The following is a 670,842-nucleotide window of genomic DNA, read 5'->3' as shown; positions in this document are numbered from 1 at the left end:
GCTCCAACCCAAGAACTTCTCCACGCATCAAAGACCCCGCATAAGACACGTCGCTAACGACGTAGTTAAACACGTATCTTAGATCATTGCCCAAGCGTCAGGCAGGCGGTGCCAATGGCGCGGTTACTCTTGATCCTCATTGAGTTCAACATCGAAGGCTTCGCGTAAAGTGATCTGTGTTCGTAATTGACGAACCTCTGGATCAAGTTGCGTCAAAGCCGCATTGGCTTGCTCATGAATACGCTTAACCCGCTCTTCAGGAAATCGCGTTACGATTCCCCATGGTTCAGGCGCCGCTGGGCTGATTTCGTGGGCATCTACCACATTCGGTGTCGGCTCCGAGGACACAGTACGCCCTGGCGTCAGCCAGTCGATTTCAGGTCGCATGAAGCGACAGAACCATGCGGCGAGTGACCATGCATCCTCGAGCAGGCTATCAGCTTGGCACGTCGAAACTGATCCGTTATGGGCAACTTTGTTCCCAAGCTTTCGGATCGTATGAAATTTCGAAAGGATCTCGGAGTTTAAATATCCATCTTCTTCAAGAACCTTCAAGCGATCAAACTGGCTCTCTTCGGCAATTAACTGCAGGTTGATGTATTTAAAAATATGGACGACCATCGCCTCGGTAAAGCCCCGCAATCGCAATGCGGAAAAATCAGGCATACTATTGACGGCGTTCTCTGCCTCGACTGCCAGAGCGAACAGATCAGGCCATAGGGATTGGAGAAAAGCGAAGCCTCCTCCTTGTTGGTTAGATCCGTTAGATTTCATGCTCAAATTACCCCAGCCTGTTTTTCAAAAACCTGATTGAATCCCCAGGCTTCTTAGCTCGCTCGATCGGTGTCAGTCTTGTCATAAAAACCGGGCAAAGGTTGGATTACAATGAGGAAATCTTCGTCGCGCTGCGGTCTCCCGCCGTTGCGTAGGGTCTCTCGACTGCAGTAACGCATCCTTTGAGGTGTTGCTCACTGTGAACATCTGCTGCTCGCCGACTTCCACTTCCACTTCCACTTCCACTTCCAGATCCGTTTGCAACGCCACGCACCATCAACTTCTCAAGGTTTCGCACAACCACGACAACCCATTGTTTTAACTTGAAATCCATTCCGCATCGCGGCCACCACAGGGCAAAACAGCTCCTGAGGTTCGCCCACCATGCCCGATACCGACGTCAATTTCGCCCCTCTGCCCGAAACGCTAACCACCGATGAGCGGTTGGCAGAACTCGCCCAGATCCTCGCCACAGCCGTGGATCGCACCAACCCACCGAAAATAAACGAGAATTTTCCGCACGACGGAGACAGTTCGCTGGACATCCTCGCCCTTGTTCGCCGTCGTCGTCACCAGTTGCGAGCCCGGGTTGGAGAGGACGAATGACGAGAAGTACAACGAAATCAGTAGGAAAGAGAACAGCACTTGGCACTGCGCAGGGCCACGCTGTCCTGGCGGACCTGGTCGCGCTGAAGACGATGACGGTGCCGGAGCTGCGCGAGAAATGGGCGGCGATCTTTGATGCGCCCGCGCCGAACACCAGCCGACAGAATCTCGAACTGCGGCTGGGGTACCGGATCCAAGAACTGGCCCTTGGCGGCATTGGCCGCGACACTCGGCGGACGCTGGACTCTCTGGCGGCGGAGGTTGCTTCCGGCGAACCCGGTCAGGTGATGACCGACCCACGACGTCCTTTGCCGGGTACCAAGCTGGTCCGTGAGTGGAATGGCGTCGAGCACACAGTCACGGTGCTGACGAAGGGCTTTGAATGGCAGGGGCGCCGGTACAAATCGCTCTCCGGCGCGGCCCGGGCCATCACCGGCGCAAACTGGAACGGCTGGAAGTTCTTCGGCTTCACACCGCGCCCGAGGATTAGCAAATGACGCGCCAACCACAGCCACAACCACCCCGCCGCCTGCGCTGCGCGATCTACACCCGCAAATCGAGCGAGGAAGGGCTCGACATGGAGTTCAACAGCCTCGACGCGCAGCGGGAGGCCTGCGAGGCCTACATCGCCAGCCAGAAGGCCGAGGGTTGGGTCTGCCTGCGCGACCGGTACAATGACGGTGGCTTCTCCGGCGGAACGCTAGAACGCCCCGCGCTGAAGGACCTGATTGCCGACATCGAGGATGGGCTGATCGACATCGTCGTGGTCTACAAGATCGACCGCCTCAGCCGCGCACTGATGGATTTCTCCAAGCTGGTCGAGATCTTCGACAAGCACGGTGTCACCTTCGTTTCTGTCACCCAGTCCTTCAACACCACCACGTCGATGGGGCGACTGACGCTGAACATCCTGCTCAGCTTCGCCCAGTTCGAACGCGAAGTCATTGGCGAGCGGATCCGCGACAAGGTCGCCGCCTCGCGCAAAAAAGGCATCTGGATGGGCGGGCCGGTGCCGCTGGGCTACAACGTGAAGGGCCGCAAGCTGATCGTGGACCCGGCCGAGGCCGAGACGGTCCGGACGATCTTCGCGCTCTATGCTCGGTCCAGTTCCACGGCGGAGGTGATCCGCGAGTTGGACGCGCGCGCGATCCTGACCAAGACCGGCAGACCCTACGACAAGACCTCGCTCCTCAAGACTCTGCACAACAAGGTCTATCGCGGTCTCGCTGTCCACAAGGGCAACGCCTATCCCGGCGAGCACGACGCGATCATCGACGAGACGCTGTGGGACGACGTCCATCATGTAATCGCAAACAATCGCGTCAAACGGGTTGCCGTTGCCAAGGAACCCTCACCGGCGCTGCTGCGCGGGCTGATCTTCACTGAAACCGGCGTGGCGATGACGCCCCATCACACCAAGAAGGGGACGCGACGCTATCGCTACTATGTCTCGATGGACGCGATCAAGAAACGGCCCAAGGCCGAGATCCGAGGCCCGCAGCGGCTCCCCGGTGGCATGGTCGAGGATGCCGTGGTCGGCGAAATTCGCCGCCTGCTGCGCACCCCCGAGGTCGCCGCGCGGGTGTCTCGTACCCTGCGCAAGGATCGGCCAGACCTTCGCGAGGCGGACATCAGCGCATCGCTCACGCAGTTTGACGAGATGTGGAAGGCGCTGATCCCGGCCGAGCAGGCGCGCGTGGTCAGGCTTCTGGTCGCGCGGGTCACCGCCAGCGACGCCGGGCTGGCGGTCGATCTCCGACATGAGGGCTTGGGCGCGATTGCGGCACTCATGGCCCCGGCCAAGTCTGAGGTGGCATAATGGCAGAGCACGAGACCCTCCGCGTCCATATCCCACTCACCCTGCGCAATCGCGGTGGCCGCCCTCGCATCCTGCCACCCAAGGAGATCGAGGTCGCCATGGATCGCGGCCAGGATGCCCGCCTGCTGCGCGCCATCGGCCGGGCGTGGGACTGGCGGCGCAGGCTCGAGCACGGTGACGTCACCACCATCGCCGATCTCGCCAGAACGGAGGGCATCTCCGACCGATACGTCAGCCGCGTGATCCGGCTGGCTTGGCTATCGCCATCGGTGCTGGAGCGGCTGGTCCTGCGACGCGAGCCCACGATACTGTCGATCTTCGACCTTTGCGGCGTGGCGGAGCTGCCATGGGTTGAGCAGCCGGGGCGCGTGTTTGACTGAGGGTCAGTGAAAGCTGGCCTGAAAGCTCGTGGCGGTCAGCGACACGTGGGCGTCGAGCGGCGGGCGCAGTTCGAACGCCTTCGGCTCGCGTGCAAAGTGATAGAGCCGCATGAGGCACCAATCCGCCCGCCGTTCGTCGGCAACAGCCAGCTCGTTGCGAGAGATATGGAATGGTGTGCGTTCCCAGCCGTTGGTCGTCTTCACTTCGATCAGACGGGGCCGACCATCCGGCGCATAACTGGCGATATCATACCCTGCGCCATCGCCATCCTCCTCCGAGACCCATCGCACCTTTGAAGCAAGATCAGAGCGCCCGGAGCCAGCCAGCACCGCTTTCTCATGCGCCAGCGCGCGTTCTTCTCCCGCCCGGCCAAGCGCGCGGTTGCGCTCGTCACGCTCCGCCACATCGAATTTGCGGGCGGTGGCGATGGTTTGCTCAAGTTCAGCCGGAGGCGGCTGGTTGCTGAGCGTCGGGGGCGGTCCAATCCAGAGTTGAGCTGCGTCGCGTAGGCCCATCGCGGGCCGTTCCGCAATACGAGACAGCCAGCCGGGGTTGAGTTCCAGCCAACGCGCCACCGCATCTTCCAGTGTGCCCTGGTAGTTTTGCGCGGGCTTGTAGCCGGGGATCCAGTCCTCTCCGAGGGCCCTGAGAACCGCGCTGATGTTCTGGTGCTTGAACTCAATCGAACTGCGGTTGCGGTCGATCTGGGTCTGAAGATCGCGATTGTGCGCGGCCTTGTTATAGGTCTGGCCAGCGAAGTCCGCAGCCAGCATCGCGAAGTAATCCGCGACGATCAGGTCATTCTCTGTATTTGTCCAAGGCCCGTTCGACATGCGGCCAGGCTAGACACGCGAAAATCATTTGTCATCAGCAGTTTCGTCGGGGAAATGGGATGCGAACCAACCCAAGAAATCCGCCGATTTACGCTGGCATCCCGAGCAACGCGCCTACCGCGTGTTCTGGCTATGTTGCCATTGATGTCGTTCGGAACGCGACTTTGGGTTTTGGCGGGGCTCGACGGCAGACCATTGAAAGATAGAAGAAAAACGGGACCGAACCGGAACGGACGAGGTTCGCCCAAACTGAGACTGGGGGTCATTCTGAGCCCAGCTTCGGCTAGGCGGCGCGTCTATGAGGTTCGGTCGGTTTCCGCAAACCCCTTTGATAACACGGGAAAATCCGTGCCCGTCAAGGCGGTGTCACTGGTTCGCAATTGGGATAATGGCGGAGAGAGAGGGATTCGAACCCTCGAGACGGTTTCCCGCCTACACACTTTCCAGGCGTGCGCCTTCGACCACTCGGCCACCTCTCCGTTGCGCGGTTTCTAGACGCAGGACCGGGGGATTTGCAAGAGGGTGTCTTTCGCCATGCTGCGATGATTGTATCTTTCCCGAAATTTCCTGATACTCAGGGCGAATATCCATCCGAAAAGACAAGATCAGCGACGAGCCGCCCGTGACAGCCCAAAATCCAAAGCCAGGCCGCGACGGCCTGCCCGCACCCGAATTGCAGCGCATTCGCACCGTGGCGCAGATCATCATCGCCTTTGCGGTGGTGCTGTTCCTGCTGGTGCAGGCGCGGTTCCTGCTGATCTCGCTGGCGACCGCAATCATCCTGTTCAGCCTGACCTCGGACGCGATCAATTCCATCGCGCGGATGCGGGTGGGGCCGGTGCGGGTGCCCAATTGGCTGGCGAGCATCGTGGCGCTACTGATGATTTCGGCGGCATTGCTCAGCCTGACGGCAATCATCCTGTCTCAGGCCAACACCGTGCTCTCGACCACGCTGGCCTATACCGACCGCGCGCCGCAGGCGATTTCGGCTATGTTCCGATGGCTCGGCCCCGATGCCGAAGAGGCGGTGTTCAACTCTGTGGCGACGCTCGAGGTGGCAGGTTACCTGCGCACCATCGCGGGACAGGCGGGAAGCCTGATGCAGGGCACGGTGCTGGTCATTCTCTTCGTTGGTTTCCTCTTTGCCGAGCGGATCTGGTTCGGCACCAAGCTCGAGAGCCTGTTCGGCGATGCTGCGCAGGCCGAAAAGGTCAGCCGCATCATCGGCTCGATCATTCACCGGGTGAACTATTACCTGCTGGTCAAGACCCTGGTGAGCGGTGTCACAGGACTGCTGGTCTATGGTATCGCGCGGTTTTTCGAACTGGATCTGGCGGCGGCCCTCGGGATCCTGACCTTCGTGCTCAATTACATCCCTTCGATCGGCTCCATCGTGGCGACGGTCCTGGTCGCGCTGGTGGCCTTCGTGCAACTGGCCGACGGGACGCTGACGCTGTTGATCTTCCTCCTGGTGGGCGCGATCCAGTTTTTCTTTGGCAACATCATCGACCCGATGCTGATGGGCCGCGCGCTGCGGGTGTCGTCATTTGGCATCATCATCAGCCTCGCCTTCTGGGCGGCGGTTTGGGGCATTCCGGGGATGTTCCTGGCGGTACCGATCATGGTTGCGCTGATGATCGTGTGCAGCCATGTGCCGGGGCTGCGCGTGGTGGCGGTGCTCCTGTCGCGGGAAGGGCTGCCGGAAACCGACTCCGACCTCGACATCGCACGCCCAAAAGCCGAAAGACGGCGTTCCTCCTGATCGGGGGCCCCACCATTGATTGCAGGCGTATTGGGCGGCACTGGATGTCTGACTTTTTGCGCTTGTCGCGCACCGCCGTGCCGCCCCTGTCTGTGAGAATCTCAGCGTGATGGGACCGACGGCGATCCGGTGGAGCGGCCTGGGCCATTCCTAGCATCCCTCATCCCCACCGCAAACACGCGACATAAAACCCGTCCATGCCCGCCAGATCAGACCAGTAATCGGGCCGCAGGCGCAGCCCGCCCTCCTCGGTGACCCATTCTGGCGCGATGCCGGGCCGCTCCAATGCGGCACGGTCAGCCGTCAGCCCCGGATGCCGGACCAGTGCCTCCTCGACCTGACACTCCCCCTCGTCGGGCAAAAGCGAACAGGTGCAGAAAACCAGCCGCCCCCCGGTCGCCAATAGACCGAGGGCATGGTCGATCATCGCCGCCTGCAGTTCGATCAGCGCGCCGAAATCGGACCCGTCCTTGGCATGGGGCAGGTCGGGATGACGGCGGATCGTGCCGGTGGCCGAACATGGGGCATCGAGCAACACAGCGTCATAGGCCCCTTTATGCTCCAGCGCGTCGCCCACCACGCACGCAGCCGTCAGCCCTGTGCGCGCAAGATTCTCCGCCACCCGCGCCATGCGCCGCTCGGATATGTCGAGCGCTGTCACCTGCGCGCCGCGCGCCGCCAGTTGCAGCGTCTTGCCACCCGGTGCCGCGCACAGATCGAGCACCCGCTCACCCGGCTTTGGATCGAGCACCTGAACCGGCAGCGCGGCGGCGGCATCCTGTACCCACCACGCGCCGCTCTCATAGCCTGGCAGCGCAGACACCTGCCCCGCCTCGCGCAGCCGGACAGATCCGGTAGGCAGCACGTTCCCCCCCAGCCGCGCGGCCCACGCTTCGGCATCGCTCTTGACCGTCAGATCGAGCGGCGCGCCGACAAAATGCGCACGCTCCATCGCCGCGACGGGGCCCTTGCCCCACGCCTCCACCAGAGGCGCGCGCAGCCAATCGGGCAACCCCGGCTGACGCAGATCATTCCACTTTGCGGGGGCCTCCTCGGCCATCTTGCGCAGCACCGCATTGATCAGACCCTTGAGGCGGTTGTGCCGGGGGTGCCGCCCGATGATCGCCACCGCCTCGTTGACCACGCCATGCGCATCACCGCCCTGCGCCAGTTCCACCGTGCCTGCCCGCAACACGTTGAAGACCGGCAAGGGCGGCGGCTTGCGCAGGTGTTTTGACAACAGCCGATCGGCCCGCCCCAAACCGCGCAGCGTGTCCGCCGCCAGCCGCTGCGCCCGTGCGCGATCCGCCGGGGCCAACGCCTCGAGCGCGCCACCTGCGACAAGTTCGGACATCAGCCGCCCCTCTCCCAGTACCTGATCGAGCAGATAAACGGCGGCGGAACGGGCGGAATGGCTGGTTTTTTTCACGGTCTGATCCTTGGCGAGACGGCAGGCGCGCGATATATCAGCGGGACACGCACAAGGAAAGCCCGACCATGAGTACCGAGGACACCTCCGAGACCCGCGACTTACCCCCCGCCGCGCAGCGCGCGCTGGCCGAGGCCGAGGCCCGCCGCAAGGCCGCGCAGAATGCGGACCTGCCCACCGAACTCGGGGGCCGCCGCGAGGGGCTGGAGCCGGTGCGTTATGGCGATTGGGAAAAAAAGGGACTCGCCATCGATTTCTGAGAAATGGATCGCTCCGGTCGCGTTACTCGAGATAGAGGTCCGCGTATTGCCCGCTGCCCTGATCTGATGTGAAACGTATCTTGTTGCCTTGCAGGCGCACGGCCTGACAATTGGCACCCAGTTCCGTGCTGCCCCAATAAAGATCGCGACAGAAGTAGTCGCCGTCCCACTGCCAGGTACCCGTCACGTCGCGCCCGAAGGCGCGGCCCTTGATCTGGCCCTCGGGGGTGACATTGAGGGAGATCCCGAACCGTGTCAGATCGCGGTCCTTGATCAGTGACACAAAGCGGTCACGTTCGGTGATTGTATTGAAGCCCTCGGCAGCGACCGGGGCCGCAAGGCCCAGACACAGGATGGAAATCAGCAGAGCGCGCATTTCATGAACCCTCACATGACGTGGTTTGTGCAGGGTTACGTGCGGGGCCCCGATCTGGATCAGTCGTCGTTCAGACCAAGCACGTCGATCATGTCATATAGACCCGGCTTGCGCCCCTGCCCCCAGAGCGCGGCCTTGAGCGCGCCACGGGCAAAAACGGCGCGATCGGTGGCGATGTGGCGCAGCACGATGCGCTCTCCGGCGGCGGCGAAGATCACGTCGTGCTCGCCCACGATATCGCCGCCCCGAATGGCCGAGAACCCGATATGACCACGCTCGCGCTTGCCGGTGATGCCGTCGCGGGCGCGGTCGCTGACATGCTCGAGCAGCACGCCGCGCCCGTCGGCCGCCGCCTCGCCCAACATCAGGGCGGTGCCCGAGGGCGCATCGACCTTCTGGTTGTGATGCGCCTCGACGATCTCGATATCGAAATCCTCATCCAGCGCCTGCGCCACCTTTTTCGTCAGCTGCGTCAGCAGGTTGACGCCGAGCGACATGTTGCCCGCCCGCACGATTACCGCATGACGCGCGGCGGCCCCGAGCCTTTTCAGATGGCCCTCATCGAACCCGGTGGTGCCGATCACATGCACCACCCGCGCCTGCGCGGTCAGGGTCGCCATCTCGACGCTCGCTTCGGGCGCGGTAAAGTCGATCACCGCATGCGCGCCCGCCACCAGTTCCAACGGGTCGTCGCTGACCGTCACGCCGAGATCGGCGCCACCCATGGCCGCGCCAACGTCCTGCCCGATCCAGGCATGGCCGGGCCGCTCTACGGCCCCGATCAGGCGCGCTCGCGGGCTGTCGCCGATCGCGCGGATCAGCATCTGCCCCATCCGGCCCGAGGCCCCGGTGATCACGATACCCGGCAATTCGCTCATGGCTGGCCTTCCCCCTCATGTGACGTTTCGGCCTTGCATAGCGTGGGGGCGCATGCCCGGCAAGACGCGCGCGGCATTGATCTTTCGGGCGATTCTCGCGCATATGACGGCAACGCTTTCAAGGAGGGTCACATGGACCTGCGCAAGATCACCGAAGATTTTTCCGTCTCGCCCCAGATCACGCCCGAGGACGTGCCCGCCATCGCCGAGGCCGGGTTTCGTACGATCCTGTGCAACCGGCCCGATGGCGAGGAATTCGGCCAGACCCCCTATGATGCCGTGGCTGATGCGGCACGCGCAGCCGGCCTCGAAGTGCGCTGCGTGCCGTTCTCTTCGGGCCAGTTGACGCAAGACATAGTAGAGGAATTTCAGGCTGCTCTGGCCGAGATGCCGCGCCCGGTGCTCGCCTATTGCCGCACCGGCACCCGCTGCACGATGATCTGGAGCCTCGTGAAATACGACGACCTTGGGGCCGAAGAGGTGCTGCGCGCCACATCGGGCGCGGGTTATGACATGTCGGGCCTCGTGGCCCAGCTTGACCGCCGGGCATGAAGGATTGGGCGATTGTCGGCCATGACGGTCGCTGCGCGCGGTCCTTTGTGCTGCGCGGCGGCAGGGTGGTCGATAGCGCCGATGGTCCGGACCGAGACGCGGCGCTCGCCGCATTGGTGGCGGTGCCGGAGCGGATCTTTCACATTGGCGACGGCATGCCGGACGGCCTGCCCGCCGCCCTTTTGCCCACCGCCCCGGGGCGCGGGTTGCCCGGCCTCAGCCAGGAAAGCCCCGCCGATGTGCTGGATGGCTGGGTGCGCCTGCTGCTACTGGGCTTTGTCGAAGCGAAACCCGACTGGGACGGGGTCGCCCTCGTGCTGACCGGGCAGCTCAGCCATTGGGTGCATCTGAGCGCGCGCGAGGCGGTGAGTTGCCAGAGTTTTCTCACCCCGCGCCTGATGACGGCGCTCGGCGGCACACTGCCCGCCGACATGGACGCGCTTGCCGACAGCCTGAGCCGCCCCGAACGCCTCGCCACGCACCTGCGCAGCGCCGAGGTGACGGGACAAACCGGCGCAATCACCGGACACCTGATCGGAGCGGAACTCGCGGCGGCCCGGCCCTATTGGCTGGGTCAGAGCGTCGCCATCATCGCCCCCGACACCGCCGCCGCAGGCCATGTCGAGGCGCTCGAGGCGCAGGGCGTCCCGGTGACGGTCGAGTCTCCGGAACCACTCCTTGCACCAGCCTTCGCGGCACTCACCACGCAACAGGGCACCCGAGGCTGAGCCGGCGCGCAGGCCCCAATCGCAATCTGTCGAGGGATCCTCGGGTCAAGCCCGACGATGACAAAGGACCCCGTCCAGATCACCCCTGGCCGGAGGAGGACAGCACCGCGTCGCACCATCTTCCCCCGCCCCGCACCGCCTGCTATTGGGCGGCATGCTGAGCTATCAACACCATTACCACGCCGGAAACGCGGCGGATGTCCACAAGCACGCGCTGCTGGCCTGGGTGCTCGACTACCTGACCCGCAAGGACAAGCCGCTCAGCTATATCGAGACCCATTCCGGCCGGGGCCTCTATGATCTGGAGGACGCAGCGGCGCGGCGGACGCAGGAAGCGGCACAGGGCATCGGGCGGCTCGAGGCCTGCTTTGCCCCCGACCACCCCTACCGCCTGCGGCTCGACGCCGTCCGCGCGCGGTATGGTGCGGATGCCTATCCCGGATCTCCGCTCATCGCAGCACTCGGCCTGCGCGCCACAGACCGCCTGCACCTGGCCGAATTGCACCCGGGCGAGCATCAGCTACTTGCGGATTACATGGCCCCCTATCGCGCCCATATCCACCGGCAGGACGGCTTTGCCATGGCGCGCGCGCTCTGCCCGCCCACACCGCGCCGGGGGCTGCTGCTGGTTGACCCCAGCTATGAGATTAAGGCCGAGTATGACAGCATCCCCCAGCAGTTCGCCCGGATCAACCGGGCCTGGAACGTGGGCATCCTGATGCTGTGGTACCCGATCCTGACCAGCGCCGCGCATGCCCCCATGCTGACCCGCCTCACCACACAGTTTCCCGACGCGATGCGCCACGAGGTCGGCTTTGCCCCCGCCCGCGCCGGGCACCGGATGATCGGCTCCGGCATGTTCGTGGTGAACCCGCCCTACGGGTCGCAGGAGGAGACGGCACGGCTCACCGACATTTTCGCGGCATCAAGCTGACAGAGGCACGATCCTGACCCATTCCCTGCCCCGTCATCCCCGCGCAGGTGAGGAACTCTGTCGACTTGAGATCCCCAGGTCACGCCCGAGGCGGAGAATTCGCGAGGTTATCCGGGCAGGTTCGATGAGGCCCACGAGGAAGGGCGCGTCCCGGCAACACCGCCCCGGCATCCTCGCCTCAACCCGCAAGGGGTGCGACAAAATTCTTTGATCTGCATCAATTTCGCGCATTGCCGCGCAGGGCGGGACATTCTAAAACCTGAGAGGATCACGGGCAGGTGAGCCACGCCGGATTCTGCGTGCCCGTCACAATCATCAGCAGGAGGCATCAAATGGCAGACGCAGCCATTCACGGCCACGAACACGAAGATCAGCGCGGGTTTTTCACCCGGTGGTTCATGTCCACGAACCACAAGGATATCGGTATCCTCTACCTGATCACCTCGGCGATCGTCGGTCTCATCTCGGTCATGTTCACCGTCTACATGCGGATGGAACTGATGGAACCGGGCGTTCAATACATGTGCATGGAAGGCGCGCGCTTCATCGCCTCGGATGTCGCCGAATGCACGCCCAACGGCCACCTGTGGAACGTGATGATCACCTATCACGGCGTGCTGATGATGTTCTTCGTGGTCATTCCCGCGCTCTTCGGGGGTTTCGGCAACTATTTGATGCCGCTGCAAATCGGCGCGCCGGACATGGCGTTCCCGCGGATGAATAACCTCTCCTTCTGGCTCTTCATCGCAGGCACTTCGCTTGGCGTCGCCTCGCTTCTGGCACCGGGCGGCAACGGGCAGCTTGGCTCCGGCGTGGGCTGGGTGCTCTATCCGCCGCTCTCGGTCAACGAGGCGGGCATGTCGATGGACCTCGCGATCTTCGCGGTCCACGTCTCGGGCGCCTCCTCGATCCTCGGCGCGATCAACATGATCACCACCTTCCTCAACATGCGTGCACCGGGCATGACGCTCTTCAAGGTGCCGCTCTTTGCGTGGTCGATCTTCGTCACCGCATGGCTGATCCTGCTGGCCCTGCCGGTGCTCGCGGGGGCGATCACCATGCTGCTCACCGACCGCAATTTCGGGACGACCTTTTTCGACCCGGCGGGTGGCGGCGACCCGATCCTCTACCAGCACATCCTGTGGTTCTTCGGTCATCCGGAGGTGTATATCATCATCCTGCCCGGCTTCGGCATCATCTCCCACGTGATCGCCACCTTCAGCCGCAAGCCGATCTTCGGCTACCTGCCGATGGTCTGGGCGCTGATCGCGATCGGGGTTCTGGGCTTCGTCGTCTGGGCGCACCACATGTATACGGTGGGCATGTCGCTGACCCAGCAGAGCTATTTCATGCTGGCGACGATGGTGATCGCGGTGCCAACGGGCGTCAAGGTGTTCAGTTGGATCGCCACCATGTGGGGCGGCTCGCTCGAGTTCAGGACGCCGATGCTCTGGGCGTTCGGCTTCCTCTTCCTCTTCACCGTGGGCGGGGTCACCGGCATTGTGCTCAGCCAGGCATCGGTGGACCGGGCCTATCACGACACCTATTATGTCGTGGCCCACTTCCACTATGTGATGAGCCTTGGCGCGGTCTTCGCCATCTTCGCGGGGATCTATTTCTACTTCCCCAAGATGACCGGGCGGATGCTGCCCGAATGGGCGGGCAAGCTGCACTTCTGGGCGATGTTCATCGGCGCAAATCTGACCTTCTTCCCGCAGCACTTCCTGGGGCGTCAGGGCATGCCGCGCCGTTATATCGACTACCCCGAGGCCTTCGCGGTCTGGAACTGGTGGTCGTCGATCGGGGCCTTCATCTCCTTCGCGTCGTTCGTCTTCTTCTTTGGCATCGTGATCTACACGCTGCTGCGCGGGGCGCGGTCAACCCAGGCCAACCCGTGGAACGAATACGCCGACACGCTGGAATGGACCCTGCCCTCGCCGCCGCCGGAGCACACCTTCGAGCAGCTTCCCAAGCGTGAGGACTGGGACAAGTCACCGGCCCACTGAACCAGATGAAACGACAAAACGCAGGCCCCGGAGAAATCCGGGGCCTCTTTGTTGAACGAGGAAGACCGCACGCCACGGGGACAGAGCACTTATCAGAGCGGCGCGCGGCAGGACCGAGCCCAACCTGACAAAAGCAGCAACGTGCGCAATATGTGGTGCGAAGTTCGTCAACCTGCCATCGGCATCAAACGGCTCTGCCCAAACCGATGGGCGATGCCGTGATCCGCAATCGTGATCATGGTAGCATCATGCCACGGAGCATGAAGAAGAACATGGCTGCAAATATCGCGGCCAGAGGAACGGTGATGACCCAGGCTGCCGCTATGCGAAGGAGCAGCTTGCGCTTGACGAGTTCGACCCGATGCACGCGCCCAAGTCCCTTTCTTTCCTTCTTGTCAAGCAGTCGGTCAGAGGCGCCCTGCGCTTTCATCTCGCGGAGCATCTCGCCCTTAGCGATCACGTCGGCTGCCTCGAAGCGGCTCAGGAATTTCTCCACCGTTTCGGGGTCCTCGTTGGCGTGATGCTCTCGAATGTCGTGCAGCATCCGCGCATAGCTCGACTTGATGTATTCTCGCAGGAAGCCGACACCGAACACGCCGCCGACGGCGATATGGGTCGAGCTGACCGGCAAACCGAGTTGCGACGCGATGATCACCGTGACCGCCGCAGCCAGCGCGATGCAATAGGCACGCATCTTGTCCAGCTCGGTGATTTCACTGCCGACTGTGCGAATGAGTTTCGGCCCGTAGAGCGCAAGACCGAGCGCGATGCCGATTGCCCCGACCGCCATCACCCAAAGCGGAATCGGCGCCGTCGAAGCGACACCTCCAGAGACGATGGCCTCGTTGATGCCCGCCAGCGGAACCACGGCGTTGACCCCGGACGAGGCTTATGCCAGCAAAACAGAACCAATGAGATTAGCAGCCTAAATGAAACCCTGATCCACCTTAACAAGGCTGCAATCCGGTCGAAAAACCAGGACCACCTCTGTGCGGCACAGAGACGGCCGGTGAACGGCAGATTTGGTCCGCCCAGACACCCACTGAAACCGCGGCCGAGGCGATGCTGCGCTGCATCCGAGGTCGACTGAGAGCCCAGAGAAGACCCTTTTACGTGAGGTGAAAAGGGCGACACTCGCCGCCCCTTTTTTGTTCTCAATGAGACGTCTTACCAAGAAAGCGTCTTTACGGTCGGATCGAACAACCAGCTTTCGACAAGCGGAAAGTTCCCCATTTGCACGCCGTCAATGTAGTCGCCCTCGTCCAAACCCGCTGCTGCTGAACAAGCTTGGCACATAATGACCACACCGCCATCCGCCATGAACGCAGACAACATGTCTTGGATAGATGTGCCCTTTTCGGCCATGAGACCATGAATGTGACTCGGGCGTTTCTTGTCGGCGAGATAAACCGCCCGAATGTTCATCCAGATTGCAGTCTTATGACCGTTCTTTAGAGACTTCTCATGGGCGAACATGATAGCTTTACCGGCCGCCCAGGTATCATCAGTTGTCAAGTTTACGAGTAGACCGGGCTTGCTGTCTTGCGCGCTTGCGGCAATCGGCGAAAGCAGCACAGAAACTGCCAGCAACATCTTCAAGATAAATAGTCGCATTTGTGTCCTCCAATGAAACTGGGGGAAACATCTCACAAAATGAATGCGTGGGAATGACATGGATCAACTTATGGCAGTTTTCCAGCCAAGAGCTCATAAACCATTGCGGGCTGGATGCTTCTTCGCCAGGAAACGTGGCCTTTCTGGCATGCACTAAAGGCGGCTTAGTCCCGCAGACCGCTCGCTCGACTGATCCAGCAGGAAGCCGTGGCGCATCGCCCGCCACATTACCCCTACCCCCTTATCTGGCCCGCACCGACGTGATACCGACGCGATGCAGATGCCGCATGTCCTGCAGGGCAAGGCCGTTAACCATCGAATCGCTGCACGTGCCGCCAACCCGCCCCACCCTGTCGCATTCACCCTTTCACCGCGACACGCGGCCATGCTAAGCCCGATGCGAGAAAAGCAGAGGCACCGAAACCGATGACCAACGAAATCCGCCTCGCCTTCGAGCATCCCGCCGCCCGCGCCTCGGCCACGGCCCCCGACGGCCCGCTCGATCGCATTTCCGTGCGCGACCATACCGTCGAGATGGAGATCGGGGCATTCCAGGCCGAGCGCGGTACCACGCAGCGCATCTGCTTCAACGTGGTGGTCGAGGTGCGCCCGATGACCGGCACGCTCGACGACGATGTCGACCGCATCCTGTCCTATGACAAGGTGACGGAGGCGATCACGACCGAGTTGGCCGAGGAACGGCTCAACCTTCTGGAAACGTTGGCCGAACGCATCGCCGAACGAATCCTGTGGGAGCCGCAGGCGGTCCGCACCTTCGTGCGCATCGAGAAACTCGACCGCGGGCCCGGTGCGCTCGGGGTAGAAATCGTCCGCTCGGTCGATGATCTGACCACCAAACCCGCCAGCCCGCATCTAGACACCGCGCCGCACCCGCATGTGGTGTTCCTGACCAACACTGCTGTGCGCTCGCCCAACCTGCCGCGCTGGCTTGACCAGCTTGAGGCGCGGGCCGAGCCGGTGATCCTCTGCGTCGGTCGCCCCGAGGTGGACAGCCCCAAGACCGGCCACCGCATGACGCAGCGCCGGGTCGACCTGCTGGCGATGGAACAGAACGCCTGGGTTCTGGCCGGGCGCGATGACCGCTGCGTCGTGGTCGCCACCCGCACGGAACTCGACTGGGCCATGAAGAACGGCCAGATCAGCGTCTGGGCCCCGTCGAAGATCGTGCTCGACGCGGTGGACGGCCCGACGGTCGGCCCCGACAAGCCGGTCGATCTCGCCGCCTGGTTCGCCGGACATATTGAGGCCTCTGACCTGCTGCTCATCGGTGAGGCCCCGCCATCCTCCTGCGATGTGCCGGTGCTCATTCAGGACATCGCCCGCTCCGGCCTGTGATGCGCTATTACCGTCCCATCCCCCAAACCGACCCCGCCCGCCCCGAAGGTGCCCTGACGCTTGCAGGCGGCTGGTGCTGGTTCGACACAGTTGAGGTGCTGGCGCGTGATGCAGCCCCGCACCTGATGCCCGCCCGCGACCTGCCCGATGACGCGATGACCCGTCTTTCGGCACCCCGCGCGCGCATAGCCGCGCTCGACATGACCGCGCCGCAGATCATGGGCATCCTCAACGTAACCCCCGACAGCTTTTCCGATGGCGGCCAGCATTTCGATCCCGCGCAGGCATTGGCCCACGCCCATGCCATGACGCGCGCAGGGGCTGCGATCCTCGATGTGGGCGGCGAATCCACCCGCCCTGGCGCCGCCCCGGTGCAGATCGACGACGAAATTCGTCGCACCGCGCCGGTGATCGCCGCCATTCGCGCCGAAATCGCGACGCCGATCTCCATCGACACCCGCAAGACCCCTGTGGCGCAAGAGGCCGCGCGTGTCGGGGCCAATCTCATCAACGACGTGGCGGGCTTCACCTTCGATCCCGCCCTTGCCCCCTTCGCCTCGGAACACGCCCTGCCGGTTTGCGTCATGCACGCGCAAGGCAGCCCCGAGACGATGCAGCGCAACCCGCGCTATGACGATGTCCTGCTCGATGTCTATGACTGGCTCGCACAGCGCGTCGAGGCGCTCATCGCCCTCGGCATCCCGCGCGGGCGCATCGTGGTCGATCCCGGCATCGGCTTCGGCAAGACGCAGGCGCACAATCTGCGCTTGCTGCAAAACCTCTCGCTGTTTCACGGGTTCGGCTGCCCGGTGCTTCTGGGGGCCTCGCGCAAACGCTTTATCGGCGATATCAGCAACGCGCCGCAGGCCTCCGATCGCATTCCCGGCTCGCTTGCCGTGGCGCTTGGCGGTGTGGCGCAGGGCGTGCAGATCCTGCGCGTCCATGACGTGGCCGAGACTCGCGCCGCGCTCGACCTGTGGCGCGCGGTGACCTTCGCCGCGCGCGCCTGAAAGTGTCAATCAGGGTCAGGCCGCCGCGAACCCCTTATCAAGCGCCGACAGGATCACATCGACCTCGGCCTCCGAGATCACCAGCGGCGGCGACATCAGCACATTATGCGCGCCAAGGCGCACCATCGCCCCGGCCTCATAGGTCGCCTGATGCACCCGCTTCATGGTCTCGGCATCCATCGGCGTCTTTTTCGACCTGTCGCTGACCAGTTCGATCCCTGTCATGAGGCCGTGACCGCCCCGCACATCGCCGATGATGTCATGTTTCTCGGCCAGCTTGCGCACGCCCTCATAAAGCTGCGTGCCGCGCGCCGCCGCGTTGGTCTTGGTATCAAGCCGCTGCGTCTCCGAGAGGCAGGCCACCGCCGCCGCGGCCCCGACGGGATGTGCCGAATAGGTGTAGCCGGTCCAGATGCTGCCCTCGGGGCCCGCGTTCTCGAACACATCCGCCACCTTGTCGCCCAGCAGGACGCCACCCACCGGGAAATAGCCCGAGGTGATGCCCTTGGCGATGGTCATCATGTCCGGCTGCACACCCCAATGCCGCGCACCGGTCCAGTCGCCGGTGCGCCCGAAGCCGCAAATCACCTCGTCCGAGATCATCAGGATGCCATAGCGGTCGCAAATCTCGCGCATGTGGCGCATGAAGGAGGCATCCGGCACGATCACCCCGCCCGCACCCTGGATCGGCTCCATGATGAAGGCGGCAATGGTGCTTGGATCCTGGAACTCGATCTCGTCCACCATCGCGGCGGCGATCTTTTCGGCCAGCTTGGCCGGGTCGGTCTCGTCATAAGGATTGCGATAGGTATAGGGGCTGGGCAGGTGGAAACAGCCTGGCAATAGCGGCTCGTAGGTGATCCGGAAGCGGTTGTTGCCATTGACTGACGCCCCGCCCCAATGGGTGCCGTGATAGCCCTTCTTGAGGCTGAGGAACTTGGTGCGCGTCGGTTCGCCCCGCAGGCGGTGATATTGCCGCGCCATGCGCAGCGCGGTGTCCACGCTATCGGACCCGCCCGAGGTGAAGAACACGCGCGTCATCCCGTCCTCGGCAAAGAACTCCTGCACCGCGTAAGACGCCTCGATCGCCGCCGGGTTCGTGGTGCCGGCAAAGGCCGAGTAATAAGGCAACTGCCAAAGCTGATCGGAAATCGCCTGTTTCACCACGTCGTTGGAATAGCCAAGGTTGACGCACCACAGACCGCCCACCGCATCCACCGGGTCATGCCCGTCGATATCAGTGATCCGCACGCCCTCCGCCGCCTTGATGATCTTGGGCGGATTGGCCTGCTGCTCTGCGGGATGACCCATCGGGTGCCACAGGTGACGCGCGTTCATTTCACGCAGGAAGTTGTCGTCTCTCATGAAAGCCTCCGAGAAAATGCGGGAATTTGATCAAATTCTGCCACCGCGGCCCAACCCTGTCCAGCGCGATTTCAGCGAGTCTGCCGACTCTCGGAGGCGATCAGCGCGCGCGCCAGACCGGCCAGTGTTTCATCGCTCAGATCGGGCAAATCATGGGTGATACGCGCAGCATTTTGCGCCATGTGGCGATAGCGCGGGTCGTAATGCCGCGCTATCAGGTCCGCGACCAGAGCCGGAAGCGCACCCTCGCCCGCCATGGCCCGCCACTTGGCCACCTGCTCATGCCCGTGATACCGTACCAACCGCCCGAGAATCGCATCGAGCCTGTCCGGGTCCGCCACCAGATCGTCATACTCCGCGATCAGATGCGCAACCCGCGCCGCCATCGGCGCGGTGAGGTGCATCACCTCAGCGGCCTTCATTGCACGGGCCAGCGCGGGCGGCAGGTTGATGCGCCCGATCCGGGTGCTTTCGGCCTCGACATAGACCGGACGCGTGGAATCGAGGTCTTTGATCTGCGCGGCAAGCGCACTCTCGAACGTCTTTTGCGAGGGTTGGCCACCCGCGACCGGCCCGAAGACCGAGCCGCGATGCGCCGCCATCTCCTCCAGATCCAGAACCTGACCGCCCTGCGCCGCAATATGGGCCAGAAGCCGCGTCTTGGCGGTGCCGGTGCCGCCGTCGATCAGCACCACACGGGCCGGAAAGTCGTGGTCATAAAGCATTTCGGATACCAGACGGCGATAGCTCCGATAGCCGCCCGCCACGGTATCCGCCTGCCAGCCGATCTGCTTCAGGATCACGGTGAACGAGCCGGACCGCTGCCCACCGCGCCAGCAATAGACCAGTGGCCGCCAGCCGCCCCCGTGATGCGCAAGCGGTCCCTCGATATGCCCGGCGGCATTACGCGCCACCAGCGCGGCCCCGATCTTGCGCGCAAGGAACTTGTCCTCCTGGACATAGATCGTGCCGACACGGGCGCGCTCGGCATCCGAGAGCACCGGCAGGTTGATCGCGCCGGGGATATGATCCTCGGCGAATTCCGACGGCGCGCGCACGTCGATGATCTCGTCAAACGGCAGCGCGGCCAGCGCTTTGAGGCTGTCGAGCGTGACCGGCATGATCAGGTTGTGGAGGCGGTTGTGGTCATACCCGTTCCATGCGCCGCCCCGCGCCCGAGTGCAAGGGGCTTTCCAGCCCCGCGCGCCCTGCGATATATCTTGCAAGACAGAACGCAGGCGGGGCATAAAGCGGTATGAACGATGATAGCGATACCGGGGTCGCGCCCCCCCGCCTGCGTCTCAGGATCGTGTTTGGCGAGGATGCGATGCTTGGTCCGGGCAAGGCGGATCTGCTCGAGGGCATCCGCGACACCGGCTCTATCGCTGCTGCCGGTCGCCGCATGGGTATGAGCTACAAACGCGCCTGGAGCCTTGTCGAGACCATGAACACGGCGTTTCACGCTCCCCTCGTGACATCCTCGCGCGGCGGGGCCAAGGGAGGCGGGGCAACGCTGACCGAAACCGGCGAAACGGTTTTGATGCATTACCGCAAGCTCCAGGAGATCGCCGCCGAGGCGGGTTCGGCGCGGATCAGCGCGCTATGTGCTCTTTTGGCCGATAGGTCTGATGGAAAATAACGCTTGATCGCACGGCTTACCTCGGCGATATGTTTGGCGGAACGTATCTAAGGGAAATTTTCATGCGTTTCGTCACTTTGCGCTCATGCACCCTGCCACTGGCCCTCGGTTTCGCCGTGTTCGCTCCCTCGGTCGCGCGCGCCGAGGTCGTGACTGTCTTTGCCGCCGCCAGCCTGACCACTGCGATGGCCGAAATCGAAACCGGGTTCGAGGCCCTGACGGGACATGATCTCGCGGTCTCGCTGGCCGGATCCTCGGCACTCGCGCGCCAAATTCAGCAAGGGGCCCCGGCGGATGTGTTCCTCTCCGCCAATCCCGGCTGGATGGACACGCTCGAAATCGACGGGCTGATCGCGCAGGGCACGCGGCGCGACCTCTTGCGCAACACTCTCGTTCTCATCGCTCATGACGCACAGCATCCCCCGGTCGAGATCGTCCCCGACATGGACCTTGCCGCGATGCTGGGCGACGACCGACTCGCCATGGCCTTGGTCGAGGCCGTCCCGGCGGGCATCTACGGCAAGGCCGCGCTGGAAAGCCTCGGGCAGTGGGAGGCGACAGCCCCCCGCGTAGCCCAGAGCAACAATGTGCGCGGGGCGCTTGCTCTCGTGGCGCTTGGCGAGGCACCGTACGGTATCGTCTATGCCACCGACGCGGCAGTCGAGGATGCGGTATCGGTCATCGGCACCTTCCCCGCCGAGACACACCCGCCCATCGTCTATCCCATGGCCGGGATCGCCGGGCACGAGGGGGCCGCGCAATCGGCCTTGCTTGACTACCTGCAAGGGGCCGAGGCGCGCGCGGCCTTCGCCCGGCAGGGCTTTGCCGTGATCGCGGATTAGGCGCATGCAGGACTGGCTCAGCCCCGCAGAATGGGAGGCGGTGCGCCTGTCGCTGCGCGTCGCGCTCTGGGCCACGCTGTTCAGCCTGCCGCTTGGCCTAGCGGTGGCCTATGCACTCGCCCGCTGGCGGTTTCCGGGGCGCGAAGTTCTCAACGTCGTGGTGCATCTGCCCCTGATCATGCCGCCGGTGGTGACCGGCTACCTGCTATTGCTGGCCTTCGGTATAAAGGGGCCCATTGGCGGCTTTCTGGACAGCACGCTGGGGTTTGCCTTCGCCTTTCGATGGACGGGGGCGGCACTGGCGGCGGGGGTCATGGCCTTTCCCTTCATGGTGCGCGCCGTGCGCCTCTCGATCGAGGCGGTAGACCCGAAACTGGAACAGGCGGCGGCCACGCTCGGGGCGTCGGGGGCGTGGGTGTTCCTGACCGTGACGCTGCCGCTGATCCTGCCGGGCATCATCGCCGGAACGGTGCTGACCTTTGCGAAGGGCATGGGCGAATTCGGGGCCACGATCACCTTTGTGTCGAACATCCCCGGCCAGACCCAGACCATCCCGCTGGCGATTGACCTGTTGCTGGAAACCCCGGGCGGCGAGGCGCGGGCGGCGCGGCTGGCCGGGCTTTCAATCCTTATGGCCGCTGCGGCACTGGCCTTTTCCGAATGGATGGCGCGCCGCGTCGCGGCCCGGGTGGGCGGGCGCTGATGCTGGAGGTGCGTCTGTCCCATAGCCTCGGCGCGCTAAGCCTCGACGTTGCGTTCGAGGCCCCAAGGGGGGTCACGGTGCTCTTTGGTCGCTCGGGCTCCGGCAAGACCACCATCGTCAACGCGGTTGCAGGGCTCTTGCGGCCAGAGAGCGGGCGCATCGCCGTCGGTGAGCGGGTACTATGTGACACCGCACAGCGTCTGCATCTGCCGCCGCACCGGCGCAGGCTCGGCTATATCTTTCAGGAGGGGCGACTTTTCCCGCATCTGAGTGTGCGGCAGAACCTGCGCTACGGGCAATGGTTCGCGCCAAAGGGCGCGCGGCCCGAGGATATGGCCCGCGTGGTCGAGATGCTGGGCATCGGCGATCTGCTCGCACGTCGCCCCGGCGCGCTCTCGGGCGGCGAGAAAAGCCGCGTTGCCATCGGCCGCGCGCTCCTGTCGGCCCCGCGTGCAATCCTCGCGGATGAACCTCTGGCCTCGCTCGACGAGGCCCGCAAGGCCGAGATCCTGCCCTATCTGGAGCGGCTACGCGACGAGGTGGATATTCCCATCCTCTATGTCAGCCATTCCGCCTCCGAAGTGGCACGGCTGGCTACGACCGTCGTGGCGCTCGAGGCCGGCCACGTGGTGGCGCAGGGCCGCGCCGAAGAGGTGCTCGGCGATCCGGCGATCACGCCGCTCGGTGCGCGAGAGGCGGGGGCGGTGCTCGCGGCACGGGTCGTGCGGCATCACGCCGACGGGCTAACCGAACTCGATGCCGGCGGTGCCGCCCTGTGGCTGCCGCGCGTGGACCGGCCCGAGGGCGCAGACCTGCGCGTGCGCATCGCCGCGCATGACGTGATCGTGGCCCGCGGACGGCCCGAGGGGCTCTCGGCGCTCAATATCCTGCCCGGCCGCGTGCAGACACTTCGCGAAGGCTCCGGTCCAGGCGCGCTGCTCGCCGTCGATACGCAGGCGGGCCGGGTTCTGGCGCGGATCACCGGGCGCGCAGCGGCGGCGCTCGACCTCGGGCCGGGCGCAGAGGTTCATATGGTGATCAAGGCCGTTGCGGTGGCGCAGGCGGATATCGGGACGGCGCGATAGCAAGCTGCGGCGGTCCTTCGGTGATATGCCCGATAATCGCCGCCACGTGGCCCGCTGCCTGCAACGCCCGCAGCCGATCCTCGGCCAGATCAGGCGGCAGCGCAGCAAGAAATCCCCCCGCCGTCTGCGGATCATGCAGCAGCGCGGCGCGCGCATCTTCGCCGGCCCCTGTCACCGGCGCGGCGCGGCGGTTCGCCGTCCAGATGGTCGAGCGGATACCCTGTGCTGCCAGCGCCTCGGCTCCGGCGAAAAGCGGGATCGCCGCCGGATCGAGCACCGCGCCACAGGTCGAGGCCCGGCAGATCGCCCAGAGATGACCGGCCAACCCGAACCCCGTCACGTCCGTCATCGCATGCGCGTCCGACAGGAGCGCCGCCGCGTCCCCCTGCGGAGTTGCCAGCACCTCCCAGAGCGTGCGGATATCGCCACCGCGCGCCTGTCCGCGCATCTCTGCTGCCAGAAGCGTCCCCGAGCCGATGGGCCGGGTGAGAATGAGCGCATCATTCGGGCGCGCCCCGGCATTGGTGATCGCGTTCCCCTCCAAGAGGCCGGTCAGGGTGAAGCCGATGCTCAGTTCCGCGCCCATCGTGGAATGCCCGCCGACGATTTCGGCCCCTGCCGCGCGCAGGGCATCGTCCGCCTCCGCCGTGATCTCGGCCATGCTACGCGCCTGCAACGCCTCGGACATGCGCGGCAGGGTGATCGATACCAGCGCCGCCTGCGGGCGCGCACCCATGGCCCAGATATCGCCGAGCGCATGCAGCGCCGCGATCCGCGCCATCAGCCCGTGATCCTCGCTGAATCCGCGGAGGTGATCGGTGGTCAGCACCTGCCGCACGCCACCCATATCAAGCACGGCGGCATCATCACCCGGCCCTGCCAGCACATCGGGCCGCGTCGCGCCGTCCTGCGCGGCCAGCATGCCCGACAGGACATCCGGGGCCACCTTGCTGCCGCAGCCGCCGCAGAGCGGTTCTTGCCCCGTCTCTTCATTGAGTGCTGCGACGCGCGGCGCTTCCGGTTCCGGCATCTTCGGCAAAGGGTCGAATTTCGCCATGAACTTTCGATCGATCCGGTCTTTCCAGTGCCACAGCAGCGGCCCGGAAAACGCCATGCCCGCCTTCTCGGCCAGCGCCGATTTGCGCCCCAACGAAATGAGCTTGAGGTAATGCCGCTGCGGGTGGAAGGCGCGCAGATCACCGCCCGAGAGCCCCGCGCGAAGGTTGTCGCGCAACACCGGGGCGGCGCGCACCGCAAAAACCCCGGCCTTGGGGCGCGGGGCATGACTGAGATGGGCGCAATCTCCTGCGGCAAAGAGCGTCTCGCACCCCTCGACCCGAAGGTCCGCGCCGACGCGCAGAAATCCTGCATCGGTCACCGGCAGGCCCGATCCGGCCAGCCATGAATGCGCCCGCGCCCCCGCCGCCCCGGCGACGAAACCCGCCGGAATGGACGTGCCGTCGGCCATCTCGACGCCCGCCTCAGAGATCGCGCGCAGCTCGGCCCCGGTCAGCACCCGCACGCCATAGCCCGACAGCGCCGTGCGCAACCGCGCCCGCGCCACCGGTGCATCTGGTGCAATCACGCTGGCGCGTTCGATCAACGTGATCTCGGGCCGTGCGCCCGTGCCCTGCAACCGGTGCGCCATCGCGAGCGCCAGTTCGACCCCGGCGATGCCACCGCCGATCACCGCTGCCTGCGCCGCCGCCTCCCCCTTGGCCACCCGCGCGACGAACCCGTCCCAGGCCTGCGCGAAGGGGCCAAGCGGCTTGGCCGCCGCGCCGTGTTCGGCAAAGCCCGGCAGCCCGGGCATGCCTGAATGGATGCCCACATCGACCGAGGCCACGTCGTAGCTGATGTCTCCGCGTCCCGCGACCGTGATGCGCCGCGCCTCTGCGTCGATCCGCGTCGCGGCCCCCACCACCAGCCGCGCACCGGCAAAGCGTGCCAGCTTCACAAGGTCGATCTCCAGTTCCTCGCGCCGGTAATGCCCGGCCACCAGCCCCGGCAGCATGCCGGTATAGGGGGCCACCGGGTTGGGGTCGATCACCGTCAGCCGCGCACCGGGAAGCGGGTCCATCCCCCACATGCGCAACACCAGGGCATGCGCATGTCCGCCACCCACAAGGACGAGATCGCGCGACAGCGGACGGGCGGTGGATTGCATCATGGAAGGGGTCTCCGGTTTATGGAAGGGGTCTCCGGTTTACAGAGATTGCATAGGCCATTGCCACCCCGACGAAAAGTGTGACAAAGCGGCCAGGCAGCCTCAGAACGGAAAGAACAGCGGGATGACCAGCACCGCGACCGCAGCGAAGAGCAGGTTGAGCGGCAGCCCTACGACCACGAAATCCTTGAACTTATAGCCGCCGGCACCGTAGACGAAGGTATTGGTCTGATACCCGATCGGGGTGGCAAAACTGGCCGAGGCCGCGAACATCACCGCGATGATGAACGGGCGCGGGTCAAAGCCCAGCTCCAGCGCGATGGCAATGGCAATCGGTCCGACCAGAACCGCGACGGCATTGTTCGACACCATTTCCGTCAGGGCCGAGGTCAGGACATAGATCGCCGCCAGCACCGCCAGCGGTCCAAGCCCACCCACGAGATGAACCGCATATTCCACAAGAACGCGCGCGGCGCCGGTCGCCTCCATGCCCATGCTCATGCCCAGCATGCCGAAGATCAGGAACAGGATGCGCCAGTCAATCGCATCAAACGCTTCGTCCGGATCGAGACAGCGCGTCACCATCACCACCACGGCCCCGATCACGGCAAGACCGGCGATCGGCATTACCCCGGCGGCGGCCAACGCCATCACCGCAGCGATGATCGCGATGGCAATCGGGGCCTTCTCGCGGCGTACCGGGCGTTCGGTGGTGGCGGTGAGATTGACGATGCCGCCATCCTCCATCATCCGCTGCAAGCCCTCGGGTGGCCCTTCGAGGAGCAACGTATCTGCAAATTGCAGCCGCGTGTCCTGGATATCGCGCGAGATGTTCTGCTCGTGGCGATGCACCGCCATCAGGTAGACGCCGTATTTGCGTCGTAGCTTGAGATCTTTGATGGGGCGTCCGCGCAGGTGTGAATTGGGGCCGACGCTGGCCTCCATGGTAATGGTGCGATCCGCCGTAACCGGTTCGAACCCGCTGTCGTCCATGTCACGAAACTCGACCTCGCCATTGTCCTTGAGGCCGAGGATCTCGCCGGTATCGGTCTTGATCACCACACGATCACCGGCCATCAACTCCATCTCCTGAAGGTGGCGGCGCATCGACACCTCGCCGCGCACCACGTCGACGATCCGCGCGGCCGAGGTGTTGAACGGCAATTCCTTGAGCCTCTTGCCGATATATTTCGACTCGTGCGGAATCAGCAGACGCGCGAGAAATTTGCGCTTGCCCTCCTGCCCCAGAACCGAGGCGAGCGAGGCCCGATCGGGCAACAAGAAGCGCCCGGCAAAGACCATGTAGAGCACGCCCACCGTGGACAGCACCAACCCCGGCAGGGTCATCTCGAACATCGACAGCGGTGCCTGCCCGGCATCGACCGCGACGTCGCTCATCAGGATGTTGGTCGAGGTGCCGACCAGCGTCAGCGTTCCACCGAAAATCGCCGAATAGGACAGCGGGATCAACAGACGCGACGGGGCCGCCCCGACCGACCCCGCCAGCGAGATGATCACCGGCGTCAGCAGGATCACGACGGGGGTGTTGTTCATGAAGGCCGAGGCGATCATCGTGCCGAACATCATCAGCATGATGGTGCGCAGGAACGACCCGCGCGCTTGCTTGCGCAGGAAGTCCCCAATCAGTTCCAGCACGCCCGTCCGCTCCAGCGCCGCCGAGATGATGAACATCATCGCGATGGTAATCGGCGCCGAAGAGCTGAAAACCGTCAGGAAATCCGACGTCGGAATGATACCGGTCGCCAGCAGCACCGCCGACGCCCCGAGTGCCGTCACTTCGGGGGGATAGAACTCCTTGAAAAAGCTCACGAAGACCGCGACAAGCAGGAGCAGAACGAATATTTGTTCGAATGTCATCGGTGGTTTGTCCGGTCCTGACCATGCACGCGCATCAAGCGGCACTTAAAGCCAGCGGCGCTTGCGAATTCAACCGGTAAAACGTTTAGCTTCAGGTGATTTCCGTCTTTTTGCCCAAGGCGTAGGCAACGCCAGCGCCGTATCCATCACCTGCGGGAGGACGGCGGGGAGCCGTTCAATAACCCTTGCTGCGGATCACGGTCAGAAAGGTTTTCCACGCCAGTAGCAGGTCGCCACGAAAGCTGACCGTCTCGATGTAGGACAGGTCCATCTTGACCTTCTTGCGCGTGCCTTCGAGGCATTCCGTGTATCCCAGATCAATCTGTGCCAGCCCGCTGACTCCGGGGCGTAGGCTGTGCCGCTCGCGGTAGCCCGGCACCGACTTGAGGTAATGCCGCGCGTGGTGAATGTAATCCGGGCGCGGCCCGATAAAGCTCATGTCGCCGCGCAGGACGTTGAAAATCTGAGGTAGCTCGTCAATCCGGGTCCGTCGCAAAAAGCGCCCCATCAGCGTGATCCGCTCTTGCTCCAACGGCTCCCCGGCGCTGCGAAGCACCTTGTCGGTCGGTGTCATGGTGCGAAACTTGATCGCGTTGAACGCCGTGCAATCGCGCCCCATGCGGGCCTGCACGTAGAACAGCGGCCCACGATTGAAAAACGGGTTGAGAACTGCCAAAACGATGCAGCAGGTGATCAGGATCGGAAGCAGAAGCAGGGCTATAACCAGATCGAAAACAGGTTTGCCGATGGCGAGGTAAAGATTAGTCTTCTGCGCTGCCTGCGGTAGTGTTTCGGAGCTGTGTATCATTTCAACGGCTGCCTTGAAATTAGCCGCATTGAAATCCGAAATGTCGTTCGAATGATGCTTCATAAAATTATCCCCCGCGTCGGTCCACGTTTTCAAAAGCTGTTTTGCTTTTTCTGGCATGCCGATAAGCAGATCGTGTGTAGCACTCTCGAAACCGTGATCCAACGGAAACTTCCCAAAGGTCAGGAAATTCACCGGAAAACTGCGCGTATTGCAGGCGAAAATTTGCTCACTTGTTCTCAATATGTTGATATTATTGCGTTTATGAAATTCCTGCGACTGACCGTTATTTACGCAATTTGGCCCCATGCGCCATCCAGAACAACGAGCCCGACGGTTTGCGCATCACACCACCCTGATCCTGCGTGATGGCGATTCGTCGCACCTTTGGCACGCGTGCCTCGTCGGGCAACCAGCGGCGGCATCCGCACAGGGCCACCCCTCCCGGCACGTTCCTGCCAGAATGGGTCAGTCAAAAGCGCAGATAATCGCCGACGGCGGCAAACCGCATGCTGCAACCGCGTAAAATAGCAACCCGCCGCCGAAATTCCGGCGCGACTTGTCCGGTAGAAGCGGCAGACACAGGTTTGGCCTACGCTTGACGCATGATCTCAGGAAAGGAGACAGCCATGTATACGCCGCATGATGACGCACACCGCCAAGCCAACCGAGACCTCAATCGCTATGGCGCACCAGGCTATGAAAACAGCCCAACCTCGAACGGCGGCCTGGTCGCCTTGTTGGTCGTCGTGACCCTGATCGGCGGTTTGATCGCCCTCAGCATGCTCTCGCCATCCTCGATCGATGAGAACGGCAGCCTGAAAAACAATCCCGAGGCGACGGCACCGGCAAGCATCTCGGGCAGTGCCACCACGGAAACGGCCCCGGTCGACCCGGCGGAATAAGCCCGACCATTGCCCGGTCCGTGCCTGCACGCCACAACTGCCCCTATGGCGCGGGCATGATCGGGCAATCACATTCCGCCCTGATTTACAGCGACGTCACCCACAGGATCGTCGCATCTTCGGCGCTGACAGAGACCACGTTATGTCCCATCGTGGCGTCGTAATAGGCGCTGTCGCCCCGGCGCATCTCGATCGGTTCGTAGAATTCGGTGTAAAGCCGGATCACCCCGGTCAGCACAAAGAGGAATTCCTCGCCGTCATGGCGCACCCAACCGCCGAATTCCTCTATGCGGCGCGCCCTGATGCGTGCCCGGTAAGGCAGCATGCGTTTCTGGCTCAGATGCTCGGCCAACAATTCGTGCTCGTAGGTTGCCGTGGCCTTGGGCGCGCCCTCGCCCGATCTGGTCATCGCCATGCGGCCGTTGATGCGCTCGCGCGCAGCTGGAGTAAAGAGTTGCGGCACGGAAATCTCCAACCCGAGCGCCAGCTTTTTCAGCGCCTCATAGGTGGGCGACATCTGGCCGTTCTCGATCTTCGAGAGCGTCGAGCGGGCCAGCCCAGCCTGCTTTGCCGCCTGCTCCAGCGTCCAGCCTCGCGCCTTGCGCAACTCGCGCACGCGCGCGCCCAGATCAAGCGGCTCGGGCGTGCCGCTCTCGCCGGTATCGCGCACAACGCGGATCAGGGTATGCGAGGCTTGATCGGTCATGGCACAGCCCTATAGGCAGGAGCGAGACCACTTGCAACTCGCGCGGCACCTGCCTAATCCGGGGGCATGCAAGCCGTATTCGACGAGGGGCCCTTCGCCCCCTGCCCCGCGCCCTTCAACCTCGCCGCCCATGTGATGGGCCGGGCCGAGACGCAACCCGACAAGATCGCCCTCGCGATCCTGCGCCTATCGGGCTCCGAGCGCTGGAGCTACGCTCGCCTGCACGCCGCCATTCGCGGTACCGGCACCGGGCTCTTGCGCGCAGGGCTCTCGCCCGGCGACCGGGTACTGATGCGGCTCGGCAACACGGTGGAATTCCCTATTGCCTATCTCGGGGCCATCGCGGTTGGGCTGGTGCCGATCCCCACCTCCAGCCAATTGACCGCACCCGAGGTGGCCGGGATCATCGCCACCACCAAGCCCCGGCTGATCCTGCGTGCGCGTGGTGTCGCCTGCCCTGACACGGATATTCCCATTTTGGATGAACCCGCGCTGGAGGCGATGCGCGACTTGCCCCCCGCCGAGTATGACATGGGCGATCCCGACCGGCTGGCCTATATCATCTACACCTCCGGCACCTCCGGCACAGCGCGCGCGGTTATGCACGCGCACCGCGCGATCTGGGCGCGGCGGATGATGTATGATGGCTGGTACGGGTTACGCGAGAGCGACCGCCTCTGCCATGCCGGGGCCTTCAACTGGACCTTCACGCTCGGCACTGGGCTGATGGATCCCTGGGCCATCGGTGCCACCGCGCTGATCCCCGCGCCTGAGGTGACACCGGACCAGTTGCCGCTTTTGCTCAAGCGCCATGATGCGACGATTTTCGCAGCCGCCCCGGGCGTTTACCGCAAGATGTTCAAGCAAGGAACACAGATCACCCTGCCCCGCCTGCGCCACGGCCTCGCGGCGGGGGAAAAGCTGTCGGAGACGATCCGCCAGCACTGGCAGGACGCTACTGGCACACCGGTTTACGAGGCTTACGGCATGTCGGAATGCTCGACTTTCATCTCGGGCAGTCCGGATCACCCCGCCGCCCCCGGCACGCTCGGTCTACCGCAACAGGGCCGACGCGTGGCGATCATCGGCGCGGCTGGCCCCGTCAGAACCGGCGAGGAAGGCACCATCGCCATTCACAAATCCGACCCCGGCCTGATGCTCGGCTATCTCGGCGCACCCGAGGCGACGGCGGCGAAATTCAACGGCGACTGGTTCGTGACCGGCGATCAGGGCGCGATGGACGAAGACGGCCAGATCACCTATATGGGCCGCGCGGACGACATGATGAACGCAGGCGGCTTTCGCGTCTCACCGCTGGAGGTCGAGGCCGCCCTCACCCCGCATCCCGGCATCACCCAGATCGCGGTCACGGATATCGAAGTGAAAGAGGATGCGCGCGTGATCATGGCCTTCTATACTGGCCCCGAACCGCTCGACCCCGCGACGCTCGACGCCTTCGCGCGTGCGCGTCTCGCGGGATACAAGGCCCCAAGAGGCTATATCCATGTGGCGACCCTGCCGACGGGGGCCAATGGGAAACTCCTGCGCCGCGCCTTGCGGCCGATTTACGAGGACCTCCATGGTCAAGCTTGATATCATTTCCGACCCGATCTGCCCTTGGTGCTACATCGGGAAAACTCTTCTGGATCAGGCGCTTGCTCAGCGTCCCGGGCACTCGTTCCAGATCGAATGGCACCCCTTCCAGCTCAACCCCGACATGCCCGAGGGTGGCATGGACCGGCGCGATTATCTGGAGAGCAAGTTCGGCGGCAAGGAGGGTGCGTTAAAGGCCTATGCCCCGGTGTTGGAGCGCGCAGAGGCCGCCGGGCTCACCATCGACTTCGCTGCAATCAAGCGCACGCCCAACACGCTCGACGCGCATCGCCTGCTGCACTGGGCAGGCATCGAGGAATGCCAGGACCGTATGGCGATGGCACTCTTTCATGCCTATTTCGATGAGGGCCGCGATATCGGCGATCACGAAACCCTCGCAGATATCGCCGACAGCCTGAGCATGGATGGCGCGATGATCCTGCGCCTCTTGCAGACCGATGCCGACCGCGAGGACATCAAGGCGCGCGATGCGCAGTTCCGCGAGATGGGGATCTCCGGCGTGCCCACCTTCATCGTCGCGGGCCAGCACGCGGTGCCTGGTTGCCAACCCGCCGAGATGTGGCTCAAGGTGATCGACGAGATCGGCGAAAGCGTCCAGGGCTAGAGCCGCGATGCACCGTTTGAAGGCCCTCACCCTTCTGGCCATGCTCGCGCTGATGATAGCGGGCGGCACGGTATTCTTTCGCCATGTCGAAGGCTGGTCCTGGCTCGACAGCTATTTCTTCACCGTCGTGACGCTCTCGACGGTGGGGTATGGCAGCCTCGTGCCGGTGACCGTGGTAGGCAAGATCGGCACCACCGTCTTCATCCTGGCCGGCCTCGGCGTCTTTGCCGTCGCGATCCAGCAATTCGGCTCCTTTGCCGTGCGCAAGCGCGAGGAACATACAGAATGGCTGTTTACCCGCCTGATACATCACCGGCATGCACCTACGAGCGCGGAGTCCACGCCCGAAAGCGAGGACGGTGCATCCGCGAACGAGGATGCCCTGCCCCCGTAACTGCGGTCAGAATGCGGGACGCCCTCCGGCCAGATCATTGGACCTGATCGCCCACAGGACTTGATCGCCCTCCAGGTCGAAGACGAAGACATGCCCGCGCTCGGCGGCGACCGTCCGCCGACAGAACTGCGTCTCCGGATCGACACCGGAGGGACAAACGGCGAGATCGGCATGCTCAACCGTCTGCGCGAAATGCGAATAAGTCATGCGCCCATCAACCGTCTCGACCTGTTCGACCTGCACCACCACGGCTCCGGTCGAGATCAACATCGCAAGGCCGAGAGAGTGAAACACAGCAAGTTTCATGTTCCGAGTCCTTCCAGATACCGTTCGCACACGATTTTCTTATTTATTTACTCGGGTATTGACGAAGCGTCATCTGGTCACACCGCGCCCCCCGTGCTAAGCCGCGACAGAAACCGCGATCAAGGATAGTGCATGCCCGGCCCGATTGCCCCTGCCCGCCCGCTCAAGCGGCCGGAATTCATCGCGCTGATGGCGATGATGACCGCCACCGTGGCCTTTTCCATCGACGCCATGCTGCCGGGCCTGCCGCATATCGCCCAAGCACTCACCCCCGAGGCCCCCAATCGCGCGCAGCTCATCATCACAGCGTTTCTACTGGGGCTGGGGCTGGGCACCTTCGTGTCGGGGCCGCTCTCGGACAGTTTCGGGCGCAAGGGGGTGATCCTCGGCGGGGCCGCGATCTACATCGTCGGAGCGGCGCTTGCGATGGTGGCGCCCAGCCTGGAGACCCTGCTCGCGGCCCGCGCGATCCAAGGGCTGGGGGCGGCGGCCTTCCGCATCGTTTCCATCGCGATCATCCGCGACCTATATGCCGGGCGCAACATGGCGCGGCTGATGTCCTTCGTGATGATGGTCTTTGCCCTCACCCCAGCCATGGCCCCGCTTTTGGGCGCGGGCGTGATCTCCGTGGCGGGCTGGCGCGGGGTGTTTGGCGCGTTCATCCTCTTTGCCACGATCCTGTCGCTCTGGATGATGTTGCGCCTGCCCGAACCGCTGCCGCGCGAGGCCCGCCGCCCGTTCCGCGCGGCCCCCCTTCGGGCCGCCCTGCACGAGGTGCTCGCCCATCCCGTCACCCGCACCGCCATCGCGGTGCAAATGTTGTGCATGATCACGCTTTTCACCTCGCTCAGCATGGTGCAACCGATCTTCGACGAGGTGTTCCACCGTGCCGACAGCTTTCCCTACTGGTTCTTCCTTATGGCCTTGATCGCAGGGTCGGGCAGCTTTCTCAACTCGCGCCTCGTCATGCGACTGGGGATGGAACGGATGGTGAGCGCGGCGCTGACCGCGCAGATCGCGCTCTCACTTGCCGCCATCGTGCTGTGGCAGATCGGACTGCCACCCAATGAACAATTCGGCGTGTTCGTAATCTGGCAGACATCGGTGTTCTTTCAGGCGGGTCTCACGCTCGGCAATCTCAACGCGCTCGCCATGGCCCCGATGGGTGCCATCGCAGGCATGGCCGCCAGCGTGACCGGCGCCATCGCCACGGTGGGCAGCGTGGCGATTGCCGTTCCCATCGGTCTGCAATTCAACGGCACGCCAATGCCCGCACATCTGGGCGTGTTGGGCGCGGTGCTGGCGGGCTGTGTGCTGATGCATCGGCACAAGACGCGAATGACTGAGATTGTCTGACGCAGGCTGACGTAGATTTATTTTGTATACCGTCGCATACTATCTTTTACAAAGTCGGTTTTTCCGCTAAGACAGCGGCAATTCCAGCGAGTCGCGCAGCGTGAATACCGCCCGCGTCCCCGCCCACACCCAGATCGGAAAGGACCCACCAGATGGCCAATACCTCGACTCCCGATATCGTCTACACCAAGGTCGACGAGGCCCCGGAACTCGCCTCCGCCTCGCTGTTGCCGATCATCCGCCGCTTTGCCTCCGCCGCCGGTATCTCGGTTGATACCCGCGACATCTCGCTTGCCGGTCGCATCCTCGCCGCTTTCCCAGATCATCTGACCGAGGATCAGCGCGTGGCTGACGATCTGGCCAAACTGGGCGAACTTGTCAAAACGCCCGGCGCGAACGTGATCAAGCTGCCCAATGTCTCCGCTTCAGAGCCGCAGCTGGTGGCCGCGATCAAGGAATTGCAGGGTCAGGGCTACGCCCTGCCCGATTACCCCTATGATGCCAAGACCGAGGACGAGAAAGCCGCCCGCGCGCGCTATAACACGCTCAAGGGCTCTGCCGTGAACCCGGTGCTGCGCGAGGGAAATTCCGACCGCCGCGCCGCTGCCGCCGTCAAGTCATTCGCGCAGAACAACCCGCACCGCATGGGTGACTGGTCGCGCGACAGCAAGACGCGCGTCGCCACGATGGGCGCGGGTGACTTCTTCGCCAACGAGAAATCGGCCACCCTGCCCAAGGATAGCGGCGCCAAGATCGTGCTGGAGACAGCAGGCGGAGAAACCGTGCTCAAGGACGGGCTCAGCTATCCGGCGGGCACCGTTGTGGATGCCACCTATATGAGCGCCAAGGCGCTTGACGCCTTCCTCGCCGAGGAGATCGAAAAAACCAAATCCGAGGGCATCCTTTTCTCGCTGCATATGAAAGCCACGATGATGAAGGTCTCCGACCCGATCATCTTTGGTCACGCGGTACGGCAGTTCCTCGCGCCCGTCTTTGAGCAATACGGCGACGAGATGAAATCGCTCGGTGTGTCGCCCAATGCAGGCCTCGGCGACCTGTTGGAGCGCGTCAAGGACAAGCCCGAGATCCTCAAGGCCATCGACGCCTGCATGGCCGACCGTCCGGCGATGTATATGGTGAATTCCGACCGTGGCATCACCAACCTGCATGTGCCCTCGGACGTGATCATCGACGCCTCGATGCCCGCGCTCATCCGGGGTGGAGGCAAGGGCTGGGGCCCCGACAACAAGGAACATGACGCGGTCTGCGTCATCCCCGACAGCAGCTATGCCACCGTCTATGACGAGGCGATCAGCTTTTTCAAGGCGAATGGCAAACTCGACCCCGCCACCGCAGGCACGGTGCAGAATATCGGCCTTATGGCGCAGAAGGCCGAGGAATACGGCAGCCATCCGACCACCTTCGAGATCCCCGAAGGCGGCACCGTCAGGATGGTCCTCGACGATGGCACCGTCCTGCACGAACACAGTGTTGCGGCAGGGGATATCTGGCGCTCGGCCTCGGCCCGCAAGGCCCCGATCGAGGATTGGGTCAACCTGGCCATCGCGCGTCAAAAGGCGACGGGCTATCGCGCGATCTTCTGGCTGGATGAGAGCCGCGCCCATGACGCGGAGTTGATCTCTTACGTGAAACCAATCCTCGAATCTGCTGGTGTTGCAGACAAATTCGAGATCATGGCCCCGCGCGAAGCGACGCGCGCCTCGCTGGAAACGATCACCAAGGGCGAGAACACCATCGCGATCACCGGCAACGTACTGCGCGACTACCTGACCGACCTTTTCCCGATCCTGGAGCTTGCCACCTCGGCCAAGATGCTCTCCATCGTCAAACTGATGAATGGCGGCGGGCTGTTCGAGACCGGCGCCGGCGGATCGGCCCCCAAGCACGTGCAGCAGTTGCAGGAAGAGAACCACCTGCGGTGGGACAGTCTGGGCGAATTCTGCGCGCTTGGCGAAAGCCTCAAGTTCCTCGCCGAGACCCATGACAACGCCCGCGCGCGCGTGCTGGGCGAGGCGGTCGAGGCCGCGACGCAAGGCATCCTCGATCACGGGCGTTCGCCCAGCCGCAAGGTCGGCGAGCCCGACAACCGCGACAGCCACTACTGGTTCGCCCGCTACTGGGCCGAGGCGCTGGCGGCGCAATCCGACGATGCCGCACTGGCCGAGGAATTCGGCCCTGTCGCCACGGCGCTCGCCGAGAACGAAACCAAGATCATCGGCGAACTGGCCGCTGCCCAAGGCAGCCCGGCGGACATTGGCGGCTATTACAAGCCGGACGCGGAAAAACTCGCGGCGGTGATGCGGCCCTCGGTCACGCTCAACGCGATCATCGGGTAAAACAACCGGGGCCGGATCATCCGGCCCCGTGCCCCGGCGTTACCGCGGCGCGGCGTCCTGCCTCTGCCTTTCCGGCGTGGCACCGGCGTTCTTCCAGGCTACGATTTCGGCCAGGATCGACAGCGCGATCTCATACGGCTCAACCGCACCGATATTCAGCCCGGCAGGCGATTTGAGCACCGCGAGCCGCGCCGCGTCGACGCCCTGCGCGGCCAGCTTTTCGCGCAGCACCTCGGCCTTGCGACAGCTCGCAACCATCGTCACCCGCCCCGCCGGCGTTGCCAGCGCCGAATGCAGCGCCGCCATGTCACCCTTGCCCTGCGAGGCGATGACGACGAAATCGCGCGGCGCGAGCGTGGGGGGGTGCCCCTCTGCGAGCCGCGCAACCTCGGCCTGCCCGGCCTCAGCCCCTGGCTCCATCATCACACGAAACCCCATCAAAGCACCATGTTCCGCCAGTGCCCGTGCGATCGGGGTCGCGCCATAGATCATCAGCCAGGGTGCCGCGCGCCATGGCTCGATCAACAGGTCCACCGTGCCACCTGACGGACACCCGCTCTTGAAAAGCTGTATCTCCGCTTCACGGCCGAGATTCACCACCTTCTCTGACGGGCGCACGGAAATGAGCCGGGGCGCACCCGCGCTGAGCGCCTCGGTCGAGGCCGCGCGCACCGCGCGCTGCACGCAGGCCCCGCCAAGGTGGCCGACGATCTCGCCCGCGCCGGTGACCGCCGCCTTGGCCCCGGCCTTGGCCGAGGTCGCATCGGCGGTGCGGATGACGGTCGCCACGCAGAACGGCGCACCCGCCTGGCGCAGCCGCTCGATTTCCTCGAATATGTCGAATCCTGCCATCGGCCCCTCCTCAGATCCGTGCGAATTCCGCCTCTAGGGCAGCCAGAGCCGCGAGACTTCCGGCAGGAAGATGCGCATCGAGATAGGGCTGCGCCGCCGCCATTGCCCGCGCCACCGGCACGTGTTCGCGCCAGCCACCCAAGGGGTTAAGCCAGACAATGCGCCGCGCCTTGCGCCGCAGCCGCGCCAGCACCGCCGCCAGTGCCTCGGTCGATTGCGTGCAATAGCCATCCGAGAGGATCAGCACCACCGTGCGCCCGCCCAGGGCCCGCGCGCCATACCCATCCAGAAACGCCTCCAGGGTGCCTGAAATATCCGTGCCACCGCCGAATCCCTCGGCCATCAGCGACAAGCGGCTCGCGGCGCGCAAGGAATCATGGTCGCGCAGCGCATCGGTCACCCGCATCAGCCTCGTGTGAAAGAGATAAGCATCGGTGCGCATATCCTGCCCCACCAGCCCGCGCAGAAAAGCCAGGAACACCCGCGCGTGCACGCTCATCGAGCCGCTCACGTCGCACAGCGCCACGATCCGCATCGGGCGCGGCGGGCGGCGGTGGTGAAACAGCTCCATCGGTTCGCCACCGCGCGCAAGGCTCGCGCGCTGCACCCGGCGCAGATCAATCGCGCCGCCGCGCCGCGCGCGCTTGCGCCTGCGCGAGGTCCGGTCGCGGATCGCGCGGGCGAGGTTTGCCGCCACGCGCTCGGCCTCGCGCAGGGTGCTTTCGTCCATCACCTCGCGCAGGTCGCGGCGGCCACGCGCCTCGCTCTTCGTGGCCATCAGCCGCCCGTCGCGGCCCTCGGCCGCGTCCTCGCCCGTGTCCGGCACATCGGCCTCGGCCTGATCCGGCACGCCGCCGCCCTGATCCTCCAGATGGCTGTGCCACAGAATCGGGCGCGCCGATTGCACCCGCATATGGGTATTGTCGGCACGGTCCTGCCGGGTGCGTCCGGCATTGAACCAGAAGGCGTCAAACAGATCGTCGAAACGCCGCCAGCCCTCGGCATCGCGCGCCAGCACGGCGGCGAGGGCCGCGCGCGCCTCCTCCGGTGCGCTTGCCTGCACCTGCGCCAATGCCTCCAGCGCCGCGCCGGTATCGGGTGCGCCCACCGTCATGCCATTTTCCCGCAGATGCGCCACGAAATCCGCCATCCGGTCGGCCATTCCCCCCGCCCGCGCGGCAAAGCGTGTGACGCGCATCACGCCACCCGACCGATCAGCCGGTCCATCACCTCGGGCGGTGCGGCATCGTGATCAGCGGCGGTTTTCAAAAGGCAGACCAGCGTCGCCTGCACCGCCTCGGGCGATTGTGAAAGGTCGTTCACCCCCAGCCCCGACAGCGCCGCCGCCCAGTCGAGCATCTCGGCAACCCCCGGTACCTTCTCCAACTCCTCGCGCCGCAGCGCCTGCACCACGCCCACGATCTGCGCCGCCAGCCGCGCCTCCAGCCCCGGCATGCGCGCGCGCAGGATCGCGAGTTCGGTCTCGCGATCGGGAAAGTCGAGATAGGAATAAAGGCACCGCCGCCGGAGCGCGTCGGACAGGTCGCGCGTGCCATTTGCGGTCAGGATCACCACCGGGCGGGCGCGCGCGGAAATCGTGCCCAGTTCCGGGATGGTGATCTGGAAATCCGACAGCACTTCCAGCAGATAGGCTTCGAATTCCTCGTCGGCGCGGTCGATCTCGTCGATCAGCAGCACCGGGGCCACGTCCTGCGAAATCGCCTCCAGCAAGGGCCGCTTGAGCAGGTAGGTCTCTGAAAAAAGCGCCGCCTCGTCGACGCCGCCGTGCGCATCCGCCGCACGAATGGCCAGCAATTGCCGCTGGTAGTTCCATTCATATATCGTCTGCCCGGCATCGAGCCCCTCATAGCATTGCAGTCGGATGAGCCGCGCCTCGCGCAGGCCAGCCAGCGCCTTTGCCACTTCCGTCTTCCCCACGCCCGCCGGACCCTCCAGCAAGAGCGGACGGCCCATGCGCCGGGCCAGATGCAGCGCCATCGCCAGCCGCTCACTCGCGACATAGCCCTGCCCCGCCATCGCCTCCTGCATCTCGCGCCAATCCTGCATCCCGGCCCCCTCGTTCACCGTTCCCGAAATACTCACATCCCGCGCTCAGCCATGCAGACCCAGCTCATTCGCGATGCGCCAGATCCGCCAATGGTCATGCGGCATATGGCTCTGCGTCAGGCCAAAGGGCCGGAACGCATCATGCACCGCATTGGAAAAGCACGGCACCGATCCGACATTCGGGCTCTCGCCCACGCCCTTGGCGCCAATGGGATGATGCGGCGAAGGGGTGACGGTGTGATCGGTGGTGTAATGCGGCGTCTCCCAGGCGGTCGGCAGGAAGAAATCCATCAGCGTGCCGGTCATCACGTTGCCCATCTCGTCATAGACGATCTCCTGCCCCATGGCGATGGCGTAACCCTCGGTGGCACCGCCATGCACCTGCCCCTCGATGATCATCGGGTTGATCCGGGTGCCGCAATCGTCGAGCGCATAGAACTGCCGCACCTCGTGCTCGCCGGTGTCCACGTCGAACTCCATCACGCAGATATAGGCCCCGAACGGGTAGGTCATGTTGGGCGGATCGTAGTAACTCACCGCCTCCAGCCCCGGCTCCAGCCCCGGGATGGCCTGGTTATAGGCCGCAAAGGCGATTTCTTTCATGCTCTTGAACCGCTCCGGCGCGCCCTTGACCGCGAACCGGTCGACATCGAATTCCACGTCGTCGTCATGCACTTCCAGCAGATAGGCCGCGATCATCTGTGCCTTGGCGCGGATCTTGCGCGCGGCCATCGCCGTCGCCGCCCCCGCCACGGGGGTCGAGCGCGAGCCATAGGTGCCGAGGCCATAAGGTGCCGTGTCGGTGTCGCCCTCCTCCAGCGTGATGTCATCTGCGGGAATACCGATCTCCGAGGCGATGATCTGCGCGAAGGTCGTGGCATGCCCCTGCCCCTGACTGATCGTGCCAAGGCGTGCGATGGCGCTGCCGGTGGGGTGAATGCGGATCTCGCAACTATCGAACATGCCAAGGCCAAGAATATCGCAATTCTTCACCGGCCCCGCGCCGACGATCTCGGTGAAATGCGTGAGGCCGATGCCGATGAGCCGTCGCGTCTTGCCAGCCTTGAAGTCCTCCAGCCGCTGCGCCTGTTCGGCGCGCAGTGCGTCGTAATTGACGGCCGTCAGCGCCTTGTCCCACGCCGTGTGATAATCGCCGCTGTCATATTCCCAGCCAAGGGCTGACTGATAGGGGAACTGATCGGCGCGGATGAAGTTGATCCGCCGCAACTCGGCGGCATCCATCCCCAGCTTGATTGCCAGCACCTCGACCATCCGCTCGATGAAATAGGCGGCCTCGGTCACGCGGAACGAACAGCGATAGGCCACGCCCCCCGGTGCCTTGTTGGTATAGACGCCATCGACTGCCAGGTAAGCCACCGGGATGTCATAGCTGCCGGTGCAGATATTCATGAACCCCGCCGGAAACTTGGTCGGATCGGCGCAGGCATCGAAGCCACCGTGATCGGCGGTGGTGTGGCACCAGAGCCCGGTGATCCGACCCTCTTTCGTCGCTGCGATCTTGCCCTGCATCCAGTAGTCGCGGGCAAAGGCGGTGGTCATCAGGTTGTCCATCCGGTCCTCGACCCACTTGACCGGCTTGCCGGTGACGATCGAGGCCACGACCGAACAGACATAGCCCGGATAGACCCCCACCTTGTTGCCAAAGCCGCCGCCGATATCGGGCGAGATGATGCGGATGTTGTGTTCTGCGATGCCGGAGATCAGCGACACCACCGTGCGGACAGCATGCGGCGCCTGAAAGGTGCCCCAGACGGTCAGCTTGCCGGTGACCTTGTCCATGCTCGCGACACAGCCGCAGGTCTCCAGCGGGCAGGGATGGGTGCGGTGGTAATAGACCATCTCCTCGGCCACGACATCGGCCTCCGAAAGCACCGCCTCGGTGGCGTCCTTGTCGCCCTGCTCCCATGTGAAGATATGATTGTGATGGCGGCGCGGCCCATGCGCGCCCTCGGTCTGGCCTTCCAGATCCTCGCGCAGCACCGGCGCGTCCGGCTCCAGCGCCTTGAACGGATCGACCACGACAGGTAGTTCCTCGTATTCGACCTCCACCAGCTCCACCGCATCGGCAGCGATATAGCGGTCCTCGGCCACGACAAAGGCCACCTCCTGCCCCTGATAAAGCACCTTGCCATCGGCCAGCACCATCTGCTTGTCGCCCGCCAGGGTCGGCATCCAATGCAGACCCAGCGGCTCCAGATCGGCGGCGGTCAGCACGGCGATGACGCCGGGCACGGCCTTGGCCGCCTCTGCGTCGATCCGGGTGATGCGCGCATGGGCATAGGGCGAGCGCACGAAATCACCGAACAGCATGCCGTCCATACGGATATCGTCCACGTAATTGCCCTTGCCCTGGGTAAAGCGGACATCCTCCACGCGCTTGCGCGAAGAGCCCATCCCCTTGAGGCTGGCGCTGCGGTCTTCGGGGGTTGCGACGTCGTCCTTCATTCCGCGGCCTCCTTCTGGGCATTGAGCATCTCGGCGGAGGCCAGGATCGCCTTGACGATGTTCTGATAGCCGGTGCAGCGGCACAGGTTCCCGGCCATGCCAAACCGCACCTCTTCCTCGGTGGGCGTCGGGTTCTCTTGCAACAGGCGATGCGCGCGGGTGATCATCCCCGGCGTGCAGAAGCCGCATTGCAGCCCGTGATGCTCGCGGAACATTTCCTGGATCACGCCCAGGCTGCCATCCTCGTTCACCAGCCCCTCGACGGTGGTGATCTCAGCCCCGTCGGCCTGCGCCACGAAGACGGTGCAGGATTTGACCGACCTGCCGTCCATGTCCACGGTGCAGGCGCCGCAATGGCTGGTTTCGCAGCCGATATGCGGGCCAGTGATGCGCAGGTTTTCCCGCAGAAAATGAATAAGCAGCGTCCGTGGCTCGGCCAGCCCCTCGACCGCGCGACCGTTCACGTTCAGTTTCACATGCATTTTCGTCATCATCCCCTCCCTCAACCGGCGCGCTGTTGCGCCCGCTCGATGGCACGGCGCAGGAGCACACCCGCCACATGTTTCTTGAACGCGGCCGGTCCGCGATTGTCGGCCATCGGCTCGATCGCGCCCAGCATGGCCGCGACCGCACCCTCGACATCGCCACCCGCCAGTGCCGTGCCCGCGTCCTCGGACCAGATCGGCGTATCCGCCAGGTTGGTCATCGCGACCGAGGCTGTGCCATTCCCGATCAGCACCGCCGTCGCCGCCGTGGCATAGTCTCCGATCTTGCGCTTTTGCTTTTCATAGGCATAACCCGTACCCTGCACGGGCAGCGGGATACGGATCTGCGTGAGAATTTCCTCGTCACCCCGCGCGGTGAAATAGGCCGCCTCGTAGAACGCGCGCGCCGCCACCTCGCGTGTGCCCTCCGGCCCCACCAACTCGAACCGTGCATCCACGCATTGCATCAGCCCCGGCATGTCATTGCCCGGATCGCCATTGGCAACATTGCCGCCCACCGTCCCCAGATAGCGCACCTGCGGATCGGCGATCTGCAACGCGGCCTCGCGCAGGATTGGCAGCACCCCGGCCAGCCCCTCATGCGTAATCAACTCGTGCTGCGTGACCATCGCGCCGATACGTGCCTCACCCCCGGCAATCTCAATGTCGCGCAGATCGTCGATGGCCTGCAAATCCACCAGATGCGCCAGATCGGCCATGCGCAGCTTCATCATCGGAATAAGGCTGTGGCCGCCCGCGATCACCCGTGCCTCGTCTCCATGCTGTTGCAAAATTCCGATGGCCGACGCGATATCGGTCGGCCGGTGATACTCGAACCCGGCTGGTATCATGTGATGTCCTCCCTGCGGCCCGTCACTCCAGACCGGCCATGGGTATCAAGCGCCGATGCCCGAACGCACTCAAATCAAGGGGAACAGTTCGCGCGGTTCATTTCACGAAATGCGAAATGGCTGCACGAATCGCGATCAAAGGCCCAATGCCTCGCGGATCGCCGTCAGGCGCGAGCGGCTGATCGGCACCTTGGAGAGCGCGGCCACCGTCTCGAAATAGCAGGTGCCGTTGTCCTTGTGCCGCTCAAAGCGCGAGACATGTACCGGGTTGACCAGGTAGCTTCGATGCACCCGCAGGAATCCCGCAGGGATCATCCTCGCCTCGGCCTCGGTGATCGACCAGGGGCAAAAGAGCTTGTCCTCGCCCTGATAGAGCACCGTGTAATGCCCCTCGGCACGGATCGCGGCGACGGCGGCGGCATCGGCAAAATGGGTCTGCCCATCGCGCTCATAAGGCAGGCGCGCGGAGGGTGTTGGGGGCACCGACACGCGCGGTGCCTCTGCGGGTTTCAGGAAGGTTACCCCGGTCAGCAGGAACGCGCCGCAGATCAGGAACACCGACACCGTGACCCCCATCGCCAGAATGCGATTGTCGAGCACCGGCCCCGCCCCGCCTGCCTGATCCGTCGCGACGAAACCAGTGAGAGCTATGGCCACGAAATGCACCGCGAAGACCGCGCAGCCGAAGCAGACCGTGCCGAGCAGGATGTTGCGATGCGTGCGCGCGTCATAGGCCACCCAGATCGCCAGCGATGAAAGGATCACCGAGGCAAGCGTCGCACTCACCACCTGCACCGGCCCCGACACCGCGCGGCAAATCTGCATCCCCGCCATGCCGATGTAATGCATCACCACAATCCCTAGCCCCACGATCACTCCCGCGCCAAGGATCACGCCTGGCGTGCGCCTGCGGAAATGCAGCAGCAAGAGCGCAAGACCCACCATCAGGATTGCAGCCAGCGCCGAGATCAGTGTGATCAGCGCGTCATAATAAAAAAGGATCGGCAGTTGCAGGCCCAGCATGGCCACGAAATGCATCGACCAGATGCCGCCGCCCAGCACCATGGCGGCCAGCGCCACCACCAGCTTGCGCCGCCCCTCGTCGAGATGCGACGCGCCGCGCGTCAGCGACAGCCCGGTAAACCCGGCCATCAGCGCCACGGCCAGAGACGCAGCAACCAGCCACGGATTATGCGAATAGTCGAGCACTTGCGTGATCCCCCGGCCCTGCCTGCATAGCCTAGCAAGGTGCGCGCAACGGCGCAATTTCCATACCACACCAGCACGCTGACGTGATGGCGTGACGACCTTAGAACACCGCGTGATCGCCCCGCCCCAGCGTGACCTCGCCACACGCCCCGTCTCGGGCGTGGCATCGGCGTCATAGCGTCCGGTCGCGGGGTCAAGGGCCAGCATGGATCGGGTCGCGTAATAACGCCCGATCCGCGACAACTGCACCTTGGCCTCAAGGCGCGGGTTCAACCACCCCCGAAGATCAGCCCTGCCACGATCCCGTCCATCAACCGCAGGGGCACATGGCGGAAATTCGGCGTCATCTCCAGCGCGCGAAACAGCATCCCGCCCTGCTCGAATTGGGTGATCACGGTGCCCGGGCCACCGATGGGCAGGACCCGGTTCCACAGCAACGGATCGCCCGGACAGCCCAGCATGTAGCGCGCAAGATTGTCGTCGCTCACCGGCTCGCACGCGGTCAACCGTCCGTCGCCAGACACGAGGAAGGGTTTGCCCGCGCGCAGCCGGCCCAACTGCCCGCAGAGACTTAAAGAACGCCGTCAGACGAATGATCGAATCCCGTAGCCCCGAGGCAGCCAGCGTCGCCTCCGCCGCCAGCTTGGCGCGCTGAAATTCCAGAGGCGGGCGCTGCACACAGATCGCCGAGAAGACCACGAAATGCGTGGCACCCGCCACCCGCGCCACGTGATCAACGGCCCAGGCATCGGCGGACGCGCCGCGATGCCATGCAGAAGATTACCGCGCCTGCGCCACGGTGCCGAAATGCAGATGCGCGCCCTTGGCCAATCCATGCCCACCATTCGCGTGATGGGATCGCAACACGCAATCCACCTTGTAGCCTGCCGCCAATGCCGAGACCACCACCGCGCGTCCGATGGTGCCCGTCGCGCTAGGTAAGAGCAGCCGCGTCATGGGCCGATGAAACTCGTGAAGGGAATGTAGCGTACCGCGTCGCCAGGCCGAATTTCCGCAGGCCCATCGGGCAGTTCCACCAACCCTTCTGCCCAGCTAAGCCCGCTGATCCGGCCCGAGCCTTCGGATCTGAACACCTCGGCGCGGCCCTCCCGGATGCGCGCGCGCAGGTATTCGCGGCGTCCCGGTTTCTTGCGCTTCTCGAAACCGGCGGGCACATCAAAGCCCTGCGGCGCGTGCCAGCCCGCCCCCGACAGAACCGCCATCGCGGGCCGCGCGAAGATCAGCGTGCAAACGAGCGCTGCGACCGGATTGCCCGGCAGGCCAAAGACAGGCGCGCCGCCCCACATGCCCAATGCCAGAGGTCGCCCCGGCTTGAGCGCAATCCGCCACTCCGCCATCGCCCCCGCCTCGTTCAAAAGCGCCGAGACGTGATCTTCATCCCCCGAGGAGGCACCGCCCGAGGTCAGGATCACATCCGCCTGCCGCGCACCCCGATCAAGCGCGGCGCGCAAGGCCGCCCGGTCATCGGCCACCCGGCCAAGGTCCACGACATCGTATCCCATCTGCCCCACCAGCGCCGTCAGCATCGGACGGTTGGCGTCATAGATCTGCCCCGCGCGCGCCGTCTCTCCCGGCTCAACCAACTCGTCGCCCGTAGAGATGACCGCCACGCGCAACCGTCCGAACACCGGCAAATCAGCCAGCCCGACAGCCGCACAAAGCGCGAGATCGGCAGGCGTCAGCACGCGCCCCGCCTCCAGCACGGTCGCGCCCGCCTCCACATCTTCGCCCGCACGGCGCGTGTTGGCCCCGGTCTTCAGCCCGCCGCGAAAGGCGATACGGCCCTCACCGAGCGTCACATCTTCTTGCAGGATCACCGTATCGACACCCTCCGGCAGCGCCGCACCGGTCAAAACCCGCACTGCATGCCCCGGCGGCACCGCGCCCGGATAGGGCACCCCTGCCGCCGCACGTCCGTCGACCAGCGGCAGAACCTGATCGCCCTCGCCAAGACTGTCATCGGCAAAGCCATAGCCATCCACCGCCGTATTGGCCTCGGGCGGGTTCGCCCGCTGCGCCACGACTGGCCCGGCCAGCACCCGCCCCGCCGCCTGCCCGAGCGGCACAACCTCCTGCCCCACCACCGCGCGCAACCGCGCGCGCAGCAGCGCCAGCGCGTCGCCCACCGGCGTCCAGTCCACGCCCGCAGGCAGCGCAAAACAATCGTCGCGCAGAGGCGGCGGCTTCAACTGATCGTCGCAGGCGCGCATCAGGTCCTCCTCATAGCCGACACCCAGCACCCAGCCTTCCTCTGCCGCCTCAGACGGCAGGTCCATCATCATGTCCCCAAGCCTTGCATCGGGCAAACGCGACAGCGCAAGCGATAGCAGCCTCACCTGTTCCCGGTCCCGGATCGCCCCGGGACCACGTTGCGCCACCGCCTGCCTGACCACGCGCTCAATCGTGCCCGGCCAGATTTCGGCCAGCACAACGCGCGCCGTCCGCCAATGCTCGAACGGCCAGACGGCGACCCCCTCCATCCGTCGCAGCCGTGACAGCATCGGCACTCCCATCAGCATTTGACTGCCAACGGTGGGACTGTAGCAGAGTTGAAAGCAACTGCTAGACGTGCGCGCAATACGGTCGCAGGTCCGCTTCTCCGGAACCTCATCGTAAAGGATACCCGTCTTTCGATAGGGAATGCCCGGCCAGCGGTCCCGATGCGTCTTGCCCCAGAACGGGCCAGGGCCGTCGAAGGCGGCGTTCATCTTCTCGGCCACATCAAAGCGATTATTCGCGCCTTGCCCGGAGTCCTCTATCCGCGCGGCCAGCCAGTCCCACAGCAGCAAAGGATCAACCGATCCGGTGATCGCCCGCGCAAAGCCGCGCGGATAACCGAAAGGAAAATCGAAGGCGGCCAGCACGCACCGCCCGGCTTTCATCTCCTGCTCGAACAACGCGGCGATGCAGGCCTCCGCCTCAATCCGGCTGCGGCAATAGATCGGCTCCTGCGGTTCACCCTCCCTCACAAGACCCAGCCATATGGCATCCTTGGAAGGTGTCTGAGATGCACGTTTGCACGCCGCCGACCAATCCACCACAAGGACTGTGTCGAATCCCGTCACAGCCCCACCTCTGCCAATATGAAATCCGCGATCCCCATCGTATCATTCAGATCGAACACCGGACGGTCCAGATCGAGCGCCACATCGCTCGCCACCGCGCGGATCGTCGGATCGCCGGGCGCGATCAGCGCGTTGCCCGTCTCGGCGCGAAATGCCTCGATCTTGGGGTGGCGGTCGCGCTTGTAGCCTTCGACCAGCACCAGATCGACCGGGCTCAGCTTTTGCAACAGCAGCTCTAGGGATGGCTCCCCCGTCTCGCGCAGCTCGTGCATCAGGGCAAAGCGGTTGCGCGACGCGAGCATCACCTCGCGCGCCCCCGCGACCCGGTGGCGATGGCTGTCCTTGCCCGAATGATCCACGTCGAACGTGTGATGCGCGTGTTTGACAGTCGAGACGGTATACCCCCGCCCGGTAATCTCGGCCACCAGCCGTTCCATCAGCCCGGTCTTGCCGGCATTCTTCCAACCGGTCACGCCGTATAATCTCATGCCCCTGCCCTCTGCTGCGCCTCGGCCAGATCCTCGGGCGTGTTGACGTTGAAGAAAGCATCCCCGTCCTCAAATAGCGCCTCGCGTCCGCCGTGCCTATCCGTCCACAGCACGACCTTGCGCAAGCCGTCCATCAACGCCGCGCGCAGATCGTCGCGCAGCGCCACCGGCCATAACCCGAATGTGGGATGCCGCACCTGACCGCCCCGGCTCATGGATTTGGTCTCTTCCTCCCCGCGCGGCGTGGCGGCGAGGACCAGCGGATGCGCCATGCCTGCCGCCGCCTCTTGCAGCCGCACCACCAGATTACAGGGAAAGAACGGCGTATCGGCGGCCACCGTCACGATTGCCTCGGCCCCCTCGCCCGCCGCCCAGTCGAGCCCGGCGAGCACCCCTGCCAGCGGCCCGGGATAATCGGCAATCGGGTCGGGCAGCACCGGCAGGCCGAACCGCGCGAATCGCTCCGGGGTGCCATTGGCATTGAGCGCCAGCGCGCCCACCTGAGGGCCAAGCCGCGCGAGCACATGATCGAGAATCACTCCCTCTCCCAACGCCAACAGCCCCTTGTCGCCACCGCCCATCCGCGTGGCCTGCCCACCGGCAAGGATCACTCCGAAAGGCGCGGTCATCCGTCGGCACTCTTGCGGCGATGCTTGGGGCTTTCTTCGGCCACGCTTGCGGGGTCCGCATCGCGCAAAACCCGCTCCTCTCCCGCAAGGCAGACGAACCGCCGCCCGCGCATCCGGCCGATCAGCGTTAGCCCCACCTGACGCGCGATCTCCACCCCCCAGGCGGTAAAGCCCGAGCGCGAGGCCAGCACCGGAATGCCCATCATCGCGGTCTTGATCACCATTTCCGAGGTCAGCCGCCCGGTGGTGTACAGGGTCTTGTCATCTGCCGCGGCACCCTCGCTGAGCATCCAGCCCGCGATCTTGTCCACCGCATTGTGACGGCCCACATCCTCCATATAGACCAGCGGCCGCGCGCCCTGACACAGCACCGTACCATGAATCGCCCCGGCCTCGAGGTATAGCGACGGGGTGCGGTTGATCTTGGCGGCCAGCGCATAGAGGTCCGAGGTCTTCACCTCGACCTCAGGCAGGCGCACACCCTCCAGCCCCTCCATCATGTCGCCAAAGACCGTGCCCACGGCACAGCCACTCGTGCGGGTCTTCTTCTTGAGCTTTTCCTCATAGCTGGTCTGCCCATCGGTGCGCACCACGACGGTCTCAAGATCCTCGTCGTAATCGACCCCGCGCACCACCTCGCCAGTCGCCAGCATCCCCTGATTGCGCAGAAACCCCAGCGCCAGATATTCGGGATAATCGCCGATGGTCATCGCCGTCACGATCTCCTGCCCGTTCAGAAAGATCGTCAGCGGGCGCTCCTCAACCACCGAGATGCTCGCGCGTGCGCCCTCATGGTCCACCCCCTCGACCGCGCGCGTCAGGCGCGGCGCGGCGGGGTCCGGCGCGATCACGTAACCGGACAGGTCATCGCTCTGGGCCAATTGCATCTCCTCCTTGCATTGGATAGGCGGTGTCGGGACAGGCGACAACTCGGGGGCGGACGGTGCCAACTCAAACCACCAAATCGACCTATTGGCAAGGCGTGCGCGACGGCGCACCCTTCATCCTCGTGATCGTGCCGTTCTCGCTACTATTTGGCGTGGTCGCGACCGAGGCCGGGCTCAACATGCTGGAAACCATGAGCTTTTCGGTTTTGGTCATCGCAGGCGCCGCACAGTTCACCGCGCTGCAACTGCTGACCGACGGCGCGCCCACGCTGATCGCGCTCGTCTCGGCGCTCGCGGTCAACCTGCGCATGGCGATGTATTCGGCCTCGCTCACCCCGTGGATCGGCGAGGCCACGCTCGGCCAGCGCGCGGTTGCCGCCTATTTCACGGTGGATCAGAGCTATGCCTGCGCCATCACCGCCTTCGAGCGCAACCCGGGCTGGAGCATCACGCAGCGATTGGCCTATTTCTTCGGGGTGGTCACGCCGATCTGCCCGCTCTGGTATCTCTTCACATTCATCGGCGCGCTGGTCGGCACCTCGATCCCGCAGGGTCTTGCGCTCGATTTCGCCCTGCCGATCACGTTTCTCGCGATGATCGGTCCGATGCTGCGCACGCCTGCCCATGTATTGGCGGCTCTGATCTCGGTCGTCACCGCCCTCGTCTTCGCCTTTCTGCCCTATAATCTCGGGCTGCTGGTCGCAGGCGTTGTCGGCATGATGACCGGCGCGCAGGCCGAACTTTGGCTCGAACAGCGCAAGGCGGCCCGCCAATGAATATCGAAACCGCAGACCTCTGGTTCGTGATCATCGGCCTTGGCCTCGGCAGCTTCGGACTGCGCTTCGTCTTCACCGGGCTGGTGGGCAACCGTCCCCTGCCGCCGTGGCTGCTGCGCCACCTGCGCTACACGGCCGTGGCGGTCCTGCCGGGGCTGGTGGCCCCCCTCGTGGTCTGGCCCGCCGCAACCGGCGACAGCCTTGATGCCCCGCGCATGGCTGCCGCCCTCGTCACCCTCGCCGCAGGCTATTTCCTGCGCAACGTGATCGCCGCCATCGTCCTCGGCGGGGTCACGCTCTATGGCGGTCTCGCCCTCCTCGGCTGACGGCTTCATCTTGCCAAAAATATTCCGGGGGAGTCGCGCCCGGCGCGACGGGGGCAGCGCCCCCTACTCTTTCGGGGCCGCCGCGCGCCGCAGCCGGTCGTTGATTGCCCGCCCCAGCCCGGTCTCGGGGATGGGCGAGACGGCGATGCCCTCGGCCCCCATCGCGTCAAGCGCGTGCAGATGATGAAAGAGATGGGCCGCAGCCTCGGTCAGATCGCCCGCCCGCGACAGATTGAGATCGGCCTCGACCGGGCCAAAGCCCAGCATCACCTCGCCCGGGCGCGGAGCATCCGCCCCAAGCCGCACTCGCGCGCCCGGCGCATAATGCGACCGCATCTGCCCCGGCGCGCTCAGCGCCGCGCCCTCGGCGCGCCGGGCAATGGACTGGCCCAATGCCGCCTCCAGCGCCTCGACCGGCACGCCGCCGGGGCGCAAAAGCACCGGCTCGCCCTCCAGCCCCAGAATCGTTGATTCCACGCCTACCGGACAGGCCCCGCCATCGACCACCGCCTCGATCCGCCTTGCAAGGCCCGCCATCACATGCGCCGCCTCCGTGGGGCTGATCCGGCCCGACGGGTTGGCCGAGGGGGCCGCAACCGGCCCGCCAAATTCGGTCAACAGCGCGTGCGCCACCGGATGCGCGGGCACCCGTATGGCCAGCGTCGGCAGATCGGCGGTGACCAGCGGCGACAGCCCCGCCCCCCCACGCAGCGGCAGGACCAGGGTCAGCGGCCCCGGCCAGAACGCGCTCGCCACGATCTCGGCGGTGTCCGACCACGCGACGTAATCCCGCGCCCGCGCCGCGCTCTCGACATGCACGATCAAGGGGTTGAAGCGCGGCCGCCCCTTGGCCTCGAAAATCCGCGCCACCGCCAGATCGTCGCGCGCATCCGCGCCAAGCCCGTAAACCGTCTCAGTCGGAAACGCCACAAGGCCACCGGCACGCCAGATCGCGGCAGCGCGGTCAAATCCCGCAGTATCGGCTTGCAATAATTCGGTTGCATTTGGCATATACGTCCCCTGACCTGACGCGGCGTTTTGGTTGTCGTCCCGGCACCTTGGGGTACTCTAGACCCTGCGCCGGGGATTACAGCCGTTCAGAACGGATGCCAAGCCGCGCCAGAAACAGAAAGGATGATCGACATGCCCTATCGCGCGCCGGTGTCAGAATATCAGTTCCTCTTCGATCACGTCATAGGCCTTCATCAGGTGACGGCGACCGAGCGTTTCGCCGAGGCGACGCCCGACATGACCGCCGCCATCCTCACCGAGGCGGGACGCATGAGCGAGGAAGTACTCTATCCGCTGCAACGCGCCGGTGACCTGCATCCCGCGCGGCTGGAAAACGGCGTGGTGCGCACGCCGCCGGGCTATGCCGAGGGTTACCGCGCCATCGCCGAAGGGGGCTGGGTATCGATCAGCGCGCATCCCGATCATGGCGGCATGGGCCTGCCGATGACGCTGACCACCGCCGTCAACGAGATGATGTCCTCGGCCTGCCTGTCGCTGCAACTGGCCCCGCTGATGACGCAAGGCCAGATCGAGGCCCTGGAGCATCACGCCTCGGACGCGCTCAAGGCGCTCTACCTGCCCAAGCTGGTCAGCGGGACATGGGCCGGCACGATGAACCTGACCGAGCCGCAGGCGGGCTCGGATGTGGGCGCGCTGCGCACCCGCGCCGAGGATAACGGCGACGGCACCTATGCGATCACCGGGCAGAAGATCTATATCTCCTGGGGCGACAACGATTTCACCGAGAATGTCTGTCACCTCGTGCTTGCCCGCCTGCCCGACGGCGTGCCGGGCACCAAGGGGATCAGCCTCTTTCTGGTGCCGAAGCTCCTTCCCGACGCCGAGGGCAATCCGGGACGCGCCAACAGCCTCAAAGTCGTGAGCCTCGAGCACAAAATGGGCCTGCATGGCAGCCCCACGGCGGTGATGCAATATGACGGTGCCACCGGCTGGCTGGTGGGCGAGGCGCATCAGGGCATGCGCGCCATGTTCACGATGATGAACAACGCCCGCCTCGGCGTGGGCGGTCAGGGCATCGGCGTGGCCGAAGGGGCCTTTCAGCACGCGCTCGCCTATGCGCAGGACCGCAAGCAGGGCCGCACCCCGGACACGGACAATCCTGACACGATCATCGGCCACGCCAATGTGCGCCGCATGCTGGCCGGCATGAAATCCGAGATCTTCGCCGCCCGCGCCATCGCCCTCGCCTGCGCGCAGGCCATCGACATGGAGACGGCGACGGGGGCCAAACACTGGGCCGCACGCGCGGCACTCCTGACACCCATTGCCAAAGTCTGCGGCACCGAGACCGGTATCGGCGTGGCCAATACCGGTGTGCAACTGCATGGCGGCATGGGCTACATTGAGGAAACCGGCGCGGCGCAATACCTGCGCGACGTGCGCGTCACCGCGATCTACGAAGGCACCAACGGCATTCAGGCAATGGATCTGGTGGGCCGCAAGCTGATGGACGGGGGCGAGGCCGCCTTTGCCCTGATCGACGAAATGCAGGCAGCGGCAGAGGCCGCGCGCAGCGCTCTGCCCGACCTTGCCGAATCCGTCTGGCAGGCGACCGAGAGCCTCCGCGAGGCGACCGACTGGATGTTGGCGCAGGATGACATGACACAGCGTTTTGCCGGTGCGATCCCATACCTGCGCGGCTTTGCCCGCATCCTCGGCGCGCATTTCCACCTCAAGGCGGCGCAGGCCGAAGGCGGCGATGGCGCGCGCGCAAGGCTGGCCCGCTTCTACATCACCCGGCTCCTGCCCGATCATGCCGGGCATCTGGCGCATGCCACGGCAGGGGCGGCGGACCTCTACGCGCTCACGCCCGAGGATTTCGCAGCCTGATGGATGGCGGCGCGCATATCCGCCACCCGTGGCCCGAACCGCCCGCCCAAGGCACGGCGACCGAGATCGCGCCCGGCCTGCTTTGGCTGCGCCTGCCGCTGCCGATGGTGCTTGATCACGTAAATGTCTACGCGCTCGACGAGGGCGACAGCTGGACGCTGATCGACACCGGCATTCATTCGAAACGCAGCGTCGCACTGTGGGAGGGTATTCTGGCCGGGCCCTTGCAAGGCAAGCCCGTCTCCCGCGTGATCCTGACCCATCACCACCCAGACCATATCGGCATGGCGGGCTGGTTCATGGAACGCTTCGGAGCCGATCTCTGGGCCTCACGCACCAGCTGGCTTCTGGCGCGTCTGCTGATCCTCGACGAGGAGGAGCGCCCCACCCCGCAGGCGCTTGCCTTTTCCCGCGCGGGCGGAATGGACCCGGAGATCTATGAGCACCGCAAGAATGAGCGCCCCTATAATTTCGCCGATATCTGCGCTCCGATCCCGGTTGGCTATACAAGGTTGATAGAGGGCAACGTGATCCGCGCGGGCGGGCGCGACTGGGATGTGCGCATGGGCGGCGGGCACGCGCCCGAACATGTCACGCTCTGGTCACGTGACGACAATCTGGTCATCGCGGGCGATCAGATCCTGCCCGGCATCAGCCCCAATATCGGCGTCTACCCGACCGAGCCATTGGCCGATCCGCTGTCGGACTGGCTGGCCGCCTGCGACCAGCTGGCGGTGCATGCCCGCGACGATCAACTGGTACTGCCGGGCCACAAGCTGCCCTTCACCGGCCTGCCCCTGCGCATGGCACAACTCAGCGGCAATCACCACGCCGCGCTCGACCGGTTGCGCGTGTTTCTCACCGAAGCGCATACCGCCGCCGACTGCTTTGCGCTCCTCTTCAAGCGCCGCATCGACCGGGGCACCTATGGGCTCGCGCTGGTCGAGGCCGTTGCGCATCTCAACCATTTGCTGCACGCTGGCGAAGTCACCCGCTGGCGCCGCGCCGACGAGGCTTGGCTCTGGCAGATCAAGGACGAGTAGCCGGGAGAAAACTTGATGGGGAACGAGATCGACACCAGCGCCGAACATGCCGAAGCCGCGGCGATGCCGCGCGCCCACGAGGTGCATTCCGACCCCGACCAACCCTGTATAGACAGCGCCGCCAAATCGCTTGCGCAACAGCCGGTCGATGGCAAGAGCGTCGCGCAATGGGCCTATGAACGGCTGATCCTCTATATCCAGAACTTCGAGAAGACGCTGGACGAGGAACACGAGGTCGCCATGGGATTCGCCGGTGGCGATGCGGGCGTGATCCGGATCGAGGGGATGGGTTATTTCGATCCCGACATCATCACCTTTTACGGGCAGGATCAGATGGGCATGCGCACGCAACTGGTGCAGCATGTCAGTCAGTTGAATGTGATGCTCCGCGCCCTTCCGAAAAAGGCTCCGGCCGAGGCCCCGATGCGCATCGGCTTTCGCCTCGCGCAGGATCTCGAACAGGGCTGAGAACTGCGACAGCTTGGGGCGTGACAGGCGGCGGCGAATGCAGTAATCACGGGCGGAAACATGGGTTCAGCGAACAAGGGAACACGCGACATGGCCGAGCACAAGCATGGTGAGATGAATACCGACGTACAGGAGAAGACATTCGAGGGCTTCATCAAGTCCGTGACCTGGTCGGCGGGCGTGGTCGTCGTGCTCCTGCTCTTCATTGCAGCGGTCAACGGCTGATCCAGCACCCCGAATACGGGCGAATGTGATGCGGGTACTGGTTTTGGCGCTTGTCGCCACGGGGATTCTGGCAGGCTGTGCCGCCGAGGCGGTCTGGGCCCCGGACGAGGCTGTGACGCGTGCCGCCTACCGGCATGAAGGTCCGCCGCGCCTGACAGTCTTCACCATGATCAACAACGAGTCCGGCGCGGGCATGCATACCTCGCTGATGATCAACGGCGCGCAGCGGGTGATCTTCGACCCGGCCGGCAGCTTCCACCACGAGACGATCCCCGAGCGTCACGACGTGCTCTATGGCATCACGCCGCAGGTCGCCGATGTCTACACGCGCTACCACGCACGCAAGACCTATCACGTGCAGATCCAACGCCTTGATGTGTCACCGGAACTGGCTGCGCGCGCCATGCAACTGGTGCAGGCCAACGGTCCGGTGGCCCCCTCGCAATGCGCGCTTGCGACCTCACGCATCCTCGGCGAGCTTTTTCCTGGACAGGTGCGCAGCTCATGGTTCCCGCGCAAGACCGCCGCAGATTTCGGCAAGATCACCGGCGTGACCGAGGAAAAGCTTTACGAATATGACGGCGACGACAATTCCAATGTCCTCGCCGAATGGAACCCGACCCGCGCCGCAGCGCAGTAACCCGCCGCCGGGCGCGCATCATTGCCGGAACCGGCGGCGATCAGTCCTGCACGTTTTCGTCCTCGGTGGCGCCGCGCACGCCCATGAGTTGATCCATGCTCACCGACGGCTGATCGCAGCCGGCCTCGCCGACGATCCTGGCGGGCACGCCGGCCACGGTCTTGCACGGCGGCACCTCTTCGAGCACGACCGAGCCTGCGGCGATGCGGCTGCAATTGCCCACCTTGATATTGCCCAGCACCTTGGCACCCGCGCCTATGAGCACCCCGTTGCCGATCTTGGGGTGGCGGTCCTCTTCTTCCTTGCCGGTGCCGCCCAATGTCACCGAATGCAGCATAGAAACATTGTCGCCCACGACCGCCGTCTCACCGATGACGATGGAATGCGCGTGGTCGATCATGATGCCCTTGCCGATGCGGGCGGCGGGGTGAATGTCGACGCCGAACACCTCGGAGCAGCGCATCTGGAAAAACCGTGCCAGATCATAGCGCCCGGCATCCCACAGCCAATGCGCGATGCGGTAGGCCTGGATTGCCTGAAACCCCTTGAAGAACAGGAGCGGCAGCAGGAATCGGTCGCAGGCCGGATCACGGTCGTTCACCGCCACGATATCGGCGCGCGCCGCCAGCCCGATCATGTCGTCCGAGGCCAGCGCCTTGTCACATATTTCGCGCAGGATCTGCTCGGGCATCTCGCGCGAGCCGAGCTTGAGAGAGATACGGTAGGCCAGCGCCGATTCGAAATCGCCATGATGCAAAATGCTGGAATGGATGAGCCCGCCCAGAAGCGGCTCGTCACTGATCGCGGTCTCGGACTCGCGGGCGATACGCGCCCAGACGGGATCGAATTCGGCCAGTTTGGTCTTGGTATGTGCCACGGCTCATGCTCCTCTGGATGGGGTTCAGTATAGCAGATAGGCATGGGGCGTAAAATGCAAAGGCGTGACAGGGGGGATCAACAGAATGAATGAAACACGTGTTACGGAATTCCGGGCGTTGATCGAGAGCCTTCTGGCGGATTTGGAGCAGGACGACGCGCGCGGGCGCGACGGGCAGGCGACGGTAGAGCTGGATCAGCAGGCCGTCGGGCGACTGAGCCGCATGGATGCGTTGCAAAATCAGGCCATGGCCAAGGCGGGGCATGCAAGGCGGCAGGCCGAGCAAAGGCGGCTGATGGCAGCGCTCGCGCGGATCGACGAGGGGGAGTTCGGCTATTGCGAGGATTGCGGCGAGGAGATCGCCGAGGGGCGGTTGCGGCTTGACCCCGCCGCGCCGCGTTGCATTTCCTGTGCCAGTGGCTGAGATACCGAGACTTGCAAGGAGACGCCGATGCCCGCCGCCATCATCGTGAGCCACGGACAACCCTCTGACCCCGATCCGGCGCAGGTCGATCTGGAGCGGTTCAACGCGCAGGTTGCGGACGCCCTGCCCGGCTGGCATGTGGGGGCGGCAACATTGGCAAAACCCGGCGCGCTCGATGCCGCGCTGGACGCGGCGGGCCCTGCCCCTCTGGTCTATCCGCTCTTCATGACCGAGGGCTGGTTTACCGGCGACAACCTGCGAAAACGACTGAGCGAGGCACCGCAGGCGCGGGTGCTGCGCCCGCTTGGCGTGTCGTCCGAGTTGCCCGATCTCGCGGCTGACCTCTTGCGCCACGTGCTGGCCGGGCGCGGCTGGCAGGCGGGCGAGACGCAGCTTTTCATCGCCGGGCACGGATCAGGCCGCAGCCCGAATTCGGCGCGCGACACGCGGGCCTTTGCCGACGCCGTAGCGGCGCGAATGCGCTTTGCCGAGATGCGCGTGGGCTTTGTCGAGGAGCCGCCTTATCTGGCGGATCAGGCGGCGGGGCTGGGCGCACGGGCGATCTGCCTGCCGTTCTTTGCCGCGGTCTTGGGCCATGTGATCGACGACATCCCCCAGGCGCTGGACCGGGCCGGGTTTCAGGGCGTTCGGCTTGAACCCATAGGCTGCGCGCCGGGGGTGCCTGCGCTGGTGGCGCGCGCATTGCAGGCCGAGGCCGCTCAGACGCCCAGATAACGGTCGGTCAGCGCGGGCGAGAGCGCGGCAAAAGCACCGGACCAGACCGAGACGCCCTTTTCCAGCACCACGGCGCGGTCGGCGATGCGACCGAGTTCGGCCAGCGACTTGTCGACCACGATCAGCGCCATGCCGGTTTCGGATTTGAGCCGGGCGATGGCGGCCCAGATTTCCTGCCGCACTACGGGTGCCAGCCCCTCTGTCGCCTCGTCGAGGACCAGCAGGCGCGGGTTGGTCATCAGCGCCCGCCCGATGGCGAGCATCTGCTGCTCGCCGCCCGAGAGCGAGCCCGCCGATTGCGCGCGCCGTTCGCGCAGCCGAGGAAAGAGCCCCGCGACGCGGGCAAGGTCCCACTCGCCCGGGCGAGCGGCGGCGATCAGGTTTTCCTCGACCGTGAGGTTGGTGAAGCAGCGCCGCCCCTCTGGCACAAGGCCGATGCCTGCGCGCGCCGCGCGGTAGCTGGGCAGGCGGGCCATATCCTGCCCGTCGAACACGACCATGCCGCCGCGATGGCGAAGCAGGCGGCAGATCACCTTGATCGTGGTGGATTTGCCCATACCGTTGCGCCCCAGAAGGGCGAGCACCTCGCCCCCGTCCAGCGTCAGATCGACATCGAACAGCGCCTGCGAGGGGCCATAGAAGGCCGAGATATGCGAGAGGGTGAGCAGGCTCATGGCTGGGCGTCCTCTTGCCCGAGATAGGCGCGACGCACCTCCTCGTTGGCGCGGATTTCTGCCACCGGACCAGTGGCAATGATGCGTCCACCCACCAGCACGCTAATCCGGTCGGCAAGGGCAAAGACCGCATCCATGTCGTGCTCGACCAGTAGAATGGGCGTGCGGGCGCGCAACTCCGAGAGGAAGGTGATCAGCCGCTTTGAGCCTTCGGCGCCAAGGCCCGCCATCGGCTCGTCCATGACGAAGGCGCGGGGGGTGAGCGTGAGGGCGACGGCCAGTTCCAGCTGCCGCCGCTGACCGTGCGACAGGTCCGCCGTGCGCAACGCGCGGAATTCCGACAGGCCGACCTGATCGAGTGCGGTTTCTGCCGCCTCGCGCAGGGACGCGTCGCGCATCACGGGGCGCAGAAACCGCATCACGTCGCCGCGCCGCCCGAGCGCGCCGATCATTGCGTTCTGCAATACGGTGTAGTCCATCGCCAGCGAGGATATCTGGAAGGTGCGGCCCAAGCCGCGCCGCGCGCGGGCGGGGGTGTCGAGAGCGGTCACGTCCTGACCGTTCAGCCAGATCTGCCCCTGATCGGGGCGCAGCGCGCCCGCGATCTGCGCGATCAGCGTGGACTTACCCGCGCCATTGGGGCCAATGAGGGCGTGAATTTCGCCAGGGCGCAGGTCGAGCGTGATGTCGTCGCTCGCCAGCAGCCCGCCGAACGCCTTGGTGATGCCCCGCACGTCGATCACCGGCTCAGTCATGCGCCACCCCGCGCCCCGCGATCAGGCCATAGATGCCACCGCGCGCGAAGAGCACCACGCCGAGCAGGATCGCACCGAGATAGATGTGCCAGTACTCGCTCAGCCCGCCCAGCCAATGTTCCAATGCGATGAAAAGCGCGGCCCCCGCGACCGGGCCGAAGACGCGCCCGACCCCGCCGAGGATCACGAAAACCATGATCTCGCCCGAGGTCTGCCAGGACAGCATCACAGGGCTGACGAAGCGGTTGAGATCGGCAAAAAGCGCGCCCGCGAGGCCGGTGATCGCGCCCGAGATGACGAAGGCCGTGAGATACAGGCGGTATGGCCCCTGCCCCACCGCCTCGACCCGGGCGGGATTTTGCCGGGCGGCCCCCAGCATCAGTCCGAAGGGCGAGGCGGCAAGGCGCGAGACGATGAAGAGCACCAGCAGCAACAGCGCATAGCAGATCGCGAAGAACGTCAGCGGGTCCATCGTGTTGAGCCCCGCCATGCCGTTGCGGACGTAGATCGACAGCCCGTCCTCGCCGCCATAGGCGGGCCAGGAGATCGCGAAATAATAGAACATCTGACCAAAGGCGAGGGTGATCATGATGAAATAGACCCCGGTGGTGCGCAAGCTGAGCGCGCCGATGGCCAGCGCCGCCAGCGCGCTGACGAGGATTGCCACCAGCCAGATGACGGGCATCGACTTGGTGCCCTCGATCAGGACCGGCATCTCGATCAGCGGGATGTAGGTCTGCGCGTGATAGGCGAGAATGCCCATGGCATAGCCACCAAGGCCGAAGAAGGCCGCATGCCCGAGGCTGACCAGACCGCCCAGCCCAAGCGCCACGTTGAGCCCGACGCCCGCGATGGCGAGGATCACGGCGCGGGTGACGAGGGTGATGGTAAAGGGCTCATCGACCATCCACGCCCAGAGCGGGATCGCCAGCAGACCCAGGAGAAGGGCCGCGTTGAGCATCACCTCGCGCCTCATGCCGTTGCCCCGCCGAAAAGGCCCTTGGGCCGAAAGAGAAGCACACCGGCCATGAGCAGGTAGATCGCCATCGAGGCCAGCGCCGAGCCTGCTGTGGTGGCCGATGAGGCGTCCATGAAGAGGGCAAACGCCTGTGGCAGCAGAACCCGGCCCAAAGTGTCGGTCATGCCGACGAGGATCGCGCCTACCAAAGCCCCCTTGATCGAGCCGATGCCGCCGATCACGATGACCACGAAGGCGAGGATCAGCACCGGTTCGCCCATGCCGACCTGCACCGATTGAATCGCGCCGATGAGCGCGCCCGCCAGCCCCGCCAGTGCCGCGCCGAGAGCAAAGACCAGCGTGTAGAGCGCCGAGATATTGACGCCCAATGCGCCGATCATTTCGCGGTCATTCTCGCCCGCACGGATCTGGATGCCGATGCGGGTGCGTGCGATCATCCAGAACAGCCCCGCCGCCACCGCCAGCCCCGCGCCGATCAGCGCCAGACGATAGGCGGAATATTCGATACCGAGGGGCAGCGTCACCGTCCCCGACAGCCAGTCGGGCCGGTCGAGATAGAGCGGCACCGAGCCGTAGAGCCAGCGCGTGCCTTCCGAGAAGATGAGAATCAGCGCGAAAGTGGCCAGCACCTGATCGAGATGGTCGCGGTCATAGAGCCGCCGGATCACCGTCATCTCGACGATCACCCCGGCCAGTGCGGCCGCCGCGAGGCTGGCCACCAGTGCCAGCAGGAACGAGCCGGTCAGCCCCGCCACCGCCGCCGCCGCGAACGCCCCCACCATGTAGAGCGAGCCATGCGCGAGGTTGATCAGGCCCATGACGCCGAAGATCAGCGTCAAGCCGGCGGCCATCAGAAACAGCATGACCCCCAGTTGCAGCCCGTTGAGCGCCTGTTCGACCAGCAGGATCAGGGACATACGGCCCCCGCCCTGCGCGCCTGTCTCGTGATCGCCATGGCCTTCATTTTCTTTCGTGTCTCCCCTGCGGTCGCGATAATGCCCCGCCGCCGCATGTGGATAGCGGATTGAGCGATATGTGCAACTGCGGTCATGCCGTCAGCGGTGACGCTGGCGGGGCCGGGTGTTAGCGCAACCACCTGTCTCGTGCATAGGTTTGCGATAACGGTTATCGCTAACATGCTGAATAACCAACGAAAACGCACCACTTCCATCTTTCAGCCCGGCCCGCTTGGGTCTATACCGCCGCCAAATCCCGGATCAGGAGTCGCCCATGACCATCACCGTCGGTATCAACGGTTTCGGCCGCATCGGTCGCGCCACGCTGGCGCATATTTCCGAAAGCCTGCGCAACGATATCAAGGTCGTCAAGGTCAACGCCACCGGCCCGATCGACACTGCCGCGCATCTGATGCGCTATGACAGCGTGCATGGCCGCTTTGCTCATCCGATCACCGTCGAGGGCAACACGATAGATCTGGGCCGCGGCCCGATCGAGATGTATTCGACCTATGACATGACCGCGCTCGACTGGGACGGCGTGGATGTGGTGATGGAATGCACCGGAAAGTTCAACGACGGGCTGACCGCCAAGACCCATCTGGAGCGTGGCGCGCGCAAGGTGCTGCTCTCGGCCCCTGGCAAGAACGTGGATCGCACGGTGGTCTACGGCGTCAACCACGACATGTTGCAGGCGAGCGAGCGAATGATCTCGAACGGCTCCTGCACCACCAATTGCCTGGCACCGCTCGCAAAGGTACTGCACGAGGGCATCGGCATCGAAAGCGGCATCATGACCACGATCCACGCCTATACCGGCGATCAGCCCACCCTCGACCGGCGGCACGACGACCTATATCGCGCCCGCGCGGCGGCAATGTCGATGATTCCCACATCCACCGGGGCCGCAAAGGCGCTTGGCGAGGTGCTGCCGGAACTGGCGGGGCGTCTTGACGGATCGGCCATCCGGGTGCCGACGCCCAATGTCTCGGCTGTCGATCTGACCTTCGTGGCGCAGCGCGACGTGACCAAGGCCGACGTGAACGAGGTTGTCGCCGCCGCGGCCGCAGGGCCGATGAAAGGCGTGCTGGCCTATGATCCCGAGCCCAAGGTCAGCGTCGATTTCAACCACACCGAGGAAAGCTCGATCTTCGCACCCGACCAAACCAAGGTGACCGGCAAGCGGCTGGTACGGGTGCTGGCCTGGTACGACAACGAATGGGGCTTTTCGTGCCGCATGGCCGACGTGGCCGTGGCCATGGGCCGACTACAGTAAATTCCCGCGCCCTTGCGCGATTTGGTCCTGTCGGGCATACCCGGCCGGACCTTTTCATTCGAAAGCCACGCCATGACCAACCGGATCGCGATCATTCTCGGGCTGATCATCGTGGCCGGCCTCGGCTTCGACATGATCCGAAACGACAGCGCGGGTCTCGTCTTTCTGGGGCGCAAGTTCATCGAATTTGTTGAGTATCTCGCCTTCTGGCGCTGATTAACGCTGATCGCCTTCCCGCTCAAAACTCGGTGATTTGACAGGTTTCGAATTTCGTTTATGTTCGCGCACAAATGTTAGCGCTAACTTTCGCTATATCCCATCATATCAGGAGGACAGGCCATGACACTCAGGTTGGCAATCAACGGGTTCGGCCGCATCGGGCGCAACGTGTTGCGCGCGCTGGTGGAAACCGGGCGCGATGACATCGAGATCGTGGCGATCAACGATCTCGGCCCGATCGAGACCAACGCACATCTGCTGGAATTCGACAGCGTGCATGGCCGTTTTCCCGGCACCGTCACCACCACCGTGGACGGCATCGACGTCGGGCGCGGACCGATCCGCGTGACGGCGATGCGCGACCCCGCCGAATTGCCCTGGGGCGATATCGACGTGGTGCTGGAATGCACGGGCATCTTCACCGACCGTGACAAGGCCGCCGCGCATTTGGCAAACGGTGCCAGGCGCGTGCTGGTCTCGGCCCCCTCGAAGGGCGCGGATCGCACGGTGGTTTACGGGGTGAACCATGGTGAGCTGACCGCAGAGGACGTGATTGTCTCGAACGCGTCCTGCACCACCAATTGCCTCGCCCCCGCGGCCAAGGTTCTGCACGAGAGCATCGGCATCACTCGTGGGTTCATGACCACGGTTCACAGCTATACCGGCGATCAGCCGACGCTCGACACCATGCACAAGGATCTGTATCGCGCACGGGCGGCGGGGCTGAACATCATCCCCACCACAACCGGGGCGGCGCGCGCCGTGGGGCTGGTGCTGCCTGCGCTTGACGGGCGGCTGGATGGCACCGCCATTCGCGTCCCCACCCCGAATGTCAGCGTCGTGGACCTGACATTCGAGGCCGCGCGCGACACGGATGCGGACGAAATCAACGCCGCAATGCAGGCGGCGGCAAATGGCCCGCTGAACGGCGTGCTCAACGTCACCCGCCGCGAACTCGTGTCATCGGATTTCAACCACAACCCGCATAGCAGCATCTTCGCGGTCGATCAGACCAGGGTGATGGACGCCCGCATGTGCCGGGTTCTGGCCTGGTATGACAACGAATGGGGATTCTCCAACCGCATGCTGGATGTGGCCGCCGAAATGGGCAGGCATCTCGGTTGATCAGGAAAGTTTGGCCAACAGCGCCTGTTTCACGGCGGGGGGGACGAATTTCGTGACGTCCCCGTCAAGCCGGGCGATCTCCTTGACCAGTTTCGATGCGATGGCCTGATGGTTGGCATCGGCCATCAGGAACACCGTCTCGACCGAGTTGTCGAGCGCGCGATTCATGCCGACCATCTGGAATTCATACTCAAAATCCGTCACCGCCCGCAGGCCGCGCACGATGATCTGCGCGCCGACGTCATGGGCCGCGTTGATCAGCAGGTTCTCGAACGGATGCGCGACGATCTCGGTGCCGGTCTCGGCGCTGAGCGCCTCGGCCTCGGCCTCGATCATCGCGACGCGCTCTTCCAATGAAAAAAGCGGGCCCTTGTCGCGGTTGATCGCCACCCCGATCACCAGCCGGTCCACCAGAATCGCCGCCCGGCGGATGATATCGACATGCCCGAGCGTGATCGGATCGAACGTGCCGGGATAGAGGGCTATGCGCATCGGGCCGCTCCTTTGTTACAGTCGAAGCGCACGCAACAATATTGCATGGCTGAATGCAAGCCCTAGTAGCCCATGATCATGCCTTCCAGCGCGTTCTTCTCCATCGACAGCTCTTCGAGCCGTGCCTTGACCACATCACCGATGGTGACGATGCCCACCAGCTTGCCATCCTCTACCACCGGCATGTGGCGAAAGCGGCCGTCGGTCATCCGGGTCAGCACCGCGTCGGAACTGTCGTGGCGCGAGCAGCAGACCGGGTTGCGGGTCATCATCTCGGACGCGGTTTCGGTCATGCAGGAGGTGCCGCGCACCGCAAGGCTGCGCACGATATCGCGCTCCGAGAGGATTCCATCGACGGTTTCGCCGTCGCGCGACACCACGAGGCCGCCGATCCGTCGTTCCGCCAGCGTCTGTGCCGCCTCAGAGACCTTGGTCTCGGGGGTGATCGTGATCACCACGCCGTCGCCTTTGGATTTCAGGATTTGCTGGACCAGCATGACGTATCCTCCGAAACAAAATATCCTCAAATCAGCGTGATACAGAACAAAATTTTTGTCAACCGCGCGCCTCCAGCCGGGCAACCTCCTGCCGTACTCCATCGGCAAGGGCGGCGGCAAAGCGGTTCTGCCGTTCCAGCCGACGATCATCGGCATGGCGCACAAGGTAAAAACTGCGCGTGAGGGTGAATTGATCGGTCAGGATACGGCGCACACCGCGCGCCCAGGGCAGCGAGAAATCGTGCAGCACGCCGATGCCACCGCCCTGCCGCACCCAGTGAAGCTGCACCGAGACCGAGTTCGACCCCAGGCTCACCCGCTCCACCCCGGCCTCGCTGAGATAGTCGAGTTCCTTGTCAAAGATCATGTCCTGAATATAACCCACCATCCGGTGACCGCGCAGGTCGGCAAGCGTCTCGATGGGCGACGCGCGCCGTAAATACCGGGCCGAGGCCGCCAGATGCAGCCGGTAATCGGTCACTTTCTGCACCGTGAGCCGCCCAGCGGTCGGCGGGCTGACGGCGATCACCATATCGGCCTCGCGCCGCGTCAGGTTGAAGACGCGCGGCAGTGCGACGATCTGGATTTCCAGATCGGGATTGTCGGCCCCGATGGCGGCGCAGACCTGCGGCAACAGGAAATTGGCGCAGCCATCGGGCGCGCCGATGCGGATCTGCCCAGACATGCTGCCCGCCTGCCCCGCCATGTCCTCGGCGGCGGTCTGTATCGCCTGTTCGGCGCGTATCGCATGCGCCATCAGTCGCCCGCCCGCCTCGCTCAGCGCATAGCCGGTGGGGGATTTGGCGAAAAGCGGCGCGCCGATCTCTTCCTCAAGCCGCGCCACGCGGCGGCCCACCGTGGCCGGGTCAATGCGCAGCGCGCGGCCCGCCCCCGACAGGCTCTCGGCCCGTGCCACGGCCAGGAATATCCGGATATCGTCCCAATGCGGTTGCATGGTGCTCCCTTTGCAAAAACGCAAATCGCTTTTGGAATATTGCCTCTTTTCCCCTGAGTTTTGCAAGACTACCCTGCGCGCAACCCTGAAGGAGGACCCCAAATGCTAGAACTGACCCATTATATCAACGGCGCACATGTCAAAGGCACGTCCGGCCGGTTTTCCGACGTGTTCAACCCCGCCACTGGCGAGGTGCAGGCCAAATGCCCGCTGGCCAGCGTCGAGGAATTAGAACAGGCGGTCGCGGCCGCACAGGCCGCCCAGCCCAAATGGGGTGCCACCAACCCGCAGCGCCGCGCCCGGGTGATGATGAAATTCGTCGATCTGCTCAACCGCGACATGGACAAGCTGGCCGAGGCACTGAGCCGCGAGCACGGCAAGACCTTCCCCGATGCCAAGGGTGACATTCAGCGTGGTCTGGAAGTGGTCGAATACTGCATCGGCGCGCCGCAGATGCTCAAGGGCGAATTCACCGATAGCGCGGGCCCCGGCATCGACATGTATTCCATGCGTCAGCCGCTTGGCGTGACGGCGGGCATCACGCCCTTCAACTTCCCCGCAATGATCCCGTTGTGGATGTTCGCGCCGGCATTGGCCTGCGGCAACGCCTTCATCCTCAAGCCGTCCGAGCGTGACCCCTCGGTGCCCTTGATGCTGGCCGAACTGATGGAAGAGGCGGGCCTGCCCAAGGGCCTGTTGCAAGTGGTCAACGGCGACAAGGTCGCGGTCGATGCGATCCTCCACAATGACGTGATCCAGTCGATCGGCTTTGTCGGCTCGACCCCCATCGCCGAATATATCTATGGCACCGGCTGCTCGCAGGGCAAGCGCGTGCAGTGTTTCGGTGGGGCCAAGAACCACATGATCGTGATGCCCGATGCCGATATGGATCAGGCCGCCGATGCGCTGATCGGCGCGGGATATGGTGCGGCTGGCGAACGCTGCATGGCGATTTCCGTGGCCGTGCCGGTGGGCGATGAGACCGCCGACCGGCTGATCGAGAAACTGGTGCCGCGTATCGAAAAGCTGAAAGTCGGCCCCTACACGGCGGGCGATGACGTGGATTACGGCCCCGTGGTGACCGCAGCGGCCAAGGAAAAGATCCTCGGGCTGGTGCAATCGGGCATTGATCAGGGTGCGGAACTCGTGGTCGATGGCCGCGATTTCAACTTGCAGGGCTACGAGGACGGCTTCTTTGTCGGCCCGCACCTCTTTGACCGGGTGACGCCGGATATGGACATCTACCAGCAGGAAATCTTCGGCCCCGTGCTCTCGACCGTGCGCGCGGGCAGCTACGAAGAAGCGCTCAAGCTGGCGATGGATCACGAGATGGGCAACGGCACCGCGATCTTTACGCGCGACGGCGACGCGGCGCGCGATTTCGCCAACCGGATCAATATCGGCATGGTCGGCATCAACGTGCCGATCCCGGTGCCGCTCGCGTATCACACCTTTGGCGGTTGGAAGAAATCGGCCTTTGGCGATCTCAACCAGCACGGCCCGGACGCGTTCAAGTTCTACACCCGTACCAAGACCATCACGTCGCGCTGGCCCTCGGGCATCAAGGACGGCGGCGAGTTCAACTTCAAACCGATGGAGTGACCGCTTGCGCCCCGGCCTTCGGGCCGGGGCGGGCGCGCCGTCCCGCTCAGACCGTCCCGATCTTCATCGCACGTTCGATCAGGGTCTTTATGATGGCCTGAACATCGCCATCTTTCCAATAGGCATTATGCGAGAGCGGGTTCCAAGCGGTCAGCGGGTTGCCCGCGCTTATCCAACGCTCATCGAGTTCCCCGGCCTTTTCGAGATCGGCATAGCCCTTTCCCGCACCGGCCAGCGGCATGCCCAGAATATCGTTGCGGCTGTTCAAGTTGACCCACCAGGGGTTGAATCTGTGATCAGGCGGGATGCGCGTGCCGGGACGCGAGATCGCCTTCACCTCGTCATTGGCGCAGGAGAAGGTGAAAATCGGGATATTGCAGCCAAAGGTGACGAAGGCCGCCATCGTTTCGCAGCGCTGAAACGGGGTCGGCGCTGTCGTATGTTTCTTCTGAATATCCCAGATATGATTGGACATGACATGCCCGCCCAGTGAATGCGCCAGCACGATGAGCGGCGCAGCGCCGCCGGTCACATCCTCAAGATGGGCAAGCGCATGCGACACCCGCTCGTGGATGGCCGGATAGACAAAGGAATGATTACCCTTCTCCCAGCGATAGGCCGCCGCATCGGCCAGACGGTGCATGACGAAACCGCGGGTTTCAAGCCAATGCGCCTGACCATCCAGTGATTTGGAAATGTACTCCTGCTGGCGCTCTTGCAGGATGTGAGACCAGAATATCTCACGCCAGCCTACGAAATTGTCAAAGCGGTCCTCGCCGATGCGGCGGCGCACACCCCTGTACAGATCGCGGGAAAAGCTGATTTCGTTATCCTGTTGTGGCTTGTCGCCCTGGCTGCCCATTCCGTGGATCACCGCCACCGCGACCGCATGTTCGTCGGACATTGCGCCTTCCTCCATGAGATCGCGGCAAGCCATCTCCACCGCTCTTCCCTCAAAAGACCACAGACACGCGTGCCGCACAACCTTTCAGAGAGCAGCCAAATCCGACCCCGAAACCCCAGCAAAAAAAACCGCCGCACGTTCCAGCGAACGGCGGCGGCAAGGTGCGGCGGGTCCTCATCCTCTGACGATATTCGGGGGGACTGAGGCAAACCCCGAAAACCGGTTGGGACAGGCAGTGCGTACACCTCCCCGATTTGGGACAGTGGGGCGGCGCACGAAGGGCCAGAGGGCGGACCCGCCAGGCAGAAACCTGGTAAAACGCTGTCAGAACATTCCGGGCAGGTAGAGCGCGCCAATCAGCGTCACCATCAACGCGGCCGCCCCGATGGCATCGCCGACAATCGTATCCTGCGCGCGGATCGCGGCGGTCTTGATCTGGTGCAACATGGGGTGGTTCCTCCTGAACTCCGTTCTGTTGCTCATTTGTTCTCATATTTCCAATGCGCTGTAAAGAACTTTATAAGAACATTTGTGGACCTATCGGAACACACCGCCTAACCGACTGATAACAAACGGATCGCCTGATCCTGTTCCATCAGCCACAAGAGAACACGCGCCGCTTGCCCGCGTTCCCCCTCCAGATCCGGATCGTCATGTAACAGCTTGCGCGCGTCCGATTGCGCCACCGCCATCAGCGCTGCCTGCGCCTCGAGGTCCGCCACGCGAAATTTCGGCAGGCCCGATTGCGCCGTGCCAATCAGGTCACCCGCACCGCGCATCTCCAGATCGACCTCGGCTATGCGAAACCCGTCTTCGGTGTCGCGCATCGTCTCCAGCCGTTTGGCACCGCCCTCGCTCAGCGGGGCCTGATACATCAGAAGACAGGTCGAGGCCGCCTCACCGCGCCCGACGCGGCCCCGCAACTGGTGAAGCTGCGCGAGGCCGAAACTTTCGGCGCGCTCGATCACCATGATCGAGGCATTGGGCACATCAACCCCCACCTCGATCACCGTGGTCGACACCAGCACGCTGGTTTCGCCCCGCTGAAAACCAGCCATGGCGGCATCCTTGTCCTCGGGCGGCATCTGGCCATGCACCAGCCCGACAACCCCCTCGCCGAACCCCGCGCGCAACCTTTGATACCGCTCCTCGGCGCTCGAAAGATCCACCACCTCGCTCTCTTCCACCAGCGGGCAGACCCAATAGGCCTGCCGCCCTTCGGCAATGGCGTGGCGCAGGTGATCGACCACCTCGTCGATCCGCCCCATATTGACCAGCGCGGTCTTGATCGGCTTGCGTCCGGGCGGCTTTTCATCCAGCACGCTGACATCCATATCGCCATATTGCGCCAAGGCGAGGCTCCGCGGAATCGGCGTCGCCGTCATCACCAGCACATCCGCCTGCGCACCCTTGCGGCCCAGTTCCAGACGCTGCCGCACGCCGAAACGGTGCTGCTCATCGACGATGGCCAGCCGCAGATCGGCAAATTCCACATCCTTTTGAAAGACCGCATGTGTGCCCACGAGGATCTGGATATCGCCGCGCCTCAACGCGGCCAGCTTGGCGCGCCGCTCTGCCCCCTTGTCGCGGCCCGTGAGGATCTCCAGCACCACGCCAGCGCTCGCTGCCAGGGGCCGCAACCCCTGCAAATGCTGCCGCGCGAGGATCTCGGTCGGGGCCATCATCACCCCCTGCCCGCCCGCCTCGACGGCGATCAGCAGCGCCTTGAACGCGACCAACGTCTTGCCCGCGCCGACATCGCCCTGAAGCAACCGGTTCATCCGCATCTGCGACGCCATATCGCCCGCAATCTCGGCAATCGCGCGGGTCTGCGCGCCGGTCAGTGCATAGGGCAGCGCGTCGAGCACACGGGCCTGCAAGGTACCGGTGCCCACCGTCGCGCGCCCCTTGGCCCGGCGCAGCTTGGACCGTGCGAGCGCCAGCGTCAGCTGATGCGCCATCAACTCGTCATAGGCCAGCCGCTCGCGCGCCGGATGCGCGGGAGACAGATCATGCGCCCGCGCGGGCGCATGCGCGGCGCGCACCGCCGACGCCCAATCGGGCCAGCCCGCCTGCGCCTTTTGCACCGGGTCGATCCATTCCGCGAGGTCCGGCACCCGGGTCAGCGCCGCCTGCGCCGCCTTGGCCATCGTGCGCTGCGTGATGCCTGCGGTCAGCGGATAGACCGGCTCGAACGCGGGGATCTCGCCCGCATCGTCAAGCGGCAGCACATGATCCGGGTGCACCATCTGTGCGACCCCGTCGAACAGCTCCACCTTGCCCGAGACCACCCGCCGCGCGCCGGTCGGCAGAGCCCGCTTGAGGTAATCGCCCTGACTGCGGAAGAAGACCAGCTGAAAACTCGTGGCGGCATCCTCGACCACGACGCGGTAAGGCCCGCCCTTGCGCGTGTTGGGTCGGTGCTGTCCGACCGTCACCTCAACCGTCACCACGCCAGGGATCTCGGCCCCCTGCACGGTGGCGCGCCGCGTCCGGTCAACGCCCGAATGCGGCAGGGTAAAGATCAGGTCGCGCGGGCGGGTGATGTCCAATGCCGCGAGGGTCTGCGCGGTCTTCGGCCCCACCCCTGCCAGCGTGTCGAGCCCCGCAAAGAGCGGAAACAGGATCTCGGGTCGCCCGCTCATGCGTCCCCGATGAGAGCGAGCCACTCGTCCTCGTCCACCGTTTCGATACCCAACTCAGTGGCCTTCTTGGCCTTCGATCCCGCCCCCGGCCCCGCCACCAGCAGATCGGTGCGCGCGCTGACGCTGCCCGAGACCTTGGCGCCCAGGGCCTCGGCCCGCGCCTTGGCCTCGGCGCGGGTCATCTTCTCGAGGGTGCCGGTAAAGACCACCGTCTTGCCCGCCACCGGGCTGCCTGACGTGTCGGGCGCGGCGGCGGCCTCGACCGTCAGATGCTTGACCAGCCGGTCGATGCTCGTACGCTCGTTGTCTTCGGCAAAGGCCCCGACCAAGCTGCGCGCCAGCACCTCGCCCACGCCGTCGATGCCCAGCAGACGCTCCCAGTCCGGGCCCTCGAAGCCCGCCGCGCCATCCATGGCCGCCGTAAACTCCTCCCAGCGGCCATAATTGCGCGCGATCAGGTTGCTCGCCTGCTCGCCCACATGCCGGATACCGAGCGCAAAGAGCAGCCGCCCGAAGGGGATTTTCCGTTTTTCTTCAATTGCGTCAAAGAGGTTATTCGCGCTCTTTTCGCCCCAGCCCTCGCGGTTCTTCAACTGCTGCAGGCCGCTGCCAAAGCGCTCTTGGAGAGTGAAAATATCGCCGGGTTCCGCAATCCAGCCATCGCGGTAGAACTGCTCGACCTGCTTGGCCCCGAGGCCTTCGATGTCAAAGGCCGCGCGGCTGACGAAATGCTTGAGCTTTTCCACCGCCTGCGCGGGGCAAACCAGCCCCCCCATGCAGCGCCGCACCGCGTCGCCCTCCTCGCGCACCGCTTCGCTGCCACATTCCGGGCAGGTGGTGGGAAAGACGTAAACCTCCGCCCCCTCTGGCCGCTTCGACAGATCCACATCGGCGACTTTCGGGATCACGTCACCCGCGCGGTAAACCTGCACCCAGTCGCCCACGCGGATATCCTTGCCGTCTCGGATCACCCCGCCTTTGCTGTCGCGCCCGGCAATGTAATCTTCGTTGTGCAGGGTAGCGTTGCTGACAACGACGCCCCCCACCGTCACCGGCGTCAGCCGCGCGACGGGGCTCAGCGCGCCGGTGCGCCCGACCTGAATGTCGATCGCCTCCAGCCGCGTCCATGCCAGCTCAGCCGGGAATTTATGCGCGATCGCCCAGCGCGGCGTGGTCGAGCGGAACCCCAGCCGCGCCTGAAGTGCCAGGTCATCGACCTTGTAGACCACCCCGTCGATGTCATAGCCCAGCGTGGCACGGGCCTGCTCGATCTCGGCATAATGGGCGAGCAGCGCGGCGGGGCCATCGCAAAGCCGGGTCAGCGGATTGGTGGAGAAGCCGAGGCTCGCCAGCCGCTCGACCGCGCCCATCTGCGTGTCGGAGAGCGGGGCCGACACCTCGCCCCAGCCATAGGCGAAGAACCGGAGCGGGCGCGCGGCGGTGATGGTGGAATCGAGTTGCCGCAGCGATCCGGCGGCGCCATTGCGCGGATTGGCGAAGGTCTTGGCCCCGCGCGCGGCCTGCCGGGCGTTAAGCGCATCGAAATCCTCGTGGCTCATATAGACCTCGCCACGCACCTCCAGCACTGCAGGGGCATCCTCCAGCCGCTCGGGGATATCCGCGATGGTGCGGGCATTGGCGGTGACGTTCTCGCCCACCTCGCCATCGCCGCGCGTTGCGGCCTGCACCAGTTCGCCACCCTCATAGCGCAGGCTCAGGCTCAGCCCATCGATCTTGGGCTCCGACGTATAGGCAAGGGGCGCATCCTCACCAAGACCCAGATAGCGCCGGATACGGGTGTCGAACTCGGTGATATCGGCGTCCTCGAACGCATTGCCGAGGCTGAGCATACGGATGCTGTGGCGAACCTTGGCAAAGCCCTCCGCCGGGGTAGCACCCACCTGATCCGACGGGCTGTCGGCGCGCTTGAGGTCCGGGAACCGCGCCTCAATACCGGCATTGCGCGCCTTGAGCGCGTCATACTCCGCGTCGCTGATCTCGGGCGCGTCATCGGTGTGATATGCGGTATTGGCCGTGCCCAGAACCTGCGCCAGCCGCGCCAGCTCCGCCCGCGCCTGTGCCTCGGTCAGCTCCTCGACGCCAAGATCCGCGCCCTCTGTCGTGTCGCTCATCGGCCCCTCATCGCGCTGGCGGTTGCGGGGCTGCGCGCCCCGCCCTGTCAGAGTGATAGGGCCAGCGCGATCGGAGGTCCAGAGATCAGGTTGCGCTCAGGCCCCGATGGCCAGCGGCCTACCCTCCATCTCGCTCGGCTCGGGATCGCGCAGCACATAGCCCCGGCCCCAGACCGTCTCGATGTAATTGTCGCCCCCCGTCGCCACGGTCAGCTTCTTGCGCAGTTTGCAGATGAACACGTCGATGATCTTCAACTCCGGCTCGTCCATGCCGCCATAGAGATGGTTCAGGAACATCTCCTTGGTGAGGGTCGTGCCCTTGCGCAGGCTCAGCAATTCCAGCATCTGGTATTCCTTGCCGGTCAGATGCACAGTCTGCCCCGCCACATCCACGGTCTTGGCGTCGAGATTGACGTTGATCTTGCCGGTGCGGATGATCGATTGCGAATGCCCCTTGGATCGACGGATAATCGCATGAATGCGCGCCACCAGTTCCTCGCGATGGAACGGTTTGGTCAGATAGTCATCGGCACCAAAGCCAAAACCGCGTATCTTGTTCTCGGTATCGTCGGCCCCCGACAGGATCAGGATCGGCGTCGCGATCCGCGCCAGACGCAATTGGCGCAGCACCTCATGCCCGTTCATGTCCGGCAGGCCGAGGTCCAGCAGAATCAGATCGTAATCGTAAAGTTTCGCCAGATCGATCCCCTCCTCCCCCAGATCGGTGGTGTAGACATTGAGATTGGCATGGGTCAGCATCATCTCGATGCTCTTCGAGGTAGTGGGATCGTCCTCGACCAGTAATACACGCATTAGGCTTCTCCATTCATCGTGCAGGCTTCCCCGCAAGACTGGCCATAAATGGTTAACCTAGCGTTACCGTCACCGGAACATTTTGCGCACGCACTTCAAGGTTGTCTATATGCCTTGAGTAACGTTACCTTGAGCGCGTCCTGACCGTGATTTTCCACTGCGGTCAACCAACCAAGGAACTCCTCTTCACTCAACCCATAAGTGCGTAGCGCCTCAGACTGAGAAATCAACCCATAGGCGACTCCCCGCACCACAGCGAGCTTGCGTGACGACACCCAGCGCCGCGTGTCCGGCGGCGGCAGGTCGGCGCGGCTGAACACCGTGCCATCCGGCAGCGTCACCGCTCTTGGCCCTCCGACTTTCTTGAGATACATCGCTATCACCCCTTTCTGACCACTGGCCGTTAAAATGCCGCGATCGCCCTTAACGACCGGTGAAACCGGGGCTTGAGAGTAGTTAGGATTTTCCTATATTCTGCGAGACCCGACCGGAGACCCCGAATGGCACTTGACCGCGACACCCCCCTCAATTCCCTGGGCTTTGCCAAAAGCCCGGCCGAGACGCGCGTTGTCGTCGCCATGTCGGGTGGCGTCGACAGTTCCGTCGTGGCAGCACACCTGGCGTCAGAGGGCTATGATGTCGTGGGCGTCACCCTGCAACTCTACGATCACGGCGCGGCACTGGCCAAAAAGGGTGCCTGCTGTGCCGGTGTCGATATCCACGACGCCCGCCGCGTGGCCGAGGATCTGGGTTTTCCGCATTACGTCCTCGATTACGAAAACATCTTTCGCGATGCTGTGATCGACGAATTTGCCGACAGTTATCTAGCAGGGGCCACGCCGGTGCCCTGCATCCGTTGCAACGAGCGGGTGAAATTCAAGGACCTGCTCGAAACCGCCCGCGATCTCGATGCCGATTGCATGGCGACGGGTCATTACATCCAGCGCAAGATGGGCGCGCATGGTCCTGAGTTGCACAGCGCCACCGACGCCGCGCGCGACCAGTCCTATTTCCTGTTCTCCACCACGCCGGAGCAGCTTGACTACCTGCGCTTCCCGCTTGGCCACCTGCCCTCCAAGCAGGCCACGCGGGAGCTGGCGGCGCAATACGGCCTGCAAGTGGCCGACAAGCCCGACAGCCAGGACATCTGCTTTGTGCCGAACGGCAACTATGCCAGCGTGATCGAGAAACTGCGCCCCGGTGCCGCCGAGCCGGGCGAGATCGTGCATACCGACGGGCGGGTTCTGGGCAGGCATGACGGCGTCATCCACTACACGATCGGCCAGCGCCGCGGCCTCGGTATCGGCGGGCTGGAAGAACCGCTCTACGTGGTGCGCCTCGATGTCGACCAGCACCGCGTGATCGTCGGCCCCAAGGACATGCTGGCCACCCGCCGCGTGCCCCTGCGCGAGATCAACTGGCTGGGTGACGAAGCCCTCACATCGCGCGCCGAATGGCCCGTGATGGTCAAGGTCCGCTCCACCCGCCCCCCGCGCGACGCGGTGCTGCGCCCGCTCTCCGAGACCGAGGCAGAGGTCGAGTTGCTCACCCCAGAGGAAGGCGTCTCACCCGGTCAGGCCTGCGTGTTCTACGCCCCCGAAGGAAGCCGCGTTCTGGGTGGTGGCTGGATCTGGCGGGGATACTGACCGGCCCCACCACAGAAGCCATCGCCCGCCGTTATTGCACGGGCGGCGGCGGGGCGGCGCAATGCCCGCCCGTCGCGGCCAATCCTGATCCGAGCGCCAGCATAGGCGGCGCCGTATAGGGGTTGAGCGGCTGCGAATGCGCATGATCGAGCGCCAGAAGCCCCGCCACACCTAGCGCCACCAATAGCGTTACATTCCGGCGGATCATCGCGTCGCCTCCAGCCCCAGCATGGGGCGCAGCCGGATGCCTACCCAGGACCCCGCAAAGGCCGCGATGAACCACACCCAGCCATGCGCAGAGCCGGTGCCGATCCCGCTGAAGAACGCGCCGATATTGCACCCGAAGGCCAACCGCGAGCTATAGCCCAGCACGAGCCCCGCAATGATCACCGCAGCCCACGCCCGCGCCGGAAGCTTGCCGACCGGAGAGGCCAGCCCGGATCTCCACCACGCCACGAGCGCTGCGCCACCGATCAGCCCCAGATCGGTGAGCGAGGTGATATCCGTGAGCAGGCTCGCCTGAACCTGCGCGGCATTGCCCGGGGCCGCCCAAAAGGTCGAGCCCGACAGATCGCCGCCCATGGCCACCACGCCCTTGGCGACCCACAGGCCCAGCCCGTAAACCACGCCCCAGGGCTGGCCCGCCACCATCAGATGCAGGATCGCCAGCCCCGCCAGCACCAGAATCGCACCCCAGTAGCGGCGCGGCAGCCTGTGTGATCCCTTGACCCCAATGAGCAGCGCCAGACCCGCCACTGCCGCCAGCCCCGACAGCGTGATCATCAGGCCCTGCGTCCCCTCAAGCGCGACCACCGGCAGGCTGCCCAGAGAGGTCCACCACGACAGGTGATAGGCCCCGCCGAAACTGCCGATGGCAAAGAATGGCAGCGCGACCGCGCCCACGGCATTGCCGCTTCCGGCATTGACCAGCGTACCAGACCCGCAACCCAGAACCACCTGCATCGCCGCGCCGAAGACAAAGGCCCCGCCGATCATGGCAAGGCCCACAGGCGCATGCGCGCCCTTCAACTCGGCCCCGTTCGCCGCCAGCAGCGGAAACGCCGCAAGCGCCACGATCGCGATGCAGATCAATTGCGCGATCAGCCCCGAGGCGTCGCGCTCCAGGATCATCCGCCGCCACGGCCCGGTAAAGCCGAAGCGGAACCCTTCGAGCGCCAGCCCGAAGCCCAGTCCGATCAGCAGCACCACGCCGAAACGCGGCCCCGCAAAGAGCGCCACGGCCAGCACCAGCGCGAGCACAAACAAAATCATGAGGCCCCGCGACAGCCCGCCCGGTGCGGTGTCTTGGGGCGCGGGGGCGGCGGTCGTGCTGCTCATGGTCCCGCTCTCAGTACTTGCCGGTGATCTTGTTGATCATGTTGCGGAAAAGACCCGGCACATTTGCCATCTCGTAACCCGCGTTCGACCAGCCGACCATGGATTCAGGATACATGCGCACGCCGTCTATGCCCGCCACCTCGCTCAGTGCGAACCAGTTGGTCGCGGCCCAATGGCCGGTATTGCAGAACGACACCAGCCTGTCACCCTGCTCAAAACCATTTTCAGCAGCCAACTGACGGATCAACTCCGGCTTGATGCGCGCAGGCTCGTCTTTTCCGAACCAGCGGTCATGGGTGAAATAGCGCGATTGCGGCAGGGTGCCGGGCATCGCGGCGGCCCCGTGCTTGGTCTCGCCCTTCCAGAAATTCTCGGGGCGGGCGTCGATCAGCTCGGCCTGCTCCTCGCCGTTGACGATGGCCTGCACATCCTCGCGCGTGGCCAGCCACGTGTCCGAGAAACTGACGGTGATCTCGCTCGGGGTCACGCTCGGGGCCTTGCCCTTGGCAACCTGTTCGCCGGTTTCGGCCCAGCCGTTCATGCCGCCGTTGAGGATTGCAAGCGAGCTGACTCCGCTCGATTTCAGCGTCCAGTAGACCCGTGCCGCAGCCCCGAAATCGGTCTGATTGCTGCCCTGATGCACGACCACCACGCGGTCGTCCGCGTCGATACCAAGGCCACGCAGCACCTCGGTCAGATGACCCTCAGAGACCAGTTTGCCGGGATTGTCCGACGGGCCGCGAAACAGGCCATAGGGCGCGTTCAGCGCGCCGGGCACATGGCCCTCCTCATAAGTTCCCTCGCCCCGGATATCGAGCACGACCGGCGCGCCTGCATCAAGTGCTGCGCGCAGCTCGCCGGGCTCCAGCAGCGGGCCGAATTGTGCCTGCGCGCTGACGGGCATAACGGCCATCGCCCCGGCAAGGCAGGCATTGCGGATAAGGCAGAACATGGCAGGCTCCTTTCATGTCGCGGACATGTCGCGTTGCGCTTAATCTATTCCACTCTCCGGGGGGCAACAAGGGCGCATGGTCTCACAGCCGCTTCACCGCGCCCGGCAGATGCCCACGATTCAGAGGTCCCTTGGGAACCCGCCGCGTCGCCCGCGCGATCTGCCCCGCAGCGGTCGCCATGCACCGCACCGGGGCCGTCACGCGACGTGTCGCTCCGGGCCAGGCCCCTCACGAACCTGCACAGGTCCCTTTCCCCGGTTTACCCCGTCACCGACCGGCGCACCATGTCCCAATGGACCGCCTCGACCTGCGTCAGCGACAGACGGCCCGATTCACGATACCAGGTATTCACTCCGGTCAACATGGCGATCAGCGCCATGCTGGCGATGCGCGGCTCGGAGACTGCCATTATGCCGTCCTGGGCACCTGTCCGCAGAATCGCCTCGAGCCGGGTCTCGTAGTCCCGCCGCAGCCCCTCGATCACTTCGAAATTCTCCGGGCCGAGATTACGCAACTCCATGTAGGAGACAAAGACCGCCTCGGCGCGAAGGATGTTGAAGCGGATGTGAAACCGGGTAAACGCCTCGAGTTGCGCCATTGCCCCGCCCCGCTGCGGGGCTTCGGCATCCCAGGCCTCCAGCAAATCCTCCATATGCGTGCGCATCAGATCGAACAGCAGCGTCTGCTTGTCCGGCGTATAATTATAAAGCGCACCGGCCTGCACCCCCACCTCACCCGCGATCTGCCGCATCGAGACGGCAGCATAGCCATGACGCGCAAATAACGAGAGCGCCGCCGCGCGGATGCGCGGACCGGTGATGTCGGAATGCGAGCCTTGGGTGCGTGCCATACCTGCCGACTTAACTGAACATACGTTCAGATCAAAGCCCCTGCTTGCCCTTTCCGGGCAAAGAGTGGCAGTAAAGTAGCGAACCACCTCGCAAAGGACCGCTTCTCATGCGCCCGTGCCCGTCTTCCCTCTCGCTCGCGCTCGTGCTTGTCCTCGTGACGGGCTGCGCGGAGGTGCCACCGCTCTCTGAGGAGTTGCGGGCAGAGCGTGGCACGATTGTCTATCCCAAACTCATTCCCGCAGGCGAGATCACCGGGCAGGTTCCGCCCGCCGCAACCGATGCCCGCAGCGCCCCGGATCTGGAGGAACGCGCCGCACGGCTGCGCGCCCGCGCGGCACGGCTCTCCGGGCCGGCCATCGACGCCGAGACGCGCGCTCGCATGGAAACCGGTATCGAACAGTAAAAACCGGCCCTCTTTGAGCGCGCGCCGCGTTGCAAGGCCCATCCGAACCCGTTACATCGCGCCTGAACCACAGGACAACGAGGATCGGAGAGCCCCATGACCACCCCCCTGCGCCTTGGCATTGCCGGTCTCGGCACCGTCGGCACCGGCGTCGTCCGCATCGTCCGGCAAAAGGCCGAGACACTTGCCGCGCGCGCAGGCCGTCCGATCACGATCAGCGCCGTCTCAGCGCGCACCCGCGACAAGGATCGCGGCGTAAACCTATCGGATTACGCCTGGGAGGATGATCCGGTCGCATTGGCCAAGCGTGACGATGTGGACGTGTTCGTGGAACTGATGGGCGGCTCGGACGGGCCTGCCAAGGCCGCAACCGAGACCGCCATCGCGGCAGGCAAGGATGTGGTCACCGCCAACAAGGCGATGCTTGCCCATCACGGTCACGCCCTCGCACTCGCCGCCGAAGAGGCCGGCCGCGTGATCCGCTTCGAGGCGGCGGTCGCGGGCGGCATCCCGGTGATCAAGGCCCTGACCGAGGGGCTGGCGGGCAATGACATCACCCGCGTCATGGGCGTGATGAACGGCACCTGCAACTATATCCTGACGCGGATGCAGGCCACCGGACAGGGCTATAATGCACTCTTCGAGGAGGCCGACAAGCTAGGCTATCTCGAGGCCGATCCCAATCTCGACGTGGGCGGCATCGACGCGGGCCACAAGCTGGCGCTCTTGTCCTCGATCGCCTTTGGCTGCCAGGTCGATTTCGACGGCGTGGCCCTCGAAGGCATCCAGGACATCACCCTCGACGATATCCGCCACGCCGCCGACATGGGCTACCGGATCAAGCTGCTGGGAGTGGCGCAGATGACCGGGCGCGGGCTGGAACAGCGCATGTCGCCCTGTCTTGTCCCGGCAAAAAGCCCGCTCGGGCAGCTTGAGGGCGGCACCAACATGGTTGTGCTCGAAGGCGATCAGGTCGAACAGATCGTGCTGCGCGGCCCCGGCGCGGGCATGGGCCCGACGGCCAGTGCGGTGATGGGCGACGTGATGGATATCGCGCGCGGCTTGCGCCTGTCGACCTTCGGTCAGCCCGCCGCCACGCTCGAACCCTGCGCGCAAGCCAGCAGCGCCACACCGGCGCGCTATTACCTGCGCATGTCGCTTGACGACAAGCCCGGCGCGCTCGCCAAGGTGGCAACGCTTCTGGGCGAGGCGGGGATATCCATCGACCGGATGCGCCAGTACCGCCATGACGATACCACCGCCCCGGTACTGATCGTCACCCACAAGACCAATCGCGACTCGCTCGATACGGCACTGACCGGTATCCGGCGGCTCGATGTGCTGTCGGGCGATCCGGTGGCGCTGCGCATCGAAACCGTCTGAAACCCGCGCCCGGCCCGCCCTTGTGCGCGGGCGGCGCGGGCGCTAATGCTGCTTTGACCCATATTTGCAAGGACCATCCCATGACCTCTGACACCGCCTTCAATGATCGCACGCTCTCGCTCGGGTTGGCGCGCGTCGCCGAACAGGCAGCACTTGCCTGCGCCGATCTCATCGGACGCGGCGACGAGAAGGCCGCCGATCAGGCCGCCGTCAACGCGATGCGCGATCAGCTCAACATGCTCAGCATCAAGGGCGTGGTGGTGATCGGCGAAGGCGAGCGCGACGAGGCCCCGATGCTCTTCATCGGCGAAGAGGTCGGCACCGGCCAGGGCCCGGGCGTCGATATCGCGCTCGACCCGCTGGAGGGCACGACCCTGACCGCCAAGGCGATGCCCAATGCGCTGACCGTGATCGCGATGGCCCCGCGCGGCACACTGCTGCACGCACCCGACACCTATATGGACAAGCTGGCCATCGGGCCGGGATACCCAGAGAATGTCGTATCATTGGCGATGTCGCCGCGCGAACGGGTCGAGGCGCTGGCCAAGGCGCGTGGCTGCCGCCCCTCCGAGATCACCGTCTGCGTGCTCGAACGCCCGCGCCATCAGGAAATGATCGCGGAGTTGCGCGAAACCGGTGCCGCCGTCTATCTGATCACCGACGGTGATGTGGCGGGCGTGATCCATTGCGCGGAATCCGAGCGCACCGGCATCGACATGTATATGGGCACCGGCGGCGCGCCCGAGGGGGTGCTGGCGGCCTCGGCGCTCAAATGCATGGGCGGGCAGATGTGGGGGCGGTTGGTCTTCCGCAACGACGACGAGCGGGCGCGGGCGCAGAAGGCCGGGATCACCGATTTCGACCGGGTCTATTCCCGCGACGAGATGGTCACCTCGGACGTGATCTTTGCCGCCACCGGCGTCACCGACGGCTCGATCGTCAAGGGCGTGCAGCGCCGCCCCGGTTTCGTCGAGACCGAGACCGTGCTGATGCGCTCGCGCACCGGCTCGGTGCGGCGGATGATCTATCGCAGCAAGCGTGACTGATCGGGAGGCAAGCAGGGGGGCGCTGCCCCCGTCGCCGCAAGCGGCAACTCTCCCGGGATATTTGGCCAAGTATGATGGGGGCGCGCGGGCATGACGGCCTTTCTCGGTGTGGACAGCTCGCTCACCGGGCGGCGCTGGATCGGGCCGGGGGTGGAGGTCGACCGGCAGGCCGAGGCGATGGCACAGGACACCGGATTGCCCCGCCCGCTCTGCCAGACCCTTGCGCGGCTTGGCGTTGAGAGCGGTGCGGCCCAGACCTATCTGGCCCCGGTGCTGCGCGACCTGCTACCCGACCCGCGATCCCTGCGCGATATGAAACCCGCCGCTGCGCGGATGCTGCGGGCGGTGCAGGCGGGCGAGCGGATCGCGATCTTTGCCGATTACGATGTCGATGGCGGCACCTCTGCGGCGTTGCTGATCGACTGGCTGAAGCAGATGCGCGCGCCCTCGCCGACGCTCTATATCCCCGACCGGATCGACGAGGGCTATGGCCCCAATGAGCCCGCGATGCGCGACCTTGCAGCCCGGCATGACCTGATTGTCTGCGTCGATTGCGGCACGCTGAGCCATCAGGCCATCGCCGCCGCAGAGGCCGCAGACGTGATCGTGCTCGATCACCATCTGGGCGGCGAGACGCTGCCGCCTGCGCTGGCCGTCGTGAACCCCAACCGACAGGACGAAAGCGGCGATCTGGCGCATCTTTGTGCCGCCGCCGTAGTGTTCCTCATGCTGGTCGAGGCCGGACGGCAGTTACGCGACACCGGCGGTCAAGGCCCCGACCTGATGGCGATGCTCGATCTGGTGGCACTGGCGACGGTGGCGGATGTGGCCCCGCTCATCGGCGTGAACCGCGCCTTCGTGCGGCAGGGGCTGCGGATCATGGCGCGGCGGGAACGCCCCGGGCTGGTAGCACTGGCGGATGTGGCGCGGATGGAGGCCACGCCCAATGCCTATCATCTGGGATTTCTGTTGGGGCCACGCATCAACGCGGGCGGGCGCATCGGCAAGGCCGATCTCGGCGCGCGGCTGCTGGCCTGCCAGAACGCCACCGAGGCCCGCGCCATGGCCGAGCGGCTCGACCAGCTCAACACCGAGCGGCGCGAGGTCGAGGCGATGGTGCGCGACGCTGCCCTTGAACAGGCCGAGGCGCGCGGCTTTGACGCCCCGCTTGTCTGGGCCGCAGGTGAAGGCTGGCATCCCGGCGTCGTCGGCATCGTCGCAAGTCGGCTCAAAGAGACCGCCAATCGCCCCGCCATCGTGATCGGGCTGGAGGGGGAGGAAGGCAAGGGATCGGGCCGCTCGGTCAGCGGTGTCGATCTGGGGGCCGCCATTCAGCGGCTGGCCTCCGAGGGGCTGCTCCTCAAGGGCGGCGGGCACAAGATGGCGGCGGGCCTGACGGTGGCGCGCGACCAGTTGGAGGCGGCGATGGCACGGCTCTCGGATCTGCTCGCCCGTCAGGGTGCCGGTCAGGCCGGGCCGGCCGACCTGCGCCTCGACGGGTTGCTGATGCCGGGTGCGGCAACGATCGAACTGGTCGAGCAGATCGAGGCCGCAGGCCCGTTCGGGGCCGGTGCACCGGGGCCGCGCTATGTCTTTCCCGATTGCCAGATCGGCTATGCCAAACAACTGGGCGGCAACCACCTCAAGCTGCGCTTTGGTGACGGGCTGGGCGCGAGCCTCGAGGCCATCGCCTTCGGGGCGTTTGACGGGCCGTTGGGGCCCGCGTTGACGGGCCATGGCGGCGCACGGTTTCATCTTGCCGGGCGGCTCGACATCAACACATGGGGCGGGCGCAGGTCGGTGCAGCTGCGCCTCGAGGACGCCGCTGCGGCCCTGTGATCCGCCCTCCGACACGGCAGCAAACAGGCGATCACGATTTCTGCAAAACAGCGCTAAGTTTTTGTAGAATCCCTCTTGCGCGCCGGTCCGGATTTGCCTAGTTACGCCCCACAGCAGCGCTGGCCCGTTCGTCTATCGGTTAGGACGCCAGGTTTTCAACCTGGAAAGAGGGGTTCGATTCCCCTACGGGCTGCCACTATCCCTATTTTCCCTTGTTTTGCTGACACTTAGGCCAGAAACTGGACCACGATTTTCCAGACGTGGTCCACCTTGCGCGCCCGCAAGCCGCCGAGACGCCGCCGCTGCGGCTCCTCGGCGCTGGAACTTCTTCGTGTATACGGAAGCGGTTTTCGCTTCAGTCCAGCCGAATGCTGACATGAGTTCGTATTCCGTCGCGCCGTTCTCGGCCATGATTTCTGCAACGCCTTTCCGGATTCCGTGCTGGCTTCGATTTGCTTTGCCGTCCTTACCGACCAAACCGGCGGCGACGATCCACTTTCTGACTCGGTTGTCGAGACTGCCAGATGACGCAAACGGCTTGCCGTATTCCGTTGCGAGGTATGTCTCGCGCACCTCGTGGTTCGTGAGTTCTTCAGCGAGCATATTGCCAAAGCGGACCTGTCGGATCGCCAGCGTGACGTGCTGACCGGCCTGGTCGTCGAGCGGAAGAAGATGCGCGAGGTTGCCGAAGAGATCGGCGTGAGCCCGGGCATTGTAAGCCGTCATCTGGGGCGCGCAGTTGACCAGGTGGACGCTTCGGGATCGTGACTGCGCGGCCAATGTCCTGAGGACGCACCACAGGAGCCCCATATGACATTCCCAGACAAAATCTCGCCCTGGCCCTCACATCAATGGTGGTTCGAGCAAGTGGAAGGCGATGCATGCTTTGAGGGGCTTCGTCGCGCCGGTCTTTCCGCGCACGAGATCATTAGCATGCAGAACAAGTCGGTGATCGATAGGATGCGCGTTGTCTGGGCAGATCTCCTGGACCTCTCTACTCGCCAGGGCTGGTCTCTTGCGACCCTCCCCGACACCCCTCCCACGCGCCTCCCGACAGGCAAGGGGCATCGTTCCGCACTCCCCCTTGACCCACTGCTCCCAGGGCGAGGAGCGCACGCGCTACCCCTCCCCTCGACCCCTCCCTGGCGCCCTGCCGGGGGAAAAAAGAGTCATGCAAAGTCAACGTGTTGTGAGAAAAGTTTGCTGGCTCGTTTCAGAAAAAATTTCTTTGAAAGCATCTGGTTAAAACCGGCGCCGAGGCGCTCACACACACCAAAGGAGATACACACATGTTCGACTACAATTTCGCTCCCTTCGATAGCGGCTGCCGCTTCAACATCATCTCTGACAGCGGCGAGCGTTACGACGTTGTCGTTCTGCCCGAGCACTGCGTCGTAGCCAGGCCCGGAGAGCCGGCCGAGGTCCTGCTGCTCAGCGCTAAAGCTCAGGAGGAACCGATCCAGTTCCGACTGCTCACGGCCATCCACGCAATGCCGCCTCAGTTCATTTGCGCAGATTGCTTGCAGGAAGCCGTTCACTGGGCGCTCGATCAACTCGATTGATCCGCGTTCCAGAAAGTTCGCCCGGCCGTTTTGGCCGGGCAGATCTGGGGCGTGATTGCTCACTACCCGACACACATGCACTAACCGGAGAAAAACTATGAAACACTCCCCCAATACCCCTGAAACGTCCGGCGTGGCCCTTGCCGCAGCTGAACCGGAAGCGCCGGAAATGGTTTCCGCGCAGATCGACCCGATGGTCGCGACCATCGAGAAAGTCGCGCTCGACCCGAACGCCGATATCGGCAAGCTCGAGAAGATGCTCGACATGAAAGAGCGCATTGATGACCGTGCGCGCCAAGACCGTGAGCGGGAAGCGGAGCGCGAGTTCTATCGGGCTCTTAACGCTGCCCAGACGTCCATTCCGCTCGTTGCCCGGACACGTAAAAATACTTTCTCTGGCTACACTTACGCAGACCTTGCCGACATCGAGACACAAGCGATGCCGATCATCCGCGACCACGGCTTTGCCGTCGCCGCATGGTCCGGTGCAGGGGCACCGGATGGCTATCAGCGCGTCCATCTCCGCGTGTCTCACGTCGGCGGGCATAGTCACGAAATCTGCGATGATTTCCCGCTCGACAGTTCCGGTACCGGCGGTAAGACGAACAAGACGCCAGTGCAGGCTAAAGGCAGCACAACCAGCTACGGCCGTCGCTACCTCTTGTGCGGCTATTTCGGCATCGCCACCGCTGATGATGACGGATCTCGGCGCGAGGCGTCCAGGCCCGAGACGATCAGCGCGAAGGATGCCTGTTCGTTGCGCGACCTGATCACCAAGAGCGGCACAGATGAGTCCAAGTTCCTAAAGGCCGCCAAGGCACAGACGATCGAGGACATCGCCGCCTCGGATGTCACACGGCTGAAGTCGCTCCTGGAGCGCAAGCTGAAGGAGGGCGCGGACAATGTCTGACCGTGAGATTTTCAGCGAACTGGAACAGGGTTCCGCAGAATGGCTCGCCGCACGGGCGGGCCTCATCACCGCATCGAATGCCGGGCTCCTCCTGGTTAATGGCAAGAGGCCAGACGGACTCGGGGCCGGTGCCCTGACATATGGTTACGAGATCGCCGGCGAGATCCTGACGGGCCGTCCCGCACCTTCATTCTCGAACGAGCATACAGAGCGCGGATACGCCCGGGAGGTCGATCTCCGGAATGAATATGAACTGCTGACCGGGAACGAGGTCGAACAAGTTGGGTTCGTTCGCCGTGGCCGCGCTGGATATAGTCCCGACGGCCTCGTCGATGGCGGCCGGCGCGTCATCGAAATCAAAGATCGGCTTCCCAAGATCGCACTGCAAGTGATGACTGGCGGTGACTTGTCGAAAGATGAGGTGGCCCAGGCGCAGTTCGGCATGTGGATGATGGGTGCCGAGTCGTGCGACTTCATCGTCGGGTCTCAGGGCTTGCCCACTATGATCCGGACCTTGGAGCCGGATACCGAGATGCATGCTCTCTTCGAGAAGCGTGTGGCGGCCCTGGTCGAGTTCATCGACGGCATCGTCTCCAAGGTGAAGGAGGCCGCGTGATGACATTCAAGCCGATAACCTTCCACTTCGTCCAGCCCGGCCACGTCGTAGAGCATCGTCCCAGCGGGACGGTGCACCGCGTCGAGCACAGTAATCCATACATCGACCGTTTTGCGGGCCTGATGCTCATCGCCAGGCCGCCGACCAAGGAGGTGCTGCCATGCGTCGAGTGACCTCGATACCGCGACTGACTGAAGACCAGGCGCAAGACCTCGCCGCCGCCGACCAAGCGGCGGAGGAGGCTCACCGGCGGTGGCTGGACGCGCTGGACGCGGCTGAGGTCGCCGAGATCAACCTGGTCGCGGCGATGGCGGCATACGATCTCAAGCGCGTTCAGTATCGGGTTGGCAAGTCCTCGAACCCTGGGAATGCCAGGTGAAGGATCGGGATGGGCTCAAGACTCGCTTGGTCGACTTCCTGACTGAAATAAACCGTTGCAAAACTTGAATCGTCCCGGTTTCACCGGAGACCTATAGCTTCATTTCACGCGACCATATCGAGCACGTCACGCTGTGCATAGAAGTTCTCTTCGGCCTCGACTGGTGGGATATTCCCGATGGGGCCAAGCAGGCGGCGGTTGTTGAACCAATCGACCCAGCCGAGAGTGGCCATTTCCAGCTCCTGCATGTTGCGCCATGGACCCTGGCGATGGACCAGTTCGGTTTTGTAGAGACCGTTTATAATTTCAGCGAGGGCATTGTCGTAGGAATCCCCGACGCTGCCGACCGATGGTTCAATGCCTGCTTCGGCCAAACGCTCGGTATAGCGAATAGATAAATATTGTCCGCCGCGATCCGAGTGATGAACCAATCCGCTTTTCTGGACGGGCCGTCGATCGTGCAAGAGCCTCGACACTTGCGAGGCATCAAAGGATGTCAATGTGCATTCAAAACTGACCCGGTTTGATCATTTGAAAATGACCCGCCCCTGCGGAGGCGCGCCACACGCCCGAACGACCGTCTGCATGAGGATCGAGGGCTACAATGCCGCGAAGGGCACAATCGACGACATGGGGGAAAGATCCTCCTGGTCGATCCGAATGACGCTGTGGCCGCAGGCTGGGATTTTGCCAACCTGCTGAACCACTGGAATCGGAAACACGCGAAGGCAGCGTATGTCCCGTCAGAGTCGACCGGCAAGCCGAAGCAGTATCGGTTCGGAGATCGCGTCAAGCTCGGCACCGGAACGGATTTCTTCAAGTTCATGCGCCTCGCGCATTCAGGGCAGGTCTACCTCGATCCGGCAGTGAAGATCGAAGGCGGAAAGCAGAAGAAGCGCAACCAGTTCCGTGTAAATCACAGCGACCTCCCTAACCTATACGACGACTTCCAGTCTGTTTCTTTGATTTAATTTCCGGGCCTAAGGAGAAATTTCGTCTCCGGACTGGAATTCGTTTTTGGATTCCGGCGTCGTTCCCAATTCCTCGGTATCGGTTGACGCAACAGCCGGTGAACAGGAAAGGGAAAGACAATGAAACAGGCATCTTACGAAGACGAATCCAGCTACGGCGTGTGCCCCGTCCTCGAGGATATCGACCTCGACGCGATGACGGACGAGAAGCTCCAGGAAGAGCTGTCGAACTGGCTGCAGCAGACCGGCGGCGACTGTCCCCTCGAGTATGTGGTCGAGGACAACGTCCGCCTCGTCGAGCGCCACATCGAGCTGCGCGGCATGGCTGACGACGCACTCTCGGAGGGCATCGCGGCTGCGGATGATGCGCTTGAGCGCTGGACTCCGAGGCTGGACGGAGAATACGGCTGGCTCGCGCGGCGCATCATTCGCACCTACGAAGGTGACGCGAAGGATTTCCGTCGGGAGCAGGCGCGGCGCGCGGGACCCGAGGAGCAAGAGGCAGCCGATCAGGCTGAGTGCGACGAACCGGTGCCTGGAGCTGCGATTGATAAAGCCGAAATCGAGCGCGAACTCGAGGCCATCGGTCGCCGCCTTGAGGAGTTTTCCGAGTGGGAAGAGCGCTTCTTCGAACGCTGGCAGAACGAGGATTTCGAGATCCCGGCTGACTGTCCGGCTTTGCCGGAACTCGAGCGCAGGTGCGCCAATGCCAGCCGCCTGACTCGCCGTTGTCACTCCCTGCACGCTCTCGCACAACCAACCCGCCTTCTTCGCCGCGCCGACCCCGTGCGGAGCCTTACGAAGGAGAAGTGACATGAACACAGGCGAATTTATCGACGCCATTTTCGACGACGTTTCGGCGGACTACGAAGACGCTCGCGAGACTGAGGTTCGGGCCCTTCCCGGCGCCAACTTCGCGAGCGTCTACGGCTTCGGTAGGCGCGGCAGGAGATGACCTCGCAGGCGGCGCGCGTTGGCTGGTTCGGTCCATTACAGCCGAGAACTTGAGACATGGTTTTCCCTTGAGCGGTCCTTCAGAACTTGTCTGTTTCGAGAATGAGATCGGCTCCACGGTCTGCCAGCATCATGACCGCCGCCTGCGTGTTGCCTGACACCATATCGGGCATAACCGACGCATCCACAACGCGCAGGCCGCTGACTCCGCGCACCCGCAAATCGGGGCTCACGACGGATTGCCCTTCGGGGCCCATCCGGCAGGTGCCGAGCGTGTGGTAAATCGTCTGGCCGTTATGGCGTGCGAAATCCAGCCAATCGGCATCGCTGCGGCACTCGGAGCCGGGTGCGATCTCATGCGTCCTGTAGCGATCCATCGGCCCTTGTTCGATGATCCGGCGCCCGATCTTCATACCCTCGACCATAGCCCGCTGATCTTCGGAACTATCAAGGAAGTTCGGGCGAATGGCGGGTTGTTTCATGGGGTCGGCCGAAGTGATGTGGATGCTGCCCCGTGATTCAGGGCGCAGCTGTGTCACCCCCAAGGTCATGCCCGGTTCACGGTCCAGTTTTCGTTCTGCGGCATTTGCGTAGCTTGCGTGCATAAAAAAATACTGAACGTCTGGCCCTTCCAATCCGTCACGCGTGCGCACGAAGCCATGTGTCAGACCAGTTCCAAACGTCAGGACGCCGGTACGATTGATGGCGTATTTCAACACTTCACCAACAAGGTGCAAGCCGCGCGTTTGCTCGTTGAGAGTTCCAGGCCGAGAGACCCGCCAGCTCATTCGCGTGCAGAAGTGGTCAATATAGTTCTCGCCCACATTCGGATTGGCCACCCGCACCGGGACTCCCGCCTCGTTGAGGATATCTGGATCGCCTATACCGGCGAGTTCCAGAAGTTGCGGAGATTGTATCGCCCCGGCACAAAGGATGACTTCGCGTCCGGCGGATAGGTTGCGTTCGTGACCCTGTTGCGTGAACGTGACGCCCGTTGCCCTGTGGCCGTCAAAGTCCAGCCCCATCACCATGGCGCCGGTAAAAACTGTCAGGTTGGACCGGCTCCGCGCCGGCTTAAGCCAAGCATCTGCCGCACTGATGCGCCTACCGTTCCGCTGGTTCACCTGATAATATCCGAACCCGTCTTGTGAGGCGCCGTTATAGTCGGGATTGCGCCGGTAACCGGCAGCGACGGCGGCGTCAATAAAGGCTTCGCCGATGCCGGGACGTTCGCGCACCTCGCACAGAGCAAGCGGTCCCTGCTTACCGCGCAGGCCGTCCGGGTCCGGCCCGTCATAGGCTTCAATTCTCCGAAAGGCCGGCGCGACATCGGCCCAGCCCCAACCGGTGGCCCCAAGCTGTGCCCAGCGATCGTAGTCTTGCGGCTGCCCGCGCACATAGATCATTCCGTTGATCAGCGTCGAACCACCAAGCCCCTTGCCGCGAGGCACTGCGATTTCCCGCATATGTGTGGCTTTTTCCGGCTCTGTGTGAAACCCCCAGTTGTAATTCGGGTTGGTCAGGAGCTTGTAGAACCCGGCCGGGATCTTCGTCCATGGACTCTCTGCCTCGCCCCCGGCTTCGAGCAGGGCAACTGTGTACCGCCCGCCCTCGCTCAGACGGTTGGCCAGAATACAACCAGCCGTGCCCCCGCCGACAATGACATAGTCAAATACCTGCGCCTCTTGTTCACTCATGTAGCTTTGTGCTCCTTGATGGGCAGACCCTTGCCGGGGTTCAGGATGCCATGCGGATCAAGGGCCATCTTGATGCGTCTCAGAAGCATCTGTTCCGCCCTTGAGGTCAGACGTTCCCATTCCGCCACCCGATATTGCCCCAGGCCGTGCTCAGCCGAAATTGACCCGCCATGCGCATGAACCAGATCATGGACAAAGCGCATTACCCCCGTACTCCCCGCCTCCTCGGGCAACAGGACATTAACGTGCAGGTTGCCGTCGCCCAGATGGCCGAAGACATTCGAGGACGCTTCGGCCTCGACGTCTGGCAAACGCGTGCGGAAGGTCTCCAGAAAGGCTGGAAAGGCAACGATAGGAAGCGAGACATCATGTTTAACGCTGTGGCCCGATTTAGCCTCGGCCTCAGTGATATGTTCGCGTAGCGTCCAAAGGTGTTCGGCCTGTGCCCCAGAGGATGCCACAACGCCATCGGCCGCCCAGCCCTGCTCAAATACGTCTTCCAGCATGGCCTCGACGGTCTCCGTGAGACCGGCCAAAGTACTACCTGCTTCGATCAGTAAGTACCACGCCCCAGCCTGCACAGGCAGAGTCAGGTCAAAATGAGATTCGACTCGCTCCAATGCCGCAGCTTCCATTAGTTCAAAAGCCGTCAAGGCATCGCCCAGGACTGTCTGCGCACGGCCGAAAACGCTCAGTGCGGTCTGCACATTAGGTACGGAGACCAGGGAAACAGATCTGTGTAAGGGTCGTGACACCAATCGCAATGTTGCTGCGGTTACAATGCCAAGCACCCCTTCGGACCCGATGAAAAGCTGTTTCCAGTAACGCGCGGCGTTGTCTTTTCTAAGGGGGCGCAGGGCGTCGATCACGGTGCCATCCGCCAAAACGACTTCAAGCCCCAGCACCAGATCGCGGGTCATGCCATAACGTAAGACATTCACCCCACCGGCATTGGTGGCGATGATCCCGCCAATGGAGGCGCTTCCTTCGGCGGCAAGGCTGACAGGGAAAAGACGGTCTTCCGCTGCGGCGGCGTCGCGTACGGATTGCAAGATTGCCCCGGCTTCGACCTCGATGCAAAGGCCGACAGGGTCGACCAAGCGTATATTGTTCATGCCGGCGAGGCTCAAAACCACTTGCGGCATATCCCCCTGAGGAGTGGCCCCGCCGGCCAGACCAGTATTGCCCCCTTGCGGCACAATGGCGACATTGGCCTCGGCACAGAGCCGCACCAGCCTCGAGACCTCTTGTGTCGACCCCGGGCGCAAGACGGCAAGCGCTTGTCCGGTGAACATATGCCGCCAGTCTGTCAAGTGGCCGGCCATCATATCAGGGTCGGTGACGACAGCCGCGTCGGAGGTTGCAGCGCGCAAGCGCTCCAGAAAATCGCCTCCAGCTTCCATCACAGCGCCCCCATGTGCTGTGCCATCAAGCGGATCTGGTTTTGCAGCATGGGAAGGCCTGTATGGATACGGCATCCCGCAGCCTTCGCTGCCTTGAGAAGCGGCGTCATTTCGGGGTCCATGATCGCTTCGGCGACGACCTGGCCGGTATGGAGTTGGCTTGTGTCCAGTGGCATCGCGTCGTCCGGCTTCATCCCCAAGGAAGTCGCGTTCATGATCAGATCCTGTTCAGCCAAATCCAGTGGGTCTGTGGAAAGGGTAAGATTGGGATAGGTTTGCGCGATACGGGTACAAAGCGCCTCGGCCTTCGACCGGGTCCGGTTCGTCACAGTAAGGGATTTGACTCCTGCCCCGGCCAGCGCGAACGCTACGGCAGAGGCTGCCCCCCCTGCCCCGGCGACATAGGAGCGCATTCCTTCGGGCGCGATCCCTGCACCACGCAACCCTTCGACAAAACCGATCCCATCCAGCATGGCGCCGACCATCCGACCATCCGCCTCGCGCCGAACGCAATTAACAGCGCCCACCTGGGCCGCCTCCTCAGTGACAGTATCGCAAAGGTTCAACATCGTGGTTTTATGGGGCACCGTGGCGATGAAGCCACCGAAGTTTTCCGCCGCCCGCAAGCCATCCATCAAGCGCGCTACCCCTTCGGGTCGCGCATGAAAGGGCACCAATATGGCATCAATGCCTTCGTCCCGCGCCAGGGCGTGGAACACCTGTGGCGTTTTAACGTGATGAATGGGATCGGCAAGAATACCGTAAACCCGAGTATGTCCGGTGATCGTAGTCATGGTCTTAAACTCAATGCGCTATGTAGCCGGTCTTAACCGTGGTGTAGAATTCGCGCGCGTAAGCGCCCTGTTCTCTGGGTCCGTAGCTGGAACCTTTCCGCCCTCCGAAGGGAACATGGTAATCGACACCTGCCGTAGGCAGGTTGACCATAACCATCCCAGCCTCTGCATTGCGGCGGAAGTCGGCGGCATGTTTCAAGCTTGTCGTCGCGATGCCCGCAGACAGGCCGAAATCGGTATCATTGGTCACCGCCAGCGCCTCGTCGTAATCGCGAACGCGGATCACCGACGCAATGGGGCCGAATATTTCTTCGCGTGCGATCGCCATGTCGTTTTGCACTTCGGTAAACAGCGCTGGAGCAAAGTAATATCCTGGAGTGTTCGCTCTTGGCTGACCGCCTCCAGCCAAAAGATGCGCGCCGTCGGATTGGCCACGCTCCAGATATTCAAGGTCGGTGTCCAGTTGCGACTGATCAACGACAGGGCCAATCTGTGTTGCCTCGTCCAAGGCGTTACCGACCCGCAGCGCAGTCATCCGTTGGCACAAGGTCTCGACAAAACGGTCATGGATTCCTTCTGTTACGATGAGGCGCGATGATGCGGTACAACGCTGACCTGTCGAGTAAAACGCCCCATTCAATGAGGCCTCTACCGCCACGTCAAGATCGGCATCATCGAGAACCACGAATGGGTTTTTTCCACCCATTTCCATCTGGATTTTCTTCATCGGCTGCGAGGCGACGCATCCCGCAGCAATCCGGCGGCCGGTGCCGACCGATCCAGTGAAGGACACCGCGTCGATGCCCGGATGGTTCACCATCCGCTCCCCCACGACCGATCCGCGCCCCATCACAAGGTTCAATACGCCCTCCGGCAGCCCGGCCCGCACAAGGATTTCGGTTAGCATCCAGGCGCTATGCGGCACAAGATCGGCGGGTTTGAAAACAATGCAGTTTCCCCATGCGAGGGCCGGTGCGATTTTCCATGCTGGAATGGCAATAGGAAAGTTCCACGGCGTGATCAGCCCGACCACGCCCAGCCCTTCACGGGTGACCTCGACCCCGACGCCGGGGCGCACTGATTGTACGCTTTCGCCCCCCGTACGGAGGCATTCACCGGCGAAAAAGCCGAGCACCTGACCGGCACGAGTGACTTCACCGATTCCTTCGGCCAGCGTCTTGCCCTCCTCCCGCGACAGGATACGCCCCAGTTCATCGGCCCTTGCGATCACCTCATCGGATGCGCGTTTCAAAATGTCATGCCGTAGTTGCGGCGTGCTTCGCGACCATGAGGCAAACGCTGTGCGGGCCGCCTCGACCGCCCGATCCACATCCTCAGCAGAACCGCGTGCAAACTCTGCAATCACGTCATTGGTATCTGAAGGATTTATATTTGGTGCGACGTCGTTTCCATCGGACCAGCTACCAGCGATAAAATTCTTGTAAACCATGTCCTTGTCTCCAGTTTCGCGCTGTCAGGTCATTGCCAAGCCGCCAGCGACATCAATCGTCTGGCCGGTCACGAACCCGGATTCCGGGGATGTCAGCCATAGCGCCACATCAGCCACTTCATAGGGCTGTCCAAGCCGAGACATTGGGGTTAGGCGCACCTGTTCCTCGTTCACCTCAGGCATAACCCCCCTGACCATCGGCGTTTCGATACGACCCGGCGCCATGGCGTTGACCCGAATACCGTGCGGCCCGAGCTCACCAGCGAGATGTTTGGTAAAGCCAATTATTGCCGATTTGGTCGCCGCATAATGGCACGCGACAATCGGGAAATAGGTTTTTCCCGCCACCGAGGAGGTATTGACGATCCAACCGCGCCCGGCTTCGTACATGGCAGGGGTCAATGCCCGGATGGTGTTGAAAGTGCCAGTCAGATTGACATCGACAACCCGGCCCCATTCAGCCGGGTCCATTTCCCAAACCTTGTGTGCGATTCCGTCATGCTTGGGCGATATTCCTGCATTATTGATGACCGTATCGAACGCCCCCCCCATCGCATCGGCGGCCGTGGCCAGCGCATTTTCAAGCGCGGCGTAGTCGGCAACGTCCACTCTCATCGGGATGGCTTTGCCACGCCCTGTGGCCGTGATGGCATCAACGGTTTCGGCAATCGCCGCATCATCCAGGTCTGCTACGCCCACGGTTGCCCCGCGCAGAGCGAAGCTCTCGGCAATGGCGCGACCAATCCCTTTGGCCGCTCCGGTTACCAGGACCCTGCGCCCTGCATGGCTGTCCCGCCGGATGAATTCGAGTTGGTTTTGCTCACGTACTACCATGGATCATATTCCCAAATAGGCGCGGCGAACGTGGTCGTTCGAAAGCAGAGCCTCCGCCGTGTCCGACAGCGCAATTTCTCCGTTCTCCAGGACATATCCCCGGTCCGCGGATTGGAGTGTGGTGAAGACGTTCTGCTCGACGATCAGAACCGTCGCCCCGCTTGCCGCGACCTTCTTGACCACCTCGAACACCTGTTCGACGATTATCGGCGCAAGCCCGAGCGAAGGTTCATCGAACATTAAGAGCCTCGGTTTAGCCATCATGCCACGCGCGATGGCGACCATCTGTTGTTCCCCCCCGGAAAGTGACGATGCCATCTGATCCATCCGCTCGCTGACCCGTGGAAACAGGTCGAGCACGTAGTCCAGAGTCTCGTTCTGCACACTGCGCGCTCCACTGCGGAATGCCCCCAGCATCAAGTTATCCCGTACAGTCATATCTGGAAAAAGTTGCCTGCCTTCGGGGATCATGGTGATACCAAGATCCACCACGTCATGCGCCGCAAGCTTGGTGATGTCGCGGCCCTCAAAGTATATGTGCCCCGAGGTCGGCCTGATTTGTCCGGCAATGGCACGAAGCGTCGTCGTCTTGCCAGCGCCGTTTGCACCAACAATTGTCACGACCTCACCGGCTTGGACATCCAGCGATACATCGTGAAGGATTGTCGTTGCGCCATAGCCTGCGTGAATATTTTCAAGAGTTAGCATCAGCAAACCCCTTTCCGAGATAAGCTTCAATAACATGTGGATCGCGCACAACCTCTTGCGGGTCGCCTTCGGCGACGATCTCACCTGAGTTGAGAACGATCACGCGATCCGACAGCGACATGACCGCCTGCATGACGTGTTCAATGGCGATGATGCTTACGCCGGTATCGCGGATCGACAACATGAGGTCGATAGCACGGCGCACATCGGTCTGGTTGATCCCTGCCATCACCTCGTCCAGCAGCAGGATACGCGGCTGCATCGCCATAACGCGGGCTACCTCCAAGCGTTTGAGGCCACCGATGGTCAACCCGTTCGCTTCGGCATTAAGCCATGGACCAAGGCCCATACGGTGGGCGGTTTCGCGGGCTGCCTCGCGGGCATCGTTCACATCGGGGTGGCGATGGAAGGCGCCAACCATGATGTTTTCCTCGACGGTCATGGCTGCGAAGGGCTGAACGATCTGGAAGGTACGGCCCACGCCGATCGAAGCAAAATCTGCCGGGCTAATCGGTGCGCTAAAGTTACCGGCACTGTCCGACACTGTCACTTTACCACTATCAGGCTGCAAGAAGCCGGATAGCATATTAAAGAGTGTCGTCTTACCCGCTCCGTTGGGGCCGATCATTCCAAGGATTTCGCCTTCACGCAGACTGAAGCTGACATCCTTGGTCACATGAAGACCGCCGAAATGCTTGTCGAGGTTTTCCGCCCGGAGTATCTCAGGGCCCGCCTCGTGCTCGGCCTCGGCGCGAGGCACGGCAGCCACCGGAGCCGCCTGTGTTTGGCGGGGTTCTTCCTCCTCTTCGCTTTTTTGCAGATAGCGGTGAAGTACGCCCATGATACCATTGGGCATGAACAGGACGGCCAGCACGAGCAACACACCATAGACGAACCCATGCAAACCAAGAGCTTCGGCTCCCAGCCAGCCTCGGGCCAGTTCGGTGAGTGGCACCAGAAGCAAGGCCCCCAGAAGAGGGCCATAGACCGTGCCGATACCCCCAATCAATGCAAACATGGCGATCTGGATCGAGAACGAAAGCGAGAACATCGCTGAGGGTTCGATAAAGGTCAGATACATCGCGTGGAACGTGCCGACCATAGAGGCCAGTGCCGCCGAAATTGCTACTGCGATCAGACGCACCTGCACAGTCCGCACACCTGCGGCTTTGGCAGCGGACTCGCGCTCGCGTGTTGCCACGAGATAATACCCCAGCTTGCCACTACGTATCCATTGCGCCACGGCCAGACAGAACAGCAGCATGCCAAAGGCAATGATCAGCGACGGCAGGCGTTCGCGGAAAACCATCCATTGCCACCCCATTTTAATCGGGATCATTAGGCCGGTGGCACCGCCTGTCAGGTCACGGAAGTGAAGTGCAAGTACGCGGAACACTTCCAGAAACGCGATAGTGGCCAGTGCAAAGAAAGGACCGTGCAAGCGGAAGCAGGGATAGCTGATCACAACCGCCGCCAGCGCCGCGAAGGCCGCCCCAACGAACATGCCCAGCCAAGGGCTGATGCCCAGGTTCATCAGAATTACACCGGCATAGGCACCGATCCCGTAGAAGATTGCATGCCCCAGCGAGAGTTGCCCGGCAAACCCGCCGACGATATTCCACGCAGTAGACAGAGCGGCAAAGATGCAGATCGTGACAAAGACGTGATAGACGAATGCATCTCCGATCACGACAGGGGTGATAAACAGTGCCGCCAGGGTAGCAAGTAACGCGGGCGCCGCCCAAGAGGCTATACGGGACGAGCCAAGGGATAAAATTTGTTTCATGGCCCTCTCCTCAACTAATATGTGAAAGTTTTTGCTTCGTTCCGAAAAGGCCGGATGGCCGCAAGATCAAGATGACGAGAAACACCCCGAAGACGACTGCCTCGCGCAGGTCGGCCCCGATGTAGAAACCGGACAACGAGTCAATTAGCCCGATCACCATTGCACCGACGAAGGCGCCAGGGATCGATCCCCACCCGCCGAGGATGACGACGACAAACGCGATCAGGACGAAATAGGTGCCGATGTTGCTTGAAGTCGGGTAGAGCGGTGCCACCAGAACAGAGGCTATACCGACGCAGGCAGCCCCCAATCCGAAGCTGAGCACGTAGATCCAGTTGACGTTAATACCCATCAATTGGGCGGCGGTCCGGTTTTGTGCTACGGCACGAATAGCAAGGCCGGTGCGACTGCGGCGCAGGAAAAGTTCCATTCCGATAACGAGCAGGATCGCCGCTCCGAGAATGAACAACTGTCCCTCCAAAACCCGTATCGGCCCAAATTCCAACGGTGTACGCAGCCCGTAGGCAGGCGTATTCGCGATGTCGGCTCCGTAGATTAGAAGTGCAAGGTTGATCATGGCGGTTGAAAGCCCGACCGTGGCGAATATCTGGATGTGTTCGTCACGTGCATTCATCAGCGGCTGGATCAGCAATTTCTGCGTCAGCCCGCCTAAAACAAAAAGTACAGGTGCAACAACGACGACTGCCGCATAGGGGTGAAGTCCCAGTTTCGTGGTGAATAACCATGTAAGGAACATACCCGCCATCAGAAATTCGCCATGGGCGAAGTTCACGACCTTGATAATACCGAAGATCGTTGTCAGGCCAATGCTGATGATCGCAAACAGACCACCCAGCATCAGACCGTTGACAACAACCTGAAGAAAAGTTTCCAACACGCGCCCTCCTATTGAGCGTGGCCCATGAAAGTGGCCGGCAAGACTGCCAGCCACTTCTGACAGGGTAGTCAGTTACCGAGTTTCATCTCGGTCACGGCACCCGCATCGGGATAGACCGTGACTAACTGGCCATCTTGCCATTGCATCCCCATCATGGAGGCGCGTTCGTTCTGGTTGTTCACACCGAACTTGATGCCATATCCAGCCGCGGTATCGCCTTCCTGAACATCAATACCCGCCATAGCCTCAACAATGGTATCGGGCTCGAGGTCCTCTGCGCCGTCGAGGGCTTCAAGAATTGCCAATGCACCAACATAGTTGTTCAGGGAGTGCCCCGATCGGGGGGTCTCGCCGTATTTTTCCTTGTAAGTTTCGACGAACGCCTCAAGGCCGGGCGTAAAGTCGGTATTCACGGCGTATTGCGTGAAATCTGCATCCAAAACGCCCTCGATCACGTCGTTCCCTACGGCCTCGGCAGTTGGCAGCATCGAGTAACCGCCACCGCCGCCGATGATCGCGGCGGGCTCGAACCCTGCTTCGTTGGCCTGTTGCAGAAATAGCACCGAATCATTCTGATACGAGGTCTGGAATACGACATCGACTTCACGCTGCTTGAGACTGAGCACGATGGAAGACATGTCGACCGTCGAAGCCGGGTAGCCCTGTGTCGTGACGATGTTTAGGCCCGCTTCTTCACCATAGCGCTCCTGGTGCCCTGCGACCGAGGTCCCATAGGCCGAATCCTCATGGATGATCCCGATTTTCAGATCACCAGGTTCCTTTCCAAGGCTCGGTGCAACCTTTTCGACCACCATTTGCACGATGAGTTCGCCCATGTCCTCGGCAGTCGGGTTGGTCCGAAACAGGTACTGAAGACCCCGCCCCGTCACATCATCAGCAACTGCACCAAGTTCAAAATAGGGAATGCCGGACAATTCGGCCACCTGGCTGGCCGCGATCGAACGCGACGACGAGTAAGTGCCGAAGATCGCTTTGACGCCAGCAAGCGAAATCAACCGGCGGGCTTCCCCGATGGCCTGGTTGTTATCGACAGCATCGCCACGTTCCAGAACGATCTGTTCGCCCTGCACGCCTCCATTGGCATTTACTTCATCAACAGCGATTTCAAGCCCCCGCGCGCTTTCTTCGCCCAATAGGGCGAGCTGCCCACTGAACGGATAGAGCGCCCCGAACTTTATCTCGGCCATAGCCTGCCCGGTCATGAGCGACAGCGCAATCGCAGTGCTGGTCAGGAATCCTTTGCGTGACATAGTATCTCCTCCTCTGGTTCATCGCAAAAAGTTGGTCTTAGTAATCGAGGGCGGCTTTCCCGTGGAACACCGTGACGGGAGGATGTGCCCTCTCATCGGTAACGACATCAATCACGGTCACACCATCGGCCTTCAACGCTTCGGACAGCGCCGGCCCAAACTCCTCGGCCATTTCCACTCGAACCCCCGAACAACCGCAGGCATGGGCAATGGCGGCATGATCTACGGCTTCGAAATGGCAGACATCCGTATGGTCGCCGAACAGGCTCAGCTCGGCGTGCTTCTGGTATCCGAGGATCTGGTTGTTCAGCACAACAACCACTATCGGCAGTTTCATCCGGCGGGCGGTTTCCAGTTCTGACCAGACATGGGCGAAACCGCCATCGCCGGTTACACAAATCACCGGGGCATCGGGCTGTGCGGTTTTCGCGCCAATTGCAAAGGGCAATCCCCAACCCAGTCCAGCCAAGCCACGGGGCGCCAGAAAACGCTGCCCCGACTTGCGGGCTGTCAAGCCATTGGCAATCCAGATCGACGAATAGCTCGCGTCGGCCACGACGATAGTGTCATCGCTAAGCTGCTTGTCAATTTCGGCCATCATGCGCTCGGGGCGCACGGGGGCCTGATCCATATTGATGATTTCCAGAAGTTCCTTCTGTGCTGCCTCATGCCCCTCAGCAATCCGGGTTTCGAGATCCGAACGTCGCGCATCAAGCGCGGTGGTGTCCCGCGTATCAAGCGCATCGGCCAGCGCATCAAGCGATAAGCGCGCATCCCCGACAAGACGCACTGCGGCCTCATAGTTTCTGCCCACTTCGGTACCGTCGACGTCAAGATGGATATATGTGGCGTTCTCGGGGTAGAGTGACCAACTGTCGGTGCCGTTCTGATTGGTCCTATTACCGATCAACAGAACGACATCAGCCTCGGTCACAAGATCGCGCAGATGCGAGGTTCGGCTGCCGGGGGCCATGAAATATCCGACTACACCCACTGAAAGCGGATCGGTTTCCGCCACCGCCCCTTTCCCCATGAGTGTGGTCGCCACCGGAATCCCAAGTGACTGCAATCGCCCAAGCGCATTATAGGCACGCGAGGAATGGATGCCCCCACCGGCAATCACAAGCGGCGCCTTCGCACCGGCCAGTAGGTCCGCCGCCGCCGTGACACGAGCCGGATCAGCACAAGTCCTGTCCAGCGGGTATTCCCCCAGGTTCGCGGCGCGGCGTGGCGCGTCATGGCCAAATTCCGGCGCTTCGTCCAGTACATCGACAGGGACCAGAAGAACCGCGGGCCCGGAACGGCCCGTCGCCGCATTGGTAAACGCCATGTCGACATAATCGTCGATGCGCGATGCATCCGGTACTCGTCGAATCCATTTGGCGACACCGGAAAACAGCGCGACATGATCCAACTCTTGAAAGGCATTTTTGTCGGTAAAATCGCGATGAACTTCCTGCACGATGGCGACCACTGGTATCGACGCTTTATGCGCTTCGGCAAGGCCCGGAACCAGCAACGTCGCCGCCGGACCATTTTGCGCCGTCACCACCGCCACCTTCCCGGAAATGCGGGCATAGGCATCGGCCATTGCCGCGCCGCCGTTCTCGGTACGGTAACCAACCTGCCGAATACCATGGTGCGGCGCTGCGAGGATCAATGCGGACGGGAGCGATTGCCCGAAGATCTCTGTCACACCGTGGCGCGACAGCGCCGCCGCCATGATCTGACCTCCGGACTGATTACCCCTCGCCAAACCTTTGCTGTACACTGTCATGCTCAATTTCCTTATGTTCGTTTAATCGGTCGTCAGGACAATCTTGCCGATGTGCTGACTGCTATCCATCCGCGCATGTGCCTTGGCCACATCTTCCAGTGCAAATGTGCTGTCGATCAGCGGGCGCACTGCTCCCGATGCCAGCAGCGGCCCGACGTGCTTTTCCACCGCCTGCGCCAGCCGTTCCTTCATCTCGATGGGACGCGCTCGCAGGGTTGATCCAGTCATGGTTAACCGCTTGAACAGAAGCGGCCCAAGATCGAGGTCTGTCCGGCTTCCTGTCTGAAAGGCAATTTGCGATATCCGTCCATCTTCAGCCACGACCTCGAGATTGCGTTGAAAGTAATCCGCGCCGACCATGTCGAGTACTACATCAGGCCCCCGGCCCCCGGTCAGGTCACGGGCCGCCGTGACGAAATCGTCCGACTTGTAATTGATCGCGTGATCAGCGCCGAGCTTAAGGCAAGCTTTGCATTTCTCGTCCGATCCCGCGGTCACGATGACATTGGCGCCAATGGTCTTAGCCAGCATTGTCGCAGTCGTCCCGATCCCGGAGGTTCCGCCGTGAATCAAAATTGTCTCGCCGGATTGCAACTTGGCCCGTTCAAAGACGTTGCTCCAGACAGTAAAGAATGTTTCGGGCACAGCGCCTGCTTCGACCATCGACAAATCATCGGGCACGGCGATTGCGGTCTGCTCTGGCAATATGGCCCGGTCCGCATAAGCACCCGACGCGACCAGCCCCATGACTCGGCTCCCAACGGCAAAATGCTGCACTTCTAACCCGACGGCCTCGACCTCCCCCGCCAGCTCCAACCCAAGCACTTCGGAGGCTCCCGGCGGCGGTGGATAATTCCCCTGGCGCTGCATAACATCAGGGCGATTTACCCCAGCCGCCCTAACGCGCACCAAAAGCTCGCGCGGACCGGGTTGCGCCAAAGGCGCTTCGGTCACTTCAAGAACTTCCGGGCCGCCGGCCCCCTTCGCGATAACGGCACGTGTTGTTTGCGTCATTGACTGCCCTCCTTCTCGGCATGGTCCGGCACCAACATGACCTTGACCGCCGCACCTCCATTGGCGATTTCGAACCCTTCTGAGCCGCGACTGAATGGCAACTGATGAGTGATTAACTGCGACAGAACACCCCCGTGGTCCGACAGAAGCATAACTGCCTCCGCGAACGCGGCGCGTGTCGTATCATGCGCACCCCGGATCTGTTTTTTCTCACGAACAAAGCGGGTCAGGTCGATTTCATAGGGCCGCCCATGTATGCCGGCCGCCACAAACACGCCACACGGCCGCAAAAGGCGTAGCCCTTGCGAAACGGAATCGGGATGGCCCGTCGCCTCGATCACAATGTCAGCATCACGCCCAAAAACCTGTCGCGTCTCAGAAGCGAGATTGGCACGTGCTAAATCTACGACATGCTCTAATCCCATATCCTGCGCCGTCTTCAGACGCGCATCATCGTTCAGGCCGGCCAGAAGGACCTGTGCGCCGCGATGCTGTGCAACCCACGCGGCACAAAGGCCGATCGGCCCAGGCCCCAGAACCACAACGGTGTCCCCAGGGCCGGCCTCGGACAAATCAACGCTATTGACAGACACGGCCAGCGGCTCGGCAAGGGCAGCAATATCCGGTGTCAGACTATTCGGCACGATGAGGCAGCTTTCCGCGGGAACATCCACCCATTCGGCGAACCCCCCATCCCGGTGCAGCCCTACGATAGAACGGTCACGACACTGTTCAGGGTAGCCGCGCTCGCAGCCTTCGCATTTCCCGCAGGGTATGACGGGCCAACAAACCACCCGGTGGCCATCGGCGAAGTCATTCACTCCCGAGCCGACTGTATGTACAGTACCGGAAAATTCGTGCCCCAACGTGATTGGCAGACGTTCTTCCATGAACTCGTAACCAGAAGACCACTTATAGGTATGCAAATCGCTTCCGCAGATTCCCGCCGCTTCGACCCGCACCCTAAGCATACCGCGACCCGGCCGACCCTGCGGATCGGGAACGTTGCAAACGTCGATCCCTGGACGCGCACTAAGTTTTCTGACTGCGATCATCTATCCCCTCCGAACGCGGGCAATTCAAGTATGATGCCTCCCAACATCATATCGCCTTGGCGCGTTATAACAAATAACGTAATATGTTATTACAGAAGTGGCAACGGGTTAGTAGAAAAAGGTGCAAGTCGTGGAGATCAGCTCTAAAAATAAAATGAAATCAGAAAGTTGGGCGCAACCGATCGTCAAGGAAAACCTAAGTGACAGGGCATATAGTGCCTTACGGAACGCCTTGATGAGGGGCCACTTGGAACCCGGCAACCAGCTTCCGCTTCGACCGACATCGGCGCGATTCGGCATCAGCCCAACCCCTATGCGCGAAGCTCTAACCCGCCTTGTCGTGGAACGCGCCTTGACCCTCAGCGGCCGTGGAACCGTCACAGTTCCACATTTGACGAAAGATCAATTGTTGGAAATCCGGAACATCCGGGTGGATCTTGAGGGCCGCTGTGCTGCCCAGGCGGCGCAAGTTGCAAGCGCCGACGAAATTAAGTCGCTGGCAGACCTTCATGCACAACTTATGGAGACCCAAAAGAACAGGGACTATAAGGAAGCGGTTGACCTAAACACACAGTTCCACCTCCAGCTTGTCAAACTGGCCAGACTCCCTCTGACCTATGAAATTATCGAGAGCCTTTGGGTAAGGTGCGGACCGATTTTGACCCACCTGTACGACTCTGGCTTGCCTGCAAACTGGGAACCCCATCCACATCAGCGGGTTCTCGACGCATTGCGCAATCAAGATTCCACCGGTGCACGCGATGCTATTGCCCATGACATTGAAAAAGGGGGGCAAGGCCTTCTCGATTACGTATCCCGCTAAAGTGTTCTGGGATCAGTCATCGTCCGGTCAAACCATCAATGTTGGTCTCGAGGATTCGCCCTGAGTCCAGCTCTCCTATGTGCGCTTCAAAGGAAAGCGCAACATGATCCCGTCAATGGACACGCAGTCGACGTCGGTCTTCACGACGATCTTACAATTGGCCGAGGAGAACGAGCTGGACCTCCTGGTTGGCAGGGGCTTTGCACGTGTCGGGCTCTTTCCGACGAAAGGGTATAAAAGCGCCCTGGCGACATACCAAGAGTGCAGGGCAGATCTCGGGGAAGGCTCCTGATCAGCGGTGTCACCCCCGAAAGACAGACAGTTAGTCGGGGATATAGAGGTTGGTGGTGCGGCAGGTCAGCCTTAAATGAAATACTGAACGCCACACTCGATCAGGCTATCCCGATCCGCCGTCGACTTGCCAGCGCTTTGGGAGCAGAAAGCCCCGCAGCTTTTGACATGCGTGTGCGTCGGTGCCTGCGAAAATTCTCCAGCTTTCCCCGGGTATCCGCAAAGCTCATGAACCAGTGCGCGTTGAGCGCATTCAGCCCCGAGCGTTGAATTCCAAGACTCTATGAGCCCAATTTCGGTTGTTTTTCCCGGTCGGGAAAAGTCCAACGTGACGTCGTTGGCATAGGCAAAGAGGTCAAGGTCACTGGCAGCGCCGTTGGGATAATCTACCGTTCTTGAAATGTTGGCCAATCACCAAAGCCAGACACGCGATGAAGTGGCAAAAGACAATCGACCAAGCGTTAAGGCGCGTGATTTTTCGTGGTCCACTTCCATCATAAAACATTGGTTTCTATAGACCGCCTTGGCGGAATTCGTGGTCCACTCATACATTGATTTCATTGTATTTTTCAAGATTATGGTAGCCCCCCTACGGGCTGCCACATTACCTTGTACGTTCTTGATTTTGCTGCGAAATTCTAAAACGCAAAAATCTTACTACAAAACCACTACAGCGAAAAATGGTCCGATTAAGCCTATCAAAGCCATGCCAAGAGATCACCCAATCTTGATCTATTATCATGTGACCGATGCTGCGGGCCTAGACACGCATTAGCTGCAAAGCTGAAGATTTCCTAAATTTCAGGAAATCATTGAATGAAATAAATGACTTATCGTGCTGGCTGCTTCAATCATAATTTCAGGCTGTGTTGGATAGTGTCCCACGGCGTGGTGTAAGAGCGCTGAGTGTCGCCTGTCCGAAATTGCTCGGGTCAGTGGCCTGACAGCTTTGGGTGATTACGCCCTACCCCCACTTCTTCCCCGAAACTCACGAGACCGTCCGTGACACCCGTGCGATCTTTCCCCCTGCCGCTCGGCACCGCAGCACTCTCTCTCCTCGTCTTCGCCCTACCCGAGCCTCCTCGTTCCACAGATCGATCAAGACGCGTCAACCGTTCCCGACCGGGGGAGGCCGCGACCAAGAAGGTCTATCTGGCGATCCGCAACATCGAGAACGCCGACAGGACTGTCGGGGAATGGTTTGCAGCTGTCTACGGGTCGCGCTGAACACCGCGCAAGGCTGTCGTCGAGTTGGAGGTATGCGCAGAAAGCGACGATTCGAGAAATGGCCTCAAAATCGGCCACAATGACCATCTAAAGTGTTGATTATAAGAGAAATATGGTGCGGTCGAGAAGACTCGAACTTCCACGGGTGTTACCCCACAGCGACCTCAACGCTGCGCGTCTACCAATTCCGCCACGACCGCACGTGATCAGGTAGGTCCGGGCCGTATAAGCAACCTGATCGGAATTGTGAAGGGGCAAAACCATTGCCCCTACGAATTTTTTCAATGCTCTTCACGCCCGGTCCCTCGAGTGAGAATGTCGCTAGGAGCGAGGCATGTTGCACCGTCTCACGCCGCGTGCGCGCGGCCGAAGCAAGGCCGAGTTTTGGCCTCTTCGGATAGTCAGCGGCTTTTGAAATCAGACCGATGCGACCGGTTGTTTTCAGAATGCAATGAGGTCGCCAAGCACATGGAGGCAACGGAGCATTTGCCTGCCCGTTCCACTTTGGGCGCGCAATCTCAGTTGATTTTCTGCCCGGCTTCTTGACATACTTGACCCGGGTCATGGCACGCTTGCGTAAGGGCCGTGGAAAATACGCGGCCAAAGGCCGAGAGGGATTGTAATAATGATCAATTTTTTGAGCGAAATCCGCGCGTTAACAGCAGCTCGACTGATGGTTTTCACGGGGCTTCTGGTCTGCATGACGGCCCTGGCTCCCACAGCCCAGGCCCAACAACTGTCTTCTTCTCAGGGTCAGGCAACGCAGATCGACTTTTTGCAAACCGCAGGCGATCTGAGCATGAGGGATATGTACAACCGCTCGCTTTATCTCTTCATTCGCTCGAATCCAACGGTCTTGGATGACCAGGAATTCTATGTGAATTTCCTGATCTTTCTGATGAATCGCTCAGAAAAATTCAACTGTAATAAGGCATTTTCAAACGAGTTTGAGCGGCGGGATTTCTTCACCAAGTCCTTTGCCCTGAAAGATCAACTGCGCCAGATCATCAACTCGGCGAGGATTCCCCAACGGTTCGACATCGCATTTACCATCGACACGGGGCGCTATGACTTCATGACCACCGATCTTCCCTTTGACAGAGTATCCGCCGTGGGGCTCCGGGAGGGGCTGAGCAGAAGCATCTCATCGAGCTACAGCAGGAATTGTGCGTCGTCGATCTTGAATGGCACCAACGTTGATTCAAAAAAATTCGCCTGGGACTTTCAGGTTGTGGATGAAAACGGCGAGCGCTGGACCCCGGGCTTTCCCTTTGGCGGTTCGCTCAAGCTCTCGGATGCAGACGCACGCGTTCTGTTCGAGCGCTTCGGCCGACAGCTCTATGCCGTGGTGAGCTACCAGTTTCTGGCGGCGAACAATGGCAAGCAGCTAATCCAGATCGTGCCCACCGACGGCCAGCTTTTTGGCCTGTCCAGCGACGCGGTGGTGCGGGTCAAGAGCTTTGCGCATCCCGCATTGAGCCAGCCGAGCTATCTTGACGTCACCAATCCCCTGTCGATCGATATTCCCGGATTGGACGTATCGCTCGATGTGAGTTTTGTTCAGGATGGGTTCCGCGCTGTCGGGAAAGGGACGCGTCAGACCGCCGGTACCGGCATCACCTCGGGGGCAAAGACACCGGTTCGCGGATCGTTGGCGGTGGGCAATTCTGTTTTCATCATGCGCTTCGCCATGCCCGAAGTCTTCAAGGCCGGGAGCCATAGCGGATCTGGTGCGGCCGGCGGCGAGGTGTTCATGACGCTGTTTGGAGCGATCGATTTTGAACGGATTTCCGAAAAGCAGGCACCCGTCTCAGGACTGGTGCAGGTGCTGGAACAGCGTCAGGGCGCGCAGAAGCTGAACGTTCGGGACAGCTTTCATTTCAACGGAGCATTCCGCCCGGCCCATGAGGCCGAAAAGGAAGCTGCAGCGCGTTCTGAGCCTAAAGAGCCGGAAACCCAGTTGGATTGAATACCCCGTCAAGGCGACCAATGTCGGTCCAGGACAATCGTGAAAAGACAGGGCGTATTCACCACCCGCCGAAGCGCGTCTTGTAAATCCTCGCACCATGAAATGCGGGCTTCGACATCCTTCCCGATAATGCGGGGAACGTCGAAGCCCCTGGATGCGGAAACCTGCCCGGGGCTCAGTCGGTACCCGAGAAGATGTCCAGTGACTGGCCTGTCTGCGCGAACGCGGGCTGCACCTGGCTGGCGCCCTGTGCGCCCGTCCCCATCGTCGAAACCACAGCGCCCTGCGTCGCAGCCTGTGTGCCCGAAGGCTGAGGTGCCAGAACGAGTTCTCCAGCCGCCTGCGGTTGTTGCTGCGGCGCAGGCTGTTGCTGCGGCGCAGTGCCAAACAGGCTTTCGCTGCCCGTTGCCTGACCCTGGGGGGCCACCTGCTGTGGCGCGGTGCCGAACAGGGGCTGTGCCTGCGCGGCAGGCTGTGTTTGTGGCTGCGCCGAAGACCCGAAGAGGGTGTTCGCAGGTTGTTGCTGGCTGGCCTGCATAGAGCCGAACCCGTTGTTCTGCTGCACTTGCGGGGCAATGCCGAACGCATTGTTGCCCTGCATTGCGGCCTGCTGAGCATTGGCTTCGTCGATCAGGTATTGCGGCACCATCTGCCCTGCGGAAGTGGCGGCCAATACAAGCGCTTGCACATATGTGGTTTGCGCCGGGCTGCGGTTCTGTCTCACCAGGAAGTTGCCGGATGCGACCTGTGTAGCGGGAGAATACACCCCGTCGACCATTCCCTGGAAAAGCCCCATCTGCCAGAGGCTTTGCTGTAGCAGCATGACTTCATTTGCCTGAAGCGGCCGGTTGCTGGTGCCAAAGGCGGCCTGGTTCGTGCCAAAGGCGGCCTGGTTCGTGCCAAAGGCCGCCTGGTTTGTGCCAAAGGCAGCCGGGCTTGTCAGCGTTGCGAATTGCGCTGCGGTCAATTGGCCCGTCTGATGCTCGCCAAGAGACGCCTGGAAGGCACGGATGCCAGCACGGCTGCCTCTGCCGAGGATTCCGTCAACCACGCCGACGTTGTAGCCACGGCTGTTGAGGGCGGTCTGGATCTGACGCCGCTCGGCGCGGCTGTATTGACTGTTAAGGCTTGGTGCTTGCGTGGTCACCGTTCGTCTCGTGGTCGTGGTCCTGGTCGGTGTGCGTTTGCGTTCGCGCGCCTTGGCGCTTTCGTTCACGATGATCCCGCTTACCGCACCGCCAACAATGCCTCCGACCAGGCCGTCGGCAAAATCCGCTGCTGCGCGCCCGGCCGGCAAGGCCACCGTCGCAGCCAGCGCAGCCATCATAATTCGTTTTGAAACCATCTCTCTTCTCCCGTAATCAGTAATAAGACACTATGTCACGACTTTAGCACAACTTTCCCCGTCTCGACGCAGCGAGTCCAGCCTTGACCCCTGAAACCCTCATCGAAATCAATCAAAATGGCGTGGAATGGCATGTCTCCGCCGGTTTGACCCCCTATCCGTTGGCGGTGGAGGCGATGGAGGCGCGTGCCGCGCGAATCGCGTCCGGCGACGCAGCCGAGGCGATCTGGCTGCTCGAACACCCCCCACTCTATACCGCCGGCACCTCTGCCAGGCCCGCCGATCTGACCGATCCCGACCGTTTTCCGGTCTATGCCTCCAAGCGCGGCGGGCAATATACCTACCACGGCCCCGGTCAGCGCGTTGTCTATGTAATGCTCGATGTCGGCCGCCGGGGCCGGGATGTGCGCCGCTTCGTGCAACAGCTTGAAGGGTGGGTGATCGCCACGCTAGATCAATTCAACGTGACCGGCGAGATCCGGGATGGCCGTGTCGGCGTCTGGGTGGCGCGCGGTGACAAGCCGCTGACCGCCAGCGGACAGACGGCCGAGGACAAGATCGCGGCCATCGGCATCCGGCTACGCAAATGGATCAGCTTTCACGGAATTTCCATCAATGTCGAACCGGATCTTCAGCATTTCACCGGAATCGTGCCCTGCGGTATCACCGAACACGGGGTCACGAGCCTTGTCGATCTCGGCCTGCCGGTGACGATGGCCGATCTCGACGTGGCGCTGCGGCGCTGCTTCGACCGGGCCTTCACGGCCCCTGAACGCGCGGGCTGATGCCCGGCCCGGCCCTGCGGCAAAGTTGAGCTTGCAACATGGATCAGCCGATCTATTGTCCTACCAGACTGCAACCAAATCGACAGTGAGGTAGCCCATGAAGACCCTGATCGCCGCAACCGCAACCCTGGTGGCGCTCGCCATGCCCGCCCTGGCGCAGGACGCCGCCAAAGGCGAGAAAGAATTCAACAAGTGCAAGGCGTGTCACATGATCGCCTCGGACTCCGAGACCATCGTCAAGGGCGGCAAGATCGGCCCCAACCTTTATGGCGTGATCGGGCGCACCATGGGCGGCGTCGAGGATTTCAAGTATTCCGACGGGCTTCAAGCCAAGGCCGAGGCGGGTGAAGTCTGGACCGAGGAGAGCCTCGCGGAATACGTTACCGACCCCACCGACTTCCTCGGCAGCCGCTCCAAGATGACCTTCAAGCTGCGCAAGGGTCAGGAAGACGTGGCCGCCTACCTCGCGACGTTTTCCGAATAATCCCGGATCGGACAGCAAGATTTTCCACAGGCCGCGCGGGGATGCCCGGGCGGCCTTTTTCATGGGTGGTGCAGCCCCCAATTAACCTTTCCTAAACGCCTGCCGCGCTACGCATTAACCATGATGTAACCGGAAGGGGCCCCCATGGTCGCACGCGCCTACACCGTAGCCTTTGAGGGGGTCGAGGCGCGCACGGTCGAGGTGCAATGCGCCATCACCCCGGGCGTGCCTGCCTTCTCACTCGTCGGCCTGCCCGACAAGGCGGTGTCAGAGGCCCGCGACCGGGTGCGCACGGCGCTGTCGTCCATGGCCATCGCCCTGCCGTCCAAGCGCATCACCGTCAATCTCTCCCCCGCCGACCTGCCCAAGGAGGGCAGCCATTTCGACCTCCCCATCGCCCTCGCCCTGCTCGCGGCGCTCGAAATCATCCCCTCCGACGCCGCCGAGGGCACCACTGCGCTTGGCGAATTGTCACTCGACGGCACGCTCGTGCCCGTCATCGGCGCGCTGCCCGCCGCCATGGCCGCCGCCGAGGAGAACCGCATCCTGCTCTGCCCCCGCGCCTGCGGTGCCGAGGCCGCCTGGGTCGGCGCGGCGCAGGTGATCGGCGCAGGCAGCCTCGCGGATGTGGTGCGACATTATACCGGCCAATCCCCCCTGCAAGCGGCCGAGGCGGGCGAGGTCGTCGAGGCAGCACAGGGCCGCGACCTGCGCGACGTCAAAGGCCAGGAACGCGCCAAACGCGCATTGGAAGTTGCCGCCGCCGGACGCCACCACCTGATGATGGTGGGTACGCCCGGCTCGGGCAAATCCATGCTCGCAGCCCGCCTGCCCGGCATTTTGCCGCCGCTCTCCGCCCAAGAGGCGCTGGAAACCTCGATGATCCATTCGCTCGCCGGGCTCCTGTCCGAAGGCGGGATCAATCGCAGCCGCCCCTTCCGCGAACCGCATCACACCGCCTCGATGGCGGCCATCGTCGGTGGCGGCAGGCGTGCCGCCCCGGGCGAGATCAGCCTTGCGCATAACGGCGTGCTCTTCATGGATGAATTTCCCGAGTTTCCGCGCACCGTACTGGAAACGCTGCGCCAGCCGATCGAGACCGGCGAGGTGATGATCGCCCGCGCCAATGCGCACGTGAAATATCCCTGCCGCTTCATGCTGGTGGCTGCCGCCAACCCGTGCAAATGCGGCTATCTCAGCGACCCGGCCCGCGCCTGCTCGCGCGCACCTAACTGCGGCGAGGATTACATGGGCCGCATTTCCGGCCCGCTGATGGATCGTTTCGACCTGCGGGTCGAGGTGCCGCCCGTCGCCTTCACCGATCTCGATCTGCCCGCCTCGGGCGACACATCTTCTCAGGTCGCCGCGCGGGTCGCGACGGCGCGGGCGGTGCAACAGACCCGCTTCGCCGACCGGCCCGATATGCGCCTCAATGCCGATGCCGAAGGCGAGGCCCTGGAAGAGATCGCCACGCCCGATGCAGAGGGCCGCGCGCTGCTCACGCGCGTCGCCGACCGCTTCGGATTGACCGCGCGCGGCTATCACCGGGTGCTGCGCGTGGCCCGCACCATCGCCGATCTCGACGGTGAAGATGCGGTGCGCCACCCCCATGTCGCCGAGGCCGTCAGCTTTCGCATCGGCACCCTCAAAGAGAGCTGATCCACCCCGCCAGATCACGCAAGGTCGCCTTGGCCTCGGGCAGGATATTGTGAAACAGCGGCCAGACATGCGGGTAATCGCGTTTGACATGCAGCACGCTTGTCACCCCCTGCGCCTCCAGCACCGCCTGCATCCGCAGCGCGTCATCGCGCAGGATCTCGGTATCGCCGACCGCCATCCAGACCGGTGGCGCACCGGCATAATCGCCTCGCAACGGCGAGGCGCGCGGATCGCCCGGGTCCTGCCCCGGCAGGAACATATCGCGCATCTCGCCGATCCGCCTGGGCGACAGCACCACGTCGCGCGCGGCGTTCTCGGTGATTGACGCGCCCGAAAATGTCATGTCCGCCAGCGGCGACAGGGCGAAAACACCCTTCGGCCGCGCAATCTCCTGCTTTAGGATCTCGTGCAAGAGCGCGAGCGCCAATGCACCGCCCGCGCTGTCCCCGCCGATAATCACCTCATGCTCGGCCCTCAGCGCCCGGTAACAGGCCAGCGCATCCTCAATCTGCGCCGGAAAGGCATGGTCGGGTGCAAGGCGGTAGTCTGGCAGGCAGGCGCGCAGCCCGGTCAGCGCCGAGAGCTTCGCCAGCATCGCGCGATGCGTGTCGGAAGAGCCGAAGACATAGGCACCGCCATGCAGGTAAAGGATCACCGGATCCCCAACCGCACCGCGTGCCTGCGCCCATTGCACCGGGACGCTGGCAAGTGTGTCACGCCGATAGGCGCTTCCAAGCGGCGCGTGAAAGTAAATCTTCGACTTGATCTCGAACGACCGCCGCAATCGCTCCACCGGCAACCGTGCCAGTGCCGGCTTCTCAAACCAGCGCAGATGCCGGTTCAGAAGCGCCAGTTGCCAGCTCACGCCCGCCGCGACTCGATCGCGTCCCAGATCAGCCCGGCGCCATTTGTGCCGTCGAAGCGCTCAAGCTCCTGCAGCCCGGTGGGCGAGGTTACGTTGATCTCGGTCAGGTAGTCGCCGATCACGTCGATGCCGACGAAAATCTGACCCTTGTCGCGCAATAGCGGCCCGATCCGGTCGCAGATCTCGCGGTCGCGCGCAGTCATCTCGACCCTCTCGGCGCGCCCGCCGACATGCATGTTCGACCGCGTCTCGCCCTGCGCGGGCACCCGGTTTATCGCGCCAATCGGTTCCCCGTCGACGAGGATCACCCGCTTGTCACCCTTGCTCACCGCAGGCAGATATTTCTGCACGATCAATGGCTCACGGCTGAACCCGGTGAACATCTCGTGCAGGCTCGCGAGGTTGCGGTCGGATTGCGGCAGATGAAACACCCCTGCTCCACCATTGCCGTAAAGCGGCTTGATGATCACGTCGCCGTGACGCGCGCGGAAATCCTTGATCGTCCCTATATCGCGCGCAATGGTGGTCGGCGGCATCAAGTCCGGAAAATCGAGGATCAGCAGTTTCTCGGGATAATTTCGCACCCAGAACGGATCATTGACCACCAGCGTGCCGGGGCTCAGCCGCTGCAACAGATGCGTGGTGGTGATGTAGAACATGTCAAAAGGCGGATCCTGCCGTAGCCAGACCACGTCGAACTCGCCCAGATCGACAGTCTGCTCCTGCCCCAGGCTGAAATGGTCCCCCGCCACCCGCTGCACCGTCAGCGGCCAGCCCCGCGCGGTGATCCGCCCCTCGTCATAGGCCAGCCGCTCGGGCAGGTAATAGAACAGCTCATGCCCCCGCGCCTGCGCGTCTTCGGCCAGCCGGAACGTACTGTCGGCATTGATGTCAATCGGCCCGATCGGGTCCATCTGAAAGGCGATTTTCATGGGCGACCCCCTGTTGCGATCCGCCACTTACATGCGCCATGCCGCGCAGAGGTGCAATTCAGAAATGTTCGAAGGCGTTTTCCATCAGGCGCAGATCGCCGATGGCGTTGACCAGAACAAGATCAAATCGCACCAATGCCAGCTGCCCTTCGGGCGTGTGCCCCAGATATTCCGACGCCGCCGTGAAAATCCGCTGCACCTGCCCCTGACGGATCCGCTCCAGCGCCCGATCGAAAGTCGCCGCCTTCTTCACCTCGCAAAACACGTAACTGTCGGGTTCACGCAGGATCAGGTCGATCTCCCCGCCCGTCCCCCGCCAGCGCCGTTCCAGAAGCTTTGCGCCCCGCGCCTCATAGGCGCGCAGCGCGGCATCCTCCGCCGCACAGCCCGACAGGTAGGCCCGCAGGCCACGCTCCCGGCGCGGCGCGACCTCAGCGACGACCACCGGGGCCTCGAAATCGAAACTCGTCTGCCTCATCTCTCGCCTCCTTCACGCTCCGCCGCCAGCACCAGTGCCCGCTGATAAACCTTGCGCCGCGGCAGCCGCAGCCGTGCCGCCACCTGATCGGAGGCATCCCGCACCGATCCCGCCTGCAACGCCTCGCGCAACACCGTGTCTAGATCGATTTCACTAATATTCCCTGAATCCCCACGCCCCACCACGACAACGATCTCGCCCTTGGGCGCCGCATCGGCGCAGGCCTCGGCCAGTTCTGCCAATGTCCCGCGCCGCACCTCCTCGAATTTCTTGGTGATCTCCCGGCAGAGTGCCGCCGGCCGGGCCGCGCCCAGCACCTCCGCCGCGTCGCGCAGCATCGCCGCCACGCGCTTGGGGGATTCGTAGAACACCAGCGTCGCGGGCACCTCTGCCACCTCGCCCAGCGCGGTCTTGCGCTTGCCCGATGTGTTGGGCAGGAACCCCGCAAAGAGGAACCGATCTGTAGGCAATCCCGACAAGGTGAGCGCCGTTATCACCGCCGACGGGCCCGGCGCGGAGATCAGATCGAACCCTTCGGCCACCGCCGCGCGCCCCAGATCGAACCCTGGATCGGCCACCATCGGCGTGCCCGCCTCGGACGCGTAAAGCACCGATTTTCCCGCCGCCAGCGCCGCCATGATTCGCGGTCGCATGCGCGCGCCATTGTGATCGTGATAGGGCCAGAGCGGTCGATCCCCGAGGCGCACGCCGTGAATATCCATCAACCGCCGCAGGCTGCGCGTGTCCTCGGCCACCAGCACATCCGCCGCCGCCAGCAGATCGAGCGCGCGCAGCGTGATGTCACGTGCCGCCCCGATCGGCGTGGCAATGAGATACAGCCCCGCGGCCAGTTTCTGCTTGTCGGGATTCACCATTGGACCCGCTCCATATGACGGTTATGATCGTCCACAATCGTGTCTGGCCTCAGGCAAAACGCAACAGGGAGTGAGACCGAAACATGTTCGCCGTTTTAGACGTCATCCGCAAGCCGTTCACCCGCCTTATGGCAGGCCTCGTCATCCTCCTGCTCGCCGCCTGCGGGCCGGTCTCGACCGTGACCACCGGGGGCGGTGGCACACCGACACGCGGGGCCGTGCCGGTGGCGCTGCTGGTGCCGCATGGCTCGGCTGATGCTCAGGAAGGCCAACTGGCCCGCGATCTCGAAAGCGCCGCGCGCCTCGCGGTCTCCGATCTTTCGGGTGTGCAGATCGATCTACGGGTCTACGGCACCGCCGGTCAGGCGGAGCAGGCACGACAGGCCGCACTGAACGCCGTCGAGGACGGCGCGCGCATCATCATCGGGCCGCTGCACGCCGAATCGGCCAATGCCGTGGCCGTTGCCGTGGCCCCGCGCAACATCAACGTGCTGGCCTTCTCCAACAACCCGACCATCGCGGGTGGAAATCTGTTCATCCTCGGCCAGACCTTCGAAACAACCGCCGACCGGCTGGCGGAATATGCCACCCGTCAGGGCAAATCGCGGATCATGGCGGTCTATTCCGACAATCTCGCCGGGCGGCTGGGGCGCGCGGCGATCGAACAGGCAGTTCGCGCCAACGGTGCCACGCTGGCGGGCAGCGTGGGCTATGAATTCTCGCAGGACGGCGTGCTCAATGCCGTGCCCAATATCCGGCAAACCGCCGAGACCAACGCCGCCGACGCGATCTTCCTCACCGCCAATACGGCCGGCGCCCTGCCACTCTTCTCGCAGATGCTGCCCGAGAACGGGCTTGGCCCCGACCGGGTGCAATATATCGGCCTGAGCCGGTGGGACACGCCGCCGCAGACGCTGGCGTTGCCAGGCGTTCAGGGTGGCTGGTTCACCCTGCCCGACCCGAACCGCACGGCACGTTTCAACAGCCGGTTCCAGGCTGCGAACGCGCGCGCGCCGCATCCCATCGCGGGGCTGGCCTATGACGGCCTCGCCGCCATCGGTGCGCTTGCGAAATCCGGCCAGGATCTAGGGCGCGCCAACCTCACGCAACCGGCCGGCTTTCAAGGGGTGAACGGCGTCTTCCGCCTGCGTGCGGATGGCACCAACGAGCGCGGTCTCGCGGTGGCCACGATCATCGACCAGCAGGTCACGATCCTCTCGCCCGCACCGCAAAGCTTTGGCGGGGCCGGATTTTGACGCAGAGGTCCAGACCCTGACATGATCATGACCATGCCCTGCCCGGACGATCTGATCTGTCCGGCGCAGGAGATTTTCGATGAAACCGCCACAGGCGCGGCGCTCGCGCGCGCTGTCGATGAGGCTGCGGACGACATGACAGCCCTGCGGCGCGCCGCCGTCGCCATCCTGTCCGAGCGGATGAAGGCGGGCCGTGCCGCCATCGCCGAGGCCTTCGCCGCCCGGCCCTTTGACGCCCGCCCCGCCACCCGCGCCTATTGCTGGCTTACCGATTGCATCATCCTCAGCACGCTCGATCTGGCGACCCGCGTCATGCACCCGCTGCCCAATCCCACCGAATCCGAGCGCATCGCGGTCTTCGCCGTCGGCGGCTACGGGCGCGGCGAGATGGCCCCGCAATCGGATGTCGACCTGCTGTTCCTGACCCCCTACAAGATTACCCCCTGGGCCGAGAGCGTGATCGAATCGATGCTCTACATCCTGTGGGATCTGCGCCTCAAGGTGGGCCATTCCAGCCGCACCATCCGCGACTGTCTGCGCCTCGGAGCCGAGGATTTCACCATCCGCACGGCGCTCCTGGAAAACCGGTTTCTGGCGGGCGAAGAACGCCTGGCGGCAGAGCTCAACCACCGGCTTCAGAATGATCTCTTCAAGGGGAGCGAGCGCCAGTTCACCGAAGCCAAGCTGGAAGAACGCGACGCGCGCCACGAAAAACAGGGCGAGCGTTACATGGTCGAGCCCAATGTCAAGGAGGGCAAGGGCGGGCTGCGCGACCTGCAATCGCTGTTCTGGATCGCCAAATACCTGCACCGAGTGAAGGATGTGAGCGAGCTTGTAGCGCTCGGCATGTTCACCCGAGACGAGTTCAGCACCTTCCTGCGCGCCGAGAATTTCCTCTGGGCGGTGCGCTGTCACCTGCACCTGATTTCCGGGCGGCCCAACGAACAACTCACCTTCGACATGCAACTCGAAGTGGCCGCGCGGATGGGCTATTCCGACAGCGCCGGGCGGCGCGGCGTCGAGATCTTCATGCAGGATTATTTCCGCCATGCCACCTCGGTGGGCGATCTGACCCGCATCTTCCTGACCAAGCTGGAAGCCTCGCAGGTCAAATCCGAGCCGCTCCTGCAACGCCTGCTCAAACGCCGCAAGAAACTCAAGCCGGGCTATGTGGAGATCCACGGACGTCTCGCCATCGTCGACCAGACCGCATTCCTCTCCGATCCGCTCAACCTCTTGCGGCTTTTCGAAGAGGGGCTGCGCACCGGGATGCTCATCCATCCCGACGCGATGTTGCTGGTCACCGCCAACCTGCACCTGATCGACGGACATATGCGCAACGACCCGCGCGCGGCGAAACTCTTTCTCGACCTGCTACTGAAACACGGCAACCCCGAACGCGCCCTGCGGCGGATGAACGAACTCGGCATTCTCTCGGCCTTCATCCCCGAATTTGAGCCGGTCGTCGCGATGATGCAGTTCAACATGTATCACCACTACACGGTGGACGAACATATCATCCAATGCATCTCGCACCTCGCCCAGATCGAGCGCCGCGAACTGATCGAGGAACTGCCGGTCTCGTCCTCGATCCTGAAAGAAGGCGTAAACCGCCGGGTGCTCTATGTGGCGCTGCTGATGCACGATATCGGCAAGGGCCGGGACGAGGATCACTCGATCCTCGGCGCGCGCATCACCCGCAAGGTGGGGCCACGCCTCGGGCTGAAACCCAAAGAGGTCGATACCGCCGAATGGCTGGTGCGCTATCACCTCCTGATGTCCGACATGGCCCAGAAGCGCGACATCGCCGATCCCCGCACCGTGCGTGATTTCGCCAAGGCGGTGCAGACCCGCGAGCGGCTCGACCTGCTGCTCCTGCTTACCGTCTGCGATATTCGCGGCGTCGGCCCCGGCACCTGGAACAACTGGAAGGCCTCGCTTCTGCGCGCGCTCTACCGCCAGACCCGCCGCGTGCTCGAAGACGGAATGGAGGCGATCACCCGCGAACAGCGCGGCGCCGATGCCAAGCGCAACCTGCGCGAGGCGCTCACCGAATGGGACGCCCGCGATCTCAAGCACGAGACCACCCGCCATTACCCGCCCTACTGGCAGGGTTTGCACGTCACCGCCCATGTCGTCTTTGCCCGCCTCCTGCACGGGCTGCACGAAGACGATATCGGCATTGACCTCGCCATAGACGAGGACCGCGACGCCACCCGTGCCTGTTTCGCGCTGGCCGATCACCCCGGCATCTTTTCGCGCCTCGCAGGCGCGCTTGCGCTCGTGGGGGCCAATGTCGTTGACGCCCGCACCTACACCTCCAAGGACGGCTTCGCCACCGCCGCCTTCTGGATACAGGACGGCGACGGCCACCCGTTCGAGACCGACCGCCTGCCCCGCTTGCGCCAGATGATCCTAAAGACCCTGCGCGGCGAGGTCGTCCCCCGCGAGGCGATCAAATCCCGCGACAAGCTCAAGAAACGCGAACGCGCCTTTCGCGTGCCGACGCATATCACCTTCGACAATGACGGCTCCGAGGTCTACACCATCATCGAGGTCGACACCCGCGACCGCCCTGGCCTGCTCTATGACCTCACGCGCACGCTGGCACGCTCGAACGTCTATATCGCCTCGGCGGTCATCGCCACCTATGGTGAGCAGGTGGTCGATACCTTCTATGTCAAGGACATGTTCGGCCTGAAATTCCACTCCGAAAGCAAACGTGTGTCACTGGAGAAAAAACTCCGCTCCGCCATCGCCGAAGGCGTGGAACGCGCCACCACGTGAAGGCTGAGGGCGCGCGCCGCGACGGGGGGCGCTTTTACGCGAAGTGTTGGGGTGTTGTGGCCTGTTGCGGACCTTGCCGCATCCCGCGCGAAACGCACCGAAGGTGCCGCGCGAGCGTTCTGCCGTCAATGGACACGCGCTTGCCGTTACGCTCCATATCCAGCTGTTGCAGATAGGCCGACAGACGAGAAAGGCGTTGGTCATAGGGCAGCACGGCGCGGGTGTCCTCGTCGAACAGGCTCGGAATGGCACGGTCACGTGTTACCGCACGGTTCTGTTCAAGCTTTGGCCTGATATCGGTCAAAGGATGCATCCCAATTGCGCGGCGTTTCTTGCAAGCGATTCGATCTCGTCCCATCGTTCAGCCTCGACAAGCTCTTGCGGCGCGACCCAACTGCCGCCGACGCAGAGCACGTTGGGCAGGCTCAGGTAACTGGCCGCATTCACCGGATTGACGCCACCGGTCGGACAGAACTTGACCTGTGGCAAGGGCGCGCCGATGGCCTTGAGTGCGCCCACACCGCCCGACGCCTCGGCGGGAAAGAACTTGAGCATGTCATAGCCGCGCGCGAGCAATTGCATCGCCTCGGTAGCGGTGGCGGCACCGGGTAAAAGCGGCAGATCCTCAGCCTCGCAGGCGGTCAGCAATGCGTCCGTCGCGCCAGGCGAGACGCCGAAGGTTGCGCCGGCGGCCTTGGCGGTGCGAACATCCTCGGGGGTGATCAACGTGCCCGCGCCGACATGCCCGCCCGGCACCGTGCTCATGGCGCGGATGACGTCGGGTGCTGCGGGCGTGCGCAGCGTGACCTCGAGTGCGGGCAGCCCGCCCGCAATCAGCGCCTCGGCGAGGGGGCGCGCGTGTCGCGCGTCATGGATCACCAGCACCGGTACGATGGGCGCAAACCCGCAAATCTCGCGGGTAAGGCGGCTAGCATCCTTGGGTGACAGGGTCATTTGATCAGCCTCCGAAAATACTGGCACCGATGGTGGCGGAACCAACTGTATTGCGAAACATGGCGAAAAGTTCACGCCCCGTGCCTGCGGCATTTGCAGAAAGATCGGCGGTGACGGCGGGCCGCTCTGCCACGCCGGGCGTCAGAATCTCAAGCGTGCCTTGCGTCGCGTCGATCCGCAGCAGATCACCGTCATGCAGCTTTGCAATCGGGCCGCCCTCAACCGCTTCGGGGCTGACATGGATCGCGGCGGGCACCTTGCCCGAGGCACCTGACATGCGCCCGTCGGTGACCAGCGCCACCTTCTGGCCGCGCCCTTGCAGGATCGACAGGACGGGCGTCAGGCTGTGCAACTCGGGCATGCCGTTGGCCTTGGGTCCCTGGAAACGGACAACGACGATCAAGTCGCCGGTCAGATCCCCCGCCTTGAACGCGGCCTTCACATCGTCCTGATCATGGAACACGCGCACCGGCGCTTCGATGATCTGGTGCTCGGTTGCGACGGCAGAGACCTTCATAACCGCCGTGCCAAGCGATCCGGCAAGCCGCACAAGCCCGCCCGAGGGCTGGAACGGGTCGGAAACGGGGCGCAGGATCTTGTCGTTCAGGCTTTCACCCGGACCATCGCGCCATGAGAGGTCTCCATCGGTGAATACGGGGGCCTTGGTGTAATGCTCAAGCCCGGTGCCCGCGACGGTCCTGGTGTCAGGGTGAAGCAGCCCCGCCTTGAGCAAATCGCCGATCATGTAACCGAGGCCCCCGGCGGCGTGAAAATGGTTCACGTCGGCCAGACCGTTGGGATAGACCCGGGCCATCAGGGGCGTGACCTCGCTCAGTTCCGAGAAATCCTGCCAGTCGAGCAGGATGCCGCCCGCGCGGGCCATGGCAATCAGATGAATTAGCAGGTTGGTGGACCCCCCTGTAGCGTTCAGCCCGACGATGCCGTTCACGAAGGCGCGCTCGTCGAGAATGTCGCAGACCGGGGTGTAGTCGTTGCCCAAGGCGCTGAGACCAAGCGCGCGCTTGGCACCCTCGCGAGTGAGCGCATCGCGCAGGTCGGTATTGGGGGTTACAAAGCTGGACCCCGGAAGGTGCAGCCCCATAAATTCCATCAGCATCTGGTTGGTATTGGCGGTGCCGTAGAAGGTGCAGGTGCCCGGCCCGTGATAGGAGGCCATCTCGGCCTGCATCAGCGCGTCGCGGCCCACTTCGCCATTGGCGAATTTCTGGCGCACCTTCGCCTTTTCGTCATTGGGCAGCCCGCTCTGCATCGGGCCTGCGGGCAGGAACACCGCCGGAAGATGGCCAAAGGCCTGCGCCGCGATCACCAGCCCTGGCACGATCTTGTCGCAGACCCCAAGGAAAACAGCGGCATCAAACGTGTTGTGACTGAGCGCCACCGAGGCCGCGAGCGCGATCACGTCGCGCGAAAACAGCGACAACTCCATCCCCGCCTCGCCTTGCGTGATGCCGTCGCACATCGCGGGCACACCGCCCGCCACCTGCGCCGTGCCGCCCGCCTCGCGCGCCGCTTGACGGATCAGATCAGGGAACCGTTCGAACGGCTGATGCGCCGACAGCATGTCGTTATAGGCGGTCACGATGCCGAGGTTGCCAGCGCTCGTGCCCGCCAGCCGGTCCTTGTCGGTGCCCGACGCCGCATAGGCATGCGCCTGCCCGCTGCACGACAGATGCCCCCGCGCGGGCCCCTTCGCGCGGGCCGCCGCCATGATGTCCAGATAGGCATTCCGGGTGGGTGCGCTGCGCGCGATGATCCGGTCCGTTACCCGCCGGACCGTGTCGGTCACTTTGGTCATTCTGGGTCTCCTGTCTTGCGGCGCGCGCCCGGCAGGCGCGTCACCGACACTGAATCATCCGACGGGAACGCCGTTCTCGTCATCATACCTGTATTTCGCGCCAGCGGCGTCCGTCACGGTGCAGCAGCATCAGCGCATCTTCGGGGCCGGAACTGCCGACATCATAGGGCGCGGGTGCCTGTCCGTCTTCCTCCCATCGGCGGATGATCGGATCAACCCAGGCCCAGGCGGCCTCGACCTCATCGCCGCGCATGAAGAGGGTCTGATCGCCCCGGATCACATCCATGATCAGCCGCTCATAGGCGTCCTGCGCCTCGGCGTGGGGGCCAAGCGCCTCGGCGAAGGCCATGTCGAGCGCCACTTCGGCCACCCGCATGCCACCGGGGCCAGGTTCCTTGATCGTGGTCCGCAGCGTTATCCCTTCATCGGGTTGCAGGCGAATGATCAGCGCATTGCCACGCCGCCCTTCGATCCTGGGAAAGATCATATGCGGCGGGTCGCGGAACATGATCGCGATCTCCGAGGTCCGCGCGCGCAGCTTCTTGCCCGTGCGCAGGTAAAACGGCGTACCGGCCCAGCGCCAGTTGCCGACATTCACCTTCATGGCGACAAAGCTCTCGGTCAGGCTCTGCGGGTCGCCCGCGTGATCGCGGTATCCCTCTGCATCGCTGCCTGCACGATACTGATGACCCCGGACAATATTGGTCGGCACCACCGGATCAAGCGCCTCGATCACCTTGACCTTTTCGTCGCGCACCGCATCGGGTCGGAACCGCGAGGGCGGCTCCATCGCGGTGAGGCACAAGAGCTGCATCAGGTGGTTCTGCACCATGTCGCGCATGGTGCCGGACCGGTCATAATACTCGCCCCGCCCCTCGACGCCGAGGCTCTCGGCCACGGTGATCTGCACGTGGTCGATATGGGTGGAATTCCACAGCGGCTCCCACAGCGAATTGGCAAAGCGCAGCACCATGAGATTCTGGACGGTTTCCTTGCCGAGATAGTGATCAATTCGGTAGATCTGGCCTTCGTCAAAGACGCCGCGCAGATCCGCGTTCAGGGCTTGGGATGAGGCGAGATCGCGCCCGAATGGCTTTTCAACGACGATACGGCTCTCGGGCGTGGCCAGCTGGTGGGCATCCAGATTGGAGGCGATCGCACCGAAGAGCGCGGGCGAAACGGAAAGGTAGAAGGCGCGCACGGCCTCGGGACGCAGATGCTGGCCCAGGTCTCGCCAACCCGCCTCGCCTGCGGCATCCACGCAGACATAGCGCAGCGTCTCCAGGAACGCAGCGATCTCGGCACCCTGGGACGCCGCTTTCGGCACGAACTCTTCAAGGCTCTCGCGGATCAGTTGGACAAAAGCGTCATGGGTCGTTTCGGTCCGCGCGGCGCCGATGATCCGGGCCCCGGGGGGGATCTGCCCTACAACGAAACGATGGAACAGACCGGGAATGATCTTGCGCCGGGCCAGATCGCCCGTCGCGCCGAAAAGGACGAGATCGAACGGATCGACGGGAATGACACGCGACACCATGACCTCAACATCCCCTCAAAAATGTTCTGTCGTGATGCGGCAATGCACACAGCTCGCCGCGCTCCTCGAAACCGGTGATCGCAAGTTTGAGTGTCATGTCACGACCTCCTGCACAACGCGAGACTAGAGCTGCCGACGCAACTTTTTGTTAGCGCTAACATATCTGGGCACATAAGGGAACGCACCTTTCTCCCAAGGATCATTTCATACCTCTCTCGCCCAGGGAGGGTTTGCCCCCGCGCGCGAAACCGTGACAGCGGCAACCTTCGCGCCATAGGCCATCGCAACTTGCAGGGCGTCCGCGGACAGATGCCCCAGCGCGTCGCCTTGCAACTGCCCCGCCTCGGAGAGTTTCGCAAGCACGCCCGCGTTGAACGTGTCCCCGGCCCCCACGGTATCGACAGGCGTCGCCGTTTCGGCGGGCACATGAACCTCCGTGCCATCCCGCAGAACCCCGGTCGCACCCGCGCCCCCACGGGTCACGATCACCACCGAGGGTCCGTTCTCCTGAAGCACCGCGACCTTGTCGTTCAGCGGTCGCGCGCCGGGTACGATCCAGTCAAGATCCTCGTCGGAGACCTTGACGATATCCGCCTGCGCCAGCATCGCGTTCAGTCGCGCACGGTAGCGGTCGACATGCTCGATAAAACCGGGGCGAATATTGGGGTCGAGCATGACCGCACGGGTTTTGCCCTCGCGCGCAAGCAGATCGGCATATGCCTCTGCCGCCGGTTCACACGCGAGGCTGATACCCCCGAAAAAAAGCGCGGCGATGGCATCCGGCAGGATCGGCATGTCGCCCGGGGTCAACACGCGTCCGGCAGAATTCTCGTCAAAAAAGCTGTAGGTAGCCTGCCCGTCTGCAACCTGCACGAAAGCCAGCGTCGTGGGCCGGTCGGAGCGAATCGCAAGGCTTGCATCCACATGGCTGTCCGTCAGCGCGTCCACGAGTTGCGCGCCGAACATGTCGGTCGAAAGGCCGGTGAGCAGACCGGTGTGCGCCCCAAGCCGACCAAGGGCGATGGCCGTGTTGAATACCGCGCCACCGGGATGCGGGACAAAGCCGCCCTGCCCGTCCGCCATCCTTGCGGGGATCATGTCGATCAGCGCCTCGCCGCAACACAGGATCATCTCAGGCCGCCTTCTTGTTCAGGAACGCCCGCAGCGCGGCGCGCACATCGCCGGACCAGACCGCCTCGATCTGCCGGGCACAGGCGTTTGCGAACCTGTCGTGTTGTCCCAGGATACCGAACACCTCTGTCAGCCCGAGAAACGCCGCCGGGGTCTGCCGCGCCGCGCGCGCCGCCGCGCGCAGCATATCCGCCCGCGGGTCGGTCAGTTCTTGGCTCTCGGCGCAATAGCGACACCACAGAGCCACCTCAAGCGCAAGCCCGTCAAGCGGGCGCCCGGTGGCGAGCGCATCGCGGACCGTGGGCAGGATGAACTTGGGCTGCCGGTTCGATCCGTCCTGACAAAGCCGGGCGATGGTGTCGCGCACTTCCGGGTTGGCGAAACGCTCAAGACAGGTTTTCAGATAGTCCGGATAGTTCACGCCGGGAATCGGCGCAAGCACCGGAATGACCTCTTCGTGCATCAGCCGGGTGATCCAGCCCGAAACATCGGCATCGGCCAGGGCATCATGCACGCAGTCATAGCCCAACAGGGCAGACGGATAGGACAGCGCGGCATGGCTGGCATTGAGGATGCGCAGCTTCATTGTCTCGTGGGCGGCGATGTCCGCCACGAATTCAACTCCCACCTTTTCCAGCGCCGGACGCCCCAATGGAAAATTGTCTTCCATGACCCATTGCGTGAACGGCTCGCAGACCACGGGGGCGGCATCGTCGATGCCGAACGTATCGGCGACCATCACGCGCTTGGCCTCAGAGGTGGCCGGGGTGATGCGATCAACCATCGAATTCGGGCAGGCCACCTGCTCCATGATCCAGCCATGCAACTCGTCAGACATCAGTGCGGCAAGACCCGCAAGCGCCTGACGCGCGACATGCCCGTTTTCGGGGATGTTGTCGCAGGACAGGATGGTGGGCGGCGGCTGTCCCGTCTCTTGGCGCAGTCGCAAACCAGCCAGCAGGATGCCAAAGACCGTCACCGGCGCGTCGGGCATGGCCGCGTCGTGCCGGATGTCCGGATGCGCGGGATCGAACATCCCGGTGGCCGCGTCGATAAAATAGCCGCCCTCGGTGATGGTCAGCGACACGATGCGGATTGCCGGATCTGCGATGCGCCGGATGATGGCCTGTGCGTCTACCGGGCAAAAGTCGATCATCGCGCCGGTCACGCGCGCCTCGTAGGTGTCGGGGCTCAGTTCAACCACGGTGCTGAGCCAATCCTGCGGTTCAAGCGCGGCGCGCCGCGCGGCGTCGAACGGCATGATCCCGGCACCGACGATGGCCCAGTCGTGATCGAGGCCGAGATTGAACAGCCGGTCGAGATAGGCCGCCTGATGGGCGCGATGAAAATTGCCCATGCCGATATGCAGGATGCCAGGCGACAGGTCGGCACGGTCATAGGACGGGACCGAGACGCGACCGGGCAGTTGCGAAAGCGTGGAACGCGCGAGGGGTGTCGTCATATCTGTGTGCCTGATCTGAGTGGAGTACATGGCCCGCGTCATTCGATCCGCAATCCTTGCGCGTCGAACCGGTGAATTTGATCGGTGCGCGGCGACAGGTGGATCGTGTCACCGTGGCGCAGGGTCACCTCGCCCAATGCGCGCACCGTAAGGGTCTCGGTCAGGCCGGTGCCATGGATATGAAAGAACGTGTCCGAGCCGAGATGCTCGGCCACCCCCACCGTACCTTGCCAGGTGCCGCTATCCTCGACGACGTCGATATGCTCGGGGCGGATGCCGATGGTACGGGCCCCGTGTCGGGCGGCCTCCTCGCCTCCGATCAGGTTCATCTTGGGCGAGCCGATGAAGCCCGCGACAAAGGTGTTGCGTGGCGCGCGATATAGATCCAGCGGGCTGCCGACCTGTTCGATCACGCCCGCCCGCAGCACGACGATCTTGTCGGCCATGGTCATGGCTTCGACCTGATCGTGGGTGACATAGATCATCGTCGTTTTCAGCCGTTTATGCAGCTCGCTGATTTCCAGCCGCATCCCCACCCGCAGCGCGGCATCGAGGTTCGACAATGGCTCGTCAAACAGGAACGCCGCAGGCTCGCGCACGATGGCGCGGCCGATGGCGACCCGCTGACGCTGCCCCCCCGAAAGCTGCCCTGGACGGCGGTCCAGATAGTCGGTGAGGTTCAGCGCCTTCGCGGCGGCGTCGATGCGGCGCGCCTGTTCGTCCTCGGAGACCCCGGCCATCTTCATCGGAAAGGCGATGTTCTTGCGCACCGACATATGCGGGTAAAGCGCGTAGGATTGAAACACCATCGCAAGGCCCCGCTTGGCGGGCGGCACATGTGTGGCGTCATTGCCATCAATGCGGATATGGCCGCAGCTGGTGTCCTCAAGCCCCGCGATCAGGCGCAGCAGGGTGGATTTTCCACAGCCCGACGGGCCGACGAACACGGTGAACTCTCCGTCCTCGATGGTCAGATCCAGCGGTGGAATGACCTCGACATCGCCGAAACTCTTGGAGACCTTGTCAAGTGTGATGCGTCCCATGTTCTGGTCTCCTTATTTCACGGCGCCAAAGGTCAGGCCGCTGACAAGTTGTTTCTGGCTGAACCAGCCAAGGATCAGGATCGGCGCGATCGCCATGGTCGAGGCGGCGCTGAGCTTGGCATAAAACAGGCCCTCGGGGCTGGAATAGCTGGCGATGAACGCGGTAAGCGGTGCCGCCTTGGCCGCGGTCAGGTTGAGCGTCCAGAACGCCTCATTCCAGGCCAGGATGAAATTAAGCAGCAGGGTGGATGCGATGCCCGGGATTGCCATCGGCGTTAGCACATAGAGGATCTCTTCCTTCAGCCCCGCGCCATCCATCCGGGCGGCTTCCAGTATCTCAACCGGAATTTCACGAAAATAGGTGTAGAGCATCCAGACGATGATCGGCAGGTTCATCAGCATCAACACGAGGACCAGCCCGGTTCTGGTATCCAGCAGGCCCAGTTTGATGAAAATCAGGTAGATCGGATAGAGCACCCCCACCGCCGGGAGCATCTTGGTGCTGAGCATCCACAGCAGGATGTCCTTGGTCCGCGGGCCGGGCACGAAGGCCATCGACCAGGCCGCGGGAACCGCAATGATTATACCCAGCAGGGTGGAGCCGCCCGCAATGATGACAGAGTTCCACAAAAACCGCATGTAATCGGAGCGTTCCAGAACCGTTGCGTAATTCTCCAGCGTCCAATCGAAGGCCAGAAAGACCGGGGGATCTGCGATCGCTGTGGCCTCGGTTTTGAAGCTGGTCAGGATGGTCCAGAGGATCGGGAAAAAGATCAGCAAACCCACCGTCCACGCGACGGCGGTGTTGATGATCTTGCGTTGTGTCGTCACTGAGCGGGCCATGATGTCCTCCTCACGCGTCAAGGTTCTTGCCGACCATGCGCATCAGGAAAATGGCGATGATATTGGCAAGAATGATGGCATAGACACCGCCCGCAGAGCCGAGCCCGACATTCTGACTCTCCAGCACGCGCTGATAGATCAGGTAGGTCAGCGTGCGGGTGCCAAAGCTGCCTTGGGTGGTCACGAAAATCTCGGCGAAGATGCCCAGCAGGAAAATCGTCTGGATCAGCACCACGACGGTGATTGCACGGCCCAGATGCGGTAGGGTGATATAGGCAAACCGCTTGATCGGCGGGGCGCCGTCCATTTCGGCAGCCTCGAGTTGTTCGCTGTCAAGCGACTGGATCGCGGTCAGCAGAATCAGCGTCGCAAACGGCAGCCACTGCCACGACACGATCATGACGATGGATTGCAGCGACGCCTGGCTCAGCCATTCCACCGGGGCCGCGCCGAACGCTGTCCACAGATGCGCAAACAGCCCGTTCACCGGATCCATGAACATGTTCTTCCACACCAGTGCCGAAACAGTCGGCATCACGAAGAACGGCGCAATCACCAGAATGCGGACGATGCCCCGCCCCCACATCGGCTGATTGAGCAGGATCGCCAGCAGCACGCCGAACACGACGGTGATGATCAGAACCCCGCCGACAATCGCCAGCGTTGCCAGAACCGAAGGCCAGAAGGCGCTTGAGGTGACGAAACGGACGTAATTCTCGAACCCGACCCACCCCAGATCGCCGCCACGCAGCGGCAGGTATTTCTTGAACGAGAACAGAAGCGTCATGATCAACGGCACGAGCATCCAGCCCAGGAGCAGTATGACTGCCGGTGCCATCATCAGGCGTGCCGCCGATCTGGAATGTTGGGTCGCCATGGCTCATCTCTCCTGAAGGCTGCCGCGACGCGCCGCCTCGATCAAAGGTAGTCTTTGTGAAACGGGCCTGTCTCGGAGGGGCGCAATGGGGTGCCCCTCGCTCGGCAAGCGATCGCGCTCAGTATCCGGCGGCTTCCATCTCGTCGAGGGTCAGCGCTTGCGCCTTGTCCAGCGCCTCCTTGACGGATTGCTGCCCGGCCAGTGCCGCCGAGATCTCCTGACCGACCTGCGTGGCGATCCCTGCGAATTCCGGGATCGCAACGAATTGCACGCCGGTATAGGGCACGGGCTTGACCGACGGGTCGGTCGGATCGGCGGCATTGATCGAATTCAGCGTCATGTCCGCCCAAGGTGCCGCCGCCTGATATTCAGGGTTTTCATAGAGCGAGCTGCGGGTGCCCGGCGGAACATTGGCCCAGCCTTCTTTCGCGGCCACAAGGGCGGTGTAATCCTTGGACGTGGCCCACTGAATGAAGGTTTTGGCCTCCTGCGTGGCATCAGAGCCTGCCGGCACGGCCAGCGACCACGCCCAGAGCCAGTTGCCGCGTCGGCCCAGCCCGGTGTCGGGGGCCAGCGCGAAACCGACCGTGTCGGCCACGGTCGAGTCGTCGGGATCGGTCACGAAGGACGCGGCCACCGTGGCGTCGATCCACATGCCGCACTTGCCCTGCTGGAACAGCGACAGGTTTTCGTTGAACCCATTCGTCGACGCGCCCGGAGGACCATGTTGTGTCATAAGATCCATGTAGAAATTGACCGCGGCGGTCCATTCAGGACCATTCAGCTCCGGTTGCCAGTCCTCGTCGAACCAGCGCGCGCCAAAGGAGTTGGCCATCGCCGTCAGAAAGGCCATGTTCTCGCCCCAACCAGCCTTGCCGCGCAGGCAGATGCCATAGGTCCCGTTATCGGTGTCGGTCATCGCCGCCGCAGCCTGCTTGATGAAATCCCAGCTTGGGGCATCGGGTATCTCCAGACCGGCCTTTTCCATCAGGTCGGTGCGGTACATCACCATCGAGCTTTCGCCATAGAACGGTGCCGCGTAAAGCGCGCCATCAATGGTCAGACCGTCGCGGATGGCCGGCAGCAGGTCATCGGCGTCCCACACCTCGGGCATGTCATCAAGCGACACCAGCCAGCCCTGCTGACCCCAGATCGGAACCTCGTAGGTACCGATTGTCATCACGTCGAACTGGCCGCCATTCGCGGCGATGTCCTGGGTCACGCGTTGCCGCAGGACGTTTTCCTCGAGGGTGACCCACTCCAGCCGGATATCGGGGTTCTGCGCTTCGAATTCTGGCGCCAATCGCTGCATGCGGATCATGTCGCCGTTATTCACGGTCGCGATGGTCACGGTGGTGTCTGCAAATGCGCCGCTTGCGACAACAAGGGCCATAGCCGTCGCAGCATGGAATGATTTGATCCTGGTCATCCGTTCCTCCCTAAACGTCCGATGTACCGAGCACGGTAGCGGCATACATTACGCGAAGTCAATTTCATTTTTTACGCGCGTAAATATTATCCATTTTTTCGATTTCTTAAATAGGCTTAAGCGGAGTCGCGCATCACAAGCCTTCCGTCGAAAAGCGTCTCCGCTCGCGTCTCGGGCGACTCGTTCGTCTCGATGATTCGAAAAAGCGTACTCGCCGCGCGGTCGGCGATGGCGGCGTAATCCTGCGCCATGGTGGTCAGCGACGGACAGGTGAACCGGGAAAACGGATGGTCGTCCTGCCCCGCAATCCGCAGGCGGCACCCGCTTCCATGACCAACCCGTATCCCGAGACCGTAGGCGGCCGACAGCATGCCGATAGCCAAACGGTCGTTGCTGCATAGAACGGTGTTGGTCGGAAAAACCCCGCGGCTCAGCATCTCCCCGCCCTGGCTCTGGCCGATCTCCTCAAACCCCCATCCGTGGCCCTCGGCCTGAAAGATATGCGGCGTGAAACCGTGCCGCTCCATGCTTGCCAGATAGGCCTGCCGCCGCTTGTTCGCATTTGGGTTGGAGGGGGTTTTCATCTCGAAGAAACAGGGCGGCTCGCCACTGCGGCACAAGTACTCGACGATCAACCCGACGCTCTGGGCGTTGTCTGTCCCGATAAAGGCCTCGCCCACCTCGGCGATATTGGCATCGAACAGGACCAACGGCACATCCCGGCTGATCTTGTCGATGGTCTTGCGATTGGATTCGCGCCCGAGCGGTGCCAGCAATACCCCGGCCGGCTTGAGCGATCTCAGCGATTCGAGGTTCTCCGCCTCATGATCCGGCTTGCCGTGAGAACTCAGTAGGATCGGGCTGTAGCCCGCCTCGATGCAGGCCACCTCGACGGCGCGGCCAATCTCGTTGAAGAACGGGTCGGCCAGATAGGGCACGATGATCCCGATATTACGGGTCGTCTGCCGGTTTTGGTTTATCGCGTAGACGTTTGGCCGATAATCATGCTGATCCAGCGCGATCTCGATGCGCTGTCGCGTCGACTTTCTGACGCTGTCAGGATTGTTGAAGTATTTTGACAACGTGGGGCGCGAGATGCCGCTGATCGCCGCGAACTCTTCCATGTTGCGAATTTTCTTTTGTGGCATCATGCGCCTCGCCGTCAAATTGATACGCGCGTAAACTTTCTACTTTACATACTTTCGCCCCCCTGCCGAGGTCAAGCGCGCTCCGTCCGCGCGCCTCGGTTCCGAAATGCAGGTCGCAATCGGGGAAGAGCCCGGTCTTGTAGACCAAACCCAATGGCGCGATATGTTTTTTAGGATAATCCGCCGCAGATGTTCCAAGTGAATCCGCGCGGGCAGGCGCGTGGTATCGTCGATTCCGACGGTGATATCGGTGGGCTGGTCCGGCGCGCCTGGGAAATAGCGCAGCGCAGAGCTGCGGGTCTTGTGCGTCGTATCGCGGTGCCCTCGCGGGTCAGGAAGCAGCAGGCAAAAACACCGGCAGGGCCCATGTCTCCCGCGCCATGACGGCACATCCCGAGTTTCGCCATGCCCCGGGGACGCGGCCCTGATTCAAACCAGATCCCCGCCCGAAACTGTCGGTGATGGTGCCTTTATGCGAAAGTGCCGACAGACACCCCGTCACGACCTCGCGGCTATCGCATCAGGACAACAGGCACCTTGCAGCTGCGCACCATCTCGGTTGTGGTGGACCCGATTACCAAGCTGCGGATACGACTGTGGCCATAGGCGCCCATCACGACCATGCCAAAGCCCTCCTCCTCGACAAGCTTGCCGAGTTCGGTTTCCGGCTGGCCTTCGATGACACGTGTGTCCGCCTCAATACCCGCCGCCTTCAAAAGCGCCCTGGCATCCTCCAGCCCCGTCTTGATCGCAGAGGTCTCTGTGCCCACCGTGACGACGGTGACCTTGAGATCCGCAAAGAGCGGGCTGCGTGCGATGTGATCCACCGCCTTCATCGACGAGGTGCCACCGTCATAGGCGACCAGCACCGAGTCAATCGGATGAAACGCGCGCGAGGCGACAAAGACCGGCCGATGCGCCGCGCGCACAATGCGTTCGAGGTTGGAGCCAAGATGCCCCTTGGCGAAATCCGCCGCCTCACCACGCTTGCCGATCAGGATGACGCGGGCGTCTTCTTCGATTTCGGAAATCGCTTCGACGATATCACCATGGCGCAGGCGCGTAGTGATTTCGGTCACGCCGTCCTGATCGACGATCGCGCGCGCATCCTCCAGCACGGCGCGCCCGCGATGGCTGATCAGTTTGGCGCGCTGCGCATCGAGATCCGCGAGCTCCTCAAGAAGTTTGCTGCGCGCGCCGAGGCGGATGGCCCCGGACAAATCCGTATTGGCCGAGCTTTCACGCCGACCGAGCACATGGATCAACTCTACCGGGGCGTCAGTTCTCTTGGCGATCCACGCCGCGTGATGACATACACTTTCCGAATAGATCGAACCGTCCACGAGTGCGATGATTTTCTCTGTCATATTGTTCCCCTCCCTCAGTGATCCATCAACTTGTCCATCGCGCCGGGCTTGTCATGAATAGCCAGCCGGTCGACAAGAGTTTCGGTCGCTTCATTCATTCCGACGACCTCGACCTCGGCACCGTCGCGGCGGAATTTGAGGATCGCCATGTCCAACGCCTGTACCGAACTGATATCCCATATATGCGCGCGGCTCACGTCGATGATGACCTGATCCGTTGCTTGCTTGAAGTCAAAGGCATCCATGAAATCCTCAACCGATCCGTAGAACAGCTGGCCCTCGACATGGTAGGTGCGCACGCGACCGTCGTCGCTGATCTCATCGCGTACACTGAATAGCTGCGCAATCTTGCCGGCGAAGAAAATGCCAGAGAGCAACACCCCGACCAGCACCCCAATGGCCAGATTGTGGGTATAGACAACGGTCACGACCGTTGCGATCATCACGATGGACGAGGAGCGCGGGTGAACCGTGAGCGCCTTGATCGACGACCACGAAAAAGTACCGATCGAGACCATGATCATGATCGCCACCAGCGCCGCCATCGGGATGATGCTGACCAGATCCCCCAGGACCACGACCATGAACAGAAGGCAGACGCCCGCCGTGAAGGACGACAGCCGCCCGCGGCCGCCGGATTTCACGTTGATGATCGACTGCCCGATCATCGCACAGCCCGCCATGCCGCCGATGAACCCGGTTGCGGTATTGGCAATCCCCTGCCCGACCATTTCCTGAGAACGGTTCGATTTGGTGTCGGTCAGGTCATCCACGATGTTCTGTGTCATCAGGCTTTCCAAAAGGCCGACGACGGCCACCCCCACCGAATAAGGCAGGATGATCATCAGGGTCTCGAAGGTAAGCGGGATCTGTGGAATGAGAAAGACCGGCAGCGTGTCGGGTAACTCGCCCATATCGCCGACCGTGCGCACATCAAGGCCGAGCGCAAACGCCAGGGCGGTGAGGACGATGATGGTCACAAGCGGTGACGGGACCGCCGTGGTGAGCAGTGGAAACAGGTAGATAATCGCCAGCCCCGCCGCGACCAGCACATAGGTCAGCCAGGTCACAGCGCGCGGATCGAGTTCCGGCAATTGCGCCATGAAGATCAGAATCGCGAGCGCGTTGACAAACCCCGTCATCACGGATTTCGACACATAGCGCATGACGAAACCCAGCTTGAAAATCCCGGCTGCGATCTGCAACAGACCTGCCAGGACCGTTGCCGCCAGCAAGTATTGCAACCCGTGCTCCTTCACGAGCGTGACCATCAGAACGGCGGTCGCTGCCGTCGCGGCTGAAATCATGCCGGGTCTGCCCCCGGTGATCGCGACGATGACGGCGATGGAAAAGCTGGCGTAGAGTCCGACCTTCGGGTCGACGCCCGCGATGATCGAAAAGGCGATCGCCTCGGGGATGAGCGCCAGCGCCACGACCAGCCCGGCGAGCAGATCGCCGCGAATGTTCCCCAGCCATTGGCCGTGATAAGCGTCGAGTGAAATCATGTCAAAGGTATCCGATACCGGCAAGGCATGAAGGGCAAAGCCGGCGTGCATTCGCACAGTTGTCTGTCGTTATCCGGCGGATCGGCGGCCGGAAGAGCCACCCGGGATCTCTCCCGGGTCCAGGTTCGCTGCGGCGCGGCATAGAGAGTTCCGCCCCGAAGCGCAACTCGATAGCGCCGCGCCAGGGAAAAACCCGGCCCCGCATCCGGGTCGGGGCCGATGGATGCCCGGCGCAGGGCACCGGGCCGCGCAGGCTGCGCCCTCTACCAGATCTGCTCGGGCGAAAGCAGCGCGTCGGTCATGTTCAGTGCGCCGAGGGCGCGCGGCGCGGGCGCCATCTCGTCCTCGACCCAGGCAACGCCCGCCCAGCGGTGCGTGCCGTCCCCATAGATGCGGTTGACATGAAACGGGCCATCCTCGGGCGACCACCAGCCCCTCGCGCGCGCGGGCCGTGATGCCGCGCGGCCGGTGCTGTTCTATCTGGGCCTTGCGGTCCGGCGGGCGCAACGGCACCGGGATTCTGCGCACCGGGCTGATCACCACCTATTCCCTGGGCTTGCCGCCATCGGTCTCGTCGGTATCAATCGGCACCGGGGTCAGCACGCCATCGCCGATCTTCTCGCCCGTGTCCTTGCAGGTCGCGCACCAGATCTCGATCCGCCCGCCGTGTCGTCGGACATGAAGGAGCCCCGGCACAGGTGCGTTGCACCTTATCATGGTCCGCGACAGGGCGCGCGGACAAGCCCTTTCATGCGGCGGCCGCGCCCCGTAAACACAGCCATGCCCCTGATGCAGAGCAGGTTTGCGCCCGCCGCTCTGGAAAAATGCTGCAGCGCAGTATATCTTCTGTGCAGATGCGGCAACGCAAGGAGCGAGACGCCATGACCTATTCCTCCCACACCAGCCACAGCGCCCCCGTCGCCGCGAGCATCGCGCGCGCCGTGCTTGCGCCGCTGCGTGCCGTGAATTTCTTCTTTCAGTCGATCATCGACGCCAATCGCATGATGCGCGACGTTGAGCAGCTGTCACGCCTCAGCGATGCGAAACTGACCGCGATGGGTCTGACGCGCGACGAGATTGTGCCCCACCTCGCGCAACAGTACGGCCTGCGCAGCAGCCTCTGAGCCTCACGCGGCCGCATGCAGGGCCGGTTACGGCCCTGCCCGCCAATGTCAGATCAGGCCGCGCTGCGGCGATTGGCGTCAAGCCGGGCATTGACCGTGTCGACGATACCCGCGAATTCGGCAGTCTCCACACCCTGTTGCTCGGCAATCAGCTTGACCAGCATATCGACCCGCTCGATCCGGTCCGCGCCGCTCTCGATGGCGCGCGCCGCCGAGGACGGCTTGAGCAAACCGTCGGCGGCCTTGGCGTATTTCTCGAACGGCACCGCGTCCGCCGCATCCGCCCCAAGCCGCCGGACCACCTCGTCCACCGTGCTGTAAATGCGCTTTGACAGTGCAGGGTCGCCATGCACCGCCTCTTTGATCGGGCGTGCGCCGTCGGCAAGCACACAGCGATAGTTCCCGGTTAGCAACATGCTCCACTTGGCGAAGGGCACGAAGATCGAGTCGAAGACCCGCAGTTTGACTGGCACGTCCTTGCCGTCCACGGTGACCGCGTCGATGCCGCTTTCGAGGTCGCGCAGAATGCGGTTATGGGCCTCGTCCTCAAACGGCGCGGCCTTGAAATTCGTGGGCAGGCCGACATGCAGGGTGTTGGCCCCGTCCTCGGGCACGCGATAGGCCTGCGGATCGGGGCTGCACAGCGTGACGGTGCCGGGCTTGAACCCGGCCCAGGCCTTGGGACAGGTATAGGCGGCCTTTAGCCGCGACGTATCCAGCCCCTCGACCCGGCGCAGATAGGGCAGCGGCGGCATGTTCATGATCGACAGGCACGGCGTGCCCGCAGCCGCGATTCGGCCCAGCAGATCGACAATGTTGTCGGCGCAATACTGCGGCTCGGACATGGCCAGCGCCACCAGATCGTAATCCTCCGGGTTCACGTCCTCTGGCACAAGCGCATTCAGCGTGCCGGGCAGGTCATTTGAGCGGAACGCGCGGTGCTCGGCCTCGTCGCGCAACTTGATGCGCACATCGGTGCCCTCGGCATTGATCAGGTCGGCGGTCGCCTGACGGCAGACCAGCGTCACATCATGCCCCGCCATCAGCAGCTTGGTGCCAAGAAGCGAGCCGTAAGAGGCCCCGAGGATTACGATGCGATACATCATGTCTGCCCTTTCGGAAAATGCTGGATCGTCTTCTATCAAGACAAGGCGCCACTATACCGGGACGCGACGATTCCGCTACGAAATTAATGTCAATGTGTATATAGTAAATATTACAAATCTTGTTTTTGTAATATTGTAAGGTTCACCGCATGGCAAAGACACTGATCGGCCCGCAACTGCGCCAGTTGCGCCGCGAACGGGGACAGACGCAGGCCGAGATGGCCGACAAGCTGGAGGTCAGCGCGTCCTATATCAACCTGCTGGAAAACAACCAGCGCAGCCTGTCGGTGCAACTGCTCATGCGCATCGCCGAGGTCTATGCCGTCGACTGGCGCGACCTGAGCCGAGATGAGAGCACGCGCCGCGTGGCCGACCTGCGCAACACCCTGCGCGATCCGGTGTTTTCCGGCGATCAGCCCGATCTTCAGGAATTGCGCGGCGCGGTCGATCATGCGCCACGCCTGGTCGAGCGGTTTCTCGATCTGCATGCGGCCTATCGCACGGCGCTCGAAAAAATCCTGAGCCTGGCCGGAGAGAACACCGCGGACGAGCTTTTGCGCACCTCGCCCGAGACCGTGATCCACGACTTCTTTCGTGATCATGGCAATCACTTTCCAGAGCTGGAGCGGGCGGCAGAAGCGGCCTCACCGGTCGATTTCGCCTCGCCCGAGGACCGTTTTTTCGCCTTGCGGCAGCGGCTGGAGCAGCGCCACGGTGTCAAAACGCGGATCCGCAAGATCGGCGATCTGGGCGATGCGCTGCGCTATTACGACGAAAGCGACGGCACCGTGCATCTGTCACAGGCGCTCAACACCGCCAACCGCGTCTTTCAACTCGCGCATGTGCTGTGTCTGGTCGAATATCCCGACCTCCTGTCCGGCATCGTCCGGCGCAGCGGCCTCGCGTCCCACCCTGCCCTCGCGCGGCTGCGGGTGGAACTGGCCAATTACTTCGCCGCAGCCCTCCTGATGCCCTATGACGCCTTTCTGCACGAGGCTGAGGCGACGCGCTACGACATCGACCGCGTCGGGGCGGTCTTCAGCACCTCCTTCGAGCAGGTCTGCCAGCGCCTGACCACTCTGCAACGCGACGGTGCGCGCGGCGTGCCGTTCTTTTTCCTGCGGATTGACAAGGCCGGCAACGTCACCAAACGGTTCAATTCAACCTCGTTCCATCTGGCGGAATATGGCGGCTCTTGCCCGGTCTGGAACATTCATACCGCGTTCTACACCCCCGGCGTGATCATGCCGCAATTCGTCGAGATGCCCGATGGCGCGCGCTATTTCACCATCAGCCGCACCGTGCATCGCCCGGTCTTCAGCGAAGAGACACAGGACCGCCGCTTGACGCTCGCGCTCGGGTGCGAGGCGAAATACGCACCGCGCCTGCGCTATGCATCAAGCTACAATTTCGACGACCCAAAGCTTTACGCGCCAATCGGCCTGAACTGCAATCTTTGCCCGCGCCAGGCCTGTTCGCAGCGCGCGCATCAACCCTTGCTGATGGAATTGCCCATCGACGAAAACCGGCGCGGCAGCACCCGCTACGAAAGCTGAAAGGGGGCCCGCAGGCCCCCTCTCGACTTATCTCCACCATGTCGCGGCGTCTCACTCCGCCGCGCTGGTCCGGCGCGGGCGCAAATATTTGAAGGCCGGCATCAGGATCAGCAGGATCGCAATCACCATGATCGGCATCGAAATCGGCCGGGTGAAGAAGATCGACGGATCGCCCGAGGACAGCAACAGCGACTGGCGCAGGGTCGGTTCTGCTATCGGCCCAAGCACGATGGCCAGAACTGCGGGCGCCAGCGGATAGTCGAACTTGCGCAGGAAGAACGCCCCGAAGCCGAAGGCCAGGATCAGCCAGATGTCGAACATGTCCTGCATGGCGGCATAGCCCCCCACCACCGACAGCACGAAGATCAGCGGTGCCAGCACGGTGAACGGCATCCGCAGCATCCAGATAAAGAGCGGAATGGCACATATGTTCACCAGAAGGGCAAAGATGTTCGACACGTAGAACGACCCGATCAGCCCCCAGACAAAATCCGGCTCATCGACGAACAGGCGCGGCCCGGGTGTCAGCCCCCAGATCACCATGCCGCCCAAGAGGATGGCAGTGGTCGGCGAGCCGGGAATGCCGAGTGTCAGCATCGGCAGCATCGAGCCCGTCGAGGCCGAGTTGTTGCCCGCCTCGGGGGCGGCCACGCCACCGACATGGCCCTTGCCGAATTCATGCTTGTTCTTCGACAGCATCTTGGTGATCGCATAGGACATCAGCGAGGCCGGGGTCGCACCGGCGGCCGGAAGCACACCCACGAAGAAGCCGAGGAACGATCCGGTCGCCGTGCCCTTCCAGCCCTTGCGGGCGGTCTCGCCCATATCCTCGACAATCCCCTTGACCGACATCTTCGCGTCCGTCGTGGTGATCTTGCCGCGCGTGCTCTCTAGCGTCCAGAGCATCTCGCCGATGCCGTAGACGCCGATCGCCAGCACCAGAAAGCTGATCCCGCCTAGAAAGCCACTGAGATCAAAGAGCAGCAACCGCGGCGCGCCCGAGACCTGGTCAAAGCCGACCGTGGCCAGCACCAGACCGAAACAGATCGAAAAGACGGTCTTGGCGATGTCGTCGCCGCCAAGCCCCACGAAGGTCGCGAAGGCGAGCAACATCAGCGCGAAGATCTCGGGCGGCCCGAAACTGAGCGCGACGGTGGCCAGCAGGGGCGCGAAGCCGGTGAAGAGCACGTTCGCCACCGTGCCGCCGACGAAGGACCCGATGGCCGCCGCCACCAGCGCGAGACGCGCCTTGCCCATCATCGCCAGCGGTCGTCCGTCGAAGGTGGTCGCCACCGCCGTCGATGCGCCGGGAATGCCCAGGGTGATCGACGAGATCGCCCCGCCATACATCGCCCCGTAGTAGATCGCCGCGAGAAAGATGATCGCCGAGCCGGGTGGCACCAGAAAGGTGACCGGCAAGAGGATCGCGACCCCGTTGACCGATCCCAGACCGGGCATCGCACCGATGAAGAGACCGAGTGTGACGCCGATCAGGATCAGCATCAGGTTCAGAGGTTGGATGGCGACCAGCATACCGTCGCCCAGTAGAGATAGAATTTCCATGGCTTGCTTGTCGCCCTTATTTCAGCTGGCCCTGAGCGGCTCAGTAAATGATGTCGTAAAGCACGTTGTAGACCGGGTCGGTAAAACTCATCCCCGTGGGCATGCTGATCTGCATCAGCCCCTCGAAGAAGAAGAACAGCCCGAGCGGGAACAACAGCACCATCGGCACGGTCAACCGCCAGCTGTGCTGGCCGAGCAGCTTTATATAATAAAGCATGAAGATCGCGACGGCGCCGTACATCGACACGATGTCGATGAGCGCGACGAAGCCGATGATCCCGCCACCGACGAGCAGAAGCGTCTTGAGGCCAAAACTGTCGAGCACCGGCTCTTGCGAGCGCGATTGCGGCGACACCTGCCGCACCCAGTTGAGCGCGATGAAGCCTGTGGAGATCAGCATCCCGGCCGACAGCCAGAAGGGCCAGAAGCCGCCCTGGGGGCCGCTCCCCCTCGTATAGCCGATCCCGTTCGCGGATGCCTTGTACATCAGATAGATGGAAAGGAGGGCCAGCACGCCCGCCGTCACTATTTCGCCAACACGCATTTGTCAGCCCTCCCTAATTTCATCAGACTTTTCGGTGGATCACTTCATACCGGTCAGCAGGTCGTTGTGGTTGTCGACCTGGATTTTCCAGTAACCACGCTGTTCATCGGCATCCATCCAGAGCGGCGAGAGCGACTCCTTTTCCATGTAGCCCTGCCATTCCTCCGAGTTGTAGACTTCGGCGAACAGGTCCTGATAGTAGGTTGCCGCCTCATCCGACATGCCCGGCGCGCCGACAATGGCCCGCTGGTTGTAGTAGCTGAAGTCGTGGCCCTGTTCCTTGAGCGTCGGCGCATCCGGATAGGACTCCATCCGCTCATCCGAGAACACCAGAAGCGGGCGCACATCGCCCGATTGGTAGAAGCCACGCGCCTCTGCCGGGTTGTTCACAGTGGCCATGATCTGCTGACCCGCAAGGGCTGCGGCAACCGCACCGCCGCCGTCGAACGGGATGTACTTCAGCTTGAGGTCATAGGCCTTGCTCAGATAAGCGAAGACGATGCTGTCTTCCTGGCCCGTGCCGGTGCCGCCGACGACATACTCGCCATCCGCCGCCTTGACCGTCTCGACCCACTGCTCGAACGTCTCGATGCCGCTATCCTTGTGCACCCAGAGCGCGAAGGGATCGACGCCCATCATCGCGACCGGGGTAAAGGTCTGGATGTCGATGCCCAACTCGGGTTGCCGGATCGGGGTGGCGAAGAACGAATTGAGCGTCACCAGAAGGGTGTGATTCGCATCGTTCGCATCGTTGAGCCAGATCAGGGATTCGGCGCCCGAGCCGCCGCCCTTGTTGTTGGGGATCAGCGGACGGCTGGTCATGTCCTTCTTCTCGACCACCGACTGAATGAAGCGGGCGATCTGGTCCGCGCCGCCGCCCGGTCCCGCCATGATGACGAAATCGATAGGCTTGCGCGGCTGCCAGTCCGCCATGGCCGCCGGTGCCGAAAGCCCCAACGCGGCGATGCCGATTGCTAAAGTCTTCAGGATATTCATGTCTTCCTCCCTTTGATGACCGCTACCCGGTCAGGTTCAGTGTAGGATCCGGCGCGCTTTCGGCCCTCCCCGGCCGATTGACACGCGCATCGAAGCCCGTCTTGAGACTGCTCTTTCTCCTCCTGTGCCTGGTTCAGAAAACTCGATTATTCCTGCTCGTCACCTCAATGTACCATGACCACCGGAATCGTGGCTTCTGCCACGATGGTAGCGGAATTTCCGCCAAGCAGCGCCTCACGCTCGTAACTTTCGTGATAGGCCCCTGTGATCAGCATGTTCGCACCTGTCTCCGAGCATTTTTCCAGCAGCGCCCGCCCGACATTACCGCTGCGTTCGAAGGCATGGATTTCCGCCTCGATGCCGCGCTGTGCGAGATAGATCCGAAACTCCTCGGGCGTGGCGGTGTGGTCGACCCGCCCGGCGGTCAGGATCGTGACCCGATCGGCGCGCTCGATCAGCGACATGGCAAGCGCCGCCGCGCGCGATGCCTCCAGCGATCCATTCCAGCCGATCGCCACATGACTGCCGATATCGGGGGCCACCTCCTCGGTGTCGGCGCAAACCATCACGGGCCGCCCCGACGTGAAAAGCGCCGATCTCAGCGTGTTGTAACCAAGGTTTTCGTCCGGGCAGGGTTTGGACACGCAGATGATATCGGCCAGACGTCCGTATTGGCGCACCACTTCGACCTGCTTGCCCTCGTATTCGCGAAACGCCGCCGTCGGCTTGCCGACGGTACGCGGTTCCACGCTGATGCCGTGGCGCTCGGCCAACTCGCGGAACTTGGCCTGCTGGTCCTCCTCCTCGTAATCCGCGCGGGTGCGTGTGGCCTCTGCCAGCTGCTTGCGCAAAAAGGTCGGGATTACCACGCCGTAAGGCATCATGTCCTCTGGTCGCGGGTGGGAATGCACCACCCGAACATGCGCGTTGAAGCGCTTGGCCAGTGCTGCGGCATGGGCGAAGATGATCGGCCCGCGCCCATCGTCGCGCACCGGCATCATGATCGTATGAAGCGATGACTGGCCCATGATCAGAACAACCCGTCTATCAGGCCTTCGTCATTGATGCAGATCGCCTCGGCCGAGGGCACCTTGGGCAGGCCCGGCATGGTCATGATCTCGCCGCAGATCACCACCACGAACCCCGCCCCCGCCGAGAGCCGCACCTCGCGCACCGGCAGGCTGTGCCCGTCAGGCGCGCCGCGTCGCGTGGGATCGGTGGTAAAGCTGTATTGCGTCTTGGCCATGCAGACCGGCAGGTTGCCATAGCCCTGATCTTCCCACTCCTTGAGTTGATTGCGGATCTTGGCGTCCGCCACCACCTCGTCGGCGCGGTAGATTTCCTTGGCGATGGTCTCGATCTTCTTGAAGAGCGGCATGTCGTCGGGATAGAGCGGCGCATATTTGGCCGATCCGCCTTCGACGACCTCAACCACCTTTTTCGCAAGTTCCTCGGTCCCCTTGGAGCCTTGCGCCCAGTGCTTGCAGAGCACCGCCTCGGCACCCTGGCTGGCCACATAGTCCTTGACGGCCTGCACCTCGGCATCGGTGTCGGTGACGAAATGGTTGATCGCCACCACCGCTGGCACGCCGAATTTAGCCAGGTTCTCGATGTGGCGCCCGAGGTTCGGACAGCCCGCCTTGACGGCATCCACGTTCTCGGCGCCCAGATCGCCCTTGGCCACGCCGCCATTCATCTTCATCGCCCGCACGGTCGCCACGATCACCACCGCCTCGGGTGTAAGACCGGCCTTGCGGCACTTGATATTCATGAATTTCTCGGCCCCGAGATCGGCGCCAAAGCCCGCCTCGGTGACCACGTAATCCGCAAGCTTGAGCGCCGTGGTGGTTGCCACGACCGAGTTGCAGCCATGCGCGATATTCGCAAACGGCCCGCCATGCACGAAGGCGGGGTTGTTCTCCAGCGTCTGAACGAGGTTGGGCTGCATCGCCTGCTGCAACAGCACGGTCATCGCGCCGTCGGCCTTGATGTCGCGGCAATAGACCGGCGTCTTGTCGCGGCGATAGGCCACGATGATGTCGCCGAGACGGCGTTCCAGATCGGCCAGATCGGTAGCGAGGCACAGGATCGCCATGACCTCCGAGGCCACTGTGATGTCGAACCCCGCCTCGCGCGGAAAGCCGTTGGCCACGCCGCCGAGGTTGCACACGATCTGCCGCAGGGCGCGGTCATTCATGTCCATCACCCGGCGATAGACCACGCGGCGGATGTCGATTTCCTGCTCATTGCCCCAGTAGATGTGATTGTCCAGCATCGCCGCCAGCAGGTTATGCGCCGAGGTGATGGCGTGAAAATCGCCGGTGAAATGCAGGTTCATGTCCTCCATCGGGACAACCTGCGCATAGCCGCCACCCGCGGCCCCACCCTTCATACCAAAACAGGGTCCGAGGCTCGCCTCGCGGATGCAGACCGCGGCCTTCTTGCCAATGGCGTTGAGCCCGTCGCCCAGCCCCACCGTGGTGGTGGTCTTGCCTTCGCCCGCAGGCGTCGGATTGATCGCCGTCACCAGGACGAGATGGCCGTTCTTGCGCCCCGAAAGCGATTTGATGAAATCTTCCGAAACCTTGGCCTTGTCATGGCCGAAGGGCAGAAGGTGCTCGCTCGGGATATCCAGCTTGGCGCCGATCTCCTGAATGGGCTTCTTGGTCGCGGCGCGTGCAATTTCGATATCAGACATTTGGTATTCCCAACAGATTTGTATGGATTTCAGATTCCAAGGGTGGCCCCGGCTTTGAGCCCCGTGGCGGCGGCCCATTCTGCGGCTGGCATCTTGGCCTCGCCCTTGGGGCGTACCCGCTTGATCAGAATACGGCCGCCGACGCATTGCACGGCGATGCCCTCGTCGGACACCTCGCGCACCCGGCCCGATATGCCGTCGCCAGGCACCAGGGCGCAGTCGAAGATATCGACCTCGGCCCCATTCAGCGTGGTCCAGGCCCCCGGCGCGGGATTGGTGCCGCGAATGAGGTCATAGACCTGTTTTACCGGGCGGTGCCATTCGATGCGCGAATGATTTCGGTTGCAGCGGCGCTCATAGGTCGCGCGGCTTTCGTCGGGCACGATACGTGGCGGGTTGCCGTCGCGATATAGATCGCAGACAGTCAACACGCTCTCGACCGCATGCGGATAGATCTTCTTGAAATAGAGGTCGATCACGGTGTCGTCGGGGCCGATCTCGCACTCCCATTGCAACAGGCTGTCGCCCTCGTCCAGCCCGTCGGAGGGGTAGAACCACGAATAGCCCGATTTGGTCGCCCCCATGATGATCGGCCAGTTGACCGCCGAGGGCCCGCGATGCAGCGGCAAGAGCGACGGGTGAAAGCAGATCGAGCCATGGGTCGGCGTGTCGCGCGCCGCCTCGGGCACGAAGACATTGACGAAGGCCATGATCATCAGATCGGCGTTGTGCCCCGCCAACACCTCGAGCGTGGCCGGATCATCGAAATTGGCCGGTTGATGCACCGGCAGCCCCTTCTCAAGCGCCAGTTCCTTGATCGGATCGACCGGCTTTCCGTCGCGGTCCGGCTCGCAGTAGACCGCGACAACCTCGTCCGTTCCGGTGTCGAGCAGCTTTGCCAGGGCATCCTTGCCGAAGGCTTGCTGCCCCATCACGATTAGTCTCATTCGTTCCTCCCGTCCGTGCGGCGGGCCGGTCTGCGCCGGCCCTTGCCCTCACGCCTTGATTATTCGGCGGCCTTCTTTGCGGTGCCGACCGCGCCCGATTCCATGATGCTGGCCAGTTCCTCACCGTCATAGCCCAGCACATCGCGCAAGATTTCCTCGGTATGTTCACCCAGAAGCGGCGAACGCGTCACCTCTACCGCGCTGTCCGACAGCTTGATCGGGCAGCCGACGGTGGTGTAGCGACCGCGCGTCGGGTGCTCGACATCGACGATCGTTCCGGTCTTGCGCAGGCCCTCGTCCTCGATGATCTCCTTGGTCGACAGGATCGGCCCTACCGGGATGTTGAGCGGGTTGCAGATGTCCATCACCTCGAACTTGGTCTTGGTCATGGTCCATTCCTCGATCCGCGCAAAGATCGCGTCGAGCTTGTCGAGCCGCTCTTGCGGGGTGGCATAGCCCGGTGCGTCCTTCCAATCGGGTTCGCCGATCACGTCGCAGATATGCTCCCACACCGCCGCCTGCGTGATGAAATAGGTATAGGCGTTGTTGTCGGTCTCCCAGCCCTTGCACTTGAGGATACGGCCCGGCTGGCCACCGCCCGAATCGTTGCCCGCGCGCGGCGTGGCGTCGCCAAACGGAATGCCCGCGCCATATTGCGAATATTCGGTCAGCGGCCCGGCCGCGAGACGCTGCTGATCGCGCAGCTTGACCCGGCAGAGGTTGATCACCCCGTCCTGCATCGGCGCCAGCACCTTTTGTCCGCGGCCCGAATGCTCGCGCTGATAGAGCGCCGTCACGATCCCCAGGGCCAGATGCAACCCGGTGCCGCTGTCGCCGATCTGCGCGCCGGTCACCAAGGGCGGACCATCAAGAAAGCCCGTGGTCGAGGCCGCACCGCCCGCGCATTGCGCGACGTTCTCGTAAACCTTGCAATCCTCGTATTTGCCCGGGCCAAAACCCTTGACCGAGGCCATGATGATGCGCGGGTTTATCTCCTGGATCCGTTCCCAGCTAAATCCCATGCGGTCTAGCGCGCCGGGCGCGAAATTCTCGACCAGCACGTCGCAGGTCTCGACCAGACGGGTAAGCACCGCCTTGCCCGCCTCGGTCTTGGGGTTAAGCTCGATGGAGCGCTTGTTGTGGTTCAGCATCGTGAAATACAGCGAATCCGCGTCCGGCACATCGACCAGTTGCTTGCGGGTGGCATCGCCCACGCCCGGGCGCTCCACCTTGATCACGTCGGCACCGAACCATGCCAGAAGCTGCGTGCAGGTCGGGCCCGATTGCACATGTGTAAAATCCAGGATCTTGACGCCGTCCAGGGCTTTCATAGGTCTCTCCATCTCTGAGCCGGTGGGCGTGTTGCCCACGCCCAGTTTCATTACATTTCAGTCTTTGCGCGCTTGTGGATAGAGCTTCTGGGCCACCACCGATTGCGGGTTCAGATTGCCGATATTGCCGCTTTCCTTGCCGGCAGCCGGGTCGATCATCGCGTTGATCAGCGTGGGCTTTCCGCTTTCGAGCGCGGCATAGACCGCCTCGCGCAGCTCGTCCGGCGAGCGCGCGACGACCCCGACCCCGCCAAAGGCCTCGATCATCCGATCATAGCGCGACCCCTTGACGAACACGGTGGTCGCCGGATCGTCGCCATCGCCCCAGTTCTCGCCATCACCGCGATAGATGCCGTCATTGTTAAACACCACCGTGCAGATCGGCAGGTTGTAGCGACAGACCGTCTCGATCTCCATGCCGCAGAAGCCGAAGGCGCTGTCGCCCTCGACCGCCAGCACGCGCTTGCCGGTCTCGATCGCCGCCGCGATGGCCGATCCCATGCCGATCCCCATCACGCCCCAGGTGCCCACGTCGATGCGGTGGCGCGGCTTGTGGACGTTGACGATGGAGCGGCACATATCGAGGGTGTTGGCCCCTTCGTTCACCAGGATCGTGTCGGGATGATCGCTGATCGCATCCTTGATGACGCCAAGCGCACCAAAATAGTCCATCGGGTTGTTATTGTTACGCAACCGCCCGGCCATTTTCTCCATGTTTGCCGTGGCCTTGGCGTTGACCTGATCGAGCCATTCCTTGGGCGGTGCCACCCCGGCCCCGTCCATCGCCGCGATGAGCGCGGCGCAGCACGACCCGACATCGCCCACGATGGGGGCCGCGATCTCGACGTTCGAATCCATCTCTTCGGCCTCGATATCCATCTGGACAAAGCGCTTGCCCCCCGGCTCGCCCCATTGCTTGCCCTTGCCGTGGCTGAGCAGCCAGTTGATCCGCGCACCCATCATGATGACCACATCCGAGTCCTTGAGCACCATCGAGCGCGCCGCCGCCGCGCATTGCGGATGCGTGTCGGGCAACAGGCCCTTGGCCATCGACATCGGCAGGAACGGATAGCCGGATTTTTCCACCAGCTCGCGGATCAGCTCGTCGGACTGGTCATAGGCCGCGCCCTTGCCAATCACGATCAGCGGGCGTTCGGCCCCTTTCATCACCTCGATGGCACGTTCGATGGCCGAGGGGGCGGGCAGTTGCCGCTGCGCGGGCTCGATCACCTTGACCAACGAGCGCGCGCCTTCGGCGGCATCCACCACCTGCCCCAGCATCGCGCCCGGAATGTCGAGATAGACCCCGCCGGGCCGCCCCGACACCGCCGAGCGGATGGCGCGGGCCACCGCGATGCCGATATCTTGCGCATAGGTCAGCCGGTAGGCCGCCTTGCAGAACGGCCGAGCCATCGCAAGCTGATCCATCTCTTCGTAATCACCCTGCGACAGATCCACGATCTCGCGCTCCGACGAGCCCGAGATCAGGATCATCGGCCAGCAATTCGTGGTCGCATTCGCCAGCGCCGTCAGCCCATTCATGAAGCCCGGCGCCGACACGGTCATGCACACACCCGGCATCTTGGTCAGGAACCCCGCCACCGAGGCCGCGTAGCCGGCATGCTGCTCATGGCGGAACGAGATCACCCGCATGTTCTGCGCCTGCGCATAGCGGCCCAGATCGGTGATCGGGATGCCCGGGACGTTGTAGATGGTTTCGATCCCGTTGAGCTTGAGCGCATCGATCAGGAGGTGAAATCCGTCGGTAACGGCATCGGCCTCCGATATCGGCGCTGCGGGTGAGTTGGCTACGGCCATGTGTGTCCTCCGGTTTCATCTGGCCCGTCCCGCCGCTTACCGACGGGGCCGGGCATTTGGTCTATTGGGTTTCCAGGGGCGCATTGCGCGTCAGGTTCAGGCGGCCCCAGGTCTTGCGGATATGCTCATGCAGCTGCATCGTGTGCTCGCGCACCTTGTTGGCGGCGTCCTCCGCGTCGCGGCGCTCCAGCGCCTCGATGATCTCGGCGTGATCGACGACCGACCGCTTGACGCGGTCGCCCTCCCACATCGACCGCAGCCGCACCGCCTTGATGTGCAGGAAAACGCCCTCGGCCATGCTCTTGAGCAGGGCACAATGCGAAATCTCTAGGATGTGCAGGTGAAATTTCAGGTTGTCGTCGGAATATTCCGCGATCCGCGTGGCCGAGGTCGCATCGTTGTATTTCTCGGCGATCTTGCGCAACGTCGCGATCTCGGTGTCGGTGGCACGCTCGGCGGCAAGCCGCGCCGCCATACTCTCCAGCGCCGCCCAGGCGATGATCATTTCAAGAATTTCCTCGAGGCTTTTCCGCTGCAGAAACACGCCTTTGCGTGGCACCACGGTCAACAGCCCGTCCGCCTCCAGCCGGGCGATGGCATCGCGCAGCGGCGTGCGGGAAATCTGTAGCTGCTCGGCGAGCGACCGCTCGTCGAGACGCAGATCGGCATCATCCTCGTAGATGTTCATCTCCAGGATCGCCTCGCGCAGCCTCTCGTAAACATGATCCTTGAGCGTAAAATTTGACGCAATCGGACGTAGCTTCATATTATCATCTCCAATAGCGCCCGTGCCGTCATGCGGCGGTTCTGGCTCTGTGGTATACCATACGCCAGCATAAACGGTCGGGCAATTCGTTTTTTTCACATTCGTCGCCGCACCTGCAGCATACGCGCGTGTCCGACCTCCCGACAGCCTTGTTTAGGAAGCACAATTCCCCCCGGGCCGCGCGACCGGAACAACAAACATGCCGGAACCCGGTAAAGTCCTACAAGACATTGTAATTACGTGGTTTACATTGCGCTCACCCTGACCGGTCGGATCGGCCCAATGCGCCACACAGGGCGCAGTCTTACTGCGCCGCAGCATACAGAACCACCGACCGACACCTCGACCATCCCGGCAATGAGTCGCCCTGTTCTGCTCGCGAGATATCGCAGTTGCTGGGTGTATGAAACTGTGGTATCTGGCATACCACTAATGGAATACCACTTTTCACCACAGCATTCAGGAGGTCAGGTCATGCTCATCCGCGCCGCAGACAGCGTGCTTGTCATCATCGACATGCAAGAGCGTCTCGTCCCCGCGATGCAGGCCCCGGCCCGCACCATCCGCAACACCCGCACGCTCAGGGCCAGCGCCGAGGAGGTCGGCGTGCCGGTCATCATGACCGAGCAGTACCCTGCCGGACTGGGCCACACCGTCTCCGAACTCGCACCGGGACCGGAGACGATCGTGCTCAGCAAGATGCACTTTTCCTGCATGGAGGATGCAGGCTTTGCGGCGCATTTTCGCGGGCTCGGACGCAAACAGGCGGTAATCGCCGGGATGGAGGCGCATATCTGCGTCGTGCAGACCGCCGCCAGCCTGATCGAAGCGGGGTTCGAGGTGTTCGTCGTCTCGGATGCGACCGCCTCGCGCACACTCGAGAGCGAACAGGCCTGCATCGCCCGGCTCAGTGCAGGCGGCGCGGGCATCGTGACGACCGAAATGGTGGTCTTCGAATGGCTCGGCCAGGCAGGGACCCCGGCCTTCAAGAAACTGTTGCCACTGATAAAATAGCGGTCCAGGCCGCTCCATCCGAGGGAGGAAACCAATTGAATATCCATGAGTATCAGGCGAAGGCGTTGCTTCGCAGTTACGGCGCGCCGGTGTCGGAGGGGCGGGCGGTTTTGCGCGCCGAGGAGGCCAAGACGGCTGCGGGAGCGCTTGACGGGCCGCTCTGGGTGGTCAAGGCGCAGATCCACGCGGGCGGGCGCGGCAAGGGCACCTTCAAGGAGACCGGGGCCGGCGACGGCGGCGGCGTGCGGCTCACCAAATCCGTGGAAGAGGCCGCCGACGAGGTGCGGCGCATGCTGGGCCGCACACTGGTGACCAAGCAGACCGGCGCGGCCGGAAAACAGGTCAACCGGATATATATTGAGGACGGCTCGGGGATTGAGACCGAGATGTATCTCGCGCTTCTGGTCGATCGTCAAACCAGCCGGGTGTCGTTTGTCTGTTCGACCGAGGGCGGCATGGATATCGAGGATGTCGCCGAGGCGACGCCGGAAAAGATCCTCAGCTTCAGCGTCGATCCGGCCACCGGCTATCAGGCGTTTCACGGCCGTCGCATCGCCTTTAACCTTGGCCTGAGCGGCGCGCAGGTCAAGCAATGCGTCGCCCTGATGGGCACGCTTTACAAGGCCTTTGTCGAAAAAGACATGGAGATGCTGGAAATCAACCCGCTGATCGTGACCGACAAGGGCGATCTCAAGGTGCTTGATGCCAAGGTAAGCTTTGACGGCAACGCGATCTACCGCCACTCGGATATCGCCGAGCTGCGCGACACCACCGAAGAAGACCCCAAGGAGCTGGAGGCCTCCAAATACGACCTCAACTATATCGCGCTGGATGGCGAAATCGGCTGCATGGTCAATGGCGCCGGTCTGGCGATGGCGACCATGGACATCATCAAGCTTTACGGCGCCGAGCCTGCCAACTTCCTCGATGTGGGCGGTGGCGCGACCAAGGAAAAGGTCACCGAGGCGTTCAAGATCATCACCTCTGACCCGCAGGTCAAAGGCATCCTGGTCAACATCTTCGGCGGCATCATGCGCTGCGACGTGATCGCCGAGGGCGTGGTGGCGGCGGTCAAGGAGGTCGGGCTGAAGGTGCCGCTGGTGGTCCGTCTGGAAGGCACGAACGTCGAGAAGGGCAAGGAGATCATCAACACCTCCGGCCTCGACGTGATCGCCGCCGACGACCTCAAGGACGGGGCCGAGAAGATCGTCAAGGCGGTCAAGGGCTAATCGTAGGGTGGGTGCCAACCCACCTTCCCCACGAATTCAGTAAGGAGAACGCCAAGATGGCAGTCCTCGTAGACGAAAATACAAAAGTGATCTGTCAGGGCCTCACCGGCTCGCAGGGCACGTTCCACTCTGAACAGGCCATCGCCTATGGCACGAAAATGGTCGGCGGCGTGACGCCGGGCAAGGGCGGCACCACACATCTCGACCTGCCGGTCTTCAACTCGGTGCATGAGGCGAAACATGTGACCGAGGCCAACGCGAGCGTCATCTATGTGCCGCCGCCCTTCGCCGCCGACAGCATCCTCGAGGCGATCGACGCCGGGATGGAACTCATCATCTGCATCACCGAAGGCATCCCGGTGCTTGACATGATGCGCGTCAAGCGTGCGCTCGAGGGCTCCACCTCCAAGCTGATCGGCCCGAACTGCCCCGGCATCATCACGCCGGATGCCTGCAAGATCGGCATCATGCCCGGCCATATCCACAAGCGCGGCTCCTGCGGCGTGGTCTCGCGCTCGGGCACGCTGACCTACGAGGCGGTGAAACAGACCTCGGATGTGGGCCTGGGCCAATCGACCTGCGTCGGCATCGGCGGCGACCCGATCAAGGGCACCGAACATATCGACGTTCTGGAATGGTTCCTCGCCGATGACGAGACCGAGAGCATCATCATGATCGGTGAGATCGGCGGTTCCGCCGAAGAAGACGCCGCACAGTTCCTCGCCGACGAGAAAAAGCGCGGCCGCTGGAAGCCCACGGCAGGCTTCATCGCCGGACGCACCGCCCCCCCGGGCCGCCGCATGGGCCACGCGGGCGCCATCGTCGCGGGCGGCAAGGGCGGCGCCGACGACAAGATCGAGGCAATGAAATCCGCCGGCATCACCGTCGCCGACAGCCCCGCGGGCCTTGGCGAGGCCGTGCTGAAAGCGATTGGCTGATGCCCACCGGCCGGGTCGGCCAAAACGCCGCCTGCAAGCGGCGTCCAAGCGGTTTGCAAACCGCTTGGGAAGGCTTTTGCAAAAGCCTTCCCCGCCCGGCCACCCCCCGTCACACGAAGCTGTGCACATGGGCCCCCAATACAGAGCAATAAGCACAGCCGGGACTGCAAGATTGACTCGCTGTGGTTTCTGGTATACCACGAAATGAGAGCCAGAGGAGGAGAGGCCCCATGTTTCTCGCGGAATATCAATCCAAGGAAGTGCTCGCGCAATATGGCATCTCTGTCCCGGACGGGCGTCAGGCCCGCAGCCCCGACGAGGCGCAACGTCTCTGCAAGGAGATCGACGCGCATAAATTCGTGGTCAAGGCGCAGATCGGTGCCGGTGGGCGCGGCCTTGCGGGCGGCATCCGTTTTGCCGCCACCCCCTCTGCCGTGGCACAGGAAGCAGGACGTCTGCTCGGGGACGTGCTTGTCACCGATCAGACCGGACCGGCGGGCGAGACCGTGGAACTGGTGCTTGTCGAGGCGGCCATCGACATTGTGCAAAGCTGCTTTGTCGCCATCGCGCTTGACCCTGCGGACGGGGCCCCGATGCTGCTGGCCTCGGGCGCGGGCGGCGTGGAGTTCGAGCAACGCGCCCGGATGGACGAGGACACGGTGCACACCTGCCCCCTGCCCGAGGACAGCGCCGAGGCGCGCGCCGCACTTGCGGATTTTCTCAGCGGTATCGGCCTGATCGAGGCGCAAGCTGCCGCGATGGATGCGATCTATGCCGCGCGGAAGGCCTTCATCGGCAACGACATGACGCTGGTCGAGATCAACCCCTTCGCCCGCACCGCCGCCGGTGACTGGATCGCGGTTGACGCCAAAGTGGCGATCGACCCCAATGCCGGGTTCCGCCGCCCCGAATTCGCCTCCATGGTGGCCGACCGCCCGGCCCCCGCCGATGAACTGGCGGCGCAGAAGCACAATATCAACCTCGTGCGCCTCGACGGTAATATCGGGGTGGTCACCAATGGCGCCGGGCTGGGGCTTGCAACCAATGACATGATCGTGGACGCCGGCGGCAGGCCTGCGAATTTCATGGATATCCGCACCACCGCCAGCAGCATGGACGTGGCGCGCGGGATCGAGATCCTGCTCGACGATGGCCGCGTGTCGGCGATCCTGCTGACCATTCATGGCGGCGGCATGACCTCGGCCGATACCGTGGCGGAGGGGGTGAACTTCGCCTATGCCAAGGCGACGCGCAAGCTGCCGGTCATCGCCTGCATCTCCGGCAAACATGCCGAGTGGGGGCACCGTATCCTGCGCGACCGCAATGTACCGGTCGAAAGTTGCGACACGATCACCGCCGCCGTCACCCGCGTGGTGGATGTCGCAGGCCAAGGGAGGGCACGCTGATGGCGATCTTTGTCAATTCCGAAACGCGGCTGATCGTGCAGGGCATGACCGGGCGCTCCGGCACCTTCTACACCGATGAGGCGATGCGCTACGGCACGACCTGCGTCGGCGGCGTGCGCCCCGGCAAGGGCGGCGGCAAGCATCTCGGCCTGCCGCTCTTCGACACGGTGCAAGAGGCTGTGGACGCCACACAGGCGAATGCCAGTCTCGTCATCGTGCCCGCCCCGCAAGCGGGGGCCGCGATGATCGAGGCGATCGAGGCCGGGCTCGGCGTGGTGGTCTGCGTCACCGAACGCGTACCGCAGCATGACATGAGCCGCGTCAAACAGGTGCTTCAGGGCACCGATTGCGTGCTGATCGGCCCCAATTCCCAGGGCATACTGACCCCCGGACAGTGCAAGATCGGCGTCATGCCCACAGTCAATGCCCTGCCCGGCCAGATCGGCATCGCCTCGCGCTCGGCCTCGCTGACCTCGGAGATCCTCGCGCAATGCAGCAAGGCCGGGCTTGGCCAATCCACCACGGTGGGCATCGGTGGTGACACGCTGCATGGCGTGGGCTTTGTCGATTGCCTCAAGGCGTTCCGCGACGACCCCGAAACCGAGGCGGTCGTTCTGATCGGCGAGATCGGCGGGCGCGGCGAGGAAGAGGCCGCCGCCTATCTCGACACGGTGGACTATGGCAAGCCGGTGGTGGCGCTCGTGGTCGGGCGGCACGCGCCGCGCGGCCGCCGGATGGGCCATGCCGGCACGCTCTCGGTGCTGGGCGGCGGCACGGCGGCGGACAAGATCGCGCGCCTGCGCGCCGCCGGGGTCGAGATCGCCGCCGATGCCGATGACGTGGTGGCGGCGGTCAGCCGCGCCAGGGCGCAGGCCGCCGGAACTGCGCGATGACGGCACTGCCCGACAGCATGACCGTGGTCGAGATGTCCGCACCCGGCGGCCCCGAGGTGCTCGTGCCCGGCCACCGCCCCCTGCCCGCCTGCCCGGCGGGCGAGGTTCTGATCCGCGTCACCGCAGCGGGCGTGAACGGCCCCGATCTCGTGCAGCGGCGCGGGCATTATCCGGCACCCAAGGGGGCGTCGGATCTACTGGGTCTCGAAGTCTCGGGCGAGATTGTGGCCTGTGGCGAGGACGTGCGCGACTGGCAACCGGGTGACCGCGTCTGCGCGCTGACCAATGGCGGCGGCTATGCCGAATTCGTTGCGGTGGACGCAAGCCATTGCCTGCCCGTCCCGCAGGGCGTGGACGAGGTCGACGCCGCCGGTCTGCCCGAGACCCTCTTTACCGTCTGGAGCAACGTGTTCCTGGATCACAGCCTGCCGGAGGGTGGCATCTTCCTCGTGCATGGCGGCGCGGGCGGGATCGGCACGACGGCGGTGCAACTCGGTCGGGCCATGGGTCTGCGGGTGCTGACCACGGTGGGATCCGAGGAGGCCGCAGCCTTCGTCACCTCGCTCGGTGCCGAACGCGCGATTGACTTTCGCAGCGAGGATTTCGTGGCGATCACCCGCGAGGCGGGCGGCGCGGATATCATCCTGGACATCATCGGCGGCGATTACGTGGCGCGCAACATCAAGGCAGCGCGCCACGACGCGCGGATCATTCAACTGGCGTTCAATCAAGGCTCCAAGGTCGAGATCGACCTCATGCCGGTGATGCTCAAGCGGATCAGCTATACCGGGTCGACCCTGCGCTCCCGGCCCGAGGCGTTCAAGACCCGGGTCGCACAGGCGCTGCGCCGTGACGTCTGGCCGCTATTCGGCAAGACCGCCTTGCGGCCCGTGACGCATCGCATCCTGCCGATGACCCACGCCGCCGAGGCGCACCGGCTGATGGAGGCGGGCAGCCATCACGGCAAGATCCTGCTGCGGCCCTGACGCGGACGGGCCAGCCGCCTCACGGCTCCGGCGCTAGCCCTTTTTCGACATCCGCTTGCGCTCGTGCGGGTCGAGATAGCGCTTGCGCAGGCGGATCGCGTTCGGCGTTACCTCCACCAGTTCGTCATCGTCGATATAGGCAATCGCCTCTTCCAGACTGAGCGTGATCGGCGTCGTCAGGCGCACCGCTTCATCGGTGCCCGAGGCGCGCACGTTGGTCAGCTTTTTACCCTTCAGGGGGTTCACCTCAAGATCGTTCTCGCGGCTGTGCTCGCCGATGATCATGCCGGTGTAGACCTTGGCCTGCGCCCCGATGAACATGCGTCCGCGATCTTCTAGGTTCCATAGGGCAAAGGCCACCGCATCGCCGTTTTCCATCGAGATCAGCACGCCCGCGCGACGGCCGGGAATCGGGCCCTTGTGCGGGGCCCAGCCGTGAAATACGCGGTTGAGCACCCCGGTGCCGCGCGTATCGGTCAGAAACTCGCCATGATAGCCGATCAGGCCGCGCGACGGCACATGCGCGATGATCCGCGTCTTGCCCGCCCCCGCCGGTTTCATCTCGGCCAGCTCGCCCTTGCGCGGGCCGGTGATCTTTTCGATCACCGCGCCGGAATATTCGTCATCGACGTCGATGGTAACCTCTTCGATAGGCTCCAGCCGCTCGCCGTTCTCGCCTTCGCGCATCAAGACTTGCGGGCGCGAAATGCTGAGTTCAAACCCCTCGCGGCGCATGTTCTCGATCAGCACGCCCATCTGCAATTCGCCGCGCCCCGCAACCTCGAACGCCTCGCCGCCCGGCGTATCACTGATCTTGATGGCGACGTTCGATTCGGCCTCTTTCATCAGGCGCTCGCGAATGACCCGGCTCTGCACCTTCTTGCCGTCGCGGCCCGCCAGCGGGCTGTCATTGATGCCAAAGGTGACGGTGATGGTGGGCGGATCGATGGGCTGCGCCTCAATCGGCTCTTCCACGGCGAGCGCGCAGATCGTATCGGCCACCGTGGCCTTGGACATACCCGCAAGGCTGACGATATCGCCTGCGGTCGCCTCCTCGATATCCTGGCTTGCCAGACCCCGGAAGGCCTGGATACGGGTGACACGGAACTGCTCGATCTTCTGGCCGATGCGGCTGAGCGCCTGCACCGTCTGACCCACCTTGAGACGGCCCGATTCGACGCGGCCCGTCAGCAGGCGACCGACAAACGGATCAGCCCCGAGCGTGGTGGCGAGCATGCGGAAATCGTCGTCCACCTGCGCGATCTGGCGCGGTGCCGGGACGTGATTGACGATCAACTCGAACAGCGCCGAGAGATCCTTGCGCGGCCCGTCCAATTCGTGATCGGCCCAACCCGAGCGGCCCGAGGCATACATATGCGGGAAATCGAGCTGATCGTCATTGGCGTCGAGATTGGCGAAAAGGTCGAAACACTCGTTCAGCGCGCGGTCGGGCTCGGCGTCGGGCTTGTCCACCTTGTTGAGCACCACGATGGGCCGCAGCCCGAGGCGCAGTGCCTTGGAGGTGACGAACTTGGTCTGCGGCATCGGCCCTTCGGCGGCATCGACCAGCAGGACGACACCATCGACCATGCTCAGGATGCGCTCCACCTCGCCGCCGAAATCGGCGTGACCGGGGGTGTCGACGATGTTGATGCGGGTCTTCTTCCACATCAGGCTGGTCGGCTTGGCAAAGATCGTGATGCCGCGCTCGCGCTCCAGATCATTGCTGTCCATGGCGCGCTCATCCACCGCCTGATTGGCGCGAAACGCCCCCGACTGTTTCAGCAATTCGTCCACGAGGGTGGTCTTGCCGTGGTCAACGTGGGCGATGATGGCGATGTTGCGCAGATCCATTGGGGTGTCCTGTTCCGTGATGCCCGCGCCCTACATGCCGCAGCGCGGAATGACCAGAGGCAAAGCGCGCGCGAGGGTGCACGCGCGCGCTTGGCTGTGGTGACGCGGTGACAGCAGACGGGCCGCGCTCAAGCGATCAGAACGGAATCTCGTCATCCATATCGCGCGACGGGCGGCTGCCACCGCCGCCGCCGACATCGCCGCCCCCGCCATAATCGCCGCCGCCGTAGCCCTGATCCTGACCGCCGCCATAGCTGCCGCCACCGCCGCCGCCGCCATCGCTGCGACCGTCGAGAAAAGTCATTTCACCGGCATACGGCCGCAATACCACCTCGGTCGAATAGCGATCCTGACCGCTTTGGTCCTGCCATTTGCGGGTTTCCAGCTTGCCCTCGATATAAACCTTGGAGCCCTTCTTCAGATATTGCTCGGCCAGCCGCACAAGCGCCTCGTTGAAAATCGCCACCGTGTGCCATTCGGTACGCTCGCGCCGCTCGCCGGTGTTGCGGTCCTTCCAGGTCTCCGAGGTGGCGATGCGCAGGTTGCAGACCTTTCCGCCATTCTGAAATGTGCGTACTTCCGGGTCGCGGCCCAGATTGCCGATGAGTATTACCTTGTTGACAGAGCCGGCCATCGCGCCCTCCTTGAATCGAGTTATCCGTGCATTCCGACGGTTACACCATCGCAACGAGGTGAAGGAAAGATAAAAATACACCCGTTTTGCGCGGGATATCGCGTAACCGCGGTACGAAAGGCAGAAATGGCTCGAAACTTCGGGCGGTTTCCGTATATTGCGAGCCAGCTGGGACGACGGGACAGGGACAGATGCTCGGACGGATGAGTGCGATGGTGATCGCGGCGCTGATGCTGCCGTCGGACGTGCGGGCTGACGTGCTGTCGACCAAGGGGCGCCTCTCGACATTTGAGTCGCAGACCCGGGTTCTCGATACCCGCGCGCGCGAACAGTACAACAGTTCGGTACGGCTCCAGCCCGAACGCTTTCAGGCCCCGACCATGTGGGACGACCTCGCACCGTCCTTTCGCGGGGCCTATCGCGGGCCTTATCTTGACCTGGCGAAACAGGCGGCGCGGCGCTACCGGGTGCCCGAGGATCTGTTCGTGCGCCTGGTGCAACAGGAATCAGGCTGGCGCGCCGATGTGGTTTCGCACAAGGGGGCGATTGGCCTTGCGCAACTGATGCCGCAGACCGCCCGGCTCCTCGGCGTCAATCCGCATGATCCGCGCCAGAACCTCGAAGGCGGCGCGCGCTATCTCGCAGAGCAATACCGAACCTTCGGCTCGTGGCGTCTGGCGCTGGCGGCCTATAATGCCGGGCCGGGCGCGGTGCAGAAATACGGCGGAGTGCCGCCGTTCAAGGAAACCCGCAATTACGTGCGGGTGATCTTGGGCAGCTAGGGCGGCTGAGTTGCGGCGGGTAATGGCTTGAAGCGGCCATAGCCCCCCGCCAGAAGGTGCCGCGCGGTCGCAGGGCCGGGGACTGGCGATGCAACGGTTGTGGCAGGTACTTTATTCCAGCCAAGTTATTCAAAACTCAACACGTTGCGCGCCCTATCAAATCGCCAGGCCGCGGGACGGCCCGGCGATCGCGCGGCACCTTCGGTGCGTTTCGCGCGGGGTGCTTCAACGGCAACTCCAGGCCACCCGCCCCCCAGGGCGCAATCCGCTCGCGAGGCGCGCAACAGCTGCCTCAACCCCGAAAACCGATCCTGTAGAGATGGATCTCGTTCGAGGGGTGCTTTTCGGCATTCACCAACTGCCCATTGTGGTGATTGTAGAGCGCGCGCCAAAAGGGCTGGATGATCACACCCTCGTCGCGCAGAATGGTTTCAAGCCGCGCCATCACGGCGCGTCGCGCCTCCGGATCCGCCAGACGATTTGCCTCGTCGAGCAGCGCATCGAACTCGGCATTGGAAAACCCGCTCTCGTTCCAGACAGCGCCCGAGCGATAAGCGAGCGACAGCACCTGCACGTCAAGCGGGCGGTGGTTCCATTGGGTGCCGGAAAACGGATAGTCGCGCCAGTTCGACCAGAAAGTCGCGCCAGGCACAATTCGGCGCGCGACCCGCAGCCCGGCATCGCGCAACTGCGCCGCCACGGCATCGCCGGTGTTGCGCTGCCATTCATCATCGAGCGTCACCAGCTCATGCTGAAAGCCCAGCAGCCCTTCGGCTTCGATCTCGGATCGGGCAAGGGCGGGGTCATAGGGCGCGGGGCCGATATCGGCATAGGCGGGGTGGATCGGGCTGACATGGTGATTGGCCGCCACCGTGCCGCGCCCGCCATAGCCCAGTTCGAGGCAGATCGCGTTATCCACTGCGAGAGCGAGCGCGCGCCGCACGGCGGCATTCCGATAGGGGTTGGTCCCCACAAGATCGGCGCTCTGCGAGGCGCGCACCACCATGGTTGCCGCCGTCTCGGTATGGGTGGCGGTCCAGCCGATGGCATTCATCGCGTCGATGAAATCGCCCACCGTTTCATAGAGCAGATCGACAAACCCGTCGTCCGCCGCAGCAAGCCAGGTCGAGGGGTTGGTGCCCAGGTCGATGAATTCGACCCGGTCGAGCCACGGCCCGCCGAACACCTTCGTGCCCCACCAGTCGTGATCGGGGTGGCGTTCGAGAATGCAGCGCTCCCCGACCGTCATGCCAACCGGACGAAACGGGCCGGTGCCAATGCCGTGGGTGAAGGGATCACCGCCGTCATAGCTCTGATGCACGATGGCGGCCGGATAGTCCGACATGTTGGCGATCAGCGCAATATCCGGGCGCGACAGCGTCAGGCTGACGGTCAGCTCGTCCTCGACCCGGATCGCCCCCGCGCGCGCCTGCCCCGTGGCCGGGTCGATCAGCGCCGTACAGCGGCTCGCCATGGAATTCCCGGGCGCGGTGGTGTCGCACCAGCGGGTGATGTTATACGCCACGTCTTGCGCGGTGAACGGATCGCCGTTGTTCCAACGCACGCCCGGCCGCAGGCGCAGTACGTAGCCAGTCGCGTCGGCATTGACCTCCCAGCTGTCCAGAAGCATGCCGTGAAACACGCCGTCGCCCTTGTATTCCACCAGATACTCCAGGAACCCCCGGGTCTGATTGGCCAGTTCGCTCCAATCATAGCTGCGCGGGTCCTTGGGCGGCTTGACGCTTTGCTGAATGCGCAGGGTGCCGCCCCGGGCGATGGCGGGCTGCGCGCGCACCGGTCGGGTCAAGCCGCCCAGGGCATAGGCCGCCGTTGCCCCGAGCCCGAGCGTGGTCACCCGGCTGAGAAATTCGCGTCGCCCCATGCGCCCGGCCCGAAGCTCTGTCACGAGGGGGGCAGTCGCGGGATGGGGGGGCGTTTGCGTCATGGCTGGCTTTCGTCGGTTGGGGGCTTTGAACATTAGATATTGCCGTGCGCCCGAGCGCAACCCGGCACGCAGGCGAAGGAGCACCGGAACGCAACCACCCCCGACCTGACCGGCCCGGAGCGAAGACTGAAGCGCACCGCGCAGGGCGCGTGATCCCGCCCCTACTCCGCCGCCAGCGGCACCGCGTCAGAGCGCCCGATATCCGCGATCTCGCGCACCACGTCGCGCATCACGCGACGAAAGCCCTCGAAATTTCCGTTGGGCCGGATCAGACGCTCGTTCATGTAAAGCGCGCGGTCGATCTCGATCTGCACCGCATGCCGCCCCCGTGCGGGTCGGCCATAAGCCTGCGTGATATAGGCCCCGGCAAATGGCGTGTTGCGCGTCACCACCAGCCCCGCCCGGGTGAACGCCTCCTCGATCCGGTCCACCACCGCGCCATCCGCGGCAGCCCCGAACCGGTCGCCCAGCACGATCTCGGGGCGGCGCACGCCGCGCCGCGCCACCGCATCCACCGCCTCATGCGGCATCGAATGGCAATCCACCAGAATCGCCTCGCCGAACATCATATGCGCCTGATCAAGCTGCCCCTGCAACGCCGTGTGATAGGGCCGCCAATAGGTCTCGATCCGGTGCCGCGCCTCAGCCATGCTCAGCTTGCCGGAATAGATCGCCTGCCCGTTGGCCACCACCCGGGGAATCACCCCCAGCCCCGAGGCCACCCGCGGATTGTGCCCTTGTCTGCTCACACCCTCGATCAGGGCCGGATCAAGCTCATCGGCGCTGCGGTTGAGATCGACATAGGCGCGCGGCGCCCCCGCCTTGATGAACGGCGCGCCCGCGCGCGGCGCACAGTCAAACAACTGATCGACGAACGCATCCTCCGACGAGCGCACAGAATGCTCGTTGAGCGCGGTGCGGCGCAGGAAGGTCCAGGGGTAATCCCGCCCGCTATGCGGCGAGGCGAACACCACCGACGTGGTGCGCCGTTCGGGATGGATCAGGTGATAGGCGGCCTTCGGCATATGCGCTCCTCTTGAAAGTCATAATAGACCGAAAATGCGTATCTAAAAGCCCTTGATCCCCTCTCCGACTCCTTTTATAGACCAGCGAACCGGCGCGGGCTTCCGCGCCCTCTTCGTTAGGGCGCATGGTTCGGCTGGCATTCATGGGCGATTAGCTCAGCGGTAGAGCACTTCGTTGACATCGAAGGGGTCACAAGTTCGAACCTTGTATCGCCCACCATGAATTCACTGTTTCGCATCTGCGAAACACCCGTAACCCAAGGCGCTCGCCCGCGCCACGACAGACAGGAGACGACCATGAAGGTTCGTAATTCGCTGCGTTCGCTCAAGAACCGGCATCGCGATTGCCGTGTCGTGCGCCGCAAAGGCCGCGTCTACGTCATCAACAAGTCGCAGCCCCGGTTCAAGGCCCGTCAGGGCTGAACCCGGCACCCGGCGCCACCGCGCCCGGCAGAAATCAAAACCCCGCCCCTCAACCGGGCGGGGTTTTTCTTTGGCCCCCCCCCCTCACATGCCCTTGCCGCGCGCCGCGCGCTGCGCTTAGGTGGCGACGATCCCGCGACACATCAGCCAGAGGCCGCCCGTGACCACCCCCCAGAACATCATCGTCATCGGTGCCGGCATCTGCGGCCTCAGCGCCGCCATCTGGCTGCGCCGCGCGGGCCACGCGGTCACGCTGGTGGATCGCGACTATCCCGGCGCGGGCGCATCACAGGGCAATGCCGGACTGCTCGCGCAATGGGCCATCGTGCCGGTCAACACCCCCGATCTCATTCCCACCGCGATCAAATACCTCAGCAACCCGCGCTCGCCGCTGTTCCTGCAATGGTCCTACCTGCCGCGCCTGCTGCCGTGGCTCTGGCAGTTCACTCGCAACGCCACCCCCGAGGGCACCCGCCGCATGGTCGAGGGGCTGATCCCCATCATCGGCGACAGCGTCGACCAGCACCGCGCGCTTGTGCGCGGCACACCGGCCGAACACTGGCTCGCCACCAGCGATTTCGCCTATGCCTATCCCAGCCGCGCAGCCTTTGACGCCGACAGCTACGGCTGGGAGATGAAGCGCACCGCCGGGCATATCCCCGAGATGATCGAGGGGGCCGCAGTGCAGGAGGTCGAGCCGATGCTTGGCCCCGCCACCCAATGCCTCGCCCTGCTCAGGGACCACGGCCATATCCGCGACCCGCTCGCCTACATGACCGATCTCGCCAAGGTTCTGCAATCCGAGGGCGGGCAGTACCGCCGCGCCGAGGTGCGCGACATCACCCTCATCGACGGGCGCATCACCGGCGTGGTGACCGATCAAGGCACGCTGTCCTGTGATACGGCTGTTCTGGCGGCGGGCATCTGGTCGAAACCGATGATGCGCAAGCTTGGCCTCAAGGTGCCCTTGGAAGCCGAGCGCGGCTATCACCTGCATTTCCAAAACCCTTCGCAGATGCCGCGCCACCCGCTGATGATCTCCAATGGCAAATTCGCGGTCAACCCGATGGCCCATGGGCTGCGCTGCGCAGGCACCGTGGAACTGGGCGGCATCACAAAGGGGCCGTCGCGCGCGCCGCTCGATCTCATCCGCCGCGTCTCGGCACAGGTTTTCCCGGATTTGAAGTATGACAGCGTCGAGGAATGGATGGGCTTTCGCCCCTCGACCCCGGACAGCCTGCCGCTGATCGGCGAAATAGGCGGCACGGGCGTACACGCGGCCTTCGGGCACCAGCATATCGGCCTGACAGCAGGGCCCAAGACCGGGCGGCTCATCGCCGACATGATCGCCGGACGACGCCCCAATATCGACCTCGCCCCCTATGACGCTAACCGGTTCAACTAAGCGCACCCGCGATCTTCAACAGATCGCGGTCCGAAATATTTTCAAGATTTCGGCACCCCTCACTCGTAGCTGCGCAGATCCTCGATCACCTTGCCGTCATTGGGCAGGCTGCCCGGCGGCACCACCTCGATCCGGCCTTTGAGCTTGAGCACCTCGGTCACCGCCCCGGCATAATGATCGGCCTCTCCGCCGGTGGCCTCGATCCGCACGGTCATCACATCCGCCTCGCCCTCGCGGCTGGCAATCACGCGGGCGCGCGAAATCGTATCGTGCCGCGCCACCAGGGCCGCCACCTGTTCGGGGCGCACGAACATGCCCTTGATCTTGGTGGTCTGATCGGCGCGGCCCATCCAGCCCTTGATGCGCATATTGCTGCGGCCACAGGGGCTCTCCCCCTCCATCACCGCGCTCAGATCGCCGGTAGCGAACCGGATGAGCGGGTAATCGGGGTTGAGCGTGGTTACCACCACCTCGCCCACCTCGCCGGGGGCGACCGGGTTGCCGGTGCCGGGGGTCACGATCTCGACGATCACGCCCTCATCGACGATCATCCCCTCCTGCGCGGCACTCTCATAGGCGATATTGCCCAGATCGGCGGTGGCATAGCATTGCAGGCACGCAATCCCGCGCTCCGCATATTCCGCGCGCAGCGACGGGAAGAGCGCCCCACCCCCCACCGCCGCCTTGGTGATCTTGAGGTCCAGCCCCATCTCCCCGGCCTTGTCGAGAATGACCTTGAGGTAATCGGGCGTGCCCGCATAGGCGGTGACGCCGACGTCATGCGCGGCGCGCGCCTGCAACTCGGTCTGGCCGGTGCCCGCGGGCAGCACCGCCGCCCCCACCGCCCGCGCGCCGTTCTCAAAGATCATGCCCGCAGGCGTCAGGTGATAGCCAAAGCAGTTCTGCACGATATCGCCCCGCCCCACGCCGCAGGCATGCAGGAAACGGCCCATGCGCCACCAGTCGTGGCCCCCCCCGCCCGGCTCGTAGATCGGGCCGGGGGATTGAAACACATGCGCAAACCCCGAGGCAGGCAAACCAGTCAGCCCGCCGAACGGTGCCGCCGCGCCCTGCGCGCGCCCCAGATCGGATTTGCGCAATACCGGCAGCGCCGAGAGCGCCGCCGCATCGGTGATGCGCTGCGCCTCCACCCCGTCCAAGGCCCCATTATAACCCGGCAATCCCTGCGCCCGTGCGATCTGCGCAGGCAGGTCGCGGGCCAGCGCCTCGGCGCGGTCTGCGGCGCTGCGGGTCTCTTGGGCGTCGAAATAGTCGGTCATGCCATCATCCTCTGGCGTGGGTCTGGGGAAACGCGAACCGGATCACGCCAGCCACCGCTTGCGGCGGCGATAGCTGCGCACGTCGCGAAAGCTCTTGCGCCCCTCGTCCGACATGCCAAGGTAGAATTCCTTGACGTCAGGGTTCTCGCGCAGGTCCTTGGCGGGGCCGTCCATCACCACCCGGCCCGATTCCAGAATATAGCCGTAATGCGCAAAGCGCAGCGCGACATTGGTGTTCTGCTCGGCCAGCAAAAAGGTATAGCCCTGCTGCTCGTTGAGCGATTTCACGATGTCGAAAATCTGCTCCACCAACTGCGGGGCCAGCCCCATCGACGGCTCGTCCAGCAGGATCGTCTCGGGGCGGCTCATCAACGCGCGCCCGATCGCCACCATCTGCTGCTCCCCGCCCGAGGTATAGCCCGCCTGTGATTTGCGGCGCTCCTTGAGGCGCGGGAAATAGTCGTAAACCATGTTCAGATCGGCGTCGATATCGCCGCGCGAGGCCCCCCGCGTATAGGCCCCGGTCAGCAGGTTTTCCTCGACGGTCAGATGCTCGAAGCAATGCCGCCCCTCCATTACCTGCACCACGCCCTTTTTCACCAGATCCGAGGTCGGCAGATCCTGCACCCGCTCGCCGCGATAGTGGATCGTGCCCTTGGTCACCTCGCCGCGCTCGGATTTCAGCAGGTTCGAGATCGCCTTGAGTGTCGTGGTCTTGCCAGCCCCATTGCCACCTAGCAGCGCCGTGATCCCGCCCTTGGGCACGCTCAGGCTCACGCCCTTGAGCACGAGGATCACGTGATTGTAGACCACCTCGATATTGTTGACCTCGAGAAGCGCCTCATCGGTCTTTCCTGCATCCGGCATCAAAGCTCTCCGTCCCAGTCAGGCAGGTCGACCCCACCTTCATCGTTCCAAAAATACTCAAATCGTCCGGCCGCCGACCCGTGCGGCGGCCGGACAGTGTCACGACGCCTCAGCAGCCAGGCTCAATCCCGTTCTCCTCGGCGAACTGCGCCGAATCCTCGGCCACCAGCTTGCCGATGATCTCCTGATCCGACTGGTAATAATCGGTGATCAGGGTGAACTCACCGGCCTCGGCATCCCATTGCGACACGGCACCATAGCCGTTGCCACCGTGGTTCGCGCAGGACACCTTGAACTCGGGGCCGAAGTTCGGCAGGCCAAGCGCCACCATCTTCGCCTCGGTCATCTCCAGGTTCTCCATGCCGTCGCGCATCTGGGCTGCATTGACCGCGCTCACGCCGTGGATCTCCTGTGCGGTCTTGATCGCCTCGGCGGCCAGCATCGCGGCATACATGCCCCGGTTATAAAGCACGGTGCCCAGCTGATCACCCGCGCCCGCGGCATTGCCGGTGTCCACGACATGTTTCTGAATATCCGCGTAAACCGGGTAATCCGACCCGAGATTGTGGAAGGTCAGCGCCTTGTAGCCATTGGCCCGGTCGCCCGCCGGTTTCACGTCGTTCTCCGAGCCCGACCACCAGATGCCAATGAACTGATCCATCGGAAAACGGATGTTCACGGCTTCCTGAATGGCAACCTGGTTCATCACGCCCCAGCCATACATGATCACGTTGTCGGGCTTTTCGCGGCGGATCTGCAACCATTGCGATTTCTGCTCCTGACCGGGGTGATCGACCGGCAGCAGCATCAACTCGAACCCATGCTTCGCGCTCAGCTCTTCCAGCGTGCGAATCGGCTCCTTGCCATATGCCGAGTTGTGGTAGACCAGCGCGATTTTGCGGCCCGAGATATCGCCACCGTTCTCGTTCAGGATATGGGTGATCGCGTGGCTCGCCCCGTCCCAGTAGTTGGCGGGATAGTTGAACACCCAGGTGAACACTTCACCATTCTTGGCCGAGGTGCGCCCGTACCCCATCGTATGAAGCGCGATACCGTCGGCGGAGGCCTTGGGAATGAGCTGATAGGTGATGCCCGTCGAAAGCGGCTGATAGACCAGCGCGCCGTTGCCCTCGTCCTTGGTGCCCTCGTAGCACTCAACGCCCTTCTCGGTGTTGTAACCGGTCTCGCATTCGACGAGGTTGATCATCTCGCCGCCGATACCGCCGTCGCGCTCGTTGAGCAGGGTAAAGTAATCCTGATACCCGTCCGAGAACGGAATGCCGTTCGCCGCATAAGGCCCGGTGCGATAGCTCGTGTCGACGACGGTCAGCTCGGCCAGCGCCGGTCCCGCCATCATCGCCGCCGCCAGTGCGGTTGCCATAAGTTTCTGTTTCATCGGTATTATCCTCCCTTGGTTTTTATCCGATGTCTTGTCTTGAACGCGGCCTCCCGCGCCCAATCCCGTTGCCCGCCCTAATACGGGAAGGGCCAAAGTCTCAGCTTTTCCTTGGCCACCCGCCACAGCTGCGCCAGCCCGTGCGGCTCCGCGATCAGGAAGACGATGATCAGTGCGCCCACGATCATGAACTCCAGATGCGCCGCCAGATCGGTGGGCCAGCCCAGCCCCCCCACCAACGTGTTCTTCAAGAGCACCGGCAACAGCACCAGGAACGCCGCCCCGGCAAAGCTGCCGAAGATCGAGCCAAGCCCGCCGATGATTACCATGAAGAGGACAAGAAACGACTTGTTGATGCCGAACGCCTCGCCCACCTCGACCGCCCCCAGATAGACCGCAAAGAACAGCGCCCCCGACAGCCCGACGAAAAAGCCCGACACGGCAAAGGCCGACAGCTTGGCCTTGAGCGGGTTTACCCCGATGATCTCGGCGGCGATGTCCATGTCGCGAATGGCCATCCACTTGCGCCCCGCCATGCCGCGCGTCAGATTGCGCGCGATGATCGCCGAGGCGACAACGAAGACGAGGCAGAATAGATAGGCCGCCCAGGGTGCGGTTTCCGCCCCGGTAACCGGCACGCCGAACACTGTGCGCTCCGGCGCGCTGATCTGCCCCGAGGCCGAATAGTTGTAGAACCACCCCACCCGGTTGAAGATCCACACCAGAAAGAACTGCGCCGCCAGCGTCGCCACGGCCAGATAGAACCCCTTGATCCGCAAGCTTGGCAGACCAAAGAGCACGCAGACCCCCGCCGTGATCCCGCCTGCGATGATAATGTGGAAAAAGATGCTGACCTCGGGAAACGCAACCATCAGCTTGTAGACCGCATAGGCCCCCACCGCCATGAACCCGCCGGTGCCCAGCGACACCTGCCCGCAATACCCCACAAGGATATTGAGACCGATCGCCGCGATCGAATAGATCAGGAACGGCAGAAAGACCGCGTTGACCCAATAGTCATTGAGAACAAAGGGTACGACCGCAAAGGCCATGACCAGTACCACGTAATAGCGATAGCGGTCGAACTTGATCGGAAAGGTCTGGCTGTCGTCGGTATAGGAGGTCTTGAAATCCCCCGCCTCACGGTAAAACATTTCAAGCTGACCTTTCTGCTAGGTATTTTTTCGCTTCAGTCATGTTCGCGAACCGCTTTGGTCCTTCAGCAGTATCAATGACTGCCATACCGTCTTCAAAACGCGGTTCGGAATTGGCATCTGTTGGCAGCTCTTTATTATTGAACTTGGGCTGTTGAGGGCTTGCCGCGTCATTAAGTGCCATCTCAATCCCTGCAAGTTTGTCACAAATGAACCCGACCGAGAAAACGCCAATCGAAGACATGAACAAATAGAGGCTTGCAAGATAAAGTTCGTTCGTGAGCAGCCAAGCCGCGCTAGTTAGGCTCAACACTCCGAAAACATAGCAACTATAGACAATCAGTTCTCTCACCGAAGAACCTCCCCATGAATGTCGTCGTCGTCGCGCTTTTGCGCGCGGTTGGCGGGCTTGGCATAGCCCGTCGCCTCGGTGTGGCGCACCAGCCAGAAATAGGCGAGCATACCCACCCCGCCGCCCAGAGCGGCCAGCACGGCGGCAATCACCATCTGCCCGCTCTGATCTGGTCCGGCGCTGAACGCCAGATACCCGAAGGACCAGAACCCGGCCCAGGCCACCACGTTGGCAATCGCAATCAGCTTTTGCATTTCACCGCCTCCCGCATCGAAGGGTTTGCCGGTTGGGCGGGTGTCGTGGCGCGCAGCGACACGCGGTCGCCCGCACGGTTCGTATCAAACGCGCTCAATGATCTTCTCCCCAAACAGGCCCTGCGGCCGGAACACCAGAAAGACCAGCGCCAGCACATAGGCGAACCAGATTTCCGTGGCCCCGCCCAGATACGGCGCGCCGATCGTGAACTCGAACAGCTTTTCACCGACCCCGATGATCAACCCGCCGACAATCGCTCCGGGGATCGAGGTGAAGCCGCCCAGCATCAGCACCGGTAACGCCTTGAGCGCGATCAGCGAGAGCGAGAACTGCACGCCTGATTTGGTGCCCCACATGATGCCCGCGACCAGCGCCACGAAACCGGCCAGCGACCAGACCATCACCCAGATGAACTTGAGCGAGATACCCACCGACAGCGCCGCCTGATGATCATCCGCCACCGCGCGCATCGCCCGGCCATGTTTGGAATACTGCGCGAAGATCACCAACGCGATCACCAGCAGCGCCGCCACCAGCGTGGCCCACAGATCGAGATTGTCGATGAAGAAGCCATAGCCGAAGATGTTATAGGTCACCTCGTCGATCATGCCGTTGATCCCCTGCGGCAGGCCAACATCCAGCTTCTTGATGTCAGAGCCCCACATCATGTCCCCGAACCCTTCGAGGAAATAGGCCAGACCAATCGTGGCCATGAACAGGATGATCGGTTCCTGCCCGACAAGATGGCGAAAGATGAACTGATTGACCGCCCAGGCCAGCGCCACCATCACCACCATGGTCAGAAGGAGCGCACCCAGCGCGGGCACCGTCCATCCGAAATGGTGCACCTCGGTGCCGAAAACCGCGTTGATCAGGTGACTGAACGGCACCTGTCCCTCCATGATCCCGACCAGCGTCAGGGCGGCGAAGAGCGCGAGCACGCCCTGCGCGAAATTGAAAATGCCGGAGGCCTTGAAGATCAGCACAAAGCCAAGCGCCACGAGCGCATAGAGCACCCCGGCCATGAGCCCGTTCAGGAACACTTCCATTCCCCAGATAAACTGCTCAGGCATGGCGCAAGCCTCCGTTTTTCGTGTTGTCCCGCGGCACCGGCGCGATACAGACGCGATACCGGCATGTTACCGATGTGGAAAAATCAGTCATGCGCCACCCCCAGATAAGCGTCGATCACCGCCTGGTTCTGGCGCACCTCGTCCGGGGTGCCGTCACCGATCTTCTTGCCGTAATCCATCACGACCACCCGGTCGCTCAGGTCCATGACCACGCCCATGTCGTGTTCAATGAGGGCAATCGTGGTTCCGAATTCGTCATTCACATCAAGGATAAAGCGGCTCATATCCTCCTTTTCCTCGACATTCATCCCCGCCATCGGCTCGTCCAGAAGCAGGATCGACGGCTCCGCCGCCAGCGCGCGCGCCAGTTCCACCCGCTTCTTGAGACCGTAAGGCAACCGCCCCACCGGGGTCTTGCGGATATGCTGGATTTCCAGAAAGTCTATGATCTTTTCAACGACTTCACGGTTCTCGACCTCTTCGCGTTCGGCCCTCCCCTTCCAGATCGCCTGTGAAAACAGCCCCGCGCTCATCTGACGGATACGGCCCGTCATCACGTTGTCGAGCACCGTCATCCCCTCAAACAGCGCGATATTCTGAAAGGTGCGCGCGATACCCTGCTGCGCCACCTCATAGGGCTTCATCGTCGGGCGCCTGGCCCCTTTGTACCAGACCTCACCCTCCTGTGGATGATAGAACCCGCTGATCACGTTGAGCATCGAGGATTTGCCCGCCCCGTTGGGGCCGATGATGGCCCGGATCTCGCCCTCGCGAATGTCGAAACTGATATCCTGGATCGCCACCACCCCACCGAAGCGCAGCGTGATATGTCGCATTTCCATCACAACCGCACCGATCTTGCGACCGTCCTCGGTAGTATATCCATCAGGTGTCATATCGTTCATTCCGCCGCCACCTTTGCTGTCTCGACAGGCACCACCGCCGCGTCGCGGATCATTAGCGTCGCGCTGATCGAGCCTTTGCGCCCATCTTCATAGGTCACTTCGGTTTCGGTGTAGATTTCGGCCGATCCATCATAAAGCGCGTCGATCAGATCCTTGAACTTCTCTTCAACGACGCGGCGGCGCACCTTGCGGGTGCGGGTCATTTCGCCGTCATCGGCATCCAGTTCCTTATGCAGGATCAAAAAGCGATTGACCTGACAATGCGACAGCATCGGATCATCCGCCAGAGAGCGGTTGACCTCTTCCACATGCGCCTGAATGGTATCAAGCACCATCGGATGCCCGGCCAGTTCCTGATAAGAGGCATAGCCGATATTGTTGCGTTCGGCCCAGTTGCCCACGGCCGACAGGTCAATGTTGACAAAGGCCGTGCAGGCCTCGCGCTCATTGCCAAAGACCACGGCCTCGAGGATATTGGGATAGAACTTGAGCTTGTTCTCCACGTATTTCGGCGCGAACATCTGCCCGCCGGCCATCTTGCCAACATCCTTGGCGCGGTCGATGATCCGCAGGTGGCCCGTGCCGTCCTCGAAAAAGCCCGCATCGCCAGTGGCAACCCAACCCTCTGGATCCTTGGTCTTTTTGGTGCTCTCGTCGTTCTTGTAATAACGCTCGAACGTCCCCGGCCCGCGGAAGAACACCTCGCCGGTGTCGCTGATGCGGATCTCCACGCCCGGTGCGGGCACACCCACGGTGTCGGACCGCACCTCGCCATCGGGTTGCAGCGTGATGAACACGCTGGCCTCGGTCTGGCCATAAAGCTGTTTGAGGTTGATGCCGAGCGAGCGGTAGAAATCAAAGATTTCCGGCCCGATCGCCTCGCCTGCCGTATAGCCCACCCGCACCCGGCCAAGCCCGAGCGTATCCTTGAGCGGGCCGTAGATGAACAGGTTGCCGAGCGCGTATTTCAACCGATCCATCCCGCCCACGGACTTGCCATCCAGGATCGCCGGCCCCACCCGGCGGGCATGCGCCATGAAGCGGTCGAACAGCCATTTCTTGAGCTTTCCCGCATCCTCCATCCGGATCATCACGTTGGTCAACTGCGTCTCGAACACGCGCGGCGGGGCGAAATAATAGGTCGGCCCGATCTCGCGCAGGTCGGTCTGCATGGTCTCGGGGCTCTCGGGGCAGTTGACGCAGAACCCGCACCAATAGGCCTGTCCGATTGAAAAGATGAAATCGCCGACCCAGGCCATCGGCAGATAGGCCAGCACCTCCTCGTCGCGGGTCAGATGATCGAACTCGGACGAGGATTTCGACGCCTCGATGATGTTGCGATTGCTCAGCACCACGCCCTTGGGCCTGCCGGTAGTGCCCGAGGTGTAGAGCATCACGCAGACGCTGTCATAGGTCAGCTTTTCGCGCCGCGCCTTGAGATCCTCGATCCATTCGTAATAGGACGCGCGGCCCTGTTCCTGAATGTCGGTATAGCGGTGCAGCTTGTGATGGTCGTATTTGCGCAGACCCCGAGGATCGACATAGATCATGTGTTCCAACTGGTGCAGCCCCTCCTGCACCTCGATCAGCTTGTCGACCTGTTCCTGATCGTGCACGATGGCAAAGCGCGCGCCGCAATGATCCATGACATAGGCCATCTCGTCGGCGGCGGCATCCTGATAAAGCGGTACGGGAATGGCGCCAACCGATTGTGCGGCAACCATGGCCCAATAGAAATACGGGCGGTTGCGCCCGATGATGGCAATGAAATCACCCTCATTCACGCCAAGATTGATCAGCCCGAGCGCAAGCGCCTCGATCTCCTTCTCGACCTCGGCCCAGGTCCAGCATTGCCATATGCCGTATTCCTTTTCGCGGTATGCGGGTTTGTTGCCGAACCGTGTGGCGTTACGTTGCAAGAGCGCCGGAACGGAATCCATCCCGTCCGTCGCCTGTGACGGCTGTGCCAATTTTCATCCTCCCAATTGTCCGCTAGCACGGACCTTCGACCACCTTGGGGCGATTCTCCTCTCCTCAAAGGGTGCGGGAAACACGCTCGCCGTCAACTTTTTCGTGAACATTTCGCAAACCTTTCGAATTGTAACAGGCGCATATACAGCCTTTGCGCTCGTCTCCTGCGGTGCTAGCCAATGATCAGGAGGAACGATGAATGAGCCCCAACCGCGCCGATCGCGACGCCATGACCATGGCCGGGCTGAACCTTATTCAGCAGGCGCTCACCATCTATGACAGCGATCTGCACCTCGTCGTCTGCAATCGCCGGTTTCAGGAAATGTTCGCCCTGCCCGATTGGCTGGTGACGCCGGGGGCCGATTTCTCGGACACGATCCGCTATCTCGCGACACGCGGCGATTATGGCTATGTCGGCGATGTCGACGACTTCGTTGCCACCCGCGTCGAGATCGCCCGCGCCTTCGAGCCGCATTACATGGAACGCACGCGCGCCAATGGCCGCACGATCAGTGTCGAAGGGACGCCACTGCCGCAGGGCGGGTGGGTCACAGTCTATACCGACATCACCCGCACCAAGCGGCAAGAGGCGCTGCTGCGCGCCCGCTCCGAGGAACTGTCGGATCAGTTGCTCAGCTATTCCGAGGAACTCTCCGCCGCCAACCGCGAGCTTGAGGCGACGATCACCGCACTTGAAGAGGCCAAGCGCCAGATTTCCGAGGCTGAGGCCCGCACCCGGCTGACCGCCGAGATGATGCCCGCGCATATCGCCCATATCGGCCCCGACTGCTGCTATACCTATTCCAACCGACGCTTGACCTCGGTCATGCCCGGCTCCCGCACCGATCTGATCGGGGTGCACGCGGCCGATGTGCTGGAGCCGCAACCCTGGTCGGTGATCAGCCCCGAGCTTGAAAAGGCCTATGCCGGAGAGCCGTCGGTCTTCGAGTTCACGCACGAGCCAAGCTCGCGCCGTATCCGCGTGGCGCTCACCCCCGATCATTACAGCGGCGGGGTCTATATCCTGTCGATGGACATCACCGAGGAAAGCCAGACCCGCGCCGCGCTGCAACAGACAAGGCGGCGCGAGATGGCGGCGCAGCTGACCAGCGGATTGGCGCATGATTTCTCGAATCTTCTGACGATCATTCTGGGCATGCAGTCGCGGCTTGGCCGGATGGGCCTGCCGAACGAAGCGCGTGAACTGATCGACGCCACGCTCGCCGCCGCCCGGCGCGGGGGCGGGTTGTTGGGCCGCATCGCCGACATGACCGGCCCGCGCGAACACGAGCCGGTGCCGACCGATCTTCAGGCCTTTCTGGGCGATCTGGAGACGCTGGCGCGCTCCGCCCTGCCCTCGGGCGTCACCCTGCGGATCACCCGAGAGACGACCGAGGCCCGCTATCTGCTCGATGCCGGCATGTTGCAGGATTCATTGCTCAATCTCGTCCTCAACGCCCGCGATGCCTGTGGCGACAGCGGTGAAATCACCCTGATCGCACGCGCCATTCAGGACACATGGCTTGAATTCGTGCTCGACGATACCGGCCCCGGCTTCAGCCCCGAGGCAATCGACCACGCGCTCGTTCCGTTCTTCACCACCAAGGGCGGCGAAGGCTCGGGACTGGGCCTGTCGATGGTCTATGACATGACCAAACTGGCGGGCGGGCGCATCATTCTGGGCAATACCGACAAGGGCGCGCGCGTGGCCCTGCGTCTGCCGCTGCGCCCCGCAGGCGATGCACGCCCCCCCGGCCTCGTGCTGCTGGTCGAGGACAGCCCCGACCTGCGCGGCGCCTTGCGCGACATGCTGCGCGCTGCGGGTCACAGCGTGATCGAGGCCGCCAGCGTCGAGGAGGCGAGCACCCTCATCGCCCAATTGCCCGAGATTTCCGCCGTTCTGTCAGATATCGTTCTGGAAGGCGATCGCACCGGGCTCGATCTCGCAGACGTGCCACGCGGACCGGATTGCCCGCTTGTGCTGATGACCTCGCTGCCCCCCGACGACCCGCTGCACCGCGCCGCGACCCTACGCGTACCGGTGTTGCGCAAACCTTTCACCGCAGCCCAGCTTGACGCCGCGCTGAATGCCGGAGATCGCCCATGACCACGCCACTCGTCACCATTCTCGACGACGAACCGGCGATCCGGATGATGCTGGCCGATGCGCTGACCGAGGCCGGGTTCCGCACCATGGCCTTTGGCCGCGCCACCGAATTCGAGGCCGCGCTGCGGCAGGCCAATCCCGATGTCTGCCTTGTCGATCTGTCTCTGCCCGACCGCGACGGGCTGACCCTGGTGCACCGGCTGGCGCTGGAGCAGGGCGCAACGGTGATCATCATTTCCGGCCGCGCGCAGGTGCAGGACCGGGTGACCGGGCTGGAACTGGGCGCAGACGACTATATCATCAAACCGTTCGACCCTTCAGAGGTGGTGGCCCGCATTCGCGCCCGCCTGCGCCGCGGCACGCCCGCCCCCCAGACCGGCGAGGTGGCGCGCTTCAACGGCTGGGTGGCGCATTTCGACCGTTATGTTCTGGAGGATGAGAGCGGCGCGGAAACCCCCTTTTCCCATGCCGAGGGCGAGGTGCTTCGGCTCTTTCTCGAACGCCCCAAGCGGCTGATTTCCCGGCAGGCGATGCAGGAGACGCTCGGCGGGGCGGCGGGCGAAAGCTTTGACCGTGCGATGGACGTGCGTATCTCGCGCCTGCGCACCAAGCTGCGCGAAGACCCCAAGAACCCGCGCCTGATCAAGACGATCTACGGCGCGGGCTATATCTTTCTGGGCGATGTGGCCTGGGGATAAGGGGCTGTCATCCCAGCCATCCGGGTCATGCATCCCCCTGCCATCCCCGGGCTTGATCTCAGGACCGCTCTCCAACAGATCCTCCGGTCAAGCCGGACGATGACGCGGTTCAAACGATCACAGACGCGCCGCCGCCCCCGCCAGCACCTCAAGCCCCGCCACCAGATCGGCCTCGGCGGTGTCCTCGGCAAAGGCGTGGCTGATCCCGTCGATCGAAGGCACGAACAGCATCGCGGCGGGCATCAGCCGCGACACATTGGTCGCATCATGCAGCGCGCCCGATTGCATCTGCCGCCAGCGGCCCGGCACCACGGCCTCGGCGCTGTCGCACAGCGCCGCGCGCAAATGCCCATCCATCGGCACCGGCTCCAGCCCCAGCATGTCGCCGAAACTCAGCCCAAGCCCCATTTCCTCGGCCACCTCGGCGGCGGTTTCGCGAATGATTTCCTCCATTCGGCGCAGACGGTCGCCGTCGCCATCGCGCCATTGCACCGAAAACACCGCCTGCCCCGGCACGATCGAATGCGCGTCGGGATGCAGCCGCACATGGCCGATGGTCCAGACCGTCTGCGGCGTCACCACGTTGCGGAACCGCTCGTTGATCAGGCTGTTGAACCGCGCCAATCCCTGGAACGCGTCGCGCCGCAGGTGCATCGGCGTGGTGCCCGCATGGTTCTGCTGGCCATCGAGCGTGATCCGCATGTCGCGGATGCCGACGATATCGGTCACGACCCCGACCGCCTCATCCGCCTGTTCGAGCCACGGGCCCTGCTCGATATGCATTTCCAGAAAGCCGCTGAACCGTGCGGGATCGACGAAATCCGCCGCCAGATGCGCCATGCCCGCGCGCGCCTCGGCGAAACTCACGCCCTCGCGGTCGGTCTGCCGGTCGGCGTCCTCAAGGCTCAGGTTGCCCGACCAGATCGCGCTGCCGGTGGTGACGCCAAAACGCCCCTCCTCATCCTGAAACGAGACGACCGACACGGGTGGCCCACCCGCCTCGACACTCGCGCGCGCGATCTCCAGCCCCGCGATGACACCAAGCGCCCCGTCGAGCCAGCCGCCCTCGGGCTGGCTGTCGCTGTGACTGCCGATCAAGAGCGATTTGCCCTCGGCCAAACCAAAGAGACTGCCCACCGGATCGAATTGCGGGGTAAGCCCCGCCGCGCGGATCTCCTCGGCCAGCCATTCGCGCGCGGCAATGTCGGGCGCGCTAAAGGCCGGGCGCACCACGCCGCGGCCCACCCCCGCCGCGCCGAATTCGCGCAACCGGTGCAGGTCGGCCAGAAATCTCTCAGGGTTGACAGTGATCATGCGGGGCCTCCTCTGGTGAATTGCGCGCAGGGTACAGGCCTGCCGGGTCAGCGCAACGCGATTCCGGGCGATAAAATTGACCGCCGGGGGCCGCAAAAGAAAAAGAGGGGGCACAGGGCCCCCTCAGGTTCGCGGATCGGGATGTTGATTTACTGCCCGATTATGGTTGTTGCCTGTCTCCGATCCGCGTCCGGGGCGAGCGCACCCGCCCCTGAACCTTACAATCACTCCGCCGCGAGAGGCTTAGCCCTCGACAGCTGAATCTGAATCTCGAGGTGATCTTGCCCACGCACGTGACCATTGAACAGTACCACATCACCGTCGAATTGACCGTCAAGGTCCAGATCAAACACCTGGCCCACAGAGTGGCCAAAAATAGAAGGATACCCTGCCACGTGTTGTTCCACCTTCACTGTGCCCGCAAGTCGAGAACCGACCTCGCGAAAAGAGCCAGTGAAGATGTAGCCCGAGTCACCGCCGGTGAGTTGCAGGTCTTTCAGGGTTATCACTCCAGCCCCCCAATCTTGGGCGCTTTTGAACTGCACCGTGTAGGTGCCATCAGTTTTGTGAGACATCTTAGGTCTCCTTTCAGTTTATCCACAGCCTGCGAGCATTTCTTGGTGGCAAGTCTGTGAGTAAGTCCGCACGCTATTGATCCCATCAGTCTACCGTGTTTCCGCTACATGTATCGGCCCTACAGGGTCGAACTTGGTTATTCCTCAGCCCGTACAGAGTTTCGCTGAGGAAAAGCCGGGGGTCGGTGCGCTAACACCGATCCCCAACCCTCAATTTGCTTAGCTACACCCGCTTGTCGATCCGCAGGTGTTGCACTTCATGCAGGTGCCGTTGCGCACCAGCGTGTAGTTGCCGCATTCGCCGCAGGCCTCGCCCTCGTAACCTTGCATCCGGGCCTTGGTGCGGGCGTCCATCGACATAGTGGTCGACGTGGCCGACACCGACGCCACGTTGGCCTGCACCGTCTCGGGAACGAGGGTTTGCAGTGCCGCCTCGGCATCACTGCCGTGAAAGCCGGTGGTGCCGGTGGCCTGACCGCCCTGAAACACGACAAGTTCCTGTGGCAGGCGCTTGCGCAGGTAGCCGGTGGAGCTGATCTGCTTGAGCACCTCCAGCGAGCGCGAGGCAGCGTCACCCGACATCTCCTTGATGTTGCTCACACCTTCCTCTTCGCCGCGTCCCAGATCGTCGAACGATGCGCCCGAGGGTTTGACATGTGCCAGATCCGTCCGGTCGAGATAGCTGACCGCCAGTTCGCGGAAGATATAGTCGAGGATCGAGGTGGCGTTCTTGATGCTGTCATTGCCCTGCACCATGCCCGAGGGCTCGAACTTGGTGAAGGTGAAGGCATCGACGAATTCTTCAAGCGGTACGCCGTATTGCAGGCCCACCGACACCGCGATGGCGAAGTTGTTCATCATCGCGCGGAACCCGGCACCTTCCTTGTGCATGTCGATGAAGATCTCGCCAAGCTGGCCATCCTCATATTCACCTGTGCGCAAGTACACCTTGTGCCCGCCGACCATGGCCTTTTGCGTGTAGCCCTTGCGGCGCTGCGGCATCTTTTCACGGTTCGAGCGGACAATTTCCTTGATCACCACCTTCTCGACGACCTTCTCGGCCAAAACGGCGGCCTTTTCCTGCGCCGAGCCCGATTCAAGGATCTCGGCGGCCTCGTCATCATCCTCGACCAGCGCCGATGCCAGCGGCTGGCTGAGCTTGGAGCCATCACGGTAGAGCGCGTTGGCCTTGACGCCGAGGGACCACGACAGCTCATAGGCTTTCTGACAATCTTCGATGGTGGCGTCGTTGGGCATGTTGATCGTCTTGGAGATCGCCCCAGAAATGAACGACTGCGCCGCCGCCATCATGGTGATGTGGCTGTCCACACCGAGATAGCGCTTGCCGGTCTTGCCGCAGGGATTGGCGCAATCAAAGATGTGATAATGCTCTTGCCGCAGATGCGGCGCGCCTTCCAGCGTCATCGTCCCGCAGACATGGTCATTCGCGGCGTCGATCTCGCGACGGGAATAGCCCAGATGCGCAAGCAGGTCGAAACTCGGATCGTTCAGCTTTTCGGTCGGGATGCCGAGCACCTGCGTGCAGAACTCCGCGCCGAGCGTCCACTGGTTGAACACGAAGCGGATATCGAAGGCAGAGCCAAGTGCTGCATCGACCTTGGCCAATTCCGCCTCGCCAAAACCGTGACCGACCAGCGAGGTGTGATTGATGCCGGGCGCGTTGCCGATGGTGCCGTGGCCCACGGCATGGCCGATGATTTCCTCGATCTGCGCCGGGCCATAACCCAGCTTTTCAAGGGCGGCGGGCACCGACTGGTTGATGATCTTGAAATAGCCGCCCCCGGCCAGTTTCTTGAACTTTACCAGCGCGAAATCGGGCTCGATGCCCGTCGTGTCGCAATCCATCACCAGTCCGATGGTGCCGGTGGGCGCGATCACGGTGGCCTGCGCGTTGCGATAGCCGTGCTTTTCGCCCAGTTTCAGCGCTTCATCCCAGCTTGCCATCGCCAAATCGACGAGGCCGGCATCGGGGCAGCTCTTGTGGTCGAGCGGCACGGGTTTGACGGCGAGCGCCTCATAGCCCTCGGTCGCGCCATAGGCGGCGTTACGGTGGTTGCGGATCACGCGCAGCATGTGCTTGGCGTTTTTCTTGTAACCCGCGAAGGCACCCAACTCGCCCGCCATCTCGGCGGAGGTCGCATAGGAGACGCCGGTCATGATTGCCGTCAGCGCCCCGCAGAGCGCGCGGCCCTCGTCGCTGTCATAGCCATAGCCCATGTTCATCAGCAGGCCGCCGATATTGGCGTAGCCAAGGCCAAGCGTGCGGAAATCATAGCTGCGCTGCGCGATCTCCCTGGAGGGAAACTGCGCCATGGTCACCGAGATTTCCAGCGTCAGCGTCCAGAGCCGGGTGGCATGCACATAGGCGTCGGCGTCGAACTGTCCGTCCACGTAGAACTTGAGCAGGTTCATCGAGGCGAGGTTGCAGGCGGTGTCGTCGAGGAACATGTATTCCGAGCACGGGTTGGAGCCACGGATCTCGCCGTCCTCGGGACACGTGTGCCAGGCGTTGACCGTGTCGTGATACTGGATGCCCGGATCGGCGCAGGCCCAGGCCGCGTGGCCCACATCCTCCCACAGATCACGCGCCTTGATGGTCTTGGAGACCGAGCCATCGGTGCGGTTGATCAGTGCCCAATCCTCGTCATTCTCGACCGCCTTTAGGAAGGCGTCCGTCACGCGGATGGAATTGTTGGAGTTCTGGCCAGAGACGCTTGCATAGGCCTCGCTATCCCAATCGGTGTCATAGGTCGGGAACTCGATGCTGCCATAGCCCTGCTTGGCATAATCCAGCACGCGCTTGACGTAGGTTTCGGGAATCTGCACCTGTTTCGCGCCGCGAATGGCGGATTTCAACTGCGCGTTCTTCTTGGGATCAACCGCATCCTCGGTGCTGCCATCCCAGGCGCGGATCGCGGCGAAGATCTCATTGAGCTTCAGCTCGTGCATCTTGGAGCCTGCGACGATGCTGGCGACCTTCTGCTCTTCCTTGACCTTCCAGTTGATGAATTCCTGGATATCGGGGTGATCGGCGTCGCAGATCACCATCTTGGCGGCGCGGCGCGTGGTGCCGCCCGACTTGATCGCGCCTGCCGCGCGGTCGCCGATCTTGAGAAAGCCCATCAGGCCCGAGGACTTGCCGCCGCCCGAGAGCGGCTCGTTGGCGGCGCGCAGGCTGCTGAAATTGGTGCCGGTGCCGGAGCCGTATTTGAACAGCCGCGCCTCGCGCACCCAGAGATCCATGATGCCGCCATCGCCGACCAGATCGTCCTTGACCGACTGGATAAAGCACGCATGCGGCTGCGGATGCTCGTAGGCGGAGGCGGATTTGGTCAGCTCGCCGGTCTCGAAATCGACGTAGTAGTGGCCCTGCCCGGGGCCGTCGATGCCGTACGCCCAATGCAGGCCGGTGTTGAACCACTGCGGCGAGTTGGGGGCGGCCATCTGGCGGGCCAGCATGTAGCGCATCTCGTCGAAATAGGCGCGGGCGTCGGATTCGTTGGTGAAGTAGCCGCCCTTCCAGCCCCAGTAGCACCAGGCACCGGCCAGCCGGTCGAAGACCTGCTTGGCCGAGGTTTCGCCGCCGAAGCCGTCATTGTCCTTGGCCGGCTTTGCGCGCCACAGGAACTCCGGCACGCCGTCTTCGGCCACCTTTTCGAGCTTGTTGGGCACACCGGCCTTGCGGAAATATTTCTGCGCAATCACATCGCTCGCCACTTGGCTCCAGCCTGCCGGGACTTCGATCTCGTCGAGTCTGAAGACCGTCGTACCGTCGGGATTGCGGATCTCGGAACTCGCGGTCACGAAGTCCAGCGCAGCATAGGCATCCTGTCCGGCGGTGGTGAATTTACGTTCGATCTTCATCTGGCTGCCCCATAGCAATGTGGTTCGTGGGCCGTGTGGCCCTAGTGTGAGTGGCCGCTGACGCGCATGGGGCACAAAGTGACTGGCGCACCGCCCGAGTGATCTGCGGCGCAAGTCGTGCCCGGTGACGTTCCGGCTATGTCGAGGTTTGGGTCGGTTGTCCCTGCCCGGGCCGATCACTATATCTTGTGGTCTTGCTGCCCGTTTACACAACCTGACGTATGTTGCCCTATCCGGTCAACGGAAAATTTGGCATTTTTCTCACAAAAAGGATTTGACTATCCAAAGGCATCACATCCCGTCTGGCACCCTGGTGATTCATCCACAGAGGGGCACACCAATGCAACGGAACCCCCAGGATCAGAGAAGCCCTGCGATCATCGGGATTTAGCGTGCGAAGCTGGCAGATTGCTTTAAGTCAGGCGAGTGCACAGCGCCCCTGGGGCGGGTGAAACCATGCTGCACACTCAACATGTTGCGACGCCGAGCACGCGGTCTACACCTTGTGCGAAAAGTGGTCGGGGCGGCGAGATTCGAACTCACGACCCCCTGTACCCAAAACAGGTGCGCTACCAGACTGCGCCACGCCCCGGACCACGCGCCCGTATCTAGCGTCGTAACGCGCGCTTGAAAAGCGCAAAACGCCGGATGGCGCGGTGTTATTGACTTTCGCCGCAGGACCAGGCCGCCACGTCCTGATCAATCGCCGGGTGGCGCAACTCCCAGCCTTCCGCGATGCCGATCTTGCGCGCGAGACCGCCGTTGATTTCCAGCACGCTCTGTATCGCGTTTCCGCCGAAGATCGGCGTCTCGTCATGTGGCTTGGCGTCGTGATGCACCTTTTGCACCGTGCCGCTGGCATCGAGAAAGATCATGTCGAGCGGGATCAGCGTGTTCTTCATCCAGAACGCCACGCGCTTGGGTTCGGGGTAGACAAAGAGCATGCCCGCGCTCGGCGACAGCGTTTCGCGATTCATCAGGCCCTGCGCCCGCTCGGCTGCGTCGTCGGCCAGTTCCACCCGGAACCGCACCATGCCCGCATCGCTGCGCAGGATCGCGGCGTCCTCTCGGCAGGGCTCCGCCTGTGCGGCACCCGCCCAGCAAGCAAAGAGCGCGAGCCCTAGTCCCTTGACAATTTTACCGCTGTTTCCCATCCGCAGACCTCTGTTGCCATTCGCCCTCTTTTACCATCTATCACGCGAATGGCCAGCGCTTCTCCGGGCTGCACATCGGCCAGTCCGGAACGCCGCAGCACCTCGATATGCACGAAAACGTCCTCGTCGGACCCGAAGGTGTTGGCAAACCCGAAGCCCTTGCCCTTGTCGAACCACTTTACCCGCGCCGGAAGCAGCGGTGTGGACCGAATCTCTTCAACATCTATGTCCTGCAAATCGCTCAGGCCGGGCTCTTCCAGATCGTCGGGCGGCTCTATCGCATGCACCTCGACGGCCTGTCGGCCGCGCTCGGTCTGCTGCACATCCAACTCGATCCCCGCCCGATCTGCGATCGAACTTTGCCCGAAGTTTCTCAGCACGTTGGCGTGCAACAGAATGTCTGCCTCGTCCTCGTCGGTGACGACAAAGCCAAATCCCTTGACCGGGTCAAACCACTTGACGCGCCCCTTAACTCTTCGGATTTCGTTCTCTTTTCCTGCCACCGTACCCTACCTAAGCGTCTTCACCCCTAAGACCGCGTTAAGACTTGCGCTATATTCGTCCCCGCATGCAAGACAAAAATATAACTTAAATTCAATTATTTGCATTTCACGCAACGTGAAATTCATGGACTGATACGCTCGATTTTCCAGCTTTCACCGGGTGTCGTGCGACGCCAGACGAAGCGATCGTGCAAACGGAACTTGCCATCCGCCCAGAACTCGATCTCCACTGGTGTAATTCTGAACCCTCCCCAAAACGGAGGGCGCGGCGGGTTGGAACCCTTTTGCGCCGTCACCCTGGCCACCTCCGCCATCAGCGCCGCGCGCGAGCCAAGTGGTTGCGACTGCTGCGAGGCCCAGGCCCCCAATCGGCTCTTGAGCGACCGGGACGCGTAATAGGCATCTGCCTGCGGTCCCTCTTCGCGCGTCACATGCCCGCGCAGCCGCACCTGTCGCCTCAGGGATTTCCAGTGCAGCACCATCGCGGCCTGCGGATTGACCTCAAGCTCCCTGCCCTTGGCCGACCCGTAGTTGGTGTAGAAGACGAACCCGTCCGCGTCGATCTCCTTGAGCAGCACCATGCGCACATTCGGCAGACCATCCGCATCCGCCGTGGCAAGCGCGACGGCATTGGGATCGTTGATCTCGCTCTCCTCCGCAGCATCAAGCCAGCGGCGCACGATCTCGAATGGGTCATCGCCCGCGAAGATACCGTTTCGTTCCATTTCAGCCTTGTCCGATCCGCCAAATCACCTGTTCGTGATCACAATAGCGTGTTTTGCTGCGTTGAACAGAGTCGAGGTGATACCGTCTGGCCCTTGATGCAATCCCCCCGATCACCTAAAGGTCAGAAAAATCATCGTGGCGGGGGCTGGGAATGTCGAACACACTCATGACAGGAAAACGCGGGCTGATCATGGGGCTCGCCAATGACAAGTCGATCGCTTGGGGTATCGCGCGCGCCTGCGCCGAGGCAGGGGCGGAACTGGCCTTCAGCTACCAGGGCGACGCCCTCAAGAAACGCGTGGCCCCGCTCGCTGCAGAGCTTGGATCGGACATCGTGCTGCCTTGCGACGTGGCTGACATGAATTCCATCGACCAACTATTCACCAGCCTGGGCGAGCATTGGGACGGGCTCGATTTCGTGGTCCATGCCATCGGCTTTTCCGACAAGAACGAATTGCGCGGCCGCTACGTGGACACCAGCCGCGACAATTTCCTGATGACGATGGACATCTCGGTCTATTCGTTCACCGCCGTGATGCAGCGCGCCGAAAAGATGATGGGACCGGACAGCGCGGCCCTGACGCTCACCTATTACGGGGCCGAACAGGTGATGCCGCATTACAACGTGATGGGCGTGGCCAAGGCGGCGCTGGAGGCGTCGGTGAAATACATGGCCGAGGATCTGGGCCGCGACGGGATTCGCGTCAACGCGATCAGCGCCGGGCCGATCCGGACGCTGGCCGCATCCGGCATCGGCGATTTCCGCTATATCCTGAAATGGAACGAGCTGAACTCGCCGCTGCGTCGTAACGTGACCAACGACGATGTGGGCCGCTCGGCGCTCTACCTGCTCAGCGATCTCGGGTCGGGCGTCACCGGCGAGACGCTGCATGTCGATGCAGGCTATCACGTCGTGGGCATGAAGGCCGTTGACGCCCCCGATATCGACGCGACCTGAGCGCGAGCCGATGACCGCGCTCGATCTTCTGGCTTTCAACGCCGTGCTGGCCGCCGCGATCCTCAGCCCCGGCCCGGCGCTGCTCTTTGCCCTGCGCACGGCGTTGGCGGACGGGCGCGGCGCGGGCATTGCGGCGGGTCTGGGCCTTGGGTTTGTCGCGGCACTCTGGACGCTGGCGGCACTCCTGGGGCTGGAGGCGCTCTTCACCCTCTTTCCTTGGGCCTATACCACGCTCAAGATCGGCGGGGCCGCCTACTTACTCTATGTCGCCTGGGGCACATGGCGCGCGGCCCGTCAGCCAGTGACAGAGGGCACGGCCCGTCCGCGCGGGCGCGCGCTCCTCGACGGGGCGCTGATCAACCTCGGCAATCCCAAATCGGTGCTCTTTGCCGCCTCGGTGCTGGTGGTGGTGTTTCCCAAGGGGCTGACGGCGGGTGAGATCGCGCTGATTACGCTTAACCACATGGTGGTGGAGTGGCTGTTCTACGCGGGCTTTGCCACGTTGCTAAGCGGTGCCCCTGCCCGCCGCGCCTACATGGGCGCGAAGCCATGGATCGACCGGGCGGCGGCGCTGATGCTGGGCGCGCTCGGGCTCAAACTATTGACTGACAGGTAATCGCCATGACCGACCGTCTTCCGCATGAAAAAGGCTTTCACGTGAGCTGGGACCAGTTGCATCGCGATGCGCGGGCCTTGGCCTGGCGGTTGCAGGGCGAGGCCCCCGAGGGCGGCTGGCGCGCGGTGGTGGCGATCACAAGGGGTGGCATGGCGCCCGCGATGATCGTCGCGCGTGAACTCGATATCCGCACCGTCGATACGATCAGCGTCAAATCCTACAACCACCAGACCCAGACCGAACCGGTGGTGATCAAATCGCCGGACATGGAAATCATGGGCGACGGCGCGGGCGTGTTGATTGTCGATGATCTGGTCGACACCGGCCGCACGCTCGAGGTGGTGCGCCAGCACCTGCCCCGCGCACATGTCGCGACCGTCTACGCCAAGCCGATGGGGCGCGCGCAGGTCGAGACCTTCATCACCGAGGTAAGCCAGGACACGTGGATCTTCTTTCCCTGGGACATGGCGCTGCAATATGTGGAGCCCTATCGCGGCGCGTGACAGGCGTGCCGAGGCCGGGGTCTTGCCCCGTCCCGGTGCAACGCTTAGATAACCGCAACGACACGCGGTGCAACACGGGCTGACAGGGGGCCGAGATGGCGGGCAAGAGCATATCCAAGGGTGCGATGTGGGTGCTGATGGGGCTTCTCATCATCGGATTGGGCGGCTTTGGCGTGACCAACCTCTCGGGCCATGTGCGCAGCATCGGCTCGGTCGGAGATGCCGAGATCGACGTCACCACCTATGCGCGTGCATTGCAGAACGAAATCCGCGCGCTTGAGGCGCAGCGCGGCGAAAGCCTCAGCTTTGCCGAAGCGCGGGCGGCGGGCGTCGATCAGCAGGTGCTGGGGCAGCTTGTCTCGCGCGCCGCGCTGGAGCATGAGACCGCGCGCCTCGGGATTTCGGTGGGCGACGAGGTACTGCGCGACGAAATCCTGAGCATGTCCGCCTTTTCCGGCCTCGATGGCAGTTTCGATCGCGAGTCCTATGCCTTTGCCCTGCAACAGGCCGGGCTGAACGAGGCGGAGTTCGAGGCCAACATCCGTGCCGAGACCGCGGCAACACTGCTTCAGGCCGCCGCCGTGGCCGGGATACAGGCACCACCCGCCTACATGGACACGATGATGACCTACCTCGGCGAACGTCGCAGCCTTGCCTTTGCCACGCTCGACCGCAGCGATCTCGAAAGCGGCCTGCCGGTGCCCTCCGAAGAGGATCTGCGCAGCTACCACCAAAGCCACCTTCCCGACTTCACCACCCCCGAGACCAAGTCGATCACCTATGCCTGGGTGACCCCCGAGATGATTGTCGATACCGTCGAGGTGCCCGAAGATGCCCTGCGCCGCGCCTACGAGGACCGCTCCGCAGAATTCAACCAGCCCGAGCGCCGTCTGGTGGAGCGTCTGGTCTATTCCGACCCGGAGCGCGCGGAAAACGCCAAGGCGCGGCTCAACGATGGCGTGCTCTTCGAGATGCTGGTTGCCGAACGCGGGCTTGAGATGGCGGATGTCGATATGGGCGATGTCAGCGCCGACGATCTGGGCGCGGCCGCCGATACGGTCTTTGCCGCTGATTCGGGCGATGTCGTGGGGCCCGTCGAAACCAGCCTCGGCCCGGCGCTTTTTCGGATCAACGGAGTGCTCTCGGCGCAGGTCACCTCCTTCGATGAGGCCGAGCCGCAACTGCGCGAGACCATGGCCCGCGACCGCGCCAGCCGCGTGATCGACACGATCAGCGAGCAGGTCGACGATCTGTTGGCCGGTGGTGCGACGATCGAGGATGTGGCGCGCGAAACGGAACTGGCGCTTGGCACGGTCGATTGGCATCCGGATCTGGCCGAGGGGATAGCGGGCTATGCCACCTTCCGCAATGCCGCAGAGGCGGTGCGGGAGGGCGATTACCCGGCGGTCGAGCGTATGGAGGATGGTGGCATCTTCACACTGCGCCTCGACGGAATCGACGAACCGCGCATCCTGCCGCTGTCCGATGTCCGCGAGGCGGTGCGAGCGGGCTGGCGGGAAGGGGCCACCGCCGAAGCACTTGCCACGCAGATCGCGCCGCAACTCGAAGACCTGCGCAACGGGGCAAGCTTTGCGGATCTGGGCCTTGAGGCCACCGAGATCACCGACATGACGCGCCGCGACTACCGTGCCGACGCGCCGCCCGAATTCATCGAGCGTGTCTTTGCAATGGAGGAAGGCGAGGTGCAGGTGATCGAGGGCGAGGGTCGTATCTTCGTGTTGCGCCTCGACAGTATCGCGCCCCCCGCCGAGGAAGACGAGGAGATGAACCGCCTGCGCAACGCGCTGCGCGATCAGGTTGCATCCGATCTGGGGCAAGATATTTTCCAGATCCTCGCCAATGACATCCGCGCCCGTGCCGGGGTCGAGCTTGATCAATCGGCGCTCAACGCCGTGCATGCCAATTTCAACTGAGGATCGCGCCGCGTGGACCTGACCCCTTCCTTCGACGCCTTCTCCCGCGCCTATGAGGCGGGGGAAAACCAGGTGGTGCATACCCGCCTTGCCGCCGATCTGGATACGCCGGTGTCGCTGATGCTCAAGCTGACGGGCGCGGCGCGCGATGCCTTCATGCTCGAATCGGTCACCGGCGGCGAGGTGCGCGGGCGCTATTCGATCATCGGCATGAAGCCCGACCTGATCTGGCAGTGCCACGGAACCTCAAGCCGCATCAACCGCGCTGCGCGCTTCGATCCCGACGCCTTCGAGGACCAGCAGGGCGACCCGCTGGGCAACCTGCGCGCGCTCATTGCCGAGAGCCGCATCGACCTGCCGGAGGATCTGCCTGGCGCGAGCGCGGGGCTCTTTGGCTATCTTGGTTATGACATGATCCGGCTGGTCGAGCACCTGCCCGATGTACCACCCGACGCACTGAACCTGCCCGATGCCGTGATGCAGCGCCCCTCGGTGGTGGCGGTGCTGGATGGGGTCAAGGGCGAGGTGATCGTGGTCGCCCCCGCCTGGGTCAGCAGCGGCCAATCGGCGCGCGCGGCCTATGCGCAGGCCGCTGAGCGGGTGATGGACGCGGTGCGCGATCTCGAACGCGCCCTGCCGCAGGCGAGCCGCAATCTGGGCGAGGCGCATGAAGACGCAGCACCGGTGTCGAATTTCACCCGCGAGGGCTACAAGGCGGCGGTCGAAAAAGCCAAGGAATATATCCGCGCGGGCGATATCTTTCAGGTGGTGCCCTCGCAACGCTGGTCCCAGTCGTTCCGGCAGCCGCCCTTTTCGCTCTACCGTTCGCTCCGGCGCACCAACCCGTCGCCCTTCATGTTCTACTTCAATTTCGGCGGATTTCAGGTTGTCGGCGCCTCGCCCGAGATCCTGGTGCGGGTGTTCGGCAATCAGGTCACCATCCGCCCCATCGCGGGCACCCGGCCCCGGGGGGCCACGCCCGAGGAGGACCGCGCGCTCGAGGCCGATCTGCTGAGCGATCAAAAGGAGTTGGCCGAGCATCTCATGCTGCTCGATCTGGGCCGCAACGATGCCGGCCGCGTGAGCCGCATCGGCACGGTGCGCCCGACCGAGGAATTCATCATCGAACGCTACAGCCACGTGATGCATATCGTGTCGAACGTGGTGGGGGAACTGGCCGAGGATCAGGATGCGCTGTCGGCGCTATTGGCGGGCCTGCCTGCGGGCACGGTTTCCGGCGCGCCCAAGGTTCGCGCGATGCAGATCATCGACGAGCTGGAGCCCGAGAAACGCGGCGTCTATGGAGGCGGCGTCGGCTATTTCAGCGCCGGTGGCGACATGGATGTCTGCATCGCCCTGCGCACGGCGGTGGTGAAGGACGAGACGCTCTATATTCAGGCGGGGGGCGGCGTCGTGCACGACAGCGACCCCGAGGCGGAATATATGGAAACGGTGCACAAATCCAACGCCATCCGCCGCGCAGCGGCCGATGCGGCACGCTTCGACGGTGGAGGAAACGGGTAAGAGATCCAGGAATTTCATCCTGAAATTCTTGATCTAAATTCTTCGCTCGAGGAATTTTCCCGCGTCCCGCGGCCGGGACACCGCCCTGCGGCGCTTGATCCATGTCAAAGCCAGCCGGGACGCGCCAAGATATATTCTATATAGAGAATATATAGGGAGACATGCCATGACTTTCCTGCCTCGTCTCGCGGCCCCGGCTTTGGTGGCGCTGAGCCTCGCTCTCGCCCCTCACACGGCGTTGGCCGAGACATTCACCCTGCAAGAGCCTGTCGCCGTCGAAGACCTGAGCAAGAGCAAGCAGACCGCGCCCGGCCTCTACATCACCGCCGCCGAGGCGGGGCGTATCTTGGGCGACAAGTCCAATGTCGCGCTCATCGACGTGCGCACCCCGTCCGAGACCATGCTGATCGGCTATCCGGTGCCAGCCGCCGCCAATATCCCGTTGAAACTCATTGACCCCGATCTTGGTTTCGACGCCAAGAAAGGCGTTTACAAGATGATCGACAACCCGACTTTCGTGGCGGAAATAGAGACCTGGCTGGCCAGCGATGCGGCCAAGGGTGTTGAGACGCTGATGATCATGTGTCGCTCGGGTTCGCGCAGTGCGGCGGCAATCGGCAAGCTGGTCGAGGCCGGGGTCGATGTCACGCTCTACAACGTGGTGGACGGGTTCGAGGGTGACAAGAACGACGCCGGTGTGCGCGCTGTGAACGGCTGGCGCAATGCGGGTCTGCCATGGACTTACAAGGTGCGCGAGGGGCTCTGGCCCGGCCATAACTGAGGCTTGCGGCGGGGCCGCTTCTTGGGGCATCAGAGGGCATGGCCCGCCTGATCCTCTTTAACAAACCCTGCGGAGTGCTGTCGCAATTCACCGACAAGGGCAATGGCGACAGCCCCCGCGCGACGCTGTCGGATCATATCGACCTGCCCGGCGTCTACCCCGCCGGACGGCTGGACCGCGACAGCGAGGGGCTCTTGCTGCTGACTGATGATGGCAAGTTGCAGGCGCGCATCGCCTCGCCCCGATTCAAGACCGAAAAGACCTATCTCGTGCAGATCGAGGGCGCGCCCGACGACGACGCGCTCGACGCGCTGCGCCACGGCGTGACGCTAAAGGACGGGCCGACACGGCCCGCGCGGGTGCGCCGCATAGACCCGCCCGCGTTATGGCCGCGCACCCCGCCCGTGCGCTATCGCAAATCGGTGCCGGATCGCTGGCTGGAGATCACCATATCCGAGGGGCGCAACCGGCAGGTGCGGCGCATGACCGCCCATGTCGGGCACCCGACCCTGCGCCTCGTGCGGTGGCGGATCGGCGACTGGTCGCTTGACGGCCTCGATCCCGGCAGGTGGCGCGACGGCTGAGCGGGCTCAGTATTTGCCAATGTCGAAATTCGTGATTTCGTCCAGCACCTTGCCCGTTTTGTCGATTGCCTTGAGGTCGACAGTATAGCGGTTGCCGCGCCCACCCGAACAGGGCGGCAGATATCCCGCGCTTGCATAATCTCCGCTGGACCGCGCTGCCTGGAATACCCGCGCGCCGCCCGGCAATTCGGCACTCATGCCCGGCACAGCCGGCAGATCGGTTGTCGCGCCCCGCACCGGAAATCCGATGGTGCCATGGCCGCCATTGCGCGACAGCGGGCCATAGGATTTGTCGTTGAAATAGGCGACAATCCAGACCGCGCCATCTGGAACACCCGAGACCCGCATCGGCGGGGTACTGCCATTGCCGCCATGCAGGCGGCATTGCTGCCCCGACGGAACCTTGCGCCCATCCCATCCACCGGAAAGTTGTGCCGTCATATCGGCCATGGCCGTTCCGGCCACCATCAAAAGCCCGCAGGTCAGTGCAAAGAATCTCATATGTCGCGCCTTAATCATCACCATCGCAATAGCGGCACTGTGGCCGACACAAGCCCCCGGATCAAGCCCCAAGAGACCGCGTGTCAGGGCCGAAAGCCCCCTACTCAGCCAACAACACCGCCGATACCGGCGCAAGCGCCACACTCGCCGCGCGGTCCTGCAATCCCCAGAGCAACAGCGCGCTGATCGTGTCGGCCCGCAACCGGCCTAGCATGATCACGCCCTCCTCCTGCTGATCGGCCTTCATCGCGGCTTGATCGAGAAACCGCCGGATCGCGGCCGGATTCTGCCCCTGCCCGTCGATATCGCGAAACAGCGTCGCAGAGGGCACGCCCTCGCGCGCAATCAGTTTGCGCTCCATGTCAAGCCCGTTGGGATGCATGACAATGCCGTGCCCGCTTTCCATCAGGATCGGGGCCAGTTGCGCACTGGCCTCGCGACTGGCCTGAACGCCGGTCCCGTCGCCTTCGAGCAGCGCCACCGCCTGCGGCACCCGGTCGAGCCAGGATTGCATCGCCACCTCGGTATCCGACGCCGACGCGGTTCCCGGCAAGTCGACGGTCAACAGCACCTCGAAGCCCGCGTCGCGGTAGCGCGCCGCCGCCTCGGCCGCGCCGGGCCAGTCGGCATCCACCGCAAAGCTGAGCGGATAGGGGAAGCTGCCAATCGCCTCGATCCCGATGGGGCTACTGCCGTCATCCATCAGCACGATGGCCATGAGCGGCTTGCCGTCGGGGTTCTCGAACGCAGCGGCATTGTGCACGATCGCGCGCGCAGCAGCGGCCGGACTGTCCTCGGGCTCCGCCGCCGTCTCGTCGGTCTGCGGTTCGTCACCGATACTGGGCAGGCGATTGGTGCGCACGCCGTCGACCCGGTCGCCAATCGTGCCGGTTGGCGGCAGCGTCTTGGGCGGTTCGGGGGTGTCGTCGACGGTCTGCTCTGCCTCAGGCACCGGCCCCTCGTCAGGGGCCACCGGCGTGACGCTGTCCGCCGGACCGCTCACCTCCGGCGTCACCTCGGGATTGAGGCTCGGGGCCTCATCTTCCTGCGGCAATCCGGGCACGGCGCTGCGGGCACCGGCATCCTCTGTCGATGCGTCAATCCCGGCACCGGTCTCGCCGGGATCAGGGGCCGGGGGCTGCGCCGGATCGGTAGAGATCGCCACCTGCCCCTCGTCCTGCGGCGCTTCGGGCGCAAGCGACTGGGGACTGGGCAGAACCGGGCTCTCGCTCCCGACCGCAACACCGCCGCCCGACGCCTCGGGCGGCGTGCCAAGCGCATCCACATCGCCCCCCGTGGCCGGGGCCCGAACCGGGGCAGTATCCGCCCCACTGAGCGACGACAGATCATCCGGCGCGGGTGGCACGACCTGTGGTGCCCCAGCCGCCTCGGGGCTTTTCTCGACCTCGGGCAAGGCCGCCTGCCGGTCCTCGCGCTTCAGATCGAAGCCCGACCCCGGCGTCACCTCGACCGTCTCCGCCTCCGGCGCGCCCACGCCCGGCACTTCGGTCAGAACCGATACCGTCCCGAGCGCGAGCACCGAAACGACGGTGCCCGTGATCATCCCCGCAAATACTCCGCGTGCCACTGCCTTTGCCCCCGTATCCGCCTGTTTTACCTTATTACCGGCCTAGCGCCCCTTGACGGTGCCGCGCAAGCCTGAACAAGTATACCGCGACCGGGCCCTTGGCCTCCAGCCCCCTTTGCAAAAGGACAGGCGCAAATGCTGCTGTTGATCGATAACTATGACAGTTTCACCTACAATCTCGTCCATTACGTGGGCGAATTGGGGGCCGAAACCCGCGTGGTGCGCAACGATGCGCTCAATGTGCAGGAGGCGATGGCGATGCGCCCCGCCGGTATCCTGCTCTCGCCCGGCCCATGCGACCCGGATCAGGCGGGCATTTGCCTGCCGCTCACCTTAGCCGCCGCCGAGGCCGGGATTCCGCTGCTCGGCGTCTGCCTCGGGCACCAGACCATCGGGCAGGCCTTCGGTGGTCGCGTGATCCGCCATTCCGAAATCGTGCATGGCAAGATGGGCCATATCCGGCACTCCGCAAAAGGCGTCTTCGCCGGTCTGCCCTCGCCCTTCGAGGCAACCCGCTATCACTCGCTTGTGGTGGAACGCGACAGTCTGCCCGACTGTCTGGAAATCACGGCGGAACTGGAAGACGGCACCATCATGGGCCTGCAACACCGCGAGTTGCCCATCCACGGCGTGCAGTTCCACCCCGAATCGATTGCCTCGCAGCATGGCCACAAGCTGTTGCAGAATTTCCTCAACCTGATGCAGGTTCCGGCATGAGCGACCGGCTGAAACCGTTGATCGGGGCCGCCGCCGACCGCGCGCTCAGCCGGGCAGAGGCCGAATCCGCGTTCCAGATCCTTTTTGAGGGCGAGGCGACCCCGGCGCAGACCGGCGGTTTTCTGATGGCGCTGCGCACAAGGGGCGAGACGGTTGACGAATACGCCGCCGCCGCCGCCGTGATGCGCGCCAAGTGCAACAAGGTGCGCGCACCGCAGGGTGCGATGGACATCGTCGGTACGGGGGGCGACGGCAAGGGCACGCTCAACATCTCGACCGCGACCGCCATTGTGGTCGCGGGCGCCGGCGTGCCGGTGGCCAAGCATGGCAACCGCAATCTCAGTTCCAAATCCGGCGCGGCCGATGCGCTCAGCCAACTCGGCCTCAACGTGATGGTCGGCACCGAGGTGGTGGAGCGCGCGCTCTCGCAAGTCGGCATCGCCTTCATGATGGCACCGATGCATCACCCCGCTATGGCCCATGTCGGCCCCGTGCGAGCGGAACTCGGCACCCGTACGATCTTCAACATCCTCGGGCCGCTGACCAACCCGGCGGGCGTCAGGCGGCAACTGACCGGCGCGTTCTCGCGCGAGCTGATCCGGCCCATGGCCGAAACATTGGGGCAATTGGGATCGGAACGCGCCTGGCTGGTGCATGGCTCCGACGGCACCGACGAGATGACGATCACCGGCCTCACATGGGTCGCCGCGCTGGAGGAAGACGGCAGCATCCGCGAGGTCGAACTGCACCCCGAGGATTTCGGCTTGCCCGTGCATCCGTTCGAGACCATCCTCGGCGGCACACCCGAAGAGAACGGTCGCGCGCTGCGGGCCTTGCTCGACGGGGCAAAGGGGGCTTACCGTGACGCAGTGCTGCTCAACGCCTCGGCCGCGCTGACCGTCGCGGGGCGCGTGCCCGATCTGCGCACCGGCGTGGCCATGGCCGCCGAGAGCATTGACAGCGGGGCCGCGCGCGCGAAACTCACCGCCCTGGCGAAACTCACATCGGAGGCCGCATGACCACCCCCACAATCCTCGACAAGATCAAGACCTACAAGCTGGAGGAGATTGCCGCCGCCAAGGCCGCCCGCCCGCAGGACCAGATCGAGGCCGAGGCCGACGACGCGCCCCTGGTGCGCCCCTTTGGCGACGCTCTCCTGCAAGCCAGCAAGACCGGCTATGGCCTGATTGCCGAAATCAAGAAGGCCAGCCCCTCCAAGGGTCTCATCCGCGAAGATTTCGACCCCGCCGCCCTGGCCGAGGCCTACGCGAGCGGCGGGGCCACATGTCTCTCAGTGCTGACCGATACGCCCAGCTTTCAGGGCGCGCCCGAGTATCTCGGGCAGGCGCGCGCCGCCTGTGATCTGCCGGTGCTGCGCAAGGATTTCATGTATGACCCCTACCAGGTCGCCGAGGCGCGCGCCTGGGGTGCCGATTGCATCCTGATCATCATGGCCAGCGTCTCGGACGCGCAGGCGCTTGAGCTGGAAGAGGCCGCCACCCGCTGGGGCATGGACGCGCTCATCGAGGTGCATAACCGCGAGGAACTGGACCGCGCGCACACACTCAACTCCAACATGATCGGCATCAACAACCGCGATCTCAACACCTTCGAGACCTCGCTCGACACCACCCGCAAGCTGGCGAAATTCGTCGCGCCCGATGGGCTGATCGTCAGCGAAAGCGGGCTCTCCACCCCCGACGATCTGGCCGAAATGGCCCGCTACGGCGCGCGCAGCTTCCTCATCGGCGAGACCCTGATGCGCGCCGATGACGTGGCACAGGCCACCCGCGATCTTCTGGCCAACCCGATGAAGTCAGGCGGCGTCTGATGAGCGATCTGACGCATTTCGACGGCCAGGGTCACGCCCATATGGTCGACGTGTCGGACAAGGATGTGACCGCGCGTGTGGCCATCGCGGAAGGGCACATCAAGATGGCCCCGGGCACCTATGATATCATTGCAGGAGGCCGCGCCAAGAAGGGCGATGTCCTGTCGGTCGCGCGGCTTGCTGGAATCATGGGGGCGAAAAAGACGCCCGATCTGATCCCGCTCTGCCATCCGCTGCCCGTCACCAAGGTCGCGGTAGAACTGACGCTTGACCCCGACCTGCCCGGCGTGCGGATCGAAGGCACCGTCAAGACCACCGGGCAGACCGGCGTCGAGATGGAGGCGCTGACGGCGGTCTCGGTGGCCGCGCTCACGGTATATGACATGGCCAAGGCGGTGGACCGCGCGATGGAAATCGGCGGCATCCGCGTGATCCTGAAGGACGGTGGAAAATCAGGGCGGTATCAGGCGCAATGATCACGGTAGACGCCGCCCTCTCGCATCTTTTCGCCCTCGTCGAGCCACTTGAGATCGAAGAGGTGCCACTGGTCGAGGCCGCTGGCCGCATCCTCGCGCGCGACGTCACCGCACAGCGCGATCAGCCGCCCTTTTCCGCCTCGGCGATGGATGGCTACGCCCTGCGCGGCGATGAGGTCACACCCGGTGCGGCTTTCACCGTCATCGGTGAGGCAGCGGCGGGGCATGGCTTTGGCCGCGCTGTCGGCGCGGGCGAGGCGGTGCGCATTTTCACCGGCGCGCCGCTGCCCGAAGGCGCGACCCAGGTCATCATTCAAGAGGATGTGACGCGCGACGGCGACACCATAACCCTCGGCACCGACATCGACACCAAGGATCATATCCGCCCCCTGGGCTGCGATTTCCGCCAAGGCCAGAGCATCACCGCCCCGCGTGCCCTGCGCCCCGCCGATATCGCGCTCATGGCCTCGATGAACATCGCGTCGGTGCCGGTACGGCGCAGGCCGCAGGTGGCGCTGATCTCCACCGGGGACGAGTTGGTCATGCCCGGCGAGACGCCCGGCCCGGATCAGATCATCGCCTCCAACACCTTCGGCCTCAAGGCCCTCCTGGAGGCGCGTGGCGCGCGGGCGCGCATCCTGCCGATTGCCCGCGATACCGTGGCCTCGCTCTCCACGGCCTTCGGGCTGGCAGAGGGCGCGGACCTGATCGTCACCATCGGTGGGGCCTCGGTGGGCGATCACGATCTGGTGGGCCGCGTGGCGGGCGATCTCGGCATGGACCGCGCGTTTTACAAGGTCGCGATGCGTCCGGGCAAGCCGCTGATGGCGGGGCGCATGGGGTCGGCGGCGATGGTCGGGCTGCCGGGCAATCCGGTGTCGGCCATGGTCTGCGGGCATGTGTTTGTCGCGCCGATGATCGACAAGATGCTGGGGCTGGGGGGCGCACCCGCGCCGCGCCGGTCGGTGGGGCTGGCCGCCCCCCTGCCCGCCAACGGCCCGCGCGAGCATTACATGCGTGCCCGACTGACGGATCAGGGCCTTGTCGCCGAGGACAAACAGGACAGCTCGCTGCTCAGCATCCTCGCCCATTCCGACGCGCTGCTGGTGCGCCCGCCGCACGACCCGGCGCGCGAGGCGGGTGAGACGGTAGCGTATCTGCCGATCTGACTGGTCCGCATTGCCGTGCCGTGCGGGCCGGTTCTGGCCTTGAGTGGGTCTTTGCCGTTTCAGGGAGAAGCCGCGCGGTGCCCGACCGCGGGTGGGCTCTGCAACGCGCGTGGAATGCGCTTTATGGCAGCCAAATACGGCAACGATTGCGCGGGTTGGTGACGTTGCAAAAGCGCCCGCCGGGGGGGGGGCGGTCGGGCGCTGCGCGGCGGTGCCTTCGGCACCTTGATTCCGCGCATTGGGGTGGACCTTCAACGGCAGCAACAGACCACCGCCCCCAAATCCCGCTTTACACCTGAACCGAACGGTTTATCTTTCGCCGCAGCCCCCGCGCGAAAGGAGCCTGCCCCATGCAACTCAGTGTCAACGGCGCCGACCACCCGCTGGACGATCTGGAACCCGACATGCCGCTGCTCTGGGCCCTCCGCGATGTGCTGGGAATCAAGGGCCCGAAATACGGCTGCGGCATCGCGCAATGCGGGGCATGCACCGTGCATATCGACGGGCAGGCCGTGCGCTCCTGCCAGGTGGCGGTGGGCGATGTCTGGGGCCCGGTGACCACGATCGAGGGGCTGGGCACGCCCGGTGCCCCGCACCCGATACAGGCCGCATGGATCGAGGCGCAGGTGGCGCAATGCGGCTATTGCCAGTCCGGGCAGATCATGCAGGCCGCGAGCCTGCTGGCAGAGACCCCCGATCCCACCGATGATGACATCGACGACGCCATGTCTGGCAATCTGTGTCGCTGCGGCACCTATCCGCGCATCCGCACCGCGATCAAGGCCGCCGCCAAGTCCATGAATGATCGGGCCTGAGATGGGACGCGCAAAAACCATCGCTCGCCGCACATTCCTGATCGGCTCGGTCGTCATCGCGGGCGGCGTCGCCTTCGGCACCTGGCGCTACAAGACGCCCTATGCCAACCCGCTGCTCGCGGATCTGCCCGAGGGCGCGGCGGCGCTCACGCCCTATGTGCGGATCACCTCAGACGCGATCACCCTGATCACGCCGCGTGCCGACAAGGGCCAAGGGGCGGTTTCGGTGCAGGCGGCGTTGATCGCCGAGGAACTGGACGTCTCGCTCGACCAGATAGACACCGATTTCGGCCCGCCCAGCCCGGCCTATTACAACACGGCGCTCGCAGGCGATGCCGTGCCCTTCCGCGCCACTGATGACAGCTGGCTCGCGGAAACCGTGCGCGATCTGGCCGATGCGCCGATGAAATTCCTTGGCATGCAGATCACAGGCGGCTCAACGACGGTGCCCGATGGCTATGACAAACTGCGCCATGCCGGGGCGGTGGCGCGCGAGACGCTCAAGGCCACGGCGGCGCGGCTGCACGGGCTGGAACGGTCCGCACTCAGCACCGCGAATGGCGCGGTGATCCTGCCCGACGGCACACGGCTCAGCTACCAGAGCCTTGCACCCGAGGCCGCACAGACCGAACCGGTCACCAATGTCACCCTGCGCGACCCGTCCGAGTGGCGCCTGCTCGGCAAACCGATGCAGCGCATTGATATCGTGTCGAAATCCACCGGCACGCAGGGTTATGGCATCGACATCGACCTGCCCGAGATGCTGCATGCCGCGATCCGCCTCAACCCTGCACAGGGCGCGGCGCTCACCGGCTATGACGTCACCGAGGCGCAGGCCATGCGCGGCGTGCAGAAGATCGTCGAGATTCCCGGCGGCGTGGCGGTGATCGCCGACAACACATGGCGTGCCATCCGCGCCGCAGAGGCGATCACCTGCGACTGGGCCGCCGCGCCCTACCCCGCCGGGATGGCCGACCACTGGCAGGCACTGTCAGACAGCTTCACGAGCGACGCACAGGACAGCCAATTCCGCGACGAGGGCAATGTCGAGGCCGCACTGGCGGGTGGGGCGGAAGTCGAGGTCGAGTACCGCGCGCCCTATCTCGCCCATGCCCCGCTGGAACCGCTCAACGCAACCGTGCGCTACACGCCCGAGCGGGTCGACATCTGGACCGGCACGCAGGTGCCGCGCTTCATCGAGACCAATGTCGCGCGGATCACCGGGCTCGATGGCGACCGCATCCATGTCCATGCCCTGATGATCGGTGGCAGTTTCGGGCACCGGCTGGAGGATGACGCGGTCCGCCACGCCACCCATATCGCCATGGCCATGCCAGGTCGCCCGATAAAACTCACCTATTCGCGCGAAGAGGACATGGCGCATGACTTCCCCCGCCAGATCGCGATGGCGCGCGGGCGCGGCCGGGTCGAAAACGGCCACGTCACCGCCTATGATCTGGGCATCGCCATGCCCTCGGTGCTCTCGTCGCAGATGGGCCGCCAGAACATCCCCGCGCCGGGGCCCGACCTGCAAATCGTGGCAGGGGCCTGGGATCAGCCCTTCGCCATCCCCGATTACCGCGTCACCGGCTATCGCGCGCCGGAACTGGCGCCGATTTCAAGCTGGCGCTCGGTCGGGGCGTCAACCAACGGCTTTTTCCACGACTGCCTGCTGGATGAATTGATCCACGCCGCTGGGGCCGACCCGCTGGAAGAACGCCTACGCCTGTGCACCCACGCCCCCTCGCGCGCGGTGCTCGAGGCCGTGGGCGAGATGTCGAACTGGGGCAGCACGATGGCCCCCGGCGCGGGGCGCGGCGTGGCCTATTGCCTGTCTTTCGGTGTGCCCTGCGCGCAGGTGGTAGAGGTAAGCGCCACCGAGGACGGCATTCGCCTCAGCCGCGTCTATGTCGCCGCCGATGTGGGCCGCATCATCGACCCGGTGAATTTCGAGGGACTGGTCAAGGGTGGTGTGATCTTCGGCCTCGGGCACGCGATGAACTGTCACATCACCTATGCAGGCGGCGCGGCGGAGCAGCGCAACTTCGATCAGTATCCCGGCATGCGGCTCTATCAATGCCCCGAAATCGAGCTGCGCGGGCTGGAAACCGCAGACGAGATCCGCGGCATCGGCGAGCCCCCCGTACCCCCGGCCCCCGCCGCACTCGCCAACGCGATCTTTGCCGCCACCGGCACACGCCTGCGCGAAATGCCGTTCGACCGCCACGTGGCCTTCGCCTGAGCCCCTTGCCCCCACCCGCGCGGGATGGTTCAAGACGGATATGCCGCATATCGTGACCACTCTCGCGCTGCTCGCGCTCTCGGGTCTCGCCGGGTTTGCCGCGCAGGCCATCGGCACCCCGTTGCCCTTCATGCTTGGCCCTTTGGCAAGCTCCGCACTGATCGCCACCGTCCTGCCCCGGCACCTGCCGCAGGGTTACCGCTTTCCGACCTGGCTGCGGCTGGTTTTCATCGCGATCATCGGGCTGATGATCGGGGCGCAAGTCACGCCCGCGCTCTTCACCGAGGCGCATCACTACGCGCTGACGCTTGGCACGGTCACGCTCTTCGTCGGGCTGGCGCATGGGCTGGGCTATGCGGTGTTTCGCGCCTTGGGCGGCTATGACAGCACCACCGCCTTTTACGCCAGCACCCCCGGCGGGCTTTATGAAAGCATCGAGATGGGCGAGGCGGCGGGGGCCGACATGACCCGGCTGATGATGCAGCAATTCCTGCGGATCATCGTAGTGGTGACGTTGTTGCCGCTTGGCCTGTCGCTCTGGCTGGGCGCACCAGTGGGCAGTGCGGCGGGCCAAAGCCTTGTGCGCGCCGATGTGCCATGGTCAGACCTGCCATGGGTGGCGTTGGCGGGGCTGGCGGGGTTGGGTCTGGGCCACGCGCTGCGCCTGCCTGCCGGGCAGATGACCGGGCCGATGGCGGTGGCGGCGCTCTTGTCACTCACCGGCTGGCTCAGCTTCGACATTCCGCAATGGCTGGTGAACCTTGCGCAGATGGTGCTGGGCACCGCCCTCGGCATGCGCTTCACGGGGCTGAGCCGGGGACTCTTGCTGCGTGGCGCAGGGTTGGCGCTGGTGTCGGTGGGCGGCATGCTGGCGATTGGCGTGGGGCTCGCCGCGGCTCTGCATGGCATGACCGATGAACCGGTGGATGTGCTGGTGATCAGCCTTGCCCCCGGTGGCGTCACCGAGATGGCACTGGTGGCGCTCAGCCTTCAGGCCAACCCGGCCTTTGTCACCCTGCACCACATCTACCGCATATTGCTGACAGTCGTGGCCCTCGGGGTGATCACGCGGCTGCGTCAACGCACCCGGCCGCGTTGAACGCGTTCGACCGGAAACCGCCGGCATGCGGCAAACCGATAATGATCATGCCGATAATTCAGTCACATCCCGTGCAAATCGCGGCTATAGGTCGGTTGCAGCGCGACCAGCGTCGCAATTCGGAAAGTCGCGATGCGACAAATTGACGAAAGCTGCACCAGACTTAACAAAGATGCGCGCGCGCAGAGCAAGCAAGGATTTCCCCCATGTCTGACGAAGAAGACGACATCATCCTGTCGGAACTGGACGACGAAGAACTTGTCCAGCAGATGTTCGACGACCTTTACGACGGCCTCAAGGAAGAGATCGAGGAAGGCGTAAACATCCTGCTGGAGCGGGACTGGCAGCCCTACCAGGTCCTGACCGAGGCGCTGGTGGGCGGCATGACAATCGTCGGCAAGGATTTCCGTGACGGCATCCTCTTCGTCCCCGAGGTGCTGCTGGCGGCCAACGCGATGAAGGGCGGCATGGCCATCCTCAAGCCGCTTCTGGCCGAAACCGGCGCGCCGCGCGTGGGCAAGATGGTGATCGGCACGGTCAAGGGCGACATCCACGACATTGGCAAGAACCTCGTGTCGATGATGATGGAGGGCGCGGGTTTCGAGGTGGTCGATCTCGGCATCAACAACCCGGTCGAAAACTATATCGAGGCGCTGGAAACCGAGGAACCCGACATCCTGGGCATGTCTGCCCTGCTGACCACGACGATGCCTTATATGAAGGTCGTGATCGACACGCTGATTGAACAGGGCAAGCGCGATGACTACGTAGTGCTGGTGGGCGGCGCGCCCCTGAACGAGGAATTCGGCCGCGCCATCGGCGCCGACGCCTATTGCCGCGATGCCGCCGTCGCGGTGGAAACCGCCAAGGACTTCATGGCGCGCAAGCACAACAAGCTCGCCGCGGGCTGACATCGCAAAAGACACGCGTGACGGCCCGCGCCGCGGTGGTGCGGGCCGTTTGCGTTGAAAGGAGCCGACATGAGCGAGCCTAGCGACGATCTGCTGACCGACCGAGGGCTGCAGCCTTCGGGCGCGGGGCGCATCCTGCTCATCGCCTGCGGCGCGCTCGCCCGTGAGATCCTGGCGCTGAAACGGCTCAACGGCTGGGACCACATGGACCTGCAATGCCTGCCTGCGAAGCTGCACCTCTACCCCGAGCGGATCACCGAAGAGGTGGAAAAGGCGGTGGCTGAAAACCGTGACGCCTATGACCGCCTTTTCGTTGTCTACGCCGATTGCGGCACCGGCGGGCAGCTACAGGCGAAATGCGCAGAGCTCGGCGTCGAGATGGTGGCCGGGCCACATTGCTATTCCTTCTTCGAAGGCAATGACCGCTTCGCCGAGCATGATGACGAGATCACCGCCTTCTACCTCACCGACTTCCTCGTTCGGCAATTCGACGCCTTCGTCTGGAAACCCATGGGCCTCGACAAACACCCGGAACTGCGCGACATGATCTTCGGGCATTATACCAAGCTGGTCTACCAGGCCCAGACCGACGACCCGGCCCTCACCGCCCGCGCCCGCGATTGCGCGGACCGGCTTGGCCTCGACTTCGAATACCGCTGGACCGGCTACGGTGATCTGGAAACCGTGCTTAAGGCGCAAGCGGCGGGGGCGTAGTGCCGGAACGCCCTTGCAAGGGCGTTCAAAGCCATTTGAAAACGGCTTTCCAAGCGCTTTGCAAAGCGCTTGGCCCACTCACGGCAGGCGTGCCACCGCCTCGATCGTGCCGTGGTCGACATATTGCAGAAGAACCGCAAACGCCGCCTCACCCTCGGGGCGACCAAAGCTCAGCTCCAACGGCTCCAGCGTATCCCACTGCGCGAGCGTCTGCATCTCGGTCACGATATTGACATAGGTGATGGTCTTGCCGGCATTCTCGCCACGCTCGATCTCGACCGTCTCTTCCGGCAGATACCGCACCAGATGCACCGCCAGCGGCATCGGGCATGGTTCGGGCGTGCGCGCCGACAGGTGGATCGTGTCCCCCTCCTGCGTCAGGGACACCGCGATATCCACCGCCGACCGGGCGTGATGCTCGTCGATCAGATTGGTCACATCCTTGAGTCGCGTGCCGACCACGTGATCGGCCCCGTTGATGATCATCTGCGGCGTGTAGACCATCTTGCGCTCGTTCGCCTTGGCATAACCACGCTGCCGGGCGGTGTGGTCCGGGCTGCCGAACGTATCCGTCCAGCCGATGTAATCCCAGTAATCCACGTGCAGGGACAGCGCGAGCACGTCATCACGCTCCGCCAATTGTTCGAGAAAGGCATCGGCGGGCGGACAGGACGGGCAGCCCTGCGAGGTGAAAAGCTCGACCACCACCGGGCGCTCGCTGGCCCATCCGGGCATCGCCACAGGCATCATGAGCCCGGCAAGGGCGGTGGTGAGAATCTGTCGCATGGTGTATGTCACTCCGGCGGAACGGCTGTCGATATCGCAGTAAATACCTAGAACGATCCGTCCAGGATAACCAATCAAGGTTTCGAGAGACAGGGGCGAAATCTTGGAATCCGTCTCGATTGTGTGCAATAGTATACAAAAACCGGCTCAGCCCTCTTGATCGATACCGCCAAATCGGTCAGAAGCAGGGCAAGTTATCCAGCCTCGACCATGAAAGGACGGCCCTCATGCCCATCAGTGTCGGACAAGACAGCGCAAAGACCCGCAAGACCCTCACCGTTGGCGACCAAAGCGTTGCCTATTACTCGATCCCCGCCGCCGAGGCCGCCGGTCTCGGCGATTTCTCGCGCCTGCCCGCCGCGCTCAAGGTGGTGCTCGAGAACATGCTGCGTTTCGAGGATGGCAAGACCGTCACCGTGGACGATATCAAGGCATTCTCCGAATGGGCCGAAAACGGCGGGCGCGCCAATCGCGAACTGGCCTATCGCCCGGCCCGCGTGCTGATGCAGGATTTCACCGGCGTGCCGGCCGTGGTCGATCTGGCCGCGATGCGCGACGGGATCGTGGCGCTTGGCGGCGATGCGCAGCAGATCAACCCGTTGAACCCCGTGGATCTGGTCATCGATCACTCAGTGATGATCGACGAGTTCGGCAATCCCCGCGCCTTCCAGATGAATGTGGACCGCGAGTATGAGCGCAACATGGAGCGCTACCAGTTCCTCAAATGGGGTCAGGGCGCGTTCAACAACTTCCGCGTCGTGCCCCCCGGCACCGGCATCTGTCACCAGGTCAATCTCGAATACTTGGCCCAGACCGTCTGGACCGACGAGGACCAGAACGGCGAGACAGTGGCCTACCCTGATACGCTTGTCGGCACCGACAGCCACACCACGATGATCAACGGCGTGGCCGTGCTCGGCTGGGGCGTTGGCGGGATCGAGGCCGAGGCCGCGATGCTCGGCCAGCCGATTTCCATGCTGATCCCCGAGGTCGTCGGCTTCGAGTTGACCGGCGCGATGATGGAAGGCACCACCGGCACCGATCTGGTGCTCAAGGTCGTCGAAATGCTGCGCCAGAAGGGCGTGGTCGGCAAGTTCGTGGAATTCTACGGCGCGGGCCTTGATCACCTGCCGCTCGCAGATCGCGCGACCATCGCCAACATGGCCCCCGAATACGGCGCCACCTGCGGCTTCTTCCCGATCGACGACGAGACCCTGCGCTACCTGCGCAACACGGGCCGCGACGAGGCCCGCGTTCAGCTGGTCGAGGCCTATGCCAAGGAAAACGGCTTTTGGCGCAGCGCCGATTACGCGCCGGTCTATACCGACACGCTCAGCCTCGACATGGGCACCATTGTGCCCGCCATCTCCGGCCCAAAACGCCCGCAGGATTACGTCGCGCTCGATCAGGCCGCATCGAAATTCTTCGAGGTCGTCTCGGAGTATCGCGGCGAGGATGAAGGCGCCGGCGCCACCGACATGGCAGCCGAAGGCCCGGCCCCCGACGCGCTCATCGACCCGCGCAAGTCGGTCAAGGTCGCGGGCGAGGAGTATGAACTCCGCGACGGCTCGGTCGTGATCGCCTCGATCACGTCCTGCACCAACACCTCCAACCCCTATGTGATGATCGGCGCAGGGCTTGTGGCGCGCAAGGCGCGCGAGCTTGGCATCACCCGCAAGCCCTGGGTCAAGACCTCCCTCGCGCCCGGCTCTCAGGTGGTGTCGCACTACCTCGAGGCCGCCGGCCTGCAAGAGGATCTCGACGCCATCGGCTTCAACCTCGTGGGCTATGGCTGCACCACCTGCATCGGCAATTCGGGCCCCCTGCAAAAGGAGATTTCCGAGGCCATCGCCGAGGCGGATCTCATCGCCACTTCCGTGCTCTCCGGCAACCGCAACTTCGAGGGGCGCATCAGCCCGGATGTGCGCGCCAACTACCTCGCTTCGCCGCCGCTCGTCGTGGCCTACGCGCTCGCCGGTGACATGAATATCGACATCAGCAGTGATCCGCTCGCCCATGACAAGGACGGCAACCCGGTCTACCTCAAGGATATCTGGCCCAGCCAGGCCGAGATTGCCGAACTGGTCGAGCGCACGGTGACGCGCGAGGCGTTCCAGTCGAAATATGCCGACGTCTTCAAGGGTGACGAGAAATGGCAGGAGGTCGAAACCTCCGAGGGCGAGACCTATGACTGGCCCGCGCAATCGACCTACGTCCAGAACCCCCCCTATTTCAAGGGCATGTCAAAAGACCCCGGCAGCATCTCCAATATCGAGGGCGCGCGTATTCTCGCCCTCTTGGGCGACATGGTCACCACCGACCACATCTCGCCCGCAGGCTCGTTCAAGGAGAGCACCCCCGCCGGGCAATACCTGCGCGAGCGTCAGGTGCCGGTGCGCGAGTTCAATTCCTACGGCAGCCGCCGTGGCAATCACGAGGTGATGATGCGCGGCACCTTCGCCAATATCCGCATTCGCAACGAGATGCTGGACGGAGTCGAAGGCGGCTATACCAAGGGGCCCGACGGGGCCGAGACCTCGATCTTCGACGCCGCCATGGCCTATCAGGAGCAGGGCACGCCCCTCGTCGTCTTCGGCGGTGAGCAATATGGCGCAGGCTCAAGCCGCGACTGGGCTGCCAAGGGCACCGCCCTTCTGGGCGTCAAGGCGGTGATCGCCGAGAACTTCGAGCGCATCCACCGCTCCAACCTCGTCGGAATGGGCGTCATCCCGTTCGAGTTCACCGGCAATGACACCCGCAAGACGCTGAACCTCACCGGCGATGAAAGCGTCTCGATCCACGGCCTCGATGCTGTGAAACCGCAGCAGGAGGTGCCCTGCACGATCACCTATGCGGACGGCACCGAGAAAGAGATCACGCTGAAGTGCCGGATCGATACCGCCATCGAGAAGGAATATGTCGAACATGGCGGCGTGCTGCATTACGTGCTGCGCGACCTCGCCAAATCCGCCGCCTGAGCGGGCGATCACCTGAACCAAAGGGGCGGCCTCTCGCGGGGCCGCCCCTTTGCATTAAATGGGGGACGCAAGTTGCTCTTGGTGAGAGTCGGGATCAAGGTCGGCCATTTGGCCTGGAGCTGCCGTCGCCGTGAGCCGCGCATCGACGGGCCGCGGTGCGGCGATCCAACCACAGTTTTGTAGCGCTTTATATCAGCCAAATCCGAAAAACATCAGAGCGCAGAGCAGGTTGCAGCCAAATCGCCGTGCCGGGGGGCGGCCCGACGATGCGCGGCGGGCTTCGCCCTTGATTCCGCGCAGGGGCATAACGGCAACGACTGCTCAAGTCCAAGGCAAGCCGAGGTTCGTTTCAAACGCAATCGACAGTCTGAGCTCGAAGCGGTCACGGCGCTCCGAGCATATTGCGGGGTCTCACGTGTATCATGTCCTGCAAGCGGCGGCCTCTCGCGGGGCCGCCCTATTTCACGACATGCGCAAGTCTTGGCCGGTCCGCGCCGCATCTGCACGGATTTCCGCCGATCACGCGAGGATGACGCGATTGCGCGCTGCTTCCCCCTTACTTTCCGCCCCGCCCCGCCCATCTTGGCGAAAAGAGCAGAAAAAAGAGGTGCAGCCATGAGAACCATCGTCATCCTCGCGCAGGCCGCGTTCATCAGCATGGTCGCGGTGATCGGCGCCTACGGCGACAGCGACCACAAGGCCCCCTGCCCGCTCCCGGCCGCCGCCGAGGCCGCGCAGCATTGCGAGGTGGAGCGGTAGGCGGCAGAGGCGGCACCGGGCCACTTACCCTCGCCCTCACACCGGCTCGATATCCCCCTCGGCGCGCAGCGCATGGAAGGCCGCCTCCCACGCGGCGAACTGTCCTGCGGCAATCGCCGCGCGCATGCCCGCCATGATTTCCTGATAATAATGCAGGTTGTGCCAGGTCAGCAGCATGCCCGAGATCATCTCCTGGCTGCGGAACACGTGATGCAGATAGGCGCGGCTGTAATTTCGACAGGCCGGACAGGTGCAATCCTCATCCAGCGGCCTCGGATCATCCTGATGCCGCGCGTTCTTGATGTTGACCTGCCCCCGCCGCGTCCAGGCCTGCCCGGTGCGCCCTGAGCGGCTTGGCAGCACGCAATCCATCATGTCGATGCCGCGCTTGACCGCGCCCACGATATCGTCGGGCTTGCCCACCCCCATCAGGTAGCGCGGCTTGTCCCCGGGCAGGAACCCCGGCGCGTAATCCAGCACGCCGAACATCGCCGCCTGCCCTTCGCCTACGGCCAGACCGCCGACCGCATAGCCGTCGAACCCGATCCCGGTCAGCGCCTCGGCACTCTCCTCGCGCAACTCGGGCGTCACCCCGCCCTGCATGATCCCGAAAAGCGCATGCCCCGGCCGATCCCCGAACGCCTCTTTCGAGCGCGCCGCCCACCGCATGCTGAGCCGCATGCTCTCGGCCACCGCCGCATCGCTCGCGGGCAGCGCCGGACACTCGTCGAAACACATCACGATATCCGACCCGAGCAACCGCTGGATCTCCATCGACCGCTCCGGGGTCAGCTCATGCTTTGATCCGTCGATATGGCTGCGAAACGTCACCCCCTGCTCGGTCAGCTTGCGCAACCCGGCAAGGCTCATCACCTGAAACCCGCCCGAATCCGTCAGAATGGGCTTCTCCCAGTTCATGAACCGGTGCAACCCACCCAGTCGCGCCACCCGCTCCGCCCCAGGGCGCAGCATCAGGTGATAGGTGTTGCCCAGAAGGATATCCGCGCCGGTGGCGGCCACGCTCTCGGGCATCATCGCCTTGACGGTGGCCGCAGTGCCCACCGGCATGAAGGCCGGTGTGCGGATCTCGCCGCGCGGTGTCGATATCACACCCGTGCGCGCCAAACCGTCAGTTCCCTTGAGTTTATAGTTGAATAATGCTGTCATCCTGGCCCCATAGCGCGAGATGGGTCATATCCGACGAATCCGCGCCCATGACAAGGAGCCAATGCCCATGAGCGATACGCCAGACGCGCCCCAGCCTCTCCAATTCGGCTGGGAGGAATGGATTTCGCTCCCCGATCTGGGCGTGCCCGCATTGAAGGCCAAGGTCGATACTGGCGCGCGCACGTCGGCGCTGCATGCCTTCGATATCGAAACCTTTGGGCCGTCCGCGAAACCCAAGGTGCGCTTTACCGTGCACCCGATTCCGGGACGCAACGATCTGATCATCCCCTGCTCCGCCACCATTCTCGACCGGCGCGAGGTGGCCTCATCGAACGGCGAGCGCGAATTGCGCTACGTGATCCAGAGCACACTGTCGGTAAATGGCGACAGCTGGCCGATCGAGATCACCCTCACCAACCGCTCGACCATGGCCTCGCGTATGCTGCTCGGGCGGCAGGCGCTCAAGGATCACATCTCCATCGTCGCCACCGACCGCTTCCTGCAGCCCGAACTCAGCTATGACGTCTATCACACCTCGAAGATGCGCGCCGCACAGCCCAAACGCGCGCTCCGCATTGCCGTGCTCAGCCGCGAGAACAACTATTCCACCCGCCGCCTTGTCGAGGAAGGCGAATCCCGCGGCCACACTGTCGAGGTGATTGACACCACCCGCTGCTACATGACGATCAACGCGCTCGCCCCCGAGGTGCATTACGACGGCAAACGCCTGCCCCGCTATGACGCCGTCGTGCCGCGCATAGGGGCCTCGGTCACCGCCTATGGGGCCGCCGTCATCCGCCAGTTCGAAACCATCGGCACCTATAGCGTCAACACATCGGCGGGCATCATCGCCAGCCGGGACAAGCTCTATGCCCATCAGCTGATGGCGCGCGCGCGGGTCGGCATGCCCAACACCGCCTTTGCCGCCTCGCCCAAGGATACCGGCAACCTGATCGGCCTCGTCGGCACCGCGCCGCTGATCGTCAAGCTGCTCGAATCGACGCAGGGCAAGGGCGTCGTGCTGGCCGAGACCAAGAAGGCCGCCGAATCGGTGATCGACGCCTTTCGCGGCCTCAAGGCCAATTTCCTCGTGCAGGATTTCGTGCGTGAAGCGGCGGGCGAGGATATCCGCTGTCTCGTGATTGGCGGGAAGGTCATCGCCTCGATGAAACGCACCGGGGCGGATGGCGATTTCCGCTCCAACCTGCATCGCGGCGGCTCGGCCAAATCGGTGCGCATCACCAAGACCGAACGCGACACCGCGATTCGCGCCGCCAAGGTCTTCGATCTCAACATGGCGGGCGTTGATCTTCTCCGCTCCGAGACCGGGCCAAAGGTGCTCGAGGTGAATTCCTCGCCGGGCTTCGAGGGCATCGAGGGCTCCACCGGCAAGAACATCACTGGCGCGCTCTACGACATGATCGAGGCACGCGTGCGCCCAGCCCCGGTCCGCCGCCGCCGGACGGGCGGGAAATCCGACGGCTAGGACCGGGGCGCATGCAACCGCCCCCTCTGGACGTGAGGGTTTATAAAACTTATATGATTGCTCAGGATAACCGCAGGACACGATCATGATGAATTCATCCGAGCCGCTCGAAGGGGCCCCGCTCATCGCCCCCTCCAGCACCGACCACCCGCTCTACGATCAGGTGGTTGAGGCGTGCCGTGGCGTCTACGACCCCGAAATCCCGGTCAACATATACGACCTTGGCCTCATTTATACCGTTGATATTGATGGTGAAAACGCGGTCAACGTCACCATGACCCTGACCGCGCCGGGCTGTCCGGTGGCAGGTGAAATGCCCGGCTGGGTCGCTGAGGCGATCGAGCCTCTGGCAGGCGTCAAGCAGGTCGATGTCCACCTTGTCTGGGAGCCGCCCTGGGGCATGGACATGATGAGCGACGAAGCCCGGCTTGAGCTGGGTTTCATGTAACGAAATCAAGCGACTGAAAGGCAAACCTCATGTTTGGCATTCCCGGAAAGCAGGCGGTCTCCATGACCCCCACCGCCGCCACGCAGATCGCGAAACTGATGGGCCGGGACGGCCATCAGGGCTTGCGCATCGGAGTCAAGAAGGGCGGTTGCGCGGGCATGGAATACACGATGGAGTATGTGACCGAGGTCGATCCCCATGACGAGGTGGTCGAACAGGACGGCGCGCGGGTAATGATCGCGCCGATGGCGCAGATGTTCCTCTTCGGCACCGAAATCGACTATCAGACCTCGCTGCTGGAGTCGGGCTTCGTGTTCAACAACCCGAACGTGACCGAGGCCTGCGGTTGCGGCGAGTCGATCAAGTTCGCGAACATGTGAGCTTTGCCTCGCATCCCATTGTTTCAAAAAATATAAACAGGATTATGAGTGCATGAAACGCAAGCTCGCCGCAGGCAATTGGAAGATGAACGGCACCAATGCCACTCTTGGCGAACTTCAAACCCTCACCGCCGCGCATCCTGACCCGCGCATCGACATCCTGATCTGCCCGCCCGCCACCTTGATCGTGCAGGCCGCCGCCCTGACCGCCGACGGCCCCTTGATGATCGGCGGACAGGATTGCCATACCGCCCCCTCCGGTGCGCATACCGGCGACATCTCCGCCCCGATGCTGGCCGATGCGGGGGCCAGCGCGGTCCTGATCGGACATTCCGAGCGGCGCGAAAATCATCATGAGACCAACGCGTTGGTCGCGGACAAGGCAACGTCGGCATGGTCCGCCGGCCTCACCGCCGTCATATGCCTGGGCGAGACGCTGGCGCAGCGCGAAGCTGCCCAGACCCTCGACGTGATCGCCACCCAACTCGACGCCTCGCTACCCGGTGGTGCGACCGGCGCCAACACCGTCATCGCCTATGAGCCGGTCTGGGCCATCGGCACCGGCCTCACCCCCACGACCGCGCAAATCGCCGAAGTGCATGATTTCCTGCGCGCCCGTCTCGCCGATCGCCTGGGAGAGCCCGGAGCCAATGCCATCCGGCTGCTCTATGGCGGCTCGGTCAAGCCCGCCAATGCGGCCAAGATCTTCGCCATCTCGAATGTCGATGGCGCACTCGTCGGCGGCGCGAGCCTCAAATCCAGCGACTTTTCGCCGATCATCTCGGCGCTGGAACAGGCCTGACCCCGCTTCTTTTTGGCACAAATACTCCGGGGGAGGTCGCCAGAGGCGACCGGGGGCAGCGCCCCCTTGCCACGCTCAAATCGGAAGCATCGTCGTTGACTTGATCTCCTCCATCGACAACAGCGCCGTGACGTTATGCACCTTCACCTCTGAAATCAGCGCCTGATAGAACACGTCATAGGCGCGCGCATTGGCCACCCGCACCTTGAGGATATAGTCGATATCCCCTGCCAATCGGTGCGCCTCCATCACCTCGGGCCGGGCGTTCAGCGCGTTCAGAAACTGCCCCTGCCAGCTTGCATCATGCTCTGACGTGCGGATCAGGACAAAGAAACACGCCTCGAATCCAAGCGCCTCGGCATCCAGAAGATAGGTCTGCTGCCGGATCACCCCGCCTTCGCGCATCTTGCGAATCCGGTTCCACACGGGCGTCTTGGAACTGCCCACCGCCTTGGCGATATCGTCCAGCGATTGCCCCCCATCCTCCTGCAGCTGCACGAGGATTTTCCGATCCAGATCATCGAGACGGACAGTCATTCCAAGTTTTCCTTTCCGATGGAATTTTCCGCCAAATCGCCGCATCATCCAGAACGTATGTCCTTATTCAAGCGGCCATATGGCATTCAACCGGGAATATTTCCTATATTACGGGGGAAGTCAAACCGCTTGCAGAAGGCCGCGCCATGTCCCTCACTCCGCTCCGTCCCGGCACCGTCGCCTTTGTCGGCGCAGGCCCCGGCGACCCCGACTTGCTCACCGTCAAGGCTCTGCGCGCCCTGCAACAGGCCGACGTGGTAATCCATGACCGGCTGATCGCCCGCGACATCCTCGATCTCGCCAACCCCGCCGCGCAACTGCTCAACGCAGGTAAAGAAGGCTTCGGCCCCTCCATGTCGCAGGATGACATCAACGGCCTGATTGTCGCACAGGCTCGCACAGGCGCGCGCGTCGTCCGCCTCAAAGGTGGCGATCCCACCGTCTTTGGCCGCCTCGACGAGGAACTCGACGCGGTGAGCGCCGCAGGCATCGACTGGCATGTCGTGCCCGGCATCACCGCCGCCTCCGCCTCGGTCGCCGCCATCGGCCAAAGCCTGACCAAACGCGGGCGCAACGCCGCCGTGCGCTTTCTCACCGGCCACGACATGAAGGGCTTTGCCGATCACGACTGGCGCACGCTGGCCCGCCCCGGCGAGGTTGCGGCGATCTACATGGGCAAGAAATCCGCCCGCTTCATCCAGGGCCGCCTGATCATGCACGGGGCCGACCGTGCCACCCCCGTCTCCGTGGTCGAGAATGCCTCGCGCCCCGATCAGCGCGTACTCGCCACCACGCTGGAACGCTTGCCCGCCGATCTGGCCGAGGCCGACCTGACCGGTCCCGCGCTGACCTTCCTCGGGCTCGCACCTCGTGCCGCCGAGGCGGTGCTTGTTCAATCAAAACAGGAGCTTGCCTGACATGCCCCGCGAATTCACACCCAAGGTCGTGACCGCCAATGCCCTGATCGAGGGCGATGTCGTCTACCTCACCGTCGATGACCGTTGGACAAGGCATCTGTCGGAAGCCGAGGTACTGACCGACGAGGCCGATGCCGACTATCGCCTTTTGCAAGCACAGGCCCGCGCCGGTGAAATCGTGGGGGCCTATCTCGCCGATGTCCGCCCCGGTCCCGACGGCCCCGAACCCACCCATTTCCGCGAGGAGTTTCGGCGCACCGGCCCATCGAACCTCTTCCACGGCAAACAGGCCGTCGACCTGAAACACGCCTGACCCACGCGACACGCGCAGGAGATAATGATGTATCAATACAACGACTTCGACACCGCTTTTATCGCAGAGCGCAACCGCCAGTTCCGCGCCCAGGTCGAGCGCCGGATCGCAGGTCACCTGACCGAAGACGAATTCAAGCCACTGCGCCTGATGAACGGGCTCTACCTGCAACTGCACGCCTACATGCTGCGCGTGGCGATCCCTTACGGCTCGCTCGACCCGGCGAAACTGCGCCAGCTGGCCTACCTGGCCGAGCGGTGGGACAAGGGCTACGGCCATTTCACCACCCGCACCAATATCCAGTATAACTGGCCGCAACTGCGCGACATTCCCGACATGCTCGACGCATTGGCAGAGGTGGACATGCACGCCATCCAGACCAGCGGCAACACCATCCGCAACGTGACCTCCGACCATTTCGCAGGCGCCGCCGCGGATGAGCTGGAAGACCCCCGCCCAGTGGCCGAGCTGATCCGGCAATGGTCCACCGATCATCCCGAATTCCAGTTCCTGCCGCGCAAGTTCAAGATCGCCGTGATCGCCAGCGACGCTGACCGCGCAGTGATGAAGAGCCACGATATCGGCGTGAAGATCGTCGAACGTGACGGCACGCGCGGTTACGAAATCTGGGTCGGCGGCGGCATGGGCCGCACGCCCATGGTCGCCAAGCTACTCAAGGAGTGCGTGCCCCGCGCCGATCTGCTGCCCTATCTCGAATCGATCCTCGCGATCTATAATCGCCTCGGCCGCCGCGACAACAAGTACAAGGCGCGGGTCAAGATCACCGTGCATGAAAACGGGCTCGATGAGATCCGCGATCTGGTCGAGGCCGAATTCCCCCACCGCCGCGCGGCCTTTTCGGGCGTCGATCAGGCATGGCTTGACCGGATCAACGCCGCTTTTGTGACCCCCACCCTACCCGAGCGTGACGCACATGCCTATTACGCCGCGCGCGACACCGATCCGGTGTTCCGGGCGTGGACGGATACGAACATTGTCCCGCACAAGCACGCCGATCACGGCATTGTCACCATCAGCCTCAAGGCACATGGCGCAACACCGGGCGATGCGAGCGCGGACCAGATGCGTGTGGTGGCCGATCTGGCGGAACGCTACGGCCATAACGATATCCGCGCCAGCCACGCGCAGAACCTCGTGCTGCCGCATGTGGCGCTCGCCGATATCCCTGCCGTCCATGCCGCGCTGCGCGAGGCGGGGCTGGCCACCGGCAATATTGGCCTCGCCTCGGATATCATCGCCTGCCCCGGCATGGATTACTGCGCGCTGGCGACGGCCCGTTCGATCCCCGTGGCACAGGGCATCGCCACCCGGCTGGAAGAGCTCAAGATCGAGCATGACGTGGGCCATCTCCAGATCAAGATTTCCGGCTGCATCAATGCCTGCGGGCATCACCACGTAGGCCATATCGGCATTCTCGGGCTCGACCGTGCGGGGGTGGAAAACTACCAGATCACACTCGGCGGCGATGCGTCGGAAACCACGGCGATCGGCACCCGCACCGGACCGGGCTTTGCCTATGACGAGATCGTGCCCGCCATCGAGCGGCTCATCTTCGCCTATCTCGACCTGCGCGAGGGGCCGGAGGAGACGTTCCTGGAAGCGTATAACCGCCTCGGCCTCGCCCCGTTCAAATCCGCGCTCTACGATGCAGAGGCCCGGGCGCATGCCGCAGAATGATTTGCACGACCGGGTGCGCGCGCTCAATGACCGGTATCGCCATCACTCGGCGATCTCGGTGCTGGAGCACGCGCTGCGCGACCCGCAGGCGGGCAAGCTGGCGCTGGTCTCCAGCTTCGGGGCCGAATCGGTCGTGCTGTTGCACATGGTCTCGGTCACGCGCGCGTTGACACCGGTGATCTTCATCGACACCGAGATGCTCTTTGCCGAGACGCTGGTCTATCAGCAGGAGCTGGCAGAGCGTCTCAACCTGCGCGATCTGCGCATCATTCGGCCTGACGTGCAGGAGCTTGCACGCACCGACGCAAACCGGACGTTATACCGACGCGATACCGACGCCTGCTGCGCCCTGCGAAAGACCCGGCCCCTGCGACGCGCGCTTGCCGGTTTCGACGGCTGGATCACCGGGCGCAAACGCTATCAGACCGGCACCCGCGCCGCCCTCGATTTCTTCGAGATCGAGGACGGCACCGACCGGATCAAGGTCAACCCGCTGGCCCATTGGGCCCGCGACGACATCCGAACCTACATGGAGGAAAACCGCCTGCCCCGGCATCCGCTGGTCAGCAAGGGCTATCCTTCCATCGGCTGCATGCCCTGCACAACGCCCGTGCAACCGGGCGAAGATCCAAGGTCGGGCCGCTGGCGCGATCAGGACAAAACAGAATGTGGCATCCATCTTGTGAACGGCAAACTGGTGCGAAAAGGAGTTTCCGCATGACTGTCATCGTCACCGACACGGGCTTTGGCCCCGAGACCTGGACCACCCCTATCGTGCCCCTGGAAGAGGCGCGCCGCGGCGTGGGTATCACCCTGCCCTCCAGCGCCGACCCGCTGGAACTGGCCGGCCGTCTGCCCGATGTGCAGATGATCAAGATCCATTTCCCAAGCTTTGCCGACGGGCGCGGTTTCAGCATTGCCCAGCAATTGCGGCTGATGGGCTATACCGGGCGGCTGCGCGCCTATGGTCACGTGATCGCCGATCAATACGCGATGGCGCGGCGCGCGGGGTTCGATGAAGTGGAGATCTCCGACGATCTGGCGGCCCGGCAGCCCGAGGATCAGTGGCTCTCTCGCGCCAACTGGCAGGCTCACGACTATCAAGAGCGGCTGCGCGGCTGAATAGCGCTTTTACCTGACCTGAATCAAAGATTAGAAGAGGATGTCGGTATAAATGACCGGCAGTTGACACCATGAACGAGATGACCGCCGTGACCCAAGCGACCGTGAAAGCGCCAAAAACCCTCGCGATTCCCGATGCGCAGACCGTAACGCAGGTGACACACTGGACGGATCGGCTGTTTTCCTTCCGGGTGACCCGACCGGCGAGCCTGCGGTTTCGCTCGGGCGAGTTTGTGATGATCGGCCTCATGCAGACCGACGAGAAGACCGGCCGCGAAAAGCCGCTTCTGCGCGCCTATTCCATCGCCTCGCCGTCCTGGGATGACGAGTTGGAATTCTATTCGATCAAGGTGCAAGACGGCCCACTGACCTCGCGATTGCAGCATATCGAGGTGGGCGACGAGATCATCCTGCGCCCCAAGCCGGTGGGCACGCTGGTGCATGACGCGCTGTTGCCCGGCAAACGGCTGTGGCTGTTTGCCACCGGCACCGGCTTTGCCCCCTTCGCCTCGCTGTTGCGCGACCCGCAGACCTATGAGGATTACGACGAGGTGATCGTAACCCATACCTGCCGTGAGGTGAGCGAACTGCAGTACGGGGCCGAGTTGATCGACAGTATCCGCGGGGACGAAATGCTGGCCGAGTTGATCGGCGAAGGCTTTGCCGACAAGCTGCGCTATTACCCGACCACCACCCGCGAGCAGAGCCCCAAGATGGGCCGCATCACAGATTTGATGCGCTCGGGCGAGGTGTTTGCGGACCTGGGCGTTGCCCCCCTCGCCCCAGAAACCGACCGCGCCATGGTCTGCGGCAACCTCGCCTTCAACCTCGAGATCAAGGAGATGCTGGAGGATTACGGGCTACGCGAAGGGGCCAATTCGGACCCCAAAGAATACGTGGTCGAAAAGGCGTTTCTCGACTGAGGGGTGATAGGCCAAGATATCCTCCGGTTAAGCCAAAGGATGACGCCGACCCCAGATGCCCGTCACCCTCGGGCCTGACCCGAGGGTCTCCCGTATCAAGAGACATGCCGAAGCTGTCACAACAAAAAGCCCGCGCAAGCAGCACCTTGCGCGGGCTTTTCAATGCTTGCCTTGGCTGGCTCAGTACCCGAGCGCCTGACGTGCCGCCTGAAGCGCGGATTGCAGCAATTCGGGATTGTCCTGCGCGGCCTTGATCCCCTCGATCAACAAGTTTTCCTGCATAGAGCCCAGATCGGAACCTTCGATCAGGCCGCGCACGCGCTCCATGTCGAACCCCTCGACGGTCAATGCCTCTGGGGCTTCGTCGGCTACACTCGCGGCGCTGTCGCTTGCAGCGCTGTCACCGGTGGCGGTATCGGTGCTCTCCGTGGCCGTCTCTTCAGTGGCCTCGGTCGCGGTGTCCGCAGCCGCTTCTGCCTCGCTAGCCGCCTCAGTCGCGATATCCGCAGCGTCCTCGGTAGCGGCTTCTGTCTCGCTAGCCGCCTCGGTGGCGGTATCCGCAGCGTCCTCGATAGCGGCGTCCGCCTCGTTAGCCGCCTCAGTCGCGGTATCCGCAGCGTCCCCGGTTGCACCCTCTGCCTGATTGGCCACATCCGACGTAGCGTCCGTGGTAGCCTCGGCCGCTTGTTCCGCAATGTCGGCGGTACTCTCGGCGGCATCACTCGCCGCATCCGTTGCCTCATCAGCCGTGCCGGTTGCTGCATCAACGGCCTCTTGTCCGGCCTCCTGAACCGCGTCGGCGGCGTCGCTTGCGGTGTCTTCCGCCGCCTCTACTGCCTCGCTCGCACTCTCCTGCACTGCATCTACGGCATCGCCAGCCGCATCCGCCGCCGCCTCGGCGGTCTCGCCCGCTACATCGGCTGCATCTTCCAGCGCCTCGGGCACCTCGACCTCTTGGCCCGTGCCGCTCACCTCGTTGACCACCTCATCGACCGTTTTGCCAGTAAAGAGCATGTAACCGCCGCCGAGCACAATTACAGCCAGCACGATCCAAATCACGTTTTTCATAACCGTCTCCCAGAATGTCTGCGGGCCCGTGCAATCCGCATTTCGGCCCTTTGTGATCTGTCCTGTCAGATGGCGCGCTCAAAGGAAAGCCGCAAGGGGGAATTGATCGCGGTTAGGCTCATATCAGCCGATTTTGCGGCTTGAAAGCCGCCGCACCGCCGTTTAACTTGCACCGTCAAATTCACCCGACAACGTTCAACAATCGAAGGATTGAAGCCATAGCCCGCAGACCTCATAACGCGCCGCCCACCCGCGATACCGGACCCCGGGTCAACGACCGCATTCGAGCCGATGAAATTCGCCTGATCGGCGCAGACGGCGAAAACGCAGGCGTCGTCACCCCACGCAGGGCGCTCGAGATGGCCGAAGAGGTCGGGCTCGATCTGGTCGAAATCTCGCCGAATGCCAATCCGCCGGTCTGCAAGATCATGGATTACGGCAAGTTCAAGTATGAGCAACAAAAGCGCGAATCCGAGGCCCGTAAGAAGCAGAAGACCATCGAGGTCAAGGAGGTCAAGTTCCGCCCCGGCACCGATACGCATGACTATGACGTCAAGATGCGTAATGTGCTGAAGTTTCTCGAAGGCGGCGACAAGGTGAAGATCACCCTGCGATTCCGCGGTCGCGAGATGGCGCATCAGGATCTGGGGCGCAACCTGCTCGAACGCATCGCCGCGGATGTCAAGGAGGTTGGGCGGATCGAGAACATGCCCAAGATGGAAGGTCGCCAGATGATCATGATCATCGGGCCCGGTGCAAGATAGCGGACGCAGCTCTGCAAGCACGTCAAACCCCCGGCCTCAGGTCCGGGGGTTTATTTCGCCCGCTTGCACTGGACGCATGATGCAATAGGATTGGCACCTGTGAAGCAACCGGAGCGTGCCATGCCGCTTTTCGAATACAAGGTTCTCCCCGCCCCGACGCGCGGCCGCAAAGCACCGGGCGTCAAAACTCCCGAGGGGCGCTTTGCACTCGGGCTCGAGGAGACCCTGAACCAGATGGCCCGCGACGGCTGGACCTATCTGCGTAGCGACATCCTGCCGAGCGAGGAACGCCAGGGCCTGACCTCGAGTCATACGGTCTATCGCTCGGTGCTGGTCTTTCAGCGGGAGATCCGCCTCTCCGCCCCTGCCGACGAGGTCGAGACCACGGAGCCGCTCAGAGCCGAGCCGCTCACCGAGACACTGCCACCTCCCGATCCGACGAGTTGAAACACAGATTGATATTATTTCAATGAATACTGAGCTTTAGATGATTGAAACACAGATTTCCCGCGCGCGGGAAACCGCCGCGATGCCGGAAAAAAAATACCCTGCCCCCTTCAATTCGCTGCGTTTTAGAATACACTCTGCGTCCTGACTCGCAAAGGTGTGCTCAATGTCCAAATCAGATCCTTTCGGTTTCGATATGTCGGTCTCTTCGGCCAAGAAGAAGAACCCGCGCGGGCGGCGCGGCATGTCCGGCGCATCCGAAACCTCGACGCGCATCTGCGATCACGACGGCTGCAACGAGCCCGGGAAATATCGCGCCCCCAAGGCCCCCGACGTTCTCGACGACTATTTCTGGTTCTGCCAGCAGCATGTGCGCGAATATAACCTCAAGTGGAACTTCTTCGACGGCACCACCGAGGCGGAGCTGAACGCGCAGCTGTCCAAGGACAAGGTCTGGGAACGCGAAACCAAGCGGTTCAACGACCCCGAGGCGCGGGCCTGGGCACGGCTGGGCATCGAGGACCCGCATCAGGTGCTGGGTGTCAACGCCACTCAGAATCCTGGCAAGAAGAAGGGCGGCGGTCGCAAGCTGCCCCCGACCGAGCGGCGTGCCATCGAGATCCTCGAGGCCGAGGACACCTGGACCAAGGCCGAGCTGCGCAGAGCCTACAAGTCGCTGATCAAGGTGCTGCACCCCGATATCAACGGCGGCGACCGCAGCCAGGAAGAGCAGCTGCAGCAGGTGGTCTGGGCGTGGGATCAGATCAAGGACAGCCGGAATTTCAAATGAGCACTCGCGGTCTGTGACCAGATCACAGACCGAAGGTGGCTGGCGTGGAACACTGCAAGAGCAATTTCAGGGCCGATTCCGGCCCTTACTCAAAAGGTGCTTCCATGCTCAAGAAAAACGTCGGCTCGATCGATCGCGTCCTGCGCATCATCCTTGGCCTTGCCCTGCTGGCAGGTTTTGTCATCAACCGCGACGAGGCCTATAGCTGGCTCTACCTGATCGGCATCATTCCGCTGGTTACGGGGCTGATGTCGTCCTGCCCGCTCTATTCGATCTTCGGGCTCACGACCTGCCCGCTCAAGAAGTAACGGCGGGCATACGCACGATCCGGGTACCGGGCGTGAGGTGGCGTGGCGGGCGTGCGCGTGTCTGACATCCTAGTCCCGCCAACGCTGCCGCAACAACCGCGAATACTCGACGCTGGTCACTCTGGCCACGTCGCGGGGTGGCACTTGTGCACGCTCTTTGAGGACTGCAAGCGGTACTGTGCCTGCACCCGGTAGAACGCGAAGATCATACAAGTAGCCCGGCAAGCGCCCCGACAGGACGATCCGGGGATCAAACACCAGCCCCTCAGACACCTGCCGCACCAGCCGATAGGGCATCGTCGTGCAATTGGTCCAAATGGTGTGATACCAGCGCGGCTCCTGCGCGAGCGCGTTGGCGTAATCTAGAAACGCGAAAAAGAAAGCCATCCGCTGCGCCTCGCTCATCGCAACAGGATAGAGCGACACCGCCTCCCCCCGAGCATCGGTGCGCAGATGAACGATATCACGCTCATCGGCGGCAATCAAAACCAGCTCATACCGCTTGAAAAAACCGCCTAGGGCCGAGAAATCTTCGCCATTCTCCTTGCGGATTTCTCCGGAAAAGACAATGTGCCGCCCGTCCGCGAACCCGAAGCTGACCAATGTATGGGCGATCTCCGGACTGTTCCAGATCGACATGATCATATCAACCGACCGGATCTGGTGTGGATCGACCTCAAGATCGTACCAGTCCTCGACCGCCACGGACGGGCTGGACCAGCGAAAGTTCCGGATGTTGCGGAGCCGGACCAATCCGTCCGCGGTCGGCTCTGACGTCACGCCGCGCGACACCTCTGCCATCCAGTCACGATCCTGACGCGGTTCGATGCCACTCCACCATAGTGCCCAGCCCGCAAGCGCCAATACGGTCAGACCCAAGACACGACCCCACTGCCCCCCAAGCAGCATGCGCGCCGCGACGAGACACCAAAGCGCAATGGCGAGGTAAAGCAGGTAGACCAGCGGTGACGAAACCTGAAAATGTAGGCTCAGCCCGATCCATACCACGAGGGCCAGCAGCAGCGCGAGCGCCAAGCCACGCACGCAGAACCGCACGAGCTCTCGCATTACACTATTCCGCCGCCACGCGCCGCGCGTTCAACATCTCCTTGAGATAACGCCCTGTATGGCTGCGCGCCTCCTCCGCCACCTGTTCGGGCGTGCCCACGGCGACGATCTCGCCGCCGCCATCGCCGCCCTCGGGGCCGATGTCTATGATGTGGTCGGCGGTCTTGATGACGTCGAGATTGTGCTCGATCACCACCACGGTATTGCCAGCCTCCACCAATTCGTGCAGCACCTCCAAGAGCTTTTTCACGTCCTCGAAATGCAGCCCCGTGGTCGGCTCGTCGAGAATATAGAGCGTGCGGCCCGTAGAGCGTTTGGCGAGTTCCTTTGACAGCTTCACCCGCTGCGCCTCCCCACCCGACAGCGTTGTCGCCTGCTGGCCCACCTTGATATAGCCAAGGCCCACACGCATCAGCGCATCCATCTTCTCGCGGATCGACGGCACCGCCTTGAAAAACTCCTGCGCCTCTTCAACGGTCATATCAAGAACGTCGGCTATGCTCTTGCCCTTGAAACGGATTTCAAGCGTTTCGCGGTTGTAGCGCGCGCCCTTGCAGGTCTCGCATTCCACGTAGACATCGGGCAGGAAATGCATCTCGATCTTGATCACGCCGTCGCCCTGGCACGCCTCGCAGCGCCCGCCCTTGACGTTGAACGAAAACCGCCCCGGCTTGTAGCCGCGCGCCTTGGCCTCCGGCAGCCCGGAAAACCAGTCGCGAATGGGGGTGAAGGCCCCGGTATAGGTCGCGGGATTACTGCGCGGCGTGCGCCCGATGGGCCGCTGGTCGATGTCGATCACCTTGTCGAGGTGTTCCAGCCCCTTGATCGTCTCGCAGGGCGCGGGCACCTGGCGCGCGCCGTTCAAACGCATCGAGGCGGTCTTGAACAGCGTCTCGATGGTCAGCGTCGATTTGCCCCCGCCCGACACGCCCGTCACGCAGACGAACTTGCCAAGCGGGAATTCTGCAGTGACATCTTGCAGGTTGTTGCCACTGGCCTTGACCACGGTGAGTTTCTTTTTGTTGCCCTTGCGGCGCTTCGGCGGAACCGCAATCTCGCGTGTGCCCGTGAGATATTGACCAGTGATCGAGGCCGGGTCTGCCGCGACACGATCCGGCGTGCCATGGCTGACCACCTGACCGCCATGCACCCCCGCGCCGGGGCCGATATCAAAGACGTAATCGGCGGTGCGAATGGCCTCCTCGTCGTGTTCAACCACGATCACCGTATTGCCCTGATCGCGCAGGTTGCGCAGCGTCTGCAAGAGCCGCCCGTTGTCGCGCTGATGCAGCCCGATCGAGGGCTCATCCAACACATAGAGCACGCCCGTGAGGCCCGACCCGATCTGGCTCGCCAGCCTGATCCGCTGGCTCTCGCCCCCCGACAGCGTGCCGGCGTTGCGGCTGAGCGTCAGATAATCGAGGCCCACATTGTTGAGAAAGCCGAGCCGCTCGCGGATCTCCTTGAGGATCGCGCTGGCAATCTCGTTCTTCTGTTTCCCGAGGTGTTCCGGCACCGTCTCGCACCAGTCATAGGCCTCACGGATCGACATCTGCACCACATGCCCGACATGCAGATCGGCAATGCGTACCGCCAACGCCTCTTCCCGCAGCCGGTAACCACCGCAGGTCCCGCAGGGGCGGTTGTTCTGGTAGCGTTCGAATTCCTCGCGGATCCAATTCGAATCCGTCTCGCGATAGCGCCGCTCCATGTTGGGGATCACCCCTTCGAACACGCGACTGACCTGATAGACGCGGCCGCCCTCGTCATAGCGGAACGGAATTTCCTCCTCGCCCGAGCCATGCAGGAACACCTGTTTCACATGGGCGGGCAGGTCGCGCCACGGGGTCGCCTTGTCAAACTCGTAATGCTTTGCGATGGCATTGATGGTCTGCGTGAAATAGGGGCTCTTGCCCTTGCGCCAGGGCGCGATGGCCCCGTCGCTGATGCGCAGCGCCTCGTCCGGCACCACCAGCTTTTCATCGAAAAACAGCTCCATCCCCAGCCCATCACAATCAGGACAGGCCCCGAAGGGCGCGTTGAAGGAAAACAGCCGCGGCTCGATCTCGGGGATGGTAAAGCCGCTGACCGGGCAGGCGAATTTCTCGGAGAAGGTCATCCGCTCCGGCTCGCCCTCGCGCGGGGCGGTCTCCAGCACCGCGATTCCATCGGCCAGATCAAGCGCGGTGCGCAGACTGTCGGCGAGCCGCGTCTCCAGCCCCTCCTTGACGACCAGACGATCAACCACCACGTCGATATCATGGCGGAATTTCTTGTCGAGCGTGGGCGGCTCATCGAGCTCGTAAAACTCCCCATCCACCTTGACCCGCTGAAAACCCGACTTGCGCAGTTCCAGAAATTCCTTGCGATACTCGCCCTTGCGGTCGCGCACGATGGGGGCCAGCAGATAGGCACGCGTGCCCTCCTCCATCGCCATCACGCGATCCACCATATCCTGCACCTGCTGCGCCTCGATGGGCAGGCCGGTGGCCGGGGAATAGGGCGTGCCGACGCGGGCAAAGAGCAGCCGCATGTAATCGTAAATCTCGGTCACCGTGCCAACGGTCGAGCGTGGGTTCTTGCTTGTGGTCTTCTGCTCGATGGAAATCGCCGGGCTGAGCCCGCTGATATGATCCACATCCGGCTTTTCCATCATGTCGAGGAATTGCCGCGCATAGGCGCTGAGCGATTCGACATAACGCCGCTGCCCTTCGGCATAGATCGTGTCGAAGGCGAGCGACGACTTGCCCGAGCCGGAAAGCCCGGTGATCACAACCAGTTGGTCGCGTGGAATGTCCACGTCGATATTCTTGAGGTTATGCTCACGCGCGCCGCGCACCTCGATAAACTTCAGATCGGCCATTCTGAGCCCCCTTGCCACCGTCCATGACATAGAGGAGTGCTGCGAGTCGTCCAAGCCGAAATTGTGAACATATCGTGAACGCTACACCTGTTCATCCTCATCCACGCGACAGTGGGGGCTCAACGCGGCCAGAGATCCTCGAAACAGGCCCTAGGATGACGGGCGCTGAACAGCCAAACCTATTTCTGCGCCAAGGCCCAAGAGCAGATCGGGAACTGCGGATCGTTGGTAAGATCGTCGGTCTCGGAATCATGCGCCGGGGGCCACTCCGGCTCAAGATTGCGCGCGGCGGCGGCGCGATTGCCCCATTGCCGCACGGTGATCCGATCCTCGTCGAATCCGGCTTCGATCAGCAGGTTCTTCAGTCCCCGCGCACTCCACCGTGAACAATCGACCGGGTCGCCGTGATAGGGAATATAGAACGGCACCGCCAGCCAGAACCAGCCATCGGGTCGCAGCATCTCACGCACATGGCGGGTGGCCGCGTAGGGCCGGTCGAGATGTTCCCAGACCTGATTGGCGAGGATGATGTCGAATTGCAGCACCGCCGCATCCTCGCCGGTATAGGGCCCGTTGCAGATGTCGTATTTCGGGTAACGAAATCGAGTGTAGCTGCGAAAGCTGTAGCGACGCCCGTATTTGCCAGAAATCTCGGCGGCATCCATCTCTTCGAGGTTGAGCGCCCGAAGCCACCGGCGCGAGACCTGCTGCATCACGATCCGGTTGAGACTGGCCACACGGCTCCCCCTGCTTGCGTGCCTACACTGCATCGCAAGGACAAGGGGCGCAAGCCTTGGCCCACTCCCCTGCCCGGATGGAACGGCCTGCGCCGCTCAGATATGGATCACCCGGTCATAGGCGTCGAGCACGCTTTCATGCATCATCTCGCTGAGCGTGGGATGCGGGAAGACGGCGTGCATCAATTCCTCTTCGGTGGTCTCCAACTGGCGGCCCACAACATAGCCTTGAATAAGCTCAGTCACCTCGGCCCCGATCATGTGCGCGCCCAACAGCTCGCCGGTCTTGTCGTCGAAGACAGTCTTGATCATGCCCTCGGCTTCACCCATTGCAATCGCCTTGCCATTGCCGATGAAGGGGAAGCGCCCAACCTTGATCTTGTAACCCTTGTCCTTGGCCTGCGCCTCGGTCAGGCCGACGCTGGCGACCTGCGGGTGGCAATAGGTGCAGCCTGCGATGCTGTCGGGCTCGACCGCATGCGGATGCCCTCCCGCGATCAGCTCAGCCACCATCACGCCCTCATGGCTGGCCTTGTGCGCGAGCCACGGTCCGTTGGTGGCATCGCCGATCACGTATAGCCCTTCGACACCGCTGCGGCAGAAGGCATCGGTCACGACAAAGGACTTCTCGATCTTCGCGCCCAGCTTCTCGAGCCCCAGGCCTTCTGTATTGGCGACGATCCCCACGGCAGAAATGACCGAGTCGAACTCGTGCTTCTCGACCTTGCCATCGATCTTTATATGCGCAGTTACCTTGTCCTTGGCGCGGTCCAGCTGCTTGACCATGGCCTTGACCTTGATCTTCATCTTCTGCTTTTCAAAGGACTTTTTGGCGAAGGCGGAGATCTCGGCATCCTCGACGGGCAGGATGCGGTCCATTACCTCGACCACGGTCGTGTCAGCCCCGAGCGTATTGTAGAAGCTGGCAAATTCAATGCCGATGGCGCCCGAGCCGATGACCAGCAGCTTTTTCGGCATATGCGGAGGAACCAGCGCGTGCTTGTAGGTCCAGACGCGCTCGCCATCGGCCTCGAGCCCTGGCAATTCGCGTGCTCGTGCGCCGGTGGCAAGCACGATATTCTTCGCGCTCAGCTCCTCGGTGCCCTTGTCGGTCTTGACGCTGACCTTGCCCTTGGCAGGCAGTGTCGCCTCGCCCATCACCACGGTGATCTTGTTCTTCTTCATCAGGTGCGCGACGCCGCTGCTCAGCTGCTTGGCCACCCCGCGCGAGCGTTTCACCACCGCGTCGAGATCATAGCCGATTCCCTCGGCCTTGAGCCCGAATTCTTTGGCGCGGTGCATCAGGTGGAATACCTCGGACGAACGCAGCATCGCCTTGGTCGGGATACAGCCCCAGTTGAGGCAGATGCCGCCCATATGCTCGCGCTCGACAATGGCCACATTAAGGCCCAGTTGCGCGCCCCGGATCGCGGCGACATAGCCGCCCGGCCCCGCCCCGATCACGATCATGTCATAGCTGTTCGACGCCATCTGGCCCTCCGCTTGCAGATTTAGTTTGATATTAAACTATTTCCTGAACGATCACAACGCAGCAAAGCCTGCCGGTTGCCTAAACGCCCGGCAGGCCCCTGTTTTCCCTTGCTTAAAGATCGTTTCAGGCCGCCGCCATCAACTGCCGCAATGTGGCCCCGTATCCGCCTTCAGCCTCAAAGGCGCGCTCCAGCGCGGTTGAGGGACGCGCCAGTGCCGCATTGCGATAGGGGAAACGTCCGAACTGGCGGATCACCTCGCGATGCGCTCGCGCATGGGTCAGGTTTTCGGGGCCGTGCTCGGGCATCCGCTCGCAGATCAGTCGCACGCAGCGTTCCTGATCGCACAGGTTTTCGGAATGCATCAAGGGCAGATAGAAGAACTGTCTTGCCGGCTCGTCGATCTTGAGATCCCAACCCCGGTTGATCGCCACCTTGGCCGCTGCGAGCCCGGCCTTATCGGTTGCAAAGGCCCGGGGATCATGGCGAAACATATTACGCGGGAACTGATCGGTCAGGATGATATAGGCCAGCGTGCCGGCCGGATATGTGAGCCAGAGACTATAGGCACCGGCGCGCGCGTTCTCCCATCCGGCCAGGAACCTTTCGCGGATCGTGTCATCCAGCGTGTCGGACGCCTTGTACCACCCTTGCGGTCCGACCTCGTCCAACCAGAACCCAAGCACTTCTTCGGGCGAAACCATAGGACTCTCCTCATTCCCCTATGACGGTAATATAAAGTTAACGCTTTTTAACCGACGTTTCACAGTAAAATAATACTTCAACCGGGACATAAATATAGCAAATCACGACGAATTCTCCTCCTGTGCGCTCTCAATGGCGGCTTCTTGCGCAAATCCGACGGCCATTGGCGACGATGACGGCGATACCGGCATGTAGGTCTCGGTCTGAGAGACCGTCGGCGCGGCGCGCTGCGTCATGCGGTAGATTGCATAGGCCACCATCGCGAACATCAGCACGGAGATATAGAGGAAATACCCCCCCGGCCCCATGACGCCCATCATCCAGCCCACCATCAGCGGCCCGGCAATCGCGCCCAGCCCGTTGATGAAGACCATACCGCCTGCGGCTGCCGCCATGTCATCATGCTGCAGAAAATCGTTGGTATAGGCGATGAGCAGCGAATAGAGCGGATTCGACGACCCCCCGACAATAAACGCCGCGAGCAGAAGGAACCAGAAATTGTCGCCCAGCATCATGCCGACCATGCCACCCAGACCGCTCACGAGCGACACGGCGGCAATCAGCTTGCGCCGGTCCATCCGGTCCGACAGCCAGCCAAGCGGATATTGCGCCACCACCGCCGCCACGTAGAAGGACGCAACGAAGGTCGAAATCTCGCCAACACTCAGCCCCGCCTTGCCCCCGTAGACCGCTGCCATGCCAAATTGCGCGGCAAAAACCCCGCCGGTTAGCAGCATGCCGACGCAGCCGAGGGGCGAGATCTTCATGATCTGCCGCAGCGACAGCGGCTTGGTCGTGTCAAAGGCGGGCGTCGGGCTGACCGAGAGCAGGATCGGCGCGAAGGCCAATGAGACCAGAACTGACGGGATCACGAAGAGCACATAGCCGGACGGATCAGCCAGCACCATGATCGCCTGCGCCGAGACGATGCCGACCATCTGCACCATCATGTAGAGCGACAGCGCCTTGCCGCGGGTCGCATTGGACGCCGAATTGTTGAGCCAGCTTTCCGCCGTCACGTAAACGCCGGAAAAGCAGAAGCCGATCACCACCCGGCCCACCGACCAGGCCCAGGGCTCGGTCACCGTGGGATAGAGGATCAACACAGCCGAGATCATCGAGCCGAGCGCCGCAAAGACCCGCACATGCCCGACTCGGCGGATCATCTCGGGGGCCAAACGCGATCCGAAGAGGAAACCGAGGAAATAGGACGACATCACGATTGACATCTCCAGGGTCGAAAACCCCTCGAGTTCCCCCCGGATACCCAGAAGCGTGCCCTGCATGCCATTGCCGACCTGCAGCAGCATCATGCCCAGGAGCAGCGCCCAAGCCCCCGACAATACCTGAAACATCGTATCTCTCCGTCAGCCCACTCCAGCCTCGCAAGGCTCGGACGCGCGCGTCTGTTTCAATCGCGACTCATTCTGTCGCGCCTGTTGACCGCCTGTCAGGGTTTGATGCGGGTATCAACAGGGAAGCGTCCCCGTAGGAGAAGAAACGATAGCGCAGCGCCACGGCATGGGCATAGATGCGCCGAATCCGATCACGGCCCATCAATGCCGAGACAAGCATCATCAGCGTCGATCTGGGCAGGTGGAAATTGGTCATCAGCGCATCGGTCACGCGGAACCGAAAACCCGGATAGATAAAGATATCGGTGTCGCCCTCCCACGGCACGATCTCACCAGTGGCGCGCGCCGCCGTCTCGATCAGTCGCAGGGCGGTGGTGCCTACCGGGATGACCCTCCCGCCGGCCTTCCTCGTTGCAGTGATCTCGGCGGCGGCCTGCGCGCTCACCTCGCCCCATTCGGCATGCATCTTGTGGGTGGTGACATCCTCGACCTTGACCGGCAGAAAGGTACCCGCGCCAACATGCAGCGTTACATGGGTGAAGTTGACGCCGCACGCGCGCAGATTGTCGAGCACGACCTCGTCGAAATGCAGCGAGGCCGTGGGTGCCGCCACTGCACCCGCGTTGCGCGCCCAAAGCGTCTGATAATCCTCGCGATCCCGTGCATCCGCAGGCCGCTTGGCCGCGATATAGGGCGGCAGCGGCATGGCCCCGGCTGCATCGAGTGCTGCGTCGAAGTCATCGCCCGTCAGGTTGAACAGCAGCCGTGCCTGCCCCTCTTCCTTGGCCTCCAGCACTGCCGAGAGCACCTCGGAAAACACGATCTCCTCACCCTCGGCCACCTTCCTGAGCGGCTTGATCAATGCCGACCACGTGCCGTCCGCCCCCGGCTCCAGCAAGGTTACCTCGATCCGCGCCTCGCTTTCGCCTTGCACACCCGCGCGCCGCCGCCGTCCGCTCAGCCGCGCCGGGATCACCTTGGTATCGTTGAGCACCAGACGATCACCGGCCCGCAACCATTGGCCAAGATCGGCCACGGTGGCATCATGGATTGCATCACCCTGCGCCACCAGTAGCCGCGCGGCGCGGCGCGGTCGGACGGGCCGCGTGGCGATCAGCGCCTCGGGCAGGTCGAAATCGAAGTCGCTGAGTTTCATCTATCGTTTCCGACATAGGGTGGCTGTTTTTCCCGTCCCGCGTCAGGCTTGGATTGGCGCGACATCGCGGGAGGCCCGCCGCCCTCTACCTGCGGCGCGGGCCTGCGGAACATCTCGCGCAGGAACCCCGGGGTCAATGCCGAGAGCGGGTTGATGTTGACTGTCGGGCCCGAGACCGGCCCCTTGATCGTGTAGTTGAAGCCAATAAGACCTTCGCCAGGGCGCGTAAAGACTTCGCCAATGGCATTCACCACGTAAACCGGAGAGATCACGCCCTGCATGTCCATCCGCTTTGAAACCACGTCGTAGAACCCGTCCATCGACAGACCGACCGAGGCCCCGACCGCACTGCCCTCGAGCAGCACAAGCCGGGTCGGGCTTAGCCGAAAACGCGCGTCGATCCGGGCAAAGTGCAGCCCTTGCCCGTCAAGCTGTTCAAGCAGCCCGACAATGCTGATGGTGTTCAAGAGTGCCGCAAGCGCCGGGGCCTCCTTGATGCGGATCTCGTCGATTCCCAACACACCGTCATAACTGCCCGGCTCCGGCGCGGGGATGAGAATGAGCTCCATCCGACCATTGCGCGCGCTCTTGAGCAGGCTCGCCGCCCCTAGAACGCCCCCCGCGTCCTCGCTGCGAATCCGGAAAGCGCTGCGACCCTCCTGCGGCACGATATCCCCGCTGATCGCCGTCTTGCCGTTGACCCGACCGGAAAACGCGCCCTGCATGCCGCCTGCCGTCTGTAGATCGGCATCGAAATCGGTCAGGCTGATCGTGTCGGAAAGCTGCAACCGGTCGAGCCGGAGCGCGACCGGCCCGCCGCCGGTCGCGCCCTCCTCGCTCGGCGTCTCGTTCTGCGCTCCGCCAAACACCGTCATGCTGCGCAGATCCAACGTGCCGCCATTGATCTCGATGCGCGGCGCACGCCCCAAACCGCGCCCGATCAGCGTGACGGGCGCATTCAACCAGTCGCCGATCTCTACACTGGAGAATGTGGCCCGCTCAAAGCCACCGTCCTCTGCCGTCGTGACCGATCCGCGCGCGCGCAGCCCGGCGGCGTCGAGGCTCAACCCCTCGATCTCTGGCCGGGGGCCGAGCGTGCCCGTCACGTCGAGCCGCCCGGTGCCCGCCTCGCCGAGCGCCCAGTCGATCTGCGGCAGGCGCAGTCCGAGCCCGGCAAGATCCGAGGTGAGGGCGAATTGCCCCGGAATGTCCTTGCCAAAGCCGATCTCGACCTCGCCTTGCCCGGCCCCCGAGAATGTGCCCGGCGGCAGGCCGATTCCGAATTCCCGGACAAAGCGTTCCGACAGTTCGATCTGCCCGCGCACACGACTTTCCCCGCCCGTGCCGGGACCAAGCGGCATGCTCCAGTTCCCTGACAGCGGAACCGTGCCGATCCGCGCCTCACCGCCGATCCGGATGCCGCGATTGCTGGCCTCCACCGCGAGCGCCGAGGCGGACAGAACGCGCCCCTTTACCAGTGTCTCCGAGCGCAGGTCGCGCAATGCGCCGGTCACCTCGAAGGCCACCTCCTCGGGTGTCAGCCGGTCCTTCATCAGGAAATTCAGATTGCCCTTCAGCCGCGCGCGTCCGTCGGCAAGGCTCACCGGCTGCCCGGCCTTTTCCAGAAAGCGGAAGGGCGGCGAATCGAGCAGCGACAGGGCGGCAGTGATGGTGCTGTCGGTTCTCAACTGCGCCTGCGCCGGGCTTTGCTTGATCCGGATGTCGGGGATCGAAAACGTGGTGCCCGAGATGTCGATACGCCCGCCCTGCGCCGCCGTCACGTGGCCTTGAGCGGCATGCATGACAAAACGGTTGTCGCGGATCGAGGCATGCCCTTTCGCGCCCTCGATGGGCGGAACGTCACGCACGTAGACCGTGCTGAGATCGTCAAAATCGAAGCCGACAAAGAAATCCGGCAGGGTCCCCGCACCGGCGCGCAGCGCGACCTGAATATCGCTCAGTGTGACCTCGCGCACATTCTCGGTGATCCAGTCGCGGGTCTTGGGCTTGACCGAGCGTGGCCAGAGCGCCAGCAACCGCTCGGGCGCGATCCCATCCAGCGCCCCCTCGAGCGCCAGCGCCCAGCCGTCCGGCTGCCCGCGCGCCTCGCCGCTGAGGCGCAGCGTGCGGCCCTGATCGTTCAGCCGCAACGCCCCGAGCGACAGCACGAAAGGATCGAGCTTGAGACGCATATCCATGGCGGCCCCCTCGAAGGCTATCGGCTCAGAGTAGAGCTCCGGCGGATCGGCCACGATCTCGGCAAACGAAATCTGTGCCTGCAACTCGCGCGGCCACCCGGTCTCCATCCCGATCAGACGCGCGGTGCCATCGGCGCGGGCCCGGCCCCACCCGCTATCGACCGACAATTCGGAAAATTGGATCGTCTGCGTCGCCGGGTCATAGGTGAAATAGCTGCGTGCCGCCTCGAAGGGGATCGGCGAGGTGGCCGGATTGGGCTGCAACGCACCCGCACCGATCTGCAACGTGGCATTGAGCGGCCCAAGCCGTCCCGCCTCGTCCACGGCAGCCCGCAACGCCCCCGAAATCGGCGCATCGAGCGCGGCCAGCCAGGCCAGCGCGGGCGACTGTCCGGCGATCTCGCCTGCCGGAATATCCTCAAAGCGCACGCCGAATTCCGCGGCTCTCGCGCCCACTTGCGCGCTGTAATTCACCTCGATGGAGGTTGCGTATTCGCGCGCTCCCAGGACCGTTACATTGCCGCGCAGCGTCACCTGATCGCCCTCGCGCGTCAGGCTCGCCTGCCCGCCATCGGCAGACCAGGCCCGCCCGGAACGCGCATCCTCGTAGCGCAGGCTCAGGTTTTCTGCCGTCACTTCGCGCAGGGAGGCCAATTGCGGCTGCGCCAGCAGCGCGCCAATCTGTTCGGTGACGGTGCCCTGAGCGGGTTGACCGCCGCCCTCGACCTCGATCGACAACTCGCCACTCTCGCTGCGCCGCAGCAAGAGTCGCCCGCCCTCGAGCCGTATCGCCGACGCGCGTACCTCGCCGCGCAGCAGTGCCGCCCGGGAAATCCTGATCTGCAAACCCGCGAGATCGGCGAGGCGGTGCCCGTTCGTGTCGTCGAACGAGACTGCGCGCAGATCTACCCTCGGGGCCATGTCGGGCCCGAGGCTGAGACCCATTCCCTCGAAGCGCAGCACGTGGTTCGGCAGGTCGCGGTTGATGCGTTGGCTCAGGTCGGACCGGACCCATCCGGGCACCTCGATCCCCGCCGCCAGTACCGCGACCAATCCTAGCGTGATCACGAGCGCCAGAATCGAACACCCGAAGCAGAACTGACCGACATGGTGCAAAGCCCGGCGCGCAGGAGATGCCCGGCGGGAACGACGCTCGCGCACCGGATCCGGCGCCGCTTCGGGCGGGCGGTCGTTTGGCCTGTCGGTTTCGCTCATCTTTTCCGGTCGGGCGCTTTCTTTGCGTCCTGCTTCTGCCTCATCACTTTATTCTCGCCTGTCACGGGCTAATATGGAACTCACAATTTTGATCACAAGGAATGCGCATGTCCGACACAGCCCAACCCGCTCCCGATTTCACCCTGCCCCGCGATGGCAGCGACAGCGTGACACTCTCTGCCTTGCGTCCGCGCACGGTGGTTCTGTTCTTCTATCCGCGCGACGACACATCCGGTTGCACCAAGGAAGCCATCGCCTTTTCCGGCCTGCAATCCGAGTTCGAGGCCGCAGGCGCGACGGTTCTCGGCATTTCCAAGGACAGCGTTGTCAGCCACGAGAAATTCCGCGACAAGCACGGGCTCAGTGTGCCGCTCTTGTCGGATGCCGAGAGCGAGGTCTGCGAGGCGTTCGGCGTCTGGAAGGAGAAAAACATGTATGGCAAGACTTTCATGGGGATCGAACGCTCGACCTTCCTGATCGACGGCGAGGGCCGCATCGCGCGCGAATGGCGCAAGGTCAAGGTGCCCGGTCATGCCGAAGAGGTGCTCGAGGCGGTGCGCGGGCTGTGAGCGGCCCGACACTTGCAGAGATGGCCGTCGAGGTTCTGAGCACAGCCGATGGCCGCGACAAGACTGCGTTGTCGCGCGCGCATGCGGCCACGTGGACTGCGGCGCGCACGGCGGGCCGCAACATCCCGCTCGGCCATGCCACGCCGCCGCCGCTCCCGGCGCGCCCCGACCGGCCCGAACTGCTCGACCCGCGCGAGGTGCCGCGCCGCCGTCCCGGCTCGGAAAAGGGCCGCATCGCGATGCTGCACGCGGTGGCGCATATCGAACTGAACGCCGTCGATCTGCATTGGGACATCATCGCGCGATTCACCGACACGCCGATGCCCATGGGATTCTATGACGACTGGGTCAAATCCGCAGATGAGGAATCCAAGCATTTCAACCTGATATGCGATTGCCTCGAAGAGATGGGCAGCCATTACGGTGCCCTGCCCGCGCATGCGGGAATGTGGCGCGCCGCCGAAGATACGGCTCATGACCTGATGGGCCGCCTCGCCGTGGTGCCAATGGTGCTCGAGGCGCGCGGTCTCGACGTGACCCCCGGCATGATCGCGATCTTCGAGCGCGCAGGTGCTACGCGTGCGGTTGACGCCATGCAGGTGATCTATGCCGAAGAGGTGCATCACGTGGCTTATGGGTCTAAGTGGTTCCATTTCCTGTGCGGTCGCCACGATGTCGATCCCAAAGAGGTCTTTCACGACCTCGTGCGGCGCTATTTCCACGGCGCGCTCAAGCCCCCCTTCAACGAGGAAAAGCGTGCCGAAGCCGGGCTGCCGCCGGATTTCTACTGGCCGCTGGCCGACAACGCCACAACGCGCGGTTGAACGGCACTGCCGAATATAGGCGATTTTCCGCCAACTTGGCGGGAATCGGCCCAGATACCCCCTCGATTTGGTCAAATTTCTTGCCCAAACTCTGCCCGGTGGCTAAGCACTAGCCCAAGACGTCGGCCAAGTGCCTCAAAGAACGTCGTTTGGTGGAAGGACAACAAGGAACCAGACCGCGTGAGAACACGACTTGGAATCAAGCTTCATTCATTCCTCGAACGCTACTTTCCCGAAAGACGGGTATTCCTGCGTTCCGATACCGACACACGCTTCATCCGGCTTGGCCCGGCGACGCAGCTGATCGCGTGCAGCGGTGCGGCGGCCATCGTAGCCTGGGCGATCATCGCCACCTCGGTGCTGGTGATGGATTCGATCGGCGCAGGCAATTTCCGCGAACAGGCCAAGCGCGAATTGCAGACCTACGAAATGCGGCTCAACACCCTCGCCGACGAGCGAGACAAGCGCGCGCACGAGGCGCTGGCGGCGCAGGAACGCTTCAGCTTCGCGCTCGAACAGATTTCCGCGATGCAATCCGAACTGCTCGCCTCCGAAACGCGGCGGCAGGAACTGGAAACCGGCATCGAAGTGATTCAGGCCACATTGCGGCGCACCATGACGGAGCGCGAAACGGCCAAGGCCGAGGCCGAACGCCTTGCCGCACGGCTCGACGAGGGGGGCGAGACCGGCGTTGGCGAAAACGGCAGCACTGGCAGCGACAGCACGGTCGATTTCCTGTCCGCCGCGCTTGCCGACACCGCCGAGGCCCGAGATAAGACGATCGCCGATGCGCAGCAGGCGCTCGTGCGGGCCGATGAGATGGCCTATGAGCTGCGCCTCCTGCAGGACCAGAACGACCAGATTTTCAGCCAGATCGAAGACGCCATGGCGGTCTCGGTCGAACCACTCGACAAGATGTTCCGCGCTGCGGGGCTCAATACCGACAGGCTGCTCGATACGGTGCGCCGCGGCTATTCCGGTCAGGGCGGCCCTCTGATGCCGGCCATGCTCTCGACGCGCGGCGAGACGCTTTCGCCGGATGCAGAGCGCGCCAATCGCATTCTCGGCCGCCTCGACGAGCTCAACCTCTACCGGCTCGCCGCCGAAAAGGCCCCCTTTGCCCTGCCCGTCAAGAGCGGGTTCCGTTTCACCTCGGGCTTTGGCAAGAGATGGGGGCGCATGCATGCCGGAACCGATTTCGCGGCCCCACACGGCACCCCGATCCATGCCACCGCCGATGGCGTGGTCAGCCACGCGGGCTGGCTGTCTGGCTACGGCCGCCTCGTGAAGATAGAGCATGCCTTCGGCATCGAGACCCGCTACGCCCATATGTCGCGAATCCGCGTGAAGCCCGGTCAAAGGGTCTCGCGCGGGGATCGAATTGGTGATATGGGCAACACAGGACGGTCCACCGGCACTCATCTGCACTACGAAGTCCGCGTGGACGGCAAGGCCGTCAACCCCATGACCTATATCAAGGCAGCGAGAAATGTTTTCTAAGAGCAAGATCAACGAACCCGCGCAAAAGCCCGCCGAGAGCAAACCGGCTACTCCCGAGAACCGTCTCGACAGCGCCCGCCCAGACAGTAGCGCGGGCGAGTTCAAGGCGCAGGCCGCCAAGGCGAAACCACCCGCCTCGGTGCTCTCGTCTGACCTGCATGTCACCGGCAATCTCAAGACCACTGGCGACATTCAAGTCGAAGGCACGATCGAGGGCGACATCCGGGCGCATCTTTTGACCATTGGCGAAGGGGCCACGGTCAAGGGAGAGGTGATCGCCGATGACGTGGTGATCAACGGCCGCATCGTTGGCCGCGTGCGCGGTCTCAAGGTGCGCCTCACCTCCACCGCGCGGGTCGAGGGCGACATCATCCACAAGACCATCGCCATCGAGAGCGGTGCGCATTTCGAAGGCTCGGTGCAGCGTCAGGACGACCCGCTCTCGGGCAACAAATCCGCCGCCAAGCCGGCCCAGGCGACACAGCAGCAACCCGCTGCAAAACCGGCTGACGCCAAGCAAGGCTGACGCAGTGTCACATGAGACCTAGAAGGCACCCTGCGGGGTGCCTTTTTATTGGCTCATGCCTCCAGTTCGGCATCCCAGTAGAGGAAATCCAGCCAGCTTTCATGCAGATGGTTGGGCGGGAACTTGCGGCCCATGTTGCGCAGCTGCTCGGCCCCCGGTGCGCGCGGCGGCTTGCGCAGGTTCATCCTCGCCTGCCGCAGGCTGCGCGAACCCTTGCGCAGATTGCACGGGCTGCAGGCCGCGACGACATTTTCCCAGCTTGTAATCCCGCCCCGTGCGCGCGGCACGACGTGATCGAAGGTCAGATCGCCCTTGGCACCGCAATACTGGCAGCGAAATTCGTCCCGCAGGAATAAATTAAAGCGCGTGAAGGCCACGCGCTTTTGAGGTCTGACAAAATCCCGAAGGACGATGACCGACGGTATCCGTATCTCGGTACTCGGGCTGCGCACCCAATGGTCGTACTCGGCAACGATGTCCACCCGGTCCGACCAGGCCGCCTTGACCGCCTCCTGCCATGTCCAGAGCGATAGCGGATAATATGACAGCGGCCGGTAATCCGCATTGAGCACCAGAGCCGGAAATTGCCGCAACGCGGCAGGCTCTCTCACAAATTCAGTTCTGAAATCCCCGTCCATCGTCTGAACTGCCCTTCTCGCGGCCCCGGTTCAAAGCGGTGCGGTGAAACTGCCCCACCTGACTGCCACTATATATCGTGTTCGGCCTCTGGCAAGCGTGCTATATCGTAGCATATTTAGACCGCGATATAGGCGGCAAATGTAACTCTGCCATGACAGAAGTCACGCCGCTGTCTCGTCCTGCCCGGACGCCTGCCGTTGCCAGAGCGCGGCATAGCGCCCCTGCCGCGCCAAAAGGTCCGAATGGGTGCCCTCTTCGACGACAACCCCCTGATCCAGAACGACAATCCTGTCGGCACCCGCCACCGTCGACAGCCGGTGCGCAATCATGATCACCGTGCGACCCTCCGCTGCATGTGCGAGCGCCTCCTGAATCTCGCGCTCTGTCTGGGTGTCGAGCGCGCTCGTCGCCTCGTCAAGCAGCAGGATTGGCGGGTTTTTCAGCAGCGTACGTGCGATGCCGACGCGCTGTTTTTCGCCGCCAGACAGCTTGAGTCCACGCTCGCCCACCTGCGTCGCGTAACCCTCGGGCAGGCTCGTGATGAAGTCATGAATCTGCGCCGCACGCGCCGCCTTCTCGATCTCGTCCTTGCTGACGCCATCGCGTCCATAGGCTATATTATATCCGATCGTGTCGTTGAACAAAACGGTATCCTGCGGAACCACGCCGATGGCGGCGTGCAGGCTTTCTTGCGTGACGTCGCGCAAATCCTGCCCGTCGATGCGCACCGCCCCCGCCTGCACGTCGTAGAACCGGAACAGAAGTCGCCCGATGGTCGATTTGCCAGAGCCCGACGGCCCCACCACGGCGAGCGTCTGACCCGGCCCCACGTCAAGCGACACGCCCTTGAGTATCGGGCGCGCAGGGTCATAGCCGAATTCCACCGCATCGAATGTGATGGCAGCGCCTTTCACATTCAGAACATATGCATCCGGTTTTTCCGAAACATCTGGGTTTTTTTCTAACATTTCGAACATTTCACCCATATCGACCAGCGCCTGCCTGATCTCACGATAAACCGTGCCGAGAAAGTTCAGCGGCATGGTGATCTGGATCATGTAGGCATTGACCATGACGAAATCGCCCACCGTCATCGTGCCATCCTGCACCCCCATGGCCGCCATCACCATAACGATGATCAACCCCCCGGTGATCAGCAGGGATTGTCCGAAATTCAGAAACGCAAGCGATTGCGCAGTCTGTAGCGCGGCGCGCTCATAACCTGCCATTGCCGCGTCATAGCGCTGCGCCTCGCGCGCCTCGGCCCCGAAATACTTGACGGTTTCGTAATTCAGCAGGCTATCGATCGCCTTTTGATTGGCGTCGGTATCCTGATCGTTCATCTCGCGCCGCAGCCGCACGCGCCACTCGGTCACTTTGAACGTAAAGGCCGTGTAGGCAGCGATGACTGCCGCCACCACTGCCAGATACCAGATATCGAAAAGCGTCCACAGGATGATGCCGACAAGCATCAATTCCAGCACCAGCGGTGCAATGGAAAATAGCAGGAAGCGCAGGAGGAAATCGACGCCTTTGACCCCGCGCTCGATGATCCGGCTCAACCCGCCGGTTTTGCGCGTGATGTGATAGCTCATCGACATGGCATGGATGTGCCGAAAGGTCTGCAAGGCCAATGCCCTCAGCGCGCGCTGCGCCACCCTGGCAAAGACCGCGTCGCGCAATTGCTGAAAGCCGACGTTCATCAGCCGCGCCATGCCATAGGCCACGGTCAGCCCGATGGCCCCCATGCCCAGCATCCAGGCCGCCTCCTGTCCCTCGCCCGCGAGCGCGTCGACGGCGGCCTTGTAGAAAAACGGCGTGCCAACCGACACCAGCTTGGCCACGACCAGCAGCATCAACGCGAAGACCACCCTCCGCTTGACCCAGGGTTGCCCCTCGGGCCACAGGTACGGCGCGACGCGGCGGATGGTAACCCAGCCGTTGCGCGGTGCCTCGGTCGTCGTCACGCGGGATTTGCGCATCTGGGATCTGGCCTTTCTTCGGATCGAGGGCCACAGATAGCCCCGGTATCCGTCGATGACCAGCCCGCGCTCAATCGGGCAGTTTGAACACCTGCCCGGGATAGATCAGATCGGGGTCGCGGATGCGGTCGCGATTCGCCTGAAAAACGCGCACATAGAGAACCCCCTGGCCATAGCGTTTCCGCGAGATCGCCCAAAGGGTCGAGCCGGGCTGCACCGTCACCACATCGAAACGCGGTGCCTCGGGGCTCTGGTTCCGCGTGGCGAGAACGGCCTCGTCTTCGCGCTTGAAGGGGGTTTCGACGCGCGAAATCACCGCGCCTTCCGCGCTGACCTCATCGACACGCAGGGTATAGACGCCGGTATCCACATCCGGCAGCGCGCTTTTCCACCCGCCATCCTCTTGGATCCGAGATGTCGTGATCGGCTGGTTGTCGAGGTAAATCCTGACAAAGCCCTCGCCCTGACCGCGCCCCGACAACTCCACCTCACCGGTCGGCGAATAGGTGATCGCGTCGAGCGCAACCGACGACATGACCTCCGGTGCGCGCTCCTGCGGTGCCTGCAGCACGCGCACCCCGGCCTCGTTGGAAAGCAGAACCGTGGGCTGTTGCGACTCTGGCGGCAAGACGGCACCGGGCTCGGTCTCCGCCATAACGGCAGGGGTCTGCGGCTCCGGCACCGCCGCAGCCAGCGTCGGGGCGGTCTGTGCCATATCGGGCTCGGACGGGGTTGTGCCATCGCTTGCGGTCGTATCGGGCGCGGGCGCGTCGCCCACGGCCAGGGTTTTGGTCGGCGCGGGGTCGGCCGTCTCCGGCTCAGCCTCGGGCTGCGGCGCGGCTCCGGCGCTCTCAGGGGCGGGTTGCGGTGTCGGGGCGATGAGGATCTCGTCACTCGATCTCACCTCCCGGCCGTCTTCAATGGACCGCATGTTCAGGCTCAGGACGCGCGGCACGGAACTCGCCGCAACGTCGAGAAACTGAACGAATTTGCCAGAGCCGTCGGCGGCCGCGCTGCCCATGACCTTCTCGTCGATCAGGATCGACACATCCCAGCCGGGCGCGGCGCGCCCGGCAATGATCATTTGCCCGTCCGGTTCCAACCGGAAGGTGTCGACCGCCGGCGGGGCGGGCATGTTCGGCGTTGCGGGGGCCTCGGGCTCAGGCTGCGGCACCTGCGCCGTCGTCTCGGGCGCGGCGGGCTCTGGCTCGGGCTCCTGCTCCGGCGCAGGCACGACAACCGTCTCTGTCGCCTCCGGGACGGGCGCGTTCCCGCGATAGAAATACATTCCCGCAGCGACCAGCGCCGCCACGGCAACAGCGACAGCACCCGCAGCAGGCCCAGCCCCTAAACCGATGATTTTGCTCATCTTTATTCAACATCCCCTGCCGTGGCACCGTGCCCGGTTGTCGGAGCATATCAACAAGGCTATCAGGGGTCAAAGCAACGCTTGTTCAGCCCGGAGTGATCCCATGTCAGAACGATCTGTCTGTGTCTTTTGCGGCGCACGTCCGGGCAACCGGCCTACATATATGCAGGCTGCAACCGACACCGGCAAGATGTTGGCCGAAAACGGCTGGCGGCTGGTCTATGGCGCGGGTGATGTCGGGTTGATGGGGGCCACGGCACGCGCGGCGCGGCTTGCAGGGGGCAGGACCTTTGGCGTGATCCCCGCGCATTTGGTGGGTGTGGAAATCGGAAAACGCGATATGACACAATATGTCGTGACCGAAACCATGCATGAACGCAAAAAGGTGATGTTCATGAACTGCGACGCGATCGTTGTCCTGCCCGGCGGCGCGGGATCGCTGGACGAGTTTTTCGAGGTTTTGACATGGCGCCAGCTCGGCCTGCACAACAAGCCAATTTATTTATTGAATACAGAAGATTATTGGAAACCTCTGATGCAGATCATAGAGCATGTGATCACCGAGGGTTTTGCCGGCGACGGCCTTAAATCCTTTGTTCAACCCGTTGATACGGTTCAGGATTTGACGATAGCCCTGCGCGCCGCCCTGTCCTGACGCAGGCTCGCGGTGGTGTAGATCGCGAGCGCGGTCCAGATCATCGCAAAGGCCACGGCGTGCCAGAAGCTGAACGCCTCTTGGAAAATCAGCGTCGCAACAAGGAATTGTAAGGTGGGGTTCAGATACTGCACCAGCCCAACCGTGGCCAAGGTGACGCGCTTGGTGGCATAGCTGAACATGATCAACGGCGCGCCGGTGAGGATGCCGGAAAACATCAGGAGCAGGCTGTCGCGCCAATTGCCAGAGAATGCCCCGTTTCCATCCGAATGGACATACCACAACACCGTCAGAGCAATCGGTAAAAGCAGCAGCACCTCGGCCGTGACCGACACCACAGGACCGACAGAAAGCCCTTTTTTCACAAGGCCATAGAGGCCGAAACTCGACGCCAGTATGAGCGCGATCCAGGGCGGCACACCCAGCCCCCAAGTCAGGGTAACAACCGCGCAGAGCGCGAGCGCCACGGCGAATAGTTGCGCCTTTCCCAGACGCTCACGAAAGGCAATCGCCCCCAGAAAAACCGCCACCAAGGGGAAGATGTAATAGCCCAGTGAGGCCTCCATCGCACGCCCGATTTGAATCGAGGTGATGAAAACGAACCAATTGGTCGAGATCATCACCGCCGCAAAGCCGATCAGAAGAATTGACTTTCGCCCCGCAAGAGCCTGTCTCAACACGGAAATCCGCCCTTGAACCAGCAGAACAAAGGCGAAGAACACGCAAGACCACAGCGTGCGATGCGCGAGGATCTCGATGGGGGGGATGTGATCCAGCAGCTTATAGTAAATGCCCGACAGGCCCCAGATCGTGCAGGTCGCGACCATCGCGATAATCCCCTTGGTCACCTCGCGCATGATACTGCTGCCCCGTGTTTCACCCTGCCTCCGTGCTGCCGCAAGCAGACCGCCGAGGCAAGGCGAAAGCGCCGAACCGATGCAGTTTACACGCGGGTGTCATGCAACGGGACGGCGCGCCAACGGCTCAGAGCTTGGGGTCAAGCTCCGCCTTCAGCATGGTCGCGACCTTGTCGAGCGAGTGATGCGTGAGATCCTTGGGAATTTCGGCCACCACCTTGTCCCGAACCTCCTTGTGCAGGGCCTTGCGCAAGTCGCCCAATGCATGCGGCGCCGCGACCAGCACGATGCGTTCGAACGCGCCGCGATGCGCGTACTTGTAGAGAATCTCAGCCAACTCATGCGCAAACCGCTCCTTGGCCAGTTCGTGCCAATCGGTGTCATCCATGGCCGAAACCTGGCCGACCCCGGTATCGTGCTTGCGCCCCGGACGGTTGGCGGACTGGTCGTAATCTGACGGGTTTTCCTGTTCGTCCTTGCGCACAACATCAAGCGCAGGCGAGATCGCATCAACAGAGTTGCGCAGGAAGAGCGCCTTTTCCCCGTCCGCGATCAACACCCAGGTGCCATTGGTCAGAACCGCCATCACATCTTCTCCTTGTCGCCGCTCTCGTCCTGGTCCTGCGCCGTGGCACGCGTCGTGCCTGCAGATGTCTCGTCATGACGTTTCTTTTCATCGCGGGTGCCGACCTTGCGGGCGATCTCGCCACCGGCGCGGCCCGCAGCAGAGGGGGCTTTCTTCAGGTTTTCCGGCTTCTCGCCGAGGATTTCTTCGGTCTCCCGGCTGCCATCATTCGATTTCACACGGTCGGCCATGGGGGAACCTCCTTTGTCATTGCGTCATCGTTAAAACGTATGAACAGCCTATAGGTTCCGTCAGAAAATCACATTGGATCAAAGCCCTATCGCGTCGCGCCAAAACAAGAAGGCCCGCCGGTTGGCGGGCCTTCTGCGATCGGGTCAGGACCGGATCACATGCGCGACGCGACGTTTTCCCAGTTCACCAGATTGTCGAGGAAGTTCTGCAGGTAGGCCGGCCGTTTATTGCGGAAGTCGATGTAGTAGGAATGCTCCCATACGTCACAGCCCAGAAGTGCTGTCTGACCGAAGCAGAGCGGGTTCACGCCGTTCTCGGTCTTGGTCACTTTCAGCGCGCCATCAGTGTCCTTCACAAGCCACGCCCAGCCCGAGCCGAACTGCCCGGCCCCTGCGGCGGCGAAATCTTCCTTGAACTTGTCGAGCGAACCAAAGCTTTCGTTGATCGCCTTTTCCAGCTCGCTCGGCATGCCGGTACCGCCGGGTGCCATCATCTCCCAGAACTGATTGTGGTTCCAGTATTGCGAGGCGTTGTTGAAGATGCCCGACTGCGCGACGGCCTTGGGATCATAGGTGCCCTTGATGATCTCTTCGACCGATTTGCCCTCCCACTCGGTGCCAGCGACGGCCTTGTTGCCATTGTCGACATAGGCCTTGTGGTGGATGTCGTGGTGGTATTCCAGCGTCTCGCGGCTCATGCCGTGATCAGCGAGCGCATCGTGCGAATACGGAAGGTCGGGAAGTTCGAAAGCCATGGGTATGCCCCCTGTTCGTTGGTGTTGAAATCCGATGTCCTTACATGGTGGGCGGATTGGGCAAAGGTCAACCCTGCGGGCCGGAGTTTTTCTGTCGGGAATGACGGAGGTCAGCCGTAGACGCCCACCTCGCCGCCCGGCAAGGCCGCTGTTTTCAGCAGGTTGAAGGCATAGTCGGCCACCGAGCGGAAGCAGATGAGGTGAAACGTGCCCGCCTCATCCAGCCAGAACGCGGCGGGCACCTGCGCCATGCGGGTGCGCCGGAACATGCCGGGGGTGAAGGCCTCCGGCGAGAGGTCCACCGGGCAAAGCTTGGCCAGGATTTCACGCGCGCCGGTGCCCGAGACGTGCAGGTAGGTGCGCGCGTCCGAGACGTTGACGGCGAGGAAATGCTGGCCCCTGAGCGCCTCTTCCAGCGTGGCAATCGTCTCGGCCACCCCGTCATAGTCGCAGATCAGCAAGAGTTCGTCCGGCGACATCCAGAGTGCGGCAGCCCCCTGCCCGCTCAGCGCCTGACGCTGTGCAGGCACGTCGAGGCCGGTGGCCTTTTGCACGGCGGCCTTGACCTCGGCGGACGACAGATCGCCCCGCAGGGTGATCATGCCGGTCAGGCCCGCATCCGCGATGGTTGCGAGCCCGTTGACGCGGGCCCCGTTCAGGGGGGTGACGGCCTCAGACATTCTGCTTCTCCCCGTCCTTGTCGTAAAACACCTGATCGACGATCTTCGCTTTCACGATACCGCCGTCGACCTTTGGAAACTCCAGCACCTCGCCCATGCGGTCCGGGCCGTTGTGGACCAGCCCCATGGCGATGCCGCGCCCGAGCGTGGGCGAGTGGTAGGTGGAGGTCACGCGCCCTTGGGTGTTGCGCTGACCGTTGGCGTTGGTGCCCGGTGCCGTGGCGTAGGCGCCATCGGGAAGGACGGAGCCGTCGAGCGTCTCCAGCCCCACCAGTTTCCAGCGATTGGGATCAGCCATGTGGCTACGCTCCTGCGCACGCTTGCCGAGATAATCCTCTTTCTTCTTGGAAATCGCCCAGTCCATGTTCAGGTCCTGCGGGATGACCGTGCCATCCGTCTCGTCCCCTATCATGATGAACCCCTTCTCGGCGCGCATCACGTGCATCGCCTCGGTCCCGTAGGGCATGACGCCATATTCCTCACCCGCCTCCAGCAGCGCGTCCCAAAGGGCGCGACCATGGCTTGCAGGCACCGAAAGCTCGAAACTCAGTTCACCGGCGAAGGAAATGCGGAAGACGCGCGCGGGAATGCCTGCGACAGTGATCTCGCTCCAGCCCATAAAGGTCAGCGCATCGGCGCTGATATCGTCCTCGGTCAGCTTTTCGATCACCTTGCGGGAGTTCGGCCCCGCGACGCCCACCTGCGCATATTGCTCGGTGACGTTGGCGGTATAGACCTTCCAGTCCCACCATTCGCATTGCAGCCAGTCTTCCATGTGGCCATGGATCGACTCTGCCCCACCCGTGGTGGTGTGGACAAGGAACGTGTCCTCATCCAGCCGCGCGACCACGCCGTCATCCATCAGAAAGCCGTTCTCGTTGCACATCAGGCCATAGCGGCAGCGTCCAGGCTTCAGCGTCGACATCATGTTGGTGTAGAGCATGTCCATGAAGCGGCCCGCATCCGCACCTTTGACGATGATCTTGCCAAGGGTCGAGGCGTCGAGCAGAGCGAGGCTGGCCCGGGTTTGTTTGATCTCGCGGTTGACGGCCTCGTGGCGGCCCTCCTCGCCCCTGAGGAAGCAATAGGGGCGGCGCCATTGGCCGACCGGCTCGAAATCCGCGCCATGCGCCTCGTGCCAGCCATGCATCGGTGTCTTGCGAATGGGCTGGAAAATCTCGCCCTTGGCCTCGCCCGCGATCGACGACAGCGAAATCGGCGTATATGGCGGGCGGAAAGTGGTGGTGCCGGTCTGCGGAATGGGCTGGTTCAGCGCATCCGACAGGATCGCCAAGCCGTTTATATTGCTCAGCTTGCCCTGATCCGTGGCCATGCCGAGCGTGGTGTAGCGCTTGGCGTGTTCGACGCTTTCGTAGCCCTCGCGCGCGGCGAGTTGCACGTCCGATACCTTCACGTCGTTCTGGTAATCGAGCCAGGATTTCATCCGCAGCTTGATGCCCGCGCCCTGTGGCATAAGCCAGACGGGTTGCATCGGGGCCTCCACCGAAGTGCTGGCCTCAGGGGCCTTGCCCTTGGGTTTACGGCCCATGGCCTTGGCCGCCGCCTGCCCGGCCTCATGCGCGTCAGCGACGACGCTGGCCAGATCACCCGTGCCATTGGCGGCACCGGCGGGGATCACGAACCCCTCGCCCTTGGCCCCTTTCGGCGGATTGGCGCGGTCGGGGCGGAAATGGGCCTGTGCCTCGTCCCAGATCAGCTTGCCGCCGCAATGCGACCACAGATGCACCACCGGCGACCAGCCGCCGGACATCGCAACCGCGTCGCACTTGATCTCTTCCAGCACCGCGCCTTCGCCCGCCTGCGCGCAGATGGCCACGCCTTCGACGCGCTTGCCGCCCTTGACCTTGGCGATGCCCTTGCCGTTCTCGACGCGGATGCCAAGCGCGCGCGCCTCATCGGCCAGGGCACCGCCGCCCGATTGACGGGCGTCGAGGATGACGGGGATTTCGAGGCCAAGCTGCTTGAGCGTGATGGCGGTGCGGTAAGCGTCGTCATTGTTGGTGACGACCACGGTGCGGTCGCCGACGGAGACGCCGAAATCGATCGCGTAATCGCGGATCGCCGACGCGAGCATGACGCCGGGGATGTCGTTGCCCGCGAAACTGAGCGGGCGTTCGATGGCCCCGGTGGCGGTCACGATCTGGCCCGCGCGAATACGCCACAGACGGTGGCGCGGCGCGTCACTGCCGGGGGTGTGATCGGCGACACGCTCGTAGCCGAGCGCATAGCCGTGATCGTAGACCCCTGCACCCATGCAACGATTGCGCAGGGTGACATTGGGCATGTCTTGCAGTTTTGCAAGAGTGGCGGTGATCCAGTCCGCAACGGGCTGGCCCTCGACCTCGCCGCCATCGACAGGCGCGCGGCCACCCCAATGGGCCGTCTGCTCGATCAGCATGACCTTTGATCCGGCCTCGGCCGCCGCAAGTGCCGCTTGCAGACCGGCCACGCCGCCGCCCACCACCAGCACATCGCAGAAGTAATAGAAATGCTCATACCGGTCCGGATCGCCGGGATTGGACGCTTTGCCCAGACCCGCCGATTGACGGATGAACGGCTCATACACATGCTTCCAGAACGGGCGCGGGTGGATGAACATCTTGTAGTAAAAGCCCGCAGGCAGGAAGCGCGACAGGTGGGTGTTGACCGCGCCGATGTCGAAATCGAGGCTCGGCCAGTGGTTCTGACTGATGCAGGTCAGCCCGTCGAACAATTCGGTCGTGGTGACACGCTGGTTGGGCTCGAACCGGGTGCCCTCGCCCAAACCGACAAGCGCGTTGGGCTCTTCCGCGCCAGAGGCCACGATGCCGCGCGGGCGGTGGTATTTGAACGACCGGCCCACCAGCATCTGGTCATTGGCCAGAAGCGCCGAGGCGAGCGTGTCGCCGGGATGGCCCTTCAGGCGCTTGCCGTTGAAGGTGAATTCGATGGCGCGGCTGTGATCGACGAGGCGACCAGTCTTGGCCAGACGTGTGCTCATGTCTTGAACCCTCGGGCCCTTGGGGCGGGCGTTGTGGATTGAGTATTTTTGGAACAGTGAAAGGTCATGCGAATTCCCGCCATGTCCAGCCGGGGCGCTTGGCGGTGATCGCGTCACGGATCTCCTGCGGCGGCTCCAGCGTTTGGGCGGGGTATGTGCCGTAGACCTCCAGCGTCATGGTATCGCGGGCGGCGTGAAACCACTTGCCGCAGCCATTGTTGTGCCGCCACCGCTCGAAATGCACGCCTTTGGGGTTTTCCTTGGCGAACATATAGGTGTGAAACTCATCATCCGACGCGCCGGGGCCGTGGCGCGTCAGATGCGCCTCGCCGCCCTGGTGAAATTCGGTCTCTTCGCCCGTAACGCCGCAGCAGGGGCAGGTGAGGATCAGCATGTCATTGTTTCCCCTGGTTCCAACATCAAATCGCCGAAGCCCCACACAAACGTGGCTAAAACAGCGAAGAACGCTCCAAAAATCGCAAACCGATTTCTAGGAATATAGCTTGCAAAGTGCGGTGCCAAATTGGTTTGGCGAAAACCTGAGAACCAACCAAATGCCGCATCTAACGACTGAGATGCTATGACGAGGCCAACGACAATAGCTCCTGATCTTGCAAACCAGTCGTCTATTCCCAAAGCACACTGCTTCTGGGCTAGGTATCCAAGAAGAAGCAAAAATAGAAAAAAGATCACGAGAGCCATTTGTCGAAATAGCACGCCGTGCAATGTTCCTACTTCTACTTGGTTGATCTTGTTCAATGCGCCACCCCCGCAGCCACTGACTCATCAATAAACCGGCCCTGATAGAACCGGTCGAGGCCGAACTCGTCGCAGAGCGGCGAGTGGCCCTTGGCCATCAGTTCGGCAAAGCCCCAGCCGGAGCCGGGGATGGCCTTGAAGCCGCCGGTGCCCCAGCCGCAATTGATGAAGATGCCATCGACCGGCGTTTTGCTGAGGATCGGCGAGCGGTCGCCGGTCACGTCCACGATCCCGCCCCATTGGCGCAGCATCTTGAGCCGCGCGACCATCGGGAAGGTCTCGACCAGCGCGCGCACGGTTTCCTCGATATGGTGGAAAGAGCCGCGCTGCGTGTAGTTGTTATAGCCGTCGGTGCCGCCGCCGATGACCATCTCGCCCTTGTCGGACTGGCTCATGTAGCCATGCACGGTGTTGGCCATGACGACGCAATCCATGCAGGGCTTGATCGGCTCTGACACCAGCGCCTGAAGGGCGACGGATTCGATCGGCAGGCGGAAGCCGGCCATTTCGGCAAGATGGCCCGAGTGACCGGCCACGACCAGCCCCAGCTTGTCACAGGCGATGTCGCCGCGATTGGTGGTGACACCGGTGACCTTGCTGCCCTCGCGGGAAATGCCGGTCACTTCGCATTTCTGGATGATGTGCATGCCCATGGCCGAGCAGGCCCGGGCATAGCCCCAGGCCACAGCATCGTGGCGCGCCGTGCCGCCGCGGGCCTGCCAAAGGCCGCCCAGCACCGGGTAGCGCGGCCCGTCGAGATTGATGATCGGCACGATTTCCTTGACGCGGGCGGGCGAGATGAACTCGGTCGTGACGCCTTGCAGGGCGTTGGCATGGGCCGTACGCTGATAGCCGCGCACCTCGTGCTCGGTCTGCGCCAGCATGATCACGCCACGGGGCGAATACATGATGTTGTAGTTGAAATCCTGGCTCAGCGTCTCGTAGAGCGAGCGCGATTTCTCGTAGATCGCCGCCGAAGGGTCCTGCAGGTAGTTGGAGCGGATGATCGTGGTGTTGCGCCCCGTGTTACCGCCCCCCAGCCAGCCCTTTTCAAGGATTGCGACATTGGTGATGCCGAAATTCTTGCCGAGGTAATAGGCGGTGGCGAGCCCGTGCCCGCCCGCGCCCACGATGATGACATCGTATTTCTTCTTCGGTTCGGGCGAGGCCCAGGCGCGCTCCCACCCCATGTGGTAACGCAGGGCTTCGCGGGCGACGGCAAAGGCGGAATAGTGTTTCATGCGCGCTCTCGGGCTTGGAGGATTCGCAATAGGCTTGCGGCTGGCATCGTAATGCGACGTAAGGCCGAGCGAAAGGATACTCCGGGCGGCGATTTCCGTATCAATAGCGACATTGCGACATCGCGGCGCGGGCGGCCCACGGCCAAGTGACCACATACCTCTTTTTTCCGCGGCTGCGGGTCGTTACATGGGGGCAGTCACCCGAGGAGAGAGCATGGCATTCTGGATCATCGTGGCGGCCCTTGCGATCGGGGTCGGCACCATATTGGGGCTGACGCTGATGCGGGGCCGGGTGGGCGAGGCTCCGCCCGCGGCCTATGACCTCGACGTTTACCGCGATCAGCTGCGCGAGATCGAGCGCGACCTCAAGCGCGGCGTGCTGGAGTCCGAGGATGCCGAGCGGCTGCGCGCCGAGGTGTCGCGCAAGATCCTGGCCGCCGATGCACAGTTGCGCGCGGGCGGCGAGAGCGGTGGTCAACCGGCGGCACTCGGGATGGCGATGGCCGGGGGGGTGGTGGCCCTGATCGCCGGTGGCGGTGTGTTGCTCTATTCGCAGATCGGCGCGCCGGGTTACGGCGATCTGCCGATGGCCACCCGGATCGCAAATTCCGAGGCGGCGCGAGACGCGCGGCTGGATCAGGCAACCGCCGAAGAGCGATTCGCGCCCGAGCCAGCCGACCTGCCCGATGGCACGAGCGAAGACTACATGGCGCTGGTCGAGCGGCTGCGCGAGACGGTGGCGGAGCGGCCCGAGGACCAGCAAGGCCTGCGCTTTCTGGTGCGCAGCGAGGCGGCGCTTGGCAATATGGCGGCGGCACGCAAGGCGCAGGCGCAGCTCATTGAGGTGAAGGGCGGGTCGGCCACTGCCGACGATTACGCCACGCTGGCGGAGTTGATGATCAATGCCACGAATGGCTACGTATCGAGCGACGCAGAGACCGCGCTGCGCGCTGCCCTCGCGCGCGATCCGCGTGCGCCGACGGCCCGCTTCTACCTCGGCCTCTACATGACGCAGATCGACCGGCCCGACCGCGCCTTCCACCTGTGGCGCGACCTGCTGGAAGAGAGCATGCCTGACGCGCCCTGGATCGCCCCCATTCGCGCGGGTATCGGGGAACTGGCGGCGCGCGCGGGCGAACGCTATGAGCTACCCGCTCCCGAGGCCGCGCCCGGCCCCTCGGCGGGCGATATCGCCGCCGCCGAGGATATGGACCCCGAGGCCCGGCAGGAGATGATCCGGGGCATGGTGGCCGGGCTGGCGGGCCGTCTGGCCGACGAGGGTGGCACCGCCGAGGACTGGGCGCGACTGATCAACGCTTACGGCGTTCTGGGCGAGACCGACCGCGCCCGCCGCATCTGGACCGAGGCGCAGGCGGTCTTTGCCGATTTCCCGCGCCGTCTTGCCACCGTGCGGGCGGCGGCGGAAAACGCGGGCGTGGCAGAGTGATCGTCGAGGATGTCGCCGGGTTCGCCGCCGCCTTGCCGCGTGCGCGCGCCGTGATGGGCCTCGATCTGGGGACCAAGACCATCGGCGTCGCGCTATCGGACCGGCTCTGGTCGGTGGCCAGCCCGCATGAGACGGTGAAGCGCCGGAAATTCACCCTCGACGCGGCGCGCCTGCTGGAGATCGCGGCGGCGCGCGAGGTGGGCGGCGTGATCCTTGGCCTGCCACGCAACATGGATGGCAGCGAGGGGCCAAGGTGCCAGTCGACCCGCGCCTTTGCCCGCAATCTGGCCGCGCTGACCGACCTGCCGATCGGCTTCTGGGACGAGCGTTTGTCGACCGTGGCGGCCGAACGCGCCCTGCTGGAGGCGGATGCGACCCGAAAGCGTCGCGCTCAGGTGATCGACAGCGTTGCCGCCTCCTATATCCTGCAAGGGGTGCTGGACCGGATGAGGCATATGAGGGCAGAACATGACGGATGAAACACCGTGGCAGCGCGACGAGGTCGAAAGCCCCTGCGTGCGGATCTGCGTGGTCCACCCCGAGGCACGGATCTGCACCGGCTGCCTGCGCTCCATCGACGAGATCACCCGCTGGTCGAAGATGAGCGGCACCGAGCGGCGCGAGGTAATGGCCGCCCTGCCCGACCGTGCCGGATTGCTGAAAAAGCGTCGGGGCGGACGCGCGGCGCGGCTGTCGCGCGGCTGACGGGCTTTCACGTTTTCCGGAGCGGCATGGCGTGCCCGCCCGCGCTGTGGCAGGCTCGGCCAACGCCATGAAAGGACGCGCCGATGCTCCGCCTCCCCCTGATCCTGCTCGCCAGCCTTTTTCTATTGCCGGTCACGCTCGCCGCGCAAGAGACCGACCAAGAACCCGAGGCGGCGCCCGAAGCGCCTGCTGACAGCGCCCCCGCCGTGACGCCTGAGGGCCCGATGACGCTCGACCGGCTCGACGCGATCGTGCGCGCGCTCGACCCCGAGGCGCAATCCAACGGCCGCATGTGGCAGTTCACCATCAACGAGGTACAGGTGCTCATCGTGACCGACGAGACCGCCAACCGCATGCGCGCCATCACCCCCGTCGCCAAGGCCGACGAGGTCTCGCCTGAGGACATGCAGCGCATCCTTCAAGCCAATTTCGACACCGCCCTCGATGCCCGCTACGCCTTCGCCAAGGAAATCCTGTGGTCAGCCTATATCCACCCCCTGACACCGCTGGAAAAGGACCAGCTCATTTCCGGGCTCGGCCAGGTGGTGAACCTCGCTCAGAGCTACGGCACGCTCTACTCGGGCGGAGCGCTGCAATACGGTGGCGGCGATAGCGGCGCGCTGCAACGCGCGCTCATCGACGAGTTGTTGAAGAAGGGTGAGGAGATCTAGCGCAAACGGCAACTCCTGCTCACCTCACGCTCCCTTGCGCTCGGGCCGGTCGCGCTCTAAATCAGGAACAGACCGTGACAAGGAGATGCCCATGCCTATGCTCGCCTCCGACCTCGAAGCGTTGATACGCGACGCCCTGCCCAATGCCCAAATCCGGGTCGAGGGTGATGACGGCGTCCACTTCTCCGCCGAGGTCATCGACGAGAGCTTCCGCGGGAAGAACCGCGTGCAGCAACAACGCGTGGTCTATGCCGCGCTCAAGGGCAGGATGGACGGCCCCAACGGGGCCGTGCATGCCCTTGCCCTGACTACGAAGGCACCGGAGTAACCCGTCTTGGATGCCCGCCTCATCGTCGTTTTCCTTCTCTTGCCCTTCGTGGCCATATTCGTCTACGCCACATGGTCGGAATACAGCCGCTTCAAACGCGAGGGGCGCGCCGAATACGGGCTGACCTATGACCCTGAAACAAATACCACCCATATAGGTGCCATCGCCGAGGATGAGGAAAGCTACGACCCTGAGGACTACACCCCCGGCGACGGCGATGGCGAAGACACCGCCCACGTCAAACCCGATCCCGCAGACCCAAACGAACAGGATAGCCGCACATGACCGACGCAAAATCCCGCATCGAAGACACCGTGAAATCTTCTGACGTCGTGCTCTACATGAAGGGCACAAAGGACATGCCGCAATGCGGCTTCTCCAGCCGCGTGGCGGGCGTACTGAACTACATGGGCGTCGAGTTCGCCGATGTGAACGTGCTCGCCGATGAGGAAATCCGGCAGGGCATCAAGGATTACTCAGACTGGCCGACCATCCCGCAGCTTTACGTCAAGGGCGAATTCGTCGGCGGCTGCGACATCATCACCGAAATGACCCTATCGGGCGAGTTGGACCAGCTCTTCGAGCAGAACGGCGTCACCTATGACAAGGCCGCCGCCGAGAAGATCCGCGAAGCCAACGCCTGATCAACGGCAAGACCACCTCGGGCACACCCCGTTATCCTCGGGCTTGGCCTGAGGATCTCCCGACCAACAGATCGCCCGGCCAAGCCGGGCGATGACGCAAGATTGGAATGCCCGGCTCAGCGCCGCGTCCAGCCCCAGAGGCATAGCATCTCCATCGCCACATGCGCGCCGGCGATCGCCGTCGCCCCGGTGGTGTCGAAGGGCGGTGAGACCTCCACCACATCGCCCCCCAGCAGGTTGATCCCCGCCAGATCGCGCAGCATAATTGCCGCCTGCGCCGAGGTAAGCCCGCCCCAAACCGGTGTGCCCGTGCCAGGGGCAAAGGCCGGGTCCAGAGCGTCGATATCGAAGCTCATATATACCTGAGAATTTCCAACGATGTCTCTGATTTTGCTTGCGGTGTTGACCGGGCCCTTCAGATGCACCTCGCGCGCGTCGATGGTTGCGATGCCCATTGTGTCAGGGTTCACCGTGCGAATACCCACCTGCACCGACCGTTCCACGTCGATCAGCCCCAGTTTCACCGCCTTGTAGAACATCGTGCCATGGTCGATCCGCCCCATGTCGTCATCCACCCAGGTATCGGAATGCGCGTCAAACTGGACTAGCGCCACAGGCCCGAACTTCTCCGCGTAAGCCTTTAGAATCGGCAGAGAAATGTAGTGATCCCCACCAAGCGTGATGGTTGCCGCTCCGGCCTCTAGAATGCCCCGGACATGCGCGATCAACGCCTCGGGAAACTCGGAAATCTTGGCGTAATCGAAGGCCAGATCGCCATAATCCACGATGCTGAGGCTTGAGAGCGGGTCGTACCCGTCCCAGCCATAGGGCGGATCGAACACCTGCAACGCACTCGCCTCGCGAATGGCGCGCGGCCCCAACCGCGTGCCAGGGCGGTTCGTCACCGACTGATCAAACGGCACCCCGGTGATCGCCAAATCCACGCCACTCAGATCCTTGGAATAGCGTCTGCGCGCAAAGGACAGCGCCCCGCCAAAGGTGTTCTCATAGCTCAACCCATGCGAGGTTTCGCGCGTAAACGCCTGATCGACTTGTGTCTTCGCATCTTCCAGCGCCATATCACGCCCCTCCGTTCACCGGCTGCGCGCGCTCCACGATCCGGGCAAAGAACGATGCGCCGACCGGGGCCACCGCATCGTTGAAATTGAACCCCGGATGATGCAGCCCCGGCCCGTCGCCTTGGCCCAGGAACAGATAACAGCCCGGACGCTCTTGCAGCATATAGGAAAAATCTTCGGCCCCCATCTCGCGCGTGCGATCCGCGATCACCGCTTCTGCGCCTGCGACCTCGCGCGCCACCTCTGCGGCAAAGCCGGTCTTGTCGGCATCGTTCAGCGTCGCCGGATAGCCCATGTCGATTCGCACGTCGGCGCGTACCCCATGCGCCGCCGCCGTGCCCTCGGCCACCTCGCACAAACGCCGATGCACCATCGCCTGAACCTCTGGGCTGAACGTCCGGATTGTCGCGTTGATATAGGCGCTCTCGGGGATGACGTTGTCGGCGCTGCCGGTATGGATCTGCGTGACCGAAATCACCAGATCATCCAAGGGGCTACGATTCCTAGTGACGATCGTCTGGATGGCCTGCACGATGGCCACGGCGGCGACCACCGGATCGCGCGCCTCATGCGGAAAGGCACCATGCCCGCCTTGCCCGATCACATCCACATGCAGCGTGTCCACCGCCGCCATGATCGGCCCCGGCGTCGTCTCGAACGTGCCTGCTGGCGCGCCCGGCAGGGTGTGAAGCGCATAGACCTGATCCACTTCGTAACGGTTCAGCATACCCTCCTCGACCATCACGCGCCCGCCGCCCGGGCCCTCTTCGGCGGGCTGAAAGATCAACACCACCTTGCCGGCGAAATTCCGTGTCTCGGCAAGGTACTTCGCCGCACCGAGCAGCATGGTGGTATGCCCGTCATGGCCGCAGGCATGCATTTTTCCGGGTCGTCGGCTGGCATACTCGACCCCGGTGATCTCCTCCATTGGTAGCGCGTCCATATCGGCGCGCAAGCCGATGCAGGGGCCCGCGCCCTGCCCCTCGATCACCGCGACGACGCCGCTCTCGGCAATGCCCGTCTCGATCTGGGTGATGCCGAACTCCCGTAATCGCTCGACCACGAAACCCGCAGTCTCGTGACAGTCGAACCCGATTTCCGGATGTGCATGCAGATGCCTGCGCCATACGGTCATCTCATCGGCAAAGCCCGCTATGCGGTTGATCACGGCCATCTCTGGACATCCTTTCCTTCACGCGTCAGGGTCCACTCAACCCCAAAGCAGAGGCCGCTGCAATGCCTGACGACACGCTCATTCACGACCCCTTCGGCGGCATGCCGCGCTTGATCGCCATCATGACGCGACTGCGCGATCCCGAGACGGGCTGCCCCTGGGATATCGAGCAGGACTTTGCGAGCATCGCACCCTATACCATTGAAGAGGCCTACGAAGTTGCCGATGCCATCGCGCAGGAAAACTGGTCTGATCTGCGCGGCGAACTGGGCGACCTGCTGTTGCAGGTGATCTTTCACGCGCAAATCGCGCAGGATCGCGGCCTCTTTGATGTCGAGGACGTGGCCAATGCGATTTCCGACAAGATGGTCGCGCGCCATCCCCATGTCTTTGGTGCCGAAAGCCGCGACAAAAGCGCCGAGCAACAGACCCGCGACTGGGAGGCGATCAAGGCCGCCGAGCGCGCGGCCGAGGCGAAATCCGGCACGCTCGACGGGGTGGCGCTCGGCCTTCCAGCCCTGCTGCGGGCAGTCAAATTGCAGAAACGCGCCGCACGCGTTGGGTTTGACTGGCCGGATGCCTCGCATGTGCTCGACAAGATCCAAGAGGAAGTCGAGGAATTGCACGAGGCTGCAGAGCATCTGACGCAGGACAAGGTCGAAGAGGAATTCGGCGATCTGCTGTTTGTCATGGCAAATCTCGCGCGGCACATGAATCTGTGCCCGGAAGCCGCCCTGCGCCACGCGAATGCCAAATTCACCCGCCGGTTCGAGCGGATCGAGGCGCTGTTATCCGAGGCGGGCAAGACACCCGATCAATCGGATCTCGCGGAAATGGACGCGCTCTGGAACCGCGCCAAGGCCGAAGAACGCGGCGAGGCCTGAGCCCCGCCTGCGCCTTCTTTATGGCCAAATACTTAAATTTCAGACGTTTACGCCTGAGTCTTCATCTCGGACAATGCGGCATCGCAGCGTTTGCAGGTGCCCGTGTGGCCGTGGCTGCCCACATCCGGCAGGATCTTCCAGCAGCGTTGACATTTCTCGCCATCCGCCTTGGCAAAGACCACGCCGACCGTATCCACTTCGGGCATGCGAAACGCCTCATCAGGGCGCGGCGTGTCGGTGAGAGTGATGTCCGAGGTGATGCAGATATCCTCGAAATTGACCGATTTCAGCGCCGTCAGCATCTCGGCGTCGCGCACATGCACGATGGGGGCCGCCTCCAGTGACGCCCCGATCACCTTGTTGCTGCGCTGCACTTCCAAGGCCGCCGTGACCACGCGCCGCGCTTGGCGCACCTGCGCCCATTTCGCCGCCAGGGGTTCGTTCAACCAGTCGGCGGGGGTGTCGGGGATATCGGTCAGATGCACCGAGTTGTCTTTACCGGGGAAGCGTTCCAGCCAGACCTCTTCCATGGTAAAGACCAGCACCGGCGCAAGCCATGTTGTCAGCCGGTGAAACAGCAGATCAAGCACCGTGCGCGCCGCCCGCCTGCGCGCCGTGTCGCCATCGCAATAGAGCGCATCCTTGCGGATATCGAAATAAAAGGCCGACAGTTCGATCGTGGCGAAGTTGAAAATCTGCTGAAAGACACCTTGGAAATCATAGGCTTCATAGCCTGTCTTGACCTTGTGATCGAGCTCGGCCAGCCGGTGCAGCACCCACTGCTCCAACTCCGGCATCTCCGCGGGGTTCACCCGATCCGCCTCAGTGAAATGGCTCAGCCCGCCCAGCATGAAGCGCATCGTGTTGCGCAAGCGGCGATAGCCGTCCGCCACGCCCTTGAGGATCTCCGGTCCGATCCGCAAATCGGCGGTGTAATCCGCCTGCGCCACCCAGAGCCGCAGGATATCGGCGCCGTATTGCTTGGTCACGTCCTCGGGGGCGACGGTGTTGCCGAGCGATTTGGACATCTTGTTGCCCTTCTCGTCCAGCGTGAAACCATGCGTCAGCACACCTCGGTAAGGCGCGTGACCGATGGTGCCGCAGGCCTGCAGCATCGAGGAATGAAACCAGCCGCGATGCTGGTCGGTGCCTTCAAGATAGAGATCGGCCATGCCGTCGGCGCTGCCGTCCTCGCGGTCGCGCAGCACAAAGGCATGGGTGGAACCGGAATCGAACCACACGTCGAGAATGTCGTCGACCTTCTCCCAAACCTCCGGATCGACGATGCCAGAGAGGAACCGCTCCTTCGCGCCGTCCTTGTACCAGGCATCCGCACCCTCGGCCTCGAACGCCTCGAGAATACGCGCGTTCACCTCGGCATTTCGCAAAAGGTATTCCGGATCCGTTGGTTGCGCACCTTTCTTAACAAAGCAGGTCAGCGGCACACCCCATGCCCGCTGACGGCTCAGCACCCAATCGGGCCGCGCCTCGATCATGGAATAAAGCCGGTTGCGCCCGGTCTTGGGCGTCCATGTCACCAGTTCGTCAATGGAGCGCAGCGCGCGCTCGCGAATCGTGGTGCCATAGGCGTCCTGCCCGTCACCAACCGCGCGGTCGATGGCAGCGAACCATTGTGGGGTGTTGCGGTAGATCACCGGTGCCTTGGAGCGCCAGCTATGCGGATAGCTGTGCTTGATCTTGCCGCGTGCCAGCAACCCGCCGACCTCCACCAGCTTGTCGATCACGGCCTTGTTCGCGTTGCCCTCCTTGCCCTTGCGGTCAAGGATGAACGTGCCGCCAAAGAACGGCAGGTCGGGGCGGAAGGAGCCGTCATCGAGCACGTTGTAGGTGATCACCTGATCGAGCATCCCGAGCCCGCGATAAAGCTCGTATTCCTCCATCCCGTGCGAGGGCGCACAATGGACAAAGCCGGTACCCTCCTCATCGGTGACGAAATCGGCGGCGCGGAAGTCGCGCAGGTCGTCCCATTCGCCGTTTGATCCTTCGACATGGGCAAGCGGGTGTTTGACTTGAGAAATGACAGAGGGGTCAACGTCCCTTACACGTTTCCAATGCTCTTTCTCCAGCCGCGCACGTGTCATCACATCCTCGGCGCGATTATCCGCGAGGATGAAGCGGTCTCCAACATCGGCCCAGCATTCTCCCGGCGTGCCCGTTACCTCATAAAGGCCGTAATCGATACCCTCGCCGTAAACCACGGCCTTGTTCGACGGGATCGTCCATGGGGTGGTGGTCCAGATGACAACGTGCGAGCCAACCAAATCGCGATTTTTGAGTTCTGCGCCCTCGCCTGCGACCGGATCGACAACCTCGAACTTCACCCAGACCGTGAAGCTCTCCTTGTCGTGATACTCCACCTCCGCCTCGGCCAGCGCGGTCTTTTCGATGGGTGACCACATCACCGGCTTGGAGCCTCGATAAAGCACCCCGGACATCAGGAATTTCTGGAACTCCTCCGCGATGATCCGCTCGGCGCGGAAATCCATCGTCAGATACGGCTTGTCCCACTTGCCCGTGATCCCCAGCCGCTTGAACTCACCCCGCTGCACGTCGATCCAGCCTTCGGCGAACTTGCGGCATTCCTGCCGGAAATCAACGACATTGACCTTATCCTTGTCGAGACCCTTGGCGCGATACTGTTCCTCGATCTTCCATTCGATGGGCAGCCCGTGGCAATCCCAGCCGGGGATATAGCGCGCGTCGCGCCCCATCATCTGCTGGCTGCGCACCACCATGTCCTTAAGGATCTTGTTCAGCGCGTGGCCGATATGCAGATGGCCGTTGGCGTAAGGAGGACCGTCGTGCAGGGTGAATGGCGCGCGGCCCTCGTTACGCTCGCGCAGCCGGTCATAGATGCCGATCTCTTCCCACCGGGCGAGCCACTCGGGTTCGCGCTTGGGCAGGCCTGCGCGCATCGGAAACTCGGTCTGCGGCAGGTTCAGGGTGTCTTTGTAGTCGGGCATGTCAGAACACATGGGTGACGTCCTTTGTCACGGGGCGTTGGAAATCTGGAGTTTAGGGGCGGCGCGATGACTCAAACGCCTGAAATCCCGGCGGCTCGATGGGGTCAGAGCGCCGGGCATGTAATTCGAATAATGATCGCGATGCGTCTCATCATGTCCGGCCTTATAGGCGCGGACCCGGCACGCGTCCAGAGGGGGAGCCCCCGCTTTCTTGAAAAGAAAGCGTTCCGAAATCTTTTGAAGATTTCGGCTCGACCCAGTCACAAAGGGGGATTGCCTCAGCCCGCATCCCGCGCCACATAAAGAGCATGAGCACCGCCCTGCCCCCGCGTTTCGACATCACCCGCCCCGAGATCGAGCGGGTCGTCGCGGCGTTCTACGAGGCCGTGCGCGGGCATCCCGGTCTCGGCCCGGTCTTTGCCGTGCATGTCGATGACTGGCCCGCGCATGAGGCCAAGGTTGCCGATTTCTGGGCCAATTCCATCCTGCATGAGCGGGTCTATGACGGCTCGCCGATGGCTGCACATGTGAAGGCCAGGAATGTCCGGCCCGGCATGTTCTCCACCTGGCTCGACCTATTTGACAGTGTCCTGCGCGCTGAGTTGCGCCCGGATCAGGCCGCCGCGTGGTCGGCCCTCGCGCATCGCATCGGCCGGTCCTTGCGCGCGGGTGTGGTGGAGCGTGACACCCTGCCCGGCGGGGTGCCGAAGCTGCGCTGAGACCTTCTTTGGACGTTCCGACATCACTATCCAAAGGCCCGCCGCCCGGACACCCCCTGTTAGCGCCATCACGATTGCACGGCGCGCGCCCGTCGCCTAAGACGGCGGAAACTCCATCCTGACCAAAGGGGGCATCGCATGTCACAGGCCGAGCAAAGAAAGAAACTTCGCGAGGGGCAAGGCTTTATCGCAGCGCTCGATCAATCGGGCGGCTCCACCCCCAAGGCGCTGCGCCTCTACGGTGTCGAGGAAAGCGAATACACCTCCGACGCCGAAATGTTCGACCTGATCCACGCCATGCGCGCACGGATCGCGCAGGCCCCGGCCTTCACCGGCGAGAAGGTGCTCGGCGCGATCCTTTTCGAGATGACCATGGACCGCGACATTGGCGGCAAACCCGCGCCGGATTTCCTCTGGCAGGAGCGCGGCGTGGTGCCGTTTCTCAAGGTCGATAAGGGGCTGGCCGACGAGACCGACGGCGTCAAGCTGATGAAACCGATGCCGGAACTCGATGCGCTGCTCGCGCGCGGCGTCGAGGCGGGGATTTTCGGCACCAAGATGCGGTCGGTGATCGACGCGGCCAATAAAGCGGGCATCGAGGCCGTGGTCGCGCAGCAATTCGAGGTCGGACAACAGATCCTCGGCCACGGGCTCGTGCCGATCATCGAACCTGAGGTGACCATCTCCATCGCCGACAAGGCCGAGGCCGAGGAGTTGTTGCGCTCCGCGATCCTGGCACAACTCGAGGCGCTGCCCGACGATCAGGAGGTGATGCTGAAACTGACCCTGCCCGAGGCACCGAACCTGTATGAGATGCTGGTCAATCACCCGCGCGTGCTGCGCGTGGTGGCGCTGTCAGGTGGCTATAGCCGGGAAGAGGCCAATGTGCGTCTGGCACAGAACCGGGGCGTGATCGCGAGCTTCAGCCGCGCACTGACCGAAGGGCTATCGGCGCAGCAATCGGATGCGGAGTTCAACGCCACGATTGCCGCCTCGATCGACGAGATCCACAAGGCCTCTGTCGCGGGCTGAGCGCCCTCGGGGGGGGGGGGCGCGCTTAGACGCGAATGCCGCGCCGCCCCGCCAGATCAGTGAAATACTGCCAGGCCACCCTACCTGAGCGTGCACCGCGCGTGGCCTGCCATTCGATCGCCTCGGCGCGCAGGGTGGCGTCGTCGATCTCGACCCCGTAGGCATCGCAATAGCCCCTGATCATCGACAGGTATTCGTCCTGATCGCAAGGGTGAAAACCCAGCCACAGGCCGAACCGGTCCGAAAGCGAGACCTTCTCCTCCACCGCCTCGGAGGGGTTGATGGCGCTGGAGCGTTCGTTCTCGATCATGTCGCGCGGCATCAGGTGGCGGCGGTTCGAGGTGGCGTAGAACACCACGTTGTCGGGCCGCCCCTCGATCCCACCATCCAGAACCGCCTTCAGCGACTTGTAATGCTGGTCGTCATGGCCAAAGCTCAGATCGTCGCAAAACAGCAGAAACCGTGCATCCGCCCCGCGCAATAGGTTCAAGAGACGCCCCACCGAGGGCAGATCCTCGCGCTGCAATTCCACGATCTTGAGCGGTAGCCCCTCGGCCCGCACGGCGGCATGCACCGCCTTCACGAGGCTCGATTTACCCATGCCACGCGCCCCCCAGAGGAGCGCGTTATTGGCCGACAGACCGCGCGCGAATTGCTGCGTATTTGCCAGCAGGGTATCGCGCGACCGGTCGATGCCTACAAGCAGGTCCATGCCCACGCCGTTGACCGTACCCACCGGCTCCAGCCGATCCGGCGACACGTGCCAGACAAAGGCATCGGCGGTGTCGAAATCGGGCGCAGTCAGCGGGGCGGGGGCCATCCGCTCCAGCGCGGCGGCGATACGGTCCATCGGGTCGGCGGTCATTCAGTCCTTGTCCTTGTCCTTGCCCTTGGCGGCGTCGCGGTCGAATTCGGCCTGCAACTCCTTTTCATCGGGGACGATCTCGTCATCCTCGTCTTCATCAAACCACAGCCCCTGTTCGCGTAGCTCTGCCTCGCGCTTTTTCTCGACCCGCTGCACAAGCTGGATCGACACCTCGTAGAGGCCGTAAACCACGACGAAGAGAATGATCTGGGTGATAACGTCTGGCGGCGTCACCAAGGCGGCCAGAACCAGGATGCCCACCATCGCGTATTTGCGCACCGAGCGCAGGCCCTGCGCGCTGACCAGCCCGGCCTTGCCCATCAGCGTGAGCAGAACCGGAAGCTGAAAACACAGGCCAAAGGCGACGATGAACTTGATGGTGAGGTTGAGATATTCCTGGGCAGACCCCTGAAACACCACCGAAAGGGGGGCTGCGTTCTGCTGACCCTCGATCACCTCGCCCTGACCGCCGAATTGCTGGAAGCCAAGGAAGAAATCATAGGCCAGAGGCGTAACCACGTAAAACGCGAAGCCGGCGCCGAGGAAGAACATGAACGGTGAGGCCACGAGAAACGGCAGGAACGCACCCTTTTCCGATTTGTAGAGCCCCGGTGCCACGAACCGCCACATCTGATTGGCGATATAGGGAAAGGCGAGGATGAAACCACCCAGAAGCGAAACCTTGATCGCCACGAAGAAGCCCTCCTGCGGGGAGATGAAGATCAGGTCGCAATCCTGTCCTCGCTCGGCCAGAACCTGACAGAGCGGCGCTGTAAGAAAGTTGAAGATCGGCGTGGCAACGGTGAAACAGATCACCATGCCGATGACGAAGGCCACCACCGAATGGATAAGCCGCGTGCGCAGTTCCGCCAGATGCTCGATCAGCGGCGCGCTGCTATCCTCGATCTCGTCGGGGGTGCTCATGCCTTGTCCTCGGCCTTGGCGGCCTTGCTGGTCTTGGTCTTGGCCTTAGCCTTGGGTTTATCTTTCGGCTTTGCGGATTCACTCTCGGGCGCGTTTGTCGCTTGCGCCTCGGCGGCGGCTTTGGCCTCGGCCTCGGCGGCGCGGCGGGCGGTAGCCATCTCGGCGGACTTTTCGCGAATCTTGTCGGCCTGCGCCTGCCGCTCGGGGCTCAGCGCGGGCGTATCGATCGTGGTCAGATCGCGCGTCGCGTTCTCGGTCGTCTTCTTGACCTCATCCATCGCCGATTTCATCGGATTGGACGCGGCCTTGAAGGTCTTTTGAATGTCACCCACGCCGGATTGGTCCGCCGCGTCATTCATTGCGCGACTGAATTCACGCGCCATGCCCTTGGCCTTGCCCACGAACTGGCCAACGGACTGAAACATCCCGGGCAGGTCCTTGGGGCCCACGACGATCAGCGCCACGATGCCGATGAGCAGAAGCTCGGTCCAGCCCAGGTCGAACATTTACGGATCAGGCCTTGTCTTTTTTGTCTTCGGGCGTCACGTCGCGGGCGGTCTCGACCTCCCCCTCTGACTGGGAGTCGTCGTCAAGCTCCTTGGTGCCCTCGGCGACGCCTTTCTTGAACGAAGTAATGCCCTTGCCCACTTCGCCCATCAGCGAGGAAATCTTGCCGCGACCGAAAAGCACCAGCACCACCACGGCGATGAGAAGAAGGCCGGGAAGGCCGATATTGTTCAGCATGTCTGTCTCTCCCTTTCACGGGGGTCCATGGATCGCCCCCGGGAATATCATTGGCTTATCTAGTCGTTCAAAGCGTCGGTTGGAAGCACCAATGCAAGCCAGCCCCGCAAATCACGAAAATTATTTGCGCCCACCCTAGGCACGGGCGACAGAGCGGTCAATCGTCCCCCTGTGCCTCGGCGCGGCTCTTGCCGCTGACATTCTGCGCCAATGTGGCGGCCATGAATTGGTCGAGGTCACCGTCGAGCACGCCCTTGGTGTCCGAGGTCTCGACCCCGGTGCGCAGATCCTTGACCATCTGGTAGGGTTGCAGCACGTAAGAGCGGATCTGGTTGCCCCAACCGGCATCGCCCTTGTTGTCATGCGCCTCGTTGATGGCGGCGTTGCGGCGGTCCAATTCCTGCTGGTAGAGCCGCGATTTCAGCGCCTTCATGGCAATATCGCGGTTCTGGTGCTGGGATTTCTGGCTCGAGGTCACCACGATGCCGGTCGGAATATGGGTGATCCGCACTGCCGAGTCGGTCGTATTGACGTGCTGCCCGCCCGCGCCCGACGAGCGATAGGTGTCGATGCGGATATCGGCCGGGTTCACCTCGACGTCGATATTGTCGTCAACCACCGGATAGACCCAGACCGACGAGAAGGAGGTATGCCGCTTGGCCGCCGAATCGAACGGCGAAATACGCACCAGCCGATGCACGCCCGATTCCGATTTCAGCCAGCCATAGGCATTGTGCCCGCTGATCTTGTAGGCGGCGGATTTGATCCCCGCCTCGTCGCCCCCTGATTCCGACTGCAACTCTACAGAATAGCCACGCTTTTCGGCCCAACGGACATACATCCGCGCCAGCATCGACGCCCAGTCACAACTCTCGGTGCCGCCTGCACCGGCGTTGATCTCGAGGAAGGTGTCATTGGCATCCGCCTCACCATCCAGAAGCGCCTCAAGTTCCTTGGCGGCGGCGACCTTGGCCAGCGTGCGCAACGCGGCCTCGGCCTCGGCGACGACCTCGACATCGTCCTCCATCTCGCCCAGCTCGATCAGGCCAAGCTGATCCTCCATCTCCTGCTTGATGTTGTCATGCGTCTCCAGCGCATCGACCAATGCCTGCCGCTCACGCATCAGTTTCTGCGCCTGCCCCGGATCATCCCAGAGCGTGGGATCCTCGACCCGGGCATTGAATTCCTCCAGCCGGTGTTGGGCGGTCTCCCACCCCAATCGCTGGCGCAACAACTCCAGCGATTTTTCGATCTCGGAAACGAGGGTCTGGGTTTCGGCGCGCATTGTCTGATCTGTCCTTGCCTGCTCAGATGCGGGTGATACCGCAGCGCGGCGGGCCGGGCAAGGGCAGCGCGTCGTCACAGGGACGGGCATCACGGGCATATTGAGGCCGACTCTGGCCTGTTGCTGCCGTTGCTGCATCCTGCGGGAAACGCACCGGAGGTGCCGAGCGATCGCCGGGCCATAACGCCCCATCGTAACACCCGGACCCCTGCCCTAGTATAGCCCACCCGAACTCATCGACCCGAAGGTCGCCTTGCCGCCGACCTGCGCCTTCTCGCCGGTCGAGGTGGTGACATCGCGCACCTGCTCGTTTTCACCGGCGCTATAGAGATCGAGATCGTTGCCCATCGCAAAGCCGCCGTCATAGGCCACCCCGAAGATCGGCTCCTCGCCGTCGCGGAAATACTCGGCCACGACGTTCGCGCCTTCGGCATCATCGGGCAGACGCGCGCCGCTGAATCGGTCGATCTTGATGAATTGACCGCCGGGCGGCACCTCGAAGGGACCGCCGCCATATTTGGCCACCGCGTCGGTCATGAATTCCTGAAACACCGGCCCGCAGAGCGACGCCCCATAGGCCCCACGCCCCATGCCGCGCGGCTGGTCGTAGCCGATATAGCACCCGGCCGCGATATTGCTGGTAAAGCCCACGAACCACACATCGCGCGCATCGTTGGTGGTACCGGTCTTGCCAGCCACCGGCACCGGCAGGTCGATCACGCCCGATGCGGTGCCGCGATCCACCACGCCCTTCATCATCGAGGTGAGCTGATAGGCGGTGACCGCGTTCATCACCCGCTCACGATCCGACACGATGCGCGGGCCCCGGCCCTCGGGCAGGGTGGGATCGTCGCAATCCACGCATTGCCGCTGATCCTGTGCATAGGTTGTGCGGCCATAGCGGTCCTGCACCCGGTCTACAAGGCTGGGACGCACCCGCTCACCGCCATTGGCGAACATCGCATAGGCCGCGACCATATTGAACAGCGTCGTCTCCTCAGAGCCAAGCGAATTCGCCAGAAACTTGCCCATGTTGTCATAGACGCCAAAGCGTTCGGCGTAATCCGCGATCACGTCCATCCCCACCTCCTGCGCAAGGCGGATGGTCATCAGGTTACGCGATTGCTCGATGCCGGTGCGCAGCGGCGTCGGGCCGTAATATTTGTTCGACGAATTGCGCGGCCGCCACAGACCCTGCGGCGTGTCGATCTCGATCGGCGCGTCGATGATGATCGTGGCCGGCGAATAGCCACTGTCGAGCGCAGCGGCATACACGAAGGGCTTGAAGGATGAGCCGGGCTGGCGCATCGCTTGGGTGGCGCGGTTGAACACCGAATGCTGGTAGGAAAACCCGCCCTGCATCGCCAGCACGCGACCCGTGTTGACATCCATCGCCATGAACGCGCCTTCGACCTCGGGCACCTGCCGTAGGCTCCAGCGAAGGAAATCGCCGCTCCCGTCCTCTGTCATGCGACGCACATGAACCACGTCGCCTGCGTCAAACGTCTCATGGAAATCGCCGGGCAGCCAGGCGATATCGGTGCGCGGCACCTCCTGCACGCCCTCGACGCCTTCGATGCCGATACGCATCACCTGATCGCCGGTCTCCAGCACCACCGCCGGATACCATTGCCCGTTCAATTCGATATCTCTCGGCACCCGCAAGTCGGCCAGCGCGGCGCGCCATGCGTCCTCCGAGGCCAGAGCCTCCTGCGGAAGGCTCAGCCCGGTGCCGCGCCAGCGCCCCCGCCCTCGGTCATACTGCTCGAGTTGACGGCGCAGCGCGCGGGCGGCATTGCCCTGCATCTCGGGATCGACTGTAGCCCGCACCGACAGCCCGCCCGAAAAAAACTCGCCCTCGCCGAAATCCTCGCTGAGCTGACGGCGGATCTCGTCGGTAAAGTAATCGCGCGGCGGCAGATCGGCGCTGAACGGCGCAAAATCTCCGTTCTGCACCGAGCGCAGCGGGGCCTCGCGCTCCGCGCGATATTCCGCCTCGGTCAGATACCCGTTCTCCCACATCTCGCGCAGCACGAAATTGCGTCGGTCCAGCAGGCGTTCTTTCTCACGAACCGGATGGTAATCGCTCGGAGCCTTTGGCATGGCGGCGATCGCGGCGGCCTCATGCGGGGCGAGTTCGCGCAGCGTCTTGTTGAAATAGGTCTGCGCGGCCGCAGTGACGCCATAGCTGTTCTGGCCAAGAAAAATCTCATTCAGGTAAAGCTCGAGGATCTGCTCCTTACTCAGCGTCTCCTCGATCCGGGTGGCGAGGATGATCTCCTTGATCTTGCGTTCCAGCCGCCGGTCGCCCGAGAGCAGGAAATTCTTCATCACCTGCTGCGTGATGGTTGAGGCGCCGCGCACGTTTCTCCCGCGCGACTTGACAGCATCGACAATGGCCGAGGCGATGCCCACGGCATCATACCCGCCATGCTCATAGAAATTCTTGTCCTCGGCACTGATGAAGGCCTGTTTCACCAGATCGGGAATATCCTCGGCCGGGGTGAAGAGCCGCCGCTCGCGGGCGAATTCGTCGATGATTCTCCCCTCGCTGGAATAGATCCGGCTGATCGTGGGGGGCGTGTAATTGGCAAGGCTCTCATGGCTCGGCAGATCCTTGCCGTAGATGTGCAGAATCGCGCCGATCGACAGCCCGACGATCACCACGATCAGGGTGATCAGGCTGAAGACAGTGCCGAACAGGCTCAGAATCGGTCGAAACACGCGCACCCCCGCTGGATGAATGCGACCCATATAGGCGTCGGCGGGGCACGGGTCAAAAGGATTGGCGCGGCCCCGCTCATTGCCGCACCAGCCCGGCACGGGCCGCATCGGCATCGCGCCACGCGCCCAGCGCATCGCGCAGGGTCTCGGCCACCCGCGCCCGCCATGTCGGATCGCGCAGGTTCTTCAGATCGCGCGGGCTGGAGAGAAACCCCAGTTCGATCAGCACCGACGGGATATCCGGCGCCTTGAGCACCGAGAACCCGGCATGCCGCTGCGGCCGCGATAGAAGCGGAAGATCGGCGGCACGAAACGTGTCGAGCAGCACCCGCGCCAGATGATCAGCGCGCGGCTGCGTCTCCATCCGCGCCAGGTCCATCAGCACATCGGCCACCACGTCATCCTTCCCGCTCAGATCGACTCCGGCCAGGATATCGGCGCGGTTGTGGCGCTCGGCCAGCGCGGCACTCGCGGCATCAGAGGCGCTGTCGGACAAGGTATAGACCGAGGCCCCCCACGCCCGCGCCCCCGAGAGCGCATCGGCATGCAGCGATACAAACACATCTGCCCCGGCGCGATGCGCCAGCGCCACGCGCCGCTCGAGGCTGACGAATTCGTCGGCATCGCGGGTCAGCACCACCTCAAACCCACCCGCGCGCAACAGCACCTCGCTCAACTCGCGCGCGAATCGCAGCATCAGGTCCTTTTCCTGAGTGCCGTCCACCTCTGCACCGGGATCAATGCCGCCATGGCCGGGATCAAGAACCACCCGAAGCGCGCCATCGTCCGCAGGTGGTGCCACGCGCTGCGGCGCGGCGGCGGGCAGGTCCCAGCCCGGCACATCGGGCGCGCCCGCCTGCGCGGCAAAGGTCTGCGGATGCGGTTCCCCGAGACGAAGTTGCAACAGCGCCATGCCGCTCTGCGGATCGACGCGCAGCCCGGCCCCTTCCAGCACATGCGGTCCCGCGAGATCGACCACCATGCGCGACCAGCCAGGCCGGATCTGCCCCAGCCGCAGGCCAAGCGCGCGCTGCCCGTCGATCAGATCGCCCGCGCCCGCGCCCTGCCAGTCCACCTCGCGGAAATCGAGCACCAGCCGCGCCGGATCGTCGAGGGTGAACACCCGCCAGGGCACGCCCTGCGACAGTGCCAGCGTCACCTCGATCCCGCCGCCCGCATCGGTGATCGCGCTGCGCGCCGGATCGAGCCGCGCCAGACCGCTGAAACCTGCCTCCTGCGCCTGCGCGCTAAAGGCACAGACCAGCAGCGCCAGCCGCATCAGCCATATTCGCATGATCCTGCTCATCCGCCGATCCCCGGTCTCGTTGCACGACAGGATAAATCAACCAGGCGGCAAACACACCCCCTGCCCGTCTCCGTTCCACAAGTACTCACATTCCGCCCTCCGCCAAGCGGGCACATTTCATGGGCAGAAGAGATCGTTGAACACCGCGAACAGCATCAGCGACAGGATCAGCGTCAGCCCCACCGACATCAACACCCGCAACGCGCGGTCGCTCGGGGGGCGACCGGCGACGGCCTCATAGGCGTAGAACACCAGATGCCCGCCATCGAGCACCGGCACCGGGAAGAGGTTCAGAAGCCCCACGGCGGTCGAGAGCACCGCGATGAACCAGATGAAGCTCTGCGCGCCCTGGCTGGCCATCGCGCCCGACACTTCGGCGATTCCGATGGGGCCGGACATGTTGCAACTGCTGATCGCCCCAGTGACCATGTGATACAGCCCCGAAAGCGAGCTCTGAATGATCTGGCCGGTCTGCGTCACCGCACCGCCGAGCGCCTCGACCGGGCCGAGCGCCTCGGTCGCGGGCTCGAAGGCCATGGCCCCCGCCACCCCGATCCGCCATTCGGTCCTGAATCCGCCCTCGGGCTGCGGTTCGTCCACCCGGCGCGGGGTCAGCGTTGTCTCATAGGGGCCGCTTTCAGGTCGCCACATGGTCAGCGCGAGCGGGGCACCGTTCGAACCTTCGACGATCTCCTTGAGTTCCGAAAATGCCACGACGGGCCGGTCGTTCACGGCGGTGATCACATCGCCCGCCTTCAGCCCAGCATCGAACGCCGCCGATTGCGGCGACAGGCCTCCCACCAGTGGAGGCAGCAGATGCGGGCCCTGCGCGGTCACGCGGTCATCCGCACGCCGCACCTCGTACTCTAGCAGCGCGCGCATCGGCAGCGTGTCGAGAAACGCGTCATAGACCTCACCATTCTCGATATCCGGCAATGATGTGCCGGCGACCGCCAGGATTTCGTCGCCCGGTTGTAGCGTCACCCCCTCGACCGGCAGCGGCTTCAACTCGCCCACGGTCAGCGGATCGGCGGCCTTGCCTCCGGACATCATCACCGCCGCGAAGATCAGAATCGACAGGATGAAGTTGAAAATCGGACCCGCGGCCACCGTCGCCGTGCGCGCCCAGAGTGGCGCCCCGTGCATGGTCTGGCGTAGCCGCTCGGGCGGCAACTCGGCCATAGCCGCGCCGTCCTTGCCGCTCGCCGCGTCGGAATCCCCGAGAAACTTCACGTAGCCGCCAAACGGCAATGCGGCCATCTGCCAGCGCGTGCCATGCCGGTCCATCCGCGAAAACAACACCGGGCCGAAGCCGAGCGAGAACACCTCCGCCTTGATGCCGGACCAGCGCCCGACGATGTAATGGCCGTATTCATGCACCGCCACGATCACCGAAAGGGCCACGATGAAGGCCAGTATGGTCATGAAAACACTGCCGAATTGCGGCAGGAAAGTCAGTATATCCACGTGCTGTCCCTAAATTTTTCGCTTCATGGCCACCCGGTCGGCCTCATTCCTTGCCAAATGGTCCATATGGGCCACCACATCAAGGGTCGGATCGTCACAACAGGCCTCGGGGCGCGCCGTAAGACCGCTAAGCGTGTCCTCGACAATCGCGTTCATATCGGTAAAGCGCACCCGCCCGGCGATGAAATGATCGAGCGCGCGTTCCTTGGCGGCGTTGAAGATCGCCCCCGAGAGGCCTCCCGCCGCCATCACCTCGCGCGCCAGCCGCAGCGCTGGATAGCGCGTCTCGCAGGGCGCGCGAAACTCCAGCGTCCCCGCCGCCGCCAGATCGAGCGCCGCCACCGGCAGGCTGCGCCGGTCGGGCCAGTTGAGCGCATAACCGATGGCATGGCGCATGTCCGGCGGGCCGACATGGGCCATCAGCCCGCCATCGCAGAAGCCCACCAGCGCATGCACCAGTGATTGCGGGTGTACCAGAACCTCGATCTGACCCGGGGCAAACCCAAAGAATTCGCGGGCCTCGATCATCTCCAGCGCCTTGTTGAACATCGACGCCGAATCGATGGTGATCCGCTGCCCCATGTCCCAGTTGGGATGGCTCGACGCCTCTGATACCGTCGCCGCCGCCAGCCGCTCCAGCGGCCAGTCGCGCAACGCCCCGCCCGAGGCGGTCAGGATCACCCGCGTCACCGCCGCCGGGTCCTCGCCCACAAGCGCCTGAAAGATCGCCGAATGCTCGCTGTCCACCGGCAGGATCTGCGCGCCATGCGCCTTGGCCGTCGCCATCAGCAGCGGCCCCGCCGTGACCAGCGATTCCTTGTTGGCCAGCGCCAGCGTCGCGCCCTGTTCCAGCGCCGCCAGACCGGGGGCCAGCCCCGCCGCGCCCACGATGGCCGACATCACCCAATCGGCGGGGCGCCGTGCCGCCTCGATCAGGGCCGTGCGACCGGCGGCGGCCACAACCCCAGAGCCATCGAGCGCTGCGCGCAGGTCCGGCAATAGATCCTCCTGCGCCACCACCGCCAGATCGGCGCGCAGCGCGCGGGCATCCGCCGCCAGCCGCGCGACATTGCCGCCGCCGGTCAGCGCCACCACGTCATAGGCTGCGGGATCGCGACGAATGAGGTCAATCGTGCTCTGCCCGACCGACCCGGTCGCCCCCAGAATGGACACCCGTTTCATACCACCCCCGGCATCAGGCCAAGCGCCCACAGGATCACCACCACCAGCGCCGCCCCCAGCATCGCATCGAACCGGTCGAGCAGGCCGCCATGACCGGGAATGAGGTTGGAACTGTCCTTGACTTCGCGCAGACGCTTGACCGCGCTCTCGGCGATATCGCCCATCTGCCCGGCAAATCCGACGAGGATAGAAACGGGGATCAGCGCCAGCCCCGCGTCCGTGGACACGGCGAACAGCGCGCCCACGATCCCGGCCCCGATCCAGCCCGCCACGGTACCCGACCATGTCTTCTTTGGGCTGACGCGCGGCCAGAATTTCGGCCCTCCCAGACTGCGCCCCGCGAAATAGCCCGCCACGTCAGAGACGACCACGATCGAGACCAGCCACAGCACCCAGACCGCGCCTGCCTCGGCGCGCAGCAGACCCATCGCGTAGCAGCCCAGAATCGCCCAGAGCGTGAGTGCAAAGAACGGCCCGCGCTCACTGTCAACCGCCCGCACCGTGACCAGCGCCACCGCCAGCAGGAGCGGCAGCACCACAAGGCCCGGCAGCCAGAGCGCCAGCCCCACCGCGACCGCCGCCAGCAGGCCCGAGCGTAGGGCGTCGGGGGCCGCAAACATGCGCGCGCCCTCCCAGACCATCAGCCCGGCCAGCACCGCGATCAGCCCAGCAAAGACCCCGCCACCGATCCAGATCGCCCCTGCGCCCACGGCCACCATCACCAGTCCCGAGATCATTCTCGGGGCCAGATCGTACCATCGGGCGGCAGCACTCATGCGGGAACGGCCCCGAACCGCCTGTCGCGCGCACCGTATTGCGCCAGCAAAGACGCAAATATGTCAGGCGTGAAATCGGGCCAGAGCGTGTCGATGAACTCGTATTCCGCATAGGCAGACTGCCACAGCAGGAAATTGGAAATTCGTGCCTCGCCGCTGGTGCGGATCACCAGATCGGGATCGGGCAGCACACAGGTATCGAGGTAGCGCGGCAGCGTCTCCTCATCGACATCCTCGGGTCTGAGCCGCCCCTCGGCCACATCCCGTGCCAGCCGCTGCGTGGCGCGCGAGACCTCGTCGCGGCCGCCGTAATTGAGCGCGATGGTCAGGTTGGTGCCGGTGCAATGGGCAGTCATCGCCTCGGCCTCATCCATCAGACCGCGCAGCTTGGCATCAAGGCGGGGCCGGTCGCCGATGAAGCGCACGCGCACATTCTCGCGCACAAACTCTTGCATTTCCTTCATGATGTAGCGGCGAAACAGGCTCATCAGCCCGGCCACCTCGGTCTGTGTCCGGCGCCAGTTTTCAGTCGAAAAGGCAAATATAGTCAGATACTTGACACCAAGCCCCGGGCAGGCTTGGACGATTTCGCGCACCCGGCGCGCGCCGGCGTGATGGCCGAACAGGCGCGGTCGGCCACGTTTTTGCGCCCACCTTCCATTGCCGTCCATGATGATCGCCACATGACGCGGCCCCTCGCCTGCGGGCTTGGACTTGGCCATGTGCGCGCCTTCCATCATCAGACCTGCATGATCTCCGCTTGCTTATGCTCCAGCGCCTCGTCGACCAGCTTGATGAAGCGGTCAGTCAGATCCTGCACCTCGGTTTCCCAGAACTTCTGATCGTCCTCGGACATGCCGTCGCCCTTGGCCTTCTTGATCTTGTCCATGCCGTCGCGGCGTACGTTACGGATCGCCACGCGGGCATGTTCGGCGTATTGCGAGGCGACCTTGGTCAACTCCTTGCGGCGCTCCTCGTTCAACTCGGGGATCGGCAGCATGATGATCGTGCCGTTGAGCTGCGGATTGATCCCGAGGCCACTCTCGCGAATGGCCTTCTCGACCTTACCGACCAGGCCCTTGTCCCAGACATTGATGGTGACCATACGCGGCTCGGGCACATTCACAGTGCCCACCTGGTTGATCGGCGTCATCTGGCCATAGGCGTCGACTTGAACCGGCTCCAGCATCGAGGCCGAGGCCCGGCCCGTGCGCAGCGAGGCAAACTCGGTCTTGAGCGAATTCATCGCCCCTTCCATCCGGCGTTCCAGATCACCCGTGTCGATTTCGATATCGTCAGCCATGTCGTTCGGTCCTTCTTGCGGGCTGCCTCTTGCCCCTTGTTTAGCCTCAACCATGCACGGTTGTATAGATCCCCTCGCCGGCGAGAATGCCCTTGAAGCCGCCCGGCTCGTCCAGGGAGAAGACGATGATCGGCAGGTTATTGTCGCGCGCCAGCGCGATTGCCGAGGCGTCCATCACGCCCAGGTGCTGCGCCAGAACCTCGTCATAGGTGACCTGCTCGAACCGCTTGGCATCGGCATGCTTGATCGGATCCTTGTCATAAACGCCATCCACCTTGGTGCCCTTGAGAATTGCCTCGCAGGCCATTTCATTGGCACGCAGCGTCGCCGCCGTATCGGTGGTGAAATAGGGGTTGCCGGTGCCTGCCGCAAAAATGCAGACACGCTTTTTCTCCAGGTGCCGGACAGCGCGGCGGCGGATATAGGGCTCTGCCACCTCGTCCATGCGAATGGCGCTAATCACCCGGCAATAGACGCCAAGCTTCTCCAGCGCCGATTGCATGGCGAGCGCGTTCATCACCGTCGCCAGCATGCCCATGTAGTCGGCTGTGGTGCGCTCCATCCCCTGCGCGGACCCCTGCAAGCCGCGAAAGATGTTGCCGCCGCCGATCACCATGCATATCTCCACGCCGAGATCGTGAACGATCTTCACTTCGCGCGCGATCCGCTCGACGGTGGGCGGATGCAGACCGTAGGTTGTATCCCCCATCAACGCCTCCCCCGAGATCTTGAGCATGACGCGGCTGAATCTCGGCTTTGGGCTGTCGGGGGCTGTCATCGCGATCTCCGCTGAATTTCGGGTTGGTCGCAAAATGTCGCAAATGGACAGCAGGTGCAATCGCTGAAAACCAAGGTGCTGCGGGAAACCGCTCGAAATGTCTCTCGTCAAACACGCCCATCTTGGGTAACGCGGGAGGATGGATGCGGCATCCGACATCGACCAAACCCGCCCCGTTCTCATCGCGGGCCCGACGGCAAGCGGCAAATCGGCGCTCGCCATGGCGATCGCACGGGCGCAGGGCGGGGTGATCGTCAATGCCGACGCGCTGCAAGTCTATGAAAACTGGCGCATTCTGTCGGCACGCCCCGATGCGGCGGATGAGGCGGCCCTGCCGCACAGGCTATATGGGCATGTCGGCGCGCGCGAGGCGTATTCGGCGGGCCACTGGCTGCGCGAGGTGGCGGACCTGCTCGACGGCTCCGACCGCCTGATCATCGTGGGCGGCACCGGGCTCTATTTCACCGCACTCACCGAGGGGCTTGCCGAGATCCCCACCACGCCGCCCGCGATCCGCGCCGAGGCCGACCGCCTGCGCGCGGGCCAGGGCATCGACGCGCTGCTCAAGGGAATCGACGTCGCCACCCGCGCCCGCATCGACACGCAAAACCCGATGCGCGTGCAGCGCGCCTGGGAGGTGCAACAGGCCACCGGCCGGGGCCTTGCCGCCTGGCAAGACACGACCCCGCCACCGGTGCTGCCGATCTCTGCCTGCACAGCCCTTCTGGTCGAGGCCGACAAGGACTGGCTCAACGCCCGCATCGCCCGGCGATTCGACGCAATGCTGGCGGCGGGCGCGCTCGAAGAGGTGCGCGCCAATCTCGTCCAGTGGGACCCGAGGCTGCCGTCGATGAAAGCAATTGGCGCACCGGAACTGGTGGCCCATCTGCGCGGCGAGATCTCCCTCGACACCGCGCGTGATGCCGCCACCACCGCCACCCGGCAATATGCCAAGCGCCAACGCAGCTGGTTTCGGGCCCGGATGCGCGGCTGGCAGCGGATCGCTGCCGAGACGCTTTAGATTTTTCGCAGTTTTTCCCTGACATCGCGGCGAAATCGTGCGAAGACTAGTCCAAACGCGACTATTCTCGGGAAATCCGCCATATGCCACACGCGCAAGTCATGACCGTGGTGCAATGGGCGAAAGGTGTCGACTGGCGCGCCGCGCTGCAACACTCCTGTCCGCATCACGCGCTTGTCTGGATCACCCGCGGGCAGGGCATCGCGGTGATTGAGGGGGTCAGGCGTGGCTTAGGCGTGCATAATGCGCTGGCCATTCCGGCAGGCACGATGTTCTCGCTCGAACTTGGCAAATCCGGCTTTGGTCTGGTCTGCGAGGTGCCCTCGGGCGGGGCCGTGCCAATGCCCGACGGGCCGCAGCATCTGCGCATCCGCGATGTCGCGCGCCAGAACGAGTTGACGGCGATCTTCGAGGCGATGCAGCGCGAACAGAACAGCCACCGCCCCTTTATGGATGAGGCGCTCAATGCCGAGGCCAATCTGGTCAGCGTCTGGCTGCGGCGCGCCATGATCGACCATCAGGAAACCGAACGCGCGACGGCGGGAGAACGGCTGGTGCGCGCCTATGCCGCCCTGATCGAACGCGATTTCCAGAACGGGCGATCGATGGCAGTCTATGCCCGGGCACTCGGCGTGACGCCGACCCATCTAACGCGGGTCTGCAAGCAAGTCTCGGGTCTCACAGCCGCCGACATGCTGACCGAACGCAGCCTGCACGCGGCGCGCGACCTGCTTGAGGCCAATGAGTTGCCGGTGGGCCAGATCGCTGCCAGCCTCGGCTTCGGCAGCGCCGCCTATTTCTCGCGCTTCATCCTGCATCACACCGGTCAGAGCCCCTCGGCACTGCGCGGCAGGACCGCGGCACGCGATTCCATGGCCCGCGCAATTTGAAGAGGCCGGGCGCCACGTCACGTGGGGAGATGGGTCGAATTCTGAGCCGACATTGCAGTTTGAGAGTTGAGCCGCGCTTTGGTGCTGCACCTCAAGGGTTGCACAAGGCCCCCGCCCCGAACCGCCGCAACGCCAGCACCGCATTCAACCCACCAAAGGCAAAGGCATTGCTGAGCGCGACCTCGACCCGCGCTTCGCGCGCCACGTTGGGCACCACGTCAAGCGCGCATTCCGGGTCCGGCTCCTCATAGCCAATGGTGGGTGCGACAATCCCGTCGCGCAGTGCCATGATGCACGCCAGCAATTCCACCGCCCCGGTGCCGCCAATCAGATGCGCATGCATCGACTTGGTCGACGAGATCATCAGCGTGTCGGCATGCACGCCGAACACATCCGCGACCGCAGCACTCTCGGTCTTGTCATTGGCGGCCGTGCCGGTGCCGTGGGCGTTGATATAGCCCACCTCCTCGCGGTTGATCCGGGCATCGCGCAGCGCCCCCTGGATGGCCCGCGCGGCACCCTGCTTCGAGGGCATCACGATGTCCGAGGCATCCGAGGTCATGGCGAACCCCGCCACCTCGGCCAGAATCTCGGCCCCCCGCTTGCGGGCATGTTCCAACTCCTCGAAGACGAAGATCGCCGCCCCCTCGCCCTGCACCATGCCGTTGCGATTGGCTGAGAACGGGCGGCAGGCATCGCGGCTCATCACACGCAGGCCCTCCCACGCCTTGACCCCGCCAAAGCACAGCATCGATTCAGACCCCCCCGTCACCATCACCGGGGTGATCCCGCCATGCACCATCTGAAACGCCTGCGCCATCGCGTGATTTGACGACGCACAGGCGGTGGAGACAGTAAAGGACGGGCCCTTGAGGTTGAACTCCATCGACAGGTGCGAGGCGGCGGCGTTGTTCATCAGCTTGGGCACCACGAAGGGATGCACGCGGTTCTTGCCCTCCTCGTAAACCGAACGGTAATTCTCGTCGAGCGTGGTCATGCCGCCGCCCGAATTGCCCAGGATCACCCCCGCCCGCGCCGCCAACTCGCCGTTGAAATTGAGCCCCGCCTGCGCGATCGCCTGCCGTGCGGCGATCAGCGTGAACTGCGTGAACCGGTCATAAAGCGCTAGTTGCTGCCGGTTGAACTCGGTCTCTGGATCATAATCTCTGACCTGAGCGCCGATGCGGATCGACAGCCGTTCGACGTCGCGAAACTCCAGATCACCGATGCCGCAGCGGCCTTCGCGCATCGCCTCGAGCGTGGCGGGCACGTCATGGCCCAGAGCGTTGATCGTGCCAGCCCCGGTAATGACCACCCGCTTCATGACTGCTCCGCAATCAGCCGTTCGATCCCGGCGACGATGCTGCGCACCGAGGAAATGTCGAAGTCGCTCTGCGACGGCTCGTTGGCGTTGAACGGCACCGAGATGTCGAACGCCTCCTCGATGGCAAAGATGCTCTCGACGAGGCCGAGGCTGTCGATGCCCAGATCCTCCAACGTGCTGTCGAGGGTGACGTCTGAGGGTTCCAGCACCGCCTGTTCGGCGATGATTCGGATGACACGGTCCTGAATGCTGCTCATGGCTAGGGTCTTTCTCACTGCTGGCCTTGCGGCCGATTTCAGGTCTTTTGCGTCGGGTCTGTAACTGTTTTTTTAAGGTCGGCGACATCCTGAAACAATCTTTTCAGACGCCGGACCCCCTTGAAGCTGGCAACCGCCCTGTCGATCGGCATGGCCGGATAGCCCAGCATCATCCGACCCGAGGGTATATTCGACAGAACAATGGTGCCACCGCCGGTGATCACGTTGTCGCCGATGCGCACATTATCTGACACGCCGGTCTTGCCGCCCAGGACCACATGATCGCCGATCCGCACCGACCCGGCAATTCCGACATGGCCACAGATCAGGCAGTCGCGCCCGATAGTCACGTTATGGCCGATCATCACGAGGTTGTCGATCTTGGTGCCATCGCCCACGGCCGTGTCGCGGATAGTGCCCCGGTCGATGGTACAATTGGCCCCAAGCTCCACATCGTCGCCGATGCGGACACCGCCCAGGGAATGGATACGGTCCCAGCTTTGCGCCGTGCCCGCGCCGCCCTGCCCGAGCGTGTCGCGGCCCACCTCGACATGCGACACCTCGGGCGTGGCGTAGGAAAAGCCGTCGCCGCCAACAACCGCGCCGGGTTGCGCGATGAACCGCGCCCCGATGTACACGCGCGCGCCGATCCGCACCCCCTCGCGCAGGAAAGCCGCCGCACCCAGCACCGCATCATTCCCGACAAAGCACTGCGGCCCGATGATCGATCCGTCGCCGATCTGCGCGCCGCTGCTGATCACCGAGAGCGGACCGACCGACACGTCACGACCAAGCTGCGCCTCGGAATGAATCACCGCTGTAGGGTGAACGCCCAGATCCCAGCCCTGCCCGGGATCGAACATCCGGGTCAGCCCGGCAAGCGCATGACGCGGACGCGGGGCGAGGATCGCGGCCTCGAGCCCGAGCGCCTGCCAGTCGGCCCCAAACCAGAGCAGCGCCGCGCGGGCCTGTCCCTGTCGCAGGTCCCCGGCATAATCGAGCCGCATCGCAAGCGCGAGATCGCGTGGTCCCGCACCTGCCGGTTCGGCCACGCCGTCGACCACAAGATCCAGGGCACCAAACGCCTGAGCGCCGAGCGCCGTGGCCACCTGCTCAATGCTGAAGCTCATGCGCCACCTCTTTCGCCGAGGTGGTGTTTAGCTCTGAACCGCCGCCAGAGAAACCCCTGCCTTGCGCAACGCCTCCCAGATCAGCGCATCACGGTCATAGACGTCATCGCGGTATTGCACACGCCCCTGCGCCTGCGTGAAGGCGGTACGATAGATGATATGCACCGGCACATGCTGCTCCAGCTGCACATAGGTTTCGCGTCCGGTGCCGAGCACTGAATGGAAATATCCCTCCGGATCCGCCTCCTGCGGCGACAGCAACTCATAGGCGAAATCAAACGGCTGCTGCAGGCGGATGCAGCCGTGGCTGAAATCCCGCTTTTCGCGGTCGAACAGCGCCTTTTGCGGTGTGTCGTGCAGGTAGATGTTGTACTTGTTGGGGAACATGAACTTCACCAGCCCGAGCGCGTTGCGCTGTGAAGGCGGCTGCTTGATCGCGAAGGGGAAATTGCGCGCGTTATATGCCCCGAAATTGACCGCGCCCCGGCTGACCTCGCGACCGTTGCGATTGTAGAGCTTGAGATGCCCCGCAGCATTCGGATTGCGCTGCATCTGCGGCAGGTATTCCTTGACGGCGATCGAGCGCGGCACATGCCAGGTGGGATTGACCACCATGTGCTCCATTTCATCGGAAAATTCCGGGCTGCGTCGGTCACCTGAATTCTTGCCGATGACGGCGCGGGTCTGGAAGGTCACTGCGTCGTCGTCGAGAATGCGCGCGCTGAAATCGGTGAGGTTGACCAGCACATGCCGCGCACCCCGATCCCGCGCCAGCCAGCGCTCGCGCTCCATCGCGACGATCACCGCTTGCAGCCTCTCGGCGGCGCTGCGATTCAGTGCGCTCAGCGTCGAGGGACCGGCAACACCGTCAGTCTCCAGCCCGTGATCGCGCTGGAAATCCTGCACGGCGGTCTGGATGGTGCCATCGTACTGGCTGCTGGCGCTGCGCCGCAGATAGCCCATCGCCACCAGACGGTTACGCAGCGCGATCACCGCAGCCCCGCCATCGCCGGGCGAAAGTTTTTCGGCCTGAACCGCAGGTCCCCAGCCGCCCTCCTCGATCAGACGCTCGAGGCGCAACTTCTCCTTCATCAGCCGGGCGTATTCATTTGTCCTGGGCGGCAGTGCCCGCATCACCCTGATCGGCGCATCCGATGCGACCTCGGTCAGATACTCTGTCGCCGCACGGTCCGTCACCTCGCGCTTGATATCGCCGATAACGCGTGCGGGCTCAAGCACGCCGGACTGCACATCGCGCGCATAATCCAGATATGCCCGGCTCAACGCCACCTCGATCATCCCAAGGTCACGCAGCGAGCGGGCCGCCACCATCTGCGACATCAATCCGTCGAGATCGTAGCGCGCCTCGGGCAGGCCGTGCAGCCCGGCATTGGCGAGAGTTCGCACCAGCGCCGCGCGCCGCGCGCGATCCGCCTCTCCCTCGCCAGTCCAGAGCGGGCGATAGTCGGTGTCGCGGTAATAGGCAGCCAGATCGCGGTCCTGCGCCGCCGCCTCGGCCACGGCCTGACGAAAGGCCATGCTGCGCGGCTCGGCGGCCTGCCCGCCCGCGCCCGTCATGACAAAACACGCCAGGACAGCAGTAAACAGTCTACGTGACAACGACCCGATCATAATACCCTCACAATTCACGGCTTCCTTCTTCTGATTTAATCAGGAACACGGTCCAACCTCAATTTTTTCCTAACCTTTTGGTGTCACATTCAAGCATATCCGCGTGAGACTGTCGCGCGCGGGGCACGCTATGCGCAAATCGGTCACATCCGGGCACGCATGCGCGAAATCCCGCCGAAATGACTTGATCCTCACGCAATATGTCAATTGGGGGCTTGGTTGATGATTCTCGTTATGTCATACAATCCGGGCATCTGGGGATGAAATCGAAGGTCGCGGGACAGCGGCCATCAGGTAGGCGACGGGACAGGCGCTTGAAAACATGACAGAATTCAGCTCGACTGGCATCTCTCGCCGTGGGATACTCACCGCATTCGCGGCCACGGCGCTCACCGCAGCTCCGACATTCAGCCTGGCTGCAGGCTTCCTGCGCGGCGCCGGCGATATTCGACGATTGCGCATGGTTTCGCCACGCACCGGTGAACGGCTCGATACAATCTACTGGATCGAGGGCGAATATATCCGCGAGGCGCTCAACGAGATCACGCTCTTCATGCGCGACTGGCGCACGAACGACATCAAGGTGATTGACACCCGCACCATCGATATCATGGCCGCCAGCCACAACCTGCTTGACGCGAGCGAGCCCTACACCCTGCTCAGCGGCTATCGCAGCCCCAAGACCAACGCGATGCTGCGCTCGCGCTCGCGCGGAGTGGCCAAGAATTCCCGCCACCTGATCGGCGAGGCCGCCGATCTGCGTCTCGGAAGCCGATCGGTCAGCCAGATCTACCGCGCGGGCGTGGCCTGCGGCGGCGGCGGTGTCGGCAAATATTCCGGCTCCAACTTCGTCCACATGGATTGCGGTCCGGTACGTACCTGGGGCCGCTGAACCCAAACCATACGACAACAAAAAGGGCCGGTCACCACGACCGGCCCTTTCTGCATCCGCTTCATCTTGCCGGAAATATTCCGGGGGAGTCGCCGTCAGGCGACGGGGGCAGCGCCCCCTCCTGCCCTAACCCCGCTTACGCCAGCTTGGCGTTGCGCGCCGCCTGCAGGCGCGCAAAATCATCGCCCGCGTGATAGCTTGACCGCGTCAGCGGCGTGGCCGACACCATCAAAAACCCCTTGCCATAGGCTGCCTTTTCATAGGCCGCGAATTCATCCGGGTGCACGAACCGGTCCAGAACGTGATGCTTGGGCGTCGGTTGCAGATATTGTCCGATAGTCAGGAAATCCACGCCCGCCGCGCGCATGTCATCCATCACCTGATGCACCGACTGCCGATCCTCGCCCAGTCCGACCATGATCCCCGACTTGGTGAACATCGTCGGATCAAGCTCCTTTACCCGCTGCAATAGCCGCAAGCTGTGGAAGTAGCGCGCCCCGGGACGCACCGATGGATAAAGGCCCGGCACGGTCTCGAGGTTGTGGTTGAACACATCCGGTTTCGCCGCCACCACCGTCTCCAGCACGCTGTCGTCGCAATGCAGGAAATCCGGCGTCAGGATCTCGATCGTGGTGCCGGGCGTGCGGTGCCGGATCGCTCGGATGGTCTGGGCGAAATGTTCCGCGCCGCCATCTTCCAGATCGTCACGGTCGACACTGGTGATCACAACGTGATTCAGCCCCAGCTTTTGCACCCCGTCCGCCACGCGCCCCGGCTCGAATACATCTAGCGCCTGCGGCTTGCCGGTGGCGACGTTGCAAAACGTGCAGCCCCGGGTGCAGATTTCGCCCATGATCATCATCGTGGCGTGCCCCTGCGCCCAGCATTCGCCCGCATTGGGGCATCCCGCCTCTTCGCAGACCGTCACCAGCTTGTGCTCGCGCATGATCTTGTGGGTCTCGAAATAGCCCTTGCTGGTCGGCGCCTTGACGCGAATCCAGTCGGGTTTCTTCGGTTGGGCATTGTCGGGCCGATGCGCCTTTTCGGGGTGGCGCCCGGCGGGCAGTTTGAGATCGCGCACGAATTTTTCCCCGCGAATGATTTGGTAAGGTCTCTTTAGTATAAGTCATGGTGATGGTGAGTGCCAGTGATGCAAGGCCGCATTCCGGTGCATGCAATACGGGTAACGAGTGCCATCGCTTGTGAGTGAGTGTTCCAAGTGTCAAAGGCCCGCGTCACCCTTGGTGCGGGCCGCCTCGCTGGCATCGCGCGCCTGTGTGACCAATCCGCCGCCGACCGTTCCCAACAGATCGGACAATTCCCCGAACCAACTGGCGTCCTCCGTGCTCGCCCGCCGCACCAGCGCGACCTCGCGATAGGGCTCCGGCGACGCAAAACGGCGCAATTGCATCCCCGGCGCGGCCCGCGATTCGGTCGCCGCCGCCAGTTCCGGCATCAGCGTCAGGCCGAACCCCGCCGCCACCAGCCGCGACAACGTGCCCAGCGATGACGCGCCCATGTCGATCTGCGCATGGCCGCGGCCCCGCCCGCAGACCTCCAGCACCTGATCGGTCAGGCAATGGCCATCTTCCAGCAGCAACAGCGGGCTATGCGTCAGCGACATCGGGCGCAGCGCCTCCGCCCCCTGTCCAAGAGCCGCCAGTCGCGCCGTGCTGCCCGCCACCAGGAACCGGTCCTTGAACAGCGCCCGCGCCTCCAGCCCGTCGGCAGGCACCGGCAACGCCATGATCGCAGCATCGAGCTGACCGCTCTGCACCTCGGCGATCAGCTGCTCGGTGCGCGCCTCGCGCACCTGCACATCGAGCGAAATGTCACGGCTGCGCAGCACCTCGAGCACGCCGGGCAGGATATAGGGCGCAATCGTCGGAATGATCCCGAGCGACAGCCGCCCCGCCAGCCCGCCTTGCCAGCGCGCGGCCTCGGCCAGACCCTGCATTTCGTCCAGCACGCGGCAGGCGTGATCCAGGATGCGCCGCCCGAATGGCGTCAGCACCACGTCGCGGGCCCGCCGCTCCACCAGTTTCGCGCCAAGCGCCGCCTCCATTTCGCGGATCTGCACAGAGAGCGCGGGTTGCGAGATGTTCACCGCCTCCGCCGCACGCCCGAAATTGCGCTGCTCGCTCAGCGCCTTGAAATAGGTGAGTTGTCGCAAGGTGATATTCATACATCAAAGTTATGCCCCACGCAGGCTTCCGCAAGCAGAAACTATCACTCTTTGTCCTTGCAGGCCAAACCTGCCCGCCTATGCTGGCAAAACCCACGCGCCAGCACGCACAGGCATCCCATGACCAGGCAGGCCCCCGCGCCCACCCATCCGCGCTTCGGGCGCGTTCAGGAATATCTCAAGCAGATCGTCTATGGCGGCACAGACGGGATCGTCACCACCTTCGCCATCGTCGCCGGGTTTGCCGGGGCGCAGGCCGAAGGCGTGGCCGAGGTGGGTGCCATCGCAGTGCTGCTCTTCGGCCTCGCCAACCTTTTCGCCGACGGGGTCAGCATGGGCCTCGGCGAATTCCTGTCGCTGCGCGCCCAGCATGACCTCTACCGTACCCGCCGCTCCGAAGAACGCCGCCGCAGCCTGGAAACCCCGAACCATCAGGGCGCGCGCCTGACCGAGATCCTGCAAACCAAGGGCCTCTCGCCGCAGGATGCGGCGGATGCCAGCGATATATTCACACGCCATCCGCAGGTGCTGGCCGAGATGATCCTCGCCGAGGAGACCGGCTTGCGCGACCCCGACGGCGAAAGCCCGGCGCGCAACGGCTCCTTTACCTTTGTCGCCTTCATCACCTTCGGGGCGGTCCCGCTCATCCCCTACCTGCTGCTTGACGCGACACCGACCACGACCCGGCTGTCGATCCTCGCCACCGGCGTGGCTTTGGTTCTGCTCGGGCTCTTGCGCTGGCATGCCAGTGGCGAACGGCTCTGGCGCAGCGTTGGCGAGACCGTGCTCGTCGGCACGGTCTGTGCCGTGGTGGCCTTTGGCGTGGGCTGGATCGTGGGCGGATAGTCAGCGCGCCGACATCATCCGCGCTTGCCACCTTCGCTGCCGCGCCCCATATTCCGACTATGCTCAAGTTCATGCCGATCCTGCTCGCCATTCTCTACGCGCTCGCCATGTACCGCTTCTCGGTCTGGCGCACCACGCGCGAGCTCGACACCCAGTCGACCGAGTTAGCCGATCCGGTGCTCAAGCGGATGACCGACAGGCTGGCTACCGCACTCGATCTGCCGCGCGTGCGGGTGCATATCTACGAGATCGACCCGGTAAACGGGTTGGCCTCCCCTGACGGGCGCATCTTCATCACACGCGGGTTCTACCGCAAGTTCCAGACCGGTGAGGTCTCGGTCGAAGAAATGGCCTCGGTCATTGCGCATGAGCTGGGGCATGTCGCTTTGGGCCATTCGCGCCGCCGTATGATCGACTTCTCGGGCCAGAACGCGCTGCGCACGGCGCTTGCCATGCTGCTGTCTCGGTTTCTGCCGGGCGTCGGCGTCTGGATCGCCAATGGCCTGACCACGCTTCTGGCCGCGCGCCTGTCGCGCGGTGATGAGTATGAGGCTGACGCCTACGCCGCGGCCCTGCTGACCAAGGCCGGGATCGGCACCGCGCCGCAGAAATCGCTCTTCGAAAAGCTGGAAGCGCTGACATCGGGCGCGGGCGGCGCGATGCCAGCCTGGCTGTTGAGCCACCCCAAGACCGCCGAACGCATCGCCGCCATCGAGAAGCTGGAAACCCGCTGGCAGCACAGCCCGAGTTGACCCGCGCTCTTCGTCATCCTCAGGCTTGACCGGACGATGACGAAGAAGAGAACACATCCCGGAATTTTTTGATCAAATTATCTTGGCAAAGCCCCCTCTGCCGCGATAGTCTACGGCAAATCCCGATCAGGACATTCCGAAATGGACCTCACACAGTTCCAGACCTTCCGCGTGGCTGCCTGCGATCTCAACGGTTGCATGCGTGGCAAGCGCCTTCCGGTAAGCCATGGCGACAAGCTCGGCGGCGGCACCCTGCGCATGCCGCTCAGTTCACTCAACCTCGATGTTTTCGGCGCCGATATCGAAAACTCACCGCTGGTCTTCGAGACCGGCGACGTCGACGGCTGCCTCTTTCCGACCGAGCGCGGCGCGGTCCCCCTGCCTTGGCTCGATGTACCACAAGCGCTGGTGCCGATGGTCATGCATACCGAGGATGGCGCGCCCTTCGCGGGCGACCCGCGCCACGCGCTGGCGGCTGTCCTCGACCGATACGCCGCGCGCGGGTGGGAGGTGTTTGCCGCGACCGAACTGGAATTCACCCTCGTCGATCCTTCCGGCAAGTCTCTGAAAACCGTACGCGATCCGCGTTCTGGCCGACGCATGAAGGCCCCCGGCATCCTCAGCCTCGGGCAAATGGACGCCTTTGACGCCTTCCTGTCCGATCTCTATTCCGCCGGGGCCGAGATGAAAATCCCCGTGGAAACCGCGATCAGTGAGGCGGGGATCGGGCAGTTCGAACTGACCCTGCATCACCAATCCGCAATGCGCGCCGCCGACGATACTTGGCTCTTCAAAACCATGATCAAGGGGCTCGCGCGCCAACATGGCTATGTCGCCACCTTCATGGCCAAACCCTTTGCCAATGATACCGGCAACGGCATGCACATGCACTTCTCGGTGCTGGATGGCGAGGGCCGCAACGTGTTTGACGACGGCACCGAGCGCGGCACCGACATTCTGCGCAGCGCGGTCGCGGGCTGCCTGGCCGCGATGCCGCCCTCGACGCTGATTTTCGCGCCCCACGCCAACAGTTACGCCCGTCTTGTACCCGGCGCGCATGCGCCCACCGGCGCGGGCTGGGGCTATGAGAACCGTACCGCCGCAGTGCGTATCCCCGGCGGGCCCAATGCCGCGCGCCGGATCGAGCATCGCGTCGCGGGCGGCGACATCAACCCCTATCTTAGTTTCGCCGCCATCCTTGGCGCTGCCATCACCGGCATCGAGGACGGCATGACGCCGCCCGCCCCGATCACCGGCAACGCCTACGAGACCGACCTGCCGCAACTTGCTGCCGATTGGGGCGCGGCCATCGACCTTTTCGAGGCCGATCCGCTGATCGCGCGCATCTTTCCGGCCGAACTGATCCGCAATCTGGTGATGACCAAGCGACAGGAACATGCGCATATCTCGAAGATCGATGCAGAGGACCACTGGAAGACCTATCTCGAAACGGTGTAGTCTAGGCGCAGACCCACCGCGTCAAAATTTGATCAAATAGTGAGCCAATGATGAAAATAGGCATTCTCCAGACCGGCCACGCCCCCGATATCGTCCTGCCGGAACTGGGCGATTACGACACGATGATGGCGCGCATGCTGGATGGGCAGGGATTTGACTTCGTGACGTATTCGGTCGTCGACGAAGAGTTTCCCGACGGACCGCAAGACGCCGATGGCTGGCTCATTACCGGCTCCAAGCACGGCGCTTACGAGGATCATGCGTGGATCCCGCCGCTCGAGGACTTGATCCGCGCCATTCACGCGGCAAACTTGCCAATGGTCGGCATCTGCTTTGGCCACCAGATCATCGCGCAGGCGCTTGGCGGCACGGTGGTGAAGCACCCGAATGGCTGGCGCGTCGGGGCGACGGAATACGACATCGAGGGCACCCCCCTCACCCTCAACGCGTGGCATCAGGACCAGGTGATCGAGGCCCCGGAAGAGGCCGAACTGGTGGGCCGCGCCGAGGGGTGCGATATCGCCGCCCTGCGCTACGGAGACCACATCTTTACGGTACAGCCGCATCCCGAATTCAATGCTACCATGATGGACCGGCTGATCGAACACCGCGCCATCGGCGTAGTGCCCGACCCGCTGCGCGACCACGCTCGCGGACGGCTCGCCATGCCCACCGACAATTCCACGATGGCCACGCGCATTGCGGATGTCTTTAGGAAAGGGGCCTGACATGGCCGATCTACGCGAATTCACCAAAACGCTGCCGCAGGCGGCCCAGACCTATCTGGAAAACCGCAGGCTCGACGAGGTGGAGTGCATCATCTCCGACCTGCCCGGAATTGCGCGCGGCAAGGCCGTGCCGGCCTCCAAATTCGCCCGCCAGCAGTACTTCCATCTGCCCGATTCGATCTTTTACCAGACCATCACCGGCGATTGGGGCGAGGCGGCGGACGAGGATGGCTTCATCGAGAAGGATATGATCCTGCGGCCCGACATGTCGACCACCTCCGCCGCGCCGTGGACGGCGGACTGGACGCTTCAGGTTATCCACGACGCCTTTGACCGCGATGGCGCGCCGATCCCGTTTTCGCCCCGCAACGTGCTGCGAAGGGTGGTCGAGATGTATCACAAGCGCGGCATGCAACCGGTGGTCGCGCCGGAAATGGAATTCTTCCTCGTGGCGCGCAACCTTGATCCGGCGCATGAGATCAAGCCGATGATGGGCCGCTCGGGTCGGCCCGCCGCCGCCCGGCAGGCCTATTCGATGACCGCCGTGGACGAATTCGGCCCGGTGATCGACGACATCTACGATTTCGCCGAGGCGCAGGGTTTCGAGATCGACGGCATCACGCAGGAAGGCGGCGCCGGACAACTGGAGATCAACCTGCGCCACGGCGACCCGATCAAGCTGGCAGACGAGGTGTTCTACTTCAAGCGGCTCATTCGCGAGGCGGCGCTGCGCCACGATTGCTTCGCCACCTTCATGGCGAAGCCCATTGAGGACGAGCCGGGTAGCGCCATGCATATCCACCACTCGATCCTCGACATGGAGACCGGGCGCAACCTCTTTTCGGGTCCGCAGGGCGGCGAGACGGATGCGTTTTTCCACTTCATCGGCGGCTTGCAGAAACACCTGCCTTCGGCGATCGCGGTGCTCGCCCCATACGTCAATTCCTACCGCCGCTACGTCAAGGATCACGCCGCGCCAATCAACCTTGCCTGGGGCCGCGACAACCGCACCACCGGCATTCGCGTGCCGCTCTCGGGGCCGGAGTCGCGCCGAATCGAGAACCGCATGGCCGGGATGGACTGCAACCCCTATCTCGGCATCGCCGCAAGCCTCGCCTGCGGCCTTCTGGGCATGATCAAGGAAGACTGGCCCGACAAGCAGTTCAAGGGCGACGCCTATGCCGGAGAGCCGGATATCCCCAACGTGATGGGCGAGGCGCTCAATGTGTTCCAGGATGCGACCGACCTGCACGAGGTCCTCGGCGCGGAATTCTGCCGCGTCTACAACATCGTCAAACGCACCGAGTACGAGGAATTCCTGCAGGTCATCAGCCCGTGGGAGCGCGAGCATCTGCTGCTCAATGTCTGATCCGGGGCAAGCGCTCGGATTTTGAGTATTTTGGCCAAGAAGAAACCATGAACCTGCTCTATGCCAATGACCGGCGCGGCGAATACCCGCCAAGCTGGTACGCCGCGACCACAGCACCGCTGGCCCCGTTCGCGCCCTTGCGCGGCGAGGTGCGGGCGGATGTCTGCGTGGTGGGTGCGGGCTATACCGGGCTGTCGGCGGCGCTGCATCTGGCCGAGGCGGGGCTCGACGTGGTGCTGCTCGAGGCGCAGCGCGTGGGCTTTGGGGCCTCGGGGCGCAATGGCGGTCAACTGGGCAGCGGGCAGCGGATGGAGCAGACGGCGCTGGAGCGTCTGGTGGGGCCGGAAGATGCTACGAAACTCTGGGATCTGGCCGAGGATGCCAAAACGCTGGTCAAGGCGCTGGTGGCGCGGCACGGCATCGACTGCCATCTGAAACCGGGCGTGGCACATGCCTGTTTCTCGGGTCGCGAGACCGCGCATGAGCATGGCTATGCCGATCACCTGGCCGAGCACTATGGCTATGATCAGCTTGAAAAGCTCGATGCCGACGCGATGCAGGCGCTCTGCCCCTCTCCCGCCTATCACGGCGGCACGCTGGATATGGGTGCTGCGCATCTGCACCCGCTGGCCTATGCGCTTGGGCTTGCCCGCGCCGCCGCTGCGGCAGGCGTGCGCATCTTCGAGGAGTCGGCCGTGCATCACCTTGCGCGCGGCATCCCGGCGCGCGTGGCCACCGATGCAGGCGCGGTCAAGGCCGATCACGTGATCCTCGCCTGCAACGGCTATCTCGGCGGGCTCGACCGCAAGGTCGCCGCCCGCGTCATGCCAATCAACAATTTCATCGCTGCAACTGAACCGCTGGGCGATGAGGCCACGCGCGTTCTGGCCCGTGACGTCGCCGTGGCGGATAGCAAATTTGTGGTGAACTACTTTCGCCTCAGTCATGACAAGCGGCTGCTGTTCGGCGGCGGCGAAAGCTATGGCTACCGTTTCCCGCACGACATTGCATCGCTTGTGCGCAAGCCGATGCTGGAGATATTTCCACATCTGCACGATGCGCGCATCGACTACGCTTGGGGCGGCACACTCGCGATCACGATGAAACGCATGCCCTATCTCGCGCGGCTCGCGCCCAACATGCTCTCGGCGTCGGGGTATTCGGGGCATGGCGTGGGCACCGCAACCCATGCCGGAAAGCTCATGGCCGATGCGGTGCACGGCGAAGCAGCAGGGTTCGAGACGCTGTCGCGTGTACCTGCCCCCGCCTTTCCCGGCGGCAGTGCCCTGCGCACGCCGCTTCTGGTGCTGGCGATGACCTGGTTTTCCATGCGCGACAGGCTTGGCATCTGAGTTCTGTACCGCTTCGGCCGAAAATCGCACCCCGCCCGGTTGAGGCGGGGGTTTTCTTTGACAAACTGTCACAGTTCGGGCCTATATGTTCCGGAAAACCGAAGCCTACATTCAGGAAATCCGAACACATGACAGCCACACCCAATGTCTATGACGCGGAACCGATCCCCGAAGCCGCCCGCGCGGAAATCGACCGGATGCTGCAATCGGGCGATCTGTTCCGCTACACCGCACCCGAGAATGCGCCGGTCACGCTTCTGGAACAGGAATTCGCAGACCTTCTGGGGTCGAAATACGCGCTAGCGGTCTCATCCTGCTCGGCGGCGCTGTTTCTCTCGCTCAAGGCGCTTGGCCTGCCGCGCGATGCGCGCGTGCTGGTCCCCGGCTTTACATTCGCCGCCGTGCCCTCTTCGGTGGTGCATGCCGATTGCGTGCCGGTGCTCTGCGAGGTGGGCGAGAATTACCGCATCGACATGGCGGATTTCGAGGCGCGGCTGATGGATGTGCAAGCGGTGATCGTCAGCCATATGCGCGGCCATACCTCCGACATGGACAGGATCATGGCGCTGTGCGACGCGCGCGGCATTCCGGTGATAGAGGATGCGGCGCATTCGCTCGGCACCACCTGGCATGGTCGCAACATCGGCACCATCGGGCGCGTCGGTTGTTTCAGCTTTCAATCCTACAAGCTGGTGAATGCGGGTGAAGGTGGGATCATGGTCAGCGACGATGCCGATCTCATAGCCCGCGCGGTCATCATGTCGGGGGCCTATGAGCACAACTGGGCCAAGCATCTGGCAGCGTCCGGCCCCGAGATAGAGGCTGGATTTGCCCGCTGGCAGAACCGCCTGCCACTCTACAATCTGCGCCTGAACAACCTCTCGGCGGCGATCATCCGCCCGCAACTGCCCGAGGTGGCGCGCCGGGTGCGCGACGGGCGGGCCAATCACGATTACGTGGCCGCCCGGCTCAATACCTCTCCTTGGCTCTCGGTGCCTGAAAAACTCGGGCCGGAAGAGCGCGCGCCGGATTCAATCCAATTTAACCTTGTGGGCCTGAGCGACCAGGAAACCCGCGCCTTTGCCGAGGCGGCGGCGGCGCGCGGGGTCAAGGTACAGATCTTTGGCCTTAGCACTGACAATGCCCGCGCCTTCTGGAACTGGCAATTCCTGCCGGGCGAGACGCCCGATCTGCCGCAAACCCGCGCCATGCTGATGCGCGCCTGCGATGCCCGCCTGCCCGCCCGTCTTACGCAGCCTGAATTGGATATGATCGTCGAGACATTGTTGGGGGTCGCAGACGAGGTCATGGCCCAAAACCGTGCCTACGGCACCTGAACCCGCAAAAAGAAAGGGCCGCTCGCATTCCCGCGAACGGCCCCGACGTTTCCGTGAGTTGAGCAGCGGTGTTATTCCGCCTTGCCAGCCTCGATCGAGATTTTCACCTCGACCTCGTCGCTGACATAGGGGGCGAACTTGTCGACCCCGAAATCCGAGCGCAGCAGCGTCGTGCTGGCATCAAAGCCGAGCCATGGCTTGTTGTTCATCGGATGCGCATCGGCCTTTTGATTGAGCGTGGTGTCGAGCACGACCGATTTGGTGACACCGTTCATCGTCAGATCGCCAGTGATATTGGCGGTGTTGTCGCCCGTCACTTCAATGCCCGTCGAAGTGAAAGTGACCATATCGCCCTCGCTCGCGCCAAAGAAATCATCGGACATGAAATGCTCTTCGCGCTTTTCCCAGCCCGTGAACATCGACATGATCGGCATCGCCACATTGACCGAAGAGGCCGCCGGGTCCTCCGCGTCGAACATGATCTCGCCCTCAAAGCCCGAGAACATGCCGTGCGTGGTCGAAAACCCAAGATGGTTATAGGAGAAAACGACCTGGCTGTGGCTTGGGTCGAGTGTATAGGCCTCAGGCGCGGCGAAGGCGCCGGTAGCGCCCATGGCAAGAGCGGCGGCGATCAAAGTCTGTTTCATTGCGGGAACCTCCAAAAAGTATCGTGTCAAACTGACAGGTAATAAATGACATGGTTCCCGCGAAGAACAAGAGTACAGTTTCAAACAGACTCTGTGGACAGGCGAACAGATGCCGCTCGCGCAGTTCAGGCCGCCAGGCTCAGGGCGTTGCGGAGCATACGCTCGCTGCGCTTGTCATGGAGCTCGAGCGACACGATCTGACGCCCCTGACGGTCCCGTGCTGTTAGCATCCGGTCGCGCAGCGAAAGCTCCGCCAGCTCATCGAAATCATGCACGGTCACCCGCGCGCTGCGTCCGTCGGGCTGCGGGTGAATCACGCGCAGTTTGCGGGCGCGGTTGTCAACCTCCACATCGGGCAGGTCGGTACCGCCGACGAAGACCGAAAGGCAGAGCATGCCTGCCCAGAACAGTGCCAGCGAAAACACCAGCTTGATCAGCATCATCGCCGGATCGCCGCCCCCCGTTGGCACGATCCAGACCCCGAATGCCGAGGCCGCAAGCGCCACGCCGCAAAGCGCGCGCAGTAGCGTCGACGCCTCGATCCGGATCAATCGTTGCTCCGGCAGACCGGCAGGCTCCTGATAGCTGTGCGGGGCCTGCGTGAATTCACGTTCAATATCGGGCAATGCAACCATTGTCTTTTCCTTCTGCTCGAACACACTCAACCTTTCCCCGAAAGACGTCGGAAATGGGGCACCGGTGCGGCATTCCTCAGGCCTGCGCATGGTGCCGGGAATCGGCTTGCGCCACGCGATGCACCCATGTATGGACGGCGAACCTTTCGCATTCGTTATTGACCGCGCAGTCTCTCGTGGGTGGGCCGCGAAAGGGAAAACGTCCATCCTATGAAATGCGCCTTGATAGAAATGGAGCTGACATGCCGCTGTATGAGCATGTGATGATCGCGCGTCAGGATCTGTCCAACGCGCAAGCCGAAGGCCTTGTCGAACATTTTGGCACCGTGCTGACCGACAATGGCGGCACACTCGTGGATAGCGAGTATTGGGGCGTCAAGACGATGGCCTACAAGATCAACAAGAACCGCAAGGGCCATTATGCCTTTCTGCGCACCGATGCCCCCGCCTCGGCCGTGCAGGAGATGGAACGCCTGATGCGCCTGCATGATGACGTGATGCGCGTCCTGACCATCAAGGTCGACGAGCATGCCGAGGGCCCCTCGGTCCAGATGCAGAAGCGCGAAGAGCGTGGCGAGCGCCGCGAGCGCCGCTGAACCATCACCTGAAGAAAGGAATATAAGCCATGGCTACAAAACCGTTTTTCCGTCGCCGCAAGGTCTGCCCCTTCTCGGGTGATAACGCGCCCAAGATCGACTACAAGGACACGCGCCTGCTGCAACGCTACATCTCCGAACGCGGCAAGATCGTGCCCTCGCGCATCACCGCCGTCTCCGCCAAGAAGCAGCGTGAGCTGGCCCGCGCGATCAAGCGCGCCCGCTTCCTCGCCCTGCTGCCCTACGCCGTGAAATAAGGAGAAATCAGATGCAAGTGATCCTTCTTGAACGCGTGGCCAAGTTGGGCCAGATGGGCGAAGTCGTCGACGTGAAGTCGGGCTTCGCGCGCAACTACCTGCTGCCGCAAGGAAAGGCGCTGTCGGCCTCTGCGCAAAATATCGCAGATTTCGAGGCGCGCAAGGCACAGCTTGAGGCGCAGAATCTCGAGACCCGCAAAGAGGCCGAAGCGATGGCCGCGAAACTCGATGCTCAGCAGTTCATCGTGATTCGCCAGGCCTCGGACAGCGGTGCGCTTTATGGCTCGGTCAGCACCCGTGACGCGGCCGATGCGGCCACCGCAAACGGCTTCACTCTCGAGCGCAAGCAGGTCGCCCTGGCTCGTCCGATCAAGGAACTGGGCCTGCATGACGTGATCGTCACGCTGCACCCAGAAGTCGAGACGACGATCCAGCTCAACGTGGCACGCTCCAACGAGGAGGCCGAGTTGCAGGCCTCCGGCAAGAGCATCCAGGACGCCGCCGCCGAAGCCGAGGAGGCCGCCGATTACGAGATCGCCGAACTCTTCGAGGATATCGGTGCCGCCGCCTCTGACGATGACGACCTCGCCCCGGTGGCAGAGGCTGTCGACGGTGATGACAGCGACCGCTGATCGCAGCACAGCGCCGACTTCGAACGCCGCGCGGATAACCGCGCGGCGTTGCCTTTTGGCAAGAGCCTATTTGCCGCGCGAGCAGCTACGCGATACTCTCCCTCTCGCAATCCGGGCCACAAGAGCTTATCTTGTAAATCTTTCGTGACCGCAACTATACTGGACCGTAGGCAACGCAGCGAGGATAAGAGCATGGAGCTCATCGACCTCAGCAAGATCCCGCATAGTGATGACCGTTTTACCCGGTTTATCGATGACGTTTGCCAGTCGCTTGAATTCGACCACGCGTCCTACGCGACCTTTAACCCCATTACCGGTGCCATTCAGGGCTTTGCTAATTATCGCGCCGACTGGATCATGCATTACACCCGCAAGGGGCTTCACCGCATCGATCCGACGATTCATATCGGGCGAAAATCGATTGCCCCCGTTGACTGGACCCGGCTGGAGCGCACGCCGCATTTCCAAAGCGTCTTTAATGATGCGCCTGCCTTTGGCGTGGCCAGCAGGGGCCTTACCGTGCCTGTCCGCGGTCCTTATGGTGATGTCGGCCTGATGAGTGTGACCCGCGATTGCGGTGATCGAGAATGGCGTCTTCTCAAGAAGAAAGTCATTGGCAACCTGCAAGTTGCCGCCGTGCACATGCATGACAACGTGATGAGTTCAGACGTGCCGATGGCCGCCCTGAACCTGCCGGTACTGTCGACGCGTGAACGCGAGATCCTGCAATGGGTCGCCGAAGGAAAGACACAGCAGGATATCGGCGACATCCTTGCTATCTCGCACCGTACCGTCGAGGTGCACCTGCGCTCCGCGCGTACCAAGCTGGGTGCGCTCAGTACGCCGCAAGCCATCGGTCGCGCAGTCGGGCTTGGTATGATAAAGCCTGGCTGAGGGCCGGTTGATTCGGCCCGGATGCCAATCACGCTGCCGTGACCCCATACGGGAAACCCCTAATGGCATCTGCGCGCCTGATGCGCGACACTTTCCTCAGGACAAAATATTGGGGAAAAAAAATGATCATCGTCATAGACGCTCTGAACCGGGATCGCTTCAGTGACCTCGTTAATGAAATGTACCGCCTTCGCGCTCGCGTCTTCTGTGACCGGCTCGGATGGGATGTCACGATCAAAGACGGAATGGAGATAGACCTCTACGACGAGCTTGATGCGGCCTATGTCATGTCGCTTGACCAGGATGGACATGTCGTCGGATGCATGCGCCTGCTGCAGACTACAGGCCCACATATGCTTGCGGATGTTTTCGCGGACATTCTCGAAGGCGAACCACCGCTTCGCAGCCCACAGATCTGGGAGGCGACGAGGTTTTGCGTTGATACCGAACGCCTGTCACGCGGCGGTCGCTCGGTGAACTCGATCTCATACGTAACTTCGGAGGTAATGATTGGCGCCTTCGAATATGGGCAGAGTGCCGGCGTGCTCGACGCTGTTGCAGTGATTGATCCGGTTATGAACCGTGTGATGATTCGCTCTGGCAATGCGCCATATGATTACATCGGCAAGACCGTGGACATGGGCAAGGCGCACGCGCTCGCTGCGCTGCTGGACTGTTCGGATGAGCGCATTGATCGCATCCGGGCCCATGCCGGAATTGAAGGTGACGTGTTTCTGTCGGAGGCGGAGGCCCTTGCGCTGAGCGGACGCGGAAAGGCGCTTCGGGCGGAGCCGGTCAAATCCGATCTTGAAATATATTGCGATGAACAGATCGCGAATTCGACGACCGCCAAGGAAAGGGTGGATGCACTGCGCCTCAAGGCCGCGCTTGTGGAAAAGATTCGTTCGCGCACGGACGTCGGCGCCTGACCCCCCAGAAGGGCCCGTCAGCACGGGTGTGAGCCATGACCCATGGAACCATCCGTGCCCACTCACGCACGAACGACAAGGGCCGCCCTACTTCTCCCCGGGGCGGCCCTTGATTTACTCATGCCGTGACTAGGATCATTCCTCGTCGTTCATCGCCTCGATGGCTTTCTCAAGCTCTTCCTTCGAGACCTCATTGTCGGTGACATCGGCCAGCTCGACCACATAGTCGATCACCTTGTCCTCGAAGATCGGGGCGCGCAGTTGCTGACGCATTTGCGGGTTCTTCTGCACGAACTCGAAGAATTCACGCTCCTGGCCGGGATATTGCCGCGCCTGGTTCATCACCGCCTGCGTCATCTCGGCATCGGTCACCTCAACTTCGGCCTTCTGGCCCAGATCAGCAAGCAGCAACCCGAGGCGCACGCGACGCTCGGCCAGCTTGACATGCTCATCGGTGGGTTCGACCTCGGGATGATCGTGGCCTTCGACATTCGGGTTCTCGTCGTGCCAGATCTGATGCGCGATCTGCTTGGCCTCGGTCTCGACCATGGTGGGCGGCAGATCGAAGCTGACCTTCTCATCGAGCCCGTCGAGCACATGCCGCTTGAGGATCGCGCGTGCCGCACCGGCGAATTCATGCTCCAGCCGCTCGCGGATCTGCTCTTTCAGCGCGTTCAGGTCCTCGGCCCCGTATTTCTGCGCCAGTTCGTCGTTGAGCTCGGCCGCGACCGGCTCCTTGACGGCCTTCACGGTGCAGTCGAAGATCGCTTCCTTGCCCGCCAGATGCTCGGCCTGATACTCTTCGGGGAAGTTGACCGTGACGGCCTTTTCCTCATCGACCTTCACACCGACAAGCTGCTCCTCGAAACCGGGGATGAAGCTGCCGGAGCCGAGTGTCAGCGGGTAATCCTCGGCGGTGCCGCCTTCGAACGCCTCCCCATCAACCTTGCCGACGAAATCAATCACCACCTGATCGCCGTCCTTGGCTTTGCTGCCCTTCTTGCGATCCTTGAAATCCTGCGCGCTCTCGGCGAGATTGTTCAGCGCCTCATCGACCGAGGCGTCATCCGCCTTGGCGACCAGCCGCTCCAGCTTGAGCGACGCCAGATCGACCTCGGGGATCTCGGGCAGCGCCTCGTAGGTCATCTCGACCTCGACGTCGTCGCCCTCTTTCCAGTCCTGATTCGCCATCTTGACGTCAGGCTCGAACGCCGGGCGCTCGCCCTTTTCGGCGAAATGCGCCTTCATCGCATCATCGACGCTTTCCTGCATCGCCTCGCCCAGCACACGCTGGCCGAACTGCTTTTTCAGCAGCGGCAGCGGCACCTTGCCCTTGCGAAAGCCCTTGAGCTCCACGTCCGGCTGGGCCTCTTTCAGCTTTTCATTGACCTTGTCGTCCAGCGCCTGCGCCGACAGGATCATCTTGTATCCCCGCTTCAGACCTTCGTTGAGCGTCTCGGTGACCTGCATGTTCGTCCTTCCATATGCATCAGGCCGCGGAGGCGTCCGCGGCGGTCAAAATCAGGGGTCTTCTATTGAGCCGTATCTGCGCGTGCAAGGAAAAACCGGAGCGCGGCAGCCTCAGCCGACGATGCTGGCCTTGTCGGGCAATTCCAGCCACTCGCCGATCTTCAGATTCCATTCATCGGGCTTGAACACGGTATAGCCGCCGCCGGGATTAAGCGAAAGTTCCCCCAGCAAGAGCCGCCCTTGATGGATGTAGAAATCCACGCGCACCATCGCAAAGCCCTGCGCGAGAATCCGCGCGAGGCGCATCATCTCGTCCAGGGACTCGGGACGCTCCGGCAAGGTGCCGAACTCTCCGAACGCGGGAAAGGTGAACGGCGCGGGCGTCCAGTCCGGCAGCATGAAGATGCGCCGCAGCCCGTTGAACCGGCTGTCGCAATAATGCACGATCCGGGTTTCGCCATTCATCACGTAAAGCTTGTAGTCGGGCATGTCGCCCGCCTCGTTCTCGAGATATCGCTCGGCGATGATGCGCGGTGGCGAGGCGGCGTAATACCATTCGCCCTTGTTGTCGGCCATCTCGGTCTTCATCCAGCGATCCAGCTTGCGCCGGGCGGCGGCCACGTCGATCGGCTCGCCCGGGCGTTTGATCACGTTCCACGAACTGCCATTCGTAACCTTGAGCGCATAGGCATCCGGCAGCGCGTCGAACTCCACCTTGTCGGCGGCATCCCACACCCCGTGAATATCCACCAGCAGATGCCCCAGCCCCAGATCCTCGGCATAGCCGCGCATCCGGTACTTGTCGGTGATCACCGCGTTGATCGGCCGCCGGTCGTTGATCTTTAGCCAGCACAGCTTCTCGCTGATCGTGCGCGGGTTGTCCAGGTCCGGCCATTGGCCGAACAACCGCCGATAGGTGACACGGCTCAGCGCCTCGTGGAACTCCATGCCCGGAAAGCGCAGATGCGCCTCGACGTGGCGGCCTGTGCGCCACCGCGACAGATGCCGCGCCCGCAATGACTTGAGATAAGAGCCGAATTCCGAGCGCATCGGTGGCGGTCCCTAGTCGCTCAGCTTTTCGAGATTGGCATCGGCGCGGCGGGTCGCCGCCTCGAACCGATCCTCGAAATTGGCGAGGTTCTTCTTGGGCTCCTGGTAGAAGGCGGTGAATTTCATCAGCCACAGCATGAAACGGTTGAGCATCCGTCCGCGCCACCCCATCGGGCGGTCGAAATCGAACAGCAGGATCACGCGTTCCTCGTCGGTATCGTTCCAGACCTCGTGCTCGTAAGTATCATCAAGCACGATGACCTTGCCGGTTTCCCAGGCCTTGACCTCGTCATCGACCCGAATGCGACATTTCTCGCGCTCCTGCGGGATGAGCAGCCCCAGATGCGCGCGCAGGATGCCCTTGGTCACCCCGGTATGGGCCGGGATGTGATAGCCGGGGGCGAGGATCGAGAACCAGGCGGTCTGGACATTGGGCACGCGGCTCAAAAGTTCCGTCGTCACCGGGGCCTGCCGGGTGTTCTTGGGCAATTGCTCGCCAAAACCGTAGAGTACGAAGGTCTTCCACTGCCGGTCCTGCGCAATCCGGTATTGGTCGGGCGACAGCTCTTCAAAACCGGGGATGTCGTCGCGATTCTTGAGGATCTCGCGCACCTCGTCGCGGATCACCTCCCATTTCAGTTCGAACTCGTCGAGAAACGGAAAATGGCTCGTGTCGAGAAACGGCGTGTCGGGCACCAGGCTCTGCTTGCTCTGAAAGCGCGACGCCCATCTCATCGCCTTCTTGCCGTTGCGCTTGACGAAGCGGCGAACCGGACGGTTCAGCGTCTTGGGCTTCTCGGGTCGCGAGGGTTTCACATCTTCCATCTGCAATCATCCTTCGGGCATGAGACACTGCCGCGCCCCGTTCGGGCCATCTGACCGGCAGGCGGCGCGACCCTATGCCAGGGCGCGCGGAATCGCAACGCATGGCGGCGAATTGGCACAGGATCGTGTTCGCCGCAAGCCTCACGCGACATGGAAATCCTCGCCAAGATAGACCCGGCGCACGTCTTCGTTGCGCACCACATCCTGTGGCGTGCCGCTCATCAATATGCCGCCATCATGCAGGATATAGGCGCGGTCCACGATTTCGAGCGTGTCGCGTACGTTGTGATCGGTGATCAGCACGCCGATCCCGCGCGCCTTGAGGTCGGAGACAAGCACGCGGATTTCCGCCACCGTGATCGGATCGACCCCGGCAAAGGGCTCGTCGAGCAGCAGGTAGCGGGGATTCGCCGCAAGGCAGCGCGCGATCTCCACCCGCCGCCGCTCGCCGCCCGAGAGCGACAGCGCCGAGGCATCGCGCAGCCCCACAATGTCGAAATCCTCCAGCAATTGTTCCAGCGTCTCGCGGCGCTTGGCGATGTCGGGCTCCAGCAATTCGAGGATGGTCAGGATATTGTCCTCGACGCTCATCCCGCGAAAGATCGAGATATCCTGCGGCAGATACACGATGCCCAGCTTGGCCCGCCGGTCGATAGACAGATGCGTGGCCTCGACGCCGTCGATGATCACCTGCCCGCCATCAGGCTCCAGCAGCCCGGCGATCATGTAGAAACAGGTGGTCTTGCCGCAGCCATTCGGCCCCATCAGCGCGACGATCTCGCCCTGTTCGAGATCGAGGCTCACGTCGCGGATCACCATCCGGCGCTTATAGCTCTTGCGCAATCCCCGCACCCGCAACCCCTGCGCGGTGTCCGGCGCGTCCGTCGCGCCTGCTGTCATTGACCGGTCTCCGCGTCGGTCTCCGCGCTTCCGGGGTCGGGGTCTTCGTCCCCGGTCGCCCCGGGGTCGATGAATGTGCGCACGCGCCCGACCATCACCGCTGTGCCCGCTTCCAGATCGACGATCATGCGCTCACCCGTGACCCGGTTGATCCCTTGGGTCACCACCACATCGCCGGTCACGACGATCTCGCTTGTGGCGATGGTATAGACCGCCCTGTCGCCCTCGGCGGTCTCGTCGGGGCTTTGCATCAGCACGTCGCCCTCGGCGATCACGCGGATGATGCCATTTGCGGCCCCGCCCTCCTCGGCGTTGCCATATTCCACCTGCACGGTGCCTGCCTTGAGCTGCAACTCGCCATGATCGACAACGACACTGCCGGAAAAGATCGCGATATCGACATTCTGATCCATCGAGAGCGTGTCGGACACCACTTCGAGCGGCATGTCGGCCGACACCTTGATGGATCCAAAGGCGAGCCTCGTGCCGCGCGGTTCTTCGGCACCGTCAGCCTCCTGCGCCGTGGCCCGCATCACAAGGCCGTCGCCCCCAAGACACAGGCACGCGGCCAGCAAGAGCCCTGCCACGCGGCGCAAATTGCCACCAGAAAAAACCATTGATCCCGTTCCCCCTTTTGGTGGTCTATAGCAGTTTTCTTGCAGCCCGTGATACCACGGGCCCCGGCAGATCACCAACTGTTGCGCGCCTGACGCATTACGGCTCAAGCAGGCGTGTCGTCAGGTTGTCGTCAGGTCTTGAAATACCCGTCTATGCCCTCGTAATCCTCAACCGTGTCGACCTCGTTCCAGCGGCGGCCCTCGATCGAGAATGTGCCAACCTGCCCGGTGGTGCTCGCGATCGCGTCAATCGCCTTGAGGAACCATTGCGACACGCCATCCTGCGTGCGCATCATCTGCTCCAGTTTGGCACGGTAGATCGCCGGACCCTCGCCAGTAAAGCGCAGCATCCCGATGGATTCCGCATCCGCGCGCTCGGGCGGCAGCGACTTGCCGATGGCGCGCAGGCGGCTTCCGTCGAGTTGTACCTTCATATCGTCGGAATCGTAAGCCGATTTGCGGTCGATGGTGACCTGCACCGGCAATTCGTGCGGGCTGTTGAGCACATCCTCCAGCAACGCCGCCTCAAAGAGCGTATCGCCGTTGATCAACAGGAAATCCCCGTCCATGTGGTCGCGCACCATCCAGCAGCTCGCCAGATTGTCGGCGATCTGGAAGAACGGGTTGAACATGGTGGTCACGGGCATCGGGCCGCTGCGTCGCGCGACCTCGTCCTCGACCAGTGCGGTCATGAAACCGGTGACCACCACCGCCTCGCTCACCCCTGCCGCCTCGAGCGTGTCGAGTTGGCGGCCGAGCACGGTGGTCTCGCCGACGGGCAGCAGGCATTTGGGGCGGGTTTCGGTCAGCGGCAGCAGGCGCGAGCCACGCCCGGCACTCAGGATGATGGTTTTCATGCAGGGGTCTCCAATGTCACGGGTAGGGATTGCGAATGCTCGAAATCGACGATTTCGAGGCCATGGGCCCGCGCCGCGTGGCGCAGACCTGAGGACGGATTGACCGCGATGCCGTGATCCGCCAGCGTCAGCAGGTCGAGATCCGAGAGGTGATCGCTATAGGCATGGATCGGGCGGGCGAAGGGGCGCGCGGCTTGCAACGCCTCCATGCGCCGCAGCTTTTCCGCGCCATAGCAATTGGCCCCGTCGATCGCCGGGCCGCGCGCGCCCGGGGGCCATGTCAGCCCGGTCGCGATCACATCGTCAAAGCCGAGCGCCCGCGCCAGAGGATCCGCCACCACATCGACCGCCGCGGTCACCAGCACCAGCCGGTCGCCGCGTGCCTTGTGCGCCGCGATGGCCGCGCGCGCGCCGGGCCGCAGACCGGTGTTGAGCAACCCCGCAACGAAGCGATCCGCCTTGGCCTGAAGCGTGGCGCGATCCTGACCTGCCAGCGTGCGCACCCCCGCCGCCTTGATCGCGTCGCGCGGCACGAGACGCAGCTTGTAGCCGATCATCCGCCCCACGATCCCGGTCATGCGCAGCCAGAACAACGGGTTCCGCCCGTTCACATGCAGCAGGAACCACGTCCATGTGGGCTGCCGGGTGATGGTCCGGTCAAGATCGAAGATCGCCGTGCCCGCCATGCCGCGTTCAGCCCTCCATCCACGAGGTGATCGGTGTCGGCTGCAGCCAGGCCTGCCCCAGCCGCACACCGTGGAAGATCAGCCACAGCAGCGTCCAGGTGGCCATCGCCACAAAGCCCCAGCCGGGCGCGCCCACGATCACCGCGAGCATGAAGATCAACATGTTGGGATTGCGCCGCGCGGTGATTTCGCGGGCGATGGAATCGATCCGCTCCCAGACATGGATATGAAATCCGAACTTGGCGATGAAGACGCCTTCCTGCACGCGGTTGAGCACATAGCCGATCACCAGAATAGCAAGCGACGCATCGAGCATCTGCGCACTCACGCCTGTGGCCTGCCCGTGTAGCCCGTTCCACATCGCCCAGTACCAGAACGGCGGATGGATCAGGTCGATCAGGTGATCGTAGAGATCGCCCCATTTCGAATAGCTCATCGTGGTGCGCGCCAGCTTGCCATCGACGGTGTCGAGAAAGGTCATCACCCAGGCCGAAACGATGCCGAGCGCCCAGTGCCCCTCCCAGAAACACCAGAGCGCGGCAAAGACCATCACGAGGCTGAGCGTGGTCACCGTGTTGGGCGAGATATGCAGCCGTGCCGCGGCGCGGGTGGCGTGAAAGGCGGGCCAGGGCCAGGCGTATTTCGTGACCAGGTCGGTGACACCCTTGTAGGACCCTTTGAAGAGGCGTTTCTCGACCCGCAGCGCCGTCTCGGTCCGCATCGAGAGCGCATAGGGCGCCTCGCGCTTGCGCAGCACCTCGTCGTAGTCCCCGGCAAACGCGGCCATGCCCCCGGGGGTGAACCCGGCGGCGCGCAGGGCCGAGGCGTCGGGATGCTCGCATCCGATCCAGCCCTCCCAGTCCTGCGGTGCGGCACCCTCGGGCAGGTGCAGCGCGGCCAGGCGCGGCGCAGCCTGCCCCTCGCCCTCGACGATAAGCGCGGCCCCGGGCGTGGCCAAAAGCGCGCGCTGCAACGCGGGCGACAGCACCCAGTCGACACCCACCAGCAGCCGCGCCGAGGCCTCGTTGACCGTGGCCGCACCCGCCTTTTGCCAGGCGCGCCGCTGCCATTCCCGCAACTCGAGGCCCCAGAGCCTTGCGTCGCTTTCCCCAACGAGACGCACGCTTGCCGCTTTTGTCATCCGGTCATTCCACTTATCATCGGTCCAAAGGGGCACCCTGCCCCGCAACAGTTGCAGGAGGGGTTAACAATGGAACGCACGGAAATGCCAGAACGAAACGCCACTTTTCTGCGTTTCGGGGGCAAAGAGACGCTGATTGCCGACTACGAGTGGTGGAGCGTTCAGGCGCGCCCGCAGCAGGCCACGCTCGGCGCGCTGATCCTTCTTGCGCATGGCCCGGCGCAATCCTTCGCCGATCTGCCCCCCGAGGCGCATGCCGAATTGCACCGGATCACCGGCGATATCGAGGCCAGCGTCGCGCGGTTCGGCAACCGCAAGATCAATTACCTGATGCTGATGATGGTCGATCCGCATGTGCATTTCCATGTCCTCCCACGCTATCCCGAGCCTGCGTCCTTTGACGGCATCGAATTTGCCGATCCGGGCTGGCCCGGCCCGCCCGATCTGGGCCATGCGCCCGATGCCCCGAATGCGGCGGCGCGGGTGTGCGCAGCGCTTGCCGGGGACTGGCCGGGCCGACGCGGTTAAGGCGCGCGCGCGGCCAGAATGCCGCGCACCAGCGCCAGATCGCCGGGCTTGTCCACGTCGATCGCCGCTTCGGCAAAGGGCAGGAACACCGGGCGCACCTCTGCCCCAAGGCGACGCGAGAGCATGGCAAAGACCGGCTCCGGCCCCGAGCGCGCGAGCAGTATGCGCAGCGCCGTCCAGAGGCCGAACCGCCGCGCGATGCGCCACGGGTGCTTGCGGTCCTGCTCTACGCTCTGCCAAAAGCGCAGCACTTCAAGCGCGTGCGGGGTGCGAATGTAAAACAGATTGCAGCCTGACAACTCAGCCCCGCCAAGCCGCAGATAGGTGCGGCGCGTTTCGGGATAGCCCGCCTCGATCACCGCGCGTTCGGCCAGACCCACGGTCAGATCGGCACCGCTCGCCTCGGATCCGTCGAGAAACACATCCACCATCTCGGGCGTCAGCAGCGCATGATCGCAGGTCGTGACCAACACCGGCGGCGCGATATCACCCTCAAGCGCGCACAGCAGCGACGACGCCGGGCCGCGCCCCCTGGCGGCAAGCGCATGGCAGGCGATGCCATCCGCCGCCGCCGTCAGCTCTGCGCCCTCTAACCCCATCACCGTGACCGGCCCCGAGGCGCGGCTGGCCCGCAGCGCGCGCAATACCCGCGACAGCATCGGCTGACCCTGAATGTCGATCAACGCCTTGCTCGACACGCCTTCGGCCTCGGTCAGCGCGTCGCCCCCTGCCCGCGTCCCTGCGAGCACGAGCACCTGCACTGCACCGCCGCGACACGCCGCCTGCGTCTCGGGCCGGGTCACAGGGGTTTCTCGTAGACCCGATAGGTCTTGTAGCGGCTCATGTCGTAAAGCGTGATGAGCTTGAGTAGATCGCGATTGACCTCCAGCACCCAGGATGCCTCGACCTCGCGCACACCCTGTTCGTGCTGCGCGCGAAACGCCGCCTCGAAACAGCCCGCCATCGCCAGCAGCCCGCGCCCCGACTTGTGGTATTTGCGCCGCAGCCCGGCCAACGGCAGCCGCGCCCGGCGCGGCCCGCGGATCTTGAGGCGATAGAGAAGCTGCGCCCAGCCAAACGGCAGCAGCCGCCCGTCCAGACCGTCGGCCATCTCGTTGATATCCGGCAAGAACAGCGTGAACGCCGCGGGCTCTCCGCCGACAGAGGCAATCCAGAGCGAGCGCGGATGGATCAACGGCTTGAGTTCACTGGCCATGGCCTCGATCTGCGCGGCACTGAACGGGACAAAGCCCCAGTTCTCGGCCCAGGCATCGTTGAACAAATCCATGATGAGCGCGATATCCGCCTTGAAATTGCGCATGTCGAGCGGGCGGATGCTCAGCGCGGGTTCCGCGTGAAACGCGTCGACCAGGCGCCGGACACGGGGGGGCATCGTATAGGCCTCGCCAAATGCGTAGTGAAAGGCGTGCATGTCCATCGCCTTGACCAACCCCACGCTCTCCAGCGCCGGGGCGTAATCGGGGCGGCCATGCGGCATTAGGATCATCGGCGGCGTCTCGAACCCATCGATCAGCAGGCCGGTTTCCTCGTTGATCGAGAAACTGAACGGCCCCCTGATCCGGGTCATGCCCTGTGCCCGCAGCCAATTCGAGGCCACCGCGATCAGCGCCGAGACCGCCTCGGGATCAGGGGCCAGCGTATCGAGAAATCCGAAATGCCCGGTGCCGTCCTGATGAATTTCGATATGCGCGTGATTGACGATTGCGGCGATCCGTCCCACCACCTCGGTGCCGCGACGCGCCAGAAACAGCGCGTGATCAATATTCGCCAACCCCTTGTTCTGCGCAGGATCAAGCTGTGCGGCACGCTCCATACGCAGGGGCGCGCGCCAGCCGGGCTGACCGCGATAGGCGCGATAGGGCAGGTCGAGAAACGCGGCGCGGTCGGCGGCCGAGGCCACCGGGGTCACGCGCAGGGCGGCTGCGCAGGACGCGGCGGCAGGTTGGGGGGGGGTGGTCATTTCTGCAATCGGATCCGTATCTTCACACCCTGCTTGGGCACCTCGAATGCCGCATCATCGAATACCGGCATGCGAAGCGCCAGCTTTTTGTTACTCGACAGCGCAAAGGGTTCGGCAGGCATCATGTTCCATTTCTGGTCGAGATCGCGGTCGGCGTCCAGATCCTGATAGGCGGCGATTGCGTATCGGCCCGCACTGTCCACGTCGAAACAGACGGTCTGCGGGCCCTGCTCGGCGGGCACGCGGATCCGGTGCAGGCGCGAGGCCTTCTTGAGGAAATCTTTCTCGCTCGGCTGGTAAAGCTCGACCGTCAGAATGCCCTGCGCGGTGACATTTTCGACCACGACCCGGATTTGCGGCGCGCGCGCCCCGCAGGTCGCGGGTGCCTCATGAGGCCGGATATCGAGCTTGTCCGAGGCCGGTGCCGCGCCCGGCGCGGTCAGCATGAACGCGCCCAACAGCAGCGAGACCAGGGAATTGCGGTTGCTAAACATGAAAGCTCCGGTCAGATTACGGGATGGATAGAACACCTTATCTGGTATCAGAAACCATTCTCTGCTACAGGGCGGCAAGGTTCGCAGCTATCACAAGTGGTTACAAGCATGTCACGGTCCTCTGATGCGCGGGAATGCGCCTAGCATGCGGTTTCGGCTCGACCGATATATGCTGCGCAACATCCTCAGCATCCTCGCGGCGCTGATCGCCGTGGCCCTCGGCATGCTGATGCTGGAGCGCCTGATCCGCATCGCCGATCTGATCGCCGGGTCCGAAAACGCGCTCGAGGCCGGAACGCGGATGATCGCCAATCTGATGCCGCATTACCTGGGGATGGCCCTGCCCGGTGCCCTGCTCATTGCCACGATCATCGCGACCGAACGGCTCAGCCGCTCGGGCGAGATGGTGGCGCTGCTCTCGACCGGGGTGTCGCTGCACCGCGTCGCGCGTCCGCTGGTGCTGCTCGGGCTGTTCCTTGCCATCGCCTCCATCGTGAATTCGGGCTTTCTGCAACCGGTGGCGCGGTACAATTACCGCGAGGTGGTGCACGAGTTGCGCCAAAGCTCGATCGTCACCGCCTTCAAGGAACGCAAGTTCATCCAGTTCGAAGACCGCGTTGTGTGGACCTCGCATGTGGATTTCTCCGGCCGTGAACTGGGCGAGACCTTTATCGTCGAGACCGCCGAGGATGGCAGCCGGCGCTTCATTGCCGGGCAGAGCGGGCGGCTTAACGAGGACGATAACCGGACCTGGCAGATCATCATGGCCAACGCCATGCTGGGCAATGTCCCCGCGACGATTACCAATGGCGGCGGCAATCGCCTGAGCACAGAATCGGTGACCTGGACACTGCCCACCCCGCTTGACGGGTATCGCGACCGCGGCGACGATCAGCGCGAGCTTACCCTGCCGGAACTGGTGACCGGCAGCTACCCGTCGCAGGGTCAGAATATCGACCGCGCCGCAGCCGAGGCCAATCTGCACGACCGTCTCAGCCGCGCCATTCTTCTGACGGCGCTGCCCTTCATCGGGGTCGTGCTCGGGCTAACGCTTGGCCGCATGGGCCGGTCGGGCGGGCTGGCGTTCGGGATCGTCCTGCTGCTGGTGGTGCAAAAGCTGCTGGAATACGGCCTCGACCTGGCGCAGCGCGGCACCCTGCCGCCCTGGGCCGGGACATGGCCAATCGTGGCGCTGGTGCTGGTGCTCGCGCTCTATACCTTTCGGCGTACCGCGCAAGGCCGCACGCCGCTGCCCCGGCTCATCTCGGCGCTGCGGCGCGCGCGCACCGACCCCGATACGAACGCGAAGGCGGCGCGATGAAACATCTCTATCGCTATCTCGCAGTCATGTTCCTGCAACGCTTCGTGATCATCAGCTTCGGGCTGGTGGCCCTGCTCGGCACGCTCGACGCGCTCAGCAACGCCGATCTCCTGCCGCCCGATGCAACACTGCTGGACCAGTTCCGCTATATGGCGCTGCGGATGCCGATCCTGTTCGACCGCATTCTCGTCTTCTCGGTGCTTCTGGCGCTCCTGCTCACCTATATGAGCCTGATCCGCCGCTCGGAACTGGTGGCCATCGTGGGCGCGGGCGTGTCGGTGCTGGGCCAGATCCGCGCGCTGATCCCGGCGGTGCTGATCGCCACGGTCGGCTCGGCACTGGTGATAGACTTCGTCACGCCGCGCAGCACCCAGGCGCTTGAAAACTGGCTCGGGCCGCAGGCGGTGCATGACGACGGACAGGCCCCCGAAACGCTGTGGCTCGCCGATAGGCGTCTGCTGGTCGAGATCGGTGGGGTCGAGGGTGATGTGCTCGAGGATATCACTTTGTTCGAGCGCGGCACGGGCGGCAAGATCGAGGCGATCTCGCACGCGCCCACGGCGCGCGTCACGACCGGTGGCTGGCAACTTCTGAACAGCCACCAGATCCGCTATGACGGCCAGCCGCCAGAGCCCCCCGCACTCTGGCAGACCGCGCAATCGCCGCGCACGCTGCGCCTGCTGATGTCGGAACCGCGCAACCTGGCGATGGCCGATCTGCTGCGGCTGTCACGAATGACCGGCTCGGGCAGCCTGCCATCGGATGCGTATCTCGTGTGGTTCCTCAACCGGCTGTCCCTGCCCGTCATCGCGCTCGGGTTCCTGATGATCACCGTGCCGATCATGCAGCATTTCGGACGCCACGATCGCGCCGAAGTCTCGATGGGGCTCGCGATCGGCGGCGGCTTCGTGTTCATGGTGGCCGACGGGGTATTCAAGACGCTTTCGGAAAACGGGGGGCTCGATGCCGAAGTTGCCGTCGGCATCCCGGCGGGCGTGTTGCTGCTCATCGGCCTGTGGCTATCCTTGCATCGGAGGGGCTCGGTATGAGCGCGCGTCTTGGTCTGGTGGTGAACCCGCGCAGCCATGCGGTCGCGCGGCGCGGCTCCATGCTCGAGGCCGCCGGGCTCGACCTGCCGGGCGCGCATTTCCTGCGGCTCGACAGCTTCGACCGGCTCGATCCCTGCATCGCGCAAATGGCGGCCGCAGAGGTGGACACGATCTTTGTCGAGGGGGGCGACGGCACACTGCTCGCGGTACTCTCGGCCTGTCTGGCACCTGGGTCGGGCTTTGGCACGCTGCCCGATATCGCCGTGCTGCCGGGTGGCAGCACCAATCTCGCGGCGCAGCTCTTCGGGTTTCGCGGGCGCACCCCCGGCGAGATCACCCGCCGCATCAAGGCCCTTGCCCATGAGGTGGAAGAACCAAAGCGCGAACACCATCATGCCCTGCGGATCGAAAGCAGCGACCTTGACCGCCCGGCCATCGGCTTTGTCCTCTCGACCGGATCTCTGGCCCGCGCGATGCTTTACACGCAGCGGGAATTTCATGGCCCGGGCCGGCGCGGGGGCCGCGCCGTGGCACTGGCCATCGCGCGTTTCCTGATAGCGCCCGGACGGTATCGCGACAGCGATGGCCACCCGGTGATGCGCCCCTCGCCCCTCACGCTGCGCGGCGAGGGCATCGAGATCGACGGCGACCACGCACTCACCCTCACCAGTTCCCTGCCCCGGCTCAGCCTGGGCCTCGCACCGTTCTGGGGCGATGGCGAGGGCGGCGTGGCGATCACCCATGCCACATGGCCGATCCGTGGCTTTCGCCGGGCGCTCGCGCGGATCGTGCTTGGCCTGACCGGGCCGGGCATGGCCGCGCACGGGCTGACCAGCTATCGCAGTGACTGGCTCGATCTTGAACATACCGGGCCGGTGGTGGTCGATGGCGAGGCGGTTCTGAGCACCGGCGCGGCGAGCCTGCGGATCACCACAACCCCGCCGCTGGCCTTCCTGAGATGAGCGGGGCCGGGGTGACGGAGGCACTGCGCACGGTGATCGAGGCCGATCAGGGTCCGCTGTCGCCGCCCGCCGAGGCGATGGCCCGCGCTATTCGCGCGCGTCACGGTGCGGCGGTGCGCGCACTGGTGTTCTACGGCTCGGCCCTGCGCGAGGGCGACGACGCTGGCAAGATGCTCGATTTCTACGTGATCGTCTCGCACTACCGCGCGGTCTATGGCGCGGGAGCCAAGAGCCTCGGCGCGTGGTTGCTGCCGCCCAATGTGCATTTCCTCGCGATCACCGATGCGGCAGGCCGACCGCTGCGCAGCAAATACGCGATCATATCCGAGGCGGCCTTTATCCGCCGGGCTGGCGGCGGCACGCTCGAGTCCATGTTCTGGGCGCGGTTCACGCAGCCTGCGCGCATCGTCACCGACGACGCGGCCCTGCGCGCCCGGCTGATCGACACGCTGGCACGCGCCTGCCGCCATTTCGTCACCCAGACCCAACCTCTGCTGCACGGTCCGCAGCCCCCCGGCGCCCTCTGGGCGCGTGGTCTCGCGGAAAGCTACCGCACCGAATTGCGGCCCGAAAACCCCGGGCCGCGGGCTGTGCAGATCGTCGCACGTTTCCCTGAACGCTATGCCCGGCTCTCGGCGCTGCTCTTGCCGCAAGGGCCGGATGGCCGCCCCGACCTGCCCGATGCCGGACCTATGCACCGTGGCCTCTGCCGCGCCAAATGGGCGCTCCGGCGGATCATCGGCACCCCTCTGGGCGCGCTGCGGGTGCTCAAGGCAGCAACCACATTCGACGCCGGACTCGACTACATCATCGAAAAGGTGCAGGGCCATTCCGGCGTCAGCGTGACGGTCAGCGAGGCCGAACGTCGGCATCCGATCCTCTACGCGCCCCGCATTGCACTGCGGCTCTACCGGGCTGGCGCGTTCCGCTGAACGGCCCGGCCCCGTGGCCTCATTCCTCCGCGTCGCGCAGCCGCGCCTTGCGGATCCGCTTTTTCAACAGCCTGCGCCCGACGATCAATGTCAGCCCGCGCGAGGTGACGGCAAGCCCGATCGACGCAAAACCGACCGCGTTCAGCCCGATCACCCACAGCCCGCTCAGCATGATGGCGGCATAGACGCAGATCCCCAACCACTGGATCAGCAGCGCGGTGCCACCCTTGTTGGCCGAGAACATCGCATGATGCAGCGAGAACCCGAGCGCATTGATCAGCGCGGCAAAGAGGAACAGGCGGAACAGCCAGATGTGCTCCAGCATCTCGGCCCCGAAAGCAAGCTCAACTATCAGCGGCAGCGCGGCGAAGAGCACCACGCCAAGCCCCAAAACGACGAGCGCGCCCACCTTGAGCTGCTTGGCAATCACCGAGCGCAGCCCGGTCCAGTCGCCCCGCCCCGAAAGGCGCGAGAAATCCGGCAGCAGCAGCGGCCCGAGGAATTTCGTCGGGGCCGAGGCGCCGGCCGAGATCTGCCGCGCCAGTTGCAGGATCGCGGCCTGCGCCGCACCCAATTGCGCGCCCACGAAAAGCGTCGTCAGATGGGTTATAGCAAGCGGCCCGGTGCTGATCAGGTTGGACATCAGCAGGAAATGCCAGATCCCCGGAAATTGCCGTCCGGTCTTGCGCAGCCTCAGCGAAAACACCGGCAACAGATCGCGGCGCACCAGTTCTTGCGCGCAGATCACCATCGGGATCGAGAAACTGATAACGAAGGCCGCGAACCAGGCCGCCGCCAGATGCACCACCCCCCCACCAAGCGCCACCACGAGCAGCACCAGCGCCATGCGGATCACCGCGTTGGCCCCGTGCTGGAACGCAAGCACTCCAACCCGGTCAAACAGGCGCAGCACGCCGTTGGGTGTGGCATTGGTGACAAAGATGATCAGCACCATGAACCACGGCGCAATCCGCGTGATCTGCTCGTTCCAGCCCAGCCATACCGCCGCATAGGGAATGAGCGCCACCGACACCGCGATCGCCAGGGCCATGGTGATAAAGTCGATCATCAGGGTCAGCCCGACGAGGCGGCGTAGCTGATACCACTCGCCGTTTTCTTCGGGCATCACCCCGAACCGCAGCACCGCCTGCCAGGACTCGAACTTCACCACTTCGGCAAAGACCCGCATATAGGCCACAAGAAGCATGATCATGCCTAGATCGCCCGCGCCGAACGCACGCAGGATGATCGCGTTGGTCGCGAGATTCAGCAGGCCGAACCCCACCCGGCTGCCGACGATAAGGCCGGCATTGTGCAGGAAGCGGCGGTGGATGTCCTTGTAACTCACGCTGCGATCATACCGAGTCTGTCTACGCCCGCATCAGTCAAGCGGCGACGCAGAGGTTTCCGTGAACACCGCCTGTTTGCGCCCGAACCGGCCCTTTTCCTCGCAGATCAATGTCCAGCGGATGCCAGGATAGCGCCGCGACGCAAGTGCCATCTGCGTGTGCCACCAATAGGGCGACTGTTGCGTCGTGTGTGCGTTTCGCCCGTCCGGCAAGGTCTTGACCGCCGGATAGCAGGCGGCGACCACAAAGACGAACCCGGTCGCATTGGCAAACATCTCGTCGATGACCCAAGGCACATCGAGCGGCAAAAGATGCTCGACCACATCGGTCGAGATCACCCCGCCATAGGGCCCCTCGCCGATATCCGAGAACGGCGCATGGCCCGGATCGTAGCAACGGACGCGCAGGCCCGGCAGCGCCTCGGACTGCCGCCACGGGCTGTCGGCGGGCTCGCCCTCGATGGTCTGGTAATTGATCGCCTTGCCGGACCCGTAGTCGAGAATTTCGGTGGTTCCGGTCTCGCGCGCGAGCTTGGCCACGATCGCGAAATGCTTTTTCACCTGATAGCCCGCGAAGGTCTCGGGCGTGTCGTGCATCTGCTGATATTGCGCGATCAGGTTGGCGAATTCATTGCTGGGCGCATCCTTCGTGAAAAGCAGGAATCCGGCCGCGTCGGCGGCCTTTTCCAGATCGTACCAGACATGCCCGAGCGGGTTCTGTTCATAGCGCAGCAACTCGGGAAACGGCTTCCACGGCTGGGTGTGCAGCGTGGTGTAATGCAAGCAATCGGTCTGGTCTATCGGCACCTCGCCATCGCGCGAATTCCAGCTGTTGGGCATCTCGCCAAACAGCCCTGCCTCTTCCATGACGGCCTTGAAATGGTCGTGTTTCTTGCCCGCCTTCACGTCGTCCAGCGTCCAGAGCGGCGCCATCCGGTCACAATCGATGAGCATGACCGAGTTTTCCTTGAGCGAGATCGCCAGCACGCCCTTGCCGTCCATCTCCATGTCAAACAGCCTGGCCGGATCGGTAAGGTAGATCTGATCGACATCGTTGTAGATCGCGCGCCCGGCATTGCCCGCCCAATGCGGGATCGCGTAGCGGTAATTGGTGAACCCGGTCTTCCAGCCGACGCGCGGAACGCCTGCCACGTTCGACATCAGGTGGATTTCGTAACACCGCGCCGGGTCGCGCACCTGCATGACCGACCACACGAAAACGCGGGTGGCGCGATATTGGCCAGGCTCGGTGCCGAGAAAAATCCGCACTGGTGGCTGTTCCGAGGGCGTCACGTCCGGCGCGGGATCGAGACGGATAACCTCCATCTCCTTCATGTCGCCGAAATCGCGGCCCGGATCCTTGTCGACCCAGTAGGACATACGTCGGTTGTACCAATGGGTCTTGTACGGATTGTTCTTGATCTTGTACGACTTCTGCATGATGCGTGACCTTCTGTCTGAGATGAACGGGTCGGGCCGTCCGTCCCTTTCCGCGCGCGCGCTCAAAGAGTCAAGCCCGCCCGGGCCGGACAAGCGTAAAGCGGCCTTCTGCGACACTATGCGCCAGATCGGCAAAGGCGGCGCTCAGGGTGACGATCTCGCCCTCGTAGCGCGCCAGATGGGTGCGGATAAAGGCCGCGTCGGTGTCGCGGTCATGAGCCGCCGTATAGGCGTTGACGGTGGCGGGCGCACCCGGATAGGCCCCGGCGGCATCGGAAAAGAGATCCATCCCGGCCACGATCAGCCGCGCGGGCTGTAGGGCTATCGCGGCCGCCATCATCACCGCGCCGGTCGTGGGGCGCGGATGGCCATGCAGCGCGGCAGGGTCGATCTCGGCGATCTCCTCGATCACCACATAGCGCAGCGGCCCGTGCCACGGGGTCAGGACACGGGTGCCCAAAAGCGCCTCTTCCTTGCGCCGCGATGCGACCGCGACCGGAATCCGACCCGCCGCGCGCATCGACTTCTTCACCCCGGCAAAGAGCAGGTCGGGGCAACTCATATAGCCTGCGTCCATCCATTGGTGATTGACCCGGAAAAGCGCGTCATGCGGCATTGAGCGCAGGCGCGGATCGGCCGAGGTCGGCCCGTTGCCGAGACACATGATCGTCGCGGGTCGCCCGAGATGCGCACTCAGGTCAGCACGATTCGGGATGCGGGTCACCATCGGCGCGCATACCCCCGCCAGCGGCCCGCGCACCAGGCGCTGCGCAAGCCGCGCCACCGCCGACAGGGCCGGGCCGTCCCCGCGCTCGAACCCCATGGCCGAGATCAAATGCGCGGTGCTGGCCCCGGTGTCGGCGCGCTCCGGCAAACCATCGGCAGAGACCGGCGACAGCGGCGCAAGGGGCCGTTCGACGATCCCGCGCTCCAGCGCCTGCGCGCGCTCTACCGTCAGCCCGAAGGCCGGGATGCCGCGCCGCCGCGCGCGCGCCAGCAGCCAACCCAGGCTTGCGGGCAGCGCAGCCTGTGATGCCTCGATCCGCAGGATCGCGCGGCTGCGCAGCCGCGCCAGCGACAGGCCCCAGACCGCCACATGCACGAAGGCCACCGGAAACCGCCTAGCCGCCGCTTCGGCCTGATCTCTGCTGGGCACCAGAACAACGACAGAAAGCCGCCGATCGCTCGCGCAGATCGCGTCGATCAGCGACAGCGCGCCGGGCACGATCCCGTCCACGCCGCAAGGCAGCAGGATCACGAGCGCCTCTTCAGGCGGCCTCAACCCGAGCGCGCGCGGTGCCGTCATGTCCAGGTGTCCGCGACGCTGCCGGTTTCGAGATACTCTATGACCGCACGCGCGCCCCGCTCCGAGGCCGGTGCCTCGGCAAAGGGCGCATCGGGCAGGATCGCGTCATCGTCGAGCGCGGCCTGCTGCGCGGGCCGCCATGTCTCGAAATCGTCAAGCGCCGCGTCGGTCGCGGCGTCGAAATCGGCCATATCCTCGACCACCGGCCCGAAGGTCCATGACCGGAAATTCGGGTTGCCGCGCCATTTCGCGTGCATCGGGTTCAGGAACACGCAGGAGCGCGGCGTGGTAATGAACTCGTAGATCTGGCTAGACTGATCCCCGATATATAGATCGGCGGCGTTTAGATAGGTCATGTCGGCCGAGGCCGGGCTGCCCAGGTCGATACGCAATCCGGGGCGCTCGCGAAACTGCTTCGGGAACCGCGCGCCACGCGTCCAGCCACGCTTGAACAGCAGCGCATGCGGCGCGAAGATCACGTTGAGGCCGTCACGCGCGATCAGATGTTCGAGCACCTGCGGTCCGAAGCGGTGCCAGGAGGTCCCGCGCGGGTTCTGCGTCGGGTTGTAGACGGCCACCGGCTTGTCATCCTCGAAGAGGCGCGTGCGTTCCATCGAGACCGCCTCGTATTTCGGGTAGCCGATCACCGCATGGCAGGTCTCGCGCAGCCGCCCCTCGGCGCGCATGGCCCGCGCGATCCTGTGGCCCTGCAAGAGAACCAGATCGAACGTGTCCACCCGGGTGTCGAACATCCCGAACGGATTGTCATAGAGATCACCCGCGCCATGGCCGGTAAAGATCAGCCGGACCCCGTTCATCCGCGCCGAGCGGCGCAGCGCGAGCGAGGTCATCTCGGGCATGAGCAGGGCGTCATACCCGGACAACATGTCAGTGTTGCGCCGCAGGACGGCGACCTTGCGCGCGAAGGTGAATTGCCGCAGCAGCGGATCGAGCGCCCGGAAAAACAGCGGCACCTCAAGCCGCCGCGCGGTGACTCTGTGGCCCGGAAAACGCTCTGCAATCTCCATCGCATAGGCCCGCTCGGCCTCGGTCGAGCACAGGATATCGACCGTCCAGTCCGGCTTCAGCCGCGACAGGGCAAAGGCGTAGGGGGTCGCATGGGGAACCTGATGCAGTTCAAAATGGTTCAGGATCACGCCAATCCGCATCGACGGGCCTCGTTCTGGGCGACCCAAAGGGGCCAAATTCTGGCCAATCCTCTAGCGGGACCGAGGCCGATACGCAATGCCCGGCGGGTCTGCACTCATCCCTGCCCCGCCCGAGGTGACGGGGGCGCACGCGATATTTCGCCGACCGCGCCGCCCGTGCGATGTGTCGCGATCAGGCCAGCACGCGTCTCAAGCGGTCAGCATGCGATAGATCTCGTCCTTCAAAATCGCGCGTTGCTTGCGCATTTCCACCTCGGTCAGATCTTCTACCGGCGTGACGTGGGTCTCGGCCCGGTGAACCCGGCGGTTGATCTCGTGATACTGGTCCGCGAGCCGTGCAAAATGCGCGTCGGACTGTTTCATCTCACTGATCTTGTCGGCCAGATCGGGAAACTCTTCGTGCAGTTCGTGGGGGGTGTGGGTCATCGCGCGTCGCTCCTTCGTTATCATTCGAGTCGGAGCCTAGACACCACAGAGGCGGCAAGCCTTGATCCGGATCAAGAAAACCGCCGGAGATGTCATTCCTTGCAGAAGCGGCGCAACCTGCCCCGGCGTGCTAGCGTTTTGCCCGCCGCCACCCCGCCGCGCGGGCCGTCGCCTCATCACAGAACCAGCGCTCGCCGGTCTCGGGGCGGATCACGGTGCGCGCATAATCCGCCTGCCCTGGCATGTGATAGATGCGCCGCCCCTTGGAATTGACGTTGCCCTTGATCGGACAAGCGGCATTTGGCGCGGCATTGTCCTGCGCGCGCTCCTCGCGCACCGCGCGGCGGTGATCCTCGGGGCGGGCCATCAGATGCCCGTGCAGCCCCCGTCCCGCCACGACCGCCGATTTTTCATCGAGGTCATAGGCCATCGAGTACTTGCGGTAGGCCAGCGCCAGACCGCCACTCACCAGCATCCGCCCGACATCCTGCCCCGCCACCACGCAGGTGGCGACTGTGCGGCCATAGCGATCCGTGTCCACCGTCTCGCAGCGCGCATCGCGTGTGGCGATCCGCGCGCGCAGCTGATCGGCCACCCATGTGCCGCAATCCCAGGTCGCACCGTCGGGATTGGTGCAAATCTGCCCCAGTTCCGGTGCGTCTATACCGTGCAGACGCACCCGCGTGGCACCCACATCGAGCGTGTCGCCGTCCACCACGCGCACGGGTCCGCCAAACCCCTGCGCAAAGGACGACAAAGGGAACAGACTAAGAACGATGAGTAAAGAAATCCTTAACATGCCCCCTTATGGGCGCAGGTCCTGCCGCCGTTCAAGACGAAAGGTGAACAAAAGGTTAACGCACGCTCAGCGCTGCGCGGTTCGCCACTCAGGATGCACCCAAGGCTGCGCGTTGTCGGGCGGCAGGCGGCGGTCCAGCACGGCATCGGCGATCTTCTCGCCCGCCATGATCGAGGGCGCGTTGAGATTGCCATTGGTGATGCGCGGGAAGATGCTCGAATCGGCCACGCGCAACCCCTCGATCCCGATCACCCGGCCTTTTGGGTCGACCACCGCATCCGGATCGTCGGCGCTCCCCATCTTGCAGGTGCCGCAGGGGTGATAGGCGCTCTCGGCATGCTCGCGGATGAAATCGTCGAGTTCGTCATCGCTCTGCACATCCGCGCCGGGCTGGATTTCATGCTTGGCATAGGGCGCAAAGGCCTCCTGCGCGAAGATCTCCCGCGTCAGCCGGATACAGCGCCGGAAATCGACCCAGTCGCTCTCGGCGCTCATGTAGTTGAAGCGAATCACCGGGTCGTCGGCGGGATCATTGCTGCGCAGCGTCACCGCGCCGCGCGACACGCTTCGCATTGGCCCGACATGGGCCTGAAATCCGTGCCCCTCGGCCGCCGCCTTGCCGTCATACCGCACCGCAATGGGCAGGAAGTGGAACTGGATATCGGGGTAATCGACGCCCGGAGCCGAGCGGATGAAGCCGCAGCTTTCAAACTGGTTCGACGCCCCCGGCCCTTGCTTGCCCAACAGCCATTGCAAGCCCACCCAACCCTTGCCGACAAGGTTCCAGTATTTGTAAAGGCTGACCGGCTGGCTCGCGGCCATCTGGATGTAAAGCTCCAGATGGTCCTGCAAATTCGCACCCACGCCGGGGCGGTCAGCCTGCACATCAATGCCGTGCTCAGAGAGATGCGCCGCCGGACCGATGCCGGACAGCATCAAGAGCTTGGGTGAGTTGATCGACGAGGCCGCAAGGATCACCTCTTCGCGGGCATGCACCACTTCGCGCCGCCCGTTGCGCAGAACCTCGACACCAGTGGCGCGGCCCTCATGGATCACCACGCGTTGCACCAGCCCGCGCAACAGGTCGCAATTGTCGCGCTTGAGCGCGGGGCGCAGATAGGCATTGGCCGCCGACCACCGCTGGCCTTTGTAAACGGTCATCTCGAAGGGGCCGAACCCCTCCTGCTTTTCGCCGTTATAGTCGTTGGTCGCGGGATATCCCGCCTGAACCCCCGCCTCGACAAAGGCGCGCACCAGCGGGTTGTCACGCTTGCCACGGCTGACATGGAGGGGGCCGTTCTGGCCGCGCCAATCGGCATCGCCGCCATGACCGCCGGCGTCCCAATTCTCCATGCGTTTGAAATAGGGCAGCACATCGGCATAGCCCCAACCGTGGCAGCCCTCGTCGCGCCAATGGTCGTAATCATGGGCATGGCCGCGCACATAGACCATACCGTTGATGCTGCTCGACCCCCCGATCACCTTGCCGCGCGGACAGGCCAGTCGCCGCCCGCCCAGATGCGGCTCGGGCTCGGTCCGGTAACCCCAGTCATAGCGCTTCATGTTCATCGGATAGCTGAGCGCGCCGGGCATCTGGATGAAGGGGCCCGCATCGGTGCCGCCATGCTCGACCACCAGCACGGATTTTCCCGCCTCGGAAAGGCGATAGGCCATGGCGCAGCCCGCGCTGCCGGCACCGACGATGACGTAATCGGCCTCCATCAGCGGTGCCCTTCGTGGCGAATGGCGGAGAATGAGTATTTTTGGAACAGTGAAACCATCATGCGCCCCTCGTCATTCGCCGCGTGGAAAACGCTGGTTTTCCTCCACGACATTGAGGTCCATGTGGTTGCGCATGTAGCGCTCACTGGCCTGTTGCAGTGGCTGGTAATCCCACGGGTAGTAACCGCCCTGGCGCAGCGCCTCGTAGACCACCCAGCGGCGGGCCTGACTCTCGCGGACCCGCGCATCAAACGCATCAAGATCCCAGCGCGCCTCGGCCTTGGCCTGCAATTGCGCCAGCGTCCCGGCATGGGCGGGATCATCGGCGAGGTTGGTCAACTCATGCGGGTCGGCCTCAAGATCGAACAGCTGATCGGGATCGAGCGCGCAGCGATTGTATTTCCAGCGCCCATAGCGCAGCGAGACGAGCGGCGCGTAGGACGCCTCGGCGGCGTATTCCATCGCCACGGGGGCCTCGCGTTTGCCGCCCTGTCCGAGATGGATGAGCGATTGCCCCTCTGTCCAGGGCATTACCCCGGACATGTCAGCCGCCGCCAGGTCGCACAGCGTCGGGCAGACGTCGATCGTGCTGACCGGATCGGTCACAAGGCCTGGTGCCATGTCCGGTGCGCTGATCATCAGCGGCACGCGTGCCGAGCCTTCGTAGAACGACATCTTGAACCATAGTCCGCGCTCGCCCAGCATGTCGCCGTGATCCGACACAAACAGGATCACCGCCTCCTGCCGCGTGGCCTCCAACGCGTCCATCACCTCGCCGATCTTGTCATCGAGGTAAGAGATATTGGCGAAATAGGCGCGGCGTGAGCGGCGGATATCCTCTTGCGAGATGTCGAACGAGCGCCAGTCATTGGCATCGAAGATGCGTTTCGAGTGGGCGTCGTGATCCTCGTAATTCATCGCAGGGACCTCGGGCAGAAGGTGCTCGCACCCCTCGTAGAGATCCCAGTATTTGCGCCGAGTCACATAAGGATCATGCGGATGGGTGAAGCTGATCGTCAGGCACCAGGGCCGCGCATCGTGTCCGCGCGCGAGATCATAGACCTTTTGCACGCCATGAAAGGCTACCTCGTCATCATATTCCATCTGGTTGGATATTTCGGCCACGCCGCTGCCTGTGACCGAACCGAGATTGTGATACCACCAGTCGATCCGCTCGCCGGGCTTGCGGTAATCCGGCGTCCAGCCGAAATCGGCGGGGTAGATATCGGTGGTCAGCCGCTGCTCGAAGCCATGCAGCTGATCGGGCCCGACGAAATGCATCTTGCCGCTAAGGCAGGTCTGATAGCCTGCGCGGCGCAGGTGGTGGGCATAGGTGGGAATATCCGCCGAAAACTCTGCGGCGTTGTCATAGACGCGGGAGCGCGACGGCAGCAGTCCCGACATGAAACTCGCCCGCCCCGGCGCGCAGAGCGGGCTGGCCGTATAGGCATTGGCAAAGCGGGTGGAGCGCGCCGCCAGACGTTTGAGGTTGGGCGCGTGCAGCCATTCCGCAGGGCCGTCGGGAAACAGCGTGCCATTAAGCTGATCGACCATGAAAATCAGGATGTTCGGCGCGGTCATGTCGGCTCCTTGGATTGCTGGAGAGAGGTGTCGAGATAGCGCAGCAGCACGTCGATGGCGGGTCCCGGCGCGGTTTCGCCCTCGCCAAGCGCCTGCCGGATATAGAGCCCGTCGATCATCGCCGCGAGGCCACGGGTCAGGGTATGCGCCTCGGCCTGCGTGATCTGGCGAAACGCATGGTAAAGATTCGAGCGCAGCCGCCGCTGGTAGATGTGCAAGAGCCGCCGCGCCTCAGTCGAGCGCTGCGCCTGCACGTAGAAATTGAGCCACGCCGAGACCATCTCCGGGCGGAATTGCGCGGGCGTGAAACTTGCGCGGATGATCGCCTCGACCCGCTCGCGAGGGGTCTTGGCCATGATCAGCGCGCCACGCACCTCGGATCCGTAAAGCGTCAGGATATGACGCATCGCGGCCACGAAAATCTGTTCCTTGGAGCCGAAATAGTGATGCGCCAGCGCCGAGGACATGCCCGCCCGCCTGGCGATCTGCGCCACGGTCACGTCAAGCGAGCCGCGCGCGCCAATCTCGTGAATCGTCGCCTCGACCAACGCGCTGCGCCTGATGGGCTCCATTCCGATCCTGGGCATCAGCCCCTCCATCTGCGTGCTTGCCTGACTGGCGTAATCATGTTTAATTGACTCGTCAATCAAGAAAACCGGAGGCTCAAAACCCGGCACCATCCGCCCCTCGGGGGCATCATGGACGTTGTATTTCACTGCAGCGTCATATTAGCCTACTCTTATCGCAACTGACCGCCGCGGCCTCTGGGGCATCCTGCCCGATTGCCCGCAAATCAAGGTCAGGGCCAATAACGCAAAAGGGAGACCACCAACATGACCATATTGAATTCCGGCCGCATGAACCGTCGCGGCTTCATGGCCACGACCGCCGGTGCGGCACTTGTCGCGGGCCTGCCGCTGAGCGCGCGCGCCCAGCCCAAGCGCGGCGGCCACCTGCGCGCCGCCATCGGCCACGGCCAGACCACCGACACGCTGAACCCGGCGACCTATGAAAACAGCTTTACCACCTCGATGTCCTTCGCCATTCATGGCCGACTGACCGAGGTGGCCGCCGACGGCTCGCTCAAGCCCGAACTCGCCGAAAGCTGGGAAGCCTCCGACGATGCCTCGGTCTGGCGCTTCAAGCTCCGCCCCGGTGTGACCTTTCATTCCGGCAAGGAAATGAGCGTCGAGGACGTGGTGCAGTCGATCAATTTCCATCGGGGCGAAGACTCCACCTCGGCCGCCGGTCCCATCGTGGCACCAATCCAGGACGTGCAGACCGAAGGCAGCGACACGGTCGTCTTCACCCTCGACGGAGGCAATGCCGACTTCCCCTTCATCCTCAGCGATTATCATCTGGTGATCTGCAAGGCCGATGGAGACAGCATCGACTGGCGCTCGGGCGACGGCTGCGGCAGCTACAAGCTCAAGGATTTCACGCCCGGCGTGTCTTTCGCCGTGGAACGTCACGCGGGTCACTGGCGCGACGACGTGGCCTGGTTCGACAGCGCCGAGGTTCTAGCCGTGGTCGATCAGAACGCCCGCACCTCCGCGCTCGTCTCGGGCGATGTGGACGTGGCCGACCGGCTCGACCTCAAGACCGTGGGCCTGCTGGCGCGCCGCCCCGACATCCAGATCAACTCGGTCGCGGGCACGCAGCATTACACCTTCGCGATGGACACTCGCGCGGCCCCCTATGATGACGTCAACGTGCGCCTCGCGCTGAAATACGGCATCAACCGGCAGGAACTGGTGGACAAGATCCTGTTCGGCTACGGCTCGGTCGGCAATGACCACCCGATCGGTCAGGGCCAACGTTTCTTCAACACCGAGCTGGAGCAGAAAGCCTACGATCCCGACAAGGCGAAATTCCACCTCAAGCAGGCCGGTCTCGACAGCGTCGATGTGCAGCTTTCCTCCGCCGACGCGGCCTTCGTGGGCGCGGTGGATGCCGCCGTGCTCTATCAAAGCTCGGCCTCCGAGGCGGGCATCAACCTCACGCCGGTGCGCGAGCCGAATGACGGCTACTGGTCCGACGTCTGGATGAAAAAGCCGTTCGCGGCCGTCTATTGGTCGGGCCGCTCGGTCGAGGACCAGATGTTCTCCACCGCCTATAAATGCGGCGCGGCCTGGAATGACAGCTTCTGGTGCAACGACCGCTTCGACGAGCTGATGCTCAAGGCGCGCTCGGAACTCGACGAGGCCAAGCGTCGCGAGATGTATTTCGAAATGCAGGCCCTTGTCAGCAACGAGGGCGGGGTGATCATCCCGATGTTCGCCAATTACGTCTTCGGAAACTCCTCCAAGATCGGGCATTCCGACGTGATGGGCTCCAACTGGGATGTAGACGGTCAGCGCTGGATCGAGCGCTGGTGGATGGCCTGAGCCTGATCGCCTGACCGACATGCCGGGGCCCGGGGGATCATCCTCCGGGCCCTCGGCCAAGCGGGCCGCGTGCCCGGACATTCCATAACGGGAGAGACATGATGACCCTCAAGACCACCCTTTCCGCCCTCGCGCTCGCCACGGCGGCAGGCCCTGGGCTTGCCAATTGCGAAAGCATCACGTTCTCAGATGTGGGCTGGACCGACATCACCGCCACCACCGCAGCCACCACCGTGGTGCTGGAGGCTCTGGGATACGAGACCGATACCAAGGTGCTCTCGGTGCCGGTAACCTATACCTCCATGGCCGCCGGTGATATCGACGTGTTCCTTGGCAACTGGATGCCCACGATGGAAGGCGATATCGCCGCCTATCGCGAGGCCGGCACCGTCGACACCGTGCGCGCCAACCTCGAAGGTGCCAAATACACACTCGCCACCAATGCCGCCGGGGCCGCCCTCGGCATCACCTCCTTCGGCACCATCGCCGAACATGCCGACGCGCTCGACGAGACGATCTACGGCATCGAGCCCGGCAATGACGGCAACCGCCTGATCCTCGACATGATCGACTCGGGAGCCTTTGGCCTCAAGGGGTTCGAGGTCAAGGAAAGTTCCGAACAGGGGATGCTCGCGCAAGTGAGCCGCGCCGACCGCCGCGAGGAGCCGATCGTCTTCCTCGGGTGGGAGCCGCACCCGATGAACGCCAATCACGACATGACCTACCTCACCGGCGGCGACGACTGGTTCGGCCCCGATCTGGGCGGCGCCACGGTCTATACCAACACCCGCGCGGGCTATGTCGAGGAATGCGCCAATGTAGGAAAGCTGCTCACCAATCTCGAATTCACACTGGCCATGGAAAACGAGATCATGGGCGCGATCCTCAATGACGGCACCGACCCTGAAGAGGCGGCAAGCGCCTGGCTCAAGGCCAACCCGGACGCGGTCACGCCGTGGCTCGACGGCGTGACCGCGCAGGACGGTGGCGACGCGATGGCGGCGGTCAAGGCCGGTCTTGGACTGTAAAGCACCTACCCGCGCTGCCCGGCCCTGCCCCGGGCGGCGCGTCATTCGTTCTTTCAAAAAATCAAGAGTCGAGGCTTTTCCATGGAGTGGCTGAGCGATCACAAGATCCCCGTGGGGACATGGGCCGAGGATTTCTTCCTCTGGCTGCAAGACAATGCCGCCGGGTTCTTCGACGCCCTCGCCATCCTGATGGAAACGCTGATCGACGCGTTCCTCTGGGTGCTGCAAACCCCACACCCTCTGATCATCATCGCGGTCTTCGTCGGCCTCACATGGGCCCTTCAGCGCAACTGGAAAACCTGCCTTTTCGTGGCCCTCGGCTTTCTCTTCATCCTCAATCAGGGCTATTGGGAGGAAACCACCGAAAGCCTCACGCTGGTGCTGTCGTCGTGCATCTTCTGCATGGCCATGGGCGTGCCCATCGGCATCGCGGCGGCGCACCGCCCCCGGCTCTATGACGGGATGCGCCCGGTGCTCGACCTGATGCAGACGTTGCCGCCCTTTGTCTACCTCATCCCGGCGATCGTGTTCTTCGGCATCGGCATGGTGCCGGGCCTCATTGCCACGGTGATCTTCGTGGTCCCTGCCCCCATCCGCCTCACGCATCTGGGCATTTCAAACACGCCGCAGCCGCTCCTGGAGGCGGCGCAGGCGTTCGGGGCCACGGGCCGCCAGACCCTGTGGAAGGTCGAATTGCCCTACGCCCTGCCGCAGATCATGGCCGGGCTCAACCAGACCATCATGCTGTCGCTGTCGATGGTGGTAATCGGGGCGCTGGTGGGCGCCGACGGTCTCGGCGTGCCGGTGCTGCGGGCGATCAACACCGTGAATATCGCGCTCGGGTTCGAGTCGGGCCTGATGATCGTCGTCGTCGCCATCGTGCTTGACCGGATGCTGCGCATGGAGGGCCGCAAATGACCGAGGCCAGCGTTCATTTCAATTCCGTCTCCATCGTCTTCGGCGACGCACCCGACACCGCCCTGCCGCTGATGGACGAGGGGCAATCCCGCTCGGATATCCAGCACGCCACGGGGCAGGTTCTGGGGGTGCATGATTGCGACCTCTCGGTCGCCCCGGGCGAGATCCTCGTGCTGATGGGCCTGTCAGGCTCGGGCAAATCCACGCTGCTGCGGGCGGTCAACGGCCTCAACCCGGTGGCGCGCGGCATGGTCGAGGTGCATGACGGCACGCAGATGGTCGACGTGACCCATGCCGACGCCGCCACCCTGCGCCGCCTGCGCCAGCGCCATATCGCCATGGTGTTCCAGCAATTCGGCCTTTTGCCTTGGCGCACGGTGGCCGAAAATGTGGGGCTTGGCCTCGAGCTTGCGGGCGTCCCAAAGGACAAGCGCGCGCAGCGGGTCACCGATCAGCTTGCCCTCGTCAACCTCTCGGACTGGGCCGACCGCAAGGTAGGCGAATTGTCGGGCGGCATGCAGCAGCGCGTGGGCCTCGCCCGCGCCTTCGCCACCGATGCGCCGATCCTCCTGATGGACGAGCCCTTCTCGGCCCTCGACCCGCTGATCCGCAACCACTTGCAGGACGAACTTATCGACCTGCAAAAGACGCTGGGGCGCACCATCATCTTCGTCAGCCACGACCTCGACGAGGCGTTCAAGCTGGGCGACCGAATCGCCATCATGGAAGGCGGGCGCATCGTGCAATGCGGCACCCCGCAGGAGATTTTCACCAATCCGGCGACGGATTACGTGGCCGAATTCGTGGCCCATATGAACCCGCTCGGCGTGCTCTGCGCGCGCGACGTGATGGAGGTGGCCACCGGCACGCCGACCTTAACCGTACCGCCCGACGCGACGATTCAGCAGGTGATGGGACAGGCACAGGGCCATGACACGCCGGTCGGCGTCGAGGAGAACGGCAAAATCATTGGCCAGATCACCCGCAACCGCATCCTCGCCAAGCTACTCGACCCGCGCGCCTGACCCGCTGCGCCGGGGTGTGCATCCTGTCAGAACGCGGGCCAATCCGCGAGGCTCTCAACCTCGCGCCCTATCCGCCAGCCCTCGCCGTCCGGCTCGGCAATCCGGGTCAGGGCGCGGTGCGTCTCCTCAGGCAGATCACCGACAGCACTGACCCGCAGATCGAGCCGCGCTGAGGGCGCACCCAATACCCCCTCCAGCGTGCCCTCACCGCGCAGCACCGGCCCCGAAAGCGACAGCGGCGCGCGCCAGCCCCCGGCCCGGTCGCTGACCAGCACCGCCTCGCCGGTATCAATCTCGACCGGGCCCAGCTGGCCATCGGTCAGCGTGATCGCCCCGCCAAACGCACGGATCTGCCGCCCCGGCCAGCCGATCTCGGCGCGCACCCCCTCAACGCGCAACAGCCCCGATTGCACAACTCCGCCAATCAGCGCGGGCAGATCGGACAGCAGGATATCACCGCTCAAGCCCGTGATCTCGACCCGGTCGCGCGCCCATGGCAGGGCCATCTCGCCGCGCGCCTCAACGCCTGTGCCGGTCACAGCGATGGCCCAGACCGGCCCCGCCGCCTCGACCCGCTCAAAACGCCAGCGCAGATCGACCGGCCCCGGCAGGGCACCGGCCCGCAAGCCGCTCGCCTCGCCCCGCCACAGCGTCGAGGCATCCGTCACGGGGGCCGTCCATACGGGCAGGATCTGCGGGCTCACAAGCCGCAGATGCGCCATCCGCCCCTCGCTCAGCCCGGCCAGAGCAAGGCCCAGAACCAGCCCGAGACAGATCAGCAGAACGCGGCTCATTGGACCGGCACCAGCCGCAGATCGGCGGCCACCACGTCCTCGCGCGCCCCGCGCTCGAAGGTAAAGCCCGCCAGATCGTAGCCCCAGCTATCGGCCCGCGCGCCCAGCCATTCGGCGAGCGCGGTAAAGCGCACCTCGTCAAAGCGCAGGGTGATCCCGCCATCGGCGCTGTTGGCCAACTCGCTTGCCGCCGCGCGCAAATCAGCCTCGCGCAGACTGGCCTCGATGCCGCTGATGCCGATGGGGTCGGTCGCGCGGGCGGTGGCGCGGCCCTCGCCCGCATCGCGCCGGAGCGTGGCATAGATCACCGCCTGATCGGCCACCCAAAGTTCGGTCGCGCGCGCCTCTGCCAGTGCCTCGCGCGCCGCCGCACGCTGTTCGGTCAGTGGCAGGGCGACTCCGTAAATCAGGCCCATGGGCAGCACGACCAACGTGAGCACCGCCAGAAGCCATCGCTCCCGACGGCTCAGCCCCAGAAGAAACCCGACCAGCCGGTCCATCATCGCGCTCATCTTTGCCCCCTTTGCGTGACGGCCATGGCGAGCACCGCCTCGACGCCGCTATCCTCGCGCGTCACCGATTGCGCGACGCGCGCCTCGGTTCCCGCCGCCCGCAGCGCTGTCACGAGCGCGTCGAGCGCCGCGAAATCCGCGATCTGCACATCCATCACCAGCCCTGCCCCGGGCTGATAGCTGACCTGCGTAACGGTCAGGTCATGGTCGCGCAGCACCATGCCCGCCTGCCGCAGCACGCCGAGCGGGCGGGCCTCGGTCTCGGCCTCCGCCTCGGCGCCGCGCGCGCGGTCGATCACCTGCGTGACCTGCGTGCGGATATCGAGAATCGGGCCGGTGGGGATCATCACCTCGCGCAGGATACGCTCAGCATTCTGGCGATAGGCAAGTCCCTGATCGCGCAGCGCCGCCATATCCATCAGGATCGCCCCGATCCAACCTGCGAAGCCCAGAACGGCCAGCACCACCGGAAGCCGCAGCCGCCGCAAGCTGCGATGCATCTCGGCCCGTTCCGCCCCCGGATCACGCGCCAGATCGAGCGCCAGTTCGCCATGGGAAAAGCAGCGGGGAGGATCGACGCCATGTTCGGCGAGCGCAGCCGCGTCATGGCAGACCGGCAGCCCCCGCGCCCCCAACCATGCCGCGATCTCGGGCGGCAGCGCGCCCTGCCAAAGGATTGCGCGCGGCGGCGCGGTTTCAACCGTCTCCTGCAACAACGCCAGGGCCAGATCAGGCTCGGCGGCAAAGCCATCTTCCAGCCCGAGCCGGGCACGGATGCGCGCCGCATCCGCCTCGATCACCCACAGACCGGGGGCTGCGGGCAAGCCGAGGTAATCGGGCAGGACCGCGCGGCAGAGCGCGCCTGCCGGGGCGGCCGCCCTGGCCCAGTCGGCGCGGGTCGCGGCCTCAGTCACCAGCATGCGTTGCCATGCCTCGGGCGTCTCGCCCAGGCGCGCCGGGCGCGCATCAAGCCCTGTCTCACCGCCACCATAGGCATCGCGCAATTGCCGCCGCGCCACCCGTTCGCGCGCCGTGCCCTTGAGCGCGCCCGGCAGGTCAAGCGGAATAAGGGGCACCGACTCACCCGGAACCACCGCCACGAAGGGTTGATCCGGCAAGCCCCCGGCCGTGCTCAGGTCATGGAGCGGCAAGGATGCAGCAGCGGCGCGGGAGGGACGTGTCTTGGCAAGGATCATGGATAGGCCGCCCGGCGATATTCGATTCTCGCGGCCCCGGTCTGGCCCGAACGTTCGACCGTCAGGATGCGGCTTTGCGTGCGCCCGTCAAGCCATAGCTCGAAATGCACTTCGAACCGGTTGCTCGAGACCCTGAACCCGCCATCTGGCACCTGTGCCTGCGCGATCGCGCGCGGGTGGATCAGGCTTTCGGCGCGCAGGATGAAATCGCTGCGCGTCTCGAATGGCAGGCGCGCGCGCTCAGCCAGAAGGCGCGCTATTCCGGCCGGGTTGGCGGTAGGCAGAACCGCGCCCAGAACCTCCGCCGAGGCGGTATTGACGTTGAGCCCCGTGCCCGGTGCAAGAGCCGTGACAAAGGGCAAGAGCCGCGCGTAATACGCCTCGGTCATACCGCGCACGAGACGCAGTTCCTCGATCCTATCCATCGGCGCGCCGCGCGGGCGCACCGGCACCGCGCGCGCTGCGTAATCCCCTGGGCGCACCGGCCCGCGTGCCTGCACGTAACCGGCGATCTCGGGTCCCAGATCGACCGGCAGGCCAAGTGTACGCAACAGCCGCTCAAAGGATTGCGCCGCCGCCAGATCCGACGGCGCGCTCAGGCTGTTGACGTTGAACCGGCCCTGCAGGTCACGGATCTGCCCGCGCAACAGACCCCGATCTATGTCGGCGTCGAACCGTTCGCGCGCCCACGCCTCCTGTAGGTGATCGAGGTTCTGGTCGCGCTCCCAATCGGCGCGCAACACAGGATCAACAAGGAACTCGGCGGCATCGAGATACAGCGCCGCCTGCTGACTGATCTGCAGATCCTCGACCCGGACGCGGCTGGTCTCGGCGCGCAGCATCAGCCCCGCCGCCACCGCCGAAATCGCGGCCACCATGATCAGTGCATTCAACAGCGCGATGCCGCGATCCCGCCTCATAGCCGCGCTCCTCATGGCCAAGCCACCATCACGCGCAGCGGGCCATAGCGTTCCGAGTCGATGCGCACCTCCACCGCTTTGGGCAATGTGGTGCGCGCCAATGGATTGGGCTGCCCCCAACCGTCGATCCATCCCTCCTCCGGTCCGGCATAGGAGCGGACGCGAAAGCCCGCGATCCGGTCGAAAACCTCGGTCTCGGGTGCAAGCGCCTGCGCAGAGGCGGGCCGCAGCACCGGCCAGACCCGTCGGGTCAGCCGCTCATCCTGCCGATCATGCCGCCAGATCACCCGCTCCTGCCCGGCCAACAGCGCCTCGGGCAGCACCACGCGCCCCGCCGTGGTGAAAGCAAGCCAGCCATCCTCGGCGCTCCGGTCAAGCAGCGGCGGCTGTGGATCGGGCGTCTCGGACGGCCAGAACGACGCGCCGGTGGCGGATTTGAGATCGGCACGCAAGAGCGTGAGGCCACGGGCCAGCGCTGCGGCCTCCTCATCCGCCACGCTCAGCCGGTCGCGGGCGCGCATCATGCCGCTGAGCGCCTGCAACCCCATCACCGCGACGAGCGCAAAAATCGCCATCACCGCTACCAGTTCCAGCAGCGTCAGGCCACGATCGGACACGGCGCGGTTCACGGGATCACCTCGGTCCTGGCGATCACCGCGATGCGACTGCCTGGTTGGCCGTCGGTGCGCGCCAGAATCGTGGCCTCGGTGAATCCGGCGCGCGTCGCCTCTTCGGAGATTTCGAGCGTCCAGTCGAACGGGCCGTAGCGCACGCTTCGTGACAGGTTCACCGCCTCGCGCGCGCCCAAAAGGCGATATTCCTCGGCCCGGTTGAGCGCCACTTGCATCGCCATCACCCGCGCCGCCTCACCGCCAAGCGCGCGGCCCGCGTGGTCGGCGCTGCGCAGCGCCGCGATGGTGCCGATGGCAAGCACGAAAACCGCAATCACCAGTTCCAGCAGGGTCACACCCCGTGTGGCGGTGCCGCGCGCGCTCATGTCCCCTCGCAATCGAGACCGGCAAATCCGGTGGAGCGGCAGCGGTTCAGCCGCTCATTGGCGATGAACGTGACCTCGAACGGGGTCACCTGTCCGTCAGGCAAAAACACCAGATCAGGCAGCGGATCGCGCGTTAACTCGCGCGGGAAGATCGGGCCATCCGCACCCTCAAACCGCACCTCTCCGCGAAATTTCTGCACCATACCAACGGCTTGCCACCCCTCAACCTCCGCATCGGGCGGCGCGGGCGCAAGCGTCTGCCAGCCTTCGGGCACGATGGCCATCCCCTGCTGCGACTGCCCAAGAATGGCCCGGTCGCGCAGCCGCGCATAGGCGGCGGCAAAGCGGGTCACATCCGCCTCGGCGCTGTCGCGGGTGCTGATCGCGAAGGTCGCGCTGATAGAGAGCGTGGCGATCACCGCGACCACGATCACCATTTCCAGCAAGGTGAATCCCGCCGCGCCGTCCTGTGCTATTCGTCCCATGATCCGATATCCGCATCCACGCCCTCGCCACCGGATACGCCATCAGCGCCGAGCGTGAAGATGTCGAATTCGCCATGCACCCCGGGTTGCAGATACTGATACTCATTGCCCCAGGGGTCCTTGGGCAGGCGGTCGATATAACCGTTCCGCGCGTAGTTCTGCGGCACCGGTTCGGTACTCGGCGCCTCGACAAGCGAGCGCAGGCCCTGTTCGGTCGTGGGGTAGCGGAAATTGTCCAGTTTATACAGCTTCACCGCCCCCGACAGCACCGACAGATCCGACTGCACCCGCGCCACCCGCGCCTGATCGGGACGGTCGATGATGCGCGGCATCACGACCAGTGCGAGGATCGACATGATCACCACCACGACCATCAATTCCAGCAAGGAAAACCCAGCCTCGCCACGGATGCGGCGGGCCGGCCGGGAACAACTGCGTGACGTATTGATTTGCATGGTAAAATCTGTCCGTAAAAGCGTGTAGACTACGTACAGAATCATAAAGCATGGGCAGGCCCATGACAATCGAAGCCTTGGCCTCCTGTCCATTTTTCACAGCCCGGATCCGCAATGCCCGACACCGCGCCGCTCGCCTTTTTCCTGATCCTGAGCGGGGCTGCCGTCGGCTCGTTTCTGGCTGCATGGGCCGACCGGCTGCCGCGCGGCGAGAGCATCGTCACCACCCCGTCGAGTTGTCGCGGATGCGGGATGCAGATCGCCTGGCGCGATCTGGTGCCGGTGGCCTCATGGCTCGTGCTGTCTGGACGATGTCGCAGATGCGGCGAGGCGATCCCGCGACGCCTGTTTTACGCCGAAATCATCGGTATGGGCCTCGCCATCCTCGCCATCTGGGTCGCGGCGACGCCACTGGAAATGGTGCTCGGCGCGCTCTGGCTGTGGTGCCTCTTCGGTCTCATGCTGTGTGATCTGTCTGATTTTCGCCTGCCGGATTCGCTGACCGGTCTGCTTGTCGTGACCGGCGCGGCGATGTCATGGGCCGATTCGGCGCGCGGCCTGCCGGATGCGCTGATCGGGGCCGGTGCCGGGGCGGGCGCGTTTCTGGCCCTGCGCCTCGCCTATCAATTGGTGCGGCGGCGCGAGGGGTTGGGGCTTGGCGATGTCAAGCTGATGGCCGGCATCGGGGCGGGCCTGGGCTGGGCGGCGCTGCCGATGGTGGCACTCGTCGCGGCGCTTGGTGCTTTGGCAGTGACGGGCGCGCTCTGGTATCGCGGGGCGCGGGCAAGCGGCGGCACCGAAATCCCCTTCGGTGCCTACCTCGCTGCGGCCGCGGCAGTGATCTGGCTCTGGCTCTGAAAAGGCACGGGCGGCAGGTTGCCCTACCGCCCGCTACGTACCACAAGGCCCATTACTCAAAACCTAGGGTACGATCCACTCGCTGACGACGCGATAGCCATCGCGCTTGTCTGGCGCAAGTTCGGCAATGAACGCGCCTTTCGAGGCAAACCGTTGCCCCGGCCCCAAGGCAAGCTCGGGATGGGTGCCGGGATTCAGCTCATTCTCTGCCTCATGCTCGATGATTTCAAGCATGTAATCGCGGTAAAAGTCGTTGATTATATGCATGAGTCCAAACTCTGCCATGGTCAGGGCATAATAGGTCTGCAACTGGGTACGCGGATGCGTGACCTCCAGACGCCGAGAATGCATCCAGCCGCGAATCCGGTACTTGCGCGGGTGGTATGAGTCAGGCTCGTCATAGGGCCAGACCAACCGGGTGCGCGCAATGAGATCGGGCGTGAACGCAGTGACCGCACTGTCCTGCGTGGCCGAGGGCAGGAAAATCCGTTCTGCGCCCGGTGGATCGTCGGCCAGAACGGCGACCGCCTCGGCGGCATCCTGTGGCCAGATCACCAGGGTGTCGGCATCGCCATGCGCGGCAAGCGCAGCGCGCAGCCCTGCCTCATCCTCGTAAGCGATTGACTCAACGCTCGTTTCCTTGAGCATCCTCGCCATCGTCTCTTCAAAGGCGCGGGCCGGGCGGGTGCCTCGCGGGCCGGTGCCGTGGATCTGGACCACGCGCGCCGGGGGCACCTCCTGATCGCCGAGATGCAGGCCGAGCGCCTCGCCCTCCAACACAAGACCGCGATTGAAATAGACCGAGTAGCCATAGCGCCCCTCTCCAGGCGCGGGTAGTTCGGCATTGGGAAAGATGCAGGGCAGGCGGTTATCATCGCAGAAGGTGCCGATCTCGTCCCACGGTCCTTCGACCAGCCCGCTTATCGTGGCAAACACCGGCTGCTCGGCATACTTCGCGTCAAGCTGCGCGCGCCATGTCTCGGGCGGCCCTTCAAGACGCCAGACATGCAACTGCCAGTAACGATAGGCCGAGATGAAATTCGAGCGGTAATTGGGCGAAAAGGTCGGGTTATGGGTATCGCCCTCAGTGTCCTTGTTCATCCATTCGAAGAACAACTCCATCGTGCGCAGCATTGCGTCAGCTTCGGCGGGGTCGGCATCGGGGCCGATGATCGTGGCGAAATGGATATCGCGCCCGGTCACGCCGGGGTCGATCTCGCTCGAGAGTGTCTTGAGATAGGCCGACAGGTTCGCCACATCCGCCTTGCTCAGGTCATAGCGCGGCATGATCGGATCAAACTCGTGCCCGGCCGCGTCCACCCCCTCGCGCAGCGCCCGCGCCAGAAGCGCGTCGTCATAGGCGGGTCGCATGCGCGGCTGCCGGACGCGGGCCCAGAAACCGGGCGGCTGCACCTCCTGGTAGAGATCCTTGAACATCCGGTTGCGATTCGGCGTCTTGGACTCGAACAGGACCGAGCCGATGATCGGCGGCACGTAGTTGCCGCCCTCCGAGGTGCCGAAACCGCTCGGACGGTGACAGTTGACGCAGGAAAACTGCGCGCCCGTCACCTCCACATCGCCTTGGGTCACACCGGTGATCGGCTGGCCATCGGCTCCGATCCCCTTCCAGTAGAGGGTGCGGCCAAGGTCAGCGTCACCGGCCTGCCCTGCCCCGGCCAGAACCGGGGCCACGACCAGCCCAAGCGAGACCGCCGCGGCACGCAGCGCGGCTGTCATCGAAAGGCGCGGCATCAATTCACCTCGGGACGCAGAACAGCGGCATATTCTTCGGCCAGTTCCTCGGATCCGAGCAGACCCTCCAGCCGGACCCATGGGGTGTCTTTGCCCCGCCGCAGAAAGGTCAACGGGCGGTGATACATCTTGTTCTCGCCTTTGTAGACCGCATCAAAGGCGCGCACGACGGAGAAGATATCGTCGAACTGTCCGGTCAGCATGACCCAGTTGTCGCGCGCGGCATGCAGCTCGGCATACTCGCGCAGACGGCGCGGCGTGTCGTATTCGGGGTCGATCGAAATCGAAACCATCATGTAGCTGTCGTCGATCGCCGCCAGATCCTCTTGGGTCTGGCCAAAGGTGGCGCTCATCACCGGGCAGATCGTGGCGCAGCTGGTGAAAATGAAATTCAGCACTATCGGCCCGTCATATGCCATCATTTCCGCAAAGTTCACTTTCTGCGCATTCTGATTGCGCAAGGTGACGTCGGGCATCACGTAGTCGTTCGCGCTGCGCTTGTACTGAAACCCGTCGGGGCGCATCGCCGCCTCGCCGGTGTTGCCCATGTCCATGCCCAGGTGGTCGGGCATGCGATGGTCCATCCCGGCGTGATCCATGCCACCGGCCATATCGTGACCGGCGTGATCGCCGTGGCCTGCATGCGCGTCATGCCCGGCACGGTCATCCTGTTTGGCGTGCCCGGTGCCGTGATCGTGGCCTGTGCTGTCCTGCGCGGCGTGATCATGACCTGCATGGTCATGGCCGGAGTGATCGGCAATCGCGGGCGCGGTAACCGCCAGAAAGGAAACAGCCGCCAGCCCGAAGCGGGCAGAGCGGGAAACGGTTTGAATTGACGTCATGCCAGGTCTCCGAATGAGCGAGTAATGTCGCGAATGACGAAAGGCCCGGCGGCACAAGTGCCGCCGGAACCGGGTTTTTCAGGTCGTCAGTGGACCGACCACACCGCCACATCGTGGTGCAGTGCATCGAACTGATACAGCCGCAGACGGCGCGAGGGCTCGTAGGTGAAGTTCACGATCACGTCGTGCTCGCCGATGCCATCGGTGTTCACGTAGTCGGACATCTCCTGCTGCATCCCGCCCCAGACGAGGCTATGACCAGCAGTCCTGCTGCTCGGCTCCCAGCCCAGCTGGCTGATCGGTGTCGGCGAGGCGCTTTCCGGTCGTTCAGCCGGCGGCACCGGGATCGGGCCAAGACCGGCAATGTGGATCCAGAAGTAATTGCGCCCGAAGGTGAAGAGCGGACCAGCGCCCCCGACCGGCAGCGTATTGTGGAAGGTATTCTCCCACCCGCGCAACCCGCCGAAATCGACCAGGACATAGGCATGCGGGAAGTAGTCGCCGTTCAGAAGCTGAACGTTGACCGTATCGCCCCGCTTGTCCCAGACGCCCGGCTTCATCCGGACCTCTGCATCACCGTCATGGTCCTTGAGCTGGCCATAAATGGTGTTGTTGAGGAACAAGACCGTCATGTCTGCATCTTCGGCCATCTCATAGCCGGTCGGAAGCTTTCTGCGGTTCTGCCAGTCATAGAAAGCCTGGCGGATCAGTTCCATCTGCGCCCGAACCGTCGATCCGTTTAGGCCGAGGAACTCGCGACGACTGGCGAACGGGTCGTTGTTGGTTCCCAACTGGGCCATCTCGCGGAACATCAGCCACATGCGCTTGGCCGGAGCCGTGTCACCGATCATACCGATCGCGTTGAGCTTGGCCTCCTCGCTGGCGAGCGGATTTTCCCCGAAAACAGCGAGTTCTGCAAAGTTGCGCGGACGCGGGTTGCCGTCTTCATCCACACCGAGCGGTGCCAGGACGTTCTCGGTGACCTGCACGCGCGGCGGGTGAACGCGCCAGCCCCAGTGATAGCTGAGGTTCCAGAAGCGTGCCGGCGGCATCTTCATGTTAAGCGTGTATTCCAGCCCTTCCTCCATCGGGAAGAACGTCTGGTCCATGCCTATATGGGGGATGCGCGGGACCACCGTGCCACCCTGCGTTAGGTCGGGCCCGCCGACATCGGTCAGATCGAGTTCATTCGGATCGTCGAAGAACATCGCGTAGGGCGCGAAATCCTCGTGGCCGCGGTTGAGGATTTTGACGACGTACTTGATCGTCCATTCCTCGTCATTGACCACGCTCGGATCGATATAGGCCACGTCCGACTCGATATGGGTGTCATACCAGAGTTGGGTGACTGTGACCGATTTGGTCTCGGGATCGACCGCCTTGGTCTTGAGCCCGCCCAGATAGTGCAGCAGCGGAAAACCCTCGTATTCGCGTTCGCTGAAACGACGTTTCAGCGGGTTGCCCTCGATGATATCCAGCGCGAGCCGTGAATAGCGACGTATCATGCCGGTATCCACCCGGCGCGGATACTCATAGCAGAACCGATAGTCTTGGAACGTCCGGCAGGTGACAAACGGCTCTGCCAAGGCCTCCATCTGGTCCATGATCCAGTCGAGATCATCGGTCGGCGAGGTCTTGTCGATCGGGCGGATCGCCGGATCGTCATGCAGGTTGTAGGGGTTCTCCGGCGTCGACGGCAGGGTGTGCGGGATCTCGTTGCCCCGGCACGTCGTGGCGTTCTCATAGACCGTCGGCAGCAAGTTCGACGGGTTGGGCGTAAAGCTGTCTCCGTTCGGGAAATCCGGATTCTCGGGGAAAACGGATTGACCGCTTGCCGTCGTGAGTTCGGTCACCGTGGCGGCGCCCTGCGGCGTGCCGTCGGGGTTCATCAACAGCTCGAAGGTCACAGGATCCCTTGCCGCGTTGTCCCGGCGGGACTCGAACGGGGTGCGGGGCTGCTGACCCGAGTTGAACCGATCAATACAGAACTGGTTGAGCACCGACAGGTTGCCCGTCGGTTCCGGAACGAGTCCGAGTGACTGCGACCAGGCAGGAACTCCTCCCAGTGTGACTGCGGCGGGCAATGCCATCACCGCGGCCAGTCTCATGGATTTGCGAAACATTTCAGTGTCTCCGTTTCAATTACTGTGCTGGGCACCCGGTTTCCCGGGGCCATGGGTCCGCTCAGACCTCGCGATTGTGGTTGCGCGGGTCGGTCTGGTCGAAGACACGCGGTCCGGCACGGCGGAGCTTTTCGCCCGGCTGATGTGCTGGCTGCGGCATCACCCAGGTGACACGCTCAGCGGCATCGTCGGGACGGATGTCATAGGGGAACGTCCCCCACAAACCCGCCTTGCCGTTGCCATAAAAGACCACATCGATCTTGCGCTTGCCGGGCAGCGTCGCATGGCTCATGCGATACATCCGGAAGGCGAGATCGGCACAGTGTTGCGGCGTCCCGGTCAGGAAATGCCAACCTTCGGGCGCGTTCAACTCGCGCGCATAGGCGGCCATCCGGCTGGGCGTGTCATGCTCGGGATCACGGGTGATCGAATACACGAACACGTCCCGCCCGACCTTGTCGCCCAGTTCATGCACGACCTTCGCCATGTTGCGGGTGATCGGCAGATGTTGCTCGTCCCGCAGGCTCATGAAGTGCATCATTACGACCTTGTTCTCGATAAAGCCCTCGTAAAAGGCCATCCCGAGACCGTCCTGATTGACCATCATCACGTTGGGGAACGAATCCCGCGCGTTCTGGTCGATAACCCCGCCACTATTGATGGGGTTACACAGGATCGGCGTGTCGTTGGGGGTTACCCCTGCCGCTGCGTCTCGCAACCGGGCACGGGCCTCCGAGGCTGCTGCCGCCGCACGTTCCTGCGAGTTGCCGGGCGTGGTGTAGAACCCCGCCGTAGCCCCCGCAGCCGCCGCGACAGGCAGGCTCGCCATGAATTGACGTCTGTTAGTCATGTCTTTTCCTCTCGTCTTTCAGAGAATTCCTGTACGGCGTGCTCAGTCACCCTGACCCGGCTCGACGATGTCCCAGCGGATCATCATGGCATGGTCTTCGTGGACGACGTTGTGACAATGCATCACGTGTTTGCCCATGAAATCGCGCCAGCGGCCGAAGAAGGTCACCTCGTCACCGGGTCCAAGCTCCACCACGTCCTTGCGGGACCGTTCGATCGCGCTTGGCGGGCGTCCGTTGACCTCGAGGATCTGGAACTCTTCAAAGTGCGTGTGAACCGGGTGTGCCCAGGTGACGCCCTCGTTGCGGAAGGTCCAGATCTCAGCAGAGCCCTGCTCGATCTTGGCATCCACGCGGTTGGGATCCATCAGGCGGCCATTCACCGTCCACAGACCGTTGTCGTAATCGAAGACGAACAGACGCTTGCGGCGCACCTGGGACATGTCGATCTCGGGCAGGTCACGCATACGCGCGGGAATGCGCGAGGGATCGCGCGGCCTGCGGCCTTCGGCACGGAACTCCATCACCGGGATCATGTCGTCGCCTTCCAGCGTGTAGCCGGTCGGACCCGCCCCGTCATTGCGGATTTCCATGTCATTCCAGACCTGGATCCGGTCGCCTCTGCGATACCTTGCGAAATCTATGATCACGTCGTGACGGTTGGCGACGTACAGCTTGAGGTTCGACTGGAGCAGCGGGGCCTCGAGCAGGTTACCATCGTTCGACAGCACCACCCAATCGTCGTAATAGGCCGGCCGACGGGGGTTGCCGGGGATGACCTTCAGCCGCAGGTTATAGAGCCGCGACGGGCCACCGTTGAGGAACCGGAACCGGTACTTGCGTCGCTCCACCTCGAGATAGGGGGTGATGATCCGGTTGACCGTGACATGATCGCCCACCATCCCCTGCGTGGTGTATTGCAGGCGATTGGAGTCGTAGGAGTCCGGCGTGCCTTGCGAGTTGCCGACGTCGACCGGCTCGGGGCGCGCCTCGGGATTGGGCTGATCGCCGTCAGGCAGGAAGAAATCCCACCGCGCCTGTCCATCCGCGGTGAACTGCACATCATGCAGGATCAGCGGGATGTCGTAATCGCCCGAGGGCAGACGGAACGCCAGCGGGTTCGGGTCCTCTTCGTTGTTCGAATCCCGCTCGTCGAAGATCAGGTAGAAGCCCGAGAAGCCCGCATAGACGTTGGTCGCCGTGAAATCGAGCCGGTGATCGTGATACCACAGGGTGTTCATGATCTCGGTATTGAACGGGGTCCAGCCGTCCGGCGATCCGGCCGGGAAGTTGGCGTAGTGATAATCCCAGAATTCACCGGGATTGAAGAAGTCCTGCGGGATACCGTCCGATTCAGACGCGGTATGACCGTTGTGCAGGTGGATCGTCGGCGAGGGCAGTGCGAACTGCACATTGCCCGCTCCCACCGGCGGCAGCAGGTTGTTGCGGCGCAGAAAGACCGGCTCGCCGTAATTGGCGTGATAGGTCTCGCCCGGGGTGATCCCGTTGAAACCCCAGTGCCAGGATCCTACATCAGGGTCACCATCGCGACCGACGACACCCTCGGTCCCGTCGCCATAGGGGGGCTGCCAGTGGTATTTCCACCGGAATTCAGACATCACTTCCTGATAATGCTTTTGCGGCGAGAAATCGTCGAACCGCTGATGGCGCGTGGGCTCGATCGGTGGGTCAAAGGTGTTGGGGTCGATCGGCTGCGCGATCGGCATGATGTTCAGCGGGGCCGTGAACGGCTCCACGAACGGGCTCGGTTCCGTCACGATGCTCGGTTGGAACGTATCCGGGAAAACCAGCCCGTCTTGTGCCAAACCTTCTTCAGCACTCTCTGGCCACTGTTCGATGTCGACCGCGCCTGCCTGTGATGCAACGGCGGTTGCACTAGCGGCACCGAAGCCGAGCTTCAATGCGTCTCTTCGTTTCATGCTTTGTCCTCCAGCAGATAAAGCGTATGAACTATGTATTTGATGGCGCCACACATACCGCCACCGCCCTCGTGCCACACATGCCACGAGTCAGAAGGGCCCAAGACCCCGCTAAGGGAAGCAACCCCGAAAGGGCCGAATACCTTATGGTTCGAGCAACACGCTCGAGAGTTTGGAGATCAGGCCGGAAGAATGAGTAATGTGTGGCCCGTGTGGATCGATGATCCACAGATTTTTATAATTGGTTAAGAGCTATTGGCCCCCTGTTTCGCGCTTGAGCGCGTTTTTTCAGTTTTTGTCGTTACAGCTGTGACGAATTCCCTCGAAACCAAGCGAGACCCGACGCAGGCTGTGGCGAAATGACACCATAAAAGGATACAGATAACAACGGTAACATTATCGTGAGGTGTTTGTGATAATGCTTTGCGGGCAGTTCCACCACCGGGTGACACTCGTTAGGTTATTGTCATAAAATACTTTTTTTCGTTAAAATTCGACATAAAACCATCAGAAAAAACTTCAACCCCCTGCTTTCGGATAGGTTTGTTGCAGATCAAGGGGCCGTGACAGCACGTCGCAGCCTACCCGCGCCCCATAATCCGCACCGTGATCGTGCGTCTTTGACCCTCGCGCAGGATTTCCACCGCGAATTCATCCGACTCATCGAGAATGGCCTTGGCATTCTCGAGCGTCTCCGGATCCGATACGGAATAGCCGTTGACCCGCAACACGACATCGCCCCGCTGCAACCCGATGAGATCGTAAAGTTGCCCCTCGCGCACCCACAGGATCTCTGGCACCAGATCACCGCGCCCGCCATTCGGCGAGATCATCCGGATGCTGCCGGCACGCCCCAGCACACGGCGCATGTCGCGCCCCGCGAAGGCGCTGACTGGCAGCACGGTCTCGGTTTCCACCGCGGCACCGCCGACGATGCGGTTGAACATCTCCTCGCGCGTCTCCTCGAAGGCGATCAGCACCGGCTCGCCATCGCGTTCGATCCGCACGCCTTCGCCCTCGATCGCCAACACCGTCTCGCCGCCGATCAGCCGGTCCCCCTTGCGCACAATGCGGTCGCCATCGCTGGCCTGCAGGATCGCCCAGCCCGCCGCGCCATCCGCCACCAGCCCGACCAGGCGATAGCTCTCGACCTTTTTGGGCGGCGTCTGCGCCTTTGGCGGGTCCGGTACATACGGATCAAAGACCGCGGGCCAATCCTCGGGCATCGGATCGCTTGCCGCTTTCTCGACCGCTGCGAGGGCTGCACCGATCTGCACCGGCGCAGGCGGTGGCGCACGCTGACCGACCAGGGTCAGCGCTAGCTGACCACCGCCATATCCAAACCCCAAAGCCGCAGCCAGCAGCACGAGACCCTGACCACGCATCAGCTCAGCCCCGCCTCTCGGGGCGCGGGCCGTATCGGCCCGGCAGTCGCACGGGAAAAGGCATCGGGCATGTGCTCAGGTGTCTCATCTGACGGGTCATTCAAATCAACGTAGATCAACGCCCAGAGCATAGACCAGAGCGCTAGGGCACGGCAACTCTCTAGAACATCTCCGGCAGCGGCGGCACCCGCAGCGGCAGGCGCCATGTCGCAGGATCGGTGCGTTCTTCCTCGGGCCGCGCGAGCAGCACCTGCGCGTGGAAATGCCCGATCGTCTCGACGCCCTCGGTATCGTGCCCCGCAGCCTGCGCATTCTCGATGGCACGCGCCTGCTCTTCGGTGCTCTCGAAGCGGCGATGCACGAACGGCGGCAGCGGCAGCACCTCCTGCACCATGCCATGTGCGTGCAGCACCTCGGCAGCCGCAGCGCGCTCATTGCCGCGAATGGGCGAGGTCATCATCCACGGCTTGACCGGCCCGCAGGCCGCAAGCATCCGGTCGAGCGCGCGCGGCATGAGCTGCGCGACCGAGCCGCATTCCACGATCATGTCCACCTGCGATAACTCCAGCGCGAGCGCCTCTGACGGATCATTTGCCTCCAGATCCTCGGCGAATGCAGCATCAAACAGCCCGACCTGCACGCCGTAAGCCACCGCATTGGGCATCACATCGAGCCCGGCAAAACGAATCGCCACATCCCGCCTGCGCCGCTCCGCGAGCCACGCGCGGTCCCAGTCCATCACCTCCTGCGGCGTGGCCGCCTCAAACTGCGGCGCGCGGTAGCGGCGCAGCACCTCGTCGAGCGTCATCTCATGACCCATCAGCAGGCTGACGATGCCGTAACTGCTTGCGAAATCGAACACCCGGGCCGCGTCCAGACCGCGCAGGCGCATCACCTCATCCAGCCCCGCGCGGAACGCCGCCACCGCGTGATGCTGGTTGCGATAGCCCAGCGCATCCATCATCCGGAAATAGGCGCGGCAATCGGGCTGATCATAGGTTTCATCGAAAATCGTGACGAAATCAGTGGTCGGCGTTTCTTTGGGCGGGGTCATCGGCGTGGCATCTCTCTGGCTCCGGCGCGGACAGCGCCGGGCCCAACCTTGCCCTGCTCCCGGCGTTTTACAAGGGCGTTCACGCGCGCTTTCACATCGGCGCACGCAACCGTGACGGGCAGTCCGGCTTTGGTAACAATATTTCGCGGCGCTTTCCGCAACGTGATCTTTCGTGTAATCCCTTGCCTTGCGCAACGCCGCAATGCGGCGCACCCTATTTTCAGCCCAGCGTTCTACGCAAGGAAATTTTCAGATGAGCCAGAGTTCCGCCCAAACCATGCCCGACAACTCCCGCGTCCTGATGGGGGCAGGCCTCGCCTGGCTGGCGGTGTTCATCTTCGCCGCCGGCAATTCCATCGTGTCGCTGCTCGCCGAGATTGGTATGCAAAACCAGGTGATGGGGCGCAATGTCATCACCTATTGCAACCTGCTCTTCGTCGGCTCGCTGATGTCTCTGGTGCCGATGAGCTTCATGTTCTGGCGCGAATGGACTATGGAGAACCTGCGCAAGCTGACGCGCAAGCACTGGATGATCCTGACGCTCTCGGCCTTTTTGTCCTCGGCGCTGACACCCGGGCTGTTCTTCTATGCCCTGGAAAAGACCACCGTGACCAATGTGGTCTTGATGGGCCGGATCGAGCCGCCACTCTTTTTGCTGGCGACCTGGCTGTTCCTGCGCGAGGAATTCGAGCCCTGGGCCTTCGTCGCCGGTCTGGTCGCGCTTTGCGGCGCAGTCCTGATGCTGTGGCTTAATGGCGGCGGCGCGTTCGAGTTGGGCAAAGGCGAGATCGGCGCATTGCTGGCAACGCTGTCCTATATCGCCTCGACGCTGGTGGCGCGCACCGGGCTGCGCGGCATCCCGCTGGGGATTTACGCGATCTATCGCACCGTGGTCGGCACGTTCTTTTATTTCTTCCTCGCGATCTACCTGTTCGGCCCCAATCATTTCGAGGATGTGTTTCACCCGCTGGTCGGGGAATATGTCTGGATCTATGCGCTGATCGTGGTGATCGGCGGACAGTTCGCCTGGGCGCTCGGGCTGAAATATGCGCGTTCGGGGGATGTGTCGCTGGCCACCTCGTTCTCGCCCCTCGCGGCGATCCTGATCGCCATGGTGCTCTTGGGCGAAGACCCCGGCCCCGGCCTGCTGCCCGGCGGCGCGATCATCCTGCTGGCGATCGGGCTGGGCCAATACGGGCGTCTGCGCTCGCGCCGCGCGCGCGAAGATTGCCCGACGGTGGCCCCGGCCCGCGCACGCGCGATGGAGCACGAGGGCGAGGTGAATTTCAAGGGCGCCTAAGACACACAGCACAATGTCATCCTCGGGTCAGGCCCGAGGTTGACGGCTACTGCGCTACATCTTCCTCCACGCGGAACACCTCGCGCGGGGCAACTTGCGCCGACCTGTCCAGCCGTTCCAATGCCGCGCGCTTGACCGTAGCCCCCTCCGCGATATCGACGGATAGATCACCAAGGCGGGCCCCCTGGCCCGGCATCCGCCACAACGCCACGGGCAAGGCCATGGCATGGCGCGCGGCAAGTGACCGGGCCGCCGTCAGCGCCGCCCCCTCCTCCGCGATCACCGTCAGCCGCGCCGCATGTGCAGTCAGGGCAACACCGGGCAGATCCACCAGCCTCACGATCCGAGCCGTAGGATAAGGCGCGACAGCCTCCGACAGCACGGTAACATCCGCCCCCTTATCCAAGGCAAACGTCACCCGCGCCCCCGACATGAGCTTGCGCGCCGCGTGGCCAAGGGCTGTTCGAATAACCGCCTCGGGCCGCGCGGCCACCACCACCACCTCGCCCAGCAGGTCGAGCGGTTGACGGGACAGGAAGAATGCCATGATCTGCTCGGCCATGCCGTTGTAATGGCTCACATCCCGCGCATCATGGACGATCCGCCCGATATCCACCTCGGCCACCTCTGCCCCCGCCGCATGCACCCGTAGCATCACGTCGAGATCTACGGCATAGTCGCCGACCAGCTCGCGATGCGCGATGCGCGATTTGTCAAAGAGGTAGATGCCTGTATTGGGCGCGCGCAGGTGGCCCAGCCCCGGAAACATCCGCGCCAGCGCCGGGCGCACCAGCAGGCGGGTCATCGGCATGTTGTCCCTGGGGTCGTTCCACGCCCCCTTGATCAGCCCCACGCCGGGCGCGCGGGCCTCGGCCATGCGGGAAAACAGCGCTGTGTCGAACTTGTCGAGATCGGCATCGACCTTCATCACCCAGTCATGCCGCGCGGCCCCAATGCCGGTGCGCACCGCGTGGCCCATGCCGGGGCGCGTCTGTGTCACCACCTGCGCACCCGCGTCCGCAGCCTCTGCGGCGGTGGCATCGGTTGAGCCATTGTCGATCACCACCACCTCGGCGACCCCGGCCATGTCGCGCAGCACCCGGACCACACGCGCGATGGTCTGCGCCTCGTTGCGGGCGGGCACGATCACGGAAATCGGGTCTGGCATGGGCACTCCTGCACGTGGTCTTCCACGACTTTAGGCGCAGCGTCAGGCCTTCACAACGGGGTGCCGGATCAAAAGGCCAGTGTCGCCTCCACCGCGCGTTTCCAGGCATCTGTCTTGGCCTTGCGCTCCGCCGCCGCCATCTTCGGCAGGAATTGCCGTTCCAGCGCCCATGTCTCGGCGAACTCGGCCTGACCGGGATAAAGCCCAATCTGCATCCCCGCCAGCCATGCCGCGCCAAGCGCCGTGGTTTCCAGAACCTCGGGCCGGTCCACCGGCGCGTCGATGATGTCCGACAGGAACTGCATCGCCCAATCGCTGGCACTCATCCCCCCGTCCACGCGCAGAACCGCATCCGCCCCCTGCCCGGCCCAGTCATCGCGCATCGCCTGCAACAGGTCACGGGTCTGAAAGCCCACGCTTTCAAGGGCGGCGCGGGCGAATTCCTCGGGCCGCGAATTGCGCGTCAGGCCAAAGATCGCCCCCCGACACTCCGGTTGCCAATAAGGCGCGCCAAGGCCGGTGAAGGCAGGCACGAGAACCACATTCTGATTGGGATCGGCCTTTTCCGCCAAGGGCTGCGTCTCGCTCGCGTGGCGGATCATCTTGAGCCCGTCGCGCAGCCATTGCACCACCGCGCCCGCCACAAAAATCGAGCCTTCCAGCGCATAGGTCGGCTGGCCATCCAGCTGATAGGCGATCGTGGTCAGCAGGCGGTTCTTCGACACGACCGGCGTCGTCCCGGTATTCAACAGCGCGAAACAGCCCGTGCCATAGGTGGATTTCAGCATGCCCGGCTGAAAGCACGCCTGCCCCACCGTTGCCGCCTGCTGATCACCCGCGACGCCGCGAATGGGAATCTCACGACCGAAAAGATCTGCGCGCGCATGACCGTAATCGTCCGCGCTGTCACGCACCTCCGGCAGCATCTGCATGGGGATGCCGAGCAGATTGCAGATCGTCTCGCTCCACCGCCCCTTGCGGATATCGTAAAGCAGCGTGCGCGCGGCATTGGTGGCGTCGGTGGCATGCACGCGCCCGCCGGTCAGCTTCCAGATCAGAAAGGAATCCACCGTGCCAAAGAGCAGATCCCCCGCCGCCGCCTTCTCGCGCGCGCCCTCGACGTTCTCCAGTATCCAACGCAGTTTCGTGCCCGAGAAATACGGATCGAGCAACAGCCCCGTGCGCTCGGTCACCATCGGCTCGTGCCCGGCCTCGCGCAGGTGCGCGCAATACTCGGCAGTGCGCCGGTCCTGCCAGACGATGGCGCGGTGAATGGCCTGCCCGGTATGGCGATCCCAGACCACCGTCGTCTCGCGCTGATTGGTGATGCCGATGGCGGCGACATCGGCGATATTCAACCCCGCCTTCTCGATCACCGCGCGGCAGGTGCCCGCAGTGGTCGACCACAGATCCGTCGCCTCGTGCTCGACCCAGCCGGATTGCGGGAAATGCTGGTCAAATTCTTCCTGTGCCACGGCGCTGATCCGCATCTCCGCGTCAAACAGAATCGCGCGGCTCGACGTGGTGCCCTGGTCGATGGCGAGGATATGGGTCATGGGATAATCCGTATGTTCAAGCGGTCATCCTCGGTCTTGACCCGAGGATGACGGAAGGTACCGGGGCGCGCGGCACGCGCCCCGGTGCATTTCGCTTACTGCCAGGACTTGATCAACTCATCATAGGCGATGGTGATCGGCTCTTCGTCCTCGTTCTCCAGCGCCGCCTTGGGGGCGCCGGGCTGGCTTAGCCAATATTCAGGATCACGCTCTTCGTTGAGCTTGGGCCCGATATCGCCCTGAATGCCCGCCCGTTCCAGACGCTGAAGCACCCGCTCCTGATCCTGGCACAGACCGTCGAGCGCCTCTTTCGGGGTCTTGGCACCCGACATGGCGTCGCCGATATTCTGCCACCACAGCTGCGCGAGCTTTGGATAGTCCGGCACGTTGGTGCCCGTGGGCGACCACTGCACGCGGGCAGGCGAGCGGTAGAATTCCACCAGACCGCCCAGCTTGTCGGCGCGCTCGGTAAAGCTGTCGTGCTGGATCGTCGACTCGCGGATGAAGGTCAGGCCGGTATGGGCCTTTTTCACATCCACCGTCTTGGAGGTGACGAACTGCGCATAGAGCCATGCAGCCTTGGCGCGATCCACGGGCGTGGATTTCATCAGGGTCCAGCTGCCTGCATCCTGATAGCCCACCTTCATGCCGTCCTGCCAGTAGACACCGTGCGGCGAGGGGGCCATGCGCCACTTGGGCGTGCCGTCCTCGTTCATCACCGGCAGGTCGGGCTTGACCGAGGCTGCGGTAAAGGCCGTGTACCAGAACATCTGCTGCGCGACATTGCCCTGCGCGGGGATCGGGCCCGCCTCGGAGAAAGTCATGCCAGCCGCCGCCGGGGGCGAATACTTCTCAAGCCACTCGATTGCCTTGGTCACGGCATAGACGGCCGCCGGGCTGTTCGTCGCCCCGCCCCGCGCCACGCAGGAGCCCACGGGCTGCGAATTCTCGTTGACGCGAATGCCCCATTCGTCGACCGGCAACCCGTTGGGCTCGCCCACATCTCCCATCCCGGCCATCGACATCCACGCATCCGTGTAGCGCCAGCCAAGGCTCGGGTCTTTCTTGCCGTAATCCATGTTGCCGAAGACCTCGGTCTCGACACCCATATGGCTCAGGTCGCGCCCGGTGAAGAATTCGGCGATATCCTCATAGGCCGCCCAGTTGACCGGCACGCCCAGATCGTAGCCATAGGCCTCCTTGAAATCGGCCTTGTTCTTGTCGTCGTTGAACCAATCATAGCGGAACCAGTAGAGGTTCGCGAATTGCTGGGTCGGCAACTGGTAAATTTTGCCATCGGGGCCGGTGGTGAACGACAACCCAATGAAATCGTCGATATCAAGCGTCGGGCTGGTCACATCCGCGCCCTCGCTCGCCATCCAGTCGGTCAGGTTGCGCACCTGCTGATAGCGCCAATGGGTGCCGATCAGGTCACTGTCATTGACATAGCCGTCATAGATGTTCTCGCCCGACTGCATCTGTGTCTGCAGCTTTTCGACCACATCACCTTCGCCGATCAGGTCATGGGTGACCTGAATGCCGGTGATCGCGGTAAAGGCCGGGGCCAGCACCTTGGATTCGTAGCTATGGGTGTCGATGGTCTCCGACACCACCTTGATCTCCATCCCCGCAAACGGCTCGGCTGCGTCGATGAACCATTGCATCTCGGCTTCCTGCTCGGCGCGGCTGAGCGACGACAGATCACCGATTTCCGCATCGAGAAAGGCGCGTGCGGCCTCCATATCCGCAAAGGCGGGCCCGGCCATCAGGCCCAGCGTCACCAGCGCGGTGGTTGTCTTCATTCGCAAGTTCATTGATTTTCCTCCCTATCAGAACTCTTGAAGTAGATAATCCCGTTCTAGACCCAGCGGAACACCGCCGCAGCATAGATCAGGCAGACGATCAGCGCATAGGGTTGGTTCGCGCCGACAAGTCCGAGCCAGGCCAGATTGATAAAGGCCGAGCCCAGAAGCGTGATGAAGAGACGGTCGCCGCGCGTCGTCTCGATCCGGAGAACGCCGACACGCGGGGTCTCGGGGAATTTGAGGGCGAGGATTGTGAAGGTGATGAGCAACCCCGCGATCGTCAGGAAAAAGATCGCCGTGGGCCATGTCCATGCCATCCATGCCATGTCAAATCTCCCGTGCTTGAGCTGTGTAGTGCGGGTTTGTGCCAACGCTCATACAAAACCGAGAAGAGGTTGCGTCTCGCGAAACTACTAGGAGCGGGCTTTCTTCTTCACCGGGATTCCTTTCTTGAGACGCCGACGCAATTTCCTCATGGCTTAGATGCTTGTATACTAAACGCTTAAGAAAGCTCTCTATGTGCTTCTCTGAAAAGGCACTCAAAGGAAATTCACATTCATAAATCACTTGAGTGCTTTCCCAACCAGTGACAAGCCATTGTCGCTTCGCCATCACACCCTCCCCAGGGCAAAGCCCTTGGCAATGTAATTCCGCACGAAGTAAATCACCAAGGCCCCCGGCACGATGGTCAGCACCCCCGCCGCCGCGAGCACGCCCCAATCGAGACCCGAGGCCGAGACCGTCCGTGTCATCGTCGCGGCAATCGGCTTGGCGTCCACGCTGGTCAGCGTGCGGCTGAGCAGCAGTTCCACCCATGAGAACATGAAGCAGAAGAACGCGGCCACGCCCACGCCCGACGCGATCAGCGGCATGAAGATTTTCACGAAGAAGCGCGGAAAGGAGTAGCCGTCGATATAGGCGGTCTCGTCGATTTCCTTGGGCACCCCGCGCATGAACCCCTCCAGAATCCACACCGCCAGCGGCACGTTGAACAGCGTATGCGCCAGCGCCACCGCGATATGCGTATCAAACAGGCCCACCGACGAATAAAGCTGAAAGAACGGCAGCGCGAAGACCGCGGGCGGGGCCATGCGATTGGTCAGCAGCCAGAAGAACAGATGCTTGTCGCCCAGGAAATTGTACCGGCTGAACGCATAGGCCGCAGGCAACGCCACGGCGACCGACAGGAGCGTGTTCATCGTCACGTAGATGATCGAATTGACATAACCCATGTACCAGCTCGAATCTGTCAGGATCGTCACGTAGTTCTGAAAGGTCAGGTTCTGCGGCCAGAGCGAGAAGGTGCCGAGGATCTCGTCATTGGTCTTGAGGCTCATGTTGATGAGCCAATAGATCGGCAGCATCAGGAACAACAGATACAGCAGCATTACCCAGTTGATTCGGGGCAGGCTGCGGGATGCGGTCATGTCGGCCATCAGTTGCCCTCCCGTTTGTCGAGATTGACCATCACGGTGTAGAACACCCATGAAATCAGCAGGATCACGAGGAAATACATGATCGAGAAGGCGGCGGCGGGGCCAAGGTCAAACTGCCCCAGCGCCATCTTCACCAGATCAATCGACAGGAAGGTCGTCGCATTGCCAGGGCCCCCGCCGGTGACCACGAAGGGCTCGGTGTAGATCATGAAACTGTCCATGAAGCGCAGAAGGATCGCGATCATCAGCACGCCCATCATCTTGGGCAGTTCGATATAGCGGAACACCGCCCAGCGGCTCGCCTGATCAATCTTGGCGGCCTGATAATAGGCGTCAGGGATGGATTGCAGCCCGGCATAGGCCAGCAGCGCCACCAGCGATGTCCAGTGCCAGACATCCATCACGATCAGCGTCACCCAGGCATCGAGCGCATCCTGCGTATAGTTGTAGTCGACCCCGACCGCATCCAGCGTATAACCCAACAGCCCGATATCGACCCGGCCGAAGATCTGCCAGATCGTGCCCACCACGTTCCACGGGATCAGCAGCGGCAGCGACATCAGCACCAGACAGACCGACGCCCAGACGCCCCGCTTGGGCATGTGCAGCGCCACAAAGACACCAAGCGGGATCTCGATGGCGAGGATGGTCGCGGAAAAGATCGCCTGCCGCCGCAGGGCGTTCCACATCCGGTCATCCTCGAGCAGTTCACGGAACCACATCAGCTTGTCATCGAGCGGATAGAACTCTCCGGCAAAGGCATCCTGAATCGAATAATTGACCACCGTCATCAGCGGGATGACAGCAGAGAACGCCACCAGAATGAGGACCGGCAGCACAAGGAACCACGCCTTTTGGTTGACCGTCTTGTCCATCACGCGGCCTCCTCTGTCTTGGATTTGGGGGCGACGCGCCAGTCGTCGGAATAGACATTGACCGCGCCCGGCTCGAACACAACACGGCTCAGGTCGGCGGGCACCTCCGCGCCCTCATGCGCGATGGCGTTCACCGCCTGCCCTTCAAAATCGCAACGGATGATCTTGTGGCGGCCCACATCCTCGACCCGCTTGAGGCGCACGGCCAGACCGGCCTCGCCCGCGCTCATGCCCACGAATTCCGGCCGCACCCCGATCTGCACACGGCCCTCGGGCCGCCCGTAATCGGCACCAAGCGGAATTTCCGTGCCGCCCACGATGGCCGTCTCACCCTCGACCCGCGCATCCAGAAGGTTCATCCCCGGCGAGCCGATGAAATAGCCCACAAAGGTATGCTCGGGCCGCTCGAACAATTCTTCGGGCGTGCCCACCTGCACCACCCGCCCGTCATGCATCACCACCACCTTGTCGGCGAAGGTCAGCGCCTCAGTCTGATCGTGGGTGACATAGATCATCGTATGCCCGAACTCGTGATGCAGCGCCTTCAATTGCGTGCGCAACTCCCATTTCATGTGCGGGTCAATCACCGTGAGCGGCTCGTCGAACAACAGCGCATTGACATCCTCGCGCACCATGCCCCGACCCAGGCTGATCTTCTGCTTGGCATCCGCCGTCAGCCCGCGCGCCTTGCGGCCCAGTTCCGCCTCCATCCCGATCATCCTGGCGATGGTCTGCACCCGCTCGGCCACATAGGCCGGTTTCGCACCCCGATTGCGTAGCGGAAAGGCCAGATTGTCGCGGACGCTCATGGTGTCGTAGACCACCGGAAACTGGAACACCTGCGCGATATTGCGCGCGGCGGTGACCTGACCCGTCACATCCTGATCGTTGAACAGGATCCGCCCCCGCGACGGATGCAACAGCCCCGAGATGATGTTCAAGAGCGTGGACTTTCCACAGCCCGACGCACCTAAAAGCGCATAGGCCTCGCCATCGCCCCAGACGTGATTGAGTTCCTTTAGCGCGTAATCGTCCTCGCCGCCGGGATTGGGCAGGTAGCTATGCGCCAGATTGTCGAGCGTGATCTTTGCCATTCTCTCCCCCTCAGGCGGCCTGTGCATAGGGCGCCGGGGCCACCAGCGCGCCGCTTGCCGCGAACACGTAAGCATGCGCGGGGTCGAGATAGACCCGCAAATCGCTGCCCGGCTTCAGCTCCCGCACCCCGTGGATCAGCCCGACCCAGCGCTCGCCATGATGATCGAGATGCACGAAGGTTTCCGACCCGGTGATCTCGGTCACGCTCAGCGTGGTGTCGAAGGCCATGACCTCGCCCTGCGCCTCCAGCTCCAGATGATTGGGGCGGAATCCGGCGATATACTCGCCATCCGCCAGATCAGCGATGCCACCGATAGCGGCGGCACTCTGCCCGTCGCCAAAACTGATCTGCGCGCCGGATTTGGTGACGGGCAGGAAATTCATCGGCGGGTCGCTGAAGACGCGCGCGGTGGTGACGTCCTGCGGCTGACGATAGACCCGCGGCGTGGGGCCGAACTGCGTGACCCCCCCCTCCCACAGCGTGGCGGTGTTGCCGCCCAGAAGCAGCGCCTCTTCCGGCTCGGTCGTGGCATAGACAAAGATGCTACCCGCCTCCTCGAAGATCCTGGGAATCTCGGCGCGCAATTCCTCGCGCAGCTTGTAGTCGAGATTGGCCAGCGGCTCATCCAGCAGCACAAGCCCCGCATCCTTCACGAGCGCCCGCGCCAGCGCACAACGCTGCTGCTGCCCGCCCGACAGTTCCAGCGGCTTGCGCTCCAGCATCGGCGACAATTGCATCAGGTCGGCGGTCTTGCGCACCGCCGCGTCGATCTCGGCCCTGGATTTGCCCATCAGCTTCATCGGTGAGGCGATGTTGTCATAGACGGTCATCGACGGGTAATTGATGAACTGCTGATAGACCATCGCCACCTTGCGATCCTGCACGCGCATGCCGGTCACGTCCTGCCCCTGCCACAGGATCCGGCCCGTGGTGGGCGCATCCAGCCCCGCCATCAGCCGCATGATCGAGGTCTTGCCCGAGAGCGTCGGCCCGAGCAGCACGTTCATCGTGCCCGCCTCAAGCGTCAGATCGGTCGGATGGATATGCACCCGCCCGTTCACCCGTTTCGACACCCCCTCCAATGTCAGCGTCATTCGCTTTTGTCCCCGCTCATCCCTCTGCGGTACACGTGGCGGCATCGCTCGCGCCCCGCTCCTGCCGCATCCATTCGTCCAGCGCCTCGATCTGCGCTTCGTCCATCTTCAGCCCCAGCCGCGTGCGCCGCCAGACCACATCCGCCGCCGCGCGCGCAAATTCCCGGCGCATCTGCCAGCGTACCTCGGCCCCGGTCAGCGTCGCGCCGAAATCGGGGCCCAGATCGCTTGCGGATTGCGCATCGCCCAGGATTTCCCGCGCCTCGGTGCCATAGGCGCGCACCAGTCGCCGCGCCCAGTCCGGGCCAAGGAACGGATAGGCCGCCTGCAAATCCTTCACCAGCCGGTCGAACCCGTCAACGGCGAAATCCCCGCCGGGCAGGGCCACACCCGCCGTCCAGACCTGTCCTGCATTGGGAAAGTAGGGTGTGATCTTGGCCAGCGCCGCCTCAGCCAGCTTGCGATAGGTGGTGATCTTGCCGCCGAACACGTTGAGCAGCGGCGCGCCCGGCCCCTCGCTTAGCGACAGCACGTAATCGCGCGTCGCCGCCGTCGCCGATTTCGCCCCGTCGTCATAGAGCGGCCGCACGCCCGAATAGCTCCAGACGATGTCATCCCGCGTCACCGGGCGCTTGAAATACTGGCTGGCGAAATTGCACAGATACTCGGCCTCGTCCGGCGTGCATTCGGGGGGTACATCCGCATCCGTATGCTCGGCATCGGTGGTGCCGATCAGGGTGAACTCCCCCTCGTAGGGAATTGCAAAAATGATCCGCCCGTCGCCGCCCTGAAAGAAATAGCACTTGTCGTGATCGTAGAGCTTGCGGGTCACGATATGGCTGCCCCGCACCAGCCGCACCCCCTCGGAGGAATTGAGCCGCAGCGTGTTGGAAATCACGTCCTTGACCCAGGGACCGCCCGCATTGACCAGCGCGCGCGCCTGCACGACCTCGACGGCACCGGTCTCCTGATCCTCCAGCGTGACGGCCCACAGATCACCCTTGCGCTCGGCGCTCCGCACCTTGGTGCGCACCCGGATGCGCGCGCCCCGCGCCTCGGCATCGCGGGCGTTGAGCACGACAAGACGGCTGTCCTCGATCCAGCAGTCGGAATATTCGAATGCCTGCGCAAACCTGTCCTTGAGCGGCACGCCCTCGGGCGCATCACTCAGGTCGAGCGTGCAGGTCGCGGGCAGGATCTTGCGCCCGCCCAGATGGTCATAGAGAAACAGCCCCAGCCGAATGAGCCAGGCCGGCCGCCGCCCCTTCATCCAGGGCATCACAAGGCCCAGGATGCGCGAGGTCGGCGTCTCGGCCTCGAACCGCATGTCGCGGTGATAGGGCAGCACGAACCGCATCGGCCAGCTGATATGCGGCATCGCGCGCAGCAGCGTCTCACGCTCGATCAGCGCCTCGCGCACCAGCCGGATCTCGAAATATTCCAGATAGCGCAACCCACCGTGAAACAACTTGGTGGAGGCCGAGGAGGTCGCCGAGGCCAGATCGTTCATCTCGGCCAGTTCGACCGAAAGACCACGCCCCGCCGCATCGCGCGCGATGCCGCAACCGTTGATGCCGCCGCCAATGACGACCAGATCGACGATGGTGTCTTCGCGACGTTCCACGCTGTCCCCTCCTCCGGTGTGACCAAAAACGAACCACTTTTTACCGCGTATCGTCAAGAATTAATGTTCGTTTATTTTCTTTTTTATTCGCGCGCGCTGTTTTCATTAAGGAAATCTTGCGAGGCACTGCTTTCTGACCGCCCGCCGCGCGCGTGATTTTACGTGACGTTGGGTCAAACGCGCCGCCGGACGCCCGATTCGGGTTGTTATGCCGCACTGCAGCGGAGGCGGCGCTTGCACGTGATACCAAAACGAACATAATCGAACCGAACCACGATCAAGGCCAACCATGTCGCAAACCTTCCGCCAACCCGATATTCTCGAAATCGCCCGCGCCGAAGGCAAGGTCACGGTCGAAGGTCTCGCCGAGCGCTTTGACGTCACCGTCCAAACCATCCGCCGCGACCTCGCGGAACTGGCCAATGCCGGCAAGCTGGAGCGTGTGCACGGCGGCGCGATCCTGCCCTCGGGCGTCAGCAATATCCTCTATGAGGAGCGCCGTCGCCTGAATGAGCCCGCCAAACGGGCCATCGCCCGCGCCTGCGCCGCCGCGATCCCCGATGATGCCTCACTGTTTCTCGATATCGGCACCACGCCCGAGGCGGTGGCGCGCGAATTGATGAATCACCGCAACCTCATGGTGGTCACCAACAACATGAACGTGGCGCAAATCCTGCTGGCCAACACCGATTGCGAGATCGTCGTCGCGGGCGGCGCGCTGCGGCGGTCGGACAATGGCCTTGTCGGCAACCTGACCGCGCGCACCATCGAGAATTTCAAGTTCGACTATGCCATTCTCGGCTGTTCGGCGATGGACGAAGATGGCGACATGCTGGATTTCGACATTCAGGAGGTGGTCGTCGGCCAGACCCTTCTCAACCGCTCGCGCGAGGTGTTTCTGGTCGCCGATCACTCCAAGTTCCAGCGCAGCGCGCCGGTGCGCATCGGCTCGCTCCGCGATGTCGACCAGATGTTCACCGACGCCCCCCTGCCCGCCCGCCTGTCCGAAAATTGCGTGGCCTGGGGCACGCGGGTGCATGTTGCCCTGCCCCGGAACTGACACACCCGTCGTGCCGTTGGCGACGATTGCCATTCCCGGCCCCGTTCTCTAGCAAAGAGGCATCCGCCACACAGCGAAAGTGCCGCGCATGTTCCAGAGTTTTACCGAAACCGCCCGCCCTGAGCAGGGCCCGCCGCGCCTTGCCGCTTTGCGCAACGCGATGGCCGAGGCCGGGCTTGCTGGCTTTCTGATACCGCGCGCAGATGCGCATCAGGGCGAATACGTCGCCCCCTGCGATGCGCGTCTGCAATGGCTCACCGGCTTTACCGGCTCGGCGGGGTTCTGCGTGGCTCTCATTGATGCGGCGGGGCTGTTCGTCGACAGCCGCTACCGCGTGCAGGCCCGCGCGCAGGTCGATACCGCGCATTTCACCGCCGTCGACTGGCCCGAAACACGGCTCGCCGACTGGCTGATCGCACATCTGCCCGACGGCGGCGATGTGGGCTTCGACCCGTGGCTTTACACACCCGAGCAGATCGAGACCGCGCGCGCAGCCCTCGGGCAGAGTGCGGTGCGGCTGGTCCCCTGCGACAACCTCGTTGACGCCATCTGGCCCGACCGCCCTGCCCCGCCGCAAGGTGCGATAACGCCCTGGCCCGACGCATTTGCCGGGCAGAGCCACGCCGAGAAACGCAGCGCACTCGGCCAAAGCCTACAGAACGCAGGCCAGAGCGCAGCGGTGATCACGCTGGCGGATTCGCTCGCTTGGCTCCTGAACATTCGCGGTGCCGACATCCCCCGCAACCCAGTGCCGCAGGGCTTTGCCATTCTGCAGGGTGACGGGCGCGTGACGCTCTTCACCGACCCGGCCAAGCTCGATGACACTGCCCGCGCGCATCTGGGCAACGAGGTCACCCTCGCCCCGCCCGAGCGTTTCGGCGCGGCGCTCGACGCGCTCACCGGCCCCGTCAGGCTCGACCGCGACAGCGTGCCGCTCTGGGTGGTCGGGCGGCTGGAGGCGGCAGGTGTGGCGCTCCACTGGGGGGCCGATCCCTGTATCCTGCCCAAGGCGCGCAAGACCGCCGCCGAAATCACCGCCACCCGCGCCGCCCACCTGCGCGACGGTGCCGCGATGTGTGAATTCCTGTGCTGGTTCGACGATCAGCCCCCCGGCACGCTGACCGAGATCGACGTGGTGCGCCAGCTTGAGACCTGCCGCGCCGCCACCGGCGAATTGCTCGATATCAGCTTTGACACCATCGCGGGCTCCGGCCCCAATGGCGCACTGCCGCATTACCGGGTCAGCGAGGCCAGCAACCGCAAGCTGCTCGACGGTGATCTGATCGTGCTCGACAGCGGCGGGCAATATATCGACGGCACCACCGACATCACCCGCACCCTGCCTGTCGGCACGCCGGGAGAGGCCGAGCGCGCCGCCTTTACTCGCGTGCTTCAAGGCATGATCGCCATCTCCCGGCTGCGCTTTCCGCGCGGCCTCGCGGGGCGCGATCTCGACGCCATCGCGCGCTATCACCTGTGGCTCGCCGATCTCGACTACGGCCACGGCACCGGGCACGGGGTGGGCGTCTATTCCTGCGTCCATGAAGGGCCGCAACGCCTGTCACGCACCGGCACCGTGCCGCTGGAACCGGGCATGATCCTGTCGAACGAGCCGGGCTATTACCGCGAAGGTGCCTTTGGCATCCGCATCGAGAACCTGATCGTGGTCGAGGAACGCGCGCCCCTGCCCCATGGCGACGGGGCCACGCATCTGGGCTTCGAGACGCTGACCTATGCCCCTATCGACTGCCGCCTGATCGATACCTCGCTGCTCAGCACGTCTGAGCGCGACTGGATTAAGTCCTACCACACCGCCTGCCGCGACAAGTTGGGGCCTCTGCTTTCGCCCCCCGCGCGGCTATGGTTGGAGAAAGTAACGCAGACATCCTGACATATTCCTGTTAGGTTCCTGCGCCAGAGCAATGATAAGACGAAACGGGAGGGATGGATGATGCCGAAGATCACGATACGAAAGGCACCGGGAACATGGACCGTGCGCGCCGGGGGCGCCGTTCTGGCCGAGAGCCGCAACGCGCTTGAGTTGACCGAGGGCGACTATCCCTTCGTGATCTACTTCCCGCGCGAGGACATCGCGATGGCCTTTCTTGACGAGAGCGAACAAGTCAGCCATTGCCCGCACAAGGGCGATGCACGGTATTATTCCATCGTGACCAAGAGCAAGACGCTGGAAAACGCCGCCTGGAGCTATGAAAACCCCAAGCCCGAGGTGGCCGAGATCAAGGACCACATTGCGTTCTATCCCAGCGACCGGGTCGCTGTGGAACAGATCTGACGCCGGCCCGCTCAGAAATGCGATTTCGGCTCGTCCGGTTTGCCCGCACTCACCGCGAGCAGACCGGCCAGCGCGCACATGCCGACGGGAAACATCGTGAAGACGTTGAATCCGAAGGCATAATACATCAACCCCGCCGAGAGCAGTAAAAGCAGCCCTCCGCTCAGCGCGCGAATGCGCGCCATCGCCCCGCCCGCGATCGCCAGCAGCGGGGCGACAAAGCTGGCGCTACGGATCAGGGCGGGATCGGTGACCTGCACAAGCAGCCCGTCGACCTCGCCAAAGCGGTTGACCGCCTCGGTGTAGCCGTAGCTGAAAAACCCCACGAGAACCGCAAGGCATCCGCCGATGATGCCCAGAACCATTGCCGCGTTGCGCATGCGTGTCACCTCCTTCAACCGTGTCCGATATGGGGATTGCCCCGGCCTATCCAAGCAGGGCGTCTTGCGTGTCCCTGCCCCAGCCCAGATAGAGCGTACCGCCATCGTCGATCAGCGGGCGCTTCATCAGCGTCGGATGATCGGCCAGCAGATCGAGCGGGTCGCGCGCCCGCTCCGCCTCGGACAGGCCGCGCCAGGTGGCGGATTTGCGATTGAGCAGGGCATCGCCGAACTGCACTAGCGCCGCCTGCGTCACATCTTTGGGCAAACCGTCTTCCCGCACATCCCTGAACTCCGCATTCTCAAGGGATTTCCGCGCCTTGCGGCACGTATCGCAGGATTTCAAACCATACAGGATCATCACGCCACCTTGCCGTTTTGCGCCTGCTTACCCGCCAAATCGTCCCGGGTCACGGAGTTTCGCTTGATTTTTACATTAGCGGTGCAATCATCGGCTCTGTGACGACGGGCATTCAGATCCAGCCTTTGCTTCGCAGTGCGGCCGGTCCCTGAGGGTCCGCTGTGATATGGCCGGGCATTTTCCCGGGAAGCGAAGACAAAGGAGAAGCGGCATGCCGACTGGCACCGTGAAATGGTTCAATACGACGAAGGGTTACGGCTTCATCGCGCCGGACGGCGGCGGCACGGATGTGTTCGTACACATCTCTGCGGTCGAGCGGTCGGGGCTGACGGGGCTCGCGGACAATCAGAAGGTTGAATTCGAGCTTCAGGATGGGCGCGACGGGCGGCAGATGGCCGCCGACCTCAAGCTGCTCTGAGGGACAGGCTGCGCGACGGGCGCGGGATTGCACGGGTGATGCCCGTGCAAATCCCCGCTTATCGCCCCGGCCGCCGACGGCTCAGTTGCAGCCCTTGACCCCGGCCGGGCACGAGAGGTGGGCCCGTGCGCTGCGCACGCGATGCGTCACGCGGGTGACCGGGTGGCGCATGGTCTGCTGATAGGTCTGCTCCTGATTGGGCGTGCCGCAGCAGATCACACCATTGAGACTGACGGGCTGCAGGCCCGCCGGGCAGAAATTGGCGCGGCTTTCATAGGCATATATCCCGACCCCGCCGGCGAGGGCCGGTGAGGTCATCAGGACAAGCGAGACGGTGGCGAAAAATGATCTTGCCGAAATGGGCATGCGGAACCTCTTTAAACCATTGAGACGTATGGCAGCGATGGTACGGAACCGAAGTCGGCTGTCAATTCATTTCAGAGGATCGGGGCAAGGAGCGGTCGGGACCGTGGTCAAGCAGCATCCGTGCCTGCAAGGTGATGCTCGCCGGGGCGGCATCGCCTTCCGCACCCGAACGCATCAGCACCCGCAACCCGATCAGCAAGCCCAGGAGCGCCTCCGCCGTGCGCCCCGGATCGAGTTCGGCGCTGATCGTGCCCGCCGCCTGCGCCGCCGAGATCTGTTCGCAATAGAAGGCCTCTACGCGACCGAAGGACTGCTGCACGATATCGCGTATATCGGGATCATGCGGTGACAGCTCGAGCGCGGTATTGATCATGAAGCAACCGGCAATGCCACAGTCGCTCGTTCGCACGCGGGCAATTTCGAAGGTCGCGAGGATCGCCTCGCGCGGTTCCATCTCGCGCGCCAGCCGCGCCAGCGTTCCCTCGCGCTGACGCTCCTCGTAGCGATGCAGACAGGCCAGGAACAGCCCGCGCTTGTCCTTGAACACCGAATAGAGACTGGCCCGATTGACCCCGGTAACATCGACCAGATCGGAAATCGACGTCGCGCCGAAACCGCGCGCCCAGAAGGCATGCAGCGCCGCATCGATCACCTGATCAACATCATATTCACGGTGTCGTCCCATGCGCGCAAGTTTAGGCTATCGCAGAACCCGCGGTCAATGCTTACGCGACGGCGCGGGGACGGTTGTTGCCAACCGGACAAGCCCCGCGCTAGGGTGCGGTCCTTTAGCGAAGGGATGTAAAAGACATGAAGCGAATCAAGGACATGGTGGCCGAGGCCAACGCACTGGTCGAGAACGGCCCGGCGGCAGAGATGCTGGCCCTGCATGATCAGGCGGGGGTCACCTTCGTCGATCTGCGCGACCCGCGCGAGTTGGAGCGCGAGGGCATGATCCCCGGGGCCTTTCACTGCCCGCGCGGAATGCTGGAATTCTGGATCGACCCGGACAGCCCCTATGCCAAGCCGCAGTTCCAGAGCGGCGGTCGTTTCGTGTTCTATTGCGCGTCGGGCTGGCGCTCGGCCCTTGCGGCGCGCACAGCGCACGAGATGGGGCTCGACGGGGTAAGCCACGTCAATGACGGGTTCTCTGGCTGGAAAAAAGCGGGCGGCCCGACCGCGGAGCGGCCCAAAAAGGGTTGAGTGAGACCCGAGACCGCGCGTCCCTCATATCGCCCCGCGCCAATGCAAAAAGGCCCCGCCAACCGGCAGGGCCTTTTCATAAATATGGCGAAATCTCAGGACGCTTCGGAAATGAACTTCACCGCGTCGCCGACGGTCTGGATCGTGTCGGCGGCGTCGTCCGGGATCTCGATGCCGAATTCCTCTTCGAAGGCCATGACCAGCTCGACCGTGTCAAGGCTGTCCGCGCCCAGGTCGTCGATGAACGAGGCCTTGTCCACGACCTTGTCCTCTTCCACGCCCAGGTGTTCCACAACGATCTTTTTCACGCGGTCTGCGATATCGCTCATGTCTTGCTTCCTCATATTGTCTTGGGCGGCATGCCCGTTGTCTGCCCCCGCCCGGCGCGGGAAGCGGCTTGGATTGTGCCCCTGCGGGCGGCTCTCGACTAGCCTGAACACACAGGCCACCGGGAGAAACCGCATATCCCTCCGGCAAATCTGCGTGGCCTATAGCATATGCGCCGCCAATGGCAAATGCTTTCACTCTCTCCGTTTGGATACGTTTCCGGCGTCTCAGATCATCGCCATGCCGCCATTGACATGCAGCGTGGCCCCGGTGACATAACCCGCCTCGGGGCTCGCGAGGTAGAGCACGGCGGCCGCGATCTCCTCGGGCGCGCCCATCCGGCCTGTCGGTATCTGCCCGTTGATCGCCGCTTTCTGATCGTCGTTCAGCTTGTCGGTCATCGGCGTAGCGATAAAGCCGGGGGCGACCATGTTGGCGGTGATGCCCCGGCTTGCCACCTCATGCGCGATGGATTTGGTCATCCCCACCAGACCGGCCTTGGCGGTGGCGTAATTCACCTGACCGGGATTGCCGGTGGTGCCCACGACCGAGCCGATATTGACGATTCGGCCCCAGCGGGCCTTCATCATCGGGCGCACCGAGGCGCGGCACAGCCGCATCGCCGAGGTCAGGTTGACGTTGAGAACATCCTGCCAGTCGTCATCCGACATCCGCATGAACAGCTGATCGCGGGTGATGCCGGCATTGTTGACCAGGATATCGAGGCTGCCCATCGCGGCAATCGCCTGCTTGGGCAGCGCCTCGACCGCATCCTTGTCGCCCAGGTCGCAGGCCAGGACATGGGCGCGCGCGCCCAACTCACCGGCCAGCGCCTCCAGTGGTTCAACCCGCGTGCCCGACAGGCCCACCGTTGCTCCCGCGCCATGCAGCGCGCGCGCAATCGCGGCGCCGATGCCACCCGACGCGCCGGTGACCAGCGCAGATTTTCCCGTCAGATCGAACATGCTCACTTCCTTTCGTCTCTCGTCTGTCTTGGCTCAGCCATCCGCCAGTGACGCCACAGCCGCCGCCACATCGTCTGCCGTGCCGACCGCGCGGCAGGCGATCTCGCGGTCGACCCTTCGGATCATTCCCGACAGCGCCTTGCCCGCGCCGATCTCCCAGATCTCGTTTACGCCTTCACCGCCCATGTAGAGCACCGACTCGCGCCAGCGTACCGATCCCGTGACCTGCTCTATCAGCAATTGGCGAATCTGAGCAGGCTCGGTCACGGCGGATGCGCGGACATTCGCCACCAGCGGCACGGCGGGGGCGGTGATCTCCACTTGAGACAGCGCCGCCGTCATCGCCTCGGCGGCCGGCTGCATCAACGCGCAGTGAAACGGCGCGCTCACCGGCAAAAGCACGGCGCGCTTTGCGCCCTTTTCCTTGGCCAACCCGACCGCGCGTTCCACCGCCGCCTTGTGCCCCGAGACCACGACCTGCCCCGGATCATTGTCATTCGCAGCCTGACAGACCTCGCCCTGCGCGGCCTCCCCGGCCACCGCGCGCGCGGTGTCGAAATCCAGCCCCAGAAGGGCGGCCATCGCGCCCACACCCACCGGCACCGCCTCCTGCATGGCGCGGCCCCGGATGCGCAGCAGCCGCGCGGTATCGGCAACGCTCAGGCTGCCCGCCGCCGCCAATGCGGAATATTCGCCCAAGGAGTGGCCTGCCACGAACGCTGCCTGACCGATCTCCACACCCTCGGCCTCCAACGCGCGCAGCGCCGCGAGGGACGTGGCCATCAAGGCGGGCTGCGCATTGGCAGTCAGGGTCAGTTGCTCCTGCTCCCCCTCCCAGATCAGCGCCGACAGCTTTTCGCCCAAGGCCTCGTCCACCTCGTCGAAAACCGCCCGGGCCGCCGGATAGGCCGTCACCAGATCGGCCCCCATTCCAATCACCTGCGCGCCCTGTCCCGGGAATACGAATGCTCGGCTCATCTGCCCCTGCCTCCCTTTGAAAAGTGCCCCCCGATACATCGCCATGCCCTCCAAGGCAACGTCAAAGCCCGTTCTCTCAGCAGCGCACGAGCCATGTGCACGCGCGGCGATTGCCTCTTGCGGCGCATCGTCTAGATTAGGCCGTGACCCGCAACAGGAAGAATGCGATGCCGCTGACCAATTCCGCCGATACCTATGGACGCGTGACCAAGACATTTCACTGGCTCACCGCCCTCCTGATCCTGTCCAATATCGCGCTAGGCTGGATCGCCTCCGATGTCGCCCACGCGGTCGAGGGCGGTGCAGACGAGGCCCTGATTGCTCGCGCTTCGCTCTTGTTCTCGATCCACAAGACCCTTGGTGTAACGATCTTCTTCGTGGCGCTTGCCCGCATCCTCTGGGCGCTGAGCCAGACCAAGCCGGGCCTCCTGAATGGCGACAAACCCGCCGAAGCGTGGCTTGCCGAAACCGTGCACTGGCTGCTCTACGGCTCGCTCGTGCTGGTGCCGCTGTCAGGCTGGGTGCATCACGCCGCCACCTCGGGCTTCGCGCCGATCTGGTGGCCGTTCGGGCAGGATCTGCCCTTCGTTCCCAAATCCGAACCGCTGTCGCAGGCAACTGGCACGGCGCATTTCATCCTGCAATGGGTGCTCACCGGGGCCATAACCGCGCATGTGGCAGGCGCGCTCAAGCATCACGTGCTCGATGGCGACGCCACCCTGCGGCGGATGCTGCCGGGGCGCGTCTCTGCCCCTCCCACGGCGCGCCAGCCCGGTCACCTGCTGCCCCTCATCACCGCCCTCGCGGTCTGGGGCGCGGCCATGGGCGGTGCCACGGCACTCGGCTGGTTCGCCACCGAACGATCCGGCGGCCCGGCCCTCGCACAGGTCGAAAGCGACTGGCAGGTCGAAAGCGGCCAGTTGCAGATCGCCATCCGCCAGATGGGATCGGAGGTGACCGGCAGTTTCGCCGACTGGACCGCCGACATCGCCTATTCCGAGACCCCCGACGAGACCGGCCAGCATGGCACGGTCGAGGTGACAGTAAGTATTCCCTCCCTCACCCTGGGCTCGGTCACGCAACAGGCAATGGGCGCGGATTTCTTCAATGTCAGCGAATACCCGACCGCCACATTCATCGCCGATCTCATTGCCGTCGAGACCGGGCACCTGGCGCGCGGCACGCTCACCATCCGCGACCAGTCGGTGCCGGTCGAGATGCCGTTCGATCTGACCATCGAGGAGGGCACCGCCACCGTCTCGGGCGGGCTCACCGTGGACCGGCGCGACTTCAGCATCGGTCAGGGGGTCAGCGACGAGGGATCATTGGGCTATTCGGTCGATATCAAGGTCGATCTCACGGCCACGCGGCGCGACGGCGACAGCGGCAGTTAGCGCGTCGAGGCCCGTTTCAGGATATCTGCGGCATTGGGATGGTCGAGCAGCGCACGGCCCACCTCGAACTGCAGATGCGTTCGCCCGCCATGCGCCGCCTCATCCGCAATCAGCGTCTCTTCCAGCTCCGCCGGAAGCGCGGCACGGGTGCGCGGATCGACAAGCAGCGTCTCTGCGGCGATGCCCTCGGCATAGATGATCTGATGCGCATCGAACAGGATCTGGTAGTAATCGACGAAGCCGCCGGTCTCGATCCGCACGGTGTCGCCATTGACCAGATGCCGCGCACGCACCAGAACTTCGTGCCGCCCGGCGCCCAAAGCATCCGAGCGCTGGTAGATGAACAGCCGGTGATCGGGGCTGACCAGCAGATCGTTCTCGTTGTGCAGCGCGCCCGCACTGATGCGCACCGGCGCGAACTCGCCCACCGCGCGGGCGGTGGAGTGACCGACCCAGCGCACCGGGCACGGGCCGTCGTCGCGGGTCAGCACCATGTCTCCGGGTTGCAGATCCTCGACCGGTTTCTGCTCGCCCCTGGCCATGGTGATATGCGTGCCTCGCGTGAAAGCGACACAGGCCGCTTCCGCGAATTTGCGCATGCTGCCCTCACGCTCGACCCCGACCAGCGCATAGCCGGTGCGCGGCATCAGCCGCGCCAGCGGCATGGCATAGATTTCGGCCACGTTGCCCGCCTCATCCACCTCGACAAAGACCAGCATGTCGGTCGTGCCGCCGGTCGCCGACATCAGCGTCAGCGCACAATCGAGATAGACCTGCGCCCCGGGCCGCCCAAGCTCCGAGTCGATGCCGATGGTGAACGGCCCGCTGCCCTGCATGATCAGCGACAGCCGTGCCGGGCGGGCCTGCGCGGTCAACTCATAGACATCGTCAAGGTCGAGCTCGGTCGCAAAGGACAGTGCATCACCGAGATTGGCCCCGTTCACCACGCGGAAATCCATGGCCGGAAAGACCAGGATGGTTTGAGCGGGTCGAGAGGCGGTCTGGGTCATCACGGGCCGGTTGTTCTGGAATGGTGATCGGGGTGCATGGCACTGCAAGAACACTAGCTTAGGATTGTGGCAGCATATGGTCAATCAGCGCAAGAATTGTTGGCCGCGCCGTTAATCGTGCAAGACCCGCAACGGCCTGCAAGATGCTGGCCATCCTGCACCGTCCGGTGCTAAGCAACGCATAAATACCGCAATACGGACAGGATGGGAGAGCGATATGGATCTGGGCATCAAGGGCAAGACGGCGTTAGTCTGCGCATCCTCCAGGGGCCTCGGGTTGGGCTGTGCGCGGGCTTTGGCCGCAGCGGGGGTCGATCTGGTGATGAACGCGCGCGGCTCCGAGGCGTTGGAGGCGTCGGCCGAGGCGATTCGCACCGACTTCGGCGTCGGGGTCGTCACAGTGGCCGCCGATATCACCACCGAGGAGGGCCGCGCCGCAGTGCTGGCCGAGGCCGGCGCGGTGGATATCCTCGTCAACAATGCGGGCGGCCCACCGCCGGGCAAATGGACCGACTGGGACCGCGAGGATTTCATCGCAGCGCTCGACGCCAACATGCTGGCCCCCATCGCGTTGATCAAGGCGCTGGTGCCGGGAATGATGGAGCGCGGCTGGGGCCGGGTGGTCAACATCACCTCGCAATCGGTGAAGGCCCCCATCGCGGTGCTGGGCCTGTCGAATTCGGCGCGCGCGGGCCTGACCGGCTATGTCGCGGGCACCTCGCGGCAGGTGGCGGGCAGCGGCGTGAACATCAACAACCTGCTGCCGGGCATCCATGCCACCGACCGCGCCACGGCCCTCGACAAGGGCGTGAGCGAGGCGCAGGGCCTCTCTATGGAAGAGGCCAAGGCACAGCGCTGCGCCACCATTCCGGCGGGCCGCTACGGCACGCCCGAGGAGTTTGGCGCGACCTGCGCGTTCCTGTGCAGCCAGCATGCCGGGTTCATCGTCGGCCAGAACATCCTGCTCGATGGCGGCGGGGTGAACGCCACGCTCTGAGCTGGCCCGCGCCTGCGCCGGACGCTCCGACCTCGCGGATGACCCGCTCAGTTCTCGGGATTTCGAGCTGGAAGAGTTTTTCGACGGCCACGTGGTGGGCCACGGCCAGTTTCAGGACCGGTTCGGAACCGTGCGGCGGCGCTTCGAGGTGCAGATCGCGGGCGACTGGGATGGCGAGACGCTGACCCTGACCGAGGATTTCGTTTACGAGGACACCAGCACCGAACGCCGCGTCTGGACCCTGACCAAGACCGGCCCGGAGACATGGGTCGGCAGCGCGCCGGGGGTGATCGGCCCCGCCACCGGCGAAGAGCGCGGCAACGCCTTCAACTGGACCTACACCATCGACCTGCCGGTGCCCGATGGCACCCTGCGGGTCAGTTTTGACGACTGGATGTGGCAGCTGAGCGAGGACCGCGTGCTAAACCGCGCCTATATGGACAAATACGGCGTCGAGATCGGCGAGGTTATCATCTGGTTCGAAAAACAGCGATAACCTCGCCGCAGCACTCAGAAGGCCGGGCGTAGCACATGGCCCGCATAGATCTGCGCCAGCTTCTCGACCGCCGCTTCGGGCGGCAATTCCTCGCTCTCGCCGGTGCGACGGCTGGTCAGTTCAACCACCCCGTTCCTGAGACCACGCGGCCCCACGGTGATCCGCCATGGCAGGCCGATCAGATCCATGGTGGCGAACTTGCCGCCTGCCCGCTCGTCACGGTCATCATACAGCGGCTCCAGCCCCAGCGCTGTGAGTGACGCATAAAGCGCCTCACAGGCGGCATCGGCCTCGGCATCGCCCTGCTTGAGGTTGACGATCCCGGCATGGAAGGGCGTGACCCCCTCGGGCCAGATGATGCCGCGCTCATCATGGCTCGCCTCGATGATCGCACCGACGAGACGGCTGACGCCGATGCCGTGGCTGCCCATATGCACCGGCGTGGATTTGCCATCAGGGCCCTGCACGGTGGCGCCCATTGCGTCGGAATACTTGGTGCCGAAATAGAAAATCTGCCCCACCTCGATACCCCGGCTGGAGCGGCGGCGTTCCTCGGGGATGGCGTTGAATTTCGCCTCGTCATGGGTCTCGTCGGTGCGCGCATAGGGCGTGGTCCATTCCTCGACGATGGCCTCGCACTCGGCGCGGCTGTCGTAATCGACGACGCGCTCGCCCAGCTTCAGATCGGTGATCGCACTGTCATAGAACACCTCCGACTCGCCGGTTTCGGCCAGCACAAGGAATTCATGCGTGTCGTCGCCACCAATGGGGCCACTGTCGGCGCGCATCGGAATGGCCTGCAACCCCATCCGCTCATAGGTGCGCAAATAGCTGACCATGTGGCGGTTATAGGCGTGCAGTGCGTCCTCTTTCGTCAGGTCGAAATTATAGCCATCCTTCATGAAGAATTCGCGGCCCCGCATCACCCCGAAGCGCGGCCGCACCTCGTCGCGAAACTTCCACTGGATATGATAAAGCGTCAGCGGCAGGTCCTTGTAGCTGCCCACATGGGCGCGGAAAATGTCGGTGATCAGCTCTTCGTTGGTGGGGCCATAGAGCATGTCGCGCCCGTGCCGGTCGGTGATGCGTAGCATCTCGGCGCCGTAATCGTCATAGCGCCCGCTCTCGCGCCACAGGTCCGCCGATTGCAGCGTCGGCATCAGCATCGGGATATGGCCCGCGCGCACCTGCTCCTCGTGGACGATGTTTTCCAGCTTGCGCAACACCTTGAAGCCCAGCGGCAGCCAGGAATAAATCCCGGCGGTGGCCTGCTTGATCATCCCCGCCCGCAGCATCAGGCGGTGGCTGGCGATCTGCGCCTCCGAGGGCGTTTCCTTGAGGACGGGCAGAAAATATCGGCTGAGACGCATGTTTGGAGTTCCTCGGTCAAACGGTGTCAAGGCGCGGTCTAAGGCATTAATCCGGAACGGGCAACCGAACGCTTTGCGGGACACGGCACGCCGTGGCGGGACAGCGCGGTAACGGATGGGGTACCCCCCACGCTCCCCTTGCCTGCACACCCCAACCAAGCCAAGGTTGGGTGGTGTATTCCGGGGATGAGGTGGAGATGGACGATAGGAAGCCGACCAGCGATCTGCTCGACTGGATGGGTATAAAGAGCGCGCCCGACTGGCGCGTGGCGCGACCCTTGGGGCCGCTTCTTTCCTTGTTGCTCACGCTACTCTTCATTGGGGCCATCGCGGCTGCCTTCTCGGTGATCTGGCACACCGTCACGAACGCGTTCGGCAACGCCGCAGATGGGCCCAGCCTTGGGGCAGGTGCGATGATCGCCGCGCTGCTGGGTGCGCCTTTCGTGATCTGGGGAACTGTCCTGCGGCATCAAACGCTCCGCTATCAGAAGGAAGGGCACATCACCGACAGGATCACATCAGCGGTGGAACAATTGGGGGCGGAGAAGAACGTAGATCGGATTGGTCGCCCCGTGACTATCTGGACCGGCACCCCCGTGCAGGTTTCATGCGGCGCTGAAAGCAAGGATAAATATCTCCAAGAACCGCGATCAACGGTAATGGGAAGCGAGTGGTCCCAACGATACAATGAATCAACTGACGAAGTATGGGAGGGAAGACTCTACGACATTTATACTTGGCCGACAGAGAAGACCATTATTCAGTGGCAGGGAGAAGAAGTGTCGCTTGAGGGCACCGATCGAGTCGGCAAAGTCGGAGCATGGCAGGTTTTCACCGAGTCCGTTCCCAACATCGAGGTGCGCATCGGCGCGATCTTGTCGCTGGAACGGATCGCGCAAGATTCGACGATGTATGACAAGGGGCGCGACCATGTGCGGGTGATGGAGATTTTGTGTGCCTACGTGAGGGAGAATTCACCTGCCGGTAAAGCGCCCGACTTCGCATTTCCTCAAGGATGCAATCAAGACAGCATTGAGGAAAAACGAAAATCTACGCTGAAATGGCTATCCAACGAGTTCACGCTTCGGGCTGACGTTCAGCTTGCTCTATCGGTAATTGGCCGCCGAACACGTGAGCAAGTGAGAGTTGAGAAAGGTCACCTAAGTCAGGATGGAACAGGTTATCGCGTTGATCTTTCGCGGACAAATTTACGATATGCAGATTTGCAATATCTGAATTTTGAAAATGCGACTTTCTTTCGTAGTCAGATGCAAGTTGCCTTTTGCAAAGGTGCCAATTTCAAAGGTGCTAACTTGGTACACTGTGAGCTAACCGGAGTAAGTGCTGAAAATGCTGACCTCTCAAACTCCAAGATGGAGATAGCAGACTTTTCCTACGCCACACTAACAGGTGCGAATTTATGTGGCTGCAAAGTATCGCACACACATTTTGTCAGAACAAATTTGAGGAGCGCACAACTTCGGTTTCGCGAGAATGTAAGAAATACTGAGGTGAAGCGTGCTTTCTTCATTGATAGCGACCTGAAAGGCGCACTTATAGGGGGCGACCTGCTTGGCGTGGTTTTTTCACCTAGAATTTTGCAAGATGAGAAGATACCTCGTGATGTATACGGCGTTGGCTTCCAAGAGTGCCGCGTCGCAGGACAACGTCGAATATTCGGGAATACCCACCACGAGTCAGCTATCCCGGTTGATTGGCTTCGGAATACATTTGGCGATGCCAGCGTGATCCTAACCGAGGGTATGGACCGCCCCACCCATTGGCCGGATTGGAGGTTGCCGTCGCAAGGCGACCACTCCTTCAGCACCGAATGGTGCAAGTGGCAAGCGAATCCCGAGGGGTATGTGCCGCCGCCCGCGCCTGCGGACTGACCTCCCCCTATGCGCATCATCCCCGCCAAGCCGGGTGTCTCCTTGGTCCAAGAGATCCTCGGGTCGGGGCCCGAGGATGACGGAGGATGGGGTTGCGCGCGCGGGCGTATGGCGAAAGTGGAGAGCACTTGAAACCCACCGGACAAACGGCGATGTAAGTGCTGGAATATGCGAAAGGCGCAGCATGGCATTGCCGGTCCGGGAACAGGCGAAATACTGGGGCATCGCCACGGCGGTGTTCATCCTGCTGCTGTGGTTTCTGGGCAATGTGATTCTGCCCTTCGTGATCGGCGGGGCGCTGGCCTATTTCCTCGATCCCGTCGCCGACCGGCTGGAGCGGCTGGGGCTGAGCCGGATGGCGGCGGTTGTGGTGATCACGCTCGCGGCGGTCCTGCTGTTCACGCTGGCGCTGCTGCTGGTGATCCCGACGCTGGTCAATCAGGCCATTGCCCTTTTCGAGACCGCGCCGCAACTGGCCCGCGATCTTCGGGATTTTCTGAGCACGCATGTCCCCTCGCTATTCGATCCCGGTTCGGCCGCGCATCAGACGCTCACGTCCTTCGGCGAGACGATCCGCGACCGGGGTGGAGAGGTCCTGCAAACCGCGCTCTCCTCCGCCGCCTCGCTGCTCAATATCGTGATACTGCTGGTCGTGGCCCCGGTGGTCGCGGTCTATCTGCTCTACGACTGGGATCGCATGATCGCAAAGATCGACGATCTGCTGCCGCGTGACCACGCCCCGGTGATCCGCCGCCTCGCCGGTCAGATCGACGCCACGCTCGCCAGCTTCATCCGTGGCATGGGCACGGTCTGCCTGATCCTCGGCACCTATTACGCGGTGGCGCTGATGCTGGTGGGGCTGCAATTCGGCCTTGTCGTGGGGGCGCTGGCGGGGCTGGTCACGTTCATTCCTTACGTCGGCGCGATCCTCGGTGGCGCGCTGGCGCTTGGCCTTGCGCTCTTCCAGTTCTGGGGCGATTGGGTCAGCATTGGGCTGGTGGCGGCGATCTTCGTGTCGGGCCAGGTGATCGAGGGCAACCTGCTCACGCCCAAGCTGGTCGGCTCCTCGGTCGGGCTGCACCCGGTGTGGCTGATCTTCGCGCTGTCGGCCTTCGGCACGCTCTTCGGGTTCGTCGGTATGCTGGTGGCGGTGCCGGTGGCGGCGGCACTTGGGGTGATCACCCGGTTCGTGCTGGACCAGTACAAGGTGAGCCGCCTCTATCGCGGCCTCGACAGCCAGGGCGACGAGTGATGGCGCAACAGCTCAGCTTCGATCTGCCCGTGCGCCCCGCACTGGGGCGCGAGGATTTCTTCGTCTCCCCCGCCAATGCCGAGGCCGTGGCGATGATCGAGGGCTGGCAGGGCTGGCCGTCGCGCAAGCTGATCCTCGCCGGACCGGCAGGCGCGGGCAAAACCCATCTCACGCATGTCTGGGCCGCGCTCTCGGGCGCGCAAGTCATCGCCGCGCGGGATCTGCCCGATGCCGACATCCCCGCGCTCGCCCAAGGCCCCGTCGCGGTCGAGGATGCCCGGCAGATCGCGGGCGACCGCGCCGCCGAGAATGCGCTCTTTCACCTGCACAACCTAACCCTCGCGGAAGGTCACGCGCTGCTCATCACCGCACGCGGCGCGCCGCATCTGTGGGGCCTCACCCTGCCCGATCTGGCCAGCCGCATGCAGGGCACGCTGCTGAGCGAATTGCGCGCGCCCGACGACGCGCTGCTCTCGGCGGTGCTGATGAAGCTTTTTGCCGACCGCCAGCTCAGCCCCAGCCCCGACACCATCCCCTACCTTGCCCGCCGCATCGAACGCTCGTTCGAGGCCGCGCGCGACATCGTCGCGGCGCTCGACGCGCGGGCCCTGGCCGAAACCCGGCCCGTCACCCGCAGCCTGGCCGCGCGAGTGCTGGACAAACGCGCTGATTGACGCCACGCTGCGTCACCCAACCGTTACATGCCAACGCCATAAGGCCGCCATGACAAACGCTGATTTTCTCAAATCCCCGCTGCCCGAGCCGGTCGATCTGCCGGATATCGACATTACCGGCCCCGGTCGGTTCTTTAACCGCGAACTCAGCTGGCTGGGCTTCAACTGGCGCGTTCTGGAAGAGGCGCAGAACCCCCGCGTGCCACTGCTGGAACGGCTGCGTTTCCTGTCGATCTCGGCGACCAACCTTGATGAATTCTACAATGTGCGCGTCGCGGGCCTGCGCGAACTGGCCAAGGCAGGCAACACCACCCCCGCCGCCGACGGCCTCACCCCCGCCGAGCAACTGGTGCTGATCAACGACAACGCACGTGGCCTGCTCGAATCGCAGCAGGACACCTACGAGGCGCTGCGCGTCGAGATGGAGGCCGAGAACATTGCGATTCTCGATCACACCTCGCTCAGCGATGCCGACAAGGACGTGCTGGCCGACGTGTTCCTGCACAAGGTCTTTCCGGTGCTCTCGCCGCTGGCCATCGACCCGGCGCACCCGTTCCCGTTCATACCCAACCTGGGCTTCAGCCTCGCGCTGCAACTGGAGCGCAAATCCGACAAGCGCCCGCTGCGCGCGCTGCTGCCGATCCCGCAGCAGATCGACCGTTTCGTGCGCCTGCCCGCCCCCGACGGCATGTTCCGCTTTCTGCCACTCGAGGAATTGCTGCTCTTGCATCTGCGCAGCCTGTTTCCCGGCTACCGCTACAAGGAGCATTGCGCCTTCCGGGTGCTGCGCGACAGCGATCTCGAGGTCGAGGACGAGGCCGAAGACCTCGTGCGCGAATTCGAGGTGGCGCTGAAACGCCGCCGCCGCGGAGAGGTGGTGCGGATGAAGATCTCCGCCGGTGCCCCCGAGGCGCTGCGTGACGTGATCATGGAAGAGCTGCACGTCATCCCTGAAGAGGTGGTCGAGGTCGAGGGCATGATCGGGCTGGCCGATCTCAAGGAACTGGTGCTCGACGCGCGCCCCGACCTGCTGTGGCCGTCCTTCACCTCGCGCGTGCCCGAGCGCGTGCAGGACCACGACGGCGACATGTTCGCCGCGATCCGGCAAAAGGACATGCTGCTGCACCACCCCTACGAGACCTTCGACATGGTGGTGCGGTTCCTGCAACAGGCGGCGCGCGACCCGGACGTGCTGGCGATCAAGCAGACGCTCTACCGCACCTCGCGCAACTCGCCCATCGTCGAGGCACTGTGCGAGGCCGCCGAGGACGGAAAATCCGTCACCGCGCTGGTGGAACTCAAGGCGCGCTTCGACGAGGCGGCGAATATCCGGCAGTCGCGGCGGCTGGAACGCGCGGGCGCGCATGTGGTTTACGGCTTTCTCGACTGGAAGACGCACGCCAAGATTTCCACCGTGGTGCGGCGCGAGGGCGACAGCCTCGTGACCTATACCCATTACGGCACCGGCAATTATCATCCCATCACCGCGCGCATCTATACCGATCTGAGCTTTTTCACCTGTGACGTCGCCCTCGGGCGCGATGCCACCAAGGTGTTCAACTACCTGTCGGGCTATGCCGAGCCCGAAGGGCTTGAAAACCTTGCCATCTCGCCCGCCTCGCTCAAGCCGCGTCTGCTGGAGATGATCGCGCGCGAGGCAGACCACGCCCGCGCCGGCAAGCCGGCAGCGATCTGGGCCAAGATGAATTCGCTGATCGAGCCGGACATCATCGACGCGCTCTATGCCGCCTCCGAGGCCGGGGTGCGGATCGACCTGGTGGTGCGCGGCATCTGCGGACTACGCCCCGGCATCAAGGGGCTGTCCTCGAATATCCGCGTCAAATCCATCGTCGGGCGATTCCTGGAGCATTCGCGCATCGTCTGTTTCGGCAATGGTGCGGGGCTGCCGTCGAAAAAGGCGCGGGTCTTCATCTCGTCGGCAGACTGGATGGGTCGCAACCTCAACCGCCGGGTGGAAACGCTGGTCGAGACCACAAACCCCACCGTCAAGGCGCAGATCGTCAGCCAGATCATGGCCGCCAACATGGCCGACGTGGCGCAGACCTGGGTCATGGCCCCGGACGGCACCTTTTCGCGCAATGTCAGGCCCGAGGGCGAATTCGCCTTCAACTGTCACCGCTTTTTCATGGAAAACCCGTCGCTGTCGGGCCGTGGCTCGGCGGGCGCGTCGGATGTGCCGAAACTCACCCATACAGGCGATTGACCCGCGCGCCCCCCTGTCGCATAGAGGGGACGCACGAGACTGGGGCGGATATGGACGGCACGAGCGATCCTACGGAACCCGATGGCGGCCCCTTCGGCCGCCCCCTTTTCGATAGCGACACAGCCCGCGCGCTCAGCCGGGTCGGCGTGGTCGATGTAGGCTCCAACTCCATCCGCCTCGTGGTGTTTGACGGCGCGGCGCGCAGCCCCGCGTATTTCTACAACGAAAAGATCATGTGTGCGCTCGGCTCTGGCATGCCCGAAACCGGGCGGCTCAACCCCGAGGGGCGCAAACGCGCGGTCGAGGCCCTGCGCCGCTTCCAGATGCTGGCCCGTGGCATGGATACCGGCCCGCTGGTCACCGTGGCCACCGCCGCGGTGCGCGACGCCGAGGACGGCGCGGAATTCTGCGCCGAGGTCGAGCGCGAGACCGGACTCAAGCTCTGGGTCATCGACGGGCGCGAAGAGGCCCGGCTTTCGGCGCAGGGCGTGCTTCTGGGCTGGCCCGGCTCCTACGGTCTGGTCTGCGATATCGGCGGCTCGTCCATGGAACTCGCGGCGATCGACGGCGGCACGGTCGGGGCGCGCATCTCCTCGTCGCTCGGGCCGTTCAAGCTGGCCGACCTCAAGGGCGGCAAGAAAGGGCGCAAGGCCCACATCCGCGACACCCTGGCCGCCATGCAAAAGGAACTGGGTGAACAGCGCAACCGGCTCTTTCTCGTCGGCGGGTCCTGGCGGGCGATTGCCAAGATCGACATGGCGCGGCGCGGGTATCCTCTGCACGTCCTGCATGAATACCGCATGCACCCCGCCGACCTGCGCGCCACGATCAAGCATATCGAGAACTCCGACCCCGAGACATTGCGCAGCACATCCGGTGTTTCCTCCAGCCGCATCGCCCTTGTCCCGCTGGCCGCAGAGGTGCTGCGCGAGGTGCTAAAGACCTTCAAGCCGCGCGATATCGCAATCTCCAGTTACGGCATCCGCGAAGGGCTGCTCTACGAGCAGATGCCGCAACTCCTGCGCGACCGCGACCCGCTGATCGAGGCCTGCCGTTTTGCCGAGCACAAGGATGCCCGCCTGCCGGGGTTCGGCAAGGTGATCTACCATTTCCTGCTGCCGCTCTTCAAATCCGCCAGCCCCGACCGCCGCCGCCTGATCCGCGCCGCCTGCCTGCTGCATGACGTCAGCTGGCGCGCCCACCCCGACTATCGCGCCGAGGTCTGTTTCGACAACGCCACCCGCGCCAATCTCGGTGGGCTCAAGCATTCCGAGCGGGTGTTCCTGGGGCTTGCCCTGCTGCACCGCTATTCCAACAAGCGCGGCAATACCCGGTTTTCCGACCTCGACAGCCTGATCTCCGACGCGGACAAGAAAGATGCCGAAATCGTCGGAAAGGCGATGCGCTTTGCCGCGATGCTCTGGCTGAAAAAGAACGCACGCCTCGGCGAATTGCGCTGGTTCCCCAAGAAAAGGCTGCTCGAACTGCGTCTCTCCGACGAAGCCGCGCCACTCTTCGGCGAAGTGGCACGCGCCCGCTTCGACGCGCTGACCACCGCCCTCGACGCGCAGGGCACGGTGCGGTGAGGCGCGCGACAATAGCCACCGAAAGGGCACGACATGAAACTCGCCGATCTTGACATCATCGTCACATCGCCGCCCGCGCCGGGTTGGGGCGGGCGCTACTGGATACTGGTGAAGCTGACCACCGATGACGGCCTCACCGGCTGGGGCGAATGCTATGCCGCCTCGGTCGGACCGCAGGCGATGCGCACCGTGATCGAGGATGTCTTCGCCCGCCATATGCAGGGCGAGTCGCCTGAGAATATCGAGCTGATGTTCCGCCGCGCCTATTCCTCGGGCTTCACCCAGCGGCCCGACCTCACCGTGATGGGCGCGTTCTCGGGGCTGGAGATTGCCTGCTGGGACATTCTGGGCAAGGCGCGCGACCGGCCGGTCTGGGCGCTTCTGGGCGGGCGCATGAACGAGCGCATCCGCGCCTATACCTATCTCTACCCCCTGCCCCATCACGACCTCACCGCGTTCTGGACCTCGCCCGAGATGGCCGCCGAGAGCGCGCTCGACTGCGTGGCGCGCGGCTATACGGCGGTCAAGTTCGACCCGGCGGGTCCCTACACGTTGCGCGGCGGCCATATGCCCGCGATGCCCGATATCTCGCTGTCGGTGGCGTTCTGCCGCGCCATCCGCGAGGCGGTGGGCGACCGCGCCGATCTGCTCTTCGGCACGCATGGGCAATTCACTACCGCCGGGGCGATCCGTCTGGGACAGGCGCTGGAGCCCTATTCCCCGCTCTGGTACGAGGAACCGGTGCCGCCCGACAATGTCGGCGCGATGGCACAGGTGGCGCGCGCGGTGCGCATCCCCGTGGCCACCGGCGAACGGCTGACCACCAAGGCCGAGTTTGCCCCCGTCCTGCGCGACGGCGCGGCGGCGATCCTGCAACCGGCACTTGGTCGCGCGGGCGGCATCTGGGAGATGAAGAAGGTCGCCGCCATGGCCGAGGTCTACAATGCGCAAATGGCCCCGCATCTCTATGCCGGTCCCGTCGAATGGGCCGCCAATATCCACTTTGCCGCCTCGATCCCGAATCTGCTGATGGCCGAAACCATCGAAACCCCCTTTCACGACGCGCTGATCAAGGGCGGCATCCGGGTGGAGAACGGCTTTGTCATCCCGCCAGAGACGCCGGGCCTTGGCATCGAGGTGGACGAGGCGCTGGCCCGCGCGCACCCCTTCGACGGTGACGGGTTGCATTTGCAGATGCAGGAGGCACCCTGCGATTACGTGAACGGTAACAGCTTTGCCGGGGGGGCACCGCTCAAGACGCAGTAAGGCTCGACCGTTCCCCGCCCGGACGTCTGGTTCAAGATCAGCAAGACCACGCACATCGCCTCGAGATTACTTTCGATTTGGAAACAATCGCGTTATCATGCCGCGAAAGTGCCACACAGAAGGGGCTAGGCGATGCGAGCAGTCATACTGGGGCTTTCGGGCCTGTTTCTTGGAATAAGCCCGTCCTGGGCAACCGGCGCGGTCGAGGAATCGCTGCGCCCGCAATCGCGCCCCGGAGCGGCGTTCACACCGGCGGTTGTACTGAACGATGTGCCGACGCAGGTGCTGCGCCCGCAGATGCGGCCCGCGGGGGTAGAGGTCTTTCACGTCACCGCAAATCCGGAGTTTGACCGCTGGATCGCAGGGTTCCGGGGCCGGGCCTTGTCGCAGGGGATCAGCGGGCAGGTCTTCGACCGGGCCTTTCGCGGCGTGCGCTACGACCCTGATGTTGTGGCCAAGGATCGCAACCAATCCGAATTCAAGCGCGAGATCTGGGATTATCTCGACAACGCCGTGTCGCCTGTGCGGGTCGAGAACGGGCAGCGTGCCCTGCGTCGGCACCGCCGCACCCTGGACCGGATCGAGGCGCATTACGGCGTCGAGAAAGAGGTTGTGGCGGCAGTCTGGGGGATGGAGAGCACCTATGGCGAGCGTCTGGGTGATCTGCCGCTGATCGGCTCGATGGCCACATTGGCCTATGACGGGCGGCGCGGCGCGTTCTTCGAGAAACAGTTGATCGCCGCGCTCAAGATCCTGCAATCGGGCGATGTGACGCCCGACCGGATGAAAGGCTCCTGGGCCGGGGCGATGGGGCACACGCAGTTCATGCCCACATCGTATGAGGCCTATGCGGTGGATTTCACCGGTGATGGCAAACGCGACGTGTGGTCGGATGATCCTACCGACGCGCTCGCTTCGACCGCCGCCTATCTCAAGCGGTTCGGCTGGCGCAAGGGCATGCCCTGGGGCATGGAGGTGCAGGTGCCGCGCGGCGCGTCCTTCGGCAGCACCAGCCGGATGCCCTCGGACTGGGCGGCACGCGGCGTGGTGGGCATCGACGGGCGACCGGTGCGCGATTTCGGCTCGGCGCGCATCCTGCAACCGGCGGGGCCTGCGGGCGCCTCCTTCATGGTCTTTGCCAATTTCGACGTGATCAAGCGTTACAACAACGCCGATGCCTATGCCTTGGGCGTCGGCCACCTGTCGGACCGGATCGCGGGCGGGCCGGAAATTCAGGCCAGCTGGCCGCGCGGCTATGACCCGCTGACATTCGACCAGCGCAAGGAGATGCAGCGCCGCCTCCAGCGCAAGGGCTATGCGGTAGAGAAGATCGACGGCATCGTCGGGCCCAATACCGTGGCCGCGATCCGTGCCTTTCAGCAATCGGTCGGGGCGACGCCGGACGGCCTGCCGTCACAGCAGTTGCTGGCGCTGCTCAAGCGGTCGTGACACCAGAGGGCGGGGCGGTTTTCGTCCCTCTCGCGCTGATAGCGCAAACGTCTGCAAGGGGTTTTGGCAGGGTTCGAGGCATGGGAATCGCAAATTCGTAGGAAAAAGTGATGTTTTTTGAAAGATAAAAAGCGCGCATTCCGTCGCACTTGGGGTAAGATGTTGAAAGTATACGGTATTCTATAGTATACAATCGTTTTCAAGCGGCTTGCCCGACACCGAAGGCTCTGCTACACCCCAGCCGAATTTCGATGTTTCGCAAGTCTCATCGTATGCCAACGCCCCCGGACGTGACGCGCCGTCACAGCTGCTCAACCGGGGCCAGATTATCGGAAGGGTGGACGTGTCCGAACCAGCTTCGATTTCTTCCGGCATTGCCGCGCGCTATGCCACTGCGATCTTCGAGCTTGCGAAAGAGGCCAAATCTCTGGCCAAGCTCGAAGCCAACCTCAATGACCTGTCCGCAGCCCTCGCCGACAGTGCCGAGTTGCGCGCTGTCATCGCCTCTCCGGTGCTGAGCCGGGACGAGCAGGGCAAGGCGATTGCCGCGATTGCCGACAAAATGGGGCTGGTCCCCGAACTGCGCAACGGTCTGGCGCTGATGGCCGCCAAGCGCCGCCTCTTCGTGCTGCCGCATCTGATCGCCCAGCTTGACGAAATGATCGCCGAGGACAAGGGCGAGGTGAAGGCCGAAGTGACCAGCGCCAAGGCGCTGACCAAGGCACAGTCCGACAAGCTGGCAAAAACCCTCAAGGCCCGGATCGGCCGCGATGTGAAACTGAATGCGACCGTTGATGAAAGCCTCATCGGCGGTCTTGTTGTCAAAGTGGGCTCGAAGATGATCGACACCTCGATCCGTTCGCGGCTCGATTCCCTCCAGAATGCAATGAAAGAGGTCGGATAAATGGGTATCCAAGCAGCAGAGATTTCTGCGATCCTGAAGGACCAGATCAAGAATTTCGGCCAGGAGGCCGAAGTTGCCGAGATCGGTCGGGTGTTGTCCGTGGGTGACGGTATCGCGCGGGTTCACGGGCTGGACAATGTCCAGGCGGGTGAACTTGTCGAGTTTCCGGGATCGATCATGGGCATGGCTCTGAACCTCGAGGCCGACAATGTCGGTGTCGTGATCTTCGGCTCCGACCGTGACATCAAGGAAGGCGACACTGTCAAGCGCACCAAGTCCATCGTGGACGTGCCGATCGGCGACGAGCTCTTGGGCCGCGTCGTGGACGGTCTCGGCAACCCGCTCGACGGCAAGGGCCCGATCAAGGCGAAAACCCGTGGTCTGGCCGATGTGAAGGCCCCCGGCATCATCCCGCGTAAATCGGTGCACGAGCCGATGGCGACCGGCCTCAAGTCAGTGGACGCGATGATCCCGATCGGCCGTGGCCAGCGCGAGCTGATCATCGGCGACCGTCAAACGGGCAAGACCGCCGTGGCGCTCGACACGATCCTCAACCAGAAGGTCTATAACGAAGCCGCAGGCGACGACGAGAGCAAGAAGCTTTATTGCGTCTACGTGGCCGTGGGGCAGAAACGCTCGACCGTGGCCCAGCTGGTGAAAAAGCTCGAAGAGAGCGGCGCGATTGAATATTCCATCGTCGTGGCCGCCACTGCATCCGACCCCGCGCCGATGCAGTTCCTCGCCCCCTATTCGGCGACCGCGATGGCCGAGCATTTCCGCGACAATGGCCGTCACGCGCTGATCGTCTACGATGACCTCTCCAAGCAGGCCGTGGCCTATCGCCAGATGTCGCTGCTGCTGCGTCGCCCGCCCGGGCGCGAAGCCTATCCCGGTGACGTGTTCTACCTCCACTCCCGCCTGCTCGAGCGGTCGGCCAAGCTCAACGAGGACAATGGTGCCGGCTCGCTGACGGCGCTGCCGATCATCGAGACACAAGGCGGCGACGTGTCGGCGTTTATTCCGACCAACGTGATCTCGATCACCGACGGTCAGATCTTCCTTGAAACCGAACTGTTCTACCAGGGCATCCGCCCCGCCGTGAACACCGGTCTGTCGGTGTCGCGCGTCGGCTCTTCGGCCCAGACAAACGCGATGAAATCGGTCGCCGGCCCGGTCAAGCTCGAGCTCGCGCAGTACCGCGAAATGGCGGCCTTCGCGCAGTTCGGCTCTGACCTCGATGCGGCGACGCAACAGTTGCTCAACCGGGGCGCGCGTCTGACCGAGTTGATGAAGCAGGCGCAGTATTCGCCGCTGACCAACGCCGAAATTGTCTGCGTGATCTATGCGGGCACGCATGGCTATCTCGACAAGATCAGCGTCGGCGATGTGGGCCGCTACGAGCAGGGTCTGCTCAAGCACCTGCGCGGCAAGCATCAGGCGCTGCTGGATCACATCACGATCGAAGATCCCAAGATCAAGGGTGAGGCCGAGGACAAGATCAAGGCCGCGCTGGACGAATTCGCCGCCGACTTCGCGTAAGGGGGAGATAAGGCAATGCCGAATCTCAAGGACCTGAAAAACCGGATCTCGTCGGTCAAATCGACCCGCAAGATCACCAAGGCCATGCAGATGGTCGCCGCGGCGAAGCTTCGCCGCGCTCAGGAGGCCGCGGAAATGTCGCGGCCTTACACCGAACGCTTCAACGCGGTGATGAAAAAGCTCGCGGCCTCGGTGGGTGACGCCGAGAATGCGCCGCGGCTTCTGGCCGGGACGGGCGAGGACAAGGTGCATCTTCTGGTGGTGATGACCGCCGAACGCGGCCTGTGCGGCGGCTTCAACGCCAATATCGCCAAACTCGCCAAGGCCGACGCCGCCGATCTGCTCGCCAAGGGCAAGACCGTCAAGATCATCACCGTCGGCAAGAAGGGCCGCGACGCGATGAAGCGCGACTATGGCCAGTATTTCGTGGATCACGTCGATCTCACGGAGGTCAAGCGCGTGGGCTATGCCGATGCGCAGGCGGTCGCGGCCAACGTGCTCAACCGGTTCGACGCCGGAGAGTTCGACGTGGCCAAGATCTTCTACTCGCAGTTCGAGAACGTGGTGACGCAAATCCCGACCAAGCAGCAGATCATTCCTGCCGATGTCGGTGATCTGGACGAGGCCGATACCGAGACCTTCTACGAGTACGAACCCGACGAGACGGCGATCCTCGCCGATCTGCTGCCGCGCGGTGTGGCGACGCAGATCTTCAGCGCGCTGTTGGAGAACGGGGCCTCGGAACAGGGGGCGCGGATGTCCGCGATGGACAACGCCACCCGCAACGCGGGCGAGATGATCGACAAGCTGACCATCGAATACAACCGCTCGCGTCAGGCCGTGATCACCAACGAGCTGATTGAAATCATTTCCGGCGCGGAAGCGCTGTAAGACAAACCGGAGACGAAACATGGCAAATGCAAAAGGCAAGGTGACCCAGGTCATTGGCGCCGTTGTGGACGTTCACTTTGACGGCGATCTGCCAGCCATCCTGAACGCGCTGGAAACCGACAATAACGGCAAGAAGCTGGTGCTCGAAGTGGCGCAGCATCTGGGCGAGAACACCGTGCGCACCATCGCGATGGACGCCACCGAAGGCCTCGTGCGCGGTCAGGATGTGAAAGATAGCGGCTCGCCGATCTCGATCCCGGTGGGCAATGCCACGCTGGGCCGCATCCTCAACGTCATCGGCGAGCCGGTGGACGAGGGCGCGCCGATCAAGGCGAGCGAGTATCGCGCCATCCACCAGCCCGCGCCGGAATTCGCCGAGCAGTCGACCGCCTCCGAGATCCTCGAGACCGGCATCAAGGTGGTGGACCTGCTGGCACCCTACGCCAAGGGCGGCAAGATTGGCCTCTTCGGCGGTGCCGGTGTGGGCAAGACGGTTTTGATCATGGAACTGATCAACAACATCGCCAAGGTGCACTCGGGCTATTCGGTCTTCGCCGGTGTCGGCGAGCGGACCCGTGAAGGCAACGACCTTTACCACGAGATGATCGAATCGAACGTGATCAAGCCCGACAATCTGGAAGAGAGCCAGGTGGCACTGGTCTACGGCCAGATGAACGAGCCTCCGGGCGCGCGTGCCCGTGTGGCCCTGACCGGCCTCACGCTGGCCGAGCAGTTCCGCGACCAATCCGGTTCGGACGTGCTGTTCTTCGTCGACAACATCTTCCGCTTCACGCAGGCGGGCTCCGAGGTGTCGGCGCTTCTGGGCCGTATTCCCTCGGCTGTGGGCTATCAGCCGACGCTGGCCACCGACATGGGCGCGATGCAGGAACGCATCACCTCGACCAAGCAGGGCTCGATCACCTCGATTCAGGCCGTCTACGTGCCTGCGGACGACCTGACCGACCCGGCACCGGCCACGACCTTTGCCCACCTCGACGCCACGACCGTTCTCAGCCGTGCGATTTCGGAGCTTGGCATCTACCCCGCCGTGGACCCGCTCGATTCCAACTCGCGCCTGATGGACCCGCAGATCGTCGGCGAAGAGCATTACGCGGTGGCGCGTGACGTGCAGGGCATCCTGCAGCGCTACAAGTCGCTTCAGGACATCATCGCCATTCTCGGCATGGATGAACTCTCGGAAGAGGACAAGCTGACCGTGGCGCGTGCCCGGAAAATCCAGCGCTTCCTCAGCCAACCCTTCGACGTGGCCAAGGTGTTCACCGGCTCCGACGGCATCCAGGTGCCGCTGGAGGAGACGATCAAATCGTTCAAGGCCGTGGTCGCCGGTGAATACGATCACCTGCCCGAGGGTGCGTTCTACATGGTCGGCGGGATCGACGATGTGATCGCCAAGGCCGAAAAGATGGCGGCAGACGCGGCATGAGATCGGGGTGGGGTTCAACCCCGCCCTACATGACGACCTTGGCGTAGGGTGGGGTTGAACCCCACCACATGCCGCAAGAGGAGGCCGATATGGCTGAGACAGTGCAATTCGATCTCGTGAGCCCCGAACGCCTTCTGGCCTCGGTGGCGGCCCGCGAGGTGCAGATCCCCGGAACCGAGGGCAACATGACGGCGATGCCCAATCACTCGCCGCTCATCACCACGCTGCGCCCCGGGATCGTCCGGGTCTCCGGTCCCGAGGGCGACAAGGAATATGTCGTCACCGGCGGCTTTGCCGAGATCAACGGCGAGAGCATCTCGATTTTGGCAGAACGTGCCGTGGCCCGTGAGGACATGACACAGGACGCCTACAAGGCGATGGTCGCCGAGGCGACCGACCGTCTGACCAAGGCACAGGACACCTATGTCAACGAGCCCGGCCCTGTTGACGAGGCGGCCAAGCTCCTGTCCGACATGGTTGCGATCGGCGATCATATCGGGCTTTCCGCAAACTGAGCCGCAGGTGCACACCCCATGGATGAAAGGGCCGCATTGCGGCCCTTTTTTCTTTTTCGGTTCTCAATTCAGTCAGTAATACGTAATAATTCAGGCAAGATAGCAAAGGCGCGATCATGCAGGTATTCATCAATCAGGCCATCGGCGTCGATCAGGGGGACGACGTGCTGTTCTCGGATTACGAGGACGGCGGCACGATGTGGACCGGACGCGGCGCACGCGAGCGGCGCAAGAAGATTACCTTCACGACCGAGTTCAAGGAGGAGCCCGTCGTGCAGGTCTCGATGTCGCTGTGGGACATGGACAGCGGCACCAACGCGCGCGCGGATGTGACCGCCGAAAAGATCACCCGCAAGGGGTTCGAGGTGGTGTTCCGCACCTGGTCCGACACCCGTGTGGCGCGGGTGCGGGTCCGATGGCTCGCCATCGGCGCGGCCTTTCACGAGGATGACTGGCAGGATGTCTACTGAGGCGCGCGCGACGGGAAGCGCCCGCCCTGCCCCGCTCAGCCGCTGAACTGCCCCTCATAGACCGGCTCCAGCGTCGGGGTCTCGAACAGGGACGAGACCGACGTGCCGCTCCAGATATTGAGGATCGCCTGGGCAAAGACCGGGGCGGTCGGGATGATGCGGATATTGGGTGTCGCCTTGACCGCTTCTGTGGGCTGGATCGTGTCGGTGATGACCATGGATTTCAGCACCGAATGGGTGATCCGCTCGACCGCCGGGCCTGACATGACACCATGGGTCGTATAGGCGTGCACCTCGCGTGCACCGTTATCCAACAGGAGCTGCGCCGCCTTGCACATTGTACCGGCGGTATCGCACATGTCGTCGACGATGATGCAGATTTTGTCGCTCACATCGCCGATCACGGTCATCTCGGCCACTTCACCCGCTTTTTCGCGGCGCTTGTCGACGATCGAGAGCGGCGCGTTGATGCGCTTGGCCAACTCGCGCGCACGTGCCACACCGCCCACATCCGGCGAGACGATCATCACATCGTCCATGACGCCCTTGAACTGCGTCATGATGTCGAGCGCAAAGATCGGCGAGGCATAGAGGTTATCGACCGGAATATCGAAGAAGCCCTGAATTTGCGCCGCATGCAGGTCCATGGTCAGCACCCGCTCGATCCCCGCCTCGACGATCATGTTGGCCACCAGCTTGGCCGAAATCGGCGTGCGCGCCTTGGAGCGGCGATCCTGCCGCGCATATCCGAAATAGGGAATCACGGCGGTGATCCGCCGGGCCGAGGACCGGCGCAGCGCGTCGGCCATGATCAAGAGTTCCATCAGGTTGTCATTGGCCGGGTTCGAGGTGGGCTGGATGATGAACATGTCCTCGCCGCGCACGTTCTCGTAGACCTCGACAAAGATTTCCTGATCGTTGAACCGCTCGATCCGCGCATCGCAGAGCCCCACATCGACCCCCCGATGCATCGACATGCGCCGCGCGATGGCCTTGGCGAGCGGCAGGTTCGCATTGCCGGAAATCAGCTTGGGTTGCGGTGTGGAAGGCATGATGAGGTTCCCGGAATGATCCATGTGACAGATTCGTGTTGTTGCACACCGCTTAGCATGCGCCTAGGGTCGCGCAAAGTCATGCGAACGGAGAGAGCTGTGAAATGGCCCATATAGATTATTTTTTCTCGACCTTGTCGCCTTTTGCCTATCTGGCAGGAGCTGGGCTGGAGGAGATCGCGGCCCGGCATGGCGCAAATGTCACCTACAAGCCGCTTGACATCATGGCGCTGTTTGCACGTACCGGCGGCGCGGCCCCCGCCGACCGGCACCCATCGCGCAACGCCTATCGCGCGCAGGAGTTGCCGCGTCAGGCAAGAAAGCGCGGTCTGCCGCTCAATCTCAAGCCCGCGCACTGGCCGACCAACCCAGCACCCTCATCCTATGCGATCATCGCCGCGCAGAACGCGGGCGGCGGGGATGTCGGCGCGCTGGTGCAGTCGGTTCTGCGCGCCTGCTGGGCCGAGGAGCGCGACATCGCCGAGGATGCTGTGGTGCGCGATTGCCTGCAGAAGTCGGGCTTCGATCCGGCGCTCGCCGACAGGGGCCTGCTGAGCGGGGCCGAGACCTATGCCGCCAATCTCGAAGAGGCGGTCAATGCCGGCGTCTTCGGCGCACCGTTCTACGTGGTCGATAGCGGGCAGAGCTTCTGGGGCCAGGACCGGCTCGAAGACCTCGACCTGCATCTGGCGGGCAAACTCTGAGATCATGCCCAAGGCGCGCCGCGCGGGCCACGCGACCCACTGGACGACTTTCGGCACCGGACCGCACCCGGCGCTCGGATTGCATTGCTCGTTGTCGCATTCGCGCAGCTGGGCCGGGATCATGCGCCTGCTCGGGAATGACGTGCACCTGACCGCCTTCGATCTGCCCGGCCATGGGCAGAGCGATCCGTGGCAGGGCACCGGCGAGATACAGGCGGCCAGCACCGCGATCGCGGCGGATTTTCTCGACCGTCCCACCGTGATCATCGGTCATTCCTTCGGCGCGACAGTGGCGCTGCGGCTGGCGGTGGAGCATCCCGATCTGGTGCGCGCGCTGATCCTCTACGAGCCGGTATTCTTCGCCGTGGCGCTGGCCGATCAGCCACAGATCCGCGCAGAACATATGGCCGAGATGGCCGAGTATGACGCGGGCATCGCCTCGGGCGACATGGCGCGCGCGGCGCAAGGCTTTCTGCGGGTCTGGGGCGACGGGCGCAGATGGGACGATCTGCCCGCACCGGTTCAGGCCGGGCTCGCCGCGCAGATGCCGCTCATCGAGGCTGCCGCTCCGGCGCTCTATGACGATGCCGGGGGCATGCTGGCCCGCAACGCGCTCGGGCGCATCGCCGTGCCGGTGTTGCTGATCGAGGGCAGCACCTCTCCGGCAATCATCCCGGCCATCAATGACGGGCTTGCCACGCGCCTGCCCCGCGCCGCGCGCGCGGTGATCGCCGGGGCGGGACACATGGGGCCGATGACCCACCCGCAACAGGTCGCCTCCGAGATGCGCCGGTTCCTCGACCGGCTCGACGCCTGACGCCCTCAGCCGCGCCCGTGCGGCGCGTCGTAATCGGGGCGCGGGTTGATCGGGATGATCCGGTGCGGATTGATGGTGTCATGGCTGTAATGGTAGTGCCGCACGATATGGTCGAAATCCACCGTCTCGCGCACTCCCGGCCATTGGTAAAGCTCGCGCAGATAGCCCCAGAGATTGGGGTAATCGACGATCCGGTGGCGGTTGCATTTGAAATGCAGGTGATAGACCGGATCGAAGCGGATGAGCGTGGTGAAGAGCCGCCAGTCGGCCTCGGTCAGCCGCTCGCCCATCAGGTAGCGGTTCTGCGACAGCCGCTCTTCCAGCCAGTCAAGGGTGTCGAAAAGCGGATAGACAGCGGCCTCGTAGGCCTCTTGTGAGGTGGCGAAACCGGATTTGTAGACACCGTTGTTGACGGTGTCGTAGATGCGCGCGTTGACCGGCTCGATGGCATCGCGCAGGTCCTTGGGCCAGTAATCGTCGGTGTTGCCGGTGATCCCGTCAAAGGCCGAGTTGAACATGCGGATGATCTCGGACGACTCATTTGAGACGATGGTCTCGCGCTCGGTATCCCACAGAATCGGCACGGTCACGCGGCCCGATATCTCGGGATCGACCTTGAGATAGATGTCGCGGGCATAGGGCAACCCGTAGAGCCGGTCACCGGTGGCACCGGCAAAATCGGTGCGGAATTCCCAGCCTTCGGACAGCATGTCGGGATGCACGACCGAGACACCGATATGATCCTCCAGACCCTTGAGGCTGCGAAAGATCAGCGCGCGATGTGCCCAGGGACAGGCATAGGCCACGTAGAGGTGATAACGCCCGCTTTGCGCCTTGAATCCGCCCCCACCCGAGGGGCCGGGGCTGCCGTCGGCGGTGATCCAGTTGCGGAATTTCGCGGTCGAGCGGACGAATTTTCCGCCCGTCGATTTGGTGTCGTACCAAGTGTCTTGCCAGACGCCGTTGACCAGTTGGCCCATGATGATGCCCTCCTTCTTTGATGCGAAGGTAGGGTGGCAGGACGGCAGAGATAAGCCGTAGCACCGCGCAGGGGGCGTGCGGGGGTGCACAAGGAAGCGGGGCGGGCATGCCACAGGCATGCCTTCGGCATGACCGCTGCGCGGCGGTGCCTGCGGCACCTTGATTCTGCGCGTTGGTGTTAGATGCGAAGGTCCGCTTCAGGCCAAGATCCACCACATACCATCCACACATCATAACTTTTCGCGCAGATACTCCATCACTGCGGGGCGCACGCTTTGCGCGCCGGCGCTGCGCTCGGCATGGATCACGTCGCGCAATTCGCCAAGGTCGATGCGCCGCAACACGCTCTTGACCGGGCCAATGGACGCCGGGCGCATCGACAGCGAGCGAAACCCGATGGCGGCAAGGCAGGCGGCCTCGACCGGGCGGCCCGCATCCTCGCCACAGAAACTGAGCGGGGTGTCGAGCGTGGCACAGCGATAGACGATACCTTCGAGGAAGTTGAGAAAGCTCACGTTGAGCGTGTCGTAGCGGCGGCGCACGCGCTCGTTCTCGCGGTCGGCGGCAAAGAAAAACTGCTTGAGATCGTTGCCACCCACCGAGAGGAAATCCACATCCGCGTAAAAGGAATCCGGCGCGAAGGCGAGCGACGGCGTCTCCAGCATCGCGCCCACCTCGATCACTTCGGGGATCGGATGGCCGAGGATGCGCTCGCGGGCCAGGGCCTTGTCCATCTCGGCGCGGGCGGCGGTGAATTCGTCACGCTGCGCCACGAAGGGGAACATGATCGTCAGCGGCCGCCCCTTGGCGGCGCGGATCAGCGCCTGAAGCTGCATCCGCATGACACCTGGTTTATCCAGCCCCACCCGGATCGCGCGCCAGCCCATCGCCGGGTTGGGCTCGTCGGTGGCCTTCATGTAGGGCAACACCTTGTCGGACCCGATATCGAGCGTGCGAAACACCACGCGCTGCTCTTTGGCGGCGTCCATCACGCGGGCATAAAGCTCCGACAGTTCCGCACGCTTGGGCATGTGGTTGCGAATGAGGAATTGCAACTCGGTTCGGAACAGCCCCACCCCTTCGGCCCCCGAGCTTTCGAGGCTCGGCAGATCGGCCATCAGCCCGGCATTCATCTTGAGCTTGACGTGCGCGCCACATAGCGTCTCGGCGGGCTTGTCGCGGATCGAGGCGTAGCGCTCCTGCGCCTGTGCCTGCATCGCCATCTTGTCGCGAAACGCCGAGACGACGGACTCTCCCGGTCGCAGATGCGCGAAACCCTGATCGCCATCCACAAGGATCAGATCGCCGTTGAGCGCCTCGGTGGTGATCCGCGCCGCGTGAATGATCAGCGGGATCGCGAGCGCGCGGGCGACGATGGCGGCATGACTGCCAACCGCGCCTTCCTCCAGCACCACCCCCTTGAGGCTGCGGCCGTAATCCAGCAATTCTGCGGGGCCGATATTGCGCGCCACCAGAATCGGGTCGGCGGGCATTTCCGCGCCGGTCTCGTGGCCCTGCCCGGTCAGGATGCGCAGCAGGCGGTTGCTCAGATCGTCGAGATCATGCAGCCGTTCGCGCAGGTAGGCGTCGCTGACCTGGCTCATCCTCGCGCGGGCGGCGGATTGTTCCTTTTCCACCGCCGCCTCGGCCGAGAGACCGCTGTCGATATTGCCCTCCATCCGGCGCATCCAGCCCTTGGAATTGGCAAACATGCGATAGGCTTCGAGCACGTCGAGATGCTCTTTTTCGCCACCCTTGGCGGAACTGAGCATCCGGTCGACGCCGACGCGCAGCGTCTCGACCGCCTCGTGCAGGCGCTCGAGCTCGCGCGCGGGATCCTCGGCGATCGGGTTGGTGACGACGACGCGCGGCTCGTGCAGCCAGACATGACCCTGCGCCGCACCCTCCTGCCCGCAGGCCCCGCGAAACAGCACCGCCTGGCTATGGCGGGCCGACATCGCGTCGCCCTCGCCCACGAAAGCGCCCAGTTCGGCCATTTCGGCCAGCACCATGGCCACCACCTCGAGCGCGTAGATCTCTTCCTCGGAGAACTGCCGCGCCTGTTTCGATTGCACCACCAGCACGCCCAGTTTTTCACCCAGTCGTTGCACCGGCACCCCGGCAAAGGAGGAATAGGCCTCCTCCCCGGTCTCGGGCATGAAGCGAAAGCCCTTGGCGGCGGGGGCGTTGTCGGTGTTGATCACCTCGCCCGCGCGCGCGACCCGGCCCACCAGACCCTCGCCCAGCCGCATTCGGGTCTGGTGCACGGCCTCCGCCTTGAGCCCTTCAGTGGCGCAGAGCTCCAGCGTATCCTCGTCGCGGAATAGATAGATCGAGCAGACCTCGGTATGCATCTCCTCGGCAATTAGCCGGGTAATCTGGTCGAGCCGCATCTGCCCGCCCGCATCCTCTGCCATGATCGCACGCAGGCGGCCTAGCATCTGGCGGCTGTCGGTCTTGAAGCTGTCTCTCATGGGTGGCGGTCCCCCCGGGGCCGTTTCAGGGCCGGCCTGCCCGGCGCGCCGCGCGCAGACTCAGGCCGATTTGTCCAACTCGAAGGCATCATGCAGGGCCTGAACCGCGAGTTCCATGTATTTCCGGTCGATCAGAACGGAAATTTTGATCTCAGAGGTTGCAATGACCTTGATGTTCACACCTTCGTCACTCAGCGTCTTGAACATCCGCGCCGCGACGCCCGACTGGCTGCGCATACCGATGCCCACAGCCGAGACCTTGGCCACGTCGGTGTCGGCGATAAGGTCGTGATAGTTGATCTGCCCCGCCTCCTTGGCCGCCTGCAACGCCTGTTCGGCGCGTTTGACCTGATCGGTCGGGCAAGAGAAGGTCATGTCGGTGCGGCCTTCCTCGGCGATGTTCTGCACGATCATGTCGACGTTGATCCCCGCCTCGGACAGCGGCCCAAAGATGGCCGCCGCAATGCCGGGCCGGTCCGCCACCGAGACGAGGGTCATCTTTGACTCATCCCGGGAATAGGCGATGCCACTGACAACATTCGATTCCATGATTTCCTCCTCGGCGCAGACAAGCGTGCCGGCCTCATCCGATTGTTCCTCGAAACTGCTGAGCACGCGCAGTTTCACATTGTAGCGCATCGCCAGCTCGACCGAGCGGGTTTGCAGCACCTTGGCCCCGAGCGAGGCCAGTTCCAGCATTTCCTCGAAGGCGATCTTGTCCAGTTTGCGCGCCTTGGAGCTGATCCGCGGATCGGTTGTATAGACGCCGTCGACATCCGTGTAGATGTCGCAGCGCTCGGCATTGAACGCCGCGGCAAAGGCCACGGCGGTGGTGTCGGAACCACCCCGCCCCAGCGTGGTGATGCGGCCCTCGGGGCTGATCCCCTGAAACCCCGCAACCACCGCCACGCGCATGCCCTGCGCGAAACGCGCGTTGATATTGTCGGGCGGGATATCCTCGATCCGGGCGGCGGAATGCGCCGAGTTGGTCTTGAGCGGCACCTGCCAGCCCTGCCAGCTGCGCGCCGGAATATCCATTTCCTGCAAGGTGAGCGCCATCAGCCCGGCGGTCACGTTCTCGCCGGAGCTGACCACTGCATCGTATTCCCGCGCGTCGTAAAGCGGCGAAATTTCGCCCACCCAGTTCACCAGTTCGTTGGTCTTGCCCGACATGGCCGAGACGATGACGATCACGTCATAGCCCTTGGCCACCTCGACGCCCACGCGCTTGGCGGCGCGCCGGATGCGGTCGATATTGGCGACCGAGGTGCCGCCGAATTTCATCACGAGAACGGGCATGTGCGCGATCCTGAGGCTTTTTCACCGGACGGGGTTTACGCATGGTCGCACGCGCGCGCAAGTGCGCAGGTGTCGCGGGGGAATTTGCGTGCGGCGGTTTGGGGGTGGGACAGATTGGCCTGAAGCCGCCGCTGCCGCATCCCGCGCGAAACGCATCGGCTGGCCGCGTGCAACGAGCACTCCAGGCCAATCGCCCAAACACCCCGCCTCAATACGGGTGATCACGCCCGTCCCATGTCTGGAAACAGCCGGTCGCGGCCATGTCGAGCGCGGCAAAACGCGCAAGCAGCCCGTCGGCCGCCTCATCCACCGAGATCTCAGCCGCGTCGCCGCCCATATCGGTGCGCACCCAGCCGGGATGATAGATGCCCACGGCGATCCCCTCGGGCGCCAGATCGGCGGCGAGATTGCGCCCCAGATTGAGCGCTGCCGCCTTGGAGGCACGGTAGATATAGCTGCCGCCCGGTGCGAGGGTGTGACTGGCCATCTGGCTCGAAATGATGGCGATCTTGGCACCCTGCGCGGCGCGCAGATTGGGCAGCAGGCTCTGGATGCACAGGAACACGCCCGTGACATTGGTGGCAAAACTCTCGGCCCACATCGCCGCCGGATAGCCAGTTTCCAGCGGCTGGCCCTTGTCGGGATAGATGCCCGCGTTGCAGACCAGCAGATCGACGGGGTGGTCTTGCAAATGCTCGGCCAGCGCGCCGCAGGACACCGGATCGGTCACGTCGAGCGCAACTAGATCATCAACCGGCTCCCGCGCGGTGCCAGTGACCTGATGCCCGGCGGCACGGGCGCGCTCGGCCATCGCGTGGCCGATACCGCGATTGGCACCGGTGATGACGATATGCATGGGGATTGCCTTTCTTCTCGGGGTCAGTTCGCCTTGCGCCGGGGAAGGAACGGCAAGGGCGCGACCGGCACGCCGTCCTCGATCAGCCTGCGCGCGTCTTCCGGTTTGGCCTCACCATAGATGCTGCGCTCGGGCGTCAGCCCGTCATGCATGTCGCGCGCCTCGCGGGCAAAATCCACGCCGACATAATCTGCCGTGTCCTCGATCTTGCGGCGCAACTTGGCCAGGGCCTCCGCGACGGGGGTGCAATCGGTCTCGCGGGCCTCCTCCGGACCTGTGCCGCCCGACTGCACGCGCGGGGCCATCAACGCCTTGTCTACACGGGTCGACCCGCAGACCGGGCAACTCACCATGCCTGCGGCATGCAGCGTGTCGAAGGCGGTCGCCGACTTGAACCAACTGTCGAAGCGGTGATCCGCCTCGCATTTCAGCGAAAACTGTATCATCATTCGATCCATCTGATCATCCACGCATAATTACGCCCTGCGCGGCCAATATCAAGCGCAGTCGGCGTGGCCTATATCCCCAGCTTGCGCGGATCGAAGCTGCGGATCAGATGCGCCAGTTCGCTTTCTCCTACCCGTTTGGCGGCTTTCTTGGGGCGCAACCATTTATGCCGACGCTGACCCACCTCGGGAAACCTGGCCGCCATGGATTTGACCTGAACCGGATAGACCATCACCAGGCACGGCACGCCGCGCTCGGGCCCGACCACCTTGGTGTAGGAATAGAGCCCAAGCGCCACGCCATGTGCCACGCCGCGCACACCGGCCTCCTCCCAGGCCTCGCGCAGGACCATCTCGGCGGGCGTGCGACCCGGCATCGGCCAGCCCTTGGGAATGATCCAGCGGCCCGATCCCCGGCTGGTCACCAACAGGATTTCGGGTTTGCCGTCGCACATTCGATAGCACAGCGCGCCGAATTGCGTGCGCACCTCCGTCTTGGAGGCCGCAGGCAGGCTGAGCGGCATCTGCTTGATCGCCTGAAGGGTCATCGCTGGATCCGGTCGGGTTGCGCGGCTTGATCCCATCAGGGACAGAAAAACCCTAGCGCGCAAAAGCCCCGTCTGGCCAGCGGGAATTCAGCTTTTATTAATCCCGAGTGGAATTATCGGGAATTGACATTCCTTACGATAAAAGTCAGAAATAAGGGGCCAAGCCAGTCCGACCCAAGGCGAGCCCGGCGAAACGCGAACCGAAAGGGACTTACCAGCATGGCATATCCGATGACCGAACACGCGGGGGCTCAGACATGATCCGCGCACAAACCAGAACCGAACCCGACCTGCTGGCCGAGGCCGCCTGTCACGACGCCCGCGCGCTCACCGGCGGGGCGAACACCGCGCTGATCGTGCTCGACGGTCAGGTCTATACCCTGCGCATCACCCGCGCGGGCAAGCTGATCCTCACGAAATGAAACATGCGCGCACCTTCACCCCCGACGCGCCCGTGGCGCGGATCGACGAGATGACCGGCCTGCCGGGCATGGTCATCGCCTGTCTGCGCCAGTGGAATCGCGGCGGGGCCTCGGCCGCCCTTGGCCTGCTGCGCACGCAGATGGCCAATGCCCCTGCCTGCGCCGCCTTCGAGGCGTTGCAGGACCTGACCGAGGTTCTGGGCCCGCATATCCGCCGCCCGCTGCGCTGTCACGCGCCGCAATGCCGTTGCGTGGGGCTCGACGAGGCGGCCTTTGCCCGCTTCGTCGAAGAGGCGGCACTGGGCGAGCGCGAGGATGCGCTGATGCTGGCCAGCCTGCTGGTCGCGCCGCGCGGCATCATGCCATTGGTGGATGCGGCCGGCCGGTTTGGTCTCGCCCTGCACCGTGCGCTACTGCGCCAGCGGGCGCAGAGCATCCCCGACCCGGCAAACACGACCCGACACTGAGGCACAGGAGCACGACCCGATGATGATCTGTCACTGCATGGCGATCTCCGATGATGACATTCATCGGGCCATGGACTGGATGCGCGCCTCAGACCCCGACACGCTGATCACCCCTGGCAAAGTCTACCGCGCATTGGGCAAACGCGCCGATTGCGGCGGATGCCTGCCGCTCTTTGTTGACACCATGCGCAAGGCAGATAGCCTCGGGATACCTATGCAATTGTGCGGCCTCCGCCGCGCCACCACCCGGGGAGACGCATATGAAGGGCGACGCCAAGGTCATCGATTATCTCAATCAGGCGCTCAGGAGTGAACTGACCGCCGTCAGCCAGTACTGGCTGCATTACCGCCTGCAAGAGGACTGGGGCTATGGCCGCATCGCCGCCAAGTCGCGCGAGGAAAGCATCGAGGAGATGCACCACGCCGACACGCTGATCGAGCGGATCATCTTCCTCGGCGGGCATCCGAACCTGCAAAAGCTCGATCCGCTGCGCATCGGACAGACCCTGCGCGAGACGCTCGAGTCGGACCTCGCCGCAGAGCATGACGCGCGCACACTCTATATCGAGGCGCGCGACCATTGCGAGAGCGTGAGCGATTACGTCTCCAAGAACCTGTTCGAGACGCTGATCGCCGACGAAGAAGGCCATATCGACTTTCTGGAAACCCAGATCGACCTCTTCGACGATCTCGGCGCCGAACGCTACGGGTTGCTCAATGCCAGCCCGGCGGATACCGGCGCGTGACACCCGCGCGTCTTGCTCCAAAGGCTTTTGCAAAAGCCTTTGACGCGGCGTCCACGCCGCGTGCAAGCCGTTTGCAAACGGCTTGCGCCCCCCGCTCAGGCCGGTGACACGCCGCGCGCCGACCAGCCCCAGAACCGCAAGAGCATGAACACCCCCGCCAGCGCCAGCCCCGCCGCGAGGCCGAGCCAGATGCCCGCCCCGCCATAGCCGAGGGTAAACCCCAACACATAGCTCACCGGCACGCCGACGGCCCAATAGCTCAGCGCCGCGATCACCATCGGCACCCGGGTATCCTGCACCCCGCGCAAGAGGCCCAGCGCCATGACCTGCGCCGCATCGAGCAGTTGAAACAGCGCCGCCGCCGCCAGCAGCCCGCGCCCGATCTCGATCACCGCGGCGCGGTCGGGGTCACCGGGATCCAGAAACAGGCCGATCATCGGCTCCGGCACCGTCAGCAACAGGATCATCGTCACCAGCGCCACCGCCCCCGACAGCCCCAGCACCACCCGCGCCCCGTCGCGCAGCCCCTGCCCGTCGCCACGCCCATAGGCCTGCCCCGCGCGCACCGTTGCGGCATTCGACAGGCCGACATGCACCATGAACACCACCGATGTCACCTGCATCGCGATGCCATGCGCGGCCAATGGCAGCGTGCCCAGCCATCCCATCATCACCGAGGCCGCAGCGAAGAGCCCGACCTCGGCCAGATTGGTCATGCCGATGGGCCAGCCAAGCCGAAAGACGCGGCCCAGCGCCTCCCAGTCCGGGCGCCAGAGGCGGGTGAAAAGCGCGTGCTCGGGGGCCACCAGCCGCACATAGACCATCAGCGCCAGAAGCGAGCCGATATGCACGCTGAGCGACGCGACCGCCGCCCCCCGCACGCCGAGTTCCGGAAATCCCAGGTTGCCGAAGATCAACAGGTAGTTGACCACGATATTCATCGCCACCGCCGCCAGCGTGATCCACAGCACCACCGCCGTGCGCTCCAGCGCCGCGAGATAGGATTTCAGCACCATCACCATCAGCGCCGGCAGGATGCCCCAACCGGCAATGATCAGGTAATCGGCCCCCAGCGCCGATGTGGCCGGGGCCTGCCCGAGCGCACCGAACACCGTCTCCGAGCCCAGCATCAGCGGCAGCGTGACAAGACCGAAGAGCACCGACGCCCAAAGCCCCATACGTGTGATACGGCGCACCTGCGCGCCTTCGCCGCTGGCCTCGGCAGAGGCCACCATCGGCATCACCGCCCAGGCAAAGCCCGAGCCCATGATGAAGACCACGAAGAACATCGTACCGCCCAGAACCTCGGCGGCCAATGCCTCGACCGAATACCAGCCGAGCATCAACGCATCGGTCAGCGTGATGGCGAACTGCGCCACGTGGCTGCCCACCAGCGGCAGGCCAAGGCCCATAACGGCGCGGGCGTGCTGGCGATATGAAAGACGGTGTTGCATGGAATTGGCGTTAGCCGGGGCGGTGCGCGCGCGCAAGCCCTCTCAGAGCACCGCCAGCATCAGTTGCAGCGCCAGCGCCGCAATCACCACACCCGCCGCAATCTCCAGGAGCGGCAGCGCGCGGGCAAGGCCACCCCCCTGCCCCGCGCCAAACCGCGCCAGTGCCCCCTCGCGCAGCGTGACCGCGGCCAGCGCCACCGCGAGCGTCACGCTCGCCGTGCCCAGCCCCATGGCAAAGGTGCCGAGGATGCCCGCCATCTCCAGCCCCATGCGCCATGTCAGGATCAACAGGAACAGCGCCCCGGTGCAGGGCCGGATCGCCACGGCGGCAATCAGCGCCAGCGCATCGCGCCAACCGGTGACGGCGGCCGCCTCATCCGCCGTGGGGCCGTGCTTGTGCCCGCAACTGGAGCAGGTGCCGTCGTGGTCGTGGCTATGATCGAACCGAACCACCCGCGCCGCCCGCAACCGCCGCAGCCCGCGCAGCGCGAGCCATGCCCCCACGGCAGCAATCGCGCCATAGCTGGCAGGGGCCATGATATCCTCGGCCAGCCCGGTCATGCGCTGGCGCGTGAGATCAAAGACGAACACCCCCGCATAGACCAGCAGCACCGCCGATCCCGCCTGCGCCAGGCTGGAGGCGAGCGCCAGCCCCGACAGCCGCAATGCCCCCACGCGCGCGGCCATGCCATAGCCGCCGATCAGCAGCTTGCCATGCCCCGGCCCCGCCGCGTGGAAAAAGCCATAGGCGAAACACAGCGCCATGAGCCCGGTCAGCGCCCCCGGATCGCCCGCCCGCAGGCTGCGCAACAGCCGCGCCATCGCCTGCTGCGTCTCGGCCTGCCCGGCATTGGCCCAGGCCGACACCGCCCCGGCCCCGCCGAACCCCCAAAGCCAGATCACCAGCGCAAGCAGGCCAAGGGCCGCAAGGCTCAGGACGGGGCGGCGCATGACAGAACCATCGCCTGCGAGAAGAGATTGCCCACCTCGACGCCCTCATATTGCTCCTCGGCGCTAAGCTGCCCCAGCATCTCGCGGAAGGCGCGTTGCGACGCGTCGAGATCCGGCTCGCGTATCGTGTAGCTGCATCCTTGCGGCAGGCGGATCGGGCCGGTCAGCGTGTGCTCCACGTAATAGGTCGGATCATAGGCCTCTACCTTGAGCCCGTCACCGGGCACCGGGCCGAACGTGCGCTCATGCGTGGCGACGATGCGGCCCTTCTCCAGCGCGATGCCAGTGGGCACAGGATGGTCGAGCGCGATCTTGTCACCACCGTGATGCATATAGAGATCGCCCTCGAACCCCTCGGGCCATTCCACCAGATCAAAGCCCTTGAGCCGTGCCAGTTCCTCCTCGGACAGCACCCCGTCGCCATCGGGGTCGAGCCCCATATCGCTGAGAATGAGCAACGAGAAGAAATCGTCATAACTCCACGTCACCTCGACGCGGGCCAGATTGCCCTCCCCGTCGCCGGTGAACTCCAGCGCCACATCGACAAACACATGCGGATGCGCGGCAAGATTGCCGACGGGCAGGCAGAGGCAAAGGGCAAGCGCGGTGCGGCGGATCCAGATCATGGGCGCATGATTACGCGGGCCGCCCCACACGAACAAGCGCTCTCGCACCAGCCTCGACCTTGATCAGCAAAAATCAGCGCGGCTTGCGACCGTCGGGATGCAGCGACTTGCCCAGGATATGATCGCTCTTGTGCAGCACATGCTGCGCGGTCGAGACGATCAGCGGGTCGGGCGCGTGCGCCACTTTCAGGTCCTTGCCCGGATAATCCAGCGAATTGAGGAAATGCATCATGCAATTGAGCCGCGCGCGCTTCTTGTCGTCGGATTTCACCACGGTCCAGGGCGCATCGGCGGTGTCGGTGTAGAAAAACATCGCCTCCTTGGCCTCGGTGTAATCCTCCCACTTGTCAAGGCTGGCGCGGTCGATCGGGCTCAGCTTCCAGTGTTTCAGCGGATCGGTCTCGCGGCTGGCGAAGCGCGCGCGCTGTTCGCCCTGCGTGACTGAGAACCAGAACTTGAAGAGCCGGATGCCGGAGCGCACCAGCATGCGCTCCAACTCGGGCGTCTGGCGCATGAACTCGAGATATTCATGCGGCTCGCAAAACCCCATCACGCGCTCAACCCCGGCGCGATTGTACCACGACCGGTCATAAAGCACGATTTCTCCGGCGGTGGGCAGATGCTCCACATAGCGCTGGAAATACCACTGGCCCCTCTCCTGATCGGTCGGCTTGTTGAGCGCCACCACCCGCGCGGTGCGGGGGTTGAGATGCTCGGTAAAGCGCTTGATCGTGCCGCCCTTACCGGCAGCGTCGCGCCCCTCGAACAGCAGCACGAATTTCTCGCCGGTCTCCTGCGCCCATAGCTGCACCTTGAGCAATTCGGCCTGCAATTTCGCCTTCTGCGCTTCATAGCTGCGGCGGCTGAGCCGGGTCGCATAGGGGTAGTCGCCGTTCTCGAAGGCCAGCCGCAGCGCGGTCGTATCCTGCGGGCGGGTGGCGGTGGGGGTGATGTCGGTGTCGGGCGTGCCGTCCAAGGCCTCTGTCTGTGTCACGTGGCGGTCCCTCGCGCTTGTTGGTAAGATGACGCCAAGTCTAGCCGTAACGCGCGCGGCCCGCCTTGATGCGTGTCAAACCCGCGCCGCGCGCTACAGCACGGTCAGCCGCGCGCTCAGCCGCAGCGCGTGGCTCGGGTCCTGCGCGACGGCAGGCAGCACCGGGTCATAGCCCGCCCGAATAAGCGCGCCGATCTCGGGGCGCAGCATCAGCTCACCTCCCGGCAATGCCGCCAGCGGTGACCTGTCGGTAAAGGCACGGTCCGACCACAGCAGGATGGTCTGCACGATCTGGCTCAGCGCCAGCGTCTCGGCGGGCACCGCACTCAATTCCTCGTCCATCCGCAGGAACACGAAGGACGCCCGGATCGCGCCGCCGGCGTCAAACCGGAAGACGCGATACTGATTGGCCCCCGCCGCCACCAGCCGGTCCACCAACGGATCAAGATCGGGCACCAGCCGGTCCATATCCGGCACCTCGCGCAACTCTTCCCAGTCGCGAAAGAAAAAGATCATCAGGTTCGCGCCCAGTTCCGGGTCGGTCTCAGCCATCTTGTGTCCCGCCAGCGCCACCACCGCCTCGACCGCGCCCTTGACGATCCCGAGCGTCCGGTCATCGACGCCAAAGACGATCGGCGCGATGGGCCGCCCCCAGCGGGCAAACAGAAACGTCCCGTCGCTGCGGGTAAACAGTTCCTCGATCTCATCCGCGTTCAGGGTCTCGCTCATCGGTCAGCCTTTCGTTGCGGCCTCGCTCTAGCAGGCCCGCCCCGATCCCGCAAACCCATGTTTCTTTATGGCAAAAATACTCAAATCCGGCACCTGCCCCGGGGCACCGTCACTTGCCGAACAGATCGCTCTGGCCTTTGGGTCCCGGCGCTGGCAACCCCAGATGTGTCCAGCCCCCCTGCGCCAGCATCCGCCCGCGCGGGGTGCGCTGGATGAGGCCCTGTTGCAAGAGAAACGGCTCGATCACCTCTTCCAGCGCGTCGCGGCTCTCGCTCAACGCGGCACTCATGGTCTCGATCCCCACCGGACCGCCCTGATAGGCCTCGGCAATCAGCCGCAGATAGCGTCGGTCAGCCCCATCCAGCCCCAGATGATCCACCCCCAACCGGGTGAGCGAGGCATCGGCCAGTTCCCGGCTGATCTTGCCACCACCCTCGACCACCGCGAAATCCACCACCCGGCGCAGCAGTCGGCCCGCGATGCGCGGCGTCCCGCGCGAGCGGCGGGCAATCTCGCGCGCGCCATCCGGGTCGGTGGGAATGTTCAGCAGCTTCGCATTGCGCCGCACGATCTCGTGCAACTCGTCGATCTCGTAGAATTGCAGGCGCGTCGGAATGCCGAACCGGTCGCGCAGCGGCGTCGTGAGCAGCCCCAGCCGCGTCGTCGCCCCGACCAGCGTGAAGGGTTGCAACTCGATCCGCACGGTGCGCGCGGCGGGCCCCTCGCCGATCACCAGATCAAGCTCGAAATCCTCCATCGCCGGATAAAGCACCTCTTCCACCGCAGCGTTGAGACGGTGAATTTCGTCGATGAAGAGCACATCGTTGCGCTCCAGATTGGTCAGAATCGCCGCCAGATCCCCCGCCTTTGCCAGCACCGGGCCGGATGTCATCCGAAACCCCACCCCCAGTTCGCGCGCCATGATCTGCGCCAGCGTCGTCTTGCCCAGACCGGGCGGCCCGTGAAACAGCGTGTGATCCATCGCATCGCCGCGCTGCCGCGCCGATTGGATGAACACCGCCAGATTGGCCCGCGCCTCGCGCTGCCCGATGAATTCCGACAGCGCCTGTGGCCGCAGGCTACGGTCCTGATCCTCGGGCAGTGCCTCGGCGCGCAATGTCGGGTCCGGGTCGCTCACATCTTAGCCTTTCGGTGCCAGCAGGCGCAGGGCCGCGCGGATCAGCGCGGGGGTGTCGGCCTGCGCCGTCTCACCCGCCGCCTGCGCCACCGCGCCCGCCGCCTCGCCCGGGGCATAGCCCAGATTGGTCAACGCCGACAGCGCCTCGGCCTGCGCACCATTGCCCGCAGGCACCACCGGGGCCGCGACGGGGGCGGCAACGCTCTCCGCCTCGATCACCTCGCCCGCGTCCTGCGCGGGCGGCGGCGCGCTGCCCATGGCCATCACCGTGGGCGCCTTGTCCTTCAACTCGTTAATCACGCGCTGTGCGGTCTTGGCCCCCACCCCCTTGGCCGCCGTCACCGCGTTCCAATCGCCGATGGCAATCGCGCGGCTGACCCCATCGGGGCCGAGCGCACCCAGAATGGCCAGCGACGCCTTGGCCCCGATCCCCTGCACACTCATCAGCAAGCGGTGCCATTCCTTCTCCACCAGCGTCGGAAAACCGAAGAGCTGCAAAATATCCTCGCGCACCAGCAGATCGGTATAAAGCGCGGCCATCCCCCCTACGCCCGGCAGCGACGACAACGTCCGGTCCGAGCAATAGACGAGATAGCCCACCCCGCGCACGTCAATGAGCACGTGATCGCTCGCGCGATAGTCGATCCGCCCGGCAATCCGCCCGATCATGCGCCCGCCCTCGCCACTGCGCGCGCCAGCATGTCGCCCGAGCGCGCGTGATGCGCATGGCAAATGGCAATCGCCAGCGCATCCGCCGCATCCGGCCCGGCCAGCACCACGCCCGGCAGTTGCACCTTGACCATATGCGCCACCTGCTCCTTGGCGGCATGGCCCACGCCCACCACCGTCTTCTTGACCGAATTGGGCGCGTATTCGCCCACGCTCAGCCCGTATTGCGCAGGCACCAAGAGGGCGATACCCCGCGCCTGCCCCAGCTTGAGCGTGCCCGCCCCGTCCTTGTTGACAAAGGTCTGCTCGACCGCCGCCGCGGTCGGATCATAGCGATGAAAGATGTCCGTGAGTTGCTCATGCAACGACAACAACCGCGCGCCGAGGTCCGCGCCGGTCGAATGGCAGACGCCGTTTGCAACATGGCTCAGGCGGCTGCCCTCCACGTCGATCACGCCCCAGCCCATGTTGCGCAACCCGGGATCTATGCCCATTACCCGCATGTTTATCAGCCCTGCCCGCCTGTTTTCCGATGCAATAGCACGAAACAAGAACAAAGACCAAGGGGAATACGAGTTTTCATTTTGCACACCGCCGGGGCAAAGCGTTGCAGAATTGCCCCCACCGGCGGAATCACACTATGGTGTGAAAATATAATATATTTTTAAAACAATATCTTACGCCACAATGCGACCCATGCAGAGAATGCATAAGAACTATGCAATAATCCCGGCTTGCGGTAACGAGGATGTCTGACTAGCTGCACTGCAGAAACGGAATTTCTCCGTACCCACCCAGCCAAGGAACACGCTCATGGCCGCTCTCGACACCACCCGCACCCACGCCTCTCACGCCGGTTTCGGCGCTCTCGTCTCGCGCATCGTCGCCACGCTCTCCGCATGGAACGAACGCCGCGCCACGCGCAACGCGCTGTCGCAACTGTCGGACCGCGAACTTGACGATATCGGCCTGAGCCGTGGCGATATCGACGCCGTCGCCCGCAGCCTGTGATGCCACAGCGCGCGGTCCCGCCCCGTCAAAACGGCAAAAGCCCTGCACAGGCATGACCTGCGCAGGGCTTTTTCTTGTGTGCTGACCGGATCAGCGCAGGACAGGTGCCAGATAGCGCGCCATGATCAGCGTCAACGGGTCGGGCTGCATCACCAGCGCGCCCGCCTGCTCGACATGACTGCCTTCGGCCAGTAGCGCGATGCGTTCCTCGTAGGTCACCGACCCGAGATGGGCGAGCACGACAGCCTTGAAGAAGACGAATCCGAGAACGAGATACAGCAGGCCGCGCAGCGGAATGATCGGCATCCGCCGCCGGGGCTTGAAGACGATGAGGCCGTCGCGTCCGACCTTGCCGACATATCCGCGCTCGAAACGGGCACGCTTGCGACTGATCGACCGGAGCCGGGTCTGAAAACCTTGACGCACATCACTCATGGCAACATTTCCCTAATCACGACCCCCACCGCGATTGAGAAAAAACTACGCCTCAATTATGGCCATAACAAGGCAAGAAATTTGGATCGGTCCAATTTTCGACGTATTTTCAGTGGTTTTTAGACAACACCAGCGTCGTCCAGTCACCAATGCCCTCGCGATGATCGAGACTGTTTCCAGCCTGCGCATAAACCGAGATCACCTCGTCGGCCTGCTCGTTCAAGATGCCCGAGAGAATCACCTTTCCGCCCGGCCGCAGCCGCGCCGTGATCTCGGGGGCGAGCGCGATCAGCGGCCCCTTGAGGATATTGGCAAAGACCAGGTCATAGGGGCTTGCGGCCTGCAACTCGGGATGATCGAGCCCGGTCGCCTCGACACAACGCACCCGGTCGCCCAGATCGTTGGCCGTGACATTGGCCTGCGCCACCTCGACCGCGACCGCGTCGATATCCGAGGCCAGCACCACCCCCGGCCAGATCCGCGCCGCCGCCATCGCCAGAACGGCGGTGCCACAGCCCAGATCAAGCACCGAACGCCCAACAAAGCTTGCCCCGGCCAACCGGTCAAGCGCGCGCAGACAGCCCAATGTGGTGCCGTGATGCCCCGTCCCGAACGCCATCGACGCCTCGATCAAGAGCGGTTCGCAGCCCTCCGGCACGCGGTCTCCATCGTGACTGCCATAGACGAAAAACCGCCCCGCCTCGACCGGGCTCAGGTCGCGCCGCACCTTGGCGACCCAGTCCACCTCGGGCAGTTCCGATACGGCAAAGGGCCGCGCCTCGTGGATCGTCGCCAGCAGGGCCAGCCCCGCCTCGTCCGGGGCCTCCTCGAAATAGGCCCCGATCTCCCACAGGCCCGATCCGTCCTCCATCTCGAAGGCCCCCACGCCTGTGGGCTCAGGCGTCAGCCCCTCCAGTGCCTCGGCCAGCGCCTCGGCTTGGCGTTTGTCAGATAGTGTGGTGAGCGCGGTATAGGTCGGCATGTCGGCCTCAACTCTTGGGGATTATTCGGCGGGTGCGGGGATGAACCGCGCAAACACCGTCTCGTTGCCCGGCTCCGGGTGGCGCGGAATCAGCAACGCAAGGCACAGCGACACACAGGCCATACCCGCCGCCGCCATGAACACCGCCGCAGGCGAGACCAACCACAGATAGCCCAGAAGGGCCGGCAGGAACACCGCCGCGATGTGGTTGATGGTGAACGCCACGGCAGCGGTCGGCGCGATGTCCCCGGGATCGGCGATCTTCTGAAAATAGGTCTTGAGTGCCAGCGCCAGTGAGAACAGCACGTGATCCACCACATAGAGCGTCGCCGCCAGCACCACGCCCCAGCTAAAGAAATAGATGCCTCCATAGGCCAGGAATACCAGCGTCAGCCCGACATATTCAAAGACCAACGTGTTGCGCTCGCCAAAACGGAACACCGCGCGCCCCATCAACGGAGCCGCCACCATGTTGACCACAAGGTTGATCAAAAACAGCGCCGTCACCTCATGCACCTCGAAACCGAACTTCTCGACCATCATGAAGCCCGCGAAGACGAAGAAAATCTGCCGCCGTGCCCCGGACATGAATTGCAGCGCATAATACAGCCAGTAGCGCCGCCGCAGCACCATTTTCTTGATTTGCGGATTGGGGGCCTCGAACTTCGGATAGGCGATCAGGCAGAATACGGCGACACAGGCGGTGAACCCGCCCGAGATCATGTAAACCGTGTTGTAGCTGATATCGAACGCCCGCCATGTCAGCACGATCAGCACATAGGCGACCAGCGTGGCCCCCGACCCTGCCGCCAGAAGCCAGCCCAGCATCTGCGGCGCGCGCAGTTTATCCAGCCATTGCAGTTGCAGCGACTGATTGACCGTCTCGAAATAGTGAAAGCCGATGGAACTCAGCATGGTGACCGTCAGGATCCCGCCAAGGCTCGGGAACTGCGCGGTCAGCGCCGTGGCCACACCCAGGAGCAAGAGCGAGACCAGCCCCAGCACCTGTTCATGCATGAACATAATGAGCGCGATCACCCCCACCGCAAAGAAGCCGGGAATCTCGCGCAATGTATGCAGCCAGCCAATGTCCGATCCGTCGAACGCCGCCACCTCGATCACGAAATTATTGAGCAGCGCCAACCACGTGGCAAAGGCCACCGGCATCGCGGCGGCCATCAGGAACAGCAGCGTGACGGGACGCCGCCAGAACGGCAGATCCCGCGCGCGCCCAAGGGGGAATTGCGCACTCATGCTCAGGTCTTACGCCCAACGCGCGGCTTTGGCGAGAGGCCAGGCCCCCGAGATCCGAAATCTTCAAGAGATTTTGACCCGCTTTCTTTCCAGGAAAGCGCCGTCCCGCCTACCCCACCCAGCGCCGTCAATCGTACCCCTGCGTCCCGTCATCCTCGCGCCCTGCGCCCCGCGATCCTCTTCGCGGGCCGCTTTCTTGAACGCATCGTCGCGCAAGGCAAGCGCCTCCTCAACGGTGACGATCTGAATGCGCGGCACCGGCTCGAATCCCTCCATCTCGAACTGCCCCGCCGCCGCCTCGGCGATCATGGTCTTCTTGGGTTCGATCAGGGTGAGGAAAATGCCGATCTCGGCGCGCTCTCGTTCCCTGACGGCCCGCGAAACGGCACGTTGTAAGAGGCGTTCGATTTGAACGGCGGGTCGAGATAGACAAGGTCCACCGAACTCGCGCGCGGTGCTCTCGCGCAGCACGCTCAGGTTGTCGCCGTATTAGAGGTGATTGCCACCGCTGAACTTCATGCCGCCCATACCGCCCGCCCCTCGCGCTCGCCCGAGTAAAGCCCGGTTTTCGTCAACATCGAGTGTAGGCGGGCGCGGGGACGGCTGTCCACCGGGTGCGGGAGGACGCGGGAGACCCAACATTCTCGGCCACGTCCGTCATCCCCGGGTTTGACCCGAGGATGACCCGGGCGCGGGGGGACGGAGGACGGCACAGCCGCCGCTCAGCCCGCGCCGTGATCGGCGCTCGTGCCGCTCATGTAATTGGTCATGAAGGCGGGCTCGCCCATCTTGCGCAAGAGGTCAAGTTGCAGGTCGAGCCATTCCCAGTGGCCCTCCTCGTCCTGCACGATCCGCTCAAAAAGGGCGCGCGTGCCGATATCGTCGCTCTCGAAGGCCTGCCGCGCGGCCTTGGTGTAGAACTCGATCGCCCCGGCCTCCTCGCCCTTGTCGGCCTCGAAGAGCGCCTTGAGGCTCTCGGCCTTATGCGGCGTCTTGGCCGCCTCCAGCTTCGGGATTCCCCCGAGGAACATGATCCGGTCGATAAAGGCTCCGGCATGGCCCAACTCCTCGTGCATCTCCTCGCGCATCTTCGCGGCCAGCTTGTCGATGCCCCAATCCTCCAGCGTGTGGGTATGCAGCAGGTATTGATGCACCGCTGTCAATTCCATCGACAGGGCGGTTTGCAAATTCTCGATACTTGTCGTGCGGTCGGCCATGGGGCTCTCCTTCGGTCTGTTTTCAAGGTCAAGGATCATCTATTCACGAAACCGCCATTTGCAACACCACGCACCGACGCAATACCGACGTGCTACAGACAGGATACAGATACCGGTTTTCGGGTCGTTTCAGTAAAAACTCTGCGGGTCGATATCCACATTCAGCCGCGCCTGCGCGGGCAACCGCAGTTGCCCCACCCATGCCGCCAGCGCGGATTGCAGCGCCACGCCCTTGGGCGCCTTGACCAGCAACCGTACCCGGTGCCGCCCCCTTATTCGCGCAATCGGCGCAGCCGCGGGGCCAAAGACCTGCGCCCCCACCGCCCGGATCGGCCCGTCCCGCCGCGCCAGTTCCGATCCCAGATCGAACACCGCCTGCATGTCGGGTGAGCTGAGGATGATCCCCGCCATCCGGCCATAGGGGGGCACCCCCGCCTCGCGCCGCGCCCCGGCCTCGGCGCGCCAGAAGCCTTCTTCGTCACCCGCCAGGATCGCGCGGATCACCGGATGCTCGGGCTGATAGGTCTGGAGCACCGCGCGTCCTGCCCGCTCGGCCCGCCCCGCGCGGCCCGCCACCTGCCGCATCAGTTGAAACGTGCGCTCGGCGGCGCGCAGGTCACTGCCCTGCAGGCCAAGGTCCGCATCGATCACGCCCACCAGCGTCAGCAGCGGAAAATTGTGTCCCTTTGCAACAAGTTGCGTGCCGATGATGATGTCGGCGGCCCCCTCGGCAATCTCCACGATCTGCTCCTTGAGCGCGCGGGCAGAACCGAAGAGATCCGACGACAGCACCGCGATCCGCGCCTGCGGGAAAAGCGCGGCCGCCTCTTCCGCCAGGCGCTCCACCCCGGGGCCTACGGCGGCCAGCCGGTCCTCAGCCCCGCAGGACGGGCAGGCAGTTGGCACCGGCGCGCTCTCGCCGCATTGATGACAGATCAGGCGCTTCTGAAAGCGATGCTCGACCATCCGCGCATCGCAATGCTCACAGCCGATCTGATGCCCGCAGGCGCGGCAGATCGTGGTCGGCGCATAGCCGCGCCGATTGAGAAACAACAGCGCCTGTTCGCCCGCCGCCACGCGGGCGTTGACCATGGTCTGCAGGCTCGGCGACACCCACCGGTTCGAGGGCAGCGTCTCGGCCCGCATGTCGATCGCCGCCAGCTCCGGCATCACCGCCGCCCCGTAACGCGCCTCCAGATCCAGCCGCTCGTATTTCCCGGCCTCGGCATTGGCCCAGCTCTCAAGGCTCGGCGTGGCCGAGGCCAACACCACCCGCGCATCACAGAGCGACGCCCGCAGCACCGCCATGTCGCGCGCATTGTAAAGCACGCCATCCTCCTGCTTATAGGAACTGTCATGCTCTTCATCGACCACGATAAGCCGCAGGTTCTGAAACGGCAGGAACAGCGCCGAGCGCGCGCCCACCACCATCTGCGCGGCCCCCTGCCCGACCATCTTCCAGGTGCGCCGCCGCTCGGTCATGGTGACGCCGGAATGCCATTCGGCGGGGCGGGCGCCGAACCGGGCCTCGACCCGCGTGAGAAACTCTGCCGTCAGCGCGATCTCGGGCAGGAGCACCAGCGCTTGCCCTCCCTGTCGCAGCGTCTCGGCCACCGCCTCCAGATAGACCTCGGTCTTGCCCGACCCGGTGACGCCGCGCAGCAATGTGGTGCCGTAGCCCCGCGATCGCACCCCGTCGCACAGCCGACCTGCGGCCTGTGCCTGATCGCCGGTCAGGCTTTTCGCAGGCAGATCCGGGTCAAGCCGAGCAAAGGGCCGGTCGCGCGGCGTATCCTCCTCGCGCACGGCGCCCTGTTTCACCAGCCCCTTGACCACGGAAGGCGTCACCCCCGCCATGTCGCTCAACTCTCGCAGGGTGAACCCCAGCCCGCCATGCGCGCGCAACACCTCCAGTACGCGGGCGCGGGCGTCGGTCATCCGCGCGGGCGCGTCCTCGCCCGGCCGGTAGATCTTCTGCATCGAGGGCGGATCGCTCAACCCCGGCGCGCGTGTGGCGAGCCGCAGCATCGCGGGCAAAGGCGTCAGCGTGTAGTCCGCCGCGCGGCACAGGAACGCCTGCATTTCGGCGCGCATCGGGGCCACATCGAGCACCCGGATGATACTGCGTGCCTTCTTCAGATCGAACCCGCCGCGCCCCGCGCCCCAGACCACGCCCAGCACCTTGCGCGGCCCCAGCGGCACCTCGACGAACGCGCCGTGCAGGCACCCCCCCTCGGGCGCGCGGTAGTCCAGTGGGCCGTCCAGCGGCTGCGCCGTCAGAACCGCCACGAGCGCGCCTTCGTGATGAAACTCCGGCGGCTGTTCAGTCACGGGGCGGCTCCTTGCCTTGGGTGTCATGAGGGGTTTCGGCAGGTTGATCTATGCGGTAAACGCGAAGCTGAAACAACCCAACCCGCCAGAGAGGGCCGGCCCATGAAATTCTTTGTCGATACCGCAGAAACCGATCAGATCGCCGAACTCAATGAGCTTGGCATGGTCGATGGCGTCACCACCAACCCGTCTCTGATCCTGAAATCCGGGCGCGACATTCTCGAAGTGACAAAGGAAATCGCCGGCATGGTCGAGGGCCCGGTCAGCGCCGAGGTCGTGGCGCTGAAGGCCGACGAGATGATCGCCGAGGGCCGCAAACTCGCGCAGATCGCCGACAATATCGCCGTCAAGGTGCCGCTGACATGGGACGGGCTCAAGGCCTGTAAAGTGCTCTCGGGCGAGGGCAACATGGTCAACGTGACGCTGTGTTTCTCGGCCAATCAGGCGCTCCTGGCGGCCAAGGCGGGGGCCACCTTCATCTCGCCCTTCATCGGGCGGCTCGACGACATCAATCTCGACGGGATGGAACTGATCGCCGATATCCGCCAGATCTACGACAATTACGGCTTCGAGACGCAGATCCTCGCGGCCTCGATCCGCACGGTGAACCACGCATTCCAGTCCGCCCAGATCGGTGCCGACGTGATGACAGCGCCGCCTGCGGTGATCAAGGCGATGGCGAACCACGTCCTCACCGACAAGGGGCTCGAGGCCTTCATGGCCGATTGGGAAAAAACAGGGCAGAAAATCCTGTAACCTCGTGCTATAACACCCAAAAGAAAATTCGAGGCCCCAATGAGCAGCAAGCCCGAGATGAATGATCACCTGCGCGAAAAGATCATCGCGCAGCCCGATGTTATCCTTGACGATCAAGACCTTATGCGCGCCCTCATAGCCGCGAATGAGCGTGCCATGGGGGGCAATATCGTCGATCTGCGCGGCATCGCGATGGAACGGCTCGAGGCGCGACTCGACCGGCTCGAGGATACGCACCGCTCGGTGATCGCCGCCGCCTACGAAAATCTCGCCGGCACCAATCAGGTGCATCGCGCGATTCTGCGCATGCTCGACCCGGTGGAGTTCGAGACCTTCCTGCGCGATCTCGACGGCGAGGTGGCGCATATCCTGCGGGTCGATTCGGTGCGCCTCGTGCTCGAATCGGTGCAGAACGACAGCGATCCCGCAGTGCGCCGTCTGGGTGATGTGCTCTCGGTGGCCGAACCCGGCTTCATCAAATCCTATCTGACGGGCGGGCGCGACGTGCCCGCACGGCAGGTGACCCTGCGCCAGATCGAAGAGGGCGACATGCGGATCTATGGCCGCGACGCCAACTTCGTGCGCTCCGAGGCGTGTCTGCTCCTGGATTTCGGCGCGGATCGCCTGCCCGGCATGCTGGTCATGGGGGCCGAGGACCCGCATCAGTTCAGCCCGCAGCAGGGCACCGACCTTCTGGCCTTCTTCGCAGGCGTGTTCGAGCGAACGATGCGCCGCTGGCTGTCATGATCTCGGCCGCCGCCCGCGACGCCCTGCAGGGCTGGCTGGCGGGGCAGAAGGCGCTCAAAGGGGCCTCCGACAATACGCTCGACGCCTACGCGCGCGATGTGGCGGGCTTTCTGGCCTTCATGACCGAACATCACGGCCAGACACAAGGATTGGCCGCGCTTTCACGGATCAGTACCGCCGACATGCGCGCCTGGATGGCCTTCACGAGGGGGCAGGATATCGGCTCTCGCTCGCTCGCGCGCAAGCTCTCGGCGGTCAAGAGCTTCTATCGCTGGCTGTCCGAGCGCGAGGGCTTCGAGCCGACCGCTGTCTTGTCGATCCGCGCGCCCAAGTTCCAGCGCAAGCTGCCCCGCCCACTCTCGCCCGAGGCCGCGAGCGAGGTGATCGAGACGCTGGAAATGCAATCCCTCACGCCGTGGATCGCCGCCCGCGATCAGGCGGTCGTGACGCTGCTCTATGGCTGCGGGCTGCGCATCTCCGAAGCGCTTGGCCTCACCGGCGCGGCGCTGCCGATCGGCGACACGCTGCGCATCATCGGCAAAGGCAACAAGGAACGGCTGGTCCCGGTGATCGCGCCCGCCCGCATGGCGGTGGCGGCGTATGCGCGGATCTGCCCTTATGACATCGCCCGCACCGGCCCGCTCTTTTTCGGCGCGCGCGGCGGCGCGCTCGGGCCCCGCGCGGTTCAAAAGGTGGTGGAGCGCACCCGCGCCCAGCTTGGCCTGCCCGCCAGTGCCACGCCCCATGCCATGCGCCACAGCTTCGCCACCCACCTGCTCAATGCGGGCGGCGACCTGCGCGCGATCCAGGAACTACTCGGGCATGCGTCGCTGTCGACCACGCAGGCCTATACCGGCGTCGATACCGCCCGCCTGATGGAGGTCTATGCACGCGCCCACCCGCAGGGGCGCGGCTAGAGGTCTCACCCTGGTGAAGGCAGGGGACCGGGCACGAAGCCAGCGTCCTCGCGCGGAACGGCAGAAAGACGACTCGGAGCCCAACTTGCGCATCGCGGTGCATTGGGGCGGGGGAATTTGGCCCTTAGTGGATGAGGTGGATGTATATGGACCCCGCCTGATTGCAACGGTCTGGATCGGTCTGGATCGGTGATCACGATTGCTGACGTATATCCGGCTTATCAGGGCGGCCCGATACATCGTCGCAGCGAGCCCCGATGGATATCCCCGCACGTCCCCCTCATCACACAACTGGTTTAGTAGATATCCGCACCGCCCCTGGTGGCGATATAGGTCGGGCATTCGGGGCGCGCGGTGTTGATTATCAGGTACCACACCACCTCTCCGGGCCGGCCGGTGCGCGAATATTCGCAGCCACTGGGGTGGGTCCACCATTGTCCCGCATGGTTGGCGGGCGGCATGACCGTGCTGGTCCCGCCCTTGATCGCGGTGGTGTAGCCGTAGCTTGGGGCGGATTGCGCCGTCGCGGCCGTCGCGAGGGCAGTCATCGCCACGGCAGTGGTGAACAGGATCTTTTTCATGTCTTCATACTCCGTTTTCTGACTGAGGCCGCACCGGCCAGACGAGTGAGGCGGCGCAGCGTGATCCCGATTGCACCTGCCTTGGGCGGCGGATGCAGGTCGGGTTCGTGTCAGGAAAACGGCGTTTAGAGAAAATTATTCCCAACAACTCACAAGAACGGTCATCGCACTTGCGTGGTCGGTCAGGGATTCGGGCGTAAGCGTGTCGATCTGGGCCGTCTTGCGCGGGGTGATCCCGCCGCGCACAAGCACGTCCTGCAAGGCCCCGTTGGTGGCGGCGAAGCTGACCCCGTCGGGCAGGCTGCGCCCGTCCAACTCATGCGGCAACAGCATGCCAAGCACCGCGCCCCCGGTGTCGAGCACCGGGCCGCCCGCATCGCCGTCGAGCGAGGAGAGCGTGAGACGCTTGAGATGGCTCTCGCCATGCAGCCCCTTGAGGTCGGACACCTGCCCGAAGGTCACGGTTGGAGCACCCAAAACGCCGCCATAAGAATAGCCCGCGACCGCCACATCGGACATCAGGCGCGGGGCAAGCTCCTGAAAGGTGGCGACCTCCATCGGGGCAAGGGTCTGTTGCGGTTCCAGCACCGCCACGCCGAGCGCCTCATCGGTCAGGGTCACGCGCGCCTCATAGCTGTCATCAATGGTGATCCGTCCGCATTGGCGCACGGCATCCGCCGTGGTCAGAACCGCGCCGCCACTATCGACATAGAACCCCGACCGGGTGAGGCGCGGCTTGCGCACTTCAAGCCCGGCGATCAGGTTGATGCGCTGCTCCGATTGGGCACCCTCGGCCGGATCGAGCGTGCCGGGCAGCCATTCGAAACTGTCCTGCATCTTCTGGATCAGGCGGTTGCGGCGTTCCTCGTCCCCGGCGGGCCAGATCACGGTGAACCCCTTGATCTCGCCGTCGCGGTGCCAGACCTGGGTGTGGGATATCCGAAGCGCGCCCTCACCGATCAGGGTGAAACTGTCCGCCTCAAGGCTGCGTGGTCCGGTTTCAGGCACGATCTCAAGCGTCTGCATGATGTCATAGAGCCCGGCCATTGTGTTGCGGTCGCCGCCCTGGCTGATCAACAAAACGCGCGCATCCAGGTCGCCCAACGGATTGAAATGCGCGAAGGGCGGCTCGTAGCGGTCGAATTTGACCACTGAAGTCGGGACCTGCATCGCGATACCGGTGGCATTGTCGGCAACGCGCTCCAACCCCAGCCCGTCGAATACGGCGTTATACTGGCGCAGAAGTTCGGCGCGCTGGCGGGTCGTCAGGATACCGGTGGCGTCAAAGCCGTTCTCATTCTGCCAGCGGGCCATCGCCCCGCGCGTGCCCTGCCCGAAAGCCGCATCGATGGCCCCGCCATAGACCCCGGCCCATTTGAGCGCGGTCTGCAATTGCTCGCGCTCTTGGCGGTCGAGCAGGCTTTCGCTGGCGCGAGCCTCGCGCGGGGTTTCGTCGACGGGCGCGAGCGCGGGCTCTGATGTGGCGATGGCCTCGTCGGGTGGGTCGTCAGGGGCGTCTGCCGCCGCAATCGTCGGCTGCTCCAGCAGGTTGGCCCCGATGGGCCAGAATTGGCGCTGATAATCAGAGGTTTCGGCAATATAGCTGTCGCGCGCGATCACGCCTTCGCGGCGATAGACCTGCAGCACGCGTTCGGCCTCTTCGCGCCGGTACGGTCCGAGCGCGATCGCGTACCACCCCCGTCCGAGCGAGAAGCCGTTCACGTCCGACAGATCACCCGCATAGCCGCGCGCGCTTTGCTGTGCCTCGGCAAGGCTGGGCTGAGCCTCGATCTGCACCCAGACCAGAGGATCGCTGGTGGTATCGGTGAGCGGCAAGCCTTGCGCGCGCGCGAGCGTCGGGTAGAGCAGAACTGCGGCAAGAAGTGCCAGAACGATACGCGCCATGAGATTTCCTTGGTCAAGACCGGTTGCTACAGAAATAGTCCCCTCAGGGCGTTGTAGCAAAACTGCCGGGCGATGCACCCAAAATATGCACCGCCGCGCGATTGACCCTGCCGCCCGACACGCCTAGAGAAAGGCGGCAATTTCAGGGCCAGGACCCGGGGGAGAGCATGACGCAGGCCACAGACAAACCGCGCAGTTTTCAGGAGATCATCCTGCGGCTGCAAAGCTATTGGGCCGCGCAGGGCTGTGCCGTGATGCAACCCTATGACATGGAAGTCGGGGCAGGCACCTTCCACCCCGCAACCACGCTGCGCTCTCTGGGGTCCAAACCCTGGGCCGCCGCCTATGTGCAGCCCTCGCGCCGCCCCACCGACGGGCGCTATGGCGAGAACCCCAACCGGCTCCAGCATTATTACCAGTACCAGGTGCTGATCAAACCCTCGCCGCCCGACCTGCAGGATCTCTATCTCGGCAGCCTGCGCGCCATCGGCATCGACATGGCGCTGCATGATATCCGCTTTGTCGAGGATGACTGGGAAAGCCCCACGCTCGGGGCCTGGGGCCTCGGCTGGGAGGTCTGGTGCGATGGCATGGAGGTGAGCCAGTTCACCTATTTCCAGCAGGTCGGCGGGCATGACTGCCACCCTGTCTCGGGCGAGCTGACCTACGGGCTGGAGCGGCTGGCGATGTATGTGCTGGGCATCGACCACGTGATGGAGATGCCGTTCAACGACCCCGCAGCACCCATCCCGCTGAGCTATGGCGATGTGTTCCGCCAGACCGAAGAGGAATACAGCCGCTGGAATTTCGACGTCGCCAACACCGAGGTGCTGCTGCGCCACTTTGAGGAGGCCGAGGCCGAATGCGAGGCGATCCTCGCGCAGGAGGCCACGGACCCCAAGACGGGCAAACGCATCATCATGGCGCATCCCGCCTATGACCAGTGCATCAAGGCGTCGCATATCTTCAACCTGCTCGACGCGCGCGGCGTCATTTCCGTGACCGAGCGGCAGGCCTATATCGGCAGGGTACGGGCACTGGCCAAAAAATGCGCCGATGCCTTCGTGCAGACAGAGGCCGGGGGGCAGGCAGCGTAATGGGAAAATTTCTGGCGGGGGCGATCTTGATATCCGCATTGGTGGCCGGGGCGGCCATGTATTATCTGCAGGTCTATCACTTCTACGAAGAGGTGGCGGCCACAGGCACCGACGATGTGCAACTGACCTCGCTCGTCACCGGCGCGCCCGAACCGGTGCTTTATGACGAGTTTCAGGCGATCGACGCCGACAGCAGCCCGATCCGCTACCGCGCCTGTTTCACCACCACTATGAGCCATCCGATGCTCACCGAGACCTATGAGCTGTTCGAGCGCGCTGAGCCGCTGAACGCCCCCGGCTGGTTCGACTGCTTCGATGCGCAGGCCCTCGGGGCCGCGCTCGAGGATGGGCGCGCGCTGGCGTTTCTGGGCCAAAAAGACATTCAATACGGCATCGACCGGATCGTCGCCATCACCGACGACGGCAAGGGCTATGTCTGGCACCAGATCAACCGCTGCGGCGAGGTGGTGTTCGACGGTCAGCCCGCCCCCGAGGATTGCCCCGAACCGCCGCAAGGATACTGAGCCACATGCCTGATCTGCTGATCGAACTCTTCTCCGAGGAAATCCCCGCGCGCATGCAGGCCAAGGCGGCCGAGGATCTGCGCGCGCGCCTGACCGATGCGCTGGTCGAGGCGGGGCTGACCTATGCCGGTGCGGCGGCGTTTTCCACGCCGCGGCGGCTGACGCTCACCGTGCAGGGGCTGCTCGCAACCAGCCCCACCACCCGAGAAGAGCGCAAGGGCCCGCGTATCGATGCGCCCGAAAAGGCGATCGAGGGATTTCTGCGCGGCGCAGGTGTGGCACGCGAGGATCTCGAAATCCGCGATGAGAAAAAGGGCCAGGTCTATTTTGCCACCATCACCCGGCCCGGTCGTCCTGCGGCGCAGATCGTGGCCGAGGAATTGGAGAAGCTCATCCGCAATTTCCCCTGGCCCAAGTCGATGCGCTGGGGTGCGGGCAGTCTGCGCTGGGTGCGGCCCCTTCATTCCATCCTCTGCATCCTGACCAGTGACGACGGCGAGGCGCAGGTGGTGGAGATGGAGGTGGACGGCATCCGCGCAGGCAATACGACGCGCGGCCACCGCTTCATGGCCCCCGACGCGTTTTCCGTGACCTCCTTCGACGACTACGCCACCCGTCTCAAACGCGCGCATGTGGTGCTTGACGCCGCCGAGCGGGCCGAGGCGATCTGGCAGGACGCCACCAATCAGGCCTTTGCCGCCGGTTGCGAGGTGGTCGAGGATCGCGGGCTCTTGTCAGAGGTTGCGGGGCTGGTGGAATGGCCCGTGGTGCTGATGGGCCGGATCGACGACGATTTCCTCGATCTGCCGCCCGAGGTGTTGCAGACCTCGATGAAGGAACACCAAAAATTCTTCTCGGTGCGCAACCGCAAGAGCGGCCGCATCGAACGCTTCGTCACCGTCGCCAATGTCGAGACGGCAGATCACGGCGCGACCATTCTGGCGGGCAATCAGAAGGTGCTGGCGGCGCGGCTCAGTGACGCGAAATTCTTTTGGGAGAATGACCTGCGCACGGTGCGGGAAGAGGGCCTTGAGGGCATGGCCGAGGGCCTGCGCGACGTGACCTTCCACAACAAGCTGGGATCACAGGCCGACCGCGTCGAGCGCATCGCGGCACTCGCGCGCGAGATCGCTCCGCTGGTGGGCGCCAAGCCCGATCTGGCCGCCGAGGCCGCGCGCGTGGCCAAGGCCGATCTGCAATCCGAAATGGTCGGAGAATTCCCCGAATTGCAGGGGCTGATGGGGCGCTATTATGCGCAGGCCGCAGGCCATGACGACGGCGTGCCGGAGGCCTGCGAGGAGCATTACAAGCCGCTGGGGCCAGGCGACGCCGTGCCAAGCGCGCCGGTCTCGGTCGCCGTGGCGCTCGCTGACAAGATCGACACGCTGACCGGGTTCTGGGCGATTGACGAGAAGCCCACCGGCTCGAAAGACCCCTACGCGCTGCGCCGTGCGGCCTTGGGGGTTATCCGGTTGGTGTTGGGGAACGAGTTGAGAATTGATTTAACAAATGGCCTCCTGATTTCAGGAAGGCGAAGCATGGCCTCGATGCTTTGTAGAGCTGTAGAGGTTGGCCAACATTCGATTAAATTCCCACTTCTTGAGTCCTTGGGGATCGCAAAGGGTGATTCTTCTATCGAGGAACTCAACAAGAAATCATTGGAAGCTGCCGACCTTCTAGCGAAAGGTTTCGGTTCAGGCGTCCCACCTCAGTCTTGGGAGGTTGAGAGATCCAATGACCTACTCGCCTTCCTCCACGACCGCCTCAAAGTCCATCTCAAGGACGAAGGCATCCGCCACGACGTGATCGACGCCTGCCTTGCGATGGAGGGCAATGACGACCTTACCCTGCTCGTCCACCGCGCCCGTGCGCTCGGGGCGTTCCTGAGCACCGATGATGGCGAGAACCTTCTCCAAGGCTTCAAGCGGGCCAACAACATCCTGACGCAGGCCGAGGACAAGGACGGGGTGGAATATTCCTTTGGCGCGGATGTGAAATTCGCCGAGACCGATGAGGAAAAGGCGCTCTTCGCCGCCCTCGACACCGCAGAGCCGCAGATCGGCCGTGCGCTGAAGGCAGAGGATTTCGCCGGGGCGATGCGGGCGATGGCCGCCCTGCGCCCGGCCGTCGATGCGTTTTTCGAGGCGGTGCAGGTCAATGTCGAAAACGCCGTGCTGCGCCGTAACCGCCTCAACCTGCTCAGCCGCATCCGCAGCATCTGCCTGCAGGCCGCCGACCTCACCCGCGTGGAAGGGTAGGACGACACACCGGCGGTGATGCCCTCAAGCTGCGGGTTGCGACCCGAAGAAAGTGCCGCGGGGTGCGGCAACGGCAGCCAGAGGCCATTGTTAACCTTGAGGCTATTTCGGCAATAGGCAGAAAAACCTGCAATGCCACCCCTCGAACCAACGTCCGAGCGGCCTGAAGCGCCCCGGAGCAGGACTGGGACACTCCTGACAGGTGGCGAACACTCGGGCAAAGCCCGCGCGCGCGCCGACCGTCAGTCGCCGGGCGGCACCAGCTTGCCAGGGTTCATGATGCCCAACGGGTCGAGCGTCGCCTTGATCGCCCCCATCATCGCCCATCCAGCCCCATGCTCGCGCGTCATGTAGTCGAGCTTGCCCACACCGATCCCGTGCTCGCCAGTGGCGGTACCACCCAATGCGAGGCTGCGCTCGACCATGCGCGCGGCGGCGGCCTTGGCGCGGGCGAGTTCATCGGGCTTGCTCTCATCCACCAAGAGCACCGCATGAAAGTTGCCATCCCCCACATGGCCCAGGATCGGCCCCGGCACCCCGGCCTCGTGCAGGTCGGCGCGGGTTTCCTCGATGGCCTGCGCCAGCTTCGAGATCGGCACGCAGATATCAGTGACGACCGCGCGCGCGCCCGGCCGCATTGCGAGGATCGCGTAATAGGCATTGTGCCGCATGGTCCAGAGCGCAGTACGCGCCTCGGTCCGTGTCGCCCAGTCAAAACCCGATCCGCCATGATCGGCGGCGAGCGCGCCGAAACTTTCGGCCTGTTCGGTCACGCCGTTGGCACTGCCATGAAACTCCAACAGCAGATGCGGCTTTTCCGGCAGATCCATGCCCGAATAGGCGTTGACCGCCCGCACGCTTTCGATATCCATCAATTCGATCCGCGCCATCGGCACCCCGCATTGGATGGTGTCGATCACCGTCTGCACGGCGTCGCTCACGCTCTCGAAGGCGCAGACCGCCGCCGAGACCGCCTCTGGCTGGCCATGCAACCGCAGCGTCAGTTCCGTCATCAACCCGAGCGTGCCCTCGGAGCCGACGAACAGCCCGGTCAAATCATATCCGGAGGAGGATTTGCGCGCCCCCGTCCCGGTGCGCAGGATCTTGCCCGCTGCCGTCACCACCTCGAGCGCCAGCACATTGTCGCGCATCGTGCCATAGCGCACGGCGGTGGTGCCACTGGCGCGGGTCGCGGCCATCCCGCCAAGCGAGGCATTGGCCCCGGGATCGACCGGGAACATCAGCCCCGTGGCGCGCAACTCCTCGTTCAGCGATTCGCGGGTGACACCGGGTTGCACGCGCGCGGTCATGTCCGCCTGGGCGATTTCCAGCACGCGGTTCATGCGGCTGAAATCCACCGCGACACCGCCCTCGAAGGCCTGCGCCTGCCCCTCTAGCGACGTGCCGATGCCCCAGCCCACCACCGGCACGCGATGACGCGCGCAAATCGCCACGATCCGCGCGACCTCCTCGGTATTTTCGGGATAGGCCACCGCATCGGGCGGGGCAGCGGGGAAATACGACTCGCTGCGCCCGTGCAGGTCAAGATCGGACTTGGACCGGGTCAGCCGTTGGCCTAGACAGGAGTGGAGTTCGGCGATTGCGTTTTCGATGTCCATGGCGTGGCTTTCATCCGTGAAGATGCCCACACACTAGGCGATGCGCGCGCGATGCGAAAGCCGGGGCTGGACCGCCACGAGGGGAAGATGCAGGCAGAGGACCCGTCCTTTTTCCGTCAGTTGTACCGCGCGGCGGTGCAGGGTCTGCGCGATGGCTGGCGCGTGTTGCGCAAGCGCGGGCCAAGCCAGTTCCAGTTCTGGCTGATCGCGCTGATAATCGGCATCGCGGCGGGCTTTGCCGCGCTTTTCTTTCGCAAGGGGATCATCGCGCTGCAGGGGTTCGTCTATGGCACCGGGGACGTGACCCGGCTGCACAGTCTGGCCGTATATCTGCCATGGTACTGGATCCTGCTGGTGCCGGTGGCGGGCGGTCTGGTGGTGGGGCTGATCCTGCACCATTTTACGGATGATGCTCGGGTGCGAGCGGTGGCCGATGTAATCGAGGGTGCCGCGATGGCCGAAGGCCGGGTTGAGCGACGCGAGGGGTTGGCCTCGGTGGCCGCCTCGCTGATCACGCTCGGCACCGGCGGGTCGTCGGGGCGCGAAGGCCCGGTTGTGCATCTCGCGGGCGTGATCTCAAGCTGGGTCAGCGACAGGATCGACGCCAACGGGGTGACCGGGCGCGACCTTCTGGGCTGTGCGGTGGCGGCCGCCGTTTCGGCCTCGTTCAACGCGCCCATAGCCGGCGCGCTCTTCGCGCTCGAGGTGGTGCTGCGGCATTTCGCGGTCCACGCCTTTGCGCCGATCGTGATCGCGAGCGTGGCGGGCACGGTGATCAACCGGCTCGAATTCGGCGATGTGACCGAATTTACCCTGCCGCAGGCCAGTGCGCTGGAATTCTACGCCGAACTGCCCGCCTTCCTGATCCTCGGACTGGTCTGCGGCGTGGTCGCGGCAGCCTTGATGCGGGCGATCTTTCTGGCTGAGGACGTAGCCAGCCACGTGCAGCTGCGACTGCGCCTGCCGCGCTGGCTGCGCCCCGCCGGGGCGGGGCTCTTGCTGGGCGCAATCGCGATCTGGTTTCCGCATGTCATCGGCGTGGGATACGAGACCACCTCGGCGGCGCTGACCGGCGAGCTTTTGTGGCACGAGGCGGTGGTCTTTGCCGTGCTCAAGGTTGCGGCGGTGGCGATCACCTTCGGCGGGCGCATGGGCGGCGGGGTGTTCTCGCCATCGCTGATGGTCGGCGCGCTGACGGGGTTGGCCTTTGGTCACATGGCAACGGCGGTCTTTCCCGACGTGTCGGGGGCCTACACGCTCTATGCGCTGGCGGGCATGGGAGCGGTCGCGGCGGCAGTGCTGGGCGCACCGATATCGACCACGCTCATTGTGTTTGAGTTGACCGGCGACTGGCAGACCGGTCTTGCGGTGATGGTGGCGGTCTCGATGTCGACCGCTCTCGGCTCCAAGCTGGTGCGGCGCTCGTTCTTCCTGACCCAGCTCATGCGGCGCGGCATCCGGCTGGCGGCGGGACCGCAGGATTACCTGCTGGCGATGTTCCAGGTGCGCGCCCTGATGCGCCCCCCCGATCACGAGCGCGCGGCGGATGAGGCGCAATGCTGGTCGCTGATCGAACAGGGGGTCTATCTCGACGTGACCACCACGCTCGAGGTCGCCATGCCGATGTTCGAACGCGCAAGCGTGCCGTTCCTGCCCGTGGTAATGCTGGCGGGGGGCGATCAGCCGCCCGAATTGCAGGGCGCGCTCTTTCACGTTGATGCACTCAAGGCCTATAACCGCGCGCTCGCGGCGGTGTCGGAGGAAGAGCATAGCTGATCCATGCCCCGCCCCGGCATGGTCGGGCTGTTGCGGGTCCGAATGTCAGTTGTCGATCTCGGCCAGTTCCCGCAGCGTCCCGGCATCGAGAATACGCACCACGCCGCGATCAAGCGCCACGATCCCGCGCCGCGCCAGCGCATCAAGACGACGCGACACCACTTCGCGGGCGGTGCCGATCATCACCGCAATCTCGGCATGGGTCGCCTTCAGCACGCCATCTCCGGCGCGCTCCAGTAGGCATTGCGCCAGCCGCGTCTCGATCCGTTGAAAGGCGACGCGATCCAGCAGGTGCATCATGGATTGCAGCCGCTGCGCGAAGGCGGCGAAGACGAATTTGCGAAATACATCCGATAGGTTCATCAGATGCAGAAACGTGTCGCGCGGCACCAGAACGATCTCGCTCTCGCTGCGCGCGACCGCCTCGCCGGAATAGTCCTCGCCGCCCATCAACCCGAGCGTGGATTGCACGCAACTTTGCCCCGGCTCCACCGCGTAAAGCAGCATCTCGCGCCCCGAGGCACCGGTCAGGAACACCTCGACCCGGCCCTTGAGCACAATCACGAAGCCCTTGACCGTCTCGCCGGGGCGAAACAGCACCTGCCCCGCAGGTACGCGCATTGGGGTCAGCCGGTCGAGCAGGGTCACCGCCTCCGGCTCCAGCACGGGCAGGCCGGGCGCACCGGCCACCCATCCCATCAGCTGCGTCCGCGCGTCTCGAATCGTGGCAGCATGGCCGAGAAATCACGACCCTTGCCGTCCTCTTGCTCGACGAACCGAGCATAGAGATCGCAGGCCGCACGGCCCATCGGCGTGTCGGCATCGACCGTCTCGGCGGCCTGCTGCGACAGGCGCAGATCCTTGAGCATCAGATCGGCGGCGAAACCAGGCTGATAGCCGTTATCGGCCGGCGATTTTGGGCCGATCCCCGGCGCCGGGCAATAAGCGTTCATCGACCAGCTATAGCCCGACGAGGTCGAGACCACGTCGAACATCGCCTGCCGCTCCAGTCCCAGCTTGTCGGCCAGCGCAAAGGCCTCGCACGTGGCAATCATGGTGGCCCCAAGGATCATGTTGTTGCAGATCTTGGCCGCCTGACCATTCCCCGACGAACCACAGTGAACAGCCTTTTGCCCCATGATGTCAAAGAGTTCTTTTGCGATGTTAAAGCCCGGCTCATCGCCGCCCACCATGAAGGTCAGCGTGCCGCCTGCGGCACCGCCGACACCGCCCGACACCGGCGCATCCAGCGCCGAAAGCCCTGCCGCCTGCGCTTGCGCGGCGACGTCGCGCGCGGATCGCACATCGACGGTCGAGCAATCGAGCAGCACCGCACCCTTATCCATCGCCGGGATCACCGCATCCGCCACGCGGCGCAGGATATCGCCATTGGGCAGCATGGTGATCACCACTTGCGCGCCGTTAGCGGCCTCTGCCGCGCCGCCCGCCATGCGCACGCCCTCGATCTCGACGTCGGCCATGTCGAACCCCGTCACCTCATGCCCGGCCTTTGCCAGATTGGCCGCCATTGGCCCGCCCATATTGCCCAGCCCTATAAACCCGATCTTCATGTGTCTGCCTCCTTGTCGAATATCAGCGTGTCTTTGCCCAAGGGCATCAGCATGCGCGAGACTGCGTTGTCCGCCAGGCTGTCCAGCGCGTGTTGCCAGTTCGGCGCGCGGTCCTTGTCGATGATCGCCGCGCGAATACCCTCCAGGAAATCGCCCTCTTCCATCGCACGATAGGTGAAACGGTATTCAAGGCCAAGGGCGCGGCGGATATCCGCGCCGGGGCCGCGCAGGCGACGGATCACCTCGATCGCGCAGGCCATCGACAGCGGCGAGCCACGCGACAGCGCCTTGAGCGATTGCTTGGCAAAGTCGGTGTCCTCGGCACGCAGGGAATTGACTATATCGCCCAGCCGCTCGCCTCCGAAATGCGCGGCGACCTGCGGTTCGTTACTGCGCAGAGTGCCGGTTGGAGGCGTCTCCGCTACGGCGTCGATCATCGCCGGATCGCCTGTCTCAGCCAGTGCCGAGATCAATTCTCTCCACTTCAACCTCGGCACATAAACATCTGCAAAACCGCAATATACTGCGTCTTCCGGCCCCATACGCGTGCCAGTGGCCCCCAGATATTCCCCCATCCGTCCCGGTGCCCGCGCCAGTAAGAGCGAGCCGCCTACATCCGGCACCAGACCGATGCCGCATTCAGGCATGGCGATCTGTGTGCTCTCGCAAGCGACGCGATGCGAGCCGTGACAGGAAAGGCCCACACCCCCGCCCATGACAAAGCCCTGCATCAGCGCCACATAGGGTTTGGGATACTCGGCGATCTTGGCATTCAGGCGATACTCATCGGCCCAGAACCGCTGCCCATAGGCGAAATCCCCGGCACGACCCGTGTCGTATAGCTGTTGAATGTCGCCGCCCGCGCAGAACGCGCGATCCCCCTCGGCGTCGATCAGCACCAGCGCCACGTCTTCATCCACGCGCCAGATGTCCAGCGCCGCCTCGATAGCCAACGCCATGTCGTAACTCAGCGCATTCAGGGCCTTGGGCCGGGTCAAGGTGATCCGCCCAGCACGGCCTTCCTTGCGAATGTGGATGTCACCGCTCATTGGTCCGCCAGCATCTGCCGCGCCACGATCAGGCGCATGATCTCGTTGGTGCCTTCGAGAATTTCATGCACCCGCAGGTCGCGCACCAGTTTCTCGATCCCGTAATCGGCCAGATAGCCATATCCGCCATGCAGTTGCAGGCACTGGTTGACGATGCGCGAACCTGCCTCGGTCACGAATTTCTTGGCCATGGCGCAGAACTTGGTGGCGTCGGGTGTGTCATTGTCCAGCTTCCACGCCGCCTGCCGCAGAAAGGTACGCGCGGCCTGCAACTCGATCTCCATGTCGGCAAGACGAAATTGCAGCCCCTGAAACTGATCGATGGGTTTGCCAAAGGCCTTGCGCTCGGCCATGTAGCTCAGCGTCATGTTGAGCGCCTGCTGTGCTGCGCCCAGCGAACAAGCCGCGATGTTCAAACGGCCGCCATCAAGCCCGTTCATCGCATAAATGAAACCTTTGCCCTCTTCTCCGACCAAATCGGACGCCGAAATGTTGCAATTGTCAAACTGCACCTGCCGCGTCGGCTGGCTGCGCCAGCCCATTTTATCCTCCAGCCCGCCATAGCTGAGGCCCTCCGCGCCATCCTCGACATAAACGGTCGAGATGCCCTTGGGTCCATCCCCCCCGGTGCGCACCATTACCACGTAAGCGTCGGAATATCCGCCGCCAGAGATGAACGCCTTGGTGCCATTCAGGGTGTAGCCTTCATTGGTGCGCTCGGCCCGGGTCTTAAGGGCGGCGGCATCAGAGCCAGAGCCGGGTTCGGTCAGGCAATAGGACAACACCGTCTCCATTGTCATGGCCTTTGGCAGCACCCGCGCCTTCATCTCATCGCTGCTGAACTTGTCGATCATCTTCGCGCACATGTTGTGGATCGACAGGAACGCCGCGACAGACGGGCAGGCCATCGACAGCGCCTCAAAGACCAGCGTGGCATCAAGGCGCGACAACCCCGCGCCGCCGGACTCTTCGCTCACGTAAAGCCCGCCAAAGCCCAAAGCGGCAATTTCCGGCCACAGATCCTTGGGGATGGTGCCCTCGCGCTCCCACGCGCGGGCATGCGGGGCGATGCGGTCCTGCCCGAAAGCATGGGCCATATCGAAAATGGCGGTCTGTTCCTCGCTGAGGGCGAAATCCATCGGCGGCTCCTGTTCGTTGAAATGAACAATTGTTTAATTAACAACTATTGCATAATTGTTGCAAGCGCCAGTCCCCAGCGCGCGTCACCGGCAAGGTGGCCGACGGCACGCGGCACCGCAAGCAATTCCGCGCGGTGCGGGCTTTACCTTTGACGCGGTGCCGGGCAAAACCGGCGCATGACAAGGCTTCCCCAACCCCGGGGCCGGTTGACGCCCGACCGCCCGCTTTCCGATCTGACATGGCTGCGCGTGGGCGGCCCGGCAGAGTGGTTATTCCAGCCTGCCGACCCGAAGGATCTCGCAGAGTTCCTGGCGGCACTCGCCCCGGACATCCCGGTTTTCCCGATGGGGGTGGGCAGCAACCTGATCGTGCGCGATGGTGGGATGCGCGGCGTGGTGATCCGCCTTGGGCGCGGCTTCAACGACATTCGCATCGAAGGCAACCGCGTGATTGCCGGTGCGGCCGCGCTTGACGCACATGTGGCGCGCCGCGCGGCGGAGGCGGGGGTGGATCTTACCTTCCTGCGCACCATACCCGGCAGTATCGGTGGCGCGGTGCGGATGAATGCGGGCTGCTACGGCGCTTACGTGGCCGATCACCTGATCGAGGCGCGGGCGGTGACGCGCAACGGTGAGTGCCTGACCCTAACCCCGCAGGAGCTGAACTTCGGCTACCGCCACAGTGACCTGCCCGAGGACTTCGTGATCACCGAGGCCACCTTCGAGGGGGCGGCGGGCGCGGCGGAGGTGCTAATCGCCCGGATGGAGGAGCAACTCGCCCGTCGCGACGCCACTCAACCCACCAAGGACCGCAGCGCGGGCAGCACCTTTCGCAACCCCGCCGGGTTTTCCTCGACCGGCCGCGCTGACGATGTTCATGATCTCAAGGCTTGGAAAGTCATCGACGATGCCGGTTTGCGCGGCGCGCGGCGCGGCGGCGCGCAGATGAGCGAGAAGCACCCCAATTTCCTGATCAATACCGGCGGGGCAAGCGCCACCGATCTTGAAGGTCTGGGCGAAGAGGTAAGAAAAAGGGTTTTCCAAAACAGCGGAATAGCGTTACAGTGGGAAATCATGAGGGTTGGTGAACCGGCCCCGGGCGAAAGCCTACAGGCAGACTAGACAAAACGATAACCGAGACCGTCCGAAACGGTCCGACATATTGAGGTACACGGTGGTTGGTTCGAGCAGAACAGCCTCCAAAATTGCGGTGATCATGGGCGGCCCCTCGGCGGAACGCGAGGTGTCGCTGTCAACGGGTCGCGAATGCGCCGCCGCATTGAAGGAGGCAGGGTTTCAGGTGGTCGAGGTCGATGCAGGCCGCGATCTTTCCGTTCGACTTACCGAAATCTCCCCCGATGTCGTATTCAACGCCCTTCATGGCCGCTGGGGCGAAGATGGCTGCGTGCAGGGCCTGCTCGAATGGCTGCGCATTCCCTATACCCACTCGGGCGTTCTGGCCTCGTCGCTGGCGATGGACAAGGAGCGCACCAAATCCGCCTATCGCGCCGCCGGGCTGCCGGTGGTGGATAGCGTGCTGGCCCTGCGGGACGAAGTGCGTGCGGGTCACGTGATGATGCCACCCTATGTCGTGAAACCCAACAACGAGGGTTCTTCGGTCGGTGTCTACCTGGTGCAGGAGGCCGCCAACGGCCCGCCGCAGCTTTCGGATGACATGCCCGAGACGGTGATGGTCGAAACCTACGCGCCGGGGCGCGAGCTGACCACGACCGTGATGGGCGACCGCGCGCTGACGGTCACGGATATCCTGACCGACGGCTGGTATGATTACGATGCGAAATACAAACCCGGCGGCTCTCGCCACGTGGTGCCCGCCGAGGTCCCGCAAGAGATTTTCGACGCCTGCATGGATTACGCCCTGCGCGCGCACAACGCGCTCGGTTGTCGCGGGCTGAGCCGCACCGATTTCCGCTGGGACAAGGCGCGCGGCCTGAACGGGCTGATCCTGCTCGAGACCAACACCCAGCCGGGCATGACGCCGACCTCACTCAGCCCCGAACAGGCACAGATGGTGGGAATATCCTTCCCCGAGCTATGCCGCTGGATGGTGGAGGATGCCTCATGCGACAGGTGATCCCCCGCGTCGATCCCGCCCCCTCGCGGCTTAGCTACCGGGTGCAGCGCCTGATGCTGACGCCGCTTTATCGCAGGCTGATACGCTTTGGCCTGCCGGTGCTACTGCTGGCCGGAGCGGCGGCGATCTATCTGTCGGATGAAGGGCGACGTGTCGCGCTTGCGGACCAGGCCACAGAAATCCGCCGCCAGATCGAGACGCGCCCCGAATTCATGGTGCGCCTGATGGCCATCGACGGCGCGAGCGAGAGCGTGCAGGCGGATATCCACGAGATTTTCCCCTATGACCTGCCCGCCAGTTCCTTCGACCTCGACCTGCCCGCGATCCGGACCATGCTTGAGGATTTGCCTGCGGTAGCGCAGGCCACCGTGCGCATCCGGCAGGGTGGCACCCTGGCCGTCGAGATAACCGAGCGCCAGCCGGTCGCGCTCTGGCGAACGCGCGACGGGATCGAGGTGGTCGATATCGAGGGCGAGAGCATCGCCAGCGTCGCCACCCGTGCCGCCCGCCCCGATTTGCCGGTAATGACCGGCGACGGCGCACCTGCGCATGTGGCGCAGGCACTGGAGATCCTTCAGGCGGCGCGCCCGCTCGGTCAGGACATTCGCGGGCTGGTACGGATGGGCGAGCGGCGATGGGATCTGGTCTTGCAGGACGGCAAGCGCATTCTCTTGCCAGAGGCGGATCCGGTGCGCGCGCTGGAGCGGGTGATCGTGCTCAGCGGCGCGCATGACATGCTGGAGCGCGACCTCGTCGCCATAGACATGCGGATCGGCACGCGTCCGACGATCCGCCTCAGCGAATATGCCACCGAGGAATGGTGGCGGATAACAAGCATGACGTCAGGGGCAGACTGAAGATGATCGAGCTTTACGAATCCCAAAGGGCAATGCGCGCGATGCGCAAGGCAGCCTTGCAGCGCGGCGTGGTAGCGGTGCTGGATGTGGGCACCTCCAAGATTGCGTGTCTGGTACTGCGGTTTGATGGCACCGGCAGCCTTGGTGAGGCCGAGGAGATCGGGCGCATGGCCGGGCAGGCCGGGTTCCGGGTGATCGGGGCTGCGACCACCCGCTCGCGCGGGGTGCGCTTTGGCGAGATCGACGCCATGGTCGAGACCGAGCGCGCCATTCGCACCGCCGTTCAGGCGGCGCAGAAAATGGCCAATATCCGGGTCGACCACGTGATCGCGTGTTTCTCCGGGGCAGAGCCGCGCAGCTACGGCCTTGCCGGTCAGGTCGAGCTCGAGGGGCATACCGTCAGCGAACATGATATCAGCCGCGTGTTGAGCGCCTGCGACGTGCCCGATTACGGCGACGGGCGCGAGGTGCTGCACGCGCAGCCGGTGAATTTCGCGCTCGATCACCGTTCCGGGCTGATCGATCCGCGCGGGCAGATGGGTCAGGTGCTCTCAACCGACATGCACATGCTGACCGTGGACGGGGCCACGATCCAGAACCTAGCGCACTGCGTCAAGCGCTGCGACCTGGAACTCGCGGGTGTGGCAAGCTCGGCCTATGTGTCGGGCATCGCGGCCCTTGTCGAAGACGAACAGGAACTGGGCGCGGCCTGTATCGACCTTGGCGGCGGCACGGCCGGGGTGTCGATCTTCATCAAGAAACACATGATCTACGCTGACAGTGTCCGGATGGGCGGCGATCACGTCACCAGCGACATTTCCATGGGGTTACAGGTGCCACAGGCCACCGCCGAGCGGATCAAGACCTTTTACGGCGGCGTCGTCGCCACCGGCATGGACGACCGCGAGATGATCGAAATCGGCGGCGATACCGGCGATTACGAGCATGATCGCAGACGGGTCAGCCGCGCCGAACTCATCGGCATCATGCGCCCCCGGGTCGAGGAAATCCTCGAGGAGGTGCGCGCCCGGCTCGATGCCGCGGGCTTTGATCATCTGCCCAGCCAACAGATCGTGCTGACCGGCGGCGGAAGCCAGATCCCCGGCCTTGACGGGCTGGCGAGCAAGATTTTGGGACAGCAGGTGCGGCTGGGACGGCCATTGCGGGTGCACGGGCTACCGCAGGCGGCGACCGGCGCGGGTTTTGCCAGTGCCGTGGGCATGTGTCTCTTCGCGGCCAACCCGCAGGACGAATGGTGGGATTTCGAGATACCCGTGGATCGCTATCCGGCGCGCTCGCTCAGGCGGGCTGTCAAGTGGTTCAAGGATAACTGGTAACCGCAATATGTGGCATTATCGGCGAAATCCCGCGAAAGCAGTAAGAAAACTGGCCATATTTGGTGGTCAAAAGCTGTTTTTTTGGTGACGATTGGGGTATCCATCGGTAAGAATGGACCCAATCAGGCAGAAATCGGCCCGAAAACGTGGCCATAACGACAGGCGGACAGAGCAATGACACTCAACCTTTCAATGCCCGGACATGACGAGCTGAAGCCCCGGATCACCGTGTTCGGTGTCGGCGGGGCGGGTGGCAATGCCGTGAACAACATGATCGAGAAAGAGCTCGATGGTGTGGATTTCGTGGTGGCCAATACCGACGCGCAGGCGCTTAGCCAGTCGAACGCGGAACACCGCGTGCAGCTTGGCGTGAAGGTGACCGAGGGTCTGGGTGCGGGCGCACGCGCCTCGGTCGGGGCCGCCGCCGCCGAAGAGAGCATCGAACAGATTGTCGATCATCTGGCGGGGGCGCATATGTGCTTCATCACCGCCGGTATGGGCGGTGGCACCGGCACCGGGGCGGCACCGATCATCGCGCAGGCCGCGCGCGAATTGGGTGTGCTGACCGTCGGCGTCGTGACCAAGCCATTCCAGTTCGAGGGTGCCAAGCGCATGCGTCAGGCCGAGGACGGGGTCGAGGCGCTGCAAAAGATGGTCGATACATTGATCATCATCCCCAATCAGAACCTGTTCCGTCTGGCCAACGAAAAGACCACCTTCACCGAAGCCTTCAGCATGGCCGATGACGTGCTCTATCAGGGCGTCAAGGGTGTGACCGACCTGATGGTGCGTCCAGGCCTCATCAACCTCGATTTCGCCGATGTGCGTGCCGTCATGGACGAGATGGGCAAGGCGATGATGGGCACCGGCGAGGACAGCGGCGAGGACCGCGCCATCCAGGCGGCCGAAAAGGCTATAGCGAACCCGCTTCTGGACGAGATCAGCCTGCGCGGCGCCAAGGGCGTGCTGATCAACATCACCGGTGGGCATGACCTGACGCTGTTTGAGCTCGATGAAGCCGCTAACCGCATTCGCGAGGAAGTGGACCCCGACGCCAATATCATCGTCGGCTCCACGCTCGATCCGTCGATGGAAGGCTCGATGCGCGTCAGTGTCGTAGCAACGGGCATCGACGCGACCGAGACGCTCGAGACGCCGCTGCCGCGCCGCTCGCTGGCGCAGCCGCTCAAGCAGCCAGAGACGGTCGAGATCGACACGCCCGCCGTCGCCCAAGATCCCGTCGCAGCCCGCAGCGAAGAGCCCGAACCGTCACTGTTCGAGCAGGAGGAAGCACAGCGCGCCGCCGCCGAGGAGCAGATGGAGGACATATTCGAAGAGGATGACGCCGGTCTGCCGCCGCCCGCCTATCAGCCGCGTGTCGAGGAGGTAGCCCCGGCGACGCATAGCGACATGCAGCCCGAAGACGACGCCGAGAGCTTTGTCGCGCCGCGCGCGCCTGCGCCCGGCACCCCCTCGCCCGAGGCCATGCAACGCCTTCAAACCGCCGTGGGCCGGGCCGCCTCGCAGCAGCAGCACCCGCGAAACGAGGGCGCTGCCGCCACGAGACCGACGGCCGGGGAAGAGCGTCAGCAGCGCTTTGGGATCAACTCGCTGATCAACCGGATGACGGGCCACGGTACCGCATCGGAGGCCCCGCGCCCGGCACGTCAGCAACCGCAGGTGCAGTCCGCGCCGACGCAGCAGGCCGCGCCGCGAGCGCAAGAGGAAGACGAGCAGATCGAGATCCCGGCCTTCCTGCGTCGTCAAGCGAACTGACACCCTGCCCCGAACTCTCCTGAAAGGCCGCCCGGGGGGCGGCCTTTTTCTTTGCGCGGGTCGAGGGATCAGGTAGCGCGCCGACACTAACACGGCGCGATGTTTCAGTCGGTTACAAAGATTGAATTGAGCGCGCGCCGGTCCCGACGTACAAGCCCTCAAACCGCCGCGATGTGTCACGCCCCGTAAGAGGCTGACATGCCCGGATCCGGTGCGAATGAAGCAACTGGCCGCGCCCGGGGGTAACCGTGCAGAGAACGATCAAATCTCCGTTGATCTTCGAAGGGGTCGGGCTGCATGGTGGCCGTCAGGCCAGGATGGTACTGCATCCCGCAGCCCCCGGCACCGGCATCGTGTTCCGCCGCACCGATCCCGGCGTCGCGGCAAGCGTCATCCCCGCACTCTGGCACCGGGTCGCGCCTTCGGCCCTCTGCACGCGGCTGGTCAATGCCGATGGCGCATCTGTCAGCACGGTGGAGCATCTGATGGCCGCGCTCACGGGGTCTGGCATTCACAATGTCATGGTCGAAGTTGACGGACCCGAACTGCCGATCCTCGATGGCAGCGCGACGCCCTTCGTCGAGAAGATTCTGGCGGTCGGCCCCCAGACCAGCCCGGCACCGCTGCGGGTTTTGCGGCTGCGCCGCCCCGTGCACGTGACGCGCGGTCAGGCGTATGCCAGCCTGTCCCCTGCCCCGACCCTGCGGATCGAATTCGACATCGCCTTTGAGGATGCGGCGATCGGTGTGCAGCGCAAGTCGCTCGACATGTCCAATGGCAGTTTCGTCCGCGAATTGTCAAATAGCCGCACCTTTTGCCGCCGCGCCGATATCAGCACGATGCATGCGAACGGGCTGGCGCTCGGCGGATCGCTGGACAACGCGGTGGTGGTCGATGGCGACCGGGTGCTGACCCCGGGTGGCCTGCGTCACTGGGACGAGGCCGTGCGCCACAAGATGCTGGATGCGATGGGCGATCTGGGCCTCGCAGGGGTGGCAATCCTGGGCCATTACCGGGGCTATCTGGCGGGGCACGCGCTGACCAATGCCTTGCTGCGCGCGGTTTTCGCAGATCCGGCCAATTACTGGATCACCCCCTGCGACAGCCGCACCGCAAGCTGGCTGCCGGGGGCCGGGCTCTATTCCGAAAGCCTTGCCCGGGCGGCCTGATGGCGCAGGTCGGCAAAATGCGGCAAAGACGTTTTGCACCGCGAATTTCTGTGCTAGGAGCAGGGGCAATGCGGGGTCCGTCCCCGCCCGGACGAAACCTGGAGAATGAACGCGCATGAGTGAGGGCAAGCCCCGGGCCAGGCTGATCGGTACCGCCATCGCGGTTCTGGCGCTGGTCGGCTGCGGTGATCGCGAAAGCGTCGAACGCGGCACGGTGAATTACGAAAACTACACCGCGCAGCAGATTTTCGAGCGCGCGGAATACGATCTGGCGCAGAACGATCCCGATCTTGCCGCGCAGAGCTTTGCCGAGGTCGAGCGTCTCTACCCCTATTCCGATCTCGCCAAGCGGGCGGTGATCATGCAGGCCTTCTCCCATCATCAGGACCGCGATTACGAACAAAGCCGCGCCGCCGCGCAGCGGTTCATCGACTTCTACCCCACCGACGAGGACGCGGCCTATGCGCAATACCTGCTTGCGCTCAGCTATTACGATCAGATCGACGAGGTCGGGCGCGATCAGGGCCTGACCTTCCAGGCGCTGCAATCCCTGCGTGAGGTGATCGAGCGTTACCCCGAAAGCGAATACGCCAATGCCGCGATCCTGAAATTCGATCTTGCCTTCGATCACCTGGCCTCGAAGGAGATGGAAATCGGGCGCTACTATCTCAAGCGTGACAACTTCGCGGCGGCGATCAACCGCTTCCGCGTCGTGGTCGAGGATTTCCAGACCACGACCCACACCGCCGAGGCGCTACACCGGCTGGTCGAATCATATCTCTCGCTCGGCCTGGTTGACGAGGCGCGCACCGCCGGGGCCATTCTTGGCTACAACTTCCGTGGTACGGAGTGGTACGAGGACAGCTACAAGCTCCTGACCGGGCGCGGGCTGACGCTGGAGGCGGCGGGCGACAACTGGCTGCGGCAGGTCTATCGTCAGACCATTCAGGGCCGCTGGTTATAAGGGATGGCGGGGAGAAACCCCGCCCTACGGGTTCACTGCATGCTCTGTGCGCTTGAGATCCGCGACATTCTCATCATCGACCGGCTGGAATTGAATTTCCGGTCGGGTCTCAACGTGCTGACCGGTGAGACCGGCGCCGGGAAGTCGATCCTGCTCGACAGTCTCGGCTTCGTGCTGGGCTGGCGCGGGCGCGCCGATCTGGTGCGCGCCGGGGCCGAGCGCGGCGAGGTGGTCGCAGTGTTCGATCTTGGTCCGGGCCATCCGGCGCGGGCGGTGCTGGAAGAGGCGGGCTTTCCCGACAGCGACGAGTTGATCCTGCGGCGCGTCAACACCGCCGACGGGCGCAAGACGGCCTGGGTCAACGACCGGCGGGCCTCGGGTGAGGTGCTGCGCCGGCTCTCGGCGGAGATGGTCGAGTTGCATGGCCAGCAGGACGATCGCGGCCTTCTCGACCCCAAGGGGCATCGCGCGATCCTCGATGCCTATGGCAATCTCGGCACGCAGCGCAACAGCCTGCGCGCGGCATGGGGCGCGCGGTCGAAGGCGCGCAAGGCATTGGACGACGCCGAGGCGGCGCTCAACAAGATGCGCACCGAGGAGGATTTCCTGCGCCATGCGGTGGCGGAACTCGACACGCTCGATCCGCAGCCGGGCGAAGAGGAAGAACTCGATATCCGCCGTCGGCTGATGCAGGGGGCCGAGCGCATTCGCGAAGACATCGCGCGCGCCGCGAGCCTGATCGGATCGGACGGGGCGGAAGGCGCGGCGGGTGATGCGCTGCGCTGGCTCGACGGGGTCGCGGATCAGGCTGAAGGGGCGCTTGACGCCCCGCTCGCTGCGCTTGGCCGTGCACTCGTGGAACTGGACGAGGCCGGGCGCGGGGTACAGAGCGCGCTCGAGGCTATGAGCTTCGATCCACTGGAACTGGAACAGGCCGAGGAGCGGCTCTTCGCGATACGTGCGCTGGCGCGCAAGCACGGCGTGCAGCCTGACGAGCTGGGCAGGTTTGCCGACGATTTGCGCGGTCAGATCGCGGCCCTTGATGCGGGCGATGCGGATCTTGAAACCCTGCGCGCTGCGCTCGACGAGGCGGACCGCGCCTATGAGGCCGGGGCGGAGGCGTTGAGCGCAGCCCGACAGGAGGCCGCAACCGCACTTGACCGCGCGGTCATGGCGGAACTGGCCCCGCTCAAGATGGAGCGCGCGGTCTTTACCACTGCGATCCGACCGGTCGAGCCGGGGCCATCGGGCCGCGACGAGGTGACCTTTACCGTCGCAACCAATCCCGGCGCACCGGCGGGGCCACTCAACAAGATTGCCTCGGGCGGGGAATTGAGCCGCTTCCTGCTGGCACTGAAGGTCTGCCTTGCGGGCGCCGACAGCGGCCTGACGATGATCTTCGACGAGATCGACCGCGGCGTCGGCGGGGCCACGGCAGATGCCGTGGGCCGCCGCCTGGCACAGCTAGCCGAGAACGGCCAGGTTCTGGTGGTCACGCATTCGCCGCAGGTGGCCGCGCGCGGCGCGCATCACTGGCGCGTCGAAAAGCGCGTGCAGGACGGGATGACGCTTTCAACCGTGACGGCGATGGACGGGGGCGACCGCCTCGACGAGATCGCCCGGATGCTCTCGGGCGACCGCATCACCGAAGAGGCCCGGCTGGCGGCGCGGGCGCTGATGCAAGGCTAGCTGCATCGGAGGTCAGGCATCTGTCACCGGGATGGGATGGGTGTTGGGTCGCAAGCAACCCGGTGCGACAACAACGACCGGATGTTCACTTGATCGCCGCGCCGCGCGGGCATTGATAAATGCTAATGAAGCCCATGATCCTCAGCACCCTGCCCGTCTATACCGCGCCGATGCTGCGCGCCGACATCCTTGCCGGGATCACCGTGGCGATGGCAGCGCTGCCGCTCAGCATCGCCATCGCCATTGCCTCGGGGGCGGATCCGGCGACGGGCTGACCACGGCGATCATCGGCGGTTTCCTGATTTCGGTGCTGGGCGGCAGCCGGGTGCAGATCGGCGAACCAACGGAGGCGTTCACCGTCGTGGTCTACGGCGTCATCGCCGCGCATGGCGATGGCGGGCCGGTTCTGGCCACGCTGATGGCGGGGGTGATCCTGCTTGTCGCGGGCGCGCGCCCGGCCTGACCTCAGCCCCGCGCGGATCATTGAACTACTGCCCTCGGCCCTCGTGATCGCCTTCCTCGCGGGGATTGAATCGCTGCTGTCGGCCTCGGTTGCCGACCGGATGATCGGCGGCAGATACCGACCCAATGCCGAGGTGATCGCGGGCGGTGCCGCCAATATGCGCGCGGGCAGGCTCATCCCCGCCGCGATCACCCGGTCGAAATCGCTCTCTTCGGGCGGGGATCGTGCAACCCGTCCCAGTCATCGGCAGAGAGATAAAGCGCGTCGCAATCCTGCATTGCGGCCCCCCGTGGCTGGCTGGGATTGGGACCTCTTGGCAAATGACTGGTTCCCGCGGAATGCGTGCATCACTACCGCATCCAACCGATCCCCGCCAATTCACGCAACAAATGCAAAGAAAATACCCCATCCGGCGACATTTTATCCGCCATATCGCCTTGACGCCCCCCGCTGCCAGACCTAATGTCGCCGCCACGCAGCAAAGGAGTCGCGCGGGATGGACACGCTAGTAGACATCGCAGGCACGTGGCGCATGGGCCGGTAACGGACACCCTGATGGTTCCCCATGCGCCCCCGTTTCCAACCGGGGGCTTTTTTATGCGAACTGAAATGACGTCATACACGGAGCACAAGCACATGACACGTCAGATGACCGGAGCGAAAATGGTGGTTCAGGCCCTCAAGGATCAGGGCGTGGACGTCGTATTCGGATATCCCGGTGGCGCCGTGCTACCGATCTATGACGAAATCTTTCAGCAAAACGACATTCGTCACGTGCTCGTGCGCCACGAACAAGGCGCGGTGCATGCCGCCGAAGGTTACGCACGCGCCACCGGTCGCCCCGGCGTCGTTCTGGTGACCTCAGGTCCAGGTGCCACCAATGCCGTCACCGGCCTCACCGATGCGCTGATGGACAGCATCCCGCTGGTGGTGCTGACCGGGCAAGTGCCTACGTTCATGATCGGCAACGACGCCTTTCAGGAGGCAGACACCGTGGGCATCACCCGTCCCTGCACCAAGCATAACTGGCTGGTCAGCGACACCAAGAACCTGTCGGACACGATCCATCAGGGTTTTCACGTCGCCACCTCGGGCCGTCCCGGCCCGGTGCTGATCGATATCCCTAAGGACGTGCAATTCGCCAGCGCCGAGTATGTCGGCCCGGAGAAGGCGCGCACGCATCACTATCAGCCGCAGATCAAGGGCGACATCGAGGGCATCACCGATCTGGTGGCGGCCATCGAGAAGGCCAAGCGCCCAATCTTCTACACCGGCGGCGGGGTGATCAATTCGGGCCCCGAGGCAAGCCGGTTGCTGCGTGACCTGGTCGCGGCGACGGGCATTCCCGTCACCTCCACGCTGATGGGGCTCGGGGCGTATCCCGCCTCAGGCAAGAGCTGGCTGGGGATGCTCGGCATGCACGGGCTTTACGAGGCCAACATGGCGATGCATGGCTGCGACCTGATGATCAATATCGGCGCACGCTTCGACGACCGGATCACCGGGCGACTTGATGCGTTCAGCCCCGACAGCATCAAGGCGCATATCGACATCGACCCCTCGTCAATCAACAAGGTGATCAAGACCGATATCCCGATTGTCGGCGATATCGCCGACGTGCTCGGGGATGTCCTCGAAGTCTGGAAGGCCCGCGGCGGCAAGGTCAATCGCGAGGCGATCTCCAAATGGTGGGGCCGGATCGAGGAATGGCGCAAGGTTGACTGCCTGAAGTTCAAACAGGCGGGCCCGACGATCAAGCCGCAATACGCGCTCGAACGGCTTGAGGCGCTGACCAAGGGGCATGATCGCTACATCTGCACCGAAGTGGGCCAACACCAGATGTGGGCAGCGCAATATCTGGGCTTTGAGGATCCCAACCGCTGGATGACCTCCGGCGGCTTGGGCACCATGGGCTACGGCTTTCCCGCCTCCATCGGGGTGCAGATGGCGCATCCGGAAGCATTGGTGATCAATGTCGCCGGAGAGGCGTCGTGGCTGATGAACATGCAGGAAATGGGCACCGCCGTGCAATACCGCCTGCCGGTCAAGCAGTTCATTCTCAACAACGAACGTCTCGGCATGGTCCGGCAATGGCAGGAACTCCTGCACGGCGAGCGCTACTCGTCCTCGTGGTCCGAGGCGCTGCCCGATTTCGTGAAACTGGCCGAGGCGTTTGGCGCCAAGGGCATTCTGTGCAAGGACCCCGCCGATCTCGACGACGCGATCATGGAAATGCTCGATTACGACGGGCCGGTGATCTTCGACTGCCTTGTCGAGAAGCACGAGAACTGCTTCCCGATGATCCCGTCGGGCGAGCCGCATAACAAGATGCTCCTGGGCGAGGCCTCCACCAAGAACGCGATCAAGGAAGGCGGCGCGGTGCTGGTATGAGCCCGTTTTCTTGAAAAGAAAACGTCCCGGAATTTTAAAAATTCCGGGGCAAAACCGCCTCAACAAGGAACCCGACATGTCCCCCCTGAAAATCAAAAAAGGCTCGTCCAAGCATTCCGCCTATAACCTGCGGCCACAATTCTCGGACGTGCAGGAAACCCACACTCTCGCCGTGATCGTGGATAACGAGCCGGGCGTGCTTGCGCGGGTGATCGGCCTCTTCTCGGGGCGCGGCTACAATATCGACAGCCTGACCGTGGCCGAGGTCGACCATACCGGCCACACCTCGCGCATCACCATCGTCACCACCGGCACGCCACAGGTGATCGAGCAGATCAAGGCGCAGCTTGGCCGCATCGTGCCGGTCCACGAGGTGCACGACCTCACCGTCGAGGGGGCGAGCGTGGAGCGTGAACTGGCGCTGCTGAAGGTCGAGGGCGAAGGCGAAAAGCGCGTCGAGGCGCTGCGGCTGGCGGATATCTTCCGTGCCAATGCAGTCGACAGCACATTGGGCAGCTTCGTCTTTGAGATCACCGGCGCGCCGGAGAAGATCGACGCCTTCGCCGATCTGATGCGTCCCCTGGGCCTTGTCGAGATGGCGCGTACCGGCGTCGCCGCCATGTCGCGCGGCACCTGAATTCAGATTTTCGCCAATGCGGCACCGTGGCGTGCAGCCTCGCGCAGAAGCATCTGCGGCACCTGTGCGGCAGCCCCTTGTGCGACCAGCTGAACCGCGCGGGCGCGCCGCATGGGGCCAGTGCCCGGCACCTCCTCCACCTGTACGACATCCCCGGCGCTTGCGTCGGGGATCGGCCTCTCACGCGACCCGTCGTAATAGGCCAGCCCGCCTTGATCCTCGCACCAGATCAACAGCCGCAGACCGGGCGCATCGCTCCACAAGACGATCCCGACCATATAATTCCCCTGCCATCCGTTTCGCCGTGAGCCTTGCACAGTGCGACGCTCACGCGGAATGCACATATACGTGATCGGATACAGCGCATCCCGATGTCGCCTTGAGGAAAGCCGAAGGTCGCAGACGGACGGCCCCGACGCCCTGATCGCGCCTAATCTGCCTCAGGCTTGATGTTCAGGAGACGATGCGATGCCCCCTTCCTTGACCGATCTCTCGCAGGTACGCGCTTCCGTTGCGCAAGCGCATGGGCTGCCCAATGCGCATTACATCGACCCCGCGGTCTATGACGAGGAAAGGCACGCGCTGCTCTTTTCGCAATGGGCCGGGCTCGCCGTGGCCGCCGATGTACCGGAACCGGGCGATGCCAAGCCGCTCGAATTTCTCGGCATGCCGCTGCTGCTGATCCGCGACAAGGACGGCGATGTGCGGGTCTTTCAGAACATCTGCCGCCATCGCGGCATGATCCTCGTCGAGGAACCGCGCAAGATCGAAGGTGCCATTCGCTGCCCCTATCATTCCTGGTGCTATTCGACCAAGGGCGCGCTCGTCTCCACGCCGCATGTCGGCGGGCCGGGCCACAACACCCATGACAGCATCAAGCGGAATGAGCTTGGCCTCAACGAGGTGCGCAGCCATATCTGGCGCGATGTCGTCTGGATCAACATCTCGGGCGACGCCGCCCCGTTCGAGGAGGCGATGGCCGATCTCATCGCGCGCTGGTCCGAGTTCGACCTGCCGCTCTATCACGGCGGCCATGACAGCCGGTTCGAGCTCGAGGTCCGGACCAACTGGAAACTCGCTGTCGAGAATTACTGCGAGAGCTACCACCTGCCCTGGGTACATCCCGGCCTCAACAGCTATTCCAAGCTGGAGGATCACTACCACATCGAGAAACCCGGCGAGTATTCCGGTCAGGGCACGATGGTCTACCGCCAGCTCACCAACGAGAACGGCGAGAAATTCCCCGATTTCGAGGATGTCGGCGCGAAATGGAACGAGCAGGCCGAGTATATCGCGGCCTATCCCAACGTCCTCTTGGGCGTGCACCGCGACCATGCCTTCGCCATCATACTGGAGCCCAAGGGCCCGGAACGCACGGTCGAGCATATCCACCTCTATTATTCGGTGCCGCACAGCGACGAAGGGCTGCGCATGCGCAACACCCAGCTTTGGAAGACGGTGTTCGAAGAGGATATCTTCGTGGTCCAGGGCATGCAGCGCGGCCGCCACGCCGAGGGGTTCGACGGCGGGCGCTTCTCGCCGGTGATGGACAGCCCCACGCATTGCTTTCACGAGTGGGTGGCAGGCAAGGTCGAGGCGCATCGCGCCCTCGCGAGGGCGGCGGAATGAAGGAGCTCGACGCACGGATGATCCGTGCGCATGAAGCAGGCGATCGCCGCGCGCTGATCAGGCTTTATGCCCAGGCCGCCGATACGGTGAACGATCTCGACGCGTCCTGCTTCTACCTCACCCATGCTTATGTCTTCGCGCTTGAGGCGGGCGCACACGAGGCTGGCGCGTTGCATGCCCGACTCAAGGCACACGGGCGCGAGGCGTGATGTGACCTGCCGACAAATTACTTGAGAGACAGCGTTTTGAACATCGCCGCACCGATCTTGGCGATGGCGGCATTGCGCGCGGACATGTCCGCATCGTTCTGTGTCATGTAGATCGCGGTCAGAACCGGGCGGTCGGGCGACGGCCAGACCACCGCGATGATCGAGCGCGAGCCATGCCCGCCGGCACCGGACTTGTCACCGATAATCCAGCCTTCGGGCAGGCTGGCGCGCAACAGATCATCGGCGACCGCATCTGCGATCATCCAATCGGAAAGTTGTCGGCGCGAGGCCGGGGACAGGCTGTCGCCAAAGAGCAGGGTCCTCAGCGTGGCCAGCGCAGCGTGCGGCGTCGTGGTGTCGCGCACATCGCCCGGCCTGCCTTCATTGAGCGTGGTCTCCCAACGGTCGAGGCGGGTCGTCCTGTCACCGAGGCCGCGCAACGCGGCGGTAAACCCCTCTGGCCCGCCGACCGTAGCCAGCAGCAGATTGCCCGCCGCATTGTCGCTGATCGTGATGGCGGCCTCGCACAGATCTCCGACGGTCATCCCCTTGTCGATGCGGGCTTCGGTGACGGGCGAATAGGTCACCAGATCGTCGCGTCCAAAGGCGATGCGACGGTCGAGCCGCTCCTCTCCGGCATCGACGCGCATCAGGATCACCCCGCAGAGTAGAGCCTTGAACGTGCTGGACATCGGGAACCGCTCATTGGCCCGGTGGCCCCAGCTCTGACCGCTGGCAAGGTCAGCCATCGCATATCCGATGCGCCCGCCGATCCGGGCCTCGACCTCTTGCGCCATCTGTTGCAGCGCATCCTGGGCAAGGGTGCCGTTGGCAGAGGTCAGCAGCATCAGCGCCAGCCCTCCGGTTTTGAGAAGGGCGCAGAGGCGAGTTGGCATGAACGTCATGGCGTCCTCGTTTGGTGGTGACAACAGGAGGCGGCCCCCCGCCCGATACCGCATACAATGTCTCACTCCAAAAGAGAAAACCGAAATTCCGGACCCGCAATTCGACGACCAGAGCCTAAAGCGCCGGTAAGACCCAGAAAGGACCGGCCCGATTGAAAGGCGTCCGCATCGCCCCTTTCCCGCGCCGCCCGCGCGGGATAGCCTGTGCTGCATGGAATCGACCCTTACACCGGATGCAGCCCTTGCCAGCCTTGCCTGGCAGATCGAACTCGGCGCGACCGAGGCAATCGGGGATGCGCCCGTCAATCGTTATGACTTGCCCGACAAGGCGGCGAAACCTGCCGCCAAGACGGACACCGCAACGGTCACGCCCGTGATCCCCACGCCACAGGCCAAGGCCGACCCGCTGGCAGAGGCGGAAAGAGCCGCTGCAGCCGCGCCCACGCTCGACGCGCTGCGCGCGGCACTTGCCGCCTATCCACATTGCGACCTGCGGCGCGGCGCGCGAAATCTGGTGTTCTGTGACGGCATCCCCGCCGCCCGGCTGATGATCATCGGCGAGGCGCCGGGCCGCGACGAGGATATTCAGGGCAAGCCCTTCGTCGGTCGTGCCGGGCAGTTGCTCGACCGGATGTTCGACGCCATCGGCCTCTCGCGCGGTGCCGAGACACCCGGGGCCGCCCTCTATATCTCCAATATCCTGCCATGGCGACCGCCGCAGAACCGCGACCCCAATGCAGACGAGATCGCGATGATGCGCCCCTTCATGGCACGGCATGTGGAACTGGCCAACCCCGATGTGGTTGTCCTGATGGGCAATATCAGCTGCGAGGCGGGGCTGGGCAAGCGCGGTATCACCCGGCTGCGCGGGCAGTGGATGCAAGCCTATGGCAAACCCGCCCTGCCGATGTTTCACCCGGCCTATCTCTTGCGCAACCCGGCAGCCAAGCGAGAGGCCTGGGCCGATCTTCTGGCGCTCAAGGCGCGACTTGCGGGGCGGGCATGATCGTCGACCCGCTGACCCTGCTGGCCTTTGTCCCCGCCGCCCTCGCTCTCAACCTCACACCTGGGGCGGACATGATGTTCTGCCTCGGTCTCGGGCTGCGGGCGGGCCCGCGCCCCGCCATCGCCGCGAGTGCGGGGATCTCGGCGGGCGGTATCGTGCATGTCACGCTGGCGGGGCTGGGCCTCGCCGCCGTGATCGCCGCCCTGCCGCTGGCGCTCGATGTGATCCGCTGGCTTGGCGTGGGCTATCTTCTGTGGCTGGCATGGGGGGCCTTGCGCCAGGGGCCGATGCGCCCCGACGCGCCACGGCTCGGCCCCGCCCGCGCGTTTCGCGAGGGCATGCTGGTGAACCTGCTGAACCCCAAGGTGATCCTCTTCGTGCTGGCCTTCGTGCCGCAATTCATCGACCCTGCCCGCGCCATCCTGCCGCAATTCCTCATCTACGGTCTCGTTCTGGCTGTGGGTGGGTTTTTCATCAACGGTGCGATTGGGGTCTTTGCCGGCGGCGTTGGCCGCCGACTTGCCACCTCGGCGCGCTTTAATCGCGGGCTGGGCTATGCCTCGGCCGCAATCTTCACGGCGCTGGCCGCCCGCCTCGCCCTCATGTCCCGGAGTTGATCAACCATGTCCCCTATTGATGAGACCAGGGAGTTCATTCCCGTCCGCATTGCCGTTCTCACCGTCTCGGACACCCGCGACATGGCCGATGACCGCTCGGGCGACACGCTGGTCAAGCGGCTCGAGGCGGCGGGTCATATCCTTGCCGACCGGATGATCGTGCGCGACGAGCGCGATCAGATCGCCGATCAGCTGCGCGAATGGGTGGCAAGCCTGGAGGTGGACGTGGTGCTTTCCACCGGCGGCACCGGCCTAACCGGTCGCGATGTCACGGTCGAGGCGCATCGCGATGTCTACGAGAAAGAGATCGACGCCTTCGGCACGGTCTTCACCATGGTCTCGATGCAGAAGATCGGCACCTCGGCAATCCAGAGCCGCGCCACGGGCGGCGTTGCGGGCGGCACCTATCTCTTTGCCCTTCCCGGCAGCCCCGGTGCCTGCAAGGACGCCTGGGACGAGATCCTTGGCCCGCAACTCGATTACCGCCACCGTCCCTGCAACTTTGTCGAGATCATGCCACGGCTCGACGAGCATCAGCGCCGGAAATAAAACGGACGGGCGTATAACTCTCCCGTGACTTGGTTTTTGCCCTGTCACGGTTAAATGTAATCCATCCGCCGACCAGCCGGGCCGGTGATACGAGAGTGGTACGCCATGCGGTTTCTGCGACAGGGGCTTTTCGGCCTCTTCCTTCTGTCACTGACCCTGGGTCTGCTGGCTTATGCCGGTCAGATCGTGGTCAGCGCCGTGCAGGAGCGCATGGCACAGGAGCCCCGCGCGCCCGAGCGCCGCGAGCGCGTCTTTGCGGTGCGCACTGTGACGGCCGAAGAGGCGCGGATCACACCCATCCTGACGGCCTTTGGCCAGATCGAGAGCCGCCGCACGCTGGAGATTCGTGCGCAGGTGGCCGGGGTGATCACCGAACTGTCGCCGGATTTCGTCGAGGGCGGCATGGTTCAGACCGGGCAGTTCCTCGCACGGATCGACCCTGCCGACTCTGAGACCGCCGTAAGCCGCGCGCGCACCGATCTTGACGATGCCCGCGCCGAGGAGCGCGAGGCGGCACGCGCCCTTGATCTGGCGCGTGACGAGTTGGCCGCGCGACGCGATCAGGCCGAAATTCAGGACCGGGCGCTAGCCCGTCAGCGCGATCTTGAGGACCGTGGCGTAGGTACTCTGACGGCAGTGGAAACCGCCGAATACAACGTGGTGCAGGCGCGGCAGGCGATACTGGCCAGCCGTCAGGCCCTGGCCCTCGCAGAGGCCCGCGTTGATCAGGCCAAGACCGCGACTGCCCGCGCCGAACTCGCCCTGTCCGAGGCCGAGCGACGGCTGGCCGAGACCCGCATCACCGCCGGATTTTCAGGCACGCTTAGCGATGTGACGGTGATCGAGGGGCGGCTGGTGACGGCCAATGAACAGATGGCAACGCTGGTCGATGGCACAGCGCTCGAGGTTGCGTTCCGCGTCTCGACCTCGCAATATGCCCGCCTGCTGGGTCAGGACGGCACGCTTCTGCCTGCGCCCGTCACCGTGACGCTCGATACCGGCGGGCTCGACCTGACCGCCGCCGGAGAGATCACCCGCCAATCAGCCAGCCTCGCCGACGGCGAAAGCGGCCGTATGCTGTTTGCCACGCTCCGCGAGGCACCCGCCATGAAGCCGGGCGATTTCGTTTCCGTCAACGTCGAGGAACCCGCGCTTGACGCGGTGATCCGCCTGCCCGCCACGGCGCTCGGGCCGGAGGGCACGGTGCTGGTGCTCGGGCCGGATGAGCGGATTGAACGCCTGCCGGTCACCCTTCTGCGCCGTCAGGACAACGACATCCTCGTGCGAGGCGCGGGGCTTGCCGGGCGCGAGGTGGTGAGCGAACGCAGCCCGGTTCTCGGCCCCGGCATCAAGGTGCGCCGACTGCAACCGGAGGCCAATGCCGGGGCGACCCTCACGCTCGACCCCGACCGCCGCGCCCGCCTGCGCGCCTATGTCGAGGGCGACCGTGCCATGCCCGAGCCGATGCGCGCCCGCCTGCTGGCCGAACTGGAGCGCCCGGAGGTGCCCATGCAGACCGTCGAACGGCTTGAACGCCGGATGGGGGGCTGAGGCCGATGCGCGACCTGATCTCATGGTTCACCCGGCACCGCACGGCGGCCAACCTGCTTCTGGTGCTGCTGATCGCACTTGGCCTGATGGCCATGCCGCGCATGCGCGCGCAGTTCTTTCCCGACATCATTATCGACAACGTTTCCGTCTCGGTCACCTGGGAGGGGGCCAGCGCCGAGGATGTGGACAATGCGATCGTCCAGATCATCGAACCCGCCCTGCTGGCGGTCGAAGGCGTCGAAAGCTCGAATGCCACGAGCCGCGAGAACAGCGCCTCTATCGTGCTCGAATTCGAACCCGATTGGGACATGGGCCGTGCCGCCGACGAGGTGCAGGCAGCGCTTGATCAGATCACCACCCTGCCCGACGAGGCCGAAGAGCCGGTAGTACGACGCGGCGCATGGCGCGACAGCGTGACAGATGTGGTGATCACCGGCCCGGTGGGCACCGGGCAACTGGCCCGCATCGCAGACGAATTCGTCACCCGGCTATTCGATGCGGGCGTCACCCGGACCACGATCGAAGGTGTCGCCGCGCCCGAAACGGTGGTCGAGGTGCCCGGCTCCAACCTAATCGCGCATCGCATCACGATGGAGGAAATCGCCACCGCCATCGCCGCCGAGATCACCACCGATCCGGCAGGCGACATGGAGGGCGCGAATACCCGCGTGCGTACCGGCACCGCCAAGCGCAGCCCCGCCGAGATCGCCGAGATTCCGCTCCGAATGGAACGTGACGGCACTGCCCTCACCATCGGCGACGTGGCGCGCATCCGCGTGGCGGGGGCGGCGCGCGAGGTGGCCTATTTCGTGGGCGACCGGCCCGCCATCTCGGTCAGCGTGGCCCGCTCGGCCAAGGGCGACGCGCTCGAGATCGAGGCGCAGGTGCGCGACGTGGCGGGCACCATGCTGCAAACCCTGCCCGAGGGCGTCTCGATCGACCTCATCCGCACCCGGTCCGAGGCCATATCGGGCCGACTCGATATGCTGCTCGACAATGCGCTGACCGGACTTGCGCTCGTGGTCGGGCTGCTCTTTCTCTTTCTCAACGCGCGCACCGCCTTTTGGGTGGCAGCGGGTATTCCGGTGGCGATGCTGGCGGCGGTGGCCATCATGTACGCCGCCGGGCTGACGCTCAACATGATCTCGCTGTTCGCGATCATCATCACGCTTGGCATCGTGGTCGATGACGCCATCGTGGTGGGCGAACATGCAGACGCACGTCACCGCCGCTATGGCGAGCCGCCGATGGTCGCCGCCGAACGCGCCGCCGGGCGCATGGCACTGCCGGTATTTTCCGCCACGCTAACCACGCTGATCGCCTTTTTCGGCCTTGCGGTGATCGGCGGGCGGTTCGGCGACCTGATCTATGACATTCCCTTCACCGTGATCGCCGTGCTGGCCGCGAGCCTTGTGGAATGTTTTCTGATCCTGCCCAATCACATGGCCCACGCGGTAGCCCATTCGGCCAGGAATCACTGGTACGACCTGCCCAGCCGGGTGGTGAACCGCGGCTTTACCTGGGTGCGAGAGCGCGCCTTTCGCCCGCTTCTCGGGCTGCTGGTCCGGGCGCGCTACGTGGTGCTTGCAGGCGCGGTGCTTCTGCTTGCCACGCAGATCGGCAGTTTCTTGCAGGGTGATGTGACGTGGCGGTTCTTCAACGCCCCCGAACGCGGCAGCGTGTCGGGCAACTTCGCCATGGCCCCAGGGGCAAGCCGCGCCGACACGCTGGCGCAGATGCGCGAGATGCAGCGCGCGACCGAGGCACTTGGCGCTGAATACGAGGACCGCTATGGGGCCAATCCGCTCAGCTATGTGATCGCCCAAGCGGGCGGCACCTCGGGGCGCGGTCTGTCGGGCGCGGACACCAAGGATGCAGATCTTCTGGGCGGCATATCCATCGAATTGATCGACCCCGACCAGCGCCCCTATTCCAGCTTTGCGTTTGTCGCCGACCTGCAAGAGCGCGTCACGCAACTGCCGCTCACCGAGACGCTCAGTTTTCGCGGCAGCCGTTCGGGGCCAGGCGGCGATGCGCTCGACGTGGAACTGCACGGAGCGACGGCAGAAGAGCTCAAGCAGGCCGCCGAGGCGCTCAAATCCGCGCTCGCACGCTACCCGGAGGTCTCGGCGCTCGAAGACAACCTCGCCTATGACAAATCCGAACTGATCCTCGATCTGACGCCGCAGGGCGCCGCCATGGGCTTTACCATCGACGATCTGGGCCGCATCCTGCGCCACCGCGTGAACGGGATCGAGGCTGCCACCTATCCCGACGGGCCGCGCTCGGCCGAAGTGCGGGTCGAACTGCCACGCGGCGAGCTGACCGCCGATTTCCTCGACACGATGCAATTGCGCGCGCCCTCGGGCCATTACGTGCCGCTCGGGGATGTGGTCAGCGTGACCGAGCGCACCGGTTTTGCCACCGTGCGGCGCGAGAACGGGCTGCGGCTGATCAACGTGACCGGTGACATCTCCGAAGACGACCCGGCCCGCGCCGCCGAGATCAGCCGCACATTGGAGGCTGAGATCCTGCCCGAGATCGCCGCCACCCATCAGGTCGAATACCGCCTCGCGGGTCTGAGTGAACAAGAAGATGAGTTCATGGCCGACGCCCGCATGGGGCTGATCCTGACGCTTCTGGGCATCTATCTCGTGCTGTCGCTGGTCTTTGCCAGCTGGACCCGGCCCATGGTGGTGATGGCGATCATCCCCTTCGGCCTTGTCGGCACCATCTGGGGCCACGCGCAATGGGATGTGCCGTTGTCAATGTTCACCGTGGTGGGCCTGTTGGGCATGACCGGGATCATCATCAACGATTCAATCGTTCTGGTTACCTCGATTGACGAGCACGCCGAGACACGCGGGCTGATCCCCGCCATCATCGAGGGCACGTGCGACCGGTTGCGGCCGGTGCTGCTGACCACGCTCACCACCGTTCTGGGCCTTGCACCACTGCTGTTCGAGCGGTCCACGCAGGCGCAATTCCTCAAGCCGACGGTGATCACGCTGGTCTATGGCCTGGGTTTTGGCATGCTGCTGGTGCTGGTGGTGGTGCCTGCCCTGATGGCCATCGGGCGGGATCTGTCGCAGCCCGTCATCGCCCTGCGCCGGGGCCTGCGGGTGCGCCGCGCGGGGCTGCGCGCGCAGCTTCGCACGGCGACGGCGATGATCCTCGGCTGGTTCGCGGCCACGATGGGTTGGACGCTGACCACCGGTGCCCTGCCGGCGCCCTTTGCCACGCTCCTGCCGCTGGCCCCGTTGATGGCCGCACTCGCGCTTTTCGTGACCGGCGCGGCGGTTCTCCTGGTGCTGGTCTATCTGGCCTCGTCGTTGCGCCGCCGCGCCGCCTGATCGCCCTTGCGCAAGCCGCCGCGCGGCGCTAGGCCATGGCCTATGCGTATCATCCGGGATTACACCTATGTCACCGAGGCCGATCGCGGGGCCTCCGTCGCCATCGGCAACTTCGATGGCGTCCATATCGGCCACCTGTCAGTGATCGATCAGGCACGCGCGGCGGGCGCACGCAGCGGCGCGCCCCTGGGCATCCTGACATTCGAGCCGCATCCACGCGAATATTTCGCCCCCGAGGCCCCCCCGTTCCGCCTGATGGGCCGCGAGGCGCGCGCGCATCGGCTGGAGAAACTGGGCGTCGAGCGGCTCTATGAGATCAATTTCAACGCCGCGCTTGCCTCGCTCAGCCCCCGCGAGTTCGCGCAGACCGTGATCCGCGACGGGCTGGGCCTTGCGCATGTCGTCGTCGGCGCGGATTTCTGCTTTGGCAAGGGGCGCGCGGGTAATGCCGCGATGTTACAGGCTTTTGGTGCCGAAATGGGCTTTGGTGTGACCATCGCGCAGTTGCTGGAGCGCGATGCCGGTCAGGTCTCTTCCACCGCCATCCGCCGCGCGCTCTCGGACGGCGACCCACGCGCAGCCGCCACCATGCTGGGCCATTGGCACCGCATCGACGGCCCGGTGGTGGGCGGCGAACAGCGCGGCCGCACGCTTGGCTATCCCACTGCCAACATGTCCATCGAGGGGCTGCACCCACCCAAATTCGGCGTCTACGCGGTGCTGGTCGATGTGCTCGACGGGCCGCACAAGGGGCAGTATCACGGCGCGGCCTCGCTTGGGCTGCGGCCGATGTTCCACGGCGAGGTGCCCAATCTGGAAACTTTCATTTTTGATTTCTCCGGCGATCTCTACGACGCACCGCTTTCGGTGGCCCTTGTCGATTACCTGCGCCCCGAGGAGACATTCGACAGTCTTGACGCCTTCATCGCGCAGATGGATGCCGATTGCGCCCGCGCGCGCAGCATACTGGCGGCGCTATGAGCGATCCCATCGACCGCAGCGGATTGCGCCCGCGTTTTTGGGAAACCACCCGCCTCGACCGGATGACGCAAAGGGAATGGGAGGCTCTCTGCGACGGCTGTGGCAAATGCTGCCTCAACAAGCTGGAGGATGACGAGACCGGTGAGGTGGCGCTGACACGCGTCGCCTGTCGGCTCTTCGATGACACCACCTGCCGCTGTGCGCAATATCCCATCCGCCAGCAATTCGTGCCGGAATGCATCTCGCTCAAACCCCACACGATCGAGCGCCACGCCTACTGGCTGCCCGAAACCTGCGCCTATAAACTGCTCTACGAGGGCAAGCCCCTCTATGACTGGCACCCGCTGATTTCCGGCGATCCGCAGAGCGTGCATGACGCGGGCATCTCGATGCAACACCGCACGGTCCCTGAGTTCGACGTGCCAGAGGATGACTGGGAAGAGCATATCATAGAGGAGCCCACCTGATGCAATTCGCCTCCGATAATTCCGGCCCGGCGCTCCCTGCTGTCATGCGGGCCATGAGCGAGGCCAATGCCGGGCACATGCCATCCTATGGCGACGAGGCGCTGATGAACCTCGTCCGCGACCGGCTGCGCGCGCTCTTTGCGGCACCGCGGGCCAGCGTCTATCTGGTGGCCACCGGCACGGCGGCCAATGCGCTGGCGCTCGCCACCCTGTCGCAGCCGTGGCAGACGGTGTTCTGCACGCCGTTCGCCCACATCCACACGGATGAGTGCAACGCGCCCGAGTTCTTTACCGGCGGCGCAAAGCTCAGCCTTGTGGGCGAGACCGACAAGATGACGCCGGATGAGTTGCAGGCCGCGATCAGCGCCTGGCCGGCAGGCGATGTGCATAACCCGCAACACGGGCCGCTGGCACTTACGCAGGCGACCGAGCGCGGACGCATCTACACCTGCGCGGAACTCACCGCGCTCAGCCAAATCGCGCGCGATCACGGCCTGCCATGCTATCTGGACGGCGCGCGTTTCGCCAATGCGGTGGCGGCACTTGGTTGCACCCCGGCCGAGATGACATGGCAGGCGGGGATCGACGCGGTGTCGATGGGCGGCACCAAGAACGGCTGTCTCGGGGTTGAGGCGGTGATCTTCTTCAACCCTGAAAACGCCTGGGAATTCGAGTTGCGCCGCAAACGCTCGGCGCATCTCGTCTCCAAGCACCGCTATCTCTCGGCGCAGATGCTGGGCTATCTGGCGGAGGATCTTTGGCTGACCACGGCGCAGACGGCCAATGCACAGGCGGCCAAACTGGTGCGAGGGTTACGCGACCTGCCCGAGGCGGAGATCACATTTGAGCCGCAGGTCAACATGATTTTCGCCCGCCTGCCGCGTGCCACCCACCAGCGGCTGAAAGCGGCAGGCGCAGCCTATGCACTCTACGACGGCCCGCTCGATCAGGGCCCGGCGGATGAACCGCTCTTGGCGCGTTTTGTCTGCGACTGGTCGATCACCGAGGCGGAGATCGAACGGTTTCTGGAGGTCGCGCGCGGCTGAGGCGGCCTTTAGCTGCGCGTATAATCCGCGTCGCTCACCTGTTCGAGCCAGTCCGCCGTGCGCCCGTCCTGCCCCTCCTGGATCGCCAGATGGCACATCATCCGCTCGGGTGAGGCCCCGTGCCAGTGTTCTTCGCCGGGTGGAATCCAGACCGAGTCACCGGCGCGGATCTGCTCTACCGTGCCGTCCCGCGTGCCGATCAGGCCCACCCCCGACAGCACGTGCAGCGTCTGGCCGAGCGGGTGCGTGTGCCACGCGGTGCGCGCGCCCGGCTCGAAGGTGACGCGCAGCGCCCGCACCCGTGCAGGCGCGGGGGCCTCGGCCACCGGTTCCTGCCAGACCCGGCCGGTGAAATAGGCGGCATCGGCCTGCTTGCTCGTGACGTCTTGCGTTCTGACGATCTTCATCATGCTCTCCCCCTTTATTCTCCGCGATGCTAACATCCTTTGGAGGAATTGAAATGACGGTCTGCGAATGGCCTGGAGCGGAGTTTGGCGATTTCAGGGATGAGCCGCGCGGTGCCCGACTGCGGGTGGGTGCTGCATTCGTTCAGAGGAAGGCACTTAACATCAGAAGAATGATTCCGCATTTTCAATTTCTTGATGCGTTTCAAGAGCACCCAGCCGTCACGTCAGAGGCGTGCCGGGGTTTGCGGCGCATCTATTGCGACGGGGCGGCCCGGCGCAGCGGCGCGCTCCGCGCATTAACGCTAAAGGAGAACGGCAACGAGAGGCCAAAATCACCTACTCGCCCAAAATTTCCGCCACCCAGAGCGGCACCACCTCCGAGGCGCGCCCCTGCCGCGTCTCCTGAAAATCCGCAGCCATCACTGACGGCTCAAGATTGATCTCCACGCACTGCGCCCCAGCCATGGCCGCCTCCTGCGCGAACCCCGCTGCCGGATAGACCTGCCCGGAGGTGCCGATCGCCGCGAATACATCTGCCGCCGCCAGATGCGCCAGAATCTCCTCCATCCGGTAGGGCATCTCGCCGAACCAGACCACATCCGGGCGGCAGGCACAGGCACCGCAATCCGGACAGACATCACGCACGCTCATCTGCGCAGCAGCCTCCCACCGCGCGCCACAGGCGGCACAGAGCGCGCGTGCCAGTTCACCATGCATATGAATCACGTCCCTTGTGCCAGCCGCCTCGTGCAGCCCGTCCACATTCTGCGTCACGATCACCACCTCGCCCGGATGCTCGGCCTGCAACCGCGCCAGCGCGCGATGCGCCGCATTGGGCCGCGCCTCTGCCGCCTGCACGCGACGGGCGTTGTAGAATCCGTGCACCAGATCAGCATCGCGGGCAAAGGCCGCGGGCGTGGCCACATCCTCGATCCGGTAGCGTTGCCAGATCCCGCCGGCGTCACGGAACGTGCCCAGCCCGCTTTCCGCCGAAATCCCCGCACCAGTCAGTATGACGATCTTTTGCATCGCGTCCTCCTGCCCTAATCTCTGCCGGAAAGGACGCGCCATGACCACCCGAATCCTCTTTGTCTGCCTCGGCAATATCTGCCGCTCACCCGCCGCCGAAGGGGTGTTTCGCAGCCTCGCCCCGCAGCTGCATATCGACAGCGCGGGCACCAGCGACTGGCATATCGGCGATCCGCCCTACGGCCCGATGCAGGCCGCCGCCCGCGCCCGTGGGATCGACATTTCCGATCTGCGCGCGCGCCAGTTCGAGACGGCGGATTTCAGCCACTTCGACCTGATCGTCGCGATGGACGCAAAGAACCTCGCATCCATCGAGGCGCTACGTCCCTCGGGTTGCTCCACTCCGCTGCGCCTGCTCACAGATTACGCGACCGACCAGGGCGCGGATCACGTACCCGACCCCTATTACACCCGCGATTTCGACGGCACGCTTGACCTGATAGAGGTCTGCGCGCGCGGGCTCGCGGCGCGGCTCTGATCGGCAGCGGCAGCCGCGCCGATCACCCCCTGCCGCGATAGGGCGGCACACCCTGATCGGGAATCCAGACGCCCTCGGGCATCGCGCCGGTCTGCCAGAACACGTCGATCGGAATACCGCCGCGCGGATACCAATAGCCGCCGATGCGCAGCCATTGGGGCGCAAGAAACTCAACCAGCCGCCGGGCGATGGTGAGCGTGCAATCCTCGTGGAACGCCCCGTGGTTGCGAAACGAGGTGAGATAGAGCTTGAGCGACTTGCTCTCCACCAGCCAGTCGCCCGGCACATAATCGATCACCAGATGGGCGAAATCGGGCTGGCCGGTCATCGGGCAGAGCGAGGTGAATTCCGGCGCGGTGAAGCGCACGTTGTAGGTGACATCGGCCTGCGGGTTGGGAACCCGCTCAAGCTCGGCCTCTTCGGGGTGTTGCGGCACCTGCGTTGTGCCGCCCAACTGTTTGAGATTCTTATAGATATCGTCGCTCATCGTCCTATCTCCTTCAAACCCCGCGCTTGTTGCCCCAGAGCATGACATGCAGTTGCGGCAGCACCTTTGCCGCGAACCAGCCATCGCCGATGACCCGATCCACCAGCCAGCGCATGCGGGCATCTATGCCGTCCTGATCCACGCGTGCGCTGTCATCCTCGGGCGGCGGCGGGGTGTGGTTGCCCGGTTGCAGATAGAGCGGCAGCGCCGGGTAGCGCGCTGCCACGTCGCGGGCCCAGAGGTAATCCACCTCGTCGAAAATCACGATCTTGAGCACGGTCGGCGCGTTGTGCGCGGCGGTCAGACAGTCCTCGAATGCCGCCCAATCGACGGTCATGCCCGACGAGGGCGGCTTGGGGCTGAGCACCAGCATGCCCAAGCCTGCGAACCAGTCGCGTGCGACGCTGCCCTGGGTTTCCATGGCGAAGCGGTAGCCTTTTGATTGGCCCATCTCGATCAACGGCCCCAATGGCTGAATCGCCGGATTGCCGCCCGAGAGCGTGACCATCAGGGGCCGGTCGCCGGAAAGGCGCGCCACCTCGGCCATCACCGCGGCGGATGGCATCGGCACCCACGTGGCGCGATACTCCGCATCGACCGCATGCAGGCTGTCACACCACGAACAGCGGTAATCGCAGCCGCCTGTGCGCACGAAGACCGTGGGCTCGCCGATCAGCGCGCCCTCGCCCTGAATGGTGGGGCCAAAGATCTCGGAGACGCGAATCATCTCGCTCACGGCCGGTATTCCGCCCATGTCTTGGGCGTCTCGCTGACCTTGATCGCCGTCACTTCGGGCCAGCGGGCGCGGCACCAGTCAAAGAGATGTCTCGCCATGCGCTCTGCGGTCACGCAATCGTCGCCCAACACGTCATTCAGATGACGGTGATCCAGCTCATCGTCGATATAATGCTTCAACTCGGCCAGATCGAGATAGTCGCGCACGAAGCCATGCGGATTGAGATCGGCCGCAGTCAGTTCGACCACGACGATATAGTTATGCCCGTGCAGCCGGGCGCATTGGTGCTCGGGCGGCAGGCCGAACAGTTGATGCGAGGCGGAGAAGTGGAATTCCTTGGTGATCCGGTACATCAGTGCCCCTCCACCGCCTGCCGCCAATAGTCGGGATCGGCGTAGTCGGTTGGATCATCCACCCCCGCCAGATGAAACGCCTCGCGCCGCTCCACGCAGGTGCCGCAGCGCCCGCACTGCCGCGCGCCGCCCTTGTAGCAGGACCATGTCTGCGCAAATGGCGTGCCGTGGCGTGCGCCATCAGCCACGATATCGGCCTTGGAGCCGTGCAGATAGGGGGTGTATAGGCGGATGTCGGCGTAACCCTCCAATGCTGCATCCTGCATCGCCTGAAACGCAGCGACAAAGCCGGGACGGCAATCGGGATAGATGAAGTGATCCCCGCCGTGCACGGCGGTGGCGACCGCATCCGCCTTTTCCGCCGCGGCCATGCCGAAAGCAATGGCCAGCATGATGGCGTTGCGGTTGGGCACGATGGTGATTTTCATCGTGTCCTCGGCATAATGGCCGTCAGGCACGTCCACATCATCGGTAAGCGCCGAGCCCGAGAGCGCGGCCCCGATCTGGCGGATGTCCACGACACGGTGCGGCACGCCAAGGCGGCGCGCGCAGGCGGCGGCGAATTCCACCTCCTTGACGTGGCGCTGTCCGTAATCAAAGCTCAGCAGCCCCGCCAAATCATGCTCGGCGGCGGTTTTGTGGGCAAGCGACACGGAATCGAGCCCGCCCGAGCAGATAACTATCGTCTTCATGGTGTCGTCCTTGTTTTTTAAAGCGGGTAGGCTGCGACCGCTTGACGCCGGGCATCTAACGCCTTTGGGCCGCAGGAACAAGTGCGGATTGCAGGGAAAGGCCGCTTGCAAGGGCCTTCTGACGCGCCTTGCAAGGCGCGTGACACGCCGTTTGAAAACGGCGCGCCGATCGGTCTTGAACACCTTGCCGTAATTGTTCCTGGGCAGGCTGTCGGCGACGATATAGCGTTTCGGCCGTTTGAACCGGGCGATATGAGCGCGACAGTGGGCGTCGAGCGCGACCTCATTGAGGTGGCCGTCCTTGACCACGAAGGCCACCAACCACCTTGCCCCACTCAGGATCAGGCACGCCGGCCACCTCGGAGACCGAAGGATGGCTGCGCAGCACCTCCTCGACCTCACGCGGATAGATGTTGGAGCCGCCCGAGATGATCATGTCCTTCGAGCGGTCCTGCAACGCGATATGGCCCTACGCGTCCATCCGCCCCAAATCGCCGGTCCAGAGCCAACCGCCGCGCAGCGCGGCATCGCTGGCGTCGTCGATGATCCAGGCGGCCACGGTGCCGTGCAGCCTGGCGTTGATCGGTACGGCGGCGGCACCGACATACCATATGCGGTAGAGCGCCAGCAGGTTCGGGCGCATTGCCCATGAAGAGCGCGACCCGGTCGCCGGGTGTCACGCCCTGCACCACAAGTGCGGGCACGGCCGGTGCGGTGCGTTCGAGCCAGGTACCGAAATTCATCGGCGGTCATCCCAACGCTCAGAAAAGCACCTGCGGGTCCCGCCGACAATTTCGTATACCTACGCAAAGCCCTTGGCGCGGCGCGGGCGGCGCGGCATAAGGTCGGGCATGGAGATCGCACACCTCGCCTTTGATCACGCGCCCGTGGGGCTGGCCCTGCTGGAGCATCGCATCATCCGCGCCTGCAATCTGCAATTCGCCACCATCTTCGGCGACACCCCCGCCGATTACACCGATATTCCGCTGGCGCGCTATTACCCCTCGATCGAGGATTATCGCCGCATCGGGGCAGACGCGCTGGCGGTGATGCGCAAGACCGGGCGTTATTCCGACGAGCGGGTGATGAAGCGGCGGGACGGCACGCTGTTCTGGTGCCGCGTGCGGGGGCAGTCGCTGACCGCCGAGGCCCCGTTTCAGCGCGGCATCTGGTCGTTTTCCGATCTGTCGGAGGAACGCCCGCTGGTGGCATTGACACAGCGCGAGCGCGAGGTGGCGATCCTGACCTGCCGGGGCATGACCTCCAAGGAAATCGGGCTGGAGCTGGGGCTGAGCTATCGCACCGTCGAGGTCTATCGCGCGCGCCTTCTGGAGAAATTCCACGCCCGCAAGCTGGCGGAACTGGTGGCGAAACTGTCGGGCATGCCGCTCTGATTCGCGCCATCCTCGCAAATTTGCACGTCAAACCCCAAGTTGCAGGGCAACGGCCGCTTTTCTCAGGCTTTGACTTGCCCTATAAGCGGCGAAAACAAACGCCATGGGCCCGCGCGCGGGCATCATCGCTGTGGTCGAGGAATCCTATGTCGAACAAATCCCATGAATCGGACGTGGCCTTCATCAAGGCGCTTGCGGAACTGTTGAACGAGAATGATCTGACAGAACTGTCGGTCAAGCGAGAATATGGCGAGGACGACACCCTCAACGTGCGGGTGAGCCGACGCGGTGAGGCGGTGACCACGCAGATGAGCGCCGCGCCTGCACCTGCCGCAGCCCCTGCCGCCGCACCCCACGCAGCCGCGCCCGCCGCCCCTGCCGAGGACCCCGCCAGCCATCCTGGTGCCGTGACCTCACCGATGGTGGGCACCGTCTATGTGCAAGCCGAGCCGGGCGCGCCGGCCTTTGTCAGCGTCGGTCAGCAGGTGGCCGAGGGCGACACGCTGCTGATCATTGAGGCGATGAAGACGATGAACCATATTCCCGCGCCGCGCGCCGGCACCGTCATGCGTATCCTGATCGAGGATGGCGCGGCGGTGGAATATGGCGCGCCGCTGATGATCATCGAATAAGGCATCTGCGCATGTTCGAGAAAATCCTGATCGCCAACCGCGGCGAAATCGCCCTCCGCGTCATCCGCGCCGCGCGCGAGATGGGCATTGCGACGGTTGCCGTGCATTCCACCGCCGATGCCGACGCGATGCATGTGCGCATGGCTGACGAATCGGTCTGTATCGGCCCGCCCTCATCATCCGAGAGCTATCTGTCGATCCCTGCGATCATCGCTGCTTGCGAGGTGACCGGCGCGCAGGCGATCCATCCCGGCTATGGCTTTTTGTCCGAGAACGCGAATTTCGTGCAGATTGTCGAGGATCACGACCTGACTTTCATCGGCCCCTCGGCCGAGCATATTCGTATCATGGGCGACAAGATCACCGCCAAGGACACGATGAAGGCGCTTGGCGTGCCTTGCGTCCCCGGATCGGAGGGCGGGGTTGCGACCCTGAAAGAGGCGCAGACGCTTGGCGAAGAGATCGGCTATCCGGTGATCATCAAGGCCACCGCCGGCGGTGGCGGGCGCGGCATGAAGGTGGCGCGCGATGCCTCTGAAATGGAAAGTGCCTTTCTGACCGCGCGCTCTGAGGGCAAGGCCGCCTTTGGCAATGACGAGGTCTATATCGAGAAATACCTGACCACGCCGCGCCATATCGAAATTCAGGTATTTGGCGATGGCAAGGGCCAGGCCCTGCATCTGGGCGAGCGCGACTGCTCGCTGCAACGCCGTCACCAGAAGGTTCTGGAAGAGGCCCCCGGCCCCTGCATCACCGAGGAAGAGCGCGCGCGCATCGGCAAGATCTGCGCCGAGGCCTGCGCCAATATCAATTATCGCGGGGCGGGCACCATCGAGTTTCTCTACGAGAACGGCGAGTTCTTCTTTATCGAGATGAACACCCGGTTGCAGGTGGAACATCCCGTCACCGAGGCGATTTTCGGCGTCGATCTGGTGCAGGAGCAGATCCGCGTGGCCGAGGGGCTTCCGATGTCCTTCACCCAGGAGGACCTGCTGATCAACGGCCATGCCATCGAGGTGCGAATCACCGCCGAGAAACTGCCCGATTTCGCGCCGCGCCCCGGCACGATCACGCAGTTTCACGCACCGGGCGGTCTGGGCGTGCGGATGGATAGCGCGCTCTATGACGGCTACAAGATCCCGCCCTATTACGACAGCCTGATCGCCAAGCTGATCGTCCACGGCAAGGATCGTCCAAGCGCGCTGAACCGTCTGGCGCGGGCACTTGGGGAGCTGATCGTGGACGGTGTCGATACCACCGTGCCGCTCTTTCATGCGCTGTTGCAGGAAGAGGACATCCAGACCGGAAATTACAACATCCACTGGCTGGAACACTGGCTGGAAACCAACCTGCAAGCCTGACCATGTCGCAGGCCCTGACCCCCGCGCTGTTGCTTCAGGCCTATGCGGCGGGCGTCTTTCCGATGGCCGAGCATCGCGACGACCCCGAGGTGTTCTGGGTCGATCCGCGTATGCGCGGGGTGCTGCCGCTCGACGGGTTCCACATTTCGCGCAGTCTGGCGCGGCGGATGCAGCGGGGCGGCTATTCGGCAACGCTCGACGCGGATTTCGAGGGCGTGCTGCGGGGCTGTGCCGACCGCGATGATACATGGATCAGCGCGCCCATTCATGCGGCCTATATGGCGCTGCACCGCACGGGGCAGGCGCATTCGCTCGAAATCCGGCAGGAGGGCGCATTGGTGGGCGGGGTCTATGGCGTGGCGCTTGGCGGCGCATTCTTCGGCGAGAGCATGTTTTCGCGCGCAACAGATGCCTCGAAACTGGCGCTGGCGCATCTGACAGACCACCTGCGGCGCTGCGGTTTCATCCTGTTCGATACGCAGTTCCTCACGCCGCATCTGGCGCGGCTTGGTGCGGTCGAGATCCCGCGTGCAGAGTATCGCGGGCTATTGCGCCAGGCACTTATGCTTGATGCGGACATCCATGCAGAACCGTTTTCGAGCGACCCCGCTCAGATCTTGCAGCGCAGGACCCAGATGTCGTAGCGGGCATGTTCCAGCGGGTTGAGCGCGGGCGAGGAGGCCAGCATCCAGCCCGAGAAAATCTCGCGATTGCGCCCGGTCTCGTGAATCGTGACAAACGCATAGGCATCGCCGTCGGGATTTTCCACCGGGTAGCGGCATTCGGCAACTTCTACCGTAAGGCTGCCGAATTCGGTCGCTGCCCCGTTGTTCAGATCGAGATCACGGGCCTGCCCGTTGACCTTGTCGAGACCGCGCAGAATGGCACCCTGCCCCTGCACCGCCGCCTCCTGCGCCGGGCTGGATGAGGCAACTGCGATCACGACCGAGGCGGCCAGCGCGCGGATCATTGCGCCGTATCTTCCTCGCTGCCAGAGACGAATTTCATCAACAGCGACACCAGGCTGACCGACCCTTGGGTGAATTCGATCTCATCGCCGGGCTCGAAATAAAATGGCGAGCCGCCGGGCATGATCTCGACATAGTTGCCGCCCAAGAGCCCCTCCGAGGAAATCGCGACGGCGCTGTCGTCAGGCACCTCGATGCCCTCCTGCACGGTAAAGATGGCCTTGGCGCGGTAGGTGCCGGGATCGAGCACGATATCGGCCACCCGGCCCACCTTGACGCCAGCCAAGCGCACATCGGTGCCGATGCTGACGCCATCGGCACTGCGAAAACTGGCGCTGAGCGTGTATTCATCGCCCGCGCGTGTCATGCCGGTGGTCTTGCCCGCATAGACGAGAAAGCCGATGGCCACAGCCAGAACGATCCCGCCGACCAGAACTTCGGTTTTGCTTTCAGACATGTGTCGCGCCTTTATTCCGGGGTCCAGGCTTCGTAATCGCGCCGTTCCGTCGGCTCGGGTCGCCGGATCGAACCTGCGGGCGCATAGGCCAGCGGTGTGCCAGTCAGGTTCTCTCTATGCGGCTTTTCCCACGGCTTGTGCGCGAGCGGGCGGTCGGTGGGCGGCTCCTTGTAGGTGTGGTGCAGCCAGCCGTGCCAGTCGGCATCGACGCGGCTCGCCTCGGCCTCGCCGTTGAAGATCACCCAGCGGCGCTTGCCGTCATGGGTGCGGTAAAAGGCGTTGCCCTGCGCGTCCTCGCCCACCTTGACGCCCTTGCGCCAGGTGTAGAACTGCGTGTTGAGCGTCTGCCCGTGCCACCATGTCACGGCGCGCAAAAGCGTGTTGAGAATGCCCATCAGACCCTCCGGCGTTATCCTGTCTCGATATGGCGGATTTGGCGACAAAGGTCCAGTGCTGCATTGCCGCGCATGCCGGTCGGGGCCTCGCCACCTCCGTACCGCGATGCGGGGTATCACAATAATGACAGCGTTGTTGATGGAACTACAAACTCAGTTATGGTTGCGCCTATCGGTGCGTGCGCCCGCGCGCGTCGACAGAACAGGGAGACAATCAATGAAAACGACACTTCTACTGACGGCGGCGCTTTTGGCAGGGACGACCCTGAGCGCCTCCGCCGAGACGCTGCGTTGGGCGCGGGCCGGCGATTCGCTCACGTTTGACCCGCATGCACAAAACGAGGGGCCGACGCACGCGCTGGCCCACCAGATCTACGAGCCACTCATCATCCGTGACATGACCGGGGCCTTCGAGGCGGCACTCGCCACCGACTGGGCCCCTAAGGAGGGTGATCCCAACGTGTGGGTGTTCAACCTGCGTCAGGGCGTGACCTTTCACGACGGCGCGGATTTCACCGCCGAGGATGTGGTCTTTTCGATCAACCGCGCGCAATCCGAACAGTCGCGCATGAAGGAACTGCTGTCCTCGGTCGTGGAGGTGCGCGCGGTGGATGATCACACCGTCGAATTCGTCACCGACGGGCCCAACCCGATCCTACCTTCGAACCTGACCAACATGTTCATGATGGATAGCGGCTGGGCCGAGGCCAATGGCGTGGTCGAGGTGCAGGACGTGGATGGCGGCGAGACGACCTTCGCCACCACCAACGCCAACGGCACTGGTGCGTTCAAGGTGGTGAGCCGCGAACCGGATGTGAAAACCGTGCTGACGCGCAATGACGCCTATTGGGGTATGGACCAGTTCCCGATGGAGGTGAGCGAGATCGTCTATACCCCGATCCAGAACGCCGCCACGCGGGTGGCAGCCTTGCTCTCGGGCGAGGTCGATTTCATTCAGGATATGCCGGTGCAGGATCTCCAACGGGTCTCGGGCACCGACGGGCTGGTGGTCAAGACCGCGCCGCAGAACCGGACCATCTTCTTCGGCCTCAACCAGGGTCCCGATGACATCCCGAACGACAATGTCGAGGGCAAGAATCCGCTCGCGGATGTGCGCGTGCGCGAGGCGATGAACCTTGCGATCAACCGCGATGCCATCCGCCAGGTCGTGATGCGCGGGCAGAGCCAGCCCGCGGGCATCATCGCGCCCCCCTTCGTCAATGGCTGGACCGAGGAGATGAATCAGGTCGAGACCGATATCGACAAGGCCAAGGCGCTGATGGAAGAGGCGGGCTACGGCGACGGCTTCTCGATCCAGCTCGATTGCCCGAATGACCGCTATGTCAACGACGAAGGCATCTGTCAGGCCGCTGTCGGCATGTTCGGCCAGATCGGCATCACCGTCAATCTCGATGCCAAGCCCAAGGCGCAGCATTTCCCGCTGATCTCCTCGGGCGGCACCGATTTCTACATGCTGGGATGGGGTGTTCCGACCTATGACAGCGAGTATATCTTCAACTTCCTCGTGCACACCCGCGGCGAAGAGCGCGGCAGCTGGAACGGCACCGGCTATTCCAACCCCGATCTTGACGCCAAGATCGCGAGCCTTGCCTCGGAAACCGATCTCGACAAGCGCAACGCGACCATCGCCGAGATCTGGAACACGGTGCAGGACGAGGTGCTTTACCTGCCGATTCACCACCAGGTGCTGAACTGGGGGATGAAGGAAAACGTAGGCATCGAGGTTAGCCCCGAGGACGACCCGAAGGTGAAATACTTCACCATGAAGTAAGACCCGATGGGCGGCGGGCCTTTTGTGCCTGCCGCCCTCCCCCTTTCTCCTCGCGAGCCGGAGCCATTCATGCTGGCCTATATCATTCGACGCGTCGCCCAATCGGTGCTCGTGCTTCTGGTCGTGGGCCTTGTCGCCTTCGCCATGTTCCGCTTCGTGGGCGATCCGGTCGATGCGATGCTGGGGCAGGAACGCACCCAGGCCGATATCGCGCGGCTCACCGCCGAGCTTGGCCTCGATCAACCCTTTCCTGTGCAATACTGGCGGTTCCTGGAACAGGCGGTACAGGGCAATTTCGGTCTGAGCTACCGGCAGGGGCGGCCCGTCTCGGAGATCCTCGTCGAACGCCTGCCAGCGACGCTGGAACTGGCCTTCGTCTCTGGCCTCATGGCGCTGGCGGGGGGGATCGCCCTCGGGATCTTCACCGCGATCTGGCGACGGGGAATTTCGGCCAATATCATCATGACCGTCTCGCTCATCGGCGTGTCGCTGCCTACCTTCCTCATTGGCATCCTGCTCATCTACCTCTTTTCGGTGGAACTTGGCTGGCTGCCCAGTTTCGGGCGCGGTGAGGTCACGCGCATCGGTTGGTGGACCACCGGTTTTCTCACCGAAAGCGGCCTCAAGGCATTGATATTGCCCGCGATCACACTTGGCCTCTACCAGATGACGCTGATCATGCGGCTGGTGCGCACCGAGATGCTGGAGGTGCTGCGCATGGAATATATCCGCTTTGCCCGGGCCCGTGGCATCCGCGAGAAATCCATCAATTTCCGCCACGCGCTCAAGAACACGCTGGTGCCGGTGATCACCATCACCGGGCTGCAACTGGGCTCGATCATCGCCTTTGCCATCATCACCGAGACGGTGTTTCAATGGCCCGGCGTCGGGCTGCTCTTCATCAACGCGATCCAGTTCGTCGATATCCCCGTGATGGCCGCCTATCTGATGCTGATCTCGGTGATGTTCGTCGGCATCAACCTGATCGTCGACATGCTCTATTTCGCGATCGACCCGCGCCTGCGCGTCGACCGCACCGCAGGGGGGCACTAACATGACCGAGACCCGAATCGAGACACCTGCGGCCCCGCGCCCCTCGCGCCCGCGCCGCGTGTGGGAAAGCGATTTCATCTGGTCGTTCCGGCATTCGCCGGTGGCGGTGGTGTCCTTCGTGGTGGTGCTGCTGATGATGCTGGGCGCGCTATTCGCGCCGCTCATTGCACCGCATGACCCGTTCAACCCCGCCACGCTCAACCTGATGAACGGGTTCACCCCGCCGGGGGAGGCCAACCAGTTCACAGGCGAATTCTTTGTGCTGGGCACCGACGATCAGGGGCGCGATGTGTTCTCGACCATCCTCTTCGGAATGCGGATATCGCTGTTTGTCGGCCTGTCGGCGGTGTTCCTGGCGATGCTCATCGGGGTCACCGTGGGCCTGATGGCGGGCTATCTCGGCGGCTGGACCGAGACCCTCATCATGCGCCTCGCCGATGTGCAGCTGACCTTTCCGGCGATCCTCGTGGCGATGCTGATCTTCGGCATCGCCAAGGGCATCACCCCGCCCGAACACCGCGACGCGATGGCGATCTGGGTGCTGATCCTCGCCATCGGCCTCAGCGACTGGGTGCAGTTCGCCCGCGTTGTGCGGGGCGCCACGCTGGTGGAAAAGAACAAGGAATACGTGCAGGCGGCACGCCTGATCGGCCGCACGCCGTTCTCGATCATGCTGCGCCACATCCTGCCCAACGTGCTCAACCCGGTGTTGGTGATCGCGACGATTTCATTGGCGCTTGCCATCATCGCCGAGGCGACGCTGTCGTTCCTCGGCGTCGGCGCGCCCCCCACTAAACCCTCGCTCGGCACGCTTATCCGCATCGGGCAGGAATTCATGTTCTCGGGCGAATGGTGGATCCTGTTCTTCCCCGCCGCCACGCTGCTGGCGCTGGCGCTGTCGATCAACCTGCTGGGCGACTGGCTGCGCGATGCACTGAACCCGAGGTTGAGATGATCAATACCCCCGTCCTCTCCGTCCGCGACCTGGTCGTGGAAATCCCCACGCGGCATGGCGTCCTGCGGCCCGTAGATCATGTGAGCTATGACATCGCGGCGGGCGAAATCCTCGGCGTGGTGGGCGAATCCGGGGCTGGTAAGTCCATGACCGGCAATGCCGTGATCGGCCTTCTGGACCCGCCCGCGCGGATCACCTCCGGCGAGGTATTGCTGAGCGGTCAGCCCGTGCACAGCTTGCGCGGCGAGGCGCTCCGGCGACTGCGGGGCAAACGGATGGGGATGATCTTTCAGGATCCGCTCACCTCGCTCAACCCGCTGCTGACCGTGGGCGATCAGCTGGCTGAAACCATCATTGAGCATCTCGACGTGAGCCAGTCCGAAGCCCGCCGCCGCGCCGTCGCGGCGCTCGATGAGGTAGGCATCCCGGCGGCGAGCCAGAGGATGGGCAGCTATCCGCATGAATTCTCGGGTGGGATGCGGCAGCGGGTGGTGATCGCGCTGGCGCTCTGCGCCGAGCCTGATCTGGTGATCGCGGATGAGCCGACCACCGCGCTCGACGTGAGCGTGCAGGCCCAGATCATCGTGCTCTTGAAACGCCTCTGCCGCGAGCGGGGCGTGGCGGTGATGCTGGTCACGCATGACATGGGCGTGATCGCCGAGGCCGCCGACCGGGTTGCGGTGATGTATGCCGGGCGGCTGGCAGAGCTTGGCCCGGTGCGCGAGGTGCTGGGCCGCGCGCGCCACCCCTATACCGCCGGGCTGATGGCCTCGACCCCGCTGGCGAGCCAGGGCCGCGCACGGCTGCGGCAGATCCCCGGCGCGATGCCGCGCCTCGGCAACCTGCCCCCCGGCTGCGCGTTCTCGCCACGCTGTGATCGGGCGCAGGCGCAGTGCCATGAGGAGCCGGGACCGACGCTGAAGCGGTGCGACGGGCGCGCGGCTTGCTGGTTCCCGCTCAATACCGACGCGACAGAAGAGGCCGAGGCATGAGCCCGATCATCAAGGTTGAGAACCTCACCCGCATTTTCGACGTCTCGAAACCCTGGCTCAACCGGGTGATCGAGCGTCAGCCCCGCGCACTGCTGACCGCCGTCTCGGAAGTGAGCTTCGAGGTGCCCGAGAACAGCGTCTACGCGCTGGTGGGCGAGAGCGGGTCAGGCAAATCCACCATCGGCAAGATCATCGTGGGTCTTGAGCCACCCACGCAAGGCATGGTCGAGATCGAAGGCGTCGATCTGGCCAGCGAAACCGATGCAAAGAAGATCGACGCCGTGCGCGCCGATATCCAGATGATTTTCCAGGATCCCTATGCCAGCCTCAACCCGCGCTGGCGGGTGCGCGACATCATCGCCGAGCCGGTCGCCGCGCGCGGCGGAAAAACCGATGGTCTGGCCGAGCGTCTGCTGGAACAGGTGGGTCTCTCGGCTCAGGACGCAAACAAGTATCCGCACGAGTTCTCGGGCGGGCAGCGGCAGCGCATTTGTATCGCCCGCGCGCTCTCGTCCGAGCCCAGGATCATCGTCTGCGACGAGCCCACCTCGGCGCTTGATGTCTCGGTGCAGAGCCAGGTGCTCAACCTCATGTCGGACCTGCGCGAAGAGTTCGGCCTCACCTATCTCTTCATCAGCCACGATCTGACGGTGGTGCATCACATGGCCGACGTGATCGGCGTGCTCTATCTGGGAAGGCTGGTCGAGGAGGCGACACGCGACGCACTTTTCAGCGACCCCAAGCACCCCTATACGCGGATGCTGTTCGATGCGGCCCCCCGGATGGATGCCTATGGCCGCGAGGTCGATCCGCCCAAGGGCGAGATCCCCGACGCGATCAACCCGCCGCCGGGCTGCGCCTTTCACCCGCGCTGTCCGCTGGCCGTTGAGCGCTGCCGCACCGAGCGCCCCGAGATGCGCCGCATCGGCGACACGCGCGTCGCCTGTCACATGGCCGAATAACGCGGGCCTGCCGCGCCATTCGGCCCGCGTGCATCACATCTTGCACTCGGACGCATACGCGTCCGCATGATCCTCGAGCGCGGTGCCGATGATCTTGTTGGTGAACACGTCCCCCTCCTTGATCACCTCGCGCACGTAGATGTCCTGCACCGGGTGATGGTTGGGGCCAAAGGCGAAATCGCCGCGCGTGCTGTCGAACTCCGCCGCCTTCAGCGCCGCCCGGAACGCATCCGCGTCCGACACGTCCGCCTTTTCCATCGCGGAAATCAGCAGGTTGGCGGTGTCGAACCCCTGGCTTGCATAGAGCGAGGGCAGACGGTCATACTTGGCCTGAAAGCTTTCGACAAAGGCGGCATTGGTCGGATTGTCGATATCCTTCGACCATTGCGAGGTATTCACCACGCCAAGCGCGGCCTCGCCCACGGCCTGCAGGATGCCCTGGTCAAAGCTGAAGGCCGGGCCCACGACCGGCAGATCGACGCCACTGTCGGCATATTGCTTGAGGAACGAAATCCCCATCCCGCCGGGCAGGAAGAAGAACACCGAGTCGGCACCGCCGGCCCTGATCTGTGCAATCTCTGCGGCGTAATCGGTCTGGCCCAGCTGGGTATAGATCTCGCCCGCCAATTCGCCCTGATACATCCGCTTGTATCCGGTCAGCGCATCCTGACCCGCCGGATAGTTCGGTGCGAGGATAAAGCTGTTTTCATAGCCCGCATCGTTGGCATAGGCCCCCGCCGCCTCGTGCAGGTTGTCGTTCTGCCAGGCGACGTTGAAATAGTTCTGGTGACAGCCTTTGCCCGCAAGCGCCGACGGCCCGGCATTGGGCGACAGATAGAACTTGCCCTGCGCGACCGCGCCGGGCACCACCGCCATGGCAAGGTTCGACCAGATGATGCCGGTCAGCACATCGACCTTTTCGGCCTGGATCATCTTGTCGGACAGTTGCACCGCGATGTCGGGTTTGCGCTGATCGTCCTCGATCACCACCTCGATATCGTCGCGCCCGGATTGCTCAACCGCCAGCATGAAGCCGTCGCGCACGTCGATGCCAAGGCTCGCGCCCCCGCCCGACAGCGTGGTGATCATGCCGACCTTGATCTCGGCCTGCGCGCCCATGGCGGCCAGTGACATGGCCCCGGCCATGGCGAATGTCTTGAATGTCATGTCTCCGTCTCCCTGAATGCGGGCGGGTTGCGCCCCGCCCGGTTTGTTCCGCGCCCCGCAGGCCGCCTGCCCTTGCATCCCACAGCTTTTGCAAAAGGTCCAGATGCCACGCCATCCCTTGCATCCGCCGACACCTGATTGCACGATCCCTGACAGCCCCCAATGACAAAGGCCACCCATGTCCCGCGATCCCCTGCTCCAGCCCTACACGCTCCGGCATCTGACCCTGAAGAACCGGATCATGACCACCGCACACGAGCCCGCCTATCCCGAGGACGGGCTACCCACCGACCGCTACCGCGCCTATCACGTGGAGCGGGCAAAGGGCGGCGTGGCGCTGACCATGACCGCCGGGTCGGCAGTGGTGAGCCGCGACAGCCCACCCGCCTTCAACAACATCCTCGCCTATCGCGACGAGGTGGTGCCATGGATGCGCAAGCTCGTGGACGAGTGCCATGATCACGGCTGCGCGGTCATGATCCAGCTGACCCATCTGGGCTGGCGCACCCGTTGGGATACCGGCGACTGGCTGCCCTCGGTCGCGCCCTCGGCGCGGCGCGAACCCGCGCACCGGGCCTTTCCAAAGGTGCTGGAAGACTGGGACATCACGCGCATCATCGCCGATTATGCCGATGCAGCCGAGCGCATGCAGGATGCCGGGCTCGACGGGATCGAGCTTGAGGCCTATGGCCACCTGATGGATGCTTTCTGGTCGCCGCGCCAGAACACGCTCGACGCCCCTTGGAACGGCGATCTGGATGCGCGAATGCGCTTTTCGCTCGACGTGCTGCGCGCGATCCGCGACCGCACCGGCCCCGATTTCATCGTCGGGCTGCGCTATACCGCCGACGATCTGGCCGAAAACGGCATCGGCACCGAGGAGGGCGTCGAGATCGGCAAGCGGCTGCGGGATAGCGGCATGGTCGATTTCCTCAACGTGATCCGGGGCCGCGTCGATACCGATGCCACGCTCACCGACGTGATCCCGGTACAGGGCATGAAATCCGCCCCGCATCTCGATTTCGCAGGCCGGATCAAGGCCGAGGTCGGCCTGCCCACCTTTCACGCCGCGCGCATCCCCGATGTCGCCACAGCCCGCCATGCTGTGGCCAGCGGCCAGCTTGACATGGTCGGCATGACCCGTGCGCATATGGCAGAGCCGCATATCGTGCAAAAGATCATCGAGGGGCGCGAGGACGAGATCCGCCCCTGCGTGGGGGCCACCTATTGCCTCGACCGGATCTACCAGGGCGGCGCGGCGCTCTGCATCCACAACGCCGCCACCGGGCGCGAGCTGAGCCTGCCGCATGTCATCCCCACCGCCGCCTCAGCCCGCCGCGTGGTCGTCGTCGGGGCTGGTCCGGGCGGGCTGGAGGCGGCCCGCGTCGCCGCCGAACGTGGCCATCGCGTCACCGTCTTCGAGGCCGCCGACCGGCCCGGTGGGCAGGTGCGGCTGACGGCCCAGACCAGGCGCCGGTCCGAGATGATCGGCATCATCGACTGGCGCATGACGCAATGCGCCGCGCACGATGTCGAGTTCCGCTTCAACACACTGGCCGAGGCCGCAGATGTCACCGCGCTCGACCCGGACGTGGTGATCATCGCCACCGGCGGCTTGCCACAACAGGACATCCTGCGCGCGGGCAACGATCTGACCGTCACCGCATGGGATATCCTGAGCGGCGATGCAAAACCGGGCCGCGAGGTGCTGCTTTTTGACGATGCGGGCGATCACGCGGCGATGCAGGCCGCCGAAGTGTTAGCCAATTCCGGCGCGCAGGTCGAGATCATGACGCCTGACCGCAACTTTGCCCCAGAGGTGATGGGGATGAACCTGGTGCCCTACATGCGCAGCCTGCAGGACAAGCCCGTCACCATGACCGTCGCACGCCGCCTGTTACGGGCCGAACGCGCCGGCAACCGCCTGCGGGCCACCATCGGCACGGATTATTCCGATCACAGCTATACGAGGGAATTCGACCAGATCGTCGTCAATCACGGCACGCTGCCGCTCGACGATCTCTATTTCGATCTGAGGCCGCTGTCGCGCAATCTGGGCGCGGTGGATCACGAGGCACTTCTGGCCGGGCAGCCGCAAACCCTCGCCCCCAACCCCGAGGGCAACTTTCAACTGTTCCGGATCGGCGATGCGGTCAGCGCGCGCAACACCCATGCCGCGATCCACGACGCGCTGCGGCTGGTCAAGGATATCTGACCGCTACGGCGCGCCCGCGGCAGGGCCCGTGGGCTTGAAATACACGACGAGATGACCGCCCTCGTCGCCCTCGACATGCACCTGTTGCCGGGGAATTCGCACCACCGGCTGGCGCGCGTCATCCCCGGCCTGCCAGACGCGATCCGAGACGATGCACCCGGCCTCCGAGCCACCATAATCGGCCACCGGTGGCACTTCGCGCATAAACAGAAGCCCGCGCACCAGCGTCTCACCACCAAGAGAGACATTGCCGCTGCCCAGCACCTTAGGCTCAACGCCGTTGGTCAGGGTGGATTGCTGACGGCTCTGCGCCCAGACGCCACAGACCATGGTGCGCCCGTTCTGCTCGCGAATATCGGTGGCCACGGTGATGCCACCCCCGCTGGTATAGCGCCCCCCGCCCAGGGCCGGATCGGGCCCGAGCCGTGCGACCACTTGCGGCGCCAGCGTCGTCATGCAGGCGGCAAGCCCGCCCAGGGCTGCGATCATGGTGAAAACGGGCCGGATCATCCTGCGCTCCACTTGTTGCATTGCCTGAATATCCTAGAGATATGCGAATCGTCGCACAATGCCAGCCGTGCCGCGCTCACGCCTTCGCGACAAATGCGCCGGTTTCCTTGAGCATCTCGGGATACCACTCTTCCAGCACCGGCAGAAATGCCTCGCGCAGCCGCGCGACCTGCGCGGGGCTCAGATCGTCGCGCCAGACCCCGGCCTGCCCCTTGGCGAAGAACGCCGTCATGCCCTGTGGACGTTCCGTGAAACCCAGGGTTTCTTCCTGCGTCTTCATCGCCTCGAAACTCGTCGCCTTGACCGCGCGCGCCAGCTTGGGTCCGTCCACCTTGACGCGCAGGAACTTCTCCAGCAGCCCGCGCATGGTCTTGCCGGGGCTTTTCAGCATATCCTCGTAACGTACCACGTATTTCGGCAGGCCCGGTGCCTGCGTCCAGACCCGGATATGATCGTCCCACCGGCCCAGCAGGTCGATAATGCCAGTGGGCGTGCCGGTCAGCGTCTCGGGATTGCACATCTGGTCAATCGCCGTATCCAGATCGCAGGACTGATGCCGCGCGAAAGACGGCGCAAGATCGAACGGATTGCGTATGATATAGATCGCCGCCGCCGTCACCTCGGGCGGGATCACGTCCTGATCCAAGACGCGGATAGTCTGGCAATGGGTCTTGACGAAATGGTGGTCGGGCTTTGACGCCGCGATCAGCCGCAGCGCGCGGCCGCGCACCCGCATCCAGTCCTCCAGCCCCTGCCCCCGGAACGGCGCGCCATTGGCCGCGTCGAAGAAATCCTGCCGCGTGTCGCCGGTGGTGAACTGGCGCAGGTTGTTGATGTCGGGCGCCTGACCGGCGGGCATGAAATAATGCGCCAGAAGGCTGCGCATCCAGGTGTTGCCCGATTTGGGATAGCTTGCCAGCCAGATGATACGTTGCAGATTGCTCATTCCAGATACCCGTATCTCGTCATCGTCTCGGCGAAGCGCTCGCGCAGTTGATCGGCAAGCGCGGGATCAAGATCGGTCTTCCACTGATCCTTCTGCCCCTTGCTGAAGAACTTTTCGCTCTCCTCGGAACGCTCGATAAACCCTTGTTTTTCTTCCTGTTTTGACAACTCATCGAAACTCGAGAACCGAATCGCCCGGGCCAGTCTCTCAGGGTCGACCGGCACGCCAATATGTTCCAGCATCTTGCCGAAATGGGTCTCGGGATCGTCGAGCAGATCCTCGTAACGCACCAAAAGCCGCTTCCACGGCGCATAGGTCATCCAGCTGCGCACGTGATTATCCCAGGAACTGAGATATTGCGCCACCGTGCGCTCGGTCGGCAGGTTGGCGTTTTCATGATGCGAGATTTGCCGCGCCGCCTCTTCCGGGGCGATACCATAATGGCGCGCATAGGACAGCACCATGTCAAGCGGATTGCGCAGAATGTAGATGGCGGAACGGGTGTAGCGGTCGGGGATCAGATCCATGCCACCGGCGGCCAGCCGCGCGTTATGCGTCTTGACGAAATTCACGTCGGCATTGTTGGCCACGATGCCGCGCAACACCTTGTCGCGCAGCCGCAGCGACAGGTCGAGATCCTGCGGGTCGATCGCGCGCCCGGCCACCTGATTGTACATCTTGACGATCGCGTCGCCGCTGGCAAAGCGGTGCGCCTGATTGATCGGAAAGGGCTGCGACGCGTTGGCAAGGTAATTGGCGAGGAAAAGCCGCGTCCAGGTGTTGCCGGATTTCGGATAGGAGGCCAGCCAGATGATGCTTCGCTTCATGCCCCGAAATCCCCCGTCCATTGGCACGTGTTGCGGCACAAATAGAAAAGGCGGGGGGAAATGTCACCCCCCGCCCTCAAGTCTTTTGACCGGTCGATCAGAACGACAGGTTGACCGAAGTGCCGATCAGCGTGCCTTCGACTTCGCTGGCCGCCGCGAGGCCACCACCGAACGAACCACCGGCGTTGTTGGTGTCCGAGTCGACATACATGCCATAGACAGCCCAGGTCACGCCCGAGCCGAGCGAACGGCTGGCAACCAGCTGATACGCTTCGTAGTCGGACTTGTCGTTGGTGCCGTTCACGCCGTTGTATTCACCCTGGTAGGTGTCGAAGCCAACCGACCACGGACCTGCGATGTCGTAGGTCGCGCCGAGGCTCCAGCCTTCGGAGTTGAACGCACGCAGGCCACCGTTGTTGTTCTCGGCGTAGGAGCCGCCGAAGGTGAAGCCGGCATAGCCGAACTGTGCACCAACCGCCCAGACTTCCGGATCGCCGGTGCCTACGACATTGCTGTCAGCGGTGCCGTAGCGGGCCGACAGGCCGATGTCGAAGCCGTTGAACGTCTGGCTGTAGTTGGCACCGATGTCGAACACATCAGTCACACCGACGTTGCGGTTCACGCCGAAGTTATTGCCGGCGTTGTTGCCACCGCCGACGGTCGCGGCGGGTGCCACGGCGTTGACGGTTGCGGCATAGGACACACCGACGGTCAGGCCGTTGAAGGACGGCGTGTAGTAGGTGATGCGCGGAACGTCGTTGTTGGCCAGAACTTCGGCGTAGGACGAGATGCCCGAATCACGGAACAGCCAAGGCGAGTTGCCGCCGGAACCGATCGAGATCGGAACGAAGCCCGAGAGCGACGGCGAGTTGATGCCGATACCGCCGGAAACCTGGGGAGCAGCGAGCGACAGCTTGTAGCCAGCCGAGTTCTCGTTGCCGAGGTCAATGCGGCCCAGCGTGTCGCTGGAGACCGACAGATAGGTTTCGTCGATACCGACGGCACCGCCGCCGTTGTTGGTGCTTTCCATCTGCACGTTAATGCCGAAGGTCATGCCGTTGTCGAGCGTGACGGACGGGGTGAAGATGATTTCCGCGTTCTGGAAGACATCAACGCCGTCAAAGTCGGTCCCGACCGCGACGCCGGTGGTGTCGACTTCGACATAACCCACGTGTGCGTTGTGGAAACCGCCCCAGTCCATGTCCCATTCCTGGGCCGATGCCGGTGCGGCCATTGCGACGCCGAGTGCGATCGCGCTGGTGCTCAGAAGTTGCTTTTTCAAGGGTGTCCCTCCTCATAAGCAGGTTTTTCGGATCCGCCGCACCAGTCATTGGAAACGGCTTGGACGAAGAAATGCGCCAAGAGGGACCAAACTGTCAACGCAACCCCCCGCCGGTTTCCGCTTCACGCCGGACATGTGACGTAGAAACCACACAGGGTGGATCAGCAACTTGGTGAATCCGGCACACGACAGCTTTGCTTTGTGTCGCGCGCCGGATCTTGTTCGCGAGCGGCAGGGGAATGTTCCCGCGCCTCTCCTGTCCTGAGGGACTTGCTTTAGAACGTCAGGTTGATCGAGGTGCCGATCAGATACCCTTCGACCTCGGTATTCGCCAGGGCGCTGCCTGCGAGGGTCGAGAAGGTGCCCCCTGCATCCCCGTTCACGCTCGTTTCAGCGTAAACACCATAGACCGACCAACTCACCCCCTGACCGAGCGTGCGGTTGGCGATGATCTGATATGCTTCGAATTCAGACTGGTCGTTGGTGCCGTTGACGCCGTTGTATTCGCCCTGGTAGGTATCGACACCGAAGGTCCAGGGACCTGCGAGGTCATAAGTTGCCCCCAGTGCCCAGCCTTCGGAGTTGAATGTGCGCAGGCCGCCATTCTTGTTCTCGCCATAGGATCCGCCGAAGGTAAAGCCTGCGTAGCCGACGCTCGCGCCGAAGACGTAGACTTCCGGATCGCCGGTGCCCGCGACATTGCTGTCGGCGGTGCCGTAGCGGGCCGACAGGTCGACATCAAAGCCGTTGAAGCTCTGGCTGTAGGCGACCGCGACATCGAACACGTCCGTCACGCCGATATTGCGATCGACACCAAAGCTGTTGCCGGCGTTGTTGCCGCCGCCGACAACGGCCGCGGAGGCGACCGAGTTGACGGTCGCCGCATAGGACACACCCACGGTCAGGCCGTTGAAGGAGGGCGTGTAATAGGTAATGCGCGGCACGTCGTTATTGCCCAGAACCTCCGCCCAGGCCGAGATGCCCACATCGCGGAACACCCAGGGCGAGTTACCGCCCGCGCCGATCGAGAGCGGGATGAAGCCCGACAGCGACGGCGAGTTGATCCAGATGCTGCCATCGACCTGCGGCGCCGAGACGGTCATCTTGTAGCCGGCCGAGTTTTCGTTGCCGATGTCGATGCGGCCCAACGTGTCGCTGGAAACCGACAGGAAGGTTTCGTCGATACCAACGGCGCCGCCGCCGTTATTGGTGCTTTCCATCTGCACGTTAATGCCGAAGGTCATGCCGTTGTCGAGCGTGACGGACGGGGTGAAATGGATCTCCGCCTCGGTGTAGATATCGACACCGTCGAAATCCGCGCCGGCATGATTCGGCGTGTTGGTGTCGACATCGACATAGGCGACATGGGCGGTGTGAAAGCCGCCCCAGTCCATGTCCCATTCCTGGGCTGTTGCCGGCAGCGCCGCGCCCACGGCGAGGGCAATCGCGCTGGTGCTGAGAAGTTTTTGTTTCACGGGTCTTCCTCCTGAATAGCCGGGCAGTGAGTAATGAGAGATGCCCGAAGGTTGCGATAAGCAGTGAACTCCGGGCGTTGCGCCCGACGCAGGAAAAGCGATGCTGATGCAACCCTGCCTTGTCCAAACACGAACAGGTGCACTTTCCGTGAGCGCGGTTGGTTTGGCAATTTTGTCACAGCGACGACCGCAAGCTGATTTATGGATTTCATAATCATATCAACCATATGTCGATTCTTGCGGGATTACCTCCATGCGCATGACAGGCGCACCCGCGTAGCGCGCAACGTCGCAGGATCAGGCGTGGCGAACCCTCCGCCGACTCACCCCGCCGCCGGTCTTGCGGTCTGCTCCGCGCAGACCGGGCACGGCTGCATCTGCGCCGTGATCGCCGACTCTGGTGCAAGGCATGGACTTTCCCCCGACAAGGGCGCAAAATTCAGACGAGGTGACACAATCCGTGTCTGAATCAAGGTAGGCTGAATTTGTCCATCAAGATCGAAATGCTCCGTTGTTTTCGCACCGTGGCCGATCACGGCAGCCTCGCCGAGGCTGCGGCCATCCTGGGCCGTACGCCATCGGCGGTGTCGATGATGCTCAAGCAGTTCGAGGAGCACATCGGCGCACCGCTCTTCGAGACCGCGCGCAAATCGCGCCTCACCCCGCTGGGTGAGCTGGTGCTGCATGAGGCCGGGCGCGGGCTGTCGCATTTCGATCGAACGCTTTCGGCCATCGAGGGGCTGTCGCGCGCCGAGCGCGGGCATGTCCGCCTCGCGGTTACCCCCTCGGCGGCGCAGGTCATCATGCCGCCGGTGCTGGAGCGGTTCCTGCGCGAGCGCCCCGGCGTGCGGATCGACCTCACCGACAGCGATTCCGCCACCGTGCAGCAGGATCTGCTGGCCGAGCGCGCCGATATCGGGCTGGCCAGCCTGCCGCCCCTGCCGGGGCTGGAGCGAAATCTGCTGTTAACCGACGCGTTCGGCCTTGTCTGCCGCGCCGACGATCCGCTGGTCGAAACGTGGCCCATCAAGGGCTGGACCGCGCTCGGGGACACACCGTTCATCGCCAACGGACTCTGCCAGTATATTTCCGACCCGGATTTTACGCCCGTCCTCTGCACTGCGCCACTTATGGTGCGCAACACCGCCTCGATCCTCAGCCTCGTGCGCGCGGGCGTCGGCGTGACGGTGCTGCCCGAACTCACCGTGATGCCGGGCAATCACGATCTGGCCTTCCTGCCCCTTCCAGGCGCGGGCGCACGGCGCGAATTGTGGATGGCGACACAGCCCGCTCACCTGATGACCCCGGCGGCCCTTGTGCTGGCCGACGCGATCCGCAGGGCCCATCCCAGCCTTGCACAAAACGACGCCTGAACCACCGTCGCCGGATTGTGAACTGGAGATATGGCGCAGGCGTGCTAGTTTGTCGCAGGCAAGGGTGCCACGGGATCGGGCCCCTCCCGGCCCGCGCGCGCCGCGATGAAAGGGAGGCCAAGCATGACACGGACCATTGGAAACCCCCTCAGCTGGATGGCGGATGCCGCCTTTGGCGTAGGCCGCACGGCGGGCGAGGCGACAGAGGCGCTGCGCGGCACGGTCACAGCGCCGCCCGACGTGCGCCACCTGACTATACAGGATTTGCGCGTTGCTTTGCGCAAGGGCGTCGACGATTTCACGTCGCTGCGCAGCGACGTGATCTTTCTGATCGCGATCTACCCGATCATCGGAATCGCGCTCGCGCTCGTGGCCTTTCACATGGCGCGGCTGCCGATGCTCTTTCCATTGGCCGCCGGGTTCACGCTGCTCGGCCCGGTGGTCGCCACCGGGCTATACGAGATGAGCCGTCAGCGCGAAGCGGGCGGACAGGCGGGTTGGGGGGCGGCATTTTCGGTGATGACCGCCCCGGTGATCGTGCCGGTGCTGGTGTTGGGGTTGGTCCTGATGGGGCTGTTCATCGCGTGGATGTTCGCCGCAAGCCTGATCTACAATGTCACGCTCGGGCCGCAACCGCCCGCCTCGGTCAGCGGCTTTATCGGTGAGGTGCTGACCACCGCACCCGGCTGGGCGATGACGGTGCTGGGCATGGGCGTCGGCGCGGTTTTCGCCGGGGCGGTGCTGGTGCTCAGCCTGATCTCATTTCCGATGCTGATCGACCGGCGCGCCGGCGTCACGGTGGCGGTGCTTACCTCGGTGAAAGTGGCGCGCGAAAACCCGCGCATCGTGGCGACATGGGGTTTGCTGGTCGCCGTGGCGATGGTGCTGGGCACCCTGCCCGCTTTTCTCGGCCTGGTGATCATCCTGCCGGTGCTCGGCCATGCGACCTGGCATCTCTACCGCGCCGCCGTGCCCGCAGAGGCGTGACGCAGTGGAATAAGGCGTGGTCGATTCGGCCCTGAAACAGGCAGGTTCGGCCCGCCTTTAGCCGTGATGCGCCGCTACCGTCTTGAGGGTCGAGAAGCCGTAAAGCGCCTCGAAGCCCTTTTCGCGGCCATGGCCGGATTTGCCGGTGCCGCCGAAGGGCAGTTCGACACCGCCGCCCGCGCCGTAATTGTTGACGAACACCTGTCCCGCCCGCAGCGCCCGCGCCAATCGCATCTGCCGCGCCCCGTCGCGCGTCCAGATACTGGCGACAAGGCCGTAATCGGTGCCATTGGCGATGGAAATCGCCTCGTCCTCGGTGTCGAACGGGATCATCACCTGCACCGGGCCAAAGATTTCCTCCTGCGCGAGCGGGTGATCGGGCGACACCGGCCCGAACAGCATCGCGGGCACGTAATGCCCGCCCGCTGGCAGATCGTCCCCCGGCACCGCCTGCCCAATGACCGGCAGGTCGCCTGCCCGGTCAAGATAGCCCTCGACACGGGCTTTCTGGGTGGCGTTGATCAACGGGCCGATCCCCGGATCCTGCATCGCCGGGCCGATGCGCTTAGCCCCGTAAGCCTCGGCCATGCGCGCCGCCACCTCGTCAAACACCGCGCGCTGCACCAAGATCCGCGAGGAGGCCGAACAGGTCTGGCCTGCGTTCTGCAACCCTGCATTGACGAGAAACGGCAAAGCGGCATCGAGATCGGCATCGGCAAACACCACCTGCGGGGATTTGCCGCCCAGTTCCAGCGTCACCGGCACCACATTGGCCCCCGCCGCGATCTGCACGGCAGACCCGGTGGCGACCGAGCCGGTAAAGCTCAGATGCTGGATGCCGGGATGCGCCGAGAGCGCGGCGCCCGCCTCGCGCCCCAGCCCCGGCACCACGTTGAGCGCGCCCGCCGGAAATCCCGCCTCCTGCGCCAGATACGCGAAGAGCAGCGCCGTGAGGCTCGCATCCTCGGCCGGTTTCAGCACGCAGGCATTGCCCATGGCAAGCGCCGCCCCGACTGAGCGACCGATGATCTGCATCGGGTAGTTCCAGGGCACGATATGGCCGGTCACGCCGTGCGGCTCGCGCAGGGTGTAGACTGTGTAGCCGTCGAGATAGGGGATGGTCGTGCCATGCACCTTGTCCGCCGCCCCGCCGTAAAATTCGCAGTAGCGCGCGAGCGCCCGGGCATCGGCGCGGGCTTGCGACAGCGGCTTGCCCACGTCACGCGCCTCGACCTCGGTCAATAGATCCTCATGCGCCTCGACCAACTGCCCCAGCCGGGCCAGCAGCCGACCGCGCTCTGCCGCCGTGCAGCGGCCCCATGCGCCGCCGAGTGCCGACTGCGCAGCAGCAACCGCCTCGTCGATATCCTCCGCACCACCCCGCGCGATCCGTGCGATCTCCTGCCCGGTGGAGGGATCCTCGACGGGCAGCGTGTCAGACGCGGCACGCCAGACACCGTCAATCAGGATCTGCGCGGGATCGATGGGCAAGGCTAGCGGCATGGGTCTCTCCGACAGGTAATCTCGACGCGGATGCCCCCGGGGGTGCGACGGGCAACACTGGCCCGCCTGGGGCGGACGTGCCTGTCATGGCATCCGAAACCGGGGGCGTCTAGCTGCCGCTCGCAGCCATCGACGGGGCGGGCGCGCCGTCTTCGAGAAGGCTGCGGAATCCGGCGAGCACCTCGTCGATATCGGCCTCGCTATGGGCCGCCGACACGCTCAGACGCAACAGGGATTTGGACTGCGGCGTCGCGGGCGGCACCGCGAGATTTACATAGACACCGGCATCCATCAGGCGGTTCCACTCGGCAACCGCGACCTGTTCGTCGGGGCGCGGGATCGCGATGATCGGCGCGGCCGGCGAAATTGGCTCGAAACCCGCCTCGGTCAACCCGTCATAGAGCTGATGCACCCGGTCCCACAGCGCCTGCCCCAATTGCGGCTCTCCGGCGATCTTGACGAGCGCGGCCTGCGCTGCGGCCACGTTCGAGGGCGAACCGGAGGCGGTAAAGAGATACGGGCGGCTGACCATGCGGATCAGTTCCAGTTCAACATGCCGCGACACGCAGAACCCGCCGATCGAGGCAAAGCTCTTGGAGAAGGTGCCGGAGATGAAATCAACCTTGTCGGCCACGCCCTGCGCCTGCGCCACGCCGCGCCCGCGCTCGCCGTAGCAGCCGACCGAATGCGCCTCGTCGACGAAGAGCATCGCACCATGGGCGTGGGCCACCTCGACGAATTCGGCCACCGGGGCCACATCGCCGAACATCGAATAAAGCCCCTCGATCACCACCAGACGCCCGCCTTCCTTGGGCAGGCGCGACAGGCGCTTGTCGAGATCGGCCGGGCTGTTGTGGCGGAAGCGGATGGTATCGGCATCGCTGAGCCGGGCCGCGTCATAGATGCAGGCATGGCTGTCGGCATCGAGCAGCAGGTGATCGCCACGCCCGGCAAGCGCGCTGATCGCCGCGAGATTGGCCTGATAGCCGGTCGTGCAGACAATCGCCGAGGGCACCTCGAAATACTCCTTAAGCCTTTCCTCAAGGTCGAGATGCGCGGCGTAGGACCCGTTGGCCAGCCGGCTGCCGGTGGTCGCGGTGCCCTGCGCGTCAATCGCCGCCTTGGCGGCCTCCATCACGTCAGTGTCGAAGGTCAGGCCAAGGTAATTATTGGTCCCGGCCAACAAAACCTCGCGATTGCCGATCCGCGCGCGGGTCTGCGAGAGCATCTCGTCCATCTGCAAGCCGAATGGCAGCCGCCCGGAAACGCGCAGCGTGTCAACTCGCTCGGCCAGTTTCTGAAACTTGCCGAAGATACTGGTTTTCATGTCATCACTGTCAGACATCGGTGATACGCTCGATTGCTTCAATCAGGGATTGGACGGTATCGATAGCAGAAGCCTCCTCTATCGGGAAGCTGATATCATAGACTTCCTCGATCTCCATCACCAGATCAAACATCTCGACCGAATCGATGGCAAGATCGGCGGCGATCTGCGTATCGGGCGTGATTTCCGTATCGGCCTCGGCATGCGTCTTGAGAATAGCGCAAACCTTGTCGAATATGGCTTGGTTATTGGCTTGCATTTCAGGCTCCAGTCTGTCGCGGGCAGGCATCATTCCTGCGCCTTCCCTAGTCTCAGAAACGGGGCGAGGCAACGCCCCATCGTCTCGTCAATCGGTGTCGTTGCGGCAATCGGCGTGTCTCCGATCCAGTCGCCTGCGCACATCTCGCGGACCTTGCCCGACGAGAACACCTGCGAGCGTCCGCTCAGCCGCGCCACCAGATCCGCACCGCGCCCCAGCAGCACGGCGGCGGCATGAGGCAGGACCACTTGGCGCACGCGCCGACCGGTCACCCGCTCGGCACTTTCTGCCAAATCGCCCCAACCAAGCGCCGCGTGGCCATATGGGGCGTAGGTCTGACGCTGTCCGGGCTTTGGCATATCCGTCGCGAAAACGAGCAGCAAAGCGGCGAGATCCTCCACGTCGATCACGGAGAATCGCGCGCTGCGCGTCTTTCCGCCGATCACCGGCATCCACCCCCGCGCCAGCATGGTGAACAGCGGCGCGGTGGCGGCATCCCCCGGTCCGACCACCGCCGGGGCCCGCAAGATCGTAACCGCCATCTCCCCCGATTCGGCCAGCAAGCGGGCCTCTCCGACGGCTTTCGAGGCGGCGTAATCCGACACCTCAGGCCGCGTGGCGGCCAGCGAAGAGAGCAGGATCACATGCCGCACCCCGGCCTTGCGCGCGGCCCGCGTCACGGCTGCCGTGCCGTCGGCATTGACGCGGTGAAACGTATCCCGTGTCAGCGCATTGGTTGCACCCGCGCAATGCAGCAGCACCTCCGCACCGTCCATCAGAGCCGCGAGCGCGTCGGGATCATCGAGCCCGCCCGGCACCCAGTCGAGCCCCGGCTGATGCGCCAGCGTCCGACCCGGTTTGGCCCGCGCGAGCGCCCTGACCGGCCGCCCGGCCCCATTGAGCCGCGCCAGAAGGCTGCGACCGACAAAGCCGGTCGCGCCCGTCAGTGCAAGTCTGGGATGAGGCGCGCTGACGGTGACCTGCCGCTCAGGCACCGCGCGCCGGGGCGGTTGCGGTCACGCGCTCGTCCGCAGGTGTCGAAGATGCGTAATCGCCCGCCAGATAACGCGCCCGCGCGGCAGCCCGGCTCAGCTTGCCGGAGCTTGTCATCGGCAGGGAGCGCACGCCGACCAGTTCCACCGAGACAGGGGCCCCGGTCGTGGCCCGTGTCGCCGCCGAGATGTCGCGGATCAGCTGCGCACGCACGGTTTCGTCGCGCGACCAGCATTCCGCCAGCAGGATGATGCGCGACCCGCCATCGGCATCGCCGACCTCGAAGGCACCTGCGCCCGAGATGTTCTTGCCGCCGGTATTCTGCGCGACCCATTCGATATCCTGCGGCCAGATGTTGCGGCCGTTCCACAGGATGAGATCCTTGGAGCGCCCAGTGATCACCACCTCGCCCTCAAACCAGTAGCCAAGATCGCCCGTCTCCATCCATCCGTCCGCGTCGGCGAGCGGCTGCAACGCCTCACCAGCGCGGAAATACCCGTCGGCGATGCTGGGGCTCTTGATCATGATCCGCCCGATATCGCGGCCTTGGGTTTCGCGCCCGTCGGTATCGACGATGCGCATCTCGAAGGATGGCAGCGGCCGTCCGCAGGACACGAAGCAGCGCGTTTGCCCGGGGCGGGTCTGCGCCGTGGCAGGCACCGCACGACCCGAGGTCTGCATCCGCCCGGTATCCACCAGATCGCGCTTCATGCCGGTATCGAGCGGCGCGAAGGCCACCCCGAGCGTCGACTCGGCAAGGCCGTAGCTCGGTACGAAGGCACGTCCGTCAAAGCCGCTCTGCGCGAAGATATCGGTGAATTTGACCAGCGCATCCTCGCGCACCATGTCGCCACCGATCCCGGCCACGCGCAGCGAGCTGAGGTCAAGCGTCTCGCCGCGATAGCGCCGCGCGCAGAGATCGTAGCCGAAGCTGGGGCTGTAAAAGATCGTGCCCCGGTTCTCGCTCACCAGCTTGAGCCAGGAGATCGGGCGCCGCGCGAAGGACGTGGGCGAGATGTAATCAACCGTAGTCTGGTTATAGAGCGGCACCATGAAGAAGCCGACCAGCCCCATGTCGTGATAAAGCGGCAGCCAGGACACGCAGCGGTCCTCGGCGGTCATGTGCAGCGCCTCGTTGATGATCGCATGGCAATTCGCCGACACGCTCTTCTGGGTCGCGTAGATACCCTTCGGCGCACTGGTACTGCCCGAGGAGAACTGGATATACGCCGGATCGTCCTTGCCATGCGGCACCGGCACGACACCGGTTTCGGGCAGGTCGCGCCCGCAGATTGCAATCAGCGGAATGTCGATCTCGGTCAATGCATTGCGCAGCACCTCGGCCACCTCATCGGTGGCCATGACGGCGGCAAGATCGGCGGTCTGGGCGGTGCGCGACATTTGCCATTCATAGACCTCGCGACGCCCGAAGGCCGCCTGCACGGTCAGCGGCGCGGGCACGAGCCCGGCATATTGACACGCCATGAAGGCGACCATGAATTCCGGCGTCGTTTCGGCAATCAGCCCGATCCGCGCATGGCGCGGATAGACTGCGGCAAGCCGACCGGCGAGGTTGATCGCCCGTGTCCGCAACTCGGCATAGGACAGCGTCTCGGTCAGGGTGGCGTCCGTCCCGTAAAAGTTCAGCCCGCACGCCCCCGCGGCCGCGTAATCAAGCGCTTCGGTCAGGGTCGCGAAATCCCCCTGACGATGGGTCACACCGCTGTCGGTCGTGCTGGGTTGCATTGTTTGTCACCTTTGCTTCTGCTCTCACGGGCTACAGGTTTAATGCCCGCCGCCTCTCGCATGTTCCCGGTCAGTTGCCACAATCCCGCGCCCGTTTCCACATAACATTTCTGTTACACAAATGCTTCAAGTGTGTGAGCCTAAAGGTAAAATCGAGCCACGAAAGGCGTCATCCGGCGCGCATGAGACGGTCGATCCGAGTTTACGCGACATGGGCCGGACGGTCCCAGCGACACGCGCACCGCCCGCGGGCTTAAATCAAATGACAACCATAACAACGACTTAAAGGTGGCAGAAAAAGACATGTCCTAGATGTAAAATTCAGCCGACAGCAAAATAGCCATCGGCTGCGCGGCCCGGCCTTGACCGTGCAAACCGGCGCACAGTCGGCATTGCGCGGCTTGCTGTGCCACGCGGCGAATGTTACGCTTTGTAGCACTTTGTGTCCTGCGGTATCCCCGGATCACGCCGCAATGCAGCATGATCCCGTTCGAAGAGCGTCGGATGCCGTCGCCCTTCAGGCGACCCACCAGCCTCAATGCAGGGTGAATTCGCCGGTCACGTTGCGCCATTCCCCGGGTGCGATCAGCTTGCGGTGGGTAAACCGCACCGAGTGCAGCGGCCCCTCGATCTCGCGCTGCCAGAATTCTATGAACTCGAACAGTTTCGGATGATCCGGGGCCAGATCATAGTCCTGCCAGAGATAGCTGTTGAGCACGCTTTGATAATCGGGCATCCGGTAGAAGAACTCCGCCGTGGTAAGCCCGTATCCCTTGAGCATCAGTTCAGTTTCAGACATCTCCATCTGTCGCTCCTGTTACTGCCTGTCCTTCGATGATGCCCGAAAGAAATTACTTTTCAATAAAAACAGTATGTTGGCACTCTGCGCGTGTGGCTGACAAATGCCGCTCCCTTGCACCATTGCACCCCATATCATGGCTCTGATATAGTCGCCCCAACAAGATATAGCGCCAGATCACAGGACGGTAAAAAACGTGAGCGATACGCCTCAACCCCCTGAAAACACGGATGATTTGCCGCCCGCATATGACGGGCCCACGGTTTCCATCACGCATGAGATGAAGACCTCCTATCTCGATTACGCGATGAGCGTGATCGTCAGCCGCGCGATCCCCGATCTGCGCGATGGCTTAAAACCTGTGCACCGCCGCATCCTTTATGCCATGCACGAGGGTGGCAATACCCACGACAAGCCCTATCGCAAATCCGCCCGTGCCGTTGGCGACGTGATGGGCAAATATCACCCGCATGGTGACAGCGCGATCTATGACGCGCTGGTACGCATGGCGCAGGATTTCTCGATGTCGCTGCCGCTCCTGGACGGTCAGGGCAATTTCGGCTCTATGGACGGCGACAACGCCGCCGCCATGCGCTATACCGAGGTGCGCATGGACAAGCCTGCGGCCTTCCTTCTCGCCGATATCGAGAAGGAAACGGTGGATTTTCAGGACAATTACGACGGCAAGGACCGCGAACCGACTGTCCTGCCCGCGCGTTTCCCCAACATGCTGGTCAACGGCGCGGGCGGCATCGCGGTGGGCATGGCCACCAACATCCCGCCGCACAACCTGGGCGAGGTGGTGGATGCCACGCTGGCTCTGATCGACAATCCCGATCTCGAAACCGAGGACCTGATCCAATACGTGCCGGGCCCCGATTTTCCGACCGGCGGCATCATGCTGGGCCGCACGGGCGCGCGAAAGGCCTATCTGGAAGGGCGCGGCAGCGTCGTCATACGCGCCAAGACGCGCACCGAGGAAATCCGCAAGGATCGCTACGCCATCGTCATCGACGAAATCCCCTACCAAGTGAATAAGGCCACGATGATCGAACGCATCGCCGAGGCCGCCCGCGAAAAGCGGATCGAGGGCATCTCCCATGTGCAGGACGAGAGCGACCGCAACGGCGTGCGCGTCGTGGTCGAACTCAAGCGCGACGCGACGCCCGAGGTGGTGCTCAATCAGCTGTTCCGCTTTACCCCGATGCAGACCTCGTTCGGCTGCAACATGCTGGCCCTCAACGGCGGCAAGCCCGAACAGCTGACGCTGCACCGCTTCCTTTCGCTCTTCGTGCAGTTCCGCGAAGAGGTGGTCGCGCGCCGCACGGCCTTTGATCTGCGCAAGGCGCGGGAACGCGCGCATGTGCTCTGCGGTCTCGCCGTCGCGGTGTCGAATGTCGATGAGGTGGTGGCGACCATCCGCGCCTCCGCCGACGCCGCCGAGGCACGGAAAAAGCTGATGGAGCGGCGCTGGCCCGCAGGCGATATCCTGGAATATATCGCGCTCATTGACGACCCCACCCATCGTGCCAACGAGGACGGCACCTATAACCTGTCTGAGACGCAGGCCCGCGCCATTCTCGACCTGCGGCTGCAACGCCTCACGCAACTGGGCGTCAAGGAAGTCACCGACGAGTTGCAGGAGCTGGCAGGCAAGATCAAGAATTACCTCGCCATTCTCGCCAGCCGCGAACGGATCATGCAGATCATCCGCGACGAATTAACAGAGGTGCGCGAGCAATTCGCCGTGCCGCGCCGCACCGAGATCGTGGACTGGTCCGGCGACATGGAGGACGAAGACCTCATCGAGCGCGAGGAGATGGTCGTCACCGTCACGCAGGGCGGCTATATCAAGCGCACCGCGTTGACGGATTTCCGCGCCCAGAAACGCGGCGGCAAGGGCCTTAGCAGCATGGCGACCAAGGATGAGGACGTGGTGACCACGCTCTTCGTGGCCAATACCCATACGCAGCTATTGTTCTTCACCACCGAAGGCATGGTCTACAAGCTCAAGACATGGCGTCTGCCGCTTGGCGGGCGCACCTCCAAGGGCAAGGCTATCGTCAACATCCTGCCCATCCCGACCGGTGTCTCGATCGCCGCAATCATGCCCGTGGACCGCGCCGAAGAGGAGTGGGACGACCTTCAGATCGTGTTTGCCACCTCGGCAGGCGACGTGCGGCGCAATGCGCTCAGCGATTTCACCAACGTCAAGCGCAACGGCAAGATCGCGATGGACCTGCCCGAGGGCGTGGAACTGGTAAATGCGCGGATCTGCTCGGAAGAGGATGACGTGATGCTGGTCACCGATTCCGGTCGCGCGATTCGGTTCCCCGTCACCGATGTGCGCGTCTTCAAGGGGCGCAAATCCACTGGCGTGCGCGGTATTCGCCTGCAAAACAGCGACCGCGTCGTGTCGATGTCGGTGATCAGCCATTTCGAAGCCACATCGGACGAGCGCGCCGCCTATCTCAAGATGCGCCGCGCCGCCGCCGGAGCCCCGGACGACGAGGGGTCAGAAGACGAAGGCAATGCCGATGCCACTCTGAGCGCCGAGCGGTTCGAGGACATGCAGGCCGCCGAGAACCTGATCCTGACGATCACCGCCAACGGCTCGGGCAAGCTGTCGTCGAGCCACGACTATCCGGTGCGTGGGCGCGGCGGAATGGGGGTGGCGGCCATCGACCGCGCGATGCGCGGTGGGCCGCTCGTGGCCTCGTTCCCGGTGACGCTGGAGGATCAGATCATGCTCGCCACCTCGCGCGGGCAATCGATCCGCGTGCCGGTCCAAGGCATCTCCTTCCGCTCGCGCAGCGCCGGTGGCGTCAAGGTGTTCAACACCGGCAAGGGCGAAGAGGTCGTCTCGGTCGCGTGGATCGCCGAGCAGGCCGAGGATGAGGCCGAGGCAGTACAGGACTGATACGCCTCTTCGGATAACCTATACCGCATCCCAACGTCCGTCGCCCAAGGCGACGGACGTTTCGATTTTCGGCGTTTCGATTTGCGGCGTGTTACTGCGACAGGTTGTTGGCGGTCGCGCCAAAGCCGACCACGGTGCCGAGAAGACCGAGGACGGTCTGGACCCGCGTCACAGGCGATTCGGTGGCAAGCAGCGTATCACCCGGATTGATCTCGAACTTGCGCGCGGCGAAAAGACCGTCGGCCGTGGTGAAATCCAGCGTGAACACCACCTGATCCATATGTGGGCCGGCAGCAAAAGGCTTGCGCAACTCTTGCGTATAGTCCCGCAGCACCAGAAGCCCCTTGGGATTGGCCCGCGACGCCAGCAAGCCGCCCATCTGCGAGACTGCCTGCATCGCGGTGATGGATTCCTCTTGGAAATAGATCACACTCTGCTGACCTGCCGCACCCAGGGCGTTGAAATTGCGATCGTCCTCAACCACGGCAATGCGATCGCCACCGCGCAGCAGAATGTCGCGTTGCGGATCGTTCAGAAGGTCCTCTGCCCGCGTCTCGTAGCGTCTGCCATCGCGTTGCAGGACGATCAGCGGATGGCGCAGGGCCGGGTTAATGCCGCCTGCTTCGGAGATCACGCTGAGGATCGAGGTATTGCGCGACTCGAGCATGTATCGCCCCGGTGCACCCACCCCCGACGCCAAATCGACCGCGTTATTGCGACCCTGCTCAACCATGAGTTGCACCTGCGCCGTCGGCGCAATATCGGCCAGCGCCTCCTGCAGGCGGGTTCGCGCTGCCTCTGCGGTCAGGCCACGCACGTTCACCTCACCGACATAAGGCATGAAGATCGTGCCCGATGCGCTTACAGGGGTGGGCGGGACCGAACTCACCCGGCTTTCCGGCGTGGCAAGCAAAGAGTTTTCCTGCGTGTCCCAGATCGCGATCTGAAGCGTATCACCGGTCTGGATCAATGCCGAATCCGGACCACGCGAGGCCGACAACCAATTGTATCGCCCGCTCCAGCCGGTAGTCGGCCATTCCGCCAGCATTGAGACGTTGCTGCGCGAAACCGGCACGACTTGCAGGCTCGGGTTCTCACCGCTGCCGGCGCTGACAACGCTCGACTGCAGCGCCGCACCACTCGGAACAGTGCAGGCGGCAAGAGTGAGAGCGCAGCCTAAAAGCAGGATCACGCGGAATTTCAGCAACAAAACGTATTCCCTCGATCTCAAACGCCAATGTCATTCTCTAGCGGCTTACTACCCCGTGTAGCGCATGATAGACAATTGCAAAATCGTGATTTCACCAAAACCCGGAGGACACATGCCCAATCCCGGTCCGTCCTGCCTTCTGACAGGCGCAAACGGACGCCTTGGTCGGTTGCTCCGCAAGGTCTGGCCGAGGGCTGGGGCGTGTCGGCCGATCTGGCTGTCACGTCTTCCGCCCGCTGACCTGTGCTGGTCGCCGGATGTCGCCTTACCGGAATGTCCGCCCTGCAGTGCGGTGATCGCCCTCTGGGGCCGGACGACGGGGGATGCGCAGACCCTCGCGCAGAACGTGGCACTGGTGGCGCAGGGTGTGCGGCTGGCCCATGCCTGCGGGGCGGGGCGGGTGCTGCACCTGTCCACCGCCGCGATCTATGGCCCGGGCCGCGATATGCACGAGACCGGCAAACCCGCGCCGGTCAACGCCTACGGCCTGTCCAAGCTGGAGATGGAACACGCCATCGGCGCGCTGCCGCCCGACGGATTGCACCACGTCATCCTGCGCCTGGCCAACGTGGTGGGGGCCGACAGCCTCGCACCGGCGTTGGCCGATCCCGCGCGCGGCGTCACGCTCGACCGGTTTGTGGATGGCCGCGGGCCGCGACGCAGCTATGTCGCGCCGGGCGATCTGGCGCGGGTGCTGGCCGGACTGGCCCGCCTGCCCGAGGGCGACCTTCCCGACATCCTCAATGTGGCGGCACCCGAACCGGTGGCCATGGAGGATCTCGCACGCGTAGCGGGTTGCCGGGTTACCTGGCGCACCGCCCCGCCCGAGGCGCAGGCCGAGGTGTCGCTCGACACCGACCGGCTGTCCCGGCTCCTGCCCGGCGCGCTGCGCAACATCACGCCCGCGCAAATGGTGAAGGACTGGCAGGGCGCGCGCGACGCCGGGTAACGTGCATGCTGCTGAAATCGTAACCGGTCACTTCACGCCCGCGCCCGATCCGGTCACGCCGTGGTGATGACCATTGCCCAGACACACCCGTGACAGCTATTGTAGGACAACGGCCTCGCGACACGCGCGGCCCTTCGAGTGGAGAGGACCATGGCCGATCGGTTGCTCAACCCGCCCCGCCCTGCCTTGGGGCGCGTCCGTCACACGCTGATCGAGGCGGGGCTGATGCTTTTGGCCGTCACCCTTGGCGCGCAGCTCGTCGAAGACCCGGTGGCGCTCGGGACGCGACTTCTCTGGGCGGTGCCGCTCCTGCTGATCGCGGGCGGGCTGGGGAGCGCGCTCGACCTGCACCGCGCCACGCCGATCCGCCACGTGATCAGCGATATGGCCAGGATCGCACTTGTGGCCGGGGTCGCCAGCCTCAGTGGCATGGCCGTGTCGGCAATCACCCCATCCGGCCCATCCGCACGGCTCTTCATCGTGGCGGGCATCGTGTATCTCTTGTTCTCAGGCGCACGCCATCTCTGGCGGCGACATGACGGCGGGACACGTCCCACCGGCCGTGCCGTCAACCCGGCCGCCCTTCTGGGACGCGACGCGCTGGAGAACGAATTGCCGGACGTGAGCGACGTCTATTCCGGGCGGCGCATCCTCGTGACAGGCGCGGGCGGCTCGATCGGCTCGGAGCTCTGCCGTCAACTGGTCCAATGCGCCCCCAAGACCCTGATCCTGATGGATCACGGCGAACATGTGCTGTTTCAGATCGAGCGCGAATTGCGCAGCCTCGCCCCCGAACTGGAGATCATCCCGATTCTCGGCTCGGTCTGCGACGCCGCCCTCGTCAATGTGCTGATGCGCGCCAAGAAGATCGACGTGGTTCTGCACGCGGCGGCCTACAAGCACGTGCCGCTGGTCGAATTGAACGCCATCGAGGGGATGCGCAACAACGTGCTCGGCACCCGTACCGTCGCCAATGCCGCGCGCGAGGCAGGCGTGGAACGTTTCATCCTCGTCTCCACCGACAAGGCAGTGCGCCCAACCTCGGTGATGGGCGGTTCCAAGCGCTTTGCCGAGATGATCGTGCAGGATCTCGCCACCCGGTCGGACAGGACACGGTTTTCCATGGTGCGTTTCGGCAATGTGCTGGGCTCGTCGGGGTCGGTGATCCCTGTCTTTGCCGATCAGATCGCGCAGGGCGGGCCGGTGACGCTGACCCATCCGGAGGTGACGCGTTATTTCATGACCATTCCCGAGGCGGTGCGCCTCGTGCTGCTGGCTGGGTCATTCGCCCGCGACGGTGATGTCTTCGTGCTCGACATGGGCAAACCGGTCGCCATTCAGGACATCGCGCGCCGGATGATCGAGGCCTCGGGCTATAGCGTGCGCGACGCCGCCAATCCGCGCGGCGATATCGAGATCGAGATCACCGGCCTGCGCCCCGGCGAGAAACTGCACGAGGAACTGCTGATCGGCTCGGACATGCTGACCACGCCACACCCCTGCATCCTGCGCGCGCAGGAGGGGCACCTGTCGGAGATAGAGCTTGCCAAGGCGCTCAAGTCGCTGTCCGAGGCGATCGAGACCCGCGACATGGCTTTGTTGCGCTCGATACTCGCGCAGTGGATCGAGCAGGTCGAGGAGGATGAGGCGGTGAATGACTGAAGGGGGCGACGGTTGAAATTGGCCTTGATCTGTCGTTGCAATGAGCCGCGCATCGACGGGCCCCGGTGCGGCGATCCAACGTCAATTTTTTAGCGCTTTATATCAGCCAAGTCCGAAAAAGGTCTGAGCATAGAGCAGGTTGCAGCCAAATCGCCGTGCCGGGGGCGGCCCGGCGATGCGCGGCGGGCTTCGCCCTTGATTCCGCGCAGGGGCACAACGGCAACGACCGCTTCAGGCCCCCTGCCCGCATCCGGATCTGCTACAACGCTTTTTCCATAAAAACCGACGACGGCGCATCGGGATATGCCCCGAACGGCCCGCAAAGGGCGAACCCGTGCCGGGCGTAGAGCCGATGTGCCGCGTCCAGTCCCTTGCCGGTTTCCAGCCGCAGCGCGCCAAGCCCCTCGCGGCGCGCCTCCTCCTCGATGCGGCGCAGGATCGCGTCGGCCACCCCGCGCCCGCGCGCGGCCTCATCGACGAACATGGATTTCACCTCGCCATAGCCATCGCGCAGCGCAAGCGCCCCAGTGCCGAGGCACTGCGCGCCCTCCATCGCCGCGAAAAACCGGATATCAGGCGCGCAGAGCGCCTCGATGTCGAGAAAGAAATTGTCCTCGGGCGGAAACAGCGATTGCATCAGCGCGTGGCTTGCGTCGAGCAATGCGCGCGCGCCCGGCTCCTTGGGGTTGGCCGCGGTGATGCGGTAAGGTGTATCTGTGACGGGTGCGGGCATTTGGGGTCTCTCCGACAGGACGACCCGTGCGACACTAGCAGACCCGTCGCACGGCGCAAGCGACCCAATTCCGGCGAGAATCCGCAATATCGTGTGGATAACCGACCTGTCTGCCCCATATCCTGTGGTTGGTCGTTGACAGAATCGCGACGGGCTGGTCACATTCCACCTTGATGGAATCGCCAGACCCGAGGTGCGCGTGCAGTTTTCCAAACTCCGACTGACCGGCTTCAAGAGCTTTGTCGACCCGACCGACCTGATCATCGCCGATGGTCTGACCGGGGTGGTGGGGCCGAACGGCTGTGGCAAGTCGAACCTGCTGGAGGCGCTGCGTTGGGTGATGGGCGAGAACCGCCCGACCGCCATGCGCGGTGACGGGATGGAGGATGTCATCTTTGCCGGGGCCGCGACCCGACCCGCCCGCAATTTCGCCGAGGTCGTCATCCATCTGGACAATTCTGACCGGCTCGCCCCCGCCGGGTTCAACGATGCCGATCATCTGGAGATCGTGCGCCGGATCACCCGCGACGTGGGCAGCGCGTACAAGGTGAACACCAAGGACGTGCGTGCGCGCGACGTGCAGATGCTGTTTGCCGATGCCTCAACGGGTGCGCATTCGCCCGCGCTGGTCCGGCAGGGGCAGATCTCGGAACTGATCAACGCCAAGCCGAAATCGCGGCGGCGTATTCTGGAAGAGGCAGCGGGGATTTCCGGCCTTTACCAGCGGCGGCACGAGGCGGAGTTGAAGCTGCGCGCGGCGGAGACCAACCTGACGCGCGTCGATGACGTGGTCGAGCAGCTGGCCAGCCAGCTTGCGCAACTGGCACGGCAGGCCAAGCAGGCGGCGCGCTATCGCCAGATCGGCGAGGAATTACGGCTGGCCGAGGGCCTGTTGCTTTATCGGCGCTGGAAAGAGGCGGACCAGGCGCGCGCGCGCGCCGAGGATGAACTGCGCGAGCGCACCACGGCGGCGGCGCGCGCCGAAACGGCTGCGCGCGAGGCCGCCCGCGCACGCACCAGTGCCGACGATGCCCTGCCTGCCCTGCGCGAGGAAGAAGCGATCGCGGGGGCGATCCTGCAACGGCTGACCGTGCAGCGCGACACCCTGTCGGAACAGGAAGCCAATGCCCGCGACCGGATCGAGACGCTGGAGGGGCGCATCGCGCAGCTGTCACGCGATATCGAGCGCGAAACCGGCCTCAACCACGATGCGGGCGAGACAATCAAGCGCCTCGACTGGGAGGCGGCTGAACTGGCCAAGGGGGCCGAGGGGCACGAGGCCCGGCTGGAGGCCGCGCAGGACGAGGCGCGCGACGCCGCCCGCGTGCTGCAGCAGCGCGAAAGCGATCTGAGCCAGATGACCGAGGACATGGCGCGGCTCTCGGCGCGGCACCAATCGGCGCAGCGCCTGATCGAGGATTGTCGCAAGACGCAGGCCAGGAGCGAGGCCGAGGCCGAGCGCGCCCGCGCGGCACAGACCGGGTCGCGCGAGGCACTGCGCAAGGCAGAGACCGATCAGGCGGCCGCCGCCCGGGCCGAGGCCGACGCGGTGGCAGCGGCAGAGGCCGCCGAGGCCGCCCTGATCGCCGCCGACGAGGCCCGCGCCGAGGCGCAGACCCGCGAGGCCGAGGCGCGCGCCGCGCGCTCCGAGGCCGAGGGCGAAGTCAACGCCCTGCGCGCCGAGGTCGGCGCGCTCGCCAAGTTGGTCGAGCGCGACACTGTCGAGGGCGGGCAGATCATGGACCGCCTGCAGGTGCAGCAAGGCTTCGAGAAGGCGCTTGGTGCCGCGCTCGCCGACGATCTGCGCGCGCCCGAGGTCGGGGCCGATGGCCCGTCGGGCTGGACCATCCTGCCCGGATACCAGACCCCGCAGCCCCTGCCCGAGGGGGTGACGGCGCTGACCAACCACGTTTCAGTGCCCGAGGTTCTGGCGCGGCGGATGTCGCAGATCGGGCTGGTGGAGGCCGAGGATGCGGCGCGGTTGCAGCCGATGCTTAAACCCGGTCAGCGGCTGGTCAGCACCGAGGGCGATCTGTGGCGGTGGGACGGGTTCCGGGCCTGGGCCGAGGATGCGCCTTCGGCGGCAGCACTACGCCTGCAACAGCTCAACCGGCTGGAAGAGTTGAAGCAGCAGCTGGAACATGCCACCGCGCGCGCCGAAGGGGCGCTGCGCGCGCATGAGGCGCTGCGCGATCAACTGACGGACTGCACAGAAAAGGACCGCGCCGCGCGCGAGGCGCGCCGGGCGGCGGATGCCGCCGTCAACGAGGCCAATCGCGCGCTGAGCCGGGCCGAGGCCGACAGCAACCTTGCCGGATCGCGGCTCGAGTCCTCAAGCCTCGCGGTGACGCGACATGACGAAGAGGCGATGGCGGCGCGCAAGGGGCTGGCGGAGGCCGAAAAGGGGCTGGCCGGTCTGGGCGATCTGGAGGCCACGCGCGCCGATCTCGAAGACATCAAGATGACCGTCGAGGCGGCGCGCATGACGATGATGGCCAAGCGATCGACGGCGGATGAGTTACGCCGCGAGGGTGAGCGGCGGACCCGCCGCAGCCAAGAAATCGCCAAGGAAATCAGCGGCTGGCGGCACCGGCTGGAAACCGCCGAGACGCGCAGCAAGGAGTTGGCGGAGCGCAAGGCGGCGTCCGAGACGGAACTGGCCGAGGCAAGTGCGACGCCCGAGATCCTTGCCGCCAAACGCACCGAACTGGGCGATGAGATCAGCCGCAGCGAGGCGAGGCGCGCCGAGGCCGCCGAGGCGCTCTCGACCGCCGAGAGCGCGGCGCGGCAGGCCGGACTCGATGAGCGCGAGGCCGAGCGGCAGGCCTCCGAGGCGCGCGAGGCACGCGCGCGCGCCGAGGCGCGCGTCGATGCCGCACGCGAAACCCGCGATCTGGCCGCCGAGCGGATCGGCGAGGCCATGGATACCACGCCCGACGCCCTGCTCGAAAGCCTTGGGGCCGATCCTGACACCATGCCCGGCTCCGACGCTATCGAGGCGGATGTGAACCGTCTGAAACGGCAGCGCGATGCGCTTGGCGCGGTGAACCTGCGTGCCGAGGAGGATGCCAAAGAGGTGCAGGAGGAGCACGACACGCTGGTCACGGAAAAGGCCGATCTGGAAGAGGCGATCAAGACGTTGCGCGGCGGGATTGCCAGCCTCAACCGCGAGGGGCGCGAGCGTCTGCTGACCGCCTTCGAGCAGGTCAATTCCAATTTCACGCTGCTGTTCCGGCATCTCTTCGGCGGTGGCGAGGCCAATCTTGTGCTGGTCGAGAGCGACGACCCGCTGGAGGCGGGGCTGGAGATCATGTGCCAGCCGCCGGGCAAGAAACTGTCGACGCTGAGCCTTTTGTCGGGGGGCGAGCAGACGCTGACCGCATTGGCGCTGATCTTCGCGGTGTTCCTCGCCAATCCCGCACCCATTTGCGTGCTCGACGAGGTCGATGCGCCGCTGGACGATGCCAACGTGACACGCTTTTGCGACCTGCTGGACGAAATGTGTCGCCGCACCGAGACGCGGTTCCTGATCATCACCCACCACGCCGTGACGATGAGCCGGATGGACCGGCTCTTTGGCGTGACCATGGCCGAACAGGGGGTCAGCCAGCTTGTGTCGGTCGATCTCAAGAAGGCCGAAGCGATGGTGGCGTGAGCCGCCGGGCGGCAGTCAGTCCTCCAGAAGACAGGCGAAGTGATCGCGCAGGCGGTCCCATGTAGCCTGATCCGAGGCGCAGAGCAGAAAACCCCTGGTGATCGCAGTGTTGTAGTCGCGCCCGTCGAGCATCCGCGCCACGCCGCCCGCCTGCTGGCAGATCAGCACACCCGCCGCATGATCCCACGGATTGAGCACACCGGACAGGGTGAAATCCACCGCCCCCTGCGCCAGCAGGCGGTATTCGTGGCACGAGCAACGCAGCGCGATGCAGCGCGACAGCGCAGGCAGCAGTGGCGCGACCCGCTCCTGCTGGTCCTGCGGCATGAGATAATAATGCATGTAGCCTTGCAGATCGGCCAGATCGCCGCCGCCTGAGACATGCACCGGGCGCTCGGAGCCAAGCGCTGCGACAAGGCGCGCCGGATCGGCCTCATCGGCGATGATCCAGTCGTCGGAGACCGGATCATAAAGCAGCCCCAGCACCGGGCAGCCAAAGCGGGTGACGGCGATGATCACACCAAAGAGCGGCAGACCGTGGACGAAATTCCAGGTGCCATCGACCGGGTCGATGATGAAGGCAAGCTCTGCCTCGGCCACCGCGTCGCGAAGCCCTGGGTTCCCGGCCACGGCCTCTTCGCCGACGATGAGCGCATGCGGAAACATGCGTTGCAACCCGCGCGCCAGCATCGCCTCCGCCTGACGGTCGGCTTCGGTCACCAGATCGGTCGGCCCGGACTTGGTATCGGCCTCGGCGCGGGTAACCGTGCGGAAGCGCGGCATGATCTCGGCTCGCGCGGCGCGCCGCACGAGATTGACCAGCGCGGTCTGCTGCGCGGGCGTCAGCGGCGGCAATAGCGGGATGGGAAGCGAATCGCTCATGGGCTCTCCTGTCGATGCGCGGATGCAGTGCCAGCCGGGGCGCATGAAATCAACGTCGGCTTTGGTGGCGGGATGATCGACCGGCTGACGCCGGCCGATCCGCCGGGGGTTTCACCCCCGGACCCCCGAGAGTACTTTTGCCAAAAAGAAGGGGCTATTCACGGGCGCGCAGGATGCGGGCGGGGCGGGCGCGCAGCGGGCGCAGGGCAAAGACGAGACCGGCGATGAGCGTAACCGCAATGCCGCCCGCGACGATGGCGAGCGCCGAGGGCCAGATCACCGTGAAGGGTGTCTCCATCACGAAATGACTGACCGCCCAGCCCCCGCCGATGCCCGCCGCCAGCGCCACGCCGCCTGCGGCGGTGCCCAGAAGGATGGCACGCAGCGCGATGCTGGCGAGGATCTGCGCGCGCGCCGCGCCAAGCGTCTTGAGGATCGCGGCCTCATAGGTGCGCGCGCGGGCATCCGCCGCCGCCGCCCCGATCAGCACCAGAAAGCCCGTGAGCAATGTCACCGACGCGCCCCATGAGGTGGCCGAGGCGAGGCTGGCCAGCAGGTCGATCACCCGCATCAGCGCGTCGCGCACATTGATCGCGGTGACATTCGGGTAGCGGTCGGTGACCTCTCGAAGGATCGCTTCTTCGGTGTCCTGGCTGTCGGCATAGACGGTGGCGATGAAGGTATGCGGCGCGCCGACGAGAGCGGAAGGGTTCATCAACATCACGAAACCCATACCGACGCTGGAGAAATCGACCTCGCGCAGCGAGGTGATGGGGGCCGTGATATCGCGCCCGAGAATGTTGAGTGTGATCTCGTCGCCGAGGCCAATGCCCATTTCCGCCGCCTCTTCGGCGGCGAAGCTGAGTTGCGGCTGCCCGGTGTAGTCAGTGCCCCACCACTCGCCTGCGGTGAGGGTGGTGCGCGCAGGCAGCGTCTCGGCATAGCTGATCGCGCGGTCACCCTCGACCACCCAATGCCCAGGGGCCACCTCGCGCGCCGGGCGGTCGTTGATGCGGCTGATGATGCCGCGCAGCATCGGGGCGTGGTCGATGCGGCTGACGCCCGGGTCGTTTTCCAGCCGGTCGAGGAACCACGGCATCTGGTCCTTTTGCAGATCAACGAAGAAGAAGGAGGGCGCACGCTCGGGCAGGTCTCCGGCGATGGCGCGGCGCAGGTTGCCGTCGATCTGCCCGACGGCGGCCAGCACCGTGAGGCCAAGCCCAAGCGAGAGCATGACCGGGGCCGCCGTGGTGCCCGGCCCGCCGATCGCGCCGAGCGCCCAGCCGAGCGCGGGACGGGAGCGCATACGGGGGCGCAGGCTGCGGGCGACGCGCTGCACGGCAAGGGCTGCAAGGCTCAATGCGCCAAGCGCGCCGATGATCCCGCCCGCCGTCCAGAGGGTGAGCGTCAGGTTGCCGGAAAAGAGCGCCGCTGCCGTCAGTAAAAGGCCGAGAAGCGCCAGCGTGGCGATGACATAGGGCGTGCCGGGCCAACCGTGGCGGGCGCCTGCCGCCTCGCGGTAGAGCGCCGCCGCGCGCACCTCCCGCGCGCGGGCAAGCGGCCAGAGGGTGAAGATCAGCACGCTGAGCACGCTGTAGAGCGTCGCCTCGACCATCGGGGCGGGATAGACGGCAAAGACCGCAGGCACCGGCAGGCGCGCGGCGATAAACGGCCCGAGCAGGACCGGCAGGCCGACGCCCAGGATCAGCCCGCCGATGATGCCCACAATGGCCAGAACGCCGACCTGAAGGAAGTATGTCAGGAAGATCGTCCGTTGATCCGCCCCGAGGCTGCGCAGGGTGGCGATGACCTGCACCTTAGCCGCGAGATAGCTGCGCAGCGCCGCCGAGATGCCGACGCCACCCACGGCAAGACCCGACAGGCCCACCAGAACGAGGAAGGCCCCGAGCCGGGTTACGAATTCGGCGACGCGGGGGCTGGCGTTGCGGGCGTCGTTCCAGCGAAAGCCACTGCCGTCAAGCTCTTCGGTGGCGCGGCGCTCCATCGCGGCGAGATCGGTACCGGGGGGCAGAGCCAGCCGGTATTTCGAGGTAAAGAGCGAACCGGGCGACAACAGCCCGGAGCCGTCGAGCGCCGTACCTGCGACGATGGTGCGGGGCCCGAGGCCGAAGCCCGCGCGCGAGGGGTCGGGCTCGCGAACCAGTTCGGCCATCAGGCGAAACTCCTGCTCGCCCAGGCGAAACGTATCTCCGATCCCGATCCCGAGGCGCGAGACCAAGAGCGGCTGCATCACCGCGCCGGGCAGGCCCGCCGCCCCGGCAAGCGCCGCCTCGAGCGGCATGTCCGGGGATATTTCCACCTCTCCGTCAAGGGGATAGGCACCATCCACCGCCTTGACCTGCGTGAGTTCGCGCGTGCCGTCCGGCCCGAGCACCATGGAGCGGAAATCGACGATCTCCGAGATGTCGAGGGCCACTCCCTCCATCCAGCCGCGCTCCGCCTCGGTGGCGAAACGGTAGGTCAGTTCGAGTTCCGCGTCGCCCCCCAGAAGCGCCGCACCCTGGTCGGCAAGCCCCGCGCGCACGCTCTCGCGCAGGGTGCCGACGGCGGCGATGGCGGCCACACCGAGGATCACGCAGGCCAGGAAGATGCGAAACCCGCGCAGGCCGCCGCGCAGCTCTCGCCGGGCGAATTTCGCCGCTGTTCTCACACTCATGCGGTGCCCTCGATGCGCCCGTCGCGCAGGCTGATCACGCGGTCGCAGCGGCTGGCAAGGTCAGAATCATGGGTCACCAGAACCAGCGTCGCGCCGTGACGGTCGCGCAACCCGAACAGCAACTCGATGATCGTCTCGCCGGTGTTACTGTCGAGGTTTCCGGTGGGTTCATCTGCCAGGATAATCGCCGGGCGCGGTGCGGCGGCGCGGGCAAGCGCCACGCGCTGCTGTTCACCGCCCGAAAGCTGCGAGGGGTAGTGCCCGGCGCGGTCCGCGAGCCCGACGGCGGCAAGTTCCTCAAGCGCGCGGGCATCGGCATCGGGCGCGCCCGCAAGTTCAAGCGGCGTTGCGACATTTTCCAGCGCGGTCATCGTGGGGATGAGGTGAAAGGATTGAAAGACGATGCCGAAATTGTCGCGGCGCAGGCGGGCCAGCTGATCTTCGGTCAGCGCGCAGAGATCGTGATCTAGCGCACGGACGGCGCCGCCGGTGGCGCGCTCCAGCCCGCCCATCAACATCAGCAGAGAAGATTTGCCGGAGCCCGACGGGCCGACCAGCCCGACGCTCTCGCCCCGGTGGACATCCAGCGTGATCCCGTGGAGTATCCGGACGAGACCAGTATTCCCCTCCAGCGCGAGCGAGGCATCGGAGAGAGACATTAGAGGAGAGTTCATGCGTTTGCGCCTGATTGAAAAGAGTTTTTCGACATATGGGACCCTGCGGGGGATGGGCAAGGTCTTAGCCGTGATAACGGTGTTTGTCAGCCCGGCTTGGGCCAGTGAGCCAGTCACGGTTTTGGCATTGGGCGACAGTCTGACCCAGGGCTACGGTCTGCCCGAGGAAGACGGTTTTGTCCCTCAGATGCGGAATTGGCTGCAAGATCAGGGGGTTGAGGCCGACCTGATCAACGGTGGCGTATCCGGGGACACCACAGCGGGCGGGGCCGCACGGGTGGACTGGAGCCTGACACCCGACGTGGAGGCGATGATCGTGACGCTTGGCGGCAATGATCTCTTGCGTGGCATCGACCCTGCGGTAAGTCGAGGAAACATCGAGACAATTTTAGAGGTGGCCGAAGCCCGGGAGGTCGAGGTCTTGTTGGTGCCGATGGCCGCACCCGGCAATTACGGGACCGCCTACAAGGCCGCGTTCGACTCGATTTACCCTGAATTGTCAGAAACTTACGGCGCGATGCTGGCACCGGATTTCTTTGCCGGGCTGGGTGAGGATGACCCGGCGTCCTTGCAGCGCTATTTTCAGCCCGACGGCATTCATCCCAATGCCGAAGGGGTGCGGCGGATCGTCGAGACGTTGGGGCCGCATTTGGCCGAGCTGATAGCCTCTGCGCAGTGAAAAAGGGCCCTCGCGGGGCCCAATTCCTTTATCGCCATCTACGCATTAGGCGAGGGTGATGTTCGCCGCCGATTCGCGGCCGTCACGGCCGGCTTCGATGTCGAAATTCACTTTCTGGTCGTCGGCCAGACCGGTCAGACCGGCGCGCTCAACAGCGGAAATGTGGACGAAAACGTCCTTGCCGCCGCCATCGGGCGCAATGAAGCCGTAGCCCTTGGTGGAATTGAACCATTTCACGGTGCCAGAAGCCATCGCTCTGTTCTCCTTCGGTTTTTGCTGCCCGCGGGAGTGCGGCAGCCCGGCTCTGTCGTGCAAGATCGAGTGACTGAGCCGTAAAGGAGCAGGTGGTCGATAGTGGTAACGTCGCACCCAGAATTATGGGGCTGGAAACTTCCAAAATCAAGACTCATCGAATCCGCAGTTTCGCAACTTGTGAAAAACGCGGCACGTTTTGGCAAGGTCGGGGACAGCAAACCGCCCACGTCCCAGAGCCGTGTGTCTCAGAGGACAGTCACCACCGTGCCGATCGGGACGCGCTGATAGAGGTCCTGCACATGTGCGTTGATCATCCTTATACAGCCATTCGAGACCGAGCGCCCGATCGAGGATGGCTGGGTGGTACCGTGGATCCGGTAATAGGTGTCTACACCGTTCTGGAACAGATAGAGCGCCCGCGAGCCGAGCGGATTCCCGGGGCCGCCGGGTTGCACGTAATCGTTGCCCTTGAAGCGGCCATAGGTCTGCGGCTCGCGTTCGATCATCTCATTGGTGGGCCGCCATGTCGGCCATTCCTTCTTGACGTCGATGGTGGCGGTGCCGGTGAATTCGAGCCCCGCACGGCCCACACCCACGCCGTAACGGCGCGCACGGCCCGGTTCGGTGACGAAATAGAGGAAATGCGCCCGTGGCAACACGATCAACTGTCCGGTCTGATAGACCGGGTCGAAACTCACCTCTTGCGGCACGAACTTTGGGTCGAGTTCAAGCGCCTTTGCAACCCCCGGCAAAATCGCCGGGGTCGCGGCCGCAAAGCCGGTAGCGAGGAAATGGCGACGATCAATCATGAGTAAACTCCTTTACAGGCATGTCGTGATTATACCCGGATGGCGCAAGAGGGCACAATCCAAATTAGATCGCGGCCCAGTCGTCGAAGCGCCAGGGCACAGGGCGACGACGGAGCAAGGGGGGACGGGCGCGGCCTGTGATCGGCGTCTGGCGGGACATGGTGACCTCCTGCTGGTGCTGTTGCCCAACCGAGATAGGGAGAGACGCGCGGCTTGCCAGACCAGGTGTGCGGAACGTGAGCGGATGTGAGCGCGTCCCGTGCGTGCGATCACCTCTTCTGCGTCGCTTGTCCAGCGTCAGTCGCCTCGGCCCGCCCCTCCAGCGCTGCCGCCAGCAGGGTGCGCGCATACTCGGTCTGCGGCGCGGTAAACAGCGTCTCGGCCTCGCCCTCCTCCACGACATCGCCATCCTTCATTACCATCACCCGGTGGCTCATGGCGCGCACCACGTGCAGGTCGTGAGAGATAAAGAGATAGGCCAGCCCGTATTTCACCTGCAAATCGCGCAACAGATCCACGATTTGCACCTGCACCGTCATGTCGAGCGCACTTGTCGGCTCGTCCAGCACGACCAGCCTGGGCCGCAGGATCATGGCGCGGGCGATGGCGATGCGCTGTCTCTGCCCGCCGGAAAATTCGTGCGGGTAGCGGTCCATCGTGGCGGGGTGCAGGCCCACCTCCTCCATCACCTCGGCGACCAGATCGCGCTCGGGCCGCCCGCCCGGATTGCCATGCACGCCCAGCCCCTCGGCGATGATCTGCGCGGCGGTCATGCGCGGGGACAGGCTGCCGAACGGGTCCTGAAAGACGATCTGCATCTGCGCCCGGCGCTTGCGCAAGTCTCGCGTCGACCAGCCATGCACATCCTCACCGACAAAGCTGATCTGCCCCTGCGACGCAATCAGCCGCATGATGGCAAGCGCCAGCGTCGTCTTGCCCGAGCCGCTCTCGCCCACAATGCCCAGCGTCTCGCCCGCCCGCACCTTCAACGTGGCGGCATTGACGGCCTTCACATGGCCGACAGTGCGCTTGAGAAAGCCTTTCTGTATGGGAAACCACACGCGCAGGCCTTCGGTCTCGGCCACCACCTGCGCGTCTTCGGGCACCGGCGCGGGCACACCCACCGCCTGCGCCCCCAGCAGTTTGCGCGTATAGTCGTGCTTGGGCGCGGCAAAGACCTCGTCCACCGTGCCTGCCTCGACGATCTCGCCATCCTTCATCACGCAGACCTTGTCTGCGATGCGCCGCACGATGCCCAGATCATGGGTGATGAACAACAGCCCCATCCCCTCGTCGCGCTTGAGATTGGCCAGCAGCTCCAGAATCTGCGCCTGAATGGTCACGTCGAGCGCGGTTGTCGGCTCATCCGCGATAAGGATGTCGGGCTTGTTCGCGAGCGCCATGGCGATCATCACGCGCTGCCGCTGCCCGCCCGACAACTGATGCGGATAGGCCCCCAGCCGGCTTGCCGCGTCCCGAATGCCCACCCGCTCCAGCAGTTCCACGATCCGCGCGCGCGCCGCATCACCGGTCAGCGCCTGATGCAGTTCAAGGCTCTCGCGCAACTGCTTTTCCAACGTGTGCAGCGGGTTCAGCGACGTCATCGGCTCTTGAAAGATAAAGCTGATATCGTTGCCACGCACCTGCCGCAGCCGCTTGTCATCCGCGCCGATCATTTCCTGCCCCGCATAGGTGACGCTGCCCGTCACCTCCGCCGAGCTGCCCAATAGCGACACGGTCGAGAGCGCCGTGACCGACTTGCCCGAGCCGCTCTCGCCCACCAGTGCCACCGTCTCGCCCCGGTCGACGCTGAACGACACACCCTTGACCGCAGGAATCAACTGCCCGTCCTGCCGGAAACTCACCCGCAGATCGCTGACCGTCAGCACACTCATTCAAACGTCTTTCTGGGATCGAACGCGTCGCGCACGCCCTCGAAGATGAACACCAAGAGCGACAGCATGATGGCAAAGGCGAAAAACGCGGTAAAGGCCAGCCACGGTGCCTGCAGGTTCTGCTTGGCCTGCAACGTCAATTCCCCCAGCGAGGGCGAGGACGACGGCAGGCCAAAGCCCAGAAAATCCAGGCCCGCCAACAGCGAGATCGTGCCGGTGATCACAAACGGCAGCATCGTCAGCGTCGCCACCATCGCATTTGGCAGCATGTGGCGGAACATGATGGTGACATTGCCGACCCCCAAAGCCTTGGCCGCGCGCACATATTCCAGATTGCGCGCGCGCAGGAACTCGGCCCGCACCACGCCCACCAGCGCCATCCAGCCGAACAGCACCGTGATCACCACCAAAAGCCAGAAACTGCGCGGCAGGATCGCGAAGAGGATGATGATCACGTAAAGCTGCGGGGTCGAGGCCCAGATCTCGATGATCCGCTGAAAGATCAGATCCGTCCGCCCGCCGAAATAGCCCTGCACCGCGCCGGCGAAAATCCCGATGACGCTCGAGGCCAGCGTCACGATCAGCGTGAACATCACCGACAGCCGGAACCCGTAGATCACCCGTGCCAGCACATCGCGCTTGGTGTCATCGGTGCCAAGCCAGTTCTGCTCATTGGGTGGCAGTGGGGCGGCACCGGGCCGGTCCACGGTGGTGTCATAGCTATAGGGGATCAGCGGCCAGATCGCCCAGCCTTTCATGATCTCTTCGCCGTCAACCACCCCATCCCCGGCATCCGCGATCACGCCCTCAGGGTCGTCGAAACAGATATCCATCCCTCCGCTCGCGATCAGGCATTGCACCTCGGGGTCGCGATAGATCGCCTCGGTCTGGAAATCCCCGCCAAAGGCGGTCTCGGGATAGAACCGCAAGATCGGCGCGTAGAACTCGCCGCGATACTGCACAAGGATCGGTTTGTCATTGGCCACGAACTCGGCAAAGAGCGTGATGGTGAAGATCACCGAAAAGAGGATCAGCGACCAGAACGCCCGCCCGTTGCGCCGGAAATTGCGCCAGCGGCGCTGGTTCAGAGGGGATAGTCGGATCACAGCACCCCTCCTTCAGCGTTCCGCAAATACTCCGGGGGAGTCGCGCCGCAAGCGCGGCGGGGGCAGCGCCCCCATGATGCCCGGCCCATCCTCAACCCTCCCGCTTCTCGAAATCGATGCGAGGATCAACCAGCACATACATCAGGTCCGACAAGATACCGACCACAAGGCCAATGAGACCGAACAGGAACAGAGTGCCGAACATCACCGGGTAATCGCGCCCCACCGCCGCCTCGAAGCCGAGCCGCCCCAGACCGTCGAGCGAAAAGATCGTCTCGATCAGCACCGAGCCGCCGAAGAACACCCCGATGAACACCGCCGGAAAGCCCGCGATCACGATCAGCATGGCGTTGCGGAACACATGCCCATAGAGCACACGCCCCTCGCCCAGCCCCTTGGCCCGCGCGGTCATCACGTAATGTTTCTTGATCTCGTCGAGAAAGCTGTTCTTCGTGAGCAGCGTCAGCGTCGCAAAGGCAGAGATCGTCGAGGCGATGACCGGCAGCGCGATATGCCAGAGGTAATCGGCGATCTTGCCGCCGAGGCTCAACTGCTCAAAATTGTCCGAGGTGAGACCACGCAGCGGGAATATCTGAAAATAGCTGCCGCCCGCGAACAGAACCAGCAGCATGATCGCGAACAGGAACGCCGGGATCGCATAGGCCACGATAATGAGCCCGCTGGTCCACGTATCAAACCGCGATCCGTCCTGCACCGCCTTGCGGATGCCAAGGGGGATCGACACCAGATAGGCGATGACGGTCGACCACAGGCCAAGCGTGATCGAGACCGGCATCTTCTCCAGCACCAGATCCAGCACCTCGATCTTGCGGAAATAGCTCTCGCCGAAATCGAAGCGCATGTAGTTCCACATCATGTTGACGAACCGCTCCAGCGGCGGCTTGTCGAGGCCGAATTGTTCCTCCAATTCCGCGATCAGTTCCGGCGGCAACCCTCGCGCGCCGACATATTGCTCGTTGCCGCCCGCAGCCCCCACCATGTCCTGCCCGGTATCGGAACCCGAGCCCGAGAAACTCTCGAAGACATTGCCCTGGCCTTGCATGTTGGCGATCATCTGTTCGACCGGGCCACCCGGCACGAATTGCACCAGCGCAAAGTTGATGACCATGATGCCAAAGAGCGTCGGCACGATTAGCAACAGCCGCCGCAGGATATAGGCCCCCATCTCAGTGGCTCTCCCCGATCAAAGCGCGCCCGCGTCTTTCAACGCCTGCGCCTTCTCTGCGTCATACCACCAGAAATCCAGCACGCCGGTGGCATAGGCGGGCAGCGGTTCGGGATAGTCGTACATGTCCCAATAGGCGACCCAGCTACGGTCGAGATACCAGGTCGGGATCATGAAGAACTCATGCCGGAGCGCCCGGTCAAGCGCGGTCAGCGCGACGTCCTGCTCTTCCTTGCTGCCCGACTCGAGCGCGCGGTCAATGATCGCATCGACCATCGGGCTCGCCAGCCCCGCCGGGTTGAACAGGCTGAACGCGGCTTCCTTGCTGCCATAGCGCTGATGCAGGCCGGTGCCCGCCTCCAGAAACGCCACGTAGCTGTCAAAGATCAGGTCGTAATCGCGGTCGCGCTCGCGGGCGGTGTATTGCGCGGCGTCGATTTTGTCGAAGCGCGCGTCAATGCCCATCAGTTGCAGGTTCGACACAAAACTTTCGACGACCGCCGACATGGTGGCGGAGCCCGAGGCGGAAATCGGGATCTCGATGCTCAGCAACTCGCCATCCGCGTTGCGCCGCTTGCCGTCGTCACCCACGGGCCAGCCCGCCTCGTCCAGCAGTTTCATCGCGCGGCGCAGGTTGCGCCGGTCGTTGAGACGATCGCCATTGGACTCGTGGGCCATCACTGCCGGTTCACTCAACATCTCCGGTGGCACGACATCCCCAAGCGATTTCAACAGCTCCAGTTCCGCCCCCTCCGGCACGCCCTCGGCCTGCAAGGGCGTGTCCTGCACGAAGGAGTGGCGCTGCTTGAAGAGGCCGTATTGCAGCGATTGGTTGGTCCACTCGAAATTGAAGCCAAGCGCAATCGCCTGCCGCACCCGCTTGTCCTGTAACACCTCGCGCCCGAGGTTGAAGACAAAGCCCGAGGGCGTCGGCGGTAGCCCGTCGGGCAACTCCTCTTTCACCACATGGCCCTGATTGGCCGCCGGAAAGTCATAGCCCGTCGCCCATGTCTTGGAATTTCCCTCGGGGCGGAAGGTGTAAATCCCCGCCTTGAACGCCTCGAAGGCTGCATTGTCATCGGCGAAATACTCGATCCGGATGCGGTCGAAATTGTGCCGCCCCTTGTTGATCGGCAGGTGCCAGCCCCAGTAATCGGGGTTGCGCTCATAAACGATATTGCGGTTCACTTCCGAGCTTTTGACCTGATAGGGGCCGGACCCCGGAGCCGCGTCCAGCTGCGGCTCATCCAGCCGCGCGCCGGTTTCCTCGTACCATTTTCGGGGAAAGACCGGCGTTCCGCCGACCTGATCGATCAATGACCGGCGCGAGATGCCCTCGGCAAAGGTGAACTTGACGCGGGTGTCATCCAGCGCCTCGGCGCTCAGCACCCGGCGCTTGACCGCCTCGGCATAAGAGCGCAGGCCCTGCTCCAGAAAGAGGTTATGGGAGAACACCACGTCATGCGCGGTGACCGGCGTGCCATCGGCAAACCGCGCCTCGGGCCGCATGTGGAAGATCACCCAGGTCTTGCCCTCGTCATACTCAAGGCGTTCGGCCAATAGCCCGTAACTTTCGTTATACCGATCCCCCGGCAGCGGCTCTCCGGTGGCCTCGGACCCGCCCAAGAGGCTCTCATAGACCATCCACGACAGCCGCCCGGCGCGCCCCTTGCGCGAATAGGGGTTCATCGAATCGAAGGTGCCAGGGGCGTAGAGCGAGATTTCACCGCCCTTGGGCGCATCCGGGTTCACGTAATCGAAATGTTCGTAATCGGCGGGATATTTGAGATCGCCGAAGAACGAATAGCCATGCGAGGTGATGACCTTTTCATGCTCATCCGCCGCAACCGCCTGCGCCATGAGCACCGCGATGCATAGCCCGATCAGCAGCACCACCCCCCGCCAAATCGCGAAAATTTCGATACCCGGGGCCTTGGCGGGGGCTTGCTGTCCGGTCATGTCATCCTCCTGCTGTCGCACCTATTCTGTATCTGGCGCTTGATCCGTCCCCGGCAAGCTAAGGAGGGGGGGCAGCTTGTTCAAGCGCCGATAGTCGTGGCCCATGAAAAAGGCCGCCGCCCGGTGGGGCAGCGGCCATCGTCGCGGCAAACGGTCCGGCTCAGTTGCCGATGGTCTGGAGATAGGCCATCAGATCGGCGCGGTCCTGCTCGTCCTTGAGCCCGGCAAAGCCCATCCGATTGCCCGGCGCGAATTCACGCGGATTAGCGATCCAGGCGCTGAGTTGATCAAGCGTCCACGCGCCGTCGATGCCCTTCAGCGCGTCGGAGTAATTGAACCCGTCGGCACTGGCAATGTCACGGCCCACGACGCCGTAGAGATACGGCCCGACGCCATTCGCGCCATCCTCCAGCTTGTGGCATGCCTGGCAGCGACGGAAAAGCTTTTCGCCCTTGCCCGCATCGGCGGAGGCAACCATGGCGGCAAATTCAGAGCCGCCTGCATCCGCGCTTTCGGTGGCCTCAGTGGCGACCTCTTCACTGTCGGCCTCTTCGGCAGGTGCTTCTTCGGCCGCTGCTTCCTCCGCAGGTTCTTCCTCTTCGGTCGCTGCTTCCTCGGCTGGTGCCTCTTCGCTGGCGGCGTCTTCGGCAGGTGCTTCCTCGCTGGCAGCGTCTTCGGCAGGCGCCTCGGCTGCGGCCTCGATTACGATATCCGTCTCACCATCGGCTTGATCGAGATAAGCGATCACATTCGCGCGATCCTCGGACTTGCCCAGACCGGCAAAGCCCATGCTGGTGCCCGGTGCATACCCTGCCGGATTTTCGAGGAAGGCATAGAGGTTCTCGGCAGTCCAGACATCCGCCGCCTCGCTCAGCGCACCGGAATAGCCGAACCCATCGACGGCCCCGACATCACGACCGACAACATCATAAAGACTCGGGCCGACACCGTTCGCGCCGTCCTCGAGCACGTGGCAGGCCTTGCACTTGTTGAACACGCGCTCGCCCTTGGAGGCATCTGCCGAGGCAAAGATCGCGGCCATGTCGGGGGCTTCGTCTGCAACCTCCCCGGCTGCGTCATCCTCGCCGGTGTCGACAACGTAGCCCTGTGCGTGATCCTCACCATGCCCGCCGCCCATGGAATAGATTGACTCGGCTGCCCAGTTGCCCAGCAGAAAGATGAGCAGGGCCCCGCAAAATGCCCCGGCGGTCTTGGTCAGTGTCATTGTGTCGAACATTGGCTCGCTTCCGTTTGCTCTGTCGCTTGGGCGCGTATCTATCCGCTTCCCCTACCGCCGCGCAAGGTGTAGTTTCCGCGACCAAACGCCCTTCCGGGCCGAAATTACGGAAAAACCGCATGACAAACCGCATCGCCTTTCAGGGAGAGCCGGGTGCCTACTCGCATCAGGCCTGCGTCGAGACATACCCGGGGATGGAGCCGCTGCCCTGTCGCACCTTCGAGGACGCGATCGCGGCGGTGCGCGAGGGGCGCGCGGATCTGGCCATGCTGCCGGTCGAAAACTCGACCTTCGGACGGGTCGCCGACATCCACCACCTGCTGCCCGAATCGGGGCTGCATATCGTGGGTGAGGCCTTTGTGCGCGTTCATATCAACCTGCTTGCCCTGCCCGGCGTACGGCTCGACCAGATCGAAAGCGCGATGAGCCACACCATGCTTCTGGGTCAGTGCCGCGCCTTTCTGGAGCGCCATGGCATCCACCGCGTGACCGGGGCCGACACCGCCGGATCGGCCCGCCACGTGGCCGAAGAGGGCCGCCCGGAGTTGGCCGCCCTTGCCAGTGAACTTTCGGGCGATATCTACGGCCTTGAGGTGGTCGCGCGCCACATAGAGGATCACGGCACCAATACCACCCGCTTTCTGGTGATGGCCCGCGAGCCCGATTTTGCGGAGCGCGGCGAGAACGGGATGATGACGACGCTGGTGTTCCGCCTGCGCTCAATCCCGGCAGGGCTCTACAAGGCGCTTGGCGGCTTTGCCACCAATGGCGTCAACATGACCAAGCTGGAAAGCTACATGCTCGGCGGCAATTTCAACGTCGTGCAATTCTATGCCGATATCGAGGGCCACCCGGACGAGCCCGCCGTGGCGCGCGCGCTGGACGAGCTGGATTACTTCACCTCCGACATCACCATCCTCGGCGTCTATCCCGCCGATCCGCGCCGCCACGAGAAAAACTGACGCCGAAACGACGAAGCCCGGCACAGGGCCGGGCTTCGCATGTCGCTCGCGCTCGCATCATACCAGATGTGACGCCCGGCAGCGGACAAAGTAGATGACCCCGCCCAGAATGGCCCCGATCACCCAGGCATAGCCCGCAAGCTGGCTCAACCCGGGCACCCAGACCGTCGCGACCGAGAACACCGCCGCGATCCCGAAAGCGATCAGCGCATTACGGTTCCAGCCGCTGCTGTAGTGATAGGTACCGCCCTCCATGTCATAAAGATCATCGCGCTTGAGCGCTTCCTTGCGCAGCAGGTAATAGTCCACGATCATGATCCCGTAGATCGGGGCCAGCGTCGCGCCCAGCGTGTTGACGAAGCCGCTGATCCCGAATTCGCTGATGAAGCTGGTCCAGAACCCGCCGATCACGAGGGCAAAGACCGAGGTGATCAACCCCGCCTTGCGAAACCCGATCTTCGAGGGCGCAAGGCTGGCGATGCCGTTCACCGCAGGGATGAAATTGGCAACCAGATTGATGCCCACGGTGGCCGCGAAAAAGGTGATCGCGGCGATCACGCCCAAAAGCACGCTGTCGGTGCGGCCCACGATCTCGGTGGGATTGATGATCGCCTCGCCATAGACAACAGCCGCGCCCGCCGTGGTCAGCAACGCCAGTGCCGAGAACAGGATCATGTTGAACGGTAGCCCAACGAGATTCCCCACGACCATCGCGCGCTTGTCCCGTGCATAGCGTGAGAAATCGCTGAAATTGATCATCACGGCGGCGAAATAGGCCACCATCGTGCCGATGATCGCGATAAACCCGTTGAACTCCGTGGCCCAGGTGCCGTCAGGATTGGCAAAGATCGTCTGCGCCTGCGACAGGAGCTGGCCGTCGGACTTCACCCAGAGCACCGCCAGAAGGCCGATCATAACCGCATAGACGAAGGGCCCGGCGACGTTGAGAAAGGTCTCGACCCAGTTCATGCCGCGCCAGAAAATGACGATGTGAAAGGCCCAGACCAACACGAAGGACAGCCAGTCAATGCCGGTCAGGCCCAGCATCTCTTCGCCGCCGGTGATACCCGTGACCGAGCGGATCAGCAGCGCCAGCGCGGTCGAGGCGAAATAGACCTGCACCCCGTACCAGAACACCGCCACCGTGGAGCGCAATACCGCCGGCAGCATCGCCCCCGCAGTGCCCATGCTGGCGCGCGCGAAGACCGGGTAGGGAATGCCGTATTTCTCGCCCGCCGCCCCCGAGAGGTTCACCAGGAACATCACGAAGAGCCCCGCGCAAATCAGCGCGGCAAAGGCCGTCCAGCCGCTCACCCCGTAGGAAATGAACAGCGAGGCCACCAATGAGTAGCCGAACAGCGACTGGATGTCATTCGCCCAGACGTTGAAGATGGCGAACCAGCCCCATGTCTTCTGATCCGGCGTGACCGGGTCGAGTGTGTCGTCGCCGCCTTGCGCGGCCTGTCCGTCGAGTGTCACCGTCTGCATCTCAAAACTCCCTGTTATGGCCGCGCATGGCGATGTGGCCCATCGCACTTGATTGAGTGGCGGCTGAGATCGTGCGTCTGATATTGTATCTGAAATGTTAGATGCTATGTTAGATTATGATAATGCGCGAATTGAAAAAGGACTTTCAAGGATTGCAAGATACTCGCGTCTCCTCCGCCACGGCTGCGACACCCTCGAACGGGGGCGAGGGCCTGACCGATCGGGCCCATCAGGCGCTGCTCGACCGGCTACGCGATGGCCGCCTGCCCGGCGGCAGCTTTCTGTCGATGCCGATGCTGGTCCGGCAGCTTGGCCTGCCGATGGCCGCCACCCGCGAGGCCGTCAAACGCGCCGAGGCGAGCGGCCTGCTCCGCATCCTGCCCAAGCGCGGGATCACGGTGATGGATGTCGGGCCCGAAACCACCCGCGAATGTCTAGAATTGCGCGCGATGTTCGATTGCGAGGGGGCGCGGCGGATCATCGAGACCGGCGCGCCATTTCCGCTCGCGGCGCTGCGCACCGCGCATGAACGCCTGCGCGACACTGCCGGTGCCGCGATCAGCGCTGACCTGCCGCGCCACGCGATCACGACAGACCTGTCCCTGCACGACGCACTCGCAGGCGGGCTTGGCTCGACGCTTGCCCGCCGCCTCTATGCCGAGAACCGCGACCGCATCGCCATCATCCAGAACAGCCGACCCTTTCTTGCCGACCGGATCGCCTCGGCGATGCGCGAACATCTCGCGATCCTCGACGCGATGGCGGCCGGGGATAGCGGGCGCGCGCAGGCCGAAATCCGCGAACATCTACGTCATACGCTGCGCTGGTGGGGGATCTATCCCGCGTGATGCAAGCCTCAGGCGTTGCGCTTGAACCGCTCTTCGATATCCACGGCATAATCCGCCACCCGCAGCCGAAACCGTTTGGTCAGATTGGCGCGCGCCAGCTTGAGCGACTGCACCATCAACCGGCCGGAAATGCTGCGCGGCTCCAGCACCAGATCGACCGAAAGGCGTGTACGCCCGCGCGACAGCGCCACCAGATCGACCTGCATGCGCCCCAGAACGGCGGGCGAGCGTCCCTCAAGCCCGATGCCGTTGGGCGGGTCATACGCCGTGAGGTCGATATCCATCTCGCGCCTGCGCCCGCGCAACATGAACCGCGCGTGCCAACTCATGCCGACAGCCGGGGCGTCGAGCGCGTCCGTGCGCTGCACCTCGGCGCCGCGCCGCAACACTGACCGCTCAAACGACTGGAAATCGGTGATTTCCTGAAAAACCGCGTCTATCGGTGCCTCAATGTCTTCCTTGCTGCTGAACTGCATGCGCTATCTACCTGCCTGCCTCATGACCACCTGAACCTCTGGTGCAGTGTCGCCTCAATCCAGCGTATCGGCAAGCCAGTTCTGTAACAGGAAATGCGCAATCGCCCCCTTGCGGGCGGGCAAGACATCCGGGTTCTCTCCGGCGAAGGCGGCCAGGATTTCCTCCCGCGTCATCCAGCGGGCGTCCTCGATCTCCTGCGGGTCGATGGTGATCTCGTGGCTCAGCGCCTCTCCGTGACAGCCAAACATCAAGGACGCAGGAAAGGGCCAGGGCTGGCTCGCCAGATAGCCCACATGCCCCACGCGCACGCCCGCCTCTTCCCAGACCTCGCGGCGCACGGCGGCCTCGATCGTCTCGCCCGGCTCGATAAAGCCCGCCAACAGCGAATACATGCCCTCGGGCCATCCCGGCGAACGGCCCATCAGAACCGAGTTACCGCGAGTAATCAACATGATGACCACCGGATCGGTGCGCGGAAAATGCTGCCCGCCGCAATGGTCGCAGGCGCGCTGCCATCCGGCGCGGATCATCCGGCTTTCGTTGCCACAGCGCGCGCAGAACCGATGCGTGACATGCCAGCCGAACACCGCCTTGGCGGTGGCCGCGAGTTCCGCCTCGCGCGGGCTCAGATGCGACATCACGCGGCGCAGTTCGGCAAAGGCGCTGCCCTCGGGCAGGTCGGGATGAACCTGCTCGGTCGCGTCGAGAAACGTATCGAGCTGATCTGGGGCCAGACCCGGCGGCACCCAGGCGGAAATGTCATGCGCAAGCAACAATTCACCGCTCTCGTCACGGCCCAAAAGGATCGGGGGAACATGATAGCGCGCCAGCACCGGATGATCGGCTGCCAAATAGATCAAGCGGTCCAGCCCGCCTGCGGCCAACAGCGGCTTGCCGCGCCAGAGCACGACCGAGCGCGCGCGCCCCTCGGCCACCGCTGCGGCAATCGCCTCCGCATCGCTGCGCAACTCGTCTGCGCGGTCCAGCCCCGATCCCCCGAATGTCACCCGTTCTGCCCGTCGCATCCCGCTCTCCTGCCCCTTTGTCGCGCCTTACTTTCACGGCTGGGCCAGAGAAGACAAGCCGATCTCTTGACTCGCGCCTTGCCCCTTGCGCAACAGAACACGATAAGTTCAACCCTAGGTATATTGAATTTTCTATCTTTAACCGCTTAAACTGTGCCCATGGGGGCTATCATCAAGACTTGGGCTATGCACATTTCGATCCGCCCCGCGATCCATTAACAATGTAGCCGCTTCACTTTGACCAGGACGCCATCCCCCCCGACCGAGCCTGACGACCCGCCGCCGGGTGTGACGCTGCGCATCCTGGCGACCACCGATGTGCATGGCCATATCCTGCCCTTCGACTATTTCACCCACGCGGACAACCGGCCGCACGGGCTCGCCCGCATCGCCACGTTGGTTGAGCGCGCGCGGGCCGCAATCGGCGAGGAAAACTGCCTTCTTCTCGATAACGGCGATTTCCTGCAAGGCACCGCACTCAGCGACATGACGGCCCAGCCCGGTCAGGGCTGGCTCGGGCCGCATCCGGTTCTGCGGACCATGAACCTGATGGGCTATGATGCTGCCACACTCGGCAATCACGAGTTCAATTTCGGTCTCGACTGGCTCCGCGAGACGCTGCGCGCGGCGCGGTTTCCGCTGACCTGCGCCAATGCGGTGACGCGGTTGGGCGATGACCCCACCGATGACGAAACGCTGATGCCCCCCTACCTCCTGCTCGACCGAGAGTTGCGCGAGAACGACGGCACGTGCCACGCGCTGCGTATCGGGCTGATCGGGCTGACCCCGCCGCAGATCACCACCTGGGATCACGCCTATCTGTCGGGCCGCCTGCGGGCGCGCGACATGGTCGAAACAGCGCGCGCCTGGATTCCGGTGATGCGCGCGCAAGGGGCCGACCTGGTGATCGCCCTGGCCCATAGCGGAATCGAGCAGGGCCCCGAGGCTCCGATGATGGAAAACGCGGCCCGTGCGCTGGCGCGGCTGCCCGGGATCGACGCGGTGCTGGCCGGGCATTGCCACCGGCGCTTTCCCGGACCGGATCACACGGGCACGCCGGGGGCCGATCTCGCGCAGGCCACGCTGCATGGCACGCCTTGCCTCAACGCGGGCTTCGGCGGCTCGCATCTGGGGCAGCTCGATCTCGAACTCGCGCGGCGGGATGGCGCATGGCACATCGCACGGCATCGTGCGGCGCTGATCCCGGCCGCCGACGCCCCGCCCCGCCGGGACATCACCCGGGCGCTTGCCCGGGCGCATGCCCATACGATCCGCCTGACGGATCGTGTGATCGGCGCGACAACCGCGCCGCTGCACAGCTATCTCGCGCTGCTGCGCAACGATCCGGCCACGCAACTCGTCAATGACGCGCAACGCACGGTCCTGGCCGAGGCGCTGCGCGACACCCCGCATGCCGATCTGCCGGTGCTCTCGGCCTCGGCCCCGTTCAAGACCGGCGGGCGCGGCGGGGCCGATCACTATACCGACATTCCCGCCGGGCCATTGCGGCTGCGCAACATCGCCGATCTCTACGGCTATCCCAACACGCTTTGCGGTCTGATCGTGACCGGCGCGGAGCTGCGCGACTGGCTGGAACGCGCGGCGATCTGCTTCAACCGGATCACGCCGGGCACCGCGCCGCAGCCGCTGCTCGATCCGCGCGTGCCGGGGCATGATTTCGACGTGATCGACGGGCTTGGCTACAGCATCGACCTGTCAGAGCCCGCACGCTACGATCTCGAGGGCAAGCTGGTCGCCCCCATGGCCCGGCGAATTCGCGACCTGGAGCATGCCGGACAGCCGGTGCAGGACGACGACCGCTTCGCCATCGCCACCAACAGCTATCGCGCCTGGGGCGGCGGGCCCTTCGCCGCGCTCGCCGCGGGCGGGCGAGTGCACCACAGCAGCCGCCCGATCCGCGACCTGATCGTCGATCACCTGGCGCGGCGCGGCACGCTCATCCCCATGGCGCGCGACACCTGGCGCTTTGCCCCCCTGCCCCGCGCCACAGTGGAGATCGAGACCGGGCCGGGTCTGCGCGCCCACCCGCAGGAGATCGCGGCACTCGGCGCGGTCGATGCCGGCCTCACCGAGCGCGGCTTTCTCCGCTTGCACCTGTCGCTGGCGCGAATGGCGTCGCAGCCTTCCCTTGCGAATCCCTTCAAGGGGGCCTATCTGAGGCATTGAGAGGTTGGCGCGGGCAGGCACCTCGCCAACCCGGTCAGATCCGGAAGGAAGCAGCCGTAACGAGCCACGCTTGGGTCGTTGTCCAACCTCTCACCCTTTCCTCCATGCCTGCACTGAAAGCCGTTCTCCCTGAGAACACGGTGGGCGTCGGCGGTTTTGAAGGTACGGTTCCCGGTAAGACGGCTGGCTGCACGCCTCTGCGGCGCCGGGACCGGCTCAGAACCCTGCCGCATGACCGTCCTTGCGCGGATCGGAACCGCCGCTCAGAATGCCTCGCTCATGGTCGATGAGAATGGCCTGACAGCCGCCAAGCGTGTCCTGCACCAAGGTGGGCAAGCCGTAGTAGATCAGCAGCAGAACGAGTTCGAGCACCCCGCGCACGGCCGTCGTATAGGCTTCGATCAGAACCCGTCCCGCCTCGGGTCCCAAGAGCTTTGCCGCAGCGGCGACAAGCCCCAGTATCAGCGCACCGATCATCGACGCGATCGCAACGCCGAGCGTCATCATCAGCCAGTCAATCAGCAGGCTGCCGCAACCCTGAAGCTCAGGCATTGGTGTTTCTCCGAATGGTGTTCGGTGTCATGCAGGATAAGACCCGGCGGTCAAAGCGATGACGGACAGCCGGGTCAGAGAGGTGTCAACCGCCGTAGACATTCAGGCCGAACCACTTGTCGGAGATCTCCCGATAGGTGCCGTTCTCGCGCAGCGCCGCGATCGCCTCCGAAAACGCGTCGGCAATCGCCTTGTCGTCCTTGCAGACCGCGACACCGGCCCTATAGCCGAACCACTCGGGACCGGTGAATTCCGGGCGGCGCATCTCGGAAACCCTGCACATTGCCGTCGGAGTCCACGTACGTGGAGGACGGATAGGTGCCTTCCGTGCCCATCACCAGTTTTTCGGGCAAGTCCTGCGCCCATGTGCCCCCGGGCGGCGACGTGCCGGGAAAGGCGACATTTTCTTGAAAACCCGTGCATGCGGTCATGGTCTCGGTTGCGACCGGCAGGACAGGTTATCGCAAATCCGGGGCCCTGTACGAATCGTGCGGGGCGCGCCCGGCACGATTTTCACGCGCCGCCGGGATGCAAACGCGCACTGTCTCCGTAAACGGGTGAAATGCGAGGGACCAGAAGAATGACGTCGCAGTTTCAGATCGACACGACAACGCTGCTCACGCCGGGTGATCCGGCACCCGGCTTCATCCAGCGCAGCGTGTCCAATCCGCGTTACGCCTTCAGCAGTGCGGCGGGGCGATATCTTGTTCTGTGCTTTTTCGGCAGTGCAGGCGAGGCCCATGCAGAGGCGGCCCTCAAGGCAGCCTATAGCAGACCGGACATCTTCGATGACGACCGTGCCTGCTTCTTCGGCGTCAGCATCGACCCCGAGGACGAGACGAGCGGTCGGGTTGCAAACCGCATCCCCGGTTACCGTCATTTCTGGGACTTTGACCTTAGTGCCTCTCGCCTTTACGGGGTCGCCGCCAGAGATGCCGATTCCGCAGCCGCTCAGGTGGCGCTCGCGCGGCAATGGGTCGTCATCGATCCCGGCATGCGCGTGCTGGCCGCGATCCCGTTCCGGCCGGATCAAGGCGACATCACCGAGGTCATGACCCTGCTCGGCGCGCTGCCGCCGCCGGAACGTCACACGGGCACCGAGATCATGGCCCCGGTGCTGTTCCTGCCTCGGGTGATCGAGCCTGACCTTTGCCGCCATCTGATCGGTCTCTACGAGGCGCAAGGCGGGCGTGAAAGCGGCTTCATGCGCGAGGTCGATGGGCGGACCGTGGGTATAAACGATCCGGGATTCAAGCGTCGCAAGGATTACAACATCGAGGATCGTGACCTCATATCGGCGTTGCAAGCGCGGTTCCTCCGCCGCGTCGTTCCCGAGATCGCGAAAGCCCATCAGTTCAAGGCTACCCGGATGGAGCGCTACATCGTGTCCTGCTACGCGGCCGAGGATGGCGGGCATTTCGCCGCGCATCGCGACAACACAACTCGGGGCACGGCGCATCGCCGCTTCGCGGTCTCGGTCAATCTCAACGACGACTTCGAGGGCGGCGAGGTCAGCTTTCCCGAATACGGTCCGCGCAGCTTCAAGGCGCCGCCGGGCGGGGCGGTGGTATTTTCCTGCTCGCTTCTGCACAAGGTCAGCAAGGTGACGCAAGGCAGGCGCTTTGCCTTCCTGCCTTTCCTCTACGATGATGCGGCGGCACGGATACGGCAAGAGAACGCCCGCTATATCGGGCAGAGCGGCTCGAACTATCGTGCAAGCGACAAAGACCCCAAGGAGAAATCCGCGTGATCCGCGCGCAACCGGAGATCTGACACCCATGGCCGGAAACGACCTCGATATCGTCGGACAGCTGGAGGCCTTGCGCCGCTACGCCCGTGTGCTCACCCGGGATGCCGAGGCGGCGGATGATCTTGTCCAGGCGACGTTCGTTCGGGCGCAAGAGCGGCGTGCCACGTTCCGCGACGGCGCGGATGTGCGGGTCTGGCTGATGGCTGTCCTGCACAATCTCTTTATCGACAACCGCCGCAGCATGCAGGCGGCCGAGGCGCGGGAAACTGCCTGGGCCGAAACACAACCAGCCTTCTCCGCTCCCTCGGGGGAAATGGCGGCGCGGCTGGCGCAGCTGCGCGCCGCGTTCCTTGCCCTGAGTGCCGATCAACGCGAGGCCTTGCACCTCATCGCGGTCGAAGGGCTCACCGTGGCCGAGACAGCGGAGGTGCTGGGCGTGCCGCCCGGCACGGTCATGTCCCGGGTCGGGCGGGCGCGCGCCGCGCTGCGCGCATTCGAGGATGGCCAGGCCGGGGCCGCCAACCCCTTCAGGATCGTGGGAGGACGCGATGAGCGACAGGATTGAGACAGACCCGGACCTCGAGGCCGATCTTCCGGCGTTCCTGCGGGGACAGTTGGACCCTGATCGCACCATCGCCGTTGCAGACTATCTCTCGGAACGACCCGACCGGATGGCAGATCTGCTCGCGGATGCAAGCAACGCCGCCGCGCTGCGCATGGCGCTTTTGGTGGACGGCGATCCCGCGCCGCCCCGGCTGCTGACCGAGGCGCACCGGCTTCAGGGTCGCCTGCGCGGACAACGATACCTGCGCCGCGCCGCCCCCTTCGCGGCGGCCTTCGTCCTCTTCGCGGCCGGCTGGGCCGGTAACATGGCGTGGCAAGCAAGCGGGCCGACGGGCGCGCCCCCGTTGGTGGAGGCCGCGCTTGACGCGCAGGCGGCGCTGGAGCTTCGGCACTGGATGGTGTCGCAACCCGAGAGCGCGGAGCTGAACCCGCAAGAGATCAACGCGGCGCTCGGTATCGACCTGCCACCCTTGCCGGCAAGCTGGACGGTCCGCGACGTGCAGGTCGTTGCGACCCCGACGCGTCCCGGCATCGCCATCGCCGTGGACGCGCCAGATCTCGGGCGGCTCCTGCTTTTGGTCGTGGCGCGCAGCGCAGGAGATGTCGAAGACCCGCTGACCGCCTTCGAATACGACGGGCGGACGATCGCATTGTTCGACCAGGGCCAATCGGCCTTCGTGCTGATCGACGAGTCGGGCCATCCGGCGCAACTTGCAAACGGCGCGACGCAGCTTTTGAGCACGTTGAACTGAGGGCGTGCCCGCCGCGTCATGTCTGCGGGCCTATCGAACGCCGCTCATGTCCGAAGCTCCGCCAGCAGGCGCGCCGCCATGGATGCGTTGATCTCGCCGCGCGCCTTCATCGCGTCCGCGATGCGGCTGATCTCATCGCCTTCGGCCCCGGCGGCGATGGCGATATTCTGCGCGTGCAGCGCCATGTGCCCTTTCTGGATGCCATCGGTCGCCAGCGCCCGGACCGCACCGAAATTCTGCGCCAGACCGACGGCGGCAACAAGCCGGGACAATCTCCCGGCGCTCTCGGCCCGCATGATCCCGAGCGCAAGCTGTGCCACCGGATGAATGCGCGTGGCCCCGCCGACAATGCCGAGCGACAGCGGCAGCTCGATGGACCCCGCCAGCCCCCCGTCGGCGGTTTTCTCCCAGCGGGTCAGCGGGCCATACTGGCCGGATTGGGCCGCATAGGCATGGGCACCGGCCTCAATCGCGCGGGTATCGTTGCCGGTCGCGAGCACAACCGCCGAGACACCGTTCATGATCCCCTTGTTATGGGTCGCGGCGCGGTAGGGGTCGATCACGGCGAACTCGGCGGCCTCCAGCATCGTGTCGACGACCGCCGCCCCGCCGATTTCGTCGGCGGGCCAAACCGCCTCGGCGCGGGTCAGACGTCGGTCGGCCAGGTTGGACAGGATGCGCAGCAGGGACCGTCCGCCGGTCCAGTCGGCCAGCACCGGGGCGATCCGTTCGGCCATCGTGTTCACCGCATTGGCCCCCATGGCATCGCGAGTGTCGACGATCAGGTGAACCACGACCATGCGCCCGTGCCGCCCGTCCAGCAGCCGCACCTCGACATCGCGCAATCCGCCGCCAAGCTCGACCAGCATCGGATCGACCTGATTGCACAGGTCGCGCATCTCCTCGAACCGGCGCAGGATTTCGAGACGCGCCCGATGCGGATCCGCGACGTCGAGGATCTGCACCTGCGCGATGGTCAGTGAACCCGCGTAGGAGGTGCGAAACCCGCCCGTGGCGCGGCACCGCTTGGCCGCGTTGCAGACGGCGGCGATGACCGAGCTTTCCTCGGTTGCCATCGGGATCAGCACATCCTCGCCATCCACAACCATATTCGTCGCGATGCCCAGAGGGACCGGCATGACGCCGATGGCGTTCTCGACCATCCGGTCCACCAGATCCCCCGACAACACCCCGGTATTGCCCAGAATACCCGAAGCGTCCGTGCCCTCCGGCAACCAGTCCTTCAGCGCGTCCAGCCGCTCCGACCGGCTCAGGGTTGCAAATCCAGTCAGTCTCGAACTGCGTTCCGTCATGTCATTTTCCGCCTTTTTCGCTGGTCCGCAGGCTAGGCCCGCATCAGATAGCCGCCATCGACCGGGATGGCTGTGCCGGTCATGAACCCCGCAGCCGGGGTCGCGAGGAACAGGATCGCTCCGGCGATCTCGTCCGGGGTTGCCCAGCGGCCCACGGGGGTGCGCTCGCACACCCGGCGGTCGAGGTCGGGCATGTCCTTGCGGGCCTGCCGCGTCAGCGGCGTGTCCACCCAGCCGGGAAGGATGCAATTGGCGCGGATGCCGTCTTTCGCCCAGGCCACGGCCAGGCTGCGGGTAAGCTGCACCACCCCGCCCTTGGCCGCCGCATAGGGGGCCGTGGCCTCATTGGCCAGAACCGACAGCATCGAGCCCACGGTGACGATGCGCCCCTGCCCCGCCTTGCAAAGGCCGGGGTAGAACGCCCGCGCCGTGACGAACGTGCCCCGGAGGCTCGCGTCCACCACCGCATCCCAATCCTCCAGGCTCAGATCCTGCGGCGCGCCGCGCCGGTTCATTCCGGCCGCGCAGACGATCGCATCGGTCCCGCCCATGCGCTCCTCTGCGGCCCGCGCCACTGCGACTGCGTCGCTCTCGTCCGCAGCATCGCCAGCGGCGAACCAGGCCGGGCCCCTGCCCTCCAGCGTCGTCAGCGCCTGCTGGCCACGTTCGACCGAGCGCCCGGATATCAGAACCTGCGCCCCCGCCTCGAGAAAGGCGCGCGCGGTGGCCAGCCCGATCCCGCTGGTGCCGCCGGTGATCACGACACGCTTGCCGGTCAGATCAAAAAGATCGCTCATCCTCGTCTCCTCAATTTGCCAGCGCGTCCGGCAACCACAGCACCAGGGACGGGAACAGGATGCACAGGCCCAATCCCACGAGCTGGATCAGCACGAAAGGCACGATCCCAGCATAAATGTCTCGGATGCCCAGTTCCGGCGGCGCGATCCCACGCAGATAAAACAACGCATAGCCGAAGGGTGGCGTCAGGAACGAGGTTTGCAGGTTGACCGCCACCAGCACGGCGAACCAGGTCAGGGTGATCCCGGAATGACCGAGCCCAAAATCCAGCCCCGCGATGATCGGAGCGAAAAGCGGCAGCACCACATAGCTGATCTCGATCCATTCGAGAAAGAAGCCCAGAACGAAGATCAGCGCCATGATGAGGAACAGCGTCTGATACGGACCCGAAGCGATGGCCATCACCGCGTCCTCGATCATGTAATCGCCGCCGACCCGCTTGAAGATCGCGCTGAAGACCGTGGCCCCGATTGCGACCATCAGGATCATCGCTGTCGTCAGCGCGGTTTCCTGAACGCAATCGATGAGGTTTCGAAACGTCAATTGCCGCATGACGGCGGCGAGCAACGTGGCACCGAGCGCGCCTATCGCGGCGGCCTCGGTCGGCGTGGCAATACCCGCCACGATTGATCCCAACACCCCGAGAATGAGGATGATCGGTGCGATCAGGTGCTTGATCAGCACCGCCAGCGCCTCGAGCGTCGAGACTTTTTCCTGCGCCGCGCTCGGCGGGGCCAGCGACGGATCGAGATGCGTGACGACGAGGATATAGATTGCGTAGAGCGTGCCCAGGATGAGGCCGGGGACGACCGCACCCATGAACAGATCGCCAATCGAGATTTGCAGGATATCACCGACCAGAACCAGCATGATCGATGGCGGGATCAGAATACCCAGCGTTCCCGCCGAGCAAATCGTGCCGGCCGCGAGACGCATGGAATAATTCTGCTTCAGCATGACCGGCAAGGCCATCAGGCCCAGCATGACCACAGAGGCCCCGATGATACCCGTGCTCGCGGCCATGACGACGCCGACGATCGTAACCGACAGCGCCAACCCGCCCGGCCGCTGCGCAAAGAGCCGTTCGAGCGACAAAAGCAGGTTCCTGGCGATATTCGATTTCTCGAGCATCAGCCCCATGAAGACGAAGAGCGGCACCGCCATCATCAGCCAGTTCGTCAGGGTGCCGGTAAATATCTTCGACGAGATCGTGTTCAGAAAGACCAGCGGCACATCGCCGATGAAGGTAAAGAGAATGCCGACACCCGCCAGCACCAGCGCCACAGGGTAACCCGAAAAAATCCCGAGGATGAGAGCGAGCACCATCGACAGCGGCAAGATATATTCAATCATGAGGTCGGTCTCCGCCGCCAAAGAGCACACCCAGATGCAGCAGAACCCGCCCGACCCCGCACAGGGCAAGCACGACAAAGCCGATCGGAAGAATGGATTTCACGAGATACCTGTCGGTCAGGCCGCCGTAATCGGATCGCTCCCCGGTACTGTAGGAGAATTCGACAAAGCCGAGGCTCAGCCAGCCGATGATGGCGCAGAACGGCAGGAGAAAGACCAGATCACCCAGCAAGTCGACCAGCGCCTTGCCGCGCGGCGTGAACCGGACAGAAAGCATGTCGACCTTGACATGCGCATCACGTGCCAAGGCATAGGACACGCCCAGCATGACGATGATCGCCTGCAGGTGCCATTGCAATTCGGCCAGTCCGGTCAGGGTCAGTTCCGATCCGAAGAGCGGCAGATCGGCCTCCCAGCTTGCGAGTTGGCCCCATTTCATGAGCGACCCGACAACCGCCACCAATACCAGCGCGATCATCGGAAGGACCAGCCAGGCCGCGACACGGCCAGGCCATGCGCTTGCTTGCACAAGCGCATGGCCGGCCCGCTCCAATGTGGAACGACGGGTCATTTACCCATTACTCCGACGGCTCGGGGATGGCCTGCAGCGACGTCCAGGTCTCGGCATCCGCGAGATAGGCCTGGATCGACTCATATGCCTCGGCAAAGATCTCGTCCTCGGCTGCCTGCTCAGCGAGCACTTCAGTCGCGGCCTCGCGCAGCGCCGCAAGCACGTCGTCGGGAAAGCGCTTGGTCTCGACGCCTTGAGCCCGGAACTCGTCGATGATTGCACCCTGCGGTTGGGGTGCGGCCGCCAGCGACCAATTCACCGTTGCCCGGCACGCCACCATGATCTGATCACGGGTCTGTTCGTCAAAGCCGTTCCAGACATCCATGTTCATGATGAGCGAGTTCCAGCTTGCCGGCTGGTGCCAGCCCGGAAAGTAGTAATACTTGGCGATCTCGGCAAAGCCGAGCGCCTTGTCGACCACCGGGAGCGAGAATTCGGTCGCGTCGATACGGCCACGCTCCAGCGCCACGTAAAGCTCGCCGCCGGGAATGAGCTGGGTCGAGACACCAAGCTTGTTGAGCACCTGACCGCCCATGCCGGAAATCCGCATGCGCAGGCCCTTGAGGTCCTCGACGCTGTTGATTTCCTTGTTGAACCAGCCACCCGGCTCAGGGGCCGTCACGTGGCAGGGCAGCAGTTTGACGTTGAGCGGGTCATAAGCTTTCTGGACGATTTCCATGCCGCCCCCTTCCCACATCCAGCCGACAAAGAGGTCCGGCCCCGGTCCGAACGGCATCGAGCCGGCCAGCGAGGCGACGGGGATCGTGCCACCCCAGTAACCGATATAGTCCCATCCTGCGGGAATCGCACCGGAACTCACCTGGTTGAGCACCTCGAGCGCCGGAACCAGATCGCCCGCGCCATGCACGCGCAGTTTGACGTCGCCGCCAGTCGCGGTCTCGATGTTCTTGGCCAGAACCTCGGCCCCTTCCCCGAGAAATGCTAGATTCTTTGGAAATGTGCTCGCCACGTCCAGCGTCTCGGCCTGCGCCGGAACACTGGCAACCGCCGCCACCGCAGCCAGTAATGTTGCCTTCAATTTCATGTTGGTCCTCCCTTCATGCAGCCCGGTCGATTCGGGCGAAATACGATCGCCGATGCAGGGGCTTGCTTGACTTCTTTCGTCTTGCGCTGCAATCTGCGATCTCAGATCAACGATAGCAACAGTAATCCGATATGCAAGACGTTTCCGAACCCCGCGCCACGCTTCAGGCTGGCAGCCTGAGACGAGACAGCCTGCAACAGCAGATTTTCGACAATCTGAGGGATGCGATCATGTCGGGTGTCTTTCGCCCGGGTCAGGTGCTCTCCAGCCGCGGGCTAGCCGAGGATCTGAAGGTCAGCGCGATGCCGGTGCGCGAGGCGCTGACCCGGCTCACCACCGAGGGCGCGCTCGAGAATACGTCAAGCCGCACGCTTCGGCTGCGGGTGCTGCGACCGCAGGACTTAGACGAGATCTGCGCGATCCGCATCGAGATCGAGGGCATGGCCGCGGAACGCGCCACCGCCGAGATGACAGCCAAGGACATCTTCGAGATTCGAAAGCTCAACGAAGAATTGACCGCCGCCGCCGACAGCGGCGACGCCGACTGGTATCTCAAGGCCAATGCGACCTTTCACGCCGCGATCTACAAGGTGTGCGGCTGGCCGCTTCTGCTCGGGATGATCGAGCGGCTCTGGCTCATGGTCGGCCCTTCGATTCGCGCCAGCGTGCCGGATCGCGCGCACATGGCCACCTCTCAGGGGTTTCACGATCAGATCATGGCCGCGCTGGACGCCCGCGACGGGGCGACCGTGCGCCGCGCCATCGTCGATGACATCACCACCGCCGCGAAGGACATTCGCGCCTTCCTGAATGTCGAGACAGACAAATCACCAAAGAAAGAGGCAAAACATCCATGACATCACCGTCCACCCTCACCCCACCACCGGGCCTGCGCGTCCTGATCACCGCCGGGGCCGCCGGAATCGGCAAGGCCATCGCTGACGATTTCGCGGCGGCCGGGGCCAGGGTCCATGTCTCGGACGTCGACGCCGAGGCCGTGGCCGCCGCCTGTTCAGGCACCATCAGCGGAACGGTCGCCGACGCCTCTGACGAAGCCGCCACGCGCGACCTTGTGGCCGAGGCCCGCGAGCGTCTGGGCGGGCTCGATGTCGTGGTGGCGAATGCCGGCATCGAGGGGCCGACCTCGACGGTCGGGGATATCAGCGCCGAGGATTGGGACCGCACCCTCGACATCAATCTACGCGGTGCCTATCTGGCGGCACGCTTCGCGGCGCAGGATCTGATCGCGAGCCGCGGCAGTTTCATCGCCATCGCCTCGGTCGCCGGGCGCCTGCCCTTTGCCTACCGCACGCCGTATGCCGCCTCCAAATGGGGGGTCATCGGCCTCGCGAAAAGCCTCGCCTCGGAACTCGGGCCGCAGGGCGTGCGCGCCAATGCGATCCTGCCCGGCATCGTCGAAGGCCCCCGGATCGACCGGGTCATCAACGCCCGCGCCAAACGGCTCGGCCTCAGCTATGCGGAAATGCGCGAACGCAACCTCGAGAAAGTCGCGCTGCGCCGCATGGTCAGCCCGCATGACATCGCGTCGATGTGCCTGTTTCTGAACACGCCGGGCGGGGCCAACATCACCGGGCAGGCGCTCAGCGTCTGCGCCGGGGTAGAGACGCTGTGATGGCCGACATCCCCAAGGCGGCAATCATCGGCAGCGGCCTGATCGGATGCGGCTGGGCGGTGGCCTTTGCGCGCGGCGGCTGTTCTGTCGCGCTCTACGACGAGAACGCCGACGCGGCGCATCGGGCCAGCGCAACCCTCGCGGCGCTGGCGGATGAGCTGGAGGCCGCAGGCATGCTTGACGGTCAAACGGCAGCCGACATCATCGGGCGCGTCGAGATCGCAGGCGATCTTGACGCAGCGCTCGCCGGGGCCGTTCACGTCCAGGAAAACGTGCCCGAAAAGCTGGAAATCAAGAAGGCGGTGTTTGCCGATCTGGATGCCCGCGCCCCGCGCGACGCGATCCTTGCCAGCTCGACATCCGCGCTACTGCCCTCGGCCTTTACCGAACATATCGCCGGGCGCGAGCGCTGCCTTGTCGCCCATCCGATCAACCCGCCCAGCCTGATCCCGGCGGTCGAGATCGTGCCCGCCCCGTGGACCAGCGCCGACGCGATGGACCGCTGCACCGCGCTGATGGGGCGGATCGGCCAGAAGCCCATCCGCATGGCCCGCGAGATCGACGGCTTCATCATGAACCGCCTGCAAGGCGCGCTGTTGCAAGAGGCGTTCCGCCTTGTCGCGAACGGCATCGCCTCGCCCGAGGATATCGATACCGGCCTGCGCGACGGGCTCGCCCCGCGTTGGGCTCTGCTCGGTCCGTTCGAGACCATCGACCTCAACGCCCCGGGCGGCGTGCGCGACTATGTCACCCGATACGGCCCAATGTATGCAAAGATCGCCGCCACGCAGCGCGAGCATCCCGACTGGACCGGCGAGACGCTCGACCGGATTGACGCCGCGCGGCGCGATAGATTGCCGCTTGAGCAGATATCCGAGGCACAAGCCGAGCGCGACAGCCGGCTGGTGCGGATGATGAAGCACCTCAGAGACAACGCCCCCAATTCCTGACTAACCGGAGAACCAACATGCCCAAACCGACCCGCAAGGTGATCATCAGCTGCGCCGTGACCGGGGCGATCCACACGCCCTCGATGTCCCCGCATCTGCCGGTCACACCCGAAGAGATCATCACCGACAGCCTGGCCGCTGCCGAGGCCGGCGCGACAATCCTGCACCTGCATGCCCGCGACCCCGAAACCGGCCGCCCGACCCAGGACCCGGATGCGTTCCGGGCCTTTCTGCCGCAGTTGAAACAGGCCACCGGGGCGGTTTTGAACCTCACCACCGGCGGCAGCCCGCATATGAGCGTCGAGGAGCGCATGCGCCCGGCGGCGGTGCTGAAGCCGGAGGTGGCATCGCTCAACATGGGGTCGATGAATTTCGGACTCTACCCGATGCTGAACCGCTTTACCGAGTTCAAGCACGACTGGGAGCGGCAGCATCTCGAAAACAGCCGCGATCTGGTCTTCAAGAACACCTTTGCCGATATCGAGCACATTCTGAACACCGGCAACGCCAATGGCACCCGGTTCGAATTCGAATGCTACGACACCAGCCATCTTTACAACCTGGCGCATTTCGTGGATCGCGGTCTGGTGAAGGCGCCGTTCCTCGTGCAGACGGTGTTCGGTCTGCTCGGCGGCATCGGCGCGCATCCCGAGGATGTGGCGCATATGAAGCGCACGGCGGACCGCCTCTTTGGCGATGCCTATGTCTGGTCCGTGCTTGGGGCCGGGCGCAATCAGATGCCGGTCGCCGCACAGGCCGCCGCACAGGGCGGCAATGTGCGCGTCGGGCTAGAGGATTCGCTCTGGATTTCGCCCGGCAAGCTCGCGCAGAGCAACGCCGATCAGGTGCGCAAGGCGCGTGAACTCCTGCAAGGGCTCAGCCTCGAGGTGGCGACACCCGATGAGGCGCGCGAGATGCTGGACCTGAAAGGCGGGGACAATGTCGCATTCTGAGCCCGGCCCCGTCATCGTCACCGGGGGCAGTCGCGGCATCGGCGCGGCGACCGTCATGGCGCTTGCCGGTGCCGGGCGTCCGGTGGTGTTTTCCTATGCGTCGAATGCAGACGCGGCGCAGGCCCTGACCCGGCGCGTGCAGGCCGCGGGCGGCACGGCCATCGCCGTGCAGGGCGATGTCGCCGACGACGTGGCGGTCACGGCCCTGTTCGAGACCTGCAAGGACGCCTTTGGCGCGCCAACCGGTGTCTTTGCCAATGCCGGCATCACCGGCCCCTCCAGCCGGATGGAGGATCTCGCCCCGGCGGACCTGCGCCGCGTCCTCGACGTGAACGTGACCGGTACCGTCCTGACCGTGCAGGCGGCAGCGCGGCTGATGTCCACCCGCCACGGCGGCGCGGGCGGCGCGATTGTCCTGATGTCAAGTCGCGCGGCAGCCCTCGGCGGTGGCAATGAATGGATCCATTACGCCGCCTCCAAGGGTGCGATCAATTCGATGACGATAGGCCTTGCCAAGGAGCTTGGCGCGGATGGCATTCGCGTGAACGCCGTGGCCCCGGGCCTTATCGACACCGACATCCACGCGACCGCCGGGCTCGTCGACCGGCTCGCCGCGAAGACGGGTGACGTTCCACTCGGCCGTATCGGTCGCGCCGACGAGGTGGCCTCGGCGGTGACATGGCTGCTGTCGGATGCGGCCTCCTACGTCAGCGGCGCGGTGCTCGACATCTCGGCCGGGCGCTGAGGTCTCCCCCAGTCGGGCGCGCGCGGCCCCATCCCATTGCAGCAGCGAACGGGAACGCGAGCTTTATACCCAAGGCCGCAACCTGATCGCCGGGCTTGCCCCGCTGGTCGGCGAGGCGCCCGGGCTGCGCAATTGCTGGATCGCGGCAGGGCTCAATTCGCAGGGCATCGTCTACGGCCCCGGCATCGGCAGGACGCTGGCGCACTGGATCGCCGGGGGGCACGGCCCGGTCGATCACACCGCGTTCAACGTCGACCGTTTCGCCGATGGCAGTCACAACACCCCCGCCTTTCGCCGCAGGCACCTGTTTCAGCGAAAGCCACAGCTGGGACCTGCCCGACTGGTTCGCGTCGCCCCCTGAAGAGGCCAATGTCGAACGCTATAGCTGGGGGCGGCAGAACTGGTTCGATTGACACGCCGCCGAGCATCACGCCGCGCGCGAGGACGTGATCGTGATGGACATGCCGACAATGGCCAAATTCCTCGTGCAGGGCCGCGATGCCGTCACCCTGTTCAACCAGATCAGCTGCACCCAGGTGGACGTGGCGCAGGGTGCCGCAGACGTGGGGGCCGTGGGCATCGGCTTTGCCGAAACCACAGCACCGCTCATCGCCGAGGTGGTGGCGAGCGACAATTGGCAGATCGACATCGCCGGGCAACGCGTGCCTGCCGCCGCCTCGCTCAAACCGTTCTTCGATCCCTCGATGGCGCGCGTGGAATCCTGAGCCCCGTCACGTCCGCAGCGCCCAGGCCAGTTGCGCCTCGGTCTCCACCGCGCAGGGGCGCATCGCACGCAGCCGCCGCAGCGCCGCCTCGGCCCCCTCGCCGCATTCCACCATCAGGCGCAGCGCCGCCATGCCGCTGCGCCCGCAACCGGCCCGGCAATGCACCAGCACCCGGCCACCGCCCCTGAGCGCCGCCCGCGCCACCGCACTCGCCGCGCGCCAGTCGGCGGCGCTCTCGCGATCCGGTACACCCATGTCCGGCACCGGAAAGGCGATCCAGCGCGTGCCCATGTCCTGCACCTCGGCCCCCACGTCTGCTGCACCCTGCGCCACCATCTCCGCCTCGGTGGTCAGCGAGAGAACGAGCGCCGGTTTCCAGTCGCGCAGATGCGCCATATCGGCCGCCCGGTTGCCGCTCGTGCCCGGCAATGGCGCAAGCGCCAGCGTGCCGCCCCCCACATGCAGGGCGTGGATCACGAACTCCGCCATCGCCGCACGCCTTTTCCCCCGCTACGCATCACACCCCTCCCACCGATACAGGACACAGCTTTGACGTGGCCTGCGCAAAAAGCAAGGTGGACGCCCCGCCTGCCCCGCTTTACCTTGCCCCAGACCTCCGAATCCGAAAGGCCCGCGCATGTCCGACACCCCCACGACCGGCTATCAGGTTCTGGCCCGCAAATACCGGCCCGAGACCTTTGCCGATCTGGTCGGACAGGATGCGATGGTGCGCACCCTCAAGAACGCATTTCAGGCCGATCGCATCGCGCAGGCCTTCATCATGACGGGTATTCGCGGCACCGGCAAAACCACCACCGCGCGGATCATCGCCAAGGGGATGAACTGCATTGGCACCGACGGCAATGGCGGCCCGACGACCGATCCCTGCGGTGACTGCGAGCATTGCCGCGCGATCATGGAGGGCCGCCATGTCGACGTGATGGAGATGGACGCGGCCTCCAACACCGGCGTCGCCAATATCCGCGAGATCATCGACAGTGTGCATTACCGGGCCGCCTCGGCGCGCTACAAGGTCTATATCATCGACGAGGTGCACATGCTCTCGACCGGCGCGTTCAACGCGCTGCTGAAGACACTGGAAGAGCCGCCCGCGCATGTGAAATTCATCTTCGCCACCACCGAGATCCGCAAGGTGCCGGTCACCGTCCTGTCGCGCTGCCAGCGCTTCGACCTGCGCCGGATCGAGCCCGAGGTGATGATCGCCCTCTTGCGCCGCATCTCTGACAGGGAAAGCGCAGAGATCACCGACGATGCGCTCGCCCTGATCACCCGCGCCGCCGAAGGCTCGGCGCGCGATGCCACGTCATTGCTCGATCAGGCGATCAGCCACGGCGCGGGCGAAACCGGGGCCGAGCAGGTCCGCGCCATGCTGGGGCTGGCCGACCGGGGCCGGGTGCTCGATCTCTTCGACATGATCATGAAGGGCGACGCGGCGGGCGCGCTCAGCGAACTCGGCGCGCAATATGCCGAAGGGGCTGATCCGCTGGCCGTGCTGCGGGATCTGTCGGAAATCACGCACTGGATTTCCGTGGTCAAGATCACCCCCGACGCCGCCAACGATCCCACCATCGGCCCCGATGAGCGCGCCCGCGGGCAGGAGATGGCCGAGGCCCTGCCGATGCGCATCCTGACCCGCATGTGGCAGATGCTGCTCAAGGCACTCGACGAGGTGGCCGATGCCCCTAATTCCATGATGGCCGCCGAAATGGCGATCATCCGCCTGACCCATGTCGCCGACCTGCCCACGCCCGAAGACCTCGTGCGCCGCTTGCACGACAGCCCGCCGTCGCCGGGTGGCGGAGGCGGCGGGCGTCCGCAGGCACAAGGCCAAAACACCTCGGCCCAGGGTGGCCCCCTGCCCCGCCCCACACATTCCGGCCCCTCGGGGCCAAGCGCACGGGGCACAGGACAGGTCACAGCCCTCGCGCAGGACGCGGAAGAGGCGCTCGCGCGCTATCCCACCTTCGAGCATGTGCTCGACCTGATCCGCGCCAATCGTGATGCCAAACTGCTGATCGAGGTCGAAGGCTGCCTGCGCCTCGCCGCCTACCGCCCCGGACGGATCGAGTTCACGCCGACACCCGACGCGCCGCAGGACCTCGCACAACGTCTTGGCGGCGCGCTGCAACGCTGGACCGGCAACCGCTGGGCCGTCACGCTGGTGAATTCCGCAACCACACCCACGATCCGCGAATCCCGCGAGGCCGAGAGCGACGCGCTGAAAACCGAGGCGCAGGCACATCCCCTCGTGCGCGCGGTGTTCGAGGCCTTCCCAAAGGCCGCGATCAAGGAAATCAAGACTGCCCGTGACATCACCACCGATGCCAGCGCCGATGCCCTGCCCGAGGTCGAGGATGAATGGGATCCCTTTGAGGAGGACTGATCCTGCCGCTTGCCTGTCGCCTTTGTCATGCCAATATGCTTAAAGACGGCGAAATCTTTCCCGGCCCGCCATAACGGGCCAAGATCCAGAGGAGATCATATCATGTTCAAGGGTTTGGGCCAGATGGGTGACATGGCCAAAATGATGAAGGCCGCGCAGAAAATGCAAACGAAAATGGCCGACCTTCAGGAAGAAATGCACAACATCATGGTCGAGGGACAAAGCGGCGCGGGCCTCGTCAAGGCGACCTGCACCGCCAAGGGCGAGTTGAAGGGCCTCGATATAGACCCCTCGATCTTCAATTCCGACGACAAGGAAGTGGTCGAGGACCTGATCCTCGCCGCCATCAAGGACGCGCAAGCCAAGGCCAGCGACCGCGCGCAGGAAGAGATGAGCAAGCTGACCGAGGGCATGGGCCTGCCCAAGGACATGAAACTGCCATTCTGACGCAGCGGTTTCATCGTTCTCCAAATATTCATCCCACCGGCCCAAGGCCCGCGAAACGGACATCACGCTTGAGCAGCACCCGCGACATCGACGCCCTGATCGACATGATGGCGCGCCTGCCGGGGCTTGGCCCCCGGTCGGCACGGCGCGCCGTGCTGCACATGATCCGCAAACGCGCTCTGCTGCTCACGCCGCTGGCCGACCTGATGCAGAGCGTCGCCGCCACCGCGCGCGAATGCGCCACCTGCGGCAATGTCGGCACCACCGAGACCTGCGATATCTGCGCCAGCGAGAAACGCGCCAACGGCCAGATCTGCGTGGTCGAGGATGTGGCCGATCTGTGGGCGATGGAACGCGGGCAATCTTTCAAGGGGCGCTACCACGTACTCGGCGGCACGCTGTCGGCGCTCGATCAGATCGGGCCCGAGACGCTGCGCATCCCGCAACTGGTGGACCGGGTCGAGACCGAAGAGATCAGCGAGGTGATCCTCGCGCTCAACGCCACGGTCGACGGCCAGACCACCGCGCATTACATCGCCGATCAACTTGAAGGCAAAGTTACGCTCACATCTCTCGCACAGGGTGTTCCCATTGGCGGCGAGTTGGACTATCTCGACGATGGCACGATCAGCGCGGCGCTCTCGGCGCGCAAAAACCTCTGAGCCGCCGCATCACACGGCACCTGACACACTCGAACATCTGAAAATACTGCCATGTCTCCGCTTGCTCTCGCCCTCACCTACATCGTCGGGCTCAATCTTGTCACGCTTGGTCTCTTCTGGTGGGACAAGCAATGCGCGATTCACAAACGCTGGCGCGTGCCCGAAAGCACGATGCTGACGCTGTGCCTCGTCGGCGGCTCGTTCGGGGCCAAGACCGGACAGGCGATGTTTCGCCACAAAACCCGCAAGGAGCCGTTTCGCACCTCGCTCAACGCGATCATCGTGCTGCATCTTGGGATTCTGTCGGCCCTCGTGCTGCCGGGGTTCCGCGCCTCGGTCGTGGCGATGCTGACCGACGCCTCGGCGGCACTCTTCGGCTGAGCGGGCTCAGCTGACCTCGTCCTCGAGATGCAACTTCATCTCGATCAGCACCTGCTGCAACTGCGTGGTTTCGCGCAATAGGCGCTTGGCCTCGTTCGCGGTGATCCGGCCGTCCTCGATGCTCTGCTGATATTCGGCCATCAGCAGCGCGAACCGCTGTGACAGGGCGATCACGTCGCTGTTCACATTGGCCTTTTCATCGGCGTTGCGCCGGGTGCCGTTCAGGCTTAGCTGGATGCCCTTCAACTCGGCCAATGCCGCCGTGACATGCGGATAGCGCGCCGCCTCTTCCAGTGCCGCCACCGCATCCACCGGCATGAAACGGTCCGCATGTTCCTCGTGATCCGAGTAATATCGGCCCAGCGTGGCCTTGGATTTTCCGGTCAGCCTGCACGCCGCCTCGATGCCCACATCCTTGACCAGCGCCTCGGTGTGCTTTTTCAGATAGCTTCGCATCGTCGACATACCCGACCCCCAATTCTCCCCGAACCGCCGGGGCACCAAAACCTGATTTTCCCTTAGTGACTTTGCCCCGCAATGTCATTTGCAAATTATTTCGCGGGCTTGCGGGGTCAGACCGTCACGCGGCCCCGGCCCGTTCCACCAGCACCGAGCCCACCGAATAGCCCGCACCGAACGAACAGATCAGGCCCTTGTCGCCGGGTTCGAGATCGCCCGAATACTGCGAAAACGCGATGATCGACCCGGCGGACGAGGTATTGGCATAGTCCTGAAGGATATTCGGCTGCTCGCCTGCCTCGGGCACGCGCCCCATCACCTTGCGGCCGATGAAATCGTTCATCGTCTTGTTCGCCTGATGCAGCCAGAGACGGCGCAGGTCGTCCGCCGTGACGCCTTCACCCTCCAGATGTTCCAGAATATGCGCCGAGACCATCGGCAGCACCTCCTTGAACACCTTTCGCCCCTCCTGCATGAACTGCATGTCGCGCCGGTCAGCCACTCCATCGGGCCGGGTGCGCCGCAGAAATCCATTATTGTTGCGGATATTGTTCGAAAACTTCGTAGCGCAGCGCGTCGAATGGATCAGGAAATGCGCGCCCTGTGCCTCCTCCGCCGGCTCGATGAGGACAGCGGTGCAGACATCGCCAAAGATGAAATGACAATCCCGGTCGCGCCATTCCAGATGACCCGAGCAAATCTCGGGGTTGACCACGATGGCGCGCCGCGCACTGCCCGCACGGATCATATCCGCCGCCGCCTGAATCCCGAAGGTGGCCGAGGAACAGGCGACATTCATGTCAAAGGCAAAGCCGCCCGCGCCCAGCAACTCCTGTATCTCGATGGCAATCGCCGGATAGGGTCGCTCGTGGTTCGAGGCGGCGCAGATGATCAGGTCGATCTCCGCCCCCTCGCGCCCCGCCTGCGCCAACGCCTTGCCGCAAGCATCGAGTGCCATTTCCGCCATGATCCCCGGCTCGTCATCGCGGCGCTGACGCAAGAGCGGATGCATCACCTCCGGATCGAGCACGCCGCTCTTGTCCATCACATGTCGCCGCTCGATCCCCGAGGCGTTGAGAATGAACTCCGGCGAGGACAGGCCCTTGGCCTCAACCTCGCCCGCCGCGATGGCCGCGGCATGGGCCGTGTTGAACCGCTCGGCATAGGCGTTGAACGCCTCGACCAGTTCCTCGTTACTGATCACCTCGGCGGGCGTGAACACACCCGATCCCGTTATCGCGGGCTGCGCCATAATCCGTTCTCCTCAAAGTTCCGGCCAGATCAACGCGTCCTCCTGCCCCCGTCAAGCACGACGTGGCGCAAAATCGGGCAATCGGAGTTTCTTCTTGGCAAAAATACTCAAAAACGCCCGCTGTGGCTCAGTTCACCTGATTGGGCGGGGTTTCTCCGTCGAAAAAGGCACGCAGGTTCTCCACCGCCATCAACCCCATGGCCTCGCGCGCCTCCAGGGCGGCGGTGCCCAGATGCGGCAGCAACGCGACATTCTCCATCGCCCTGAGTGCGTCCGGCACCTCCGGCTCGCGCTCGTAGACATCGAGCCCCGCGCCCGCGATGCGACCCTTTTGCAGGGCAGAGATCAGCGCTGCCTCGTCCACCACGTCGCCGCGCGCAATATTCACCAGATGCCCGGTTGGCTTCATCGCGGCCAGCACCCCGGCATTGATGATATGCCGGGTTTCGGCCCCACCGGGCAGCGCGATGACGACGAAATCCGCCTCAGCGGCCACATCCTCGATCCGTGACAATTGCCGCGCCTCGATCTCGACCGCCTTCTCGGAGCGGTTGTAATAAACTACCTTCATGCCAAACCCGAAATGACAGCGCCGCGCGATTGCCTGCCCGATGCGGCCCATGCCGATGATGCCCACGGTCTTGCCGGTGACATGCAACCCCAGCATCTGCGTCGGGTTCCAGCCCGGCCATTTTCCCGCGCGCACCAGCCGCTCGCCCTCGCCTGCGCGGCGCGCGCTCATCAGGATCAGCGTCATCGCGATATCGGCGGTGGCATCGGTCACAGTGCCGGGCGTGTTGGTAACGGCAATGCCCACAGACCGCGCGGCAGCGGCGTCGATATGGTTATAGCCGGCCCCGAAATTCGCCAGAATTCGGCAGCGGCTGCCCTCGGCCTCGGCGAACACATCCGCGCCGAACATGTCGCCAAGCGTCGGCAGGATACCGTCATAAAGCGCCAGCGCCCCGCGCATCTGCCCGGGCTTCAGCGGGGTGTTGTCGTCGCGCATCTCCACCTCGAAATGGTCGCGCGCAGCGTCGAGCACACGGGCGGGCATGGGCCGGGTGATCAGAATCCGTTTCAATGCAGTCTCTCTCCGATAGGAACGTCCATGTCAGGGCGTATCAGAACGATTTCGCCCTCGCTATCGCTCAGCCCCAGCACCAGCACTTCGGACAGGAACTTGCCGATCTGCCGGGGCGGGAAATTGACCACCGCCAGCACTTGGCTCCCGATCAGCGCCTCGGGGCTGTAATGCGCGGTAATCTGCGCGCTCGATTTCTTCTCGCCAAGCTCGGGGCCGAAATCCACCCAGAGCTTGATCGCGGGCTTGCGCGCCTCCGGGTATGGTTCGGCCCGGGTAACGCGCCCCACCCGGATATCGACCTTCAGAAAGTCGTCAAACGTGATCTCAGCCATTGCGCAACTCCCTTGAGCGGTCGGTTGCGGCCTTGACCGTGCGCACCATCAGCGGGGGCAGGCCGGTCGCCTCATCCATCAGCACCTCCAGCCCCGCCTGCGTGGTGCCGTTGGGGCTGGTGACGTTGCGCCGCAACTCTGCCGGTGTTTCATCCGCCGCCTCGGCCAGCGCGCCCGCGCCCGCCACCGTCGCCTGGGCCAGTTGCATCGCAAGATCGGGGGACAGGCCCTGCGCCTCGCCCGCCTTGGCCATGCATTCGATCATGTGAAAGACATAGGCCGGACCAGAGCCCGAGAGCCCCGTGACCGCATCCATCTGCCCCTCATCGTCGAGCCGGACGACCTGCCCGACGGCCTGTAACAGTATGTCGGCCAGATCGAGTTGAGCGGCACTCGCATGGGCATTGCCGATGATCGCGGTGATGCCGCGGCCCACGGCGGCGGGGGTGTTGGGCATCGCCCGCACAATCGGGGTCTTACCCCCAAGCGCGGCTTCAAACGCGGAAATCGGCGTGCCAGCGGCGATCGAGACGAAAAGCGTGTCGCCATTGCCCCGGTCGCGCAACACCGGCAGGGCGTCGCCCATCATCTGCGGCTTGACCGCGACCAGCACGATGGCGGGCGTTGCAGGCAGATCGGCGTTGATATGAACGCCCGTGCCCCGCAGCCACTCGGACGGGTTCGGGTCGATTACCCGGACCGAGGCAGGCGGCAATCCGCCCGCCAGCCAGCCCTGCAACATGGCGCTGCCCATCTTGCCGCAACCCAGCAGAACAAGGCCCTTCTCGGCCACGTGATCCATGGTCATTGTGATCCCCCGCGTTTGATTACATCCTGTCGCGGGGGGCAGTGTTACGCGCGCCCGTAGGCCTCTGCAATGGCGACTTGCATCGCCTGTTGCGGGGTCTGATCGCCCCAGATCGCCAGCTGAAAGGCCGGGTAATAGCGCTCGGCACTCAGCACGGCCGCGCTCAGCAGGGTGTCGATCTGCTCGGGCGAGGGGGCCTGCGCGCCCGCCATCACAAGGCCGTAGCGATAGACCATCAGCTTCTCCGCACCCCACCAGGTAAACGCACCCGACCAGCATTGATCGTTGATTTCATTCAAGATTTCATAAAGCGCGGGCAGCTTGTTCTCGGGTGGCTCCATGTCGAAGGTGCACACCAGTCGCAAGGTCTCGTCATGATGCGACCACGCGAGTGTCAGGGAATAGGTGCGCCATTGGCCCTCGACCGCCATGGCGATCTGATCGTCGCCGATCCGGTCGAAATCCCAGTCATGACCTTCGGCGATATGCTCAACGATATCAATGGGATGGAGATCTTCTTGAAAGAAGCTTTCGGAAAGTGCCATGGCGCCGCCTCATTTGCTGTAGCGCGGGGGATGGCGATGCACCCCCAACGCTAGGTGCCTGCTCTACAGGCGGGGGCCATTCCCTCCACCCATACAAGATATGGTGCGGGCATTCCGCCCCCCTGTAAAGCAAATTGTTGGGGATATCTGCAATATGTTGTGGATGGATTGTTCCCAGCCTCAAGGCGTGGCAGACCCGTGCTGCCGCGCCTATCTGCCGTGCCCGCCCTCATAGCCGTTGCGCGCCGGGCCCTGCCAGCCGCGCAACGCCCCGTCCACAGGCCGGAACACCTCGACCATCAGCGGATGGCAGGGGGCCGCATCGCTGGTATGCTCGGCTGAGCAATCGCCGCCCGGGCAGGCACTCAACGCCCCCAGCAGGTCGATCTCGGCAAAGAACTCCAGATGATCCCCGGGCCGCACCGGGCTCGCCTTCATGAAATACTGTCCCGTGTCGCGGGTGAACCCGGTGCACATGAAGACGTTGAGCACATCATGCACATGCCCTTCCGCTTCGGCCAGCGTCACACCCAACTCATCGGCCACCGCGCGCGTCAGGTTGGAATGGCAACAATGGTGATACTGCACCCCCGACAGCAGATTGCCGGTATAGGGATCGCAGCGCGTGCCGATCACGTCATGTACCGAGCCGCCAAATGCATCAATCCCGTACCATTCCAGCGTATCCGCGACAATCGTCGCCATCGGGCGCAAATGCGGGAACGACGACCACAGCCGTTCGCCCCGCGTCACATGTGTGCCATGCAGCGCCCGCGTCTTGCCGGAATAGAACCGCTCCGACAGATCATCCGCGTTCCACAGGTTGAGGTCACCCACCTGCGGCCCCTCGATGCTGGAGATGCGAAAAAACTCACCTGCACCGGCGCGAAAGCACGCCGCCTCACGTGGCGGCACGACCACCTCGGCCACCTTCTCCGCCCCCTCGCGCGCCGCCGCATAGAGCGCCAGATCGGGCCTGGGCAGCGTGTCGACGGGATAGCAGATCACGGGGGCTACGGCGCGACGGGCGTCGGCATCGGCGGGGGCTTGGTTCATCTCTGTCACGTCCTTTTGCGGCGGGGATCGTGACAGACCTTCGGCGCGGTCCCGTCGGATGTAAAGACCTCCGCGCCACAGGCCACGCACTGCCAGCGTCGCCGCAGATCGCAGCCACTCACCCGGTATTCGCGCCACCGGCACCCCCGCGTCGCCCGGTTGGAAAAGATCAGCACAAGGATAAAGGCGACAATCAGCCCGATGACGACGATCATGCGGCTCAGCCCTTGGCCATCGCCGCGATCCTGTCACCGAACTCGCCATAGCTCCGCGCCTGCGCCTCTGGCGAAGATCCCGCCGCCGGATGCCCATCGGGCGCGTCGGCATAATCGAAATTCACCCCCGTGCCCTCGATGATCCGGTTCATCATGTTGAAGAGCGCGCATACCTGCACCGCCTCATAAAGCGCGGCCTCCGACCAGCCCGCGTCATAGACAGCCCTGGCATCGCGCTCCACCAGCTTGCTCGGCAGGGTGTTGAGCTTGGCCACATAGGCCAGCACCGGGCGCAACCGCTCATCAACCGGCGCGCTTTCGAAATCCTCGATCAGCGCATCGATCAGCGCGCCGTCGATCCCGAACACCTCCGCATAGGCGCGATGCGCGCCTGCGCAGAACGTGCAGGCATTGAGCGCCGAGATATAGGTGGCAATCAACTCCCGCTCGCCCACGCTCAGCTCTCCCTCACCGCGCAACAGCCCGTCGGTATATTCCATCAAGGGGCGCACATTCTCGGGAAAACGCGCGTACAGGTCCTGCAGATGCGCGGGGTCGGGCAGGCTCGGCAAGAGCGGCATATCGGTGTCTCCTTTTCTGGGCACGATCCTCCCAAACGCCCGGACAAAAGAAAACCCCCCGCCGCATGCGGCAGGGGGCACATCTGCGTGAGCCTCATGTCACGCGTCGTAATAGGCGTACATCTGCTCCAGCAGGCTCAGGGTCGGGGCCTCGGGCCTGTTCGCCGGGGCCTCGGGGGTGTAATAGGCATCGACCCAATCGGGCAGCGCAGGGATCGGGGTCACAGGATTCTCTGCTGGGTAAGCCATAATCTTTTCTCCATTTTTCGGACAGGTCACAGGTAGTCTTCTGCGCTGCGGCGAAAAACCGACAAACCTGCATTCTGGCCATGCAGGATTTGCAACTCACCCGATCATCAAATCGCCCCACAACCCGAGACTGAACCCCAGCACCGCGCCCAGCGCAGGGGACCACGCCTGCCCCTCATGCGACTCGGGTGCCACGTCCTGAAAGATCAGGTAGAGGATACCGCCAGCCGCAAACAGCATGATGAAGCCCAGCACATCCGGCATCTCTGCCAGAAAGGTAAACCCGATGGCGGCACAGGCGGGGCCAAGAAGGGCAAGGCCGACAAACAGCAACACAATCCGCGCGCCCCTGACCGCCCCGCCCCTGACGATCTCGCGGAACGCGGCAAAGCCTTCGGGCAGGTTCTGCAGAAAGATCAGACCGGCCAGAAGAAAGGCACGCTCTTTCTGCGCCGACAGCAAGGCCCCGATGGCCATCGCCTCGGGCAGATAATCCAGCAGCATCGCCAGAAGCTGCGCCCCGCGCCCGTCCCCGGCCTCCAGCCGACGATCAATGCCAAAGAAGGTCACACCACCCGCCGCAAAGGCCAGCAGCGCGACCGGCGCAGACAGATCCTCCTGGCCATGCGGGACCAGCACCAGCGCGATGGCGGCCAAGAGCGCCCCGCCACCGAAGGCCATGATGCCATTCGTCACCTCGTCCGGCAGCTTGCGGCAGGTTGCCGACAAGGCAAGCACCGCCCCGATCGGCATCGCCGCCCCCGCCATCAGCGTCAGGAGCAGCGCAGACCAGATATCAGCCATGCTGCGACACTACACCAGCCTCACACGTGCCGCTCGACCATCATCTTCTTGATCTCTGCAATCGCCTTGGCCGGGTTTAGCCCCTTGGGGCAGGTCTTGGTGCAGTTCATGATCGTGTGGCATCGATAGAGCTTGAACGGATCTTCCAGATCATCGAGCCGCTCGCCCGTCGCCTCATCGCGAGAATCGATGATCCAGCGATAGGCGTGCAACAGCGCCGCCGGTCCAAGGTATTTATCGCCGTTCCACCAATAGGACGGGCAGGACGTGGAACAACACGCGCACATCACGCACTCATACAGCCCGTCGAGCTTTCCACGATCCTCGATCGACTGCTTCCACTCCTTCGCGGGCCGGTTGGTCTTGGTCTCAAGCCACGGCATGATGCTCTCATGCTGCGCATAGAAATGCGTGAGGTCCGGGATCAGATCCTTGACCACCGGCATATGCGGCAGCGGGTAGATCTTCACATCGCCCTTGATCTCGTCCATGCCGTAGATGCACGCGAGCGTGTTGATCCCGTCGATATTCATCGCGCAAGAGCCGCAAATCCCCTCGCGGCAGGACCGGCGAAAGGTCAGCGTCGGGTCGATCTTGTTCTTGATATAGATCAGCGCATCCAGAACCATCGGCCCGCAATCGTCGAGATCGACGAAATAGGTATCGACCCGCGGGTTCTGCCCGTCATCGGGCGTCCAGCGATAGATCTGGAACTTGCGCATCGTGCCGCCGGTGTCGGGCTTGGGCCAGGTCTTGCCCGTGATCATGCGCGAATTCTTGGGGAGTGTCAGTTGAACCATGATACGTCTCCTTAGAACGTGCGCTCTTTGGGCGCGATCTTCTTGAGGCTGATGCCGCCCTGCTTCTCAGGCGTAATCGGGTCTTCGATGATCGGGCGATAGCTCAGATCGACATCCGTGGCGCCGATCCGCGCAATCGTGTGCACGCGCCAGTTCTTATCGTCGCGGGTGCTGAAATCCTCATGCGCGTGCGCGCCCCGGCTTTCGTGCCGCGCCTCGGCACCAAAGATCGTCGCCAGCGCACAGGGCATCAGGTTGGTCAGCTCCAGCGTCTCCATCAGGTCGCTGTTCCACACAAGGCTGCGATCGGTGACCTTGATATCACCCATCTTGGCGGCGACGCCCTTCATCTTCTCAACCCCCTCGGCCAGCGTCTTGGAGGTGCGGAAGACGGCGGCATCCGCCTGCATGGTCTTTTGCATCTCCAGCCGCAGATCGGCGGTCGGCACCGCGCCATCCGCGTGGCGCAGCGTGTCAAAGCGATCAAGCGCGCGATCCACCTCGGCCACATTGGTCGCGGGCACCGCGCTTTCGGCATCCACCACTTTTCCTGCGCGAATGGCCGCCGCACGGCCAAACACCACAAGGTCAATGAGCGAATTCGAGCCCAGCCGGTTCGCCCCATGCACCGAGGCACAGGCCGCCTCGCCCACGGCCATCAGACCGGGCACCACCGCATGCGGGTCGTCCTTGGTGGGGTTGATCACCTCGCCCCAGTAATTCGCCGGAATGCCGCCCATGTTGTAATGCACCGTAGGCAGCACCGGGATCGGCTCCTTGGTCACGTCGACCCCGGCAAAGATACGCGCGCTCTCGGAAATGCCGGGCAGGCGCAGGTGCAGCGCCTCGGGCGGCAGATGACTCAGGTTCAGGTGGATGTGATCGCCCCCCGGCCCGACACCGCGCCCCTCGCGGATTTCCATCGTCATGCAGCGGCTGACATAGTCGCGCGGGGCCAGATCCTTGTAGTTGGGCGCATAGCGTTCCATGAACCGCTCGCCCTCGGAATTGGTCAGATACCCGCCCTCGCCGCGCGCGCCCTCGGTAATGAGGCACCCTGCCCCGAAAATGCCCGTCGGGTGGAACTGCACAAACTCCATATCCTGAAGCGGCAGACCCGCCCGAGCCACCATGCCGTTACCATCCCCGGTACAGGTATGCGCGCTCGTCGCGCTGAAATACGCCCGGCCATAACCGCCTGTCGCCAGAACCACCGTCTTGGCGTTGAAGACATGCATCGTGCCATCGTCCAGCTTCCAGCAGACGACGCCGGTGCAGGCCCCATCGGTCATGATCAGGTCAATCGCGAAATACTCGATGTAGAACTCGGCCTTTTCCTTCAGGCTCTGCCCGTAAAGCGTGTGCAGGATGGCGTGGCCGGTGCGGTCGGCGGCGGCACAGGTGCGCTGCACCGGGGGGCCTTCACCAAATTCGGTCGTATGCCCGCCAAAGGGACGCTGATAGATCTTGCCCTCTTCGGTGCGCGAGAACGGCACACCGTAATGCTCCAGCTCATAGACCGCCTTGGGGGCCTCGCGCGCCAGATATTCCATCGCATCCGTGTCGCCCAGCCAATCCGACCCCTTGACCGTGTCATACATATGCCATTGCCAGCTGTCGGGGCCCATGTTGCCAAGGCTCGCCGCGATACCGCCCTGTGCGGCCACCGTGTGCGAACGGGTCGGAAAGACCTTGGTCACGCAGGCGGTGCGCAGGCCCTGTTCAGCCATGCCGAGCGTGGCGCGCAGACCGGCCCCACCGGCCCCCACAACCACGACGTCGTAATCATGCGTCTCGTATTCATAAGCAGCCATTTATTCAGGTCCTCACAGCGCGATCTTGGCAAGGGCGAAAAGCCCGGTGGCGATCATTCCGTAACTTAGTACGGTCACGGCGATAATCAGGGCCCGGCGCATCGTGCCATGGGCATAATCCTCGATCATCGTCTGCGCGCCGCCCGCGTAATGGCGCAATCCGAAAAAGATCACGAGGCCGGTCAGGATCGCCATGCCGGGATGCGAAAAGGCTTCCAGCACCTCGGCGCGGTCGCCACCCAGCGCGCGCCCGAAGGCCACCAGAAACACCGGGGTGATGATCGCGAGCCCCACGCCCGACATCTTCATGTACCAGAAATGCTCCGTGCCGGTGCCGGATGCACCTTTGCCCTCGGCCCGTTTACGTGCGGTCAGATAACGCATTTTTCCCTCCTCAGACCAAGAACAGCGTAATAACGGTCAGCACGACCGAGCCGATGATGCAGCCCCATCCCAGCTTTTCCGCCGTGGGAATGTCGAGGCCCTTGCCTGCGTCGAAATAGAAATGCCGCAGCCCCGCCAGATAGTGATACCAGATCGCCCAGAGCGACAGCGTCATCACCAGATCGCCGAACCACGAGGTCAGGACTGCATCGGCCATCGCGAAATAGTCGTCCGAGGTCGAGGCCGCCAGTAGCCACCACACGATCAAGAGCGCCGCCACGATCAGCGCGTTGCCGGTGATCCGCGTCAGGATCGAGGTGATCGAGGTCAACTGCGGGCGGTAGACCTGCAAATGCGGGGACAGTGGGCGTTCTACCTGTTCGGTTTCGGCCATGGAGAACCTCCTTTACAGATGGCGGCGGCGCATGCGCCGGCTCAAGCTGCACCCGTTTTGAAACTTTTTCAGGGCGCTGTCACCTGCAACAGACCAGATTTCCCCTCAATCAGGGCAATTCGCCGCAAAAACTTTATCTTTGTGATCACATAAATAATCGTGTGATCACAATTAAGATGCGCTTGGCCCATTTCATGGCGCGACTCCCCGGTGAGTCTCTGCGCGACATGCGATCATATTCGCCAATAGGCACTTTTATTCCGTGATTTTGTGATCACATCCCTGCGACGCACAGAAAAGGCCCGGTCCGACGTCGGACCGGGCCCTTCAAATTCAGCATCGAACGGCTCAGTGCAGTTTCGCTTCAACCTCGGCAATGCCATTGTCGATCAGCGTATTGCCCTCGGCTGCGGTCATCTGCTTGGCGATCACGTCGCGCGCGGCGGCCACGGCGACAGTCACCGCCTGGTCCCGCACGTCCCGGATCGCCCGCGCCTCGGCGCTCCGGATCTGGTCTTCGGCGGCTTGCAAACGGCGCGCGATCGAGGCCTTGATCTCGTCCTTTGCCTCGGTGGCGGCTTGGGTCGCCTCCTCCTTGGCCTGCGCGATGATCCGCTCGGCCTGATCGTGCACGTCCTTCTGCTTGCGCTCATAGCTTGCCAGCAGAGTCTGTGCCTCTTCACGCAGCGCGCGCGCCTCGTCGAGTTCGGACTTGATGCCGTCCGCCCGCTCGTCCAGCTTCTTGCCGATCAGGCCCGGCACCTTCATGTAGGTCAGGAAACCGACGAACAGCAGGAACGCTAAAAGCACCACGAAATCCGTGTTGCTCAGCGAAAAGAACGGGCCCGAAGCGGCCAGCGCCGGGCTGGCGATCGCGGATGCGGCGACGGTCAGGGTCAGCTTGCGCATGGCAGTCATCCTTTCATCCGGGCGTTGATCGCCGCGTTGACGGTGCGACCATCGGCCTTGCCACCCATGGCCGAGACGATCTCGGCAGCCGTGCCCTTGGCCACCTCGCGCACGCTCTCCATGGCGCTTTCACGGATCTCCGCCAGCTTCTTTTCGCCCTCGGCGGTCCGCTCCGCGATCTCGGCATCGGCCTTTTCATTGGCCTTGTCGAGATCGGCTTTGATCTCGGCCCTGGTCTCGGCGATGATCTTCTGCGCCTCGGCACGGGCATCGGCCAGCGCCTTGTTGTAGGCCTCCTCGGCCTCGACGGCCTTGGCCTTGAGGTCTTCGGCGGCGGCAAGATCGTTGGTGATCGTCCCCTGACGCTCGGCCAGCACTGCCGCGATGCGCGGCAGGGCCACGCGCGACAGGATGAAGTAGATCACGACCAATGACACCAGCAGCCAGAAGATCTGGTTGGAGAATGTCGTGATATCGAGCTGAGGCAAGCCCGTTGCGGCCTCGGCCCCTTGCGTTTCGCTCGCCATGTCGTCCTCCCTGGGGAATGTTCCGGTTACACCGGAAGGCGGCGCATCGCCGCCCTCCGGCCGTAAGGATCAGATACCCGTAAGGCTCAGACGGCGAACATCAGCAGAAGCGCGATGAGGAACGAGAAGATCCCCAGGGCTTCGGCGAATGCGATGCCGATGAACAGCGTCGCGGTCTGACCGGCGGCAGCCGACGGGTTGCGCAGTGCGCCCGCGAGGAAATTGCCGGCCACGTGGCCCACACCGATCGCGGCAGCACCCGAACCGATGCCTGCGAGGCCTGCACCGATGAATTGACCCAGTTGTGCGATATCGCCTTCCATGAGATGTCTCCTTACGTTGGAATTGGCATTGCTAGGTTGGTCGTCAGGCGGGCGAACCCGCCGTCGTCTGGTTGTTCTGATGGTGAACGAGCCCCACCCCCTCAGTGATGCGGATGCAGCGCGTCCTTGAGATAGACGCAGGTGAGGATGGTAAAGACATAGGCCTGGATGAAGGACACCAGCACTTCGAGCCCGTACATCGCCGACACCGCGAGGATCGACAGCGGCGCGATCATCGCCACTTGGCTGAAGCCCGCGAAAACCTTGATCACCGCGTGACCGGCCATCATGTTGCCCGCCAGACGAATGGAGTGGCTGACCGGGCGCACGAAATAGGAAATCAGCTCGATCACCGCCAGGATGGGCCGCAGCGCCAGCGGCGCGGAACTGACCCAAAAGAGGCTCAGGAAGGCCGCGCCGTTCTTGACGAAACCGAGGATCGTCACCGTCAGGAAGACCATCACCGCCAGAACCGCCGTCACCGCGATATGGCTGGTGGTGGTGAACGCCATCGGCAACAGCCCCAGGAAATTGGCAAAGACGATGAACATGAACAGCGTCATGATATAGGGGAAGAACACCAGCGCCTCTTTCCCCGCCACATCCACGACCATCTTGCGCACGAACTCGTAGGCCAGCTCGGCCACCGACTGCATCCGCGACGGGATCGTGGCGCGGCCCGACGTGCCCATGACCAGAAGCGCAAAGATCGCCAGAATGGTCAGCGCCATCCAGAATGTCGCGTTGGTGAGCGTGAACATCCCCACCTCGCCGTCACCAAAGAGCGGCTTGACCAGGAACTGATCCATCGGGTGAAAAGCAAGCCCGCCTTCGCCGGCCCCATGCGCTTCAGTCGCCATCCTTGTCCCTCTCTTCCGCACCCGTCCCGGGCGTCATCGCGTCGCGTCGGATCTCCTCGGCGCTGCGCATCATCGTCTTGACGCCCGCCGCGAGGCCCAGAAATGTGAATATGACAAGGAATATCGGAATGGTGCCAAACAGCTGATCCAACCCGTATCCCATGCCAAAGCCGATCAGAAGACCGGCCACCAGTTCGATCACCATCCGCCAGGCAAGCTGCGCCTGTGAATAATGTTCTTCCTGATGGGGCCTCGGCGCATCCTTGCCCTTGAGCTTGGCAATCCTCGCGTCCAGCTCGGCCAGTCGCTTGCTCTGCTCGGGATCGGTCACGCCACGCCCCCTTCGGAATGTTGCGCCTTTGCTATGGCGCGGGGCCGCGTGAGTCAAGCGCCATACGCGCCAGCGTGGCGCAGGCTCAAGTCATTGTTTAAATGAGTATTTTTTCCATAAAGAAGCAGCAGCGCCCTTCTACCGCAACCGCCCCACCGGAACAATGAGGCGGTTTGCCCATATTCAACTTTGCGGTTGAGTATCAACGCACCACGAAAACCGAGCACTGCGCATGCTGCGCGATATAGCCGCCATGCGAGCTGAAGATATGCTCCAGAAAGCCGGGCTTGTGGCTGGCCATGATCACCAGATCGGCCCCGGTCTTTTCGATTGCCTTCATCAGTTCGGCATTGGTCTCGACCGCCGGATCATGCGCCATCAGCGGGTCGGCCTTGACGGTGACGCCGTATTTCTCGCGCAGCTCATCCGCAAAGCCCTGCAGGCGGTCGCCGAATTCCTGCGGCGTGTGACCCAACTGGCCAGGCAGTTCACCGCCCACGCTGACCACGTCGATCGACGCGCCATGGCGCTTGGCCATGTCCCCGGCCACATCGAGCGCCTTGCCCAACGTATCCTTGTGAACCAGATCGACGGGAACCATGATTTTGGAGAACATATTCTTTCCTTTCGCGTTTCCTTGGGTCGCTGTTTGAACCTAATGGGGCCAGCCTGACATTGCTTTGTCCCAGATCAAACCCCTTTTCCGGCCAAAGAACCCGGAAAAATGGCGCGTTTAGTGTGGCCCCGCCCGTGATCGCCGTTGACGCGCGGGGCGCGCTCGGGCCTATAAGCGGCATGGACAAATCCCCCGCCCTCGACAGTGTTTTCGCCGCCCTCGCCGACCCGACCCGGCGCGCGATCCTGTCGATGCTGCTTGAGGATGACATGGCCGTGACGGACGTGGCCGAGCCGTTCGAGATGAGCCTCGCCGCGATTTCCAAGCATCTCGGCATCCTCAGCCGCGCCGGTCTGATCAGTCAGGAACGGCGCGGCCGCGTGGTCTGGTGCAGGCTGGAGCCCGACGCGCTGCGCGACGCCTCGATCTGGATGCAGGGTTTCGGCCAGTTCGAGGCGGTGCATCTCGACGCGTTCGAGCGGTTCCTGCGCACGGAACTGCCCGATGACACCTGACGCCCACAACCTTTACCCCGGAACTGCGCCAATTGCGCGCCGATCTGCGCGCGGGCGGCGTTATCTGAGGGCTGCGCTCTCGTCCTTCAAGAGCAGCACCAGCGCCAGCACCGTCAGCCCGACGCCACCCAGCACCATCACCGGCGGCAGCGCATGGCCCAGCGCCACCTGCCACAGCGCCACCCATGTTGGCACCAGATAGGTATAGGCCATGACCTTGGCGCTCGGCAGGTTGAGGCTGGCATATTGCAACAACACGAAGGACATCGCCGTCGCGCAAACCGCCGTGTAAACCAGCGTGATCCAGACAATGCCGGGCAGCGCCGCCCAATCGGTCGCGCGGATCTCGGACCAGCCCGCCGCCGTCACCAGCAGCGCCGCGCCGATCATCGTGCCAAAGGAAAACGCCACCGGCGTCTCGCCTCGGTTGAGCCGCCGCACCAGCGGCGTATAGACCGCATGTGCCACGCAGCCCCAGAAGAAAATCGCCTCGCCGCGCCCGATCTCGAAGGCCATCAGCGCCACCGGATCGGCCCGGAAAATCACCCAGAGTGCCCCCGCCGCCCCAACCGCCAGCGCCAGCGCCATGCGCGGCGTGGTGATCTGGCGCAAGAGCACATAGCCCGCCAGCCCCGACACGATCGGCGTCAGGGTGAAAACGGCCGAGGCAGAAACCGGCGCCGCTGTTTTGAGCCCCTCGAACATCAGAACGAAATAAAGCCCCATCGCGCCACCCAGCAGCAGATACCGCCAGGGCGCGCGCCAGGTGGTGCGCGGAATGCCGGGGCCGAGTGCGGCCACCGCCCCCACGACCATCGCGGCCAGCACAAAGCGCGGAGCATTGAGGGCTGCGGGCGCGATATGCGGCGTCGCCATCGCGCCCAGCGCGAAGGACCCCGCCACCAGACCCGAGAAGCAGAGCATCGCCAGATGCCCGCGCAACGCCCCGCTCATCCGGTCTGCCACGCGCCCGCGCGCGCCTTGAGAAACGTGAGAAACGCCTGCACCTTGGTGGTGCGGTGCAGATCCATATGGGTCACCAGCCACAGCGGCGCCGCCCATTCCGGCCTGGGCGGCATCACCTGCACCAGCCCCGGCACCTCTTTCGCCTGCAACACCGAGGTAAACCCGATCCCCGCCCCTGCAAGGATCGCGTTGCGCTGCGCATGCACGTCGCCCGAGCGGAACACGATATTCTCGCCCGGTACATTGTCCTGCAACCACCGGTAAAACGGTGCGCGCGTCTTGGGGTCATCCGCCCCGATAAAGCGGTGCTGCCCGAATTCCTCGCAGCCCCCGGGCAGCCCGTGCCGCGCCGCGTAGCCCTCGCTGGCATAGAGCGTGAACTGCTGATGAAAGAACGGCTGCACCACGTTGTCGGGCTGATCGGGCACACTGCCTGCCCGAATGGCCACATGCGCCTCGCCATATTCCAGCCGAAACAGGCGATCCCCGGTCAGGTAGCGCACCACCAGTTCGGGATAGCCCTGCTGAAACTCCGCCAGCACCGGGGCCAGCAGATGGCTCAGCCCGCCAATGGATGTCACGACCAACTCGCCCGACACGTCATTGCCGCGCCCCTTGATCCGCCCCGCCAATTGGTTGAACTGATCGTCTGTCGCCTGCGCTACGCGCAGCAGGTCACCGCCCGCCTCGGTCGGCGTATAGCCCCGCGCATGGCGCTGAAACAGCTTCACCCCCAGCCGCTCCTCCAGCGCGTCGATATGGCGGATCACGGTGGCATGGTGGACGCCCAGCACCTCCGCCGCCCCGCTCACCGTACCCACGCGCGCCACGTTATAGGCGGTCCGCACCTCGTCCCAATTGTCCATCACCGCCCGCATCCTCGCTTTCTGTGCATCTCTCAACATGAAAGGCCGCCGTTCAATCTATACGTTCGCGCGCAAACCACAACGGCCCTGCCCCCGCGCTTGACTCCCCCGGCCCGCGCGCGTAAACGCCACCCCAACACCCCGGAAGCCGCATGCTTCCGGTCCCGGGCGCGGTCTGGGATCGCCCCCCGTCAGCGCGTTGCGCCCACGGGGGCGTTTATCGTTTGAACCGTTGCCCCTATATCGGGTGACAGATGAGTTAACCGGCGAAGGAGCCCGAGTGATGTTTGAAAATCTGTCCGAACGCCTCTCCGGCGTCCTCGACCGGCTGACCAGGCAGGGCGCGCTCTCGGAAGAGGACGTCAAGACCGCCCTGCGCGAGGTGCGCGTGGCACTTCTGGAGGCCGACGTCTCCCTGCCCGTCGCCCGCGAGTTCATCAAGAAGGTTGAATCCCAGGCCACCGGTCAGGCGGTCACCAAATCGGTGACGCCAGGCCAGCAGGTGGTCAAGATCGTGCACGACGCCCTGATCGAGACGCTGCGCGGGGCCGACGACCCCGGCGCGCTCAAGATCGACAACCCGCCCGCGCCGATTCTGATGGTCGGCCTTCAGGGCTCGGGCAAGACCACCACCACCGCCAAGCTTGCCAAGCGCCTGAAAGAGCGTGACGGCAAGAAGGTGCTGATGGCCTCGCTCGACGTCAACCGCCCGGCAGCGATGGAACAGCTGGCAATCCTCGGCCAGCAGATCGGCGTCGACACACTGCCGATCGTCAAGGGCGAAGACCCGGTTGCCATCGCCAGGCGCGCCAAGACCCAAGCATCCTTGGGCGGCTACGATGTCTACATGCTGGATACGGCGGGTCGCCTGCATATCGACACCGACCTGATCGCGCAAGCCGCCGCCGTGCGCGACGTGGCCAACCCGCGCGAAACCCTGCTCGTGGTCGATGGCCTGACCGGTCAGGATGCCGTCAATGTCGCGACAGAGTTTGACGACAAGATCGGCGTCACCGGCGTCGTCCTCACCCGGATGGACGGCGACGGGCGCGGCGGTGCGGCCCTGTCGATGCGCGCCGTCACCGGCAAGCCGATCCGCTTCGTGGGCTTGGGCGAAAAGATGGACGCCATCGAGACCTTCGAGCCCGAGCGCATCGCCGGCCGCATCCTCGGCATGGGCGATATCGTGGCGCTGGTGGAAAAGGCGCAGGAAACCATCGAGGCCGAACAGGCCGAACGCATGATGCGCCGCATGCAAAAGGGTCAGTTCAACATGAACGACCTGCGCAGCCAGCTTGAGCAGATGCAGAAGATGGGCGGCATGGAAGGGCTGATGGGCATGATGCCGGGCATGGGCAAGATGGCCAAACAGGTGCAGGAGGCGGGCTTTGACGACAAGGTCATCATCCGCCAGATCGCCCTGATCCAGTCGATGACGAAAAAGGAACGCGCCAACCCCGCCCTGCTGCAGGCCAGCCGCAAGAAACGCATCGCCAGGGGCGCCGGGCAAGAGGTCTCCGACCTCAACAAGCTGCTTAAGATGCACCGCCAGATGGCCGACATGATGAAGAAACTCGGCAAGGGCAAAGGCGGCATGATGAAACAGGCGATGAAATCCATGATGGGCAAGGGCGGCATGCCCGACATGAACGACCCCAAGGCAATGGAAGAGGCCGCGCGCGCCATGGGCGGCAAACTGCCCGGCGGTCTGGGCGGCATGGGTGGCGGCGGCATGGGCCTGCCCCCCGGCCTCTCGGGCTTCGGGAAAAAGAAATAAGCCGATGCTTTCACTGTTCCCAAAATACTCAAATGCAACCGTGCAACCGGCACAGCGCCGGGGCAAGGCACGGCCATGACCCTCACAGCCGCCCCCATAATCGACACGCCCCGCCTGATCCTGCGCGGGCCGGGCGCGCGCGACATCGAGCCGATGATCGCCTTCCTGCTGGATCAGGACCGGGCCGCAGGCTTTGGCCCGTCCCCCAACCGGGGCGACGCATGGCGCTGGTTCGCGCTCAACGTGGGCCACTGGCATATCCACGGCTACGGCTATTTCACGATAGAGGACAAGGCCAGCGGCCAACCCGCAGGCATCACCGGCATCTGGAATCCCGAAGGCTGGCCCGAACCGGAACTGGGCTGGGTGGTCTTTGACGGCTTCGAGGGGCGTGGCATCGCCTATGAGGCCGCACTCTGCGCACGCCAATGGGCCTACGAGGCGCTTGGCTTCACCACTCTCACCTCCAACATCGTGCCGGGCAACACCCGCTCCATCGCGCTTGCCGAACGCCTCGGCTGCTGGTTCGAGCGCGAATATGAAAATATCCAGATGGGCCGCGATTTCCTCTATCGCCACCCTGGCCCCGACGCCATCCTTGGCCGCGACGATGACAGCTCGGTCGAGGCCTGCGCATGACCACCCTCACCCTGCATATCCCCACGGTCGAGGCCGGTGACATCGTGCTGCGCGCCATCTGCGAAGACGATCTTGACCCGCTCGCCACCTTCTACGCGGGCGCGCGCAGCCACTTTGTCGGCGGGCCGCTGGAGCGGGCCGATTGCTGGCGGCTCATCGCGGGCAACCTCGGCCATTGGGCGCTGCGCGGTTATGGCATGTGGGTGATCTCGGACCGCGCCAGTGGCGACCCGATGGGGATCTGCGGCTTCATCTACCGCGAGGGCTGGGACGAGCCGGAACTGGGCTGGCAGGTCTGGGACGGGTACGAGGGGCGCGGCATCGCCTCTCGCGCCGCGCGCGCCGCGCGTGCGCACGGGGCGACGCAGTTCGGCCTCGATGGCGTGATCTCCTATATCGACGCGGGCAACACCCGCTCGCTGGCGCTGGCCAAACGTCTCGGCGCTCGGTTCGAGCGGGACGGCACGCTTCTGGGCAAGCCCTGTCAGGTCTGGCGCCATCCCAGGGCGTCGGAGGTGGCCGCATGAGCAGCTATCCCGACATCCCCGTGATCGAGACCCGACGCCTGCGACTGCGCGGCCCCGAGGCCGGGGACTATCCCGATTTCAAGGCGACTTTCGCCTCCTACCGTTCGCGCTTCATGGGCGGGCCGCTCAATCCTTACGAGGCGTGGATGCTCTACGCCGCCGAGATCGGTCATTGGGCGGTGCGCGGCTTCGGCATGTGGATGGTCCACGACAAGCTTACGGACGAGACCTACGGCATGGCCGGCGGCTGGTTCCCCGCCAAATGGCCCGAGCGTGAGATCGCCTGGATCATCTGGCCCGACAAGGCCGGCAAGGGATATGCGCTCGAGGCCACCCATGCCGTGCGCCGCCATCTCTACGAACGGCAGGGCTGGGACGGGGCGGTCAGCTATATCGACCCCAAGAACCTCGACAGCATCCGCCTGGCCGAGCGTCTGGGCTGCGTCAAGGACCGCGAAGCCGCCACCATCGACGGCTCGGATGCGGTCTATCGCCATCCCGCGCCCGCCGCCGCCTCGTCGGGGCAACTGCGCGACGGGATCGAGCTCGAAATAGACCATTACTGCGACCCGACGTTCAGACCGAAGGGGATGCCCATTGACTGACATGAGCCTGACCTGCGCACCGACGCGATACCGACGTGATACCGACGCGATACCGTACGGCAATCTCGCCCATTCGGAGCATCGCCATGACCAGTGACGCCACCCGCGCCGCCGCCCTTCTGGCCGAGCACCGCGAGAGCATCGACCGGCTCGACGCGATCCTCGTCTTCACCCTGGCAGAGCGGTTCAAGCACACCCAGGCCGTGGGCAAGCTCAAGGCCGAACACGACCTTCCCCCGTCCGATCCGGCGCGCGAAGCCGCGCAGATCGAGCGGCTAGAAGACCTGGCGAAATCCGCCGACCTCGACCCGGAATTCGCCCGTGAATTCCTCAACTTCATCATCGCCGAAGTTATTCGGCATCACCAGAAACACCAATCGTAGGGTGGGGCTCACCCCCACCAAACCCCTGCCATTAAAGGAGAATATCAAATGGCCATGAAAATCCGTCTCGCCCGTGGTGGCTCGAAAAAGCGCCCCTTCTATCGCATCGTGGCCGCCGACAGCCGCATGCCGCGCGATGGCCGCTTCATCGAGAAACTGGGCACCTACAACCCGCTCCTGCCCAAGGACAGCGAAGACCGCGTCAAGATGGACGTGGAGCGCATCCAGCACTGGCTGGCACAGGGCGCCCAGCCCACCGACCGCATCAGCCGCATGCTCGAAAACGCAGGCGTGATCGCCAAGAAAGAGCGCGCCAACCTGAAAAAGGCCGTCCCCGGCAAGAAAGCCCAGGACCGCGCCGAAGAGAAAGCCGCCAAGGCTGCCGCCGCCGAGGCACCGGCCGAAGAGTAAGACGGGCAAGGCGCTGGAATGTCAGAGTTTTCCGCAGACTTCCAGACCAGCCTGCGCGATCTCATGCGGTGGCGCCGCGACGTGCGCCGCTTCCGCACCGATCCCGTGGACGAGGCAATCCTGCGCGATTGCCTCGACGCGTTTCTGCTCGCACCCTCGGTGGGCCTCAGCGAGCCGTGGCGCGTGATCGAGGTGCAGAGCCCCGCCGCCCGCGCCGCAGCCCTGGCCAATTTCAGCGCCGCCAACGCACAGGCGCTCGACGGCTATGACGGAGAAAAGGCGCATCTTTACAGCAGCTTGAAACTCTCCGGCATGCAAGAGGCCCCGGTACAACTGGCGATCTGGTGCGACGACAGCACCGACAAGGGCGCGGGTCTGGGGGCGGCCACCATGCCCGAAACCCGGCGCTATTCCGTGGTGGGCGCGATCACGCTCTTTTGGCTCACCGCGCGCGCGCGCGGCCTCGGCGTCGGCTGGGTGTCGATCCTTGACCCGGGTCAACTGGCCCAAGACCTTGATATCCCACACGATTGGTCGCTCGTGGCCTATCTCTGCGTGGGCTGGCCCGAGGCCCGCAGCGACACGCCCGAGCTTGAACAAGCCGGATGGGAGACGCGCCGCCCCACCCTTCCGACAGAGACGCGCTGATGTCAGCCAACCCTTTGCAGAACCGCGATTTTCCCCTAACCTGCCCGGCAGGTCACAACCGTGAGAGAGCAGCATGACCGACGATCACCATATCTGCGTGGGGGCCATCGCCGGGGCCTTCGGCGTCAAGGGCGAGTTGCGCCTCAAGAGCTTCACTGCATCCCCCGAGGATATCGCCGACTATGCGCCGCTCAGCACCGAGGACGGCAGCCGCGACTTCGATCTTACCCTGACGGGGCAGACCTCCGGCGCGCTCACCGCGCGGCTTTCGGGCATCGCCACCAAGGAACAGGCCGACGCCCTGCGCGGCGTCCGGCTCTATGTGCCCCGCGAGCGATTGCCAAGCCTGCCGGATGACGAGTTTTACCACGCAGACCTGATCGGGCTGGAGGTGTTCGACACCGGCGGCACGGTGCTTGGCCGGGTCAAGGCGGTGCTCAACCACGGCGCAGCGGACCTTTTGGAAATCCACGGCCCCGGCCTCACATCCACGGTGCTCTTGCCCTTCACCCGCGACGCCGTGCCGACGGTCGATCTGGCAGCCGGGCGCATTGTTGCAGACCCGCCCGAGGGGCTGTTCTAGGCGGTGCGAATCCTGCTCCATCCCGGTTTTCACAAGACCGGCACATCGAACCCGCACCGCGGCGCGCGACTTTCTCGCACTCAACCGCTCTGCCGTGGGCGGCGAGGCACTGGCCGGGGCCAAACGCAAGATGCTGCGCCGCTACCGCCGCGCCGAGCAATCTGATCTCTGAACCAGTCAAACCCCTTGCCCGACCCCCGATTCAAAGGTTAAGCGGCAGCATCATGAGCGACACACCGAAATCCCACGGGCGCAAATCCATCCGCGCCACCCTGCAACCGCGAGAGCTGATAACCGCCGCGCCGGAGCTTGCCCGCGCATGGAAGGCGCAGGTCATTACGCTCGTGCCGCAGGCATTTCCGGGCGTTCTGGGCGAAAGCCTTACTGGCCGCGCGCTCAAGGACGGACTGTGGTCGCTCACCCCGATCGACCTGCGCCCCTTTGGCGAGGGCAAGCATCGCAATGTCGATGACACCCCCGCCGGGGGCGGCGCGGGAATGGTCCTGCGCGCCGATGTGATGGGCCGCGCCATCGACCGCGCGCAGGATAGCGCACCGCGCGGCGCGCCGCTCATTTACCTCAGCCCGCGCGGGCGGCGCTTCGATCAGGCCATGGCGCAACGCCTTGCCCAAGCGTCCGGCGTGACGTTGATCTGCGGTCGCTTTGAGGGGCTGGATGAGCGCGTGATCGAGCATTACGGGATCGAAGAGGTCTCCTTGGGCGATTTCGTGATGACCGGCGGAGAGATCGCGGCACTGGCTTTAATCGACGCCTGCGTGCGGCTCTTGCCCGGCGTTCTGGGCAATGCCGAGAGCGCCGTCGAGGAAAGCCATTCGAGCGGCCTTCTGGAACATCCGCACTACACCCGCCCCGCCGAATGGCAGGGCCGCCCGATCCCCGAGGTGCTGACCTCGGGCGATCACGCCAAGGTGGCGGCGTGGCGGCGCGAGATGTCCGAACGCCTCACCGCCGACCGTCGCCCCGACCTTTGGGAACAACACCTGAAATCGCGCCGCGACAAGGCTTGATCCGCCCCTCGAATGCGCCTATACACCGCGCTGTCTGGAATCGGCATCGCTGTTCCGGACGTGGTTCTTATTGGCACATCACACCGCCCGGGCTTCTTCGGCCCTGAGGGGTGCCTGCGGAAACGGCTGAACAAGACAAGGACGACCCTGATCTCTGGCGGGCGCGGCATGCGGACCCGGAAGAAGACCAAGAGCTCTGAGGGACGCAAACCACCTTTGCGGGGAAAACCGCAAGCAGATCAGGAGAATAGCGATGGATATTATCGCTCAGTTGGAGGCGGAACAGATCGCCTCGCTCGGGAAGACAATTCCCGATTTCAAGGCCGGCGACACGATCCGCGTCGGCTACAAGGTGACCGAAGGCACCCGTACCCGTGTGCAGAACTTCGAAGGCGTCTGCATCAGCCGCAACAACGGCAAGGGCATCGCAGGCTCGTTCACCGTCCGCAAGATTTCCTTTGGCGAAGGCGTGGAGCGCATGTTCCCGCTCTATTCGACCAATATCGAGCATATCGAGGTGGTGCGCCGTGGCCGCGTCCGCCGCGCCAAGCTCTACTACCTGCGCGCGCGCCGCGGCAAATCGGCCCGCATCGCGGAAGACACCCATTACAAGCCCCTCAAGGGCAAGTCGGCGTAAGGACTGGCAAGATGAAAAAAGAAATCCACCCCGATTACCACCTCATCGACGTCAAGCTGACCGATGGTACCGTCGTGCAGATGCGCTCGACCTACGGCGCCGAGGGTGACACGCTCTCGCTCGACATCGACCCCTCGGTGCACCCGGCCTGGACCGGCGGCTCCTCGCGTCTGATGGACACCGGCGGCCGCGTGTCGAAGTTCAAGAACAAGTATGCCGGCCTCGGCTTCTGAAGCCACGGGCACGACGCACACGGATCACGCCGTCCCTCGGGGCGGCGTTTTCTTTTGGCTCGGGCCGCGCTTTACTTTGTGCTAAGGAATCGGCGATATACTGAGTATTCGAAAGTTGTTTTCAGTCTGAGCACCGAAAACGTGACCCTGCGGAGGGCCAACTCCGCAGGGTCTTCTTTTTTCAGGAACTCAAAGCCCCGTCAAAAGCCGGATGACCGTGACCAACAGCGTTCCCGCTGCCAGAAAGACCATCCACCTCCGAAAATTGCTTTCATTCGGCCTGATCACCTCGTTCTGCCGCGATGGATTGCACCAGCACTACAGGCGGAATTTCGCTAACAGTCTCTCGACGGGCCCCTACTCCGCCGCCTCCGCGTAATCCTCTAGCGGCGGGCAGGTACAGATCAGGTGCCGGTCGCCATGGACATTGTCCACCCGATTGACCGGCGGCCAGTACTTGTCCACCCGGAAGGCCCCTGGCGGGAAACAGCCCTGTTCGCGGCTATAGGGCCGATCCCAATCGCGGATGAGATCCTCCATGGTGTGCGGCGCGTTCTTGAGCGGGTTGTTCTCCGCATCCATGCGGCCCTCTTCGATGTCGCGGATCTCCTGCCGGATGGCCAGCATCGCCTCACAAAAACGGTCCAACTCGGCCTTGGTCTCGCTCTCCGTGGGCTCCACCATCAGCGTGCCGGGCACCGGGAAGCTCATGGTGGGGGCATGAAAGCCGCAATCCATCAGCCGCTTGGCGATATCGTCCACGGTGATGCCCGCGCTCGTCTCGAAGGGGCGCGTGTCGAGGATGCATTCATGCGCCACCCGGCCCGTCGGCCCCTTGTAGAGCACGTCATAGGACCCCTCCAGCCGCTTGGCGATGTAATTGGCATTGAGGATCGCCACCCGCGTCGCCTGCGTCAGGCCCGCGCCACCCATCATCAGGCAATAGGCCCATGAAATCGGCAGCAGCGAGGGCGAGCCATAGGGCGCGGCACTCACCGGCCCCTCTTCGCCGCCCGTCTCGGGGTGCCCTGGCAGATGCGGCACCAGATGCGCCTTGACGCCAATCGGTCCCATGCCGGGCCCGCCGCCGCCATGCGGGATGCAGAATGTCTTGTGCAGGTTGAGATGGCTGACATCTCCGCCCACATCGCCGGGCCGCGCAAGCCCTACCATGGCGTTCATGTTGGCCCCGTCGATATAGACCTGCCCGCCGTGCTTATGCGTGATCTCACAGACTTCGCGCACCGTCTCCTCGAAGACGCCATGCGTCGAGGGATAGGTAATCATGCAGCCGGCAAGGTTTTCCGAGTGTTTCTCGGCCTTGGCGCGGAAGTCCTCCACGTCGATATCGCCATTCTCGGCGGATTTCACCACGACCACATCCCAGCCCACCATATGCGCGCTCGCCGGGTTGGTGCCATGCGCGCTCTTGGGGATGAGGCAGACGCGGCGATGACCCTCACCTTGCGCACGGTGATATGCGGAAATCGTCAAAAGTCCCGCATACTCCCCCTGCGCGCCGGAGTTGGGCTGCATCGAAATCGCGGCATAACCGGTGATGTCGCACAGCTTGGCCGACAGATCGTCGATCATCTCCTTGTAGCCGAGCGCCTGATCCGCAGGCACAAAGGGATGCAGAAGCGAGAACTCAGGCCAACTCACCGGCATCATCTCGGCGGCGGAATTGAGTTTCATGGTGCAGGACCCAAGCGGGATCATCGCCCGGTCAAGCGCGAGATCGCGATCTGCCAGACGGCGCATGTAGCGCATCATCTCGGTCTCGGCCCGGTTCATGTGGAAGATCGGATGAGTCAGATACGCACTCTCGCGTTGCAGCGCCTCGGGGATGCGATATTCGGGTGTGAAATCGCTGTCTTCCATGATGATGCCAAAGGCGCGCCAAACCGCCTCCACGGTCTTGGTGCGGGTGCGCTCATCCAGCGTGATGCCGATCTTGGTATTGCCGACGCGGCGCAGGTTCACGCCCTCGCGCACCGCAGATTGGAGCACACCACGCTGCAGAAGGCCCACATCGACGGTGATCGTATCGAAGAAATCACCCGGCTCGACGTGAAAGCCAGCCGCTTCCAGCCCCTTGGCCAGCCGCACGGTCTTGCGGTGAATGCGCTGCGCAATGGCGCGCAGGCCCTTGGGGCCGTGAAACACCGCATACATCGACGCCATGACGGCCAAGAGCGCCTGCGCGGTGCAGACATTCGACGTAGCTTTCTCGCGGCGGATATGCTGTTCGCGGGTTTGCAGGCTGAGGCGATAGGCACGGTTGCCGTGACTGTCCACGCTCACCCCCACAATGCGGCCCGGCAGGGCGCGCTTATAGGCGTCTTTCGTGGCCATATAGGCGGCATGCGGGCCGCCATAACCCACCGGCACGCCGAACCGCTGCGTCGAACCCACGGCGATATCGGCCCCCATGGCGCCCGGCTCTTTTAGCAGGGTCAGCGCCAGCGGGTCGGCGATCACGATGCCGATGGCCTTCGCCTCGTGCAAAGCCGCGATCTCGCCCGAGAAATCGCGCAGATGCCCATGAGTACCGGGATACTGAAAGATCGCGCCAAAGACCTTGTCGGCCTCCATGTCCTCGGGCGCGCCCACGATCACCTCTATATCCAGCGGGGCCGCGCGGGTCTGCATCACGGCGATGTTCTGCGGATGGCAATTCTCATCGACAAAGAACGCCCGCGCCTTCGACTTGGCGACGCGCTGCGCCATGGTCATCGCCTCGGCCGCCGCCGTCGCCTCGTCCAGCAGCGAGGCATTGGCAATCTCCAGCCCGGTCAGATCGCTGACCATGGTCTGGAAATTCAACAACGCCTCAAGCCGCCCCTGGCTGATCTCGGGCTGATAGGGCGTGTAGGCGGTGTACCAGGCCGGGTTCTCAAAGATATTGCGCTGGATCGCGGGCGGCGTGACGGTGCCATGATAGCCCTGCCCGATCAGCGAGGTCAGTACCTTGTTCCTGGATGCTGTCTGCGACATGTGATGCAGCAATTCGCTTTCCGACTTGGGCTTGCCGAAATCGAGGGGGGCCTCCTGCCGGATGGATTTCGGCACCGTCTCGTCGATCAGCGCATCAAGGGTCTCCACGCCCAGCACCTCGAACATCTCGCCCATCTCCTCGGGCGAGGGGCCGATATGGCGGCGATTGGCGAAATCATAGGGTAGATAGTCGGTCGCTGTGAACGGCATGGTCATGTCCTCATCGCATCCGGGGTCGGCGCTCGCCGGCCCCCTGATTCATCGTTCCGAAAATACTCTCACTGAGGGATAAAACTCAGCCGATGTATTTCTTGTAGGCGGCCTCATCCATCAGATCGTCCATCTGACCGGGCTCGGACGGCTTGATCTTGAAGAACCATGCTTCGCCCATCGGATCATCATTGACCTTGCCGGGCTCATCGGTGAGCACCTCGTTGACCTCGACGATCTCGCCGTCGATGGGCGCAAGGATATCCGAGGCCGCCTTGACGCTCTCGATCACCACGATCTCGTCATCCTTGGTGACCTGCGTGCCGACCTCGGGCAGTTCGACGAATACCACATCGCCCAGTTGTTCGCTGGCATGTTCGGTAATGCCCACGACCACGACATCGTCCTCTGCGCGCAGCCATTCATGTTCTTCGGTGAATTTCATCTTGTGCTCCCTGATGCTGGTTCAGCGTTTGAAATTGGCGGGGGTGAAGGGCAGCTTTGCCACCCGGACAGGCAGGCGCTTGCCACGCACCTCCCCGAACATCTCGACGCCCTCGGCGGCCATGTCGCACGGCACATAGCCCATCGACATCGGTCCTTCGATCGTCGGCCCGAAGGCACCCGAGGTAACATGCCCCACGGGGTCGCCGCCCTCGGCTGCGGCAAAGAGCGGCGTGCCCTCGCGCATCGGCGCGCGTCCCTCGGGGCGCAGGCCGACGCGGGTGCGCTCTGCTCCGGTTTGCATCTCTTCGAGAATGCGCGCCGCCCCCGGAAAGCCACCCGCCCGGTCGCCGCCTGCGCGGCGCACCTTCTGGATGGCCCAGTTGAGACTGGCCTCGACCGGGCTGGTGGTCGTGTCGATGTCATGACCGTAAAGGCACAGCCCCGCCTCCAGCCGCAGGCTGTCACGCGCCCCAAGACCGATGGGCTCCACCGCCTCATGCTCAAGGAGCGCACGCGCGAGCGGTTCGGCCTGATCCTCGGTCATGGAGATCTCATAGCCGTCCTCGCCGGTATAACCCGAACGCGAGATCCACAGGTCTCCGAAGTCGGTGTCGATGATGCCCACATCCATGAATCGCATCGCAGCCACGCCCGGCGCAACGGTCTCCAGAACGGCCTCGGCGTCGGGACCCTGAAGGGCCAAAAGCGCGCGGTCGGTGATCGCCTCGACCTCGACGCCCGAAAGCCCGGCCCGCATATGCGCGATATCGTCGGCCTTGCAGGCGGCATTGACCACGACAAACATGTGATCGCCGCGATTGGCCAGCATCAGATCGTCCAGAATGCCGCCCGCCTCATTGGTGAAGAAACCATACCGCTGCCGCATCACGCCCAGACCCAGCAGGTCGACCGGCACCAGCGCTTCCATCGCGCGGGCCACCTCCGCATGGCCGCCCGGCGCGCGCAGGATCACCTGCCCCATGTGACTGACGTCAAACAACCCCGCCCTCGCGCGGCAATGCAGGTGCTCCTTCATCACGCCCATGGGATATTGCACCGGCATATCATAGCCCGCAAAGGGAACCATCCTGGCTCCCAGTTCGCGATGCAGCGCGTTGAGCGGTGTAATCTCCAGATCGGCCATCAGCGTCATCCCCTATAGTTTGGGCCGGATCATGCGCTGATCGCTCCGGCACCGACAAGACGCAAGCCCACAGGCTGCGCCGCGATGCCCCCTCTGTCCTTTCGCCTGAGATCGCTATCCCTTCGGCGCCCCGCATGTCGCAGCCGGGTCTCTCCAGAGTTCACTTGACGGGACAGGTCCCTTTCGCCTGAGAGTTTCCGGGGCGGTTGCTCCTTCGGCACTGGCACGCGCCAGTTCTCCCTATCCAGTCAAGGTGCACGCTAGTATACCGCGCGCAGGCCTTCAAGCCCGTTTCATGCAGGGCACGGCTGAAAAGATCGTGAAGAGCGCTTCGTTGTCGCAAACCAGCGCGTCGAGCGTCACCTCGTCGAGTTGGGCATAGAACGCCTCGACCGCATCCACGAGGGCCACGCGCAGACGGCAGGCCGACGTCAGCGGGCAGGTATTGTCCACATCGGCAAAGCATTCGGCGACGGGGGTGTTTTCCTCCAGTCGGCGAAACACCTCGCCCACACGGATCTCCGACATCGGGCGACCAAGCGTCACGCCGCCGGCCCGCCCGCGCTGCGTGCGCAAAAAACCCATTTGCCCCAGTTTGTTGATAATCTGCGCCAGATGGCTCTCGGAACTGTTGCAGCGCTCGGCAATCTCGGATTTGGTGACCAGACGCCCTTCATTGGCGGCGCAGAACATGAGCAGGCGGATGGCGATATTGGTGCGTTTGGTGATCCGCATAGTATCCGGCTCCCTTGCTTGAATTCGCCGAGGATTGACCCGAGACTGATGTAAAACCATGATTCAGATCAAAGGAGCGACAAAACCTTCATGCAGGATGCATATTTCTTCGGCTATGGCAGCCTTGTGAACCGCGCGACCCATGTGTTCGAGGGCGCGCAGGCGGCGCATCTCAGGGGCTGGCGGCGCATCTGGCGGCATACCGATCTGCGGCCCGTGGCCTATCTCACGGTGGTGCCGGACGAGGGGGCCGAGATCGACGGGCTGATCGCGCCGGTACCGGGGGCAGACTGGCCCGTGCTCGATGCGCGCGAGGCGGCCTATATCCGCGCACCCGCCGCGCATCAGGTGCGCCACACCCTGCCCCATACGCCCGAGATTGCGGTCTATACCATTCCCGAGGGACATCACGGCGCACCGACCGAGACACATCCGATCCTGCTGAGCTATGTCGACGTGGTGGTGCAGGGCTATCTGCGCGAATTCGGCGAGGCCGGGGTCGCGCGGTTCTTCGAGACGACACACGGCTGGGACGCGCCCATTCTGGATGACCGCGCCGCTCCGCGCTATCCCCGCCATCAGGCATTGACCGATGAGGAGCGCGGTCTGACCGACATGCATCTGGCGCGGCTCGGCCCGTCCATCATCGCGGCCTGCGAATGACGCATGTTCCCGCCCGGACCGGCCCCGGCAGGCGCGCTACTATGGCCGAGCATATCGGCGACAGGGGGCACTCGCGGTGAAGTTCCATTTTCTCTCGACATGGGCGATGATCCTTTTGCGGTTCAGCCGCAAGCTGTGGTTAAGGGTCAGCCTCTTTGCCCTGCTCGCCGTGCTTGCGGCCGCCGTCTCCATCCTTCTCGAAGACCAGATCCCCGCCGCGTTGAAAGACCGCTTCACCACCGATTCGGTGATGCCGATCCTGTCGATCCTGGCCTCCGGCATGCTCGCGGTCAGCACCTTCTCGCTCAACGTCATGGTGACGGCGCATAACGCGGCGGCCCAGCAGGCCACTCCGCGGGTGCACCGCATTCTTCTGGCCGACACCACCACGCATACCGCTCTCGCGGTCTTCATCGGGGCCTTTGTCTACGCACTGAGTTCGATCATCCTGATCAAGTCGAACGTCTATCCCGAAGGTTCGAGCGTGCTGGTCCTGGGCTTCAGCGTGGCAGTCGTGGTGCTGGTCGTGCTGGCGCTCTTGCGCTGGATTCATCATCTCAGTGATCTCGGCAGCATGGACGCCACGCTTGCCGCGACCGAGGCCGCCGCGCGCGCCTGCCTCGTTCGGACGCGCCGCCTTCCGTCTCTGGGCGCGGTGGTGATGACGCAGGACACGGTCATTCCCGCGCATGCCACCCCGCTCACGGCCCACGCGACCGGTTACGTACAATTCATCGACATGCCGGGGATCAGTGAACGGCTGAAATCAGAGCAGACGCGCGTCTATCTCTATGCGCGTCCCGGCGACTACGTGATCGAAGGACAATCCATCGGACACGCCACGGGCCTGAAGGACCGCGAAACCGAGACCATCACGCGCCGTTTCACCATAGGTCCCCATCGCACGTTCGAGCAGGATACCTCCTACGGTTTGCTGGTGCTGTCCGAGACGGCGTCGCGCGCGCTCTCGCCGGGGATCAACGACCCCGGCACCGCCATCGCGGTGATTTGCCGGCAGGAGAAGCTGCTGCTCGACTGGGCGCATGCCGACCCGAAAGAGATCTCGCCGCTCTTCCCGCGCATTTTCTTGCCCGACATCTCGCGCCACGCGATGATCGAGAATGCGTTTGGCGGCGCCGCCCGCGACGGGGCCGGTCAGATCGAGGTGGCCTTGCGTCTGCGCGACGCGCTCGGGCGGATCGCCGATGCCCCGGACACGGACCTTGCCAAAGCCGCGCGCGAGATGAGCACGCGGGCGCTTGCTTATGCCGACGCGGCGCTGCCGCTCGACAGCGAGCGCACACGCCTGCGCGAGGCGTCCGGCGGGATCAGTTTCTTGCCTTGATCACCTGCAAGAGCGGCAGAACCTTCGCCATCTCCGGCCCGCGCGCCTGACCGGTCAAGGCCAGACGCAGCGGCATGAAGAGGCCCTTGCCCTTGCGCCCCGTCGCCTCCTTGACCTCGGCGGTCCACTTGCCCCAAGTCTCGTTGTCATGCGGCCCTTCGGGCAAGAGCGCAATCGCCTCGGCGATAAAGGCGCGGTCGTCCTCGTCAATCACCGGATCGGCACCGTCGCGGAACATCGCCCACCACGCCTCAAGATCTTTGAGCGTGGTGATGTTCTCGCGTGTGACCTCCCAGAATTGCGGGGCAAGATCGTCAGGCACACCAATCTCTGCGATGGTCCCGGCCACCGCCTCGTAGGGACGCGCGCCGATGATCCGGGCGGTTAATGGAAAGAGGTCGTTCTCGTCGAACTTGGTCGGGGCGGCACCGAACCGATCGATATCGAACCCTTCGATCAGCTCGGACATGTCGCTGCGCAACTCCACCGGATCGGCCGAGCCAAGCCGCGCCATCAGGCTCAGGAGCGCCATCGGCTCCACCCCTCGCGCGCGCAAATCGCGCAAGGAAAGTGTGCCAAGACGCTTGGACAGGGCCTCGCCCTGCGGGCCGGTCAAAAGCGAGTGATGCGCGAATTGCGGCGGCGTGCCGCCAAGCGCCTCGATGATCTGGATCTGCGTGGCGGTATTGGTCACGTGATCCGAGCCGCGCACCACATGGGTGACACCCATCTCCACGTCATCGACAACCGAGGCCAGCGTATAGAGCACCTGCCCGTCACCCCGGATCAGCACAGGGTCCGAGACCGACGCCGCGTCAATGGAAATCTCGCCAAGGATGCCGTCCTGCCAGACGATCCGCGCGTGATCGAGTTTGAAACGCCAGACCCCGTTGCCGCGCTCGGCTCGCAGGGCCGCCCTTTCCTCTTCCGAAAGACTCAGTGCCGCGCGGTCATAGACCGGCGGGCGGCCCATGTTGAGCTGTTTCTTGCGCTTGAGGTCAAGCTCTGTCGGCGTCTCGAACGCCTCGTAGAACCGGCCCATATCGCGCAGCCGCTCGGCGGCTTCGGCATAGCGGTCGAGCCGCTCGGATTGCCGCTCCACCCGGTCCCAATGCAGGCCCAGCCATTCGAGATCATACTTGATCGCGTCCACGTATTCCTGTTTCGATCGCTCGGGATCGGTATCGTCGATACGCAGGATGAAGGTGCCCCCCGCCTTGGCGGCGATCATGTAGTTCATCAGCGCGGTGCGCAGATTTCCGACATGGATATATCCGGTGGGCGACGGGGCGAAACGGGTGGTGGTCATGGGCGTCTCCTGACTGTCGCGCGGGCTTTGTCACAGGCGCGGGCGATTGTCCAGATTGCGGCGCGTTAGCCGTGGGTGGGCCAGACGTGATGCTCGTCGTCGATGACGAAGGCATGCGCGTGTCGCCGCCCGCCATGGGCGCGCAGATGCGGGTGATCTTCGGGCAGGTCCGGATGTTCATGCTCGGGTGCCTCCGGCAGACCGACTGGCCAGAGCCGCGCCGCCAGTGCCAGCCCCAGCGTCCCCACCCCCGCGAGCAACATCAACGCTGGCCCCATGCCCATCGCCTGCCCCGCCCAACCGGCCAGAGGGTATGTGAGCAGCCAGCAGGCATGGCTCAGCGCGAATTGCGCGGCAAAGATGGCCGGGCGATCCTCCGCATGGGCCGAGCGCCGCAAGAGCCGCCCCGAGGACGTTAGAATACTGGAGTAGAGAAAACCGATAACCGCCCAGACCAGCAGAAACACGCCCCAAGCGGGCAAACCGTCAAGCCAGATCATCGCCCCGATCACCAGCGCCACCATAATCAGGCCGCGCGCGCCCGCCATCATCACCCGCCGGTCCGGCAGGTGATCGAGCAGGCGCGGCAGGACCAGCGCCGCCGCCATCGAACCCGCGCCAAAACTCGCCATCGCAATCGCCAGCCCGGTCTCGCCCGCGCCATAACCGCCGCGCACCAGAACCACGGTGTTGACCAGCACGAAGGCCCCGACTGCGGCGGCCGCGAGGTTGAGTGCCAGGAGCCCGCGCAATCGCGGGGTCGCCAGATAGATGCGCAACCCCCGCGACAGACGCTCGCGAAAGGTGCGCTCTGCAGTCGTGCCGCGCAGCGCGGGGATGACCGCAACCGACACCAGAAATGCGGACGCCGCGAACCCGACCACCGTGCCCAGAAACAGCCAGTGATAGCTCGTCACCGTCAGCAAGAGACCGGCCAGGGCCGGGCTCGTGAGGTTCTCCAGATCATAGGCCATGCGCGATAGCGACAGCGCGCGCGTATAATCGCGCTCCTCGGGCAGCACATCGGGCAACACCGCCTGATAGGCGGGGGTGAAGGTGGCCGAGGCGGCCTGCAACACAAAGATCAGCCCGTAGACCTGCCACAGATCGCTGACGAAAGGCAGGCAGAGCGCCACACCCGCACGAATGAGATCGGCCCCGATCAGTACCGCCTTGCGCGGCAGCCGCTGCACCACCACCTGCGCAACTGGCGAGAGCCCCACATAGGCCACCATCTTGATCGTGTAGGCCGTGCCAAGAACCAGCCCGGCGCGATCCCCCGCGAAATCATAGGCCAGAAGGCCAAGCGCCACGGTCAGCAGCCCGGTCCCCACGAGCGCCACGACCTGTGCTGCGAACAGGCGTGCATAATCGCGGTTCTGGAACAGGGTCAACATGCCTTCAAGTTACCTTCGGCGCAGGTCATCTGAAAAAAGATGACCTGTCCCGCGCATACACCTCAAATTTGCGTGAACGTCAATCGCACTACCTACAACTGCGCTAAGGTTCATCAGGATATCAGAAATAGGAGTTTTTCATGTCCCGCACCACTCTCACCCGCCGCGCCGTTCTAGGCTCTGCCGCCGCCCTGCCGCTGGCCGGTGTGGTCGCCACATCCGCGCGCGCAACAGCGCCGATGATGGGCGCGGCCACCACGCGCTTCAACCGCGTGACGCTCGGCGATTTCGAGGTGACAACCTTGCTGGCCGCCACTATGCCACGCCCTGATCCGCATTCCATCTTCGGCCTCAACGTGGACAAGGCAACCTTCGACGACGCCTCTGCCGCAGCCAACATCCCAACCGATCAGGCGCAGTTCTTCTTCACTCCCACGGTGGTGAATACAGGCAGCGAACTGGTGCTCTTCGATACCGGGCTCAACCCCGAGGGCATCACCTCCGCGCTGGAGGCGGCGGGCTACACGTCCGATCAGGTCGATGTGGTAGTGATCACACATATGCACGGCGATCATATCGGCGGGCTGATGGGCGATGGCGGCGCGACCTTCGCCAATGCCCGCTACGTCACCGCAAGCGCCGAGTTTGACGCATGGGCCGCGATGGACAACGCAACCTTCGACGCCAAGATGCGCCCGCTGGCCGAGCAAACCGAGATGATCGGCGACGGGACCAGCGTCGCCTCGGGCATCACCGCGATGGCGGCGCATGGCCATACGCCCGGCCACACAGCCTACATGATCGAGAGCGGCGGCAGCCAGCTCCTGATCGCGGCGGATTTCGCCAATCACTATGTCTGGTCGCTGGGATATCCCGATTGGGAGGTCAAGTTCGACATGGACAAGGCCAAGGCCGCCGAAACCCGTCGCCGCCTGCTTGGCATGCTGGCAGCCGACAAGATTCCTTTCGTCGGCTATCACATGCCCTGGCCCGGCACCGGCTATGTTTCGACCAAGGGCGACGGCTTCGTCTATGAGCCGGCCAGCTACCAGCTGATGCTGTAACAGCCGGGCCGGGGGCGGATTTACTTTGCCGCCCCCGCGCCCCATATCTTCGGGATGAAAAACCCGGCACCCAACCTCGCAGAGATCGAAGAGATGGCCCGCAATGCCCTTGCGCAGCTGCCCGAAGCGTTCAGACGTGCGGCGTGCGACGTGGCGCTGATCGTGGTGGAATGGCCTCCAGCGCCTATCCTAGACGAGATGGAGATCGACGATCCGCTCGATCTGACCGGGCTTTACGAGGGCATTCCGCTCACCGAGAAATCCAGCTTCGACCAGCCGCTCGGCCCCGATACGGTCTGGTTGTTTCGCGCGCCGATCCTAGCGGAATGGCGCGACCGTGGGGATGTGAGTCTGGAAAATCTGGTAACTCATGTGGTGGTGCATGAGTTTGCCCATCACCTCGGCTGGTCGGACACGGATATCGCCATGATCGACCGCTGGTGGGAATGAGGCATTCCCGTTTCGAATGGCTGACGCCTTTCGACACTCCGGGGGCGCTGCCCCCGGACCCCCGGAGTATTTGGGCCAAAAAGAAACCTGGGTCAGCTCAAAGTTGGCCTGCCGCCTGCAACCGCTCCCAGGCGAATTTGACATAGCTGCTGCGGAACGAATGCCCGCCGGGATGCAGGCACAGATCGAGGATCTCGCCGCGCGGGTTGCGGCGGCTTTGGCATTCGAGATCCCCCTCGGTCAGTTCACCCGCCGGGCTGAAGCCTCCGAGATCTTCGTACATGTCCATCGACTCCGAGACCTTGCCCTGCCAGGTTTTGCGGATCGGCCGCCCGTCGAGCGGCACCGTGGGGTCGCTGCGCCCGTGGATATGCACAAGGCTCGCCGCCGGTGTCTCGCAGCTGTCGGGCGGGCCCTTCCAGAACGTTCCGGCAATGGCCGCAAAGCCAGCAAACCGCTCGGGCATGGTGCAGGCGAGGTTCCAGACCATCATGCCGCCGGCCGAAAACCCTGCCGCCATCAGCCGCCCTCTATCAATGGGAAAACGCCGCGCGACATCCTCGATCACCGTTTCGACATAGCGATATTCTACCGATCCATCAGCCTCCATATGGCTGGGAGACGAGGGAATAACCCAGTCGTCATCGGCGGATTTGAGCGCTATAAGCGCCAGCCCCATGTCCGAAACCATGCGGCGCAGGTTGGCGTTGCGCATCACCGCCGCCGCCGAGCCGCGATAACCATGCGCGAAGATGATCGCGCCGACCGGACGCTGATCCTGTCCCTCGGGCAGTGCGATCCGGTAATGCCGGTTGCCGATCAGGCAATCGGTATCGGGGCCGCAGGCCATCGCGCCGGATGCGGCGAAGAGCATGAAAAAGAATGTCGCACCAAGGCCATGTCGCATTACGGGGTTCCTCTCGAACTGACTGCAGGATGGGGCCGAGCATGGCCAGTGACAAGTCACAAGCGCGTGGCGCCCCCCGAATAATCACGGATTTGTTATCACCGTTCCCTGGAGCGTTAAACCGGTTGGTAACACTTTGCCCACCTTATGGAGGCGCGTCGCGGAATGGAGAACGGACCATGATGAAACGACTCGCTTGTTACGCGCTGCTCGCGCTCGCGGTTTGCGCCGCGCTCCCTGCACAGGCGCAATCGCGGACCGAACTGCGCACCCAGTTGCAGGCAGCCCTGCAGCGCAATCTAGGCCGGTCCATGCTGGCTGGTGCCTTGCCACATATCGATTTGCGTACCGGAGCCGTGACCCGCTATTATCCCACAGAGAACCATGAGATCATCCTGCGCATGGACGAGGTCTATGTGCTGTGCGCCACCTTGGTCACGGAGGACGGCACCGAGGCACTGGTCGACTATTACATGACGCAGAGCGACGGGCGCTTTGCCGTGATCCAAACCGAGGTCAACAACCGCGCACCCCTCCACGCCTTGATGGATGCAGGCCGGGCGACACGGCTTGACTGACGCAATGAGTATGGCCGACCAAGCGGATCCGCGCACCCCCACCCTCGGTCTCTATCTGCGGCTGACGGCCGTGATGGTACCGACCTTCCTGTTCTTCGCCGCCTCGGGCCTGTTGTGGCTGAGCGAGAAGAACCTGCTGCGCAGCGAAGAGGCGATGGCGATGCGCATCGGCAACGCCACCGCCCGGCTGGGCGGCGCGCTTGAGCGGTTCAGCGATCAGGGCAGCGGACCGGTCGATTGGCGGAACCCGCACGTCACCGACTTGATGCAGACCCTGCTTGGTGATCCCGCGATCCGCTGCGTGCAGTTGCGCGACCCCGAAAGCGGCAATGTCCTTGCCTTGGTTCCGCAGGGGCTGGGCTGCAAGGGAGCGGAAGAGGCGCTGGCATTGCCGTACGAAGTCTATTCCTGGCCGATCACGGAGCTGGTCACGCGCTTTGACGAGCGTGAGATCGCCACCGTCAGGCGCTATCAGCGTGATCTCCTGCTGCTGCTGCTGGCCGGGGGCATCCTGATCGCAACGCTCGCCAACTGGGTTTCGTTCAGGGTGATCGTGGGCCGACCGCTGCGGCGTCTCATCGGACGGCTGGAAAAGGCCCGCGAAATCGCCATCGCCGCGAATGAGGCCAAATCCGATTTCCTCGCCAAGATGAGCCATGAAATCCGCACCCCGATGAACGGCATTATCGGCATGGCCGATGTGCTCTCCGAGACCGATCTCACCCAGGAACAGGGTAGTTATCTGCGCACAATCACCCGCTCCGGTGATGCGCTGCTGACGATCATCAACGACATTCTTGACTTTTCCAAGATCGAAGCCGGCAAATTGACCCTGACCCAGGAACCCTATCGCCTGCGCGAGATCGTCGAGGATGTCACCCAGCTTCTCGCGCCGCTCGCCGTCCGCAAGGGGATCGCGATTTATGGACAGGTCTCGCCCGACCTGCCCGACGTGATGCTGGGTGATGCCGGGCGGCTGCGGCAAATCCTTGTCAATGTCGCGGGCAATGCGGTCAAGTTCACGCTCGATGGTCACGTGAGCATCGATGTCGTGCGTGGTGACCCCGGCGAGATCGTGCTGTCGGTCTGCGATACTGGCGTGGGCATTCCGAAGGATCAGCAGGACAAGGTCTTTGCCCCGTTCGAGCAGATAGACAACAGCGCCACGCGCAGTTTCGGCGGGACCGGGCTCGGGCTCGCGGTCAGTCGGCAGCTGGTGACACTCATGGGCGGACGCATCCGTATGCAGAGCCGCGAAGGTCACGGCACGCGATTCGAAATCACGCTGCCGCTGGTTCCCGATGGCGGGGCAGAGGACGGTATCTGTGCCGCGCCGCTCACTGGCTGCGCCAAGACCGCACCCGTGATCTGGCTGGTCGATCCGATCATCGAGCGGCGCGGTGGCATGGCCCGGCTGTTGGCGCATCTCGGCGCGCAAGTGGTGGAGGCCTGTACACCGGACATGCTGCCCCGCGAGGGCACGCCGGACCTGCTGATTCTGGATGATACAGTGGCTGATTCCGAATGCGTGACGTGGGCACCACAGATCCTGATGTCCGATACCGCGCCCGTCGCTCCGGGCCAAGGCACGGTGCTCCGAAAACCCTGGCGCGAGACACTGTTCATCGACACCGTGCGACAGCTTTTGCGGGGGGGCGCAGGGCCGTGCGAGCAGGTCACACCGGGTACCCGACAGGGACGCGCGTATCGTGGCGCACCCCCGGTCGTGAAGGGCTGGGCAGACGGCATCGAGGTGCTTGCCGTCGATGACAACGCCACCAACCGCCTTTTGCTCGAACGGTATTTCTCAGGTTCCGGTGCCCGGTTGCGACTTGCGGCCAATGGGATGGAGGCCGTCGCGCTCTACGCTGCGGACCGCGCCGATCTGGTGCTCATGGATGTCTCGATGCCCGGCATGGACGGCTATCAGGCCACCGGGCTTATCCGCACGCATGAGGCCGCGCATGACTGGCCCGCGGCGCATGTGGTGGCGGTGACCGCCAATGTGCTCGACCAGCATCGCGAGGCGGCGCATCTGGCGGGAATGGACGGCTTTCTCGGCAAGCCGCTGCGCAAGGCGGACCTCATCGACTATGTTACACAGTTTCGCGAAACGTATCCGAAACCCGTTGGCGCGCCGCAAATCGAAACGTCGCCACGCGCCGCCGAATGAGCGCCGTCATCCCTTGGCAGACCTGTCGCGCCAGCGGTTGACGATCGGATAGCGCCGGTCGAGCCAGAAGGCGCGCTTGCTCAAACGCGTGCCCGGCGCGGCCTGGAACCGCTTGTATTCACTGATATAAAGCAGATGTTCGACCTTTTCGGCATCCGCCGCGTCAAAGCCCGCCGCCACGCAATCCAAGGTCGAACCGTCCTGATCCACGAGGATATCGAGGATGCCGTCCAGCACCGGGTAATCGGGCAGCGAATCGCTGTCTTTCTGATCCGCGCGCAACTCCGCGCTCGGCGGCTTGTCGATGACGCGCGCAGGGATCACCGCGCCCTCGGGACCCTGCATCCAGCCCCGATAATGGGTGTTGCGCCAGCGGCAGATCTCGAACACACGCGTCTTGTAGAGATCCTTGATCGGATTGTAGCCGCCCGCCATGTCGCCATAGATCGTGGCGTAGCCAACCGCCACTTCGGACTTGTTGCCGGTGGTGAGCAGCATCTCGCCAAACTTGTTCGAGAGCGCCATCAGCAACAGACCGCGCAGCCGCGACTGGATGTTCTCTTCGGTCAGATCGGGCACCGTATCCTCGAAGAGCGGCGCAAGCGTCGCGGTGATCGCCGCTCGACCCTCTGCGATGGGAACAGAATCGTAGCGACACCCCAGGTTTTCGGCGACTGCCCTGGCATCCTCCAGCGACTCCTCGGACGTGTATTCAGAGGGCAGCATCACGCAGCGCACGTTCTCGGCGCCAAGGGCATCGACTGCGACAGTCGCCACGATCGCGCTGTCCACCCCGCCCGACAACCCCAGCAAAACGCGCGAAAACCCCGCCTTTCGCAGGTAATCGCGCAGCGCCAGCACCATGGCGTTGTAATCCTGCTCCAGATCATCCGGCAAATGCGCCAGCACGCCCGGAACGGCCTGCCAGCCCGCAGCGCTTCTTTCGAAATCGACATGCGTCACGGCCTCTTCGAACATCGGCAATTGCACGACCAACCCGCCCCCGGGGTTGAGCACGAAAGACCCACCGTCAAAGATCTGATCGTCCTGCCCGCCCACGAGATTGAGATAGACCAGCGGCAGGCCGGTCTCGATCACCCGCGCGACCATCAGGTTCTGGCGGGTATTGATCTTGTCGCGGTAATGCGGCGAACCGTTGGGCACGAGCAGCAACTCCGCACCCGTCTCCGCCAGCGTCTCGGCCACGTCCTCGTGCCAGGCATCCTCGCAGATCGGGCTGCCGACGCGCAAACCGCGCACGGTATAGGGCCCGGTGACATCGCCGCTCTGATAGAGACGCTTTTCGTCGAACACCGTCTCGTTGGGCAGGTGATGCTTGAGCACGCAGGCCGTGACCTGCCCGCCCTGCAGGATGTAATAGGCGTTATAGAGCCCGGTCCCCTCGAGCGCGGGACCGCCGATGGCGATCGCGGGACCGTCGGCGCAATCGCGCGCCAGCCCCTCGATTGCGGCGATCGCGGCCTGATGAAAGGCCGGTTTCATCACCAGATCCTGCGGGTTGTAGCCGGTGATGAACATCTCTGGCAGCGCCACGAGATCGGCCCCCGCTGCGCGCCCCGCGTCCCAAGCGGCCCGCGCGTGCGCCGCATTGCCCGCAAGATCGCCCACCGTGGCGTTCAACTGTGCCAGTGTCAGCCGAAACCGATCCGCCATGCGCGTGCCCCTTCATCCAGTCCTGCGCCTGATTTAGCAGAACGCCGCGCGAGGGAAAGCCGATTTGCCCGGAAACCCGTTGTCACGCCCGCCCGCGTCCACTAGATTTGCCGCACCCGTCAGGTAAATGGGCGGGATCGGGCATCGGGGCAGACATGACGCGCTTGTTGACACGGACGATGATTTTCACCGCCGCTCTTGCGGGCGCAGGCATGGTAGCCGCGCAGGATGGCGAGGTGCGCACCAAGCAATATGACGATGGTGGCGTCTATGAGGGTACGTTCAAGGACGGGCTTCAGCATGGCACCGGCACCTATACCCTGCCCAATGGCTATGAATATACCGGCGACTGGGTCGAGGGCGAGATCCGCGGCCGCGGCGTCGCCCGCTTTCCCAACGGATCGGTCTATGAGGGCGAATTCGCGCGCGGCAAGCCCGATGGCGTGGGCAAGATCGTGTTCACCGACGGCGGTACCTACGAAGGTGAGTGGAGCGACGGCAAGATCACAGGCCAGGGCGTCGCGGTCTACGCCAACGGCGTGCGCTACGAGGGCAGCTTTCTGAATGCCATGCATCACGGGCATGGCCGCATGAAAAGCCCGGGGGGCTATCGGTATGAAGGCGATTGGGTCAACGGTGTCAAGGAAGGCCAGGCCACGATCACCTATCCCGATGGCGCGGTCTACGAAGGGGCTGTCGCACGCGGTGCGCGCGAAGGTGAGGGCAAGCTCACCATGCCGGACGGATTGGTTTACGAAGGCACGTGGAAGGCGGGCCAGATCGACGGCACCGGCAAGCTGATCCAGCCCAACGGCGACGTCTACGAGGGCAATCTCGTGGCCGGGCGGCGTGAAGGAACGGGTCGTGTGACCTATGAAAACGGCGATGTCTACGAGGGTGAGTTTCAGGATGATCGTCGCCATGGGCAAGGCACGTTCGTTGGCACGGACGGCTACCGATACGAGGGCGAATGGCGCGCCGGCAAGATTTCCGGCGAGGGCCGCGTAACCTATCCCGACGGTTCCGTCTATGTGGGCGGATTCCGCGATGACCTGGCCAACGGTCAGGGCAAGATTACCTATCCCGACGGCTCCACCTATGAAGGCGAATGGGTAGGCGGCGTGATCGAGGGCAGCGGCACCGCGACCTATCCCAACGGTCTTGTCTACGAGGGCGAGTTCGTCGATGCCAAGAACCACGGTCAAGGTGTGATGACCTATCCCGACGGCTATCGCTATGAGGGCGAATGGCAGGACGGCCAGCGGCACGGCCAGGGCACCGCCACCTATCCCGACGGCACGGTCTATGAGGGCGGTTTCGCCGAAGGCCAGCGCCACGGGCAGGGCAAGATCACCATGCCAGACGGATTCGTTTATGAAGGCGAGTGGCAGAACGGCGAAATCTCAGGCCGGGGTGTGGCGTCCTACACCAATGGCGATGTCTACGAGGGCATGTTCCGCGCGGGCAAGCGTCAGGGCGAGGGCACGATGCGCTATTCCGGCGGGCAGGAGGCCAGCGGCACATGGGAAGATGGCGCGCTCACGAAGAATACCGAAGTCGCCGAGTGATCAGATGGCCCACACAGGGAGCCCGTTTCGGTAACGTGGAGGTGATCGGGATTAACCATTTGAAAACCAACAATCACAAATCAGCCTGATTTTCGACCAAACTTCGCTCCTTCTTCTCGCTTGGGTTGCAAACGTTGAGTGCACGGTATCCTGGTTTGCTCCCCTCACTTCTTGCAGGAACGAATGATGTCCAGAGTCGAAAAAATGGCCAGAGAACTATGTGACGAGATGATGGATGAGGCGTCCAAAGGCGGATTTGAATCCGTGATGGCGGCGGCCGTGTCGATCATAGAATATTCAGGCTATGAACTCGCGCGCCAAGGGCGGCCGTCCTCGTCAATCATGCTGTTCCAAGCGGCGCGGTATCTCGAAGAGCGCGCCACAGCCGAACGCCGGTCCCGGAAAACCTCGCAGGCTCAGCCAAGCCCCGAGCCCTTCGACCGAGAGCCGGGAGGAAGTGAGCCCCACCGACGGGTGAGTCTTTGTTCCTAAAGGGCGCGCCTCGCGTCGAGGTCCTCCAGCACCTGCGCGGCCCCGTCAAGCACGGCCTTGCGCCTTGCATCATCCATTTTGTCCCATGTGCGATAGACCGGCCCCATGCGCGGATTGCGCCGGAACCTTTCGCGGTGCCGAATCAGGAAATCCCAGTAAAGCAGATTGAAGGGGCACGCCCCCTCGCCCGTCTTCTGCTTTACCGAATAGGCACAGTTGCCGCAGTAATCGGACATCTTCGCGATGTAATTGCCCGATGAAACATATGGCTTGGAGGCGATGATACCGCCATCGGCGAACTGGCTCATCCCGATCACGTTTGGGGCCTCGACCCATTCGAACGCATCGGCGTAGACGGCCAGATACCACGCGTGCACCTGGCCCGGGTCAACGCCTGCCAACAGCGCGAAATTACCCGTCACCATCAACCGCTGGATATGGTGTGCGTAAGCCTCTTCCTTAGTCTGATTAACAGCTTGCGCGACGCAGTTCATCCGCGTCTCACCGCCCCAATAAAACCAGGGCAATTCACGGGTCTGGCCCAACGTGTTGCGCGCAGTATAGCCCGGCCCCTCGCGGAAATAGATACCCCGCATGTATTCGCGCCAGCCGATCACCTGCCGGATATAGCCTTCGGCGGCATTGATCGGCACGCGCCCGGCTTGCCATTCCTCAACCACGCGATTGCAGATATCCACAGGATTGATCAATCCGATGTTCAAATACATCGAAATGACCGAGTGATGCACAAACCGGTCATCCTCTAGCATCGCATCCTGATAATCGCCAAAGCCCGCCAGCAGATACTTGGCGAAATGGTCGAGCGCGTGCTTGGCCTGCGTCGAGGTCACACCGAACCAGAACGGGTGCAGATTACCGAAATTATCACCGAAAGACGCCTCAACCAGATCGAGCACGTCCGCCGTGATTTCATCTGGGGTAAACTGCATCGGGCGGGCGCGCAGCATGTCGGATTTCGCCGGCTTGCGGTTGTCGTGATCATAGTTCCACTTGCCGCCCGCCGGTTTGTCGCCCTCCATCATCAGGCCCGTCTTGCGCCGCATCTCGCGGTAGAAATATTCCATCCGCAGTTCCTTGCGGCCCTCGGCCCACTGATCGAATTCGTCCAGCGAACAGATAAAACGATCATCGGGCAGTTGCGTCACCGTCAGCAGGGCATTCCCGAGCGCCTCGATCAGCCGCCATTCGCCGGGCTGCGTGGCGATCACCTGCGTGGTGCCATGTTCTTGCCCCCGGCGCATCAATTCGCCGACGATGCTCTTGCTGGCCTCGGGATCATCCAGCCGCGTATAGGCGACCCGCCAGCCAGCCTCGCGCAGCTCTTGCGCAAAATGGCGCATGGCCGAGAGGATCAGGGCAATCTTTTTGGGGTGATGAGGCACATATGTGCCCTCGTCCATCACCTCGGCCATGACCACGGTATCGCGGGATTTGTCGGCCTCGCGCAGCGCTGACAGATCACGGCTCAGCTGATCGCCAAGCACCAGGACAAGACGCCCTACCATGGCACGCGCGCGCCCTGCCAATCAAAGAACTGCCCGCTATCCTCGACCGTCAAATCACCGATCACCGACAGCAGGTTCTGCGCTGCCTCCTCGGGCGGGACCGAAGGATGTCGACCGAGGTATTTCTCGGTGAACGGCGTCTGAACGGTGCCGGGGTGCAGCGCCACGCAAATAGCCTCGCGATGGCTGCGCCCCAACTCGATGGAACCCGTATGGATCATCTGGTTGAGCGCAGCCTTGGCCGTGCGATAGCTGTACCAGCCGCCAAAGCCGTTATCCCCGATCGAGCCGACCCGCGCCGAGAGTGCCGCGAACACGCAACGCCCGTCCCGCGGCAAGAGCCCCACAGCATGTTTCAGAACCAGCGACGGCCCGATGCAATTCAGCGCGAACTGATCCATCATCGCCGCGGGCGTCACCTGCCTGAGCGCCTTCTCGGGCCGCGCGCCGTCGATCTCCAGCGCGCCGGTCGCCACGAGGATCAGGTCATACGGCCCCGCAAGCCGCCCCAGGGCCGACCCGACCGACGCCTCATCTCTCACGTCGAGCCCGTCATCACTGCGCGACAGGCCGGTGACCGCCACGCCCCGCGCGCTCAGCGCCTCCGATACCGCGCGGCCGATGCCACCTGACGCGCCTATGATCAATGCCTTGTCCATGACCGCATCAGCTAGCCGGGTGCACAGCCGCTTCAAGCCTGTTCCGCCTCTGCCGCAAAATTTCGGGGTTTTCATCGGCGTGCGGCGCTCTTATAGTTTGCCCCATGTTGACGCAGAACCATATCGCCCGCCTGCCCCGCGCCCCCCGACGCGGCCTCCGGGCTGTTCTGCTAGGCCTAAGCCGCCTCTGAGCGTGCCGTCATGGCGCGACCGCTCAGAGGATGTGCCGTGTTCGCGCCGCAGGCTTAGGATTCATTGAAAGAGACCCGACATGACCGATCAGACCAAAGATAAAGTGGTGATCTTTGACACCACCCTTCGCGATGGCGAACAGTCGCCCGGCGCGACCATGAGCCACGCCGAGAAGCTCGAAATCGCGTCGATGCTCGACGAGATGGGCGTCGATATCATCGAGGCGGGCTTTCCCGTCGCCTCGGAGGGGGATTTCCGCGCCGTCAGCGAGATCGCCAAACAGTCCAAGGATGCCACGATCTGCGGCCTCGCCCGCGCAAATCTGAAAGACATAGACCGCTGTTGGGACGCGGTGAAACACGCGGCTAGCCCGCGCATTCACACTTTCATCGGCACCTCGCCGCTGCACCGCGCCATCCCCAATCTCACGCAGGATGAAATGGCCGAGCGCATCCACGAGACGGTGACCCATGCGCGCAACCTCTGCGACAACGTGCAATGGTCGCCGATGGACGCGACCCGCACCGAATGGGACTATCTCAAGCGCGTGGTCGAGATCGCCATCAAGGCGGGCGCCGCCACGATCAACATCCCCGACACCGTGGGCTATACCGCCCCGGTCGAGAGCGCCGATCTGATCCGCCGCCTGATCCACGAGGTGCCGGGCGCCGATGAGATCGTCTTTGCCACCCATTGCCACAATGACCTCGGCATGGCCACGGCCAATGCCCTCGCCGCAGTGGCGGGCGGCGCGCGTCAGATCGAATGCACGATCAACGGCTTGGGTGAACGCGCGGGCAACACAGCCCTGGAAGAGGTGGTGATGGCGCTCAAGGTGCGCGGCGACATCATGCCCTATGAGACGCGGATAGACACCCGCAAGATCATGAACATCTCGCGCCGCGTGGCCGCCGTGTCGGGCTTTGCCGTGCAGTACAACAAGGCCATCGTCGGCAAGAACGCCTTTGCGCACGAGTCGGGCATCCACCAGGACGGCATGCTCAAGAACGCCGAGACCTTCGAGATCATGCGCCCCGAGGATGTGGGCCTTGCCGCCACCAATATCGTCATGGGCAAGCATTCGGGCCGCGCCGCACTCCGGTCCAAGCTGCACGATCTTGGCTACGACCTTGCCGACAACCAGTTGGCCGATGTCTTCGTGCGGTTCAAGGATCTCGCTGATCGCAAGAAGGAGGTCTATGACGAAGACCTCATCGCATTGGTGAATGCCGGCCTCGACGGTGAGAGCGACCGCTTGCAGATCAAGCACTTGCAGGTGATCTGCGGCACCGACGGGCCGCAAAAGGCGACGCTGACCATGGTGATCGACGGCGCGGAAAAATCGACCGAGGCCACAGGGGATGGCCCGGTGGACGCGACCTTCAACGCGGTCAAGGCGCTCTTTCCGCATGAGGCGCGGCTGCAACTCTATCAGGTGGCCGCCGTGACCGAGGGCACCGACGCGCAGGCCACCGTGTCTGTGCGCATGGAGGAAGAGGGCCGCATCGTGACCGGGCAGTCCGCCGATACCGATACCGTCGTGGCCTCGGCCCGCGCCTATGTGCATGCGCTCAACCGGCTGCTCGTGCGGCGCGAAAAGACCGGGGCCGACAAGCGCGAAGTCAGCTACAAGGACGTCTCCTGACGCCAGTAAATCGCGCCCCTGCCGGCCTTGGCACGGCGGGGGCGCGCACCTCAGACGAGGAGCGTGGTGCCCACCACGAACGCCCCCGCGGCAAGGCCCGAGGCTGCCGTGCGCAGGTGGTTGAACATCGTCCACCGCCGCACGTAATGCTGCCAATAGATCAGCGTTTCTGGCGCATCGGTCATCATCATATCCAGCCGCTTGTTCATTGGCACGTTGCCCAGCATCGTCACCAGCACGGTGCCGATCACATAGAGCGCTGCCCCCGCGACGATCCAGAACATCGGCGCCCCCTCGACACGGGCAAGCGCGTAAAACCCAAGTGCCACCGCCACCGGTGCCAGCCCCAACAGGGCCAAGAGGAAGCCCGAGCCGTAGACCTCGCGATTGATTACCTGCATCGCCTCGATTCCGGCGACGCCCCGCGCCAGCCGGAGCGAGCGCATCACGAAATCGGAAAAGGCGAGAAGCACCCCCGCCACCAGCGCCATGCCGAGCGCGGTGCCACCAAAGACGATCAATTCCGCTAGATTTGTCATATCGTTGTCTCCTGTTCGAGTATTTGGATCTCAGGCTGCCGTGCGGCCCATGTCACGCGCGCGTTCGATCCAGCGGGTCCGCTTGGCCGCGTCCGAGAGCTTGACCGAGCCGAATTGCACCACCTTACGCGGCTTGATCCCGCAGAATTTCAGCACCTGATTGCGGATCACCCGACGGGGAGGCTTGAGATAGAGCAACGTGTCGATCAGCGTCGGCGCATCCGAGGTCAGGATCGCGTCGGCTGTGCGGCTGGTCAGTAACTTGTCCCACCCCATGCCGCGCCGATGATACTTGAAACCGAAGCCCGAGATCAGCGCGCGATCAAGCACCGCCTTGGCCCGCGCGGGCATCGCGCCCCACCAATAGGGATGCACGATCAGCAGGTGATCGGCCCAGGCGATATTGTCCTGCCACGCCAGCAGGTCAGGCTCCAGCGCGGGAATGTCCGGGCCATAACCCTCGAAATGTGGATCGAAGCGCATGGCATTCAGATCCATGCGCCGGATGGTAGCCCCGGCCTCGGCTGCACCGTCCTCATAGGCATTAGCAAGCGCGGAACAGAAGGAGGTGGCGCGGGGATGGGCCACCCAAATGAATATCTTGCGAGTCATAGTGATTTCTCCGTTGACTTTACATTGTGTAAATAGACACGGTGTCAATAAGCGAAAGGTTTACTCTATGTCAAGCAAAGATCTTACAACCCGCGACCGTATTCTGAACGCCGCGTGGACCCTGCTGGAATCAAACCCGGGCGTGGCTGCGCGCATGTCAGATATCGCAAAGAAAGCAGGCGTCAGTCGCCAGGCGCTTTACCTGCACTTTCCGAATCGAACGGAGTTATTCATTGCTGTGACGCGGCATCAGGATGCGGTCTTCGGTGTGCAGGACATGCTTGCGGCAAGCCGCGCGGCTGAAACCGGAGAGGAGCGGCTGCGGGCGTTCATCACCGCCTGGGGCAATTACATTCCGCGCATTTTCGGTGTCGCCAAGACCCTTCTGGTCATGAGCGAAACCGATGTCGATGCAGCGCAAGCCTGGAACGAACGAATGGCGGACATGCATGAGGGCTGTGCCGCCGCCGTGACCGCGCTCGCGCGCGACGGTGTACTTGCCATGGACGAGACCGAGGCGGCAGACCTCTTGTGGACGCTGCTCTCGATCCCGACATGGGAGTATCTTACCCGCCTCTGCGGCTGGCCGCAGGAGCGTTATCTGTCGGAAATCACCCGGCTCGCACGGCTGGGGCTGTGCTAAGTATTATCCGGGTTGCGGGCGGGTTTACTCCGCCCATTCCCAAGGGCGCACGAACTGACCCAGGATGTGACCGATGGCCTCTTCGTCCACGTCACCCTTGCGGGTCAGTTGCGCCACCAGCCCGCGTTTCTTGTCATCCACGACCGACGTGACATGCGCAGCGATGCCCGCCTTGTCCAGCGCCGAGTTGTATATGCGGGTGATCGCGTGCTTGCGCAGGTCGGGCTTGAACACCTTGCCGACGGCGGTTTTGGGCAATTCGTCCAGCACCTCGATATATTTCGGGATAGCCGCGCGCTCATGTACGTGGATCTTGCAATGCTCCAGCAGGTCCGCCCCGGTCGCCGTGCCGCCCTCGACCAGTTCGACATAGGCGCAGGGCATTTCACCGGCATGGGCATCGGGCTGCCCGATGGCCCCGGCCATGGCCACGTCGTGATGCGCCATCAGCGCCTCTTCGATATCCGCCGGGTCGATATTATGCCCGCCCCGGATGATCAGATCCTTGGCGCGCCCGGTAATCCAGAGATAACCATCGCCGTCGATCCGCCCCAGATCGCCGGTGCGCAGATAGCTCTCGTGGTGATAGAGATCGATGTTCTTGGCCGCCTCGGTATAGGTGTTGCCTGCATAGACGCCCGGGTTTGAAATGCAGATTTCGCCCACCTCTTCGGTATCACACTCCACCGGCTGGCCATCCGTCATCTTGTAGATGCGCACATCCGTGTATGGAAACGGCACCCCCACCGACCCCACCTTTTTCTGCCCCTGCGGTGGGTTGGCCGACACAAGACAGGTCGCCTCGGTCAGCCCATAGCCCTCGATCACGGTCATGCCAGTGGCACTCTCGAACCGGGTAAACAACTCCATCGGCATCGGCGCAGAGCCAGAAAACGCGTTCTTGACGGTACTGAGATCGGCATCCACCTTGCGCTGCATCAGCGCCGAAACGGCAGTCGGCACGGTGATCACGAAACTGATCTTCCAGCGTTCACACAGCTTCCAGAAATTGTCAAAAACGCCCTCACCGCGATAGCCCGCAGGCGTCGGAAAGACCACATGCGCGCCCGACTTGATGCAGGCCATCAGGATCACGTGACAGGCGAAGACGTGAAACAGCGGCAACGGGCACATCACGTTGTCTTGCTCGGTAAAGAGCAGCGTGTGCCCGATCCAGCCGTTATAAATCATGCCGGAATATTTGTGCTGCGCGACCTTTGGCATGCCCGTGGTGCCGCCAGTGTGGAAATAGGCGGCGACCCGGTCACCCTCGCTATCCTTGAAATTCAAGGTCTTGCTTTGCCCCACCATGGCTTTGTTGAAATCGAGCACATCTGCATGGTGGCCTGTCGGGTTCTTGGGGCGGACCAGCGGCACGATCCAGCTTTTCGGCGGGGTGAGATAGCGGTTGAGGTCGATCTCGTAGACCGTATGGACATCGGGCGCGTGGCGCACCGCCTCGGCAGTCTTCTGCGCGATGTCGGTCTTGGGGAATGCCTTGAGCGTTACCACCACCTTGGCCCCGGTTTCGCGCAGAATGGCGGCAATCTGTTCGGGCTCCAACAGCGGGTTGACCGGGTTGACGATCCCCGCGATTGCCCCGCCGATGGTGGCGACGGCAGTCTCGACACAATTGGGCAGGACGAGGGCGATCACGTCGTCTTCAGCCAGTTTCAGGCTGCGGAACAGATTGGCGGCCTGACAGCACTGATCGTGAAACTGCTGCCATGTCAGCGTCTGCGCCTTGTCGGCGGCCCCCGAAAGCAACTGATAGCTGAGCGCCGGACGATCCGGAAAGGCCTGCGCGGTTTCGCGCAGCATCTGGTAAAGCGTCGCCGGTCGGTCGCGCGCCTCCCAAGGCATCTCGTTCTGAATGTCGAGCGCATCCTGCCGCGATGTGAAACCCATCGGTCCATCCTCCCTGTAACGTCCCGCCTCTCCCGAGCGGGGCCTTGATTGCGCGACAGAATGTGCGGGAATGAAACGCAGCGCAAGTTTTACGCTGCGTATTTGGCATTGGCAGGTCCGAAGGTCCACGGATCATGCATGAGGATTACGTCGAGATGAGCGCAAAGTCATCTTCCGGCATGATCGAAAGATCTCCCGTCGCGCGCCCTTGTTTCGTTTGACCGGCATACGTCATCGTGATCCGAGCGATTTTGTCAGAGATTAGTATTGACTCTTTTAGTCAGCAATCCGTAGGAATAACCTACGAATTCACTCGGAAACCTGAAAGGAACCCCGATGCACCCGTTCAAAGCCGCGATGAGCGTCACCGCCCTCATGGCCCTGACCGCACCAGCCTTCGCGCAGGAGGTCAACCTCTATTCCAGCCGTCACTACGACAGCGACGACGCGCTCTATGCCGCCTTTACCGAGAAGACCGGCATCACCATAAACCGCATCGAAGCCAAGGCCGACGAGTTGATGGCGCGGATGGAGGCCGAGGGTGCCAACAGCCCTGCCGACGTGTTCATGACCGTCGATGTGGGCCGCATCTCGCGCGCCGAAGAGCGGGGGCTGCTCCAGCCATTCGAGTCCCCGACGATCGAAGCCAACGTACCCGCGCATCTGCGCGACGACGAGAATCTCTGGACCGGCCTCTCGCAACGGGCGCGCATCATCTTCTATTCCAAGGAGCGGGTCGAAAACCCGCCGAGCACCTACGAAGAGCTGGCTGATCCCACATATGAGGGGCAAATCTGCATTCGGTCTTCATCGAACATCTACAACCAGTCGCTCATGGCCTCGATCATCGAAAACCACGGCAAAGAGGCAGCCAGGGACTGGGCCGCAGGCATCGTCGAGAATATGGCGCGCGAACCGCAGGGCGGCGACACCGACCAGCTGCGCGGCATCGTTTCGGGTGAGTGCGACATCGCTGTTGCCAACACCTATTATTTCGCCCGCGGCCTCGCCAGCGACGTGGACGGGCTGACCAGTGGTATCGACGGCATCGGCTGGGTCTGGCCGAACCAGAGCGGACGCGGCGCTCATGTCAACCTCGCCGCTGCCGGCATAGCCGCCAACGCGCCCAACAAGGCCGAGGCAACCGCCCTTCTGGAATTCCTCGCAAGCGAAGACGCGCAGGCGCAGTTTGCCAACTCAAACAACGAATACCCCGTCATGTCCGGCGTGCCGATCGGCGAGCATGTCGCCAAGATGGGGCTGTTCATTCCTGACAACGACACGCCGACCGCATCATTCAAGGCACACGCCGCCGACGCACAGACCATCTTCAACGAGGTTGGCTGGGACTGATCGGACAACACCCTTTCACGGACAAACGAATGCCGGGTTCTGGGATGAACCCGGCATTTTCAATTGTGGCGCAGCGCGATCAGATGCCCCAGGCCGCGCATTTGCGATCCACGGTCTTGCGCGCGACGCCCAGACGGCGCGCCGCTTCGGCGCGGTTGCCGCCGCAGGCATCGAGCACAGCCATGATGTGACGTTGTTCGACCAGCTCAAGCGTCTCAATGGCCTGAGTGCCAGTGACCCGCCCGGAGCCGGCGAACTCCTCTGGAAACTCTCCCAGGATCACCGAGCGTTCGATCAGGTTGCGCAATTCGCGCACATTACCGGGCCAGTCGTAGCGGCTGAGCTTGAGCAGCACCTCCTCGTTCAGCTCCAGCGCAGGCATGCCGAGCGAGCGGGAAAACTCGCTCATGAACAAGGCGGCGAGTTCGACGATATCTTCGGCGCGTTCGCTGAGACGGGGCATCTCGACATTGACTATATTGATCCGGTGGTAAAGATCGACGCGGAAACGACCCGCTTGCACCGCCTCTTGCAGATCGGCATTGGTGGCGAAGAGAAAGCGCAGGTTGAGCGGGACTTCCCGTTCCGACCCCAAGGGCCTGATCCGCTTGTCCTCCAGCACCCGCAAGAGCCCGGCCTGCACATGTTCGGGCAGTTGCGCCACCTCATCGAGCAGCAGCGTGCCGCCATCGGCATGCAGCAAGAGCCCATCCTTGCGCGGCCGCCCATCCTCGACCACGCCGAACAGTTCCTCGGCGATGCGGTCTGCGGAAATGGCGGCGCAATTGACCGCGACAAAGGGCTTTTCCGCCCGGTTTGACAGCCCGTGCAGGGTGCGCGCGGCGATTTCCTTGCCGGTCCCACTCGCCCCGGTGAACAACACCGAGGTCGGCAAAGGTGCCAGCTTGGTCAGCATTTCGCGCACCGCCTGAATGGGCGCGGAATTGCCTAGCAGACGCCCGCGCGCCGCCTGCCCGCCCTCTGACAATTCATGTCGCAAGAGATAATTTTCACGCGCCAGATACTTGCGATCGAGCGCCCGCGCCACCGCGTTCAGGATCTGGTTGGCGCGAAACGGTTTCAGCACGAAGTCGCTGACGCCCGCGCGCAGCGCCTTGATTGCGGTATCGAGGTCGGCATAGGCGGTAATCAGGATCGTATCGGCGAAAAGCCCCACCTGCCGCTGCTCCTCCAGCCAATCAAGCCCGCTCTTGCCCGGCATGACGTTGTCGAGGATGACCAGATCGAAATGCACCTGGTCGAGGATTTCGCCCGCCTCCTCGGCGGAGCGCGCCTGTTCCACCCGCTTGCAGCGGGGCCCGAGAGTCTTGATCAGGAAATTCCGCATCCCCGGCTCATCGTCGATGATAAGCACGGCGGCGCGCGACAGGTTCACACCATAGTCGTCGCAGGCCTCGTCGGGCTTGGGCTTGGCCGTCATTCAGCCGGGTCACCCAACCGGACAGCATCGCCCGCGCGCTTGGCCTCGGAGGTATAGCCCAATTCTTGCAGCACCGTCGGTGCGGCGGCGGTGATGATCCCGCAGGCGACAAAGGCCGCAATCATGACTTTCATCTCTCAGTTCCCTTCTGTTGCAGTGGCCCGGCGCAGGTAGTCTATCATATCCTGCCGGTCGTCGGGGGCCGTGATCCGTTGCATTGGCATCTTGGAGCCGGGAATGTAGTGATCCGGTCCAAGGTCGAACAGCGCGTCTATGGTCTGTTCACTCCAGACGATCTCGGCACCGTCCAGCGTATCGGAATAGGCATAGCCCGGCAGCGTTCCGGCGCGTCGGCCAAAGATACCGTGCAGAGTCGGCCCTGCCTTGCGCGACGGTGGTGGCGTCAGTGCGTGGCAGATCGAGCATTTGCGCATGAATTGCCGCTCGCCGTTTTCCATCTCGTCCGCCGGGCGCAGAAAGCTGTGCTCGACAGCACCCACCGGGTCGTAGTCGTCGAGCAGGTCCACCGGCCAGCCATAGATCACCTCACTCAGGCCGCCGGCGTAGATCATGCCGCCATCGGGCGAAAATTCGAGCGCCCAGACCGGGCCTCGCGCCATGGCCTGAAAATCCCGCGCGATGTGCCAGTCGTCGGTGTCTATCACCATGATATAGCCGTGCCCGTCCCCCGCCGCCAATTGCGTTGTCCCGGCGTTATACGCGAGCGACAGGACCGGACGGCGATCTAGCGTGAAATCGGCAATCTCTCGCCCCGTCTTCGGGTCCACGACCCGCGTCGCGCCATCCACCGCGCCATAGGCCAGCCACGTATCCCCCGGCCCCAGCACTATGCGGTTGATGCCAAAGCCCTGGTTGAGCAATTCGCGCGGTGGCGCGCCCGCCTCGCGCCATTGCCATTCGCGCAGGGTGCCATCGGCGGAGGAGGAATAGAGCAGGTTGCCATCCTCACTGAACGCCACATCGGTCACCGCCGCATCATGCCCCATGAGAAACCGCGCCTCGCCCCCCGCCACGGGCCAGAGGCCGATGGAGCCGTCCCAACTGGCCGAGGCAATCCACGCGCCATCGGGGGATACGTCGAGCGCCGCGATTTTTCCCTGATGCCCTTCACGTCGCTGCCCGTCGCCGGTGGCCCGATCCCAGATGATGACCGCAAAATCATCCCCGCCACTGACGACGCGGTCTTCGCCCAAAGGCTCTACCGTGACGACCGCCGCAGTGTGCCCTTCGAACCAGCGCGGCGCACGGCCCTGCCAGAGGCCCACCGAATTGTCGAAACTCGCCGACACCACCTGTCCGCTGCCGGGCAAGACGCTCAGCCCCATCACCGGCCCGCCATGCCCCTTGAGCGTTGTGAACTCTTGCGCCGCCAGCGGGGAGCCCCCCGCCAGCCCCATGAGCCAGAAACCAAGCACCAACGCACGCATGGCTATTCCGCGGGCGTGCCGGCCTTGGTGCGATTTGGGCCGGGGTCGGGCGCATGGCCCTTCTCCTGCAACTCCTCAAGCCATAAACCGTGGTGCTCACGCGCCCATTGCTCCTCGACTTCGCCCGAGTGCATGGCATCGAACGCACCCTCCATCCCGACAGAGCCGATATAAATATGCGCGAGGATGATCGCCATCAGCACAAACGCCATGATCGAATGCCACAGCGTCGCCAGCTGCATTTCCTCATGCGGGGCAAGCATCTCGGGCAGCCCCCCGAAACCCACGGCCTGCGGCAGCCCGGTGTCGTTGAGAATGGCAAAGGTCTTGGCGAACATCGGCAACTCGAACGGAAACAGCAGCGACAGGCCCGAAGCCGAGATCGAGGCCCCAAACACGATGGTCGCCCAGAAGATCATTTTTTGCCCGGCGTTGAATTTCCTGGCGGGCGGATGCACGCCCTTGGTGAAGATGCCCCCACCGACAGCGAGCCATTTCAGGTCGGTCCGGTTGGGAATGTTGTGCAGAACCCACATGAAGAACACCATCACGAGGCCCAGCATGAAGGCCCATGAGATGTTGTTATGCACCCATTTCGACGCCACCGCGATGGTCGAGAACGCCTCATGCCCCAAAAGCGGAATGACGACCGTGCGGCCGAACAGCACCAACAGCCCGGTAATCGCCAGCACCACAAAAGAGCCCGCCATCAGCCAGTGACCAAACCGCTCCACCGCCTGAAAGCGGATGACGGTGCGGCCGGTCTTTTCGCCATCGATGCGGATACGACCCCGGATCAGGAGAAACAGCGCCAGCAGCGCGATTGTCACCCCCAGGAGCCAGGCCCCATAGGTCGCCAGCGGCCCCTTGCGGAACGCAAGCCAGGACATGCCGCCATCCTGAATGAGCACCCTTGCCTCGGGCCCGCCCGAGGAGACCTTGACGTCATCGAGACCATAGCGCAGCGCCCGCCAGACCTCGGCATCGGATGCCCCGCCAAGCGTGCCCAACTGCCCAGCCATACCGGCGGCATCGTCGCCGCCCGTGGCATTTCGACGGAACGAGTCGTCGACCGGCTCACCGCGCTGACGGGCCAGAATATCTTCGAGCGTCTGTGCCCCACCGGTTGCGCCGCGGTCTGGGCCGGACGGGGCGGACGTGTCCTGTGCCCCAGCGGGCAGGGCGAGCAGGAGACATAGAGCCAGGCTGAGTAAAGCGCGCATCATATCCTCGATCATTGTATAAGGCACCGATTTCCTTATAGGAAATCGGATCGGAAACTTTCAAAGTTTCCGATGCCGGGCGTCTCGGGGACACCCGGCATCGGTCACCGGCCGGGACCGTGCCCGGCCGGCCCGTAACGGCATTCAGCCGCCGCTTTGCTGGCCGTAGGCACTGCCCCAGCCCCACGCGCCCGAGCCAAAGCCACGCGCCACGACGCGTTCGCGGTAGATGCTCGAGACGACATTACCGTCGCCTGCCAGAAGCGCCTTGGTCGAGCACATCTCGGCGCAGATGGGCAGCTTGCCCTCGGCGATCCGGTTGCGCCCGTACTTCTGGAACTCGGCCTGGCTGTGGTTCTCTTCCGGGCCGCCCTTGCAAAAGGTGCACTTGTCCATCTTGCCACGGCTTCCGAAGTTGCCCGCCTGCGGGAATTGCGGCGCACCGAACGGGCACGCGTAGAAGCAATAACCGCAACCGATGCACAGGTCCTTGGAGTGCAGGACCACACCTTCCTCGTCCTGGTAGAAGCAATCCACCGGGCAGACGGCCATGCAGGGCGCGTCCGAGCAGTGCATGCAGGCGACCGAGATCGAGCGCTCACCCGGCTTGCCATCGTTGATCGTCACCACCTTGCGGCGGTTGATCCCCCACGGCACCTCGTGCTCGTTCTTGCAGGCGGTAACGCAGGCGTTGCATTCGATGCAGCGTTCGGCGTCGCACAGAAACTTTGCTCTTGCCATATCAGTATCTCCTTATGCTGCAACGATTTTGCAGAGAGTCGCCTTGGTCTCCTGCATCTGGGTCACGCTGTCATAGCCATAGGTCTGGGCGGTGTTTGTAGCTTCGCCCAGAACATAGGGATCGGCCCCGTCGGGATACTTGTCCCGCAGGTCCTTGCCCTCGAAATGACCACCGAAGTGGAACGGCATGAAGGCCACGCCCTGCCCCACACGTTCGGTCACCATCGCCATGACCTTGACCTTGGCACCTTCGGCACCTTCTACCCAGACCTGAGCGCCGTCACGGATGCCGATATCGTTGGCATCGCGCGGGTTGATCTCGACGAACATGTCCTGCTGCAACTCGGCCAGCCACGGGTTTGACCGCGTCTCGTCGCCGCCACCCTCGTATTCGACCAGACGGCCGGAGGTGAGGATGATCGGGTAATCCTTCGAGAAGTCGTTCTTCTGGATCGAGGCATACATAGTCGGCAGGCGGTAGGCGTGCCGGTCCTCGTAGGTCGGATAATCCGCCACCAGATCGCGCCGGTTGGTATAGAGCGGCTCGCGATGGAGCGGCACCGGATCGGGGAAGGTCCAGACCACAGCGCGCGCCTTAGCATTGCCGAAGGGGGCGCATTCATGGGCAATCGCCACCCGCTGGATACCGCCCGAAAGGTCGGTTTTCCAGTTGGTGTCAGGGCCCGCGACCGCGTCGATCGACGCGCGTTCCTCGTCGGTCAACTCGCTGTCCCAACCCAGATCCATCAGCATCTGCATGGTGAATTCCGGATACCCGTCCTGGATGTCGGAGCCCGCCGAGTAAACGCCTTCGGCCAGCAGGTTGTCGCCATCCCGCTCGACACCGAAACGCGCGCGGAAGGTCAGGCCACCCTCTGAGACCGGCTTGGACATATCGTAGAGGATATGCGTGCCCGGGTGCCCCATTTCAGGCGTGCCCCAGCAGGGCCAAGGCAGACCGTAGGTCTCGCCGTCAACAGGCCCGCCGACCGCGCGCAGCGTCGTGCGGTCAAAGGTGTGCTGATTGGCCATGTGCATCTTGAGCCGTTCCGGGCTCTGGCCGGTATAGCCGACGGTCCACATCCCGCGGTTGAATTCGCGCGTAATGCTCTCGACATTCGGCGTTTCCGCATCTTCCATTTCGATATTGCGGAAGAACCGGTCAGCCCAGCCAAACTTGTTGGCGAACTTGGCCATGATGACCTCATCCGGCTTGCTCTCGAACAAAGGCTCGACCACGCGGTCGCGCCACTGAAGCGAGCGGTTCGAGGCGGTGACAGAGCCGCGCGTCTCGAACTGGGTACAGGCCGGCAGCAGGTAGACGCCATCGGTGCGATCATGCATGACCGCCGAGACCGTCGGATAGGGATCGACCACGACCAGCATGTCGAGCTGTTCCATCGCCGTCTTCATTTCCTTGCCGCGCGTCTGGCTATTGGGCGCATGCCCCCAGAGCACCATGGCCCGCACCTTGTTGGGATTGTCCATGTTGGCAGGGTCTTCGAGCACGCCGTCGATCCAGCGGCTGACCGGGATACCGCTCAACTGCTGGAGCGACTTGTCCTTGCCATCCTTGTCCTTGATCGTGGCGAACTGGGCGTCGAGCCACTCCATATCCTCGCCCCAGACCCGGCCCCAATGCGCCCAGGACCCTTTTGCAAGGCCGTAATAGCCCGGCAGGGTGTGGCTGAGAACGCCGAGATCCGTCGCACCCTGCACGTTGTCATGGCCGCGGAAGATGTTGGTGCCGCCACCAGCGGTGCCCATGTTGCCGAGCGCCAGTTGCAGGATGCAGTAGGCGCGGGTGTTGTTGTTGCCGTTGGTGTGCTGCGTGCCACCCATGCACCAGATCACGGTGCCGGGCCGGTTATTGGCCAATGTACGCGCAACCCGACGCAGTTGCGAACCGGGGGTGCCGGTAACGCGCTCAACCTCTTCGGGGTTCCACTTGCTCACCTCGTCGCGGATCTGATCCATGCCCCAGACGCGGGTGCGGATGAACTCCTTGTCCTCCCAGCCGTTCTCGAAGATGTGCCACAGGATACCCCAGACAAGCGCCACGTCCGAACCGGGACGGAAACGCACATATTCGTCGGCATGCGCCGCCGTGCGGGTAAAGCGCGGATCGCAGACGATGAGGGGGGCGTTGTTCTCTTCCTTGGCCTTCAGCACATGCAGCAGGCTGACGGGATGTGCCTCGGCCGGGTTGCCGCCGATGATGAAGATCGCCTTGGAATTGTGGATGTCATTGTAGCTGTTGGTCATGGCGCCGTAGCCCCATGTATTCGCAACGCCCGCAACGGTGGTCGAGTGACAGATGCGCGCCTGATGGTCCACGTTGTTGGTGCCCCAATAGGCGGCGAACTTGCGGAAGAGATAGGCCTGCTCGTTATTGTGCTTGGCAGAGCCGAGCCAATAGACCGAATCCGGGCCGCTCTCTTCGCGGATCTTCATCATGCCGTCGCCGATCTCGTCGATCGCCTGTTCCCAGCTGATGCGCTTCCACTCACCGCCCTCTTTCTTCATCGGGTACTTGAGGCGGCGTTCACCATGCGCGTGCTCGCGTACCGACGCGCCCTTGGCGCAATGCGCGCCCAGGTTGAAGGGGCTGTCCCAGCCGGGTTCCTGACCCGTCCAGACGCCGTTTTGCACCTCGGCCACGACCGTACAGCCGACCGAGCAATGGGTGCAGACGGATTTCACCGTTTGCACCGCCTCTGCGGCGGCGCTTTGGGCATTCGCGCGGGTGACGGTGCCCCCAAGCGCGCCCACAGCAGCCAGGCCACCGATGGCCAGACCGCTACCGCGCAGGAACGCGCGGCGGTCGACCGATGTATCGGCGACCTCAGACAGGATACTGGTCCGCTGGGGGCGTCGCGCAACCCCGTTGGTCTTTTTCCTAAGCATGTTTCTCTCTCCTCCCTGGGCCTGGATTCAGGCTGGGTACTACGGTTTCCCCTGACAGTCGGGCGTCACGCAACCAGTCGTCAGCGGTGTTTTACGGCGTCCGGAACTTAGAACCGGGCGCTGTCGAAATAGGCGCGGGTATGCGCGGTGTCCTGCATCTTGTCCGATGTCAGGTCAGGCGCGGCTGCGGCCGTGCCCGCGGTCACCACGCTTGCGACCGCGACAGCGGGCGCGCCGGTGGCGGCCATTTTGAGGAAATCGCGGCGGCTGCTGCCATCCTCGGGTTTCCGGGTCATGAGGGTCCCCTCCTCTGGTTATGGCGGGCAGGTGCCCGCCGGTTACGGCGCGGGATCAGCCCACGCTCATCCGAAAGCCCTGCGCCTCGATCTCCATGAACACCCGGCCGACAGCACCGACCGAGGCATAGAGAACCGAATTGCGCGCGGCCTCCAAATCGCTGAAGAAATGCCCGGCCCAAGGGCCGACATGCTTGGCAAAAAACGTCTTTTGCTCGGCGAGCGTGGCGGGTTTGCCGAAGCGTCCCCGGATCAGCCCCGCCATCATCTCCATGCAAGACGCGATATTGTCCTCGGGCTCGTAGACGTTCTGCGCTCGCGTCATCCCGCGCGCGGCCATATCCCGGCGCAGCCCGGCGAGCGGCTTTTCATTGAGAAACCCGGTCAGATAGTAGCTGGCATAGGGGAGGAGTTCGCCCCGGCCCAGCCCGATGAAAAGCGCGTTGAACTCGCTCTCGACCGCGCCGGGCTTGCTCACGCGGGCGACGCGGGCCAGCGCCGCTATGGCCTGCCCCATGTCGCTCTGATCGCCGCTCAGCGCGGCGGTCTTGGCCAGCAGGTCCTGCCCCGGCGGGCGCGCCAGAAGGGCTGCAAGGAAATCATAGAGATCGGCGCGCAGCGCGTCCTCTTCGGTGATCTCCGGCGTGGCGGTCTGGTCTTGCATAAGGGCCTCTTGCTGGGTCATGCCGATGCTCCGGCGGTATCGTCAAACTCAAACCGCATGCGGCGGCGCGGCGGTGCGGCCTCCTCGGCCTCGGGCGTATCGGCCCAGGCATAGGGCTCTGCCATCTCCCGCGCTTCGTCGGCCTCGGCCACCTGCGGCGGGGTCTCGTCTTCGGCCTCCTGCGGGGCCTCTTCGGGCTCGGGTTCCGGCTCCTGCGCCGCCTGCGCCTCGGCCTCGGCCTGTCGCGCCATTTCCTCGACGTGGGCGGTCATGCCTTTGCCGACCTGATAGGCGGTCTGCATGTTCTCGATCACCGTGGCGCTGTCGGTGAAGTCCTCACCGTAATCGAGCAGCCCATCGAGATTGGCCAGAGCCGGGTTGCTCAGCCACAGCCGCCGCAGCGCGCGGCGGCGCAGCCGGTCGGGCACCGCCTTGGCCATGAAGGCGCGGAAATCATCGCCGGGCTGCAAGGTGTCGGGATCCGGCAGGCCCAGCTCTTCGCACAGATCCGCATCGCTCTTTTCCGCCTGCTCCGCGTCCTGCACGGCGCGCGCCTCGGCCTCGGCTGCGCGGGCCTGTGCCTCGGCCTCCGCCACGACCTGCGCCTTGCGGCGCGACCAGAAATCGCCCCCCCGGCTCAATGCAGCCTCCCTTTGCGCACCATCACCGGCGCGCGATAAACGTCGCTCATCTGCGGAATGCGCGGATCACCGATACCGTCCTGCGCATCGCCGATGGTGCGCCTGTCGCGCCTACGCTTCTTGAATTCTTCGTCTTCGTGATGCGCCTCGACGAAATCGCGCACCCAGGCGATCATCCCCTCAGGCATCGGCACCTTCTCGACGATCTCTTCGCCGGTATCGGCGTAATCCTGTGCCTCGAAGGGGGACGCGGTGGCCAGCACCACGTCGAGCGGCGCGCCGTCGCGATGTGCCGCCGCCCCATTGCGCATCACTACATAAATCGACGGCACCTTGGCCGATATGCCTTGCAGGTAGGCTTCTGTCTGGGTGTGATGCAATTCGACATGAACGGTCGCGGCATGGTATTCCACCGCCTCGCCCTCGCGGCGCAATTCGCGCCACTCGGCAGGACCAGCCCCGGGCAACAGCGCCACCGCCCGCCACGACCACGCCGCCCACCGGGTCACACCCGACGACTTTCGGATCACGATCCCCACCGGCATCGTCACCTCTTTTTCGTGGCTATGGGTCACGCGTCGTGCCATCCCCTTGCTGCGTTGAGATCAGATTGGTCCAGTTTTCTGACCGCGCAAAGCCTTTTCTGTGTGCACTGGTCCATTTTGAAACACGTCCGGACATTTTGGACCTGCACGACACGCGGCCAAAACCCTAAGGGTCAAATTGTCCACATTGCCCGTGCAATGCTGCAACGCCGCATTGCAAGATACTGAATCCAAACAGAATCAATCGGGATTAAAATTATCCACTCACCGTGCGCTCTCGCCGAACATCGTGATTCGAATTGCTGTTTACGAGGGCTTCGAATCATGCCTAATCTCGCGCCGAACCGACGAAAAACGTCGCCTACCCAGCCGTGCGAAACACTCGGGGTGAAAATGCCTAAGCAACTGATATTGTGTGATTGTTCCGCGTCTCAAGCGCTAGACGCCGCGGGGTTGGAGGCGGCCACCGGACTGCCCTGCTCGCGGCTGCACAGCGCGCTTTGCACCGACGAGATCGGGTCGGCGGCCAAGGCGATCGAGGGGGGCGAGGCAATTATTTGCTGCGCGCAGGAGGCCCGGGTCTTCGAGGAACTGGCCACCGATCTGGAGGCCGACGCCCCAGCCCTTGTCGACCTGCGCGACCGCGCGGGATGGTCCGATGATCCAGCCCCGAAACTACCCAAAATGGCCGCATTGCTGGCCGAGGCGGCCCTGCCGCCCCCCCCGGAGAAGACCCTCGACGTGGTCTCAGAGGGGCTGTGCCTGATCATCGGGGCCTCCGATGTGGTGCTGCCTGCGGCCGAAAAACTGGCCCCCCTTCTGGGGGTCACGGTGATGCTGACAGATGACACCGACCCGCCCGAGGCCCGCGAGTTCGACGCAATTCGGGGCCGCATCACGCAGGCAAGCGGGGCATTGGGCCAGTTCGAGCTACGCCTCGACGCGCTGCAACAGGTCAATCCCGGCGGGCGCGGCGTGTTGAGTTGGACCGCATCGCGTGACGGCGGGCAAACGCAATGCGACGTCATTCTTGACCTCACCGGTGGTACGCCGATGTTCCCCGCCCCGCAGAAACGCGAGGGCTATGTGCGCGCCGATCCGGGCAGTCTATCGGCGGTGTCGGACGCGGTGTTCGAGGCGGCGCAACTGATCGGCACCTTCGAGAAACCGCTTTACGTGGCGCTCGAGCCGCTGATTTGCGCCCATTCCCGCGCCGAGCAGACTGGCTGCAACAAATGCCTCGACATCTGCCCCACCGGCGCAATCTCACCCGATGGCGATCATGTCAGCATCGACCCGATGATCTGCGCGGGTTGCGGCGCCTGCGCCGCGCGCTGCCCCTCGGGCGCGATCACCTACGACGCGCCGCCCCCCGACATGACGTTTCGGCGCATGCAAACGCTGGCCTCTGCCTATCGCAAGGCTGGCGGTGAGGTGCCGCGCCTTCTGGTGCATGACGCCAGCTTTGGTGCCGAGATGATCCGCCTCGCCGCGCGCCACGGGCGCGGGCTCCCCGCCGATGTGATCCCGCTGGAGGTGTCGGCGTTGTCGGGCTTTGGCCATGCCGAGATCCTCGCAGCCCTCGCCTCGGGCTTTGGCGCGGTATGGGTTTTGCTGTCGCCGCGCACCGAGCGTGACGCGCTCGATCAAGAGGTGCCTCTGGCGCAGGCCATGGCGGGTGGCGCAGCTGTGGGGATGCTCGACCTCGGTGATCCCGACGCGCTCTGCGATGCGCTCTATGATGCGCAGCCTGCCCGGGCGCTGTCCGAACCGGTCCTGCCGATGGGCAGCCGCCGTCAGGTGGCGCGCCTCGCCGCCCGCGCGCTGAACACCGGGGGCGGCACCCTGCCCCTGCCGGATGCCGCCCCCTATGGGACGGTGCTGGTCAACACCGAGGCCTGCACGCTGTGTCTCTCCTGCGTCTCGCTCTGTCCCTCGGGCGCGCTGATGGATAACGAGGATCTGCCGCAGCTGCGCTTTCAGGAGGATGCCTGCCTGCAATGCGGCATCTGCGCCACCATCTGCCCCGAAAAGGCAATCACGCTGGCACCGCAGATGAACCTCGACGACAGCGCACTTACCCAGGTGGTGCTCAACGAGGAAGAGCCCTTTGCCTGTATCGAATGCGGCGTGCTATTCGGATCGAAATCGACCATCGAGCGGATCACCGAGAAGCTGGCGGGCAAGCATTCGATGTTCGCCACCTCGGATGCGGCAAAGATGATCCAGATGTGCGAAGGCTGCCGGATCAACGCGCAGTTCCACTCGCACGACAACCCGTTCGCCGCCGGCCCGCGCCCGCGCGTCCGCACCACCGAGGATTACCTCAGCAAGCGCAAGGATCATTGAACTTGAATCGGCGCGCCCAGATCGGCGGGGGCCATCTCCGCCACATAGGCCAGGATCGCCTCCACCTCGTCGAGCGTCACCTCGACGGGGACGATGGGCGACGGCCGGTTGATCGGGAACGGCGCTGTGACATCCTCGACCTGCGTGAAAGCAGCATGCGGCCTGAGCACGTAAAAACTTTGGAACCGCGCGGCCCAGTCGGGCATTGTGCGCAGCACGGCAAAGGACGGTGTGGAGCCCATGGCGTTCATCCGGTTTTCCGGAGCCACGACATGACAGCGCCCGCATTGCACCAGCGACACCCGCTTGCCCTCGGATGCGTTGCCGTCAAAATCAAGTGTGACCTCGGCCTCTTCGGCCACCTCCGCCAAGGTAAAGACTGCGCGGCCCGCGACCTCGTAGCTGGTGACGGTGCGCTGCCCGATCTCGGAGGTCAGCCAGTCGGCGAACCGCGCGGCCCCGGGGTGATCGCCGTCACGCGAGATGCGCCAAAGACCGCCTTCCCCCTTGAACACTGCGCGCCCCGCCTCGGGGCCGATGGTCATCTCAGCCGGATCAACCGGGCCGACCACCTCGATCCGCACCCCGGTCTTGAGCGAGAAGCGAGGCAGCAGGTAATCGAGCAGGCCAGTCTCCACGAGGGCGGCAGGCGCGCTCAGCCGAAATCGCTTGTCATCGGCGCGCGCCTGCTCCACGTCCAGCATGAAGCCAAGAGCCGCAAGCACGATCCACAGGCGGTTTGCCAGTTGAGAAATCACTCTGCGCATACCCAAGCCTAGAAAAGCGCCACTGTCGGCGTCAAGTAGTCTGAACCACGAAGGGAGAAACCGATGAGCGACGATTTCAACATGTCGATGCGCAAATTCCTCAAGCAGGTGGGGGTCACCTCGCAGCAGGCCATCGAGGAGGGGCTGCGCGAAAAGGGTGCCACGACAGGACAGGAATTCGAGGCCAAGGTGGTCCTGACCGTCGACGGGCTCGATATCGAGCATGTCGTGACCGGCACGATCAAGGGGCAGGGCTGACGTGGCATTGACACGAGAGAGCGTGCTCGCGGCGCTCAAGCAGATCACCGATCCGGTCAGCGGATCGGATATCGTGGCCGCAGGCGTGATGCGCGCGCTGACCGTCGATGGCGGCACGGTGCGCTTCGTGCTGGAGATCGACCCGAGCAAGGCCGAGGCCTATAGCCCGGTGCGCGACGCGGCCGAGGCGGCCGTCAAGGCGCTGCCGGGGGCCGAAACGGTTTCGGTCGTGCTCACCGGCCATTCGGCCAAGGCCCCACCCGATCTAAAACCCGGCAAAAAGGCCGAGCCGAAGGGCCCCGAAAAGGTGCCCGGCGTCAATCACCTGATCGCCATCGCATCGGGCAAGGGCGGCGTCGGCAAATCCACCGTCTCGGCCAACCTCGCCTGCGCGCTCGCCGCCGAAGGCCGCCGCGTTGGGCTTCTGGACGCCGATGTCTACGGGCCTTCGCAACCGCGCATGCTCGGCGTGTCGGGCCGCCCCGCCAGCCCCGATGGCAAGACCATCCTGCCGATGCGCAACCACGGTGTGACGATGATGTCCATCGGCCTGATGACCAATGAGGGGCAGGCGGTGGTCTGGCGCGGCCCGATGCTGATGGGCGCGCTGCAACAGATGCTGATGCAGGTGCAATGGGGCGCGCTCGACTGTCTGCTCGTGGATCTGCCGCCGGGCACGGGCGACGTGCAGATGACGCTGGCGCAAAAGGCGCAGGTGGATGGTGCGATCATCGTCTCCACCCCGCAGGACGTGGCGTTGCTGGATGCCCGCAAGGGGATCGACATGTTCAATCAGTTGCATGTGCCGGTGCTGGGCATGATCGAAAACATGTCGACGCATATCTGCTCCAATTGCGGGCATGAGGAGCATGTCTTCGGCCATGGCGGCGTTAAGGCCGAGGCCGAAAAACTGGGCGTGCCGCTGCTGGCGGAGATCCCGCTGCATCTCGACATTCGGCTCGCCTCGGATGGTGGCGCGCCTATCGTGGTGTCGAAACCCGACAGCGCGCAGGCACAGGCGTTTCGCGTCGTGGCGCGCCAACTCATTGCACAAGGCGTGGCATGAGCGCGCCCAACTTTCCGCCGCTGATGTCGAGCCTTGCCGTCGAGGGGGCCATCGACCCGTTCGAAAAGGCCTGCGCCATGGCGGCCTTGGGCTGTGACGCAGGCCTGATCGTGCATAACGTGACGGCCAATCACCTGCTGGCCGCGCTCGTCATGGCCCCCGAGGTTCCGCTCGAGGACGCGATGGCGATGCTGCCGGCCTGCGGCGTGGGCTTTCAGAACGCGCTCGGCGCGCTCGCCCCGCCCGAAGTGGCCGTGCACCTGGAATGGTCAGGCGGGCTGCGCGTCAACGGCGCGGCCTGCGGGCGGCTGCGGGTGGCGGCGAGTGACACCGCACCGGATGCCGAGCCCGATTGGCTCGTAGTCGGCCTTGAACTGCCGCTGATCCAGATCACCGAGCGGCCCGGCGACGCGCCCGACCAGACGGCCCTTTATGACGAAGGCTGCGCCGAGGTCGATCCCGTCTCCCTGCTGGAGGCATGGGCGAGGCATACGCTGGTCTGGATCAACCGGTGGGAAGAGGGCGGCACCAAGGTGCTGCATTCCGAATGGCGCGGTCTGGCCCATGGCATCGGCGAGGACATCACCCTCGACGGGTGCCGCGGTACCTATCTCGGCGTTGACGAACGATTCGGCTTGCTGTTGCGCGATACCGATACCACCCATCTCATCCCCCTCAGCACCCGTCTGGAGACCCCGTAGTGAAGCTTGCCCGCGCGATACATTTCGATGAAAGCGACCAACGCGTCTATCACAGCCCGGCCCGCACCGGCGAATGGTGCATTTCCGGCGGATTCGAGTTTTCCAACTGGTCCGAGGCCGACCTGACCGGCAAATCCCGGCAGGCATTCGCCAATGGCTGGCTCGGGCTGGAAACATTCGGCCGCGTGACCTTCATCGCGGTGACGCAGATCGAAGAGGCCGAGGTGGAGACGCTATCACGCGCTCTCGCGCAACATTTCGTGGACATCTACGGCGCGCCCTCGGTCGAGGCCGCCTTGCCCGTGGCGCGGGACGAACTGGCGCAGATGATCGAGCTTTGCGAGGATCACGCGCCCAACACGCTGCTCACCGTACTGCGTGAGTTGACCGAGGCAGGCGTGCGCGAGACGTTCAGAGTGATCGAGGCGCAGGAGGCAGAGCTCGAGCAATTCGCGATCCACGGCTCGCTCGACGAATAACGGCGCATTTCCAGCGGATGAAAGAGAGGGCGTGGTTGGCCCGGCACGGTCGCAGCCGTAAGCCGCGCATGGCCATAGCGGTCAATGGCAACAACAGACCAATCCAACCCGCCGACAGGAACGCGCCCAATGCCGCAAAGACCCGCACATGCCCGACCTGGCGGGGCATCTCGGGCGCGCGCCGCTCGCATGTCAGCGCGGCTGGCACCGAGGGGACGCGCGCGTCAAACCGGTTTCACCCGTCCCGGCGACTGAAATCGCCGAACTGTGCAATATTGCGACAGCGCCCTGCGCGCCCTCTGGCCCTTTGGGCGCGAGACAGGTAAACGCGAGGGCAATCAAAGCGACCCGGCAAAGGCAGACATACCCGATGGCACGTCATCTGATCACCTCGGCGATCCCCTATATCAACGGGATCAAGCACCTCGGCAATCTGGTGGGCAGCCAGCTTCCCGCCGACCTTTTCGCCCGCTATTGTCGCGCGCGAGGCGACGAGGTTCTGTTTCTCTGCGCCACCGACGAGCACGGCACCCCCGCCGAACTGGCCGCCGCCAAGGCGGGCCAGCCGGTAGCGGACTATTGCGCCGAGATGTGGCAGGTGCAAAAGCGTCTCTCCGACGGCTTTCGCCTGAGCTTTGACCATTTCGGGCGCTCCTCCAGCCCACAGAACCACCGGCTGACCCAGCATTTCGCCAAGCGTCTATACGAGCAGGGGTTGATCCGCGAGGTGTCAGAGACGCAGATGTATTCGCCCACCGACGGGCGCTACCTGCCCGACCGCTACATCGAGGGCACCTGCCCGAATTGCGGCTTTGACTCGGCGCGCGGCGATCAATGCGACAACTGCACCAAGCAGCTCGACCCGGTCGACCTGATCGAGCCCCGCTCGGTCATCTCGGGTGCGACCGATCTGGAGATGCGCGAGACCAAGCATCTCTATCTCTGCCAGTCGCAGATGAAGGACGAGCTGGAGGCGTGGATCGACAGCAAGACCGACTGGCCGATTCTCACCACCTCGATCGCCAAGAAATGGCTCAATGACGGCGACGGGCTGCGGGATCGCGGCATCACCCGAGATCTTGACTGGGGCATCCCGGTCAAGCGCGGTGACGAGGACTGGCCCGGCATGGAAGGCAAGGTGTTCTATGTCTGGTTCGACGCCCCCATCGAATACATCGCCTGCGCGAAGGAATGGGTCGACGCGGGCAAAGGCAGCGATTGGCAACGCTGGTGGCGCACCGACAAGGGGGCAAGTGATGTCACCTACACCCAGTTCATGGGAAAGGACAACGTGCCCTTCCACGCGCTCAGCTTTCCCGCCACGATCCTGGGATCGCGCGAGCCGTGGAAGCTGGTGGATTACATGAAATCCTTCAACTACCTCAATTACGACGGCGGCCAGTTCAGCACCTCGCGCGGGCGCGGCGTGTTCATGGACCAAGCGCTGGAAATCCTGCCTGCCGATTACTGGCGCTGGTGGCTGCTGAGCCACGCGCCCGAAAGCTCGGACGCCGAGTTTACATGGGACAATTTCCAGGCCTCGGTGAACAAGGATCTGGCCGACGTATTGGGCAATTTCGTCTCCCGCGTGACCAAGTTTTGCCGTTCGAAATTCGGCGAAGAGGTGCCGACGGGCGGGACCTACGGCGCGCAGGAAGAGGCTTTGCTTGAGCGCCTGACGACCCGCATTCGCGAATATGAACACCATATGCAGGCGATGGAGGTCCGGAAATCAGCCGCCGCGCTGCGCGCGATCTGGGTCGATGGTAACGAATATCTGCAAGAGGCCGCCCCCTGGTCCACTTTCAAGGAGGACCCCGAGCGGGCCGCGATGCAGATCCGCCTGGCGCTCAACCTCATCCGCCTCTACGCGGTGCTCTCTAGCCCCTTCATCCCCGACGCCGCCGCCGCGATGCTGGCGGCAATGCGGACCGATGACACCTCCTGGCCCGATGACGTGCCGGGCGGGCTTGACGCCCTCGCCCCCGGCCACGCCTTCGACGTGCCCGAGGTGCTGTTTTCCAAGATCACCGATGATCAGCGCGAAGACTGGCAGGCGCGGTTCTCGGGCGCGCGGGACTAGACCAATCCTTTCGGAAATTCCGAAAACGCCTTTAAGCGGCTGGAAAAACCCGATCACCTCTACGGCAATTCGCTTGCCCACGGACGCCCCGCACCCCATCCCTAGATGGGAAGGAGACCCGTGCCATGCCCATGATCCATCTCAAGACCGCCCCCGGAGAGCCGCCCGCAACCGCCCGTGACGTAGCCGATACCGTGCAGATCATGCTGGCACGGCTGCGGACGAGCGGTGCGCAGGTGGCGCTGGAATATGCGCGGCAACTGGATGGCTGGAAAGGGGAGATCACTGTGCCCCGGGCCGAGATCGAGGCAGCCCGTGCGCGTGTGCCGCAAGCCCTGCGCGACGATATCGTCTGGGCGCATGACAATATCTCGCGCTTTGCCGCCGCACAGCGCGCCACGGCGCAGGACATGGAGATCGAGCTGCGCCCCGGGCTACGCGCCGGTCAGCGCCAGATCCCGCTTGGGGCGGCGGGCTGTTACGTGCCGGGAGGGCGCTATAGCCATATCGCCTCGGCGCTGATGTCGATTGCCACGGCGCGCGAGGCGGGCGTGCCCGACATCACCGCCTGTTCGCCGCCCTGCGGCCACGGCCCCATTCCCGACGCGATGCTGTTTGCGATGGATCTGGCGGGGGCCACGCGCATCCTGACCATCGGCGGCGTACAGGGCATCGCGGCGATGGGGTTTGGCCTATTTGGCGCGCCGCCCGCCGATATCCTTGTAGGCCCCGGCAATGCCTATGTGGCCGAGGCCAAGCGGCAACTATTCGGACCCATCGGGATCGACATGTTTGCAGGGCCGACCGACAGCCTGATCCTTGCCGATGACACGGCCTGTCCCGACACAGTTGCCGCCGATCTGGTGGGGCAGGCCGAACACGGGGCCAATTCGCCGGTCTGGCTGGCCACCACGCACAAGCCCTTGGCTGAGGCGGTGATCGCACGCGTGCCTGCCCTGATCGCTGCCCTGCCCGAGCCAAATCGCAGTGCCGCAGCCGCCGCCTGGCGCGATCTGGCCGAGGTGGTGCTCTGCGACAGCGCCGAAGAGATGGCGTGCTACGCTGACGACAAGGCCCCGGAGCATCTGCATGTGCAGGCCCGCGACCTGCCGTGGTGGCGCACCCGGCTGCGTGCCTATGGCTCGCTCTTCCTGGGTGAAAACACCACCGTCGCCTTCGGCGACAAGGCGGCCGGCCCTAACCATGTCTTGCCCACCTCGGGGGCGGCGCGCTACACAGGGGGGCTGTCGGTGCACAAGTTCCTCAAGACCGTTACCTGGCAGGAGGTGGACGAGCACGCGCTGCCCGATCTGGCACGCGTCACCGCCAATCTCAGCCGCGCGGAACGGATGGAGGGGCATGCCCGCAGCGCAGATATCCGCCTCGGCCCGGTTCCCGGTGCCGCGCAATCGACGGGGTAAGACGACCGCATGAAAACCGTGGGCATTCTGGGGGGCATGGGCCCCGAGGCCACCATTCTGTTGATGCAAAAGGTCATGGCGGCGGTGCCCGCGCGCGACGACGCCGATCACGTGCCACTGATCGTGCATCAAAACCCGCAGGTCCCGAGCCGGATCAAGGCGCTGATCGAGGGCACCGGCGAAGACCCCGGCCCGACACTGGCGCGCATGGCGCGCGATCTGCATGCGGCGGGTGCGCAGGCGCTGGCCATGCCCTGCAACACCGCGCATCACTATGCGCCTGCGGTGGCAGGGGCGACGCCTCTGCCGTTTCTGAATATGCTGGATCTTACGGCGGCCTCGCTCGCCGCGCAGGGCGCGCGGCGGGTGGGGATGCTCGCCTCGCCGGCGACACGGCTCGCGGGGGTGTTTGACGCGCCCTTCGCGGCGCATGGTCTGACGCCGGTCTTCCTGTCCGACGATGGCGACCTTCTAGACATCATCCGCGCGGTCAAGGCCGGTCAGGGCATCGCCAAGCTTGGCCCGCGCCTGACGGCAGAGGCCGGGACGCTTGTCGGTCAAGGGGCCGATCACCTGCTGGTCGCCTGCACCGAATTGTCGCTGATGACCGCCGCCCTGCCCGATGCTGTGCCGCAGACCGACAGCCTCGACTGTCTGACCACCGCCATCGTGGCATTTGCAAAGGGCTGACAGCCCGCCGCCCGCTCAGAGCAGCAAGCGCGGATCGGGCCCCATGTCGACCCCGGGAAACACCGCGTCCTGCAGCGTTGCACGTTCCAGACCGAAGGACTGCCGCATGATCCAGGCGGCATGCGCGCGCACATCGCGGGTCGGGCGTAGATCGCGACGCTCGTAGAGATCGGCCTCCGAGAGCCCCGGCCAATCGCCAATCACCCGTCCGCCCCTCAACGCACCACCCGCAAGCAGCATCGCGCCACCGGTGCCGTGATCGGTGCCGCGCGTACCGTTGAGCCGCGCGGTGCGACCGAATTCCGTCATCGCGACCACCGTCGTCCTGTCCCAGATCGCACCCAGTCCCTCGCGCAGGGTCAGGATCGCGGTCTGCAAATCCGAGAGCGCGCGCGGCAGGGTGTTGATCTGGCGGGCATGCGTGTCGAACCCGTTGAGCGAGAAGGCCGCAATGCGCGTGTCGCCGCGCAGCTTGTCGGCGGCGAAGCGGGCGATATCGGCGGTCCCGCCGCTCTGCCGCGCGGTCTGCATGCTCTGGCGCATGTCGCCCATGCCGACGTCGGGCATCGCGCTGCCAGATGCCGGCATGGACCCATCCGAGAGCGCCATCGCCTCTAGCATGGTATCGCGGAACAGCGGGTCATCATGCATCACCTCTTCGAGCAGCAGGCGCGCCTGCGGGCTGAGCGTAAAGGCGGCATCGGGCGACCAGTTGGCGACCGGTGCGGGCCCGCGCGTGAGCAGCATGTCCGAGCGCCCGATGGCAAAGGCGGTTTCCGCCTCGATGCCCGGCACGTGTTGCAGCAGGCGGTTGAGCCAGCCGTCACGAATACCGCGCGGATCGTCCGGACCGGTGCCCGCCTCGAGAATATCCTGTCCCTCGAAATGGCTGCGCTTGTCGCGATAGGGCGTCGAGACGGCATGCACGAAGCCCAATTCGCCCCGGTGCCAGAACGGCATGAGATCGGCAAGCCCCTGATGCAGTGCGAAAAATCCGTCGAGATCCTGCGGCGCGGGCGCATCGGCGGTCTGGCCCGGGTCCATGCCGGCGCGCAGCTGGCGGAACTCCGGCGCGCCAAGCGGTTGCACCACGTCGAGCCCGTCCATGCCGCCGCGCAGGATGATCACCACGAGGCGGTTGTCCCAGGGCGCGCTTGCCATGGTTACCGGCGTGACCAACGGGCTGGCCGCCAACGAGCAGCCCAGGGCCGTGGCGCGGGTCAGGAAGCGGCGGCGGGAAAGCGGGGCGGCGGACATCGTGAATCTCCTGTCACATGCGCTGGAAGGCGGCGGAGGCCAGCACGAGCCCCACCCCTTCGGCGCGGGTTTCCGCAGCGCGCGCGGCAAAGGCTACGCGGGGCGGCAGCGTCCGGCCAAAGGCTACGCGCGCCAGATCGCGCGGATCGGGCAGCGTCGGCAAGAACAGCACCGGCGCCTGCATCGCCCAGTTGAGCCGTGCCGCCAGACGCTGCGGCGTGATCCAGTCCTCGTCCGCCTCGGGCCAGCCATCGGGGCCGAGGGGCTGGCCCCAGGTCTGCCCCATCAGGCGCAGCGGCGTGAGGAACAGATCGTTCATCTCGCGCGGGCGGGCATGCTTGCTGAGCGCAGCGCCCGGATCGAGCGCGCGCAGCGCAGAGCCAATGAAATCAATCGGCTGTTTGACATTACCCACGGGCACATCCCAGGCCGAGGGATGATCGAGCATCGCCGCATAAACCTCGGTCAGGGCGCCGCCGGTTTCGCGATACCGGGTGGTCATCGCCTCGATCAGGCGCGGGTCGGGCCGATCCGCGACGAAATGCACCGCCAGCTTTCGGCACAGATGCGCCGCCGTCGCGGGATGCACGGCTAGTTCATCGAGCAGCGCGTGGATATCCTCCAGCCGGGCCCGCCCCGCCCCGCCATAGCTCTGACCGAGCACGGTTTCCGGCCCGGGTTGCGCATGATTCGGACGAAACCGGAACCCCTCTTGCAGGTCGAAACTCAGCCCGGTGAGCAACCGCGCCAGTTCCTGCACATCGCGCTGCGTATAGGGGCCATCCGCCCCGAGCGTGTGCAGTTCGAGCAATTCGCGCGCCAGATTTTCGTTGAGCCCACTGAGGCGTTTGGAGTTGCGCGCTTTCACGCTGTCGGGGCCGACCGACGCGGCCTGATCGAGATAGCGCAACATCAGCGGATGCGTCACCGCCGCGCGCAACAAGTCGGAAAACCGCCCCGCCACATGCGGCCGGATCGCCTCTTCGGCATATGGAATGGCCGCGAAATGCCAGGCCGCGCCCTGCCCCACAGCGGTGAAGTGGTCGCCCCAGAACTGCACCAGCCGCTCGCGCAAACCGTCGGTTCCATCGGCGCGCCGCAGCAGGACATTCGCATACCATGGGGCCGCCTCGCGGCGCAGGGCGCGAATGGCGCTGCGGCGGGTCTCACGCGCGCGCTCGAACGCCGCCTCGGACCCGTCCTTGCGCGCTGCTCTGCGGGTGTCACGCAGGCGGGTCTGCAAGGTCAGGACATGATCGAAACCGCCCACCGGATAGCGCCGCGCCGCCTCATCCGGGCCAGTCAGGCGCGCCAGCATCTCGGCAGGCGACGCAGGGGGCGCATGGCGCGCAGAGAGCCCGCAGCCAAAGCGTATCTCGGCACGTTCTGGATCGAAAGGCATCAACCGCTCCGACATGGGTGAACAAATTGGATGATATCATCATCGCGCCGCATGCGCACCTGATTCAGCACGTGTCGTCGGCGGGTTCCTGCCCGATCCTGCCGGACATCGCGCAGGACCGTGACGAGGGCCGAGGCGGCTGTCAGCCTGCGCCCTGCGCCGGGTCCGAACTCACCCGCACGAGGCGGGTGAGCGTGCCGAGACGCTCGCGTTGCCGCCCATCCGCATCGAAATTTGCGGGATCCAGCCAAAAGCCGAACGCCTCTTTCAGCGCGGGCCATTCGGTGTCGATGGCGGCGAACCATGCGGTGTCGCGGTTGCGCCCCTTGACCACCGTGGCCTGCCGGAACGTGCCCTCGTAGCTCAGCCCCAACCGCTGCGCGGCTCGGCGCGAGGGCATGTTGAGCGCGTCGCATTTCCACTCGAACCGACGATAGCCCGCGCCAAAGGCCCAATCCATCATCAGGTAAATCGCTTCGGTCGCGGCGCGGGTGCGCTGCAAGGCGGGGGCAAGGTTGATATGACCCGCCTCGATGCTGCCCGTCTGCGGTTTGATCCGCAGATAGCTGGCCACGCCGCCGACCTGTCCGGCATCGAGATCAGTAATCGCATAGAACAGCGGATCATCACCCGCCGCCGCCTCGCGCGCCCAACGGTGGTATTGCGAGGCCGAGGAAAACGGCCCGTAGGGCATGTAATCCCAGAGCGACGGATCGCCGCTCATCGCGCGGTGCAGGTCGCCCGCGTGCCGGTCCGCATCGAGTCGGTCGAGACGCGCATAGCGACCGACCAGCGGCGTGCCATCCGGGGCGGGCGGGGGCCGCCAATCCACCAGCTTGGGACCGCGGGGGCGGCTCTGATCCATCAGCGCGGTCAGTCCTGCGGAATGACGCGCAGCCCCAGTTCCATCAGCTGATCGCTGGTCGGATCCGAGGGGGCGTTCATCATCAGGTCTTCGGCGCGCTGGTTCATTGGGAACATGATCACCTCGCGGATGTTGGACGTGCCCGCCAGCAGCATCACGATCCGGTCGATGCCCGCCGCACAGCCACCATGCGGCGGCGCGCCGAACTGGAACGCGTTGACCATGCCGCCGAACCGCTTGCGCACCTCGTCCTCACCATAGCCCGCCAGCTCGAACGCCTTGAACATGATCTCGGGCCTGTGGTTCCGAATGGCCCCCGAGACCAGCTCATAGCCGTTGCAGGCAAGGTCATACTGATAGCCCAGAACCTCCAGCGGATCGCCGTCGAGCGCGGCGCGCCCGCCCTGCGGCATCGAAAACGGGTTGTGGCTGAAATCGACCTTGCCGGTTTCTTCATCCGCCTCGTACATCGGAAAATCGACGATCCAGGCAAACGCAAAGCGGTTTTGCTCAGTGAGGCCCAGTTCCTCGCCGATCACGTCGCGCGCCTTGGCCGCCACCCGCTCAAACGCCTGCGGCTTGCCGCCAAGGAAAAACGCCGCATCGCCCACGCCAAGCCCAAGCTGCTGACGGATCGCCTCGGTCCGCTCGGGGCCGATATTCTTGGCCAGCGGGCCTGCGGCTTCCATCCCGTCACCCTGATCGCGCCAGAAGATATACCCCATCCCCGGCAGCCCTTCTTTCTGGGCAAAGGCGTTCATCCGGTCACAGAACTTGCGGCTGCCACCAGTGGGCGCGGGGATGGCGCGAATTTCGGTGCCGTCCTGTTCCAGCAGCTTGGCGAAAATCGCAAAGCCCGAGCCGCGGAAATGCTCGCTGACATCCTGCATCTTGATCGGGTTGCGCAGGTCGGGCTTGTCGGTGCCATACCAGAGGGCGGCGTCGCGATAGCTGATTTGCGGCCAGACCTTGTCGACCGTGGCGCCCTCGCCGAACTCCTCGAACACGCCCTGAATGACCGGCTGGATCGTGTCGAACACGTCCTGTTGCTCGACAAAGCTCATCTCGAGGTCAAGCTGGTAGAAATCGGTGGGCGAACGGTCGGCGCGCGGGTCCTCATCGCGAAAGCAGGGCGCGATCTGGAAATACTTGTCGAAGCCCGAGACCATGATCAACTGCTTGAACTGCTGCGGTGCCTGCGGCAGGGCGTAGAATTTGCCCGGATGTTGCCGCGACGGCACCAGAAAATCGCGCGCGCCCTCAGGCGACGAGGCGGTGATGATCGGCGTCTGAAACTCGCGAAAGCCCTGATCCCACATCCGGCGACGCATCGCGGCCACGACGTCAGAGCGCAGGGTCATGTTGTGCTGCATCGCCTCGCGCCGCAGGTCAAGATAGCGATAGCGCAGACGCGTCTCCTCGGGATAGTCCTGCTCGCCGAACACCTGCAAAGGCAATTCGCCCGCCGCCCCGAGGATTTCCATGTCACGAATGAAAACCTCAATCTCGCCGGTAGGAATCTTGGGGTTCACCAGACCTTCGTCGCGCGCCTTCACCGCGCCATCGATTCGGATGCAGAATTCGCTGCGCAGTTTCTCCACCTCGGCGAAAACCGGGCTGTCGGGGTCGCACAGCACCTGTGTCACGCCATAGTGATCGCGCAGGTCGATAAACAGAACCCCCCCGTGATCGCGGATGCGATGCACCCAGCCTGCAAGGCGCACGGTCTCGCCCACGTCTGTTTTCGTCAAATCTGCGCAGGAATGGCTGCGATAGCTGTGCATGTTATCCTCTCCGAGCCCGGTCGCGGGCCTGTCTCTTGGGTCCGGGCCGATACACCTTGGCGGGGCGGCAAAGTCAAGTGCGGGGCGGGTCAGGGCCGGGCAAAACCGTTTACAGAACAGGGAAATTGCGCAAAAATACCTTTCACACGAGCAGGCTACCCGGAACAAACGGGCACAAGGAGAAGTTTGGTACGCCGTAAAGATGCCCTGGAACCGGGTGCCAGAAAGCGAGGTGTAGCATGTGGACCAAGGCTCTGGACAGATTTCTGACCCATCTTTTCAAGCGTGGACGGTTGCGCGTCACCTACCCTGACGGACAGACCCACGCCTATGGCCCCGGCGGCGACGCACCCGAGGCTGCGGTGACGCTGCACGACCCAACCCTGCCCCGCCGGATCGTAATTTCGCCCGACATGGCCATCGGCGAGGGCTATATGGACGGGACCGTCACCTTCGAGAGGGATGATGTCTACGGCTTTCTCAGCCTCGCGATCATGAATATCGCCGATCAAGGGCAGCCGTGGTTTCGCCGTCCACTGGAGGGGCTTCGCTGGCTCAAGCGGCGGCTGGATCAATTCAACCCGGCGACTCGGTCGCGCGCGAACGTGGCGCATCATTATGACCTGTCGGGCGAACTGTATGACCTGTTCCTCGACGAGGACCGGAACTATTCGTGCGCCTATTTCGCCCGTCCCGACATGTCACTGGAAGAGGCGCAAGCGGCCAAAAAGGCGCATATCGCCCGCAAGCTGTTGATCGAACCAGGGATGCGCGTGCTCGATATCGGCTGCGGGTGGGGCGGCATGGGCCTCGCGCTGGCGCGCGATTTCGGGGCCGAGGTGACGGGCGTGACGCTGTCACGCGAGCAGCATGCGATGGCCAATGCCCGCGCCGATAAGGCCGGGCTGGCGGGCAAGGCGCGGTTCGAGTTGATGGATTACCGCGACGTGCAGGGGCAGTTCGACCGCATCGTCTCGGTCGGCATGTTCGAACATGTCGGCGTGCCGCATTACGATGCATACTTTGCAACGGTCAAACGCCTGCTGAGGCACGATGGCATCGCGCTCATACATTTCATCGGGCGAGCCGGGCCGCCGGGGGCGACCAGCCCGTGGATCACCAAATACATCTTTCCCGGCGGCTATTGCCCGGCCATGTCCGAGGCGATGGCGGCGGTCGAACGGCACCGTCTGGTGACCACAGATGTCGAGGTCTGGCGGCTGCATTACGCCGAAACGCTGCGCGAGTGGCGCAGGCGGTTCGAGGCCAATATCGAGCGTGCCCGCACCCTCTATGACGAGCGGTTCTACCGGATGTGGCGCTATTACCTGATCGCCAGCGAGTTGACGTTCCGGCTCAACAATCAGGTGGTGTTCCAGTTCCAGATGAGCCCGCAACAGGACGCGGTGCCGCTCACGCGTGATTATCTCTATCGTGACGGTTCGGGCAGCGGGGCCGATACCGACACCGCACCGGAACGCCGTATCGCCTGATCCCGCAGTCACATTTGCGCCAACCGGGCGTGCGCGCCGTGGACAGTACCGCATGCCTGCCCCAAGCTATGCGCCAATCCGCCATTCAGGAGTTGCCCGATGTGGAGCCATCTGCTTGACCGTTTCCTGCGCGCGCTTGTCCAAAAGGGCAGCCTCGCTGTCACCTATCCCGATGGCACCTGCCGGAATTACGGCGATGGCAGCGGGTCTGCCGTCGGCCTGCGACTGCATGACGAGACCATCGTGCGGCAAATGCTCCTGAAGCCAGAGCTTGCCGCGGGCGAGGGCTATATGGAGGGGCGGCTCACGCTGGACGGGGACGACCTGCATGGCTTTTTGTCGCTGGTCAAGACGATGGGCAAGGGCAGCCGCCCACCCCGCCTGCTGCGCGCCATCAAGCGCCTGCGCAAGCTGCTCAAGCGGGTCGCGCAGCACAACCCTGCCGCGCGATCACGCCGCAACGTGGCGCATCACTATGACCTTTCGGGCGCGCTCTACGATCTCTTTCTCGACGAGGACCGGCAATATTCCTGCGCCTATTACGCGCGCCCCGACATGACGCTGGAAGAGGCGCAGGCCGCCAAGAAGGCGCATATCGCAGCCAAGCTGCTGACCCGTCCGGGGATGCGCGTGCTCGATATCGGCTGTGGCTGGGGCGGCATGGGGCTGATGCTGGCAGGCCAGCACGGGGCCGAGGTGACCGGCGTCACCCTGTCGGAGGAACAGCACAAGATGGCCAATGCCCGGGCCAAAAAGGCAGGGCTGGCGGACCGGGCGCGCTTTGAGCTGACGGATTACCGCGACGTTGAGGGGCAGTTCGACCGGATCGTGTCGGTCGGCATGTTCGAACATGTGGGCGTGCCACATTATCACAGCTATTTCGAGAAGATCCGCGAGTTGCTGAGCGAAGACGGCGTTGCGGTCATCCACACGATCGGACGCTCGGCCCCGCCCAGTTCGACCAACCCCTGGATCGCGAAATACATCTTTCCCGGCGGCTATGTCCCGGCGCTGTCAGAAGTCGCGCCGGTGATCGAGCGCGAAGGGCTGATGATAACCGATCTCGAGGTCTGGCGCCTGCATTACGCCGACACGCTGCGCCACTGGCTCGGCCGGTTCGACGCCAATATCGACAAGGCCCGCGCGCTCTATGACGAGAAATTCTGCCGGATGTGGCGGTTCTACCTCGTCGCCTCGGAGATGAGCTTTCGCGACGGGCACCATGTGGTGTTTCAGTTCCAACTGACCAAGCGGCACGGGGTGGTGCCGGTCACGCGCGATTATCTTTGTGGGGAGGACGTTGGAGCGGGTAACGGGAATCGAACCCGTAACTGAAGCTTGGGAAGCTTTCGTGATACCTTTTCACCATACCCGCATCTGAGCCGTTGAGATATGGCTTTGCGCGAAGGCGGTCAAGAGGAGAAAGCGGCGCGGTTTCAAACAAGACGTGCCCTGTCCCGGCGCACGCGATGCGCCACCGCACGGACCCCAGAACACAAAGACGCCGCCCGGATCACAACCCGGGCGGCGTCTTCTCTGTCCCTCGATGCGACCCGGCTCAGGAGGCCAGCGCACCTTTCGCCTGATCCACGATCGCGCCGAACGCGGCGGGTTCGTGCACGGCGAGATCGGCGAGCACCTTGCGGTCGACCTCGACCCCGGCCAAGGTCAACCCGTTGATGAAGCGCGAATAGGTCAGCCCCTCATCATGAGCGCGCACGGCGGCATTGATCCGCTGGATCCACAGAGCGCGGAAATTGCGCTTGCGGTTCTTGCGGTCGCGCGTGGCGTATTGGTTGGCCTTGTCGACGGCCTGTGCGGCCACCTTGAAGGTATTCTTGCGGCGGCCATAGTAACCTTTGGCGGCCTTGACGACTTTCTTGTGACGGGCGTGGGTAACAACCCCACCTTTGACGCGTGACATCTTTCAGATCCTCCTTGGGGCTTAGCGTGCGTAGGGCATCATCGGCTTGATGATACCTTCGTCGGCTTTGCTGAGCGTGGTGGTGCCACGCGCGTTACGGAGAAACTTGTTGGTGCGCTTGATCATGCCATGGCGCTTGCCGGCCTGTGCGGCCACAACGCGGCCAGAGGCCGTCACCTTGAACCGCTTCTTGCAGCTCGATTTTGTCTTCATCTTGGGCATTTCCGGCTCCTTTTCTAGGTCGGTAGGGACGCACGACTCGGCATGCCACGTCTGGCCGGTCCTGCGGATAGAGCGCGCCGTATACTCGGACGCCGGGATTAGTTCAAGAGGCCGGTTGCGGATTTCCGGCGTCGCTCAAATATAACGGGCGATCACCGAGATCAGCACATGTGGAAGGTCCGCGAAGCTATAGCCACCAGGCTTGTTGGCGATCGCCCAGAGGATCAGCCCGCCGCTCGCCATCAGGGTAAAAGAGGCCACCCTCGGTGCCCGCCGGTCCGACAGCGCCGAGAGAATGGAAGGGACGGAAAACACCCCCAGCACCATGCCGATAGCCATCGCGAGATCGGGATCCATCATACGCCTCTGGGAAATCGCTTGCGTCAATTGAGCAAGTCTACCCCGGATCGGTGGCGTAAATCAAACTTTCCTGACAGGGGGCCACGCGCAGGATGTTGGTGGTGCCCGGCACGTTGAACGGCACCCCGGCGGTGACCACGATCTGATCGGACTCCTCGGCATAGCCCTCGGCGCGGGCGGCGCGGGCCGCGTTGATCACCGCCATCTTGAAGCGGGTGAGTTCGCCGGTCATCACCGGATGCACGCCCCATGTCAGCGCCAGACGCCGCGCGGTGCCGCGAAGGCTGGTCAGGCCGATGATCGGCACCTTTGGCCGTTCGCGCGCGGTCAAGAGAGCGGTGGTGCCCGATTCGGTGTAGCAGCAAATCACCTTGATATCGGTGGTTTCGGCGATCTCGCGGGCGGCGGCAACGATACCATCGGCCACGGTCTGCCGGTTCGCGCGGCGGCTGGCCTCAATCACCTCGCGATAGGTCGGGTCGTCCTCGACCTCGCGGGCGACATTGTCCATCGTCTGCACCGCCTCGACCGGGTAATCGCCCGCCGCCGATTCCGCCGACAGCATGATTGCGTCCGCGCCCTCGTAGATTGCGGTGGCCACGTCCGACACCTCGGCGCGGGTGGGCATCGGGCTCTCGATCATCGATTCGAGCATCTGAGTTGCCACGATCACCGGCTTGGCCATGGCGCGGCACTTGCGCACCAGCCGTTTCTGGATCGGCGGCACGTTCTGCACCGGCAGTTCCACCCCCAGATCGCCGCGCGCCACCATGATGCCATCACTGACCGCGAGAATGTCGTCAAAGCATTTCACCGCCGCCGGTTTCTCGATCTTCGACATGATCGCGGCGCGCCCGTTCACCAGCACCCGCCCCTCATTCACATCCTCGGGGCGCTGCACAAAGCTCAGCGCCAGCCAGTCGACACCCAGTTCGCAGACGAATTCCAGATCGGCGCGATCCTTGTCCGACAGCGCAGCCAGCGGCAGGATCACGTCGGGAACGTTCACACCCTTGCGATTCGAGATCGTGCCACCCGCGACCACCTCGCAATCGGCATGGTCTGGCCCGCAGGTACGCACCCGCAACCGGATCTTGCCATCGTTGACCAGTAGATCCGCGCCCGGCTCCAATGCGGCAAAAATCTCGGGATGCGGTAGGTTCACGCGCGCGGCATCCCCCTCTGCATCGTCGAGATCGAGACGGAACGCGGCGCCTTCGATCAGTTCCTCTTCCCCGCGTGCAAAAGTGCCAACGCGCAGCTTGGGGCCCTGAAGATCGGCGAGAATGGCAATCGGACTGCCCGTATCCTCTTCGATCTGGCGAATGATGCGATGACGTTCGGCGATATCGGCGTGCTCGCCGTGGCTCATGTTGAGGCGAAAGACATCCGCCCCGGCCTCGTGCAGGGCGCGAATGGTGTCGTAATCCGAAGAGGCGGGGCCAAGCGTGGCCACGATCTTGACATTGCGGTGGCGTCTCATCTGTGCTCCTTCGTCTCTCGTCTTTCAGGCCTTGCCAAAAGCGATGTTATCGCTAACACAAGCTTCAATCGCCTTATTGCGCAATTCACATCCCGGCGCAACTGTCCTAGAGGAAGACCGAGGGAAATCCAACACGATGATGTATCAGCCTTATGAAATCGACGGGGCGGCACGCGCCACACGCTGGCTGGTGACCTGCGATCACGCGACCAATACGGTGCCGCCCTTCGTCAATGGCGGGTGCCTGGGCGTGGCGCCTGCGGACATGGCCCGCCACATCGCCTATGACGTGGGTGCGGCAGGGGTGGCGCGGGGGCTGGCGCAGGTCCTCGACGGTCCCGCGATCCTGTCGAATTTCTCACGCCTGGTGATTGACCCGAACCGGGGCGAGGATGACCCGACGCTGGTGATGAAACTCTATGACGGCACGGTGGTCCCGGCCAATCGCCACGCCGACGGGCCCGAGATAGAGCGCCGTCTGAACCGGCTCTACCGGCCCTATCACACCGCACTCTCGCAGCTTGCCGCCCGGCGCGACGACACGGTGATCGTCTCGATCCACAGCTTCACCCCGCAGCTCAAGGGCCGCCCGCCACGGCCCTGGCATATCGGCCTGCTCTATGCCGCCGACACGCGATTTGCCCGCCCGCTGCTGGCGCGGCTGCGCGAGGAACCGGACCTTTGTGTCGGCGATAACGAACCCTATGGCGGGCACCTGCCCGGCGACGCCATCGCGCGCCATGCCATTGCCCATGAACGGCCCAACGTGCTCATTGAACTGCGCAACGATCTGATCGAGACACCCGGGCAACAGACGGCGTGGGCCGCGCGCCTTGCGCCCATCCTGACCGAGGTGGCGGATATGATCGGCGTCTGACGGGGCTTGCATGCGCTCCACGCGCGCCACATCTTGACACCAAACAAAGGAGCTGAACCCATGGACGACCAGACCCGGATCGAACTCGAAGCCGCCGCGTTCCGCACCCTGCGCGATCACCTGATGGAAAAGCGCACCGATGTGCAGAATATCGACCTGATGAACCTCGCAGGTTTTTGCCGCAACTGTCTGAGCCGCTGGTATCAGGAGGCCGCCCATGCCCGCGACATCGCGATGACCAAGGACGAGGCCCGCGAGATCTTCTACGGCATGCCCTATGACCGGTGGAAATCGCGCTACCAGATCGATGCCGATGCCGAAAAGAAAGCTGCCTTCGAGGCCGCATTCGCCGAAAATGTGGGCGAAAAGGGCTGAGCAGGGTCGCTTTCCGGCAAGGCGCGGGCGCAGGGCCCGCTAGGGTCACGCCATGACCTACCGCCTGCATTACGCACCCGACAATGCCTCGCTCGTGATCCGCCTCGCACTGGAGGAACTGGGCGTGTCCTACGAGACCGTGCTGGTCGATCGCCGCGTGCGGGCGCAGAAATCGCCCGCCTATCTGGCGCTCAACCCAGCGGGGCTGATTCCGGTGCTGGAGACGCCCGATGGCCCCGTCTTCGAAACCGGCGCGATCCTGCTGTGGCTCGCCGACCGGCACGGCGATCTCGCCCCCGCCCCGGATCATTCGGCACGCGGCGCGCTGCTCAAGTGGCTGTTCTTTCTCTCAAACACGCTGCATCCGGCGATGCGTATGATCTTCTATCCCGATCAATATGCAGGCGCGGATATCGACGCACAGACCCGGCTGCGCACCCATATGCAGACCGAGGCTGCGCGCCATCTCGACACGCTGGAGGCGGCAGCAACGGCGCATCCTGACCTCTTCAGCGGGGCCAAACCCAGCGTGCTCGGCCTCTACCTGGGCCCGGCCTTGCGCTGGCTCGCGCTCTATCCTGCGGGGGAAACCGGCTGGTTCGATCTTGCCCGCTGGCCGATCTTGCGAACCCTCGCCCAAACCCTTGAGTCCCGCGCCAGCGCGATAGCCGCCGCCCGCGCCGAGGGGCTGGGGTCTGCGCCCTTTACCGCCCCCGGTCCCGCCGATCCACCCGAGGGTGTGGCGCTCTGATCCGCTCACATGTCAGGGAGACGCCCTTGCACGGTCGCTTTCGGACAAGTAGCTGTGACAGGAACCGGGGATAACGCCCGCGACCCACCCACGGCCCAAGGGAGCGCGCTATATGTTTCTATCCGTCTTCGACATGTTCAAGGTCGGTATAGGCCCATCCTCGTCGCACACGATGGGGCCGATGGTGGCCGCCGCGCGGTTTCTTGACCGGATGCGCAATGAGCCGTTCCACTATGCGGGGCTCAAGGGCTCGCTGCATGGCAGCCTTGCCTTTACGGGGGTGGGACATGCCAGCGACCGCGCGACGATCCTCGGGCTGGCGGGGTTTCGCCCCGACACCTACGATGCCGAGGCCGCCGAGACCACGCTCGAGGCCATCCGCGAGACCCATACCGTCACGCCCCCCGGCCTGCCCGAACTCAAATTTCACGCCAAGGACGACCTGATCTTCGATTTTGGCCCCAATCTTCCGGGCCATGCCAATGGCATGATCCTGATGGCCACCGACGCGCAGGGCGACGTCCTGCTGCAAGAGACCTATTATTCAATCGGCGGCGGTTTCGTGATGACCGAGGCCGAACTGGCAGCAGGCCGCAATACCGACGAGGGCGCGCCGGTGCCCTACCCGTTCAAAACAGCGGTCGAGATGCTCGATATGGCCGAACGCTCGGGCAAGAGCATCGCCGCGATGAAACGCGCCAACGAGGTGGCGCGCGGCGGGCCGGAGAACCTGCGCTCCGGCGTGGCGCGGATCTGGCAGGTGATGGACGATTGCATCGAACGCGGGCTCAGCACCGATGGTATCCTGCCGGGCGGCTTGGGCGTCAAGCGCCGCGCCAAGGGCATCCGCGACGCGCTGATCGCCGAGCGCGGCACCAATTTGAGCGCACCGCACAAGATCAACGACTGGATGAGCGCCTATGCCATGGCCGTCAACGAGGAAAACGCCGCCGGCGGGCAGGTGGTGACCGCGCCCACCAACGGGGCTGCAGGCGTGGTGCCTGCGGTAATCAAATACTGGCTTGACCACGTGCCGGGTGCGCATGAGGCCCAGATCGAGGAATTTCTGCTGACGGCGGCGGCGATCGGCGGGCTGGTCAAGTTCAACGCCTCGATCTCAGGTGCCGAGGCGGGGTGTCAGGCCGAGGTCGGCTCTGCCTCTGCCATGGGGGCGGCGGGGCTCGCGGCGGTGCTGGGCGGCACGCCCGCGCAGATCGAGAACGCGGCCGAGATTGCGCTCGAGCATCACCTCGGGATGACCTGCGATCCGGTGCGCGGCCTCGTGCAGGTGCCCTGCATCGAGCGCAACGGGCTGGGCGCGATCAAGGCCGTCTCGGCGGCCTCGTTGGCGCTGCGCGGCGATGGCACCCATCTGGTGCCGCTCGACGCCTGTATCGAAACGATGCGCCAGACCGGCGCGGACATGAGCGAGAAATACAAGGAAACGTCGCTTGGCGGGCTGGCGGTGAATATCCCCAACTGCTGACGCGGCCTTGCGCCCTAGCCCCGCTCCAGAAACCGGATCACCGTGTCGCCATAGCGCCGCTCTTCGATCACGTGCATCCCCTCGGGCGGGGTGATTGCGGCACTTTCCTCCCAGACGATCAACGCCGCCTCAGACACCCAGCCCCCGGCCAATGCCGCCGCAAGCGCCACCTCGCCCAGCCCCTTGCCATAGGGCGGGTCGAGAAACACCAGATCATGCGGCGCGGTCGGGCTCACGCCGGGCTTGCGTGCATCCTGAGCGACCACCCGGCACACCGCCTCGGCCCGGCAGAGGCCGATATTCTGCCGCAACAGGGACAGCGCCTTGCGCCCGCTCTCGATAAAGCTCGCCCTCTCGGCGCCGCGCGACAGCGCCTCCAGCCCGAGCGCGCCGGTGCCCGCAAAGATATCAAGCACATGCGCGCCCGTTACAGGATCGCCATACCCCCCCGCCAGCACGTTGAAGAGGCTCTCGCGCACCCGGTCGGAGGTCGGGCGCAGATGCGCCGCCGCATCGCCCTTGCCGACACTGGCCAGCGCCCGCCCGCGATGCGCGCCGCCGATGATCCTCACGATTTCAAGAGCGGTTTGAGATCGGCCCCGGCATCGGCCACCACCGCGGGATCGGCGGATTTCCCGGCATCAATCAGCCGCTTTCCCACCATATAAGCGCGCGGATCGTTCATCGCGTCCACGGCCAGCAACTGATCGCCACGGTAATACCAAAACGACACCGCCGCGCCGCCATCGCGGGTCACGATCCGGTCATAGCCGGTGCTGAGCCCGGCGATCTGCAATTTTACATCGTATTGATCTGACCAGAACCACGGCTGCGGCACGTACACCTGCGCGCGGCCCATGATATTGCCTGCCACGCAGTCGCCCATGTCGATGGCATTGGGCACGCTCTCCAGCCGCAGCCGCCCGCCCCGATGCGGGAAGGAGGCGCAATCGCCCACCGCCCAGATCGCCGGGTCCGAGGTGCGGCCCTGCGCATCGACGGCGATGCCGTTGCAGGTCTCCAGCCCGGCAGCCTCGGCGAGGCCCGTGTCGGGCACGATGCCGACGCCGACGATCACCATGTCCACGTCCATCTCGGACCCATCGCTGAGCCGCGCGCCGCTGACATGGCCGTCGCCCAGGAGATGCTCCAACCCCACGCCCTCGCGGATATCCACGCCGTGGCGGGCATGCAGCGCGCGAAAATAGTCCGACGTTTCCTTGGCGGCCACCCGTTGCAGGATGCGCTCGGCCATCTCGACCAGAACCACCTGCATGCCGCGCGATGCTGCCACCGCCGCCGCCTCGAGCCCGATATAGCCGCCGCCGACGATCAGCACCTTTGCTCCCCGCTGAAATCCCGGCGCCATCGCATCCACATCCGCCAGCGTGCGCACCACATGCACGCCCCCCAGATCGCCGCCAATCGCATCCGGCAGACGGCGCGGCAGCGAGCCTGTGGCCAGCACGAGATGCTCATACCCCAGCCGCTCCGTGCCCATCACCACCTCCTGCGCCGCCCGGTCGATACCGGTCACGCGCGTACCGGTGCGCAAGTCGATCTCGGCCTCGGCATAATAGCTCTCGGGCCGCAGGTAGAGCCGCTCCAGCGCCATGTCGCCCAACAGGTACTTCTTGGAGAGCGGCGGGCGCTGATAGGGCGGCACCGGCTCGTCTCCGATCAGGGTCACCGGGCTGTCATAGCCATCATTTCGCAGCTTCGCCACCAAAGCGGCACCTGCCTGCCCTGCCCCTACCACAACGACATCTGCCATCTTGATCTCCCGAGTTTCCCGTGGTCACCTGCCTACCATCCGCCTATATCTACATCCACACGCAATCCACCAGAACGACAAGGAGCGACCATGACCCTTTCCACTGGCGACAAACTGCCCGACGCGACCCTGCTGAAATTGGGCGAGAACGGCCCCGAAGAGGTGGCGCTGAGCGCCAGGACCGCAGACCGCAAGGTGGTGATCTTCGCCGTGCCCGGTGCCTATACGCCGACCTGTTCCGCAGCACATGTCCCGAGCTTTGTGCGCACCAAGGGGCAGTTTGACGCCAAGGGCGTGGACGAGATCATCTGCGTCAGCGTCAACGATCCCTTCGTGATGAACGCCTGGGGCGAGGCGACCGGCGCATCCGAGGCGGGCATAACCATGCTCGGCGACCCGCAAAGCGCCTTCACCAAGGCGATCGGGATGGACTTCGACGCGCCGCCCGCAGGCCTTCTGGCACGGTCCAAGCGTTATGCGATGTATGTCGAGGACGGCACCGTCAAGGTGCTGCATGTCGAGGAAAGCCCCGGCACCTGCGAGGTAACGGCGGGTGAATCACTGCTGGCCGAGATCTGAACCTGACACCGGGTGCGAGGGGCCAGCCCCTCACGCTCCCCGGGGACAGTTGCGGCCAGAAGAAACACCACCCGGTTTCTTTATGGCCCAAATACTCGAAATACTACGGCTCAGCCCGCGAGCCCGTCGATTTTGCGCGCAAGCTTGACGTCGAGCGAACTCAATCCGTCCACGTCATGGGTGGTCAGGGTGATCTCCACCTTGTTGTAGACGTTGAACCATTCCGGGTGGTGATTCCATTTCTCGGCCCAGATCGCGGCGCGGGTCATGAAGCCGAACGCCTCGGTGAAATCGCCAAACTTGAAGGTCTTGTGGATCGCATCGCGCCCCTCGACCATGCTCCAGCCGTTTTCCAGCAGCGGCTCTAGCGTCGTCTTGCGCGCGGTATCACTCAGCTTGTCGCTCATTCTTGATCCTCCATCGTGGTTTTTCGGAACGGGCCATAGCTGGTGAGAACCTCGATATCCTCATCCACGGCGGCGCGTTCGGCCTCCAGGTAATGCGCGACCGCCTCAGCAAAACCCGGATCGCGCAGCCAGTGCAGCGACTGCGTGGCCACCGGCAGATAGCCGCGCGCCAGCTTGTGCTCGCCCTGCGCGCCAGCCTCTACCCTTTGCAATCCGCGATCAATCGCGAAATCCATGGCCCTGTAATAGCAGAGTTCGAAATGCAGGCAGGGGTGATCCTCGACGCAGCCCCAGTAGCGGCCATATAATGCCGACGCGCCGATCAGGTTCATCGCGCCCGCCACCGGCTGCCCGTTGCGCAGGGCCAGCACCAGAAGGATATCGTCGCGCAGCGTCTCATGCGCGCGCTCGAAAAAGCGGCGGGTGAGGTAGGGCGTGCCCCATTTGCGCGCGCCGGTGTCCTGATAGAAAGTCCAGACCGCGTCCCAATGCTCTGCCCGGATCTGATCGCCGGTCAACGCCACGATCTCGCCGCCGAAACCTTGCGCGCGAGCACGCTCCTTGCGGATCGTCTTGCGCTTGCGCGATGACAGATCGGCGAGAAAGGCGTCGAAATCCTCGTAGCCGCGATTGACCCAGTGATACTGCTGCGTGCGCCGGGGCATCAGGCCAAGTGCCGCACCTGCCTCGGCCTCCGCCTCGGTGCAGAAGGTGACATGCAACGAGGAAATCCCGTTGCGCTCGGCCACCTGCGTGGCCCCCTCCACCAGCGCCGCGCGTCCCGCCGCCTCGAACCCCGGCCGGGTCAGAAATCGCCGCCCCGTCACCGGGGTGAACGGCACCGCCATCTGGAATTTCGGGTAATAGCGCCCACCCGCACGCTCATAGGCATGGGCCCAGTTGTGATCAAAGATATATTCGCCCTGGCTGTGGGATTTGAGGTAGAGCGGCGCGCATGCGATCACCTGCCCGCTCGCCTCGGCGGTCATATAATGCGGATGCCAGCCGCTGCCGGTGCCGACCGAGCGGCTGTCCTCCAGCGCCTTGAGAAAACGGTGCGTGGTGAACGGATCCTCGGCACGGCCATGTGCGGCCTCGGGGCAGGCGCAGGCATCCCAGACCGCCGCCGGGATATCGGCGATCCGCTCATGCAGGCTGATCGTGATCTCGCTGTCGCTCATGCTCTTGGCCCCGTGCCGTGCCCGGCTCTATCCGGGCCTCGCCCGGCGCGGCTCAAGCCGGGATGTCGGGCAGATAGCCCTCGAATGTGATGTTATCGGCCATCACGCGGGCGCGCGCCTCCACCTCGGCGCCGCGCACCGTCCAGCACAAGATCGCGGCCCCCTCGCCGCGCAACTCGGACAAGCGCAGGGCGTCCAGATCGTGCACATCATGGCTGACGAAGACCGACCCGCTCGTACCATAGTCCGCCACCGCGCGCAGGTGCTCGCGGGTCTCGGCGCGCAGCAGCGGCCAATCCTTGCGCGTGTAGCCGCAGGTCACGATACCGCGCGGGATATCCGGGGCGAGCGCCGCCATTCGCAGCACCATATGCGGGTTGAAGGACATCACCGCCACCGGCCCGTCATAGCCTGAGAGCGCATGCGCCGTGGCCGCCTCCAGCGTGCCGCAGGTCTCGCCCATCTGGCCGTGCTGATCCTTCAACTCGATCAAGAGCGGCACGCGGCCCGCCCCGAGGCCGAGGATTTCGGGCAGGTCGGGAATGCCTTCCGCCCCACCCTTGAGCGGTATGGCCGCCAGATCGGCGGCGTCGCGCTGGCGCACCGGACCGCTCTCGCCGGTCAGACGGCCAAGGTCGTAGTCGTGAAACACCATCGCCTGCCCGTCGCGGCTGAGTTGCAGGTCGATCTCGATCCCATAGCCCGCCGCGATCGCGGCAGCGACCCCGGCGCGCGAATTCTCGGGGCGGCCATCCGCGACATCATGCAGCCCGCGATGCGCCAGCGGCACGCGGCGAAAACCCTCCGGCAATCCGCTCATTTGATCTGGAACACCCCGTCGATCTCGACCGCCACGCCAAAGGGCAATGACGGGGCCGAGACGGCGGCGCGCGCGTGCTTGCCCGCATCGCCCAACGCCTCGCCGATGAAATCCGAGGCACCATTGATCACCGCCGGCTGCTGGGTGAAATCCGCGGTGGAATTGACGAATCCGGTCAGTTTCACGACCCGCACCAGCCGGTCGAGATCGCCGCCACAGGCCGCCTTGACCTGCGCCAGCAGTGCAATCGCGCAGACCTTGGCCGCCGCGGCCCCCGCCTCGACATCCATGTCATGCCCGAGCTTGCCGGTCAGCAGCGTATCGCCGTCCTTGGCGATCTGGCCCGAGACATAAAGCATGTCACCCGCCTGCACGTAAGGCACGTAATTGGCAGCCGGGGCCGGGGCCTCGGGCAGGGTCACGCCCATCTCGGCAAGTTTTTTCTCGAACTGGCTCATGTCACTTTCTCCCGTGAGGTGTTTGCGGCGACGCTAGCCGCAGACGCCGAGAAAGAAAATCCGAAAACCGCAGGCTTTATTCACGGAACGCCTTGGCGAGGTAATCGGTGAACGGTTTGACAAGATAGGCGATCGGGGTGCGGTCCTCGGTGCGGATGAAGGTCTCGACTGGCATGCCGGGCACCAGCGTCACGCCCTTGGGCAGGCGTTCCTTCTCTCCGTCGTTGAGCACAACCTCGGCGCGGTAATAGGTGGCACGGGTCTGCTCGTCCTCGAAGGCATCGGCGGAAATGCGGGTGACATGCCCGAACAGCTCGGGCGTGGTGCGCTGATCGAGCGCAGAAAAGCGCAACGTCACCTCCTGCCCGATATGGAGCTTGTCGACATGGATCGTGTCGATCTCGGCATTGATGACGAGCGGCCGGTCCTGCGGAATCACATACATCAGCGGATCGGCGGGCCGGATGACAGAGCGCAGGGCGAACACCCGCAGATCATAAACGATTCCCGTCGCCGGAGCGACGATATCGAGCCGGTTCAGACGCTCCAGCAGCGCCCGGCGCTGTTCGCGCAGTTCCAGCTCGCGGAATTGCAGATCGCGCAGGGTGGTGACCGCTTCTTCGCGCTGATCGGTGCGCAGGGTGATGATTTCAAGGTCGATTTCGGTGATCCGTCCCTCGGATTGCGCCTTCTGCGCCGTAAGCTCGCCCATGGTGCCGGTCAGCCGGGCCTCCTCGCGTTGCAGACCGAGCACGCGGGTCGCCTGCGCCAGACCGCGATCCAGGAGGGATTGCTGATCGGTCAGTTCCTCTGCGATCAGTTCAAGCTGCCGGGTCAGCGCGGTCTGCTGGGCGGTGATTCCCTGGATCTGATCAGTCATCTGGTCGCGGCGCTTGCTCAATTGCTCGACGCGCGCGGCCATGGTTTCGGCCCGCGCGGTCATCAGGGTCTGCTGGCCCTGCATCAGATCGCGTGCATCCGGGTTGACGCGGGCCATCTCCTTTAGAAGCGGGTCGAATTTCAGATCGTCGCGACCGTCCCGCTCCGCCTCGAGACGCGCGCGGCGCGCCATCAGTTCGGCCAACTGATTCTCGATGATCGAAAGCTCCGAGCGCAGCTCGGTCGGGTCGAGCCGTACCAGCACCCCGCCCTCTTCGACGGTCTCGCCTTCAGCCACTTCGATCTTCGCCACGACGCCGCCATCGGGATGCTGGACGACCTGACGGTTCTGATCCACCTCAATGCGCCCGCTGGCGATCACCGCGCCCGAAATCTGGGTCATGCCGGCCCATGTTCCGAACCCGCCCAGCAGGGTGATAAGACCGACCAGACCAACGAGCATCGGGCCCCGCACAGACCAGCTTCCACCTTTACCGGCATTGCTCACTGGACACCTCCCACCACTTTCGGAGCGACCACATCCTTGTGATTCTCAAGAACTTCGCGCAGCACCTTGTCCCTCGGGCCGAAGGCGCGCACGTTGCCCTGTTCGAGCATCAGGATCAAATCGCATTCCTTGATGATGGACGGGCGATGCGCAACAACCACGACCACCTTTTCCGCGGCCTTAAAGCCGCGGATGGCGTGGTTGACGGCTTCGCTGCCGGTATTGTCCAGATTCGAATTCGGCTCGTCCAGCACCAGGATCACAGGGTCACCATACATTGCCCGAGCGAGACCGATGCGCTGCATTTCGCCCCCCGAGAGGCGCCCGCCACTGGCGGTCACGCGGGTGTCGTAGCCATCGGGGAATTTCAGAATCATCTCATGGGCGTCTGCCTGTTTGGCGGCCTTCACGATCATCTGCGCATCGGGTGACGGCGACAGCCGCGCGATATTTTCGGCGATGGTGCCATCGAAAAGCTGCACGCGCTGCGGCAAATAGCCGATATGTTGGCCCAGAACCGACGGCTCGTACTGATCGAGCGCGGCTCCGTCTAGCCGGATCTTGCCCCCTGCCGGTCGCCACACCCCCGTGAGCGCTCGGGCAAGGGTCGATTTCCCGGCCCCCGAGGGACCGATGATGCCCACCGCCTGCCCGGGATCAACCCGGAAGGTGACGGATTTGAGCGCGGCCTGGCTCTCGCCCGGCGGCACCACGGTGAGGTGCTGCGCCTCGAGCCGCGCGCGCGGTGCGGGCAATGGGGTGCGCGGAGCCTCGGGCGGGACATCGCCCAGCAGTTCGGCAAGGCTATCCCAACCCTGCTTGGCGCGCTGCACGAGGGGCCATTGACCGATCGCCTGCTCGATCGGGGCGAGCGCGCGCCCCAGCAGGATCGAGCCCGCGATCATCGCGCCCGGGGTCAATTCACCCTTCAAGACCAACAAGGCCCCCACACCCAGCATCGCAGATTGCAGCAAAAGCCGGAACGCCTTGGTTCCACTGGTAAAGCTGCCTCCGAGATCGGCGGCACGCAGTTGTTCCTCCAGCGCCACCTCGCGGGCCTGCTGCCAGCGGTTGAAGGCCGCGTCGCGCATGCCCATGGCCTGCACCATTTCCGCCTCGGACCGCAGCCGGTCCGAAATCGCCTCGGACTGGACACCGGCCGCACCGGCACGGCGCGCGGGACGCCGGGTCACCGCCTGATTGATCACCGTCACGATGATCAGCAGGCCGCCGCCCACCAGAGCAAGTATCCCCAGCCAGGGGTGAAACACCCAGATCGCCGCCACGAAGAACGGTGCCCAGGGCATGTCGAACAGCGCCAGCAGCACCGGCGAGGTCAGCAGCCGCTGCACCGATTCGAGATCGCGCAGCCCGGTGGCCGTGCGCTCGTCGGGCCGCACGGCGGATTTGCGGATCACCGCGTCGAAGACCCGCCGGTCCAGACGCGCCTGAAAACGCGCGCCCACGCGCCCCATGACACGACCGCGCGCATAGTCGAGCAGCGCCATCATCGTGTAAAGAAAGAGGACCAGAACCGACAACGCGATCAGCGTCTCGATCGACCGGCTGCTCAGCACCCGGTCATAAACCTGGAGCATGTAGATCGGGCCGGTCAGCATTAGAAGATTCGCGAAAAAGCTGAAGATGCCCACGAACCAGTACAGTCCCCGGCTCTCGCGGCGCGCCGCGCGCAGCTCCTCGTAACCCGCCTCTATTCTTGAATTATTCAATCGCATTCCCAATCGCCATGTTGTACATTGCGTCTTTGTTGGCAAGTATACCGGTGAATAGCATGCCCTGTCGCCATTCTGCCACATAATTGTGAACCCACTTCTCGCGATGCTGGGTTTCAGGGACTAATAAGTTATGCAAGTTTACGACAACGGTTTGACTGTGGAATTTAGCTTGATGCCTACCAGACAAATAAACGGGCGACGTGTCGCCCAAGCCTTGGCCCTTGCCGCGATCATGACGCTAGCGTCCTGTGCTCAGTCGTCGCAGGATGCGCAAGTGAAGCGCGATGTGTACGACCCGTACGAGCAGGAAAATCGTCGAATGCACGATTTCAACCGGAATCTCGACCGCTCGCTCGTGCGCCCGGTGGCCATAGGCTACGACACCGTGATTCCGGACGATATCGAAACCGGCATCGTGCGGTTCGCGGTCAATACCTCGCTGCCGAGCGATATCGTGAATAACATTCTGCAACTCAACATGCGCGGTGCGATAACGGACAGCGCGCGATTCGTCGTCAACACCACCGTCGGCCTCGGTGGTTTCTTCGACCCGGCGAGCGAAATGGGCATGCCGGCGGGCACCAATACCGATTTCGGCCAGACGCTGCATGTCTGGGGGGCCAAGGAAGGCCCCTATATCGAACTGCCGTTGCTTGGCCCGTCCACACAGCGCGACACCTACGGCATTTTTGTCGATGTATTCAGCAATCCGCTCACTTATGTGGTGCCTAGCCCCGAGAATCTTGCACTGACCGGGTCAGGCGTGGCCGCTGGTCTGTCGCGGCGCAGCAGGTTCTCCGACACGATTGACGCGATTCTCTATGAAAGCGCCGACAGCTACGCGCAATCCCGCTCAATCTACCTGCAAAACCGGCGGTTCGAACTGGGCGGCACCGAGGGGGGGGTGTATGACGATCCATATGACCCATATGATGATGGTGCAACCCCTGCCCCCACGTTGGAGGACCCCTATGACCAATAACACTTCCCGCCGCCGTTTCCTCGCGACTGGCCTTGCCGGGGCAGGCACTCTCCTTGCGCCCCTGCCGCTGCATGCGCTGACCGAACAGCGTGCGCGGTCCCTCGTCGACCAGGTCGTCAACGATATCAACCGGGTGATTACCTCAGGCAAGCCGCTCTCAGGGATGATCAACGAGTTCGAGAGCATCTTCACCCGCTATGCCGACGTGAACATTATCGCAAGATCGACACTTGGGGCTGACGCCAGACGTGCCTCGGCGGCGCAAATGCGCGCCTATACCGAGGCGTTTCGCGGCTATGTCGCGCGCAAGTACGGCAAACGCTTCAACGAGTTCCGGGGCGGTCGGATCGAGGTCAACAGCATCAAGCAGGTCAAGTCCTGGCATGAAGTGAAATCCACCGCCTACCTGCCCGGCGAATCGCCCTTCGAGGTAAGCTTCTTGGTGTCGGACCGTTCGGGACAGGACAAGTTCTTCGACATGATCATCGAGGGGATCAGCCTGCGGCTCAGCGAACGCACCGAGATCGGGGCCATGCTCGACAGGCGCAACGGCGACATCGACGCGCTTATCCAGGATATCAAGCAGGCCGGGTGATCCGCTCGCCCCGTATGTCGAGGCCAAGCGGGGCTCAAAAGGCACGCTTTAAGAAAGATTATTGCGCAAAGCGGTGACTTCGAAATATGATCTGATGCGACGCACCGCTCTCGGATCACGTTCGAGGTCTAAAAATGAGTGCATCGCGTTTCGTCAAATCGGCAATGGCGGGGCTTGGCCTTTGCGTCCTTGCCGCGTCACCCGCACCGACGCAAGAGCACGCAGCCCCCGACCTGATGACCTTCGCGCAGGGTGTCCTGCCGCTCTCGGTCGAAATGCAGGGCACCGACATGCGGGGCGGCTCGAAATCCATGCCGAGGCGGGGCAGCAAACCGAGCTTGCGCTCGCCTCCGATCAGCCGGAGGTGCAATGGCTGCGGCTGCGGCTCTCGGACGGCATCAATATCGAACGGGACGAGACGTTCTTCGAGTTTTCCGAATTGATCGGCGAGGGCACGCAGCGGGACGCCGAGCTAGCAACCGATTTCGGCGGCATCTGGAAGGGCCGGGGCGTCAAGCTAGAACTAGCGCAGGAGGGCGCGGTCGTGTCGGGCTGCTATGACGCCAATGGGCGGCTCACCGGCACGGTCGAGGGTCGGGTGCTGCGCGCGCTCGGGCAGGATGCTGCGGGGATCAGGTCGCAATTCATCCTGATGACCGGGGCTGATGGCACCCTGCGCGGCCTGCGCTCCAGCAATGGCGCGCCTTTCAAGCCCTATGACGGAGCGACGGTGCAGGGACCTGGGGTCTGCCCCGCACCAGAACCGCCACGTCTTGGCTGCGGGTCGATCATCCATGGCATCGGCTTCGACTCAGACGTGATCCGTGCCTCTTCGCAGCCGCTGATTGTCCGGCTCCATAGCGCGCTCTCGGCGGCTGGGGCGGCGCGGATCGAGATCATCGGTCATACGTCGGCCGAAGGGGCCGCAGAGTATAATCGAGACCTGTCGCGGCGACGGGCGCAATCGGTGGTCGCGGCGCTGGTGGCGCTCGGGCTCGATTCGGTCGCACTCTCTGCCTCGGGGCACGGCGAGGACGAACCGATTGCCAGCAATCGCGACGCGGCCGGGCGCGCGCTCAATCGTCGGGTCGAGGTGCAGTGCCGGGACTGATCCACCCCGGCGTAAGCAAGATCAATTGCCGAAAATACTGCGCAACACATTCTCGATCGGATTGCCACCTGCAACCGGTGCGCGGCGTTGCGGGGTGGGGGCCGGTTCGCGGCGCGGGGCGGGGCGCAGCATCGGCAGCGGTTTGGGCGGCACGCCCTTATGCACCCGCAGCATCGTCTCGTGCCAGATCTCGGCGGGCAGGCCGCCGCCCGTCACACCGGTCAGCGGCGTGTTGTCATCATAGCCCATCCAGACACCGGCCACGTAATCGGCGGTAAAGCCCAGGAACCATGCATCGCGCGCCGCCTGCGTGGTGCCGGTCTTGCCCGCCGCCTCGCGGTCCGGCAGTTTCGCGCGGCCGCCGGTGCCGCCTTCCACGACACGGCTCATCATATAAATCAACTCGCGCGCGGCGCTCTCCTGAATCACCCGCTCGCCGATGCCGCCGCCTGCGCCCATCAGGGGCTCATTCTCGCCCAGCAATTTCAACTCGGTCAGACCAAAGGGCGCCACCGACGATCCACCGTTGAGAATACCGGCATAGGCCCCGGTCATCTCCAGCAGGGTGCTCTCGGACGCGCCCAGCGCCAGCGCAGGGCCGGCGGCCAAATCGCTCTCGATGCCGAAATCGCTGGCCACCTTGCGCACAAGGTCGCGGCCAACGCTCTCGGAAACCTTGACCGCAGGCACGTTTATCGACTGCGCCAGAGCCTGCGTGAGCGTCACGCGCCCCTTGTAATCGCGCGTGTAATTCTCCGGGCACCAGCGGCCCGACCCCGGAATGTTCAGGCAATAGGGCTCGTCCACCACAACCGAATCTTGGCTGTACCCCATCTCAAGCGCGGTCCCGTAGACAAAGGGCTTGAACGCCGAACCGGTCTGACGCTTGGCCTGCGTGGCACGGTTGAACGCCCCGATCACGCGGCTCTTGCGCCCGCCCACCATCGCCCGCACCGCGCCATCGGCGCTCATCACCACGATGGCCGCCTGCGCCTTGGACCCATCGCGCACCTTCTCGTCGAAAACAAAATCGAGCGCCTCCTCGGCGGCGCGTTGCAGGCGCTGATCAAGCGTGGTGCGGATGATCACGTCCTCGGTGGTGTCGCGGGTAAAGAATTCCGGCCCCGAAGCCATGACCCAATCGGCGAAATAGCCACCCGCCTGCCGCTGCGCGGCCTCGGACAGTTCCGCCGGACTGGCAAGCGCCACGGCGGCGTCATGGTCGCTCAGATAGCCCTGCCGCCGCATCAACCCGACCACGACCGAGGCCCGGTTCTGCGAGCGTTCGAGATTGGCAGTCGGGGCGAGCGTCGAGGGTGCGGTCAGAAGCCCCGCGATCATCGCCCCCTCGGCGGCGTTCAGCTGCGCCGCCGATTTGCCGAAATAGCGCTGCGCTGCGGCTTCGGCCCCGTAGGCCCCGGCCCCGAGATACGCGCGGTTGAGATAGACGGTCAGAATCTCGTTCTTGGTATACTTAACCTCCATCGCCATGGCGTAGACCGCTTCCTTGATCTTGCGCCAAAGCGAAGTGCGGCGGCAATCGGCGACATACTCCGCCTCGCTTTCCCATTGGCTCTCATCGTATTCGACACCGAAACACAGCAGTTTCGCGGTCTGCTGCGTGATGGTCGAGCCGCCATTGCCCGAGAGCGGTCCGCGCCCCTCGCGCAGATTGATGCGGATGGCACTGGAGATGCCGATGGGATCGACACCGGGATGCATGTAGAAGCGACGATCCTCGGTGGCGATCACCGCGTTCTTGAGATGCGGGCTGACCGTCTCTGCGGTGACCACCCCACCGAACTGATCGCCGCGCCAGGCGAACACCTGCCCCTCTCGATCCAGCAGCGTGACCGAACCGCGTGCGCGCCCGTCCATGAGATCCCGGTATTCGGGTAGTGTCGTGTAGGTATAGGCCACCGCCAGCCCCACGATGATCACCACCACCGCTGTCACTCGCCAGCCGATGGCCCAGAGCACACGCCAGACAAAGCCGAGGATCGCGCGCACCAGCCGCACCAGCGGATTGCGCGAGCGCGCCCGACGCTGCGGCTTGCGCTTGGCGGTGGCCCGTCGCGCGGGTTTCGGCTTGGTTGCCTTGCGGGTCCTCTTTGGGGCCACCAATGGCGGTTTGCGCCGTCCTGAATTGCTCATGCTCGCCCTGCCCGGCCATCGTTTGTTTGGCGCAGTTTACCCTGTGCATCACCAAATGTAGAGACCCGGCGCGCGGATCGGTACGTTTTCGATTTGCACTTTAATTGTGCATATAAATTTTCAAGTTCATTTTTTAGGCAAAAATACGTGACAGACTGTGCCACCCCCCCGCTTCTCCCTTCCAGACTCTGCGCCAAGCGCCTTTTCTGCACCTGCAAACAGCGCGCTGAATGAGAGAAAACCGAAAGGGACCAACGTGAAACTCATCATTGCAACGATCAAGCCATTCAAGCTGGAGGAGGTCCGCGAGGCGCTGACCGATATCGGCGTGCGCGGCATGATGGTCACCGAGATTAAGGGCTTCGGCTCACAATCGGGCCATACCGAAATCTATCGCGGGGCGGAATACGCCGTGAACTTCGTGCCCAAAATCAAGCTCGAAATCGCCGTCTCGGCGGCGATGGCCGATCAGGTGGTGGAGGCCATCACCAAGGCCGCCCGCACCGGCAAGATCGGCGACGGCAAGATCTTCGTGCTCGACATCCAACAGGCCATGCGCGTGCGCACCGGCGAAACCAACGACGACGCGCTTTGAGACGCAAGGGGGAAAGACCAATGGATATGAAAATCTTTACCAAAAGGGGCCTCGTCGCAGCCGCGATGATCGCCCTGCCATCACTGGCCATGGCGCAGGACGCCGCGGCCCCTGGGTTCGACGAAATCGGCCCCTATATCATGACGACATTGCTGTTCTGCATGGCAGGGTTTCTGGTGTTCTTCATGGCCTGCGGCTTTGCCATGCTGGAAGGTGGACTGGTACGCTCCAAGAACGTCACCATGCAGATGACCAAGAATATCGCGCTCTATTCGATTGCCGCGATCATGTACTGGTTCATGGGCTTCAACCTGATGTACCCGGGTGACTTCAACGGCTATGTCGGCAGCTTCTTTGTGCCGACGGTGCTGGATCCGGTTGGGATCGCCGCCGCCGATGCCGCACTCGACTATGCCTCGATCGGCTCGGACTTCTTCTTCCAGCTGGTGTTTGTCGCCGCCACCGCCTCGATCGTGTCGGGTGCACTGGCAGAGCGGATCAAGCTGTGGCCCTTCCTGGCTTTCGTGGTCCTGCTGACCGGCGTCATGTATCCGATCTCGGGCTCTTGGCAGTGGGGCGGCGGCTGGCTGTCTGAGGCAGGTTTCTCGGACTTCGCAGGCTCGACCGTCGTGCACTCGGTAGGTGGCTGGGCCGCGCTGGCCGGTGCCATCGTGCTGGGCCCGCGCATCGGCAAGTATAGCAAGGACGGCAAGGTCATCCCGATCCCGGGCTCGAACCTGGCGCTTGCCACACTCGGCACGTTCATCCTGTGGCTGGGCTGGTTCGGCTTCAACGGCGGTTCGCAGTTGGCCATGGGCACCGTGGGTGACGTCTCGGACGTGAGCCGCATCTTCGCCAACACCAACATGGCCGCCGCGGCCGGTGCTGTAACGGCGCTGATCCTGACGCAGGTGATGTATAAGAAACCCGACCTGACCATGGTGCTCAACGGTGCGCTGGCCGGCCTTGTGTCGATCACCGCCGAGCCGCTGGCACCGACGCTCTTCGGGGCGCTCTGGATCGGGGCCGTCGGTGGCGTGATCGTGGTCCTCGCCGTGCCCATGTTGGACAAGCTCAAGATCGACGACGTGGTCGGTGCAATTCCGGTCCACCTCTTCGCGGGCATCTGGGGCACCATCGCCGTGATCTTCTATAATGGCGACGCGAGCCTCGGCACGCAGCTTGTGGGGATCGCCGCCTACGGTGTCTTTACCTTCGTCGCCAGCCTCGTGGTGTGGTCGATCCTCAAGGCCGTGATCGGCATCCGGGTCGGCGAAGAGGAAGAGATCAACGGGCTCGACATGTCCGAAATGGGTATGGAAGCCTACCCCGAATTCTCCAAGAGCTGACGCTCCTCCTTCCCGTCAGTTTGAAGAGATCAACCCCGGGCGTTCGCGCCCGGGGTTTTTTCATGGGTTGACCACCTGCGGCGCACCGGTGGCCATGTTGGTGCCGATATAGCGCCGTTTGGCCGCCTTCCACGCGCCGAAACCGCCCTCCATATGCGCGATCCGACCGATCCCGGCGGCGATCGCGGCGCGGGCCATCTTCTCGGATCGCACGCCCGAGCCGCAATGGAACACGAGGCGCTTGTCGCTCTGGCCCGGCAGTTTCTCAGGCTTGAAGAACGGCATCGGCAAGAGCAGCGCACCCTCGATATGTTCGAACATGTATTCCTGCGGCGTGCGCACGTCGATCAGAACGATTTCGTTGGCGTCCCATGCGCGGCCCACCTCGTCTATCGTCCATGTCTCCAACGTGGTGCCGTCGATCTCTTCGGTTTTCATCTTGGTCTCCTTGGCTCAGAATCGATTGGCTGGGATCTTGAAATAGCGCTGCCCGTCGCTTTCGGGTTCGGGCAGGCGGCCACCGCGCAGGTTGACCTGCAGGGCGTAGAGGATGCGATCGGGCAGGCCGAGCGTCGCGTCGCGGTCATCGCGCACCCGCATGAACGCGTCGCGGCTGGCCCCCCCGCCGACATGCGGATTGTCGCGCTTGTGTGCGGCCACCGTCGCCTCCCATGCCGGATCCTGCCGGTCGCCCACTGGCGGGTAGTCATGGCCGACGAAAAGCCGCGTCTCGTCGGGCAGCGCCAGGATCGCCTGCAAACTGTCATAGAGCACGCTGGAGGAGCCGCCGGGGAAATCCGCCCGCGAGGTGCCGACATCGACATGCATGAACGTGTCATGCACGAAAGCTGCATCACTGCCCACCACATAGGTGATCGAGCCGAGCGTATGCCCGGGCGAGAGCATCACGCGCACCTCCATTTCGCCGATCCTGAACTGCGCGCCGTCGTCGAACAGCCGGTCGAAATCGCGGTCGGGGTCAAAGGCACCGGGCATGTGGTAGAGGTCTTCCCAAATGCGCGCGATGTCGCGCACCTTGGCCCCTATCGCGTTCGGCGCGCCGAGTTTGTCACGCAGCCAGGCCGAGGCCATCAGGTGATCCGCATGCGGATGCGTGTCGAGAATCCATTCAACGTCCAGCCCTTCGCGGGTGACGAAATCGAGAATTTCCTGCGCACTGTCGTGATAGGACCGGGCCTCGGCGGGATCGAAATCCTGCACAACGTCGATCAGGGCGGCCTTGTTCGTGGCCGGGTCTGCGACGACATATTGAATGCTGCCCGAAGCCTGATCGTAAAACCCGGTGACGGCGGGGGATCCGGGGCCTCGGGATGGGCTGGTGTGACTGAACATGATCAACTCCTTTGCCATGCTGAATTCACATAATGGAATGTTACGGCCTTCCAACCCGATGCACAGGATTTATTTTGCCCAAGCCCCGGAATGTCACATCGGAAATATGGCAGAATCGCTATGATCCGTGCTAGGTATTGGGGTATGAACAAACCTAGCCCCAATATAAGCCAGCCCCCTCCGGTGATCCGTCAGTTGGATGAGGGTGCCGTCAACCGCATCGCGGCGGGCGAAGTCGTGGAGCGTCCGGCCTCGGCGGTCAAGGAACTGATGGAAAACGCGCTCGATGCCGGGGCGGCCCGGATCGAGGTTGCGGTGGCCGATGGCGGCAAGACCCTGATTCGGGTGAGTGATGACGGCTGCGGCATGGCGCCCGATCAATTGCCGCTGGCGCTGGCGCGGCATGCCACCTCCAAGATCGACGGCAGCGATTTGCTGAACATCTATTCCTTCGGCTTTCGCGGCGAGGCGCTGCCCTCGCTCGGCGCGGTCGGGCGGCTGAGCATCACGTCTCGGGCAGAGGGGCACGAGGCCGGTGCGATCACCGTCGCAGGTGGGCAGATGGGCGGCGTGAAACCTGCCGCGCTCAATGCAGGAACCGTGGTGGAGTTGCGCGATCTTTTCTACGCCACGCCCGCGCGGCTGAAATTCATGCGCAGCGACCGCGCCGAGAGCCAGGCGATTGCCGACACCGTCAAGCGCCTTGCCATGGCAGAGCCGCATGTGGGCTTTACCCTGCGCGATGTGTCGGGCGGGGGCGAAGGGCGGATCACCTTCCGCGCCGATCCTGAGACGGGAGATCTCTTCGACGCGCTGCATGGCCGTCTGGCGCGTATCCTCGGGGCGGAGTTCGCCGACAACGCGCTGCGCATCGACGCCACCCGCGAGGGGCTGCGGATGACCGGCTATGCCGCCCTGCCCACCTATTCGCGCGGCTCGAGCGTGGCGCAATATCTCTTCGTCAATGGCCGCCCGGTGCGCGACAAGATGCTCTACGGTGCGATGCGTGCGGCCTATCAGGACGTGCTCAGCCGCGACCGGCACCCGGCGGCGGCGCTGTTTATCGACTGCGACCCGGTGCTGGTGGATGTGAACGTGCATCCTGCGAAATCCGAGGTGCGGTTCCGTGATCCGGGGCTGGCGCGGGGGCTGATCGTCTCGGGGCTGCGCCATGCGCTGGCCGAGGCGGGGCATCGCGCGTCAACGACCGTGGCGGGGGCCACGTTGGGCGCGTTCCGGCCGGAACCCTCGGGCGCGCGCGTCTACCAGATGGACCGCCCGTCGCCGCAGGCGCGTAACCTCGCCTATCAGGCGCAGGCCCCCGGGTTTGCCGAGATGGTGGAAGATTGGAGCGCGCGGGTCGAGCCGGAGATCCAAACGCCGGAGCCGGAGGACGTATCCGTCACCGCCCTGCCCCTCGGGGCCGCGCGCGCACAGATCCACGAGAATTACATCATCGCCCAGACCGAGACCGGCATGGTCATCGTCGATCAGCACGCCGCGCATGAACGCCTTGTCTACGAACGCCTGAAACGTCAGATGGCCGAAACCGGCATCGCGGCGCAGGCCCTGCTTATCCCCGAGATCGTAGACCTGTCCGAGGCCGATTGCGCGCTTCTGGCCGAGCATGCCGAGGATCTTGGCACCCTCGGCCTTGTGGTCGAGCCGTTTGGCGCGGGGTCTGTCGCTGTGCGCGAAACCCCGGCCATTCTGGGCGAGGTCAACGCGCAGGCGCTCTTGCGCGACATCCTTGACGAGTTGCACGAACAGGGGGCGAGCGACACGCTCAAATCCCGCATCGACGCCATTCTCAGCCGCGTCGCCTGTCACGGCTCGGTCCGTTCCGGCCGCCGGATGAGCGCGGAGGAGATGAACGCACTTCTGCGCGAGATGGAGCGCACGCCGCATTCCGGCCAGTGCAATCACGGGCGGCCCACCTATGTGGAGCTGCCGCTGTCGGACATCGAACGCCTATTCGGTCGCACATGATCCAGATCGGCACCTATTCCCTGTCGCTTGACGACCCTCTCACGCTGATCGCGCTGATCGGCGCGGGCGTGCTGCTGCTGATCGTGATCCTTCTGATCACCGCCGTGCGCGCCGCAACCCGGTCGGCGCGCATGACGGAACCGCTGGCGCAGCAGATGAGCCAGCTTGGACAGCGGGTGCAGGGGCTGTCGGACGGGCAGCATCAGCTTGCAGGCGGGCTCAACCATGTCTCCGAGGCGCAAGCGGCCAGCCAGTCGCATATGCTGCAACTGATGGAAAAACGCCTTGCCGAAGTGGGCAACCAGATGACCGAGAACCTGCAAGGCTCGGCTCGCCGCACCGCGCAATCCTTGGGCGATCTGCAACAGCGCCTGCAGGCCATCGACAAGGCGCAGGACAATATCACCAAACTGTCGGGCGATGTGCTGTCGTTGCAGGATATCCTGTCGAACAAGCAGACGCGCGGGGCGTTCGGGGAAATCCAGCTGACCGATATCGTGACCAAGGCGCTGCCCTCGGACAGCTACAGCTTGCAGGCCACGCTCTCGAACGGGAAACGCGCCGATTGCCTCATTCACCTGCCCAACCCGCCGGGGCCGATCTGCATCGACAGCAAATTCCCGCTGGAGGCCTATGAGGCGCTGCGCCGGGCCAAGACCGATTGGGAGCTGAACGAAGCCGCGAAATTCCTGCGTACCTCGGTCAAAAAGCACATCCGCGACATTTCCGAGAAGTACATTCTCGATGGTGAAACAGCCGACGGCGCGCTGATGTTCCTGCCCTCCGAGGCGGTCTATGCCGAACTGCACGCCAATTTCCCCGAACTGGTGCGCGAGGGGTTCGCAGCCAAGGTCTGGATCGTGTCGCCCACCACCTGCATGGCCACGCTCAATACCATGCGCGCGATCCTGAAAGATGCGCGGATGCGCGAACAGGCGGGCGCGATCCGGCGCGAGTTGGGATTGCTCTTTGCCGATGTGGACCGGCTCGGAAGTCGGGTCGAGAACCTCGACCGGCATTTCCATCAGGCGGCCAAGGACATCTCGGAGATCAAGATTTCCGCCGACAAGGCCGGGCGACGCGCGCGCAGGCTCGATAATTTCGACTTCGAGGAACTTGCCCCCGAGTCCGAACCTGCCTTGCCGGCCCCGCATGAGGGGCTGGCGCGCAAGGGCTGAGTGCGGGTTCAGGAGCCCGCGTTTTCCAGCGCTTCGATCCGGGCCTTGAGCGCCTCGTTTTCCTCGCGCGCCTTCTGGGCCATGGCGCGCACCGCGTCGAATTCCTCGCGGGTGACAAAATCGCGATCAGCGAGCCAGCGGTCGATCATCGACTTCATCGCCGTCTCGGCTTCGTCGCGTGCGCCTTGGGCCACGCCCATGGCATTGGTCATCAACTGGCTGATATCGTCGAGCATCTTGTTGCGGGTTTGCATGGCATGTGCCTCCGGCGTTAAATTTCCTCCCCATATATGGCCCGAGGACGGGCGATCACAAGGTTGACTTTCCCCACGCGGCAACGGCACAGAGACACCCATGCAGGCCATGATCCCCTTCCCCGATATCGCGCCGGAGATCGTCTCGATCTCGCTCTTCGGCATGGAGTTCGCGCTGCGCTGGTATGCGCTGGCCTATATCGTGGGGATCGTCATCGGCTGGCGCATTGTGGTGGCCAGCGTCCGGCGTCCGGCACTTTGGCCAAATGACACCGCGCCGATGGATGCACGCGCGGTCGAGGACCTGCTGACATGGGTGATCCTCGGCGTGATCCTTGGTGGCAGGATCGGCTATGTGCTGTTTTACCAGCCTGGCTATTACCTTTCGAATCCCAGTGAGATCATCGCCGTCTGGCAAGGCGGAATGGCGTTTCACGGCGGGCTGATGGGGGTCGTGCTGGCGGTGGTGGTGTTTTCCTACCGGCGCGGCATCCGCTGGCTGTCGGTGGCGGATGTGCTCTGCATGGTGACGCCTGTGGGCTTATTGCTGGGCCGGATCGCAAATTTCATCAATGCCGAACTGTGGGGGCGGCCCACCGATCTGCCCTGGGGCGTGGTCTTTCCCGGCGGGGCGGCGCAGGATTGCCCGGACATCTTGGGGCTTTGCGCGCGCCACCCGTCGCAGCTGTACGAGGCGGCGCTTGAAGGGCTGATCCTCGGGGCGGTGCTGTTGTGGCTGGGCTGGCGGCGGGGCGCGTTGAAAGCCCCCGGTACGCTGACCGGGCTGTTCTTTGCAGGCTATGGCGTGGCGCGGTTCATGGTGGAATTCGTGCGTCAGCCCGATGCGCAATTCGTCGGCGATGGCAATCCGCTGGGGCTGGCCTGGCATGTGGCGGGCTATGGCCTGACCATGGGCCAGATCCTGTCGCTGCCGATGATCGCCTTCGGCATCGGTATGTTTCTCTGGGCCCGCCGGACACGGAAACCGGCCCCGGCGTGAGCGCGCTCAAAGGTCATATCGCCGCACGCATTGCCGCCGTCGGGCCGATCTCGCTGGCCGATTATATGGCGCTTTGTCTGATGCATCCCGAGATGGGTTATTACGTGACGCGCGACCCTTTGGGCGCGGCCGGCGATTTCACCACCGCGCCGGAAATCAGCCAGATGTTCGGTGAATTGCTGGGCCTATGCCTGGCGCAGTCATGGCTCGATCAGGGGCGGCCCACGTCCTTCGCACTGGCCGAGTTGGGGCCGGGGCGCGGCACGCTGATGGCCGATATCCTGCGCGCCACCAAGGGCGTGCCGGGGTTTCATGCAGGCGCGCACGTGCATCTGGTCGAAGCCTCGCCCACACTGCGCGAGAAACAGGCGCAGAGCATCAACCATGCGCGCGTGACATGGCATGACCGGGCTGAGGACCTGCCCGACCTGCCGCTCTTTCTGGTGGCGAACGAGTTTTTCGACGCCTTGCCGATCCGGCAATTCCAGCGAGAGGGCGAAGGCTGGCGCGAGCGAGTCGTCGGGCTACGCGACGACAGGCTGACCATCGGCCTCGGCGGGCCGGTGGCACCGGCCGATCTGGCGCATCGGCTGGCCGACACTCGCGACGGCGACATCGTAGAGATCTGCGCCCCGGGCCGTGCCATCGCCCAGGAGATCGGTACAAGAATCGAGGCGAGAGGCGGGGCCGCTCTGATCGTCGATTATGGCGACTGGCGTTCGCTTGGCGATACGTTTCAGGCAGTGCAGGCGCACGCGCCCACCGATCCGCTAGCCGCACCGGGCGAGGCCGACCTGACCGCGCATGTGGATTTCGAGGCCCTGGCCCAGGCCGCCCCCTGCGCGCATGCCCGCCTCATTCCGCAGGGCACGCTGCTCTTCCGTCTGGGCATTGAGGCCCGCAAGGACGCGTTGGCACGCAAACTGACCGGGGCCGCGCGCGACAGCCATCTGGCGGCATTTCAACGCTTGACCGACCCCGCCGAAATGGGGAGGCTCTTCAAGGTGCTTGCCCTGCATCCCACGACCTTGCAGCCTCCGCCCGGATTTGACCCATGACGCTTGAAATCCTGACCTCGGACAGCCTCGCACCCTTGCGCCACGGATTCTTTACTCGGCGCGGCGGGGCCTCCTCGGGCGTATTTGCGGGGCTGAATTGCGGACCGGGGTCGTCGGATCAATCCGAAATCGTGACGATCAACCGCGCCCGCGTGGCACAGGCGATGGCGGTGGAGCCCGCCAACCTCGTGACCGTGCATCAGGTGCATTCGGCAGATGTTGTGACAGTCGATGGGCCACTGGCCGAACGGCCCCGCGCCGATGCGATGGTGACGGCAACCCCCGGCGTGGCGCTTGGCGTGCTGACGGCGGATTGCCAGCCGGTGCTGTTCGCCGATACCAAGGCCAGGGTGGTCGGCGCGGCGCATGCGGGCTGGCGCGGGGCGCTCGACGGGGTGCTGGAGTCGACGGTGGAGGCGATGGAATCCCTCGGCGCGGGGCGCGACCGGATCACGGCCGTGATCGGCCCCTCGATAAGCCAGGCGGCTTATGAGGTGGGGCCGGAATTCCTCGAGGATTTCGTGGCCGAAGACCCCGGCTACAGCCGGTTTTTCGCCAATGGCGAGAACGGGCGCTATCAGTTCGACCTGCCCGCCTTCGGGCTGCACTGCCTCCGCCGGGCAGGCGTGGGCCATGCGGAATGGACCCGGCATTGCACCTATGCTGACGCGGCGCGGTTCTATTCCTATCGTCGCGCCACCCATGCGAATGAGGCCGATTACGGGCGGCTGATCTCTGTGATCCGGCTCTGAGCCGGGGCAATTCGGGCAAGAACCCGGCACGCGATGACCGGTTTTCGTCAAACTTTGGGGCGCACTCGCACGGCCTTGCTCTGAAAAACTCTGCTCAGAACATTGATTTCATTACCTTTCTGAGAAAGAGAAAGTCCGTGCATCATGACCCGCATGGGTATCCATTTTTTTTGAGAATTCGCGTTTAGCCGTCAAAACCTGGCCTCAAACCGTTGCCATAGTTGCCTTTAGAGAAACAATGCGCCCACGGCACGGGCCAATCGGAACGAGGATCAGGTCATGAAAACACGTTGGTTGAAATCGGTGGTCAAGCACAGCAAGCGCCCGGCCCCGGCGCTTCCCTACCATCGCAACGCGCGTTCCCTCGCGACACGCCGCGCTACGGTAACACAGGCGAGGGCTGTCAACTCGGCCTGACCCCCGCGATCATCGGGGCCGCCTGACACGCAGACGGCCCGCAAGTCATCTCTGCGGCGCGCTTATGCCGCCTGCTCGACATTCACCTGATGCGGATAGGGAATCGAGATGCCGCCCGCGTCGAATGCTTCTTTCACCGCCTTGGTCATGGCGAATTTCAGATCCCAGTAATCGGGCGCATCGCACCACAGGCGCACGCCGATATCGACGCTGCTGTCGCCGAGGTTCACCACGCGCGCCCACGGTTCCGGATCCGACTTCACGCGCGCATCGGCCTTGGCGGTGTCGAGGATGATCGCGATCGCGCGGTCGGCGTCGTCGCTATATCCGATGCCGAAGGTGAGGTCACAGCGCCGGGTTGCGTGATGCGAGTAATTCGTGATCACCGACCCCCAGGCCTGACCGTTGGGCAGGATGATCTGCACGTTGTCGGGTGTCGAAAGTTCGGTGAAGAAGAGATTGAGGTCGACCACGGTGCCCGAGGTGCCGCCGATATCGACATACTGTCCCAACTTGTAGGGCCGAAAGAGGATCAGCATGAAGCCCGCCGCGAGGTCACTGAGCGTGCCCTGAAGCGCCAGGCCGACGGCCAGCGTGGCCGCGCCCAGAACCGCGACGAGACTGGTCGCCTGGATCCCGAAAATCCCCAGCACCGCTACAAGCACCATCAACAGGATCACCCACTTGACGATGGAGGCGGCAAAATTTCCGATGGTCTTGTCGATACGCGCGCTCGTATTGACGCGGCGCCGCACGATGCCGCTGACAATTCCGGCCGCCATCCAGCCGAGGATCAGAACGGCGAGGGCCTTGGCGGCGGCGATAACAAGCGGCCCGTAGCCAGCGAGTTGTGTCATCAGGTCTTGCATCTTTCTCTCCCTTCAACAGGCCCCATGTGCGCGAGACGGGAAAAGGGCCCGCCGAACAGCGGACCCTTCGCCATGTCACCGGCTTATTTCTTCAGTGAATCGCGGATTTCCATGAGGATGTCCAGTTCCGACGGGCCGGGATCGGCCGCCGGGGCTGCCTCCTCGGGTGTGGCGGCGGCCTCCTTGGCGCGGTTCACCGCCTTGACCAGCAGGAACACCACCCACGCGATGATCAGGAAGTTGATCACCGCCATGATGAAACGGCCATAGGCGAAAACCGCCGCGCCCGCCTCTTCTGCGGCGGCGATGGAGGCGTATTCACCCGACCCGAGCAGCATATAGAGGCCGGAAAAGTCGAGCCCGCCCATGAACAGGCTGATGATCGGATTGATAAGGTCGGCCACCAGCGAGCCGACAATCGCGGTAAACGCCGCGCCGATGATGATGCCAACGGCCATGTCCATGACATTGCCCTTGGCGATGAAATCCTTGAACTCTTGTAACATAATCGTCCCTTTCGCACTTGCCCTTGGCGGTTCATCTGCTCCGCCACTGACGCGATTTACCATGAAACCCGCAAAATCCTCGTGAAAACGTGATGCACCGTCGGGGAAAAAGCGGTTGACCTTCCCCGCAGGCGTGCCTGCCGCCTTGCCATGACTGCGGGGCCCGCCTAGCGTGACGCTGTAATCGACCCCGATGGAGAGACGTATGCACCTGACCCTTGGAGAAACCGACGCGCTCTATTACCTCCATCATCGGCCCTCTCGCGACGGCGCGCCGACCTTCGTCTTCGTCAACGCGCTCACCGGATCGACCGACGCCTGGGAAGCCGCAGTCGCGCCTGCACTGCGCGATCAGGGCTTCGGCACGCTAAGCTACAATTTCCGGGGGCAGGCCGAGTCGCCGTTCGATGCAGCGCTCGACCTGACCGATCAGGTGATCGTTGCGGATCTGGAACGGCTCATGACCGAGGTCGCACCCGCGCGCCCGATCCTCGTCGGGCTGTCCATCGGCGGGCTTTACGCCGCGCGCGCGGTGCTGAATGGCACACAGGCCGAAGGGCTGGTGCTGCTCAACACCCTGCGCGAGATCGGGCCACGGATCGACTGGGTCAACACGGCGATGGCACAAATCGTGGCGCATGGCGGGGTGTCGCTTTTTCTCGACGCATTGTTTCCGCTGCTGGTGAACGAGGATTTCGCGGCAAAGGCGCGCGGCAATTTCCTCAAGGGCACGTATGCGCCGCTGCCGCCCGAGCATGGCCACATGAACCTGATGCGAAATGCCGCCAAAACCGACTGGCACCTCGATTACAGCACCCTTGCCCTGCCGGTTCTGGTGATCACCGGCTTGCAGGATCGGGTATTTCTGGACCGGGACGTTGTCGACCGGCTCTATGCCACCCTGCCCGATGCGCAGCGTGAGGACTGGCCCGAGGCGGGCCATCTTCTGCCGCAAGAGGCCCCTGCGCGGCTGGCCGAGAGCCTGGCACGCTTCGGAGCGGAGATCTGCCCATGAACATCCCCGAGAAATGGGCCTATCCGGCGGTGATGATCGGCGTCGTAGGGCACGCCAGCAGCGAGTTCTTCGCCAAGCTGTCGGGCGTCGCCGGGCCGGAAACCAGCGTCTGGCGCTACCTTCTGGGCGGCTTTGGGCTCATTCTCTGGGCGCTCTGGGATCGCGATAGCCGCGATCTCATCACGCCCTTGCGGCAGGAGGGGCTGCGTATCCTGTGGCTGTCGATCATGGGGGTCACGGTCACATATCTGTTCTTTCACTGGGCGCTGGATTACGCGACGGTGATTCAGGTGGCCACAGTGACCACCACCATCCCGATTTTCGTCGGATTGGCGAACTGGGTGCTCAACGGCGTGCATCCCGGCGCAGTCAAGATGGTAACCGGGCTTTTGGCGGTGCTGGGCATCGCCGTGCTGCTGACCGACGGGGCACTCACCACGTTGGCCGGTGAGGCAGGCACCCTGCCCGGGGTTCTGCTGGCCATGGGCTGTGCCGCACTCGGCTCGTTCTACGCGGTGCTGATCAAGCCGGTGATGGGGCGTCACGGCGGATTGCGGATCATTGCGCTGACCATGATGATCGGCGGCATCGGGTTGTGGCTGCTTGTCGGCGTGGCCTGGGGCACCTGGGTCAACCCGGCAAGTATCGTCGAGAAACCCCCGCTTGCCGCGTGGTCGCTGATCGTCCTTGCGCTGTGGAACACGACGATCACGCAATTGCTCTGGTTCGGCGGCCTCTCGGCGGCCCCGGACATCACCCGCGCCTCGTATCTCTTCTTTCTCAAGCCGATCATAGCAGCCGCATTGGCCATCGTGATCCTTGGAACCTGGCCCACGAGCCTGCAGGTTGTGGCGATCATGCTGGTAACCGGCTGCGTTCTGGTCGAGCTGTACTGGCCGCGGTTGCGTGCCGCATTTGCCGGGCAGGGAACCCGCTGAAGACAGTTCAGGCAGGCATCGGCATCAACGCACGGGCAAAGCGCGCCTTCCAAAGCGCCTCCTCGTATTCGCCCTCGGCGGTGCTGTCATAGACCACACCGCCGCCGACGTTGAGCGTGGCCTGCCCCTGCTCCAAGAGCAGCGTGCGAATGGCGACGTTGAATTCCGCACGCCCATCCGGTGCGGCCCAGCCAATGGAGCCGCAATAGATCTCGCGCGCAGTGCCTTCGAGGTCGGCAAGAATCTGCATCGCCCGCAGCTTTGGCGCACCGGTGATCGACCCGCAGGGAAAAAGCGCGCGCAGGATGTCCGAGAGCGTGGCACCGGGTGCCAGATCGGCGGAGATAAGCGAGGTCATCTGGTGCACCGTCTCATAGCTTTCGACGCTGAACAGTTCCGGCACGCGAACCGAGCCGGGCACGCTCACCCGACTGATATCGTTGCGCAGAAGGTCCACGATCATCAGGTTCTCGGCGCGGTTCTTTTCATCCGACTGAAGAAAGAACCGGCGGCGCGCATCCTCCATCGCATCCGTGCTGCGCGGCTGCGTGCCCTTCATCGGCCGGGTCTCGATCCCACCCGTCGCATCGATGCGAAAAAACAGTTCCGGAGAGCGTGACAGGATCGAGGGCAGCCCCTCGGCCTCGATCAGCACGCCGTGGCGCACCGGCTGAATCCGGCTCAGCGCGGCATAGAGCGCCTGCGTCGTGCCGGTCACCTGCATCCGGATCGGAAAGGTGAGATTGGCCTGATAGATATCGCCCGCGCAGATATAGTCATGCACGATCCGGAACGCTTGGCGGTAGCGGCGTGCGTCCCAATCGGGGCGCATATCGCTCAATTGCGCGGGGCCGGGGCTGAGGGGGGCAGCCACCTGTGGGGCGTCAAATACGCCGAACTGCAAGAGCGGCAGGCGGCGACGCGAAGGCAGGGTCGCGGCAAGGCGCGGCTCGAACGCATGGCCCAACTCGTAGCTGGCAAACCCCGCGAGCCAATGCCCCGCTGCGCGCGCCGCGTCCATCGCAGCGAGAGCGGCGGGCACGTCCTCCACCTCATGCGCCACGATCAGCCTTTCAGCCTGCGCGAACTGACAGGCGGCCCCGGTCGGTCCATGATCGAAACGAATCTGCACGTCGCATTCCTTTGGGCAAGTGCTGCGCTTTTTAGGCCGCGCGGCACCGAAAGACACCTACAAAAGCGCCGCTTTGATCCGGTTTTGCGCAAGCCCCCGTGCTTGACACACACGATCGCAGGCGCGACGCTCGGACCAAAAGGGCGATTTAAGGACCGGATTGATGAAACTTCTTTTGCACAGCGGCATTCTGGGTCTCTGCCTCTGCGCCGCGGTGGCGAGGGCGGAGCAGGCCTCGATCGGGTTCGAGGGGCCGGGCGAAGGCCCCGCGCCGCAGAAAATGCAAGAGGACGGGTATCGCATCGTCACACGCAATGCGATGATCTCGACCGCTGAAAAGTCGGGGGACGGCACCGATGGTGCGAACGAGATCGAGGGCACCATGGGGCAGCGTGGCGGCATCGCGATCCTGCGCGACGCACCTTTTACCTTTGTCTCGCTCGACTGGCAATCCGAGCGCGGCGCGCCCGAAGTGCAGGTCGAGGGGTATCTCGGCGATCTGCTGGTTGCGGGCGACCGCTTTGTCGCCGACCTTGCACAGCCAGGCTTCACGCGCTTCGACGCAGGTGCGCTCAAAGGGCAGGTCATAGATCGGCTGATCCTCTATCCGCAGCGCGACGGCGCGGGCATGGGCGCGCTTGACCGGATCATTCTGGAGGACGCGCCCGAGATGCCCGAAACCTCCTGAACACGCACCGGGTTTGCCCCTTGCACACGGGCGGATCATGGATATAACCCCACCAATTTGCGCGCGCGCCCCACCGGCCCGCGCGGTCATCAAGCTGCCCGGGGACCGATATGCCGAAAAGAACCGATATCTCATCCATCATGATCATCGGAGCGGGGCCCATCATCATCGGACAGGCCTGCGAATTCGACTATTCCGGCGCACAGGCCTGCAAGGCCCTGCGCGAGGAAGGGTATCGCGTCATCCTGGTGAACTCTAACCCCGCGACGATCATGACCGATCCAGGCCTTGCCGACGCCACCTATATCGAGCCGATCACCCCCGAAACTGTGGCCAAGATCATCGAGAAAGAGCGGCCCGACGCATTGCTGCCCACGATGGGCGGGCAGACCGGGCTCAACACCGCCCTCGCCGTGGCCGATATGGGCGTGCTGGAGAAATTCGGCGTCGAACTGATCGGCGCGAACCGGCAAGCCATTGAAATGGCCGAAGATCGTAAGCTCTTCCGCGAGGCGATGGACCGGCTGGGCATCGAGAACCCGAAGGCGACAATCGCCAACAACATGGATGAATGCATGGCGGCGATCGACTATGTCGGCCTGCCCGCGATCATCCGCCCAGCCTTTACCCTTGGTGGCACCGGCGGCGGCGTGGCGTATAACCGCGACGATTATATCCACTACTGCAAATCCGGCCTCGACGCCTCGCCTGTCAGCCAGATCCTGATCGACGAGAGCCTGCTGGGCTGGAAGGAATACGAGATGGAGGTGGTCCGCGACCGCGCGGACAACGCGATCATCGTGTGCTCCATCGAGAATGTCGATCCGATGGGCGTGCACACGGGCGATTCGATCACCGTGGCCCCTGCCCTGACGCTGACCGACAAGGAATACCAGATCATGCGCAACGGCAGCATTGCCGTGCTGCGCGAGATCGGGGTCGAGACCGGCGGCTCCAACGTGCAATGGGCCGTGAACCCCGAAGACGGGCGCATGGTGGTGATCGAGATGAACCCGCGCGTGTCGCGCTCCTCTGCGCTCGCCTCCAAGGCCACGGGTTTCCCGATTGCCAAGATCGCGGCCAAGCTGGCGGTGGGCTACACGCTCGACGAGTTGGACAACGACATCACCAAGGTGACGCCGGCCTCTTTCGAGCCGACCATCGACTATGTCGTGACCAAGATCCCGCGCTTTGCCTTCGAGAAGTTCCCCGGCTCCAAGCCGCATCTGACCACCGCGATGAAATCGGTGGGCGAGGCCATGGCGATTGGCCGCACGATCCACGAGAGCCTGCAAAAGGCGCTCGCCTCGATGGAAACCGGCCTGAGCGGGTTCGACGAGGTGGAAATCGAGGGCGCGCCGGACAAGGCCGCGATCACCCGCGCGCTCTCGGTCGCTACCCCCGACCGGATGCGCACCATCGCGCAGGCCATGCGCCATGGCCTGACCGATGACGAAATCAACGCCGCCACGGCGTTCGATCCATGGTTCCTCGCCCGTATCCGCGAGATCGTCGAGGCCGAGGAGCGCATCCGCCGCGACGGCCTGCCGATGACCGAGGACGGGCTACGCCATCTCAAGATGATGGGCTTCACCGATGCCCGCCTCGCCACCCTCACGGGCCGAGACGAGGATCAGGTGCGCCGCGCGCGCATTAATCTAGGCGTGCATGCGGTGTTCAAGCGGATCGACACCTGCGCCGCCGAATTCGAGGCGCAGACGCCCTATATGTATTCCACCTACGAGGCCACGATGATGGGCGAGGTCGAATGCGAGGCGCGCCCATCGGAGGCCAGGAAGGTCGTCATTCTGGGCGGCGGCCCGAACCGGATCGGTCAGGGGATCGAGTTCGACTACTGCTGCTGTCACGCCTGTTTCGCGCTCAGCGATGTGGGCTACGAGACAATCATGATCAACTGCAACCCCGAGACGGTCAGCACCGATTACGACACCTCGGACCGGCTCTATTTCGAGCCGCTGACGTTTGAGCATGTCATGGAAATCCTGCGCGTCGAGCAGGAAAACGGCACGCTGCACGGGGTAATCGTGCAATTCGGCGGGCAGACCCCGCTCAAACTGGCGCGCGGGCTGGAGGCCGAGGGCATCCCGATCCTAGGCACCACACCCGACGCCATCGACCTGGCCGAAGACCGCGAACGGTTTCAGGATCTGGTGGTCAAACTGGGCCTCAAGCAGCCCAGAAACGGCATCGCCTCAACGGACGCGCAAGCGCTCGCCATTGCCGAGAGCATCGGCTTTCCGCTGGTTATCCGCCCCTCCTACGTGCTGGGCGGCCGCGCGATGGAGATCGTGCGCGACATGGCCCATCTGGAACGCTACATCGCCGAGGCGGTGGTCGTTTCGGGCAAGAGCCCGGTCCTGCTCGACAGCTACCTGTCGGGTGCCATTGAATGCGACGTCGACGCGCTCTGCGATGGCAGGACCGTCCATGTCGCGGGCATCATGCAGCATATCGAGGAGGCCGGCGTGCATTCGGGCGATAGCGCCTGCTCGCTGCCGCCCTACTCACTTTCCCCGGCGACCATCGAAGAGATCAAGACACAGACCGAGGCGCTCGCGCGCGCGCTCAATGTCGTGGGGCTTATGAATGTGCAATTCGCGGTCAAGGGCGAGGATATCTACCTGATTGAGGTAAACCCGCGTGCCAGCCGCACCGTGCCGTTCGTCGCCAAGGCGACGGATAGCGCCATCGCCTCCATCGCCGCGCGACTGATGGCGGGCGAGAGCATGGCCGCCTTCCCCTATCGTGGCCCCTACCCGCGCGACACCCAGCCCGGCAGCCTGCCGATGGCCGACCAGATGACGCTGGCCGATCCCAACATGCCGTGGTTTTCGGTCAAGGAGGCGGTGCTGCCCTTCGCACGCTTCCCGGGTGTCGATACGATCCTCGGCCCCGAAATGCGCTCTACCGGCGAGGTGATGGGCTGGGACGTGTCGTTCCCGCGTGCCTTCCTCAAGGCGCAGATGGGCGCGGGCGTGGACCTGCCCGAGGGGGGCCGCGTGTTCGTCTCGATCAAGGACAGCGACAAGACCCCGCAGCTTGTGGAAACCGCGCAGGTGCTCACGAGTCTGGGCTTTACCCTCGTGGCGACACGCGGCACCGAGGCCTTCCTGACCGAGGCGGGCCTTGCCTGCGAGGTGGTCAACAAGGTCTATGAGGGGCGGCCCAATATCGTCGATATGCTCAAGGATGGTGAGATCGCGCTGGTGATGAACACCACCGAGGGCATGCAGGCGGTCGAGGACAGCCGCGAAATCCGCTCGGTCGCGCTCTATGACAAGATCCCGTATTTCACCACCGTGGCCGGATCGCACGCGGCCGCATTGGCGATCAAGGCGCGGCAAGAGGGCGAACTGTCGGCCATGCCCTTGCAGGGTGTGCCCGGCTAACCCGATCAGGTTCCGGCCCGCGCCGTCACCCGGCGCGGCGTCGGTGTGCGATCTGCGCTGCGGCCCAAGCCGCGCCAAAGGCCCCGAGCCCGTCAGCCAGAAGGTCGGCCCACTCGGCGCTGCGGCCCACATAGGGCTGAACAATCTCTATGGCACCGCCATAGGCGAGCGCCACCAGTGCCACCGCTCGCCAATGCACCGGGTGCCGCCAGGCAAGCGGCACAGCAAGCGCACCGAAAGCGAGGAAATGAGCCAGCTTGTCCATCCATGAAACCCCGTCCGGCCCGGGCGGTACTGGCATCAGGGTCAGCGCGGCAATTGTGAGTGCAAGGCCAAGGGTCAGAAAAAGGGGCATGGCGGCCTCTTAGGCCCCCACCGCGCCCCGATCAAGCGCCGATCAGGAATCGAAGATCTCTCCAAATAAACCACCACATCTCTTGCGCGGCTTTCCGCCCGAAAAACCGCGATCATCGCCGCGTGGACGATACCCGGCATCGGCGCGGTCGATGATCTTGTCGAATTCGCTCGGTCGAGCCACACACCACGGCATGTCGGGCAATAGTCGATCTCAATTCCGGCCCGCTCCGCAAGCACGAGTTCGTTTTCGTCAATCGAGCACGGCCTAACTTTCCTCCTGTCTGTGGCCCAAATCACCCGAAAAGGTGGGCGCACGGGGCCACCGGCACAGGAGGGCGTGCGATCTGCCGCAGCCTAGAGCGGGCGCAATTTCGAACCGAAAATGTCTACCAACTTTTTCTGAAATTGCTTTAGCGGATCACATGCACCGCGCAGGTGGCATGGCGCACGACCTTGGCCGCGGTCGAGCCCAGAAGCAGATCCTGCATGCCGGGTCGGTGGCTCGCGATCACGATGCAATCGGGGCCGTGCGTTTCCGCCCAGTCGAGGATGGTGCGGCCCGAATGCCCCTCGATCACGAAGGATTCGGCGCGCGGCAGGGCGGCGGCCATGCTCGCCAGTTCCGTCTCGATGGCCTTGCGCGCCTCGGACTGATACCCAGAGGGCAGATAGGAGATCGCGTAGGCCGGCACCTGCTCAATGACATGCAAGAGGCTGATCGTGCCGCTCTCACCGGCGAGCAGCCGCGCCGCCGCCAGCGCCCCGGCACCGTCGCGTTCCGCATCGAAGGAAACGGGCACGAGAACGTGGTCATACATGGGATATCCTTTCGCGTTGTTCTGTCCGAGTGTCCCGCCAAAACGAGGGCCCTGCCTTGATCCAGATCACTTGGCCGCTATTGCTGCGCGTCCCGCATCTGCTGTGCGATCTGCGCCGCCCACTCACCGATGATCGGCAGGAACTCGATCTGGCTCAGGGCCCAGAGGATCAGCGACAAGAGCACTGTTGCTCCCAGTACCGTACCAAGCCCGACCGCGAGCCCGCGCGCGAAATTGAACGCCAAGAGGCGCGGCAGATTGTTGTGGATTCGCACGAAACGGTGGCTGTTGAGCTGCCGGACCTCGCTGCGCAGGGCCCGAATCTCCTCGCTCAGATCGTCGGGTTTCGTGGCCTCATCCTTCATTCGAAGGTCGCCACGACATCATACATCACCGGCTCGAAACTCTTGCTCAGCTCGTTGATCGTTCGATTACGCGCGCGCATCTCGTCGCTGCGCAGCATAGCCTGAAAATCTTCGCGCGCGCGCCATTGCGAATAATTGGCGATACGCGTCTGCGCGTCATTCACATGCAGACCGGCAGCGATGAAGCCAGGCTGTTTCGAGATGAACTCGCGATAGGCGTCGCGCAGCAGGTCGAGCAGATCTTCGCAGGTCCCCGGAGTGACCTCGAAGGTGGTGAGCACGGTCTGATGGCTGCTTTGCTCTGTGATATGTGGCATGGCACACCTCCCTTGATCTCAGCCTAGCACGCGGACACGGGAGGGTAAATTCTCTCCCCACCTTAACCCTCGCTTTACCCTTTCCATCGAAGGTTAACGCAGAGGTAATCATGTTGAGATACCTGTTGCTCTCCCTTCTGCTCATGCCGTGGTTCGCCGCCCCGGCGCTGCCCGGCGCGTGGCCGCGTGCGAAGGGCACGGCGTTCGTCGCTACCTCCGCCCAGATCGAGGGGCCGGACGAACACGGGGTCTACCGGCAAAACGTCACCCTTTTCGCCGAATACGGCCTGACCGAGCGGCTCACCCTCGGGGTCGATGTGGGCGGCGACGCCGTGCGTACGAGCAAGACCGTGGCCTTTCTGCGCTGGCCCGTTGGCCCTGCCGAACGCCCACTCAAGCTGGCAGTGGAACTCGGGGGGGGACAGGTCCAGGGCGAGACAGCGCTGCGCCCCGGCCTGAATATCGGCCGGGGCATCAAGCTATGGGAGCGCTATGGCTGGCTGGCCGTCGACAGCCGCGCGGTGCTCGTTGAGGGCGGTGGCACATCCCTGGAAGGCGAGGCAACCTTCGGTCTCTCAGTGACGGCGCGCAGCAGGGTGATCCTGCAACTACAGGTCGGTGCGCCCGATGAGGGCCGCGATTACACGCGCTTTGCCCCGTCCTTTGTCTATCAGATCCGGCCCGGAGCCCATATCGAGGCCGGGCTGATTGAGCCCCTCACAGGTGCCGGGCATCGCGGCTTCAAGCTCGGGCTCTGGCGCAGTTTTTGAGCGCCAGTCATGGCCGCATCAGACCGCGTCGTCGATCCGCAGGCGCAACACCACCTTGCCCGAAACCGCGCCTGGCCATCGCAGGTTGATGCGGTCATTCTCCGGCCCCTGCCGGGTTTCGACATAAGCTGTCATATGGCTCACATCGCCGCCGGGATCGCGTAACGGCCCGTCCGGCAGGATTGACTCGACGGTCTGCGCCCACGCCCCGAACGGCAGACGCGGGGCGGGCTCGACCACCCAGGTTTCGCTCGCGCTACTCTCTTCATGCGCCATGACAAGCGGGCTCGCGGCCTGAATGCTGATGTTGTGAAAGCTGTTCTCGGCAAAGGTGATACCCCGCACCCGGTCGAAATCGAGATCGGCAAAGCTGGTATCCACCGTCTCCACACGGTCGAGCGTGCCTATGGCGCGAAAGGTATTGCCGGTCACGGTCATGCCATTGAGGAAATGGCCCGGACCGTGAGGTTTGACCGTGATAAAGGTGAACCACGGGGCCATGTCGCTGGCCAGAAAAACATTGCCGGTCACGCTGAGCGCGCTGAACGAGAACTCACTGGCAAATTCGGGGGCGGCGTCATGCTCGTTCGCCCATTCGATGAAGCAGTTGTCGATGTAGTTGCCGTTGATCGTGCCGCGATTGTTGGTGCGCGTCATCACGAAGCCTGCGCTGCGGATCCCGTTCGAGGCGGAATCGCCCTGGAACACGTGATTGCCGGAAATCAGCGAGCTTGACCCGGCCATCACGGCGAAATGCCGGAAGAACGTCGCGCGGTTGTCGCGGATCTTCAGGTCATTGGCATTGGCGTTGAACCCGATGCTGGCGCGCTCCGTCACCATAAGCGGGCTCTCGTTCGAGAGAAACTGGCAACGGTCGATCATCATCCCCTGATCGCCTTCGCCATGACTGGTGATGCCACGATCCCTGGGGCGGGTGATGAAACAGTCGCGAAAATGGTTGGCCGAACCCGAAGGCGGCAGCAACACCGCGCTGCAGTCGCCCGAGCACTGGAAATCCACCTCGGAAAACACCATGCGCGACACGTCCTGAAAGCCGCTGAAATCGATCATGTACTTGAACCGGCGGAAGGTGAACACTTGGGTTCCGGCGGCATCGAAAAGCGGCTGGCTGAGCGTCAGACGCCCGGCGGCGATGTTGCGCGACGTGACATAGACCTCGCGGCCCACACCAGTGCCCTCGACCAGAGATCCCACCGCGATATTGGCCACGTCCACGACGTTCGACAGGCGCTTTTCGTCGGCCTCGGGATCGTAGCTTGCCTGCGAGGTGACGGTATCGGTCTCCCAGGCGGGGGTCGGAAATACCGAGAACTGGCCATTCTGGATCACGTGGCGCTGGTTGTAGGTGCTGCGGTTGCCAACGGCGGCGGCCATATCGACCGGTTCGCGCAGGGCAATCTTGCGGCCTGCCAGATCGAGCGTCACGTGCCCGGCATTGTTCAAGAGCGCCTGATAGGCCTTCTTGAAGGCCAGTTCGCTGTCGCCGAACGCGTCGATATAGGCGGGCAGGTCGTAATTCTTGGTCAGCGACAGGATCGCATCCTCCGGCATCGCCAGCGTCCCCTCGAACCGGATGCGGCTCTGGATCGTGGTGCTTGACCCGAGGAAATACGTACCCGAAGGCACGATAATCTCTCGCCCCCCCGCCGCCGTGTCAGCGGCTTCGAAGGCGGCGTGATCGTCCTTCACCCCGTCACCGATGGCGCCGAAGTCGCGCACATCTACCGTGGCGATCACGTCGCGCAGAAAGAACCGGCTGACATCCTCGATCTCGATATCGTCGATCCGCACCACACCGCCCGACGGGCCGGTGAGGTCGATCCCGAAATGGCCGAACACCGCCTGCGGCCCCCAGACCATATCCACCCCCGTGCGCCGCCCGATGCCCACGATTGCGCTCACCTCGACCACCTCGCCATAGGTCGTCAGCGTGACCTGCGTCGCCTCGACCGTCACACCGGCTAGCCCCGCACCGTCGGCATCCCCGGCAAATGCGGCAATCCGCACATTGGGCAGGTTGCCCGCGATGGCCTTGATCCGCGCGCGCACCTGCAGATAGCAGCCCGGCAGGATCGGCGTCTCGCCCATGAACCGCACGCGCTGCACGGCCTCGATCTTCTGCAGTTCCAGCGCACCGCCGAAATCCTGATCGGCTGGTACAAAGGCCGCATTGGCCACGTTTTCATAGGTGTCCGAGCCGGGCCGCCCGTCGCCGCTCGACCACTGATCGAGTCCCGCCGCGAAGGGCCGGGGCATGAAAACGATGCCTTGGGTGATTGTCTTGTTCATGGATATCCCTTTCTCTCTCCCGCGCCGCGCGTGATGGAAAGAGGGATTAGCCCCGAGGCGTTAACCGGATGTCAGGGCATCGTCACGGTGCCTCTTGGATGGCTCAGGCCGCAGCCCCGGGGGCCAGGCGCACCCGCACACCATTGATTTTCAGGCCGTCCTCCCGCTTGACCATCTCGTATTCGACGATCCAGAATTTGCCCGCCGGCCCGCGCAACAGCACACTCTGCCAGAGCTTGCCCGCTATCACCTCAGCCTCGAGAAAAGTCACATCGGACGGACGCCAGACCATCGGATAGCCCTCGCGGACCATGCGACCAAAGCCCTCGGGCGTATCGAACTTGCGCTGAATGAACGGGCTGGCATGGCTGAACGCGCGCTCCAAATCCTCCGACAGGAATGCCTCGATCTGGGATGAAATGACCGCTCTCAGCGCCGTCTCATCGGCGCGCGCAGCACCGCTCAGACCAATAGAGACGATCAGGGATAGAATGAAATATCGCATGGCAACACCTCCATGCAAAATTGAAATAGGCCACCACCCTAGCGTTGCAAGCCCTCCAGATAGGCGACCAGATCGGCCATCGGCGGGCTGACCCGCACCGTCTCGCCCCGTTCGGTGCGCAGGGCCACGCTGCGGGCCTCGAAGAAATCTCCATAGATCGGCATCTCGCTGCCATGCGCCACAATCGGATCGCGCCCATCGATGCGCTGCACCACCCGCGCCAGCGGGAAGTGCCCGCCATTGGCGCGCTGCAATACGGTCAGATCGGAAGGGCCCACCGTCAGCACCATCCTCATAGGACCATCGCCCCGGGCGGCCGAACCATGACAGGCGGCGCAGTAGCGGTCATAGACCGCCTTGCCAGCGCGCACGTCCTGCGCCTGCGCAGCACCTGCCAGAATTGCGACGGCCGATAGAAAAAAAATGGCTTTCATTGCAGCTTCCTTGCACCCTGTCGCCAGTCTCTCCCGCAAAAGTGCCCCCCGCCATGATCAAAGTCAAACACCGACCCAGCCGTCCAAAAAGCCGTTTGCAAACGGCTTCTAAAGCGGCTTGAAAGCCGCTTTCCACGCGCTTTGCAAAGCGCGTGACAAGGCCTTTGCAAAGGCCTTGTCCGTTTACCCCGCGAGGTGGAGCACCTTTTGCCAGACTGCATCGGCCACCTCGACCGGGTCGGACGGGCGTTTACCCTGCCCAGGCAGGCGGGCGTTCTCGTCCTGCGTTGCCGCCTCGGCCACCTGTGCCAACCGCTCGAAGAATGCGCCCGACACCTCCGGGTCCATCAACAGGTAATACTGCCCCAGATCATGCGGCGGTCCTTCGGCGGCCTTGAGCGGCTTGACATCCCGGCTTATCACCCCGCCGGTCATCCCCGCCGCCAGCAGTTCCGCCATCAGGCCAAAGCCCCAGCCCTTGGGCCCGCCAATACTGACCAGAGAGCCGCCGAGCGCGGCATCGGGATCGGTGGTCGGTCGGCCCTCGGCATCCACCGCCCAGCCTTCGGGGATACGCTCGCCTGCGGCCTTGGCCATCGTGATCTTGCCCAGGGCCACCACGGTCGTCGATTGGTCGAACTGCATGGCAATGCCGCCCTGCCCGTCCGGCACCGAAAAGGCGATCGGGTTGGTGCCGATCACCCGTGTCTTGCCACCCGGGGCCGCCACGATGGGCGAGGCATTGGTCATCCCCAGACCGATCAGGCCCCGGTCTGCGATCTGTTCGGTGAAATAGCCCAGAGAGGTGCAGGTATGCGCATGCCCCACCGCAAGGCTCGCCACACCGCAGGCGCGCGCTGCCTGTGCCGCCCGGTCGATCCCCAGGGCAAAGGCGGGCTGCGCGAAGCCGAATTTCGCGTCGACGACCACAGCGCCGGGTCGCGGTTGCGTCACCTCGGGCACCACATCGCCCTTGACGCGCCCGGTCTGCAATTGCTGGCAATAGCTTTCGAGATAGTAGAGCCCGCAAATCCGGTTGCCGACGCTTTCGGCCTTGCGCACCGCGCGCGCTACCTGTTCGGCGATCCACGGCTGCGCGCCATGCCGGATCAGCGCCGCGCAGGTCCTTGCCTCGATCTCGTCTAGGGAAATTTGCACCATCCCGCCTCCGCTCGTGTCAGAGACAGCTATGGTCGGCTCCCTGCCAGAGGTCAATTCAGACCTTCTGAACCCGCTTTCAGCCGGAACAAAACGCACGCGCTCAGCCCGCCACGATCCGCCCCTGATCAAGCTTGACGATCCGGTCCATCCGCGCCGCGAGATCAAGATTATGCGTGGCGATCAGCGCCGAAAGGCCGGTCCCTCGCACCAGCCCGGTCAGCGCCCCGAACACCTGATCCGAGGTGCCGGGGTCTAGATTGCCTGTGGGCTCGTCGGCCAGCAGAACGCGTGGGCTGTTGGCAAGCGCCCGGCAGAACGCCACGCGCTGCTGCTCGCCCCCCGACATTGCTGAGGGGCGATGCCCCGCGCGCGCGCGCACGCCCACCTGCTCCAGCAACTCCTGTGCTCGCGCCTGCGCGGTTTTGCGCGCCACCCCGTTGGCCAGTTGCGGCAGAACGATATTCTCGAGCGCGCTGAACTCGGGCAGCAGATGATGGAACTGATAGACGAACCCCACCTCCTGGCGCCGCACCGCCGTGCGCCGCCGGTCGCTCAGCCCGGTCATGTCCTCACCGCCGATCTGGACCTGCCCCATATCGGCCACGTCCAGCAGCCCCGCGATATGCAAAAGCGTCGATTTGCCCGCACCGGAAGGGGCCACAAGCGCCACCATCTCGCCGTGTTCGAGCGTCAGGTCAGCCCCCGCCAGCACCTGCACCTCGCCGGTCTGCCCCTTGTTGTAGGTCTTCTCGATCCCCGTCAGGCGCAGCATCGCGTCACTCATAGCGCAGTGCCTCCACCGGGTTCATCCGCGCCGCCCGCCGCGCCGGAAAGATCGTCACCACAAAGGACAGCCCCAGCGAGAGCATAACTGCCGAGAGCACATCACCCACCTGCAACTGCGCCGGCAGGTGATAGATGCCGCGTATTGACGGATCCCAGACCTGCCCCCCCATCAGCACGTTCACGAAACTGAAAATCGGGTCGATATAGATCGCGAACAGGCACCCGAGGATCACCCCCGCCGCCGTGCCGATCAGCCCGGTAAACGCCCCGCAGATGAAGAAGATGCGCAGCACCGAGCCTTCGCTCAGCCCCATGGTGCGCAATATGCCGATATCGCGCCCCTTGTTCTTGACCAGCATGATCAGCCCGGAGGTGATGTTCATCGCCGCAATCAGCACGAGGATCGACAGGATCACGAACATCACGTTATCCTCCACCTCAAGTGCGCGCAGAAACGAGCCGCTCGAATCCTGCCATGTCCAGACTTGCGCGCGCTCGCCCGCAGCACGTAACAGCGGCAGGGTCATGTCGTCGACGTTTTCGGGCGCCTCGACCATGACCTCCAGCTCATCCGCGCGCCCGTCGCGGTTGAAGAAGGATTGCGCCTCCGCAAAGGGCAGATAGACCCGTACCCGGTCGATGTCATAGCGTCCGGCGGTGAAGATATAGACCACCTCATAGGCATTGATCCGCGGGCTTGTGCCAAGCGGCGTCTTGACCCCGTTGGGCGAGATCAGCTTGATCCGCTCGCCCAACGTCACGCCCAGTTCCTGTGCCACCCCCGAGCCGACGGCGATGCCATCGCCGAACCGCGCGATATCGCCGCGCGCGGTTTCGGGATCGGCCACGCGCGGGATGGTGCGCAGATCCTCGGGCCTGATGCCAAAGACCTGCACGCCCGCGTTGCGGTCGCGCGCACTGGCCATCACCTGCCCCTTGACCAGCGGGGCCACGCGCGTGACATTCGGCACCTCGCGCACCCGGTCTGCCATCGCCTCGTATTCCTCGATGGTGCGATCGATGCGGCCAGACTGTTCATCGACTGTGCCCGTATTGTAGATCGTCACATGTGCGTTGGCCCCAAGGATGGTATCGACGAACTCCGCCCGAAAACCGGAGCGCACGGCGAGCGTCGCAATCAGCGCGAACACCGCCAGCGTAATGCCGATCAGGCTGATCCAGGTCATCACGCTCACGCCACCCTCGGCGCGTTTGGCGCGCAGATAACGCCAGGCGATCATCCACTCGAAGGCGGTAAAGGGGGCGGGCGATCTGGCCATGGCGGCTCCTTGGGTCACGTCGCGCGGACAGTGCGGTCTTGGGTCGGGGGCGTCAAGGTCGCGCGATGCATGTTGCCAGTGGCGTTCGCGCGGAACCACTCCACATCCAACCCTGCCCGCGTCACGGCAGCACCTGCAACCAGAGCCACGCTGTCACTACCGTCAACGCGGTCGAAATCAGCACGCTCGACGCCGCCACCCGTTTGGCGTGGCCGTAGATATTGGCGAAGATATAGGCGTTGACCCCCGGTGCCATCGCCGCAGTCACCACCGCAGAGCGCACGCCTTCGTCAGGCAGGCCCAGCCCAACGCCCAGCCCCAGCGTGATCACCGGATGCACGACCAGCGAGATCAGGCACACATAGAGGATCACCCGCAGATCCCCCTCGGGCCGATATTGCACCAACACACCGCCCAGACCGAAGAGCGCTGCCGGCAATGCCGCACGCGCCATCAGGTCGAGCCCGCCCTGCACCGGAACGGGCAGGGCCATCCCCGTAAGGTTGACAACGAACCCCGCCGCAACCCCCATGATCAGCGTGTTCGAGAACATCGCCTTGAGCACTTTGAGCACCACCCTCGGCCCGGCCACGCCGCGCGCCTTGACGACCTCCATGACCGTGATGCCCACCCCGTAGCAGAACGGCGAATGCACCGCGATGATGGCGAAATTGGCCGCCAGCGCATCCGGCCCATAGGCGTGCTCCATGATTGGAAGGCCCAGAAGCAACGAGTTGGAGAACAGGCAGCAAAAGCCGATGGCAACCGCGTCTTCCCATGATCGGCCAAAGATCAGCCTCGCACCAAACAGCCCCAGACCAAAGCCCGCGAGCGCACCAAGATAAAAGCTCGACAAGAGCCGCAGGTCGAAACTCTGCCCCAGATCGAGCCGGGAAATCGCGGTAAAAAGCAGGCATGGAATGGCGAATTTCTGGGTGAAGGTCATCAGCCCCTCGACACCCGCCTTACTGAACCAGCCGCGCCAAACCGCGAGATAGCCGAACCCGATCACCAGAAAGACCGGCAGGATGACCTCGATCAGCGCCTGCATCGCGTCACACCGCGTAGCGCAGGATCATCCCGTCATAGGCTGGGGTGATATGCGCGGGCGTCTCATCGGCGACGGTGCGGTAATCGAGGTCGATATGCATATTGGTCAGCACCGCCCGGCGGGGGGCCGCCCGCGCGATCCATTGAAGCGCCAAATCGAGATGCGCATGGGTGGGGTGCGGCGTGCGCCGCAACGCATCGAGCACCCAGCAATCGAGACCGACAAGCACGGACCAGACATCTTCGGGTATCTCGGCCACGTCGGGGAGATAGGCCAGCCCCCCCACTCGAAAGCCAAGCGCGTCGATCGCGCCGTGCCCGACCTGAAACGGGATAAGAGGAATAGCGCCCCCTGCCCCCTCGATCTCGAACGGTCCGTCAATCGTGTGCATGTCGAGGATCGGCGGATAGGGGCTGTCTTCGGGCTGGGTAAAGGCATAGCCGAAGCGCGCATAAAGCGCGTTCTGCGTATCGCCATCGGCATAGACCGGCAAGCGCTGCCGCATGTTGAACACGATCATCCGCAGATCGTCGATGCCGTGCACATGGTCGGCATGGGCATGGGTATAGACCACCGCATCGAGCGCGCCGATGCCCGCATCGAGCAATTGCGCGCGCAAATCCGGTGACGTGTCGATCAGCACTCGCGTCACGCCATGTTCCGTCTCGCGCTCGATCAGCATCGAACAGCGCCGCCGCGTGTTGCGCGGCTCCGCGGGGTCGCAGTCGCCCCAATGTCCACCAAGGCGCGGCACCCCGCCAGACGAGCCGCAGCCAAGGATGGTAAAGCGCAGCTCGCCCATCACACCACCGCCTTGGTGAACAGCCGCTCGAAATTGGCCTCGGTCTGCGCAGCAAACTCTGCCCACTCCATGCCGAACACCTCCGCCCCTTTCTGCGCGGTATGCGTGGTATAGGCAGGCTCGTTGCGCTTGCCGCGATAGGGCGGCGGCGCGAGATAAGGCGCGTCGGTCTCGACCAGGATGCGGTCAACTGGCGCGGCGGCGAAAATGTCACGCAGCTCGTGGCTCTTGGGAAAGGCCGTAATGCCCGACATCGAGAGGTAGAACCCAAGATCGAGCGCCGCCTTGGCCAAATCAGGCCCGGACGAAAAGCAATGCATGACACAAGAATACGCGCCACTCCGGTATTCCTCGGTCAGGATGCGCGCCATGTCCTCATCCGCGGCACGCGCGTGGATGATCAGCGGCAGGCCGGTTTCCCGCGCCGCCGCAATATGGAGGCGCAGGCTCTGCTTTTGCACCTCGGCGCTCTCGGCGGTGTAGTGATAATCGAGGCCCGTCTCACCGATGCCCACGAATTTCGGATGGTCGGCCAGTGCCACCAGCTCCTCCACCGTCACCATCGGCTCGGTGGCGGCGGACATTGGATGCGTTCCCGCGGCGTAGAATACCTGCGGATAGCTTTCGGCAATGGCGCGCACCTGTGGTTCTTGCCGCAGCTTGGTGCAGATCGTCACCATGCGTGCCACGCCCGCCTCCACGGCGCGGGCGACCACATCGTCACGCTCGGCGTCGAAATCGGGGAAATCGAGATGGCAATGGCTGTCGGTAATGCGGATATCGGTGCTCATGCCTCTCCCTCGGCGGGCGCTCAGCCCTTCGCGGTTTGCTGAATTCTGAACACCGTATCTAGGACTAGGCTGGCAGGGTCAAGGTTGACCGCCCGGCCATGGCGCGCCCGCGCCCCGATCTCTTGCGCACAATCAGCCCAGGCCCGCGCGCGATGTGGATCCGGGGCGAGGCGCGTGAGCAGTGCCGCCTCGCCCGGCGCGGCCTCTGCCTCGGGCGGATGGCCCGTTGCACCCGTGCGCGCGAGACGGATCATGAAGAGATCGGTCAAGGAAAACAGCAGGTCGCGCCGCTCTTCCGCCCCGCGCATCGCCGCCGCCTCGGCCAGCTTCAGCGCGCGTGCCCGGTCAAGACGCGGCAGGCTTTCCATCAGGCCGACAAGCTCCCCATAGGTCTTTAGCCCGCCGAGATTGAGCAACCGCACCGCAGCACCAACCGACCCGCCCGACAATTCTGCAAGGGCCACGGGGTCGCCCTCGCGCGTGATGCCCGCCTGATCGAGCGCCGCCGCCATATCCTCGGGACCAAGGGGGGCGAGCCTCAGCGTGCGACAGCGCGAGCGGATCGTCGGCAAAAGGCCCGAAGGCTGATGCGAGACAAGCAACAGAACCGTGCGCGCGGGCGGTTCCTCCAGCATCTTGAGGATCGCATTGGCGGCCTGCATGTTCAATTCATCCGCCGCATCGACGATCACCACGCGCCGCCCGCCATCGGCCGAGGACAGCGCGAAGAAATTGCCCAGCTTGCGCACCTCGGTCACCCGGATCTCGGCCGCCAGCCGGTCGCCCTTGTCATTGGGGCCACGCCGCAGCAGGAACAGCCCCGGCTCCGACAGCGCCGCGATGCGCCTTGAAACCGGGTGCTCGGGATCGACATCGAGTATTTCGGGCGGGGGCGGCGCACCGAAAAGACTGTCCTTTTGCGCCTCCTGATTGGCCAGCAGAAAGCGCGCCAACCGCCAGGCAAAGGTCGCCTTGCCCACCCCGCGCGGCCCGGTGATCAACCAGCCGTGATGCAGCCGCCCGCTATTGAACGCATCGAGAAATTCTGTCTCTGCGGCCCCCTGCCCTATCAGCCGCGCCGTCTCGCGTGGATGCGGCGCGCCTTCGACGCGATCGGGCTCTGGCAGAAACGCGTCACTCATGGCAGCCGCGCCTCAACCACGCGGGCCACGTCACCGGCGACCGCCGCCACCTCGCGCCCGCCGTCGATCACCACGAAGCGCCAGGCGAATTCCTCGGCAAGGGCCAGAAACCCGGCGCGCATCCGCACCTGAAGGTCCACGCCAAAAGATTCGAACCGTGCCTCGCCACTTCCCCGAGACAAGGCACGGCCAAGGCCCAGATCCGGGGCGATGTCGATCAGCACCGTCACATCCGGCTCGCGCCCGATCATCAACGCGTGCAGCTGATCGACCAGCCCACGCAGATCGGCGCGGCCAAGCCCCTGATACATCCGCGTGCTGTCGGCGAAACGATCACAGATCACCACTTGCCCGGCGGCAAGCGCAGGCGCGATCACCCGCTCCAGATGGTCGCGCCGCGCGGCGGTAAACAGCAAAAGCTCGGTCTCGGGCGACCAGCGGTCCTTGTCGCCTTCCAGCACCAGACGGCGGATCTCCTCGGCTCCGGCACTGCCGCCCGGTTCACGGGTCAGCACCACATCGCGGCCTTGCCCGCGCAGATATTCAGCCAGCAGGCGCGCCTGCGTAGACTTACCCGACCCGTCGATCCCCTCGAAACTGATAAACAGGCCCGGCCCGCTCAAAGCGCGCCCTCGGGACCTTCCCGCAATCGCTTGAGCAACAGGCCCGACACCGTGCGCAGCCGCGTCATGAACCCGCCCTGCGGCACCGACTCTGCAGCCACCAGCGGCACCCGCGTCTCGGGCAGCCCCTCGGGCGTCAGCACCAGTTCGGCCAGACGGTCACCCGCAGCCACCGGCGCACGCACCGGCCCGATAAAGACCACCTGCGCCGCCACTTGATCGCCACCCAATACCGGCAGCAGCGTCTCGACATCCTCGGCCGGCGTCAGCCCGACACTCTGTGCCTCGCCCATCCAGACCGGCGCGCGCGCCACCTCTTCGTCGGCCTTCACCACGGATTTGCGGGCGAATTGGCGAAACGCCCAGTTTATGATCGTCTCGGATTCGCGGGCGCGAGCGGCCGCGCTGTCGAGGCCGGAAATCGCGAAGATCACCCGCCGGTCGCCCTGCTTGGCCGATCCCGTAAGGCCGTAACCCGCCTCCTGCGTATGCCCCGTCTTGAGTCCATCGGCACCGATGCCCAGACCCAGAAGCGGATTTCGGTTGTAGATATTGCTCGGTGCGCGCCCGTCAAAGCTGTATTCGCGCTCGGCGAACATCTCGTAGAATTCCGGAAAATCCTCGATGATATGACGCGCCAATAGTGCGAGGTCCCTCATGCTCATGACATGGCCCTCGGCGGGCCAGCCGTTTGAATTCTTGAACACCGAATTGGTCATGCCCAAGGCTTGTGCACGCTGCGTCATGAAACGGGCGAAGCCGGCCTCGGTGCCGTCCGGGCTCAGCGCCTCGGCTATCACCGCGCAGGCATCGTTGCCTGACAGCACGACGATGCCACGTAACAGATCCTCGACCCGCACCCGGTCGGTCGTGTCAAGAAACATGGTAGAGCCGCCATAGCTCATCGCGTGCTGCGACACCGGAAGACGTTCGTCAAGAGATAGACGCCCGGCGCGGATCGCCTCGAAGGCCACGTAAAGCGTCATCAACTTGGACATCGACGCGGGCGGCAGGGGCGTGTCGGCATTCTTGTTGAGCAACACGGTGCCGGTCGTGACATCGACCACATAGGCCGCGCGCGCAGCCGTCTCGAAGGCAGCAGCGGGCCAGGCCAGCACCACCCCGAGAAGAGCGGCGGCGAAAGGGCGGATCAGGCGCATATCGGGCTCCCGCGATCAGTTGGTGACGGGATAGGCATCATCAAAGCCGATCTCCTGTATCTTCTTCAACAAGGCACCGCGTTCGGACGTGCTCGTCGCCGGGCCAACGATGACCCGCCAGAATGCCTTGCCCTGAGAGGTTTGCTCAAGAACTGTGGGCACCATACCAGCTTGCCGCATGGCGGTGGCGGTATTCTGGGCATTTCCCTCAACGCTGAAAATCCCGACCTGAATGAACGGCTTGTCCGGCGACGACGCGCGGGGTGCCGCGGGGCGCGGTTCAGGCTTCTGTTCGGGCGCGGCCTCTTCGGCAGGCGCGGCTTCCGCTTCCGCCTCTGCGGCCTCGATGGCGGCGGCGGCGCCGGCCACGGGATCGAGCGCGCTTTCCTCGATTTCCTGTGGCTCGGTCAACGGCTCGCCTGCGGTGTCCTGCTGTGGCTCGACACCCTGGTCTTCGGGTTCGACCGGCACGGACGCCTCCTCGCGCCGCAGCGCAGTCACGTTGAGTTGTGCAGGTGCCCCGGCGAGCATGTCGAGCGCGGCCGCAGCATCGGAAGACACTTGCAGGGCCGGGCCCGGAGTCTCGCGTTCACGCCGGAACAACGCGCCGATCACGAAATTCGAATTCGACATGTTGCGGATGATTACCCGCTCGGGCTCTTTCACATCGGGATGCGCAACCCAGACACCACCCAACGAGGGGCGCCCGTCCCACAAGCCCATATCGGTGACCTGAAAGACATCCGGTGCCTCGACATCGCGTTCCACCAGCTTGACCGAATTGCCGGACCGCACCTGTGGCGCACTGTCGGCAGCACCGGGCTGGAGCATGAAATTCCCGTTCTCGTCACAGCCCGCCACGAACGCCAAACCAAGCCCCGCCAGAATCAAACGGCACCACGGTGTTCGTTTGCCCCCAATCTCATGTCTCATATTCTGCCCCTTGCCTCTGGCTCACGCCCACCCGGCCTGCGCCGGTTTTCCGGTCGCGCCGCTCGTTAACCCGGTATGATCCCGCGCACACTCTAGCGCCTCACCCACGAGGTGAAAAGTGCGCAGGCGCGGCATGGGCGATTTTCCACACGAAACAACGTCTTTCAGAATCGAGCGCAGCGCTGTAGATGGATCGCTGCCGGAGGAGTGGCAGAGTGGTCGATTGCACCGGTCTTGAAAACCGGCGTGCGTGAAAGCGTACCGTGGGTTCGAATCCCACCTCCTCCGCCACCCACCTCAGTCTCCATTTCAGCGTGCGGTTTTCACTATTTTTCCCACGCGTTTTCCGCCGGTTACAGTGGGCCATTCCCAACAAAGACGCACCGCGTCGGCAGTAATTCCCGATCACAGGCGCAGAGTCTCAGTAGCCCATTTGGGCCGGTTCGCTTTTCGCGAGACTTCCCTGTTAACAGGCAATTTACAGCGAATTGCCCCTAATTCGACGATTTCAAATTATGCTAAACCTCATAAAAACAATGTCTTAATGAACAAATTCCCTACAATCGAAACAGAGAATTTTCTAGACTGAACAGGGAAGTTTCAGGGAAGTACAGGGAGCGCGATTGCTCTTGCAGGGAATAGCTAGCGAACGGTCAATCCCAGACGGCGTTCCTGCTCTGACCAATCGAGCGGCAACTGACCGCGCACCAGCTTTTCAAGTGTCAAATCTAGCGGTTGCGTGCCGTCCAGAATCGCGCGTTGCAGTCTGGGCGAGAGGCATGCGAGTTGTGCCCGCGTGCGAATGAAGGCTTCGCTGACGTTTTCGCTCCGGGCGACCTCGGAGATGGAAGAACCTGACTTCAGCGCCGCCATCCATCCATGCGCCTTCGCCAAAGCGCGCAGCATGGTCAAATCCGGTGCAGGTTTGACATCGCCAATGACGATCCTGGTTTCAACGCCACGGCGGCGGGTTTCAAACGGCGCCGTACAACTCAGTACGTTGTCGGAAATATCCCCGGGCGGGACCTGCAGGAGATCCGCCAGCGCGTCGCGGTCAAAAGTCATGGAAAGGTGATCCGTGGAAATTTGTGCGTTATGGATGATCACCGACAATAGGTCATTCTCACCGTTCCTCAGTCGATTGATCAACGCCCGCGCGTTGTCCTCCAACCTGGGGCCTGCGCCGATGTCGGGGATAGTGACCAGAGTATGGCGCTCGGCCATCAGATCGAGATGATCGGCAACACGAGCGGCCACCGACGCCTCGAAGCGCCCCGCAGGCAAACGCCACCCCGCGGGATCATGGCGCGAGAGAAGACGATTCGAGACATAGTAGCGGATACGCTGGCTGCCCCTCTTGGTATGTGTCGGTGTCAGCCGGTCACCGGTCGGGTCCCGGAACTTGCCCGTCAACACCGCCACGTCAGTCCGGCGGCCTTTTTGGATCGCGCAGCCACCCCGCCTGGGGCGACCACTTGCTTCCTGCAACTTGGCCTGCACGCGGTCCCAGAAGTCGGTGGCGATGATGGCGGCATGCTGTCCATCGAATACCTTGTCCTTGTGCCGGATGCGCCCGGCATAGACCGGGTTGCAAAGTATATGATGGATTTGGCCACGCGAGAGCGGGCCGCCGCCCTGCTCGCGTCCGGTGGAGAAAACATGGCGCTTGGACCGAAGCCCACGGATTGCCGCTTCCCGCTCAACCGCGCGCAGACATCCAAGATCCTCGTAGAGCGCATAAAGCGCCTCGACCGTACCGCGCTCCGTCTCGTTGACCACGAGGCTTCGGGTGTTGGGATCGGGATGTGCATCATAGCCGAGGGGTGGCACGCCACCCATCCATAGACCGCGTTTCTTGGAGGCGGCGATCTTGTCACGAATGCGCTCGGCTGTAACTTCCCGCTCGAATTGCGCGAAACTGAGCAGCATGTTCAGTGTCAGCCGGCCCAAGTCACCAATGAGTGTCGGCAATTCACGTTCAGACAAAAAGCAGTAGGGCTTGTTTTGATTTGACAACAGGCTTTGAGCCAATCCGATCTCTTAAGCGACTGCGACGGCTACAATCTCTTCAAAGTATCGCCTTGCCGAAGCGGTTTGACGCAACACGCTCCACGACCGGTCAGACAAGCAAAATACTGACGTCTAGAGTCAGAATTTATGGAATTCAGGGTTGAAGTAATGTCTAAATTTCGACCTGATGGAACTGCAACCGTCCGACGGCGAATAAACTCAGGGAGATTGAAATGAGTAATATGACCATGAATACCTTCGCGTCAGCCCTTATTATATCGGCCATGGGCCTTACAGCCGCCTCCGCTGATGTGCTCGACAGCATCAAGGAACGCGGCACGCTCGTTGTGGGCGTGAAGGCCGATTACAAGCCCTATGGCTTTCTCGACTCCTCCGGCAACATCATCGGTATCGAGCCCGATCTTGCCCAGGATGTTGCCGACAAGCTGGGGGTTGAGGTGGAGTATGTGCCGGTGGTCAGTTCGAACCGTATGCAGTTTCTGGAGCAGGGCAAGATCGACCTGATGATCGCGACGATGACGGACACAGAAGATCGTCGCAAGGTCGTGCAGATCGTGGACCCCAATTACTACTCCTCCGGAACGAACATCCTCGCGCTCAAGAGTCTCGGCCTTAAAGAGTGGGAAGACCTGCGGGGCAAGCCTGTCTGCGGGATTCAGGGCGCGTTCTACAATAAGCCCACGTCGCAGAATTATGGGGCGGAGATCGTCGCCTTCACGGGCACCGCCGAGGCGTATTCGGCTCTCAAGGCCGGCAATTGCGCTGCGTTTGTCTATGATGACAGCGCAATTGTCGCAAAAACGAATGACCCTGAATGGTCGGACTATGAAATGCCGCTCAAGACGATCGACGACGCACCTTGGGGTCTTGCCGTCCAGTTGGGCGAGGACGAGTTCGCAGCCCTGATGAGCGACATGATCACCGAATGGCACAAATCCGGTCGTATTCTTGAACTTGAGACCGAATGGGGCGTGGCCAACACGCCGTTCGCCGAAGCGATGCACGCGAAGTTCAAGTAAACTACAGCTGGCGAGGCATTCCGCTTCGCCAGTCACTTCTGCCCCGGAGCGCCTCCGACATGGACGTCATATTCGAATGGTTTCGTGTTCTCTACGACGAAACCAGCATAAACCTGCCATTTCTTTACGATGCGTATGACCGCAATCGCATGATCGACGGGTTTTTCACGACGATCCGGCTTTCGCTGGTCTGTTTGTTCTTTTCAGTGCTCATCGGGGTGGTCGGGACGTGGCTGCAAGGGTCAACGTTCAAGTGGGCGCGTCGTATCGTGAACGGGTATATCCAGCTCTTTCGCAACACCCCGCCGCTAGTGCAGCTATATTTCTTTTATTTCGCCATCGGCACGATGCTGCCAACCGTAGAGAACGATTGGGGCGGCCAGTCGCCAATTCTCGGCAGTTTCGCCTGGGCGGCGATATCGCTGTCTTTTTTCGCCGGGGCTTTTAATGTCGAGATATTCCGCTCGGGGATCGAAGCGGTGCCGAAATCCACCGTCGAAGCGGCAGAGGCTCTCGGGTTTTCGAGACTGCAGATCTACCGCGACGTGACTCTGCCTCTGGCGTTCAGGGTGGTTTTGCCCGCCCTCAACAACAACCTCGTCAACCTGGTCAAGACAACCACACTCGCCTACGCGATCGCAGTGCCCGAGATGCTTTACGAGGCCAACCAAATATGGTCCGACAACGTGAACGTCACCGAGATGATGATCTTCCTCCTCCTGGCGTATTTTGTCCTGGTCGGCATCCTCGTGGGCGGCATGAACCGTTGGGAGCGCGCGATGAGAATTCCGGGGTTTGGATAATGAGTTATAAGACCGACCTTCCAGTGATGAAGCCTTTCAAACCGCGCGAGCCGGAACCGCTCCTGGGGTTTCGACCGTGGCACTTTGTCGTGATCGCAAGTATTGCCGTGTTCGGACCTTCCCTTGCCTTTGCGCAAGCGGGCGTGCCGCTGCTGACCCCGTTTGCTGTCCTGCTGGACTGGGTGCCCTTGCTGTTGCAGGGCTTCATCTTCAATCTCGCAATCTCTTTTCTTGCCATGGCCCTTGGAACCGCGCTCGGCGCCTTGCTGGGGCTCGGACAGATATCGCTCTCACGGGTGACACGCGGCGTGTCATGGTTCTTGACCCAGTTCTTTCGCAACGCCCCTTGGCTAGTCCTACTGTTTTTCGCGATGTTCCTGTTACCGTTCGAGATCAACCTGCTGGGCCTGTCAATCCCGTTTCCCGATTGGTTCAAAGCCATTCTCGGCCTGTCGCTGCCAGTGATGGCGAATGTGTCCGAGATCGTGCGCGGGGCCGTCAAATCTCTGCCCAGCGGACAATGGGAGGCCGCTGAAAGCCTTGCCTATTCGCGGCGGCAAACCCTGTGGCTGATCATCCTGCCGCAATGCGTCAAGCGCATGCTGCCGCCCTGGATGAATCTCTATTCCATTTTGACGATGGCAACGGTTCTAGCCTCGATCGTCGGCGTCTCGGAGGTCATGACCCTGACCGGACAGGCGCTCGCCGCAGAAGGCGGTCGTCCTGAATTGCTGGCACCGTTCTATGGGTTCGTCCTCTTGTTGTTCTTCGCCTACTGTTATCCCATCGCACGTTTCACCGTTCGGCTGGAACGCAAATTCGCAGTAATCAACTAAGGAAATAAAATGAGTTGGACCCCTGCCGAACCGATGGTCTCACTGAACGACGTCCACAAGTCCTTTGGCACGCTCAAGGTTTTGAACGGCGTATCGCTTGATGTGATGAAAGGTGATGTGATCTGCATCATCGGCCCATCAGGGTCCGGTAAATCGACACTGATCCGCTGCGTCAATGCGCTCAACGATATTCAGCAGGGATCTATTCTCGTCGAGGGGCAAGAGGTGAACGACCCTAATCTGGACAAGCTGGAGTTGCGCAAGAAAGTCGGCATGGTGTTTCAGCAATACAACCTGTTTCCGCACAAAACCGCGTTGCAGAATGTCATGATGGCACCAGTGCGCGTGCTGAAACAAGACAAGGCAAAGGCGGAAGCGACGGCACGGGCCTTGTTGAAAAAGGTGCGTCTCGAGGGCAAGGAAGGTGCGTATCCCGGCGAACTCTCCGGAGGGCAGCAGCAACGTGTCGCCATCGCACGATCCTTGGCAATGCAGCCTGACGTAATGCTATTCGATGAGGTCACCGCAGCACTTGACCCCGAGACCGTCGGTGAGGTCCTGCAGACCATCAAGGATCTGGCCGAAGAGGGGATGACTTGTATCCTCGTTACCCACGAAATGGCATTTGCCCGGGAGGTAGCAGACCATATTTACTTCACTGACCGGGGCGTCATCGTCGAACACGGCCCGCCGGAGACCTTCTTCAAGAACGCACAGGACCCGCGCACCAGGGAGTTTCTCAGCCAGATCCTCTGATGCATGTCCCACAGCCACGGTGCTTAACGTGAGTTGGAGGTGCAACGGGTTGCCGAATAGTCGACAAGCGTCGAGCACGATGTGACCAGCATCCACGCCAGAAGGGGCATTCGTGGGTGCGTATTCTGCCGAGCGGATCTCATACTACCGCGGCGGCATGCAGGTCTGGCTTGTGCTTGGTCTGACGGCGGTAGGTGGAGGATAAGGCCAACGCAGGAGTAGCCTGCATGGCGTGACGCCCCGGCCTGGGCGGACAGGCAACAAATCGCAGCTTTCGTCAGTGTCCGAATTTCGGCGGGTAGCTCACACAAGCAGATTTAATATGCCAGACTATTGCTTTTCGAGATTGAAGAAAGCACGCAGTCGTTGCGTATCTATAGCTTTGCAGACCCCACGCGCAGGGCGCGCGAAAGGAACATCCTGAGCAGCAAAAAGGTAACCGCGCCATTGGCACCGCCTGCCTGACGCTTGGGCAATGATCTAAGATACGTGTTTAACTACGTCGTTAGCGACGTGTCTTATGCGGGGTCTTTGATGCGTGGAGAAGTTCTTGGGTTGGAGC

General features: G+C 63.8%; 669 protein-coding genes, 7 tRNA genes, 1 other RNA gene, 3 pseudogenes, 1 riboswitch and 1 other annotated feature. Of the genes and pseudogenes, 298 read left to right on the top strand and 382 right to left on the bottom strand.

Annotated elements, in window-relative coordinates; genetic code table 11:
- Positions 1-123 precede the first annotated feature (123 nt).
- On the bottom strand, positions 124-774 hold the full coding sequence (locus BHD06_RS03320) for a DUF4145 domain-containing protein (RefSeq protein WP_080455520.1): 651 nt from the start codon (positions 772-774) through the stop codon (positions 124-126).
- Between the two features lie 384 nt (positions 775-1,158).
- Between BHD06_RS03320 and BHD06_RS03315 the strand changes: the two genes are divergently transcribed.
- Genes BHD06_RS03315 through BHD06_RS03300 form a run of 4 tightly spaced genes read left to right on the top strand, consistent with a single transcriptional unit; the run spans position 1,159 to position 3,579 of the window.
- Positions 1,159-1,380: a hypothetical protein gene (locus BHD06_RS03315; RefSeq protein ID WP_080455519.1), complete on the top strand. Its 222-nt coding sequence runs from the start codon at positions 1,159-1,161 to the stop codon at positions 1,378-1,380.
- On the top strand, positions 1,377-1,877 hold the full coding sequence (locus BHD06_RS03310; RefSeq protein ID WP_080455518.1) for a DUF2924 domain-containing protein: 501 nt from the start codon (positions 1,377-1,379) through the stop codon (positions 1,875-1,877). The genes BHD06_RS03315 and BHD06_RS03310 overlap by 4 nt, the downstream gene beginning before the upstream one ends.
- Positions 1,874-3,199 (top strand): recombinase family protein, encoded by a 1,326-nt coding sequence (locus tag BHD06_RS03305; protein ID WP_080455517.1) that lies wholly within the window; start codon positions 1,874-1,876, stop codon positions 3,197-3,199. The genes BHD06_RS03310 and BHD06_RS03305 overlap by 4 nt, the downstream gene beginning before the upstream one ends.
- A complete protein-coding gene (locus tag BHD06_RS03300) occupies positions 3,199-3,579 on the top strand; it encodes a hypothetical protein (protein ID WP_080455516.1) in 381 nt (126 codons plus the stop codon). Before BHD06_RS03305 ends, BHD06_RS03300 begins: the two co-directional genes overlap by 1 nt.
- A 3-nt stretch (positions 3,580-3,582) precedes the next feature.
- Here BHD06_RS03300 and BHD06_RS03295 read toward each other — a convergent pair whose 3' ends face one another.
- Together BHD06_RS03295 and BHD06_RS03290 are read right to left on the bottom strand one after the other, a co-directional pair.
- Positions 3,583-4,413, bottom strand: a complete 831-nt coding sequence (locus BHD06_RS03295; protein WP_080455515.1) for a DUF3883 domain-containing protein — start codon at positions 4,411-4,413, stop codon at positions 3,583-3,585.
- A gap of 389 nt (positions 4,414-4,802) precedes the next feature.
- Positions 4,803-4,892: transfer RNA gene (locus tag BHD06_RS03290), tRNA-Ser, on the bottom strand.
- Between the two features lie 212 nt (positions 4,893-5,104).
- Between BHD06_RS03290 and BHD06_RS03285 the strand changes: the two genes are divergently transcribed.
- The gene (locus BHD06_RS03285) at positions 5,105-6,175 is read left to right on the top strand and encodes an AI-2E family transporter (protein WP_080455583.1); all 1,071 of its coding nucleotides are present in this window, start codon (positions 5,105-5,107) and stop codon (positions 6,173-6,175) included.
- 160 nt (positions 6,176-6,335) lie between these two features.
- Here BHD06_RS03285 and BHD06_RS03280 read toward each other — a convergent pair whose 3' ends face one another.
- Entirely contained in the window at positions 6,336-7,604 is a 1,269-nt protein-coding gene (locus tag BHD06_RS03280; protein WP_080455514.1) for an RsmB/NOP family class I SAM-dependent RNA methyltransferase, read from the bottom strand.
- Positions 7,605-7,672: 68 nt separating this feature from the next.
- Between BHD06_RS03280 and BHD06_RS03275 the strand changes: the two genes are divergently transcribed.
- On the top strand, positions 7,673-7,864 hold the full coding sequence (locus tag BHD06_RS03275; RefSeq protein ID WP_080455513.1) for a DUF1674 domain-containing protein: 192 nt from the start codon (positions 7,673-7,675) through the stop codon (positions 7,862-7,864).
- 22 nt (positions 7,865-7,886) lie between these two features.
- On the opposite strand, the gene BHD06_RS03270 is transcribed toward BHD06_RS03275, so the two are convergent.
- Together BHD06_RS03270 and dapB are read right to left on the bottom strand one after the other, a co-directional pair.
- Positions 7,887-8,240, bottom strand: a complete 354-nt coding sequence (locus BHD06_RS03270; protein ID WP_080455512.1) for a dihydrodipicolinate reductase — start codon at positions 8,238-8,240, stop codon at positions 7,887-7,889.
- 59 nt (positions 8,241-8,299) lie between these two features.
- Positions 8,300-9,118, bottom strand: a complete 819-nt coding sequence (gene dapB, locus BHD06_RS03265) for a 4-hydroxy-tetrahydrodipicolinate reductase (protein ID WP_080455511.1) — start codon at positions 9,116-9,118, stop codon at positions 8,300-8,302.
- A 132-nt stretch (positions 9,119-9,250) separates the two neighbouring features.
- Between dapB and BHD06_RS03260 the strand changes: the two genes are divergently transcribed.
- From BHD06_RS03260 to ctaD, 4 genes are all read left to right on the top strand, one after another.
- Entirely contained in the window at positions 9,251-9,670 is a 420-nt protein-coding gene (locus BHD06_RS03260; RefSeq protein WP_080455582.1) for a TIGR01244 family sulfur transferase, read from the top strand.
- Entirely contained in the window at positions 9,667-10,398 is a 732-nt protein-coding gene (locus BHD06_RS03255) for a 2-dehydro-3-deoxygalactonokinase (protein ID WP_080455510.1), read from the top strand. Before BHD06_RS03260 ends, BHD06_RS03255 begins: the two co-directional genes overlap by 4 nt.
- A gap of 154 nt (positions 10,399-10,552) precedes the next feature.
- Positions 10,553-11,332 (top strand): 23S rRNA (adenine(2030)-N(6))-methyltransferase RlmJ, encoded by a 780-nt coding sequence (locus BHD06_RS03250; RefSeq protein ID WP_080455509.1) that lies wholly within the window; start codon positions 10,553-10,555, stop codon positions 11,330-11,332.
- Between the two features lie 332 nt (positions 11,333-11,664).
- Complete coding sequence (gene ctaD, locus BHD06_RS03245) at positions 11,665-13,338, top strand: cytochrome c oxidase subunit I (protein ID WP_080455508.1); 1,674 nt, start codon at positions 11,665-11,667, stop codon at positions 13,336-13,338.
- 235 nt (positions 13,339-13,573) lie between these two features.
- On the opposite strand, the gene BHD06_RS03240 is transcribed toward ctaD, so the two are convergent.
- Together BHD06_RS03240 and BHD06_RS03235 are read right to left on the bottom strand one after the other, a co-directional pair.
- Complete coding sequence (locus BHD06_RS03240) at positions 13,574-14,206, bottom strand: inorganic phosphate transporter (protein WP_376764835.1); 633 nt, start codon at positions 14,204-14,206, stop codon at positions 13,574-13,576.
- A 299-nt stretch (positions 14,207-14,505) separates the two neighbouring features.
- A complete protein-coding gene (locus BHD06_RS03235) occupies positions 14,506-14,952 on the bottom strand; it encodes a DsrE family protein (RefSeq protein ID WP_139784617.1) in 447 nt (148 codons plus the stop codon).
- Between the two features lie 426 nt (positions 14,953-15,378).
- Here BHD06_RS03235 and BHD06_RS03230 point away from each other — a divergent pair, with 426 nt between their 5' ends.
- Positions 15,379-16,308 carry a dihydroneopterin aldolase gene (locus BHD06_RS03230; RefSeq protein WP_080455506.1) on the top strand — a complete coding sequence of 310 codons (930 nt, stop codon included), beginning with the start codon at positions 15,379-15,381 and terminating at the stop codon, positions 16,306-16,308.
- Positions 16,308-17,318, top strand: coding sequence for a dihydropteroate synthase (folP, locus tag BHD06_RS03225; protein ID WP_080455505.1), 1,011 nt, complete (start codon positions 16,308-16,310; stop codon positions 17,316-17,318). The genes BHD06_RS03230 and folP overlap by 1 nt, the downstream gene beginning before the upstream one ends.
- Positions 17,319-17,333: 15 nt before the next feature.
- Here the strand turns inward: folP and BHD06_RS03220 are convergent, their stop codons facing one another.
- Together BHD06_RS03220 and mnmH are read right to left on the bottom strand one after the other, a co-directional pair.
- Entirely contained in the window at positions 17,334-18,683 is a 1,350-nt protein-coding gene (locus tag BHD06_RS03220; RefSeq protein ID WP_080455504.1) for an aminotransferase class III-fold pyridoxal phosphate-dependent enzyme, read from the bottom strand.
- A 71-nt stretch (positions 18,684-18,754) separates the two neighbouring features.
- Positions 18,755-19,804: a tRNA 2-selenouridine(34) synthase MnmH gene (gene mnmH, locus BHD06_RS03215; RefSeq protein ID WP_080455503.1), complete on the bottom strand. Its 1,050-nt coding sequence runs from the start codon at positions 19,802-19,804 to the stop codon at positions 18,755-18,757.
- Between the two features lie 134 nt (positions 19,805-19,938).
- On the opposite strand from mnmH, the gene BHD06_RS03210 reads away from it, so the two are divergent.
- From BHD06_RS03210 to modC, 4 genes are all read left to right on the top strand, one after another.
- Positions 19,939-20,322: a winged helix-turn-helix domain-containing protein gene (locus BHD06_RS03210; RefSeq protein WP_080455502.1), complete on the top strand. Its 384-nt coding sequence runs from the start codon at positions 19,939-19,941 to the stop codon at positions 20,320-20,322.
- A 62-nt stretch (positions 20,323-20,384) separates the two neighbouring features.
- The gene (gene modA, locus BHD06_RS03205) at positions 20,385-21,164 is read left to right on the top strand and encodes a molybdate ABC transporter substrate-binding protein (protein ID WP_080455501.1); all 780 of its coding nucleotides are present in this window, start codon (positions 20,385-20,387) and stop codon (positions 21,162-21,164) included.
- 4 nt (positions 21,165-21,168) lie between these two features.
- Positions 21,169-21,867, top strand: a complete 699-nt coding sequence (modB, locus tag BHD06_RS03200; RefSeq protein ID WP_080455500.1) for a molybdate ABC transporter permease subunit — start codon at positions 21,169-21,171, stop codon at positions 21,865-21,867.
- On the top strand, positions 21,867-22,952 hold the full coding sequence (gene modC / locus BHD06_RS03195; protein ID WP_080455581.1) for a molybdenum ABC transporter ATP-binding protein: 1,086 nt from the start codon (positions 21,867-21,869) through the stop codon (positions 22,950-22,952). The genes modB and modC overlap by 1 nt, the downstream gene beginning before the upstream one ends.
- On the opposite strand, the gene selD is transcribed toward modC, so the two are convergent.
- The 3 genes from selD to BHD06_RS03180 all read right to left on the bottom strand — a co-directional run bounded on the left by selD (position 22,906) and on the right by BHD06_RS03180 (position 28,114).
- Positions 22,906-25,119, bottom strand: coding sequence for a selenide, water dikinase SelD (selD, locus tag BHD06_RS03190; RefSeq protein WP_080455580.1), 2,214 nt, complete (start codon positions 25,117-25,119; stop codon positions 22,906-22,908). The genes modC and selD overlap by 47 nt on opposite strands.
- A gap of 102 nt (positions 25,120-25,221) precedes the next feature.
- Positions 25,222-26,997, bottom strand: coding sequence for an SLC13 family permease (locus BHD06_RS03185; RefSeq protein WP_080455499.1), 1,776 nt, complete (start codon positions 26,995-26,997; stop codon positions 25,222-25,224).
- Positions 26,998-27,172: 175 nt separating this feature from the next.
- Positions 27,173-28,114 (bottom strand): sugar transferase, encoded by a 942-nt coding sequence (locus tag BHD06_RS03180; RefSeq protein ID WP_254892290.1) that lies wholly within the window; start codon positions 28,112-28,114, stop codon positions 27,173-27,175.
- A 320-nt stretch (positions 28,115-28,434) separates the two neighbouring features.
- Between BHD06_RS03180 and BHD06_RS03175 the strand changes: the two genes are divergently transcribed.
- Positions 28,435-28,710, top strand: a complete 276-nt coding sequence (locus tag BHD06_RS03175; protein WP_080455498.1) for a hypothetical protein — start codon at positions 28,435-28,437, stop codon at positions 28,708-28,710.
- An 85-nt stretch (positions 28,711-28,795) separates the two neighbouring features.
- Here BHD06_RS03175 and BHD06_RS03170 read toward each other — a convergent pair whose 3' ends face one another.
- Complete coding sequence (locus BHD06_RS03170; RefSeq protein WP_080455497.1) at positions 28,796-29,416, bottom strand: helix-turn-helix domain-containing protein; 621 nt, start codon at positions 29,414-29,416, stop codon at positions 28,796-28,798.
- Positions 29,417-29,482: 66 nt separating this feature from the next.
- Between BHD06_RS03170 and BHD06_RS03165 the strand changes: the two genes are divergently transcribed.
- The 3 genes from BHD06_RS03165 to BHD06_RS03155 are packed head-to-tail and all read left to right on the top strand — an operon-like array spanning position 29,483 to position 32,028.
- A complete protein-coding gene (locus BHD06_RS03165; RefSeq protein WP_080455496.1) occupies positions 29,483-31,009 on the top strand; it encodes a class I adenylate-forming enzyme family protein in 1,527 nt (508 codons plus the stop codon).
- Complete coding sequence (locus tag BHD06_RS03160; RefSeq protein ID WP_080455495.1) at positions 30,996-31,634, top strand: DsbA family protein; 639 nt, start codon at positions 30,996-30,998, stop codon at positions 31,632-31,634. Before BHD06_RS03165 ends, BHD06_RS03160 begins: the two co-directional genes overlap by 14 nt.
- Before the next feature lie 7 nt (positions 31,635-31,641).
- Positions 31,642-32,028, top strand: a complete 387-nt coding sequence (locus tag BHD06_RS03155) for a potassium channel family protein (protein WP_080455494.1) — start codon at positions 31,642-31,644, stop codon at positions 32,026-32,028.
- A 6-nt stretch (positions 32,029-32,034) separates the two neighbouring features.
- On the opposite strand, the gene BHD06_RS03150 is transcribed toward BHD06_RS03155, so the two are convergent.
- Positions 32,035-32,334: a hypothetical protein gene (locus tag BHD06_RS03150; RefSeq protein WP_139784616.1), complete on the bottom strand. Its 300-nt coding sequence runs from the start codon at positions 32,332-32,334 to the stop codon at positions 32,035-32,037.
- Positions 32,335-32,466: 132 nt separating this feature from the next.
- Between BHD06_RS03150 and BHD06_RS03145 the strand changes: the two genes are divergently transcribed.
- Positions 32,467-33,690 carry a multidrug effflux MFS transporter gene (locus tag BHD06_RS03145; RefSeq protein WP_080455492.1) on the top strand — a complete coding sequence of 408 codons (1,224 nt, stop codon included), beginning with the start codon at positions 32,467-32,469 and terminating at the stop codon, positions 33,688-33,690.
- A 152-nt stretch (positions 33,691-33,842) separates the two neighbouring features.
- The gene (locus BHD06_RS03140) at positions 33,843-36,047 is read left to right on the top strand and encodes an NADP-dependent isocitrate dehydrogenase (RefSeq protein ID WP_080455491.1); all 2,205 of its coding nucleotides are present in this window, start codon (positions 33,843-33,845) and stop codon (positions 36,045-36,047) included.
- A gap of 39 nt (positions 36,048-36,086) precedes the next feature.
- On the opposite strand, the gene BHD06_RS03135 is transcribed toward BHD06_RS03140, so the two are convergent.
- The 13 genes from BHD06_RS03135 to BHD06_RS03080 all read right to left on the bottom strand — a co-directional run bounded on the left by BHD06_RS03135 (position 36,087) and on the right by BHD06_RS03080 (position 49,067).
- Positions 36,087-36,899 (bottom strand): XdhC family protein, encoded by an 813-nt coding sequence (locus BHD06_RS03135; protein WP_080455490.1) that lies wholly within the window; start codon positions 36,897-36,899, stop codon positions 36,087-36,089.
- A gap of 10 nt (positions 36,900-36,909) precedes the next feature.
- Complete coding sequence (locus tag BHD06_RS03130; RefSeq protein WP_080455489.1) at positions 36,910-38,097, bottom strand: VWA domain-containing protein; 1,188 nt, start codon at positions 38,095-38,097, stop codon at positions 36,910-36,912.
- The gene (locus tag BHD06_RS03125; protein ID WP_080455488.1) at positions 38,097-38,966 is read right to left on the bottom strand and encodes a MoxR family ATPase; all 870 of its coding nucleotides are present in this window, start codon (positions 38,964-38,966) and stop codon (positions 38,097-38,099) included. Before BHD06_RS03125 ends, BHD06_RS03130 begins: the two co-directional genes overlap by 1 nt.
- 45 nt (positions 38,967-39,011) lie before the next feature.
- Positions 39,012-41,432: an aerobic carbon-monoxide dehydrogenase large subunit gene (locus tag BHD06_RS03120; RefSeq protein ID WP_080455487.1), complete on the bottom strand. Its 2,421-nt coding sequence runs from the start codon at positions 41,430-41,432 to the stop codon at positions 39,012-39,014.
- Positions 41,429-41,926, bottom strand: coding sequence for a (2Fe-2S)-binding protein (locus BHD06_RS03115; protein WP_080455486.1), 498 nt, complete (start codon positions 41,924-41,926; stop codon positions 41,429-41,431). The genes BHD06_RS03120 and BHD06_RS03115 overlap by 4 nt, the downstream gene beginning before the upstream one ends.
- Before the next feature lie 8 nt (positions 41,927-41,934).
- The gene (locus BHD06_RS03110; protein ID WP_080455485.1) at positions 41,935-42,768 is read right to left on the bottom strand and encodes a xanthine dehydrogenase family protein subunit M; all 834 of its coding nucleotides are present in this window, start codon (positions 42,766-42,768) and stop codon (positions 41,935-41,937) included.
- A gap of 135 nt (positions 42,769-42,903) precedes the next feature.
- Positions 42,904-43,977, bottom strand: coding sequence for an MHYT domain-containing protein (locus BHD06_RS03105; protein WP_080455484.1), 1,074 nt, complete (start codon positions 43,975-43,977; stop codon positions 42,904-42,906).
- Between the two features lie 269 nt (positions 43,978-44,246).
- Positions 44,247-44,534: a hypothetical protein gene (locus BHD06_RS24175; protein WP_254892287.1), complete on the bottom strand. Its 288-nt coding sequence runs from the start codon at positions 44,532-44,534 to the stop codon at positions 44,247-44,249.
- 223 nt (positions 44,535-44,757) lie between these two features.
- The gene (locus BHD06_RS24170) at positions 44,758-44,934 is read right to left on the bottom strand and encodes a hypothetical protein (protein ID WP_254892286.1); all 177 of its coding nucleotides are present in this window, start codon (positions 44,932-44,934) and stop codon (positions 44,758-44,760) included.
- Positions 44,931-47,063, bottom strand: a complete 2,133-nt coding sequence (gene glp, locus BHD06_RS03095) for a gephyrin-like molybdotransferase Glp (RefSeq protein WP_080455483.1) — start codon at positions 47,061-47,063, stop codon at positions 44,931-44,933. The genes BHD06_RS24170 and glp (BHD06_RS03095) overlap by 4 nt, the downstream gene beginning before the upstream one ends.
- Entirely contained in the window at positions 47,060-47,551 is a 492-nt protein-coding gene (gene mobB, locus BHD06_RS03090) for a molybdopterin-guanine dinucleotide biosynthesis protein B (RefSeq protein WP_080455482.1), read from the bottom strand. The genes glp (BHD06_RS03095) and mobB overlap by 4 nt, the downstream gene beginning before the upstream one ends.
- Positions 47,548-48,180 carry a molybdenum cofactor guanylyltransferase MobA gene (gene mobA / locus BHD06_RS03085; protein WP_080455481.1) on the bottom strand — a complete coding sequence of 211 codons (633 nt, stop codon included), beginning with the start codon at positions 48,178-48,180 and terminating at the stop codon, positions 47,548-47,550. The genes mobB and mobA overlap by 4 nt, the downstream gene beginning before the upstream one ends.
- A complete protein-coding gene (locus tag BHD06_RS03080) occupies positions 48,177-49,067 on the bottom strand; it encodes a formate dehydrogenase accessory sulfurtransferase FdhD (RefSeq protein WP_080455480.1) in 891 nt (296 codons plus the stop codon). Before BHD06_RS03080 ends, mobA begins: the two co-directional genes overlap by 4 nt.
- A gap of 56 nt (positions 49,068-49,123) precedes the next feature.
- Here BHD06_RS03080 and BHD06_RS03075 point away from each other — a divergent pair, with 56 nt between their 5' ends.
- Both BHD06_RS03075 and BHD06_RS03070 read left to right on the top strand, forming a co-directional pair.
- Entirely contained in the window at positions 49,124-49,843 is a 720-nt protein-coding gene (locus BHD06_RS03075; protein ID WP_080455479.1) for an AzlC family ABC transporter permease, read from the top strand.
- Positions 49,840-50,169, top strand: a complete 330-nt coding sequence (locus tag BHD06_RS03070; RefSeq protein ID WP_080455478.1) for an AzlD domain-containing protein — start codon at positions 49,840-49,842, stop codon at positions 50,167-50,169. Before BHD06_RS03075 ends, BHD06_RS03070 begins: the two co-directional genes overlap by 4 nt.
- 63 nt (positions 50,170-50,232) lie before the next feature.
- Here BHD06_RS03070 and BHD06_RS03065 read toward each other — a convergent pair whose 3' ends face one another.
- Positions 50,233-51,180: an L-threonylcarbamoyladenylate synthase gene (locus tag BHD06_RS03065; protein ID WP_080455477.1), complete on the bottom strand. Its 948-nt coding sequence runs from the start codon at positions 51,178-51,180 to the stop codon at positions 50,233-50,235.
- A gap of 132 nt (positions 51,181-51,312) precedes the next feature.
- On the opposite strand from BHD06_RS03065, the gene BHD06_RS03060 reads away from it, so the two are divergent.
- The 5 genes from BHD06_RS03060 to BHD06_RS03040 are packed head-to-tail and all read left to right on the top strand — an operon-like array spanning position 51,313 to position 55,407.
- Positions 51,313-53,031, top strand: a complete 1,719-nt coding sequence (locus tag BHD06_RS03060) for an acyl-CoA dehydrogenase (RefSeq protein ID WP_080455578.1) — start codon at positions 51,313-51,315, stop codon at positions 53,029-53,031.
- On the top strand, positions 53,031-54,074 hold the full coding sequence (locus tag BHD06_RS03055) for an MBL fold metallo-hydrolase (protein WP_080455476.1): 1,044 nt from the start codon (positions 53,031-53,033) through the stop codon (positions 54,072-54,074). Before BHD06_RS03060 ends, BHD06_RS03055 begins: the two co-directional genes overlap by 1 nt.
- A 15-nt stretch (positions 54,075-54,089) precedes the next feature.
- On the top strand, positions 54,090-54,542 hold the full coding sequence (locus BHD06_RS03050; RefSeq protein ID WP_080455475.1) for a DUF6173 family protein: 453 nt from the start codon (positions 54,090-54,092) through the stop codon (positions 54,540-54,542).
- A gap of 60 nt (positions 54,543-54,602) precedes the next feature.
- Entirely contained in the window at positions 54,603-54,767 is a 165-nt protein-coding gene (locus tag BHD06_RS03045; protein ID WP_254892285.1) for an aa3-type cytochrome c oxidase subunit IV, read from the top strand.
- 28 nt (positions 54,768-54,795) lie between these two features.
- The gene (locus BHD06_RS03040; protein WP_080455473.1) at positions 54,796-55,407 is read left to right on the top strand and encodes a hypothetical protein; all 612 of its coding nucleotides are present in this window, start codon (positions 54,796-54,798) and stop codon (positions 55,405-55,407) included.
- A 40-nt stretch (positions 55,408-55,447) separates the two neighbouring features.
- On the opposite strand, the gene cysE is transcribed toward BHD06_RS03040, so the two are convergent.
- Positions 55,448-56,284 (bottom strand): serine O-acetyltransferase, encoded by an 837-nt coding sequence (gene cysE, locus BHD06_RS03035; protein ID WP_080455472.1) that lies wholly within the window; start codon positions 56,282-56,284, stop codon positions 55,448-55,450.
- Positions 56,285-56,369: 85 nt separating this feature from the next.
- Between cysE and BHD06_RS03030 the strand changes: the two genes are divergently transcribed.
- Positions 56,370-56,708: a TraR/DksA C4-type zinc finger protein gene (locus BHD06_RS03030; protein ID WP_080455471.1), complete on the top strand. Its 339-nt coding sequence runs from the start codon at positions 56,370-56,372 to the stop codon at positions 56,706-56,708.
- 27 nt (positions 56,709-56,735) lie between these two features.
- Positions 56,736-57,443 carry a CbiX/SirB N-terminal domain-containing protein gene (locus BHD06_RS03025; RefSeq protein ID WP_080455470.1) on the top strand — a complete coding sequence of 236 codons (708 nt, stop codon included), beginning with the start codon at positions 56,736-56,738 and terminating at the stop codon, positions 57,441-57,443.
- Here the strand turns inward: BHD06_RS03025 and BHD06_RS03020 are convergent.
- Genes BHD06_RS03020 through BHD06_RS03005 form a run of 4 tightly spaced genes read right to left on the bottom strand, consistent with a single transcriptional unit; the run spans position 57,428 to position 60,768 of the window.
- Entirely contained in the window at positions 57,428-58,117 is a 690-nt protein-coding gene (locus BHD06_RS03020; RefSeq protein WP_080455469.1) for an ABC transporter ATP-binding protein, read from the bottom strand. The two genes, BHD06_RS03025 and BHD06_RS03020, sit on opposite strands and share 16 nt — an antisense overlap.
- Positions 58,114-58,872 carry an ABC transporter ATP-binding protein gene (locus BHD06_RS03015; RefSeq protein WP_080455468.1) on the bottom strand — a complete coding sequence of 253 codons (759 nt, stop codon included), beginning with the start codon at positions 58,870-58,872 and terminating at the stop codon, positions 58,114-58,116. Before BHD06_RS03015 ends, BHD06_RS03020 begins: the two co-directional genes overlap by 4 nt.
- Positions 58,865-59,848, bottom strand: coding sequence for a branched-chain amino acid ABC transporter permease (locus BHD06_RS03010; RefSeq protein WP_080455467.1), 984 nt, complete (start codon positions 59,846-59,848; stop codon positions 58,865-58,867). The genes BHD06_RS03015 and BHD06_RS03010 overlap by 8 nt, the downstream gene beginning before the upstream one ends.
- Entirely contained in the window at positions 59,845-60,768 is a 924-nt protein-coding gene (locus tag BHD06_RS03005) for a branched-chain amino acid ABC transporter permease (protein WP_080455466.1), read from the bottom strand. Before BHD06_RS03005 ends, BHD06_RS03010 begins: the two co-directional genes overlap by 4 nt.
- 313 nt (positions 60,769-61,081) lie before the next feature.
- On the opposite strand from BHD06_RS03005, the gene gap (BHD06_RS02995) reads away from it, so the two are divergent.
- The 3 genes from gap (BHD06_RS02995) (at position 61,082) to gap (BHD06_RS02985) (ending at position 63,427) form a co-directional block, all read left to right on the top strand.
- The gene (gene gap, locus BHD06_RS02995; protein WP_080455464.1) at positions 61,082-62,083 is read left to right on the top strand and encodes a type I glyceraldehyde-3-phosphate dehydrogenase; all 1,002 of its coding nucleotides are present in this window, start codon (positions 61,082-61,084) and stop codon (positions 62,081-62,083) included.
- 72 nt (positions 62,084-62,155) lie between these two features.
- A complete protein-coding gene (locus BHD06_RS23590) occupies positions 62,156-62,299 on the top strand; it encodes a hypothetical protein (protein ID WP_176214266.1) in 144 nt (47 codons plus the stop codon).
- Between the two features lie 123 nt (positions 62,300-62,422).
- Entirely contained in the window at positions 62,423-63,427 is a 1,005-nt protein-coding gene (gene gap / locus BHD06_RS02985) for a type I glyceraldehyde-3-phosphate dehydrogenase (RefSeq protein ID WP_080455462.1), read from the top strand.
- Here gap (BHD06_RS02985) and coaD read toward each other — a convergent pair whose 3' ends face one another.
- From coaD to BHD06_RS02970, 3 genes are all read right to left on the bottom strand, one after another.
- Positions 63,428-63,919 (bottom strand): pantetheine-phosphate adenylyltransferase, encoded by a 492-nt coding sequence (coaD, locus tag BHD06_RS02980; protein WP_080455461.1) that lies wholly within the window; start codon positions 63,917-63,919, stop codon positions 63,428-63,430.
- Positions 63,920-63,981: 62 nt separating this feature from the next.
- Positions 63,982-64,416: a CBS domain-containing protein gene (locus BHD06_RS02975; RefSeq protein ID WP_080455460.1), complete on the bottom strand. Its 435-nt coding sequence runs from the start codon at positions 64,414-64,416 to the stop codon at positions 63,982-63,984.
- Between the two features lie 58 nt (positions 64,417-64,474).
- The gene (locus BHD06_RS02970; RefSeq protein WP_080455459.1) at positions 64,475-65,371 is read right to left on the bottom strand and encodes a LysR family transcriptional regulator; all 897 of its coding nucleotides are present in this window, start codon (positions 65,369-65,371) and stop codon (positions 64,475-64,477) included.
- 102 nt (positions 65,372-65,473) lie between these two features.
- Between BHD06_RS02970 and BHD06_RS02965 the strand changes: the two genes are divergently transcribed.
- Positions 65,474-66,973 carry a CoA-acylating methylmalonate-semialdehyde dehydrogenase gene (locus BHD06_RS02965; RefSeq protein WP_080455458.1) on the top strand — a complete coding sequence of 500 codons (1,500 nt, stop codon included), beginning with the start codon at positions 65,474-65,476 and terminating at the stop codon, positions 66,971-66,973.
- A gap of 46 nt (positions 66,974-67,019) precedes the next feature.
- Here the strand turns inward: BHD06_RS02965 and BHD06_RS02960 are convergent, their stop codons facing one another.
- The 6 genes from BHD06_RS02960 to BHD06_RS02940 form a co-directional block, all read right to left on the bottom strand.
- On the bottom strand, positions 67,020-67,877 hold the full coding sequence (locus tag BHD06_RS02960) for a hypothetical protein (protein ID WP_080455577.1): 858 nt from the start codon (positions 67,875-67,877) through the stop codon (positions 67,020-67,022).
- Between the two features lie 324 nt (positions 67,878-68,201).
- Complete coding sequence (locus BHD06_RS24165; RefSeq protein WP_254892284.1) at positions 68,202-68,324, bottom strand: hypothetical protein; 123 nt, start codon at positions 68,322-68,324, stop codon at positions 68,202-68,204.
- A gap of 107 nt (positions 68,325-68,431) precedes the next feature.
- Complete coding sequence (gene recG / locus BHD06_RS02955; RefSeq protein WP_080455457.1) at positions 68,432-70,522, bottom strand: ATP-dependent DNA helicase RecG; 2,091 nt, start codon at positions 70,520-70,522, stop codon at positions 68,432-68,434.
- Complete coding sequence (gene ligA, locus BHD06_RS02950; RefSeq protein WP_080455456.1) at positions 70,519-72,654, bottom strand: NAD-dependent DNA ligase LigA; 2,136 nt, start codon at positions 72,652-72,654, stop codon at positions 70,519-70,521. Before ligA ends, recG begins: the two co-directional genes overlap by 4 nt.
- Positions 72,655-72,750: 96 nt before the next feature.
- Entirely contained in the window at positions 72,751-73,467 is a 717-nt protein-coding gene (gene ctrA, locus BHD06_RS02945; RefSeq protein WP_080455455.1) for a response regulator transcription factor CtrA, read from the bottom strand.
- Between the two features lie 95 nt (positions 73,468-73,562).
- Positions 73,563-73,841, bottom strand: a complete 279-nt coding sequence (locus BHD06_RS02940) for a DUF1153 domain-containing protein (protein ID WP_080455454.1) — start codon at positions 73,839-73,841, stop codon at positions 73,563-73,565.
- A 126-nt stretch (positions 73,842-73,967) separates the two neighbouring features.
- Between BHD06_RS02940 and mnmA the strand changes: the two genes are divergently transcribed.
- Positions 73,968-75,113: a tRNA 2-thiouridine(34) synthase MnmA gene (gene mnmA / locus BHD06_RS02935; RefSeq protein ID WP_080455453.1), complete on the top strand. Its 1,146-nt coding sequence runs from the start codon at positions 73,968-73,970 to the stop codon at positions 75,111-75,113.
- 31 nt (positions 75,114-75,144) lie between these two features.
- On the opposite strand, the gene BHD06_RS23585 is transcribed toward mnmA, so the two are convergent.
- The 4 genes from BHD06_RS23585 to BHD06_RS02920 form a co-directional block, all read right to left on the bottom strand.
- A complete protein-coding gene (locus tag BHD06_RS23585; RefSeq protein WP_176214265.1) occupies positions 75,145-75,321 on the bottom strand; it encodes a hypothetical protein in 177 nt (58 codons plus the stop codon).
- Positions 75,318-76,451, bottom strand: a complete 1,134-nt coding sequence (locus tag BHD06_RS02930) for a YeeE/YedE family protein (RefSeq protein WP_080455452.1) — start codon at positions 76,449-76,451, stop codon at positions 75,318-75,320. The genes BHD06_RS23585 and BHD06_RS02930 overlap by 4 nt, the downstream gene beginning before the upstream one ends.
- A gap of 10 nt (positions 76,452-76,461) precedes the next feature.
- Positions 76,462-77,403 (bottom strand): sulfurtransferase, encoded by a 942-nt coding sequence (locus tag BHD06_RS02925; RefSeq protein WP_080455451.1) that lies wholly within the window; start codon positions 77,401-77,403, stop codon positions 76,462-76,464.
- 260 nt (positions 77,404-77,663) lie between these two features.
- Positions 77,664-78,254 (bottom strand): TetR/AcrR family transcriptional regulator, encoded by a 591-nt coding sequence (locus BHD06_RS02920; protein WP_080455450.1) that lies wholly within the window; start codon positions 78,252-78,254, stop codon positions 77,664-77,666.
- Positions 78,255-78,361: 107 nt separating this feature from the next.
- Between BHD06_RS02920 and BHD06_RS02915 the strand changes: the two genes are divergently transcribed.
- The 5 genes from BHD06_RS02915 to BHD06_RS02895 all read left to right on the top strand — a co-directional run bounded on the left by BHD06_RS02915 (position 78,362) and on the right by BHD06_RS02895 (position 83,122).
- A complete protein-coding gene (locus BHD06_RS02915) occupies positions 78,362-78,658 on the top strand; it encodes a hypothetical protein (protein ID WP_080455449.1) in 297 nt (98 codons plus the stop codon).
- Positions 78,659-78,754: 96 nt separating this feature from the next.
- Positions 78,755-80,041, top strand: coding sequence for a homoserine dehydrogenase (locus tag BHD06_RS02910; RefSeq protein ID WP_080455448.1), 1,287 nt, complete (start codon positions 78,755-78,757; stop codon positions 80,039-80,041).
- 80 nt (positions 80,042-80,121) lie between these two features.
- On the top strand, positions 80,122-81,087 hold the full coding sequence (glpX, locus tag BHD06_RS02905) for a class II fructose-bisphosphatase (protein ID WP_080455447.1): 966 nt from the start codon (positions 80,122-80,124) through the stop codon (positions 81,085-81,087).
- Positions 81,088-81,177: 90 nt separating this feature from the next.
- Positions 81,178-82,926, top strand: a complete 1,749-nt coding sequence (recJ, locus tag BHD06_RS02900) for a single-stranded-DNA-specific exonuclease RecJ (protein WP_080455446.1) — start codon at positions 81,178-81,180, stop codon at positions 82,924-82,926.
- Positions 82,927-83,047: 121 nt separating this feature from the next.
- Positions 83,048-83,122, top strand: a tRNA-Glu gene (locus BHD06_RS02895).
- Here the strand turns inward: BHD06_RS02895 and BHD06_RS02890 are convergent.
- Positions 83,110-83,499 carry a hypothetical protein gene (locus tag BHD06_RS02890; protein WP_176214264.1) on the bottom strand — a complete coding sequence of 130 codons (390 nt, stop codon included), beginning with the start codon at positions 83,497-83,499 and terminating at the stop codon, positions 83,110-83,112. The genes BHD06_RS02895 and BHD06_RS02890 overlap by 13 nt on opposite strands.
- Positions 83,500-83,598: 99 nt before the next feature.
- Here BHD06_RS02890 and BHD06_RS24700 point away from each other — a divergent pair, with 99 nt between their 5' ends.
- From BHD06_RS24700 to BHD06_RS02870, 6 genes are all read left to right on the top strand, one after another.
- The gene (locus BHD06_RS24700) at positions 83,599-83,694 is read left to right on the top strand and encodes a hypothetical protein (protein ID WP_376764837.1); all 96 of its coding nucleotides are present in this window, start codon (positions 83,599-83,601) and stop codon (positions 83,692-83,694) included.
- A 521-nt stretch (positions 83,695-84,215) separates the two neighbouring features.
- A complete protein-coding gene (locus BHD06_RS02885) occupies positions 84,216-84,488 on the top strand; it encodes a hypothetical protein (RefSeq protein WP_080455444.1) in 273 nt (90 codons plus the stop codon).
- Positions 84,489-84,585: 97 nt separating this feature from the next.
- On the top strand, positions 84,586-85,398 hold the full coding sequence (locus BHD06_RS02880; RefSeq protein WP_080455443.1) for an ERF family protein: 813 nt from the start codon (positions 84,586-84,588) through the stop codon (positions 85,396-85,398).
- On the top strand, positions 85,391-86,014 hold the full coding sequence (locus tag BHD06_RS02875; RefSeq protein ID WP_080455442.1) for a YqaJ viral recombinase family protein: 624 nt from the start codon (positions 85,391-85,393) through the stop codon (positions 86,012-86,014). Before BHD06_RS02880 ends, BHD06_RS02875 begins: the two co-directional genes overlap by 8 nt.
- On the top strand, positions 86,014-86,187 hold the full coding sequence (locus tag BHD06_RS23575) for a hypothetical protein (RefSeq protein ID WP_176214262.1): 174 nt from the start codon (positions 86,014-86,016) through the stop codon (positions 86,185-86,187). Before BHD06_RS02875 ends, BHD06_RS23575 begins: the two co-directional genes overlap by 1 nt.
- A complete protein-coding gene (locus BHD06_RS02870) occupies positions 86,175-86,393 on the top strand; it encodes a hypothetical protein (protein ID WP_080455441.1) in 219 nt (72 codons plus the stop codon). Before BHD06_RS23575 ends, BHD06_RS02870 begins: the two co-directional genes overlap by 13 nt.
- Positions 86,394-86,497: 104 nt before the next feature.
- Here the strand turns inward: BHD06_RS02870 and BHD06_RS02865 are convergent.
- Positions 86,498-86,860 (bottom strand): annotated as a pseudogene (locus tag BHD06_RS02865) (integrase core domain-containing protein); the annotation flags it as partial.
- A 201-nt stretch (positions 86,861-87,061) separates the two neighbouring features.
- Here BHD06_RS02865 and BHD06_RS02860 point away from each other — a divergent pair.
- The 3 genes from BHD06_RS02860 to BHD06_RS23570 all read left to right on the top strand — a co-directional run bounded on the left by BHD06_RS02860 (position 87,062) and on the right by BHD06_RS23570 (position 88,319).
- Complete coding sequence (locus tag BHD06_RS02860; protein WP_176214261.1) at positions 87,062-87,364, top strand: MvaI/BcnI family restriction endonuclease; 303 nt, start codon at positions 87,062-87,064, stop codon at positions 87,362-87,364.
- Positions 87,365-87,484: 120 nt separating this feature from the next.
- Positions 87,485-88,177 (top strand): hypothetical protein, encoded by a 693-nt coding sequence (locus BHD06_RS02855; protein ID WP_080455439.1) that lies wholly within the window; start codon positions 87,485-87,487, stop codon positions 88,175-88,177.
- A 1-nt stretch (position 88,178) separates the two neighbouring features.
- Complete coding sequence (locus BHD06_RS23570) at positions 88,179-88,319, top strand: hypothetical protein (RefSeq protein WP_176214260.1); 141 nt, start codon at positions 88,179-88,181, stop codon at positions 88,317-88,319.
- Between the two features lie 79 nt (positions 88,320-88,398).
- Here BHD06_RS23570 and BHD06_RS02850 read toward each other — a convergent pair whose 3' ends face one another.
- The 12 genes from BHD06_RS02850 to BHD06_RS02795 all read right to left on the bottom strand — a co-directional run bounded on the left by BHD06_RS02850 (position 88,399) and on the right by BHD06_RS02795 (position 103,005).
- Positions 88,399-90,015 carry a GMC family oxidoreductase gene (locus tag BHD06_RS02850; RefSeq protein ID WP_080455438.1) on the bottom strand — a complete coding sequence of 539 codons (1,617 nt, stop codon included), beginning with the start codon at positions 90,013-90,015 and terminating at the stop codon, positions 88,399-88,401.
- Positions 90,012-91,418, bottom strand: a complete 1,407-nt coding sequence (locus tag BHD06_RS02845; RefSeq protein WP_080455437.1) for an FAD-binding oxidoreductase — start codon at positions 91,416-91,418, stop codon at positions 90,012-90,014. The genes BHD06_RS02850 and BHD06_RS02845 overlap by 4 nt, the downstream gene beginning before the upstream one ends.
- On the bottom strand, positions 91,418-92,212 hold the full coding sequence (locus BHD06_RS02840; RefSeq protein ID WP_080455436.1) for a shikimate dehydrogenase: 795 nt from the start codon (positions 92,210-92,212) through the stop codon (positions 91,418-91,420). Before BHD06_RS02840 ends, BHD06_RS02845 begins: the two co-directional genes overlap by 1 nt.
- Positions 92,213-92,222: 10 nt before the next feature.
- Positions 92,223-93,662: an aldehyde dehydrogenase family protein gene (locus BHD06_RS02835; protein ID WP_080455435.1), complete on the bottom strand. Its 1,440-nt coding sequence runs from the start codon at positions 93,660-93,662 to the stop codon at positions 92,223-92,225.
- Between the two features lie 24 nt (positions 93,663-93,686).
- The gene (gene fabG / locus BHD06_RS02830) at positions 93,687-94,496 is read right to left on the bottom strand and encodes a 3-oxoacyl-ACP reductase FabG (protein ID WP_080455434.1); all 810 of its coding nucleotides are present in this window, start codon (positions 94,494-94,496) and stop codon (positions 93,687-93,689) included.
- A 3-nt stretch (positions 94,497-94,499) separates the two neighbouring features.
- Positions 94,500-95,204, bottom strand: a complete 705-nt coding sequence (locus BHD06_RS02825) for an ABC transporter ATP-binding protein (RefSeq protein ID WP_080455433.1) — start codon at positions 95,202-95,204, stop codon at positions 94,500-94,502.
- Positions 95,191-96,990: a branched-chain amino acid ABC transporter ATP-binding protein/permease gene (locus BHD06_RS02820; protein WP_080455432.1), complete on the bottom strand. Its 1,800-nt coding sequence runs from the start codon at positions 96,988-96,990 to the stop codon at positions 95,191-95,193. Before BHD06_RS02820 ends, BHD06_RS02825 begins: the two co-directional genes overlap by 14 nt.
- 10 nt (positions 96,991-97,000) lie before the next feature.
- Positions 97,001-97,885: a branched-chain amino acid ABC transporter permease gene (locus tag BHD06_RS02815; RefSeq protein WP_080455576.1), complete on the bottom strand. Its 885-nt coding sequence runs from the start codon at positions 97,883-97,885 to the stop codon at positions 97,001-97,003.
- Positions 97,886-97,956: 71 nt separating this feature from the next.
- Entirely contained in the window at positions 97,957-99,159 is a 1,203-nt protein-coding gene (locus BHD06_RS02810; protein ID WP_080455431.1) for an ABC transporter substrate-binding protein, read from the bottom strand.
- A 37-nt stretch (positions 99,160-99,196) separates the two neighbouring features.
- Entirely contained in the window at positions 99,197-100,936 is a 1,740-nt protein-coding gene (locus tag BHD06_RS02805) for an acetolactate synthase catalytic subunit (protein WP_080455430.1), read from the bottom strand.
- Positions 100,937-100,957: 21 nt separating this feature from the next.
- Positions 100,958-101,950 (bottom strand): NAD(P)H-quinone oxidoreductase, encoded by a 993-nt coding sequence (locus tag BHD06_RS02800; protein ID WP_080455429.1) that lies wholly within the window; start codon positions 101,948-101,950, stop codon positions 100,958-100,960.
- Positions 101,947-103,005 carry a zinc-binding dehydrogenase gene (locus tag BHD06_RS02795; protein ID WP_080455428.1) on the bottom strand — a complete coding sequence of 353 codons (1,059 nt, stop codon included), beginning with the start codon at positions 103,003-103,005 and terminating at the stop codon, positions 101,947-101,949. The genes BHD06_RS02800 and BHD06_RS02795 overlap by 4 nt, the downstream gene beginning before the upstream one ends.
- Before the next feature lie 130 nt (positions 103,006-103,135).
- Here BHD06_RS02795 and BHD06_RS02790 point away from each other — a divergent pair, with 130 nt between their 5' ends.
- Positions 103,136-103,828, top strand: coding sequence for a GntR family transcriptional regulator (locus BHD06_RS02790; protein WP_254892283.1), 693 nt, complete (start codon positions 103,136-103,138; stop codon positions 103,826-103,828).
- Between the two features lie 1,631 nt (positions 103,829-105,459).
- Here the strand turns inward: BHD06_RS02790 and BHD06_RS02780 are convergent.
- Positions 105,460-105,546, bottom strand: a tRNA-Leu gene (locus BHD06_RS02780).
- A 425-nt stretch (positions 105,547-105,971) separates the two neighbouring features.
- On the opposite strand from BHD06_RS02780, the gene BHD06_RS02775 reads away from it, so the two are divergent.
- Positions 105,972-107,315, top strand: coding sequence for a hypothetical protein (locus tag BHD06_RS02775; protein WP_080455425.1), 1,344 nt, complete (start codon positions 105,972-105,974; stop codon positions 107,313-107,315).
- A gap of 175 nt (positions 107,316-107,490) precedes the next feature.
- On the opposite strand, the gene BHD06_RS02770 is transcribed toward BHD06_RS02775, so the two are convergent.
- The gene (locus tag BHD06_RS02770; protein WP_139784614.1) at positions 107,491-108,660 is read right to left on the bottom strand and encodes a peptidoglycan-binding protein; all 1,170 of its coding nucleotides are present in this window, start codon (positions 108,658-108,660) and stop codon (positions 107,491-107,493) included.
- 83 nt (positions 108,661-108,743) lie between these two features.
- Between BHD06_RS02770 and lipB the strand changes: the two genes are divergently transcribed.
- The 3 genes from lipB (at position 108,744) to BHD06_RS02755 (ending at position 111,588) form a co-directional block, all read left to right on the top strand.
- Positions 108,744-109,445 carry a lipoyl(octanoyl) transferase LipB gene (gene lipB, locus BHD06_RS02765; RefSeq protein WP_080455424.1) on the top strand — a complete coding sequence of 234 codons (702 nt, stop codon included), beginning with the start codon at positions 108,744-108,746 and terminating at the stop codon, positions 109,443-109,445.
- Between the two features lie 97 nt (positions 109,446-109,542).
- On the top strand, positions 109,543-109,929 hold the full coding sequence (locus BHD06_RS02760) for a cytochrome c family protein (protein ID WP_080455423.1): 387 nt from the start codon (positions 109,543-109,545) through the stop codon (positions 109,927-109,929).
- 144 nt (positions 109,930-110,073) lie between these two features.
- The gene (locus tag BHD06_RS02755; RefSeq protein WP_080455422.1) at positions 110,074-111,588 is read left to right on the top strand and encodes a YifB family Mg chelatase-like AAA ATPase; all 1,515 of its coding nucleotides are present in this window, start codon (positions 110,074-110,076) and stop codon (positions 111,586-111,588) included.
- Here BHD06_RS02755 and BHD06_RS02750 read toward each other — a convergent pair.
- The 4 genes from BHD06_RS02750 to rsmI are packed head-to-tail and all read right to left on the bottom strand — an operon-like array spanning position 111,575 to position 114,738.
- Positions 111,575-112,453 (bottom strand): alpha/beta hydrolase, encoded by an 879-nt coding sequence (locus tag BHD06_RS02750; protein WP_080455421.1) that lies wholly within the window; start codon positions 112,451-112,453, stop codon positions 111,575-111,577. The two genes, BHD06_RS02755 and BHD06_RS02750, sit on opposite strands and share 14 nt — an antisense overlap.
- Positions 112,450-113,385, bottom strand: a complete 936-nt coding sequence (gshB, locus tag BHD06_RS02745) for a glutathione synthase (protein WP_080455420.1) — start codon at positions 113,383-113,385, stop codon at positions 112,450-112,452. Before gshB ends, BHD06_RS02750 begins: the two co-directional genes overlap by 4 nt.
- A gap of 58 nt (positions 113,386-113,443) precedes the next feature.
- Complete coding sequence (locus BHD06_RS02740; RefSeq protein WP_080455419.1) at positions 113,444-113,863, bottom strand: YraN family protein; 420 nt, start codon at positions 113,861-113,863, stop codon at positions 113,444-113,446.
- Positions 113,860-114,738, bottom strand: coding sequence for a 16S rRNA (cytidine(1402)-2'-O)-methyltransferase (gene rsmI, locus BHD06_RS02735; protein ID WP_080455418.1), 879 nt, complete (start codon positions 114,736-114,738; stop codon positions 113,860-113,862). Before rsmI ends, BHD06_RS02740 begins: the two co-directional genes overlap by 4 nt.
- A gap of 83 nt (positions 114,739-114,821) precedes the next feature.
- Between rsmI and BHD06_RS02730 the strand changes: the two genes are divergently transcribed.
- Together BHD06_RS02730 and BHD06_RS02725 are read left to right on the top strand one after the other, a co-directional pair.
- A complete protein-coding gene (locus BHD06_RS02730; RefSeq protein ID WP_080455417.1) occupies positions 114,822-115,994 on the top strand; it encodes a penicillin-binding protein activator in 1,173 nt (390 codons plus the stop codon).
- Between the two features lie 21 nt (positions 115,995-116,015).
- On the top strand, positions 116,016-118,781 hold the full coding sequence (locus tag BHD06_RS02725; protein ID WP_080455416.1) for a [protein-PII] uridylyltransferase: 2,766 nt from the start codon (positions 116,016-116,018) through the stop codon (positions 118,779-118,781).
- A gap of 103 nt (positions 118,782-118,884) precedes the next feature.
- On the opposite strand, the pseudogene BHD06_RS24695 reads toward BHD06_RS02725, so the two are convergent.
- From BHD06_RS24695 to BHD06_RS23565, 14 genes and pseudogenes are all read right to left on the bottom strand, one after another.
- Positions 118,885-119,013, bottom strand: a pseudogene (locus BHD06_RS24695) (hypothetical protein); the annotation flags it as partial.
- Positions 119,014-119,081: 68 nt separating this feature from the next.
- Positions 119,082-119,735 (bottom strand): bifunctional 4-hydroxy-2-oxoglutarate aldolase/2-dehydro-3-deoxy-phosphogluconate aldolase, encoded by a 654-nt coding sequence (gene eda / locus BHD06_RS02715; protein ID WP_080455415.1) that lies wholly within the window; start codon positions 119,733-119,735, stop codon positions 119,082-119,084.
- A 4-nt stretch (positions 119,736-119,739) separates the two neighbouring features.
- Positions 119,740-121,551: a phosphogluconate dehydratase gene (edd, locus tag BHD06_RS02710; protein ID WP_080455414.1), complete on the bottom strand. Its 1,812-nt coding sequence runs from the start codon at positions 121,549-121,551 to the stop codon at positions 119,740-119,742.
- Between the two features lie 82 nt (positions 121,552-121,633).
- Entirely contained in the window at positions 121,634-123,088 is a 1,455-nt protein-coding gene (gene zwf / locus BHD06_RS02705) for a glucose-6-phosphate dehydrogenase (protein ID WP_080455413.1), read from the bottom strand.
- Positions 123,089-123,292: 204 nt separating this feature from the next.
- Entirely contained in the window at positions 123,293-124,219 is a 927-nt protein-coding gene (locus tag BHD06_RS02700) for a carbohydrate kinase (protein WP_080455412.1), read from the bottom strand.
- Position 124,220: 1 nt separating this feature from the next.
- The gene (locus BHD06_RS02695) at positions 124,221-125,681 is read right to left on the bottom strand and encodes a mannitol dehydrogenase family protein (RefSeq protein ID WP_080455411.1); all 1,461 of its coding nucleotides are present in this window, start codon (positions 125,679-125,681) and stop codon (positions 124,221-124,223) included.
- Between the two features lie 38 nt (positions 125,682-125,719).
- Positions 125,720-126,724 carry an ABC transporter ATP-binding protein gene (locus BHD06_RS02690; RefSeq protein WP_080455410.1) on the bottom strand — a complete coding sequence of 335 codons (1,005 nt, stop codon included), beginning with the start codon at positions 126,722-126,724 and terminating at the stop codon, positions 125,720-125,722.
- Positions 126,725-126,736: 12 nt separating this feature from the next.
- Positions 126,737-127,567: a carbohydrate ABC transporter permease gene (locus BHD06_RS02685; RefSeq protein WP_080455409.1), complete on the bottom strand. Its 831-nt coding sequence runs from the start codon at positions 127,565-127,567 to the stop codon at positions 126,737-126,739.
- Positions 127,568-127,577: 10 nt separating this feature from the next.
- A complete protein-coding gene (locus BHD06_RS02680; RefSeq protein WP_080455408.1) occupies positions 127,578-128,444 on the bottom strand; it encodes a carbohydrate ABC transporter permease in 867 nt (288 codons plus the stop codon).
- Between the two features lie 118 nt (positions 128,445-128,562).
- On the bottom strand, positions 128,563-129,837 hold the full coding sequence (locus BHD06_RS02675) for an ABC transporter substrate-binding protein (protein ID WP_376764836.1): 1,275 nt from the start codon (positions 129,835-129,837) through the stop codon (positions 128,563-128,565).
- 152 nt (positions 129,838-129,989) lie between these two features.
- On the bottom strand, positions 129,990-131,021 hold the full coding sequence (locus BHD06_RS02670) for a LacI family DNA-binding transcriptional regulator (RefSeq protein ID WP_080455574.1): 1,032 nt from the start codon (positions 131,019-131,021) through the stop codon (positions 129,990-129,992).
- A gap of 512 nt (positions 131,022-131,533) precedes the next feature.
- Complete coding sequence (locus tag BHD06_RS02665) at positions 131,534-132,388, bottom strand: universal stress protein (RefSeq protein ID WP_080455406.1); 855 nt, start codon at positions 132,386-132,388, stop codon at positions 131,534-131,536.
- 14 nt (positions 132,389-132,402) lie between these two features.
- The gene (locus tag BHD06_RS02660) at positions 132,403-133,893 is read right to left on the bottom strand and encodes a SulP family inorganic anion transporter (protein ID WP_080455573.1); all 1,491 of its coding nucleotides are present in this window, start codon (positions 133,891-133,893) and stop codon (positions 132,403-132,405) included.
- Between the two features lie 67 nt (positions 133,894-133,960).
- Positions 133,961-134,017: a sequence feature (sul1 is cis-regulatory element that is thought to sense ions involved in sulfur or methionine metabolism; They are found in Alphaproteobacteria), on the bottom strand.
- A 419-nt stretch (positions 134,018-134,436) separates the two neighbouring features.
- Entirely contained in the window at positions 134,437-134,589 is a 153-nt protein-coding gene (locus BHD06_RS23565; protein WP_176214259.1) for a hypothetical protein, read from the bottom strand.
- A gap of 185 nt (positions 134,590-134,774) precedes the next feature.
- Between BHD06_RS23565 and BHD06_RS02655 the strand changes: the two genes are divergently transcribed.
- Entirely contained in the window at positions 134,775-135,017 is a 243-nt protein-coding gene (locus BHD06_RS02655) for a hypothetical protein (RefSeq protein ID WP_080455572.1), read from the top strand.
- Between the two features lie 53 nt (positions 135,018-135,070).
- On the opposite strand, the gene BHD06_RS02650 is transcribed toward BHD06_RS02655, so the two are convergent.
- Positions 135,071-136,120, bottom strand: coding sequence for a ketopantoate reductase family protein (locus BHD06_RS02650; protein ID WP_254892282.1), 1,050 nt, complete (start codon positions 136,118-136,120; stop codon positions 135,071-135,073).
- Positions 136,121-136,272: 152 nt separating this feature from the next.
- On the opposite strand from BHD06_RS02650, the gene BHD06_RS02645 reads away from it, so the two are divergent.
- Positions 136,273-137,679, top strand: coding sequence for a short-chain fatty acyl-CoA regulator family protein (locus BHD06_RS02645; protein WP_080455404.1), 1,407 nt, complete (start codon positions 136,273-136,275; stop codon positions 137,677-137,679).
- Positions 137,680-137,730: 51 nt separating this feature from the next.
- On the opposite strand, the gene BHD06_RS02640 is transcribed toward BHD06_RS02645, so the two are convergent.
- The 9 genes from BHD06_RS02640 to BHD06_RS02600 all read right to left on the bottom strand — a co-directional run bounded on the left by BHD06_RS02640 (position 137,731) and on the right by BHD06_RS02600 (position 148,342).
- Complete coding sequence (locus BHD06_RS02640) at positions 137,731-139,242, bottom strand: tripartite tricarboxylate transporter permease (protein ID WP_080455403.1); 1,512 nt, start codon at positions 139,240-139,242, stop codon at positions 137,731-137,733.
- Positions 139,243-139,282: 40 nt separating this feature from the next.
- Positions 139,283-139,786 (bottom strand): tripartite tricarboxylate transporter TctB family protein, encoded by a 504-nt coding sequence (locus BHD06_RS02635; protein ID WP_080455402.1) that lies wholly within the window; start codon positions 139,784-139,786, stop codon positions 139,283-139,285.
- Between the two features lie 39 nt (positions 139,787-139,825).
- Entirely contained in the window at positions 139,826-140,782 is a 957-nt protein-coding gene (locus tag BHD06_RS02630) for a tripartite tricarboxylate transporter substrate binding protein (RefSeq protein ID WP_080455401.1), read from the bottom strand.
- Positions 140,783-140,946: 164 nt separating this feature from the next.
- The gene (locus tag BHD06_RS02625; protein ID WP_080455400.1) at positions 140,947-141,810 is read right to left on the bottom strand and encodes a universal stress protein; all 864 of its coding nucleotides are present in this window, start codon (positions 141,808-141,810) and stop codon (positions 140,947-140,949) included.
- Between the two features lie 2 nt (positions 141,811-141,812).
- Positions 141,813-143,480 carry a formate--tetrahydrofolate ligase gene (locus tag BHD06_RS02620; protein ID WP_080455399.1) on the bottom strand — a complete coding sequence of 556 codons (1,668 nt, stop codon included), beginning with the start codon at positions 143,478-143,480 and terminating at the stop codon, positions 141,813-141,815.
- Positions 143,481-143,509: 29 nt separating this feature from the next.
- Positions 143,510-144,427: a methionyl-tRNA formyltransferase gene (locus BHD06_RS02615; RefSeq protein WP_254892281.1), complete on the bottom strand. Its 918-nt coding sequence runs from the start codon at positions 144,425-144,427 to the stop codon at positions 143,510-143,512.
- A 59-nt stretch (positions 144,428-144,486) separates the two neighbouring features.
- Complete coding sequence (gene frc / locus BHD06_RS02610) at positions 144,487-145,758, bottom strand: formyl-CoA transferase (protein WP_080455571.1); 1,272 nt, start codon at positions 145,756-145,758, stop codon at positions 144,487-144,489.
- A gap of 57 nt (positions 145,759-145,815) precedes the next feature.
- Positions 145,816-147,576, bottom strand: coding sequence for an oxalyl-CoA decarboxylase (oxc, locus tag BHD06_RS02605; RefSeq protein WP_080455397.1), 1,761 nt, complete (start codon positions 147,574-147,576; stop codon positions 145,816-145,818).
- Positions 147,577-147,637: 61 nt separating this feature from the next.
- Positions 147,638-148,342, bottom strand: coding sequence for a GntR family transcriptional regulator (locus BHD06_RS02600; RefSeq protein ID WP_080455396.1), 705 nt, complete (start codon positions 148,340-148,342; stop codon positions 147,638-147,640).
- Between the two features lie 474 nt (positions 148,343-148,816).
- Here BHD06_RS02600 and BHD06_RS02595 point away from each other — a divergent pair, with 474 nt between their 5' ends.
- The 6 genes from BHD06_RS02595 to BHD06_RS02570 all read left to right on the top strand — a co-directional run bounded on the left by BHD06_RS02595 (position 148,817) and on the right by BHD06_RS02570 (position 154,808).
- A complete protein-coding gene (locus BHD06_RS02595; protein WP_080455395.1) occupies positions 148,817-149,356 on the top strand; it encodes a hydrolase in 540 nt (179 codons plus the stop codon).
- Between the two features lie 35 nt (positions 149,357-149,391).
- Positions 149,392-150,585 (top strand): ADP-forming succinate--CoA ligase subunit beta, encoded by a 1,194-nt coding sequence (gene sucC / locus BHD06_RS02590; RefSeq protein WP_080455394.1) that lies wholly within the window; start codon positions 149,392-149,394, stop codon positions 150,583-150,585.
- 56 nt (positions 150,586-150,641) lie between these two features.
- Positions 150,642-151,523, top strand: coding sequence for a succinate--CoA ligase subunit alpha (gene sucD / locus BHD06_RS02585; RefSeq protein ID WP_080455393.1), 882 nt, complete (start codon positions 150,642-150,644; stop codon positions 151,521-151,523).
- A gap of 230 nt (positions 151,524-151,753) precedes the next feature.
- A complete protein-coding gene (locus tag BHD06_RS02580) occupies positions 151,754-152,929 on the top strand; it encodes an ATP-grasp domain-containing protein (RefSeq protein WP_080455392.1) in 1,176 nt (391 codons plus the stop codon).
- Positions 152,929-153,822: a succinate--CoA ligase subunit alpha gene (gene sucD, locus BHD06_RS02575; RefSeq protein ID WP_080455391.1), complete on the top strand. Its 894-nt coding sequence runs from the start codon at positions 152,929-152,931 to the stop codon at positions 153,820-153,822. Before BHD06_RS02580 ends, sucD (BHD06_RS02575) begins: the two co-directional genes overlap by 1 nt.
- Positions 153,819-154,808, top strand: a complete 990-nt coding sequence (locus BHD06_RS02570; protein WP_080455390.1) for an NAD(P)H-quinone oxidoreductase — start codon at positions 153,819-153,821, stop codon at positions 154,806-154,808. The genes sucD (BHD06_RS02575) and BHD06_RS02570 overlap by 4 nt, the downstream gene beginning before the upstream one ends.
- A gap of 33 nt (positions 154,809-154,841) precedes the next feature.
- On the opposite strand, the gene typA is transcribed toward BHD06_RS02570, so the two are convergent.
- Positions 154,842-156,662 carry a translational GTPase TypA gene (gene typA / locus BHD06_RS02565; RefSeq protein ID WP_080455389.1) on the bottom strand — a complete coding sequence of 607 codons (1,821 nt, stop codon included), beginning with the start codon at positions 156,660-156,662 and terminating at the stop codon, positions 154,842-154,844.
- Between the two features lie 136 nt (positions 156,663-156,798).
- Positions 156,799-157,296 (bottom strand): single-stranded DNA-binding protein, encoded by a 498-nt coding sequence (gene ssb, locus BHD06_RS02560; RefSeq protein ID WP_080455388.1) that lies wholly within the window; start codon positions 157,294-157,296, stop codon positions 156,799-156,801.
- A 191-nt stretch (positions 157,297-157,487) separates the two neighbouring features.
- On the opposite strand from ssb, the gene BHD06_RS02555 reads away from it, so the two are divergent.
- Positions 157,488-158,078, top strand: coding sequence for a lytic transglycosylase domain-containing protein (locus tag BHD06_RS02555; protein ID WP_080455387.1), 591 nt, complete (start codon positions 157,488-157,490; stop codon positions 158,076-158,078).
- Between the two features lie 292 nt (positions 158,079-158,370).
- Here BHD06_RS02555 and BHD06_RS02550 read toward each other — a convergent pair whose 3' ends face one another.
- Positions 158,371-160,023 carry an ABC transporter substrate-binding protein gene (locus BHD06_RS02550; protein ID WP_080455386.1) on the bottom strand — a complete coding sequence of 551 codons (1,653 nt, stop codon included), beginning with the start codon at positions 160,021-160,023 and terminating at the stop codon, positions 158,371-158,373.
- Between the two features lie 161 nt (positions 160,024-160,184).
- The gene (locus tag BHD06_RS02545) at positions 160,185-161,048 is read right to left on the bottom strand and encodes an N-formylglutamate amidohydrolase (protein ID WP_080455385.1); all 864 of its coding nucleotides are present in this window, start codon (positions 161,046-161,048) and stop codon (positions 160,185-160,187) included.
- Between the two features lie 145 nt (positions 161,049-161,193).
- Here BHD06_RS02545 and BHD06_RS02540 point away from each other — a divergent pair.
- From BHD06_RS02540 to BHD06_RS02530, 3 genes are all read left to right on the top strand, one after another.
- Positions 161,194-161,268, top strand: a tRNA-Val gene (locus BHD06_RS02540).
- A gap of 77 nt (positions 161,269-161,345) precedes the next feature.
- Positions 161,346-161,471, top strand: a complete 126-nt coding sequence (gene ykgO / locus BHD06_RS02535) for a type B 50S ribosomal protein L36 (RefSeq protein ID WP_050663377.1) — start codon at positions 161,346-161,348, stop codon at positions 161,469-161,471.
- A 160-nt stretch (positions 161,472-161,631) separates the two neighbouring features.
- Positions 161,632-162,876: an FAD-binding oxidoreductase gene (locus BHD06_RS02530; RefSeq protein ID WP_080455384.1), complete on the top strand. Its 1,245-nt coding sequence runs from the start codon at positions 161,632-161,634 to the stop codon at positions 162,874-162,876.
- Between the two features lie 59 nt (positions 162,877-162,935).
- Here BHD06_RS02530 and BHD06_RS02525 read toward each other — a convergent pair whose 3' ends face one another.
- From BHD06_RS02525 to BHD06_RS02485, 9 genes are all read right to left on the bottom strand, one after another.
- Positions 162,936-164,156, bottom strand: coding sequence for a phenylacetate--CoA ligase family protein (locus BHD06_RS02525; RefSeq protein ID WP_080455383.1), 1,221 nt, complete (start codon positions 164,154-164,156; stop codon positions 162,936-162,938).
- A gap of 42 nt (positions 164,157-164,198) precedes the next feature.
- A complete protein-coding gene (locus tag BHD06_RS02520) occupies positions 164,199-165,023 on the bottom strand; it encodes an ABC transporter ATP-binding protein (protein ID WP_080455382.1) in 825 nt (274 codons plus the stop codon).
- A gap of 109 nt (positions 165,024-165,132) precedes the next feature.
- The gene (locus BHD06_RS02515) at positions 165,133-166,419 is read right to left on the bottom strand and encodes an ABC transporter substrate-binding protein (RefSeq protein ID WP_080455381.1); all 1,287 of its coding nucleotides are present in this window, start codon (positions 166,417-166,419) and stop codon (positions 165,133-165,135) included.
- A 77-nt stretch (positions 166,420-166,496) separates the two neighbouring features.
- A complete protein-coding gene (locus BHD06_RS02510) occupies positions 166,497-167,573 on the bottom strand; it encodes a branched-chain amino acid ABC transporter permease (RefSeq protein WP_080455380.1) in 1,077 nt (358 codons plus the stop codon).
- 1 nt (position 167,574) lies between these two features.
- Entirely contained in the window at positions 167,575-167,925 is a 351-nt protein-coding gene (locus tag BHD06_RS02505; protein WP_139784613.1) for a hypothetical protein, read from the bottom strand.
- Positions 167,922-168,179 (bottom strand): hypothetical protein, encoded by a 258-nt coding sequence (locus BHD06_RS02500; RefSeq protein WP_080455378.1) that lies wholly within the window; start codon positions 168,177-168,179, stop codon positions 167,922-167,924. The genes BHD06_RS02505 and BHD06_RS02500 overlap by 4 nt, the downstream gene beginning before the upstream one ends.
- Before the next feature lie 84 nt (positions 168,180-168,263).
- On the bottom strand, positions 168,264-169,253 hold the full coding sequence (locus BHD06_RS02495; protein ID WP_080455377.1) for a branched-chain amino acid ABC transporter permease: 990 nt from the start codon (positions 169,251-169,253) through the stop codon (positions 168,264-168,266).
- 83 nt (positions 169,254-169,336) lie between these two features.
- Positions 169,337-170,158 (bottom strand): ABC transporter ATP-binding protein, encoded by an 822-nt coding sequence (locus BHD06_RS02490; RefSeq protein ID WP_080455376.1) that lies wholly within the window; start codon positions 170,156-170,158, stop codon positions 169,337-169,339.
- The gene (locus tag BHD06_RS02485) at positions 170,155-172,098 is read right to left on the bottom strand and encodes an AMP-binding protein (RefSeq protein WP_080455375.1); all 1,944 of its coding nucleotides are present in this window, start codon (positions 172,096-172,098) and stop codon (positions 170,155-170,157) included. The genes BHD06_RS02490 and BHD06_RS02485 overlap by 4 nt, the downstream gene beginning before the upstream one ends.
- Before the next feature lie 230 nt (positions 172,099-172,328).
- Here BHD06_RS02485 and BHD06_RS02480 point away from each other — a divergent pair, with 230 nt between their 5' ends.
- Together BHD06_RS02480 and BHD06_RS02475 are read left to right on the top strand one after the other, a co-directional pair.
- Positions 172,329-174,236, top strand: a complete 1,908-nt coding sequence (locus BHD06_RS02480; protein ID WP_080455374.1) for a PAS-domain containing protein — start codon at positions 172,329-172,331, stop codon at positions 174,234-174,236.
- Positions 174,233-174,934, top strand: a complete 702-nt coding sequence (locus tag BHD06_RS02475) for a response regulator transcription factor (RefSeq protein WP_080455373.1) — start codon at positions 174,233-174,235, stop codon at positions 174,932-174,934. Before BHD06_RS02480 ends, BHD06_RS02475 begins: the two co-directional genes overlap by 4 nt.
- Before the next feature lie 117 nt (positions 174,935-175,051).
- Here the strand turns inward: BHD06_RS02475 and BHD06_RS02470 are convergent, their stop codons facing one another.
- From BHD06_RS02470 to pdxH, 7 genes are all read right to left on the bottom strand, one after another.
- Positions 175,052-176,248 (bottom strand): hydantoinase/carbamoylase family amidase, encoded by a 1,197-nt coding sequence (locus tag BHD06_RS02470; protein WP_080455372.1) that lies wholly within the window; start codon positions 176,246-176,248, stop codon positions 175,052-175,054.
- Positions 176,249-176,472: 224 nt separating this feature from the next.
- Positions 176,473-176,823 carry a GrlR family regulatory protein gene (locus tag BHD06_RS02465; RefSeq protein WP_080455371.1) on the bottom strand — a complete coding sequence of 117 codons (351 nt, stop codon included), beginning with the start codon at positions 176,821-176,823 and terminating at the stop codon, positions 176,473-176,475.
- Between the two features lie 219 nt (positions 176,824-177,042).
- On the bottom strand, positions 177,043-180,708 hold the full coding sequence (locus BHD06_RS02460) for a vitamin B12-dependent ribonucleotide reductase (RefSeq protein ID WP_080455370.1): 3,666 nt from the start codon (positions 180,706-180,708) through the stop codon (positions 177,043-177,045).
- A 515-nt stretch (positions 180,709-181,223) separates the two neighbouring features.
- A tRNA-Pro gene (locus BHD06_RS02455) sits at positions 181,224-181,300 on the bottom strand.
- Between the two features lie 67 nt (positions 181,301-181,367).
- Positions 181,368-181,862 carry a DUF192 domain-containing protein gene (locus BHD06_RS02450; protein WP_080455369.1) on the bottom strand — a complete coding sequence of 165 codons (495 nt, stop codon included), beginning with the start codon at positions 181,860-181,862 and terminating at the stop codon, positions 181,368-181,370.
- Complete coding sequence (locus BHD06_RS02445) at positions 181,829-182,365, bottom strand: cold-shock protein (protein WP_080455368.1); 537 nt, start codon at positions 182,363-182,365, stop codon at positions 181,829-181,831. The genes BHD06_RS02450 and BHD06_RS02445 overlap by 34 nt, the downstream gene beginning before the upstream one ends.
- A gap of 122 nt (positions 182,366-182,487) precedes the next feature.
- Positions 182,488-183,090 (bottom strand): pyridoxamine 5'-phosphate oxidase, encoded by a 603-nt coding sequence (pdxH, locus tag BHD06_RS02440; protein WP_080455367.1) that lies wholly within the window; start codon positions 183,088-183,090, stop codon positions 182,488-182,490.
- Between the two features lie 152 nt (positions 183,091-183,242).
- Between pdxH and fabI the strand changes: the two genes are divergently transcribed.
- From fabI to BHD06_RS02405, 7 genes are all read left to right on the top strand, one after another.
- Positions 183,243-184,049 carry an enoyl-ACP reductase FabI gene (gene fabI, locus BHD06_RS02435; RefSeq protein ID WP_080455366.1) on the top strand — a complete coding sequence of 269 codons (807 nt, stop codon included), beginning with the start codon at positions 183,243-183,245 and terminating at the stop codon, positions 184,047-184,049.
- A gap of 10 nt (positions 184,050-184,059) precedes the next feature.
- Positions 184,060-184,665, top strand: coding sequence for a LysE family translocator (locus BHD06_RS02430; RefSeq protein WP_080455365.1), 606 nt, complete (start codon positions 184,060-184,062; stop codon positions 184,663-184,665).
- Positions 184,666-184,670: 5 nt separating this feature from the next.
- Entirely contained in the window at positions 184,671-185,168 is a 498-nt protein-coding gene (gene gpt, locus BHD06_RS02425) for a xanthine phosphoribosyltransferase (RefSeq protein WP_080455364.1), read from the top strand.
- Between the two features lie 95 nt (positions 185,169-185,263).
- Complete coding sequence (locus tag BHD06_RS02420) at positions 185,264-187,102, top strand: peptidylprolyl isomerase (RefSeq protein WP_080455363.1); 1,839 nt, start codon at positions 185,264-185,266, stop codon at positions 187,100-187,102.
- 12 nt (positions 187,103-187,114) lie between these two features.
- Positions 187,115-188,626 carry an anthranilate synthase component I gene (gene trpE / locus BHD06_RS02415; protein WP_080455362.1) on the top strand — a complete coding sequence of 504 codons (1,512 nt, stop codon included), beginning with the start codon at positions 187,115-187,117 and terminating at the stop codon, positions 188,624-188,626.
- 166 nt (positions 188,627-188,792) lie between these two features.
- Positions 188,793-189,407, top strand: coding sequence for a sulfurtransferase (locus BHD06_RS02410; protein ID WP_080455361.1), 615 nt, complete (start codon positions 188,793-188,795; stop codon positions 189,405-189,407).
- A gap of 38 nt (positions 189,408-189,445) precedes the next feature.
- Positions 189,446-189,991: a pseudouridine synthase gene (locus BHD06_RS02405; protein WP_080455360.1), complete on the top strand. Its 546-nt coding sequence runs from the start codon at positions 189,446-189,448 to the stop codon at positions 189,989-189,991.
- 6 nt (positions 189,992-189,997) lie between these two features.
- Here BHD06_RS02405 and BHD06_RS02400 read toward each other — a convergent pair whose 3' ends face one another.
- Together BHD06_RS02400 and BHD06_RS02395 are read right to left on the bottom strand one after the other, a co-directional pair.
- Entirely contained in the window at positions 189,998-190,492 is a 495-nt protein-coding gene (locus BHD06_RS02400) for a hypothetical protein (protein WP_254892280.1), read from the bottom strand.
- A gap of 100 nt (positions 190,493-190,592) precedes the next feature.
- Positions 190,593-192,056: a divergent polysaccharide deacteylase family protein gene (locus tag BHD06_RS02395; protein WP_080455359.1), complete on the bottom strand. Its 1,464-nt coding sequence runs from the start codon at positions 192,054-192,056 to the stop codon at positions 190,593-190,595.
- A 159-nt stretch (positions 192,057-192,215) separates the two neighbouring features.
- On the opposite strand from BHD06_RS02395, the gene BHD06_RS02390 reads away from it, so the two are divergent.
- From BHD06_RS02390 to BHD06_RS02345, 10 genes are all read left to right on the top strand, one after another.
- Positions 192,216-192,797: an aminodeoxychorismate/anthranilate synthase component II gene (locus BHD06_RS02390; protein WP_080455358.1), complete on the top strand. Its 582-nt coding sequence runs from the start codon at positions 192,216-192,218 to the stop codon at positions 192,795-192,797.
- Entirely contained in the window at positions 192,794-193,816 is a 1,023-nt protein-coding gene (gene trpD, locus BHD06_RS02385) for an anthranilate phosphoribosyltransferase (protein WP_080455357.1), read from the top strand. Before BHD06_RS02390 ends, trpD begins: the two co-directional genes overlap by 4 nt.
- Positions 193,813-194,628 (top strand): indole-3-glycerol phosphate synthase TrpC, encoded by an 816-nt coding sequence (gene trpC / locus BHD06_RS02380; RefSeq protein WP_080455356.1) that lies wholly within the window; start codon positions 193,813-193,815, stop codon positions 194,626-194,628. The genes trpD and trpC overlap by 4 nt, the downstream gene beginning before the upstream one ends.
- Positions 194,628-195,104 (top strand): cyclic pyranopterin monophosphate synthase MoaC, encoded by a 477-nt coding sequence (gene moaC / locus BHD06_RS02375; protein WP_080455355.1) that lies wholly within the window; start codon positions 194,628-194,630, stop codon positions 195,102-195,104. Before trpC ends, moaC begins: the two co-directional genes overlap by 1 nt.
- Positions 195,101-196,273 carry a gephyrin-like molybdotransferase Glp gene (gene glp / locus BHD06_RS02370; protein WP_080455354.1) on the top strand — a complete coding sequence of 391 codons (1,173 nt, stop codon included), beginning with the start codon at positions 195,101-195,103 and terminating at the stop codon, positions 196,271-196,273. Before moaC ends, glp (BHD06_RS02370) begins: the two co-directional genes overlap by 4 nt.
- 350 nt (positions 196,274-196,623) lie before the next feature.
- Positions 196,624-197,088 (top strand): (2Fe-2S)-binding protein, encoded by a 465-nt coding sequence (locus BHD06_RS02365; RefSeq protein WP_080455353.1) that lies wholly within the window; start codon positions 196,624-196,626, stop codon positions 197,086-197,088.
- Position 197,089: 1 nt separating this feature from the next.
- Entirely contained in the window at positions 197,090-199,330 is a 2,241-nt protein-coding gene (locus tag BHD06_RS02360; RefSeq protein ID WP_080455569.1) for a xanthine dehydrogenase family protein molybdopterin-binding subunit, read from the top strand.
- Between the two features lie 40 nt (positions 199,331-199,370).
- Complete coding sequence (locus BHD06_RS02355) at positions 199,371-200,429, top strand: AbrB family transcriptional regulator (RefSeq protein ID WP_080455352.1); 1,059 nt, start codon at positions 199,371-199,373, stop codon at positions 200,427-200,429.
- Between the two features lie 206 nt (positions 200,430-200,635).
- A complete protein-coding gene (locus tag BHD06_RS02350) occupies positions 200,636-201,340 on the top strand; it encodes a B12-binding domain-containing protein (protein ID WP_080455351.1) in 705 nt (234 codons plus the stop codon).
- Between the two features lie 69 nt (positions 201,341-201,409).
- The gene (locus BHD06_RS02345; RefSeq protein ID WP_080455350.1) at positions 201,410-202,054 is read left to right on the top strand and encodes a DUF1638 domain-containing protein; all 645 of its coding nucleotides are present in this window, start codon (positions 201,410-201,412) and stop codon (positions 202,052-202,054) included.
- A gap of 78 nt (positions 202,055-202,132) precedes the next feature.
- On the opposite strand, the gene BHD06_RS02340 is transcribed toward BHD06_RS02345, so the two are convergent.
- Positions 202,133-202,840, bottom strand: a complete 708-nt coding sequence (locus BHD06_RS02340) for a thioredoxin family protein (RefSeq protein WP_080455349.1) — start codon at positions 202,838-202,840, stop codon at positions 202,133-202,135.
- A 227-nt stretch (positions 202,841-203,067) separates the two neighbouring features.
- Here BHD06_RS02340 and acnA point away from each other — a divergent pair, with 227 nt between their 5' ends.
- Together acnA and BHD06_RS23560 are read left to right on the top strand one after the other, a co-directional pair.
- Positions 203,068-205,818 carry an aconitate hydratase AcnA gene (gene acnA / locus BHD06_RS02335; RefSeq protein ID WP_080455348.1) on the top strand — a complete coding sequence of 917 codons (2,751 nt, stop codon included), beginning with the start codon at positions 203,068-203,070 and terminating at the stop codon, positions 205,816-205,818.
- Positions 205,819-206,433: 615 nt separating this feature from the next.
- Positions 206,434-206,577 (top strand): hypothetical protein, encoded by a 144-nt coding sequence (locus BHD06_RS23560; RefSeq protein ID WP_175477347.1) that lies wholly within the window; start codon positions 206,434-206,436, stop codon positions 206,575-206,577.
- 36 nt (positions 206,578-206,613) lie between these two features.
- On the opposite strand, the gene tgt is transcribed toward BHD06_RS23560, so the two are convergent.
- The gene (gene tgt / locus BHD06_RS02330; RefSeq protein ID WP_080455347.1) at positions 206,614-207,744 is read right to left on the bottom strand and encodes a tRNA guanosine(34) transglycosylase Tgt; all 1,131 of its coding nucleotides are present in this window, start codon (positions 207,742-207,744) and stop codon (positions 206,614-206,616) included.
- A 67-nt stretch (positions 207,745-207,811) separates the two neighbouring features.
- Here tgt and rimK point away from each other — a divergent pair, with 67 nt between their 5' ends.
- The 4 genes from rimK to tpiA all read left to right on the top strand — a co-directional run bounded on the left by rimK (position 207,812) and on the right by tpiA (position 210,860).
- Positions 207,812-209,230, top strand: a complete 1,419-nt coding sequence (gene rimK, locus BHD06_RS02325; protein ID WP_080455568.1) for a 30S ribosomal protein S6--L-glutamate ligase — start codon at positions 207,812-207,814, stop codon at positions 209,228-209,230.
- Between the two features lie 85 nt (positions 209,231-209,315).
- On the top strand, positions 209,316-209,678 hold the full coding sequence (locus tag BHD06_RS02320; protein WP_080455346.1) for an SUF system Fe-S cluster assembly protein: 363 nt from the start codon (positions 209,316-209,318) through the stop codon (positions 209,676-209,678).
- A gap of 29 nt (positions 209,679-209,707) precedes the next feature.
- Positions 209,708-210,058, top strand: a complete 351-nt coding sequence (locus BHD06_RS02315) for an iron-sulfur cluster assembly accessory protein (protein ID WP_080455345.1) — start codon at positions 209,708-209,710, stop codon at positions 210,056-210,058.
- 52 nt (positions 210,059-210,110) lie between these two features.
- Positions 210,111-210,860: a triose-phosphate isomerase gene (tpiA, locus tag BHD06_RS02310; RefSeq protein WP_080455344.1), complete on the top strand. Its 750-nt coding sequence runs from the start codon at positions 210,111-210,113 to the stop codon at positions 210,858-210,860.
- Between the two features lie 75 nt (positions 210,861-210,935).
- Here tpiA and BHD06_RS02305 read toward each other — a convergent pair whose 3' ends face one another.
- Positions 210,936-211,397, bottom strand: coding sequence for an Lrp/AsnC family transcriptional regulator (locus BHD06_RS02305; protein ID WP_080455343.1), 462 nt, complete (start codon positions 211,395-211,397; stop codon positions 210,936-210,938).
- 146 nt (positions 211,398-211,543) lie between these two features.
- Between BHD06_RS02305 and cobA the strand changes: the two genes are divergently transcribed.
- The 6 genes from cobA to BHD06_RS02275 all read left to right on the top strand — a co-directional run bounded on the left by cobA (position 211,544) and on the right by BHD06_RS02275 (position 216,370).
- Complete coding sequence (gene cobA / locus BHD06_RS02300; protein ID WP_080455342.1) at positions 211,544-212,314, top strand: uroporphyrinogen-III C-methyltransferase; 771 nt, start codon at positions 211,544-211,546, stop codon at positions 212,312-212,314.
- Between the two features lies 1 nt (position 212,315).
- A complete protein-coding gene (locus BHD06_RS02295) occupies positions 212,316-212,627 on the top strand; it encodes a DUF2849 domain-containing protein (protein WP_080455341.1) in 312 nt (103 codons plus the stop codon).
- Positions 212,628-212,654: 27 nt separating this feature from the next.
- A complete protein-coding gene (locus BHD06_RS02290; RefSeq protein WP_080455340.1) occupies positions 212,655-214,325 on the top strand; it encodes a nitrite/sulfite reductase in 1,671 nt (556 codons plus the stop codon).
- Complete coding sequence (locus tag BHD06_RS02285) at positions 214,312-215,046, top strand: phosphoadenylyl-sulfate reductase (RefSeq protein ID WP_080455339.1); 735 nt, start codon at positions 214,312-214,314, stop codon at positions 215,044-215,046. The genes BHD06_RS02290 and BHD06_RS02285 overlap by 14 nt, the downstream gene beginning before the upstream one ends.
- Positions 215,043-215,447 (top strand): DUF934 domain-containing protein, encoded by a 405-nt coding sequence (locus BHD06_RS02280; RefSeq protein ID WP_080455338.1) that lies wholly within the window; start codon positions 215,043-215,045, stop codon positions 215,445-215,447. The genes BHD06_RS02285 and BHD06_RS02280 overlap by 4 nt, the downstream gene beginning before the upstream one ends.
- 71 nt (positions 215,448-215,518) lie before the next feature.
- Positions 215,519-216,370, top strand: coding sequence for a ferredoxin--NADP reductase (locus BHD06_RS02275; protein ID WP_080455337.1), 852 nt, complete (start codon positions 215,519-215,521; stop codon positions 216,368-216,370).
- A 180-nt stretch (positions 216,371-216,550) separates the two neighbouring features.
- On the opposite strand, the gene BHD06_RS02270 is transcribed toward BHD06_RS02275, so the two are convergent.
- A complete protein-coding gene (locus BHD06_RS02270; RefSeq protein WP_080455336.1) occupies positions 216,551-217,438 on the bottom strand; it encodes a hypothetical protein in 888 nt (295 codons plus the stop codon).
- Between the two features lie 218 nt (positions 217,439-217,656).
- On the opposite strand from BHD06_RS02270, the gene infC reads away from it, so the two are divergent.
- The 4 genes from infC (at position 217,657) to BHD06_RS02250 (ending at position 219,747) form a co-directional block, all read left to right on the top strand.
- Complete coding sequence (gene infC, locus BHD06_RS02265; protein ID WP_217805640.1) at positions 217,657-218,202, top strand: translation initiation factor IF-3; 546 nt, start codon at positions 217,657-217,659, stop codon at positions 218,200-218,202.
- A 120-nt stretch (positions 218,203-218,322) separates the two neighbouring features.
- Entirely contained in the window at positions 218,323-218,649 is a 327-nt protein-coding gene (locus BHD06_RS02260; RefSeq protein WP_254892278.1) for a DUF4177 domain-containing protein, read from the top strand.
- 166 nt (positions 218,650-218,815) lie between these two features.
- Positions 218,816-219,439: a J domain-containing protein gene (locus tag BHD06_RS02255; RefSeq protein WP_080455334.1), complete on the top strand. Its 624-nt coding sequence runs from the start codon at positions 218,816-218,818 to the stop codon at positions 219,437-219,439.
- Positions 219,440-219,543: 104 nt separating this feature from the next.
- Positions 219,544-219,747 (top strand): DUF2892 domain-containing protein, encoded by a 204-nt coding sequence (locus tag BHD06_RS02250; protein ID WP_080455333.1) that lies wholly within the window; start codon positions 219,544-219,546, stop codon positions 219,745-219,747.
- Positions 219,748-219,816: 69 nt separating this feature from the next.
- Here the strand turns inward: BHD06_RS02250 and BHD06_RS02245 are convergent, their stop codons facing one another.
- The 8 genes from BHD06_RS02245 to BHD06_RS02210 all read right to left on the bottom strand — a co-directional run bounded on the left by BHD06_RS02245 (position 219,817) and on the right by BHD06_RS02210 (position 232,534).
- Positions 219,817-220,815: a DUF4105 domain-containing protein gene (locus BHD06_RS02245; protein WP_080455332.1), complete on the bottom strand. Its 999-nt coding sequence runs from the start codon at positions 220,813-220,815 to the stop codon at positions 219,817-219,819.
- Positions 220,816-220,819: 4 nt separating this feature from the next.
- Positions 220,820-223,678 (bottom strand): excinuclease ABC subunit UvrA, encoded by a 2,859-nt coding sequence (gene uvrA / locus BHD06_RS02240; RefSeq protein WP_080455331.1) that lies wholly within the window; start codon positions 223,676-223,678, stop codon positions 220,820-220,822.
- Positions 223,679-223,857: 179 nt separating this feature from the next.
- Positions 223,858-224,415 carry a class I SAM-dependent methyltransferase gene (locus tag BHD06_RS02235; protein WP_254892277.1) on the bottom strand — a complete coding sequence of 186 codons (558 nt, stop codon included), beginning with the start codon at positions 224,413-224,415 and terminating at the stop codon, positions 223,858-223,860.
- A gap of 96 nt (positions 224,416-224,511) precedes the next feature.
- On the bottom strand, positions 224,512-225,906 hold the full coding sequence (gene lpdA / locus BHD06_RS02230; RefSeq protein ID WP_080455330.1) for a dihydrolipoyl dehydrogenase: 1,395 nt from the start codon (positions 225,904-225,906) through the stop codon (positions 224,512-224,514).
- Between the two features lie 124 nt (positions 225,907-226,030).
- On the bottom strand, positions 226,031-226,609 hold the full coding sequence (locus tag BHD06_RS02225) for a DUF924 family protein (protein ID WP_080455329.1): 579 nt from the start codon (positions 226,607-226,609) through the stop codon (positions 226,031-226,033).
- A 102-nt stretch (positions 226,610-226,711) separates the two neighbouring features.
- Positions 226,712-227,965, bottom strand: a complete 1,254-nt coding sequence (locus tag BHD06_RS02220; protein WP_080455328.1) for an MFS transporter — start codon at positions 227,963-227,965, stop codon at positions 226,712-226,714.
- A 67-nt stretch (positions 227,966-228,032) separates the two neighbouring features.
- Positions 228,033-229,121, bottom strand: a complete 1,089-nt coding sequence (gene queA, locus BHD06_RS02215; protein WP_080455327.1) for a tRNA preQ1(34) S-adenosylmethionine ribosyltransferase-isomerase QueA — start codon at positions 229,119-229,121, stop codon at positions 228,033-228,035.
- Entirely contained in the window at positions 229,118-232,534 is a 3,417-nt protein-coding gene (locus BHD06_RS02210) for a DUF3971 domain-containing protein (RefSeq protein ID WP_080455326.1), read from the bottom strand. The genes queA and BHD06_RS02210 overlap by 4 nt, the downstream gene beginning before the upstream one ends.
- A gap of 107 nt (positions 232,535-232,641) precedes the next feature.
- Between BHD06_RS02210 and BHD06_RS02205 the strand changes: the two genes are divergently transcribed.
- The 4 genes from BHD06_RS02205 to BHD06_RS02190 all read left to right on the top strand — a co-directional run bounded on the left by BHD06_RS02205 (position 232,642) and on the right by BHD06_RS02190 (position 235,953).
- The gene (locus tag BHD06_RS02205; protein WP_080455566.1) at positions 232,642-233,103 is read left to right on the top strand and encodes a peroxiredoxin; all 462 of its coding nucleotides are present in this window, start codon (positions 232,642-232,644) and stop codon (positions 233,101-233,103) included.
- Between the two features lie 20 nt (positions 233,104-233,123).
- On the top strand, positions 233,124-233,927 hold the full coding sequence (locus BHD06_RS02200) for a ferritin-like domain-containing protein (protein WP_080455325.1): 804 nt from the start codon (positions 233,124-233,126) through the stop codon (positions 233,925-233,927).
- Between the two features lie 180 nt (positions 233,928-234,107).
- Complete coding sequence (locus tag BHD06_RS02195) at positions 234,108-235,427, top strand: M23 family metallopeptidase (RefSeq protein WP_176214258.1); 1,320 nt, start codon at positions 234,108-234,110, stop codon at positions 235,425-235,427.
- On the top strand, positions 235,417-235,953 hold the full coding sequence (locus BHD06_RS02190) for a polymer-forming cytoskeletal protein (protein WP_080455324.1): 537 nt from the start codon (positions 235,417-235,419) through the stop codon (positions 235,951-235,953). Before BHD06_RS02195 ends, BHD06_RS02190 begins: the two co-directional genes overlap by 11 nt.
- Before the next feature lie 53 nt (positions 235,954-236,006).
- On the opposite strand, the gene BHD06_RS02185 is transcribed toward BHD06_RS02190, so the two are convergent.
- The 3 genes from BHD06_RS02185 to BHD06_RS02175 all read right to left on the bottom strand — a co-directional run bounded on the left by BHD06_RS02185 (position 236,007) and on the right by BHD06_RS02175 (position 239,943).
- A complete protein-coding gene (locus BHD06_RS02185) occupies positions 236,007-236,591 on the bottom strand; it encodes an HNH endonuclease (protein ID WP_080455323.1) in 585 nt (194 codons plus the stop codon).
- A gap of 162 nt (positions 236,592-236,753) precedes the next feature.
- Entirely contained in the window at positions 236,754-238,574 is a 1,821-nt protein-coding gene (locus BHD06_RS02180; protein WP_080455322.1) for an ABC transporter ATP-binding protein/permease, read from the bottom strand.
- 70 nt (positions 238,575-238,644) lie between these two features.
- Positions 238,645-239,943 carry a LysM peptidoglycan-binding domain-containing protein gene (locus tag BHD06_RS02175; RefSeq protein WP_254892276.1) on the bottom strand — a complete coding sequence of 433 codons (1,299 nt, stop codon included), beginning with the start codon at positions 239,941-239,943 and terminating at the stop codon, positions 238,645-238,647.
- 103 nt (positions 239,944-240,046) lie between these two features.
- Here BHD06_RS02175 and BHD06_RS02170 point away from each other — a divergent pair, with 103 nt between their 5' ends.
- The gene (locus BHD06_RS02170) at positions 240,047-240,598 is read left to right on the top strand and encodes a TIGR00730 family Rossman fold protein (protein WP_080455320.1); all 552 of its coding nucleotides are present in this window, start codon (positions 240,047-240,049) and stop codon (positions 240,596-240,598) included.
- Here the strand turns inward: BHD06_RS02170 and rarD are convergent.
- The 9 genes from rarD to BHD06_RS02130 form a co-directional block, all read right to left on the bottom strand.
- Complete coding sequence (gene rarD / locus BHD06_RS02165; RefSeq protein ID WP_080455319.1) at positions 240,559-241,455, bottom strand: EamA family transporter RarD; 897 nt, start codon at positions 241,453-241,455, stop codon at positions 240,559-240,561. The genes BHD06_RS02170 and rarD overlap by 40 nt on opposite strands.
- Before the next feature lie 127 nt (positions 241,456-241,582).
- On the bottom strand, positions 241,583-242,041 hold the full coding sequence (locus tag BHD06_RS02160) for a host attachment protein (protein WP_080455318.1): 459 nt from the start codon (positions 242,039-242,041) through the stop codon (positions 241,583-241,585).
- A complete protein-coding gene (locus BHD06_RS02155) occupies positions 242,041-242,271 on the bottom strand; it encodes a hypothetical protein (protein ID WP_080455317.1) in 231 nt (76 codons plus the stop codon). The genes BHD06_RS02160 and BHD06_RS02155 overlap by 1 nt, the downstream gene beginning before the upstream one ends.
- Before the next feature lie 155 nt (positions 242,272-242,426).
- Complete coding sequence (locus tag BHD06_RS02150) at positions 242,427-243,026, bottom strand: superoxide dismutase (RefSeq protein WP_080455316.1); 600 nt, start codon at positions 243,024-243,026, stop codon at positions 242,427-242,429.
- A gap of 110 nt (positions 243,027-243,136) precedes the next feature.
- Positions 243,137-243,706 carry a sarcosine oxidase subunit gamma gene (locus BHD06_RS02145; protein WP_080455315.1) on the bottom strand — a complete coding sequence of 190 codons (570 nt, stop codon included), beginning with the start codon at positions 243,704-243,706 and terminating at the stop codon, positions 243,137-243,139.
- Positions 243,699-246,707 carry a sarcosine oxidase subunit alpha family protein gene (locus BHD06_RS02140; protein WP_080455314.1) on the bottom strand — a complete coding sequence of 1,003 codons (3,009 nt, stop codon included), beginning with the start codon at positions 246,705-246,707 and terminating at the stop codon, positions 243,699-243,701. Before BHD06_RS02140 ends, BHD06_RS02145 begins: the two co-directional genes overlap by 8 nt.
- A 64-nt stretch (positions 246,708-246,771) precedes the next feature.
- The gene (locus tag BHD06_RS02135) at positions 246,772-247,101 is read right to left on the bottom strand and encodes a sarcosine oxidase subunit delta (RefSeq protein WP_080455313.1); all 330 of its coding nucleotides are present in this window, start codon (positions 247,099-247,101) and stop codon (positions 246,772-246,774) included.
- Positions 247,095-247,466, bottom strand: coding sequence for a hypothetical protein (locus BHD06_RS22880; protein ID WP_139784612.1), 372 nt, complete (start codon positions 247,464-247,466; stop codon positions 247,095-247,097). The genes BHD06_RS02135 and BHD06_RS22880 overlap by 7 nt, the downstream gene beginning before the upstream one ends.
- Positions 247,463-248,707: a sarcosine oxidase subunit beta family protein gene (locus tag BHD06_RS02130; protein ID WP_080455312.1), complete on the bottom strand. Its 1,245-nt coding sequence runs from the start codon at positions 248,705-248,707 to the stop codon at positions 247,463-247,465. The genes BHD06_RS22880 and BHD06_RS02130 overlap by 4 nt, the downstream gene beginning before the upstream one ends.
- 214 nt (positions 248,708-248,921) lie before the next feature.
- On the opposite strand from BHD06_RS02130, the gene ccmI reads away from it, so the two are divergent.
- The 7 genes from ccmI to grxD all read left to right on the top strand — a co-directional run bounded on the left by ccmI (position 248,922) and on the right by grxD (position 252,502).
- Positions 248,922-250,154, top strand: coding sequence for a c-type cytochrome biogenesis protein CcmI (gene ccmI / locus BHD06_RS02125; protein WP_080455311.1), 1,233 nt, complete (start codon positions 248,922-248,924; stop codon positions 250,152-250,154).
- 53 nt (positions 250,155-250,207) lie between these two features.
- Positions 250,208-250,633 (top strand): Holliday junction resolvase RuvX, encoded by a 426-nt coding sequence (ruvX, locus tag BHD06_RS02120; protein WP_217805639.1) that lies wholly within the window; start codon positions 250,208-250,210, stop codon positions 250,631-250,633.
- On the top strand, positions 250,623-250,859 hold the full coding sequence (locus BHD06_RS02115) for a DUF1289 domain-containing protein (RefSeq protein WP_080455310.1): 237 nt from the start codon (positions 250,623-250,625) through the stop codon (positions 250,857-250,859). The genes ruvX and BHD06_RS02115 overlap by 11 nt, the downstream gene beginning before the upstream one ends.
- A gap of 83 nt (positions 250,860-250,942) precedes the next feature.
- Positions 250,943-251,530, top strand: a complete 588-nt coding sequence (locus BHD06_RS02110; protein ID WP_080455309.1) for a hypothetical protein — start codon at positions 250,943-250,945, stop codon at positions 251,528-251,530.
- A gap of 91 nt (positions 251,531-251,621) precedes the next feature.
- Entirely contained in the window at positions 251,622-251,858 is a 237-nt protein-coding gene (locus BHD06_RS02105) for a BolA family protein (RefSeq protein ID WP_080455308.1), read from the top strand.
- A gap of 6 nt (positions 251,859-251,864) precedes the next feature.
- Positions 251,865-252,143 carry a hypothetical protein gene (locus BHD06_RS02100; RefSeq protein ID WP_254892275.1) on the top strand — a complete coding sequence of 93 codons (279 nt, stop codon included), beginning with the start codon at positions 251,865-251,867 and terminating at the stop codon, positions 252,141-252,143.
- Complete coding sequence (gene grxD / locus BHD06_RS02095) at positions 252,140-252,502, top strand: Grx4 family monothiol glutaredoxin (protein WP_080455307.1); 363 nt, start codon at positions 252,140-252,142, stop codon at positions 252,500-252,502. Before BHD06_RS02100 ends, grxD begins: the two co-directional genes overlap by 4 nt.
- Positions 252,503-252,618: 116 nt before the next feature.
- Here the strand turns inward: grxD and speB are convergent, their stop codons facing one another.
- Both speB and BHD06_RS02085 read right to left on the bottom strand, forming a co-directional pair.
- Positions 252,619-253,581: an agmatinase gene (speB, locus tag BHD06_RS02090; RefSeq protein WP_080455306.1), complete on the bottom strand. Its 963-nt coding sequence runs from the start codon at positions 253,579-253,581 to the stop codon at positions 252,619-252,621.
- A gap of 1 nt (position 253,582) precedes the next feature.
- Positions 253,583-254,755 (bottom strand): M20 aminoacylase family protein, encoded by a 1,173-nt coding sequence (locus BHD06_RS02085; RefSeq protein WP_080455305.1) that lies wholly within the window; start codon positions 254,753-254,755, stop codon positions 253,583-253,585.
- A gap of 62 nt (positions 254,756-254,817) precedes the next feature.
- Between BHD06_RS02085 and mazG the strand changes: the two genes are divergently transcribed.
- Positions 254,818-255,639: a nucleoside triphosphate pyrophosphohydrolase gene (mazG, locus tag BHD06_RS02080; RefSeq protein ID WP_080455304.1), complete on the top strand. Its 822-nt coding sequence runs from the start codon at positions 254,818-254,820 to the stop codon at positions 255,637-255,639.
- A 47-nt stretch (positions 255,640-255,686) separates the two neighbouring features.
- Here mazG and ileS read toward each other — a convergent pair whose 3' ends face one another.
- Positions 255,687-258,635, bottom strand: coding sequence for an isoleucine--tRNA ligase (ileS, locus tag BHD06_RS02075; protein WP_080455303.1), 2,949 nt, complete (start codon positions 258,633-258,635; stop codon positions 255,687-255,689).
- A gap of 296 nt (positions 258,636-258,931) precedes the next feature.
- On the opposite strand from ileS, the gene BHD06_RS02070 reads away from it, so the two are divergent.
- Together BHD06_RS02070 and BHD06_RS02065 are read left to right on the top strand one after the other, a co-directional pair.
- Positions 258,932-259,342 carry a group III truncated hemoglobin gene (locus tag BHD06_RS02070; RefSeq protein ID WP_080455302.1) on the top strand — a complete coding sequence of 137 codons (411 nt, stop codon included), beginning with the start codon at positions 258,932-258,934 and terminating at the stop codon, positions 259,340-259,342.
- Positions 259,343-259,480: 138 nt separating this feature from the next.
- The gene (locus tag BHD06_RS02065) at positions 259,481-260,374 is read left to right on the top strand and encodes a fructose bisphosphate aldolase (RefSeq protein WP_080455301.1); all 894 of its coding nucleotides are present in this window, start codon (positions 259,481-259,483) and stop codon (positions 260,372-260,374) included.
- A gap of 25 nt (positions 260,375-260,399) precedes the next feature.
- On the opposite strand, the gene BHD06_RS02060 is transcribed toward BHD06_RS02065, so the two are convergent.
- The 13 genes from BHD06_RS02060 to pyrH all read right to left on the bottom strand — a co-directional run bounded on the left by BHD06_RS02060 (position 260,400) and on the right by pyrH (position 273,728).
- Complete coding sequence (locus tag BHD06_RS02060) at positions 260,400-261,239, bottom strand: ATP-binding protein (RefSeq protein WP_080455300.1); 840 nt, start codon at positions 261,237-261,239, stop codon at positions 260,400-260,402.
- On the bottom strand, positions 261,240-262,163 hold the full coding sequence (gene tatC, locus BHD06_RS02055) for a twin-arginine translocase subunit TatC (protein WP_080455299.1): 924 nt from the start codon (positions 262,161-262,163) through the stop codon (positions 261,240-261,242).
- On the bottom strand, positions 262,160-262,669 hold the full coding sequence (gene tatB, locus BHD06_RS02050; RefSeq protein WP_080455298.1) for a Sec-independent protein translocase protein TatB: 510 nt from the start codon (positions 262,667-262,669) through the stop codon (positions 262,160-262,162). The genes tatC and tatB overlap by 4 nt, the downstream gene beginning before the upstream one ends.
- Before the next feature lie 7 nt (positions 262,670-262,676).
- Positions 262,677-262,907, bottom strand: coding sequence for a twin-arginine translocase TatA/TatE family subunit (locus BHD06_RS02045; RefSeq protein WP_080455297.1), 231 nt, complete (start codon positions 262,905-262,907; stop codon positions 262,677-262,679).
- A 157-nt stretch (positions 262,908-263,064) separates the two neighbouring features.
- Positions 263,065-264,192 carry a peptide chain release factor 2 gene (gene prfB, locus BHD06_RS02040; RefSeq protein WP_080455296.1) on the bottom strand — a complete coding sequence of 376 codons (1,128 nt, stop codon included), beginning with the start codon at positions 264,190-264,192 and terminating at the stop codon, positions 263,065-263,067.
- 213 nt (positions 264,193-264,405) lie between these two features.
- Positions 264,406-266,916, bottom strand: coding sequence for a penicillin-binding protein 1A (locus BHD06_RS02035; RefSeq protein ID WP_080455563.1), 2,511 nt, complete (start codon positions 266,914-266,916; stop codon positions 264,406-264,408).
- Between the two features lie 76 nt (positions 266,917-266,992).
- A complete protein-coding gene (locus BHD06_RS02030) occupies positions 266,993-268,222 on the bottom strand; it encodes an N-acetylmuramoyl-L-alanine amidase (protein WP_139784611.1) in 1,230 nt (409 codons plus the stop codon).
- Positions 268,223-268,339: 117 nt separating this feature from the next.
- Positions 268,340-269,689 (bottom strand): RIP metalloprotease RseP, encoded by a 1,350-nt coding sequence (gene rseP / locus BHD06_RS02025; RefSeq protein ID WP_080455294.1) that lies wholly within the window; start codon positions 269,687-269,689, stop codon positions 268,340-268,342.
- Positions 269,690-269,698: 9 nt separating this feature from the next.
- The gene (dxr, locus tag BHD06_RS02020; protein WP_080455293.1) at positions 269,699-270,871 is read right to left on the bottom strand and encodes a 1-deoxy-D-xylulose-5-phosphate reductoisomerase; all 1,173 of its coding nucleotides are present in this window, start codon (positions 270,869-270,871) and stop codon (positions 269,699-269,701) included.
- The gene (locus BHD06_RS02015; protein WP_080455292.1) at positions 270,868-271,647 is read right to left on the bottom strand and encodes a phosphatidate cytidylyltransferase; all 780 of its coding nucleotides are present in this window, start codon (positions 271,645-271,647) and stop codon (positions 270,868-270,870) included. Before BHD06_RS02015 ends, dxr begins: the two co-directional genes overlap by 4 nt.
- Positions 271,644-272,387, bottom strand: coding sequence for an isoprenyl transferase (locus BHD06_RS02010; protein ID WP_376764834.1), 744 nt, complete (start codon positions 272,385-272,387; stop codon positions 271,644-271,646). The genes BHD06_RS02015 and BHD06_RS02010 overlap by 4 nt, the downstream gene beginning before the upstream one ends.
- Positions 272,387-272,950, bottom strand: coding sequence for a ribosome recycling factor (gene frr / locus BHD06_RS02005; RefSeq protein ID WP_080455291.1), 564 nt, complete (start codon positions 272,948-272,950; stop codon positions 272,387-272,389). Before frr ends, BHD06_RS02010 begins: the two co-directional genes overlap by 1 nt.
- 46 nt (positions 272,951-272,996) lie before the next feature.
- On the bottom strand, positions 272,997-273,728 hold the full coding sequence (pyrH, locus tag BHD06_RS02000; protein ID WP_080455290.1) for a UMP kinase: 732 nt from the start codon (positions 273,726-273,728) through the stop codon (positions 272,997-272,999).
- Between the two features lie 139 nt (positions 273,729-273,867).
- On the opposite strand from pyrH, the gene miaA reads away from it, so the two are divergent.
- Entirely contained in the window at positions 273,868-274,749 is an 882-nt protein-coding gene (gene miaA / locus BHD06_RS01995; protein ID WP_080455289.1) for a tRNA (adenosine(37)-N6)-dimethylallyltransferase MiaA, read from the top strand.
- Between the two features lie 83 nt (positions 274,750-274,832).
- Complete coding sequence (locus tag BHD06_RS01990; RefSeq protein ID WP_080455288.1) at positions 274,833-275,639, top strand: AraC family transcriptional regulator; 807 nt, start codon at positions 274,833-274,835, stop codon at positions 275,637-275,639.
- Between the two features lie 91 nt (positions 275,640-275,730).
- Here BHD06_RS01990 and BHD06_RS01985 read toward each other — a convergent pair whose 3' ends face one another.
- The 4 genes from BHD06_RS01985 to BHD06_RS01970 are packed head-to-tail and all read right to left on the bottom strand — an operon-like array spanning position 275,731 to position 279,928.
- Positions 275,731-276,963 carry a beta-ketoacyl synthase gene (locus BHD06_RS01985; protein ID WP_080455287.1) on the bottom strand — a complete coding sequence of 411 codons (1,233 nt, stop codon included), beginning with the start codon at positions 276,961-276,963 and terminating at the stop codon, positions 275,731-275,733.
- The gene (locus BHD06_RS01980) at positions 276,960-277,220 is read right to left on the bottom strand and encodes an acyl carrier protein (RefSeq protein WP_080455286.1); all 261 of its coding nucleotides are present in this window, start codon (positions 277,218-277,220) and stop codon (positions 276,960-276,962) included. The genes BHD06_RS01985 and BHD06_RS01980 overlap by 4 nt, the downstream gene beginning before the upstream one ends.
- 38 nt (positions 277,221-277,258) lie before the next feature.
- Positions 277,259-278,350, bottom strand: coding sequence for a UDP-3-O-(3-hydroxymyristoyl)glucosamine N-acyltransferase (locus BHD06_RS01975; protein ID WP_080455285.1), 1,092 nt, complete (start codon positions 278,348-278,350; stop codon positions 277,259-277,261).
- A 27-nt stretch (positions 278,351-278,377) separates the two neighbouring features.
- Positions 278,378-279,928, bottom strand: a complete 1,551-nt coding sequence (locus tag BHD06_RS01970) for a murein L,D-transpeptidase (RefSeq protein ID WP_254892274.1) — start codon at positions 279,926-279,928, stop codon at positions 278,378-278,380.
- A 376-nt stretch (positions 279,929-280,304) separates the two neighbouring features.
- On the opposite strand from BHD06_RS01970, the gene BHD06_RS01965 reads away from it, so the two are divergent.
- Positions 280,305-280,874 (top strand): DUF882 domain-containing protein, encoded by a 570-nt coding sequence (locus tag BHD06_RS01965; protein ID WP_080455283.1) that lies wholly within the window; start codon positions 280,305-280,307, stop codon positions 280,872-280,874.
- 136 nt (positions 280,875-281,010) lie between these two features.
- On the opposite strand, the gene lipA is transcribed toward BHD06_RS01965, so the two are convergent.
- Both lipA and BHD06_RS01955 read right to left on the bottom strand, forming a co-directional pair.
- Positions 281,011-281,955, bottom strand: a complete 945-nt coding sequence (gene lipA, locus BHD06_RS01960) for a lipoyl synthase (RefSeq protein WP_080455282.1) — start codon at positions 281,953-281,955, stop codon at positions 281,011-281,013.
- A 141-nt stretch (positions 281,956-282,096) separates the two neighbouring features.
- Positions 282,097-283,059, bottom strand: a complete 963-nt coding sequence (locus BHD06_RS01955) for a hydrogen peroxide-inducible genes activator (RefSeq protein WP_080455281.1) — start codon at positions 283,057-283,059, stop codon at positions 282,097-282,099.
- Between the two features lie 120 nt (positions 283,060-283,179).
- Between BHD06_RS01955 and BHD06_RS01950 the strand changes: the two genes are divergently transcribed.
- From BHD06_RS01950 to BHD06_RS01920, 7 genes are all read left to right on the top strand, one after another.
- A complete protein-coding gene (locus BHD06_RS01950) occupies positions 283,180-283,905 on the top strand; it encodes a VIT1/CCC1 transporter family protein (protein WP_080455280.1) in 726 nt (241 codons plus the stop codon).
- Positions 283,906-283,964: 59 nt separating this feature from the next.
- The gene (locus tag BHD06_RS01945; protein WP_080455279.1) at positions 283,965-284,657 is read left to right on the top strand and encodes a M48 family metallopeptidase; all 693 of its coding nucleotides are present in this window, start codon (positions 283,965-283,967) and stop codon (positions 284,655-284,657) included.
- A 141-nt stretch (positions 284,658-284,798) separates the two neighbouring features.
- Positions 284,799-286,115 (top strand): glutamine synthetase family protein, encoded by a 1,317-nt coding sequence (locus BHD06_RS01940; RefSeq protein WP_080455278.1) that lies wholly within the window; start codon positions 284,799-284,801, stop codon positions 286,113-286,115.
- Positions 286,116-286,165: 50 nt separating this feature from the next.
- Positions 286,166-286,843: a type 1 glutamine amidotransferase gene (locus BHD06_RS01935; RefSeq protein ID WP_080455561.1), complete on the top strand. Its 678-nt coding sequence runs from the start codon at positions 286,166-286,168 to the stop codon at positions 286,841-286,843.
- A 1-nt stretch (position 286,844) separates the two neighbouring features.
- Complete coding sequence (locus BHD06_RS01930; RefSeq protein ID WP_080455277.1) at positions 286,845-288,212, top strand: glutamine synthetase family protein; 1,368 nt, start codon at positions 286,845-286,847, stop codon at positions 288,210-288,212.
- Positions 288,213-288,259: 47 nt separating this feature from the next.
- On the top strand, positions 288,260-289,564 hold the full coding sequence (locus BHD06_RS01925; protein WP_080455276.1) for an FAD-binding oxidoreductase: 1,305 nt from the start codon (positions 288,260-288,262) through the stop codon (positions 289,562-289,564).
- 128 nt (positions 289,565-289,692) lie between these two features.
- The gene (locus BHD06_RS01920) at positions 289,693-290,901 is read left to right on the top strand and encodes a DegT/DnrJ/EryC1/StrS aminotransferase family protein (RefSeq protein WP_080455275.1); all 1,209 of its coding nucleotides are present in this window, start codon (positions 289,693-289,695) and stop codon (positions 290,899-290,901) included.
- A gap of 71 nt (positions 290,902-290,972) precedes the next feature.
- Here the strand turns inward: BHD06_RS01920 and BHD06_RS01915 are convergent, their stop codons facing one another.
- Positions 290,973-291,548 (bottom strand): YceI family protein, encoded by a 576-nt coding sequence (locus tag BHD06_RS01915; protein WP_080455274.1) that lies wholly within the window; start codon positions 291,546-291,548, stop codon positions 290,973-290,975.
- Between the two features lie 125 nt (positions 291,549-291,673).
- Positions 291,674-292,183, bottom strand: coding sequence for a hypothetical protein (locus BHD06_RS01910; RefSeq protein ID WP_080455273.1), 510 nt, complete (start codon positions 292,181-292,183; stop codon positions 291,674-291,676).
- A gap of 242 nt (positions 292,184-292,425) precedes the next feature.
- Here BHD06_RS01910 and rpsF point away from each other — a divergent pair, with 242 nt between their 5' ends.
- The 5 genes from rpsF to BHD06_RS01885 all read left to right on the top strand — a co-directional run bounded on the left by rpsF (position 292,426) and on the right by BHD06_RS01885 (position 295,491).
- Positions 292,426-292,779, top strand: a complete 354-nt coding sequence (rpsF, locus tag BHD06_RS01905) for a 30S ribosomal protein S6 (RefSeq protein WP_080455272.1) — start codon at positions 292,426-292,428, stop codon at positions 292,777-292,779.
- A 29-nt stretch (positions 292,780-292,808) separates the two neighbouring features.
- On the top strand, positions 292,809-293,036 hold the full coding sequence (gene rpsR / locus BHD06_RS01900) for a 30S ribosomal protein S18 (RefSeq protein WP_013961325.1): 228 nt from the start codon (positions 292,809-292,811) through the stop codon (positions 293,034-293,036).
- 11 nt (positions 293,037-293,047) lie between these two features.
- Positions 293,048-293,668 carry a 50S ribosomal protein L9 gene (gene rplI / locus BHD06_RS01895; protein WP_080455271.1) on the top strand — a complete coding sequence of 207 codons (621 nt, stop codon included), beginning with the start codon at positions 293,048-293,050 and terminating at the stop codon, positions 293,666-293,668.
- 192 nt (positions 293,669-293,860) lie between these two features.
- Complete coding sequence (locus BHD06_RS01890) at positions 293,861-294,562, top strand: autoinducer binding domain-containing protein (protein WP_080455270.1); 702 nt, start codon at positions 293,861-293,863, stop codon at positions 294,560-294,562.
- Between the two features lie 62 nt (positions 294,563-294,624).
- Positions 294,625-295,491, top strand: a complete 867-nt coding sequence (locus BHD06_RS01885; RefSeq protein WP_307718119.1) for an acyl-homoserine-lactone synthase — start codon at positions 294,625-294,627, stop codon at positions 295,489-295,491.
- 135 nt (positions 295,492-295,626) lie between these two features.
- Here the strand turns inward: BHD06_RS01885 and tig are convergent, their stop codons facing one another.
- From tig to BHD06_RS01845, 8 genes are all read right to left on the bottom strand, one after another.
- Positions 295,627-296,961 (bottom strand): trigger factor, encoded by a 1,335-nt coding sequence (gene tig / locus BHD06_RS01880; RefSeq protein ID WP_080455269.1) that lies wholly within the window; start codon positions 296,959-296,961, stop codon positions 295,627-295,629.
- Between the two features lie 111 nt (positions 296,962-297,072).
- The gene (locus BHD06_RS01875) at positions 297,073-298,011 is read right to left on the bottom strand and encodes an ATP-grasp fold amidoligase family protein (RefSeq protein WP_080455268.1); all 939 of its coding nucleotides are present in this window, start codon (positions 298,009-298,011) and stop codon (positions 297,073-297,075) included.
- Positions 298,012-298,023: 12 nt separating this feature from the next.
- Positions 298,024-298,836, bottom strand: coding sequence for an aspartyl/asparaginyl beta-hydroxylase domain-containing protein (locus BHD06_RS01870; protein WP_080455267.1), 813 nt, complete (start codon positions 298,834-298,836; stop codon positions 298,024-298,026).
- A 141-nt stretch (positions 298,837-298,977) separates the two neighbouring features.
- Positions 298,978-299,736 (bottom strand): LPS export ABC transporter ATP-binding protein, encoded by a 759-nt coding sequence (gene lptB, locus BHD06_RS01865; protein WP_080455266.1) that lies wholly within the window; start codon positions 299,734-299,736, stop codon positions 298,978-298,980.
- On the bottom strand, positions 299,733-300,353 hold the full coding sequence (locus BHD06_RS01860; protein ID WP_080455265.1) for an LptA/OstA family protein: 621 nt from the start codon (positions 300,351-300,353) through the stop codon (positions 299,733-299,735). The genes lptB and BHD06_RS01860 overlap by 4 nt, the downstream gene beginning before the upstream one ends.
- A gap of 131 nt (positions 300,354-300,484) precedes the next feature.
- A complete protein-coding gene (locus BHD06_RS01855; RefSeq protein ID WP_080455264.1) occupies positions 300,485-301,210 on the bottom strand; it encodes a sugar phosphate nucleotidyltransferase in 726 nt (241 codons plus the stop codon).
- Entirely contained in the window at positions 301,207-301,896 is a 690-nt protein-coding gene (locus tag BHD06_RS01850) for an HAD family phosphatase (RefSeq protein WP_080455263.1), read from the bottom strand. The genes BHD06_RS01855 and BHD06_RS01850 overlap by 4 nt, the downstream gene beginning before the upstream one ends.
- Before the next feature lie 7 nt (positions 301,897-301,903).
- Positions 301,904-303,037, bottom strand: coding sequence for a CDP-alcohol phosphatidyltransferase family protein (locus BHD06_RS01845; RefSeq protein WP_080455262.1), 1,134 nt, complete (start codon positions 303,035-303,037; stop codon positions 301,904-301,906).
- 69 nt (positions 303,038-303,106) lie between these two features.
- Here BHD06_RS01845 and BHD06_RS01840 point away from each other — a divergent pair, with 69 nt between their 5' ends.
- Complete coding sequence (locus BHD06_RS01840) at positions 303,107-303,565, top strand: HIT family protein (protein WP_080455261.1); 459 nt, start codon at positions 303,107-303,109, stop codon at positions 303,563-303,565.
- Here the strand turns inward: BHD06_RS01840 and BHD06_RS01835 are convergent.
- From BHD06_RS01835 to BHD06_RS01825, 3 genes are read right to left on the bottom strand one after another with little or no spacing between them, the layout of a single operon-like run.
- On the bottom strand, positions 303,562-304,368 hold the full coding sequence (locus tag BHD06_RS01835) for a nucleotidyltransferase family protein (RefSeq protein ID WP_176214256.1): 807 nt from the start codon (positions 304,366-304,368) through the stop codon (positions 303,562-303,564). The genes BHD06_RS01840 and BHD06_RS01835 overlap by 4 nt on opposite strands.
- Positions 304,365-305,546, bottom strand: coding sequence for a hypothetical protein (locus tag BHD06_RS01830; RefSeq protein WP_080455259.1), 1,182 nt, complete (start codon positions 305,544-305,546; stop codon positions 304,365-304,367). The genes BHD06_RS01835 and BHD06_RS01830 overlap by 4 nt, the downstream gene beginning before the upstream one ends.
- Positions 305,543-306,040, bottom strand: a complete 498-nt coding sequence (locus BHD06_RS01825; RefSeq protein WP_080455258.1) for a DUF2141 domain-containing protein — start codon at positions 306,038-306,040, stop codon at positions 305,543-305,545. Before BHD06_RS01825 ends, BHD06_RS01830 begins: the two co-directional genes overlap by 4 nt.
- Positions 306,041-306,185: 145 nt before the next feature.
- Between BHD06_RS01825 and BHD06_RS01820 the strand changes: the two genes are divergently transcribed.
- Genes BHD06_RS01820 through BHD06_RS01805 form a run of 4 tightly spaced genes read left to right on the top strand, consistent with a single transcriptional unit; the run spans position 306,186 to position 310,304 of the window.
- A complete protein-coding gene (locus tag BHD06_RS01820) occupies positions 306,186-307,361 on the top strand; it encodes an LptF/LptG family permease (RefSeq protein ID WP_176214255.1) in 1,176 nt (391 codons plus the stop codon).
- On the top strand, positions 307,358-308,410 hold the full coding sequence (locus BHD06_RS01815; protein WP_176214254.1) for an LptF/LptG family permease: 1,053 nt from the start codon (positions 307,358-307,360) through the stop codon (positions 308,408-308,410). The genes BHD06_RS01820 and BHD06_RS01815 overlap by 4 nt, the downstream gene beginning before the upstream one ends.
- Positions 308,407-309,372, top strand: a complete 966-nt coding sequence (locus BHD06_RS01810) for a diacylglycerol kinase family protein (protein WP_080455255.1) — start codon at positions 308,407-308,409, stop codon at positions 309,370-309,372. The genes BHD06_RS01815 and BHD06_RS01810 overlap by 4 nt, the downstream gene beginning before the upstream one ends.
- Before the next feature lie 11 nt (positions 309,373-309,383).
- Entirely contained in the window at positions 309,384-310,304 is a 921-nt protein-coding gene (locus tag BHD06_RS01805; RefSeq protein WP_176214253.1) for a hypothetical protein, read from the top strand.
- Positions 310,305-310,323: 19 nt separating this feature from the next.
- On the opposite strand, the gene BHD06_RS01800 is transcribed toward BHD06_RS01805, so the two are convergent.
- The 9 genes from BHD06_RS01800 to betI form a co-directional block, all read right to left on the bottom strand.
- Positions 310,324-311,652, bottom strand: coding sequence for a lipopolysaccharide biosynthesis protein (locus BHD06_RS01800; protein WP_080455253.1), 1,329 nt, complete (start codon positions 311,650-311,652; stop codon positions 310,324-310,326).
- A gap of 33 nt (positions 311,653-311,685) precedes the next feature.
- Complete coding sequence (locus BHD06_RS01795; RefSeq protein WP_080455252.1) at positions 311,686-313,092, bottom strand: hypothetical protein; 1,407 nt, start codon at positions 313,090-313,092, stop codon at positions 311,686-311,688.
- A gap of 70 nt (positions 313,093-313,162) precedes the next feature.
- Positions 313,163-314,398: a hypothetical protein gene (locus tag BHD06_RS01790; RefSeq protein ID WP_080455251.1), complete on the bottom strand. Its 1,236-nt coding sequence runs from the start codon at positions 314,396-314,398 to the stop codon at positions 313,163-313,165.
- Entirely contained in the window at positions 314,395-315,567 is a 1,173-nt protein-coding gene (locus BHD06_RS01785) for a hypothetical protein (RefSeq protein WP_080455250.1), read from the bottom strand. Before BHD06_RS01785 ends, BHD06_RS01790 begins: the two co-directional genes overlap by 4 nt.
- A 189-nt stretch (positions 315,568-315,756) precedes the next feature.
- Positions 315,757-315,993: a YdcH family protein gene (locus tag BHD06_RS01780; RefSeq protein WP_080455249.1), complete on the bottom strand. Its 237-nt coding sequence runs from the start codon at positions 315,991-315,993 to the stop codon at positions 315,757-315,759.
- Positions 315,994-316,123: 130 nt separating this feature from the next.
- Complete coding sequence (locus tag BHD06_RS01775; RefSeq protein ID WP_080455248.1) at positions 316,124-316,792, bottom strand: thermonuclease family protein; 669 nt, start codon at positions 316,790-316,792, stop codon at positions 316,124-316,126.
- Between the two features lie 66 nt (positions 316,793-316,858).
- Positions 316,859-318,514, bottom strand: a complete 1,656-nt coding sequence (betA, locus tag BHD06_RS01770; RefSeq protein WP_080455247.1) for a choline dehydrogenase — start codon at positions 318,512-318,514, stop codon at positions 316,859-316,861.
- Positions 318,515-318,586: 72 nt separating this feature from the next.
- Entirely contained in the window at positions 318,587-320,095 is a 1,509-nt protein-coding gene (gene betC / locus BHD06_RS01765) for a choline-sulfatase (protein ID WP_080455246.1), read from the bottom strand.
- Positions 320,092-320,682, bottom strand: coding sequence for a transcriptional regulator BetI (gene betI / locus BHD06_RS01760; RefSeq protein ID WP_080455559.1), 591 nt, complete (start codon positions 320,680-320,682; stop codon positions 320,092-320,094). The genes betC and betI overlap by 4 nt, the downstream gene beginning before the upstream one ends.
- 246 nt (positions 320,683-320,928) lie before the next feature.
- On the opposite strand from betI, the gene BHD06_RS01755 reads away from it, so the two are divergent.
- The 4 genes from BHD06_RS01755 to choV all read left to right on the top strand — a co-directional run bounded on the left by BHD06_RS01755 (position 320,929) and on the right by choV (position 325,453).
- Positions 320,929-322,482 carry an ABC transporter substrate-binding protein gene (locus BHD06_RS01755; protein WP_080455245.1) on the top strand — a complete coding sequence of 518 codons (1,554 nt, stop codon included), beginning with the start codon at positions 320,929-320,931 and terminating at the stop codon, positions 322,480-322,482.
- A 101-nt stretch (positions 322,483-322,583) separates the two neighbouring features.
- Entirely contained in the window at positions 322,584-323,510 is a 927-nt protein-coding gene (gene choX, locus BHD06_RS01750) for a choline ABC transporter substrate-binding protein (protein ID WP_080455558.1), read from the top strand.
- 81 nt (positions 323,511-323,591) lie between these two features.
- Positions 323,592-324,428: a choline ABC transporter permease subunit gene (choW, locus tag BHD06_RS01745; protein WP_080455244.1), complete on the top strand. Its 837-nt coding sequence runs from the start codon at positions 323,592-323,594 to the stop codon at positions 324,426-324,428.
- Entirely contained in the window at positions 324,425-325,453 is a 1,029-nt protein-coding gene (gene choV, locus BHD06_RS01740) for a choline ABC transporter ATP-binding protein (RefSeq protein WP_080455243.1), read from the top strand. Before choW ends, choV begins: the two co-directional genes overlap by 4 nt.
- Positions 325,454-325,479: 26 nt before the next feature.
- On the opposite strand, the gene gspN is transcribed toward choV, so the two are convergent.
- The 8 genes from gspN to gspG are packed head-to-tail and all read right to left on the bottom strand — an operon-like array spanning position 325,480 to position 330,812.
- The gene (gene gspN / locus BHD06_RS01735) at positions 325,480-326,247 is read right to left on the bottom strand and encodes a type II secretion system protein N (protein WP_080455242.1); all 768 of its coding nucleotides are present in this window, start codon (positions 326,245-326,247) and stop codon (positions 325,480-325,482) included.
- Entirely contained in the window at positions 326,244-326,759 is a 516-nt protein-coding gene (gene gspM / locus BHD06_RS01730; protein WP_080455241.1) for a type II secretion system protein GspM, read from the bottom strand. The genes gspN and gspM overlap by 4 nt, the downstream gene beginning before the upstream one ends.
- A complete protein-coding gene (gene gspL / locus BHD06_RS01725; protein ID WP_080455240.1) occupies positions 326,756-327,955 on the bottom strand; it encodes a type II secretion system protein GspL in 1,200 nt (399 codons plus the stop codon). Before gspL ends, gspM begins: the two co-directional genes overlap by 4 nt.
- The gene (gene gspK, locus BHD06_RS01720) at positions 327,952-328,875 is read right to left on the bottom strand and encodes a type II secretion system minor pseudopilin GspK (RefSeq protein WP_176214252.1); all 924 of its coding nucleotides are present in this window, start codon (positions 328,873-328,875) and stop codon (positions 327,952-327,954) included. The genes gspL and gspK overlap by 4 nt, the downstream gene beginning before the upstream one ends.
- A gap of 11 nt (positions 328,876-328,886) precedes the next feature.
- Complete coding sequence (locus BHD06_RS23995) at positions 328,887-329,504, bottom strand: type II secretion system protein GspJ (protein WP_080455238.1); 618 nt, start codon at positions 329,502-329,504, stop codon at positions 328,887-328,889.
- On the bottom strand, positions 329,501-329,872 hold the full coding sequence (locus BHD06_RS23990; RefSeq protein WP_080455237.1) for a prepilin-type N-terminal cleavage/methylation domain-containing protein: 372 nt from the start codon (positions 329,870-329,872) through the stop codon (positions 329,501-329,503). Before BHD06_RS23990 ends, BHD06_RS23995 begins: the two co-directional genes overlap by 4 nt.
- Positions 329,869-330,357 (bottom strand): type II secretion system protein, encoded by a 489-nt coding sequence (locus tag BHD06_RS01705; protein ID WP_080455236.1) that lies wholly within the window; start codon positions 330,355-330,357, stop codon positions 329,869-329,871. The genes BHD06_RS23990 and BHD06_RS01705 overlap by 4 nt, the downstream gene beginning before the upstream one ends.
- A complete protein-coding gene (gspG, locus tag BHD06_RS01700) occupies positions 330,345-330,812 on the bottom strand; it encodes a type II secretion system major pseudopilin GspG (RefSeq protein WP_080455235.1) in 468 nt (155 codons plus the stop codon). The genes BHD06_RS01705 and gspG overlap by 13 nt, the downstream gene beginning before the upstream one ends.
- 114 nt (positions 330,813-330,926) lie before the next feature.
- Between gspG and BHD06_RS01695 the strand changes: the two genes are divergently transcribed.
- Positions 330,927-331,670: an A24 family peptidase gene (locus BHD06_RS01695; RefSeq protein ID WP_080455234.1), complete on the top strand. Its 744-nt coding sequence runs from the start codon at positions 330,927-330,929 to the stop codon at positions 331,668-331,670.
- Positions 331,671-331,733: 63 nt separating this feature from the next.
- Here the strand turns inward: BHD06_RS01695 and BHD06_RS01690 are convergent, their stop codons facing one another.
- Both BHD06_RS01690 and BHD06_RS01685 read right to left on the bottom strand, forming a co-directional pair.
- Complete coding sequence (locus BHD06_RS01690) at positions 331,734-333,422, bottom strand: hypothetical protein (protein WP_080455233.1); 1,689 nt, start codon at positions 333,420-333,422, stop codon at positions 331,734-331,736.
- Complete coding sequence (locus tag BHD06_RS01685) at positions 333,422-333,994, bottom strand: SCO family protein (protein ID WP_176214251.1); 573 nt, start codon at positions 333,992-333,994, stop codon at positions 333,422-333,424. Before BHD06_RS01685 ends, BHD06_RS01690 begins: the two co-directional genes overlap by 1 nt.
- A gap of 3 nt (positions 333,995-333,997) precedes the next feature.
- Between BHD06_RS01685 and BHD06_RS24635 the strand changes: the two genes are divergently transcribed.
- Complete coding sequence (locus BHD06_RS24635; protein ID WP_176214250.1) at positions 333,998-334,258, top strand: hypothetical protein; 261 nt, start codon at positions 333,998-334,000, stop codon at positions 334,256-334,258.
- A gap of 92 nt (positions 334,259-334,350) precedes the next feature.
- On the opposite strand, the gene BHD06_RS01680 is transcribed toward BHD06_RS24635, so the two are convergent.
- From BHD06_RS01680 to BHD06_RS01660, 5 genes are all read right to left on the bottom strand, one after another.
- Positions 334,351-336,387: a hypothetical protein gene (locus BHD06_RS01680; RefSeq protein WP_080455231.1), complete on the bottom strand. Its 2,037-nt coding sequence runs from the start codon at positions 336,385-336,387 to the stop codon at positions 334,351-334,353.
- Between the two features lie 61 nt (positions 336,388-336,448).
- Positions 336,449-337,237 carry an SCO family protein gene (locus BHD06_RS01675; RefSeq protein ID WP_139784608.1) on the bottom strand — a complete coding sequence of 263 codons (789 nt, stop codon included), beginning with the start codon at positions 337,235-337,237 and terminating at the stop codon, positions 336,449-336,451.
- A 42-nt stretch (positions 337,238-337,279) separates the two neighbouring features.
- Positions 337,280-339,175 (bottom strand): multicopper oxidase family protein, encoded by a 1,896-nt coding sequence (locus BHD06_RS01670; RefSeq protein ID WP_254892273.1) that lies wholly within the window; start codon positions 339,173-339,175, stop codon positions 337,280-337,282.
- 581 nt (positions 339,176-339,756) lie between these two features.
- Complete coding sequence (locus BHD06_RS01665; protein WP_080455229.1) at positions 339,757-340,560, bottom strand: hypothetical protein; 804 nt, start codon at positions 340,558-340,560, stop codon at positions 339,757-339,759.
- Positions 340,561-340,720: 160 nt separating this feature from the next.
- Positions 340,721-341,614 carry a hypothetical protein gene (locus BHD06_RS01660; RefSeq protein ID WP_080455228.1) on the bottom strand — a complete coding sequence of 298 codons (894 nt, stop codon included), beginning with the start codon at positions 341,612-341,614 and terminating at the stop codon, positions 340,721-340,723.
- A gap of 253 nt (positions 341,615-341,867) precedes the next feature.
- Here BHD06_RS01660 and BHD06_RS01655 point away from each other — a divergent pair, with 253 nt between their 5' ends.
- On the top strand, positions 341,868-342,914 hold the full coding sequence (locus BHD06_RS01655; protein ID WP_080455227.1) for a DMT family transporter: 1,047 nt from the start codon (positions 341,868-341,870) through the stop codon (positions 342,912-342,914).
- A 46-nt stretch (positions 342,915-342,960) separates the two neighbouring features.
- Here BHD06_RS01655 and BHD06_RS01650 read toward each other — a convergent pair whose 3' ends face one another.
- The 9 genes from BHD06_RS01650 to glpD all read right to left on the bottom strand — a co-directional run bounded on the left by BHD06_RS01650 (position 342,961) and on the right by glpD (position 353,568).
- Positions 342,961-344,082, bottom strand: coding sequence for a glycosyltransferase (locus tag BHD06_RS01650; protein ID WP_080455226.1), 1,122 nt, complete (start codon positions 344,080-344,082; stop codon positions 342,961-342,963).
- Positions 344,083-344,150: 68 nt separating this feature from the next.
- Positions 344,151-345,638: a glycerol kinase GlpK gene (gene glpK, locus BHD06_RS01645; protein WP_080455225.1), complete on the bottom strand. Its 1,488-nt coding sequence runs from the start codon at positions 345,636-345,638 to the stop codon at positions 344,151-344,153.
- Between the two features lie 95 nt (positions 345,639-345,733).
- Entirely contained in the window at positions 345,734-347,452 is a 1,719-nt protein-coding gene (locus BHD06_RS01640; protein ID WP_176214249.1) for an ABC transporter substrate-binding protein, read from the bottom strand.
- Positions 347,453-347,496: 44 nt separating this feature from the next.
- Positions 347,497-347,769, bottom strand: a complete 273-nt coding sequence (locus BHD06_RS01635) for a DUF2160 domain-containing protein (protein WP_080455223.1) — start codon at positions 347,767-347,769, stop codon at positions 347,497-347,499.
- Positions 347,770-348,054: 285 nt separating this feature from the next.
- Positions 348,055-348,879, bottom strand: a complete 825-nt coding sequence (locus tag BHD06_RS01630) for a carbohydrate ABC transporter permease (RefSeq protein ID WP_080455222.1) — start codon at positions 348,877-348,879, stop codon at positions 348,055-348,057.
- Positions 348,879-349,754: a carbohydrate ABC transporter permease gene (locus tag BHD06_RS01625; protein WP_080455221.1), complete on the bottom strand. Its 876-nt coding sequence runs from the start codon at positions 349,752-349,754 to the stop codon at positions 348,879-348,881. Before BHD06_RS01625 ends, BHD06_RS01630 begins: the two co-directional genes overlap by 1 nt.
- Positions 349,754-350,848, bottom strand: a complete 1,095-nt coding sequence (locus tag BHD06_RS01620) for an ABC transporter ATP-binding protein (protein WP_080455220.1) — start codon at positions 350,846-350,848, stop codon at positions 349,754-349,756. The genes BHD06_RS01625 and BHD06_RS01620 overlap by 1 nt, the downstream gene beginning before the upstream one ends.
- A 10-nt stretch (positions 350,849-350,858) precedes the next feature.
- Complete coding sequence (locus BHD06_RS01615; RefSeq protein WP_080455219.1) at positions 350,859-351,944, bottom strand: ABC transporter ATP-binding protein; 1,086 nt, start codon at positions 351,942-351,944, stop codon at positions 350,859-350,861.
- A 16-nt stretch (positions 351,945-351,960) separates the two neighbouring features.
- On the bottom strand, positions 351,961-353,568 hold the full coding sequence (glpD, locus tag BHD06_RS01610) for a glycerol-3-phosphate dehydrogenase (protein WP_080455218.1): 1,608 nt from the start codon (positions 353,566-353,568) through the stop codon (positions 351,961-351,963).
- Positions 353,569-353,857: 289 nt separating this feature from the next.
- On the opposite strand from glpD, the gene BHD06_RS01605 reads away from it, so the two are divergent.
- From BHD06_RS01605 to BHD06_RS01595, 3 genes are all read left to right on the top strand, one after another.
- Complete coding sequence (locus BHD06_RS01605) at positions 353,858-354,628, top strand: DeoR/GlpR family DNA-binding transcription regulator (protein WP_080455217.1); 771 nt, start codon at positions 353,858-353,860, stop codon at positions 354,626-354,628.
- A gap of 88 nt (positions 354,629-354,716) precedes the next feature.
- Entirely contained in the window at positions 354,717-356,519 is a 1,803-nt protein-coding gene (locus BHD06_RS01600; RefSeq protein WP_080455216.1) for an aminopeptidase P family protein, read from the top strand.
- 60 nt (positions 356,520-356,579) lie between these two features.
- Positions 356,580-356,921, top strand: coding sequence for a DUF427 domain-containing protein (locus BHD06_RS01595; protein ID WP_080455556.1), 342 nt, complete (start codon positions 356,580-356,582; stop codon positions 356,919-356,921).
- An 11-nt stretch (positions 356,922-356,932) separates the two neighbouring features.
- Here BHD06_RS01595 and BHD06_RS01590 read toward each other — a convergent pair whose 3' ends face one another.
- Positions 356,933-357,301 (bottom strand): hypothetical protein, encoded by a 369-nt coding sequence (locus tag BHD06_RS01590; protein ID WP_080455215.1) that lies wholly within the window; start codon positions 357,299-357,301, stop codon positions 356,933-356,935.
- Between the two features lie 46 nt (positions 357,302-357,347).
- On the bottom strand, positions 357,348-357,662 hold the full coding sequence (locus tag BHD06_RS01585) for an arsenate reductase family protein (RefSeq protein WP_080455214.1): 315 nt from the start codon (positions 357,660-357,662) through the stop codon (positions 357,348-357,350).
- Positions 357,663-357,873: 211 nt separating this feature from the next.
- On the opposite strand from BHD06_RS01585, the gene BHD06_RS01580 reads away from it, so the two are divergent.
- Complete coding sequence (locus tag BHD06_RS01580) at positions 357,874-358,080, top strand: cold-shock protein (RefSeq protein ID WP_080455213.1); 207 nt, start codon at positions 357,874-357,876, stop codon at positions 358,078-358,080.
- 81 nt (positions 358,081-358,161) lie between these two features.
- On the opposite strand, the gene BHD06_RS01575 is transcribed toward BHD06_RS01580, so the two are convergent.
- Positions 358,162-358,446 carry a hypothetical protein gene (locus BHD06_RS01575; protein ID WP_080455212.1) on the bottom strand — a complete coding sequence of 95 codons (285 nt, stop codon included), beginning with the start codon at positions 358,444-358,446 and terminating at the stop codon, positions 358,162-358,164.
- A gap of 61 nt (positions 358,447-358,507) precedes the next feature.
- Entirely contained in the window at positions 358,508-359,131 is a 624-nt protein-coding gene (locus BHD06_RS01570) for a TetR/AcrR family transcriptional regulator (RefSeq protein WP_080455211.1), read from the bottom strand.
- 125 nt (positions 359,132-359,256) lie between these two features.
- On the opposite strand from BHD06_RS01570, the gene BHD06_RS01565 reads away from it, so the two are divergent.
- Complete coding sequence (locus BHD06_RS01565; RefSeq protein ID WP_080455210.1) at positions 359,257-359,649, top strand: rhodanese-like domain-containing protein; 393 nt, start codon at positions 359,257-359,259, stop codon at positions 359,647-359,649.
- Positions 359,650-359,744: 95 nt separating this feature from the next.
- Here the strand turns inward: BHD06_RS01565 and BHD06_RS01560 are convergent, their stop codons facing one another.
- The 3 genes from BHD06_RS01560 to fabD form a co-directional block, all read right to left on the bottom strand.
- Complete coding sequence (locus BHD06_RS01560) at positions 359,745-359,978, bottom strand: acyl carrier protein (protein WP_050663737.1); 234 nt, start codon at positions 359,976-359,978, stop codon at positions 359,745-359,747.
- Positions 359,979-360,203: 225 nt separating this feature from the next.
- Complete coding sequence (gene fabG / locus BHD06_RS01555) at positions 360,204-360,941, bottom strand: 3-oxoacyl-[acyl-carrier-protein] reductase (protein WP_080455209.1); 738 nt, start codon at positions 360,939-360,941, stop codon at positions 360,204-360,206.
- Between the two features lie 33 nt (positions 360,942-360,974).
- Entirely contained in the window at positions 360,975-361,919 is a 945-nt protein-coding gene (gene fabD, locus BHD06_RS01550) for an ACP S-malonyltransferase (protein WP_080455555.1), read from the bottom strand.
- Between the two features lie 167 nt (positions 361,920-362,086).
- Here fabD and BHD06_RS01545 point away from each other — a divergent pair, with 167 nt between their 5' ends.
- The gene (locus BHD06_RS01545) at positions 362,087-363,313 is read left to right on the top strand and encodes a cytochrome b/b6 domain-containing protein (protein ID WP_080455208.1); all 1,227 of its coding nucleotides are present in this window, start codon (positions 362,087-362,089) and stop codon (positions 363,311-363,313) included.
- On the opposite strand, the gene BHD06_RS01540 is transcribed toward BHD06_RS01545, so the two are convergent.
- Positions 363,310-364,323: a Hint domain-containing protein gene (locus tag BHD06_RS01540; RefSeq protein WP_080455207.1), complete on the bottom strand. Its 1,014-nt coding sequence runs from the start codon at positions 364,321-364,323 to the stop codon at positions 363,310-363,312. The genes BHD06_RS01545 and BHD06_RS01540 overlap by 4 nt on opposite strands.
- A 217-nt stretch (positions 364,324-364,540) precedes the next feature.
- On the opposite strand from BHD06_RS01540, the gene BHD06_RS01535 reads away from it, so the two are divergent.
- Together BHD06_RS01535 and BHD06_RS01530 are read left to right on the top strand one after the other, a co-directional pair.
- Positions 364,541-365,320 (top strand): SDR family oxidoreductase, encoded by a 780-nt coding sequence (locus tag BHD06_RS01535; RefSeq protein ID WP_080455206.1) that lies wholly within the window; start codon positions 364,541-364,543, stop codon positions 365,318-365,320.
- A 1-nt stretch (position 365,321) separates the two neighbouring features.
- A complete protein-coding gene (locus tag BHD06_RS01530; protein WP_080455205.1) occupies positions 365,322-365,816 on the top strand; it encodes a DUF3833 domain-containing protein in 495 nt (164 codons plus the stop codon).
- 14 nt (positions 365,817-365,830) lie between these two features.
- Here BHD06_RS01530 and proS read toward each other — a convergent pair whose 3' ends face one another.
- Complete coding sequence (gene proS / locus BHD06_RS01525; protein WP_080455204.1) at positions 365,831-367,186, bottom strand: proline--tRNA ligase; 1,356 nt, start codon at positions 367,184-367,186, stop codon at positions 365,831-365,833.
- A gap of 197 nt (positions 367,187-367,383) precedes the next feature.
- Between proS and BHD06_RS01520 the strand changes: the two genes are divergently transcribed.
- The 13 genes from BHD06_RS01520 to BHD06_RS01460 all read left to right on the top strand — a co-directional run bounded on the left by BHD06_RS01520 (position 367,384) and on the right by BHD06_RS01460 (position 383,292).
- Positions 367,384-369,078: a pentapeptide repeat-containing protein gene (locus tag BHD06_RS01520; RefSeq protein WP_080455203.1), complete on the top strand. Its 1,695-nt coding sequence runs from the start codon at positions 367,384-367,386 to the stop codon at positions 369,076-369,078.
- Positions 369,079-369,262: 184 nt separating this feature from the next.
- Positions 369,263-370,330, top strand: coding sequence for an AI-2E family transporter (locus BHD06_RS01515; RefSeq protein ID WP_080455202.1), 1,068 nt, complete (start codon positions 369,263-369,265; stop codon positions 370,328-370,330).
- A complete protein-coding gene (locus BHD06_RS01510) occupies positions 370,330-371,004 on the top strand; it encodes a DnaA ATPase domain-containing protein (RefSeq protein ID WP_080455201.1) in 675 nt (224 codons plus the stop codon). The genes BHD06_RS01515 and BHD06_RS01510 overlap by 1 nt, the downstream gene beginning before the upstream one ends.
- Positions 371,005-371,053: 49 nt before the next feature.
- Positions 371,054-373,228, top strand: coding sequence for an RNA degradosome polyphosphate kinase (locus BHD06_RS01505; RefSeq protein ID WP_080455200.1), 2,175 nt, complete (start codon positions 371,054-371,056; stop codon positions 373,226-373,228).
- A 50-nt stretch (positions 373,229-373,278) separates the two neighbouring features.
- Complete coding sequence (locus BHD06_RS01500) at positions 373,279-374,814, top strand: Ppx/GppA family phosphatase (protein WP_080455199.1); 1,536 nt, start codon at positions 373,279-373,281, stop codon at positions 374,812-374,814.
- Positions 374,815-374,847: 33 nt separating this feature from the next.
- On the top strand, positions 374,848-376,080 hold the full coding sequence (locus BHD06_RS01495; RefSeq protein ID WP_080455198.1) for a mandelate racemase/muconate lactonizing enzyme family protein: 1,233 nt from the start codon (positions 374,848-374,850) through the stop codon (positions 376,078-376,080).
- A gap of 132 nt (positions 376,081-376,212) precedes the next feature.
- Entirely contained in the window at positions 376,213-377,529 is a 1,317-nt protein-coding gene (locus BHD06_RS01490; protein ID WP_080455197.1) for a lytic murein transglycosylase, read from the top strand.
- A gap of 337 nt (positions 377,530-377,866) precedes the next feature.
- Entirely contained in the window at positions 377,867-378,433 is a 567-nt protein-coding gene (locus BHD06_RS01485; protein WP_080455196.1) for a F0F1 ATP synthase subunit delta, read from the top strand.
- Positions 378,434-379,972 carry a F0F1 ATP synthase subunit alpha gene (gene atpA, locus BHD06_RS01480; protein WP_080455195.1) on the top strand — a complete coding sequence of 513 codons (1,539 nt, stop codon included), beginning with the start codon at positions 378,434-378,436 and terminating at the stop codon, positions 379,970-379,972.
- A gap of 15 nt (positions 379,973-379,987) precedes the next feature.
- Positions 379,988-380,863 (top strand): F0F1 ATP synthase subunit gamma, encoded by an 876-nt coding sequence (locus BHD06_RS01475; protein WP_080455194.1) that lies wholly within the window; start codon positions 379,988-379,990, stop codon positions 380,861-380,863.
- Positions 380,864-380,882: 19 nt separating this feature from the next.
- Positions 380,883-382,307: a F0F1 ATP synthase subunit beta gene (gene atpD, locus BHD06_RS01470; protein WP_080455193.1), complete on the top strand. Its 1,425-nt coding sequence runs from the start codon at positions 380,883-380,885 to the stop codon at positions 382,305-382,307.
- A gap of 89 nt (positions 382,308-382,396) precedes the next feature.
- Entirely contained in the window at positions 382,397-382,822 is a 426-nt protein-coding gene (locus tag BHD06_RS01465; protein WP_080455554.1) for a F0F1 ATP synthase subunit epsilon, read from the top strand.
- Between the two features lie 116 nt (positions 382,823-382,938).
- On the top strand, positions 382,939-383,292 hold the full coding sequence (locus tag BHD06_RS01460) for an H-type lectin domain-containing protein (protein ID WP_080455192.1): 354 nt from the start codon (positions 382,939-382,941) through the stop codon (positions 383,290-383,292).
- Between the two features lie 35 nt (positions 383,293-383,327).
- Here BHD06_RS01460 and BHD06_RS01455 read toward each other — a convergent pair whose 3' ends face one another.
- Positions 383,328-384,344 carry a ribose-phosphate pyrophosphokinase gene (locus BHD06_RS01455; RefSeq protein ID WP_080455553.1) on the bottom strand — a complete coding sequence of 339 codons (1,017 nt, stop codon included), beginning with the start codon at positions 384,342-384,344 and terminating at the stop codon, positions 383,328-383,330.
- 104 nt (positions 384,345-384,448) lie between these two features.
- Between BHD06_RS01455 and BHD06_RS01450 the strand changes: the two genes are divergently transcribed.
- Both BHD06_RS01450 and BHD06_RS01445 read left to right on the top strand, forming a co-directional pair.
- On the top strand, positions 384,449-385,048 hold the full coding sequence (locus BHD06_RS01450) for a 2-hydroxychromene-2-carboxylate isomerase (protein WP_080455191.1): 600 nt from the start codon (positions 384,449-384,451) through the stop codon (positions 385,046-385,048).
- 4 nt (positions 385,049-385,052) lie between these two features.
- Positions 385,053-385,865 carry an alpha/beta fold hydrolase gene (locus tag BHD06_RS01445; RefSeq protein WP_080455190.1) on the top strand — a complete coding sequence of 271 codons (813 nt, stop codon included), beginning with the start codon at positions 385,053-385,055 and terminating at the stop codon, positions 385,863-385,865.
- 5 nt (positions 385,866-385,870) lie between these two features.
- Here BHD06_RS01445 and BHD06_RS01440 read toward each other — a convergent pair whose 3' ends face one another.
- The 6 genes from BHD06_RS01440 to BHD06_RS01415 form a co-directional block, all read right to left on the bottom strand.
- Entirely contained in the window at positions 385,871-386,845 is a 975-nt protein-coding gene (locus BHD06_RS01440; protein ID WP_080455189.1) for a glutathione S-transferase family protein, read from the bottom strand.
- A 231-nt stretch (positions 386,846-387,076) separates the two neighbouring features.
- Positions 387,077-389,320, bottom strand: a complete 2,244-nt coding sequence (gene ptsP / locus BHD06_RS01435; protein WP_080455188.1) for a phosphoenolpyruvate--protein phosphotransferase — start codon at positions 389,318-389,320, stop codon at positions 387,077-387,079.
- 60 nt (positions 389,321-389,380) lie between these two features.
- Complete coding sequence (locus BHD06_RS01430) at positions 389,381-390,619, bottom strand: aspartate kinase (RefSeq protein ID WP_080455187.1); 1,239 nt, start codon at positions 390,617-390,619, stop codon at positions 389,381-389,383.
- Between the two features lie 208 nt (positions 390,620-390,827).
- On the bottom strand, positions 390,828-391,475 hold the full coding sequence (locus BHD06_RS01425; RefSeq protein ID WP_080455186.1) for an SDR family oxidoreductase: 648 nt from the start codon (positions 391,473-391,475) through the stop codon (positions 390,828-390,830).
- A 23-nt stretch (positions 391,476-391,498) separates the two neighbouring features.
- Positions 391,499-391,924: a DUF1178 family protein gene (locus BHD06_RS01420; protein ID WP_307718118.1), complete on the bottom strand. Its 426-nt coding sequence runs from the start codon at positions 391,922-391,924 to the stop codon at positions 391,499-391,501.
- 68 nt (positions 391,925-391,992) lie between these two features.
- Positions 391,993-392,469, bottom strand: a complete 477-nt coding sequence (locus BHD06_RS01415) for an NUDIX hydrolase (protein ID WP_254892272.1) — start codon at positions 392,467-392,469, stop codon at positions 391,993-391,995.
- Between the two features lie 257 nt (positions 392,470-392,726).
- Between BHD06_RS01415 and hemP the strand changes: the two genes are divergently transcribed.
- Genes hemP through bfr form a run of 4 tightly spaced genes read left to right on the top strand, consistent with a single transcriptional unit; the run spans position 392,727 to position 394,104 of the window.
- On the top strand, positions 392,727-392,891 hold the full coding sequence (gene hemP / locus BHD06_RS01410; protein WP_080455185.1) for a hemin uptake protein HemP: 165 nt from the start codon (positions 392,727-392,729) through the stop codon (positions 392,889-392,891).
- A complete protein-coding gene (locus BHD06_RS01405; protein ID WP_080455184.1) occupies positions 392,888-393,358 on the top strand; it encodes a hypothetical protein in 471 nt (156 codons plus the stop codon). Before hemP ends, BHD06_RS01405 begins: the two co-directional genes overlap by 4 nt.
- 19 nt (positions 393,359-393,377) lie before the next feature.
- Positions 393,378-393,671, top strand: a complete 294-nt coding sequence (locus BHD06_RS01400) for a bacterioferritin-associated ferredoxin (protein WP_080455183.1) — start codon at positions 393,378-393,380, stop codon at positions 393,669-393,671.
- Entirely contained in the window at positions 393,619-394,104 is a 486-nt protein-coding gene (gene bfr / locus BHD06_RS01395) for a bacterioferritin (RefSeq protein ID WP_080455182.1), read from the top strand. The genes BHD06_RS01400 and bfr overlap by 53 nt, the downstream gene beginning before the upstream one ends.
- Before the next feature lie 95 nt (positions 394,105-394,199).
- Here the strand turns inward: bfr and BHD06_RS01390 are convergent, their stop codons facing one another.
- From BHD06_RS01390 to ruvC, 8 genes are all read right to left on the bottom strand, one after another.
- On the bottom strand, positions 394,200-395,558 hold the full coding sequence (locus BHD06_RS01390) for an MATE family efflux transporter (protein ID WP_080455550.1): 1,359 nt from the start codon (positions 395,556-395,558) through the stop codon (positions 394,200-394,202).
- A 42-nt stretch (positions 395,559-395,600) separates the two neighbouring features.
- Entirely contained in the window at positions 395,601-396,509 is a 909-nt protein-coding gene (locus BHD06_RS01385; protein ID WP_080455181.1) for a nickel/cobalt transporter, read from the bottom strand.
- The gene (locus tag BHD06_RS01380) at positions 396,491-397,135 is read right to left on the bottom strand and encodes a DUF1007 family protein (RefSeq protein WP_080455180.1); all 645 of its coding nucleotides are present in this window, start codon (positions 397,133-397,135) and stop codon (positions 396,491-396,493) included. Before BHD06_RS01380 ends, BHD06_RS01385 begins: the two co-directional genes overlap by 19 nt.
- Before the next feature lie 73 nt (positions 397,136-397,208).
- On the bottom strand, positions 397,209-398,087 hold the full coding sequence (ppk2, locus tag BHD06_RS01375; RefSeq protein WP_254892295.1) for a polyphosphate kinase 2: 879 nt from the start codon (positions 398,085-398,087) through the stop codon (positions 397,209-397,211).
- A gap of 135 nt (positions 398,088-398,222) precedes the next feature.
- Complete coding sequence (locus BHD06_RS01370) at positions 398,223-398,858, bottom strand: hypothetical protein (protein ID WP_080455178.1); 636 nt, start codon at positions 398,856-398,858, stop codon at positions 398,223-398,225.
- 109 nt (positions 398,859-398,967) lie between these two features.
- A complete protein-coding gene (gene ruvB, locus BHD06_RS01365) occupies positions 398,968-399,996 on the bottom strand; it encodes a Holliday junction branch migration DNA helicase RuvB (protein WP_080455177.1) in 1,029 nt (342 codons plus the stop codon).
- Positions 399,997-399,999: 3 nt separating this feature from the next.
- A complete protein-coding gene (gene ruvA, locus BHD06_RS01360) occupies positions 400,000-400,665 on the bottom strand; it encodes a Holliday junction branch migration protein RuvA (RefSeq protein WP_080455176.1) in 666 nt (221 codons plus the stop codon).
- A complete protein-coding gene (ruvC, locus tag BHD06_RS01355) occupies positions 400,662-401,168 on the bottom strand; it encodes a crossover junction endodeoxyribonuclease RuvC (protein WP_080455175.1) in 507 nt (168 codons plus the stop codon). The genes ruvA and ruvC overlap by 4 nt, the downstream gene beginning before the upstream one ends.
- Before the next feature lie 310 nt (positions 401,169-401,478).
- Between ruvC and BHD06_RS01350 the strand changes: the two genes are divergently transcribed.
- Positions 401,479-401,676: a DUF1127 domain-containing protein gene (locus BHD06_RS01350; protein ID WP_080455174.1), complete on the top strand. Its 198-nt coding sequence runs from the start codon at positions 401,479-401,481 to the stop codon at positions 401,674-401,676.
- Between the two features lie 90 nt (positions 401,677-401,766).
- Here the strand turns inward: BHD06_RS01350 and BHD06_RS01345 are convergent, their stop codons facing one another.
- From BHD06_RS01345 to BHD06_RS01320, 6 genes are all read right to left on the bottom strand, one after another.
- Positions 401,767-402,111, bottom strand: coding sequence for a hypothetical protein (locus BHD06_RS01345; protein ID WP_080455173.1), 345 nt, complete (start codon positions 402,109-402,111; stop codon positions 401,767-401,769).
- Between the two features lie 109 nt (positions 402,112-402,220).
- On the bottom strand, positions 402,221-403,093 hold the full coding sequence (locus BHD06_RS01340) for a 50S ribosomal protein L11 methyltransferase (RefSeq protein WP_080455172.1): 873 nt from the start codon (positions 403,091-403,093) through the stop codon (positions 402,221-402,223).
- Positions 403,094-403,114: 21 nt separating this feature from the next.
- On the bottom strand, positions 403,115-404,347 hold the full coding sequence (locus BHD06_RS01335; protein ID WP_080455171.1) for an MFS transporter: 1,233 nt from the start codon (positions 404,345-404,347) through the stop codon (positions 403,115-403,117).
- 63 nt (positions 404,348-404,410) lie between these two features.
- Positions 404,411-404,818: a hypothetical protein gene (locus BHD06_RS23545; RefSeq protein WP_176214235.1), complete on the bottom strand. Its 408-nt coding sequence runs from the start codon at positions 404,816-404,818 to the stop codon at positions 404,411-404,413.
- A gap of 251 nt (positions 404,819-405,069) precedes the next feature.
- On the bottom strand, positions 405,070-405,564 hold the full coding sequence (locus BHD06_RS01325) for a bacterioferritin (protein ID WP_080455169.1): 495 nt from the start codon (positions 405,562-405,564) through the stop codon (positions 405,070-405,072).
- Positions 405,565-405,693: 129 nt separating this feature from the next.
- On the bottom strand, positions 405,694-407,895 hold the full coding sequence (locus BHD06_RS01320; protein WP_376764833.1) for a primosomal protein N': 2,202 nt from the start codon (positions 407,893-407,895) through the stop codon (positions 405,694-405,696).
- Between the two features lie 102 nt (positions 407,896-407,997).
- On the opposite strand from BHD06_RS01320, the gene fsa reads away from it, so the two are divergent.
- Genes fsa through BHD06_RS01305 form a run of 3 tightly spaced genes read left to right on the top strand, consistent with a single transcriptional unit; the run spans position 407,998 to position 410,315 of the window.
- Positions 407,998-408,651: a fructose-6-phosphate aldolase gene (gene fsa, locus BHD06_RS01315; protein WP_080455167.1), complete on the top strand. Its 654-nt coding sequence runs from the start codon at positions 407,998-408,000 to the stop codon at positions 408,649-408,651.
- A gap of 39 nt (positions 408,652-408,690) precedes the next feature.
- On the top strand, positions 408,691-409,398 hold the full coding sequence (locus BHD06_RS01310; RefSeq protein ID WP_080455166.1) for a DUF484 family protein: 708 nt from the start codon (positions 408,691-408,693) through the stop codon (positions 409,396-409,398).
- Positions 409,395-410,315, top strand: a complete 921-nt coding sequence (locus BHD06_RS01305; RefSeq protein ID WP_080455165.1) for a tyrosine recombinase XerC — start codon at positions 409,395-409,397, stop codon at positions 410,313-410,315. Before BHD06_RS01310 ends, BHD06_RS01305 begins: the two co-directional genes overlap by 4 nt.
- A 296-nt stretch (positions 410,316-410,611) precedes the next feature.
- Here BHD06_RS01305 and BHD06_RS01300 read toward each other — a convergent pair whose 3' ends face one another.
- Both BHD06_RS01300 and BHD06_RS01295 read right to left on the bottom strand, forming a co-directional pair.
- Complete coding sequence (locus tag BHD06_RS01300) at positions 410,612-410,896, bottom strand: hypothetical protein (RefSeq protein WP_080455164.1); 285 nt, start codon at positions 410,894-410,896, stop codon at positions 410,612-410,614.
- A gap of 135 nt (positions 410,897-411,031) precedes the next feature.
- Complete coding sequence (locus BHD06_RS01295) at positions 411,032-412,801, bottom strand: trypsin-like peptidase domain-containing protein (protein WP_080455163.1); 1,770 nt, start codon at positions 412,799-412,801, stop codon at positions 411,032-411,034.
- A gap of 167 nt (positions 412,802-412,968) precedes the next feature.
- On the opposite strand from BHD06_RS01295, the gene BHD06_RS01290 reads away from it, so the two are divergent.
- The 3 genes from BHD06_RS01290 to glyS are packed head-to-tail and all read left to right on the top strand — an operon-like array spanning position 412,969 to position 416,680.
- Positions 412,969-413,898, top strand: a complete 930-nt coding sequence (locus BHD06_RS01290; RefSeq protein ID WP_080455162.1) for a glycine--tRNA ligase subunit alpha — start codon at positions 412,969-412,971, stop codon at positions 413,896-413,898.
- Entirely contained in the window at positions 413,898-414,422 is a 525-nt protein-coding gene (locus BHD06_RS01285) for a DUF6446 family protein (protein ID WP_080455161.1), read from the top strand. Before BHD06_RS01290 ends, BHD06_RS01285 begins: the two co-directional genes overlap by 1 nt.
- Positions 414,423-414,427: 5 nt before the next feature.
- Positions 414,428-416,680: a glycine--tRNA ligase subunit beta gene (gene glyS / locus BHD06_RS01280; protein ID WP_080455160.1), complete on the top strand. Its 2,253-nt coding sequence runs from the start codon at positions 414,428-414,430 to the stop codon at positions 416,678-416,680.
- Positions 416,681-416,922: 242 nt separating this feature from the next.
- Here glyS and BHD06_RS01275 read toward each other — a convergent pair whose 3' ends face one another.
- Positions 416,923-418,299 (bottom strand): FAD-binding oxidoreductase, encoded by a 1,377-nt coding sequence (locus BHD06_RS01275; protein WP_080455159.1) that lies wholly within the window; start codon positions 418,297-418,299, stop codon positions 416,923-416,925.
- Positions 418,300-418,386: 87 nt separating this feature from the next.
- On the opposite strand from BHD06_RS01275, the gene BHD06_RS01270 reads away from it, so the two are divergent.
- Positions 418,387-420,075, top strand: a complete 1,689-nt coding sequence (locus BHD06_RS01270) for a chloride channel protein (RefSeq protein WP_080455549.1) — start codon at positions 418,387-418,389, stop codon at positions 420,073-420,075.
- Positions 420,076-420,120: 45 nt separating this feature from the next.
- Here BHD06_RS01270 and BHD06_RS01265 read toward each other — a convergent pair whose 3' ends face one another.
- The 4 genes from BHD06_RS01265 to BHD06_RS01250 are packed head-to-tail and all read right to left on the bottom strand — an operon-like array spanning position 420,121 to position 423,834.
- The gene (locus BHD06_RS01265) at positions 420,121-420,774 is read right to left on the bottom strand and encodes a Crp/Fnr family transcriptional regulator (protein ID WP_080455158.1); all 654 of its coding nucleotides are present in this window, start codon (positions 420,772-420,774) and stop codon (positions 420,121-420,123) included.
- Complete coding sequence (mmsB, locus tag BHD06_RS01260) at positions 420,774-421,646, bottom strand: 3-hydroxyisobutyrate dehydrogenase (protein WP_080455157.1); 873 nt, start codon at positions 421,644-421,646, stop codon at positions 420,774-420,776. The genes BHD06_RS01265 and mmsB overlap by 1 nt, the downstream gene beginning before the upstream one ends.
- Positions 421,643-422,695 carry an enoyl-CoA hydratase/isomerase family protein gene (locus tag BHD06_RS01255; protein WP_080455156.1) on the bottom strand — a complete coding sequence of 351 codons (1,053 nt, stop codon included), beginning with the start codon at positions 422,693-422,695 and terminating at the stop codon, positions 421,643-421,645. Before BHD06_RS01255 ends, mmsB begins: the two co-directional genes overlap by 4 nt.
- A complete protein-coding gene (locus BHD06_RS01250; protein ID WP_080455155.1) occupies positions 422,692-423,834 on the bottom strand; it encodes an acyl-CoA dehydrogenase family protein in 1,143 nt (380 codons plus the stop codon). The genes BHD06_RS01255 and BHD06_RS01250 overlap by 4 nt, the downstream gene beginning before the upstream one ends.
- A 177-nt stretch (positions 423,835-424,011) precedes the next feature.
- On the opposite strand from BHD06_RS01250, the gene murB reads away from it, so the two are divergent.
- The 13 genes from murB to ilvN all read left to right on the top strand — a co-directional run bounded on the left by murB (position 424,012) and on the right by ilvN (position 437,212).
- Entirely contained in the window at positions 424,012-424,956 is a 945-nt protein-coding gene (gene murB / locus BHD06_RS01245; RefSeq protein WP_080455154.1) for a UDP-N-acetylmuramate dehydrogenase, read from the top strand.
- A gap of 94 nt (positions 424,957-425,050) precedes the next feature.
- Positions 425,051-425,929 (top strand): D-alanine--D-alanine ligase, encoded by an 879-nt coding sequence (locus BHD06_RS01240; protein WP_376764832.1) that lies wholly within the window; start codon positions 425,051-425,053, stop codon positions 425,927-425,929.
- Positions 425,917-426,786, top strand: a complete 870-nt coding sequence (locus tag BHD06_RS01235) for a cell division protein FtsQ/DivIB (protein WP_080455153.1) — start codon at positions 425,917-425,919, stop codon at positions 426,784-426,786. The genes BHD06_RS01240 and BHD06_RS01235 overlap by 13 nt, the downstream gene beginning before the upstream one ends.
- Before the next feature lie 2 nt (positions 426,787-426,788).
- Complete coding sequence (gene ftsA / locus BHD06_RS01230) at positions 426,789-428,123, top strand: cell division protein FtsA (protein WP_080455152.1); 1,335 nt, start codon at positions 426,789-426,791, stop codon at positions 428,121-428,123.
- A 174-nt stretch (positions 428,124-428,297) separates the two neighbouring features.
- The gene (gene ftsZ, locus BHD06_RS01225) at positions 428,298-429,899 is read left to right on the top strand and encodes a cell division protein FtsZ (protein ID WP_080455151.1); all 1,602 of its coding nucleotides are present in this window, start codon (positions 428,298-428,300) and stop codon (positions 429,897-429,899) included.
- Positions 429,900-430,147: 248 nt separating this feature from the next.
- Positions 430,148-431,068, top strand: a complete 921-nt coding sequence (gene lpxC, locus BHD06_RS01220; protein WP_080455150.1) for a UDP-3-O-acyl-N-acetylglucosamine deacetylase — start codon at positions 430,148-430,150, stop codon at positions 431,066-431,068.
- 115 nt (positions 431,069-431,183) lie between these two features.
- A complete protein-coding gene (locus BHD06_RS01215; protein WP_080455149.1) occupies positions 431,184-432,032 on the top strand; it encodes an outer membrane protein assembly factor BamD in 849 nt (282 codons plus the stop codon).
- A 39-nt stretch (positions 432,033-432,071) separates the two neighbouring features.
- Positions 432,072-433,721 (top strand): DNA repair protein RecN, encoded by a 1,650-nt coding sequence (gene recN, locus BHD06_RS01210; RefSeq protein WP_080455148.1) that lies wholly within the window; start codon positions 432,072-432,074, stop codon positions 433,719-433,721.
- Between the two features lie 134 nt (positions 433,722-433,855).
- Positions 433,856-433,996, top strand: a complete 141-nt coding sequence (locus BHD06_RS24145) for a SulP family inorganic anion transporter (RefSeq protein WP_254892270.1) — start codon at positions 433,856-433,858, stop codon at positions 433,994-433,996.
- A gap of 50 nt (positions 433,997-434,046) precedes the next feature.
- On the top strand, positions 434,047-434,184 hold the full coding sequence (locus BHD06_RS24140; protein ID WP_254892269.1) for a hypothetical protein: 138 nt from the start codon (positions 434,047-434,049) through the stop codon (positions 434,182-434,184).
- Positions 434,185-434,227: 43 nt separating this feature from the next.
- On the top strand, positions 434,228-434,647 hold the full coding sequence (locus tag BHD06_RS24135; protein WP_254892268.1) for a hypothetical protein: 420 nt from the start codon (positions 434,228-434,230) through the stop codon (positions 434,645-434,647).
- A gap of 173 nt (positions 434,648-434,820) precedes the next feature.
- Positions 434,821-436,575 carry an acetolactate synthase 3 large subunit gene (locus BHD06_RS01205; protein ID WP_080455147.1) on the top strand — a complete coding sequence of 585 codons (1,755 nt, stop codon included), beginning with the start codon at positions 434,821-434,823 and terminating at the stop codon, positions 436,573-436,575.
- Between the two features lie 76 nt (positions 436,576-436,651).
- A complete protein-coding gene (gene ilvN, locus BHD06_RS01200) occupies positions 436,652-437,212 on the top strand; it encodes an acetolactate synthase small subunit (protein WP_080455146.1) in 561 nt (186 codons plus the stop codon).
- A gap of 2 nt (positions 437,213-437,214) precedes the next feature.
- Here ilvN and BHD06_RS01195 read toward each other — a convergent pair whose 3' ends face one another.
- The gene (locus BHD06_RS01195; protein WP_080455145.1) at positions 437,215-437,490 is read right to left on the bottom strand and encodes a hypothetical protein; all 276 of its coding nucleotides are present in this window, start codon (positions 437,488-437,490) and stop codon (positions 437,215-437,217) included.
- A gap of 190 nt (positions 437,491-437,680) precedes the next feature.
- Here BHD06_RS01195 and BHD06_RS01190 point away from each other — a divergent pair, with 190 nt between their 5' ends.
- Complete coding sequence (locus BHD06_RS01190; protein ID WP_080455144.1) at positions 437,681-438,841, top strand: aromatic ring-hydroxylating dioxygenase subunit alpha; 1,161 nt, start codon at positions 437,681-437,683, stop codon at positions 438,839-438,841.
- On the top strand, positions 438,838-439,050 hold the full coding sequence (locus BHD06_RS01185; RefSeq protein ID WP_080455143.1) for a hypothetical protein: 213 nt from the start codon (positions 438,838-438,840) through the stop codon (positions 439,048-439,050). Before BHD06_RS01190 ends, BHD06_RS01185 begins: the two co-directional genes overlap by 4 nt.
- A 17-nt stretch (positions 439,051-439,067) precedes the next feature.
- Here the strand turns inward: BHD06_RS01185 and bla are convergent, their stop codons facing one another.
- Positions 439,068-439,898, bottom strand: coding sequence for a class A beta-lactamase (gene bla / locus BHD06_RS01180; RefSeq protein ID WP_139784618.1), 831 nt, complete (start codon positions 439,896-439,898; stop codon positions 439,068-439,070).
- Between the two features lie 268 nt (positions 439,899-440,166).
- Between bla and BHD06_RS01175 the strand changes: the two genes are divergently transcribed.
- The 8 genes from BHD06_RS01175 to BHD06_RS01140 all read left to right on the top strand — a co-directional run bounded on the left by BHD06_RS01175 (position 440,167) and on the right by BHD06_RS01140 (position 449,525).
- Entirely contained in the window at positions 440,167-440,961 is a 795-nt protein-coding gene (locus BHD06_RS01175; RefSeq protein WP_080455142.1) for a uracil-DNA glycosylase, read from the top strand.
- Positions 440,958-441,578 (top strand): LysE family translocator, encoded by a 621-nt coding sequence (locus BHD06_RS01170; protein ID WP_080455141.1) that lies wholly within the window; start codon positions 440,958-440,960, stop codon positions 441,576-441,578. The genes BHD06_RS01175 and BHD06_RS01170 overlap by 4 nt, the downstream gene beginning before the upstream one ends.
- A gap of 6 nt (positions 441,579-441,584) precedes the next feature.
- On the top strand, positions 441,585-442,127 hold the full coding sequence (gene moaB, locus BHD06_RS01165) for a molybdenum cofactor biosynthesis protein B (protein WP_080455140.1): 543 nt from the start codon (positions 441,585-441,587) through the stop codon (positions 442,125-442,127).
- A gap of 105 nt (positions 442,128-442,232) precedes the next feature.
- Positions 442,233-443,678, top strand: a complete 1,446-nt coding sequence (locus tag BHD06_RS01160; RefSeq protein ID WP_080455139.1) for an efflux RND transporter periplasmic adaptor subunit — start codon at positions 442,233-442,235, stop codon at positions 443,676-443,678.
- A gap of 5 nt (positions 443,679-443,683) precedes the next feature.
- Complete coding sequence (locus BHD06_RS01155) at positions 443,684-447,031, top strand: efflux RND transporter permease subunit (protein WP_080455138.1); 3,348 nt, start codon at positions 443,684-443,686, stop codon at positions 447,029-447,031.
- 42 nt (positions 447,032-447,073) lie between these two features.
- On the top strand, positions 447,074-448,012 hold the full coding sequence (locus BHD06_RS01150; RefSeq protein WP_080455137.1) for a bifunctional riboflavin kinase/FAD synthetase: 939 nt from the start codon (positions 447,074-447,076) through the stop codon (positions 448,010-448,012).
- A complete protein-coding gene (locus BHD06_RS01145) occupies positions 448,009-448,479 on the top strand; it encodes a YcgN family cysteine cluster protein (RefSeq protein ID WP_080455136.1) in 471 nt (156 codons plus the stop codon). Before BHD06_RS01150 ends, BHD06_RS01145 begins: the two co-directional genes overlap by 4 nt.
- Positions 448,479-449,525, top strand: coding sequence for a low specificity L-threonine aldolase (locus BHD06_RS01140; RefSeq protein WP_080455135.1), 1,047 nt, complete (start codon positions 448,479-448,481; stop codon positions 449,523-449,525). The genes BHD06_RS01145 and BHD06_RS01140 overlap by 1 nt, the downstream gene beginning before the upstream one ends.
- 8 nt (positions 449,526-449,533) lie before the next feature.
- Here BHD06_RS01140 and BHD06_RS01135 read toward each other — a convergent pair whose 3' ends face one another.
- Positions 449,534-449,932, bottom strand: a complete 399-nt coding sequence (locus BHD06_RS01135) for a cupin domain-containing protein (protein ID WP_080455546.1) — start codon at positions 449,930-449,932, stop codon at positions 449,534-449,536.
- 336 nt (positions 449,933-450,268) lie between these two features.
- On the bottom strand, positions 450,269-450,961 hold the full coding sequence (locus BHD06_RS01130) for an NAD-dependent deacylase (protein ID WP_080455134.1): 693 nt from the start codon (positions 450,959-450,961) through the stop codon (positions 450,269-450,271).
- Between the two features lie 40 nt (positions 450,962-451,001).
- Between BHD06_RS01130 and BHD06_RS01125 the strand changes: the two genes are divergently transcribed.
- A complete protein-coding gene (locus tag BHD06_RS01125; protein WP_080455133.1) occupies positions 451,002-451,439 on the top strand; it encodes a low molecular weight protein-tyrosine-phosphatase in 438 nt (145 codons plus the stop codon).
- 22 nt (positions 451,440-451,461) lie between these two features.
- On the opposite strand, the gene queF is transcribed toward BHD06_RS01125, so the two are convergent.
- The 7 genes and pseudogenes from queF to BHD06_RS24680 form a co-directional block, all read right to left on the bottom strand.
- Positions 451,462-451,926, bottom strand: coding sequence for a preQ(1) synthase (queF, locus tag BHD06_RS01120; RefSeq protein ID WP_080455132.1), 465 nt, complete (start codon positions 451,924-451,926; stop codon positions 451,462-451,464).
- 13 nt (positions 451,927-451,939) lie between these two features.
- Positions 451,940-452,653, bottom strand: a complete 714-nt coding sequence (gene queE / locus BHD06_RS01115; RefSeq protein WP_254892294.1) for a 7-carboxy-7-deazaguanine synthase QueE — start codon at positions 452,651-452,653, stop codon at positions 451,940-451,942.
- 5 nt (positions 452,654-452,658) lie between these two features.
- Positions 452,659-453,015, bottom strand: a complete 357-nt coding sequence (locus tag BHD06_RS01110; protein WP_080455130.1) for a 6-pyruvoyl tetrahydropterin synthase family protein — start codon at positions 453,013-453,015, stop codon at positions 452,659-452,661.
- Positions 453,015-453,707, bottom strand: a complete 693-nt coding sequence (gene queC, locus BHD06_RS01105) for a 7-cyano-7-deazaguanine synthase QueC (protein ID WP_080455545.1) — start codon at positions 453,705-453,707, stop codon at positions 453,015-453,017. The genes BHD06_RS01110 and queC overlap by 1 nt, the downstream gene beginning before the upstream one ends.
- Before the next feature lie 243 nt (positions 453,708-453,950).
- Positions 453,951-454,016: pseudogene (locus BHD06_RS24690) on the bottom strand (hypothetical protein); the annotation flags it as partial.
- Entirely contained in the window at positions 453,991-454,164 is a 174-nt protein-coding gene (locus BHD06_RS24685; RefSeq protein WP_376764831.1) for a hypothetical protein, read from the bottom strand. The gene BHD06_RS24685 and the pseudogene BHD06_RS24690, both read right to left, overlap by 26 nt.
- A 12-nt stretch (positions 454,165-454,176) precedes the next feature.
- The gene (locus BHD06_RS24680; RefSeq protein WP_376764830.1) at positions 454,177-454,350 is read right to left on the bottom strand and encodes a hypothetical protein; all 174 of its coding nucleotides are present in this window, start codon (positions 454,348-454,350) and stop codon (positions 454,177-454,179) included.
- A gap of 208 nt (positions 454,351-454,558) precedes the next feature.
- On the opposite strand from BHD06_RS24680, the gene BHD06_RS01095 reads away from it, so the two are divergent.
- From BHD06_RS01095 to aat, 4 genes are all read left to right on the top strand, one after another.
- Positions 454,559-455,101, top strand: a complete 543-nt coding sequence (locus BHD06_RS01095; protein ID WP_254892267.1) for a helix-turn-helix transcriptional regulator — start codon at positions 454,559-454,561, stop codon at positions 455,099-455,101.
- 146 nt (positions 455,102-455,247) lie between these two features.
- The gene (accB, locus tag BHD06_RS01090; RefSeq protein ID WP_080455129.1) at positions 455,248-455,733 is read left to right on the top strand and encodes an acetyl-CoA carboxylase biotin carboxyl carrier protein; all 486 of its coding nucleotides are present in this window, start codon (positions 455,248-455,250) and stop codon (positions 455,731-455,733) included.
- An 11-nt stretch (positions 455,734-455,744) separates the two neighbouring features.
- Complete coding sequence (gene accC / locus BHD06_RS01085; RefSeq protein WP_080455128.1) at positions 455,745-457,094, top strand: acetyl-CoA carboxylase biotin carboxylase subunit; 1,350 nt, start codon at positions 455,745-455,747, stop codon at positions 457,092-457,094.
- 2 nt (positions 457,095-457,096) lie between these two features.
- A complete protein-coding gene (gene aat / locus BHD06_RS01080) occupies positions 457,097-457,738 on the top strand; it encodes a leucyl/phenylalanyl-tRNA--protein transferase (protein WP_080455127.1) in 642 nt (213 codons plus the stop codon).
- On the opposite strand, the gene BHD06_RS01075 is transcribed toward aat, so the two are convergent.
- The 3 genes from BHD06_RS01075 to BHD06_RS01065 are packed head-to-tail and all read right to left on the bottom strand — an operon-like array spanning position 457,705 to position 458,914.
- Positions 457,705-458,064, bottom strand: coding sequence for a DUF2155 domain-containing protein (locus BHD06_RS01075; protein WP_080455126.1), 360 nt, complete (start codon positions 458,062-458,064; stop codon positions 457,705-457,707). The genes aat and BHD06_RS01075 overlap by 34 nt on opposite strands.
- Positions 458,061-458,519, bottom strand: a complete 459-nt coding sequence (gene mlaD / locus BHD06_RS01070) for an outer membrane lipid asymmetry maintenance protein MlaD (protein ID WP_080455125.1) — start codon at positions 458,517-458,519, stop codon at positions 458,061-458,063. The genes BHD06_RS01075 and mlaD overlap by 4 nt, the downstream gene beginning before the upstream one ends.
- Before the next feature lie 11 nt (positions 458,520-458,530).
- The gene (locus tag BHD06_RS01065) at positions 458,531-458,914 is read right to left on the bottom strand and encodes an NADH:ubiquinone oxidoreductase subunit NDUFA12 (RefSeq protein WP_080455124.1); all 384 of its coding nucleotides are present in this window, start codon (positions 458,912-458,914) and stop codon (positions 458,531-458,533) included.
- Between the two features lie 217 nt (positions 458,915-459,131).
- Between BHD06_RS01065 and BHD06_RS01060 the strand changes: the two genes are divergently transcribed.
- From BHD06_RS01060 to BHD06_RS01040, 5 genes are all read left to right on the top strand, one after another.
- Positions 459,132-460,706: an ABC transporter substrate-binding protein gene (locus BHD06_RS01060; protein WP_080455123.1), complete on the top strand. Its 1,575-nt coding sequence runs from the start codon at positions 459,132-459,134 to the stop codon at positions 460,704-460,706.
- Between the two features lie 69 nt (positions 460,707-460,775).
- Positions 460,776-461,759 (top strand): ABC transporter permease, encoded by a 984-nt coding sequence (locus BHD06_RS01055; protein WP_050663030.1) that lies wholly within the window; start codon positions 460,776-460,778, stop codon positions 461,757-461,759.
- Between the two features lies 1 nt (position 461,760).
- Positions 461,761-462,714: an ABC transporter permease gene (locus BHD06_RS01050; protein ID WP_080455122.1), complete on the top strand. Its 954-nt coding sequence runs from the start codon at positions 461,761-461,763 to the stop codon at positions 462,712-462,714.
- Positions 462,714-463,706, top strand: a complete 993-nt coding sequence (locus tag BHD06_RS01045; protein ID WP_080455543.1) for an ABC transporter ATP-binding protein — start codon at positions 462,714-462,716, stop codon at positions 463,704-463,706. The genes BHD06_RS01050 and BHD06_RS01045 overlap by 1 nt, the downstream gene beginning before the upstream one ends.
- Positions 463,703-464,668: an ABC transporter ATP-binding protein gene (locus BHD06_RS01040; protein WP_080455121.1), complete on the top strand. Its 966-nt coding sequence runs from the start codon at positions 463,703-463,705 to the stop codon at positions 464,666-464,668. Before BHD06_RS01045 ends, BHD06_RS01040 begins: the two co-directional genes overlap by 4 nt.
- A 33-nt stretch (positions 464,669-464,701) precedes the next feature.
- Here the strand turns inward: BHD06_RS01040 and BHD06_RS01035 are convergent, their stop codons facing one another.
- Positions 464,702-465,835 carry an ABC transporter substrate-binding protein gene (locus BHD06_RS01035; protein ID WP_080455542.1) on the bottom strand — a complete coding sequence of 378 codons (1,134 nt, stop codon included), beginning with the start codon at positions 465,833-465,835 and terminating at the stop codon, positions 464,702-464,704.
- 178 nt (positions 465,836-466,013) lie between these two features.
- Here BHD06_RS01035 and BHD06_RS01030 point away from each other — a divergent pair, with 178 nt between their 5' ends.
- Positions 466,014-468,050 carry an FAD-dependent oxidoreductase gene (locus tag BHD06_RS01030; protein ID WP_080455120.1) on the top strand — a complete coding sequence of 679 codons (2,037 nt, stop codon included), beginning with the start codon at positions 466,014-466,016 and terminating at the stop codon, positions 468,048-468,050.
- A 3-nt stretch (positions 468,051-468,053) separates the two neighbouring features.
- On the opposite strand, the gene BHD06_RS01025 is transcribed toward BHD06_RS01030, so the two are convergent.
- The 6 genes from BHD06_RS01025 to BHD06_RS22870 form a co-directional block, all read right to left on the bottom strand.
- A complete protein-coding gene (locus tag BHD06_RS01025; protein ID WP_254892265.1) occupies positions 468,054-468,581 on the bottom strand; it encodes a hypothetical protein in 528 nt (175 codons plus the stop codon).
- Positions 468,582-468,636: 55 nt separating this feature from the next.
- On the bottom strand, positions 468,637-469,506 hold the full coding sequence (locus tag BHD06_RS01020) for a sulfotransferase domain-containing protein (RefSeq protein WP_080455118.1): 870 nt from the start codon (positions 469,504-469,506) through the stop codon (positions 468,637-468,639).
- Positions 469,503-470,333 carry a sulfotransferase domain-containing protein gene (locus BHD06_RS01015; protein ID WP_080455117.1) on the bottom strand — a complete coding sequence of 277 codons (831 nt, stop codon included), beginning with the start codon at positions 470,331-470,333 and terminating at the stop codon, positions 469,503-469,505. The genes BHD06_RS01020 and BHD06_RS01015 overlap by 4 nt, the downstream gene beginning before the upstream one ends.
- Positions 470,334-470,430: 97 nt before the next feature.
- Positions 470,431-471,615, bottom strand: a complete 1,185-nt coding sequence (locus tag BHD06_RS01010) for a porin (RefSeq protein ID WP_080455116.1) — start codon at positions 471,613-471,615, stop codon at positions 470,431-470,433.
- 275 nt (positions 471,616-471,890) lie between these two features.
- Positions 471,891-473,090, bottom strand: coding sequence for a porin (locus BHD06_RS01005; RefSeq protein WP_080455115.1), 1,200 nt, complete (start codon positions 473,088-473,090; stop codon positions 471,891-471,893).
- Positions 473,087-473,317, bottom strand: a complete 231-nt coding sequence (locus tag BHD06_RS22870) for a hypothetical protein (protein WP_139784607.1) — start codon at positions 473,315-473,317, stop codon at positions 473,087-473,089. The genes BHD06_RS01005 and BHD06_RS22870 overlap by 4 nt, the downstream gene beginning before the upstream one ends.
- Positions 473,318-473,575: 258 nt before the next feature.
- Between BHD06_RS22870 and BHD06_RS01000 the strand changes: the two genes are divergently transcribed.
- A complete protein-coding gene (locus tag BHD06_RS01000) occupies positions 473,576-474,463 on the top strand; it encodes a LysR family transcriptional regulator (RefSeq protein WP_080455114.1) in 888 nt (295 codons plus the stop codon).
- A 123-nt stretch (positions 474,464-474,586) separates the two neighbouring features.
- Positions 474,587-475,450: a DUF2189 domain-containing protein gene (locus BHD06_RS00995; protein WP_080455113.1), complete on the top strand. Its 864-nt coding sequence runs from the start codon at positions 474,587-474,589 to the stop codon at positions 475,448-475,450.
- A gap of 57 nt (positions 475,451-475,507) precedes the next feature.
- On the opposite strand, the gene BHD06_RS00990 is transcribed toward BHD06_RS00995, so the two are convergent.
- From BHD06_RS00990 to BHD06_RS00965, 6 genes are all read right to left on the bottom strand, one after another.
- A complete protein-coding gene (locus BHD06_RS00990; RefSeq protein WP_080455112.1) occupies positions 475,508-476,953 on the bottom strand; it encodes an aldehyde dehydrogenase family protein in 1,446 nt (481 codons plus the stop codon).
- A gap of 109 nt (positions 476,954-477,062) precedes the next feature.
- The gene (locus BHD06_RS00985) at positions 477,063-478,280 is read right to left on the bottom strand and encodes an aminotransferase class I/II-fold pyridoxal phosphate-dependent enzyme (RefSeq protein WP_217805638.1); all 1,218 of its coding nucleotides are present in this window, start codon (positions 478,278-478,280) and stop codon (positions 477,063-477,065) included.
- A 10-nt stretch (positions 478,281-478,290) separates the two neighbouring features.
- A complete protein-coding gene (locus BHD06_RS00980; RefSeq protein ID WP_217805637.1) occupies positions 478,291-478,572 on the bottom strand; it encodes a phosphopantetheine-binding protein in 282 nt (93 codons plus the stop codon).
- Positions 478,569-479,534 carry an NAD(P)-dependent oxidoreductase gene (locus BHD06_RS00975; protein WP_080455110.1) on the bottom strand — a complete coding sequence of 322 codons (966 nt, stop codon included), beginning with the start codon at positions 479,532-479,534 and terminating at the stop codon, positions 478,569-478,571. Before BHD06_RS00975 ends, BHD06_RS00980 begins: the two co-directional genes overlap by 4 nt.
- Complete coding sequence (locus BHD06_RS00970) at positions 479,527-481,278, bottom strand: fatty acyl-AMP ligase (RefSeq protein ID WP_080455109.1); 1,752 nt, start codon at positions 481,276-481,278, stop codon at positions 479,527-479,529. Before BHD06_RS00970 ends, BHD06_RS00975 begins: the two co-directional genes overlap by 8 nt.
- 535 nt (positions 481,279-481,813) lie before the next feature.
- Entirely contained in the window at positions 481,814-482,083 is a 270-nt protein-coding gene (locus tag BHD06_RS00965; protein WP_080455108.1) for an usg protein, read from the bottom strand.
- Between the two features lie 190 nt (positions 482,084-482,273).
- Between BHD06_RS00965 and gyrA the strand changes: the two genes are divergently transcribed.
- A complete protein-coding gene (gene gyrA, locus BHD06_RS00960) occupies positions 482,274-484,997 on the top strand; it encodes a DNA gyrase subunit A (RefSeq protein ID WP_080455107.1) in 2,724 nt (907 codons plus the stop codon).
- 91 nt (positions 484,998-485,088) lie between these two features.
- Here the strand turns inward: gyrA and BHD06_RS00955 are convergent, their stop codons facing one another.
- On the bottom strand, positions 485,089-486,207 hold the full coding sequence (locus tag BHD06_RS00955; protein WP_254892264.1) for a polysaccharide biosynthesis/export family protein: 1,119 nt from the start codon (positions 486,205-486,207) through the stop codon (positions 485,089-485,091).
- 112 nt (positions 486,208-486,319) lie between these two features.
- Between BHD06_RS00955 and BHD06_RS00950 the strand changes: the two genes are divergently transcribed.
- On the top strand, positions 486,320-487,156 hold the full coding sequence (locus BHD06_RS00950) for an NAD(P)-dependent oxidoreductase (RefSeq protein ID WP_176214246.1): 837 nt from the start codon (positions 486,320-486,322) through the stop codon (positions 487,154-487,156).
- A 150-nt stretch (positions 487,157-487,306) separates the two neighbouring features.
- A complete protein-coding gene (locus BHD06_RS00945) occupies positions 487,307-488,818 on the top strand; it encodes a UDP-N-acetylglucosamine 4,6-dehydratase family protein (RefSeq protein WP_080455105.1) in 1,512 nt (503 codons plus the stop codon).
- Between the two features lie 259 nt (positions 488,819-489,077).
- On the opposite strand, the gene BHD06_RS00940 is transcribed toward BHD06_RS00945, so the two are convergent.
- A complete protein-coding gene (locus BHD06_RS00940) occupies positions 489,078-489,551 on the bottom strand; it encodes a GNAT family N-acetyltransferase (RefSeq protein WP_080455104.1) in 474 nt (157 codons plus the stop codon).
- 199 nt (positions 489,552-489,750) lie between these two features.
- Between BHD06_RS00940 and smc the strand changes: the two genes are divergently transcribed.
- Positions 489,751-493,206 (top strand): chromosome segregation protein SMC, encoded by a 3,456-nt coding sequence (gene smc / locus BHD06_RS00935; protein WP_080455539.1) that lies wholly within the window; start codon positions 489,751-489,753, stop codon positions 493,204-493,206.
- Between the two features lie 15 nt (positions 493,207-493,221).
- On the opposite strand, the gene BHD06_RS00930 is transcribed toward smc, so the two are convergent.
- The 3 genes from BHD06_RS00930 to BHD06_RS00920 form a co-directional block, all read right to left on the bottom strand.
- Positions 493,222-494,088 (bottom strand): inositol monophosphatase, encoded by an 867-nt coding sequence (locus tag BHD06_RS00930; protein WP_080455103.1) that lies wholly within the window; start codon positions 494,086-494,088, stop codon positions 493,222-493,224.
- A gap of 154 nt (positions 494,089-494,242) precedes the next feature.
- The gene (locus tag BHD06_RS00925; RefSeq protein WP_080455102.1) at positions 494,243-496,765 is read right to left on the bottom strand and encodes an ABC transporter permease; all 2,523 of its coding nucleotides are present in this window, start codon (positions 496,763-496,765) and stop codon (positions 494,243-494,245) included.
- The gene (locus BHD06_RS00920; RefSeq protein ID WP_080455101.1) at positions 496,762-497,439 is read right to left on the bottom strand and encodes an ABC transporter ATP-binding protein; all 678 of its coding nucleotides are present in this window, start codon (positions 497,437-497,439) and stop codon (positions 496,762-496,764) included. The genes BHD06_RS00925 and BHD06_RS00920 overlap by 4 nt, the downstream gene beginning before the upstream one ends.
- On the opposite strand from BHD06_RS00920, the gene BHD06_RS00915 reads away from it, so the two are divergent.
- The gene (locus BHD06_RS00915) at positions 497,438-498,118 is read left to right on the top strand and encodes an arylesterase (protein ID WP_080455100.1); all 681 of its coding nucleotides are present in this window, start codon (positions 497,438-497,440) and stop codon (positions 498,116-498,118) included. The genes BHD06_RS00920 and BHD06_RS00915 overlap by 2 nt on opposite strands.
- Positions 498,119-498,163: 45 nt before the next feature.
- Here the strand turns inward: BHD06_RS00915 and BHD06_RS00910 are convergent, their stop codons facing one another.
- From BHD06_RS00910 to BHD06_RS24660, 7 genes are all read right to left on the bottom strand, one after another.
- Entirely contained in the window at positions 498,164-498,370 is a 207-nt protein-coding gene (locus BHD06_RS00910) for a cold-shock protein (RefSeq protein ID WP_080455099.1), read from the bottom strand.
- Positions 498,371-498,618: 248 nt separating this feature from the next.
- On the bottom strand, positions 498,619-499,182 hold the full coding sequence (locus tag BHD06_RS00905) for a L,D-transpeptidase (RefSeq protein ID WP_080455098.1): 564 nt from the start codon (positions 499,180-499,182) through the stop codon (positions 498,619-498,621).
- Positions 499,183-499,451: 269 nt separating this feature from the next.
- Complete coding sequence (locus BHD06_RS00900) at positions 499,452-501,077, bottom strand: ABC transporter ATP-binding protein (RefSeq protein WP_080455097.1); 1,626 nt, start codon at positions 501,075-501,077, stop codon at positions 499,452-499,454.
- Positions 501,074-502,180 carry an ABC transporter permease gene (locus BHD06_RS00895; protein WP_080455538.1) on the bottom strand — a complete coding sequence of 369 codons (1,107 nt, stop codon included), beginning with the start codon at positions 502,178-502,180 and terminating at the stop codon, positions 501,074-501,076. The genes BHD06_RS00900 and BHD06_RS00895 overlap by 4 nt, the downstream gene beginning before the upstream one ends.
- Positions 502,181-502,274: 94 nt before the next feature.
- The gene (locus tag BHD06_RS00890; protein ID WP_080455096.1) at positions 502,275-503,369 is read right to left on the bottom strand and encodes a microcin C ABC transporter permease YejB; all 1,095 of its coding nucleotides are present in this window, start codon (positions 503,367-503,369) and stop codon (positions 502,275-502,277) included.
- An 18-nt stretch (positions 503,370-503,387) separates the two neighbouring features.
- Positions 503,388-505,328 carry an extracellular solute-binding protein gene (locus tag BHD06_RS00885; RefSeq protein ID WP_139784606.1) on the bottom strand — a complete coding sequence of 647 codons (1,941 nt, stop codon included), beginning with the start codon at positions 505,326-505,328 and terminating at the stop codon, positions 503,388-503,390.
- A 160-nt stretch (positions 505,329-505,488) separates the two neighbouring features.
- Entirely contained in the window at positions 505,489-506,565 is a 1,077-nt protein-coding gene (locus BHD06_RS24660; protein WP_080455094.1) for a cytochrome c family protein, read from the bottom strand.
- Between the two features lie 119 nt (positions 506,566-506,684).
- Here BHD06_RS24660 and BHD06_RS00875 point away from each other — a divergent pair, with 119 nt between their 5' ends.
- Complete coding sequence (locus BHD06_RS00875; protein WP_080455093.1) at positions 506,685-507,527, top strand: prephenate dehydratase; 843 nt, start codon at positions 506,685-506,687, stop codon at positions 507,525-507,527.
- A gap of 57 nt (positions 507,528-507,584) precedes the next feature.
- On the opposite strand, the gene BHD06_RS00870 is transcribed toward BHD06_RS00875, so the two are convergent.
- Entirely contained in the window at positions 507,585-509,015 is a 1,431-nt protein-coding gene (locus BHD06_RS00870) for an NCS1 family nucleobase:cation symporter-1 (RefSeq protein ID WP_080455092.1), read from the bottom strand.
- A 152-nt stretch (positions 509,016-509,167) separates the two neighbouring features.
- Between BHD06_RS00870 and BHD06_RS00865 the strand changes: the two genes are divergently transcribed.
- Positions 509,168-509,863 (top strand): GntR family transcriptional regulator, encoded by a 696-nt coding sequence (locus tag BHD06_RS00865; RefSeq protein ID WP_254892262.1) that lies wholly within the window; start codon positions 509,168-509,170, stop codon positions 509,861-509,863.
- A gap of 8 nt (positions 509,864-509,871) precedes the next feature.
- On the opposite strand, the gene BHD06_RS00860 is transcribed toward BHD06_RS00865, so the two are convergent.
- Positions 509,872-510,339: an SRPBCC family protein gene (locus BHD06_RS00860; RefSeq protein ID WP_080455090.1), complete on the bottom strand. Its 468-nt coding sequence runs from the start codon at positions 510,337-510,339 to the stop codon at positions 509,872-509,874.
- A gap of 54 nt (positions 510,340-510,393) precedes the next feature.
- The gene (nudC, locus tag BHD06_RS00855) at positions 510,394-511,365 is read right to left on the bottom strand and encodes an NAD(+) diphosphatase (protein WP_080455089.1); all 972 of its coding nucleotides are present in this window, start codon (positions 511,363-511,365) and stop codon (positions 510,394-510,396) included.
- 237 nt (positions 511,366-511,602) lie between these two features.
- On the opposite strand from nudC, the gene BHD06_RS00850 reads away from it, so the two are divergent.
- Positions 511,603-513,552, top strand: coding sequence for a bifunctional 2',3'-cyclic-nucleotide 2'-phosphodiesterase/3'-nucleotidase (locus tag BHD06_RS00850; RefSeq protein ID WP_080455088.1), 1,950 nt, complete (start codon positions 511,603-511,605; stop codon positions 513,550-513,552).
- An RNA gene (gene ffs, locus BHD06_RS00845) (signal recognition particle sRNA small type) lies at positions 513,550-513,648 on the top strand. The genes BHD06_RS00850 and ffs overlap by 3 nt, the downstream gene beginning before the upstream one ends.
- 120 nt (positions 513,649-513,768) lie before the next feature.
- On the opposite strand, the gene BHD06_RS00840 is transcribed toward ffs, so the two are convergent.
- Together BHD06_RS00840 and BHD06_RS00835 are read right to left on the bottom strand one after the other, a co-directional pair.
- Complete coding sequence (locus tag BHD06_RS00840) at positions 513,769-514,104, bottom strand: hypothetical protein (RefSeq protein WP_080455087.1); 336 nt, start codon at positions 514,102-514,104, stop codon at positions 513,769-513,771.
- 85 nt (positions 514,105-514,189) lie between these two features.
- Positions 514,190-514,369: a transporter substrate-binding domain-containing protein gene (locus BHD06_RS00835; RefSeq protein ID WP_254892261.1), complete on the bottom strand. Its 180-nt coding sequence runs from the start codon at positions 514,367-514,369 to the stop codon at positions 514,190-514,192.
- Between the two features lie 315 nt (positions 514,370-514,684).
- Here BHD06_RS00835 and BHD06_RS00830 point away from each other — a divergent pair, with 315 nt between their 5' ends.
- Genes BHD06_RS00830 through BHD06_RS00820 form a run of 3 tightly spaced genes read left to right on the top strand, consistent with a single transcriptional unit; the run spans position 514,685 to position 517,170 of the window.
- On the top strand, positions 514,685-515,854 hold the full coding sequence (locus BHD06_RS00830) for a 2OG-Fe(II) oxygenase (RefSeq protein WP_080455085.1): 1,170 nt from the start codon (positions 514,685-514,687) through the stop codon (positions 515,852-515,854).
- Positions 515,855-515,882: 28 nt separating this feature from the next.
- Complete coding sequence (locus BHD06_RS00825) at positions 515,883-516,419, top strand: sigma-70 family RNA polymerase sigma factor (RefSeq protein WP_080455084.1); 537 nt, start codon at positions 515,883-515,885, stop codon at positions 516,417-516,419.
- On the top strand, positions 516,403-517,170 hold the full coding sequence (locus BHD06_RS00820; RefSeq protein ID WP_080455083.1) for an anti-sigma factor: 768 nt from the start codon (positions 516,403-516,405) through the stop codon (positions 517,168-517,170). The genes BHD06_RS00825 and BHD06_RS00820 overlap by 17 nt, the downstream gene beginning before the upstream one ends.
- 44 nt (positions 517,171-517,214) lie before the next feature.
- Here BHD06_RS00820 and BHD06_RS00815 read toward each other — a convergent pair whose 3' ends face one another.
- Genes BHD06_RS00815 through BHD06_RS00795 form a run of 5 tightly spaced genes read right to left on the bottom strand, consistent with a single transcriptional unit; the run spans position 517,215 to position 522,250 of the window.
- Positions 517,215-518,483, bottom strand: a complete 1,269-nt coding sequence (locus tag BHD06_RS00815) for a hydroxymethylglutaryl-CoA reductase, degradative (protein WP_080455082.1) — start codon at positions 518,481-518,483, stop codon at positions 517,215-517,217.
- Between the two features lie 32 nt (positions 518,484-518,515).
- The gene (locus BHD06_RS00810) at positions 518,516-519,280 is read right to left on the bottom strand and encodes an SDR family NAD(P)-dependent oxidoreductase (protein WP_080455081.1); all 765 of its coding nucleotides are present in this window, start codon (positions 519,278-519,280) and stop codon (positions 518,516-518,518) included.
- A 10-nt stretch (positions 519,281-519,290) separates the two neighbouring features.
- The gene (locus BHD06_RS00805) at positions 519,291-520,634 is read right to left on the bottom strand and encodes a TRAP transporter large permease subunit (protein ID WP_080455080.1); all 1,344 of its coding nucleotides are present in this window, start codon (positions 520,632-520,634) and stop codon (positions 519,291-519,293) included.
- The gene (locus tag BHD06_RS00800; protein WP_080455079.1) at positions 520,627-521,205 is read right to left on the bottom strand and encodes a TRAP transporter small permease subunit; all 579 of its coding nucleotides are present in this window, start codon (positions 521,203-521,205) and stop codon (positions 520,627-520,629) included. Before BHD06_RS00800 ends, BHD06_RS00805 begins: the two co-directional genes overlap by 8 nt.
- Positions 521,206-521,212: 7 nt before the next feature.
- On the bottom strand, positions 521,213-522,250 hold the full coding sequence (locus tag BHD06_RS00795) for a TRAP transporter substrate-binding protein (RefSeq protein WP_080455078.1): 1,038 nt from the start codon (positions 522,248-522,250) through the stop codon (positions 521,213-521,215).
- 131 nt (positions 522,251-522,381) lie between these two features.
- Here BHD06_RS00795 and BHD06_RS00790 point away from each other — a divergent pair, with 131 nt between their 5' ends.
- The 7 genes from BHD06_RS00790 (at position 522,382) to BHD06_RS00760 (ending at position 527,256) form a co-directional block, all read left to right on the top strand.
- Positions 522,382-523,107: a GntR family transcriptional regulator gene (locus BHD06_RS00790; RefSeq protein WP_080455077.1), complete on the top strand. Its 726-nt coding sequence runs from the start codon at positions 522,382-522,384 to the stop codon at positions 523,105-523,107.
- Positions 523,104-523,883, top strand: a complete 780-nt coding sequence (locus BHD06_RS00785; protein WP_080455076.1) for an SDR family oxidoreductase — start codon at positions 523,104-523,106, stop codon at positions 523,881-523,883. Before BHD06_RS00790 ends, BHD06_RS00785 begins: the two co-directional genes overlap by 4 nt.
- Positions 523,883-524,833, top strand: coding sequence for a 3-hydroxyacyl-CoA dehydrogenase (locus BHD06_RS00780; RefSeq protein ID WP_139784605.1), 951 nt, complete (start codon positions 523,883-523,885; stop codon positions 524,831-524,833). The genes BHD06_RS00785 and BHD06_RS00780 overlap by 1 nt, the downstream gene beginning before the upstream one ends.
- Positions 524,834-524,850: 17 nt before the next feature.
- Positions 524,851-525,786 (top strand): 3-keto-5-aminohexanoate cleavage protein, encoded by a 936-nt coding sequence (locus tag BHD06_RS00775; protein ID WP_080455075.1) that lies wholly within the window; start codon positions 524,851-524,853, stop codon positions 525,784-525,786.
- Positions 525,773-526,531: an SDR family oxidoreductase gene (locus BHD06_RS00770; RefSeq protein ID WP_080455074.1), complete on the top strand. Its 759-nt coding sequence runs from the start codon at positions 525,773-525,775 to the stop codon at positions 526,529-526,531. Before BHD06_RS00775 ends, BHD06_RS00770 begins: the two co-directional genes overlap by 14 nt.
- Before the next feature lie 266 nt (positions 526,532-526,797).
- Positions 526,798-526,944 carry a hypothetical protein gene (locus BHD06_RS23540; RefSeq protein WP_176214245.1) on the top strand — a complete coding sequence of 49 codons (147 nt, stop codon included), beginning with the start codon at positions 526,798-526,800 and terminating at the stop codon, positions 526,942-526,944.
- 42 nt (positions 526,945-526,986) lie between these two features.
- Positions 526,987-527,256 carry a hypothetical protein gene (locus tag BHD06_RS00760; RefSeq protein WP_139784604.1) on the top strand — a complete coding sequence of 90 codons (270 nt, stop codon included), beginning with the start codon at positions 526,987-526,989 and terminating at the stop codon, positions 527,254-527,256.
- 6 nt (positions 527,257-527,262) lie between these two features.
- Here the strand turns inward: BHD06_RS00760 and BHD06_RS00755 are convergent, their stop codons facing one another.
- Positions 527,263-527,745, bottom strand: coding sequence for a protein-tyrosine phosphatase family protein (locus tag BHD06_RS00755; RefSeq protein ID WP_080455071.1), 483 nt, complete (start codon positions 527,743-527,745; stop codon positions 527,263-527,265).
- Positions 527,746-527,893: 148 nt separating this feature from the next.
- Here BHD06_RS00755 and BHD06_RS00750 point away from each other — a divergent pair, with 148 nt between their 5' ends.
- The 4 genes from BHD06_RS00750 to BHD06_RS00735 all read left to right on the top strand — a co-directional run bounded on the left by BHD06_RS00750 (position 527,894) and on the right by BHD06_RS00735 (position 531,150).
- Entirely contained in the window at positions 527,894-529,660 is a 1,767-nt protein-coding gene (locus tag BHD06_RS00750; protein ID WP_080455070.1) for a DNA polymerase III subunit gamma/tau, read from the top strand.
- 102 nt (positions 529,661-529,762) lie between these two features.
- Entirely contained in the window at positions 529,763-530,107 is a 345-nt protein-coding gene (locus tag BHD06_RS00745) for a YbaB/EbfC family nucleoid-associated protein (protein WP_080455069.1), read from the top strand.
- A gap of 68 nt (positions 530,108-530,175) precedes the next feature.
- Entirely contained in the window at positions 530,176-530,769 is a 594-nt protein-coding gene (gene recR / locus BHD06_RS00740) for a recombination mediator RecR (protein WP_080455068.1), read from the top strand.
- A gap of 51 nt (positions 530,770-530,820) precedes the next feature.
- Complete coding sequence (locus BHD06_RS00735) at positions 530,821-531,150, top strand: DUF1294 domain-containing protein (protein ID WP_080455067.1); 330 nt, start codon at positions 530,821-530,823, stop codon at positions 531,148-531,150.
- 6 nt (positions 531,151-531,156) lie between these two features.
- Here BHD06_RS00735 and BHD06_RS00730 read toward each other — a convergent pair whose 3' ends face one another.
- The 21 genes from BHD06_RS00730 to BHD06_RS00635 form a co-directional block, all read right to left on the bottom strand.
- A complete protein-coding gene (locus BHD06_RS00730) occupies positions 531,157-531,615 on the bottom strand; it encodes a hypothetical protein (RefSeq protein WP_080455066.1) in 459 nt (152 codons plus the stop codon).
- A gap of 115 nt (positions 531,616-531,730) precedes the next feature.
- The gene (locus BHD06_RS00725) at positions 531,731-532,861 is read right to left on the bottom strand and encodes a beta-ketoacyl-ACP synthase III (RefSeq protein WP_080455065.1); all 1,131 of its coding nucleotides are present in this window, start codon (positions 532,859-532,861) and stop codon (positions 531,731-531,733) included.
- Between the two features lie 127 nt (positions 532,862-532,988).
- Positions 532,989-533,945 (bottom strand): D-glycerate dehydrogenase, encoded by a 957-nt coding sequence (locus tag BHD06_RS00720; RefSeq protein ID WP_080455064.1) that lies wholly within the window; start codon positions 533,943-533,945, stop codon positions 532,989-532,991.
- On the bottom strand, positions 533,942-534,280 hold the full coding sequence (locus BHD06_RS00715) for a tRNA-binding protein (RefSeq protein WP_080455063.1): 339 nt from the start codon (positions 534,278-534,280) through the stop codon (positions 533,942-533,944). Before BHD06_RS00715 ends, BHD06_RS00720 begins: the two co-directional genes overlap by 4 nt.
- Positions 534,273-535,088 carry a pyrroline-5-carboxylate reductase gene (gene proC, locus BHD06_RS00710; protein ID WP_080455062.1) on the bottom strand — a complete coding sequence of 272 codons (816 nt, stop codon included), beginning with the start codon at positions 535,086-535,088 and terminating at the stop codon, positions 534,273-534,275. Before proC ends, BHD06_RS00715 begins: the two co-directional genes overlap by 8 nt.
- A 44-nt stretch (positions 535,089-535,132) precedes the next feature.
- Positions 535,133-535,633, bottom strand: coding sequence for a YbjN domain-containing protein (locus tag BHD06_RS00705; protein ID WP_080455061.1), 501 nt, complete (start codon positions 535,631-535,633; stop codon positions 535,133-535,135).
- Positions 535,634-535,843: 210 nt separating this feature from the next.
- The gene (locus tag BHD06_RS00700; RefSeq protein ID WP_080455060.1) at positions 535,844-536,689 is read right to left on the bottom strand and encodes a DUF1989 domain-containing protein; all 846 of its coding nucleotides are present in this window, start codon (positions 536,687-536,689) and stop codon (positions 535,844-535,846) included.
- Positions 536,690-536,694: 5 nt separating this feature from the next.
- The gene (locus BHD06_RS00695) at positions 536,695-536,904 is read right to left on the bottom strand and encodes a hypothetical protein (RefSeq protein WP_080455059.1); all 210 of its coding nucleotides are present in this window, start codon (positions 536,902-536,904) and stop codon (positions 536,695-536,697) included.
- Positions 536,905-536,909: 5 nt separating this feature from the next.
- On the bottom strand, positions 536,910-537,485 hold the full coding sequence (locus BHD06_RS00690; RefSeq protein WP_080455058.1) for a carboxymuconolactone decarboxylase family protein: 576 nt from the start codon (positions 537,483-537,485) through the stop codon (positions 536,910-536,912).
- A gap of 99 nt (positions 537,486-537,584) precedes the next feature.
- Positions 537,585-537,734, bottom strand: coding sequence for a hypothetical protein (locus BHD06_RS23535; RefSeq protein WP_176214244.1), 150 nt, complete (start codon positions 537,732-537,734; stop codon positions 537,585-537,587).
- A 96-nt stretch (positions 537,735-537,830) separates the two neighbouring features.
- On the bottom strand, positions 537,831-538,538 hold the full coding sequence (locus BHD06_RS00685) for a ZIP family metal transporter (protein WP_080455057.1): 708 nt from the start codon (positions 538,536-538,538) through the stop codon (positions 537,831-537,833).
- A 20-nt stretch (positions 538,539-538,558) separates the two neighbouring features.
- On the bottom strand, positions 538,559-539,338 hold the full coding sequence (locus BHD06_RS00680; protein WP_080455056.1) for a succinate dehydrogenase iron-sulfur subunit: 780 nt from the start codon (positions 539,336-539,338) through the stop codon (positions 538,559-538,561).
- An 11-nt stretch (positions 539,339-539,349) separates the two neighbouring features.
- Positions 539,350-541,152 (bottom strand): succinate dehydrogenase flavoprotein subunit, encoded by a 1,803-nt coding sequence (sdhA, locus tag BHD06_RS00675; RefSeq protein WP_080455055.1) that lies wholly within the window; start codon positions 541,150-541,152, stop codon positions 539,350-539,352.
- A 12-nt stretch (positions 541,153-541,164) separates the two neighbouring features.
- Complete coding sequence (gene sdhD, locus BHD06_RS00670; RefSeq protein WP_080455054.1) at positions 541,165-541,536, bottom strand: succinate dehydrogenase, hydrophobic membrane anchor protein; 372 nt, start codon at positions 541,534-541,536, stop codon at positions 541,165-541,167.
- A gap of 10 nt (positions 541,537-541,546) precedes the next feature.
- Positions 541,547-541,930: a succinate dehydrogenase, cytochrome b556 subunit gene (gene sdhC, locus BHD06_RS00665; RefSeq protein WP_080455053.1), complete on the bottom strand. Its 384-nt coding sequence runs from the start codon at positions 541,928-541,930 to the stop codon at positions 541,547-541,549.
- Positions 541,931-542,278: 348 nt separating this feature from the next.
- On the bottom strand, positions 542,279-542,839 hold the full coding sequence (locus tag BHD06_RS00660; protein ID WP_080455536.1) for a F0F1 ATP synthase subunit B: 561 nt from the start codon (positions 542,837-542,839) through the stop codon (positions 542,279-542,281).
- Positions 542,840-542,844: 5 nt separating this feature from the next.
- Positions 542,845-543,366, bottom strand: a complete 522-nt coding sequence (locus BHD06_RS00655; RefSeq protein WP_080455052.1) for a F0F1 ATP synthase subunit B' — start codon at positions 543,364-543,366, stop codon at positions 542,845-542,847.
- 86 nt (positions 543,367-543,452) lie between these two features.
- Positions 543,453-543,689 (bottom strand): F0F1 ATP synthase subunit C, encoded by a 237-nt coding sequence (locus tag BHD06_RS00650; RefSeq protein ID WP_009816528.1) that lies wholly within the window; start codon positions 543,687-543,689, stop codon positions 543,453-543,455.
- A 101-nt stretch (positions 543,690-543,790) separates the two neighbouring features.
- Positions 543,791-544,549 (bottom strand): F0F1 ATP synthase subunit A, encoded by a 759-nt coding sequence (locus BHD06_RS00645; RefSeq protein WP_080455051.1) that lies wholly within the window; start codon positions 544,547-544,549, stop codon positions 543,791-543,793.
- On the bottom strand, positions 544,539-544,880 hold the full coding sequence (locus tag BHD06_RS00640; RefSeq protein ID WP_080455050.1) for an AtpZ/AtpI family protein: 342 nt from the start codon (positions 544,878-544,880) through the stop codon (positions 544,539-544,541). The genes BHD06_RS00645 and BHD06_RS00640 overlap by 11 nt, the downstream gene beginning before the upstream one ends.
- 202 nt (positions 544,881-545,082) lie before the next feature.
- Positions 545,083-545,496, bottom strand: a complete 414-nt coding sequence (locus BHD06_RS00635) for a universal stress protein (protein ID WP_080455049.1) — start codon at positions 545,494-545,496, stop codon at positions 545,083-545,085.
- Between the two features lie 179 nt (positions 545,497-545,675).
- Between BHD06_RS00635 and BHD06_RS00630 the strand changes: the two genes are divergently transcribed.
- A complete protein-coding gene (locus BHD06_RS00630; protein ID WP_080455535.1) occupies positions 545,676-546,011 on the top strand; it encodes a metalloregulator ArsR/SmtB family transcription factor in 336 nt (111 codons plus the stop codon).
- A 60-nt stretch (positions 546,012-546,071) separates the two neighbouring features.
- On the opposite strand, the gene BHD06_RS00625 is transcribed toward BHD06_RS00630, so the two are convergent.
- Together BHD06_RS00625 and BHD06_RS00620 are read right to left on the bottom strand one after the other, a co-directional pair.
- A complete protein-coding gene (locus BHD06_RS00625; RefSeq protein WP_080455048.1) occupies positions 546,072-546,965 on the bottom strand; it encodes a DMT family transporter in 894 nt (297 codons plus the stop codon).
- Positions 546,962-547,843 carry a LysR family transcriptional regulator gene (locus BHD06_RS00620; RefSeq protein ID WP_080455534.1) on the bottom strand — a complete coding sequence of 294 codons (882 nt, stop codon included), beginning with the start codon at positions 547,841-547,843 and terminating at the stop codon, positions 546,962-546,964. The genes BHD06_RS00625 and BHD06_RS00620 overlap by 4 nt, the downstream gene beginning before the upstream one ends.
- A 283-nt stretch (positions 547,844-548,126) precedes the next feature.
- Between BHD06_RS00620 and ffh the strand changes: the two genes are divergently transcribed.
- The 11 genes from ffh (at position 548,127) to rpmE (ending at position 555,314) form a co-directional block, all read left to right on the top strand.
- A complete protein-coding gene (gene ffh, locus BHD06_RS00615) occupies positions 548,127-549,620 on the top strand; it encodes a signal recognition particle protein (protein WP_080455047.1) in 1,494 nt (497 codons plus the stop codon).
- Between the two features lie 75 nt (positions 549,621-549,695).
- Positions 549,696-550,259 (top strand): GNAT family N-acetyltransferase, encoded by a 564-nt coding sequence (locus BHD06_RS00610; protein ID WP_080455046.1) that lies wholly within the window; start codon positions 549,696-549,698, stop codon positions 550,257-550,259.
- A complete protein-coding gene (locus BHD06_RS00605; protein ID WP_080455045.1) occupies positions 550,256-550,786 on the top strand; it encodes a GNAT family N-acetyltransferase in 531 nt (176 codons plus the stop codon). The genes BHD06_RS00610 and BHD06_RS00605 overlap by 4 nt, the downstream gene beginning before the upstream one ends.
- Positions 550,783-551,391 (top strand): GNAT family N-acetyltransferase, encoded by a 609-nt coding sequence (locus BHD06_RS00600; RefSeq protein ID WP_080455044.1) that lies wholly within the window; start codon positions 550,783-550,785, stop codon positions 551,389-551,391. Before BHD06_RS00605 ends, BHD06_RS00600 begins: the two co-directional genes overlap by 4 nt.
- An 86-nt stretch (positions 551,392-551,477) precedes the next feature.
- Positions 551,478-551,774, top strand: coding sequence for a chorismate mutase (locus BHD06_RS00595; RefSeq protein ID WP_080455043.1), 297 nt, complete (start codon positions 551,478-551,480; stop codon positions 551,772-551,774).
- A 48-nt stretch (positions 551,775-551,822) separates the two neighbouring features.
- A complete protein-coding gene (gene rpsP / locus BHD06_RS00590) occupies positions 551,823-552,185 on the top strand; it encodes a 30S ribosomal protein S16 (protein ID WP_080455042.1) in 363 nt (120 codons plus the stop codon).
- Between the two features lie 18 nt (positions 552,186-552,203).
- Positions 552,204-552,833 carry a 5,6-dimethylbenzimidazole synthase gene (bluB, locus tag BHD06_RS00585; RefSeq protein ID WP_080455041.1) on the top strand — a complete coding sequence of 210 codons (630 nt, stop codon included), beginning with the start codon at positions 552,204-552,206 and terminating at the stop codon, positions 552,831-552,833.
- A 73-nt stretch (positions 552,834-552,906) separates the two neighbouring features.
- Complete coding sequence (rimM, locus tag BHD06_RS00580; protein ID WP_080455040.1) at positions 552,907-553,416, top strand: ribosome maturation factor RimM; 510 nt, start codon at positions 552,907-552,909, stop codon at positions 553,414-553,416.
- A 224-nt stretch (positions 553,417-553,640) separates the two neighbouring features.
- On the top strand, positions 553,641-554,444 hold the full coding sequence (gene trmD, locus BHD06_RS00575) for a tRNA (guanosine(37)-N1)-methyltransferase TrmD (RefSeq protein WP_080455039.1): 804 nt from the start codon (positions 553,641-553,643) through the stop codon (positions 554,442-554,444).
- 253 nt (positions 554,445-554,697) lie between these two features.
- Positions 554,698-555,081 carry a 50S ribosomal protein L19 gene (gene rplS / locus BHD06_RS00570; RefSeq protein WP_050661394.1) on the top strand — a complete coding sequence of 128 codons (384 nt, stop codon included), beginning with the start codon at positions 554,698-554,700 and terminating at the stop codon, positions 555,079-555,081.
- A gap of 11 nt (positions 555,082-555,092) precedes the next feature.
- Positions 555,093-555,314, top strand: a complete 222-nt coding sequence (gene rpmE, locus BHD06_RS00565; protein WP_050661393.1) for a 50S ribosomal protein L31 — start codon at positions 555,093-555,095, stop codon at positions 555,312-555,314.
- A 357-nt stretch (positions 555,315-555,671) separates the two neighbouring features.
- Here the strand turns inward: rpmE and gcvP are convergent, their stop codons facing one another.
- The 4 genes from gcvP to BHD06_RS00545 form a co-directional block, all read right to left on the bottom strand.
- Positions 555,672-558,521 carry an aminomethyl-transferring glycine dehydrogenase gene (gcvP, locus tag BHD06_RS00560; protein WP_080455533.1) on the bottom strand — a complete coding sequence of 950 codons (2,850 nt, stop codon included), beginning with the start codon at positions 558,519-558,521 and terminating at the stop codon, positions 555,672-555,674.
- 85 nt (positions 558,522-558,606) lie between these two features.
- A complete protein-coding gene (gcvH, locus tag BHD06_RS00555; protein WP_080455038.1) occupies positions 558,607-558,966 on the bottom strand; it encodes a glycine cleavage system protein GcvH in 360 nt (119 codons plus the stop codon).
- A gap of 21 nt (positions 558,967-558,987) precedes the next feature.
- The gene (gcvT, locus tag BHD06_RS00550) at positions 558,988-560,112 is read right to left on the bottom strand and encodes a glycine cleavage system aminomethyltransferase GcvT (RefSeq protein WP_080455532.1); all 1,125 of its coding nucleotides are present in this window, start codon (positions 560,110-560,112) and stop codon (positions 558,988-558,990) included.
- Between the two features lie 164 nt (positions 560,113-560,276).
- A riboswitch (glycine riboswitch) is annotated at positions 560,277-560,364 on the bottom strand.
- A 30-nt stretch (positions 560,365-560,394) separates the two neighbouring features.
- Entirely contained in the window at positions 560,395-560,847 is a 453-nt protein-coding gene (locus BHD06_RS00545; RefSeq protein WP_080455037.1) for an Rrf2 family transcriptional regulator, read from the bottom strand.
- Positions 560,848-560,937: 90 nt separating this feature from the next.
- On the opposite strand from BHD06_RS00545, the gene BHD06_RS00540 reads away from it, so the two are divergent.
- On the top strand, positions 560,938-561,510 hold the full coding sequence (locus BHD06_RS00540; RefSeq protein WP_080455036.1) for a gamma-glutamylcyclotransferase family protein: 573 nt from the start codon (positions 560,938-560,940) through the stop codon (positions 561,508-561,510).
- Positions 561,511-561,586: 76 nt separating this feature from the next.
- Positions 561,587-562,855: a DUF2254 domain-containing protein gene (locus tag BHD06_RS00535; RefSeq protein ID WP_080455035.1), complete on the top strand. Its 1,269-nt coding sequence runs from the start codon at positions 561,587-561,589 to the stop codon at positions 562,853-562,855.
- Here BHD06_RS00535 and gltX read toward each other — a convergent pair.
- Both gltX and BHD06_RS00525 read right to left on the bottom strand, forming a co-directional pair.
- Positions 562,839-564,164 (bottom strand): glutamate--tRNA ligase, encoded by a 1,326-nt coding sequence (gene gltX / locus BHD06_RS00530; protein ID WP_080455034.1) that lies wholly within the window; start codon positions 564,162-564,164, stop codon positions 562,839-562,841. The two genes, BHD06_RS00535 and gltX, sit on opposite strands and share 17 nt — an antisense overlap.
- A 65-nt stretch (positions 564,165-564,229) precedes the next feature.
- The gene (locus BHD06_RS00525; RefSeq protein WP_080455033.1) at positions 564,230-565,561 is read right to left on the bottom strand and encodes an MFS transporter; all 1,332 of its coding nucleotides are present in this window, start codon (positions 565,559-565,561) and stop codon (positions 564,230-564,232) included.
- Between the two features lie 140 nt (positions 565,562-565,701).
- On the opposite strand from BHD06_RS00525, the gene BHD06_RS00520 reads away from it, so the two are divergent.
- Positions 565,702-566,625 carry an MBL fold metallo-hydrolase gene (locus BHD06_RS00520; RefSeq protein ID WP_080455032.1) on the top strand — a complete coding sequence of 308 codons (924 nt, stop codon included), beginning with the start codon at positions 565,702-565,704 and terminating at the stop codon, positions 566,623-566,625.
- A 54-nt stretch (positions 566,626-566,679) separates the two neighbouring features.
- Entirely contained in the window at positions 566,680-567,075 is a 396-nt protein-coding gene (locus BHD06_RS00515) for a metallopeptidase family protein (protein WP_080455031.1), read from the top strand.
- Between the two features lie 97 nt (positions 567,076-567,172).
- Here the strand turns inward: BHD06_RS00515 and BHD06_RS00510 are convergent, their stop codons facing one another.
- Positions 567,173-567,982: a PHB depolymerase family esterase gene (locus BHD06_RS00510; protein WP_254892260.1), complete on the bottom strand. Its 810-nt coding sequence runs from the start codon at positions 567,980-567,982 to the stop codon at positions 567,173-567,175.
- A 179-nt stretch (positions 567,983-568,161) separates the two neighbouring features.
- On the opposite strand from BHD06_RS00510, the gene BHD06_RS00505 reads away from it, so the two are divergent.
- On the top strand, positions 568,162-568,560 hold the full coding sequence (locus BHD06_RS00505) for a hypothetical protein (protein WP_080455030.1): 399 nt from the start codon (positions 568,162-568,164) through the stop codon (positions 568,558-568,560).
- Positions 568,561-568,570: 10 nt separating this feature from the next.
- On the top strand, positions 568,571-570,733 hold the full coding sequence (locus BHD06_RS00500; protein WP_176214243.1) for an ATP-binding protein: 2,163 nt from the start codon (positions 568,571-568,573) through the stop codon (positions 570,731-570,733).
- Positions 570,734-570,739: 6 nt separating this feature from the next.
- Here BHD06_RS00500 and BHD06_RS00495 read toward each other — a convergent pair whose 3' ends face one another.
- Entirely contained in the window at positions 570,740-572,407 is a 1,668-nt protein-coding gene (locus BHD06_RS00495; protein WP_080455028.1) for an NAD+ synthase, read from the bottom strand.
- 155 nt (positions 572,408-572,562) lie between these two features.
- On the opposite strand from BHD06_RS00495, the gene BHD06_RS00490 reads away from it, so the two are divergent.
- A complete protein-coding gene (locus BHD06_RS00490; protein ID WP_080455027.1) occupies positions 572,563-573,975 on the top strand; it encodes an MORN repeat-containing protein in 1,413 nt (470 codons plus the stop codon).
- 488 nt (positions 573,976-574,463) lie between these two features.
- Here the strand turns inward: BHD06_RS00490 and BHD06_RS00480 are convergent, their stop codons facing one another.
- Together BHD06_RS00480 and BHD06_RS00475 are read right to left on the bottom strand one after the other, a co-directional pair.
- Positions 574,464-575,993: a cryptochrome/photolyase family protein gene (locus BHD06_RS00480; protein ID WP_080455530.1), complete on the bottom strand. Its 1,530-nt coding sequence runs from the start codon at positions 575,991-575,993 to the stop codon at positions 574,464-574,466.
- A complete protein-coding gene (locus BHD06_RS00475; protein ID WP_080455025.1) occupies positions 575,987-576,652 on the bottom strand; it encodes an SDR family oxidoreductase in 666 nt (221 codons plus the stop codon). Before BHD06_RS00475 ends, BHD06_RS00480 begins: the two co-directional genes overlap by 7 nt.
- 271 nt (positions 576,653-576,923) lie before the next feature.
- Between BHD06_RS00475 and BHD06_RS00470 the strand changes: the two genes are divergently transcribed.
- Positions 576,924-578,489, top strand: a complete 1,566-nt coding sequence (locus BHD06_RS00470; RefSeq protein WP_080455024.1) for a 2-isopropylmalate synthase — start codon at positions 576,924-576,926, stop codon at positions 578,487-578,489.
- Between the two features lie 50 nt (positions 578,490-578,539).
- Here BHD06_RS00470 and BHD06_RS00465 read toward each other — a convergent pair whose 3' ends face one another.
- Both BHD06_RS00465 and BHD06_RS00460 read right to left on the bottom strand, forming a co-directional pair.
- A complete protein-coding gene (locus BHD06_RS00465) occupies positions 578,540-579,028 on the bottom strand; it encodes a DUF1772 domain-containing protein (RefSeq protein ID WP_080455023.1) in 489 nt (162 codons plus the stop codon).
- Positions 579,029-579,058: 30 nt separating this feature from the next.
- Positions 579,059-579,640: an NAD(P)H-dependent oxidoreductase gene (locus BHD06_RS00460; RefSeq protein ID WP_080455022.1), complete on the bottom strand. Its 582-nt coding sequence runs from the start codon at positions 579,638-579,640 to the stop codon at positions 579,059-579,061.
- Positions 579,641-579,707: 67 nt separating this feature from the next.
- Here BHD06_RS00460 and BHD06_RS00455 point away from each other — a divergent pair, with 67 nt between their 5' ends.
- A complete protein-coding gene (locus BHD06_RS00455) occupies positions 579,708-580,283 on the top strand; it encodes a TetR/AcrR family transcriptional regulator (protein ID WP_080455021.1) in 576 nt (191 codons plus the stop codon).
- 24 nt (positions 580,284-580,307) lie between these two features.
- Here the strand turns inward: BHD06_RS00455 and BHD06_RS00450 are convergent, their stop codons facing one another.
- Positions 580,308-582,191, bottom strand: coding sequence for an acyl-CoA synthetase (locus BHD06_RS00450; RefSeq protein WP_080455020.1), 1,884 nt, complete (start codon positions 582,189-582,191; stop codon positions 580,308-580,310).
- A gap of 336 nt (positions 582,192-582,527) precedes the next feature.
- On the opposite strand from BHD06_RS00450, the gene BHD06_RS00445 reads away from it, so the two are divergent.
- On the top strand, positions 582,528-583,544 hold the full coding sequence (locus BHD06_RS00445; protein ID WP_080455019.1) for an extracellular solute-binding protein: 1,017 nt from the start codon (positions 582,528-582,530) through the stop codon (positions 583,542-583,544).
- Between the two features lie 79 nt (positions 583,545-583,623).
- On the opposite strand, the gene BHD06_RS00440 is transcribed toward BHD06_RS00445, so the two are convergent.
- The 10 genes from BHD06_RS00440 to BHD06_RS00400 form a co-directional block, all read right to left on the bottom strand.
- A complete protein-coding gene (locus tag BHD06_RS00440; protein ID WP_080455018.1) occupies positions 583,624-584,985 on the bottom strand; it encodes a sigma-54 dependent transcriptional regulator in 1,362 nt (453 codons plus the stop codon).
- A complete protein-coding gene (locus BHD06_RS23525; protein ID WP_176214241.1) occupies positions 584,982-585,119 on the bottom strand; it encodes a hypothetical protein in 138 nt (45 codons plus the stop codon). Before BHD06_RS23525 ends, BHD06_RS00440 begins: the two co-directional genes overlap by 4 nt.
- Before the next feature lie 3 nt (positions 585,120-585,122).
- On the bottom strand, positions 585,123-586,433 hold the full coding sequence (locus BHD06_RS00435) for a c-type cytochrome (RefSeq protein WP_080455017.1): 1,311 nt from the start codon (positions 586,431-586,433) through the stop codon (positions 585,123-585,125).
- 2 nt (positions 586,434-586,435) lie between these two features.
- Entirely contained in the window at positions 586,436-587,659 is a 1,224-nt protein-coding gene (locus BHD06_RS00430; protein WP_080455529.1) for a formate dehydrogenase subunit gamma, read from the bottom strand.
- A 141-nt stretch (positions 587,660-587,800) separates the two neighbouring features.
- Positions 587,801-588,397 (bottom strand): formate dehydrogenase FDH3 subunit beta, encoded by a 597-nt coding sequence (fdh3B, locus tag BHD06_RS00425; RefSeq protein WP_080455016.1) that lies wholly within the window; start codon positions 588,395-588,397, stop codon positions 587,801-587,803.
- 12 nt (positions 588,398-588,409) lie between these two features.
- Positions 588,410-591,304, bottom strand: a complete 2,895-nt coding sequence (locus tag BHD06_RS00420; RefSeq protein ID WP_080455015.1) for a formate dehydrogenase subunit alpha — start codon at positions 591,302-591,304, stop codon at positions 588,410-588,412.
- Positions 591,305-591,411: 107 nt separating this feature from the next.
- Positions 591,412-591,600 carry a twin-arginine translocation signal domain-containing protein gene (locus BHD06_RS00415; RefSeq protein ID WP_080455014.1) on the bottom strand — a complete coding sequence of 63 codons (189 nt, stop codon included), beginning with the start codon at positions 591,598-591,600 and terminating at the stop codon, positions 591,412-591,414.
- Between the two features lie 55 nt (positions 591,601-591,655).
- The gene (locus BHD06_RS00410; protein ID WP_080455013.1) at positions 591,656-592,285 is read right to left on the bottom strand and encodes a molecular chaperone; all 630 of its coding nucleotides are present in this window, start codon (positions 592,283-592,285) and stop codon (positions 591,656-591,658) included.
- A complete protein-coding gene (locus BHD06_RS00405; RefSeq protein ID WP_080455012.1) occupies positions 592,282-592,905 on the bottom strand; it encodes a DUF3306 domain-containing protein in 624 nt (207 codons plus the stop codon). The genes BHD06_RS00410 and BHD06_RS00405 overlap by 4 nt, the downstream gene beginning before the upstream one ends.
- Positions 592,902-593,492, bottom strand: coding sequence for a DUF3305 domain-containing protein (locus BHD06_RS00400; protein WP_254892259.1), 591 nt, complete (start codon positions 593,490-593,492; stop codon positions 592,902-592,904). Before BHD06_RS00400 ends, BHD06_RS00405 begins: the two co-directional genes overlap by 4 nt.
- A 351-nt stretch (positions 593,493-593,843) precedes the next feature.
- On the opposite strand from BHD06_RS00400, the gene BHD06_RS00395 reads away from it, so the two are divergent.
- Positions 593,844-595,799 carry a 4Fe-4S binding protein gene (locus BHD06_RS00395; protein WP_080455011.1) on the top strand — a complete coding sequence of 652 codons (1,956 nt, stop codon included), beginning with the start codon at positions 593,844-593,846 and terminating at the stop codon, positions 595,797-595,799.
- On the opposite strand, the gene BHD06_RS00390 is transcribed toward BHD06_RS00395, so the two are convergent.
- Positions 595,793-596,566, bottom strand: a complete 774-nt coding sequence (locus BHD06_RS00390) for a hypothetical protein (protein WP_080455010.1) — start codon at positions 596,564-596,566, stop codon at positions 595,793-595,795. The two genes, BHD06_RS00395 and BHD06_RS00390, sit on opposite strands and share 7 nt — an antisense overlap.
- A gap of 63 nt (positions 596,567-596,629) precedes the next feature.
- Here BHD06_RS00390 and BHD06_RS00385 point away from each other — a divergent pair, with 63 nt between their 5' ends.
- The 7 genes from BHD06_RS00385 (at position 596,630) to BHD06_RS00355 (ending at position 603,264) form a co-directional block, all read left to right on the top strand.
- The gene (locus tag BHD06_RS00385; RefSeq protein ID WP_080455009.1) at positions 596,630-596,824 is read left to right on the top strand and encodes a DUF6494 family protein; all 195 of its coding nucleotides are present in this window, start codon (positions 596,630-596,632) and stop codon (positions 596,822-596,824) included.
- Between the two features lies 1 nt (position 596,825).
- Positions 596,826-597,890: an iron-sulfur cluster carrier protein ApbC gene (gene apbC / locus BHD06_RS00380; protein ID WP_080455008.1), complete on the top strand. Its 1,065-nt coding sequence runs from the start codon at positions 596,826-596,828 to the stop codon at positions 597,888-597,890.
- Positions 597,887-598,591 (top strand): biotin/lipoate--protein ligase family protein, encoded by a 705-nt coding sequence (locus BHD06_RS00375; protein WP_080455007.1) that lies wholly within the window; start codon positions 597,887-597,889, stop codon positions 598,589-598,591. The genes apbC and BHD06_RS00375 overlap by 4 nt, the downstream gene beginning before the upstream one ends.
- A complete protein-coding gene (locus BHD06_RS00370) occupies positions 598,591-599,070 on the top strand; it encodes a DUF6505 family protein (RefSeq protein ID WP_080455006.1) in 480 nt (159 codons plus the stop codon). Before BHD06_RS00375 ends, BHD06_RS00370 begins: the two co-directional genes overlap by 1 nt.
- A 370-nt stretch (positions 599,071-599,440) precedes the next feature.
- A complete protein-coding gene (gene metG, locus BHD06_RS00365) occupies positions 599,441-601,153 on the top strand; it encodes a methionine--tRNA ligase (RefSeq protein ID WP_080455005.1) in 1,713 nt (570 codons plus the stop codon).
- 125 nt (positions 601,154-601,278) lie between these two features.
- Entirely contained in the window at positions 601,279-602,574 is a 1,296-nt protein-coding gene (hisD, locus tag BHD06_RS00360; protein ID WP_080455004.1) for a histidinol dehydrogenase, read from the top strand.
- A 9-nt stretch (positions 602,575-602,583) separates the two neighbouring features.
- The gene (locus BHD06_RS00355; protein WP_080455003.1) at positions 602,584-603,264 is read left to right on the top strand and encodes an aspartate/glutamate racemase family protein; all 681 of its coding nucleotides are present in this window, start codon (positions 602,584-602,586) and stop codon (positions 603,262-603,264) included.
- Between the two features lie 15 nt (positions 603,265-603,279).
- Here BHD06_RS00355 and BHD06_RS00350 read toward each other — a convergent pair whose 3' ends face one another.
- The 4 genes from BHD06_RS00350 to aspS form a co-directional block, all read right to left on the bottom strand.
- Positions 603,280-604,521, bottom strand: coding sequence for a DUF1501 domain-containing protein (locus tag BHD06_RS00350; RefSeq protein ID WP_080455002.1), 1,242 nt, complete (start codon positions 604,519-604,521; stop codon positions 603,280-603,282).
- 13 nt (positions 604,522-604,534) lie between these two features.
- Complete coding sequence (locus BHD06_RS00345; protein WP_080455527.1) at positions 604,535-605,923, bottom strand: DUF1800 family protein; 1,389 nt, start codon at positions 605,921-605,923, stop codon at positions 604,535-604,537.
- Between the two features lie 142 nt (positions 605,924-606,065).
- The gene (locus BHD06_RS00340) at positions 606,066-606,788 is read right to left on the bottom strand and encodes a GNAT family N-acetyltransferase (protein WP_080455001.1); all 723 of its coding nucleotides are present in this window, start codon (positions 606,786-606,788) and stop codon (positions 606,066-606,068) included.
- 8 nt (positions 606,789-606,796) lie between these two features.
- On the bottom strand, positions 606,797-608,572 hold the full coding sequence (aspS, locus tag BHD06_RS00335) for an aspartate--tRNA ligase (RefSeq protein ID WP_080455000.1): 1,776 nt from the start codon (positions 608,570-608,572) through the stop codon (positions 606,797-606,799).
- A gap of 239 nt (positions 608,573-608,811) precedes the next feature.
- Between aspS and BHD06_RS00330 the strand changes: the two genes are divergently transcribed.
- Together BHD06_RS00330 and BHD06_RS00325 are read left to right on the top strand one after the other, a co-directional pair.
- Positions 608,812-610,065: a cyclopropane-fatty-acyl-phospholipid synthase family protein gene (locus tag BHD06_RS00330; RefSeq protein WP_080454999.1), complete on the top strand. Its 1,254-nt coding sequence runs from the start codon at positions 608,812-608,814 to the stop codon at positions 610,063-610,065.
- Positions 610,066-610,164: 99 nt separating this feature from the next.
- Positions 610,165-611,400 (top strand): cyclopropane-fatty-acyl-phospholipid synthase family protein, encoded by a 1,236-nt coding sequence (locus BHD06_RS00325; protein ID WP_080454998.1) that lies wholly within the window; start codon positions 610,165-610,167, stop codon positions 611,398-611,400.
- Here the strand turns inward: BHD06_RS00325 and BHD06_RS00320 are convergent.
- From BHD06_RS00320 to pyk, 5 genes are all read right to left on the bottom strand, one after another.
- A tRNA-Gly gene (locus tag BHD06_RS00320) sits at positions 611,367-611,440 on the bottom strand. The genes BHD06_RS00325 and BHD06_RS00320 overlap by 34 nt on opposite strands.
- 183 nt (positions 611,441-611,623) lie before the next feature.
- Positions 611,624-611,989: a 50S ribosomal protein L20 gene (gene rplT / locus BHD06_RS00315; RefSeq protein WP_080454997.1), complete on the bottom strand. Its 366-nt coding sequence runs from the start codon at positions 611,987-611,989 to the stop codon at positions 611,624-611,626.
- Positions 611,990-612,010: 21 nt separating this feature from the next.
- Positions 612,011-612,211: a 50S ribosomal protein L35 gene (rpmI, locus tag BHD06_RS00310; protein ID WP_080454996.1), complete on the bottom strand. Its 201-nt coding sequence runs from the start codon at positions 612,209-612,211 to the stop codon at positions 612,011-612,013.
- Positions 612,212-612,346: 135 nt separating this feature from the next.
- The gene (locus tag BHD06_RS00305) at positions 612,347-612,568 is read right to left on the bottom strand and encodes a hypothetical protein (RefSeq protein WP_080455526.1); all 222 of its coding nucleotides are present in this window, start codon (positions 612,566-612,568) and stop codon (positions 612,347-612,349) included.
- 40 nt (positions 612,569-612,608) lie between these two features.
- Entirely contained in the window at positions 612,609-614,054 is a 1,446-nt protein-coding gene (pyk, locus tag BHD06_RS00300) for a pyruvate kinase (RefSeq protein WP_080454995.1), read from the bottom strand.
- 136 nt (positions 614,055-614,190) lie between these two features.
- On the opposite strand from pyk, the gene BHD06_RS00295 reads away from it, so the two are divergent.
- The 4 genes from BHD06_RS00295 to BHD06_RS00280 all read left to right on the top strand — a co-directional run bounded on the left by BHD06_RS00295 (position 614,191) and on the right by BHD06_RS00280 (position 617,543).
- On the top strand, positions 614,191-614,931 hold the full coding sequence (locus BHD06_RS00295) for an N-formylglutamate amidohydrolase (RefSeq protein ID WP_080454994.1): 741 nt from the start codon (positions 614,191-614,193) through the stop codon (positions 614,929-614,931).
- A gap of 60 nt (positions 614,932-614,991) precedes the next feature.
- Positions 614,992-615,306 (top strand): DUF1244 domain-containing protein, encoded by a 315-nt coding sequence (locus BHD06_RS00290; RefSeq protein ID WP_080454993.1) that lies wholly within the window; start codon positions 614,992-614,994, stop codon positions 615,304-615,306.
- 52 nt (positions 615,307-615,358) lie between these two features.
- Positions 615,359-616,057, top strand: a complete 699-nt coding sequence (locus BHD06_RS00285; RefSeq protein WP_080454992.1) for a glutathione S-transferase family protein — start codon at positions 615,359-615,361, stop codon at positions 616,055-616,057.
- Between the two features lie 112 nt (positions 616,058-616,169).
- Positions 616,170-617,543, top strand: a complete 1,374-nt coding sequence (locus tag BHD06_RS00280; RefSeq protein WP_080454991.1) for an L-serine ammonia-lyase — start codon at positions 616,170-616,172, stop codon at positions 617,541-617,543.
- A gap of 14 nt (positions 617,544-617,557) precedes the next feature.
- Here the strand turns inward: BHD06_RS00280 and rsmD are convergent, their stop codons facing one another.
- Together rsmD and BHD06_RS00270 are read right to left on the bottom strand one after the other, a co-directional pair.
- Positions 617,558-618,115, bottom strand: a complete 558-nt coding sequence (rsmD, locus tag BHD06_RS00275; protein WP_080454990.1) for a 16S rRNA (guanine(966)-N(2))-methyltransferase RsmD — start codon at positions 618,113-618,115, stop codon at positions 617,558-617,560.
- Positions 618,112-619,317 (bottom strand): NAD(P)/FAD-dependent oxidoreductase, encoded by a 1,206-nt coding sequence (locus BHD06_RS00270; RefSeq protein ID WP_080454989.1) that lies wholly within the window; start codon positions 619,315-619,317, stop codon positions 618,112-618,114. Before BHD06_RS00270 ends, rsmD begins: the two co-directional genes overlap by 4 nt.
- A 90-nt stretch (positions 619,318-619,407) precedes the next feature.
- Here BHD06_RS00270 and BHD06_RS00265 point away from each other — a divergent pair, with 90 nt between their 5' ends.
- A complete protein-coding gene (locus tag BHD06_RS00265; protein ID WP_080454988.1) occupies positions 619,408-619,896 on the top strand; it encodes a peroxiredoxin in 489 nt (162 codons plus the stop codon).
- 110 nt (positions 619,897-620,006) lie between these two features.
- Here BHD06_RS00265 and BHD06_RS00260 read toward each other — a convergent pair whose 3' ends face one another.
- The 6 genes from BHD06_RS00260 to BHD06_RS00235 all read right to left on the bottom strand — a co-directional run bounded on the left by BHD06_RS00260 (position 620,007) and on the right by BHD06_RS00235 (position 625,885).
- On the bottom strand, positions 620,007-620,303 hold the full coding sequence (locus BHD06_RS00260) for a 4a-hydroxytetrahydrobiopterin dehydratase (protein ID WP_080454987.1): 297 nt from the start codon (positions 620,301-620,303) through the stop codon (positions 620,007-620,009).
- On the bottom strand, positions 620,300-621,484 hold the full coding sequence (locus tag BHD06_RS00255) for a GNAT family N-acetyltransferase (RefSeq protein ID WP_080454986.1): 1,185 nt from the start codon (positions 621,482-621,484) through the stop codon (positions 620,300-620,302). The genes BHD06_RS00260 and BHD06_RS00255 overlap by 4 nt, the downstream gene beginning before the upstream one ends.
- Before the next feature lie 52 nt (positions 621,485-621,536).
- A complete protein-coding gene (locus tag BHD06_RS00250) occupies positions 621,537-622,304 on the bottom strand; it encodes a glycerophosphodiester phosphodiesterase family protein (RefSeq protein ID WP_080454985.1) in 768 nt (255 codons plus the stop codon).
- A complete protein-coding gene (locus tag BHD06_RS00245; protein WP_080454984.1) occupies positions 622,301-622,762 on the bottom strand; it encodes a RidA family protein in 462 nt (153 codons plus the stop codon). The genes BHD06_RS00250 and BHD06_RS00245 overlap by 4 nt, the downstream gene beginning before the upstream one ends.
- Before the next feature lie 76 nt (positions 622,763-622,838).
- On the bottom strand, positions 622,839-624,104 hold the full coding sequence (locus BHD06_RS00240; protein WP_080454983.1) for an HlyD family type I secretion periplasmic adaptor subunit: 1,266 nt from the start codon (positions 624,102-624,104) through the stop codon (positions 622,839-622,841).
- Between the two features lie 41 nt (positions 624,105-624,145).
- Positions 624,146-625,885, bottom strand: coding sequence for a type I secretion system permease/ATPase (locus tag BHD06_RS00235; RefSeq protein ID WP_080454982.1), 1,740 nt, complete (start codon positions 625,883-625,885; stop codon positions 624,146-624,148).
- A 130-nt stretch (positions 625,886-626,015) separates the two neighbouring features.
- On the opposite strand from BHD06_RS00235, the gene BHD06_RS00230 reads away from it, so the two are divergent.
- From BHD06_RS00230 to BHD06_RS00220, 3 genes are all read left to right on the top strand, one after another.
- Positions 626,016-626,867: a VacJ family lipoprotein gene (locus tag BHD06_RS00230; RefSeq protein ID WP_254892258.1), complete on the top strand. Its 852-nt coding sequence runs from the start codon at positions 626,016-626,018 to the stop codon at positions 626,865-626,867.
- Positions 626,857-627,462 (top strand): phospholipid-binding protein MlaC, encoded by a 606-nt coding sequence (locus tag BHD06_RS00225; RefSeq protein ID WP_080454981.1) that lies wholly within the window; start codon positions 626,857-626,859, stop codon positions 627,460-627,462. Before BHD06_RS00230 ends, BHD06_RS00225 begins: the two co-directional genes overlap by 11 nt.
- A 364-nt stretch (positions 627,463-627,826) precedes the next feature.
- Complete coding sequence (locus BHD06_RS00220) at positions 627,827-628,573, top strand: OmpA family protein (protein WP_217805636.1); 747 nt, start codon at positions 627,827-627,829, stop codon at positions 628,571-628,573.
- A gap of 21 nt (positions 628,574-628,594) precedes the next feature.
- On the opposite strand, the gene BHD06_RS00215 is transcribed toward BHD06_RS00220, so the two are convergent.
- A complete protein-coding gene (locus tag BHD06_RS00215; protein WP_080454979.1) occupies positions 628,595-630,727 on the bottom strand; it encodes a transglycosylase domain-containing protein in 2,133 nt (710 codons plus the stop codon).
- 256 nt (positions 630,728-630,983) lie between these two features.
- On the opposite strand from BHD06_RS00215, the gene BHD06_RS00210 reads away from it, so the two are divergent.
- Both BHD06_RS00210 and BHD06_RS00205 read left to right on the top strand, forming a co-directional pair.
- Positions 630,984-631,322 carry a P-II family nitrogen regulator gene (locus BHD06_RS00210; RefSeq protein ID WP_074785879.1) on the top strand — a complete coding sequence of 113 codons (339 nt, stop codon included), beginning with the start codon at positions 630,984-630,986 and terminating at the stop codon, positions 631,320-631,322.
- 20 nt (positions 631,323-631,342) lie between these two features.
- Complete coding sequence (locus tag BHD06_RS00205) at positions 631,343-632,671, top strand: ammonium transporter (RefSeq protein WP_376764829.1); 1,329 nt, start codon at positions 631,343-631,345, stop codon at positions 632,669-632,671.
- Positions 632,672-632,731: 60 nt separating this feature from the next.
- On the opposite strand, the gene BHD06_RS00200 is transcribed toward BHD06_RS00205, so the two are convergent.
- Together BHD06_RS00200 and BHD06_RS00195 are read right to left on the bottom strand one after the other, a co-directional pair.
- Positions 632,732-633,109, bottom strand: coding sequence for a rhodanese-like domain-containing protein (locus BHD06_RS00200; protein ID WP_080454978.1), 378 nt, complete (start codon positions 633,107-633,109; stop codon positions 632,732-632,734).
- Positions 633,110-633,124: 15 nt separating this feature from the next.
- Positions 633,125-634,024, bottom strand: a complete 900-nt coding sequence (locus BHD06_RS00195) for an MBL fold metallo-hydrolase (protein ID WP_176214239.1) — start codon at positions 634,022-634,024, stop codon at positions 633,125-633,127.
- Between the two features lie 144 nt (positions 634,025-634,168).
- On the opposite strand from BHD06_RS00195, the gene mutL reads away from it, so the two are divergent.
- Both mutL and BHD06_RS00185 read left to right on the top strand, forming a co-directional pair.
- Complete coding sequence (mutL, locus tag BHD06_RS00190) at positions 634,169-636,013, top strand: DNA mismatch repair endonuclease MutL (protein ID WP_080454977.1); 1,845 nt, start codon at positions 634,169-634,171, stop codon at positions 636,011-636,013.
- Positions 636,010-637,191, top strand: a complete 1,182-nt coding sequence (locus tag BHD06_RS00185) for a DNA recombination protein RmuC (RefSeq protein WP_080454976.1) — start codon at positions 636,010-636,012, stop codon at positions 637,189-637,191. Before mutL ends, BHD06_RS00185 begins: the two co-directional genes overlap by 4 nt.
- An 8-nt stretch (positions 637,192-637,199) precedes the next feature.
- Here the strand turns inward: BHD06_RS00185 and BHD06_RS00180 are convergent, their stop codons facing one another.
- On the bottom strand, positions 637,200-637,445 hold the full coding sequence (locus BHD06_RS00180; protein WP_080454975.1) for an accessory factor UbiK family protein: 246 nt from the start codon (positions 637,443-637,445) through the stop codon (positions 637,200-637,202).
- Between the two features lie 100 nt (positions 637,446-637,545).
- Between BHD06_RS00180 and lgt the strand changes: the two genes are divergently transcribed.
- The 4 genes from lgt (at position 637,546) to BHD06_RS23520 (ending at position 640,672) form a co-directional block, all read left to right on the top strand.
- Positions 637,546-638,445, top strand: coding sequence for a prolipoprotein diacylglyceryl transferase (gene lgt / locus BHD06_RS00175; protein ID WP_080454974.1), 900 nt, complete (start codon positions 637,546-637,548; stop codon positions 638,443-638,445).
- Positions 638,442-639,503: a class I SAM-dependent methyltransferase gene (locus tag BHD06_RS00170; RefSeq protein WP_080454973.1), complete on the top strand. Its 1,062-nt coding sequence runs from the start codon at positions 638,442-638,444 to the stop codon at positions 639,501-639,503. The genes lgt and BHD06_RS00170 overlap by 4 nt, the downstream gene beginning before the upstream one ends.
- Entirely contained in the window at positions 639,500-640,255 is a 756-nt protein-coding gene (pgeF, locus tag BHD06_RS00165) for a peptidoglycan editing factor PgeF (RefSeq protein ID WP_080454972.1), read from the top strand. Before BHD06_RS00170 ends, pgeF begins: the two co-directional genes overlap by 4 nt.
- A gap of 279 nt (positions 640,256-640,534) precedes the next feature.
- Positions 640,535-640,672, top strand: coding sequence for a hypothetical protein (locus tag BHD06_RS23520; RefSeq protein ID WP_176214238.1), 138 nt, complete (start codon positions 640,535-640,537; stop codon positions 640,670-640,672).
- A 62-nt stretch (positions 640,673-640,734) separates the two neighbouring features.
- On the opposite strand, the gene BHD06_RS00160 is transcribed toward BHD06_RS23520, so the two are convergent.
- The gene (locus BHD06_RS00160; protein WP_080454971.1) at positions 640,735-641,541 is read right to left on the bottom strand and encodes a mechanosensitive ion channel family protein; all 807 of its coding nucleotides are present in this window, start codon (positions 641,539-641,541) and stop codon (positions 640,735-640,737) included.
- Positions 641,542-641,624: 83 nt separating this feature from the next.
- Complete coding sequence (gene mscL, locus BHD06_RS00155) at positions 641,625-642,047, bottom strand: large conductance mechanosensitive channel protein MscL (RefSeq protein WP_080454970.1); 423 nt, start codon at positions 642,045-642,047, stop codon at positions 641,625-641,627.
- Positions 642,048-642,252: 205 nt separating this feature from the next.
- On the opposite strand from mscL, the gene BHD06_RS00150 reads away from it, so the two are divergent.
- Positions 642,253-643,062, top strand: coding sequence for an alpha/beta fold hydrolase (locus BHD06_RS00150; RefSeq protein ID WP_176214237.1), 810 nt, complete (start codon positions 642,253-642,255; stop codon positions 643,060-643,062).
- Positions 643,059-644,000 (top strand): DMT family transporter, encoded by a 942-nt coding sequence (locus BHD06_RS00145; protein WP_080454968.1) that lies wholly within the window; start codon positions 643,059-643,061, stop codon positions 643,998-644,000. The genes BHD06_RS00150 and BHD06_RS00145 overlap by 4 nt, the downstream gene beginning before the upstream one ends.
- A gap of 7 nt (positions 644,001-644,007) precedes the next feature.
- Here BHD06_RS00145 and BHD06_RS00140 read toward each other — a convergent pair whose 3' ends face one another.
- Positions 644,008-645,132: an aminodeoxychorismate synthase component I gene (locus tag BHD06_RS00140; RefSeq protein ID WP_080454967.1), complete on the bottom strand. Its 1,125-nt coding sequence runs from the start codon at positions 645,130-645,132 to the stop codon at positions 644,008-644,010.
- Between the two features lie 163 nt (positions 645,133-645,295).
- Between BHD06_RS00140 and BHD06_RS00135 the strand changes: the two genes are divergently transcribed.
- Together BHD06_RS00135 and carB are read left to right on the top strand one after the other, a co-directional pair.
- Positions 645,296-645,820 (top strand): hypothetical protein, encoded by a 525-nt coding sequence (locus tag BHD06_RS00135; protein WP_080454966.1) that lies wholly within the window; start codon positions 645,296-645,298, stop codon positions 645,818-645,820.
- Between the two features lie 110 nt (positions 645,821-645,930).
- A complete protein-coding gene (gene carB, locus BHD06_RS00130) occupies positions 645,931-649,230 on the top strand; it encodes a carbamoyl-phosphate synthase large subunit (RefSeq protein WP_080454965.1) in 3,300 nt (1,099 codons plus the stop codon).
- Between the two features lie 25 nt (positions 649,231-649,255).
- On the opposite strand, the gene BHD06_RS00125 is transcribed toward carB, so the two are convergent.
- From BHD06_RS00125 to BHD06_RS00105, 5 genes are all read right to left on the bottom strand, one after another.
- A complete protein-coding gene (locus BHD06_RS00125) occupies positions 649,256-649,585 on the bottom strand; it encodes a VanZ family protein (RefSeq protein WP_080454964.1) in 330 nt (109 codons plus the stop codon).
- Between the two features lie 42 nt (positions 649,586-649,627).
- Positions 649,628-649,789, bottom strand: a complete 162-nt coding sequence (locus tag BHD06_RS24655; RefSeq protein ID WP_307718120.1) for a hypothetical protein — start codon at positions 649,787-649,789, stop codon at positions 649,628-649,630.
- 208 nt (positions 649,790-649,997) lie between these two features.
- The gene (locus tag BHD06_RS00115) at positions 649,998-650,405 is read right to left on the bottom strand and encodes a universal stress protein (protein WP_080454963.1); all 408 of its coding nucleotides are present in this window, start codon (positions 650,403-650,405) and stop codon (positions 649,998-650,000) included.
- Positions 650,406-650,482: 77 nt separating this feature from the next.
- Positions 650,483-650,770: a DUF5665 domain-containing protein gene (locus BHD06_RS00110; RefSeq protein ID WP_080454962.1), complete on the bottom strand. Its 288-nt coding sequence runs from the start codon at positions 650,768-650,770 to the stop codon at positions 650,483-650,485.
- Positions 650,767-651,087 (bottom strand): antibiotic biosynthesis monooxygenase, encoded by a 321-nt coding sequence (locus BHD06_RS00105; RefSeq protein ID WP_080454961.1) that lies wholly within the window; start codon positions 651,085-651,087, stop codon positions 650,767-650,769. Before BHD06_RS00105 ends, BHD06_RS00110 begins: the two co-directional genes overlap by 4 nt.
- 110 nt (positions 651,088-651,197) lie before the next feature.
- Here BHD06_RS00105 and BHD06_RS00100 point away from each other — a divergent pair, with 110 nt between their 5' ends.
- Complete coding sequence (locus BHD06_RS00100; protein WP_080454960.1) at positions 651,198-651,857, top strand: hypothetical protein; 660 nt, start codon at positions 651,198-651,200, stop codon at positions 651,855-651,857.
- Positions 651,858-651,875: 18 nt separating this feature from the next.
- Here BHD06_RS00100 and BHD06_RS00095 read toward each other — a convergent pair whose 3' ends face one another.
- The 13 genes from BHD06_RS00095 to BHD06_RS00035 all read right to left on the bottom strand — a co-directional run bounded on the left by BHD06_RS00095 (position 651,876) and on the right by BHD06_RS00035 (position 664,835).
- Complete coding sequence (locus BHD06_RS00095) at positions 651,876-654,167, bottom strand: glycosyl hydrolase family 28-related protein (RefSeq protein WP_080454959.1); 2,292 nt, start codon at positions 654,165-654,167, stop codon at positions 651,876-651,878.
- 103 nt (positions 654,168-654,270) lie between these two features.
- The gene (locus BHD06_RS00090; protein ID WP_080454958.1) at positions 654,271-654,672 is read right to left on the bottom strand and encodes a DUF4864 domain-containing protein; all 402 of its coding nucleotides are present in this window, start codon (positions 654,670-654,672) and stop codon (positions 654,271-654,273) included.
- A 38-nt stretch (positions 654,673-654,710) separates the two neighbouring features.
- A complete protein-coding gene (locus BHD06_RS00085) occupies positions 654,711-655,106 on the bottom strand; it encodes a c-type cytochrome (protein ID WP_080454957.1) in 396 nt (131 codons plus the stop codon).
- 183 nt (positions 655,107-655,289) lie between these two features.
- Positions 655,290-656,267 carry an Ldh family oxidoreductase gene (locus tag BHD06_RS00080; protein ID WP_080454956.1) on the bottom strand — a complete coding sequence of 326 codons (978 nt, stop codon included), beginning with the start codon at positions 656,265-656,267 and terminating at the stop codon, positions 655,290-655,292.
- Positions 656,268-656,367: 100 nt separating this feature from the next.
- A complete protein-coding gene (locus tag BHD06_RS00075) occupies positions 656,368-657,051 on the bottom strand; it encodes an ABC transporter ATP-binding protein (protein WP_080454955.1) in 684 nt (227 codons plus the stop codon).
- A complete protein-coding gene (locus BHD06_RS00070) occupies positions 657,044-658,333 on the bottom strand; it encodes a lipoprotein-releasing ABC transporter permease subunit (protein ID WP_080454954.1) in 1,290 nt (429 codons plus the stop codon). The genes BHD06_RS00075 and BHD06_RS00070 overlap by 8 nt, the downstream gene beginning before the upstream one ends.
- A 121-nt stretch (positions 658,334-658,454) precedes the next feature.
- Positions 658,455-659,384 (bottom strand): AEC family transporter, encoded by a 930-nt coding sequence (locus BHD06_RS00065; RefSeq protein WP_080454953.1) that lies wholly within the window; start codon positions 659,382-659,384, stop codon positions 658,455-658,457.
- 4 nt (positions 659,385-659,388) lie between these two features.
- Positions 659,389-660,186: an MBL fold metallo-hydrolase gene (locus BHD06_RS00060; protein WP_080454952.1), complete on the bottom strand. Its 798-nt coding sequence runs from the start codon at positions 660,184-660,186 to the stop codon at positions 659,389-659,391.
- Positions 660,186-660,977: a TatD family hydrolase gene (locus BHD06_RS00055; protein WP_080454951.1), complete on the bottom strand. Its 792-nt coding sequence runs from the start codon at positions 660,975-660,977 to the stop codon at positions 660,186-660,188. The genes BHD06_RS00060 and BHD06_RS00055 overlap by 1 nt, the downstream gene beginning before the upstream one ends.
- Before the next feature lie 20 nt (positions 660,978-660,997).
- Positions 660,998-662,119: a DNA polymerase III subunit delta' gene (locus BHD06_RS00050; protein ID WP_080454950.1), complete on the bottom strand. Its 1,122-nt coding sequence runs from the start codon at positions 662,117-662,119 to the stop codon at positions 660,998-661,000.
- Positions 662,116-662,742: a dTMP kinase gene (tmk, locus tag BHD06_RS00045; protein ID WP_080454949.1), complete on the bottom strand. Its 627-nt coding sequence runs from the start codon at positions 662,740-662,742 to the stop codon at positions 662,116-662,118. The genes BHD06_RS00050 and tmk overlap by 4 nt, the downstream gene beginning before the upstream one ends.
- Positions 662,739-663,902, bottom strand: a complete 1,164-nt coding sequence (locus BHD06_RS00040; protein WP_176214236.1) for a D-alanyl-D-alanine carboxypeptidase family protein — start codon at positions 663,900-663,902, stop codon at positions 662,739-662,741. The genes tmk and BHD06_RS00040 overlap by 4 nt, the downstream gene beginning before the upstream one ends.
- Positions 663,903-663,917: 15 nt before the next feature.
- Positions 663,918-664,835: an SPOR domain-containing protein gene (locus BHD06_RS00035; RefSeq protein ID WP_080454948.1), complete on the bottom strand. Its 918-nt coding sequence runs from the start codon at positions 664,833-664,835 to the stop codon at positions 663,918-663,920.
- Positions 664,836-665,036: 201 nt separating this feature from the next.
- Between BHD06_RS00035 and BHD06_RS00030 the strand changes: the two genes are divergently transcribed.
- Positions 665,037-665,126 (top strand) — tRNA-Ser (locus BHD06_RS00030).
- 351 nt (positions 665,127-665,477) lie between these two features.
- Here BHD06_RS00030 and BHD06_RS00025 read toward each other — a convergent pair.
- Positions 665,478-666,866, bottom strand: a complete 1,389-nt coding sequence (locus tag BHD06_RS00025) for a recombinase family protein (RefSeq protein ID WP_139784600.1) — start codon at positions 666,864-666,866, stop codon at positions 665,478-665,480.
- A gap of 212 nt (positions 666,867-667,078) precedes the next feature.
- Here BHD06_RS00025 and BHD06_RS00020 point away from each other — a divergent pair, with 212 nt between their 5' ends.
- From BHD06_RS00020 to BHD06_RS00005, 4 genes are read left to right on the top strand one after another with little or no spacing between them, the layout of a single operon-like run.
- Positions 667,079-667,885, top strand: a complete 807-nt coding sequence (locus BHD06_RS00020) for a transporter substrate-binding domain-containing protein (RefSeq protein WP_139784599.1) — start codon at positions 667,079-667,081, stop codon at positions 667,883-667,885.
- A complete protein-coding gene (locus BHD06_RS00015; RefSeq protein ID WP_254892257.1) occupies positions 667,831-668,688 on the top strand; it encodes an amino acid ABC transporter permease in 858 nt (285 codons plus the stop codon). Before BHD06_RS00020 ends, BHD06_RS00015 begins: the two co-directional genes overlap by 55 nt.
- On the top strand, positions 668,688-669,524 hold the full coding sequence (locus tag BHD06_RS00010) for an amino acid ABC transporter permease (RefSeq protein WP_080454945.1): 837 nt from the start codon (positions 668,688-668,690) through the stop codon (positions 669,522-669,524). Before BHD06_RS00015 ends, BHD06_RS00010 begins: the two co-directional genes overlap by 1 nt.
- A 33-nt stretch (positions 669,525-669,557) precedes the next feature.
- Positions 669,558-670,280: an amino acid ABC transporter ATP-binding protein gene (locus tag BHD06_RS00005; protein WP_176214268.1), complete on the top strand. Its 723-nt coding sequence runs from the start codon at positions 669,558-669,560 to the stop codon at positions 670,278-670,280.
- Positions 670,281-670,842: the final 562 nt, after the last annotated feature.

Origin of the sequence: Roseovarius sp. A-2 (genome assembly GCF_002072155.1) — a bacterium.
Taxonomy (GTDB): domain Bacteria; phylum Pseudomonadota; class Alphaproteobacteria; order Rhodobacterales; family Rhodobacteraceae; genus Roseovarius.
This window is presented reverse-complemented; position numbering and strand designations above follow the sequence as displayed.

Excerpts from the sequence above, each read along its gene's own strand:
- BHD06_RS03320 (WP_080455520.1), bottom strand. The coding sequence starts at position 774 with ATGAAATCTAACGGATCTAACCAACAAGGAGGAGGCTTCGCTTTTCTC.
- BHD06_RS03315 (WP_080455519.1), top strand. The coding sequence starts at position 1,159 with ATGCCCGATACCGACGTCAATTTCGCCCCTCTGCCCGAAACGCTAACC.
- BHD06_RS03310 (WP_080455518.1), top strand. The coding sequence starts at position 1,377 with ATGACGAGAAGTACAACGAAATCAGTAGGAAAGAGAACAGCACTTGGC.
- BHD06_RS03305 (WP_080455517.1), top strand. The coding sequence starts at position 1,874 with ATGACGCGCCAACCACAGCCACAACCACCCCGCCGCCTGCGCTGCGCG.
- BHD06_RS03300 (WP_080455516.1), top strand. The coding sequence starts at position 3,199 with ATGGCAGAGCACGAGACCCTCCGCGTCCATATCCCACTCACCCTGCGC.
- BHD06_RS03295 (WP_080455515.1), bottom strand. The coding sequence starts at position 4,413 with ATGTCGAACGGGCCTTGGACAAATACAGAGAATGACCTGATCGTCGCG.
- BHD06_RS03275 (WP_080455513.1), top strand. The coding sequence starts at position 7,673 with ATGAGTACCGAGGACACCTCCGAGACCCGCGACTTACCCCCCGCCGCG.
- BHD06_RS03270 (WP_080455512.1), bottom strand. The coding sequence starts at position 8,240 with ATGCGCGCTCTGCTGATTTCCATCCTGTGTCTGGGCCTTGCGGCCCCG.
- dapB (WP_080455511.1), bottom strand. The coding sequence starts at position 9,118 with ATGAGCGAATTGCCGGGTATCGTGATCACCGGGGCCTCGGGCCGGATG.
- BHD06_RS03260 (WP_080455582.1), top strand. The coding sequence starts at position 9,251 with ATGGACCTGCGCAAGATCACCGAAGATTTTTCCGTCTCGCCCCAGATC.
- BHD06_RS03255 (WP_080455510.1), top strand. The coding sequence starts at position 9,667 with ATGAAGGATTGGGCGATTGTCGGCCATGACGGTCGCTGCGCGCGGTCC.
- BHD06_RS03250 (WP_080455509.1), top strand. The coding sequence starts at position 10,553 with ATGCTGAGCTATCAACACCATTACCACGCCGGAAACGCGGCGGATGTC.
- ctaD (WP_080455508.1), top strand. The coding sequence starts at position 11,665 with ATGGCAGACGCAGCCATTCACGGCCACGAACACGAAGATCAGCGCGGG.
- BHD06_RS03235 (WP_139784617.1), bottom strand. The coding sequence starts at position 14,952 with ATGCGACTATTTATCTTGAAGATGTTGCTGGCAGTTTCTGTGCTGCTT.
- BHD06_RS03230 (WP_080455506.1), top strand. The coding sequence starts at position 15,379 with ATGACCAACGAAATCCGCCTCGCCTTCGAGCATCCCGCCGCCCGCGCC.
- folP (WP_080455505.1), top strand. The coding sequence starts at position 16,308 with ATGCGCTATTACCGTCCCATCCCCCAAACCGACCCCGCCCGCCCCGAA.
- BHD06_RS03220 (WP_080455504.1), bottom strand. The coding sequence starts at position 18,683 with ATGAGAGACGACAACTTCCTGCGTGAAATGAACGCGCGTCACCTGTGG.
- mnmH (WP_080455503.1), bottom strand. The coding sequence starts at position 19,804 with ATGCCGGTCACGCTCGACAGCCTCAAAGCGCTGGCCGCGCTGCCGTTT.
- BHD06_RS03210 (WP_080455502.1), top strand. The coding sequence starts at position 19,939 with ATGAACGATGATAGCGATACCGGGGTCGCGCCCCCCCGCCTGCGTCTC.
- modA (WP_080455501.1), top strand. The coding sequence starts at position 20,385 with ATGCGTTTCGTCACTTTGCGCTCATGCACCCTGCCACTGGCCCTCGGT.
- modB (WP_080455500.1), top strand. The coding sequence starts at position 21,169 with ATGCAGGACTGGCTCAGCCCCGCAGAATGGGAGGCGGTGCGCCTGTCG.
- modC (WP_080455581.1), top strand. The coding sequence starts at position 21,867 with ATGCTGGAGGTGCGTCTGTCCCATAGCCTCGGCGCGCTAAGCCTCGAC.
- selD (WP_080455580.1), bottom strand. The coding sequence starts at position 25,119 with ATGCAATCCACCGCCCGTCCGCTGTCGCGCGATCTCGTCCTTGTGGGT.
- BHD06_RS03185 (WP_080455499.1), bottom strand. The coding sequence starts at position 26,997 with ATGACATTCGAACAAATATTCGTTCTGCTCCTGCTTGTCGCGGTCTTC.
- BHD06_RS03180 (WP_254892290.1), bottom strand. The coding sequence starts at position 28,114 with ATGGGGCCAAATTGCGTAAATAACGGTCAGTCGCAGGAATTTCATAAA.
- BHD06_RS03175 (WP_080455498.1), top strand. The coding sequence starts at position 28,435 with ATGTATACGCCGCATGATGACGCACACCGCCAAGCCAACCGAGACCTC.
- BHD06_RS03170 (WP_080455497.1), bottom strand. The coding sequence starts at position 29,416 with ATGACCGATCAAGCCTCGCATACCCTGATCCGCGTTGTGCGCGATACC.
- BHD06_RS03165 (WP_080455496.1), top strand. The coding sequence starts at position 29,483 with ATGCAAGCCGTATTCGACGAGGGGCCCTTCGCCCCCTGCCCCGCGCCC.
- BHD06_RS03160 (WP_080455495.1), top strand. The coding sequence starts at position 30,996 with ATGGTCAAGCTTGATATCATTTCCGACCCGATCTGCCCTTGGTGCTAC.
- BHD06_RS03155 (WP_080455494.1), top strand. The coding sequence starts at position 31,642 with ATGCACCGTTTGAAGGCCCTCACCCTTCTGGCCATGCTCGCGCTGATG.
- BHD06_RS03150 (WP_139784616.1), bottom strand. The coding sequence starts at position 32,334 with ATGAAACTTGCTGTGTTTCACTCTCTCGGCCTTGCGATGTTGATCTCG.
- BHD06_RS03145 (WP_080455492.1), top strand. The coding sequence starts at position 32,467 with ATGCCCGGCCCGATTGCCCCTGCCCGCCCGCTCAAGCGGCCGGAATTC.
- BHD06_RS03140 (WP_080455491.1), top strand. The coding sequence starts at position 33,843 with ATGGCCAATACCTCGACTCCCGATATCGTCTACACCAAGGTCGACGAG.
- BHD06_RS03135 (WP_080455490.1), bottom strand. The coding sequence starts at position 36,899 with ATGGCAGGATTCGACATATTCGAGGAAATCGAGCGGCTGCGCCAGGCG.
- BHD06_RS03130 (WP_080455489.1), bottom strand. The coding sequence starts at position 38,097 with ATGCGCGTCACACGCTTTGCCGCGCGGGCGGGGGGAATGGCCGACCGG.
- BHD06_RS03125 (WP_080455488.1), bottom strand. The coding sequence starts at position 38,966 with ATGCAGGATTGGCGCGAGATGCAGGAGGCGATGGCGGGGCAGGGCTAT.
- BHD06_RS03120 (WP_080455487.1), bottom strand. The coding sequence starts at position 41,432 with ATGAAGGACGACGTCGCAACCCCCGAAGACCGCAGCGCCAGCCTCAAG.
- BHD06_RS03115 (WP_080455486.1), bottom strand. The coding sequence starts at position 41,926 with ATGATGACGAAAATGCATGTGAAACTGAACGTGAACGGTCGCGCGGTC.
- BHD06_RS03110 (WP_080455485.1), bottom strand. The coding sequence starts at position 42,768 with ATGATACCAGCCGGGTTCGAGTATCACCGGCCGACCGATATCGCGTCG.
- BHD06_RS24170 (WP_254892286.1), bottom strand. The coding sequence starts at position 44,934 with ATGACGCGGCTGCTCTTACCTAGCGCGACGGGCACCATCGGACGCGCG.
- mobB (WP_080455482.1), bottom strand. The coding sequence starts at position 47,551 with ATGAGATTATACGGCGTGACCGGTTGGAAGAATGCCGGCAAGACCGGG.
- mobA (WP_080455481.1), bottom strand. The coding sequence starts at position 48,180 with ATGACCGCGCCTTTCGGAGTGATCCTTGCCGGTGGGCAGGCCACGCGG.
- BHD06_RS03080 (WP_080455480.1), bottom strand. The coding sequence starts at position 49,067 with ATGCAATTGGCCCAGAGCGATGACCTGTCCGGTTACGTGATCGCGCCG.
- BHD06_RS03070 (WP_080455478.1), top strand. The coding sequence starts at position 49,840 with ATGAATATCGAAACCGCAGACCTCTGGTTCGTGATCATCGGCCTTGGC.
- BHD06_RS03065 (WP_080455477.1), bottom strand. The coding sequence starts at position 51,180 with ATGCCAAATGCAACCGAATTATTGCAAGCCGATACTGCGGGATTTGAC.
- BHD06_RS03060 (WP_080455578.1), top strand. The coding sequence starts at position 51,313 with ATGCCCTATCGCGCGCCGGTGTCAGAATATCAGTTCCTCTTCGATCAC.
- BHD06_RS03055 (WP_080455476.1), top strand. The coding sequence starts at position 53,031 with ATGGATGGCGGCGCGCATATCCGCCACCCGTGGCCCGAACCGCCCGCC.
- BHD06_RS03050 (WP_080455475.1), top strand. The coding sequence starts at position 54,090 with ATGGGGAACGAGATCGACACCAGCGCCGAACATGCCGAAGCCGCGGCG.
- BHD06_RS03045 (WP_254892285.1), top strand. The coding sequence starts at position 54,603 with ATGGGTTCAGCGAACAAGGGAACACGCGACATGGCCGAGCACAAGCAT.
- BHD06_RS03040 (WP_080455473.1), top strand. The coding sequence starts at position 54,796 with ATGCGGGTACTGGTTTTGGCGCTTGTCGCCACGGGGATTCTGGCAGGC.
- BHD06_RS03030 (WP_080455471.1), top strand. The coding sequence starts at position 56,370 with ATGAATGAAACACGTGTTACGGAATTCCGGGCGTTGATCGAGAGCCTT.
- BHD06_RS03025 (WP_080455470.1), top strand. The coding sequence starts at position 56,736 with ATGCCCGCCGCCATCATCGTGAGCCACGGACAACCCTCTGACCCCGAT.
- BHD06_RS03020 (WP_080455469.1), bottom strand. The coding sequence starts at position 58,117 with ATGAGCCTGCTCACCCTCTCGCATATCTCGGCCTTCTATGGCCCCTCG.
- BHD06_RS03015 (WP_080455468.1), bottom strand. The coding sequence starts at position 58,872 with ATGACTGAGCCGGTGATCGACGTGCGGGGCATCACCAAGGCGTTCGGC.
- BHD06_RS03010 (WP_080455467.1), bottom strand. The coding sequence starts at position 59,848 with ATGAGGCGCGAGGTGATGCTCAACGCGGCCCTTCTCCTGGGTCTGCTG.
- BHD06_RS03005 (WP_080455466.1), bottom strand. The coding sequence starts at position 60,768 with ATGTCCCTGATCCTGCTGGTCGAACAGGCGCTCAACGGGCTGCAACTG.
- gap (WP_080455464.1), top strand. The coding sequence starts at position 61,082 with ATGACCATCACCGTCGGTATCAACGGTTTCGGCCGCATCGGTCGCGCC.
- BHD06_RS23590 (WP_176214266.1), top strand. The coding sequence starts at position 62,156 with ATGACCAACCGGATCGCGATCATTCTCGGGCTGATCATCGTGGCCGGC.
- gap (WP_080455462.1), top strand. The coding sequence starts at position 62,423 with ATGACACTCAGGTTGGCAATCAACGGGTTCGGCCGCATCGGGCGCAAC.
- coaD (WP_080455461.1), bottom strand. The coding sequence starts at position 63,919 with ATGCGCATAGCCCTCTATCCCGGCACGTTCGATCCGATCACGCTCGGG.
- BHD06_RS02975 (WP_080455460.1), bottom strand. The coding sequence starts at position 64,416 with ATGCTGGTCCAGCAAATCCTGAAATCCAAAGGCGACGGCGTGGTGATC.
- BHD06_RS02970 (WP_080455459.1), bottom strand. The coding sequence starts at position 65,371 with ATGCAACCGCATTGGGACGATATCCGGATATTCCTGGCCGTGGCACGG.
- BHD06_RS02965 (WP_080455458.1), top strand. The coding sequence starts at position 65,474 with ATGCTAGAACTGACCCATTATATCAACGGCGCACATGTCAAAGGCACG.
- BHD06_RS02960 (WP_080455577.1), bottom strand. The coding sequence starts at position 67,877 with ATGTCCGACGAACATGCGGTCGCGGTGGCGGTGATCCACGGAATGGGC.
- BHD06_RS24165 (WP_254892284.1), bottom strand. The coding sequence starts at position 68,324 with ATGTTGCACCAGATCAAGACCGCCGCGATCCGCGCGCAGGATACGATT.
- recG (WP_080455457.1), bottom strand. The coding sequence starts at position 70,522 with ATGAGCGGGCGACCCGAGATCCTGTTTCCGCTCTTTGCGGGGCTCGAC.
- ligA (WP_080455456.1), bottom strand. The coding sequence starts at position 72,654 with ATGAGCGACACGACAGAGGGCGCGGATCTTGGCGTCGAGGAGCTGACC.
- ctrA (WP_080455455.1), bottom strand. The coding sequence starts at position 73,467 with ATGCGTGTATTACTGGTCGAGGACGATCCCACTACCTCGAAGAGCATC.
- BHD06_RS02940 (WP_080455454.1), bottom strand. The coding sequence starts at position 73,841 with ATGTATCTCAAGAAAGTCGGAGGGCCAAGAGCGGTGACGCTGCCGGAT.
- mnmA (WP_080455453.1), top strand. The coding sequence starts at position 73,968 with ATGGCACTTGACCGCGACACCCCCCTCAATTCCCTGGGCTTTGCCAAA.
- BHD06_RS23585 (WP_176214265.1), bottom strand. The coding sequence starts at position 75,321 with ATGATCCGCCGGAATGTAACGCTATTGGTGGCGCTAGGTGTGGCGGGG.
- BHD06_RS02930 (WP_080455452.1), bottom strand. The coding sequence starts at position 76,451 with ATGAGCAGCACGACCGCCGCCCCCGCGCCCCAAGACACCGCACCGGGC.
- BHD06_RS02925 (WP_080455451.1), bottom strand. The coding sequence starts at position 77,403 with ATGTTCTGCCTTATCCGCAATGCCTGCCTTGCCGGGGCGATGGCCGTT.
- BHD06_RS02920 (WP_080455450.1), bottom strand. The coding sequence starts at position 78,254 with ATGGCACGCACCCAAGGCTCGCATTCCGACATCACCGGTCCGCGCATC.
- BHD06_RS02915 (WP_080455449.1), top strand. The coding sequence starts at position 78,362 with ATGCGCCCGTGCCCGTCTTCCCTCTCGCTCGCGCTCGTGCTTGTCCTC.
- BHD06_RS02910 (WP_080455448.1), top strand. The coding sequence starts at position 78,755 with ATGACCACCCCCCTGCGCCTTGGCATTGCCGGTCTCGGCACCGTCGGC.
- glpX (WP_080455447.1), top strand. The coding sequence starts at position 80,122 with ATGACCTCTGACACCGCCTTCAATGATCGCACGCTCTCGCTCGGGTTG.
- recJ (WP_080455446.1), top strand. The coding sequence starts at position 81,178 with ATGACGGCCTTTCTCGGTGTGGACAGCTCGCTCACCGGGCGGCGCTGG.
- BHD06_RS24700 (WP_376764837.1), top strand. The coding sequence starts at position 83,599 with ATGCGCGAGGTTGCCGAAGAGATCGGCGTGAGCCCGGGCATTGTAAGC.
- BHD06_RS02885 (WP_080455444.1), top strand. The coding sequence starts at position 84,216 with ATGTTCGACTACAATTTCGCTCCCTTCGATAGCGGCTGCCGCTTCAAC.
- BHD06_RS02880 (WP_080455443.1), top strand. The coding sequence starts at position 84,586 with ATGAAACACTCCCCCAATACCCCTGAAACGTCCGGCGTGGCCCTTGCC.
- BHD06_RS02875 (WP_080455442.1), top strand. The coding sequence starts at position 85,391 with ATGTCTGACCGTGAGATTTTCAGCGAACTGGAACAGGGTTCCGCAGAA.
- BHD06_RS23575 (WP_176214262.1), top strand. The coding sequence starts at position 86,014 with ATGACATTCAAGCCGATAACCTTCCACTTCGTCCAGCCCGGCCACGTC.
- BHD06_RS02870 (WP_080455441.1), top strand. The coding sequence starts at position 86,175 with ATGCGTCGAGTGACCTCGATACCGCGACTGACTGAAGACCAGGCGCAA.
- BHD06_RS02855 (WP_080455439.1), top strand. The coding sequence starts at position 87,485 with ATGAAACAGGCATCTTACGAAGACGAATCCAGCTACGGCGTGTGCCCC.
- BHD06_RS23570 (WP_176214260.1), top strand. The coding sequence starts at position 88,179 with ATGAACACAGGCGAATTTATCGACGCCATTTTCGACGACGTTTCGGCG.
- BHD06_RS02850 (WP_080455438.1), bottom strand. The coding sequence starts at position 90,015 with ATGAGTGAACAAGAGGCGCAGGTATTTGACTATGTCATTGTCGGCGGG.
- BHD06_RS02845 (WP_080455437.1), bottom strand. The coding sequence starts at position 91,418 with ATGGAAGCTGGAGGCGATTTTCTGGAGCGCTTGCGCGCTGCAACCTCC.
- BHD06_RS02840 (WP_080455436.1), bottom strand. The coding sequence starts at position 92,212 with ATGACTACGATCACCGGACATACTCGGGTTTACGGTATTCTTGCCGAT.
- BHD06_RS02835 (WP_080455435.1), bottom strand. The coding sequence starts at position 93,662 with ATGGTTTACAAGAATTTTATCGCTGGTAGCTGGTCCGATGGAAACGAC.
- fabG (WP_080455434.1), bottom strand. The coding sequence starts at position 94,496 with ATGGTAGTACGTGAGCAAAACCAACTCGAATTCATCCGGCGGGACAGC.
- BHD06_RS02825 (WP_080455433.1), bottom strand. The coding sequence starts at position 95,204 with ATGCTAACTCTTGAAAATATTCACGCAGGCTATGGCGCAACGACAATC.
- BHD06_RS02820 (WP_080455432.1), bottom strand. The coding sequence starts at position 96,990 with ATGAAACAAATTTTATCCCTTGGCTCGTCCCGTATAGCCTCTTGGGCG.
- BHD06_RS02810 (WP_080455431.1), bottom strand. The coding sequence starts at position 99,159 with ATGTCACGCAAAGGATTCCTGACCAGCACTGCGATTGCGCTGTCGCTC.
- BHD06_RS02805 (WP_080455430.1), bottom strand. The coding sequence starts at position 100,936 with ATGACAGTGTACAGCAAAGGTTTGGCGAGGGGTAATCAGTCCGGAGGT.
- BHD06_RS02800 (WP_080455429.1), bottom strand. The coding sequence starts at position 101,950 with ATGACGCAAACAACACGTGCCGTTATCGCGAAGGGGGCCGGCGGCCCG.
- BHD06_RS02795 (WP_080455428.1), bottom strand. The coding sequence starts at position 103,005 with ATGATCGCAGTCAGAAAACTTAGTGCGCGTCCAGGGATCGACGTTTGC.
- BHD06_RS02775 (WP_080455425.1), top strand. The coding sequence starts at position 105,972 with ATGATCAATTTTTTGAGCGAAATCCGCGCGTTAACAGCAGCTCGACTG.
- BHD06_RS02770 (WP_139784614.1), bottom strand. The coding sequence starts at position 108,660 with ATGGTTTCAAAACGAATTATGATGGCTGCGCTGGCTGCGACGGTGGCC.
- BHD06_RS02760 (WP_080455423.1), top strand. The coding sequence starts at position 109,543 with ATGAAGACCCTGATCGCCGCAACCGCAACCCTGGTGGCGCTCGCCATG.
- BHD06_RS02755 (WP_080455422.1), top strand. The coding sequence starts at position 110,074 with ATGGTCGCACGCGCCTACACCGTAGCCTTTGAGGGGGTCGAGGCGCGC.
- gshB (WP_080455420.1), bottom strand. The coding sequence starts at position 113,385 with ATGAAAATCGCCTTTCAGATGGACCCGATCGGGCCGATTGACATCAAT.
- BHD06_RS02740 (WP_080455419.1), bottom strand. The coding sequence starts at position 113,863 with ATGAGGCAGACGAGTTTCGATTTCGAGGCCCCGGTGGTCGTCGCTGAG.
- rsmI (WP_080455418.1), bottom strand. The coding sequence starts at position 114,738 with ATGGTGAATCCCGACAAGCAGAAACTGGCCGCGGGGCTGTATCTCATT.
- BHD06_RS02730 (WP_080455417.1), top strand. The coding sequence starts at position 114,822 with ATGTTCGCCGTTTTAGACGTCATCCGCAAGCCGTTCACCCGCCTTATG.
- BHD06_RS02725 (WP_080455416.1), top strand. The coding sequence starts at position 116,016 with ATGATCATGACCATGCCCTGCCCGGACGATCTGATCTGTCCGGCGCAG.
- eda (WP_080455415.1), bottom strand. The coding sequence starts at position 119,735 with ATGACCCTGTCACCCAAGGATGCTAGCCGCCTTACCCGCGAGATTTGC.
- edd (WP_080455414.1), bottom strand. The coding sequence starts at position 121,551 with ATGACCAAAGTGACCGACACGGTCCGGCGGGTAACGGACCGGATCATC.
- zwf (WP_080455413.1), bottom strand. The coding sequence starts at position 123,088 with ATGGTGTCGCGTGTCATTCCCGTCGATCCGTTCGATCTCGTCCTTTTC.
- BHD06_RS02700 (WP_080455412.1), bottom strand. The coding sequence starts at position 124,219 with ATGATCCTGTGTTGCGGCGAGGCGCTGATCGACATGATCCCCGCAAGG.
- BHD06_RS02695 (WP_080455411.1), bottom strand. The coding sequence starts at position 125,681 with ATGACGACACCCCTCGCGCGTTCCACGCTTTCGCAACTGCCCGGTCGC.
- BHD06_RS02690 (WP_080455410.1), bottom strand. The coding sequence starts at position 126,724 with ATGGGACGCATCACACTTGACAAGGTCTCCAAGAGTTTCGGCGATGTC.
- BHD06_RS02685 (WP_080455409.1), bottom strand. The coding sequence starts at position 127,567 with ATGGCCCGCTCAGTGACGACACAACGCAAGATCATCAACACCGCCGTC.
- BHD06_RS02680 (WP_080455408.1), bottom strand. The coding sequence starts at position 128,444 with ATGGCGACCCAACATTCCAGATCGGCGGCACGCCTGATGATGGCACCG.
- BHD06_RS02675 (WP_376764836.1), bottom strand. The coding sequence starts at position 129,837 with ATGGCCCTTGTTGTCGCAAGCGGCGCATTTGCAGACACCACCGTGACC.
- BHD06_RS02670 (WP_080455574.1), bottom strand. The coding sequence starts at position 131,021 with ATGCCACAAAAGAAAATTCGCAACATGGAAGAGTTCGCGGCGATCAGC.
- BHD06_RS02665 (WP_080455406.1), bottom strand. The coding sequence starts at position 132,388 with ATGACAGAGAAAATCATCGCACTCGTGGACGGTTCGATCTATTCGGAA.
- BHD06_RS02660 (WP_080455573.1), bottom strand. The coding sequence starts at position 133,893 with ATGATTTCACTCGACGCTTATCACGGCCAATGGCTGGGGAACATTCGC.
- BHD06_RS02655 (WP_080455572.1), top strand. The coding sequence starts at position 134,775 with ATGACCTATTCCTCCCACACCAGCCACAGCGCCCCCGTCGCCGCGAGC.
- BHD06_RS02650 (WP_254892282.1), bottom strand. The coding sequence starts at position 136,120 with ATGTATCGCATCGTAATCCTCGGGGCCTCTTACGGCTCGCTTCTTGGC.
- BHD06_RS02645 (WP_080455404.1), top strand. The coding sequence starts at position 136,273 with ATGGCAAAGACACTGATCGGCCCGCAACTGCGCCAGTTGCGCCGCGAA.
- BHD06_RS02640 (WP_080455403.1), bottom strand. The coding sequence starts at position 139,242 with ATGGAAATTCTATCTCTACTGGGCGACGGTATGCTGGTCGCCATCCAA.
- BHD06_RS02635 (WP_080455402.1), bottom strand. The coding sequence starts at position 139,786 with ATGCGTGTTGGCGAAATAGTGACGGCGGGCGTGCTGGCCCTCCTTTCC.
- BHD06_RS02630 (WP_080455401.1), bottom strand. The coding sequence starts at position 140,782 with ATGAATATCCTGAAGACTTTAGCAATCGGCATCGCCGCGTTGGGGCTT.
- BHD06_RS02625 (WP_080455400.1), bottom strand. The coding sequence starts at position 141,810 with ATGGGCCAGTCATCGCTTCATACGATCATGATGCCGGTGCGCGACGAT.
- BHD06_RS02620 (WP_080455399.1), bottom strand. The coding sequence starts at position 143,480 with ATGTCTGATATCGAAATTGCACGCGCCGCGACCAAGAAGCCCATTCAG.
- BHD06_RS02615 (WP_254892281.1), bottom strand. The coding sequence starts at position 144,427 with ATGAGACTAATCGTGATGGGGCAGCAAGCCTTCGGCAAGGATGCCCTG.
- frc (WP_080455571.1), bottom strand. The coding sequence starts at position 145,758 with ATGAAAGCCCTGGACGGCGTCAAGATCCTGGATTTTACACATGTGCAA.
- oxc (WP_080455397.1), bottom strand. The coding sequence starts at position 147,576 with ATGGCCGTAGCCAACTCACCCGCAGCGCCGATATCGGAGGCCGATGCC.
- BHD06_RS02600 (WP_080455396.1), bottom strand. The coding sequence starts at position 148,342 with ATGAAGCTACGTCCGATTGCGTCAAATTTTACGCTCAAGGATCATGTT.
- BHD06_RS02595 (WP_080455395.1), top strand. The coding sequence starts at position 148,817 with ATGCTCATCCGCGCCGCAGACAGCGTGCTTGTCATCATCGACATGCAA.
- sucD (WP_080455393.1), top strand. The coding sequence starts at position 150,642 with ATGGCAGTCCTCGTAGACGAAAATACAAAAGTGATCTGTCAGGGCCTC.
- BHD06_RS02580 (WP_080455392.1), top strand. The coding sequence starts at position 151,754 with ATGTTTCTCGCGGAATATCAATCCAAGGAAGTGCTCGCGCAATATGGC.
- sucD (WP_080455391.1), top strand. The coding sequence starts at position 152,929 with ATGGCGATCTTTGTCAATTCCGAAACGCGGCTGATCGTGCAGGGCATG.
- BHD06_RS02570 (WP_080455390.1), top strand. The coding sequence starts at position 153,819 with ATGACGGCACTGCCCGACAGCATGACCGTGGTCGAGATGTCCGCACCC.
- typA (WP_080455389.1), bottom strand. The coding sequence starts at position 156,662 with ATGGATCTGCGCAACATCGCCATCATCGCCCACGTTGACCACGGCAAG.
- ssb (WP_080455388.1), bottom strand. The coding sequence starts at position 157,296 with ATGGCCGGCTCTGTCAACAAGGTAATACTCATCGGCAATCTGGGCCGC.
- BHD06_RS02555 (WP_080455387.1), top strand. The coding sequence starts at position 157,488 with ATGCTCGGACGGATGAGTGCGATGGTGATCGCGGCGCTGATGCTGCCG.
- BHD06_RS02550 (WP_080455386.1), bottom strand. The coding sequence starts at position 160,023 with ATGACGCAAACGCCCCCCCATCCCGCGACTGCCCCCCTCGTGACAGAG.
- BHD06_RS02545 (WP_080455385.1), bottom strand. The coding sequence starts at position 161,048 with ATGCCGAAGGCCGCCTATCACCTGATCCATCCCGAACGGCGCACCACG.
- ykgO (WP_050663377.1), top strand. The coding sequence starts at position 161,346 with ATGAAGGTTCGTAATTCGCTGCGTTCGCTCAAGAACCGGCATCGCGAT.
- BHD06_RS02525 (WP_080455383.1), bottom strand. The coding sequence starts at position 164,156 with ATGACCGACTATTTCGACGCCCAAGAGACCCGCAGCGCCGCAGACCGC.
- BHD06_RS02520 (WP_080455382.1), bottom strand. The coding sequence starts at position 165,023 with ATGCCGGATGCAGGAAAGACCGATGAGGCGCTTCTCGAGGTCAACAAT.
- BHD06_RS02515 (WP_080455381.1), bottom strand. The coding sequence starts at position 166,419 with ATGAAACAGAAACTTATGGCAACCGCACTGGCGGCGGCGATGATGGCG.
- BHD06_RS02510 (WP_080455380.1), bottom strand. The coding sequence starts at position 167,573 with ATGTTTTACCGTGAGGCGGGGGATTTCAAGACCTCCTATACCGACGAC.
- BHD06_RS02500 (WP_080455378.1), bottom strand. The coding sequence starts at position 168,179 with ATGCAAAAGCTGATTGCGATTGCCAACGTGGTGGCCTGGGCCGGGTTC.
- BHD06_RS02495 (WP_080455377.1), bottom strand. The coding sequence starts at position 169,253 with ATGCCTGAGCAGTTTATCTGGGGAATGGAAGTGTTCCTGAACGGGCTC.
- BHD06_RS02490 (WP_080455376.1), bottom strand. The coding sequence starts at position 170,158 with ATGAACGATATGACACCTGATGGATATACTACCGAGGACGGTCGCAAG.
- BHD06_RS02485 (WP_080455375.1), bottom strand. The coding sequence starts at position 172,098 with ATGGATTCCGTTCCGGCGCTCTTGCAACGTAACGCCACACGGTTCGGC.
- BHD06_RS02480 (WP_080455374.1), top strand. The coding sequence starts at position 172,329 with ATGAGCCCCAACCGCGCCGATCGCGACGCCATGACCATGGCCGGGCTG.
- BHD06_RS02475 (WP_080455373.1), top strand. The coding sequence starts at position 174,233 with ATGACCACGCCACTCGTCACCATTCTCGACGACGAACCGGCGATCCGG.
- BHD06_RS02470 (WP_080455372.1), bottom strand. The coding sequence starts at position 176,248 with ATGATCACTGTCAACCCTGAGAGATTTCTGGCCGACCTGCACCGGTTG.
- BHD06_RS02465 (WP_080455371.1), bottom strand. The coding sequence starts at position 176,823 with ATGTCTCACAAAACTGATGGCACCTACACGGTGCAGTTCAAAAGCGCC.
- BHD06_RS02460 (WP_080455370.1), bottom strand. The coding sequence starts at position 180,708 with ATGAAGATCGAACGTAAATTCACCACCGCCGGACAGGATGCCTATGCT.
- BHD06_RS02450 (WP_080455369.1), bottom strand. The coding sequence starts at position 181,862 with ATGGGAAACAGCGGTAAAATTGTCAAGGGACTAGGGCTCGCGCTCTTT.
- pdxH (WP_080455367.1), bottom strand. The coding sequence starts at position 183,090 with ATGGAACGAAACGGTATCTTCGCGGGCGATGACCCATTCGAGATCGTG.
- fabI (WP_080455366.1), top strand. The coding sequence starts at position 183,243 with ATGTCGAACACACTCATGACAGGAAAACGCGGGCTGATCATGGGGCTC.
- BHD06_RS02430 (WP_080455365.1), top strand. The coding sequence starts at position 184,060 with ATGACCGCGCTCGATCTTCTGGCTTTCAACGCCGTGCTGGCCGCCGCG.
- gpt (WP_080455364.1), top strand. The coding sequence starts at position 184,671 with ATGACCGACCGTCTTCCGCATGAAAAAGGCTTTCACGTGAGCTGGGAC.
- BHD06_RS02420 (WP_080455363.1), top strand. The coding sequence starts at position 185,264 with ATGGCGGGCAAGAGCATATCCAAGGGTGCGATGTGGGTGCTGATGGGG.
- BHD06_RS02410 (WP_080455361.1), top strand. The coding sequence starts at position 188,793 with ATGACTTTCCTGCCTCGTCTCGCGGCCCCGGCTTTGGTGGCGCTGAGC.
- BHD06_RS02405 (WP_080455360.1), top strand. The coding sequence starts at position 189,446 with ATGGCCCGCCTGATCCTCTTTAACAAACCCTGCGGAGTGCTGTCGCAA.
- BHD06_RS02400 (WP_254892280.1), bottom strand. The coding sequence starts at position 190,492 with ATGAGATTCTTTGCACTGACCTGCGGGCTTTTGATGGTGGCCGGAACG.
- BHD06_RS02395 (WP_080455359.1), bottom strand. The coding sequence starts at position 192,056 with ATGATCACGGGCACCGTCGTTTCGGTGCTCGCGCTCGGGACGGTATCG.
- BHD06_RS02390 (WP_080455358.1), top strand. The coding sequence starts at position 192,216 with ATGCTGCTGTTGATCGATAACTATGACAGTTTCACCTACAATCTCGTC.
- trpD (WP_080455357.1), top strand. The coding sequence starts at position 192,794 with ATGAGCGACCGGCTGAAACCGTTGATCGGGGCCGCCGCCGACCGCGCG.
- trpC (WP_080455356.1), top strand. The coding sequence starts at position 193,813 with ATGACCACCCCCACAATCCTCGACAAGATCAAGACCTACAAGCTGGAG.
- moaC (WP_080455355.1), top strand. The coding sequence starts at position 194,628 with ATGAGCGATCTGACGCATTTCGACGGCCAGGGTCACGCCCATATGGTC.
- glp (WP_080455354.1), top strand. The coding sequence starts at position 195,101 with ATGATCACGGTAGACGCCGCCCTCTCGCATCTTTTCGCCCTCGTCGAG.
- BHD06_RS02365 (WP_080455353.1), top strand. The coding sequence starts at position 196,624 with ATGCAACTCAGTGTCAACGGCGCCGACCACCCGCTGGACGATCTGGAA.
- BHD06_RS02360 (WP_080455569.1), top strand. The coding sequence starts at position 197,090 with ATGGGACGCGCAAAAACCATCGCTCGCCGCACATTCCTGATCGGCTCG.
- BHD06_RS02355 (WP_080455352.1), top strand. The coding sequence starts at position 199,371 with ATGCCGCATATCGTGACCACTCTCGCGCTGCTCGCGCTCTCGGGTCTC.
- BHD06_RS02350 (WP_080455351.1), top strand. The coding sequence starts at position 200,636 with ATGTCTGACGAAGAAGACGACATCATCCTGTCGGAACTGGACGACGAA.
- BHD06_RS02345 (WP_080455350.1), top strand. The coding sequence starts at position 201,410 with ATGAGCGAGCCTAGCGACGATCTGCTGACCGACCGAGGGCTGCAGCCT.
- BHD06_RS02340 (WP_080455349.1), bottom strand. The coding sequence starts at position 202,840 with ATGCGACAGATTCTCACCACCGCCCTTGCCGGGCTCATGATGCCTGTG.
- acnA (WP_080455348.1), top strand. The coding sequence starts at position 203,068 with ATGCCCATCAGTGTCGGACAAGACAGCGCAAAGACCCGCAAGACCCTC.
- BHD06_RS23560 (WP_175477347.1), top strand. The coding sequence starts at position 206,434 with ATGAGAACCATCGTCATCCTCGCGCAGGCCGCGTTCATCAGCATGGTC.
- tgt (WP_080455347.1), bottom strand. The coding sequence starts at position 207,744 with ATGACAGCATTATTCAACTATAAACTCAAGGGAACTGACGGTTTGGCG.
- rimK (WP_080455568.1), top strand. The coding sequence starts at position 207,812 with ATGAGCGATACGCCAGACGCGCCCCAGCCTCTCCAATTCGGCTGGGAG.
- BHD06_RS02320 (WP_080455346.1), top strand. The coding sequence starts at position 209,316 with ATGATGAATTCATCCGAGCCGCTCGAAGGGGCCCCGCTCATCGCCCCC.
- BHD06_RS02315 (WP_080455345.1), top strand. The coding sequence starts at position 209,708 with ATGTTTGGCATTCCCGGAAAGCAGGCGGTCTCCATGACCCCCACCGCC.
- tpiA (WP_080455344.1), top strand. The coding sequence starts at position 210,111 with ATGAAACGCAAGCTCGCCGCAGGCAATTGGAAGATGAACGGCACCAAT.
- BHD06_RS02305 (WP_080455343.1), bottom strand. The coding sequence starts at position 211,397 with ATGACTGTCCGTCTCGATGATCTGGATCGGAAAATCCTCGTGCAGCTG.
- cobA (WP_080455342.1), top strand. The coding sequence starts at position 211,544 with ATGTCCCTCACTCCGCTCCGTCCCGGCACCGTCGCCTTTGTCGGCGCA.
- BHD06_RS02295 (WP_080455341.1), top strand. The coding sequence starts at position 212,316 with ATGCCCCGCGAATTCACACCCAAGGTCGTGACCGCCAATGCCCTGATC.
- BHD06_RS02290 (WP_080455340.1), top strand. The coding sequence starts at position 212,655 with ATGTATCAATACAACGACTTCGACACCGCTTTTATCGCAGAGCGCAAC.
- BHD06_RS02285 (WP_080455339.1), top strand. The coding sequence starts at position 214,312 with ATGCCGCAGAATGATTTGCACGACCGGGTGCGCGCGCTCAATGACCGG.
- BHD06_RS02280 (WP_080455338.1), top strand. The coding sequence starts at position 215,043 with ATGACTGTCATCGTCACCGACACGGGCTTTGGCCCCGAGACCTGGACC.
- BHD06_RS02275 (WP_080455337.1), top strand. The coding sequence starts at position 215,519 with ATGAACGAGATGACCGCCGTGACCCAAGCGACCGTGAAAGCGCCAAAA.
- BHD06_RS02270 (WP_080455336.1), bottom strand. The coding sequence starts at position 217,438 with ATGAAAAACGTGATTTGGATCGTGCTGGCTGTAATTGTGCTCGGCGGC.
- BHD06_RS02260 (WP_254892278.1), top strand. The coding sequence starts at position 218,323 with ATGCCGCTTTTCGAATACAAGGTTCTCCCCGCCCCGACGCGCGGCCGC.
- BHD06_RS02255 (WP_080455334.1), top strand. The coding sequence starts at position 218,816 with ATGTCCAAATCAGATCCTTTCGGTTTCGATATGTCGGTCTCTTCGGCC.
- BHD06_RS02250 (WP_080455333.1), top strand. The coding sequence starts at position 219,544 with ATGCTCAAGAAAAACGTCGGCTCGATCGATCGCGTCCTGCGCATCATC.
- BHD06_RS02245 (WP_080455332.1), bottom strand. The coding sequence starts at position 220,815 with ATGCGAGAGCTCGTGCGGTTCTGCGTGCGTGGCTTGGCGCTCGCGCTG.
- uvrA (WP_080455331.1), bottom strand. The coding sequence starts at position 223,678 with ATGGCCGATCTGAAGTTTATCGAGGTGCGCGGCGCGCGTGAGCATAAC.
- lpdA (WP_080455330.1), bottom strand. The coding sequence starts at position 225,906 with ATGGCGTCGAACAGCTATGACATGATCGTGATCGGGGCGGGGCCGGGC.
- BHD06_RS02225 (WP_080455329.1), bottom strand. The coding sequence starts at position 226,609 with ATGGTTTCGCCCGAAGAAGTGCTTGGGTTCTGGTTGGACGAGGTCGGA.
- BHD06_RS02220 (WP_080455328.1), bottom strand. The coding sequence starts at position 227,965 with ATGTTTCAGGTATTGTCGGGGGCTTGGGCGCTGCTCCTGGGCATGATG.
- queA (WP_080455327.1), bottom strand. The coding sequence starts at position 229,121 with ATGAAACTCAGCGACTTCGATTTCGACCTGCCCGAGGCGCTGATCGCC.
- BHD06_RS02210 (WP_080455326.1), bottom strand. The coding sequence starts at position 232,534 with ATGAGCGAAACCGACAGGCCAAACGACCGCCCGCCCGAAGCGGCGCCG.
- BHD06_RS02205 (WP_080455566.1), top strand. The coding sequence starts at position 232,642 with ATGTCCGACACAGCCCAACCCGCTCCCGATTTCACCCTGCCCCGCGAT.
- BHD06_RS02200 (WP_080455325.1), top strand. The coding sequence starts at position 233,124 with ATGGCCGTCGAGGTTCTGAGCACAGCCGATGGCCGCGACAAGACTGCG.
- BHD06_RS02190 (WP_080455324.1), top strand. The coding sequence starts at position 235,417 with ATGTTTTCTAAGAGCAAGATCAACGAACCCGCGCAAAAGCCCGCCGAG.
- BHD06_RS02185 (WP_080455323.1), bottom strand. The coding sequence starts at position 236,591 with ATGGACGGGGATTTCAGAACTGAATTTGTGAGAGAGCCTGCCGCGTTG.
- BHD06_RS02180 (WP_080455322.1), bottom strand. The coding sequence starts at position 238,574 with ATGCGCAAATCCCGCGTGACGACGACCGAGGCACCGCGCAACGGCTGG.
- BHD06_RS02175 (WP_254892276.1), bottom strand. The coding sequence starts at position 239,943 with ATGAGCAAAATCATCGGTTTAGGGGCTGGGCCTGCTGCGGGTGCTGTC.
- BHD06_RS02170 (WP_080455320.1), top strand. The coding sequence starts at position 240,047 with ATGTCAGAACGATCTGTCTGTGTCTTTTGCGGCGCACGTCCGGGCAAC.
- rarD (WP_080455319.1), bottom strand. The coding sequence starts at position 241,455 with ATGCGCGAGGTGACCAAGGGGATTATCGCGATGGTCGCGACCTGCACG.
- BHD06_RS02160 (WP_080455318.1), bottom strand. The coding sequence starts at position 242,041 with ATGGCGGTTCTGACCAATGGCACCTGGGTGTTGATCGCGGACGGGGAA.
- BHD06_RS02155 (WP_080455317.1), bottom strand. The coding sequence starts at position 242,271 with ATGGCCGACCGTGTGAAATCGAATGATGGCAGCCGGGAGACCGAAGAA.
- BHD06_RS02150 (WP_080455316.1), bottom strand. The coding sequence starts at position 243,026 with ATGGCTTTCGAACTTCCCGACCTTCCGTATTCGCACGATGCGCTCGCT.
- BHD06_RS02145 (WP_080455315.1), bottom strand. The coding sequence starts at position 243,706 with ATGTCTGAGGCCGTCACCCCCCTGAACGGGGCCCGCGTCAACGGGCTC.
- BHD06_RS02140 (WP_080455314.1), bottom strand. The coding sequence starts at position 246,707 with ATGAGCACACGTCTGGCCAAGACTGGTCGCCTCGTCGATCACAGCCGC.
- BHD06_RS02135 (WP_080455313.1), bottom strand. The coding sequence starts at position 247,101 with ATGCTGATCCTCACCTGCCCCTGCTGCGGCGTTACGGGCGAAGAGACC.
- BHD06_RS02130 (WP_080455312.1), bottom strand. The coding sequence starts at position 248,707 with ATGAAACACTATTCCGCCTTTGCCGTCGCCCGCGAAGCCCTGCGTTAC.
- ccmI (WP_080455311.1), top strand. The coding sequence starts at position 248,922 with ATGGCATTCTGGATCATCGTGGCGGCCCTTGCGATCGGGGTCGGCACC.
- ruvX (WP_217805639.1), top strand. The coding sequence starts at position 250,208 with ATGGGCCTCGATCTGGGGACCAAGACCATCGGCGTCGCGCTATCGGAC.
- BHD06_RS02115 (WP_080455310.1), top strand. The coding sequence starts at position 250,623 with ATGACGGATGAAACACCGTGGCAGCGCGACGAGGTCGAAAGCCCCTGC.
- BHD06_RS02110 (WP_080455309.1), top strand. The coding sequence starts at position 250,943 with ATGCTCCGCCTCCCCCTGATCCTGCTCGCCAGCCTTTTTCTATTGCCG.
- BHD06_RS02105 (WP_080455308.1), top strand. The coding sequence starts at position 251,622 with ATGCCTATGCTCGCCTCCGACCTCGAAGCGTTGATACGCGACGCCCTG.
- grxD (WP_080455307.1), top strand. The coding sequence starts at position 252,140 with ATGACCGACGCAAAATCCCGCATCGAAGACACCGTGAAATCTTCTGAC.
- speB (WP_080455306.1), bottom strand. The coding sequence starts at position 253,581 with ATGGCGCTGGAAGATGCGAAGACACAAGTCGATCAGGCGTTTACGCGC.
- BHD06_RS02085 (WP_080455305.1), bottom strand. The coding sequence starts at position 254,755 with ATGGCCGTGATCAACCGCATAGCGGGCTTTGCCGATGAGATGACCGTA.
- mazG (WP_080455304.1), top strand. The coding sequence starts at position 254,818 with ATGCCTGACGACACGCTCATTCACGACCCCTTCGGCGGCATGCCGCGC.
- ileS (WP_080455303.1), bottom strand. The coding sequence starts at position 258,635 with ATGTGTTCTGACATGCCCGACTACAAAGACACCCTGAACCTGCCGCAG.
- BHD06_RS02070 (WP_080455302.1), top strand. The coding sequence starts at position 258,932 with ATGAGCACCGCCCTGCCCCCGCGTTTCGACATCACCCGCCCCGAGATC.
- BHD06_RS02065 (WP_080455301.1), top strand. The coding sequence starts at position 259,481 with ATGTCACAGGCCGAGCAAAGAAAGAAACTTCGCGAGGGGCAAGGCTTT.
- BHD06_RS02060 (WP_080455300.1), bottom strand. The coding sequence starts at position 261,239 with ATGACCGCCGACCCGATGGACCGTATCGCCGCCGCGCTGGAGCGGATG.
- tatC (WP_080455299.1), bottom strand. The coding sequence starts at position 262,163 with ATGAGCACCCCCGACGAGATCGAGGATAGCAGCGCGCCGCTGATCGAG.
- tatB (WP_080455298.1), bottom strand. The coding sequence starts at position 262,669 with ATGTTCGACCTGGGCTGGACCGAGCTTCTGCTCATCGGCATCGTGGCG.
- BHD06_RS02045 (WP_080455297.1), bottom strand. The coding sequence starts at position 262,907 with ATGCTGAACAATATCGGCCTTCCCGGCCTTCTTCTCATCGCCGTGGTG.
- prfB (WP_080455296.1), bottom strand. The coding sequence starts at position 264,192 with ATGCGCGCCGAAACCCAGACCCTCGTTTCCGAGATCGAAAAATCGCTG.
- BHD06_RS02030 (WP_139784611.1), bottom strand. The coding sequence starts at position 268,222 with ATGAGCAGGATCATGCGAATATGGCTGATGCGGCTGGCGCTGCTGGTC.
- dxr (WP_080455293.1), bottom strand. The coding sequence starts at position 270,871 with ATGAAACGGGTGTCCATTCTGGGGGCGACCGGGTCGGTCGGGCAGAGC.
- BHD06_RS02015 (WP_080455292.1), bottom strand. The coding sequence starts at position 271,647 with ATGAGTGCTGCCGCCCGATGGTACGATCTGGCCCCGAGAATGATCTCG.
- BHD06_RS02010 (WP_376764834.1), bottom strand. The coding sequence starts at position 272,387 with ATGATGGAAGGCGCGCACATGGCCAAGTCCAAGCCCGCAGGCGAGGGG.
- frr (WP_080455291.1), bottom strand. The coding sequence starts at position 272,950 with ATGGCTGACGATATCGAAATCGACACGGGTGATCTGGAACGCCGGATG.
- pyrH (WP_080455290.1), bottom strand. The coding sequence starts at position 273,728 with ATGACAGCCCCCGACAGCCCAAAGCCGAGATTCAGCCGCGTCATGCTC.
- miaA (WP_080455289.1), top strand. The coding sequence starts at position 273,868 with ATGGATGCGGCATCCGACATCGACCAAACCCGCCCCGTTCTCATCGCG.
- BHD06_RS01990 (WP_080455288.1), top strand. The coding sequence starts at position 274,833 with ATGCCACACGCGCAAGTCATGACCGTGGTGCAATGGGCGAAAGGTGTC.
- BHD06_RS01985 (WP_080455287.1), bottom strand. The coding sequence starts at position 276,963 with ATGAAGCGGGTGGTCATTACCGGGGCTGGCACGATCAACGCTCTGGGC.
- BHD06_RS01980 (WP_080455286.1), bottom strand. The coding sequence starts at position 277,220 with ATGAGCAGCATTCAGGACCGTGTCATCCGAATCATCGCCGAACAGGCG.
- BHD06_RS01975 (WP_080455285.1), bottom strand. The coding sequence starts at position 278,350 with ATGAGCTTCAGCATTGAGCAGGTGGCCACGGCGCTCGGCGCTCAGGCG.
- BHD06_RS01970 (WP_254892274.1), bottom strand. The coding sequence starts at position 279,928 with ATGACGGGCGCGGGCGGGCAGGCCGCCGAGCCGCGCAGCATGGCCTTT.
- BHD06_RS01965 (WP_080455283.1), top strand. The coding sequence starts at position 280,305 with ATGACAGAATTCAGCTCGACTGGCATCTCTCGCCGTGGGATACTCACC.
- BHD06_RS01955 (WP_080455281.1), bottom strand. The coding sequence starts at position 283,059 with ATGAATATCACCTTGCGACAACTCACCTATTTCAAGGCGCTGAGCGAG.
- BHD06_RS01950 (WP_080455280.1), top strand. The coding sequence starts at position 283,180 with ATGACCAGGCAGGCCCCCGCGCCCACCCATCCGCGCTTCGGGCGCGTT.
- BHD06_RS01945 (WP_080455279.1), top strand. The coding sequence starts at position 283,965 with ATGCTCAAGTTCATGCCGATCCTGCTCGCCATTCTCTACGCGCTCGCC.
- BHD06_RS01940 (WP_080455278.1), top strand. The coding sequence starts at position 284,799 with ATGGACCTCACACAGTTCCAGACCTTCCGCGTGGCTGCCTGCGATCTC.
- BHD06_RS01935 (WP_080455561.1), top strand. The coding sequence starts at position 286,166 with ATGAAAATAGGCATTCTCCAGACCGGCCACGCCCCCGATATCGTCCTG.
- BHD06_RS01930 (WP_080455277.1), top strand. The coding sequence starts at position 286,845 with ATGGCCGATCTACGCGAATTCACCAAAACGCTGCCGCAGGCGGCCCAG.
- BHD06_RS01925 (WP_080455276.1), top strand. The coding sequence starts at position 288,260 with ATGAACCTGCTCTATGCCAATGACCGGCGCGGCGAATACCCGCCAAGC.
- BHD06_RS01920 (WP_080455275.1), top strand. The coding sequence starts at position 289,693 with ATGACAGCCACACCCAATGTCTATGACGCGGAACCGATCCCCGAAGCC.
- BHD06_RS01915 (WP_080455274.1), bottom strand. The coding sequence starts at position 291,548 with ATGAAACAGACTTTGATCGCCGCCGCTCTTGCCATGGGCGCTACCGGC.
- BHD06_RS01910 (WP_080455273.1), bottom strand. The coding sequence starts at position 292,183 with ATGGTTGCATTGCCCGATATTGAACGTGAATTCACGCAGGCCCCGCAC.
- rpsF (WP_080455272.1), top strand. The coding sequence starts at position 292,426 with ATGCCGCTGTATGAGCATGTGATGATCGCGCGTCAGGATCTGTCCAAC.
- rpsR (WP_013961325.1), top strand. The coding sequence starts at position 292,809 with ATGGCTACAAAACCGTTTTTCCGTCGCCGCAAGGTCTGCCCCTTCTCG.
- rplI (WP_080455271.1), top strand. The coding sequence starts at position 293,048 with ATGCAAGTGATCCTTCTTGAACGCGTGGCCAAGTTGGGCCAGATGGGC.
- BHD06_RS01890 (WP_080455270.1), top strand. The coding sequence starts at position 293,861 with ATGGAGCTCATCGACCTCAGCAAGATCCCGCATAGTGATGACCGTTTT.
- BHD06_RS01885 (WP_307718119.1), top strand. The coding sequence starts at position 294,625 with ATGGCATCTGCGCGCCTGATGCGCGACACTTTCCTCAGGACAAAATAT.
- tig (WP_080455269.1), bottom strand. The coding sequence starts at position 296,961 with ATGCAGGTCACCGAGACGCTCAACGAAGGTCTGAAGCGGGGATACAAG.
- BHD06_RS01875 (WP_080455268.1), bottom strand. The coding sequence starts at position 298,011 with ATGCGCTCGGAATTCGGCTCTTATCTCAAGTCATTGCGGGCGCGGCAT.
- BHD06_RS01870 (WP_080455267.1), bottom strand. The coding sequence starts at position 298,836 with ATGGAAGATGTGAAACCCTCGCGACCCGAGAAGCCCAAGACGCTGAAC.
- lptB (WP_080455266.1), bottom strand. The coding sequence starts at position 299,736 with ATGACAGCAGGCGCGACGGACGCGCCGGACACCGCGCAGGGGTTGCGG.
- BHD06_RS01860 (WP_080455265.1), bottom strand. The coding sequence starts at position 300,353 with ATGGTTTTTTCTGGTGGCAATTTGCGCCGCGTGGCAGGGCTCTTGCTG.
- BHD06_RS01855 (WP_080455264.1), bottom strand. The coding sequence starts at position 301,210 with ATGAAAACCATCATCCTGAGTGCCGGGCGTGGCTCGCGCCTGCTGCCG.
- BHD06_RS01850 (WP_080455263.1), bottom strand. The coding sequence starts at position 301,896 with ATGGCGGGCACGGCGATCTTCGATCTTGACCGGACCATCACCCGGCAG.
- BHD06_RS01845 (WP_080455262.1), bottom strand. The coding sequence starts at position 303,037 with ATGACAAAAGCGGCAAGCGTGCGTCTCGTTGGGGAAAGCGACGCAAGG.
- BHD06_RS01840 (WP_080455261.1), top strand. The coding sequence starts at position 303,107 with ATGGAACGCACGGAAATGCCAGAACGAAACGCCACTTTTCTGCGTTTC.
- BHD06_RS01830 (WP_080455259.1), bottom strand. The coding sequence starts at position 305,546 with ATGACCACCCCCCCCCAACCTGCCGCCGCGTCCTGCGCAGCCGCCCTG.
- BHD06_RS01825 (WP_080455258.1), bottom strand. The coding sequence starts at position 306,040 with ATGTTTAGCAACCGCAATTCCCTGGTCTCGCTGCTGTTGGGCGCGTTC.
- BHD06_RS01820 (WP_176214255.1), top strand. The coding sequence starts at position 306,186 with ATGCGGTTTCGGCTCGACCGATATATGCTGCGCAACATCCTCAGCATC.
- BHD06_RS01815 (WP_176214254.1), top strand. The coding sequence starts at position 307,358 with ATGAAACATCTCTATCGCTATCTCGCAGTCATGTTCCTGCAACGCTTC.
- BHD06_RS01810 (WP_080455255.1), top strand. The coding sequence starts at position 308,407 with ATGAGCGCGCGTCTTGGTCTGGTGGTGAACCCGCGCAGCCATGCGGTC.
- BHD06_RS01795 (WP_080455252.1), bottom strand. The coding sequence starts at position 313,092 with ATGCAGAAGTCGTACAAGATCAAGAACAATCCGTACAAGACCCATTGG.
- BHD06_RS01790 (WP_080455251.1), bottom strand. The coding sequence starts at position 314,398 with ATGACGGCACCGCGCGCGCTCGGGTTGAGGCCGCCTGAAGAGGCGCTC.
- BHD06_RS01785 (WP_080455250.1), bottom strand. The coding sequence starts at position 315,567 with ATGCGGATTGGCGTGATCCTGAACCATTTTGAACTGCATCAGGTTCCC.
- BHD06_RS01780 (WP_080455249.1), bottom strand. The coding sequence starts at position 315,993 with ATGACCCACACCCCCCACGAACTGCACGAAGAGTTTCCCGATCTGGCC.
- BHD06_RS01775 (WP_080455248.1), bottom strand. The coding sequence starts at position 316,792 with ATGTTAAGGATTTCTTTACTCATCGTTCTTAGTCTGTTCCCTTTGTCG.
- betA (WP_080455247.1), bottom strand. The coding sequence starts at position 318,514 with ATGGAGGCCGATTACGTCATCGTCGGTGCCGGCAGCGCGGGCTGCGCC.
- betC (WP_080455246.1), bottom strand. The coding sequence starts at position 320,095 with ATGACCGCGCCGAACATCCTGATTTTCATGGTCGATCAGCTTAATGGC.
- betI (WP_080455559.1), bottom strand. The coding sequence starts at position 320,682 with ATGCCCAGGATCGGAATGGAGCCCATCAGGCGCAGCGCGTTGGTCGAG.
- BHD06_RS01755 (WP_080455245.1), top strand. The coding sequence starts at position 320,929 with ATGACCATATTGAATTCCGGCCGCATGAACCGTCGCGGCTTCATGGCC.
- choX (WP_080455558.1), top strand. The coding sequence starts at position 322,584 with ATGACCCTCAAGACCACCCTTTCCGCCCTCGCGCTCGCCACGGCGGCA.
- choW (WP_080455244.1), top strand. The coding sequence starts at position 323,592 with ATGGAGTGGCTGAGCGATCACAAGATCCCCGTGGGGACATGGGCCGAG.
- choV (WP_080455243.1), top strand. The coding sequence starts at position 324,425 with ATGACCGAGGCCAGCGTTCATTTCAATTCCGTCTCCATCGTCTTCGGC.
- gspN (WP_080455242.1), bottom strand. The coding sequence starts at position 326,247 with ATGAGCCGCGTTCTGCTGATCTGTCTCGGGCTGGTTCTGGGCCTTGCT.
- gspM (WP_080455241.1), bottom strand. The coding sequence starts at position 326,759 with ATGAGCGCGATGATGGACCGGCTGGTCGGGTTTCTTCTGGGGCTGAGC.
- gspL (WP_080455240.1), bottom strand. The coding sequence starts at position 327,955 with ATGATCCTTGCCAAGACACGTCCCTCCCGCGCCGCTGCTGCATCCTTG.
- gspK (WP_176214252.1), bottom strand. The coding sequence starts at position 328,875 with ATGAGGCGGGATCGCGGCATCGCGCTGTTGAATGCACTGATCATGGTG.
- BHD06_RS23990 (WP_080455237.1), bottom strand. The coding sequence starts at position 329,872 with ATGAGCGCGCGCGGCACCGCCACACGGGGTGTGACCCTGCTGGAACTG.
- BHD06_RS01705 (WP_080455236.1), bottom strand. The coding sequence starts at position 330,357 with ATGGGACGAATAGCACAGGACGGCGCGGCGGGATTCACCTTGCTGGAA.
- gspG (WP_080455235.1), bottom strand. The coding sequence starts at position 330,812 with ATGCAAATCAATACGTCACGCAGTTGTTCCCGGCCGGCCCGCCGCATC.
- BHD06_RS01695 (WP_080455234.1), top strand. The coding sequence starts at position 330,927 with ATGCCCGACACCGCGCCGCTCGCCTTTTTCCTGATCCTGAGCGGGGCT.
- BHD06_RS01690 (WP_080455233.1), bottom strand. The coding sequence starts at position 333,422 with ATGCCGCGCCTTTCGATGACAGCCGCGCTGCGTGCCGCGGCGGTCTCG.
- BHD06_RS01685 (WP_176214251.1), bottom strand. The coding sequence starts at position 333,994 with ATGCCCGACCACCTGGGCATGGACATGGGCAACACCGGCGAGGCGGCG.
- BHD06_RS24635 (WP_176214250.1), top strand. The coding sequence starts at position 333,998 with ATGGTCCATCCCGGCGTGATCCATGCCACCGGCCATATCGTGACCGGC.
- BHD06_RS01680 (WP_080455231.1), bottom strand. The coding sequence starts at position 336,387 with ATGTTTCGCAAATCCATGAGACTGGCCGCGGTGATGGCATTGCCCGCC.
- BHD06_RS01675 (WP_139784608.1), bottom strand. The coding sequence starts at position 337,237 with ATGACTAACAGACGTCAATTCATGGCGAGCCTGCCTGTCGCGGCGGCT.
- BHD06_RS01670 (WP_254892273.1), bottom strand. The coding sequence starts at position 339,175 with ATGAAACGAAGAGACGCATTGAAGCTCGGCTTCGGTGCCGCTAGTGCA.
- BHD06_RS01665 (WP_080455229.1), bottom strand. The coding sequence starts at position 340,560 with ATGCGTGGTCAGGGTCTCGTGCTGCTGGCTGCGGCTTTGGGGTTTGGA.
- BHD06_RS01660 (WP_080455228.1), bottom strand. The coding sequence starts at position 341,614 with ATGACCCCGCCCAAAGAAACGCCGACCACTGATTTCGTCACGATTTTC.
- BHD06_RS01655 (WP_080455227.1), top strand. The coding sequence starts at position 341,868 with ATGAGCCAGAGTTCCGCCCAAACCATGCCCGACAACTCCCGCGTCCTG.
- BHD06_RS01650 (WP_080455226.1), bottom strand. The coding sequence starts at position 344,082 with ATGCCAGACCCGATTTCCGTGATCGTGCCCGCCCGCAACGAGGCGCAG.
- glpK (WP_080455225.1), bottom strand. The coding sequence starts at position 345,638 with ATGACCCATATCCTCGCCATCGACCAGGGCACCACGTCGAGCCGCGCG.
- BHD06_RS01640 (WP_176214249.1), bottom strand. The coding sequence starts at position 347,452 with ATGAACTTGCGAATGAAGACAACCACCGCGCTGGTGACGCTGGGCCTG.
- BHD06_RS01635 (WP_080455223.1), bottom strand. The coding sequence starts at position 347,769 with ATGGCATGGATGGCATGGACATGGCCCACGGCGATCTTTTTCCTGACG.
- BHD06_RS01630 (WP_080455222.1), bottom strand. The coding sequence starts at position 348,879 with ATGGCCGACATGACCGCATCCCGCAGCCTGCCCCGAATCAACTGGGTA.
- BHD06_RS01625 (WP_080455221.1), bottom strand. The coding sequence starts at position 349,754 with ATGGACAAGACGGTCAACCAAAAGGCGTGGTTCCTTGTGCTGCCGGTC.
- BHD06_RS01620 (WP_080455220.1), bottom strand. The coding sequence starts at position 350,848 with ATGGCAAAGATCACGCTCGACAATCTGGCGCATAGCTACCTGCCCAAT.
- BHD06_RS01615 (WP_080455219.1), bottom strand. The coding sequence starts at position 351,944 with ATGACGCTGACATTGGAGGGGGTGTCGAAACGGGTGAACGGGCGGGTG.
- BHD06_RS01605 (WP_080455217.1), top strand. The coding sequence starts at position 353,858 with ATGTCGCAAACCTTCCGCCAACCCGATATTCTCGAAATCGCCCGCGCC.
- BHD06_RS01600 (WP_080455216.1), top strand. The coding sequence starts at position 354,717 with ATGTTCCAGAGTTTTACCGAAACCGCCCGCCCTGAGCAGGGCCCGCCG.
- BHD06_RS01595 (WP_080455556.1), top strand. The coding sequence starts at position 356,580 with ATGCCGAAGATCACGATACGAAAGGCACCGGGAACATGGACCGTGCGC.
- BHD06_RS01590 (WP_080455215.1), bottom strand. The coding sequence starts at position 357,301 with ATGCGCAACGCGGCAATGGTTCTGGGCATCATCGGCGGATGCCTTGCG.
- BHD06_RS01585 (WP_080455214.1), bottom strand. The coding sequence starts at position 357,662 with ATGATCCTGTATGGTTTGAAATCCTGCGATACGTGCCGCAAGGCGCGG.
- BHD06_RS01580 (WP_080455213.1), top strand. The coding sequence starts at position 357,874 with ATGCCGACTGGCACCGTGAAATGGTTCAATACGACGAAGGGTTACGGC.
- BHD06_RS01575 (WP_080455212.1), bottom strand. The coding sequence starts at position 358,446 with ATGCCCATTTCGGCAAGATCATTTTTCGCCACCGTCTCGCTTGTCCTG.
- BHD06_RS01570 (WP_080455211.1), bottom strand. The coding sequence starts at position 359,131 with ATGGGACGACACCGTGAATATGATGTTGATCAGGTGATCGATGCGGCG.
- BHD06_RS01565 (WP_080455210.1), top strand. The coding sequence starts at position 359,257 with ATGAAGCGAATCAAGGACATGGTGGCCGAGGCCAACGCACTGGTCGAG.
- BHD06_RS01560 (WP_050663737.1), bottom strand. The coding sequence starts at position 359,978 with ATGAGCGATATCGCAGACCGCGTGAAAAAGATCGTTGTGGAACACCTG.
- fabG (WP_080455209.1), bottom strand. The coding sequence starts at position 360,941 with ATGTTCGATCTGACGGGAAAATCTGCGCTGGTCACCGGCGCGTCGGGT.
- fabD (WP_080455555.1), bottom strand. The coding sequence starts at position 361,919 with ATGAGCCGAGCATTCGTATTCCCGGGACAGGGCGCGCAGGTGATTGGA.
- BHD06_RS01545 (WP_080455208.1), top strand. The coding sequence starts at position 362,087 with ATGCCGCTGACCAATTCCGCCGATACCTATGGACGCGTGACCAAGACA.
- BHD06_RS01540 (WP_080455207.1), bottom strand. The coding sequence starts at position 364,323 with ATGACCCAGACCGCCTCTCGACCCGCTCAAACCATCCTGGTCTTTCCG.
- BHD06_RS01535 (WP_080455206.1), top strand. The coding sequence starts at position 364,541 with ATGGATCTGGGCATCAAGGGCAAGACGGCGTTAGTCTGCGCATCCTCC.
- proS (WP_080455204.1), bottom strand. The coding sequence starts at position 367,186 with ATGCGTCTCAGCCGATATTTTCTGCCCGTCCTCAAGGAAACGCCCTCG.
- BHD06_RS01520 (WP_080455203.1), top strand. The coding sequence starts at position 367,384 with ATGGACGATAGGAAGCCGACCAGCGATCTGCTCGACTGGATGGGTATA.
- BHD06_RS01515 (WP_080455202.1), top strand. The coding sequence starts at position 369,263 with ATGGCATTGCCGGTCCGGGAACAGGCGAAATACTGGGGCATCGCCACG.
- BHD06_RS01510 (WP_080455201.1), top strand. The coding sequence starts at position 370,330 with ATGGCGCAACAGCTCAGCTTCGATCTGCCCGTGCGCCCCGCACTGGGG.
- BHD06_RS01505 (WP_080455200.1), top strand. The coding sequence starts at position 371,054 with ATGACAAACGCTGATTTTCTCAAATCCCCGCTGCCCGAGCCGGTCGAT.
- BHD06_RS01500 (WP_080455199.1), top strand. The coding sequence starts at position 373,279 with ATGGACGGCACGAGCGATCCTACGGAACCCGATGGCGGCCCCTTCGGC.
- BHD06_RS01495 (WP_080455198.1), top strand. The coding sequence starts at position 374,848 with ATGAAACTCGCCGATCTTGACATCATCGTCACATCGCCGCCCGCGCCG.
- BHD06_RS01490 (WP_080455197.1), top strand. The coding sequence starts at position 376,213 with ATGCGAGCAGTCATACTGGGGCTTTCGGGCCTGTTTCTTGGAATAAGC.
- atpA (WP_080455195.1), top strand. The coding sequence starts at position 378,434 with ATGGGTATCCAAGCAGCAGAGATTTCTGCGATCCTGAAGGACCAGATC.
- BHD06_RS01475 (WP_080455194.1), top strand. The coding sequence starts at position 379,988 with ATGCCGAATCTCAAGGACCTGAAAAACCGGATCTCGTCGGTCAAATCG.
- atpD (WP_080455193.1), top strand. The coding sequence starts at position 380,883 with ATGGCAAATGCAAAAGGCAAGGTGACCCAGGTCATTGGCGCCGTTGTG.
- BHD06_RS01465 (WP_080455554.1), top strand. The coding sequence starts at position 382,397 with ATGGCTGAGACAGTGCAATTCGATCTCGTGAGCCCCGAACGCCTTCTG.
- BHD06_RS01460 (WP_080455192.1), top strand. The coding sequence starts at position 382,939 with ATGCAGGTATTCATCAATCAGGCCATCGGCGTCGATCAGGGGGACGAC.
- BHD06_RS01455 (WP_080455553.1), bottom strand. The coding sequence starts at position 384,344 with ATGCCTTCCACACCGCAACCCAAGCTGATTTCCGGCAATGCGAACCTG.
- BHD06_RS01450 (WP_080455191.1), top strand. The coding sequence starts at position 384,449 with ATGGCCCATATAGATTATTTTTTCTCGACCTTGTCGCCTTTTGCCTAT.
- BHD06_RS01445 (WP_080455190.1), top strand. The coding sequence starts at position 385,053 with ATGCCCAAGGCGCGCCGCGCGGGCCACGCGACCCACTGGACGACTTTC.
- BHD06_RS01440 (WP_080455189.1), bottom strand. The coding sequence starts at position 386,845 with ATGGGCCAACTGGTCAACGGCGTCTGGCAAGACACTTGGTACGACACC.
- ptsP (WP_080455188.1), bottom strand. The coding sequence starts at position 389,320 with ATGAGAGACAGCTTCAAGACCGACAGCCGCCAGATGCTAGGCCGCCTG.
- BHD06_RS01430 (WP_080455187.1), bottom strand. The coding sequence starts at position 390,619 with ATGCCCGTTCTCGTGATGAAATTCGGCGGCACCTCGGTCGCCAATATC.
- BHD06_RS01425 (WP_080455186.1), bottom strand. The coding sequence starts at position 391,475 with ATGCATATCGTCATCACCGGTGCCAATCGCGGTATCGGCCACGCGATG.
- BHD06_RS01420 (WP_307718118.1), bottom strand. The coding sequence starts at position 391,924 with ATGATGATACAGTTTTCGCTGAAATGCGAGGCGGATCACCGCTTCGAC.
- BHD06_RS01415 (WP_254892272.1), bottom strand. The coding sequence starts at position 392,469 with ATGACCCTTCAGGCGATCAAGCAGATGCCGCTCAGCCTGCCTGCGGCC.
- hemP (WP_080455185.1), top strand. The coding sequence starts at position 392,727 with ATGATCCGCGCACAAACCAGAACCGAACCCGACCTGCTGGCCGAGGCC.
- BHD06_RS01405 (WP_080455184.1), top strand. The coding sequence starts at position 392,888 with ATGAAACATGCGCGCACCTTCACCCCCGACGCGCCCGTGGCGCGGATC.
- BHD06_RS01400 (WP_080455183.1), top strand. The coding sequence starts at position 393,378 with ATGATGATCTGTCACTGCATGGCGATCTCCGATGATGACATTCATCGG.
- bfr (WP_080455182.1), top strand. The coding sequence starts at position 393,619 with ATGAAGGGCGACGCCAAGGTCATCGATTATCTCAATCAGGCGCTCAGG.
- BHD06_RS01390 (WP_080455550.1), bottom strand. The coding sequence starts at position 395,558 with ATGCAACACCGTCTTTCATATCGCCAGCACGCCCGCGCCGTTATGGGC.
- BHD06_RS01385 (WP_080455181.1), bottom strand. The coding sequence starts at position 396,509 with ATGCGCCGCCCCGTCCTGAGCCTTGCGGCCCTTGGCCTGCTTGCGCTG.
- BHD06_RS01380 (WP_080455180.1), bottom strand. The coding sequence starts at position 397,135 with ATGATCTGGATCCGCCGCACCGCGCTTGCCCTTTGCCTCTGCCTGCCC.
- BHD06_RS01370 (WP_080455178.1), bottom strand. The coding sequence starts at position 398,858 with ATGAGCGAGACCCTGAACGCGGATGAGATCGAGGAACTGTTTACCCGC.
- ruvA (WP_080455176.1), bottom strand. The coding sequence starts at position 400,665 with ATGATCGGGCGGATTGCCGGGCGGATCGACTATCGCGCGAGCGATCAC.
- ruvC (WP_080455175.1), bottom strand. The coding sequence starts at position 401,168 with ATGCGGGTAATGGGCATAGATCCCGGGTTGCGCAACATGGGCTGGGGC.
- BHD06_RS01350 (WP_080455174.1), top strand. The coding sequence starts at position 401,479 with ATGGCCGCTCTCGACACCACCCGCACCCACGCCTCTCACGCCGGTTTC.
- BHD06_RS01345 (WP_080455173.1), bottom strand. The coding sequence starts at position 402,111 with ATGAGTGATGTGCGTCAAGGTTTTCAGACCCGGCTCCGGTCGATCAGT.
- BHD06_RS01340 (WP_080455172.1), bottom strand. The coding sequence starts at position 403,093 with ATGCCGACCTATACCGCGCTCACCACACTATCTGACAAACGCCAAGCC.
- BHD06_RS01335 (WP_080455171.1), bottom strand. The coding sequence starts at position 404,347 with ATGAGTGCGCAATTCCCCCTTGGGCGCGCGCGGGATCTGCCGTTCTGG.
- BHD06_RS01325 (WP_080455169.1), bottom strand. The coding sequence starts at position 405,564 with ATGGCCGACCGCACGACAAGTATCGAGAATTTGCAAACCGCCCTGTCG.
- fsa (WP_080455167.1), top strand. The coding sequence starts at position 407,998 with ATGAAATTCTTTGTCGATACCGCAGAAACCGATCAGATCGCCGAACTC.
- BHD06_RS01310 (WP_080455166.1), top strand. The coding sequence starts at position 408,691 with ATGAGCAGCAAGCCCGAGATGAATGATCACCTGCGCGAAAAGATCATC.
- BHD06_RS01305 (WP_080455165.1), top strand. The coding sequence starts at position 409,395 with ATGATCTCGGCCGCCGCCCGCGACGCCCTGCAGGGCTGGCTGGCGGGG.
- BHD06_RS01300 (WP_080455164.1), bottom strand. The coding sequence starts at position 410,896 with ATGAAAAAGATCCTGTTCACCACTGCCGTGGCGATGACTGCCCTCGCG.
- BHD06_RS01295 (WP_080455163.1), bottom strand. The coding sequence starts at position 412,801 with ATGGCGCGTATCGTTCTGGCACTTCTTGCCGCAGTTCTGCTCTACCCG.
- BHD06_RS01290 (WP_080455162.1), top strand. The coding sequence starts at position 412,969 with ATGACGCAGGCCACAGACAAACCGCGCAGTTTTCAGGAGATCATCCTG.
- BHD06_RS01285 (WP_080455161.1), top strand. The coding sequence starts at position 413,898 with ATGGGAAAATTTCTGGCGGGGGCGATCTTGATATCCGCATTGGTGGCC.
- glyS (WP_080455160.1), top strand. The coding sequence starts at position 414,428 with ATGCCTGATCTGCTGATCGAACTCTTCTCCGAGGAAATCCCCGCGCGC.
- BHD06_RS01275 (WP_080455159.1), bottom strand. The coding sequence starts at position 418,299 with ATGGACATCGAAAACGCAATCGCCGAACTCCACTCCTGTCTAGGCCAA.
- BHD06_RS01270 (WP_080455549.1), top strand. The coding sequence starts at position 418,387 with ATGCAGGCAGAGGACCCGTCCTTTTTCCGTCAGTTGTACCGCGCGGCG.
- BHD06_RS01265 (WP_080455158.1), bottom strand. The coding sequence starts at position 420,774 with ATGGGATGGGTGGCCGGTGCGCCCGGCCTGCCCGTGCTGGAGCCGGAG.
- mmsB (WP_080455157.1), bottom strand. The coding sequence starts at position 421,646 with ATGAAGATCGGGTTTATAGGGCTGGGCAATATGGGCGGGCCAATGGCG.
- BHD06_RS01255 (WP_080455156.1), bottom strand. The coding sequence starts at position 422,695 with ATGAGCGGTGACATCCACATTCGCAAGGAAGGCCGTGCTGGGCGGATC.
- BHD06_RS01250 (WP_080455155.1), bottom strand. The coding sequence starts at position 423,834 with ATGGATTTCGCCCTCAGCGAGGAACAGACCGCCATTTTCGATATGGCC.
- murB (WP_080455154.1), top strand. The coding sequence starts at position 424,012 with ATGACAAGGCTTCCCCAACCCCGGGGCCGGTTGACGCCCGACCGCCCG.
- BHD06_RS01240 (WP_376764832.1), top strand. The coding sequence starts at position 425,051 with ATGGGCGGCCCCTCGGCGGAACGCGAGGTGTCGCTGTCAACGGGTCGC.
- BHD06_RS01235 (WP_080455153.1), top strand. The coding sequence starts at position 425,917 with ATGCGACAGGTGATCCCCCGCGTCGATCCCGCCCCCTCGCGGCTTAGC.
- ftsA (WP_080455152.1), top strand. The coding sequence starts at position 426,789 with ATGATCGAGCTTTACGAATCCCAAAGGGCAATGCGCGCGATGCGCAAG.
- ftsZ (WP_080455151.1), top strand. The coding sequence starts at position 428,298 with ATGACACTCAACCTTTCAATGCCCGGACATGACGAGCTGAAGCCCCGG.
- BHD06_RS01215 (WP_080455149.1), top strand. The coding sequence starts at position 431,184 with ATGAGTGAGGGCAAGCCCCGGGCCAGGCTGATCGGTACCGCCATCGCG.
- recN (WP_080455148.1), top strand. The coding sequence starts at position 432,072 with ATGCTCTGTGCGCTTGAGATCCGCGACATTCTCATCATCGACCGGCTG.
- BHD06_RS24145 (WP_254892270.1), top strand. The coding sequence starts at position 433,856 with ATGATCCTCAGCACCCTGCCCGTCTATACCGCGCCGATGCTGCGCGCC.
- BHD06_RS01205 (WP_080455147.1), top strand. The coding sequence starts at position 434,821 with ATGACACGTCAGATGACCGGAGCGAAAATGGTGGTTCAGGCCCTCAAG.
- ilvN (WP_080455146.1), top strand. The coding sequence starts at position 436,652 with ATGTCCCCCCTGAAAATCAAAAAAGGCTCGTCCAAGCATTCCGCCTAT.
- BHD06_RS01195 (WP_080455145.1), bottom strand. The coding sequence starts at position 437,490 with ATGGTCGGGATCGTCTTGTGGAGCGATGCGCCCGGTCTGCGGCTGTTG.
- BHD06_RS01190 (WP_080455144.1), top strand. The coding sequence starts at position 437,681 with ATGCCCCCTTCCTTGACCGATCTCTCGCAGGTACGCGCTTCCGTTGCG.
- BHD06_RS01185 (WP_080455143.1), top strand. The coding sequence starts at position 438,838 with ATGAAGGAGCTCGACGCACGGATGATCCGTGCGCATGAAGCAGGCGAT.
- bla (WP_139784618.1), bottom strand. The coding sequence starts at position 439,898 with ATGCTGCTGACCTCTGCCAACGGCACCCTTGCCCAGGATGCGCTGCAA.
- BHD06_RS01175 (WP_080455142.1), top strand. The coding sequence starts at position 440,167 with ATGGAATCGACCCTTACACCGGATGCAGCCCTTGCCAGCCTTGCCTGG.
- BHD06_RS01170 (WP_080455141.1), top strand. The coding sequence starts at position 440,958 with ATGATCGTCGACCCGCTGACCCTGCTGGCCTTTGTCCCCGCCGCCCTC.
- moaB (WP_080455140.1), top strand. The coding sequence starts at position 441,585 with ATGTCCCCTATTGATGAGACCAGGGAGTTCATTCCCGTCCGCATTGCC.
- BHD06_RS01160 (WP_080455139.1), top strand. The coding sequence starts at position 442,233 with ATGCGGTTTCTGCGACAGGGGCTTTTCGGCCTCTTCCTTCTGTCACTG.
- BHD06_RS01155 (WP_080455138.1), top strand. The coding sequence starts at position 443,684 with ATGCGCGACCTGATCTCATGGTTCACCCGGCACCGCACGGCGGCCAAC.
- BHD06_RS01150 (WP_080455137.1), top strand. The coding sequence starts at position 447,074 with ATGCGTATCATCCGGGATTACACCTATGTCACCGAGGCCGATCGCGGG.
- BHD06_RS01145 (WP_080455136.1), top strand. The coding sequence starts at position 448,009 with ATGAGCGATCCCATCGACCGCAGCGGATTGCGCCCGCGTTTTTGGGAA.
- BHD06_RS01140 (WP_080455135.1), top strand. The coding sequence starts at position 448,479 with ATGCAATTCGCCTCCGATAATTCCGGCCCGGCGCTCCCTGCTGTCATG.
- BHD06_RS01135 (WP_080455546.1), bottom strand. The coding sequence starts at position 449,932 with ATGAAGATCGTCAGAACGCAAGACGTCACGAGCAAGCAGGCCGATGCC.
- BHD06_RS01130 (WP_080455134.1), bottom strand. The coding sequence starts at position 450,961 with ATGCAAAAGATCGTCATACTGACTGGTGCGGGGATTTCGGCGGAAAGC.
- BHD06_RS01125 (WP_080455133.1), top strand. The coding sequence starts at position 451,002 with ATGACCACCCGAATCCTCTTTGTCTGCCTCGGCAATATCTGCCGCTCA.
- queF (WP_080455132.1), bottom strand. The coding sequence starts at position 451,926 with ATGAGCGACGATATCTATAAGAATCTCAAACAGTTGGGCGGCACAACG.
- queE (WP_254892294.1), bottom strand. The coding sequence starts at position 452,653 with ATGATTCGCGTCTCCGAGATCTTTGGCCCCACCATTCAGGGCGAGGGC.
- BHD06_RS01110 (WP_080455130.1), bottom strand. The coding sequence starts at position 453,015 with ATGTACCGGATCACCAAGGAATTCCACTTCTCCGCCTCGCATCAACTG.
- queC (WP_080455545.1), bottom strand. The coding sequence starts at position 453,707 with ATGAAGACGATAGTTATCTGCTCGGGCGGGCTCGATTCCGTGTCGCTT.
- BHD06_RS24680 (WP_376764830.1), bottom strand. The coding sequence starts at position 454,350 with ATGCGCCCGAACCTGCTGGCGCTCTACCGCATATGGTATGTCGGTGCC.
- BHD06_RS01095 (WP_254892267.1), top strand. The coding sequence starts at position 454,559 with ATGGAGATCGCACACCTCGCCTTTGATCACGCGCCCGTGGGGCTGGCC.
- accB (WP_080455129.1), top strand. The coding sequence starts at position 455,248 with ATGTCGAACAAATCCCATGAATCGGACGTGGCCTTCATCAAGGCGCTT.
- accC (WP_080455128.1), top strand. The coding sequence starts at position 455,745 with ATGTTCGAGAAAATCCTGATCGCCAACCGCGGCGAAATCGCCCTCCGC.
- aat (WP_080455127.1), top strand. The coding sequence starts at position 457,097 with ATGTCGCAGGCCCTGACCCCCGCGCTGTTGCTTCAGGCCTATGCGGCG.
- BHD06_RS01075 (WP_080455126.1), bottom strand. The coding sequence starts at position 458,064 with ATGATCCGCGCGCTGGCCGCCTCGGTCGTGATCGCAGTTGCCTCATCC.
- mlaD (WP_080455125.1), bottom strand. The coding sequence starts at position 458,519 with ATGTCTGAAAGCAAAACCGAAGTTCTGGTCGGCGGGATCGTTCTGGCT.
- BHD06_RS01065 (WP_080455124.1), bottom strand. The coding sequence starts at position 458,914 with ATGGGCATTCTCAACACGCTTTTGCGCGCCGTGACATGGTGGCACGGG.
- BHD06_RS01060 (WP_080455123.1), top strand. The coding sequence starts at position 459,132 with ATGAAAACGACACTTCTACTGACGGCGGCGCTTTTGGCAGGGACGACC.
- BHD06_RS01055 (WP_050663030.1), top strand. The coding sequence starts at position 460,776 with ATGCTGGCCTATATCATTCGACGCGTCGCCCAATCGGTGCTCGTGCTT.
- BHD06_RS01050 (WP_080455122.1), top strand. The coding sequence starts at position 461,761 with ATGACCGAGACCCGAATCGAGACACCTGCGGCCCCGCGCCCCTCGCGC.
- BHD06_RS01040 (WP_080455121.1), top strand. The coding sequence starts at position 463,703 with ATGAGCCCGATCATCAAGGTTGAGAACCTCACCCGCATTTTCGACGTC.
- BHD06_RS01035 (WP_080455542.1), bottom strand. The coding sequence starts at position 465,835 with ATGACATTCAAGACATTCGCCATGGCCGGGGCCATGTCACTGGCCGCC.
- BHD06_RS01030 (WP_080455120.1), top strand. The coding sequence starts at position 466,014 with ATGTCCCGCGATCCCCTGCTCCAGCCCTACACGCTCCGGCATCTGACC.
- BHD06_RS01025 (WP_254892265.1), bottom strand. The coding sequence starts at position 468,581 with ATGCAACAAGTGGAGCGCAGGATGATCCGGCCCGTTTTCACCATGATC.
- BHD06_RS01020 (WP_080455118.1), bottom strand. The coding sequence starts at position 469,506 with ATGAGCAATCTGCAACGTATCATCTGGCTGGCAAGCTATCCCAAATCG.
- BHD06_RS01015 (WP_080455117.1), bottom strand. The coding sequence starts at position 470,333 with ATGAAGCGAAGCATCATCTGGCTGGCCTCCTATCCGAAATCCGGCAAC.
- BHD06_RS22870 (WP_139784607.1), bottom strand. The coding sequence starts at position 473,317 with ATGGTTGATATGATTATGAAATCCATAAATCAGCTTGCGGTCGTCGCT.
- BHD06_RS00995 (WP_080455113.1), top strand. The coding sequence starts at position 474,587 with ATGACACGGACCATTGGAAACCCCCTCAGCTGGATGGCGGATGCCGCC.
- BHD06_RS00990 (WP_080455112.1), bottom strand. The coding sequence starts at position 476,953 with ATGCCGCTAGCCTTGCCCATCGATCCCGCGCAGATCCTGATTGACGGT.
- BHD06_RS00985 (WP_217805638.1), bottom strand. The coding sequence starts at position 478,280 with ATGAAAACCAGTATCTTCGGCAAGTTTCAGAAACTGGCCGAGCGAGTT.
- BHD06_RS00980 (WP_217805637.1), bottom strand. The coding sequence starts at position 478,572 with ATGATGCCTGCCCGCGACAGACTGGAGCCTGAAATGCAAGCCAATAAC.
- BHD06_RS00970 (WP_080455109.1), bottom strand. The coding sequence starts at position 481,278 with ATGCAACCCAGCACGACCGACAGCGGTGTGACCCATCGTCAGGGGGAT.
- BHD06_RS00965 (WP_080455108.1), bottom strand. The coding sequence starts at position 482,083 with ATGGAGATGTCTGAAACTGAACTGATGCTCAAGGGATACGGGCTTACC.
- BHD06_RS00950 (WP_176214246.1), top strand. The coding sequence starts at position 486,320 with ATGCCCAATCCCGGTCCGTCCTGCCTTCTGACAGGCGCAAACGGACGC.
- BHD06_RS00945 (WP_080455105.1), top strand. The coding sequence starts at position 487,307 with ATGGCCGATCGGTTGCTCAACCCGCCCCGCCCTGCCTTGGGGCGCGTC.
- BHD06_RS00940 (WP_080455104.1), bottom strand. The coding sequence starts at position 489,551 with ATGCCCGCACCCGTCACAGATACACCTTACCGCATCACCGCGGCCAAC.
- BHD06_RS00930 (WP_080455103.1), bottom strand. The coding sequence starts at position 494,088 with ATGAGCGATTCGCTTCCCATCCCGCTATTGCCGCCGCTGACGCCCGCG.
- BHD06_RS00925 (WP_080455102.1), bottom strand. The coding sequence starts at position 496,765 with ATGAGTGTGAGAACAGCGGCGAAATTCGCCCGGCGAGAGCTGCGCGGC.
- BHD06_RS00915 (WP_080455100.1), top strand. The coding sequence starts at position 497,438 with ATGCGTTTGCGCCTGATTGAAAAGAGTTTTTCGACATATGGGACCCTG.
- BHD06_RS00920 (WP_080455101.1), bottom strand. The coding sequence starts at position 497,439 with ATGAACTCTCCTCTAATGTCTCTCTCCGATGCCTCGCTCGCGCTGGAG.
- BHD06_RS00910 (WP_080455099.1), bottom strand. The coding sequence starts at position 498,370 with ATGGCTTCTGGCACCGTGAAATGGTTCAATTCCACCAAGGGCTACGGC.
- BHD06_RS00905 (WP_080455098.1), bottom strand. The coding sequence starts at position 499,182 with ATGATTGATCGTCGCCATTTCCTCGCTACCGGCTTTGCGGCCGCGACC.
- BHD06_RS00900 (WP_080455097.1), bottom strand. The coding sequence starts at position 501,077 with ATGAGTGTGCTGACGGTCAGCGATCTGCGGGTGAGTTTCCGGCAGGAC.
- BHD06_RS00890 (WP_080455096.1), bottom strand. The coding sequence starts at position 503,369 with ATGGGGGCCTATATCCTGCGGCGGCTGTTGCTAATCGTGCCGACGCTC.
- BHD06_RS00885 (WP_139784606.1), bottom strand. The coding sequence starts at position 505,328 with ATGACCGGACAGCAAGCCCCCGCCAAGGCCCCGGGTATCGAAATTTTC.
- BHD06_RS24660 (WP_080455094.1), bottom strand. The coding sequence starts at position 506,565 with ATGTTCGACACAATGACACTGACCAAGACCGCCGGGGCATTTTGCGGG.
- BHD06_RS00875 (WP_080455093.1), top strand. The coding sequence starts at position 506,685 with ATGACAAACCGCATCGCCTTTCAGGGAGAGCCGGGTGCCTACTCGCAT.
- BHD06_RS00870 (WP_080455092.1), bottom strand. The coding sequence starts at position 509,015 with ATGCAGACGGTGACACTCGACGGACAGGCCGCGCAAGGCGGCGACGAC.
- BHD06_RS00860 (WP_080455090.1), bottom strand. The coding sequence starts at position 510,339 with ATGCAGTTCAGCAGCAAGGAAGACATTGAGGCACCGATAGACGCGGTT.
- nudC (WP_080455089.1), bottom strand. The coding sequence starts at position 511,365 with ATGCGACGGGCAGAACGGGTGACATTCGGGGGATCGGGGCTGGACCGC.
- BHD06_RS00840 (WP_080455087.1), bottom strand. The coding sequence starts at position 514,104 with ATGCCTGAGCTTCAGGGTTGCGGCAGCCTGCTGATTGACTGGCTGATG.
- BHD06_RS00835 (WP_254892261.1), bottom strand. The coding sequence starts at position 514,369 with ATGCGCCGCCCGGAATTCACCGGTCCCGAGTGGTTCGGCTATAGGGCC.
- BHD06_RS00830 (WP_080455085.1), top strand. The coding sequence starts at position 514,685 with ATGACGTCGCAGTTTCAGATCGACACGACAACGCTGCTCACGCCGGGT.
- BHD06_RS00825 (WP_080455084.1), top strand. The coding sequence starts at position 515,883 with ATGGCCGGAAACGACCTCGATATCGTCGGACAGCTGGAGGCCTTGCGC.
- BHD06_RS00820 (WP_080455083.1), top strand. The coding sequence starts at position 516,403 with ATGAGCGACAGGATTGAGACAGACCCGGACCTCGAGGCCGATCTTCCG.
- BHD06_RS00815 (WP_080455082.1), bottom strand. The coding sequence starts at position 518,483 with ATGACGGAACGCAGTTCGAGACTGACTGGATTTGCAACCCTGAGCCGG.
- BHD06_RS00810 (WP_080455081.1), bottom strand. The coding sequence starts at position 519,280 with ATGAGCGATCTTTTTGATCTGACCGGCAAGCGTGTCGTGATCACCGGC.
- BHD06_RS00805 (WP_080455080.1), bottom strand. The coding sequence starts at position 520,634 with ATGATTGAATATATCTTGCCGCTGTCGATGGTGCTCGCTCTCATCCTC.
- BHD06_RS00800 (WP_080455079.1), bottom strand. The coding sequence starts at position 521,205 with ATGACCCGTCGTTCCACATTGGAGCGGGCCGGCCATGCGCTTGTGCAA.
- BHD06_RS00795 (WP_080455078.1), bottom strand. The coding sequence starts at position 522,250 with ATGAAATTGAAGGCAACATTACTGGCTGCGGTGGCGGCGGTTGCCAGT.
- BHD06_RS00790 (WP_080455077.1), top strand. The coding sequence starts at position 522,382 with ATGCAAGACGTTTCCGAACCCCGCGCCACGCTTCAGGCTGGCAGCCTG.
- BHD06_RS00785 (WP_080455076.1), top strand. The coding sequence starts at position 523,104 with ATGACATCACCGTCCACCCTCACCCCACCACCGGGCCTGCGCGTCCTG.
- BHD06_RS00780 (WP_139784605.1), top strand. The coding sequence starts at position 523,883 with ATGGCCGACATCCCCAAGGCGGCAATCATCGGCAGCGGCCTGATCGGA.
- BHD06_RS00775 (WP_080455075.1), top strand. The coding sequence starts at position 524,851 with ATGCCCAAACCGACCCGCAAGGTGATCATCAGCTGCGCCGTGACCGGG.
- BHD06_RS00770 (WP_080455074.1), top strand. The coding sequence starts at position 525,773 with ATGTCGCATTCTGAGCCCGGCCCCGTCATCGTCACCGGGGGCAGTCGC.
- BHD06_RS23540 (WP_176214245.1), top strand. The coding sequence starts at position 526,798 with ATGGCAGTCACAACACCCCCGCCTTTCGCCGCAGGCACCTGTTTCAGC.
- BHD06_RS00760 (WP_139784604.1), top strand. The coding sequence starts at position 526,987 with ATGGACATGCCGACAATGGCCAAATTCCTCGTGCAGGGCCGCGATGCC.
- BHD06_RS00755 (WP_080455071.1), bottom strand. The coding sequence starts at position 527,745 with ATGGCGGAGTTCGTGATCCACGCCCTGCATGTGGGGGGCGGCACGCTG.
- BHD06_RS00750 (WP_080455070.1), top strand. The coding sequence starts at position 527,894 with ATGTCCGACACCCCCACGACCGGCTATCAGGTTCTGGCCCGCAAATAC.
- BHD06_RS00745 (WP_080455069.1), top strand. The coding sequence starts at position 529,763 with ATGTTCAAGGGTTTGGGCCAGATGGGTGACATGGCCAAAATGATGAAG.
- BHD06_RS00735 (WP_080455067.1), top strand. The coding sequence starts at position 530,821 with ATGTCTCCGCTTGCTCTCGCCCTCACCTACATCGTCGGGCTCAATCTT.
- BHD06_RS00730 (WP_080455066.1), bottom strand. The coding sequence starts at position 531,615 with ATGTCGACGATGCGAAGCTATCTGAAAAAGCACACCGAGGCGCTGGTC.
- BHD06_RS00725 (WP_080455065.1), bottom strand. The coding sequence starts at position 532,861 with ATGGCGCAGCCCGCGATAACGGGATCGGGTGTGTTCACGCCCGCCGAG.
- BHD06_RS00715 (WP_080455063.1), bottom strand. The coding sequence starts at position 534,280 with ATGGCTGAGATCACGTTTGACGACTTTCTGAAGGTCGATATCCGGGTG.
- proC (WP_080455062.1), bottom strand. The coding sequence starts at position 535,088 with ATGACCATGGATCACGTGGCCGAGAAGGGCCTTGTTCTGCTGGGTTGC.
- BHD06_RS00705 (WP_080455061.1), bottom strand. The coding sequence starts at position 535,633 with ATGGCACTTTCCGAAAGCTTCTTTCAAGAAGATCTCCATCCCATTGAT.
- BHD06_RS00700 (WP_080455060.1), bottom strand. The coding sequence starts at position 536,689 with ATGAACCAAGCCCCCGCCGATGCCGACGCCCGTCGCGCCGTAGCCCCC.
- BHD06_RS00695 (WP_080455059.1), bottom strand. The coding sequence starts at position 536,904 with ATGATCGTCGTCATCGGGCTGATTGTCGCCTTTATCCTTGTGCTGATC.
- BHD06_RS00690 (WP_080455058.1), bottom strand. The coding sequence starts at position 537,485 with ATGCCGCTCTTGCCGAGCCTGCCCGACCCCGCGCATCTGCAGGACCTG.
- BHD06_RS23535 (WP_176214244.1), bottom strand. The coding sequence starts at position 537,734 with ATGGCTTACCCAGCAGAGAATCCTGTGACCCCGATCCCTGCGCTGCCC.
- BHD06_RS00685 (WP_080455057.1), bottom strand. The coding sequence starts at position 538,538 with ATGGCTGATATCTGGTCTGCGCTGCTCCTGACGCTGATGGCGGGGGCG.
- BHD06_RS00680 (WP_080455056.1), bottom strand. The coding sequence starts at position 539,338 with ATGGTTCAACTGACACTCCCCAAGAATTCGCGCATGATCACGGGCAAG.
- sdhA (WP_080455055.1), bottom strand. The coding sequence starts at position 541,152 with ATGGCTGCTTATGAATACGAGACGCATGATTACGACGTCGTGGTTGTG.
- sdhD (WP_080455054.1), bottom strand. The coding sequence starts at position 541,536 with ATGCGTTATCTGACCGCACGTAAACGGGCCGAGGGCAAAGGTGCATCC.
- sdhC (WP_080455053.1), bottom strand. The coding sequence starts at position 541,930 with ATGGCCGAAACCGAACAGGTAGAACGCCCACTGTCCCCGCATTTGCAG.
- BHD06_RS00660 (WP_080455536.1), bottom strand. The coding sequence starts at position 542,839 with ATGCGCAAGCTGACCCTGACCGTCGCCGCATCCGCGATCGCCAGCCCG.
- BHD06_RS00655 (WP_080455052.1), bottom strand. The coding sequence starts at position 543,366 with ATGGCGAGCGAAACGCAAGGGGCCGAGGCCGCAACGGGCTTGCCTCAG.
- BHD06_RS00650 (WP_009816528.1), bottom strand. The coding sequence starts at position 543,689 with ATGGAAGGCGATATCGCACAACTGGGTCAATTCATCGGTGCAGGCCTC.
- BHD06_RS00645 (WP_080455051.1), bottom strand. The coding sequence starts at position 544,549 with ATGGCGACTGAAGCGCATGGGGCCGGCGAAGGCGGGCTTGCTTTTCAC.
- BHD06_RS00635 (WP_080455049.1), bottom strand. The coding sequence starts at position 545,496 with ATGTTCTCCAAAATCATGGTTCCCGTCGATCTGGTTCACAAGGATACG.
- BHD06_RS00630 (WP_080455535.1), top strand. The coding sequence starts at position 545,676 with ATGGACAAATCCCCCGCCCTCGACAGTGTTTTCGCCGCCCTCGCCGAC.
- BHD06_RS00625 (WP_080455048.1), bottom strand. The coding sequence starts at position 546,965 with ATGAGCGGGGCGTTGCGCGGGCATCTGGCGATGCTCTGCTTCTCGGGT.
- BHD06_RS00620 (WP_080455534.1), bottom strand. The coding sequence starts at position 547,843 with ATGGACAATTGGGACGAGGTGCGGACCGCCTATAACGTGGCGCGCGTG.
- ffh (WP_080455047.1), top strand. The coding sequence starts at position 548,127 with ATGTTTGAAAATCTGTCCGAACGCCTCTCCGGCGTCCTCGACCGGCTG.
- BHD06_RS00610 (WP_080455046.1), top strand. The coding sequence starts at position 549,696 with ATGACCCTCACAGCCGCCCCCATAATCGACACGCCCCGCCTGATCCTG.
- BHD06_RS00605 (WP_080455045.1), top strand. The coding sequence starts at position 550,256 with ATGACCACCCTCACCCTGCATATCCCCACGGTCGAGGCCGGTGACATC.
- BHD06_RS00600 (WP_080455044.1), top strand. The coding sequence starts at position 550,783 with ATGAGCAGCTATCCCGACATCCCCGTGATCGAGACCCGACGCCTGCGA.
- BHD06_RS00595 (WP_080455043.1), top strand. The coding sequence starts at position 551,478 with ATGACCAGTGACGCCACCCGCGCCGCCGCCCTTCTGGCCGAGCACCGC.
- rpsP (WP_080455042.1), top strand. The coding sequence starts at position 551,823 with ATGGCCATGAAAATCCGTCTCGCCCGTGGTGGCTCGAAAAAGCGCCCC.
- bluB (WP_080455041.1), top strand. The coding sequence starts at position 552,204 with ATGTCAGAGTTTTCCGCAGACTTCCAGACCAGCCTGCGCGATCTCATG.
- rimM (WP_080455040.1), top strand. The coding sequence starts at position 552,907 with ATGACCGACGATCACCATATCTGCGTGGGGGCCATCGCCGGGGCCTTC.
- trmD (WP_080455039.1), top strand. The coding sequence starts at position 553,641 with ATGAGCGACACACCGAAATCCCACGGGCGCAAATCCATCCGCGCCACC.
- rplS (WP_050661394.1), top strand. The coding sequence starts at position 554,698 with ATGGATATTATCGCTCAGTTGGAGGCGGAACAGATCGCCTCGCTCGGG.
- rpmE (WP_050661393.1), top strand. The coding sequence starts at position 555,093 with ATGAAAAAAGAAATCCACCCCGATTACCACCTCATCGACGTCAAGCTG.
- gcvP (WP_080455533.1), bottom strand. The coding sequence starts at position 558,521 with ATGCCGTTCACAGCGACCGACTATCTACCCTATGATTTCGCCAATCGC.
- gcvH (WP_080455038.1), bottom strand. The coding sequence starts at position 558,966 with ATGAAATTCACCGAAGAACATGAATGGCTGCGCGCAGAGGACGATGTC.
- gcvT (WP_080455532.1), bottom strand. The coding sequence starts at position 560,112 with ATGGCCGATCTGGAGATTACACCGCTCAACGCGCTGCATCGCGAACTG.
- BHD06_RS00545 (WP_080455037.1), bottom strand. The coding sequence starts at position 560,847 with ATGCGGATCACCAAACGCACCAATATCGCCATCCGCCTGCTCATGTTC.
- BHD06_RS00540 (WP_080455036.1), top strand. The coding sequence starts at position 560,938 with ATGCAGGATGCATATTTCTTCGGCTATGGCAGCCTTGTGAACCGCGCG.
- gltX (WP_080455034.1), bottom strand. The coding sequence starts at position 564,164 with ATGACCACCACCCGTTTCGCCCCGTCGCCCACCGGATATATCCATGTC.
- BHD06_RS00525 (WP_080455033.1), bottom strand. The coding sequence starts at position 565,561 with ATGTTGACCCTGTTCCAGAACCGCGATTATGCACGCCTGTTCGCAGCA.
- BHD06_RS00520 (WP_080455032.1), top strand. The coding sequence starts at position 565,702 with ATGTCCCGCACCACTCTCACCCGCCGCGCCGTTCTAGGCTCTGCCGCC.
- BHD06_RS00515 (WP_080455031.1), top strand. The coding sequence starts at position 566,680 with ATGAAAAACCCGGCACCCAACCTCGCAGAGATCGAAGAGATGGCCCGC.
- BHD06_RS00510 (WP_254892260.1), bottom strand. The coding sequence starts at position 567,982 with ATGCGACATGGCCTTGGTGCGACATTCTTTTTCATGCTCTTCGCCGCA.
- BHD06_RS00505 (WP_080455030.1), top strand. The coding sequence starts at position 568,162 with ATGATGAAACGACTCGCTTGTTACGCGCTGCTCGCGCTCGCGGTTTGC.
- BHD06_RS00500 (WP_176214243.1), top strand. The coding sequence starts at position 568,571 with ATGGCCGACCAAGCGGATCCGCGCACCCCCACCCTCGGTCTCTATCTG.
- BHD06_RS00495 (WP_080455028.1), bottom strand. The coding sequence starts at position 572,407 with ATGGCGGATCGGTTTCGGCTGACACTGGCACAGTTGAACGCCACGGTG.
- BHD06_RS00490 (WP_080455027.1), top strand. The coding sequence starts at position 572,563 with ATGACGCGCTTGTTGACACGGACGATGATTTTCACCGCCGCTCTTGCG.
- BHD06_RS00480 (WP_080455530.1), bottom strand. The coding sequence starts at position 575,993 with ATGGTAGGGCGTCTTGTCCTGGTGCTTGGCGATCAGCTGAGCCGTGAT.
- BHD06_RS00475 (WP_080455025.1), bottom strand. The coding sequence starts at position 576,652 with ATGGACAAGGCATTGATCATAGGCGCGTCAGGTGGCATCGGCCGCGCG.
- BHD06_RS00470 (WP_080455024.1), top strand. The coding sequence starts at position 576,924 with ATGACCGATCAGACCAAAGATAAAGTGGTGATCTTTGACACCACCCTT.
- BHD06_RS00465 (WP_080455023.1), bottom strand. The coding sequence starts at position 579,028 with ATGACAAATCTAGCGGAATTGATCGTCTTTGGTGGCACCGCGCTCGGC.
- BHD06_RS00460 (WP_080455022.1), bottom strand. The coding sequence starts at position 579,640 with ATGACTCGCAAGATATTCATTTGGGTGGCCCATCCCCGCGCCACCTCC.
- BHD06_RS00455 (WP_080455021.1), top strand. The coding sequence starts at position 579,708 with ATGTCAAGCAAAGATCTTACAACCCGCGACCGTATTCTGAACGCCGCG.
- BHD06_RS00450 (WP_080455020.1), bottom strand. The coding sequence starts at position 582,191 with ATGGGTTTCACATCGCGGCAGGATGCGCTCGACATTCAGAACGAGATG.
- BHD06_RS00445 (WP_080455019.1), top strand. The coding sequence starts at position 582,528 with ATGCACCCGTTCAAAGCCGCGATGAGCGTCACCGCCCTCATGGCCCTG.
- BHD06_RS00440 (WP_080455018.1), bottom strand. The coding sequence starts at position 584,985 with ATGACGGCCAAGCCCAAGCCCGACGAGGCCTGCGACGACTATGGTGTG.
- BHD06_RS23525 (WP_176214241.1), bottom strand. The coding sequence starts at position 585,119 with ATGAAAGTCATGATTGCGGCCTTTGTCGCCTGCGGGATCATCACCGCC.
- BHD06_RS00435 (WP_080455017.1), bottom strand. The coding sequence starts at position 586,433 with ATGCGTGCGTTGGTGCTTGGTTTCTGGCTCATGGGGCTGGCGGGGGGC.
- BHD06_RS00430 (WP_080455529.1), bottom strand. The coding sequence starts at position 587,659 with ATGATGCGCGCTTTACTCAGCCTGGCTCTATGTCTCCTGCTCGCCCTG.
- fdh3B (WP_080455016.1), bottom strand. The coding sequence starts at position 588,397 with ATGGCAAGAGCAAAGTTTCTGTGCGACGCCGAACGCTGCATCGAATGC.
- BHD06_RS00420 (WP_080455015.1), bottom strand. The coding sequence starts at position 591,304 with ATGCTTAGGAAAAAGACCAACGGGGTTGCGCGACGCCCCCAGCGGACC.
- BHD06_RS00415 (WP_080455014.1), bottom strand. The coding sequence starts at position 591,600 with ATGACCCGGAAACCCGAGGATGGCAGCAGCCGCCGCGATTTCCTCAAA.
- BHD06_RS00410 (WP_080455013.1), bottom strand. The coding sequence starts at position 592,285 with ATGACCCAGCAAGAGGCCCTTATGCAAGACCAGACCGCCACGCCGGAG.
- BHD06_RS00400 (WP_254892259.1), bottom strand. The coding sequence starts at position 593,492 with ATGGCACGACGCGTGACCCATAGCCACGAAAAAGAGGTGACGATGCCG.
- BHD06_RS00395 (WP_080455011.1), top strand. The coding sequence starts at position 593,844 with ATGCCTAAGCAACTGATATTGTGTGATTGTTCCGCGTCTCAAGCGCTA.
- BHD06_RS00390 (WP_080455010.1), bottom strand. The coding sequence starts at position 596,566 with ATGCGCAGAGTGATTTCTCAACTGGCAAACCGCCTGTGGATCGTGCTT.
- BHD06_RS00385 (WP_080455009.1), top strand. The coding sequence starts at position 596,630 with ATGAGCGACGATTTCAACATGTCGATGCGCAAATTCCTCAAGCAGGTG.
- BHD06_RS00375 (WP_080455007.1), top strand. The coding sequence starts at position 597,887 with ATGAGCGCGCCCAACTTTCCGCCGCTGATGTCGAGCCTTGCCGTCGAG.
- metG (WP_080455005.1), top strand. The coding sequence starts at position 599,441 with ATGGCACGTCATCTGATCACCTCGGCGATCCCCTATATCAACGGGATC.
- hisD (WP_080455004.1), top strand. The coding sequence starts at position 601,279 with ATGCCCATGATCCATCTCAAGACCGCCCCCGGAGAGCCGCCCGCAACC.
- BHD06_RS00355 (WP_080455003.1), top strand. The coding sequence starts at position 602,584 with ATGAAAACCGTGGGCATTCTGGGGGGCATGGGCCCCGAGGCCACCATT.
- BHD06_RS00350 (WP_080455002.1), bottom strand. The coding sequence starts at position 604,521 with ATGTCCGCCGCCCCGCTTTCCCGCCGCCGCTTCCTGACCCGCGCCACG.
- BHD06_RS00345 (WP_080455527.1), bottom strand. The coding sequence starts at position 605,923 with ATGCCTTTCGATCCAGAACGTGCCGAGATACGCTTTGGCTGCGGGCTC.
- BHD06_RS00340 (WP_080455001.1), bottom strand. The coding sequence starts at position 606,788 with ATGGATCAGAGCCGCCCCCGCGGTCCCAAGCTGGTGGATTGGCGGCCC.
- aspS (WP_080455000.1), bottom strand. The coding sequence starts at position 608,572 with ATGCACAGCTATCGCAGCCATTCCTGCGCAGATTTGACGAAAACAGAC.
- BHD06_RS00330 (WP_080454999.1), top strand. The coding sequence starts at position 608,812 with ATGTGGACCAAGGCTCTGGACAGATTTCTGACCCATCTTTTCAAGCGT.
- BHD06_RS00325 (WP_080454998.1), top strand. The coding sequence starts at position 610,165 with ATGTGGAGCCATCTGCTTGACCGTTTCCTGCGCGCGCTTGTCCAAAAG.
- rplT (WP_080454997.1), bottom strand. The coding sequence starts at position 611,989 with ATGTCACGCGTCAAAGGTGGGGTTGTTACCCACGCCCGTCACAAGAAA.
- rpmI (WP_080454996.1), bottom strand. The coding sequence starts at position 612,211 with ATGCCCAAGATGAAGACAAAATCGAGCTGCAAGAAGCGGTTCAAGGTG.
- BHD06_RS00305 (WP_080455526.1), bottom strand. The coding sequence starts at position 612,568 with ATGGATCCCGATCTCGCGATGGCTATCGGCATGGTGCTGGGGGTGTTT.
- pyk (WP_080454995.1), bottom strand. The coding sequence starts at position 614,054 with ATGAGACGCCACCGCAATGTCAAGATCGTGGCCACGCTTGGCCCCGCC.
- BHD06_RS00295 (WP_080454994.1), top strand. The coding sequence starts at position 614,191 with ATGATGTATCAGCCTTATGAAATCGACGGGGCGGCACGCGCCACACGC.
- BHD06_RS00290 (WP_080454993.1), top strand. The coding sequence starts at position 614,992 with ATGGACGACCAGACCCGGATCGAACTCGAAGCCGCCGCGTTCCGCACC.
- BHD06_RS00285 (WP_080454992.1), top strand. The coding sequence starts at position 615,359 with ATGACCTACCGCCTGCATTACGCACCCGACAATGCCTCGCTCGTGATC.
- BHD06_RS00280 (WP_080454991.1), top strand. The coding sequence starts at position 616,170 with ATGTTTCTATCCGTCTTCGACATGTTCAAGGTCGGTATAGGCCCATCC.
- BHD06_RS00270 (WP_080454989.1), bottom strand. The coding sequence starts at position 619,317 with ATGGCAGATGTCGTTGTGGTAGGGGCAGGGCAGGCAGGTGCCGCTTTG.
- BHD06_RS00265 (WP_080454988.1), top strand. The coding sequence starts at position 619,408 with ATGACCCTTTCCACTGGCGACAAACTGCCCGACGCGACCCTGCTGAAA.
- BHD06_RS00260 (WP_080454987.1), bottom strand. The coding sequence starts at position 620,303 with ATGAGCGACAAGCTGAGTGATACCGCGCGCAAGACGACGCTAGAGCCG.
- BHD06_RS00255 (WP_080454986.1), bottom strand. The coding sequence starts at position 621,484 with ATGAGCGACAGCGAGATCACGATCAGCCTGCATGAGCGGATCGCCGAT.
- BHD06_RS00250 (WP_080454985.1), bottom strand. The coding sequence starts at position 622,304 with ATGAGCGGATTGCCGGAGGGTTTTCGCCGCGTGCCGCTGGCGCATCGC.
- BHD06_RS00245 (WP_080454984.1), bottom strand. The coding sequence starts at position 622,762 with ATGAGCCAGTTCGAGAAAAAACTTGCCGAGATGGGCGTGACCCTGCCC.
- BHD06_RS00240 (WP_080454983.1), bottom strand. The coding sequence starts at position 624,104 with ATGCTCGTTGGTCTGGTCGGTCTTATCACCCTGCTGGGCGGGTTCGGA.
- BHD06_RS00235 (WP_080454982.1), bottom strand. The coding sequence starts at position 625,885 with ATGCGATTGAATAATTCAAGAATAGAGGCGGGTTACGAGGAGCTGCGC.
- BHD06_RS00230 (WP_254892258.1), top strand. The coding sequence starts at position 626,016 with ATGCAAGTTTACGACAACGGTTTGACTGTGGAATTTAGCTTGATGCCT.
- BHD06_RS00225 (WP_080454981.1), top strand. The coding sequence starts at position 626,857 with ATGACCAATAACACTTCCCGCCGCCGTTTCCTCGCGACTGGCCTTGCC.
- BHD06_RS00215 (WP_080454979.1), bottom strand. The coding sequence starts at position 630,727 with ATGAGCAATTCAGGACGGCGCAAACCGCCATTGGTGGCCCCAAAGAGG.
- BHD06_RS00205 (WP_376764829.1), top strand. The coding sequence starts at position 631,343 with ATGGATATGAAAATCTTTACCAAAAGGGGCCTCGTCGCAGCCGCGATG.
- BHD06_RS00200 (WP_080454978.1), bottom strand. The coding sequence starts at position 633,109 with ATGAAAACCGAAGAGATCGACGGCACCACGTTGGAGACATGGACGATA.
- BHD06_RS00195 (WP_176214239.1), bottom strand. The coding sequence starts at position 634,024 with ATGTTCAGTCACACCAGCCCATCCCGAGGCCCCGGATCCCCCGCCGTC.
- mutL (WP_080454977.1), top strand. The coding sequence starts at position 634,169 with ATGAACAAACCTAGCCCCAATATAAGCCAGCCCCCTCCGGTGATCCGT.
- BHD06_RS00185 (WP_080454976.1), top strand. The coding sequence starts at position 636,010 with ATGATCCAGATCGGCACCTATTCCCTGTCGCTTGACGACCCTCTCACG.
- BHD06_RS00180 (WP_080454975.1), bottom strand. The coding sequence starts at position 637,445 with ATGCAAACCCGCAACAAGATGCTCGACGATATCAGCCAGTTGATGACC.
- lgt (WP_080454974.1), top strand. The coding sequence starts at position 637,546 with ATGCAGGCCATGATCCCCTTCCCCGATATCGCGCCGGAGATCGTCTCG.
- pgeF (WP_080454972.1), top strand. The coding sequence starts at position 639,500 with ATGACGCTTGAAATCCTGACCTCGGACAGCCTCGCACCCTTGCGCCAC.
- BHD06_RS23520 (WP_176214238.1), top strand. The coding sequence starts at position 640,535 with ATGAAAACACGTTGGTTGAAATCGGTGGTCAAGCACAGCAAGCGCCCG.
- BHD06_RS00160 (WP_080454971.1), bottom strand. The coding sequence starts at position 641,541 with ATGCAAGACCTGATGACACAACTCGCTGGCTACGGGCCGCTTGTTATC.
- mscL (WP_080454970.1), bottom strand. The coding sequence starts at position 642,047 with ATGTTACAAGAGTTCAAGGATTTCATCGCCAAGGGCAATGTCATGGAC.
- BHD06_RS00150 (WP_176214237.1), top strand. The coding sequence starts at position 642,253 with ATGCACCTGACCCTTGGAGAAACCGACGCGCTCTATTACCTCCATCAT.
- BHD06_RS00145 (WP_080454968.1), top strand. The coding sequence starts at position 643,059 with ATGAACATCCCCGAGAAATGGGCCTATCCGGCGGTGATGATCGGCGTC.
- BHD06_RS00135 (WP_080454966.1), top strand. The coding sequence starts at position 645,296 with ATGAAACTTCTTTTGCACAGCGGCATTCTGGGTCTCTGCCTCTGCGCC.
- carB (WP_080454965.1), top strand. The coding sequence starts at position 645,931 with ATGCCGAAAAGAACCGATATCTCATCCATCATGATCATCGGAGCGGGG.
- BHD06_RS00125 (WP_080454964.1), bottom strand. The coding sequence starts at position 649,585 with ATGCCCCTTTTTCTGACCCTTGGCCTTGCACTCACAATTGCCGCGCTG.
- BHD06_RS00115 (WP_080454963.1), bottom strand. The coding sequence starts at position 650,405 with ATGTATGACCACGTTCTCGTGCCCGTTTCCTTCGATGCGGAACGCGAC.
- BHD06_RS00110 (WP_080454962.1), bottom strand. The coding sequence starts at position 650,770 with ATGAAGGATGAGGCCACGAAACCCGACGATCTGAGCGAGGAGATTCGG.
- BHD06_RS00105 (WP_080454961.1), bottom strand. The coding sequence starts at position 651,087 with ATGCCACATATCACAGAGCAAAGCAGCCATCAGACCGTGCTCACCACC.
- BHD06_RS00100 (WP_080454960.1), top strand. The coding sequence starts at position 651,198 with ATGTTGAGATACCTGTTGCTCTCCCTTCTGCTCATGCCGTGGTTCGCC.
- BHD06_RS00095 (WP_080454959.1), bottom strand. The coding sequence starts at position 654,167 with ATGAACAAGACAATCACCCAAGGCATCGTTTTCATGCCCCGGCCCTTC.
- BHD06_RS00090 (WP_080454958.1), bottom strand. The coding sequence starts at position 654,672 with ATGCGATATTTCATTCTATCCCTGATCGTCTCTATTGGTCTGAGCGGT.
- BHD06_RS00085 (WP_080454957.1), bottom strand. The coding sequence starts at position 655,106 with ATGAAAGCCATTTTTTTTCTATCGGCCGTCGCAATTCTGGCAGGTGCT.
- BHD06_RS00080 (WP_080454956.1), bottom strand. The coding sequence starts at position 656,267 with ATGGTGCAAATTTCCCTAGACGAGATCGAGGCAAGGACCTGCGCGGCG.
- BHD06_RS00075 (WP_080454955.1), bottom strand. The coding sequence starts at position 657,051 with ATGAGTGACGCGATGCTGCGCCTGACGGGGATCGAGAAGACCTACAAC.
- BHD06_RS00070 (WP_080454954.1), bottom strand. The coding sequence starts at position 658,333 with ATGGCCAGATCGCCCGCCCCCTTTACCGCCTTCGAGTGGATGATCGCC.
- BHD06_RS00065 (WP_080454953.1), bottom strand. The coding sequence starts at position 659,384 with ATGCAGGCGCTGATCGAGGTCATCCTGCCGGTCTTTCTGGTGATCGGG.
- BHD06_RS00060 (WP_080454952.1), bottom strand. The coding sequence starts at position 660,186 with ATGGGCGAGCTGCGCTTTACCATCCTTGGCTGCGGCTCGTCTGGCGGG.
- BHD06_RS00055 (WP_080454951.1), bottom strand. The coding sequence starts at position 660,977 with ATGAGCACCGATATCCGCATTACCGACAGCCATTGCCATCTCGATTTC.
- BHD06_RS00050 (WP_080454950.1), bottom strand. The coding sequence starts at position 662,119 with ATGAGTGACGCGTTTCTGCCAGAGCCCGATCGCGTCGAAGGCGCGCCG.
- BHD06_RS00040 (WP_176214236.1), bottom strand. The coding sequence starts at position 663,902 with ATGCGCCTGATCCGCCCTTTCGCCGCCGCTCTTCTCGGGGTGGTGCTG.
- BHD06_RS00035 (WP_080454948.1), bottom strand. The coding sequence starts at position 664,835 with ATGAGACATGAGATTGGGGGCAAACGAACACCGTGGTGCCGTTTGATT.
- BHD06_RS00020 (WP_139784599.1), top strand. The coding sequence starts at position 667,079 with ATGAGTAATATGACCATGAATACCTTCGCGTCAGCCCTTATTATATCG.
- BHD06_RS00015 (WP_254892257.1), top strand. The coding sequence starts at position 667,831 with ATGGGGCGTGGCCAACACGCCGTTCGCCGAAGCGATGCACGCGAAGTT.
- BHD06_RS00010 (WP_080454945.1), top strand. The coding sequence starts at position 668,688 with ATGAGTTATAAGACCGACCTTCCAGTGATGAAGCCTTTCAAACCGCGC.
- BHD06_RS00005 (WP_176214268.1), top strand. The coding sequence starts at position 669,558 with ATGGTCTCACTGAACGACGTCCACAAGTCCTTTGGCACGCTCAAGGTT.